The organism is Plantibacter sp. M259 (assembly GCF_006065115.1).
Taxonomy (GTDB): Bacteria; Actinomycetota; Actinomycetes; order Actinomycetales; family Microbacteriaceae; genus Plantibacter; species Plantibacter auratus.
Window position 1 is genome coordinate 3,125,648 of sequence record NZ_CP040750.1, and the last position, 918,073, is coordinate 4,043,720.

The window sequence follows — 918,073 nt, forward strand, 5'->3', positions numbered from 1 at the left end:
CGCACAAGCATGTCAATCTTCCTCAACAAGGACTCCAAGGTCATCGTCCAGGGCATCACCGGCGGCGAGGGCACCAAGCACACGGCGCTCATGCTGAAGGCCGGCACCCAGGTCGTCGGCGGCGTCAACGCCCGCAAGGCCGGCACGACCGTCACCCACGACGGCGGCGTCGAGCTGCCCGTGTTCGGCACGGTCGCCGAGGCCATCAAGGAGACCGGCGCAGACGTGTCGATCGCCTTCGTGCCCCCGGCATTCACCAAGGACGCGGTCATCGAGGCCATCGACGCCGAGATCCCGCTCCTCGTCATCATCACCGAGGGTGTGCCGGTCGGCGACTCCGCCGAGTTCTGGGCCTACGCCCAGTCGAAGGGCTCGAAGACCCGCATCATCGGCCCGAACTGCCCCGGCATCATCACGCCTGGCGAATCCCTCGTCGGCATCACGCCCGCGAACATCGCTGGCAAGGGCCCCATCGGCCTCGTGTCGAAGTCGGGAACCCTCACGTACCAGATGATGTACGAGCTGCGCGAGATCGGTTTCTCGACGGCGATCGGCATCGGCGGCGACCCGATCATCGGCACGACGCACATCGACGCGCTCGCCGCGTTCGAGGCAGACCCCGAGACCAAGGCCATCGTCATGATCGGTGAGATCGGTGGCGACGCCGAGGAGCGCGCGGCCGACTTCATCAAGGCGAACGTCACGAAGCCGGTCGTCGGCTACGTCGCGGGCTTCACCGCGCCCGAGGGCAAGACGATGGGCCACGCCGGCGCGATCGTCTCGGGCTCCGCAGGCACCGCGCAGGCGAAGAAGGAAGCCCTCGAGGCCGCCGGCGTCAAGGTCGGCAAGACGCCGAGCGAGACCGCCGACCTCATGCGCGAGATCATCGCCTCGCTGTAACACCCGCAGCTCGACTGCGACCACGACGCGGCGCCCGGATCGGGCGTCGCGTCGTGGCGTTTCGGCCCACGCACGCCGTGTGCCTGACCGTCCGCACGCGCGGCTCCAGGTAGGGTCGAAGGCGCATGAACCGTCTGACCGTCGCCCTCCTCGCCGCCCTCGATGCCACCCTCGCCGTGGCCATCGGCATCGGTGTCGCACTCGTCCCACTCCTCGCCCTGTGGGCCCTGCACTTCCAGTTGGACGTCGACCCGGCCGCGCTTTGGCGGGGGGCCGTCGACATCTGGGCGCTCGGCAACGGCTCGAGCATGCGGATCACCCTCGACACGGCCCTCGTCACCCAGCTCGGACTGCCGGCCGGGATGGAGCCGTTCCTCGTCTCCCTGGCGCCCCTCGCCTTCACGATCGGCACGGTCCTGTTCGGCCTGCGTACCGGGGCGCGCGCGGCACGCAGCACCTGGTGGCAGGGTGCCGTCGTGCTGTCGGTGCTCGTGTTCGCCCTGCTGTCGTTCCTCGTGACCCTCACCGCCCTCCACCCGGCGGTGCGTCCCTCGATCGTCCAGGGGACCCTCGCGCCGACCGTGCGCTTCGCAGGCGGGGTCGTGGTCGCCGCGCTGTGGGTCCGGTTCCGCGAGCAGGACGCGGCCGATCCGATCCTCGACGGACTCCGCGCGATGCGAGACCGGATGCCGGACGGGACCTGGTCGATGGTCGTCGCGGCGCTGCGCGGTGGAGCACTCGCCGCCACCGGACTCGTGGCGGTCTCCGCGGTCCTGACCGCCATCCTCATCGCCGTCGGCTACGGTGCCATCATCTCCCTGCACGAGAGCGCGCAGTTCGGCGTCCTGGGCGGTGCCATCGTCACCGGCGCCGAACTCCTGTACCTCCCGAACCTCGTGATCTGGGCCATGAGCTGGATCACCGGCGCGGGCTTCGCCATCGGGAGCGGCACGGCGATCTCGCCGATCGGCACGCTCGTCGGGCCGATGCCGGCCGTGCCGGTCCTCGGCGCCATCCCGACGGGGGAGAGCCCGCTCGGGTTCGCGGTCCTCGTGGTTCCGGTCGTCATCGGATTCGCCGCCGCCGTGGTGCTGCGCCGCCGTCTGCTCGTCGACCTCGACGGGCGTGGCGGGCTCGGACGACTGGCGGTCGTCGGTCTCGGCGTCGGGGTCACCGCGGGCATCATCGTCGGTGTCCTCGCCGCCCTCTCGGCGGGCGCGGCAGGCCCAGGTCGCCTCATCGAGGTCGGCCCGAACGGTTGGGCGACGGGCCTGTGGACCACCCTGACGGTCGGGATCGCAGCCGTGGTCGGCATGGCGGCCGGTCCGACGCATCTCGCCGAGGAGGACCGCCTCCCGGAGCTGCACGCCCAGCCGAGCGGCCGGGGTGCCCGCGACCGATAGGATGCTCTGGTGCTGTCACTCGTCGTGCTGATCTCCGGTGGCGGATCCAATCTCCGCGCCCTCCTCGAAGCCTCACGCGACGCGGATTTCCCCGCTCGCGTCATCGCCGTCGGTGCCGATCGGGAGGCTGACGGTCTCGCTCACGCCGAGGAGTTCGGCATCCCGTCGTTCACCGTCCCCTACTCGTCCTTCGACTCACGGGCGGAGTGGGGCGCAGCCCTCCTCGAGCAGATCCGGGTCTGGAACCCGGACGTCCTCGTCCTCAGCGGCCTCATGCGCCTCCTGCCACCCGTGGTCGTCGACGCCCTCTCGCCGCGCATCATCAACACGCACCCCGCGTACCTCCCCGAGTTCCCGGGTGCGCATGGCGTCCGGGACGCCCTGGCGGCAGGAGCCTCGCAGACCGGGGCATCGATCATCGTCGTCGACAACGGCGTCGACGCGGGCCCGATCATCTCGCAGGAGCGCGTCCCCGTGCTGCCCGACGACACGGAGCACAGCCTCCATGAGCGGATCAAGCCCGTGGAGCGTCGGCTCCTCGTCCAGGCCGTCCGCGACCTCGCCACCGGAACCATCGACCTCGAGGCGCTCTCCACGGCGTCCCGCCCGCCAGCAGAAGGAGCACCCCAGTCATGAGCGGTCTCAGCCACGACCACAGCCTCTACCGCGAACGCGACCTCGTCCCCGTCCGCCGGGCGTTGATCTCGGTCAGCGACAAGACCGGGCTGCTCGAGCTCGCCGGCGCACTCGCCGCAGCGGGCGTCGAGATCGTCTCCACCGGGTCCACCGCCGCGACCATCCGCGGTGCGGGCCACACAGTGACCGACGTGTCCGAGGTCACCGGATTCCCCGAGTCGCTCGACGGTCGGGTCAAGACCCTGCACCCCTCGGTGCACGCGGGGCTCCTCGCCGACCTGCGGCTCGAGTCCCACGAAGCCCAGCTCGCCGAGCTCGGTATCGAGCCGTTCCAGCTCGTCGTCGTGAACCTGTACCCCTTCGTCGAGACGGTCGCGAGCGGCGCCGCCGGTGACGACGTCGTCGAGCAGATCGACATCGGTGGACCGGCGATGGTGCGCGCCTCGGCGAAGAACCACGCCAACGTCGCGATCGTCGTCTCTCCGGAACGCTACGGGCTGATCACCGAGGCCGTCGCCGCCGGCGGCACCACGCTCGCTCAGCGCCGCTCGCTCGCCGCGCAGGCCTTCGACCACACCGCTTCGTACGACGCCGCGGTGTCCGCGTGGTTCGCGAGCACGGAGGCGACCGAGGCGGAGGCCTTCCCCAGCACGCTGACCGTCACGGGTCGTCGCGAGGCGGTGCTGCGCTACGGCGAGAACTCGCACCAGGCCGCGGCGCTGTACGTCCGTCCTGGCGGTGCCGGGATCGCCCAGGCGACGCAGTTGCACGGCAAGGAGATGTCGTACAACAACTACGTCGACGCCGACGCGGCAGTCCGCGCGGCCTACGACTTCGCCAACCCCGCCGTCGCGATCATCAAGCACGCGAACCCGTGCGGCATCGCCTTCGCGAATCCGAAGGCGCCCGACCCGATCGCCTCGGCCCACCGTCGCGCGCACGAGTGCGACCCGGTCTCCGCCTTCGGCGGGGTGATCGCCGCCAACCGCGTCGTGACCCTCGGCATGGCCGAGACGGTCAAGGAGATCTTCACCGAGGTGCTCGTCGCCCCGGGCTTCGAGGACGCCGCGCTCGAGGTGCTCAAGACGAAGAAGAACCTGCGGCTCCTGCAGCTGCCGGAGGACTTCGCGCGCGAGGACCGCGAGGTCCGGCAGATCTCCGGTGGCCTGCTCTACCAGGACGCGGACCGATTCGCCGACGACCCCCAGGACACCGCCAAGGGCTGGACGCTCGTCACGGGCGAACCTGCCGACGACGACACCCTGCTCGACCTCATCTTCGCGTGGAAGGCGTGCCGCTCGGTGAAGTCAAACGGCATCCTGCTCGCCAAGGGCAGCGCGAGCGTGGGTGTCGGCATGGGGCAGGTCAACCGCGTCGACTCCTGCCACCTCGCCGTGAGCCGAGCCGGTGACCGCGCCGCGGGTTCCGTCGCGGCCTCGGACGCCTTCTTCCCGTTCGCCGACGGCCTGCAGGTCCTGCTCGACGCCGGCGTGCGCGCGGTCGTGCAGCCCGGAGGTTCCGTCCGCGACGAGGAGGTCATCGCCGCGGCCGAAGCCGCCGGCGTGACCATGTACTTCACGGGGGAGCGTCACTTCTTCCACTAGGTCGCGCCGCCCGCCCCTGTGGGGGTTCTGGGCAGGCTCGTGGTGATCTCCCAGCGGCGTCGGGCCCTCGTGGCCCGACGCCGCTGTGTCGTTGGGCTACGGTTGTCGGATGACTGCCACCTGGAGCCGCAAGCTCATCGCATCCACCGCCGCCGCCGTCGCGACCATCGTCGTGGGCTTCCTGGGGTCATGTTCGTCACGTTCGTCGGCTACCAGTTCGCCGGGACGATCTTCGCCCAGGCGAGCCCGTACTTCTTCGAGAGCACGATCATCACCTTCGTGCTGCTGCTGATCGTGGGCGTCGTCGGCCTCCACCGGTACCGACTCCTCGCCCTGCTGGGCGGCGCCGCCCTCGCCGTCATCGGAGCGCTCCTCGGACTCATCGTCCAGGTGGCGACGACAGGGCAGCCCATCGACAGCACCGTGCTCGGCAGCATCGTCGCGACGCTCATCAGCCTCAACCTCGTGTTCGTGGTCGTCGTCGCGCTCTCCGCGGCCTTCATCGGATACCCCGTGTACTGGATGGTCGTCCGCACGCAGGACGCCGTGCTCGACGACGGACGCCGCATCGCACTCGTGCGGATGCCCGCCTCCAACCTCGCCGAAGGCCTCGTGACGCACCTGGAGCGCACGCCGATCGACACCGAGCTCGCCGACAAGCAGTGGGACGCGTACGTCGCAGCGTTCGACGCCGCCGGCTGGGACACCACCGAGGTCTCCTGGGCCGACCAGCTCGCCGACTCCGTCTTCATCGAGGACGCCGTCATCGTGATCGGCGACGTCGCCGTGGTGACCCGACCGGGCGCCGAGAGCAGACGCCCCGAGGTCGTCGCAGCCGAGACCACCGCCCGTGAGCTCGGCCTCCGAATCCACCGCATCGAGGGTGACGGCACGCTTGAAGGCGGCGACGTCCTCCGGGTCGGCACGACCGTCTACGTCGGTCGCAGCGGCCGCACCAACGCCGAAGGCGTCCGGCAGCTCCGAGCCATCCTCGCGCCGCTCGGGTTCGACGTCGTGGCGGTCCCCGTCACGACCGCCCTCCACCTGAAGTCGACGGTCACCGCGCTTCCCGACGGGACCGTGCTCGTCCACCCCGACCTCGTCGAGGACCCCTCCTTCTTCGGTCGCCACCTCGTCGTACCCGAGCGCGAGGGCGTCGCGGTCGTCGAACTCGCGGAGGACACCGTCCTCATCTCCGCAGCCGCTCCCAAGACGGCTGCGCTGCTCGAGGACCGCGGCTACACCGTGGTCCAGGTGGACATCAGCGAGTTCGAGAAGCTCGAGGGCTGCGTGACCTGCCTGTCCGTGCGGGTCAGCTGAGCCGATCGTGGAGCAGCAGGCTGGAGCGCGCGGCGGTCGGGATCTGAGCCGGAGGACCGTCGCCCAGCGATTGGACATCCCACTCGAGATGGCCAGACACCACGGGATCCCGCCGTTCTGGTCGGCTGACCAGTTGGCGGCGTTCCTTGCCGATCCGCCGGCCTGGTACGTGCAGTCCCGCGCGAACCGGACCGGGAAGCGGCCGGTCTGGGTCGAGCTTCGCTGCACCATCTGTGGCACGAGCGAGACGCTCCGCCCCAAGAAGTGGTGGCCGGAGTTCTCGATGGTGAGCTGCTCATGGCACGGCGCCGACGAGCTGCCGCCGGTGCCCGAGGGCGCGCGTCGGCGCGAGGTCGACGGCATCGGAGCCTTCGTCGGCATCGTCGACGAACCGACCTCCTGACGACCAGCCCAACCGGTGTGGTGCGTGCAACCGCATGGATCCCTTGCAGCGGGATGGCCGATACCCATAGTCTGGTCTGCTGCGCCGAACCTCGTTCACCGGGATCCGTCGCCGCCCGCGTTCGAGTGCGACCTGTGCACCCGGCCCGCGGCTCTCGCCCCACAGGATGAGGAGGATGCCATGACGCTCTCGAACCACACCGCGCTCGCGCCGACGGTCGATCGTGCCCGCTCCGCCTCGAGCCGCCGCCCTGTGGTCGTCCCGGCGCCAGCCGGATGCGCCGCCGCAGCGGACGCCGGCGCCTAGCACGAGCGCCAGGCAGTCCACCTCACCATCCGTCCGGCCTCGTCCGGGCCCGTCACCGGATGCTGCGACCTCGCACAGCGACCTCGCCGTCCGGCCGTTCCACGACCATCATTCCGTCGGTGATCGACTTCACCGACGCTCTCGCAAGGAATCCCCGCAATGACTCCGCTCGGCGATGAACGCCGTCCTGTCCAACCTCGTCAGAGCACCTTCCGTGCCCTGATGCGGATCTACCCGTTCGCGAAGACGGCCATGCCGCGGATCGTGCTCGGCATGGTCGCCGCGCTCGTCGCCGGCCTGGTGGCCCTCGCGATCCCGCTCGTCCTGCAGGCCCTCGTCGACGGTCCGCTCTCGACCGGCGACTCCTCGCAGATCTGGCCGGCGGTCCTCGTGGTCCTCGCCCTCGGGGTCCTCGAGGCGGTCATGATCGCGCTGCGCCGCTGGTTCGTGCTGACCCCCGGAACGCATGTCGAGGCGCGGATGCGCAATGCGCTGTTCGCCAAGCTGCAGGACCTCCCCGTGACCTTCCACGACCGCTGGCAGAGCGGACAGCTGCTGTCCCGTGCGGTCAGCGACCTCGGACTCATCCGCCGGTGGATCTCGTTCGGCTTCGTGCTCCTGATCGTGAACGGCGTCACGATCGTCATCGGTGCCGTCATCCTGTTCACCTGGAACTGGTTGCTCGGGCTCATCTTCATCGCGCTCGCCATCCCCGTGTGGGTGTTCGGGTTCACCTTCGAGGGGCGGTACTCGGTGATCGCCCGGCGCAGTCAGGACCAGGCCGGCGACCTGGCGACCGCCGTCGAGGAGTCCGTCCACGGCATCCGGGTGCTCAAGGCGTTCGGTCGCGGCAAGCACGCGCTGCGGAGCTTCGCCTCGCGCGCCGAGGACCTGCGGGGCACCGAGATCGAGAAGGCGAAGGCCATCGCGGGGATCTGGTTCTGGCTCGTCCTGTTGCCGGACGTCGCGTTCGCGCTCTGCCTGTTGGCCGGTGTCTGGCTCGCGTCGATCGGTGAACTCACCGTCGGTCAGCTGTTCGCCTTCTTCGCGACGGCGACGATCCTGCGGTTCCCGATCGAGTCGATCGGATTCCTGCTCGCGATGACCTTCGACACCCGGACGGCGACCGACCGGTATTTCGAGGTCATCGACTCGGTCAACACGATCACCGACCCCGAGCACCCCGAGCGCATCCGTGAGCCGCGCGGTGAGCTCGTGTTCGAGGACGTGCACTTCCGCTACCAGGACGCACCCGACCGCTACGCGGACGTGGTGGACGGCGTCGACCTCCGGCTCGAGCCGGGGGAGACCATGGCACTCGTCGGTCTGACGGGCTCCGGGAAGTCGACCATCACGGCCCTGACCACCCGCCTGTACGACGTCACGGGCGGGCGGATCCTGCTCGACGGGGTCGACATCCGCGCGCTCACCCGGGAGGATCTGCGCCGGCACATCGCGATGGCGTTCGAGGATGCGACCCTCTTCTCGGCGAGCGTCAAGGAGAACGTCCTCCTCGGGCGGGACGACATCGACCTCGACTCCGCGGAGGCCGATCGGATCCTGCGCGAGGCGCTCGACATCGCCCAGGCCGGGTTCGTCGACGACCTGCCGAACGGCGTCGAGACGATGGTCGGTGAAGAGGGGCTCAGCCTGTCCGGTGGGCAGCGTCAGCGGCTCGCACTCGCCCGCGCGGTGGCCGCCCGACCGGAGGTGCTCGTGCTGGACGACCCGTTGTCGGCGCTCGACGTCGACACCGAGGCGCTCGTCGAGGCGGCGCTCCGCCGAGTGCTCGCCTCCACCACGGCCCTGATCGTCGCCCATCGACCGAGTACCGTCACCCTCGCGGACCGCGTCGCCCTCCTGGAGGACGGTCGCATCACCGCCGTGGGTCGCCACAGTGAGCTGCTGCAGCACAACGCCCATTACCGCTACGTGATCTCGAGTCTGGAAGACGACGAACGAGAGTCCAACCGCCAGGAGGTGAACCTGTGACCCCGCCGACGACCGTCCACGGAGTGGAGGGTGAGGAGCGCGACGACCTCACCCGCGACGAGTCGGCGCACATCCGGCGCCGTTCGCTGCGGCTGCTCGGATCGCTGCTCGCGCCCCTGCGCCTGCGCGTGATCGCCGCCATGACCATCGTCGTGGTGTCGACCGCCGCCCAGGTCGCCGGGCCCGCGTTGATCGCCCTCGGTATCGACCGCGCCCTCCCGGCCGTCCTGGAACGCGCCGACTGGATGCCGGCCTTCCTCGTGGTGGGTGCGTACCTGCTGACGGGTGCCCTCGGCGCGACGCTCATCTCCTGGTATACCGTGCTCGCCGCACGGATCAGTCAGGCGATCCTGATCGACCTCCGGAAGCGCGTGTTCCTGCAGACGCAGCGGCTCAGCCTCGACTTCCACGAGAGCTACACCTCGGGTCGCATCATCTCCCGGCAGACGAGCGATCTCGACTCCATCCGCGAGTTGCTCGACTCGGGGATCAACCAGCTCGTGTCCGGTGTGCTCTACATGGGGTTCACCGCCGCGGCACTCGTCCTCGTGGACTGGGTCAGCGGTCTGGTGCTGCTCGGATCGCTCATCCCGCTGTTCGTGCTCACCCGCTGGTTCCAGCTCCGCTCGCAGCGGATGTTCCGCGAGTCGCGGGTCCGCTCGGCGAAGCTCATCGTGTTCTTCGTGGAGGCGATGACCGGCATCCGTGCCGTGAAGGCGTTCCGGAAGGAGCGACGGAACGAGCGCGCGTTCGGTGAGCTCGTGGAGCAGTACCGCGACACCAACGCGCGGGTCATCCAGCTGTTCGGGGTGTTCGATCCCGGACTGGTGTTCATCGGCAACGTCTCCGTCGCCGTGGTGCTCCTCGTCGGAGGGTTCCGGGTCGCGGACGGACAGCTCGCGATCGGTGCGCTGCTCGCGGCGCTCCTCTACACGCGTCGGTTCTTCGACCCGATGGAGGAGATGGCGATGTTCTACAACTCCTACCAGTCGGCCGCTGCGGCGCTCGAGAAGATCTCCGGTGTGCTCGAGGAGCGTCCCGGGGTGCCCGACCCGGTCGCGCCGGTCGACCTGTGGACGTCGCAGGGACGGATCACCTTCGACGACGTGACGTTCGCGTACGCCGCCGACCGGGTGGTGCTCCCGAAGTTCGACCTCGAGATCCCGGCAGGGCAGACCATCGCGCTCGTCGGTACGACCGGTGCGGGCAAGTCGACGCTCGCGAAGCTCATCAGTCGGTTCTACGATCCGACCGACGGTGCGGTGCGCCTCGACGGCATCGACCTGCGCGACCTGCACCCGAAGGACCTCCGTCGGGCGATCGTCATGGTGACGCAGGAGGCGTACCTGTTCTCCGGCTCGGTCGCCGACAACATCGCGTTGGGCAAGCCCGACGCGACGATCGAGGAGATCACCGCCGCCGCGAAGGCCGTCGGTGCGCACACCTTCATCGAAGCGTTGCCGGACGGCTACGACACCGACGTGAACAAGCGCGGTGGTCGGGTCTCGGCCGGCCAGCGGCAGCTCCTGTCGTTCGCACGGGCGTTCCTCGCGGATCCGGCCGTGCTGATCCTCGACGAAGCGACCGCCTCGCTCGACATCCCGAGCGAGCGACTCGTCCAGGAGGCGCTGCAGACCCTGCTCGCGGACCGCACCGCGATCATCATCGCGCACCGGTTGTCGACCGTCGCGATCGCCGACCGGGTGCTCGTGATGGAGCACGGCCGGGTGATCGAGGACGGCGCGCCCGCGGAGCTCATCGGCGGGACGGGTCGGTTCGCCGCGATGCACGCCGCCTGGCGGTCTTCGGTCGGCTGACCCGGACCGCGCGGGCGTGTCCACGGGGTCCTCCGGTGACGGAGTGACCCCGTGGGCACTACACCTCGTCTCGTCGACCTGCCACAATGAGCGGATGACCAGTCTGGAACCGCGTTCGCTGCGTGTCGCCGTCGCGGACGACGCGGTGCTCCTCCGCGAGGGTGTCGCGCAGATCCTCAAGGCGGGTGGTCACGACGTGGTCGGCTCGTTCGGCTCGGCGGTCGACCTGGTCGATCGCATCGACGCGGGCCTGCAGCTCGACGCCGTCGTGCTCGACATCCGGATGCCGCCCACCCACACCGACGAGGGCATCGTCGCCCTTGAGCAGCTACGGACGTCGGGCTTCGCCGCCGGGGTGCTCCTGCTGAGCACCTACGCCGTTCCGTCCTACGCGGTCCGCGCGCTCGGCTCCGGTGGTGGCACCGGCTACCTGCTGAAGGATCGCGTCGCCGACTCCGGAACGCTCGTCGACGCCGTGGAGCGCGTGGCGGCGGGTGAATCCGTCGTGGATCCCGAGGTCGTCTCCCTCCTCGTCGCGGAGCGGACCCGGTCCGACGGTCTGGACCACCTCACGGAGCGGGAACGAGAGGTCCTCACCCTCATGGCCGAGGGACGGTCGAACTCCGGCATCGCGAAGGCGCTGGTCGTCAGTCTGAAGACCGTCGAAGCACACATCAGCCGCATCCTGGCCAAGCTCGGACTCGAGGACTCTCCGGCGGACCACCGCCGCGTCCTCGCGGTCGTGCGATGGCTGGAACACACGGATGGCTGACGGTCGCGCACACGGACGGGCGACATCGCTGCCGATCCCGGCACCGGCCGGCCGCGGTCGACTGCCGTGGCCGCTGCGACTCGGCATCCTGCTCGCCGCCGCGCTCGTGTGCGTCCTGTCGGTCGTGTTCGGCGTCGTCCAGCCGGGCGTCGCCGACGGCAACGGTCTGCCCTGGTTGGTGGGCCACCTCGCGGCGCTGGTGGCTGCGGGCCTGATCTGGTGGCTGGCTCCGACGGCCACTCCGGGCTGGGTGATCGTCGGGTACGCGCTTGCCGAGACGGCCTACATGTGGGCGTACGGCGTCGACGCGGGCTGGCTCTGGCCGCTCCTCATGTCGATCTCCGTGCTCCCGGGGGTCGCGCTGGTGTGGCTGGCTCTGGCCTTCCCCGCCGGCCGGCTGCGGCGCGGCTTCGATCGGCGGCTCGTCATCACCGCCTCGATCTATCTCGTCACGTATGCGATCGTGACGCTCCTCGTGACGCCGAACCACGTGCTCGACGCGAGCCACGAACGGAGTCGGTACGCCGTCCTCGCGACCGGAGACGTCGCCGACGTGCTCGGGCGGGTCCACGCGGGCGTCATGGGGGCGTTCGCGGTCGTGGTCGCGGGTGTCGTGCTCCTGAGGTGGGCGCGGAGCAGCGGAGCGGCCAGACAGGTGGCCTTCATCATGCCGGTCGCGTTCGTGTTGTGGCTCGTCATCGGGGTGGCGTGGTCCCTCGTCCGCCTCGGGGGATGGCCGGAGCACCTCCGGCTCGTCGTCGAGGACCTCAACGCGTTCTCGGTGGTGCTCGTTCCCGCGGCGTACGCGACGGGTCTCATCCGGATGCGGACGATCCGCGCCAGGGCCGTCGACCTGGTGCAGACCGGACAGCTGAGCGAGACCGGCCACGACCGCTGGGACGGTGCCGTGAAGACCGTCCTCGGCGACCGCACCGCCCGGCTCGTCTGGCCGGGATCGCAGCGGACCACCGACCGGGACCCACGCGGTCGGGCGATGTCGAGCGTCGGCGATGCGGACGCGCCGCTCGTGTACATCGAGCACGACGCGGCTCTGCTCGACAATCCGCAGTTGCTCCGGTCGGTGTCGGCGTCGCTGCGCATCATGATCGACAACGAACGACTCACCGCTGAGCTCCGCCACTCGTTGCGCGAGGTGAGCCGATCGCGGTTGCGCATCGTGCAGGCGGCCGACGAAGCGCGCCGGCGGGCGGAGCGTGACCTGCACGACGGCTCCCAGCAGCAGCTGTTCTCCGTCGCACTGCGACTCCGGATGGCGAGCGACGCGGCACGCGCCGACGGCCAACTCGCGCTGGCCGACGGCCTCGAGACCACCATCGATCAGCTCGCGAGCGCCATCAAGGAGCTCCGCGAGCTCGCCCGAGGACTGCATCCGGCGCTCCTGGCCGAGGGCGGACTGGTGCCGGCGATCGCCGAACTCGGGCGCCGGTGCACCGTCGTCACCAAGGTCACCGTCGAGCTGCGCGAGCGGCCCGGGCAGCTCATCGAGGCGACGGTCTACTACGTCGTCTCGGAGTGCCTGGCCAACGTCACGAAGTACTCCGGGGCGTCCAGCTGCGAGGTGGTCGTCTCCGACGACCCCGACGGCGGGCTCCGGGTCGTCGTTGCGGACGATGGGGTCGGCGGTGCCGATCCTGCGCGGGGGAGTGGGTTGCGCGGCCTCGCGGACCGGGTCGACGCCGTCGGCGGGACGATGCGTGTCGAGAGCCCGATCGGTGCCGGGACGGTCGTCTCGATCCACCTTCCCGGCTGATCGGGCGCGAAGCGGGTCAGTACAGCAGGGCTTCGCGACCCAGGCGGTATCGCCCGCCGCTCATCGGGACGATCGGGGTGCCCTCGGCCTCGTAGTGCTCGAGCGCGCGGTCTTCGTGCCCCGTCGGAGGGAGACCGCCCGAGCGGACGACCCGCCACCAGGGCACGGCGTGCCCGTATTGCGCCATCACGCGACCGACGCCGCGCGCGGACTTCGACCCGATGATCGAGGCGACCTGGCCGTAGCTCAGGGCGCACCCCTCGGGGATGTCGGCGACGACGGCCAGTACGGCCTCGGCGAACGCCTCAGCCGAGTCCGTCGGTGACGACCCGCTCACGGCCTCAGAGGCTGATGCTGCCGATGGTCTCGCCGTACTGGGTCTCGCCGACGGGGGTGAAGCCGACACGGAGGAAGAACGCCTCGGGTCCGAGGTCGCCGGGCTCGTAGATGACGTTGACGTGGTCGAAATCGCGCCGTTTGGCCTCCTCGATCAGCGAGGCCACCGCGAACCGGCCGACGCCGCGGCCCTGGTCGTCGGCGTCGACGTTGATGCGCCACAGGGCGGAGCGGAACTCCTCCTGCGTCGACTCGTGGTCGAAGTTGGCGGAGATGAAGCCGACGACCTCGTCGCCGTCGAGGATGACGCGCTGCCAGGAGGTGGCGGGGTTCACGACCGCAGCCGCCACCGCGTACGACACCGGGGCGATGAACTGCTCCTGCCCGGGTTTCATGGTGAGCGCGTTGACCGCCACGATCGTCGATGCGGACAGTTCTTCCAGACGCAGCTCAGCCATGTCCTTAGGCTAACCGGTCGAGCCGACCGCGGATAGTCCGGGCCCTGGGCGACACGCGGTGACCGCCGACTTCCACGGCCGACCCACAGCTGGGGTCGGGGACGGAACCAGGCCATCCGCAACTGTCTCGATGTCAAGAGACCTGGCAGGTCTTGTAAGCTAGGGCGTGGCCGTGCCGTCCACCTTTCGGATGCGGTCTCCTCCATGCCATGCGGAGCACTCCACCGCGTGCGCACCTCCGTAGGCCGCTCGGCTCAGGGCGGCATCAGAAAGGACAACCAGTGTCGAAGATCAAGGTCGAAGGCACCGTCGTCGAACTCGACGGCGATGAGATGACTCGCATCATCTGGCAGTTCATCAAGGACTCGCTCATCCACCCCTACCTCGATGTGAACCTCGAGTACTACGACCTCGGCATCGAGAAGCGTGACGAGACGGACGACCAGATCACGATCGACGCCGCACACGCCATCCAGAAGCACGGCGTCGGCGTCAAGTGCGCGACCATCACCCCGGACGAGGCCCGTGTCGAGGAGTTCGGTCTCAAGAAGATGTGGCGGAGTCCGAACGGCACCATCCGCAACATCCTCGGCGGCGTCATCTTCCGCGAGCCCATCATCATCTCGAACATCCCGCGTCTCGTGCCCGGGTGGAACAAGCCGATCATCATCGGCCGCCACGCGTTCGGCGACCAGTACCGCGCGACCGACTTCCTGTTCAAGGGCGAGGGCAAGCTCACGGTCGAGTTCACGCCCGACGACGGCTCGGAGCCGCAGAAGTTCGAGGTCTTCCAGTCGCCCGGCGACGGCATCGCACAGGTGCAGTACAACCTCGACGCCTCGATCCGCGACTTCGCCCGTGCCAGCCTCAACTACGGCCTGAACCGCAACTACCCGGTGTACCTCTCCACGAAGAACACCATCCTCAAGGCCTACGACGGCCGGTTCAAGGACATCTTCCAGGAGATCTTCGACGCGGAGTTCAAGGAGCAGTTCGAGGCTGCCGGCATCACCTACGAGCACCGCCTCATCGACGACATGGTCGCCTCGGCCATGAAGTGGGAGGGCGGTTACGTCTGGGCCTGCAAGAACTACGACGGCGACGTGCAGTCCGACACCGTGGCGCAGGGATTCGGCTCGCTCGGTCTCATGACGAGCGTGCTGGCCACGCCCGACGGCAAGATCGTGGAGGCGGAGGCCGCACACGGCACCGTCACGCGCCACTACCGCCAGCACCAGCAGGGCAAGCCCACGTCGACGAACCCGATCGCCTCGATCTTCGCGTGGACCCGTGGCCTGCAGCACCGAGGCGTGCTCGACGGCAACCAGGAGCTCATCGAGTTCGCGGCGACCCTCGAGGACGTCGTCATCAAGACGGTCGAGTCCGGTGCCATGACGAAGGACCTCGCGCTCCTCGTCGGCCCCGACCAGGCCTACCAGACGACCGAGGAGTTCCTCGAGACCATCTCGGCGAACCTCAAGGCGCGCCTGGCCTGATGACGTCGGCCTGACCGACACCAGCACCACACGGACGGGGTCCGGGAGCACACGCTCCCGGGCCCCGTCCGCCGTCCGGGTCTCGACGCCGGTCCGGACGGTCGTGTTAGCGTCGATGGACCACCTCGACGACGAAGTGAGGACCATCGATGTCACCGATGACGAGAAGACAACTGCTCGCCTGGGCTGCAGCGGGTGGTGCGACCGCACTCCTGGCGGGCTGTTCCACCCCGGGGACGGTGTCGCCGAACACCGGTCCGACGATCGCCCCGGCCGCCGCCGGCGAACGGATCACGCTCACGTACTGGGCCTGGCTGAAGGACCTCCAGAAGGTCGCCGACGTCTGGAACGCCGACCACCCGAACGTGCAGGTCGAGGCGGTGTGGATCCCCGGAGGCAACGACGGCGGGTATCAGAAGCTCTACTCGGCGCTCGCCGCGGGTGGTGGTCCGGACCTCGCGCAGGTCGAGATGCGGACGCTTCCCGAGTTCCTGCTCGTGAACGGGTTGGTCGACCTCCGGCGCTACGGCGCGGACGAGGTCGCGTCGCGGTACAACGAGACCCTCTGGAACCAGGTCTCCTACGTCGACGGGGTCTACGGGATACCCCAGGACTCCGGTCCGATGGCGCTCTACTACCGCCCGGACCTGCTCGACCGGGTGGGCGCGAAGCCACCGGCCACCTGGGATGACTGGTTCCAGGTGGCGGGGGCGGTGCGCGAGGCCGGCATGTACCTGGATTGCTTCGCCCTCGACGACGCGTCGTGGTTCGCGGCCATGGCGACCCAGGCCGGCGCGTCCTGGTTCCGTGTCGAAGGCGACCGGTGGATCGTGGACATGACGGACGACGCGACGCTGGAGACGGCCAGATTCTTCGACCGGGCCATCGACGAGGGCGTCATGACCACCTCCTACAGCCAGTTCTCACCGGCCTGGTTCGCCGCTGCGGCGAAGGACTCGATCGCATCGCTCGCCGGAGCCAGCTGGGGAGACGCCCTCCTGCAGGGCGTCTCAGGGGCCGAGGGCAAGTGGCGGGTCGCGCCGTTGCCGCGGTGGGGGAGCGAGGGGTACGGCTCGACCTTCCAGGGCGGGTCCACGGCTGCCGTCCTGGCGAACAGCGCCCACCCGAGGGAGGCGCTCGAGTTCGCCGTGTGGATGACCACGAGCGACGCCGGTATCGACGCCATGATCGAGCACTCAGGCATCGGGTGGTCGCCGAACGACGCCTACATCGGCGCGCGCCGACAGCAGCCGAGCGAGTTCTTCGGTGGTCAGAACTACAACGAGGAGGTCTTCGTGCCGGCGGCCAAGGAACAGAACAACGAGTGGCAGTGGTGGCCGCTGACCCAGCAGACCTTCAACATCCTCGCTGACGGGTTCCGGGCCAAGGCCTCGGGCGGCACCCTCGTGGACGCCGTGGTCCAGGGACAGCGCGACGTCATCACCGCCTTCCGCAACAAGGGCCTCCGGATCGAGGCGGCGTCGTGAGCGCCGTCACGGAACGCCACACGCGTGGTGCGGCGGACGACCCGTCGCGGTCGGGAGCGCAGCGCCGACGCCGGACCTCGGTCGCGGCTCCATGGGTCCTCCTCGGACCGTTCCTGGCGCTCTTCGTCCTCACCTTCATCCTGCCGATCATCGTCGCGATCGGCAGTAGCTTCCTCCGCGTCTCACGGAGGGGCGTCTTCGGCGAGGAGGGCGTCACGACCGAGTTCGCCTGGTTCTCCAACTACGCCCAGGCCCTGGAGAACGGCAACTTCATCGCCTCGATCGGCCGGATGCTCCTCTTCGGCGTCGTGCAGGTCACGGTCATGATCGCCCTGTGCACCCTGCTGGCGCTCCTCCTCGAGTCCGCCTCCGCGAAATGGCCGGGATTCTTCCGGGCCGTGTACTTCCTGCCCTACGGCATCCCCGGCGTGATCGCGACGATCCTCTGGTCGTTCCTCTACGTCCCGGGACTCAGCCCGATCATCGACATCGCCGGGGCGATGGGGATCGAGCTCGACTTCCTCGGCGCAGGCACCGTGCTCTGGTCCATCGCCAACATCGTGACGTGGACCTACACCGGCTACAACATGATGATCGTGGTCGCCCAGTTGAAGGCCATCCCCGGCGAGGTGTACGAAGCCGCGAAGGTCGATGGTGCCGGACCGTTCCGAGTGGCCGTGAGCATCCAGCTCCCGCTCATCCGGCCGGCGCTCATCCTCACGACCGTGTTCTCCATCATCGGCACGCTCCAGCTCTTCGCCGAGCCCCAGGTGCTGCAGACCGTGTCGCCCGCGATCGACAACGAGTACACGCCGAACCTCAGCGCCTACACGACCGCGTTCGCCTACAACGACTACAACGTCGCCGCAGCGCAGGCGGTGCTCATCGCCGTGGTCGCGTTCGCACTGTCGTTCATCTTCCTGCGTCTGACGTCGAGGAGGGCATCATGAGCGAGACCCGGAGCATCACGACCGCGACCTCGTCGAAGCGAGCCCAGCGGCTGAGCGACCAGCAGGGACGACCGGGTGGGTCCAGGGGGATGCGGGTGCTCGTGACGGGCATCCTCGTCGTCGTCGCGGTCTACTTCCTGGTGCCCGTGTACTGGGTGGTGATCGCTGCGACCAAGAGCACCGAGGATCTGTTCGGCAGCAACGGCTTCCTCCTCGGCTCCGAGTTCTCGTTGTGGTCGAACCTCCACGAGGTGCTCACCTACGACGGCGGCATCTTCGTCCGCTGGTTCGGCAACTCGGTGCTCTACGCGGGCGTGGGAGCCCTCATCGCGACGTACCTCGCCGCCGCAGGTGGATACGCGCTCGCGAAGTACCGGTTCCGCGGGCGCAACCTCGTCTTCGGCACCATCCTCGGCGGAGTCCTCGTGCCGGGGACGGCCACCGCGCTCCCGCTGTTCCTGCTCTTCAGCCAGATGGGGCTCGCGAACACGTACTGGTCGGTGCTCCTGCCGTCGCTCGTCTCGCCGTTCGGGTTGTTCCTCTGCCGGATCTACGCCGACGCGACGATCGACGACTCGCTCATCGAGGCAGCACGGATCGATGGCGCGAGCGAGCTGCGGATCTTCCACACCGTGGGGCTGAAGATACTCACGCCCGCGCTCGTGACCGTCTTCCTCTTCCAGCTGGTCGGCATCTGGAACAACTACTTCCTGCCGCTCGTCATGCTGTCCGACAGCACGCTGTACCCGATCACCCTGGGCCTCAACAACTGGCGGAGCCAGGTCGACCGCCTGCCGGAGTTCTACGAGCTGACGACCGGCGGCGCGCTGTTGTCGATCATCCCGTTGGCGATCGCGATGATCGTGCTGCAACGCTTCTGGCGTGGCGGGCTCACCGAGGGATCCGTGAAGTAGCCGTCGGCCCGGAGACGGCGACGGGCCCCGGATCAGCCGATCCGGGGCCCGTCGTCAGTCGTGTCGAGCTAGAGGCTGCAGGTGTTACCGAGCGTGGTGAACTCGTCCTGGAGCTTCGTGAGTGAATCGGTGAGCCCCGCCTGGTCGACGTTCTGCGGGTCGTCGACAGCCGTCTTCGCGACGTCGATGAAGTCGTTGAGCGCCTTCACCGAGTCGTTCGCCGCGGTCTTGACCTCCTCGTTCGTGACCTTGTCGGCCGCCGCCTTGAACGTTCCGGAGAAGTCGTCGAGCTGCGTGACGGCCGCCTCGGGGTCGGAGGAGAGTGAGCTCAGGCCGGACTGCAGCTGGGAAGCCGACTCCGTCACCTCGGACTGGATGAGCTTGCACGCATCCTCTTTGCTCTGGGCGCCGCCGGCACAGCCGGTGAGGAGCAGGCCCGAAACGGCGATCGCGCCGAGGAATGCTGCTGCGTTCTTCTTCATGGTGGTGTGATTCCCCCGTGTCCGGTGCCCGTGACGGGCCCGCCCGCGCGCTGCGGGTCGGCCTCCAGGGTACCCGCTGTGACACGACACATGACGGACGAGGCTCGTCGACGATCGACGCCGACGGTCGGTGGCATGGACGCGAGCCGCGTTTATTTGTAAGCTTGGCGAACAAACCGGTGGTGCGAGCGGGTCGCACCACGGACCGAAGGAACCACAGCATGCAGACGCGCCACGACGCCCCCGGAGACGAACCGCGTGAGGGTGGGACTCGACATCGGCGGCACGAAGACCGATGCCGTCGTCGTGACGGACGACGGCGCGCTCCTGCACAGGCTCAGGCTGGTCACCGGACGCGGTCCGGACGCGGTCGTCGAAACCGCCGTCGAGGCCGTCAGTCGACTCTCCGACGCCGTCGCGCGTCCGATCGACGCCTTCACGTCGGTCGGCGTCGGTATCCCCGGCCTCATCGTCCCGGGCACCGGCCGGGTGACCCACGCGGTCAACCTCGACGTGGAGGAACTCGAGCTCGGCGCGATCCTCGCCCAGCGCCTCAGGCTCCCCGTCGCCGTGGAGAACGATGTCAAGGCCGCCGCCCTCGGTGCGTGGCAGCTGCTCGACGGCTCCGGGACGATGGCCTACCTCAACCTCGGCACGGGCGTCGCCGCCGGCATCGTCACGGAGGGCCGGCTCTGGCAGGGCTCGAGTGGGGTCGCCGGCGAGGTCGGGCATCTGTCGGTCGATCCGCTCGGCGACCGCTGCGGGTGCGGACAGCGCGGGTGCGTCGAGACCATGGCCGCCGGTGGCGCGGTCTCCGCCGCCTGGGGAGCCGACGTGGCACTGCCGGTCCTCGACCTCTTCGACCACGCCGATGCCGGAGACCCACGGGCCATCGCGCTCCGCGCGCGCCTCGGCCACGGCGCGGCCGCGGCCGTCCGCATCCTGACCCTCACCGTCGACGCCGACGACATCGTCCTCGGAGGAGGACTCACCGCACTCGGCGAGCGACTGCTCGTCGTCATCCGCGAGGCCCTGGCCGAATCCGCCGCCGGGTCTCGATTCGTCGCATCATTGCAGTTGGAACAGCGCGTGCGCCTCGTGCCGACGGGATCCCCCGTCGCGGCGATCGGCGCAGCACTCGTGGGAAGAGGAGAATCGTCGCATGGCTGAAGTCGTGATCGTGGGGGACACCGGTGCCGCAGGCGCCCTCGTCGCGGAGGCGATCGTCGCCCTGATCGAGGAGCGTCCAGACGCCGTCCTCGGACTGGCGACGGGTTCGACACCGCTCCCCGTCTACGAGGCGCTCGCCGCGCGCTCGCAGGGCCTCGACCTCTCGCAGGTGCGCGGGTTCGCCCTCGACGAGTACGTCGGCCTGCCGGCCGGGCACCCCGAGTCGTACCGTTCCGTCATCACACGTGAGGTCGTCGAGCCGCTCGGCCTCGTGCCCGAGCGCATCCAGGTGCCGAACGGTGCGGCCGAGACCATCCAGCACGCCGGCGCCGACTACGAAGCGGCGATCCAGGCCGCCGGTGGCGTCGACCTGCAGATCCTCGGCATCGGGACCGACGGCCACATCGGGTTCAACGAGCCGGGCTCGTCGTTCGCCTCGCTCACCCGCGTGAAGACCCTGACGGAGCAGACCCGCCGGGACAACGCACGGTTCTTCGACTCGATCGACGACGTACCCATGCACTGCATCACCCAGGGACTCGGCACCATCCTCCGCGCGAGACACCTCGTCCTCCTCGCCTTCGGTGCGGGGAAGGCCGCTGCGATCGCCGCCGCGCTCGAGGGACCGCTCTCCGCGAACCTCCCCGGTTCGGCCGTGCAGCTGCACCCGCGAGCCACGGTGGTCCTCGACGAAGCGGCGGCGTCCGAGCTGCAGCACGCCGACTACTACCGCTACGCGTACGCCAACAAGCCCGCGTGGCAGGGCATCTGACGGCTCAGGCGACGCCCGCCAGGCGGAGGAGCGCCGTGGTGAGGGCTGCCACGAGGACGATGACGACGAATGGCGCGTTCCTCCAGGCGAAGACGCCGGCCACCAGGACGCCCGAGAGTCGCGCGAATCCCGCGAACTGCTGGTCCTGGGTCAGGGCCGTGGTCGTGAGCACCGCCATGAGCAGGACGATGGCGGCGTCCGCGAGCAGCGTCTCGACCCGTTCCGAGACCTCGGCACGGGTGCGCAGGAGTGGCCCGGCCAGGCGGAACGTGTAGGTGCCGACCGCGAGGATCAGGATCCCGACCAGCACGAGCATCGACTGGTTCACGCGGTGACCTCCTGCTTCGGCTGCTTCCGGCCGAAGCCGAACAGGAGACCGACGAGCGACAACAGGACGGGGATCCCCGCCGGGAGGAACGGCGTCGCGGCGACAGCGACGACGGCGCCGACGAGCGCGGCTCGGCGTGTGCGGGGCTCGCGGAGGGCGGGGAAGATGAGGGCGAGTAGGACGGCGGGGAACATCACGTCGAGTCCGAAGGCGTCCGTGTCCTCGATCACGGTGCCGGCGAAGGCTCCGAGTGCGGCGCCCGCCGGCCAGCAGAGAAGGATGCCGAGGCCGCACGCCCAGAACGCGGCGCGCTTCCGCTCCAGGGTGTCCTGATCGAGCGCGAAGACGACGGACTCGTCGTTGAGGAGGTGTGTGCCGAGCACGCGGCGCCAGCCCGTGCCGACGACCTCATGGATCGCGAGGCCGAACGGCAGGTGGCGGGCGTTCACGAGCAGCCCTGCCAGGGCGGCGGTCAGCGGACTCCCGCCGGCCGCGACGATCCCGACGAACAGGATCTCCGATGCGCCGGCGAGGACGAGCAGGGCGAGCGCCAGCACGACCCAGGGCTGGATGCCAGAGTGCACGGCGACGGCTCCGTAGGAGATGCCGACCAGTCCGTCGGCGATGCAGACCAGCGCGATGGCCCGCGTGGTCGGCCGACCGAGGTGACTCCATATCGAACGCACGTACACTATATTGAACGACGATCGAACGTTCGTCAAATCGAACGCGTAACACTTTGGAGCGAACGCATGACGCAGGTCGAACCATCCGACGACGGAGCACCGCACGCCGCGGTCGCGGCGGCACTGACCCGCGAGCGGCAGCGCACCGGGCTGTCACTCGCCGAGGTGGCCCGTCGAGCCGGGATCGCGAAGTCGACCCTCTCGCAGCTGGAGGCGGGGCTCGGGAACCCGAGTCTCGAGACGCTCTGGGCACTCAGCGTCACCCTCGACGTGCCGTTCGCCCGCCTCGTCGAGCCGGTGCGACGGCCGGTCCAGGTGATCCGTGCCGGTGAGGGCCCGACCCTCGCCGCGTCCGGGGCGGACTACGTCGCGACGGTGCTGTCGGCCTGCCCGCCGAACGCCCGACGCGACATCTACCGCATCGTGGTCGAACCGGGGGAGCCGAGGCGCTCGGAGCCGCACATGCCGGGCGTCGTCGAGCACTGGATCCTCAGCACCGGTCGCGCGTCGATCGGACCCGTCGGCGAGGAGGTCGAACTCGGCCCGGGGGACTATCTCGCCCACGCCGGGGACGTGCCCCACGTCTTCGAGGCGCTCGAGCCGGGTACGACCGCGGTGGTGGTCACCGAGCACGTCTGAGCACCTCGGCAGGCTCGGTGACCGGGAGGACTCGGTGACTGGGACAGCTCGGTGACCGGGACGGCGCGACGAGTGGTCAGCCGTCGATGACGTGCACGAGCTCGTCGATGAAGCCGGCGAAGTCCTCGGAACGGCGGATGATCCGGGCGACGCTCGAGCGCTCCGAGAACACCTCGACGAACTGGTCGAACACCGTCTGGAACGCGGCGCGGCCCGATTCACTGAACGCCACGAGTGCGACGACGCTCACGCGCGCTCCACCCCACTCCATCGGCGTCTCGTTCACGGCGATCGCGATGGCCGTCGAGTACGCGGTCATCGCCATGGCGTGCGGCACGGCCAAGGTGTCGGTGAACGCCGTCGACGACATGCGCTCCCGCTCGATCGCCGCGGTGAGGTAGCTCTCGTCGATGATCCCCGGGCGATCATGCGCTCGCCGAGCAGGCGGATCATGCCCTCCTCGTCCTCGGCATGCGCGTTCCGGAGGAAGAGGTCCGGGTGGAAGTACTGCAGCAGTTCGTCGGTGATCTCCGACAAGCGGGACGATCGACGGACGCGGCTGACCGCGGTGCGGACGCGCTCCACGTCGGCCGCGGTGAGGAACGGTTGGATGACGACGATGCCGTCGGCAGGGGCCGGTGGCTCGATCGTCGTGAGCACGAGGTCGGTGTCGATGGCGGCCCAGTCGACATCGGTGCGGGTGATGACGGATCGGACGTCGAGGACGTCGCCGAGCTGCGATTCGACGCGTCTGCGCAGCACCTCGTGCATGTCGTAATAGCCGGCGGACACGATCGTGGAGCCGAGCAGGGCCTCCTTGCGGGCCTTCTGCTCGAGCTGGGCGCCGACGTGCATCGCGATGTAGGCGATCTCGTCGTCGTTGATGATGATCGAGCCGTGCCGCTGCAGTTGGCTGGCGATGAAGACCGCGAGCTCGTAGATCATCGGGTACGAGGTCTTGATCGAGCGGGTCAGCGGATTGCGTGAGTAGGACTGGTCCTGTGCACGACGGATGAGGTTCTGGACGTGGAGGGTGAGCCGGACGATGAAGTCCTCGTCGGAGAGGTCGACGAGGTACTCGCGGCCGGCACGGTCGACGGCCTGACGGACGGCGGCGAGGTCGTCCTGGTTGACGTAGTCGTCGACGAGGACTTCGGCGGGAGCCCCACTGCCCGGCGTCACCACCCGTGTCACGAGCAGGTAGCTGAGGTACACGAGGTCGCCCTCGCCGAGCGCGACGTGGAAGTGGGCGTCGACGAGCCGCGCCAGATCCTCCGCGACCGCCTCGACCTCAGGGGTGCGCGGAGCATGGTCCGCGGGCTCCGCCGGACGGTCCTTCGTGACCCGGTCGATGGCGATCGCGATGTGGAGCAGGACGTTCGCGATGCCGTACTCGTTCACGTAGTACCCGCGCGCGGTCAACGCCTCGAGCAGCTCGCCCTTGAACGGGCTGAACTCGTTCGGCGCGAACGCGCGTTGGAGCGCCTCGAGTTCGACGATGCCGCGATCGGTCTCGTCGCGGAACATCCGGCTGAGGAGACGTCTCCGCTCGGTCTCACCGCCCGCCATCGTCACCGTCGATCCGGAACGGTCGAGCGTGAGGGCGGTATCGGCGAGCATGGCGCGGACCCGGCCCAGATCGCCCTCGACGGTCGACTCGCTGACGTGGAGCCGCTGTGCCGTCTCGTGCACGTCGATGCCCGAGGGGGCGCTGATGAGCAGCCGGACGAGCCCGTACAGCCGGTCCCGGGGCGTCTCCGATTCGAACGCCGATGCGGCTCGGCGCCGGTAGACCGCATACCCGTCGGCGTTCAGCCGATACCCGTTCGGCCCGGACTCGACCACGTCGTGCGGTGCCGTGCGGGTGTTGACCGCCGTGACGTAGCTGCGGACGCTGCGCGGTGTGACGCCCAGGACCTCCGCGACCTCCGTGGCCGTCGTCCAGCCGTCCCGTCCCGCGAGGTAGCCGAGCATGCGGTCGTGTTTCTCGCGTGCCACGATGCCCTCTCCGTCGGTCGGCCGTCGCGCGGTCCGGGCGAACCGCTCCACCGAGTCAACCACCTTCCCGGCTGCTTCCGCGCGTTCGACGACCTTTCCGCCCGGGCGGAAGAGCTTCTGGTGGAGCCGCGAGAGGCGTGACGGAATGATGGGTTGGTAGGCAATCGGCGGTTCTGGAGAAGGTTCGATGAAGATCCTGGTGATTTGCGGCGCGGGTGCGTCGAGCACGTTCATGGCCCAACGCCTGCGTCGCGCAGCAGCCGACCGATCGATCGACGTCTCCGTCGCGGCCGGTACCGAATCGCAGGTCCTCGGCGGCACGATCGCCCTCGACGGTGTCGACGTCCTGCTCGTCGGCGCCCACCTCGCCGACCACGAGGCCGCGCTGCGTGCAGCGGCCGAGCCCACCGGCACCGCGGTCGCCGTCCTGCCCGGCGACGTCTTCGGCGTCGAGGGTGGCGCGCGAGCCCTCGAACTCGTCCTCTCGATCCAATCACCAACCAGGAGGTAACCCCATGGCAACTCGAACCGTCCGCATCGGCTCGTCGCACGGCCTGCATGCCAGGCCCGCGAAGCTGTTCACGCAGGCTGCGAAGGACGCCGGGGTCCCGGTGACGATCGCCAAGGGCAGCGGCAAGCCCGTCAACGCGGCGAGCATCCTCGGCGTGATCGCGCTCGCCGTCGAGCACGGTGACTACGTGACCCTGTCCGTCGACGGCGAGGGCGCCGCAGCCGAGGGCACCCTCGACACGCTCTCCGAGCTCCTGGTGACCGACCATGACGAGCAGTAGTCCGATGACCGCGTTCCAGGGCATCGGTATCGGCCAGGGCGTCGCCGTCGGCCCGGTGGCCCGCATGGCCGACCCGCTCCCCGCGCCCGCCGACGTCGCCAGCACCCTCGACCTCGCGACCGAGACCGAGCGCGCGAACACCTCCCTCGCCGCGGTCGCCCGCGAGCTCGAGGCCCGAGGCGCCGCCGCCGGTGGTGCCGCTCGTGACGTCCTCGAGGCCCAAGCGATGATGGCGGAGGACCCGACCCTCGCCGAGGAGATCGCCACGCGGCTCGCGGACGGCAAGACCGCCGAGTGGGCCGTCCACGCGGCGTTCGCCTCGTTCCGCGACCAGCTCGCCGCGATGGGCGGCTACCTCGGGGAGCGCGCCGCCGACCTCGACGACGTGTCGCAGCGGGTCATCGCCGACCTCATGGGCGTGCCGGCACCCGGCGTGCCTTCGCCCGGCCACCCCTTCATCCTCGTCGCCCGCGACCTCGCTCCGGCCGACACCGCACTCCTCGACCTCGACCTGGTCCTGGGCCTCGTCACGAGCGACGGCGGTCCGACCTCGCACACGGCGATCCTCGCCCGCGAGAAGTCGATCGTCGCGATCGTCGGCGTCGTCGGAGCAGCCGAGCTGACGGATGGCACGACGCTCGTCGTCGACGCAGCAGCCGGTGAGGTCACGGTCGATCCGACCCCCGAGCTCGTCGCCGCCACGGAGCAGCGTATCGCCGACCGACTCGCGCTCGTGAACGCGCCGGTCGTCCCCGGTGCGTTGGCCGACGGCACCCCCGTGCCGCTACTCGCGAACCTGGGCTCGGCCGAACACGCCGACGCCGCCGCAGAGCTCGGCGCCGAGGGCGTCGGTCTCTTCCGCACCGAGTTCCTCTTCCTCGACCAGGCGCTCGCGCCGACGGTCGAGCAGCAGCGGGCGCACTACGAGAAGCTCCTGAACGCCTTCCCCGGCCAGAAGGTCGTCGTGCGCGTCCTCGACGCCGGTGCCGACAAGCCGTTGGCGTTCCTGAACGACGCGCACGAGGACAACCCGGCGCTCGGACTCCGCGGCCTCCGTGCGCTGCGGGCGAGCGAGGACATCTTGCGCGAGCAGCTCACGGCGCTCGCCCAGGCCGACGCCGCGACGGACGCCGACCTCTGGGTCATGGCCCCGATGGTGTCGACCGTCGAGGAGACGAAGTACTTCATGGCGATCGCTGCGGAGTACGGCCTGAAGACGCCCGGCGTCATGGTGGAGGTGCCGTCGAGCGCCCTCCTCGCCGACCGCGTCCTCGCCCACGCCGGATTCGCGTCGATCGGGACCAACGACCTCACGCAGTACACGCTCGCCGCGGACCGCCTGCTCGGCTCCGTGGGCGCGTTCCAAGACCCGTGGCACCCGGCGGTCCTTCGCCTCGTGCAGCTCGTCGGCGAAGCCGGCCAGCACCACGGCAAGCCGGTCGGCATCTGCGGCGAAGCAGCAGCCGACCCGCTCCTCGCCGTCGTCCTCGTCGGACTCGGCGCCACCACCCTGTCCATGTCACCGTCGGCGCTCGCCGACGTCCGTCACTCCCTCCAGCAGTACACGCTCGACGATGCCCGGCGCATCGCGGCAGCAGCACTGGCCGCCGACGGTGCGGCCGAAGCCAGGGCAGCGGCCACCGCTGCAACGACTCCCGAAATGAAAGAGGCAACATCATCATGACAACGACGTCTACTCCCAAGAAGCCGGGAGGTGCACGAGTCGGCGTTCAGCGATTCGGCACCTTCCTCTCCGGCATGGTCATGCCGAACATCGCGGCCTTCATCGCCTGGGGCCTCATCACCGCGTTCTTCATCGCCACCGGCTGGCTCCCGAACGGCGTGCTCGGCGGCTTCGGCAACGCCGACCTCATCGGCTGGCAGGGTGCCGCGACGGCACTCGCGCAGGCCGATGACGGCACGACCTTCCCGCAGTACGTCGGGCTCGTCGGCCCGATGATCACGTACCTGCTCCCGCTGCTCATCGCGAACACCGGTGGCCGCATGATCTACGGTGAGCGTGGCGGCGTCGTCGCCTCCATCGCGACCATGGGCGTCATCGTCGGCAGCGCGATCCCGATGTTCATCGGCGCGATGATCATGGGCCCGCTCGCCGCGTGGCTCATGAAGCAGGTGGACCGGATCTGGGACGGCAAGATCAAGGCCGGCTTCGAGATGCTGGTCAACAACTTCTCCGCGGGTATCCTCGGAGCCCTCCTCGCCATCGGCGGGTTCTACGGCATCGCCCCGATCGTCACCGCGCTCAGCAGCTTCCTCGAGGGCATCGTCGACTGGCTCGTCGCCAACTCGCTCCTGCCGATCGCGAGCATCTTCATCGAGCCGGGCAAGATCCTCTTCCTCAACAACGCCATCAACCACGGTGTGCTGACCCCGCTCGGTGTCCAGCAGTCCGAGGAGACCGGCAAGTCCATCCTGTTCCTCCTCGAGGCGAACCCCGGTCCGGGCCTCGGCATCCTGCTCGCGTTCTGCTTCTTCGGCATCGGTCTCGCGAAGGCGTCGGCTCCCGGCGCGGTCATCATCCAGTTCTTCGGTGGCATCCACGAGATCTACTTCCCGTACGTGCTCATGAAGCCGATGCTGGTCCTGGCCGCGATCGGTGGCGGCATGGCCGGTGTGGCGACGAACGTCGCGTTCAACACGGGTCTCCGCGCCCCGGCTTCGCCCGGCAGCATCATCGCCGTGCTCATCCAGACGGCACCCGACAGCTACTTCGGCGTGATCCTGTCGGTCATCGTCGCAGCAGCCGTCTCGTTCGCGATCTCCGCGATCATCCTGCGGGCCAGCCGGAAGCGCGACCTCGAGAACGAGAACGCCGGTGACCTCTCGGCCGCCGTCGCCGCGACCGAGGCCGCCAAGGGCAAGAAGTCGAGCGTGCTCGGCAACCTCTCCGCCGGAAGCGCCGCAGCCGGAGCGGACGTCGTCGACGAGGGCGTCGTCACGACGCTCGAGCGCGGACCGATCCGCAACATCGTCTTCGCGTGCGATGCCGGTATGGGTTCGAGTGCGATGGGCGCCTCGGTGCTCCGCAACAAGATCAAGAAGGCCGGCATCGACGAGATCACCGTCACGAACAAGGCGATCGCGAACCTCGCCGACGACGTCGACCTCGTCATCACCCAGCGCGAGCTGACGGAGCGCGCGAAGGAGAAGACCCCGAGTGCCGTGCACATGTCGGTCGACAACTTCATGAACTCTCCGAAGTACGACGAAGTGGTGGAGTTGCTCCGCGGAGAGGGAGCACACTAGCAACGGAACGATCCCGGGGCGCACGCGAAGGGCGTGCGCCCCGGGGCTCCAGCCACCGCCCTTCACCCGGCTCCGGACCGCACCGGCGGAGCCCCGCACGACGAATGCAGAGGAAGACATGTCGCAGGTACTGACCCAGGATCGGATCACCATCGTCACCGGGACGGTGACGCAGGAGGAGGCCATCCGCCGCGCTGCCGACGCCCTCGAAGCGGCCGGCGCCGTGACCGACGAGTACTTCGAGGCCATGCTCGCCCGCGAGCAGTCCGTGTCGACCTACATGGGCAACCTCCTCGCCATCCCGCACGGGACGAACGACGCGAAGGAGGCGGTCCGTGATTCCGCCCTGTCGTTCACCCGCTACGAGACCCCCATCGACTGGGACGGCGACGAGGTCCGCTTCGTCGTCGGCATCGCCGGCAAGGACGGCGGGCACATGGAGATCCTCTCCAAGATCGCCATCATCTTCTCCGAGGACGACGAGGTCGCCAAGCTGCTCGCAGCCGAGACGCCTGAGGAGCTCTACGCGCTCCTGAGCGAGGTCAACGAGTGATGCGAGCCGTCCACTTCGGCGCCGGCAACATCGGGCGCGGCTTCGTCGGACTGCTCCTCCACGAGGGCGGCTACGAGGTCGTCTTCGCGGACGTCAACGCCGAGCTCATCGATGCGATCGCCGCGGCTGACAGCTACACGGTGCACGAGGTGGGCGACGGCGCGAAGGACACGGTCGTCACTGGGTTCCGCGCGATCAACAGTGCCACCGACGAGGAGGCCCTGGTCCAGGAGATCGCCGCCGCCGACGTGGTGACCACCGCCGTCGGGCCGACCATCCTGCGCTTCGTCGCTCCCGTCATCGCTCGGGGGATCGCCGCCCGTCCGGCCGACGCCGCTCCGCTCGCGGTCATGGCCTGCGAGAACGCGATCAACGCCACCGACCTGCTCGCCACCGAGGTGCGCCAGGCGGTCGGCGACGAGGCCTGGGCGTCGCTGTCGACCCGGGCCGTGTTCGCGAACACGGCCGTGGACCGCATCGTCCCGGGCCAGCCCGCCGGGCAGGGCATCGACGTGACCGTCGAGACCTTCTACGAATGGGCCATCGAGACCCCGGCGTTCAACGGCTCGCTGCCGTCGATCCCCGGTGCCCACTTCGTCGAGGAGCTCGCGCCGTACATCGAGCGGAAGCTCTTCACCGTGAACACCGGCCACGCCTCCGTCGCCTACTTCGGTGCGCGCGCCGGTATCCAGACGATTGCCGAAGCGCTCGCCGAGCCGTCCATCGCCGTCGCCGTCGGTGCGGTGCTGGAGGAGACCTCCGCGCTGCTCGTCGCCAAGCACGGGCTCGACGTCGACGCGCAACGCGAGTACCGCGAGACGATCCTCCGTCGCTTCGCGAACGTGCACCTGCCCGACACCGTGGAGCGCGTCGGTCGGCAGCCGCTGCGCAAGCTGAGCCGGACCGAGCGGTTCATCGGACCCGCCGCCGAGCTGGCGGAGCGCGGCATGGCCCACGACGCACTGGTCTCGGCGATCGGAGCCGCGCTCGAGTTCGACGTCGCCGACGACGAGCAGAGCGTCCAGCTCCAGGCGAAGCTCCACGAGCTCGCATCGGGCACCTTCGTCGAGGAGGTCACCGGCCTCGCTCCCGAGCACCCGCTGGCTCCCGCGGTGCTCGCGCAGGTCGTCGCCCGACAGGCATCGCTCGCGTAACGCCCTTCGACAGGCTCAGGGACCGGATCCGTCCGGACCCTGGGCCTGTCGCAGTTTTCGGAGCCTGTTCCGGTCCCTGAGCCTGTCGAAGGGTCTCAGAACATCTTGCCCGGGTTGAGGAGGTTCTCGGGGTCGAAGAGCCGCTTGATCCCGTGCTGGAGCGCGAGCTGATCCTCGCCGAGCTCGTCGCCGAGCCAGCGCTTCTTGAGCAGGCCGATGCCGTGCTCGCCGGTGAGGGTACCGCCGAGCCGCAGTGCGGTGGTGAAGAGGTCGTCGGCGGCCTGCCAGATGAGGTCTGGTACCTCGACCCCTCGAAGACGAAGTTCGGGTGGAGGTTGCCGTCGCCCGCATGCGCGACCGTGGGGATGGAGATGCCGTAGCGGCGCTCGATCTCGCCGATCGCCGTGAACATCGCCGCCAACTGGCTGCGGGGGACCGACACGTCCTCGATGAGCGGGGTGCCGAACTGCTCGAGCGAGGGATGCAGGGCGCGGCGGACCGCCAACAGATGCTCACCCGTCGCATGGTCGGTGGACATCTCGGCACGCCCGCCGCCGGCGTGGAGCACGTCGAGGATCGCGGCGGCCTCCGCCTCGGCGTTCGGGCCGTCGGTCTGGATCACGACGTGCGCCTCGCCGCTGGTCGGGGTCGGCAGCTGCAGGTAGCGGTGCACGGCGACGAGCGCGACGGGGTCGAGCAGTTCCATGATCGACGGCTGGACACCGGACGCGGTGACGGCGGCGGTGGCCTCCGCTGCCGAGACCACGCTCGGGAAGTAGCCGGCGATGGTCGCGACGGTGCCCGGCGTCACGCGCCGGATGCGGACGGTCGCCTCGACGATGACGCCGAGGACGCCCTCGGAGCCGACCATGAGACTCGTGAGGTCGAGGCCGGTGACCCCCTTCACGCTCCGGTGCCCGACGCTGATGAGTCGGCCGTCGGCCAGGACGACCTTGAGGGCGAGGACGGCGTCGCGCGTCACGCCGTACTTCGCGCACAGCAGGCCGCCGGCGCCGGTCGCGATGTTCCCACCGACGGTCGAGATCGCGCGGCTCGCCGGGTCGGGCGCGAACCAGAGTCCCCGGGCGAGCAGGAGGTCGTTGAAGGCGCCGTTGATGATGCCCGGTTCGACCACCGCGAGGAGGTCGGGTTCGTTGATCTCCAGGACGCGCTGCATCGCGAGCGTCGACAGGACGATCTCGCCCGCGCCGCCGAGCGCGCCGCCGGCCAGTCCGGTGCCGGCGCCGCGCGTCACGACCGGCGTCCCGGTCGCGGTGGCGATGCGCATGACCGTCTGGACGTCCTCGATGGAACGCGCGGAGACCACGGCGATCGGTGGGGCGTCGGACACGTGACCCGACTTGTCGGACCGTGCGTCCGCGAGGACGGCGTCCGTCGTCGAGACCGCGTCGCCGAGGGCGTCACGGAGGGCGTCGAGGACGGGAGGCGTCGTCATCGCGCCAGGGCTGATCCGTCGGCCCAGACCGCTTGGACGTTCCACTGGTGGTCGAGGAGGACGGCGTCCGCGGCGTATCCCGGGGCCAGTCGTCCGAAGCGGTCGGCGAGACCGAGGACACGGGCCGGGGTGCTCGTGAGGGCACCGACCGCCGCGTCCGCCGCCACACCGCTCGCGACGGCGAGTCGGAGCGCCCGGTCGAGCGTCAGCGTGGAGCCGGCGATCGAGTCGCCTTCCACGAGCCGCGCCAGACCGTCCGTCACCTGGACCTCGAGCGCTCCCAGGAGGTAACGGCCGTCGGAAGAGCCGGCTGCGGCCATCGCGTCCGTGATGAGCGCGACGCGGCCCGGGGCCTGCTCGAAGGCGAGCTTGGCGACGTCGGGATGCACGTGCTCGCCGTCGAGGATGAGCTCGACCGTGACCCGCTCGTCGGCGAAGGAGGCGATGATCGGTCCGGGCGCGCGGTGGTGGATCCCGTTCATCGCGTTGAACACGTGGGTGACGAGCCGGGCGCCGAGATCGAACGCCGTCTTCGTCAGTGCTTCGTCGGCGTCGGTGTGTCCCACGGCGACGATGACGCCGGCCTCGACGAGGACCTGGATCGCCTCGAGGGCGTTCGGCAGCTCAGGAGCGATCGTGATCTGTCGCAGCGTGCCTCGGCTCGCGTCGATGAGGCGTTCGACGACCGCCGGGCTCGGGTCGATGAGGGCACCGGGGTCGTGCGCGCCCTTCTTGACCGGTGAGAGGAACGGACCTTCGAGGTGGGCTCCGAGGACCAGGGGATCCTCGGCGACGAGGTCGGCGATCCCCTCGAGGCTCGCGACGAGGGCGTCGACCGGGTTCGAGACGAGGCTGATGAGCGTCCTCGTGGTCCCGTGTGCCCGGTGCACCGCGAGTGCGCGTCCGATGGCGTCGCGTCCGTCGTCGAAGGACGACCCGCCGCCGCCGTGGACGTGGAGGTCGATGAACCCCGGCGTGAGGTGGCCGCCGTGTGCGTCGTGGACGGATGCGCCGTCGCCGACGGGGATGGAGCGCCAGTCGTCGCCGGTGCCGGTGGAGCGGATGACGCCGTCGACCGCGTGCAGCCAGAAGGCGTCCTGGTGGCCGTCGACGTCGACCTTGGTGGCGGAGTGGATCAGGAGCTCGGTCATGCGAGCTGCTTCCGGCCGCGGACGACACCACTGGCGACGGCGACCACGGCGAAGACGGTCGCGATGATCGGCTGCCCGAGGTGCAACCAGGCGAGCGCCGCCGCCGCGAAGATGAGGAGCTCGACGACCGCCTGGCCGTAGAGGTCGATGCGGATCACGGCGCGCGGCGAGAGGAACAGCGCCCAGAGGATGATCGCCACGACCGGCGCGGCGATCCCGACGACCACGTTCAGGGGGAACGGCCACACCGCGACGCCCCAGAAGCCGAGCGAGAAGAAGGCGAAGAGTTCGAGGAAGAACCGCAGGATCTCGTTGGGGCCGATCTTCACATCGGCGGGAGTTCGTTCAGACACCACACGATTCTACGGCGCGTGGCCGCGAGCCCGCTCCGGGTCAGCGGAAGATGATCGTGCGCGCACCGTCGAGGAGGACGCGGTCCTCGGCGAACCACTTCACCGCCTGGGTGAGGGTGCGGCTCTCCTCATCCTGACCGATGGCGACGAGCTCCGCGGGGGAGCGGGAGTGGTCCACGCGGACGACGTTCTGCTCGATGATCGGTCCCTCGTCGAGGTCGCTCGTCACGAAGTGCGCCGTCGCGCCGATGAGCTTGACGCCGCGCGCATGCGCCTGCTTGTACGGGTTCGCGCCCTTGAAACCGGGCAGGAAGGAGTGGTGGATGTTGATGGCGCGACCGGCGAGGCGCTCGCAGAGCTCGGGGGAGAGGATCTGCATGTACCTCGCGAGGACGACGAGCTCGATGTCGTGCTCCTCGACGGCCTCGACGACCCTGGCCTCGAACGCCGCCTTCGATGCCGCGTCCGTCACGGGCAGTGCCTCGAAGGGCACGCCGTAGAACGAGGCGAGATCGCGGAGCGAACCGTGGTTGCTGAGCACGAGGGGGATCTCGACCGGGAGCTGGCCGGCCCGCTGGCGGAAGAGGAGGTCGTTGACGCAATGTGCCGCCGTCGAAGCCAGGACGAGCGTCCGGAGCGGACGACCGACGACGTCGAGCCGCCACTGGAGGGCGTATCGCTCGACGACGGGTGCGATGGCCGCCTCGAACCGATCGCGCGAGACCGCCGCCTCGACCTGGAGCCGCATGAAGAACCGCCCGGTGTCATCGCTCGAGAACTGCTGGCTCTCGGTGATGTTGCCGTCGGCCTCGACGATCGCACCGCTGATCGCGTGCACGATACCGGGCCGATCCTCGCAGATGATCGAGAGCACCCAGTGGACGGAGCGCTCGTGCGTGGTCGATGGCACAGCGGAGGGATCGGTCGAGTTCGTCACCGACTCAGGTTACCGGGACCCGGCGGTTCAAGCCGCAGGGACGGACCGCTCGTCGACGAGGTCGGCGTGGGAGGACTGACGCAGGTACGACCGCACCGTCTCGCGGCTCTGCCGCAGGCAGTCGATGCGGGCGTCGATCGAGGCGATCTGCGCGTGGAGCGACTCGGCCGTCGCGCGGGAGCAGTCGGGCACGGCACGCGAGGTGCGTGCGTCGTCGAGATCGAGGACCACGCGCACGAGACGGGTCGTGAGCCCCGCGTCGAACAGGTTGTCGACCGTGACGACGTGGTCGATCGCGGACGGTTCGTACTCGTCGGGCGCGTGCGACGCGCGCACGGGCGCCAGGAGTCCCTCCTCCTCGTAGGAGCGGAGCCGGGTGGCCGGGACACCCGTTCGTTCAGCGAGTTCTGCAATGCGCATGAGCGGCCTCTCTGTCACCTTCACGTCAGCTGCAACGTCGGATCGAGCCCTCCGCATTCCCGCCCTCGGGTAGACTCGTCCGCGGTCGCCGGATGTCGGTTGACCCTGGGCGCGCACATCAGCGCGTAGACGAACTCGTCCGCCACGTCAGCCGACGAGTGAACGCCATCGTTGGAGCAATCCGATGACCTCCTCTTCGCCATCCTCGGCGCGCGCCGCCGAACCCGCCAAGCCCTCGTCACCGCCGCCGTTCCCCTGGGTCGGCCTGATCGCACTCGCGGCGGGCACCTTCCTCTCCGTCACCGGCGAGATGATCCCGACCGGGCTCCTCCCGGAGATGAGTACCTCGCTCGGCGTGACCGAGTCGCAGATCGGGCTCCTCGTCAGCGTGTTCGCGTTCACGGTGGTGCTGTCGAGCACCGCGCTCATCCACCTCACCAGGCGTGTCCCACGACACGCGCTGCTCGTGGCCGTCATCGTCGTCCTCGGCGTGAGCACCGGTCTCGGCGCGCTCGCACCGAACTACGAGCTCCTCGTCGCCACCCGGGTGCTCGGCGGACTGGCCCACGGCGTCTTCTGGGCGGTCGTCGGCGCGTACGCCGGTCACCTGGTCCCGAAGGAACAGCTCGCCCGCGCCGTGTCCGTGACGATCGCCGGTGGCACGCTCGCCTTCGTCCTCGGTGTCCCGCTCAGCACCGCGCTCGGGCACGCGCTCGGCTGGCGACTCGCGTTCGGCGTGCTCGCCGCGGCCATGCTCCTCGGCGCCGTCGTCGTGTGGTGGAAGCTGCCGCCCGTCGGTCGGGAGGAGTCGCATGCGGCCGCCTCCGGCGCCACGGGCCGTGATCCGAGCATCGTCCCGGTCGCGATCGTCTGCATCGCGGTCGGCGTCATCATGGCGGGACATTACGCGTTCTACACCTACATCGCGCCGTTCCTCATCGGCGAGGTCGGTGTCCCGGCTGGCCAGCTCAGCATCCTCCTCCTCGTCTACGGCGTCGCGGGCGCGATCGGCCTCATCCTCACCGGCAGCGTCTTCGCGAGGCGTGCGACCACGGGCCTGTTCGTCGCCCTGACCGTGTCGGCGGCCATGGTGAGCGTCCTCTCCCTCTCGGCAGGCTGGCTTCCGGGTGCGCTCGTCGCGTTCTTCCTCTGGGGGACGGCCTTCGGCATGCTGCCGCCGCTCATGCAGACGCGCCTGCTGCACGCGGCGAGCCCGCGCATCCGCGACACCGCGAACGCGTTCTACACGACCGCGTTCAACACGGGTATCGGTGGCGGTTCGGCGCTCGGCGCGTTGCTCCTCGCCGAGATCGGTCTCGGCGTGCTGCCGTGGGTGTACGTGTGCCTCGCCGTGGTCGCGACCTCACTCCTCGCGGCGGACGTGCTGCGCACCCGCAGGCGCGAGTCCGTCTGATCGAGCGAGAGACCCTTGCGGGAGTGTCGCGCGAGCGTTTTTACGGCGCTGCCGGTGCGTCCGTCGCCGGCTCCAGTGAGGCGTCTGCGGCTTCGGACGGCGCGGTGACGTCGGGCGCGGTCTCCGCCGGAGTCTCCGTCTCCGCCGGAGTCTCCGTCTCCGCCGGAGTCTCCGTCTCCGTCGTCGGAGCCGGTTCGGTCGGACTCGGCGCGTCCGTCTCCGTCGCGGGAGCCGCTTCCGCCGGGGTCTGCTCCGCGATCGGTTCGACGACGGCCTGAACCGGGACCGGAACGGGAGCCGCGTCCGGTGCGGTGTCCAGAACCGCTTCCGGGAGCGGGGCCGTCGCCGGATCGACGGCGGCGTCGGTACTCAGGAGTCCGGTCAGGGAGAGGTACTCGACGGAGGTCGCAGGTCCCACGCGAGATGGGTCGGACGGGTCGACGCTCCAGACGCTGAGTTCGTGGAACCCGACGGCGACGGCGGCGCCGGTGAGCGTCGCTCGACCGTCGGCGTCGAGCGCGACGCGTTGCTCGTCGCCACCGTCGACCGTGTATCCGACCGCGCCGTTCGGAGCACCGACGACCACGAGCGAGCCGGTCGGATCGAGGAACTGCACCGACAGCACCGTCCGGAGCCCGGTGACGGCCGGCCCGCTGATCGACATGGTGGCCGGTTCGGCAGACACGGAGACCTCGTCGCCCAGGGTCTGGCGGACGGTCAGGACGAAGGTGCCCGTGCGGCCGAGGTCGACCGGGCCGGTCGACCAGGTCCCGGTCTCGGGAGTGGCTGTCGCGGACGCCCGCCGCGCCGAGGCCGGGACGACGGTCGACGCGACGACCACGTCGCCGTCGAGGATGTCGACGGTGGCGCCGGCCGAGGCGGTGCCACTGAAGGCGGGCCAGAGGAAGCCACCACCGGTGTCGGCGACCATCGTCGGCGCCGGGAGCTCCACGGGGTCCGTCGGATCGACGGGGTCCACCGGATCGACGGGATCGACGGGAGGGGCGACGGGCGGAGCCGTCGGTGACGGGACCAGCGGGTCGGCGACCGGAGGCGGCGTGGTGCCCGGGCCGGGCGTCGGCCGGGGAGTGGGCACCGGTCCCGAGGGTGTCGGGGTCGTCGGTGCGGTCGGCTGCGTCGTCGGACCCGTGGTCGGAGTCGCGCCCGGTGTCGGCGCGGCGACGGGGTCGCTGGTCTCGCCGGCGGAGACGGAGGTCGCCGAGTCGGCCCCGGGCGGGAACACCATCGGACCCAGGACGAGTGCGGCGGCGGTCACCGCCGCGACGACGCCGACGCCGATCGCGGCGATGATCCCGCCGGAGAGACCTGCCGTCGCAGCACCCGCGACGCCCGCACCCGACGCGACGCCGGCACCGGATGCGGCGCCGCTGGAACCGGCTGCACCGGAAGCGGCTGCTCCGCCCCGGCCGCCACCGAGGCGCTCAGGTGCGCCGTCAACGCGACCCCGCCGGTGACGCCGGCCGGCATCGCGGCGACCGCGGTCGTCGACGCACCGTTCGTCTGCAACCACGCGGTGTAGCCGGCCGCACCGGCGGCGCCTGCGACGAGGGGAGGAGGACGAGCGCCATGCGCGAGCCGACCTCCTTCGCCTCAGCGGCCACGATGGTGCACCGCTGACAGGCGTCCAGGTGCGACTCGACCTTGGCCGTGTCCCGCGCGGAGAGGTTCCCGCGCGCGTACGCTCCGAGCCTGCTGATCGTGAAGGCGTGCTCCGAATCGTCGTCGACGGCCTGCAGGTGCGCCTGGATCCACGCTTCGCGCAGCCCCTCGCGTGCTCGGTAGGCGAGCGCGGCCACCGAGTTGGCCTTCATCCCGAGGAGCGGCGCGACCTCCGCAGGCGTCATCGCCTCGATCTCCGTGTACCAGAGCACCTCCTGCCACCGGGTCGGCAGGCTTCGGAACGCTCGAGCACTGAGGCTGCGGTCGAGGGCCTCGATCGAGGACGCCTCGTTCGTGTCCGGGTCCTCGAAGGAGTCCAGGGTGTCGAGTGAGGTCTCCCGACGCGACCGGCCCCATGCGGCCGCCGTGTTCCGAATGGTGGTGAACAGGTACGGGCGGAAGGCGCCGGTGGGTCCCTTCCCGCGGCGGACCGCCTGATAGATGCGGGCGAAGGATTCTGAGACGAGGTCGTCGGGATCGAGGCTCGAGGTGACGGACCGGGCGACGGTCCGTCCGGCGTTCGAGTGCCGTCGCCACAGCTCCGCGTAAGCGTCCTGCGACCCCGTCCGGGTGTGCTCGATGAGCTCGGCATCAGATCGCTCGGTGAGCGATGAAGCCGGGGATGTGTCCAGGCTCATGATGCCTCCGTCTGCGAGCTGCGCACTACCGGGCACCGTGCCCGCTCAAGAGAGTCGGGTGAAGCGGGATCATGACGCCGATTCCTCATCTTGGCACGAGGTGCCTCGCGGACCGCCGCTGGAGCCGAGGAAGATCCGTTCCGATTGTTCTGGGAAACCGCGTCATGACCTGCCCGGGATGCACTCTCTCAGGATGAACAGCAGGATTCCCGGCGACGGGGACCCGGCTGGGTCGTCCTCGGACGGCCACGGTGCGCGCCACGGCCGGTGCGCATCGGGCAACGGACCCGAAACGTTGCAGATCTCGACGGGAGGGGGCGCCTTCGTGCGTACCCGTCGACAGGCCGGGAGTGGCGCTCGGGGGCGAGCGCCACTCCCGGCCGCTTTCCTGTCCGCCGCGCGGATCAGTCGATCCAGCTGACCTCGGGGGAGCGGTGGAAGGCGATGCCCGCGGCCGACCAGCCCTGAGCAAGCTCGGCCAGCCGGACCCGGAAGTCGCTCCACTCCGGCGTGCGTCGCTCCGACCAGCCGATCTCCGCGATGGACGCGACCCGTGGGAAGACGAGGAACTCGAGCGTCTGCACGTCGGCCACGGTCTCCGTCCAGAGCGGGGCCTCGACGCCGAGGATGTCCTGCTCACCGACGCCTTCGACGATCGCGGTCGGCTCCCAGACGGCGGAGCGTTCGACACTCGTGGGGCCGTCCGCCCAGGTGAGGCCGGCCGTCGCGACGTCGGGGTACTGCATGTCGAGGTAGGCGGCGTCGGCCGGGGACATGATGACCCGCCCGCCCTGATCGACGAACGAGCGCAGCTTGTCGGCGTGCCCGTCCTCGGGCGAGACGTAGTTCCAGTACTGGCCGATGGTGCCGGGGGCGAGGTCGCGTGACGCGCCGAACTCGTGCCAGGCGATCGCGGTCTTCCCGGTCGTGGCGACCAGCTCGGACACCCGACGGGCGAAGTGGAGGAAGTCGTCCTCGGTGGTGGCGAGCGCTTCATCGCCGCCCAGGTGGAGGTAGGGGCCCGGGGTCATCGCGGCGAGCTGGTTGAACACGTCGTCGAGGAACTCGTAGGTGGATTCGGCATGGATGTCGAGGCTCGAGAAGCCGACCTCCGTGCCGGTGTAGGGCTCGCGCGCGACGCCGTCCGGGTTGAGGTCCGGATACGCCGCGAGGACCGCGTTCGTGTGTCCTGGGACGTCGATCTCGGGGACGATCGTGACGCGGCGGTCGGCGGCGTACTCGACGATCGCCCGGTAGTCGTCGGCGCTGTACGAGCCGCCCGTGCCTCCACCGACCGCGGTCGCCGCACCGATCCCGGTGAGTTCCGGCCACCCGGCGATCTCGAGGCGCCACCCCTGGTCGTCGGTGAGGTGCAGGTGCAGGTGGTTGAGCTTGAGTGCGGCGATCTGGTCGATGAACCGCTGCACCTGCTCCACCGTGAAGAAGTGCCTCGCGACGTCGAGCATCGCGCCGCGGTAGGCGAAGCGCGGAGCGTCGTCGATGACGGTCGCGGTGATGATCCAGTCCTGTGCGCCGGCCGTCGGTGCCCAGTTGGCCGGCGGGAGGAGCTGCCTGAGCGTCTGCGTGCCGTGGTGCACTCCGTCGGCGTCCGTGCCGACGATCTCGACACCGGAGGCCGCGGCGGTCAATCGGTAGGCCCCGCTCGTCGTCGACAGGCGCGGGTCGATCGACAGCGTGATGTCCGTACCCGCGGAATCCACGATCTCCTCCGTGCCGTTGGTCTCGACCGGGAGCGTGAACCCCGTGGAAGCGCGCAGGGCGTCGGCGAGGATCCGGGCCGTGGTCGCCGCCGACGGGTCGGTACGGATCACCGAATCCGCCGACAACCGGAACGGGGGAGCGGAGACGTCCGTGGTCTGCAAGACGGGGCGGGGCAGCAGGCTCATGCGCGGTTCCTTCGGCGTCGGCGACGCGGGATCGTGGGGGCTGGAACGGGGTTTGTTCAGAGGGTGAACAAGCGTCGGGCCATCCTGACACACCGGCCCCCGCCGCTGCCCGGCCTCTCCACAGGACGGTGCGCGTCGGGCGTCCCGTTGCTATGCTGCTAGCAGTCGCAACTGGCGTATAGACGGAGTTCCGCTCCGCCTCAGATGGTTCACCATCGGGGAGCGACCCTGCACCTTGAAGACAAGGGCGGATTCGGCCGCACGCCTGGGCCGAAACGGCACATCACCGACATCCGTTCTGTCACAAAAGGGAGCCAGTCTTGTCCGACACCTTCAACGCGCCACTCTCCGAGGTCGATCCCGAGATCGCAGCGGTCCTCGAGCAGGAGCTCGGTCGCCAGCGCAACACCCTCGAGATGATCGCGAGCGAGAACTTCGTGCCCGTCTCCGTCCTGCAGTCGCAGGGCAGTGTCCTCACCAACAAGTACGCCGAGGGCTACCCGGGTCGTCGCTACTACGGCGGCTGCGAGTTCGTCGACATCGCCGAGTCCCTCGCGATCGAGCGGGCCAAGAGCCTCTTCGGTGCCGCGTACGCGAACGTCCAGCCGCACTCGGGCGCCACGGCCAACGCCGCGGTCCTCTCGGCGATCGCCACCCCCGGCGACACCATCCTCGGTCTCGAGCTCGCCCACGGTGGTCACCTCACCCACGGCATGAAGCTCAACTTCTCCGGCAAGCTCTACAACGCCGTCTCCTACGGCGTCGACCCCGAGACCTTCCTCGTCGACATGGACGTCGTCCGCGACAAGGCGCTCGAGCACAAGCCGCAGGTCATCATCGCCGGTTGGTCCGCCTACCCGCGCCAGCTCGACTTCGCCGCGTTCCGCGCGATCGCCGACGAGGTCGGCGCGAAGCTCTGGGTCGACATGGCGCACTTCGCCGGCCTCGTCGCCGCAGGTGTCCACCCGTCGCCCGTGCCGTTCGCCGACGTCGTGTCCTCCACCGTGCACAAGACCATCGGCGGCCCGCGCTCCGGCTTCATCGTGAGCCGCGACATGGAGCTCGCCAAGAAGCTCAACTCGAACGTGTTCCCCGGCCAGCAGGGCGGACCGCTCATGCACGTCATCGCCGCCAAGGCGACGGCGTTCAAGCTCGCCGCCACGGCGGAGTTCAAGGACCGTCAGGAGCGCACGCTCCGCGGTGCCAAGCTCCTCGCCGAGGCGCTCACCTCCGAGGCGTCCAAGGCCGCCGGCATCGACGTCCTCACCGGCGGTACCGACGTGCACCTCGTGCTCGCCGACCTCCGCACCTCCGAGCTCGACGGCCAGCAGGCCGAAGACCTCCTCCACGAGGTCGGCATCACGGTCAACCGCAACTCGGTGCCGTTCGACCCGCGCCCGCCGATGGTCACCTCCGGTCTGCGGATCGGTACCCCGGCACTCGCGACGCGTGGCTTCGGCGACACCGAGTTCGCCGAGGTTGCCGACATCATCGCCCTCGCGCTGCGCAACGGTGCCGAGGCCGGAGCCCTCCGGGAGCGCGTCACGGCGCTCGCCGAGCGCTTCCCGCTCTACCCCGGCCTCCAGCAGTAGGGCGCGGGCGCATGACCGCACAGATCCTCGACGGTAAGGCCACGGCCGCCGCCATCAAGTCCGAACTCGCGATCGAGGTGGCCGCGCTCAAGGAGCGCGGCATCTCGGTCGGGCTGGGCACCGTCCTCGTCGGGTCCGACCCGGGTTCGCAGTGGTACGTCGCCGGGAAGCACCGCGACTGCGCCGAGGTCGGCATGGAGTCGATCCGACGCGACCTGCCCGAGACGGTCTCGCAGGAGGAACTCGAGGCCGTCCTCGACGAGCTCAACGCCGATGAGAGCTGCACCGGCTACATCGTGCAGCTGCCGTTGCCGAAGCACATCGACACCGACGCGATCCTCGAGCGCATCGATCCTGAGAAGGACGCCGACGGGCTCCACCCGACCAACCTCGGTCGTCTCGTGCTCAACGTGAACCGCCCGATCCACACGCCGTTGCCATGCACGCCGAAGGGCGTCATCGAGCTGGTGGAACGTCACGGGATCAGCTGGGCGGGCAAGCACGTCGTCGTCGTGGGCCGCGGGGTCACCGTCGGTCGCGCGATCGGCCCGCTGCTCACCCGTCGCGAGTACAACGCGACGGTCACGCTGACGCACACCGGAACGGTCGGACTCGACGACATCCTCCGCACCGCCGACGTGATCGTCGCTGCGGCGGGCGTCCCCGGGATCGTCACGCGCGATGCCGTGAAGCCGGGCGTGATCGTCCTCGACGTCGGTGTGAGCCGTGAGACCGACCCCGAGACCGGCAAGTCCCGGGTCGTCGGCGACGTCGCCCCGGACGTGGCCGAGGTCGCCTCGTGGATCAGCCCGAACCCCGGTGGTGTCGGTCCCATGACGAGAGTCGGACTCCTCGCCAACGTCGTCCGCATGGCCACCCCCTAACCCTGCCCGCGAACTGTCACTCGACGCTAGTCCGAGCGGCCGGTACTAGCCGGAATTGACAGTTCGCGGGCAGGGGAGGGGAGGGTCAGGATTCTCGGGTGGCTCCTGCGGCGGGGCGGACGGGGAAGATGGTCGGGGCGGTGAAGGACGCCCCGGCGAACGCTGCCGTGACCGCCTCCGCCACGGCCGACGCCAGGGCGACGGGGACCAGCGCGATCGCCGCGCCCCCGAACCCACCACCGGTCATCCGCGACCCGATCGCACCGGCCGCCATCGACGTCTCGACGGCCAGGTCGAGTTCCGGAACCGAGATCTCGAAATCGTCACGCATCGACGCATGCGAGGCCACGAGCAGCTCGCCGATCGACGTCGGGCCGTGCTCGCGCAGGGTCCGGACGGTGTCGAGGACACGCTGGTTCTCCGTCACGACGTGACGGACGCGACGGAAGGTCTCGTCGTCGAGCAGCTCACGAGCGCGGTCGAGGTCGCCGACCGTGACGTCGCGGAGCGAGTCGGCGCCGAGCGCTGCAGCCCCCGCCTCGCAGGACGCCCGACGTGCCGCGTACCCGCCCGAGACGTGGGCGTGCTCGACGCGCGTGTCGATGACGAGCAGCTCGAGGTCGTGCTGCTCGAAGCCGAGGGGGATGACGTCGGTCTCGAGCGAGCGGCAGTCGAGGAAGACGCCGCAGTCACGCTGGCCGAGGAGCGACGCCGACTGGTCCATGATGCCGGTCGGAGCACCGACCGCCCGGTTCTCGGCGAGCTGGCAGATCTTCGCGAGCGTCCGGCGGTCGTGGTCGAGGTGCCAGATCTCGGTGAGTGCGACGGCGACCGAGGCCTCGATGGCCGCGGAGGAGGAGAGGCCGGCCCCGACCGGGACGTCGGAGTCGATGTAGATGTCGACCCCGGGCACCTCCTGCAATGGTGCCCCGAACTGGCCGAGCGCCCACGCGACGCCGAGCGGGTAGGCGGACCAGCCGTGCAGGGCGTCGGGATCGAGCGAGCGCACCGAGACCTCGACGATCTCGGGTGAGAAGCTGCTCGACACCCGGATGCGGTCGTCGTCCCGACGCCGGACGGCTGCGACGGTGCGGCGGTCGATCGCCATCGGGAACACGAAGCCGTCGTTGTAGTCGGTGTGCTCGCCGATGATGTTCACGCGGCCGGGCGCGGTCCAGAGGCCGTGCGGTTCGCTGCCGAAGGCGTTCTCGAATCCGTTCGTGGCGGTGCGCTGCAGGTCGGTCATACGGGGTTCTCCTCGTCGGCTGCGGCGATCGCGGCGCGCAGGGCGGTGGCGGTGGTCTCGGGCGGGACGTCGCCGATCCAGGCGCCCATGGCGGCCTCGGAGCCAGCCAGGTACTTCAAGCGGTCGGCTCCACGACGCGGGGAGGTGAGCTGCAGGTGCAGTCGGAGCTCGTCGCGGTGGACGCGGGTCGGGGCCTGGTGCCAGGCGGCGATGTACGGGGTCGGGGTGTCGTACAGGGCGTCGACGCCGCGGAGCAGTCGCAGGTAGAGGACGGCGAGTTCGTCGCGTTCCTCGAGCGAGGTCGCGGCGAAGTCGGGCACATGCCGGTGGGGGAGCAGGTGCACCTCGATGGGCCAGCGCGCCGCGAACGGGACGAACGCCGTCCAGTGCTCGCCGGCGAGGACGACGCGCTCGTCAGCCTGCTCCGCGGCGAGGATGTCGGCGAAGAGTCCGGGACCGTAGGCCTCGCTCGCGGCGATGAGTCGCTGCGTGCGCGGGGTCACGTACGGGTAGGAGTAGATCTGTCCGTGCGGGTGGTGGAGCGTGACACCGATCTGCTCTCCACGGTTCTCGAAGGGGAACACCTGCTGGATCGAGTCGATCTGCGACAGCGCGTGCGTCCGGCGGGCCCACGCTTCGATCACCGTGCGCGCCCGCGTGCGGGACAGCGAACCGAAGGAGCCGGTGCTCGACGGGCTGAAGCTCACGACCTCGCAGCGGCCGACCGAGGTGCGCGTCCGGCCGATCCCGATCGTCTCGAGGTCGGCGAGATCGACCGGTGCGTTCTCGTCTTCGAGCAGCGGTCCGAAGGACGGCGACTTGTTCTCGAAGACCGCGACGTCGTACTGGTCGGGGATCTCGGAGGGGTTGGACGGGCTCGCGGGTGCGAGCGGGTCGAGGTTCGCGGGTGGCAGCATCACGCGGTTCTGGCGAGCGGCGGCGATCGAGATCCACTCACCGGTCAGCGGGTCCTGGCGCATGGACGCGGTCGGTGGTCGTGGCGCGAGCTCGCGTGCGTCGGGCAGGCGCTCCGCGGGCAGCGTCGTGTCGACGTCGTCGAAGTAGATGAGTTCGCGACCGTCGGCGAGGCGCTGGGTCGAGCTCGCGATCGCCGGGTCGATGACGAAGGTGTCGTCGAGTGGGGGCATGGGGATCCTCAGAACGGGTTGTCGAAAGGAAACGTACAACGTTTCGCCTTGAAAAGTATAGGCAAGTCAGCGAAGATTCAAGCATGTCCGACGACGAGCCGATGCAGTTGCCCGCCCCACTGCGTCGCGACCGCATCCGCGAGCTCCTCGACGAGCGCGGCTTCGTGCGCGTGGCCGACATCTCCGACGACTTCGGTGTCTCCCGGGTGACCGCCCGGACGGACCTCGACACCCTGGTCGACCAGGGCGAGGCCGTCCGCGTGCACGGCGGCGCGATGCCGGTGCAGGGACGAGGCGCCGTGGAGTCGCCGATCGAACTCGCGACCGCGACCTCGGCCCACGCGAAGCAGCGGATCGGTGAGGCGGCGGCCGCGATGGTGCGCTCCGGCCAGAGCGTGATCGTCGACGTCGGCAGCACCGGCCTCGCACTCGCCCGCGCGCTCAAGGCTCGCCGCGACCTTGCCGACGTCGTGGTCATCACGAACGGCCTGACGATCGCGCTCGAACTCGAGTCGGAGATCCCGAGGTTCTCGGTGATCGTCACGGGTGGATCGCTCCGACCGCTGCAGCATTCGCTCGTCGATCCACTCGCCGGGTCGCTGCTCGGCCAGGTCCACGCCGATCTCGCCTTCATCGGCTGCAACGGTGTCGACGCTGCCCATGGCGTGACCAACGTCAACCTGCCCGAGGCCGAGGTGAAGGCCAGGATGGTCCGCGCCGCCGAGCGGGTGGTCGTGGTCGCCGACGCCTCGAAGCTCGGTGTGCGGCAGCTCGGCCTGATCGCCGGCCTGGAGGCCTTCGACGCCCTCCTGACCGACGACGGGGCCGCACCCGAGACCATCGCACTCCTCCGGGAAGCCGGACTCGCGGTGACGCTGGTCCCACTCGGCGACTGACCTCACGCGGCGTCGCGCCGTGCCCCACTACTCGCGCCCTGACTGCCCGATGCGGCAGCATGGTCGTATGAGTGATCGAGCGCATCCGGCCGTGTCCATCGTCGAGCAGACGCTGCGTGATCGCGGGGCCCAGGGGGAGGTCACGTGGCTCGACGGTGCTGCACGGACGGCGGCGCTCGCAGCGGAGGCGTTGGGGATCGAGGTCGGGGCGATCGCGAACTCCCTCGTCTTCACGCTCGACGGCGAGCCGACGCTGATCCTCACGAGCGGCGCCCACCGTGTCGACACCGCCTGGGTCGGCGAGCGGCTCGGTGGACGCCTGAAGCGTGCTGACGCCGAGGTCGTCAAGGCGGCGACGGGACAGGTGATCGGTGGCGTCGCGCCCGTCGGTCACCCGGAACCGATCCGCACCTATGTGGACGAGGCGCTCGCCGCCTACCCGGAGGTCTGGGCCGCAGCAGGCCATGCGCACACGGTGTTCCCGACGACCTTCGAGGAGCTCGTGCGGGTGACCGGCGGGCAGGTCATCGCGGTGGAGCCGCCGAAGGATCCTGCGGGGTCGTCGGCAGCTGCGTCGGTGTAGCCACCGGAGCGGCCATGGAGGCCGGCGGCGTCTCGTGCTGCTTCGTCACCCGGCTCGGTGGCAGCGGAGCCGTCGCGGTCACGCCGTTCCTGCGCCCCCACCAGGTGCTCACGACGGCTGCGGCGATGCAGAGCGCCATCGGGATGAGCATGAACGGTCCGCCGGCGCCCTCGCCCCGTTCGAAGACCTGGTCGGTTTGTGACATGAGGGCCGTGGGGACGAGGAGGAGGACGTTGTTCGTCGCGTGGATGAGCACCGGAGCCTCGAGACCGCCAGTCCCGCGGGCGGCGAACGACATCGAGGCGCCGAACACGAAGTAGTAGGCGATGAGCCAGGGGTCACCGGCGAAGTGCACCGAGGCGAAGACCGCGCCGGAGACCACCGTGCCGACGAGGAAGGCCGTCATCGGTCGACTGAACCAGGATCCGACGGAACGCTGGATGAGGCCGCGCGCCCCGTACTCCTCGCCGGCCGACTGCAGCGGCGTCGTGAGGATCACGACGGCCAGCATCGCGATCATGGTGCCGTCGACCACGATGGGATCGAGTGGGGAGAGCAGGACGGACGCGCCGACGTACACGATCCACACCGGCACGATGATGAGCGCGAGACGCCCGAACCAGCGCCAGCGGAAGCGCCCCTCCACCGAGGACAGCCACCGCGGACGGACGCCGAAGATCGCCCACTGGATGAGCATCGACACCGGGATGAGCGCGGCGAGCGACAGGTTGTTGGCGAGCATCGTCACCGGCGTCAGGGTCATGAGGCCGTTCGCGACGTCGTCGAGCGTGTACGCCCCGGTGGCCACGTCCACGATGAGCGCGATGCCACCGAGCGCGATCGAGAGGATCAGGAACCCGACGACGAGCAGGAGGAGTGCGAGGGCGCCGCGCCACCAGGCCGGTGCGGCGCGGAGGGCGTGGTCGTACGTCGCGAGCTGCCGCTGGGGTACGGCTGGATCGACGGGTGTCGAGGCCTGTGTCGTCGAGGGTGATGGCGAAGGCGTCTGCGGGTGCTGTCCAGGGTTCGTCATGCTGCCAGGGTAGGCAGCGGTCGCGCCAGAACGCGTCCCCCGAGCGATGGACGACGAGCGACGGATAGGCCGTGATTGGTCTGGTCCCCGCCGCGCGACGGTGGGAGACTGACCGGTATGGCCGGACACCGCATCTTCACGACGAGCTTCGCCAGCGTGTACCCGCTCTACGTCGCGAAGGCGGAGCGGAAGGGCCACACGAAGGACGAGGTGGACCAGGTCATCACCTGGCTCACGGGCTACGACGACGCCGCGATCGAACGGGTGCTCTCCGACGGTACCGACTTCGAGACCTTCTTCGCCGAAGCACCGGCGATGCACCCCAACGCATCGCTCATCACGGGGCTCATCTGCGGCATTCGCGTCGAGGAGATCGAGGATCCCCTCATGCAGCGCGTCCGTCAGTTGGACAAGCTCGTGGACGAGGTCGCGAAGGGGAAGAAGATGACCTCGATCCTCCGCGCCTCCGCCTGACCGCCGACCGCGTGGCCCTCCGATGACGCAGACGGCCGCCGCGCGAGTGCGCGACGGCCGTGTGCTCGGAACCCGGTGGGATCAGTGCGCGAGCACCGGTTCCGCAGACGCCTCCGGGGCGTGGTGCAGCGCGAGTCCCTGGTTGCGTCGGCGGAACAGCAGTGCCGCCGTCACCGCGCCGACCGCGAAGAAGCCCGCACCCCAGAAGTACGCGGTCTGGTAGCTCTGGATCGCGGCCTGCGCCAGCACCTCGGGGGTGGGCGGCGTGTTGTCCGTCACGTAGGACGTGGCGGCGCTCGCCGCGAGGGTGTTGAGCAGCGCCACACCGATCGAACCGCCGACCTGCTGGCTCGTGTTGACCGTCGCCGAAGCGACCCCGGCGAACGCCCGGTCCACACCGAGTGTCGCGGTCTGCATCGACGCGGGCATGATCGATCCCATCGCGAAGCCGAGCACCATGAGGGCCGGCATGACGTTCGCGACGTAGGAGCTGTCGAGGTCGAGTCGGGTGAGGAGGAGCATGCCGATCGCACCGAGCGTCATGCCGAACGGCACCATCACCTTCGGTCCGAAGCGCGGGACGAGGAGGTTGGTCCCCAGCTGTGCGGCGAGCACGAGCATCGCGATCATCGGGAGGAAGGCGAAGCCCGTCTGCTGCGGTGAGTACCCGAGCGAGGCCTGCAGGTAGTACGTGACGAAGAGGAAGATGCCGAACATCCCGGCTCCGGCGATCATGACCGAGATGAACGCGGCACCGCGGTTGCGGTCGAGGACGATCGACAACGGGAGGAGTGGGTGCGCAGCCCGGCGCTGCCAGAGGACGAACACGACGAGGAGCACGGCTGCGGCGGCGAGGAAGGCCCAGCTGAGCGGCGAGTCCCACCCGTCGGTCTCGGCGTTGGCGAAGCCGTACACGAGGCTGAACAACGCACCCGAGACGAGGACGGTGCCCGGAACGTCGAGCTTGGGGCGGGGGCCGGTCGCCTTCGGGGTGGTGATGAAGAGGACCGCCCCGACGATGGCGACCACGGCGATCACGACGTTGATGTACAGGTTCCAGCGCCAGTCGAACTGCTCGGTGAGGAATCCGCCGAGGAGGAGACCGACCGCGCCACCTGCGCCGGCGATCGCACCGAAGACGCCGAACGCGCGGGCGCGCTCCTTCGGGATCGTGAAGGTGGTCGTCAGCATCGCGAGCGCGGTCGGTGCGAGGAGGGCGGCGAAGACGCCCTGCAGCGCCCGCGCGGCGACGAGGGTGCCGAACGAGTCCGCGGCGCCTCCGAGGGCCGAGGCGATCGCGAACCCGACGAGCCCGATGATGAACGCCCGCTTCCGGCCCATGAGGTCGGACAGGCGTCCGCCGAGCAGCAGCAGGCTGCCGAAGGCGAGGGAGTAGGCGGTGACGATCCACTGGCGGTCGCCGTCGGAGAATCCGAGGTCGGCCTGCGCGGCGGGCATCGCGATGTTCACGACGGTGGCGTCGAGCACGACCATGAGCTGGGCGAGGCCGACGGTGACGAGCGTCCACCAGCGGCGTGAGGAGACTGCCGGGGTTCCGGCGGCGAGGTTCGAAGTCATGCTGAGGACTCTATACGGAACTGGACAGTTTCGGAACCGCGTAGTTCCAGAACGTTCAAGTTCCTGAACTATGCTGTTCCGGGAGACGAAAGGGAGGTGAGCCGCGATGACGCAGCTCGAGACCCCACCCGCAGCGCCGAAGCTCGGCCGGAAGCGCGACCACACACGGGACGCCGAGATCCTCGACGCCGCGCTCGACGTCCTCGCCGACACGGGCTACGCCGGGATGACGGTCGACATGGTCGCCGCGCGGGCGAAGGCCGGCAAGGCGACGCTCTACCGCCGATGGGCGTCGAAGTCCGAACTCGTGATCGACGCGGTCGCCTGCATGAAGCAGATCGATCCCGACTTCTCCAAGTTGCCCGACACCGGCTCGCTCCGCGGCGATCTCGTCGCGATGATCAAGGCGCCGTCCATCGCCGAGGGTGAGCGCAAGATGCGCGTGTTCGCCGGCGTGATGTCGATGATCTCGGATGCCCCGGAGCTCACCGAGTCCATCCACGCGGCGATCGTGGAGCCGCGCATGGCCGTCAACCGCTTCCTGTTGCAGCGCGCGATCGACCGCGGTGAGATCCGTGCGGACGCCGATGTGGAGACGTTGTCACTCGTGAGTCAGGCGATGGTCAGCTACCGCGTCCTCATGCTGCGCGAGCCGGTGACGCGTGACTTCCTCATCTCGGTGATCGACGGCGTCATCATCCCGGCCGTCCGGAAGTAGCTCGATGACCGACGGACCCGTCCGACCTCGAACCGGGCTGCTCGATCACGCGGCGCCGGTCCACGTCGGGACGCCCGACGCCGCATTGAGCTTCTCCGGCTTCCGCGATCCGGGCGGACGCCACCTCATCGTCGATGGCGCGGAGGCGTTCGAGTTGAGCTTCCCGTGCGGAAGCTGCGCGCTGCTGTTCCGTCGTCTGGACGAGGGTGCTCGGGCGCTCGCCGCAGACGCACTGCACGATCACCTGGACGAGGGCGTGCCCGCGATCGACGATCCTTCGTTACGCGACCTCGTGTCGACGATCCTGCCCGAGGGGACCTACCTGCCGCTCCTGCTGTCCATCGAGCCCGTCCTGGTCGCTCCGGGTGACGATCACGACTACTTCTCGCGGGAACAGGTCGCGCACCGCGGCATCGACCCCACGCTTGGTGCGCCGGAGGACCCGGCGACCGGCTACTACCGCGGCCCGACCCGGACGACCGGCGAGCACGAGACCCTCTTCGAATTCCTCGTGCCGATGGTGCCGCCCGGTTGGAACGACCGCGAGCGCGTGGCCTCGTATGAGGAGTGGCTTCGCGCCGGGGGAGCGGCGACCGTGCTCGCGGTCTCCGTGCTGGACCGGACGCAGCCGTTCGACAGCTTCGACGCCCACACGGGTCTCGTGCACTTCGTGCTCGACGGCCACCACAAGCTGGAAGCAGCCGCGCGTCTCGGGGTCGCGATCACGGTCCTGTCATTCGTCTCGATCGACGCGAGCCTCGCGGACGAGGCGACGGCGGCTGGCCTCCCGGAGCTGCTCGCGCGCTGATCACGTGGGGCGTGACGGGGTGGACCACGTCGGGTGTGAGACCGGGTGGGTCACGCAGCGCTGGATCCCCCGATCCCTGCGTGACCCACCGGTCGAGGCGGTGAGCGTCGCAACCCCCGTCGCGAACACACAGTCCACTGAAGCGTGGACTGCGGCGGCATCACCTCCACCAGTGTGACACGAATAAGTCGTTCGTACCACTTATCGAGAAGAGGTCGGTTGTGTGAGCTCCGAGCCCCTAGGCTGAGGCCCCGACCGGCCCCACGGTCGACGGATACGGCGCCGATGGATCGGGGCCGGAACACAGGCTGCCCGAGGAGGTCAGGATGCCGGGGACACGGCGAACGCCCACGCAGGAACGCGGACAGGTGACGCAGGATGCGATCGTCGAGGGCGCCGCGACCGTCTTCGACCGCATCGGCTACGGGAACGCGAGTCTGTCGATGATCGCGGAAGCGTCCGGGATCTCGCAGGGGTCCATGTACTTCCACTTCAAGTCGAAGGAGCAGATCGCCCTCGCGGTCATCCACGAGCAGCACGACCGGTCGATGCCGCTCATGGCGCGGGTGTCGGAACAATACGACGGGGTTCTTGAACGGCTCATCCGGGTCTCGCGCGCCATCGTCGACCAACTCGAGAACGACCCGGTGGTCCGTGCCGGGATCAGGCTCACGCTCGATGAGGGTTCGCTGAGCCAACCGGCCGGTGCGTTCTACGAGGACTGGATCTCGGGGACGGCCGCTCAGCTCGACGTCGCGCTGCAAGCCGGGGATCTGGTGAGTTCGATGTCGGCGCCGGATCTGGCCCGCACGTTGATCGGATTCTTCACCGGTGTCCAGTTGACCGCCCAGGCGACGGTCGGGCGCTCGGACATCGCAGCGTCGGTGGACCGCATGTGGCGGCTCGCGATCGACGCCATCGTCCCCGAGACGCGGCGGTCAGCGGCGACGCAGGCCCGCGAGGACGCCTTCGGTGCTGTGGGCGACCCGCGCACGACACGACCTGCCGCGTCGATGTAACCATCCACGCTCGGCGATGGACGGGTGACGACCATGCATTTCGACGTGACGCGATCGACTACCGCGTCGGTGGTGGGCCCGGTGGGGCTCGAACCCACGACCCGCGGATTAAAAGTCCGATGCTCTGCCAACTGAGCTACAGGCCCATACGCGCTCTACTCTACGAGATTTCGACGGCACCCGTTGACGCGCAGGTCCGGGCCAGAGGGGAGGATCGCGCGCCGGGGCGAGTACCGTTGTCGGGTGCGCGAAACGCGTCGCAGGGAGGAGCAGGCATGACCGAGGGATTCCATCGTCCGACGAAGCTCCCGCCGTCGATGCTCGAAGCGATCCAGGGCGGCCTCGACCCGGAGGCGGTCTCGAGGATCACCCATGAGACGGCCGTCGCGCTCCTCACCCGGGTGCGGGCGGATCCGGACCCTGCCGTGGTCGAACGCCTCGTGACGTACACGGACGAGCACGGGATCGACGCCATCGCCGAACTCTGGTCGCACGCCAGCCCGCGGAGTCTCCCCGGAGCCCTCTGGCGGATCTACCTACTGCGCCTGCTCATCCGGCAGGACCCGGTGGGGACGAGCTTCAGCTTCCAGCGGGGCACCGAGCTCATCACCACCGTCGACCCCGTGATCGCCGGCGCGGCCGAGCCGACCGGGCCGGAGGAGATCATCGTCCTCGCCGACCAGATCCTCCGCGGGCTGTACACCGGTGACTTCGCGATCGCCCTCGAGCGGGCGGCGTCCTTCTGCCGGATCAACGCGGTCGGTTGCACCTCCCTCGCAAACGACCGGGACGCGGTCGACCCCGCCGACGCCGCGCGACTCACCACGAAGGCCGCACGGTTCAGCACCATCGCCGAGGAGCTCGCCGGATGCGCCCGACTGTGGCGCACCGACTCCCTGGACTGACCGAGGCGCACTGGTCAAGGCCCACGAGCTGGGAATGTCCACAGGTGATCCCTTGCTACACTGTTCTAGCCGGGCCGCAGTAACCCCGGGCTCCAAAAATCGCCGCTTCGAGCGGCCTTGCGCCGAGAGGCGTTCCTGCGGCCTGGCACTTCCTTTGTGCGGAGGTCTTCAGCCGCCTGCCGCCCGTTCCGTGATGACACCGGAACTGGGGGGCCGAATCCGGTCGATTCCTCCAATCGGATCCCCGGTCGGCACCGAACTCCGTGTATGACCGCCGCACTGTACACGCAGACCCGACCTCGGGTGGGCGTCGCGCAAACGGCCGGTGTCCGTGAGAAGCTAAGACTTGTGACCACGGGACCGGAAGCCGACGCTGCACCGCAGGTGTCTTTGGCGAACGTGCTCGACGCGCTCCTCATCCGCGTGGCCGGCGGCGACCAAGTCGCATTCAGCGAGCTGTACGACCACATCGCTCCACGGGTCCTCGGACTCGTCAAGCGGGTGCTCGTCGACCACGCGCAGTCCGAAGAGGTCACCCAGGAGGTGTTCCTCGAGGTCTGGCAGAACGCCCAGAAGTTCGAGGCGGGCAAGGGCACGGCCACGACCTGGGTGCTCACCATGGCCCACCGTCGCGCGATCGACCGCGTGCGTGCCTCACAGGCCGGACGCGACCGCGATCTCAAGATCGGCATCCGCGACTTCGACGAGCGTGTCGACAACGTGCAGGAGACGGTCGAGATCCGGATCGAGCACGAACGCGTCAAGCGGGCCTTCGTCCGGTTGAGCGAGCTGCAACGCGAAGCTGTTTCGCTCGCCTACTACGGCGGCTACAGTCACAGCGAGATCTCGAACCTGCTCGGCGTGCCCATCGGTACGGTGAAGACCAGGCTGCGAGACGGAATGATCAGACTTCGAGACGAGTTGGGGGTGCGTACATGACCGAGCGAGACGATGCAACAGACCTGGCAGCCGGTAACGCGCTGCACACCCTGACCCCGCGCGAGCAGGAGCGGTTCGACCGCCTGCGCGCCGAACACGAGTCCGTCCGCGAGGAAGCGGCGGAATTCGAGGAGACCGTCGCCATGCTCGACCTCGCAGCACCTCCCGTGCAGCCGTCGGCAGCGCTCAAGAACTCGCTCATGGCCGCGATCCAGAACCTGCCGCAGCTGCCCGCTGACGCCCCCGTCGATGCTCCTGTCGCCGAGGTGCAGGCACTCCCGACCGCGGTCCCAGACGTCGACGATGCGCCGGTGTCGACACCGACCGCCACGCCGGCCCCCACAGCAGCGACCACCCCGGCAACCCCGGTGGCCGGTGCGGCGGAGCGCAAGGCCGCCTCACGGTGGCGTCGCAGTGCCGTCGGCATGGTCGTCGGCGCCGCAGCAGCGGTCGGCCTCATCTTCGGCGGTGTCGGACTCGCGAACACCTTCGGTGGCGGATCCCTCACCCAGACGGTCGCACTCGCGGAGATCAACGCGGCATCCGACGTCCAGCGCGCCAAGGTGTCCATGGACGATGCGACGGCGACCCTCGTCTGGTCGGGTGAGCTCGGCAAGTCCGCCCTGCTCGTCGACGGACTCGGCTCCCTGCCGTCCGACAAGGTTTACGAACTCTGGTACATCGGCGAAGGTGGCCCGGTCTCAGCCGGCACCTTCTCAGCAGCCAGCGGCACCACCTGGCGGGTCCTCGACGGCGCCATGAGCGCGGGCGACAAGGTCGGCGTGACGGTCGAGCCGCAGGGTGGCTCCAAGCAGCCCACCACCGACCCGATCATGGTCATCGAGACGGCGTAGTCCGCTCGCTCCGGTCCAAGAGCGTTTGTCGGCAGGCTCTTCGCCTCGACAGACTCGCGGACCCGCTGCAGACGACGACAGCCCCGCCCGGGATTCCCGGGCGGGGCTGTCGTGATGCCGGCGTCAGATCAACCGAAGCGACCCGAGACGTAGTCCTCGGTCGCCTGGACGGACGGCTTCGAGAACATCGTCGTGGTGTCGTCGTACTCGATGAGCTTGCCCGGCTTGCCGGTGCCCGCGATGTTGAAGAACGCGGTCTTGTCGCTGACGCGGCTCGCCTGCTGCATGTTGTGCGTCACGATCACGATCGTGTACTCCTGCTTGAGCTCCTCGATGAGGTCTTCGATGGCGAGCGTGGAGATCGGGTCGAGGGCCGAGCAGGGCTCGTCCATGAGCACGACGTCGGGGGAGACGGCGATGGCACGAGCGATGCACAGACGCTGCTGCTGACCACCGGAGAGACCGGAGCCCGGCTTGTCGAGGCGGTCCTTCACCTCGTTCCAGAGGTTGGCGCCCTGGAGCGAACGCTCGACGAGCGCGTCCTGGTCGGACTTCGACATCTTGCGGTTGTTGAGCTTGACGCCCGCGAGGACGTTCTCCTTGATGCTCATCGTCGGGAACGGGTTCGGGCGCTGGAAGACCATGCCGACCTGACGGCGGACGAGGACCGGGTCGACGCCCGGGCCGTAGAGGTTGTTGCCGTCGATCAGGACCTCGCCCTCGACGCGTGCGCCGGGGATGACCTCGTGCATGCGGTTCAGGGTGCGGAGGAAGGTGGACTTGCCGCAGCCGGAGGGGCCGATGAAGGCGGTGACCGTGCGGGGCTGGATCTGGAGGGAGACGCCCTCGACAGCCATGAAGCTGCCGTAGAAGACGTTGAGGTCGTTGACTTCGATGCTCTTGGACACGGGGTTCCTTTGCTCGCGGCCTAGCGGCCGAACTTGGGGGCGAAGATCTTGGCGATGAGTCGGGCGATGAGGTTCAGCGCCATGACGATGAGGATGAGGACGAGGGCGCCGGTCCAGGCGCGGTCCACGTAGGCTGCCCCGTCGGTGCCCTGGTTCGCGTACTGGGTGTACACGAAGACGGGGAGGGTCATCATCGGGCCGTCGAAGAGGTTGTAGTTCATGCTCTGGGTGAAGCCGGCGATGATCAGGAGGGGCGCGGTCTCACCGATGACGCGGGCGACGGCGAGCGTCACACCGGTGATGATGCCGGCGATCGACGTGGGGAGGACGATCTTGAGGATGGTCAGCCACTTCGGCACACCGAGGGCGTAGGAGGCCTCACGCAGCTCGTTCGGCACGAGCTTCAGCATCTCCTCGCTGGAACGGACCACGACGGGGATCATGAGCAGCGACAGCGCGATGGCGCCACCGATGCCGAGCCGGACGCCCGGGCCGAAGAAGATCGCCAGCAGGGCGAAGGCGAACAGTCCGGCGACGATGGACGGGATGCCGGTCATCACGTCGACGAGGAAGGTGATGCCCTGGGAGAGCTTGCCGCGACCGTACTCGACGAGGTAGATCGCCGTCAGGATCCCGATCGGGATGGAGATGACCGACGTGGCCAGCGTGATGAGCAGCGTGCCGGTGATGGCGTGCAGTGCTCCACCGCCCTCACCGACGACGTTCCGCATCGACAGGGAGAAGAACTCGATGTCGAAGCGGGCGGCGCCGGCCGAGATCACCGTGATGGCGACCGAGACGAGCGGCAGGAGGGCGACGACGAAGGCTGCGGTCACCAGGGTGGTGAGCAGGCGGTCCTTGGCCTTCCGGCGTCCCTCCACCATGAGCGACGAGACGTACACCGTCACCGCGTAGAGCGCGGCACCGAGCACGACGGCTCCGGGGACGTTGTAGCTCTTGTCGGCCGTGGACTGCTGCAGCAGCAGGAAGATGACGCCGCTGACGATGAGGCTGCCCGCGAGAATGGTGAGCGGCGCGAACTTCGGCAGCTTGCCCGCGGTGAGCGAGTTCGAGAACGGGGTTGCGATGGACGCCTGGCGGCGGTCGGTCGTGGCGGTCATCAGTTCGCTCCCGAGAATTCTTTACGACGGTTGACGATGAGTCTGGCGATGAAGTTCACCACGAAGGTGATGATGAACAGGATCAGGCCGGTGGCGATGAGCTTGTTCACGTCGATGCCGAAGGACTCGGGGAAGTTCAGGGCGATGTTCGCCGCGATGGTGTTCGGGTTGCTCGAGGTGAGCAGGAAGAACGAGTAGACGGCGGCGGGGGAGAGCACGAGCGCGACGGCCATCGTCTCGCCGAGGGCGCGTCCGAGGCCGAGCATGGAGGCGGACACGATGCCTGGGCGTCCGAACGGCAGGACCGCCATCTGGATCATCTCCCAGCGCGTGGCGCCGAGCGCGAGTGCGGCCTCCTCGTGGAGCTTCGGGGTCTGGAGGAAGATCTCCCGGGAGATGGCCGTGATGATCGGGATGATCATGACTGCGAGCACGAGGGCGACGGTGAGGATCGTGCGACCGGTGCCGGACACCGTGCCACCGAAGAGCGGGATCCAGCCGAGGTTCTCGGACAGCCAGGCGAAGAAGGGCTGGACGAACGGTGCGAGGACGAGCGCGCCCCAGAGGCCGTAGACGACCGACGGCACGGCGGCCAGGAGGTCGATGACGTAGCCGAGGGCGACCGCGAGTCGGCGCGGCGCGTAGTGGGTGATGAAGAGGGCGATCCCGAGCGAGAGCGGCACGGCGATCGCGAGGGCGAGGATGGCCGCCCAGATGGTGCCGAAGACGAACGGGCCGACGTAGGCCCAGAAGCTCGTCGGAGCACCGGTGAACGACGAGGAGTCGGCTGTGAGGGCCGGGAACGCTTGGACGATGAGGAAGATCGCGACCGCCGCCAGGATGACGAGGATGAGCGATCCGGAGACGACGGAGAGCGTCGAGAAGACGCGGTCGCCGACTCGTTGCTTGGCTTTGGGTCTCGCAGCTAGGGCCTCGACAGCCATGGGTTCCCGTTCTCTCGATGCGATGGTGGTGCCCCTCGACAGACTCGGGGAGCGGGGTACTGCGGGTGCTGGTGACGCAGGTCGAGCGTGCCGGGCAGGACCCGGCACGCTCGACCGTTGGATTACTTGATGGACGCGATCGCGTCCTGGACCTTCTTGGCGAGGTCTGCGGAGAGCGGCGCAGCACCGGCCGACTTCGCAGCCTCTTCCTGGCCGGCGTCGCTGGCGATGTAGCCGGCGTAGGCCTTGACGAGGTCGGCGACCTTCGGGTCGGCGTACTCCTGGCAGGCGATGAGGTAGCTCACGAGCACGATCGGGTAGTGGGTCGCGTCCGTGGTCTCGCGGTCGAGCTTGATCGCGATGTCGTTCGCCTCGCGGCCTTCGACGAGCGGCGAGCCCTCGACGACGGCGGCAGCACCCTCGGCGCTGTACTCGACGAACTCCTCGCCGACCTTGATCTTCGCGACACCGAGGTCGCCGGCCTTCGACGCGTCGGCGTAGCCGATGGTGCCGGTGCCACCCTTGACGGTGTCGACGACGCCGGAGGTGCCCTTGGCACCCTCACCCGACTGGAACGGGAAGGTGTCGGCCGGCTCAGCGGTCCAGACGTCCGGAGCGTTCTTGTTCAGGTAGTCGGCGAAGTTCTTCGTCGTTCCCGAGTCGTCCGAGCGGTGGACGGCGGTGATCGGGGTCGAGGGGAGCTTGGCCTCGGGGTTCAGTGCGACGATCGCCGGGTCGTCCCAGCTGGTGATCTGACCGGCGAAGATCTTCGCGATGGTCGCTGCGTCGAGGTTGAGCTCGTCGACGCCCTCGACGTTGAAGATGACCGCGATCGGGGAGATGTAGACCGGGAGGTCGATCGCCTTGGTGTCGGCTGCACATGCGGCGAACGTGCTCGAGAGCTCTTCGTCGGAGAGTGCGGAGTCCGAACCGGCGAACTGCACGCCGCCGGCGATGAACGCCTTGCGGCCGGCGCCGGAGCCGTCGGGGGAGTAGTTGATGGTGACGTCCGGGTTGGCCGTCTGGAAGGCGGCGACCCAGGCTTCCTGGGCGCTGCCCTGCGACGATGCGCCGCTACCGGCCAGGCTGCCCTTGAGGTCGCTGGCGGCTGCGCTCGTGGCGGTGGCGCCGCCTTCGTTGGCCGCACAGGAGGTCAGTGCGACGGCTGCGACTGCTGCTACGACCGCGACGCGGCCGAAACGTGAGAACTTCACAGGGATGTCCATTCATTGGTGTGGGTGCGAGCCGGTGCTGGCTCGTCAGTGACGCTAACCACGTGGCATGACGAGCATCCCCCGTGATGGTAAACAACGGGTGAACGGATATCGACGGCTTCATGGCGGCCGAGGTGGCGACGCCGCGAATCCACTACCAACGGCCCCTGTTCAGGGGGTTCGCACGGATGGGGTCAGACGCGCGGTTCGTGCGTTTCGATCGCGATGATGCCGGAGCTCGGGTTCGTCCGGGAGAGGTGCACGATGGAGAACGCTCCGGTCTCGAGTGCGGCGGCACTCCCGAGGTAGGAGCCTCGGGTGGACCCGGTGGCCAGCGCGATCTCGTGCAGGATTTCGGGGAGCACCGGCCCGTGGCTGCAGAGGATCGCCGTCTTGAGCGCCCGGACGCGGCGGCCGACGACCCGGCGGACGTCCGATTCGCCCCGCTCGTAGGCGTCCTGGCTGATGAGGTCGGAGCGTTTGGGCTCGATGCCCGCGGCCGCGGCGATCGGGCTGACGGTGCTGACGCAGCGCACGGCCGTGCTCGTCACGATCTTGCGAGGACCGAAGGCGAGCAGGGTCGGGACGTTCCCCGCGGCCTGCTTGACGCCGCGTGGTGCCAGCGGCCTGGTCGCGTCCTCGCCGGACCATTCGGAGGGGGACGTGGCCTTCCCATGGCGCATCGCGATGAGGGCGAAGGTCGCGGTGACCCCTTCGTCGACCAGCGCGGCGAAGGCGTCGAGGATCTCCACGTCGCGTTCGTAGCTGAGGTAGCTCCGTGCCCGCTTGATGGTGACCCACTCCAGGGCGGCGACCTCGCCGTTGGGGATGAAGGTGCTCTCGCGGACGGCCTGGTCGGTGACCTCGGCCGACCAGTAGTGGACGATCTTCTCGCGTCCGCTCGACAAGGGGTACGTGGAGACACCGAGCGGCACACCGAGGTGGACGCTCAGGCCGGTCTCCTCCTTGATCTCCCGCACGGCCGTCTGCGCGAGCGTCTCTCCGGGATCGACCTTGCCCTTGGGGATGGTGACGTCGCCGTACACCGTCCGGTGGATGACGAGGAGGTGGACCTTGCCGTCGATGAGACGCCAGCACACGGCACCGGCTGCATAGATTGCCGTCGTCGTCATAGTCACTGCCTCGTCGTGTCGTGGTGCTCGGGTGGGTCGCGGTACGAAGTCGTCAGCGACGGTTCCTCGGCCGGCGGCGGGCCGCGGTCTCGAGCATGAGGGAGTCTTGCAGATCCGTGAGCGGTCGTCCGTCAGCGTCGACCGCGTGGCGCGTCCAGACGCCGTCGGCGTCGAGCCACCACGACGACGTCTGCTCGTCGAGGGCCTGCTCGAACATCGCGGCGGTCGCCTCGAGGTGCTTCGGGTCGGTGAGCCGGACAAGCGCCTCGACGCGGCGGTCGAGGTTGCGGTGCATCATGTCGGCGCTGCCGATGAACACGTGCGGGTCGCCGTCGTTGTGGAACGAGAAGATGCGCGAGTGCTCGAGGTACCGCCCGAGGATGGAGCGCACGCGGATCGTCTCGCTCATCCCCGGCTGGCCGGGCTTCAGCGCGCAGATCCCGCGAACCCACAGGTCGACCGGGACCCCTGCCTGGCTGGCCCGGTAGAGCGCGTCGATGATCGACTCGTCCACCATCGAGTTGACCTTGATGCGGATCCCGGAGGGCTTGCCCTCCTCGGCGTTCGTGCGCTCCTGCTCGATGTGCTTGAGGAGGCCCTTGCGCAGGTGGCGCGGCGCGACCAGGAGGCGCTTGAACTTCTTCTCGATCGCGTACCCGGACAGCTCGTTGAAGAGGCGGGTGAGGTCTTTGCCGACCTGGTCGTCGGCCGTGAACAGACCGAGGTCCTCGTAGATGCGGCTCGTCTTCGGGTTGTAGTTGCCCGTACCGATGTGGCTGTAGTGGCGCAGGACCCCGCGCTCCTGTCGTACGACGAGCGCGAGCTTGCAGTGCGTCTTCAGTCCGACGAGCCCGTAGACGACGTGGACGCCGGCCTTCTCGAGCTTCCTGGCCCAGGAGATGTTGTTCTGCTCGTCGAACCGGGCCTTGATCTCGACCAGCGCCAGGACCTGCTTGCCGGCCTCAGCCGCGTCGATGAGTGCTTCGACGATGGGGCTGTCGCCCGAGGTCCGGTACAGGGTCTGCTTGATCGCGAGCACGTGCGGGTCGGCGGCGGCCTGCTCGATGAACGCCTGCACGCTCGTGGCGAAGGACTCGTACGGGTGGTGGACCAGGACGTCCTCGCGGGCGATCGATCGGAAGAGGTCGGGCTTGCCGTTCGGCTCGTCGGGCTGGAACTGCAGCGCCGTGGTCGGGACGCGTTTCGGGTACTGGAGATCCGGGCGGTCGATGCCGGCGAGGCTGAAGAGTCCGCCGAGGTCGAGCGGCGAGGGCAGGCGGTAGACCTCCTGCTCGGTGATGTCGAGTTCGCGGACGAGGAGTCCGAGGGTGACGTCGTCCATGTCGTCGGTGATCTCGAGCCGGATGGGCGGCCCGAACCGGCGGCGCAGCAGCTCCTTCTCGAGGGCCTGGATGAGGTTCTCGGTCTCGTCCTCCTCGATCACCATGTCCTCGTTGCGCGTGACGCGGAAGACGTGGTGGTCGACGATCTCCATGCCGGGGAAGAGGTGGCCGAGGTGGTTGGCGATGACCTCCTCGAGGGCGATGTAGCGCACGCTGGGAGCGGTGTCGAGCGACGCTGAACGGCGCTCCGCCGGACCGACGCGGACGAAGCGCGGCATCATCTGCGGGACCTTGAGCCGGGCGAACTCCTCGCGCCCGGTGCGGGTGTTCCGCACTCGGACCGCGAGGTTCAACGAGAGGCCTGAGATGTAGGGGAACGGGTGGGCCGGGTCGACTGCGAGCGGCATGAGCACCGGGAAGACCTGGTTGCTGAAGTATTCGCTGAGGTACTCGCGGTCGGCTGCGTCGAGTGAGTCCCAGGTGACGACCGTGACGCCGCGTTCGGCGAGGTCGGGACGGACGAGGTCGTGCCAGGCGCGGGCGTGCCGTTCCTGCAGGACGTGCGCCTGCTGCGAGATCTCGGACAGGACGTCGGCCGGCGCGTTGCCGACGTTCGTCGGGACCGCCAGGCCCGTGAGGATGCGGCGCTTCAGGCCGGCGACCCGCACCATGAAGAACTCGTCGAGGTTCGAGGCGAAGATCGCGAGGAAGTTGGCGCGCTCGAGGACGGGCAGCGCCGGGTCTTCGGCGAGCTCGAGCACACGCTGGTTGAAGGCGAGCCAGCTGAGTTCGCGGTCGAGGTAGCGGTGTTCGGGCAGCGCGGGATCGTTCCGCTCGAAGGCGGGGTCGAAGTCCTCTTCGTCTCCATCGAGGCCGACATCGAGCACGGTTGGGTCTGCTGGCATGACTTCATCATGACACCGTGGCGGGCGTGGTCGCGACGACTGCGGTGAACACTGTGTAAATGCCGCCGCGCCGCGCCGCTGTGGAGGGGATCAGGCGTCGGTTCTCGCGTACTGCACGTCGATGGTGTGGTCGGTGAATCCGAGTGAGCGGTACAGCGACACCGCAGGGAGGTTGTCGGCTTCGACGTAGAGCGTGACCGCCTCGACCCGTCGGTCCCGCAGGCGGGCCAGGCCGGCCTCCATCAGGAGTCGCCCGAGCCCTCGACCACTGGCCGCAGGGTGCACGCCCACCGCGTAGACCTCGCCGACCGTGTCCTCGACCTTCAACCAGATGAACCCGAGGAGGTCGCCGTCGGAGCCTCGTGCGAGCAGGAAGTCGTCGGCGTCGAACCAGGACTCGGCCTCCCGGGCGCGGAGATCGTCGAGGGTCATGCGTCCTTGCTCGGGGTGGTCGGCGAAGGCGAGCGCGTTGACCTCGAGCCACTCCTCCTCGTCGACTCCCGGCCGGAACGTGCCGACCGTGACATCCGCGTGCCCTGCGGTGGCCGGTCGTGCGCGGCTCGCCGGTGCCTTCGTCAGGCGGAGCTGCAGCAGCGTCCTGATCGGCGAGAAGCCGAACTCCTGTGCGAGCACCCGGGAGGCGGGGTGGTCGCCGTGTGCCCAGATGCGCACCTGCGGGGGACAGTTGGCGAGGACGCCGCGCAGTGCGGCGCGACCGTAGCCGTGACCCCGCCACTCGGGCTCGACGACGAACTCGAGTTCGCCATGGCCCAGGATGGCCGCACCCACGACGGCGAAGTCGTCGGGGTCGACCGGCGGGTCCTGCGGTTCGACGGCGAGGATCAGCGTCCGCGCGCCGGACGCGGCGTCGATGAGTGACTGGTCGCTGAACGGCGGCTGGCCGTCGACGAGCGACGCCGTGCGCACGACGCGCTCGAGCGCATCCCGGGTGCGGGCGTCGTCGACGCTACGAACCGACAGGGTCAGCCGGGGCATGATCGTCCTCGTAGACGTTGAAGCGGTAGCCGACGTTGCGCACGGTGCCGATGAGCTGCTCGAGGTCGCCGAGCTTGGCGCGCAACCGGCGGACGTGGACGTCGACGGTTCGCGTGCCACCGAAGTAGTCGTAGCCCCACACCTCGCTCAGCAGCTGCTCGCGCGTGAACACGCGGGAGGGGTGGGTCGCGAAGAAGCGGAGCAGCTCGAACTCCTTGAAGGTGAGGTCGAGCGGCTTGCCATGGACCTTCGCGGAGTAGCTGGCCTCGTCGATGACGACACCCGACGCCTGGATCTTGCTCGCCGAGTGCTCCTGCGAGGCGCGGCCGATCGCGAGCCGGATCCGCGCGTCGACCTCGGCGGGCCCGGCGGACTCGAGGATGACGTCGTTCACGCCCCAGTCGGCGCTGACGGCCGTGAGGCCGCCTTCGGTCAGGATGAGGAGGAGCGGGACCGACAGCCCGGACGCACCGAGGATCTTGCAGAGCGACTTGGCGCTCGCGAGGTCCTGGCGGGCGTCGACGAGCACGAGGTCCGAACTCGGAGCGTTCACGAGTTGTGCGGGGTCGGCTGGGATCTGCCGGGTGCGGTGGCTCAGGAGCCCGAGGGATGGGAGGACCTCGGTGCCGACCATGGAGGTCAAGACCAAAATTTGCGCCACGCGCATCCTCCCGACTGAGTTTGGAACCATATTAGGCGAACGACCGCACCCCACGTCGCACCGGGCGCCCGCTGGTGGTCCGATGGCGTCCGCTCTGTGACAATGGGTCCGTGAGCGAAACCACTCTCTCCCCCCGGCTGCGCTGGATCAGTGTCGTCTCCATCTGGGCGCTCGCGCTCGTCGGCGTCGTCGTGTCCGGCTTGCTCTGGAGCCCGGGGGAGACCTTCTTCGGGCTGTCGGCCACGCTCGGCCTCTGCACCCTGGCCGCGTTCTCGGCACAGCTGTTGACGCGACAGAAGGTGGGATTCGTCGATCGGATGTCGACGAGCGTCACCGGCGCCGTCCTCATCCTCGCCATCGGCGGTGCCGTGTATGGCCTCATCGCCCTGGCCTCGGGGTAGACTTTCCCCATGCTGCTCGCTCTCGAAATCTTCTTCATCGGCTTGCTCGTCCTCGCCAGCCTCGCCATCGCGTTCACCGCGGTGGTCGTGCTGAAGAACCTGTACCGCGGTCAGCGCTAGTCCGGGTCCCTCGATGATCGAGATCCCGAGCGGCCTGCCGAGCGAACTGGTCCCGCTGTCGTGGCTCATCGGCGTCTGGGAGGGCACCGGCGTCATCGACTACCAGGTCGGCGACGAGACCGTGACCCGCGAGTTCGGTCAGCGCGTGAGCTTCAGCCACGACGGCCTGCCCTACTTGAACTACAACTCCTACACCTGGCTCCTGCCCGAGCAGCCCCCGCGCGACGCCGAGGGGGCCTCGTCCACGGACGAGGCCGCCCTGTCGGACGACACCGCTGCGGACGTCGCGCCTGACGGAGCCTCGGCGGCCGAGTCCGGTGTGCCCGAGCCGCTCGTCACCGAGACGGGTTACTGGCGCCTCGAACGCCCGCTGATCGAGGGCGACCCGGGCCCGGGCATGCTCCCAGGGCAGGGCCCCCGCCCGTTCGGCACCGCGCAATCGGTCGAGACCCTGCGTACGTCGACCGGCGCCTTCCCCCTGCAGGTCTCGATCGTCCACCCGAACGGTGTGAGCGAGCTCTACCTCGGCCAGATCGACGGTCCGCGGATCGACCTCGCGACCGATGCCGTCGTCCGGACCGCGGGAGCCAAGGAGTACGCCGCCGCGACCCGCCTCTACGGCCTCGTCGAGAACCACCTGCTCTGGGCTTGGGACATCGCCGCCCTGGGACAGGACCTCCGGACGCACGCCTCGGCGCGCCTGGCCAAAGCCGACTGACGTGACCATTCCCAACGGAGCGGTCACACCGGAACCGATTCCGGGCTCGCCCTTCCTCACGCTGCCGGGTGCCGTCGAACAGGCGGACGCCGTCGACCACGGTGTCCCCTCCCATTACGGCAGCCCGAACATCGAACAGCGCCTCATCGCCAACGGTAAGGCGATCGTCGACCTGTCGAACCGTAGCATCGTGACGGTCACCGGCCCCGATCGGCTGAGCTGGCTCAACTCCATCACGAGCCAGGAGCTGCGCTCGCTGTCGGCCGGCATCTCGACGGAGACCCTCTTCCTCGACCAGAGCGGCCGGATCGAGCACGCGGTCAAGCTGCTCGACGACGGCACGACCACGTGGCTCGTCACCGAGGCCGCCGATGCTGCGGCACTCCACGCCTGGCTCGACCGGATGCGGTTCATGCTGCGCGTCGAGGTGGCCATCGCGACCGAGCAGTACGCCGTGATCGGAGCGGCGGCGGGTCTCGCGGTCGAGGCCGCCCAGCCGAACGGCATGCCGCTCGTCTGGCACGATCCATGGTCCGAGGTCGCGGTCGGCGGGCATCAGTACGCGACGGGTGAGCACCCGGGTGCAGCGTGGACATGGACCGAGACGATCGTCGCGCGCGAGCAGCTCGAATCGCTCGTGCAGCAGGTCCGTGCGGGGACGTTCTCCGCCGCAGGTTCGTTGGCCGCCGAGGCCCTGCGGATCGCCGCCTGGCGCCCGCGGTTGCAGTCCGAGGTCGACGAGCGGAGCATCCCGCACGAGCTCGACTGGCTGCGCTCGGCCGTCCACTTGAACAAGGGCTGCTATCGCGGTCAGGAGACGGTCGCCAAGGTGCACAACCTCGGGCACCCGCCGCGTCGCCTCGTCATGCTCCTCCTCGACGGCTCCGACGCGGTGCTGCCACCGGCCGGTTCGAACGTGATGCTCGTCGGCGACGGCGACGACGCGACCCGGAAATCCGTCGGACGCATCACCTCGAGCGCGATCCACCACGAGTTGGGCCCGGTGGCGTTGGCGATCGTCAAGCGCTCAGCGGATCCGGCGGCCGTGCTGACGGTGGAGGCCGACGGCATCGACGTCGCGGCGTCGCAGGAGATCGTCGTGCCGGCGGATGCCGGGGCCACGGCGAACGTGCCGCGGCTGCCGCGACTCGGCGCCGTCCGGCGCTGACCCCGGTGGGGAGCGACGACGCCTCGGACCCGGGCGTACGGGTCGACCGATGGACCGCCGCGGTTCGTCGCCGCATCGCACTCGGCGACGCCTGGCATCGTCTCGTCGGATCCATTCCGGCGGTGCTGCAGGTCAGCGCCACGGCTATCGGCGCGTACGCGTTCTCCCACTACGTGCTCGGGCACGCCGTGCCACTCCTCGCCTTGACCGTGACGATCTCGAGTCTCGGGTTCGTTCGCGACGCCCGCCCGATCCGGGTCCTCGAGACGGCCGTCGGGATGAGCGTCGGGATCGCGCTGGCCGAGATCCTGCTCCTCGGCTTCGGTCAGGGGACGTGGCAACTCGCGGTCGCGCTCGTGCTCACATTGCTCGTCGCCCGGTTCCTGTCGCCGGCGGCGTCGTTCGCGATCGCGGCGGCGGTGCAGTCCGTCCTCGTCATGCTCCTGCCCGTGCCTGACGGCGGCCCGTTCGTGCGCACCCTCGACGGTCTGATCGGCGGGGTGTTCGCCCTGCTCGCGACCGCGCTCATCCCGCGCGACCCGCGCCGGAGCGCTCGCCGGGACGGCCAGCGGCTCATCGATGAACACGTCCGGACGCTCGCCTCGCTCGTCGCCGCTCTCCGTCTCGGCGACCTCGAGGAGGCCGACCGCGCGCTCGCACGGGCGAGGGCCACCCAGCCGGCCCTGGACGCGTGGCGCGGAACCCTCGACTCAGGGCTCGCCATCGCGCGCATCTCGCCGTTCCTCCGCAAGGCGGTGTTCGACCTCGAACGGCAGCGGACCATGCTCGACGGCATGGACCTCGCGACCCGCAACCTCCGGGTGATCGCCCGGCGCATCGACTATGTGTCGCGCGACGCCACGAGCCGCCCCGAGCTGGCGGACCTGCTCGCGCGCACCTCCGTCGCGCTCGGCATCCTGTCGCAGTCGATCGGCGACATCGCCCAGCAGCCGGTTGCGAGGCAGTCCCTGCTCGAGATCGCGAAGCACCTCGAGCCGGTCGCCGTCCTTCCCGACGCCTCGGTCTCCGAGCAGGCGCTCGTGCTCGTGCTCCGGCCGTACCTCGTCGACCTGCTCACGGCCACCGGCCTGCCGACGCCGGAGGCGCAGGCGGCGCTGCCCTCGCTCTGACGGGACCGATCCCCGACATTCAGTCCGTCGAGGAAGTCCCCGGGGAGACAGCCGACCACGGCATCGTCAGCTCGCCGAGGCGCCAGCGGTTGCGGCCGGCCAGCACGGGCCACCCGCTGTCCCGGAGCGTCCGGACGGTCGCCAACCAGCGCTGGACCGGGCTGTAGACCGCCAGGGGTGCATGCGTGCGCCACGCGCGGTCGAGGTCCCTCATCAGGGCGTGAACGCGTTCGCCCGGCACGTTGTGGTGGATCAGCGCCTTCGGCAGTCGCTCGGCCACGATGGACGGCAGCTCGAGGTCGGCGAGCCGCAGACTGATCGAGAACGTCTCCGCACGCCCCTGGTCGTCGACCGTGATCCAGCTGGACACCCGTCCGATCTCGTCGCACGTCCCCTCGACGAGTACTCCGCCGGGCTGCAGCCGCGACGCCATGAGGCGCCAGGCCCCAGCGACCTCGGCTTCGTCGTACTGCCGGAGCACGTTGAACGCCCGGATCACCGTGGGACGGTCGTCGCCGGTCGGCACCTCGAACCCGCCGCGTGCGAAGGAGACCGCAGCCGTCGGCGTGAACCGGGTCGTGCCCGCTCGCACCTGCTGGAGCTGCGCGTCAGCGGTGCGGACGCGCCCCGGCTCGATCTCGAATCCGATGACCCGAACGTCGGGGCGGACGGCGCTCAGCCGGTCGTGCAGTTCCAACGCCGTGACGCCGCTCGCGCCGTAGCCGAGGTCCACCACGAGCGGGTTCGTCGTCCGTCTGAGTGAGGGGTGGGTCGCGATCCAGCGGTCCACCCGTCGGAGCCGGTTCGTGCCGGTCGTCCCACGGGTGATCGATCCGACGGGCATGGATCCATTCTCCCTCACGGAGCGGGGTCATCGTCCACCTCGCGGTCATGCGCCGTCGGTATGCTGGGGACATGCCTGAGACTTACACCCTCGTCCTGCTGCGCCACGGCAACAGCGACTGGAATCAGAAGAACCTGTTCACCGGTTGGGTCGACGTCCGACTCAGCGAACTCGGCGTCACCGAGGCCAAGCGTGCGGGCGAACTGCTCGCCGACTCCGGCATCACCCCGGACGTGCTGTACACCTCGGTCCTCTCCCGTGCGATCCAGACGGCGAACCTCGCCCTCGAGACCGCCGACCGCATGTGGATCCCGGTCAAGCGCAGTTGGCGCCTCAACGAGCGTCACTACGGCGCGCTGCAGGGCAAGGACAAGGCGCAGACGCTCGCCGAATACGGTCCGGAGCAGTTCCAGACCTGGCGTCGTTCCTTCGACGTGCCGCCGCCGCCGATCGACGATGACAACGAGTGGTCGCAGGCCGATGACCCCCGGTATGTCGGGATCGACGGCGAACTGCCCCGCACCGAGTGCCTGAAGGACGTCATCGACCGGATGCTGCCCTACTGGGAGTCCGACATCACGGTCGACCTGGCTGCCGGCAAGACCGTCCTCGTGACGGCGCACGGCAACTCGCTCCGCGCACTCGTGAAGCACCTCGACGACATCTCGGACGACGAGATCGCCGAGCTGAACATCCCCACCGGCATCCCGCTCGTCTACGAGCTCGACGCGGACTTCCGTCCGGTCGCACCGGCCCGGTACCTCGATCCCGAGGCCGCAGCAGCAGGCGCCGCCGCTGTCGCGGCGCAGGGGAAGAAGTAGCGGAAACCCCACCAAACCACCACCCCGGTCGGGAGTGCGGCTTGGCGACATCGTCGCCGAAAGTGCTCCTGGCCGGGGTTTTCCATGTCGCAAAAAAGGGGTTGAACCGCCTCGGGGTTGGGCGTACAGTGACTGCACTGTAACCCGATTGGGGGATACTCATGGAGCAGTCGACCGACGGCACCCGTTTCCCCCTGTGGCGCGCCCTGGCGCTCGGTGGCTTCGCCGCCGCAGCGTTCACGGCGGTGGCCCTCTTCGGGTCCCCCTCCTCCGCGCATGCCGACGACGGTGCCACCGATCCGTCGCTCCTGGGCGCGGTGACCGAGGTCGTCGGCTCGCTCGAACAGCCCGTCAATGCTGTCGCCGAGGTCGTCGATGTCGTCGACACCACCGTGCTCGAACCGGTGGTCGACGTCGTCGACGAGACCGTCGCTGCGGTACCGGTGGTGAACGACGTGGTCGAGGAGACCGTCGGCGCAGCACCCGTCGCCGCGATCGTCGATCCGGTCGTGCAGACGGTCGACCAGACGTTGACCGGCGTCGCCGACGTCGTCGCCGCGGTCCCGGTTCCCAGCACGCCGATCATCGATCCGGTCGTCCCAGCGCTTCCGCAGGGCCCGGCAGAGGACGTGTCGGCCACTGACTCGACCGCCGTCGGCGCGATCCTCCCGACGACGGTCCTCGGACCGCCGTCCGTCCAGCAGGGCGACTCGACGATCGTGTCGGGCGGCCAGGATCGCGAAGACACGTCGTCCACCACGGCCGTGCCCGCCGCCGCCGTCGGATCGTCCAGCCTCCCCGCCACCCCTGCGAACCTTCCGCTGCTGCCGGACGCCGACGGCCGCTGGGCCGTCACGCCGAGCGGCTCCGGGTCCTCCGGCTCCGGTGGCGCCGTCGGCGGTCCCGCAGCGGCCGAACAGTCGATCTCCGTCATCCTCCCTGCGCCCGGCGACGACCGTCGCGGACCCGCGCGAGACGAAGACCTTCCGGCTTCACCCACGTTCCCCTCCGATACCTCTCCTGACTGACCCCGGACCACTCTGCCGTTCGCGGCGGAGGCCCGCCCACTGGGCGGTTCAACGGTCCGAAGCCTCCCGATCACGGGAGCACATCAGTCACTCTGCAAGGAGCAGGAATCATGAATTCGTATGTCAAGAAAGGCCTCTACTGTGGCCTGTTCGTCGCGGGACTCACGTTCCTCGGCGCTACGGCGGCCAACGCCGACACGTCCGGGGATGACAGCATCCTCGGCGGAACCCTCGTCGACGTGGTCCTCGAGGCCCCCGTCGAGATCGTCGACACCGCGGTGAGCGTCGTCGGCGATTCAACGGCGACGTCCGCACCGGAGGCTGTACCGGCGCCTGAGCCGGCACCCGCGCCGGAGCCGGCACCAGCACCGGCACCTGCGCCGGAGCCCGCACCGGTACCCGAGCCCGCGCCGGCCGCCACCACCAGTGGTGACGACAGTGTCGCGGGTGGGAACCAGGTCCAGTTGCCAGTCTCCATCCCGGTGACGGTCGAGGACAACGCGATCTCGATCATCGGCGATGCCGAGCAGTCGGGTTCGACGTCCGGACCGGTGGCGGGGGAGTCCGCCTCGCCGGTCGCCGACGAGGCGACGACGACCGGTGACGACAGTGTCGCCGGTGGGAACCAGGTGTCGCCGGTGGTGACCGTTCCGGTCACGGTCGGTGGGAACGCCATCTCGCTGTTCGGTGATTCGAGCAGTGAGGAGGCGGGTGCGCCTGCAGCGTCGGGTGGTGCGGCTGTTCCGGCGGCGCCGTCGACGACGACCGGTGACGACAGTGTAGCCGGTGGGAACCAGGTGTCGCCGGTGGTGACCGTTCCGGTCACGGTCGGTGGGAACGCCATCTCGCTGTTCGGTGATTCGAGCAGTGAGGAGGCGGGTGCGCCTGCAGCGTCGGGTGGTGCGGCTGTTCCGGCGGCGCCGTCGACGACGACCGGTGACGACAGTGTCGCCGGTGGCAACCAGGTGTCGCCGGTGGTGACCGTTCCGGTCACGGTCGGTGGGAACGCCATCTCGCTGTTCGGTGACTCGAGCAGTGAGCAGGCGGGTGCGCCTGCCACGTCGGGTGGTGCGGCTGTACCGGTGGCGCCGTCGACCACGACCGGTGACGACAGTGTCGCCGGTGGCAACCAGGTCCTCGGCGACGTCGGGCTCCCGATCTCCGTGGTCGGCAACGCCGTCAGCGTGATCGGCGACTCCGAGTCGACGGGCACCTCGGCCTCCGCTCCGGCATCGTCCGGCGGCGGCACGTCGACCACCGGTGGCGACGACAGCCTCGGCGGTGGGAACCAGATCGACCTCGGCCTGGAGCTGCCGATCACGATCGGCGGCAACGCGATCTCCGTGATCGGGGACAGCGAGACCGGTGGTCCCGGGACGACCGATCCCACCACCCCGGTCGACCCGACGGACCCTACGGACCCGACCGACCCGACGGACCCCACCACCCCGGTGACCCCCGTCGTGCCCACGGTCCCCGCCACGGTGATCACCACGACGACGGCGGCGTCCTCGACCGGCTCGAACACGACGGCCTCGGCCGCGCGTTCAGCTGAGCCGACGCTCGCCGACACCGGCAGCGTCGCGGGTCAGCTCCTGCCGTTCGCCGGCTTCGCAACGGTCCTCGGCCTCCTGCTCCTGGCAGGCGGCGCGATCACCCGTCGTCGGATGAGCTAGTCCCGCACGAACGGACGAGCGGTGCCGACCTGGTCTCGGGTCGACACCGCTCGTCGGGGTGTCCGGGATCAGCTGGTCAGTGGTGCACCGGCGTGGTCGCCTCGGGGATCCAGTCGCCGGTCGCGAGGTACTGGACCTTCTTGGCGATGGAGACGGCGTGGTCGGCGAAGCGCTCGTGGTACCGGGAAGCGAGGGTGGCGTCGACGGTCGCGACGGGCTCACCCTTCCAGGTGTCGCCGAGGACCTTCTCGAAGACGCTGGCGTGCAGCTCGTCGACGTCGTCGTCGTCGTTGCGGATCTCGTCGGCGATGCGCGGGTCCTGGGTGCGCAGCAGTTCCGTCAGTTTGCGGGCGATCGAGACGTCGAGTCGACCCATCTCGGCGAAGGTGGTCCGCAGGCCCTTCGGCACGGCCTTGTCGGGGAAGCGGTACCGCGACAGCTGGGCGATGTGCTCGGCCATGTCGCCCATGCGCTCGAGCGACGCGCTGATCCGAAGCGCGCTCACGACGATGCGCAGGTCGCGCGCGACCGGCTGCTGACGGGCGAGGATGTCGATGGCGAGCTCGTCGAGTTCGATCGCGAGCTGGTCGATGCGGTTGTCGTTGGCGATGACCTCTTCAGCGACCGCGACGTCCGAGTTGCCGAAGGACTGCGTCGCCTTCTCGATGGAGATCGTGACGAGTTCGGCGATCTCGACCAGGCGATCCTGGACCTCTCGCAGTGACTGCTGGAATACCTCGCGCATGGCTCTGGGTGCCGTCCTTCCGTGACCTGGCGGTGGGCAGGCAGATGCCCGCTCCGCCGATGATGCCGAACCAAGGTTAACAGTTGGGGCCTCAAGCGTGAACAGTCGTCGAAGTGGCGGGGTATTCGCGAGTTCGGCGTTCGGCGGACTGAGTAACGTAGTACCCATGGACACCATGTGGTTGGTGCTGATCGCCCTGGCACTCGGCCTCATCGTCGGGGGCGGTTTCGTCGCCCTCATCACCCTCGCCCTCCGACGGGGCGAGCGCGCCGCGACGGTCGTCAACCCGGTCGTGCCCGACGGGGTCGACCAGGTGCTCGAGGCCCTCGACAGCGCGGGCATCGTCGTCGATCCGTCCAACAACGTGCTGAAGGCCTCTCCTGGGGCGTTCGCGCTCGGCCTGGTACGCGACCGGGTGCTCGACAACCAGGAGTTCATCGACCTCGCGCTCGAGGTCCGACGCACCGGCGAGGCCGTCACGAGCGACCTGGAACTCGCACTCGGGCGCTTCGGTGAGGCCACCCGGCACCTGCGCGTGCGTGCGGCGCCGCTCGGGTCGCGCTTCATCCTGCTCCTCGCCGAGGACCACACGGAGGCGCGTCGACTCGACGAGGTCCGCCGGGACTTCATCGCGAACATCAGTCACGAGTTGAAGACGCCGATCGGCGCCATCGGGCTCCTCTCGGAAGCGCTCGACACCGCGGCCGACGACCCGGAACGGGTGAAGCGGTTCGCCAGCCGGCTCTCGACCGAGTCACAGCGACTCACCCGGATGACGGCGGAGATCATCGACCTCTCCCGGTTGCAGGCGGCCGACGCGCTCCATCAGCCCGAACTCGTCCGCCTCGATCGGGTCATCGCCGCGGCGGTGGACCAGAACCGCGTGCCGGCCGAGGCGACCGGGGTGGGGCTCTCCCTCAAAGGCGGCAAGAACCTCGAGGTGTACGGTGACGAGGCCATGCTCGTCGTCGCCGTGCACAACCTCATCTCGAACGCCATCCACTACTCGCCCACCGGCGCGCACGTGGGTGTCGGCGTCCGGGCGGTCGACGACGTCGTGGAGATCGCCGTCACCGATCAGGGCGTCGGGATCGCCGAAGAGGACCGCGACCGGGTCTTCGAACGGTTCTTCCGCGTCGACCAGGCGCGGTCCCGCCACACGGGCGGCACCGGCCTCGGCCTCAGCATCGTCAAGCACACCGTCCAGAACCACGGCGGCGAAGTGAAGGTCTGGTCGCAGCTGGGCCGTGGCTCGACGTTCACCATCCGCCTTCCCAGAGCAACGACCCCGCCGGAGGACCTCTCCACCGGCACGGCAAGGAGTACCCCGTGACCCGCATCCTGCTCGTCGAAGACGAAGCATCCCTGAGCGAACCACTGAGCTACCTGCTCGAACGGGAGGGGTACGAGGTCGAGGTGGCGGAGGACGGCCCCTCGGCGGTGCAGTCCTTCACGACTCGCGGCGCGGACCTCGTGCTGCTCGACCTCATGCTCCCCGGCATCCCCGGGACGGAGGTCTGCCGTCAGATCCGCGCGGTCTCGAGCACGCCGATCATCATGCTGACCGCGAAGGACTCCGAGGTCGACATCGTCGTCGGGCTCGAGCTGGGCGCCGACGACTACGTCACGAAGCCCTACTCGACCCGCGAGCTCCTCGCGCGGATCAGGGCGGTGCTGCGGCGCCGTGTCGAGGCGGACCAGGCGCAGGAGGAGGTGCTGCTCGAGGCCGGCACGGTCCGGATGGACACCGAGCGCCATGTCGTCGAGGTCAACGGCGCGCCGATCCCGATGCCGCTCAAGGAGTACGAGCTGCTCGAGCTGCTCCTGCGGAACGCCGGACGGGTTCTCACCCGTGGTCAGCTGATCGACCGGGTGTGGGGGAGCGACTACTACGGCGACACCAAGACGCTCGACGTCCACATCAAGCGCATCCGTTCCCGGATCGAGGCGAACCCCTCGGAACCGGTGATGCTCGTCACCGTGCGTGGGCTCGGCTACCGCTTCGAGGCCTGACGCAGGTCCAGGACGGACGAACGCCCCGCAACTCTGAAGAGGTGCGGGGCGTTCGGTCGTGTGGGGCGACGGAGCGTTATTCGGTCGGCTCCGTGGTGGGCGTCGCGAGCGGCGTCGGCGTCTCGGTGGGTTCATCCGTCGGCAGCGGCGTCGGGACGAGCGTGGAGTACTCGAGCAGCTGGCCGGTGAGGACCGGCACGCTCGCCGTGGCGCCCGTCTCGTCGCCGTACTGGAAGAAGACGTCCAGGATGGCTCCGGGCTGGACACCGAGGGACTCGATGCGCAGCGGGTCGTTGGCTCCGGAGCCGTCGAACGTCGTCAGGCCGGGCTCCGCGAGGACCTGGAACTGCTCGTCCTTGCCCTCGATCTCGATCAGCACCGTGTGGGCGCGGTCGTCGCGGTTCGCGACGATGAAGACGAGGTTGCCGGTCTCGCCGTCGTCGGACACGACGATGGCGTTGCGGACGGCCACCGAGCCGACGGTGACACCGACGCCGTCCGAGGCGTCGTACTGCTTCAGGGTCGCCTGCGGCGCGATGAGGTTGCAACCGCTCATGCCGAGTGCGACAGCACCCGCGACGACGATGGAAGCGATGAGACGCGCCTTCACAGAACCCTCCAAGATGTGGTGGCCCCGGGCGCAGACGAGTGACAGGTGTCCCGGGATCCGGATTCGAGTCTAGCCCACGGCTGCGAAGGGGTGTGGCCGGGTCGTCGACCCGTGATCGGCCGGTGCGCCACCCGGTCCACGGGACACCCGGTACCCGGCTCTGATCAGGGGTCCCGTGGTATTCTGGAAGACGCTGAAGGGACCGAGACCCATGATCTTCGAAGTTGGCGAGACCGTCGTCTACCCGCACCATGGCGCCGCGACCATCACCGAGGTGAAGACCCGGATCATCAAGGGCGAGGAGAAGCTCTACCTCAAGCTCCGCGTCACCCAGGGCGACCTCATGATCGAGGTCCCGGCCGAGAACGTCGACCTGGTCGGGGTGCGCGACGTCATCGGACGCGAGGGCGTCGACCGCGTGTTCGACGTGCTCCGTGCGCCGTTCACCGAGGAGCCGACGAACTGGTCCCGCCGCTACAAGGCGAACCTCGAGAAGCTGGCCTCGGGCGACGTCATCAAGGTCTCCGAGGTGGTCCGCGACCTGTGGCGTCGCGACCAGGACCGAGGCCTCTCCGCGGGCGAGAAGCGGATGCTCGCGAAGGCCCGCCAGATCCTGGTCTCCGAACTGGCGTTGGCGGAGCAGACCGATGAGGAACAGGCGTCGTCCGTCCTCGACGAGGTCCTCGCCTCCTGAGCCGACCGTCCCTTCGGGCGCGGCGCCCGAGAAGTAGGCTCGTGGCATGACTGCGATCGACGAACCGGGTGCCGTTGCCGACCCCTCCCTGGACGGCCCGGCGGTCGGCGTGATCGTCGTGGCGGCGGGCAGTGGGACGCGCCTCGGTGCCGGGATCCCGAAGGCGTTCGTGTCCCTCGCCGGCAGCACCGTGCTCGAACACGCGCTCGCTCCGGTGTTCCGCCTGCGGGACGCGGTCCAGGTCGTCGTCGTGGTCCCCGCGGATCGCGTCGGTGAGGCGGAGACGATCGGTCGTCGCGCGGCGGGGAAGGCGGCCGACCACCTCCGTGTCGTCGTCGGAGGCGACACGAGACAGTCCTCCGTCCTCGCCGGACTCGCCGCCCTGTGGCCGGGAGTCCGCACGGTGCTCGTCCACGACGCCGCACGAGCGCTCACCCCGACCGAGCAGTTCGAACGGGTGATCGACGCCGCCGCGCGGACGGGGTGGGGGGTCGTGCCGGGTCTCCCGGTGACGGACACGATCAAGCGGGTCGACGCGAGCGATCTCGTCGAGCAGACCGTTGATCGGGCCGCCCTCAGAGCCGTCCAGACACCGCAGGCGTTCCCGCGTGATGCCCTCGTCGCGGCCTTCCGCGTCGCCGAGGACCGCCTGGCGGCGGCCACCGACGATGCGGCGCTCTACGCGGACGCCGGACACCCCGTCCTCACCGTCGGCGGCTCGGAGGCGGCGTTCAAGATCACGACCCCGTGGGACGCCCAGCGCGCGGAGCGACTTCTGGCGGACCGGGACCGAGGCCGAGAGCGCGAGGTGGGCGCACGGCCGACCTCGTCGATCAGGACCGGCATCGGCATCGACGTCCATGCCTTCGCCGACGTCGGCGAGCTGAGCCTCGCCGGCCTCAGCTGGCCGGGGGAACGGCCGCTGGCCGGACACAGCGACGGGGATGCGGTCGCCCATGCCATCGTCGACGCCTTGTTGTCCGCTGCCGGCCTCGGCGACATCGGCTCCATGTTCGGCACCGACGACCCCCGCTTCGCCGGGGCGAGCGGCGAGGTCTTCCTGCGGGCAGCTGTCGAACGGCTGCACGCTGCGGGCTTCGTCGTCGTCAACGTCGCGGTACAGCTCGTCGGCAACCGCCCGCGGTTCGCGCCGCGTCGGACGGAGGCGGAGGGCGTGCTGAGCGCGCTGGTCCACGGGCCGGTCAGCATCGCGGCGACGACCACGGATGCGCTCGGCTTCACCGGCCGTGGTGAGGGTGTCACAGCCATCGCGACCGCCCTCATCGAGCGCCGCTGACGGGTCGGTCCTCAGTCGGTGGACGTGCCCTCGTCGACCGACGCACCGAGCCCGAGGAACCGGCCGTATTCGCCAGCGGCTCGTCGGAACCCCGCCTGCACCCGCTGCGACAGCGGTTGGAACGGCGTCGGGGTGACGACGACGCCGGTCGCACTCGTCCGTCGGCGCCAGGTGCCGACGACGCGTCCGTCGACGGCGATCATCGGGAGGAAGATGCCGTTCGCGCCGGGCACGATGCGATCAGCGAACGCCGCCGGCAGCGTCAACTCGCGGTCGCGGTAACCGAGGAGCAGTTCGTCGAATCCGGGCAGCGCGAGCACCCGCGGTGGTCGTGGAGCGGACGGCGGCTCGACACCCTCGGCCGTCGACCAGCGGGTGATTCCGTCGCGCGACTCGGAGACCAGCCGTCCGGCGGCCACCTCGACGCCGCGTTTCGCCTGGGCGACCGTGAGCTTCGACCACCAGGTGAGGTCGGCGATCGTCGACGGGCCGTGGCCGGTGAGATACCGGACGACGAACTCGCCGAGCGCCTCGTCGGCCTCGAGCACTCGCGGAGCGCAGATCCACTCCTCACTCAGGACCAGTGCCTGTTGTCTCCCGGCGGGCGGTCCCCAGCAGACCACGCCCGACATCGCGAGCTCCATGATGAGGTGGGAGGCCCGTTGTCCGTCGATCGGGATCCCGGCGTCGGTGTGGGCTGTCAACAGCTCGTCCCTCGTCGCACGCCGATGCCCGCTGAGCAGCCCCTCGGTGAGCGCACGGGAGCGCGAGAAGGTCTCGGCGTCGAGCTCGAGTTGACGGTGCCTGGCGGCGATCGTCGACCGGACCCGTGGGACACCGAGTCCGAGCAACCACCCGAGGTCCTCCGCGGCGACGAGATGCAGGGTGCCGCGCATCGGCCAGGACCGGACGATCGAGCAGTCCTCGAGCGCGGCGAGTACCTCGACCATCGTGGCGCCGATCGACCTGACGCCGACCGCCCACAGCGACGAAGCGAGGTCTTGGGCCTGGACCGCGAGCAGCCGCGAGACGACACCGGTGGGGGAGCGGTGATCGGCTCCGTCGAGGAGCTGGGCCGCGAGTCGCGGGCGGAGAACCTGCTGGTCGTCGCGTCCCGTGGTCATGGGACCATCATGCCCGGACGACGGCGGCTAGTCTGGTCTCGTGGCCCTCCGACTCTACGATTCGAAAACGCAGTCCCTCCGGGACTTCGTGCCGCTCCGCGAAGCCGAGGCGGGGCTGTACGTCTGCGGACCGACCGTGCAGTCCTCTCCGCACATCGGACACCTGCGCAGCGCGCTCGTCTACGACCAGCTGCGACGCTGGCTGACCGCCTCCGGGGTCCGCGTCACGCTCGTCCGCAACGTCACCGACATCGACGACAAGATCCTCGCGAACGCCGCCGCCGGCGTCGAGGGCGGATTCGCCCAGCCCGGGGAGGAGTGGTGGGCGCTCGCCTACCGGTACGAACTCGAGTTCACGGCCGCCTACGGAGCCCTGGGTATCCTGCCCCCGAGCTACGAGCCCCGTGCGACGGCGAGCATCCCGGAGATGCAGGAACTCATCGAGCGGCTCATCGACGCCGGGCACGCCTACCCGGCTCCCGACGACTCCGGCGACGTCTACTTCGACACCGCTTCATGGAGCCGCTACGGCGAACTCACGCGGCAGAGCGCCGAGCACATGGAGGCCGCGACCGACGCCGACCCGCGCGGCAAACGCGATCCCCGCGACTTCGCGCTCTGGAAGGGCACCAAGCCTGGGGAGCCGCGCTCGGCGAGTTGGATGTCTCCGTGGGGCGAGGGACGGCCCGGCTGGCACATCGAGTGCTCGGCGATGTCGACCAAGTACCTCGGTGAGGAGTTCGACATCCACGGCGGCGGACTCGACCTCCGCTTCCCCCACCACGAGAACGAGCTCGCCCAGTCGAGCGCAGCCGGCGACCCCTTCGCCCGGTACTGGTTGCACAACGGACTGGTCGCCGTCACGGGCGGGCAGAAGATGTCGAAGTCCCTCGGCAACTCCGTCTACGCAGCCGACCTCCTGGCAGCAGCCCGGCCGCTCGTCGTCCGCTACTACCTCGGTGCAGCGCAGTACCGATCGACACTCGAGTTCCATCCGGGCGCACTCGCCGAGGCCGAGGCCGCACTCGGACGCATCGAGGGCTTCCTCGATCGTGCCGCCCGCGCCGACCTGCTCACCGAGACGACCACGGTCGCCAGTCGAGCGACGCTCCCGGCCGCCTTCGTCGAGGCGATGGACGACGACCTGAACATCCCCCGCGCGCTCGCCGTGTTGCATGACGCCGTGCGCGTCGGCAACGCCGCCCTCGATGGCGGCGACGACCTGGCGACAGCCCGCGAGCGTGCGGTCGCCGTCCTCGACATGACCCGGGTGCTCGGCATCGACCCGACCGACCCCTCGTGGTCGTCGGGCACCGACCCCGTCACTCACCGATCCCTGTCCGCACTCGTCGAGCGTCTGCTCGTCGATCGCGCGGACGCCAGGGTCGCCAAGGACTTCGCAGCGGCCGACCGGATCCGCGACGAACTCACAGCGGCTGGGATCACCATCGAAGACACCCCGTCCGGAGCACATTGGAGTATCAGTGGCAAGTAAGCCTTCCCGCCCGACCGGGCCGAAGAAAGCGAAGAAGGGTCCCACCAAGGGCACCGGCGGCCTCGGCCGCAAGGCGCTCGAGGGTCGTGGACCGACCCCCAAGGCCGAGGACCGCGCCTGGCACCCGGCCGGCAAGCGGAAGGCCGCGCAGGAGCGCTACGCGGCTTCCGGCGGCACCGGCAAGCCGAGGCAGGCGGCCGGCCAGAACGGACGCCCGTCCACGAACGGCCGGACCAAGCAGAAGTCGAGCGACGAGTCCGAGGTCGTCACCGGCCGCAACTCCGTCCTCGAAGCGCTCCGCGCGAAGATCCCCGCCACCACGCTGTACGTCGCGACCCGCATCGAGATGGACGACCGGGTGAAGGAGGCGCTCAGCATCGCCACCCGGCGCGGGATCCCGGTGCTCGAGGTCATGCGTCCGGAGCTCGACCGCATGGCCGGGTTCGACGGCGTGCACCAGGGCCTCGCCATCAAGGTGCCGCCCTACGAGTACGCGCACCCCATGGAGTTGCTCGACCAGGTCATCGCCCGTGGTGAGAACCCGCTGTTCATCGCCCTCGACGGCATCACCGACCCCCGGAACCTGGGTGCGATCATCCGATCGACCGCAGCCTTCGGTGGTCACGGAGTGATCCTGCCGCAGCGCCGGAGCGTGGGCCTCACCGCCTCCGCGTGGAAGACCTCGGCAGGAGCGGCGGCTCGGACGCCGGTTGCGATGGCCGCCAACCTCACCCAGACGCTCAAGGCGTTTAAGGAGCGCGGCGTCTTCGTGATCGGTCTCGACGGCGACGGCGACGTCTCTCTCCCGGGGCTCGAACTCGCCGACCAGCCGATCCTCGTGGTCGTCGGCAGCGAGGGCAAGGGCCTGTCCCGCCTCGTCACCGAGACCTGCGACGCGGTCGTGTCGATCCCGATCTCGGCCTCGACCGAATCGCTCAACGCCGGGATCGCGGCCAGCGTGACGCTGTACGAGATCGCGCGTCGCCGGAACGCCGAGTAGGCGACCAGCGCTCGCGTCGCACCAACGAGGACAGGCCCTCGGAACGGATCTCCGTTCCGAGGGCCTGTCTGTCGTCAGACGAGGTGACGGACCCGATCAGACGAGGTCTCGCCAGTCGACCGGTCCGGTCATGGCGGCGGGGATGCTGATCGCCTCGGTCGGTGGCACGATCATGGTCGCCTCGTCGCGGCGGTGGCGCAGGACGGTGTTCACGTAGGAACCGACGGCTTCCGCCAGAGGGATGTCGCGACCCTCGTTCTGCGCGAGGAACCAGCGGTGCTCCAGGAGCTGGTGGAAGATCTCGGCGGGCTCGAGCTTGCCGCGGAGTTCGCGGGGGATCGCCTTCACCACCGGTTCGAACACGCGGATGAGCCACTCGTGCGCCGCCATCTCCTCGTCGAACCCGTCCTTCCCGAACGAGGCCGAGTAGGCGTCGAGGTCGTTGAGCAGGCGCCTCGCCTGGTTCTCGCCGGCGTCGAGGCCGGTGAGCCGCAGGAGGCGGCGCTGGTGATGCCCGGCGTCGACGACCTTCGGCTGGATCCGCACGGTCGAGCCCTCGTCGGTCGTCTTGATCGCGAGTTCCTCGATGTCGAAGCCGAGTTCGTTCAGACGGTGGACGCGCTCGGTGATGCGCCAGCGCTCGGACGCGTCGAAGGACTCGGAGCCCGTGAGCTCCTTCCAGAGGGACCGGTAGGCGGCGACGATGCCGTTGCTCACGGTGACGGGGTCGAGTTCGGCGTCGGCGCGTCCGCCGGCCTCGAGATCGAGGAGCTCGCCGGCGATGTTCACCCGGGCGATCTCGAGGTCGTTCTCACGCTGCCCGTTCGACAGGCCGCCCTCGTAGAGCTTGCCCGTCTCGGCGTCGACGAGGTAGGCCGCGAAAGCGCCCGCGTCGCGCCGGAAGAGCGTGTTCGACAGCGACACGTCGCCCCAGAAGAACCCGACGATGTGCAGGCGGACGAGGAGGACGGCGAGCGCATCGACGAGGCGGGTCGCGGTGTCGGGCCGGAGGGTGCCCTGGAAGAGCGCACGGTAGGGGAGTGAGAACTTCAGGTGCCGCGTCACGAGCACGCTCGGCAGCTCACGGCCCTTGCGATCGCTCCGGTTCGTGATGACCGCGAGCGGGTCGACGCAGGGGATGTCGAGCCGCTGCAGGGTGCGCAGCATGTCGTACTCGCCCTTCGCCATCTCCGCGGTCGTCTCCTTGACGGCGATGACGTAGCCGGACAGGTTCGCGAACCGGACCAGGTGGCGCGAGATGCCCTTCGGGAGCGAGGCGATGGCCTCATTCGGCCAGTTCTCGAGGGGGAGCTCCCAGGGGAGGTCGAGCAGCGCCGGGTCGACGGTGGCAGCGGTGATGTTCAATGCGCCGGACATGGTGCGGAGCGCTCCTCGGGGATCGTCGTACTGAGACTGGACAAGCGAAAACGACGATGGCCGAGCGATCGGAGACCGACCGCTCGACCATCGTCGGCGGGAAACTAGATCGAGGAGGACACGACCGGCTTGTTGCCCAGACGCTCACCCGATGCCGAGTCGAACGCGTGCACGTGGTGCGGCGTCGGCGCGAGGAACACCGTGTCGCCGATGTGCGCGTGGTTGCGACCGTCGACGCGGGCGACGATGTCGGTGCGCTTGCCGGAGACGTCGGTGTGGCCGTAGAGGTAGCCGTCGGCGCCGAGCTCCTCGACGAGGTCGACGGTCACCTCGATGCCGGAGCCCGAGTTGCTGGACACGGTGATGTCCTCGGGGCGCACGCCGACCGTGACGTTCTTCGACGGAGCGGCGTCGGTGATCTCGCGCTCGACCGGGATGATGAAGCCGCCGAGCTTGATACCGCCGTCGGCGATCTCGCCCTCGAACAGGTTCATGGCCGGGCTGCCGATGAAGCCGGCGACGAAGACGTTGTTCGGCTTCTCGTAGAGGTCGCGCGGGGTGCCGACCTGCTGCAGGATGCCGTCCTTGAGGACCGCGATGCGGTCGCCCATGGTGAGCGCCTCGGTCTGGTCGTGGGTGACGTAGACGGTGGTGACGCCGAGACGACGCTGCAGCGACGCGATCTGGGTGCGGGTCTGGACGCGGAGCTTGGCGTCGAGGTTCGACAGCGGCTCGTCCATGAGGAAGACCTGGGGCTGACGGACGATGGCTCGACCCATCGCGACGCGCTGACGCTGACCACCGGAGAGTGCCTTCGGCTTGCGGGTCAGGTAGTCCTCGAGGTCGAGGAGCTTGGCGGCCTCGAGCACGCGGGTGGCACGCTCTTCCTTGCCGACACCGGCGATCTTGAGCGCGAAGCCCATGTTCTCGGCGACGGTCATGTGCGGGTAGAGCGCGTAGTTCTGGAACACCATCGCGATGTCGCGGTCCTTCGGCGGCACGTCGGTGACGTCGCGGTCGCCGATGAAGATGTGGCCGTCGTTGACCTCTTCGAGGCCGGCGAGCATGCGGAGGGAGGTGGACTTGCCGCAGCCGGACGGGCCGACGAGGACGAGGAATTCGCCGTCGGCGACCTCGAGGTTCAGCTTGTCGACCGCGGGGCGGGTGCCACCCGGGTAGAAACGGGTTGCGTTGTCGAACGTCACAGACGCCATGGTTGTTCTCCTTCACCGGCAGGTACGTGCCGGACGATCCGTTGTGAATGGACGCGAACCCGTCATCGATGGCAGGTTCGCCGTCCCAGTATGCCACGACCACCTGTGAATGGAAGGTCCAGCGGCCAGTGGATCTCTCGGTGGACGCACAGCCGGCTCCCGGCCTGGTTTGGGCCTCTCCCAGGCGGCAGGTCTACGATTACTCTGTTTGGCGCTGCCTCGTCTCCGCAGCGCGAGCCCCCCGAAACGAGGATCAATGTCTGGCGCTGGATCGCAGAACCGACCGACCAAGAACGAACGACGCGACGCGGCACGCGAGAAGGCGCGGGTGCTGCGCGAGCAGCAGAAACGCCGCGACCGCCGCAACCGGGTGCTGCTCCAGGGCGGCATCGTGCTCGGTGCGCTCGCGATCGTGGCGGTGGTGGCGGTCATCATCGTGACGTCGATCAAGCCCGCCGGACCGGTCCCGACCGCGGCCAAGAACGACGGCTTCACCGTCTCAGCCGGGCTGCAGCTGGTCGGAGCCCCGGCCAGTGCGTCCACGCCGACGCCGAGCGCGACCGATCCGGCCGCCCCCGCGGAGCCCGCCCCGGCCGAGACGCCGGCAGCCACCGAGACCCCGGCCGCCGACGGCGTCGAGATCTCCGTCTACCAGGACTTCCTCTGCCCCTACTGCGGTCAGTTCGAGACGACGAACGCCGAGCAGGTCAAGGGCTGGCTCGAGGCCGGCGCCGCGACCTACACGGTCCACCCCTCGCAACGCTGAGCAACCTCTCGCTCGGGACGCAGTACTCGCTGCGCGCCTCGAACGCGGCGGCCTGTGTCGCGGAGTACTCGCCGAACGACTTCTTCTCCTTCAACACCGCACTGTTCGAGAACCAGCCCAAGGAGAACACCGAGGGCCTGACCGACGCCGAGCTGAAGTCGATCGCCAAGGGCGTCATCTCCGGCGGCGAGAAGAAGATCAACGCCTGCATCGACGACGGCACCTACAAGTCGTGGGTGAAGGACTCGACCGACCGTGCGCGCAGCGGCCCGCTGCCCGGCACCGACGTCGCCAAGGTCGAGGGGACGCCGACCATCCTGGTGAACGGCAAGCAGTACACGGGTTCGCTGACCGACGCCGAGCAGTTCGCGGCATTCGTCCTCGCCGTCTCGAGCGAGAGCTACTCCACCGGTACGCCGACGCCTGGCGCCAGCGAGTCGCCCGTGACCAACGGCTGATCCGCCGTCATCGTAGGATGGACGAGACCGGGGCCAGCCTCTGTCGGCCGACGTGGCGCAATTGGTAGCGCAACGCTCTTGTAAAGCGTAGGTTACGGGTTCAAGTCCCGTCGTCGGCTCCAGCCGAGAACCGCCCGCTCAGCCTCGCTGAGTGGGCGGTTCCTCATTGGAAGGAACCCTCCCGTGACCCGTGTCCCAGCGCCGCTCGCGCTCCTCATCGCCGTCGTCAGCGGAGCGTTCATCGCGGTGCAGGCCCGGTTGAACGGCGAGCTCGGCGCGCGACTCGGCGACGGGTTCACCGCAGCCGCGATCTCGTTCGGCGGCGGGTTGATCATCCTCACCGTCGGACTGGCGCTGTCCCGTACCGGTCGTCGCGGTCTCTCCACGGTGGCCGGTGCCGTCCGACGCCGGGAGATGCCCTGGTGGACGGTGCTCGGTGGGTGTGCCGGCGCGTTCCTCGTGCTGTCGCAGGGGCTCACCGCCGCCACGCTCGGCGTCGCCCTCTTCACGGTCGCGGTCGTCGCCGGCCAGACGGCGAGCGGACTCGTGCTCGACCGGATCGGCTTCGGCCCGGGAGGCGTCGTCGGGTTCAGCGTCCAGCGCGTCCTCGGGGCGGTCGTCGCCCTCATCGCGGTCGGCGTCGCGGTCTCGGGCGAACTCGGCGGGAGCATCCCCTCGGCCTGCTCGTCCTGCCGCTGCTCGCCGGGATCGGGATCGGCTGGCAGCAGGCGGTCAACGGCCGCGTGAAGATGCGGGCACAGAGCACGCTCGCCGCCACGTTCATCAACTTCATCGTGGGGACGCTCGTGCTGGTCATCGCCGCCGTGCTGCACGCGGTCATCGTCGCGCCTCCCGGTCCGCTCCCGGGGAGTGGTGGCTCTACCTCGGCGGCCCGATCGGCTGCGTGTTCATCGCTGTGGCAGCGTTCCTCGTGCAGCACACGGGCGTGCTCATCCTCGGGCTCGGCACGGTGGCCGGTCAGACCCTGAGCGCGCTCGCGCTGGACGTACTGCTGCCCACCGACGACGGCGGCGTGCATGTCGCGACCGTCGTCGGGACGCTCCTCGCTTTCGCCGCCGTGGCGATCGCGTCGGCGCGGTTCAGGCGTCGTCCCACGGCATCGTCGTCCGCCGACTGAGTCGAGCCGTCGAGTCGTCGGATGCCGTGAGCGACTCCGTGCTCAGGGCATGGAGCTGAGGTGCGCCTTCGCGTTGATCGTCTTGCGGCGCCCTGTGCGAGCGTTGCCCGGCTTCCCTCCGACGTACAGCCAGCCGAGGAGCTCCTCGCCCTTCTTCAGACCGTGTGCCTTCCGAACCGCTTTGGCGCGAGTCGCGCCGCCGGTGCGCCAGAACACGCCCCATCCGGCGTCGTCGAGCAGGAGGCTGACCATGTGGGCCACTCCGGCCGCGACCGCCTCCTGCTCCCAGGCGGGCACCTTCGACTTCTTCACGCTCACGACGACGGCGAGCAACAGGGGAGCGCGGAGCGGCTTCGTCGAGGGCTTCGAGTCGCCCTCCGCCTTCGCGAGCGCCCGGCTGAGCTTCACCCGGTCGTCGCCCCGGAGGGTGATGACCCGCCACGGACGCAGGGCGCTGTGGTCAGCCACCCGACCGGCCGCCGCGAGGACCTCGAGGAGTTCCGCGTCACTCGGAGCGACGTCGGTGACCTTTGACCACGAACGGCGCCCGGCGACGGCGGCGAGGACCGGGCGCTCGATCGGTTCGGTCACTCCGTCGGCTCGGCGGTGTCGGCCGCGGCGAAGTTGAGCGCGATCGAGTTCATGCAGTAGCGGTCGCCGGTGGGCGTCCCGAAGCCGTCGTCGAACACGTGGCCGAGGTGCGAGCCGCAGTTGGCGCAGCGGACCTCGGTGCGCACCATGCCGAGGGTGCGGTCCTCGATGAGCTGCACCGCCTCGGGGTTCACGGACTCGTAGAAACTCGGCCATCCGCAGCCGGAATCGAACTTGGTACCGCTCTTGAAGAGTTCGGCGTTGCAGGCGGCACAGGTGTAGAGGCCCGCGCGCGACTCGTCGAGGAGCTCACCGGTCCAGGCCCGCTCGGTCGCCGCTCCGCGGAGGACCTGATACTGCTCCGGCGTGAGTTCCTCGCGCCACTGCTCATCGGTCTTCGACACGTCGTACGTCATGCTGCTCCATTCGTCTCGGTCATCCTACGTGCGGGGCTGCCTCGTGCATGCGGCTCCCGACGTATTCCATAACACTGCACCGAGCCTGATCCTTCCCGGTGAACGTCGGCCCTCGCCGGGGTGGATGCGGCTCGGCGGCCATCGGCTGAATAGACTTGGACGGCGGCGGACCGGAGCATGACTCCACGGTCGCCGCATCGGCACCGATCGGCAGGAGATGAGCATGCAGCCAGCGTCGCGCACGCCTGCCGATGACGACGCGTCGACGCCGACGGGAGGCCTCGACCAGCGCGAGCTCGAGATCCTCGAGTTCGAGTCCCACTGGATGCAGCACGTCGGGGCCAAGGAGGCCGCCATCCGCGACCGCTTCGCCCTGTCCCCGGCCCGGTACTATCAACTGCTCGGCGCGCTCATCGACTCGCCGTCCGCCCTCGCCCACGACCCCATGCTGATCAAGCGGCTGCAGCGCACCCGCGACGCCCGACTCTCGGCGCGAGGAGCCTCGGCTCCCCGCACCGACGGCTGAGCAGCTCTCGGAGACCACACCATGGCTGAATCCTTCCCGCCCGACCGCTTCGACGAGGTCCCCGACCTCAAGCGCGTCGGCGCGCACCGTGCCCCTGCTCCCAAGGGACGCGGCTGGATCGCCTTCCTCGTCGCCGTCGTCGCCACGCTCGTCCTCGTGGGGGTCGGCACCTTCGCCCTCTTCGGGCTGAACGACCGGATCGACTTCTTCGGCGGCTCGCAGAGCCCGAGCGCCACGCCAACGCCGACCCCCACCCCGACCGAGGTGGCCCCGTCGTCGACCCCGCGGCCAGCATCCTCGTCCTGAACGGCACACCCACCGCCGGCCTGGCCGCATCGGCGGCGGCGGCGATCACGGCCGCCGGCTTCACGCAGCAGATCCCGACGAGCGACGCCAGCACGGAGGATGTCACGGCGAGCGGCGTCTACTACCAGGATCCGTCGCAGGAGGGCGTCGCCCGCGCCATCGCGAACGCGCTCGGCGGCATCCCGATCCAGATCACGGACACGTACGCGATCCCCGTCGAGGAGGGCGAGGCACCGGTCCTCCGCATCGTCGTCGTGGTCGGCGCGGACTACCAGCCAGCCGCCTGAGCGCGGCTGGAGCAGGTCGATCGGGCAGGTCGCCGGCACGCCGTGTTTCCGGAGTGTTTCCTCCGTGTTGAGTTGTCGTATCGTTCCGCCCCGTTTGTCGATTTCGGGGTGAATCCGCGCGGTGCTCCGGATTAGTATCTGGAACTGGCCGCTCATCCCGTCCCGTCTCGACTCGCCCCGGGTCCGCTTCGGCGCAGGGTGGTCACCGGGGTCCCGATCCCGGATGGCAGGTCCGGGTTCGGCAACAGTCGATGCCTGCGAGCACGCAGCAATGGGAGTATGAAATGGCGAACGGAACCGTCAAGTGGTTCAACGCTGAGAAGGGCTTCGGCTTCATCACGGTCGACGACGGCGGACAGGATGTCTTCGTCCACTACTCGGCGATCGACATGAGCGGCTACAAGTCCTTGGAAGAGGGCCAGGCGGTCGTCTTCGAGGTCGGCACTGGAGCAAAGGGGCCTCAGGCCGAGGGTGTGCGCCTGGCGTAGCCGCTGATCAGGTACGCGATTCCTGCGACGCCGTCCACTTCGGTGGGCGGCGTCGTTCGTCGTTCCGGGGCTGTTCCCGGGAGTTCGCTCAGGGCTCCGGTGCTCACTTGCACTCCCACCCCCTGAGTGCCAGAATCGACTTAGCACTCGTACTCATTGAGTGCTAACAACGTTCATGACGTCCGGGAGGGACGAAAAACACACATGGCTAAGATCATTGCTTTCGACGAGGAGGCCCGTCGCGGCCTCGAGCGTGGACTGAACATTCTTGCTGACACGGTCAAGGTCACCCTTGGGCCGCGCGGTCGCAACGTTGTCCTCGAGAAGAAGTGGGGCGCCCCCACGATCACCAACGACGGCGTGTCCATCGCCAAGGAGATCGAACTCGACGACCCGTACGAGAAGATCGGCGCGGAGCTCGTCAAGGAGGTCGCCAAGAAGACCGACGACGTCGCCGGCGACGGCACCACCACGGCGACCGTGCTGGCACAGGCGCTCGTTCGCGAGGGCCTCCGCAACGTCGCCGCAGGCGCCGACCCCATCAGCCTCAAGCGCGGCATCGAGAAGGCCGTCGAGGCCGTCACGGTCGAGCTCATCGCCAACGCCAAGGAGGTGGAGACCAAGGAGGAGATCGCTGCGACCGCTTCCATCTCCGCCGGCGACACCACCATCGGCGAGATCATCGCCGAGGCGATCGACAAGGTCGGCAAGGAGGGTGTCGTCACCGTCGAGGAGTCGAACACCTTCGGCACCGAGCTCGAGCTCACCGAGGGCATGCGCTTCGACAAGGGCTACCTGTCGCAGTACTTCGTGACCGACCCCGACCGCCAGGAAGCGGTGTTCGAGGACCCTTACATCCTCATCGCCAACCAGAAGATCTCCGCGATCAAGGACCTCCTGCCGATCGTCGACCAGGTCATCCAGTCGGGCAAGCAGCTCCTCATCATCGCTGAGGACGTCGACGGCGAAGCTCTCGCGACGCTCGTCGTCAACAAGATCCGTGGCATCTTCAAGTCCGTCGCCGTCAAGGCTCCGGGCTTCGGGGACCGCCGCAAGGCTCAGCTGCAGGACATCGCCATCCTCACCGGTGGCCAGGTCATCTCCGAGGAGGTCGGCCTCAAGCTCGAGACCGTCACCCTCGACCTGCTCGGCCGTGCACGCAAGGTCGTCATCACCAAGGATGAGACCACCATCGTCGAGGGTGCCGGCGACGCCGACGCCATCGCCGGTCGTGTCTCGCAGATCCGCAAGGAGATCGACAACACCGACAGCGACTACGACCGCGAGAAGCTCCAGGAGCGTCTCGCCAAGCTCGCGGGCGGTGTGGCGGTCATCAAGGCCGGTGCAGCGACCGAGGTCGAGCTCAAGGAGCGCAAGCACCGCATCGAGGACGCTGTTCGCAACGCGAAGGCTGCCGTCGAAGAGGGCATCGTCGCCGGTGGTGGCGTCGCCCTGATCCAGGCCGGCAAGACCGCGTTCGAGAAGCTCGAGCTCGTCGGCGACGAGGCGACCGGTGCGAACATCGTCAAGGTCGCCATCGACGCTCCGCTCAAGCAGATCGCGCTCAACGCGGGCCTCGAGCCTGGCGTCGTCGCCGACAAGGTCCGCAACCTGCCCGTCGGACACGGCCTCAACGCCGCGACCGGTGAGTACGTCGACATGCTTGCTGCCGGCATCAACGACCCGGTGAAGGTCACGCGCTCCGCGCTGCTCAACGCAGCGTCGATCGCCGGTCTGTTCCTCACCACCGAGGCCGTCGTCGCCGACAAGCCGGAGAAGAACCCGGCTCCGGCCGGCGACCCGACCGGAGGCATGGACTTCTAAGTCCGACAGCAACACCTGCGCAGGGCGTCTCCTTCGGGAGGCGCCCTGCGTCGTTTCCACCAGACGCATCGGGGAGGACCCTCGACTGTATGCCTGTTTCCGCATGGGTCCGACAGTCGTTGTAGAGACGTGATCGGAACGGCATATCGACGCGCGTGCCAGTTTCTATGATCGAGCTATGAGACGTATCGGGGGAGCGGCGATCGCCGCCGTATTGATTCTGGGGCTGAGCGCGTGCGCGCCGAGCGAAGCGGTTCCGACCGCATCACCGACGGTGTCGTCGTCGCCGAAGCCCTCGGCGACGGCGAAACCCACTGCGCCGGTGAGCTCCTACGGATTCGGGTGCGAGAACCTCGTCCCCCAGGACGTGGTGGCGACGGCGCTCGCCCCCACAGCGGCCCTGGAGCCCGCCTTCGCCGACTCGTCCAGTGCGAACCCGACGCTGTGGGCGGCGACCTCGCTCGGGGGCATGCATTGCACGTGGAGCAATGGTGAGCCGAGAGACCTGGCGGAGGGTGGGACGCCGGTCGGCACGGAACGGTGGGCCGAGCTGACCATCCTGCCCGGGTCGCACGCCGACTGGGACTTCTACTACGAGCGCTGGGCGAACGGCGACTCAGGGCCGTGGCCGGACTCCACGAAGCTGTCCTGCTTCACCCAGAACGGAGCTGTGCCCGGCGTCTGCAGCATCAACTTCCTGGTCGGTGACAGCTGGGTCGACCTGATCATGTACGGCCCGGCCGACGACGCCGCAGCGTCGGACGAGGACGCCGTCGCCGCGGTCACACCCTTCATCGAGGCGATCCGCTCGGCGCTCGAACCGGTCGGGACGGCGCCACGGTACGCCTGGGGCGGGACGACACCGGGGGCGAACGCGCTGCCGACGGAGTGCGAGGCGTTCGTGCCTGCGGCGGCGATGAGTGAGGCCTTCGGCCAGGAGCTCACCTACAACTCTGCACCGAAGAAGCGACTGTGGAACCGAGGCGTCGCCGCCGACGACTTCGGAGCGCCGGACTGCATCTTCTCCCTCCCCGACAGTGACTCGTCGCGAGGCATCCTGCAAGCGCTCCCGGGCGGACGCTGGGCGTACGAGCAGCTGGTCGAGACCCGCATGAGCGCGGGAGCGGACATCGAGTTCCTGACGATCGACGGGCTCGGAGTCCGGGACGCCTTTATCGAGTGCAAGACGAGCCCGTGGTCCACGTGCAGCGTGCAGATGGCGGTCGCCGGGCACTGGTTGGAAGTCGAGGCGAACAATGTGAGTTCCCTCGACGAAACCTACGACGTCGACGAGCTGCGTCAGCAGGCTCTCGCCTACGCAGCACTCGCCGCCGCCGGTATCGCCGCTCGTCCCTGATCCTCGCACCCCGCGCGGGAGGTCCCGCCACCGGGATGCCAGGTGGCGGGACCTCCCGCGCACGGATCAGCCGCTGAACATACTCGCGTTCGCCCGCTCGATCTCGGCATACTGTGTGCCGGCGACGGCGAGTGCTCGGCTGATCTCGCCGAGGTTCTCCTCGACCTGGCGCTGGGTGCCTCTCCAGCGCTCGACGACACCGTGGAATGCCGCCGCCGCCGCGCCGGTCCATTGGCCGTCGAGTGCCGCCAGCTGCGTGTGCAGGCGGGCGACCTCGTTCTGGATCTGCTCGATCGTGACGCGTGCCGCCGTGGAGGCGCGCTCGACCGCGTCGCTGTCGACCTGGAAAGTGGCCATCGGGAACTCCGTTCGTCCGGGCGATGCCTGTCATCGCCGCTACCGAGACGGTAGGCGCTCACCGACGGCCGGAACCGATGAGGGAGACCCCGGACGCGCAGTCCGGTGGAGGCCGCAGCCTGTGGAGGAGGGTCGAGCAGTCCGCCGCCGGGTCAGGCCGGAGGGCCCGCGATGACGATGGGGCTTGTGGCCGCCGACGGGGCGAGCGGCAGGATGACGCGGAACGTCGCGCCGCCGCCGGGGGTCTCGGTCACGTCGACCGTGCCGCCGTGCGCCGCGACGATGGACGCGACGATCGCCAGTCCCAGGCCGCTGCCGCCCGTCTCGCGAGTTCGCGAACTGTCGGCGCGCCAGAAGCGCTGGAAGATCTTCTCGCGGATCTGCGGCGGGATACCCTCGCCGTGGTCGACGATGGCGATGCTGGCCGTTCCGGCCCGGGCGTCCGTGCCCACCGCGAGCTCGATCGGGCTGTCGGCGGGCGTGAAGCGCAGGGCGTTTCCGATGAGGTTCGTGACGACCTGCCGGATCTTGTTCTCCTCGCCCAGGACGATCGGCGGCACGGCCAGCGTCAGTGGTTCGGCGATGGGCTTCGTGTCAGGCGTGGCGTCGCCGGACGGCTTCGGCCGACGCCGGAAGCGGTTGAACGTCGCGCCGAAGATCGGCCCGGTGGAGCCCGTCTGGGCTGGTGCGTCGACAGCGGCCGGGGACCCGCCCGTCGTCTCGGAGGCATCGTCGTCGACGGCTCGCGCCATGCGTTCGTCGCGGACCACCTGTACCGTGCGCCCGGGGCCTGGGCGGTGGTGTCGAGCGCGGCGTCGCGCGCGATCGGGAGCAGGTCGACGGGGGCGACGTTCAGTGGTCGCGTCTCATCGAGGCGCGCGAGCTGGAGGAGGTCCTCGACGAGCGCACCCATGCGGATGGCCTCCTTCTCGATGCGCTCCATGGCCTGTGCCACGTCCTGCGGCGTCTGGAGGGCACCCATCCGGTAGAGCTCGGCGTAGCCGCGCACGGAGACGAGCGGGGTGCGGAGCTCGTGGCTCGCATCCCCGACGAAGTTCCGCATCTGCTCGATGGTCTTCCCGCGATCCGAGTACGCGCGGTCGATGCGAGCCAGCATCGTGTTGAGTGATCGGCTGAGTCGCCCCACCTCGGTGTTCGGTGTCGAGCCGGCGAGTCGCTGGCTGAAGTCACCATCGGCGAATGCGGCGGCCGTCCGTTCCACCTGGCGGAGCGGTTCGAACGTGCCGGTCACCAGCCACCGGGTGAGGAGTGCTCCGACCACGATGATGAGCACGCCGAGGACGAAGAAGATCGTGAGGTAGGTCGCGATGGTGTTGTCGGTGCCCTGCATCGAGATGGCGACCCATGCCGCTCCCGTGCGGAACCCGTCGAGGGTGACCGGGACGGAGACCGCGTGGTACACGATCGTGCCACTCGCGTTGGTGGTCGTGTAGATCTGGGTCCCGCTCGCGGCGACGTCGTTCGCGCTGAGGTGCGCCGGGTGTTCGGGAGCGACGCTGTCGTCCCACCCGGACGAGGCGCGGAGTTCGCCGTTCGTGTCGTACACGGCGACGAACAGCGTCGAGGGGGCGTCGAGCTGGAGTTGTCCGTCCTCGGAGATCTCACCGACGATCTTGCCCTTGGCGGCAGTGACCAGACTGTCGTTCGCCTGCTGGGTGAGGACCTCTTTGAGGAGCGGGGTCGTCCCCATGCCCGCGACGAGCAGGCCGAAGGCGAGGACGAGCACCGTCACCCCGGTGATCTTCGTCCGGAGTGAGACGCTGCTCCACCAGGTGGACAGGGAATCGGCCATCGGGTGGGGGCTACGCCTTTCCGGCCTTGAGCATGTAGCCGAATCCGCGCTTGGTCTGGATGAGCGGCTCGCTGGAGAACTGGTCGAGCTTCCTGCGCAGGTAGGAGATGTAGCTCTCGACGATGCCGGCGTCGCCGTTGAAGTCGTACTCCCAGACGTGGTCGAGGATCTGGGCCTTCGACAGGACACGGTTCGGGTTGAGCATGAGGTAGCGGAGGAGCTTGAACTCGGTCGGGCTGAGGTCGATCGGGGTGTCGCCGACGAGGACCTCGTGGGTGTCCTGGTCCATCGTCAGCTCGCCGGTGCGGATCACCGCATCCTCGTCGGCCTGCATGGTCCGGCGAAGGATGGCCTTGATGCGTGCCACGATCTCATCGAGGCTGAACGGCTTGGTGACGTAGTCGTCGCCGCCGACCGTGAGGCCCGTGATCTTGTCCTCGGTGTCGTCCTTCGCGGTGAGGAAGAGGATGGGCGCCGTGTAGCCGGCGCTGCGCAGACGCTTGGTGACGCCGAAGCCGTTCATGTCCGGCAGCATCACGTCGAGGATGATGAGGTCGGGCTCCTCCTCGAGGACCGCTGAGATGGCGGCTGCGCCGTTGCCCACGGCACGGACGGCGAAGCCGGCGAATCGCAGGCTCGTGGTGAGGAGGTCGCGGATGTTCGGTTCGTCGTCGACGATGAGGATGCGGGGTCCGGTCATGACACCATTATCTGCACGTTTCTTGAGACTTTTCTGAGAGCCTGTTTCACGCGTGCTGCAGGGCGTGGGCGTCGAGGATCGTGTAGCTGTAGCCCTGTTCGGCGAGGAAGCGTTGGCGGTTCTGCGCGAACTCCTGATCGACCGTGTCGCGCGACACCAGCGTGTAGAAGCTCGCGGTGAGTCCCGTGGACTTCGGGCGCAACAGGCGGCCGAGACGCTGCGCCTCCTCCTGTCGTGAACCGAACGATCCCGACACCTGGATGGCGACGGTCGCTTCGGGCAGGTCGACCGAGAAGTTCGCGACCTTCGAGACGACGAGCACCTGCTCGGTGCCGTCGCGGAAGGCCTGATAGAGCCGTTCGCGCTCGTCGACCGGCGTTGCGCCCGTCAACTGCGGGGCACCCAGCGTCTCTGCCAGCTCCTCGATCTGATCGAGGTACTGCCCGATGACGAGGATCTGCTCGCCACGGTGCCGTTCGACGAGCTGCCGGACGACGTCGAGCTTCGCCGGGGCGGTCGCCGCGAGGCGGTACCGCTCGTCGTCGGCGGATGCGGCGTAGGTGAGTCGGTCGGCCTGGGGCAGGTCGACGCGCACCTCGAAGCACGCGGCGGGGGAGATGAAGCCCTGCGCCTCGATCTCCTTCCACGGGGCGTCGAACCGCTTCGGGCCGATGAGCGAGAAGACGTCGCCCTCGCGGCCGTCCTCCCGGATGAGCGTCGCCGTCAGGCCGAGGCGACGCCGCGCCTGCAGCTCGGCGGTGAGCTTGAAGACGGGGGCCGGGAGCAGGTGTACCTCGTCGTAGACCACGAGGCCCCAGTCCATGGCGTCGAGCAGCGCCAGGTGGGCGTACTCGCCCTTCCGCTTGGCGGTGAGGATCTGGTAGGTCGCGATCGTGACCGGCTTGACCTCCTTCACCTGCCCCGAGTACTCGCCGATCTCCTCGGCGGTCAGGGAGGTGCGCTTCAACAGCTCGTCGCGCCACTGCCGTGCCGACACCGTGTTCGTGACGAGGATCAGGGTGTTCGTGGAGGCCGTCGCCATCGCCCCGGCGCCGACCAGGGTCTTGCCCGCACCACAGGGGAGCACCACGACGCCGGAACCGCCGGAGAAGAAGTTGTCGACCGCCTGCTGCTGATAGTCGCGGAGGTGCCAGCCGTCCTCGACCAGGTCGATCTGATGCGGCGTGCCGGCGGTGTACCCGGCGAGGTCCTCGGCGGGCCAGCCCAGCTTCACGAGTTCCTGCTTGAGCGCGCCGCGTGCCCACGGCTCGACGAGGAAGGTGTCCGGCGTCGGGTGCCCGATGAGGAGGGGCGCGATCCGCTTGGCGCCGGCCACCTCGGTCAGGATCGGGAGGTCAGTGGAGCGGAGGACGAGCTCGCCCTCCTCGGAGCGTTCGATCACGAGCCGGCCGTAGCGGTTGACGGTCTCGCGCATGTCGATCGTCACGGACGCGGGGATGGAGAACTTCGAGTACCGCTCCAGCGTCTCGATCATCTGGTCGGCATCGTGCCCGGCGGCCCGCGCGTTCCAGAGTCCGAGACGGGTGATCCGGTAGGTGTGGATGTGCTCCGGCGCGCGCTCGAGCTCGGCGAACACCGAGAGATCGTGGCGGGCGTCCTCGGCGAGCGGGTGGGCGACCTCGAGCAGCACGGTGCGGTCGCTTTGGACGATCAGTGGTCCATCAGACATAACGGTCGAGTCTACCGGCGGATCCGGTGCGCAACCCCCCTGAGCGAGCGCTCAGCCGGCGATCCGGACCTCGGTGATCATCGCGAGCGGCAGGGTGCGTTCGACGTCGGCCGACCGGTCCAGACCGCGCAGGCGACCGCCGGCGAGGCTCACCGGCTCGATCGTGAACGTGGATCGGCGCTCGCCGTGCTGCAGCTGCACGGTGACCGGCGTGTGGTCGCGGACGGCGATCTCCAGCTGCTTGGCCAACCATGCGCTGCTCGTGTCCCCGCGGTCGTCGGCGCGGAGCCGCGACACGAGATCCGGTTCCGTCGAGGCGGCCGGAGCGGAGAGGCCGGTGCGCATGACCGGCTGCCGACGGATCCGGAGCGGGGCGCCGTCGTCGTCCTCCGCGACCACCGGGTAGCGCGCGTCGTGGAGGGCCCAGTAGACCGTCGCCGCCTCGATCCGGCTGGTGAGCCGGTGCTCGTCGCTCGGACGGAGACCGAGCGCCACGAGGCTCTGGTCGACCGAGATCGCCGCGATCAGGCCGGCGTCGTCGGAGCGGATGTAGCTGCTGCGTCCAGGATCGGCCGAGGCGTCGGCTGACGCGCGGATCGTCCCGACGCGGACGAGGCCGAACCGGGATGCGGCCTCGGATACGAGGTACCGCAGGGGTTGGGGGACGCCGGTCAGGGAGATTGACTGGAGGTAGGCGAGCAGGTCCTCTGCCGTGTCTCCGTCGGCGAGGGCGCGGGTGACGCTCGCGGTCGTGATGCGGTACCTCGACGCCTGGGCGCGCCCCTCCGGCTCCGCGAGGGCCCGGAGTCGGACGTCGAGTTCCGCCGTCGGGGGACCGAGCGCGATGACGGTCAGGTCGTCCTGGAGGACGACCTGCGACACCTCGGCGGGGAGCATCGACGCCAGGGCCGAGGCGGCGTCGGCCGCGTGGCCGTCGACGAGGAGTCGTCCGAACCCGCTGGTCGCGCCGTCCACGGTGATCCCGAGCAGCTCGGCGACGGCGTCGACCGCCCGCGTCGGTGCCACGACGGCATCCTCCGCCAACGGGTACCACCAGCTGAGCTCCTCGACCAGGTCGGCGGAACCGCGCCGGTACGCCGTCAGGACGTGATCGCGGACCGTGGCCGGGATCGCATCGCGCCAGGCTGTCGCGAGACGGAGCCAGCGTTCCGCGGTGGCCGACGCCAGCCAGGCCTCGCCGACCTCGCTCAGGCGGATGGCGGAGCCGATCGCGTCCGTGAGCCCGGCAGCCGACGCCACGGACAGGGCGAGCTCGATCTGGTCGGGCGTGCTCGCCGCCGCGGCTGCGAGCCGTTTGAGGTCCGGCATGGACGGGGCTCCACGGCCGAGCAGGCGTGCGGGCTCGCGGTCGAGTTCATGGAGGCTCTCGCCGACGATGCCGACCGCGCCGGCCGCACGCTCGCTCGCGAGGGCGTCCGTGTCGGGCGAGGGCCGGGTCGCGCGGGACGTCGGCGCCTCAGCCGGAAGCTGGAGTTCGGCACGGCCGGGCTTCCCGCTCGCCGCCCACTCCTCGAACACCGCGACCACCGCGCTCACCGGTCTGATCGGACCGGCCCCGTCGTCGAGCACGAGGATGTCGCGCTCCAGCCGCTCCAGGGCGGCATCCACCTCCGACTCGTCCCGTCCGAGCGTGGTCGCAAGCGACTGGCGCTCCGTCCCGTCCAGCGCGGCGGCGAGCACGGCGAGGGTGTCCCGGTCGAGCAGTGCCATCCGGCGGGCGACGCTCGCATCGTCCAACAGGGCCTCGGCGAAGTCGAAGAAATCTGCGATGCGGGCTGAGGAGGCCCTGCGGTCGGGCGTCAGCCTGCGGAGCGCGTCGTCCGGGAGCTCCCGGAGGCGGCGCGCGATCGCGAAGGCCTCGCCCATGGTCGTCAGCGCGGCGACTGACCGCGGGACTCGCGGGACCGTCGTACGGCACCCACGATGATGAGCGTGATCAGCATCAGGAAGGCGATCGGGAGTCCGACGAGCGGCAGGATCGTCACGACCGGCCAGACGCCGACGGCGAAGTCGCCCTGCTCGAGGCCGGTGGCGGTGCCGACCATCACCGCGACGAACGCGGCGATCGACACGGCGACGATCGTCACGACCATGTAGGCCAGGATCCGTTCGGGCCGCGAGATGCTCGGCGTCTGCTCATCAGTCACGCTCCCAGGATAGAGGCACGCGGCTGCTGCACCGAATAGGCTGGGGCCGAGGACCGATGGTCCTCTCGATCGCGCTTCCTGCGCGATCACCGCACGGCGCTGCATTTCTGCGCACGACACACAGCGAGGTTCCCATGCCCACCGGCAAGGTCAAGTTCTACGACGAGGAGAAGGGCTTCGGCTTCATCAGCTCCGATGACGGCCAGGAGGTCTTCCTGCACGCTTCCGCACTGCCCGCGGGCACGGCCGGCGTGAAGCCGGGGACGCGGCTCGAGTTCGGCATCGCCGACGGCAAGCGCGGCGCCCAGGCGCTGTCCGTGCGCGTCCTCGAGGCTCCGCCCAGCCTCGTCAAGCTGAAGCGCAAGCCGGCCGACGACATGGCGATCATCGTCGAGGACCTCGTGAAGCTCCTCGACGGTATCGGTGGCGACCTGCGCCGCGGCAAGTATCCGAACAGCAGTCACAGCACGAAGATCGCTGCTGTGCTGCGCAAGGTCGCGGACGAGCTGGATGCCTGACGCCGATCAGGAGACGCCCGTCGAGGATCGCGACGCCACGGCCGACACGGACACACGAGCCGAGTCGGACGAGCATCGCTCGGACGAGGGCACCGATGGCGAGTCGACCCCGGCACCCGTGCCGGACGAGACCCTGATCGCGGCCGTGGAGCTCGCGCGCGAAGCGCTGCAGGAGATCACGCCCGCGAGCACGGTCGGTGAGCCGGCCGGGCACGTCGTGGTCGATGATCACGTCGTGTCGCTGCTGTTCGCGAACACGATGGCGGGCTACCCCGGATGGTTCTGGACGGTGACGCTCTCGCGGACCGCCGACGACGCCGCGCCCAACGTGCTCGAGACGGAGCTGATGCCCGGCGATGGCGCATTGCTGGCTCCGCAGTGGGTGCCGTGGTCGGAACGCCTCGCGGACTACCGTGCCGCGCAGGAGGCAGCGGCAGCGGCTGCGGCTGACGACGCGCTCGACGACGCGGATGACACCGACGAGTTCGACGACGACGACGTCGCGCTGTCCGGGGATCCGCGCGACCGCGACCGCGACGGCATCGAACTCGAGTACGACGAGGACGACGTCGAGGCGGCGTCGGACGATTCCGACGACGATGACTCGGACGACGACGATTCCGACGACGATGACTCGGATGACGAGGACTCCGACGAGGACGACGACCGGTTCGAGGACGAGTAGCACTCGCGCACCACGAGACAGGCGAACGGGCGGCCGAACCTCGAGAGGGTTCGACCGCCCGTCCGGCGTTCAGCGGGTGAGACGGATCAGAGCGCCCCGACGACGTGTTCGATGCTCGCGATGAGCTGACGGACGTCTGCGGGGTCGATCGCTGTGAAGGTCGCGACGCGCAGCTGATTGCGGCCGAGCTTGCGGTAGGGCTCGGTGTCGACGATGCCGTTCGCCCGGAGGGTCTTCGCGACCAGCGCGGCGTCGATGGCGTCGTCGAAGTCGATCGTGACGACGACCTGCGAGCGGTGGTCGGGGTTCGTCACGAACGGCGTCGTGTAGGAGGTGCGCTCGGCCCACTCGTACAGGGCACCGGAGGACTCGGCCGTCCGTGCCGATGCCCAGGCGAGGCCGCCGTTGCCGTTGATCCATGAGATCTGCTCCTCGAGGAGCACGAGCGTCGACAACGCGGGCGTGTTGAGCGTCTGCTCGAGTCGGGAGTTGTCGACCGCGTTCTTCAGGCTCAGGAACTCCGGGATGTAGCGGCCGCTCGCCGCGACCCGTTCGATGCGCTCGATCGCCGCGGGGGAGCAGAGCGCGAACCACAGGCCGCCGTCGGATGCGAAGTTCTTCTGCGGTGCGAAGTAGTAGACGTCCGCCTGGCTCGCGTCGAAGTCCACACCACCGGCGGCGCTCGTCGCGTCGATCACCGTGAGGGCGCCGGCGTCGCCGGAGACGCGTCGCACCGGGGCCATGACGCCGGTCGAGGTCTCGTTGTGCGGCCAGGCGTACACGTCGACGCCCTCGACCACCTCGGGATCGATGCGGGAACCACCCGGCACCTCACGGACGTCCGGAGCGGTGAGCCATGGGGCACCCGCCGCCTTGGCGAACTTGCCGCCGAACTCGCCGAAGACGAGGTTCTGGCTGCGCTGCTCGATGAGGCCGAAGGCGGCCGCGTCCCAGAACGCGGTCGAGCCGCCGTTGCCGACGATGATCTCGTAGCCCTCGGGGGCACGGAACAACTCGGCCAGGCCGGCGCGCACGCGGCCGACGAGCTGCTTGACGGGAGCCTGACGGTGGGAGGTGCCGAGAAGGGACAGGCCGGCCTCGGAGAGCGCTGCGATCTGCTCAGGTCGGATCTTGGAGGGGCCGCAGCCGAATCGACCATCGGCGGGCAGAAGGGACGTGGGAATCGTGATCTCCGGCATACGGCGATTCTAGAGGCGGGGGCCTTGTGGCGTCGTGCCACGGTGCCCGGATGCGTCCACGCGGGGCGGAGTGGCTTGGCGCGGGAACGTCGCCGCCGAGCACTAGGCTTACCGGGAACGTGCAATCGGGCAGGGAGGGCGTCGATGACCGATTTGATTGACACCACAGAGATGTATCTCCGCACCATTCTGGAGCTCGAGGAGGAGAACATCATCCCGCTTCGTGCGCGGATCTCCGAGCGCCTCGGGCACTCCGGACCGACGGTCTCGCAGACGGTCGGTCGGATGGAGCGCGACGGACTCGTCGTCGTGTCGGGCGACCGACACCTCGAGCTGACCGAACCGGGCCGACGGAAGGCTGTCCACGTCATGCGGAAGCACCGCTTGGCGGAGCGCCTCCTGAGTGACGTCATCGGCCTGGAATGGGAGTTCGTCCACGAGGAAGCTTGTCGCTGGGAGCACGTCATGAGCGAGCAGGTCGAGCGCAAGCTGCTCGACATGCTCAACCACCCCACCGAGTCGCCGTACGGCACCCCGATCCCCGGACTCGACGAGTTCGGCGACAGCCCTGCCGTCGCCTTCTCGCAGGGCGTCATCAACATCGTCGGCCTCGTCGAAGGACGCTCCGAGCCGGTCACGGCGACGGTCCGACGTCTCGGCGAACCGGCGCAGGTCGACCCCGAACTCCTCCTGCAGCTGAAGCAGGCCGGCGTCATGCCGGGTCGCTCGGGAACCTTCGCGGCAGCGGGCGGCTACGTGCTCGTCACCATCGACGGTGTCGAGGGCGGCCTCGAGCTGCCCAACGAGCTCGCGACGCACATCTTCGTGGAGACCCCTGCCGCGTGAGCATGAGACGCGTATGAGGATTCCCTCATGTGCCCGTTTTCCCGTGATCGAAACGTGACTTTCTGAGGGGTAACCCGTAGGCTGTCACTCGTCCTGAAGGCCATGATCTGGCCCCAGGAAGACGACCGAGGCACCCCCTAGCCCGTCCCTCGGCCACACGAACCGACATCAATCGTCGGATGGGGCTGTGCCATGCCGATCGCCACACCGCGATCGTCGTCGCTCATGCGGGGTGCCGGAGGAATCCACTTGACTGCAGCTGGCGAGAGCGGCCCCGACCAGGCCGAGACGACCCCGAACGTCCCCCTCACCCGGAAGCAGCTCCGAATCCAGGAGCAGGCCGCGAAGCAGGCGGAGGCGACCACCCCGTCCCAGTCGGCAACCGACGACGCGCTCGTCGCCGACGTCGCACCGGACGCACCCGTCGAGCACCCCGAGATCGTCCTCGACGATGCCGTGGTCGAGGAGGCCGACGCCGCCGTCACGACCGGTGAGGTCCGTCTGGACGAGCGGCCGCTGACGAAGCCCGCCGCGCCGGAGCCGACGGTCCCGCAGTCCTTCACCGTGACATCCGCCACCGACGCCTCGTTCGCGACCGTCGCCCCGCTCCGCACCGGTGCGGACCGCGTCGCCCGCAGTAAGGCCCCCATCAAGCCGACCGCGTCGACGGTCGCCGTACGCAAGCCGAAGCCGTCCGGAGCCCGACCCGGCTCCGTCCGTGGCGTCGCCACCATGGCCTTCCTCGTGCCGGCCCTGGTCGCCACCGTCGCCCTCCCCGCGTACGCGGCGAGCAGCAGCGCGCAGACCGAGTACGGGACCTCCGCCTCGGAGCAGCTGAAGACCTCAGGTGCCCAGAGCGTCGTCGCTTCCGACAAGGTCGCCGACGCCCCGATCTCGCGCGACCTCTACAGCGCGACGACGCCGGACGAGCTCGCCGAGCGCCAGCGGCAGCTCGACGCCGCTGCAGCGGCCAGCAACGCCACCTACTCGATCACCGTCGGCGCACGCCAGGCGGGCGACGACTACCCCTGGTTCGACCAGGCGACCGACGACGAGGGCGGCGGGCTCTCGCCACTGCGCTACTACTACCGTGAGTGCGTGGACTTCGTCGCCTGGCGACTCAACCGCGACGCGGGCACGCCGAGCGGGAACTGGGCCTTCACCTGGGGCAACGGCCTGCCGCCGAGCAGTGCTTATGGCTGGGCCGACTCGTGGCAGTACAACAAGGGGACGAACGCCATCGCCGGCTCCGTCGCCTGGTTCAACTACAACCACGTGGCCTACGTACAGTCGGTCAACGCCGACGGGACGGTCACCCTGGAGGAGTACAACTGGGGATCCGCGCGTCACAGCTACAACACGCGCACCATCGCCGCGAGTGCTGTGGCGCTCTACCTCTACCCGCCGGGCGTCGGCTGATCCGACCCGCTCGACCTGAATCGCGTCCCTCCATCGGAGGGACGCGATTCGTCGTCGATGCGCGGTGACCGTTCGCGACCAGGCGGTGTCCGTCGTCCGAAGCCGAGGTGGCGCGGAGGGGAATTCTCCTGCAACGTGCGGAAATCCGGTCGGTGTGGGTTAATCTGGTGCTCTGCAACTCGGAGAGGTTCAGGAGCTGATGCACGCTATACGTCGCCACGTGGTCGCGAATGGTCGCGGCCTCTACGTGCTGCGGCATTCCAGCCAAGCGTGCCGCGGCTCCGCCGTGGGTCAAGAGGGTGCTGTCGTCATGACAGTGCCCTTTTTTGTTCCCCGGAAACGACTCGATCCGGCGCGTCAGGGACGCTGCAGGTGGTGATCGTCGACCGGTCGCGGCAGCCGTCGTGGCCCTTCGGAAGGGAACGTGCATGCGCACACTGGTGTTGAACGCGGGCTACGAGCCGCTCGCGATCGTCTCGTTCAAGCGGGCCCTCGTGCTCGTGATGCATCACAAGGCGACCGTCGTCGAGATCGACTCCTCGCATCCCGTGGTGGCGACGAGTGGATCGTTCGATCGGCCGTCGGTCATCCTGCTCACCAGATACGTCCGGATCCCGAACGCCCGCCGGGTGCCCGTGACCCGCCGCGGGGTGCTGCGCCGTGACGGCCACCGCTGCGCCTACTGCGGGAAGGCGGCGACGACGATCGACCACGTGCAACCGCGCTCGCGCGGGGGTGTGGACAGCTGGGAGAACCTCGTGGCCTGCTGCCTGCGCTGCAACAACGTGAAGGGCGACCGCACGCCGATGGAGATGAACTGGAGCCTTCGGGTCTCACCGGGGACGCCGCACGGCTCGCAGTGGATGGTGCGGGGCGTCGAGCGCTCGGAGCCCGACTGGGAGCAGTACCTGGCGCCTGCCGCCTGAGCGACCGGCTAAACTCGACGGGTCAGCCTCTGTAGCTCAATGGAAGAGCAGTTCCGTCCTAAGGAAAGGGTTGGGGGTTCGAGTCCCTCCAGGGGCACTGCCGGAGGTTCGGCTGTCCGGGCGAGCATGGCTTCGCATGTCGGGTAGGGCTGCGAGCACGCCGTAGGCTCGAAGCATGACGCACGACCTCCACCGCCAACTCGAACGCGACGCCATCACCCTTCGTCAGCTGCGGTCGGCCGTGGTCGTCGCGGATGCTCGGACGCTCGGTGCCGCTGCGAACCTGCTCGGGGTCGCGCAGCCGAGTCTCGCGCAGCAGCTGCGGCGGCTTGAGGCCGCGCTCGGGGTCGAGCTGTTCAGCGTCCTGGGGGAGGAGTACCGCCCGACGCGTGAGGGGCAGCGTTTCCTGTTGAAGGTCCGCACCTTCATCGACGTCGTCGCCGACATGGATCCCGCGTCACCGGCTCGGCACATCAGGGTCGGCCGTCCGCCGACGACGTGGGACGCGGTCGTCTCCGAAGCCGGTCGCCGCATCGACGTCCCCGCGGTCGCCGTCGCGATCGAACCGGTCGAGCAGCTGCACCTCGTCACCACGGGTCGTCTCGACGCCACCATCGTGCGTCTCCCGATCGAGCTGCCGGCCGAGCTCGCCGCCGAGGAGATCGCTGCGCTGCCGCTCGGCGTCGTCATGCGCGCGGCGCACCCGCTGTCGGGGAAGGACGTCATCGAGTGGTCCGATCTCGCCGACCAGGAGCTGCTCCGTCCCGAGCCCGGCAAGGACCCGGCGTACTCGGCCTGGCTGGCCGGCGCGCTCGCCGCGCGCGGCTGGTACCCGCGCTCGCTGACCATCGATGCCGGGAACGACACCCTGTTCCTCGACGCCCTGCGCTTCGGTGAGCGACTCGTCGCCCTCCGTCCGGTGGCCGCGATGCGGGAGGGCGACGGCCTGTGCTGGCGGCCGTTCGCCGACGCACCTGAGCTCCGCGAGCGGTTCGCCCTGGTCACCCGACGCGAGTGAGTCCGCTCGGTCTCGATCGGTGATGACACCCTCGATGCGCCCTTTTGCGACCCGACCGGGATCTTCTCCCGATCAAGTCGGTCGACTTGTTCCGAATTTCTGCCGCGTTCGACACCGTCTTCTCAGCTCGGAGTGGGTACGCTTATCCCTGAATCGGGGGATGACAGAAGCAGGAAACGCACATGCCCGAACGACGACCACAGCAGCAACGAGGTCATGAACGACGCCAGACCGTCGTCGAAGGTGCCGCCCGCATGTTCGACCGGGTCGGCTACGGACAGGCGAGCCTGTCGGACATCGCCCGCGAGGCGGGGACGACGCAGGGTTCGCTCTACTTCTACTTCCCCTCGAAAGAGGAACTGGCGATCGCCGTCATCAACGAGCAGAGCACGCGCTCGATCGCCGCGCTGACCGCGCCGACCACCGCACCCTCGCCGTTCGGCGGGCTGGTCCAGGCCTCCCGCCTCATCACCGAGCAGCTGCTCACCGACCCCATCACGCGTGCCGGCCTGCGGCTGTCCCTCGAGCAGGGTGTCATCCAGGCGCCGACGACCGCGTTCCACGAGCAGTGGATCGCGAGCGTCGAGGAGCGGGTGCAGGCCTCGATCGAGCTCGGTGAATTGCAGTCTCCGCTCGAGCCGGCGGAACTGGCGAGGTCCTTCGTCGCGTTCTTCACCGGGACGCAGCTCATCTCGAACCTGCTGGCCGGCCGGACGGACCTCCTCAACGCGGTCGACACCATGTGGCGGATCCTCATCGCGGCGGTCATCGTCGCGGATCGCCAGGCCGAGGTGCTCGCCGTGCTCGACGCCGCCTTCGACGCGCAGGACGCCTGAGCGGTCGGGTGCACGTTAGGGGGTAGCCCTGACGCATGCGCCGTGAGGTCACCCTAAACTGAATCGGGTGATTAACTCACTTTGCTGATCGTCGTGCGACGACGGATGGATCACGGTGTGCGGGGGCATTCCGCGTTCCATCGGCGAAGAGTTGGTTCACGTGCCGGGCTGGGCGATGTCGTGGGGGGATCGCCCAGCCGACGGCGTGTGGACGTCTCAGCGGCCGATGGCTGGCGGCGCGTATCGATGCTCTGGACGCCCGGTGGTCCCATACCGCAGCTGCGTCGTCAGGAGACCTCGTGCTGCCAGCGCGGAGAGGTACCGTTGCGCCGTCGCGCGTGAGACGCCGACCAGCTCGGCCACCTCGGCGGCCGAGCGCTCGCCGTCCGCCTCCGTCACCGCTTCGAGGACGGCCGTCTCCGTCGCGGACCTCGACCGGGTCGTCGACCCGGCGTCGCCGGAGTGCAGGATGCGCAGGGCGCGCTCGATCGTCTCCTGGTCGGCGTTCACCGCCTCGCCGAGGACGTTCCGGAACCGGGCGTAGGCGGCGAGCCGGTCCTGGAGTACCTGTGGCGGGAACGGTTTCACCAGGTAGCCGAGGGCTCCCGCACGAAGCGCTCTGCGCACGGACGCACCGTCCGACGCTGCGGAGACGACGATGGTGTCGATCGGGAGGTCCACGAGGAGCTCGAGCCCGTTCCGATCGGGAAGGTAGCCGTCGAGGAGCACGAGGTCGGGTGGCTCGGCGGCGATGCTCCGTGCGGCCTCGGCTGCCGACCCGGCAGGATTGAGCGCGCGGAATCCGTCGACCTCGTCGACGATCCGGCAGTGCAGGCGGGCGACGTGGAAGTCGTCGTCGACGACCAGCACGGAGAGGTCGGCCGCCATCATCCGTCTCCCGCCATGGACGGCGCCGGCTCGACCGTCCCGGGGAGCCGCGCACAGAAGACCGCTCCGTGTTCGCCACGGACGCCGGGGGAGGCCAACCAGACGTCCCCGCCTCGACGACGGGCGATGTCGCGTGAGAGGGGCAGACCGAACCCGTGGCCGTGGACGTCGTCCGGGTCGCCGTGGACGATGGTCGGGGCAGCGGGTGGAGCGTCGTCCTGGCCGGTCGCCGCGACGCCGTCACCTGAGTCCATCACGGAGCAGTGCAGCTCGGTGCCGTGGTCGAGGACCTCGACCTCCACCCAGGCCGGTCGGGCCCGGCCCGCGACGGCCGCGTTCACCGCATTGTCGAGCAGGTTGCCGAGGACGGTGGTCACGTCCTCAGGATCGCACAGGGAGCCGGTGACGAGGGTCTCGGAGCCGATGGTGACCAGCACCCCGCGTTCCGCGGCTTCGACCCCCTTCGCGCCGAGGAAGGCCTGGAGGTAGGGCTCGGTGAGGCGGTCCGCGTGTTGAACGGGGTACTTCAGCGGTCCATGGTCGAGCACGTTGGCGAGATACTCGCGGGCCTCGGCGTCCTGCCCGGTCTCGAGGAGGCCGGAGATCGCGTGCAACCGGTTCGCGAACTCGTGCCGCTGCGCGCGGAGGGCGGTCGTCATCGTCGCGACCGCGTCGAGCCGACGGGTGAGCGCCTCGACGTCGGTGCGGTCGCGGACGACGACCACCCGCCCGAGGTCGACGCCGTCCCGGGACACGGGCCGGACGTCGACGAAGAGGACGCGGGACCCGACGACGAGCTGGGCCGAGGTCGGGGTCGCGGAGTCGTCCGCGACGAGGTCCACCAGTCGCTCGGGCAGGTCGAGGTCGTCGAACCGGCGCCCGACGACCGACCCGATGTCGAGGAGCCTGGCCGCCTGATCGGTGCACACCGTCACGACGCCGTCCGGCGAGACACCGAGGACGCCTTCGCCGACCCCGCCGAGGACCGCGGCCTGGTTCTGCACGAGCGCGGCGAGTTCCTCGGGTCCGAGGCCGAGGGTCAGCCGCCGCAGTCGCCGCCGGATGAGCATCGAGGCGATCAGGCCGATCGTCAGCGCGAGCAGCGCTGCGCCCGCGACCAGCATGGTCTCTCCCACGACGTCGGCGAACACGCGCTGTGGAGCGAACCCGACGCTGATCTCGCCGACGACCTCGCCGGCGCCGGACGAGACCACGGCCCCACCGGTGTCGGACGATTCGGCCGCGAAGACGGGCACCTTGGCGCGGGCGGACGGCCCGAGGGTGCCGGTCTCCCACGAGACCGACTCCGTCCCGGCCAGGGCCGCCTCCGCACTGGTGCTCACCCGGAGCCCGAGCTGGTCGGGATCGGGGTGCGCCAGACGGATACCGCGCTCGTCGGTGATGACCACGAAGAGCGCCCCGGTCCGTGTGCCGACCTCCTGGCCGAGTCCCTGCAGGGGACCGGTCCGGAGGTCGGCCGCCGTCGGCGTCCCCGGGGTACGTGCCTCGAGCGTCACGGCGGTCCGGACGTCGGGATCGCTCGCGACGCTCTGGGCGATCGCGAGGGCGGTGGACTGGGCTTCGTGCACGAGGCGCTCGCTGCTCATCCAGGCGAACACGCCCGTGCACACGGCGACGACCGCGATGACGACGACCAGCTGCAGCACGAGCACCTGCGCCGCGAAGCTGGAGCGACCGCCCCGTCGCCGACCTGGCAGCTCCGCTTCCTCGCCGATCATGGCTCCGATCGTACGTCGCCGGGGCGATGGGCGGCGTCGACCGCGTGATGAGCAGAATGCGCAGAAGGTGGTGTAACCCGCAGATCCGAGCCGAACGCCCACAAGCGAGACAGCTCCGTGCCACTCCCGTACGGTTCCGGGAACGCCCGCCGCGCTCGGTCCATCGCCCGTGTCGCCGCGTGGCGTCCCGTCGTGCACACCGCGGTGCACGCAGACGAAGGAGTCGACATGCTGGTCATTCTCGGATTCGCGATGATCCTCACCTTCATGGTGCTGATCATGACGAAGCGCCTCACCCCGATGGTGGCGCTCATCATCGTCCCCACGGTCTTCGGGCTGTTCGCCGGTGCCGGACTCGGGCTCGGCGACATGGTCATCGAGGCGATCGGCAGCCTCGCTCCGACCGCCGCCCTGTTGATGTTCGCGATCATGTACTTCGGGATCATGATCGACGTGGGGCTCTTCGACCCGCTCGTCCGGTTCATCGTCCGTGCGCTGGGCAACGACCCGGCGAAGATCGTCGTCGGTACGGCCCTCCTGGCGGGCGCGGTGTCACTCGACGGCGACGGGTCGACGACCTTCATCGTGACGACCGCCGCGATGCTGCCGATCTATCTGCGGCTCGGCATGAACCCGGTCGTCCTCACCTGCGTCGCCGGGCTCGCGAACGGCACGCTCAACATCGTCCCGTGGGGTGGGCCGACCGTCCGCGCCGCCTCGGCCCTGGGCGTCTCGCCCACCGAGATCTTCGTCCCGATGCTGCCGTCGCTCGCCGCCGGCCTCGTCCTCGTGTTCGCCTTCGCCTGGTTCCTCGGGCTGGGGGAGCGCAAGCGCCTCGCGGGCGTCGACCTCCTCGGCGACGGTGCCTCCGGCGTCGCCGCACCGGGTTCGGGTTCCGGGCCCGCGGACCACCCGCTCACCGGCGGCATGTCGACGACCTTCTCGACCAGTGCCCGTGGGCGCCTCGCGACCCTCGTCCGCCCCGACGACACGGCCATGGCCGACACGATGCTCGACCCCGAGCGCGACACCCTGCGCCCGCGACTCATCTGGGTCAACCTCGTGCTCACGGTCGCGGTCATGACGCTGCTCGTGCTCGACCTCGTGCCGTTGCCCTACGTGTTCATGGTCGGAACCGCCATCGCCCTCCTGGTGAACTTCCCGCGGCTCGCGCAGCAGTCCAAGGAGATCGTCGCCCACGCCCCGAGCATCGTCGGCGTCGTCTCGATGGTGCTCGCGGCCGGTGTGCTCATCGGCGTCCTCAACGGGACCGGCATGGTCACCGCCATGGCCGACTGGATCGTCGACATCATCCCGACGGAGCTCGGTCCGTTCCTCGCGGTCATCACCGGGGTGCTCAGCATCCCGATGACGTTCTTCATGAGCAACGACGCGTTCTACTTCGGCATCCTGCCGGTGCTGGCCGAGAGCGCCTCGACCTTCGGCATCGAACCGGTCGAGATGGCGCGTGCGTCGATCACCGGTCAGCCGGTCCACCTGCAGAGCCCGCTCGTGCCGGCCATCCTCCTGCTCGTCTCGCTCGCCAGCGTGAACCTCGGCGACCACCACAAGAAGGTCCTGTGGCGCGCCGCGATCGTCTCGCTCGTGATGCTCGTCGTCGGCGTGCTCGTCGGCACCATCCCGTTCGGCTGACACCGGCGGGCGCCGAGGCTCAACGCGTGGTCGTCCAGTCGAGGTTGACGATGTCGCCGATGTAGATGTCGAGTCCGAGGCCGGGGATCGACGGGTTCATGCGGAGCAGCTGCTGCTGCGGCAGGTCGAAGCGCTGCGCGATGTCGAAGAACACGTCGCCGGCGACCACCGTGTAGGTGAGCGGGTTGCCATCGGCATCCGTGACGACCGGGCCGAGCGCGCCGTCCCGCGGCCCGAGGTCGAACGCGGGGCCCTCCGGAAGGGGTTCCGCCGGTTCCGCCGGCGCGTTCGGCACGATCGGCGCCGGTTCAGGCGGCAAGGCGTCGCGCGCGGTCGAGGTGGGGACCGGAGCGACCGAGGGTGACGGGTCGGGCTGCTGGGTGACGACGACCGTCACCGGAGGCGGGGCCGGCTCCGAGACGCAGCCGCTCAGGGCGAGGAGACCGACGACGCCGATCGCGAGGTTCCGGGCGTGCGACAGCGCACGACGACGTCCGGTCGATTCCTTCGGCCCCACAACGCATCCCCCAGGATGGACCGGGCCCTCAGCGCGGTCGGCGGGGCTCGGTCGAACCCTCAGCCTACGGCGAGGCGCCGCGAGCCCGAGCAGGGCTAGCCCCGAAATCCCGAGCGCCAGAGGCCCTCCAGTAGGCTGCTGGAACGCGCATCGAAGGAGAGCCATGACGGAGCACGACATCGACCAGACCGGAACGGGAACCCCAGCGGCAGGCCCGTCCACCGGCTTGCGATGGGGCATCCTCGGCCCCGCCGGCGTCGCGAAGAGCTTCACCGCCGACCTCCGACGGCACGGCTTCGACGTCCGCGCCGTCGCCTCGCGGTCCGCCGAGACCGCTGCCGCGTTCGCCGCCGAGTTCGACATCCCGAACGTCCACGTGGGGTACGAGGCGCTCGCCGCCGACCCCGAGGTCGACGTGATCTACATCGCGACCCCGCACCCGTTCCACGCCGAGCAGGCGGTGCTGGCGCTCGACGCCGGGAAGCACGTCCTCATCGAGAAGCCGTTCACCCTCAACGCCGCCGAGGCGCAGGCGGTCGTGGCGCTCGCCGCGGAGCGCGGCCTGGTCGTCCTCGAGGCGATGTGGACCCGGTTCCTCCCGCACATGGTCCGGCTCCGCGAGTTGCTCGCCGACGGTGTCATCGGACAGCCGCGCAGCCTCGTCGCCGATCACACCCAGCTGCTCTCGGACGACCCGGAGCACCGCATGAACAACCTCGAGCTGGGCGGCGGCGCACTGCTCGACCTCGGCGTGTACCCGGTCTCCTTCGCGTCGTCCGTCTTCGGGACCCCGACGACGATCCAGGCCACGGCCGCGCTCCGCGACACGGGGGCGGACATGCAGGTCGCGACCCTCTTCGGCTACGCGGACGGCCAGGTGGCGAACACCCTGTCGGCGAGCAACACCGTCGGCCCGAACCGCGCGGCCATCGTGGGGACCGACGGCTGGATCGAGTTCGACCGCGTCTGGTACACGGCGACGACCTTCCAGGTGTTCGGCACCGACGGCGAGGTCGTGGAGACCTACCGCTCCGAAGTGGACGGCCGTGGGATGCACTTCCAGGCGTGGGAACTCGAACGGCTCGCCTCCGAGGGCCGGCTCTCCGGCGACATCATGCCGCTCGCCGAGACGGTCGCGATCATGGAGACCCTCGACGAGGTCAGGCGCCAGATCGGCGTCCGGTACCCGGGCGAGTGACCCGAGGCACCTGAACACGCGGGTCGAGACCGCTCCGCCGGGCCCGAGCGCCCTCGTGCAACTCGATGGCGTCGCTGTAGTGCCCGATCAGGGCGCTGCTGACGCTCTTCCAGCTGCGCGGCAGGACGCCTGCCCGAGCTGCGGCACCGAACGCCGCCCGCTTCACCTCGTCACCCACGAGGTCCTGGACGAACCCGCGCAGCTGTTCGAGCCTGCCGGGTTCGTAGAGCCACCCGGTGCGGCTGGAGTCGACGAGGTCCACCGGTCCACCTCGACCGGTCGCGACGACGGGTACGCCAGAGGCCATCGCCTCCTGGATGGTCTGGCAGAAGGTCTCCGACTCGCCGGGGTGGACGAACACGTCCAGTCCCGCCATCGCGACCGCCAGCTCATCGCCGCCGAGGAATCCGGTGAAGACCGCGTTCGGGAGTCGCTGTTCGAGCGAGGCGCGCAGCGGCCCCTCGCCGACGATGACGAGCTTGACGCCCGGGAGCCCACCGAGCACCGCGAGGTCCTCGACCTGCTTCTCGGCCGCGAGTCGACCGACGTAGCCCACGATCCGTTCGCCGCCGGGAGCGACGGACCGACGCCAGGCCTCGCTGCGCCGCTCCGGGGAGAACCGGACGGCGTCGACGCCGCGCACCCACAGGCGGACCCGCGGGATGGCGTGCGCCTCCAGCTGCGCGATCGACTGCCGTGACGGCGCGAGCGTGAGCGTCGACCGGCCGTGCAGGCGCTCGACGTGCTGCCACAGCAACGCTTCGGCGACCGGGAACCCGTACCGTCCGGCGTAGGCAGGGATGTCGGTCTGGTACACGGCGACGGTCGGGACGCCCAGGCGCTCGGCGGCCTGGACACCGCGCCAGCCGAGGACGAACGGCGAGGCCAGGTGCACCACGTCGGGACGGAAGCCGCGGAGGAGCTCCGTGATCCGGCCGACCCCGCCGGCGGCGACCCGCACGTTCCGGTAGCGGGGGAGCGGGATCGACGGCACGCCGTCCACCCGGAAGCCCTCGTGGAGCCGCGGCGTCGAGGCTCCTGCGCCGGGGGCGATGACGAGCACCTCGTCCCCTCGGTCCGCGAAGTGCTCCATGATGCGGAGCAGGGAGTGGGTGACGCCGTTCATCTGCGGCAGGAACGACTCGGTCACGATTGCGATCCTCACACCCCTGATGCTCCGCGTCGTACGGGTCGCAGCGGTGCCCGGCGGGCGACGTGTCGGTGACCATCGGGTGACATCGCGGTGCCGCACGATAAGGCGCAGCCTGCTTTACTTATCCCATGAGTGCTGGTGGATTCGGAAGCGGCGGCGGGATCGCGTCGGAGCGGATCGAATCCTTCTCATACACTCCGGCGCGGCGGCTGCGGCCGAACGCGAAGGTCCTGCCGGAACACGCCCGTGGTCATAACCGGGCACTCGTCCTCCAGACCCTCTTCGCCAGCGGTGCCATGAGTCGGGCCGACATCGCCCGCGCCACCGGCCTGACCCGGGTGAGCATCTCCGACCTCGTCGCCTCCCTCATCGCGGACAACCTCATCGTCGAGGTCGGCCTCCGCGAGACCTCTCGCCCGGGCAAGCCCGCCACGCTCATCGACATCAACCGCGACGAGTTCCAGATCGTCGGCCTCGACCTCTCCGACACCGAGGTGTTCAGAGGTGCTGTGCTGACCCTCGACGGCGAGGTCGTGACGATGCTCGAGGTGCCGCTCGACGGCGCCACGGGGACGGACGCGATCGCGAAGGCCGTCGCGCTCGCCGCAGACCTCGTCGAGGAGGCGACGGTCGAGGTGCTGGGCATCGGGGTCGGTTCGCCCGGCGTCGTGGACATGACCGGCACGGTCCGCAGCGCCCCGAACCTCGGCTGGACCGACGTCGACCTCCAGGGGGCGATCGAGCAGGTCGCCCAGGTGCCGGTCCTCGTCGCGAACGACGCCAATGCCGCGGTGCTCGCGGAGTACAGCTTCGGCGGGGCGGACGGCGACCTCATGCTCGTGAGCGTCGGGAACGGCGTGGGGGCGGGGCTGCTCGTGGGCGGCCATCCGCTCTTCGGGAGCCGGTTCGCCGCCGGTGAGATCGGCCACGTGGTCGTCGGCACCGACGGCGGGCCGCTGTGCGCCTGCGGGAAGCGGGGGTGTCTCGAGGCCTGGCTGGCCGTACCGCACCTGCGTGAGCTCCTCGCGGCGGCCGAGGCGAGCGATCTTCCCGCCGCGGAGGTCGAGCAGCGTCGTGAGGAGATCCTGCGCGCCGCGGGGGAGCGCCTCGGTGTCTCGCTCGCCGCGATCGTCGGTGCGCTGAACCTGTCGGAGATCGTCGTGAGCGGCCCGGAGGAACTGCTCGCCGGCGTGCTCCTCGATGCGGCGATCGAGACCGTGCGGGCGCGCACGATGACCGAGTTCCACGGCGGCGTGCAGATCCGGATGAGCGAGCAGGGCGCCGACATCGTCCTGCGCGGCACCGCGGTGATGGTGCTCTCCGGCCTCCTCGGCGTCTCCTGACCTTCGGACGACGCGCGCGTCGCACATTTCCTCGGCGGACTCGGCGAAAAACCGCACCGCTTCCCGGTGTTTCCACTACCGGGCACGTATGGTGCAAGTGTGTGGCGGCTAGAGAAGAGACGGGATGACGGCGACGTGACGTCCGGAGTCGAACGGGAATCAGCGGAGGCGCAACTCCGCGAAGGTCCCGTGGCGGCATCGGCAGGCGTGGTCGACACGGCGCTGCACGCCTGGCGCCAGCAGCTCAGCACGGTCGGCGGCCCCTCGCCGCTGCTCCACTTCGTGGACGCCCCGACGACCCGGGTGGAGCTCAGCTCGACGCATCCCGGTGGTCTGCCGCAGTTCATCTCGGGCAAGTCGACGCTGCTGTCGAACCTCATCCGCGACGAGATCGCGCTCCGCGGTGCGAAGCGCGCCGCCGACCGCATCACGACGAAGGGCATCGAGCTCTCCACCGTCCGCGGCATCGACGCCGTCCACCTCGCCGTCGGCCTCGCCCAGTGGACGCATCAGGGTGAGGACTTCAGTGCACCGGTCCTGCTCCGGCCGCTGGCCATCCGCCGGTACGGTCGCGACTACGAGGTCAAGCTGCGCGGCGCCACGACCGCGAACCCGGAACTCGTCCGCGCCCTCCGCGAGCAGTTCGGCATCGTCCTCGATCCCGACGAGTTCGTCGCGCTGAGCGAATCGGGCGGGGTCTTCAAGCCGCAGCCCGTCATCGACCGCCTCCGCTCGCTCGCCGCCGGGCTCGAGTGGTTCACCGTCCAGCCGCGTCTGCTCGTCTCCTCGTTCGCCGCCGTCGGTCACTCCCTGCTCGACGACGCCGCCAAGCTCGACCACCCGATCCTCGACGCCGTCGCCGGCGACGAGGGTGCGGTCGGCCTCGTCCGCAGCAGCTTCACGCCCGTCGACGCGCCGGGCCAGGACGACCGCCCGCCGTCGACCGACACCCTGCTGCTCGACGCGGACGTCGAGCAGGAGAACGTCATCGCGCAGATCGGTGCCGGCAACTCGCTCGTCGTCACGACCCTTCCGGGCACGGGCGGCACGCAGACCATCGTGAACGCGATCGGCGTGCTCGCGTCGCAGCACAAGCGCGTCCTCGTCGTCAGCCCCCGCCGCTCCACGCTCGAGGGCATCCGCCACCGCCTGACCAAGGTCGGTCTGCCCGGTCTGTGCGCGTCGCCGTCGACCCTCCGCCGCGACCTCATCCAGGCGATCACGCGCAACGAGCGCGCGATCCCGCCGCAGGTCGGCGAGGTCGACGACGCGCTCGTCCGGCTGCGTCGGGTCCTCATCGATTACCGCACCTCGCTGCAGGCGAAGGACCCCGATCTGCGGGTCTCGGTCATCGACGCTCTCGAAGCGCTCTCGAAGCTCTCCAAGCTGCCGCACCCTCCGGGAACCCTGGTCCGACTCGACCGCCAGACGCTCGTCGGGCTCGCAGCGGGCCGCTCCCGCGCGGCGGAGGCGCTCGAAGGCGCGGCCGCCCTCGGTGAATTCCGCTACGGACCGGGCGACTCGCCCTGGTACGGCGCGTCGTTCGACACGACCGCGGAAGCCCAGGAGACCCACGACCTCGCCAAGCGCCTGCACCGCAAGGACCTGCCGCAGTTGCTGGAGCGTGCGTACGGCCTCATCGGGCAGACGCAGATGCGGCCGTTCGAGTCCATCGACGAGCTGGGCATCTACCTGCGACTCCTCGCGGACATCCGTGAGACGCTCGACCGCTTCCAGCCGGACGTCTTCGACCGGTCGCTCGCCGACCTCATCGTCGCCACGAGCCCGCGGAAGGACTCCGCCGCGATGTCGTCGGCGAGCCGCCGACGACTCAAGGCCCTGGCCAAGGAGTACCTGCGGCCCGGCGCACACGTGCCCGACATGAACGCCGCCCTCCGCCGCATCCAGCAGCAGCGAACCCTGTGGCAGCGCTATGTGACGACCGGCGCGCCGCCCGAGGTGCCGCTCGGCATCGCGGACGTCGAGCAGGCGTACCAGACGGTCGCCGCGAAGCTCGAGCTGGTCGATCAGCCGCTCGGCATCGCCGACACCCCGGACCGCCTCGGACGCCTCGCGATCCCGAGCCTCGTCCGCACGATCTCCGAGCTAGCCGCTGAGTCCGAGGTCCTCCACAACCTCCAGGAGCGCACCGCGATCCTCGCCGGCCTGCGCGAGCAGGGTCTCGGCGAGCTCATCGTCGACCTGTCCCAGCGGCACGTGCCGCGGACGCGTCTTGCCGACGAGCTCGAACTCGCCTGGTGGCAGTCGATGCTCGAACTCGTGCTCACCGAGGACCGCGGCCTGCTCGGCGCGAACACGAGCGTCGTCGAGCGTCTGGAGTCCGACTTCCGGCTGGTGGACGAGGCGCACGCCTCCGCCTCCGGGCAGCTCCTCGCCTCGCTGCTGGCCGACACCTGGAAGATCGGTCTCGTCGACCACGCGACGGAAGGCATGGCGCTCCGTTCGCTCCTCAAGCGCGATCGACCGCTCCGGGCGGCCGAGCTCGAGCAGGCGGCTCCCACGCTGTCGCGTGTCCTCGCGCCGGTCTGGCTCGTCTCACCGTACGAGGTGCCGCGCATCCCCGAGAGCGCGTCCTTCGACGCCGTCTTCCTCGTCGACGCAGGGGCGACGCTCCTCGCCGAGAACGTGGACGCCATCCGTCGCGCGCGTCAGGTCGTCGCGTTCGGCGACCCCGTCACACAGAGTCCGTCCCCGTTCGAGATCCGTCTGACGGATCAGGAGGCGAACCCCGAGCAGCATGCCGACATCGCCGAGCTGCACCGGGAGTCCGCGCTCGAACAACTGAGCTCCGTGCTGCCGACCCTCATGCTGACGCGCTCCTACCGCGCCGGAGGCGAGGACCTCGCAGAACTCGTCAACGAGCGGTTCTACGGTGGCCAGATCGACTCCCTGCCGTGGGCGGGTTCGTTCCTCGGCCACGGCAGCCTGAGCCTCGACTACGTCCCCGGCGGGCTCGGCATGCCCGACCCGGTCACCGGAGCGGTGGAGAGTGTCGACGTCGAGGTCGATCGGGTCGTGGAACTCGTGCTCGAGCACGCGTCGAACCGTCCAAAGGAATCCCTGATGGTCGTGACCGCGAGTGACAAGCATGCGGTCCGGGTCCAGCAGGCGGTCCTCGCAGCGTTCTCCCGTCGTGCCGACCTCTCCGACTTCCTCCTCCGCGAGCGGGCGGAACCGTTCACCGTCCTGACGCTCGAGCAGTCCGTGGCCGAGAGCCGCGACCGCGTCATCTTCTCGATCGGGTACGGCCTGACGCCGCACGGACGGGTCCTGTCCGACTTCGGCGCGCTGGGTCAGCCCGGCGGCGACCGGCTGCTCGCGGTCGGCATGACGCGTGCACGGCGGTCCATGGTGATCGTCTCCTGCGTCCGTCCTGAAGACCTCGATCAGAACCGGATCCAGCACGGCATCCTCGCCCTGGCGCGCATCCTCACGGACACGTCGCGCCGCGCCTCCGAGGATCAAGCGACGCACGAGGCCGAGCCGATGCTCGTCGACCTCGCGACGCGCCTCGAGACGCTCGGCATGCGGGTCGACATGGGCTATCGCGGCAAGCTCGCCCTGGTCGCCTCGTGGGGTGGCCGAGCGGTCGTCGTCGAGTGCGACGAGGAACTGGGCGACGCGAGCCTCCGGGAGTCGCTGCGGCTCCGGCCCGACGTCCTGCGCCGCCTCGGCTGGCACTACGTCCGTGTCCACAGCTTCGACCTCTTCGCCGACGCCGAGGCGGTCGCGCAGCGTGTGGCCGGTGTGCTCGGGCTCAACACGACCGAGCACCTCGACACCGCGCCGATCGCCGTGCAGGTGCCACGCCACTGATGGTCGGACACTGATCATGCACGACGATCAGGAGCCACGGATCGTCCGTCCCCGAGGATCGAGGCGGGCGATCCGCCCCGGTGCTCCCGGGACGGATCCCGCACCGCAGCTGCCCGCCGGTCCGGTCAAGGCGGCGGAGGACACCGACGCCGCCTGGGGTGGCACCACCAAACCCGCTGGCGGCGGTGGCAACGACGACGAGCTGCAACGCAACGTCCCGCCCCACTGGTGAGCGGGACGGGACGTCGGTGCTGCTGGACGGGCCGGACTAGCGGCCGTCGGTCGTGTCGTCGCGTGCGGGCGGCAGCGGAGCGCTCGTGCCCGTCTTCAGCACGTCGCGGATCTCGGTGAGGAGCGAAAGCTCGCTTGGAGCTGCGGCCTCGTCGGCGATCGTCGGCTTCGTGGTGACGCGCTTGAAGTGGTTCATCGGCAGCACGATGACGAAGTAGACCACGGCGGCGACCAACAGGAACTGGATGGTCGCGCCGATGAACGCGCCGAAGTGGATGACGGCAGGGTCGCCGTCGACCGTCGGGATGGAGACGTTGAACGCGTCGTTCAGGCTCTCCGCGCGGAAGAGCGCCCCGAGCAGCGGGTTGAAGATGTTCTCGACGAGCGAGTTGACGATGGCGGTGAACGCGGCCCCGATCACGACGGCCACGGCCAGGTCGATCACGTTGCCGCGGAGGATGAACTCCTTGAAGCCTTTGAGCATGGGGTCTCCCTGAGGATCGGGGATGGGCAGGACCCTGGCTACGCTACCGGCTCAGGACGCGGTGCTCCCGGCGGAGGCCGGTGTGGCGCTGGAGCCCGAGCTGGAGCTGGAGGAGCCGCTCGAGGACGAGGATCCGCTCTTGGCGTCCGAGGAGGACGAGCTCGACGACCCCTCCGAGGACTTCGAGGAGGCCGGGATCGAGCTCGAGCCCTTGCCGGCACCGGCGCGGGAGTCCGTGCGGTAGAAGCCGGAGCCGTTGAACGTGACACCCACCGCACTGAAGAGCTTGCGCAGCTTGCCGGAGCACGCCGGGCACTCGGTGAGGGAGTCGTCGGTGAAGGACTGCTGGACGTCGAAGGCGTTGCCGCACTCGGTGCAGCGGTAGGCGTAGGTGGGCACGGGGTCTCCTGGGATGTGGTGGGTCGGCGCGCTCAGCGGCGCGGTCTGACCTGGTCGAAGTCGAGGATGCGGCTCGGGGTCACGGCACCGCCGACGGGTTCGTCGTGGATCTCGCTCGGGACCTCGTCGAGGATCTCGGTGTCGTACAGCACGGCGTAGACGGGAGGGCAGCGCTCCATCGAGCCGAGCGTCTTGTCGAAGTACCCGCGACCCCAGCCCATGCGCATGCCGCGGGCGTCGACGGCGGCCGCGGGGACGAGGATGAGGTCGACGTCGTTGATGGCGATGGGGCCAAGGGTGGTGCCCACGACCTCGGGGGTGCCAGCGAAGCCCACCGTCTCGATGCCCTCTTCGCCGATCGTCCAGTCGAGGAGCCCGTCGGTGCGGGTGATGGGGAACAGGATGCGGATGCCCGCCTCCTGCGCCCACTGGAGGAAGGGACGGGTGTCGGGCTCGCTCGGGGAGGAGAGGTAGCAGGCGATGGAGCTCGCGCCGAAGCGGGAGACGAGGGCGCGGAGGTTGTCCGTCAGGCCGGTGGTCGACCGCTCCTTCTCCAGGGAGGTGAGCAGCTCGCGACGCTCACGGAGCTCGGCGCGCAGCGCTCGTTTCTCGTGTTCGGCGGGGCTCGTCATGCGACCCATTCTAAGCGGCTCGTCGTCGCGCCAGGCTCGTTGCCCGACGTCTTACCGGACATCCGCCGCCTCGTCCAGGGGTTCAGGGGATTTCACCCTCGATCGAGGGGGTATTCGGCGACTTCACCGGCTCCACACGATAGGTTTTCCCTCATGACCACTCGTGTTACCAAAGCAGTCATCCCCGCAGCAGGTCTCGGCACCCGGTTCCTTCCGGCGACGAAGGCCCTGCCGAAGGAGATGCTCCCCGTCGTCGACAAGCCGGCCATCCAGTACGTCGTCGAGGAGGCCGTCAGCGCCGGGCTCGCCGATGTGCTCATGATCATCGGCCGCAACAAGAACGCCCTCGCCAACCACTTCGACCGCGTGACCGAGCTCGAGCTCAACCTCGCGAAGAAGGGCGACACCCAGCGCCTCGAGAAGGTCAACGAGTCGAGTGAGCTCGCCGACATCCACTTCCTGCGCCAGGGAGACCCGAAGGGCCTCGGCCACGCCGTCCTGCGGGCCAAGCGCCACGTCGGCCACGAGCCCTTCGCCGTGCTCCTCGGCGACGACCTGATCGACGCCCGCGACGTCCTCCTCGAGCGCATGCTCGACGAGCAGGACAAGCGGAACGCGACGATCATCGCCCTCATGGAGGTCGACCCCGACTCGATCCACATGTACGGTGCAGCAGCCGTCGAGGCCACCGACGACCCCGACGTCGTGCGAGTGACCGGCCTCGTCGAGAAGCCTGCGAAGGAGGACGCCCCGTCCAACCTCGCCATCATCGGCCGCTACGTGCTGAAGCCCGAGGTGTTCGAGATCCTCGAGCGCACCGAGCCGGGCAAGGGTGGCGAGATCCAGCTGACCGACGCGCTCCAGGAGATGGCCGCCGACGTCGAGGGTACGGGCGGCGTCTACGGCGTCATCTTCCGCGGCCGTCGCTACGACACGGGCGACCGCCTCGACTACATCAAGGCGATCGTGCAGCTCGCGGTCGACCGCGAGGACCTCGGTCCCGAGCTGCGTCCGTGGCTCAAGGGCTTCGCCGGGAACCTGGACTGAGTCCACCCGACGACACACGACGCGCCCCGGGACCGCAGCAGCGGATCTCGGGGCGCGGTCGTGTCGGTGCATCCGTGAGCGCTCCACTAGGCTCACCACAGAACGCGAGAGGGGTGGCACGGTGGCGCAGGTCGTACCCGTTCTGAGCAGTGGGCGAGTGAGCATCCGGCCCATCAAGGTCCGTGACGCGAGGCCGCTCGAGCGCGAGCTCGCGGAGAACCGAGCCTGGTTGCGCCGCTGGGAGGCGACGAGCCCCTACGGCCCGGTCCCGGCCGACAGCCGTGCGGCGATCCGGTCGTTGCAGAACCACGCACGCTCGGGTGCCGGTCTCCCGTTCGTCATCGAGGTCGACGGTGAGTTCGCCGGCCAGCTCAACGTCTCCGGCATCACCTACGGTTCGCTGGCCTCGGCGTCGATCGGTTACTGGGTGTCCCAGCGGTTCGCGGGGCTCGGCGCCACGCCGATTGCGACCGCCCTCGCGACCGACCACTGCTTCACGGCCCTGCAGCTCCACCGGCTGGAGATCTGCATCAGGCCCGAGAACGCTCCGAGCCTGCGGGTCGTCGAGAAACTCGGGTTTCGGTATGAGGGACTGCGACGCCGCTTCATCCACATCGACGGCGACTGGCGCGACCACTTCTGTTTCGGCCTCGTCCGCGAAGAAGTCCCGGGCGGCGTCCTGAACCGGTGGTTGGACGGACAGGTCCCGAAGGACGCGTGCGTGATCCCCGAGTCCGACCGTCTCGCGGCCGCGTCGCCGTTCCCCACCCGCTGACCCGGTAGCCGTTTTCCCCCTCCATCCGGGGACACACCCACCTGTTGATCGGTCTCAGGTCGTCGACCCGCTACGGTCAGGGACATGGACGGCGGATTCCTGAGCGGTGGGGTGATCATTCTGGTCGCAGCGATGCTGTGGCTGGTGTACCTGGTGCCGTCGTGGGTGCGCGACAGTCAGTTCTCCGCCAGCGAGCGGAACGCGATCCGGCTGCAGCAGACGCTCCGTGTGCTCGCCGAGACGGCTGAGGTCCCGGAGGCCGTCCGGCTCGAGGCGACGTCGCGTGAGGTCGCCGCGCAGCGCAAGCTCCTCAAACAGCTCGAGGCCAGGACGAAGGCGACGGCCGAGGCCGCGGCCCGCGTCGAACTCGCCGAAGCCGACCGGATCCGCCGCGAGGAGGAGGCCAGGGCAGTGCAGGCCGAAGCCGCCGCCCGTGCCGCGGAGGACGCTCGTCGTGCCGCCGCTGCCGCAGCCCGTGCCGTCCAGCGCAACGCCCGAGCGGCGAAGCTCGCGCGGAGCCGGCGTCGCTCCAGGTTGCTCGCGACCACCGTGTTGGTCGCCTCCATCATCGGCTTCTGCTCCGGCGTGACCGCGTTCCTCGCGGGCGGCGGTCTCGTCCTCGGTATCACGTCCACGGTCGTCGGGTTGCTCGCGCTCTCTGCGCTCTCTCGGATGTCGCGTATCGCCCACCGCGCCGTCGCGCCGGTACCGGCGGTCGCGGTCACGACCAGGCGCGTCGAGTCGGCGCTCTTCGAGTACAACGAGCCCGTCAAGGCGGCCTCGCAGGCGCAGACCTGGACGCCGACATCCATCCCGAAGCCGCTCCACCTCTCCGAGGGTTCCTCGGCTGCCGCCGAGCTGGCCAAGGCCGATGCCTACGACCGCCTGCGCCAGGCGGCCATGCAGGAGGCCATCGCCTCTCGCGCCGAGCGTCTCGCACCGGTCGTACCGACGATCGTCCGTCGTCCGGAGCCCGTCGCCGCTCCGAAGCCCGAGCGCGTCGAACCGCAGCAGGCCCCGAGCCGTTTCGCCTCGATGGGTGTCATCGACGAGGGCGAGATCGCCGCCGGCGGCTCCACTCTGTTGCAGCGTCGGCGCGCCGCGGGCTGAGTCCCGACCGCGCCCGTCCGGTCGTTCATGAACCGGTCACCGGCGACGGATAGACTCGTCGAGGGGGTTCGTCGCTCGGTTCTCGTCGACGCCCTGGAACGCGAAAGGTGACCATGGGCGTGTGGCGGAAGAGCCGGCGGAAGCCGATGAAGCCCTACGTCGCGCCCCCCGAGGTGGCTCCGCCGCCGGTCGAGCACGCGGTCGAGGAAGGCCTCCTGATCGCGCGGTCCTGGACCGTAGTCGAGGTCACGAACTGGATCATCGAGCGAGCACTCCGCGACGGCGCGTCCTACGACGCCGAGGCGACGCAGGCGGCTGTCCGACGCGAACTGGGACGCATGGCCGACGAGCAGGAGGAGTACGCGGACCTCGCACGGGAGGCGCGCCAGACGGCGTTCCAGCGTCGGGGGAGTGCACGACACCAGCACGACTACCGCGCGGGCGACCTCAGCGCCCTGTCCCGTCGCCGCGAGGTGTACTCGGGGCTCGCCGCCGAACTCCGTCGGGTGAGCAAGGACGAGGAGTTCGTCGCGGCGATCGCGGAATCCGCTCGTGAGCGTGCGTGGGGCGACCTGGAGCGCGCCATCCAGGCGAAGCTCGACCGGGTCCTCGACGAGCCGGTCGTCGACGAGCACTACCGGCGTGCCCGGAGCCAGCGGCTCCGCTGGTTCCGCGATCTCGACCTCGCTGCCCTCATCGCCGCCAATCCGAAGGACGGCAGCATGCCGGTCGACGACGGCCCGAACCCCTACGAGGACTAGCGCGGCCGGTTCGAAACGGCTCGCCGGTTCTGCTAGCCTGGACAAGTAGTTGGGCCCATGGCGCAGTCCGGTAGCGCACCTCGTTCGCATCGAGGGGGTCAGGGGTTCGAATCCCCTTGGGTCCACCAGCTGCAACGACAACCCCGCACCTCACGGTGCGGGGTTGTCGTGTTTCCGGGTGTCGGCAGCGTCCTGTCCCGTGTCGGCGGCGCCCCGCGTCCTGTACGGTCAGGGGCACGGCGCCGCTTCGGTTCCCGTGAACGGGACGAGCAGTCATGCCAGCAGCATCCGAACCGACCGTGCAGCACGACGCCGTCCTCGGGGTGATCGGCACCTCGCTGAAGCCCGACGAACGACGCGTGCCGATCCACCCGGCGCACTTCGAGCGCATCCCGGAGGAGTTCCGGTCTCGGATCGTCGTGGAGCACGGCTACGGTGCCCGGTTCGGCGTCTCCGACGAGGAGATCGCGCCCTACGTCCGCTCGTTCGCGACGCGCGCCGAGGTCGTCGCGCAGGCCGACGTCGTCCTCCTGCCGAAACCGCAGCTCGAGGACGTCCAGGAGCTCCGCGACGGGCAGACGCTCTGGGGCTGGCCGCACTGCGTCCAGGACACCGCGCTGACGCAGCTCGCGATCGACAAACGGCTGACGCTGATCGCCTTCGAGGCGATGAACCACTGGGCCGCTGACGGTAGCTTCGGCTTGCACGTCTTCCACAAGAACAACGAGCTCGCCGGTTACAGCTCGGTCATCCACGCGTTGGAACTCTGCGGATCCACCGGCAGCTACGGCCGTCGCCTGACCGCGGTCGTCATCGGCTTCGGCGCGACCGCCCGAGGTGCCGTGACCGCGCTCAACGCCCACGGGATCCACGACGTGCGCGTGCTCACCAACCGCCGGGTCGCGGCGGTCGCGGCGCCCATCCACTCCGCCCGCATGATCCAGTTCGACCACGACGACGGCCCGTACCTCAGCGAGGTCATCACCGACGAGGGTCGCGTGCCACTGGCACCCTTCCTGGCGGAGAGCGACATCGTCGTCAACTGCACCCTGCAGGACCCCAACGCACCACTGCTCTACCTTCGTGAGGACGACCTCGGCGCGTTCCGGCCAGGGAGCCTCATCGTGGACGTCTCCTGCGACGAGGGGATGGCCTTCGAGTGGGCGCGCACGACCGGGTTCGACGACCCGATGTTCACCGTCGGGCGCGGGGAGATCAACTACTACGCGGTCGACCACAGTCCGTCGCTCCTGTGGAACTCGTCCAGCTGGGAGAACAGCGAGGCGTTGCTGCCGTTCCTGCCCACGGTGCTGGCAGGGCCGGACGCCTGGGTCGACAGCCTGACCGTCCAGCGGGCTGTGGAGATCCAGGACGGGGTCATCTTGAACCCGGCGATCACCGAGTTCCAACACCGGTCGGCCGAGTACCCGCATGAGGTCCAGCCGGGCTGATCGGTTCTTGGCCGACTGCGCGAGCAGTGGGGCCGCGGCGGGCCTCTCGGTGAACCGCTGACGGAGGCACCGCGCCCGGGAGGCCTCTCGTGGGCACTTCGACAGGCTCAGTGACCGGGAGATGTGCACCCGGCTTCACCCCGGTCCCCGAGCAACCATCGCGGTCCCTGAGCAGCCCCCTCCGGTCCCTGAGCTTGTCGAAGGGCGCCCGCAATCACTCCGGTCTCCGAGCAACCTTCGCCGGTCCCTGAGCCTGTCGAAGGGCGCACGAGGAAACTTGCACAATCGAGACGACTCAGCATCTGGAATGTCAGTGGTCCATGATGGACTGGTTCCATGACCGAGACCACCCTCACCGCGATCCGCGCGAGCGACGAATACGCCGCGCAGCTCGCGGAGTTCTCGGATCACTACGCGGACATCCAGCGTCGTCGGGCTGCTCTGGACGCTGAGGAGGCCCGGCTCCTCGCCCGCTCTGCCGCTTACGCAGACGCCTTCGCAGACGTCACGGTTCCGTCCATCTTCCCGCCGGCCGAACGCCAGGCACTTTCCCGCCGCTCCACCTGTGCGGCCCTCGCGATGGCGACGCGCACGCCCGAGCAGGCGGTCCAGCGCGCTACCAACGACGCCGAGCGGCTCGTCAACGACGCCCCGGCCGTGCTCGCGTCTCTCGAGGCGGGCCGCATCTCGGCTCGGCACGCCAAGACGATCACCGACCAGCTCTGCGACGTGCCCACCGACGGGCGGGCCGTGTTCCTCGCCCACGTGCTCCCGGTCGCGGAGCAGGCCACCGATGCGGAGCTCGGCAGGCGAGCTCGAGTCCTTCGCGAGCGTCTGCACCCGGAATCGATCACCGCACGCGCCAAGCGCTCCGAAGCCGACCGCCGAGTCGAGTTCGAACCCGCCGCCGACGGCATGGCTTGGGTGCATCTCTTCACCAGTGCGCCGATCGCGCAGGGGCTCATCGAGCGGGTCGAAGCCGCCGCGGCGGAGTCACGCCAGGCGGGCGACACCCGCACCTGCGCCCAGCTCCAGGCCGACGCCCTTGCAGCCCTGGCTCTCACCGGTGTGACTCCGGAAGACGTCATGTCGAGCCCGGTGCTCCCGCACCCGATCGAGGTCCAGGAGCACATCAGACCCACCGTGCAGATCACGGTGCCCGCGCTCAGCATGGCCGGCGTGAGCGACACCCCGGCAACCCTCGACGGATACGGGCCGATCGACCCGGAGACCGCGGCACGTATCGCGGTGAACGCCCCCAGCTTCACCCGCATCCTCGTCCAGCCGGAAACGGGAGCGGTGCTCTCCGTCGGGCGGAATCAGTACCGCGTTCCGGCCGACCTGCAACGCGCGGTCCGGCTTCGGGACGGCACCTGTCGGGCACCGGGCTGTGGGCGACGAGCCAGAGCATGTGATCTCGACCACTCCGTCGCGTGGGAGGACGGCGGCGCAACAGATGTCGGCAATCTCGCGTGCCTGTGTCGACATCACCACCGCATGAAGCACCTCCCCGGGTGGAACCTCGACCACGGGCCCGGTGGCGTGCTCGAGTGGACGACACCTGACGGGAAGCAGTATCGGACCGAGCCGGATCCCGCGCCCTTCTGACCAGTTTTGGTCCCTGAGCCTGTCGAAGGGTTCCTCGTGGGCACTTCGACAGGCTCAGTGACCGGAAGCGGTGTGCCCGGAACGATGAAGCGTCCTCGTGGGCACTTCGACAAGCTCAGTGACCGGGCTGGACTGTGCTCGGAGGCATTTCGGTCCCTGAGCCTGTCGAAGGGCGGCCCGGGCCGTGTCACTTGGGTGAACGGGGAGGTTCGCTCGGTTCACGTGGGACCCGCCGGCCACGTGAACTCGGCCTGAGAGGTTCGTGGCAGGCCGCGCAAGCGGTCGAGCGCGGCATGCACCCGCCCCTACGCTTGACGCTTGCGCCGTACGGCATCGGTCGGCGGAGGAACACAGAGTGCACGACCGGCTCGAGGAGGCATGGATGTTCGTTTGGCAGAGCTGGTGGGGTGTCGCCGCAGCGGCCGGGATAGCGCTGATCGCAGCGCTCGTCGTCATCGTGATCGTGTCGGTGTCCTTCCGGATGGCGGCGCGGCGGAGCGACTGGCCGGGTGCGCTCGCCGGGAGTGCCAGGCACCCCTTCCGGGCCCTCGTGGTCTTGGTCGCCGTGTGGCCCGCGGTCGCAGCGACCCTTCCCGATGAGACCACCCGTGGGTTCATCGACCAGACCTTCCGGATCGCCGTCATCGCCGCAGCGACGTGGCTGGTCGCCGCGCTGCTCGCCTTCGTCATCGGGCTCGGCCAGGCCAGGTATCGCATCGACGTCCCGAACAACAAAGTCGCCCGCCGCATGCAGACACAGCTCGCGCTCGTCCGTCGCCTGGCGATCGCGGTCGTCGTCATCGTCGGTGTCGCGTCGATCCTCCTGACGTTCCCCGGCGTCCAGGGCGTCGGGGCGAGCGTGCTGGCCTCCGCCGGTGTCGTGAGCATCGTCGCCGGCCTCGCGGCGCAGTCCGTCCTCGGGAACGTGTTCGCCGGGATCCAGCTCGCCTTCAGCGATGCGATCCGGGTCGACGACGTCGTCATCGTCGAGGGGAGTGGGGCCGGATCGAGGAGATCACCCTCACCTACGTCGTCGTCGGCATCTGGGACGATCGCCGCATGGTGCTCCCGTCCACCTACTTCACCTCCACGCCCTTCCAGAACTGGACGCGGAACACGAGCGAGCTGCTCGGGTCGGTCGAGTTCGACCTCGACTGGTGGGTGAGCCCCGCGGTCATGCGGACCGAGCTGGAGCGCATCCTCGACCGCACCGACCTCTGGGACGGCCGGGCACAGGTGCTGCAGGTCACGGACGCCGTCGGGGGCTACGTGCGCATCCGCATCCTCGTCACCGCGGTGGACGCACCGACCCTCTTCGACCTCCGGTGCCTCGTGCGCGAGCAGATGGTCGAGTGGATCCTCGCGCAGAACCCGTCGGCGATCCCGCGCAACCGCGTGCAGATGGTCGAGCAGGAGGCTCGTCCGGTGCCGAAGCGCGGCGGGCCGGTCACCGAGCCCGTCGGGCTGTTCAGCGGCAGCGCCGAGGCCGAGCAGCGCGCGAGCCTCTTCACCTCATCGATCACCCTGCCCGACCTGGACGACGAGCCCGAACGCTGACCGTCGCCCGACCGGGCGTGTGTGCACCGAATCGTTGTCGTTCCGGCGATCCTGTATGCGCTTCCCGTCGCTACCATCAAGGGAACCTCGCCGGGTGACCCACCGGTGGGCCGTCGGTGCTGCTGCCGACACGAACGGACGGCGCCGGCCCGAACCCGGCGACGGCATGCGAAGGAGACCGCGCGTGAACGACGACACCCTCTTCCTCACCGATGAGGACACCGCCGTCCCCGGCGAACGCCCGGAACAGCGTCTCGAACGACGCTCCGCGTCCGTCCTGAAGCACCGACTCCTCGAGCAGGAACGCAAGCAGTTCGAGGAGTCCCTCGCCTCGGCCAAGGCGGACGGCGCCCTCGAACGCGCAGCGGCCCTCATCGTCTCCGCTCGACGACGTTTCCTCATCGGGGCGTCGAAGTCGTTCACCTACGCGTCACTCCTCGCCGCGGACCTCAGCTACGGCCTCGCGAACGTCACGCTCATCGACGGCACCATCGTGCGTCCCCTCGACGTCCTCAGCGACGTGCGTACGAGCGACGTCATGATCGCCGTGTCGCTGCAGCGGTACCGCAAGTACACGATCGACTCCGTCGTCCCATTCGCCGAGGCGGGAGGCAGCCTCGTGCTCATCACGGACGCGCCGGACGCCCCGCTGACCCCGTACGCCGACGAGACGATCGTGCTCGGCCGTGCCGAGGACGGGCACCCGAGTTCCTCGATCGGGATCGCGCTCACGCTGCACATCCTCGCGACGCTCACGACGGCCAGCGCCAAGGGCGCCGGCCGTCGGGCGGTGGAGCGGGAGCGCCTCGCCGAGACGCTCGGGGTCTACGTCTCCGACGAGGACTGAGCGCGGACCGGGATCAGCTTCCCGAGCCCTTCCCCTCGCGCACGATCGACAAGGGTTCCGTGATGTCCTCGAGGGACTTCCGCGCGGCGTCGACCCCGAAGATGAGGGCGATCAACCCGCCGAGGACCATCACGCCGGCACCGACGATGTAGCCCACGGTGAGCGGCCCGCGGTCGGTGCCGTCGCCGATCAGGATCCCGTAGAGCAGGGGCGCGACCGAACCCGCGATCTGTCCGATCGCGAAGAAGTAGCCGATCACCTGGCTGCGGAGCTCGAGCGGGAAGATCTCGCTCACGGTCAGGTAGGCGCTGGACGCGCCGGCGGAGGCGAAGAAGAACGAGACGCACCAGAAGATCGTCTGCGTCGTCGCGTCGAGCGCACCGGCGTTGAAGAGCACCGCCGACACGGCCAGCACCGCACCGGAGACCCCGTAGGTGAGGAAGATCATCTGGCGACGACCCCAGGTGTCGAACAGCCTGCCGAGGAGGAGCGGGCCGAGCAGGTTGCCGATCGCGAAGGGGAAGAAGTAGTACTGCGTCGACGAGGGGCTCGTGCCGTAGAAGTTCTGCAGCACGAGCGCGTAGGTGAAGAAGATCGCGTTGTACAGGAACGACTGGGTGATCATCATCGCGAGGCCGACGAAGGTGCGCTTCGGGTACTTCGAGAAGAGGACGCCGAAGATGGTCCGGATCGGGATGTGGCCCTGGGCCTGGACCGTGAGCGCCTTCGACTCGTCGACCGGCTCGATCGTCCCGCCCTGCTTGCGGACGGTCGCCTCGATGTCGTCGACCGTGGCCTCCGCCTCCTGTTCCCGACCGTGCGTCATGAGCCACCGCGGACTCTCGGGGATGTGGCGGCGCAGGAAGATGATGGCGAGACCGAGGACCGGCCCGATGAAGAATCCGATGCGCCAGCCGACGTCCTCGGCGAAGTAGTCGGTGTTCAGCAGGAACAGGTTCGCCGCCGATCCGAGGGCGGCGCCGCCCCAGTAGGTGCCGTTGATGGCGATGTCGACGTGCCCGCGGTACTTCGACGGGATGAGCTCGTCGATGGCCGAGTTGATCGCCGCATACTCGCCGCCGATGCCCATGCCGGCGAAGAACCGGAAGATGGCGAGGAACCAGAACGTGGGGGACAGGCCGGCGATGCCGCTCGCGACGAGGTAGATCGCGAGGGTCAGGATGAAGAGTTTCTTGCGGCCGAGGCGGTCCGCCATGCGGCCGAAGACGAGGGCACCCGTCACCTGGCCGAGCAGGTAGATCGTCCCGAGGAGGCCGACCTCAGCCGCCGAGAGGCCCAGCGACTTCTGGAACCCGGCGGAGGCGACGATCTGGATCTCGAGGCCGTCCAGCACCCACGAGAAGCCGAGACCGACGACGATCATCCAGTGGAACCGGGTCCACGGCAATCGGTCCATCCTGGCGGGGACGAGGCTCCGGACCGGGGCCGGTCGCCCGGAGGTCGACGTGTTCGACATGGAATGACTCCTTCCACGGCCGTCCCGTCGACGGTCGATCCGGGAGATGACGCTACTCCCGCGGCGGGCATCGGACGTCGCTGATCGGTGCCCCTTGACTTCGTCCTGGCGGAGGAGCACCCTACGCCCGGCACCCCGTGTGATGGCGCCCGGTGGCGCGGAATGGTCGTACGCTCGAAGCGCGACGAGATCGCGGGCGGCTGCCGAGGGCCGCCGAGGAGGAGGCGGCATGCACCTGGTCGAGGACAGCACGGAGACGGACATCACGCGGGTCTTCCAGGACCGGATCGCCTCCGGCGTCGCCCCGGGGTCGTACGTCGCCGTGTTCGACCGCGAGCGGGTCCGGTTCGAGCAGGGGTTCGGCGGAGTCACCGTGGGCGGTCCGGTGCCCGACGCCGACACGCTGTTCCGCATCGCCTCCTGCACCAAGAGCTTCACCGCGGCCGTGCTCCTCATCCTCCGCGACGCCGGCCGCCTCGACCTGGACGCGCCCGTGGACGGGTTCGTGCCGGAGTTCGCGCCGGTGCTCCCTGACGGCATCGCCGTCCGGCCGACCGTGCGGATGCTCCTGACGATGTCGGGTGGGCTCGGAACGGACGATCCGTGGGGTGACCGCCAGGAGTCGATCAGCGTGGACGAGTTCCGGCGGCTGCTCGTGCGCGGCGTCCGATGCGTCACGACACCCGGGACGGCGTTCTCCTATTCGAACCTCGGCTATGCGCTGCTCGGGCAGGTCATCGAGCGCGTGACCGGTGGCTCCTACATCGATGCGGTGACCTCGCTCCTGCTGGAGCCGCTCGGGCTCGGCGCCGTGTTCGAGCGACCCGAGGGCGACGGGGCGGTCACGGCGACCGGTCATCGTGTCCGCCGCGAACGGGCCGTCGATGAAGACGGCCGATTCGTCGAGGTCCCGTTCTCCGGCCCCGGGGTCTTCTCCTCGATCGGCGGGCTCTTCGCCTCGGCCTCCACCCTGATCGGATGGGCGCGCTGGCTCGACGGCGCCTGGACCGGGGACGAGACCGGACCGCTGTCGAGCGCCAGCCGCCGCGAGATGCAGCAGCTGCACCGGTTGGCTCCGTCGCGGCCCACCCTCGACGGCGTGCCGCCGAGACTCGCGCTCGGCTACGGCTTCGGCCTCTTCGTCGAGGAGGACGCCGACCTCGGGACGCTCGTCTCGCACTCGGGCGGCTACCCCGGCTACAGCGCCCACATGCGGTGGCACCCGACATCCGGGTTCGGCGTCGTCGCCTTCGAGAACGCCGGTTACGCGGCCGTGGCGAAGCCCGCCGAACAGGCCCTGCGGCTGGCGATCGCCGGCGCACAGGCCTCCGGCGAGCTGCCGGAACCGGCGATCCGCCCCTGGCCGGAGACCCTCGTGGCGTCGATGACCGCGACCGGGCTGCTGTCGCACTGGGACGACCGTGTCGCCGCGTCGCTGTTCGCCGAGAACGTCGCCCTCGACCGCCCGCTGGACGAGCGACGCGAGGCGGTCGACACCGCTGTCACCGCCGTCGGTGGTATCGCCGAGGTGGCTTCGGGGCGCGCGACGCCGATCTGCGATTCGCCGGACCACCTGGTCTGGTTCGTCGAGGGGACGGAGGGCCGCCTCCGCCTGGAGGTCCGGATGACACCCGTGCTTCCGCTCCGGGTCCAGACCTTCACGGTCACGGTCGACGACCAGGGGGAGTGAACGCCGAACGCCGGCAGCTGAGGCTCAGCTACCGGCGTTCAGGTGGAACGGGGTGGTTCGGGTCAGCCGATCGAGTCGTCGTCGCCGTTGCCGTTGCGGTTCGTCGGGGAGATGTCCTCCGTCGACTCGACGTACTCGTAGTCGGTCGTCGTCGGGCCGTCGTGGTCGCCGGTGTTCGTCGCTTCGCCGACGGGACGGTAGATGAGCTGGCCTTCGCCGTAGGGCAGGACGAGCTCGCCGTCCTGACCGTCTTCGAGCGGGATGATCTCGCTGTCGAGCGGGCCGCCGGTGAGTTTCGCAAGAGTCTGTGACATGCCGCCAGCCTAGCCCCGACGACTGTCAGAGTGCTGCGATGGTCCAGGACACCCGGTGTGGTGTATTGGGAGCCAGGACGACGAGATCGGTCCCGGTCGAGAAGGCGTCGGGGGGACAGGTCATCGGTTCGACGGCGAGCCCCAGTCGGTTCAGCTCCGCGACGGGCTGATCGGCCGTGTGCACCTGGACCCAGGGCAGACCATCACCCCAGTGCATGGCGACGCCGCTGCCGGATGGCGTCGTCACGCGCACCGTGACCCGGCCGTCGACGTCGCGGTCGAGCGCCGTGTACGCGTGATCGATGAAGGTGTCGCCGATGGTCCGGGGTTCGCGGAAGTCGAAGTGCTCCGTCGCCTCCGTGTCGACGGGCTCCAGCGAGACCGGGATGAGCCGGTCCGGCGTGACGGTGAGCACCTCGGCAGCGGGCAGTTCGAGCGTCCAGTCGTCGACGCGGCCCTCACCCGCGACGAGGTACGGGTGCGGTCCCGTGCCGTAGGGCGCGTCGACGTCGCCGAGGTTCAGCGCCTCGACGTCGGTGCGGAGTCCGTCGTCGTCGAGCGTGTAGGTGGCCGTGACCTGGACGCGGAACGGGTAGCCCTCCTGCGCCTCGATGATCACTCGGAACGCCGCGGACGCGGCGCTCGACGCCACGAGGTCCCACTCCGACCAGGCGGCTAGCCCGTGGAGGGCGTGGCCGCGAGCGGGTTCCGTGAGTGTGAGCTGGTGGTCGACGCCCGCGAAGGTGTACCGGCCGTCGACGACGCGGTTGGGCCACGGGGCGAGCATGGCGCCGCGGAACGCCGGACGGACCTCCTCGGCGTCGAACGGGACGACGAGGTCCCGCCCCTCGTGTCGCAGGAACCGCAGTGAGGCACCGACCGAGGCGATCGACGCGGTGTACGCACCGTGCTCGAGATCGACACGCCGTCCCGAGATCGGACGTCGGTCGACGGAGGCGGACGGGGACACGGCGCTGGTGGATTCGGTCACGGCCCCATTCTGTCGCATCGACGCCGACCGACCCGGGCGGCTGGCGGTACGGGTCTGCCGGTGTGACGCGGCTCAGTCGAGCGAGCGGCCGCGCATGTCCGACAGGAACAGCGCGGCGACCGCGGCGACGACGAAGAAGGCGGCGAACACGGAGAAGAGCAGGGCCTGTCCTGCGAGGAGGAGCACCGGAACCGACAGCGGGGCGATGATCGAGGCGATGCGGCCGATACCGGCGGCCCACCCGGCCCCCGTCGCACGGAGCGCCGTCGGATACAGCTCCGGGGTCGTCGCGTACAGGGCACCCCAGGCGCCGAGGTTGCAGAAGGACAGGCACATGCCGAACACGATGATCATCGGTTCGGTCGTCGCCGTGCCGAACAGGACCGCCGACACAGCGGAGCCCGCGAGGAAAGTCGCGAGCGTCTGCTTCCGTCCCCAGGCCTCGATCAACCAGGCCGACACGGCGTAGCCCGGGATCTGGGCCAGGGTGATGATGAGGGTGAAACCGAAGGACCGGACGAGCGAGAAGCCGGAGGCGACGAGGATCGTCGGGATCCAGATGAACGCGCCGTAGTAGGAGAAGTTGACGCAGAACCACACGATCCAGAGCGCCCCGGTGTCGCGGCGGTGCGTGGGCACCCACAGTCCACGGAGGCGCTGACCGGCGGAGAGGCCGACGCTCACGAGGGTGTCGGTGGTGGTCTCACCGGCGGCCTCCGGGTGGGCGACGCCGGCCGAGGCCTCGAATTCGCGGACGACGTCCTCGGCCTCGCGGTGGCGCCCACGCGACTCCAGGAACCGCACCGACTCCGGCAGTCGCGTCCGCACGATGGCGGCGTAGACCGCGGGCAACGCGCCGATGGCGAGCGCCCAGCGCCACCCGTCGTCGCTCGTCGGCACGACCAGGTAGCCGATGAGCGCGGCGGCGATCCATCCGATGGCCCAGAACGCCTCGAGGAACACGATGATCCGCCCGCGGATCCGCGGCGGGGCGAACTCGCTCATGAGGGTCGACGCGACGGGCAGCTCGGCGCCGAGTCCGAGGCCGACGATGAACCGCAGCACGATGAGCACGCCGAGTCCCCAGGCGAGGGCCGACGCGCCCGTCGCGATGCCGAACACGAGCAGGGTGATCGCGAAGACGTGGCGCCGACCGACCCGGTCGGCGAGCAGACCGCCGAGCGTCGCACCGATCGCCATGCCGAGGAACCCCGCTGAGGCGATCCAGGAGAGCTCCGTGTTCCCGAGCTGCCACTGCACGGCGAGCTGGGCGAGCACGAAGGACACGAGCCCCACGTCCATGGCGTCGAGGGCCCAGCCGACGCCGGAACCGACGAGCAGTCGCCCGTGGGCCTTGGTGAACGGGAGCGCGTCGAGGCGCTCGCTGCGGGTACGGGGTGTGGTGGGGGCGGTGGACACGTCACCATTCTGGTGCAGGATGTGCCCACCGGCGCCGGTCCGTCGCAGATAGGCTGACGACACGAACTGCAGGCGTGCGGCCGGGCAGTTCACCCGCTCCGCCCGCCGTTCCGTCGAAAGGCCACTCCCGTGACCGATGCACCGCCTCCCGACCCGCAGCAGCCTGACGGCCGCCCGCCGCAATGGCCGACGGGTCAGCAGCCGCAGCACCCCTCCGGTCAGCATCCGCAGCAGCCGTATGGTCAGCAGCAGAACCCGTACGGCCAGCAGCAGCCGCAGCACGGCCAGGGACCGCAGCAGCAGAACCCTTCCGGCCAGCAGCCGCAGCCGCCGTATGGACAGGGACCGCAGCAGCAGAACCCGTACCAGCAGAACCCGTATGGCGGGCAGCAGAACCCCTCCGGCGGGCAGCCGCAGCAGCCCTATCAGCCGCAGCAGGCCCCGTACCAGCAGCAGCCGCCGCAGGGCCCTCCCGGGTACGGCCAGCAGCCGCCGCCTCCTGGTGCCCCGAAGCGCAAGCGGACGGGGCTCATCATCGCCCTGGCCGTCGGTGTCCCGCTCATGTTGGCGGCGATCATCACCGTCGTCGCCCTCGTCCTCACGCAGGGTGGCGCACCGGTCGCGGACCCGAGCCCCACCCGCTCGGCCACCCCGACGAAGACCGCGTCGCCGACGCCCACGGAGACGGACTCGACGCCCGAGCCGACGAAGACCTACGTCTCCATCCCGCCCGACCTCGACTTCGCGGCCGGGCAGGACGTCCCCGCCGAATGGACGGCCTACCTGACGAACGACCTGGACTCGTCCTGGGCGGCGATCGGTCCGGACCGGAACGGCGTCGAGATCTACCGGAACGCGGCGACCTCGTGCGACGTCGGACTCGGCGACATCGCGCTGACGCCTGACGAGATCGCGGTCGGAGACGACGAGAAGTCGAGTGACGCCTACATGGCGAAGTACGTCGGGGCCGACTACGTCAAAGCGGACGGCACGACGGAACAACTGAACTACAACAGCGGCGGGGGCCTCATCGAGTTCCGGGTCCTGTCGTGGACGCAGCCGTCGGGGGAGCGCACGTACTGGGGCGTCCGGTCGCTCACGAAGATGGGGATCCTCGTCGTCTTCACCTTCACGTGCAAGGACCAGGGGTCGCTCGACCTGCTCGCGAACGACGTCGTGAACCTCATCTCCGTGGAGCTGCTCCCGAAGCGCTGACCGGCCCCGGCGTCAGAACGCGCGAAGGACCGCCTGCGCGACCGTGAAGATCGCGAGGCCGGCGAGCGCACCGACGATGGTGCCGTTCAAGCGGATGAACTGCAGGTCGCGTCCGACGAGCAGCTCGATCTTCTGGGTCGTCTCCCGGGCGTCCCAACGCTCGACGGTCTCGGTGATGATGCTGGCGATGTCGTGCCGGTAGCGGGTGACGACGTAGGACAGGGCGTCCGCGACGCGGGTGTCGACGCGGGTGGAGAACGCTCGGTCGGTCGACAGTCGCCGGCCGAAGTCCGCGATGGTGCCGGCGATCCGCACACGGAGGTCGCTGTCGGGGGCGTCGAGTGCCTCGAGGAACGCGCTCTTCGCGGCTGTCCAGGTCTTGCCGGCGACCTCCCGGACACGAGGACTGTCGATGACCTCGTGCTTGGCGTTCTCGAAGCGGGTGATTGTCGCGTCGTCGTGCTGCAGCTGCTCCGCGAGCTCGCCGAGGTACCCGTCGAGGGCATGACGGAGCTGGTGGTCGGGGTCCGCGCGGACGGCCTGGACGAAGGACACGGCCTCCCGGTAGAGCTTGTCGTCCACGAGCCGGTCGACGAAGGACGGCACCCAGGTCGGCAGACGGCTCGAGACCAGGCGCTCGAACGCCTTCGGGTTCGTGCTCAGCCACTCACCTGTGCGGTCGAGGAGGAGGTCGACCGCGTCGTGGTGCGCGCCGACACCGACGATATGCTCGACCCAACGGCCGATGTTCGGAGCCCACTGCGGGTCGATGAGGTGTTTGGACGCCAACGCCTCGATGACTTCGCGGACGTCGTCGTCGGACAGCGTCTCCAGGAGACCCCGTACGGCGATGGACCCCTCGGCGGTGACCCGCTCGGCGTTCGCGGGCTCGGACAGCCATCCGCCGAGCTTCTCCGAGACGGAGACGGACGCGAGCTTCTGCCGCACGACCTCCTCGGAGAGGAAGTTGGTCTCCACGAACTCGCCGAGGCTGACGCCGATCTCGTCCTTGCGCTTCGGGATGATCGCCGTGTGGGGGATCGGGATGCCGAGCGGGTGCCGGAAGAGGGCGGTGACGGCGAACCAGTCCGCGAGCGCCCCGACCATGCCGCCTTCCGCAGCGGCCCTGACGTACGCCAACCACGGGTAGCGTCCCTCCAGCGCGAACGCGACGGCGAAGATGACCGCCATGACGAGGAGCAGTCCGGTGGCCAGGCGCTTCATCGCGCGCAGGGCTCGCGCGCGGTCCGCGTCGGCGGCGGTGAGTTCGAGTGTGGGGGAGCTCGTCATCCGCCCATCCTAGGCTCGTCGACCGTGTCCTCCGGTCGGATGGAGCAGGAGGATACCGTACCCCCTGGTGGTACCCTGAGCCGGTGATCGAAGACATCAAGAAGCGGGCCCTGCACCGGACGAAGATCCTCGAGGGCCAGATGCGTGGTCTCGAGAAGATGATCGAGAACGAGGACTACTGCATGGACATCATCACGCAGTCGCTCGCCATCCAGAAGTCGCTGGGATCCCTCAACAAACTCCTCGTCGAGAACCACTTGCTGACCCACGTCACGCAGATGTTCGAGGAGGGCGGGGACAGCAAGGACGCCGCGGTCGGCGAGCTGTTGCGGATCTTCGAGCTCAGCAACAACCGCGGCTGAGCCGAGTCGTCAGGCCGGCCCGAGCCGTCACACGGGCCCGAGCCAGGCGTTCGCGACGGTGGCGTGGGCGGACTCGTCGTCGGACGGATGGAACATCCCGGCGAGGACGTCGCGGTACAGCCGGCCCAATTCGCTCGCGGCGAAGTAGCTGCCGCCGCCGGCGACCCGGATCGCCTGATCGACGACCTCGCGGGCGGTCTCCGTCGCGCGGACCTTGAGCCCGACGAGTTTCGGGAACCAGAGCGCGCCATGGTCGACCCCGTCGTCGAGGTCCCGGGCGATGCCGGCGAGCTGTGGCAGCATGCCGTCGTACGCGATGGCGGCCGCCGCGATCCGACGGCGGATGTCGGGGTCGGCCGCGTAGCTCGCGCCACCGGCCTTCTTCGACGTCTTCCGGTGGGCGGTCTCGACCGCGAGCCGGAGGGCGCGTTCGCCGATGCCCGTGTACACGGCGGCGATGAGGGTCTCGAAGCAGGCGAAGATCCCGAAGACGATGGGGTCCGGGTTGGGCCCCGGGTCGAGGCGTCGGACGATGTGCTCGGCCGTCGACTCGGCGCCCTGGAGCAGGGTCGTCCTGCTCTGGCTGGCGCGCATCCCGACGGTGTCCCAGTCGTCGAGGATCTCGAACCCGCCGCGCGAGCGCTCGATGAAGCCGTAGACCACCTTCGGACCGTCGGCCGAGGTCGTGTCGAGCCCGGTCGTCCCCAGCCAGGTCCACGCGGGTGAGAGCGAGGTGAAGATCTTCCGGCCGTGGAACCGATAGGAACCGTCGGGGCCCGGACGGGCTTCGGTGTCGGATCCGAAGAGCACGAGGTCGTTGCCCGCCTCGCTCACCCCGAACGCGTAGAGCTCGTCCCCGGCAGCTCCCTCGAGGACGAAGCGGAGCGAGTCGTCTCCTCGGGTGTGGAGCAGTCGCGCGACCCCCGTCCACACGAGGTGCATGTTGATCGCGAGGGCGGTCGCCGGGGCGGCGGTGGCGAGCCGGGATTGGAGCAGCGTGACCTCGCTCAGGCCGAGGCCGAGGCCGCCGAACTCCTCGGGGACGAACGCCCGGAGATAGCCGCACGCTCGCAGCTCGGCGAGGTCTTCGTCGAAGAAGGCGTTCTCGCGGTCCGCCACGGCGGCACGTTCGCGGATGCGCTCGACGAGCCCGTCACTGAGGATCGAGGCGGGGTCGAACGACCGATCGGATGGATGGTGCTGCGCTTGAGCGGTCACCGGTCCATTGTCGCATCGGGCCCGGCCGAGGTGGCAGGTGTCTGCGAGCGGCGAGCAGCGCGCCGACGGCCCGACCTGACGAGGAGGACCACGACCGCGGCGACGACCGCGAGGGGGAGCAGCCACGGCACCAGGACGCCGACCACGACGACGAGCCCCGAGGCGGCGGCGACGAGCGCGTTCCACCCGGCGACCACGCCGCCCCAGAAGTCGGTGGGCACACCCGGTGCGACCACGCCTGGGGCCACGAAGCTCACGAACACGGAGGAGAAGTCGACCTGATCGGCGAGCGCGTCGCGCTGGGCGACGAGCCCATCCAGTTCCGCCTGCCGCTGGGACAGGCTGGTCTCGGCGGCGAGGAGGTCGGCCGTCGTGGTCGAAGCCGCCATGAGTCCGAGCAGTCGGTCGACCGAGGCCTGGAGGGCGGTGACCCGCGCGTCGAGGTCGGCGGCCTGTGCCGTGACGTCCACCGCGGACACGGAGAGGTTGTTCACCGTGCCGAGCGCCTGCAGCTGCGCGAGCACGTCGTCGAAGTCGTCGGCGGGGATGCGGACCGTCAGAGTCGCCTGCGCGGCCTGGTCGGAGGTGCCCGGAGTCTCATCGCGGCTGTCGACGCGCCCGCCCGCCTCGGTGACGATCCGGGTGGCGTCCGTCGCGGTGCTGATCGGGTCGTCAGCGGTGACGGTGAGTGAACCGGTCGTGACCACCTGCTGTTGCGTGAGGTCGGGGGAGGCGGCGCCGTCGACGCCGACCTGTGCGTCGCCGGCGACCTGGCCGGTCACGGGCATCGCAGCTCGCGAGTCGCTGCCGGCCTCGGTGCTCGACCCGGCCGAGCAGCCCGAGAGGACGAGCCCGACGAGGACGGCGGAGACGAACACGGTGGTGGTGCGGGTCACTGCTGAGCGCTTCATGGCATCACCCTAGAGAGCCGCCGCACCGCGGAGGTGCAGGGACCCTGGGAAGCGGGTCACGATCAGGTCTCGCGACGCGCATCACCCGAGGGAGCCGCTGTACCGCGGAGGTGCAGGGACCGTGGGAAGCGGGTCGTGATCAGGTCTCGCGACGCGATCGCTGTTCGAGTTGCAGCTCGGCCCAATCGCCGATGGCCTTCGTGGTCTCCGCCGGGCGGTCCCGGTGCACGTTGTGACCGGCGCCCTGGACGATCGTCAGGCTGACTTGGCGGTTGGCGAGGACCTCGGCGGCGAGCGCGCCGCGGAAGAGGCTGTACACCTCAGGGTCGGAGGCGATCACGAAGGTCGGGTTGCGCAGAGCGGCCGCTGCGGGGCGGACGTCCCACGGACGGTTCTGTTCGCTCGTCTGCTCGATCGCCCACCGGCTCGCCTCGGACACCGCCTGGACCTTGATCTCCACGTCCAGTGGGTGCCACTCGGGGTTCTTCGCGCGGACGGATGCGATCGTGTTGTCGGCGAAGGCGGCCTCCTGGCTGGCCCGGATGATCTCGGCGTCGTGGTCGTCGAGCGCGATGGCGGGGTCGAGCAGCACGACCGCCGCCGCCCATCGGGGATCGGCTGCGGCGGCGACCGCGGTGGCGGCGCCTCCGAGCGAGTGTCCGACGACGAGGTCCCACGCGGCGTGCCCGACGCCGGGCACGGGGGTCGGCCTGGTGGCCAGCAGATCGGCGGCGTAGGCCTCGACCCGGTAGTCCAACGCACGAGGAGCGACGCCGTGGCCGCGGAGGTCGACCGCCTCCACGAGCCAACCGCGATCGGCCAGGGCTGCGCAGAGGCGCCAGGTGCTCGGACCGTTGCTGCCGAGTCCGTGGACCACGAGCGCCCGAGCCGGCGCGTCGTGGCGACCCCAGCGGTGACGCGGGAGCTCCACGGGCGTGATCGTGCGGGCGGCGAGGCTGGAAGCGGTGTCGACGACGGGCTCGGTCATGCGTTCAGCCTACGGTCTCGCGTCAGTCGAGCCGGTCCGGGTCGGTGCCGGTGCGCTCGCCGTTCTCGAGCGCCGAGATGGCGGCCAGGTCGTCGGCGTCGAGGGTGAAGTCGAACACGGCGAAGTTCTCCGAGATCCGCGCCGGTGTGGCCGACTTGGGGATGACGATGTTGCCGAGCTGCAGGTGCCAGCGCAGCACCACCTGCGCGACCGTACGCCCGTGCTTCTGTGCGATGGCCCCGAGGTCGGAGGTGGCGTCGGATCCGTCCGCGTCGGGCGTGAAGAAGCGGCCGCGGGCGAGTGGCGACCAGGCCTCCGTCGCGATGCCGTGTGCCGCGTTGACGGCGCGCAACTCCCGCTGGGGAGGAACGGGTGGAGTTCGATCTGGTTGACGGCCGGGGTGACCTCCGCCGACTCCAGGAGCCGTTCGAGATGGCTGCGGTGGAAGTTCGAGACGCCGATGGAGCGCGTACGTCCCTCGGCCCGCAACCGCTCGAGTGCGCGCCAGGTCTCGCGGTAGCGGTCCTGCCGAGGAGCCGGCCAGTGGATGAGGTACAGATCGACGTGGTCGAGGCCGAGGAGGTCCAGGCTCGTGTCGAACGCGCGCAGCGTCTCCTCGTACCCCTGATCGGTGTTCCAGACCTTCGTCGTGACGAACAGCTCGTCGCGGGGGATGCCCGACTCGCGGATCGCGACGCCGGTGCCGCGCTCGTTGCCGTACAGCGAGGCGGTGTCGATGTGGCGGTACCCGACCTCGAGTGCCGTCCGCACGATCTCGGTGCTGGCGAGGTCCGGGACCTTGTAGACGCCGAAGCCGAGCTGGGGGATCGTGTGCCCGTCGTTGAGGAGGACGGTCGGGGTGCTGTCTGCCATGGCACCAGTATCCTCGACAGGGCCACCGTCATCGTCGAAAGGGAGCCCATGCCGCAACTCATGATCGTCACCGGGAGCGTCCGTCCCGAGCGGGTGGGCGGTGCCGTCGCCGAGTGGGTCGAGGGCGTGGCAGAGGCGGACGAGCGGTTCACCGTCGACGCGGTCGATCTCCGCGAGTTGGCGTTGCCGTTCATGGACGAGCCCGCGCACCCGCGGAAGCGTGCCTACGTCCACCCGCACACGATCGCCTGGAGCGAGCGGGTCGACCGGACGGACGCCTTCGTGTTCGTGGCGCCCGAGTACAACTACAGCTATGCGCCCGCCCTCAAGAACGCGCTCGACTACCTCATGCACGAGTGGGCGCGGAAGCCGGTCGGGATCGTCAGCTACGGCGGGCTGTCGGGCGGAACCCGCGGCGTCGTCGCGCTTCGACCTGTCCTGCAGGCACTCGGTCTCGTCAGTACCGGTGCGAACGTGGAGATCCCGTACGTCTCACGGCAGATCGCCGACGGCGTGTTCACGCCCAACGACCGCCAGACGACCATGTTGCCGATGCTGCTGGGCGAACTGGCCGCACTCGACGGGGCCCTCGCGCCGCTGCGCGCCGCCGACTGAAGCGGGGCGGCTCAGGACGGGTGGGTGTTGATCGGCTCGGTGTCGGGGATCGGGCTCGCATCGCGGCCGCGGAGGTCGGGGTGCCACCGGTGACCGATCCACGGGATCACGAAGCCGAAGAGGGCGAACACGCCGGCGACCCAGAACGCACCGACCGCTCCGGAACCGTCGATGAGGAAGCCGGCCGCCGCCGAGCCCATGGCAGCACCGATGAGCTGGCCGGTGCCGACCCAGCCGTAGGCCTCGGCCGTGTCGCTGAACTTCACGCTCGCCGAGACGATGGCGAACAGCACGGCGAGGGCCGGCGCGATGCCGATGCCGGCGACGAAGAGGGTGACCGACAGCCACCAGGCGTTGAGGAAGAGGCTCGCGACGGCGAGTCCGGCGAAGACGATGAAGATGCGGCGCGCCAGCGCGTAGGGACCGATCGGGGTGTGTCCGAGGGCGAGGCCGCCGGCCAGCGAGCCGACCGAGAAGATCGCAAGGACGATACCGGCCTCGAGGCCGTCGTGCCCGAAGGTCGCGACGACGCCCGCCTCGACGGCCGAACAGGCGCCGATGAGGAGGAAGCCGACGACGGTGGCGAGGAGGACCGGCGGGCGCTTGAGCACCTGCCCGAGCTTGCGACGGCTCCTCGGGATGCGGACACGCCCGACCTCCGGTGAGGAGATGAACCACAGGCAGCCGGCGACCATGATCACCGCCGCCAGGGCGATGCCCCAGACCGTGCCGACCTGGGTGGACACGAAGGTGGTCACGACGGGCCCGAGCACCCAGATGATCTCCTGGGCCGATGCGTCGAGGGAGAACAGTGGGGTGAGCTGCTGGGAGGTGACGAGCTTCGGGTAGATGGTGCGGACCGCGGGCTGGACGGGCGGCGTGCTCAGCCCGGCGACGAATCCGACCGCCATGTACGCGGGGACGGTCATGGTGACGAGGGCGATGGTCGTGACGGAGACGGCACAGACCGCGAGGGTGAGGAGGAGCACCTTGCGGATGCCCCAGACGCCCATCCACCGACTCGTGAGGGGCCCGGCGATCGCCTGCCCGATGCTCGTCGCGGCGAGGACGAGCCCGGCGGCTCCGTAGGACCCGGTGACTTGCTCGATGTGGAGCAGGAAGGCCAGGGAGAGCATCCCGAACGGGAAGCGTGCGGTGAGCTGCGCCGCGATGATCCGGGCGACGCCGGGGGTACGAAGAAGGTCACGGTAGCTGCTCACAAGGACACCAGTCTAGGGACCGGCTCCGACACGCGCGACACGCCCGCGACACGCCCAAAGCGACAACGGATGTCGGAGGTCCGGAGGAGAATCTCGCCTGTGGATAGATATCCCTCAGACGGGGGAGAAAAGGCCGTCAATCCGGGATTTTCGCGTCGCCCACGAGTGTTGTACCCAGTGGAGAACCGGTGGATAACTCGCCCGAAACGGTGGAGAACCCGGTGGAAAACTACAGGGCTGTAACTACTAGCCCTTGGGGTTGGCCTGAAGGTCGCCAACTATATGTAGTATTGGAACCCCGGCGCAGGACGCCGCGGGAATCACCAGATTTTGAGGGGAAGGCACGAAGAGCTATGGCAATCACGGTCTACACGAAGCCCAGTTGCGTGCAGTGCACCGCGACGTACCGCGCACTCGACAACAAGGGCATCGAGTACAACATCCTCGACCTCTCGGTCGACGAGAACGCACTCGAGCAGGTCAAGGCCCTCGGCTACCTGCAGGCACCGGTCGTCATCACCGAGGAAGACCACTGGTCGGGCTTCCGTCCCGACAAGATCGAAGAGCTCGCCGCACGTCTGGCTTGAGCCCACGGTCGCAGGCGTCATCATGAGCCGGCTCCAGCAGCACCGCAACATCCGCCCGTCCGGACGGCGACGAGGAGGCCTCCCGTGCAACCACGGCTGATCTACTTCTCCAGCATTTCCGGCAACACGCATCGCTTCATGCAGAAGCTCGACCTGCCCTCGTTGCAGATCCCGCTGTATGCGAAAGACGAAGCCGTGCACGCCACGGCACCCTACGTCCTCGTGACCCCCACCTACGGCGGGGGCAACGGCGACGGAGCGGTGCCCAAACAGGTGATCCGGTTCCTCAACGTTGAGGCCAACCGCTCCCTGATCCGCGGGGTCATCGCCGCCGGCAACACGAACTTCGGCGAGGCCTACGGGCTCGCCGGCGACGTGATCGCCAGCAAATGCAAGGTCCCGCACCTGTACCGCTTCGAACTCTTCGGAACCCAGGACGATGTCACCACCGTCCACAATGGATTGGAATCATTTTGGCAGCAGCGCCAGTTTCAGTGATCGACGCACCGTCGACGAGCCAGATGGACTACCACTCGCTCAACGCGATGCTCAACCTCTACGGCCCGAACGGCGAGATCCAGTTCGACAAGGACCGTGAGGCCGCGCGGGAGTACTTCCTCCAGCACGTCAACCAGAACACCGTCTTCTTCCACTCGCTGAAGGAACGGCTCGACTACCTCGTCGAGAAGGAGTACTACGAGCAGGCAGTGCTCGACAAGTACTCGTTCGACTTCATCCAGGAGCTCAACGACCTGGCCTACTCGAAGAAGTTCCGCTTCCAGACCTTCCTCGGCGCGTTCAAGTACTACACCTCGTACACGCTGAAGACCTTCGACGGCAAGCGCTACCTCGAGCGCTTCGAGGATCGCGTCGTCATGACCGCCCTCGGCCTCGCCGACGGCGACCAGCAGCTCGCGGTCGCGCTCGTCGAGGAGATCATCGCGGGTCGGTTCCAGCCGGCGACGCCCACTTTCCTCAACTCGGGCAAGGCCCAGCGAGGCGAGCTCGTCTCTTGCTTCCTCCTCCGCATCGAGGACAACATGGAGTCGATCGCCCGTGGCATCAACTCCGCGCTCCAGCTCTCGAAGCGTGGCGGCGGCGTGGCGCTCTCGCTGTCGAACATCCGTGAGTCCGGTGCACCGATCAAGCAGATCGAGAACCAGTCGAGCGGCATCATCCCCGTGATGAAGCTCCTCGAGGACTCCTTCAGCTACGCGAACCAGCTCGGTGCTCGTCAGGGCGCCGGTGCCGTGTACCTCAACGCACACCACCCCGACATCCTGCGCTTCCTCGACACCAAGCGTGAGAACGCCGACGAGAAGATCCGGATCAAGACGCTGTCCCTCGGCGTCGTCGTCCCCGACATCACCTTCGACCTGGCGAAGAAGGGCGAGGACATGTACCTGTTCTCCCCGTACGACGTCGAGCGCGTCTACGGTGTGCCCTTCGGCGACATCTCGGTGAGCGAGAAGTACCACGAGATGGTCGACGACTCCCGCATCAAGAAGACGAAGATCAACGCCCGCGAGTTCTTCCAGACCATCGCGGAGATCCAGTTCGAGTCCGGCTACCCGTACATCGTGTTCGAAGACACGGTGAACAAGGCGAACCCCATCAAGGGCCGCATCAACATGTCGAACCTCTGCTCGGAGATCCTCCAGGTCAACACGCCGACCACCTACAACGAGGACCTCTCGTACAAGGAGATCGGCAAGGACATCTCCTGCAACCTCGGCTCGCTGAACATCGCGCTCACGATGGACTCGCCCGACTTCGGTCGCACGGTCGAGACCGCCATCCGCGGCCTCACCTCCGTGTCCGACCAGAGCCACATCTCCTCGGTGCGTTCGATCGAGGACGGCAACGACAAGTCGCACGCCATCGGCCTCGGCCAGATGAACCTCCACGGCTACCTCGCCCGCGAGCGCGTGCACTACGGCAGCCCCGAGGGCATCGACTTCACGAACATCTACTTCTACACGGTGGTGTTCCACGCGCTGCGCGCCTCGAACCTCATCGCCAAGGAGCGCGGGGAGACCTTCGACGGTTTCGCCGACTCGCAGTACGCGTCGGGTGAGTTCTTCGACAAGTACATCGACCAGGTCTGGGAGCCCGAGACGGCTCGTGGACGCGAGCTCTTCGAGCAGGCCGGTGTGCAGATCCCGACGCAGGCGGACTGGACGGCCCTCAAGGCGTCCATCCAGGAGTACGGCATCTACAACCAGAACCTCCAGGCCGTCCCGCCGACCGGTTCGATCTCCTACATCAACAACTCCACGTCGTCGATCCACCCGATCGCGTCGAAGATCGAGATCCGCAAGGAAGGCAAGCTCGGTCGCGTGTACTACCCGGCTCCGTTCATGACGAACGACAACCTGGAGTACTACGAGGACGCCTACGAGATCGGTGCCGAGAAGATCATCGACACGTACGCCGCGGCGACGCAGCACGTCGACCAGGGGCTGTCGCTGACGCTGTTCTTCAAGGACACCGCCACCACGCGCGACATCAACAAGGCGCAGATCTACGCGTGGAAGAAGGGCATCAAGACCATCTACTACATCCGTCTCCGCCAGCTCGCGCTCGAGGGCACGGAAGTCGACGGCTGCGTCAGCTGCATGCTCTAAGGAGCTTCGCGCTTCGTCATCCGCACTTCGACAGGCTCAGTGACCGGTATTCCGGTCCCGGTCACTGAGCCCGACGCCGGTCCCTGAGCCTGTCGAAGGGCATCAGCATCACCGGTCCGTCGAGGGCCACGAGTATCACCGGTCCGTCGAGGGCCACCAGCATCACCGGTCCGTCGAGGGCCACCAGCATCACCGGTCCCTGAGCCTGTCGAAGGGCCAACCCCACTTCCCGATAGAGGACACCAATTCATGTCAGAGAAGCTCAAGCTGGTCGACCGCGTCCAGGCGATCAACTGGAACAAGATCGAGGACGAGAAGGACGTCGAGGTCTGGAACCGCCTCGTCAACAACTTCTGGCTGCCCGAGAAGATCCCGCTGTCGAACGACGTCCAGTCGTGGAACACCCTGACGCCGCAGGAGCAGCAGCTCACCATGCGCGTGTTCACGGGCCTCACGCTCCTCGACACGATCCAGGGCACCGTCGGCGCCGTCGCCCTCATCCCCGATGCGATCACCCCGCACGAGGAGGCCGTCTACACGAACATCGCGTTCATGGAGTCGGTGCACGCGAAGAGCTACTCCTCGATCTTCTCCACGCTCAGCAGCACGAAGGAGATCGACGAGGCGTTCCGTTGGTCGGTCGAGAACCCGAACCTGCAGAAGAAGGCGTCCATCGTCCTCGACCGATACCACGGTGACGACCCGCTGAAGCGGAAGGCCGCCTCGACCCTCCTCGAGTCGTTCCTCTTCTACTCCGGCTTCTACCTGCCCATGCACTGGTCGAGCCGCGCGAAGCTCACCAACACCGCCGACATGATCCGCCTCATCATCCGTGACGAGGCCGTGCACGGGTACTACATCGGTTACAAGTTCCAGAAGGGCCTCGAGAAGCTCACGCAGGCCGAGCGCGACGACGTCAAGGACTACACGTTCTCGCTGCTCTACGAGCTCTACGACAACGAGGTGCAGTACACGCAGGACCTCTACGACGAGGTCGGCCTGACCGAGGACGTCAAGAAGTTCCTGCACTACAACGCCAACAAGGCGCTCATGAACCTCGGCTACGAGGCCATGTTCCCGAAGACGGTCACGGACGTGAACCCGGCGATCCTGTCGGCGCTCTCACCGAACGCCGATGAGAACCACGACTTCTTCTCGGGCTCAGGCTCCTCCTACGTGATCGGCAAGGCCGTGGTCACGGAAGACGAGGACTGGGACTTCTAGTCACCGCGCGAGCACTGCGCTGAACGCACGAGGGCCGGATGGAATCCACGATTCCATCCGGCCCTCGTGCGTTGAGCGACCTCAGCGGTTAGCGTGGAGGGACGCACGATCGATCTTGGGGGAGACCACCGTGAGCGCGACACTCGAACAACACCGCGAGGCCATCGGTCCGGAGCTGCCTGGTACAGACGTCATCCGCGCGATCCGCGCGCTGCTCATCTGGGCCGTCTTGGCGTCGTTGGTCTACACCGCGCTGACGCACGCGACGGAGGGCATCTGTCCCGGCGGGTTCGACGGCAGCGGTGGATTCATCGATGCCGATGGCGGACCGACGGACACAGCCCCCACGTGCTTGACCGTTTCCCTGCTGCCGAGTCCGATCGTCTACGGCATCATCGGCGGCACCATCATCGGGGTGCTGAGTGTCATCCTCCGCCGAGCCTCATCTCAGGTCCGGGCCCTGCGGTTCATCTCCCGTGCCCGCTGGATTGTCTGCGGCGTTGCGCTCGTGAGCATCCTCGTCGCGCAGCTCTGGTTCGCTCAACTGGACGTGACCAATTGGGATGGAGGCCCGATCGACGTACTGTTCCCGTTCCCGTTCGCATCAGGGAGTGTGGAGATCTCACCCCTGCACGACTGAGCCGCTCAGCCGCCCAAGGCGGTGCTGATGCCACCGAAGCCGGCCAGGAAGAAGTAGAAGAACGCGGTCGCGCCCTGGACGACCGGGAGGAAGAGCGCCGCGATCGCGGTGACCACGATCGTCAGGATGACGACGAGTGAGACGAGACTCACGACACCGTTGCGTCCGGCGCTCGGCGTCTCGACGGGTTCGGCGACGAGCAGCTCGTCCATGGTCGCTTCGGTCGTCAGCATCGTTCTCCCTGTGGTTCTGGTGTCCTCGACCCTACCTGGCGATCCGCCGTGCGCCGCTGACTCGCCCGAGGATGTTCGAATCCCACGCGGAAACGCGCAGATCCGGGCGACTCAGCGACGGCTGGTGGTCAGCGGCGGGTGGACCAGAGGGCCCAGGCGATGAGCACGGGCTGGAAGAAGAGGCGGGTGAACCGGCGGCTGTCCGTGTCGAGACCGAAGGCGTCGCGGCGGTTGAGCCACTGGGAGAGGTTGCCCGGGAAGATCGCGGTGAAGAACGCCGCAGCGAGGTTGCCGACGGCCGTCCGCTTGACACCTGAGGCGAGTGCCGCACCCAGGGCGATCTCGACGACGCCCGAGGCGAGCACGGTGGTGTCCTCGTCGATCGGGACCCATTCCGGCACCTGCGCCTGGAAGTCCTTCCGAGCGAAGGTCAGGTGGCTGATGCCGGCGAACACGAGTGCGCCTCCGAGCAGCAGGCGTGCGGCGGTGCGGGCTTTCGATCCAGCCATGATGGTCCTCTCGACGATGGTGATGTCACCACGCTATCCGGAGATCGGTGGACCGACGGCGGGTTGCGAGTGCACAGATGTCCAGCAGCAGGCCGCTCAGCCGTCGATCTGTGAGTTCGCGTCGAGACGGTGCCAGGTGCGGTTGTGGTAGACGAGCGGTGCGCCGTCGAAGCTGGGGCTGAATGTCGGGGCGGCGGGAGCGGGCGCCTCGGCGGCAGGCTCGGCCCGGACCGGCTCCTCGGCCGCTTGCGGCTGCGAGACGCTCGACTCCAGCGCGTGCACCGCGATGACCGTGGAGGTCCCGGCCTCCATGCGGTTGACGATACGTCCGCGGATCCAGACGCCGTTGCCCGTGAAGTACGGCTCGCCCGTCGGCAGGCGGTCCCAGATGGAGGTGTCGGCGAAACGATCGATCCCACTCGTCGCGCAGAGCTTCGCGATGTGCAGCTGCTCGGAACCCAGAAGGTGGACCACGACGGTGTCGGACGCGGTGATGGTCGGCGCGCTCGAGGACAGCGACGACACGGAGAAGACGAGGAGCGGCGGTTCCGCACTGACGGAGAAGACCGAGGTGGCGGTGAGTCCCACCGGCCCGCTGCCGTCGTCCGCGGTGATGACCGAGACGCCGGCCGGGTGCTGACGGAACGCCGCCTTGAAGTCGTCGGGGGACAGGGAGGCGAAACCGGGGGCGACCTCGCCACCGTCGATGGGGGACGGCAAGGTGGTCACGGAGGCGGCTGCCGGGTGGACTGAGCTCACGGGGGATCCTTCGAACGACTGTGGACGACTGCTGCAACGCCGACTCGTTGGACGCTGCACAGGCTACGTTTCGCTCATCCGGCCGGAGCTGCAACTCTGTTACCCGGTGTGACGGCGACCGAGTGGTCGGGCGCAGGTCCCGTCGACCTCGCGTGCGTACGCTGGACGCATGCCCATCCTCATCGCCCCGGACGACCTCGCCGCCTTGATCGCCTCCGAGACGCCGGTGCGCGTCCTCGACGTGCGGTGGCGACTCGACGCACCGGACGGACGGCCCGCCTACCTCGAGGGTCACCTGCCCGGCGCGGTGTACGTCGACCTCGACCACGAGCTGGCCGACCACGTGCCGCCCGGAGAACCGGCCGTCCGAGGCCGCCACCCCTTGCCCGACCGTCAGGCGCTTCAGGCCTCCGCGCGATCGTGGGGCGTCGACGACGGCGACGTCGTCGTGGTCTACGACGACCTCACGAGCCTGTCGGCAGCACGAGCCTGGTGGGTGCTGCGGAACGCCGGCATCGCGGACGTCCGCATCCTCGACGGCGCGTTCCGGGCGTGGACGGACGCCGGACTGCCCGTGGAGCGTGGCGAGGTCGTCCCGGAACCCGGGACGGTCACGTTGACGACGGGTGTCCTGCCGACCATCGACATCGACACCGCCGCGACGTGGGCGGGCGAGGGACGGGTGCTGCTCGACGCGCGCGCCGGCGAACGGTACCGGGGCGATGTCGAACCGATCGACCCTCGGGCCGGTCACATCCCGGGCGCGCTCAGCACACCGACGACCGCCAACGTCGGCACAGACGGCCGGTTCCTACCGCCTGAGACCCTCCGCGAGCAGTTCCTCGCGGCGGGCGTGCCTGAGGACGCGACGGTCGCCACCTACTGCGGCAGTGGGGTGACCGCGGCGCACAACGCGGTCGCACTCACCCTGGCCGGCTTCGAACCGGTGCTGTACCCCGGGTCGTGGAGCGAGTGGGCGAACCACCCGGAGCGTCCGGTGGCGACGGGACCGGACGCCTGAATCGCCGACTCCGGACAACGAGCTCGTCGAGATGCGCCCTTCGACAGGCTCAGGGACCGGGGAGCGCTAGTCCGCGAGGACCTTCTGCAGGCGCTGCAACGACACCGACTCGGCCGTGCCCAGCTGCTGGGCGAACAGGCTGATCCGGAGCTCCTCGAGCATCCACCGGGCCTTCACGAGGTGCTCCGGAGCCTCGGCGGGCAGTGGGATCGTGCCGCCGGCGGCCTCGAACCGCGCCAACGCCGTCTGCGCCTCCGTCATCCACACCCGGTCGCGGTTCGGGTTGTCCGTCAGTCGCTCGGCGCGGTAACGGATGCCGGCGAGGTAGCGGGGCAGATGTTCGAGCCGTGCTGAGCCCGTCCGGGAGACGAAGCCCGGGAAGACCAGTCCGTCGAGCTGGCCCCGCATGTCGGTGAGTGCCGCGAGCAGCGTCATGCTCGTCGCCGCCTTCATGGCCTTCTCCGTGTCGCGAGCGGCCTGCAGGATGCGGGCGACGATGGCGACCGTCTGGAACATGCGGTCCATGACCGAGGCGGAGACGCGGTCGCGCAGCGTCTCGTACTGGAGCCGGGAGAACACCTGGCCGTCAGGCACCACGCGGAACAGGACGTCGTCGATGCAGGCGGCGAGGCAGTCCTCGAACAACGCCGGCGTCGACCGGTAGGGGCTCGTCGCGAGCGCGAGCTTCTCGTTGGCCTTGAGGTGCTGCTGCACATACGCCGTCGGGGACGGGATCGCGAGCAGGAGGAGGCGGCGCACCCCCGCGGGCATAGCGCGGGCCTGGTCGGCCTCCGTGCTCATGATCCGGATCGACACGCTCGTGCCGTCGTCGACGATCGCGGGGTAGCCGCGGATCACGCCGTCCTCTTGGCGGATGTCGATGAAGCGGGGGAGGTCGTCGAAGTCCCACCGCGTGAACCCGGAGCGCTCGATGGCGTTGGGCACTCTGGCGGCCGCGACCTTGGCGACGCTCGCCCGAGTGCGCTGCTTGAGGCGCTGCTGCAGCTCGACGAGGTCCTTGCCGCTGGCGAGCGTCCGGCCGCGCTCGTCGATGACCCGGAAGGTCACGAGCAGGTGTTCGGGCACGCGTTCCATCTCGAAGTCCGAGGCGGTGATGTCCATGTAGGAGAGCCGCTTGATGGCGTTCGCAAGACGGGTGGCGAAGGAGTCCTCGGCGGCGGGACTGCCGGGGGCGACCGCCGGGACGTCGGCGGGGAGCTCGGCGAGCAGTTTCGCCGCCCAGTCGGCCGCAGGCACGATGTTCCGACGCAGGGCCTTCGGGAGCGCTTTGATCATCGCCGTGATGAGGTCCCGACGGAGACCGGGGACCTGCCAGTCGAAGCCCGCGGGCGAGAGCCGGTCGAGCAGGGCGAGCGGGACGATGACCGTCACGCCGTCGTCGTCGCTTCCGGGCTCGAAACGGTAGCTGAGCTTCAACCGCTGGTCGGCCTGCACCCACTCGGCGGGGAAGCGGTCCTCATCCACCGCCGGAGCGTCCTCGGGGAGGAGATCCTCCTGGCGCATCGTGAGCAGCTCGGGCTGGTCGACGCGCGTCTTGCGCCACCAGGACTCGAAGCCCCGCGTCGTCGAGATCTCGGCAGGGACGCGGGCGTCGTAGAAGTCGAAGACGGCTTCGTCGTCGAAGAGGATGTCGCGGCGTCGCGTCCGCTCCTCGAGCTCACTCAGCTCCTTGCGCAGTCGTCGGTTCGCGCGGTGGAAGTCGAACAGCTTGTCGCGACCGATGTCGTGGGTCCACTCGCCGTCGACGAGCGCGTGCCGCAGGAACAGTTCGCGGGCCTGCTCCTGGTCGATGCGACCGAACTGCACCCGGCGGCGCGGCACGATCGGCACGCCGAAGAGGGTCACCTTCTCGAAGGCGACGGCGGAGCCCTGGTTCTTCTCCCAGTGCGGCTCGCTGTACGAGCGCTTGCAGAGGTCCCCGGCGATCTGCTCAGCCCACGCCGGGTCGATCGAGGCGTTGGTGCGGGCGAACAGCCGACTCGTCTCCACGAGTTCCGCGCTCATCACGGCGTTCGGCTGTTTCTTCGCGAGCGCGGACCCCGGGAAGAGGACGAAGCGCGTCTGGCGGGCACCGATGTAGTCGCCCTTCTTCGCGGTCTTCGTCGCCGGTGGAGCGTTCCGGCCCTTTACGACCGGAGCCACGGTCTGGTCCTTCAGCCCGATGTGCGAGAGGAGCCCCGCCAGGAGCGACTTGTGGATGCCGTCGGGTTTCACCGCCGGCTCGTTGATCGTCAGGCCGAGGGGCTTCGCGAGTTGACGCAGCTGGCGGTAGACGTCGTGCCACTCGCGGACGCGGAGGTAGTTGAGGAACTCGTTCTTGCAGAGCCTGCGGAACGCGCTCGACGACAGCTCGTCCTGTTTCTCCTCGAGGTAGTTCCAGAGGTTCAGGAGGGCGAGGAAGTCGCTCGTGGGGTCGACGAAACGGCGGTGCAGTTCGTCGGCCTTCTGCCGGTGCTCGAGCGGTCGTTCGCGTGGGTCCTGGATGGTGAGCGCCGCGACGATCGCGAGCACCTCCCGCGACACCCCGTGCTGCTTCGACTCCACGACCATGCGCGCGAACCGCGGATCGATCGGCAGGCGGCTGAGGTCACGCCCCACCCGCGTGAGCCGCGGGCCGCCGCCGCGAGGTGAGCCGTCGGCGAAGGTGCGGGTTTCGATCGCGCCGAGTTCGGACAGTAGGTCGACGCCGTCCTTGATGCCACGTGCGTCCGGCGGTTGGAGGAAGGGGAAGGCGGCGATGTCGCCGAGGCCGAGGGAGATCATCTGGAGGATCACCGCGGCGAGGTTCGTGCGGAGGATCTCCGGTTCGGTGAACTCCGGGCGCTTCGCGAAGTCGTCCTCCGAGTAGAGGCGGATGGCGATGCCGTCGCTCGTGCGGCCGGACCGACCCGAACGCTGGTTCGCCGACGCCTGCGAGATCGCCTCGATGGGGAGCCGCTGCACCTTGGAGCGCACGCTGTAGCGCGAGATGCGGGCGGTTCCGGCGTCGATCACGTACTTGATGCCGGGCACCGTGAGGCTCGTCTCGGCCACGTTCGTCGCGAGGATGATGCGGCGGCGGAGGCCTGCCACGGTCGACGGCTGGAAAACACGGTGCTGGTCGGCGGAGGAGAGCCGGCCGTAGAGCGGCAGCACCTCGGTGCCGGGCAGGTTGCGCCCGCGGATGGCGTCGGCGGCGTCGCGGATCTCGGTCTCGCCGGACAGGAAGACGAGGACGTCGCCCATCGACTCCCGCGCCAGCTCGTCGAGGGCCGCGTTGATGCCTTCGAGGTAGTCGCGGTCGGCGGCTTCGGACTCCGGGGCGTCCTCATCGTCGTCCGTGGGCTCGTCGGCCACGAGCGGCCGGTAGCGGATCTCGACCGGGTACGTGCGGCCGGAGACCTCGACGATGGGTGCTCCGTCGAAGTGCTTCGAGAAGCTCTCCGGATCGATCGTCGCGGACGTGATGATGACCTTGAGGTCGGGGCGCTGGGGGAGGAGCTGCTTGAGGTAGCCGAGCAGGAAGTCGATGTTGAGGCTGCGCTCGTGCGCCTCGTCGATGATGATCGTGTCGTACTTGCGCAGCATCCGGTCGCGGTGGATCTCGTTCAGCAGGATGCCGTCGGTCATCAGCTTGATCTTCGTCGCCTTCGACGCCTGATCGGTGAAGCGGACCTGGTAGCCGACGATGCCACCGAGCTCCTGGCCGAGCTCCTCCGAGATGCGTTCGGCGATCGTGCGCGCGGCCAGTCGTCGGGGCTGCGTGTGCCCGATGGACTCGCGACCGAGCTCGAGGCAGATCTTCGGCAGCTGGGTGGTCTTGCCGGAACCCGTGGCTCCCGCGACGATGACGACCTGGTTCTCGCTGATGGCACGCGCGATGTCCGCGCGGGCGGCACTGACCGGCAGCTCGGGCGGGTAGGAGATTCGGAGGTCGGACATCAGCCCTCCATCGTATCGGGCTGGACGCGGTGTGCTGCCGCTCCGGGCCTCTTGATCCGGCGAACCCATCCTCCGGTCCCTGAGCAACCTCCTTCGGTCCCTGAGCAACCTCCTTCGGTCCCTGAGCTTGTCGAAGGGCGCACGAGGGGCCTCCCGCTCCAGGTGGTCCTCCGCCGGTCCCTGAGCCTGTCGAAGGGCCCACGAGGGGCCTCCCGCTCCGGTGATCTTCTCCCGGTCCCTGAGCCTGTTGAAGGGCACACGGAGCACCCCACGAATCCGGCGCCCTTCCACCGGTCGCTGAGCCTGTCGAAGGGCACACGAGGGACCTCCCGCTCTGGTGATCTTCTTCCGGTCCCTGAGCCTGTCGAAGGGCGCACGAGGGACTTCCACAACCGATCCCACTCACCATCTGGAATGTCAGTGGTCCATGGTGGACTTGTTTCATGACCGAGACCACTGCCACCGCGATCCGCGTCGGCGACGAGTACGCCGCGCAGCTGGCGGAGTTCTCGGACGAGTGGGCGGAGCTCCACCGGCAGCAGGCTGCCCTGGACGCACGGAAGGCGCGCCTCCTGGCCCGTTCAGCCGCGTACGCGGACGCGTTCGCCGACGCCACGGTCCCGACCGTCTTTCCGCCGGCCGAGCGGCAGGACCTCTCCCGCCGCTCCACCTACGCAGCCCTTGCGATGGCGACGCGGACGCCGGAACGGACGATCCAGCGGGCGACCAACGACGCGGAACGTCTCGTGAACGACGCACCGGCCGTGCTGGCGTCGCTCGAGGCCGGCCGCATCTCCGCCCGGCACGCGCAGGTGATCACCGACCAGCTCTGCGACGTCCCGACCGCGGGCCGGGCAGCGTTCCTCGAACAGGTTCTCGTCGTCGCCGAGCGCACCACGGCCACTGGCCTCCGCACGAGTGCCCGCGTCTTGCGCGAGCGCCTCCACCCGGAATCCATCATCGTCCGCGCGGTTCGCTCCGAGGCCGACCGCCGAGTCGAGTTCGAACCCGCCGCCGACGGCATGGCTTGGGTGCATCTCTTCACCACCGCGCCCATCGCGCAGGGGCTCATCGAGCGGGTCGAAGCCGCCGCGGCGGAGTCACGCCAGGCGGGCGACACCCGCACGTGCGCCCAGCTGCAGGCGGACGCGCTCGCGACACTGGCCCTCACCGGCGTCACGCCCGACGACATCATGTCGAGCTCGGTCCTTCCGCATCCGATCGAGGTGCAGGAGCACATCACGCCGACCGTGCAGATCACGGTCCCGGCGCTGAGCATGGCCGGCGTCAGCGATACCCCGGCCACGCTCGACGGATACGGTCCCATCGACCCCGAGACCGCCGCACGTATCGCGGTCAACGCACCCAGCTTCGCCCGGATCCTCGTGCAGCCGGAGACCGGCGCGGTGCTCTCCGTCGGACGCAATCAGTACCGCGTTCCGGCCGACCTCCAACGGGCGGTGCGGTTGCGAGACGGCACCTGTCGGGCACCGGGGTGCGGCAGACGCGCGAGGGCCTGCGACCTCGACCATTCGGTCGCTTGGGAAGACGGCGGCACCACAGATGTCGGCAACCTCGCCTGTCTCTGTCGACATCATCACCGGCTGAAGCACCTCCCCGGCTGGAACCTCGACCACGAGCCCGGCGGGGTCCTCGACTGGACAACGCCCGACGGGAAACACCACCGGACGGAACCGGACCCCGCACCGTTCTGACCAGCTTGAGTCCCTGAGCCTGTCGAGGGTTCTCGTGGGCACTTCGACAAGCTCAGTGACCGGAAGAGGTGCGCCCGGAACGATGAGGGTTCCTCGTGGGCACTTCGACAAGCTCAGTGACCGGAAGAGGTGCGCCCGGAACGATGAGGATTCCTCGCGGGCACTTCGACAAGCTCAGTGACCGGGAGAAGTCTGCCCGCACCGTTTCGGTCCCCGAGCTGTGCCGCACTTCTACAGGCTCAGTGACCGGGAGGGGTTCGCCGGAGATGGTCCGGTCCCTGAGCTTGTCGAAGGGTGGGCGGGAGAGGGGCGGCCGGATGAACCCGGTCACTGAGCCTGTCGAAGGGCAGTTGGGCTGCGGCACCTCGGCGTCAAGCGGGCAGGTCTACGCGCTGTATCGCAAACAGAGTTGCTTCGCAGAGTGGTTTGCGTTACAAAGTAGATATGACTTCACCGATGGAACCCACCGATGGCTCGGACGCGCTCGACCCGGCCGCCATGCTCGCTCTGCAGGAGCGACAGGCGAGCCGTGTCGATGACATCTTCACGAGGCCCACCATCGCGATCGTGTACATCTGGGGTGTCGCGTGGACCGTCGGGTTCCTCGCGCTCTGGTCCGCGAGCGACGAGAACCCCTGGTTCACCACGCCGCCGACAGTCGCCGGATGGCTCTTCGGGATCCTGATGGTCGGCGGCATCGTCTCGTCGTCGATCATCGGCTCCCGTGTGTCGCGCGGGATCCAGGGAGCACAGCAGGTGCAGGGGACCATGTACGGCATCGCCTGGGCGATCGGGTGCACGGCAGCGGCGGTGTTCGGAGGCGCCCTGTTCGCTGCGGGGATGGCACCCGCACTCGCCGCCATCTTCTACCCGGCCATCTACAGCCTCGTGGTCGGTCTGCTGTACCTCGCAGGTGGAGCAGTCTGGCGCGACCGCCTCATGTACGGCATGGGCATCTGGATCATCGTGGTCGGCATGGCCGCACCGTTCTTCGGCTCGCCGGGCAACGCGCTCATCATGTCCATCGCCGGCGGAGGCGGGTTCCTCGTGTACGCGACGTTCCTCGAGGCGACCCGCCGTCGGCGTGCCCACCGATCGGCGGCGTGACCGATGGACGAACTCGACCCCCTCATCCACGCTCAAGCCCGCCTGCGCATCATGTCGACGCTCGCGGCGATCGATGCGGACAGCAGCATGTCGTTCCCCCGCCTGCAGGAGATGCTCGACATGACCGCCGGGAACCTGTCCACACACCTGCGGAAACTCGAGGACGGCGCCTACGTCCTCGTCACGAAGACCCACCGGGGACGCACTCCGGTCACCTACCTGGAACTCACCACGCTCGGGCGCCGCGCGTTCGAGGACTACATGACCGGCCTTCGAGCGATGCTCGGCGGCGCGTCGGGAACGGGACATCATGACGATCACACCACTGGCCACCCTCGAGGGCGTGACACGACGCTACGGCGAGGTGACCGCGCTGCACGACGTCGACCTCCGGATCGAGCCGGGCTCGCTCGTCGGGCTCCTCGGGCCCAACGGCGCCGGCAAGTCCACCGTGCTCTCCCTGCTGCAGGGCACCCGACGTCCGACGACCGGCACGGTGACGCTCTTCGGCGGCGATCCCGCCCAAGCGGTCAACCGCACGCGGCTCGGATCGACACCGCAGGAGACGGCACTGCCGCCCACGCTCCGGGTGGGAGAGGTCGTCGACTTCGTCGGACGGCACTTCGCAGACCGCGTGCCGACGGCCGCCCTGGCGGAGCAGTTCGGTTTCGGCGACCTCCTCCGACGCCAGACGGGCTCGCTCTCGGGCGGCCAGCAGCGCCGACTCGCTGTCGCACTCGCCTTCGTCGGCAGACCGCGTCTCGTGCTCCTCGACGAGCCGACGACGGGCCTCGACGTCGACGCCCGTCGGACCCTCTGGGACGCGATCCGCCGGCAACACGAGCTCGGGGCGACGATCGTCCTCACCAGTCACTACCTCGAGGAGATCGAAGCGCTCGCCGAGCGCGTCGTGGTGCTGGGCGGCGGACGGGTCGTCACCGATGCCCCACTGCGCGACGTGCTCGGGCTCGTCGGTATCCACCGGGTGCGGCTCCGGACCACCGACCCCGGAGCGATGGAGCGGCTCGCCGGGGTCGTCCAGGCGAGTCATGACGGTGACGCCGTCGAACTGGACGTCCGTGACGCCGACGCGTTCGTGCGCGAGCTCGTCCGGTCCGAGGCCCCGTTCACCGATCTCGCCGTGCGCGGAGCGACCCTCGAGGAGGCGTTCCTGACCCTCACCGCGGATGCCCGGGAGGACGTCGAACGGAGCGCCGCCTGATGGCCACCACACTCCAGCTCACCGCCCTGCACGCGCGGTACTCCCTGCTCGAGACCGTACGCGTCCCGATCGCGCTGATCGGCTCGCTCGTCTTCCCCGCGCTCTCGCTGCTGTTCTTCGTCGTCCCGCAGGCGCAGGTCGCCGGCGATCCCGTCATCGCCACCCAGGCGGTCATCTCCCTCATCGTCTTCGCCGTGCTCGCCAACTCCCTGTTCGGGTTCGGGCTGACCATCGCCCAGGCGAGGGAGCAGGCGTGGGACCCGTACCTCCGCACGCTTCCGGTGACGGGTGTCGCCCGGGTCCTCTCGCACCTGTGCTCGGTCGGCCTCCTCGGGTTCGCGGCCGTCATCCCGGTCGTCGTGCTCGGTGCGCTCCTGACCGCCGCCACCACGACTCCGATGGGATTGCTCGGCAGCATCGTGGCGCTCCCGGTGGGTGCCCTGCCGTTCATGCTCATCGGCACCGCGATCGGGTACGCCCTCCCCAGTAAGGCCGCGATCGCCGTGGTGCAGGTGGTCATGTTCTCGCTGGCCTTCGCCGGCGGACTGTTCATCCCGCCGTTCCTCTTCGCCCCGTGGCTCGACCGGCTGTCGATGTTCCTCCCGAGCCGTCAGACCCGGGAGCTCGTCGTGTGGGCGGTCCAGGGTGGCGAGTTGCCGTGGTGGTCGTGGGTCGGCGTCCTGGCCTGGACCCTCGTCCTGACCGTCGTGGTCCTCGCCCTCTACCGCCGCGACGAGGGCCGCCGCTACCGCTGAGGTCGACGGACACCTCGCCGAGCACCGGCCGTCTCCATGTTCTGTCACACGTCGACACACACCGTGCACCTGCCGCCGGGCGCTCGTACGCTGACGTCCATCCCGGCCGGACCACGGCCCATGACGAGCGGATGGAGCGACCCGTGTCCAGCAGCGCAGACCAGACGAACGCCGCCGACCGACCGACGGGCGCGCGCTGATGGGGGCGCCTGTGGTGTTCGGCACCGGTCCGATCTCGGTCGACGACCTCGTGGCCGTGTCCCGCGACGACGCCATCGTCGTCCTCGACACCCCTGCGCTCGACCGCATCGGTGCTGGCAGGGCCATCGTCGACCGGCAGACGACGCCGGTCGGAGTCGGTGCGCCGGGTCCTCGGTCCCAGGGTCCACGGATCCCTGGTCCCGCCGGGGGACGAGCGGCTCCGCGCACCGCGACGCTGGATGCCTCGGCGGTGGAGGAGCGCGTCGTCCACGATCGCCGTGGCGGCATCGGACTGCCGCTCTCGGTGGACCGTGCTCGGGCGGTGGTCGCCGCCCGGCTCGCGGGATGGACCCGTGGCGCATCCGGGATCCGCCTCGAGACGGCCGTGTTCGTCGCGGAGCTCCTCAACCGTGGGGTGACCCCGGTGATCCCGTCCGTCGGATCCCTCGGCGACGGCGACGAGACCCACCTGGCGTCCGTCGCGACGCTCGTGATGGGGCAGGGGGAGGCGGTCCTCGCGGGTGAGCGGCTCCCCGCGCAGGTCGCCCTGTCGCGGGTCGGGCTCGCACCGCTCGACCTCGCTGTGCACGAGGGGTTGGCGTTCGTCCACCACAACGCCTACTCCCTCGGCGTCGGTGCGCTCGCACTCCACCGGCTCGGCGCGCTCAGCCGACTGACGGACACCACGAGCGCGCTCTCGTCGCGGGCCGCTGCGCGGTCCGGGCTCGGCGGGTGGGGACCGGCGTTCGACCCGAGGGTCCTCGCCGGCAGCCCGTCAGCGGGTACCCGGGCCAGCGGCGAGCGGATCTCCGAGGTGTTGGCGACGTCGGTCCGCTCAGAGGGTGCGCGCGGCGGACGGGACCTGGACGGACTGCGGCTCGGGTCGACGCCGCAGATCAACGGTGCCCTCGCCGACGAGGTCGCGGCGGCCGTCCTGCTCGTCGAAGCGACGCTCGGAACGGCTTCGGAGGATCCACTCGTCGATCAGGCGTCGGGTGTCCTGCGCACGGGCGGGTTGCTGCATGGCGCGCGGCTCGCCCGCACCTTCGACGGGCTGCGCGCGGCCATCGCGTACACCGCTGCTGCCGCCGAGCGACGGCTCGGACGCATCGACGGAGGCGGTGCCGACCGCCGGGGGACCGGGCACGGGCTCGTACCAGGTCGGCTCGGTCAGTCGGCCGCGGACCTCGTCGCCGAACTGCGCGTGCTCGCGACCCCGGTCGTCGCCGCGGGCGTGCCGAACGAGGACTCGGACGCCCCGGCCTCCTTCGCCGGGACCTCGCTGCGGTTGCTCGAACGCTCGACCGCCCTCCTCGCGGACGTGCTGGCGGTCGAGGCGGTCGTCGCGGCGGACGCGCTCGGCCCGGCGGAGCACGACGGATGGTCGGTCGGGTTCTCCGTCGCCCACGCCGGCCTCCGGTCGGCGATCGAGCAGGAGCTGCAAGGTCAGCAGCTCGTCACGGCGGCGCTCGCCGCGTTGGGCGTCGACCGATCCTGAGCGACGGCGGCCGGCCGTCGAACGTGCGAGGGCGCACCCACGTCGTCGCATGCCATGTATTTCGACACGTGTCGAGGGGTGGGCGATGTCAGTGCCCTCCGGTAGGTTCGGACCACCGACCGAGAGACGTTCAGCGAGCCACCGACCGCGGCGGCGACGACCCTTGGAAGACGACCTGTCACGAACAGCCGTGCAGAGAAGAGGCATCGGTCCAGCATGATCTCCTTCGAACACGTCTCCAAGCGTTTCGACGACGGCACCCTCGCGGTCGACGACTTCTCCCTCACGATCCCGTCGCGGTCCACCACGGTCTTCGTCGGGTCCTCAGGCTGCGGCAAGACCACGCTCCTGCGCATGATCAACCGCATGGTCGATCCGAGCGAGGGACGCATCGTCATCGACGACGAGGTCGTCTCCGCCGTCGACCCCGTCCGTCTCCGTCGCCGCATCGGCTACGTCATGCAGAACTCCGGTCTCCTCCCGCACCGCACCGTGATCGACAACGTGGCCACGGTACCCATGCTCACCGGCGTCAACAAGAAGCAGGCCCGGGCGGACGCCCTCACCCTCCTCGACACCGTCGGACTCGACCGCGCGCTCGCCGACCGGTACCCGAGCCAACTCTCCGGCGGCCAGCAGCAGCGCGTCGGCGTCGCACGAGGCCTCGCGATCGACCCGAACATCCTGCTGATGGACGAGCCGTTCGGCGCCGTCGACCCGCTCGTACGTGCCGAGCTCCAGCGGGAGCTGCTCCGGCTGCAGCGCGACATCGCGAAGACGATCGTGTTCGTCACCCACGACATCGACGAGGCCTTCCTCCTCGGCGACCAGGTCGTCATCCTGCAGAAGGGCGGCCACATCGCCCAGGTCGGCACGCCGTCCGAGATCGTCGCCAACCCGGCCGACGACTTCGTCGCCCAGTTCATCGGTGCCGATCGCGGCCAGCGGACCCTGCACGTCGAGCGCGTCGACGGACGCGACGTCGTCGTCGACGAGTCGGGCCGCCCCGCCGGTGTCCTCGGAGCCGGGCCCGGCGCAGGCGACCGCCCGGGCCTCGACGTCCGGAAGGACGGCGCCTCCACATGAGCTGGGTCATCGCGAACTGGGACATGATCTGGGACCTCACCCTCACCCATGTCCAGCTGAGCCTGCCCCCGATCATCCTGGGGTTCCTCATCTCCCTGCCCCTCGGCTGGCTCGCACACCGGTACCGGTGGTCGCGTGGCGTGCTGCTCACGCTGAGCGGCATCCTCTACGCGATCCCGTCCCTGCCGCTGTTCGTCCTCATGCCGTCCCTCATCGGAACGAAGATCCTCGATCCGGCGAACGTCGTGATCGCGCTCACCATCTACGCCGTGGCCCTGCTCGTCCGCACGGTCGCCGATGCCCTCGACGCCGTCGACGCCGGGGTCCGGCAGTCGGCCCAGGCCGTGGGGTTCTCCACCGGCCAGCGGTTCTGGCGGGTCGAGTTCCCGCTGGCGGGTCCGCTCATGCTCGCCGGCATCCGCGTGGTCTCCGCGAGCACCATCAGCCTGCTGAGTGTCGGCGCCCTCATCGGCGTGACGAACCTCGGCTACCTCTTCACCGACGGCTATAACCGGCAGTTCCCGATCGAAATCCTGACCGGCATCGTCGGGACGGTCGTGATCGCGATCGTGTTCGACGTCCTGTTGGTGCTCCTCGGCCGGCTCCTCATGCCGTGGACGCGGATCAGCTCGAAGGGTGCGATCCGTCGTCGTCGTGCGGCCACGGAAGCCCGTGAGCTGGCGACCGCCGGGGGAGGAGCAGCATGATCAACTTCCTCGCCGCCTTCGCCTGGATCTTCGACCCCGCGCACTGGGATGGCCCAGGTGGCATCCCGGTGCGGGTGCTCCAGCACCTGGCCGTGACCGGCCTGACCGTCCTCATCGCCTGCGTCATCGCGATCCCGCTCGGGCTCCTCATCGGGCACACCGGGAAGGGACGGGAGGTCGCGGTCGCGATCACCGGCGCGCTCCGGGCCTTGCCGACCCTCGGTCTGCTCTCACTCCTCGCGCTCATCACGCTCGGGTGGGGCTTCTCCAGCACGAGTCTCGTCCCGGCGATCACGGCTCTCGTCGTGCTCGCCGTCCCGCCCGTCCTGGCCGGTGCGTACGGCGGGGTCGAGTCGATCGACCGCCAGACCATCGACGCCGCGCGTGCTGTCGGGATGAACGAGTGGCAGATCCTCGGCAAGGTGGAGATCCCGCTCGCCCTCCCGCTCATGATCGGTGGCGTGCGCTCGGCGGTCCTGCAGACGATCGCGACCGCCACCGTCGTCGCCTTCCTCACCAACGGCCCCGGTCTCGGTCGCTACATCCTCGACGGCCTCCCGGTACGGGACTACGCGCAGATGCTCGCCGGCTCGATCATCATCATCGTGCTCGCCCTCCTCCTCGAGGGCGTCTTCTCCCTGCTGCAGCGCGCCGTCGTGCCGCGCGGCGTCCAGGCGACCCACACGCGGGTCGACGAGACCAGGGGTCACGCCACCGGCGGCGACCGGTCCACCGCACCAGACCCCGTCGTCGCAGAAGCGGAGGCGAACATGCAGACCGCGGCATACCGCAACGACTGACGCGTCCCACCAGCCCGGGTGACAGCACCGCCCGGCTCCCAGACCCACAACGGCACCACCGTTCTCGCCCATCACAGATAGGAAACACCATGTTCACAGTTCGACAGGGTCGACGCCTCGCCGTCGGCATCGCCGCGACCGCCGTCGCGGCCCTCGCACTCAGCGCCTGCTCCGCAGGCGATCCGACCGCCGGGGAGACCGCGGCGTCCGACACGATCACGGTCGGCTCCGCCGGTTTCCCCGAGTCGGAGATCATCGCGCAGATCTACATCCAGGCGCTCGAGGCCAACGACATCAAGACGGCCGAGTCCCTCAACATCGGCGCGCGCGACGTCTACATCGCAGCGCTCGAAGACGGCTCGATCGACCTCGTCCCCGACTACAGCGGCAACCTGCTGCAGTTCTTCGACGACTCCGCCACGGCCACGTCGAGCGACGAGGTCTACTCCGCCCTCCAGGAGGCCACGCCGAAGGGCTACGAGGTCCTCGACCAGTCCAAGGCGGAGGACAAGGACTCCTACAACGTCACGAAGGAGTTCAGCGAGGCGAACAACGTCACGAGCCTCGCCGACCTCGCGGCCCTGACCATCCCGCTGGCCATCGGCGGCGCACCCGAGTTGGCTGAGCGGCCGTACGGCCCGAAGGGCCTGACCGAGGTGTACGGCGTCCCCGCCGACAAGCTCACCTTCGTCCCGATCAGCGACGGCGGCGGCGCACAGACCACCGCGGCCCTGCTCGACGGCACGGTCCAGCTCGCCGACATCTACACCACGACCCCGTCGATCACCGAGAACGACTTCGTCACGCTCGAGGACCCGGAGAACCTGATCCTCCCGCAGAACGTCCTGCCGCTGATCAACTCGGCCAAGGCCAGCGACAAGGTCAAGGAGGTCTTGAACGCCGTGTCCGCGGAGCTGACCACCGAGGACCTCATCGAGCTCAACGCCCGCAACCAGGGCGACGAGAAGGCCGCTCCGAAGACCCTCGCGGCCGACTGGCTGAAGGACAAGAAGCTCTTCAGCTGAGCAGCAGCCACACGTCGATGGCGTCGTCCGGTTCTCCGGGCGGCGCCATCGCGCTGTTCGCGGGGAGCGCATCCGGCTGCGGCCGGATGTCCAGGGGGTCTCCGACACCTGAGGAGTTGGTAGCGTCAGGGTATGAGTTCCGAGACCCCCGCAGAGTTCATCGCGTCGTGGACCGCCTGGCACACCGCTCGCGAGCGTTCCGTCCGAGCACCCCACGGTATCGCCGCCCTCCGGTTCACCCACTGGCTGACCGAGGAGGCGACCGCCCTCGAGGGTGCGCCGGGCACCTGGCGTGCGGACGCGACCGGCATCGTCGGTGAGCGGCTCACGGGTACCGGACTGACCACGCCGAGCGGCGCGCAGATCATGACCGACCGCGTCGAGCTGGTCCACGGTGACGAACTGCACTTCGGCGACGCGCTGCTCCGAGGCATGGAGCGGGACGGCGTCTACGCCCTCCGAGTGCTCGACCCGGAGGCGCCGACGCGGACCTCGCTCGCGGGCATCAGCGCGTTCGCCCCCGACGTCGCCTGGATCCGGCCGGCGCGGTTCGTGCCGTCCCCGGACGTCACGGTCGAGACCGAGTCGATCGACGGCCACGTCACGACCGAGACCCCCGTCGGCCGGGTCGAGTTCGAGCTCGGTGACGAAGCGGTGTCGCTGACGGTCACGGGCGGCCCGAACGGACTCTGGGCGGTCTTCTCCGACGGCACGAGTGGCGACGAGAGCTACCGGTTCCGGTTCATCAGCATGCCGGCCCCGACCGCGGACGGCCACGTCCTCGTCGACTTCAACCGCGCGTACCTGCCGCCGTGCGCGTTCAGCGACCACTACGTGTGCCCGCTGCCTGCGCCGAACAACCGGCTCCGTACGCGGATCACGGCGGGCGAGCGACTGCCGCTCGGCCAGTAGGTCCCGGCCACGGATCCCGCATGACGAACCGGCTCGCTGAGGCGATGAGCCCGTACCTCCGCTCGCACGCCGAGCAGCCGGTCGACTGGTACCCGTGGGGACCCGAGGCCTTCGCAGAGGCGGCCCGTCGTGACGTCCCCCTGCTCGTCTCGATCGGCTACTCGACGTGTCACTGGTGTCACGTCATGGCACGCGAGTCGTTCTCGGATGAGCACATCGCCGGGCTCCTCCGACGCGACTTCGTGGCGGTGAAGGTCGACCGCGAGGAACATCCCGACGTCGACGCCAGTTACCTCGCCGCCGCCGGCGCGTTCACCCGTGACCTGGGTTGGCCGCTGAACGTGTTCGTGACGCCGCGCGGACACGTCTTCCACGCGGGGACCTACTCGCCTCCCGTCCCGCTCCGCGGGCATCCCTCGTTCCCGCAGGTGCTCGAGGCCGTCCGCGTCGCGTGGACCGAGCGACGGGAGCAGGTCGTCGCGAGCGCCGACGGACTCGCGCGGGCGATCGCCGAGACGATGTCGTCCACGGAGGACGCCCCACTGCCGGAGCCCGGCGACCTCGACGCGGCGATCGCGGCGGTCGAGGCGCTCGAGGACCGGGAGCTCGGCGGCTTCGGCACGGCTCCGAAGTTCCCGATGGCCCCGCTGTTCGACTTCCTGCTGACGCCGCGCGAGGGGGAGGTCGCTCACCGCGGTGTCGACCTCGCGCAACGCACCCTCAGGACGATGGGGGCCTCGGCACTCCGGGATCCGGTCGAAGGCGGGTTCTTCCGGTACGCGGTCAACCGGGACTGGACCGAGCCGCACTACGAACGCATGCTGACGGACAACGCGCTCCTCCTCACCGCGTACACGCGGGCTTGGGCCGAGCGCCCGAGCTCGTGGGCGGCCAGTGTCGCCGCCGGGATCGCCGAGTTCCTCATCGGCACGCTGCAGCAGCCGAGCGGCGGTTTCGGGTCGGCGCAGGACTCCGAGAGCGTCGTCGACGGCGTCGGATCGGAGGGTGGCTACTACCGACGCGATGTGGACGGCCGGGCGATGCTGACCCCGCCGGCCGTTGACCGCAAGGTGCTCACCGGTTGGAACGGGCTCGCGATCGGCGCGCTGGCGGAGGCCTCGACGGTCTTCGACCGCCCCGAGTGGCTCGAATCAGCGAGGTGGGCGGCGGACGCGGTGGTCGAGAACCACCTCGGCTCGGACGGCACGCTCGCCCGGGCCTCGCTCGACGAACGGCGGTCGGGTGCGGCTGCGGCCCTCGAGGACTACGGGATGCTCGCGGAGGGGCTCCTGCGCCTCGGCCTCGCGACGGGCGAGGTCCGCTACGCGGAGCTCGCCCGCGACCTCGTCGACCGGTGCTTGCCTGACGAGACCGTGACCGACGAGACCGTGACCGACACCTCCTCCGCCACGGTGGCCGGCTTCATCCTGCCGGGCGGCGGCGACCCGGTGCTGTCGGCCCAGGGCATGCGGATCGACGGCGACCCGTCGGAGGGCGCGTATCCCTCGGGGATATCCTCGCTCGGACGCGCGTCGCTGCTGCTGTTCCAGCTGACGGCCGACGGCCGGTTCCGGCACGCCGCCGAGGGCGCGGTCCGGTTCGCCGCGTCGGCTGCGCTGTCGGCACCGACCGCGTTCGGCGCGAGTCTGGCCTTGGCGGCATCGCTCACCGGGCCGGCGTCGCAACTGATCGTCGTCGGGCCGGATCGGGCGGACCGGGACGAGGACGAGGATCGCGCGACGGCGGACCGGGCGATGCGCGACGTGGTCAGGACGCGCCGGGACGACGTCGTGGCGGTGGTCTCCGAGCGGCAGGCGGTGGCCTGGGCGGCGGGCGGGTTCGACGTCTTCGCCGAACGGACGAGTCGGGACGGCCGACTGACCGCCTACCACTGCCGGGACTTCGTCTGCCGCCTCCCGGTGACGGACGCGGCGCAGCTCGACGCCCGCTGATCCAGCGCGCCCGTCGACCCTGACACCTGGGTGGGTCAGGCTCCGAACGAGCCGTCCGGTCGGCCGAAGCGCAGCTCGCGCGCTTCGGAACGCCATCGCCCGAGTCCACCGTCGAGGAGCGCGACACGTTCGTACCCGGCTCCGGTCAGCGCCGCACGGAGGCGCTCGGCGGAGCGCCCGTCCAACTGGTCGTACAGGACGACCGTGTGCTGCTCCGTGACGCCGATGGCCGCCGCGCCACGCCGGACCTCGTCGGGTGAGGATGCTCCGAGCCCCTGGCGCGCGTCCAGCAGCTCGACGAACACGGCGCCGGGTACGTGCCCGTCGAAGAGGTACAGGTCGTAGCCGCTCACCAGCCGCACCGGGCCGCCGTCCAGCGCAGGCAGCTCGACGACACTCGCGTCGAGGACGATGAGGCTCTCGCTGCCGAGATGGTCCGCGAGCCACTGGGTGGAGACGAGCGGGTCCACCAGGAACGGCGCGTGCGTGGAGGTCATGCGCCCACCGTAGGAGGCCGCGGCCCGGATGACCACGGTGGTCGGCAACACTCGGTCACACGACGCCGCGGTTCAGCACTCGATGACGTTGACCGCGAGACCGCCCTCGCTCGTCTCCTTGTACTTCGTCGACATGTCGACGCCGGTCTGGCGCATGGTCTCGATCACGGTGTCGAGGGACACCAGGTGCGTCCCGTCGCCGTGCAACGACAGGCGTGCGGCGCTGACGGCCGTCGAGGAGGCGATCGCGTTGCGTTCGATGCACGGGACCTGGACGAGCCCGCCCACCGGGTCGCACGTGAGGCCGAGGTGGTGCTCCATCGCGATCTCCGCGGCGTTCTCGACCTGACGCGGTGTGCCGTCGAGGACGGCGCACAGGGCACCGGCGGCCATGGCGCAGGCCGAGCCGACCTCGGCCTGGCAGCCGCCCTCGGCCCCCGAGATGGACGCGTTCGCCTTGAAGAGCGAGCCGATGGCGGTCGCCGTGAGCAGGTACCGACGGATGCCGTCGAGCGAGGCGCCCGGCACGAACCGCAGGTAGTAGCTCCCGACCGCCGGGATGATCCCCGCGGCCCCGTTCGTTGGCGCGGTCACGACCCGCCCGCCCGAGGCGTTCTGCTCGTTGACCGCCAGGGCGAACGCGTGCAGCCACTCCGTGGGGAGTTCGCGCCCGCTCTCGGCCTCGGCCACGTCGAGGCGCTCTCGGACGGCACGTGCACGGCGCTTCACGCCGAGACCGCCCGGGAGGGTGCCGGTGTCGGCGAGCCCGGCGGTCACGCACTCGCGCATGGCCGTCCAGATGGCGTCGAGGCCGGCGTCGACCTCGACCGCGGTCCGCAGGGCCTCTTCGTTGCGTCTCGCGATCGCGTCGATCGGGAGCCCCGTCTCGTCGCAGAGCCCGATGAGCGTCTCAGCGGTCCGGAACGGCATCGGCACGGGTGTCGACGGCAGCACCGTGCTCGGGTCGTCGCCGTCACGACGGATGAAGCCGCCGCCGACCGAGTAGTAGGTCTCGGAGCGCACGGGGAGGTCGCTCCGCTGATCCCAGGCGTGGAGCGTCATGGCGTTCGGGTGGCCCGGCAGCCTCGTCCTGGGCACGAACGAGACGTCGTCCTTCGAGAACGCGATGGCACGCGTCCCGGCGAGCGTGAGCGGAGCGCCGTCGGGGTGGTCGCTCCAGGCCCGTCGGACCTCGGCGGGATCGCACCATTCGGGGGTGAGCCCCTGGAGTCCCGCGACGACGGCGTCGGGGGTGCCGTGGCCGATGCCGGTCGCGCCGAGCGATCCGTACAACGAGCACGTGACGCGGTCGACCCGGTCGAGCAGGCCGTCGTCCGCGAGCCCGGTCGCGAACGCCAAGGCTGCCCGCATCGGTCCGACCGTGTGCGAGCTGGACGGCCCGATCCCGATGGAGAAGAGGTCGAACGCGGACACGTATGCGGTCACTGGACGACCCCCTTCGGTGCGACTGGCTCCTCTCACTCTAAGCGTTTTCGGCACCGGGTGCGGGTGTCAGCGGGTGTCAGCGGCAGGTGAGCGATCCGTGAGTGCCCCCGCCCACACTGGTGTCCGGGTCGCCCACCGGCGGCCCACACCTGATTTCGAAAGGCATCCGCATGAGTATCAGCTCCGACTGGGCGATCGAAGCCCACGGCCTCGTGAAGACCTTCGGCGACAACCGGGCGGTCGACGGCGTCGACCTCTCGGTCCGCACCGGCACCGTCTACGGCGTCCTCGGCCCGAACGGCGCCGGCAAGACCACCACCATCAGCATGCTGGCGACGCTCCTGCGTCCCGACGCCGGCAGCGCCACCGTCTTCGGACACGACATCCAGCGCGAGTCGCAGGTCGTCCGCCAGCTCATCGGCGTGACGGCGCAGTTCGCGTCCGTCGACGAGAACCTCTCGGCCACCGAGAACCTCGTCATCTTCTCGCGACTGCTCGGGCTCGGCCGCGCGGAGGCGAAGCGCAAGAGCGCCGAACTCCTCGAGGAGTTCGGCCTGAGCGACGCGGCGTCGCGACCCCTGAAGAAGTTCTCCGGCGGCATGCGTCGTCGTCTCGACCTCGCGGCGAGCCTCATCGCCCAGCCGCCCCTCATCTTCCTCGACGAGCCGACCACGGGCCTCGACCCGCGGACCCGCGCGCAGATGTGGGACACCATCCGCCGCCTGGTCGCGACGGGCTCGACCGTCCTCCTGACCACCCAGTACCTCGACGAGGCGGACCAGCTGGCCGACCGCATCGCCGTCATCGACCGCGGTCTCGTGGTCGCCGAGGGCACCTCCGACGAGCTGAAGGCCTCCGTCGGCGAGTCGTCCCTGCAGCTGCGGCTCGCGGACCCCACCGACCTGGAGGATGCGCGTCGGGTCATCTCGAGCGTCCTCGGCGTCGACACCGTCGTCTCGCCGGAGGCCACCCGCATCACGGCCCCGATGCGCGACCCCGACGCCGTGACCGACCTCTTCATCACGCTCCGGGAAGCCGGGATCCGGCTCGCGGAGATGAGCGTCCAGAAGCCGACGCTCGACGAGGTCTTCCTCACCCTCACCGGGCACGGCGTCGAGGCGGACGACGCCGACGCCACGTCCGACACCGATTCCCTCGACACCGCAGAGCAGGTCCACGCATGAGCACGATCACCATCACCCCGGCCGCAGACCGGTCCCTCCGGAACCACGTCAGCCTCTCGCAGACGGTCCGCAACTCCTTCACCATGGCGTACCGCGGACTGCTCAAGATCAAGCGCACGCCCGAGCAGCTGATCGACGTGACGGTCCAGCCGATCATCTTCACCCTGATGTTCACGTACATCTTCGGCGGCGCGATCGCCGGCGACGTCGCGAGCTATCTGCCGATCATCATCCCGGGCATCCTGGTCCAGACCGTCATCACGACCTCGGTCGTGACCGGCATCCAGCTCCGCGAGGACATGGACAAGGGCGTGTTCGACCGCTTCAAGTCGATGCCCATCGCCCGCATCGCACCGCTGGCCGGTGCCCTCCTCGCCGACACGGTGCGGTACACGATCGCCACGACGCTCACCTTCGCGATGGGCTTCGTCATGGGGTACCGACCGGAGGGCGGCATCGGCTTCGTGGCCCTCGCCGGGCTCCTCGTGATCGTCTGCGCCTGGGCCATCAGCTGGATCTTCGCGTTCTTCGGGGTCATCGCCCGCAGCGCGAGCAGCGTGCAGGGCATCTCGTTCCTCGTCCTGTTCCCGCTGACGTTCCTCTCGAACGCCTTCGTGAACCCGGAGACGATGCCGAGCTTCCTCCAGGGCTTCGTGGACGTGAACCCCGTCTCGCACCTCGTGACCGCGGTCCGCGATCTCGCGAACACGGGTGTCTTCGGCGGTGACGCCTGGCTGGCGCTCCTCGGTGCCGCCGTCATCGTCGCGGTCTTCGCACCGCTCACCGTGCGGGCGTACATGCGCCGCGCCTGACGACGAGACGACCGCAGCGACCGATCAGTGCGCCGCCAGGGCAGGACTGCCGAGCAGTTCGAACGCCCTGGCGGCGCTCTCGTGCGCCTGCAGGGAGAGGGTCCGCTCGGCGAGGCGGTCGCGCTCGGTCGCCGTGAGGCGCGCCGCCGCTGCTGCCTCATGTGGTGTGCGGACGAGCGACGGGATGTCCTGACGGGAGGCGAGCGCACTGGCGAGCGCGACGAGCTCGGCGCCGATCAACCGCACCTCGTCGTCGTCCGAGCGGACGTACCAGGCGCCGAGGGCGATGACGGTGGAACCCAGCACCGGTCGGTCGAACCGGTTCGGGAGGAGGCGCCCCAGCGCGATGGTGCGGGTGCGGACCCGCCGCACGAGACGCTGGACCTCGGTGGCGCCCGGGACACCGTCCAGCACGGCGGCGGCGATCGCGGCGGAGCCGACGAGGGTGAACCACGGCGATCGGCGCGACTCACCCGGAGTGAACGCCACGAGCGCCTTCCCGTAGAGCTCGGCTCCCCGTTCGACGTCGCCCTGTGCCCGCGCGATCTCGGCGAGACCGGCCCAGCCGATCGACCGCCGTTCGGGGAGCGGGGCGAACGCGGAGAACGAGACGTCGTCCGAGAGGAACCGGTCGAGCACGGTGGTGGCGGCGGCGTGGTCACCGCGGGCGATGTCGCCGATCGCGATCAGCCACTCGAGTTGACGGAGGTCCGCCTCGGCACCGATCGCGGTCAGCCCCTCCGCAGCGCGGGCCGCCCAGACGAGCGCCTCCTCCGGCTCGTCGTTCTGGCTGTGCAGTTGGGCGAGCATGTGCGCACTCATGGCCGCGCCCCAGACGTCGCCGAGCGTGAGCGAGAGGTCGTTCGCGCGCAGGGCGGCCGCTTCGGCGGCGCGGGGGTCGCCGTCGTTCTCCGCCGCCTGGGCCGCCATGAGGTTCCCGAGGTTCGCGACATGCGGGTCGGTCGACCGGGAGTACTCGCGGAGGAGGGCCTCCGCGCGTTCGGGGCGACCCGCGACCAGCAACAGGCTGACCATCGCGCGCATCCGTGGGGCCTGTGTCGTCCGCGCCCGTTCGAGTCGACGGAGGACGCCGATCGCCCGCGCGGACGTGCGGGGATCGGTGGCGAGGAAGGTCACGGTGATGATGGCGACGGCGATGGCAGGGGTGTCGGTCGACACCGACTCCGGGTCCTGGTGGCGGAGCACGTCGAGGACGGCCGTTCCGAAGACCAGGACCTCCTGATGGGCGCTGCGGATCGTCCAGAAGAGGGCGAGTCCCGCGAAGACCGGGGCGACGACGTCGGCGCGATCGTCGGCGACCGCACCGCGGAGTACGTCCACCAGGGTGTCCTGTTCGAGGGCGAGGCGCGCGAACGCCGCCACCTGTCGTGGTCCCTGCATGGCGGGGAGGAGCGTCTCCGCGAGTGCGACCGCCCACGTCCGAGTGCGGTCGAGCACGAGGTCGTCCTCGTGCGCCTCGGCCGACTTGATCGCGCCGAACTCGCGGACCGTCTCGAGCATGCGGAATCGGACGGTGCCGGTGGCCGGGTCGTCCTGCACGGTGAGCAACGACTGCCCGACGAGCGCGTCGAGCGCTTCCACGACCTCGACCTCGGGGGCGAGCGCTGCAGCCGCCTCCAGATCGAAGCCGTCGGGGAACCTGGACATGCGACGGAGGACGATGCGTTCGTGCTCGCCCAGCAGGTTCCAACTCCAGTCGATGACGGCGAGGAGGGTGCGGTGGCGCTCAGGCGCACTGCGATCACCGGCGGTCAGCAGGGTGAAGCGGTTCCCGAGTCGTCGCTCGACCTCTTCGACCGACATGGATCTGGTGCGCGCCGCCGCGAGTTCGATGGCCAGCGGAAGGCCGTCGAGTTTCGCGCAGAGACGCGCCGCGGCGTCGAGTGGCACATGGAGTCCCGGGCGGGCGGCGCGGGCACGCTCGACGAACAGCCGCACAGCCGGGCCCGCGTGTTCGAGGTCGGCGCCGTCCACGGCAGCGTCCAGCGGGTCGAGTTGGTAGACGTGCTCGGCGGCGATCGACAACGGGCTCCGACTCGTCGCGAGGACGCTGAGGTCGCCGGCCCAGGCCAGCGCATCGGCGATCCAACGTGCCGCCGCGTCCACGAGGTGCTCGCAGTTGTCCATCACGAGCAGCGTCGGCCGCTCCGAGAGTCGGTCGATGATGCGCTCGTGCAGTTCGACCGGTTGCGCCATGATCGCTTCGCTCAGCCGACGCGGGGTCGGGGCCTCGCGGATGCCGAGTGCGGTCGCGACCGCGAGCGGCAGATCGTCCGGGTCCCGCACGCTCGCGAGTTCCACCACGACGACGCCGGGCGTGGTCGTGGTGGCGCGCCGGGCGACCTCCTGGGCGAGTCGGGTCTTCCCGAGGCCACCGGGGCCGAGGATCGTGGTGAGGCGGACCTCGGACACGAGCGTGCCGATCGCGTCGAGATCGGTGTCGCGACCGAGGAGCTCGTTCGGCGCCGTTCGGAGCCCGAGCACCATGCTGGAGACCCGGGCGGTCGGGGGAGTGGCCGCCGGAGGTGACGGCTCGACGGCGTCCTGCAGGAGCGCCGCGTGCGCCGCAACCAGCGCCGATGTCGGGTCGGCGCCGAGCTCGTCCCGGAGCCGATGACGGTGGTCGGCGAAGAGCTGCATCGCGTCGGAGCGACGTCCGCTCTGCGCGTAGGCGTTGAAGAGCATCAGCTGTGTGGCGTCGTCGAGCGGATCGGCGGCGACGAGCGCCTCGAGATCGGTGATGACGGCCGCGCCGTCGCCGAGTTCGAGGCGGCTCTGGGCACGCACCCGGCGCAGCTCGTCGCGCAGCCGCGCCGCGCGGTGCGCCAGCTCCTCGCCGAGTGGGCCTTCCAGTTCCGCGCCGGGATCACCGGTCCAGAGGAGGAGCGCGTCCCGGGTGAGCGTGCCCGCGGTGTGCGGGTCGGCGGCGCGGATGGCCGTCGACGCCGCATCGGCCGCCTGCGCGGCGACGTGGAGGTCGACCAAGGACTGGTCGATCGACAGTCGATAGCCGGCGGCCGAGGAGTCGATGAGGTCCGGCGCCGACACGGCGCGAACCCGCGAGACCAGGGTCTGCAGCGCGGCTTTGGCACCCGCGGGCGGTGCGTCGTCCCACAGCTCGTCGATGAGGGCGGCCGTCGACACGGCGCGCCCGTCCGCGAGCACCAGGATCGTCACCAGCGCTTTGGCGAGCCGGCCGCCGGGTTCGACGAGCCGTCCGGTGCGTCCCTCGACGAGCACCGGCCCCAGGACGGTCACTCGAAGGTTCGACGCAGGCACGTCTCGAGTGTATCCAGGGCGCTGTCCCGGAGCTGGTGGAGTCGTCGTGAGCCGGACTGCCCTCAGCGCAGGGTCTTGCGGGCGGTGATCTGGCCGGTGTCGAAGCCGAGCAGGTGGAGGCCGCCGTGGAACCGGGCGTGCTCCACCTTGATGCAGCGGTCCATCACGACGTTCAGACCCTTCGACTCGCCGTACTCGGCTGCCTCCTGGTTCCAGATGCCGAGCTGCACCCAGACGGTCGGTGCTCCGATGGCGACGACCTCGTCGATGACCTGTGGGATGTCGCTCGCCTTGCGGAAGACGTCGACGATGTCGGGTACCTCCGGCAGGGAGGCGAGGTCGGGGTAGGCGGGCTGACCGAGGATCTCCGTGGCGTTCGGGTTCACGAAGTAGATCGTGAAGTCGCTCGACTGCTGCAGGTAGGTGCCCACGAAGTACGAGGAACGCGCCGGGTTCGGGGAGGCGCCGACGATCGCGACGGACTTCGCCTCGCGGAGGAGCTTCAGGCGGGCCTTCGCGTCGGGGCCCGCCCAGGTGCGCTGCGAACGCAGCAGCTTCGCGAGCGGCGAATCGGCGGGCAGCGAGCAGGTGAGGCCGTTGGTGAGCCGGACCGTCTCGGTCGCGTCCACACCGGTCTCGGTCGCGTCCGCACCGGTCACGGTCGCGTCCACACCGGTCACTGAGCTTGTCGAAGTGCTCATGCCACTACTCCTTCACCGCTGCGGCGAGCGCCTGGTCGAGGTCGTAGATGATGTCGTCAGGGTCCTCGATGCCGACGCTCAGCCGGACGATGCCCGGCAGCACACCGGCGTCGACGAGTTGCTGGTCGGACAGCTGCGCATGCGTCGTCGACGCGGGGTGGATGATGAGCGTCTTCGCGTCGCCGATGTTCGCCAGGTGGCTCGCGAGGTCGACGGACTCGATGAGCTTCTGGCCGACCTGACGGCCACCCTTCACCTCGAAGCTGAAGACCGAGCCCGGCCCCTTCGGCAGGTATTTGTTCGCACGCTCATGGTGCGGGTGAGCCGGGAGTCCGGCCCAGTTGACGGCGGCGATGCGCGGGTCGGCGTCGAGCCACTCGGCGACGATGCGCGCGTTGTCGACGTGGGCCTGGATCCGGAACGGCAGCGTCTCGACGCCCTGGGCGAGGAGGAAGGCCGAGTGCGGTGCGAGCGCCGGACCGATGTCGCGGAGCTGCTCGGCGCGCAGCCGGGTGAGGAAGGCGTATTCGCCGAAGTTGCCCGACCACTGCAGGCCGCCGTAGCTCGGGACAGGCTGACCGAACAGGGGGAACTTGTCGGTGTTCCAGTCGAAGCGCCCGCTTTCGACGACGACGCCACCGAGGGTCGTGCCGTGGCCGCCGAGGAATTTGGTGGCCGAGTGCGTGACGATGTCGGCGCCCCACTCGATCGGGCGGTTGAGGTAGGGCGTCGCGATGGTCGAGTCGATGATGAGCGGAATGCCGTGTGCGTGCGCGACGTCGGCGAGGCCCTCGATGTCGGCGATCTCGCCCGAGGGGTTCGCGACCGTCTCGGCGAAGACGAGCTTCGTGTTCTCCTGGATGGCGGCGGCGTAGTCGGCGGCGTCGGAGGACTGCACGAAGGTGGTCTCGATGCCGAACCGGCGGAGGGTGACGTCGAGCTGCGTGATCGAGCCGCCGTAGAGGTTGGCCGAGGCGACGATGTGGTCGCCCTGTCCGGCCAGCGAGGCGAAGGTGATGTACTGCGCGGCGAGACCGGAGGCGGTCGCGACGGCACCGAGGCCGCCTTCGAGGCTGGCGATGCGCTCCTCGAAGCTCGCGACCGTCGGGTTGGCGAGGCGGGAGTAGATGTTCCCGTACTTCTGCAGGGCGAAGCGGGCGGCGGCGTCGGAGGTGTCGTCGAAGACGAAGGCGCTCGACTGGTAGATGGGCAGCGCCCGTGCGCCGGTCACCTGGTCGGGGATGTTGCCCGCGTGGATCGCACGCGTGCGGAAGCCATACTCACGATCTGCCATGCGTTCACGCTACCGGAGCACCGTCGAGCGCTTCACCGTGCTGCAACATTGCGTCGCATTCGACCGCACTGCACAGGGCCTGCCCAGGGCGTCGGCGTATCGTGTGGGGCACAGCCCTGATCGGGCTGCCGGACGAGGGCGCAGTACCCGGAACGCGACAAGACTGACCACTTGGGAGTGATCGTCATGTCTTGGATCGTACTCATCGCGTCCGGCGTCCTGGAGGCCGTTTGGGCGACGGCGCTCGGCAAGTCCGAGGGCTTCACGAAGCTCTGGCCGACCGTGACGTTCGCGGGGGCGCTCGTGCTCAGCATGGCCGGCCTCGCCTGGGCCATGCGCGACATCCCGGTGGGTACCGCCTACGCGGTCTGGGTCGGGATCGGCGCAGCGCTCACCGTCGGGTACGCCATGACCTTCGGCGGCGAGCAGCTGTCGGTCGTCAAGGTGCTGCTCATCCTCGGACTCATCGGCTGCGTCATCGGCCTGAAGATCGTGGGCGGCGAGCACTAGCCGCGCTGGTCAGGTATGCACCCCTGCCTCAGGCCAGGTGCACCGCTCCGAGCGCGAGCACCGCGATGAGGAGCCAGGAGACGAGCCCGACGACGAGCGCGCGCCACCCGGTGGTGACGAGTGTGCGGACGCGGATCGCGGCGCCGAGTGCGAAGAGCGCCATCGCCAGCAGTGCGGTCTGCACGCCGTCGGCGACGTCGAGGACGAGCTCGGGCACCGGGAGCAGGGTGCGGACGAGGACCGCGGCGATGAAGCCCGCGACGAACAGCGGGACGATCGGCGGTCGGGTTGCGGTCGCGGTCCCGTCGGCATCGACCTGCGCACCGGTGCCGGCCGACACCGTCAGGAGTCGACGGCGCTCGATCGTCGCGGCGGCGGCGACCATGGGGGCGAGGAGCACGACGCGGGTCAGCTTGACGACGACGGCGATCGCGAGTGCGCTCGTGCCGGCGATCTGGGCGGTCGCGACGACCTGACCCACGTCGTGCACACTCGCCCCCACCCAGTGACCGAACTGCTCGTCGCTGAGTCCGAGTGGGCCGCGGAGCGCCGGGAGGACGAAGATCGCGAGGGTCCCGCAGAGGGTGACGAGCGCGACGGGCGTCGCCTGTTCCTCGTCCTTCGCCTTCACGACGCCGCTCATCGCGCCGATGGCGGAGGCGCCGCAGATGGAGAAGCCCGTGGCGATGAGGAGCGGTTCGGGGCCCGTGAGCCCCAGTCTCCGGCCGAACCAGAGGGTGACGAAGAAGGTGACGACGACGATCGCCACCGTGGTGGCGAGCGTGACCCACCCCAGGCCGGCGATGTCGACGAGGCTCAGCTTCAACCCCAGCAGCACGACACCGATCCGCATGAACCGTTTCGCGCTCATGCCGAGTCCCGGCTTCAGGACACCGGCTGCGAGCCGCTGGAACGGCGGAAGCTGGCCCGCCACCATGCCGAGCAGCACGCTCGCGGTCAGCAGCGGGACGACCGGCAGGAGGGTGTGGAGGCCCAGGGCGGCGAGCGCCGCGGCACCGGCGACGAGCACCCCGGGGAGCGCCTTCATCGTCGTCCTCCCGTCACACCCATGACGGCAACCAGGCGTGCAGGTGCCAGAACCAGTAGGGCACGGTGATGGCGGTCCAGAGCGGATACCAGAAGATGCTCAACAGCGTCGTGATGGTCACGAACACCCCGATGACGCCGATGCCGGCGAACCGTCGTTCCTCCGGGTCGTCGCGGGACCCGAGGATCTTCCCGATCGCGAAGACGAGCGCGAGGATGAGGTACGGCTCGAAGACGATCGTGTAGAACTGGAACACCGTCCGGTTCAGGTAGAGCAGCCAGGGCAGGTACCCCGCGGCGACTCCGAGGACGATGAGCCCGACCTGCCATTCGCGGTACCGGACGAGCCGGTAGACGCAGTAGCCGAGCGCGCCGGCGGCGCCCCACCAGATGAGCGGGTTGCCGATCGAGGTGATCGCGGAGGAGCAGGCGTCCCACGCGCAGCCGTCGGTCCCGGTGGCGGGGGACTGGTAGTACATGCTCGTCGGCCGGATCATGAGCAGCCAGCCGAGCGGGTTCGCGGCGTAGGGGTGCGGGGTGCTGAGGCCGACGTGGAAGCTGTAGGCGCTCTGGTGGTAGTGGAGCAGGCTCTGGAACCAGTGGGGGACCCACGCGAAGGTGCCGGTCCAGGCGTTGCCCACCGCGTCCGCCCACTGACGGTCGTACCCGCCGGATGTCCTGATCCACCCGGTCCAGCTGGCGAGGTACACGACGGCGGCCACGGGGACGAGGGTCACGAAGGACACGGGGCCCTGCTTGAGGACCGCCGCGCTCGCCCACAGGCTGAGGCCCAGTCGACGTCGGAGCAGCAGATCCGTGACGATCACGTACACGCCGAACGCGGCGAGGAAGTACAGTCCGTTCCACTTGACCGCGGTGGCCGCGCCGAACGCGACCCCTGCTGCGAGCAGCCACGGCCGCCACCAGAGGACGGGACCCCAGGCCGGATCGGCGCCCCTCGCCCGGGCTGACGCGACCTTCGCCGCCAGGCGTGACGCGTGCCACGACCGGTCCAACAGGATCGCGCCGAATCCCGCCAGTACGAAGAACATGACGAAGTTGTCGAGCAGCGAGACCCGGGCCATGACGATCGCGTGGCCGTCGATCGCGAACAGGAACCCGGCCAGGACGGCGAGGATCGACGAGGTGAACAACCGCTTGGCGATGAGCGTGACGAGCAGGACCGCGAGCGTTCCGGCGATCACGGTGGAGATGCGCCACCCGGTGCTGTCGTCGATGCCGAACACGGCGATGCCGAGCGCGATCAGCCACTTGCCGAGTGGTGGGTGCACGACGTAGGAGGGATTCGTGCTCGGGCTGCCCGCGTCGCCGTTCGCGAAGCCCTCGTCGGCCCCGTCCGGCCAGGTGCTCTCGTAGCCGTTCAGCCACAGCGACCACGAGTCCTTCACGTAGAAGGTCTCGTCGAAGACGAGCGAGTGCGGGTGACCGAGGTTCCAGAACCGCAGCACGAACGCGAGGAGCGTCACCGCGGCCGGGCCGCCCCAGATCCAGAGCTTCCGGCGGCGCTCGGTGCGCAGCATCCGCTCCCACCAGCGGTCGAGGCGGGATCCCGTCACAGGGGCTTCCAGAAGATCGACCGACACCGTCTCATCTAACCACCCCGACCGGATGGGAGACTGGTCCGGTGATCATCCTCGGAGCGACCCCCATCGGCAACCTCGGCGATGCGTCGCCACGACTCCGGGAGGCGCTGGCCGCGGCGGAGGTCATCGTCGCCGAGGACACCCGGACGGCCATCCACCTGCTGCGCGCCCTCGGTGTGGAATCGCGGCCGCGGCTCATCGCCATGCACGACCACAATGAGCGCGAACGCGCGGCCGAGATCGTCGAACTGGCCCGCGAGACCGACGTGCTCGTGCTCAGCGACGCCGGCATGCCGACCGTGTCCGACCCCGGCTTCCACCTCGTCGACGCGGCGGCGGCCGCAGACGTCCAGGTCACCGCGATCCCCGGGCCGTCGGCGGTCGTCACGGCGCTCGCCGTGTCCGGCCTCGCGACCGACCGCTTTACCTTCGAGGGGTTCCTCCCGCGGAAGCCGGGCGACCGACGCAGCAGCCTCCGAGCGCTCGCGACCGAGCCGCGCACGATGGTGTTCTTCGAATCGCCCAACCGACTCGCCTCCTCCCTCGAGGACATCGCCTCCGTGCTCGGAGCCGATCGTCGCGTGGCCGTGTGCCGGGAGCTCACCAAGCTGTTCGAGGAGGTCAAACGGGGAACGGCCGCTGAACTGGCCGAATGGGCGTCCGGGGGTGTGAAGGGCGAGATCTGCATCGTCATCGCCGGTGCTGAGGCCGTCGAGGCCGATCCGGCCACCGCGCTCGAGCAGGTGCTCGCGCTCGTGGCCTCGGGCACGCGCCTGAAGGACGCTTCCAACGAGGTCGCCGAGGCCACCGGCCTCTCGAAGCGCGACCTGTACCAGGCGGCCCTCGCCGCCCGGCCCCCGAAGGCGTCGCCGGACGCGCAGGTGCGTCCCGCACCGTAACAGGCACGGTGGCGACGCCCGCTCGTCCTAGGATTGACCCCATGGCCGACGGCACCTCGTTCTACATCACCACGCCCATCTTCTACGTCAACGATGCCCCGCACATCGGGCACGCCTACACGGAGGTGGCCGCGGACGTCCTCGCGCGCTGGCACCGTCAGGCCGGCGACCGCACCTGGTTCCTGACCGGGACCGACGAGCACGGCCAGAAGATCCTGCGCACAGCGACTGCGAACGGCGTGACGCCGAAGGAGTGGGCCGACAAGCTCGTGAGCGAGTCCTGGTACCCGCTGCTCGACACGATCGACATCTCGAACGACGACTTCATCCGCACGACGGACGTGCGGCACGAACAGAACGTCCAGCTCTTCCTCCAGCGCCTGTACGACGCCGGCTTCATCTACACCGGTGAGTTCGAGGGGTACTACTGCGTCGGCTGTGAGGAGTACAAGCAGGAGAGCGACCTCGTACAGGGCACCGGCGAGTACGTCGGGCAGCTCGTGTGCGCGATCCACTCGAAGCCGGTCGAACTGCTCCAGGAAAGCAACTACTTCTTCCGCATGAGTGACTTCGCCGAACGCCTGCTGGCCCTCTACGAGGAGCGACCGGAGTTCGTGCAGCCGGAGTCGGCGCGCAACGAGGTCATCCAGTTCGTGCGCCAGGGGCTTAAAGACCTGTCCATCTCCCGCTCGACCTTCGACTGGGGCATCAAGGTGCCGTGGGACGAGAGCCACGTCGTCTACGTCTGGTTCGACGCCCTGCTCAACTACATCACCGCCGCCGGGTACGGCTCCGACGAGGAGGCGTTCGCCGAGCGCTGGCCCGCCACGCAGATCGTCGGCAAGGACATCCTGCGGTTCCACGCGGTCATCTGGCCGGCCATGCTCATGGCCGCCGGGCTCGAGGTCCCGAAGCGGGTCTTCGGTCACGGCTGGCTGCTCGTCGGCGGCGAGAAGATGTCGAAGTCGAAGCTCACCGGTATCGCACCGAGTGAGATCACCGACACCTTCGGCTCCGACGCGTTCCGCTACTACTTCATGCGCGCCATCGCCTTCGGGCAGGACGGTTCGTTCAGCTGGGAGGACCTCTCCGCGCGGTACCAGGCGGAGCTCGCGAACGGCTTCGGCAACCTCGCGTCGCGCGTGCTCGCCATGGTGACGCGGTACTTCGACGGCGTCGTGCCGGCGAGCGGTCCTGCCGAACCGGCCGACGTGGCCATCCAGGAGACGGTCGCCCGCGCTGCAGCCGACGCCGACGCCGCGATCGAGCGCCTCGCCATCCAGGACGCCCTCGCCGCCATCTGGCGGATCGTCGACGAGCTGAACGGCTACATCACCGAGCAGGAGCCGTGGGCGCTCGCGAAGGACGAGGCCAAGCGGGAGCGGCTCGGCACCGTGCTCGCCACGGCGGTCGAGGGGCTGCGCGCCCTGTCGGTCCTGCTGCACCCCTTCGTCCCGAAGGCGACCACCAAGCTGTGGTCGGCCCTCGGCGCCGAAGCAGCCCTCGGCGAGCTCGGGGCACAGCGCATCGGCGATGTCGGCACCTGGGGGCAGCTGCCCGCCGGCACCTCGGTGGCAGGGCTCGAGCCGCTGTTCCCGCGGATCGAGGCCGTCGCCGAATGAGCGAGGGCGTCGCGCCGGATCCGGCCGCCACACCGCACCTGCGGCAGCGCGAAGCGGGGGAGCGGAAGCAGCTGAGCTACCCCGAGGCACCTGAGGCGCTGCCGGTCGCGGTCTACGACAACCACACGCACCTCGAGCACGCCGACGGCGACGCCCCGCTGACCCCGTCGGAGCACTTGGACCGGGCGGCCTCCGTCGGGGTCCGTGGCATCGTGCAGGTCGGCACCGACGTCGAGACCTCGCGTTGGTCGGCGGCGATCGCCGCTCGTGACCCCCGCGTGCTCGCGGCGGTCGCGATCCACCCCAACGACGCACCGGACCTCGACCGCGCGGGCACCCTGGACGAGGCGCTGGCCGAGATCGACCGGCTGGCGGCGGAGCCTCGTGTCCGCGCCGTCGGCGAGACCGGCCTCGACTTCTTCCGCACCGAGGAGGACGGCCGCGCAGCGCAGTTCGCATCGTTCGAAGCGCACATCGCCATCGCGAAGCGCCACGGTGTCGCGCTGCAGATCCACGATCGCGACGCCCACGACGAGGTCGTCGAGACGCTCCTGCGGGTGGGCGCTCCGGAACGCACCGTCTTCCACTGCTTCTCGGGCGGCCCGGAGCTCGCCGAGCTGTGCGCCGAGCACGGCTGGTACGCCTCCTTCGCCGGGACGGTCACGTTCAAGAACGCCGCACCGCTGCGTGAGGCGCTCGCGATCATGCCCCGCGAGTTGATCATGGTCGAGACCGACGCGCCCTACCTCACGCCCGCACCGTTCCGCGGTCGGCCGAACGCGCCGTACCTCCTCCCGTACACGGTGCGCGGCATGGCCGAGCACCTGGGCGAGGACGTCGCCGCGTTCGCGACGCAGCTCGCGACGAACACCGAGCGCGTCTACGGCTCCTGGGCCGACTGAGCGACTGAGCCCGTCACCGAGCCTCGCGCCCGTCGCCCGACGAGGACCGGCTCCGCGATCAGGGATACTGGAGGGATGACCGCCTCCGTCGCCCTGCTCGGCCCCGCCGAGATCCGAGATCTCGCCACCCTGCTGGACGTGACGCCGACGAAGAAGCTCGGTCAGAACTTCGTCATCGACGCGAACACCGTCCGCAAGATCGTGTCGGTCGCGCACGTCGCTCCGGGCGACGTCGTCGTCGAGATCGGCCCTGGACTCGGCTCGCTGACCCTCGGCCTGCTCGAGGCCGACGCGAGCGTCGTCGCCGTCGAGATCGACGGTCGGCTCGCCAAGCAGCTGCCGCTCACCGTGGGGGAGATGGCACCGGGCATGATCGACCGGTTGTCGGTCGTCCACGAGGACGCGATGCGCATCGAGGAACTCCCGGCGCAGCCCAACCGACTCGTCGCCAACCTGCCGTACAACATCTCCGTGCCCGTCCTCCTGCACTTCCTGGAGCACTTCACCTCGCTGACGGCCGGTGTCGTCATGGTGCAGGCCGAGGTCGGCTACCGACTCGCCGCCGGCCCGGGGAGCAAGGTCTACGGCGCACCGAGCGCGAAGGCCGCCTGGTTCGGCGCGTGGCGCATCGCCGGCCAGGTGAGCCGCCAGGTGTTCTGGCCCATTCCGAACGTCGACTCCGTGCTCGTCGGATTCGAGCGGCGCAGCGACGTCATCGGCACCGAGGAGGAGCGCATCAAGACCTTCGCGCTCATCGACGCGGCGTTCCAGCAGCGTCGCAAGATGCTCCGGCAGGCACTCGGGAGCGTCCTCGGCAGCTCCCAGGCCGCGACGGAGCAGATGGAGGCCGCCGGGGTGAAGCCGACGGCCCGCGGCGAGGAGCTCACGGTCCACGACTTCCTGTCGATCGTGCGTGCGGGACGATAACGTTGGCGCATGACCGCTGATGCTCGATTCCCGCTGAACGTCCCCGACATCCACCGCCCGTACGCTGCGGCGGACGACCGCTACGCGCGGAACGACTACCGCCAGGTCGGCACCTCGGGCCTCTTCCTCCCGCCGATCTCGCTCGGCCTCTGGTACAACTTCGGCGACAACCGGCCGTTCGACGGGCAGCGCGCGCTCCTGCGCCACGCGTTCGACCACGGCATCACGCACTTCGACCTCGCGAATAACTACGGCCCGCCCTACGGCTCCGCCGAGACGAACTTCGGTCGCATGATGCGCGAGGACTTCGGTCCGTACCGCAACGAGCTCATCATCTCCTCGAAGGCCGGCTACGACTTCTGGCCAGGCCCGTACGGCAACTTCGGTTCGAAGAAGTACCTGACCGCGAGCCTCGACGAGTCGCTCGAGCGGATGGGTCTCGACTACGTCGACATCTTCTACTCGCACCGGGTCGACGAGGTCACGCCCATCGAGGAGACCGTGGGCGCGCTCGACGCGATCGTGCGCTCCGGCAAGGCCCTGTACGTCGGCATCTCGTCGTACTCGGCCGAGCGGACGGCCGCCGCACACGCCGTCGCTCGCGAGCTCGGCACGCCGCTCGTGATCCACCAGCCGTCGTACTCGATCCTCAACCGCTGGGTCGAGGACGGCCTCACCGAGGTGCTGACCGAGACCGGCCTCGGCGCGATCGCGTTCGTGCCGCTCGCGCAGGGCCTGCTCACCGACAAGTACCTCGGCGACCGCCCGGCCGAGCGTGCGACGAACCGTCCGTCCCTGCCCGACCGGCAGGTGAGCGAGGAGATGGCGACCCGCCTCCGGTCCCTCAACGACATCGCCGTGGAGCGCGGGCAGACCCTCGCGCAGATGTCGCTCGCCTGGGTCCTGAACAACCCCGCGATCACCTCAGCCCTCATCGGCGCCTCCCGCCCCGAGCAGCTGGACGAGAACCTGGCGGCGCTCGACGGCCCCGCGTTCACGACCGAGGAGCTCGAGGAGATCGACCGACTCGCGGAGGGCGCCGACGTCAACATCTGGGCGGACTCCTCCGACAAGTGACGCGGTCTGAGGCGCCTGCTCGATCGACTAACTTGGAACAATGACCACTGAGGCCATCCTCAAGCACGTCCACGTGCGAGCACCGGGGAAGATCAACGTCTTCCTCAAAGTCGGCGAAGTGATGGACGACGGCTACCACGACGTCGCGACCGCGTACCAGGCGATCTCGCTGTACGAGGACGTGCACGCGTATCCGGCCGACGACTTCAGTGTGTCGTTCTCCGGCTCGGTGGACGTGTCGGGTGTGCCGACCGACACGAGCAACCTCGCCATCCGCGCCGCGAAGGCCCTCGCGAGACGGACCGGGTACCGCGGCGGTGTCCGGCTCGAGATCGAGAAGCACGTTCCGGTCGCCGGCGGGATGGGCGGCGGCTCAGCCGACGCCGCGGCCACGCTGCTCGCCTGTGACGCCCTCTGGGGGACCGAATGCAGCCGCGACGACCTCCTGGCGCTGGCGGCACGCCTCGGCGCCGACGTGCCCTTCGCCCTGCTCGGCGGCACCGCTGTCGGAACCGGCCGCGGCGACCAGCTGAGCAGCGCGTTGGCCAAGGGGCAGTTCGAGTGGGTGCTCGCCCTCGCCGACTTCGGGATGTCGACCCCGCAGGTCTACCAGGAGCTCGACGCCCACCGGGCGCGGCACATCCTCGACATCTCGCCGTCCGGTCGCCAGCCGACGGTCGACGCCGCGGTGCTCCAGGCGTTGCGGGCGGGCGACGCCCACCTCCTCGGGGAGGTCCTCCACAACGACCTGCAGGCCGCCGCGCTGCAGCTGCGCCCGGTGCTGGGCGAGGTGCTCGAGTTCGGCGACTCCCAGGGTGCCCTCGGCAGCCTCGTCTCCGGCTCCGGGCCGACGATCGCCTTCCTGGCGGCGGACACCGACGACGCCGTCGAACTGCAGGTGACGCTCGCCTCGTACGGGCTGAAGGTCATCCGTGCCCACGGACCGGTCCACGGCGCCCGCATCGTCTCGCAGAGCTGAGACGCGGCCCGCACGACACGAAGCAGCCCCGGTCGGAGATCCGACCGGGGCTGCTGGACGAGGTGGCGCGGTTCAGGCCGCGACGCCGCGCACGCGGAGCGAGTTCTCGATGATCGTGAGCCCCTCCATACCGGGGAGCTTGGCGATGTGCCCGTCGATGCGGCGCACCTCGGCCAGGCCGTCCTCGTCGCCGAAGAGGTGGCCCATGACGTGCGTGACCTCGGAGTCGGGCATGACGCCGGAACCGACGGGGCCCCACACCTTGCGGAGCAGGAAGCGGGTGAGTCGACGTGCGCTCTTCGACGACTCCAGGCGTGCCTTGGCCTGGCTCGCGTAGAACGCCACGTGACGCGTCTCCTGCTTCGCGATCCGCTTGAGCAGCACCGAGAGCACCGGGTGCCGCTCCAACTGCGCGAGGCGGGTGTAGGCGGCGGTCGCGGACCACTCGTTCGCCGCGCCCCAGCTCATGTGCACCGCGATGAAGTCGGTGCCCACGAGGTTGCCGAGGATCGACTGCTTGATGGGGTCGAGGCGGTCCTTCCAGCCGAGCTTCAGGCGCGTCGCCTTGAGCTCGTCGAAGTCGACCGTGATGTCGTGGGCGGCGAGGACGGCGGCGAGCGCCTCCCCGTGCCAGAACTCCTCACGGTTCCACATCGTCATGAACGCGCCGACCTCGTCGTCCTCGTGGGACGGCGTCATGAGCATGTCGCGCAGGTAGCAGACCGTGTGGTACTCGATGTCGCACATGTAGCGCAGGCTGCGCAGGGTGGAAGCGGGGAGCGGGTTCGTCTTGAACTCGTCGAAGTCGAGGTCGCTCCAGTTCACCGAGACACTCGTCTCGGTGAACTTGTCGATGTCAAACGCCATGTGCGGTGGGGCGGTCGGGGATCGTGTCCTCGGCCGTCCGCTCTCCTCTCGGCTGTGCGGGGCGCGGTGCGCGGGTCAGTTCGTCTTCGGAGCGGACGCCTCCGGTGGTTCGTGCCCATTCTCGCACCGTCCACCGGCCGGCCTGCGCCAGTTTGTACAGGGTGTGGTCGGGGTTGACGGCGACCGGGTTCCCGACCAGCTGCAGCCAGGCGGCGTCCGCATGGGAGTCGCCGTAGCCGTAGGAGTGCGTGAGGTCCATGCCGTGCTGCTCGGCGTACTGCGTGAGCCAGGCGCCGCGCGCTTCGTCGACGAGCGGCGGGCTGTCGAGGTAGCCCGTGAGGCGTCCGTTCTCGGCGTGCATCGCCCCGGCCACGACCTCGTCGAAGAACGGCTCGAGCGGAGCCGTCATGAGGTCGATGGTGCCGGTGACGAGGATCGTCCGGTGACCGGCCGCCCGGTGCGCGGCGATCTGTTCGAGCGCCTGGGGGAGGAGGCGGGACCGGACGGCCTTGCCGAAGCCGCCCCGGACGATCTTCTCGAGCTGCGCCACGTCGACGCCCTCGTAGCGACGCATGAACGTGCGGATGAACTCACCGCGGTCGCGGAGTTCAGCACCGATGTACCCCGGCATGGAGGCGCCGAGCGCGGCGATCTCGATGGGCCAGCGCGACTGCGAGGTCGCGGCGAGCCGCAGCCAGAGGTACTGCTCGATGAGGTTCCAGGCGAGCACCGTGCCCTCGAGGTCGAACACCGCGAGGACGTCGTCGCGCACGGGCAGGATCTTCTGCTGCTTCGCGGCGCCCGCCTTGCGGTTGGCGAAGGCCCGGGTCAGGGTCGTGACGGCGGGGAAGTGGATGCGCTGGAAGTAGTCGTCCCAGTCGATCGTCGTGACGTCGAACCCACGGTCCGTCTGCTGCTCGGGCGTCAGCGAGGCGTGCAGGGCACGGGTGCGCTGGTCGTCGAAGACGATCTCGCTCTGCACGTAGGAGCGGTAGAGCCCAGTGAAGTCACGGAGTGAGCCGAGGTCGCTCGACGCCTTGCGGATCCGGTCCTGCCACCCGCGGGTGGTCGCGTTCGCCGGCAGGTGGGAGACGACCCGGCCGGCCGCCGTCGTCGCCTTCTGCCGCCGGTCGATGGAGCGCTCGATGGCGCGCCCGCCGGGGAAGTTCCAGGTCGGCACACTGATGTCGCCGGCGTCGGCCGGGATCGGGTGCTCGGTGAAGTAGCTGTGCACGTTCGCGTACATCTTGTGGAACGGCAGCGGGTTGCTGGCTCCGGAGCTCACGTGGAAGTAGCGCGCCGCAGCCGGCTCCGGCGGGGTCTGCGCAGCAGCGAAGATCGCGTTGACGACGAAGTCGACGGGGATGATGTCGAGCACGCTGTCGGGGAGGCCCGGGAAGTCGGGCAGCTGTCCGCGGCCGTAGGCGATGATCAGCGGGTCGGCGACCTTGTAGCCGTCGATCCAGCCGGGGAAGGGGTGCGCGAGCGCGCTCTCGATGATCGAGGGACGCACGACGGAGAGTCGGTTGCCCTCGCCGGCCCAGCGCTCTTCGGCGACCCGCTCGGCCATCGCCTTCGTGAAGGTGTAGACGTCGGTCCAGCCGAGGCTCTCGGCGCGTGCGCGGCCGTGGGCGACGAGTCGGGCGTCGACCCAGGCGATGCGTGCGGCCTCGGCGGCGTTCGAGACGGCCTGGGGGCCGGCCTTGCCGTGCTCGCGACGGGCGGTCTGCATGAGCTTGCGCAAGACCTCCGGACGACGGGACGACTCCTCGGTGCGGACGCGCGCCGAGCGGGCTGCCTCGGCCTCGACGCGCCAGTCGACGTCGTGCGCGAGGCTGCGTTCCGGCTGGATGCCCTTCCGCGTGCCGCCGACGTACGCGGTGGAGACGTGGACGACGTGCGGGGTCGCGCCGCTCTTCGCGAGTGCCGCGTACAGGGTGGTCGCGCCGCCGACGTTCGTGGCGAAGGCCTCGTCGATCGGCGGGTCGAAGGAGACGGTCGACGCGCTGTGGATGACGACGTCGAGGTCGGCCGGCAGTGCCATCTCGTCGAGGCCACCCTCGATCACGCTGACGCGTTCGGCCACGATCGCCGCAGCGGCTTCAGCGCCGACGCGTTCGCGCCAGGCCTTGAACACCGGCTTGCGGAGCAGTGTCTGGAGGCGGTCGCTCCCGCGGACCGACCCCTTCTTCCGGATGAGCAGGCTGACGCGGGTGGTCGGGTGATCGGCGAGCAGGCGCTCGAGCACCGCCTGGCCGAGGAAGCCGGTGCCGCCGGTGACGAGCACGTGCGCGCCGTCGAGGGCATCCGTGGCGGTGGCGGGCTGCTGAGCCTCCAGCTGCTGGGCGTCGGGCTGCTCGGCGTCTGGCGTGGGGGTGTCGGTCATCGGTTCTCCTCGAGGCTGCCGCGGCGTCCGCGGCGGGCAAGTCTGGCGGCGAGATGGAGGCCCGACTGACCGGGCAGCGCGTCGATCGACGCGTCGATGCCGAGGACGGCGGGGTCGCTCCAGGTGGCGGTACTGCGGAACACGAGCGCGGCGAACCGCGCCGTCTGTCGGGGGCCGTTCGCATCGGAGCCGGTGGGCCACACGGCGTTCCGGATGCGGCGACGGGTGATGCCCTGTGCACGGGGCGACGCGGCGAGGCGGTCACTCGCCTGAGCGGTGAAGAACTCGAGGTGCCTGGCCTTCGTCTCGAGGATCTCGTCGACGAGGCGGTCGAGCACGGGGTGCGGCTCGCGCTCGCGCACCGCACGGTAGGCCGCGTGGGTGATGAGGTCGTCGATCGTCCCGATCGTCATGTGCCAGGCGATGATGTCCTCGCCGAGCACGTTCGCGATGAGGGCCTGGCCGATGGGCGCGAAGCGGTCGCGCACACCGTGGATGGTGCGGCGGAGACCCGTCGAACGCGTCTTGTCGCGCGGGGTCCCGTTCGCCTTGAGCACGGTGTCGAGGGTGTCGGTGATCCAGTACTTCTCGTACGCCCAGGTGATCAGGAACGCGGTGACCCTGGCGTCCTTGTGGGTGGGGGTGACGAGCACCCCGCGGAGGTACTGCATCGTCGCGCGCTCGATGTCCGACAGGGCGCGGAGCAGCGCGACCGTCTCAGCACTCAGCGGCGTTTCGGCGAAGGCCGCGGCGTCGATCTCCTTGCGACGACTGCCGACGGCGGACTTCGCGTAGTCGCGGACGCTGAACCCGTGGGCAGGCCGCAGCATGGCGCTCTCCTGCTCCGCGTCCTCGAGGGCCGCGGGTGCTGTTCCGCGCGGCGAATCCCGGTTCACCATGGCGTCTCCGTTCCGTGACGATCCGACCTCATCACTGTAGCTTGCAACGATACGCAACGCGTAGCGTATTCTGATCCCCATGGCTACAGCTCTCGTCACCGGTGGGACGTCCGGCATCGGTGCCGCGTTCGCCACGGCGCTCGCCGGACGGGGCTTCGACCTGGTGCTCGTCGCCCGTGACATCGAGCGGCTCGAGCAGTCGGCCGAGCGACTGCGCGCGACCGGTCGCACCGTCGAGGTGATCAGTGCCGACCTCTCGGACCGCGCCGACGTCGCGAGACTCGCCGCGCGGATCGAGGATCAGGGGTCACCGATCGACGTGGTCGTGAACAACGCCGGGTTCGGCGTGCACGCCCGGCTGACCGACCCCGACACGAGCGAGCTCGACAACGCGATCGAGGTCATGTGCCGGAGCGTCACCACGCTCTCGGGCGCTGCGGCCCGCGCCATGCGGGAACGCGGACGCGGCACCATCATCAACGTCTCGAGCACGGCGGGGTACATCACCACCGGGGGCTACTCTGCGGTGAAGGCGTTCGTCACCACCTACACCGAGGCGCTCGCGGTCGAGCTCGCCGGCTCGGGTGTCCGCGTCACGGCGCTCTGCCCCGGATGGGTCCGCACCGAGTTCCACGATCGCGCCGGCATCAGCACCCGCTCCATCCCGTCAGGTCTGTGGATCAATGTGGACCGGCTCGTCGCCGACGCCCTCCGCGACGCCGGGAGAGGGGTCGTCGTCTCCATCCCGAGCTTCCGCTTCAAGGCCCTCATGGCCCTCGTCAAGTTCGCGCCCCGTGCGTCCATCCGGTGGATCTCCGGCCGGATGTCCTCGAGCCGTCGAGCCGCCAACGCCGCCCAGTCAGGAGCCCGCCGATGACCGCAGAGCCGCGGTTCACCTCCTCCCTCCACGCCAACGCGCGGTTCGTCGCCCAGCGTCTGCTGTTGAAGCCGCTCGTCTGGTCGCTGACCCGCGTGACGGTGACTGGTCGCGAGCGCCTGTCGGGCGTCACCGGGCCCTACATCGTCGTCGCCAACCATCAGTCGCACCTCGACGCACCGCTCGTCGTCGGGGCGATGCCGCGTCGACTGTCGCGCTATCTCGCCGCCGGTGTCGCGGCCGACTACTTCTTCGACGTCCCCGCCCGCCGCATCTTCGCCGCGCTCTTCTTCAACGCGTTCCCGGTCGACCGCTCGGGTGACCGCAAGCGTGCAGGCGTGTCACGGGAGCTGCTCGAGAGCGGCGTCCCGATCCTCATCTTCCCCGAGGGCGGCCGATCGCGGACGGGTGAGCTCGGCCGGTTCAAGCCCGGTGCCGCAGCACTCGCCACGCGCCAGGGCATCCCCTGCCTCCCGGTGGCCGTCCTCGGCACCCACTCCGCCATGCCGAAGGGTCGCAACTGGCCCGTCCCCGGACGACCGCCGGTGCGAGTCGTCTTCGGGCAACCGATCCACCCGCAGCCGAACGAGACGCCGGTCCAGCTCATGGACCGCGTCGTCGCCGAGATCGTCGCGCTGCGCGCCTCGGTCGAGCCGGGAACACACGTTTCGATCGACACACCACGAAAGGAAGCCGGATGACGTCTGTGGAGCACATGAAGTGGTGGGGCTGGGGAGTCGAAGGGGTCGCCTTCGAGCACAGCAACAAGCCGGACTTCGCGCCGTTCGTGAAGCAGGCCGTCGGTCTCGACCTCCGGAAGCCGGCGCAGGCACACCTCAGCTTCGACGAGCTCACCGTCCCCGCATCGCGCGCGTCCGGGGAGTTCATCGCCGAGCTCTCGACGCTCGTCGGTCAGGGGCACGTGACCACGGACGACCAGGAACGCGTCGTCCACACCTACGGCAAGAGCATCCGCGACCTGCTCCGGATCCGCGCGAACGACCTGCCCCGCACGCCCGACCTCGTCGTCTACCCGGCTGACGAGGCCGAGGTCGCGTCGGTCGTCGCTGCAGCCGTCGCCGCAGACGCCGTCATCATCCCGTTCGGCGGCGGCACCAACATCGCCGGCTCGCTCGACCCGCAGCCGACCGAGGAGCGGGTCATCATCTCGCTCGACCTCGGCCGGCTCGACCGCGTCCTGTCGATCGACGAGGGCTCCGGTCTCGCCACCATCCAGGCCGGTGCGCAGGGCCCCTCGATCGAGGAGCAGCTGGGCGCCAAGGGCTGGACGATGGGCCACTTCCCCGACAGCTTCACGCACTCCACGCTCGGCGGATGGGTCGCGACGCGCTCCTCGGGCATGCAGTCCGACAAGTACGGCGACATCGCCGACATCACCAAGGGCCTGCGGATGGTGCGCCCGAACGGCATCGTGGCGATCCGCCCCGTCCCGAGTGCGTCGACCGGCCCGAGCGTCCGCGAGATGATCATCGGCAGCGAGGGTCGACTCGGCATCATCACCGAGGTCACCGTGCAGGTCCACCGGACGCCCGCCGTCCGCGAGGTCCTCGGCTACTTCTTCCCCACCTGGGAGGCCGGGCTCGCGGCGATGCACGAGATCGCTGAGAGCGACGCCAGCCCCTCGGTCACCCGGGTGTCGAACGCCCGGGAGAGCGGCTTCTCGCTCGCGACCCGCAAGGCCAGCACCGGCGTCTCGGCGCAGGTCACCAAGGGTCTCATGAAGGTGCTCACGGCCAGGGGCTGGGACCTCGAGCAGCTGTGCCTCTCCTTCATCGGCTACGAGGGCAGCGCGTCCCACGTGCGGTACGAGAAGGGCCTCGTCGGCTCGATCGTCCGGAAGCACGGCGGCATCGGCGTCGGCAAGGGCCCCGGTGCCCTCTACGACCAGAAGAAGTTCGACACCCCGTACCTGCGCGACTTCCTCCTCGACCGCGGAGCCGCAGCCGACGTCTCCGAGACCGCAGCGCCCTGGTCGCGCCTGCAGGAGGTCTACGACGCCGCGAACGACGCCGCCAACGCCGCGTACGACAAGCTCGGGGTGCACGGGTGGATCATGTGCCACCTCTCGCACTCGTACCACTCCGGCGCGTGCCTGTACTTCACCTTCGCGTTCATCACCGGCGACGACCCCATCGGCGAGTACGAGCAGGTCAAGTCGGCGATCCAGCAGTCCTTCGTCGACCACGGTGGCACGCTCTCGCACCACCACGCGGTCGGTGTCGAGCACTCGCCGTGGATGGAGCAGGACATCTCGACCGAGGGCGTCGCGATCATGCGCGGCCTCTTCGACAGTGCTGACCCAGGCTCGAACTTCAACCCCGGCAAGATCCTCGCGGACTGAGCCGTTCCTCCGGTCCCTAAGCCTGTCGAAGGGCGGCTCAGGGCTGGAGGCGACCCGATCGCGCCGCCGTCGCCGGTAGTCGGACGATGAGCGCGCCGGGGTCGACGGTCAGCCGGGCCGCCGAAACCGGGCCGATGCCGTCGCCGTCCGCCTGGAACTCGGCGGGCGGTGAGACCGTCACGTCGATCCGTCGCACGCGCAGGTAGCGGAGCGCACCTCCGGCGGAACGGGCCGTCTCGACCGCGCTCGGTTGCACGCGGCGGCCCCGTGTCCGTCTGCCCTTGGAGAACCGGGCGACGGGGTTGTTCGCGCGATGCAGCCAGCGCGTGACCCGCACGCCGTCCCACCCCTCGAGGGACCGCACCATGAGGACGTCGAGTACGCCGTCGTCGAGGAGTGCGTCGGGGAGGACGTCGAGGCCCGCCGAGACCGTGCCGCAGTTCCCGACGAACATCGTGTGCGTGCGTCCGCTCCGGATCGGTCCGCCGTCCTCCTTCCAGGAGACGCGGGGCCGGTCGCGGCGGAAGAGCCCGCGGATGATCGGGACGACGTAGGCGATCCAGCCGAAGCGGCGCTTGAGGACGGGGTCGGCGTAGGCCACCATGTCCGCGTCGACGCCGAAGCCCGACATGACGAGGAACGGGGTGCTGCGCCGGACGCTGTCGGGGTTCCGGTATTCAATGACGCCGACGTCGACGCTCCGGTCCTCTCCGGTGAACGCGGCCCGCACCGCGGTGGCCGTGTCGATCGGGATGCCGGCGTTCCGGGCGAAGAGGTTCGCGGTGCCGACGGGGACGACGGCGAACGGCGTCCGGGTGTGACGCATCGCCCCGGCCACCTCGCGGACCGTCCCGTCACCGCCGGCGGCGATCACGAGCGACGCGCCGCCTCCGAGCGCCTCGGCGACCTGGTCGACCGCGGTCGACCGCTCGCGGGTCGGGATCCAGCTGGTCGGTCCCCAGCCGGCCTCGGCGGCTGCTGCGTCGACGAGCCTCGTCACGCGCTCGAGCTGGATGCGCGTCGGGTTGTAGATCACCGCAGCGTGCGGTGGGGTGCTGCCTCGCGTCATGCGGCCAGTGCCGGCCAGAGGACGGACAGGACCTGGTCCGCCCAGTCGTCGTCCATGTCGGCGCCGCGGACGAGCTGTCCGAGGACCGCACCGAGGAGGAGGGTCGCGACGAGGCGGCCGTCGAGTCCGGGCTTCAGATCGCCGGTGGAGATCCGTTCGTCGACCAGATTGGACAGCGCGCGCGCCCGGTTCCTCGTGAGGTTGCGGAGCAGCGTCGAGAACTCGGGGTCGTCTTGGAGCAGGATCGACGCGATCGTACCCCGGCCCACCACGTCCTCGATCATCGCGCGGGCTTCATGGAGCAGCCAGGTGAAGGTGTCGTAGGTCGAGAGGTTCTCGGGGATCTCGACCGGCGTCTCCATGGCACGCGCGACGGCCGCCGTGAGCAGTTCGGAACGGTTGCGGTAGCGCCGATAGATCGTCGTCTTCGCGACGCCGGTGGTCTCGGCGACCGCCTCGATGTTGACCGCGACCGAGCCGCGGGAGCGCATGAGGTCGAGCGCAGCGTCGAGGATGCGGTCGCTCATCTGCTGAGCGCGGGAGACGCGTCGGGAGACGGGCACCGACCAACCTCCTCCGCGCGACGCCGGATTCCGGTCGGATCGGTCCATTGCGCTACGCCCACCGTAGCGCAACGGGATGGGTGCGTATAGGGAGGCCTCGGCGACGGTGCGGTCGTCAGTCCCAGCGGGGGTCGTCGGGGTCGGGGGAGTCCTCGCCGTCGGCATCGGTCATGACCGTCGCCCCGTCGATCCAGGCCGCCAGCGCGTCACCGTGCAGCTGCACGGGCGCGGGTGCGCCGAACAGCTGCGGGTGGGTCACGGCCGCGAGCGGTGCGTCGCTCGCGAAGACGACGACGTTGCCGAGCGGCCCCTCGTCGTCGACCGGGTCGAAGTCGAGGACGACGGCGACATGCGCGAACACCGTTCGCAGGGTCGCCGCCTGGCGTCGCGAGTAGTCGAAGGGGCTGCCGTCGAGGAGGTTCACCGCGATCACGCCGTCGTCCGCGGACCGCGCCGCCACTCGGCGATAGAACTCGAGGCTCGCGACCCGACGGTGGATCACCGCGGCGTCCCAGAGGTCGACGACGGTCACCTTCGCGTCCCGCCACGCCGTGACGTCCCCATCGGTGGTGGCTGCTTCGTCGATCGGCTCGTCCGCGACGGCCCTGGCATCACCGAAGCGGACCTCGACCCGGTGGCCGTCCGGGAGTGGCAGCGCCTCCAGCATCCCGGCGTACAGCTCCGGCTCGAACTCCACGACGAGCTGCGGCGATCCCGGACGCGTCGCCTGGACATAGCGGGGGAGCGTCAACGCCCCGGCTCCGAGGTGGACGACGAAGAGCTCCTCGCCCGCCGGCGCCTCGGCGTCGATCACGCGCGCGATGTGCCGGATGTAGGGGTACTCGAGCGAGCGGGGATCCGCGAGGGAGACCACCGACTGCGGGATGTCGTCGACGCTGAGCTCGTAGCGCAGCGTCCGCTTGTCGAGGAGGGTGATCCGGGCGTCGCGACGGCCGAACGGCAGCCGGCGGGAACGAGAGAACAGAGGCACCCGTGCAGCCTACGGTGCACGGGCGGTGGTCGACGCCTGGGCCCGGTATCGTTGACCGGATATGGCACACCTTCTCGGCGCTGAAGCGCTCCACCTCGAGTACCCGACCAAGGTCGTCTTCGACGGCATCACGATCGGGGTGAACGAGGGCGACCGCATCGGCATCGTCGGCCGCAACGGCGACGGCAAGTCCACGCTCCTCGGCCTCCTCGCCGGCCGCAAGGAGCCCGACTCCGGCCGCGTGACGGTGCGCAACGGCGTCACGGTCGGCGTGCTCGACCAGTCCGACACCCTCGACCACGACAAGACCGTCGGGCAGACCATCGTCGGCGGCTTCGACGAGCACGAGTGGGCGGGCGACCCGAAGGTCCGCGACGTCATCTCCGGCCTCGCCTCCGACATCGCCTGGGACGCCCTCGTCGCCGACCTCAGCGGTGGTCAGCGCCGCCGGGTCGCGCTCGCCGCCCTGCTCGTGGGCGACCACGACATCCTCTTCCTCGACGAGCCGACGAACCACCTCGACGTCGAGGGCATCACCTGGCTCGCGCAGCACCTCAACCGCCGCTGGTCGAGGAACTCGGGCGGCCTGCTCGTCGTGACCCACGACCGGTGGTTCCTCGACGCCATCTGCACGGCCACGTGGGAGGTGCACGACCGCATCGTCGAACCGTTCGAAGGTGGCTACGCGGCGTACGTCCTGCAGCGCGTCGAGCGCGACCGCTCCGCCGCGGTGTCCGAGGCCAAACGCCAGAACCTCATGAAGAAGGAGCTCGCCTGGCTGCGCCGTGGCGCTCCCGCCCGCACGGCCAAGCCGAAGTTCCGCATCGAGGCCGCCAACGCGCTCATCGCCGACGAGCCGCCCGTGCGCAACACGGTCGAGCTGGCCGGCATGGCGACCGCCCGCCTGGGCAAGGACGTCGTCGACATCCTCGACGTCACCGTGTCCTACGGCGACCGGACGGTCATCAAGGACGTCGAGTGGCGCATCGCCCCGGGCGAGCGCACCGGCATCCTCGGCGTGAACGGCGCCGGCAAGTCCACCCTCCTCGGGCTCGTCACAGGCGAGGTCGAAGCGACCGAGGGTCGCGTGAAGCGCGGTAAGACCGTGCAGGTCGCGACACTCACGCAGCAGCTCGACGAGCTCGCCGAGTACGAGCAGGACCGCGTGAGCGACGTCATCGGGCGTAAGCGCACGAGCTACGTCGCCGGCGGCAAGGAGATGACCCCGGGGCAGCTGCTCGAACGCCTCGGTTTCACGAGTGCGCAGCTGTCGACGCCGGTGAAGGACCTCTCGGGTGGCCAGCGCCGCCGCCTGCAGCTCCTGCTCATCCTGCTCGACGAGCCCAACGTCCTCGTCCTCGACGAACCGACCAACGACCTCGACACCGACATGCTCGCCGCCATGGAGGACCTCCTCGACTCGTGGCCGGGCACTCTGCTCGTCGTCTCGCACGACCGGTACTTCCTCGAGCGGGTGACCGACCAGCAGTACGCGATCATGGACGGTCACTTCCGGCACCTGCCCGGCGGCATCGACCAGTACCTGGAGCTCAACGCCGGGACGGCCGGCAGCCGCTCCCAGGAGCACGACCGCCCGACGGCCTCCGGCGGTGGCCCGACCAAGAAGACGCCGAAGCTGAGCGGTGCGGAGCTCCGGAACGCGCAGCAGGAGATCAAGGCGATCGACCGCAAGCTCCACAAGCTCAACGGTCAGATCGAGCAGGCGCACGAGAAGGTCGCGGTCCACGACCAGAGCGACTTCGCCGGGATCACCGCGCTCGGCGCCAAGATCCAGGCCATGTACGGCGAGATCGCCGACCTCGAGGTCCGCTGGCTGGAGCTCTCCGAACTCGTCGAGTAGTCCATTCGCGGCGACCGGATCACGTCGTTCGTCGCTCTGTTCCGAAGTGTTACGCACCGGTTCGTCATCCCTGCTAGGCCGACGTACCGTCGAATCAGCGTCCATCGGCGCGCACCACCCGAAAGAGGAATCACAGCAATGACCTTCTCGAAGAAGCTTCTGGCCGGACTGGCCATCATCCCCGCCATCGCGCTCCTCGCCGGATGCGCCGGCGGCTCAGGCGCAGGCGCCGCCGCTGAAGACAAGGGCACCGAGGCGAACCCCGTCAAGATCGGCGTCGTCGGCGCGAGCGACCCCTACTGGGAGACGTACAAGGACGCCGCCGAGAAGGAGGGCATCTTCGTCGACATCGTCGACTTCGGCGAGTACACGCAGCCGAACCCGGCGCTCACCGAGGGCGAGATCGACCTCAACCAGTTCCAGCACATCGTCTACCTCGCGCAGTACAACGAGGCCTCCGGCGAGGACCTCACGCCGATCGGCTCGACGGCGATCTACCCCCTCGGCCTGTACTCGACCAAGGTCGACAGCGTCAAGGACATCAAGAAGGGCGACACGATCGCCATCCCGAACGACGAGAGCAACCAGGCTCGTGCGCTCCTCGTCCTGCAGTCCGCAGGCCTGCTGGAGCTGAAGGACGGCGGCAACATCTTCTCGACGCCGGACGACATCATCGCCGACAAGTCGAAGGTCACCGTCACCTCGCTCGAGGCCTCGCTGACGCCGACTTCGCTGCCTGACGTCACCGGGGCGATCATCAACAACGACTTCATCAACGACTCCGGTCTGAAGGCGTCCGACGCGATCGCCGAGGACGACCCGTCCGACCCGAACGCGCTGCCGTACGTGAACATCTTCGCCGCGAAGGCCGCCGACGCCGACAACGAGACGTACGCGAAGCTCGTGAAGATCTACCAGGACACGAAGTCCGTCGTCGACGGCGTCGTGGAGAACTCCGGCGGTACCGCGGTTCCGTTGAAGACCCCGGTCAAGGACCTCGTGAAGTCGCTCGACACCGTCCAGAAGGACATCAAGGCCAAGGGCTGATCCGACGTTCAGAGCGTTCCTGTGGGAGGCTGTCATCCGCTCCCACAGGAACGCTTCGTCGTTTCATCGCCTCCTGATCACCCGACACACCGAGGACACCCCCATGCCACTCGTCAGCCTCCGAGACGTCGCGAAGCGGTACCCGTCTCCGCAGAAGGGCGCCGCGCCGATCGCCGCGATCGACGGCGTCGACCTCGACATCGAGGCCGGTGACGTCTTCGGGATCATCGGCTACTCGGGAGCCGGCAAGTCGACCCTCGTGCGCCTCATCAACGCGCTCGAGCCCGCGACGTCGGGGAGCATCGTCGTCGACGGCACCGAGGTGACGACGCTCTCGGAGCGTGGTCTCCGCGACCTCCGCCTCGGCATCGGGATGATCTTCCAGCAGTTCAACCTCTTCAACTCCAAGTCGGTGCGGAAGAACATCGCCTACCCGCTCGAGGTCGCCGGACGTCCCCGCGCGGAGATCCGCACCCGGGTCGACGAGCTGCTGAAGTTCGTCGGGCTGTCCGACAAGGCCGACAACTACCCCGACCAGCTCTCCGGCGGGCAGAAGCAGCGCGTCGGTATCGCTCGCGCGCTCGCGACCTCGCCCCGGATCCTGCTTGCGGACGAGGCGACGAGCGCCCTCGACCCCGAGACCACGCAGGAGGTCCTGGCGCTGCTCAAGCAGGTGAACCGCGACCTCGGCGTCACCATCGTCGTCATCACCCATGAGATGGAGGTGATCCAGTCGCTCGCGACGAAGGTCGCCGTCATGGAGCGCGGCAAGGTCATCGAGCAGGGCGACGTCTTCGAGGTGTTCTCCGACCCGCAGCACGCCGCGTCCAAGCGCTTCGTGTCGACGGTCATCAAGGGTGTCCCGTCGCCGGCCGAGCTGGCGGTGCTCCAGGAACGACACGTCGGGCGCATCGTCACCCTGTCCTTCCGCGACGGCGACGCCTCGCAGGCCGGCGTCTTCCTCACGCTCGCGCAGGCGGGCGTCGACTTCGAGCTCGTCTACGGTGGGATCAACGACATCCAGGGTCGCGCGTTCGGCCACCTGACGCTCGCCCTCCGCGGCGACGACCAGACGATCGACGGAGCGCTGACCGCCATCGGATCCCAGGCCACCGTGACGGAGGTGCGCTGACATGGACGCACTGATCGATCTGCTCCCGAAGCTCGGCGACGCGACCGTCGAGACCCTCTACCTCGTCTCCTTCAGCCTGCTCTTCGGTGGGATCGCCGGACTCGTCGTCGGCACCGGGCTCTACGTGACGCGGCCCGGCAACCTCTACTCGCACCCGGTGCTCTACGGTGTGCTCAACGTGATCGTGAACATCTTCCGGCCGATCCCGTTCATCATCTTCCTCGCGGCCGCCCAGCCGCTCTCACGACTCGTCATCGGCACCGGCATCGGTGCGAACGCGTTCATCTTCATCATCTCCCTGGCGGCGACCTTCGGCATCAGCCGGATCGTCGAGCAGAACCTGCTGACCGTGTCGCCCGGTGTCATCGAGGCCTCGCGTGCCGCGGGTGCGAGCCGGCTCAGGACGTTGCTGAGCATCGTCCTCCCGGAGGCGCTCGGTCCGCTGATCCTCGGCTACACCTTCGTGTTCGTGGTCATCGTCGACATGTCGGCGGTCGCGGGCTTCATCGGTGGTGGCGGGCTCGGTGCCTTCGCGATCCAGTACGGCTTCCGGCAGTTCGAGCCGGTCGTCACGTGGGCCGCGGTGATCATCATCATCCTGCTCGTGCAGCTCATCCAGTTCTTCGGCAACTGGCTGGCCCGGAAGATCCTCCGCCGCTGATCGGTCCTTGAGCCCCCCGGTCCGGTCCCTGAGCCATTCCCACCCGGTCCCTGAGCTTGTCGAAGGGCGCACTTCGACAGGCTCAGTGACCGAGCGTGCTCCGCTAGTCGAAGTCGAGGCTGAGCTTCCGCAGCAGGACGGTCAGCCGGGCCTGTTCGGTCGAGCTCAGGCCGTCGAGCAGGTCCGCCTCGGCGTCGACGAGGCGTGTGATGGCCGCGTCGACCGTGTTGAGTCCCGCGTTCGTCATCTGCACGAGGATGCCGCGGCCGTCGTTGGGGTCGCCCTGGCGTTCGACGAGTCCGCGCTCGACGAGGCGGTCGATGCGGTTCGTCATCGTGCCGCTCGAGACGAGGGTCTGGAGGAGCAGGGCCTTCGGACTCAGCCGGTAGGGGGAGCCGGCGCGACGGAGCGCCGCGAGGACGTCGAACTCCCACGGCTCGAGGTTCGACCGGGTGAAGGCCGCCCGACGCGCCCGGTCGAGGTGGCGTGACAGCCGTGCGACACGGGAGAGGATCTGGAGGGGCGAGAAGTCGAGGTCCGGGCGCTCGCGGTTCCAGGCGTCGACGATCCGGTCGACCTCATCGGTGCTAGCTGGCATCCCACCATTATCGAGGCAACGCTCGTGTCGCATCGGATCCGAGTCGGCAGCACAGGATCCGTCTGGCAGAATTGACCACGCTGCCCGGCCTCCGGGTGGTGGTCCGCCATAGTGTAACGGCAGCACGGCAGCCTTTGGAGCTGTTCGGTCCAGGTTCGAATCCTGGTGGCGGAGCGACCGATCACCGACCGGGCGAGTGCCCGGACCGAGGGGGAGCACACGTGACCGACGACCGTCTGGCCATCATCATCCTGGCTGCTGGCCAGGGAACCCGCATGAAGTCGGCGCTGCCGAAACTCCTGCACCCGCTCGGCGGCGTGCCGATCGTCGGCCACGTGCTGGCGACCGCCCGCTCGCTCGATGCCGGGCACGTCATCGCCGTGGTCCGCCACGAGCGCGACCGCCTCGTCGAGGCCATCGAGTCGGAGCTCCCGGGTGCGACCATCGTCGACCAGGACGAGGTGCCCGGCACGGGGCGTGCGGTGGAGCAGGCGCTCCTGGCACTGCCCGACGACTTCGACGGCGACGTCCTCGTGGTCAACGGCGACGTCCCGCTGCTGAACGCCGCCACGCTCACCACGCTCATCGAACGCCACCGCAACCATGACGTCGCGGCGACGATCCTCTCGGCCATGCCCGACGACGCGACCGGCTACGGACGCATCATCCGCACCGAGTCCGGGGCACTCGACTACATCGTCGAGCAGAAGGACGCGACCGACGCCGAGCGCGCCGTGAACGAGATCAACGCCGGGGTCTACCTCTTCGGGGTGAGCCAGCTCCGCGACGCGCTCGCCGAAGTCACCACCGACAACGCCCAGGGGGAGAAGTACCTCACGGACGTCATCGGTCTCCTGCGGCGCGCGGGCTCCGAGGTCTCCGCGCTCCCCGTCAGCGACTCCTGGCTGGTCGAGGGCATCAACGACCGCGCCCAGCTGAGCGCCGCCGCGGCCAAACTGAACGCCCTCCTCGTGCGCGCCTGGCAGCTCGCCGGCGTGACCGTCCAGGACCCGGCCACGACGTGGATCGACATCAAGGCGCGGCTGCACGCCGACGTCACCCTCCTTCCCGGGACGCAGATCCTCGGCGCGACGGTCGTCGAGTCCGGTGCGACGATCGGTCCGGACACCACGCTCATCGACACCGAGGTCGGCGCTGGTGCGCGCGTCCGCCGCACGGACGCGACGCTGTCGGTCATCGGTGCCGGTGCCGAGGTCGGGCCGTTCGCCTACCTGCGACCCGGCACGGTGCTCGGCGAGCACGGCAAGATCGGCACCTTCGTGGAGACGAAGAACGCACAGATCGGTGAGGGCAGCAAGGTCCCGCACCTCAGCTACATCGGCGACACCGAGATCGGCGTCGAGTCGAACGTCGGCGCCGGCACGATCACCTCGAACTACGACGGCGTGCACAAGCACCGCACGACCATCGGATCGCACGTCCGCACCGGCGCGCACAACACGCTCGTCGCCCCGGTCAGCGTCGGCGACGGCGCCTACTCCGGTGCCGGCACCGTCATCCGCAAGGACGTCCCGGCAGGGGCGCTGGCGTTGACGGTCGCGCAGCAGCGCAACGTCGAGGGCTGGGTCGAGCAGAAGCGCCCGGGTACGGCGGCTGCGACGGCTGCCGGCGTTGCCTCGGCGGCACCGACCGTGGATGCCGTGTCGGACGACACGGCTGCGGCTGGTAACGTCGACTCGTGAGTGAGGCCGGAGCATTCCGGCAGAAGGCAGGGTCTGTGTCAGGCATCACGGCGGACAACAAGAAGCAGCTGGTCCTCGTCTCCGGACGAGCCCACCCGGAACTCGCCGAGGCGATCGCGGCGGAGCTCGACTCCGAGCTCCTCCCCACCGATGCCAGGACCTTCGCCAACGGCGAGATCTACGCCCGGTACGACGAGAGCATCCGCGGCACCGACGTCTTCGTCATCCAGTCGCACACCGCTCCGATCAACGAGTGGCTCATGGAGCAGCTCATCATGGTCGACGCGGCAAAGCGGGCGAGCGCCAAGCGCATCACCGTGGTCGCCCCGTTCTACCCGTACGCGCGCCAGGACAAGAAGGGTCGCGGCCGCGAGCCGATCTCGGCCCGCCTCGTCGCCGACCTCTTCAAGGCCGCCGGTGCCGACCGCATCATGTCGGTCGACCTCCACGCCGCGCAGATCCAGGGCTTCTTCGACGGTCCCGTCGACCACCTCTTCGCGATGCCGGTCCTCCTCGAGCACTTCCGCGCCAAGCTCGACGCGTCGACGCTGACGGTCGTCTCGCCCGACATGGGCCGCGTCCGTGTGGCCGACATCTGGAGCGACAAGCTCGGTGCACCACTCGCCATCATCCACAAGCGCCGCGACCCGCTGGTCCCCAACCAGGTCAGCGTCCACGAGATCGTCGGCCAGGTCGAGGGCCGGGTCTGCCTGCTCGTCGACGACCTGATCGACACCGGACGCACGATCGTCAAGGCGGCCGAGGCGCTCAAGAACGCCGGTGCGATCGGCGTCGTCGTCGCGGCAACCCACGCGGTCTTCTCCGACCCGGCGGTCGAGCTCCTACAGAGCGACGCCATCGACTCGGTCGTCGTCACCGACACGCTCCCGGTCGACGAGGCCAAGCGCTTCGACAAGCTGACCGTCCTCTCGATCGCGCCGCTCATCGCCCGCGCGATCCACGAGGTCTTCGACGACGGCTCCGTGACGAGCATGTTCGACGGCGCCGCGTAGCGCGTCACCTTCCGCTGGTACGCAGAACGCCCGGTCCGAACTCGGACCGGGCGTTCTGCGTCTGCAGGCCGTGGGCTAGTGGCTCGAGCCCGCCTGCTCGACCTCGCTGCGGTCGCCCGACCAGAGGGTGTGGAACGTGCCGTCGAGGTCGACGCGCTTGTAGGTGTGCGCTCCGAAGAAGTCGCGCTGGCCCTGCACGAGCGCTGCGGGCAGACGCTCGGCGCGGAGGCCGTCGTAGTACGACAGCGACGACGAGAACGCCGGCGAGGGGATGCCCGCCTGGGCGGCCGCGACGACCACGCGGCGCCAGCTGTCCTGCGCCTCCGCGACGGCGTCGCTGAAGTAGGGCGCCGTCACGAGGGCGACCAGCTCGGGGTTCTCCTCGTAGGCCTCGGTGATGCGGTTGAGGAACTGCGCGCGGATGATGCAGCCGCCGCGCCAGATCTTCGCGATCTCGCCCTTCTTGATGTCCCAGCCGTACTGCTCGGCACCGGCGACGATCTCGTCGAAGCCCTGCGAGTAGGCGATGATCTTCGACGCGTAGAGCGCCTGGCGCACGTCCTCGACGAACTGGTCGGGGTCGGCGACGGTCCACTCCTCGGAGGGACCGGCGAGCTCGCGGGCCGCTGCGCGCTGCGCCGGCTTCGACGACAGCGAACGGGCGAACACGGCCTCCGCGATGCCCGACACCGGGATGCCGAGGTCGAGTGCCGTCTGGACGGTCCACGCGCCGGTGCCCTTGGCGCCGGCCTGGTCGAGGATGACGTCGACCAGCGGCTGCCCGGTCTTCGCGTCGACCTGCTTGAGGACCTCGGCGGTGATCTCGATGAGGTAGCTCTCGAGCGTGCCGCGGTTCCACTCGGCGAAGATCTCCGCGATCTCGGCCGGCGACTTGCCGGTACCGCGACGGATGAGGTCGTAGGCCTCGGCGATGAGCTGCATGTCCGCGTACTCGATGCCGTTGTGGATCATCTTGACGAAGTGGCCGGCGCCGTCGGTGCCGACGTGGGTGACGCAGGGTTCACCCTCGGCGATCGCGGCGATCGACTTGAGGATGGGGCCGAGGGTCTCCCACGCTTCGGCGGAGCCGCCCGGCATGATCGACGGTCCCTTGAGGGCACCCTCCTCGCCGCCGGAGATACCGGCGCCGACGAAGTTGATGCCGGTCTCGCGGACGGCCTTCTCGCGGCGGATGGTGTCGGTGAAGAGTGCGTTGCCGCCGTCGACGATGATGTCGCCGGGTTCGAAGACCTCGGTGAGCTGCTGGATGACGGCGTCGGTGCCCTTACCCGCCTGCACCATGATGATCGCGGTGCGTGGCTTCGAGAGCGACGCGGCGAACTCCTCGATGGTCTTCGACGCGACGAAGCCGGCCTCGGGGTGCTCGCTCACGAGCAGATCGGTGCGTTCGGGGGAGCGGTTGTACACGGCGACCGTGTTGCCCTCGCGGCTCGCCAGGTTGCGCGCGAGGTTGCTGCCCATGACGGCCAGACCGACGACGCCGATGTTGGCGCGAGCTTCGGCGGTGTTCACCATGTGGTTCTCCTTCAGAGTGGGTGATGCGGGAAGCGTTCCGAGTGCTCAGGAGTCGACGGGGCGGCTGCAGGACAGCGGCGACACCCTCGTCGATCCGGGCACGGCCCGTCCTGCAACCGTAGCAAAGGGAGGTGTCGCTCCACCTCTCAATGACCGCGCGTGCAGGTGAGGTCCCAGCGGACCGTGCGGGGGTGTCCGGTATCGTGCTGTGCGGGTCGGACGAGCCGGCCACCCGGCCGTCGGCCGGAGACCACAGGGGGTTCCGTGTGAATGCACCGCTCGTCGTCGTCATGGGCGTGTCCGGGTCCGGGAAGAGCACGACCGGAGTACTGATCGCCGACCGGCTCGGGGTCCCCTTCGTCGACGCCGACGCCCTGCACCCGCTCGAGAACGTGCGGAAGATGGCCGCCGGCACACCGCTCGAGGACCCCGACCGCTGGCCCTGGCTGGCCCTCGTGGGCAAAGCACTCGCCGACGCCTCGGACACAGGCCTCGTGATGGCCTGCTCCGCACTCCGACGGGCCTACCGGGAGGCGATCCTCGCGGAGGCGCCCGGGGTGCGGTTCGTGCTCCTGCACGGCTCGCGCGAGGTGCTCGGACGCCGGATGGAGGGCAGGAGCGGTCACTTCATGCCGCCGTCGCTCCTCGACTCGCAGTTCGCGCTCCTCGAGGACCTGGACGCCGACGAGCCGGGGTTCGTCGTCGACGTCGACGCCACCGTCGACGAGATCGTGGACGAGGCGGTCGCGGGCCTCAGCGCGGTGCGATAGACTCTCCCACTGAACTTCGGCGAGGGAAGCGGCCCGTGGCAGCTTCCGTGATCGACGCGGTGGTCTGGCTTCCGGCTTTTCCTCACGCAGATACGCGTTCGAGTTGACTCATCCATTCCGCCGCGCATCGTCGCGGCACGACCAACCGGGTGCAAGACCCGTGAGGAGAACATCATGTCCGATGACCTGAAGGTCACCGCGGAACTCCGCGAATCGTTCGGCAAGGGCGCAGCCCGCAAGCTCCGTGCCCTCGGCAAGATCCCGGCCGTGCTCTACGGCCACGGCACCGAGCCCGTGCACGTCTCGCTGCCCGGCCACCAGATGCTGCTCATCCTCCGCAAGTCCAACGCGGTGCTCGAGCTCGACATCGCCGGCAAGGGCCAGCTCGCGCTGGTCAAGGACGTCCAGAAGGACCCCGTGCGCCAGATCATCGAGCACCTCGACCTCATCGTGGTCAAGAAGGGCGAGAAGGTCCAGGTCGACATCCCCGTGACCATCGAGGGCGAGTCCGCCGCCGGCACCATCCTCAACCAGGACGCCACCACGGTGAGCCTCGAGGTCGAGGCGACCCACATCCCCGAGCGCGTCACCGTCAGCGTCGAGGGCCTCGAAGAGGGCGCCCAGATCCTGGCCGGCGACCTCGAGCTCCCGAAGGGTGCTTCGCTCATCACCGAGGCCGACGTCCTCATCGTCGCGATCACCGTCCCGGCCGCTCCGGCGGACGAGGAGACGGAGGCCGCTGAGGCCGCCGCCGAGGAGACCGCAGCCGAGGCCGCGGAGTAGTCACCACTCCAGCAGACGAACCTGTCGCCCGCCCGCCCCGATAGTCTCGGTGCATGGCAGGCGGCAGGTTCGCTCGGTTTCTGGCCGGTCTCACCGGTCGCGCCGAGGCGTTCGATCAGGAAGGCAGCATGGCTGCAGACACGTGGCTCATCGTCGGGCTCGGGAACCCGGGCGAGCAGTACGCCCGCAACCGGCACAACGTCGGGCAGATGGTCCTCGACGAGCTCGCGAAGCGCATCGGCGGAACCTTCAAGACCCACAAGGGCAACGCGCGCGTGGCCGAGGGGCGGCTCGTGCCGGGTGGTCCGAAGCTCGTCCTCGGCAAGCCCAACAGCTACATGAACCTCTCCGGCGGCCCCACCGCAGCGCTCGCCCAGTTCTTCTCCGTCGACCCCGACCACATCATCGCCGTCCACGACGAGCTCGACATCCCGTTCGACTCGATCAAGCTCAAGCAGGGCGGCGGGCACGGTGGGCACAACGGCATCCGCGACATCGCCTCAGCGCTGAAGACCCCCGAGTTCCTGCGCGTCCGCGTCGGTATCGGGAGGCCGCCGGGCCGTCAGGACGCCGCCGACTTCGTCCTCAAGGACTTCGCGGGAACCGAGCGGGAGCAGCTTCCCATGCTGGTCTCCGACGCGGCCGATGCGGTCGAGCTCCTCGTGAACGAGGGCCTGTTGGCTGCACAGACCAGGTTCCACGGCGCCTGACGCCCGCTCAGCCGAGCGGTGAGCGGACGCGTCGGCCCTGGCGCGTGCCGGCGCCGACGAGCACCGCGCCCACCAGGAGCAGTCCGCTGATGAGCAGCGCGGTGGAGAGCGGGATCTCGGCTCCCGTCCGGACCAACGGCGCCTGCGGTTCGAGTGGCGCGACCCGCCACACGATGCCGAGCGAGGTGTGGAGCGCCCCCGTCGAGACACTGGGTGCGTCCGGGAGCGGCAGGCGACCGGTGTCGGTGGACGTGACCGACCCGGTGGTGGCGTGGTCCGACGCGCGCGAGTATCCGGTCAGGGCCGCCTCGAACGAGTGGGCGAACGAGCCGCCGTCGAGCGCGGCCGGCGTCAGGACGAACGGTTCGGTACTGGTGCAGACCGTCGAGGTACCAGGTTCGATGAGCTCGCTGCTGCAGGTGAGGCGGGTGTCCGGCGTCTCCGCGAGGGTGATGTCGCCCAGCGCGTTCTCGCCGGTGTTGGTGACCGTCGCGATGACGCGCAACCGGTCACCGGGGTCGGTCGTGACGGTCTCGCCCTCGACCGGCATCCACGATCCATCGGCACCCTGGATCTCGAGGCGGACGGTGCCCTCCACGGCCAGCGCGGGGACGAGCACGCGATAGGTGGTCTCGTCCGTGCTGCTGAGCCCCGAGGCGGTCTGTTCCACGCGGACGATGGCCTCGCCGGACTCGACGACCTCCGTGCTCGCGCAACTCCAGTGGCCGGACGGGTCCACGGTGGTCTCACACAGGGTCTGGCCCTCGCCGTCGCGCACGGTGATGTCGGCGCCCGGCTCGCCCGTTCCGGCGGAGGTCGGTCGTGAGGACTCCACGAGGGCGCCGGATGCCGGGCTCTCGATCGCGACCCGGTCGATGGCGGTCAGGGCCGGCTGTGAGCCGAGGTCGAGCCCACGGACGGCGTCATCCGCCACGGCGACGCTCAGCGCGCCGCGAGCGACCGGTGTGGCGTCGACCTCGATCGTGCAGGACTCCTCGCTCGCCGCGAGGCCGCCGGTGAACGCGATGTCGGCCCCGGACGCGGGAGCGGTCACCTCCGCCGAGCAGCTCGCGATCACTCGCGGATCGGCAGCGACCGTGAGGCCATCGGGCAAGGCCGTCTGCACGGACCAGCCGGCCTTCGCGGCGAGTTCCGGGGTGTTGTGCACGATGAAGCGGAGACGGACCGTCTCACCGACGAAGGCGGTGTCCTGCGACAGCTCGACATCGAGGGTCGGGGTCACGTCGATGATGCTCAGATCGTCGAAGGCGTGGTCGTTGCCCGAACCGCCGCCGTGTGCGTTGCGCATGACGACCCCGATCGACGCCGCGTCAACCAGCATGGAGGCATCGGCGGCGAAGCGGCCGGCGCGAGCGGAGACGCCGCCGTGGCTGACCGATTCGGCACGGTCGTCCGTGCACGGGTCGATCGCCTGCTCGGACACCGGGTGTTCGACGCCGTCGGAGGTTCGCAGCGCCAGCTGCAGCGCGGTCGGGACCGCCGCGAAGCAGTTCAGGGACGCGACGTTCACGGAGGCGGTGAGGAAGCGGCCGGTGCCGGTAGCCAGTGGGATCGGCGTGGTCGTCTCCAGTTCGACCGCGCCGTCGGGACCGTTCGTCTGGGTGTAGGCCGCAACGGCGGAGTTGGTGCCCGGATCCGTGCCGTTGAGGACGCCAAGCACTCCGGCGAGGGCACGGACGTTCGCCATGGCGCTCGCGGCGTCCAGGCAGTCACCGGGCTCGGCGCCGGTCATGGAGGCGGACAGGATGAAGCCGTTACACGCCGCTCGGTCCGTCCAGAAGTCGTCGGCGTCGAACCGCACGTCCGAACGACCCAGGTAGTCGCGGACCGACATGGGCGTGCCGGTGTCGGGTGCGCGTTCGAAGTCCTCGTGGAAGACCTCACCGCGTGGAGTGCCTGGTGCGTCAGTCGGTGGCTCGGAGGCCGTCGCTCCTGCCGGTGCCGGTTGGATCATCGAGAGGGTCCAACCGACCGCCAGCACGAGTGTCGTGGTCAGGATCGGACGGAGTGGGCTGGTCGAAACGCGCATGCAGCATCCCAAGGAATCATCGGATGGGGGAGGCCGCCAGCGTAGCAGTGCTGGTCTTCTGGGATATCAGACGATCGAGGGATGGAAGTCCGATGAAACGGGAGCCGACGGCCTAAGCGCGCACGTACCGCGAGAGCAGGAGGTCGTCCGATCGCAGGAGGTGCTGCAACCGCATCGGTCGCGGAGCTTCGGACGCGGGACCGGCGGAGAGCCGGACACTGTCCCCACCGACGAGCGCCGGACTGATCGTCAGACAGAGTTCGTCGACAGCGTCGGCAGCGATGAACGAGCCGAAGAGTGCCGGACCACCCTCGCACAGGATCTGCCGCAGGCCGCGGTCGGAGAGTGCCTGGACGACACGCGCCGGTTCGACGTGTTCGTCGCCGCACGCCACCACGTCGGCGACCGCCTCGAGTGCCGCGCGCTTCGCGGGGTCGGCGCGGTCGGTCGTCACGACGAGCGGCCGGACCGGTGCCTGGGTGAAGACCTCCGAGCGGAGATCGAGGTCGAGCGATCCCGACACGATCGCGAACACCGGGTGCAGGGGGAGGTCGTGGTCGTCGCGCCACGTCGCGGCATCGACGTCGAGCCGCATGGCACCGTAGCCCTCGTCGCGCACGGTCCCGGCACCGACGAGCACGACGTCGGTGAGTCGACGCAGGATGTCGAACACGGTCTTGTCGGCCGGGCCGCCCAGCCCGCCGGAGACGCCGTCGACGGTCGCCCCACCGTCCAGGCTCGTCACGAAGTTCACGCGGACGGTCGTGGCGGAGCGGTCCTCGACGGTGTAGGCCGCCACGAGCTCGTCGACCGACAGCGGTCGGTCCTGTGCGGGGACCAGGCTCGTGATGCTGGGGGTGCTCATGTGACTCCTCGAGGGTTCCGGATCAGACGTTGTGGACGGGCGCCACCGGTGCGCGGAAGCCGAGGATCGCCTCGGTCATCCGCACGGCCGCGATCGACTCGGGCACGGCGTGCATCCGCACGATGCGGGCGCCGAGGAGGATGCACGCCGCAGCGGACACCAGGGACCCCTCGAGACGTTCCGACTTCGGGCGGTCGAGGGACTCGCCGATGAAGTCCTTGTTCGACACCGCGGCGAGCGCCGGCAGCCCGAGCGCGGCGATCTCGTCGAACCGTCGGGTGAGTTCGAGCGTCTGCACGGTGTTCTTGTTGAGGTCGTGCCCTGGGTCGACGATGAGCCGTGAATCGGGGACGCCGTGGGACAGCGCGAGGTCGACGCGGGCCGTCAGGAAGGCGGCGACCTCACCGGCGACGTCGTCGTAGTGGGGGCGGGGATGGGGCTGCCTCGGCCTGGCCAGACTGTGCGTGATGACGAGGGTGGCCTCGCTCGCGGCGACGACGTCGGCGAGAGCCGGGTCGTGGATCCCCGTGGTGTCGTTGATGACCGAGGCGCCCGCCGCGATGCAGGCCGCCGCCACCTCGGGGCGGAAGGTGTCGACGGAGATGACGACGTCGCTCCGTGCGGCGAGCGCCTCGACGACAGGGAGCACGCGGTCGAGCTCCTCGGCGGTGGGGATCTCCGGCCCGGGGGCGAACTTGGCTCCGCCGATGTCGACCCAGTCGGCGCCCTGTTCTGCGGCGGTCACGGCGGCGTCGACGGCTCGGTCGAGCGAGAACGTCGCGCCCTGGTCGAAGAAGGAGTCCGGCGTACGGTTGATGATCGCCATGACCGCGACCTGCTTCGAGAAGTCGAACGTCCGCGCTCCGATCCGGCGGATCGGTTGGCGGATCGGGGGGAGCGGGAAGCCGCCGGTCCGTTCGGGGTGTCGGTCTGACCGGGGCTCCGTGCTCGTCATGGGTCAATCATGACGCGTCCGGCGCGCGAGGATGCCGCGTGACGCGTCGTCCGCAGCCGATTGACAGCGGTGGCCGGCGGGGGTTCGGGTCATGGGTGTCGGTGGCTCGGCGTAGGCTGTCCCGGTGACGCTTCAGGGTTTGACTCACGCGCTTCGGCGCGCCGCAACGATCGACGATGCCCTCGCGTATGCGGGCAAGAGCGCGGACTTCTCCGTGATCGACGGGCTGCGTGCACCGCTCCTCGCGGCGCTCATGGACGAGCGCGGTCGGCAGGGTGCCGCCCAGGCGGCCCTCGTGGTCACCGCGACCGGCCGCGACTCCGAGCGGCTCCGCTCCGCGCTCAGCGACCTCATGCCCGAGGCCGAGATCGTCGAGTTCCCCGCCTGGGAGACCCTGCCGCACGAGCGCCTCAGCCCGAGCGCCGAGATCGTCGGCCGACGCCTGGAGGCGCTGCGGCGGCTCGGCGCCTGGACGGGGGAGCGGCCGTTCCTCCTCGTCGCCTCGGTGCGCGCCGCGCTGCAGCCCGTGGCCGACAACCTCACCGAGACCGCTCCGATCGAGCTCGTCCAGGGCGGTCGCGGACACGACCTCGCCGCGATCGCGCTGCGACTCGTCGAACTCGCGTACACCCGGGTCGACATGGTGTCGCGGCGTGGTGAGTTCGCGCTGCGCGGGGGCATCCTCGACGTCTTCCCGCCGGTCGCCGACCACCCGTACCGGGTCGAGTTCTTCGGCGACGAGGTCGACGGCATCCGGGCGTTCTCGGTCGCCGACCAGCGATCGCTGCCCGAGCCGGTCGACGCGATCCGCCTGCCGCCGTCCCGGGAGCTGCTCCTCAGCCCGGCCGTCCGGCAGCGCGCCGCGGAGATGCAGCACGAGTTCCCGAGCCTCACCGGGATCCTCGAGAAGATCGCGGAGGGCATCGCGGTGGAGGGCATGGAGTCGCTCTCCCCGGCCCTCGTCGACCGCCTCGTCCCGATCACCCACTACCTGCCGGATGGAGCGGCCGTCGCCGTCGTCTCGCCGGAGCGCGTCGTCACGAGGTCGATCAGCCTCGCCGAGACGAACCGCGAGTTCCTCGCCGCCGCATGGAGCGCCGCGACCGTCGGTGCGAACGCGCCGATCGACCTCGCCTCCGGCGACTTCATCTCGCTGGGCGCCCTGAAGGAGTCCGTCACCTTCAGCGCTCCTGGTCAGCCGGCACCCGACCACCCGTGGTGGACGTTCAGCGGCTTCCGCGCCGGCCCCGATGTCGAGACCCTCCCGGAGCACCTTGAACTCGACGAGCTCCTCACCGTCACGGTCGACGGCGACACCGTGCCGAGCTTCCACGGCAACGTCGAGGGCGCCATCGAACACGTCGCCGACCGCATCCGCGAGGGGTGGACGGTCATCGTCGCCGCCCGTGGGGTCGGTCTCGTCGAGCGCGCGGCGGACGTCCTCGCCGAGCACGAAATCGCGGCCCGCATGGTCGACGAGCTGCCGGCCGACCCGGAGCCCGGAGTCGCCTACCTGCTGCAGGCCGACGTCGAGGGCGGCTTCGAGCTCGAGACGTCGAAGCTCATGCTGCTCGGCGAGACCGAGTTCTACGGACGCACCGCCGGGTACGACTCGCGCCTGGTCAAGAAGCTCGCCACCCGGCGCAAGAACGTCGTCGACCCGATGCAGCTCCGGTCCGGCGACTTCGTCGTGCACCAGACCCACGGCATCGGCAAGTTCGTCGAGATGACCCAGCGCGAGGTCTCGAGCGGTGGACGCAACCCGGTGAAGAGCACCCGCGAGTACCTCGTGCTCGAGTACGCACCCTCCAAGCGCGGCTACCCGGGCGACAAGCTGCTCGTCCCCACGGACCAGCTCGACCTCCTCACCCGCTACGTGGGCGGCGAGGCTCCGCAGCTCAGCAAGATGGGCGGCAGCGACTGGTCGCAGGCGAAGAGCAAGGCGCGCAAGGCCGTCCGCGACATCGCCGTCGAGCTGGTCAAGCTCTACTCGGCTCGCATGGCGTCGAAGGGGCACGCCTTCGGCCCAGACACCCCGTGGCAGCGTGAGCTCGAGGAGGCGTTCCCGTTCGCGGAGACCCCCGACCAGCTGCAGACCATCGACGAGGTCAAGGCCGACATGGAGCGCGAGATCCCGATGGACCGCCTCCTCTCCGGAGACGTGGGGTTCGGGAAGACCGAGGTCGCCGTCCGTGCCGCGTTCAAGGCCGTCCAGGACGGCAAGCAGGTCGCGATGCTCGTGCCGACCACCCTGCTCGTCAAGCAGCATTTCGAGACCTTCCAGGAGCGGTTCGCCGGGTTCCCCGTGCACCTGCGGCCGCTCAGCCGGTTCCAGTCCGACAAGGAGGCGCGGGAGGCGCTCGCCGGACTCGCCGACGGCACGGTCGACGTCATCATCGGGACGCACCGGCTGCTGACCGACAAGGTGCACTTCAAGGACCTCGGCCTCGTCATCATCGACGAGGAGCAGCGGTTCGGTGTCGAGCACAAGGACGCCCTCAAGAAGCTGAAGACGAACGTCGACATCCTGGCGATGAGCGCGACCCCGATCCCGCGCACGCTCGAGATGGCGGTCACCGGCATCCGGGAGATGTCCACCCTCGCGACGCCACCGGAGGACCGCCACCCGATCCTGTCCTTCGTCGGTCCGTACAACGGCAAGCAGGTCGGCGCGGCGATCCGGCGCGAGCTCCTGCGCGAAGGTCAGATCTTCTTCGTGCACAACCGGGTCTCGTCCATCAGCCGCGTCGCGGCGGACCTGGCGGAGCTCGTCCCGGAGGCGCGCATCGCCATCGCCCACGGGCAGCTCGGCGAGGCGGCGCTCGAACAGGTCGTGGTCGACTTCTGGGAGCGCCGTTTCGACGTCCTCGTCTGCACGACGATCATCGAGACCGGCCTCGACATCTCGAACGCCAACACGATCATCATCGACCGCGCCGACAAGTACGGCCTGAGCCAGCTGCACCAGCTGCGGGGTCGTGTCGGTCGCGGTCGCGAGCGCGCCTACGCGTACTTCCTGTACGACGAGCACAAGCCGCTCTCCGAGACCGCCCACGACCGGCTCTCGACCATCGCGGCGAACAACGAGCTCGGCAGCGGCATGCAGGTCGCCCTGAAGGACCTCGAGATCCGTGGCGCCGGCAACATGCTCGGCGGCGAGCAGGCCGGCCACATCGCGGGCGTCGGCTTCGACCTCTATCTCCGCATGATCGGCGAGGCCGTGTCCACCTTCCGTGGCGACGTCGCCGAGGGGCAGACCGAGCTCCGGCTCGAACTGCCCGTCGACGCGCATATCCCCGAGGAGTACGTCGACAGCGAGCGGCTGCGGCTGGAGGCCTACCAGAAGCTCTCGGCCGCGTCCGGACCTGCGGCCAAGGACGGCCAGATCGACCTCGTGATCGACGAACTCACCGACCGTTACGGCGAACCGCCGGCGCAGGTGAGCACGCTCATCGCCGTGTCGCGGCTCCGCCAGCGTGCGCAGCGCTCGGGACTCAGCGACCTCATCGCCGTCGGACCGAACCTGCGGGTCACCCCTGCCGACCTGCCCGACTCCATCCAGACGCGGCTGCGACGCATGTATCCCGGAGCGAAGTACCTGGCCCAGACGAACACCGTCATCGTGCCGTTGCCGCGGGTCGGCGACGAACCGCTGGCCGACACCGACCTCATCGCCTGGGTGCAGCAGTTCCTGAACGCGATCTACCCGCTGCCGGAGGGCTCGACGTCGTCCTAGCGGGCAGTAGGAGATGGGCCCGCGGGACGACAGCGTCGGTACCCGCGGCCGATCCGACGCTCGTCGTCCATCCCTAGCGTGGAGGGATGAAGAAGTTCCTCCGCATCGTCCTCACCGGGGTCGTGGCGCTCGTCGCGCTCGTGCTCGCCGGGCTCCTCACGACCACCATCGTCAACACCGCCGCATCGGCTTCTGAAGCCACGCGCATCGAGGAGTACGGGCAGCGGGTCGAGGTCGACGGCAAACGCATGAACGTGTCGGTGACGGGGGAGGGCGACCAGACGATCGTCCTCCTGCCCGGCTTCGGCACCGGTTCGCCCGTGCTCGACTTCTCGCCGCTCGTCGGCGAGCTCTCATCGTCGTACCGGGTGGTCGTCGTCGAGCCCTTCGGCTACGGGCTGAGCGACCAGACCGACGTGCCGCGGACGACCGAGAACATCGTCTCGGAGATCCACGAGGCGGTCGCCGGACTCGGCGTCGACCGGTACGTGCTGATGGGGCACTCCATCGCGGGGATCTACGCGCTGGACTACGTCGAGCGGTTCCGCGACGAGGTGACGGCGTTCGTCGGCATCGACAGCAGCGTGCCCGACCAGCCGGGTATGGACGCCGCGCTGCCGGTCGACGCCCTGCGTGCGGCGAAGGCGCTCGGCATCACCCGGGTCGTCACGGCGCTGTCGGGCGACCCGTACCCGGATCCGCCGTACGACCAGCACACGCGTGAGCAGCTCGGGATGATCTCGCTGCGCAACACCTCGAGTGCGACGTCCTCGGACGAGATGTCGCGCATCGCGGCGAACTTCCGAGCGGCGAAGGGGAAGACCTTCCCGGCAGACCTCCCGGTGCTGCTCTTCGCCCAGCGGGACAACCCGACGGTGGAGGGGTGGCTGCCGCTCCACGAGGAACAGGCTGCGAGCGTCGACCGAGGCGAGGTCGTGCCGCTCGACGCCGACCACTACCTGCACCACACGAAGTCCCGTGAGATCGCCGCGGACGTCGACCGCTTCCTCGCGACTCCTGGCGTCGGGTAGCCGGTCGCCGGGCCCGGCCGTCGGCCTGCGGACGGACGTATGCTGGTGCCCCACGATCCCGTCGAGTCGGAGGAACCCATGGCGACCAGCATCCGGACGAAGCAGGAGCCGAAGGTGGTCGTGGCCGACGCCGTGGCCCGGCTCCGACAGACCTTCGACCGCGGCACCACGAAGCCCGTCGCCTGGCGGCTCCGCCAGCTCCGTGCGCTGAAGCAACTGCTCCTCGAACGCGGCGGCGAGCTCGAGCGGGCGCTGGCGACCGACCTGGGCAAGAGCGGTACCGAGGCGCAGATCACCGAGATCGGGCTCCTCGTCGGCGAGATCGACCACACGTTGAAGCACCTGAAGCGCTGGGTGCGGCCCCGACGCGTCGCGGTGCCGCTCACCCTCGCCCCGGCGTCGGCATCGGTCGTGGCGGAACCGGTCGGCGTCGTCCTCGTCATCGGCCCGTGGAATTATCCGGTCCAGCTCTGCATCGGTCCCGTCATCGGGGCGCTCGCCGCCGGTGACGCCGTCCTGCTGAAGCCGAGCGAGCTCGCCCCCGCCACGAGCGCCGCACTCGCGCGCCTCCTCCCGGAGTACCTCGACGACCGTGCCGTCGCGGTCGTCGAGGGCGATGCGGAGGTCGCCACCGCCCTCCTCGCCGAGCGGTTCGACCACATCTTCTACACGGGTGGCGCCGCCGTGGGCAAGGTCGTCGCCCGGGCCGCGGCGGAGCATCTGACCCCGATCACCCTGGAACTCGGCGGGAAGTCGCCGGTGTACGTCGACGACACCGTCGACCTCGCGGACGCGGCCCGCCGTATCGTCTGGGGCAAGCTCATGAACGCCGGCCAGACCTGCGTCGCCCCCGACTACCTGCTCGCGACGCGGTCGGTCGCCGATCGGCTCGTCCCGTACCTGCGCGACGCGATCGCAGCCCTCTACGGCCCGGACCCCGCCGACAGTGCCGACTACGGCCGCATCATCTCCGACAGGCACTTCGACCGGGTCAGCCGTCTGCTCGACGGTCTCGAACCGGCCCTCGGCGGCGAGGTCGACGCCTCGGAGCGGTACATCGCCCCGACGGTCGTGAACGGCGTCGACGCTTCGGCGTCGATCATGCAGGAGGAGATCTTCGGTCCGATCCTGCCGATCCTCCACGTGTCCGGGCTCGAACAGGCCATCGCGCACATCCGGGCAGGGGAGAAGCCGCTCGCGCTCTACGTCTTCAGTGACGATCGCGCCACGCGGAAGCGGTTCACGCGCGACACCTCCTCGGGCGCATTGGCGTTCGGCGTGCCGGCCGCGCACCTCCTCGTGCCGGGTCTGCCGTTCGGCGGTGTCGGGGCGAGCGGGATGGGCGCGTATCACGGCCGCCACTCCTTCGACACGTTCAGTCACGCGAAGGCGGTGTTCTCCAAGCCCCTGTCCCCGGACACGCTGTCGCTCGTCTACCCGCCCTTCACCGAAGCGCGCGACCGGATCGCGCGACTGATCTCGAAGACCGGCGGCACCGACGACCGCCGCCCGTGGGGAGCCCGCCGGTGAGCAGCGAGCCCGTCGGCGACACCTCCGCTGAGCGCCTCGTCGACGCCATGCGGCAGATCCGCGACCGCTGCGTCTGGACGCAGGGCATCGACCACGACATGCTCGTGCCGTACCTCATCGAGGAGAGCTACGAGCTCGTCGAAGCGGTCGAGGCCGGGACGCGCGACGAACTCGTCGAGGAACTCGGCGACGTGTTGTGGCAGGTCGTCTTCCATGCGGAGATCGCGTCCCGCGAGGCCGATGCACCGTTCGACTTCGACGACGTCGCCGAGGCCGTCACCCGCAAGATGGTCCACCGTCATCCACACGTGTTCGGTGGTGAAGCTGCGCCGACCCCGGAGGACGTGGTGCGCGTCTGGAACGCCGCGAAGGCCGAGGAGAAGGCGAAGCGCAGCAGCGCACTCGAGGGGATCCCGCAGGGGATGCCGTCTCTCGCCCTCGCCGACAAGGTGCTGGGCAGGGCCGTGCCGCTCGGGGTGGGGCCGACGGTCGACGCCGATGTCGTGGATGACGAGGACGCGCTGGGGGAGCAGCTCCTCGCCGTCGTCGCCGCAGCACGGGCGAACGGGCTCGACGCGGAACGGGCGCTCCGGGGTGCCGTCCGTCGGTTGAGCGCGCGAGTGCAGGACGCCGAGCGCTCGGTGGCGTCACCGACCGACGGCTGAGCGAGCGGTCGCCGGGCGCCTGCTCACGGTGCCCGTTCCCTGCCATGCCAGAATTGAGGCATGGCAGCTCCAGTGAACCCGCCGCGCGGCATGCGCGATTTCCTCCCCGCCGACAAGGCCCGTCGGGAGCACGCGCTGGGCACCATCCGTCGGGTCTTCACCGCGCACGGTTTCGACGAGATCGAGACGCCGGTGGTCGAGGAGTACGACCGGCTGCACTCCGGGCTCGGCGGCGACAACGAGAAGATGGCGTTCAACATCCTCCGGCGCAAGCTCACCCCGGAGGCCATCGTGGCCGCGGCGGACAACCAGACCGAACTCACCGACCTCGGCCTGCGCTTCGACCTCACCGTGCCGCTCGCCCGGTTCTACGCGACGCACCGGGCCGAGCTCCCGCCGGTGTTCCGGTCGATCCAGATCGCTCCGGTCTGGCGCGGCGAACGGCCGCAGCAGGGCCGGTACCGCCAGTTCGTGCAGTGCGACATCGACGTCATCGGAGAGTCGTCGAACCTCGCCGAGACCGAGCTCATCATCGCGACCCTCGCGGCTCTCGCCGAGCTCGGCATCACCGGCTGCAGCGTGCGGATCAACGACCGCCGACTCCTCATCGGCATGCTCGAGTCGCTGGGCTTCCCGGCCGACGAGCACGCGCAGGTGCTCATCACGATCGACAAGCTCGACAAGATCGGTCAGCAGGGCGTGGTCGCCGAACTGCGCGACCGTGGCGTCGATGCCACCGCCGTCGATGCACTCGAGGCCTTCTTCTCCCGTCCGCAGACGATGGAGTTCAACACCTTCGGCGAGCGGGCGATCCGGAAGGCGCTGCCGCTCGGAGCGGACGACGCCGTCGTCGCGGAGCTCGACGCACTCGGGAAGGCCGTCGCCGCGGCCACCTCCCTCCAAGGCCAGCCGGCCGACCCCTTCGCGAACCCGCTCGTGTTCGACCCCTTCCTGGTGCGGGGCATGGGGTATTACACGGGCGCCATCTTCGAGATCGCGCACCCCGATCTCGGGTACTCGCTCGGCGGCGGCGGTCGGTACGACGGCATGATCGGGCGCTTCCTCGGCCAGGACGTGCCGGCGGTCGGCTTCTCGATCGGCTTCGAGCGTATCGTCGACCTCATCGAGCTCCCCGCAGGTGCGGCCGCGGAAGCCGTCGTGCTCGTGCACGACCGCAACGTGCCTCCCGTGACGCTCGTGGCGTTGAAGGCCAAGCTCGTCGCCCAGGGGCGTCGGGTGCGCCTCGAAGCCCGCGTGAAGAACCTCAAGGCCCTCCTCGACCGCGTGTCGGCAGCCGGCTTCGGAGCCTTCGCGTTCGTCTCGGCCGACTCGACCCTCGAGTCGCTCGAGTTCAAAGCGCTCGACTGACGATTCCCGCACCCGCTTCCCGCTCCTCGGCGCGCTTCCGAGCCGCTGCCCAGCTCGTCGGTGCAGGATGGAGCATTCGGCCGGATCCCCTCCCTCGAGCGATCCGTCTGCTCTGCCCCCGATCGAAGAACTGGTTCCCCCGATGAGCGTCATGGCCCCTGCAGCGCGCCCGCAGCGCGCCCCGGAGTCGACCGGCTCCCCGCGCCGCCGGGTGAGCCTCGTGCGGCGCCGGGCGACCACGCTCGCGTTGGCCGTCGGTGTCCCGCTCGCCCTGCTGACGGCCGCCCACGCCCTCGTCCCCGACATCCTCGGCCTCGGACTCGTTTGGGACAACGCCCTGCCGTGGACGTGGGTCGTGCTGCCGGTGCTCTTCCTCGTCCTCCTCGTCGCCCGCACGCCCGGCGCCGTCATCGGTCTCCTCGCGCCGACGCTCGTCTGGGCCTTTCTGTTCGGCCCGGGCGTCGTCCCCATGGGTGACGCACGCTCGGCGGTCCCCGCCGAGGCCTCCCTCACGGTCGCCAGCCAGAACCTCGGGCCGGAGGGCGATCCCGCGGTCATCGCGGCCTCCCTCCAGGCCAGTGGGGCGGATCTCATCGCGCTCCAGGAGATCGAGGACCACGACCGCGAACCGCTCGCCGCGACGCTCGACGAGCAGTACCCGTACTCCGTGCTCACGGGGACGGTGGGTCTCTGGAGCCGCTATCCGATCGCCGACTCGGTCGGGCTGAAGCTCGGCCTCGACTGGTACCGGGCGATCAACGCCGTCGTCGACACCCCGTCCGGGGCCGTGAGCGTCTACGTGATCCACGCCGACTCCGCGCGTCCGGGTGCGCACGCCGAACGGGACGTGATGCTCGCGGAGTTGGCCGACACCGTCGCGGCGAACGCCCGCGATCGGATCGTCGTCATGGGTGACTTCAACGCCTCCGCCTCCGACCGGGCGCTCGCCGCACTCCAGAGCGAGGTGTCGGAGCCCAATCAGAGCGAGGGCGGCTTCGGACTCACCTGGCCGGCCGGGACACCGCTCATGCGACTCGACCACGTCTTCGTCCGCGGCATGACCGCGACCCACAACGCCGTCGGCGACGCCGAGGGCAGCGACCACCACGGCATCGTGTCGAGCTTCCGGCTCGACCGCTGATCGCGCACCTCGGGCGACGATCCGCGGCTCTGCGCCCGTTCAGCCGATGTCACTAGACTGAGCGCGGGCGGCCGTCGTACCCGTCCCACGTCCCAATCCCCACAAGGAGAACATCAGTGGCACTCATCGAGGCAGTAGGCGCTCGCGAAATTCTCGACTCCCGAGGCAACCCGACCGTCGAGGTCGAGGTGCTCCTGGAAGACGGCACGGTCAGCCGTGCAGCAGTCCCGTCCGGCGCATCGACCGGTGCGTTCGAAGCGTACGAGCTGCGTGACGGCGATGCCGCGCGTTACCTCGGCAAGGGTGTCGAGAAGGCGGTCGACGCCGTCCTCGACGAGATCGGCCCGGCACTCGAGGGCATCGAGGCGGACGACCAGCGCCTCGTCGACCACACCATGATCGAGCTCGACGGCACCGAGAACAAGAGCCGCCTGGGCGCGAACGCGATCCTCGGTGCGAGCCTCGCGGTCGCCCGTGCCGCTGCGGACTCCGCGGACCTGTCGCTCTACCGTTACGTCGGCGGCGCCAACGCCCACGTCCTCCCGGTCCCGATGATGAACATCATCAACGGTGGCTCGCACGCCGACACCGGCGTCGACATCCAGGAGTTCATGATCCTCCCGATCGGCGCTCCGAGCTTCCGTGAGGCGCTCCGCTGGGGCACCGAGACCTACCACACGCTCAAGGGCCTGCTGAAGTCGAAGGGCTTCGCGACCGGCCTCGGCGACGAGGGTGGCTTCGCCCCCGACTTCGAGCACAACCGTGCAGCCCTCGACTTCATCGTCGAGGCCATCGAGAAAGCCGGCTTCACGGTCGGCACCGACATCGCGCTCGGCCTCGACGTCGCCTCCAGCGAGTTCTACAAGGAGGGCGCCTACCAGTTCGAGGGCAAGGCGCTCAACAGTACCGAGATGACCGCGTACTACGCCGACCTCGTCGCGAACTACCCGCTCATCACCATTGAGGACCCGCTGGCCGAGGACGACTGGGCGGGCTACGCCCACCTCACCCCCGAGCTCGGCTCCAAGGTCCAGATCGTCGGCGACGACCTGTTCGTCACGAACCCGAAGCGTCTCGCCGACGGCATCGCCAAGGGTGCGGCGAACTCGCTGCTCGTCAAGGTCAACCAGATCGGGACGCTCACCGAGACGCTCGACGCGGTCTCCCTCGCGCAGCGCTCCGGCTACACGACGATCCTGTCGCACCGCTCCGGCGAGACCGAGGACACCACGATCGCCGACCTCGCAGTCGCCACGAACGCGGGCCAGATCAAGACCGGTGCGCCTGCGCGCAGCGAGCGGGTCGCGAAGTACAATCAGTTGCTGAGGATCGAAGAGGAGCTGGGCCAGGCAGCCGTCTACGCCGGCCGCAGCGCCTTCCCCCGGTTCACCGCCTAAGCATCGTCACCTGAAGGCTCTCAGGGGTGCCGATCGGCACCCCTGAGAGCCTTCGTCGTGTGCGGGAGGCGCCTGTGAAGAAGCCATCGATGCCGGCCGGCGGCGAGTCGAAGCCCACGCCGTCCGGCAGCGGAGCAGCGTCCTCCTCGTCCTCCGGCTCGTCGAAGCAGCGACCGGCGTCGAAGCCCCGGTCGAGCTCCGCGGATGCCTCCTCCAAGCGCGCCTCCTCGTCGGCCAAGCGCCCGACGGGAGCCACCGCGAAGCCCGCACGCTCCGCAGGCGCAACCCCGCGGTCGACGACGAAGGCCCCGCGATCCGCGTCGGCCGGTTCCTCCGCACCGCGCTCGCGGACCGGCTCGACCCGGACCGCCCCGGCAGGTCAGTCGGATGCCGGCGGCTGGTTGCGGAGTCTGCGACTGTCCGGGTTCAGCGTCCTGCTCCTCGGGATCCTCGTGCTCGGGGTCGTCGTCCTCGCGCCGAACCTCAAGACCTTCCTCGAGCAGCGGCAGCAGATCGCCGCGCTGGAGGCCGGTGTCGCCGACACCCAGAGGCAGGTGGACGCGCAGCAGGCCGAACGCGAGCGCTGGAACGACCAGAGCTACGTCATGACGCAGGCGCGCGACCGCCTGTTCTACGCCCTGCCCGGCGAGGTCAGCTACATCATCATCAACGACGTCGACCCGGCCTCGTTGCCCACCACCGAGACACCCGTGAGCGACACGCTCGTCGACTCGCAGTCCGACTGGCTCGACGGTCTGCTGTCCTCGCTCGTCGCCACCGGCTACTCGCCGGCCCCGGTCGCGACCGAGACCCCTGCTCCCGCGCAGACGACGCCTCCCGCCGGCGGCTGACGTCCGGACGCAGTGGTGAACCCGGCGATAATGGAACCATGAGCACCCCTCCCTTCGGCCCCGTCTCCGAGCGCGACGTCGAGATCGTGTCGGCGCAACTGGGACGCCCGGCCCGAAACGTCGTCGGCATCGCGGCGCGCTGCGTCTGCGGCGCCCCGACGGTCGTCTCCACCGCTCCTCGCCTGGCCGACGGCACGCCGTTCCCCACGTTCTACTACCTGACCCACCCGGCCGCCACGGCCGCGGTCTCCTCGCTCGAGGCGACCCAGGTGATGAACGAGTACAACGAGCTCCTGGCCGAGGACGAAGCGGTCCGCGCCGACTACGCCACCGCACACACGGCCTACCTCGCCGACCGCACCTCCATCGCCGAGGTCGCCGAGATCGACGGGATCTCCGCCGGCGGTATGCCGGTGCGGGTCAAGTGCCTCCACGCGCTTGTCGGCCACGCCCTGGCGGCTGGCCCGGGCGTCAACCCCATCGGCGACCTCGCGCTCGACCGCGCGAGCTGGAGCCCCGAGGTGTGCGCATGCGCGGACGGCCAGGCGGGGCAGGGATAGGCCCGCACGCGACGGGGGTCGCCTGTGGGGGAGTGACGGACCGCGACGCGGAGACCGTCGTCGTCCGCGCGGCCTCCGAGGTGCGCTGTCGGCGCTGTCCGCGGTGCTCCTGGCCCTCCTGCTCGTGGGGACGCAGGCGCTCCCGGCGTCGGCCGACACGGTGCGCGACATGCAGTACTGGCTTGGCGACTACGGCTTCACCACGGCGTGGGAGACGACGAAAGGCGCCGGTGTCACCGTCGCCGTGATCGACACCGGCATCGCGAGTGGTCCGGCGGAGTTGACCGGTGCGGTCGCGGGTGGTGTCGACGTCTCCGGGCTCGGGAGTCCCGACGGCCGGACACCGGTGGGCTCCGAGGGGAGCGAGCATGGAACGTTGGTCGCCTCGATGATCGCCGGTCGTGGTCGCACGGGCGGTGCCGGGGTCATCGGCGTGGCACCTGAGGCGCGCCTGCTCTCCGTCTCGGTCGGGTTCGGCTCCGACGGGTCGGCCGTCGTCCCCTGGGACGATCAGATCGCGACCGCTGTCCGCTGGGCGGTGGACAACGGTGCCGACGTCATCAACATGTCGCTGACGCGCAACAGTCTCGACTGGCCGACGAGCTGGGACGACGCCTTCCTCTACGCCTTCTCGCACGACGTCGTCGTGGTGGCTGCAGCGGGCAACCGGGGGAGCGGGACGGTCGAGGTCGGAGCTCCGGCGACGATCCCGGGGGTGCTGACCGTCGCCGGTGTGGACCGCACCGGGTCGGCGAGCTTCGACGCCTCGAGCCAGGGCATCACGATCGCCGTCGCTGCGCCGAGCGAGCAACTCGTCGGGGTGACGCCCGCCGGGTCCTACGTGCAGTGGCAGGGGACGAGCGGGGCGGCGCCGATCGTCTCCGGACTCGTGGCCCTCGTCCGCTCCGCCTGGCCGGAGCTCAGCGCCGCCGACGCCATCAAGCGCGTGACGGCCACGGCGAAGCAGGTGGGCGACTCCGCACAAAGTCCCATCTACGGTGCAGGACTCATCGACGCCGCGAAGGCGGTCAGCGGTTCCGTCGGTCCGGCGGCGACCTCGCCGGAGCAACAGCTGTCCGACTGGATCACGCTTTACCGACGGGCACCGCAGGTCCCCGATCCCGATCCGGGTGCCGAGCAGCCGTCGCCGACACCGGAGCCGGTACCCCCGGCGATCCCGGAGAACGAGGCCGTCGAGGTGCGCGCCAACCCGTTCCTCCCGACGCCGAGCACCCTGCTCTACGGGTCGCTGCCACTGGCGCTCCTCCTCGGAACTGGTAGCCTGGTCACGCTCGGTGTCATAGGCGCTACCAGGCATTTCAAGCGGGTGCTGCAGAAGTAGTACTCTGTTCCGATATTCTCAGACACTCATCTGAACCAATCGTCTTGACGTAGGAGATCGTTCGCCGTGCCCAAAATTCTGATCGTCGGTGGTGGTTACGCCGGGTTCTACACCGCATGGAAGCTCGAGAAGCAGCTTCGTCGTGGTGAGGCCGAAGTCACCATGGTCGACCCGCTGCCCTACATGACCTACCAGCCCTTCCTGCCGGAGGTCGCCGCCGGTTCCATCGAGCCGCGTCACGCGGTCGTCTCGCCGCGTCGCCACCTGAAGCACACCAACGTGATCACCGCCAAGGTCACGGGCATCAACCACGCCGAGAAGAAGGCGACCATCACGCCTGAGGTCGGTGAGCCCTGGGAGGTCGACTACGACATCATCGTCGTCACCGCCGGAGCCGTCTCCCGCACCTTCCCGATCCCCGGTGTCGCCGATACCGCGATCGGTCTCAAGACCATCGAAGAGGCCGTCGCGATCCGCGACCGCGTGCTCTCCAACTTCGACAAGGCCGCGAACCTGCCGGCCGGCCCCGAGCGCGACCGTCTCCTGACCTTCACGGTCGTCGGTGGCGGCTTCGCCGGTATCGAGGTCTTCGCCGAGCTGCGTTCGTTCGCGAGCTCGCTGCTGAAGTTCTACCCGCAGCTGTCCTTCGAGGACACGCACTTCCACCTCATCGAGGCCATGGGTCGCATCATGCCCGAGGTCAAGATCGAGACGAGCCACTGGGTCCTCAAGAACCTGGCCGAGCGCGGCGCGCTCGTGCACCTCGACACCCAGCTGCAGTCGGCTGTCGATGGCAAGATCGAGCTCTCGACCGGTGAGTCGTTCGAGTCCGACCTCATCGTCTGGACCGCCGGTGTCATGGCGAACCCGGGCGTCGTCCGCGGTGGCGACCTCCCCGTCGAGGAGCGCGGTCGCATCAAGACCCGCGCCGACCTCCGCGTCGGCACCGACGACGACATCGTCGAGGGTGCTTGGGCGGCCGGCGACGTCTCCGCCGTCCCCGACCTCAGCGGCGGTGGCGTCGGTGGCTTCTGCGTGCCGAACGCTCAGCACGCGGTCCGTCAGGGCAAGCTCCTCGCGAAGAACATCACCGCGGTCCTCCGTGGCGAGGAGCCGAAGAACTACTTCCACAAGAACATGGGTGCGGTCGCCGGTCTCGGCATCGGCGTCGGTGTCTTCCAGTCCGGCAACCTCGCGATCAAGGGCCTCCCGGCGTGGTTCGCGCACCGTGGGTACCACGGGCTGGCGATGCCGAGCTTCGAGCGCAAGTTCCGCGTGTTCGGTGGCTGGTGGAACAACTTCTGGCTGGGACGCGACATCGTCTCCCTGTCGGCCGTGCAGACGCCCCGTGAGGCCTTCGAGACCTTCGCGTCGCGCCCGAAGCCCCCGGCAGACGCTGCGGCCCCTGCAGCGGCTCCGGCGGCTCCCGCAGCGGCTGAGAAGCCCGCTCGCAAGGCTCCCGTGAAGCGCAAGCCGAAGGCCGCCCCGGCCGAGGCCGCAGCGCCCGCTGCCGAGGCTCCTGCTGCTGCAGGCGCCCCGACCGGTGCCGACGACGAGCAGGCCTACGCGACGCCCGCTGAGGAAGTCAGCGCGAACAAGTAGTCCGGTCCGGAGCCCAGCTCCGTTCCTCGAGAGGCGCATGTCATCCGGTCCGCCGGGGCATGCGCCTCTCGGCGTTCGACGCCTCGATACGATGAGGTGCACGCCCCCGTAGCCCAACTGGCAGAGGCAGGCGACTTAAAATCGCCGCAGTGTGGGTTCGAACCCCACCGGGGGTACTGCCCTGGGCTGCGAGGTCACGCGGATCCGGGAGGAGTACATCGCGCCCATCAGCGATGTCTCCTTCGGCGTCATCGAGCTTGTCGTCCACGTCACCGCCGACCAGATCACCGATGATGAGGCGAAGCGGTTGTGGATCATGGTGTCGAGCCTCGTCGGAACCACCTGCCCTGAACTGCAGTCGGTGATGGTGCAGACGGCCGGCGATGTCACGAGCAACTGATGTCCAGCGGCTGTCCGAGGCGCGGCCAGCCAAGCTCACTGGACGCCTCAACGTGTCGACGTCGGCGGGCAGCACGCCGAACTGAGCAAAGTGGAACGTGGCAGGTCAAGGGCGTTTGCGTTGCAGCGACGAAGGAGTACCGTCTGGCTGGTGAATCTGGATGTGAGACGTCGAAACATCGCGCGGGGTCGCTCGTCGGTGAGGGCTCGGGTCGGTGCCATAGCCGTTCCCCTCGCCATGGTGGTGGTGTTGAGTGGCTGCTCGGGGGTGCGGTCCCGGCGATCGGGGCGGCGGCGGTGCAGCTTGACTCCGCCGTGCAGACGGCATCCCTTGCTCTCCAGCAGGCGGACGCCGACATCACCTTCACGCCCGTCGCGGAGACGACGCTTGAGAACGCGATCACCGAGGTCGACGACGTCTCGACGCAGCTGAGCGAGACTCCGGTTCAGACCGGCCGCGAGCAGGATGCGAAGCGTGAGGCCACGGCCGTGCTGCAGGACGCCGTCGCAGTCCTCGACGACGCCCGCACGGCACTCCAGGCCGGCGACGACCTCCCCGACACCGTGGAGCAGTTGCAGCAGACGGCGAAGCAGACGGCCGAACTCCGCGAGCGGTGGGAGCAGTTCTCGTGAGCGGTGTGATGAAGCGTGTTCTCGGTGTCGCGCTCGGTGTCCTCACCGCGATCGGTGGCTTCCTCGACATCGGAGACCTCGTCACCAACGCGGTCGTCGGCTCGCGGTTCGGGCTGTCGCTCGCCTGGGTGGTGCTCGTCGGCGTCGTCGGCATCTGCCTGTTCGCGCAGATGTCCGGGCGCGTCGCTGCGGTGAGTGGCCGGGCGACGTTCGAGATCATCCGGGAGCGCCTCGGGCCGAAAGCAGGGCTCGCCAACCTGGGCGCGTCGTTCCTCATCAACCTCCTCACGCTCACGGCCGAGATCGGCGGTATCGCCCTCGCTCTGCAGCTCGCGTCGAGCGTGTCTCCAGGCCTGTGGGTCCCGGTCGCCGCGTTCGCCGTCTGGCTGGTGATCTGGCGGGTGAAGTTCTCGATCATGGAGAACGTCACCGGGCTCGTAGGTCTCTGCCTGATCGTGTTCGCCGTCGCCCTGTTCCTCCTCGGCCCGGACTGGTCGAAGCTCGCGGAGCAGGCGTTCGCGCCGTCCGTGCCGGGTTCGGAGTCGGCGGACGCGTACTGGTACTACGCCGTCGCTCTCTTCGGAGCGGCGATGACACCTTACGAGGTGTTCTTCTTCTCCTCCGGTGCGGTCGAGGAGAAATGGACGAAGAAGGACATCGGGCAATCGCGCATCAACGTGCTCGTCGGGTTCCCCCTCGGCGGTGTGCTGTCGGTCGCGATCGCCGCCTGCGCCACCATCGTGCTGCTGCCCCGTGGGATCGAAGTGTCCTCGCTGTCGCAGATCGTCCTCCCGGTGGCGGAGGCCGGCGGCAAGCTCGCGGTCGCGTTCGTGATCGTCGGCATCGTCGCAGCGACGTTCGGCGCGGCCCTCGAGACGACCCTGTCGAGTGGCTACACGCTGGCGCAGTTCTTCGGCTGGTCGTGGGGCAAGTTCCGGAAGCCGGCGGAGGCGGCGCGGTTCCATGTCGCGATGATCATCTGTCTGCTCGTCGGCCTCGCCGTTCTGGCGACCGGTGTCGACCCGATCCTCGTGACGGAGTACTCGGTGGTGTTCTCCGCGATCGCGCTGCCACTCACCTACTTACCGATCCTCATCGTGGCCAACGACAAGCAGTACATGGGCGATGCGCGCAACGGCAGGGTGACGAACGCGTTCGCGCTCGTCTATCTGGTGATCATCCTCGTCGCCTCGGTCGCAGCCATCCCCCTGATGATCCTGACAGGAGCCGGAGCATGACCCGCCGATCCAAGCGCTTCGACGCACCATTGCCGGGGCTGGAACCGGCCGAACAGTACGCCGGACAGGTGCTCGACGCCCGGCTGCACCTCCTCGACCGGCAAGTACTCGACCGCGACGGTGTCCCGGTGCAGGTCGTCGACGACCTCGAACTCCGTGACGTCCCCTTCGGCGAGTCGATCCCTTCGGAAACGCCGGCACCGGTCATCGAGTCGATCCTCAGCGGCCCCGTCCTCGGCACGCGGATATTCGGCGGACGTCCGCCCTCGAGTCGGTTCCATCGCGTGTCGTGGGACCGGATCGCGGAGATCGGCATCGCGATACACCTCGGCGTGGCAGGCTCGACGCTCGACGTGACGTGGGTCGAGCGTTGGGTGCGCGACCGCATCATCTCCCGCATTCCCGGAGGCCACCATGATCCTGAGTGACGTCCTGCGCTCGCGCGTCCTCGACGACGAGGGGCGGTCGGTCGGCATCGTCATTGACGCCCGGTTCGTGCTCGACGGCGTCCCGCATGGCCCGCTCGCCGACGCGCGCTTGGTCGGCTTCATCGTCAGTCCCCACACGGGTAGCTCGTTCCTCGGCTACGAGCGCCACGACGACGGCCGGCCGGCGCTCATCGCCCGCATCCTCCGCTGGCACCACCGAGGCTCGTTCCTCGTGCACTGGGAGGACATTGCGCGCCTCGACGATAAACGCGTCATCCTCCGTCCAGGCTACCGACGGATCTCACCGGCGCTGCTCGGCACCCAGCGACGGTGAAGCCGCTGCAAGAGCCGTAACCGGGTGGTGCCGTTCGAGCGCCAGGGGCGCTCAAGGTCGACCGAACAGTCCGAATCCGGTGTCGTGTCCGAGCAGGTGCTGCCCGGTGGATCGTGAGCGGTCAAGGCCTTGGCGGTGCGTGTGGGCTGAAGTTAGCGTGCGAGGCATGGATCCGAAGGAGAACGCAGCACAGGGTGACGCGCTGATTGCGGTGCCGACGCCTCACGAGCTCGCCAGAGACGCGATGGACGGCTCCGCTATTCCCGTGGAGACCGTGGACAGTGCCGGCACGGAGAATCCGAGTGAGACACTCGCGGAACGCATAGCGGCCACCGCGCTGCAAGGGGGTATTCGTGTCGGTGTGGCCGAGTCTCTGACCAGTGGGGCGATCGCGGCGACGCTCGGCGCCGCGTCAGATGCAGGCGAGTGGTTCTCGGGTGGAATCGTGGCCTACCGACCCGAGGTGAAGTTCGACGTACTCCATGTTCCGCCGGGCCCGGTCATCACCGCGACTGCCGCGCAGCGGATGGCGTCAGGGTGCGCGCGCGTGCTCGCAAGCACGGCGACTGTCGCGGTCACGGGCGCGGGGGGCCCGGGACCACAGGAAGGGCAGCGCGCCGGAACCGTGTTCATCGCCGTCCGTACTGAGCACGACGAAACCGTGCAGCAGTGCTGGTTCCCGGGCGATCCGAGAACGGTTGTGATGAAGACCGTCGAGGCCGCTCTGGAACTGCTGGCGACCACCCTGGAGAACGCCGCCTCCGGGGCGTCCCGCTCCGCTGAGTGAGCAGCCCGGCTCGTCCCACCGGACGACGCCGATGTCCGCATATGAGTTGGCGTACTTCTGCCCTGTGGGCGCTCTGGACCACACGATCCTCATCCGGTTCCGAACCGCCAGATCATCTGAGCTCACCCTCCTCTCGCCGGGCGCAGGCATCGCTCAACGGCGCGTGATCATGCACCCCGACGAGCCCGTCCTGTTCGAGTTCACCACGATCCTCGATCCCACTCCGGTGCGGGTAGTCGTCCCCGCAGACGACGTGGACTACTGCCGCCACTCCCATGGAAGGATGGACGCATGGCTACCCGCACGATCACGATGCTCGTCGACGACCTCGATGGTTCCGACATCCCTCGCGGGCTGGGGGAGACGGTCCGGTTCGGTATCGATGGCGAGAACTACGAGATCGACCTGAACGACGACAACGCGGCGGCACTGCGCGAGACGCTGGCGTCGTACGTCGAGGCCGCACGACCCGTCATCGCGTCGGCATCGCTCCGCCGGCTGCACTGAGCGGTCTGCACGTTCGCCTCGATCCTGCAAGGGTCCCTGCCGGGCGTGGCAGCGCGACTAGCGTGCTCAGCATGAGTACTCCGAGCGACCACGACCACGCACTGAACGACGACGAGCAGACGAGCAAGGACCGCACGTACAGCCCCTCCAGCGAGGCGGAGACGGCGGCCAAGCAGGACGACGGGCAGCCCGTCGTCCGCGATCCCGACATCGCCTCCGGCATGATCAACGTCGCCCCGGGCACCGGTGGTCCGGACGACACTGGCGACGTCGACGTCGACCCAGGTGAGCTCCACATCCCTCGGGATCCCGACAGTGCGCATTGAGACAACGATGCCTCGGGCGTTGACCCCTGAACGGGGTGCACAAAACGCACGACGCGAACGCGACACGGCGGTGTTGCGTCACGCAAGGTGCCTCCGGTCCGCTACCTTCGAGGTGGGGGCGTCACCCGTGAGCCGGTCCCGGAAGCCGCAAGCTTCTTGGTCGACCGGTTGCTAGACGCCTCAAGTGAGGGCGAGGTATTCGGGTTACCTCGCCCTCACGCTTGCCCGCCGCATCTTCCGGCCCGGCCGCACGTCCTCGACGGTAGGCTGAAACGATGCAGGAGATCACCCCCACCGAACTGAGCAAGCTCGAGCAGGCCGTCATCATCGACGTCCGCGAAGCCGACGAGGTCGCCGTCGCCAGCGTGCCCGGTGCCCGGCACCTGCCGATGTCGTCCTTCCTCGACCACCTCGACGAGGTGCCCCGTGAAGAGACCGTGTACGTCATGTGCCACTCCGGCGGCCGCAGTGCCCGCGTCACGGGCTACCTCGAGCAGCAGGGCTACGACGCCGTGAACGTCACCGGGGGCATCTCCGAGTGGGCTGCCAGCGGCCTGCCCGTCGAGCGTCCCGCCGACGCCGGCTGAGTCGTCCCCGACGGGCGGATCGCGATCGTCGCGAGCCGTGGCGCCCGCGCGATCGGATCAGCGCCGCTTGCGTCTCGCGATCTCATCCGAGAGCTGCTGCACCAGTGCAGGATCCGCGTCGCGCGCGAGGGCGACGTAGTGGTCCATGACGTCTGGGCGGTAGCGCACGGGCAACGTCTGTCCGGGGCGAGTCGGGTGAGCTCCGTGATCGTGAAGCTCTCGTCGGCGATCCCGCGGAAGGACACACCGTCAGCGGTCTCCACGTCGAGCATCAGGACCAGGCGTGGATTGTTGTTGACCTCCCGCCAGTCGACGAGGACACCGAGCGCGAGCGTCCCCGTGCGCAGTTCGGCGTTCCGCTTGCGAGCATCTCCGCTGAGGACTGGATTCGGGGCGACGCCGGGGAATGCGGGCCCGACGCCCAGTGCTTCCCGACTCAGGTCAGGCCTGAGCTGCGCCATGAGATCGTCGAGCTTCCTCTTCGAACCGAACATCCCGAACCCTCCCGCACCTCGGCACCGGGTTCTCGACCCGGTGTGTGGCCTTCACCGCGATTGTAGGGCAGGGCAGTTTCCCGACCACCGTCGCCGGAGCGGACTAGTGCGCGTCGATGAGCGGCCGGAGGTGACGGTTCCAGGCCCACGTCCCGGCTCCGACCGCCGCGAAGGCGAGCGACCCCAGCAGGAGCCCGACGAGCGTTTCACCCGCACCCGGAACCGTCGCCGTCGGGCCAAGGAGCCCGAACAGCAGCGTGAAGCCCACGAACGCGCTGCCGAGCCACACCGGCCTCGACCAGGCGAGGATGGCGCGTCCACCGAGCGGCCCGAGGGGAGGAGCGCGATCGACGCGGATCCGATCCCCGCGATCGCGGTCAGGTTCACCGCCTCGACCAGCATCGCGCCGACACCGCCGTTCGGCTCGCCGGCCAAGGTCGATACGAGCCAGGCGATCGCGCCGAGCCCGGCGGCCGCAGCGATCCGGGCCAGCGCGAGGCGGCCGGCGATGCGTGGCGTGATGGCGTCGGAATCGGTCTCCGTTGAAGCTGTCGAGCCGACTTCATGCGTTTCGGGTCTCCGTGTCGGCCGGAGTTCGGTCAGCAGCGCGAAGAGCAGAGCCGGCTGCAGGGCCAGGAGGCGTGAGAGCGCGGTGACGATGCCGACCGTCACCAGTCCGCCGACACGGACGCTCACGCGCATCGAGCCCAGCCCGGCTCGGCGGGCGACGACGAGCTGCGCGAGGAGGCCCACGACGTTGATCGCGACCACGGCGACGAGCGAGGCGAACCACAGCCGGAGATACGCCGGCTGACCGCTCACGGGGTGCGCGAACATGAGGATGCCTGCCGCGAGCACGGCGGTGACGACGGCCATCGCCGTGCGACTCGGGAGCGGGACGGACGGGACCCGCTCGAACTCGTCCCTCGGTCGGTTGCGCCCGGTCACCGCTGCACGACGACGGTCGGCGATCGTGGCGCGCCAGGGGGCGATGGAGATCGCGAGGAGTCGGGCCGGGATCGCGATGAGTGCCACCGCCGCGAGGGCGAGGAGGGCGGCGAGCCACCAGACCGGCTGGCCGCGGCCGTCGATCGTGGAGGCGAGGGTCTGCGTGAACGGTGTCGTCCCCGACCAGAGCCCGCCACCGCCGCTGGGCGGGGCGGCGCCGGGCACCGGTTCGCCGCTGGGCGACGGGGTCGGCTGCTGCGTCCCCGGAGCGGGTGCCCCTGGCGCGGGCGCGGGCTCGGTGCCGTCGGACGGCGATGGGGAGGCGGACGGTGCCGGCGTGGCGGGCGTGGCCGATGCATCGCCGAACGTCAGGGTGATCGCCCTACTCGCCCCGCTCGTGTTGCCCGCGGCATCCTGCTGGATCGCCAGGACGACGTGCGCGCCCGCCGGCACGCCACCGCCCGAGCAGCTCCAGGCGCCACCGGTGACGACCGCCGTGCAGACCGACGTCGAGTCGGCGAAGACCGTGACGGTCGCGCCCTCCTCGCCGGTGCCGGCGTAGCTCGCCGCCGAGATCGGCATCGCCTGTCCGGCCGTCGGTGAGGACATCACGGGCGGGGCCGGAGCGTCGCGGTCGATGGTGAGCACGATCGGAGCGGACGCGTCGGAGCGCTGATTGCCGCTGAACGACGCCTGCTGCGTCGCCGTCACGGAGAGGTCGCCGGTCGGCAGCGGCTCGCCCAGCACGCAGAACCAACTTCCGGAGCTGTCCGCCGCGAAACTGCAGGTGGCACCGGAGTCGGCGCGGACGGTCACCGTCGCCCCGGGGTAGGCGGTGCCGCGGACGCCGCCGTTGCTCGGCGTCCCCTCGGTGATGGTGGGCGGGCCGAGCGCGGACACGGAGATCTGTGCGGAGAGCGTCTCCGGCCCACCGACCTCCACGGCGGTGATGAGCAGTCCGCCGCCGTCGGGCAGGTCGATCGTGCAGGACCAGTCGGTGCTGTCGTCCTGCGGCAGGATGCAGACCGGCTCGAGACCGTCGCCGACCTGCAGCTGGACGCCCGTGCCGGCGTCCTTCGTCCCGGTGACCGTGGTGCTGCCGCTGCCGATGAAGGAACCGGAGCCGGGACTCGTGATGGTCGGACCGTCGAGTGGCGGTGGGGTCGGCGTCGCAGCGCTTTCACTCGGGGTGGGGAGCGGTTCGGGTGTCGCCGATGCAGGACCCGCGACGGTCGTCGTCCAGAGTCCGGCCGAGAGGAAGACGGCGAGGAGGATCGCGACGCGTCCGATCGAGCGATTCGATCGGACTCCTGTTCCTGCGCGCGCGTGTTCCCCGGTCACCGTCTCCATTCCCCCAAGATCACCGCGGGAAGTCAACCTCCCGCGCCAGATCGGGTCACATTCTCGGCCGATCCGCACGGGAAAACCGTCGCGACAGGTGCACTCGGGCCGGCGGTCCGCCATACTTGCGCGACTGGGTCATCCGTCCCAGTCGAGTCGGCCGCAATGGAGCGGCACGACCCGCAGGCGCCCCGGGAAGGGTTGCGATGCCGAGGATCTCCGTTGTCGACCGACGAGCCGAGCTGATCAGCGCCGCCCTCCGCGTCGTCGCAGCCGAGGGCGTCGCCGCCGCCACGACCAGGGCCATCGTGGCCGAGGCCGGGATGTCGCTCGCCAGCTTCCACTACGCCTTCGCCTCCCGCGACGAGCTCCTCGCCGAACTGGTCGCACACGTCGTCGAGCATGAACGCGTCGTCCTCGACGTCGGCGAGCTGGTGACGGACGAGGAGGCTACTCAGGAGCTTCCGCCGACCCTCGAGGCCGTCGTCCGTGCCGGCCTCGAACGCTACGTCGACCTCCTCCGCGCCGATCCGGCTCGGGAGGCGGCGATGCAGGAGCTCAGCGCCTACGCGATGCGGACGCCGGGCCTCGGGCACCTCGCGCTCGAGCAGTACCGACGGTACGAGGAGCTCGCGCGTGAGGCGCTCGCGCTCGCGGCCACGGTCAGCGGCAGCACCTGGACGCAGCCCGTCGACGAGATCGCGCGGACCGTCATCGCCTTCACCGACGGCCTGACACTCCGCTGGCTGGTGCGACGCGATGACGCCGAAGCCCGGCGACTCGTCGGGACGGTGGCGCGCCTCGTCGCAACCCTCGCCGAACCGGGGCCGAGATGAGCGGCCTCGGCACCGCGGCAGTCGACCACCCGGCCGACCGACGGGTCACCGGGCGCTGGGTCGCCGCCTTCGCGGTCGCCTGGCTGGGTGTCTGGATGGCCCAGCTCGCCCCGCTGCAGCTCCTCCTGCCCGCGCAGATCGACGCGACGCTCGCTCCCGAACACTGGGTGGACAGCGTCGTCGCCTTCGGTGTCGTCGCCGGGGCCGCCGGGCTCTGCTCCATCGTCGTGTATCCGCTGACCGGCGCCCTGTCCGACCGCACACGGTCGCGGTTCGGGAGACGCCGCCCGTGGATCGCAGGTGGAGCGCTCGTCTTCGCCCTGGGGCTCGTCCTCCTCGGACTGCAGACCGGCATCGGCGGCATCGGCGTCTGTTGGTGCCTCGCCATCATCGGCTTCTGCATCCTGGGAGCGGCGCTCACCGCGACCATCTCCGATCAGGTGCCCGTCGGGCAGCGCGGCTTCGTCTCGGGGTGGATCTCCGCTCCGCAGGCCGTCGGGGTCATCCTCGGCATCGCCCTCCTGCTCCTGCTCGGCACCCAGATGGTCGTGGGGTACCTGGCACTCGCCGTCCTCCTGATCGTGCTCGTCGTGCCGTTCCTGCGGCTACCCGATCCACTCCCGACGGGTGAGCGCCCCTCGCCACTCACCGTGCACGCGCTCCTGGAGAGCCTCTGGATCTCACCGCGACGGCACCCTGACTTCGCCTGGACCATGCTCAGCCGCGTCCTCGTGAACCTCGGCAACGCCTTCAGCACCTCGCTGCTGTTCTACTTCCTGCTCTTCGGGCTGGGGGATGCCAACGCCGAGACCGACCTGCTGCTGGTCACGGTCGTCTACACGGTGTTCGTCGTCGGGTCCTCGATCCTGCTCGGCCGACTGTCCGACCGCATCGGACGACGACGCGTCTTCGTCGTCGCGGCCTCAGCCTCACAGGCGCTCGCCGCACTCCTGCTCGCGATCTGGCCCTCGCTGCCGATGGGGTTCGTCTCGGCGGCACTGATCGGGCTCGGCTACGGCTGTTTCATGTCGGTCGACCAGGCGCTCGCGACACAGGTCCTGCCGGACCCGGCGTCGCACGGCAAGGACCTCGGCATCATGAACATCGCCCAGGCGGTGCCGCAGGCGGTCGCTCCGCTCATCGGCGCGTGCCTCGTCGCCTGGCTCGGCGGATTCGCCGGCCTGTACCTCGTCTCCGCGGCCTGCGCCGTCGCAGGGGCGGTCGCTGTCACCCGAGTACGAGGAGTGCGCTGATGAGCATCGAACTGACCGCCGGCGGCCGGGTGTCCGAACCGATGCCCTGGCTCGACCCGAGGCGGTACTGGGGCGGTATCGAACGGGCCGTCTCGGACGTCGACTCGCCCGTCGCCGTCCTGCATCTCGGAGCCCTCCGCCACAACACGCACGACATGCTCCGACGGGCCGCGGGGAAACCGATCCGCGTCGCCAGCAAGTCCATCCGCGTCCGAGCGGTGATCGACGCGCTCCTCAGACAACCCGGGTACGCCGGCGTGCTGGCCTACTCCCTGTCCGAGGCGCTCTGGTTGTCCGAGACGGTGGACGACATCGTGGTCGGTTACCCGACGGCGGAGCGGGGCGCCATCGCGCGGCTGGCAGCCGACGAACGGGCGGCCTCGCGGATCACCCTGATGATCGACTCCCTGGAGCACCTCGACCTCGTCGACGCGGTGACACCTCCGGAGCGACGTGCACGCATCCGCGTGTGCATCGAGCTCGACGCCTCGTTCCGCGCGCCCGCCCTCGGCCACGTCGGTGTCCGCCGCTCGCCCCTGCGCACGCCGGACGAGGTCCGGGCTCTCGCGGAGGCGGTCGTCGCCCGACCCGGTTTCAGCCTGGTCGGGATCATGGCCTACGAAGCGCAGATCGCCGGGCAGGGGGACGACCTCGCGGGCCGACCGGCGTGGTCGGCTGCGCTCCGCGCGATCCAGCGACACTCGTGGGCCGAACTCCGGGAACGTCGTGCCGCCGTGGTCGCGGAGGTCCGAGCGGTCGCGGAGCTGGAGTTCGTCAACGGCGGCGGGACGGGATCCCTGGAACTCACCGCGTCCGACGACTCGGTGACCGAGATCGCCGCGGGGAGCGGCGTCTTCGGCGGACACCTCTTCGACCACTACCGGGCGTTCACCCCGGCACCGGCAGCGGCGTTCGGTCTGTCGGTCGTCCGGAAGCCGTCGCCGGAGCTCGCGACGATTCTCGGCGGCGGATGGGTCGCCTCCGGTCCGCCAGGGCTCGACCGCCTCCCACTCATCGCGTGGCCGGAGGGCCTCGAGATGCTCCCGCGGGAGATGGCCGGCGAGGTGCAGACGCCGGTCTCCGGGGCTGCGGCGGCGTCGCTCCGGCTCGGTGACCGCGTCTGGTTGCGGCACACGAAGTCCGGGGAGCTCAGCGAACGGGTGGACGCTTTCCACGTGGTCGGGGACGACGGGGTGGAAGCCGTCCTACCGACGTACCGGGGCGAAGGACAGGGGTTCGTCTGATGGGCAGGACGACAGCGTGGACGAACTGGGCGCGGACCGAGCGGGCGTGGCCCGTGCGGGTCGAGCGGCCCGACTCGGTCGGCGCGGTGCAGCGCCTCGTGCGTGCCGCAGCGGGGGCGGGCCTCCCGATCAAGGCGGTCGGAGCCGGACACAGCTTTACCGGGATCGCCGTGGCGCCCGGTGTGCTGCTCGAACTCGACGCCCTGAGCGGTCTGGTCCGGGTCGATCGGGAACGCAGCCGCGTGACTCTCCGCGCCGGCACGCGCCTCCATGACATCCCGCGCCTCCTCGAACCGTTCGGTCTCGCCATGCCGAACCTCGGTGACATCGACCGGCAGTCCGTGGCCGGCGCGATCTCCACCGGCACGCACGGGACCGGGGCGGCGTTCGGCGGCATCGCGACGCAGGTCGTCGGGGTGACGATGGTGACGGCGGACGGCGAGCTGCTGACGTCGGACGCCGAGCAGGAACCAGGACTCCTCCCGGCACTGGCGCTCGGGCTCGGCGCGCTCGGGATCCTCGTCGAGGTCACGCTGCAGTGCGTCCCGGCGTTCGTGCTGCACGCGGTGGAACGGCCGGAGCCGCTCGACGAGCTGCTGCCCGCGCTGCTCGACCGGGCCGCCGCCGTCGACCACTTCGAGTTCTACTGGTTCCCGCACACCGCGACCGCCCTCACCAAGACGAACCACCGGCTGCCGGGTGACGCGCCCACCAGGCCACTCCGCCCGGTCGCGAAGTGGGTCGACGACACACTCCTCGCCAACGGGGTCTACCGGGTCCTCTGCAACACGGGCGTCGTCGCGCCGGCCATCGTCCCGCGCGTGAACCGGCTCGCGGACCGCCTCGTCGGCGACCGTGAGTTCACCGATCGGTCGACGCGGGTGTTCACCACCAGTCGCACGGTGCGGTTCGTGGAGATGGAGTACGCGGTGCCGCTCGAGCACCTCCCGACCGCGTTCGCCCGGATCCGCGCGCTCATCGAGGAGCGGGGGTGGCGGATCTCCTTCCCGATCGAGGTCCGGGTCGCAGCGGCCGACGAGCTGTGGCTCTCCACTGCATCAGGACGAGCGACCGGATACGTCGCCGTACACCGCTTCTTCCGCGAGGACCCGGGGGAGTACTTCCGCGCCGTCGAGGCGATCATGATCGAGTTGGGCGGTCGGCCCCACTGGGGCAAACTGCATGGCCGTGACGCATCGTCCCTGCGTTGCGCCTATCCTCGCTTCGACGAGTTCGTCCGCCTCCGCGACCGACTCGACCCCGGCCGCCTGTTTGGGAACCGGTACCTCGCCCGCGTCCTCGGCGAGTGACGGCCCGCCGGGTGTCCGGTGCGTCCGCGCTGCACGCCTGCTGCGTGCTTCCTCCGAACTCCCCAAGGGCACCGGCGGGTCGCAGGTAGAATGAGCAGACCCGCTCTCCATCGACTCACAAGGAGCCCATCCTCATGGAATGGCTGATCCCAGTCCTCATCGTCGTCGCCCTGGTCATCATCGTCGGCATCTACTTCTGGGTGACGTACAACTCGCTCGTGACGCTGAACGTGCGGGTCGAGGAAGCATGGAGCGACATCACCGTCCAGCTGAAGCGACGCGCCGATCTCATCCCGAACCTCATCGAGGCGGTCAAGGGGTACGCGGCGCACGAGAAGGCCGTGTTCGAGAACGTGACGAAGGCTCGTGCCGAGACGCTCACCGCACAGGGGCCGGCGGCCGTGAGCGAGGCCGAGACCCACATGCAGCAGGCGCTGAAGAGCATCTTCGCCGTCGCGGAGGCCTACCCGCAGCTCCAGGCGAGCCAGAACTTCCTCCAGCTCCAGTCCGAGATCGTCGACACCGAGGACAAGATCCAGGCCTCGCGCCGGTTCTACAACGGTGGTGTCCGGGAGCTGAACACCAAGGTCAAGGTGTTCCCGAACAATCTGTTCGCCAAGGGCCTCGGGTTCTCGGAGCACGACTTCTTCGAGGTCACCGACAACGCGGCGATCGCCGAACCGCCGCGCGTCCAGTTCTGACGTGCGGTAGCGCAGTCCCATGTACCGCGCCATCGCCAGGAACAAGCTCAACACGGCCCTGATCTTCGTCGTCTTCCTCGTCATCATCGGCGGGCTCGGTTGGCTCGCGGGGTATCTCTACCAGAACCTGACGATCACGATCGTGGTGCTCGTCGTGGCCGTCGTGTACGCGGTGATCCAGTACTTCTTCGCCGGGCGGCAGGCCATCGCGATGACCGGAGCGCAGCGCGTCGAGCTGGCCGACAACCCGAGGCTGTACCGCATCGTCGAGAACCTCGCGATCACGACCGGGACGCCGATGCCCGAGGTGTACCTCATCGCCGACCCGGCGCCCAACGCCTTCGCGACGGGTCGCGACCCCCAGCATGCGATGGTGGCCGCGACGACCGGGCTCCTCGAGATCCTCAACGACGCCGAGCTGGAGGGGTCATGGCCCACGAACTCGGTCACGTCCGCAACTACGACATCCGCGTGTCCATGATCGTCTTCGGGCTCGTCGTCGCGATCGGGTTCCTCTCCGACATGCTCCTCCGGATGACGATCTGGGGTGGCGGCAACCGGAACAACAACAACGGCGGCAACCCCGTCATGCTGATCATCGGCATCGTGGCGATGCTCGTGGCACCGCTCCTCGCGACGCTCGTCCAGCTGTCCATCTCACGGCAGCGTGAGTACCTCGCCGACGCGACGGGCGCCCTCACGACCCGTCACCCGGAAGCGCTCGCGAGCGCGCTGGGGAAGCTCGCCGCCTACGGTCGACCGATGGCGAAGCAGAACTCGTCCATGGCGCACCTCTGGATCTCCGACCCGTTGAAGCCCGGCGCGGTCGCACGCTTGTTCAGCACCCACCCGCCGCTCGTCGAACGGATCAAGCGCCTGAGCACCATCGGCGGCGGCTTCTAAGCGAGAGTGCCCCTGTCCTGAACACACGAATGGGGCGGCACCCGGAGGTGCCGCCCCATTCGGCGTTCAGGCGAGAACCGTTATTCGGTCTGCTCGTCGGAGTCGAACGTCACCGTGACCTTGTCGTCGGCGTCGATCGTGATCTTGCCGGGGAAGTTCAGGTACGTGTCCCACACCTGCTGACCCGCCACGGCGCTGCCGTACCAGGAGGCGTCGAACGAGCCGTCGATCCGGCCGTCCGAGGTGTAGAAGTACGAACCGCTCTCATCGACCTCGACGGTCGGGGGAGAGGTGAGCGTCCAGGTCACCGGGCCGACACTCGTGAACTGCTTCTGCTGCCAGTCAGGCATGACGCCACAGGTGGTGTCGAGCGTGGTGGCGTCGAGGCACTTCTCGATCATCGCTACGACCTGCTTCGTGACCTCGGTCGTGAGTGCCTCGGTGGCGGTCACGTCGATGTCGATGAAGGCCGAACCCTCGCCGGCGCTGTACGAGCTCAGCGTGATGGTCTGGGCATCGCCCTGCAGGAACTTGCTCTCCGGCGGAGCGACCGTGTAGATGGCCGGGTAGGCGAACAGGCTCTCGTCGGACGCGCCGTCGAAGTTGACGCCGTTGACGCTGAACGCCGTGCCACCGAGACCGGTGTAGACGTTGATGCTGCCGACGAGGGAGCTGGCGAGCTTCCACTGGTCGAAGAACAGGAACTGCTTGCCTTCGCTCTCGAGCGTGACCGAGTCCTCGTACTTCTTGCCACCGAGCTCGTACGTGACCTGCACGCGTGCCTCGCCGTTGCGGTTGTAGACGCGGCCGACCTCAGGGTTCTTGATGCGCTCGTCGGCGCCCTTCAGGACCTCGTTGGTGAGCAGTGCGGTCGGCTTGACGGCGGCCGGGGCCTCGGCTTCGGCGTCCGCATCCGGGTCGGCCGACGCGGACGGGTCCGGGGTCGCCTCGGGCTCTGCGGACTCCTCGGGCGCTGCCGACTCGTCGTCGGTGCTGCCGACGATCGAGGGGTCCGGTGCGACGAGGCTCGTCGCGAGCTTCGCGTCGCCGGCGGCGATGGCCTTGAGGTATTCCTCGACCTTCGCCTGCGGGCCGAACGCCGTGGTGTTCAGCACGCTGATGGTGATGGCGGCGGCGGCGATGAGCACGAGTGCGCCACCGGCGATCGACGACCACAGGATGATCCGCTTCTTCTGCTTCGGGTCCATCGGCTGCTTCGGAGCGCCGGTCGCGTACGGGTTCTGCGCCGTCGCGTACTGTCCGTTGGGCTGCTGGCCCTGCTGGTACGGGTTCTGCGCGCCCGGCTGCTGACCGGTCTGCTGCTGACCGTAGGGAGTCGGGGGTGCCTGGTTCGGCGTCTGCTGCTGCCCGGACTGGTACGGGTTCTGCTGACCCTGCTGACCCTGCTGGTACGAGTTCGGGGTCTGCTGCTGTCCGGACTGGTACGGGTTCGGCGTCTGCTGCTGGCCGGACTGGTACGGGTTGGGCTGCTGCTGACCCTGCTGGTACGAGGGCTGCTGGTCGCCCTGGGACGGCTGGTTCTGCTGCTCGCCCGGGTTCGGTCGGCCTGGTTGCTGTGGTGTGGTGTCGTCGTTGCTCATGGGCGGGTTCCCCTCGTTTCGGACCATGAAGGTGCTCATCAACTTAGCAGTCGGTGTGCATCCCCTGAGAGTGATTGCGCCTCTTGAGCATGGGGAGTAGTACCCATTTCCAGCGTGGGCGAGCCGGGGAGGAGCCGGGTGCCGACCGCATGCGCGAGGGGCGCCGCCAGCGTCCCGCGGTCGACGACGACCACCGCATCGAGTCCCTGCCAGTGGGCCGTCTGTCCGAGGAGCTCCGCCAGGCGTCCCGCGATCGCGTCGTCGGCGACGGGGTGAAGCCCTCTGGCGACGGCATCCTGGTGTCCACGCTCGAACCAGGCGGATTGGACTCGCAGGACCCCGGCCTGGCGGTCGCTCTTCAGATCGACGCGCGCGACGATCTCGCCGTCGATGAGGACCGGTAACACGTAGTAGCCGTAGACGCGCTTGGCCTCCGGCGTGTAGATCTCGATCCGGTAGTGGAGTCCGAACATGCGGAGGGCGCGTTCGCGGAACCAGACGACGGGGTCGAACGGGCTGAGCAGCGCGGCCCCCTCGATCCGTCGCGGCCGTCGGGCGTCGCGGTGCAGCCATGCCTCCTGCGGCCCACCGCGTCGGTCCCAGCCGGCCACGGTCACGGGTTCGAGGACACCCTCGTCCACGAGGTCATCGACCGCTCGGCGGACGGCGGTCTGCGGCTTGATCCGGAAGTAGTCGGCCAGGTCGGCGACGGTCGCGACGCCCTGCGCTGCCGCGGCCTGCTCGACGAGCGCACGGATCGCGTCGGGCCGGGCGACGTCGAGGTCGAGGAGGTGCTGCGGCAGCACGTGCTCGGCCAGCGCGTACCGGCGTTCGAACCGGTCGCGACCGGCCGTGACCACCTCGCCGTAGAGGAACAGGACCTCCAACGCCCGTTTCACATCGGACCATCCCCACCACGGTCCGCGTCGGACGTTCGCATCGTGCTCGATCTCGCTCGCCTTCAGCGGCCCCTCGACGCGCAGGAGCGCTCGGACCCAGTCCAACATCTCCGTGTTCTGGCTCGCCCAGGTGGTCTCGTCGCCGGCATGTTTCGCGCGGTGCGCGTCCATCCGCCACCGGAACAGCGGCCACGAGTCGCGGGGGATGAAGGCGGCCTCATGCGCCCAGTACTCGAGGTACGGTGCGTCGGCCCCGAGGGTCAGTCGATCGAGCAGTGTCTTGTCGTACCCGCCGAGCCTTGCGAACACCGGCAGGTAGTGACTGCGCTCGAACACGTTGACGGAGTCGATCTGCAGGAGACCCAGGCGATCGATCGTCGAGCGCAGGGTGCGGGTACCCGCCGGAGTCGTGCGCTGCGGGGCGCCGAGCCCTTGCGCACCGAGCGCGATCCGTCGGGCGAGGGCGGGAGAGAGGGAAGCGGACACGGCCCGACGCTAGCACCGGCGTCGGACACCCGCCGTGCACCGGCGGAAGCGCCGCCGCCCGACCGGCGTCCGCATGCGCTCACCGGCATGTGCCAGCCATACACTTGAGCAATGGCGGACGACACTCCGAAGACCTGGTGGGGACGCTTCCTTCCCGAAGCGGCCTCGCCCGTGCGCGAACCGGACCTGAGCGGGTCGAGCACCGTCCCGCGCGGCATGCGCGTGGCCGCAGCGTGGTCCTGGCGGATCCTGCTGGTGGCCGCGGTCGTCGCGCTGCTCGTCTTCCTCGTCGTGCAGCTCCGCCTCATCGTGATCCCGCTGCTCATCGCCGTCCTCGTCTCCGCGCTCCTGAAGCCCGTCGTCGACGTCCTGGTGCGTCACCGCTGGCCGAAGGGTCTCGCCATCGCGCTCGCGATGGTCGGCACGCTCTCCGTGGTGAGCGGACTGATCTTCCTCGCCATCTCGCAGATCACCTCGCAGTTCGCCTCCGTGCAGGCCCGCACCATGACCGCCTACGGCGACTTCAAGGCCTTCCTGCTCGCCAGCCCGTTGCACGTGACGGAGGCACAGCTCAACGACTTCATCGCCCAGGCGTTCGACTCGCTCCAGCAGGACAGCCAGGTCCTGCTTTCGGGCGCCCTGTCGATCGGTTCGACGCTCGGCCATGTGGCGACGGGCGTCTTCCTGACGCTCTTCTGTCTGCTGTTCATGCTCATCGACGGTCGGACGATCTGGCGTTGGACGGTGCGCGTCTTCCCGCAGCGGGCACGCCCGGCCGTCGACAGCGCCGGCCGTGCAGGCTGGCGGACGCTCGGCAACTACGTCCGCACGCAGATCCTCGTGGCCTCGATCGACGCGGTCGGTATCGGACTCGGTGCGTTCTTCCTCGGCGTCCCACTCGCGATCCCGGTCGCCGTGCTCGTCTTCCTCGGCTCGTTCGTGCCGATCGTCGGCGCCGTGGTGACCGGCGCCGTGGCCGTCTTCCTCGCGCTCGTCTACAACGGTCCCGTCATCGCGCTGCTCATGCTCGGCGTCGTGCTCCTCGTCCAACAGCTCGAAGGCCACGTCCTGCAGCCGCTCATCATGGGCACGGCCGTCAAGGTCCACCCGCTCGCCGTCGTCCTCGCCGTCGCAGGAGGCACGCTCGTCGCCGGCATCCCCGGCGCCCTGTTCGCGGTGCCCGTGGTGGCCGTGATCAACGTGATGGTCCACACCATCGCCAGCGGCACCTGGCGGACCGGCGGCAGTGCTCCGCCTGTGCCGGACGCCGACGGCGCCATCTGGCAGACCGTCCCGACCCCCAGGCGAATCCGTCCGGGCTCCCGCTCGTCCCACGAGCCGCAGGATCGCCCAGGCGATCAGGAGCCCCAGCACCCCAGCGAAGACCTCCGAGAGACCTCGTCCCCAGAAAGTCCAGGACCCCGCACACCATGACCGATACAACGACCACCACCCCGTGTTCCCCGGCCCGTCGCTCGCCGCGTTCGAGCAGGCCAGGGACACCCTCGTCGGCACCGTCCAGCGCACACCGATGGAGAGCTCCCGCTACCTCGCCGACGTCCTCGGTGTGCCCGTGCACCTCAAGTGCGAGAACCTGCAGCGCACCGGCTCCTACAAGATCCGCGGCGCGTACAACCGCATGTCCAGCCTGACCCCTGAGGAGCGCGCGCGCGGCGTCGTCGCCGCCTCAGCGGGCAACCACGCGCAGGGCGTCGCCTTCGCCGCCCGTGAGCTCGGCATCACCGCGACCATCTTCATGCCCGTCGGCGTCCCGCTCCCGAAGCTCGCCGCCACGCGCGACTACGGTGCGCACGTCATCCTGCGCGGCCACACGGTGGCGGAACCGCTGATCGCCGCCGCCGAGTTCGCCGCGGAGACCGGCGCCATCCTCATCCCGCCGTTCGACCACCCGGACGTCATCACCGGGCAGGGCACGCTCGGGCTCGAGATCCTCGAGGAGGTCCCCGACGTCGAGACCGTCATCGTGCCGATCGGCGGCGGCGGGCTCATCTCGGGTGTCGCGGGGGTCATGAAGCAGCGCGCAGCCCTCGAAGGACGCACCATCCGCGTGATCGGCGTCCAGGCAGCGAACGCGGCAGCGTACCCCGCGTCGCTGGAGGCCGGAACCCCGACGACCATCACCGTGCAGCCGACCATCGCCGACGGCATCGCCGTGGCCCGTCCCGGTGAGCTCAACTTCGAGATGATCAGCGCCCTCGTCGACGAGGTCGTCACCGTCAGCGAGGACGACCTCGCCCGGGCGATCGTGGTCCTCCTGGAGCGCGCCAAGCTCGTCGTCGAGCCTGCCGGTGCCGCCGGTGTCGCAGCGATCCTGGCCGGGAAGATCGAGCCGACCGGCACGACGGTCACCATCCTCTCCGGCGGCAACATCGACCCGCTCCTGCTGCAGCGGGTTGTCAGCCACGGCCTCGCGGCGTCGGACCGCTACCTGACGCTGCGCATCCCGCTGCCCGACCGACCCGGGCAGCTCGCACGCACGGCGGAGCTCGTCGCGCAGGCCAATGCGAACGTCATCGAGGTGCTGCACACCCGACACGGCCACGGTCTGCAGATCAGCGACGTCGAACTCGAGCTCAGCATCGAGACGCGCGGGCCCGACCACCGCGACCTCGTCGTGCAGACGCTCCGCGAAGCGGGGTACGACCCGCAGATCGTCGACGACTGATCCGACTGACGGAACACAGCAGGGCCCCGCCGTGTCGGCGGGGCCCTGCGTGCGTCTGGTCGGTCGCGAGGGCGCGACCTGCCGGATCAGGAACCGGTGTAGGTCTCCACCGCGCTGATCGACACGGTGATCTCCTTGCCGTTCGGCGCCTCGTAGGTGGTCTTCTCGCCGATCTTCAGACCGAGGATGGCGGCCCCGAGCGGGCTGCCCTCGCTGTAGACGTCGAGGTCGGTGTTGCCGGCGATCTCGCGGCTGCCGAGGAGGAACCGCTCCTCGCCGCCCGCGACGACGGCCGTGATGACGGTGCCGGACTCCACGACACCGCTGGACTGCGGTGCCTCGCTCACCTTGGCGTCACGCAGCATCTGCGTGAGTGTCCGGATGCGGGCCTCCTGCTTGCCCTGCTCGTCCTTCGCGGCGTGGTAGCCGCCGTTCTCCTTGAGGTCGCCCTCTTCGCGAGCCGCTTCGATGCGCTTGGCGATCTCCTCGCGGCCCGTCGTGCTGAGGTGCTCGAGTTCCGCCTGCAGCCGGTCGAAGGCCTGCTGGGTGAGGAACGTCTCCTGGATCTGCTCGGACACGATGGAACTCCTTTGCATGGTGGGTCCGCACACGACGGACGAAACGCCCGTCATATGCCAGACGCCCCGGCGGAATGCCGGGGCGTATGAAGTACTGCCTTCGAGTATCGCACGATCGGCGCGGGAGTGCGGTGCACGCGCCGACGCCGTCGCGGGTCAGGAGCGGTGCTCGACCACCCAACAGGTGTCGACGACGCCGGTGTTGCTGAGCTCCGTGGTGCGGACGCTCTCCGTGAAGGTGCGGGTGCGCTGCTCGGACGGCGGCAGCTCGACGACCTTCCATCCGACGACCGCGAACTGCTCGTTGAGCGCCTGGACCGAGCAGGCCATGGGGGTGTCCTGCGGACCGGTGACCTCGAAGGACACGCTGACCATCGTGTCGTCGACGATCTCGTGCGCCGTGTTGCGCGACTCGATGCTCGGCCGACTGCCGTCGAGACCGGCCCACACGACCCAGGCGACGAAGACGACGGCGAACGCTGCGGCGGCCAGCCAGATCAGGCGGCGGTCGCGGGCACGGTTGCCAGGGGTGCGTCCGTATCGCGCCGCGATGGCGTCCTGAGGGCCGGCATCCTGCAGGGGAGAGGTCACGTCACGGGCTCCGGTTCGAACGGTTAAGCTGGACCAGGAGTGCGAGACGCCTCGAGGTCGACACCTCAAGCGTATTGCCTCTTCCTGGATGCGGAGTCCCGACCGCGTCGTCACGTCACGAGTCGCGAAGCGGTCCCCTCGCGCAGACCAGCCGGAAGGCGGAGCACCATGACCATGAGACTGCTCGCCGTGCACGCGCACCCCGATGACGAGTCGAGCAAGGGGGCGGCGACGCTCGCACACTACCGGAGCCTCGGCGCCGAGGTCATGGTCGTCAGCTGCACGGGTGGCGAACGCGGCGACCTCCAGAACCCCGGGCTCGCCGACGTCGCGATGATCGAGCGCGACCTCCCCGGCTACCGTCGCCTCGAGATGGCCGCGGCGCAGGAGATCCTCGACATCCAGCACCGGTGGCTCGGCTATCAGGACAGCGGGATGGCCCGCGACGACGGTACGGTCCCACCCGCGAGCTTCGCCGACATCCCCCTCGAGGTCTCGACCGGTGTGCTCGTGCGCATCGTCCGCTCCTTCCGGCCGCAGGTCATCATCACCTACGACGAGAACGGGGGCTACCCGCACCCCGACCACATCCGGTGCCACGAAGTGAGCGTCGCCGCGTTCGAAGCGGCGGCAGATCCCACGCGCTATCCCGAAGCGGGCGAGCCCTGGCGGGTCGACAAGCTGTACTACGACCGCTCGTTCAGCCCCGCCCGGCTCGAGGCCGTGTACGCCTACCTGCTGGAGCACCACCCCGACGACCCGGCGGTCGAGCGACTGGCCGAGATGCGCGAGTGGATGGCCGGCCGGCCCGATCTCGCGACGACGCACGTGCGCGTCGGCGACTTCTTCGAGGCTCGCGACGCCGCGCTCCGGGCGCACGGCAGCCAGGTGCCGCCAGACTCGCCGTTCTTCTTCTGGCCCAACGACGTCCTCCGTGCCGCATGGCCGTTCGAGGACTACCAACTGGTCACGTCGCACGTCGCGTCGACCACCCCAGAGTCGGAGCTGTTCGACGGCATCGACACCAGCGAAGGAACCGCATGATGCACCACCTGTTCACCGAGGTCCTGTTGGCGGTCACGCCGTCGCCGTCGCCGTCGCCGGCGTTCGACGAGAACCAGGTGACACCGGGACCGTGGGGCTTCATGATCACCTTCGCCATCGCCGGCGTCGTCGTGTTCCTCGTCATCGACATGGTGCGTCGCGTGCGCCGGGTCAACTACCGCGCTGAGATCGACGAGCGGCTCCAGGCCGAGGTCGCCGAGCGGGCAGCCGCGGACCGCGCGGGGAGCGATACCGGCAAGGCGTCCCCTGCGGGCGTCGAGGACGACCCTCGCCCGCCGTCGGACCACTCCGCCCGCTGACAGCGCCACCGCGACGTCTCGCCGCTCGGCGGGCCGCGGGTCGTCAGCGGTTGTAGACCGGGTCGATCGCGATCAGCAGGATCCCGGTCCAGTGGCAGAGGAACGCGAGCACCGTGCACAGGTGGAAGAGCTCGTGGAACCCGAACCGCCCCGGCCAGGGGTTCGGTCGCTTCATGGCGTACATGACCGCGCCGACCGTGTAGAACAGACCACCGGCGGCGACGAGCACCATCGTGGCGAAGTTGCCGCGGGCGATGTCGCCGAGGTAGGCGACCGCACCCCACCCGAGTGCGAGGTAGAGCGGGACGTAGAGCCACCGCGGGGCGTTGATCCAGAACACGCGGAAACCGATGCCGAGGAGCGCGCCGCCCCAGACGAGCACGAGCAGGAGGTTGCCCTGCGCCGGTGGCAGCGCGAGCACGGCGAGCGGCGTGTAGGTGCCGGCGATCAACAGGAAGATGTTGGCGTGGTCGATCCGCTTGAGGAGGAGCTTGACCGAGGGGCGCCAGGAGAACCGGTGGTACAGCGCCGAGTTCCCGAAGAGCAGCATCGACGTGAGTACGAACACCGTCGAACTCCACTTCGCGGCCGCACCCTGTGCGAGCACGACGAGGACGATTCCCGCGACGATCGAGATGGGGAAGATCCCGGCGTGCAGCCATCCGCGCCAGGTCGGTTTGACCTCCTCCGGTGCGGCGGCATCGTCGGCGGCGACCTCGAGCAACGGCAGCTTCGGCAGCTCGGGATCTCCACTCGTCATGGCTCCAGGATACGGGGTGGCGCGGAACGCGTACTGGGAGCGATGCAGGAAACTGCACTAGCGTTGCAGGGTGATGACGAGGCATTCCGCACCGGTGGACGGCTTCCTGTACGGCGTCTATGCACGGCGCCTCCGGAAGGCGCTCACACCGCAGACGCTGCCGCACCATGTCGCGATGATCATCGACGGCAACCGGCGGTGGGCCAAGCAGCTCGGGTACGACACCGCGGCGCACGGCCACCGGGCCGGTGCGGCGAAGATGCGCGAGTTCCTGACCTGGTGCGACGACCTCGGCATCGGCGTCGTCACCCTGTACCTGCTGTCGAGCGACAACCTGGTGAACCGCGCACCGGACGAGCTGGACGACCTCGTCGACATCATCGCCGACCTCGCCGAGGGGCTGTCGCACTACCGTGACTGGCGCGTGAAGCACGTCGGTTCGAGCGACGGTCTCCCGGAGTCGCTGCGCACGGCGTTGACGAGTGCCGAGGAGCGCACGGCCGACCGTGCCGGCATGCACATCAACCTCGCGGTCGGCTACGGCGGTCGCACCGAGATCGTGGACGCGATGCGTGCGATCGTCGCCAAGCACCACCTCGAGGGTCGGAGCCTGGAAGACCTCGCAGCGCTGCTCACCCCCGATCTCATCGGCGAGCACCTCTACACGGGAGGCCAGCCCGATCCCGACCTCGTCATCCGCACCAGCGGCGAACAGCGGATGAGCGACTTCATGCTCTGGCAGAGCGCCCACAGCGAGTTCTACTTCGTCGAAGCGCTCGGGCCCGACCTCCGCGAGGTCGACTTCCTCCGCGCCCTCCGCGACTTCTCCAGGCGGCAGCGGCGGTTCGGCGGATGAGCCGGTCCACGCCCGCCTCGGAGCCGGACGAGCCGGAGACGGCGTCCCGGTTGGAGACGTTCCAAGCGGGATTCGGTGAGGTCGACGGCTATCTCAACTACGGCAGTGTCGGTCCGTTGGCCGCGTCCGTCGTCCTCGAGGCCGCCCGCTGGAACGACGTGCTCGCGAGTGCGACCCCCGGCACGCTCGGCGCGGTCGACGGGCAGGACGAACGGATGCGGACCGCCGTCGGGACGCTCACCGGGTTCCGAGCCGACCAGGTCGTCGCCCAGCCCAACACCTCGCAGGGCCTCATGCACGCGATGTTCGGCCTGAGCGGCACGGTCCTGCTCTCCCGCCTGGAATACCCCACGCTGCCGCTCGCCGCGGAGCGGGCCGCCGAGCACCGGCACTTGCTCACGCCGAGATGGCTCGAGACGCGACGCGGACACGTCACGGCCGAGAGCGTGCGCGAGCAGCTGGACGACACCATCACCGCCGTGGCCGTGAGCCTCGTCGACTACCGCACCGGATACGTCTGCGACCTCGAAGCCGTCCGCGAGGCGATCGGCGACCGCCTCCTGATCGTCGACGCCATCCAGGGCTTCGGTGTGGTCGACGCCCCCTACGCCGTCGCCGACGTGGTCGCCTCGGGCGGGCAGAAGTGGATGCGGGCAGGCTGGGGCACCGGATTCCTCGCCCTGAGCGACCGCGCCGTCGAGCGACTCGAGCCGGTCTTCTCCGGCGTGACCGGCACCGACGAGCCCTGGCCGTTCAGCGCGACCCCGGCACCGAGCCGATCGGCGCGCGCATACTCGATCACCAGGCCCGACCCGCTCGCGGCGGCCCGGTTCGCGGCGTCCTTGGAGGACACGGTCGCCGTCGGCACCGCGACGGTCCACGCCGCGATCGCCGAGCTCACGGCCGAGGTGATCGAGCTCGCGGACGAGTTCGGCGTCGCGGTGGTCTCCTCGCGAGACGAGCGTGAACGCGCGGGCATCGTCGTCCTGGAGCCGGAGGAGTCCGTCCTCGGCACGCTGTGGACCTCGCTCGAGAACCACGGCGTCACCGCGACGATCCGCGCCGGGGCCGTGCGGCTCAGCGTGCACGCCGGTACCAGCCGGCAGACGCTGGATCAGCTGCGCGGTGCGCTGCTCTCGTTCGCGACGGCCGCGAGCTACTGAGCCGCCGTCCGACCACCGGCGGGCCAGGAGACGGCCCCCATCTGTTCACCTCCCCGTAACAGGACACGGGGCGTGTCGTCGCATCGATGTCGGTGGCCGGACGTACGTTCATCTCATCGGGCATGGAGCCCGGTCGAGACGGCCACACAAGTTCGGCTCGAAACCCTGCAGGCGGCCGTTTCGCACAGTGATCCGAGCATCAGATGCTCGGGTGGGAGTGGTTGTGGCCTCGCGAGAAATCCAGAACACGTCAGCCGGGACCGAGACGCGGGACGCGTCGACGAGACCGAGCCGACGACCTGCCGACCACACGGCGAGCGGGGGAGATCAGGCGCAGGCCGAGATCACCTACGTGCTCGACACCTCCGTGCTGCTGTCGGACCCCAAGGCGCTCTTCCGGTTCGCGGAGCACGCCGTCGTCATCCCGGTCGTCGTCATCAGCGAGCTCGAGGGCAAGCGCAACGACCCCGAGATCGGCTACTTCGCACGTCAGGCACTCCGCATCCTCGACGAGCTCCGCATCGAGCACGAACGCCTCGACTTCCCGATCCCCGTCGGTGACGGCGGATCCCTGCGGGTCGAACTCAACCACTCGAGCATGGCCTCGCTGCCGTCCGGTCTCCAGCTCGGCGACAACGACTCGCGCATCCTCGCGGTCGCGCTGAACCTGGCGAACGACGGCCTGACGGTCACGGTCGTGTCCAAGGACCTGCCGCTGCGCGTCAAAGCGGCCTCCATCGGTCTGCAGGCGGAGGAGTACCGGGCGGAACTCGCGGTCGACTCCGGCTGGACGGGCATGTCCGAGATCACCCTCGGCTCCGAGGACATGAGCACGCTGTGGGAGCGCGAGGAGGGGACGACGCCGATCATCGAGGACCTGCCGATCAACACGGGCCTCGTGATCCACTCCGACCGGGGATCCGCACTCGGACGGGTCACGGGCAAGCGCAGCTACAAGCTCGTCCGCGGCGACCGTGACGTCTTCGGTCTGCATGGACGCTCGGCCGAGCAGCGGCTCGCGATCGACCTCCTGCTCGACCCCGAGATCGGGATCCTCTCGCTGGGAGGTCGAGCAGGGACGGGGAAGTCCGCGCTCGCCCTCTGCGCGGGTCTGGAGGCCGTCCTCGAGCGACAGGCGCACAAGAAGATCATGGTGTTCCGCCCTCTCTACGCGGTCGGTGGCCAGGAGCTCGGGTACCTGCCCGGTGACCAGGGCGAGAAGATGAACCCCTGGGGACAGGCGATCTTCGACACGCTCGGCGCGGTCGTCTCGCAGAACGTGCTCGACGAGGTGGTGGAGCGGGGCATCCTCGAGGTGCTCCCGCTGACGCACATCCGCGGCCGGTCGCTCCACGACGCCTTCGTGATCGTCGACGAGGCCCAGTCGCTCGAGCGCAACGTCCTCCTCACGGTCCTCAGCCGGATCGGGCAGAACTCGCGGGTCGTCCTCACGCACGACGTCGCGCAGCGCGACAACCTGCGCGTCGGCCGACACGACGGCGTCGCCTCGGTGATCGAGACGCTCAAGGGGCACCCGCTGTTCGCGCACGTCACCCTGACGCGCTCGGAGCGCTCGGCCATCGCGGCACTCGTGACCGAGATGCTCGAAGGGAACGAGCTGGCCTAGCGGCCGTCGGCGGAGCGGGCTCGCAAGGCTCGCTCCGCCGGCTCCGGCCACCTGTGGAGAACGCCGAAGGCCGGCACGAGGATCCTCCTATCCTGACGGGATGCCCCCGCGACCGACCTCCACCGGCAGGCGGCTCCGCCCGCGTGTCGCCACCGCGGCGACGGCCGGCTCGACGCTGCTGCTCGTGGCCGTCACCGTTGCCCGACTCGGCCTCGAGCCGCGTCCGGTCGTCATCGTGCTCGGATGGCTCGCGTGCATCACGCCGCCGCTCGTGCGCATCGACGTCGCGGAGCGGCGGCTCCCGAACCGTCTCGTGCTGCCGGCGCTCGCCATCGCGGTGCCGGTCACGACCATCGATGCCGCAGTGCGTCAGGTGGCCCCGCTCGAACCGCTCCTGATGGGGTTCGCGGTCGGCGCCGTCCTGTACGTGTGCGCCCTCTTCGGCGGGCTGGGTATGGGGGACGTGAAGCTCGGCACGCTGCTCGGCCTCGCGGTCGGCTGTTTCGGGATGTCCGCGGTGCTGCTCTTCGCGGTGGTGTCGGTCTCCTCTGCCGGCCTCGCGGGTGTGGTCGTCGTGCTCCTCGCACGCTCACGTGGGGGCTCCGCCGGTTGGCGCACGCGCATCCCGTTCGGCCCGTTCCTGCTCCTCGGCTGCTGGATCGCGGTCGCCGCTTCGGCGTGACCGCACGGACGGAGACGGCCCCGGAACCGCGAGGGTTCCGGGGCCGTCCGGTCGTTCGACGAGCGGGTCGACTCAGCCGGGGTGCGTCATCGAGAGGACGTCGAGCGCAGTGTCGAGCTGCTCCTCCGTGATCTCGCCGCGTTCGACGAACCCGAGGTCGACGACGGCCTCGCGGACGGTCAGACCCTTGGCGACGGAGTGCTTGGCGATCTTCGCCGCCGACTCGTAGCCGATGATCTTGTTCAGCGGGGTGACGATCGAGGGCGAGGAGCCGGCGAGTGCAGCAGCGCGGTCGAGGTTGGCCTCGAGGCCGTCAACGGTCTTGTCGGCGAGGACCCGGGTCGCGTTCGACAGGAGACGGATGCTCTCGAGGAGCGCCGTGCCCATGACCGGGATCGCGACGTTGAGCTCGAAGGAGCCCGAAGCGCCGGCCCAGGCGATGGTCGCGTCGTTGCCGATGACCCGGGCGCCGACCATCAGGACGGCCTCCGGGATCACGGGGTTCACCTTGCCGGGCATGATCGAGGATCCCGGCTGGAGGTCGGGGATGTGCAGCTCGCCGAGACCGGTGTTCGGGCCCGAGCCCATCCAGCGGAGGTCGTTGCAGATCTTCGTGAGGCTCACCGCGATGACCCGGAGGGCTCCCGAGGCGTCGACGAGTCCGTCGCGAGCGCCCTGGGCCTCGAAGTGGTCCTGGGCCTCGGTGATCGGCAGCTCGGTCTCCTGCGCGAGCAGCTCGATGACGAGCTGGGGGAAGCCCTTCGGCGTGTTGATGCCGGTGCCCGTCGCGGTTCCGCCGAGCGGGACCTCCGCGACGCGGGGGAGCGCCGTGCGCACACGCTCGATGCCGAGACGCATCTGGCGGGCGTAGCCACCGAACTCCTGGCCGAGGGTGACCGGCGTGGCGTCCATGAGGTGCGTCCGGCCCGGCTTCACCGCGGTCTTCCACAGCTCGGCCTTGCGCTCGAGCGACACGGCCAGGTGGTCGAGGGCCGGGATGAGGTCGTCGATGAGGGCGCTCGTGACCGCGATGTGCACCGAGGTCGGGAAGACGTCGTTGGAGGACTGCGAGGCGTTGACGTGGTCGTTGGGGTGCACCGGGCTGCCGAGGCGCGCGCTCGCGAGCGTCGCCAGGACCTCGTTCATGTTCATGTTCGACGAGGTGCCGCTGCCGGTCTGGTAGGTGTCGACCGGGAACTGCGCGTCGTGTGCGCCGGTGATGACCTCGTCGGCCGCTGCGGCGATCGCGTCGGCGACACCCTGGTCGAGGACGCCGAGCTTGGCGTTGGCGAGTGCCGCGGACTTCTTGATCCGGGCCAGCGAGGCGATCTGCGCCGACTCGAGCCCGCTGCCCGAGATCGGGAAGTTCTCGACGGCCCGCTGCGTCTGCGCACCGTAGAGCGCGTTCGCGGGGACCCGCACCTCGCCCATGGTGTCGTGTTCGATGCGGTACTCGGTTGCTGAGGTGTCTACCACGCTGTTCGTTCTCCTTCGTGCGATTGCGGTGGTGCTGCGCTCGACCGGTCGGTGAGCGGGGTGGAGGTCATTCGGGGACGGTGACGTCGCCGATCACGATGTCGGCGACGGCGGTGCCCTCGAGGAGCTTGTAGTTCGCGCCGATGATGGCGACCGTCCCGGCCGCCACGGCATCGCTGATGAGCTCGGAGCGCGAGACGACCTCCATGACGGTGCGGCGGAGGTGGCGTCGTCCGACCTCGGAGGTGTCGACGGAGGCGGCGTCGATCGGTGCGGGGCCGGCGACCGCGCTCACGGCGGGGACGATCTGCTGGATCAGCTGGTCGATGTACGGGGGCAGCGGGGTGGCGTCCTCGATCTGCGAGTCGATCGCCGCGCGGACGGCACCGCACTCGTCGTGCGCGAGCACGAGGATGAGCGGGACCTGCAGGACGCCGACGGCGTACTCCAGGGTGCCGAGCACCGAGTCGGAGACGATCTGGCCGGCGTTGCGGACGACGAAGAGGTCGCCGAGTCCCTTGTCGAAGATGATCTCGGCCGCGAGGCGGGAGTCGGAGCAGCCGAAGATGACCGCCTCCGGGGCCTGGGAGTGCGCGAGGGTGGCGCGGCGTTCGACGTCCTGGCGGGGTGGGCGGGCTGACCGGCGACGAACCGCGCGTTACCGCGCTGCATCTCGCGCCAGACGGCACCGGGGCGCTTCTGGGTCATTCTGAGTCCGTTTCTGCAGGGGCGCCCGACGGGGCGTCGAGGTTGGCGGTGACCCCGGTGCGCACGGAACGTGCGACATCGAGGACGTACTCGGGCTTCGCCGTGCCGAACACGGCGATCGTGCTCCGACCGGCGACGGTTGACAGCGCGTACGCGACGTTGCCGTCGTCGGAGCCGCTGCCGTTCGCGTATTCGACCCACTCGACGCCGTCGATGGTGACGGTTCCGGTGGGCCGGGCTTCGTCGAGCTCGGCGAGGAGCCAGGTGTCGTTGGCGTCCACGCCTTGGACGAGGCCGACGAACTCGTCGTCGGGGGAGATGAGTCCGACGTTCCAGGAGCGGATGTCGGGCGTGCCGGCGACCGGCGAGGCTGCGGTGCGGACGTCGGCGTAGTTGCTGCCCCAGTCGTCGCCGAGCTCGGGGGTGAGGAGCGGGACGGGGAGGTCGGGCTGCGCCTGACCGGCGAGCTGCGCGTAGTCGACGGTCGGGCGTTCCGGGGCCTCACCTCGGGGCACGGCGAGCACGATCACGACCACCAGGCCGACCGTGGCCAGGAGCGACAGGACGAGGTTGTTGACGGTCTTGCGCGAGCGGTAGAGGCGGGAGTTCTCCGCCTTGCGATCGGCGGTCTCCTGCGGCGTCTCGGGGCGGCCGAGTTCGGCAACGACGCGCGGCGGCTTGGTGTCCTTCACCGCGATGCGTCCGGAGTGCCGGATCCGAGCTGGGCGGCGCGAGCCGCGTCCAGCCGTGCCTTCGCGCCGATCAGCCACTCCTCGCAGCGCTGGGCGAGCTGTTCGCCGCGTTCCCAGAGTCGGAGGGAGTCCTCGAGCGACGCCGAGCCCTGCTCCAGCTCGGACACGACACGCACGAGCTCGTCGCGTGCCTGCTCATAGCTGAGCTCCTGGACATCGGAGGGGTTGGCATGCTTCTATCCTATTCGTCGTCGGTCCGGGCGGCAGCCGTGGCCGGGCCGGTACTGGAGGCGCCGATCGCGCCGGAGGCGAGGGTGACCAGGAGCTCCATCCCGGCGGGGGCGTCGCCCTCCGCACGGACGACCGCGCCGCCCGGGACACCGGCCTCCGCGTCCGCTCGCTGGACGATGGCGTAGCCGCGGTCGAGCGTGCGCTGCGGCGACAGGGCGCGGAGATGTGCGCGGAGTTCCGTCACCTCGCGCTGGGAGCGCTCGACGGCACGGTCGATGAGCTCGGCACCTCTGGCGACCGTGCGGGTCAGCTCGTCGGCCCGTGAGTCGACGATCCAGGACGGGTCGGCGAGCGCGGGACGGGTGCGGAGCGTCGCGAGTCGGTCGATCTCGTGACCGAGCAACGAGGTCACCCGGGAGGACAACCGGACGCGGGCTTGCTGCACCCGCGCGAACTCCTCAGCGACGTCGGGGACGACCCGCTTGGCGGCGTCCGTCGGCGTGGAGGCGCGGAGGTCTGCGACGTCGTCGAGGAGTGGGCGGTCCGCCTCGTGGCCGATGGCACTCACGAGGGGCGTGGTGCAGGCGGCCGCGGCTCGGACCACGCGTTCGTCGCTGAACCCGAGGAGGTTCTGGAAGTCGCCACCACCGCGCGCGACGATGATGACGTCGACCTCGGGGTCGGCGTCGAGCGTCTGCAAGGCGCTCACGACGTCGCCAGGGGTGCGGTCGCCCTGGACGGCGGCGTGGACGACGCGGAACCGGACCGACGGCCAGCGCAGCTCAGCGTTGCGCAGGACGTCCTTCTCGGCGTCGGAGTCCTTGCCGGTGACGAGCCCGATGCACTGTGGGAGGAACGGCAGTGGGCGCTTGCGGGACGCGTCGAAGAGCCCCTCCTCGGCGAGCTGCCTGCGGAGCCGTTCGAGTCGCTCGAGGAGGTCGCCGATGCCGACGTGCTTCATCGCCATGACCTGCATGGTGAGCGTGCCGCCCTTGAGCCAGTAGTTCGGCTTGACCAACGCGACCACGTGGTCGCCCTGCTTGAGGTCGGCGGGGATCTTCGCCCGGACGGACGACCAGATGGTGAACCCGACCGTCGCATCGATCTCGAGGTCTTTGAGCTTGCCGTAGACGTTGCCGCCCGAGGCTCCCCACTGCGTGATCTCGCCCTCGACCCAGACCGTGCCGAGACGGTCGATGTAGTCGCGGAGCTTCGTGCCGAGGAGCGCGACCGGCCAGGGGGCTTCCATGGTGGCCGGTGCATCGCTCATCCCTCCAGCCTAGCCGCGAGCACCGACGGCGCGGGGTCGCGGACCACCCGGCCGTTCACGGCCGACTCCCGAGCGCTGCCGCGTAGAATCCACACGTGACCGATCTCCGCGACGCCCCAGCCATCGGCCTCGGCATGCCGAGGCTCCGACGCATCGCCGGACGCCTCGCAGACCTCCCCGTCGCCGGCGAGAAGCGCGTCCTGCTCGCCGCCCCTCGTGGCTACTGCGCCGGCGTGGACCGCGCGGTCGTCGCCGTCGAGAAGGCCCTCGAGCACTATGGCGCACCGGTGTACGTCCGGAAGCAGATCGTCCACAACGTGCACGTCGTCGACCAGCTCGAGGCGCAGGGCGCGGTGTTCGTGGAAGAGGTCGACGAGGTGCCGTCCGGCGCGCACATCGTCTTCAGTGCGCATGGCGTCTCGCCCGCCGTGGTCGATGCCGCCGCCGACCGCGGGCTGCTCGCGATCGACGCCACCTGCCCGCTCGTCACCAAGGTCCACCGCGAGGCCGTGCGCTTCGCCCGCGACGACTACGAGATCCTGCTCATCGGACACGAGGGGCATGAGGAGGTCGAGGGACGGCCGGTGAGGCGCCCGACCACGTCACACTCGTGACGAGCCCGGAAGCCGTCGACGACCTCGTCGTCGCCGACCCCGACAAGGTCGTGTGGCTGTCGCAGACCACGCTGTCGGTGGACGAGACCATGGAGACGGTCCGCCGCCTGCGCGAGCGGTTCCCGAAGCTCCAGGATCCGCCGAGCGACGACATCTGTTACGCGACCCAGAACCGCCAGGTGGCCATCAAGAAGGTCGCCCAGGACGCGGACCTCGTGATCGTTGTCGGGTCGGCGAACTCCTCGAACTCGGTGCGCCTCGTGGAGGTCGCGCTCGAATACGGGGCGAAGGCCGCCTACCGCGTCGACTACGCGCACGAGATCCAGCAGGCCTGGCTCGACGGCGTCGTCACGGTCGGTGTCACGAGCGGCGCCTCCGTGCCGGAGGTCCTCGTCGACGAGGTCCTCGAAGAACTCTCCGGGGCCGGCTACGGCGCGGTGCAGGAAGTCAAGACGGCCGAGGAGGACCTCATGTTCTCCCTGCCGAAGGAGCTGCGCAAAGACCTTGCCGGCACGACCGATCCGCGCGCCCTGGGAGGGCGTCGACCATGAGCGAATCCCGCCCCGTCCGCAGTTCGGTGAGTACGCGTCCCCGAGGAGCAGCGTGCCCGGATCGCCGAGCCCATCGACGAGCAGCGGGCGGAGGAGCTCGGCATCGCACCGGTCGTCCCCGTCGAACGGCAACCGCGGCAGCAGCAGGAGCCGACCCTCCGCGAGCAGACGCGGGAGCCTGCGACGATGCCGCCCGGTACCGCGGCAGCGGCTGGCAGACGGCCCGTCGCCGGAGACCGCCTCGCCACGTCGATCCTGCTCGGTCTCGGCCTCGTCGGCCTGATCGTGACCATGCCGGGACTGCTCGACCTCCCGGGCCAGATCCGGGCATTGCTGTTCCGGGCGGGAATCTCTGGCTACTCGACCGACGGGCTGGCGAGCGCGATGGGTAGCCTCGCCCTGGGCCTGCAGATCCTGTTGTGGGTGGTGGCCGTCTTGCTGTCCAGTCGCTCGCTTCGCGCGGGTCGACTGACCTTCTGGATCCCGCTCGTCGCCGGGGTCGTCGCGAACGTGGCCGTCGTGATCCTCGTCGCCGTGGCGTTGGGAGCCGACCCGGCGGTCCTCGAGTACGTCCGGTCGCAGCAGCCGTAGTCGCACACCGACGAAGAACGGGCCCGGCAGCGATGCCGGGCCCGTTCTTCGTGCAGGTGACTAGGAGGTGCTGGTGCCGTACGAGCCGAGCTGCTTCGTCGACTCCAGGACGCGAGCGGCCATCGCCGACTCGGCGACCTTGCCCCAGGCGCGGGGGTCGTAGACCTTCTTGTTGCCGACCTCGCCGTCGAGCTTCAGCACACCCTCGTAGTTCGAGAGCATGTAACCGGCGATCGAGCGGGTGAACGCGTACTGCGTGTCGGTGTCGATGTTCATCTTGACGACACCGTTCGCGACGGCCTCGGCGATCTCGGCGTCGGTGGAACCCGACCCGCCGTGGAACACGAGGTCGAGCGGCTTGGGGCCGTGACCGTACTTGGCGGTGAGGCCGTCCTGGATGGTCTTCAGCAGCTCGGGCTGGAGCTTGACGTTGCCGGGCTTGTAGACGCCGTGCACGTTGCCGAAGGTGAGGGCAGCCATGTAGCGGCCCTGCTCGCCGAGGCCGAGCGCCTCGACGGTCGCGATGGCGTCGTCGAGGGTGGTGTACAGGTGCTCGTTGATGTCGTGGCTGACGCCGTCCTCTTCGCCGCCGACGACGCCGATCTCGACCTCGAGGATGGCGTTGATGGCCTTGGTGCGCTTGAGCATCTCGGTCGCGATCTCGAGGTTCTCCGTGAGCGGGACCGCCGAGCCGTCCCACATGTGGGACTGGAAGATCGGGTTGCGGCCGGCCTTGACCTCTTCTTCGGAGGCGGCGATGAGCGGCATGACGAAGCCGTCGAGCGCGTCCTTCGGGCAGTGGTCGGTGTGGAGCGCGACGGTGACGGGGTAGTTCTTGGCGACCTCGGTCGCGAACTTGGCGAAGGCGATCGCGCCGGCGGCACGGTTCTTCACGGTGTGGCCGGCGAAGTAGTCGGCGCCGCCCGTGGTGACCTGGATGATGCCGTCGGAACCGGCCTCGGTGAGGCCCTGGAGGACGGAGTTGATGGTCTGGCTGCTCGAGACGTTGAACGCCGGGTACGCGAACCCGTTCGACTTCGCCTTGTCGAGCATCGCTGCGTACTGTTCCGGGGTGGCGACGGGCATGTCTTCTCCTTGCGTGGGGACGATTCGCCTTGAAGTCTAGTGACTCGGGCTCCGAGGCATACGGCACGATGGGGACATGATCGAGCGCGCTCCGGACACCGACCTCCTCGACGGCTTCCTCGACGCCACGAGGGCCGCCGCTGCCGCCGTCGCGGGTCTCGTCGGTGGCGGTGACGGCATGCGCATCGACGGGCTCGCCGTCGATGCGCTCCGCCGGGCGCTCGAATCGCTCCCGGTCGACGGGCGCGTCGTCGCGGGGGAGGGCGAGAAGGACCAGGCGCCCATGCTCTTCGTCGGGGAGTGTTTCGGCACAGGTGCCGGGCCGGCGATCGACCTCGCCGTCGACCCCGTGGACGGCACGAAGCTCGCGGCCACGGGCAAGCCGGACTCCGTCGCCGTGATCGCCATCGCCCCGCGCGGTGCGATGTTCGACATCGGGCCGGCGTACTACCTCGAGAAGCTCGTCGCCGCCGGTGGGGGACGAGAGCTGTCGCTGGCCGATCCGATCGCGGTGACCCTCGATCGGCTCGCGGCCCGGCTGGGGCGGCCGGTCGAGCAGCTGCGGGTCGCGGTCCAGGACCGTCCTCGGAATGCGGCGACCGCCCAGGCCGTGACCGCCGCCGGTGCCGAGCTCGTGAGCTTCATGGACGGCGACGTCGCCCTGTCCCTGCGGGCCGCGGCCGCCGACGGCGACCTCGATCTGCTCCTCGGCGTGGGCGGGGCCCCGGAGGGCATCCTCACGGCTGCCGCGGTCCGGGCCCTCGGCGGCTGGATGACGGCGCGCTTCGCACCGCAGTCGCCGGAGGAACGTGCGCGGCTCGTCGAGGCAGGGACCGATCTCGACCGCGAGGTCCCGCTCGACGAACTCTGCCGCGATGACGCCTGGCTGCTGCTCAGCGCCGTCACGTCGACCGCGCTCGCCGCCGGAGCCGAACTCGCCGGAGTCCGGGTCGAAGCGGACGGCGGTGTCACGGTCGAGTCCGTCGTCGTCGGTCCCGGGAGCCCGCTGACGAGGTCACGGAAGCGCCTCGATCGAGACGCACCCAGCGGCCTTCCCAGCCCGGTTCGATAGGCTGAAACCCTCATCCACCGAAGCGTCGTGTCCCACGAGGCGAGCGATCCATGGAGGATCCAGTGACCCAGCCTGAAACCGGCTCCCACTATCTGCAGCCCGACCGCAACCTCGCCATGGAGCTCGTGAGAGCGACGGAGGCCGCCGCGATCCGGGCGGCGCCGTTCATCGGGCGAGGCGACAAGAACGCCGCCGACGGTGCAGCGGTCGACGCCATGCGCGCCTTCCTCGGCACCGTCAACTTCGACGGCGTGGTCGTCATCGGCGAGGGCGAGAAGGACGAAGCGCCCATGCTGTTCAACGGCGAGCACGTCGGCAACGGCCGCGGCCCGTCTTGCGACATCGCCGTCGACCCGATCGACGGTACGAGCCTCACCGCCGCCGGGCGTCAGAACGCCCTCTCCGTCATCGCCGTGTCCGACCGCGGCAGCATGTTCGACCCGTCCGCGGTGTTCTACATGGACAAGATCGTCACCGGCGCCGACGGCATCGGTGTCGTCGACATCAGCCAGTCCATCGGCGACAACATCCGCGAGCTCGCGAAGGCCAAGGGCAAGCAGCCCGAGGACATCCGCGTCGCCGTCCTCGACCGACCGCGCCACGCGCAGCTCATCGAGGAGATCCGCGCGGCCGGTGCCGGGACGCGGCTGCTGCTCGACGGCGACGTCGCGGGTGGCATCAACGCCGCGCGCTACGACTCGCGGATCGACATGTGCGTCGGCATCGGCGGCACGCCTGAGGGCATCATCACCGCGTGTGCGGTGAAGGCGCTCGGCGGGCTCATCCAGGGCAAGCTCATGCCGAAGGACGACGCCGAGCGTGAGCGTGCGCTCGCGGCCGGTCACGACCTCGACCGCGTCCTCGGCGCGAACGACCTCGTCCGAGGCGACAACACGTACTTCGTCGCGACGGGCGTCACCCACGGTGAACTCGTCGACGGTGTGCAGCGCAAGGGTCCGATCATCCGCACCGAGAGCCTCGTGCTGCGGTCGCGTTCCGGCACCATCCGTCGCGTCGAGGCAGACCACCTCGCTGCGAAGTGGCTGTAGCCGCTCCTCCAGCAGAGCGAAGCGCCCGGTTCCACCTCACGGTGAGCCGGGCGCTTCGTCGTGCGGTGTTCGTGCCGGTCAGTCCTGGAGCCGGTGCGCGAGCCGGGCCTCGAGGTCGCTCGGCTCGGCATCGGACGGCTCCGGCGAGGGCTGCGCCTCCCGTGCGGTGAGGCGCTTCGGTGAGGCGTCGCTCTGGCTCACCTGACCGATGACCGTCGCCTCGTCGAGGGCGTCGAGCTTGCGCGCCGTGACGAGCACGCGGGTCTCGAACGAGGAGGCGAACTGGTTGTAGTTGGTGACCGTGCTCTCGATGGACCGGCGCAGGCGGTCGGCGTGGTCCGACAGCGTCGAGAGCCGCTGGTAGAGCTCCTTGCCGAGGTCGAACAGTCGCTTCGCGTCCTCGGTGAGGACGTCCTGCTGCCAGGTGAACGCGACCGTCTTGAGGACCGCCCACAGGTTGACGGGGGAGGCGAGGGCGACCCGTTTGCCGAAGGCGTAGTCGAGCAGGCTCGCGTCGGCCTCGAGCGCTGCGGCGAGGAGCGACTCGCTCGGGATGAAGCAGATGACGAACTCCGGGCTCGACTCGAGGCCGCGCCAGTAGCCCTTCGCCGCGAGGGCGTCGACGTGCGACCGCACGGCCTTCACGTGCTGCGCGAGGAGGGCGGTGCGTCGTGCCGCCTCCTCGCCCGTCGCGGTGACGGGGATGGTGCTGGCTTCGAGGTACTGGGCGAACGGCACCTTCGCGTCGACCGCGATCGACTTGCCACCGGGGAGTCGCACGACCATGTCGGGTCGGCCGATGCCGTTGTCGGACGTGATGCTCGACTGCAGGTCGAAGTCGACGCGCTGCGTGAGGCCCGCGGCCTCCACGACGTTCCGGAGCTGGGTCTCGCCCCAGACACCGCGGGTGGCGTTGTTGCGGAGCGCCGAGGCGAGCGACTCCGTCGTGGACCGCAGGCGTTCCTCGGACTCCGAAGCCGTCTTCAGCTGCTGGGCGAGCTCGCCGTGCTGTCGGCTGCGCTGCTGCTCGAGTTCCGCGACCTTCGCCTGCATGTGTTCGAGGCTGTGCTGCACCGGCGCGAGGGCCTGCAGGACCTGACTCTCCTCGTGTTCCCGGCGCGATCGTCGTTCGGCGTCGGCGCGGTGGCGCTCGGCGAGCTCGCGGTACTGCTCGCGCTGGGCGTTCAGCTCACGTCCGAGACCGTCGGCCGTGGCGTCGAGGGCGGCGAGTTCGGCGCGCAGCGCGGCGCGGAGTTCCGCCTCCCGTGCAGAAGCGTCGGCGAGGAGTTGCGCCTGCTGGCCGCGGAGGTCGGCGAGCTGGGCGGTGTGCCTGGCCTCGAGTAGCGCCGGGTCGACCGAACCCGTGCCGGTGCGCCGCTGCAGCAGGAGGACCGCCACGGCTGCGCCGATGACGAGTCCGATGAGGAGGCCGATCCCGAGGGCGAGTGCGCTGTCCATGCCCTCAGTGTGTCGCGGGCCGCCGACATCGGTCGGAGGCCGCGCGGCGACCGCGGGCTCAGGCGGCGACGGCCGTCCCGATCCGGCCGATCTTCACGCTCGTGAGCTGCGCGAGTTCGGCGATCGAGGAGGCGCCATGGCGGGCGGCGGCGTGGATGATGATGTGCGCGGAGGCCTCGGCGTCGCCAGTGGCGTCGTGGTGCTGGAAGTCGTCGAACCCGGCGGCGAGAGCGGCAACGGGGAGCCGGTAGGAGTCGAGCTGATACGTCTTGCGGGCGACGTTGAGGCTGCACAGGTAGGTGAGGTCGGGGCAGTCGAGGCCGGTGGCGGCGCAGCCACCGCGGATGACGCCCATGTCGAAGCCGGCGTTGTGGGCGACGAGGGCGTCACCCTGGGCGAAGTCGAGGAGCGTGTCGAGCTGGTCCGCCCAACCCGGCGCCCCGAGGACGTCGGTCGCGACGATCCCGTGGATGCGGGTGTTCCACTCGAGGAACGCGTCGTGTCCGGCAGGGGCTGGATGAGCCAGCCCGCCCGGTCGACGACGATGCCGTCGCGGACCCTGACGAGGCCCACGCTGCAGGCGGAGGCGGATGACGAGTTCGCGGTCTCGAAGTCGATGGCGGTGAAATCCAGTGGCACGTCCTCACCCTCGCACCAGCGTCCGACACCGCTCGGGTGGCACGCCGCATGCCGCTCGATCGACGGTGCCGATCCGTGCCCGGAGCGGAGGCGCGACCCACGGGGACGCGCGGCCAAGTACGATAGACCCTCGTGGCTCTTACTCTCGGCATCGTCGGCCTGCCCAACGTCGGCAAGTCCACCCTGTTCAACGCGCTCACGCGCAACAACGTGCTCGCAGCGAACTATCCGTTCGCGACGATCGAGCCGAACGTCGGCGTGGTCGAACTGCCCGACGCCCGGCTCGGCAAGCTCGCGGAGATCTTCGGCAGCGAGCGCATCCTGCCCGCCGCGGTGTCCTTCGTCGACATCGCCGGCATCGTCAAGGGCGCGAGCGAGGGGAGGGGCTCGGCAACAAGTTCCTCGCGAACATCCGCGAGGCCGACGCCATCGCGCAGGTCGTCCGCGGCTTCGCCGACCCCGACGTCGTGCACGTCGACGGCGACGTGAACCCGGCGTCCGACATGGAGACCATCAACACCGAGCTCATCCTCGCCGACCTCGAGACGCTCGAGAAGGCGATCACCCGGTTCGAGAAGGAGGTCAAGGGCAAGAAGCTCGACCCCTCCGTCCTCACGGCGGCGAAGGAGGCGCAGGACGCGCTGAACGCCGGCACCCCGCTCTCGGCGACGAAGATCGACCTCGCGCCCATCAAGGAGCTCGGTCTCCTCACGGCCAAGCCGTTCATCTACGTGTTCAACGTCGACGAGGACGTGCTCCAGGACCAGGCGAAGCTCGACGAGCTGGCCGCCCTCGTGGCGCCGGCGAAGGCCGTCTTCCTCGACGCGAAGCTCGAGTCGGAGCTCGTCGACCTCGACGAGGACGACGCACGCGAGATGCTCGAGTCTACCGGCCAGACCGAGTCCGGCCTCGACCAGCTCGCACGCATCGGCTTCGCGACGCTCGGCCTGCAGACCTACCTCACGGCGGGCCCGAAGGAGTCGCGTGCGTGGACGATCCCGCAGGGTGCCAAGGCGCCCCAGGCGGCCGGCGTGATCCACACGGACTTCGAGAAGGGCTTCATCAAGGCCGAGGTCATCTCGTTCGACGACCTCGTCGAGACCGGCTCCGTCGCTGAGGCCCGCTCCAAGGGCAAGGCCCGCATGGAGGGCAAGGACTACGTCATGCAGGACGGCGACGTCGTGGAGTTCCGCTTCAACGTCTGATGTGACCCGTTTTGTTCGCTAGACGAAAGTGGAGAGAGCTTCTCGGTTCGCATCTGAGTCCGCGAAGCGGTCGATTCACCTGTTCGCAGGCCAGGGTGCGGCCGTCGAAGGATCGACCGTCGGCAATATCGCGTGCGCGGAGCTCGCCATTCAGGTATTTGAGTCTCAAACCCATATATCGGAATAGGCATCGGCTGCCAGGCTGTCTAGGGTGACACCGTTGTGCCAGGTCTTGGGCGGAGCGAACTGTGTTCGCCGGTGGCGGCGAGCCAGGGATGTTCAGCCCACCAAGCCTCCTCGTCGCAGCCGCGGCAATCGCCACGCTGAGCCCACCGGCACATCGTTCAAAGGTGCGGGCTCCTAGCGGTCGGCCTCTTTGTGTTCATCGTCTATCAGCTTGGCGCGTCGTCACCCGTGGCATCAGCGACCATGGGCAAGACGCCGTTCCCGCTGGTCTGTTCCAGGCTCGGGATAACGGATGACGACTCGTGCGCGCCGGGCGCGCAAAAGCCATGCAGCCGACGTGTGAACGTTCTCTGCAGCGCGTATAGAGTCTGCGACGGTTGCGAGGGCCCGTGGCAAGATCCCACCTGCTCCGATGCTGGAGCAGGGGCCGCGGTTTGGTGTGATCTTGACCCGCGTTGCGCGTCCGCCGACCTCTCACGGACCGGAGTACCGACAACAACGACGAGACGATAGAGCAATCATGGCCAGGGTGAATACGCTTCGTCCCAGGCTGACTCCGGGTTGAGGCGCCTGGACCCGACTAGCCCCGCGAGATCACGAGTGCGCCTGCCCCGGCGTACCAGGGGGATCCCGCCAAGGATGCCTCCGTCCGAGTCGTCGAGCTGCAGCAACGCCCGTGATGAAACCGGCCAACATACTGCACACCTATATTCATTCGCGGGAAGCCTCTGAATGTTGGAGTGTCAAGTCAGTGCCCTATATGTCGAACATGGCACACCGAGCTGCCCCATTTCATCGCATATCAAACGTCGACTACGACGGCCCGCTAGGAGATCTACCAGGGTTGACCCTAACGCGCTGCGAGGAGCATTTCTGCTAGGAGTGCTCGACAGAATTCGCGAGCCACTGGACCGACGGCACTACCGTGACCTGCCAATTCGGCGAAGTAAAACCGACCTCAGAACAAAACTGCCGGCAAGATCGCTTCCGCGCGAAAATTCGGGCATTATGGTGGACACTAAGACCAGATTGAGGCGCGAAGCGCCAGGTAGGTGGGGGCATTGAAAGCGGGCGAAACGACCATCCTGAAGTTGCTTCAGGGTTCGAAGGTTTTTCTCATACCAAACTTTCAGAGGAGATACTCCTGGCGGGCGAAGGAGTGGGAGCTCTTGTGGGCGGACCTCCTCCGAGAGATGGACATCGACCACAGCGATAACACGAAGGAGCTTGACGGTCACTTTTTGGGAAGCATCGTCCTACACCCGGCTACAGGTGCGGCCTCCGTATTGATGCAACATCTCGTCATTGATGGACAGCAACGATTGACGACCATCCTCATCCTGTTAGCAGCGTTGCGTGATATTCGTGCAGAGGTTGAGCCAGATTGGGATCCGCGTGAATATGATACAAAATATCTCACCAACCCATATGATCCCGAGCACCCAAACCGCTTGGTGCCTACTGAACTGGATCGAGCGGCATATGTGGAGACTACTCGGCGTAAGAACCCGACTGAAGGCATAGGCCAGGCTTATACGTTTTTCGACAAACGTATACGCGAACTCCACCGGCATCGCGGAGGGAACCTCTCGACCTTGGGGGACACGTTGTTGCTCCATATGCTGGTTGTAGAAATAAACACTAGCTCTGGTGATTCTGTCAACAATATTTTTAATACACTCAATTCGAAAGGGCGGCCCCTCACGGCGGCTGATCTGGTACGAAACGAACTTTTACTCCATGTAGGTGAGGAGCAAAGTCGCATCGCATACGAGCGGTTCTGGCTGCCCATGGAACATGCGCTGGTTATCGAGCGTAAAGCCGGCTTCGATGATCGCGAATTTGTCACTTTTCTCTGGTCTCGGGAGGTCGCGTATGACGCGAAGTCGACCAGGCAAGACCTCTTTCCCACTTTCGAACGTCGCTTGAGACGTGAGCTCGATACTTTGCCGTCGGCTCTTCGTCGTGACAAAGCTATGGATGTCTTCGAAGAGATGTACAACGACCATCTGCTCTTTCTGTACTTGCGTGACCCCCGAGATGAATATCTGCGAGATTTTGACATCAGCGACGAGTTGGCTGTCTCGCTGGATCGGCTCAGACAATGGGGATCAGAGCCGTCTACACCCCTTGCGCTTTGGCTCCTTCGTGCGGCAAAGAGAGGTGAAATCGACCAGATTGATGCTGCTGAAGCTGTTGATGTCCTGATCGGATACCTTGGCAGACGGGCTCTCGCTGGGGTTCCAACCAACTTGCTCAATCGAATACTGACACCGATTGCGAGTCGGTTGTCGACGCGTCGCGACGGCTCGGCAGTAGATTCCCTGCGTAGTATCCTGAACGCTCCAGGGTCGTATTGGCCGCCGGATGCTGAGGTCTTGTTGGCTGCAGCTAGTCAACCAATCTACGTGTCGGCAAAGCGGCAAGTGAAGTTCCTCCTCGCGGAGGCGGAGCGCATCCTCTCCGCTCGGCCGATGGATGCTCTCGAACTTGCGGCAAAACATGTGATGCCTCCGGAGATTTCGCGCCAGTGGGAGCAAGAACTTGTTGCTAGTGGCTTTGACTTAGATGATGCCCGCGCTCTGTATAACACTCTGGGTAACCTGACGCTCGCAGATGCCACAGCGGTCATGAGTCATGAGTCGCTCGAGGAGAGTCTACTCACTTTGCAGCCGTCCAGTTTGAGACTGAACGAAGATCTGGCATTGTCGTTACCATTCACTCCTATTGCAATTTCGGAACGTAGCCGCCGTCTCGCGAAGGCGCTGCTGACGGCGTTCCCTGGACCCTCAGTGAGGCAGGACATCGTTGACGAGCGAGCGCATTCCGGAGCAGCCGTATCGGATCGGATCGAGAATGCACTCCAGGCCATGCCCGAGGGAAGCTGGACCTCCGAAGATGACCTCGTCGAGTTCCTGGGTATCGACCTTCAAGAGTTGCGCTCTCTTGTCTCGGGGCTCGATTCAGTAATCGCGCGACTGGTCCGTGATGCAAGCGGAAGTATGCCGACCTGGTTTTCAGACGAATTGAGTGCTCGAGTTGCACCGCAGTTCAGTCCTGGAGTGGCGGAGGGACGGGTCTCCAGCGCGTTGCTTGCCAAACTCGTTCGAGACATTGAACAGGCGCTCGACGAGGGCGACGCGGATGAGGCCGGAGTCGCCTGATGGCTGGTGCTGATGGCGGTCCGTCGACTGCCGAGATGGTTCGGTCGGTTGCGGAGAGACTTGCGCCTTATGGTGGCGCGGCTGCGACTGGCATCCTCGCGCTTGGCGGATTCTTCACCGATGTGATCGATGTTTGGTGGAGGGTGGTCGTCGGGGTGCTAGCACTGGCGCTGGCTGGCGCTGGCTTGTACGGCGTCCAGCGCAGGCTTAGTCGCGAGAGTGTCGCAGTGGCGCGGGCGCAGTCTGCAGAAGGTGAGCTCAGCGAATTGCGCGGCAAACTCGACTCATCCACTCCTGAGGCTGTCCTTGACGCGGTTGGGGCGGCGCTTTTTTTAAAGCCCGGAGCTTGGCGACTGACGCTACTAATCGTGGAGATGTCAGAGACTGGCGACTGGTGCCTTCGGCCTCTGGTCACGCGAGCCAGCTCAGAGGTCCACGAGGCCACGCCTCACGGGGTCCTGACCCTTACGAGGGGAAAGTTGCGAGAGATCCTTGATCACGACTCGACGGACGAACCGTTCAATAATGAAAGCGGTAATGCGCCCGACCCAGCAGTTGATCCAGAGCTTTGGAAGCGTTTCTACATGGAGATCATTCCAGTTGAAACGTCCTCTGAGACCATGTTGACGCGCAAGTTTGGGTGGACGGCCTTCCGCGAGCCAGACAGTCGTCGTACCTTGGTTTTATTGAGTGAGAGCGTATTAGTGGACGGTATTCAGCTGGATGTTTTCCGGTCGCGCCTACTTGCGCCCGCAATTACTCTCGTCTGGCGAATGTCAGAAGTCGTACAGCGGGACTGATACATGCGGAACATGTCGGTGACTGCGTCGAGACCGAGTCGGTCGCGCACGCCTGTGCGGGTGGTAGCCGCTCCGCCGAGAGCATTGCTCTGTCACGCAGGGCGGTGGCGGTGCGAGGTTTCGGTCGAACGTGTGGCCAGTGAGGCGCTCACTGCAATGAGGATGTAACGACTCGCGTTATTAACGAGGCGCGTTATACCCTGCTACGATGATCAGGTCGTTCGGCAACCGAGATACCGAGCGATTGTGGCGTCGGGAACGAGTGCGGTCGATCGATCCTCGGATACATCGGGTCGCGCTCCGGAAACTTCGCCAGGTGGGTGCCGCAGAGATGCTCGACGATCTTCGGGTCCCACCGGGCAACCGACTCGAGCCGCTCAAGGGCGATCGTGTCGGGCAGCACAGCATCAGGATCAACGACCAGTGGAGAATCTGTTTCGTGTGGACGGCCACGGGGCCCGAGGAGGTGGAGATCGTTGACTATCACTGACTCGAGCGACAAGCTCGCGCCGATTCACCCCGGTGAAGTCCTCATGGAGGACTTCATCGAGGGGTTCGGCATCACGCAGAACAAGCTGGCGGTGTCCATCGGAGTCCCACCACGTCGCATCAATGAGATCGTCCACGGCAAACGGTCCATCACAGCGGACACCGCGCTCCGGCTTGCGAAGTACTTCGGCACTTCGGCGCAGTTCTGGCTCAACCTGCAGATGCGCTACGAGCTCGATCTCGCCGAGGATCGGCTTTCGCAAGAGATCGCGGCGATCACGCCACTGAAGCCCGCTGCCGCGTAGCGTCATACTTCACGCCGAGAGTGCGTGTTCTGTCGTTTGCGCGCGGGTTGTAGGACGGAACGCGCGCTCCGGGTCGAGGTGATCGGCCGTCACCACCAGCGTTTGGCGCGGGGGACCAAGCCCAATAGGGCTGCGAGCCCGGCGAAAGCGCTGACCACCCCGAGGAAGCCCACAGGGGTGTCGCGGAGCGGGCCGATGACGAGCAGGGCGCCGAGGCCGAGCGCTACCACGCCGAAGCCGGTGCGCCAGCGTCGCCCGACCTTCGCCGATGGGCGGCGGCCGGGCAGGTCGGTGGGTCGCGGGCGCACGCGGCGCCGTGCGCTCAGCGGCGGTCCGCCGTCGTCCGGCCCGTCGACGGCACGACCGAACTCGTCGACCCACGGACCGGCACCGATCCCGGGACAGCGATCGTGGACGTTGGTGTCGCGGGTCGAGGCATCCGCCGGGTGGGCAGGCATGGCTGCGGCGAGATCCACGTCGAATCTGATGGAACCGTCCGGCAGGAGGGCGTCGTAGCCGACGAACCGCAGCGGCCGTCGGCGCCATCTCGACGTGCCACGGAACGCCGTCGCGCGGACGGCGACGGGACGGTCGGGCGATTCGCGCATGGATCGATGGTGGCACATCGGGTCATCCTCGTTCAGCGCCCTGGTGGTTCCGAAGCCCCTGCCGCCAGCGGAGTGTCGCTCCGGCGGTACGCTCGATGAGGCGCCACCCGAACGGGCGCCACAGGAGGCCACGGGTGACGATCGATCTGGCGAGCATGCTGGTGGTGGCGGTGATCGTCTGCGCCGCGTGCGGGATCTTCTACGGACTCGACAGCGCGCGAACCCTCGCCGGACGCCACATGGCAGCCTGGATGTCCGGATTCGCCACCACCCTGCTCTCCGCGGTCAGCTATCTCGCCGCCACGCTCAACGGCGACTCGGTCTGGATCGTCGCCGTCGCCAATGCCGCCATGGTCGCCTCGATCGCCGCCCTGTGGGTCGGGTGCCGGCTGTTCAACGGTCGACGCAGCCTCGTGCTGCTCGGCACCCTCTTCGTCGGCGTGACGGCGATCTCCGCCGTCCTCGACCCCACCGACGACCCGGAGTGGGCCGGCACCATCGCCCGGCTCATCTCGCTCATCATGCTGTCGCTCCTGGTCGCGTACGAGGCACGACGGGGGCGGATGCGAACGGCACCGGCGTCGCTGGTGCTCGTCGTCGTCATGATCCTGCACGCGGTGTTCACCGCCGTGCGCCTCGCGGTCTACCTCGCGGCGGGTCCTCACTCGGAGATCTTCGAGCGGCTGTTCAGCACGCCCATCGTGACCTACATGAACCTCGTGTTCGTCGTCGCGATCGCCGTCGGCCTCGTCCTCCTGCGTTCCTGGGAGCGCAAGCAACGCCTCTCCTCGGAGCGGGTGGGCGTCCGCACGGTGGGGCGCCGCGCCTTCATCGCCGAGGCGACCCGACTCCGGGACAGGCAGCAGCCCGATCGTCGCCTCGCGATCCTCGTCGTGGCGATCGACGGCTACGGCGACCTCCGCCGCGCCTACGGGATGGCGACGGCGGGCGAGCTGGAGGCACTGCTCGCTGCCGCGGTCTTCCGGGAGCTGCCGGCCGGGTCTGTCTGTACGCGAGTGTGGGGCGGGACCATCCTCGTGGCCACGTCGGTCGAACCAGGGCCGACCGGCCTCTCCGGTCTCCACGACCTCGCGGCACCGATCGCCGCCGGCTACCGAGAGGCCGTGACACAGCAGCTCGACGGCTTCGCCGGTGCTGCGAACCTCGGCGTCGCGGTCGATTCAGCCGCGCCGACGCCCGTCGAGACCCTCGTGTCGATCGCACGGACGGCCCGAGCTGACGCGGAGCGGCGAGGCGAATCGGTGCGGGTCGTCGAGTCCGCGTCGGAGACGCAGGACCGCTGACGGCGCGTGCGGCTCAGCGACCCTGGCGCTTCTTGTACGGCAGCGGCTCGCCCTTGACCTTCGGCGCGCGACCCTTGCCCTTGTTCGCTTTGGCTTTGCCGCCCGGCGCGGGAGCCGACTTCGCTGCTGCTGCCGCAGAGGCGTCGAGCTGGCGACGCGCCTCGATGAGGAACGCGTAGCCGGCGTCCGTCAGCTGCGTGGATTCCACGTCGCGGGCGAACAGTTCCGCTCCGACGCTCTCCTCGAGCTTCCGGACGTCGGCGACGACGGTGCTCCGTGGCACACCGAGCGCCTTGGCCGCCTTCGCGAAGTGGAGGGTCTCCGCGGAGGCGACGAAGGAGCGCAGCTGCTTGTGATCCATGCCCTCAGCCTACGGTCACGGCGTCAGGCTGCCGACCAGTGTCGCGTCAGCCACCCAGCTGGTCGCGTCGGCGACGCCGCACGATCACCGAGGCGATACCCGCGAGCAGGCCGAGGCCGAGCAGGGAGCCGGCTGCGATCGCCAGCGTCGATCCCTGGAACCCGGTGTCGGGAAGCCTCGTGATGTCTCCGGCCGGAACCGCCGGCTGCCCGGGGACCTGCGGGGTGCCCGGTGGGACGATGACGATCGTCGATTCGATGGAGTCGTCGGGCGCGCTGCCGTTACTCGCAGTGATGGTGACCGTGTAGGTCCCGGGCGTCGTGGGCGTGCCGGTCACGCCACCGGTCACGCTGTCGAGGACGAGTCCCGGGGGCAGGACACCCGAGGTGACCGTGTACGTCGCGTCGGGGCTGCCGGTCGAGGTGACCGTGCTGTCATAGGTCGTGCCGACGGTGCCGCCGGGGAGCGGAGCGGAGGTGATCTCCGGGCTCGTCGTGACCTCGGAGCCGCTGCCGTCGTCGCAGCCGGTCGGCCGGTTGATGACGGTGTTGATGAGCGTCACGGCGCCGGTGGACGCGAGGAGACGTCCTTCGACGACCGTGCCCGCTCCCGTGGAGATGGACGTGTCGGCGAGGATCGTGCCGACGAAGGGCGCGCCTCCGTTGAGCGTGGCGTCGCTGCCGACACGCCAGAACACGTTGCAGGCGCTCGCGCCGCCGACGAGGGTGACCGAGGAACCGATGCCGGTCTTCAGCGTGCTCGCCGCCTGGAAGACCCAGACCGACTCCGCGGTGCCGGTGAGCGTCACGTTTCCGGTGAGGGAGATCTCTCCGCCGGCGTAGACTCCGGGAGTGAGGTTGAGGTCGGTGAGCTCACCGACCTGCTGCGGGGCCGGCGTGAGGCTGGAGGCGACGCCCATCGCCTTGAGGAGGTCGTTCTTGGCCAGGGCGGCGGGCTCGTTCGTCACGTTCTGGGTGCCGTTGACGAGGCCCGGCGGGAAGCCGGTCACGGAGCTCTCCGGGCTCAGCCCGAGGTCGCCGTTAATCGTGGTCGCGCCGGTGTTGGTGACGGCCGATGCGGCGAGGACGCCGTAGTCGGCTGCCGTACCGAGGAAGATCGGGCCGTCGATCGTGGTCGCGGCGTTCGCCGGTCCGGCACCGATGGCCAGGAGCCCGACGGTCACCACTGCCGCTGCGGCGAAGAGCCGTGGGCGAGTGCGAGCGGGTCTGGCGCTGTGGTCAGGTGGAGAGAGTTCGAGGCGCATGAAGGCCCCTTCCGTGTGGGAGGGGCGCGAAGCCAAAGAGGATGGCGACATCAACCGCAACTGTTCCCTGTGTACCACCTTCGGGGGTCGCTAGATCAGCTAGCGCTCCTGACGTACCCAATCGTTATCGTGATGCGATACGCTACTCCGCCGACTCGTGGCGCGAAATGAACGTTCACCGAGGCCCGGACGGAATGAGACGATTGCAGCATGACTGCAACGCTCGTGGCCCAAGGCCTGGCCGGAGGACACGGCCACCGCACCCTGTTCGACGGCCTCGATCTGACGGTTGCGCCGGGCGACGTCGTCGGCGTCGTCGGGATGAACGGCGCGGGGAAGTCGACGCTGCTGCAGCTCCTCGGCGGCTCCCTCGAACCGCAGGCCGGAACCATCACGCTGTCGCCGTCCGACGCATTCGTGGGCGCGCTGCCGCAGGAACACGAGCGTGTCGTCGGTGAGAGCGTCGCCGCCTACATCGCCCGGCGGACTGGCTGCGCTGCGGCGACCGAGGCGATGGACGCGGCCGCCGCGGCGCTCGCCGAGCCCCCGCAGGCAGGCACGGACCCCGCGGACGTCTACTCCGCCGCCCTCGACCGCTGGTTGGCGAGCGGCGCGGCCGATCTCGAGGAGCGGATCCCCGCGGTCCTCGCCGACCTCGGACTGGACCTCGACGCGGATGTCACGACCACGATGATGACCTCACTGTCCGGTGGGCAAGCCGCTCGTGTCGGACTGGCGGCGTTGCTGCTGTCGCGATTCGACATCGTCCTCCTTGACGAACCGACCAACGACCTCGACCTGGATGGCTTGGAGCGGCTCGAACGCTTCGTGCAGGGATTGCGCGGGGGTGTGGTGCTCGTCAGCCACGACCGCGAGTTCCTCGCCCGCTGCGTCACGCGCGTCCTCGAACTCGACCTCGCGCAGCAGAGCAACCGCGTCTTCGGGGGCGGATACGAGGCCTACCTCGAGGAGCGCGAGGTCGCCAGGCGGCACGCCCGCGACGCCTACGACGAGTTCGCCGACAAGAAGGCGGATCTCGTCGGTCGCGCCCGGGTGCAGCGTGAGTGGTCCAGCCAGGGCGTGCGGAACGCGATGAAGAAGGCGCCCGACAACGACAAGATCCGGCGGAAGGCCTCGGCGGAGTCCTCGGAGAAGCAGGCCCAGAAGGTCCGGCAGATGGAGAGCCGCATCGCTCGGCTGGACGAGGTCGAGGAACCACGCAAGGAGTGGCAGCTGCAGTTCACGATCGGCAGCGCACCGCGCTCGAGCACGGTCGTCGCGACGCTCTCCGAGGCCGTCGTCCGGCAGGGCGACTTCCAGCTCGGCCCCCTGTCGCTCCAGGTGAACGTGGGCGATCGCATCGGCATCACGGGGCCCAACGGCGCCGGCAAGTCCACCCTGCTCGCAACGCTGCTCGGTCGTCGCGAACCCGACGCGGGCAGCGCGAGCCTCGGCTCCAGTGTGCGGATCGGCGAGATCGACCAGGCCCGCTCATTACTCGTCGGCTCGGAGCCACTCGCCGACCGCTTCGAGGCGATCGTGCCCGACCTCAGCCCGGGAGAGGTCAGGACGCTGCTGGCGAAGTTCGGGCTGAAGGCCGACCACGTGAACCGGCCCGTCGACGAGCTGTCGCCGGGGGAGCGCACCCGCGCCGGGCTCGCCGTGCTCCAGGCGACGGGGATCAACCTGCTGGTTCTGGACGAGCCGACGAACCACCTCGACCTCGCAGCCATCGAACAGCTCGAGGAGGCACTCGAGAGCTACGACGGAACCCTCCTCCTCGTCACCCACGACCGCCGCATGCTCGACACCGTCCGGATCGAACGGCGATGGGTCGTCGAGGCCGGCCAGGTCTCGGAGCGCTAGCCCGCGGCGTCGCGGCTCAGAGGCCGCGGACGAGCGCGTCACGCAGTTCGGGTCCGATGTCCTCGGGAACGTCGACATCGACCGCGAGCGCCTGGATCGCCCGGCTGTAGTAGTTGCGGGCGGCCGCAGCGAGGGTGATGTCGAGGATCTCCCGGTCGGAGAAGCCGTGCTGGCGCAGGGTCAGGCTGTCGGCGTCGGTCATCCGGTCCGAGTCGCGACCCACCCGTTCCGCGTAGGCCATCATCGCGACCTCCGCGGGGCTCAGGCCGGCGTCGCGATAGTCCGCCGCGATGCGCACGAGCTGGTCCTCCTCGAAGAGCGCAAGCGATCTCCGGCCGTGAGCGAGACGGCAGTGCCGTGACCGCGTCCCTCGCGCCGCGGCGAGCGTCACGAGCTCGTAGCGGCGCAGGCCGAGCGGTCGGGCGATCTCACCGATCAGCGCCTCCCACGCGGCGTAGGCCCCGGGGTTCAACGCCATCACCTTCGTGTGCGCCGCGACGAATCCCTGGTCGGCGATGTCGTCGTCATACATCGCGGCCGTCGTCGCATCGGCATCGGCTTCGGGAATGGTGCGGAGGATCGACATGTCGGCCACCTCGTCGGAACGGGTCGCGGGCCGGGTGTCCGCGGCTACCGTTCATGATGGCACTCGAGGTCGGCGCTGTCAGAACCCGTTTCGGCGAACGTCGGCGGTCGCATCGGTTTCACCGGGTCCGGTCGTCGCCGGGGAGCACCGCGCATGCCCCGGACATGAGCGAGGACCCCGCGGCGTTCGCCAGGCGGGGTCCTCGTCGTTCAGAGGGCGCGTCAGTCGCGCAGCTGCTCCTTGTAGTCGTTCTTCGCCTCGGTGGTGTCGCGCTCGGCCTCGGCCTTCTTCACGTCGGCCTCCGCCTGCTTCACCTTCGCGTCGGCCTTGGCCTCGTCGACCTTGTCGCCGATCCGGTCCTTGGCGTCTTCGACGGTCTCGCCGATCTTCCGGCCGGTCGCCTCAGCAGCGTCCTTGGCGTTGTCCAGGAATCCCATGTCAGCTCCGTCTCTGATCCCGACTCTCGGTCACAGTTCAAGCCTCGCGGGCCCGCGCCCGCGCGGCAACCACTTGTGTTACGAGGCGTGGACGGCTAGATCACGAGACGATCCGGCGCGGGCGGGCGTCGTCGCTCAGGGAGCGGGAGCGCCACCGTCGGTCGGGGTCGCGTGCGGCAGCCAGTCCTTGAGGATGACCTCCTCCGGGTCGACCAGACGCTCGGTGTGGAGGTCGTACTCCGGGTCACGCTCGGCGAGGAACCGGGTGACGGCGTCAGCGTCCTCGTTGTCGTGTCGACGTCGTGCGCGGTCTGCCGCGTCCTGCTCCGTGCTCATGGATCCCACCGTAGCCCAGCCTCCGGCGGAGGGTGGCGCTGGACACCCGGCATCGGACACCCGACACCGAGCGCGCGGCCTGATCCCCTTCCGGTCGGTCGTCGTAGGGTTCAGCGGAGGCCAGCGACGGCCTCAACCGCGGCGACGACGGCGCTCGCCGTCCGGTCCAGCTCGGCCGCGGTGACGGCGGCGGTCCAACTGAAGCGCACGGCGGTCTGCGCGACCTCCGGAACGAAGCCGATCGCGAGGAGGACCGGCGACGGCTCGTCGCTGCCGGCGGCGCACGCGGAGCCGCTCGAGGAGATGACGCCCCGCCGTTCGAGTTCGAGGAGGACCGCCTCGCCGGAGGTCCCGGGGAACACGAACGACGCGATACCCGGCAGGCGACGTTCGGGGTGGCCCGTCAACCGAGCACGCGCGACCTCGTTCAGGACCCTCGTGATGAACGCGTCGCGCAACCCACTGACGCGGTCCACCGCTTCCTCCCGATCACGCTCGGCGAGCTCCAGTGCCGTCGCGAGCCCGACGGCGGCGGCCACCTGTTCGGTCCCGCTCCGGCGCCCGCGTTCCTGCCCGCCGCCGTGGAGGAGTGGTTCCAACGGCAGGGAGCCGCGCACGGCGAGCAGTCCGACGCCCTTCGGAGCACCGAGCTTGTGGCCGGCGAGGCTCAGGGCGTCCACGCCGAGGCGATCCAGTCCGAGCGGCAGCCATCCCGCCGCCTGCACGGCGTCGGTGTGGAACGGGACGCCTGCGGCCCGGGCGACGGCTCCGAGTGCCGACAGGTCCTGGACCGTGCCGATCTCGTTGTTGGCCGCCATCACCGAGACGAGCACCGTGTCCGGCCGCAGTGCAGCGGCGAGTTCGGCCGGGTCGACCAGGCCGGTCCCGTCCACCGGGAGGACGGTGGCCTCGACTCCGTGGAACCGCGTGAGGTACGCGATCGATTCCGCGACCGCCTCGTGCTCGATCGGCGAGGTGACGACATGGCGTCCGCGATCGAGGGCCGCCAGGGTGATGCCCTTGACCGCGAGGTTGTCCGCTTCGGTGCCGCCCGAGGTGAACACCACGTCTCCAGGTCGGACGCCCAGCACGGTCGCGACGCGTCGCCGGGCGTCCCGCAACGCCCCGGCCGCCGCCTCGCCGACAGTGTGATGGCTCGACGGGTTGCCGAAGGTGCTCGTCAGGTACGGCCACATCGCCTCCAGCACCTCGGGGCGCACCGGCGTCGTCGCGGCGTTGTCGAGGTAGAGCATCTCAGTCGACCGCGACGTCGAGCCCGAGGTCGAGGGACCGGACGCTGTGGGTGAGGGCACCGGCGGAGATGACGTCGACGCCGGTCTCCGCGATGGCCCGCACCGTCGTCAGCGTCACGTTCCCGCTCGCCTCCACGATGGCGCGGCCGGCGATGAGTGCGACGCCCTCGCGGAGCTGGTCGACGCTGAAGTTGTCGAGCATGATCGTGTCGACGCCCGCCGCGAGCACCGCCTCGATCTGGTCCAGGCGATCGACCTCGACCTCGATCGTCGTCGTGTGCGGGAGCTCCTCACGAGCCCGCAGCAACGCCTCGGTGACCGTCAGGCCGCGCTCGAGGAGGACCGCCAGGTGATTGTCCTTGACCATGACGGCGTCGGAGAGCGAATGGCGGTGGTTGTGCCCGCCGCCCGATCGCACCGCATGGCGCTCGAAGACGCGCAGGCCAGGGGTCGTCTTCCGGGTGTCGACGATGCGGGCGCGGGTGTCCGACACGGCTTCGACGTAGGCCGCAGTGGTGGTCGCGATGCCGCTCATCCGCTGCACGAAGTTCAGGGCGACGCGCTCAGCGGTCAGGACGGCACGAGCCGGACCCGACACCATGGCGATGGTGTCGCCAGCGGCGAAGGGCTCGCCGTCGGCGACGAGGAACGCGACCGTGATGCGTGGGTCGGTCAGTCGGAACGCCGCCTCGAACACGGCCGACCCGCTGAAGACGCCCGCCTCGCGTGCGGTCAGGGATGCCGAGGCCGTGGCGTCCTCCGGGATGAGGGTCGCTGCCGTCAGGTCGCCCCACGGGGCGTCCTCGACGAGGGCCGCGGTGACGGTGGTGTCGATGAGGTGTGGGGTCAGCATGGTGCGAGCACGGTTCCGTTCACGGATGGGTGGGTGGTGGGCTGGGGCGCGTCGGCCGAGGTGGCGAGGACGATCGCGATGGGCGACGCCTGATCCGGATCGACACCGGGATGGTCGTCCCTGGCGTGGGCACCGCGTGACTCGGTGCGCGCGAGAGCAGCGGCGACCACGGCCCTGGCGAGCAGCAGGAGGTTGCGGTCCTCGGCGGCCGCGACCGATCGCGGTGTGGTGACGATGTCGTCGAGTTCGGTCGACCACCGGTCCAGGGTCCGGCGCGCGAGCTCGAGACCACGCGCGTCACGGACCAGCCCGGCATTCCGCCACATCACGGCGTGGAGCGCCGACCGGCTGAAGGAGTCGACGGAATCCGTCGGGAGCCTGGGATCGTCATCGGCCGCAAGGGGATCCAGGACGACCCGTGCGCTGCCGAGCCTCGGGCGACCGGCGATCGGACCCGGTGCCGCATCGATCGCCGCGACGGCGCGGGCCGCGAAGACGGCACCCTCGAGGAGCGAGTTGGAGGCGAGGCGGTTGGCCCCGTGGACGCCCGTGCGTGCGACTTCGCCCACGGCGAGGAGCCCGGGCAGGGTGGTCCGGCCGTCGAGGTCCGTGGCGACACCGCCCATCCAATAGTGTGCGGCCGGGGCGACGGCGACCGGTGTGCGCGACCAGTCCACGCCGGAGGCTCGGAGGTGCTCGTCGATCCCCGGGAACCGCGCGGCGAGGCGGTCCGCGCCGAGGGCGGTCGCGTCGAGTGTCACCGGGGCACCGCCCTGCGCGGCCATGGCCCGGGCGATCCCTCGGGCGACCACGTCGCGTGGTGCCAGCTCGGCGTCGGGGTGGAGCTCCCGCATGAAGCGTTCACCGTTCGCGTCCCGGAGGACGGCCCCCTCGCCGCGGACGGCCTCGGAGACGAGGAAACTGCCGGGTGCGGCGAGCGCGGTCGGGTGGAACTGGACGAACTCCACGTCGGCCAGCACCGCGCCGGCACGGAGCGCTGCAGCGGCGCCGTCGCCCGTCGCCACCGACGGGTTGGTCGTGAACGGGTAGAGCTGCCCGACACCGCCGGTGGCGAGGATCACCTGGTCGGCGTCGACGGTGAACGCACCGCGCTCGGAGGACCGGAGGTGCGCACCGGTGACCGTCCCGGCGGTGACCACCAGGTCGACGAGGACGGTGTGCTCCAGCACGGTGACCCGCCGGGCCGCAAGCGTCTCGACGAGCGCCGTCTCGATCGCCGCGCCGGTCGCGTCACCGCCTGCGTGCAGCACCCGGGGGTAGGAGTGGGCCGCTTCGAGGCCCTTCGCGAAGCCGTCGCCGTCGCGGTCGAACGCCACACCGAAGGCGATGAGCTCGCGGATCCGTTCGGGCCCCTCGGTGCAGAGCACCCGGACGGCCTCCTCGTCGCACAGCCCCGCGCCGGCCAGCAGTGTGTCCCGGACGTGGTCCTCGACGCGGTCGTCGTCGAACATGACCCCGGCGATCCCGCCCTGCGCGTAGCGCGTGTTGCTCTGGCCGAGGACGTCCTTGGTGACGACCACCACGTCGTGCCGTTCGCTCGCGTGGATCGCGGCCACGAGACCGGCGATCCCGCTCCCGACCACGAGCACCGTCGCCATGTCAGCCGGCCTGGGTTCCGGTGGCGACCGGCGGCTTCGCGGCGAGCATGCGCTCGAGTGACAGGCGGGCCGGGACGGCCACGTCGTCGGAGACGGTGATGCGGTTGAGTATCTCGCCCGCGACGAGTCCCTCGAGCACCCAGGCCAGGTAGCCAGGGTGGATGCGGTACATCGTCGAGCAGGGGCAGATCACGTCGTCGAGGCAGAAGATCGTGTGCTGCGGGTACTGCGCGGCGAGGCGCTGCACCATGTTGATCTCGGTGCCGATCGCGAACGTGGTGCCGTCCGCCGCCGCCGCGATGGCCTTCTGGATGTAGTCCGTCGATCCCGCCTCGTCGGCGGCGTCGACGACCGCCATCGGGCACTCGGGGTGCACGATGACCCGGACGCCGGGGTGCTGCGCCCGGGCGCGGTCGATCTGGTCGACGGTGAACCGCTTGTGCACCGAGCAGAAGCCGTGCCACAGGATGACCTCGGCCTGCTCGAGGTCGATCGCCTCGTTGCCGCCGAGCGGGCGGTTCGGGTTCCACATCGGCATGTGTTCGAGCGGCACGCCCAGCTTCTTGGCGGTGTTCCGACCCAGGTGCTGGTCCGGGAAGAACAGCACCCGCTGTCCGCGCTCGAAGGCCCACCGGAGGACCGTCTCCGCGTTGCTGGACGTGCAGACGATCCCGCCGTGCCGACCGCAGAAGCCCTTGAGTGCCGCCGAGGAGTTCATGTAGGTGACGGGGATGACCGGTACCCGGCCGTCGGCGTCCGGTTCGGTCCCGTAGAGCGCCTCGAGGGCCTCCCACGCCTCCTCGACCTGGTCGATGTCCGCCATGTCGGCCATGGAGCATCCGGCGGCGAGGTTCGGAAGGATCACGGCCTGCTCGGGTCCGGACAGGAGGTCGGCGGTCTCGGCCATGAAGTGCACGCCGCAGAACACGATCGCCTCGGCCTCGGTGCGTGCCTTGGCCGCGTTCGCGAGTTGGAAGGAGTCGCCGATGTAGTCGGCGTGCTGGACCACCTCGTCCCGCTGGTAGAAGTGCCCGAGGATCACGACGCGGTCTCCGAGGGTCTGCTTCGCGGCCACGATGCGGCGGTGGAGTTCATCGTTGGAGGCGTCGCGGTACGCGGCCGGGAGTTGTCCCTGTCGCGGCGAACCGGTCGGGATGACGTCGCCCATCGACGCGCCGGGGCCGTAGCTCGGCGGCTGCAGGTCGAACACCCAGGGCCCGGCCGCGAGTTCGGGCGCGCAGGTCGCGCCGTCGGACGCACCCTCGGTGATCTGCTGGATGGTGTCGTCGACGGATGCGGTGATGGTCATGCTGGCTCCTCGGACTGCTGACGGGTGGTCGTGATGGACGTCGTGGGCCTGCGGCTCGTCGACCGGCCGGGCGACGGGGTCTCCGGTCGGGTGACGGGCTGGGTCCACCGGTAGAGCCGCGCCGGGCGGTGGCGCCCACCGGTACGGAGTTCGTCGGTCTGGAGGACGAGGCCGGAGGACTCGACCTGGCGTCGGAAGTTCGCGGGGTCGAGCTGCTTCTGCAACACCGCCTCGTGCACCTCCCGGAGTTCGGAGAGGGTGAAGGTCTCGCCGAGGAAGGCGTGCGCGATGTGGCTGTACTCCAGCTTGTTGCGGAGCCGCCACAGGGCGTACTCGACGATGTCGCGGTGGTCGAAGGCCAACGGGGGAGTGCGTCGGCCGGGAACCACCGGACGTTCTGGCCGAGTCGCGTGCGCTTCGCCTCGTCGGACCCGACGAGCGCCCAGTAGACGATCGAGACGACGCGCTCGGCGGGGGAGCGGTCGAGGTCGCCGAACGCGTACAACTGCTCGAGGTACCGCGGGCGGAGGGAGGTGGTCGTCTCCAGGGTCGACGAGGCCGCGTCCGCGAGGGACTCCGCGGCACCGAGCGGGCCGCCCGGCAGCGCCCAGAGGCCGTCGTAGGGCTCGCGGATGCGCCGGACGAGCGGGAGCCAGATGCCCGGTGCCGGATCGGTCGCGCCGAACCCGTCGTCGGCTCGGAGCGTGAAGATGACGGTCGAGACCGCGAGGCCGACCTGCGGGTCCGTCTGCTCCACGGGAGTCGTCGATCGCTGCATGGGGGATCTCCGTGTTCCGGAGCACCGGCGGCACTTCAGGTAGAAGTGACCTGTACTCAATACTGGCTTAGTGTACACCTGACTCGAACAAGGTCCTGCGCCGAGGCGACCACTCGCGATATGCTGGCGGCTCAATCGAACATCGGGCCGCAAACACGATGCGGGAGAGCCGGTACGCCGGCACCGAAGGAGCAAGCCTCCCCGCCAATCTCTCAGGTCCTGTACCGCATCGGACTGGCCACTCTGGAAAGCAGCGCACGTTCGTGGTGCGCTCGCCGACGGTGAAAGCAGTGTCCGCAGCAGCGGCGCTCGTGAAGCTCTCAGGCCAATGACAGAGGGGGAGTTCCCAACGGGCACCGTCAGGTGTCCGCAGCGCACCACGCGACCCCGGAGAACTCGTGACCGACCTCGAACGAACCAGCCCGCTCCATGCCGTCCACGAAGCCGCCGGCGCGAGCTTCACGGACTTCGCCGGATGGCAGATGCCCGTGCGGTACTCGAGCGACCTCGCCGAGCACCACGCCGTGCGCACCGCCGCCGGCATCTTCGACATCTCCCACATGGCCGAGATCCAGGTCGTGGGTGACGACGCAGCCGACTTCCTCGACCAGGCGCTCGCGGGCAAACTGTCCGCCATCGACCTCCTCCAGGCCAAGTACTCCCTGCTGCTGAACGAGGCAGGCGGCATCATCGACGACCTCGTCGTCTACCGCAACGGCGAGCACGAGTACCTCGTCGTCGCGAACGCGGGCAACCACGACGCCGTCGTCGCAGCGCTCGCCGAGCGGGCCGCGGCGTTCGAGCACGTCGTCGTCATGGACCGCAGCGACGAGATCGCGCTCATCGCCGTCCAGGGGCCGGCCTCCCGCGCCATCCTCCAGGCGACCGAGGGGCTCCACATCCTCGACGAACTGCCCTTCCTCGACGAGGTGAAGTACTACCGCGCGACGGGTGCCTCCTTCGAGAACGGCACGGTCTTCATCGGGCGCACCGGCTATACCGGCGAGGACGGGTTCGAGCTGTACGTCGACGCCGCCGACGCCGTGGAGCTGTGGAACGCCATCGTCGCCGCCGGGACACCGCTCGGACTGGTCCCCGCCGGGCTCGCCAGTCGCGACACGCTCCGCCTCGAAGCCGGCATGCCGTTGTACGGCCACGAGCTCGGTCCGGACGTGCTGCCCGTGCAGGCCGGACTCGGTCGCGTCGTCGCACTCGGCAAGCACGGCACGTTCATCGGTCGCGACGCCGTCGAGGCCGGCCCGGCGGACGGCGCACCGGTGCTCGTCGCCCTCGTCTCCGAGGGGCGTCGCGCCGGTCGTGCCGGTTACCGCGTCCTCGCCGGCGACACGACCGTCGGCGAGGTGACGAGCGGGGCACTGTCGCCCACCCTCGGACACCCGATCGCCATGGCCTACGTGCACCCCGACCACGCCGAGCCGGGCACCGTGCTCGACATCGACGTCCGCGGCACGCGGATCACCGCGACCGTCACCACGCTCCCCTTCTATTCGAGAGAGAAGTAACCCATGGCCGACAAGACCACCCTCAAGTACACCGCCGAGCACGAGTGGATCCGCGTCGAGGGCGATCTCGCCGTCATCGGGATCACCGACTACGCCGCCGAGAAGCTCGGTGACGTCGTCTTCGTGGACCTCCCCGCCGTCGGCGCGGCGCTCTCGGCCAGCACCGTGGTCGGCGAGATCGAGTCCACGAAGTCCGTCGGCGAGCTCTTCGCCCCGCTCGACGGCGAGGTCGTCGAGGCCAACGACGCCGTCGTCGACGACCCCTCGCTCGTCAACAGCGACCCGTTCGGTGGCGGCTGGCTCGTCTCGGTCCGGTACGACGCGCTGCCCGACACGCTCCTCAGCTGGGACGACTACGCCGCGCTGGTGGGCGAGTGATGGCGGACCGCTTCGCAGAACGGCACATCGGAACGGACACCGCCGCCCAGGCGACGATGCTCGCCGCCGTCGGGTACGACAGCGTCGACGCTCTGCTCGCCGCGGCCGTCCCGTCCGCGATCACGGCCGCCGAACTCGCCTCGTCGAGCATCCCCGACGCCGCGACCGAGCGCGCGGCGCTCGCCGAACTCCGTGAGCTCGCCGGCCGCAACACCGTGAACCGGAGCCTGATCGGTCTCGGCTACTTCGACACGATCACGCCGGCGGTCATCAAGCGGAACGTGCTCGAGAACCCCTCCTGGTACACGGCCTACACGCCGTACCAGCCCGAGATCTCGCAGGGCCGCCTCGAGGCGCTCATCAACTTCCAGACGATGGTCGCCGACCTCACCGGTCTCGACACGGCCAACGCCTCGATGCTCGACGAGAGCACCGCGGTCGTCGAAGGCATGCTCCTCGCGCGCCGGGCCTCGAAGCTCGCCGACGCGACGTTCATCGTCGACGCCGACGCGTACCCGCAGACGAAGGCGCTCCTCCGGAGCCGAGCCGAAGCGGTCGGCATCGACCTCGTCGAGCTGCCGTTGTCGACCACCTCGCCCGAGGAGCTCCCGGCGGCGTTCGGTGTCTTCGTGCAGTACCCCGGTGCCTCCGGGCTCGTGTGGGACCCGTCGGCGGTCCTCGCAGCGGTCAAGGCGGCCGGCGGTGTGTCGGTCGTCGCGGCCGATCTCCTCGCCCTCACGCTCATCTCCTCGCCCGGTTCCCTCGGCGCGGACATCGCGGTCGGGACGAGCCAGCGCTTCGGCGTGCCGATGGGCTTCGGCGGGCCGCACGCGGGGTACCTCGCGGTCCGCAAGGGCCTCGAGCGCCAGATGCCCGGTCGCCTCGTCGGCGTCAGCCAGGACGCGGCGGGTCACCCCGCCTACCGGCTCACGCTGCAGACGCGCGAGCAGCACATCCGCCGCGAGAAGGCCACGAGCAACATCTGCACGGCTCAGGTCCTGCTGGCGGTCATGGCCGCGATGTACGCCGTGTATCACGGGCCCGACGGGCTCAAGCGGATCGCACAGTCGGTGCACGCGACCACCGCGAGTGCCGCCCGTCTGCTGGGGTCGGCCGGTGTCGAGGTGCTCACGGAGCACTACTTCGACACCCTGCAGGTGCGCGTCGCCGACAGCGCAGCGGTGGTGGCGGGTGCGCACGAACGCGGCCTCCTGCTGTGGGCCGTCGACGAGACGACCATCTCGATGAGCTTCGACGAGGTGAGCGCGGTCGAGAGCGTCGTCCCGACCCTCGTCGAGGTGCTCACGACCGCTGGGACCGCCACCGCCGGAGAGCCGTCGGCATACGTCTTCGACGAGGGGTCGTCCGCCTCGGCGTTCGGTCCGAGTGCCGTGTCGGAGTACCCGGCCGCGCTCACGCGCGAGACTGAGTACCTGACGCACCCGGTGTTCAACACTCACCACTCGGAGACCGCCATTATGCGGTACCTCAAGCAGCTGGCCGACCGCGACTACGCGCTCGACCGGGGGATGATCCCGCTGGGTTCGTGCACGATGAAGCTCAACGCCGCCACCGAGATGGAGGCCGTCACCTGGCCCGAGTTCGCAGGGCTGCACCCGTTCGCGCCGCGCGAGGACGTCGCAGGCTCCCTCGAGCTCGTCGACCAGCTCGAGACCTGGCTGGCGGAGGTCACCGGGTACGACTCCGTGTCGCTCCAGCCGAACGCCGGCAGCCAGGGTGAACTCGCCGGTCTCCTCGCTATCCGCGGCTACCACCGCGCGAACGGCGACGAACAGCGGACAGTCTGCCTCATCCCGTCGAGCGCGCACGGTACGAACGCGGCCTCCGCCGTGCTCGCCGGGATGCGTGTGGTCGTCGTCGCGTGCGACGAGCAGGGCAACGTCGACCTCGACGACCTCCGGTCGAAGATCGAGGCCAACGCCGAGTCCCTCGCCGCGCTCATGATCACCTACCCGTCCACCCACGGCGTGTACGAGCACGAGGTGAAGACCATCACCCAGGCCGTGCACGACGCCGGCGGCCAGGTCTACGTCGACGGCGCGAACCTCAACGCACTGCTCGGCTACGCGCGGTTCGGGGAGTTCGGCGGCGACGTCTCGCACCTGAACCTGCACAAGACGTTCTGCATCCCGCACGGCGGTGGCGGCCCCGGTGTCGGGCCGGTCGCGGCGAAGGCGCACCTCGCGCCGTTCCTGCCCGGTCACCCGCTGGCGCAGCGCGCCGAGCACCCGCTGCTCGGCGGCGGGACGGTCGTGCACGACGGCGGTCCGATCTCGGCGGCTCCCTACGGCAGCCCGAGCATCCTGCCGATCTCGTGGGCGTACGTCCGCATGATGGGTTCGGAGGGGCTCCGCGAGGCGACCGGAGCCGCAGTGCTCGCGGCGAACTACATCGCTGCGCGACTGCGCGACCACTATCCCGTCCTGTACACGGGCGACAGTGATCTCGTGGCGCACGAGTGCATCCTCGACCTCCGTCCGCTCAAGGAGGCGACCGGGATCTCCGTCGACGACGTTGCCAAGCGCCTCGTCGACTACGGGTTCCACGCACCGACGATGTCGTTCCCCGTCGCGGGGACGCTGATGGTCGAGCCGACGGAGAGCGAGGACCTCACCGAGGTCGACCGCTTCGTCGACGCGATGATCGCGATCAAGGCGGAAGCCGACGCCGTCGCGGCGGGCGAATGGCCCGCCGACGACAACCCGCTCGTCGGGGCGCCGCACACGGCCCAGTCGGTCATCGAGGGGGAGTGGACGCACGCGTACTCGCGCGAGCTCGCCGTCTACCCGGTGCACACGCTCGTGCGCACGAAGTACTGGCCGCCGGTGCGTCGCATCGACCAGGCGTACGGCGACCGCAACCTCGTGTGCGCCTGCCCGCCGCCCGAGGCCTTCGCCTAGCCGGTCCATGAGCACTCCCTCGCCCAGGAATGGGCGAGGGAGTTCTCGTTCGCCCAGTGATGGGCGAACGGACGATCAGGAGGACGGCGTCGCCGCGAAGATCTCCGGCCACCAGGCGACGGCGAGCGGGAAGCCGGCGAATGAGATGATGTCGATGACCGTGTGCGCGACGACGAGGGGCATCACCCGACCCCAGCGCTTGTAGCACCAGCCGAACGCGATCCCCATGGCGACGTTGCCGAAGAACGGCCCGATGCCCTGGTACAGGTGGTAGCTCCCGCGGAGGACGGCGGTCGACAGGATGATCGTCCACCACCCCCACCCGATCTCACGGAGCCTGGTGTACAGGTAACCGATGATGATGACCTCCTCCTGGAGGCCGGCGCGGAGGGCGGAGAAGACGAGCATCGGGATCGTCCACCAGTACATGGTGTCGGGGAACGTCGAGACCGCGACCGTGACGCCGAGTGCGCGTCCCAACGCGTACACACCGATGCCGGGGACACCGATCGCGGCGACGAGGAGTAGACCGCGGCCGAGGTCGCGTCCGGGGGAGCGGAGGTCGAGTCCCATCCGCGCGAAGCCGCTGCGTCCGGGCTGCCAGAGCAGGTAGATGACGAGGGCGACCGGCGCGAGCTGGAAGAACAGCCCGAGGAACTGGTAGCTGAAGTCGAGCCACTCCCGGGTGGCCTGCGTGGTGTTGATCGCCGCAGATTGATCGGAGAGCGGCGGCCCCGCGGTGAGCTTCGCGATGAGCGAGATGATCGAGTACACCGCCGACGCCCCGAGGCTCAGCGCGAGGACGATGCCGATCTCCCACCACCGACGGCTGTTTCCGGCGCCCTCGGGGAGGTACGGTCCCCGCTCGGTGGTGTTCTGCTCGCTCACCGGTCCATTCTGCTGTCTGGTGGCTCCGAGCGCACCGCATACCATCTGCACGTCCGCTCGGCGGATATCGGGAGATGAACGCCTTACGATTCGTATCCGGAACGAGGAAGTGACCGCACGAGTTTTGCGAACATGATCGTTCTGTTGCGTCGTGGGCGGGATCCGTGCACGAAAAAGCATCCGTGAGCAACAATCCGTCGATTGGGTTACCGCTGTGTAACGTTTGGCGTCCCAGTTTGCTCGCCGTCCTGCTTCTGCTTATCGTCAGAGTATTCAAAGAGCGATCCAGCGCACACGATGCGCTGGTTTCGCTTGCCCTTTCCCCAAGGAGGAACTGTGAAGTTCAGTCGGTTCGGCTCTGCCGCCGCCATCATCGCAGCAGGGGCTCTCGTCCTCACCGGTTGTTCCGGTGGCGGTTCCAGCAGCGAGAGCACCAGCAGCACGTCATCCATCATCACGACCAACGGCTCCGAGCCGGAGTCGGGCCTCATCCCCAGCGACACCAACGAGGTCGGTGGCGGCAAGATCATCGACGAGATCTTCGCCGGTCTGCGGTACTACGCCGCCGACGGCAAGCCGGTCGACGACCTGGCCGAGTCGATCGACACCGACGACTCGACCACGTTCACGATCAAGATCAAGGCTGATCAGAAGTTCACCAACGGCGACCCCGTCACCGCTGACTCGTTCGTCATGGCTTGGCAGGACGCCGTCGTCAACCTCCGTAAGAACGCCTCGTTCTTCGCTGACGTCGAGGGCTACAACGAGACCGGCCAGCCCCTGACCGGCCTGAGCGTCGTGGACGACACCACCTTCACGGTGAAGCTGTCCGCACCTGCATCGGACTTCCCGCTGCGTCTGGGCTACTCCGCCTTCTACCCGCTGCCCGCTGCAGCGTTCGACGCGGCCGGTAAGGTCACGGACGAGTTCGGACAGAACCCGATCGGCAACGGCCCGTACAAGGTCGACGGCGCCAAGGCGTGGAAGCACAACGAGTCGATCGAGCTCGTCAAGAACGACGAGTACAAGGGTGGCCGCGAAGCCAAGAACGGTGGCCTGACCATCACGTTCTACAAGGACTTCGACAGCGCCTACGCCGACCTGCTGAGCGGCAACCTCGACGTCCTGGACCAGATCCCGGACTCCGCGCTCTCCACCTACCAGGACGACCTGGGCGACCGTGCGGTCAACCAGCCGGCCGCCGTGTTCCAGTCCTTCACGATCCCCTCCCGCCTCCCGCACTTCAGCGGTGAAGAGGGTCAGCTGCGTCGTCAGGCCATCTCGTACGCGATCAACCGTGAAGAGATCACCAAGGTCATCTTCAACGGGACCCGCACGCCGGCGACCGACTTCACCTCGCCGGTCATCGACGGCTACTCGAAGGACATCGAAGGTAACGACGTCCTGAAGTACAACGAGAAGAAGGCCAAGGAACTCTGGGCCGAGGCCGACGCCATCTCCCCGTGGGACGGCTCCTTCCAGATCGCGTACAACGCCGACGGGCCGCACCAGGCCTGGGTCGACGCAGTGACCAACGGCATCAAGAACGTCCTGGGCATCGAGTCCTCGGGCGTCCCGGTTGCCGTCTTCGGTGACTTCCGCGCCGGCATCACCAACCGCTCCATCGAGACGGCGTTCCGCTCCGGATGGCAGGCCGACTACCCGGGTCTGTACAACTTCCTCGCTCCGCTCTACGCGACCGGTGCTTCCTCGAACGACGGTGACTACTCGAGCCCCGAGTTCGACAAGCTCCTCTCCGAGGGTTCGTCCGAGACCGACCTGGACGCTGCGAACAAGAAGTTCCAGGACGCCCAGGCGGTCCTCTTCAAGGACCTGCCGGCCATCCCGCTCTGGTACCAGAACGTGAGCGGCGGCTTCGGCGAAGGCGTGCAGAACGTCGAGTTCGGTTGGAACTCGGTGCCGCTGTACTACGAGATCACCAAGTAGTCTTGTAGCGGCATAGCTGGGTGGGTCCGGTTCTTCCGGGCCCACCCAGCTTCACGAGTTCAGGAGTCCCACACCATGGGCGGTTACATTCTTCGTCGTGTCCTGCAGGCTATCCCCGTACTGCTCGGCACGACCTTCCTCATCTATTTCATGGTCTTCGCGTTGCCCGGTGATCCCGTGCTCGCATTGTTCGGCGACAAGACGCCGAGCGCCGCGCAGATCGCTCAACTCAACGCCGAGTACAACCTCGACAAGCCGTTCATCGTGCAGTACTTCCTGTACCTCGGCGGCATCTTCACCGGCGACCTCGGAACGTCCTTCTCGGGGCAGCCGGTCAGCGAGATCCTTGCGCAGGCCTTCCCGGTCACGCTGCGGCTCGCCGTCATCGCCGTCTTCTTCGAGATGGTCGCCGGCATCACGATCGGTCTCATCTCCGGCATCCGCAAGGGCGGCATCTTCGACGCCTCGTTCCTCGTGGTCAGCCTGATCCTCATCTCGCTCCCCGTCTTCGTCATCGCGTTCGTCGCGCAGTACGTGTTCGGGATCCAGCTCGGGTGGTTCAGACCGACGGTCGGCCCGGGCGCGCCGATACAAGACCTCTTACTTCCCGCACTGGTCCTCGCCACCATCAGCTTCGCGCAGATCGTGCGGTTGACCCGGTCCTCGGTCATCGAGACGCAGTCGCTCGACTTCGTCCGTACGGCGTACTCGAAGGGCCTCAGCCGTCGCCGGGTCATCCCCGTGCACATCCTGCGCAACTCGCTGATCCCGGTCGTGACCTACCTCGCGGTGGACTTCGGTGTGCTGATCGTCGGCGCCACGGTGACCGAGGGCATCTTCAACGTCCCCGGTGTCGGCCGCACGCTCTACCAGGCCATCCTCCGAGGAGAAGGCCCGACCGTGGTGTCCTTCGTGACGGTGATGGTGTTGTTCTACCTCATCATCAACCTCGTCATCGACCTCTTCTACGCCGTGCTCGACCCAAGGATCCGCTATGTCAAGTAATGATCAGGAGCCGACGATCAAGCGATCCCCGAATCACTTCGTCGCGCCGCTCGAAGAGACCCCGCTCGCGGTCATCGACGCCGTCAAGGTCGACGAGAAGGTCAGCAACCTCTGGACCGATGCGTGGGCGTTCATGCGCCGTCGTCCCATGTTCTGGATCTCGTCCGTCCTCATCCTGCTCGTCGTGGTCGTGGGCCTGTTCCCCTTCCTCTTCACGCAGACGCCCCCGAACAACCAGTGCTTCCTCGAGAACAGCAACGGCGGGCCTGAGGCCGGTCACATCCTCGGGTTCACGAAGCAGGGCTGCGACATCTTCGCGCGGGTCATCTACGGGACCTCCACGTCGCTGTCCGTCGGGCTCATCGTGACGTTGATCACCGCCACGCTCGGGATCGTGTTCGGCGCGTTCGCCGGCTTCTACGGCGGTTGGGTCGACTCGGTGCTGTCCCGCATCGGCGACATCTTCTTCTCCATCCCGTACATCCTCGCGGCCGTCGTCGTCATGTCGGTGCTCGCGAAGTACCGGAGCGTGTGGACGATCTCCTTGGCGATCGGTCTGTTCGCCTGGCCATCCGTCGCCCGAGTGCTTCGAGCGGAGGTGCTCAGGGTCAAGAACGCGGACTACGTCCAAGCGTCCATCGCGCTGGGTGTCTCCCGCTTCAAGATCCTCCTGCGCCACGTGCTGCCGAATGCGATCCCTCCGGTGATCGTCGTCATCACGATTTCGCTGGCGTCCGCGATCGTCGCCGAGGCGACGTTGTCCTTCCTCGGCGTGGGGCTCGGGAGCGAGACCATGTCCTGGGGCAACGACATCAGCCAGGCGCAGCGTGACCTCCGCACGGCCCCGCAGGTGCTGATCTACCCGTCGATCGCGCTGTCGCTCACCGTGCTCAGCTTCATCATGATGGGCGAAGTCCTGCGAGACGCGCTCGACCCGAAGGCGAGGGCCCTGCGTTGAACGCGAGCCAGATGAACACCCAGCAGCCGCTGCTCGAGGTCAAGGACCTCGAGGTCACCTTCCGCACCCAGAGCGGAACCGTCCAGGCCATCCGCAAGACCGGGTTCACCATGATGCCCGGGGAGACCGTCGCGATCGTCGGTGAGTCCGGATCCGGGAAGTCGACGACCGCGCACGCGATCATCAACCTCCTGCCCGGTACCGGCAAGATCAGTGGGGGCGAGATCCTCTTCGAGGGGCGCGACCTCTCGAAGCTCTCCCGCAACGAGATCGAGGACGTCCGCGGTCGCCTGATCGGTTTCGTGCCGCAGGACCCGATGTCCAACCTGAACCCGGTGTGGAACATCGGCTTCCAGGTCGAGGAGGCCATCCGTGCCAACGGCATCGCCCACGGCAAGAAAGCCGTCCGTGCCAAGGCGATCGAGGTGCTCCAGCAGGCCGGTCTGTCAGACGCCGACCGTCGCCTGAAGCAGTTCCCGCACCAGTTCTCCGGCGGTATGCGTCAGCGCGTGCTCATCGGTATCGGTCTGTCGTCGAGCCCGAAGCTGCTCATCGCGGACGAGCCGACGTCGGCGCTCGACGTCACGGTCCAGCGGAAGATCCTCGACCACCTCGAGAGCCTGACCCGAGACAGCGGCACGGCGCTGCTCTTCATCACGCACGACCTCGGCCTCGCCGCCGAGCGCGCTGAGAAGCTCATCGTCATGTACAAGGGGCAGATCGTCGAGGCCGGTCCGTCGGTCGAGATCCTGCAGAACCCGGTGCACCCGTACACGAAGCGGCTCGTCGCAGCGGCACCGAGCCTGGCTTCGCGTCGCATCCAGTCGGCGACCGGATCGCTCGAGACCCTCGACCACGAGGCTCCGGTCGGTTCGGAGGGCATCGACCTCATCGTCGCCGCCGAGCACCGCGCCGCAGCGCAGGCCGCCCAACCGGACGCGGAAGCCGCGATCGTGGTCAAGGACCTCGAGAAGGTCTACAACATCCGTGGGCAGAAAGCGGCTGAGCGGGAGCTCAAGGCCGTCGACGGCGTGTCGTTCGAGATCCCGAGGGGCACCACCATGGCGCTCGTCGGCGAGTCCGGATCCGGCAAGTCGACCGTGGCCAAGCTGCTCCTGCAGCTGGAGACGCCGACCTCGGGCAGTATCCGCATCGGTGGTAAGGCGATGGAAGGCCTCGATCGCAAGGGGCTCCTCGCTCTGCGCCGGAAGATGCAGCCGGTCTTCCAGGACCCCTACGGATCCCTCGACCCGCTCCGGAACATCGGCAACACGATCGCTGAACCGCTCGTCACGCACAAGGTGGGCGACAAGGCCTCCCGCCGTGCTCGCGTGCTGGAGCTCCTCGACCAGGTCTCGCTGCCGCAGGCGGTCGCGACCCGGTACCCGAACGAGCTCTCCGGTGGACAGCGGCAGCGCATCGCGATCGCCCGCGCACTCGCGTTGAAGCCCGAGATCGTCGTCCTCGACGAGGCGGTGTCCGCGCTCGACGTCCTCGTCCAGGCGCAGATCCTGCAGTTGCTCGCCGACCTCCAGTCGGAGCTGCAGCTGACGTACCTCTTCATCACCCACGACCTCGCGGTCGTGCGCGTGATCGCCGACAACGTCGCGGTCATGCAGAAGGGGAAGATCGTCGAGGCGTCGACCACGGACGGCGTGTTCGAGAACCCGAAGCAGCAGTACACGCGCGAACTCCTCGACGCCATCCCCGGCGCCGGGATCGAGCTCGCGCTGTAACCAGCGCACCACGTCGAAGGGCGGTGCCGCGGAGTTATCCGGGGCACCGCCCTTCGGCGTTGTGGGAGGCTTCCGCCGGCCGCTAGCCGAGGAGCGCCGAGGCGACGCCCCAGAGGACGAGTGCGGCCGTGACGCCGAGGGCGACGACGTCCCAGCGCGAGGTGGCGAGGCGGTCGTCCTTCGGGTCGATCCGGCCCCAGCGTTCGTGCGCGCGGTCGATGAGGTCGACGGCCGTCGGACCCTCGTTCCCAGCGCGACCGGGTCGGCGGACACCCGCCGCGCGGTCCTGGTGGTCGACCCCGCGCCGTCCGGCGCGTCCGCCGATCATCGACGGGCGGTCGAGACCGGCGCTCGGCGCGCCCCAGCTCGTGATCCTCCGACCGTCGCGCAGGAGCACGGTGAGCTGGTAGCGGCTCGTCGCCTCCTCCATGCGCGACCACGGGATGTCGTGGAGACGCCCCACGTTCACGATGGTCAGCTGCGACGGCTCGATGACGATGCAGGGGCGGACGAGGACGAGGTAGACCAGCCACACGACGAGGAGCTCCCACGGGAGCGCCTGGACCGCGAAGCCCCAGGCCCCGCGGCCGACGGCGTCGATGATGAAGAAGACCATGAGCAGGGCGGTGACCCCGAGGATCCAGAAGCCGCTCGTGCTCCGCAGGGTGGTCCGATTGCCGGCGTTCGTCGCGTCGTTCACGTCCACCATCCTTCCAGGCCGCCGACCCGCGGGGGCCGCACGGCTCGATCAGGCGGTGACGAGCCGGTCGCTCTCCGCATGGTGACACGCCACGAGCCGTCCGTCGACGGGGCGCTCTCGCGGATCGTCGCGTTCGCAGACCGCCTGCTTCTCCGCCGGCAGCAGCTGGAACAGCGGGCAGCGGCTCCGGAAACTGCAGCCGACCCGGTCGTCGCTGGGGGAGGGGAGGTCGCCGTTCAGCAGGATGCGCTGTCGGCTGCGTTCGATCTCAGGGTCCGGGACCGGCACCGCGGACAGGAGCGCCTGCGTGTACGGGTGCTTCGGGTCGTCGAAGATCGTGGCGCTCGGTCCGTACTCGACGATGCGTCCGAGATACATGACCGCCACGTCGTCGGCGATGTGCCGGACGACGGCGAGGTCGTGGGCGACGAAGAGGTACGAGAGTCCGAGCCGCTGCTTGAGGTCTTCGAGCAGGTTGATGACGCCCGCCTGGACGGAGACGTCGAGCGCGGAGACCGGCTCGTCGAGCACGAGGATCTTCGGTTCGACGACGAGCGCCCGGGCGATGCCGATGCGCTGTCGCTGGCCACCCGAGAACTCGTGCGGGTACCGGCCGGCGAAGGACGGCTCCAGGCCGACGAGTTCGAGCATGGCCCCGACGCGTGAGCGGATCTCGGTGGGGGAGACCCCGTGGACGGTCAACGGTTCGCCGATGATGTCCTCGATCGTCATGCGCGGATCGAGCGAGGCCATCGGGTCCTGGAACACCACCTGGATGTCGCTGCGCAGCTTCCGGCGGTCGGGCTTCGACAGCGTCGCGGTGTCGACCCCGTTCACGTGGATGCTGCCGCCCTGCGTCCTGGCGAGTTCGAGGATCTCCATGATCGTCGTCGTCTTCCCGCAACCGGATTCGCCGACGAGGCCGAGGGTACGCCCGCGCTGCACGCTGAACGAGACCCCGTCGACCGCGCGGACGGTGCCGATGTTGCGACGGAACACGACGCCCTTCGTGAGCGGGAAGGCGCGGGTCAGGTCGCGGACGTCGAGGACGGTCTCCGGGGCGACCTCGGCGACGAGCTCCTCCGGCACCTCGTCCGGCCGAGGGAAGATCTCCGGGCGGCGCAGCGATCCGTCGGCGATCTCGCCGGCGCGGATGCACGCCGCGGTGTGGTCGACCGAGGTCGTCGGGTCCTCGACGGGACCGTCGAGGACGGGGAGCAGCGCCGGTTCACCTTCGAGGCAGGCGGCCACGGCGATCGGGCATCGCGGGGCGAAGGGGCAGCCGGTCGGCACGGTCGTCAGCAGCGGTGGGCGTCCCTCGAGCGGGACGAGTCGCTCCTGCTGGTTCGCGGCCATGTTCGGCATGGAGCGCAGCAGACCGATCGTGTACGGCATGAGGGGTTCGCGGAACAGTGGGACGACGGGCGCCGTCTCGACGATCCGGCCCGCGTACATCACGGCGACCCGGTCGGCGTTGCCGGCGACGACTCCGAGGTCGTGCGTGATGAGCACGACGGCGGCGCCGGTGATGTCCTTCGCCTTCTGGAGCACCTCGAGGATCTGCGCCTGGATGGTGACGTCCAGCGCGGTGGTCGGCTCGTCGGCGATGATCAGCTGCGGGTCGTTCGCGATGGCGATCGCGATCATCGCCCGCTGGCGCATGCCACCGGAGAACTCGTGCGGGAACGACTTGGCACGCCGCTCCGCGTTCGGGATGCCGACGATCTTCAGGAGCTCGACGGCCCGGGTCTCGGCGGCGCGCTGCGAGAGCGCGGAGTCGTGGAGGCGGAGCCCCTCGGCGATCTGCTGACCGATCGTGTAGACGGGTGTGAGGGCCGAGAGCGGGTCCTGGAAGATCATGGCGATGTCGCGCCCGCGGATCTTGGACAGTTCCTTGTCGGACTGGCCGAGCAGCTCGACGCCGTCGTAACGGATGCTGCCGCTCACCTGCGCATTGGTCGGGAGCAGTCCCATGACGGCCATCGAGGAGACGCTCTTGCCGGAGCCCGACTCGCCGACGATGCCGAGGAACTCACCCCGCCGTACCTCGTAGGAGACACCGCGGACGGCGTGCACCGGCGTGCCGGCGTTGGGGAAGGTGACGCTGAGGTCGTCGACCTTGAGGAGCGGCGCTGTCGCCTTGGGGTCAGTCACGGTTGGCTCCTGAGGTCGGGTCGATGGCGTCGCGGAGGGCGTCGCCGAGGAGGCTCGAGGCGAGCACGGTGATGACGAGGATCGCTGCGGGGAACACGAACAGCCAGGGCCGCGTCACGGCCGCACTCGCACCGGCGGCGAGGAGAGTACCGAGCGAGACGTCGGGTGCCTGGACGCCGAAGCCGAAGAAGCTCAGCGTCGTCTCCGACAGGATCGCCGCGCCGATGCCGAGCGTCGCGTCGATGATGAGGAGGCTCGCGACGTTCGGGATGATGTGCCGACGGATGATCGTGAAGCCAGGGACGCCCATGAAGCGCGCGGCCTTGACGTACTCGCGTTCGCGGAGCGACATCGTCTGCCCGCGGATGACGCGGGCGAGCACCATCCAGCCGAACAGGACGAGGAAGACGACGAGGGCGAGCCAGGAGAGCGACTTGAACGCCGGGCTGAGGAGCACGAGGAGGAAGAAGCCGGGGATGACGAGCAGCAGGTCGATGAGCCAGACGATCGCCTTGTCCCAGACGCCGCCGACGTAGCCGGCGATGGCCCCGACGAGTCCGGCGATGATCGCCGCCCCCGGGCCGACGATCAGGCCGATGACGATGGACTTCTGCAGACCGACGAGGGTCTGCGCGTACACGTCCTGGCCGATGTTGTTCGTGCCGAACCAGTGCGACAGCGAGGGCGGCTGGCTGAAGGCGAGGCCGTCCTGGTCGGTGAAGGACCAGGGGGAGAGCAGCGGGCCGATGAAGGCCCAGAGGATGATGAAGAGGAGGACGCCACCACCGATGCGGGCCCGCTTCGTGGCGAGCACCTTCCGGAGGATCGTGCGTCCGCGGGACTGCGGCCGCTTGGGTGCGTCCCGCATCGTCTCGGGTTCCCCGACGGTGAGGGTCGATGGGTCGGTCAGTGCCATGTCGTTACACCCGCACTCTCGGGTCGAGCGCCGCATAGATCACGTCGGAGAGGGTTCCGGCGATCAGGACGAGGATTGAGGTGAAGAGGATCGTCCCGGCTGCGGCGTTGATGTCCGAGTTCGAGACGCTCGTGAGGAGGTATTCGCCCATGCCGTGCCAGCTGAAGACGTTCTCCGTCACACTCGCGCCGGTGAGGATGAGCCCGAAGGAGTAGGCGAAGAACGTCGACATCGGGATGAGCGCGACACGGACGCCGTGCCGGATGATCGCGGAGCCGCGGGTCCGGCCCTTCGAGCGGGCGGTGCGGATGTAGTCGGCGCTCATCACGTCGAGCATGGCGCTGCGCTGGTACCGCGAGTACGAGGCGACGGCGCCGACGGTGAGGGTGATGGTGGGCAACAGCAGATGCATCGCCCGGTCGCCGAACTGTGTCCAGAACCCGCCCTGTAAGCCGGCGGTGTACTCGCCGGTGAAGTTGATGACGTTCGTGCCGACCGCCTGGTTGAGCGACGTCGCGAGGATCATGAGCACGACGCCGATGACGAAGACGGGCATCGCGAGGATCGTGAACGAGGCGTAGGTGATGATCTGGTCGCTGGCCCGGTACTGGCGGACGGCGCCCCAGACGCCGAGGGCGACGCCGATGACCGCGCCCAGGATGGTGCCGATGACGAGGAGTCGGAGGCTCGTGCCCGAGCGCTCGAAGATGTCGGCCGTGACCTGGGTGCCGCGGGTACTGACGCCGAGGGACCCGGTGGTCACGAGCTGCGTGACCCAGTCCCAGAGGCGTTCGAGCAGCGGCACCTTCGGGTTGACGCCCATCTTGTCGAGCGCCGCGTCGATCGAGGACTGCGGGATGGGCGGGTTCTTGCCGAGGAACCGGGCCGATGGCTGGAGCGTCATGCTCACGAGCACGTAGCCCAGCATGGTGGCGATGGCGGAGAGGAACAGGTAGTTGACCAACCGCCGTGCAATGAACCCGATCATGTACCAGCCTTGCGAAGTCGTTGTGCGGGACCGCGTCGTCCCGTCAGCTGTGCTCCCCTCGTGGGGTGGAGACACTGTAACCCCGAATCATCGGGAATCAGAAAACGACGCGTGTACTCAGGAAACGAAACGTATGTTTCCGGCTCGTACCGTCGAGAAATCGAAACGGTAACAATTCGTGCCCACTTGTGGGGATCCCCGGAGCGGGTGCAAGATGGTCCACATTGGCCTGCGCGCCTTCCGCTCCGCATCGGTGCGGCGTTGCGCAGTTACACGTCACGAAAGGTGGATCTCGATGAGTTCCAGAACACAGGGATCGAAGCGGCGCGGCGGGATGATCCTCGCCGGCGTCTCGATCGTCGCCCTCGCATTGACGGCTTGCACCGGAGGCGGTTCAGGCGGTGGCGGCTCGACGTCGAAGCCCGCCGAGCTGTCCGGCACCGGCTGGGAGCGCGCCGACGCCGACCAGATCGCCCAGGGCGGCACACTGAACCTCGCGGTCGACACGATCCCGGCCAACTGGAACCTCAACAACCTCGACGCCGGCACGGTCGACGACCAGTTCCTCACGAACCTGTACACCCCGTCGTTCGTCAAGATCAAGGAAGACGGCTCCTGGGAGGCGAACCCCGACTACGCGACCTCGGTCGAGCTGAAGAGCGAGGACCCGCAGGTCGTCGAGATCAAGATCAACCCCGACGCCGTGTGGTCCGACGGCACCGCGATCAGCGTCGACGACGTCGCTGCGACGTGGCAGTCCCTGAACGGCGCGAACGAGGCGTACGCACCCACGTCCACGAACGTGTGGAAGGACATCGAGTCCGTCACCGCCGGCGACAGCCCGCAGGACGTCCTCATCACGTTCAAGAACAAGAACGCCGACTGGCCGTCCATCCTCGGCAACATCTGGCCGAAGTGGCTCGGCGCGACGCCGGAGTCGTTCAACACTCTCTGGGCGACCGGACCGTACGCGGCAGACGGCACGACCTACGTGTCGGGTGGCCCGTACATCGTCAGCAAGATCGACCAGACCGGTGCCGTCGTCACCTTCGCGCCCAACCCGAAGTGGTGGGGCGACAAGCCGAAGCTCGACAACATCATCTTCAAGCAGATCTCCCGCGCCGGGCTCGCCCAGGCGTTCTCCAACAGTGAGATCGACGTCTTCAGCGTGGGTTCCAACGCCGACAACTACCAGACGGCTCAGAAGCGCAGCGACGCCGAGATCCAGCGTTCGCGTGGCACCACGTACAACCACATCACGCTGAACGGCACGTCCGAGGTCCTCAGCGACCCCGAGGTCCGCCAGGCGTTCGCCAAGTCGATCAACCGTCAGACCATCGCCGAGGCCCGCCTCGCCGCGATCGACGCACCGACCGACCTGCTGAACAACCTCATCTTCCTCCCGGGCCAGGACGGCTACGAGGACGACGCCTCCAAGGTGCTCGGCTACGACATCGACGCGGCCAAGAAGCAGCTCGAGGACGCCGGTTGGAAGGAAGGCAGCGACGGCATCCGCGAGAAGGACGGCAAGAAGCTGACCGTCCGCTACGTCATCGACTCCGACAACCCGGTCTCCGCCGAGACGTCGCAGCAGGTGCAGGCCATGGTGAAGGAGTCGGGCTTCGACCTCCAGATCGACACCGTCCCCTCGGACGACTTCTTCACGAAGTACGTCACCACCGAGACCCGCGACTTCGACGCCGTGAGCTTCGCCTGGCAGGGTACCGCCTTCCCGATCTCCAGCACCGAGTCGATCTTCTACCCGGCCGACTCCGGGCAGAACTTCCCCGGTGTCACCGACGACTCGCTCGGTGAGCTGTGGTCGAGCGCCAACGCGGAGCTCGACCCCGACAAGCGCCTCGAGATCGCGAAGGAGATCGACAAGAAGATCGTCGCCCTCGCGACCACGCTGCCGCTGTTCCCGGTGCCGTACACCTACGGCGTCAAGACCGGCCTCGTGAACTACGGGCCGACCCAGTTCGAGACCATCGACTGGAAGAACGTGGGCTGGAAGAAGTAAGCGACACGACGGGTTCCTCCTGAACCCTGAGGACGACGGGCATCGGCGGGAAACCGCCGGTGCCCGTCGCCGTTCAGCCCCCGGCCAGGACTCCTGCGGTATGATGGTCCGTCGGCACCATCGTGCCCGAATCCCATCCACTTGAAGGAAGCCACCCTTTTATGGCGCTCGCCACTCGTTCCGATCTGCGCAATGTCGCGATCGTGGCCCACGTTGACCACGGCAAGACGACCCTCGTCGACGCCATGCTGCGACAGACCAACTCTTTCGCCGAACACGCCCACCTCGAAGAACGCGCCATGGACTCGAATGAGCTCGAGCGCGAAAAGGGCATCACCATCCTCGCCAAGAACACGGCGATCTCGTACAAGGGCGAACACGCCACCGACGGCCCGATCACGATCAACGTCATCGACACCCCGGGTCACGCCGACTTCGGTGGAGAGGTCGAGCGCGGCCTGTCCATGGTCGACGGCGTCGTCCTCCTCGTCGACGCGTCCGAGGGCCCCCTCCCGCAGACCCGCTTCGTGCTCCGCAAGGCGCTCGAGGCCAAGCTGCCGGTCATCCTCCTGGTCAACAAGACCGACCGCCCCGACGCACGCATCGACGAGGTCGTCGTCGAGAGCCAGGACCTCCTCATCGGTCTCGCCAGCGACATGGTCGACGACGTCCCCGACCTCGACCTCGACGCCGTCCTCGACGTCCCGGTCGTCTACGCCTCCGGTAAGGCCGGCCGCGCGTCGTCCAACAAGCCCGCCAACGGCGAACTCCCCGACAGCGAAGACCTCGAGCCGCTCTTCGAGGCCATCCTCGAGCACATCCCGGCTCCGCAGTACGACGACGAGCACCCGCTCCAGGCGCACGTCACGAACCTCGACGCCTCGCCGTTCCTCGGTCGCCTCGCGCTCCTGCGCATCTTCAACGGCACGCTGAAGAAGGGCCAGACGGTCGCCTGGGTCCGCCACGACGGCGACGTCCACAACGTCCGCGTCACCGAGCTCATGATCACGAAGGCCCTCGACCGCTACCCGGCCGAGAGCGCCGGCCCCGGCGACATCGTCGCCGTCGCCGGTTTCGCCGACATCATGATCGGCGACACCCTGGCCGACCCCGAGGACGTCCGCGCGCTGCCGGCCATCACGGTCGACGACCCGGCCATCTCGATGACGATCGGTACCAACACCTCGCCGCTCATGGGCAAGGTCAAGGGCCACAAGCTCACCGCGCGCATGGTCAAGGACCGCCTCGACCGCGAGCTCATCGGTAACGTCTCGCTCAAGGTCCTCGACATCGGTCGACCCGACGCGTGGGAGGTCCAGGGCCGTGGAGAGCTCGCGCTCGCCATCCTCGTCGAGCAGATGCGTCGCGAAGGCTACGAGCTCACCGTCGGCAAGCCGCAGGTGGTCACGAAGCGTATCGACGGCAAGGTCCACGAGCCGTACGAGCACCTCACCATCGACGCTCCCGAGGAGCACCTCGGCGCGATCACGCAGCTCCTCGCCGCTCGCAAGGGCCGCATGGAGAACATGGCGAACCACGGCACCGGCTGGGTCCGCATGGAGTTCATCGTCCCGTCGCGCGGCCTCATCGGCTTCCGGTCCGAGTTCCTCACCGCCACGCGCGGTACGGGTATCGCCAACGCGTTGGCACACGGGTACGGCGAGTGGGCCGGCGCGATCACGACGCGCAACAACGGCTCGATCGTCGCCGACCGCTCCGGTGTCGTCACCCCCTTCGCGATCATCGCGCTGCAGGAACGCATGTCGTTCTTTGTGCAGCCGACCGAAGAGGTCTACGAGGGCATGGTCATCGGCGAGAACTCGCGCAACGACGACATGGACGTAAACATCACCAAGGAGAAGAAGCTGACCAACATGCGTCAGTCTTCGGCCGACAACTTCGAGTCGATGACGCCGCCGCGCGTCCTCACGCTCGAGGAGAGCCTCGAGTTCGCCCGCGAGGACGAGTGCGTCGAGGTCACGCCCGAGCACGTGCGCATCCGCAAGGTCGAGCTCGACGCTCAGGCCCGCCAGCGCAGCTACTCGCGTCTCAAGAAGCAGTCCGAGTAGGCAGTAACCGCTCCAACCCGATGCCCGGTCCTCTCAGGAAGACCGGGCATCCGGTCGTTAAGCTGATCGCATGCGCCGACCCGCCTCCCTCGCCCTGCTGGCCGCCCTCGTCCTCGCTCCGACGCTCGCCGGGTGCAGCGTCATCGAGTCCACCGTCAAGGACACCGTCGAGCAGGGCATCCGCGACGCCACCGGTGGCGACTTCGACGTGAACCTCGACGAGGGGCTGCCGGACGGATACCCCGTCGACGCGGTCCCGGTGGTCGACGGCACGGTCAACGGCGGACGTGGAACGGTCGACGGCAAGGACACCTTCGTCGTCACGGTGCAGGCGACCGACGCCGCCACCGCAGCCAAGGATGCGCTCGTCGCGGCGGGCTTCACGGTCGACGGGGAGATCGCGAACGGCGACGGTTCGATCGTGACGCTGTCGACGACGGCCTACGACGTGAAGCTCGTCGCCTCGGCGGACAGCATCCTCTACACGGTGACGGTCAAGTAGCACTTCGACAGGCTCAGTGACCGCGGCTGCTCCCTGAGCGCCCTTCCGGTCCCTGAGCTTGTCGAAGGGCCGTTCCTACGCGAAGAGCGTCTCGCCGACCCAGCCGTCCTTGCCCGCGCCCGGCGGCACTGCGAAGATCGCCGACCCCACGTGCTTGATGTACTCGTTGAGCGCATCGGTGGCCAGCGCGCGCTGCACGTCGATGAACTGCTTCGGCGATCGCTGGTACGACATGAAGAACAACCCGGCGTTCAACCGCCCGAGGTCGTCGTTCCCGTCGACGAAGTTGTATCCGCGTCGCAGGAGCTTCGTGCCCTTGAGCTGGGTCGGGTGCGCCAGGCGCACGTGTGAGTGCTTGTCGATGAGGGGCTGATCCGTCGCGCCGACCGCGTCGAAGTCGGGCTCAGTGAACTCCTTACCGCCCGACAGCGGTGCGCCCTCGCCCTTGCTCCGACCGATGACGCGCTCCTGCTCCTGGAGCTGCGCGCGGTCCCAGGTCTCGATGATCATGCGGATCTTGCGGACCACGAGGTAGGAACCACCGCTCAGCCAGGCGGCGCTGTCTCCGTCCTGGACCCACACCTGCTCCTCGACCGTCTTGGTCTCCTCGGACTTGACGTTCGCGGTGCCGTCTTTGAAGCCGAACAGGTTGCGCGGGGTGACCTGGCTGGTGGAGGTCGAGGAGGTACGACCGAAGCCGAGCTGCGACCAGCGGATGGAGGCGCGTCCGAACGCGATGCGGCTCAGGTTGCGGATCGCGTGCACGGCGACCTGCGGGTCGTCGGCGCACGCCTGGATGCAGAGGTCGCCGCCGGTGAGGCCCGCCTGGAGGTTGTCGCCCGTGAAGCGGGGGAGCTTCTCCAACTCGGCCGGGCGCCGGTCGGCGATGCCGAACCGGTCCGTGCCGTCCTCGGCGGTGAAGAGCGTGGGTCCGAACCCGAAGGTGATCGTGAGCCCGCTGGCGGGCAGTCCGAGCGCTTCTCCGGTGTCGACCGGGGGAGCGAGCGGGGAGCCGTCGACGGCACCGCCGTCGGCGACCTCCTTCCCCTGCGTCATGCGTGCCGCGGCGACACTCCAGTCCTGGAGCAACTCGATGAGCTCCTCCCGGGTGGTCCCAGCCGACACGTCGTACGCGGCGAAGTGCAGGCGGTCCTGCGCCGGCGTCGTGATCCCGCTCTGGTGGGCCCCGTTGAACGGGTAGACCGTCGTGACGCCCGCGGCACTCGCCGAGGCGCTGACGGCGGCGGTGATGGCCGCGGTCGCCCCGGCTCCGGCCGCCAGCCCTGCGGCGCCTGCTCCGGCCAGGCCGAACAGCGCCCGGCGCGACAGCCCGCGCCGCGGCGCATCGCTCGCTGGTGCGGACGTGGCGCCGGGTTCAGGCGCGGTGGGCGTCGACCCTGCCTCGGGTGCAGGCGTGGTGGGGGGAGTGTGCTCGGTCATCGGACCTCATGCTATTCAGGGATGGCTGGAAGGCCGCAGGGCCGGAACCCCCAGAATGCTCTGAGCGGTTCCGGCCCGGCGCGCCGCGGAGGCGGCGGTGGATCCGTTCGGTGCTACTCGGCGACGCCGAGCACCGTGTGGGTGAGCTGCGACAGCGGCTCGGAGAGGGCGTTCACCTGGTCGGAGAGCTCCTTGCGCTGCTCCTCGGTGACGGTGTCGTAGCTCACGAAGCCGTTGTCGAGGCTGCCGTACTTCGCGAGCAGGTCCTGCAGCGCCGTGAACTCGGTCTCGATCTGGCCGACGAGCTTCGTGCCCGCGTCGCCCTTGCTCGCGGCGATGTCCTTGACGTTGCCGAACGCGACCTCGGCTCCCTGTACGTTGGCCGCGAAGTCGTAGAGGTCGGTGTGGGACCACCAGTCCTCCTCTCCGGAGATCTTGCCGACGGCGACCTCGTCGAGGAGACCGATGGCACCGTTCGAGATGTCGCCGAGGCTCACGGTGAAGTCCTTCTCGGAGACGAGGTCGAACAGCTGCTGCACGTCGTCGACGAGTCCGGTGGCGAGCTGCTGACGCTGTTCCGGCGTCGACGGCGTCCAGTCCGTCAGCGCGCTCGTGCCGTCCGAGTTCAGCGCGTCGGCTGCCGGCGGCCAGAGGTCCTTTTCGATCCGGTGGAAGCCGGTCCAGTCGAGTCCTTCAGCCACGGCGTCGACCTCGCGGTAGTCGATCTTCGGGTCGAGGTCGCCGAACGCCTCGGCCGTCGGCTCGATGCGTTCGTACGAGACGCGCGTCGTCGCGAACAGCTGACGGGCGGTCTCGTCGTCGCCGGCGGCGTACGCGTCGGTGAAGGCCTTCACCTGCGGCACGAGTTCGGCCACCTGCGACTTGATGTAGGCGACGTAGTTCGTCACGGCCTGGTCGGTGAGCGCCTGCTCGTCCTTCGAGACGGCCGCGTTCTCGCCGGTGACGGTGAACTCGGCGAGGCCGACGGGTGCGCCGACGAGCTGGAACTTGCAGGCCGTGTAGTACGTGCCGGGGTTCAGCTGTGCGACGTAGGACACCGTCTGGCCCGGCGTCACGTTCTCCTTCTCGCCGACGATGCGCAGCTTGTCCGAGGCGAGGATCTCGAACTCGTTGACGTCGGTGCCGTTGTTCGTGATCGAGAAGGTCACGGCACCGGCCGTCGCCTTCGCCACGGACACCGAGCACGAGTCGTCGGTGATGGCGACGGTGAGTGCGTCGCTTCCCGTCTTGTTCGGGACGCATCCCGTGAGGGCGAGGGCGAGGACGCCCGCGCCGGCGAGGCCGGCGATGATGCGGTGCTGCATGGAGACTCCTGTCGGAAGGTGCTGGTGCTTGGTTCGTGGTGGGTCGGGGACCGGTCAGGCGTTCGTCGTGACCGGTTTCGTGACCGAGGTCGGGCGCCGACGGCCGAGACCCGAGACCCGGATGAAGCAGACGAGCGTGACGACCAGGTACAGCAGCCACGCACCGAACTGCGCCCAGGTCGGGGCAGGGGTGAAGTTGAAGAGTCCACCGAGGACGGTGCCGTACCAGCTCGTCGGAGGGACGATCGCGCTCAGGTTGAACGCGGCCTGCCCCCAGCCGGGGATGACGCCCGCCTCCTGGAGGTCGCCGACGCCGTAGGCGAGGACGCCGGCAGCCACGACGACGAGGAAGAGCCCCGTCCACGTGAAGAAGGTCCCGAGGTTGATCCGGACGAATCCGCGGTAGATGAGATACGCGATGACGACGGAGGTGAGGATGCCGAGGAGCGCGCCGATCGAGCCGACGACGGCGTTCTCGCCGGAGTTGACGCTCGCCCAGATGAAGAGGGCGGTCTCGATGCCCTCGCGGCCGACGCTGATGAACCCGAGGACGACGATGCCGATCGCCGATCCGGCGACGGCGGCGTCGAGTCGGGACTCGAGGTCGTGCTTGAGCTCTCGGGCGTTGCGCCCCATCCAGAAGATCATCCAGGTGACGAGCCCGACGGCCAGGATGGACAGCCCGCCGCCGAGGATCTCCTGCGCCTGGAAGCTGAGCCCGTACGGTCCCCAGGTGAGGATGGCACCGACGCCGAGGGAGACGACGATCGCGACGGCGACGCCGAGCCACAACCGGGGGAGGACGTCCCGGCGGCCGAGCTTGTTCAGGTAGGCGACGAGGATGCCGACGATGAGGCCGGCTTCGAGGCCTTCGCGGAGGCCGATGAGGTAGTTCGCGAGCACGTGACCGGACTTTCGGGCGTCGAGCAGGCGGTCGCCCGGGGGAGGCCGTCGTCTGCGGGGTGGGGATGCATCCGAGGGCGCGCCGGGCGGGGACCGTGGTCCGGGCGGGGCGCTGCGACTTCGGAACGCGGTTGGGTAAGGCTAACCTTATCCGACGTCGACCATAGCGCCTGATGCTGAGGCTGTCCAGATACAATCGGCGGATGACCGATCCGGCCCCCGACCCCAGCCTCCCAGACGGCCGCACGGTCGGCGACGACCGCTGGTTCCCGCCGACACCGCCGCAGCAGGACGCTCCGCACGAGCCGTCCACGGCGTCGCGGGTGATCGGGATCGTCCTCGCGTTCCTCGTCGGTCTGGCGTACGGCGCCATCGGGACGGTCGCGCACGCCTGGGCGCCCTCCGTCCTCGGTGTCGCCCTCCCGGTCGGACTGGTGCTCGGGATCCTCGGCGTGGCCATGCTCCTGGTCGGACTCCGCATCGTCCTGGGAGACCGGCTCGCAGCGTCGGCAGCGGCGCTCGGGGTCATCCTCATGATCGGGATCCTGCTGCTCGAGAGCACCGGCGGCTCCGTCCTCATCCCGCAGAGCGTCTCGGGCCTCGTCTGGACCATCGCCCCCGGTCTCATCGCCGTCCTCGTCGTCGCGTGGCCGAAGCTCCCGGAGCGCGCCCGCACGCGCGACGACCGTCCCGCGGGACCGGCGCCCGAACCGTTCCCCGTCTCGCCGCAGGCGTAGACTGGACAACTCAGTGCTCGTGAAGGGAGCCACCCGCCCGTGACCTACGTGATCGCCCTGCCGTGCGTCGATGTGAAGGACCGCGCCTGCATCGACGAATGCCCCGTCGACTGCATCTACGAGGGTGAACGGTCGCTCTACATCCACCCCGACGAATGCGTCGATTGCGGTGCGTGCGAGCCGGTCTGCCCGGTGGAGGCCATCTACTACGAGGACGACCTTCCCGAGGAGTGGGCGGACTACTACAAGGCCAACGTCGAGTTCTTCGACGAGATCGGTTCCCCGGGTGGGGCCGCGAAGGTCGGCGTGATCCCCTCGGACCACCCGCTCATCGCCGCGCTGCCGCCACAAGCCCAAGAGTAGTCGCGTGGCACTGCAGCCGCTGCCCGACTACCCCTGGGACCTCATGGTCCCGTATGCGGAGCAGGCCCGTCGCCACCCCGACGGCATCGTCGACCTCTCGATCGGTTCGCCGGTCGATCCGACTCCCGGCCTCATCCGCGACGCGCTCCGGGCGGCCACGGACGCACACGCGTACCCGACCACGGTGGGGACGCCCGAACTCCGGCAGGCGATCGTCGACTGGTTCGCGCGCCGTCGTGGTGTGGAGGAGCTCACCCTCGACGCCGTCCTCCCGACGATCGGCTCGAAGGAACTCGTCGCGCTGCTCGCCTTCCTCCTCGGCCTCGGCGCCGGCGACACCGTGGTCCACCCGGTGGCCGCCTACCCGACCTACGCGGTCGGCGCGGCGATCGCCGGAGCCGAAGCGTTCGCCTCCGACGATCCGTCCGAATGGCCGGAGAACACCCGGCTGGTCTGGCTGAACTCCCCAGGCAACCCCGACGGCCGTGTCCTGTCGGTCGACGAGCTGCGCGCAGCCCGAGCCAGAGCCCGCGAACTCGGCGCCGTCCTCGTGGGCGATGAATGCTACGCGGAACTCGGCTGGGAGGGGGAGTGGTCCGACACACCGACCCCGTCCGTGCTCGATCCACGCGTGACCGACGGCGACACCGAGGGTGTCCTCGCGATCTACTCCCTGAGCAAGCAGTCCAACCTGGCCGGCTACCGTGCCGCGTTCCTCGCGGGCGACGAGCGCCTGGTGCGTCGGCTGGTCACCGTCCGGAAGCACGCGGGTCTCATGCTGCCGGCCCCGCTGCAGGCCGCCATGGTCGCGGCGCTCGGCGACGACGCCCATGTGGCGGAGCAGAAGGCCCGGTACCGCGCCCGACGTGAGGTGCTGCTCCCGGCCGTCCGCGAGGCAGGGTTCCGGGTCGACCGCAGCGAGGCGGGACTGTACCTGTGGATCACCGAGGGCCAGGACGCCTGGGTGAGTATCGACCGCCTGGCGTCGATCGGTGTCCTGGCAGGTCCAGGGGTGTTCTACGGCGAGGCCGGACCGCAACACGTGCGGCTCTCCCTGACCGCCACCGACGAGCGCATCGCTGCGGCCGCGGCCCGACTTCGGGGACTCCGCCCGATTTCGGGGTGAACTCCAAGGAAGTCGCCGGATCACTGTGGGAAACAGCAGTAGGGTCCGAAGCCGATTAGGCTGTATGTGACACGCCGTCGTATCGGAGGGCGATGTCGAGTCCCTATCGCACAAAGATATGAGGAGGCGCCGTGGGCGACGTCGAGAAACAGGCTTCCACCGAGACGCATCAGGTCACCCTGAACTACCCCGGCGGAACGGCCGAATTCCCGATCCACCAGTCAGCCCAGGGCGCGTCGAGTATCGACATCTCCTCGCTCACGCGGCAGACCGGCCTGACCACGCTCGACTACGGGTTCGTCAACACTGCGGCGACCAAGTCGGCGATCACGTACATCGACGGCGACCAGGGCATCCTGCGCTACCGCGGCTACCCGATCGAGCAGCTCGCCAAGCAGTCGACCTTCCTCGAGGTCGCCTGGCTGCTCATCCACGGTGAACTCCCGACGGCCGACGAACTCGGCGGATTCGACGAGAAGATCCGGCGCCACACGCTCCTCCACGAGGACCTCAAGCGGTTCTTCTCGGCGCTCCCGCACACGGCGCACCCGATGGCCGTCCTGTCGAGCGCCCTGCAGGCCATGTCGACCTATTACGAGTCGGACGCCAATCCGCACGATCCCGACCACGTCGAGCTCACGACGGTCCGCATGCTCGCGAAGCTCCCGGTGATCGCCGCCTACGCGCACAAGAAGTCGGTCGGGCAGGCGTTCCTCTACCCCGACAACTCGCTGAGCTTCGTCGACAACTTCCTCAAGCTGAACTTCGGCAACCTCGCCGAGCCGTACGAGATCGATCCCGTCCTGTCGAAGGCGCTCGACCTCCTGCTCATCCTGCACGAGGACCACGAGCAGAACGCCTCGACCTCCACGGTCCGCCTCGTCGGCTCCACCGGCGCGAACCTCTACGCCTCCGTGTCCGCCGGTATCAACGCCCTGTCGGGTCCGCTGCACGGTGGCGCGAACGAGGCGGTCCTGCAGATGCTCGGCCGGATCCAGGAGTCCGGCGAGGGCGTGCAGCGCTTCGTCGACCGCGTGAAGAACAAGGAAGACGGCGTGAAGCTCATGGGCTTCGGGCACCGCGTCTACAAGAACTACGACCCGCGCGCCAAGCTCGTCAAGGAGAGCGCCGGCGAGGTGCTCCGTGCGCTCGGCATCAACGACCCACTGCTCGACCTGGCTCAGGAGCTCGAGCAGATCGCCCTCGAGGACGACTACTTCAAGGAGCGCAAGCTCTACCCGAACGTCGACTTCTACACCGGGGTCATCTACAAGGCGATGGGCTTCCCGACGCGGATGTTCACGGTGCTCTTCGCCATCGGACGCCTGCCCGGGTGGATCGCCCACTGGCGTGAGATGAACCTCGACCCGCAGACCAAGATCGGGCGCCCGCAGCAGCTGTACACGGGTTCGCCCGAGCGTCCCTTCCCGACGCGCTAGTCCCCTCCGCTTTGGTCCCTGAGCCTGTCGAAGGGCGGCCCCGCATCCACCTCGGATGCGGGGCCGTTCTGTGTACCGGGAGGCCGGGTCAGGCGTGCAGTGCCGCGTTCAGCTCGACGCCCGAGCCCGAGCGGGGGAGCACCTCGACGGCACCCGTGAGCGAGTTCCGACGGAACAGGAGGTTCGGGACACCCGACAGCTCGACCGCCTTGACCGTACGCGGCGCGCCTTCGGCCGTGGACGCAGCACCCGCGAGGACGACCTTGGTGCCCGCGGTCACGTAGAGACCCGCCTCGACGACCGAGTCGTCGCCGATCGAGATGCCGATGCCGGAGTTGGCGCCGAGGAGGGCACGCTGACCGATCGCCACCCGCTGCGTCCCGCCGCCGGAGAGCGTCCCCATGATCGACGCACCACCCCCGATGTCGCTGCCGTCGCCGACGACGACGCCCTGCGAGATGCGTCCTTCGACCATCGACGCGCCGAGGGTCCCGGCGTTGAAGTTGACGAAGCCCTCGTGCATGACGGTGGTGCCCGGTGCCAGGTGGGCGCCGAGCCGGACGCGCGAAGCGTCGGCGATCCGGACCTTGTCGGGCGTCACGTAGTCGAGGAGTCTCGGGAACTTGTCGATGCCGGTCGCGTGGATGCCGGCGCGGAGGAGCGACGGTCGGAGGCGGTCGAAGTCCGCGGGGTGGACGGGGCCGGCGTTGGTCCAGACGACGATGGGGAGGTGCGCGAAGACGCCGTCGAGCGAGATCGTGTTCGGCTGGACGAGCAGGTGGCTGAGCAGGTGCAGCCGCAGGTAGGCGTCCGGGGTGCTCTGCGGAGCGGCCTGCAGCTCGATCTCGACCGTGACGATGTCGATGCGGACGGCCCTGCGCTCGTCGTCGGTCGCGAGCGCCTCGAGGTCTGCGGGGGCGATCCAGCGGTCGCGGCCCTCGGGGATCCGCCCGAGCGAGGGCTCGGGGAACCAGGTGTCGAGCACGGTGCCGTCGGCGGCGATGGTCGCGAGGCCGGAGCCCCAGGCGTGAGTCGGAACAGGGGTCTCGGCAGGCGCAGCGGTCATGGCTCCAGGGTACCGGCCAACACTCAGGACGACGGCCAATACACTGGTGCCATGCCAGCCGAAGTCCCCGTACTCGACCTGTCCGTCTCCTCCGTGGAACTCACCCAGCAGCTGTGCGACATCGCCTCCGTCTCGGGGGATGAGGCCCGCATCGCCGACGCGATCGAGGCGTCGCTCGAGGGTCTCGAGCACCTGACGATCGTGCGCGACGGCGACACGGTCGTCGCTTCCACCTCGCTCGGCCGTGCGCAGCGGGTCATCATCGCCGGCCACATCGACACCGTCCCGATCAACGGCAACGTCCCGACCCGGTTCGAGGAGCGCGACGGCGAGGCGGTGCTCTGGGGTCGGGGGACGGTCGACATGAAGGGCGGCGTCGCGGTCCAGCTGAAGCTCGCGGCTGAGCTCACCGACCCCATCGTCGACATCACCTGGATGTGGTACGACAACGAGGAGGTCGCATCCGACCTCAACGGCCTCGGGCGTCTCGCGCGGAACCGTCCCGACCTCTTCGTCGGTGACTTCGCGATCCTCGGCGAGCCGAGCAGCGCCGGCGTCGAGGGTGGCTGCAACGGAACGCTGCGCGTCCACGTGAGCGCCCACGGCAAGCGCTCGCACGCGGCCAGGAGCTGGGTCGGCGTCAACGCGATCCACGCGATCTCCCCGGTCCTCGCGACACTCGCCTCGTACACGCCACGGGAGGTCGAGGTCGACGGGCTCGTCTACCGGGAGGGCGTCAACGCGGTCGGGATCACCGGCGGCGTCGCCGGGAACGTGATCCCCGACCTCGTCACCGTCGAGGTGAACTACCGCTTCGCTCCGAGCCGGACGGGTGCCGAGGCGCTCGCCCACCTCGAGGAGCTCTTCTCCGGCTTCGAGGTCGTGCAGACGGACGTCGCGGAGGGCGCTCGTCCCGGGCTCGACGCGCCGATCGCCCAGGATTTCCTGGCCGCGGTCGGCGGCACACCGGCCCCGAAGTACGGCTGGACGGACGTCGCACGCTTCTCCGCACTCGGCGTCCCCGCCGTCAACTACGGACCGGGTGACCCGCTCCTCGCCCATGCCGACGACGAGCGCGTCCCGCTCGCGCACATCGAGGACTGTGAGCGCGGGCTCCGCGCCTGGCTGACCGGGCCCGATGGTCGCTGACGCGGCCCACTCGACCGAGGTCGAGGAGCGGCCGTCGATGCTCCGGCGCTGGGCCCGCCTGCCCTGGTGGGGGCGGATCACCATCGTGTACGTGGTGTCCCGCCTGGTGACGACCGTGATGTTCGCGGTCGCGAGTCTGCTGCAGGCGCCGGACTCCCGGTTCGGCGCGTTCCCCTCGCTCGGCACGCTCGCCGCCGGCTGGGACGGACAGTGGTATTGGTGGATCGCGACGTACGGCTACCCGACCCAGCTGCCGCTCGACGACGCCGGCCGGGTCGCGGAGAACGCGTGGGCGTTCATGCCGGTCTATCCGGGGGTCGTGAAGGCGCTCTCGGTCGTCACCTTCCTGCCGTGGCCGGTCATGGCCGTGATCGTCTCGCTGTGCTGCGGCTTGGGGGCTGCCCTGCTGTTCCACCGGCTCCTGCGCATCCGCCTCGGCGATGAGCGAGCGATGTTCGCCGTCGTACTGTTCTGCATCGCCCCGCTCAGCGCCCTGTTCCAGGTCGCCTACGCGGAATCGATGTTCCTACTGCTGCTGACGCTCGCACTGCTCCTGCTCGTGACGCGCCGGTACGGCTGGCTCCTCGCGGTCATCCCGGTCATGGCGTTCACCCGCCCCGGAGTCCTGGCCTTCTCGCTCCTGCTGGGCCTCCATCTCATCGTGCGGATCGTCACGCGACACCGCGACCCGCTCGCGCGCCGGGAGGTCGTCCTCATTCTCGCGGGCGGGGCCCTCGCTGCCCTCGCCGGATTCGCGTGGATGGTCATCGCCGGTCTCGTCACCGGGACGCCGGAGGCGTACCTCGAGACGGAGCTGGCGTGGCGGGCCGCCTTCATCGGGGAGCAGCCCCTCGTCCCGTTCTCGGCCTGGATCCAGGGCGGCCAGTTCTGGTTCGGGGATGGTCCGGGCATCGCCGTCGTCGCCGCGATCTTCGTCGGCTCCGTCGTGCTCCTGTTCCTCCCGCCGGTGCGCCGGCTCGGTGCCGACCTCCGGTTGTGGGTGGGGTCCTACCTGCTCTACCTCTTCGCGGTGTTCTTCCCGCAGACGAGTGTCTTCCGGCTGCTCGTACCGGTCTTCCCGCTCCTCGGTGCCGTCGCCGTCCCACGGAACCGTTGGTATCGCGGTGGCGTCGTCATCGTCTCGCTGGCGTTGCAATGGTGTTGGATCTTCGTCATGTACGGCCTCGCGAACGCGTATTGGACCATTCCCTGAGCGCGAATCCGGCGTCATCCTGCGCCTCGCCGCGCTCAGGATTATCACGAGCCCCCGTGATACGAGATAATGGGGGTCAGTCGAATAACGAGAGGGGACTCGCATGGCCGCAATGAAGCCACGCACCGGAGACGGGCCAATGGAGGCCGTGAAGGAGGGTCGGCTCATCATCGTGCGAGTGCCTCTTGAAGGGGGAGGGCGTCTCGTCGTGTCGGTCAACGACGCAGAGGCTCAAGAACTGCATGATGCACTCGCGGGTGTGGTGAGCGCGGGCTGATCCCCGTCACCGACACCGCATGAGCCGAGAACCGGCCGTCATCACTGCTCTCAGAGTCAGGATGGCGGCCGGTTCGTCGTCGTGCGGAGGGCTCAGAGGTTCGGTTTGGTGATCTGCAGGAGGCCGTCGCCGGCGGGGGACAGGGCACTGACGACCGCGTCGGACGCGGAGATCTCCTGGACGAGCGAGCGGAAGAGTCCTGTGGTCTCGTCCCGCTGAGCCGGATCGGCCACGCGGCCTCGCCAGAGCGCATGCGGGACGAGTACGGTGCCGCCGGGACGCACCAGACGGAGTCCGTGCTCGACGTACTCGATGACCGATCCCGGGTCGCCGTCGACGAGGACGAGGTCGTAGGAGTTCTCGTTCATCCGCGGCAGGACGTCGAGCGCGCTGCCGGTGATGAGGCGGATGCGGTTGGTCGTGATGCCGGCCTCCGTGAACGCCGCGCGTGCCTGCTGCTGGTGCACGATCTCGGTGTCGATGGACGTCAGCACCGCGCTCGTGGCACCGCGGAGCAGCCAGAGCCCGGAGACGCCGGTGCCGGTCCCCACCTCGACGATGGACTCCGCGCGGGTGGCCGCGGCCACCACCGCGATCTGCGCGCCGATCGCCGGGGAGATCGGTTCGACACCCAGTTCGTGCGCGTGAGCGCGCGCCGTGAGCATCGCCGCGCTCTCGACGACCACGTCGCCCGCGTACTTCCAATTGAGATTGTGTTCTGACACCTTGCCTCCGGATCCCAGCGTATGGCCTGCAACTGCTCCGACAGCTGAGGCTCGCGCGGTAGTCTGATGTCGTGTTCGGTCTGACCTTCGACAAACTCCTCATCATCGGGGTCATCGCCGTGTTCCTGCTGGGTCCCGAACGGCTGCCGTACTACGCCTCCCAACTGGCGCGACTCGTCCGCACCCTCCGCGACCTCGCCTCCGGCGCCAAGGATCGGATGCGCGAGGAGATGGGGCCGGAGTTCGACGAGGTCGACTGGAAGAAGCTCGACCCGCGTCAGTACGATCCGAGACGGATCATCCGCGAGGCGCTCCTCGACGACGAGCCTCCGGTGACACCGACGGTCGCGACGACCGCTCCGCTCGACGCGGCTCCCGCGGCCGCGGCCGCCGCTGCAGCCGTTCCGTCGCTCGAGAAGCCGAAGTCGATCCAGGCAGCGACCGACGAGCGCCTGCGCCGACTCGCCGCCGGAGAGACCGCCGCGCCCCCGTTCGACCTCGAAGCCACCTGAGTCCGCTTCGGTCGCACACGTCCGACCCGGACGGGTCAGTTCGTGCTGACGCCGAGACGACGACCGGCGAGGCCACGCGGTCTCGCAGCGAGCTGACCGGCCAGGCGGAGGATCTCGGCGGCCGCGGGATCCGTCGGATCCGAGAGGACGATCGGCAGCCCGGCGTCTCCGCCCTCCCGAAGCGGAACGCTGAGCGGGACCGAGGCGAGGAGCGGTACCGGGGCGTCCTGGCCGATCGACAGCCGCTCTGCGAGCGCCTCGCCACCCCCTGAGCCGAACAGCTGCAGGACGCTGCCGTCGGGTTGGGGGAGACCCGCCATGTTCTCGATGACGCCGTGGACGCGCTGCCCGGTCTGGCGTGCCACCACGCCGCTGCGCTCGGCCACCTCGGCGGCGGCCGGCTGCGGTGTCGTGACGACGAGCACCTCGGCGTGGGGGAGCAGCTGGCCGATGGAGATGGCGACATCCCCGGTGCCGGGCGGCAGGTCGAGGAGCAGGACGTCGAGGTCGCCGAAGAACACGTCGGTCAGGAACTGTTGGATGGTGCGGTGGAGCATCGGTCCGCGCCAGGCGACGGCGACGGCGGTGGTGCCGTCCGTCGGTGCGTCGATGAACATGCCGATCGAGACGACCTTCACACCGTGGGCGACGGGCGGCAGGATCATGTCGCCGACCTGCGTCGGTTTGACGGCCAGGCCGTTCTCGACCAGTCCGAGGAGCCCCGGGATGGAGAACCCGTGGACGTCCGCGTCGACCAGGCCGACCCGCAGGCCGCCGGCGGCGAGTGCGACGGCCAGGTTCGCGGTCACCGTCGACTTCCCGACACCGCCCTTGCCGCTCGTGACGGCGTACACGCGGGTCAGTGAGTCCGGGCCGAACGGGATGCCGCGGGCGCTGCGGCCGCCACGCAGGCGCTCCGTGAGTGCCTGACGCTCCGCCGTCGTCATCACCTGGACGTCGACCGCGACGCTCGTCACCCCGGGGGTCGCCGCGGTGGCCTCACGCACGTCGCGCTCGATGCTCGTCGCTGCCGGGCAGCCGACGATCGTGAGCTTGATCGTGACATCGGCGGCACCGGTGTCGTCCACCGTGATCGGGCCGACCATGTCGAGTTCGGTGATCGGTTTGCGGATCTCGGGGTCGATGACGCGGGCGAGCGCGGTCCTGATCCGCTCGGCGAGGCCGATGTCAGCCGCGCCGGCGTCAGCCACGCCGACGCTCAGGCCCGTCGTGTTCGGGCTGGTCGGTGCGATCCCGATCGAGTTCCTCGAGGAGGGAGCGCAGTTCGGCGCGGATGAAGTCCTTCGACGCCATGTCCTTGAGGGCCAGTCGCAGCGCGACGACCTCACGGGCGAGGTACTCGGTGTCGGCGAGGTTGCGTTCGGACCGCTGCCGGTCCTGCTCGATCTGCACGCGGTCGCGGTCGTCCTGGCGGTTCTGGGCGAGCAGGATGAGCGGCGCCGCGTACGAGGCCTGGAGCGACAGCACGAGGGTCAGGGCGACGAAGCCGATGTCGACGGAGTCGAACCGGAGGGCGAGTGGACCGTAGGTGTTCCACGCGATCCACAGGATGACGAAGAGGGTGAGGCCGAGGAGGAACCATGGCGTGCCCATCGCCCGGGCGATCCACTCGGTGAACCGGCCGAAGCGGTCGCGCGAGGCCGGGGCGCGGCGGATGGAACGGACGGAACTCCGAAGCCCCTTCGGAGCGTCGAGCCGGACCTCATTGCGGGGAGCTCGTGCCACGACCTGCCCTCCTTCCGTTCGATCCGAGCCGCTGTTCCGACGCCGGGAGTTCATCGTTCTCGTCGATGCTGCGCCAGTCGTCCGGAAGCAGGTAGTCGAGGACGTCGTCGATCGTCACGACGCCGAGGAGCCGGTGCTGTTCGTCGACGACGGGCACCTGGACGAGGTTGTAACTCGCGAGGATCCGCGAGACCTCGGCGGCGGAGGTCCGCACGCCCACCGGATCGAGGCTCTGATCGAGCAGGGTCCCGAGGCGCTCGTGCGGTGGGTACCGGAGCATGCGCTGGAAGTGCACCATCCCGAGGAAGCGTCCCGTCGGCGACTCGTACGGCGGCAGGGTGATGCAGACGCCGGCTGCCAGCGCCGGCGCCAGCTCGGAGCGTCGGATCGACGCGAGGGCCTCCGCGACGGTGGCGTCGGCGGAGAGGATGATCGGCTCGGTCGTCATGAGGCCACCAGCGGTCTCCGGGTCGAACCGGAGCAGCATGCGGACGTCCTCCGCCTCCTCCGGCTCCATGAGCTCGAGGAGGTGCTCACCGCGGTCCTCGGGGAGCTGGGCGATGAGGTCGGCCGCGTCGTCCGGCTGCATCTGATCGAGGACGTCGGCTGCGCGGTCGTCGTCGAGCTGGGCGAGGATCTGCACCTGGTCCGTCTCGGGCATCTCCTCGAGCACGTCCGCGAGGCGGTCGTCCGACAGCTCCTCCGCGACCTCGATCATCCGGTCGCGCGGGAGGTCGAGGAGCGTGTTCGCGAGGTCGGCCGGTTTCAGGTCGGCGTAGGTCGCGATGAGCTGCTCGGCGGACTGGGCCTCGCCGAGCTCCTGCTCCTCGCGCAGCTCGTTCCAGGTGGCGAAGGTCGTCGGGCCCTTCACGAAGGGGGAGGCGGTGGTCTTCGGGCGGCGGACGAACAGCTGCGACACCTGCCACTCGCCGGGCCCCTGCTCCTCGATGGCGACGTCCTCGATCGTCGCCTCCTCGCCGGTGGCGCGGAAGACGACGCGTCGGCCGAAGAGTTCGGCGATCACGCGCACCTCGCCACCGCGCTGCTCGAACCGGCGGACGTTGATGAGTCCCGTGGTGATGATCTGCCCGGCGCCGATGCTCGTCACGCGGCCGATCGACACGAACACACGGCGTTTCCCGGGGATCTCGACGATGAGGCCGACGACCCGCGGGGGTTTGCCGGTGCGGTAGACGACGAGCACGTCCCTGACCTTGCCGACACGATCGCCCGCGGGGTCGAAGACGGTGCACCCGGCGAGCCTGGCGACGAACACTCTGGTTGCACTCACGACTACTAACCTACCCGCCGGTGGTCGGCCTGGAGTGCCCGCTCCGGGCGGGGTGAGAGGATGGAGGCATGAGTGATCCGCGACAGTTCGGCCGGAAGGGCGCCCCGGCGCTCGGCGTCATCCCGCGAGGCGAGACGGTGGCCAGCTACGAGAGCTACGAGTCCGCGCAGGCCGCGATCTCGTCGCTCGCCCACACCGATTTCCCGGTCAAGGAGATCTCGATCGTCGGCAGTGATCTCAAGAGCGTCGAACGCGTCACCGGTCGCCTCAGCTACGGCCGTGCTGCGGGAGCCGGTGCCGTCAGCGGTGCCTGGCTCGGACTGTTCCTCGGGCTCGTCCTCGTCATCTTCAACCCCGAGACGAACCTCATGCTGCTGGGTGCCGCGGTGCTCATGGGTGCCGCGTTCGGCATGCTGTTCGGCATCGTGTCGTACTCGGTGACCCGCAAGCGGCAGGAGTACACCTCGGCCACGCTCGTCGTGGCGACGCGCTACGACCTCATCGTCGGCGGTGAGCTCGCGAACCGCGCACGCAACCTCCTGGAGCGCGGCCCGGAGACCGACGCGGGCTGATCCAGCCGCATCAGGCTCCGGGCCGTGGCCCGGCGGACGGGGTCAGCGCGCGAGCCAGGCCTCGACCTCGTCCGCGGTGCGCGGGATGCCGGCCGACAGGTTCTCCGCGCCGTCCTCGGTGACGAGGATGTCGTCCTCGATCCGTACGCCGATGCCGCGGTACTCCTCGGGGACCGTGAGGTCGTCGACCTGGAAGTAGAGGCCGGGTTCGATGGTGAAGACCATGCCGGGCTCGATCACGGCGTCGGCGTACATCTCGCGGCGGGCCTGGGCGCAGTCGTGCACGTCGGTGCCGAGGTGGTGGCTCGTCCCGTGCACCATGTACCGCCGGTGCTGCTCGTTCTCCTTCAGGAGCGCTTCCTCGGCGGTGACGGGGAGCAGGCCCCACTCGGCGGTCTTGCGTGCGATGACCGCCATCGCGGCCGCGTGCACCTCGCGGAACCGGATGCCGGGGCGGACGATGGCGAAGGCCTCGTCGGCCGCCTCACGGACGGCCTCGTAGACCCGGCGCTGGACCTCGGTGAACGTGCCGGACACCGGGATCGTGCGGGTGATGTCGGCGGTGTAGTAGCTGTCGAGCTCGACGCCGGCGTCGATGAGGATGAGGTCGCCCGGGACGACCCGTCCGTCGTTGCGCGTCCAGTGGAGGATGCAGGCGTGCGGTCCGGCGGCGGCGATGGTCTCGTACCCGACGCCGTTCCCGTCGGCGCGAGCCCGCCCGGCGAAGACGCCCTCGACGATGCGCTCGCCGCGCTCGTGAGCGAGGACCTTCGGGAGTTCGGCGACGACGTCGTCGAAGCCGCGCGCGGTCGCGTCGACGGCGAGACGCATCTGCGCGATCTCGTAGGCGTCCTTCACGAGGCGCATCTCGGACACGGCGCGCGTCAGGTCGTCGTCGACGTCGACCGTGAGATCGGCGGCGTCGGCGGTGAACGCCGAGAGGTCGGCGGTCGCGACCGCGAGGTCGGCTGCCACCTGGGCGAGCGACGGACGCGCGCCGATCCAGAACTCGCCGATCGCGGCGTTCGTGTAGAACTCGTCGGTGTCGCGGCCCGCTCGCTCGCGGAAGTACAGGGTCGCGGTGTGGCCGGACTCCTCGGGATCGAGCACGAGGACGCTGTCGGGCTCGGTGTCGGCCGCCCAGCCGGTGTAGTACGAGAAGGCGGAGTGCGCCCGGTACAGGTAGTCGGTGTCGTTCGACCGCTGCTTCATCCCGCCTGCGGGGAGGACGAGACGCTGACCGGGGAACTGGGCCGAGAGGCGTTCACGACGAGCCGCTGCGAGGCCGGCGGTCTCCCGCGGCTCCGGCAGGACCTCTGGGCGGTCTGCCCACCCGGTGCCGATGAAGGCGCGGAAGCCCTCGGACCAGGCGGCCGCCCGGTTGGAGGTCGCCTCGGTCTGGACGGTGTTCGAACTGGATGTGTCTGCGGAAGTCGCCATACCTCCATTGTCGCACTGCGGTCGCGACAGGCGCCCGTCGCTCAGCTCGCCGTGCGGGGGAGCAGCGTCGCGACCACGGGCCGGTGATCGCTGCCCGTGCCGTCGACGTCGGTCAGGACGTGAGCCGACACGGTGACCCATCCCGGTGTCGCCATGACGTGGTCGATCGGCGCGCCGAGGACCGCCGGGAGCTCGGTCGGCCAGGTACCGAGCCCGGCTGCCGCGTCGGCCGAGGCGGCGTCATGGCAGGCGCCGAGGTCGCCGACGCCGCGCAACCCGGTGAGGTGGTCGAGCGTCGCGTTGAAGTCACCGGCCATGATCACGTCCGCGTCGTCGGTGCAGCGGGCGGCGAGATCGGCGAGCTCCGCGCGCCAGTCGCCGAGCCGACTCGGCAGTGGGGCCGTGGTGTGGACCGCGACGAGGGTCGGTCCGCGACCGAGGACTGGATCGGCGATGAGGGTCTCCGAGCGCTCGATGGCGGTCGGGCCGGTCGCCGTCGGTGCACGGACCGCGTACTCGCCGAGTCCGGTGCTGATGAGGAGGCTCGTCCCTCCTGCGTCGGCGTCGGTCGAATGCGCGACCATCGGCCGTCCGGCAGCGGTCATCGCGGCGGCGACGACCGCCGCGGTGTCGGACGAGGTCTCCGGCAGGGAGACGACATCGGCGCTTTCACGCACCGCGATCGCTGCGATCGTCCCGGGGTCGACGGCGTCGCCGAGGGTGTTCCAGGCGAGGACCGTGACCTGATCCGGGAGGTCGGTCGCCTCTCCGGCGACCATCTGGTCGTCGATTCCGCGGTTAGCCGTGACGACGGCGCCGGTGACCGAGACCGCGGCGAGGACGATCGCCAGCACCGAGGGGAGCACTCGCCGGGATCCCCGGACGAGGATCGCCGTCAGGATGCAGAGGAGGGCGCCGCATGCGGCGACGATCGCCACGAGGAGGCGGAACGCGCTCAGTTGGACGACGACCTGGGCCTGCTCGAGACCGAACAGTCCGGGGAGGACGGCCACGACGAGCAGGGCCGTGGTCGCGATCGCGAGCACGGCCGCGATGACGCCACCGACGGTCTTCAGCACCCGCGTCAGCGTAGGCGAGCGGTCTGGGAGTCCTCGGGGCAGGACCTGCGACTAGGGTGGATGCGTGGTGAGCGCTCGAGACATGCACGGCCCCGCCGATCTGCACACGCACTCGAGCGTCTCGGACGGCACGGAGACGCCGACGCAGCTGATGCGCGCGGCCGGTGCCGCGGGGCTCGGCACGATCGCCCTCACCGACCACGACTCCACCGCCGGCTGGGCCGAGGCGGCCGTCGAGTCGCGCCGCCAGGGCATCACCCTGCTCCCCGGAATGGAACTGAGCACCCGCTATGAGTGGCGGAGCGTGCACCTGCTCGCATACCTCATCGATCCGCTGAACGGCGACCTGCTCCAGGAGACAGCGAAGATCCGGGCGTCCCGGCTCCGACGGGCCGAAGGCATCGTGGCACGCATCGGTGGCGACTACCCGCTGTCCTGGGCGGACGTCCTCGCGCAGACCCGCGAAGGGGCGACCGTCGGACGGCCCCACATCGCCGACGCCCTCGTCGCCCTCGGGATCGTGGCCGACCGCGGCGAAGCCTTCGACGGCATCCTGCATCCGCGCACCGGGTACTATGCGCCGCACTACGCGCCCGACCCGCTCACCGCGGTCAAGCTCGTCCGCGCCGCCGGTGGCGTCCCGGTGATCGCCCATCCGGTCCCGGCCGGCCGCGACCGGATGCTGCCCGAGCCGTACTTCCGCGAACTCGCTGACGCGGGCCTGTTCGGGCTCGAGATCGAGCATCGCGAGAACACCGAGGAGGGGAAGGTCGTCGTGCGGCGGATCGCCTCCGAGCTGGGTCTCGTCGCGACCGGTTCGAGCGACTATCACGGAACCGGTAAGCCGAACCGCCTCGGCGAGAACACCACGGACATCGACGTGGTCCGACGCATCGTGGCCGAGGCCACCGGCTCGGCGCCCGTCCTGCCTGACTGATCTGCGGCGCGTCCGGAGTCCCGGTCGAACTCCCCTCGGTCACTGAGCCTGTCGACGTGCTCGCGGATCCGAGGGTGCCCCCGGTCGGAGTGCCCTTCGACAGGCTCAGGGACCGGGTTGCTCCGGTCGGCCTTCTTCCGGTCACTGAGCTTGTCGAAGTGCCCACGGGTCTCTCGCTGATCCGAGGAGGCGCAGATCGAGATGCTCACAGCGGCGCCGCAGTTCCGAGCGCAGCGCTCGCGACATGCAGAACGCCCGCATCCGGAAGGGTGCGGGCGTTCTGCGTGGCGGATCTACGCCGTGGGGGCCGGGGGTGCGGTGCGGCGCGTCCGGCTCCGGCGGCGGGGAGCGCTGTTGCCGTCGCGGTGCTCCGGACCGTGGCCGTCGTGGGTGCCTGCTGCGGGCGCGCTGCGGTCGACGGTGTCGGTCGAGGCGGCGTCGTGCGTCCGCGAGTGGGCGCGGGTGCTCGGCTGGGACTCGAGCCGGGTGCTGGTCGGCTGCGCGCGGTCGCCTCCGCGTCCGCCGCGCTCACCACCGCGACCACCGCTGGTCCGTGAACCGTCGCGTCCGCCGCCGGTCCGCGAACCGTCGCGTCCGCCTGCGCTCCGCGAACCCTCGCGCCGTGGAGCGGGCTCGACGGCCTTGGCGGGCTTCAGCCGGCCCTTCGTGCCCTCGGCGATCCCGAGGTCGGTGAACAGGTGCGGGCTCGAGGAGTAGGTCTCCGTCGGTTCCGGCTGACCGAACTCGAGGGCGCGGTTGATGAGCGCCCACTTGTGGAGGTCGTCCCAGTCGACGAACGTGACGGCGATACCCGTCTTCCCGGCGCGACCGGTACGGCCGACGCGGTGGAGGTACGTCTTCTCGTCCTCGGGGATCGTGTGGTTGATGACGTGGGTGACGTCGTCAACGTCGATGCCGCGGGCGGCGACATCGGTGGCAATCAGGACGTCGCGCTTGCCTGCCTTGAACGACGCCATCGCCCGCTCGCGCTGCTCCTGGTTCAGGTCACCGTGCACCGCCGCGGCGTTGAACCCGCGGTCGGTCAGCTCCTCGACGAGCTTCGCGGCGGCACGCTTGGTCCGCGTGAAGATCACGGTCTTGCCGCGACCCTCGGCCTGCAGGATACGCGAGATCACCTCGTCCTTGTCGAGCGAGTGCGCGCGGTAGATGAGGTGCTTGATGTTGGCCTGCGTGAGCCCCTCGTCGGGGTCGCTCGCCCGGATGTGGATCGGCTTGCTCATGAATCGGCGGGCCAGGGCCACGATGGGACCGGGCATGGTCGCTGAGAAGAGCATCGTGTGACGCGCGGCGGGAGTCTTGGAGAAGAGCTTCTCGATGTCGGCGAGGAAGCCGAGGTCGAGCATCTTGTCGGCCTCGTCGAGCACCATCTCTGTGATGCCCGAGAGGTCGAGGAGGCGCTGGTTGTTGAGGTCGATGAGTCGGCCGGGCGTGCCGACGACGATCTGGGCGCCGGCCTTCAGCTGCTCGATCTGCCCCTCGTAGGCCTTGCCGCCGTAGATGGAGACGAGCGTCGTGGAGCGGTTCGAGATGAGGATCTCGATGTCCTCGGACACCTGGACGGCGAGCTCACGGGTCGGGACGACGACGAGGGTCTTGACGCCGGGAGCCGGGTCGAGGCCGAGGCGCTGGACGATCGGGATGCCGAACCCGAAGGTCTTGCCCGTGCCCGTCTTGGCCTGGCCGATGATGTCCTGGCCGGCGAGCCCGAGGGGGATCGTCTGCTCCTGGATGGGGAATGGTTCGATGATGCCCTTGGTCGTGAGGGCGTCGACGATGTCCTGGTCGACACCGAGATCAGAGAAAGTCACGGAGATACCTGTCAGTGCAGTCATGGTCTACACCTTCGATTGCACACAGGTGTAGGGCCCCGATCCGACGCCGGGGCACGGCCATTCTACCCGGGAGGTCCCGAGAGGCCGCTGGGCGCGCGGAACACGGCGATCGGCGCGCTGCGGATAGGGTGGTCGCATGGCTCGTTGGTTTGCACGACGTCGGCGTCCCGGCACCCAGACGCCTCGACTGCGCTCGCGGGAGGACGCCGTCCAGGCGACCCGCGTCGACCTCCACGAGCTCGCGCCCAGCACTGCGGACTACCTCGGTCAGGTGGCGCAGCTGCAGCTCGGGTTCTTCATGACGCTGTCGTTCGCGGTCGAGCACGCTCCGAACGACGCCGACCGGGAGACAGTGGCCGAGGCCGCTGCCACGGCGCTGCGCAAGCACCAGGCGCTACTCGCCTGGCTCCGCCGGACGAGCGACGACCCGGGCGCCGTGCTCGAACCCTATGCACGCACGCGGGACGAGTTCCAGGCGATCCTACGCACCGGCACCTGGGACGAACTCCTGCTGGGCGTCCTCGTGGCGCGGGGCTTCCTCGACGAGTTCTTCGCGCAGCTCGCCCGCGGTCTGGACGGAGCGGACGCCCGCGACCTCGCCGCGATCGTCGCCCCCGGTCCGGAGGAGGACCCGCTCGTCGGGATCCTGCACCGGGTGATCGCATCGCACCCTGAGCGCGCTTCGACGCTCGCGATGTGGGGCCGCCGGTTGCTCGGAGACACCATGCTCGTCGCCAGGTCGGCCCTCGTGACCGAGAGCAAGGCGCTGCCGGACGACGCCCGGGTCGAACCGGTCTACACGGAGCTCATCGCGAACCACACCAGACGGATGGACGCGCTCGGGCTCACGGCCTGACCGGTCGTCCACGCAGACACGACGACGCCGCCGCTCCGGGTGGAGCGACGGCGTCGATCGATCGAGCGCCTCGGGTCAGGCGGCGACGCCCTGCTGCAATCGGGTCAGCATCGCCTCGTCCGACGAGGTGCGGACGCGGACGAGCACGAGGTCGACCACCACACTCACCACGACGGATGCGCCGAAGGAGAGCACCCAGATCCAGCCGCCGTCCCACGCCATGCCGGCCCACGTCGCCGCGACCCAGACGACGGCGGCGACGAGCGTCGCGACCGCCGGGATGAGCGCGGCACCGTGCTGGTCGCGGCCGGGCAGGAGGTAGCGGACGACGAGACCGAGGATGGCACCGCCGAGCACGACGAAGAGGAGTTCCATGGTCAGCCGACGAATCCGATGCGGCGGGACTCCTCGGTTCCGAGCTCGACGTAGCCGATGCCCGCGGTCGGGATGAGGTAGCTGGTGCCCTTGTCGTCCTTGAGTGCGAGCAGCTTGGCGTCCGTCTCGAGCGCGGTCTTGACCGCCTGCTCGATCTCCGACGCCGGCTGCGAGGTCTCGAAGCCGATCTCGCGAGGGCTGTTGAGGATTCCGATGCGAATTTCCACCTTGAGTGCCTTTCGGTTGCGTAGGGCAAGACTACGGGAGTCGTGGTCCTCCGACCGGCGCGGGTCGGCTGCTGTCAGCGAACAGCGGAACGCCGGTCGGCCGTCGCGGCGATGTCGGGAGGCTCCGGTAACGTGCGGACCATGACGGTTCCCGGCGCCTCCGACGATTCGACGGGTGCGGTCCGTGACTCGGACCGCGCGCCCGTCGGCGACCCGGCTGTCGGCACGGGCGTCCGGCTCGACGACTCGCAGGAGGCCGTGCTGCGGCTCGCGGACGACCGGTCCGCCGTCGTGCTCGGGGCTCCCGGCACGGGCAAGACCACGACGCTCATCGAAGCGGTCGCGGAACGCGTGCACTCGCGCGGTCTGCGCACCGACGAGGTGCTCGTCATCGCCTCCTCCCGGTCGTCGGCGCAGGTCCTCCGCGACCGCCTCGAGGCACGGGTCGCGCGCGCCACACCCGGATCCCTGGCGCGCACCGCCATCTCCCTCGCGCTCGAGGTCATCGCGGGCTCCGGGGCGTTCGCCGGTTCAGGACGACCGCGGTTGCTGACGGGCGGCGAGCAGGACCAGACCATCGCCGAGCGACTCCTCGGCGACGAACAGGACGCGACCGGTCCGCTGTGGCCCGCCGAGCTCGGTCCCGATGTCAGGCGCCTGCAGGGGTTCCGAACCGAGCTCCGGAACCTCATGGAACGCAGCGTCGAACACGACGTCGCGCCTGCCGAGCTGCGCCGGCTCGGTACGGAGCACGGGCGTCCCGAGTGGGTCGCGTCCGCGGGCTTCATCGAGGGGTTCCTCGCCGACGACTGGCGCGGACACCTCACGCCCGCGGCGGCCCTCGCCCGCGCCGTCCGGCTCCTCGACGAACAGGAACCGGGAACGGGCGTGCTCGGCAGCCTGCGGGTGGTCTTCGTGGACGACGCCCAGGAGGCGACCCACGGCGTCCTGCAGCTGTTCGCCGCGCTCGCCCGACACGGGGTCACGATCGTCGCCTTCGGCGACCCCGACCTCACGACGGGTGCCTTCCACGGTGCCCGTGCCGACGCCCTCGGGCGGTTCGCCGAGGTGCTCGGCCGCCCGGTGGACACGCTCGTCCTCGGGCAGGTCCACCGCGGGACACCGGACATCCGGGCGACCGTCCGCGGTGTCGCGGAGCGCATCGGCACGGCCGGCGCCGGACTCCATCGCACGGCCGCGCCACCGGTCGATGACGCGGAGACGCCCGAACACTCCGTCGTCACCGTGGCGGCCGGTTCCCCGGCCGAGCAGATCGCGGTCGTCGCACGCTTCCTCCGCGAGCGCCACGTCCTCGACGGGGTCGCGTGGGCCGACATGGCGGTGGTCGTCCGCAGCGGCGGGCTGATCCCGGCGATCGAACGGGGCTTGTCCTCCCTCGAGGTGCCCACCCGGGCGAGCACCGGCGGAGCACCGCTGCGCGACCACCCGTTCGTCAGGTCGGTCCTCCTCGCCATGTCGGTGGCGCTCGGGCGGACGCCGCTCGACGCCGAGGTCGTGACCGAACTCCTCCACAGCTCGCTCGGCGGACTGGACTCGATCGGGGTCAGGCGACTCCGGGCCGCGCTCCGCCACGCCGATCTCGCTGAGGGCCTCGACCGCAGCGCGGACCGCCTGCTGGAGGAGGCGTTCGCCGTCCCCGGTGCACTCATCGGACTCGAGACGCCCTCCGCCGCCCGCGCCCGTTCACTCGCCGACAGCCTTGCCGAGGCGAGCGCGCAGGCCGCGGCGGGCGCGTCCGCCGAGGAGCTCGTCTACGGCCTCTGGTCGCGGAGCAGACTCGAGCGCTCCTGGGTCTCGCTGTCGAAGGGCAGCGGTCAGGCCGCCGAGGAGGCGAACCGCGACCTCGACGCGATCACCCAGCTGGCCGATGCGGCACGCACCTTCGTCGAGGCGGAGCCCGACACCCCGGCCTCCGTCTTCCTCGACCGCCTGCTCGAACAGACGGTCGGCGACGACTCCCTCGCGCCGACGGGCCTCCGGGAGGCGGTCACGATCGCGACGCCCGCCGCCCTGGTCGGGACCGCGTTCGACACGGTCGTCGTCGCCGGCATGCAGGACGGCGTGTGGCCCAACCTGCGGGTCCGCGACTCACTGCTCGGCGCCTCGGAGCTCGTGGAGCTGCTGGAGGGCACGGCCACCGCGACGGCGGACGCACGACGCGCGGTCCTCCATGACGAGCTCCGACTCTTCGCCCAGGCGACCTCTCGTGCGCACCGGTCGCTCATGGTGGTCGCGGTCGTCGACGACGACCACCAGGCGAGCCCGTTCCTCACCCTGCTCCCGGAACCCGATCCGCACCGGGCGTCCCTGTCGCCCCTGTCGCTCCGGGGTCTCGTCGGCACCCTGCGTCGCTCGCTCACGCGGCGGATCCGCCCCGCGGACCCGGCCGAGCGTGCCGCGTCCGCCTCGGCCCTGGCCATCCTCGCGGCAGCGGGAGTCCCTGGCGCTCCGACCGAGGAGTGGTACGGCGTGGCCGCACCGAGCTCGACGGCACCGCTGCACGACCCCGCTGTCGAGGAGCTGCCGGTCTCCCCGTCCCGCATGGAGGCCTTCGAGGAGTGCCCGCTGCACTGGGCGATCGCCCGACTGGGCGGCGGTGCCTCCGGGTTCGCTTCCGGTCTCGGCACGATCGTGCATGCCGCGCTCGAACACGCGGAGTCCTCCGACGAGGCCGCGCTCTGGGCGGCGGTGGAGGACCGCTGGGACGAACTCCACTTCGAAGCGGACTGGGAGGGCGCGGCGACGAAACGGCGTGCGGCGGAACTCGTCCATCGGCTGTCCGCGTACCTCCACGACGCGGAGCGCGCAGGAGTCACCTCGATCGGCAACGAGAGCAGGTTCAGCCTCCGCATCCCCATCGGTGAATTGGGCGGCGCGGCCGTGCTCGGCGGCTCGATCGACCGCGTCGAACTCGTGCCCGACGCCGACGGGACGCGACGCGTCGTGATCGCCGACCTCAAGACCGGCGGCTCGGCGCCCAGACAGGACCGGGAGGTCGCCGACATGGCGCAGCTCGGTGCCTACCAGCTCGCGCTGGCGTCCGGTGCGATCGTCGGTACGGAGGGGCTGCTGAGCGGTGGCGCGAAGCTCATCGTCGTGTCGGCCGGCACGAAGCGCAAGGAGTACTACGACCCGGCCCAGCCCGCCTTCGACGACGAAGCCCTCGAGCGCTTCCGCGAGCGTGTTCTGGCGGACGCGGTCGGCATGGCGGGCGCGGTGTTCGAGGCCCGTGTCGGGACCCACTGTCATGACCCGTTCGCGTTCGGCGAGTGCGCCATCCACGTCGTCCCGGCGGTGAGCTCGTGAGCACGGAGGAGACCTACTCGGCCGAGATGCTCGCCGGCCTGCTCGGCCTCCCACAACCGACGACGCAGCAGGTCGAGGTCATCGAGGCCCCCATGGCGCCCGTGCTCGTCGTCGCCGGTGCCGGGAGCGGGAAGACCGAGACCATGGCGTCACGCGTCGTGTGGCTGCTCGCCAACCGGCACGTGAGCGTCGACGGGATCCTGGGGCTCACCTTCACCAGGAAGGCCGCGGGTGAGCTGGCGGCACGGATCGGCAAGCGGATCGCCGCCCTGCAGGACATCGGGATCCTGGATCCCGCGGCCGACGCGCTCTTCGACCGTCCCGAGGTGTCCACCTACAACGCCTATGCGAACGCCCTGTTCCGCGACAACGCCCTCCTGGTGGGCCGTGAGCCCGAGTCGGTCCTGCTGTCCGAGGCGTCCGCCTGGCGACTCGCGAGGCGCGTCGTGGTCCGGCACGGAGACGAACGGCTCGCCACCCTCGGCAAGTCCGTCGACCAGGTGGCCGAGCTCGTCCTCTCACTGAGTCACGAGCTCGCCGAGATCGACGGCACCACCGAGGAGCTGCTCGGCTTCGTGGAACGGTTCGTCGGCATCGGCGAGCTCCCCGACGGCGGTCGCGGGGCGTACGCGCAGATCGACCAGGCCGTCGAGGTCGTGGGTGCCCTGCCGGTCCTACTCGACCTCGCGCACCGGTACGCCGACGAGAAGCGCCGGCAGGGACTCGTGGAGTTCTCCGACCAGGTCGCCCTCGCGCTCGCCGCCTGCGAACGTTCGCCGAAGGTCGCCGCCGTCGCACGCGATCGCGCGGGCGTCGTCCTGCTCGACGAGTACCAGGACACCTCGGTCGTGCAGACCAGACTGCTGTCGACCCTGTTCGCCGACCACCCCGTCATGGCGGTCGGCGATCCGCACCAGTCCATCTACGGCTGGCGCGGCGCGAGCGCGGCGAACCTCGCACGGTTCTCCCGCGACTTCGGTCGGGAGGTCGCCGCCACCCAGTTCAACCTGTCCACGAGTTGGCGGAACGACCGCACGGTCCTCGAAGCCGCGAACGTCCTCGTCCGCCCGTTGCAGCAGCAGGCGCAGACGGCGGGGAAGCTGCGTGTCCTCGACCTCGAGCCGAAGCCCGGCGCCGGGGCGGGCTCCCTCGCCGTCGAGTTCTCCGAGACCGGTGCCGAGGAGATCCGGGTGGTCGCCGAGTGGTGCGCGGACCGGTTGCTCGCCGAACGCGGGGGAGACCCGGCCGGCTCGGCCGCGATCCTGTTCCGGGCGCGTCGACCGATGCAGGAGTTCGCCGACGGCCTCGCCGCGCTCGGCGTCCCCCACCACATCCTCGGCCTCGGCGGTCTGCTCTCCTCGCCGGAGATCGTCGACGTGACGGCGGCACTGCGGGTCATCCACGATCCCGGTGCCGGGTCCTCGCTCATCAGGCTCTTGAGCGGGCCTCGCTGGCGGATCGGCGTCCACGACCTCGGACACCTCGTGGAGGTGGCCCGGTACCTGCAGGCCATCGACTGGAAGACGAAGCGGTACGACGCCGAACTGGCCGCCCGGCTCCGCGAGTCGGTCGCCGACGACGACGGGCGGTCGATCATCGACGCGCTCGACTTCATCGCCGCCGACCGCGTGCCGGCCGGCCTCGCCGCCGGGTTCACCGACGAGGCGCGTTCGCGTCTTCGGGAGGCCGGACTGGTGTTCGCCTCGCTGCGGCGTCGTGCGGGCAGCGGCCTCCCCGATCTCGTCAGAGCGGTCGAGCGCGAGTTGCGACTCGACATCGAGGTCGTCGCGAACGAGTCGACCGGCTCCGCGGCGCGCGCCCCGGCCAGACTGCAGGCCTTCCACGACGAGGTCATCTCGTTCATCCAGGCGGAGGAGCAGGTGACGCTCGGCAGCCTGCTGGCGTGGATCGATCGCTCGCTCGCCCGCGACGACCTCGGACCGGCGAGCGACGCACCCGACCAGGGTGCGGTCCAACTGCTCACCATCCACGGTTCGAAGGGCCTCGAGTGGGACCATGTCGCGATCCCGCGGCTCGTGGTCGACGAACTGCCCGCCAAACCGAAGGACGGCAAAGGCTGGGTGCGTCTCGGGACGCTGCCGTACGACTTCCGAGGCGACGCAGCTGAGCTGCCGGAGTTCGCCTGGCGGACGGCTGAGACGCGGAAGGAAGTCGTCGACGCTCAGCTCGCCTTCTCTGAGGCGCTCGGAGAACGTGCGCTCGACGAGGAACGCCGGCTCGCGTATGTGGCGGTGACCCGCGCCAAGCACGACCTCCTGCTCACCGGCTCGTTCTGGTCGGGCGATCGCAAGCGGCCCCGTGCTGCGAGCACCTACCTCCTGGAGCTGGCCTCGGCGGGCGTCATCGCACCGCTCCCCGCCGCATCCGCCTTCGAGGAGAACCCGGTCGACTCCGGTGCCGCGGTCCTCGACTGGCCACTCGATCCGCTCGGAGCGCGTCGGAGCGTCGTCGAACGGGCGGCGGCCGAGGTCGACCAGCGGCGCGGGCGGCCCGAGACCGAGCTGCTGGCGACCCTCGGCCCTCTCGAGAACGAGCTCACACTGCTCCTCGAGGAACGACGCCGTGTCGCGACGACGACCGCGCGCGGTGAGCTCCCCGTGCGTATCCCCGCGTCCAAGTTCAAGGAGTTCGTCACGGAACCGGAGGCCGCACTCGAACGTCTGCGCCGCCCCGTCCCGCAGCGGCCCTACCGGCAGACCCGTCTCGGGACCCGGTTCCATTCGTGGGTCGAGGCGCACTACGGACGCTTCGGATTGCAGGAGCTGGTCGACGCGCTCCCCGAGGAGCTCGACGTCGAACGCCCGGGCCCGGACGCGTCGGAGGGGATCGGGTTCGACGAGCTCACCGAACGGTTCCTCGCCTCGGAATGGGCGGACGTCCGACCGATCGAGGTCGAGACCGAGATCCACGTGCCGCTCGGCGACACCGGACGGGTGGTGGTCTGCAAGCTCGACGCGGTGTTCGAGCGCGGGGACCGGTTCGAGATCGTCGACTGGAAGACCGGCGCCGTACCCACGACGCCGGAGGACGTGCGGAACGCCTCGTTCCAGCTCGCGCTCTACCGTCTGGCGTACGCGCACCACCGGGAGGTCGACCCCGAGCGCATCGACGCCGTGCTCTACTACGTCAGCCACGACGTGCAGCTCCGGCCGGAACGCCTCTACTCGGAGGAGGAGCTCCTGTCGGAGTGGGAGCGGTCCTTCGGGGAGGCCGCCGAGTCCCAGAGCTCGAACGACGAGGTGTCGATCTGATCCGTGGCGTTCGCGTCCGCGTCGGTTCCGGCGTGGTCGCGATCGTCGTCGGCCTCACCGTCGTCGGTGTCGTCATCGCCCGAGCCGCCGGTATCGCGGCCGAGGGCGCGCTCGAGCTCTGACCGGTCATAGGTGTCGGTCTGCATGGCGATGCCGGGGGAGGACGAGCCGATCGGTGTGCGGTCGAGCATGTCCTCGACCTCGTCGACGTCGAGGACGGGTCCGGTCGAGGTGCCGAGGGGATCCGTCACGTCGCCGAGCACGCGGTCGACGAGTCCGTCGAGCATTGCGACGGCGTCCTCGACGATGGTCTCGTCGTGGCTGTCGCGGCCGTGCAGGAGCCAGCGGGCGATCTCGAGTTCCGCGTAGAGGCGGGCGCGGAGCGTGACGAAGCGGTCGGGTCCACGGGAGCACGAGGCCGCGTAGGCGGACAAGGCCTGCTCGCCGGTCGCACCGAGCGTCGCGATCCAATGGAGGTCGAGGGCCGGGTCGCCGACCCGCAGCGAGCCCCACTCGATGACGCCGTTGACGAGGCCGTGGCCGTCCTGACGGATGACGAGCACCCGGTCGGCGGCGAGGGATCCGTGGATGACGGTGGGCTGGAACTGCCAGAGCGAGTGGTCCTCGACGGCCGCCTGCCAGCGCTCCCGGACGGCGGTCGGGAGGAGCCTCGTCTCGGCGGCGCGGGACACGATGCGGTGCGCGTCCGCCCGGATGAGCTCGGTGGACAGCAGCGGGAGGCCCGCTTCCGCGATGAAGGCCGTCGGGAGGGAGTGGATCGCGGCGACCGCAGCACCGAGCGAGTCCGAGAGGACCTCGTCGCGGCCGAGCGCGGTCGGGTCGAGGTGACTGCCGGCCACGAAGTCGAGCACCACGGCGCGAGTGCCGTCGACAGGCAGTTGGCCCACGACGGTCGGGGCGTCGAAGGGCAACCTGCTGCGGATACCGGGCGTGAGTGCGCGAAGGGCGATGAGGTCCGCGGACTGCTCCGTCTCGGCCTGCTGTGAGGTCGGGATGCGCACGATGAGCTCGCGCCCGTCGGCCGTCACGAGACGGGCCGCGTCGTAGTTCCCCTCGCCGCCGGCGGTGTGCGCGCCGGAGCCGCGGACCTGGAGGTCGGCGACGGCCGAGGTGGCCAACGCGGCTAGAGTGAGATGGGATCTGGCCATGACATCCAGGGTACGGGGCCGTCCCGGTGAGCCGCGCTCGCCACGCCCTCAGAGAGGTTGTCCATGACGATTCAGGTTCGCGCACTCGCCGGTCTACCGCTCGCGAGAGGCGGACTCGACCGTCACGGCGAGCTCCGTTCACGACCGGACGTGCTCGACGGACTGCGGGTCGATCCGAACGCCCGAGCCGTCGTCCTCCGCGGTCGGCGCGCACTCGTGACCGGCGATGCGCTCGACCTCCTGGATCCCTCGGACCTGCCCGAGCCGGAGCTCATGGTCTACCTCGGAAGCACCGTCGAGGACAGCCCGGGGACACCACCGGGCACCGACATCCTGCTGTGGGTCCTCGCCGACGCCGACGCCGACGCGATCACCGAGGATGAGGACCGATGGTTCGACCTCCGCCGAAGCGGACACCGGCTGTCCGACCGCGACGTCGGGATCCTGGCGACGTCGCTGGCGATCGCCGGCTGGCATCGCGCCGAGCCGTTCTGTGCGCACTGCGGCTCGCCGACCACGGTCCGCAACGCCGGCTGGGCACGGCACTGCCCGGTCGACGGCAACGAACTCTTCCCGCGCATGGATCCCGCGGTCATCGTCGCGGTCGTCGATCCTCAGGGACGGATTCTGCTCGGATCGAACGCGATGTGGGAGCACAACCGGTACTCACTGCTGGCCGGCTACGTCGATGCCGGCGAGTCCCTCGAGCAGGCCGTCGCCCGCGAGATCTTCGAGGAGTCGGGGATGCGTCTCGGTACGCCCGTCTACCTCGGTTCGCAGCCGTGGCCGTTCCCGCGCTCGCTCATGCTCGGCTTCGTCGCCCCGCTCGCGGAGGATCAGGATCCGGAGGCGCTCGTCCCGGACGGCCAGGAGATCCTCGACCTCCGGTGGTTCACGCGGGAGGAACTCGAGGACCCGGCCACCGACGTCATCCTCCCCGGACCGTCGTCGATCGCACGAGCCGTGATCGACGAGTGGCTTCGCGGATCCTGGTCTCGATGAGGCGCGGTACCACCGAGGGTCGCCGATGAGTAGCCCGGCCGAACTGCTGGCCGGACTCGACCCCGACCAGGCCGTCGCAGCGGAGGCGCTCCGCGGACCCGTGTGCATGCTCGCCGGCGCAGGCACCGGCAAGACCCGCGCGATCACCCATCGCATCGCCTACGGGGTCGCGACCGGGACCTACACGGCGTCGCGCGTCATGGCGCTCACCTTCACCAGCCGCGCCGCTGCTGAACTGCGTGGTCGGCTCCGGGCGCTCGGAGCTGAGGGCGTCTCGGCCAGGACCTTCCACGCCTCCGCGCTCTCGCAGCTGAACTTCTTCTGGCCCCAGGTCGTCGGCGGACAGGTGCCCGCGCTCGTCGAGAGCAAGGGCCGGGTGCTCGGGCACGCAGCCGAACGGCTCCGGTTGCGGGTCGACACGGCGACTCTCCGCGATGTGGCGGGTGAGATCGAATGGCGCAAGGTGTCCGGCCTGACCCTCGAGCAGTACGCGGCGTCGAACCGGCCGCTGCCGGCCAAGCTGTCCCTCGAGCAGGTCGTCTCGCTCCAGGAGACCTATGAGCAGTTGAAGGACGAGCGTCGGCGCATCGACTTCGAGGACGTCCTCCTGGCCTGCGCCGGCATGATCGAGACCGAGCCCGCCGTCGCCATGCAGGTGCACGAGCAGTACCGCTTCTTCGTCGTGGACGAGTACCAGGACGTCTCGCCGCTGCAGCACCGACTCCTCGAACTCTGGCTGGGCGGACGACGGGACGTGTGCGTCGTCGGAGACGCGAGCCAGACCATCTACTCCTTCGCCGGTGCCCGCTCCGACTACCTGCTCGACTTCCCGACCAGGTACCACGACGCCACGGTCGTCCGGCTCGAGCGCAACTACCGCTCCGCCCCGCCGGTCGTGGCTGCGGCGAACACGCTCATGCGGGGGCGCCCGGGGGCATTGCACCTCTCAGCGGCCACCGCACGCGACGACGAGGGCACCCAGACCGCACGGCCCGAGACGCCGGCGGTCGGCTTGCGGCAGTACCCGAACGAGCTGTCCGAGGCGAGAGGCGTGGCCTCGGAGATCCTCGTGCAGCTGCAGGCGGGCGTCCCTGCCTCGGAGATCGCCGTGCTCTACCGGATCAACGTCCAGGCGGCGGCGTTGGAGACTGCCCTCGGCGAAGCCGGCATCCCCTACGTCATGCACGGCTCCAAGCGCTTCTTCGAGCTGCCCGAGGTGCGGCAGGCCCTGCTCCAGCTCCGCGCGGCCTCCGTCTCGATCAGCGGTGAGCCCCTGTTCAAGTCCGTGAGCGACGTGCTCCGGTCGCTCGGGTGGAGCCAGGACCCGCCCGACGGCGGCGGTGCGGTGCGCGACCGCTGGGAGTCGCTCAACGCGATCATGGGGCTCGTCGACCAGGCGCCGGAGGGGACCTCGTTCCGCGCCTTCACGGATGAGCTGCAACTACGGCAGGCCGCGCAGCACGAGCCGACGGTCGAGGCGGTCACACTGGCGACACTGCACTCGGCGAAGGGCCTCGAGTGGGAGGCCGTGCACCTCATCGGGCTCTCCGAGGGCTATCTGCCGATCTCCTACGCGAAGCAGTTCGAGCAGGCGGACGAGGAACGGAGGCTCCTCTACGTCGGCATCACGCGCGCCAAGCGGCGGCTCAACCTGTCCTGGTCCGAGATGCAGCAACGTGGTGGTCGACGCGAGCCGTCGCGATTCCTGGCAGAGCTCGGCATGCGCACCTCGAGTGCTCCCGGACGACGCGGCGCCTGACCCCGCCGGTCGCGGCGTCGACCACCAGCTGGGTGCTCGCGAGGATCGGCTGGGACGCGTCGAGGTGTCGGAGCACCAGGCGGGTCACGCGGGTCGCGATCTCCGCACCGAGGAGCTGGGTGTCGAGTGGCGAGCGGCGCCCGAGGAGCTGGGAGGCGACGGCCGGCCAGGCCGGATCGTCGTCGGTGCGGTGCAGCTCGACGCAGTGCAGGCACGGCCCTGAACCGGGTGTCACGAACGGCCCGATCCTCACGACACGATCGCTGAAGACGACCGGCAGGTGCGGAACGTCGTCTCGCAGCCAGCGCCTGTACCGACTCGGCGGGATGACGAAGTCGGCGAAGAGGACGGCGACGTCGACGTGGTCGGGCTGCGCTCCGGGCTCGGTCGACCCGGAGTCCGGCGGCAGGAGTTCGACCGGCTCCTGCTCGGAGAGGAGACGTCGGAGGAGTTCGGCTGCCGGGCTCGCGCCATCCACGACGACCCGGTGCGTCACGGTGGGTCCGGAAGTGGGGCCGTCGTGCTCGATCACCGGGTCGAGCGTCGAGAGGACGCGATCGAACTCCTGGGCTGGAATGTCGAAGGCGTCCGGCAGTCGTCGTTCGACCAGAGCCGGGAAGCCGGCACGCAGTGCCGCGACGACCTGCTCGGTCTCGGTCCGCACGCTGTCGAGTAGGACCGCTTCATCGACTCCCACCTGCAGGCTGTGCGGGGTTCGCCAGAGCAGCGGTCTCCTGGGATCGAGGCGCGTCGTCATCCATCGATGATGACGGGTCGACGACCGGTCGCGTCGGCACTCTCCACAGCTCGCCCGGAAGGACGAGCTGTGGAGCGTCGCCGTGGATCAGACCGGGGGGCCGCCGGCACCGTTCGGGCCGGAGGGCTCCGAACCGGGCTCGTCGTCGTGCTGGTCGCCGCCTTCTTCGCCACGGAGGAGGTCTTCGAGCGCGAGATCCATCTCGTCCTGCTCGGGACGCTCGCCCCTGGCCTCTGCTTCGAGGCGCGCGATGAGCGACTCCGGGGCGTCGATGTCGGCTGCGGTGGGCACGAGGTCGGGGTGCGACCACAGGGCGTCGCGCTGCGCGGTACCGACGGCGTCGGTGACCTGCTGCCACATCTGCGCAGCCTCGCGCAGGCGGCGGGGTCGCAGCTCGAGTCCCACGAGCGCGCCCAAGGCCTGTTCGGCCGGCCCACCGGCGGCGCGGCGTCGGCGGACGGTCTCCGCGATGGCCGCGGAGCGGGGGAGGCGCTCGGTGGCCGCCGCGGTGACCACGTCGACCCAGCCCTCGATGAGGGCGAGCGTCGTCTCGAGTCGAGCGAGGCTCGCGTCCTGTGCCTCCGTGCGGGCGGGGATGAGCGCGCCGCTCGTCATGGCCTCCCGGAGTTCCTCGGGGTTCGACGGGTCGAAGCTCTCGGCGAGCTCCTCGAGTCGCTCGGTGTCGATCCGGATGCCGCGCGCGAAGTCGGTGATCGAGGAGATGAGGTGCAGGCGGAGCCAGCGGGCGTGGCGGAAGAGTCGTGCGTGCGCGAGTTCACGGACCGCGAGGTAGATCTGGACCTGATCCGCCGGGATGTCGAGACCCTCGCCGAAGTCGGCGACGTTCTGGGGCACCAGGGCGGCCTCGTTGTCGTCGAGCAGCGGGATGCCGATGTCGCCGCCGGAGACGACCTCTTTGGAGAGCTGACCGACGACCTGTCCGAGCTGCATCGCGAAGAGCGTGCCGCCGATGCCGCGGACGAGCTGTCCGGCGTTCGCGATCATGCTCGACAGCTCCTCGGGTGCGCGTTCCGTGAGCACGCCGGTCAGGGCGTTCGCGATGTTCGTGGCCACCGGCTCGGCGAGCTGCGTCCAGAACGGCATCGTCTTCGTGGCCCAGCGCGTCCTCGTGTACAGGGCCGGTTCGCTCGACAGCTCGGCCACGTCGGTGACGTCGGCGAGCCACAGGGAGGCGATGTGGAACGCCTGCTCGAATGCCGCACGCTGCTCGGGCGTCGTGTCCTGGGAGCCGTCTCCGGCGATGGTCTTCGCCTGCTGGAGCGAGGTGTCCCAGTTGATGCCGTCGCCACTGGAGCGGAGTGCGCCCTGGAGCTGCGACATGAGCGCAGCGAGACTGGCCGGATCGCTGGGGAGGCCGGCGGCGCCGGCGAGCTGGCTCGGGTCGAACGAACCGTTGCCGGAGAGGAGCTCGCGGAGCATGTCGCGGAACTCGTCCTCCGGACTCTTGTCGGAATCCTCTGGCACGTCAGCCGCCTCTCAGATAGCTCGGTGCTGGGCCTTCTACGCTAGTCGCACCTCGCTGAAGAATCGCCGGGGTATGGTTGGTCGGGTTTCCGCCCACCGCGAACACTCCGGAAGGCTTGCATGTCGCTCTTCGCCGATGAGGCTCCCACCGCTTCGGCGCCGACCGGTCAGGGGCGCAATCGTCGCGCTCGGTTCGGTTGGATCGTGCTCAGCCTCTCGCTCGTCCTCCTCGGCGTGCTGTCGGCGGTTCCCGCGCCGTACGTCATCGAACAGCCGGGTCCCGTGTTCAACGTGCTGGGTACGACCGAGGGTGACGACGGCGACGTCCCGCTCATCGAGGTCCACGACGAGCAGACCTACGACACGGGCGGCACGCTCGACATGTTGACGGTCCAGCTGGTCGGGAACCCGCAACGGAGCCCGGGCTGGCTCGACATCGTCTCGGCCTGGTTCGACCCGAGCCGCGCCGTCGTGCCGATGGACCTCTACTTCCCGCCCGGCGTCACGACCGAGCAGCGCGACGAGCAGAACGCGACCCTCATGGTCGATTCGCAGCAGGACTCGGTCGCGGCGGCATTGCGTGAGCTCGGGTACGAGGTCCCCGAGCACATCGTGGTGGCACAGATCGCGGAGGGTGCCCCCGCGCAGGGTGTGCTGCAGCTCGATGACGAGATCGTCGCGGTCGACGGTACGCCGGTGACCGGCCTGGCGGCCCTGCGGGACGCGATCAACGCCAACGGCACGGACAAGCCGGTCACGATCGACATCGTGCGCGGGGGAGCGGCGAGCACCGTCGAGATCACGCCGACGACCGCGACCGCGTCGGACGGGACGACCTCGACCGTGATCGGCATCGGTACCAAGACCACCTACGACCTCCCCGTCGACATCACCATCCAGCTCGACAACGTCGGCGGCCCGAGCGCCGGGATGATGTTCGCGCTCGGCATGATCGACCTGCTCACCCCCGGTGAGCTGAACGGCGGGAAGGACGTCGCCGGCACCGGGACGATCGACGCCGATGGCAACGTCGGCGCCATCGGCGGCATCCGGCAGAAGCTGTTCGGCGCGAAGGACGCCGGGGCCGAGTGGTTCCTGGCGCCGGAGAGCAACTGCGACGAGGTCGCCGGACACGTCCCGGACGGCTTGACGGTCTTCGCCGTGAAGACCCTCGACGATTCGCTCGCAGCGCTCAAGGCCATCGCGGACGGAGCCGACACGAGCAAGCTGCCCACCTGCTCGGCCGGTTGACCGCTTCGGGCGCTCTCCCAGCCCGGCCGCTTTAGGATGGGTGGGACGACCCCTATCTGAAGAGGCCACACGTGACATCCGCAGCAGCAGAGAAGCCCCTGTCCACTCAGCGCCGACGCGCCCCGATCGCGATCACGGTGGCGATCATCGCCGCGCTCCTGATCGGGTTCTTCGTGTTCTCGGGGTTCTACGCCGACCTGCTGTGGTTCCAACAGCTTGGCTTCACCGAGGTCCTGACCACGCAGTGGATCGCGGCGATCGCCATGTTCCTCGTCGGGTTCGTGGGGATGGCCCTCCCCGTCTGGCTGGCCATCGAGATCGCCTACCGGACCCGTCCGGTCTACGCGAAGCTCAGCTCGCAGGTCGACCGCTATCAGCAGGTGGTCGAGCCGCTCCGCCGACTCGCGACCTACGGGATCCCCGCGCTCTTCGGGCTCTTCGGCGGTGTCGCCGCGGCTTCGCGCTGGCAGCTGGTGCTGCTGTGGATGAACGGCACCCCGTCCGGTACCAAGGACCCGCAGTTCAACCTCGACGTGTCGTTCTACCTCTTCGACCTGCCGTTCTTCCAGGCCGTGGTCGCCTTCTCCTCGGCGGTCGTCCTGATCGCCCTCATCGCCACCGCCGTCGTCACCTACCTCTACGGAGGCATCCGGGTGGTCAGCCGTGAGGTCTGGATCTCAATGGCGGCCCGCGTGCAGATCTCGGTGCTCGCCGCGCTGTACCTGATCCTGCAGGCCGTCAGCCTCTGGCTCGACCAGTACACGACGCTGAACGACACCGGCACGCTCATCACCGGCGCCTCGTACACCGACGTCGCCGCGACCATCCCCGGTCGGGTCATCCTCGCCGGGATCGCGCTCATGGTCGCCGTCCTGTTCGTCGTCACCGCGTTCACCGGCCGCTGGCGTCTGCCGCTCGTCGGTACCGCGCTGCTCATCGTCGCGTCCCTCATCGTCGGCAGCCTCTACCCGTGGATCGTCCAGCGTTTCCAGGTGGAGCCGAACGCGAAGAGCCTCGAGACGCCGTACATCAAGCGGAACATCGACATGACCCGCGACGCCTACGGGATCGCCGACGTCGAGGAGGAGGAGTACGCGGCCACCACCGACGCGACCCCCGGAGCACTCCGTCAGGACGCCGAGACCACGGCGAACATCCGGATCATCGACCCGTCGCTCGTGAGCGCCTCGGTCGCGCAGCTCGAGCAGTTCAAGCAGTTCTACTCCTTCGACAAGCAGCTCGACGTCGACCGCTACAACATCGACGGCAAGACGCAGGACGCCGTCGTCGCGGTCCGCGAGCTGAACGTCGCCGGCCTCGACAACTCGCAGTCGTGGATCAACAACACGGTCGTGTACACCCACGGGTACGGTCTGGTCGCCGCGTACGGCAACCAGCGCTCGGCCTCCGGTGAGCCGGTCTTCCTCGAGTCGGGCATCCCAACCACCGGCGCGCTCGGCGACTTCGAACCGCGCGTGTACTTCGGTGAGCAGTCGCCCGACTACTCCATCGTCGGCGCTCCCAAGGGCGCGGACCCGGTGGAGCTCGACTACCCGTCGGGCACCCAGGGTGAGTCGCAGACCTACACGACCTTCGACGGCGATGGCGGGCCCAAGCTCGACAACGTCTTCAAGAAGCTCGTCTACGCGCTGAAGTTCCAGTCCGAGCAGATCTTCCTCTCCGACTCCGTGAACAGCCAGTCGCAGATCCTCTACGACCGCGACCCGCTCACCCGGGTCCAGAAGGTCGCTCCCTACCTGACGCTCGACTCCGACCCCTACCCGTCCGTGGTGGACGGTCAGATCGTCTGGATCGTCGACGGCTACACGACGAGTGCGAGCTACCCCTACTCGAAGACCGTGAGCCTGTCCGACACGATCTCCGACTCGGTCACGCCGGCGCAGAACTACGCGCTCGACGACGTCAACTACATCCGGAACTCGGTGAAGGCGACCGTCAACGCGTACGACGGCAAGGTGACGCTCTACAGCTGGGACGACCAGGATCCGATCCTCAAGACCTGGCAGAAGGTGTTCCCGTCGACGGTCAAGCCGATGTCGGACATGTCCGGCGATCTGATGAGCCACGTCCGGTACCCGGCCGACCTCTTCAAGGTCCAGCGTTCGGTGCTCGGCCAGTACCACGTCACCAATGCCGGTTCGTTCTACTCGAGCGAGGACGCGTGGGTCACCCCCAACGACCCGCAGTCGACCGACACGGAGAAGAAGTACCAGCCGCCGTACTACCTGACGATGCAGCTGCCCGAGCAGGACGCGCCGTCCTTCTCCCTGTACTCCACGTTCATCCCGCGTCAGGGCGGTGAGCAGTCGCGGAACGTGCTGACGGGCTACCTCGCGGTCGATGCGAACGCCGGCGCCGAGGACGGCAAGCGGAGCTCCGATTACGGCAAGATCAGACTCTTGACACTGCCGAAGGACGACACCGTGCCGGGCCCCGGCCAGGTGCAGAACACCTTCGACTCCGATCCGAGCGTGTCGAGCCAGATCAACATCCTGAAGCAGGGCCAGACCGAGGTGCTGAACGGCAACCTGCTGACCGTGCCGGTCGGTGGGGGTCTGCTCTACGTGCAGCCGGTTTACGTGAAGTCCACCGGTGACACGAGCTTCCCGCTCCTGCAGAAGGTGCTCGTCGCCTTCGGCGACCAGATCGCCTTCGAAGACACGCTGGACGAGGCGCTCGACGTCCTGTTCGGCGGCGACTCGGGTGCGGATGCGGGTGACACCAACGTCCCCGGAGACAGCACGACGCCCCCGACGGACGGCACGGACACCGGCGGTACCGACACGGGCTCGACCCCGAGCACGGGCGACCCGACGGTGGATGCGCAGATCAAGACGCTGCTCGACCAGGCGAAGGCCGCCATGGTCGAGAAGGACGCGGCGATGGCGAGCGGTGACTGGGCTGCCTACGGAGTGGCTGACAAGAAGATCTCCGACGCACTGGCGCAGGCGCTGGCACTGCTGAACGGCTGATTCCGAGCCTGCAATCCGAACGGCGTCGCCCTGACGGGCGGCGCCGTTCGGCGTTCCAGGAGGCGTGATCCGACCGGAATCGGGGCGGTTGGCGGCACACGATTTGCACGGCCCCAGAATGCATGCTAGGTTTATCTCTTGTGCCGCAGGGTGGAGCAGTTCGGTAGCTCGCTGGGCTCATAACCCAGAGGTCGTAGGTTCAAATCCTGCCCCTGCAACAGAAAAGATGAAATCCCGGTCTCCTCGAGACCGGGATTTCGTCGTTTCCGGGGATGGCCGCCCGCGGTCGGCGAGCGGTGGGTCAGCCTATCGTCGCTACGGGGAGGCCGAACGCTGCGGCCACGCCGGCGTTGGTGACCGCACCCGCGTGGATGTTGACGCCCGCGCGGAGCGCTGCGTCTGCCGCCACCGCTGCTCCCGTGCCCTGGTCGGCGATGGCGAGTGCGTACCGGAGTGTGGCGTTGGTCAGGGCACGCGTCGAGGTCTCCGGGACGGCGCCGGGCATGTTGGCCACGCAGTAGTAGAGGCTGTCGTGGACGCGGAACGTCGGGTCGTCGTGCGTCGTCGGCCGGGAGCCTTCGAAGCAGCCGCCCTGATCGATCGCGATGTCGACGAGTACCGAGCCCGGCTTCATGTCCGCCACCATGGCGTCGGTGACGAGCTTCGGGGCCTGGGCCCGGGGATGAGCACCGAGCCGATGACGAGGTCGGCGTCGCGGAGCTGCTCCGCGATCTCGTACGCCGATGACGGCCTGGTCTGGATCTGCCCGCTGAAGCGGTTCTCCAGCTCGCGCAGGCGAGGGATGGAGATGTCGATCATCGTGACGTCCGCCTGCATGCCGAGCGCGTTGGCCGCGGCGTGCTCGCCGGCGACCCCGCCGCCGATGACGACGACCTTCGCCTTGGGGGTTCCGGGCACGCCGCCCAACAGGATTCCGCGTCCACCGGTGGCGCGCATGAGGTGGTAGGCGCCGACCTGCGCGGACAGTCGTCCTGCGACCTCGCTCATCGGCTGCAGGAGCGGCAGGGAGCGGTTGGGTAGCTGCACGGTCTCATAGGCGATCGCGGTGGTCCCAGAGGCGATCAGGGCGTCGGTGAGCGGACGGTCCGCCGCGAGGTGGAGGTAGGTGAAGAGCGTCTGGTCGGCCCGCAGGAAGTCGTACTCGGCGGCGACGGGCTCCTTCACCTTGAGCAGGAGGTCGCCCGCCGCCCAGACGGAGGCCGCGTCGGTGGCGATGGTCGCGCCGGCGGCACGATACGCCTCGTCCAGATTGCCGGACCCGAGGCCGGCGCCCGCCTGGACGACGACCTCATGGCCGTGTCGGACGAGTTCGTGGACGCCGCCTGGCGTCGCCGCGACCCGGTTCTCGTTGTTCTTGATCTCCGTGGGGATGCCGATTCGCATGGCTGGTTCCTCTCGCAGGCTGGGCCAAGGCTCGGCTCTCCCGCTCGTCGGTGGACGGTATGGGACTATTCTGAGGTTGCTGCGTTTCAGTCGGATGAACACCGCAGGTTTTGCGGAAATCATGTCTGAATTCGATGATCATTCGGCTAGAAAGGGGAGTGGGCGCAGGATGACGAACAATCTGCACGGGAGCGCGGACCTCGACGACGTCGATCACGCACTCCTGCGGCTCCTGCAGGAGAATGCACGCATGACGAACGCACGCATGGCGGAGCTCGTCGGCATCGCCCCCTCGACGTGCGTCGCCCGGGTGCGGTCGCTCGTCGATCGTGGCGTGATCACGGGGTTCTCGGCGCGTATCGATCCGGTCGCGGTCGGGCTCGGTCTCGAGGCGCTCATCAGCGTCAACATCAGGGCGGGGGCTCGCGCCCGTATCGCCGAGTTCAGCGCCGGCATCCGACAGCTCCCGGAGGTCGTGCAGGTGTTCTTCCTCGGCGGCTCCGAGGACTTCGTCATCCATCTCGCGGCGCGGGACAGCGCCCACATCCGCGACTTCGTCGTCGAGCATCTGTCGGCCGATCCGACGGTCGCCTCGACCCGCACGAGTCTGGTGTTCGATCACTCGTTCATCGGCGTCGCGGTGGGGGAGTGAGGGCGATCCGCGGCTGTACCGGCCGGGCGAAGGTCACGAACGCATAACGAAGGACTCGGGCGGAAAACCCTGACCATGTTCGGTTTTGCGATGGAGGCCGTGCGCGATGTCCGCCTTTTGGGGGATCGTCGATTAGCCAGCAGCTGTGAGTTTCGTTAGCGTTGTCGACGGCCCGCAAGGGCTGACCTACGTAACCGCGTCCCGCCCCCTGTCGCCCCGTGACGGCGTGCTGGACGTACGGTCGAACGCCACGCGGTAGCCGTTGTCGCCCCACGTGATCCGAGCCCGCGCGCTGTCCATCAGTGCGCCGATGGGGCGGATCGAGAGCCGTTCGACCCGGCCTGACGATCGACAGGAAGAGCGCACCGCGGTTCCGCGTGCGCTTCCAGGAGAACACATGACCGAAACGATTGCCGTCTCCGCGACGGGACTGTACAAGGTCTTCGGCAGGAAGCCGAAGGAAGCCGTGAAACGCCTGCAGGCCGGTGCGTCGCGAGACGAACTCGCCTCCGGCGGGACGACCGCAGCCGTCATCGACGCCTCGTTCGAGGTGAAGCAGGGCGAGATCTTCGTCGTGATGGGCCTCTCCGGCTCGGGCAAGTCGACGCTGATCCGGATGCTCAACGGCCTGCTCGAGCCGACGGCGGGCACCGTGACCATCGCCGGGAAGCCGATCTCGGGGGTGTCCTCGAAGCAGCTGCGTGCGGTCCGACAGGACAACATCTCGATGGTCTTCCAGCACTTCGCCCTGCTGCCGCACCGCACGGTGCTCGAGAACGCCGCCTACGGACTCGAGGTGAAGGGTGTGCCGGCCACTGAACGACGCGAGCGGGCCCAGGCCGTCGTCGAGCGCGTCGGGCTCGCAGGCTGGGAGGACAAGCTCCCGGGCCAGCTCTCAGGCGGGATGCAGCAGCGCGTCGGCCTCGCCCGCGCACTCGCCTCGGACACCGACATCCTCCTCATGGACGAGGCGTTCTCCGCGCTCGATCCCCTCATCCGCCGCGAGATGCAGGAGCAGCTCGTCGAGCTGCAGGCCGAGCTCGGCAAGACCATCGTGTTCATCACCCACGACCTCAACGAGGCGATGTTCCTCGGCGACCGGATCGCCGTCATGCGCGACGGCCGGATCGTCCAGGTGGGCACCCCGAACGACATCCTGACCGACCCGGCGAACGACTACGTCGCCCAGTTCGTCCAGGACGTCGACCGCGCCCGCGTCCTGACCGCCGGTGGCGTGATGGAACCCGCGCGCTCCGTCGTCTCCGCATCCGCCGGACCCAGGGCTGCCCTGCGCATCATGCGCGATCTGCAGACCTCGACCGCCTTCGTGGTCGGTCCGGGTCGGCAGCTCCTCGGCGTCGTCCGCGACAAGGACGTGCTGCGTCTCGTCCGTGCGGGCGACCACGAGCTCGGCAGCGTCATCACCGCCGACCTCGCCACGGTCTCGCCGGAGGCGGCGCTCGTCGACCTCTTCGAGTCCGCCGTCGAGAGTGCCCTGCCCGTCGCGGTCGTGGACGAGCGGACGCGCCTGCTCGGCGTCGTCCCGCGGGTGACCCTGCTCGCCGCCGTCGGCAACGTCCCGACCAACACGGACGAGATCAGCCTCGTCGGGCCGCCGGCGACGGTGCCCGTCGAGCTCATCACGGCGACCCTGCGGTCGACCGCGGAGGACCCGCAGCACCCCGACGACGTGACCTCGTCGATCGAGACCAGCGCCGCCGAACCGGCAGCGAGCCTGCCGGAAGGGAGTGTCCGATGAACGGCATCCGTCTCCAGTCGTCCGGGTTCCTGGACGCCATCACCCGCCCCGAGATCGGTGCGTGGGTCGAAGCCTTCGTCGACTTCATCACCGACGTCTTCCAGCCCGTCTTCGACGTCATCCGGAGCGTCTTCCAGGGGCTGTACGACGGCGTCGACCTCGTGCTCAGCGGTCCGCCGTTCTGGGTGATCATCATCGTCGCCGCCCTGCTGGCCTTCGTCGCACGGGGCCCGGTGTTCGCCGTCGGCTCCGCGGTCGGGCTGTTGATCATCGTCGGCGTCGAGCAGTGGGACAACGCGATGGACTCGCTCTCGCTCGTGCTCGTGGCCGGACTCATCGCCATCGTGATCGGGATCCCACTCGGCATCCTGGCGGCCCGCTCGAAGGTCGCATCGTCGATCATCCGGCCGTTGCTCGACTTCATGCAGACGACTCCTGCGTTCGTCTACCTCATCCCCGCGCTCATCCTGTTCCGCATCGGCGTCGTCCCGGGCATCGTCGCGACGATCGTCTTCGCGCTGGCCCCGGCCGTCCGTCTCACGGAACTCGGGATCCGCAACGTCGACCGCGAGGTCGTCGAGGCCGGCAACGCGTTCGGTGCTTCCTCGTGGCGGATCCTCCGCCAGATCCAGCTGCCGCTCGCGATGCCGAACATCATGGCCGGTGTCAACCAGGTCATCATGCTCTCGCTCTCCATGGTCGTCATCGCCGGCATGGTCGGCGCCGGCGGTCTGGGTGGCGACGTCGTCAAGAGCCTCTCCCGGATCGACATCCAGCTCGGCTCTGAAGCGGGCCTGTCGGTCGTCATCCTGGCGATCTTCCTGGACCGCCTCACGGCTTCCCTCGGTGGCGGTCGCAAACAGCGCGGGAAGCGCACGAAGGCTGCCCCGTCCTCGCCCGGCGGGATCCGACCGGCGCCTGCCTCGAGCACCACGACGACCGACAGCACCGCCTCAGGCGAGGAGCAGCGCACTCCCGCCGAGTCGCCGACCGCCGTGCGGTGACCCACCGGCACACAGCTTCCATCCGACGACACCGATCCCCGCGTCACGCGGGACGAAAGGAATCATCGAACATGCAGTACCGCACCAAGATCGCAACCACCATCGCAGCGGGGGCGGCGGCGACGCTCGCCATCTCCGGCTGCTCCGCGGGCGCCTCGGACGAGACGCTCGAGAACGGCGACAAGCAGGCGGTGACCATCGCCGTGTTCAGCGGCTGGGACGAGGGCATCGCGGCCTCCGAGCTGTGGAAGGCCGTGCTCGAGGAGCAGGGCTACGACGTCACCCTCGAGGAGGCGGAGCCCGCCCCGGTGTTCTCGGGCCTCAGCACCGGTGACTACGACCTGACGCTCGACGTCTGGCTGCCGACCACGCACGCGAGCTACATCGAGAAGTTCGGTGACGACGTCGTCGACCTCGGCGCCTGGAACACCGACGCCAAGCTCACGATCGCCGTCAACGAGGACGCCCCGGTCGACTCGCTCGAGGACCTCGCGGCCAACGCGGACCTCTTCGACAGCCGCCTCGTCGGCATCGACCCCGGTGCCGGACTGACCGAGGCCACCCAGGACAAGGTCATCCCCGAGTACGGCCTCGACGACTGGGAGTTCCTGACCTCGGGCACCCCGGCGATGCTCTCGGAGCTGAAGGCCGCGACCGACGCCGGCGAGAACATCGCCGTCACGCTGTGGCGTCCGCACTGGGCCTACGACGCGTTCCCGATCAAGGACCTCGAGGACCCGAAGGGCGCCCTCGGAGATGCCGAAGGCATCCACAGCTTCGGCAAGGCCGACTTCGCGGACGAGTACCCGACGCTCGCCGGGTGGCTGAAGGACTTCGACTTCGACTCGGAGCGACTGTTCTCGCTCGAGAACGCGATGTTCAACGAGGGTGACTCGAAGGACTACGCGCCGGTCGTCAAGCAGTGGATCAGCGACAACCAGGAGTACGTGGACTCGCTCACCAAGTAGCGGATCGATGAGACGACGGGCACCGGAGCGATCCGGTGCCCGTCGTCGTGTGCATCGGAGCGTCAGCTGCGGAGTCGGGCGAGGCCGTCGACGGCCCGCTCCAGCACCTCGACGCGTTTGCAGAACGCGAACCGGACCAGCGACGCGTAGTCCGGGTCGTGCCGGTCGAGACAGAACGCCGACAGCGGCACCGCCACGACGCCGGCGAGCTCGGGCAGTGCCCGGCAGAACGCCGCAGCATCGTCGAAGCCCAACGGTGCCGCATCGGCCACGATGAAGTAGGTGCCGTCCGGCCGGAAGGTGTCGAAACCGGCGGCTGAGAGGCCCGCGCTCAGGAGGTCCCGCTTGCCGCGCAGGCCGTCGGCGATGGCCGTGAACGCGGCGTCGGGCAGTCGGAGTCCGGTCGCCATCGCCGGCTGGAACGGTGCGCCGTTGACGTAACTGAGGTACTGCTTGACCGTCGAGACGGCCGAGACGAGTTCGCGGGGTCCGCTCAACCAGCCGATCTTCCACCCGGTCGTGCTGAAGGTCTTGCCACCGGACGAGATCGTGAGTGTGCGTCCGGCGGCACCCGGCAGGGTCGCGATGGGGACGTGTCGGACGTCGAAGGTCAGGTGCTCGTAGACCTCGTCCGTCACGATGATCGCATCGTGGCGCTCCGCCAACTCGGCGACCAGGTCGAGCGTCGCCCGGTCGAGGACGGTGCCGGTCGGGTTGTGCGGCGTGTTGACCAGGATGACCCTGGTCCGATCGGTGACGGCGGCGCGGAGCTCGTCCGGGTCCGGCTGGAAGTCGGGGGCGCGCAGCTTGACCGTCCGGTGCCGGCCACCGGCGAGGGCGATGAGTCCGCCGTACGCGTCGTAGAACGGCTCGAAGGTCACGACCTCGTCGCCGTGCTCGACGAGGGCGAGCAGGGTCGCGGCGAGCGCCTCGGTCGCTCCGGCGGTGACGAGCACCTCTCCCTGCGGGTCGGGCTGGAGACCGTAGAACCGTCGCTGGTGCTCGCTGATCGCGGTGCGGAGGTCGAGGGTGCCCGGGCCGGGCGGGTACTGGTTCTCGCCGCGCTCGATGGCCGCGACCGCCTCGGCCAGGACGGCCTCGGGTCCGTCCTCGTCGGGGAACCCCTGGCCGAGGTTGACGGCTCCGGTCCGCAGCGCGAGCGCGCTCATCTCCGCGAAGATCGTCGACGAGACGTGTCCGTCCTCGTCGACGAGGCCGGCGCCTTCGGCGGTGCGCCGCCAGGGTCCGTCAACCACCATGTCGATCTCCCTCCGTGGCCGCGGGCGCGGGCCGCTCCCAATCTAGGACACCGTGCGCAGGTCCTTGCGGCGAAGCCCTAGCCGGCGCACAGCGGGCGCGAATGAAACACTCAGCTCAGCACGGGAAGCTGACTGCGCTTGGAAGGAGCAGAATCGCCATGACCGACACCGCAGACGGACAGCAGCCCGCCGAACACCCCCAGTCCACCCCGAACGGTGAGACCGCGCCGCAGTCCGCACCCGCTGAGCAGGCGGGCGGCACAGTGCCTCCCGCGAGCGAGGCACGGCCGTCGACCACAGGAGCGTACTTCCCGCCCCCGACCGCGATGCCACCGGTCGCACCGCCCACCGGTCAGCCGACGCAGCCGTACGGCGCGGCCCAGCAGGGCTCGCCGTACCAGCAGGCGCCGCAGCAGCCGTCCGCAGCCTTCTCCCGTCAGCAGCAGCCGAACCCGTACGCCGCCTACCAGCAGCCCACCGGTCAGCAGCCCACGGCCCAGCCGCAGCCTGCTCAGCAGCACGGTCCCTACGGTGCGTCCCCGTACGCCCAGCAGCCGACCGGGCAGCACCCCGGCGTCCCGACGCCACCGGCAGCGCGGACGAAGAAGACCAACCGCCCGCTGGCGGGCATGGTCGCGATGCTCGCCGTCGGCGCCCTCATCGGAGGAGCGTCCGGCGCCGGGGCGACGCTCTGGGTCACGAACGCGACGAAGTCGAGTGTCTCGAGCAACGAGGCGGGCTCGAAAGCGTTCACCATCAACGACGACGCCGACGTGAGCCTGACCACGGCCATCGCCGCGACAGCCGGGCCGAGCGTCGTGACCCTCTCGGTCCAGGGCGGGCAGAGCGCCGGTACCGGTTCGGGGATCATCCTCAGCAAGGACGGTTACGTCCTGACGAACACGCACGTGGTGACCCTGGACGGCCAGGTCGCCGACCCGACCATCCGCGTCACCGATGCGAACGGCAAGCTGTACAACGCCAAGATCGTCGGCACGGACCCGGTCTACGACCTGGCGGTCATCAAGCTCGAGGACGCCTCGGGTCTCAGCCCGATGGAGTTCGCGAACTCCGACAAGCTCAACGTCGGCGAGACGGCCGTCGCGATCGGTGCGCCGCTCGGACTCGCCGGAACCGTCACCGACGGCATCGTCAGCGCCCTCAATCGGAGCATCACCGTCGCGTCCTCCGCAGTCCCGGACTCCGGATCGAGTGACGACGGCGGGTCCGGCGACTCGAACGGGGACAACCAGAGCCCGTGGAACTTCGACGTGCCGGGGCAGACCACCCCGACCGCGCCGACCTCCTCGATCTCCATCGCGGTCATCCAGACCGACGCGGCGATCAACCCCGGCAACTCGGGTGGCGCGCTCGTCGACGGCACCGGCAAGCTCATCGGTGTCAACGTCGCGATCGCGAGCGCCGGAAGCACCGACTCGTCGTCGCAGAGCGGCAGCATCGGTGTCGGATTCGCCATCCCGGCGAACATCGCCAAGCGCGTCTCGGACGAGATCATCAAGACGGGCAAGGCGACCCACGGCCTGCTCGGCGCGACCGTGAAGGACGCCTCGAGCGACGCCAAGAGCACGGTCGCCGGCGCGCTCATCGACAAGGTGACCGACAACGGCGCCGCGCAGGCCGCGGGTCTGAAGTCCGGTGACATCGTCACCGAGTTCAACGGCGTCCCGGTCACGGGTGCGAACGACCTGACCGCTCAGGTGAGGGCGCTCGCGGCGGGGGCGACGGCGAAGCTCACCTTCACCCGCGGCAACGACTCGCAGACCGCCGAGGTCACGCTCGGCGAGCTCGCGCTCTGACACCCGGGGCGTCACGCCCCGGAGGACGCCCGCACGGCCACCGTGCGGGCGTCCTCCGCGTCCGGGCCACCCCGACGACCGGCTGCTAGGCTCGATCGAACGAAACACGGAGTGAACCCCCATGTCGAACGACACAGGCCAGGCCGACGCACCGTCGTCGCCCGGAGTCTCCTACGTGATGCCGGTGTTGAACGACGTCCGCCACGTCCGGGCAGCCGTCGACAGCCTCCTGGCGCAGGACTACGCCGGCGACGTGGAGATCACGATCGCCGTCGGGCCGAGCATCGACGGCACGACCGAGCTCGTCCGAGAGCTCCAGGCGGCCGACCCGCGCATCCATGTGCTGGAGAACCGCGTCGGGTCGACCCCGGCCGGACTCAACCTGGCGATCGCCGCGTCGACGCATCCGATCGTCATCCGGGTTGACGCCCACTCGGAGCTGCCCGACGACTACGCGCGACTCGCGGTCGAGACCATGCTCCGCACGGGGGCGCAGAACGTCGGCGGCATCATGGACGCCCAGGGGCGCACGAGCTTCGAGAAGGCGGTGGCACGGGCGTACGGCTCGCGCGTCGGACTCGGTGGCACACCCCACCACGTCGGCGGGCGAGAGGGGCCCGCCGACACCGTCTACCTCGGGGTCTTCGACCGCGAGATGCTCATGCGGGTGGGCATGTTCGACGAGCGCATCAAACGCGGACAGGACTGGGAGCTCAACCGCCGGATCAAGCAGGCCGGCGGCCTCGTCTGGTTCACGCCCGCGTTGCGCGTCGTCTACCGCCCGCGTGCGAGCATGCGGGCCCTGGCGCGACAGTTCTTCTCCACCGGGCTCTGGCGCGGCGAGCTCAGCCGGAGCTTCCCCACCCGCGGCACGCTCCGGTACTTCGCTCCGCCGGTCCTGGTGCTCGGCATCGTGCTCGGCACACTGCTCGGGCTCGGAGGACTGGTCCAGCTGGGAGCGGGAGCGACACCGTGGCTGCTTCTCGGGTTCGCAGCCCCCATCGCCTACGCGGCCATCGTGTTGCTCGCGAGCATCGTCGTCACCGGGCGGGACGGGGTGCGCACGAGCCTCTGGATGCTCGCCGTCCTGCCGTGCATCCACTTCTGCTGGGGCACGGGGTTCGTGCTCGGCTACGGCTCGCTCGCGAAGGGCATCTCCGCGCTGCGCAATCCACCGAAGGCGGTCTAGATGTCGGATCCCAGCACGGCCGGAACCGGGCCGAGGCTCACGCCCCCGCGGACGATCGCCGAACTCCGCGCTGTGGCGCAACCGCCGGAGGTCCGCGCGCGGAAGAACGCCGAGCATTGGACCGCCGACCTCTACCTGCGAGACCTGTCGCCGTACGTCACGTGGTTGCTGCTGCGCACGAGCATCAGCGCGAACGGCGTGACGGGTCTGATGATCCTGACCGGCTGGGCCACGGCCGCCGCGCTCCTCATCCCCGGATTCGGAGGTGCGGCCCTCGCGCTCGTGCTCGGCCAGACGCAGATGCTCGTCGACTGCTGCGACGGTGAGGTCGCGCGCTGGCGGCGGACGTCGAGTCCGGCCGGTGCGTTCCTGGACTCGGTCGGCCACTACTCCACCGAGTCGCTCATCGCGATCGCACTCGGCATCCGTGCCGCCGCGTGGCCGGTCGATGCGCCCGAAGATCTCGTCTGGATCACCCTCGGATTCGCACTCGCGCTGTTCGTCGTGCTCAACAAGTCGCTGAACGACATGGTGCGAGTCGCCCGCGCCGGGTTCGGGGCGCCGAAACTCACCTACTCGACCGAGGAGTCGGCGCCGCGCGGGGGACTGCTCGCGACGGCGCGGACGGTGGCGCGGTTCCTCCCGTTCCACCGGCTGTTCCACTCGGTCGAGCTCACCATGGTGATCTTCGCCGCTTCCGTGGTCGGCCTGTTCGTCGGCGATGTCGAGGCGATGCGCTGGGTGCTCGCGATCCTCGTTCCGCTCGCGTTCCTGACGCTCGTCGGGCATTTCATCGCGATCGTCTCGTCGAAGCGGCTCCACGCGTGATGTCCGGCCCGAGCTCGGTCACGCGCTCCGTCGGCGTCGTGGTCTTGACGCAGGGGACCCGCCCGATCGAGCTCACCGCAGCCGTGGAGAGCGTGCTCGCCCAGCAATCGGTGGAGCTCGACGTGGTCGTGGTCGGCAACGGCTGGCAGCCGATCGGACTTCCGGCCGGCGCTCGAGGCCTGGCCCTGTCGGAGAACCTCGGGATCCCGGCCGGCCGCAACCGTGGTGCCGACGCCGTGCAGGGGGAGTTCGTCTTCTTCCTCGACGACGACGCGACCATCCCGTCCACCACGTTCCTCCGCGACGCCATCGCGATGCTCGACGCGGACCGCTCCATCGGCCTCATCCAGCCCCGGCTCGCCGACGCGGACGGTGCAGCGACGCCGTCCCGCTGGGTGCCGCGAACCCGCGACAAGGACCCCAGGCATTCCAGCGCCGTGTTCTCCTGCCTCGAAGCGGCCGTCCTGCTGCCGCGGTCGGTGTTCGACGCCGTCGGTGGATGGGCAGACCCGTTCTTCTACGCGCATGAGGGCATCGAGCTCGCCTGGCGGGTCTGGGACCAGGGGAGACGAGCCTGGTACGAGGCCTCCCTCGAAGCGAACCACCCGGTGACCGAACCGACGAGGCATACCGCCTACTACCGGCTCAACGCGCGGAACCGGGTCTGGCTCGCGCGGCGGAACCTCCCCGTGCCGCTCATCCCGTTGTACGTGGGCTCCTGGAGCGCGATCCAGGTGATCCGGTGGTGGCGGAAGCCGGAGGCCCTCCGCCCCTGGTTCGGTGGCTGGCGCGAGGGCTGGCGGACGGACCCCGGCCAACGTCGCCCACTGCGCTGGCGGACGGTCTGGCGGATGACGCGCGCAGGACGACCTCCCGTCATCTGAGCGGCGGGCACCCGTCGTGATCCCACCGTGACCTGGCGTCGTTACGCTTGACGGATGCTGGAGCTGACATGGGACTGATCAGAGACGGTCGTCGTGCCATCACGCTCGCCAAGGACCTGCTCGCCAACCGCCGGGCCAGAGCCGTCCTCGCGGCGCAGATGCAGGCGGCTCCCGTGATCGAGCCGGGGCGCTACAAGGTGGCCGTGTACTTCGCGGACGGTGCCGTCAACATGTACCAGATCCGGCAGTGGTACCGGCCCCTCGCCGAACTGTCGAAGCAGTGGCCCGTGCTCATCCTCAGCCGCGGTGCGACGGCTGCGGCGAAGCTGTTCGAGGAGTCGCCGATCCCGACGGCCTACGTCCGGACGGTCGTCGCCCTCGAGCGCACGCTGGCCGAACAGGACATCCGCGTCGTGCTGTACGTCAACCAGAACGCCAAGAACTTCCAGATGTTCCGCTACGGCTCCCGCTGGCACGTCTTCGTCAACCATGGCGAGAGCGACAAGATGTACATGACCACGAACCAGTTCAAGGCCTACGACTACAGCCTCATCGCCGGCCAGGCGGCGAGGAACCGGCTGGAGCGGGTGCTCTGGGACTACGACTTCGACAAGCGCGCGATCATGATCGGCCGCCCGCAGGCGGACCACTACTCGGGCGAACTGCCGTACACGCCCGATGAGCGGACCGTGGTCCTGTACGCGCCCACCTGGGAGGGCGACCGCGCGGCCGCGGCGTACGGCTCGATCGCGAGCCACGGCGTGGCCCTCGTCCGAGCGCTCATCGCGACCGGGCGGCACCGGGTCGTGTACCGCCCGCACCCGAGGAGCGGTGTCGTCGATCCGGCGTACGCGAGCGCGAACCGCGAGATCATGGCCGCGCTCCAGGAGGCGAACCGAGCGGACGCCTCGGCCCAGCACGTCGTCGACACGGGTGCCGACCTCGGGTGGCAGCTGGCGGCAGCGGACGCGGCGATCGTCGACATCTCCGCGATGGTCTACGACCGCCTCGCGAGCGGGAAGCCGCTCATGATCACCCGTCCCGTGAACCCGGAGGCGGAGGTCGACACCGGAGGGTACCTCTCGGCGTGCGAATGGCTCGATGCCTCGGACGCCGCGGACATCGTCGACGGAGTGGACCGGCTCCTCGGTGATCCCGAGACGGTCGCGCGACTGCAGCACTGGGTCGAGTACTACTTCGGCGACACGACGCCCGGGGTGACGACGGCGAGGTTCCACAGCGCCATCGAGCATCTGATGTCGGAATGGGAACGGTTCGCACTCGCGCACGCCGATGGCCGGCCGGAGCTCGACGAGCATGAGGACGATGAGGACGAAGACGAGGATGACGACGACGAAGGACGCGCCTGAGGCGCCCTGAGCCGTTGAGTCCGCGCCCAGGAGAACCGCGTAGGGTCGGGCAGGTGAATCCGTCCTCCGGGCGACTGGCCTCCCTCGACGGAGTCCGTGGTGTCGCCAGCGTCGTCGTGGTGCTCTACCATGTGTCGTTGCTCGCACGACCCTTCGCGACGGGCCGGATCTCGGAGCCCGCCTGGGACATCGCGACCGAGACACCACTGAAGCTGCTCTTCGCCGGCACCGAGGCGGTGCAGGTGTTCTTCGTCCTGAGTGGTCTCGTCGTCGCGCTACCCCTGTTGCGAGGCGGCGCGAGCTGGCCGGGGTTCTTCGCCGCCCGATTCGTGCGCCTGTACCTCCCCGTCTGGGGCTCACTGCTGTTCGCCGCCGCACTCATCCTGCTCATCCCCAGGGATCCCGCCTCGGTGACCACCGGTGAGTGGATCGCGAATGCGAACGCGACGAGCGTCGACCCCCTGCACCTCCTGACGGAGGCGACCCTGACGCCGGTGAGCTACGACCTGGTGAACACCCTGTGGTCGCTGCGCTGGGAGCTGATCTTCACCCTCCTCCTCCCGGTCGCCGTCCTGCTCGCACGGTTGCTGCGTCGCTGGGCGTGGCCGGTCGCCGCACTGATGGCCGTGGTCATGGTGCTCGGGCGGGTCGCCGGGATGGACGCCGCCGTGTACCTGCCGGCCTTCTTCATCGGCACGCTGATCGCCGTCAGACTCGACGACCTCCGCGCCTGGGCGGCGGATCGGTCCCGCCCCTGCAGTGGGCGTTGCTCACGGGCGGGTCCGCGCTCCTGCTCGTCGCGAGCTGGCTCTCCCGACCGTACGTCGAGTCCTCCTCCACGCTGGGTCAGGCGCTCTGGGGTCTGTCGGGCGTGGGCGCGGCCGGCCTCATCGTCGTCGCCATCGGAAGCCCGTTCGCCCGGCGCCTCCTGGAGGCGCGACCCGTTCTCTGGCTCGGGAAGGTGTCGTTCAGCCTGTACCTCGTGCACGCCCCGATCCTGGCGACGCTCGCCTTCTCGTTCGGCGACGAGCGCTGGTGGCTGGTCGGCATCGTGGGCGTACCACTCAGCCTGCTGATCGCCGCCGGATTCTTCCAGCTCGTCGAGCGTCCGTCCCATGGCCTGGCGCGCCGCGTCGGCCGAGGGGTGCAGACGGGGGTCGCGGCGGTGCGCTCCCGGATGCTCAGCCGACGCGAGGGACGAGCGCGTTCCGCTTCTTCCGACGAGCGGCCGCGTGCAACTCCTGAGCCCACCGACGGGTGACGGCTTCGTCGTCGTATTGCTCCGCGGTCGTTCTGGCGTTGCGACGCATCGCGTCGACCTCGGCTTCAGGAAGGGCGAGCAGGCGCTCGATGGCGGCGGACACGACGGCCGGTTCCGCGGACGGCACGAGGTACCCGTTCCAACCGTCGCGGACGATGTCGGCCGGCCCGTAGGGGACGTCGACCACGATGGGAAGACACCCGGCTGCCATCGCCTCGATGAGCACGAGCGGGAAGCCCTCCGAGGTCGAGGTCATCACGAGGAACGAACCCGAGCCGAGCTGCTGCCGGGCGGAGCGGTCGTAGCCGTGGAGGACGACGCGGTGCTCCGGGTCTTCGGCGATGAGGAGCGACTGCAGTTCGTCGAGCAGCTCGCCGCCGCCGTAGACGTCGAGCGTCGGGGGAGGCCCGTCCGTGGACGTGGCGGCGAGGACGGCGCGGATCGCGTGCGCCGGCCGCTTGCGAGCCGTGAGCGAGCCGAGGAACATCCCGCGGCTGCGAGGCCGAAGCGCGCGTGCGACCTCCGGGGCGACGAGTTCGCGCGAGTTCGGGATGACACTGAGCGAGGCGTGCTCGCCCAGCATGGTCGTCACGTCCGCGAGCTGTCGATCGCTGAGGAGCGCGACGAGGTCGAAGTCGTCGAGCGCCTCGAACACCGCTCGCCGCGACTCCCGCAGCCGGCCGTGTGGCCGTTCCGTGCCCTGGAGGTGCGAGGCGTGCACGACGTGCGCGGTGACGACGTTGCGCTTCCGGTAGCTCAGGACGAACGGGGCGATGGTCTTGCTGTCGACGATCATCCAGGCCGGTGCGCCCGCGGTGAGCGCGTCGAACCAGGCGCGGTACAGGGACCAGATGCGTCCCCAGGACCGGATGGGGCTACCCTCCTCGTCGCAGAGGACGACCGAGCGGCCGCCCTTCATGCCCCGTTCACGCGTGTCGCGGCGGTCGGACAGGAGCAGGGTGCCGTCGGCTCGGTAGACGTCCACCTGCAGGATCTGACCCGCGTCGTCGTGTCGCTCGCGGCTGAGGACGGCATCACCGCGGCGTCGTTCCGTGCCGACGTCGTCGAGGGGGAGCGGGGTGAACCCGTGGCGCGCCAGGTCGAGGGAACCACCTGGCAGCGGGTTGTCGCGCAGCCAGTCCCAGAGGTTGACGACCCGGAGGCCGTCGATCAGGTCTCCGCGCGTACGCAGCCGCGACTCCAACTCGGGGTAGTCCGGTCGGTGGTCGAAGGTGAGGACGTCGACCGGGGTGTCTGCCAGTCGGATGAACGCGCGGGAGCGCTGGAGCATCGCCTCGGTCATGCCGCCGAAGTCGTCTGACAGGCCCCAGGTCACCGCGAAGTGGCGACCTTCCGGGAACGGCTTCTGGGGGCGGCGCAGGAAGGGAAGTCTCACCCTCCGACGGTACGCGATGGACCTGGAGAGATGCCGCATCCTGGGCGGCTCGGTCGGGACCGACCCGGAACCCGCCTCAGGCGGTCAGGGGCGCTGCTCGGTCCCGTCGCCGACGGCCGCATCGCCGCCTGACTCGATGGTCAGGTGCTTCCGGCGTCGGAACACCTGGTCGCGGATCTTCCCGAGGCCGGACTGGCCGGAGACGGCCCGCATCCGCGGTTCGAGATCGAGCGGGACGACGAACGGCGCCGGTCCGAACGCCTGGCGAGCGGCACGGACGACCTGTCGGCCCAGCATGTGGTTGCCGATACCGCCGACGGCCGCTCCGACGCCGAAGGGGAGCGCCTTGCCGATGACGCCGGCGCTGCCGCTCGCCGCGAAGTGCTTCACGAAGCGCACCCGCAGCTGGTCGGCGACGGGACCCACGATCATCGACGGCAGACCCTGCGTGATCGTCTGGCCCCAGAACGCCTGCCGCGGGACTCCCTTGCCGGCCGCCTGGGATCCGAAGTTGCGCAGGAGGTCGGTTCCGGCCTTGCCGAGCATCATGGTCATGACGAGCGCGCGGGATCGCATCGGATCCGCCAGGGCAATGCCGTGGACCTCGGTGACCGACTGGGCGAACAGGGCGGTCGCCTCGAGGAACCCCGCCGTCTCGACACCGGAGAGCGCAAGTGTCGTCGCCGTCCCAATCGCCGGGACCACGGCGGTCGCGCCGACGGCGGCTCCCGTCGTCGTCACCGTCGTGAGGTACCGGCGCTCCAGGACGCGGATGAGCTGGTCGGCCGTCGCGTTCGGGTACATCCGCCGGATCGAGCGGATGTGCGCCACGACCACCGGTCGCTGGACCCAGAGCAGTCGATCGAGCGCCCGCACCCATCCCGGCTCGGGCAGCATGGGCTGCTGTGCTGCGGCGGTGGGGAACTGGGCGGGACCCGGAACGGGTCCCTGCTGCGGTCCGGTCATGACGACCTCCTCGTGGGCGGGGCGGCCAGTCTACGTCGACCCACTGCGGGTCGACTGACGCTTGCTGGCGGACCTCAGCTGTTGTAGTCGGCGTTGTAGCGGTCGAGCACGTCGTCGATCGGGGCGTCGAGCACGAGCGAACCCTTGTCGAGGTAGAGGCCCCTCGTGCAGAACCGCCTGAGGTCCTTCTCGTTGTGCGAGACGAAGAACAGGGTCCGCCCGCCCTCGAGGAGTTCCTCGATGCGCCGGTAGCACTTCTCGCGGAACGCCCGGTCGCCGACGGCGAGGACCTCGTCGACGAGGATGATCGGCTCTTCGAGCTGCGCGATCACCGCGAAGGCGATGCGCACCTTCATCCCGCTCGAGAGGTGCTTGTACGGGGTGTCGATGAAGTCCGCTATCTCGGCGAACGCAATGATGTCGTCGAACCGTCCGTCGATCTCGCGGCGCGACATGCCGTGGAGGCCGGCCGTCAGGTACACGTTGTCGCGGACCGTCAGGTCGTTGACGAAGCCGCCGGTGATCTCGATGAGCGGTGCGACACCCTCACGCACACCGATGGTGCCCTCGTCGGGCAGCACGACGCCCGCGACGAGCTTGAGCAGCGTCGACTTGCCTTGACCGTTCCGACCGACGACGCCGATCGCCTCGCCGGGGGCGACATCGAAGGAGACGTGGCGCAGGGGCCAGAACTCGCCCGGCTTCGAGCGACGGTCGCGACCGGCGAAGAGGTCTTTGAAACTTCGCCGACCGCCGCGGTTGCGCCGGAACCGGATGCCTGCGTCGGCGACCGAGATCGCCGGTCGACCGGCGGTTGCGTTACCTGTGGGCATCAGATCTCCTTCAGTACGGAGCGCTCGCAGCGCTTGAAGACGAGGAGACCGACCGCGAGGATCACTGCCGACATGGCGGCTGACACGCCCACGAGGTGCCAGTTGAGTTCCTGTGGGAAGAACGCGGAACGGTACAGCGCGAAGATGCCGCTGAGCGGGTTGAACGCCGCGAAGGGCTCGATCTTGTCGGGCAGCGCCGTCGTGCTGTAGATGATCGGCGTCGCATAGAACATGAACCGCAGGATGAGCTTGACGGCTCGCTCGAGATCGCGGAAGAACACGACGAGCGGAGCGACGATCAGGCAGAGCCCGATGGTCAGGACGGCTTGGATGACGATGGCGAGCGGGAACAGCACGATGTCGAGGTTCACCTGCGCGCCGCTGAAGATCGCGAAGGCCGCGAGGACCGGGAGCGCCGCGAGGAACTCGATGCCCTTCGACAGCACGATCCGATTCACCCAGATGGTCCGGGGGATCGTCGTCGAACGCACGAGCTTCGCCTCGCGCAGGAAGGCGCGCGTGCTGTCGGACACCGAGCCCGTGAACCACATCCACGGCAGCAGGGCGGCGAGGAGGAACACGATGTACGGTTCCTCGCCGACATCGCGTCGGAACACCTGCGTGAAGACGAACCAGTAGATCCCGCTCATGACGAGGGGGTCGAGGATGGACCACACGTAGCCGAGCGCGCTCGTCGAGTAGCGCACACGCAGGTCTCGGACGGTCAGGATCCAGAGCGCGTGGCGATACCTCGCCGAACGCGACATCCTTGGCCGCGTTTCAGCAGAAGAACTCACGTGACCAACCTTATCGAGGCGACGCAGGAACGCCGCCCGCGACGCTCAGCGTCGGGACGGCGTTCGGGTGCGGTGTGGACGGGATGCTCAGACGAACAGGTTCGCGCGCTCGAGGTCCTCGGCGAAGTCGACCTCGACCGCGTAGAGGTCGGAGATGTCGACCGGCTCGACGAGCATGCCTTCGCGCTCGATGGCGAGCTCGATGCCGCGCTCGAAGTAGTCCTGGTCGCCGACCTTGGTCAGGTAGCGGTGCAGCATCGTCTTGTCCTGCGACGAGATGTAGTTGATGCCCACGGCCTCGCCCAGCCCGCCGACGACGGTCTTCGAGAGCTCCTTGATGTAGCCCTCGGCGCTCGTCGTGTACTTGACCTCTTCGTCGGACACCTTGGAGGTGTTGACGGTCACGAACGAACGGTCCTTGGCGATCATCGCGGCCGCGCGGTCGAGGACGGCCGGGTCGAAGACGACGTCGCCGTTCATCCAGAGCACGCCGCCGACCTGAGACGCGGCGAGGGCGCGCATGAGGCTCTTCGAGGTGTTGGTCTGGTCGTACTGCTCGTTGTAGACGAAGGAGGCGTCGGGAAAGGCCTCGATGATGTGCTCGAGCTTGTAGCCGACGACGATCGTCACCTTGGCGCTCGCTCCGAACGCGTGGTGGATGTTGTCGAACTGCTGCTGCATGATGGTGCGGCCGTCGCTGAGCTCGGTCAGGGGCTTGGGAAGCGAGCGGCCGAGACGGCTGCCCATCCCTGCGGCAAGGATCACTACCTGGGTGGTCACGTTGTTCTCCTCAGTGTGGGTATGGAATCACGCGGTGCCACGAGGCTGTGGACGATTCACCGAGGATTAACCAAGACGTGCATTGAAAGACACTCCGTTATGCCAAAATACAGGCTAGCCGCGGTGAACTCCGTCTGTCAGGGGTTCCCAGGGTCCGTTGTCGTTTTGTGATCGACCACCCGGCGTTTACACAGCTTGGGGGAGATGTGTCAACCGTTCATCCTGAGACTCCGCTGTCCGCTGCGGCCGCCGCTGTTGGTAGGTTTGCTTGGTGACTTCCACGACTCCGCCAGATCCCGCTCAGCAGCCCGCGCCTGCCGACGGCACGTCGACGAGTCCGGGCACGCCGAACCCCGCCGACGCCGCTGGTGCACCTGCGCCGACGACCGCTTCCGACGATCAGGGTGCCGCAACGCCGACGGCACCGAAGCGCGCACCCCGCTCGACGACGCCTCGGGCTTCCGGAACGGCGAAGGCCCCGGCGAAGCGGCCGAGCACGCCCCGCACCCGCACCACGTCGGCGAGCGAGACCTCGGGCGAGTCCGGGGACGCGACCACACCGGCACCCAAGACGACCACGGCACGCTCGACGACCGCTCGGACCTCGGCGGCGAAGACCACGGCCACCAAGTCGACGACGACGCGCACCACCGCCGCGAAGCGCACGTCCGCGAAGTCGGCCGCTGCAGCCGGTAACGCGGAGAGCACTGAGTCGGCCGAGACGACCACCGCCCCGAAGACGCCCAGGTCGACGACGGCGCGCCCCGCAGCCGCGAAGCCGGCGACCAAGGCCGCAGGCGCCAAGACGACCACCGCCCGGACCTCGACGACGAAGTCCACGACGGCCCGGACGCCGGCCAAGCGCACACCGGCGCGCACCAGCGCCGCGAAGCAGACCGAACAGACGGCAGCCGCGGCGGCCGGCGTGCTCGACGAGGTGAGCGCACCCGGATCGGTCGACCGGACGGCGACGTCGCCCCCGACCGAACAGCCGTCCCCGGAGGTCGTCGACCGGATCGCCGTCGATGAGCCTCGGTCCGACGACACGCAGACCGAGACCCCGACGACCGCGTCATCCACTGCCGAGCAGGCTGCGGACGACACGGCCCGGCAGACGGCGCCGTCACCGTCGGAGTCCGTGTCGGTGGCGCCTCCGCAGGAGGAGGTCATCGCTCCGGCGGCAGCCCCCAAGCGTCCTGTCGGCCGTCCCGCGTCGACCCCGCCGTCCGCCGCCACCTCGTCGCCCGCAGCGACGACGGCGCAGCGCACCGAGGCTGCCGACGACGACGCCCATCCCGTCGTCCTGTCGATCTCGGGACTCGTCAAGCAGTTCGGCGACACGGTCGCGGTCGACGGCGTCGACCTCGAGGTCCGCCGGGGCTCCTTCTACGGCATCGTCGGGCCCAACGGCGCCGGCAAGACCACCACGCTGTCCATGGTCACGGGTCTCCTCCGTCCTGACGCCGGGTCGATCACCGTCCAGGGCGTCGACGTTTGGCAGGATCCCGCCGAGGCCAAGCGGGCGATCGGTGTGCTGCCCGACCGGCTGCGGCTCTTCGACCGCCTGACCGGCAGCCAGCTCCTGTACTACTCCGGTGTCCTGCGGGGGCTCGACCCCGCGACCGTGAAGTCGCGGACCGCCGATCTGGCTCGTGCCTTCGGTCTCGACGACGCGCTCGGTCGTCTCGTCTCCGACTACTCGGCGGGCATGACGAAGAAGATCGCGCTGGCAGCCGCACTCATCCACTCGCCGCGTCTCCTCATCCTCGACGAGCCGTTCGAGTCGGTCGACCCGGTCTCCGCGGCGAACGTCATCGAGATCCTCCAGCGGTACGTCGCCAACGGCGGAACCGTCGTGCTCTCGAGCCACGGCATGGACTTCATTCAGCGCGTGTGCGATCACGTGGCCATCATCGTCCAGGGCAAGGTGCTGGCCGCCGGGTCCGTCGACGAGGTGCGCGGAACGGGCACGCTCGAGGAGCGGTTCGTCGAGCTCGCCGGGGGCCGCAAGTCGGCAGAGGGAATGGAATGGTTGCACAGCTTCTCCGACTGAAACTGCAGCTGACGCTCAACGCGTTCCGCCGCAGCCCCTGGCGACTGGTCGGGCTCGTCCTCGCGATCGCGGTCGGCGTGTGGATCGTCGTGCTCGCGAGCACCGGTCTCGTCGCGCTGCGCGGTGGCGATCCGGAGGTCACCCGCAACCTGCTCGTGTTGGCCGGATCGGCCGTCGTCCTGGGGTTCATCATCCTTCCGCTCGTCTTCGGTGTCGACGATCAGCTGGATCCTCGGGCGTTCTCGCTCTTCGGGCTGCCCAACCGCACCCTGTCCGCAGGCCTACTCGTGACAGCGCTCGTGTCGGTGCCGTCGCTCGTCCTCGCCGTCCTCGCGGCCTCGTCGGTGGTCACCTGGTCGCGGTCGCCGCTGCCCGCCGTCCTCGCCGTGGTCTCCGCGGTTCTCGGCGTGCTGCTCTGCGCGCTCCTGGCCCGGATCGCCACCTCGATCTCCGCGAGCCTCCTGTCGACGCGTCGCGCCAAGGAGGTCATGGGTGTCCTCGGGCTGGTGCTCATCATCGCCGTGGCCCCGGCGATCATCGCCCTCACCACCGTGGACTGGCAGCGCGACGGATTCGCCGTCCTCGGCCGGGTCGCTGACATCCTCAGTTGGACCCCGCTCGGCGCCGTCTGGTCGTTCCCCGGTGATGCCGCACTCGGCGGCATCGCGCCCGCGATCGTCAAGCTACTGCTCACCGCGGCGACCATCGCCCTGCTCTGGTTCGCCTGGCAGGCGTTCGTCGCCCGACTGCTCGTGACGCCGGAACGCCTCGGGACGGGCCGCGACAGCACCGGCCTGGGTTGGTTCGACCTGCTCCCCGGTTCCCCGTCCGGAGCCATCGCCGCTCGGAGCATGACCTACTGGCTGCGCGACCCGCGGTACCTCGTCTCCCTCGTGATCATCCCGATCGCGCCCTTCATCTTCTTCGTGCCCATGCTCGTCGCCGGCATCCCGATGAACGTCCTCGCACTCGTCCCACTTCCGGTCGTGTGCTGGTTCCTCGGCTGGCTCCTGCACAATGACCTCGCCTTCGATTCGACCGCGGTCTGGTTGCACGTCGCCTCGGGGGTCCGCGGACGATCGGACCGGATCGGCCGGCTCTTCCCGGTGCTCCTCATCGGTATCCCGCTCATCGCGGTCGGGTCGACGCTGAGCATCCTGTTCTACGGCGACTGGGACGCCCTGCCGTCGATGATCGGGGTGAGCACGTGCCTGTTGTTCAGCGGTGCCGGTATCGCGAGCTTCGTGTCCGCGCGGTTCCCGTACCCGACGTCGCTTCCCGGCGACAGCCCGTTCCAGCAGCCGCAGGTGCCGGGCAGCAGCGGCATGTCCGCGCAGTTCCTCAGCCTGCTCGGTACGGTCCTGCTCACGATTCCCGCCGGCTGGTTGGCCGTGCTCGGGCTCACCGGTGAGCCGAACTGGAACTTCGGGGCTCTCGCGGTCGGTGCGGGCACCGGCATCCTGGTCCTCGCGATCGGGATCTTCGCCGGCGGTCGCGTCTTCGACCGTCGCAGCCCCGAGATCGTCGGCTTCGCCAGCTCGCACTGACCAGCCGCCCGCGACCGGATCCGCCCGCAGGAGACCCGGGTGCCGTCCGGCGGTACCATGGAGCCATGGCGCAGCATGACAGCACGAAGCAGCAGATGAGCACGATCGATCCCGGTGGCACGCCCGACGGTGGGAGCACGGCGATCATGGATCGTGAGCTCGAGGAGCTGATCGAGAGCGAGAACATCGAGCCCGGCGATCACGAGCGGTTCTCGCACTACGTCAAGAAGGAGAAGATCCTCGAGTCGGCGTTGAGTGGCAAGCCGGTGAAGGCGCTCTGCGGCAAGAAGTGGACGCCGGGTCGCGACCCCGAGAAGTTCCCGATCTGCCCGGCCTGCAAGGAGATCTACGAGAAGCTCCTCCGCGACTGACGCTGGAGCGCACCGCGGTCGACGCTCGAACGCGTCGCCGCGGTCAGCCTTCGAGGTAGACGGTCGGAAGCACCGGGTCGCCGCGGGTGAGGCTGACGGCCCGAGGTGGCAGTTCCGCCACCGCCTGTGCCCGGTGTTCCCTCGCCTGACGCGTCCCCGCGGCGCCGAGGTACTGCTCGTCCACGAGTCCGCCTTCGACGAGCTGGACCATCAGGGGGCGTTCCGACGCGGCGTCGGCCGCACCCTCGTGTTCGCCCGCAGGTCCGTCGCCGAGGTAGATGCGCTCCTCGCGGGCGACCCCGTGCCGGTCGTAGGCGCGCGCAGCGGTCTTGCGGCCGCCGACGGTCGCCTTCTCCGCGGACTTCTTCGCGACGCTGATCCAGTCGCCCTGGTCGTCGCGGTGCGCGACGAGCTTGTAGACCATGCCCATGGCGGGGGAGCCGGAGCCGGTGACCACGGAGGTGCCGACGCCGTAGGAGTCGACCGGGGACGCGGCCAGGGCCGCGACGGCGTGCTCGTCGAGGTCGTTGGTGACCGTGATGCGGGTCGACGTGGCGCCGAGCTCGTCGAGGAGGCGGCGGACCTGGTCGACGACGATCGGCAGATCACCGGAGTCGATGCGTACGGCTCCCAGCTCCGGGCCGGCGATGCGTACGCCGAGTCGCACGGCCTCCTCGATGTCGTAGGTGTCGACGAGCAGCGTGGTCCCGGCGCCCATCGTGTCGATCTGGGCTCGGAAGGCGTCCTCCTCGGAGTCGTGCAGGAGGGTGAAGGAGTGCGCGGCCGTCCCCATCGTCGGGATGCCCCAGCTGCGTCCGGCCTCGAGGTTCGAGGTGGCGCTGAAGCCGGCGATGTACGCTGCCCGGGCTGCGGCGATGGCCGACCGCTCGCCCGTCCGACGGGAGCCCATCTCGGCCAGGGGACGGCTGCCCGCCGCTGAGGTCATGCGCGCGGCGGCCGTGGCGACGGCGCTGTCGTAGTTGAACACGCTGAGCGCCAGGGTCTCGAGGATGACGGCTTCGGCGAACGTGCCCTCCACGACCAGGATCGGCGAACCGGGGAAGAAGGCCTCGCCCTCGCGGTAGCCCCAGATCGATCCCGAGAAGCGGTAGTCGGCGAGCCAGTCGAGCGCCGTCGTGCTGACGACGCCCTCGTCGCGCAGCCACTCGAGTTCCGATTCACCGAAGCGGAAGTGCTTGAGCAGTTCGAGGAATCGGCCCGTGCCGGCCACGACGCCGTAGCGGCGGCCGCCGGAGAGGCGTCTGGCGAACAGCTCGAACAGGCACTCCCGATCCGCGGTGCCGCGGTGGAGGGCGGCGTCCAGCATCGTGAGTTCGTATCGGTCGGTGAGGAGAGCTGAGGACTCGTGCACCCGTTCAGCCTAGCCGCGAGCGTGCTCGGAACGTGGTGATCGGTCGGTCAGCGACGTCCATCGGCAGGGGCGGTAGGCTGGGTCATCGTGAACGACGCACCCATCGGCATCTTCGACTCCGGCGTCGGCGGACTCACGGTGGCGAGAGCGGTCAGCGACCAGCTCCCCGCCGAGTCCGTGATCTACATCGGCGACACGGCCCACTCGCCCTACGGCCCGAAGCCCATCGCCGACGTGCGGCGATACTCGCTCGAGGTCCTCGACTCGCTCGTCGACCAGGGCGTGAAGATGCTGGTGATCGCCTGCAACACCGCATCGGCGGCGATGCTCCGCGATGCCCGCGAACGCTACTCGGTCCCCGTGGTCGAGGTGATCCAGCCCGCCGTCCGGACCGCGGTCCGGAGCACGAGGAACGGGCGCATCGGCGTCATCGGGACCGAGGGCACGATCAACTCGCGGGCGTATCAGGACCTGTTCGAGGTCAATCCCGAGCTGACGGTGTTCGGCCAGGCCTGCCCCCGGTTCGTCGAGTTCGTGGAGGCCGGCGTCACGACCGGCCCCGACCTCCTCGAGGCCGCTGAGGAGTACCTGGCGCCGCTCCGGCACGCCGGCGTCGACACCGTCGTCCTCGGATGCACCCACTACCCCTTCCTCAAGGGCGCGATCAGCTACGTGATGGGTCCGCAGGTGTCGCTCGTCTCGAGTGACACCGAGACCGCGAACGACGTCTACCGCGTGCTCGTCACCCGTGACCTGCTGCGCGACAGCAGCGAACCCGCCACCCACCGGTACGAGGCGACCGGGAGCAGTGCCGACGACTTCATCGCCCTCGCCAACCGTCTGATGGGCCGGGAGATCTCCACCGTCTCGCTCGTCCAGACCGGCGTCATCGACCTTCCATCCCACCAGTTCGAGGAGCACATCCATGAGTGACATCGCGCGCGCCGACGGCCGCACCAACGACCAGCTGCGTCCCATCACGATCGAGCGCGGCTGGAGCGAGCAGGCCGAGGGTTCGGCACTCATCAGCTTCGGCCGGACGAAGGTGCTCTGCACGGCCTCGTTCACCAACGGGGTGCCGCGCTGGCTGAACGGCAAGGGTCGCGGCTGGGTCACCGCGGAGTACGCGATGCTGCCCCGTTCCACCAACGAGCGGATGGACCGTGAAGCGGTGAAGGGCAAGATCGGCGGTCGTACCCACGAGATCTCGCGACTCATCGGTCGGAGCCTCCGCGCCGTGATCGACACCAAGGCCCTCGGCGAGAACACGATCGTCATCGACTGCGACGTCCTGCAGGCGGACGGTGGCACCCGCACGGCGGCGATCACCGGCGCCTACGTCGCCCTCGCCGACGCGATCGAGTGGGCGCGCGGCAAGAAGTTCATCTCGCAGAAGGCGTCGCCCCTCACCGACAGCGTCTCGGCCGTCTCGGTCGGGATCATCGACGGTGTACCCATGCTCGACCTCGCCTACGTCGAGGACGTGCGTGCCGAGACCGACATGAACGTCGTCGTCACCGGCGGCGGATCGTTCGTCGAAGTGCAGGGGACGGCCGAAGGCGCCCCGTTCGACCGCCGCGAACTCGACTCCCTGCTCGACCTCGCCGTCGGTGGCGCTGCGTCGCTCAAGGCCATCCAGTTCGAGGCCCTCGGACGCTGATGGGCGTCGAGATCGTCCTCGCGACGCACAACCAGCACAAGGTCGAGGAGTTCCAGCGGCTCGTCAGCCGCGACGTCCCCGGGATCACGGTCCTCGCCTACGACGGCCCGGAGCCCGTCGAGGACGGCACGACCTTCAGCGAGAACGCGTTGATCAAGGCGCGGGTCGCCGCCGCCCACACCGGCTCCATCGCGCTCGCCGACGACTCCGGCATCGGCGTCGAGATCCTGGGTGGATCGCCGGGTATCTTCTCGGCGCGCTGGGCCGGCTCGCAGCACGACTCGACCGCGAACCTCGCCCTCCTCCTCGATCAGCTGCGGGACGTGCACGAGGAGCATCGTGCCGCGTGGTTCGCCTGCCACCTCGCCCTCGTGGTGCCGCCTGGGATCGATGGGATGGAGCCGTTCGAGCACGTCGCCGTCGGCACCTGGCGCGGAGCCCTCGCGACGGAGCCGAGCGGGACGAACGGCTTCGGGTACGACCCGGCGTTCATCCCGGACGGCGAGCGTCGGACGGCGGCGGAGCTGTCACCGGCTGAGAAGAACGAGCTGAGCCACCGCGCACTCGCCTTCCGGGCGCTCGTCCCGATGCTGCAGCGGCTCGTGCCCGAGGGGCCCGCGTCGACCGCCAGCTGAGCATGATACTCAGGACCATTCCTATCTCGGCATAAACCCTTCCGCGGGCGCTGGGAAGCTCCTACGGTTGATGCATCATGGGTCACGATCACGCACACGCCGGCACCGCCAACCGCAGGAGACTCGCGGTGGCGATCGCCATCATCGCGACCGTCCTCGTGGTCGAACTCGTCGGCGCCTGGGTGAGTGGTTCGCTGTCCCTCCTCGCCGACGCCGGGCACATGCTGTCCGACCTCACCGGGCTGATCATCGCGCTCGTCGCCACGATCGTCGCCGCCCGCCCGGCCACCGACCGCCAGACCTTCGGGTATCAGCGCGCGGAGGTGTTCGGAGCGCTCATCAACGCGCTCATCCTGATCGCCGTCGCGGTGTCGGTCCTCATCGAGGGCGTGTCCCGCCTCCTCGAGCCGGCGGACGCGGAGGTCAAGAGCCTTCCGATGTTGATCGTCGCCGTCATCGGTCTCGTGGCGAACCTCGCTGCCCTCCAGGTGCTGCGCGGCGGCCGTGACACGTCGATCAACATGCGCGGTGCGTACCTCGAGGTCCTCGGCGACCTCCTCGGTTCGATCGCCGTGATCATCGCCGCGGTGGTCATCATGGCGACGGGTTTCGCTCAGGCCGATGCCATCGCGTCGCTCGCGATCGCCGCGATGATCGTGCCGCGGGCGTGGTCGTTGCTCCGCGACGTCGTCCACGTCCTCAGCGAGTCCGCACCGTCCGACACGGACGTGCAGGAGATCAGGGACCACCTGCTCGGCACCGACGGCGTCGTCGCCGTTCACGACGTCCACGTCTGGCAGATCACGTCCGGACAGCCGGTCTTCTCAGCACACGTCGTCGTCGAGCAGGAGGTGTTCGCCGATGGTGGCACGGGGGAGCTGCTCGACCGTCTCGGTTCGTGCCTCCACGACCACTTCGACGTCGAGCACTCGACGTTCCAGCTGGAACCCGAGGAGCACGCCTCTCACGAGGAGTCCCACCACCGCTGACGTGCGGGGCGGGCCCGGCTGTCGCGACCGCTCGTGCGAGCGGCGCCACCGGTGATCAGACCGTGTCGTTCCCGCGGTCGCGCTTGAAGACGTCCTGGTCGGCGAGCTTCGAAGCCGCAGCCCGACGCTCCTCCTCGGTGATGGTGCCCTGCAGCGCCTTCGCCTTCCGGCTCGACTGGATGTAGTGCCAGGTGGTCGGGATGAGGGTGAGGACGACGGCCCCGATGAGGATGACGTCGATGTAGTTCTGCACGAAGGTGGCGACCGGGGGGATGTACCCGAGCAGGTAGCCGAAGAAGGTGAGCCCTGCGCCCCAGATGAGCGCGCCGATGAGGTTGTAGAGCGAGTACTTCTTGTAGTTCATGTGGCCGATGCCGGCCGCGACCGGGGCGAAGGTCCGGACGATCGGCACGAAGCGCGCCAGGATGACCGCGAGGGCACCGAAGCGCTCGAAGAAGGCGTTCGTCCGTTCGACGTTCTTGATGCTGAAGAGGCCGGACTCCTTGCGTTCGAACACCTTCGGCCCGAGTTTGTGCCCGATGAGGTATCCGACCTCGCCGCCGAGGAACGCGGCGAACCCGATCGCGAGACAGACCCACCAGATGTCGATCTCGATGACGCGGGCGGAGCCGAACGCGAGGAGGCCGGTGATGACGAGCAGGGTGTCGCCGGGGAGCAGGAATCCGACGAGGAGGCCGGTCTCGGCGAAGACGATCGCGCAGACCACGACGAGGGCCCAGGGACCGACGGCCGTGATGATGCCCTCCGGGTCGAGCCAGGGGATGAGGGCGGTGTGGACCATGCGGAGCTCCTGCTGTAGGGGGGGAGGGATGGAACGGCGTACGACGATGTCGCGTGCGGGAGAAGGGACTTGAACCCTCACGCTCGAAAGCACAGGAACCTAAATCCTGCGTGTCTGCCAATTCCACCACTCCCGCGGCCCGCTCAGTCTACGGGAGCGAGGTCGGGAACGTCCTGAGCTTCGGAGGAGGAGCCACGGCCAGCAGAGCCCGGGTCGGCCCGTGTATGCTCGGCTCCATGCGAACGACGTGTGCAACGAGCTGGTGGCCCGCCTCCTAGGCGGACCGCGCACGTGCACACACGACGACTCGACCGCCTGACAGGGCGGTCGTTCTCGTTCGGAGGCCCTGTCGGATCGGTCCCAGCCTGAGGACACCACCATGACCACCCTGCTCCACCGCGTGCTGCACGCCGGCCCCGACTTCCCGTTCGCGGTGCTCCGCCGACACGGCAGCGACACCGTCGACCTCTACACGGGCGACGTCGTCGACGTCGAGTCGCTCGCCGACATCCCGCTCGGATCCGCCGGCGACGACCACCAGCCCGAGGTCCTCACCCTCGTGCCCTACCGCCAGGTGCGCGAGCGCGGCTTCGCGGCGATGGACGACGGCGCTCCGCTGCGCTGCCTCGTGGTGAGCGAGCGCGAGACGGTGACCCTCGACGAGGTGCTCGAACGACTCCCCGCAGACGCGGTCCCGCTGGTCGACGGCGGGTTCGACGTCTCCGACGAGGACTACGCGTCGATCGTGCGCCGCGTCATCGAGGATGAGATCGGACGCGGCGAGGGCGCCAACTTCGTCATCCGCCGCGAGTTCACCGCGACGACCGAGGTGCCGGCCGAGCGCGCCGTCCTCGCGTGGTTGCGCGCGCTCCTGTCGGGGGAGACCGGCGCCTACTGGACCTTCGCCGTGCACACGCCGGGCGTCTCGATGGCCGGTGCGACGCCCGAGCGCCACGTCGCGGTCGCCCGCGACGCGTCGACCGGTGAACGCACCGTCACCATGAACCCCATCAGCGGCACCTTCCGCCACCCGCGCTCCGGGGCGACCGGCGACGACTTCCGCGCGTTCCTCGGCGACGTCAAGGAGACGGAAGAGCTCTTCATGGTCGTCGACGAGGAGATGAAGATGATGAGCCGGGTGTGCGCCTCCGGTGGACGCATCCTCGGCCCCTACGTCAAGCAGATGTCGCGCCTCACCCACACCGAGTACCTGCTCGCCGGGACGAGCGAACTCGACGTCCGCGAGGTCCTGCGGTTGACGATGTTCGCACCGACGGTCACCGGCTCGCCCATGCAGAACGCGTGCTCGGTCATCGCCCGCCACGAGCGGAACGCGCGCGGCTACTACTCCGGCGTGCTCGCGCTGTTCACCCCGGTGGGCGACGGCGACTACGAACTCGACGCACCGATCCTCATCCGTACCGCCTATGTCGACGACACCGGCCTCGTCCGCGTTCCCGCCGGTGCGACGCTCGTCCGTCACTCGGACCCCGAGTCGGAGGTCGCCGAGACGGCCGCGAAGGCGGCCGGCGTGTTGACCGCTTTGGGCGTCATGGCACCCGCTGAACTCGGCCCGACCGTCGACCTCGCGGCGGAACCCGGAGTGCAGGACGCGCTCCGAGCGCGGAACGAGCGGTTGGCGTCCTTCTGGTTGCAGCCGCAGCACCCGGCGCCAGTCGGTTCGCTGTCGGGCCGTACCGCGGTCATCGTCGACGCCGAGGACGAGTTCACCGCGATGCTCGCCCACCAGCTGCGCCACTTCGGGATGACCGTCAGCGTGGAGCACTGGTCGGCGGTGACCGACGCACTCGTGGACGTCGACCTCCTCGTCGCCGGTCCGGGTCCCGGCGACCCGCTCGACCTCGCCGAGCCGCGGGTCCGCCGGATGCACGAGATCGTGTCAGCGCGTCTCGCCGCCGGAGCGCCGCTGCTCGCCGTCTGCCTGAGCCATCAGGTGCTCGCGATCCAGCTCGGACTGCCGATCGAACGCCTCGACGCGCCCCGACAGGGGCTGCAGCTCGACCTCGACCTCTTCGGTGAGCAGTCGCTGATCGGGTTCTACAACACCTTCACCGCACGGCTGGCGGGTGAGGCTCCGGTCGGTGGGGTCGAGATCGCCGCCGATGCGGCGTCCGGCGACGTGTTCGCGATGCGTGGTCGTGGGTTCGCGTCGGTCCAGGGGCACCTCGAGTCGGTGCTGTCGCGCGACGGGCTCCGGACCCTCGGCTCGCTCGCGGGCCACGCGCTCGCGGGGGTCGCATCAGGGCGATCGGCTGCCGCCGTCGGCTCCTGAGCGTCAGGCACTGCCTTGGTGGTCGGTGTTGCCGATCGCCCAGGCGACGGGCCGGGCTGAGCAGTCGGTCAGGCGTCCGCCTGGTCGAGCGTCGTGAACGGCGTGACGTCGGCCAGCTGCGGCCCGAGACCGATGTCGATGAGGCGGACGTCGCCGGCGTAGGCCGAGCCGGGCGGGATGAGGAGCCCGGCCTTCACCGCGCCGAAGGTGACCGTGACCTCCGCCGGGAGGACGGCACCCTCGGGGACGCTTCCCTCGTCGGGGTCGATGCCGCTCGGGACGTCCACGGCGACGACCGTCGGTCCGCCGGAGTTCTGCACGACCGGGAGGACCGCCTCGACGATCGCCTTCGGCGCACCGCGCAGGGTGGGGTTCCGGCTTGCCCCGATGCCGAACACGGCATCGACGACGATCGCGGCGCCCTTGGCCTCGTCGGCGGTGTCGTCCGGTTCGGCGGGGGAGTTCATGAGGAAGCGGACACCGGCCTCGACCGCCGCGGCGTAGCCCGCCTCGTGGGCGTGGTCACCCGTCCTAGCCACGACGAGGTCGAGCGGGACGTCGTCCGGACCGGTCGTGCCGGCGAGCTCCGCCGCCGCGAAGAGGGCATCACCGCCGTTGTCGCCTGAGCCGACGAGCAGCAGGATCTTCCAGACGTCGGGTGCCTCGCCCTCGAGGCCCTCAGCGCGATCGGCGAGGACCGTCCGCAGTTCTTCGGCGAGTCCGTGGGCGGCTCGCGCCATGAGTGGTTCCCCTGCGTCCAAGAGTGGTGCCTCTGCGGCTCGGACCTGGTCTGCGGTGTAGCCGTTGATCATGGCGCCCACTCTTCCGGCTCGGGTCGACCGCCGCAAGCGGTTGCGGCGCGGGACCAGCACCGGAATCACCTCTGGATCCTGGCGTGCGCCGGGGCTACCATGCCTGCATGTGCCGGAACATTCACACCCTCCACAATTTCGAACCGGCGGCGACCGACGACGAGGTCGAGGCCGCGGCGCTCCAGTACGTGCGGAAGATCAGCGGGTCGACGAAGCCGTCTCAAGCGAACGCGGAGGCCTTCGATCGAGCGGTCGCGGAGATCGCCCACATCACGCGCCACTTGCTCGAGGACCTCGTGACGACCGCCCCGCCGAAGGACCGCGAGGTCGAGGCGCAGAAGGCGAAGGAGCGTTCGGCGAGGCGGTTGGCGACGGCTTGAGCGCGACCGTCGGTTCGGGACCTGGTCAGGCGAGTTCGAGTCGGATGTCCGGGTGGCCGGCGAAGACCTCGAGGAGCAGGTCGAAGTAGGTCTTGCCCCGGCCGGCGTCGAGGTCGTCGAGCTGCGCGGCGATCCGGGCCGTGTCGAACGGTGCGCCCCGCTCGAGCTTCTCCTGCAACCAGGCGCGGGTCGCCGTGACGCCGAGTGCGGCGCGGCTCGCGTCGTGCTCCGCCCAGACGAAGTGCACGTCGTCGAGATCGCGGAGCGAGCCGATCCCGCCGTAGAGGACGTCGTCGAGGGCGTCGAGGCTCGGGCCGAGATCCCAGTCCTCGTCCTGCATCACGAGCTCGTTCATCACCTCGTAGAACGAGGAGATGTCGTGGATGCGGGAGCCGTCGATGCGGAAGGTGGTCGGCACGGTCCCCGAGCCTAGTGACCGGTCGGTGACGCGTCGAGAGGGTGGTGCTGTGGATAACTTCTGCGGGGTGTGGCCGGTGTTCGTCAGGATGGCGGCATGGGGACAGAGGCCAAGACAAATCAAATAGGCACGCCGCCTCAAAGCCGGTCGCCGGGTCGGCGGGCGCTCCTAGACTGGACCAGAGCTTAGGAGATGGTCCGTGATCGAGTTGCAGACATACGTTCAGTCCGTTGCCCCTTCGGAGGAGATGTACGAACGGCTTCATCGTCGGATGATGGATGCGACTGCGGACTGTATGCGCGAGAGCGCCCGAAAGCAGGAGGAGAAAAAAGACGAGTGGCACGAGGATTATCGAGACTTTCTCAGCAACTATGAGAAAACCGGAGTAATGATATACCAAGACATTCGTATTTCTCAGTTAAACCGGGGCGGCCGCATACGCGGAGATGTCCCGGTGAGCGCGGATGACCCCCGGCCCTTCAAAGAGCTTTCATCTCCCTACGAATCCGTAACCGTGACAATGTCGAACAGCTACGGCCCGTCTCTGACGCTTTCGGGCCTTTTCGTTCTGGATGTGCAGGTGTCCGCGTCTTACACGCAGATGAGTTACGAACAAACGGTGGCACTACTGGATGACATCGAGGCGATTTTGAAAGAGTACGTGGTTTTGAGTCCACCTATTCAGCCTCGGCGGCTCTTCATTGGCCACGGAGGGGATGAGCAATGGCGGATTCTCAAGGATCGCCTACAGGACAACTATAAACTCGATGTGGAAGCGTTCGAATCCGTTCCACGAGTGGGTGATGCGATCAACCAAGTTTTGCAACAAGTGTTGGAACGTTGCGACATCGGTGTATTTGTAATGAGCGCAGGCGATACAACGAGCGAAGGTCGCAAGCTCGCGCGTCAGAATGTCGTACATGAAATCGGACTCTTTCAGGGTCGTCACGGCTGGGGCAGGGCCATCGTCGTCCTTGAGAACGGCGTGGAAGAGTTCAGTAACCTCGCCGGAACACAGCAGATACGCTTCGACTCAGGGCGGCTTGCCGACAAGGCCGGAGACGTAGCGCTAGCTATCGAACGAATTCGCGCCGCGTATGGGGTCTGCGTGGCCTAGAACACTCCCATATCGCGCGAGTGCAACGATCCATGTGAGTGATCGACAGGCGTCAACGTTTACAGCTCGTAGTCATCCAATTCGCGCGGGCGGTCGTGTCTACTGGAGCGCTTCTCCACGCAGCAGCATGGACGGGGTTCATTGCGGGCTCCTGCGCATGCCCTAAGCGACCGGTTAGGTAATACAAGGCGAAGCCTGGGGACATTTGGTGCCTCGAAGGTGTCTCTCGCGCGTGCGATCAGTTCAGAAGTGCTGGCAACTGGTCCACGATCCTGCAGTGCTCCGCGATCACCGGATCGCATCTGTCCTCTTTGTCGTGCAAACCCGCGGTGTTGGTCTCGATACCGAGTGCCACGTGATTTTCGGCGTGCTCCGCCCAGACGAAGTGCGCGCTGTCGTGATCGGGGGCGATGTGCGTTGTCGAGCGGGTGGTGCTGTGGATAACTTCTGCGGGGTGTGGCCGGTGTTCGTCAGGATGGCGGCATGGGGACAGCGGCGGAGATCATCACGGCGCGCGTGCGCGACCGGGTGCGTGAGGAGTTCGGGGAGCCGGGTCGGCGTGGGGGAGCGGGGCGGATCGCCCGTGAGGAGGTGCGTCGCTACAACGAGCGCGCGCTGAACGACACGACGCCGCTCATCGACGATGAGCACGGGATGACGAGCGAGGTGCTCGCCGCGGTGACGGGGTTCGGGGCGATCCAGCCGTTGCTCGACGATCCGGGTGTCGAGGAGATCTGGATCAACGAGCCGACCAAGGTGTTCGTCGCCCGTGGTGGGGTGTCGGAGCTCACGGACGTCGTCCTCGGCGAGGGGGATGTCCGCGATCTCGTGGAGCGGATGCTGCGCGCCACCGGTCGACGGGTCGACCTCGCGAACCCGTTCGTCGACGCCTCGCTTCCGGACGGCTCGCGGCTGCACGTCGTCATCCCCGACGTCACTCGTCGGCACATGTCCATCAACATCCGCAAGTTCTCCGCGCGGATCCGCGACCTCGGTCAGCTCGTGGCTGCGGGGTCGATCAGCTACCAGGCCGCCGAGTTCTTGCGTGCGAGCATGACGGCCGGCGCCAACCTGCTCGTGTCGGGGGCGACGCAGGCCGGCAAGACCACGATGCTCGGCGCCCTCATCGCCTCGTTGGACCCGGCCCTCCGCATCGTCACCGTCGAGGAGACCTTCGAGCTCGCGCCGGGCAACCGCGACGTCGTCGCGATGCAGTGCCGGCAGGCCAGCCTGGAGGGCACAGGAGAGATCACGCTGCGTCGGCTCATCAAGGAGGCGCTCCGGATGCGGCCGGACCGCATCGTCGTCGGCGAGGTCCGGGAGGCGGAGAGCCTCGACCTGCTGATCGCCCTCAACAGCGGATTGCCCGGGCTCTGCAGTATCCACGCGAACTCCGCGCGCGACGCGATCGGCAAGCTCTGCACGCTGCCACTGCTGGCGGGGCGGAACATCGACTCGGGGTTCGTGCGCCCGGCCGTCGCCTCATGTGTCGACCTCGTCGTGCACTGCGAGCTCGACCGGACCGGACGCCGACGGGTGGCGGAGATCATCGCGGTCGGCGGGAGCGGGGAGTCCCACACGATCGAGGCCTCCACCCTCTTCGAGCAGCGCGACGGAGAGCTCCGTGCCACCGGTCGCTTCCCGCTGAACGACGCGAAGTACCGTGCGGCCGGGATCTCGCTCCCTTCGATCCTCGCCGTCGGCGAGCGATGAGTCTCGTCGTCGGAGCTGCCCTCGCCGCAGGCCTCCTCCTCACCGTCGCGCCCTGGTGGTGGCCGGACCCGGAGCCGCTGCGCGACACCCTGGAACGGTGGAGGCCGGTCGCTGCGCTCCGCGAACTCCTGATCCTGGCCGGTCTGCCCGGTCGGTACTGGGCAGCCGCCATCGTGGTCTCCGTCCTCGCCGGTCTCGTCTCCGGCGCGGTGGTCCAGGCGCTCTGCCGTGTCCTGCCGTTGAGCGCCGTCGTCGCCGTCGCGGGTCTCGTCGCCCCGGTGATCGTGCTCCGAGCGCGCGCCGCCTCGCGTCGTCGCCTGCAGCGGGGACTGTGGCCGGATGTCGTGGACCACCTGTTGTCCGCGATCCGGTCAGGGCTCTCGCTCCCGGATGCGGTGGCCGCGCTCGACACCGTCGGACCCGCACCGCTCCGCCCGGCGTTTGCCGCGTTCAGCGCCGACTACCGGGCTGCCGGCCGCTTCGCCGACGGCATCGACGACCTGAAGACCGCGCTCGCCGACCCGGTCGCCGACCGCATCCTCGAGACGGTGCGCATGGCCCGCGATGTGGGAGGCACGGAACTGCCGGCGGTGCTCCGAGCGCTGTCCGCGGGGCTGCGCGAGGAGTCGGCCATCCGAGCCGAGGCCGAGGCCCGGCAGTCCTGGGTGGTGAACGCCGCCAGGCTGGGCGTCGCAGCACCATGGGCGATCCTCCTGCTCCTGTCGTCCCGGCCGGAGGCCTCGGCCGCCTACAACTCCCGGGAAGGAGCGGTCCTGATCATCGCCGGCGTCGTGGTCTCCGCTCTCGCCTACCAGGCGATGCTCCGTGTCGGACGGCTCCAGCCCGAACGACGGTGGTTCCGGTGAGTGCCGACGGAGCGTGGGCCCTCAGTCTCGGAGCGATCCTCGGGGTCGGCCTCTGGGCACTCGCGATGCTCCTGCCGGCACTCGGACGACCGCGGCTCGCGGACCGCATCGCCCCCTATGTCGCCGACCTCTCCAGCGACGCCCGCTCACAAGCCGCGCGCCGCTCGACCGACCCGCTACCGGTCCTCGGGACCCTGCTGGTCCCGGTCCTCCGCGCCGTTCGATGGTCGCTCGGGCTGGTCGGCGCCGATCAGGAACTCGTCATCCGTCGGTTGGGTCAAGCCGGGGGACCGACGCTCGAGCGGTACCGACTGCTGCAACTCCTGTGGGGGCTCGGCGGCTTCGCGGTCGCCGCGGCGCTCGCCGTGTTCTCCTTCAGCAACGGACGGCTGCCGCTCCCGTTCGCAGCACCGCTCCCCGCGGTCGGGGCGGTGGCCGGAATCGTCCTCCGCGACCAGCTGCTGGCGCTCGCCGCCAGTCGGCGCCTCGCGCGGATCGAGGAGGAGCTGCCGACGGTGCTCGAGTTCCTCAGTCTGAGTCTCGCGGCCGGCGAAGCGATCACGGACGCGATGGACCGCGTGGCGCGCATCGGGTCCAGCGGGGAGCTCGGCAGGGAGTTCCGCCGGGTGATGGCGGACGTCTCCACCGGTATCCCGTTCGCCACCGCACTCCGGCAGTTCGAGGCACGACTCGCGATGCCGATGCTGTCGCGATGCGTCGACCAGATCCTCGGTGCGCTCGAACGCGGCACACCGGTCGCAGCCGTGCTCCTCGACCACGCACACGACGGACGCGACACCGCCAAACGCCGTCTCCTCGAATCCGCCGGGAAGAAGGAGGTCGCGATGCTCGTGCCCCTCGTCTTCCTGATCCTGCCCCTGTCCATCATCATCGCCGTCTTCCCCGGAGTGTTCGTGCTCCGGACCGGCTTCTGACGAAAGGTTCCACATGTCCTCCCCCTCCTTCCTCGACCGCACGCTTCACCGGAGTCGTTCCCTCCTCGCCGAGGAGCGCGGTGACGTCCCCCGAAGTTCTCTGGAGAAATCGTGTGTTTTCTTGAATGGTGTTCGCTGGGAGCCCTAGTCTCGGCCTCATGACCGCCGCCCGCGACGACTGGCTTGTTTCCGCAGCCGGTGCCGATGTCCCGCCCACGATCGCCACCGAGGCGGCTGAGTGGCTCGACATCTCCGCTCGTGAGCGAGCACTAGGAATCCCAACAGGGCAGCCGATTTTGTTGTCGCCGCTGGAGATTGACTATCGTCTCGCGGACTACTTCCGCGAGGCGTTTGCCATGGACAGGATGAGCACGGCGATGACCTATGCGAAAGAGTTGAGGATCTGGTTCAATTTCTTGCGCACTCGCGGCCTCCAATGGGCCGAAGTGCAGCAAGGAGACGTGAGGGCGTTTCAGGTCTGGCGAGTCTACGATGAAGCCAATCCGGCGACGGTAACACCCGCAACGTGGAACAAGGGGTGGGCCGCGCTGAGTCACTTCTACAGTTGGGCGCAAACACGTGGATGGGTCGACCGGAGTCCACTAGGCAAATACGATCGCCTTCTTGACAACACGAGTGGGAATGCCCACCGCGAGAAGAACGCACGGACATCGAGAGATCGATGGATCACGCCGGGTGACTATGCGATGTGGTCCCGCGTGGGTCTTATGGGCTACCGCGCGAGACCCGCGCCAGGAGGCCGCATCGAGCCCGCTCTTCCCGATCCGTCTTCGAGAGCGCGATGTATTGATCGCAATCGAGCATACTCTGACTTCCTGTTAGTGACAGGGCTTCGCCGCAGCGAGGCCAGCTCCATCCTCGTTCTCGAGCTACCGACGTCAGTCGGTGAAGAGATGCCGATTGTGGGCAAAGGTAACCGATTCCGCCACTATCGGGTGATGCACTCGATCGGCATTGAATCCGTGCGCGACTATCGTCGTATGGGTCGCGAACGATCCATCAAGCGGGCACGCAGAGAGGGGCGATACTCCGAAGTTCAGGACCGACAAGTGATCGAGCGTGTAGAGCTGGGGCGCCGTGGTCACCGGCTTGTGATGCGTGACGGCAGCACTCAGGAAGCGACCTTCCTTTCCTCCGAGCATAGATCGCGACTGTATCAAATGACCGCAGATGGACTCGAGCCAGCCGCACTGTGGCTGAGTGAACGGGGCGAACCGCTAGCGTCCGATTCATGGGCAAAAGTCTTTGAGACCGCGAACCGGCGTGTGTCTGCCGAAAGGCATCGCCTGCTCGGTGGCGGGCGCACGATACGGGTTACTCCGCATTCGTTGCGATTCTCCTTCGCCCTATTTAGTCTTCTCGCAGGAGTGCGAGCAATGGACCATAGACTTGGTTCTGGCGCTGGCGAGGCCTTTCATGCCTCCACATACTCGCAGGTCTTCGATGACGTTCGCGATTTGCTCGGTCACGCCAACACAGACACGACAAGAGACATCTACCTGGAGCCAGTGAAGGGCCTGCGGCGTACAGACCTTCTTCGCCATTCCACGGCAGAAGAATTCTGGGACCAGGTTGTGGCGCACAGTCCATTGATTGGCCTAGGTCGCAGCTGATGGGGCATCGAGCGAGTCTGCCTCCGTCAGGGTGGCGCCCCGGAGGCCGCACGGACGAAGAGGGTGGCCTCTATGTGTACCTTGAGCTTGAGGATGATTCAAAATACTTGTTTGATCTCCGCGCGTACGAAGGGCCTGTGGAGCTACGCCAGCAGTTGTGTCGGGCTGTCAAAATGTGGTCTACCTCGGCGTCAGGAATTCGCCGCGTGAGTACCGTGGAGAACGCGCGTCGAAGCTGTGCCCTCTTCCTCAGATGGGTGGGCGTATTGGGGATCGACGGCAGGGCGTCGCGAATTGACTCTGCAGCGGATCTCACTCCATTCGATCTCATACAGTTTCGCGAATATGCTGAAAGATCCCTATCGGAGACGAGCTTCGTAGGGTACTACGGACGTATATGCACGCTGATGGACTACCTTCCCGTCACTGCAGATGTGCGATGGCAATCGCGTAAGCGGCGTGCTAGTTTCACGCAGAAGCCTGCTCAACCGATTGAGAGGTACAGCAAGGTGGACTTCGCGGCGCTCCAGCGTGCAGCACGAACCGCTACCAAGCTCGCACACCGCAGAATCACGACTGCATACGCGGAGGCTCTGCACGGGTCCACGCCATCCGCAACCGTCAAGCAGAAGGCGCTCTGGCAGGTTCTGAACCTGGGGGAGCCGCAATCTACCGAGGGATGGAGAGCGCTGGAAGCGCTGGAGGGCAAAGCCAAGTACAAGCAACAGGCGCGCTGGTACTTGTTTCCCACAAGCGACGAGAGTGTGGCGGCGTCAGTCCTAATTGCGTGCCGAAGCGGCATGAACTGGTCGGCTGTGGCTTCGATGAAGGTGCCGACGCTCATGGCCCACACAATCGCTCAGAGCGATACTGAAAAGCCTCGCCGCGGTGCTAGGAATCGGTTCTGGCCTGACATAGTCGACGATTGGGGTGAGAGTAAGGGGGCTGCATCAGCACTGCGAATGATCGCCGAACTGACTGAGCCTCTGCGGGAGCATCTGCGGCTGAGAGGGGACCCGACCGACCGTCTTCTTCTGCGTTGGGAACATTCGGGTAGCCCCTTACTGGGACCGGCACAAATCGCCAACCCGGGCTGGCTACCTCAGATGGACGGTGGCGTCCGTTTTCGGCGGATCCGCCGGAGCGTCGGACTCGGAGGCGTGGCCAAGGAGCCGACGCATCACTCCCCGTCGACGCATCTTCACTACGTCCGAACTGACGCCGAGGCCCTGATTGAACATCAACTTTCGGCAGCGGCCGGCATTCAAGATGCGCTTAACCGAGCTCGTGCTGAACTCACTATGAGGCGCGCAGATATACCCGCATCGGCGCGACCGAACGATGCTCTAATCGCCCATTGCGTGGAACCTGAACGCAGCCCGGTGACGGGTTTGCCATGTACTACAGGCTACTTCTCGTTCCTGGACTGTTTGGATTGCGAGAACGCCGTCACCGTAGAGCGCCTGCTGCCGCGCCAGATGGCGGCTCTCGAAGTAATGCAGCAGCTTCACGACGCGATAGGCGAGAGCTGGGATGAGCTGTATCGCAAGCGTGTATTGATGTTGCGTGCGTTGGTCGAGAGGAGCACGCAGGCGGAGCGGGATCATGCCTCCTCCCAAGTCGCTCGGTTTCGTCCTTTGATTGTTGCCGCCTTGCGCCACGAGATCCCGGAGGATTATGACCAGATACTTGGCTGAAACGGCCAGCGGGGAAGCGATGCTTCTACTTCGCGAAGACTCTGACCCAGCGATTGAATCGCACCGTGTAGTCGCCGGCGCGCACACGATTCCCATTTATGGTGACATGCGATGGCCGCTTAGATCGCTTGAGACCGATCCAGGACGTCTAGCGTATGTGCTCAACTTCGACGTCATACCGCCAGGATTCCGAGCTTTCGCGAAAGCATATGCGTACGAACTGATCAACTCTGGCAACCCACGGTCGCTCATTGAAGAGGCTTACGGTCCTTACACTCCGTGGCCAAGCCCCGGCACGATTAAGATGGCTCTCGTCGACCTTGGCCGCGTTGTGAAGTGGTTCACAGGAGACTGGTCGCGTCTTCACCCGGAGACTCCTGTCGTCGAGCCAGCTGACCTCGATGCTGGGCATCTCGAGGATCTGCGGAGCTGGGTATTTGGTAGCAAGCTAGGCCTGAAGACCAAGGTCAATACGCTTCTCGTGGTCAAGCGAGCGTGGCACTTTTCCTCACGACTGCAGCCGGATCAGCGGTGGCCCGAGCCGAGCTGGCTGTTGGAGCGGACTCTGTCCAGGGGGCCCGAAGAGAATCGCTCGATACGGATTCGTCAAGAGATCATGGCGCCCTTGATCACCTGGGCGTGTGCGTTCGTCGATGACTTTGCGGACGACATTTTCGCGGCGCATGACGATTACGCGGCAGCAACGGCTGATCTCCCGTCGGAGAAGTTCTTCGTCACGGCTCGCTGTCTCGATGTGCTCGACACGTACACAGATGCTCGCCTACCCGGTCAGACCCTCGGGAACGAGCCAGGTACCGACCAAGCCGCCTGGCACGTTGTCTCCTATCAGCACCGGATTTCGCGCTCGAGGATGGCATCAGCGTTCTCTAGACATGCCGATCGAAGCAAGTTCACTTTCAGTGACGACCCGTCGCTTCATGGCCTCAAACTCGTACCGAGTGCCCAGTTTCGAGGACGGACGTGGATTGACGGGATTCAAGTCCTCGATGTGGTCCCTCGCGGACAGGCGCGAGGGCGGGACAATTTCAGTCCTCTCATGAGCCACTTACTGACCGCCTGCATCATCGTCGTGGCCTACTTGACCGGCGCTCGACCGGAAGAAGTACTCGGGCTTGAGTTTGGTGCGGGTCCTGAGCCTCTCCAACGCGAGGACGGAGGGCGGCTATACCTGGTGAGAGGGCGAGTATGGAAGGGACTCCGCCGCGACGCAACGGGAAGGCCGGTGCCACCAAAGACTGTTGAGTGGGCCAGTACGAGAAGCGCTTGGAATGCGGTCCGAGTGGCTGAGCGCATCCGTAGGTTCTTCGGTCACACGTCCGGTGCTGTGTTGTCTTCTACTGGCCTTGTACAACAGAGCTCGCTTGTCACTGACTGGATAGAACACTTCCGCGAATTCGTCAATGCCAGGCTCGTCCCACTACACGCCGACTCCGGCTCGCTCTACGTCGGGTCGGATCCGGATGGCCGAATCACGCTTCGGCGATTTCGTAGAACGCTTGCATGGTTTCTGAGCAATCGGCCGGGCGGGGAAATTACGTTGGCGTTGCAGTATCAGCATCTGAGCACGGCGATGGCGAACGGGTACGCCGGCACGAAGGAATCCGGGATGAACGCTCTCCTCAGCGATGAAGACTGGGCTCATCGAAGAGCGACGATTCAGCAGCTCGGCCACCTCTTGGCGGTGGGAGAGGCGGTGTATGGCCCCGGTGCCGCTCATGCTGTGACGGCAGTTCGGAGACTTCCAGCCGAAGTGACCCCTGCCGAAGAACGCCGACTCCGGCGTGATCCAGAGCTCGTGCTGTATGACAATCCGGCGGCGATCGCTCTGTGTGCGTATCGAGCAACGACAGCCCTGTGCCACCGTGAGTCCGACACGAGCCCGTCGGCAACCCCGCAGCTAGGTCGTTGCCACCCGCGCTGCGCCAACATCGTACATACGGAGGGCCACCTTCTCCAGATAGCTGGGCTCGCAGATAGCCTCCGCGCGAACGCTGCGATATCCCCGCTTCCTCTCGCCCAGTCGATGGTCGCAAACGCGGAAGATCTGGACGACGTTGTTGCGAAGGCCAGGCAAGCAAAAGCGACCGGATGGGAAGCCTCGCCATGAGAAACTCTGTGCCAAACAATGCGGAGATTCAGAGCGAGGGTGATCCGGTGAGGCGCGCAATATTGGGCGCGATACAGCGTATGGTGAGCGGCCATCCGTTGCGAGTGCCTCCTGGTGCGTCGACCGTGCGCCACCTGGCAACCGAGGCAGGAGTCGGCCGCCACCACCTATATCAGTCACATGGCGATCTGAGGGAACGCTTCCGGTTCCTGATTGCAGACGACACAGGCGTCGATGTCGACACCGCCCGTGAGCAGGCCGGTAGAGCGCGTGCCGAGTTGTCGCGAGTGAAAGATCTGCAGAGGCGAACTTACGAAGACATGCGCATGTGGAAGGCAACCTGCGAAGTGCTTCAGCGTGCGATCAATGTCCTCCAGGAGGAGTTGCGTCAGGAGCAGCTGAAGAGTGCGCGCTTGAGGCGAAGGCTCTCCGCTGCTCCCAGTGCGGGGGCAGTGGTGGTGCCGATCCGTCCACGCTGATCTTCGCAAAGAACGACTCGAATCCGCTCCATCGGTAAGAAACGCGTGTCCGACGATCGATCCGAGGGCGGCGGCACCTCCGTATCGGAACCCTGACCGGAAGCGCCAGTCGGACTTTTCGTGCGGAAACGACGCCGCGGAGGGAGAGGCAAAACCGGCCGGGGTTTCGGAGACGGATCGGCTAGCGGACCGCAGCGGGCCGGAATCAATCGTCGTCGTCGTTGTCCGAGACCCACTCGGCGGAACCGTCCCAGTTACCTGTGACGTATCCGAAAAGGAGTCCGTTCCAGGTCGTAGTTCCAGCGAGATGCCCCTGTGCCGCTCTCAGTCGCCAGCCAACCGCAACTAACTGCAGAGTCAACTCAACGGCCTGGTCAAGAGACACGATCTGAGCATCCGGCGCGCTCCGCTTCTTGTCTCGAGCTAGTCGAACCCTGAGCCGATCCTCTCGTCTGGGCGAGGCCGTCGCCTCAGGGTGAAGTTCATCGTCGGCAGCGATCGACTCCACGAGGAGGTCATGAACGTATCGATTGCGCTCGTTCCAGGCGGCATCAGCGTCGCTGATCGCTTTCAGTATCGCCTCTCTGGACTTCGCGCTGTAGGGCATCACATTCAGGCGGGCTTTGAGGTTGGTCAGCGTGGTCGTCCAAGGGGGAGAAGCTTCCAGGAGGGCATCCCGGTCCGTTCGCCCATTGAGGGCCGCCAGAACTGCGCGTAGCCGGGCATCCACGTTTACCGACTCGACGGCAATCCGGCCGACGATGTACACCCACCGATGGTGGATCGACAAGTTGGGTAGGCCTTCAAGATTCATAAACCGAAGACTGCCACGTCGTGGGAGGTCGGGGTAGTGGGTTCGGCATGCCGCGGCGCGCGTCAACGCCGCCAGGCCGACGGGGACACGGAGGCAGCCAGGCTCAAGTAACGGCGCTGTTGACCGCGAAATCCGGCGAGGATGCGACTCGCGCAAATCGCACCACATGCATAGTCATGGCGAGCGCATCAAATAGGTCATACACGCGACTCAAGAAAGTCAGGTAGGTAATTCCTTCTGCATATCCAGGGCTGATTATGAGGCCCGTCCGCAGATCATGACGAACGGATGCATGACCGATCGTGTTGCGCTCTCGGCTGTCGAGAGAGTTGGTCAGTCCCTCCCATCCGAGAGTCTGTTTCACATAAGCGATACGAAACGCGTTGGGGAGACGATCGAAATCGCGCATGTTTCGCGGACGCTTTTTGGATGGGACGGACTCTGGATGATCACTCCCAAAGTCGTTTGGGTCTTGCCGCTCTGCAGAGTTGCGAGCCGCTATCAGGTAGCGGAGGGTCTTGCAGATGGTTTCGAACGCCTGCTGGTACAGATCGCGGACGGCTCCAAACTCATCTCGAGCAAGCTCAAGCTCGTCCCAGACGCTGTTGCGATCGGGATCGAGAAGGCGTCCAATTCCGCCCATCGCCCACATCTCATGGCGCTGTATGAAGAGATCGACGAGGTCGAACGTGGAGCGTTCGAGCTGTGGCAGAGTGCCTGACTCACGGTCCGCTCTGAGCATATCCACGAAACTTGCAACCTCCAGGGCGCGCAAGTGGGTCTCGGAGTAGTTCTGCCAGAAATGGTGCATTGGCACGCTAGGTATCACCAGCTCACCCGTCAATAGCTGGACGGAGGTGTAGGCACGCGTGGCGCGTTCATGGGTGGTGTCTCCGGTCGGCCAACTGACGTCCTCGATGGCCTCAACCTCCTTGAAGACCAAGTCGATCGCGCGGTCGAACTGGACCCAATTCTCGTCGAGGTAGTACTCAAATATTCGCCGCGTCGGCTGCCACTGCTGAGCGATGGCTGAGCGTGCGGACCCAATGGATCCGAGGTACTGGAGGGCGTTAGGTCCGAGGAGATCGAGGAGCGCCACCATGCCGAAGGCAGATGTTTCAGATGAACCATGATCACGTCGGGCTGGGAGAAACGGATTGACTGTGATGAATGCATCACTCGTGACAGCCCCGAGGTCTAGTACCTCGCACTCAAAATCCAGGGAGAAAGTTCCTGGTCCATCACCTCGCGCGGACGCTCGAATTGGGAGGGAACAAGTTGGACAGGACAAGTAGAAGTTCGTTCCCGATGTGGAGTCCACGCCAACACGGGCTGCGAAGACGTCGTCGCACCCCGGGCACCGAAGGGCGTATCGAACCATCATGCGAGTTACGCTACGACACCTCAGGTGAGCAAGCCAATGAAATTCTTTCGTGTCCCTATCGTGCTGGTTGCCAATCGGCTCCTCGCCGGCAGTTGAAGCCTGGTACCCCACTAGACGCGTTCATCGAGCATGCGTCGAAGTGGAGTCGGAGTAATTTCCGCGGCCTGCGTCTGTCCCGCCGGCTCGTAGATCGCGCCATCCTGGTCCAGATGCATGGCATGCTCGTGTCGCGCACTAGCGATGTGATTACAACCTATGTAGAGTTAGACCTATGAAGGTTACCCATTCTCTCGCGCTAGTGGCACTCGCGATCCTGCAGATGGGTCACGAGGGTGACGGTTACATCTGGGGATATCAGCTCTCCAAACGTTCAGGGGTTCGTTCGGGTGTCCTCTATCCCCAGCTTGACCGCATGCTGGACGAAGGATGGCTCAAAGACCACTGGGAGGAGCGGCAGGACGGTCAAAAGCGGCCTCCTCGGCGCTACTACACTCTGACTGACTCCGGACGCCGGGAGCTCGGCGCTGTAGCGCATCGCATCCAAACAGAGCAGCGATTCTCGACACTACGGGGGGCTCTCGCATGATCGCCGACCTTCTCTCCGCGCCGGGCGCTTTGGGTGCGTTTGGAGTTGCAGTACTCCTGTTCGGTTTCGCGCCGGGCTTGGTGCTAGCTGCGATTGTGCGTCTCATCCCCGACGTTGACCGGCGACAAGAGCTGCAGGCCGAGCTCTACGAGGTGCCGCGTTGGGAGCGTCCATTTTGGGTGGCGCAACAGTTTGAGGTGGCTCTACGAATCGGCCTCTCACCGCGCATTTCTTGGGCGTGGGGCCGTTACGTATGGCACCGTTCCAAAGTCGAGTCAGGCCTGGCGCGTCATCTGGAATCGCCGGACACTTTTGAGGTTCCGGGGCCCGAACTCAAGGAGTTGATTGAGCCTGGAGATCTGGTGAAGCTCGCGTGGGCTGTTGCTCGTCTTCCCGGGGAACGCATGTGGGTGCGAGTGACCCATCGCGAGGGAGATCGTCTAAGGGGCGAACTCGAGAACTGGCCGATTTATGTTCACCTGCACCCAGGCGACCCGGTGAGATTCGTTGTTGATGACGTCATCGACTGCGACCTAGTGGAAGCGGTCTGCGACCAGGCATCCCCTAGCCCTGCTGCTTGACTCTCGATTAGGGCGTCTCTGCTCTCGACGGCGAGAACCGCTCACGTGGCAAGCGTGGCCCAGATAAGGCCAGCGGTGCACACAACGAGCCCGACTGTCGCTGCAACCAGAACCCAGGACGCCTGGCGGAGCCGCTCGGACATCTGCTGGTCTAGCTTTGCTCGTTGCTCGACGGTCCACACGTCAAGTGACTGCTGCGCCCCCCAAGTTACGTTGTTACCACCGACTCGGCGCAGGAGGCTGCGGATCCGGTCCAGTTCCTCATCCGAGGGTTCGGAGATTTGGTGAGACAGCTGAGATCTGTGCATATCTCAGGATTGCATTGATCGCCGTGATCTCGTTTCCTTGTCACCGTTCGGCGCGTGTTCTCCGCAGCGGCTTGGCACAACGGATGATCACGACGCACGTTGACGACCTCGGTGGTGTTGAGCTGTGCCGGAGAGCGGTGAGGCAAGCTAATTCGGGCTTGATGATCGGGCGTCGGTAAATCATCTGAGTGGCGATCGGTCTCGTGAGTCTCGCGAGTTCCTCTTCCGAGTGGGCCCTCCCGCGACTATCGCCAGACGACGCCGATTCGTCGCTTCAGCTTCCGCTGAGCAGCTTCGGCCGGGCGACGCACGAAGCTCTCCACGGTCCTTTGATCTGTGGCGCTTGAGTCCGCCGGCGCTATCGTCGCGAACATCGCCGCGAGTCGGATCAAGGCTGCTGCTTCTCCTTCGGAGAAGAAGCGACGGAATCCGTGGGCGGCTAGGTTGCGAAGGTTGCTGCCTTCCGACAGGAGCATCGAGCGGATGGCGCGACCCCAGTCCGGATCGAGACCGTGTTTGTCTAACGCGTCTAGGTAGAAGTCGAGAGCCGGGAATCGACCTGGGGTTTTCGCCGTTTCGACACGGTACATTGGCTCGTCTAACGACAGCAGCACGGCGCGAGCTCCTGCTTCGATGGCTGGGTAGGCGATGTGGGAGGCGGCCGTGACGTGACCATCCCAAAAGTGATCTAGCGCGGTGGCAACAACTTTGGCAAGGCCAGAATCACTGTGGTAAGTCGTAACGAGAAAGGCAGTTACCTCCGAAAGGTCGGGCTTACCGAACCTGTCACGGATCTTGTCGAGAGCTGCCCGATGGAGTTCGCCGTAGAATCTCGCGGAGTTCTCCTCGACCTCACCTAGATGTCGCTTCTCCGCGTCACTGAGCGACGCGAACGTTCTCTGCGGCAATCCGTGAGCGCCGAACACCGTTGTGGCAAAAAGCCTCGACGCGAGCGAAGAACCGGCAGCTTTCTTCGCGGCCGCCACATTTGATGCATAGCTACCGGTGGGTGACTCGGTCGTCAACCACAGCTGAAGCGCTTGCCTCCAATCGTGAGCCCTATCAAGCGGGCGAAGCCATGCACGAATCCCGCGCATCGGAATCGAGACTGACGCCTCAGCGACCTGCCACTCGATCTCTTCAGGCTTGATCGCCTGCATCTTGCGGACAGCTTCATCCCGAGGCGAGTTCAACCCGTATCGACTCGCGAGCTGCGCAGCGCGATTCAGGTGGAGCATCTTGACCAGGCCCGCTGCTTCGTCGGCGAACGCTATGTACCCTGAAACCTGTTCGGTTCTCGCGGCGTTCCGCTCAGTATCATCAGTGGCGAGGTTGATGGCGATGGACGCGATCGCATCGATCGAGGTGAGGTCAGAGAAGATCGAGCGAGCCTGATTCAGCAACTCCTCGACCTCCGCTGGTGTTGGCTTAGTGGGTGGCGCAGATCCGGGAAGGATGCTCAGCGACTCGAGCAGCCGCAGCACAATGCCGGCCGTGGGTTCGGGATCCCCTATACGCTCCGCCGCGAGGACGTACATTCTCTCGCGCACCCGCGCCTCGTGCGCGGCGAGTTTGTACCGGCGAGCGATTGTCGCCGCTCGCATCAGCCCTTCGACGATGTGGAACGTGTCGGCCGTAACTGAGGTGCTCAGGGCCATGTAGGCGTCGATGGTGGCCTCCGCGGCCGGGAGTCCGGTCCGTACTCTCGAACTCAACACGAGGTCACTGAAGTGGGCGACGAGCATCGGAGCTGAGACGCCGGCGGCAAGGTCCTCCCAGAGCTTCCGGACGTCATGACTGGCTTGGTTCATCGGGCGAAGAAAATAGCCGTTCGTATCCGAGACTGGCTGGAGCGTGACGGCGGCCCGATCACCCTCGACGAGGGTGTAGTCCAAGGCCTGCCAGAGCTCGCTCTGAAGCTCAGGCGAGATCGCGATGCCTGCCGCTTTCATTGCCTCCTCGACTTCTGATGAGACCTCGAAAACAAACTCCGCGGAGTTCGCGGCCGCATTCAAGATTGGCGTCAGAAGCGACGCGTGGGTCGCGTCGTATTTGTAATCCGGGGGCAAAGTGGGATCTCCCATCAACGTTCCTACTCCTTCTCGTGCGATCTGAGTGTGTTTTCGTCACATTCGGTCGGTTGATTCTCCGATGCGACCTGGCGCAAGCGGTAGGGGCTGTGCACTTCACGATCCGGTCGTGACTGTGAATTCTTCGGTCAGACACGGATGGTCGGCTGCATCGTGCGCCTGCGTCGATTGGGCCTTCTGGGTGCGGCTTGGGGTTCTCGCGTAGGTGGTGGGGTGTGGATTGACGAGGCGAACTCTTCTTGGTCGCGAACTTCAGCGCGCGGCGGTTGCTGTGAACCCTGGCGGTTCTTTCTGGGCGAGCCAAACTGTGAGCTCATCGAACCCTGTTCCAAACCTTGCGCCGAATGCGCCGGTGTTCCTGCATGTGGTGTCTTGCGCCTGAGGGTACTCAAGTCATCTGACGGGCTACGCCATCGAGATGTCGCCCCTATCGGTAGACTCCCGCAACCTCGTCTCGCCCCGCAACTCGATCACCGCCGGAAGCCCACATCGGCGGAAGTGTCCCGTTTCAGTACGTCGACGTCCACGAGTCGTCGCGGCATGCTTCGCAACTGGTGGAGCGGATCGCTCGATTGGAGTTGCACCGACCGGGGGAGGCTACCGGCTTCGCAGGTCTGGAAGTGGTGATGGGAGCAGTTCATCGATCGAGACCTCGAAAACCTGCGCGATCGCGATGATGGATCGCAGGGCGGGGTTCGCGGGAAACCCGGGCCGAGACTCACCATTCTCGTACTCCCGGTATATGAACCGGCTGAGGTTTGCCCGATGGGCAACTTCTTCCTGGCTGAGTCCAGTTCGGAGACGCAGGCGACGGAGTTGCAAGGCGAGACTCTGCGCGAAGTCGCGCCACTCATCCTCGCTAGTCGTCGATCGTGTGGTCACACCCAAGCGTTCCGACAAACGCATACGCGTATGGGCTTACCTGTATGCCATAATTCTGGAGGCCATACGAAACAATCGACCTTCACCGGATCACCTCCGCTCTGCACGTGTGCTGCCGCTCTGAGGGCTCCGGTCGCACCACAGGGTCGGCCCGCTGCGTGCGACCGCGATTGTGATGGTGACCGTGTCGGACTGGCACAACCCAGTTTGGTGGGGCGGGGTGACGGCTCCTCCGCCGGCTGCCTGGCGCTACGTGTTCGAGCAGTTCACGGACGAAGACTTCGCGGAGGAATGGGCGCTAGCTGCGGCCATCTTCGTGGCTCAGTTCCGTCGTCGACACTCTCGTGGACCGACCTTCCGAGAGCTGTTCCTTCATCTACTCCCCGAATCAGAGGGCGTACCTGCGCCCCTGCCGCCGGATTGGGACATCCTGGATCGACGCCGTAGCCAGAGCGCCTTCCGTCTTCATTGCGCGCTGGAATGGCGCCGACGCGGATATGTCGGGTTCGATCGTGGGGTGAAGCACAGCCTCCGAGTCGGCAGGCGATTCCGAGAGCGGTCGCGATCGCGGCAAAGTGCTCGGGCGCTGGTCGCTCCAGGTCTCCGACGATGTCCGGCACCATGAGCCAAGGCGCTGATCGCGCAAATGCTGACAAGGGGTTGCTAGACGGTCTCACGGCGCCGGAGGTCATCGACTGGCTGCAGATCACACCGAGGTACTTGAAGAGACTCAGCGACGGCGGTTTTCTGCACACAGTGCACCACAACGGAGAGTGGTACTTCCCTCGTTGGCAATTTCGTGATCAACAGATCCGCTCGGTTGTCCCGGGAATTCGGTTGGTCTCGCCCTCGATACCCATCGCGTGGACGCTCGACCGGATCCGCAAGTGCATGGATGATGTCCATTCCTCGCTCGAGATGGACGGCGAGCGGCTGAGCCCGACTATGTGGTTGCTTCGCGGAGGCGACCCTGTCTTGGTTATTGCCGTCCTCCGCGAGCGATCCACATGAATCGCGCCCAGTCGGTGGGTGTAGACGCGAGTAATAGTCGTCCTGCATCGACAGAAGTGGAGGGCTACGTCTCCGAAACAATCCTGGAAGCGTTCCGTCGTCTCGTCGAAGCAGCAGCCGCCCAAGGGCGCGACGCCAAGCTGATCCTTGCGGTACTGCACGCATGCATCGAACTTTGGGATGAGGCTGGCGACGGAGTTTTCGAGTCTGCTGAGGTCGGGGAAGGCCAAGCCAATCGAACCCGGTCTCATGAGAGTCGGGCCGAGCCGGCAAGGCCTTCACTCGGGCTCGCGGCCACCGAGCGGATCGGTGCCATCGTCGATTCTTGGAGCGACGACGAGACAGCGGGATTCTTGGGCGTCGGACTGCGACAGGTGCGCCGGCGCGCTCAGGAGGGAACCCTCTTCTACTTCACAATCGCGAAAAAGAGGCGCTACCCGATCTGGCAATTCAGCCCTCAACGAGGCACCCTCGCGGGTATTTGGGAGTCTTTCTCCTCCGTACCTGACTCCTGGATGCCCGAACAGATCCAGCGCTTCATGACGTCCGCCGATGCGGGACTGCGCCTGCACGGTGTTCCGATCGCACCAATCGAGTGGCTGGCTCTCGGTTTGGGGCCCGAAGACGTTGTGGACTTGCTCCGCAAGACGTCGAGGAGCTAGCTGCGAGGGAGCAATGACCGATACCCGACACGAGTTTCCGGTGACAACTGGGGCCCGCTTCAAGCAAGTGGTTCACGGAAGTGTTGAGGAGTGCTCGTTGATGACGTAACCCTCAGGCCGATACGGCCCGATCCACGCGTCAGATGGGCTCCGGGGCTCGACGGTGATGAGGGTGGAACGCGGAAGTCGCGCAGAACGACGCGGCCAACGACTTGTTCCGCTGAAGGCCCTGACTGCTTTGTGCGGTCCATCTTTGTAGCAGCGGCACAACAGCGAGTCTGCTGCGCGCCGGGTTGAGCTGTTGTCGGGCCGTCTGGCACCGTTCATCTCGACGTTCGTGCATCGAGGGTGCTGACTGCTCAGGTGCACAAGTGCAATGGCGGTGGGTGTGCCCAGTGCCGCGAAGGGCAGGACTCAGGGCGTGCTCCTATATAGGCAGCGTTGAATCTGCGCTACGTTCGAGATGTGCCCTTCTCGGGGTCTTTGTGATCAGTTTGGAGACATGTGGTGCCTACAACTACCGGTGCTGCCGCGCCTCGGCGAGCTCGCCAAGCTAGACGAACTCGAGCAGCATCGGACCAGCCTGGAAACAGTTTCGACTACCTCTATTGGAGATTGTCAGAAGGTCAGTTCCAGAAGCTGGTCAGCACCATACTGCGCGACAAATTTGACTCCGTTAGATGCTATCCAATCGGAATGGGCGATGAAGGAATCGATGGCATCGTCGACGGAAGTGTGATCTACCAGGTCAAGTGGACAAGTAAATATGAGCAGAACCCCGCTTCGTGGTTGAAAGACACGATCGATGGCGAACGTGCGAAAATACGCAAGCTTGTCACTGAGAAGCGAATCACGAAGTACATTCTTGTCACATCTGTCGCTGGAACGACGACAGGCAAGGGAACTGGAAGTATACAAAAACTGGAACCAGACCTAGCTGCCTATTCGAGAGAGTTTGGTATTCCAGTGGAGTGCTGGTGGCAGGGTGATGTGGATGCTGAGATCAACAGAATGGGCGACGGCATCAAATGGTCATTTCAGGAGATGCTATCCGGCAGTGACGCTATTCGGTACCTCATTTTCGGCACGAATGTCGACGGCGAGGCCGCACGCATGCGGGAGACGATGCAACACGTCATTCAAGCGCAGTGGGCCGAGGATTCACGGGTTCGGTTCTCGCAGACGGAATTGGATGGAGTCAGTCTTCTAGACCTCTTCGTGGATGTGCATGCCGCGTTGATTTCTCCACCGCGTGCCCATGGCTACGACCTTCGCGTTAGTCTTCCGTTCGAGCAGCCCGCCGCCGCGATGTTACTCGCGACCGATGTGCCGTTCACTTTTCTTATTGGAGTTCCAGGCCAAGGAAAATCCACGCTCACACAATTCCTATGCCAGCAGCACCGAGGTGCCATTCTTGCATCGCAACAGGTCGGGGTGCCATCGTCCACCACGATCCCAATTAGTCAACCGAGGCTCCCATTGCGCGTGGAGTTGAAGACCTACGCAGAGTGGATTGATGGATTCGACCCATTCAATGAGCGCCTGCAGGGCAGGCGTCGACGGACCCGAGGCGAGAGAAGCGTTGAGAGCTACCTAGCTAACTTGTGCTCAGGCCTAAGCGGTGGTCGCACAGTCACGGTCGAGGAGGTGCAGAGTCTTCTTCAGAGGTTTCCAACTCTCTTGGTGTTTGATGGGCTTGATGAAATTGCCGACCCTGAGCTTCGGACAATTGCCGTTGGAGAAGTTGACCTACTCATCACACGAATGGGAAGTGGTGACGTACGCCCGGACTTCCAGGTCGTTGTAACTTCTCGGCCAAATTCGACGAACTTGGCAGAGCCTGACCCAAGCCGTTTTCAGCGGTTGCAGTTGCTGCCGCTCAATGAGGAATTGCAAAACGAGTACGTTGTTCGATGGTGCGACGCGCGCGGCATCGATGGCGCGCAGCGGAGCGAGATTCGGAGGATCTTCCGGGACCGCAAAGCACTCGATCACGTCGCAAAGCTCGCGGACAATCCAATGCAATTGGCGATTTTGCTGTACTTGATCAGTCGAAAGGGTGACGCGGTCCCGGTTTCGAGGACACCCTTGTATACGAGCTACATGCAGACTCTGCTTGACCGCGAGGTTGCCGGCGGACACATCGGGCGGAATGCGGCGCCACAGGTGCAGGAGGTGACGGCCTTCCTTGGATGGCACATGCAGGCAGGAGTCGAGAAGAACTCGGCGGCAGGCACGATGATGCGAGATGACCTAGAGAATACGCTTCTCCTCTACTTGAAGGATGTTGAAGCGACAGGACAGGACGCCGCAGAACTCTTCCGAGTGGCTACTGATAGGTTTTGGGCGCTCACGAGCAAGGTGGACGGCTATTTTGAGTTTGCCGTGCAACCGGTACGTGAGTATTTTGCTGCTTGCTTCCTTGCTGAGTGGGCCGGGCGAGACCTCTCGTCGCCGCTTTCCAAGCAGGATGTTCTCGTGCAGATGGTAGGCCGTAGCTATTGGAGAAATACCCTGCGCTTCTATGCTGGGTTCGCGTCTCCGAACGAACTTGGCGCCCTACGATACGGGCTTGAGGAAGCCATCAGCTCAGATATCAACGCGCTAGAGACACGCGTCGCGGCATGGACCCTTCTTGCGGATGCCGTCTTCATCTCCAACCCGCGGGTCCAGCGGGATGTCGTTCGTCTCCTGGCTGATGACGCGCTGTTGATCCTCTTGGTTCACAACGGCAGCTTGTCGGAACTGACACGCCTTGCCCCAGACGCTGGCGGTAGCCAACTTGCCGCTGAAATCACGACGCGTGTTCAGCAAGACCCGCAGGATGATCTTGCATTCGCTCGAATCGAGTTGCTCAGAGATTTCTCATCGATAAGTCGAGATGATTTTGTCGCGTGGTGGACGCCAAACATGCAACGTGCAATCGGCGGTCCGGATGAACATCGGTGGCTCGATTTCGCGGGAATTTTCCGGCAAGGAGTCTTTCCCACCGCGTTGAGCAACAGTTTGACCCTGACGGATCGCACCGTGCGAGCGGCGGCGATTAGGGCGGGCGCTGTCCCGGATCCAGATTCAGATGTCGCCATCATGCTTCGTCAGTCGGTTCTGGATGGATCAGTCCTCGGACTGCCTCCACGGAACACGAACAACGAGGCTGGTCTGCTTCTAGCCACGATGCGACCAGAGTGGTTTCACGCCTTAATTCAGGAGAGCCTCTCCAGCGCTGCGGATGGCTTCTCTGAGCGGGCGTACTCCGCTAGAAGTGGGGCGCTGCGCAATACCTGGTGGTCGAAGCTTGTGAAGCTCAAGCCTGAGTACGCGAAGCTCCGCGACGCATCCCGCCTGCATCAACGCAGTCAAGCAGGAACGACGGAGCCATGGGGAGCGCCGGCCAGACGCCTCGCTGAGCTGTTCGGACCTTCCTGGCTCGCGGCTGAGATTGCGGTCGCTGCGGCTGCTGCAGATCATCTGCGAGCGTCCGGCTCTCACACAAGCAACGGGGCTCCATTTGGAACAAACATCGACTACGGCAACCTGATCATCGCCGTTCACCGGCGGCCCGGTGCGGACTGGTGGCTGAAACAACACAGCTCCCTTAGCGACAATTTGTCGCTTCGTACCTGGGCATTGGCGCTGCTGGCGGCTGCTTCTGACGAAGCATTCATTGGCGGGTTTGCCCTAGTGGATGACGTCCTGACGAAGCTCAGTTTGGCCGAATTTGAGGAAACGGCAGCTGCGGCCAGTCGCATCGCGCTTAATGGTGCCACGAAGAGGGAGAGATCCATACCGTCAGCGGCTGAGGCTGCGAGCCTGCGAACCCGACTTGTTCTTTCGTACTTCCTCCCTCCGCATCGGAGCTGCGCAGATCAGCCGCTCTTCACTGACCAGGAGTTGGTCGAGCTTGCGAGCCCGGCAGAGTCGAGATGGCCAATCGCCGAAGCGTTGGCGAGGCGGCTTCTGACTGGCGTAGATCCACTGTTATTGGAAGGCCTTTCAAAGCTGGGGCCAGACGCCCCGGGCCGTCTGCACTTGGCGAAACCTCGCGAGTCGAATCGTCCACTAGCTGAAGCAATTGCCCGTGAGCCCCATCGCTACTCCGGCGACTGGCTGGTCTACGCGCACAAATTGTTGGCAGACGGCGTTCCAAAGGCAGGCTTCGAAGGGACCGCCGTGGCCAACGGTTGGGTCCCACGGGTGCCTCGATATTCCTGACCTACCGAATCGGTTCAGCTGGGATGGCCCCGTGGCGCTGCCGCTGACCACAGTTGCTGTCGAGGCCGTGCGCGTGATGCGCGTGACCGGCGGGGCCCTGCAACGCTCGCATATTGAGCCCTGTCGGACCATGAGGGTTTGGAAGCTGGCGAAGCTCGAGCGGCATGGATGACGCGAGATGTGCTGCCTCAGCGTCGAAGTTGAATCTGCAACTGCTAGATGATCTGCCCGATGGCGAGTTGTTCGACGCAGGATCCGCGAGTGAGTCGCTTACACCTCGACCCTGCTGAACCGGGCGCGGGAGACGAATCGCAACCCTGACAACACGCTTGAACACTCCAAAGAACGGCTGGGTCCTCATCACGCTCATGACGGCCGGGCTCGTCCTCCTCATCTGGGGTGTCGCCGGCCCGGCGCTCACGCAGGTGTTCGAACAGGCCATCGACCGTGTCTCCGGCATCTGAGCCTGAGGTCGGCGGATGGCGGACGCGAATCCCGCGCGGCGAGGACGGATCAGCCGTAGCCGAGTTCGTGTTCGTCGGAGCGATCCTCACCGTCCTGATGATGTCCGTGGTCCAGCTCGCGCTCGCCCTCCACGTCCGGAACACGCTCATCGACGCGGCGGCGGAGGGTGCCCGGTTCGGCGCACTGGCCGACACCGAACTGCTCGACGGCGCCGACCGAGCACGCCAGCTCATCGCCGTCGCCGTGGGGGAGAGCTACACGGGTGACGTCAGCACCACGCTGGCCGAACATCGCGGAGCCGGCATCGTCACCGTGACCGTCCGCGCACCGCTTCCGGTCGTGGGATTGATCGGACTGCCCGGCGTCTTGGAGGTGGAGGGTCATGCGGTCCTCGAGACACTCGAGTGATGAGCTGCGTCACCGACCGACCGCACTGGGCGACGACGGATCGGCCTCCCTCGAGTTCATCACCGTCGGTCTGGTCCTCCTCGTGCCGATCGTCTATCTCATCGTCGCGCTCGCCGAGGTGCAGGCCGCAGTGCTCGCGGCCGGCGGGGCCGCGGCGCAGGCGGCGAAACTCTACGCTCGGGCCGACGACGACGCCACGGGTCGCGACCGCGTCGAGGACGCGCTCGCACTCGCGCTCGACGATTTCGGGCTCGACCGGTCCCAGTCGTCCGTCACGCTCGACTGCGCACCAGCCGGTCTCCCGTGCGGGCAGCGCGGCGGTGCCGTCACGGTCACCGTCGACATCCTCGTCGTCCTGCCGTTGATGCCCGAGATCCTCGGCGTCCAAGCCGCGGTCCCCGTGACCGGCGCCGCCACGGCACCGATCTCCCGGTTCGACGACCGGTTCAGCGAGGCGGAATGAGGGTGCCGGGCGGACGACGACATCTGGACGTCGGCGAGGAGGACGGGTCCACCATGCTGCTGACGATCGGATTCGCCGTCGTTGCGCTCGCCGTGGTCCTCGTCGGGAGCGCCGCCACCTCCCTGTACGTGGAGCACAAGCGGCTCCTCGACCTCGCCGACCGCCTGGCCGCGACCGCCGCGGAGTCCTTCTCCATCGACGACGTCACGATCCAGCCCGACGGGACCTTCCGACCCGTCCTCGATGACGACTCGATCCGTTCGAGTGCACGCGACGACCTCGTCACCGGCGGTGCGGGTGCGCTCACCGGCGTCGAGATCGTCGCGGCGCGGACCCCGGACGGCCGGAGTGCGGAGGTATCGCTGGCGTCGGACTGGCGGCCGCCGATGCTGACGCTGTTCGTCCCGCAGGGCCTCCGGATCGAGGCCTCCGCGAGTGCGCGCAGTGTCTTCTGGTGACGGCGGACGGGCCTCCCGACGATCAGGGGAAGGGGCGCGTGCCGCGGTCGATGAAGCGGGGGATGAACCGGAAGAGGAGGAACGCGCCGATGAGCCCGACACCGCCGATGGTGCCGGCGGCAAGGGAGATCGACGCAGCCGCGGTGATCCCGGACATCGCCAGGGGAGCGGCGGCGGTGCCCGCGTCGCCCAGGAAGCGATAGGCGCCGAGGAACGGCGCGGGACGGTCCGGTGGCGCGAGGTCGGAGCCGAGGGTCATGAGGATGCCGCTACCGAGCCCGTTGGACAGTGCCAGCACGAGCGCGACGGCGATGAACCAGACCCGCGCCTCATCGAGGTCGTGCGTGAAGGCCAGGACGATGAACCCGGAGCCCAGCCCGATCATCGAGGGGACGGCGGTCCAGATCCGCCCCCAGCGGTCCATCACCTGACCGCTGGCGTAGAAGAGGGCGAACTCCACCGCGCCGACGACGCCGATGATGAGCGCCGTGTCCGTCTCCGAGACGCCGATACTCACGGCCCACAGGGGGAGCAGGACCGCCCGACACGACCGCAGGGCGCCGACGAGCGCGGCGGTGGTGCCCATCCGGGTGAGGACGGCGCCGTGCGCGCGGATCGAAGCGATGAGGCCGCTCGACTCCTCGGACGCGAGCTCCGCACCCTCGGTGCGCTCCTCGCCGTCGGCGGTGCGCGTCGACGGCGGTCGCCCGAACATCTCCGCCGGGTCGGGGAGGACGAGCAGGGTCACGGCGGAGCCGGCGCAGCAGATGACCATCACCCAGAACGCCGCCTGCGACGTCCCGGTGAGGTGGATGACGCCTGCGGCCAGGAACGGTCCGATGAACGTGCCGGCGCGGAAGACACCGCCGAGGGAGGAGAGCGCCCTCGCCCGGTACCGCATCGGCACGTACGTCGTCATGAACGCGTGCCGTGCCAGACCGAACACGGCGGTCGCGAGCCCGATACAGAAGATGCCCACGGCGAGGACGAACGGATTGGGGGAGATGGCGGCCGTCGCGACCCCGACGACCGCGAGCAGCGCCGCCCACATCATCGCAAAGCGTTCGCCGATCCGGCTGACGATCCACCCGGACGGGACGTCGCCGACGAGTTCGCCGAGCATGATGAGCGAGGAGATGACGCCGGCGACGGCGAGCGTCGCCCCCAGGTTCCCGGCGACGGCCGGGATGATCGGGATGATGGCGCCTTCACCGATCGAGAACAACAGCGTGGGGAGGAAGACCGAGACGGCCACGGAGCGCAGCTGGAACGGGCGTTCGTCGGAAGTCATCCCCTCGATCGTACGCCCGCGGCCCTGCGCGGTAGGCTGAAGCCAAATGTTTGACTTGGACCTCTCCACACAGATCAGTACCCTCCGCTCGACCTTCGACGACATCCGCACCGTCGTCGACGTCGACCGTCTCGAAGCCGAGATCGCGACGCTGAGCGAGCAGGCGGGTGCCCAGGATCTCTGGGACGACACGACGAACGCGCAGAAGGTGACGAGCGCCCTCAGCCACCGTCAGTCCGAACTCGCCCGCATCACCAGCATCGCGAACCGGCTCGACGACCTCGAGGTGCTCATCGAACTCGCGACCGACGCCCAGGACGAGGAGTCGGCCGAAGAGGCCCGCCAGGAGCTCGTCAGCCTGCAGAAGGTGCTCGGCGACCTCGAGGTGCAGACGCTGCTGAGCGGCGAGTACGACCCGCGCCCCGCCGTCGTCACCATCCGCGCCGGTGCCGGCGGTGTGGACGCCGCCGACTTCGCCGACATGCTGTTCCGCATGTACCTGCGGTGGGCCGAGCAGCACAAGTACCCGGTCACCGTCATGGACACGAGCTACGCGGAGGAGGCCGGCATCAAGTCGGCCACCTTCGAGGTCGACGCACCGTACGCCTTCGGCACGTTGAGCGTCGAGGCGGGCACCCACCGCCTGGTGCGCATGAGCCCCTTCGGTGCCGCCGGCAAGCGACAGACGAGCTTCGCCGCCGTCGAGGTCATCCCGCTCATGGAGGAGACGGAGATCGTCGAGATCCCCGAGTCGGACATCCGTGTCGACGTCTTCCGGTCCAGCGGTCCCGGTGGGCAGTCGGTCAACACCACCGACTCCGCCGTGCGCATCACCCACTTGCCGACCGGCACGGTCGTCTCGATGCAGAACGAGAAGAGCCAGATCCAGAACCGCGCCGCTGCGATGCGCGTGCTCCAGTCGCGACTCCTCCTCATCCAGAAGGAGCAGGAGGCCGCGACGAAGAAGGAGCTGGCCGGCACCATCACGGCGAGCTGGGGCGACCAGATGCGCTCCTACGTGCTCGCGCCGTACCAGATGGTCAAGGACCTGCGGACGGAGCACGAGCAGGGGAACCCCGCAGCGGTGTTCGACGGCGATCTCGACGGGTTCATCGCCGCGGGCATCCGCTGGCGGTCGATGTCGAAGCCGGAGTAGCGCGGCGCGGCATAGTGTTCGCCCAGCCCTCGTACAGGGTACGGATCGCGGGCGTGTCCTGCCCGTAATCGGCAGGTCGCTCCTTAAGCTCAAGGAGCCATGATTCGGTTTGATCACATCTCCAAGAAGTATCCGGGAACCTCGCGTCCCGCGCTCAACGACGTCGATTTCGAGATCCTCCGGGGAGAGTTCATCTTCCTCGTCGGTGCCTCGGGGTCGGGGAAGTCGAGCTGCCTCCGCCTGATGCTCAAGGAGGACAAGCCGAGCAAGGGCAAGATCCATGTGCTCGGCCACGACCTCGGTTCCATCTCGAACCGCAAGGTGCCGTACTTCCGGCGCAGCCTCGGGGTCGTGTTCCAGGACTTCCGACTGCTGCCGAGCAAGACGGTGTACCAGAACGTCGCCTTCACCCTCCAGGTGATCGGCAAGTCGCGCGGATTCGTCCAGGAGGCCGTGCCCGACGTCCTCAAGATGGTCGGACTCGACGGCAAGGCGCAGCGCCTGCCGCACGAGCTGTCCGGTGGTGAGCAGCAGCGCGTCGCCATCGCCCGCGCGATCGTCAACAAGCCGCAGATCCTGCTCGCCGACGAACCGACCGGTAACCTCGACCCCGCCACCAGCGCCGGCATCATGCAGTTGCTGGAGCGCATCAACGCCGGTGGGACGACGGTCGTCATGGCCACGCACGAGGCCGGCTTCGTCGATCAGATGCAGCGCCGGGTGATCGAGCTGCAGGACGGTCAGATCGTCCGTGATGAACGCCACGGTGGATACGGCACGACGGCGGCCATCCCGGGTCTCGTCAGAGGATCCTCCAAGGCTGCCGCCCCCTCGGCCCAGACAGCTCCCGCAACGGCCTCGACCCCGGTCGCTCCCGCCGTCGAGACCTCTTCGGTTCCGGTGACGACCACGACCTCGTCCGTCGCTGCCAGCTCCGAGCCCACGACGAGTGCCGTTGCCGCAGCCGCGGTCGCCGCCACCGCGGTCACGCCGACCGCTGCAGCCGCACCGACCGCGCCCGCCGCGGTCTCGCGCGAGTCCAGGCCGCAGGCCGACACCGACGAGGTCGTCACCCGGGTGTCCGGCTCGACGCCGATCCAGGAACCGGCCGCAGCACCCGTCGCCGAGCCTGAGACGCCGGCGACCCGAGCCGAGGAGTCGACACCGGAAGCGCCCGAGGCCGAGCCGACGACGCCGGAAGCGGAGCCCGCCGTGCCACCGGCGGCTGCGGTGCCGGAGGTCGCGCCTCCGCAACGCCTGAGCAACGCCACGGGCCCCATCGGGCTCCCGGCACGCAACGAGATCGACCCGATCGAGGTCGAACACCTGTCGCTCGCCGAGCGACTCGGCCTGCGTGCCGCGGCGCGCGGCACTGAAGACGGAGAGCAGAACGTGGGGCCGACCAAGTGAGACTCGCACTGATCTGGTCCGAGGTCTGGAACGGCCTGCGTCGCAACGTCTCGATGGTCGTCTCCGTCGTGCTCGTGACGTTCATCTCGCTCACCTTCGTCGGTACGGCCGTCCTGCTGCAGATGCAGATCGGCCAGATGAAGAACTACTGGTACGACCGCGCACAGGTCGCGATCTACCTCTGCACCGCCGACAGCGCGGGCGACACCTGCGCCGCCGGTGCCGCGACCGAGGAGCAGCGCGCCGCCGTCCAGAGCGCCCTGGAGTCGTCGACCCTCGCCCCCTTCGTCGACAAGTTCTACTTCGAGGACCAGGCGCAGGCGTTCACGAACTTCCAAGAGCAGTTCAAGGGCAACGACATCGCACAGTTCGTCACGGCGGACCAGCTGCCCGAGACCTTCTGGGTGAACATGAAGGACGCCTCGCAGTCCGACGTGCTCGTCGAGGCGTTCTCCGGCGTCGCGGGCGTGGAGCAGGTGACGGATCAACGCCAATACCTCGACCAGATCTTCTCGGTCCTGAACATCGCCAGTTACACGGCGATCGGGATCGCAGCACTCATGCTGGTCGCCGCAGCCCTGCTGATCGCGACGACCATCCGATTGTCGGCCTATTCGAGACGCCGAGAACTCGGCATCATGCGATTGGTCGGTGCATCGAACCGGTTCATCCAGACACCGTTCATCCTCGAGGGTGTGTTCGCCGCGCTCATCGGCTCCATCCTCGCGGCCGGGGCGGTGATCACCATCGTCCAGGTGTTCGTCCAGGGATACCTGGCGGACCGCATGCGGTACGTCAACTTCGTCGATCTCGGTGACGCCTTCGTGGTCCTCCCGATCCTGCTGCTCGTCGGCGTGCTGTTGGCGGCGATCTCGGCCAACTTCGCGATCTCGCGGTACCTCAAGGTCTAGCGGGGAGAGCGGTGCGGCGACCGCACCGCTCGCTCTGCGTTAGACTGACAGGCTGCCGCGATCGCGGCCGGTCCGTTCCGATGGATCCGAACCAGAACGTCAGGAGTACACCGTGCCGAGGGAACGGGGCGAGAACGTCGTGGCCACGAACCGCAAGGCCCGCCACGACTACACGATCGAGGACACCTACGAGGCCGGCATGGTCTTGACGGGTACCGAGGTGAAGTCGCTGCGAGCCGGGCGGGCGTCGCTCGTCGACGGGTACGCCTTCATCGACCGCCGTGAGGCGTGGCTCGACGCGGTGCACATCCCCGAGTACGGTCAGGGGACGTGGACGAACCACCCGCCGCGGCGTAAGCGCAAGCTGCTGCTGCACCGCGAGCAGATCGACAAGATCGCGCACAAGATCGCCCCCGGTGGATTCACCCTCGTGCCGTTGAAGATCTACTTCAAGGACGGCAAGGCCAAGGTGGAGATCGCCGTGGCGAAGGGTAAGAAGGAATACGACAAGCGGCACGCCCTGCGCGAGAAGCAGGACACCCGTGAGGCCGCGCGTGCGATGGCCACCAGGAACCGTCTCGGCGAGTAGGTGACAGGTGGCCCTCGGGCGCGGTACACTTGAAAGCTGCACCGCAAGGTGCTCGTTCACCGTTCGCGGTGGATTGACAACTCGACAGCGTGTGACAACGACCCTCTTCGCCTCGTTCTCCGAGGCGCTGAGTCCATGGGGATGATCGGTTTCGACATTGCCTGCGAAACTGCGAGAAGCGGGTCGAGGATGCAGGGTTATCTCGTTAACGATCTCTGCAAAACAACAAGTGCCAACTCTAAGCGCACTGACTTCGCCCTCGCTGCTTAAGCGAGCCCGATAGTCCGTCAGACCGAGCGTGTCCCCGTCTCGGATCCTGGCGTCATCTAGGGGACTTGCTGGATGACGGAGCCGCGACGTCATCCGGGACTTTTCTTCGGCTGGGCCCGTCGACCAAGATGCCCTTGTCAATGGTCGGGGCCGAGTAGAACGTATCAAGGGATACGCCCGTAGAAGGCGCAGAATCACAGCAGTGGACGGGGGTTCAATTCCCCCCATCTCCACTCCGGACGTTGTCACACGCTGCCGAGTCGACGACAGGCCCTCGCTTCGGCGGGGGCCTGTCGTCGTTCCTGGGGTCGGAGGGGTACCGACGGGCTGCTAACCTGGGAGTCCAGAGGCCGCCACCACCCGGGAGACCTGCATGGCGACAATCCTGCTTGTTTTTGCTGCGATCGCCGTCGCCACGCCCACGCTCACTCGAGTGCTGTCGACGAAGGTCTTCTACGTCATCGCGTGTATGCCCGCGGCGGCATTCGTCTGGACGCTCTTCCAGACCGGCACGGTCACGGCCGGTGGCACGGTCGTCGAGACGATCGAGTGGATCCCGCAACTGAGCATCGCGCTCTCGTTCCGGATGGACACGCTCGCCTGGCTGCTGTCTCTCGTCGTCACCGGCGTCGGTGCCCTCGTGCTGCTCTACTGCGGCCGCTACTTCTCCTCGTCCGAGCCTGGCCTCGGTCGTTTCGCCGCGCTCCTCTTCGCCTTCGCCGGCACGATGTTCGGCCTCGTGACCGCCGACGACATCATCGTCATGTTCATGTTCTGGGAGATCACGAGTGTGCTCTCCTACCTGCTCATCGGGCACTACACCGATCGCAAGGAGAGCCGCGGTGCCGCGCTCCAGGCGCTCCTGGTGACCACCTTCGGCGGGCTCGTCATGCTCGTCGGCGTCATCATGATCTCCGTGCAGGCGCAGAGCACCTCGCTCGCCTCGATCGTCGAGCAGGGCCTGACCGGCCCTGCGACCACCGTCGCCATCCTCCTCATCCTCGTCGGTGCGATCTCGAAGTCCGCGCTCGTGCCGTTCCACTTCTGGCTGCCCGCTGCGATGGCCGCACCGACGCCCGTGAGCGCATACCTGCATGCTGCGGCCATGGTGAAGGCCGGGATCTACCTCGTCGCGAGGCTCGCTCCCGGTTACGCCGACACCCCGGGTTGGGACGCGATGCTCGTCGGTTTGGGCGTCCTCACCATGGTCGCCGGAGCCTGGCGGTCGCTGCGTCAGTACGACCTCAAGCTGGTCCTGGCCTACGGGACGGTGAGCCAGCTCGGATTCCTGATGGTCATCTCGGGGTACGGCACCCGCGATTCGGCCCTGGCCGCCGTCGCGCTCCTGCTCGCCCACGCCATCTACAAGGCGGCACTCTTCCTCGTCGTCGGCATCATCGACCACCGTGCTGGGACGCGTGACTGGCGGCACCTCTCCGGTCTGGGACGCCAGACGCCGGTACTCGCCGTCATCGCGGCGATCGCCGTCGCGTCGATGGCCGGTATCCCACCGCTCTTCGGGTTCGTCGCGAAGGAGGCCGTCTTCACCTCACTGCTGGAGGGCGCGCTCGAGGGTGACGTGTGGGGTTGGGTCGCGATCATCGGGACCGCCGTCGGGTCTGTGCTGACCGTCGCGTACAGCGCCCGATTCCTCTGGGGCGCCTTCGGAGACCGACGCGGCGCCGCGCCGACCGAACTGCATGCCGAATCCGGAACGATCATGATCGCGCCGGGCATACTCGCCGTCGCGACCATCGCCCTGGGCTTCGCGACGAAGCCCATCGACACGGTGCTCGCGCCGTACGCGGACTCCGTGGGGGAGGGCGACTACCACCTCGCGCTCTGGCACGGCCTCGAGCCGGCGCTCGGCATCTCGGCCGTCGTCGTGCTGCTCGGTCTGCTGCTCTTCCGCTGGAGGCTCCCGGTCGCGCGTCTGCAGGACCGCCTGCCGCCCCTCATCGACTCCTCGAAGGGCTACTGGGCGGCGACCCAGGGCATCGACCGGCTCTCCGCGAAGGTCACCCTGTTCGCCCAGCGCGGCGGGCTCGTCCAGTACCTGTCCACGATCCTCGTGGTCTTCGTCCTCACCCTCGGCACGATCGCCCTCCTCGGGCGCGCTTGGCCGAGCGAGATCCGGCTGTGGGACTATCCCGCCCAGGTGGCCATCGCCTTCATCATGGCGACCGCGGCGATCGCGGCCGCCCGGGCGAAGCAGCGCATGGCCGCCGTGCTGCTCGTCGGCGTCACCGGCTTCGGGCTCGTCGCACTGTTCGCCCTGCACGGCGCTCCCGACCTCGCGCTGACCCAGGCCCTCGTCGAGACGATCACGATCGTGGTGTTCGTCCTCGTGCTCCGCCGACTCCCGGCCAAGATCGCCCAGCGCAACGCCCCGGTCCACCGCGTCCGTCGGGTCGTCATCGGCACGCTGACCGGCCTGGTCATGGGGCTCATCGGGGTCATCGCCCTGGGCGCGCGACAGGCCGAGAGCATCGCGACCGAGCTGCCCCGGCTCGCCGTCGAGGAGGGCCACGGCAAGAACATCGTCAATGTGATGCTCGTCGACATCCGGGCCTGGGACACCATGGGTGAGATCTCCGTGCTCGTCGTGGTGGCCACCGGTATCGCGAGCCTGCTCTTCGTCTCACAGCGGGGCGCCGAGGTCCCGCGCCTCAGCGGTGCGCGGCGCCGACGGATCCCGGGCCTCCGATCCCAGGTCGTGTCGGACCCCCACCTCGCGGACAGCGAGATGGAGGCACCTCGCGACGCGGTGGGGCGGCACTCATGGCTCATCGGTGGCCGGGCGATCGCCGAGGCGAACCGTTCGATCCTCCTCGAGGTCCTCGTGCGGCTCCTCTTCCACCCGGCGATCGTCGTCTCCGTCTTCCTGCTCTTCGTCGGGCACAACGAGCCGGGCGGCGGCTTCGCCGGTGGTCTGCTCGCCGGCCTCGCGCTCGTGATGCGGTATCTCGCCGGCGGACGCTACGAGCTCGGCGAAGCCGTGCCGATCGACGCGGGCAAGGTGCTCGGCGTCGGGCTGCTGCTCGCGGTGGGGACGGCCGTCGGTTCCCTGTTCTTCGGCGGCGAGGCGCTCCAGTCCGCGTACTTCTCGGCCGACGTCCCGATCCTCGGACACCTCTCGTTCGGCACGTCCAGCATCTTCGACATCGGCGTCTACCTCGTCGTCGTCGGACTGGCGCTCGACATCCTGCGCAGTCTCGGGGCCGAAGTCGACCGTCAACAGGAGGAAGCCGACATCGACGAGCAGAGTACGGACGAGTTCTCGGCGAGTGAGGCCGAACGATGAGCGCCTCACTGACCCTCGTCGTCCTGATGGCCGTCATGTACGGCACCGGGGTGTACGTCATGCTCGAGCGGAGCCTCACCAGGTTCCTCATCGGGTTCGTGCTCGTCGGCAACGCGACGAACCTGCTCATCCTGATCATGAGCGGCCCGAGCGGCACCGCACCGCTCGTCACGGGCACCGCCTCCGACGACCGCATGGTCGACCCGGTGCCGCAGGTGCTCATGCTCACGGCCATCGTCATCAACTTCGGTGTGACCGCCTTCATCCTGGCGCTCATCTACCGGACCTGGTGGTTGGCACAGCTCGGCGACGAGGGTGACACCCTCAGCGACGAGCACGCCGACGACACCGAGGCGGCGACGGAGGCGGTCTTCAACCAGGTCGACCTGGACGACGAGGCCATCCAACGGGTCCTCGACGAGAGCAACGAGCACGGCGACGACAGCCACACGACCAGGAAGGGGGCAGGCGAATGAACGCACTCGTCCCGCTCGTGGTCATGATCCCGCTGATCGGTTCAGCGATCGCGCTCATGTTCCGCAACCGCCGCAAGACGCAGGTGGCGATCAGCGTCGTCGCGCTCACCGCGGTGACCGTGATCAGTGCGATCCTGCTCGCGGCCGTCGACCAGAGCGGCACGATCGTCGTCGAGCTGGGCGGCTGGTCCCCGCCGTGGGGGATCGTGCTCGTCGTCGACCGGTTGTCCGCGATCATGCTGCTCGTCGCGGCCCTGATGCTGCTGGGCGTGCTCATCTTCGCCATCGGTCAGGGCATCGTCGACGGCGACCGCGAGACGCCGGTGTCGATCTTCCACCCGACGTACCTGGTCCTGGCAGCCGGGCTGTTCGACGCCTTCGTCGCGGGCGACCTCTTCAACATGTACGTCGGCTTCGAGATGCTGCTCGCCTCCAGCTACGTCCTCCTCACCCTGGGCGGCACGGGAGCGCGGATCCGCGCCGGCGTCACGTACATCGTCATCAGCCTCATGTCGTCGCTGCTCTTCGTCGCCGCGATCGCCGTCATCTACGGCGCGACGGGCACGGTGACGATCGCCCTCGTGGCGGACCGCGTGCGCGACCTGCCGATGGAGGTGCAGGCGATCCTCTGCGCCGCACTGCTGCTGGGCTTCGCGGTCAAGGCTGCGGTGTTCCCGCTGTCGTTCTGGCTGCCCGACTCCTACCCGACCGCGCCGGCGCCGGTCACGGCGGTGTTCGCCGGCCTGCTGACAAAGGTCGGTGTGTACGCGATCATCCGGACCGACACGCTCATCTTCAAGGACGTGCCGCTGGCGACACCGTTGATGGTCATCGCCTTCCTGACCCTGCTCATCGGTATCTTCGGTGCGGTCGCCCAGGCCGACATCAAACGATTGTTGTCGTTCACGCTCGTGAGCCATATCGGCTACATGATCTTCGGCATCGCCGTCGGCGGGATCGCCGGGATCGCCGCGACGATCTACTACATCGTCCACCACATCGTCGTCCAGACCACGCTGTTCCTCACCACCGGTCTCGTCGAGCGGATCGGTGGGACGACCTCCATCTCCCGGCTCGGCGGCATCCTGAAGGCCTCGCCGATCGTCGGTGTGCTGTTCTTCATCGGAGCGATGAACCTCGGCGGTATCCCGCCGTTCTCGGGCTTCCTCGGCAAGATCGGGCTGTTCCAGGCGGGTGTCGCCCTGGGCGACCCGCTGTCGTACATCCTCATCGCCGCCGGAGCCGCGACCTCGCTCCTGACCCTGTACGCGTTGGCGCGCGTGTGGAACATGGGCTTCTGGCGTGGGAAGGACGAGGTCGCCGGATACTCCTCGCCGTTGCTCGAGCAGCTCGCGGAGAGCCCCGAGGACTCGGGCTCGGTCGACACCAAGACCATCTCGCGCCCGATGATCGGTGCCACGACCGGCATGGTCGCGTTGACCCTCGCCCTGACGGTCTTCGCGGGGCCGCTCTTCGGACTGGCCACGCGGGCGGCTGAGAACATCGAGGACCCGGACAACTACATCACCGCGGTCTTCCCCGACGGAACGGAGCACCTGAAGTAATGCAACCGTCACGTCGTCGCGCGCTGTTCAGCCAGGCCCTCCTCCTGGCCGGACTCATCCTGCTCTGGTGTCTCCTCTGGGGGATGTTCGACCTGCTCACGCTCGTGACCGGCCTCGGGGTCGCGTTGCTGGTGTCGTTCCTGTTCTACCTGCCGGCCGTCGAGCTGAGCGGCCGCATCAACCTCTGGCGGTCCGCGATCTTCCTGGGCAAGCTCCTCGTCGACATCGTGCGGGCGAGTGCGGAGATCGCGTGGCTCGTCCTCAAGCCGAGGTTCCGGTCCAGTAACGCGGTGATCGCGGTCCGTCTGCGGACGACCTCCGACCTCATCATGAGCTGGACGGCCGAGGCGGTATCGATCGTCCCAGGCTCGATCGTGGTCGACCTCGACCGCACGGCCTCGACGCTCTACCTGCACGCGCTCAATGTGCATGACGACGCCGACATCGACGCGGTCGTCGCCGAGGTCCTCGGAACGGAGCGACGGCTCATCCTCGCGATCGGTTCCCGCGCTGAGGCGGACGCCCTCCGCCACGACCATGACCACGTCTCGATCGGAAGGGGGCAGTGATGCTCGTCGTGATCATCATCGTCTCCGTGCTGTTCGGTGCCGCGGCTCTCGCAGCGGTCTACCGGATCATCCGCGGGCCGAGCCTCCTCGACCGCGTGATCGCATCCGACGTGCTCGTGGCCACCGTCATGTGCGCGATCGGGGCCGAGATGGCGATCAACCGTCACACGGACGGCCTGCCGGTCCTCCTGGCGCTCGCGATGTTCGCGATCGTCGGCTCGGTCAGCGTCGCCCGCTTCATGTCGAAGCAGGACGACGCATGACCGGCGAGCTGATCCGCGACATCGTCACCGGAGCCCTCGTGCTCGTCGGGGCGATCATGTGCTTCGCCGCCGGCGTTGGCCTCCTGCGCTTCCCCGACGTGTTGTCCCGCCTGCACGCGGCGACCAAGCCGCAGATCCTCGGGCTCATCGCGATCATGGCGGACGTCGCCGTCTCGAGCCCGACGGTCGGGACCATCACGATCGCGATCGCGATCATCGTGTTCCAGAGCCTCACCGCGCCGATCTCCGCACACATGGTCGCCCGGGCGGCCTACCGCAGCGGCAACTTCGACGAGGCCGTCCTCGTCCGCGACGAGCTCGCGGGACGCGAAGAACTCGGCGAGGAACGACATCCCGGCCACACGCCCGAATAGCGGCAGAATGTCCCCATGGGAATGCTCATCTACGGGTCCGGCGACGAGTACGAGATCGAAGACCGCGCGCTCGCGCACCTGAAGGCCGTCATCGGGGCGAAGCTGCGCCGACAGGAGAGCTTCTTCCTCAGCTGGGCGAACGATCCCGAACACGGTTCGGGACGACGCTCGCTCTGGTTGTCCCCGAGCATCCCGCTGCAGTTCCGCTTCTTCGGGAGCCGCCCTCCGGAACTCAACCGTGCGTGGCTCGAGGTCCTCTCGGACTCATCGCACACCCCGCGAGGGCTGCAGCTCATCCCGGAGTCCGAGGTCGAGGGTCACCTCGCGGGGAACGGGGCGTCGCGCGACGCGGGCACCGAGCCTCACGACCAGGACCACGGCTAGGACGGGTCGTCCGTCCCGACGAGCAGGACGCGCAGCGCCGTCTCCGGTGAGCCGCGACCGTCCGGTGGGATCGTCTCGCCGTGCGTGTAACGGTCGACGACCCGCGGGTCGACGTAGCTCGACTTCGCGATCGCCGGGGTGTTGCCCAGGACCGCTGCGGCGTCGCGCATGGCCTGCGCGAGGACCTTCGAGCGTGCCGTCTTGCTCTGCACGGGTCCGGCCTTCGCCAGACTCTCCGCGGCCGCGACGGTGCCGTGCAGCGTCCGGAAGTCCTTCGCGGTGAACTCGCCGTTCGTCTGCGCCCGGACGTAGTCGTTGATCTGGCTCGCCTGGAGGTGGCGCCACCGGTTCCCGTCCTTCCAGGCCAGGAGGCGGGCGTGCGGTCCACGGCGCTTCAAGGAGCGGATGAGCGAGGCCAGGTCGGCGTCGACGATGTCGGACTCCCAGGGCTGCCCACTCTTCGCCGGGAACTTCAGCGCGACGGTGTCGCCGCTCACGCGAGCGTGCGCACCCTCGAGGGTCGACAGGCCGTGACTGCCGTTGGCCTCCGCGTACTGCTCACCGCCCACGCGCAGGGAGCCGGTGTCGAGCATGCGGAACGCGCCGGCCGACACCCGTGCGAGCGGGTACCCCTCGAGCCGGAGGTCCCGGGTGACCCGACCTCGCGCGGCGGGGAGCGCCTCGGCGAGGGCCAGGGCTCGGTCGAACTTGCTGCGGTCCTGACGCTCGCGCCACGACGGGTGATAGAGGTACTGCCGTCGGCCGGCCGCATCGATCCCGGTCGCCTGGATGTGCCCGTTCGCATAGGGGGTGATCCAGACCTCGTTCCACGCGGGAGGGACCACCAGACCGTCGATCCGGGCTCGGATCTCCTGATCCTCGAGGAGTGAACCGTCCGGCAACCGATAGCTGAAACCGCGTCCGGATCGAACCCGTCGGATGCCCTGTCCGTTCACGTCGCTGCGCCTCAGTCGTACCATCCGCCCAGCGTACGGCGCGGTCCGACCCCACTCTGCGGGCTTGCGCGGTGCCGTGCGCTCGTGTCAGCCGACGGGAGGCAGCTCGGCGAGGAAGGCGTCGTGCAGGCGCCCGTTCGTCGCGAGGGAGCTCCGCGTGGAGATGGTCTCGATGCCGTCGATGTCGGTGAAGCGACCGCCGGCCTCGAGGACGATCGGCACGTGTGCGCCCAGGTCGTACTCCTGCACGCCGAATTCGGCCACGGCGTCGATCGAGCCCTCGGCGAGGAGCATGTAGGGCCACATGTCACCGATGGCCCGATCGCGCCACAGGGAGCCGCACAGGGCCAGCAGCTGGGGGATCCGCCCGACCGAGGCCCATTGCGCGATGCTCTGGAAGCTGAAGGACGCGTCGGCGAGGTCGGAGACCCCCGAGACGGACAGCCGGCGTGGGGTGGTCTCGCCGAACCGGACGCCCCACGCGCCATGTCCGATGGCACCCCACCAGCGGGCGTGCATGGCGGGTGCGCTCACGACGCCCACGACAGGCACGCCGTCGACGGCGAGGGAGATGAGCGTCGCCCAGTTCGAGACACCGCGGAGGAAGTTCGCCGTCCCGTCGATCGGGTCGATGATCCACTGGCGATCCGTCGGGCCCTGCGCGCCGTACTCCTCGCCGAACACGCCGTCGTCCGGGCGCTCGGTCTCGAGGATGCCGCGGATGGCGCGTTCGACGGCGAGGTCGGCGTCCGTGACGTGCGATCGGTCCGGTTTGGTGGAGACTTCGAGGTCGCGAGCCTCGAAGCGCTCCATCGCGATGCGGTCGGCCGCGTCGGCGAGCCGGAGCGCGAGATCGAGGTCGGCGGGGGAGACGGTCACGGGTTCGGTCACCCCTCCAGGATAGGGTCGCGCGGGCCTGATCGAACGACGCTCGAGGGGCCGGCGACGTGCCTCCGCGACACGCCGACCGGCTCGATTTCGCACCCGGGCCAGTTGGGTGCTAGTGTCATATCTCGGTTCGGAACACTCCGAAACCACGCACCTCTAGCTCAATTGGCAGAGCAACTGACTCTTAATCAGTGGGTTCCCGGTTCAAGTCCGGGGGGTGCACCACACCAGCAACGGCCTCGTCTTCGGACGGGGCCGTTCTGCGTTTCGGCTCGTCTCGCGTTCGAGCTTGCAGCCCGACGAAACGCTCCGGGGACGTTTCGCGACAGCTCCCGTCCGATTCGCGTCATCGGGACGGAGGAGGGCGCAGGCATGAGACCCTGGAAGGGTCGGCAGCATGGCGGGATCGGGTCCTGCCCGTGCCGACGAAAGCCTCCGCGTGGTCACCCCACCGTGCGGAGCAGAGCGACGGTCGGGCATTCATGCCCACCAGCGCCGTGACGCCTCATCGATTCGGGTTCGATGAGGCGTCATGCCCGCTCGGCGGCCTGACACGACGAAACGGCCGCCCACCGGAGTGGACGGCCGTTGTCGAGGTGCGTCGCCGGTCAGGCGATCGAGCTGCGGCGGGCCGGCATCGGGTTGACCAGACTCGCGTCGATGAACTCGGGTTCGGCCCAGACGGTGATGGGGTAGTGCTGCGGCTCGAGGAGGGTCCGCTCGACGAGCGTCGGCTCAGCGTCGTCAGCCGCGGCATCGGGGTGGTCGTCATCGGTCTGCGCCTCGGACGGCGCGTCGATCGTCTCGGTGATGGCGGCAGGTTCCTCGGCGACGGTCGGCTCGATGACCTCGACGGCCTCGACCTCGTCGGCGGCGTCGACCGCGGCTTCTTCCTGTCCACGAGACCACAACCGCCATCCGCGCGCCGGAGTGGCCTCGGCACGGACCGTCACCGCAGCCTGCTCGAGGTCGATGTCCGTCGCGATGTCGTGGGCGAGCTGCTGGGCGTAGACCTCGTGGAAGATCTCGTCGCCGGAGCTCGGGGTGCGGCGCGACAGCACCCAGGCGCCGTTGGCACCGAGCTCGCTCGCCAGTCGAGCGTGGACGAGGTCGAACAGCTGCTTCTCGGTCAGCTTCGATGCGGAGACTGGTGCTGCGTGGCGTCGGCGACCGAACATGGCGGGCCCTTCATCGAAAGCGGATCATCCGTGAGGCTGGACTGCCTTCATTGTCGATCACGAGGCGCGGAACGACGCGGAGACACGCGGGTGAGCGCCCCAATTCCCGGGGTTTCCGGGCGGTCGTGGTAGCGCGGTCGGCGCGACCTCAGCGGCCGATCTCGGCCTGCTTGCTGTCGTCGAGCACCGAGCTGATCGCGAGGGCGAGCGAGATGCCCCAGCTCACCCAGAGGAGGGCGAGCTTCCAGTCCCGCGGTCCCTGTCGGGTCGCCTGGAGGGCGGAGATCCCGCCGAAGACCGTGGAGATCATGCTGCCGTTGAAGAGGAATTTGCGCATGACTTCACGCTAGCCGGTAGGGGAGGCCCCCCGCATCCGGGCTTTCCTTCGGGTTCTCGCCTGTGCTAGCGAACGCACGCTTCGCGAAGGCCAGTGAGGCGCGCAGCTGGCTGAGGCGGAGGGCGTCGCCACCCGTCGCGGGCAAATGCACCTCCGCGACGATGCTTCCCGACCAGTCCGCCGCGCGCAGCAGCTCGAGGACCTCGGCCACCGGCTGCTCACCGTCGCCCGGGAGGAGGTGCTCGTCGAGGAAGGCACCACGCGGCGATGGAGCGGTCCCGTCGCACAGGTGCACGTGTCGGAGGCGGCCGCCGTAGCGGGTCGCGATCTCGAGCGAGTCCTCGCCCGCGAGGGCCGCGTGGGAGAAGTCGAGCGTCAGGGCGGCGCAGGCCAGTGGAGCCGGGTCGTACCCGAAAGCGAACGGCTGCACCCGGAGCCCGCGACTCTGGAAGCACGCCATGTTCTCGACGGCCAGCTCGAGTCCGTGCGTCTCGCTCAGTTCCGCCACGAGGTCGACGAAGGCGCGCGCGTAGCGCCGCTGCCAGCGGAACGGTGGGTGGACGACGACGGTCGACGCGCCGACGGCGACGGCGAGCTCAGCCGAGCGGCGGAGCTTCTCCCGATGGTCGCGGCCCCAGACGAACGCGGTCCGGGTCAGGACCGGCGCGTGGATCGAGAGGATGTCGAGCCCGGTCTCGGCGGCGAGGGCGCGGAGGGCGTCGGCGTCCTGCGTCACGCGGTCCTGGGTGACCATGACCTCGACGCCGTCGTAGCCGGCTTCGGCGGCCAACTCGAACGCGCGCCGGGTTCCCAGCTGGTAGACGCAGGACGTGCTCATGCCATGGCGGATCATCAGCGCAAGCATATGCTCGCCGTCTGAACACGCGGTTTCGCCATGCGGAACGCTGCTAGCCTGAACAGCGAACCCGAGTACCCCGGGAGGGCCATCATCACCAGATATTCCGCGCCTGACGGCGGATCAGCGTCGACCTTCGACTTCATCGTGGTATCCAACCGGCTGCCGGTCGACCGCGTCGTCGATGCAGACGGTGCCGAGAGCTGGCGGACCTCACCCGGTGGACTCGTGACCGCCCTCGAACCCGTCATGCGCGGTGCCGACGGCGCATGGATCGGATGGGCCGGCTCCGCCGACCTCGAGATCGAGCCGTTCGACAACGACGACATGTGGATCATCCCGGTCCCGCTGTCCGAGGACGAGATCGCCCGCTACTACGAGGGCTTCTCGAACGACACCATCTGGCCGCTCTACCACGACGTCATCGCGCCGCCGAGCTACCACCGCGAGTGGTGGGACTCCTACGTCGCCGTGAACCGACGGTTCGCGGAGGCGGCCGCAGCGGCCGCGTCCGACGGTGCGACGGTCTGGGTGCAGGACTACCAGCTGCAGCTCGTCCCGAAGATCCTGCGTGAGCTACGACCCGATCTCACGATCGGCTTCTTCAACCACATCCCGTTCCCGGCCTACGGCATCTACTCGCAGCTCCCGTGGCGACGCCAGATCATCGAGGGACTGCTCGGCGCCGACGTCATCGGCTTCCAGCGCGTCGCTGACGCCGGCAACTTCTCCCGGGCGGTCCGCCGCCTGTTCGGGTACGAGACGAAGGGGGCCGCGATCCAGGTCCCGCTCGACGCGGCACTCGTGTCGGTCACGACGGATGCGGCGCCGGTCGCCTCGAAGCGCGGCGCCCCGTACCGCACGGTGATCGCCCGGCACTTCCCGATCTCGATCGACAGCAAGGGGTACCAGGCCCTCGCGCAGCGCCCCGAGATCATCGCCCGTGCCAAGCAGATCCGCGAGGAGCTCGGCAACCCGGAGACGATCATGCTCGGCGTCGACCGCCTCGACTACACGAAGGGGATCGGCCACCGACTCAAGGCCTTCGGCGAGCTCCTCGCACAGGGCAAGCTCGCTGTCGAGGACGTCACGCTCGTCCAGGTCGCCAGCCCGAGCCGCGAGCGTGTCGAGACGTACCGTCAGCTCCGCGACGACATCGAACAGACGGTCGGCCGGATCAACGGTGACTTCGGCACCATCGGCCACACCGCGATCCAGTACCTGCACCACGGGTACCCCCGCGACGAGATGGCCGCGCTCTACCTCGCCGCCGACGTCATGCTCGTCACGGCCCTGCGCGACGGCATGAACCTCGTCGCGAAGGAGTACGTCGCCGCTCGCTACGACAACGACGGCGTCCTCGTGCTGAGCGAGTTCGCCGGCGCGTCCGACGAGCTGAAGCAGGCACTCAAGATCAACCCGCACGACATCGAGGGGATGAAGTCGGCGATCCTCCAGGCCGTGCACATGACGAAGGCCGAGCGTGGTCGTCGCATGCGGGCGCTGCGCAAGCGCGTCATGGAGTACGACGTCGCGCGGTGGTCGGCCTCCTTCCTCGACGAGTTGCAGCGTGTGCGCGACCAGTCACCGACCATCGAGCAGGGGAGCACCACCCAGTCATGAGCACCACCGACGAGCCCACCGACACCCTCGGGGGGCTTCCCCTCGGACTGCGTGCGGAACTCCGCCGCCTGGCCGACGTCCCGAAGCTCCTGGTGGCCCTGGACTTCGACGGCACGCTGGCCCCCGAGGTCGACGACCCGGATCAGGCGCGCGCGCTGCCAGCAGCTCGCAAGGCCGTGTTGGCGCTGATGGACCTGCCAGGAACGCGCGTCGCACTCGTGTCCGGGCGCGCGATAGACAGTCTCGTGGCGGTGGCCGAGCTGCCCGACCACGCCCTGTTCGCCGGCTCGCACGGCGTCGAGATCCGTCTCGACAACCCCGACGACGCCCTCGCCCTCGACGACGAGGAACGCGAACAGCGGGAGACCCTCCAACGGATCCTCCAGGACGTCGCGGAGGGTTACGATAATGTCTGGATCGAGCGGAAGCCGGCAGGGTTCGCCTTGCACACGAGGCTCGCCAGTGAAGAAGACTCCAGGATCGCCCACCTCGAAGCACTCGCCCACACCAAGGACGAGTTCGGCGCCCTGACGGTTCGAGAGGGCAAGAACGTCCTCGAGTTCTCGCTCAGGAGCGCGACCAAGGGCGAAGCCGTCGAACACCTCCGGCGGTACACCAAAGCAGATGCCGTGTTCTACGCGGGTGACGACGTCACGGACGAGGACGCGTTCGGCGCACTCGGCCCCGGCGACCTCGGGGTGAAGAGTGGCACCGGCGTGACCGCCGCCGACTTCAGGGTCGAAGGACCCTCCGAGATCGCGCGCGTCCTCGGCATGCTCGCGGAATATCGAAGCAACAAGGAAGCCGTAGACTCTTAAAATGCCAGAGATCGACATCAAACCACGCAGTCGTGCCGTCACCGACGGGATCGAGGCGACCACCTCGCGCGGCATGCTCCGCGCCGTCGGCATGGGCGACGAGGACTGGGACAAGCCCCAGATCGGCATCGCGAGCTCGTGGAACGAGATCACGCCCTGCAACCTCTCGCTCGACCGCCTCGCACAGGGGGCCAAGGAGGGCGTGCACTCGGGTGGGGGATACCCGCTGCAGTTCGGTACCATCTCCGTCTCCGACGGCATCTCGATGGGCCACGAGGGCATGCACTTCTCGCTCGTCTCACGCGAGGTCATCGCCGACAGCGTCGAGACCGTGGTCATGGCCGAGCGCCTCGACGGCACGGTCCTGCTCGCCGGCTGCGACAAGTCGCTACCGGGCATGCTCATGGCCGCTGCGCGCCTCGACCTCTCCTCGGTCTTCCTCTACGCCGGATCGATCGCACCGGGTTGGGTCAAGCTCTCCGACGGCACCGAGAAGGAGGTCACGATCATCGACTCCTTCGAGGCGGTCGGGGCCTGCAAGGCCGGCAACATGAGCGAAGAGGACCTGAAGCGCATCGAGTGCGCCATCGCCCCGGGCGAGGGTGCCTGCGGCGGGATGTACACCGCCAACACGATGGCGTCGGTCGCCGAGGCGCTCGGCATGAGCCTCCCGGGTTCGGCATCGCCGCCCTCGGCAGATCGCCGTCGCGACTACTTCGCGCACCGCTCGGGCGAAGCCGTGGTCAACATGCTCCGACTCGGCATCACCGCGCGCGACATCCTGACGAAGGAGGCGTTCGAGAACGCCATCGCCGTCGCGATGGCCTTCGGCGGATCGACGAACGTGGTCCTGCACCTGCTCGCGATCGCCCGCGAGGCCGAGGTCGACCTCACGCTCGACGACTTCAACCGCATCGGCGACAAGGTGCCGCACATCGGCGACCTGAAGCCGTTCGGCCAGTACGTCATGAACGACGTCGACCGTCACGGCGGCGTCCCCGTCGTCATGAAGGCGCTGCTCGACGCCGGTCTGCTGCACGGCGACTGCCTCACGGTCACCGGCAAGACGGTCGCCGAGAACCTCGCCGACATCAACCCCGACCCGATCGACGGCACGGTCATCCGCACGCTCGACAACCCGATCCACGCGACCGGCGGCATCACGATCCTCAAGGGCTCGTTCGCGCCCGAGGGCGCCGTCGTGAAGACGGCCGGATTCGACGCCGAGGTCTTCGAAGGACCCGCGCGGGTCTTCGAACGTGAACGCGGAGCCATGGACGCGCTCACCGAGGGCAAGATCAACAAGGGCGACGTCGTCATCATCCGCTACGAGGGCCCGAAGGGTGGGCCGGGGATGCGCGAGATGCTCGCGATCACGGCCGCCATCAAGGGCGCCGGACTCGGCAAGGATGTACTACTGTTGACGGACGGTCGATTCTCAGGCGGCACAACCGGACTGTGCATCGGCCACATAGCACCCGAAGCGGTGGACGCAGGTCCAATCGCCTTCGTGCGCGATGGTGATCTGATACGGGTCGATATCGCTGGCCGCTCGCTCGACCTACTCGTCGACGAAGCAGAGCTGGAAGCCCGCCGCGACGGCTGGGCGCCTCTTCCCCCGCGCTATACCCGTGGCGTTCTCGCAAAGTACTCTCGTCTCGTGCACTCCGCAGCGGAGGGCGCGATCACGGGATAACCGAGCATCTCGTTCGTGCATCTCATCGCTGAAGGAATCATCATGCCCACGGAATCCCAACCCGTGCCTCATCCCAGAACACCTGCGGCCCCGGCCGCACCGGAGATCCTGACGGGAGCCCAGGCGATCGTCCGATCGCTCGAGCTCCTCGGGGTCACCGACATCTTCGGTCTGCCCGGCGGAGCGATCCTGCCGACCTACGACCCGCTGATGGACTCGACGAAGCTCCGTCACATCCTGGTCCGACACGAGCAGGGTGCCGGCCACGCGGCCGAAGGATACGCCGCCGCCGGTGGCGGGATCGGCGTGTGCATCGCGACGTCCGGCCCCGGCGCGACGAACCTCGTCACCGCCATCGCCGACGCCTACATGGACTCGGTGCCGATGGTCGCGATCACCGGTCAGGTGTTCTCGACCCTCATGGGCACGGACGCGTTCCAGGAAGCGGACATCGTCGGCATCACCATGCCGATCACGAAGCACTCCTTCCTCGTCAAGACCCCGGAGGAGGTCCCGGCGGCCATCGCCGCGGCCTACGAGATCGCGGGTACCGGCCGTCCCGGACCGGTGCTGGTCGACATCACGAAGGACGCCCAGCAGGCCGAGGCGCCGTTCATCTGGCCGCCGAAGGTCGACCTGCCCGGCTACCGTCCGGTGACGAAGGCGCACGGCAAGCAGATCCAGGCCGCGGCGCAGCTGCTCGTCAACGCGAAGAAGCCGGTGCTGTACGTCGGCGGCGGCGTGATCCGCTCCAAGGCCTCCGAGGAACTGCTCGCGCTGGCCGAGGCGACCGGGGCTCCGGTCGTGACGACGCTCATGGCTCGCGGGGCGTTCCCCGACTCGCACACGCAGCACCTCGGCATGCCCGGCATGCACGGCACCGTCCCGGCAGTGCTCGCGCTGCAGGAGGCCGACCTGCTCGTGTCGCTCGGTGCCCGGTTCGACGACCGCGTGACCGGCAAGGCCTCGCTCTTCGCGCCGAACGCCAAGGTCGTCCACGTGGACGTCGACCCGGCCGAGATCTCGAAGATCCGCATCGCGGACGTCCCCATCGTGGGCGACGCGAAGGACGTCATCGTCGACCTCCAGTCGGCGTTCGAGGCAGCCGCCCGCGAGGTCACCCCCGACATCGCCGAGTGGTGGTCCTACCTCGACGGTCTGCGCGAGGAGTTCCCGCTGGGCTACGCCGAGCCGACCGACGGTCTGCTCTCGCCACAGCACGTGATCTCCCGCATCGGCGAGATCACCGGTCCGGAGGGCGTCTTCGCGTCGGGCGTCGGTCAGCACCAGATGTGGGCGGCGCAGTTCATCAAGTACGAGCGTCCGAACTCCTGGCTGAACTCCGGCGGCGCCGGGACCATGGGCTACTCGGTCCCCGCGGCCATGGGCGCCAAGGTGGCCCAGCCCGATCGCCACGTGTGGGCGATCGACGGCGACGGCTGCTTCCAGATGACCAACCAGGAACTCGCGACCTGCACGATCAACAACATCCCGATCAAGGTCGCGATCATCAACAACTCCTCACTGGGCATGGTCCGCCAGTGGCAGACGCTCTTCTACGACGGTCGGTACTCGAACACCGACCTGAACACCGGGCACGACACCATTCGGATCCCGGACTTCGTCAAGCTGGCCGAGGCCTACGGTTGCCTCGCGATCCGCGTGACGAAGGAGGAGGAGGTCGACGCCGCCATCAAGCTCGCCCTGGAGACGAACGACCGTCCGGTCGTCATCGACTTCGTCGTGAGTGCCGACGCGATGGTGTGGCCGATGGTGCCGCAGGGTGTCAGCAACAGCTACGTCCAGTACGCCAAGGACCACAGTCCGTCGTTCGATGAGGAGGCCTGAGCATGAGCAGCCACGTCCTGAGCCTCCTCGTCGAGGACAAGCCCGGTCTGCTGACCCGCGTCGCCGGGTTGTTCGCCCGCCGGGGCTTCAACATCGAGAGCCTCGCGGTCGGCCACAGCGAGATCGAGGGCCTGTCCCGGATCACGGTCGTCGTCGACGTCGAGGAACTTCCGCTCGAACAGGTGACGAAGCAGCTGAACAAGCTCATCAACGTCATCAAGATCGTCGAGCTGGATCCGGCGCAGTCCGTCCAGCGTGAGCACCTGCTCATCAAGGTCCGCGTCGACAACTCCACCCGTTCCCAGGTGCTGGAAGCCGTCAACCTGTTCCGGGCCCGCGTCGTCGACGTGGCGACCGACGCCCTCGTGATCGAGGTCACGGGCGACTCCGGGAAGACGACCGCGCTCCTCAAGGTGCTCGAGCCCTACGGCATCAAGGAGATCGCCCAATCGGGTCTCCTCGCCATCGGGCGCGGCTCGAAGTCCATCACCGAACGCGTCTTCAAGAACTAGTCGCATCTGCGACATATTGCGAAACCACAACCAAGGAGAGAACCACCAGTGACTGAGATTTTCTACGACCAGGACGCAGACCTGTCGCTCATCCAGGGCAAGAAGGTTGCCGTTATCGGCTACGGCTCGCAGGGCCACGCACACGCGCTCAACCTCCGCGACTCCGGTGTCGAGGTCGTCGTCGGCCTGAAGGACGGCTCGAAGTCGATCGCCAAGGCCGAGGAGCAGGGCTTCACCGTCAAGAACGTCGCCGACGCCTCCGCATGGGCCGACGTCATCGTCATCCTCGCTCCGGACCAGCACCAGCGCACGATCTTCGCCGAGTCCATCAAGGACCAGCTCGCTCCGGGCAAGGCGCTCGTCTTCGGCCACGGCTTCAACATCCGCTTCGGCTACATCGAGGCTCCCGAGGGCGTCGACATCTTCATGGTCGCCCCGAAGGGCCCGGGCCACACCGTCCGTCGCGAGTACGAGGCCGGCCGCGGCGTCCCCGTCATCGTCGCCGTCGAGAAGGACGAGACCGGTGGCGCCTGGGAGCTCGCCTGGTCCTACGCCAAGGCGATCGGTGGCCTCCGTGCCGGTGGCATCAAGACCACCTTCACCGAGGAGACCGAGACCGACCTCTTCGGCGAGCAGGCCGTCCTGTGCGGCGGCGTCTCGCAGCTGATCCAGTACGGCTTCGAGACCCTCACCGAGGCCGGGTACCAGCCGCAGATCGCCTACTTCGAGGTGCTCCACGAGCTGAAGCTCATCGTCGACCTCATCTGGGAGGGTGGCATCGCCAAGCAGCGTTGGAGCGTCTCCGACACGGCTGAGTACGGCGACTACGTCTCCGGCCCGCGCGTCATCGACCCGAGCGTCAAGACCAACATGCAGGCGGTCCTCAAGGACATCCAGGACGGCACCTTCGCCAAGCGCTTCATCGACGACCAGGACGCCGGCGCGCCCGAGTTCCTCGAGCTGCGCAAGAAGGGCGAGGACCACCCGATCGAGGCCACCGGTCGCGAGCTGCGCAAGCTCTTCGCGTGGAACGCCTCGAACGACGACGACTACGTCGACGGCAGCGTCGCCCGCTAGTCTCCGCTCGTCCAGCCGCTCAGCGGCACCGAGCCAGAACGCCCGCCCCGATCCGTCGGGGCGGGCGTTCCGTCGTCTGCGGGAGACCTCAGGCTGTCGTTGCTCCGGTCGTGCCGGGCTCGAGGAAGATCTCGATGACCGGGATCGGGGTGTCGGGTTCACCGATCGGCAGGTGCAGGGTCACCGTGTCGGGACCGAGTCCCTTCGGCTGGGTGTGCTGGTTCGGCAGATCGTGCTCGGGGCGATGCACCTGGAACGGCACCTCGGAGCCGTCCGACAACAGCTGCGCGTAGCGCACCCGGCCGCCGAGACCGGGCAGGTGCAGGTGCACGAACGGCCAGGCGAAGACATGCACGTACAGCCGGTCGCCGCGTTGCGTGTATCGGACGTCGGTCGGACTGCTGAACTCCGACGGGCCGCATCCTCGGATCGCCCGCTCGTGGAGCGCGAACCAGTCGGCGAGGACGTCGAGTCGTTCGATCGCGCGAGGATCGATCGTCCCGCGCGCGGTCGGTCCGATGTTCAGCAGCATGTTGCCGTTCTTCGAGACCGAATCGATGAGCATCCGCAGGAGCAGCTCCGGCGACTTGTAGTCGAGGTTGTCGCGGTCGTACCCCCAGCTGCCGTTCAGGGTCTGGCAGGCCTCCCACCGGAGGGGGTCGCCGTCGGGACCGACCGGCGTCACCACGGGCTGGTACTGCTCCGGGGTGGTGACGTCGCCCGGGAGCTCGAGGCGGTCGTTGATGAGGATCTCCGGCTGCAGCCCGCGGATCATCTCGACGAGTTCCTCGGAGCCCCAGTCGACGGCGCCCTTCCCCGGCAGACCTTCGATGCCCTGCGAGTAGCTGAAGTCGAAGAAGAGGTAGTCGATCGGGCCGTAGCCGGTGAGCAGCTCGCGCACCTGGCCGTGCAGGTAGTCCCGGTAGCGGGACCAGTCACGGTCGGCGTTCGCTGTGAGCGCCTCGGGGTCGTCGCGTCGCGGGTGGATGCCGTCGACCGTGAAGTCGGGGTGATGCCAGTCGATGAGCGAGTGGTAGAAGCCGATCCGGAGCCCCTCGGCGCGGAAGGCCTCCACGAACTCCGCCACGAGGTCGCGGCCGGCGGGCGTGTGCACGGACGTGAAGTCGGTGAGTGCCGAATCCCACAGGCAGAAGCCGTCGTGGTGCTTCGTCGTGAGGACCGCGTACCGGAAGCCGGCCGCCTTGGCCTGCTTGGCCCAGGCGCGGGGGTCGAACCGGTCGGGGTCGAAGTGCTCGCGGTAGCGCTCGTAGTGTTCGGCCGAGAGGCGTTCCCGCGTCTGCACCCATTCATGTCGTGCTGGGAGGGCGTAGAGGCCCCAGTGCAGGAACAATCCGAATCTCGCCTCGTCGAACCAGGCGGTGTCGGGTCGGGGGATGGTGGTCTCGGTCACGGCGGCCCTTCGATCGTCGAGTGGGTTCACGGCGGTGCGGGGGCAGGCTAACACGAAAGGTCGGATGTCTGCTGTCCGGTGGACCGGCGTGGTCAGGACGTCGGACCTGCCGCGCGTCGACGGTTCAGGCGTCGTGGGGTTCGGAGACCTGCACGGGTGTGCCGGTGTCCAGGGACATCTTCGCCGCCAACGCGACCGTCAGGGCTGCGATGGCACTCGGGCCGGTCACTCGGAACGGTTGGACGTCTCGCTCCACACAGTCGAGAAAGGAGGCCATCTGTCGTCGGTACGGGTCGGTCTCGTCGAGGTCGTAGGGGCCGTGCGCGGCGGCCGATCCCAGCGCGTCGACCGAGAGCGGCGGTGCGTGGGTCGGGGACGCGCCGACGAATCGGTGGGCGATGAGCCCGGTGCTGCCGAGCACCTCGATGGCCGAGCTGAATCCGAAGGCCGGCGGGAGCTCCATGGAGGTGAGGACGCGCCCGATCCCGCCGTCGGCGTAGTCGACCGTCGTCTCGATCGGGCGACCGGTGCCGGTGCGTCGTGCTGACACGGATCGCGGCTGACCGAGGAGCTGGTTCAGCTGGTCGAAGTCGTGGATCGCGAAGTCGACGAGGGGGCCGCCGGAGCGTCGCTCGTCCTGCCACCACGGTGACGGGGCGGCGGGGGAGCTCAGCCGTTCGGCCGTGACGGCGAGGGGTGTGCCGACGGCCCCGGCCCGCACCGCGTCGTCGATCGCCTCGTACCCGCCGAAGAACCTGACGACGTGCGCGACCATGAACGTCCGGCCGGACTCTTCGGCGGCCCGCAGGATCGCGTGGGCGTCGGCGAGCGTCAGGGCGATCGGTTTCTCCAGCAGGACGTGCTTGCCGGCACGGAGCGCGCTGACGGCGAGGTCCCGATGGGTGTCGGTCGGCGTGCAGATGACGACGATCCCCACGGAGGCATCCAGGAGCACCTCGTCGACCGAGGTGGTGAGTCGTGCGGCCGGTGCCTCCGGCATGGCTCTCGGCGACCGGGCCGAGCACAGGTAGGCGATCCGTTCCGCAGCACCGAGTCCGGCGAGCGCGCGGACGTGCGCCAGTCCCATGGCACCGGTGCCGATGACGGCGATCCGGTCCGCCGTCACCGCGTCGCCCCAGCAGCCAGGTCCTCGCGCAGGCGGCTGAGGGTCGCGTCGTCGACGTCCCCGCCCAGCATCCTGATGCCCAGGGCGGCGGCTCCGACGAGGCCGTCGGCGACCGGGATGAGTCGGGCCCCGGCGGCAGCCGATGACAGGCGCTCCGCGGCTGAAGGGAAGGACGGGAGGAGTCCGTCGACGAGCACGCTGCCGCCGACGACGAGCGTGCTCTCTCTGTGGTCCGAATCCGGAGCCAGCACCCGTTCCACGAGGACCGCCAAGCGGTCGACGGCAGCGTCGAGGATGGACCGCGCGACGTCGTCGTCCGCGGCTTGGAAGGCGAGCGGCGCCAGGCGGGCGATGGCGATGGGGGGACCGTCGTTCACCGACCGGATGAGTGTGTCGAGTACCGGGGACCGGCGGTGGTCCGCGTCACCGGATGAAGACGGCTCCGGAGCGAATCCGACCGCCTGGGAGAGCAGCGGGGTGAGGCCCGTGCGGGGGCCGATGCCGTCGAGGTCGGCGGCGACCGCGCGGATCACGCGTCGGGCGATCCAGAACCCGGAGCCGCCATCGCCGAGGAGCCAGCCGGCACCGCCGACCTCCCGGACGACGAGACGGTCCCTGATCCGTCCCGCGACGCTCCCGGTCCCCGCGACGAGCACGACGCCGTCCGGCGACGCCGAGCCGGAGCCGTACATGCCGAGCAGATCCGGCTCGAGCACGACCGGTCCGAGCCCGAGCGGTACGAGGTGCGCATCCAGGGCGCGGCGGTAGGCGTCGGACACCTGCCCCGCCTGCGTGATCACCACGAGCGACCCGGACGGGAGGGGCGGTATGGACGAGGTCGTCTTGGCCTGGTCGAGGGCGGCACGAGCCGCGAGCGCGATCTGCGTGGCAGCGCTGTCCACGCCGGACGACGTCGGATTCCCGCCGCCCGCGCGCCCGGAACCGAGGCGACGTCCGGAGGCGTCAACGAGCACCGCCCGGGACGAGGTGCCGCCGGCGTCGACCGCCAGAGTTGTTTTCATCATCGTCATCATCTCGAAACATGTTGCCGTGGGCCACAACGTACTGTAAGAATCAGTTTCGCGTCACTCCAACGAAGGAGAAAAGGAATTTCCATGACTGTTTCCATCCGCACCGACCCACCGGTCGAGCACGCCACCGGCGTGACCAACCGGATTCGGTCGCGGATGCCGGAGATGTCCGGGGTCATGCTGCGTATCGCGGACTACCTGTTGGAGAACCCCGACGCGCCCCTCACCCTCACGATCGGTGAGCTCGCAGCCGATTCGGGCGTCTCGGCAGCGACCATCACCCGCTTCTGCCGGATCATCGGGTACACCGGCTACGCGCCGTTCCGGGTCGACCTCGCCAAGGACTTCGGTCGCAGCACCGCACGCGACTCCTGGCAGACCGACATCGGCCGGGCGTTCGGCCCCGACGACTCGGCTCCGGACGTCCTGAGCACGCTGCTCAACGCGCACACCCGGACGCTGCGGGAGACCGCCGACGTGATCGACCTCGAGGTCATGCTCGAGATCGCCGCAGCCATCGCGCGCAGCCGCAACGTCGACATCTACGGTGTGGGCGGTAGCGCGATGCTCGCCGACGAGATGCAGGCCAGGCTGTACCGGATCGGCATCAGCACGCACGCATGGTCGGAGGTCCACGCGGGCCTCACGAGCGCGGCGATCCAGGGCCCCGACTCGGTCGCCCTGGGGATCAGCAACACCGGGCGCACCGAGGAGACCATCCAGATGCTCCGCCAGGCGGGTCGCGCGGGCGCGCTCACCGTGGCGATCAGCAACAACCCGGACTCCCCACTCGTCGCCGCGTCGACGCTGGCCATCATCACCTCGGCCCACGAGCGGTTCCTGCAGCCCGACGACCTCTCCGCCAAGCACGGTCAGCTGTTCGTCCTGGATCTGTTGTACCTGTTCGTCGCGCAGCAGAACTTCGAGCGCACGACCAAGCGCCTCGCGGCCTCCGCCCTCGCGGTCGCCCCGCACCGCCGACCGACCAAGGCCGGAGCCCTGTCCGAGACCGCCTCGCCCGTGGGCGTCTGAGAGGAACCGAATGAGCATTACATCCACCACGACCTGGACCGATCACGTCGATCGCTACACCGACGAGGTCACGTCGCGCCTCGCGGACATCACCCAGGCGGCCCGGTCCGGCGAACTCGACCCCGCGATCGACCTGCTGGTCGCGGCCCTCGAGCGCGGAGCGGTCATCCAGGCGTTCGGCACCGGCCACTCGGAGGCGTTCGCGATGGAGATCGCCGGCCGCGCCGGTGGACTGATCCCGACGAACAAGATCGCCCTGCGGGACGTCGTCCTCCGCGGTGCACGGTCCGTCGACGACCTCGGTGGTGCCGCGCTGGAGCGCAGCGGCGACGTCGCCGCGGAACTCTTCGCGATCTCTCCGGTGGGGGAGGGTGACGTGTTCATCATCGCGTCGAACTCCGGCGTCAACGGGTCGATCGTGGGACTCGCCCTGATCGCCAAGGAACACGGTCACCCGGTCATCGCCGTGACCTCGCTCGAGCACACCTCGCGCGTCGAGCCGAAGCACCCGAGCGGGCTGCGGCTCTCCGAGGTGGCCGACGTGGTGCTCGACAACCGTGCTCCGTTCGGCGACGCGACCATCGAGGTCCAGGACGGCGTCCCGGTCGGCGCGGTGTCCTCGATCACGGCGGCCTACCTCGCGCAGCTCCTCACCATCGGCGTCGCGGCGAGGATCGCGGCGACCGGCGAGACCCCACCGCTCTACATCTCGGCCAACATCCCGGGCGGCGACGAGCACAACAGCGTGCTCGAGGACCGCTACCGAGGCCGGATCAGACGTGACGCCTGAACCCGAGGCGTCGCACCACCCGCACCACACACCCGACAACATCACCCCGACAGCACCACACCCGGGCAACACTCGAATCACTGGAAGGTAGACCGATGGACAAGCAGCCAGCAACGCTCCAACGCCGCGATTTCCTGCGAGGAGCACTCGCGACCGCGATCCTCCTCCCGCTGGGCGGGACGCTCGCGTCCTGTGTCGGCGGCGGAGGCGGGGCCACCACCACCGGCGGACCGGTCTCGGCCGACAACCCGTTCGGCATGGCCGCCAACTCGACGGTCGACGCCGTCATCTTCAAGGGCGGGTACGGCATCGAGTACACCGAGTTCGCCGGGAAGCTCGTCGAGAAGCAGCAGGCGGGCTCGACCGTCAAGGTCACGGCCGCGACGAACATCGCGCAGACCCTCCAGCCGCGGTTCGTCGCCGGCAACCCGCCGGACGTCATCGACAACAGCGGCGCCGGCCTCATCGGCATCAACACGATCCGCGAGCAGCTCGCCGACCTGACGGACGTCATCGAGGCGAAGAACTACGAGGGCAAGGTCATCAAGGACACCCTCTACCCGGGTGTCGTCGAGCCGGGCACCTTCGACGGCAAGTTCGTGCAGCTGAACTACGTGCTGACGGTCTACGCGGTCTGGTACTCGGCAGCGCTCTTCGAGGCGAACGGCTGGACGCCCCCGAAGACCTGGGCCGAGGCACTCGATCTCGGTGCGAAGGCCAAGGCGCAGGGCAAGTACCTGTTCGGTTGGGGCACCGAGGCGGCCACCTACTACCTGACGATGGCGATCGCGTCCGCGATCAAGGAGGGCGGCGACGAGGTCCGTCTGGCGCTCGAGAACCTCGAGGCGGACTGCTGGTCGAAGCCGGCCGTCCAGGACGTGCTCAAGGGTCTCAAGGCGATCATCGACGCCGGGTACGTCAAGCCCGGTGGTGCCGGAACGCAGTTCACCGCCGCGCAGGCGCAGTGGAGCAACTCGGAGGACTTCATCCTCTACCCCTCGGGTGGCTGGATCGAGAACGAGATGAAGACCCAGACGAAGGACGGTTTCAAGATGACCGGCGCGCCCGAGCCGACGGTCTCCGCCGACTCCGCCCTGCCGTACTCGGCGCTGCACAGCACCGCCGGTGAAGGGTTCATCGTCCCGTCGCAGGGCAAGAACGTCGGCGGTGGCAAGGAGTTCCTGCGGGCGATGCTGTCGAACGACGCCGCGGTGAACTTCGCCAAGACGACCTTCTCGTCGACGATCGTTAAGGACACGATCCCCGAGGACGGCTTCGGCTCGACGGCGCTCGTGTCCCAGGTGAAGATGTTGAACGACGCGGGCACCGACGTGTTCTCGTGGAGCTTCATCGACCTGTACGGGCTCAACACGGACCTCCTCGTCCTGTGGAACACGTTCCTGCAGGGTGGTTCCGACGTCCCCACGCTCACCAAGGGCATGCAGGACATCTCCGACAAGGTCCGCAACGACGACTCCGTGGACAAGGTCACCGTCAAATGACGGCGGTCGGCACGCCGATCGGGAAGGTGGGAGGGGCTACCCCTCCCGCCGCCCGGCGGTTGCGCCGCCGGGACTTCACGTTCGACCGGGTCTCGTTCTTCCTGGTCTTCCTGATCGTGCCGGTGGTGGGGTACGTCGTCTTCGTGGTCTCGCCGTTCGCGCAGGCGGCGTACTACTCGTTGACGAACTGGTCCGGGTTCTCCCCGGGCATGGACTTCGTCGGGTTCTCGAACTACACGAAGCTCTTCCAGGACCAGACCTTCCTCCAGTCCATGGGCAACAGCGTCGCGCTCGCGATCGTCCTGCCGCTCGTGACCCTCGGGATCGCGTTCCTCTTCGCCTCCCTCATCACGATCGGCGGGCCGAGCAACGGTCCGATCCGCGGCCTCCGCAACTCGAGCGTGTACCGCGTGATCACCTTCTTCCCGTACGTCGTGCCGGCCATCGTCATCGGCCTCATCTGGAAGCAGATCTACGACCCGTCGTCCGGGCTGCTGAACGGCTTCCTGACCGGCATCGGGCTCGACCAGTTCACCTCCTTCGCCTGGCTCGGTTCGCCGGACACGGCGATGATCGCGACCATGTTCGTCATCGTCTGGGGACTCATCGGGTTCTATACGGTGCTCTTCATCGCGGCGATCAAGGGCGTGCCGGCCGAGGTGTACGAGGCGGCACGGATCGACGGCGCGGGCCGCCTGCGGACCGCGCTCACGATCACGATCCCGCTGATCCGCGACAACATTCAGACGGCGTACATCTACATGGGCATCCTCGCCCTCGACGCGTTCGTGTACATGGCCGCGTTGAATCCCGGCGGCGGCCCTCCAACACGACGCTCGTGATGTCGCAGCAACTGTTCACGACGGCGTTCACCAAGGGCCAGTTCGGCTACGCCTGCGCGATGGGGGTCGTGCTCGCGCTCGTCACCCTGATGTTCGCGGGCGTCGTCTTCCTGGTCAGCCGACTCACCGGCGGCAACGATGAAGGGGTGGCGGAATGACCGTCCAGACCACGGCGACGACCGCGAACCCGGCGGTCGTCGGAACCGGCACGCGCACACCGGCCAGCCGCAAGCCGACCACGGGGGACCGCGTCGTCGGGACGGCATCGCACACGGTGCTCATCATCTGGTCGATCGTGGTCGTCGTCCCGCTGCTCTGGACGGTCATGTCGTCGTTCAAGACGAGCTCCGAGATCTTCGCCTCGCCGTTCTCGCTGCCGTCGAAATGGAACTTCGACAACTACGTGAACGCGTGGACGACGGCCGGTATCGGGAGCTTCTTCCTGAACTCGATCGTGGTGGTGTTCGGCGCCCTCATCGTGACCATGCTGTTCGGCTCGATGTGCGCGTACGTGCTGGCGCGGTTCCGCTTCTTCGGGAGCCGGGCCATCTACTACCTGATGCTCGCCGGCCTCACGTTCCCCGTGTTCCTCGCGATCGTGCCGTTGTTCTTCGTGCTGCAGAGCCTCGGGTTGCTCAACTCGCTCCCGGGACTCATCCTCACGTACGCGGCGTTCGCCTTCCCGTTCACGGTGTTCTTCCTGTTCTCGTTCTTCAAGTCGCTGCCGGTCTCCATCGCGGAGGCGGCCGCGATCGACGGAGCGGGGAGTGGCGGACCTTCTTCCAGGTGATGCTGCCCATGGCGAGGCCGGGGCTCGCGACCGTCGCGATCCTCAACTTCGTGGGGCTCTGGAACCAGTTCCTCCTGCCGGTGGCGCTCAACTCGAACCCGCAGAACTACGTCCTGACGCAGGGGATGGCGTCGTTCGCGGCCCAGGCCGGGTACTCGGTGGACTTCGGCGCGCTCTTCGCGGCGTCCGTGATCACCGTGGTCCCCGTGCTCATCGTGTACCTGATCTTCCAGCGCCAGCTGCAGGGTTCGGTGTCGCAGGGCACGGACAAGTAGCGCAGCGGCGTGCGCGTCCTCGGCTCGAGCGGATCACTGGAACAATGGGTCCAATGAGCCTCCAGTCGCCAATCGCCGTCGAGATCGCCGTCCAGGACGTGGAGGGGGTCCGCATCGCCATCCGCGAGGGAGCCCAGCGGGTCGAGCTGTGCCAGGCCCTCGGCACCGGTGGGCTCACCCCTTCCATCGGACTGGTCATGGCGGCGGTCCGGGCTGCGGACGAAGCCGGGCTCAGCGACTTCGTGCACGTCCTCGTGCGTCCGCGAGAGGGCGGTTTCGTCTACTCGCCCGCGGAGATCGACGTCATGTCCGGCGACATCCTCGCGCTCGAGGCCGCGGGTGCTGCGGGCATCGTCGTCGGTGCCCTCCGGTCCGATCGCACGATCGACCTGGAGGCGCTGGCGCAGCTGCGTCAGGCTGCCGGCTCGCTCGCGGTGACGTTCCATCGGGCCGTCGACGCGACGACCGACCCCGTCCGGTCCGCCGACCAGCTGCGCGACGCGGGTGTCGACCGTCTGCTGACGTCCGGCGGCGCGCGGGCGAGCATCGACGGTGCCGAGAAGCTCGCGCAGATGGCCTCGAGGGGCGACAGCTCGATGCAGATCATGGCTGGCGGCGGCGTCACGATCGATGCGATCCCCGCCCTCGCGCGGGCGGGTGTCGACGCGGTGCACCTCTCCGCCCGTCGTCGTGCCGGCCGGGTCACCGAGACCGGCCCCGGCGGAGGGTCGCCGAGCTACGACATCACGGACGCGACGACCGTCGCTCGCGCGGTGGCCGCTGCCCGGCGCGCTGCCGTCGCCGTCTGAGATCCGCCGGCACCGAGCGGACCGTCGACAGGTCCCGTCGAGCGATCAGAGCGCCACGACGACGAGGGCGAGGATCAGTACGAGCTGACCGATGAGCCGTGGGACGAACGGCACGGCGAGGCGGCCGAACCGCTCGGGCTGCCGCGCGGCCGCGGCGTTCGCCGGGAACACCGCGACGAGGAACACGGTCAGGCAGACCACTGCGGCGAGCCTGGTGGGTGGGACGAGCAGGCCGACGCCGCCCGCGATCTCGCACACACCGGTGATGGCGACGAGCATCCGCGGTGTGATAGTGCTGCCCCGCAGGGGTCCCGGGATCATCGCGGCCATGGTCCTCGCCGGTCCCGGGAGGAAGTGGAGGACTCCCATGCCGATGAACATGATCGCGAGGACGACGGTCAGGACGGACTGTAGGAGCGGGAACGGGTTCACCAGGCAATTCTGCTCCGTCGCGTCCGGATCGCCGCACACGGTGGTCGGCCCGGCGGCGATAGGCTGGCGGTATGACTGAGCCGCGGGACGAAGACGCGCTGAGCTGGGCGGGCGACGACGATCCGACGCTCGACGCCTCGGCTTCCGGCGACCGGACCACGCTCGAGCCCGCATCGCAGGAGCCGATCACGCGTGGTCGGGCGACCGAGGCGGTCCAGCCGGCCGCGGAGTCGGCCGGTCCGATCGCGGAACCGATGACTCCTCCTGTCGAGGTCGACGTCGCGAAGCCGACCGACCGGGTCACGGACGAGGCTGCCGCCGGTGAGCGCGAGCAGATGAGTTCGGTCATGCTCGTCACGCTCGGCATCTTCGGCGGGGTCTTCCTGCTGTACAGCGTCGGTTGGCTGATCTCGGCGTTCCGTCCTGACGCGGCCGTCCCGAGCGACGCGGTCGGCCGGTTCATGTTCGATCTCGGACAGGGACTCGCGGTCGCCGCAGGCCCCGTGTGGATGGCCGCGACGCTCTGGTTGACGCGTGGCGGCAGGCCCGTCGTCAGGATCGCGATGCTCCTGCTCGGTGTCGTGCTCATCCTGCCCTGGCCGTTCCTCCGAGGAGTGTGACCCTGATGCCCTCCACCACCGCGGACCCCGTGTCGAAACCCGCCGCCGAGCGCCCAGGCTGGCTCAGCTGGTCCATCGCCGTCCTCTTCGGCCTGTTCTTCGCCTACGACGTCTTCGAAGCCGTCGGCAACCTCGTCGGCATCGTCGGGACGGCGAACGGCCTCGCCGTGCCGGTCCTGCCCCTCGGCTGGGTCGTCCTCATCGGCGGCTTGCTCCTGCCGATCGTGGCCTTCGCGATCGCCTTCTGGACCGGTCGCGACCGGTCGCTCGGCGAGCAGGCCGTGCGCTACCTCGTCGCCCTGTGCGTCGTCGCGGCGATCTCCCTGTCGGTCCTCGCGATGTTCGGCGCGCAGCAGCTGATCGACCTCTCCGTCTGACTCGGCCGCCGCCTCGTCACACGACGAAGCGCCCGGTGCGCCTCCGATAGGCTTGCGATGGCCGCCGGACACCGACGCGCTGCCCACCCCACTGCTACCGAGAAGGAACCGTTCCGTGTCGAAACCGGTCGTACTGATCGCCGAAGAACTCTCACCAGCCACCGTCGACGCCCTCGGGCCAGACTTCGACGTGCGCTCCGTCGACGGGACGGACCGCCCGGCTCTGCTCGCGGCGATCGCCGACGCCGACGCCATCCTGGTCCGATCCGCGACCAAGGTCGACGAGGAGGCCATCCAGGCGGCCACCCGGTTGAAGGTCGTCGCGCGCGCTGGTGTCGGTCTCGACAACGTCGACATCAAGGCGGCGACGACGGCCGGGGTCATGGTCGTTAATGCACCCACGTCGAACATCATCTCCGCGGCCGAGCTCACCGTCGGGCACATCCTGAGCCTCGCCCGCCACATCCCGGCCGCGCACGCCGCGCTCGCCCAGGGGCAGTGGAAGCGGTCCAAGTACACGGGTACCGAGCTGTACGAGAAGACCATCGGCATCATCGGCCTCGGCCGTATCGGTGCCCTCATCACGGCCCGTCTGCAGGCGTTCGGCACGAACCTCATCGCCTACGACCCCTACATCACGTCCGCTCGTGCGCAGCAGCTCGGGGTGCAGCTGGTCACGCTCGACGAGCTCCTGGCGCAGTCCGACTTCATCACGATCCACATGCCGAAGACGCCGGAGACGACGGGCATGATCGCCGGCCCGCAGTTCGCGCTCATGAAGCCCACGGCCTACGTCGTCAACGTCGCCCGCGGCGGCCTGATCGACGAGGACGCGCTGTACGAGGCGCTGTCCAACAACGTCATCGCCGGTGCCGGCCTCGACGTCTTCGTCAGCGAGCCGCCCACCGACACGAAGCTGCTCGGGCTCGAGAACGTCATCGTGACGCCGCACCTCGGTGCGTCCACGGAGGAGGCACAGGAGAAGGCCGGCGTCTCGGTCGCCAAGTCCGTGCGCCTCGCGCTCGGCGGCGAACTCGTCCCGGACGCGGTCAACGTCGCCGGCGGCGTGATCGACCCCTACGTCCGTCCCGGCATCCCGCTCGTCGAGAAGCTCGGCCAGGTGTTCGCCGCGCTGTCGACCTCGTCGCTCACGAGCGTCGACGTCGAGGTCCACGGTGAGCTGAGCGGATACGACGTCAGCGTGCTGAAGCTGGCCGCGCTCAAGGGGATCTTCACCAACATCGTCAGCGAGACGGTCTCGTACGTGAACGCCCCGCTGCTCGCCGAGCAGCGCGGTGTCGTCACGCGCCTGCTCACCGACGAGGTGAGCGAGGAGTACCGCAACGTCATCACGCTGCGTGGAGCCCTCAGCGACGGATCGCAGATCTCGGTGTCGGGCACGCTGACGGGCACGAAGCAGACCGAGAAGATCGTCGAGATCAACGGCTACGACGTCGAGGTGCCGTTCGCGAAGCACCACATCGTGATGGTCTACACCGACCGGCCCGGCATCGTGGCCGTCTACGGCCAGCGGTTCGGCGAGGCCGGCATCAACATCGCGGGCATGCAGATCGCCCGTCACGAGGCCGGTGGCCCGGCGCTCAGCGTCCTGACGGTCGACTCACCGGTCGCCGACGACGTCCTCGAGGTCATCCGCGAGACGATCGACGCGACGCTACTCCGCGAGATCGACATCACCGAGCAGTAGCCCGACCCCTGCTACGACCCGATGCCCCGCGCCGACCGGTGCGGGGCATCGTCGTCCGCAGGCCGAGGCGCTGGCGCCGAGGCGCCGATGCTGTTCCGGTGCGCCCGGTGGGGGTCGCGGCTCAGCGCCCGCCGGCGGGGAGCAGTCGCGCGATGACGGCGAGGAGCCGCTCGATCGACTCGTCGCTGCCCTCGTCGGGGTCGCTGACGCCCATGCCGAGCTGTGCCGTGTTGGCGTAGAGGCCGTCGGACATCAACACGATCGCGCGGGCGGTGTCGGGGTCGCCGACGGCGTCCTCCACCGTGCGCAACCAGCTCCGGCGGATGTCCGCCATCGCGTCGCTCGCCTGGGCGTGCTGTCCCTGCGCCAGCCGCGCGACGGCGATGATCGTCCGGTCGAAGGGGGTGCCGCAGTCGACGGAGGTCCGCACGAAGTACTCGACCACGCCCTCCGGGGCCGCGAGCATCCGCGCCGTGTCGGCCTCGCTCATGTCCGAGAGCCGTTCGATGAGGCCGTCGACGAGGGCCTCCTTGCTGCCGAAGTGGTAGAGCAGTCCGCCCTTGGAGACGCCGGCCGCCGCGGCGACGGCGTCGAGGGTGGCGGCGCGTTCGCCCTGCTCGATGAGGAGTTCGGCGAAGGCGTCGAGGACGCGTTCTCGGGCTGCGGTCTGCTTCGCCATGGCTCCATCGTATTCGGCTCGTCGGATTCGGATTGATACTATACCGGCTGGACGGTATAGTCGAGCGGGCGGCGCCCGACCGGCGCCGTTCTCCACGCTTTGAAAGAGGTCACCGTGTCCACCGCCACCGAACCCACCGCCGTCGCCGCTCCCCGTGCCGGTCGGCGAGCCTGGTTCGCGCTCGCCGTCCTCATGCTCCCCGTCCTGCTGGTGTCGGTCGACAACACGGTCCTCAACTTCGCGCTGCCCGCGATCTCGAGCGCGCTCACCCCGACCGGGACGCAGCTGCTCTGGATCGTCGACATCTACCCACTGGTCCTCGCCGGCCTGCTCGTGTCGATGGGCAGCCTCGGCGACCGCATCGGTCGTCGTCGCCTCCTGCTCATCGGCTCCATCGGATTCGGTGTCGTCTCCGTCGCCGCGGCCTTCGCGCCCAGCGCCGAGCTCCTGATCGCGGCTCGGGCGGCACTCGGGTTCTTCGGAGCGATGCTCATGCCGTCGACGCTCTCGCTGCTGCGGAACATCTTCCTCGACCGCGACCAGCGACGGTTCGCCATCGCCGTCTGGGCGAGCGGGTTCGCCGCCGGCAGCGCGCTCGGGCCGATCGTCGGTGGGATCATCCTCGAGCATTTCGCCTGGGGCGCGGTGTTCCTGCTCGCCGTCCCGGTGCTCCTGCCGCTCGTCGTCCTCGCGCCCTTCCTCATCCCGGAGTCGAAGGACCCGAACCCCGGACGCATCGACGTGCCGAGCATCCTGCTCATCCTCCTGACGATGACGCCACTCGTGTTCAGCATCAAGCACCTGGCGGAGGCCGGCTTCGACCTGCTCACGGTGGTCTCGATGGTCGTCGGTGTGGTCAGTGGTGTCCTGTTCATCCGCCGTCAGCTCCGCCTCGAGCATCCGCTGCTCGATCTGAGCCTGTTCCGGCGGGCCTCGTTCAGCGGCGCCGTGGTCATCAACCTGTTGAGTGTGACGGCGCTCGTCGGTGGGCTGTTCTTCGTGTCGCAGCACCTGCAGCTGGTGCTGGGCCTGCAGCCGCTCGACGCCGGGCTCGTCCTGCTCCCCGGCCTCATCGTGATGATCATCGCCGGCCTCGTGATCGTGCCCATCTCCAAGCGGGTCCGTCCGGGCATCGTGGTCCCGATCGCACTCGTCGTGTCGGCCGTCGGCTACGCCTCCATCGCGATCACCGGAGGAGACGTGTCGGCCCTCGGGATCGGCCTCGCGTTCGTCGCCCTCGGGCTCGGCATCGGCTCGGCCGAGACGGTGTCGAACGAGCTCGTGATCGCGAGTGCGCCGCCGGAGAAGGCCGGTGCGGCGTCCGGTGTGTCCGAGACCGCCTACGAGCTGGGCGCGGTGCTCGGCACGGCGACGCTCGGTACCGTGCTCACCGCGTCCTACCGTTCCTCGGTCGTCCTGCCGGACGGACTGACCGCCGCCCAGCAGCAGGCGGCGGGGGAGACCCTGGGTGGTGCGGCGAACGTCGCCGAGCAGCTGCCCGGCGACCTCGCGGGTGCACTCATGGACTCCGCGCGGCACGCCTTCGACAGCGGTGTCGGTGTCGCAGCGTGGATCGGCGTCGGCCTCATCGTGGCCGCCATGCTCGTCGCGGCGATCGGTCTGCGCCGGGTCCGGTAGGGCTCCGTGGATCGTGCCACCCGGAGACGGGTGGCACGATCCGCCCGAGGTCGGAGGCGTTAAGCTGGGCGCACACCGTCGTCGCATCCTCAGGAGTCGCATGTCCCGCACCGTCAAGCTCGCAGTCATCCCCGGCGACGGGATCGGTCCCGAGGTCGTCGGCGAGGCGCTCAAGGTCCTCGATGCGGCGGTGCAGGGTGGTGACGTCCGGTTCGAGCAGACGCCCTTCTCGCTCGGCGCCGCGCGGTTCCTCGAGACCGGTGACGTGCTGACCGACGCGGACCTCGCCGCGATCGCCTCGCACGACGCCATCCTCCTCGGAGCGGTCGGCGGCGTGCCCGGCGACCCCCGGCTCGCGAACGCGAACATCGAGCGTGGGCTGCTCCTCAAGCTCCGGTTCAGCCTCGACCACTATGTCAACCTCCGCCCGACCGTGGTGTACCCGGGCGTCCCGAGCCCGCTGAGCGAGCCCGGCGACGTGGACTTCGTCGTCGTCCGTGAGGGCACGGAGGGGCCGTACGTCGGCAACGGCGGAGCGATCCGCCAGGGCACGCCGCACGAGATCGCGAACGAGGTCTCGGTCAACACCGCCTACGGGGTGGAGCGGGTGGTGCGCTACGCGTTCGCCGCTGCGGCCGCGCGTCGGGGGAAGCTCACCCTCGTCCACAAGACCAACGTCCTCGTCTTCGCCGGGTCGCTCTGGAAGCGCGTCGTCGACGCGGTGTCCGCGGAGTTCCCCGACGTCGCGGTCGACTACCTGCACGTCGACGCGGCCACCATCTTCCTCGTCACGGATCCTGCTAGATTTGACGTCATCGTCACGGACAACCTCTTCGGCGACATCCTCACCGATCTGGCCGGCGCGATCAGCGGCGGCATCGGACTCGCGGCCTCGGGAAACATCAACCCGGACGGCACGTACCCGAGCATGTTCGAGCCCGTCCACGGATCGGCGCCCGACATCGCCGGGAAGCAGCTGGCCGACCCGACCGCCGCCATCCTCTCCGTCTCCCTGATGCTGTCGCATCTCGGCCTCGAGACGGAGGCGGCGCGAGTCGCCACTGCCGTCACCGCCGACATCGCCGCCCGCACCGGCGCAGCACGCACGACGACCGAGGTCGGCGATGCGATCGCGGCCCTCGCGGCGAACCGGTAGACGCCCACCAGACACGCAGATCACGACGGAAGACACCATCATGACGATCAACCTCCCCATGGCGCAGCGCGAACTCGCCTTCACCGTGACCCCCAACGAGCAGCCCGTCCCCGACGCAGACCGCGACGCGATCCTCGCCGATCCGGGCTTCGGGCAGCACTTCACCGACCACATGGTCGACATCTGCTGGTCCGAGCGCGGTGGATGGCACCGCCCACGGGTCCAGGCCTACGGTCCGATCTCGCTCGACCCGGCCGCCGCCGTCCTCCACTACGCCCAGGAGATCTTCGAAGGACTGAAGGCGTACCGTCACGCCGACGGCTCCATCTGGTCGTTCCGCCCCGACGCCAACGGCCGCCGCCTGCAGCGCTCGGCGAAGCGGCTCGCGCTGCCGGAGCTCCCGGTCGAGTACTTCGTCGAGTCGATCAAGCAGCTCATCGCCGTCGACGGCTCCTGGGTGCCGTCCGCGCCGGAGACCAGCCTGTACCTGCGGCCCTTCATGTTCGCCAAGGAGGCCTTCCTCGGCGTCCGCCCGGCGAAGAAGGTCAACTACTACGTCATCGCCAGCCCGGCCGGCGCGTACTTCACCGGCGGCGTCACCCCCGTGTCCATCTGGCTGTCCACCGACTACAGCCGTGCAGGCAAGGGCGGCACCGGGGCAGCGAAGACCGGCGGCAACTACGCGTCCTCCCTGCTCCCGCAGGCCGAGGCGTACGAGCACGGGTGCGCCCAGGTGCTCTTCCTGGACGCACAGGAGGCGACCTACATCGAAGAACTCGGCGGGATGAACGTCGTCCTCGTCAAGCGCGACGGCACGCTCGTCACGCCGGAGTCGGACTCGATCCTCGAGGGCATCACGCGCGACAGCATCCTGCAGCTCGCGGAGGACCGCGGACACCGGGTGGAGCGCCGCCGGGTCACGATCGACGAGTGGCGCGAGGGCGTCGAGAGTGGCGACATCGTCGAGGTGTTCGCCTGCGGGACGGCTGCGGTCGTCACCCCGATCGCGCAGCTGAAGGCCAAGGACTTCACCGTGGGTGACGCCGACGCTCCGGCGGGCGAACTGACGATGTCGCTGCGTCAGGAACTGACGGACATCCAGTACGGCCGCCTGCCCGACCGTCACGGGTGGATGACGCGTCTCGACGCCGAGTAGCCTCCGAGCAGCCTGGGAAGCCCCGCACCTCGTGCGGGGCTTCCGTGTCGCCGGGGCACCTCGGGATAGGCTGGCCTGGTGAAAATCGCTCGCTTCAGTCACGATCAGGCCATCCGCTACGGCATCATCGACGATGCGGATCTCGTCGTCCTCGACGGCGATCCGCTCTACTCGGGCTTCGAGCCGACGGGGGAGCGCGTCCCGCTCGCGGATGCGGTCCTGCTCGCGCCGGTCATCCCTCGTTCCAAGGTCGTCGCCGTCGGCAAGAACTACCACGACCACGCAGCCGAGATGGGTGGGGAGGCTCCCACCGAGCCGCTGCTCTTCCTGAAGCCCAACACCTCCGTGGTCGGGCCGGGAGACGCCGTCGTCTTCCCCAAGCAGTCCGAGCGCATCGACTTCGAGGGCGAACTCGCCATCGTGATCGGTGGCGTCGCCAAGAACGTCAGTGCGGAGCGTGCCGACGAGGTCATCTTCGGCTACACGATCGCGAACGACGTCACGGCCCGCGACCTCCAGGAGTCCGACGGCCAGTGGGCCCGGGCGAAGGGCTTCGACACGTTCTGCCCGCTCGGCCCCTACATCGAGACGGAGTTCTCCTTCGACGGCGCGACGATCGAGACCCGCGTCGACGGTGAGGTCCGGCAGCACGCCCCGCTCTCCGACATGGTGCACTCCATCGGCGCGATCGTCGAGTACGCGTCCGCCGTCTGGACGCTCCTCCCGGGAGACGTCATCCTGACCGGCACGCCGGCCGGCGTCGGACCCTTCACCGACGGCCAGGTCGTCGAGGTCGAGGTCTCGGGCATCGGCATCCTCCGGAACACCGGCCGCCGACCCTGACCCGCGTCAGTTGCGCTGGCCGAGAGCGGTCAGCGCAGCTGCGACGTCGTCGTCGGTGTTCCAGAGGTGGAAGGCGACCCTCGCCCGGCCCGCGCGACCCGATGCCGTGATCCCGGCCGACTGTAGCGCCCGGAGGTCGTGTCCATCGGGATCCGTCCACGTCACGATGGCCGAAGCCGTCCCCGTCAGGAGCGACCGGCTCTCGCCGATGCCCGCCCGAAGCGCCGCGGCGAGCCGGGTATCGTGCTCGTACACGGCGACGGCGTCGACCGCCGCGAAGAGGGCGATGGCGGGCTCGGCGCCGACCCAGGCCTGCCACGCGGGGGAGACGTCGAACCGTCGAGCGCTCTCGGCGAGATGCAACGACGGTCCGTAACAGGACGACCAGACGTCGTCACCCGAGTACCAACCGGCCTGGCTCGGCCGGAGGCGGTCCATCACCTCGTCGCGCACCGTCATGAACGCCACACCTCGTGGCGCGCAGAGCCACTTGTAGGCGTGGCAGACGGTGATGTCGTCGGCCGAGGCGTCGACGGGGAGCCACCCGGCCGCCTGCGTGAGGTCGTTGAGCGTCAGCGTGCCGTGGACGGCCGCCGCCTCACGGATCGCGACCACGTCGGCGACCGCGCCGGTCGCGGACTGCACCGCGGAGTAGGCGACGAGCCAGGTCGAGGCGTCGATGTGGGCGGCGAGTTCGGTGAGCGGTGCGTGGCGGACACGCACGCCGCGGTGCGCCTGCATGAGGAACGGGGCGACGAGCGAGCTGAAGTCACCCTCGACGCACAGGACCTCGGCGCCGTCCGGCACCGACGCCGCGACCATGGCGACCATGACGGAGGTCTGGGACCCGATCGCGACCGAGCGGACCGGCACGTGGACCAGCTCGGCGAAGGAGGTGCGCACCCGCTCGACGACGGCGCCGTAGGCGGCTGCGTCGGTTCGAGTCGCCTGCCACGCGGCGAGGTCGGCCATGATGGCGTCCGTCGTGCGGATCGTCGGTAGTCCCAGCGTGCAGGCGGCCAGGTAGCCGGGCGCGGATGGGAAGGATCCGCTGGCTTCCTGGAGGCTGAGGGTGCTCATGCATCCAGTCTCTTCGCCGGGTATCCATGCGACAAGGACCGGCTCTCGATGAGAACCATAACGAAGGATTATGCTTCGAGGATGTCCACCCTCTCACCGCCGCCCTCGTCATCGGCCCTCGACGCCGGTTCCCTCCTCGTCGTCGGCGCCATCGCCTCGACCGGGTCGATCACGGCCGCCGCCTACGCGCTCGGCTCGAGTCAACCGGCGGTGAGCCAGCATCTCCGCCGGCTCGAGCGTCGGCTCGGCATGCCGGTCGTCGAGCGCGTCGGTCGGGGCGTCCGCCTCACCGAGGCCGGTGCGATCCTCGCCGGACACGCGGTGGCGGTGGACCGAGCGGTACGCGCGGCCTCCGAGGAGGTCGCGGCACTCGCGGGGTTGCGGAGTGGCCGGGTGCGCCTCGTCGCCTTCCCGTCGGCGTCGTCGATGCTCGTGCCGCAGCTCCTCGCTCGTCTGGCCGACGAGCATCCGGGGATCGGGGTCTCCTTCGTCGAGGCCGAACCGCCGGAGGCCGTCGCCGCGGTCCGTGCCGGCGAAGCCGACGCCGCGATCACCTTCAGCTATCCGGATGATCCGGACGACCCGCATCGGGAGAGCGCGGCCGGACTCCGGGTGCACCGGCTCGGAACCGACCCGATGCGTCTCGTGCTCCCGGTCGGACATGCTCGAGCCGGTGACCGACAGGTCGACCTCGCGGCGCTCGCCGGTGAGCGTTGGATCGCGGGTTGTCCGCGGTGCCGAGGTCACCTCCTCGGTCTCTGCCGGTCGAGCGGCTTCGAGCCGGTCATCGCCCACGAGACCGACAACGCGATCGCGGTCACCGCCCTGGTGGCGGCCGGACTCGGCGTCGCCCTGCTGCCCACCCTCGCGCTCGCGGCCGCGCAGCTGCCGACCGAGGTGGTCGTGCTGCCGACGCGCAACGACGACGACCGGGCGCTCCACCTCGTCAGCGCCGAGCACGCGGACCGCATCCCCGCCGTCGCTGCACTCCTGCGGATCGCCGCGTCCCTGGGCGGCGCGACTAAGATGACAGGCGATGTCTGACACGATTACGCACCCCTTCTCCACGGCTTCCGGCACCGACGTCCGCGTCCGGTTCTGCCCGTCGCCGACCGGCACACCGCACGTCGGTCTCGTCCGCACGGCGCTGTTCAACTGGGCGTACGCCCGGCACACGGGGGGCAAGCTCGTCTTCCGGATCGAGGACACCGATGCCGCTCGCGACAGCGAGGAGAGCTACGAGCAGCTCGTCGACGCGCTCACGTGGCTGCGGCTCGACTGGGACGAGGGCGTCGGCGTCGGCGGGCCCCACGCGCCGTACCGGCAGTCCGAGCGGAGCGACATCTATGCCGACGTGATCGCGCGGCTGACGGCTGCCGGGCACCTCTATGAGAGCTTCTCGAACGCCGACGAAATCGACGCGCGCAACGAGGCGGCCGGCCGGCCGAAGCAGTTCGGGTATGACAACTTCGACCGCGACCTCACCGACGAGCAGCGCGCCGCGTTCCGAGCAGAGGGCCGTGAGCCGGCGCTCCGTCTGCGGGTCCCGGACGACGACCTCAGCTTCGATGACCTCGTGCGCGGTGAGATCACCTTCCCGGCCGGGTCGTTCACGGACTTCGTCCTCGTGCGCCCGAACGGCAAGCCGCTCTACACGCTCGTGAACCCCGTCGACGACGCGATCATGCAGATCACCCACGTCCTCCGCGGCGAGGACCTGCTGCCGTCGACGCCGCGGCAGATCGCGCTGTACCACGCACTCATCGACATCGGCCTCACGACCTTCGTCCCGCGGTTCGGTCACCTGCCGTACGTCATGGGCGAGGGCAACAAGAAGCTCTCCAAGCGCGACCCGGAGGCGAACCTCTTCCACCACCGCGACCGTGGCTTCGTGCCGGAGGGGCTCATCAATTACCTCGCGCTGCTCGGATGGTCGCTGAGCGGCGACCGCGACGTCTTCTCGATCGACGAGATGATCGCTGCGTTCGACGTCGTCGACGTCAACCCGAACCCGGCGCGCTTCGACCTCAAGAAGGCGGAGTCGATCAACGGCGACCACATCCGACTGCTGGAGCCGGCCGACTTCCTCGGCCGCATCACGCCCTACCTCGTTGAGGCCGGTGTGGTGAGCGAGCCCGTCACCGAGGCGCAGCAGGCCGTGCTCGAGCAGGCCGCCCCGCTCGTCCAGGAGCGCATCGCGCTGCTCGGCGAGGTCCCCGCGCTCCTCGGCTTCCTGTTCCGCGGTGCAGCGGAGCTCGAGTACCAGGAGGACGCGCTCAAGGGTCTTCCGGCGAACGCCGGCGAGGTGCTCGCCGCGTCCATCGGCGCGCTCGAGCTCGTCCCCGAGTCGGAGTGGACGGCCGGATCGATCCAGGACGCGCTCGCCGGTGCGCTCATCGAGGGCCTCGGACTGAAGCCCCGTATCGCCTACGGCCCGCTCCGCGTCGCCGCGTCCGGGCGTCGGATCTCCCCGCCGCTCTTCGAGTCGCTCGAGATCCTCGGGAAGACGGAATCGATCACGCGACTCGATCGGCTCTCCGCGCACCTCGCTTCATGAGCGACTCGTACGACGTCGTCGTGGTCGGCGCGGGACCCGCGGGGCTCTCCGCCGCGCTGAACCTGGCTCGCGCGCGTCGGCGCATCCTCGTGCTCGACGGCAATCGCCCACGGCACGCTGCGACGCTGCGCTCGCACGGCTTCCTCACCCGCGACGGCATCGCTCCGCTGGATCTCCGACGAATGGGGCGCGAGGAGGTCGCGGCGTACGCGAACGCGGAGGTCCAGTTCGCGTCCGTGCAGTCGATCGAGGCGACCACTGACGGCTTCCACGTCGTCGCCCAGGGGGTCCGTGGCGAGCCGGATCGCGACGTCGTGACCCGGACGGTCGTCGTCGCCAGTGGTCTCACGGAGACGCTGCCGAAGGTCACGAACCTGCGGGCCTTCTACGGTACGGATCTGCACAGCTGCGTCGAGTGCGACGGGTACGAGAAGGCCGACGCGCCGCTCGCGCTCATCGGCGAGACGACGGACCTGGCGGAATGGGCGATCCTCATCGCACAGTGGTCGTCGGACCTCATCGTCTTCACGAACGGCACCGACACCGTCACAGGCCCGAGGAGGCCGCGCTGGCCTCCTCGGGCATCCGGGTCGAGCGTGGTGCGATCGCGGAGCTCGAGGGCGGTCGCGACGGCTTCACCGGTGTCCGCCTCGCCGACGGTGCGCTCATCCCGCGCTCCGGGGGCTTCGTGCGGCCGCAGTGGGCCGCGCCCCTCGGATATCTGGAACAGCTCTCACTCGATCGCGACACCGACGGGTACGTCGTGGTCGACGCCTGGGGTCGCACGTCCGTGCCGGGCGTGTACGCCGCCGGGACATCACGCCTCCCGGTCCGCAGCAGCTCATCGTCGCGGCCGGGAACGGCGCTCGGGTGTCCAGAGCACTCAACCGGGACCTCGCGGGTGTCCCCAGCTGAGTGACCCGCGACGCGCCCGGGACGCTTCGATTTGAGACGGCCGCCTCCGTAGGCTAGTGTTGTTCTTCGGTCGGGGCTTCGGTTCTGACAGTGGGGTATGGTGTAATTGGCAACACGACTGATTCTGGTTCAGTTGTTCTTGGTTCGAGTCCAGGTACCCCAGCAGTACAGCATCACCACGACGAAGGCCCGCGATCATCGCGGGCCTTCGTCGTTTCCGGCGTGCTGTGCAGCTCCGAGGGCCGGCGAGGCCGCCGAACCACCGACGTCTCTCACCGCGGCTCCGAATCCTCCTCCACGGATGTGCGCTCGAAAGCGATGATGCGCTCGACGGCCGGGATGATCTGCGAGGCCATCCGACGGAAGACCTCCGGGCCCTGACCGAACGGGTCGACGACGTCGTCCTGGGTCGGATCGGGCAGTCGTGCGCTCGTCCGGTTGGCCGCCAGCGCGGGGGCGAGACGCATCCAGCGTGCTGCGCGCGCGCGGGGGAGTCGTCCCGAGTCGACGGTGTCGAGGAGCCGGGCGAACTCACGCAGGGAGAAGGTCCGTCGCAGCGCCTCCGGGCACAACCTGAGGACGGCGCTGCGATGCTCGCGCGTCATGGTGAGGATGACGTCCTGCCGACTCACGAGGTCGGCGGTGAGCTGCGTCGCGGTGAACCCGGCGGACGTCGCGGCGAGCGGACCGAGCATCGCCGCGCTCGAGGCGTCGATCGGGTGTCCGCGCAGCGCGCCCGTCCCGGCGCTCCGCACCTCGAAGCCGCACGCGTCGACCTCCGCCAGCCCGCTCGTGAGGAGGAACTCGGCGTACGGGGATCGACAGACGTTGCCGGTGCAGACGATCAGGATCCGGGTCAGAGGTGGATCGAGTGGGGTGTTCATGCCGTGGTCCGCCGTGGTCGACGCGTCGGGGCGGTCCGGTGGTAGTACGCGTAGGACGACGACTGCTCTCCTCGAGTCACCTCGACGCGGTTGAGGACGACCCCGAGGAGCTTCGCCTGGACGAAGCTGAGGTTCTCGAGGGACTGTCGGAGCTGGTCGCGGTGCAGTCGACCGTCGGCCGACGCCACGAGCAGGACGCCGCTCGCGAGGGTCGACAGTGCTGTCGGGTCCGAGACGTTGATGAGCGGCGGCGTGTCGATGACCACCACGTCGTATGCGCGTTCCATCTCGGAGAGCGCGCGCTCCATCGCCGCTGAACCGAGGAGTTCACTCGGATTCGGCGGCAGCTCGCCGGAAGTGAGGACCGCGAGGCGCCCCGCCCCGTTGACCGCTTGCGCGGCATCGCCGAGACTGATCCTGCCGGTGAGCACGGTCGTGAGCCCGACCGCATCCTCGAGACCGAACATCTCGTGCTGGCGGGGTCGGCGTAGATCCGCATCGACGAGGAGGACGGAGTTCCCCGCTTCTGCGAGGACGAGCGCGAGGTTCGCCGCGGTGGTGCTCTTCCCCTCGCTCGGGACCGAGGACGTGACCATGACACTGCGGAGTCCGCCGTCGATGGAGGCGAACTGGAGGTGCGTCCGAAGCTGCCGAAAGCTCTCGGCGCGCCGGCTGTAGCTCTCCGTCGATCCGAGGATGAGTTGCGCCGCGTCGGTGGGTTCCGTGTGGAAGGCGCCGAGGATGCTCGTGTCCGTGAGCTTCTCGATCGCCGAGCGACCGCGGAGTCGGGTGTCGAGGACCTCGATGAGCAGCGTGATCCCGATACCCAGGGCGAGGCCGATGAGGATGCCCACAGCGAGGTTCTGCAGCACGTTCGGCGCGATGGGGGACAGGGATGGAGACGCCTGTTCGACGATCGTCAGCCCGACCGGGGTCGGATCGCCCGGAGTGCCGGCGGAGTCCACCTCGTTGGCGCTCTCGACGTCGTCGACGAGGTCGACGAGCACCTGGGCTGCGGTGTTCGCGATGCGGGCTGCCGCAACCGGATCGCTGTCGACGGCGGAGATGTTGATCAGGACCGACTGCGCGGGATTGGATGCTGAGATCGTCCCGACGAGCGACGCGGGGTCGAGGTCGAGGCGCTCCGCCACCGTGGACCTCACGGTCGAACCGGTGGCGAGGATCACGTACGAGGCGACGCGGCTCTGGGCGAAGGCGTTTCCCTGATTGAGGTCGCCCACGGAGTCGCCGCCGGTGACGGCGACGAACAGCTGGCCGGTCGACTGGTACACCGGCTGGGTGATGAGGGTGTACCCGTGGGCGAGCGCCGTGCTTCCGATGGTGATCGCGACGATGAGCACCCAGCGATGGCGGAGGATGCGGAGATAGTCCTTCAGGTCCATCCTGATATGTTAGTCGTCTGACATGTGCGTCTCGCGCGGCGGAGACGACGCAGGGCCCGGACTCACGAGTCCGGGCCCTGCGTGCGATGGTGGGTGGTCTGCCGTTCAGGCGGCCTTCCCGAACCGGTCCGTGCCGTTCGCACGAGGTCGGCGCGGGGCGCGGTTCGTCTGACGGACCGTCGGTTCGGTCATGACCGGTCGTTCACTGCCGACCACGGTGCGGTCTGCGACCCTGGCATCCCGATCGACGCTCGCGCCGTGGGCGACCTGGACGTCGGCACCCAGACGGGCGTCGCTTCCGACCCGCGCTCCGCGTCCGATGACACAGCGCTCCCCGATGTGGACGTTCGCGCCGATGAAGGCGCCTTCGCCGATCACCGCGGACCGGTCGATCCAGGTTCCGGCACCGATCCAGGCGTTGGCACGGATGTCCGCGTCGGCCTCCACGAAGGTGGTGCGTTCGATGAACGCCGACGGATCGATCAGTGCACGAGCTGCGACCATGCCCTTGCCGTTCGGGTGGTGACGGTACCGTTCCACCTCGCCGGTCCGGCCTTCGATCTCTTCGTACACTCTCGCCATGGGTGACCCCCTTCTGGTCTACTCAACACTGGGGACAACGCCGGGTGGCTCCCGGTCATTCCTTCCCGGGGCCTGCCTGGGAATCCCATGAGTCTCGTGCTGTGCTGTAGAGGGTGTTCGGAGGAGGAGGCCGCCGCGGTTTGGTCGTGAGCGGTCATTGGAAGTCGCGCGAACGGGTGTTCGCCCCGATCCGGAGCGCTTCCAACCGATCCGCCACCAGGTTGACGATGCCTTCCGGTGATCGCTCCAGCATGCCGCGGACCACCATCGCCGGGGCTTCCCTGGCCACGCGGCGATACCGGTTCCAGACACCGACGCTGCAGATCACGTTGACGAGTCCCGCTTCGTCCTCGAGGTTCATGAAGGTGATGCCGCTCGCCGTCGCCGGCCGTTGCCGATGCGTCACGACACCCCCGACCTCCACGCGACGGTCCGTCTGCGCCGTCAGGAGTTCGTCGGACCGCAGCGCCCCTCGTCGCGTGAGTTCGGCTCGGACGTGGCGGATGGGGTGGTCGTCGGTCGACATCCCGGTCGACCAGATGTCGGAGATGAGTTGTTCGGCGGCCGTCGGAACCGGGAGCAACGGCGGCTGCACGGTCGTGAACGTCCCCTCGAGCTGGTCGGGACGATGCCGACTGGCCTGCGCTGCGCCCCACATCGCCTCACGACGGGTGAGGCCGAATCCGTCGAAGGCGCCCGCCGCCGACAGCGACTCCAACTGCGAGGAGCTCAGGCCGATCCGCCTGGCCAGGTCGGCCTGGCTGGTGAACAGCCCTCCGGACTCCCGTTCGGCGACGATCCGCTTCGCGAGCTCCTCACCGATCCCCTGGACGGAGGAGAGACCCAGCCGGACGGCGAGTGCGCCGTCGCGCCGGTGTCCTGCCGAATCGTCGGGAAGGAGCGGATCGAAGAGCCCGGTCGGTCCCTGCTCGTGTTCGAGGCAGCGCGTGCGCCCGCCGGGAGCGACCGGGGCACCGGGGGCGGCCTCGGGGTCGAGCGCTTCGAGGCCGGCCTGTGCGCCGGAGCGATGCAGATCGGGACGAAGGACGGAGACGCTGTGTCGGCGGGCGTCGGCGACGAGCGTCATCGGCGAGTAGAACCCCATCGGCTGCGCCCGGAGCAGGGCCGCGAGGAACGCCCCCGGGTAGTGCAGGCGCAGCCAGGCGCTCACGTAGACGAGGAGGGCGAAGCTCAGGGAGTGGCTCTCGGCGAAGCCGAAGTTGGCGAAGGCCTGGATCTTGGCGTACACGGCATCGGCGTCCGCACCGACGATGCCGTTGCCGGCCATGCCGAGGTACAGCGTGTCCTTGAGGCTCTCGATCTTCTCCTCGCCGCGCTTCGATCCCATCGCCCGGCGCAGGAGGTCCGCATCCTCGGCCGAGCACCCACCGACGGCCATCGCCATCTGCATGAGCTGCTCCTGGAACAACGGCACGCCGAGCGTGCGTTCGAGGACCGGTTCGAGGCTCGGGTGGAGGTAGGTGATGGGCTCTTGGCCGGTCTTCCGGCGCAGGTAGGGGTGCACCGCGCCGCCCTGGATGGGCCCAGGGCGGATCATGGCGACCTCGATGACGAGATCGTAGAACCGGCGGGGGAGCAAACGCGGCAGCATGCCCATCTGCGCGCGGCTCTCCACCTGGAAGACCCCGATGGTGTCGGCCCGACAGAGCTGGTCGTAGACCCCTGCTTCGTCCTTCGGGATGGTCTCGAGGGTCCAGCGCTCTCCGGTGTGCTCGGCCACGAGGTCGAAGCAGTACTGGATGGCCGAGAGCATGCCGAGACCCAGGAGGTCGAACTTGACGAGACCCATCCAGGCACAGTCGTCCTTGTCCCACTGGAGGACCGTGCGACCGTCCATGCGCCCGTGCTCGATCGGGCAGACCTCGCCGACCGGTCGATCGGTCAGCACCATGCCACCCGAGTGGATGCCCAGGTGCCGGGGCAGGGTGAGCATCTGCTGTGCGAGGCCGACGACGCGCTCGGGGATGTCGTGGTCGGTGCTCGACATGACCCCGCCCCAACGCTCGACCTGTTTCGACCAGGCGTCCTGCTGACCGGGGCTGTACCCGAGCGCCTTGGCGGTGTCGCGGACGGCGAACTTCGGCCGATAGCTGATGATGTTCGCGACCTGAGCGGCGTTGCGGCGTCCGTAGGTCTCGTAGACGTATTGGATGGCCTCCTCGCGCCGGTCGGAGTCGAAGTCGACGTCGATGTCGGGCTCCTCCTCCCGCATGCTGGAGAGGAACCGTTCGAACGGCAGCTCGTAGAAGATCGAGTCGACGGCGGTGATCCCGAGCAGGTAGCAGACGGCCGAGTTCGCGGCGGAACCGCGTCCCTGGCAGAGGATGCCCCGACCGCGGGCGAAACTGACGATGTCGTGCACGATCAGGAAGTACCCGGGGAAGTCCTTCTGCTCGATGACCTCGAGTTCCCGTTCGATGCGTCGGAGGTGTTCAGGAGTGGCGTCGGGGTACTTGACGGGGACGGCTTCGAGCACGAGGTGCCGAAGCCAGCTCATGGGTGTATGGCCCTCCGGGACGCGCTGTCGCGGGAGCTTCGGGCGGACCGCCCGCAGGCTGAAGGCGAGTTCGTCGGCCAGCTCGACGCTCCGTGCCACCGCCCCGGGGTATCTGGCGAACCGGTCCGCCATCTCGGCTCCGCTCCGCAGGTGGGCGGTTCCGGCCGCGGGAAGCCAGCCGTCGAGCTCGTCGAGGCTGCGTCGCGCTCGGACGGCCGCCAACGCGGTCTGGAGTCGATGCTGCTCGGGGGTGGCGTAATGGACGTTGCCGGTCGCGACGACGGTGAGGTCGAGCAACGCCGCGATCTCGGCGAGTGCATCGTTCTCCGCCGAGTCCTCCGGGTGGCCGTGGTCGCTCAATTCGACGACGACGTGCTCCGGACCGAACAGGGCGACGAGTCGGTCGACCGCGGCGGCGGCGGCCTCCAGACCGTGCTCACGGAGCGCGGTGCGGACGAACCCCTTGCGGCACCCGGTGAGCACGGTCACGTGGCCGGCGACGGAGGCGGCGAGCCGCTCGAGGTCGTAGATCGGGTGGCCCTTCTCTGCTCCGTCGGCGAGTTGTGAGTCCGTGATCGCGCCGGCCAGGCGGTGATACCCCTCTGCTCGACGGGCGAGCAGGAGCAGATGGTGCCCGACGGGGTCGGGGACGCCGTTCTGCGGCCGGTCAAGGCCGATGGACAGTTCGGCACCGTAGACCGTCCGGAGGTCGGGGAACCGTTCCGCCGCCTCGGCCATCCGGACGACGCCGTAGAAACCGTCGTGATCGGTGAGCGCGAGTGCGTGCAGGCCGAGTGCCGCAGCCTCCTCGACGAGGCGCTCCGGCGGGCTCGCGCCGTCGAGGAAGCTGAAGCTCGAGTGCGCGTGGAGTTCCGCATAGGGGACCCGCGTCGTCGGCGGGCGCTGCTCGGGTGGTTCGGGGACGTACGGCTGACGCTTCCGCGACCAGGCCGGGCTGTCCCCGCCGTCGGCTCCCAGCGGCAGGGTGGCCGGTCGGCTCGCGTCGGACAGACGGCGCTCGAACTCCGACCATGAGACCGGGGGGTTGTTCCATCCCATGCTGGGCTCCTTCGTCATGCGGTGCGGTGCGGTGTGGTGTGGACGTGATGCGGTTCAGTCGTAGCGGGCCTCGGCTCTCCAGTGCTGCTCCTCCAAGATGAGCAGCCAGGCCTCACCCGAGTCGTCGAGGACCTGGAGACGGTGGACGCGATGGTGGCCGTCGTCGTCCCACCAGCGTTCGTCGATGCTCCAGGGGCCGGCCCAGCCGTCGATCACGTGCCAGTCCGAGAGGGCGAAGAACCGTGCGGGTGCTGCACTCACGGTGCTGCGCTCGTCGACCGCCACCGCCAGCCCCGTCGCGTCGACGACCTCGACCGGCACGGCGGTGTCGAAGACGGTCGACGGAGCCGCTCCCGGGATGGTCCCGGGCCACGGCCGGTTCCGGCGTTCGGCCACGGCCGCCTCACCACCCGGTGGAACACTGCCCCAGGGGACGAGGATGCGGCGGTCGAGGAGGAGGCGTCCGCCGGACGGCACCGCGGTCACGACGCCGTCGTGACCGAGCATGCTCTGGACGCGGGCGAGTCCGCTGTGGATGCGTTCGTCCGGTCCGCTGCCCCAGAGTCCTTCCTCGTGTTCCGCGGCGTCGTCGAGGGTCTCCGGGACGACCTCGACGAGTTCGACGGGGGAGGCGAGTCCGTGATCGATGTTCGACGAGCCCTGCAACTGCCAACGCACACGATCGAGGACGTCGCCGGCGGTGAACCAGCGTGGGTGGAGCCAGGTGCGGGTGGAGCGCTCCCCGCGCTCGCTCCGCATGCTGATGGTGATCGCTGTGGTCACGAGGCCGGCCTCGGTCAGGCCGGTGATGAATCGTTCCGCGGACTGCCGGAACCCGAAGGTCAGCTGGTCGATGCGGTCGAGCGGGGGCTCGAAGGCGATCGACACGGCCAGCTCGGTCGGCGGCACGCGGGGGACGACGCTTCGGGCGTCCGCGCCGGCTGCGAGGCGGTGCGCTCGGGCGCCGTCGGGGCCGAAGCGGTCGCGGACCTCGGTCGCGGGCAGCGCGCCGAACGCCCCCAGGGTGCTGATCCCGAGCCGGTGCAGCAGTGAGCTGAGTTCGGGGCGCCCCAGGGTGGACAGGGGAGCGGGCCAGGAAGGCGGGAGAGGCTCCGGAGGGGATGACGATGATCCGGGAACCGTCCTGCTGGAACGCGGTGGACCTCGCGGCCTGCTCCGCGGCGAAGGGGCCGTCGGCGATGCCGATCCGTGCATCGGGGACACCGAGCTCGTCGAGACGGGCCAGGAGGACCTCTGCCGCAGCCGACTCGCCGCCGTAGTATCTGCTCGGTCCTCGGGATCGGATGGCGCAGAGCCCGGCCCGGAAGGGTTGGACGCCCGGCATGAGCTCCTCGATGCCGAGGAGGATCGGCTCGAAGGCGCGGGTGTCGACGACCGGGTCGTAATCGGCGGTCGCCAGTTCCGGACAGCGGGCCTCTGCCTCGCGGACACGGAGTCCTCGCCGCACTCCCGCTGCACGTGCGGTGGCGTCGCAGGCCAGGACCTCACCATGCTCGACCAGGGCCAGCGGAGCGTCGGTCGTGTCCTCGGGCAGCGTTCCAGAGAGTCGTGCCGCCACGATCGGCCAGTCGGGGCACCAGAGGACCATGGTGCGCTCGACCGGTCCCGCAGGCGGTTCGGTCGTCATCGGTTCACGACCATCGGGAGCCGGACGACCGTGTCGTCGTGGAGGAGGCCGGAGCCGGCGAGCGGCGCGGTGCGACCCTCGGTCGATCCCAGGGGCAGCGTCAGGTGCGCGGTCCTGGGCCGGCCCGCAGCCCCCTGGCCGAGCATCGAGCTGACGGTGAGCCGCCGATGCCGGAGATGTCCGTGCCCCGCCCCGAGGCCGCTCCAGGAGCTCTCGGTCACGCGCAACGTCGCATCGCTCTGCGGCCAGGAACCGAGGACGATCAGTGCGGCCTCGCGCTGCCGGAGGCGAGCCGCGAGTCTGGCGGCGTCGCTCGGGGCGATCCGTCCGGGAGGCGCTGTGATGAGCACGCCGGCGACGTCGGCCATGGCCGCGGTGACCGTGAGCCAGTCCGGACCGGGCTGGGGGACGAGGACGAGTCGTTCGAGGTCGATGCCCATGGAGGCCGCCGCCTCCACGCCGAACGACGGGAGACCGATGACGGCGCACCAGGTCCCGGCTGCGGACGGCCCGGCCATGAGCGACATGGCGAGTGCCGTGGAGCCGAGCACGGAGTAGCTGCCTCCGGCCTGGAGGGCGCCACCGGGCAGGAGCCGGGAGAGCTCAGGAGCGGTCGGCAGGGACCGGGTGTCGAGGCGCGTCCCCTGCATCCGCTTGATGCGCCCCTGGAGTTCGTGCAGCTCGGTCGCGGTGTCCGCCTTGACGGGGGAGTCGACGAGTGCGCGGAGGGCCATGGCTCAATATTCGAACATATCTTCGAACAAGTCAACCGGCTCGATCCGGTCTCGACGACGACTGACGGATGACTCGACCATGGTCCCGCATCCCACCGACACGCGGTCCGCGGTGTCAGCGGCGCCCGGTACGCTGGGCCCATGTGCGGACGTTTCGTCGTGACCGAATCCACCGAGGAACTCATCGAGCTCTTCGACATCGACCACGCGGCTGCCGAGCTGCCCGGGCCCTCGTACAACGTGCGCCCGACCGAGCAGATCCCGATCATCCTCGACTCGGTGAAGACGGGGCCGGTGGTCCGCCGGCTCGAATCGGCGCGGTGGTCACTCGTGCCGTCGTTCGCCACCGAGCTGAAGAGTCAGTACCCGACCTTCAATGCTCGCGCGGAGGAGATCACCACCAAGCCCACGTTCGCGCCATCGGTCAAACAGAAGCGCGCGTTGGTCCCCGCCGCCGGGTACTACGAGTGGCACACCGAGGGCGCGACGAAGACTCCGTACTACGTGCAGACCGCTGGTGGTGAACCGATCGTCTTCGCGGCCCTCTACTCGTGGTGGCGCGACCGCTCGCTACCGGACGACGACCCGCGGCGTTGGGTGCTGAGCGCGACGATCCTCACGCGGCCGGCGGTCGGTCCCTTGCAGGAGCTGCACCCACGGACGCCCGTGACGCTGCCGCCGGAATGCTGGGACGCCTGGCTCGATCCGCACCACGAGGCCGATCAGGACGAGGTCGACGAGATGGTGTCCGCAGCGACCGACGTCGCGGAGCAGCTCGTCTTCCACCGGGTGGCGCCGTTGCAGGGCGATGGACCTGAGCTCATCCTCCCCGTCCAGGAGTAGCCGCAGGAGGAGCGTCGCCCGGAGGCGGAACCGCGCCGGAGGCACAGAACTGGCCCGGACACACAGAACCGCCCCTGACGCGAACGTCAGGGGCGGTTCTCGGTGTCTCAGACGCGAGGGCTGGAATGACCGGCCACTCGGATCGTCAGCTCCGACTGATCAGAGAATCAGAGGGGGCGGATGTTCTCGGCCTGCAGGCCCTTGGGGCCCTGGTTGGTCTCGAACTCGACCTTCTGGTTCTCCTCGAGCGAGCGGTAGCCGCTCGTCGCGATGGCGGAGAAGTGTGCGAAGACGTCGGCGCTGCCGTCGTCAGGAGTGATGAATCCGAAGCCCTTTTCGGCGTTGAACCACTTCACAGTTCCAGTTGACATGTATTTCCTCTTTCATGAGTGACCGTTCCCGACTTTCGGGCCCGTTCGTCGCGGTGTTCTTTGCTCGCTCCTCAGAAAAGCAGCGTATCCATCGGTGGAAACGCGGCTTGAAATACCTGCGCAACACAACAACTTCGATCCACGTTAGCCCATCTCGGCTCGAAACGGCAGCCGAACACGTAACGGATTGGCCAATTCTGCGTCTTTTCTCGACAACTGGCGGGTGATCGGCCTGATCTGGGGTCGGATGTCGTGATGTGGGGTGATTCTTCAGACACCGACCGTAGGCTGTGGCCATCTGCAGAGCTCGCGCTCGTCCGAGCATCCGCTCATCGCCCCGGCTGGGAAGTCGACACGATTCCTCCGGAGTGCCCATGTCAACTGAAGCCATCCTCGGCCCGGTTCGTGCCACGAGCCCCCGCAAGCCCGGTGCTGCGAACGTCACCAGCTCCTACTCGTCGCTGTTGAAGACGGTCCGCGAAGCGGGACTCCTCCGCCGCCACCGCACGTTCTACATCCTCACGTTCTCGTTCCTCGTGATCGCGCTCCTCGGCTGCGTCACCGGCTTCGTCCTGCTCCGCGAGTCCTGGTTCCAGTTGCTCATCGCGGGCGCGCTCGGCATCATCCTCACCCAGTTCGCCTTCCTCGCCCACGAGGCCTCGCACCGTCAGGTCTTCGAGTCGGGCCGAGCGAACGACCGCGCCGGGCGCTTCCTCGCGGCGGGCATCGTCGGCATCAGCTACTCGTGGTGGATGACGAAGCACACGCGCCACCACGCGAACCCGAACCAGGTCACCAAGGACCCCGACATCGAGATCGACACGATCTCCTTCATCGAGGAGGATGCGGCGAAGGCCAAGGGCCTGCAGGCGCTCATCACCCGCAAGCAGGGCTACCTCTTCTTCCCCCTCCTCATGTTGGAGGGCATCAACCTCCACGCGCTGTCCTTCAAGACCCTCTTCGGTCCGGGCAAGGTCGACGGCCGCGCCGCCGAGATCAGCATGATCGTCGCCCGCGTCGGTCTGTACCTGGCCGCGATCTTCCTCTTCCTGCCCGTCGGCATGGCGTTCGCGTTCCTCGGCGTCCAGCTCGCGGTCTTCGGCGTCTACATGGGTGCGTCTTTCGCACCGAACCACAAGGGCATGCCGATCATCCCGGCCGACATGAAGCTCGACTTCCTCCGCAAGCAGGTGCTGACCTCGCGCAACGTCCGCGGCTTCGGCATGGCCACCTTCATGGGCGGCCTCAACTACCAGATCGAACACCACCTGTTCCCGAGCATGCCTCGCCCGGCTCTGGCCCGTGCTCGCGTCATCGTGCGGGAGCACTGCGAGACCCAGCAGGTGCCGTACACGGAGACGACCCTGTTGCAGTCCTACGCCATCGTCATCGAGTACCTCAACCGGGTCGGGCTCTCGGCCCGCGACCCGTTCGACTGCCCGGCGGCGGCGAACTTCCGCCGCCGGTAGTCGATCGGGCTCAGACCTCGAGGGTGTCGAGCGGGGCGAGCGGGTAGTAGGTCCCGCCGCCCTGTTCGGTCGCCCACTGCAGGCGGTCGTGCGACATGCTCTGTCCCGGCCCTGAGAGCACCATCTCGTGCGTCCCGAACGCGCGCTTCGGTGCGACTGCGGTGACGAAGTCCATGCCCTCGGAGATCTTCATCCACGGTGCACCCGCCGGCGCGGCCAGGAGGTCGACGTCGACGCCCTCGGGGACGGCGAAGGAATCGCCGGGGTAGTACACGAGGTCGTTGATGAGGACGCCGACGTTGTCGATCACCGGGATCGACGAATGGATGACCGCGTGGGTCCCGCCGAAGAAGCGGAGCGTGAACGGCCCGGCCTCGACCACGTCTCCCGGGGCGACGACGGTGATGTCGTAGCCGTCCGCGGCGGCGGCGACACCGGCTGGTCCGTAGAGGACGGCCTCCGGGCTGGCGGCGAGGATGCGGTCGAGGTGCTCCGCGGTCCAGTGGTCGGGGTGCAGGTGCGTGATCAGGACCGCCGCGGTGTGCTCCACATCGGCGATCGGGGACGTGAACGCGCCCGGGTCGACGATCAGCTTGGCGCCGTCCGTCTCGAGGAGGAATGCTGCATGTTCGAACTTCGTGAGTCTCATAGGACGAGTGAATACCGTGGGAGCGCCGGGGGCAACCCGGTCGTCCGGGCATCCACCCGCTGCGGGCCTGTCAGAATCGGCAGGTGACCACGCAGCCCCGACGCATCGGCGTCGCCATCAACCCGACCGCGTCGTTCGGCTCGACCCGAGCCGTTGGCCCGATGGTGCTCGACGCCCTCGAGCACGCCGGGCACCGCGCCGTCCGCCTGCAGGAGCAGACCGTCGGGCAGCTCCGGAGTTCGGTGCAGACCGCGATCGAGGCAGGGTTGGACGCGCTCGTCGTCGTCGGTGGCGACGGCATGGTGAGTCTGGCCGTCGAGGCTGTACGTGATTCAGGCCTGCCGTTCGGCGTGGTCCCGTCCGGTACGGGCAATGACATCGCCAGGGGACTCGGGATCCCGCTGGGTGATCCCGCAGCCGCGATCGCGTCCCTGCTCCGTGCGCTCGAGGGTGAGCCGCGCGTGATCGACGCCGGCACGGTGACGGACGGCGAGCGGACGACCTGGTTCGTCGGTGCGGTGTCCGCAGGCTTCGACGCCCTCGTCAACGAGCGGGCGAATCGCATGCGACGGCCGCGCGGGCGCAGTCGGTACACGATCGCGATCCTCCGTGAGCTCCTCGCCTTGAGACCCCGGCGGTACGAGCTGACCGTGGACGGGGCGCCGGAGACGGTCGACGCCGTCCTCCTCGCTGTCGCGAACAACACCTCGATCGGTGGCGGCATGCTCATCGCGCCGCAGGCGGACCTCGCCGACGGCCGATTCGACCTCTTCGTCGTCGCACCCGTGTCACGGTTCCGGTTCCTCCGGCTGTTCCCCAAGGTCTTCTCGGGTGCCCACACGGATCTCGACATCGTGCGACTGTCGCGGGTCCGTTCGGTCTCGATCGCCGCCGACGGCATCACGGCCTATGCCGACGGGGAGCGCATCGGTCCGCTGCCGGTCACGATCGATGTGGTCCCCGGTGCCCTCCGCGTGCTCGCCTGAGCCTGTCCGCCGACCGCGACCACCGCGCGACACGCCCGTCGGATGCCGCTGGTGGCCTCGATTTGTACGGCTCGAAATCGTATGGCATACTCATATCCGTTGCTTACGGCCCCATCGTTTAGCGGCCTAGGACACCGCCCTCTCACGGCGGCAGCACGGGTTCAAATCCCGTTGGGGTCACAACACCGAACGAAGCCTCGCTTTCCTGAGTCATCAGGGAGCGGGGCTTCGTTCATTTGGCGGCTCGAGCATGCCCCTGGATGTCCACGCAGGCCCTCCGGGATGCGCGGAAGGCAGGGCCCGCACCGATCTCGCCGAGTGCTGCTGCGTGCTAGCTTGGCCGGGTGACCGTGAAGCAGAAGCGCCGCGCTCCGGCGACAGCCGCAGTCCTGATCCTCGCCGCCCTGCTGACGGGGTGCTCCATCCCGGTGACGGGGGAGCCCGTAGCAGGCGGTGCAGGCCCCGTCGTCGGCGTCGCCGGCGGCACCGACGACACGCTGCGCAAGGACTTCGACGCGAGTCCCCAGGAGGTCAACGACTACTGGACCGACGACAAGTTCGGGGGAGCGACCGCACCGGACTTGAAGCCGGGCGAGGACACGCTCACGGGCGACCAGGCCACCGGCGTGGTCGTGCACCCGAGTACCGGTGTCGGTCCCGACGTCGACGTCAAGGCCATCGCCCCGACAGCAGCAGGCGATCCGTACCCGGCGACCGGACTGGCGGCGGCCACGCAGGGACGTCTCTACTTCTCCATCGGTGGCGCCACCTACGTGTGTTCCGCGAGCGTCGTCAACGCGCCGACCATGGACCTCGTCCTGACGGCGGGCCACTGCGTCTGGGACACGTACGGTAAACAGCTCGCCGAGAACATCATCTTCATCCCGGCCGACGCGGCCAACGGCCAGACCCAGCCCTACGGGCAGTGGGCCGGGGTCAGCACCTACGTCCCCGACGAGTTCACGAGTGAGGCGACCTCGGACGCCAGTGGTGCGACGAGCGGCAACGGCTGGGCCTACGACTTCGCCTTCATCCGACTCGCCCCGAACGCGTCGGGTCAGAAGATCCAGGAGGTGACCGGCGGTCAGGGCATCTCCTTCGGTACCCCGCCAGAGGGCATCACCGTGATCGGTTACCCGTCGGCCGCCCCGTTCGACGGTCAGTCGCAGCGCTATTGCGCGAGCCAGGCCGCCACCAAGGGCTATGCCGGCTACCGGGTCGACTGCCTCATGACCCCGGGTTGCTCGGGCGGCGGCTGGCTCACCCGGCTGGATCCCGCCACCGGCGCCGGGTACGTCACCTCGGTCACCTCGCGCGGCGACGGTTCCTGGCTCGAGGGCCCCGTCCTCGGACAGCGGGCACTCACCCTGTACAACGACGCTCTGGCGGAGGGGTCGTGACCGCCCGCACGAGCATGACGCGACACCGACGCCGGATCGGTGTCCTGGCTCTGGCCGGGAGCGCCGCACTCGCCTTGAGCGCCTGCACGACGCCCGGATCGGCGTTCCCCGACGCCGCCGCTCAGCAGAGCTACATGCAGGATCTTGCCGAGGCGAGGTTCGAGCTGCTGTCGGCCCAGATCGGCCAGGCTCCGGACGTGATCGGGTCGGCCTACGTCCACGCCGTCTCGGGAGACCTCGAGTCGCACGAGAACGACTCGGTGGTCCTCTTCGGCGACCCGACCGCCTCGTTCAGCCAGGACAAGGGCTCCGCCGACGGCGACACCGTCGACATCTATCACCAGGCGGGAGTCGACTACGACCTCCTGCTGCTCGGCGGTGAACTCAAGGAGCTCGCGCCGACGGAGTGGGTGGCCGTCCAGACGCAGTACGTGGCCGAGGAGGACGCGGAGGGGTCACTCGGACCCGCCTGTGTCTACCCGGGCATCTCCATCGCCTGCGACATCTACACCGCGGTCGAAACGACCCGCAGCTCGGGGGACGGCGCGCTCAGCAGCGTCGTGGTCTCGATGCGGAACGACGGCTCCTCACAGATCTCGACGAGCGCGAGCCTCGAGAGCGTGCTGGCCGTCGGGACGCTCTTCGACCTCCCGGACGACCTCGTGTCGTCGTTCAGCGAGGACGACCTGGCGACCCTCCTGCCGGTGACGATCTTCCAGAACGCCGAGGGTGGCCTCGTGAAGATGGAGTTGAGCGGGACGGTCGAGAGCGAGACCAAGCTGCAGCTGCAGGCCGGCTTCGAGGTGTCGGGCACGTCGACGCTCGAAGACCTGCCGACCGCACCATCAGGATTCGACGTGACGGTGATCCCGGCGGCCGATCAGGCCGCGTTCTGGGATCGGATCGAGGAGTTGAGGAAATGACCGACGACCAGAAGCCCGAGGACCTCGGAAAGCCCCCGGTCGGCGGCCCCCTGCGCCCCGACCAGCAGCCGCCGGGATTCCCCGACCCGAACGCACCCCGCCTGGAGTTCGGACCGGGCAGCCCGCAGCGTCAGACGCCGCCGCAGAACGGTGCACCCCAGAACGGCGCGCCGCAGGGTCAGAACGGACCACCGCAGGGCGTCCCGTCGCAGAACGGCCCGTCCCAGCCGTCCGCGCCTGGTCAGACCGGTGGAGGGCCCCGCCCGCAGGGAGGCGTCCCAGGGCAGCAGTCCAACGGTCCAGCGCCGCAGCCGCCCACCCAGCCTGGAGCGCCGTTCGCCGGCGCGCCTGGTGGGCAGCCGTGGGTGCAGCAGCAGCGGCCATCGAACGCAGCTCCGAACCAGCAGCCGCAGCAGCAGGGGCGGCCAGGCGGTCCGGACGGGTTCCGGCCCCCGACATCGAATCGTCAGCCCGGTCACGCGCCCGGGGGTCCTCAGCAGGGTCAGGCCCCCGGCCAGGCTCCACAGGGACGTCCGCTCGGCGCGCCGCAGGGTCAGCCTCAGAGCCAGCCTCAGGGGCCGCAGGGTCAGCCGCCCTACGGTCAGGCACGCCCGACCGCGCCACAGCCCTTCGGTCCGGGACAGGCGCAGCACCCGAACGGCCCGTTCCAGCCAGGTCCACAGCAGCATGGATCGCAGTCCGGTCCACAGCAGACCGGTCCGTTCCGTCCCGGCCCCGAGTACGGCGTCGCGGGCCAGCAGCCTGCTGCGAGCCGGAAACCCGCCCGGAAGCCGCTCGGGCGCAAGCTCTGGATCGGCGTGCTCGTCGGTGCGGTCGCCGCATCGCTCATCGCCGTCCCGCTCACCCTCCTCTCGGTCGGTCGCCTGTTCACGCCGATGCTCGACCGCGGCTCGGTGCAGACCGGCGTGGCCGAGGTGCTCAAGCAGGACTTCGGACTCGCAGACGTCGAGAAGGTCGAGTGCCCGAGTGACCAGCCAGCCACGACCGGGACACAGTTCGAGTGCACCTTCTCGTACAACGCGAAGAGCTACCCGGTGGCCGTCGAGGTCATCAACGACCAGGGGCAGTACCGCGTCGGGATCGACGCGCCGAAGTAGCACGGTGTCGGTGCTGGCGTCCCCTCGAGCGACGACGGTGCCGACGGCTTCGTCACGGACCGGGTGGTACGCTGGGCGAATGTTGTCCGGGCTGCTCCTCCTTCCCAGCCGCGACGAGGCCTAGTTCCAGGCTCCCTCGTCGCGGAGGTCGCTGACGCCTGACCACTCATCGTTTGAAGGAATTCCACGACATGTCGCAGCTGAACGCCGATCCGTCCGTCCCGAGCATTCCCGAGCACCCGCGCACGCTCGCCGAGAAGGTCTGGGACGACCACCTCGTCGTCAAGGGTGAGGACGGCACACCCGACCTCATCTACATCGACCTGCACCTCGTCCACGAGGTGACGAGCCCGCAGGCCTTCGACGGTCTGCGCCTGGCCGACCGGCCCCTGCGTCGCGTCGACCTCACGATCGCGACCGAGGACCACAACACCCCGACGCTCGCGATCGACAAGCCGATCGCCGACCTCACGAGCCGCACACAGATCGAGACCCTCCGTCGCAACGCTGCGGAGTTCGGGGTGCGGATCCACTCCCTCGGCGACCTCGACCAGGGGATCGTCCACGTCGTCGGGCCGCAGCTCGGCCTCACGATGCCCGGGATCACGGTCGTCTGCGGCGACTCGCACACCTCGACCCACGGCGCCTTCGGGGCCATGGCCTTCGGCATCGGCACCAGCGAAGTCGAGCACGTCATGGCCACGCAGACGCTGCCGTTGAAGCCGTTCAAGACCATGGCGATCACCGTCGAGGGCACGTTGCGGCCGGGCGTGACCGCGAAGGACATCATCCTCGCCGTCATCGCGAAGATCGGCACCGGCGGTGGGCAGGGCTACGTCCTCGAATACCGCGGCTCGGCGATCCGTGCGCTCTCCATGGAGGGCCGCATGACGATCTGCAACATGTCGATCGAGGCCGGGGCCCGGGCCGGCATGGTCGCCCCCGACCAGATCACCTACGACTACCTGCAGGGCCGCCCGCACGCTCCGACCGGAGCCGACTGGGACGAGGCCGTCGCCTACTGGGACACCCTCGCGACCGATGAAGGCGCCGCCTTCGACGCCGAGGTCTTCCTCGACGCCGACACGCTGGAACCATTCGTCACCTGGGGCACCAACCCCGGCCAGGGCGTCTCGCTCAGCGAGAACGTGCCCGACCCCGCGGCCATCACCGACCCGAACGAGCGGTCCGCCGCCGAGCGCGCCCTGGAGTACATGGCGCTCGAAGCCGGCACCCCGATGAAGGAGATCCCGGTGGACGCGGTCTTCATGGGCTCCTGCACGAACAGCCGCATCGAAGACCTGCGGGCGTTCGCGTCCGTCATCGAGGGCCGCACGAAGGCCGAGGGTGTGCGGGTGATGGTGGTTCCGGGTTCCGCCCGGGTTCGGATCGAGGCTGAGGCCGAGGGGCTCGACAAGATCATCACCGACTTCGGTGCGGAGTGGCGGTTCGCCGGATGCTCAATGTGCCTCGGGATGAACCCCGATCAGCTCGCTCCAGGGGAGCGCTGCGCCTCGACGTCGAACCGCAACTTCGAGGGTCGCCAGGGCAAGGGCGGCCGCACGCACCTCGTCTCGCCGCTCGTCGCCGCGGCGACCGCCATCCGCGGCACGCTGTCCAGCCCGGCCGATCTCGAGGTCGAGCCCGGCAGACACGCGGCCACCGAGCAGGAAGGCGTGCACGCCTGATGGACAAGTTCACGACCGTCACCGGCGTCGCCGCTCCGATGCGACGCTCCAACGTCGACACCGATCAGATCATCCCCGCCGTCTACCTGAAGCGGGTCACGAAGACCGGCTTCGAGGACGCGCTCTTCGCGGGGTGGCGTCAGGACCCCGACTTCGTCCTGAACCAGCCGGCCTACCAGGGCGCGAGCATCCTCGTCGCCGGGCACGACTTCGGTACCGGGTCGTCGCGTGAGCACGCCGTGTGGGCCTTGCGCGACTTCGGGTTCAAGGTCGTCGTGTCGTCCCGCTTCGGCGACATCTTCCGCGGGAACTCCGGCAAGCAGGGCCTCCTGGCCGCCCAGGTCACGGAGGAGGAGCTCGAGCAGCTCTGGGCCGCGATCGAGGCCGCTCCGGGCGCGGATTCCGTCGTCGACCTCATCTCCCGGACCATCACGGTCGGCGATCTCACGGTTTCGTTCCAGGTCGACGATTACACTCGGTGGCGGCTCATCGAAGGACTCGATGACATCGGGCTGACGCTCCGTAGCGAGGAGCAGATCACCGCGTTCGAAGCCCGGCGGCCGAACTGGCTGCCCCGCACCATTCCCGTCAAGTAGCAAGGCAGTAGGTACCGGTTTGAATTCACTCGTCCAGGCGTCACAGGCGGCAGGCTCGTCGGTCGGACTCGATGTCGACCGCATCACGATCAACGGCGGTATCCCGCTCCGGGGCCGCATCGAGGTCAAGGGTGCCAAGAACCTCGTGACCAAGGCGATGGTGGCGTCGCTGCTCGGCGAGAACGTCAGCGTCCTGCGCAACGTGCCGAACATCAGCGACGTCCGGGTGGTCCGCTCCCTGCTCGAGATCCACGGCGTGGACGTGACGGAGGGCGAGAACCCGAACGAGCTCCGCCTCGACCCGACCAACGTCGAGTCCGCCCACATGGAGGAGATCGACGCGCACGCCGGCTTCTCCCGGATCCCGATCCTGTTCTGCGGGCCGCTGCTCCACCGCCTCGGGGCGGCGTTCATCCCCGACCTCGGAGGCTGCCGCATCGGCGACCGCCCCATCGACTTCCACCTCGACGCGCTCCGCAAGTTCGGCGCGGTCGTGGAGAAGCTCCCGCAGGGCATCCGTCTCTCGGCCCCGAACGGTCTCCACGGGACGACGGTGCATCTGCCGTACCCGAGCGTCGGCGCCACGGAGCAGGTCCTGCTCACGGCGGTCCGTGCCAAGGGCACCACGGAGCTCAAGGGTGCGGCGATCGAGCCGGAGATCATGGATCTCATCGCCGTCCTCCAGAAGATGGGCGCGATCATCTCCTACGAGCCGAACCGCGTGATCCTCATCGAGGGCGTGGACAAGCTCGAGGGGTACGACCACACGGCCATCGGCGACCGCAACGAGGCAGCGAGCTGGGCGTCGGCCGCGCTCGCGACCGACGGCGACGTCTTCGTCGGCGGCGCGAAGCAGCAGGACATGATGACGTTCCTCAACATCTTCCGCAAGGCCGGTGGCGGGTTCGACATCACCGACGATGGCATCCGGTTCTACCGCAAGGAGGAGCTGAAGCCCGTGGTCATCGAGACCGACGTGCACCCCGGCTTCATGACGGACTGGCAGCAGCCTCTCATCGTCGCGCTGACGCAGGCGACGGGCGAGTCGATCGTCCACGAGACCGTCTACGAGAACCGCTTCGGCTTCACAGACGCGCTCAACACCATGGGCGCGAACATCGTCGTGCACCCCAACGGGCTGTCGGGTACGCCTCGTCGGGTGCCGCGGCGCAACCTCGAGCAGGCCGCCGTGATCAACGGCCCGACGCCGTTGCACGGTGCCGACATCGAGGTACCCGACCTCCGCGGTGGCTTCAGCCACCTCATCGCGGCGCTCACCGCCGAGGGCAAGTCGACGGTCAGCAACGTCGGCATCATCAGCCGTGGGTACGAGAACTTCATCGTGAAGCTCCAGCAGCTCGGTGCTGACTTCGTCCTCGAAACGAAGTAGTCCGCCGTGGGGGTGGAACGGTCGAGGCCGTCGATCTACTGGTTGCTGTCGTCGATCGCGATCCCGCCGTTCAGTGCTCTCGTCAAGCTCCGCGTCCGGCACGGCGAACGCCTGCCGCAGGAGGGGCCGTTCATCCTGTCGCCCAACCACGACAGCGAGTTCGACCCGCTGATCATGGGCGTGGCCGTCTGGCGGCTCGGGCGACAGCCCCGCTTCATGGCGAAGGGCAGTCTGTTCACGGTCCCGGTGGTCGGGTGGTTGTTGCGGAAGTCCGGACAGATCCCCGTCGAGCGCGAGGGCTCCGCCCGTGGGATGGACCCAGTCAGCGCCGTAGCCCACCTGACCGAACGCGGGCAGGGTGTCGTCGTGTACCCCGAGGGCTCGCTCACCCGCGACCCGGGCCTGTGGCCGATGCGCGGGCGCACCGGCGCGGTCCGGATCGCCCTCACGCACGGCCTGCCGATCATCCCCGCCGCGCACTGGGGCACGCAGGAGGTCATGCCCCGGTACGGCAAGCTGCGGGTGTTCCCCTTGCGGAAGCGCGTCGAGGTCGCCATCGGCGAGCCGGTGGACCTCTCGGCCTTCGCCGGGCGGCAGCTAGACTCGAAGACGCTGAACGAGGCGACCGAGGTCGTCATGCAGGCCATCACCGCCCTCTGCGAGGAACTGCGCGGTGCCCAAGCTCCCACGGAGCGTTGGGATCCCTCGAAACACCAGCAGAAGGAGACAGGCCGCTTTGAGTCCTAGGAACGTTCCGCAACCACCGGCCGCCACGAGGGTCGCCGTGCTCGGAGCGGGCAGCTGGGGCACGACGTTCGGCAAGATCCTCGCGGACGGTGGCTCCGACGTGGTCATGTGGGCCAGACGGCCCGAGCTCGCTCGCGAGATCACCGAGGCCAAGCGCAACAGCGACTACCTGCCCGGGATCAATCTGCCGATGCGGATGACGGCGACCGCGAGCATGGTCGACGCCGTGCGCGGTGCCTCGGTCGTGTTCCTGTCGGTCCCGAGCCAGTCCCTGCGCGACAACCTCATCGCGCTCCGTCCGCACCTCGAGGACGGCACCCTCGTCGTCTCGCTCATGAAGGGCGTCGAGCGTCGCAGCGGATCCCGGATGAGCGAGGTCATCCGCGAGACCCTCGACATCGACCCGTCACGCATCGCCGTCGCCTCCGGCCCGAACCTCGCGCTCGAGATCGCCCGCGAGCAGCCGACGGCCGCCGTGATCTCCTCGGAGAGCCTCGAGACGGCGCAGACGGTCGCGCTCCTCGCGCGCAACCGGTACTTCCGCAGTTTCGTGAACACCGACGTCATCGGCACCGAGTTCGGCGGTGTGCTCAAGAACCTCATCGCCGTCGCGATCGGCATCGTCGACGGCGTCGGCTACGGCGAGAACACGAAGGCCTCCATCATCACGCGCGGGTTGGTCGAGATGACCGACTTCGCGGTGGCCCACGGCGCGCAGCCGGAGACCCTCTCGGGCCTCGCCGGGCTCGGTGACCTCATCGCGACGTGCCAGTCGCCGCTGTCCCGCAACAACACGGCGGGGCGTCTGCTCGGCCAGGGATATCAGTTCGACGACGTCGTCAAACAGATGCAGCAGACCGCGGAGGGGCTCGCGTCCGTGGCACCGGTGCTCGAGCTGGCCAAGGCGAAGGGGGTCGCGATGCCCATCGTCGAACAGGTCAAGCAGGTGCTCGACGGCACGCTCGACCCGAAGGACATCGCACCGCACCTCACGACCGACGACGACGAACCCCAGGGGGAGAGAAGCAACGATGACGCACAAGACCGGAGTGGTGGTGCTCTTTGGAGGCCGTTCAAGCGAGCACTCGATCAGCTGCGCAACGGCGGGCGGCGTCCTCGCCGCGATTGACCGCGAACGGTACGACGTCTACCCGGTCGGGATCGCCCACGACGGCTCGTACGTCCTCGAGGTCGACGACCCGAGCCGGTACGCGCTCGACCCCGCCCACCTGCCGGAGGTCGACCCCTCGCGGCCGGCCGTGCGCTGGCCTGAGCGCGTCGGGAGCCGTGAGCTGACCGTCGTCGGGGAGGACGGCGTCCCGGTCACCCTCGGCCCCATCGACATCGTCTTCCCGATCCTCCACGGCCGGTTCGGCGAGGACGGCACCGTGCAGGGCATGCTCGAGCTCGTCGGCCTCCCGTACGTCGGCTCCGGCGTCCTCGCGTCCTCCCTCGGCATGGACAAGCACTTCACGAAGACGGTGCTCCAGGCCGCCGGGATCGCCGTCGCCCCGTGGGTGCGGTTCACCGCCCACGACTGGGCCACGGCACCCGAGGAGGTGCTCGCATCGCTCGGATCGCTCGGGTCACCGGCGTTCGTGAAGCCGGCTCGAGCCGGTTCGAGCGTCGGCGTGTCCAAGGTGTCGACGCCGGACGGGTTCCGTGCGGCGATCGAACTGGCCCTCGCCGAAGACTCGACCGTCCTCGTCGAGACCGGTCTGGTGGGCCGAGAGGTCGAGTGCGCGGTCCTCGAGTCCCTCCCCGGCGAGGCACCTCGGGTCTCGGTGGCCGGCGAGGTCGTCGTGACCGGACGCGACTTCTACGATTTCGAGGCGAAGTACCTCGACGCCCCCGGTATCGAGCTCGTCTGCCCCGCCGACCTTCGTCCCGAGCAGTTGTCGGAGATGCAGGACCTCTCGCGTCGGGCGTTCGAGGCGTTGGGCTGCGCTGGCCTCGCCCGGGTCGACTTCTTCCTGACCGCGGACGGCTTCGTCGTCAACGAGGTCAACACCATGCCGGGGTTCACCCCGATCTCGATGTTCCCGAGCTGCTGGTTGGCCTCGGGGCTCAGCTACCCCGAGCTCATCACCGAGCTGATCGAGGTCGCGCGCGCCCGCTCCTGAACGGCGTGGTGCCCGGAACGGTCAGCCGTCGGTGGGGATCGGGAGGTCGGCGTCGCCGAGGGCGGTGCACTTCCCGGTGACGGGGAGCACGGACACGGCAGGCGCCAGATCGGCCAGGACGGTGCTGCTGGCGACGGCGTCGCCGTCGAGCACGATCTCGACCGCGGGCGTGCGTCCGAAGGTGGTGAACCGGTAGTTCGGCGCGTCCGCGTCGTCGATGATCCAGTCGACGCCGTTCACCGACTGGCACTGCTGCGTGGTCGGGCCGGGGATCGCGACGCCGCAGTGCAGGAGGACCGTCGCCGGATCGCCCCAGGCGCCGGTGGCCTGGGCGTCGGTCCCTCGCTCCGGCAGCTCGGCAACGACGTCGGGCAGCCGCACCGTGACCTCCGCGCACTGCGGGTTGTTCGCATCGGCGGCGGGTTCGAGCGCGACGGCGGGCGCGCAGCCCGCCAGGGCCAGGGTTGCGGCTGCGGCGAGGGCGGTGGCGAGGAGCACACGAATCGGGGACATCGCCCACCAGGCTACCGTTGATCACATGAACGAGTCTGGGAGCGCGTCCGACGATCACGGAACGGTCGGGCCCTGTGTCGGGGACCTCGCCGAGGGGGAGCTGCTCGAGCGCATCTTCCCCCGTCTCCCGCACGCCGACGCCGAACTCCTCGGGCCGGGTGACGACGCCGCGGTCGTGCGCGCGCCGGACGGTCGGTTCGTCGTCACGACGGACACGATGATCCACGGGCCGGACTTCCGGCTGGCGTGGTCGAGCGCCCACGATCTGGGGTGGAAGGCTGCGGCCAGCAACCTGGCGGACGTGGCGGCGATGGGGGCTCGTCCGACGGCACTCGTCGTCGCACTCGCCATGCCGAAACAGCTGCCGGTCGCCGTGCTCGACGGGTTCGCCGACGGACTGCGCGACGCGTGTGCCGAGCTCGCGCCCGGCTGCGGCGTCGTCGGCGGCGATCTGGCCGTGTCCGACGTCTTCATGATCGCAGTGACGGCGTTCGGCGACCTCGAGGGTCGTGCCCCCGTCCGACGCGACGGAGCGCGGCCCGGCGACGTGGTCGCGGTCGCGGGGGAGTTGGGTTCGGCCGCCGCAGGTCTGCGACTCCTCTTCGGGCGGGGTGTCGACACCGACGGTGTGCCCTCCGCCGAGGCAGCGGCCGGCCTGCGACGTGATCACCGGGTCGAGGTGGAGGCACAACTCGCCCCACGACCTCCGATCGCCGCCGGGGTCGTCGCCGCCGTCGCGGGTGCCACGGCGATGCTCGACCTGTCGGACGGGCTCGCGCTCGACGCCGGCCGCCTCGCGCGGGCGAGTGGGGTCGCGATCGATCTGCGGGCCGAGGACCTGGGTGCCGACGTGGCGCTCGCCCTCGCCGGTGGCGAGGACCACTCCCTCCTGGCGACGTTCCCGGCCACCACAACGATCCCTGTCGGCTTCCGTGCCATCGGCACGGCCCGGACCGGTGCCGGGGTCCTCGTCGACGGTGTGGCCTACGACGGTCGCGCCGGCTGGGATCCTTACCGCGACTGGGACGATGCGTCCGGTTGAGCGGTGTGCCGGCCGCCGTGGCGCGAGGCGACTGCGGTGACGCGGTGACGGTGACGCGGTGACTCAGACCGGCGTGATCCACCAGACGACGGTCTCGCCGTAGGTGCTCTTCCGCAGGACCTCGAGCGCTGCGGGAAGGGTCGGTTCGGGCGAGCGTGAGCTCCGCTCGACGAGCACGAGCCCGTCGTCGGTGACCAGACCGACGAGCGCGGCGAGGTTGGCCGTGAGTTCCGCCTCGGGGAGGTCGTACGGGGGATCGATGAAGACGAGGTCGGACGGGACCGTCGCCCCGGACAGATAGGCGCCGACCGACTTCGCGTGCACCGTGATGCGTGGTGCCGCACCGCGAGGTGCCGCCGAGGTCACGATCCTCGCGTTGTCCCGGCACAGCTTCGCGGCCTCAGACCCCCGGTCGACGAGGGTGACCACGGCGGCACCCCGGCTGGCGCACTCGAGCCCCAGCGACCCCGAGCCTGCGTACAGGTCGAGCACCTCGGCGCCGGCGATCACGTCGCGGGCCTCCAGCGCGGAGAAGAGCGCCTCGCGGACGCGATCGCTCGTCGGTCGTGTCCCGCTGCCCGGGACCCGGATCGTGCGTGATCCGGCGAAACCCGAGATGATCCTGATGCCGGCCATGGTCCCATCCTCGCAGGCTGTGCGAAGCCGAGCGAACCGCGGTGTCCGAGGTCCCGAATAGAATCGACGGCATGACGGGGATCGAGCTGGGCACGAAGCTCGGCGGTGTCCTCGGCGGACGAACGGCGACGGCACTCCAGAAGGCGTTCGGCGTGGAGACCGTCGGCGACCTCCTCGAGCACTACCCGCGTCGCTACGCGAAGCGCGGCGAGTTGACGGTCATCGGCCAGCTGCCACTCGGCGAGGACGTGACGATCGTCGCCGACGTCCTCGAGGTCCGCGACCGCCAGATGAAGCAACGCAAGGGCTCCATCCTCGAGGTCGTCATCTCCGACGGTCAGGGTCGACTCAACCTCACCTTCTTCAACCAGCCCTGGCGAGCGAACGAACTCCGGCCGGGCCTGCGTGGCATCTTCGCGGGCAAGGTCGGCGACTACCGCGGCAGCTATCAGCTCGCGCACCCGCAATATCAGCTCTTCCCCGACGACGCCGACGCACCCGCGCTCGCGGACGCCCAGGCGAAGGCGTGGTCGGAGGCGCCCATCCCGATCTACCCGGCGACGAGCACGATCACGAGCTGGAACCTCAAGCAGTCCGTGGAGCTGGTGCTCGACGCCCTGCCGCCGCAGGAGGACCCGGTCCCGCGGTCGGTCCGGGCGGCGAGGGGTGAGCTCTCCTTCGACGCCGCCATCCGTGCCGTCCACCGCCCGACGGTCGACCGCGACTGGCAGCGCGGTCGCCGCAGCCTGCGGTACCAGGAGGCGTACCTCCTCCAGACGGCCCTGCTCCAGCAGCGCGCCGCCACCCGAGCCCTGGCGGCCGAACCCCGCGTGCCGAAAGCCGGCGGGTACCTCGAGCGCCTCGATGCCGCGCTCCCGTTCGAGCTCACCGGCGACCAGCAGACGGTCGGCACGGAGATCGCGGCCGACCTCGCGCAGCCCAATCCGATGAACCGGCTCGTCCAGGGCGAGGTCGGCTCGGGCAAGACGCTCGTCGCCCTCCGGGCCATGGCGGCCGTCGCCGACAGCGGGGGACAGTCGGTGCTGCTGGCGCCCACCGAGGTCCTCGCGGCGCAGCACCTGCGGTCGATCGTCCGTGCGCTCGGCCCCGACCTCTCGGCCGAGCTCATGCCGACGCTGCTCACCGGCCAGCTGCCGACGTCCGATCGCAAACGGGCGCTGCTGCGGATCGTCGCAGGCCAGGCACGGATCGTGATCGGGACGCACGCTCTGCTGGGTGACGCCGTGACCTTCGCCGATCTGGGGATGGTCGTCGTCGACGAACAGCACCGCTTCGGCGTGGAGCAGCGCGACCAGCTCCGTCAGAAGGGACGCACACCGCCGCACGTCCTCGTGCTGACCGCGACGCCGATCCCACGGACCGTGGCCATGACCGTCTTCGGCGACCTCGACGTCAGCATCATCAAGGAGCTGCCACGCGGGCGGCAGGGGATCGAGAGCTTCGTGGTCGCCCTGGCCGATCACCCGCGGTGGATCTCCCGTGTCTGGGAGCGCCTCGCCGAGGAACTCGCGCAGGGGCGGCAGGGGTTCGTGGTGTGCCCGGCGATCGACGCCAAGGAGGTCGAGCCCGGTGAGGAACTCGAGGAGGACGCCGACCCGGCGCGCCCGATCGCGTCCGTGCTCACCACGGTGGAGCAGCTGCGTACCCACCCGCTGCTCGCGTCCCGACGCATCGACGTCCTCCACGGCCGGATGAGCGCGGAGGAGAAGGACCGGACGATGCGGGCCTTCGCCGCCGGTGAGATCGACGTGCTCGTGGCGACGACGGTCATCGAGGTGGGCGTCGACGTCCCGAACGCGTCGACGATGGTCGTGCTCGACGCGGAGCGTTTCGGGGTGTCGCAGCTCCACCAGCTCCGCGGACGCGTCGGTCGAGGCGGCGTCCCCGGGCTGTGTCTGCTCGTCACCGCAGCGGAGGCGGAGAGCACCGCACGCGAGCGCGTCGACGCGGTGGCCGCGACGCTCGACGGCTTCGACCTCGCGCAGGTCGACCTCGAGCTGCGGCGCGAGGGCGACGTCCTCGGCAGCATGCAGTCGGGCGGACGGTCCTCGCTCAAGCTGCTCCGGGTCGTGCACGACAGCGAGGTCATCATCGAGGCGCGGGCGGATGCCGCCGAGCTCCTCGACACCGATCCCGACCTCGCCGACCACCCGGTGCTGGCCGAAGCGCTCCGCCGGCGCCTCGACGAATCCGACCGCGCCGCGCTCGCCAAGAACTGAGCACCGATAGGCTGGCGGCATGAAGCGGATCGCCGTCGTCCCCGGATCGTTCGACCCAGTCACCCTCGGTCACCTGGATGTCATCGAGCGGGCGGCGCGCATCTTCGACGAACTGCACGTGCTGGTGGTGCACAACCCCGACAAGTCGGCGCTGCTGCCGATGCCGCAGCGGGTGTCCCTGCTCGAGCGCTCCATCGCCGACGGCGGGTTGCCCGACAACATCGTCGTCGCGCAGTGGAACGTCGGCCTGCTCGTCGACTACTGCACGGACGTCGGCGCGAGCGTGCTCGTGAAGGGCATCCGCTCGCAGGTCGACGTCGCGTACGAGACGCCCATGGCCATCATGAACCGCAGCCTCGCCGGCGTGGAGACGGTCTTCCTCCTGCCTGATCCGGCGCACGCGCACGTCTCCAGTTCACTCGTCCGGCAGGTGGCCGCGCTCGGTGGCGATGTCAGCCCGTACGTCCCGCACGTGGTGGCGACCTTCCTCCAGGAGGGCTAGGGCGTCCTCCCGGTCGGGTTCGGCGTAGAATCGTCGATCGTGACTAGGAAGAGAACGAACAATTCGCCGTTCAGCGTCAACGTGCGCGATCTGGTGAACCGTCCCGGGGAGATGCGCGAGCACAACCTCGAGGTGGTGCTCGCCGAGCGCTGGGGCGAGGGTCTGGTCGCCGTCCAGGAGGGCACGACGCTCTCCGAACAGGTGCGTCTCGAGTCCGTGCACGAGGGGATCCTCGTGACCGTCGACGTCGACGCACTGGCGACCGGCGAGTGCGGACGCTGCCTCCGCGACATCGAACTGCCTGTCGAAGTCGAGATTCAGGAACTTTTCGCGTATCCTAATTCGGAAGCGTCTGACTTCGAGGTTCACGACGACCACGTGGATCTTGAACCTCTGGTCAGAGATGCGGTAGTTCTCGCATTACCGTTTCAGCCGGTGTGCCAGCCGGATTGCCCCGGACTCGACCCCGAGACCGGTGAGCGGCTGGCCGAACGTCCGGAACGACACCCTCACGACATCGCAGATCCTCGCTGGTCTGCGCTCGCGGGCTTGTCCTCAGACTCCGTACTTGACACAGACGCCAGTAGCGCCCAGCGCGCTGCTGCAGACACAGAAGAGAGATAGATCATGGCTGGAAACCCCCGAAGCGGAAGGTCTCGCGCTCGAACACCCGCTCGCGTCGCTCGCAGTGGAAGGCCGCCGTGCCGACGCTCGTGAAGACGGTGGAGAACGGCCGCGTCACGTACAGCCTGCCGCACCGCGCCAAGGTCGTCGAGGACTCGCAGGGCACCGCCCTGTACCTCGAGTACAAGGGCCGCAAGGTCGCAGACGTCTGATCCGCGCGTTGAACGTCCGCGTTCGAACAGCGTGAACACGAATCATTCCGACCACACCGGAATCGGCTCCGCATCGGAGACCGATCCCGGTGTGGTCGTTTTCGCACGGCAACTGGGTGTCGACGTCTCGTACGAGCTGCTCGACCTGGCGCTGACGCACCGCTCGTACGCGTACGAGCACGGTGGACTCCCGCACAATGAGCGCCTCGAGTTCCTCGGCGACTCGATCCTCGGGCAGGCCGTCACCGTCATGCTCTACCGCGACTTCCCGCACCTCGACGAAGGGCAGTTGGCGAAGCGACGTGCGAGCCTCGTGTCGACGATCGCGCTCGCCGAGGTCGCGCGCTCGATCGGGCTGGGCGAGCGGATCAAGCTCGGCAAGGGCGAAGACCAGACCGGTGGCCGCGACAAGGCGTCCATCCTGGCCGACACGATGGAGGCCGTCATCGGCGCGACGTACCTGTCGGCCGGACCCGACGCCGCGACGGCACTCGTCCTGCGCCTGGTGAACCCCCTCCTCGAGAACCCTGAGCGCTTCGGCGCGGCGATGGACCCGAAGACGAGCCTCCAGGAGGCCGCCGCGGCCATCGGTGCGCCGGCGCCCGTCTACGAGATCGCCAGCTCCGGCCCCGACCACAACCGACGGTTCGTCGCGACGGTCACCGTGGGCACCGCCGTCACGGCGACGGGCTCCGGCACGAGCAAGAAGCACGCCGAGATGGCGGCGGCCTTGGAAGCCTGGTCGAGGATCAGTGCCGGAACTCCCTGAGGTCGAGGTCGTCCGCGCCGGCCTGGAGCCCGCCGTCAGCGGGGCGACGATCGCCGGCGTCGAGGTCTTCGACGAACGCTCCCTGCGCCGCCACGCGAGTGGTGTCGCCGACTTCACCGCTCGGCTGACGGGGCGGACCATCCGATCGGCCGTCCGACGCGGGAAGTTCCTCTGGTTCCCCCTCGATGACGATGAGGCGATCGTCGGTCACCTGGGCATGAGCGGGCAGATGCTGCTCCGGTCACCTGGCGACGACGCCGACCGACTCCTGCGCATCCGCTTGCAGTTGGAGCATCCCGAGCACGGCGAGCTCTGGCTGCACTTCGTGGACCAGCGGATCTTCGGGTCGATGGCGGTGACCGCGCTCGTCCCGACGACGGACGGAGCCGCAGGCGGGTTCGGCGACGAGGTCGCGATGGTGCCCGACCAGGTCGCGCACATCGCCCGCGACCCGATGGACCCGGCCTTCGACGACGCCGGCTTCCTCCGACGACTGCGCGAGAAACGCACCGGCGTGAAGCGGGCACTCCTCGATCAGACCCTGGTTAGCGGGATCGGCAACATCTACGCGGACGAGTCGCTCTGGGCGGCGCGTATCCACCCCGAGCAGGAGACCGCCCGTCTCGGGCTCGGACGCGCCGGCCGGCTGCTCGAGGAGGTCCGTGCCGTGCTCGCCAAGGCCCTGGCCGAGGGCGGGACGAGCTTCGACGCCCAGTACGTGAACGTCAACGGTCAGGCGGGGTACTTCGCCCACAGCCTGAACGCCTACGGCAGGCAGGGCAAACCGTGCGCGCGCTGCGGCACGCTCATCGTCCGCGAGCAGTTCATGAACCGCGGCTCGCACCGCTGTCCCGTGTGCCAGCGCCGCACCTGACGATCAGTCGCTGCGGGGGAGTCGGCGCTGCCACTCTCCGGAGTAGCCGACGATGCGGAACCCGAGTCGGTCGTTGATCGCGAGCATGTGCTCGTTCTCGTCGGCGTTCCAGGTGTAGATCCGGGACCGCTCGGGTGCTTGATCGGCGAGTGCGAGGAGGTTCGCCGCCTTCATCCAGAGTCCGAGGCCGTGTCCCCGGTGGTCGGCGAGCACGAGCGTGTCCCACTGCTCAGCGTGTTCCTTGCCCTCGCCGAGGACGAGCTCGCTGTACCCGGCGACCGCACCGCTGTCGCGGTGGACGGCGGCGACGACGATCGCGTGGTCGCCCGACGCCGCCAGCTGGTCCTCGCGGGCGCGGACCCGCTCGGGCGTCCAGACCTCGGGGTCGAGCTCCAGATCGGCGGCCGGGATGTCCGTCGCCATGTGTTCGCGGGCCGTGGCGAGTGATCCGAGCAGTTCGTCGGGGGTGCGATCCAACCAGTGCACGAGGCGGTACTCGTGCCCGGCTCGGGCGGTCGACGCCGCGACGATGTCCGGTAGCTCCCCGCGCATCGAGGCGAGGTCGCAGCGGTTGGTCCGCTCGACCTGCGCGAGGGCGTATCCGCGATCGAACATGAAGCGGCTCGCCGCGGCGTTCGCGGGGATCGCCCGTTCGCCGACGCTCGCACCGAGGAGCGGTTCGCCGGCCGGGATGTCGTCGACGGCGTGCTGGGTGAAGGCGGTCACCGTCGGGCGGCCGGCCGCGAGGGCCCGTCGCTCCAACTCCGACAGGAGCGCTGTGCCGATCCCACGACGACGCGCCTCGGGGAGGACACCGACGTCCAGGGAGGCCGTCACCGCGTCGGCCTCTGTGCCATACCCGAGCCAGCCGCGACCGACCACACGGCCGTCGAGGACGGCGGCGAGCAGAACGCGTCGCTGGAACCGCTGGTCGCGGTACTCGGGAAGGGTCATGGCGGAGGTCAGGGCGAAGTCGTCGGTGGACCAGATCTCCGCTTCGAGCGTGTTCGCGACCTCCTGGACCGCTTCGAACACGGCTGAGCTCCCGGACGCCGGGATCTCGACCTCGTCGATCGTGACGCGCATCGTCGCCTCCCTCCCACACCAGACCGTCCTGGGTGATGCGGTCCATGGTACGACCGCCCCGGCGGGCCGGCACAGCGTGGTGTCCCTCGTCCGTCCGCGGATTCGCTACCGTAGTGCACAGCATCCGCGACGCGGGAGAGGAGGTGCGCGTGTACCTGAAGAGCCTGACGCTCAAAGGGTTCAAGTCCTTCGCGCACCCCACCACCTTCGCGTTCGAGCAGGGCGTCACCTGTGTCGTGGGTCCCAACGGCTCCGGCAAGTCGAACGTCGTCGACGCGCTCGCCTGGGTGATGGGCGAGCAGGGGCGAAGACCCTCCGCGGCGGCAAGATGGAGGACGTCATCTTCGCCGGCACGTCGACCAGGGGACCGCTCGGTCGAGCCGAGGTCACGCTCACCATCGACAACAGCGACGGCGCGCTGCCCATCGAGTACACCGAGGTGACGATCAGCCGCACCCTGTTCCGCAACGGCGGGAGCGAGTACGCCATCAACGGCGACACGTGCCGGTTGCTCGACGTCCAGGAGCTCCTCAGCGACTCCGGGCTGGGCCGTGAGATGCACGTCATCGTCGGGCAGGGGCAGCTCGACGCGGTGCTGCGGGCGACGCCCGAGGAGCGACGTGGCTTCATCGAGGAGGCGGCCGGCATCCTCAAGCACCGTCGACGCAAGGAGAAGACGCTCCGGAAGCTCGAGGCGATGCAGACCAACCTCACGCGGTTGAGCGACCTCGCCGGCGAGATCCGCCGGCAGCTGAAGCCGCTCGGTCGTCAGGCGGAGATCGCCCGGGAGGCGCAGACGATCGCCGCGGTCGTCCGCGACGCCCGTGCTCGGATCCTCGCGGACGACGTCGTGGGCCTCCGGCGTTCCCTCGACGAGCACAACCGCTCGGAGAGCGAGCGCCACAGCGAGCGCCTCGTCCTCCAGGAGCAGCTGGAACAGGCGGAACTGCGGATCAACCGGATCGAGCAGGCTCAACTCGGCGACGCGGTCGACGACGCCCGCCGGATCACCTTCGAGCTCGAGAGTGTGCAGGAGCGCCTCCGGAACCTGTACACGCTTGCCAACCAGCGGCTCGCGCTGCTCGGATCATCGACGGACACGACGGCCGCCGAACCCCGGATCACGAAGCAGATGGTCGCCGACGCGACCGCGGAGATCGACGGACTGCGGGTGGTGGTCGCCGACGCGGAGCGCGCGTTGCAGGAGGCGCAGGCGGACACCCGGGCGAAGCGCGCCGCACTCGACGCGGTGGACGTCGAGATCGCAGCGCAGAGCGCGCTCGTGTCACGACACGACCTGGAGCTCTCCAAGCTCGCGGGCGCCGTCGACGCCGCCGGGTCCAAACTCGCCGCGGTCCGTGGCGAGGCGTTGCGCCAGCAGAACGCGATCGACGCCGCTGCCCTCCGTCTGGACGCCGCGCGGCTGGAGTATGAAGCGCTCGAGGACGACCCGACCCTGGCGGACGCCGCCGACTCTGGACTCGACGACGCCTACGAGGCGGCCCAACGCGGCGCAGCGGAGGCCGAAGGGGAGATCGAGGGCCTGCGCGAGCAGCTCCACACCCTCGAACGTGAACGTGATTCGCTCGGTGCCAAGACCAGCGCACTCTCGCGCGCCCTCGACCTCAAGACCGGCTCGGCCGAACTCGCTGCGAGCGGGATCGACGGGATCGACGGGATCGTCGCGGACCGGGTGCAGGTCCGACCCGGCCACGAGTCTGCTGTGGCCGCAGCGCTCGGCACGCTCGCGGAGGCCGCCGTCGCCGTCGACCGGCACGCTGCCCGTCGGGCGCTCGATCACGCGGCCGAGCAGGATCTCGGCCGGGTCGAGATCGTCATCGCCGACGGTGCGCGAGACGTCCCGGACGTGCCCGCCGGGTTCACCTCGGCTGCCGAGCTGGTGGAGGCTCCTCCTGGCGTGCTGGGGATCCTCGCCTCGGTCCTCGTCGTCGACTCGCTCGACGACGCGATCGCGGCGTACGACCGACTCGGCTCGTCGCTCAGCGCGTTCACCCTCGTGACCAGTGACGGGGCGGTCGTCACGGACAGCATCGTCCGCGGGGGGAGCGGCGGAGCCCAGAGCCGCATCGAACTGCTGGCCGAACGGGATGCGGCAGCCGATCGACACGGCGAGGTCGAGTCGCTCATCGAACGGGCGCGCTTCGCACTGGCTGAGCAGCGCACAATCCTGCAGGAGGCGAAGCAGACCGCGCAGGCGGCGCTCAGCGCCCTCCGCGAGTTCGACGCCAACCGTGCCTCACAGGCCGAGCGCGTGAACCGGGTCACGGTCCGATACGAATCCGCGCAGGCCGAACACGACCGCCTGCTCGTCGCTGCCGGCACGGCGGAGGCGGCCGTCGCCGACGCCGCTGCCGCCGTGGAGCGGGCCAAGCTGGACCACGACACCGCTCGCGCGCGTCCACGACCGCTCCTCGACGTGTCGGCACGCGATGGGCTCTCCGCCGAACTGGACGCGGCGCGCGAGGCCGAAGTGCAGCACCGCCTCCTCCTCGAGACCGCGCGCGAACGCGTGCGGGCAGAGGAGCTCGCGGTCGCGAACCTCGAGCGGCAGCGGCAGGCCGACCAGGCGGCAGCGGAGGAGGCGGCTCGGCGTGCCGTCATCCGTGCGCGCCAGGCCGCGGCCGCCACCGCCGTGACGGAGGCACTCCCGCCCGCCCTCGACTCGGTCGACCGGTCGGTCACCGAGGCCCGCGTCGCGCTCGCGGCAGCCGAGGCGACGCGGTCCAGCCGGAACGCCGAACTCGTGCGACTGCGCGGCGAGGAGCACACGCTCCGGCAGCGGCTGCAGGTCGTCACCGAGAGCGTCCACGGCCTCGAACTCCAGATCTACGAGAAGAAGCTCCACTTGTCCGGTCTGCTCGAGCGCGCCGGGTCGGAGCTGGGACTCGTCGAGGACGTGCTCGTCGCCGAGTACGGGCCTGAGGTTCCGGTGCCCGTCGACCCTCCGACACCCCGCGCGACCGCCCGCTCGGCTGTGCGAACGGCCGACGACACCGGTCCGGAGGTCTCGCCCGAGACGACGACGCCCGACTCGGACGAGGCGCCCGAGGCACTTGCCGACGGACCCGCGACGCCGGACGCCGAGCCGGAGGAGGAACCTACCGAGGAGTCGGACGACGTACCGACGACGCCCTACGTCCGCGCCGAGCAGCAGAAGCGTCTCGCCGCAGCGGAGCGCACCTACGCCCAACTCGGGCGGGTCAACCCGCTCGCGCTCGAGGAGTTCGCGGCACTCGAACAGCGCCACCGCTTCCTCACCGAACAGCTCGCCGACCTCACCAGCACCCGCGCCGACCTGCTGTCGATCATCGAGGACATCGACGGGAAGATGGAGGTCATCTTCGCCTCGGCGTTCGCCGACACCGAAGCCGCCTTCACTGAGGTGTTCCCGATCCTGTTCCCGGGCGGCACGGGCAGCATCTCGCTCACCGACCCCGAGCACATGCTCACCACGGGCATCGAGGTGTCGGTCAAGCCCGCCGGCAAGAAGATCGAGCGCCTGTCGCTCCTGTCGGGTGGGGAGCGCTCGCTCGCCGCGGTCGCCCTCCTCATCGCCATCTTCAAAGCCCGGCCGAGCCCGTTCTACATCATGGACGAGGTGGAGGCGGCCCTGGACGACGCCAACCTCGGGCGGCTCCTGACCATCTTCGAGGACCTCCGTCAGACGAGCCAGCTCATCGTCATCACGCACCAGAAGCGCACCATGGAGATCGCCGACGCCCTCTACGGCGTCTCGATGCGCCAGGACGGGGTGTCGGCCGTCGTCGGTCAGCGCGTGGCAGCAGAACGCGCGAGCTGATCCGGTCTCGTCCCCACGCGACGGGACCGCGTCGCCGACGGCTACGCTGAGACCATGGCTGCACGCACACCCTGGTCACTCTCCGGTGCCCTCAAAGGCATGTTCCAACGTCCGACGATCGACGAGACCACCTGGGAGGACCTCGAGGACGCGCTCATCGGCGCCGACTTCGGTCCCGATGTCACCGAGTCGATCGTCACGGGCCTGCACGCCTCCGTCGACCGCTACCGGACCACCGACCCGCGCGACCTCCAGCGCATGCTGCGCGAGGAGGTCGAGGAGCGGCTGTCGAAGTTCGACACGACGCTGAAGCTCAGCGAGCGTCCGGCGGTCGTCCTCGTCGTCGGCGTCAACGGGGTCGGCAAGACGACCACCATCGGCAAGTTCGCGAAGTTCCTGCGCAACTACGACCGCACCGTCGTCGTGGGGGCCGCGGACACCTTCCGTGCCGCTGCCGTGGAGCAGCTGGCGACCTGGGCCGAGCGCGCGGGCGCACAGATCGTCCGCCCCCAGCAGCAGGGACAGGACCCGGCGTCCGTCGCCTTCCAGACGATCGAGTACGCCAAGCAGACCGGCACCGAGATCGTCATCATCGACACCGCTGGTCGATTGCAGACGAAGGGCGGGCTCATGGACGAGCTGTCCAAGATCCGTCGCGTCGTCGAGAAGCAGGCGCCCATCGCCGAGGTCCTCCTCGTCCTTGACGCGACGACCGGTCAGAACGGTCTGTCGCAGGCGCAGGCGTTCATCGAGCACGCCGGGGTGACCGGGCTCGTCCTGACGAAGCTCGACGGTTCCGCGAAGGGCGGGTTCGTCCTCGCCGTGCAGGAGAAGACCGGCATCCCGATCAAGCTCGTCGGTCAGGGTGAGGGCATCGGCGACCTCACCGGCTTCACGCCGCACGTCTTCGCACAGAACCTGGTGGGCAGCTGATGGCGATCGAACACGACTACTTCGGCATCATCGCGACCGAGCCTGGCGGTGGCGTCTACTGGTCCGACAACATCGACGTCGGGGAGCAGTCCGTCTCCATCTCGTTGAGCGCCCCCGACGAGGACGACATCCCGGCCGATGCTCTCGACCTGGCGGCCGCGATGATCCTCGCCCTCGAGGGCTTCGACCTGCGCTCGCGCGAGGCGATGCTGAGCGAGGTCGACGACCGCACCTCCGAGGTGACCGAGTACATCATCCAGGCCGTCGAGGAGCTGGGGAGTCCCTGCCGGACGTCCTGGTCGACGAGTCCGGAGACCGCGACGTCGACGTCATCCGGTCGATGACGCTGCTGAGCGTCGGGTTCGCGCCGCATCAGCACAACGGCGACGAGGCGTTCGCGATCTTCGAGTACTCGCTCGACGCGGACCAGCTCGACGGCGTACTCATGGTCGCGTACACCTCCGATGGCGAGGTCACCGGGGTCACAAGCGAGGACTGAGCCTGACGGTCAGGCGTCGGCCTCAGACCGCCTGGGCGAAGCCGAGTGAGGCGTCTGCGAGATGCTGCAGTCCCTCGGGGACCTCGCGGCCCTTCGCGGTCATCGACTGCGCCCAGAGGCGTCCGGCACGGTAGGACGATCTGACGAGCGGACCCGCGAGCACACCCAGGAACCCGATTTCCTCGGCCTCCTCCTTGATCTCCAGGAACTCCTGTGGCTTGACCCAGCGGTCCACGGGGAGGTGTCGAGGCGTCGGCCGGAGGTACTGGGTGACGGTGATGATGTCGGTGCCGGCCTCGTGCAGATCCTCGAGCGCCTGACTGATCTCGCTCCGGTCCTCGCCCATCCCGAGGATGAGGTTGGACTTCGTGATGAGGCCGGCGGCACGCGCCTGGGTCAGGACGTCGAGGGAGCGCTCGTAGCGGAAGGCGGGCCTGATCCGCTTGAAGATGCGTGGGACCGTCTCGACGTTGTGTGCGAACACCTCCGGTCGTGAGGCGAACACCTCGCCGAGGAGGTCGGGCTTGCCGGAGAAGTCCGTCGCGAGGATCTCGACCCCCGTCCCCGGGTTCGTCTCGTGGATGCGCCGGACGGTCTCGGCGTGCAGCCACGCCCCCTCGTCGGGGAGGTCGTCGCGCGCCACACCGGTGACGGTCGCGTAGCGCAGCCGCATCCGCTGCACCGAGTCGGCCACCCGCCGCGGCTCGTCACGGTCGTAGTCGGCCGGCTTGCCGGTGTCGATCTGGCAGAAGTCGCAGCGCCTCGTGCACTGCGACCCGCCGATGAGGAAGGTCGCCTCGCGGTCCTCCCAGCACTCGAAGATGTTCGGGCAGCCGGCTTCCTGGCAGACCGTGTGGAGGCCCTCATCCTGCACGAGCGCCTGGAGCTGTCGGTACTCGGGTCCCATCGTCGCGCGGGTCTTGATCCAGTCGGGCTTCCGCTCGATGGGGGTCTGGGCGTTCCGGACCTCGAGTCGCAGGAGCTTCCGTCCGCCGGTGTCCGCCGCGGGAGCGGGTGCCGGTGCGCCGCAGCCGCTCACGCGGCCGCTCCGATCGTGGTCACGGACGCGGCCGTCCAACCGGGCCGGAGCGCTTCGAAGATGTCGGACACGCGCTCGGCGACGTCGCTCGGCGTGATCCGTCGACCGAGCTCGGCGCTGATCGTGGTGACCCCGGCATCGGCGATACCGCACGCGACGATGTGGCCGAAGGGCTCGAGGGAGTTGTCGCAGTTGAGCGCGAAGCCGTGCAGCGTGACCCCCGCCTGCACCCGGACACCGACGGCGCCGATCTTCGCGGCCGGTCCGCCAGCGACGGGGTCGACCCAGACACCCGACCGGCCGTCGATGCGGCGACCGATGACGCCGAGCTCGGTGATCGTCTGCAGCATGACCTCCTCGAGCAGGCGGACGTGGGCGACGACGTCGACCGGCTCCGGGAGGCGGACGATCGGGTAACCGGTGAGCTGTCCGGGTCCGTGCCAGGTGATGCGGCCACCGCGGTCGACCTCGACGACCGGTGTGCCGTCGTCGGGACGTTCGTGCGGCCGGGTCAGTTTGCCCGCCGTGTACACGGGCTCGTGTTCGCACAGGATGAGGTGCTCGGGCCCCTCACCGCCGACGACCGCCTCGTGGACCCGACGCTGCAGCGCCCAACCCTCGCGGTACGGGACGAATGCGGGCGCGAGCCCGGCGATGAGGAGCTGTGTCATGGCCGCCACGATAGCATTGTTGGACGCCGTCCAAATACTGATCTTCCGTACGCGGCGGCGATCGACCGGGTCGCGCCGCGGTCTGCCCTAAACTGGAGGGATCATGGCAACGTTCGGCACACTCTCTGACCGCCTCGCGGATACGTTCAAGAACCTCCGCACCAAGGGCAAGCTCTCCGCGGCCGATGTCGACGGCACCGTCCGCGAGATCCGTCGCGCCCTCCTCGACGCGGACGTCGCACTCGACGTCGTCAAGGACTTCACGGGTCGCGTGCGCGAGCGCGCCCTCGGCGACGAGGTGAGCAAGGCCCTCAACCCGGCGCAGCAGGTCGTCCAGATCGTCAATGACGAGCTCGTCACGATCCTCGGCGGACAGCAGCGGCGTCTCGAGTTCGCGAAGAAGCCGCCGACCGTGATCATGCTCGCCGGGCTCCAGGGTGCCGGAAAGACGACACTCGCGGGCAAGCTCGCCAAGTGGCTCAAGAAGGACGGCCACACGCCGCTCCTCGTCGCGTCCGACCTCCAGCGCCCCAACGCCGTCAACCAGCTCCAGGTCGTCGGAGAGCAGGCGGGCGTCCCCGTCTACGCTCCCGAGCCCGGCAACGGGGTCGGTGACCCGGTCAAGGTCGCCCGCGACGGTGTGCGGTTCGCTGAGCAGAAGCTCTACGACACCGTCATCGTCGACACCGCCGGACGACTCGGCGTCGACGCCGAGCTCATGAAGCAGGCGTCGAACATCCGCAAGGCGGTCGATCCCGACGAGGTCCTCTTCGTCATCGACGCGATGATCGGTCAGGACGCGGTCGCGACGGCCAAGGCCTTCCTCGACGGCGTCGACTTCACCGGCGTGGTGCTCTCCAAGCTCGACGGCGATGCTCGCGGTGGTGCGGCACTCTCGATCGCCTCCGTCACCGGACGCCCGATCATGTTCGCGTCGACCGGTGAGGGTCTTGACGACTTCGAGCCGTTCCACCCCGACCGCATGGCGAGCCGGATCCTCGACCTCGGTGACATCCTCACCCTCATCGAGCAGGCGCAGCAGAACTTCGACGAGGAGGAGGCGCGCAAGGTAGCGGAGAAGTTCGCGACCGACTCCTTCACGCTCGACGACTTCCTCAAGCAGATGCAGCAGCTGCGCGGCATGGGTTCCATCAAGAAGATGATGGGCATGCTCCCCGGCATGGGGCAGATGAAGGAGCAGCTCCAGAATTTCGACGAGCGCGAGATCGTCCGCACCGAGGCCATCATCCAGTCGATGACCACGGCCGAGCGCACGAACCCGAAGATCCTCAACGGATCCCGTCGCCTGCGCATCGCCAAGGGTTCCGGCATGACCGTCACCGAGGTCAACGCCCTCGTCAACCGCTTCGAGCAGGCGGCCAAGATGATGAAGACCGTCGCCAAGGGGGCGTGCCGAACATCCCCGGGATGGGTCCGGTTCCCGGTGCGCGGACGAACCGACCGAAGCCGCAGGCGAAGAAGAAGGGTTCCCGTTCAGGCAACCCGGCCAAGCGCGCGGCGGAGAACGCCGGCGCCGTCGAGACGCAGGCTGCCGCCACGGGTGCCGGTTTCGGCCTCGGTGGCGGTTCGTCGTCGGGATCGGCAGCCCCCACCGAGGCTGAGCTCGCCGAGCTGCAGAAGTTCCTGGGTCGCTGAGTCGAGCGGAGACGGTATGCGCGCGCTGAGGGCAGCGGCCTCGGTCGTCGCAGTCGTCCTGGCCGCGGGCATGTTCGCCGGGTGCGCCGCTCCGTCTCCGGGCGAACGCGTCCTGGGCGCCTGGGGTGAGGGCACCGGTGCCGCCGACCCACACCTGGTGTTCGCCGACGACGGCCGCGTGAGCGGTTCGGACGGCTGCAACAGCCTGTCTGGCTCCTGGCGCGCCGAGGACGACGCGGTCGTCGTCTCCGATGTCGCGAGCACCCTGATGGCGTGCCCGGGCGTCGACACCTGGCTGCGGAGGATCGCACAGGTGACGCTCTCGGACGACGGCGGGCGCTTGACCGTGACCGACGACGCCGGCACGCGGATCGGGACGCTCGACCGCGCGGAGTGACGCCGCTTCGTCAAGCGGAGGGCTGGACCCCGTGTCGCAGCTCCTTCGCGAGCGAGCTCACGACCGCCTGCAGGCTGCCGCCGTTCGCATGGGCGACGGCCAGCTGTCGCTGGTAGCTCGCGCCGTGGTCGATGATCGTGGCGATGCTCGCCAGTTCGTCCGCACAGCCGAGCCGACGGGCGACCGGCGCGAGGGTGTCGAGCAGGTCGTGCAGGTCGTCGGTCACGAGGCGCTCGTGGCCCGAGGAGTCGAGGATGATCTCGGCGTCCAGACCGTACCGGGCAGCGCGCCATTTGTTCTCGCGGACGTACCACGGCTGCAGGGTCTGCAGGCGCTCACCGGCGTCGAGGCGGTCGGACAGGTGCTCGGTGAGGCAGTGGATGAGCGAGGCGAGGGCGCCGAACTCCGCGACGGTCGACGCTCCGTCGCACGCGCGCATCTCCACCGTGCCCCATTGTGGCGACGGTCGCACGTCCCAGCGGACCTCGGTGTGGTCCTCGATGATGCCGGTCACCGTCATGTCGTCGACGTAGGCCTCGAACTGCTCCCAGTCCGAGAGCTGGTAGGGGAGGCCCGCCGTCGGGAGCTGCTGGAACATGAGCGCGCGGTTCGACGCGTACCCGGTGTCGACCCCACCCCAGTACGGGCTGGACGCCGACAACGCCTGGAGGTGGGGCAGATAGGTCAGCAGCCCGTTCATGATCGGGAGGACCTTGTCGACCGTCTCGACGCCGACGTGCGCGTGCACGCCCCAGATCATCATGTTGCGACCCCACCACTGGGTGCGGTCGATGAGCTTGTGGTAGCGGGGCTTGTCGGTGACCTGCTGGTCGTACCACTGGCCGAACGGGTGTGAACCGCTGCAGATGAGTTCAACGCCCATCGGATCCGTGATCGCCCGCACCTCGGCCAGCTGGCCCTCGAGGTCCGCGATCGCCTCGGGGACCGTGTGGTGCACACCCGAGACGAGTTCGACGGTGTTGAGCAGCAGCTCGTTGGTGATCTGCGGATGATCGGAACCGTCGCTCGGGCGGAGTTCCGACAGGACGGTGTCCGCTGCGCCGACGAGATCGCCGGTGTCGCGGTCGACGAGGGCGACCTCCCATTCAAGGCCGACGGTCGAACGCTCGGATCTGGCGAACTCGATGGGCATTGGCGTCGACCTCCCGCAAGGCGCGGCCGGATGCCGCGCGCCAGCCCATCTTCACACGGGGTGGAGGGGTCCTTCGGTATCGGTGTCGCCGGATTACCCAGATCGCCCGATGTCTGGCAGAATAGAGAGTTGAGTCTGCGCGGAGTTCGACCCTCTATCCGACGCCCGCAGCAACCACAGTTTTCGCGTCGAGCGTGTGGCCCCACCTTTCGGCAGCGAGCACATCAAACATCACATCATTCAGGAGAATCGTGGCTGTCAAAATCCGTCTCAAGCGTCTCGGCAAGATCCGTGCGCCGTACTACCGCATCGTCGTCGCAGACTCGCGCACGAAGCGCGACGGTCGTGTCATCGAGGAGATCGGCAAGTACCACCCCACCGAGGAGCCCTCGTTCATCGAGGTCGACTCCGAGCGTGCGCAGTACTGGCTCAGCGTCGGCGCCCAGCCGACCGAGCAGGTCGCAGCACTCCTCAAGCTCACCGGTGACTGGGGCAAGTTCAAGGGCGACAAGGACGCCGTGAGCACCGTCCGCGTCAAGGAGCCGAAGGCCGCCTTCGTCGCCGACGAGAAGAAGAAGCCCGTCCTCAAGCCGAAGGCGGAGGCCCCCGCGGCCAAGGCTGCTCCGGCCGAGGCCGAGGCGCCCGCTGCCGACGCCGCTGAAGCAGAGCAGGCGTAGTCTTGCTCGCTCCCGCGCTCGAACATCTCGTCAAGGGGATCGTCGATCACCCGGATGACGTTCGCGTCACGGCACAGAACTCCGCCCGTGGCGAGGTCCTCGAGGTTCGTGTGAACCCCGAGGACCTCGGCCGGGTCATCGGTCGTGCCGGCCGGACGGCCAAAGCCCTGCGCACCCTCGTGGCAGCGCTGGCAGACGGTCGGCGGGTCCGAGTCGACGTGGTCGACACGGACGCCTCCGGCGCCAGCGCGTAGGTGGCGGACGAGACGGAGCCGAAGACCCAGTTGCGGGTCGGTCGGCTCACGAAAGCCCATGGCCTGAAGGGCGCCCTGAAGGTCGAGCTCTACACGGATGAGCCGGAGCACCGGTTCACCCCGGGCGCGACGTTCACGCTCCAGGTCCCCGCAGGATCGAAGTGGCGCGGCAAGACGCTCGAGCTCATCGAGCTGCGCTGGTACAACAGCCAGCCGGTCGCCTTCTTCGTCGGCATCTCCGATCGCAGTGAGGCGGAGACCCTCGTGAAGGCGATCCTCTGGGTCGAGCAGGACCCTACCGAGCTGCCGGTCGACGACGACGCGTGGTACGACCACCAGCTCGTCGGGTTGGCCGTGCACCGCGATGGCGTCGCCGTCGGTACCGTCGCTCGCGTCGACCACTTCCCGGCTCAGGACCTCCTGATCGTGAAGACCGGTGACGGCGAGGTCATGGTCCCGTTCGTGAAGGCGATCGTCCCTACGGTCGACATCGCTGCCGGGATCGTCACGGTCACGCCGCCCACCGGATTGTTCGAGGAACTCCCGGAGGCCGACGACGCCCCCGAGACGACGACGGCCGGTCCAGTCGAGTCCGAGGCCTCCGACGAGGCTCAGGACGACACCGGATCGTCGCAGCCGGAGCAGTAGATCCCGTTCCGAGTCGGTTCTCCCGGCTCGGAACACCCATGACGGAGGCGTCGGTTGCGTGCAACCGGCGCCTCCGTCGTCGTCTCCGGCCGATCACGCCGGTACTGGCTCGCTCTGACGATCACTGTCCGCGACCCGCTCGAGGACCGCGGCGATCCGGCCGGTGCACCCACCGCAGCCGGTACCGGCGCGGGTCGCCTTGCCGATGCAGGCGACCGTGATGTTGCCCGACTGTGCGGCATCCATGATCCTGCCGACCGTCACGCCGTTGCACGTACAGACGGTCGTCGAGGGGGCGAACGCATCGGCGGAGGCACCACCGGTCGCGTCCGGCCCGTCGAGCCGGAGGAGGACCGAGCGATCCGCCGGCAGTTCGCCGCCGCCGTCGTACAGGAGCGTCAGCTCGGCTGCAGTGCGCGGCATGCCGACGCAGACGAAGGCGGTGAGGACCCCGGCGCGGGTGATCATCTTGACGTAGCGGCCGTGGTCGGGGTCCGCCCACACCGAGACGCTGCGCGGAGCGGCCGGATGCACGCTGCACGCGTCAGCGGTCGTCGGCTCGACGTCCCAGGGCTCGGCCTGGACATCGCCGACCGCGACGACGTCGACCCGCTCGGCTTTGAGTGCGACGGTGCTCGCCCGCTCGACCGGTGGTGGACCCAGCTCGAGCGGTGATCCGCCGGCCGCGGCCTCGATCAGGAATCCAGCGGCGAGCCACTCGGCCTGCCGCCATCCTGGGCCGATGAGCCCCGACGGGCCGCCGGGGACGATGCGTTCGCGGCGCAGGTCCGGTGTCGGCGCCAGCACGTGCGCGCAGTCGCCGATGGCGAAGATCCGCTCGTCCGACCAGCTGCTGAGGTCTTCGCCGACGAGTACCCCGGAGCCGACACGGACCCCGGCGAGGATCGCCAGATCGGAGCGTGCGCTCACCCCGCACGACAGGACGAGCAGATCGCCGGTGATCCGTTTCCCGTCAGCGGTGATCAGTGCGTCGAAGTGCCTCCCGCCCGCGGGGTCGTCCCGATGACCGACCGCCTCGGCGCGGCTGTGCGCGATGACCTCCACACCTGCTGCCCGGAGCGCCGCGGCGAGCACGGAGCCGCCGCCACGGTCGAGGTTCCGCGGCATCGGGGTGGGGCCGTGGTGGACGATGACCACGTCGGCCCCGGCGCGCGCGGCGGAGAGCGCGAACTCCAGCCCGAGCACGCCGGCACCCAGGACGACGATCCGGCCGCCGGACCGGACGACCTCGGCGGCGACGTCGGCGTCCGCGAGGTCACGCATGGTGCAGACGCCTCGGGGGAGGTCGTGGTCGGACAGCAGCAACGACCGTCCGTACTTCTCGAGCGCCGGGAGGTCCCGCTTCCGTCGATCGACACCGTCGAGTGTCGGAACGTTCGCGCGCGCACCGGTCGCCAGGACGAGGCGGTCGTAGGGGAGCGTCTCCCCGGTGTCGAGTTCGACGGTCCGCGTCTCGCGATCGATCTGCATCGCGGTCGTGCCGCGCAGGACACGGATGCCGTCCCGGGCGAGGTCCTCGGCACTGACGAGTGTCATGTCGGCGAGTCCGGTCGAGCCGACCGCGTGATCGGCGACCAGCACCCGGTTGTACGCGTCGACCGGCTCCTGCCCGACCACGGTCACCTGGAGCGAGCCGTCCCGCACGCCGGGGGCGACCTCCTCGGCGAATCGCGCTCCGACCGGCCCGAACCCGACCACGACGATGCGGAGTGGTCGACCTGATCGCGGACTCATCGGAGGGCTCCGGCCGCTGTGGCTTCCGGCAGTGGTGCGCCAGCGGCCGGGCGCAGCCGCACCACCGCGCGCTTGAAGTCCGGCATCCCGGAGATCGGATCGACCGCGTCCTGCGTCAGGAGGTTCACCGACGCGTCGCCCGGGTAGTGGAACGGCAGGAAGACGGTGTCGTGACGGATGTCGCCGTCGACATGGGCTCGGACCGTCAGCGCGCCCCGACGGTTCGACACCTCGACCAATCCGCCCTCGACGATGCCGAGTCGTGCCGCCGTCGCGGGGTGGACCTGGACGAAGACCTCGGGACGGGCGTCGTCGAGCTCGGGGACGCGGCGGGTCTGGGTGCCCGACTGGTAGTGCTCGAGGAGGCGTCCGGTCGTCAGGGTGAGTTCCTCCCCGGTCTCCGGTGATTCCGAGACCTTCGCGGGGCGGACTGGGACGATGCGGGCGAGACCGTCGTCGTGTGCGAACCGTTCCGTGAACAGCCGGGGCGTGCCGCCGCTGCCGACAGGGAACGGCCAGTGCGCGGCGAGCCCGGTGTCGAGGAGGGCGTGGCTCAATCCCGAGTAGTCGGCGAGGCCTCCGGCGGATGCGGCCGCCAACTCGTCGAACACGATCGACGGGTCCAGCTCGAATCGGCCCGGAGCATCGAGACGACGAGCGAGTTCGTGCATGATCCAGAGCTCGCTGCGGACGCCGACCGGAGCATCGAGCGCCCGCCGGCGGCGGATCACGCGCCCCTCCAGCGAGGTCATGGTGCCCTCCTCCTCCGCCCACTGCGTCGTCGGGAGGACGACGTCCGCGAGCGCGGCGGTCTCCGACAGGAAGAAGTCGCAGACGACGAGCAGCTCGAGGCGGCCGAGTCCGTCCCGGACCGTCTGCACGTTCGGAGCGGATACGACGACGTTCGAGCCGTGGACCAGGAGGGCATGCACGCCCTCCGGTTCACCGAGACGGCTGAGGAGGGCGACGGCCGGCAGCCCGGGACCGGGGATCGATTCGACCGGCACACCCCATACCTCGGCGACGTGACGGCGGGCTTCCGGATCGGTGATCTTGCGGTACCCGGGCAGTTGGTCGCACTTCTGACCGTGTTCGCGACCGCCCTGGCCGTTGCCCTGGCCGGTGAGCGTGCCGTAGCCCGATCCCGGCCGGCCCGGTAGTCCGAGCACGAGTGCGAGGTTGATGGCGGCGGTGGCCGTGTCGGTGCCGTCGACATGCTGCTCGACGCCGCGACCGGTGAGGATGTAGGTGCCGTCCGAGGCTGCGAGCCGACGAGCCACGTCTCGGAGGACCGGCGCCGGCACGCCGGTCACGGATTGGACGCGTTCCGGCCACCATGCGCTCACGCTGCGGCGCAGGCTATCCAACCCGGTCGTGCGCTCGGCCAGGTAGGCCTCGTCGGCGAGTCCTTCGGCGAGGACGATGTGCGTGAGCCCCAGGAGTAGGACCAGGTCCGTCCCCGGCGCGGGCTGTACGTGGAGTCCACGACCGGCCTCGGTCAGTCGCGCGGTGGCCGAGCGGCGCGGATCGACCACGATGAGGCCGCCGGCGGCCTGAGCACCGACGAGATGACCGATGAACGGGGGCATCGTCTCCGCGACGTTGGATCCGAGGAGCAGGATGGTCGACGCGTCGTCGAGGTCCTCCAGTGGGAACGGCAACCCCCGGTCGATCCCGAACGCGCGGTTGCCCGCTGCCGCGGCGGACGACATGCAGAACCGACCGTTGTAGTCGATCCGGCTCGTACCGATCGCGATCCTGGCGAACTTGCCCAGCTGGTAGGCCTTCTCGTTCGTGAGGCCACCGCCTCCGAAGACCCCGATCGCGTCCGCCCCGCGTTCACCGCGGATGCGGAGGATGGTCGATGCGACGAGGTCGAGGGCCGCATCCCAGCTCGTCTCGACCAGCTCACCGGTGGCGTCGCGCACCAAGGGGGCCGTGAGGCGATCGTCCCGCGCGAGGAGCTCGGCCGACGTCCACCCCTTCTTGCAGAGGCCGCCCCGGTTCGTCGGGAAGTCCCGCCCGGCGACGTCGACCGGGAGCCTCGGAGCGACGCCGTCCACCGCCGCCGTTCGGGTGAGGGACATCGCGCACTGCAACGCGCAGTACGGGCAGTGGGTGTCGGTCACCGGGGCGGTGGGACGAGGCATGCGTTGTCCTTCGATCAGGAGCGGGTGGAGCGACGACTCAGAGTCGTTGGCCGGCGAGTGACGCGTTCTTGCGGAAGTAGACAAGGAAGGTGACCGCGAACAGGACGACATACGCGCCGATGAAACCGATGAACGCGGCCGAGTAGCTGCCGGTCGCGCCGTGCGAGAGCCCGAGGATCTGTGGGATCACGAAGCCGCCGTAGGCACCGATCGCGGAGATGAGCCCGAGCGCGGCGGCGGCCTTGCGCTGCGTCCCGACGTCGCCGCTGCGGTGGTGGGCGTCGCGCAGGCCGGATCGCGCCGCGAAGACGCTCGGGATCATCCGGTACGTCGAGCCGTTCCCGACACCGGCGGCGACGAACAGGAGCAGGAAGCACCCGAGGAACAGCCAGAAGTTCGCCAGCGGCAGGGTCCACAGCACCGCGAGCGCCCCCAGGGCCATGACGGCGAACGCGCTCATCGTGACGACGGCCCCACCGAAGCGGTCGGCGAGACGCCCACCGAAGGGTCGTGCCAGCGAGCCGATCAGGGCACCGAGGAACGCGAGCGAGATCGACGCGGAACCGACGGCGAAGGAGGAGAAGTCGGGGAACTGGTCCGCGATGAGTTTGGGGAACACACTCGCGAAGCCAATGAACGAGCCGAAGGTGCCGATGTACAGGAGTGCGAGGAGCCAGAGGTGCGGTTCCCGGAGTGCGGCGGCGGATCCGCGGAGGTCCGCCTTCGCTGACGACAGGTTGTCCATGTACCGGTAGGCGCCGAACATCGCGAGCAGGATGAAGGGGACCCAGATCCATCCGGCGAGGCTCAGGTTGAGGGTGGCGGCGGCTCCGACGGTGACCGCAATGGGGACGACGAACTGCGCGACCGCTGCTCCGAGGTTGCCGCCCGCCGCGTTCAGCCCGAGCGCCCAGCCCTTCTCCCGCTGCGGGTAGAAGTAGGTGATGTTCGACATGGAGCTGGCGAAGTTGCCACCGCCGAAGCCGGCGAGTCCGGCGACGACGAGCATGACACCGAACGGGGTGTCCGGATTGCCCACACACAGCGCGAGCGCGATGGACGGGATGAGGAGCAGTCCTGCCGAGATGATCGTCCAGTTCCGCCCGCCGAAGCGCGGGACCATGAACGAGTACGGGAACCTGAGGGTCGCTCCGACGAGGCTCGGCATCGAGATGAGCCAGAAGGTCTCGGCCGTGGAGAAGGAGAACCCGGCGGTCGGGAGCATGACGACGACGATGCTCCAGAGCTGCCAGACCACGAAGCCGAGGAACTCCGCGAAGATCGACCACCGGAGGTTCCGCCCGGCGATGCCGCGGCCCTCCCGGTCCCAGAACGCGCTGTCCTCGGGATTCCACCCGTCGATCCAACGACCGGGGCGGTGGGTCAGGGCGACCTGGGTGACGGTCGGTGTCGCCGTGGTCGGTGGTGCGTCGGCTGCTTCGAGGTTCGTGGTCATGGCTGCTCCGAGCGTTCGGTGAAGCGGGACGGGACGTGTGCTGTCTCCGAAGCTACCGACGCCGTGTTTCGGGGCCCCACCCGCGAGGTAACACCTGGATCACCGCCTGCTCACAGGCACTGATCACCCCGGTGAGGCGGATGACGGCGCGCGGTCCAGGGGCCGGATCGGCCGCCGTCAGACGTCGAGGCGGTAGCCGCGCTTGACGATCGTGTTGATGAGTCCGGGGACGCCGAGCGTCTGGCGGAGGCGGCTCATCTGCACTTCGAGCGCGTGGTGGTCCGCGGCTGCGGGCAGCGCGTCGGCCAGTGCGGAGCGCGAGAGGACGGCTCCGTTCGCGCGGACGAGGGCGCGGAGGAGCGCGAGGGAGTTCGGGGGAGCCGGACCCTGGACCCGGGCAGTTCCACGATGGCGCCACGGATGGCGATCGGGCCGTGCACGGTCTCGGCTCGGAGGATCGCGTGCTGCTCGAGGTGTTCGCACAGCAGCCGGATGAGCGCCCCCATGCGGAACCGCTCGGGGACGATGGGCTCGATGTCCTGAGCGAGCAATGGCGCCGCCGTGACCGGTCCGACGGCCGCGCACAGCACGTCGCGACGGAAGGCGTCGACGACGGCGTCCTCCTGACCGAGTGCTTCCGCGGCCGTGAACAGGGCGACGACCGATGGGGCGCTCGTGAAGGTGACCGCGTCGAGCGAGCCGCTCACGATCGCCTCGACGAGTCGCCGCACGCGCTCGTCGGTCGCGTCGGGGTCCGTCCAGCGGTACGGGGCGACCGTGTGCACCTCCTGGTGGACGTCACGGAGGCGTTCGAGCTGGCGCTCGTCGGTGTACCCGTGGAGCTGGACGGCGACGCGGAGCCCGGCCGGGTAGTCGGCGACGACCTTGTCGACGAGGGAGGCGGTGGTCTCGCGGTCGCTCATGCCCACGTCGTTCAGACCGGCTGCTCGGATGGCGCCGCGTGCCTTGGGCCCGCGGACGAGGATGGCCGTCTCGGCGAGCGCTTCGAGGAGTTCGTCGCCGAGTCCCGCGGCGTCCGCGACCTCGAACCACCGCCGGATGCCGTACGAGGTCGTGGCGAGCAGGACGTCGGGGCGTGCGGCGATGATGTCGCGGGTGTCGTCGATGAGTGGTTCGTCGTGCTGTGCGTGTGCGATCCGCAGCGTCGGTGCGTGCACGACGGTGGCGCCGCGCCGCTCGAAGGCGTCGATGAGGTCCTGCGATCGACGGTCGCTCGTCACGCCGATCCGGAAGCCCTCGAGCTGGTCCGCGCGGAATCCCGGAACCGGGGTCGTGACGTCCGGGCCCGCGTCAGCGGCCGGTGGCGTGATGTCGGTCATGCCGGCGCCGCCAGTCGTTCGGCCCGCGCCAACAGTTCCGAGGCCTCGGCATCGCCCTCGAAGGCGAAGGCGACGACATGGCCGATCACGATGACGGCCGGTGACCGCACACCGGCGGCCGCGGCGACGTGGAGGATCGTCCCGAGGTCTGCCACGGTGGTGCGCTGGGTCTCGCTGTAGCCGCGCTCGATGATCGCGACGGGGGTGTCGGCGGCGAGCCCCGAGGTGAGGAGCCCGTGGGAGATGGAGGGCAGCGTGCCGACGCCCATGAGGACGACGATCGTCCCGCCCAGTCCGGCGAGGTGCCGGTGTTCCTCGTCGGAGAGCGGAGCGTGACCGCTGACGACGGTGAAGAGGTGACTCAGGTTCCGGTGGGTGAGGGGGATGCCTGCCGCCGCGGGCACGGCGACGGAACTCGAGACGCCCGGGATCACGCGGACGGGGACGCCCGCGCGGTGGCAGGCCAGGACTTCCTCGCTGCCGCGCCCGAAGACGTACGGGTCGCCTCCCTTGAGGCGGACGACCGCCGCGCCGTCGAGCGCGTGTTGCACCATGACGGTCTCGATGCCGTCCTGTCCGATCGGGTGATGGCCGGGGCGCTTGCCGACGTCGACGAGGAGCGCGTTCGGGGCGAGCTCGGGGAGGGTGTCGTGGGGTGCGAGCCGGTCGTAGAGGACCACGTCCGCGTCGCGGAGGGCCTCGACGGCGGCGACGGTCAGCAGCGCGGGATCGCCCGGTCCGCCGCCGACGAGCGTGACCCTGCCTGGACCCGACATCTACGCCCCTTCCCTCACTGGAATGGTAGGCCCTGCGAGATAGACGGCCTCGCCGCGCTCGATCTCCTCCGTCGTCGCGGGCCGGTACTGGCCTCGCTCCGCGACCCGCGCGAGTCGCGGTTCGGCGTCGCCCGGCTCGTTGACGAAGGAACGGAACCGGCGGAGGCGCTCCGGGTCGGCGAGGGTCGCCGCCCACTCGTCCTCGTACCCGTCCACATGGGCGGCCATGGCCTGTTCGAGTTCGGCGGCGAGTCCGAGCGAGTCCTCGACGACGACCTCCCGCACGTGGTCGAGTCCGCCGTCGAGGTCCTCCATCCACCTGGCGGTGCGCTGCAGTCGATCCGCCGTCCGGATGTAGTACATGAGGTACCGGTCGATGTACCGGATGAGCGTCTCGTCGTCGAGGTCTCCGGCGAGGAGCTGCGCGTGGGTCGGCTGGAACCCGCCGTTGCCGCCGACGTACAGGTTCCAGCCCTGCTCGGTGGCGATGATCCCCACATCCTTGCCACGTGCTTCGGCGCACTCGCGCGCGCACCCGGAGACCCCGAACTTGAACTTGTGCGGTGCCCTGAGGCCGCGGTACCGGAGTTCGAGGTGGACCGCCATACCCACGGAGTCCTGCACGCCGAAGCGGCACCAGCTGGACCCGACACAGCTCTTCACGTTGCGGAGCGACTTCCCGTACGCCTGTCCGGACTCGAAGCCGGCGTCGACGAGGATGCGCCAGATGTCGGGCAGCTGTTCGAGGCGGGCGCCGAACAGGTCGATGCGTTGACCGCCCGTGATCTTCGTGTACAGCCCGTAGTCGGTGGCGACCTGCGCGATCACCGCGAGCTTCTGCGGCGTGATCTCGCCACCGGGGATCCGAGGGACCACTGAGTAGGTGCCGTCCTTCTGCATGTTCGCGAGCGCCCGGTCGTTCGTGTCCTGCAGCGTCCCCCGACCACCGTCGAGGATGTACCCACCCTGCTGGCTGGCCAGGATGGAACCGACCACCGGCTTGCACACGTCGCAGCCGCGTCCGGTGCCGTAGCGCGCGAGGATCTCGTCGAAGGAGGTGAGGCCGAGCACCCGGATGGTCTCGAAGAGCTCCTGCCGGGACAGCTCGAAGTGTTCGCAGAGCGCCCGCGAGACGGCGATGCCGGACTTGGTCAGCTCCGTCTCGAGGATCTTCTTCACGAGCGGGACACAGGAGCCGCACTGGGTCCCGGCGCGGGAGCAGGTCTTGAGCGCTCCCAGTTCGGTGCACGCCTCGCCGTGCACGCCTGCGATAGCGTCTCGGACGGTCCCCGCGGTGACGGCATTGCATGCGCAGACGAGCGCTGCGTCGGGGAGCTCGTCCCCGGCCGGTGCCTCGATCCCTGAGGCCGACAGGTAGGCGGCCGGCTCACTCGACAGCTCAGCGCCGAGGAGCGGACGCAGCGAGGCGTAGGGCGAGGCGTCGCCGACGAAGACCCCGCCCAGAAGGGTCTTGGCGTCGTCCGTCATGACGAGCTTCTGGTACAGCCCACGCGCCGGGTCCGCGTACACGATCTCGAGACTGTGCTCGGTGCGCGCGAGTGCGTCGCCGAAACTCGCGACGTCGACACCGGAGAGCTTGAGTTTCGTCGCGTCGTCGACGATCGTGAACTCCGCCTGGCCACCGAGCAGCCGATCCGCGACGACCTCGGCCATCGCGTTCGCCGGCGCGACGAGACCGGTGCATCGACCGTCGAAGCACGCGACCTCGCCGATGGCCCAGACACGAGGCGCAGACGTCCTGCAGTCGGTCCCGATCACGACACCGCCGCGGTCACCGAGCTCGATCCCGGCATCGCGGGCCAGCTCGTCCCTGGCGCGGATCCCGATCGCGAACACCACGATGTCGACGTCGACCTGCTGGCCGCTCGAGAACTTCACGCCCGAGACACCGCCCTGCTCGTCCACGAGGATCGACCGGGGCCTCGTCCCCAGGTGCAGACCGATGCCCTGGCCGCCGATGATGCGCCCGAGGGCTCGACCGGCTCCCTCGTCCAGCTGGGCGGACATGAGCCACGACCCGGAGTGCACGACGCTCGCCTCGGCACCGAGCCGTGCCGCACCACCGGCAGCCTCGAGCCCGAGCAACCCGCCGCCGGCGACGATCACCCGGGCGGGACGACCTCGCAGGGAGCCGATGCGCTCGATCTCCGACACCAGCAGGTCCACGTCGTCGATCGTCCGGTAGACGAGGGCGTGTTCCGAACCGTCGATCTCGGGCACCGGGGCCGAGGAGCCGGTCGCCAGGACCAGCTCGTCGTACGCGACGACCCGCCCCAGGGAGGTGTGCACCGTCCGGGCCTCGCGGTCGATCCGCTCGGCGCGTTCGCCCAGCAGGAGCGACACGTGCTGCTCGTCCCAGACGCCCGTCGGCGCGAGCGTGAGGTCGATCGCCGCATCGTCGAGACGCTTGCTCAGCGCCACACGATCGTAGGGGTGGTGGAGCTCCTCGCAGACGACCGTGATGTGCATCGTGCGCCCGGCATCGCGACTGTGCAGGGCATCGACCAGACGGTGCGCGGCCGGGCCGCCACCGACCACGACGACGCGACGCGGCAGATCTCCTGCGGTGGGATCGATCATCATGGGCCCCCTCGGTTCGTGTTCCAGCGAGCGTACTGACGCGGCGTTTCCGGACCGTTGCCCGCATGTGTCCCGAACGCGTCCAGGACCGCACACGACGCCCGGGCGGATGTGAGGTCGGTTTCACCTCACGGAAACGTCACGGGTGATCCGACGAAACACCCCACCCGTAGCGTCGGTGCTCCGACGCACGACCAGGAGGCCGACGATGAGCATCACGATGCAGGAGCACACCGGGCGGACGGCGCTCGCCGAGTGGCGACGCGTCTGCGCCATCGACGACCTCGAGCTCTCCTGGGGCGAGGTGGCGTTGCTCCGAGCCCGGCAGATCGCGGTGTTCCGTATCGGGGCCGATGAGGTCTACGCCGTCGACCATCGGGACCCGCACACGGACGCGCCGGTGATGGCTCGCGGCATCGTCGGTTCCCGAGGGGAGCGACCGACGATCGCGTCACCGCTGCACAAGCAGGTGTACGACCTCGGCACGGGTGAGTGCTTCACCGACCCGAACCTCTTCCTCCAGACCTTCCGCACCCGCATCGTGGGCGGTTTCGTGGAGATCGAGCTGGGGGAGGACGCATGACCCTGCTCGAGACCGCGGCGCGCCGCCCGCAGACGCGCACGCGGACGAGTCCGGCGCTCCTGGCCGTGTCCCACGGGACGAGTTGCCCGATCGGACAGGCCTCCGTCGCCGCGCTCGTCGACGCCGTCGGACGGGCGCGTGCCGACCTCCACGTCGCCGGCGGCTTCGTCGACGTCCAGCAGCCCGACGTCCCGGCCACTCTCGGTTCGATCGAGCCCGAGCGGCCCGCGGTGGTCGTGCCCTTGCTCCTGTCCGCGGGGTTCCACGTCCACGTCGACCTCGTCGAGGACCTCGACGCGACGGATCGGCCGACGGCACTCGGGCGGGCGATGGGACCGGACGACCGCCTCGTGACGGTCCTCGCCAGGCGACTGGAGGCGCTGCACGTGACGCCGGATGATCGGATCGTGCTCGGAGCGGCCGGGTCCACCGACGCCAGGGCCGTCGCCGACTGCGTCGACATGGGACGTCGGCTGGAATCGCGACTGCGTGTGCCGGTCGAGACGGCGTTCGTCTCCGCGGCTCAGCCGTCGGTGCCCGACGCGGTGGCGGCGGCGCGAACGAGCCGACCGCGAGGGCGGGTCATCATCGCCACCTACCTGCTGGCGCCCGGCTACTTCGCGAGGCTGCTCGAGGAGGCGGGAGCGGACCTCGTGACGCAGCCGCTCCTGCACCTCGGAGAGGTTCCCGATCCCGGCATCGTCGACCTCGTGGTCGACCGCTACGAGGAGGCTTCGGCCGGACTGTCGGGCTGACCGGCGCGACCGGGACGACGACCGTCGCGCGAATAGACTGCTCCTCATGCGCATCGACATCGTCACGATCTTCCCGACCTTCTTCGATGCCCTGGACCTCTCGCTGCTCGGCAAGGCGAAGCAGAGCGGGCTCATCGAATGGGACGTCCACGACCTGCGGGATTCGACGCACGACCGTCACCGCACCGTCGACGACACCCCGTACGGCGGGGGAGCCGGCATGGTCATGAAGCCGGAGCCCTGGGGTGAGGCGCTCGACGGCATCCTGGGTGACGACACCGAGGAGGAGCCGCTCGTCATCTTCCCGTCTCCGGCGGGTGAGGTGTTCACGCAGGCCATGGCCCGCGAGCTCGCGGCCGAGCCGCACCTCGTCTTCGGCTGCGGCCGGTACGAGGGCATCGACCACCGCGTCTTCGACCACACCGCCAGCCGAGCGCGGGTCCGCCTGGTGAGCCTCGGCGACTACGTCCTCAACGGGGGAGAGGTCGCCGTGATGGCGATGATCGAGGCGATCGGTCGGCTCGTCCCGGGGGTCGTCGGCAACCCCGAGAGTCTGGTCGAGGAGTCGCACGAAGACGGGCTCCTCGAGTACCCGAGCTACACGAAGCCCGCCGAGTGGCGAGGACTCCCGGTACCGCCGGTGCTGCTGAGCGGCAACCACGGTGCGATCGCCACCTGGCGTCGTCAGCAGCAGATCGAGCGGACCCGCGAGGTCCGCCCGGATCTGCTGCCCGCTGACGGGCCGGACGCCTGAGAGCGCCGGGGTCCTGTGCGTGACGGTTGTCAGGGCCGACGTCGCACGGCGGCGGCGATGCCGGCGACGACGAGGACGGCCCCGGTCGCGATGATCGCCCCGGTGATCCACCCCAGGGGGTCGATGCGCACCTCGGTGAGGTTGGTGACGAGCATGGCCCCGGCGAAGACGAGCAGGAGCACGCCCCAGAGGATCGTGCCGAAGCGCGGCGCCCGACCACCCCGATCCGTCGGGCCGACATCGGTTCTCGGCTCACCGGCCTTCGGCGCTGTGGCCGACTGCGCAGTGGTCGGCCGCGTGGCGTCCGACTCCACGGCGGCCGTCTGATCGGTCTCCGACGGAGCCGATTCCGTCGCCGCGTCGACTGGGAACGACATGCTCGTCGCTCCGGTCCGGTCGTCCTGTTCGCTCATCGTCCCGCCTCCGCTTCCTCGGTCACGACGGCGCTGCCGGCGACCGTCCACACCCGTACCCGCGTCGTGTCTCCTGACGCCGTACGTCCGTACCGTGCCTCATCCTGGAAGAGGGCTCCGCCGCGGCGGTCCGTCCGGTCCCGACCATCGCGTCCCGTCTCGAGGGTGCCCGCGATCGCTGAGAACTCGACGATCACCGGCACGTCCTCGGGGATGAGCACGTCGACCTCTCCTGCGAGGATCCACACGTCGATCGTGCCACCGCGCAAGGCGTCGTCGTCGGCGAGCTCGCCGAGGTCGAGCGTGGGTTGGCCGGCGATCATCACGTAGCCGCGTCGGTCGTCCGCATCCGTCGACGTCACGGTCCAGGTCGTGCGTCCGACCGGGAGGAAGGAGGAGCCGAGTGGGAACACCCCGGTGGCGAGCAAGGAGATCACGGCGGCCCAGGTGAAGAGCCCGAGCCAGCCGCTGTCACGTCCGCTGATGCCCGCGACGATCGTCGCGACGGCGAGCGCACCGAGCGCTGCGGCGAGCCCGATGACCGCGACGACCGGGACCGAGGACCCGGCGCTCGCCGCGATGACGGCCGCGCCGGCGCCGGCGAGCAGCGCCAGTCCGAGGGCGATCGCCACGAAGGCCGCTCCAGGGTGCTGGGCACGACGTTCACGAGCCTTCGTCTCACGCTCGGCCTGCTGCTCGGCTCGCTGGCGGCTCATCTCGTCCCGGAACTCCTGACTCGTCCAGCCGCGCTGCTGGCTCGGAGCCCCGTCCCACGCGGTGGCGGTGGCGGTGGTGGTTCCAGGGAGCGGGACGGTCGCGCCCGCATCACCTGGCGAACCGTCGACCTTCGCGAGCGACACCGGGTTCGCGGCACCTGGGAAGGCCGGGGCCGGGCCGGCAGGGCCCGAGGGGGAGGTCGTGGGCGATGGTGCCGTCGGCTTCGGGATCGAGGCGTCGCTGGTCCACGGGTCGCGCTGCGGCGGTGTCTCAGGCGGAGCCGCCCGTCCAGGGTCGCGGCGGGAGAACATCACGATCAGCCAGACCGCTGCGGCGACCAGGGCGATCACCCAGCCGGCGGTCATGGTCGATTCCAGCCACCCGGGCAGGTTCCAGGCGTGCGGCACGCCGTCCCACCAGAGCCCGCGCATGAACGGCACGACGGTGAGGACCGCGAGGATGCCGATCGCGACGATCGCCGGGTCGAAGACGCCCCGGATCGCACGCTCGAGGTGGATCCGACCCTGCTGGTCGGGGATGAGCGCCCAGCCCGCGGCGTAGACGAAGAGGACCGGCCCGCCCAGGATCGCGATGACGATGATTGCTCCGCGCACGATCATCGGATCGAGGCCGAGCCGGGCCGCGACACCCCCGGCGACACCGCCGAGCCACGAGTCACTCGAGCGACGGAGACCGGTGGACCGCCACCAGTCGAAGAAGCGGGTCGTCGGATCCTGCGGGGCTGGTGCCCCCGGTTCTGCTCCGGTGGGCGGCGTGCTGTGGTTCGTCATGGTCCGATTCTGGCGAAGCATCCGGGTCGGGCCTATCAGGCATGACCCTGAGTGCACCCTGATCCTGCCGTCCCAGGGTGCCGACCGCACCCCGAACTGCTTGGATGGCTCCATGGGAACCGAGGTGATGATCCGTCCGAGGCGCCGCCTGCTCGGCGGTGTCTGCGCCGGCTTCGCCGAGCACACCGGTCTCCCCGTCGCCGCGGTCCGGACGGCGACGGTCATCCTCGCGTGCTGCGGCGGAGCGGGCCTGCTCCTCTACGTGTGGCTGTGGGTCATGACGCCGACGCAGGGTGCGGACGCACCGCTCGATCCTCGGGAGCACCTGCTCCGGCCGGCCTCGACCGATGACGGCGGCGACCTCGACGGCCCCCGTCGCGCGCCGATCACGGAGGTGCTGCTCGGGATCGCCCTGCTCGCGGCCGGGACCGCACTGATCGCGACCCGGACCGGGCTGGACATCCCGCTCGAGGCCGTCATCCCCGTCATCGTCGTCCTCGCGGGAGCCGCACTCGCGTGGCGGCAGTTCGGCGAGCGTGGTCGCGGTGAGGGCTCACGTGCCCTCCTGATCCGCGTGCTCGGTGCGCTCGTCCTCGTCGTCCTCGGCATCCTCCTGTTCTTCGTCACCGGTGACCGCCCGAACATGTGGACGGTCATCGTCGCAGCGATCGCCGTGCTGCTCGGGGTCGCCGTGGTCATCGCCCCCTGGGCGCTCCAGCTCAATCGCGACCTCGCCGACGAGCGTGCCGCGCGGATGCGAGAGGCCGACCGCGCTGAGATCGCCGCGCACCTGCACGACTCCGTGCTCCAGACACTCGCGCTCATCCAGCAGCAGGCCGGTCCGGGGAGTGAGGCGTCCCGTCTCGCGCGGGCGCAGGAGCGCGAGCTGCGGAACTGGCTCTTCTCCGGCGGGACCGCTCCGACGGGCGACCTCGCGACCGAGCTGCGGACCATCGCGGCCGCGGTGGAGGCCGACCACGCGGTGCGCGTCGACGTCGTCGCGGTCGGGCGCGCGATCGACGACGCTCCGGAGCCGCTCCTCGCCGCCGTACGGGAGGCCGTGCTCAACGCGGCACGTCACGCCGGCGGCGACGTCTCCGTCTATCTGGAGACGGCACCGCAGCGGATCGAGGTGTCGATCTCCGACCGCGGCCCCGGCTTCGACCTGGAACAGGTCCCGCGGGACCGCCTCGGGGTGCGGGAGTCGATCATCGGCCGCATGCAGCGCATCGGTGGCGAGGCGACCATCCGTTCGAGGCCAGGCGGACGAGGTACCGAGGTCCGTCTCGTCCTGCCCGTCCACGACGCCGCGGCGACAGCGCCGCAGCCCGACACCGTCCCGACCGTTCCGAGGAGCCGACCATGAGCGACCGACCACTGACCGTCGTGATCGTCGACGACCATTCGATCTTCCGTTCCGGGCTGCGCAGCGAACTCGATCCCGGCATCGAGGTGCTGGGGGAGGCCGGCGACGTGGAGGAGGCGATCCGGGTGATCGGGGAGACGCGCCCGCAGGTCGTGCTGCTCGACGTCCACCTGCCTGGTGGGGCCGGCGGCGGTGGCGCGGACGTGATCGCCGGCTCGGTGACGACCGCGCCCGCCACCCGGTTCCTCGCGCTCAGCGTCTCGGACGCCGCCGAGGACGTCGTCCGGGTGATCAGGGCCGGTGCACGCGGCTACATCACGAAGAGCTCCTCGGGTGCCGAGGTCGCGGAGGCCGCACGGCGGGTGGACGACGGCGACGCGGTCTTCTCGCCTCGCCTCGCGGGCTTCGTCCTGGACGCCTTCGGCGCCGTGACGGGAGAGACCGCGGAGTCCGTCGACGAGCTCGACCGGCTGTCCGCCCGTGAGCAGGAGGTCATGCGCCTCATCGCCCGCGGCTACGCCTACAAGGAGGTCGCGACGGAGCTGTTCATCTCCGTGAAGACCGTGGAGACCCACGTGTCGAGCGTGTTGCGCAAGCTGCAGCTGTCCTCGCGCCACGAACTCGCCGCCTGGGCCCTGCAGCGCAAGCTCCTCTGACCACTCGGGCCGGGACCGACATCGGCCGACAGCGAACGACCAGTGCGCGCTCAGGAGCCCGGCGGTAGCCTGAGAGGCATGATCATCCGTCGGGCGTTCTACTACTGGCGATTCGCCGCGATCTTCGTGCTGCCCGCCTGGCCGTTCGTCGGATGGGGCCTCTTCGGCGAGAGCGGCTGGAGCCTGTTCGGGCTCTTCATCGCCATGCCGATCCTCGCCATCGCGCTCGCCGCGATCGCGTTCCTCATCTCCGCCCGGGCCAGCGTCCGCACGACGAAGCTCGTGTCGTGGACGGACGTCGGCCTGCTCACGCTCTGGCACATCACGATCATCTGCTTCGGCTCCTTCAGCTCGGGCGTCGCCCTCTGGGCGGTCCTCGGCGTCGTCGCGGGCCTCGCCGCCTTCTGGGGCGTCATCGCGCAACTCATCTCCGAGACGGCACGCCGCGCCCGGGAGACGATGGCCGAATTCGAGCGCATGGCCGCTGCAGCCGGGCCAGGCACGGTCCCCGGATCGGCGATCCCGCCGCAGCCGCGGTTCGATCCCGGTCCGATCGACGGCGGCGAGTTCATCGTGATCGAGGAGTCGAAGCCCGACGAGCACCGCTGAGCGATCGCATCCGCCGCTGACGCCAGCACTGTCCGGGGCCCGGTTTCCCATCCGGGGCCCTTTCATGACACAATTGCTGTTTGTGCCTCCGCAGTTCTGCCACAGGGGAACGCCGGCATCGGGCACACTCTTCCTTCCGAACGTATTCAGCGGTCGACCTGTGGCGGTCGCAGAGATGGAATCATCATGCACATTCTCGACTCAGTCGATGCAGCATCCCTCAAGTCGGACATCCCCGACTTCCGCGCCGGCGACAACGTCAAGGTGCACGTGAACATCATCGAGGGCAACAAGTCCCGTATCCAGGTCTTCCAGGGTGTCGTCATCGGCCGCTCCAACGAGGGTGTCCGCGAGACCTTCACGGTCCGCAAGGTGAGCTACCAGGTCGGCGTCGAGCGTACCTTCCCGGTGCACTCCCCGAACATCGACCACATCGAGGTCGTCACCCGCGGTGACGTCCGTCGCGCGAAGCTGTACTACCTCCGCGAACTCCGTGGCAAGAAGGCGAAGATCAAGGAGAAGCGCGACAACTAGTCGTCCTCCCGGTCGCCCTCCGCGATCATTCCTGAGCTCCCCACCGGATAAGCTGGTGGGGAGCTCAGGCGGTTAAATGACAGACAATTCCCTGGCGGCAGACGCGTCGCCCGACCACCAGCAGCGCCCCCGCGGCAAACGCGGAGCGCTGCTCTTCCTTCGCGACCTCCTCATCATCTTCGTGGTCGCGCTGCTGGTCTCCTTCCTCATCAAGACCTTCCTCGTGCGATCGTTCTACATCCCGTCCGGGTCGATGGAGAACACGCTGCAGATCCAGGACCGCATCCTGGTGAACGAGCTCGTCCCCGACGTGGTCTCGCTGAACCGAGGCGACGTGGTCGTCTTCCAGGATCCGGGCGGATGGCTCCCGCAGACGGTCGAGGCTCCGCAGCCTCCCGTCACCGCAGCCGTCGAATGGGTGCTGTCGATCTTCGGCCTCGTCGCTCCCGACAGCGACGACCACCTCATCAAACGCGTCATCGGCCTGCCGGGCGACCACGTGTCGTGCTGCAACCCCCTCGGGCAGATGACGGTCAACGGGGTGCCGCTGAACGAACCGTACGTGAAGCTCCCGGTCGGCACCGAGAAGGTGTCCGGAGATCCGTTCGACATCGTCGTCCCCGAGGGCTCGCTGTGGGTCATGGGCGACAACCGGTACAACTCGAAGGACTCCCGGTACAACGGCGACACACCCGGTGGTGGCTTCGTCCCGATCGACAACGTCGTCGGGCGCGCGTTCGTCATCACCTGGCCGTCCAGCAACTGGGCCTGGCTCGACAACTACCCGACCGTCTTCCAGGGCATCCCCGCCCCAGAAGAGGAGTGATGGCCGTCAGCGAACCGACCCTCGAAGTCGAGCACGAATTGTTCGCCGCGGGTGTCCCGTCGGTCATCGGCATGGACGAGGTGGGTCGCGGAGCGATCGCCGGCCCGGTGGCCGTCGGTGCCGCGGTCGTCGCCCCGGCGTGCGGGCCGTTCCCGGAGGGACTCCGCGACTCGAAGCTGTTGAGCGAGCGAGCGAGGACCCGCCTGGAACCGCTGGCCCGCGAGTGGGTGATGTACGGTGCTGTCGGGCTCGCCAGCCCTGCTGAGGTCGACGAGCTCGGTATCACCGCGTGCCTCGGACTCGCCGGCCGTCGGGCGCTGCTCGAACTGCACGCCGTCGGCGCGGACGTCACGGGATCGACCGTCCTGCTCGACGGCAACAGCGACTGGCTGAGCCGGGCGCTCCAGCGACCGCTCACCATCACCACGAGGGTCAAAGCGGATCGGGACTGCGCGTCGGTCGCCGCGGCGTCCGTCCTCGCCAAGGTGCACCGCGATCGACTCATGATCGAGTTGCACGAGGCACTGCCGGAGTACGGGTGGGAGGGCAACAAGGGATACGGTTCGGCGCAGCATCTGTCGGCCCTCTCCCAGCACGGCCTGACCCTCCACCACCGGAGCAGCTGGCTGCCCGCCTACACGTAGACTGGAGAGACCATGGACGAAGACGAGTTCGAAGACTACGACCGCGAGGTCGAACTGGCCCTCTACCGCGAGTATCGCGATGTCGTGGGTCAGTTCAAGTACGTGATCGAGACCGAGCGCCGGTTCTACCTCGCCAACGAGGTCGACCTCGTGCGACGCGACACGGCGAACGACTTCTACTTCGAGCTCTCCATGACCGACGTCTGGGTGTGGGACGTCTACCGGTCCGACCGGTTCGTCAAGAGCGTCCGGGTGCTCACGTTCAAGGACGTCAATGTCGAGCAGTTGTCCTCGCGTGACTTCGAGCTCCCGAAGGAACTCACGCTCGACGAGTAGGGCGAGGCCCCGGCGACCGACAGCGCTCCACAGGCCCGCCTCGCCACGCGCTCGTCGACGACAGACCCATCTCCGGGTAACGAGCCTCGTCTGCACGCTTGGCTGGATGCCAGGAGGTGCACATGGCACGGAAGGACGAGCTCGGCCGACGCGGCGAGCAGGTGGCGGCGGATCATCTCGAGGCGTGCGGATACCGCATCCTCGACCGCAATTGGCGATGCCCGCAGGGCGAACTCGACCTCGTCGCGGACGACGACGGCACGCTGGTCTTCATCGAGGTGAAGACCCGTTCCGGCGTCGGCTTCGGTGATCCCGCTGAGGCGGTCACGCCGAGCAAGCTGGCCCGGATCGGTCGCCTCGCCGGAGCCTGGTGCGCTGAGCACCGACCGCGATCGAGGCGGATGCGCGTCGACGTCGTCGGCATCGTGCTGCCGTCCGAAGGGGACATGCGACTCCAGCACCTGCGGGGAGTCTCCTGATGGCCGTCGCACGCACTTGGTCGGTCGCACTCGCCGGCCTCACCGGCGCGATCGTGGAGGTCGAGGCGTCGGCCGCCGCGACCGTACCGGGCATGGCGATCGTCGGCCTTCCCGACAAATCGCTCGGTGAGGCCGCGCACCGCATCAAGAGTGCGACGGCGAACTCCGGCTGCGAGCTGCCCGGTGGCAAGCTCACGATCAACCTGTCTCCCGCGTCGCTGCCCAAGCAGGGGAGCGCCTTCGACCTCTCCATGGCGATCGCTTGTCTCGCCGTGGGCGGCCTTGTCCGCCGGGAGTCCGCCGAGCGGGTCGTGCACCTCGGTGAGCTCGGGCTCGACGGTCGGCTCCGTCCGCTCGTCGGCGTGCTGCCGGCCGTCCTCGCCGTCGCCCGCGCCGGATACGACGCGGTGATGGTGCCGACGGCAAACGTCGAGGAGGCGCAGCTCGTGCCCGGCGTCACGGTGATCGGGGCGACCTCGCTGCGCGATGCGGCAATCTGGCACGGTGCAGAACTGTCCGCGATCGACCTCGAACCCGTCCGACAGCGGGTCGATCGGCTGCCCATGCCCGACCCACTCGATCTCGCGGACGTGGTCGGACAGCCGGAGGCGGTCGACGCGATGGTCGCTGCGGCGGCCGGCGGGCACCACGTCATGATGGTCGGACCTCCCGGTGCCGGCAAGACCATGCTGGCCGCACGGCTCCCCGAGATCCTTCCCGACCTCGAGCCCGAGGCCGCGGTCGAGGTCAGCTGCCTCCGCTCGCTCATCGGTCTGCCGCCGGACGGCGCGCTCGCCCGACGACCACCGTGGGAGAGCCCGCACCACTCGTCATCGGCGGCGGCGATCATCGGTGGCGGTTCGCGCCAGATCCGGCCTGGGGCGGCCGCGCGCGCGGCGCACGGCGTGCTCTTCCTCGATGAAGCACCGGAGTTCCGCGCCGACGTCCTCGACTCGCTGCGTCAGCCACTCGAAGCCGGCGTGGTCACCGTGCATCGTGCGCACGGCAGCGCGACGTTCCCAGCCACCTTCCAACTCGTCCTCGCCGCGAACCCCTGCCCCTGCGGTCAATACGGCACGGCGGACGGCGTCTGTACCTGTCCACCGCAGGCCCGTCGACGCTATCTCGGGCGGATCTCGGGGCCGCTCCTCGACCGGATCGACATCCGCGTGCGGGTGCACCGGATCACCTCGGCACTGACGAGTCTCTCGCAGGAGGGCGGGGTCTCCACCGCTGAGGCCCGTTCCCGCGTCGAAGCGGTGCGGGCCGCGAGTGCCGAGCGGTTGGCCGGCACCGGCTGGACCACGAACGCACAGGCGAGCGGCACCTGGCTCAGGAGCCCGCGGATGCGGTTGCCCAGATCCGTCACCAGCGCGTTGGACCGCTCCCTCGAGCGGGGAGGCATAACCATGCGTGGCTACGACCGGATCCTCCGATTGAGCTGGACGCTCGCCGACCTCGACGGCGCCGGTAGCCCCACAGCCGAGCACTTGGGGCGCGCCCTCTTCCTGCGGAAGGGCATCTCATGACTGCGTGGTTCGGCTTGGACCGCGACTTGGTGGAGCGCCTCGTCCATGGACTCGGCGGCCCGGAGTCGGCCGAGTCCGTGGACGGTCCTCGCGCAGATAGAGGTGCCGAGCGCGTCTCGAAGGCCGACGAGAACGTCGGCACCGCCGGGATACGGGCGGCCTTCGCTCGGGCAGCCTGGACGATGATCGCCGAACCGGGCGATGGCGTGGCCGGGCTCGTGGTCGGTGCGCTCGGCCCTGCGGGCGCACTGTCAGCGGTTCTGGACCGGGTGGGGCCGACCGAACTGCAGCGCCGCATCCTCGGCAGCGAGTGGTCGAGGGGCTCGACGTCGGCCGATGCCGAGTCCGAGGATCCCGCCGCGATGCCCGCCTCCCGCGTGCTCGGAAGTGCGCTGGAACGCTGGCGCCCCCGTCTCGTCTCGGCTGACCTCGTCGCCGCGTGCGAGACGGCGATCGAGGTCGGCGTCCGACTACTCCTGCCAGGCGCTCCGGGCTGGCATGCGGGGTTCGACCACCTTGGTGTGCACGCGCCGCACGCCCTCTGGCTGCGCGGTTCTCCCGACGCGCCTGCGGGAGAACGCGCCATCGCGTTGGTCGGGGCCCGGGCCGCGTCCGGTTACGGCGAGCACGTCACCCTCGAGGCTGCGGCCGGGCTCGTCGATCGGGGCTTCGCGATCGTGTCGGGTGCCGCGTACGGCATCGACGGCGCGGCGCACCGAGCCGCCCTCGGGAGCGGGGGCGTGACCGTGGCCTACCTCGCAGGCGGGGTCGATCGGCCGTACCCGGCCGGTCACGATGCGCTCATCCGTCGGATCCGCGAGGCCGGTGGAGCCGTCATCAGCGAATCACCCTGCGGGTCCACACCGTCCAAATGGCGATTCCTCCAGCGGAACCGACTCATCGCCGCAGCCTCGGCTGCGACGGTGGTCATGGAGGCAGGAGACCGCTCCGGGTCGATCAACACGGCGGGTCAACCGAAGGGGCTATCGTTTGGGTGTCTGTCCCGTAGGCAAAAGCTGGACAGCTGCGACCGCCGCGTCTGACGACTGGCTGGCGTCTGCCCAATCGCCCGGTCTATCTCACCGGGGCCAGGCTCTCTGGATGATCTCAGTGCGAAAGAAGGTTGTCGTGCCATTCGGGCTTGCGTGCCGCGTCCAGGTGTCCGTCCACTAGGAGGCTGGGGCGTTCGCCGACAGGCGTGTCGGGACCGTCCCGTTCGGGAACACGACAGTGCGCGTGAGGGTGCCACCGGCGATCAGGTCGAGCTGCAGATCGAACCACTCCCAGTGAGCAGATGAGTAGGATCGGTGGGTGTGGTCCAAGACCGCGTCTCGCGTGCGCCGAGATGGCTGAACGTTCCGGCGCAGCGCATCGATCGCACCGACCGGGCGTGTCCCCGGCAGATTGCTTGGGGCCGACCGCTGCCCTGTAACCTACGAGGGTGCACATGAGCGTAGAAGAAGGTCAACCAACTGGAAGGCACGAAACGGAGCTCGCGAATGCGGTTCTGGCCTGTCGTGAGGAGTTCGCGGCCAAGTTCGCGACTTACGGGTACTCCTGGGCAATTCTTCGAGTGCCGTCGCTAGTTGATCGAGTGTGGACCAAAGCTGCGCGTATCCGGCGCCTCGAGGAGCTCGAGTCCCGTGCCGTAGAGCCGCGCATCCCGGAGGATGTGGAAGCAGAGTACCGCGGGGTAGTCAACTACTCGGTGATGCTATTGGATAGGCTCGACCACGAAGGTTTGACCGCCCCCGCCTTGGATCCCCTCCCGCAGACCGGTGGGCAACGCCTCAGCGAGCAATGGCAACCTACGGGTCCATCACATCGGCGACTCGCGAACTGCTTGAACGTAAAGACCACGACTACGACGGCGCATGGAAGTCAATGCGTGTCACGACGATCACAGACGAAGTCTTAGTGCGAGTATCGCGAGTGAACTCGATTCTTGACGGTAGTGAACCTGATTCAGCAGTTCTCCGTGACCAGTTTCAGGACATCTTGAACTACGCGTTGTTCGCGATCGCGTTGCTATCGGTGAAGGAGTAACCCATGGCCCGTGGTCCAGTAGAGGACGGCTGTCGATTCTGTGAGCTGCCGGACCAGGATCGGGTATTGCAGTTGGATGATTCGTTCGCGATCATGTTTTCGCTCGGGCCACTCATCCCTGGGCATTTTATGCTTGTCGCGCGTGACCACTATCCAAGTTCAGCGGAACTACCGCCATCTCAGATCCCGAAAACTAGCCGAGTCATTCGTCGGATATTGGACGAATTATCGGACCGATTCGGCGAGTTTACTGCATTCGAGCATGGTCGAGCTGGTGCCTGCGTGCCGCCAGGGCACGGCGAGGACCACTGTTATCACGCACACGTTCACTTTCTTCCCAAAAATGTTGACCTAGCGGCGAGCGTTCGGGACGACTACGAGCTGATCAGTTTCGATAGCTGGGCATCGTTTCAAGCACAACATTCTGAGCACCCCGTACCTTACATAGCGGTCTGGGAAGGCGCCGCCGTGCATGCAGTTTTTGATCCTTCAAACCTACCGCACCACTATCTTCGAACAAAGGTTGCGACAACTCTAGGAGAGCCCTTGCTCGGAGACTGGGTCGCCTTTCCCCGATCGTGGGATATCGATACCGCGAAGGCAAGCCACGTTTTTGAATTCCTGCGGAAGGTAGACCTGACATGAAGAATTGGCTGCTACACGCCTTGGTCGGACAGAAGATCACCCGGGAGTCCTTCGATTCGTCTATGCAGGCGCTGGTTTCGCTCCGAGCGAGCACGTTCCACCTTGACCGAGTATCTGGACAGGGCGGATGGTACCGCAGACTGGGCGATCCGGGTCGATTGGGGCACGTCGCGACCGCTCAGATGACGATCTTCGCGTTGGCTGCTCCTGACAGCGAGATTCAGTTCCAGGCATGCCTAAAGTTTCTCCTGGGTAGTCAGGCGTCCGACGGAGGCTGGCCCTTTGTGACCAATTCGGCCGGCCAGTCAGTAGTGGACGCCACTGGTTGGGTATTGCTGGCTGTGTCCGAGATGTACGACCGGCCGTCCCTTAATGCGCACCGGGCGAGTATGCGTGCGGCGATGGAACGAGGACGTAAGTTCATCGAGGCTTCGGAGCTGCCTGCCGGTGGCTGGGGCATTACGCCGGGTGCCGATTGGCGAGCGCTGAGCACAGCCATTGCCCTTCGGGCCCTGATCTCGCTGGGTGACGATCTGTCAAACCCGACCATCGATTCGGCTGCGCGAAGCCTGGTGAGCAAAATGGATCCAAACACGGGCGCTTGGTGTGATTCGCGCGGCAACCTTTCTATCGCGGCATCTGCAACGTCGGCGATCGCTTTGCAGCAAGTAAATACAAACGGCGCATTCGAGGCACCCATCAAGCGCGCTGAAAGATGGCTTGCTGACGTGCGAGAGCGTGATGTCTGGGGCGAGAAATCGAAGTACGTGTCCCACGAAGAGGTAGACTTTCTCGATGCCGCAGGTAATCGGTCAAGGGTCGAATACCACTTCTCCAGACGCCCTCACGCGATTGCTGCGTTGTGCAGAGAAGGTGTTGGGCCAGAGGTTTGCGATGGTCTGACGCACCTCCTATCAGCGCCTGCGGACAAGCCGCAGCAGTGGGGTGGTTGTAGCCAGCATGCCTGGACGAGTTGGTTAGTTTTTGACTGTTGGAATGCTCTCAGCTCCGCGCAGGCTAAACTCGGGCCAGATTGGCGAGAAGTCTGGTGGTCGCCCGGTAGGGTAGTTGTCTCATTGCGAACCGAGCGCTTCCCGAAAACGCTCGGGCGACGCTACTGGCCACATCTTATCGTTCTGGCCCTCGCCGCTTTTGTGGTCTGGGGCGCTGCGTCCAGTGGACTCGTTGACGGCATTGGCCCCCAGACGGTGACATTCGTTGTTACGACGATTCTCCTCGCTGTGCTAGCTAACCTGATCTCGACGGCAATACTTGACTGGCAGAGGAAGAAAACATGACGAAACCGATCTACGGACATGCATGGGGACTCATCGAGGCCGGGTTCTCCGGGGAACTTGCGGCCCAGTCGCCGGAAGACCTGCATCAGGTGATCGTTCAATCGCCTGACCGACTGGCAAAAGCGTTCGATTCGCTGCCGACCTGCGACCAGAGTGCCCTGCTCTCGGAAGTGTCAAATCTGTCGACCAGCTTCATCGAATCAAGCCGGTCCACCTCACCGGCGGCTTCCGTTCTCCACGAGGAGTTGGCCGAGCCGGCACCTCTAGGGGAAAGCAGGCCTAGAGCTTCGATGTCGAAGGACGATGCTGTGCGGGCAACAATGCATCTCGTCATCGGGTCGATTCTGCTTAGACGTGCCCTCACCATCATGCAGGATCCTGCTACCGGCGACGCTATTAGCTCCGCCGTTCAACTGAAGGGTGTGGATGAGAGAGTCGCGGCTCGCTTCTACCACTTCGCGGCATCAAAAGGGCTTGTCCCATCCGAATAGCGCCAACGTGTGATGCATAGTTCGTCTATCGGATCGACGTTCGCTCCTCGAGTGCCTGCTCGATGCATCCCCCTGAGCCGCTCAGTGGCGTGTGGCAGTTCATCGCCTGCATAGTCGCTGTGTCGTGCCAGGCATACGGCGTGCCGAAGGTTGAGCCGTTGGGTCCGACCTCCACTGGAGCGATGCACTCGCGTGACGAGGTCGATCTGGAAGCTGCCCATGCCGATTCTCGCCAGATAGCTCTGATAACTGAATTTATCGCGAGTAGCCTGTCGTCTGATTGATAGGACAAGGTCCCCGCTCCCTTGCTCGGCTCACCACGAACTCGGAGCGCGACGACTAGGCGCCGAGCGCAGTCTTCAGTCCGCTTGGAGACATCCGGACCGGGCATCTCGCGCGGGCAGGTAGTTCGGCAAGGAAGCGCCCCGGAGTCCGTAGGCGCGACTCTAGTCCAACCGGACAATCCGAGGTCTCCCGGTGATTGCTGAGCATCTAGACGATGTGGCGGTGGCGGCCACCGTCCGTGCGGGACCGGGAATCATCCCTAGGTACCTTGGGTCTCTGGCACGCGGAAGAGCTATGCTCACCAGATGATGGATCATCTCTCGCTAGTGAGGCAGTTTACTGGCGCCGAAGAAGCGTGGGAGGCGCGGCGTCATCTGGCCTACCGTAACGTTTGCGCTCTTCGTAAGATCCCGTCCGACCAGGGCGCCAGCGCCGGGCAACATCGATACTCTGTGTCGGTTGCGGGCGTCAACGCTGGATACACTGAGCGCACAGACACTAACGCTGTTCCGCCGGTCGAAGATGCGCTACGCGCAGTGTATTGGGGTGCGTTCGAATGACCGTTTCTGAAGAGGTGCCAGCGTCGGACGAGTCGAGGGCACGCCAGTACTCACCTGTCGTGTCGATCTACCAGAACCCGGAGCATGTTGCCGGCCTAGTTCAGCAGATCTTCAATGCGCCCCTTGTCACAAACGTGGTCATCGACACGGACCGCACGGACGAAGATAAGAAGAACCTTGATCTGGCAGCGTCCGCTGAGGCCGCAGGCGGCTTCAAGGTCCCGCTCGCCGGGGGTGTAGACGCGAAATTGGGGGCGAACGCGTCTCGGTCGAGCGGTACAGCGATTACAACGAGTTCACGCTCCTCGCAGTCCTTCGTGTATTCCCAGGCCTACTACCTTGACCTTGTTAGGCAGTCGCTCCGCGACCGGGCACTCCTGGTAGACCTTTCGGACGCAGACAGCGTTGACACCATGGCTATCGGAGACTTCGTTGAGTTCCAAGCCACTTTCACGGCGCCGGCGTTCCCGTCCATCATGGACGTTCTGACGCCAGATCTAGTTGGCGCGATCGTCGAATTCACGACTCGACGCTCCGGTCGCGACGGTATCGACTTCACGAACGTTGCAGGTCTCGCAGCAGCGGCGCAGGAGCTTGAGATGAAGGCATCTGCTCGAAGAGATCTTGCAGCTAGCGTGACGAGGGCGTTGCAGGCAGACTTCCGGCAAGAGCACACCCGAGAGTACTACGGTGCGATCACTGGCGTTCCTGGCATCACGGCAGTCACGATTTGTGACGCAGACAGGTTCCTCGTCGAGGACGAAGACCGTGTTCTGGATGGTTCCTACAGGGTGCTCGGTAAGGTGACGTCATTGCCTCGAGAAGACATGCCTGTCTTTGAGAGGAACAAGATGCTCAGTCAGATAGCGCCAGAGGCGGTAGACACAATGCTCGGTCAGGTGAAGGGCCAACTCGAGTCCCAGACGCGAGGTCTGCCGATCGGGCAGGAGCAGATCGACGAGCTTATGCAGGTCAGTCTTGACTCCAGGGTTCCCGGAAGAGCCTTCCAGGTCATCCCCATCGCCATCTTCGTCTGAGGGGCCCTCACCGCAGGTACAAGACTTGCGGGACGGCCGGTACCCACCGGCCCTCCCGAGCAACTCAGCGAAGCCCGCAAGGATGATTTCCGTCCGGCGTGGACCATGAGGGAGAGTCGCCGGTCTGCAGGCGTTGGTGCTGCGGCGCCTTCACCCTCGCTAGTCTTGCGGTTCGACGGGGCGCCTACTCGATTCAGCTGTGCCGGGCAGCGGAGTAGATGCCGTTGGGTGTAGCCGTGCTTGTTGAAGTTGCTACTCGGTGTTGTCTTCTCTAGCATCATCGCCCATGACCGTCGCGTCGCCCGTTCGGGAGGCGTGGATCGCCGAGTCGAGTCGGGTTATGCTGCCACCTCCGCCGCCGAGCACACGCTTGCCCACTGCGGCCACGGCATCCATGGCGTTCGGGGAATCGGGATCGAGAAGTCGCGCGTGACCCGTGACGACGTCGCCACCGCGCGCCGCTCGGTTATTGGCGGGTCGGTTGCTCAGGCGCGCGACAACACGCGCGTCGAAGTAGATCCCATGCGCGCTGTTGCGTTCCTTCACTCCGAGGATGTCAAGCCATCCAACGACAACGCCTCCGCAGGCGACCATTAGCGCGCCGGCCTGAAGCGGGTAGTCAGTGCCTGACTTCCACCACCGTGCAGCGGCGTCGAGGAACTCCTTATCGCTCAGGTGAGCTGCGTAGCCTGTGTACGCCCGCATCGGCAGAGTGCTCCGGTCGGCCGTTTCAGCGCTGGGTAGGCGGAGGACCGGTACGGTCACACCGGCGTCGTTGGTGACCTCGATGAGGACTTCGACCAGGCTGATCGCCCCGACGCTCGCCAGCGTGAGATCGGGGATAACGCCGGCGGCGAGTCCCTTCTTAAGCGGTGTCGGGCTCATTCCGAGAAACCGTGCGGCGGCACGGATCGGGAGAGCCTCACCGGTGTAGGTGGTGTCCAGTTCGAGCATGATTGTTGTCCGTTTCGAGTGCGGGTTCCGGCCCCCAACCCGAGTCCTTGCGTGGCGGGTGCCGCGTTCGTCCGGGTCGTTTCTCGCCGACGTCTAGTCGCGTCCGAGGTGAGAGAACCGGGGTTAGCTTGGCAGACCCAGATGCAATATGCAACTGTTACTTGGCTAGTGACTGCGCTGGCAACCTTCCTCCAGAGGCGATGTTCTCATCCACGAGCCAGCGGCAGGAGCGGCCGCTACAGCACTTCGTCCGACTCTGACGAAGGCGTCTTCCGTCCGCAGTCCGCACCTACAGCGAATCAGCGATGAATCCGCCATCCCTTGCGGCGTCGATGAGCGGTCGAGCAGCCTCTTCACCAGCTGCCGCCCGAATTGCGTCCACGAGTCTCGCGATCCTATAGCTTGTCGTGTGGCCTCGCGCGCTCGTGTTGCTGACCCGTTCGGCGAGGAACGCCAGGAGCGCAGTGCCGTGTGTATCGAGCGCATTCTGCGGCAGGTCGGGATGGAAGGACCGCTCGCTTAGTCCGATGTTGTGACCACTGAACAGTGTCGCCGCCGCGGACGTGAACCTACCAACAGCGGGGACAGCGTCGGCCCAACGGGCAAGTTCTTCCGGGGTCGCGACCCGCGGTTGACCGGTGAGGCGGCGTTCTGCATGCTTGCCAAGCCAGCTACGCCACACCTCGGCTCCATCGACGCCATCTGACCGGATGAACCGCACTACGGTTTCCGCAAATGCGACGGCGTGTGCCCCGTCCGATGCGAGGACGATTTGATCAAGTAGTCGCCGTCTGTTTGCGGATGAGATGCCCGCGTAGGACACAATCGATGCAACTAGTCCAAGAAAGTTCTGTTGCAGCCTTGCGTCGTGTATCGCTTCGAGCCGCTCCATCTCGGCGAGGATGCAGTCCAGCAAGCCGGCCTGTAGAAGGTGGTCATTCCACCTGACGTGAAAGAGAAACGGGTACCAGCCAAACGCATGTCTCTCGTCATCGCGAAAGATTGGCAGCAGATGCGTGATCGCGAAGTCTTCATCAGCGGAGAAAAAGAAGAAGAGCTCTCCTGCGACAGCCGGTTGGGTGGCATCGAGAGAATGCCGGTTGCCGCTGAGTAGCGCAACAAGGGCCTCAGATTCCTCGTCGCTGAGCCCTGCCCAGTCATCGCGATGGTGCCGCCAGCGTCGGTCAACTTCTGCACCCCAGAACTGCGCAAGAAATCCAGGCCATGAGTTCATGTAGAGCGGCGCGAATGATAGCGGCGTCAAATCATCACTATGCGTGTAGGTCGCTCCCTGAGCCTCCCACAGGGCGCGCGCCAATATTCTCAGGGCCACAATTGAGGATGACTCCTCGAAGTCGATCCCTTGTCGGATCTGCTTCAGCAGGAACTGGCCGATCGCGTGTGCAGAGTCACGATCATCGACCATTGAACGGACTCGATCGGCGGGACCGGTACCTAGAGCGGCGAGCTCGGCCTCGGCCCAGCCGTTCACGATTGATCGGTGGAGATCGCCTTGTTGTGCGGCGAGGTCGCCACGACTGGCCACTACGTCCCATAGGTCCATTCCAAGATCGGGGCGGCGCTGAGTGGCGAGCGCGACGAGCTCGAGCGCATCAGACCAGTCGGGCTGTTCGAAGATTCGCTCAGAGTAGTCTTGAGAGAGCAACGCGTCGAGGGCGCCGGAGAGGTCCTCGTCGAGCCCGCGTATGAAGTCGTCGATGGGCATTGGTGGCGTACCGCCCCTAGTGCCGCTGGACATCCAGGTGTCGAAGTCAGGGTGTTCACCTGCACTGAGGTCAGGATTCTGCGCCTGGACAGAGTCCAATGCGGTTTGCGCCTCACTCCAATCTGGAGCGACCTGCGTTAACCATGCGAGTAGGTTCAACCTGGCAGACGTGTGATGCCGGCCATGGTCCGGGAGATCCTCCGGGTAGCCGGGGCCGGCCTCGACAACGGTCAAGACACGCGCCTTGCAGCTTGGTGTTGCATTGGGAACTGCAGCTTTGAGCACTTGATAAATCTCGTGCTTCAGGTTGTCCGCGTACAGGCCAGTTCGAGCGAGAACCCATTCAAGCTTCTCGTCATCGCTACGCACGGGATCTGAAGCGACAAGATGCAGCGCGAGGCGCCGCATCAGTGCGCGGCCGACTTCCCACCACTCATCGGGTAGTGCGGGCCGAACTAGCAGCGCCTTCAGCCCGTAGTCGCGAAGGCCGTCCACAATCGCGTCGAGTGGTTCACGCATCCCATCTTGCGCGTGCGGTTCGATCGCCGAACGACTGAATGTCAAGGGATCCCAACGACGCTCACCTCGGTAAGCCTCTAGGAGGTCGTATGCGCTCGTAAGTGCTTCTTGAAGAGCGCCTCCGAGCGACCGATCGCCCGCCGGAGCTGCCTCAACGCTGAGGCGAATCTGCTGCGAAAGTCCATGTTCGTCCGAGTTCCACGCGATACTGGCATCAGGCGGAACGGCGCGATTGTCGGACTCGCCGAGGTACCATCGTCGCTCCAAGCGGAGCTGGGGCCGCAGCGCCGTTCGCAGCACGGCCGTGCTGGGTGCCGCACCCTCGGACAAAAGGGGCGTCAGGAGGTCCGAAGTCAAAGGGGAGGAATGGCCCTGAATAGATGAGGATAGTACCACTCGCCAACGCCCTCCGGCAGTCGCATCTTCTCGCTCGAGCTCATCCATAACCCACGTTGCGCTTTGATATAGCGAGCCCGCCATTGACTGTCCGAGGCGTTGCAACGTTTGCAGGGCTGCTCCGTTGAGGTCGGGCGACTGGATGAACGTTCGCGCGAACCAGTGCCCAAGGACGGAGGGCGCCTCTGTAACATCCTGGAGATTGAAGAGCGCCTTGAACTCGGGAAGATCTTCCAGCCAGAGCAACCAGTCGAGCTTGGCGTCGTCTGGCAGCGTGCTAATGGCATTAGCGAAGTCTAAGGCGCCTTCCTCGGTGCTTAGGCGTACCTGTAGGTAGTCGCGGTCGGGCAGCGGGAGCTTAGTACCGCCAGTGACGATAGCCTGCATCAGGGCCCTGTGCTCGGTTTGCTTCATCCGTGCGCGCTCGCCCCAAGCATCGAGTGCCGCTACCAGCGCGCCATGGTTGCGCCCGACAGCCGGATAAGCGATGGGTTGAATTCCGAGGTACTTCCACTTCGCGTCCGACGGGTCATTCGTAAAAGCGAAGCGCTGAGTGGCTTCGTGCTCGCCTTCTGATGGCAGTCCTAGAGCGAGGTAGCGCATGATCACGTCATCGTGGCTGTATCCGACGAATACCACGGTGAATCGTGCGAACATAGACAGCAAGAATCGAGCTGCCCAGGCGTCGGTAATGTACGCGTGGCCGAAGTCGCGGTCCGTGAGGATCATCTCCTCCTTCGGGCGCAGCACCGAGCCGTGCAGATGGACAAGACCGGCGAAGTCTCGCCCAAGTGGCAATGCCGGCGAATGCCAGGTGTCAGGGATTGCCACGAGCGCTTCAGCAGCGGCCGATGCCAGGTGGTCGTCGTAGTTGGTAGTCACGACCCGGAAGGTGCTGCCCAGGCCGGCGAGAGAGATGATGGCGCGATGCAGTGAGTTGAACTTCGACTTAGGGTTGGCGATCAGCTCACGTGCGTGATGATGCACGTCGAAGTGCTGGGGCAGGGACTCCAGCTGCCCTACGAAGAAGTCCAACCCGCCGCGCTTGGAGAAGGGGTGAGCCGCACGGCGAGCGAGTTTTCTAGCGAGGCCTTCAAAAAGGGGGAGATTAGAAGGGCTCGCTAGTGATGCCCCTGCGCCGACAAAGAACACGAGTTTCCCCCGCTCATGAGCGTCAAGAATTTCGTCGGGCAGCTCTACATCACCGGTTATCCACATTGATCCTGGTCCCCTCCCGGGCCCGTGCCGGGGCCGCGGACTGCATCGCCCCGCTTGGTCGGAGATCGCTGTCGACCCAACTGTTTCCGGCGAGTAAAGTGTACTCGCCGGGAATCGGCAAGAGTCACCTGTGACTCCAGTGGCTTCGTGTCCGCGTGCCACAACAGCAATTCGGCATGGCTCCGTTCGTGTCGTGCGCGGTGCGCAAACACGATGTGTAAAGCGCACCTGCCGGCCTCTCTCGACGTCGCGGATCGGAATCTGCTTGAGTATCATCATGCCGTTCTCTGAAGTTCCCGAATCATCGCCCGTCAAGGGAGTAGTAACCGGAGCTGCTCTTGGTCTACTTGGCAATGTCCCTGTTGTCGGAGGCCTCGCCAGCGGAGCCCTCGCTGCAGCTGTCGCTGCAAAACAGCGCACTCGCGATGAGGAGTATTGGGCTTGGACTGCCGCCAGAGTTACCCTCCTGGAAGCACGACATGGCCAGTTCTTCGATCCGGCGGACGATGAATTCCTCGCCGCTGTTCATCGAACACTCCGAGCCGCGAGGGAGACGGCCGACCGGCAGAAGCGCCAGATGCTTGCTGAGGCTGTCGCCAACGCCGGAAGCTGGTCGACCACCGACCTCAACAGGAGAGAACGGTATTTGGACCTCATTTCGACCCTCACGCCGGGCCACATTCGAATTCTCCGATACCTGAGTTCGCCACAGGGGTGGTTTGCGAAGCATCGGCCGGAAGCGATCAGCGAGATCAGCAACTCGTACATGCAGTCCGTCGGGCAGGTGCTGAGCAGGTACTTTTTTGAGGGCGACGAGGAGTTGGCTCGGCGTGGTTTTGATGCCGTCAGCGACCTAGTGGCGGAAAGGCTCGTCCAGGTTGACCTCTCGACGATCGGGACAGGGCCTGGGGCGCTCGAGTCGCGGACAACGGCGGATGGAGAAAGCCTCCTCAGCTTTCTAGGCGACATTGGAGAGGACCCCACCGCGTAGGCGATGGCTGCGAGCCTCTGTTAAGAGGAGGCCGTCTTCCATCCTCGGAGGCGGCCCTATTGGGGACTGCGAAGAGCAAGGATCTTGGTCGCGACGCCGTTTCCGGTGCCGGCCAGCGTGTTGGTGAGTCAGCGTGCACCGCTAGTCTGAGAGCCCTCGAGCGATTGGGAGAAGATGGACGAGCGCCTTCCCAGTGCATGGGTCCAGCGGCGCGACATCGTCGCACGACTCGCGAGCGGCGGCCACACGGCTGCCATCGCAAAACTACTGGAGCTCTCGAGCGACGCCGATCAGGCCTTGATCGACGGCGAACTCGGAGACCTGCAGTGGTCTTCCCTGAAGTTCAGCTGTTCATCGCTACTCACGAATCTCGGTACTGATCGTCGCGACAGAGCCGTCATCACAGCCGGAATCGAATGTGCGCAGCAGATTCTCGACGACGAATCTGTCCCTGAGTTCCGAGGAAACGTTGAGTACAACATCGCCAACGGGCTCGCCGCTTTGAACATGGTCGATCGGGAAGAGTGGCATACCGCTGAGCCAGATGTCCCGCGCTCGGTCCTGGAGCTTCGCGACCGAGACCGGCTAAGGCGCGTGCGCTCGCTCTTCGCCAGGGTCGGGTACTCCGCCGAGCATGGCGACCTACCCGCTAGGGCTCTTTGCAATCTTGGAAACGCTCTAGATCATTCGGGTCGATGGCTTGAGGCCTACCAGGCCTACGTTGACGCCCTAGCGGCCGATCCGACGAACGGGAACGCGGCCGAACTTCTGCGCATCAGAGCCGCCCGTGGGCGCGGTCTTAGCGGTCACTACGCCGCCGTATACGACAAGTATCGCAAGCAAGCTCAGCAGCACCGTGCCCGGACTGTTGAGGTTGCGGGCGAAGAAGTAGCATGCCGATGGGACGCTCTCCCTCCATCCGGAAGTCAGGGACACCTTTCTCATGACGGCAACGCGCTCGATGAGTATCAGCAGTGGATAAAGCGCCACCGTCTGGCCCTCACTGTTGCCGTCGAGGGACTCGGCTCCGACGATCTGCGGTGGGACAGCGCGATGATCGAAGCCGTAAGTGTCGGCCAGGACACACCTGATCCGCCCTTGATCTTCACCTCCATGAACGTGCTCAAAGCTGAGTATCTCGTGGCCCGACGCCTTGCTTACGATGGTGAAACCCGGCTGACGGATTCGATGTTCGAGCAGGATCCTGCCGACCCGGGCACCTACGCGGATACCCTGGACCTTTCGATCTATGGTGAGCCGACGGCACAGCTCGTTCTCGCCCAGCGCGCAACTTTGGACCTCCTAGACAAGATTGCCGTCGCTGCGAACGACCACTTTCAGTCCGGTGTTGAGCCTACCAAAGTGAACTTCTTCAACTATTGGCGCTTACGCGACGATGATCGACCTCGCGCGGAACTCCCAGTGCCCGACCAGATGGTGAGCGCCGCCGCAGCCCTCGCTGAATTGGCTTACGACATCGACGATGACGGAATGTACCCCGAGGCCAAGGTGCTGCGTAACGCCGGCACCCATCGCCTCGTGCACGTGACACACCTTGCACCGACGGGCGTCACGAAAAAAGCTCACAGTAGTGTCGACGCGGAGGCGCTCATCCGAGCGACCCACCAGTCGCTTCGTGTTGCTAGGTCCGCCTATATCTATCTCATCGACCTTATCCAGGATCAGCAGGAGAGCATCGATGATGAGCTCCGCGTCTCGCTTCCGCTTCCACTTCAGTACTGAGCATCATTGGGAGCGTTCAGCGGACTTCCGTGCGGGACAGCGACTGAATCGTGCCTGTCTGGCGAGCAGCGTCGACGCAGCCTAAGCGACTCGACGGTGCGTTCGGCGGTGCGACGTTCATTGAGCAACGTCCATGCAGGGGCAGCCCGTCCGTGCATCCGTTTGGGCGCGCGACGCGATCACCTGGGCAGGAATCGACGTCCGATGGGCAAAGCGTCCCGCGGCGGATGTCGTTCTTCGCCTGCAGGTCGGGATCGTCGGTCACTTGACTTCTTCTCGTGTCTGGATCGGCTCACGATACGACACCTTGACCTCTAGCCGCCGCCGACTCCACCCCGGTCAGCTAAGCGCGTCTCGCGCCCGGCGATGATGTCGTCGAGGACGTCGAGTGAACCCTCAAGGAGACCGTCGGGATCCTCGATCCCACCCGTGATCTGTCGTGCAACGAACTCGGCGTATCTGTCCCTGATGGACTGCGGCGTCATCATGGGTCGAGTCTCACGGATCAGGGCTGCCCGGGCTCTGAGTTATCCACAAGGGCTCGGCGTGCCCGGTACTGGGTTCAGCCTTCGAGGCAGGCCTTCGCCTCGTCGACGCCGTCCTCGGCCACCGAGAACTCCTCGCCGTTCATCTGGTGCGGCCACACGGTGAACTCGGCCGCGAAGCTGTCGATGGCGACCAAGGGACCGGAACCGGGAGTGAGCGAGCTGCCGATGCCCCAGACGCCGACCTCGGGCTCGTCTTCGAAGCCCGGTGTCGTGAAGCTCATCGCGACGATGTAGACGTCGCCGCGCTCGATGGACTTCACGGCGCCGGCGGCGATCGGGGTGATCGCGGGACCATCGTTGGCGCCGTCCGCGATCGCGCTCAGCAGCTCAGGTGGAACGGCCTCGCACGGGCGGCCGTCGCCGACGTTACCGCCGGAGCAGCCAGAGAGCAGGAGGACCGCTGCAGCGAGCACAGCGACGGGCGTGACGAACTTGGGCATGAGCCCCATTATGCCGAGCGGCGTCGATACGCTGAGGTCGTGAAACTCCGCTCCCTCTCGGCCGCTGCCGTCCTCCTCTTGTCCGCCCCGCTCCTCGCCGGGTGCATCACGATCAACGTGCCTGCAGCCGAGACCACTTCATCTTCCTCGGGCGAGACGGCCTCTCCTGACGGAGCTAGTGGTGACGCTGGGATCGACGATTCGGCAGCGCAGGCAGCCTTGGGCATCGCTGCTGGAGCGCTGTTCTCCTACGTCGAGACATACGCTCCGGCTGATTGCGACTTCGTCGGGATCACGGGGCTGCAGCTGGAACAGGCGACACCGTTGCCGAGCTACCGGGGTACCTACGAGATGATCACGACCAACATGGGACTCGTCTCCCAATTGTGTGCCAACGACCCGGCGGACAGTACCGCGCTCGATCTCGCATTCACTACCCGCGCTCTGGCGAGCGAGCTGCTGCTCGATCTGAAGAACCCGCTCGGCGGCGGCAAGGATCCGATCCCGGGAAGCCAGGCCGGCTGACCGTGGCCGCCGAAGACCCCTGGTACCAGCAGCTTCGCGTGCAGTGGAAGCCGCACCACGTGAAGCTCCTTCTGGTCGCCGAGTCGGCGCCCGACTCGGGTGCTGCCGCGGCGACGGAGCGCCGCTTCTTCTACGCACCGACCGTCTCCCGTGCCGACAACCTGTTCCGCGGCGTCGTCCTCGCGCTCTACGGTGCGAAGGTCACTACCGGTGACGACCGCACGCCGTGGCTCACGCGACTGCGCGATGACGGGGTCTGGCTGATCGACCTCGCGCCCTACCCGGTGAACAAGCTCTCCTCCGGCGATCGCCGACGGGCTCTCCTCGAGCACGCGCCGGCGCGCACCCGCGAGATCCTCGACCTCGCCCCTGACGGAATCGTGATCTGTCACGCACCCACGTTCCGGGCGCTAGCGCTGGCCCTCGTCGCCGCGGGAGCCCCACTGCTGCACGACGAGGCGATCCCGTTCCCGCTGGGGAACTTCCGGGCGCGCTTCGCCGCGGAGGTGCGTGAGGCGGTTGCGTCGCTGGGGCTCGGCGTACCGAGCATCGTCGCACCCTGAAGCGAGCCCTCATCGGCGGCCAAGGAGCCGATGAGGTGTTCTCACTCCGGACCTGGTGCCGTCGGCTCAGCTGCGACGTCCGGGTTCGGCACGTCATGCTCGATCGAGTCCTCGTCTCGAGCCGCCACCGATGCCTGTGCCGCTCGCGCATCACGAGCCCTGCGCAGGTCAAACGAGACCAGCCCGAACGTCCAGTCCGTGAGGTGGCCTTCCATCCGATCGAGGGCAGCGTATGCGTCGTACGCGTTGAAGCGGGCGAACAAGTTCTGGTCCTCGAACCGCTGGGCCTCAGCGCCGAGCGCATCCGCGAACGCATCGACGTCGGGCCTCACAGCGAACTGCCCCATGGCTGCTTCAAGCGGGTATCGCAGCATTCCTCGTGTGAGCGCGCGTCCAGAGTCGGGTTGGTGCCGGGGCTCGTCGGCCCGCTCCGGGAGTCGTCCGTAGATGGCTCGCCAGATCACAGCGAACGGCGTGAATGCGGGCGACCCCGGAATGGCTGTGTACATCCCCTCCCGGATGCGCCATCGCAGGCGACGACTTGACCGCTGCGGCCTGCGCATCCGACCGGCAACCTGCACGCATCCGCGGACGTCGACCCAACCCTTTGGGGCATCCTCGAGAATGGACGGCATGATGCTCCAGTAGTCCATGAGGAAGGTCACGCGACCGTAGGGTTCGAGACGCACCACGTCCTCGACCACGGCCCGTTTCGCTCCGAAAGATTCGGTGGCGAACATCCGAGGAGTGACAGTGTGCCGTTTCTTCCCGTGACCGCTGAAGCTGAGGCTCGGGGTGTGTACCGTCACCGCGACTTTGCCGCGATTCTCCACGACGACCTGAGCAAGTTCGAGTGCCCGCCCCTTCAGAACGGCTTCTACCGCCTCGTCGTTCCGGATCTCGAACTTGCCATTGTCCACAGTGGCGAGCATGTAGTCGGGCTCGAGGACCGCGGCGTTGAGGTAGACGCTGACCCGTCCTCCATCGAGAAAGTGCTTCACGATCTGCCAGCCGAGCGATGCGATCGCCATCAAGAACCCGAGCACAGAGATCACGAGAGCCCAGATGGCAACCGGCGCGCCAAGCAGCTCAGGTGTCACAGGTGGGATGCTCATGGTCCGATCGTGCCATCGAACCGACGTTCGGGGGCGAGCTCCGGCCCCGACACGCTGGGCTCCGTACTGACCCGCAGGCGCCGTCCTCTCCGAACTCAGGCGATCACTATGCTGAGCGACATGCACAGCACCATCATCAAGCGCGTCGCCGCGCTCACACTCCTCACCGCCGTCGCCTTCGGCTCGACCGCCTGCTCCTCCGGAGCCAGCACCAACGAACCCGGGAGCTCTGCGGCGCAGGCAACCTCCGAGGCTCCGAAGCCGGTCGACCTGACCGGCGAGTGGAAGCAGACGAACTCCAAGAGCGCCGACAGCTTCCAGACCGCGACCATCACCGGTGACACCATCGAGGTCTACTGGGTCGCGACCGACACGAAGTCGCTCTACTGGGCCGGAACCGTTGGTGCGCCGGCGGATGCGTCGCAGTCGTTCACGTGGGACTCGGCCAACGACACCTCGAAGACCGAGAGCGCCATCATGGCCTCCGGTGACGCAGCGAAGACGTTCACCTACGAGAACGGCGAGCTGTCCTACGAGGTCACTGCGCTCGGCACGACCATGACCGTCCGCCTCGAGCGGGAGTAGCCGGCTACTCGATCGCTACGCCACTGCGCCCCATCAGACGTCACCGTCTGATGGGGTGCTTCTTCTTTCGGACGCGCGATCAGCCGCGCGGGACCTGCAGCTCGACGAGGCGCGGATCATCGAGCTCGTAGGTCAGGTGCCCCTGCGCCGCGGCGTCGATGCAGACGACGGCGTCCGTGTGTCGGATGCAAGCGAGGTCGAGGAAGTCAATCGCCTCCGCCCTCGAGTAGGACGTGAACGAGCCGGCCGTCGGGTGTTCCTGGATACCGAGGATCCACTGCTCCGACGTGCCGCATTGGTCGAGGGTCGCCAGGAGCGCGACTTCGCTCTCGGACGGTTCGTTCTCTGCGGCGACCATGGCGTTGCTGCACTCGTCCGAGAGAAGAGGCTCGGCTGCGTTTCCCGCGGAGGATGGCGCACGATTGTGGGCGGCGATCGACTGCACGGTGATGATGAGGGCAATGAGGCCTAGAGCCGCAAGGCCTGCACCGATCTTCACACGCCGCCTCTGGAGAGCGGCGATTGCCTGGGGCGAGGCGGCAGCTGCTGCATCTTCAGCTTCCAGCTCCCGCTCAATCGCGACTTGCATGCGCCGCTCGGACGCCGAAGGTAAGTCGGCGTTACGGCGACCGGTCTCGAGTCGAGGCGTGTACTTACGAGGCCCCCAAGCGGCACCGTCCCACCAACGCTCGGAGCCAACCTCGTCTGGATCGGGGTACCAGCCAGCAGGCGGCGGCGGAGGAGGAGCGTCAGACATAGCCGGAAGCCTAGCGAACGGGCGCGAAGCAGGATCTCCTACGCAGCGCTTCGACCAGTCCGGCGAGGCAGCTTCGCCTTGACCCAGTACCCGGCAAGGAGCAGGAGAGCCGTGGCGATACCCGGCGCAGCCGCTGCAAGGACCAGGAACGTCACGACGATGCCGCCACTGAAGGACGGCTCCGTCAGCTCGGCAGACGCACGGTCGGTCTGCGTCAGCAACGGGACCCCGAACAGCACCCCGCAGAGACCCAATGCGCCCAACGCGTAGGCGACGACAAGAGTGAGGAGGACGCCGATGCTGACTCGCTTGCTCCCTACGAGGAACTGCATCGCTGCCCAGATCGCGAGAACGATGCCGATCGGGATCAGGATGAGGAGCCAGGAGTCAGTCATTGGTCCTCAGGGTACCGGGCGAGCTAGATTTGGCGACGGTGGGTGAGGGGATTTGAACGCTCCCCAAGATCCGGGCCGTATGCCGCTCAGTACAAGCGGTAGATAAGGTGGTCGTTAGTCAGGAACTCATTGGAGACGACTCATGGCAATACGACGCACCGTCACAATGGTTGACGACCTCAACGGTGAACCCCTTGATGACGGTGGAGAGTCGCTGTCGTTCCTCGTTGATGGTCGGGCTTACGAGATCGATCTCACGTCAGCGAACGCTGCGGCGTTCCGCGAGGCCCTCGCTCCGTATGTGGAGGCTGCGCGGCAGCTTCAGGGACCGCCGCGCACACGGAAGGCTCGCGCGAAGAGGTCGTGACGGAGCGGGTAATCCTTGTCTGTCTAGTCGACCAGTCGTCTGTACGCGGAGATCCTGTGGCCATCTGTAACGCGGTAGCTGAACGAAGGCGCCGACCTGAGTGGCGCAAGCGGGCGGACGATCGCGCCGACCCGCATGTATCCGTGTTCCCAGCCGCCATGTTCGTACACTTGCGATGCCAGCTGGCGGCCGAATAGCCCATTTTGAATGGGGCTGCTCTGTAGCGGATGACGTCTCGTCTCATGAGATGTGGACGCTCGTTGACGCCAGGCCAGATAGTCCGCGTATAGGCCGAGGACTGTGAAGCTCTCCGAAGCAAACTTCGGCTGCGCGTCAGCCCAGAACTCTTCGAATTCGTGGCTGCGATTGTAGGGAAGAGAATGGACGGGAACCGGGCGTGGAGCTCGCGTCTTGGAGGCCGCGTGGTGTGCTGGCCCCCGGCCTGAGCTCGTCCAAGGAAAGAAGGTCACTTGCATGTCGTCGACGACGTGCACGACGAGCTTGACAGATCGTGTTTCCGACTCGAGGGCGAGAAGTGAGTCAGTGAGCTTCGGGCCGAAGGAGGGTGCGATGACCATGAGCATTTGTCGCGCATTCATGTCGGCTGGAAGATCGCGACCGAAGCGCCTTCGGAAGGAGGCCTCGAGGTCTATGCGCGCGCGGTCTGCGGCCATCCTGATCAGGTCAGCTCTGCTCAGCGTCACGCACTGCCCCCAGTACCGCAGGATCTGCCCGACCACTTCGTTTGATGGGCTCGTCTTGCCCCACTTCAGTTCGATGAGGTAGATAGTTCCTTCGCGGTTGATCGCGAGCATGTCGATGCGCGAGAGATCTCGGAAGGGTATTTCGCACCCTATGAGGAGTAGCTCTTCGCCGAGTGGGGCGCCGACACGGGTGAGCAACTCGGCAACCGTGAGCTGCAGCTGAGCTTCTGTGGTGATCCTTTTGTTGGCGAACATGGGGCGGGTCACGTTCCTGTGGTTTGAGTGCTAGCTGCCAATAGCTTGACGACCCGTTCTGGGTCGCCGTGATTCAGTAGCCAGATCGCCGGGGAGACACGTCTGGTTTCGACGCGTGGACCCTGCTTGATGGTCATGAATCGCTCTAGTCGCTCGGGTGACCAGGATTGCGGAATGGCTTCGATGGTCTCACGAAGTCCCGGTAGGACGTGGAATCGGTCTCCGAACTGCCACATCGGGTACCTTCTCTTGCCTCCGACGGTGAAGGTGTACAAGTTACCTGTCGAGACGCGGCGCCGGATCTGGCGTAGGCCAACGCCCAGGTACCAGGCCGCTTCATCGTCGCTCAGGGAGTTGATGACGGCCAGCAGGTGGTCCTTTCGTTGCTTCGACAAGAACGTCCGTCGACGTCTTCGACGTGGGCCCCCTACGCTTTCCGGATCTGGCGCGCTGTCGATCGACTTCGGCGGCGCATCGTCGGCGAACTCATCCTCGGGGGCGTTCTCGAGAAATGTCGTCAGCGTATTGAGAATGGCGACCACGAGTTTCGCGTCGCGGCCACTGGACCCAACCTGCTCGAGGAGACGGTCGATTGCGGACGCGACTGAGGGGGATGACGCCCTCACGTTCGGAGTCTCGCGCCGGCGCGTGGCAGCCGCAGCGGAGTTTTCCCGTATCTGGGTCGGGCGGTCACTAGCTTCCATCATGAGGTGAAGAATCGCACTCGATCACGGCCCAGTCAAGCGCTCGTTCGGGAACGCCGTATCCACACAAAATACCTGATGAACCGCAATTTACTCCGGAACATTCATTCGTGCTGGTTCACGAGCAAGAATGACATCCGGGCTTGGGTGACGGTGGGCAGATTGTGGGCTGATATGGTCCAAAAGTAGACCGTGGGGTGGTCAGGAATGTCTGTGACCGCGGTTGGGCCAGTTGGTGGTCAGGTCGCGGGCCGGACGCACCCAGGATTCGCCCCCTGCGTTCGCCGAATCCGATGCCCGAACTTTGCGTGGCCAGATATCGGTCAGGTCTTGGGCCGAATGGGCCAGAGTGTGACCAGATGTGGGCACCAGCTGTGAGCTGTTATCGGGCCAGGCCGTCTTCGGACCAGTTGCCCGAGATGTCGGAGATGCTGCCGCAGCCCGATGGGCCGACGGATGTTCGCAAAGATGCGAGCGTTAGTCGCCGAATGAGCGGCCGCGATGCTTGTTCTCACCCTGCGGGTCTTCGAAGAGCTCAGGGAACCGCATTTTGCGCTTGCGCATGATCGACTCTGACGATTCCTTCGCACTTGCTGGCGCCGTCGGTTCCGTGGTCGTCAGCAAGTCCTGGGGGTCTTCGTTGACTGTCTCTGTGTGGGTGGTGGCTGGCCCTAGGAGCGGAGTGATGACGGGCGGCAACGACTCGGTCGCGAGCTCGCGTGTCGGCTCAGTGGATATGTGGGTGAACGTCTGCTGGAGTGCGAGGGATTCAGGGGCAGGCTCCTCGATCTTCGGCGGCTTATGCGTCCCGTGTAGTCGTGCTTCCTCGGCCTTCGCTGCGATGAACTCGGCGACTCGGCGATCGGTATCGGGGTCGAGCCGCGCACGGACCTCATCCATGGTCGCTCGGACACGATCGTCCATTGCGGCTCTGCGTGCCTTCGCGTCAGTAAGTGTCGCCGGCCGGGCTGGTTGGGCGTGAGGGTTGCTGACAGATGTGGCGTGCAGTCGTGCAAGGTGTGCGTCGTGGTTCTGCTGCAGACCTTGTTCGATGGCACCCATCTCGAACGGTGTGCCGAGCGTTGTGCACCGTCGGCGGTCGCTGGGGGAGGGGTCGGCGAGCGTGCCATCAGGGTTCTCCCGCATCATGCCGTAAGAGATTCCTCGGCCGTTCTTGCCGCGTTGTGTGATCTGCACCGCGCGGGCGCGGCCGGCCTCGACGAAACCGGCCCAGTCGGTCGCTGCCGGGTCTTTGAGCGCTCTTTCGATGCTGGATCTCAGCACGGCGACGCTGAATGGCTCCTTCGTACGCGGTTCTCCGAATTCGTCTGAGATGTCGCAGTCCACTTCCCAGAGCAGGTGACGTTCGGCTTCGTGGAGCTCGGCTTCTTCGGTGGATGCGGATCGGCGGAGCCCGCTCCGTTCGCCGCGTTCTCGGCGTTCGGTGGCGTCTGAGAATGCCTGTTTGAGGTCGGCTCGTTGCTCGAAGCCGTTGGCGTCGAGGACGCGCTCGTGGACTTCGACGAGGCGTGAGTGCATGACGACGCTGCTGTTGAGGCTCTTCCCTGTCGATTTCTCGATGCTGTTCACGACGATGTGGTTGTGGACGCAGCCGGTCTTGCCGTCGCGTTGGGTTACAACGAGTGCTTGGCGTCCAGGGAAGGTTTCCTCGGCGAGGGCTCGGCCGAGTTTCTGGGCGGTCATCCACGCGTCTGGTTCGTTGGGGTCGAGCTCGTTCTTCGCGAAGCTCTCGATGACGTGATATGCGTGGACGAACGCGCCTGGCCGGTCTTTGCCCCATTTCTTGCGGACGTCGCGCATCTGTTGCTTGGCGAGCGAGACGAGAAGCCCGCCGACGCCTGATGCCATGACGTAGCGCTCGCCTTGCTGCCCTGGCTTGTCGTTTAGCGCGTAATTGATGAGTGCGTCCGCTGAGCGTGTGGCGCTTGCCACGACGACGGGCATTAGCTTGCATCCGAGCGTGGCGGGAAGCCTCGGCTTACGAGGATCGCGATGCGTCGTTCGATGTCGTCAGGGACAGCGCGCATGTCCGCGACGCCCTCGAGGGCTTCCGCGATCTGCGTGGCATTGACCGGATCGCCCATGTTGAGTCGCTTCGCGATTTGGTTCAGATTGCCGCCGATGTGAGCGACGTGATTGCGGATCGGTGAGAGCTCGTAGCCGAGCCGATCCGAGACCCAATCCAGGGTCCAGCGCGACGTGTCTGGGCCGGCGCGCTCGATCGCTAGGGCTCGTGCTTCGACTTCGGCGGTTGCTTCCTTGTCGGTGATCAGTAACCGAAGCGCTTCGCTGAAGGAGACCTCTTCGAGGTCGCGCCCGGAGGATGTAGCCAAAGCTCGCCGCACGTCGTCGACTGCTCGTTCCTCGCTGTCCGTGAACCGGAGTGTGCGGCGCTTCGTGAAGTTGACGGCCTTCTTCCTTGAACGCTTCGGCGTCGCTTCGCTCGCCTCATCGTTCGTCGTCATCAGTCCGTCCACTTCACTCGGTATCTCTTGTAGTCCGGCCCTGTGTTCCCTCGCTCCGCGGGGTGGATCCAGCCTACAAGAGATACGGCAAGCAGTTTATCCGTCAGACATATCGCTTCGCTCATGTCTGCGTCTAACGGCTTGGTCATGCCACCGGCCCGACACCCGGGGGAGCGCGACCGCATCCCCCCACCTGCGGTGGGTCCCCCCTCGGTAACGCAGAAACCCCGTCGACACCTGTTCGGTGTGGACGGGGTTTCTCCGTGCATCGCACCACGGATTTACCGTGTTGCTCTATCGGTCATCCGGTGAGGGGCAGCCCCATCGGATGCCCGTGAGGAATGGCCAGGCTGTCCGCCGGAGATGAGGTGCGAGTCCGCTGCTGTTCAGGCACAACGAGGCCGTCAGGCTCGGCCGCGAGACGAGCGACCGCCTCGACGAGTCGCCCTGCCCGCTTGGTCTCATCCTTATCCGACGAGACCAGCACCAAACCGCTGCGACCTTCACGGGTCTTCGGACGTTCCGGTGCGACGCCAAGCATCTCGTAGAGCTCCTCGACGGCTGCGCAGCGGGCGAACGCGGCGGACTTTACCGATTCACGAATGTTGCGTTCGTAAGCCTCCTGTTCTTTCTGAAGTCTCGCTATCTGCTCGGCTCGCACTTGTGACTTTGTTCTGCGCATGTTCATTCCTGTCTTGCTGGTCGATCGGTCAGCCTTCTTCAAGAAGGCTCGGCGTCTGGGGTAGCGTGTTGCGGCCACGGTCTAAGCGGCGTCTGCCGCAGCTGTGCCGCCTTGATCCGTTGCCCGGTACCAGGCCGGACGCAGGTCCACTACGTTTTCCTCTGCGTCCTCCGCGCGCGCTGCTTGCAGGGCGAGCTGCAGATCCTGGGTTGCGCGTATCAATGCATCGTCGTATCGCGCTTGCGGCCCAAAGCTGCAGGCGCACCCCGACCCCATGCTGCGAATCTCCGCGTGAGTGCGTCGATGGGCGATGTCCGTCACGCCATCGTCATCGAACGCACGACGCTCCCACAGAGCAAGGTCATCCGCTACGAGACGTTCGAGTATCCGGTGGCGATCCGATGGACTCGACGCGGCCTGCTCCGGCCGGCTCGCGGGCACTCCGACATGAATATCTCTACCTCCGGTCGGAGCGCCGATTGGGCGTGCAGCATCGGCAGCTGCTAAAGCGTCGGCGGCTCTATCTCGATGGAGTACGTTACGAAACTGCTTCGACCGAGCCACCTTGTACCACTTAGCAGGTAGACCGTACTCCTCGAGAAGCGGCTCCTTTGCGAGCATGTGCACCGAGGCCTTCTTAGGAGCGCCGCGGTCCAGAGCAACCCACGCGCCACCGGCGTCCTTCACAGCAGATCTGATGCTCTGATCGAAGGTCGATCGATCGGATATCCGCCCACCTGGCTTGTTCCGATCGAACCAGACCTTGAACATCTCGTAGAGCATCTCAAGCGGCAGCAGGTCCCACTGGAGTTCGTGTTCGTGCTCGGACCAGAACTGACGCGCCGCGTCATTGTGGATCTTTGCATCGCGCAGCAGATCGAGCGAAGATTCGGTCTCGCTGAACATCGAGAAGTCGGCATGCAGCGCGCGACGCAAGATGTACTGCAGCACCTCAGGACGACGCAGGTAGTCATCCTTGATGTACTTCCGTTCTCGACCCTCGAACTCTGCCGTCAACGAGATGAAGTGCCAGCGACGCCACATGCTGTCCGACCTGTCGGCAAACCGCGGAAGTTCGTTCAGGCAGTGAACTTGCGTACCCTCGAAGACAAGGTTGTAGGGGTGTAGGTACTTCGGGTTCACTACGATCGGCTCCCGGGTCGAGAGCTGCTTGATAGTCTCGGCGTTCTTCACGAAATCGTTCGTGGCGTTTTCGTCGGACACCACCAGAGACTTACCTGCGAGGAGCGGGAGAGTAGTGTCTTTCGACAGCATCCCGATGCTGGCACTGAGCGTGTTCTCCTCGCCAGCCAACCCGCGGCAGATCTGAATGATCGTCCCCTTGCCGTTGTTCCCAGTGCGGTTGAACAGGGCGACGGCCTTGTTCGTCCGGATGCTCGGCTGAGCTACAGCGGCGAAGAGGTCCCAGAGCTGCCGCTCTGTTCCGGGGTCGTTGTTCGCGATCGCCAGGATCCCTTGGTCCACATCCCAGACAGTGTCATCCTCCTCGTTCTGAATCACGGGGTTCGCGGCCTCGGCTACATAATCAATCGGAACCCGGCTGAGGAAGACGCGCTCGGACGAGTAGGGGTGAAGCTCGCGGGTCGCACGGTTGTAGTCGCCGTTTGCGACTGCAGCCCACTGTTGCGCAGAGTCCGTCGTCACGTTCGGAGCTTGCACGCGGAGGTGAGCGATCACATCTTTGTAGAAGTGCCCCGTGCTGCTGTTATACCTTGCGGCAGCCGCCTTGATGGTGTCCTCGCTTCGCACATAGATTCCGGCGCCTGGCACGTACATTGCGATCGAGTCGTGATCGCTAGGAGCTCCCTTCGTCGCTTGGGGTGAGACCAGGCGCACTACTCGATGCAGGGAGACGAGGATCTGTGCGACCTGACTGGCCGTGAGTGTTTTCAGAAGGCTCAGGTGGTTTCTCGTATTGAAGTCAGCGCCTGCGCCTGCGCTCTGGCTGCGGGCCACGTTCTCCAGCCTCAACCCCAAGTTCGTCGCGCTGAGAAGGTCAGCCTCAACAGTCCAGGGGTGAGGGGGACAGTTGGGATCGAGCTGCGCAAGGTATTCGGTCGTGGTCGAGGCGATGATCGCGTTGTACGAGCGCGCACTGGGTGGCGCGACCTGCTCGAGGTTGTTAATCTTGTTGTCAGCGCCGCCAAACGCTTTCGGGTCCGCTTCGCCATGGGCGGGGCGGACTCTGTTTTTCGCAAGGATCTGGTTCGCACTCATCACGCAGCGCCTCTCAGCCGGGCGGCGAGACGGTCACACTGCTCGTCAGAAAGCGGGCCGCTGAGGGCGTAGGCGCGATTCGCGGCGATCTCGAGGTCGGCGAGAGCTGCAGCTGCGCGGTCGCTCGATCCCTTGGCGCTTTCCAGGGACTCCAACGCAGAGAGACGGATGAAGTACTTCGCGCCCTTTCGTGTATACGGCAGCGAGCCATCCTTCACGCGACGACGAATCGTGTACATCGACCCAAAGCGCCGCTCGCCTCGTTCGTTGCGAAGCTCGGACGCCTCAGCGAGATCGAGTAGGGGATCGTCGGTCGAGCCTGCCGCGACAGGGGCGATCGATCTGTTTTCAGACATGGTTCTCCTTGAAAGTTGACTACTTTCAAGGGACCGAACCGCAGAACCTATTACCGGTTGCCTTTGCGGTCGTGCACCGATGGTGCATGTCCTCTTGTCGAACTACGTCGTGATGTTTCCAGTGCACTTCGAGATGTTCTTGCCCTTCCATTTTCGGGCCGCGGTAAACATACCTAGGCTCGCCTAGCTAAGTCAAGCTGAGATCACCGAAGAGTTGAGGATCGTTCATGTGGTGGATGACGCGTCGTTTCGGTCGTCACTCGCCTGAGACCCTCCTTTCACCGGAGTTTGGCCAGGTAAAGAGGGGATTCGGGGTCGGAGGTGACGGGTTGACATCGCACTGGCAAAACGCACTGTAAATCCTGTCGAGATTGCCTCCGGCCACAACTGTTTGACTGTCTGTCAACTCATCACCCACTCGTGAATACCCGTCGGGAATCCAGGCAGGATCGGGTGACGCGACGGATGACAGTCCGGTGATGGCTCCTGTGCTTCGTCACCCACTTCTTCTTCTCTGCGCGTGCTTCACGGACAGAGTGCGGTGCTTGCGCTGGCGGAGGCAGGGCTGCGTGCTGTGCTGGTTCTGGGATTGAAGTCTGGGTCGCGTTTGCTTGCCGTCTTGACTGGCGCTCCGCGGCAGCCGCTGTCGTTCAGTACTGGGCCCAGGACGATTCGTCGATGAAGGAAGACTTCGGTTCGGAAGTTGCTTACGCGGGTCAACAGCCTCGGCGATGGCGACCGATAGTGCCCGGAGGTCTGGAGCACAGTGCAGAAGCCCGCACGAGAGTGAAGGAGTCGTCTTCGGCCAGGCCTGCCTCCTCTTTGACCTGCGGGACGCGCGTTGTCCCGGCGCGGTGAGGCGCGTCATCCTCCGCTCGACGAGCTCACGGTGCGAGAATCGACGCAACGGGAGGGTGGTCGCGCCAATGGGGACGGTTGAGTGGATCTCTGATGGCGTGAATCTGCCAGCTGAGGTTGAGGAAGCTTTCTGGTCGGACTCGCTTGTGTTTTTCTGTGGAGCAGGTGTTTCATCGGCAACCCCATCGAATCTACCGGGGTTCCGGGGGTTGGCTGAAGATGTGTCTCGCACATTGGGTCATCCTGAGCTAGTGCCGGCGGACGCGAGCTCGCCGGTTCAATTCGACGTGGTCATGGGCAAACTGGACGAGATCAGCGGGGATGTCCACAGCCGCGTGAGCGCCAGGCTGCAAGGGACGGTCAAACCGAATCCTTACCACTTCAATCTCTTACGTGTAGCAAGTGCGCATGGCATGACACCGCGAATTGTGACCACGAACTTCGATCTTCTCTTCGAAGCCGCCGCGACGGAGGTCGGACTCGATCCGGACGTGCACGTGGCCCCTGCTCTACCGCTTGGGGATGACTTCTCAGGAGTCGTCCACTTGCATGGCATACTCAATCCTCCCCCTTCTTCCCGTATGGTCCTCACTGACCGAGATTTTGGTAAGGCATATATAACCGAGGGATGGGCCACTCAGTTTCTTACGCGGATGTTTGCGCGGTACACCGTAGTCCTCATCGGCTACAGCGCTGAGGATACGATCATCCAGTACCTTAACCGCGCTCTGCCATACAATGGCGAACGGTTCGCCTTCACCAAGAATGCTGATGAGTATGAAAATTGGGAGCGGTTGGGGATTCGGGCAATGCCATTTCCGTCCACTCCCACAAGCACATATGGTGCGCTGGAGTCGTTCGTCGGCAGCTGGAGTGCACGCCTGTCGGCAGAGCCAACTCAACGATTCGACGAGATCATCGATTTCGTCTCAGCCGGCCCGGAATCAGCAGAAGTTTCGCCTCAAGAAACGGGCTGGAGACTGTCAGATCCGGCACTAGCGCGGCACTTCCGTAGCCACGCCCGAGCAGCAGATTGGCTCAGCGCACTCGACGCTCTAGGCGTGCTTAACGCACTGTTCGATTCGGACGCCCGGCCCGTGGAGAGCCCGCACGATTGGGCCCGATGGGTAAGAGAGTCGATCGACGATGACGATGGAGAGCTCCTACTTACTGTGTTGGCAGGCCACCAGGGTCTCCTGCAACCGGAACTGTGGTTTCAAATTTGGCACAAGATTTACAGCGATTTCAATGGCTCTGCCGGTCATCGCCGTCTGATCTTCGTCCTCATGTCCTCTCAGCAGCCCCGGGAGTCCGATCGCCTGTCGATGTTGCTGTCAAGGACGGTTGAGGCAGACCCACAGACAAGCGAGTTGCTGCTCTTGCACATGCTCAATCCTCGGCTAGAGCTCAAGGTGCAGAGTGGTTGGGGGTTCAGTGCTGATCATCTCGAGACTCGCCTGCGCCTGCACTGGCGCAGCTCGTCGATCCGCGACGCCTGGCCTAGGCTCATGCCTCAGCTATCTGATCGTAGCTACCTCCTGTCTGCTGTTCTGGATCTCATCCGCCTGGTTGAGAAGACCCATGCGTTCTTTACGGAGGGAGATCGCGAGGACGCGATCTCCCTCCGCAGGGAGCAGGTGGAACACGCGGAGCGGTCCTACAGAGACGACCCATACATGCTCGTGGTTGATATTGCGCGCGACCTATTACGTGAGCAGGTGCGCGACCAAGGGACACGCGATGCTATGCGCCTCGTTGAAGACCGATCGGAAATGGTTCAGCGTCTAGCGCTTGACGCGCTCGCCGAGGCCAGGAGCGCTGAAGCGGATGTGCTCGTCAAACTCCTGATGCAGCGCGCGCTTCCATTCGAGTATCGAAGTAAGCCTGAGGTGTTCAGGCTCATGGCGGCGACGTACAAACATTCCTCGAAGGTCACGCGGCTGGCCTTCATTGACTACGTCAGGAGCACCGATCGCGGGCCAAACGACGTGGAGGTGTCTGAATACACTAGATACAACGTGTTTGTGTGGCTTAGCAGATCGGCGGGTGGCGAGGATCCGGTTCAAGCCACGCGAGACGGAATGGAACGCGAGCATGGTTTCGCTCCTGAGGAGTTCCCCGACCTCAGGTCGACGCGCACCTTTTCGCGCATAGCCGATGATCCCAGGGACGCCGAAGGGCGCTTCCGGCTCATGAGTCTCGAAGGTCTGGTCCGAGCGCTCAGCGAGGATCAGACACTGCAGGATGAGTACTCGGCAGGGCCGACGCTGCGAGAGCTTCACGATTATCTTGACCACACTGTGTATGGGGGCGTACCTCTCTTAGATGAATTGATCCAACAGGAAGTCTGGAATATCCCAGCTTGGATTGCAGCCCTGCAGGTCATTGTCCGTGGAACGACCTGGTCGGCTGGCGACCTGCTCGGCCGGATCGAGAGCAACGCCGAAGGCGCGGCCGATATCGCGGCGCGACTCAATTATTCGGTTGCCTATCCGGAGAACATGCTCAACCGAGCGCTCGTCAACGCGCAAGAACGTGCCCGGCTGCTGCTGGGCCTTTGGCGACTTGCGAACCGGGAGACGGGCGCTGCCAAGACAGCAGATCTGACGGAGTGGCGGCAGACGGCGAGGGGATCACTCGCCCGCAGCTTTACAGGGACATTGCTTCGCGCGGTGCAGCAGGAGGGCGACGAAGCGCGGATTGATGAGGAGGGGGTGGTCGGGCTGCAGCAGCTATTGGACGCTCAGGCTGAAGATCCGGCAGATCCGAGCCCGATGATGCTCACCGAGTACGCGTCGAGCCTCCACTTCCGTGCTCCGGAATGGTTTGCTGAGCAACTTCTGCCACGCCTCCAGGTGCTAGACGGCAGCGCGCATTCAAACACTTTGTGGGCAGGGTTGCTCGCCCGAGGTCTCACCGGGAAACGGTTGCGAGAGCTGCTACAGGAGCAGGTTCGTACGGGATGGCCCCAGATCTCTCGCCGACTGCCGGCGTCGATCGAGCAGTTCGTACAGCTCCATTCAATCTGTTTCGTGTTCGACTTCGGACGGCCCAACCTCGAATGGGCAGACGCATTCCTGACGCATGCTCCCCACTCGGCACGAGCGCGATGGATTCAATCTGTCGCTCACTTCGTGGACCAGGAAGGAGATGCTGGCGAGTATCAGGAGCTGCTCTTCGCACACTGGGGTCACCGTCTCGACGGTCAACCCCCGTTATCAGAGGAAGAGCAGCGGGCTTTCTTGCGTTGGCTAGTCCTTCCCGGCATCGATGTCCCGCTGGCAGCAGAACTCTTTGTCCGTGGTCCAGTCGTTTCGGTTCGCGAGGAGGATCTCTATGGCTACTACGACCTCGACGAATTCCCCTACGAAGAGCACCCCGAGTCATACCTTCGCGTGGCTAATCACCTGATGCGAGGGAGTCTGACCCTGCCGCCGTTCGTCGACCAGATTCTGACTACAACCGACCTGGTTGTGACAACGAACGCGCCGCTCGTCCGGAACGTGCTCAACACCTTGCTGGGGCTCGGCTACTCGCCTGCCCGCGCACGGCTGGAAGCGATGGGGTGACGTGCGTTTAGCGCGTCATACACGCCATCACTAGACGCATGTCTGCGCCATGTCGGCGGCACAGCTAAGGGGTGATCCGATCGCGCACGACGTTCGCCCGAGGACCCGATTTCTGCGCTTGAGCTGCCCAGGACGCGTTATTCCTCCTGAAACGTCCAGCGAAGCCGGCGGTCAGTCCAAGCGCTCAAGGTGAACTTCTCGCCAGTACGCGGGTCAACGGTCCGCGGGCCACGGTCGGCCGGGTCGATCGTCAACCGGACTCCAAGGTCCGCTATCGCCCGACGACGTTCGAGCACTGACAGGTTGTCCCATTTCTCAGGGAGCGACTCCGCAAGCCGCATGTCGCTCAGAGGCGACTCTGCTCTGAGCGCTGAGAGCTTTGCCTGCTTGCGCTCGAGGCGCTCGCTCAGGTCCGAGAGCTTCTCGCGCGCCTTGACTTTGTCGATCAGCCCATCGCCGAGGAGTTCGGCGACGTCATCGCGCCGTCGCTGTAGATCCTCAATTTCCTCGATGACAGGCACCGACTCGTCGTCTGGGCGCAGGCGGGGAACCATGCGCTCATCCTGCAGCGTCCTGAGAACCCAGGCACGAACAGCCGCGTCCACGTACTCCCCGCTGATAGACGTGCAGTATCGCTCGAAGCACACGTAGGAGATCGTCTTCAGGCGGCTACCGTCCGAGCGTAAGCGCGGAGTACGGACGGGATTCCCGTTCGCGTTCACTGTATTCGTTCGCTGCCGTACATCTTGACCGTGGCTGAACAATTGCCCGCCGCAGACGCCGCAGGTGAGCATGCCGCTCATGAGGTGCTTCGGCGTCGCCGCCCAGGACTGCTTCCGCTTGCGGTTCAACTTCAGCTCTCGAAAGTCCGCCCACTCCCGTGGCGTGAGAATCGGCTCCCACTGAATGGTCTTGCCTTCATCGAGATCAACCGGCTCGCCCCTATAAGAAGGTACGCCGCCGTAGTGGGAGTTCTCCAGCAGACGCTGGACCCGTTCGCCTGTCCATCTGTCCGCAAAAAGCGGGAGGACAGCACGCCGATTCCAGTCGATTGCGAGCTGCCTGTAGCTCGTCCCGGCGGTGACCCGTCGATAGCCTTCCCGGAGAATTTCCCCCTCAGCGGGCACGATCGCGATTCGTCCTTCGACGCGTTCGTAGCCGTACGGCCTGTTGCTGAACTGCCAGTGACCGTGCTTGGCAAGCTGCACGTTCTTGGACACCTGGCGGAGCCGCTTCTGCTCTCCCTCGTACTGCGACCACGCTGAGACTGTGCGAGCGACGGCGCGGCCGGCTGGCGAGGCTAGATCGAGCCCGTTCTCCGCCGAAGTGACGAAATACACCGGGATGCCTAGGTCAATCACTCGCTCGAGGTCTTTCGTCAGGCGCAGAAGGCGATCCTGATGCCATGCGATGATCGAACGCGGACGCGATTCCAACATGGCCTCGAAGGCCGGACGGCGTTTCCCGCTGGTCGCGCTCTGGTCATTGTCGCTGTAGACCTGATCTACCTCGAGCCCGAGTCGTCCCGCGAGCGCTCGACACTCCTGCTCGTGGCGTGCGACGCCGAGCTCCTCACCACTGCGGTCCTGGGACATTCGGACGTAGATCACGCAGCTCGATTGAGCAAGACTTGCCATGGCCCGAGGCTAGCCCAAAGCACCCCCGCCGGGCACGCTGCGTCCCTCGGGCGTCCGCTCGGAGCCGTGCCCGGCCCGGTCACGAGTCCGTCGTCGGCGGGCTGTCACCGCCTGATCCGTGAGTACGCCGCCACCTGCGTCACGAACGCCGCACAGATGGCCGAACTCGCCGGATGGACCGCGGTCGACGCGGACGCGCAGGCGTTCGCCTCGCCAGAGGAACGCCGGGTCCGTGATGTGATGAGTGCCCGCTCGCCGCGCACCGTCGAGGCGCTTGCGAAAGCGAGTGGGCTAAGTCCTCGCGAGATCAGCGGCGTGCTCGGTGCGCTCGATCTCGCCGGGGCCGTCGAGGAACGCGAACGAGGGTGGGTCCTCGTCGGCGGACGGGCGTGAGGTGATCGGTCGGCGGGGGAAGGCCACGGCGTCGGACGCGTGGGGCATGCTGTCCACGTGGACATCTGGAGCAGCATCGACGGGTTCTCGGAGCACCTCGCTTCCGAGCGTCGGCTGTCGCCGCAGACCGTTCGCGCCTACGCCTCCGATCTCCGGCAGCTCGCCGACTTCGCCACCGGACGCGACATCGAGCTCGTCGACGGCGTGACGCTGGACCTCCTCCGCGACTGGCTCTGGGCAGCCTCGGAAGCCGGTTCGTCCAAGGCGACACTCGCCAGACGCACCGCCACGGCCAAGGCCTGGAGCGCCTGGCTCCTGCGCACCGGCAGGGTCGATTCGGACGTCGCGGCACGTCTTCGGAGTCCGAAGACGGGTCGGACCCTGCCACGCGTCGTCGGCCGGGGCCCGTTCGACGACCTCCTCGCGGGGCTCGAGGACCGCGCCGCATCGGGGGAGCCGAACGCCCTCCGCGACCTCGCCGTCGTCGAGCTGCTCTACGCGTCAGCCCTTCGCGTGTCCGAGCTGTGCGGACTCGACCGGGACGATCTCGACCTCGACCGACTCACCGTCCGTGTCACCGGCAAGGGCGACAAGGAGCGGGTCGTGCCGTTCGGCGTCCCCGCGCAGTCGGCGATCGTCGACTACCTCACGAGCGCCCGCCCCCAGCTGGTCGCCCGTGCAGCCGCGAACGACCGCGGACCGACGCCCGGCGCAGCCCTCTTCCTCGGCGCGCGCGGAGGGCGGCTCGGCCCGCGCTCCGTCTACACGCTCGTCGCCCGGCTCCTCGACGCCGTGCCCGGTGGTGGTCCGGCAGGGCCTCACGCTCTGCGGCACACCGCCGCGACGCACCTGCTCGACGGGGGAGCGGACCTCCGCGCGGTCCAGGAACTTCTCGGCCACGCGAGTCTCGCGACGACGCAGATCTACACGCACGTCTCCGTCGAACGCATCAAGGAGAGCTACCGCAACGCCCACCCGCGGGCCTGAGCCCCCGCCGTCGCGGTCAATGGGAGCAGGACGGCCGGTGGCACCTCGCCGAGCAGCAGCATCGGATTGACGTAGACGCCGTCGAGCCGCACCCCGAAGTGCACGCAGGCGTCGGCGCAATGTCCGCCGACGCCGACCGTCCCGATCGGTGCCCCGCGGGTCACGCGGCTACCGACGTCGACCGAACCCACCACCGGCTCGATGCTCGAGACGTGTCCGTCCTCGTGCCGGATCACGACGAGTGGGCGGTCGACCACCGTCCCGCTGAATGTCACGACGCCGGCGGCTGCTGCGGCCACCGGCTGACCGGGCGATGCCGCGATGTCGACACCCCGGTGGCCGGCGCTGTAGGGGTCGGGCGGCGCGACGAACGGCTCGGTGACGACGTGCGGGGGAGCGATCGGCCAGCTCCAGGCCGGCGCCGCCCCAGACGTGCTCACGGGTGCGAGGAGCACCAGGCAGGAGATGAGGAACCAACTGGCGATCGAGGTCATCATGATCCGAGCCTGACGGGCTCGGGAGAGCGAGGGCGCTTGGGCACCTCGGAGCGGGGAGACGGACGTGGTCGGACGGCCTGTGGAGCGCCGTCACCACGGTGGCCTGATGCTATGCTGAACGGAGCACCTCGCTCGTCGGGGTGACTACGCGTGCCATTTCGGCCACCACTTCCAATCGGTCCTCGCTCTCCGGAGCGTGGCGGACGTGCGCCGGGCACCAGGGACGAGGCCATCCGGTCCGTCAGACAACCGAGGCACTCCCACCCGTCCGCGTCAGCGGTGCGGTGGCGAGCGCAGAACAGGAGAACGGCTCATGGCCGTCGTAACCATCCGCCAGCTGCTCGACAGCGGCGTGCACTTCGGGCACCAGACCCGCCGTTGGAACCCGAAGATGAAGCGCTTCATCTTCACCGAGCGTTCCGGCATCTACATCATCGACCTGCAGCAGTCGCTCGGCTACATCGACCAGGCCTTCGACTTCGTCAAGGAGACGGTCGCCCACGGCGGCACCATCCTCTTCGTCGGCACGAAGAAGCAGGCGCAGGAAGTCATCGCCGAGCAGGCGACGCGCGTCGGCCAGCCCTACGTCAACCAGCGTTGGCTCGGTGGCCTCCTCACCAACTTCCAGACGGTGTCGAAGCGACTCGCCCGCATGAAGGAGCTCGAGGAGCTCGACTTCGAAGACGCCTCCAAGAGCGGCTTCACCAAGAAGGAACTCCTCATCAAGAAGCGCGAGCTGGACAAGCTCCACAAGTCGCTCGGTGGTATCCGCAACCTCTCGAAGACGCCGTCGGCGCTCTGGGTCGTCGACACCAAGAAGGAGCACCTCGCGATCGACGAGGCGCGCAAGCTCGGCATCCCGGTCATCGGCATCCTCGACACCAACTGCGACCCCGACGAGGTCACCTACCCGATCCCGGGTAACGACGACGCGATCCGTTCCGTCGGCCTGCTGACGCGCATCATCGCCGACGCCGCCGCCGAGGGTCTCATCCAGCGCCACCAGAAGCCGACCGAGGGCGACGCCCCGGCCGAGCCGCTCGCCGAGTGGGAGCAGGAGCTGCTCCAGGGCGGCGAGCAGGGTTCCGCCGAGACCGAGAAGGTCGCCGATGAGGCGATCGCGGCAACCGACGCCGTCGAGGCAGCTCCGGCTGTCGAAGACGTCGAGGTCGCTGCAACCGAGTCCGCCGCCGACGCCGAGGGCGCAGCTGCCGCCGTCGTCGCCGACGAGAAGTAATCAAGGAGGACACCAGCAATGGCCAACTTTTCTCTCGCTGACCTGAAGGTGCTGCGCGAGCAGCTCGGCACCGGCATGGTCGACACCAAGAACGCACTCGTCGAAGCCGATGGCGACGTCGAGAAGGCGACCGAGATCCTGCGTCTCAAGGGTGCGAAGGGCAACGCGAAGCGTGCCGACCGCTCCACGAGCGAGGGCCTCGTCGCCGCGAAGGAGAACGGCGACACCGCCACGCTCATCGAGCTCGCCTGCGAGACCGACTTCGTCGCGAAGGGTGAGAAGTTCCTCGCCCTGGCCGACCTCGTCCTCGACGCAGTCGTCGCCGCCGGCGCGACCACCGTCGAAGAGGGGAACGCGGCTCCGGCCGACGGCAAGACCGTCGCCGAGGTCATCGCGGACTCCGCTGCGATCATCGGTGAGAAGTTCGAGCTCCGCCGCCTCGCGGTGGTGCACGGTGAGCACTTCGCCGTCTACCTCCACAAGACCAACAAGGACCTGCCCGCGCAGGTCGGCGTGGTCGTCGGCTACACGGGTGACGACGCGGAGACGGCTCGCAGCATCGCGCAGCACATCTCGTTCGCCAACCCGTCCTACCTCAGCCGCGACGACGTCCCGGCCGACGAGGTCGAGAAGGAGCGCGAGATCGTCACCGAGATCTCGAAGAACGAGGGCAAGCCCGAGGCTGCACTGCCGAAGATCGTCGAGGGCCGCGTGACCTCGTACTTCAAGCAGGTCGCGCTCCTCGAGCAGGACTACGCCAAGGACAACAAGCTGTCCGTGCAGAAGGTGCTCGCTGACGCGGGCCTCACCGTGACCGGGTTCGCCCGCTTCAAGGTCGGCGCGTAGCAGTTGTGACGGGGTCCGGATCGCCAGTGGCGATCCGGACCCCTTTGCGTGCGCGGGCATACCCGTGCACGTGGGATCGGTGACGATCCAGCCAGCGAGTCGACGGCTGTCGCGGACAGCGGGCGGCTCCTGACGCTAAGTTGTGTGAGGGACGAGGAAGGACAGGCGGATGCCGGAGAAGAAGCGCAGGGTACTGCTCAAGCTGTCAGGTGAGGCGTTCGGAGGCGGCCAGTTGGGCGTCAACCCCGACGTGGTCGGGTCGATCGCCCGCGAGATCGCTGAAGCGACCGCCGAGGTCGAGGTCGCAGTGGTCGTCGGAGGCGGCAACTTCTTCCGCGGAGCCGAGCTCAGCCAGCGCGGCATGGACCGCGGCCGAGCCGACTACATGGGCATGCTCGGAACGGTCATGAACGCCCTGGCGCTCCAGGACTTCCTGGAACAGGCCGGCGCCGCCACGCGCGTGCAGTCGGCCATCGCCATGACGCAGGTCGCCGAGCCCTACATCCCGCTCCGTGCCGAGCGACACCTCGAGAAGGGTCGCGTCGTCATCTTCGGAGCGGGCGCCGGACTCCCGTACTTCTCGACCGACACCGTCTCGGCACAGCGCGCGCTCGAGATCGGAGCGGTCGAGGTCCTTGTCGCCAAGAACGGCGTCGACGGTGTCTACACCGCCGACCCCCGCGTCGACCCGACGGCGACGAAGATCGACACCATCTCCTATCAGGAGGCGCTCCAGCGCGGCCTCAAGGTCGTCGACTCGACGGCCTTCAGCCTCTGCATGGACAACGGCATGCCGATGCGCGTCTTCGGCATGGAGCCGGCCGGCAACGTCACGGCGGCCATCCGCGGTGCCGCTATCGGCACCCTCGTCACCTCCGCCTAGGCGGCAGGGCGGCCTGGCCGAGGCCCGCCGCCCGACTAGACTGAACCCAGTAATGCAATCAAAGGAGTGCTCGTGATCGCGGATGTCCTCTCGGATGTTGGTACCCGGATGTCGAAGGCCGTCGAGGCCGCGAAGGATGACTTCGCCACGGTGCGTACGGGTCGCGCCAACCCCCAGCTGTTCCAGAAGGTCCTGGTGAGTTACTACGGCACGCCGACGCCGCTGGCGCAGCTCGCCTCCCTGCAGAACCAGGAAGCTCGCACGATCGTCGTGACGCCCTACGACAAGTCCGCACTGCGCGACATCGAGCAGGCGATCCGCGACATCCCGAACCTCGGCGCCAACCCGACGAACGACGGCACCGTCATCCGGGTCACCATGCCCGAACTGACCGCTGAGCGCCGCAAGGAATACGTCAAGATCGTCCGCGGCAAGGGTGAAGACGCGAAGGTGTCGATCCGCAACATCCGTCGCAAGGGCAAGGACGACCTCGAGGCGCTCAAGAGCGAGGTCGGCGATGACGACGTCGCACGCGGCGAAAAGGAGCTCGAGGCCGTCACGAAGTCGCACATCGACGCCGTCGACGCCGCGCTGAAGGCCAAGGAGACCGAGCTGCTCTCCATCTGAGCCGCTGTCCCACCGCTGATTCCGTTCGCCGACCGGTCCCTCGACCGACGGCACGCCCGCTGGAGGTACCTGTGGAAGACGATGTCGCTCCCGGGCGATCGAGCGATCCGTCGAAGCCCGAGCCCGGCCGGTCCGGCAAGTCTGGTCCGCAGGAGTTGCGGTCCCAGCTGAAGGACCGCCGCGCGAAGTTCGAGCGGCAGGTCGACGCCAAACGTGCCGACATCGAACGGCAGGTCCAGGCGACGAAGGCGCAGTTCGACGCGACGAACGAACGCATCGAGGCGCGGGTCGGCCGCAACCTGGTGAACGCCATCCTCATCGGGGTGGCCGCGGGCGGCATCATGCTCGTGAGTCTGATCATCTTCAAGGTGATCTTCGTCGTCCTGGCCTCGGCCGTGGTGGCCTTCGCCACGCTGGAGCTGCGGAAGGCCCTCGAGCAGACCGGGCGCCGGGTGCCGGCGATTCCGACCGTCATCTCGGCCGTCGCGATGCAGCCGGCGGCGTTCTTCCTCCACGACGTCTGGCGTTGGTCCGTCGTCCTGCTCGGCATCCTGCTCGTCATCGTCTGGCGCGTGGCCGAGCAGGCCATCGCTTCGAAGCGGACCGACCTTCCCACGCTCGTCCGCGACCTCGCGTCCGGGACGTTCATCCAGGTCTACGTTCCCTTCCTCGCCTCCTTCGCAGTGTTCCTGGTCGCCCAGCCCGAGGGCGAATGGTGGACGCTGGCGTTCCTGATCCTCGTCATCTGCGTCGACGTCGGCGCTTATGTGAGCGGCCTGTCGTTCGGCAGGCACAAGATGGCGCCGGTGATCAGCCCGAACAAGACCTGGGAGGGCTTCGCCGGGGCGGGGGTCGTCTCGGTCGTGGCCGGCGTGCTGCTCGCGATCCTCATGCTCGGTGTTCCGTGGTGGGTCGGTGTCCTGCTCGGTCTGCTGCTCCTCGGCAGCGCCACGGTCGGCGACCTCGCGGAGTCGCTCATCAAGCGCGACATCGGTGTGAAGGACATGAGCTCGTGGCTTCCCGGGCACGGGGGATTCCTCGACCGCCTCGACTCGATCCTGCCGTCGGCGGTCGTCGCCTACGTGGTCTACCTCATGTTCGGCGGACTCGCGGTCTGAGTCCCGGCTCGGTCCGATTTCGCCCGATCAGCCCCTCATGGGGGAGAATGGTCCGGTGAGCACGATCTTCCCCACCGCAAAACGTTCGAAGCGTGGCTACGATCCGGCCGAGGTCGACGAGTTCCTCGACCGCGCTCGCGCCGCCTACGGGCAGGACACCGACGCTGACGCCGATGCGATCCTGAGCGCGGAAGACATCCGGCACGTGGCGTTCCGGCTCGTCCGGGGTGGCTACAGCACCGAGCACGTCGACGCGGCGCTCGAGCGACTCGAGGACGCCTTCTCGCTCCGCGAGCGGGAGCGGTCGGTCGAGGAGCGCGGCGCCAAGGAATGGCTGCGCGACGCCCGCGGCACCGCGCAGGTCATCCTCAACCGGCTGACGAGGCCGGAGGGCCAGCGGTTCCAGCGCGTGAGCCTGCTCGCCCGCGGCTACAGCCGGAAGGACGTGGACGCCCTCGCGGATCGCCTCGTCGCCTACTTCCACGACGGGACGCCGCTCAACGTCGACCGCGTCCGCACGGCCGTGTTCCGCAACGAATGGGCCGGTTACCGCGAGTCCCAGGTCGACGCACTGCTCGACAGCGTCGTGGACGTCATGCTGGCGGTTCGCTGAGCGTCGGGCGACCAGGTGGCCTGATCAGGCATTCTCGGCTACCATCGATGCATCGTGCCTCAAGACTCAACTGACGTGACCCCGTGGAAACCATCAGCCCAGCCGAACACCGGTAAGGCGGTTCAGCCCTACCGTCGGCCGCGTTCTCGCGGCAAGAAGGTCCTCGGGATCTTCGCCGCGACGGCTGCATTCGGCTTCGTCGCCGTGACGATGGTCGACCCGACCTCGAGCGTCGTGGCGTCCTCCTATGCGGAGAAGCAGGCGCAGTTCGGTGGCAACGCCGCGCAGTCGGTCGTCGCGAGCTCGAACTACCAGTACACCTTCGCCCGCGACAGCTACGAGGTCGTCGCTCCGCCTCCGCCGCCCCCGGTGGCGACGCCGGCCGCGACCGGCGGCGGTTCCTCGTCCACGGGCAGCGCTCCCGCGGCAGGCACGCCTGACCCGGGTACGGCTCAGGCCATCGCCTACGACATGGTCATGGCCAACGGCTGGGGCGAGGGCGAGTACAGCTGCCTCGTCTCCCTGTGGAACCGCGAGTCGGGTTGGAACGTGTACGCCTACAACGCCAGCTCCGGCGCCACGGGCATCCCGCAGGCGCTTCCCGGCTCCAAGATGGCCTCGGCCGGAGCCGACTGGGCGACCAACCCCGCGACGCAGATCACCTGGGGTCTCGGATACATCACGAGTCGGTACAGCACGCCGTGTGGCGCGTGGGCCCACTCGGAGTCCAACGGCTGGTACTGACCGGAACCGCTTCCCGACACGGTCGTGGAGGCTGAGCCTAGACTTGACCCATGCCCCGACACCACCGCCACCGGCCACGGCCCGGCGACGACGAGGGTAACGGTCTCGAACGGCTGATGGCGGGGTGGAAACGCACCGAGGACCATCGAGACGGATCCTGGTTCGTCCAGCCCGTCAGCGGTTCCAGTGCGCAGAAGACCTATGTGTGTCCTGGATGCGGACAGTCCATCCCGCCCGGTACCGCCCATGTGGTGACGTGGCGCGCTGACGGGGTCCTGGGCGACCAGGCCGACATCGCTGCCCGACGGCACTGGCACTCCCACTGCTGGCGGATCCGGTGAACGCCCGGACGCCGCGAATCGACCCGACCACACTGCCCCGGAGGACTGACTCATGACCGACACCATCGAGATCCGTGGTGGCGCCGAGCTCCCCGCCGTCCGAGAGGAGATCGTGCTGCACACGGCCGACGGCTTGACCCTCGTCGGCGAGCTCGCGGTGCCGGCCGACGGCGAGATCGTCGCGACCCTGGTGACGCTCCACCCGCTGCCGACCGCCGGCGGGTTCATGGACTCCCATGTGCTCCGGAAGGCCGCGGCGCGCCTGCCGGCACTCGCGGGGATCGCGGTGCTCCGCTTCAACACCCGCGGCACCTCGTCTCCGCGAGGGACGAGCGACGGCGCGTTCGACGGCGGCGTCGGCGAACGGGCCGATGTCGAGGCCGCACTGGCGTTCGTGGCCGAGCGCGGGCTTCCGCATCCCTGGATCGTCGGATGGTCGTTCGGGACCGAGCTGGCCCTGAAGTACGGGCGCGACCCGGCCGTCGACGGCGTGATCCTCCTCTCTCCGCCGCTGCACCGCACGACGGAGGACGAACTCCGGGCCTGGACCGACGACGACCGGCCGATGGTCGTCCTCGTGCCCGAGTTCGACGACTACCTCCGACCCGCGGAAGCGACGGAACGGTTCGGCGTCCTGCCCGGGGCCACCCTCGTCCCGGTGGACGGTGCCAAGCACCTGTGGGTGGGGGAGAGCCAGACCCGACGCGTGCTCACCGAGATCGTCGCTGCAGTGCGTCCCGAGGCGCTGCCGCTCCCGACCCACTGGCCGGCCCCCGGCCTCCCAGCGGCCGTCTAGCCGCCTCCCAGTCATTTCCGATAGCCTGAACCACCTGCGTCTCCTGCCGGCCCGACCCGCCGGATCCCGTCGGACGCAGGATCACCCGCGTCGCTCCGACGCCAGAGGAGAGTAATCCGTGCGTTTCGTTCTCGCCATCGCCGCGTTCGTCGTGGCAGCCGTCATGATCGTGACGGGAATCGCGCAACGGACCGTGTTCCTCTCACCCGGCACCTTCAGCCTGTCCACGACGGTCGACAGCGGTGATCGGTTCATCGTCATCCCCGGGAGCGTGCTGCAGTCGCAGCCGGGAGCGCAGTCCATCGTGGCGGGCGCGGGCGGCGACACCCAGGTGTTCATGAGCTACGGGCGCTCCGACGACATCACGGCCTGGCTCGGCGACGAGCCCTACAGCCGCGTCGGCGTCAACAGTGCCGGCACCGCCCTGACGACCACCACCGTCACCGCCGAGGCGGACGCGACCGACGACGGGGCGACCCCGAGTCCGGAGCCGTCGGCGACGCCGGCCCCCGAGGCCACCGACGACACCACCACCTCCGAGAAGGGCCCGGACCCGCGCGGATCCGACCTCTGGCTCGGCGAGTACGACGAGGCGGGCGCGGTCATCGCGACGATGAACCTGCCGAAGGACATCGACGTGCTCATCGCGACCGACGGTACGGCCGCCGCTCCGGATTCCCTCCGCCTCTCCTGGCCACTCGACAACGCCACCCCGTGGGCCGGCCCGCTGATCGCCGGTGGCATCCTCGTGCTCCTCGCCGGCATCGTGCTCTACCTCTCGGGGATCCAGCGCATGCGTCGCTCGCGAGGCCCGCGTCGCAAGGGTCCGGGACAAGGACAGAAGGGCATCACGAAGATGTCGAGACAACCAAAGCCGCGCCGTCCCCGTGAACTCGGGGCCGGCAAGACGAAGCGCTCCCCGCTCCGCCGCTCCCTCGTCGTGGGCGTGCCGCTCGTCCTCATCGGCACGCTCGGTCTGAGCGGCTGCTCCCAGGACTACTGGCCGACCATCGGAGCGCCGTCACCGACGCCCACCGTCACCGCGACGGACCTGCCGGCCGACAGCCAGGACCAGGACTTCGCGGCGCCCGTCGTCACCGTGCCACAGGTCGAACGGATCGTGTCGCGGATCTCGACGGCGGCGTCCGAGGCCGATGCTGCGCTCGACGGCACCGCTGCGGCCGTCCGGTTCTCCGGGCCGGCGCTCGAGGAGCGCACCGCGAACTACGCCCTCCGCTCGAAGGTGGCCGACGCCGCCGGAGCGACCCCCATCCCCGCCTCGCCCGTCACGCTCACCCTGCCTCAGGCGACAGACGCCTGGCCACGGACGGTCATGACCGCGATCCAGGACAAGGCCGACGAGACGGTGTCGCCGACGGTCCTCGTGATGACCCAGCAGGACCCGCGGTCGAACTACCAGGTCGTCTACGCGGAGAAGCTCCTCGAGGGCGCCCGACTCGAGAACGTCGCGCCCGCGACCATCGGTGCCGCGAGCGTCCCGCCGGACTCGAAGCTGCTCGTCATGCCGCCGGAGGAGATCGCCGCGGCCTACGCCGACATCATCACGAACGGCGACGCGAGCACCTTCGCGGGCTTGTTCAACGCCGATGGCGACGTCTTCCGCACGCAGGTCGCCGCGGACCGCGCGACGAAGGCCGCCAACCTGCCGACGACGGCGAGCATCGCCTTCTCGGCGGCCGCCGGTACCGGCCCGAACGTCGCGCTGGCGACCAACGACTCCGGCGCGATCGTCGCCGTCAACGTGCAGGAGGGCGAGGTGGTCTCCGTCGTCACCGCCGGTGCTACCGTGAAACCTTCGGGTGCGGTCGCCGCGCTCTCCGGGATCACCGAGAGCGCGAAGGGGACGCAGGCAACCTACGGCGACCAGCTCCTGTTCTACGTGCCAGCCGTCAACTCCGGAGAGAAGATCACCTTGCTCGGATTCACCCAGACCCTCATCGCCGCATCGGAGCTCCCGTGAGTGCCGCGGAGCCGAGCGCAGCGCACCTGCGCGGAGCCGTCGACCTCTCAGGCCTCGCTCGTCGCCACCAGGCGCCGCCCCCCGGTGCGCCGACCCAGACCGGCGCGCCTGCAGAAGCGCCCGGCGCGACGACCGACCAGACCGTCCAGGTCCCGTCCCTCGTCTTCGACGCGACCGACGACGGGTTCGGTCAGGTCGTCGAGCTGTCCTCCGTGGTCCCCGTCGTCATCGACCTCTGGGCCGAATGGTGTGGGCCGTGCAAGCAGCTCTCGCCGGTGCTCGAGCGCCTCGCCGCCGAATACGCCGGTCGCTTCGTGCTCGCCAAGGTGGACGTCGACGCGAACCCGCAGCTCTCCCAGGCCTTCCAGGCGCAGTCGATCCCGATGGTCGTCGCCGTCGTGGGCGGACGCCCGGTGCCGATGTTCAACGGCGCGATCCCGGAGTCGCAGGTGCGCGATGTCATCGAGCAGCTGCTGCAGCTGGCCGAGCAGAACGGGGTCTCCGGTCGGGCCGTCGTCGCCGATGGTGACGCCGCAGCCCCCGCCGAGCCCGTGGAGGAGCCGCTGCCGCCCCTCCACGCCGAGGCGTACGAGGCCATCGAGCGCGCCGACTACCCGACGGCCATCGCCGCGTATGAGAAGGCCATCGCGCAGAACCCGAAGGACGACATGGCCGTGGCCGGCCTCGCCCAGGTCCGTCTGCTGCACCGCCTCACGGGGAAGACCCTCGATGAGATCCGCGGACGAGCGGCCGCCGCTCCCGACGACCTCGACGCCCAGCTGACCGTCGCCGACCTCGACCTCTCCGGAGGGCACCTCGAGGACGCCTTCGACCGGCTGCTGACGCTGTTCCCCGACCTCGACCAGTCGGGCAAGGACACCGTCCGGACGCGCCTGCTCGAGTTGTTCCAGGTCGCCGGCGTCACCGATCCGCGCGTCATGAAGGCCAGGGCCCGGTTGACCGGCCTCCTGTACTGACCGACCGACGCACGATGAAGGCCCGCCTCCCTCAGGAGGCGGGCCTTCATCGTGCATCCGGGTGCCGCGGAAGCCTGGTCAGCCGACGTGCTTGAGCCAGATCATGCCGAGCGGGGGGAGCGTGAGCTCGGCGGATGCCGGGCGTCCTGCCCACGGTGACGCCGACGCCTCGATCGATCCGTAGTTGCCCACGCCGGATCCGCCGTACTCCACGGCGTCGGTGTTGAGGAGTTCCTCCCACCGACCCGCGCGAGGCAGACCGACCCGGTATGGGCCGACAGGGGCGCCGGAGAAATTGACGAGCGCGGCGATCACGTTGCCGTCGTCGTCCCAGCGCAGGAAGGAGAGCACGCTGTTCTGCGCGTCCCCGGCGTCGAGCCATTCGAAGCCGGCGGCGTCGTGGTCCAGGGCCCAGAGAGCCGGGTGCTCCGTGTACACGGCGTTGAGTCGGGATACGAGGCCGAGCAGTGCCCGGTGGCTCGGCTGGTCCAGGATCCACCAGTCCAGACCGCGTTCCTCCGACCATTCGGACGGCTGACCGAACTCCTGACCCATGAACAGCAGCTGCTTGCCGGGGTGGGCCCACATGAAGGCGAGGTAAGCCCGCATGTTCGCGAGTTGCTGCCAGTGGTCACCGGGCATCTTCGCGAGGAGGGACCCCTTGCCGTGGACGACCTCGTCGTGGCTGATCGGCAGGAGGAAGCTCTCGCTGAAGGCGTAGACCATCGAGAAGGTGATCTCGCCGTGGTGGTGCGACCGGTAGAGCGGGTCGTGCTCGATGTACTGGAGCGAATCGTGCATCCAGCCCATGTTCCACTTCAGGCCGAACCCCAGCCCGCCCTCGCTCGTCGGTGCGGTGACGCCGGGCCAACTCGTCGACTCCTCGGCGATCATGACGATGCCGGGGTTCCGCCGGTAGGCCGTCGCATTCGCCTCCTGGAGGAGACTGATCGCTTCGAGGTTCTCGCGCCCGCCGTGGACGTTCGGCAGCCACTCGCCGTCCTTCCGCGAGTAGTCGAGGTACAGCATCGAGGCGACGGCGTCGACGCGCAGGCCGTCGACGTGGAACTCCTCGAGCCAGTAGAGCGCGTTGGCCACGAGGAAATTCTTGACCTGGGGCTGGCCGAAGTCGAAGACGAGGGTGCCCCAGTCCGGCTGTTCGCCACGTCGCGGGTCGGGGTGCTCGTAGAGGGGCTGACCGTCGAAGTTCGCGAGGGCCCACTCGTCCTTCGGGAAGTGGCCGGGCACCCAGTCCATGAGGACGCCGATCCCCGCGCCGTGGAGACGGTCGATCAGGTACTTGAGGTCGTCGCTCGAACCGAAGCGGCTGGTCGGCGCGTAGTAGCCGGTGACCTGGTAGCCCCAGGAGCCGCCGAAGGGGTGCTCGGCGAGTGGCATGAACTCGACGTGCGTGTAGCCGAGTTCTGCGATGTACTCGATGAGCTGGTCCGCGAGGTCCCGGTAGCCGAGCCCGGGACGCCAGGAGCCGACGTGGAGCTCGTAGACGCTCATGGGCCCGTTGTGGGGATCGCTCGCGGCCCGCCGATCGAGCCACGCCTCGTCGGTCCAGTGGTAGTCGCTGACACCGGTCACGGATGCGGTCGCGGGGGACCGCTCGGTGAACCGGGCCATCGGGTCGGACCGACGGACCCAGTCGCCGTGCTGGGTCAGGATCTCGAAGCGGTACAGCTCACCGGCGCCGATGGTGGGGATGAACAGCTCCCAGACACCCGTCGCACCCATGTTGCGCATGGCGTGCGCCGTGCCGTCCCAGGAGTTGAGGTCGCCGATGACCCGGACCGCGCGCGCGTGGGGTGCCCAGACGGCGAACGCGGTGCCGGCGACCGACTCGGTGACCCCACGCAGCTCGGTGACGTGTGCGCCCAGGGCGTCCCAGAGCCGTTCGTGACGACCCTCGCCGATGAGGTGCAGGTCGAGTTCGCCGATCGACGGCGCGAACCGGTACGGGTCGTCGGCGTTCCAGATCGATCCGTCGCCGTAGCGGGCGTCGAGCGTGTAGTCGATGATGCCGTCGACGTGGAAGCCCTGCCAGATGCCGGCGCGGACGTGCGCGAGCTCGACGCGCGCACCGTTGGCGAGCACCGCCGTCACCTGCTCGGCCAGCGGGCGTCTGGCGCGGACGACCACGAGGGGGTCGCTCACCCCGCCGAGGTCGACCAGGTGCTGGCCGAGGATCTCGTGCGGATCGTGGTAGCGGCCCTCCGCGACGGCGTCGAGGATCCAGTCCTCGACGGAGGGGAGCGGGAGCTCCCGGGGCGCGGGTGTGGCGTCGACCGGCATCGGTGCGGCTCGACGGCCGGAGCGCTTCGGTGCAGCGGCTCCGTCTGGGGTCACAGGGCTGGTCGTCATGGTCGGATCCTCACGCTCAGGATGTGCACGGGCTCGGTGAAGGCGTCGAGGCGCACGAAGTTGCTGTCGGACCAGATCCACTCGGCTCCCGTGACGAGGTCCGTGACGTCGAAGCTGCCGCCCGGGACGCCACCGAACACGGTCTGGTCGAGGTGCACCATGGTCTGTCGGACCGAGTGCGGATCGAGGTTGGCGACGACGAGCAGGGTGTCGTGCTCACCGGTGCCGGTGAACCGCTGGTCGAGATGCTTGCTGAAGACGAGGATCTGGTCGTCGTCGCTCCAGTGGAAGCTGATGTTGCGCAACTGCCGGAGGGCGGGATGCGCACGCCGGATCTGGTTGAGCAGGGTGAGGTACGGCGACAGCGAGGTGCCGGCGGCCTCCGCAGCGGCCCAGTCCCGCGGACGGTACTCGAACTTCTCGCTGTCGATGTTCTCCTCGGCTCCGGGACGGGCGACGTTCTCGATGAGCTCGTACCCGGCGTAGACCCCCCACGTCGGAGCGGCGGTCGCGGCGATCGCCGCACGCACCTTGTACGCTGCCCGGCCACCGAACTGGAGGTACTCGGTGAGGATGTCGGGCGTGTTGACGAACAGGTTGGGCCGGAGGAAGTCGGCGGTCTCGGTCGCTGCCGCGCCGAGGAACTCCTCGAGCTCCTCCTTCGTGTTGCGCCACGTGAAGTAGGTGTAGCTCTGCTGGAACCCGACCTTCGCCAGACCCTGCAGCAGGGCCGGACGGGTGAAGGCCTCCGCGAGGAACACGACGTCGGGGTCCGTCCGGTTGACGGTCGCGAGCAACCACTCCCAGAAGTCGAGCGGCTTGGTATGCGGGTTGTCGACCCGGAAGATGCGGACGCCGAGCGAGATCCAGTGGCGGACGATGCGCAGCACCTCGGCCCGGATGCCCTCGGGGTCGTTGTCGAAGTTGACCGGGTAGATGTCCTGGTACTTCTTCGGCGGGTTCTCGGCGTACGCGATCGTGCCGTCGGGGAGGGTCGTGAACCACTCGGGGTGCTCGGTCACCCAGGGGTGGTCTGGCGACGCTTGCAGAGCGAGATCGAGGGCGACCTCCAGGCCGACCTTCTTCGCCTGTCGGACGAACGCGACGAAGTCCTTCTCGGTACCGAGGTCGGGATGGATCGCGTCATGACCGCCCCCGGCACCGCCGATCGCCCAGGGGGAGCCCGGGTCGTGCTCGCCGGGCGTGAGGGTGTTGTTCGGTCCCTTGCGGAACGTCACGCCGATGGGGTGGATGGGCGGCAGGTAGAGGACGTCGAACCCCATCGCGGCGACGGCCGGCAACCGCCCGGCTGCGCTGCGGAAGGTGCCTGATGTCCAGGAGCCGTCCGGGTTCCGCTCGGCACCCTCCGACCGCGGGAAGAACTCGTACCAGGAACCGACGCCGGCCCGGGTGCGCTCGACGCGGACCACGCGCTCGTCGCTCGTGCTCGCGAGACCGGCGAACGGCCGGCGGTCGGCGATGGCCAGGAGTTCGGGGTCGTCGAGCACCGCGAACCGGGCTTCCGGCTCGGCGTCGGTGTCGCGGAGGAGCTTGGCGGCGGCGGTGAGGAAGCGGCGGTCCTTCGCCGGGCGGAGCTTGTCCGTCGCGGCACGCTCGAGGAGTTCCGCGCCGATGAGGTACATGAGTTCGACGTCGACACCGGCCTCGATCTTGACCCTGGCGTTGTGCTCCCAGGTCGCGAACTCGTCGGCGAAGGCGCGGACCTGGTACCGCCAGGTACCCTCCGTCGCGAGTTGGACCTCGACCTCGAAGCGGTCGGTGCCAGGGGCGCCCGGAGCCATCCGATGCGCGACCGTCTTCCCTCGCGGATCGGTGAGCAGGAGCTCGACGCCGATGAGGTCGTGTCCTTCGCGGAACGCGGTCGCACCGAACGGCACCACTTCGCCCGAGAACGCCTTGGCCGGCCAACGGCCACCTTCGACCGAGGGCGTCGGATCCAGGATCGGGATGCGCCCGATGCTCGGGGACAGCGTGAGCGACACCGGTCCGGCGTCGTCGACGGTGGAGGACTGCGGTACTGACTTCGGCATAGTGCGTTCCATCTCCTTCGGTGCCACTGGTCCGACCGTACCGCGAAACGACCACCGATGAAGGGGCGCGCGGGGTGTCGCGCGTCATGCTAAGGCCTCGGGCGCGGCCGTGTCCCGGGTGGCCGCCCGATGAGCGTTCGGGTGCGTTCCGCGGTTGCCATAGAGTGAGCGCGTGAAGGCTATCCGCAGGTTTACCGTCCGCGCGCTCATCCCCGAGTCCCTGACCTCGCTCACCGCCCTCGCTGCGAACCTGCGGTGGTCGTGGCACGAGCCGACGCAGCGCCTGTTCGACGAGATCGCACCGGACGTCTGGCGCGAGTCCGACCACGATCCGATCAGCGGCCTCGGACTCGTGACCCCGGAGCGATTGGCGGAACTCGCCGCCGACGCGGACTTCGTCGGCCGGGCCGACGCCTTGCACGCCGACCTCCGTCGGTACCTGGAGGAGCCGCGGTGGTACCAGGGCCTCCCTGACCCGAAACCGCAGACGATCGCCTACTTCTCGCCCGAATTCGGTATTGCCGCGGCCCTGCCGCAGTACTCGGGCGGACTCGGCATCCTCGCCGGCGACCACCTGAAGAGCGCCTCCGACCTGGGGGTGCCGCTCGTCGGCGTGGGTCTCCTCTACCGCTCCGGATACTTCGCGCAGTCGATCACGAACGACGGCTGGCAGCAGGAGTCCTATCCCGTGCAGGACCCCGACGGACTCCCGGTCACGGTGCTCCGGGAACCGGACGGGACGCCGGTCACCGTCACCCTGGCGCTCCCCGACGACCGGAGCCTGTCGGCACGGGTCTGGATCGCCGACGTCGGTCGAGTGCCACTGCTGCTGCTCGACACGGACATCCCGGAGAACGTCGCCGACCTGCGCGGCGTGACGGACCGGTTGTACGGCGGCGGCGGCGAGCATCGCCTCCTGCAGGAACTCCTCCTCGGCATCGGCGGTGTCCGGGCGATCAAGCAGTGGAGCGAGCTCACGGACCACCCGCTGCCGCAGGTCTACCACTCCAACGAAGGTCACGCCGGTTTCCTGGGGCTCGAGCGGATCAGCGACCTCGTCGGGAACGGACTCTCCTTCGACGAGGCGTTGCAGCTCGTGCGCGGCGGGACCGTCTTCACGACGCACACCCCCGTTCCGGCCGGCATCGACCGGTTCGACCGCGAGGTAATCACGCGCTACTTCAGCGGTGACCTGCTCCCCGGCGTCGCCGCACCGGACGTCCTCGCGCTCGGCGACGAGACGGCGAACGGCGGCTCGGCCGACGTGTTCAACCTGGCGATCATGGGCCTGCGTCTGGCGCAGCGCGCGAACGGGGTCAGCCGGCTGCACGGCGAGGTGAGCCGGGCGATGTTCCGAGGCCTCTGGCCCGGCTTCGACGTCTCGGATGTGCCGATCACGTCGATCACGAACGGTGTCCACGCCCCGAGCTGGACCGATCCGTCGCTCGTCGACCTCGCCGTGGACCGGTGGGGGACGACCGACACGAGTCGGGCGGACTGGTCCGATCCCTCGCTCTCGGACGCCGAGCTCTGGTCGCGGAAGCACGGGATGCGGGAGCGCCTCGTCGCCGACGTGCGGCGTCGGATCGCCGACGGGTATCGGAGCCAGAACCCGCAGGCGGTGCTCCCGTCCTGGATCGACGAACTGCTCGACCCCGAGGTGTTGACGATCGGGTTCGCCCGGCGCGTGCCGAGCTACAAGCGGCTCACCCTCATGCTGCGCGATCCCGATCGACTGCGGGCGATCCTGCTCCACCCCGAACGGCCCGTCCAGATCGTCGTCGCGGGCAAGGCACACCCGGCGGACGACGACGGCAAGCGGCTCATCCAGCGCCTCGTGCAGTTCGCCCAGGACCCCGAGCTCCGATCGCGCATCGTCTTCCTGCCGGACTACGGCATCGGGATGGCCAAGACGCTCTACCCCGGCTGTGATGTGTGGTTGAACAACCCGCTGCGTCCGCTCGAGGCCTGCGGGACGTCCGGCATGAAGGCCGCACTCAACGGGGCCCTGAACCTGTCGATCCTCGACGGATGGTGGAACGAGTACGCGGACGGCGAGAACGGTTGGGTCATCCCGTCGGCGGACGGGGCGGCGGACGACGAGGAACGCGACGCCCTCGAGGCCACGGCGCTGTACGAGATCCTCGAGCACCAGCTGGTGCCGCGGTTCTACGAGCGCGGGGACGACGGTCTGCCGCAGCGCTGGATGCAGATGGTGCGACACACGATCTCGACGCTGTCCGAACCCCTCAGCGCCGACCGCATGGTCCGCGAGTACACCGAGCGCATGTACCTCCCGGCGGCGGCGATGGAGCGCGAGCTGAACGCGTCCGATCAGCAGCGGGCGCGCGAGCTTGCGGCCTACAAGCAGCGGGTGCGCGAGGCCTGGCCACAGCTGGCGGTCGCCCATGTCGAGAGCGGCGGTGTCGACGCGGTCCCGCAGGTCGGTGACGTGCTGCGACTGCGCGCCTACGTCCAGCTTGGATCGCTGGCACCGGAGGACGTGACCGTCGAGGTGGTCTGCGGAGTACCCGGTGCCGGGGGAGAACTGCTCGACATCCGGACGCAGCCGCTCGAGCAACAGCAGTCCCCGTCGACGAGTCGGCCGGAGCACACGCTCGAGTACGCCGGGACGCTTCCCCTCGATCGGGCCGGCGGGTTCGGGTACACGGTGCGCATCGTGCCGAGACACGAGCTGCTCCTCACCCCGCGGAACTCGGGCTCGTCGCCGTGGCGGACCAGTAGGGCGATCTCCTCCGACGCGCCGCTGCGTCCCTCGGTCCGGTGCGTCGAGGGATCCGACTATCGGGCGATCCGCGCGACGACGGCGGAGACGGCCGATCCGAGGTCGGACGGGGCGAGTTCGAGGTCGAACCCGCGCCGACCACCCGAGACCAACACCGTCTCGTGCTCGAACGCGCTCTCGTCGAGCACCGTCGGGAGCGCAGTGCGCTGCCCGATCGGGCTGATGCCGCCGACCACGTAGCCCGTCTTCCGCTCGGCGACGGCGGGGTCCGCCATCGTCGCCCGCTTCCCGCCGAGGGCCGTCGCGAGCGCCTTGAGGTCGAGTTGGTCGGCGACCGGGACGATCGCGACCACGAGCGACCCGTCCACCTCCGCCAGCAGGGTCTTGAACACCCTGGGAGGGTCGACCCCGAGCGCAGCGGCGGCTTCGAGACCGAAAGCCGTCACCGACGGGTCGTGTCGGTAGGAGCGCGGGGTGAACGGGATGCCCAGCGAGGTCAACGTCACCGTCGCCGGGGTGCCGCCACCCTCGGCCCTGCGTTTCGCCATCGTCAGACGGCTCGGAAGAGCTGCATCGACGTGGCCGAGACCGGGACCGTCTGGCCGGGGATGAACTGCTCCTCCTCGGACGTCGGTGCGTCGTCCGCGGAGTTCCAGATGCGCACGAACGCGGTCACGCCCTCGTGCTCGGGCAGGGTGACCTCGACCGGCTGCTCGACGCCGTGCACGATGAGCAGCACGCGGTCGAGCTCCTCGGACTCCGGCGTGCTCGTCGAGAAGAACTGCAGTGTCCGGTTCCGCGGGCTCGTCCAGTCCTCGGTGCTCATGGTCGCGCCCGAGGCGTCGAACCAGTCCATGACGCTCGCGCCGGGCACCGTCGTCCCGGCGGCGGCGAAGTGCTCCGGTCGGAGGGCGGGGTGTTCGCGGCGGAGTTCGAGGAGCCGGCGGCTGTGCGCGAGCAACTGGTCCTGCCACGGTTCCCTCGTCCACCCGACCCAGGTCAGCTCGGAGTCGTGACAGTAGGCGTTGTTGTTGCCGCGCTGACTCCGCCCGAACTCGTCGCCCGCCGTGAGCATCGGGACACCTGCCGAGAGGAGGAGCGTACCGAGCAGGTTCCGCATCGCCTTGCGACGAGCGGCGAGGATCGCGGGGTCGTCCGTCGGGCCCTCGGCACCGTGGTTGAAGGAACGGTTGTTGTCCGTCCCGTCGCGGTTGGACTCGCCGTTCCCGACGTTGTGCTTGACGTCGTACGAGACGAGGTCGGCCAGGGTGAACCCGTCGTGGGCCGTGATGAAGTTGACGGAGGCCAACGGACCGCGCTCAGCGGAGAAGGTGTTGCTCGATCCGGCCAGACGGGTCGCGAACCCACCGATCCCGACCGGGGCGTCCGCCCGCCTCGCGTAGTCGATGTCGGAGAGCCAGAAGTTCCGGACGCGATCCCGGTACCGGTCGTTCCACTCGTGCCAACCGGCGGGGAAGTTCCCCGTCTGCCAGCCGCCCATCCCGACGTCCCAGGGCTCGGCGATCATCTTCGCGTCGACGAGTGACGGGTCGTGGACGATCGCCCCGAGCAGGGGGTGGTCGGGCGTGAACTCGACCGCCTCGTTCCGACCGAGCGTCGCGGCGAGGTCGAAGCGGAAGCCGTCGATCTGCACCTCGTCCGCCCAGTACCGCAACGAGTCGAGTACGAGCTGCTGCGGGACCGGGTGGCCGAAGTCCACGGTGTTGCCGCAGCCCGTCACGTCGATGTAGGCGCCGGTGGCGTCCTGACGGTAGTAGGTCGCGTTGTCGATGCCGCGGAAGCTCGTGCGGGGGCCGCCGGGCCCCTCCTCGGCGGTGTGGTTGTAGACGACGTCGAGGATGACCTCGAGGCCGGCCTGGTGCAGCAGCTTCACCATGCCCTTGAACTCGCGGAGGACCTCGTCCGCTCCACCCGCCTGAGCCGTCTTCGTCGCGTAGGAGGCGTGTGGACTGAAGAAGTTCAGGGTGTTGTAGCCCCAGTAGTTGACGAGGCCCTGCTTGATGAGACGCTGTTCAGAGGTGAACGCGTGCACTGGAAGCAGTTCGACGCTCGTCACGCCGAGATCGTGCAGATGCGCGATCATCGCGGGGTGGGCGAGGCCCGCATACGTGCCCCGCAGCTCCTCCGGGACATCCGGGTGCAGCTTGCTCAGCCCCTTGACGTGCGCCTCGTACACGACGGTCCGGTCGAGCGGGACACGGGGTTTCTGCACACCGCCCCAGTCGAACGCGTCGTCGACGACGACGGAACGCCACTGCTCTGCCGACACCCGGGCGAGGCCGCGGGCGTAGGGGTCGAGCATCAGCAGGCTCGGGTCGAAGGCATTGTTCGGCGAGGACGGCCCGGAAGCGCGGACCGCATAGCGTCGGCCGAGCACCAGCTCCTCGGAACTCCCACTCCAGATTCCATCGTCGTCTCGGGTCATCTCGACGGAGTGGGTGATCCAGTTCAGATCCTTGTCGTCGAAGATCACGAGTTCGAGGGCATCCGCGTGCTCGGACCACACACGGAGCTCACCACCGGACGGGCCGAGGCGGACGCCGAGATCGTGGAAGGGGTCACCAGCGTTCATGGGTTCTACAGTAGTGAGTGCGGGAGTGCGCGAAGATCCGCGGACACCGCGGCGAGGGGAGGAGCGGCATGGTGGTGTACCTGGACCACGCCGCGACGACCCCGGTGCGATCCGAGGTGATCGAGGCCTACGCGTCCGCGATGGCGACCGTCGGCAACCCCGCCTCCATCCACGGCCCCGGGCAGCAGGCCCGCCGCCTCCTCGAAGAGGCGCGTGAGCGGGTCGCAGCGACTCTCGGGTGCGACCCCATCGAACTCGTCTTCACCTCAGGCGGAACCGAATCCATCAACCTCGCCCTCAAGGGGCTCTACTGGCACCGCCAGCAGGATCGACGCCGCGCCGCCGTACTCGCACCGGCAGGCGAGCACCACGCCACGCTCGACACCGTCGAATGGCTCGAGCGCCACGAGGGGGCGTCCCCGCTCTGGATCCCGCTCGACGACCTCGGCCGGGTCTCACTCGACACGGCGGCCGAGCGCTTCGCCGACCACGGCCCCGACATCGCCGTGGCGACGGCACTCTGGGCGAACAACGAGGTCGGCACCATCCAGCCCGTCGTCCGGCTGGCGGCGCTCGCCGCAGCGGCCGAGGTGCCGTTCCACCTGGATGCGGTCTCGGCATACGGACACCTCCCCATCGACCTCGCCGACCTTCGCGCCGCATCCGGATCCGTCGGTGCCAGTGGTCTCGTCGCGCTCAGCGTCTCCGCGCACAAGATCGGTGGTCCCGTGGGGATCGGAGCGCTGGTCGTGAGCCGCGCCGCCGTGGTGGAGCCATTGCAGCACGGTGGCGGACAGCAGCGCGGACTCCGCTCCGGCACGCAGGACGTCGCGGCAGCCGTCGGGTTCGCCGTCGCCGCAGAGCTCATGGCGCTCGAACGAGCAGCGGAGCAGGAGCGCCTCGGCGCCTTGCGCGACCGACTCGTGGCCGGCGTGCGGGCGACCGTTCCGGAGGCCGAGCTGACGGGTGATCCCAGCGAGCGACTCGCGTCGAACGCGAACTTCGTGTTCCCCGGCGCCCAGGGGGACTCGATGCTCTTCCTCCTCGACCTCGCAGGGGTGGCGGTCTCGACGGGTTCCGCCTGCCAGGCCGGCGTACCGGAACCGTCGCATGTCCTGCTCGCGATGGGACGCCCGGAGACGGAGGCCCGATCGGTCCTCCGGATCACGCTGGGCCGGACGACGACCGAGGCGGACGTGGACGACTTCCTCCATGCGCTGCCGCGCGCGTACGCGCAGGCGAGTCGGGCCGGTTCCGCCGACCGCGACACGGCGCTGGGCGCTCGTCCCTGAGCAGCCGTCCCGTCAGCGCTTGCGGGTGGCCGTCCAGCGGCTGGCGCGTAGACTTGCCCGGTGAAAGTTCTGGCAGCGATGAGTGGCGGAGTCGACTCCGCCGTGGCAGCGGCGCGCGCCGTCGACGCAGGCCATGAGGTGGTCGGCGTCCACCTGGCGCTCAGCCGGATGCCGGGCACGCTCCGGACCGGCAGTCGCGGGTGCTGCACCATCGAGGACTCGATGGACGCCCAGCGTGCGGCGAACCTGATCGGCATCCCGTACTACGTGTGGGACTTCTCGGAGCGTTTCAAGCTCGACGTGGTGGACGACTTCATCGCCGAGTACCGCGCCGGCCGGACCCCGAACCCGTGCATGCGTTGCAACGAGAAGATCAAGTTCGCGGCGTTGCTCGAGAAGGCGCTCGACCTCGGGTTCGACGCGGTCGTGACCGGTCACTACGCCACGATCGTCACGAGCCCCGAGGGCGATCGTGAGCTGCACCGCGCGAGTGCCTGGGCCAAGGACCAGTCGTACGTCCTGGGCGTGCTCACCGCCGAACAGCTCGCGCACTCGATGTTCCCGCTCGGCGCGACACCGTCGAAGGCCGAGGTCCGAGCCGAGGCCGCGGAGCGCGGCTTCACGGTGGCGAACAAGCCCGACAGCCACGACATCTGCTTCATCCCCGACGGCGACACGAAGGGCTGGCTGGGGGAGCGGGTCGGCACCGAGACCGGCCAGGTCCTCGACCGCGACGGAGCCGTCGTCGGTTCGCACGAGGGCGCCCACGCCTTCACCGTCGGCCAGCGCAAGGGCCTGCACCTCGGCGTGCCGGCGCCGGATGGACGTCCGCGCTTCGTCCTCGAGGTGCGCCCGAAGGACAACACGGTCGTCGTCGGGCCGAAGGAGGCGCTCGCCATCGGCGAGATCGCCGGTTCGCGCTTCACCTGGGCGGGGAGGGCGCCGGAGGTCGGTGTCTCACCGATCCCGTGCGACGTCCAGATCCGCGCGCACGCCGACCCGGTCCCCGCCGCGCTGACGCTCGTCGACGGCGAGCTCGTCGTCCACCCGGAGACGCCACTCGACGGCGTCGCTCCTGGACAGACCGCCGTGCTGTACAGCGGGACGCGCGTCCTCGGCCAGTTCACGATCGACCGCACCGTCAGTGCGGTGCCCGTCGGAGCCGCCGCCTCCGCCTGAGGCCCCGGAACGACGGAACGCCCGACGAGCCAGGCTCGTCGGGCGTTCCGCGTCGGTCGTCAGGATCGGGTCTGTGCGCCCGCCTTGGACTTCTTGGGCTTCTTGACGAAGAGGGTCTCAGCCTCCTCGAGCGTCAGGCCGTTCGTCTCGGGGATCTTCGCGAGGACGAAGACGAACGAGAGGAGCGCGAACAGCGCGTACATGCCGTAGGTCACCGGCAGGGAGAACGCGGCGAGGGCCGGGAAGCTGACCGTGATGAGGAAGTTCGCGATCCACTGCGCCATCGCCGCGACACCGAGTGCCTTCGCGCGCAGGCGGTTCGGGAAGATCTCGCCGAGAAGCACCCAGACGAGCGGTCCCCACGACGCGCCGAACGCGACGACGAACACGTTCGCGGCCACGAGGGCGATCGTGCCCCACGGCTGCGGGAGCGACACTTCGCCGGCGCTGTCGGTGACCGACTGCGTGAACGCGATCGCCATCGCGCCGAGCGAAACCGTCATGCCGATGGAACCCGCGAGGAGGATCGGCCGTCGACCGATGCGGTCCACGAGCAGGATGGCGACGACGGTGACCGCGACGTTCGTCACGGAGGTGATGACCGAGATGAGGAGCGAGTCGGACTCCTGGAACCCGACGGCCTTCCACAGCGTCGTCGAGTAGTAGAAGATCACGTTGATGCCGACGAACTGCTGGAAGATCGACAGGATGATGCCGATCCAGACGATCGGTAGGAGCCCGAAGCGTCCGCCCCAGAGGGTCGCCTTCTTCTGCTGCTCATCGTCCTTCACCGCCTGCTCGGCGAGCTTGACGGCGCGATCCACCTCTTCCTGCGGCCAGACGGTCGCGAAGATGCGACGGGCCTCGTCCGACTTGCCCTTGCGGACGAGGAACCGGGGCGACTCGGGGAGCCGCATCGCGAGCACGCCGTAGACCACGGCCGGGAGTGCGCAGGCGATGAACATCCAGCGCCAGGCCTCGACGCCGAACCACAGCGGGTTCGAGGCGCCGCCGGCGGCGCCCGCCAGGACGGAGTCGGACAGGAGCGCGGCGAAGATGCCGAGCGTGATGGCGAGCTGCTGCAGCGAGGCGAGACGGCCGCGGATGGCGCTCGGCGCGATCTCGGCGATGTACGCCGGAGCCACGACCGAGGCGATGCCGATACCGAGCCCGCCGACGATGCGCCAGATGACGAGGTCCCAGGGGGAGAAGGCGAAGCCGGCTCCGAAGGAGGAGATGAAGAACAGGCCTGCACCGAGCAGCATCGTGAAGATGCGGCCGCGGCTGTCTGCGATCCGGCCCGCGAGGTAGGCGCCGAGCGCGCAACCGAGCAGCGCTGACGCGACCGCGAAGCCGATGAGCGCCTCACTGAGCGCGAAGTGGTCCTGCATCGCGTCGACCGCGCCGTTCACCACGGAGGAGTCGAATCCGAAGAGGAAGCCACCGACCGCGGCCGAGACGGAGATGCCGATGACGCGCGCGGTCAGCTGCTTGCTGGTAGGAGCCGCCCCCGTTCCCGGACTGCTGGACTGGGACATGGTTCCTCCGATTCCGCGCGCATGGTTCCTGCGGCACTGCGACACCATACTCCTCGATGAGACCCGTCCCGACCCCGTTGCGCACATCTGGGAGGACGTGCCGGGTGTCAAGCGCCCGCCGGTGTCGGACGCCGATCGTAGACTGGACGCCGTGGCGAACAGCACCGGACAGACCCTCCAGCAGGCATCGACCGAGGCCGAGGAACTCACCTCGCGCATCCTCGAGCTCCGCGACGCGTACTACGAGCGCGACGAGTCGCTCGCCTCCGACGAGGAGTACGACGCGATGCTCCGGCGGCTCGAGGAGCTCGAGCGTCTGTTCCCCGAGCTGCAGAGCCAGGACAGCCCCACCCAGACCGTCGGCGGGCGTGCCGAGACCACGCTGTTCGCCCCGGTCACGCACCTCGAGCGCATGCTCAGCCTCGACAACGTCTTCTCGATCGAGGAGTTCCTCGCCTGGGCCGCCAAGGTCGAGCGCGACGCCGGAGGGTCCGTCCAGTACCTCTGCGAACTGAAGATCGACGGCCTCGCCATCAACCTCCGGTACGAGCGCGGCCGCCTCGTGAGCGCGGCCACGCGCGGCGACGGCGTCGTCGGCGAGGACGTCACGGAGAACGTGCGGTACATCCGTTCCATCCCCGAGCGCCTGACGTCGTCCGACCCCGAGGTCGAGTTCCCGGAGGTCGTCGAGGTCCGGGGCGAGATCTTCTTCCCGGTCGAGGCCTTCCGCGAACTGAACGCCAACCAGGCGGCGGCCGGTGAACGGGTCTTCGCCAACCCGCGCAACGCGGCGAGCGGTTCCCTGCGCCAGAAGGCGGAGAGCAAGAACCCGGCCCAGCTCGCACTCATGCACGACCGGCTCGGCCGACTGCAGATGCTCGTCCACGGCATCGGCGCGTGGGAACAGCCGCCCGTCGCCCGGCAGTCACAGGTCTACGAGTTGCTGCACAGCTGGGGGCTCCCGACCTCCTCGCACTACCGGGTTCACGACGAGGCGACCGGTGCGGCGGAGTTCATCGAGTACTTCGGCGCCCACCGCGACAGCGTCGAGCACGAGATCGACGGCGTCGTCGTGAAGGTCGACGATCTCGCGCTCCACGGCGAGCTCGGCGCGACGAGTCGTGCTCCGCGTTGGGCCATCGCCTACAAATACCCGCCCGAGCAGGTGAACACGAAGCTCCTCGACATCGTCGTGAGCGTCGGGCGCACCGGTCGCGCCACCCCGTTCGCCGTCATGGAGAAGGTGCTCGTGGCCGGCAGTGAGGTCCGTCAGGCGACGCTGCACAACCAGGACGTCGTGAAGGCGAAGGGGGTGCTCATCGGCGACACCGTCGTCCTCCGGAAGGCCGGCGACGTCATCCCGGAGGTCCTCGGCCCGGTCGTCGAGCTGCGTGACGGATCGGAGCGCGAGTTCGTCATGCCCGAGCACTGCCCCGAGTGCGGTACCACCCTTGCCCCCGCGAAGGAGGGCGACATCGACCTGCGCTGCCCGAACGCGCGGAGCTGCCCGGCGCAGGTGCGCGGACGCGTCGAGCACATCGGCTCCCGTGGCGCGCTCGACGTCGAGGCGCTCGGCGAGGTGGCGGCAGCGGCGCTCACCCAGCCGGTGGAGCCCGCGGAACCACCGCTGACGACCGAGGCCGGACTCTTCTCGCTCACGATGGCCGACATCTTCCCGGTGACGGTGATCGTCCGCGACAACGAGACCGGGCTGCCCAAGCTCAACGAGGACGGATCCGAGAAGCGCGTCACGCCCTTCCGCCGCCGACGCGCCAAGAAGGACGGCGTGCACGATCCGGCCGCGGCCGAGTTCGACGGCGACGAGTCCTCGGTACCGTCCAAGAACGCGATCGAACTCCTCGCCAACCTCGACGGCGCGAAGACCCGCCCGCTCGCACGGTTGCTCGTGGCATTGAACATCCGCCACGTCGGCCCGGTCGCCGCCCGGTCACTCGCGGAGTACTTCGGTTCGCTCGACGCCATCCGCGCGGCCACCCGCGACGAGCTCGCAGAGGTCGACGGCGTCGGCGGGATCATCGCCGACGCGCTCATCGCCTGGTTCGAGGTCGACTGGCATCGCGAGATCGTCGAGGAGTGGACTGCGGCGGGCGTGCAGTGGGCGACACCCGGACACCCGGGGCCCGGCGCGGCGGTCGCGGCCGGCGGCGTGCTGTCCGGTGTCACCGTCGTCGCCACCGGTTCGCTTGAGGGCTTCACCCGGGAGGGTGCGCTGGAGGCGATCGTGCAGGCGGGCGGGAAGGCGGCGTCGAGCGTCTCGAAGAAGACCGACTTCGTCGCCGCCGGCCCGGGTGCCGGGTCGAAGCTCGCGAAGGCCGAAGCACTGGGTCTGCGGATCATCGACGCCGAGCAGTTCGCCCTGCTCGTCTCGGAGGGTCCGGCAGCGCTCGGCGAGCCGGACGCACCGGCCGAGGATGAGGCCGAGGACGCAGCGTCCGCCGACGAGGCGCCGACCGACTGAGCTCAGCCCGCGTCGGCCTGCAGCAGCTCGTCGCGGACCTGGCGGCGCAGCACCTTGCCGATGAGGGACTTCGGGAGTTCGTCGACGACGACGACCCGCTTCGGCACCTTGTACGGGGTGAGGATCTCCCGTGCCCAGGCGCGGAGGGCATCCGGATCCACGGTGGCACCGGGAGCCGCGACGACGGCCGCGACGACCTGCTCGCCGGAGTGGGGATCGGGGAGCCCGACGACGGCGGCGTCGGCGACGGACGCGTGCCCGCGGAGGACCTGCTCGACCTCGCTCGGCGACACGTTGAACCCGCCGGTGATGATGAGCTCCTTGATCCGGTCGACGACGGTCATGAACCCCTCCTCGTCGATCGACACGATGTCACCGGTGCGGAACCAGCCTCCTGGGAGCAGGACGGCGGCGGTCTCCTCGGGCTTGTTGTAGTAGCCGTGGAACACCTGCGGGCCGCGGACGAGCAGCTCGCCCGCCTCGCCGGCCGGACGGTCGGTCTCCGGATCGTCGGGATCCACGACGCGCACCTCGGTGCTCGGCAGCGGGAGGCCGATGGTCCCGGGCTTCCGTGCGGTCGAGACCGGGTTCGCGGAGATGACTGGTGAGCACTCGGAGAGCCCGTATCCCTCGACGAGGAAGCCGCCGGACGCGGCTTCGAACGGGACGACGAGGTCGTGCGGCAGCGGCATCGCGCCCGAGATGGCGATCTCGGTGCCCTGCAGTGACACACCCTGCTCGGTCGCCGCGGTCAGGAGTCGGTCGGCGATGGGCGGGACGGCGGGCAGGAAGGTCGGCGGTCGCTTCTTCATGACCTTGAGGACGAGCGCCGGGTCGAATTTCGGGAAGAGGACGAGGCGCGAGCCCATGCTCATGGCGAAGGTCAGGCAGAGCGTCAGGCCGTAGGCGTGGAACATCGGGAGCACCGCGTAGACGACGGCTTCCCCGCGCTTGACCGTGGGCACCCAGGCGCGGGACTGCGCCGCGTTCGCGAGCAGGTTGCCGTGGGTGAGTGCGGCCCCCTTGGGCGAGCCCGTCGTCCCGCTCGTGTACTGGATGAGTGCGAGGGCGTCGGTCGCGGGCTTCGGATGGCTCGCCGGCAGCGGCCCCGAGGTCAGGAGCTGCTCCCACCGCACGGTGCCCGAGACCGGCGCGGTGAGCTGAGCCCGCGAGGCTCTCGCCTTCGGGATGGGCAGACGGAGAGCAGCGCGCATGTGGAGCGGCATCGCCCGGGTCACGTCGATCGTCACGAGCGAGTGCACCGCCAGGTCGGCCGGGAAGTCCTGCAGGTGCTCGGCGACCTTGTCCCAGACGATCGCGAACGTCGCGCGGTGGTCCTCGAACTGGTGGCGGAGCTCTTGGGGGGTGTAGAGCGGGTTGTGCTCGATGACGACGGCGCCCAGCCTGAGGACCGCGTAGAACGCGACGATGTGCTGCGGGCAGTTCGGGAGCATGAGGGCGACGGGGTCTCCCGCCCGGACACCGAGTGCGCGCAGGCCGGCGGCGGCACGGGCGATGAGCGCCTCGAGCTCCGTGTAGGTGGTCGTCGACCCGAAGAACTCCAGCGCGACGGCGTCCGGGTAGCTCGCGGCGGAGGCTTCGACGAGGTCGCCGAGGCTGCCGGTCTGCTCAGGGATGTCGTCCGGCACGTCGGCGGCGTAGCTCGCGAGCCAGGGACGCTCGTGCGGGGGACGGGGACGGCTGCTCGAGTCGTTCTGGGTCACCGTCCCACTGTAGGGGCGGAGCCCGACGGACGACCACGTCCCTGGCGAATAGACTGGAGCGACCGCCACCGCTACACGTACGGGAGACGCATGTCGGAAATCACTACCGAGCAGGTCGCGCATCTCGCGAACCTCGCTCGAATCGCCCTGAGCCAGGACGAGATCGCCCACCTCACGACGGAGCTCGACTCCATCGTGGACAACATCCAGAAGGTGCAGCAGGTGGCCACGCCTGACGTCCCGGCGACGAGCCACCCGATCCCGCTCGAGAACGTGTACCGCGACGACGTCGTCGGCAACACGCTCACGCGGGAGCAGGCGCTGCAGAACGCGCCGGAGTCGGCCGACGGTCGCTTCAAGGTGTCGGCGATCCTGGGGGAGGAGCAGTGAGCGGGTTGATCGGTCTCACGGCAGCCGAGCTGTCGAGCAAGCTCCGCGCTCGCGAGGTCTCCAGCGTCGAAGCCACCCAGGCGCACCTCGACCGCATCGCGCAGGTCGACGGCGACGTCCACGCCTTCCTCCACGTGTCGGACCACGCACTCGACGTCGCCGCCGACATCGACGCACGCCGTGCCGCGGGTGAGGACCTCGGCGAGCTGGCGGGCGTCCCGCTCGCCATCAAGGACGTGCTGGTCACGACGGACATGCCGTCCACCTCGGGGAGCAAGATCCTCGAGGGATACCTGTCACCGTTCGACGCGACCGTCGTCGCCCGGTCGCGTGCCGCCGGTCTCGTGCCGCTCGGCAAGACGAACATGGACGAGTTCGCCATGGGCTCGAGCACGGAGCACTCCGCGTACGGCCCGACCCACAACCCGTGGGACCTCGACCGCATCCCCGGCGGTTCCGGTGGTGGCTCCGCTGCCGCGGTCGCCGCGTTCGAGGCGCCCATCGCCCTCGGCAGCGACACCGGCGGGTCCATCCGCCAGCCGGCGCACGTGACCGGCACGGTCGGCGTGAAGCCGACCTACGGCGCGGTCAGCCGCTACGGGGCGATCGCACTCGCCTCCTCGCTCGACCAGGTCGGGCCGGTCAGCCGCACGGTCCTCGACTCGGGCCTCCTCCACGACGTCATCGCCGGGCACGACGCCCTCGACTCCACCTCGCTCCGCGACGCCTGGCCGTCGATGGCCGCTGCGGCCCGCGAGGGCGCGCGCGGCGACGTGCTGCGCGGCCTCCGGGTCGGCGTCGTCACCGAGCTCAACGGTGAGGGCTTCCAGGCCGGCGTGAAGAGCCGCTTCCAGGAGGCGCTCGCGGTACTCGAGGCGAACGGTGCCGAGATCGTCGAGGTCTCCGCTCCGAACTTCGAGTACGCCGTCGCCGCCTACTACCTCATCCTCCCCGCCGAAGCGTCGAGCAACCTCGCGAAGTTCGACTCGGTGCGCTTCGGCATGCGGGTCACGCCCGAGGGTGGCGGCACGGTCGAGCAGGTCATGTCCGCAACGCGCGAGGCCGGTTTCGGTCCCGAGGTGAAGCGACGGATCATCCTCGGCACGTACGCGCTCAGCGCGGGCTACTACGACGCATACTACGGCAGCGCCCAGAAGGTCCGGACGCTCATCCAGCGCGACTTCGCGGCGGCGTTCGACCAGGTCGACGTCCTCGTGAGCCCGAGCGCCCCGACGACGGCGTTCAAGCTGGGCGAGCGCATCGACGACCCGCTGGCGATGTACCTGAACGACGTCACCACCATCCCGGCGAACCTCGCCGGCGTGCCCGGCATCAGCGTGCCGATCGGTCTCGCCCCGGAAGACGGTCTGCCCGTCGGCATCCAGTTCATGGCGCCAGCACGGGAGGACGCCAGGCTCTACCGGGTCGGCGCCGCCCTCGAGGCGCTCCTCGAATCGACGTGGGGGCACACCCTCATCTCGCAGGCACCCGCTCTCGGAGGTCGGTAACCCATGGCCAAGGACAAGCTCCTCTCCTACGAAGAAGCCCTCGAACTGTACGAGCCGGTGCTCGGCTTCGAGGTGCACGTCGAGCTGAACACCAAGACGAAGATGTTCTCCTCGGCGCCGAACGGCTTCGGCGACGCTCCGAACACGAACATCTCGCCGGTCTGCCTCGGTCTGCCCGGGTCGCTCCCGGTCGTGAACGAGCAGGCGGTGCGGTACTCGATCAGCCTCGGGCTCGCCCTCGGCTGCTCGATCGCACCCTCGAGCCGGTTCGCGCGGAAGAACTACTTCTACCCCGACCTCGCGAAGAACTACCAGATCTCACAGTTCGACGAGCCGATCGCCTTCGAGGGCTCGGTCGACGTCGAGCTGGCCGACGGGACCATCGTCACGGTGCCGATCGAGCGCGCGCACATGGAGGAGGACGCCGGCAAGCTCACGCACATCGGCGGTTCCACCGGCCGTATCCAGGGTGCCGAGTACTCGCTCGTCGACTACAACCGCGCGGGTGTGCCGCTCGTCGAGATCGTCACGAAGCCGATCTACGGCACCGAGCACCGGGCGCCCGAGATCGCGAAGGCCTACGTCTCCGCGATCCGCGACATCGTCGTGGCGCTCGGCATCTCCGACGCGAAGATGGAGCGCGGGAACCTCCGCTGCGACGCCAACATCTCGCTGCGCCCGCGCGGCCAGGAGAAGCTCGGTACGCGCACGGAGACGAAGAACGTCAACTCCCTGCGTTCCGTCGAGCGCGCCGTCCGCTACGAGATCCAGCGGCAGGCGGCGATCCTCAAGGACGGCGGATCCATCGTCCAGGAGACGCGGCACTGGCACGAGGACACCGGTGCGACGTCCGCCGGCCGGCCGAAGAGCGATGCCGACGACTACCGGTACTTCCCGGAGCCCGACCTGCTCCCGGTCGTGCCGTCGCCCGAACTCATCGAGGAACTCAGAGCGGCCCTGCCCGAGCAGCCGGCCGTCCGTCGTCGCCGGCTGAAGAGCGAGTGGGGCTTCACCGACCTGGAGTTCCAGGACGTCGTGAACGGTGGTCTGCTGAACGAGATCACGGCCACCGTCGAGGCCGGTGCCGCTCCGGCCGCCGCACGGAAGTGGTGGACGGGTGAGATCTCGCGGATCGCGAACCAGCGCGACGTCGAGGCGACGAGCCTCGTGTCGCCCGAGCACGTCGCGGCACTCGCTGCGCTCGTCGAGGAGGGAACGCTCAACGACAAGCTCGCGCGCCAGGTGCTCGAGGGCGTCATCGACGGGGAGGGCACTCCTCAGGAGGTCATCGACGCTCGCGGTCTCGCGCTCGTGTCCGACGACGGTCCGCTGATCGCCGCCATCGACGAGGCACTGGCCGCTCAGCCGGACGTCCTCGCCAAGATCCGCGACGGTAAGGTCCAGGCGGCCGGCGCGGTCATCGGCGCCGTGATGAAGGCCATGCGCGGACAGGCCGATGCGGCACGTGTGCGCGAACTCGTCCTGGAGCGCGCCTCGCAGTAGCGGTCACTGCTGCACCCTCGGGCCCGAGCCACCGTCGACGACGGCGGCTCGGGCCCGATGTCGTCGGCCAGGGGAAGCCCTGGTGCCGACTGCTGGCCCGGCATACACTTCCGCCATGCTGGTCGAAGGCACCATGCGGTGGCAGGTCACGGAAGACGCTCCGATGGCCCTCATGCTGGCGCTCGCGTTCCGCGACATGGCAGGGCTCGGGGACCGATGCGTCGCGCAGCTTCCCGCAGTCACACCGGGGCTGGAGCGGATCGATGTCGCCGGCCTCGACCTCGACGCGCTCGCGGTCCAGTTCGACGGCTGGTGGACCGGGATCGCTCGTCGCGACACGCGCCTCTTCATGGCCGAGGTCCGTCCACCACACTTCGAGGTGTTCGATCGAGCCCTCGACCTGCAGGAGCTCGCCTACCGGGCGTACGACGAGGCGCACCAATGGGCGTCGGCTCGTATCCGTGAGTACGAACGCGCGCTCGCAGGTCGATCGCCGAGCCGTCTCACCGACGTCTACGAACTCATCCGCGAGCGTCAGTTCGAGTTGCGCCGGCAATCCAGCTCGTTCCGGTTGGACCTCGAGGTGCTCCCGATCTGCCGACCGGGGGCCTGGGTGGTCGCGCCCGACACGATCGTGGTCAGCGAGTCGCTCCGAGACGACCGGGAGGCCTTCCGCGAGTGGCTACGACCGCTGGTCCACGGCCTGGTCTGATCCGCTCGCGACGCGCTCGACCGGCCGACGGGTCGGGTTCAGGAGCACGACCGCGATGATCGAGCCGACAGCGCCGGCAGCCGCCATCGCGGCGGTGAGCGGGTGGGAGATCTCCGCGAAGGGCATGATGAAGGCGCTCGTGAGCGCGATCCACACGGCGACGTATGCCGGCTTGCGCTCCGGGTCGAGGCGCAGCTTGCGAGGGTGCTCGACGCGGCCGAGGAGTGTGCCGACGCCCGCGAGCAGGACCGCGACGACGAGCAGTACGACCGGTCGGGTCCACCACCATGCCGCGCTCAGCGGTTCCGCGAAGGGGATGCCGAGGGCGAGCTGAAGACCGGCGACCGCGATGATCAGGGGGAGATGCCAGAGGTACACCGTCATCAGCCGGGACCCGATGAGGAAGACGACCGCTCGCGCGGCGCGGGTCCGCATGATGGCGGTGAGCAGCGGGTGCACCAGGGCGAGCAGGGCGAGCTGCCCGACGCCGAGGACGACGAGGGGGAGGGTCGGAGGGTTGAGGTTGCCGAGCATGCTGGTCGAGTACGGCAGCCAGGTCGTGATCGGCACGAGCGCACCGTAGGAGACGAGCACCACGGCCACGAGGACGAGGCGCGGAACGGAGCGGAGACGTCCGTCGGCCAGGAAGAACCCGAACTGCTGCAGCAGCGGCCAGACGAACACCAGGTTGACGAGACCGATGCCCAGGAGACCGGTCGAGTACCGGACGACGTCGACGAGGATCACGCCGGCCAGCAGTGCCGCACAGGTCAGGAAGGGGTGGCGGTCGTGGCAGGTGGCGAGGAACGGCGCGACCGCCTGGCACAGCAGGTAGGCGGCCAGGAACCAGAGCGGGGACCCGACGCCTGCGGCGACGGCCTCGATGATGGCGGGGTCGACACCGAGCGCCCCGGCGAGCCACAGTCCGACGGCGAGGAAGAGCAGGACCGGGATCGTCGGCAGAGCGAGTCGGAACACCCGGGACCGGAGGAAGTCGCTGGTCCCGCCACCACGTCGGACGGTGCTGCGCCAGCCGGTGATCGTCGCGAAGCCGCCCACGATGAAGAACAGCGGCATGATCTGGCCGAACCAGGTACCCGTGTCGAACCACGGCTGCTGCTCCAACGCTCGGGAGATGCCGATCGTGCCGTCCGGCTCGACCGCCACCGCGACCATCAGGAGGTGGACGATGACGACCGTCACGACGCACGCGACGCGCACGAGGTCGAGGGCGAGGTCCCGCCCGGAGAGGTCTGGGACCGCCGGGGCCGACCCGGTGCGCGTTCGCGTACTCATCGCCGGACAGCCTAGCGTCGCCGGGCCCTCCCGCCTCGGCCCCTGTGGAGAGCGTGTCGGAGGCGACTGCGACAATGGATGCATGAGTCGGCAGGATGGAGCGTCTCGTCGCGTCTCGGCGCACGATGCCGACGACAGCGGTACCCCCATCCTCCACGTCGACATGGACGCGTTCTTCGTCTCGGTCGAGCTCTTGGAACGGCCCGAGCTGCGCGGTCTGCCGATCATCGTGGGAAACAAGGAGGGGCGGTCGGTCGTCACCTCCGCCAGTTACGAGGCTCGCCGGTACGGCGTGCGCGCGGCGATGCCGGTGTCCCAGGCGATGCGCCTCTGTCCGAGCGCCGTCGTGCTGCCGCCCCACCACGGCAGGTACCGCGAGTACTCCGACCGGGTGATGGAGGTCTTCGAGTCGGTGACGCCGCTCGTCGAGCCGCTGAGCATCGACGAGGCGTTCCTCGACGTGTCCGGCGCGGTCCGGTTGCTCGGGAGCCCGCGGACGATCGCCGCGCTCGTGAAGCAGCGGGTCCTCGACGCGACCGGCCTGCCGTGCTCGGTCGGCCTGGCGTCGACGAAGTACGTCGCGAAGCTCGCCTCCGGCCTGTCGAAGCCCGACGGTCTGCTGGTCGTACCAGCCGACGAGACCCTGGCGTTCCTCCATCCGTTGCCGGTCGGTGCGCTGTGGGGCGTCGGTGGTCGGACGGAGGAGCAGCTGACGAACCGGGGCATCCGGACCATCGGTCAGCTCGCCTCCACCCCGCTGTCGATGCTCCAGCGCGCGGTCGGTGAGGCCTCTGGTCGCCGACTCCTCGAGCTCGCGAACGGGATCGATCCGCGCGGCATCGAGCTGGCACGACGCGAGAAGAGCGTCAGCCACGAGGTGACCTTCCCGACGGACGTCTCGGACCCGACCATCCTCAAGCGCGAGCTGCTGAATCTCGCCGGCCTCGTCGCGATCCGGCTCCGGAAGGGCGGCTACGCCGGACGGACGATCAGCATCCGCGTCCGCTATGCGGACTTCAGCGTCGTCACCCGGTCGCGCACCATCGGCGAGGCCACGAACGTCGGGCGTCGGGTCTACGACGAGGCGGCGTCGCTGTTCGACGACCTCGATCGCGGCGGACGCCTCGTGCGCCTCGTCGGGGTGAAGGTCGACCAGCTCGTCCCCGCCGATGAGGCCGGTGCCGGGCTCTGGGACCCGGACGAGGAGTGGCGTGAAGCCGAGCAGACGATCGACCGGGTCGCGAGCCGGTTCGGCGATCTCGCGATCGCTCCCGCCTCCCTCCTCGGCAAGCCGAGGCGTCGCGGACTCGGCAGTCGCGGAGACTCGCAGGGTGCTGGGAGCACGGATCAACCCCTTGGACCGGCGGATACCGAGCGGTAGCCTCGCGGTATGACGAATCTCGTGGAGAAGCTGGCAGAACAGGCGAAGGGGCTCGGCGTGTCCGCAGCCTACGGGGAGCAGCAGGACGTCGACGGCACGAAGCTCGTGCCCGTCGCGCTGACGTACTACGGCTTCGGCGGCGGCTCCGAGGGCGACGGCGACGACGCCCCGAGCGGCGGTGGCGGCGGTGGCGTCTCGATCCCGGTCGGTGCCTACATCAAGACCGACGAGGGTCTCCGTTTCGACCCGAACCTCATCTCGCTCATCGCCGTCGCGATCCCGTTCATCTGGGTGAGCGGCAAGGCTCTGGCCGGCCTCATCAAGGCCCTCAAGAAGTAGCCCTCTCCGTCGAACCCCTGTCGTGCGACTGCGCACGGCAGGGGTTAGACTCGTGCCACCACGGGAGTCCGGTGAACCGGGCTGAGAGGAAGGTATTCGCCTTCGACCGTCGAACCTGATCTGGATCATGCCAGCGCAGGGAGACCATTTCTCGCTATCCCGTGCTCTTTTCCGTCTACAGGAAGGGCACGTATCGTGTCAGCATCGACCAAGATCTCACCCTCTGAACGCGCTGCGTCGCGGACCTTGCGCTGGAGGGTCGTCGACATCGTCGTGGTCGCCGTGCTCGGCGTCGCGACCGGCCTCATCTTCTGGGCGTGGAACACGCTCGGATCACTCTGGTACGCGGGTGCCAGCGCCGTCACGCCCGGTTTCGGCGGGATCGCCGTCGGGATCTGGCTTCTCGGCGGGGTGCTCGGCGGACTCATCATCCGGAAGCCCGGCGCAGCACTGCTCGTCGAGACCATCGGTGCGATCGTCTCCGCCCTCATCGGCAACGCATGGGGCGTCACGACGGTGTACTCCGGCCTCGCTCAGGGCCTGGGGGCCGAGCTGATGTTCGCGGCGCTCGCGTACAAGCGCTTCGGCCTCGTTCCGGCGATCCTCGCCGGGGCCGGCGCCGGGGCCGGCGCGTGGCTCCTCGAGCTCGTGATGTCGGGCAACCTCGAGAAGGGTGTCGAGTTCAACGCGATCTACCTCGGTTCGCTGCTCGTCTCGGGCGCGATCCTCGCCGGTGTCGTCGGCTGGGCACTCGTCAGGGCACTCGCGTCGACCGGAGCGCTCAGTCGGTTCGCGTCGGGGCGGGACGCTCGGCGCGAGGTCTGATCGTGCCGGGAGCGGCTGCGACCGGTCCGGCGCGCATCGTCGCGCGGGACTGGGGGTGGCGTCATGCCGGTCGGAAGGCCTGGGCGGTGCGCGACCTCGACCTCGTGATCGAACCGGGCGAACGGGTCCTCCTCCTGGGGGCGTCCGGCGCCGGCAAGTCGACGCTGATCCACGCACTGGCCGGCGTCCTCGGCGGTGCGGACGAGGGGGAGTCCCACGGCTCGCTCCTCGTGGACGGCGTTCCGCCTGAACGAGCGAGGGGTCGCATCGGGCTCGTCCTGCAGGATCCCGACTCGCAGGTGATCCTGTCCAAGGTCGGCGACGACGTCGCCTTCGGCTGCGAGAACCTCGGCGTCGAGCGCGAGGAGATCTGGCGCCGCGTGGACGCCTCGCTGGAGGCCGTCGGACTGGACCTGCCACTGGACCACTCGACCTCGGCGCTGTCCGGTGGTCAGAAACAGCGGCTGGCCCTCGCCGGCGTACTCGCCATGCACCCCTCGCTCCTCCTGCTCGACGAACCGACCGCGAACCTCGACCCGGCCGGGGTGGCCGAGGTGCGGGACGCCGTCGCTCGGTTGGTCGATGACGGTTCGTCCACCCTGGTCGTCATCGAACACCGCGTCGACATCTGGCGCGAGCTGATGACCAGGGTCGTCGTGCTCGACGCCGACGGCGGTGTCCTCGCCGACGGGCCACCCGACCTCGTCCTCGACGACGTCGGGCAGCGCCTGGCCGATGCGGGCGTCTGGGTGCCGGGCATCCCGCTGGGGTTGGCCCCTCGCCCGGTGTCCGGCCCATCAGCGGCGGTCCTCACGACCGACGACCTGGCGGTCGGTCGGACGCGCGCCCAGCCGGTGCAGGAGCACCTGCGCCTCGCGGTGCCCGAGGGCGCGGCGACCGTCATCGTCGGCCCCAACGGCGCGGGGAAGTCCACGCTCGCGCTCACGCTGGCGGGACTGCTGTCGGAGATCACGGGGACGGTGACCGCCGCTCCGCAGCTCGCCGGCAGGCTGGGGCCTCGGCCGATCCGCTGGAAGTCCACCGAGTTGCTCACGCGCATCGGGACGGTCTTCCAAGATCCCGAGCACCAGTTCGTCTCGTCGACCGTGCGGAACGAGCTCGGCGTCGGCCTGCAGGCGCTCCGCTGGTCCCGGACCGCCATCGACGAGCGGGTCTCCGAGATCCTCGAGGCGCTCGGTCTCGGTCGTCTCGCCGAGGCGAACCCGTTCAGTCTGTCTGGCGGTCAGAAGCGCCGGTTGTCGGTCGCCACCGTCCTCGCCGCCCGACCGGCGGTCATGGTCCTCGACGAACCGACGTTCGGGCAGGATCGACGCACGTGGTTGTCGCTCGTCCGCCTGCTGCAGCACGAGCTCGAGCGCGGCGCGACGATCGTCTCCGTCACGCATGACGCGGGGGTCGTCGAACATCTGGGCGACCATCGCATCCTCCTCGAACCGCTGGAACTCGGGAGGCGGGCCGCATGACGAGCCTCACGGCAGCGGAGCGCTCGACGGTGCTGCACCGTCGACCGCCGCTCGACCGCGTGAACCCGGTGACGAAGGTGCTGGCCGTCCTCATCCTGTCCGTCCCGTTGCTGCTGACGATCGACTGGGTGAGCGCGAGCACGGCGGTGTTGCTCGAGGTGATGCTGTTCCCGCTCTCCGGCCTGCGGTTCACGGCGTTGCTGAAGCGGGCCCTGCCGGTGCTCGTCTTCGCGCCCATCGGCGGGATTAGCATGCTGTTGTACGCGAAGCCGGGAGGGACGGAGTACCTGTCGCTCGGGTTCGTCCGGGTGACGGACAACTCGATCGAGCTGGCGGTTGCCGTGACGATCCGCGTGTTGGCGCTCGGTCTCCCGACGATCCTGCTCTTCGCGCGGGTCGATCCGACCGATCTGGCCGACGGCTTGTCCCAGATCGCGAAGCTGCCGTCGCGGTTCGTGCTCGGGATCCTCGCTGGAGCGCGGATGCTCGGACTCTTCATCGACGACTGGCGCAGTCTCGCGCTCGCCCGTCGTGCCCGTGGGCTGGGGGACCGGGGAGTGGTCCGGCGGTTCGCATCCATGGCGTTCGTACTGCTGGTGTTCGCCATCCGCCGCGGGAGCAAACTCGCGACGGCGATGGAGGCGCGGGGGTTCGGGGCACCGATCGAACGCACCTGGGCCAGACCGTCCCGCCTGGGCCGGGCCGACCTCATTGCCGTCCTGGTGACGATCGTGATCATGGCCCTCGCGCTGTCCACGGCGGTCCTCGCCGGTACGTTCCGGGTCGTGGGCCAGTGAGCGCGGTTCCGCCGGTCCTGCTCATCGACGGACGGTCGGGCACGGGGAAGACGACGCTCGCCTCCTCGGTGGCGTCCGCGTTGACGGCCAGCACGGTCGTCCACATGGACGACTTGTATCCGGGGTGGGAGGGGCTCGACGAGGGTGCTCGACTCCTCGTCGAGTGGATACTGAAGCCGTTCGCCGAGCGGCGCGCGGGGGAGTGGCGGCGCTGGGACTGGGAACGGTCCGCCCGTGCGGAGGCACACCTCGTGCCGAGCGACCGTCCACTCATCGTCGAGGGTTGCGGGTCATCGTCGCGGTCGTCGCGGGTGTGCGCCGACACGGTGCTGTGGCTCGACGCGCCGGTGGTGCAGCGCACCGACCGCCTCATCGGGCGCGGTGACGGTGTCGACTGGCTCGCGGGATGGACCCTCCAGGAGGACACGTTCATCGAGCGGGAGCGGCCCGACCTCGACGCCGGTCTCCGAATCGAGGCGACCGGCGCGCCGGACCAGGTCGCCACGCTCGTCCTCGAAGTCCTGCGGCGCGACCACACCGAACGCTGGAGCCCCTGGCTCCGTTCCTGAGACCGACCGTGATCTCGGTCCCCGAGCTTGTCGAAGGGTCAGGGTCCTGTTATCGGTCCCTGAGCTTGTCGAAGGGTCAGGGTCCTGTTATCGGTCCCTGAGCTTGTCGAAGGGTCAGGGCTGAGGTTCGGTCCCTGAGCTTGTCGAAGGGTGGGTGTGCCCCCGGCAGGATTCGAACCTGCGACCAAGAGATTAGAAGGCTCCTGCTCTATCCCCTGAGCTACGGAGGCGGGCGTCGTCCAGGATACCGCAGCGGTGTCTCAGGCGCCGACGCCGAGGAGGCCGAGGACTCCGAAGACGAGCGACAGGGCTGCGAGGACGAGGGCGATGCTGATGAGGATGACGTGGACGCGCAGGAACGTCGTCGCACGTCCCTGATCGTCGCGGGCACGCGGGTCGGCGACGATCCGCTTGAGGAAGCGGGGCCAGACGACGACGTTGTAGACACCGTTGACGAGCAGCAGGACGGAGATGGCGATGATCACCGCTCGAGTCTACGGAACCGGCGGCGTCGGTCGTGCTGAGTAGACTCGACCCATGAGCACAGCTGGGGACCGTCTGGTCTGGATCGACTGCGAGATGACCGGACTCGAGCTGGAGGTCGACGAACTCGTCGAGATCGCCGTCGTGATCACCGACTTCGAACTGAACATCCTCGACCCGGGTTACTCCGTCGTGATCAAGCCCGACCAGTCGGCACTCGACAACATGGGTGAGTTCGTGACGAACATGCACCGCACCTCGGGGCTGCTTGAGGAGATCCCGAACGGCGTGAGCGTCGCGGACGCCGAGTTCCAGGTGATCGAGTACATCCAGCGCTTCGTGCCCGACGAGTCGAAGGCGCCGCTGGCCGGGAACACCATCGGGACCGACCGAGGATTCCTCGCGCGGTACATGCCGCGGCTCGACGCCCACCTGCACTACCGCAACGTCGACGTCTCCTCCATTAAGGAACTGGCCCGTCGGTGGTACCCACGGGTCTACTTCAATGCCCCGTCGAAGCACGGCGGACACCGCGCACTGGCGGACATCCTCGAGTCGATCCGTGAGCTCGCTTACTACCGCGGAGCGTTGTTCGTCGACCTCCCCGGCCCGTCGTCCGACGACGCGAAGCAGGTTTCGGAAGCGGTCGTGTCACGGTACGCCCCAAACATGTAATAGACTCGTCCAGTCGCTTGTGACGCGGTCTCCGCGGAGCAGGTCGCATGGTGGGTATAGCTCAGTTGGCAGAGCGCCTGGTTGTGGTCCAGGAGGTCGCGGGTTCAAGCCCCGTTACTCACCCCATGTCGTACAGAAGCCGGAGGATCCCTCCGGCTTCTGTCGTATCCGGGGAGCGGGCATGTTGGAGCTGGACACCGAGGCGTTCGAAGCCCTCGTGGTGGACGAACTCGACCGCTTGCCCGACGAGATGGTCGACGGTCTCGACAACCTCGTCTTCGTCGTCGAGGACCGCCCTGAGAACGGCACGCTCGACACGCTCGGGCTGTACGACGGCGTCGCCCTGACGGAGCGCGACCGCTACGGCTTCGGCGAGATGCCCGACCGGATCATCGTCTACCGCGAGCCGCATCTGGCGGCGTGCGAGACCCTCGACGAGCTCGCCGACGAGATCCACACCACCCTGGTCCACGAGATCGCGCACTTCTACGGCATCGACGACGAGCGGCTGCACGAGCTCGGCTGGGCCTGAGACCCGCCTGGCCTACCGAGCCGTGTTTCCGGTGTGTTGCAAGTGCCTCGGAGTTCCGGGTGCGCCTCCGGTGAGCGAGTAGCCTGGGGACATGCGCGAGATCCAGGCCCGCATTATTGCGGAACTCCATGTCAGCCCCACGATCGACCCGGCGGCCGAGGTCCGTTCCCGGATCGACTTCCTGAAGTCGTACCTGCGGGCGACGCACACGAAGGGGTTCGTGCTCGGGATCAGCGGGGGACAGGACTCGTCGCTCGCCGGACGCCTGTGCCAGCTCGCAGCGGAAGAGGTCCGAGCCGAGGGTGGCGAGGCCCGGTTCGTCGCCGTCCGTCTGCCGTACGCCGTGCAGCACGACGAGGACGACGCCCAGCTGGCGCTGTCGTTCATCCGCCCGGACGACTCCGTCGTGTTCAACATCCAGCGTGCGGTCGACGGGTTCGAAGCCGAGTACGCGGATGCGACCGGTGAACCCCTCAGCGACTTCGTCAAGGGCAACGCGAAGGCGCGGGCACGGATGGTCGCGCAATACGCGATCGCCGGACAGCAGGGGCTCCTGGTGGTCGGGACGGACCACGCGGCCGAGGCGGTCACCGGGTTCTTCACGAAGTTCGGCGACGGCGGGGCCGACGTGCTCCCGCTCAGCGGCCTGACGAAGCGTCAAGGGCGGGCGCTTCTGGAGTCGCTCGACGCTCCGGAACGCCTGTACCTGAAGGCCCCGACCGCCGATCTCCTCGACGGGACCCCCGGCCAGACCGATGAGGAGAACCTCGGGCTCAGCTACCAGCAGATCGACGACTTCCTCGAGGGGAGCGAGATCGATCCGGTGGCGGCCGAAGCGATCGAGGCCCGGTACGCGGCGACGGAGCACAAGCGACAGGTCCCGGTGAGCAAGTTCGACACCTGGTGGCGCTGACCACGAACCCCTGATACGCAGACGGCGGCCCGATCGGATGATCGGGCCGCCGTCTGTCGGTCTCGGTGGTCAGCTGACGCTGGACTGCTTGCGTTCGGCTTCCAGGACCGCAACGTCGTCGATGATGCGCTGCGTCGTGCTGGTGTTGATCGTGCCACCCGTCGAACGGGTGATGTCACCGGGCCGTGAAGCGGGCGCGGTGGACGCGGGCTTCACCTCGGCGTATTGCTCGTGGTGCTGCTTGGCGACCCAGGACTCCTGCTCCGCGACGAGCGCCTGTTCCGATCCGCTGGACTCGGCGCGCCAGCGACGGAGGTCGCCGTCGAAGTCCTTCCGGGCCCGTACCGGCTTCTTCGACCACTCGACGAGGCGGTCGCGGAAGTCCTCGACCACCGGGTCCAACTCGTACCCGAACGTCGCGGAGTTGCGCTTCATCTCGTGGAGCTGGTGATTCGCCCAGTCCGCGGCGACGGCCGCACCCTTGATCGGGCTGAGTCGCACGAGGGTGTCGGCCTGGGCGACGGCCCGATCGCTGAGCACCTGCTCCTGCGGGGTGAGCGAGTTCCAGACGCTGGCCTCGGTGGCGGCGTCGACGAGCGCCAGGATCGCGACGTTCTTCTGCTCTCGGTCGCGTTGGTCCACGATGGCTCGCAGCGCGCGACGGCTTGCGCCGGCGGCGACGAGGGAGGACACCACGACGGCCACGATGAAGAGGGCCGCAGCGAACAGCATGGGGCGGACCTCAGCTGAGGTCACCCACTCTACGAAGTCATTCCACCACTGCATGGGCCGCAGACTACCCCTCGTTCGGGCGTGAACACGGGCGACGCACCGGGTTCGATGGAACGGCGGGAGGGTCGTCGCTCAGTTGCGGAAGGCGTCGATGGCGACCGCGAGATCGCTGAAGCTGCCCAGTGGGGCGTACCCGAGGACCGCCGGTCGGAACCGGTTGGCCCGGTACTCCGGGACGCCGTCCGCTCCGACGGCCTCGATGTTGCCGAGCACGCGGCCGTCGGGGGTCGTCACGCGCCAGTAGCCGGGACGGATGCTCAGGGCGTTGGGCATGGGACTCCTCGTGCGCTGGTGGGGCGATGCCGGACCGGGACTGCCGGCTGGTACTCGTCAGCGTATGCGGGGCCACCGACATCAGCCCTGGTCAGAGTGGAGCGAGGGTCCTCCACAGCGAGGTGCGCGGTTGTGGACATCGACGAGGGCCGCCCGGCTCGACACAGGGCCTCCGGGATCGGTGAGGCTGGCAGCGCGTCCGGGGTGGCGATCGGCACGGACCCGCCCCGGACGCTTCCGCGATCCACCGCCAGGATCGTCGGACCGACAGGAGAGGAACCCATGAACGACCAGATCACCGTCTGCGGACACGTCGCGACAGACCCCAAGCACCATCGCACGACGTCCGGGCTGGACATCACCAGTTTCCGCCTGGCGTCGCAGCAACGTCGGTACGACCAGAAACAGGGTTCCTGGGTCGCGCAGGAGACCAACTGGTACACGGTGAGCGCCTTCCGTGGACTGGCGACCGCCTCCGCCACATCACTCGTCAAAGGACAGCGCGTCATCGTGCTCGGTCGGTTGCGGATCCGCGACTGGGAGCAGGGTGAGCGACGAGGGACGTCGGTCGACATCGAGGCCGATCACATCGGGCCCGACATCGGCTGGCAGCCGAAGGGGTCCGGTGAGTCGCCGGTCGGAGCGGCGGCGTCCCCGACATCCGCCGCATCCGAGTCGACCGGAACCGGAACCGGGGAGTGGGCGCCGGGGCCGCCGCAGGACACGCCGTTCTGACGCGCCGCGTAGACTGCTCGACGTGCAGAAGAGCCTCCGCGATCGCCCCGTCTCAGCCGTGACCTCGATCCGTCGTCGCTCGTCGATCGCCGGCGTCCGGGTCGGCGTGGTGCTCGGCCTGCTCGGCATCGCCGTGACCGGCTGCACCCAGCCCGCTCCCGAGCCGACGGCCACACCAAGTCAGACGCCGACCGCCACTGAGACGGCTCCAGCGGCGCCGGTGCTGCTCCCCGAGGGCACCGCCACCGACAACCTGCCGTTCTTCGACGCCGTGAACGCCGCCACGCTTGCCGCGAATCCCGCCGCTGGCGGCCAGGCGATCATCGATGGTCTCGTCGCCGCCGGCTTCCCGAAGGCGGAGATGGAAGTCTCCTCGGACACGACGAGCATCGGCGAGCCGGCCGACTCGATCCAGTTCGCCATCCGGTGGCAAGGGCAGTGCATCCTCGGGCAGAACGGGCCGGCGACGGGGTACCACTCGTCGGTGGTGTCGCAGCTCGACACCGGGCGATGCCTCATCGGAGTCACCCGCGCGATCGACTGGTAGAGCCGCCGATCACTCCCGGGGTGGTGCAAGCCGTGGGCATGCCATAACCTGACATTTCAGATATCGCCACCTCCTGGGTGGCTCGATCCGGAATCGAGGGCCTGCATGACCGCCAACCCATCACCTGGCGGGGAACCTGCCACCGAGGCCGTCTTCCTGGCCGACAAACGTCTGGCCGTGGCGCCGACGGCGTTGGCGCACACACTCGAGCCTCGTCACCTGGCGCTGATCGCCCTCGGTGGCATGATCGGCGCCGGGCTCCTCGTGGCGTCGAGCACGGCGATCCTCGCAGCGGGGCCCGGCGTGATCCTCGCGTACGCCCTGGCCGGCGTGGTCGTGGTGCTCGTCATGCGCATGCTGGGGGAGATGGCCTCCGCGTCGCCCGAGACCGGTTCGTTCTCCGCCTACGCCTCGCGATTCATCGGCCCCTGGGCCGGTCTCGCGATCGGGTGGCTCTACTGGTGGTTCTGGGTCGTGGTCGTCGGCATCGAGGCGACGGCAGCAGCGCAGATCGTCAGCCAGTGGGTGCCCGGTCTCCCGCAGTGGATCCCTGCGCTCGTGATCACCGTCGCCTTCCTCGCCGCCAACCTCGTCTCGGTGAAGTCGTTCGGTGAATTCGAGTTCTGGTTCTCATCGATCAAGATCATGGCGGTCGTCCTGTTCATCGCGCTCGGATCGCTCATCATCGTCGGCGTCATCCCGACCGAGACGGCGACCGTCGCCAACCTCGCCCCGACCGACGGGGGCTTCCTGCCGTTCGGCATCGGCGGCGTCCTGGCGGCGCTGCTGCCGATCATCTTCTCGATGTTCGGCGCCGAGGTCGCCACGATCGCGGCAGGAGAATCGGTGGACCCGAAGGGTGCCGTCCGGCGAGCGGTGAACTCGGTCGTCTGGCGGATCCTGCTGTTCTACATCGGCTCGATCCTGGTCGTCCTCATCGTGGTGCCGTGGACGGAGATCACACCGGGGATCAGTCCCTTCGTCACCATGCTGCACGCCGCCGGGATCCCCGGTGCCGGGGTGGCGATGGACATCATCGTCTTCACAGCCCTGCTGTCGACGCTCAACGCCTCCCTGTACACGGCGTCGCGCATGCTGTTCTCCCTCGGCGGCCGCGGGGAGGCGCCGCGAGCGGTGCGCGCGACGACGCGACGCGGCACGCCGGCGGTCGCGATCCTGTGCTCGGCCGTCATCGGGCTCGTGTGCGTCCTGTTGAACTACCTCGCACCGGACGAGGTCTTCACGTTCCTCGTCAACTCCACCGGCGCGATCGCGATCTTCGTGTGGATCGTGATCGCCGTGGCCCAGCTGCGCAGCCGACGGTTCGACCAGGTCTCCGCGTCTGAGCGTGGCGACCGCATCGGCGGGATCCGCATGTGGGGACACCCGTGGCTCACGGTCGTGGTCGTCGTCGCGCTCGTCGCGCTGCTGGTGTCGATGTTCTTCGGCGGACCCGCCCGGCTCCTCGAGGTCACGACGAGTTGCGCGATCGCGGCGGCGGCCGTCATCGCGGGCGTCCTCGTGCAGCGCAAACGGAGGGTCCGCCCGTAGACTGGACGGCGACATGGCTGAATACATTTACTCGATGGTCCGCGCCCGCAAGGCGGTCGGCGACAAGCTCATCCTCGACGACGTGACGATGGCGTTCCTGCCCGGAGCGAAGATCGGCGTCGTCGGCCCGAACGGTGCCGGTAAGTCCACGATCCTGAAGATCATGGCGGGGATCGACACCCCCTCGAACGGCGAGGCGAAGCTCACGCCGGGCTTCAGCGTCGGCATCCTCATGCAGGAGCCGGAACTCGACGAGGACAAGACGGTGCTCGAGAACGTCCAGGAGGGCGTCGGCGAGATCAAGGGCAAGATCGACCGCTTCAACGAGATCTCGCTCGCGATGGCCGAGCCCGACGCCGACTTCGACGCCCTGCTCGCCGAGATGGGCGTGCTGCAGGAGGCGATCGACGCCGCTGACGCCTGGGACCTCGACTCGCAGCTCGAGCAGGCGATGGACGCCCTGCGCTGCCCGCCCTCCGACGCCACGGTCGCCCACCTCTCCGGTGGTGAGAAGCGTCGCGTCGCGCTCTGCAAGCTCCTCCTGCAGAAGCCCGACCTCCTGCTCCTCGACGAGCCCACCAACCACCTCGACGCCGAGAGCGTGCTCTGGCTCGAGCAGCACCTCGCCCAGTACGCGGGCGCCGTGCTCGCCGTCACCCACGACCGGTACTTCCTCGACCACGTCGCAGAGTGGATCTGTGAGGTCGACCGCGGTCGCCTGTACCCCTACGAGGGCAACTACTCCACCTACCTCGAGAAGAAGGGCGAGCGTCTCAACGTCCAGGGCAAGAAGGACGCGAAGCTCGCCAAGCGCCTCGCGAGCGAACTCGAGTGGGTCCGCAGCAACGCGAAGGGCCGCCAGGCGAAGTCGAAGGCTCGTCTCGCTCGCTACGAGGAGATGGCGACGGAGGCCGAGCGCACCAGGAAGCTCGACTTCGAGGAGATCCAGATCCCCGCCGGTCCGCGACTCGGCTCGACGGTCCTCGAGGCCAAGAAGCTCGAGAAGGGCTTCGACGGACGTGTCCTCATCAACGACCTCTCCTTCAGCCTCCCGCGCAACGGCATCGTCGGCATCATCGGCCCGAACGGTGTCGGTAAGACCACGCTGTTCAAGACCATCGTCGGCATCGAGCCGCTCGACGCAGGCGAACTCAAGGTCGGCGAGACCGTGAAGCTCTCCTACGTCGACCAGTCCCGCGGGGGCATCGACCCCAACAAGACGCTCTGGGAGGTCGTGTCCGAGGGGCTCGACTACATCCAGGTCGGCAACCAGGAGATCCCGTCCCGCGCCTACGTGTCGACCTTCGGGTTCAAGGGGCCGGACCAGCAGAAGAAGGCCGGCGTCCTCTCCGGTGGTGAGCGGAACCGCCTGAACCTCGCACTGACGCTCAAGCAGGGCGGTAACCTCCTGCTGCTCGACGAACCGACCAACGACCTCGACGTCGAGACGCTCTCGAGCCTCGAGAACGCGCTCCTCGAGTTCCCGGGTTGTGCCGTGGTCATCACCCACGACCGGTGGTTCCTCGACCGCATCGCGACGCACATCCTGTCGTACGAGGGCACCGAGGAGAACCCGTCGAACTGGCACTGGTTCGAGGGAAACTTCGAGTCCTACGAAGAGGACAAGATCAAGCGCCTCGGACCGGACGCGGCCAAGCCGCGCCGCTCCGCGTACCGCAAGCTCACGCGTGACTAGGACTCGTGCGAACGGCCCATCGGCTTCCGCCGGTGGGCCGTCGTCCGTTCACGACCCGTACGTCCCCGACCCACGGAGGGCCCAGCAATGACCAGACTCCACGTGCCGATCCCGCTGCGGTGGGGCGACCTCGACGCCTTCAACCACGTCAACAACGCCTCGATGCTCAAGCTGCTGGAGGAGGCGCGCGTCCGCGTCTTCTGGATCCCGACGCTGGCGTCGGAGGACGTCCCGCCGACCGCGGTCATCGACGCGAGCCTCGAGGCCGAGACGCTGACGCTCGTGGCGCACCAGGAGATCGAGTACCTTGCCCCGATCCCGTACCAACGCGATCCTCTCGACGTCCAGCTCTGGATGGGCAAGATCGGCGGAGCCAGCCTGCAGGTCGCGTACGAGGTCTACTCGCCGCTCGGCGGGGCATCGCAGACGCTGTACGCCCGAGCCTCCACGACGGTCGTCATGGTGGACGCCAAGACGCTCAAGCCGCGCCGGATCTCAGACGTCGAACGTGCCGCTTGGGAGCCGTTCCTCGAGGAACCGATCGAGTTCTCGCGGCGCTGAGCGACGCCGGTCACCGAGGCGTCGGGAACCGCACCATGCCCTCCTGGGCGACGCTCGCGACGAGGCGACCCGCCCGATCGTAGATGCGCCCGAGGGACAGACCTCGTCCGCCGGTGGCGCTCGGGGAATCCTGCAGGTAGAGCAGCCACTCGTCGACGCGGGCGGGTCGGTGCCACCACATGGCGTGGTCGAGACTGGCGATCTTGATGCCCGGGGTGGCCCACGGGACGCCGTGACGACGGAGCACCGGCTCCAGGATCGTGTAGTCACTCGCGTAGGCGAGCGCGGCACGGTGCAGCGCCGGGTCGTCGGGCAGGTCCTCGATCGTCTTGAACCACACCGCTTGCCGGGTGGTCCGCTCGCCCTCCACCCGGAGGTAGACGGGGGAGCCGACGTGTCGGAGGTCGAAGGGGCGTCCCGTCGCCCACGCCTCGGCCGCCGGGTGGTCGATACCGCTGAGGAGCTCGGCGGCTGACGGGAGCGTCTCCGGGGCGGGGATCCCGTCGGGCAACTCGATCTGATGCTCCGGGCCCTCGTCCTGGGTCTGGAAGGACGCGATCATCGAGAGGATCGGCACTCCGTTCTGGTAGGCCTGGGTGCGCCGGGTGGCGAAGGAGCGTCCGTCGTGGATGCGGTCGACCGCGAAGGTGATCGGCAGGTCGACGTCGCCCGGTCGGAGGAAGTACCCGTGCATCGAGTGGATGATGCGCTCGGCGTCGACGGTGCGGGTCGCGGCGACGACGGACTGGGCGAGCACCTGACCACCGAAGACCCGCCCCTGCGGCATCCATTGCGACGGACCGGTGAAGATGTCCTCGTCGGTCCGGACACCGGGAGCACTGAGGTCGAGTGCGGTGAGCAGGGAGTGGATCGGTTCCTTCACGCGAACACGCCTTTCATCCGGGGGTCGAGGCTCGGTCGTCGATGCCCGACCCGACCCGCCGAGTCTATCCAGGCCCTGGCGACGCGGTACGGGAGCGCACACGGCGGTGGCGTAGATTGAGGGGAGATGTCCACCACCTTGCAGCTCCTCGACGCCACCTCGCTCGCCGACCTCCGAACCTTCCTCGCACGCGCCGCCCGGATCGACGATTCCGGTGTGCGACTCCTCGCTGCCGGGGACGTGCTGGCGGTCTCCGCCCCGGTGCTGCACCCGCAGGGTCTACTCGATCGGAGTCCGACGATCATCGGGATGCGCACCTTCGCTCTCGCCGAACCCGCCACGGCCGACGTGCTCGCGACCCCGCGTGAACTCATCGACCGCATCGTCCGCACGCTCGGCGGCGTCGCTGCCGAGGACCTGGTCGCGGATGCCCGCGAGACCGTGCCGCTCGAGCTGCCGCCGTCCACGAGGACGGCCCCGTGGGTCGGACAGGCACCGCCCCGTGGCGGCTGGGAACGTGCAGGCGACGTGGACACCATCGAGCTCGAACTCGTCGCGAGGACAGGGGCCACTGAGATCGCCGAGACGCTCCCCACGGCGGTGGGCGATCAGATCGTCCAGAAGGTGCGGTCGCAGGTGTGGTCCCGGCCGCTCGGCGACGGCCACGGACTCCCGACCGGAGCGGCGTTCGCCGCGGTGGGCCTCGGGTTCATCGCCGAGCCGGAGCGCGCGGCCGTCTTCCGCTCAGGTGGATGGGTCCGCTTGAGCACCCGACGCGGGCATGTGCTCGCGGGCGCCGTGTCCTGATCCTCAGGCGCCTGCCATCGCGCGGCCGGCGGTCCGTCCGCTGAACAGACACCCGCCGAGGAAGGTCCCTTCGAGCGCGCGGTAGCCGTGGATCCCTCCACCGCCGAAGCCAGCCGCCTCACCGGCGGCGTAGAGGCCGGGCACCGGGTTCCCGTCCGGGCCGAGGACCCGACTCGCGAGGTCGGTCTCGAGCCCGCCGAGGCTCTTGCGGGTCAGCACATGCAGCTTCACCGCGATGAGCGGTCCGGCCTTCGGATCGAGGAGCCGGTGCGGTGCGGCGACGCGGATGAGTTTGTCGCCCCGGTAGGAGCGGGCACCGCGGAGCGCCGTGATCTGCAGGTCCTTCGTGAACGGGTTGTCGATCTCGCGATCGCGGGCCTCCACTTCGGCGATGACGTTCGCCGCGTCGATGGGCGTCTCCGGGCTGAGCTCCTGCATCCCTGCGACCAGCTCGGTGAGCGTGTCGGCGACGACGAAGTCCGCGCCGTGTTCCTTGAACGCCTCGATCGGCCCGGGCGCACCCGGGCCGATGCGCTTCGCGAGCAGCCCGAGGTCCTTCCCGGTGAGGTCGGGGTTCTGCTCGCTCCCCGACAGTGCGAACTCCTTCTCGATGATCCGCTGGGTCAGCACGAACCAGCTGTGGTCGTGGCCGGTGGCACGCAGGTGCGCGAGGGTGCCGAGCGTGTCGAAGCCCGGGAAGAGCGGCACCGGGAGCCGCTTCCCGGTCGCGTCGAACCAGAGCGACGACGGCCCCGGCAGGATCCTGATGCCGTGCTGCGGCCAGATCGGATCCCAGTTGGTGATGCCTTCGACGTAGTGCCACATCCGGTCGCCGTTGATGAGATGCCCGCCCGCGCGCTCGCTGATCGCCAGCATGCGTCCGTCGACGTGCGCGGGGACACCGGAGAGCATGGTCGTCGGCGGCGTCCCGAGCCGGGCCGGCCACTGTTCGCGGACGAGGTCGTGGTTCCCTCCGATGCCACCGCTCGCGACGAGCACCGCGGGCGCCCTGCACGAGAACTCGCCGACGATCTCGCGTGAGCTCGGAGCCCCGCGCTCTGCATGCGACGGGGCGAGCACGGAGCCGCGGACGCCCACGACCGCGCCGTCCTCGGTGAGCAGTTCGTCCACGCGGTGCCGGAAGTGAGCCGACACCGTGCCGTCCTCGACGCCGGCGTTCACCCGTCGGACGAAGGGCGCGACGACCCCGGGTCCGGTGCCCCAGGTGATGTGGAAGCGGGGCACGGAGTTGCCGTGGCCGATGGCGCCGTAACCGCCCCGTTCCGCCCAGCCGACGACCGGGAAGAACCGCACGCCCTGCTCGTGGAGCCAGGCGCGCTTCTCGCCAGCGGCGAAATCGAGGTACGCCTCTGCCCATCGCTTGGGCCAGTGGTCCTCGGGACGGTCGAACGCTGCTGCGCCGAACCAGTCCTGGGTCGCGAGCTCGAGCGAATCACGGACGCCGAGGTGGCGCTGCTCGGGGGAGTCGACCAGGAACAGGCCGCCGAACGACCAGTGCGCCTGGCCACCGAGGTTCGACTCCGGCTCCTGTTCGAGCAGGATGACCCGCTTGCCGGCGTCGATGAGCTCTGCGGCCGCGACGAGCCCCGCCAGCCCGCTGCCGATCACGATCGCGTCGGCCTCGGTTCGATCGGCGGACGGGTTGGGAGGGACGGCTGCTGGCATCTGCTGACTCCTTCGGCACGGACGTGCGTCCGATCCTAGGACCGTGCGGCCGGAATCAGAGGAGACTGCGGCGCGGTGCCCCGGGATCCTCGTCGAAGGTGTTGACCATGGCGTGGGCTGCCCGCTCGAGGTAGTCCCAGAGCGTCGCCTCGTGCACAGGCGCGAGGTCGAGGCTGTCGACGGCGGCGCGCATGTGCAGCAGCCAGCGGTCGCGAGCGTCGGGGTTCACGTGGAAGGGCTGGTGCCGGAGCCGGAGACGCGGGTGGCCCCGTTCGGCGCTGTAGGTGCCGGGCCCGCCCCAGTACTGCTCGAGGAAGAGCATCAGCCGGTCGGCCGCCGGACCGAGGTCCTCCTCGGGGTACATCGGTTTCAGGACGGGGTCGCCGGCCACGCCGCGGTAGAACTCGTCGACGAGGGCCTTGAAGGTGGCGTGTCCGCCGACCTGCTCGTAGAAGGACATGCCTGGTGCCTGGGAGTCGGTCACTGCTGCCCTCTCGGGGGTCGCTTGGTCTTCGGCGCCCGTGGCGGGACCACCGTGGTCGGGTGGGTGCGCGGGGGACGCGAGCCGGTCACGCTTGCGGCACCCTCGAAGCCTGAGAGGACGATGCTGTTGAGCGACGGCAGTTTGACGTCCATCTCGTCGACGGCCCGCTTCAACCGCATCCGCAGTTCGCGAGCCACGTCGTCCTTGGCACTCGTGCGCGTCTTGATCACCAGGCGGATGACGAGTGCGTCGCCCGAGATCGACTCGAGACCCCACAGCTCGGGCTTCTCGAGGATGCGGGAGCGCCACTTGGGGTCGTGGGCGAGTTCGTTCGCCGTGTCGAGCATGCGCTCCTGGACGGCCTCGACGTCGGTGTCGTAGGGGATCGCCAGGTCGATGATGACCCGCGACCAGCCCTGCGACATGTTGCCGACCCGCAGGATCTCGCCATTGCGGACGAACCAGAGCGTGCCGTTGACGTCGCGTACCTGGGTGATCCGGATGCCGACGGTCTCGACGACGCCGGTGGCGGGTCCGAGGTCGACCACGTCGCCCACGCCCAGTTGGTCCTCGACCACCATGAAGAGGCCGTTCAGGATGTCCTTGACGATGTTCTGCGCGCCGAAACCGAGACCGGCACCGACCGCGGCCGTCAGCAGGGCGAAGGAGCCGATGATGCTCGAGTCGATGACGTTGACCACCAGGATGGCCGCGACGATGACGATGGTGACGTTGACGATGTTGCTGAGCACGGTACCGAGGGTCCGCGTGCGTTGGACGAGTCGGACGGCGGCGAGCGGCGAGGCGAGCAGCGATTGCGTGTCGGTGACGTCGGCGCTCTTCTTGACGCCGCTCACGATGCGGCCGACGACGCGTCGGATGACGAATCGGAGCACCCATGCGGCGGCGAACGCCAGGCCGATCACGACCACCACGCCGATGATCTTCCACCCCGCCGTCCAGAGGAAGGCGGTCACGTCAGGCCAGATCTCATCCCAGTTCATATGGACCTCAGTGTATCGAGCGACCCGGAGTGAACCGTGTGAGCCGCCCGAGTGCGAGCCGGACGGTGCCTGCGTGAACGGTCATGGACGCACGAGTCCGTGCTTGTAGGCGAAGATGACCGCCTGCACGCGGTCGCGCAGCTGCAGCTTCATGAGCACGCGACCGACGTGCGTCTTCACCGTCGACTCGGAGAGGACGAAGTGGGCAGCGATCTCCGCGTTGCTCAGGCCCTCCGCCATGGCGACGAGGATGTCGTGCTCTCGCGGTGTCAGCTCGGCGAGTTCGGCTGCCGAGCCGTCCTCGGCGGCCTTGGGTGTGCCGGGGAGGGCCGTCGCGAAGAGCTCGAGCATCCGCTTCGTGACGCGGGTCGAGACGGCGGCGTCGCCGGCATGGACCGCGCGGATCGCGGACGTCAGCTCGTTCGGCAGGGCGTCCTTCAGGAGGAATCCGCTCGCGCCCGCCCGCAGCGCTCCGAAGGCGTACTCGTCGAGGTCGAAGGTCGTCAGGATGATGATGCGGCTGTCGGGGTTCGCGGCGACGATCCTCCTGGTCGCCTCGATCCCGTCGAGTCCCGGCATTCGGACGTCCATGAGGATCACGTCCGGCCGCAGGGTGGCGGCGAGGTCGATCGCCTCGGCGCCGTTCGAAGCCTCACCGACCACGTCCAGATCGTCCTCAGCGCCGAGCACGAGACCGAATCCGAGCCGGATGAGCTGTTGGTCGTCGACGAGCAGGATGCGGACGGGGTCGGTCATGGTGTGGTTCCTCGTGGTTCGGTGGTCGGCGGGGACGTTCTCGTCGGGCGGGGCTCCAGCGGGAGGACGGCGTGGACGCGCCACAACCGATCACCGACGGCTCCGGCGGTGACCCGTCCCCCTTGGAATGCGACGCGTTCACGGAGGCCCAGCAACCCCTGGCCGGCGCCGAGCGACGGCGCGTCCGGAATGGACCCGTCGTTCTCGACGATGAGCTCGAGGTGCTCGTCGTCGGTGGTGATGACGACGTCGACGCGCTTCGGCCGCTCCGAGTACCGCAGCGCGTTCGTGAGTGCCTCCTGCGTGATGCGGTGCACGGCGAGCAGGATCGACGGGTCGTCCGTCGACGGCCCCGAGACGGTGAGTGCGACCGGCAGACCGAGCCCGCGGAAGGTCTCGACGAGCGCGGGGATCGACGCGGCGTCGGGTTGCGGAGCGAGGGGCGCGCTGCCGGTCTCGCGGAGGACGCCCAGCATGCGTCGCATGTCGACGAGGGAGCTGCGGGCGGCGTCGGTGACGGCGGTCATGGCGGACCGGGACGCCGTCGGGTCCTTCGTCGCCAGGGCACCCTCGCTCAGGGCGACGATGACGGTGAGACTGTGGGAGACGATGTCGTGCATCTCGCGGGCGATGCGGGTCCGTTCGGCGACGGCGGCGAGCTGAGCCTGCTGGTCGCGCTCGCGGGCCAGCTGCGCCGCCCGATCGACGAGGGCTTCGACGTACCGCTTGCGATTGCCGACGTTGATCCCGATCAGCAGACCGAAGAGCGCAAAGAGGACGACGGAGATGATCGTCTGTTCCGGCTCGCCTGGTGTGTGTGGCGCCGCCCACGGCAGGAAGGGGGCGAGGACGGCGACCACGGCGGCGGTGGCGAAGGCCTGCCAGCCGAGTGCGACGCTCCGGTACACGGCCACGGAGTAGAGCAGGATCGGCACCGCGAATGCGTCGACGCCCACCGTCTGTGCGACCGAGACGAGCCCGACCGCGATGACGAGCACGGTCATCGCGAGCGGCCGCCGTCGCCTGAACAGGACGGCGAGTGTCGTGATGCCCACGATCGCGACGGCGAGCGCGATGCGACCGGGCTGGGCCGCCAGGTCGACGTCGAACCACTCGACGGTGCTGACGGAGAGCGCGACGAGGAGGTACCCGGCGGCGATGAGCGAGTCGGCGGTCCACGGATGCCTCGACCACCAGCGTCGGACGACCCCGGGTGGGCGCGGAAGCATCAATGCGGCTTCCGTCGCGGCTCGGTCCCGGTCGGAGGAGGGCTTCCGAGCGGTCACGACGAGGACGACCCTGAGGGTCGGTCGTCGTTCACTGGGCCGCGCATCCCTCCAGGATACGGAGAACCCCTCCACAGCGGGTCGTGCCGTGGAGGGGTTCTCGCCAGATGTTCCTGGTACCGGAGTGCTATCCGGCCGAGTGGGTCACGCGGCGTCCCGCGCCTGTGCCGCGAGCGCCCGCTCGACCCCGGCGAGCGCTTCGACGAGCATGCGTCGGAGTGCCGGGACGTCGGCGTTGGCTTCCAACCACGCGCGGGTGCGGTCGCGGAGCTCGGTCGAGGCGAGTGCCGCCGGGTAGAGTCCCTCGACGATGTACTCGGCGATCTTGTAGCTGCGCGACTCCCAGACCGTTGTGAGCGCGGCGAAGTACGGCTCGACGAGCGGCTGCAGGACGGCCGGATCGATGACGTGCCCGAACCCGAGACCGACGTTCCGGACGATCGCGTTCGGCTGGTCGTCGCGCTCGACGACCGAGTCGAACGCCGCACGCTTGCCCTCGACGGTGGGGATCGTCGCCCGTGCACGAGCGGCCGCCTGCGCGCCGTTCGCCGTGTTGTCCTCGGCGAGCGCCGCATCGATGTCCGAACCGTCCGCGAGACCGAGGAGGACCAGGCCCTCGAGGAGCTCCCAGCGGAGGTCGGTGTCGATCTCCAGGCCCGGGAGTGCCGCGGAGCCGTCGCGCAGTGCACGCAGGTGCTCGCCGTGCTCGGGGGTCGAGGCGAGGGCGGCGAAGAACTTCACGAACTGGAACTGCGCGTCGGAGCCGGCCTCCGCCTCCTGGGCGAGCGTCCAGAGCGCGTCGCCGACCCGCGAGATGGTCGCCAGGCGGCGTTCCGGAGCGACGTAGTTGCGCGCGGCCAGACCGAGCTGGCCGAGCGTCGTGCGCAGGGTCGTCGACTCGGTTTCCGTCGCGATGTTCCCGAGGACGAGCTCCACGTAGTCGGAGGCGCTCGACTCGGCGTCGCGGGTCGCGTCCCAGGCAGCGCCCCAGACCAGCGAGCGCGCGAGCGGGTCCTCGATCGAGGAGAGGTGGCCGATCGCCGTCGCGAGCGACCGCTCGTCGAGGCGGATCTTCGCGTAGGCGAGGTCGTCGTCGTTCAGCAGCACCAGGTCGGGCTGCGTCTCACCGACGAGCTCCGGCACCTCGGTGAGCGCCCCGTCGACGTCGAGTTCGACGCGTTCCGTGCGGACGAGCTTGCCGTCCTGCAGCCGGTACAGGCCGATGGCGAGGCGGTGCGGACGCAGCGTGTCGTAGTCCGCGGGGACCGTCTGACGGACGGCGAACGCGGTGAACGCGCCGTCGGCGTCGACCGTGAACTCCGGGCTCAACGTCCCGACCCCGGCGGTCTCGAGCCACAGCTTCGACCACTCGCGGAGGTCGCGGCCGCTCGTCGCCTCGAGCTCGACGAGCAGGTCGTCGAGCACGGTGTTGCCGAACTCGTGCTTGCGGAAGTAGTTGCCGACGCCGGCGAAGAACGCCTCGATGCCCACCCAGGCGGCGAGCTGCTTCAGGACGGAGCCGCCCTTGGCGTAGGTGATGCCGTCGAAGTTGACCTGGACGTCCTCGAGGTCGTTGATGGTCGCGACGATGGGGTGCGTCGACGGCAGCTGGTCCTGGCGGTAGGCCCAGGTCTTCTCCATCGCGTTGAACGTCGTCCACGCCTCGGTCCACTCGGTGGCCTCAGCGGTGGCGATCGTCGAAGCCCATTCAGCGAACGACTCGTTCAACCACAGGTCGTTCCACCACTTCATGGTGACGAGGTCGCCGAACCACATGTGGGCGAGCTCGTGCAGGATCGTGACGACCCGGCGCTCCTTGATCGCGTCGGTCACCTTCGAGCGGAACACGTAGGTCTCGGTGAAGGTCACCGCGCCGGCGTTCTCCATCGCGCCCGCGTTGAACTCGGGGACGAAGAGCTGGTCGTACTTCTCGAACGGGTACGGGTACGCGAACTTCTCCTCGTAGTACGCGAAGCCCTGACGCGTCTTCTCGAAGATGTAGTCGGCGTCGAGGTACTCCGCCAGGCTCTTGCGAGCGAAGACGCCCAGCGGGATGGTCCGGCCGTCGCTCGAGGTGAGCTCGCTGCGCACCACGTCGTACGGGCCGGCCACGATCGCGGTGATGTAGGAGGAGATGCGCTGCGTGGGTGCGAAGCTCCAAGTCGCCGCGCCGTCGTGCGCCGGTACCGGCTCAGGCGTGGGGGAGTTGCTGACGACCTGCCAGGCCGCGGGCGCCGTGATCGTGAAGGTGAACGTCGCCTTCAGATCGGGCTGTTCGAAGACCGCGAACACCCGACGGGAGTCCGGCACCTCGAACTGGCTGTACAGGTACACCTCGCCGTCGACGGGGTCGACGAAGCGGTGGAGGCCCTCACCGGTGTTGGTGTACTCGGCGTCCGCGTCGACGACGAGTACGTTCTCCGCAGCGAGGCCGTCGAGCTGGATGCGCACGCCGTCGGAGACGGTCGTCGGGTCGAGCTCGACGCCGTTCAGCGTGACGGAGTGGACGGTGCGCGTGATGGCGTCGATGAAGGTCGAAGCACCCGGTTCACCGGTGAAGCGGACCGTCGTGGTGCTGCGGAACACCTCGGGACCGGTCGTGAGGTCGAGCACGACCTCGTAGCTCGACGTGTCGACGAGCGCCCTGCGCTCCTGGGCTTCGACTCGGGTGAGGTTCTCTCCTGGCACAACTGCTCCCTGGTGTTGATGGACACGTGACGTGTGAACTGCACGTGGTCGCTCGTGACGACCGCGGCACGGTCAACCAGCCTAGACCCGCCGTCCGTCCGTTTCGGGGGAGTCGACGGGGATCGGCGCGTAGGGTGACGGCATGACGACTACAGCTGCAGACACCACCCGCGTCGACTTCTGGTTCGACCCCTCCTGCCCGTGGGCCTGGATGACCTCGCGTTGGGTCGACGAGGTCACCGACGCCCGGAACCTCGACGTCCACTGGCACATCATGAGCCTCGCCGTCCTCAACGAGGACCAGGACGTCAGCGACGACTACCGGGCCTTCTTCCCCCGGGCGCTCCGATACACGCGGCTCGTCGCCGCTGCGGCAGCCGAACACGGACACGCGGTCGTCAAGCCCCTCTACGACGCGCTCGGGACGCGGATCCACCCCGGCGGACGCGCGGAGGACGTCGACGCCGTGATCGCCGAAGCCCTCGCCGAGACCGGGCTCCCTGCGGCGCTCGCCGAAGTGTCGACGACGGACGCCTACGACGGGCCCATGCGCGAGAGCCACTTCGACGGCATCGGACGGGTCGGTCAGGACGTCGGCACCCCCGTCATCGCGATCGACGACGTGGCGTTCTTCGGACCCGTCATCTCACCGGCGCCGAAGGGCGACCAGGCGCTCGCGCTGTGGGACGGTGTCGTCGCCGCTGCCGCCTACCCGGGCTTCTTCGAGCTGAAGCGCAGCCGCACGGCGGACCCGATCTTCGACTGACGCGACGCCGGCGCCCGGAACCCTAGACTTTCCACATGCGCATCCACATCGCCACCGATCACGCCGGTCTCGAGCTCAGTCAGTTCCTGCAGGACCACCTGCGCGCAGCCGGTCATGACGTCGTCGACCACGGCCCGGCCGAGTACGACGCGTTGGACGACTACCCGGCGTTCTGCATCAACGCGGCGAAGGCGGTCGTGCGCGACCAGCAGGCCGGTGTGGACGCGCTCGGCGTGGTGTTCGGCGGCTCGGGCAACGGCGAGCAGATCGCCGCGAACAAGGTCGTCGGTGTCCGCGCGGCGCTCGTCTGGAACCTCAGCACGGCGCAGCTGGCGCGGCAGCACAACGACGCCAACGTGATCTCGATCGGTGCGCGCCAGCACAGCACCGACGAGGCGGTGTCCTTCATCGACGCGTTCATCGCCGAGCCGTTCAGCCTTGAGGAACGTCACGCCCGTCGGATCGCCCAGCTCGCCGAATTCGAGGCGACCGGCACCATCGCCGGTAGGCACGTCGACGCCTGACGCGTCCTCCACCGCCACCGCGCGGCGCGCCGGATCGCGCCCCCACCGAGTGAGGAGTCACCATGCCCGAGGGGCACTCCGTCCATCGCATCGCCCGACAGTTCGCTCAGAACTTCGTCGGACACCGGGTCGCCGTATCGTCTCCCCAGGGGCGCTTCGCCGAGGGTGCCGCCGTGCTCGACGGCCGGACGGTCACCGATGCCAAGGCCGTGGGCAAGCAGATGTTCCTCGAGTTCGACGACGGACTGTGGTTGCGGGTGCACCTCGGTCTGTACGGCGCGTGGGACTTCGCCGGTGAGATCCGGTCGGACCCGACCATCGCCGCCTCGAACGGCCGCATGGGGCAGACGAACCAGCGCGGCACGGTGCTTGAGGACGACGATGCGCCGATCCACGATGCGGACGGGGAGAACTCCCTGCACAGCATCGGTGCACCGCGCCGGGCCAGGGTCCGGATGTCCGAGCAGTCGAGTCCACTCGCCGAGATCGACGAGCGGTTCCCGCCCGAACCGGTGGGTCAGGTGCGCGTGCGGCTGTTGACCGAGACGACCGTGGCTGACCTCCGCGGGCCGACCGCCTGCGAGGTGATCGACGCCGCCGGGGTGCAGGCCGTCATCGATCGGCTCGGACCGGATCCGCTGCTCGACCCGAGTGCGGAGGCGGGGGAGCGGTTCGTGTCGCGTGCACACCGTAAGGGTTCCCCGATCGGTCTCCTCCTCATGGATCAGCAGATCATCAGCGGGATCGGCAACGTCTACCGAGCAGAACTGTTGTTCCGCGCCCGTCTCGATCCGCACCGCACCGGGAAGACGGTCCCCGTCGAGACGCTTCGCGAGATCTGGCTCGACTGGACGCGGTTGCTCGCGATCGGGGTCGAGACCGGACAGATGATGACGATGGACGACCTGTCGGCGGCCGACTACCGCCTCGCGATGGCCAACCGCGCCGATCGCCACTGGGTCTACAAGCGGGAGGGACTGCCGTGCCGGGTCTGCGGGACGAACATCCTCCTCGAGGAGATGGGCGCCCGCAAGCTGTACTGGTGCCCGAACTGTCAGCGCTGAACCGAACCCGCCTGCCGAACCGACGAGGACCGATGTGATGACCGAGCACCGCACTGGACCCGACGGCGACCTCGTCACGACGATCGCCGACGTCCACCTGTCCGGACCGCGCCGCGGAGGTTCGTCCGACGCCGAACGGGTCGACGTCCTGCTGGAGGACGGCTCGATCGTGGCGATCCGACCCGCCGACCCCGAGGTTCTGCGTAGCAGCGACCCCGGTGTGTTGGACGGCGGTGGTGGGTTCCTCCTGCCCGGGCTCTGGGACCACCATGTGCACTTCACCCAGTGGGCGCGCACGGCCAGGCGCGTCGACCTGTCCTCGGCCGCCTCCGCCGCCGAGGCGGTCGAGTTGGTCGCTGAGCGGATCGCCCAGGAGGCCGACGGTGACGGCTGGGTCGAGGGCGCGAGGTTCCGGGACGCCCTCTGGCCGGACACGCCGACGTTCGCGCTGCTCGACGCGATCGCACCGGACCGCGAGGTCGTGCTGGTCAGTGCCGACCTCCACTGCTGCTGGCTGAACAGCGCGGCGCTCCGGGCCACGGGCTTCGCCGACCATCCCACCGGCCTGTTGCGGGAGGAGGAGTCGTTCGCCGTCCTCAAACAGCTCGACCAGGTCGCCGACGAGCTCTCCGACCGCTGGGTCGACGCCGCAGCAGATCAGGCGGCATCCCGCGGCGTCGTCGGTGTCGTCGACCTGGAGATGCGCTGGAACGCCGCGGACTGGATCCGTCGGGTCGGGAACGGGACTCGCGCGCTCCGCATCTCCTTCGGTGTGTACGCCGAGCACCTCGAGCGCGCGATCGACGCCGGGCTCGTGACCGGGGGAGTGCTCGCCGGAACGGAGGGCCTGGTGCAGGTCGGGCCGTTCAAGGTCATCACCGACGGATCCCTCAACACCCGGACGGCCTGCTGCGAAGCGCCCTATCCGGGTTCGGCTCCCGGAACCGACGCGCACGGGATGCTCAACGTCCCGCCGGAGCGACTCACCGCGCTGCTCACCCTGGCGACCGCCAACGGCCTCCACTGCGCGGTGCACGCCATCGGTGACCGCGCCAACACCCTCGCGCTCGACGCGATCGAGACGACCGGCGCGAGGGGCACGATCGAGCATGCTCAGCTGCTCCGTGCGTCGGACCTGGAGCGGTTCGCCCGGACCGGAACGGCTGCGAGTGTCCAGCCGGAACACGCGATGGACGATCGGGACATCGCCGAGGTCCACTGGGCCGGGCGCACCGACCGTGCCTTCGTGCTCCGCAGCCTCATCGACGCCGGCGCCACGCTCCGACTCGGCTCGGACGCCCCGGTCGCTCCGCTCGACCCGTGGGTCTCCATCGCCGCCGCCGTGACGCGCAGCCGCGATGGACGCGAGGCCTGGCACGGGGAGCAGGCCATCACGGTCGAGGAGGCACTGGCGGCGTCGACCAGAGGGGACGACGACGTGGTGGCCGTCGGCCGCCCCGCCGACCTCGTCGTCGTGCCGTTCGACCCGTTCTCCTGCGCACCGGAGGCCCTGCGCACCATGCCGCTCCGTGCGACGATGCTGGGTGGGCGCCTGACGGCGGCTCCATCCGTCCACGCGGCCGGGGGATAACCCCCGACCCGAACGGGGCGTCCTCTGGATGCCGTTCGTCGACGGAGCCGAACAGACTGAGGCGAGCCCGGTGCGAGAGCCGGGACCGCTCCGTCGGAAGGACCTCCATGACCACCGCCATCGGCCAGCAGCTCGACGCGTCGGCGACGCCTGAACCCTCCACGCGAGGCACACGGCGATACGGTCGGCTCTGGCGGGACGTCCCCGGATCGCTCCTGTTCCTGCTGCCGAACCTGCCGATCGTCATCGCCGGCTGCGTCGTCGCCGTGGTGATCCTCTCCCTCGGCTTCGGGCTCGCGATCCTGGGCGTCGGTCTCCTGATCATCGTCGGCGGTCTCTGGGTCTCGCGGGCGTTCGTGGAACTCGAGGTCGCGCGTCTCCGCACGACGGGGCTCCCGCCGATCCGACGAGGAGCCTGGCGGTCGTCCATCGGGACCGCGACGACGCTGGGTGCCGTGCTCGCTCCACTCGCCGGACCGCGTTGGTGGCTGGCGGCCCTGCACACGGTCCTCGTGAACCCGATCGTCGGGGGCGTCACCTGGGGGCTGACCATCACCTGGACCGTGGGTGCCGTCGCCGGCACGACGTACTGGATCTGGGCGGACCGGCTCTCGGCTGGTTCGTCCTCGGGCTTCGCGGAGCTGTTGGCTCCCACGCTGGACCCGTCGGACGCGTTGCTCGCCGACAAGCTCTGGAACCTCGCGCTCGGTGTCGTGTTCCTCGTGACGCTCCCGCTGGTCCTCCGGGTGCTGGTGCTGCTGCACCACGCCATCGCCTCCGGGCTGTTCGGTGCGCGGCCCCAGGAGGAGCTGCGAGCCGAGCTCCTGGCGGAGCGGCGTGCACGCGGTGCCGCCGTTTCGGCCGAGGCGGGCGCGGTGAGGCGGCTGGAACGGGACATCCACGATGGTCCGCAGCAGCGACTCGTCCGGCTGCAGATGGATCTCGCAGCCGCCGAACGACGCCTCGACACTGACCCCGCCTCCGCACGCTCGCTCCTGGGCGAGGCGCGCGCGCAGGCCGCCGAGACACTCGACGAACTCCGTGCGCTCTCGAAGGGCCTGATGCCGCCACTGCTGCAGGACCGCGGCCTCGTCGCCGCACTCGACGACCTCGCCGCGCGGTGTCCGGTGCCGACGAGGACGGAGCTGGCGGTCGTCTCGTCGGTGACGCTGCCTCGTGAGACGGAACGTGGGATCTACTTCATCGTCGCCGAACTCCTGACCAACGTGTCGAAGCATGCGAATGCGCGGCGAGCCGGCGTCGAGGCCCACGTGACGGTTGACCAGCAGCTGGGTTCGCGGCTCACCCTCCGCGTGACGGATGACGGTCGGGGCGGCGCGCACCTGGAACCTGGTCACGGTCTCGAAGGCCTGACCGAACGGGCGCAAGGCCTCGGCGGGAGGCTGGTGATCGAGCCGGCCCCGGTGTGGGACGGCGTCGAACGTGGCAGCGCCGTGTCGATCTCGCTCCCCGTAGGCTGAACGGGTGATCAGCCCTGACCGTGCCGGTGAAGGAGCGCTCCGCATCGTGATCGCCGAGGATTCGACACTCCTCCGCGAGGGCTTGATGCGGCTGTTCGACGAGGCCGGCTTCATCACGGTCGCCGCGTACGCCGATGCGGAGGCGCTCCAGCGCGGGCTCGCGGCGGACCGACCGGACCTCATCGTCATGGACGTCCGCATGCCGCCCACGTTCCGGGACGAAGGGGTCCGAGCAGCGATAGCGCTGCGTGCCGAGCATCCAGACCTCCCCGTCCTGCTGCTCAGCCAGTACGTCGAGACCGTCTACGCCCGGGAGCTGCTCGCGGACGGCGGGCGTGGGATCGGTTATCTCCTCAAGGACCGGGTCGCCTCACTGGAGGAGGTGCAGGACGCCATCCACCGGTTGGTCGAGGGAGGGACCGTGCTCGACCCCGACGTGGTCCGCACCCTGTTCGCAACACAGCGCGACCCGTTGGCCGGCCTGACCCCACGTGAGACGGAGGTGCTCTCCGCCATGGCGGAGGGGCGCACGAACACGGCGATCGCCGAACGCCTGCGGGTCGGTGTCGGTGCGGTCGAGAAGCACATCTCGGCCATCTTCCAGAAGCTCGGTCTCGAGGACTCCGGGAGCGACCACCGACGCGTCCTCGCGGTCCTCGCCCTGCTCCAGCGCAACGGTTGAAGGGTGACACGCGCGACGAAGGGGCAGTCACGGATGACTGCCCCTTCGTGGGTGATGCTGGCGGGTCGCCCCGCCGGGGTGCTACCGGCTGAGGTGGGCGAAGAGGAACCAGCGGTCCTTGTCGAGGCCGCGGGCGATCTCGATTGCGATGTCCTGGCTGGTCTGGTCGAGCTCGTCGAGCTCGTCGACCGCGGTGTTGACCGAGGCGGAGGCCGCGTCGATGAGGGCGATGACCTCGGCGATGGTGCGGTCGGACTGCTGGAAGCCCTCGCTCAGCTCGGGCGTGCTGGTCTTCGCGGCGACGGTGCTGAGGCGTGCGTCGACCGGAAGGCCGAGGGCGACGATGCGCTCTGCGGCGAGGTCGGCCCACTCCTGCGCGTGCTCGACGATGTCGTCGAGCAGCTCGTGGACGCCGATGAAGTTCGCGCCACGCACGTGCCAGTGGGCCTGCTTGCCGTTGACGACGATGGCGGTGAGGTCGACGACGACGGGGCTGAGGAACTGCGCGGTGCCTGCTGCGACGTCCGGGTTGGCGACGGCCTGCGGAATGGAGGTGGTGATGTCGGTCATGGTGTTTCCCCTTCGTTGACGAGTGAGGCCCTGGTCGGGCGGATTCGTCGGTCTGCTTGAATGCAACGGTACTCAGCCGCAGACATTCCGCAAGGAAGTCGAGGCTCGGCTTACGAAGGGTGCACTCAGCAAGGAAAGCCTGACCGTACCGGCGATTCACCCCGGAACGACGCGGGTTCCCGTCGGCTGGGGCCGCCTGCGATAGCGTGGCCGGTATGACGCTGCACGGTACGGTCAGGAAACTCTCAGACGGACGCTCGCCCCAGATCGACCCGAGTGCCTATACGGCACCGGGCTCCGTGCTGGTGGGCGCCGTCACGCTCGCCGCGGATTCGAGCGTCTGGTACAACGCCGTCCTCCGCGCGGACTCCGAATCGATCACGCTCGGCGCAGGGTCCAACATCCAGGACGGGGTCGCCGTGCACACGGACAGCGGCCGCCCGACGGTCATCGGACGCAACGTCTCCGTCGGACACAATGCAGTCGTCCACGGCTGCACCGTCGAGGACGACTGCCTCATCGGCATGGGTTCCGTGGTCCTGAGCGGAGCCGTGATCGGTGCCGGGTCGCTCGTCGCCGGGGGAGCGGTGGTCCTCGAGGGCATGATCGTGCCGCCCGGTTCGCTCGTCGCGGGGGTCCCGGCCAAGGTGCGGCGGGAGCTGACGGCCGACGAGCAGGAGGCGATCCGGCAGAACGCCGCACACTACGTCGCGCTCAGAGCGGTCCACGCCGCAGCCGTCGACGAGGACTAGCGGCGGCGTGCGTCGCGCTTCCTGAGGCGACGCTGCGCGGCGAGCGAGCCTGAGAGGCAGACGACGCAGCCGATCATGCAGATGAGCCCGACGCCGAGTCGTCCGGTCGCGAGTGCGTACACCCCGACGAAGAAGACGAGTGCGCCGGCCACTGTCCAGATGTGGGGCCAGATCGCGTCGAGTCGCATGCGCTCAGCCTAGGGCGTCGGGCATCGTGCGCTCCGTCCTCCTGTCGACGTGCTCAGGGTGTGACCTCCCGCTCCGGTGATCCTCTTCTCCCGGTCCCTGAGCAACCTCCTCCGGTCCCGAAGCAACCTCCTCCGGTCCCTGAGCCACCTCCTCCGGTCCCTGAGCCACCTTCCTCCGGTCCCTGAGCCTGTCGAAGGGCACACGAGCAACTTCCACAACCGGGCTGACTCGCCATCTGGAATGTCAGTGGTCCATGGTGGACTGGAGTCATGACCGAGACCACCGCCACCGCGATCCGCGTCGGCGACGAGTACGCCGCGCGCCTGGTGGAGTTCTCGGATGAATGGGCAGAGATCCACCGGCAGCAAGCCGTCCTCGACGCCCGCAAGGCGCGCCTGCTCGCCCGTTCCGCCGCCTACGCCGACGCGCTCGCCGACTCGGTCGTTCCGGCCGTGTTCCCGCCGGCCGAGCGTCTGGCGCTCTCCCGCCGCTCCACCTGCGCAGCGCTCGCGATGGCGACCCGCGCGCCCGAACAGACCGTGCAACGCGCGACGAACGACGCGGAACGCCTCGTCAACGACGCACCCACCGTGCTTGCCTCGCTCGAGGCCGGGAGCATCTCCACCCATGCGAAGACGATCACCGACCAACTCCGCGACGTCCCCACCGAAGGTCGCGCGGTGTTCCTCGCGAAGGTGCTCCCGGTTGCCGAGCAGACCACCGACGCAGAACTCCGACGGCGCGCCCGCGTCCTGCGCGAACGGCTCCACCCGGAATCGATCACCGCACGCGCCAAGCGTTCCGAGGCCGACCGCCGCGTCGAGTTCGAACCTGCCGCCGACGGCATGGCGTGGGTGCACCTCTTCACCACGGCACCCATCGCGCAGGGCATCATCGGGCGCGTCGAAGCCGCAGCGGCCGAGTCACGCAATGCCGGTGACACCCGCACGTGCGGACAACTGCAGGCGGACGCCCTTGCGGCGCTCGCCCTGACCGGCGTAACCCCGGAAGATGTGATGTCGAGCCCGGTCCTTCCGCACCCGATCGAGGTGCAGGAGCACATCACGCCGACCGTGCAGATCACCGTCCCGGCACTCACCGTGGCCGGCGTGAGCGACGCCCCGGCCACCCTCGACGGATACGGCCCCATTGACCCGGAGACCGCGGCACGTATCGCGGTGAACGCTCCCAGCTTCACTCGGATCCTCGTCCAACCTGAGACCGGCGCGATCCTCTCCGTGGGGCGGAACCAGTACCGGGTCCCGGCCGACCTGCAGCGGGCGGTGCGTTTGCGAGACGGCACCTGCCGGGCACCGGGCTGCGGCAGGCGCGCCAGGGCCTGCGACCTCGATCATTCGGTGGCGTGGGACGACGGCGGGACGACGGATGTCGGCAATCTCGCTTGCCTGTGTCGACATCACCATCGGATGAAGCACCTGCCCGGGTGGAACCTCGACCACGGACCGGGCGGGGTCCTCGACTGGACGACACCCGACGGGAAGCACTATCGGACCGAGCCGGATCCGGCACCGTTCTGACCATTTCCGGTCCCTGAGCCTGTCGAGGGGTTCCTTGTGGGCACTTCGACAAGCTCAGTGACCGGGAGAAGTGCACCGGGACCGCTCCGGTCCCTGAGCCTGTCGAAGGGCAGCTCGACACGTACGACTTCAGTGACCGGGAGAGGTGTGCCCGGACCGCTTCGGTGTCTCAGCGTGTCGAAGGGTGGCTCGTGGGCACTTCGACAAGCTCAGTGACCGGGAGAGGTGCACCGGGACCGATGGGCGCGGGGTCAGGGAGTCGCTGAACGTTAGCCGACCCGTTGCGCCTGCCTGAGCGGCGCTGCATGGTTCTGATGCGTGGAGAGGGGATGACGGGAATCGAACCCGCGTAATCAGTTTGGAAGACTGAGGCTCTACCATTGAGCTACATCCCCGAGGCGTCGCAGTGCGACGAACTCACCCGCTAATGCTACTGCATCCCGAGCGCCCATCCGTGCAGCTCCGGGTCCCGAGGCCGGTTCCGCCCCGGAAACCGCACAGGGGCCGCACAGATTCTGGGCTAGACTGACCGAGGCCATTTCGCCCGCCGCTCGTCGGTCGGGCCGGCTGGCCGGATTGTCGCCGATCCGGGGCGTAGCTCAGCTTGGTAGAGCGCCCGGTTTGGGACCGGGAGGTCGCAGGTTCGAATCCTGTCGCCCCGACTCCGTTTTGCGTCCTCAACTGAGGCAGAATCCCCGACACAGGAGAAGTAATCACGTGAAGACCACGGTCGAGAAGCTGAGCCCCACTCGCGTCAAGCTCGCCATCGCGGTGACGCCCGAGGAGCTCAAGCCGAGCATCACCCACGCCTACGGACACATCGCCGAAGACATCAACGTCCCCGGCTTCCGTAAGGGCAAGGTGCCACCGGCGATCATCGACCAGCGCGTCGGCAAGGGCGCCGTGATCGAGCACGCCGTCAACGAGGGCCTCGACGGCTTCTTCCGCAAGGCACTCGAGGAGAACGAACTCCGTCCGCTCGGCCGCCCGCAGGCCGACATCGTCGAGTGGCCGAACGAGAAGGACTTCTCCGGCGACCTGCTCGTCAACATCGAGGTCGACGTCCGCCCCGAGATCACGCTTCCTGCCTACGAGGGCCTCAAGCTCACCGTCGACGCCCAGGAAGCCGGCGAAGCCGACGTCCAGGACGAGCTCGACCGCATCCGTGCACGCTTCGGCACCCTCGTGACCGTCGACCGCCCGGCCAAGACGGGTGACTTCGCCCAGCTCGACCTGGTCGCCAAGATCAACGACGCCGAGGTCGACCGCGCGAGCGGCGTCTCCTACGAGATCGGTTCGGGCGAGCTGCTCACCGGCATCGACGAGGCACTCGACTCCCTCACCGCCGGTGAGACCACCACCTTCACCTCGCCGCTGCTCGGTGGCGAGCACGAGGGCGAGGACGCCGAGGTCACCGTCACCCTGACCGCCGTCAAGGAGCGCGAGCTTCCCGAGGCCGACGACGACTTCGCTCAGATCGCGAGCGAGTTCGACACCATCGACGAGTTCAAGGCGCAGCTGCGCGAGGTCGTCGAGCGTCAGCAGGTCATCACGCAGGGCCGCGACGCACGCACCGCGCTCGTCGACGCCATGCTCGAGGCCGCGCAGATCCCCGTGCCGGAGAGCGTCATCGAGGACGAGGTGCACCGTCACCTCGAGGGCGAGAACCGCCTCGAGGACGACGAGCACCGCGCCGAGGTCACCGAGTCCAGCGAGAAGGCCCTGCGCACGCAGCTCCTCCTCGACGCCCTCGCTGAGTCGCTCAACGTCCAGGTGAACCAGAACGAGCTCACTGAGTACCTCATCCAGAGCGCGTCGCAGTACGGCATGGAGCCCGGTGAGTTCATCGAGGCACTCGGCCAGCAGGGTCAGATCCCCGCCATGGTCGGCGAGGTCGCCCGCAACAAGGCCATCGCCATCGCGCTCGGCAAGGCCGAGGTCGTCGACTCCAACGGCAAGCCCGTCGACCTGAGCGACTTCGTCGCCGTGGTCGAGGACGAGGACGCCGCCACCGAGACTGCAGCCGACGAGACGACCGAGGCCCCGGCCGAGGACGCCGCCGACGAGGCTCCGGCGGACGCCGAGCCGAAGAAGGCCGCCGCCAAGAAGGCACCTGCGAAGAAGGCGCCCGCCAAGAAGGCACCGGCCAAGAAGGCCGCTGCCGACGAGGCCGCTGCCGAGTAGGACAGCACCAGCAGTGACGACAGGGGCGGAAGCGATTCCGCCCCTGTCGTCGTCTCCGCACACGTCAGCCGAATGGGAGCCAGCATGACGACGACCCACGCAACCGGCTGGGACGACCGCGTCGCAGCCGTCTGGGCCGACGAGACCATCGACGACGAGCAGCGCATCGCGGCCATCGACGCCCTGGCCGCCGAGCGTCCGGCGGGTGACGCCCGCGCCGCGTTCGAGGCTGCCGGTGCACGCGACTCCGCCGGCCACGAGGTCGAGGCCGAGGTCTTCTATCGCGCCGCGCTCGAGGCCGGGCTCGACGAGGAGCACCATCCGCAGGCGATCATCCAACTGGCGAGCACCCTCCGCAACCTCGGCCGGACCGCTGAGAGCGTCGTCCTGCTCGAACAGCAGCTCGCGGACGACCCGACCGGTCCGTACGGGGACGCGACTGCGGCCTTCCTGGCCCTGGCGCTCGCCAGCTCGGGGGACCCGCGCCGAGCGACCGCGGTCGCCCTCCGTGCCCTCGTGCCGCACCTGCCGCGCTACCACCGGTCCGTCCGCGCCTACGCCGACGAACTCGAGACGGATCCGCTCCGCTGAGCCCCGACGGTCGCGCGGTCCGTCCGCTCGCCGTCCGCCTCCGGCGAACCGTGCCGCCCGGGAGTCTGCCGAGGGCGAACAGGGCGTTGGTCGTGCGTCGCCTCCGATAGATTCGAACCACTGCACAACCGAAACGGAGCGATAATGGCCGAACCACAGTTCTCGCCCAGTGTCTTTGACCGCCTGCTGAAGGACCGGATCATCTGGCTGGGCGCCGAGGTCCGCGACGAGAACGCGAACGAGATCGCGGCCAAGCTGCTGCTCCTCGCCGCGGACGACCCGAAGCGCGACATCTACCTCTACATCAACTCGCCCGGTGGCTCCATCACGGCCGGCATGGCCATCTACGACACCATGCAGTTCGTGCCGAACGACATCGTCACGGTCGGTATCGGCATGGCCGCGTCGATGGGTCAGCTCCTCCTCACGGCCGGCACCAAGGGCAAGCGCTACATCACCCCGAACGCCCGCGTGCTCCTCCACCAGCCGCACGGCGGATTCGGCGGAACGTCGAGCGACATCCAGACCCAGGCGCAGCTCATCCTCGACATGAAGCGTCGTCTCGCCGAGATCACCGCGGCACAGACCGGCAAGAGCGTCGAGCAGATCAACGCCGATGGCGACCGTGATCGCTGGTTCAACGCCGAAGAGGCGCTCGAATACGGCTTCGTCGACCACCTCCGTGAGTCCGCGCTCGACGTGGCCGGCGGCGGCGGAACCGTCGACAGCGACAAGTAACCCGGCTTCGACCAGACAGGAATGCAACACATGGAGACTCCAACGTTCAGTGCGGCGGGCCGCTCGCTGCAGATGCCGGGTGCTCGCTACATCCTCCCGAGCTTCGAAGAGCGCACGGCCTACGGCTACAAGCGCCAGGACCCGTACGCGAAGCTTTTCGAGGACCGCATCATCTTCCTCGGCGTGCAGGTCGACGATGCATCGGCCGACGACATCATGGCCCAGCTGCTCGTGCTCGAGAGCATGGACCCCGACCGCGACATCGTCATGTACATCAACTCACCCGGTGGCTCGTTCACCGCGATGACGGCGATCTACGACACGATGCAGTACATCCGTCCGCACGTCATGACGGTGGTCCTCGGACAGGCGGCCTCCGCCGCTGCCGTGCTCACCGCCGCCGGTACGCCGGGCAAGCGCCTGGCGCTCCCGAACGCCCGCATCCTGATCCACCAGCCCGCCGTCGGCGAGGCCGGCCACGGACAGGCTTCGGACATCGAGATCCAGGCGGCCGAGATCCTCCGCATGCGCGGCTGGCTCGAGTCGACCCTCGCACACCACTCCAACCGTTCGGTGGAGCAGGTTAACAAGGACATCGACCGCGACAAGATCCTCTCGGCCGCCGAGGCGCTCGAGTACGGTCTCATCGACCAGGTGCTCACCTCACGGAAGAACCCGGTCGCGGCCATCACGGCCTGACCCGGCTCCCGTGCTCACGACTCGGCGCGTCATCCCAGCGGGGTGGCGCGCCGAGTTGTCGCAGGGACAGGTTAGGCTCGGAGCACCGAATCTCCAGGGAGAGGGAAAGACATGGCACGGATAGGCGAAAGCGCCGATCTGCTCAAGTGCTCGTTCTGCGGCAAGAGCCAGAAGCAGGTCCAGCAGCTGATCGCTGGTCCCGGCGTGTACATCTGCGACGAGTGCGTCGAGTTGTGCAACGAGATCATCGCCGAGCGACTCGCCGAAGCGAGCGAGGAGACGGTGAGCGAGTTCGACCTCCCGAAGCCGAAGGAGATCTTCGCGTTTCTCGAGGAGTACGTCATCGGCCAGGAGGCCGCGAAGAAGGCGCTCTCGGTCGCGGTGTACAACCACTACAAGCGCGTCCGCTCCCGCGCCACGCTCGCTCCCGCCGAGACGGTACACGACGACATCGAGATCGCGAAGAGCAACATCCTCCTCATCGGCCCGACGGGCTGCGGCAAGACGTATCTCGCGCAGACCCTCGCGAAGCGGCTCAACGTGCCCTTCGCCGTCGCCGATGCGACCGCACTCACCGAGGCCGGCTACGTCGGCGAGGACGTCGAGAACATCCTCCTCAAGCTCATTCAGGCCGCCGACTACGACGTCAAGCGCGCGGAGACCGGCATCATCTACATCGACGAGGTCGACAAGATCGCCCGCAAGGCGGAGAACCCCTCCATCACGCGCGACGTCTCCGGCGAGGGCGTCCAGCAGGCGCTCCTCAAGATCCTCGAGGGCACCGTCGCCTCGGTACCCCCGCAGGGCGGCCGGAAGCACCCGCACCAGGAGTTCATCCAGATCGACACGACGAACGTCCTGTTCATCGTCGCGGGCGCCTTCGCCGGGCTGGAAGAGATCATCTCCTCTCGCGCGGGTAAGAAGGGCATCGGCTTCGGCGCACCCCTGCACAGCAAGGGCGACGATGTGAACCTCTTCGGCGAGGTCCTGCCGGAAGACCTCCACAAGTTCGGCCTCATCCCCGAGTTCATCGGTCGTCTGCCGGTCGTCACGACGGTCACGCCGCTCGACCAGCACGCGCTCATGGAGATCCTCACGGTCCCGAAGAACGCGCTCGTCCGTCAGTATCAGCGCATGTTCGAGATCGACGGCGTCGAGCTGGAGTTCGACCAGGCGGCACTCGAAGCGATCGCCGACCTCGCCGTCCTCCGCAAGACCGGTGCCCGAGGGCTCCGAGCCATCATGGAAGAGGTGCTCGGGCCGATCATGTTCGAGGTGCCCTCCACCGACGAGGTCGCTCGCGTCGTCATCACCCGGGAGTCCGTCGTCGAGAACGCGGCCCCGACGATCGTCCCGCGTGCGGCACGCCGCCAGGAGAAGTCGGCCTAGACGACACCCGGCGGTGTACAGCCCGCCGCAGCGCCCCGGATCCTCCGGAGTAGCTGCGGCGGGCTTCGTCGTTCAGTCCTCGAGCCCGCGGCGTCGGAGGAGCGGCTCGATGACCGCGTCGCGCCCACGGAAGTCCCGGTAGGCCTCCAGCGGGTCCTTCGAACCGCCGACCCCGAGAAGCTTGTTGCGGAAGCGGTCGCCGTTCTCCCTCGTCAGTCCGCCGTTCTCCGTGAACCAGTCGACGGTGTCCGCGTCGAGCACCTCGCTCCAGATGTAGGAGTAGTAGCCCGCGTCGTATCCACCCGAGAAGGTGTGGGCGAAGTACGTGCTCGCGTACCTGGGCGGGACGGCCGGATTGTCGAGCCCGGCGGACCGGAGTGCCGCCGCCTCGAACGCCTCCACATCGTCGACCCGGTCGTCTGCACCGATGCTGTGCCACGCCTGGTCGAGCATCGCCGCTGCGAGGTACTCGCTCGTCGAGAAGCCCTCGTTGAACCCCTCGGACGCCTGCAGCTTCGCCACCAGTTCCTGCGGCATCGGCTCACCGGTCTCGACGTGCCTGGCGTAGCCGGCGAGCACCTCGGGCCACAGCATCCACATCTCGTTCACCTGGCTCGGGAACTCGACGAAGTCCCGGAAGACGTTCGTCCCGGCGAAGCGCGGGTACTCGACCTCCGCGAAGAGACCGTGCAGCGCGTGGCCGAACTCGTGGAAGAAGGTCGTGACCTCGTCGAGGCTCAGCAGGGTCGGCTCGCCGTCGGCCGGCTTCGGGACGTTCAGGTTGTTGACCACGACGGTGGGCTGGTCGAGCAGGCGGTTCTGCGAGATGAGCGCGTTCATCCAGGCGCCGCCGCGTTTGCTGTCGCGGGTGTACAGGTCGAGGAGGTACAGGCCGAGGCCGGAGCCGTCCTCGTTCCAGACCTCGAAGACACGGACGTCGGGGTGGTAGCCCCGGAGATCGGTCCGTTCGGCGAAGGTGATGCCGTAGAGCTTGGTCGCTGCGGCGAACACCCCGTCGAACAGGACCCGCTCCGCTTCGAAGTACGGGCGCATCACGCTGGTGTCGACGTCGAACCGGTTGATCCTGACCTGTTCGGTCGCGAACGGCCAGTCCCAGGCCTCGACGGTCTCGAGGCCGGTGACCCTCTCGAGCTCGCGCTGTTCCCGATCCGCGTTGCGGGCGGCGGGGATCGCCAGACGGGAGAGGAGCGCTGCGACGGCCTCCGGGGTCCCCGCGGTCTGGTCCGCGGTGACTACTGCCGCGTGCGACGGGAACCCCAGGAGCGCGGCGCGCTCGGCTCGGAGGCGGGTGATCTCGAGGACGAGGTCGCGGTTGTCGTTCGGTCCGCCGTGTGTGCCGCGAGCACGGGAGGCCGTCATGATCCGCTCGCGGACGCCACGGTGCGTCAACGACGACAGCGCCGGGTGGCCGGTCGGGAGGACGAGGGTGACGAGCCAACCGTCGAGGCCTCGCTCGGCGGCCGCCTGGGCCGCGGCGGAGATCTCGCCCGCACTCAGGCCGTCGAGCTCTGCGGCATCGGTGAGGTGGACGGCGAGCTCGTTGGTGTCGGCCAGGAGCTGCTTCTCGAATCGGGTGGTCAGTGTCGAGAGGCGGAGGTTGAGGTCGGAGAGCCGTTGCTTCTCCTCGGCGTCGAGACCGGCGCCCGCGAGCGTGTGTTCGCTGTACACGCGTCGGACCAGGTAGACCGCCTCGGCGGTCAGCTGGAGGTCGTCGAGACTCGCGTGGACCGCCGCGATCCGCGCGTACAGCACGGGGTCGAGCCTGATCGCGTCCTCGTGGGCGGCCAGCTGCGGAGCGAGCTCCTCCTCGAGTTCATTGGTGAACGCGGAGCTGTCCGCCGAACTCTGATTGAAGAAGACCGCTGCGACCCGCCGGAGGATCGCGCCGCTCCGTTCGAGCGGGATCAGCGTGTTCTCGAAGGTCGGCGCGTCGTCCTGCGCGGTGATCGCCGCGATCTCGTCGAGTTGCTGCGCGAACCCGGCGGTGAAGGCGGGGCGGAAATGCTCCTCGCGGATCTCGCCGAACGGCGGCAGCTGATAGGGGAGCGTGCTCGGCTGGAGGAACGGATTCGTGTGTGATTCCATACCTCACCCTATCCAGCGTGCCGGGGAGGAGGCTCAGTCCTCGTCGTCGTGGTCGTCGTCCGGCCGGGTGAGGCTGACGGATCCGTCCGCGTGCTGACGGATGGTCGTACCGTCGTCGAGCTCGACCACGGGCCGGCGTTCGAGCCAGGTGAGGGTCCAGCGCCACGAGGACGTGTCGACACCCTGCGCGAGCAATTCCTGCTCCTCAGCGGCGATGGCCGTCTGCACCGGCGTCGGCACGTTCTCCGGTGGCTTGGCGCCGACGGCCCAGCGAGTCCCGAGTTGCATCACGGCTCCAGGTCGTAGGTGACCCAGCTCGTGCGGGTCGCCAGCTTGTCGTACACGGCCTGTGCGCGCTCGTTGTCGGCGGCGGTGATCCACCGGACGACGCTGTGGCCGTCCGCCTTCGCGAGGTCGCGGACGTGCTCGATCAGCGCGGTCCCGACTCCTCCGGTGCGGGCGTCCTCGGCGACGAAGAGGTCGTCGAGGTAGAGCCCGGTCCCACCGGCGAGGGCACGGGGGAACACCCGATAGTGAGCGAGGCCGACGAGGGCGCCCTGTGCGTCCTCCGCGACGAGCGCGGTCAACGGGTGGGTCGGGTCGCTGAGCCAGCCCCAGACGAGGACGGCCTTCTCGTCGGTCAGGGGGTTGCCGTAGAACTCCCCGTAGCCGGAGTACAGCGCGTGCCAGGCGAACAGGTCGCTCTCGACGGCGGGACGGATGGTGACGCTCATGCGCGTGCCTCCTCGGCGTCGGCCACCGGCGTGAAGACGATGTCGCCGACCGACAGGACGTCGGCGGTGCGGAACTCGAGGGACTCGATGCGTCCGACGGCGCGGAGGTCGTCTGCGACGAGCGCGAGCAGCTCGATCGATGCGGCGGGTCCGGCGATGACCGCGGAGTCCACCGGGGTCTTCTGGGACGCCTTGGCGTCGGTCTTCGCGCGTCGGATGCCCGTGAGCGCCTCGCTCGCGAGCTGCAGCACCTGCGGTTCGCCCGCTGCGAGTCCTGCGAACTCCTCGTCGGTCGGCCAGCTGGCACGGTGCACGGAGCCGTCGTGCGTCCAGGACCAGGCTTCCTCGGCCGCGAACGGGATGAACGGGGCGAACAGGCGGAGCAGGGTCGAGAGCGCGATCCGCAGCGCGGCCACCGCCGAAGCCTGCTCAGGGCTCTCCTCGCCGTACGCCCGCTCCTTGACGAGCTCGAGGTAGTCGTCGCAGAACGTCCAGAAGAACGCCTCGGTGAGCTCGAGCGCGCGCGCGTGGTCGTAACCGGCCAGCGCACTGCTGGCGTCGGCGACGGTCTTGCGGAGCACGCTCAGCATGGCGAGGTCGACGGCCTCCGTCACCGGGGCGTCTTCACGACCGGTGAACCCGAGGATGAACTTCGAGGCGTTGAGCACCTTGATCGCCAGGCGTCGGCCGATCTTGATCTGCGTCGGGTTCTGCGGGTCGAAGGCGGCGTCGGTGCCGAGACGGCTCGAGGCCGCCCAGTACCGGACGGCGTCCGAACCGTGCTGTTCGAGCATGGCCGCCGGCGTGACGACGTTGCCCTTCGACTTCGACATCTTCTTGCGGTCGGGGTCGACGATGAAGCCGGACACGGAGGCGTGCTCCCACGGCTTCCGGTCGTACTCGAGGACGCTGCGGAGCATGGTGGAGAACAGCCAGGTGCGGATGATGTCCTGACCCTGCGGGCGCAGCGAGTACGGGAATACGAGGTCCCAGAGCTCGGGGTCGCGCTCCCAGCCGCCGGCGAGCTGCGGGGTGAGGCTCGACGTGGCCCAGGTGTCCATGACGTCGACCTCGCCCATGAACCCGCCGGGGACACCGCGCTGCGACTCGTCGTAACCGGGTGCGGCATCGCTGGACGGGTCGACGGGCAGATCGGCGTGGTCCGGCGCGATCGGCTGATCGTAGACCGGGTTGCCGTCGGCGTCGAGCGGGTACCAGAGGGGGATCGGCACACCGAAGAAGCGCTGGCGGGAGATCAACCAGTCGCCGGACAGGCCACCGACCCAGTTCTCGTAGCGCACGCGCATGAAGTCGGGGTGCCACTCGAGCTCCGACCCGAGTTCGAGGAGGCGGCCGCGGAGCTGTTCGTCGCGGGCGCCGTTGCGGATGTACCACTGGCGGGTCGAGACGATCTCGAGCGGCTTGTCGCCCTTCTCGAAGAACTTCACCGGGTGGGTGATCTGCTTCGGCTCGCCGATCAGGTCACCCGAGGCTGCGAGGAGGTCGACGACGGTCTGCTTGGCGCTGAAGACGGTCTTCCCGGCGAGCTGCGCGTATGCCTCGAGACCGGCTTCGGAGGTGATCGCCTCAGGGGCCTCCGAGATGACGCGGCCGTCGAAGCCGAGGATCGCGCGGTTGGGGAGGTCGAGTTCGCGCCACCACACGATGTCGGTGATGTCGCCGAAGGTGCACACCATCGCGATGCCGGCGCCCTTGTCGGGCTGGGCGAGGTGGTGGGCGAGCACGGGCACCTCGACGCCGAACACGGGCGTGGTCACTGTCGTGCCGAACAGCGGCTTGAAGCGCTCGTCGTCGGGGTGGGCGACGAGGGCGACGCAGGCGGGGAGGAGCTCCGGCCGTGTGGTCTCGATCTCGATGGTGCCGCCGTCTGGGCGATGGAAGGAGAGTCGACGGTAGGTGCCCGGTTGCTCCTTGTCCTCGAGCTCCGCCTGGGCGACCGCCGTGCGGAAGGTGATGTCCCAGAGGGTCGGCGCCATGGCCTGGTAGGCCTCGCCGCGGTCCAGGTTGCGCAGGAACGCGAGCTGGCTCGCCGTGATCGACTCGTCGCCGATGGTGCGGTAGCTCTGCGTCCAGTCCACGGAAAGGCCCAGCGCGCGCCAGACGGCCTCGAACTGCTGCTCGTCCTCGACGGTGAGGCGCTCGCACAGCTCGATGAAGTTGCGACGCGAGATCGGGATCTGGTCGGCGGCCTTGGTGCTCTTGTTGTCGCCACCCTCGAACGGCGGGGTGAAGTCGGCGTCGTAGGGGAGCGTCGGGTCGCACCGGACGCCGTAGTAGTTCTGGACGCGGCGTTCGGTCGGCAGGCCGTTGTCGTCCCAGCCCATGGGGTAGAAGACGCGCTTGCCGGTCATCCGCTGGTAGCGGGCGATGACGTCGGTGTGCGTGTAGCTGAAGACGTGACCGATGTGCAGGGAGCCGGATGCGGTCGGCGGCGGGGTGTCGATCGAGTAGATGCACTCACGCGTGGCGCCGTCGCGCTCGAACCGGTAGGTCCCCGCGGACTCCCAGGAGGAGCCCCACTTCTGCTCGAGACCTTCGAGGGCCGGCTTGTCCGGGATGCTGGCAGCGGTCATGAGGCGATCTCCTGCTGATATGTGCGGCACCGTGTCTGCGTGCCTGAGTGTGTGGGAACATCCCATACTATCGCAGGGGACCGGGAGGACGCCGGACCGCAGACCGTCATCGTCCGCCGATAGCATCGGACCGTGTCGACCAGAGCCGCCTCCGGCCCCGTGAGAGCCGACCTCCAAGGCCTTCGCGCCGTGGCGGTCTCGCTCGTCGTGGTGTTCCACCTCTGGCCGGGGCTCGTGCCGGGCGGGTTCGTCGGCGTCGACGTGTTCTTCGCGATCTCCGGGTTCCTCATCACGGCGCACCTCCTCGCCGAGGTCGAGCGATCCGGTTCGGTCCGACTCGGGCGGTTCTGGGCCCGGCGCGCACGACGGCTGCTCCCCGCCGCGCTCACCGTCCTCACCGCGACCCTCGTCGCGAGCTGGTACCTCGCGCCACTCGGGGACCTGCCCCGGTTCCTGCGTGAGATCGCGTGGTCGGGCCTGTACATCGAGAACTGGGCGCTCGCCGGATCCGCGATCGATTACCTCGCGGCGGAGGACGCTCCGTCGCCCGTGCAGCACTTCTGGTCGCTGTCGGTCGAGGAGCAGTTCTACCTCGTCTGGCCGATCCTGGTCCTCGTCGCCGGCTGGCTCGCCGTGCGGTTCGCCCGACGCTCGGCCGCGCCGTCGGTACGGCGTCGGGGCGTCGCGATCGCGATCGGACTCGTCTGCATCGCGTCGGCCGCCTGGTCGGTCGTCTTCACCGCGCAAGACCCGTCTCCGGCCTACTTCGCGACGACGACGAGGGCCTGGGAGTTCGCCGCCGGCGGACTGACGGCGATCCTGGTGGCCGAGGGGCCCGGCGAGGGTGGGCGCTGCGGGCGGGTGCGTGCACGGTCGTCGCCTGGCTCGGGTTCGCCGCGATCGGGGCGGCCGCCGTCCGGTATTCGGGGGAGACACCCTTCCCGGCGTTGACCGCGGCGCTGCCGGTGGGCGGGACGATCGCCGTGATGGCGGCCTGGGCCCCGGACGTCCGGTGGTCGCCGACCGCGCTGCTCGCCCGGGCGCCGATCCAGTGGCTCGGCGACCGCTCCTACGCGGTCTACCTCTGGCACTGGCCCCTCATCGTGTTCGGCGGGATCGTGCTCGCTCGGTCGGCCACCGTCCCCGAGCAGCTCGTCCTCCTCGTCATCACCGGCGTCCTTGCGGAGGTGACGACGCGGTTCGTGGAGCGCCCGATCCGGTTCGGGCGCATCGCCGGTTGGCGGCCACGACGGGTCATCGGTGCGACCGCCCTCGCGATGAGCGTCCTGTTGATCGCCTCGATCGGGGTGCTCCCCGGTGCCGAGGCGCGCATCGCGGCCGAACAGCAGCGCATCGAGACCCTGGTCGCGACCCCGTCGAACTGCCTCGGTGCCGCGGAGCTCGTCGATGCTGCAGCGTGTCCGCGGGACGAGGGAGCGTCGTCGGACGACACGGAGGGCTCCGGTGGCGAGACCTCGCGCGACGGTTCCTCGGCGTCTCCCGGGGATGAGACCCGCGGGGTCGTCATTCCTGATGCGTCGCTCGCCGACCTGCCGCCGGACCGCTGCATCACCGACATCCGGGCCGCCGCGTTCGAGGTCTGCGCCTACGGCGCCAGCGCGGAGCAGGCGACGAGGACGGTGGCGCTCATGGGCGACTCGCACGCCGAGCAGTGGTTGCCGGCGTTCGCGACGGCCGCCGAGGCGAACGGGTGGCGGCTCCTCGTCGCGGCGAAGAGTTCCTGCCCGTTCAGCGACGCCGAGCGCACCGAGCCCGGGACCAGCGCGGCGGTGCTCGCCGAGATGCGCGCCGGGTGCCTGAGCTGGAACCGCGACGCCCTCGAGCTGCTGCAGGACGAACCGGAGATCGACACGCTCGTCGTCTCGGCGCGCGCTCGGAACCCGGTCGTCGCCGAGGGGGGCAGCGACTGGCGGGACGTGGCCGCGGAAGCCTATGCGGAGCGCTGGGCGCTCGTGCCCGCGACGATCGAGCAGATCGTCGTCCTGCGCGACACCCCGACGATGTCGGACGACGTGCTGGAGTGCGTCCGCGACGACGCTGATCCGGAGGACGGGTGCGCCCGGGACCGGAGCGACGCGCTCACGGAGGATCCGCAGTACGACGCCGCCCTCGCGAGCACCGACCCACGGGTCCGACCCGTCGACCTCTCGGACGCCCTGTGCACGTCCGATCGGTGCTCGCCGGTCATCGGTGGTGTCCTCGCGTACCGCGACCACCACCACCTGAGCTGGGTGTACGCCGAGACCCTCGCACCCGTCGTCCAGGCGGTGCTGGACCGGATCCCGACGCCGGAGTCAGACGGCGTCGCGCCCTGACGCCGCACCGGGCGCGATGAGGCGCGGAGCGTCGGCTGCGAGTCGGGCGGTGTAGGGGTGTGCCGGGGCGGTGAACACCTGCTCGGAGTCGCCATGCTCGACCACCCGTCCGTGCTGCATCACGGCGACCCGGTCGCTCATGTGCCGGATGACGCCGAGGTCGTGGGAGATCAACAGGTAGCTCAGGCCGTGGCGTCGCTGCAGCTCGTCGAGGAGGTCCAGGATCCTGGCCTGGACGGTGACGTCGAGCGCGGAGACGGGCTCGTCGAGGATGAGCGTCGACGGTCGACTCGCGAGTGCCCGCGCGATCGCCACCCGTTGCCGCTGCCCGCCGGAGAGCGTCCGCGGGCGCGCGCGAGCCAGCGAGGGATCGAGGCCGACGTCCGCGAGGAGACGGGTGATGTCGCGAGGTGCGGCTTCGCGTCCACGAACGGCGTCGGCGAGGATGGCGTCGACGCGCCAGCGTGGATCGAACGAGCTCAACGGATCCTGCGAGACCCAGCCCAGACGGTTCCGTCGTGGACGACGCGCTCGCTCGGGGAGCTCCGACCACGGTTCGCCCTCGAGGAGCACCGTTCCCGACTGTGGCGCGGTGAGGCCGAGTGCGATGCGGGCGAGGGTGGTCTTGCCCGAACCGGACTCGCCGACCACGCCCAGGGTCGTCCCCGGTTCCAGGCGGAGCGAGACGTCGTCGACCGCCAGGATCGCCGAGGCGCCGCGGCCACGCTCGAAGCTGCGGGAGACGGATCGGAACTCGAGCGCGGGTGCGTCCGATCGGTCCTGCGTCGTCGGGCGGGTGCGCGTCGCCGGCTGTTCGGCCACCGGGGCCGCGTCGACCGGCTGGTCTGCGCTGAGGCGTGTCCCTCGAGCGCGGTCGGTGGGGACCGCGGCGATGAGGGCCCGGGTGTACGGGTGTGTCGGCCTGGTCAGCAGCTGTTCGGCCGGCCCCTGCTCGACGACGACACCGTGCTGCATCACGACGAGGTGGTCGGCGATCGACGAGACGACGGCGAGGTCGTGGCTGATCAGGAGGAGGGCCGCCCCGCGCCGCTTGACGTCGTCGAGGAGGCCGATGATGCGCGCTTGGACGGTGACGTCGAGGGCGGTCGTCGGTTCGTCGGCGATGAGGAGGTCGGGGTCCAGTGCGATCGCAGAAGCGATGAGTGCGCGCTGGCGGAGTCCGCCGGAGAGTTCGCCGGAACGTTGGCCGATGCGGGAAGCCGGGTCGGGCATGCCGACGGAGTCGAGGAGTTCGAGCACCCGCCGGGTGCGGGCGGTCCGGTCCAGGTCGGTGCCGAGTCGGAGTGCGTCGTCGATCTCGCGCCCGATCGGTCGCAGGGGGTCGAGCGACACGAGGGCGTCCTGGAGGACGAGTCCGATGCGACGCCCGCGCAGGCGTCGCCAGGCCGATGCTCCGAGTCCGCGGAGGTCGGTGCCGTCGAAGTCGAGTCGAGTGGCCGTCACCCGTGCCGATGCGCCGGGGAGGCCCAGGAGCGATCTGGCGGTCACGCTCTTGCCGGAGCCCGACTCGCCGACGATCGCGACGCAGGTGCCGCGCTCGACCTGGAAGGAGACGTCGGAGACGACAGCGTCCCCGCTGCCGAATCCGACCGTCAGTGCTTCCACCTGGAGCAGGGGAGTGGAGTCGCTCATCGGCCGTCCTCCCGTGATCGGCGCTGGAGACCCCGTCCGAGGACCGTGGTGGACAGGGCGGTCGCGACGATCATCAGACCGGGGAACGCCGTGAGCCACCACGCCGTCGCGAGGTAGGTTCGTGCTGCGGCGAGCATGGCACCCCATTCCGGCGCGGGTGGTTGCGCCCCGAGCCCGAGGTAGCTCAGGGCGGACGCCCAGACGACCGCCTGTCCGATGCCGAGGGTCGCGAGGACGAACAGCGGGGCGACGGCGTTCGGGAGGATGTGTCGGAACAGGATCCGGGCCGGCCCGTGCCCGAGCACTCGCGCGGCCTCGACGAAGTCGGAGGAGCGGACCTGGAGCAGCTGACCGCGGATGAGGCGCGCGTAGCCCGGCGCCGTCGACAGGCCGACCGCGATCGTCGCCGTGACGGGACCGGGCCCCGCGATGACGATCACGAGGAGCGCGAGCAACAGGCCGGGGAACGCGAAGAGCACCTCGAGGACGCGTCCCACGGCGAAGTCCGCGATCCGGCCGCCGACTGCGGCGATCGTCGCGAGGACCGCTCCGAGGATCAGTCCGATGGCCGTCGCGGCGACGCCGATGAGGAGCGAGGTCCCCGCACCGTGCACGACCCGGCTCCAGACGTCGCGGCCGGACTCGTCCGTCCCGAACCAGTGCGAGAGGGAGGGCGGCGAGAACGCGGCCCGCGGGTCGACCGCCGTCGGCGACGCTGTCGCGAACAGCTGGGGGGCGAGCGCACAGCCGAGCAGGAACAGCACCACTACAGACGCGACGATCTCGGGTGCGCCGAATCCCGACGACCGGCGCCATCCGCGGCGGACTCGGGCGTCGGGGCTTCCGGATGTCGGGGTGATCGCGAGCCCGCTCATGAACCGGACCGCCGGATCCGGTCGCGTGGGTCGAGCAGTTCCGCCGCGAGGTCCGCGAGGAACATGACGACGACGTAGGCCACTGCCGAGCTCAACACCACGCCGGTGACCACCGGGACATCGCGCACGGTCACCGCCTGGAGCATCGTCCGCCCGAGACCGGGCCGGGCGAAGATGGTCTCCACCACCACCGCGCCGCTGATGAGGTACCCGAAGGCCCATCCCGACAGGTTGACCGCGGGCACGGCGGCGTGACGCAGGCCGTGCCTGAGCAGCAGGCCGGTCGTCGACTCACCTCGGGCGGCCGCGGAGACGGCGAACGGTGCGCTTGCCGCATCGAGCAACGGTTCCCGCATCACCTGGGCCAGGAACCCGGCGACCGGGATGGCCAGGGTCAGCACCGGGAGGATGAGACCGACCGCATCACCCGTGCTCACCGGAGGGAGCCATCCGAGCCAGGTGCTGAAGAGCGTGATGAGGACGGTCGCGAGCCAGAACTGGGGGAGCGACGCCGCCACGAGCTCGACGGCCGATCCGAGGGCCGCGGAGACCCGCCCACCACGGGTCGACCAGATCGCGAGGCCGAGTGCGAGGAGCCAGGCGACGGCGAGCGACGCCGTCGCCAGCACCAGGGTCCCGCCGAGCTGTTCGGCGAGCACCTGGGCAACCGGCGTGCGGAGGGACGCCGACTCGCCGAGATCCCCCTGGACCAGTCGGACCAGTTGCGCCAGGTACTGGACGAGGAGCGGCTGGTCCAGGCCGTACTGCTCGCGCACCCGCTCCAGCGCTTCAGCCGACGCCTGGGAGCCGGGGCCACCGAGATAGGCCTGCGCCGGATCGCCGGGGATCAGCCGGACGGCGAAGAAGGTGACTGTCGCGACCGCCCAGAGCACGAACACCGCACCGGCCAGACGCGCCCCGATCCGCCCGACCAGGCGGCGGAGGTCGCGTCCCGAGTGGCCGATGGAGGTCACTCCACGAGCCAGGCGTCCCCGAAGACCGGCGTCGACACCGTCGGCAGCGCGCGGACGCCCTGCAGGGAGGTGCTCAGCAGGAAGTGGTTCTGCTGGTCGTAGAGCGGCAGGATGTAGTAGCCGTCGAGGATGATCTGCTGCGCCTGCTCGTAGAGGAACGCCCGCTCCTCGGGATCGAGGGTGTCGCTCGCCTGCTTCAGGATCTCGTCGAGCGCGGGGTCGTCCAGCTGGGCATGGTTCGCGAAGTAGCCGCTCGGCGCCGGGACGATGCCCGAGGAGTCGTAGAGCACGCGGAGCACGTCCGGTCCCACCTTCGTGTACGGGGCGCTGACGGCCTCGTAGGCGTTGGAGCCGAGTGCCTCGTACCAGCTCGAGAGGTCGAGCAGCTCGAGCTGCACGTCGAAGCCGGCGTCACCGGCTCCGGCCTGGATCTGCTCGAAGAGCGACTGCTCGGCCGGGATCGACTGGTTCGTGCTGACGGGGAACCGCACGGTCAGCCGGACGCCGTCCTTCGTCCGCACGCCGTCCTCGTCCTTCTCGGTCCAGCCCGCCTCGTCGAGGAGCTTGTTGGCCGCATCGAGGTCGTAGCCGAACAGGCTCTCGTCGGAGTAGGCGGTGGCCTCCGCACTCGACAGCGGCGAGTAGGAACGCTTCGCCGTGCCGAAGAACAGTGACTCGATGCCGGCGTTCACGTCCGTCGACCGCACGAAGGCCTCCCGCACGCGCTGGTCGTCGAACGGCGCCTGTCCCGCGTTCAGCTCGATCCGGTTCGAGGCGCCGGGGCGAGGTGCGTCCAGGTCGACGATCGTCTTCGAGTCCTTCGCCTGCGCGATCGTGTCGGGCTGCGCGTTGTCGATGATGTCGACGTCGCCGCTCTGGAGCGCCGCGAAGCGCGACGCGGAGTCGGGGATGAAGCGCCACGTGATGCCGTCGAGGTACGCCGGCCCGTCGTTCGCGGCGTCGCCCGGTGCCGAGTCGTAGGCGTCGTTCCGGACGAGCGAGACGTGGTCCTGCTTCACCCACTCGTCGACGACGAACGGTCCGGTACCGACCGGCGCATCGCAGTTCGCCGCTTCACCGCGGGCGATCCCCGTCGGGGACTCCATCGCCGTCCACGGCTGCGACAACGACTCCAGGAGCGCGCTGTCCGGAGCGGAGAGCGTGAACCGGGCCGTCGTGGCGTCGACCGCCTCGACCGACGCGACCTTGCCCACCGCGAGGTAGCCCGTGGACGACTTCGTCGCCGGGTCCTGCAGGTGCTCGATGTTCGCCTTGACCGCCGCCGCGTCGAACGGGGTGCCGTCGGTGAACGTCACGTCCGACCGCAGCGTGAACTCCCAGGTCAGACCGTCCTCCGACGTCGTCCAGGACTCGGCGAGCCACGGGATGATCTCGCCCTTCGCGTCTCGGGAGACGAGCGGCTCGAGGAACTGCGCACTCAACAGGGCCTGCGGGTAGTTGCCGCCGACATGCGGATCGAGACACGTGGGCTCGGCGTCCCCACTGGCGTAGACGAGCGTCCCACCGGCCTTCGGCGTGCTCGACGCGGCCGGCGTCCCCGGTGCACACGCCGCGAGCAGGACCGCGAGCGGAACGAGCGCCGCGGCGATGCGCAACGGACGACGCGAGGACGCAGGGCGTCGACGGGCATGGGAGGGGGATGCGGGCACAGGGACTCCAGAAGGCGATCGACCGGGTGCTGAGGGCCCGGTGGCGGCGTCGGACGAATTATTGGACGCCGTCTCGGAACCAGCATAGAGCCTCGGCACCACGCCCCGACCCCTCGCACGACGGCTAGGCTCACAGGCGGCGGAAGGAGCCCCCATGGCGAGACCACCGGCACGGAACGCCGTCGGCAGACCCCGACGATCCTCCCGACGCGTCCTCGAGGAGGCGGCCGCTGAACTCTTCCTCGAACAGGGGTACCCGGGCACCACCGTCGACCAGATCGCGAGCCGCGCCGGCGTCAGCCGCAACACCTTCTTCAACTACTTCGGCTCCAAGAGCGACGTCCTCTGGGTCGACGTCGACGCCGCGCTCGCCGGACTCGAACGGGCGCTCGCCGGAGGCGGGGACACCCCTGCAACGGACGTCGCCGACGCGATGCCATCACTGCAAGCCGCCCTCCTGGGCATCGCCGAGGAGCGCTCGAACGGTGCCGTGCCCTGGGCGCTCACGCAGATCGAACTGATGGACACCGCGTGGGAGCTGCAAGCGTCCGGTCTCGAACGTCTGCTGCGTCTCCAAGCCGTGCTCCGGGTCTCGCTCGCGCGCCTCGCCGTCCGCGCCGACGAGCTGACGATCCGGTCCGCCGCAGCGGCGCTCGCCGGCGCGATCGTCGCCGGCGCCGGGGCCTGGGCGGCCGCAGGTGTCGGCCGGGGCGAGCTCGGCGACTACCTCCACCGCGCGATCGCTCCGGTGGTGGACGGGTACGGCCGCGCCCTCGCCCGGATCGACGGGCCGAGTTCCTCGTAGCCGACCCTCCTCGGAGCCGCTCCGCAGGCTGTACGATGGGACCATCGACATCGATCCGGCCATCACCGGGGAGTCCTCGGCAGAACAGTGACCGCTCAGCGGGAGCCCAGTAGAACCGAGCGGGTCAGGCCCGTCACAGCCGATGCAGAGCGGCCGTTCCAGTGGAGCGGCAAGCGGGGTGGTACCGCGTCGGCAACGCCGGCGTCCTCGCAGGACCCACGAGACCTGCCAGGAGAACGATGAGCTACCCGAAGTCCCAGGAACCGACCCCAACCGAGTCGGCGTCGAACGGCGCTGCGTTCGGCGTGACGCCGTCGCCCAGCTTCCCCTCGATCGAGGAGGGGGTGCTCGCGCGATGGGCCGCCGACGGCACCTTCCAGGCCTCCATCGACCAGCGCGAGGGCGCTCCGGAGTGGGTGTTCTACGACGGCCCGCCCTTCGCGAACGGCCTCCCGCACTACGGTCACCTCCTCACGGGCTACGCCAAGGACCTCTTCCCTCGGTTCCAGACGATGCGCGGCAAGCAGGTGCACCGCCGGTTCGGCTGGGACACCCACGGTCTCCCCGCCGAGCTCGAAGCGGAGCGCCAGCTCGGCATCACCGACAAGCGCCAGATCGACGAGATGGGGCTCGCCGCGTTCAACCAGGTCGCACGTGACTCCGTCCTCCGCTACACGGAGGAATGGCAGGACTACGTGACGCGCCAGGCGCGCTGGGTCGACTTCGAGCACGACTACAAGACGCTCGACGTGACCTACATGGAGTCCGTCATCTGGGCCTTCAAGCAGCTCCACGACAAGGGCCTCGCCTACGAGGGCTACCGGGTGCTGCCCTATTGCTGGCGCGACCAGACGCCGCTCTCCAACCACGAGCTGCGGATGGACGACGACGTCTACCGCTCCCGCCAGGACCAGACCGTCACGGTCACCTTCCCGCTGGTCGGTCCGAAGGCCGAGAGCCTCGGACTGACCGCCGTCCGCGCGCTCGCCTGGACGACCACGCCCTGGACCCTGCCGACGAACGCCGCGCTCGCCGTCGGGCCCGACATCGAGTACGCGGTCGTCCCGGCCGGCCCGAACGGCACCCCCGACGCCACGGTGCTCCGCGAAGAGGGCTCCGCCCACGCCGACACCGAGGTGCTCGGCGGCGAGTACCTCATCGCCTCGGCGCTGCTCGGCAACTACGCGAAGGACCTCGGCTACGACTCCGCGGCCGAGGCACAGGCCGCCGTCTCCCGGACGATCGTCGGGCGCGAGCTCGAAGGCGTCTCCTACGACCGCCTCTGGGACTACTACGCCGACGCCGAGTGGGGCATGGAGCAGGCCTGGCGCATCCTCGTCGCCGACTACGTGTCGACCGAGGACGGCACCGGCATCGTGCACCAGGCCCCCGCCTACGGTGAAGAGGACCAGAAGGTGTGCGAGGCTGCCGGCATCCCGGTGATCGTCTCCGTCGACGACGGCGGGAAGTTCCTCCCGGAGGTGTCCGACGTCGCCGGTCTCCAGGTCTTCGACGCCAACAAGCCGCTCACCCAGCTGCTGAAGGCACAGGGCCGCCTCCTGCGTCAGGCGAGCTACGAGCACTCCTACCCGCACTGTTGGCGCTGCAAGCAGCCGCTCATCTACAAGGCGGTGTCGAGCTGGTTCGTCCGCGTGCCCGAGTTCCGCGACCGCATGGAGGAGCTCAACCAGGAGATCACCTGGGTGCCGGAGAACGTCAAGGACGGACAGTTCGGCAAGTGGCTCGCGGGTGCGCGCGACTGGTCGATCAGCCGCAACCGGTACTGGGGTTCACCGATCCCGGTGTGGAAGAGCGACGACCCGGCCTACCCGCGCATCGACGTGTACGGCTCGCTGGACGAGCTCGAGGCCGACTTCGGCGTGCGCCCGACCGATCTGCACCGCCCGTACATCGACGAGCTCACGCGGCCGAACCCCGACGACCCGACCGGCCGGTCGACGATGCGCCGCATCACCGACGTCCTCGACGTCTGGTTCGACTCCGGATCGATGCCGTTCGCCCAGGTGCACTACCCGTTCGAGAACCGCGAGTGGTTCGACTCGCACAGCCCCGCGGACTTCATCGTCGAGTACATCGGCCAGACGCGTGGGTGGTTCTACCTCCTGCACGTGCTGTCGACCGCGCTGTTCGACCGGCCGGCGTTCACGAGCGTCGTGAGCCACGGCATCGTCCTCGGCAGCGACGGCCAGAAGATGTCGAAGTCGCTGCGCAACTACCCCGACGTCAACGAGGTCTTCGACCGCGACGGCTCCGACGCCATGCGCTGGTTCCTCATGTCGAGCTCGGTGCTGCGCGGCGGCAACCTCGTCGTGACGGAGGAGGGCATCCGTGAGGGCGTCCGCCAGGTGATGCTGCCGTTGTGGAACACCTGGTACTTCTTCTCGCTGTACGCGAACACGGCGGTGCCTGGTGGCTACGACGCCGAGTGGCGCACGGACTCCACCGACGTCCTCGACCGCTACATCCTCGCCAAGACGCGTGAGCTCGTCGTCACGGTGACCGACCACCTCGAGGCGTTCGACGCGACCCTCGCGGCGGCCTCGCTGCGGGACTTCGCGGACGTCCTGACCAACTGGTACGTGCGTCGCTCCCGCGACCGCTTCTGGTCGACCGACGGTGGCGCCTTCGACCGCGACGCCTTCGACACGCTCTACACCGTCCTCGAGACGTACTGCCGGGTCGCCGCTCCGCTCCTGCCGCTCATCACGGAGCAGATCTGGACCGGCCTGACGGGCGAACGCAGCGTGCACCTCACCGACTGGCCGGAGCCCGGGGCGTTCCCGGAGGACGCGACACTCGTCGAGGCGATGGACCGGGTCCGCGAGGTCTCCGGTGTCACCCTCGCCCTCCGCAAGCAGGCCGGTCTCCGTGTCCGGTTGCCGCTCGCATCGCTCACCGTGGTCACGTCCGACCCCGCGTCGCTCGCACCGTTCGAGGCGATCCTCCGCGAGGAGCTCAACCTCAAGGCCGTCTCCTTCGCCGAGTTGACCGACACCAGCGGCACCGAGTTCGGCGTCACCTCGCGCCTCTCGATCAACGCCCGCGTGGCAGGCCCGCGCCTCGGCAAGACGGTGCAGCAGGCGATCAAGGGCGCTCGGAGCGGCGACTGGTCCGAGGTCGACGGCACGGTCACGGCCGGCGGCATCGAGCTCGTCGACGGCGAGTACGAGCTCGTCATGGAGGCGTCCTCGGGCGCCGCCGGTGGCGTTGCGCTCGCGCTCCTGCCGTCGGGTGGCTTCGCCCTGCTCGAGACCACGCTGACGCCCGAGCTCGAAGCGGAGGGACTCGCCCGCGACGTCATCCGTGCTGTGCAGGACACCCGGAAGGCGGCGGACCTGCAGGTGAGCGACCGGATCCGGCTGCAGCTCCGATTCGAGGACGACGCCGACGAACGCGCGGTGCGCAGCGCCCTCGACGTGGTCGACCTCGCCGGCGACACCCTGGCGACGTCCCTGACCTGGTCCGACGACGAGGCGCAGGCTGGAGCGTCGGGCTTCGCCCAGTCGTTCGCGGCCGGGAAGTTCGGCAACGGCGGAGCCTTCACCGTGACCGTCGCGCGTGCAGAGGAGACCGCCGATGTCTGATGACCTGATCCCCGGAGACGAGCTGTCCGCGGCCGATGCCGCCGACGCCGTGTACCGCGAGCTCCTGGAACGGCTGGGGGAGGCCCAGCCGCAGCCGCGTCTCGGTGCCACCAAGCGCGCGCTCGAGCTCCTCGGCAACCCGGAGTCGTCCTTCGCGATCATCCAGATCGCCGGAACGAACGGCAAGACGAGCACGGCCCGCATGATCGAGAGCATCCTCCGCGCCCACGGGCTCCGCACCGGTCTCTTCACGAGTCCGCACCTCGTCCGGTTCACCGAGCGCATCGGGATCGACGGCGAGCGGATCTCGGACGAGGCCGTCGCCAGGAACTGGGACGACATCAAGCCGTATCTGGCGATGGTCGACGCCGAGCTCACGGCGGCCGGTGAGCCCGCGCTGACCTTCTTCGAGGCGCTCACCGTCCTGGGATTCGCCTGCTTCGGCGACGCCCCCGTCGACGTCGCCGTCGTCGAGGTGGGGATGGGCGGTGCCTGGGACTCGACGAACGCCGCCGATGCCGAGGTCGCCGTCTTCACGCCCATCGACCTCGACCACGTGCAGCGTCTCGGCAAGACGATCGCCGAGATCGCGCGCACCAAGGCCGGCATCATCAAGCCCGGGGCGCAGGTGGTCTCGGCCGCGCAGCACCCCGACGCGCGTCAGGCGATCGTCGACGCCGCCGCGGCGGTCGACGACCCGGCCGTGTTCGAAGGTGAGGAGTTCGCCCTCGTGCAGGACGCCGTGGCGGTGGGCGGACAGCTCATCACCGTCCGAGGGCGCGCTGGCACCTACCCGGAGCTGTACCTCCCGCTCTACGGAGACCACCAGGGACGGAACGCGACGCTCGCGATCGCCGCGGTCGAGGCGTTCCTTGGCGGAGCGACCCAGCCGATCGCGGAGGACGTCCTCGCGGAGGGCCTCACCGAGGTCGCCTCCCCGGGGCGTCTGCAGCTCATCGGCACCGAGCCGACCGTGCTCGTCGACGCTGCGCACAACCCGCACGGTGCCGCATCCCTGGTCGCCGCACTCGGCAGCTACTTCGACGTCGACGAGATCGCCTTCGTGGTCGGCATCCTCCAGGACAAGGACGCCGCCGGCATCCTGACGACCCTGGCGCCCGCCGCATCCGGCTTCTTCTTCACCCAGTCGGAATCGGAGCGGGCGATTCCCGCCGAGGAGCTCTCGCGCCTCGCCGCATCGCTCGACCTGCCGGCGTCGACCTTCGCCGACACGCTCGACGAGGCCGCGGAGGACGCACGGCGCTGGGCCGAGGAGGCGCCACGGCGACTGGTCGTGATCACCGGCTCGATCACGCTGGTGGGCGAGGCGATCGAGGTCGCCGACGACCGCGAATGGAAGGCGACCGCATGAGTGGCATGGCACGGAGCCGGGCTCCGCGGAGCATCAAGCAGACCCTGGGATCGATCATCCTCGGCTTCGAGATGATCGTCATGTTCCTCGGCGCGCTCGTCATCTTCGGGCTGAAGGCGCTCCCGGCCCCGGTCGCGTTGATCGGCGGAGCGGTGCTGTGCCTGATCATCGTCGCGACGATCCCGCTCCTGCGATTCCGCTGGGGGTATTGGCTGGGCTGGGCGGTGCAAGCCGCTATCGTGGCTACCGGCCTGCTCGTGCCGATGATGTTCCTCGTCGGCGGGATGGCCGCAGCCGTCTGGACCTATGCGATGGTCCAAGGCGACAAGATCGAGCGTCAGCAGGCGCTCTACCGAGAAGCGAAGGATTGACCGTGGCTGTTGAAGAAACCCTGGTACTCGTGAAGCCTGACGGCGTCGCACGCAACCTGACCGGCGAGATCCTCCGTCGGATCGAGGCGAAGGGCTATTCGCTCGTGGACCTGCGCATGGTCGAGCCGGACCGCGAGCTGCTGGCCGCCCACTACGCCGAGCACGAGGGCAAGCCGTTCTACGAGCCCCTCGTCGAGTTCATGCTGAGCGGTCCCGTCGTCGCGATCCGCGTCGCCGGCAACCGTGTCATCGAGGGCTTCCGTTCGCTCGCCGGCACGACCGACCCGACGACCGCCGCGCCCGGGACCATCCGCGGCGACTTCGGCCGCGACTGGGGCCTCAAGGTCCAGCAGAACCTCGTCCACGGTTCGGACAGCCCCGAGTCCGCCTCCCGCGAGCTCGCGCTCTGGTTCGCCTGACGCACCGACTCCGCACGACGAAGCCCGCCTCCGATTCCGGGGGCGGGCTTCGTCGTTCGCGTCCGGCGGCCGTTCGGGCCGCCACCGGCTACAGGTAGGACAGGACGTCGAGGCGGAGCTGGGCGATGACCGCCACCACGAGGTAGCACCCGAGCGTCACCACCACGATCCAGGAGGACACGATCCCAGCGACGCGGCGGACGGCGGGAGACGCCGGGACGATGCCGTTCCGCAGGGTGAACGCGGTCACCGCGATGAACGAGGGGATCGTCACCGACCAGGTGACCATGCACCACGGGCACAGCGTGCCGAGGACGAAGATGCTCTGCGAGATCAGCCAGATGACGAATCCGAGCGCACCGAGGAACCCGATGTTGAACGCGATCCAGAACCACCGCGCGAACTGCGCACCGGCGAGGACCGCGACGCCGACGGCGATCGGGGCGATCCAGGCGGCGAGACCGATGATCGGGTTCGGGAACCCGAGGATGGCGCCCTGCCAGGAGTTCAGGTTGACCCCGCACTGCACGAGGATGCTCAGATTGCAGCCGAGCTGGGCGTTCGGGTCCTGCAGGAGCTGGAACTTGTCGAGGGTGAGCGCGAACGCCGCGATCCACCCGATGACACCTGCGACGATGAGGAAGATGGCGAGGCCCCTGGGGCGCGCGTCGATGACCGGAGTTGACACGCCCTGATTCTCGCACGCCCGCCTGAACGGCGGCGGGACATGCCCGGGTGGTCCGTACTCAGGACCGTCGGCCCTGTTCGTGCGATAATCGTGGGGTGGTGCCCGAGCCGCGCTCGACCGCACGACACAACAGGCTTGTTGGGCAATGAGAGCCCAGGACCCGCCGGCACGTGCCGGCACGATCGTGAGAGCTCCGAGAGCCAGCGATCACACAGGATTTGCGAACGGCTGCACCCGCGGCCGCACGCACGAGACGAAGAACCGGAGGGTGGCGCGGCCACCGACCCGGCATAGGGGAGTACACCAGGAATGGTGAAAGAGCACACCGAGGATCCGGCCACGCCGGGGACCGAGCACGAACCGACCGACCAGCACCTCACGACGCCCGAGACGGCGGACGAGTCGACCAGCACCGAGACGGACGCCCAGGCGGCCGGGCCCGACGAGCAGTCGGCACCTGCCTCACCGGTGCGTCCACCGACCACCATGCTGCTGTTCCAGGCGCCCGACCTGCCGCCGATCGTCCACCGCGACGACGAACCGCTCGAGGCGGAGCTCAGCTCGTCGAGGCGTCGCACGCGTCGTCGTGCGGGCGAGGACGGACCGGAGCAGGGCGAGCGGGGTGGCGAATCACGCCCCGACACCCGCAACGTGGTCAAGGTCCGCACGCCGCGCGAGCCGGAACTCATCACCGAACCGCAGAAGGTGCGCGGCTCGACGAGGCTCGAGGCCAAGAAGCAGCGTCGCCGCGACGGACGCGACGCCGGTCGTCGTCGTCCGGTGGTCACCGAGGCCGAGTTCCTCGCCCGCCGCGAATCGGTCGACCGTGTCATGGTCGTCCGCTCCAAGAACGGCAAGACGCAGATCGGCGTGCTGGAGGACGGCGTGCTCGTGGAGCACTACGTCGCCAGGAGCCAGGAGGCGTCGCTCATCGGCAACGTCTACCTCGGCCGCGTGCAGAACGTCCTGCCCAGCATGGAGGCGGCGTTCGTCGACATCGGTCGCGGACGCAACGCGGTGCTCTACTCCGGCGAGGTCGACTGGGACTCCGTGGAGACGGGCAACCAGCCCCGCCGGATCGAGCTCGCGCTCAAGGGCGGCGACAAGGTCCTCGTCCAGGTCACGAAGGACCCGGTCGGACACAAGGGCGCGCGCCTGACGAGTCAGGTCTCGCTCCCCGGTCGGTACCTCGTGTACGTGCCGAACGGTTCGATGAACGGCATCTCGCGCAAGCTGCCCGACACGGAGCGCGCCCGCCTGAAGAAGATCCTCAAGGAGGTCCTTCCGGAGAACGTCGGCGTCATCGTCCGCACGGCCGCCGAGGGCGCGACCGAGGAGCAGCTCACGCTCGACGTCACGCGGCTGAAGTCGCAGTGGTCGGAGATCTCCCGTCAGATCGAGACCGTCCAGTCGCCGGCACTGCTGCACAGCGAGCCCGACCTGCTCATCAAGATCATCCGCGACGTCTTCAACGAGGACTTCCACAAGCTCGTCATCCAGGGCTCGGACGCGTTGCAGGACATCCAGAGCTACCTGCGCGGCGTCGCCCCCGACCTGCTCGAGCGGGTCGAGCCGTACGACGGCACGGGAGACTCCTTCGTCGACTACCGCATCGCCGAGCAGATCGAGAAGGCGCTCGACCGCAAGGTCTGGCTGCCGTCCGGCGGATCCCTCGTGATCGACCGCACCGAGGCCATGACGGTCGTCGACGTCAACACGGGGAAGTTCGTCGGTTCCGGCGGCAACCTCGAGGAGACGGTCACCAAGAACAACCTCGAAGCCGCTGAGGAGGTCGTGCGTCAGCTGCGACTGCGCGACATCGGCGGGATCATCGTCGTCGACTTCATCGACATGGTGCTCGAGTCGAACCGCGACCTCGTGCTGCGCCGCCTCGTGGAGTGCCTCAGCCGCGACCGCACGAAGCACCAGGTCGCCGAGGTCACCTCGCTCGGTCTCGTGCAGATGACGCGCAAGAAGCTCGGTCTCGGCCTGCTCGAGACGTTCAGCGAGCCCTGCGAAGTCTGCGCCGGACGCGGCGTGGTCGTGCACCACGACCCCGTCGTGAAGCACCGCCAGACGCCGCAGCCGGAGCAGCAGCGCCGGCGCGGCAAGGGTGGGTCACAGGGCGGCCAGCCGTCCTCGAACGGCCAGAGCGCCCAGCAGAAGCCGGCCGGACAGACGCACGGGATCACCGACGACGCCAAGAACGCCCTCGCCCTGATCGCGGCGCGCACGCTGCACCACGAGGAGCTCGCCGCCGCCGAGGCCGTGGCCGACGCCGTCGTGGCCGAGGCGCAGCACACGCAGGCGCAGCACACCGAGGCGCAGGGCTCCGAGGAGTCGGTCGCGGACGAGTCCACGACGTCGCCTGAGGATCAGTCCGGATCGTCCACCGGGTCGCACGACGGTCGTCGGAGCCGGCGCGAGAAGCGCGAACCGCGTCGTCGTGGCGGTGACGGGTCCCGCCGGGGTGCTTCGGAGGAACGCTCCACCGAGGCGCCGACCGAATCCGCGGCCCCGACGCTGGCCTTGCTCGACCTGCCGATCGCACCGGTCGCCGACAAGCCACGTCGCGCAGCCGTCGCGGACCCCGAGCACCTGCTCGAATCCGTCCTCGACGCGCTCCCCGAGCCGAAGCAGCCGGGCCAGGGTCGCGGCCGCAGCCGCCGGGTGTCGACCGCTTCACTCGCGGGCGGACAGGCCGTCGGCTCGGACGGCGCGCAGCGTCAGGCCGAATAGTCCGGTCGCGTCAGGACGGCGCGTCTCCTCGGGAGGCGCGCCGTTCGCGTGCGGTGATGCGCAAGCCGCTGGCGATGAGCCGGCGGACGAGGTCGCCGCCGGTCACCGGGACGGCGCCGGCCGCCACGAGCGAGGCATGGCGCTCGGCGGGGACGTCGTAGTGGTCGAGGTCGAACGATCGCGGCGGGAGCCCGGTGCGTCCGGCGAAGGCGTGCAACTCCTCCAGGGAGCTGTCGCTCACCACGTGGGACCAGAGCGTGCCGTGCGCCGGCCACAGCGGGGGATCGATGAGCACCGTCATGCCTCCATCCAACCATCGAGCCTCCATCGCGATTCCCGTCCGTGGTCGGACGCGCCGGGCACCCGGCCGGCGTTCAGGAGCCCCCGGGGTACACTGGTCGAGTGCGTCCGGTGTGGGAGCCGTGAGGAACAGCCTCGGTCACGAGGTTCTGTGCTCACTGGTTTGACCTGGACTGCACGATGAAGTAAACTCGACCGTTGGTGTGCATTGAGTTTTCAATGCCACGCCCAACGGTTTTCTGCCATCAAGGTGTCCCACGTGTTCGAGCCTTTCCGAGCAGTAACTTCCAGCAACAGTCAGTCGGAGCGTTTCGCTCCCCAAAGAACGGGTACGTAGTGGTTTACGCAGTTGTGCGCGCCGGAGGACGGCAGGAGAAGGTCGAGATCGGAACCATCGTCACGATGGACCGGGTCAAGGCCGACAAGGATGGCAACATCGAGCTTCCCGCGGTGCTCCACGTCGACGGTGAGAAGATCATCTCCGACGCGAAGTCGCTCGCGAAGATCACGGTGACGGCCGAGGTGCTCGAGAACCTCCGCGGTCCGAAGATCATCATCCAGAAGTTCAAGAACAAGACCGGTTACAAGAAGCGTCAGGGGCACCGTCAGGAGCTCACGCGCGTCAAGATCACCGGCATCAAGTAAGGCATCGAGGAGAAGAAGAGATGGCACACAAGAAGGGTGCGAGTTCCACTCGCAACGGTCGTGACTCCAACGCACAGCGTCTCGGTGTGAAGCGCTTCGGCGGCCAGGTCGTCCTCGCGGGCGAGATCCTCGTCCGTCAGCGCGGCACGCACTTCCACCCCGGCGCCAACGTCGGTCGTGGCGGCGACGACACGCTGTTCGCCCTCGAGGCCGGCTCCGTGCAGTTCGGCAACAAGGGCGGCCGCAAGGTCGTCAACATCGTCGCTGCTGCAGAGTAGCAACAACGTCTTTCCAGCAGGGGGCGGGCTTCGGCCCGCCCCTGCTGTCGTACAACCGAGTTCCATGATCCAGAGAGGGGCTGAGCGTCCATGGTCACATTCGTCGACCGGGTCACACTGCACCTGCGAGCGGGCGGCGGCGGCAACGGCTGCGTCTCCGTGAAGCGCGAGAAGTTCAAGCCGCTGGCCGGCCCCGATGGCGGCAACGGCGGACACGGTGGTGACATCGTGCTCGTGTCCGATCCTCAGATCACGACGCTGCTCGGGTACCACCGGTCACCGCACCGGAGCTCCGACACCGGCGGCTTCGGCATGGGCGACCACCGCAACGGGTTCCAGGGCGAGACGCTCATCCTGCCCGTCCCCGTCGGGACGGTCGTCAAGGACGTCGACGGCGTCGAACTCGTCGACTTCGTCGAGCCCGGCATGGAGTTCGTCGTCGCTCCCGGCGGCCAGGGTGGCCTCGGGAACGCGGCACTCTCCTCGACCAAGCGCAAGGCCCCCGGGTTCGCGCTGCTCGGCACGCCCGGCTGGGAAGGCGATGTCCTCCTCGAGCTGAAGACCGTCGCCGACGTCGCGCTCGTCGGGTACCCCTCCGCCGGCAAGTCCAGCCTCATCGCGGCGATGTCCGCGGCGAAGCCCAAGATCGCGGACTACCCGTTCACCACCCTCCACCCGAACCTCGGCGTCGTCGAGGCCGGCGAGGTCCGCTACACCATGGCGGACGTCCCCGGGCTCATCGAGGGTGCCAGTGAGGGCAAGGGCCTCGGTCTCGAGTTCCTGCGTCACGTCGAGCGCTGCTCCGCGCTCCTCCACGTGCTGGACTGCGCGACGCTCGAACCGGGACGCGACCCGATCAGCGACCTCGACATCATCCTGGCCGAGCTCGCCGCCTATCCGGTGCCGGAGGGGCAGACGCCGCTGGTCGAGCGTCCGCAGCTCATCGCCCTCAACAAGATCGACGTCCCGGAGGCGAGGGAGCTCGCCGAGTTCCTGCGTCCCGACCTCGAGGCGCGAGGCTACAAGGTCTTCGAGATCTCGACGGTCTCGCGCGAAGGCCTCCGACAGCTCTCGTTCGCGCTGAGCGAGCTTGTCGAGGAGAGCCGCGCCCGCGCAGCCCTCGAGGCCGCCAAGCCCCGGATCGTGCTGCGCCCGAAGCCCGTCGACGACTCCAAGTTCACCGTCACGGTCGAGGGTGGCACGTACGGCAACCTCTACCGCATCCTCGGCGCGAAGCCGGAACGCTGGGTGCAGCAGACGGACTTCAACAATGAGGAGGCCGTCGGGTTCCTCGCGGACCGCCTGGCGAAGCTCGGTGTCGAAGAGGCGCTCTTCAAGGCCGGTGCCGTCGCCGGCGCGACCGTGATGATCGGTGCGGGTGGCGGTGTGGTCTTCGACTGGGAGCCCACACTCACGAGCACCGCGGAACTGCTGACGCAGCCGCGTGGAACGGACCCGCGTCTCGACGCGAGCCACCGCCCGACGCGCAACCAGCGTCGCGACGAGTACTTCGAGCGCATGGACGCCAAGGCCGAGGCCCGTGCCGAGCTGCTCCGCGAACGTGCGGCCGGCCTCTGGAACGACGACGAGGGCTTCGAGGTCGGCTCCGTGCCGGCCGACGCGCAGCAGAGCGACGGTGTCACGACGGAGGACGACGACCGGTGACCATCCACCAGCGCAGTGGCATCCCATCGGCGCGACGCATCGTCGTGAAGGTCGGGTCCTCCTCGATCAGTGGCGACAACGCCGGGCAGATCACTGCGCTGGTCGAGGCTCTGGCCGAGGCGCACGCCCGAGGCACCGAGGTCATCCTCGTGTCCTCGGGCGCCATCGCGACCGGGATGCCCTACCTCCGCCTGGACGCCCGTCCGAGCGACCTGGCGACGCAGCAGGCGGCGGCCGCCGTCGGGCAGAACGTGCTGATCTACCGGTACCAGGACAGCCTCGACCGGTTCGGTATCGTCGCGGGCCAGGTGCTGCTCACCGCCGGCGACCTCGAGAACCCCAGCCACCGGAGCAACGCCCAGCGGGCGATGGAACGCCTCCTCGGGTTGCGTATCCTCCCGATCGTCAACGAGAACGACACCGTCGCGACGCATGAGATCCGGTTCGGCGACAACGACCGCCTGGCCGCCCTCGTGTCGGTCCTCGTCGCGGCCGACGTCCTCGTCCTCCTGAGCGACGTCGACGCGCTGTACACCCGCCCTCCGCACGAAGCGGGTGCCGAGCGCATCGAGGAGGTCCCGTTCGGAGACACCCTCTCGGGCGTCACCTTCGGCGACATCGGCTCCGCGGGCGTCGGCACCGGGGGAGCGGGCACGAAGGTGTCGGCCGCCCGGTTGGCCGCCGAGGCGGGGACGTCCGTCCTCGTGACGTCGACCACGAACGTCGCGTCCGCCCTCCGCGGTGAGCACCTCGGCACCTGGTTCCAACCGGCGTGACACGGAGAGCGTCCACCAGACGCCGCTGAGTAGAATCGACGCATGTCGTCGACAACCACCACCGTGCTGCCACTCGCGGATCGTCTCACCGCCGCGAAGCGTGCCTCCCGGGTCCTCGCCCAGGCGACCACCGCGCAGAAGAACCGCGCCCTCGAGGCCATCGCCGTCGCGATCGTCGAGGGTGCGGATGCGGTCATCGCCGCCAACGAGCGCGACCTCGTCGCGGGACGCGAGCAGGGCATCAGTGTCGGCTTGCAAGACCGGCTCCGCCTCGATCGGGGCCGCATCGACGGGCTCGCGGTGGCCGTCCGCGACGTCATCGCGATCGTCGACCCGGTCGGCCAGGTGGTCCGCGGAAGCAATACTCCCGACGGGGTGAAGCTCGAGCAGGTACGCGTCCCGTTCGGTGTGGTCGGCGCGATCTACGAGGCGCGCCCGAACGTGACGGTCGACATCGCCGCCCTCGCGATCAAGAGCGGCAACGCCGTGGTGCTCCGCGGCGGGTCAGCGGCGGAACACTCGAACGCGGTCCTCGTGGGGCTGCTGCGGTCGGCACTCGAGTCCGTCGGTCTTCCCGGGGACGCGGTACAGACCATCGACGAGTTCGGTCGCGACGGTGCGAAGCAGCTCATGAACGCCAGAGGTCTGATCGACGTCCTCATCCCGAGGGGGAGCGCGTCACTCATCGAGACGGTCGTCCGGGAGTCGACGGTCCCCGTGATCGAGACCGGCGCCGGCGTCGTCCACGTGTTCCTCGACGAGAGTGCCGAACTCGACTGGGCCGTCGACATCGTGCGCAACGCCAAGGTGCAGCGCCCATCGGTCTGCAATGCGCTCGAGACGATCCTCGTCCACCGCGCTGCGGCCGCGCGCCTGCTGCCCGCCGTGCTCGGCGACCTGCGCGAGCACGGGGTGCTCATCCACGCGGACGAACGTGCCAGCGAGGTCTTCGCCGACGTCGTGCCCGCCGTGGAGGAGGACTGGTCCACCGAGCACATGTCGCTCGAGCTCTCGGTGCGCGTGGTCGACGACCTCGACGCCGCGCTCGAGCACATCGACCGATACTCCACCGGACACACCGACGCGATCATCACGAACGACGTGGTGAACGCCGACCGGTTCCTCGCCGAGGTCGATTCGGCAGTCGTCATGGTCAACGCCTCGACCCGCTTCACCGACGGCGCCGAGTTCGGATTCGGCGCCGAGGTCGGGATCTCGACGCAGAAGCTCCATGCCCGCGGACCGATGGGGCTGCCGGAACTCACGAGTACGAAGTGGCTCGTGCGTGGTTCGGGCCACACCCGTCGGTAGTCGCTAGACTGGTACGGGCGTCACCAGGCGTCGCACAGAAGGAGAGATCATGTCGATTGCCGCGTCCGTATTGGCTGCCACCGTCCTGGCCGAGTCGGAGCACGCCGTCGAACTCGCCGCACCGACCTGGGTGTTCGGCGCGGTCGCCCTCGTGCTGTTCGCCATCCTCGGCGCCGTGACCTTCAGCTACCGCGACGTCGCCAACCGCCATGCCGACAAGGGCGAGTCGGCCTCCGCTCACGGCGAGCACGGCCACTAAGCTGTCCGGCGTGAGCGCGCCCGTCACCGAGACGACGACCCGTCGTCCTCGGATCGGGGTCATGGGCGGGACGTTCGACCCGATCCACCACGGGCACCTCGTCGCCGCCTCGGAGGTCGCACAGCACTTCGACCTCGATGAGGTCGTCTTCGTCCCGACCGGCATGCCGTACCGGAAGTCGGGCGTGAGCGACAGCGAGCACCGCTACCTCATGACCGTGATCGCCACCGCAGCGAACCCCCGCTTCACCGTCAGCCGGGTCGACATCGACCGAGCCGGACCGACGTACACGATCGACACGCTGCGCGATCTGCGCCGCAAGCGTCCCGACGCCGAGCTGTTCTTCATCACGGGTGCCGACGCGATCGCCCAGATCCTCAGTTGGAAAGACGTCAGAGAGGTCTGGGACCTCGCTCACTTCGTCGCTGTGAGTAGACCGGGACACGATTTGAACGTTTCCGGATTACCACAGCACGACGTAAGCTTGTTGGAAGTTCCGGCCCTAGCGATATCGTCGACGGATTGCCGGAGCCGGGTGAGCAAAGGCTTTCCGGTCTGGTATCTGGTTCCCGACGGTGTCGTGCAGTACATCACCAAGCACCACCTGTATCGGAGTGAAGCCACATGACCGCGTTGCCAGAGGATGCGCCCCTGACCAGGCGACAGGCTCGAGCGAGCCAGCAGCCGTCGACGTCCGCTGACGAAGCGACGCCTGACGCTGCTGCACCACGGACACGACGCGCGTCGACATCCGAACCCGTCGCCGGGGGAGCGATCCCCGAGCAGGCCACGTCGCGCGACGAGAGCGCTCCAGCGCCTTCGTCCACGTCACCCGCGCCGTCGTCGAGCGCTCCGGCATCCGGTGCACCTGCTCCGGCCCCGACCGGCGGACTCACGCGCCGTCAGTTGCGAGAACTCGAGCGCACCGGCTCGATCGAGCAGGTGGGCTCACCGGCAGCGCCGGTCGCTCCTCCGGTCGAGCAGCCGGTCCCCTCGGTAGCCCTGCCGCCGCGGACGCCCGACCAGGTGGTCGCTCCGCCCCAGAAGCAGAACAAGGCGGCCCGTCAGCAGGCCGCGAAGCTCGCGCAGCAGGAAGCGGACGCCAAGGCTGCCGCCGCAGCTGAGCAGGAGCGTCGCGAAGCCGAGGCCAGCAAGCAGGCCGAGCAGCGCAAGGCCGCCGAGCGCAAGGCCGAAGAACAACAGGCCGCTGAACGCAAGGTCGCCGAACGCAAGGCGGCTGAACGCAAGGCCGCTGAGCGGGCCGCAGCCGACGAGCGCGCAGCCAAGGCCCGGTCCGCGGAGGCGCCGACGCCTCCCGTGACCCCCGCCGCCGCGACACCGGTGGCCACCGGTTCGCTCTTCGACGTCTCGGACCGCGACGACATCTCCGAGGACCCCGCGTCGACCCTGTCGAAGGGGTTCGGGCGTGACTCGATGCTCGTGGCGGCGCTCGAAGCCGAGAAGGCTTCGCAGGCCGACAACGAGGTCGCGTTCGAGGACCTCCTCGGAAGCGGCATGACGAGCACGGGCCAGATCACCACGAGCTCGCTCATCATCCCCGTCGCTCCTGCTCAGGCCGAGGCGGGTGCCACATCCAATTCCACGGGCGAGATCCTCATCACCGGAACCATCGATCTGCCCCGCGGACTGGGTTCCGCCGGTCAAGACCCGAACCACTTCGACGGTGCAGGGATCGACCGACTCATCGAGGGCGACGAGCTGCCCGCCTCGGTCACCGCAGCGTCCCCGGTCGCAGCCAGCCGAGCGGTCAGTAGCCACGGTTCCACCCGCGACGTCGTCCCGGCCACCACCAACCAGAGCAACAAGCTGCTGATGACGCTCGCGATCGCCGCCGCGGTACTCGCCGCCGGCGTGATCGCGGTGCTCATCATCGGTTTCTTCGGCGGAGCGTTCTAGCCCTGCCGGCATTCATCCGATCGCGCATCATGCGATCGCCAGAGGAGTACACCACATGACCCTGTCCGACACCACGCTGGACGCCGTCCAGCTCGCAGCGACCGCAGCCGAGTCCAAGGGCGGCGAGGATCTCGTCGCGCTCGACGTCTCCGGTCCGTTGCCGTTCGTCGACGCCTTCCTCCTCGTCACCGGTCGGAGTGAGCGCAACGTCGTCGCCATCGCCGGCGAGGTCGAGGACCGCCTGAACGCGAGCGGCGTGAAGACGCTGCGACGCGAAGGCAAGTCCGAGGGGCGGTGGATCCTGCTCGACTTCGGCGAGGTCGTCGTCCACGTCTTCCACGAGGAGGAGCGGATGTACTACTCGCTGGAGCGTCTGTGGAAGGACTGCCCGGTGATTCCGCTGGTCTCGTCCGCACCGCAGCCCGCGAACTGACCATCCCGTCGGTGCTGAGCACCGAAAGTGGTCACAACGGCTCTCAAGATGTAGTAACCTATTCAAGTTGCTTCCGCTGAAACAGCAGGGGCAAGCAAGTTGAATACGGGTCTGTGGCGCAGCTGGTAGCGCACCTGCATGGCATGCAGGGGGTCAGGGGTTCGAGTCCCCTCAGATCCACCCGAACACCGAGAAGTCCCCGTCAGCCGAACAGCTGACGGGGACTTCTGCGTTGGGGCGAGGCCCTGAGGTCAGTTCACCTCGTCGGGGTGGCTGCCGACGCGCTTGCCCGAGTCGAGGGCGTCGATGGACGCGATCTCGTCGGCGGACAGCTCGAAGCCGAAGACGTCGAAGTTCTGCGCGATGCGCTCGCGCGAGTTCGACTTCGGGAAGACGATGAGCCCGTTCTGCAGGTGCCACCGGATGACGACCTGCGCCGGCGTGACGCCGTGTGCCTCGGCTGCAGCGGAGACGGCCTGCTCGCCGAACAGGTCGTACTTGCCCTGACCGAGCGGGCCCCAGGACTCGATGTGGATGCCGTGCTCGGCACCGAAGGCGCGCAGCTCACGCTGGGCGAACGCCGGGTGGAGTTCGATCTGGTTGACCGCAGGGACCGTCTCGGAACCCGCGATCAGCTTCTCGAGGTGCTCGACCTGGTGGTTCGACACGCCGATCGAACGCGCCTTGCCGGCCGCCTTGATCTCTTCGAGGGCGAGCCACGCTTCGAGGTAATCGTCCTTGGCCGGGGTCGGCCAGTGGGTCAGGTACAGGTCGACGTGGTCGAGCCCGAGCTTGTCGAGGCTCTCGTCGATGGCGGTGTGCGCGGACGCCTTCTGGTGACGGTCGTTCCAGAGCTTCGTGGTGATGAAGAGTTCGTCGCGGGGGATGCCCGACTTCGCGATGGCGGCGCCGACGCCCTCCTCGTTCTTGTAGATGGCCGCGGTGTCGATGTGGCGGTAGCCGACCTCGAGCGCGTCGGAGACGATGCGCTCAGCCTCCTGCGGGTCGACGAGGAAGACGCCGAAGCCGAGCTGAGGGATGGTGTGGCCGTCGTTCAGGGTGATGGTGGGAACTGTCATGTCCTCATGCTGGCACCGGAACCGTCCGTCCGGAACGGGTCTTCGCCCTGCGCGTAACCGGTCGACACGCATGGGAATACCCGCGGCGACACGGCGCTTGTCTTTCGAGAGGGCAGGCGTCTGCCCGTACGACGGCCGAGGCCTGTGAAGGATGACACCGCTATGACGACTGAAACCGCGCCGAATCCGACCGGTTCCGTCCCGACCACCGGGAAGCCCTCGGACGACCGCCTTCCACCCGGATCCAAGCTCCTGATCGGGCTGCTCCTCGTGTCGGCGTTCGTCGTCATCCTCAACGAGACGATCATGAGCGTCGCCCTGCCGCGGCTCATGGAGGACCTCGACATCACGGCGAGTTCCGCGCAGTGGCTGACCACCGGCTTCATGCTCACCATGGCCGTCGTGATCCCCGCGACCGGGTTCCTCCTTGAGCGGTTCTCCCTCCGGACGATGTTCATCACCGCGATGGTGCTGTTCAGCCTCGGTACGCTCATCGCCGCGCTGTCCCCTGGATTCGGCACCCTCCTGCTCGGTCGTGTCGTCCAGGCCAGCGGTACCGCCATCATGATGCCGCTGCTCATGACGACCGTGCTCAATGTCGTGCCGGTCTCGGCACGTGGCCGGACGATGGGTGCGATCTCGATCGTCATCTCGGTCGCGCCGGCCGTCGGGCCGACCGTCTCCGGGCTCATCCTGAGCGTGCTCGACTGGCGCTGGATGTTCTGGATCGTCCTCCCCATCGCCGTCGCCTCGCTGGTCCTCGGCGCCATCCTCGTGCGGAACGTGACGGAGCCGCGTCGGGTCCGCTTCGACGTGCTGTCGCTCGTCCTCTCCGCCTTCGCGTTCGGTGGCCTCATCTTCGGTCTCAGCAGCATCGGCGAGTCCGCCGAGGGACACGCGCTCATGCCCGTCTGGATCCCGCTCACGGTCGGTGTCCTCGCCCTGCTCGGCTTCGTCCTCCGCCAGCGCGCTCTCGCACGCGACGACCGGGCGTTCATGGACCTCCGCACCTTCGCGAACCGTTCGTTCTCCGTCTCGATCATCCTGGTCGTGATCGTCATGATGGCGTTGTTCGGCTCGCTGATCATCCTGCCGATCTACCTGCAGACCGTCCTCCAGGTCGACACCCTGACCACGGGCCTCATGCTGCTGCCGGGCGGCCTGACGATGGCCGCTCTCGCGCCGCTGGTCGGGTCGCTGTTCGACCGGTTCGGTCCACGTCCACTGGTGATCCCCGGGGCCTTTGCCGTGAGTGCTGCGCTCTGGCTGCTGACGATGCTCGGCGTCGACAGCGCCATCGTCATGATCATCGCCGTGCACGTGCTGCTGAGCGCCGGCCTCGCGTTCATGTTCACACCGCTCCTCACCTCGGCGCTCGGTTCACTGCGGCCCGAGCTCTACCCGCACGGCAGCGCCATCGTCGGCACGGTCCAGCAACTGGCTGGTGCAGCGGGGACCGCGTTGTTCATCACCATGATGTCGACCACCGCGGCGGCTCGTGCGGCGGTCGGGAGTTCCGCGGTCGACGCGACGGCAGCCGGCGTGCAGGCTGCGTTCATGTGTGGCGCCGTGCTCTCGCTGCTCGCGATCGGTGCGTCGTTCCTCATCCGGCGAACGGACCAGGCTTCGGCAGGCGTGCACGTCGGTCACTGAAACGCAAGACCGCGGACGGCGTCAGCGCATCCAGCGCATCGTGTAGGCGTCGGCGAGGATCGGCATCGCGGGACCGTTGAGCGCGGTTCGCAGCGCGAGGTCCCGGATCCCGACGAGCGGGCCCGTCAACGGACGCCCCAATCGCATGTTGAGCTCCGCCTGCCATGAGGCCCGACGGATCGCGCGCTGTTGGCGGGAGACGGCCGCGGCCAGGTCGTGCTGTGTCGAGAGATGTCCGGTGGTCATGCGGGCGATCAGTGGCGCGAAGACCCGTGCGTCGGACCAGCCCAGGTTCATGCCCTGCCCGCCGATCGGGCTGATCTCGTGGGCGGCGTCGCCCAGATAGACGACCCGACCGTCGACGACGCGCTTCCGTCGTCGACGAAGCACGCCGAACGCGCTGAGCATGGTGTTCGTCGCCGGATCCACGTCGTCGCCGGTGCGGTCGGCGACGAGGGACGCGAGGTCGGACGCGGTGGGTTCCGGGCGGGCGGCGTCCTGATCGACCGAGTACCCGGTGTGCACGACGTATCGTCGCATGCCATGGGGGAGCGGGAAGGACTCGACGACCCCTCGGTGGTGCAGGTGCACCCTGGCGATGGAACCTGCCCCACTCCGATCCGCGACGTCGCCCATGAGGTACCGGTCCCGATACCGGTGCACGGGGCCCGGAGCCTGCATCCCGTCGACGGTGGTGCGTCCGCCTGCTGCGACGACCACGACGGCTGCGCGGGTGCTCACCGTTCCATCGGCGTCGTTCCCAGACACGAGGACACCGTCCTCGGCCGGAGTCAACCGCGTACAGCTCGTCCCCGTCCGGAGCGATCCCGGCGCGACGGCCTCGAGTCGAGCGCGGAGGATCCGTTCGGTCCGCCATTGCTCGAGCGCGGCGACGTAGGGGTGCGGTACGGGCCGATCACGGAACACGACCGCCCCGAGGCGTCGTCCGGCGTTCCAGGCTTCGCCCTGGTCGATCCGGACCGCGTCGCGGCGGATCTCGTCGAGGACGCCGAGCTCCTCGAACAGGTCGAGCGACGGCGGGTGGATCCCGATCGCCCGGGTGCCGGAGGGGGAGTCCGACCGTCGTTCCCAGACGGTCACGTCGACGCCGGCCTGAGCGAGGACGATCGCGGACACGAGGCCGACCGGTCCGCCACCGATGACGAGCACCTCGGTCATCGTGGGCCGTCCCCTGCCGACGAGACGGTCTGCGAGAGCAGGAGTCGCATGGGGAAGCTTCGCTCGACGATCCAGTCGTTGGGCACCACGCGCTGCAGCTCCTCCTGGCGATAGCTGCGACGGATCGATCGGAGCCCGTCGACGTGGAGGAAGGAGCGCCTTCGCCCTGGACGGGTGGCGACTCCGTAGACCGCGTACGCGAGTCGGTTGCGCTCGAGGTCGCTGTGCAGGACGAGTCGTCTGGCGATCCGTGAACTGTCGGCGAGCAGGCTCGACAGGCCCGCGGGATCGAGGTGGTGGAGCACGTGATTGGACAGGACGATGTCGGCCTCCTCGCCAGCGGCGACGAGGTCGCTGCTGTGCGCCGGACGGAAGGCGACGGGGCGATCGGGGTACCGGCGACGGGCGAAGGCCACGGACCGCTCGTCTGGATCGATCCCCACCACCTGCACGGGGAGGTGGTCGGCCTGCGCCCAGTCGGCGATGGCCACGGCGACATCGCCACCACCGAAGCCGATGTCGAGGATCGTCGTGGTCCGGGAGGGGTGGAGGAGTGGACGGATGCGCGACCGGTACAGACCACGCCAGCCCGAGACGAGCCGGTTCACCGTCGCGAACCTGGCGTAGGTGGCGTCCAGCAGCGCGGGATCGCAGTCGGGATCGTCCATCAGTTCGAGGAGATCCGTCGCACGGCGGCCGAGGTCGGGCAGCATCAGGCTCGGCCGGCCCGGAGCCGGAGTAGTGCGCTCTCGATCGTCAGTCCCGGACCGAAGGCGAGGGCGCACACCCGTTCATCGGCGTCAGCCGGCGCGCCGTCGAGCAGGCGCTGGAGGATGAAGAGCACGGTCGCGCTCGACATGTTGCCGTACTCGCGGAGCACCGTGCGTGACGGAGCCAGCAGTTCGTCGTCGAGCCCGAATCCGCGCTGGACCCGGTCGAGGATGCTCCTGCCACCGGGATGGATCGCCCAGCGGTCGATCGATGAGACCGGGGCGTCGTCGGCTGCGGCGAGGAGTGGGTGGAGGGCGATCTCGAGGTGCTCGCCGATCAGCTTGGGCACCGCGCCGCTCAGGACCATCTCGAACCCGTGATCGCCGATCGTCCAGGCCATCTCCGTCTCGCCGTCCGGCACGAGCGCGGTGGACCAGCCGTCGAACTCGAGCACGGGCGCAGACGAACCGGTGTCCCGACCGGTCACGACGGCAGCCGCGGCACCGTCGGCGAACACCGAGGAACCGAGGATCACGTCGGGGTCGTCGGAGGAACGGAGGTGGATGGAGCAGAGCTCGATGCAGACCACGAGGACGACGGCGTCGGGGTCGGCCGCACAGAACGCCTCTGCGGCGCGAAGGGCGGGGAACGCGGCGAAACACCCCTGGAACCCCAGGTGGTAGCGCTCCGTGCCCGGGTCCAGCCCGAGGTCGCGCACGAGGAGGTATTCCGGGCCGGGCGCGAAGAACCCGGTGCAGGACGCGGTCACGACGTGGGTGACGTCCGCCGCCGACAGGCCGGGGGCGGCGTCCAATGCCCGCCGCGCGGCCTCGAGGAGCAGCGGGGGAGCATGCTCGATGTAGGCGTCGTTCCGCACGCCGGTGGGTGGGGAGAGCACCTGCCGCTGCGCCGCGTCGTAGAAGGCCGCCGTGGTCGTCTCGACCTCGTGGTCGAAGGCGTCGATGACGGTGTGCCTGGTGTCGATCGCGGACGCGTCGAAGGCGGCGCCGATGAGACGCTGGGCGAGCCGGGTCCGCCCGGGTTGGTCGCGGAACACATCCCTGATCTCGTCTTGATGAAGGATGGTCTGAGGAACGGCCACGCCGATCGCCCTCACGGAGACGGTCATGCTGCAGTGTACCGCCGTGGCCCGGGTGTCACCCTAAGCTGAGGCGGTGTTCTCCATGGTCCGTCGTCTATTCGCGTCCTCGCATCCCGGGCCGACCGTCGCGGTGACCGTGCTCGCCGTCGTGCTCGGATCGGCCGTCGGCCTGCCACCCCTCCGGACGGCCCTGCTCGGCGTGGTGGTGTTCGTCGGGCAACTCTCGATCGGCTGGTCCAACGACTGGCTCGACGCCAGGCGGGATCGTCGCTCGGGACGACAGGACAAGCCGGTCGCGCGCGGCGACCTCAGCGTCTCGGCAGTCCGGGCGGCGGCGCTGCTGGCCGGTGCGGCGAGCATTCCGCTCTCGGCATCACTCGGCTGGGCGTCGGCGGCCTCGCACCTGCTCTTCCTCGTCTGCGGATGGGCCTACAACCTGGGTCTCAAGGCGACGGCCTGGTCGGTCGTCCCGTTCATCGTGGGGTTCGGCGCACTGCCCGCCGTGGTCACCTTCGCTGCCGTCCCGCCGATCGTGCCGGCCGCGTGGACGCTCGCTGTCGGTGGGCTGTTCGGTGTGGCGATCCACTTCACGAACGCCCTGCCCGACCTCGAGGACGACCTGCGGACCGGCATCCGCGGCCTGCCGCACCGGCTCGGCGCGCGGACCGCCGGTCGGACGGCCTTCGCCGCCCTCGGCGTCTCAGGTGTGGTCGCCGTCCTCGGACAGAGCGGGATCTTCGTCGGCAGGCCCATCGCACCGCCGATCGTCGGGGTGCTGGGCGCGGTCGGCGTCCTCGCGCTCGTCGTGTGGGGGCTCGTGCTCGTCGGAACCCGAGCGCCGGACCGTCTGCTGTTCCGACTGATCATCGGGGCCGCCCTGCTGGTCACCGTGGTGCTGGCGGTTGCCGGGACGAATCTCGGCGCGGCCCAGGTCGGTTGAGACGGGGCGTCAGTACCAGTTGGTCGCTTCCGAGTGCGCCCACGCGCCGCAGGGGGAGCCGTACCGGCTGTCGATGTAGTTCAGGCCCCAGTTGATCTGCGTCGCAGCATTGGTGCGCCAGTCGTCGCCGGAGCTGGCCATCTTGCTCCCGGGCAAGGACTGCGGGATGCCGTAGGCGCCGCTGGACTCGTTGTAGGCGTTGACGCGCCAACTCGACTCCCGGGTCCAGAGCTGCAGCAGGCACTGGAATTCTCCGCTGCCCCAGCCGTAGGCACCGATCGCGGACTGCGCGTACGCCTTGGCGCCGGCCGGGTCGGCTGCAAGGTCCGGCGGAGGAGCGCTCGTGGATCCCTCGCCACCGGTCGCCTCGTTGCGTCGCTGCTCCTCCGCGGCGATCGCCTCCTGGCTCTGCGCGTAGGCCTGTTCGACCGCCGCGGTGGTGTTCTTGAGGACGGCGAGCTGCTGATACAACCGGTCGCGGTTGGCCTGCTGCTCGGCGACCGCCGCATCGGCGGCGTCACTCGCGGACTGCGCCGTCTCGTAGCTGGCATCCGCCGCCTCCGAGAGCCGCTGACGTTCGGTTTCGGCCGCCGTCGCCTGCTCGGCGAGCGCGGTCGCCGTGTTGCTCGCGGCGGTCGCGGACGCGAGGTCTTGAGCCGAGGTCTCGCTCAGCTTGCTGATCGCGCTGAGCTTGGACAGGAGGTCGTCGTCGGCTGCACCGGAGAGGACGAGGGAGAGCGTCGGATCGACGCCGCCGGTGCGCGTCATCTGTGCGATGACCGCTCCGGCCTGGCGCTTGCTCGATGCCGCTGCCGACGCTGCGGCGGTCGCCTGCGCACTGATCGTGTCCGCGACGGCGGCCTGCGCGTCGAACGCCGCCTTGGCTTCACCGGCCGCCGCGCCCTGGCGGACGGCTTCGTCACCGAGCCGGGCGGACTCGTCGCGCAGTCCGTCGAGGAGGGACACGATCCGGTCGGCTTCGGCCTGAGCGGTCGATTCGTTCGCCTTGGCGGCCTGGACGTCGTCCCAGCTCGGGTAGTCGGCGGTCCGGAACGAGGTGGGACTCACGGCGGCCGCCGGGCTTGCGACCGACACCGCGATGACGAGCGCGGCTCCGAGGGCGGCGGCTCGCGAGACGCCCCTCGAGCGGGGCGAGAGGGCTGTCAGCGGCTTGCGCATGCGTCCATCCTGGCGGTCACCCACGCAAGTGTAGCCGCCGATGTCACATTCGTCACTCCTGCCACACCGGGAGCGACGCCCAGCCTGCGTGGAAGATCTGAGCCTAGAGTGGGCCGGTGCAGCTGGGACGACGAGGGTTTCTCGCAGTCGGCGCCTCGACGGCGGCGGGTGCCGTCCTCGGCCTGTCCGGGTGCACGGAGCCCGGATCCTCGAAGCCGTCGAGCCGCCCCACGAGCACGACTCCGGCTGTCGCCGACCAGCGTGCGGCCGCCGAACTCGCCGCGATGACCCTCGAACAGCGGATCGCATCCATGCTGATGCTCCACGCTCCAGGCACCGACCCGGGCACGCTCCGGGCATTCGTCGAGCGGTATCAGCCGGGCGGGTTCATCGTCATGGGCGACAACGTGCCGGGCCTCGCGGGGCTGCCCGCGGTGACGAGCGCCCTCAGCCCCGACCCGACCATGCCGCTGCTCATCGGCATCGACCAGGAGGGCGGCGATGTGCGGCGCATCGACGAGGACGTCTTCGCCGCTGCCGACACCCTGAAGTCGCAGCCGCCCGCTGCGAGCGAGGAGGCGTTCCGCCAACGAGCGGCCATGCTGGCCGATGCGGGCTGCACCGTGAACTTCGGCATCGTCGCGGACGAGACCGCCGATCCGACCTCCTTCATCTACGACCGTGCCCTCGGAACGACGCCGGACGCGTCGGCGGAGCGGGTGGCCGCGGCCGTCCACGGTGAGCGGGGTGCGGTGCTCAGCACCCTGAAGCACTTCCCTGGCCATGGACAGGCGCCGGGGGACTCCCACTCGACGGTCCCGACGACGGCCATCGGTGCCGCGGACTGGGCTGCGACCGATGCCCTGCCGTTCGTCGCCGGTATCGACGCCGGGGCCGAGGTCGTGATGTTCGGCCATCTGGTCTACTCAGCGGTCGACGCCGCACCGGCGACGCTGTCGGCTGCGTGGCACGAGCGCCTCCGGAACGACCTCGGCTTCACGGGCATCACCATCACCGACGACATGCTCATGCTGCAGCACACGGGTCTGCCGGAGTACCAGAACCCCTCGGAGAACGCCATCCGCGCCGTGGCCGCCGGCAGCACGATGCTGCTCTACGTCCTCGGGGCCGACCCGTCGTCGACCGGTGTCGACCCGGCCGTGCTCGTGGCCGACATCGCCGCCGCGGTCCGGTCCGGGAGGGTTCCGGAGTCGACGGTCGCCGATGCGGCGCACCGACTGCTGCGCGTCCGGCTCGGCCTGCCGTCGCTCCGGCCGATGTCGCGCTGATGTCGGTGAGGAGAATTTCTCGGGGATGCGGGAATAGCTCCCAGGTCCGTGCGTTTGAATAGAACGTGGCGCGAGCGCGCCGCACATCGACGCAAGGAGTACCGCATGACCGACACCCTGACGATTCCCGGCTACAAGGTTGGCACCTGGGAGGTCGACGCCACGCACAGCGAGGTCGGCTTCAGCATCCGCCACATCATGGTCTCGAAGGTCAAGGGCAAGTTCGAGCGCTTCAACGCGACGTTCGTCACGCCGGAGAACCCCCTCGAGACGAAGATCACCGCGTCCGCCGAGGTCGCATCGATCAACACGAACCAGGCCGACCGCGACGGTCACCTCCGCACCGGCGACTTCTTCGACGCCGAGACCTACCCGACGATCGACTTCGTCTCGACCGGCGCCCGCGCCAAGGGCGACGACTTCCTCGTGGACGGCGACCTCACGATCAAGGGCGTGACCAAGCCCGTCACCTTCACCGTCGAGTTCGGCGGCTTCGCGACCGACCCCTACGGCAACTACAAGTTCGGCGCCACGGCGACCACCAAGATCAACCGCGAGGACTTCGGCCTCACCTACAACGCGGCGCTCGAGACCGGCGGCGTGCTGCTCGGCAACGACGTCACGATCACCATCGAACTGCAGGCCGCGCACCAGGCGTAGTCCCAGGACGTCGAAGGGCCGGTGGAGCATCGCTCCACCGGCCCTTCGTGTATCCGGCCGACTCAGGTCGGCTCGCCGACGATCTCGTCGCGCACGCGACGGAGGTCCTCCATGAGCGATCCGATGAGGATCCAGTGCTGGGGGTGCGGGCGGGCGATCACGAGGGGAGCGGTCAGCGCCGGGATCTCCGCGGTCTCGGTCGGCGGCTCGTCGGACGCGGCACGATCGTTCACCAGCAGCCTGAGGTCGTGGGCCGCCCGTGCGAGCTCGACGGCGATGTCCGCCACCGTCGGCTCCTCGTGCAGGGTCGGGTCGTCGTGGTCGTGCACTGAACGCGCCATACCGAGGGTCCTCGTGACCACCGGCTCCAGTCGGCGCAGCAGCATGCGCTGACGGTCGAGCTCGTCTCGGTGCCTCGATCGACGCGGGTTGAGCAGCAGGCTGTCATCGCCTTCCTTCACCGCGGCGATCGCCCGGTCTCGCAGGGGCTTCAGCGCCCGAGCCTCTTGGAGCAGTGCCACCAGCTCCGCGTCCGAGTTCGCACGCGTGAGGGACGTGGCGAGATGGTCCAGGGTGTCGGCGCACGCGAGCGCGAGGGTGGTCACCGCCGCCTTCGCGGGGGCGAGGAGGACCGGTGCGACGAGGACGACGTTGACGAGGAGTCCGATGCCCGCACCGAGCACGGTCTCGACGATCCGCGCGACCGCGTAGTCCGGGGTCGCGGCGCCGATCGACAGCACCAGCATCGCGCTGATCGGGATCTGGTTCGCGGATCCGGGCCCGAGGCGGAGGACCCATCCGAGCAGGATGGAGATGACGATCGCCAGGAGCACGATCCAGGCGGAGTGTCCGAAGACGATCCCGATGGCCGTCGCGAGGATGACGCCGGTGATGACCCCGAGGCTGCGCTCGAGCGCCTTCCCGAACGACTGGTTGACGCTCGGCTGCACCACGAGGATCGCCGCGATGGCCGCGAAGACCGGGAGCTGGCCCGGGATGATCGTGATCGCGACGATCCAGGACGCGACGGCGGCCAGCGCCGTCTTCAGCACCTGGAGCAGGGGCAGTCGTGATCTGATGCGCAGGACGGGGACGACGGACATCGGTGCCGTCAGAGCTTGTCGTGGAGCTGGTCGAGCAGTTCCGCGCCGTTCCCCGCGTAGACCCAGGGGGCACCCTCGTGCTGGGCGCCGACCTTCGAGCGCCCCCCGGCGAGGACCGCCTCACCGGGGGAGAGCTGACGGATCGCCACGGCGGCGACGCGGTCGGGGTGGCGTTCCTCGAAGCTCCGGTAGAGGGCTTCGTCGTGCTGTCCGTCGTCGCCGACGAGCAGCCACCGCAGACGCGGGAAGTCCTCGGCGAACCGGTCGAGGTTGTTGCGCTTGTGCTCGCGACCGCTGCGGAAGAACCGGTCGTGCGTCGGGCCCCAGTCGGTGAGAAGGAGGGCGCCGGCGGGGTAGAGGTTGCGGGAGAGGAACCGGGTGAGCGTCGGCGCGACGTTCCAGGCGCCGGTGGAAAGGTAGATGATCGGCGAACCGGGGTGCTCACGCGCCGTGCGCTCGAGGAAGACCGCCATGCCGGGCACCGGTGTCCTGGCGTGCTCGTCGAGGACGAAGGTGTTCCAGGCCGCGACGAGTGGGCGGGGGAGCGCCGTCACCATCACCGTGTCGTCGATGTCGGAGACGATGCCGAACTCGATGTCGTCGGCGACGATGAAGACCGGCGCTTCCACCGGGTCGCTGCCCTCCGAACTCAGTCTGAGGGTGTGCCAGCCGGGGGTGAGGGACACCTGGACCACCGCGTCGACCACGCCGCCTCGGTCGCCCGTGACCGTGTGACGCTGCCCGTCGACCTCCACCTCGACCGTCGGGTCGGCGATGCTCAGCGCGAAGAAACTCTTCCAACCACGTACCTTCTGCTGCGGTTGGACGGTGGTCTTGCCGGGTTCCGCCAGGACGACCCTGGCCAGGACACGGATCCACGACGTCGATCCGTAGCCGGTGAAGGGGATGATCGCCGCTTCACGTCCGTGCCGCCTCGCACGACGCTGGCGGCGCAGCTGGACGGCGTCCTCCATCCGTGCGGCGAAGTGCCGGATCTGCTCGGCGGCGTCGGAGGAGGCCGTTGGACGATCGTCGGATGCCTTCACCCGTTCAGTCTGTCATGCCGGTGCGTCCGGCCCGCCGTCTCGCGGCGATGACGGTGGTCTGCTACTCGGGCGTCGAGGCGTCGTCGGGAGGTGTCGCGTCCTCCTGGGCGAGCATGTGTCGCTCCTCGCTCCGCTGGAGGAGTCGCTTCACGACGAGGACCACGACGGCGAAGACGACGATGATGCCGACGAAGACGTAGCCCGCCCAATGGAGGCGGTCCGACAGCTCGCGATAGCTGCCCGCGGCCAGTGCGCCGACGGAGACGTAGGCCGAGGACCAGATGATGCAGGCGGGCAGTGTCCAGGAGATGAACCGCCGATAGCTCATCGTGCTCATTCCGACGGTGAGCGGGATCAACGAGTGCAAGACCGGGAGGAACCGCGAGATGAAGACGGCTATGCCGCCCCGCCGGTCGAGATAGCGCTCAGCACGGGCCCAGTGGCGCTCGCCGATGCGGCGGCCGAGTCGGCTGGCACGGATGCGCGGGCCGAACCAGCGGCCGAGCGCGAACCCGACGGACTCGCCGATGAGCGCTCCGGTGATGACGACGAGGATCATCGAGATCCACTGGACGGGTCCGACGACGGCGGTGCTGGCGACGATGACGACCGTGTCGCCCGGGACGACGAGGCCGACGAGGACCGAGGTCTCGAGCATGATGCCGACGCCGGCGAGGATCGTGCGCGTCACGGGGTCGACGCTCTGCACCAGGTCGAGGAGCCAGCCGAGCACGTCGTTCACGGATCGAAGCCTAGTGCGGCAGGTGTGGGACGGGCTCCGAAACCCCTGTTAGGACACCCTTGGATGTGTGGTCTGACCACAGGCGCAAATTCGGGTACGATTGGTGTCGACGACATGGATCGAAGCCACGGGGATGACCACCCCGATCGGGCCGCACCTGCGCCGCCTTCCCTGGATGCCGCGAAAAATGGAGTGTTCATCGTGAACGACCTTCTCGACCCGCTACTGCTGTCCCGCTGGCAGTTCGGCCTCACCACCGTCTACCACTTCATCTTCGTGCCGCTCACCATCGGCATGGCCGTGACGGTCGCCGGGTTCCAGACCGCTTGGGTCCGGACCGGCAAGCTGCACTACCTGCAGCTCACGCGGTTCTTCGGGAAGATCTTCCTCATCAACTTCGCCATGGGCGTCGTGACGGGCATCGTCCAGGAGTTCCAGTTCGGCATGAACTGGTCCACCTACTCCAGGTTCGTCGGCGACGTCTTCGGCGCACCGCTGGCACTCGAGGGCCTGCTCGCGTTCTTCCTCGAGGCGACGTTCATCGGACTCTGGATCTTCGGCTGGGACAAGCTGTCACCGAAGCTCCACCTCGCCACCATCTGGATCGTGGCGCTCGGCACCGTGCTGTCGGCCTACTTCATCATCGCGGCGAACGCCTTCATGCAGAACCCGGTCGCCTTCCGGATCAACGAGGAGCGCGGCCGCGCCGAGCTCACGAACATCTGGGAGCTGCTGACCAACAAGGTCGCCCTGGCCGCCTTCCCGCACACGATCTTCGCGTGCTTCATGGTCTCCGCAGCCGTCATCATCACCGCCGCCGCCTGGCACCTCGCCCGGGGCCAGCACGTCGAGGCGATGCGCCCGGCGCTCAAGGTCGGTGCGTGGAGCATGCTTCTCGCGGGTGGTGCCACCATGCTCGCCGGCGATCAGCTCAGCCTGGCCATGGTCGAGACCCAGCCGATGAAGATGGCGGCTGCGGAGGCGATGTACAACACGGCGAGCGGTGCCGACGCCTCCTTCTCGATCTTCACCCTCGGCACGCCCGACGGCGTCCACGAGCTCTTCTCGATCCGCATCCCGTACCTCCTGTCGTTCCTCTCGACCCACACCTTCGACGGCACGGTGGAGGGCATCAACGACCTGCAGGCGCAGTACACCCAGCTCTACGGTCCGGGCGACTACTCGCCCGTCATCTGGGTCACCTACTGGGCGTTCCGCTGGATGATCGGTCTCGGCCTCGCCTCGATGCTCGTCGCGGCCGCCGGTCTCTGGTTCACCCGCAAGGGCCGCGAGCCGAAGCGCTGGATGTGGCGCGTCGCGGTCTGGGCCGTCCCGATGCCGTTCCTCGCCATGACCATGGGCTGGGTCTTCACCGAGATGGGCCGCCAGCCGTGGATCGTCTTCAGCCTGTTGAAGACGGAGGACGCGGTCTCGCCGAACACCACCGGCCTCGACGTCCTGATCTCGCTGATCGCCTTCACCGTCGTCTACGGGTCGCTGCTCGTCGTCGAGTTCGGACTCCTGAAGAAGACGATCAAGGCCGGGCCCGACCCGATCGAGCTGTCCGAACCCGACGAGGACGGCGTGCAGAAGCCCGCCGCCCCCGCGACCACGGTCTACTAGGAGCGCATCATGGACCTCACGATTCTCTGGTTCTGGATCATCGCCGCACTGTTCGTCGGCTACTTCGTCCTCGACGGCTTCGACTTCGGCGTCGGCATGACGATCCCCTTCCTCGGGAAGGACGAGACCGACCGCCGGATGCTCATCAACACCATCGGGCCGGTCTGGGACCTCAACGAGACCTGGCTGATCGTCGCCGGGGCGAGCCTCTTCGCCGCGTTCCCCGAGTGGTACGCGACCCTGTTCAGCGGCTTCTACCTCCCGCTGCTGTTCATCCTGCTCGCGCTCATCATCAGAGGGGTGTCGTTCGAGTACCGGCACCAGCGGCCGGAAGCCTCCTGGAAACGGCGCTTCGACCTCATGATCATCGTGGGCTCGGCCTTGCCGGCCTTCCTCTGGGGCGTCGCCTTCGCGAACATCGTCCAGGGCGTCCCGCTCGATGCCGACCACAACTTCACCGGCACGCTCTTCACCCTGCTCAACCCGTACGGCATCCTCGGGGGTCTCACGACGCTCGTGCTCTTCTTCGCCCACGGAGCCGTGTTCGCCTCGCTGAAGACCGAGGGCGACATCCGCGAGCGCGCCCGCCGCCTCGCGAGCCGAGCCGGGCTCGTCGCCATCCTCCTCGCCGCGTCGTTCCTCGGGTGGACCGTCCTCGCGCACTTCTCGCTCCCGGTGCTGATCCTCGCGGCCATCGCCGCGGTCTCGCTCATCAGCGCCTGGTTCGCGAACAGCCGAGGGCTGGAAGGCCGTGCGTTCGCGCTCATGGCCGTGACCGTCGCCGCGGCCGTGCTCACCCTGTTCACCGCGCTCTTCCCAGCGGTGATGCCGGCGAGCAACGACCCGGCGAACAGCCTGACGATCGCGAACGCCTCCTCGACGGAGTACACCCTCACGGTGATGTCGTGGACCGCCCTGATCTTCCTGCCGCTGATCCTCGCCTACCAGGGATGGACGTACTGGGTGTTCCGCAAGCGCATCACGCGGAAGCACATCGAAGCCGCCGCGCACTAACCTGTCATCGTGCGCCCCCTCGATCCGCGACTGCTCCGCTATGCCCGCGGAGCCCGGTCGATCCTCGGACTCGGCGCGGTCATCGCGCTCGTCCAGACCGCCTGCACGCTCGGGTTCGCGTGGTTCGTCGCCCAGCTCGTGTCCCGGTCGATCGCGGGGGATCCGGTCGAGGAGCTCCTGCCGTCGCTCTGGCTGCTGATCGGCATCGTGGTGCTGCGTGCCGGGACCGTCCTGGCATCCGACTCGGTGAACGCCCGTGGCTCCGCGATCGTCCGCAGTCAGTTGCGGCGGGCCCTCGCCGGCGCGTTCGAGACGCTCGGGCCGGGGTGGGTCTCGCGTCGGAGCTCAGCTTCACTGACGACCGTGGCGGGCCGCGGGCTCGACGCCCTGGACGCGTACTTCGGTCGCTATGTCCCGCAGCTCATCCTCACGGCGATCGCCATGCCGATCATCGCGGCGGTGATCTTCATCCAGGACCCGCTCAGCGGCATCACGGTGATCGTGACGCTCCCGCTCATCCCCGTCTTCATGATCCTCATCGGATTCGCGACCCAGGCGGTGCAGCGGCGCCAGTGGGAGACCCTGGCCCACCTGTCGCGCGGGTTCCTGGAGCTCGTCGCGGGCATGGCGACCCTCAAGCTGTTCGGACGGCAGCACCGGCAGGTGCAGCGGATCCGAACCGTCACCGAGGAGTACCGCGTCGAGACCATGAAGGTCCTGCGGTTCTCGTTCGTGAGCGGCTTCGCCCTCGAACTGCTGTCGAGTCTCGCCGTCGCCGTGGTCGCGGTCGGCATCGGCCTACGCCTCCTCGACGGCTCGCTCCTCCTCGGAACGGGGCTCTTCGTCCTGATCCTGGCCCCGGAGGCCTTCCTGCCACTGCGGAACGTCGGTGCGAACTACCACGCGGCCGCGGAGGGCGTCACCGCCGCCGACGAGGTCTTCGAGATCCTCGACGAAGCCAAGGCCGCGCGCGAATCGCCGTCGGCTCCTGATCAGGTCGGCGATTCGGCAACGGTCGGCGACTCCGCTCGCCGGACGTCTGGCCTGGTACTCGACGGTCTCGGCGTGCAGCACGACGAGCTGCGGGTGCTGGACGGCCTCGACGTGACGTTCCCGGCCGGCGTGGTGACGGCTGTCGTCGGCGCCAGCGGAGCTGGGAAGACGAGCATGGCGTCGGCGATCCTCGGATTCGTGGACGCCACCGGATCGATCCTGCACGACGGCGGACGCGTGCCGCCCACGCCCGGCGGACGACGCTGGCTGTCGTGGGCGCCGCAGCGACCGGTCCTCATCGCGGGGACGGTCGGCAGCAACGTCGCGTTGGGCGATGACGCACCCGACGAGGCGCTCATCGTCGAGGCGTTGTCGGCACTCGGGCTGTCCGCGCTGCCGCTCGGACACCCCATCGGCGCGGTCGGCGACGGCGTGAGCGGTGGGCAGGCGCAACGGATCGCGATCGCGAGGGCCCTCTACCGGCTGCGGCGCACCCCGGCGGATGCCGGCACGCCGGTGCTGCTGCTCGACGAACCGAGTTCGGCGCTCGACGCCGCGTCCGAGGCGCTCGTCATCGACGCCGCGCGCGACGCCGCTCGGGCCGGGGCGGCCGTCATCGTCATCACCCACCGACCGTCGATCGTCGAACACGCGGATGCCGTGCTCGAGATCCGCGTGCGGTCGGAACGCGTCCAGGACGACGAGGTGATGCTCCATGGATGAGCGCGTCCGACAGATCATCCGACTGGCGCAGCCGCCGGCGCGCCGCTTCGTCCCTGGACTCCTGGCCGGCATCCTCTCCGCGGGGGCCGCCGTCGCCCTCCTCGCTTCGAGCGCGTTCCTCATCACGAAGGCCGCCGAGCAGCCCTCGATCGTCGAGCTGGGTGTCGCCGTCGTCGGGGTGCGCGCGTTCGCGCTGGCCCGGGCGTCCTTCCGGTACCTCGAACGCCTGCTCAGCCACGACGCTGCATTCCGTCAATTGGCGCAGCTGCGCGCCGGCATGATCGAACGCGTCATCCCGGTGGCTCCCGACGGACTGCAGATCACCGGCCGGGGCGACCTCCTCACCCGCCTGGTGACCGATGTGGACGAGCTGCAGAACGTGCCGTTGCGGATCGTCCAACCACTGGTGGTCTCGGGTGTCGTCGCCGGAGCCTCCGTCATCCTCACGACCGCGCTGCTCCCGGCCGCCGGGATCGCGCTCGCGGTCTGCCTCGTCGCGGCGTTCCTCGTCTCGTGGTTGCTCGTGAGTCGGGTGGCGGCGCGCGCCGAACGCGAACTCGCGCCGCTGCGCGGTGCGCTGTCGGAAGCCCTGCTCGAGCTCGTGACCGGTCTCGACGTGCTGACCGCTTACGGCGCGGTCGACGCCGCGCGGGCACGGATCGAACATGCCGACGCGGCACTCACACATGCGATGGTGCGGCGGGCCGCGGGCGCCGGGGTTGCCGGCGCCGTCCTCTCCCTGGCTTCCGGGGCGTCCGTCGTCGCGGCGCTCTGGGCAGGCATGCCGGCGCTGGGAACGATCGGCGGCCCCGCGCTCACCGTGATCGTCCTCGTCCCGCTCGCCGTGTTCGAGGTCTGCGCGATGGTGCCCCTCGCGTTCGGGGCCTGGCGGGAAGCGGTCGCGAGTGCCGAGCGCGTGGCGGACGCGGTCCCGAGTGAGCGCCCCGACGAGATCCCGGACGAGTACACCGGCGGCATCCTCACGCCGACCTTCGACGGCGTCATGCTCGAGGCGGAGCACCTCAGCGCACGGTGGCCCGGGAGTACGGTGGCGGCTCTCGCGCCGATCAGCTTCCGGCTGTCGGCCGGCGACCGGTTGCTCGTCGAAGGTGACAGCGGAGCCGGGAAGACCACCCTGGCGCACGCTCTCGTCCGCTTCCTCGAGTACGAGGGTGTGTACCGCGTCGGCGGTGTCGAGGCACGCGACCTCCGCCCGGACACGCTGCGCGAGTCGGTCGGGCTCGTCGAGCAGCGTCCGTTCCTCTTCGACGCCGACATCCGCCAGAACCTCCTCTTCGCCAGGGACACGGCCGACGACGCCGAGCTCGAGGCCGTGCTGGAACGGGTCGGGCTCTCGTCCTGGCTCGCCGAGCGCGGCGGGCTCGACCGCCCGGTGGGGGAGCACGGCGCGCTCATCTCCGGGGGGCAGGCGCAACGCATCGCCCTCGCCCGTGCGCTCCTCCGCGAGTTCCCCGTGCTCGTGCTCGACGAGCCGACCGCCAACGTCGATCCCGAGCGCGCGACCGCCCTGCTCGAGGACCTGCTCGGTGTCGCGGGATCCGAGGGTCGTGCGGTCATCGTGATCTCGCACACGCCGGTTCCCGACAGCCTGGTGACCGGTCGCCTCCGGATCGTCGCGCCGCCGATCGCGGCCGTCGGCTGATGCGATCCGCCGGAGCACGCCGGCAGGTCGTCCTCCCGGCCTGGTCCGAGCCGGAGGACGTCTACCGACGCGTGTTCGCTGACGAGCCCTGGGCGGCCTGGTTGGATTCGGGTCAGGACGCCCGGACCGGCGTCAGCCTCATCGGACGCGGGACGGAACGCCTCGTGGCGGACGTCCGGCTCGGCACGGTGGAGCGCGTCACCCCGGTGGCAGCCTCGGTCGACCGGACGACGATCCTCGACGCCCTCCGCACGGTGCGCGCGGACGATGACCCGGGCGATTGGGTCGGGTGGTTCGGCTACGAGTCGGGGGCAGGGCTCGTCGGGGTTCCTGCACACGCGGCGGCCTCCCCGGACGCGCTCTTCCTGCGCCTCGACGATCAGGTGCGGTTCGACCATGCGGCGCGGACGGTCACGGTCTCGTCGGACGATCCCGACTGGATCGCGACGACCGTCGAGCGGCTCAGCACGGCGGCCGAGCCTCCTCCCGTGACCGAGGCGGCCGGCGGGGTCTGCGCGCCCCGGCACAGCGATGCCGCGTACCTGCGGCTCGTCGAGCGGTGCCAGGAGCACATCACCCGCGGGGACGCCTACCAGCTGTGCTTGACGAACCACCTGCGCGTCGACGGCGTCCACGACCCGCTTGCGACCTATCTGCGGCTGCGCAGGACGAGTCCCACGCACCACGGCGGCTTCCTCCGGTTCGGTTCGATCAGTCTCGCGAGCGCGTCTCCGGAGCAGTTCCTCGAGGTCTCGGCAGACGGCCGCGTCCGGACGAAGCCGATCAAGGGGACCCGGCCGAGAGGTGCCGATCCCGATGAGGACGCCCGCCAGCGCGCCGACCTGCTGGCGAGTCCCAAGGAGCGCGCGGAGAACCTCATGATCGTCGATCTGATGCGGAACGACCTCTCCCGGGTCTGCGAGCTGGGTTCCGTGGCGGTCACGGCGCTCCATCACGTCGAGAGCTACCCGCAGGTGCACCAACTCGTCAGCACCGTCGAAGGACGGTTGCGCACAGGACTGGACGCACTCGACGTCGTCGAGGTCGCATTCCCGGCCGGATCGATGACCGGGGCCCCGAAACGCCGGGCGATGGAACTGCTGCACGACCTCGAGGCGGGACCGCGCGGGGTGTACGCCGGTGCCTTCGGCCTGCTGGCCGCGGACGGATCGATGGACCTCGCCATGGTCATCCGCTCGATCGTGATCGATCCGCAGGGTGCGTCGATCGGCACGGGTGGTGGCATCACGGCGCTGTCCGACGCCCGGGAGGAGCTCGAGGAGACGTGGACCAAGGCGGCGGCCCCGCTGGCGGCACTCGGCGTCGGACGTCCGCCTGCCGAATCCCGGTAGGCTTGACCGTTGGACGGAGCGCCTTCGTGCGCTCCAGCCCGTCCATCCTGCGGCCGAGCGCCGTGCGAGCAACCCACGGGATTCCACCCCCAGCACCTGCAGTGATTGAGAGTGACGTGTCAGACGAGCGCAACACCGACGACCGCCGAGACGGCGAGCGGTACGACTTCCAGGCGATCCAGGAGAAGTGGCTTCCCGTCTGGGACGAGCTGAAGCCCTTCGCAGCAGGCGAGCCTGCCGACAAACGTCCGCGCAAGTACGTGCTCGACATGTTCCCGTACCCCTCGGGCGACCTGCACATGGGTCACGCCGAGGCGTTCGGCTTCGGCGACATCGTCGCGCGGTACTGGCGTCACCAGGGCTTCAACGTCCTGCACCCGATCGGCTGGGACTCGTTCGGGCTCCCCGCCGAGAACGCCGCCATCCAGCGCGGTGTCGACCCGCGCGAGTGGACCTACGCGAACATCGCGCAGCAGAAGGCCAGCTTCCGTCAGTACGGCCCCTCGTTCGACTGGGACCGCGAGCTCCACACGAGCGACCCCGAGTACTACCGGTGGAACCAGTGGCTGTTCCTCCAGTTGTTCGAGAAGGGCCTCGCGTACCGCAAGGCGAGCCCCGTCAACTGGTGCCCGAACGACCAGACCGTGCTCGCGAACGAGCAGGTCGTCGACGGACACTGCGAGCGCTGCGGCGCCGAGGTGACGAAGAAGAAACTCACCCAGTGGTACTTCCGCATCACCGACTACGCCGACCGCCTGATCGACGACCTCAACCAGCTCGAGGGCACCTGGCCGGCCAAGGTCCTCAGCATGCAGCGGAACTGGATCGGTCGATCCAACGGTGCGGACGTCTCGTTCTCCATCGAAGGTCGTGCCGAGCCGGTCTCCGTGTACACGACCCGACCCGACACGCTGTACGGCGTGACGTTCATGGTCGTGGCGCCCGACTCGGAGCTCGCAGCCGAGCTCGTCGCCGACACCTCCGACGAGGTCAAGGGGCGCTTCCAGGCCTACCTCGACAGCGTCAAGGGTGAGAGCGAGATCGCTCGGCTCGCGACCGACCGCCAGAAGACCGGCGTGTTCCTCGAGCGCTACGCGATCAACCCGCTGAGTGGCGAGCGCCTGCCGATCTGGGCGGCCGACTACGTCCTGGCCGACTACGGTCACGGGGCGATCATGGCGGTTCCCGCGCACGACCAGCGCGACCTCGACTTCGCGCGGGCGTTCGACCTGCCCGTGCGCGTCGTGGTGGACACCACCCAGCCCGTCACCGGTGCCATCCCGATCATCGTCGACGGTGAGCTGCCGGAGGACCTCCCGTCGATCGATCCCGCCAAGACGGGCGTCGCGCTGACCGGCGACGGTCGCCTGACGAACTCCGGCCCCTTCGACGGCCTGAGCAAGGCGAACGCGATCCCGAAGGTCACGGCTGCGCTCGCATCGAGCGGCCTCGGCGCGAAGACGAAGAACTACCGCCTCCGCGACTGGCTCATCTCGCGACAGCGCTACTGGGGCACGCCGATCCCGATCATCCACTGCGACGCCTGTGGCGAGGTGCCGGTCCCCGAGGACCAGCTCCCCGTGCGACTGCCGGATGCCGCAGGTCTCGACCTGCGTCCGAAGGGCATGAGCCCCCTCGCGGCGGCTGAGGACTGGATCAACGTGGACTGCCCGTCGTGCGGGAAGCCTGCGAAGCGTGACTCCGACACGATGGACACCTTCGTCGACAGCTCGTGGTACTTCCTCCGGTTCCTGAACCCGACCTCCGACGAGATCGCGTTCGACCCGAAGGAGGCCGACAAGTGGGCCCCGGTCGACCAGTACGTCGGCGGTGTCGAGCACGCGATCCTGCACCTGCTCTACTCGCGGTTCATCACGAAGGTCCTGTTCGACCTCGGCAAGGTCGGCTTCACCGAGCCCTTCAGCGCGCTCCTCAACCAGGGCATGGTCATCCTCGACGGTTCGAAGATGAGCAAGAGCAAGGGCAACCTGGTGGAGTTCGCCCAGGAGCTGCGGTCGTACGGCGCCGACGCCCTGCGCGTCACGATGGCGTTCGCGGGTCCTCCAGAGGACGACATCGACTGGGCGGACGTCTCGCCGGCCGGGTCGGCCAAGTTCCTGGCACGCGCCTGGCGGGTCGCGCACGACGTCACCAGCTCGCCCGACGTCGCCTGGAAGGACGGCGACGAGAAGTTGCGGAAGGTCACGCATCACTTCCTCGCGGAAGCTCCCGGGCTCATCGAGGCAGGCAAGTTCAACGTTGTCGTGGCACGGCTCATGGAGCTCGTCAACGCGACGCGGAAGGCGATCGACGCCGGGCCCGGCGCGGGCGACCCCGCCGTGCGTGAGTCCGCCGAGGTGACGGCCATGGCGCTCGACCTCTTCGCGCCGTTCACCGCCGAGGACATGTGGGCCAAGCTCGGCTACCAGCCGTCGATTTCGCTGGTGCCGTGGCGGAAGGCCGACCGGTCGCTGTTGGTCGAGGACCAGGTGACCGCGGTGGTCCAGGTCGACGGCAAGGTCCGCGACCGGCTCGAGGTGTCGCCGAAGATCTCCGGCGAGGAGCTCGAGCAGCTTGCACGCGCGAGTGCGGCCGTGCAGCGTTCCGTGGGCGACCGCGAGATCGTCAATGTCGTGGTGCGCGCCCCGCGCGTGGTGAGCATCGCCACGAAGGGCTGACGCGGTTCGGGGGCGGGCCCGGTGGCCTGCCCCGAACGCGCTCGGGGCAGGCCATCGAGTCGGACCCGTGTCCCATCCGATGGCAGTCTGTTCTCAGAACGGGTCCTGAGCGGTTGCCTGTGCTTCCTCGGTAGCATGACCGGGTGACCGCTCTCGCCCCATCAGTACGAACGCTCCGCGTGTTCCAGATCCTGTGGGTGATCGGCTTCCTGATCGGAACGACCACGCACACCGCGGATCTGATCCTCGGCGGGTTGGACGTCTACGGCGGCTTCCCGCCCGGCGTCCGGCTGTTCTGGGTGACGCTCACGGTCTTGGACCCCATCACCGCTGTGCTGATCATCCTTCGACGGCGCGCCGGCATCGTGCTCGGCATCGCGGTGATCGTCGCCGACATCGCCGTGAACTGGACCGTCTTCGTTCTGCTCGGCGGACTCTCGTGGTTCGGCGTCATCAATCAGAGCCTGTTCGCGGTCCTCATCCTCGCCACGGCTCGCCTCCTGTGGATCTGGTTCGGGCGATCTTCGACACGAGCGCGGGCCGACGCGGCCAGAGCGGCCTGACCGCCCCCGATCGGAAGATGACCGGTCAGCACCGAGGCGCTCGGTCAGCTGACCGATCCTGCATCCCCCGTGAACGCGCTCCACAGGGGCGGGCGCGGCGTGCTCGGTGCCCATGGCGACGGCGAGCGTGTGGTGCGGGGTGTCCGGGCTCGTAGCGTTCGAGGATGACCATCGAACCGGAACCCACGTCCCACCCGGTGCCGTCCAGGCGTTCGTCGACGCGCCGTTTGCTCGGTGAGCTACCGCGCCCGGAGTTCCGTGCCGGGGCGGTCGTCGTGCTGGTGATCGCGGCCCTCGTCGTCGCCATCCTCGTCTCGCTGTTCACCTCAGGCGGGGCGGTCAGGACGATCGGTGGGGCGGAGCTGTCTGCTGACGCGAGCCCCGTGCCCGCCGCGACACCGGGATCGACCGCGCCCGCCGGCTCGGCGACGGGGGAGCTCTTCGTCCATGTGCTCGGAGCGGTCGCGGCCCCTGGTGTCTACCGGCTGCCGGACGGATCACGTGCGTTCGATGCGGTGGCCTCCGCCGGCGGCCTCCTGCCGGAAGCGGACACCAGCGCCGTGAACCTCGCACGGTTCGTGAACGACGGCGAGCAACTGTACGTCCCGGTGGTCGGCGAGGTGCCACCTGGCGGAGGCGCGAGCGGGTCGGCTGCCGGGAGTCCGTCCGGCTCCCAGCTCGTCAACGTGAACACGGCATCCGCCGCCGAACTCACCGCACTCCCGCGGATCGGGGAGGCCTTGGCCGCGCGCATCATCGCCTGGCGGGAGGCGAACGGCCCGTTCGCCACCCTCGACGACCTGAGTGCGGTCGAAGGCATCGGCGCGAAGACCCTCGAGGGGCTTCGCGCGGCGGCGACGGTGTGACCGCACACGCGGCCTCCGGACCGACATCCGGGCGAGATGAGCGCGCGATGCGGTTCCCACGCCTGCTCATCCCGGCGGCAGCCACCTGGGTGGGTGCGGCCGTCTACTGCGGGGCTCCAACGCTGGCCTCGGGCGCGGTACTGGTCGCGTTCCTCGTCGCCTCCGCCTGTCTCGTGTGCGGCACGGTCGTCCGGCGTCGCCTTCTGGAGCATCACCCTGTGGAGGGTCGCACAGGGTCCGTCCTCATCACGACGCTCTGGCTCTGCGCATGCTCCGCGGCGCTGTTCGGCATGGTCGCCGCGTCGATCGGCGCACGCGCGCCTGACCGGCAGCCGGAGGCTCTGCTCGAGCTCGGGAGCACGCCCGTGACCGCCGAGGTCGTGGTGACCGGCGACGCCGTGCCCACCGGTTCGGTCACGGCGGGGTCCGGCATCCGCTTCGCGGCCGACCTCGTGACGGCCAGTCGAGGCCACAGCATCCTGGAGCGCCTCTGGGTGCCGGTCCTCGTCTTCGCACCGGACCCGGCGGATCGGGCGCCGAGGATCGGCGAGCGCTGGCGCGTCGACGGCTCGCTCCGCTGGAATGCACCGGGTGATGCGCGGGCAGCGCTGCTCTTCGCACGGGAGGGACCCGAGCTGCTGGGGGAGCCGCCGGCGATCCTCGACTGGTCGGCGTCGCTCCGTTCCGGCCTCGTCGGGCTCGTGTCCGACCTGCCCGGGCCGGGTGGGGAGCTGTTGCCAGGCCTCGCGATCGGCGATGTCAGCCAGGTGAGTGACGCGGTCACGGAGTCGATGCAGCGCAGTTCACTCTCGCACCTGACGGCCGTGTCCGGAGCGAACTGTGCGGTCATCGTGTGGCTCGTCAGCACGGCGGTCGCGGCAGTCGGTGGTGGACGGAAGCTCAGGATCTCGTGTGCCCTGCTGTGCCTCGTCGCCTTCGTGGTCCTCGTGACGCCCCAACCGAGCGTGCAACGGGCGGCACTCATGGCTGCCTTCGTCCTGGTGATGGGCGGCTTCGGGCGGCCGATCCGGGGCCTCGCCGCGCTGTCGTTGGCGGTGGTCGTGCTCCTCGTCGCCGACCCCTGGCTGGCCGGGCAGTACGGTTTCGGGCTCTCGGTGCTCGCCACCAGCGGTCTGCTGCTCCTGAGCGGACCCCTCACGGACCTGCTGGGCAGGTGGCTGCCGCGAGGGATCGCGGCCCTCATCGCCATCCCGGCAGCCGCCCAGCTCGCCTGCCAGCCGATGCTCGTCCTCCTCGATCCGGCGATCCAGCTGGGTGGCGTCCCCGCGAACCTGCTCGCTGGCCCTGCCGCCGCGCCCGCGACCATGCTCGGGCTGCTCGCCTGCCTGCTGGTCCCGTTCGCACCACCGCTCGCGCTGCTCGTCGCGTGGCTCGGGTGGGTGCCCGCGACGTGGATCGCCGCGGTGGCCCGGTGGTTCGAGGGCGTCCCCGCTGCGCGGGTGCCCTGGCCGGAGGGGCCACTCGGCGTTGTGCTCGTCACCGTGCCGACGGTCCTGATCGCCACGCTCCTGCTGTTCCGTGGGGATCTGCCCCCGCGGTGGTCGAGGACGATCGGGGTGGCGGTGGTCGTGGCGCTCGTGGCACTGTGCGGTCGTGCGGTCGGGGACGGACTCGGCCCGGCCCTGCATCGACCGGGCGACTGGATCGTCGCCGCCTGCGACGTCGGTCAGGGCGACGCGGTCCTCCTGCGACAGGGCGCCGCCACCGCCTTGGTCGACGCCGGGCCCGATCCCGAACCGCTCCGCGCGTGCTTGGACGAACTCGGGGTGTCCCGCATCGAGCTGCTCGTCCTCACCCATTACGACCTCGACCACGTCGGAGGCCTCGACGCGGTCGTCGGCAGGGTCGACGAGGTGCTGCTCGGGCCGGTCGACGACCCGGAGGACGAGCGCATCGCCCGAGTGCTCCGAGCGGCCGGTGCCGAGGTGCGACAGGCCGGCGCCGGGGACCAGGGGGTGCTGGGGGATCCGGAGAGCGCGGCGCCGTGGCGCGTCCTGTGGCCGGACCCCGCGGCAGGCGGCGTCGAACCGGGCAATGATGCGAGCGTGGTGATCAGGTTCGACCTCCTCGCCGCATCGGTGCTGCTGCTCGGCGACCTCGGTGAGGAGGCACAGGACCGGCTGCTCGGACGGCACACACTCGGGGACGCGGTCGACATCGTCAAGGTGTCGCATCACGGTTCCGCCGATCAGAGCGACCGCCTGGCGCGGCGGGTCGGTGCGACCGTTGCGCTCGTCTCCGTCGGGGCCGACAACGGCTACGGGCACCCGACGCGCTCAGCGCTCGAGCTGTACGAGGCCACCGGGGCCGAGGTCCTCCGCACGGACGAGTCGGGGACCATCGTCCTCGGCCCAGGCGACGGCGGCGGGTTCCGCGTGTGGTCGGAGCGCGGCGGGTGAGCTGCCGTCCCCGACCCGCCTGGCGTCGGCGGTCGCCGGTAGACTCGGACGGTCGAGAGGAGCCGCTGTGGCTGCACCACGTTCCGCCGGTCGCGGCAAGGCCAAGACGGCGGCCAAAGCCTCGGCGGCGATCCCGCAGCTCGGATGGTCGGAGATCCGCCCGGCGCCGATCGTGTTGGTGTCCGGCACGGAGTCCTTCCTCGCCGACCGGGCGATCCGCCGGTTGCGCGACTTCCTCGTCTCCGAAGACCCCTCGCTCGAGGTCAACGATGTCGCCGCCGACAGCTACGCCCCGGGGGAGTTGCTCACGGTCGCGAGCCCGTCGCTCTTCGGCGAGCCCCGGCTCGTCCGCGTCAGCCAGGTCGAGAAGTGTTCCGATCAGTTCCTCACCGAAGCCATCCGGTATCTCGAAGCACCGCCGGAGGGCGCCTACCTCGTGCTGCGGCACAACGGAGGCGTGCGCGGCAAGAAGCTGCTCGACGCCATCCGCTCAGGCACCGGTGGCGGTGTCGAGATCGTCTGCACCGAACTCAAGCGGGACAGCGACAAGGCCGACTTCGCCGCAGCGGAGTTCAAGACGGCGGGTCGTCGCATCACGCCCCAGGCGCTCCGGGCACTCGTCGGAGCCTTCTCCGACGACCTCGCCGAGCTCGCAGCCGCGTGCAGTCAGCTCATGGCCGACGCGTCCGAGGAGATCACCGAGCAGACGGTCAACAAGTACTACGGCGGTCGACTCGAGACGAGCGCGTTCGACGTCGCCGACGCCGCGATCGCCGGACGACACGGGGAGGCGCTGCTCGCCCTGCGGCAGGCGCTCGACTCGGGTGCCGACCCCGTGCCGATCGTCGCCGCGTTCGCGATGAAGATCCGCACGATGGCCAAGGTGTCGTCGGCACGCGGCGGGTCCGGGCAGATCGCCCAGCAGTTCGGCCTCGCGCCGTGGCAGGTCGACCGCGCTCGTCGGGACCTGTCCGGCTGGACGGACGCGGGCATCGGCCGCGTGGTGCAGATGCTCGCCGAGACCGACGCCGGCGTGAAGGGCGCGAGCCGCGACCCGGTGTTCGCGCTCGAGCGGCTCGTCGGCGTCATCGCGGCACGCGGGGTCGATCTGTCGGAGCGGTAGCCCGCCGAGCTGGCCGTGGTGGTGGGCGGGATGCCCTTCGACAAGCTCAGGGACCGAGCGGGGAACGCGAAAGGCCCCGCACGTTCCGAGGAACGCCGGGGCCTTGCAGCTGGTGTTGCTTAGAGCGCGTTGACCTGCTTGGCGATGGCCGACTTGCGGTTCGCTGCCTGGTTCTCGTGGATGACGCCCTTGCTCACGGCCTTGTCGAGCTTCTTCGAGGCGAGCTTGAGTGCGGACTCAGCCTGAGCCTTGTCGCCGGCGACGACGGCCTCACGGGTTGCGCGGATGGCGGTCTTCAGCTGGCTCTTGACGGCCTTGTTGCGCTCGTTGGCCTTCTTGTTGGTGCCGATGCGCTTGATCTGCGACTTGATGTTTGCCACGTTGGGTCAACTTTCGGTTCGAGGAAATGATGTTCGGTGCCGTCGGACGGAAGAGGGCGTCTTCAAGCGAGTTCTCGTGTGGTCTCAACTCACACGCAAGCCAACAGGCAACATTACCAGTCGGGCTGAGTTCTGGCAATCCAGGGTACCGCAGCACGGGTGCTCCCCGCCGTGGGACAATGAGGGTTGCCCGATTCCACCCCTGACCCCGAGGAACGCGTGAGCCCCCAAGCAGTGAAGGCCCTCGAGCCGGCATCGACCGACCCGGCGTTCATCCGGAACTTCTGCATCATCGCCCACATCGACCACGGCAAGTCGACCCTGGCGGACCGCATGCTGCAGATCACCGGCGTCGTCTCGGACCGCGACATGCGGGCGCAGTACCTCGACCGCATGGACATCGAGCGCGAGCGCGGCATCACCATCAAGAGCCAGGCCGTGCGCATGCCGTGGTCGCTCAACGGTGAGACCTTCGCGCTCAACATGATCGACACCCCCGGGCACGTCGACTTCACCTACGAGGTCTCGCGGTCGCTCGCCGCCTGCGAGGGCGCGATCCTCCTCGTCGACGCCGCACAGGGCATCGAGGCGCAGACACTCGCGAACCTCTACCTCGCCCTCGAGAACGACCTCGAGATCATCCCGGTGCTCAACAAGATCGACCTCCCGGCGGCAGACCCCGACAAGTACGCGAAGGAGCTCGCGAGCCTCATCGGCGGCAAGCCCGAAGACGTCCTGCGGGTGTCCGGCAAGACCGGTATGGGTGTCGAGGAACTCCTCGACCGCGTCGTCGGCCGCATCCCGAACCCAGTGGGCGACCCGGACGCACCCACGCGTGCCATGATCTTCGACTCCGTCTACGACACCTACCGTGGCGTCGTCACCTACGTCCGCATGATCGACGGCCAGCTGAGTCCGCGTGAGCGCATCCAGATGATGTCGACGCGCGCGGTGCACGACCTCCTCGAGATCGGCGTCAGCTCGCCGGAACCGACGCCCACGAAGGGCCTCGGCGTCGGTGAGGTGGGCTACCTCATCACGGGCGTGAAGGACGTCCGGCAGTCGAAGGTCGGCGACACCGTCACGACGGCGGTGAAGCCGGCGACCGACGCCCTCCCGGGCTACACCGACCCGAAGCCGATGGTCTTCTCCGGTCTGTACCCGATCGACGGCAGCGACTACCCGATCCTCCGCGACGCTCTGGACAAGCTGAAGCTCTCCGACGCCTCGCTGAACTACGAGCCGGAGACGTCCGTCGCCCTCGGCTTCGGGTTCCGTGTCGGCTTCCTCGGCCTCCTGCACCTCGAGATCGTGACCGAGCGGCTGCAGCGCGAGTTCGACCTCGACCTCATCGCCACCGCGCCGTCGGTCACCTACGAGGTGAAGACGGAGGACAAGCAGGTCGTCACCGTCACGAACCCGAGCGAGTTCCCCTCCGGCAAGATCCTCGAGGTGTCGGAGCCGATGGTCAAGGTGGGCATCCTCGCCCCCAAGGACTACGTCGGCACCATCATGGAACTCTGCCAGAGCCGTCGAGGCGCGCTGCTCGGCATGGAGTACCTCGGCGAGGACCGCGTCGAGCTGCGGTACACGATGCCGCTCGGTGAGATCGTCTTCGACTTCTTCGACCACCTGAAGAGTCGCACGCAGGGGTACGCGTCGCTCGACTACGAGCCCTCCGGCCAGCAGGCCGCCGACCTCGTGAAGGTCGACATCCTGCTGCAGGGCGACCAGGTCGACGCGTTCAGCGCCATCGTCCACCGCGAGAAGGCGTACGCCTACGGCGTGCTCATGACCGAGCGCCTGAAGAAGCTCATCCCGCGCCAGCAGTTCGAGGTGCCGATCCAGGCTGCCATCGGTGCGCGGATCATCGCCCGCGAGTCGGTCCGTGCCATGCGCAAGGACGTCCTGGCCAAGTGCTACGGCGGTGACATCACCCGCAAGCGCAAGCTCCTCGAGAAGCAGAAGGAGGGCAAGAAGCGGATGAAGATGGTCGGCAAGGTCGAGGTGCCTCAGGAGGCGTTCATCGCAGCGCTCTCCGGGGACGTGGAGACGAAGGACAAGAAGTGAACGCACGACGCAGTTCGTTCGAGGACGAAGCGGTCGACTACGCGGCCGTCGGTGCCACCCAGCGGACCGACCTCATGCAGTACCCGCCGGAAGGCTACGTGCCGTCGGAGGACGAGTTCCGCCTCGGGAGCGGCGAGGAGCGGTTCGCCCTCGCGAGCAGCGCCCTCCTCACCTGGGGACTGCACCGCTCGAGCGGCGTGGAGATCTCCGAGGTGCACCCCGGCACGGGCGTGCAGTACGGCGGCATCGCCTTCGCCGAGGACGGTACGCCGCTGGAACCCATCGAGACGCACCAAGAGCAGCGCTTCGCCGAGGACGGCACGCCGTTCATCACGCCGGGCACGACGGTCGTCTTCGCCGGCACCGTCGGCGGGGAACCGCTCGTCGGGCCGCATCGCGTCATCTCCGTCACCGAGGAGCCGGGTCACGTGAGCCTGGCCATCGGCACGATGGAAGGCGATCCGGAGAGCGGTGAGCAGTCCTTCACGATCGAGCAGCGCGAGGACGACTCCGTCTGGATCGTCGTGCGCTCGTTCTTCCGCCCGACGAAGGGTGCCGCGAAGCTCGTCGGCTCCAAGCGCCGCCGCAAGACCATGAACGACGCCTACCTCCGCGCACTCCTGCCGTCGCGCGGCGTCTGAGCGACGGACCGTGCCGAGCGCCCTCCCACTCGCCGATCCGGCCCCGTCCGACGGACTCCTCCCGGAGACGGCGGCCGTCGGTGCCCATGAGCGCAACTTCGGGGTCTACCTGCATGTGCCGTTCTGCCGGGTCAGATGCGGCTACTGCGACTTCAACACCTACACGGCGACCGAGCTCCGCGGCGCGAAGCAGTCGGACTACGCCGACGAGGCGGTCGCGGAACTCCGCTTCGGCAAGTCCGTCCTGGCGTCATCGACCGTCCCGACCGACCGGTCTCGACCGTGTTCTTCGGTGGCGGGACACCGACCCTCCTTCCCGCTGACGACCTGGTTCGGATGCTCCGTGGCGTGACGGACAACTTCGACCTCGCGCCCGGCGCTGAAGTGACGACCGAGGCGAACCCCGACTCCGTCGACGCCGCCTACCTCCGCACGCTCGCCGAAGCCGGATTCACCCGGGTGTCCTTCGGGATGCAGTCCGCGGTGCCGAGCGTGCTCGCCACCCTCGAGCGCACGCACGATCCGGCTCGGGTGCCGCTCGTCGTGCAGTGGGCTCGCGAGGCCGGCCTCGGCGTCAGCCTGGACCTCATCTACGGGACGCCGGGGGAGACCCTGGCCGACTGGCGCGTCTCACTCGAGACGGCGATCGCTTGCGCTCCGGACCACGTGTCGGCTTATTCGCTCATCGTCGAACCCGGAACGAAACTCGCGCGCCAGATCCGCTCGGGCGTGGTGGGGACCCCCGACGAGGACCTGCAGGCCGACATGTACGAGCTCGCCGACGATCTCCTCACCGAGGCCGGCTACGGCTGGTACGAGGTCAGCAACTGGGCGACGGACGACACGCACCGCTCCCGGCACAACCTCTCCTACTGGACCGGCGAGGACTGGTGGGGTGTCGGCCCGGGTTCGCACAGTCACGTCGGAGGGGTGCGCTGGTGGAACGTCAAGCACCCGGCTGCGTACGCCCAGCGGATCGCGGCGGGGGAGTCCCCGGCCGCCGGCCGGGAGACCCTGGACGACGAGACCCGGGAGCTCGAACGCATCCTGCTGCTCACCCGCACCCGGGACGGCATCCCGATCCGCACGCTCGCACCTGAGGCTCGCACGGCGGTCGCCGGGCTCATCGCCGAGGAACTGGTCGACGCACGGCAGGCCCTACTCGGACGGCTGGAGCTCACGCGCCGCGGACGGCTCCTCGCCGACGCGGTCGTCCGCCGTCTGGTCGGCGACTGACCCTGCCGGAGACACGCAACAGCCCCGCCCGGCGGACCGGACGGGGCTGTGGTCGTACTCGACGGATCAGGCCTTGATGAACTGGATCGTGAGCGGGTAGCTGTACAGCTCGCCCTTGTTCGCCTTGATCGCGGCGATGATGCTGAACACGATCACGACGACGTAGACAGCGATGATGATGAACAGACCCACGACGACGATCGTCAGGATCGAGCCGACCACGAGCGCGATCAGCATCGTCAGCTGGAAGTTCAGCGCGGTGAGCGTGTGCGCCTTGATGAACGGGCCGCGGTCCTTGAGGACCAGGTAGCCGATCAGCGGCGGGATGAATCCGAAGAAGATCCCACCGATGTGGATGAGCGTCGACCAGAGCTTCTCGTCCGACGGGCTCATGGGCTGAGCCGCGGCGTACGGCTGCTGGTACTGCGGGGCGCCTGCGGGCGGCGGCGGGTAGGAGCCGGCAGCGGGCGGCGGCGGCGCGTAGCCACCGGCGGGCGGGGGCGGGTAGGCGCCTGCGGGCGGCTGCTGCGGAGCTGCGGGAGGGGGCGTCGCGCCGTCTCCGGCAGGCGGAACCGACCCGCCCTTCGCTGGGTCGACGGGCGGCTGAGCGTTCGGATCGGACATCTTCGCACCTTTCACGGAGAGTGATATTCAATTGGTCCAGCTGAGCGTATCGCACCAGGTGTCGCTCATCAGGGACCCACGCCTGCGGCCAACGGTATTCCTGGGGCACGGGGCCGCGCAAGGGACGGCTGCGCGGAGGCCACGATATGATTGGCAGTCAGGGTCTTCGAGTGCTGATGGTCGGCGCTCCGAGATGGATGACGGGAGGAGATCGAGATGGTGTCGGATCGCGGTCTCGAAGTGCTCCGCGTCATCGTGCAGGACTACGTCGCCTCTCGGGAGCCCGTCGGGTCCAAGACGATCGTCGACCGCCACTCGTTCGGCGTCTCCGCAGCCACCATCCGCAACGACATGGCCCAGCTCGAGGACGAAGAGCTCATCGCCGCTCCCCACACCTCTTCCGGCCGGGTGCCGACCGACAAGGGCTACCGGATGTTCGTCGACCACCTGGCCGACCGCCGTCCGCTGAACAACGCCCAACGGACGGCGATCGAGACCTTCCTGGGTGCGTCAGGCGACCTCGACGAGGTTCTGCACCGCACGGTGCGGCTGCTCTCACAGTTGACGAACCAGGTCGCGCTCGTCCAGTACCCGATGTTCTCTCGGGCACGCGTCCGGCATCTCGAGTTGGTGAGCGTCACCCCGAACCGTGTGCTCGCGGTCATCATCCTCGACAACGGTCGCGTCGAGCAGCGGCTCATCGAGACGGAGAGCCCGGTCGAGGATGACCTCATCTCGCGGCTCCGCTCGCTGTGCAACGAGGCGGTCGCGGGCCGTCCACTCCTCGACGCCCACGATGCGATCGGCGACGTCCCCGCCGACATCGCCGACCTCGACCGCGCGGCGGCCGTCCGCATCGTCGACGCGGTGCGCGAGCAGCTCTCGGCGCAGCGGCAGGACCGCCTCGTCATGGCCGGCGCCGCCAACCTCGCCCGCACCGAGGACGACTTCCCCGGCAGCATCTATCCGGTCCTGGACGCCATCGAACAGCAGGTCGTGCTGCTCCGGCTCTTCGGCGAGATGGAGTCCGAGCGCGACAGCGTGGTCGCCAGCATCGGGCGGGAGAACGCGTCGTTCGGCCTCGAGACCACGAGTGTCCTCGCCGGGAACTACCGTTCCTCTGGTGGCGAAATCGCCCGGCTCGGCGTCCTCGGCCCCACGAGAATGGACTACGCGAGCAATATGGCTGCGGTCCGCGCCGTCGCCAGGTACCTCTCGCGCATCCTCGACGCCGAGTGACGCATCCTCGTCGCGTCCCCCAACACCTTCCGCACCTCGAACGAAAGGCCTCAGTGGCTGACTACCCCGACCACTACGCAGCACTCGGTGTCGCCAAGGAGGCGACGCCCGAAGAGATCAAGAAGGCGTACCGCCGCCTCGCACGCGAACTGCACCCCGACGTGAACCCGGGTTCCGACGCCTCGGAACGCTTCAAGGAGGTCACGCACGCCTACGACGTGCTGAGCGACCCCAAGCAGCGCCAGCAGTACGACCTCGGTCCGCAGGCGGGTGGGTTCGGTGGCGGCGACGCCGGGTTCGGCGGCTTCGGCGACATCTTCGACACCTTCTTCGGCGGGGGCGGCCAGCAGCGCGGACCCAAGTCCCGCCGCGCACGCGGCGAGGACGCCCTGTTGCGCGTCGAGCTCGACCTCGACGAGGTCATCTTCGGCACCCACCGCGACCTCGAGGTCGACACCGCCGTGCTCTGCAGCACCTGCAACGGCTCCTGCTGCCAGCCCGGCACCTCACCGGTGACCTGCGACATCTGTCACGGCACCGGCTCCATCCAGCGGGCCGTCCGCTCGCTGCTCGGCAACGTCATGACCTCGGCGCCCTGCGGCACCTGCCGCGGCTACGGCACGATCATCGCGACCCCGTGCGTCACCTGCCAGGGTCAGGGTCGGCTCCGTGCTCGCCGCACCGTCTCGGTCGACATCCCGGCCGGTGTCGACACCGGTCTGCGTCTGCAGATGCCGGGGAGCGGCGAGGTCGGCCCGGCCGGCGGCCCGAACGGCGACCTCTACCTCGAGATGAAGGTCAAGCACCACGACGTCTTCAGCCGCGACGGCGACGACCTGCTGTGCACGCTCGAAGTCCCGATGACCGACGCCATCCTCGGCCGCCAGGTCACCGTCCATGCGCTCGACGGCGACGTCGAGGTCGAGCTGCGGCCGGGCGTGCAGAGCTCGGAGGTCATCACGGTCAAGGACCGCGGCGTCACCCGCCTCCGCGGGAACAGCCGGGGCGACCTCAAGATCGGCGTCCAGGTCGTCACCCCGACGAAGCTCGACCACCGCGAACGCGAACTGATCAAGAGCTTCGCTTCGGGACGACGTCAGGGTGCTCCGGCGCTCGCGCAGTTCCAGCAGGGCCTGTTCGCGAAGATCCGCGACCGCTTCCACGGCGTCGGTTGAGATGAGTTCGCTGTACCTCCGTGAGGATCTCGAATCGACCGGTGTCGGCGACTCGGTGACCCTCCGCGGGCCCGAGGCGAAGCACGCCGTCGCCGTGAGTCGGCTGCGGGTCGGCGAGACGACGTCGATCGGCAACGGTCGTGGCCTGATCGCGACCGGACCGGTCGTGCGGAGCGAGCCGGGCGAGTTGGAGATCCGCGTCGAATCCGTCGTGGTGCATCCCGAGAACCGTCCCAGGCTCGTCCTCGTGCAGGCGCTGGCCAAGGGTGATCGCGACGAACTCGCCATCCAGGCGGCGACCGAGCTGGGTGTCGACCGGATCGTCCCGTGGGGTGCCGAGCGCAGCATCTCGAGATGGCAGGGCGACAAAGCGGTCAAGGGCCGTGCGCGCTGGCAGCTCATCGTGCGCGAGGCGTCGAAGCAGTCGATCCGTGCCCGGGTGCCCGAGGTGGCCGAGGTCGTCGACACCCGCGGACTCGCGTCGATCGTCGCAGGCCGGACCGTCCTCGTGCTCGAACCCAGTGCGGCACTCGCGCTCTCGGAGCTCGACCCGTCGGCCCTGCTCGCCGAGGAACTCGTGCTCGTCGTCGGTCCGGAGGGCGGCATCTCGCCGGCAGAGCGCGAGCGGCTCGAAGCGGCCGGCGCGATCGAGGTCCGGATCGGCTCCGGAGTCCTGCGCACCTCGACGGCAGGGCCGGCGGCGATCGCCGCGCTCAACGTGCTGCTCGGTCGGTGGTGACGATCCACCAGCCCGCGCATGAGGCCGCCACGAACCTTAGACTGGTGGACATGAGTGAAGCACCGTCGGTATTCAGCCGTATCGTGTCGGGGGAGATCCCGACGACCCTCCTCGCCGAGACCGATCGGGTGATCGCGTTCGCCGACATCGCACCGCAGGCGCCTGTGCACCTCCTCGTCGTCCCGAAGACCGCCGAGTACCGCGATGTCGTGGAGTTGGCCGCCGGCGACCCCTCCTTGCTCGCTGAGATGGTCGAGGTGGCGTCGTCGCTCGCGAAGGAGCACACCGGTGGCGAGTTCCGACTCGTCTTCAACACCGGCGAGTCCGCCGGACAGACGGTCTTCCACGTGCACGCGCATGTCCTCGGCGGCTCCCTGCAGGAGGGCACCCTTGGCGGAGCCTGAGTCCACGAACCCAGACCGCCCCGCCGCCGCGCGGACGGAGGAGGTCGAGCACGTCCTCCTGGTGGACGGGCTCGCCATGGTCCGTCTCCTCGGCCCACAGGACCGACTCCTGACGACCGTCGAGCGTGAACACCCCGGTGTCTCGGTGCACGTGCGCGGCAATGAGATCACCATCACCGGCCCGACGCCGCAGGCCGACGCCGCCAGACGACTCGTAGAGGAACTCATCACCATGGTCCGAGAAGGACACGACCCGGGGCCGGCGGAGGTCAGCACCTCCGCCCGCATGCTCGGGCAGGACGGCTCAGCCTCCCCGTCGGAGGTGCTCGGGCAGGTCATCCTCACCTCGCGTGGGAAGACGATCAAGGCGAAGACCGTCGGGCAGCGGGCGTACGTCGACGCGATCGACGAGAACACGATCGTGTTCGGCATCGGCCCGGCCGGTACCGGCAAGACCTACCTCGCGATGGCGAAGGCGGTGCAGGCGCTGCAGCGCAAGGAGGTCAACCGGATCATCCTGACGCGCCCGGCCGTCGAGGCCGGCGAGCGACTCGGGTACCTCCCGGGCACGTTGACGGACAAGATCGACCCGTACCTGCGTCCGCTCTACGACGCGCTCAACGAGATGATGGACCCGGAGATCGTCCCGAAGCTCCTCGCGGCCGGGACGATCGAAGTCGCACCGCTCGCCTACATGCGCGGCCGGACCCTCAACGACTCGTTCATCGTCCTCGACGAGGCGCAGAACACCACGCCCGAGCAGATGAAGATGTTCCTCACCCGGCTCGGGTTCGGGTCCAAGATCGTCGTGACCGGCGACGTCACGCAGATCGACCTGCCGACCGGTGCGTCCGGTCTGCGACTCGTGACCCGCGTGCTCAAGGACGTCGACGACATCCACTTCGCCCAGCTCACGAGCGAGGACGTCGTCCGCCACACCCTCGTCGGTCGGATCGTCGACGCCTACGGCGAGTACGACGCCGTCCGGCAGGCGCAGCGGTTCGAGCGCGAGCAGGCCGCCGAGTTCGCCAACCGTGCCGAGCGTCGCGGCGCAGCCAGAGACCACCAGCCGAAGCGAGGACGCTCATGACCATCGAGATCAACAACGAGTCCGGCGTCGCCGTCGACGAATCGCGCATCCTCGCCCTGGCGTCGTTCGCGCTCGATGCGATGCACGTGAGCCCCGATGCCGAGCTCGCCATCGTCCTGGTCGACGAGGGCGCCATGGAGCAGCTGCACGTCCAGTGGATGGACGAGCCGGGACCGACCGACGTCCTGAGCTTCCCGATGGACGAGCTCCGTCCCGGTACCGAGGAGAACCCGACGCCGCCCGGGCTGCTCGGCGACATCGTGCTCTGCCCGCAGGTCGCCGAGACGCAGGCGGCCGCCGCGAAGCACTCGACGATGGATGAACTCCAGCTCCTCACCTGCCACGGTGTGCTCCACCTGCTCGGGTACGACCACGCGGAGCCCGACGAGGAGAAGGAGATGTTCGGCATCCAGCGGGACATCCTCCTCGCCTTCGCGCTCCAGGAGAGACGACGCACCAGCTGATGTCCCTCGTCGCCGTCTTCGTCATCGTCGCGTTCCTGCTCGTCGCGTTCGCGGGTCTCATGGCCGCAGCCGACGCCGCGATCGGCGTCCAGTCGGGCGCGGACATCCTCGACCTGGCAGAGAGCGCCCGCTCGGGATCGGCGCTCCGCGCCATCGCAGCCGATCCGGGTGCGCATGTCAATGCGATCAACTTCATCCGGATCCTGGCCGAGACCACCGCCGCCGTCCTCGTCACCCTTGCACTGGCCTCGTCGATCGACGAGTTGTGGCTCGTCCTCGTGCTCGCGGTCGTCATCATGACCGGCACCTCCTTCGTGCTCGTCGGTGCGAGCCCGCGAGGCGTCGGCCGAACCCACGCGAGCGGAGTACTGCGCTTCAGCGCTCCCGCCATCCGTGCTGCACGTGTTGTCCTCGGCCCGGTCGCGAACGTCCTCGTCTCCCTGGGCAACCGGGTGACCCCGGGGCTGCCGCGTTCGGTCTCCTTCACCTCGGAGGAGCAACTGCTGAGCATGGTCGACGAGGCCGCCGCGCACTCGGTCCTCGAAGAGGACGACCGCGAGCTCATCCACTCGATCTTCGAGTTCAACGAGACGCTCGTCCGCGAGGTGATGATCCCGCGCACCGACCTCGTGAGTCTGCAGCGCGATCTCAGCGTCCGCGAGGCGCTCGAGGTGTTCCTGGAGACGGGGATCTCGCGGGCGCCCGTCAGCGACGGCGACATCGACGACCTGGTCGGCATCCTGTACCTGAAGGACCTGGTGCGAGCGATGTTCGGTGGCGACGGCGTCACCGAGGTGGGCTCGATCGAGCCGCTCCTGCGGCCGGCGAGCTTCGTACCCGAGTCCAAGAAGGCCGATTCGCTCCTGCAGCAGATGCAGAAGGAGTCCAACCACATCGCGATGGTCGTCGACGAGTACGGCGGCATCTCCGGTCTCGTCACCCTCGAGGACCTCATCGAGGAACTCGTCGGCGACATCTCCGACGAGTACGACACCGACACCCCCGAGATCACCGACCTGCAGGACGGACGGTTCCGGGTCGACGCCCGCCTGCCGGTCGACGAGCTGGGGGAGTTGTTCGGCCTCGAACTCGACGACGACGACGTCGACTCCGTCGGCGGCCTCCTGGCGAAGGCCCTCGGTCGGCTGCCCGTCGTCGGATCGACGGTGTCGACCAACGGCCTCGAACTCACCGCCGAGCGCGTCGAGGGGCGGCGGGGACGCATCCTCACCGTCATCGCCCAGCGCGACGACCAGCTGCAGGACGCCCAGCAGGCGTCCAACGACCACCGGGAGCACCCATGAACGACACCACCCCTCCGTCCGACTTCCGAGCGGGGTTCGTGTCCTTCGTCGGGCGCCCGAACGTCGGCAAGTCCACGCTGACCAACGCCCTCGTCGGTGAGAAGGTCGCGATCACGAGCTCGAAGCCGCAGACCACGCGTCGCGCGATCCGCGGCGTCGTGCATCGCGACCACGGCCAGCTCATCGTGGTCGACACCCCCGGCATCCACCGCCCGCGCACCCTGCTCGGCCAGCGGCTCAACGACCTCGTGCAGTCCACCCTCTCCGACGTCGACGTCATCGGGTTCTGCATCCCCGCCAACGAGAAGCTCGGCCCCGGCGACCGCTTCATCAACGAGTCGCTCGACGGCTTCCCGCGCGCCAAGAAGGTGGCGATCGTCACGAAGACCGACACCGCCAGCCGGACGACGATCGCCGAGCAGCTGCTCGCGATCTCGGAGCTCCGGGACTGGGACGCCGTCATCCCGCTGTCCGCGGTGACCGACGACCAGCTCGACATCCTCGTCACCGAGGTGACGAAGCTCATGCCGCTCTCGGAACGCCTCTACCCGGCCGAGGCCACCACCGACGAGACGGTCGTCGACCGCGTGTCGGAGCTCATCCGTGAAGCCGCGCTCGAGGGCGTCCAGGACGAGCTGCCCCACTCGCTCGCCGTGACCATCGACGACATGATCCCGCGCGAGGGGACCGACCTGCTCGACATCTACGCGAACGTGTTCGTGGAGCGCGACAGCCAGAAGGCGATCATCATCGGGAAGGGCGGCTCCAGGCTCCGCGACGTCGGGGCCCGGGCCCGCGCCGGGATCGAGCCACTCGTCGGATCGAGGGTCTTCCTCTCCATCCGCGTCAAGGTCGCGAAGGACTGGCAGCGCGACCCGAAACTGCTCGGTCGCCTGGGATTCTGACCCGGATCCGGTCGACCGTCGGCACTGTGGGCCCGCGCGGATCCGGGCGGGTGGTCTCCGTTACCTGAACGTGACTTGCGTGTCTGCTTTGGGCCCGCTGTGGAACCCGTCGTCTGGCCGACAGGCTCGCGAGCGCGCGGACATACTGGTCCTCGGGGTCGCGAGAAGGAGTCCGAGTGTTCGACTGGTTGCTGGCCATCAGGCTGGATCGTCCGGAGCTCCTCGTCTGGGTCGGCGGTGCCGCCGTCCTCCTGGCGATCATCCTGATGACCGGGCGCCGAACGGTTCGCGGCTGGCTGACGATGCTGCTCGTGGCGAGCGGTGGGGCGCTCCTCGCCTATGCCACGGCCTGGTTGCTCGGTGACGTGCTCGACGTCTTCGGGATCGAACTGACGCCGGTCACCCGTGCGTGGGCGGCGGTCGGGTTCGCCGGCGCCGCCCTCGCGATCGCAGCGATCGTCCGGACCAGGGCGTGGCGGGTCGTCGTGGCAAGCTTCGCGGTCCCGGTCTTCCTGCTCATCGGGGCGGTCGGCGTGAACCAGGACTTCGGTGAGTTCGCGACGGTGCGGGCGGCGCTGGGGATCAGCCCGTACCAGTCGTTCTCGGCCCTGCCTGCCGCCCGGGGGACGACGACGACGTGGCAGCGACCCGCCGATCTGCCGAGCGGCGGGCGGGTCGAACACGTGGACATCCCGGCGACGACCTCCGGGTTCGCCCACCGGGACGCGCTCGTCTACCTGCCACCGGCCGCCCTGGCCGCACACCCGCCGGCACTGCCGGTCATCGAGGCGTTCAGCGGTCAGCCGGGAGAGCCTGCCGACCTGTTCGCGTCGGCTGGGATCGCCGGGATCCTCGACCGCTTCGCCGCCTCGCATGCGGGTCTCGCACCGATCGTGGTCGTGCCCGACCAGCTCGGTGCTCCGGACCGCAACCCGATGTGCGTCGACGGGCCGCTCGGCAACTCGGCGAGCTACCTCGCGGTCGACGTCCCCGCGTGGATCTCGGCGCACCTCCCGGTGTCCGCATCGCGGACGGACTGGTTCATCGCCGGCTTCTCGCAGGGAGGGACCTGTTCCATCCAGCTCGGCGCCGCGCACCCCGAACGCTACGGCGGCATCCTCGACATCTCGGGGGAGGTCGTCCCGTCCATCGGACCGACGACGATCGCACAGGGCTTCGGCGGGTCGGCGACGGCGTACGAGGCTGCAGCCCCCTCCGCGATCCTCGCCGCACACGCCCCGTACGCGGACACCGTCGGTGTCTTCGGCTACGGCAGCGACGACAGCCGCTACGGTCCCGGCGTCCGGCGGGTCGCCGCGATGGCCTCGGCCGCCGGCATGCGGACGACGACCTTCGTCTCCGACGGGACGGCGCACGACTGGCACACCGTGCACACGGTGTTCGAGCGAGCGCTCCCCGTGATCGCCGCACGATTCGGGCTCGCCTGATGCGCGCGGGGAGGGCGACGCCGTTCGGTCGACTCGTGACCGGCGTGATCCGATCGGTGCCGATGAGCATCGGGATCACGGCGCTGGTGCTCGTGGTCAGTGCGTTCGTGTGGCGGACGCCGCCGGTGGCGACGCCGGCCTGGCGGTCGGCGATCCGTGAGGCGGCGGGCGTGGGGTACGAGCAGGTCGTGGTCGACGGGCACTGGTGGGCACTCCTGACCGGCGCCCTGGGAACCGACGGGGTGCTCGGGCTCCTCGCCTTCCTGCTGATCGGCGTCCCCGCACTGGTGCTCGCCGAGCGACGGTTCGGCGCAGCCAAGACGCTCCTGGCGGTGCTCGTGACCGCGGTCGCCGGGAACGCGCTCGCCATCGGGCTCCAACTCCTGGGCACGCTCGGCGGCGAGTTCTGGAGCGGCGAGGTCGCCCGCATCGTGGCCTTCGACCCCGTGGCCGGCGCGCTCGGCGCCCTCGCCGCGTCGAGTGCGTTCCACGGGCCGCTCTGGCGTCGGCGGATCCGCGCGTTCGTCGTCGTCGGTGCGCTGATCGTGCTGCTGTACTCGGGACTCCCGCAGGATCTCGCGCGACTGTTCGCAGCGCTGGTCGGCGTCCTGCTCGGGATCGTGCTCGCCGGGGCCACCCCGTCGGTGCGACGCGTGCGGAGCTCGCACCACGAGACCCGGGTGCTCCTGGCGTCAGTGGTCGCGATGATGGGCGTCGGACCGCTCATCACCTTCCTGTCCGGCCGGCACCTCGGTCCGCTCGCGCCGCTCGTGCTCCTGCTCGAACAGAACATTCCGGACGCCGGACGGGTCATCGGGCAATGCCGCACGGTCGGCGTGTCAGCACAGTGCCTGCGCGACCTCACGCTGGTGCGCGTCGACGGCTTCGGAGCGGTGCTCTTGTCGGTGGTCCCCATGATCGCCCTGCTCTTCGCGGCGTGGGGCCTGCTCCGCGGCAGACGGTTCGCGGTCTGGTTCGCCACGGCGATCATGGTGTCCTTCGCCGTCCTGAGTGCGCTGTCGCTCGGGGCGGGGGTGCGACTCCACCCGACGGGACACCCCTCGTCGTTGCTCGGGACGGGGCACGGTGCGCAGCAGCGGTCCGTCGAGATCGCGATAGCACTGTGGGCGGCGATCCTGCTGCCGCTCGTCGTGGCGGCGCTCCTGGTCGTGCTCCGTCGTGGGTTCCCCGTGCGGGCCACCCGACGTAGCGCCTGGGGGTATCTCGCCCTGGTCGGCGCGTCGTGGGTCGTGCTCGCCGCGCTCTTCGTCGTCGTCGCCCTGCTGCAACCCGGAGGATTCTCGCCGAGGCCCGACGTGTGGGAAGTCCTCCGTGCGGCGCCAGAGCGTTTCGTCCCCGCCGCGTACCTGCGGAACGTCCTCCCGGGCTTCGTGCCGGTCGCGCCGCTCACCGGCGTGGTGTTCCACGCCGTCGGACCCGTCTGGTGGAGCATCATCCTGCTCGGCGCGGTCTGGCCGCTGAGCCGGGTCGCGAACGCCATCGCGCCGGCCGACGAGCGCCGCCTGCGCGAGCTCCTGGCCGAGGGCAGCGACTCCATCGGGCACATGGCCACCTGGCCGGGCAACCTCACCTGGTTCGACCCGGAGCGCAACGCTGGCATCGCCTATCGGATCGTCGCCGGGGTCGCTGTCACCACGGGCGGATTCTTCGGGATGCACCGCCACGAGCAGGGGTGCTCGAGCGGTTCATCGAGCACTGTGAGGACTCGGGCCTGACGGTGGCGTTGTACAGCGTGGACGAGCAGACCGCAGGAGCGCTCCACCGGATCGGTTGGCGCACCGTGCAGGTCGCCGAGGAGACGGTCCTGCACCCGCAGGGCTGGAGCATGGTCGGCAAGCGCTGGCAGGACATCAGATCCTCCGTGAACCGAGCCGATCGTGCGGGGATCACCGCTGTCTGGTCGACCTACGGGGCGCTCGGCGTCGGGCTCGCGGCGCAGATCGCCGAGATCTCCGAGGAGTGGGTCGCCGAGCGGAAGCTGCCCGAGATGGGGTTCACCCTCGGTGGGATCGACGAGCTCGTCGACGAGGAGGTCCGGCTCCTACTCGCGGTCGACGAGCAAGGACGGCTGCACGGTGTCACGAGCTGGCTCCCGGTCCGACGCGATGGTGAGCTGGTCGGTTGGACCCTCGACTTCATGCGGCGTCGGACGGATGGCATGAACGGCGTCATGGAGTTCCTCATCGCCGAGGCCGCCGCTCGGTTCAAGGAGGACGGCATCGAGGAGATGAGCCTCTCCGGAGCTCCGCTCGCGCGCTCGAGGAGCGCCGAGCAGCCGGAGACGGACGGGATCGACCGGGTCCTGACCTACCTCGGGAACGTGCTCGAACCCGTGTACGGGTTCCGCTCGCTCCTCGCCTTCAAGGGGAAGTTCCAGCCGGAGGAGCGTCCGCTCGTCCTCGGCTACGCGGACCCGCTGACCCTCCCGGCGATCGGCATCGCGGTCGGGCGCGCGTACCTCCCGGACGTGTCCGTGCGAGACCTCGCCTCGTTGGTCACCTGATCGGCCGCGCGGGGGAGTGCTATGCTGACGACGTGTTCTCCGGTCTGCTCCTCCTTAGCTGCCGCGACGAGTCCTAGTTCCAGGCCTCCCTCGTCGCGGAGTTCGTCATTGGCTCACCCCCAATCCCACGAGGAGATCCCAGGATCATGAAGAACACCCAGACCCCATCAGGCATGCCGGTCCATCGCTACCGCGCCTACCAGGACCAGTTCGACGTCTCGCTGCCCGATCGCACGTGGCCTGACCGTCGGATCACCGAGGCCCCGCGCTGGTGCGCCGTCGACCTCCGCGACGGCAACCAGGCCCTCATCGACCCGATGAGCCCCGAGCGCAAGCGCATCATGTTCGACCTGCTCGTGAAGATGGGCTACAAAGAGATCGAGGTCGGGTTCCCAAGCGCGAGCCAGACCGACTTCGACTTCGTCCGCAGCCTCATCGACGAGGGTGCGATCCCCGAGGACGTCACCATCCAGGTGCTGACCCAGGCACGCGACCACCTCATCGAACGCACCTACGAGTCGCTGCGCGGCGCGAAGCAGGCGATCGTGCACCTGTACAACTCGACGAGCATCCTGCAGCGCGACGTCGTGTTCCGCAGCGACAAGCAGGGCATCATCGACCTCGCCCTCCACGGCGCCCGGAAGTGTCGCGAGATGGAGTCGACCGTCCCCGGGACGCAGATCTACTACGAGTACTCGCCGGAGAGCTACACCGGTACCGAGCTCGAGTTCGCCGTCGACATCTGCAACCAGGTGGTCGAGGTCCTCGAGGCGACCCCCGACCGCAAGGTCATCATCAACCTGCCGTCGACGGTCGAGATGGCCTCGCCGAACGTCTACGCGGACTCGATCGAATGGATGAGCCGCAACCTGGCCAACCGCGAGAACATCATCATCTCGCTGCACCCGCACAACGACCGCGGGACCGCGATCGCGGCAGCCGAGCTCGGCTACCTGGCCGGCGCCGACCGCATCGAGGGGTGCCTCTTCGGGAACGGCGAGCGCACCGGCAACGTCGACCTCGTCGCGCTCGGCATCAACATGTTCACGCAGGGTGTCGACCCGCAGATCGACTTCAGCGACATCGACGAGGTCAAGCGGACGGCCGAGCACTGCAACCAGCTGCCGGTGCACGAGCGGAGCCCGTGGGCGGGCGACCTCGTCTTCACGGCCTTCAGCGGTTCGCACCAGGACGCGATCAAGAAGGGCTTCGAGGCGATGTCCGTCGACGCCGTCTCCCAGGGAAAGGACGTCGCCGACCTCGAATGGGCCGTGCCGTACCTGCCCGTCGATCCGCAGGACCTCGGGCGCAGCTACGAAGCGGTCATCCGCGTGAACTCGCAGTCGGGCAAGGGCGGCGTCGCCTACCTGCTCAAGACCGATCACGCGATCGACCTGCCGCGTCGCCTGCAGATCGAGTTCTCCGGCGTCGTCCAGGCGAAGACCGACGCCGAGGGTGGCGAGGTGACGAGCGGTCAGATCTGGTCGATCTTCCAGGACGAGTACCTTCCGGCAGCGGTCGCGGATGCCAAGTGGGGTCGGTTCGAACTGCAGTCCACGAAGACGTCGAGCGACCTCACCGGCACCGTGGTCCTCGAGGTCGCCCTTCGCGACGGTGAGCAGGTCGAGGAGCGCACCTCGACCGGCAACGGCCCGATCGCGGCCTTCCTCAACCTGCTCTCCGGGCGCGGCATCGAGGTCACGCTGTACGACTACGTCGAGCACACGCTGAGCGCCGGAGGCGACGCCGAGGCGGCCGCCTACGTCGAGCTCCAGGTGAACGACCAGCGCCTCTGGGGCGTCGGCATCGACGGCGACATCGCCACGGCCTCGCTCAAGGCCGTCGTCTCGGCGGTCAACCGGGCCGTGCGCACGCAGGTCGAGGCGCGGGAACTGGCCTCCATCTGACGATCCCGCTGCGCCGGGTCGGCCTTCGGGTCGGCCCGGCGCAGCGCTGTCCTCCGGCGTACACCCGGAGGATGATCTTCCCGCGCGAGGACGGGGTGACCGGCCGCCAGGTCGTACGGTTGGGGGATGCTCCGCTCGCTCCGACCCGGCCAACTGGCCCTCGACATCGCGCTGCCCTCGGTGCTGTTCCTCGTCACGTTCGCGGCATACGCCGCTCGGCCGACCCAGTACGTCATCGTCCTGCTCGGCATGTGCGTGGCGCTCGCCCTCCGCCGCCTGGCTCCCGGGATCTCCCTCGCCGTCGCCTGGGTCACGGCGCTGGCTCAGATGCTGCTCCTCCTGGCACCCGATCCCGCGAACTTCGCGATCCCGGTCGTGCTCTACGCGGCGGCGAGTTACGGCGGACGGGCCCTGCGCTGGATCTCCTTCGCCTCCGCGTTCGTCGGAGCCGGGCTCATCGCGTTCTATGTGATCGTCGTCCCGAGCTGGACCTCCAACATCTCCGCTGAGATCAGCACCTTCGGTCTGGCGAACGACATGACACCGGTCGCGCAGGTGACGGTCGGGCTGTTCATGTTCCTCGCGTTCGCCGCCTTCTTCGGCCTCGCTTGGACCGCAGGTGTCCTCATGCGCACCTGGCGGCTCGCCCGCGAGAGCCGACAGGCGCAGCTCCTGGCCGAGCGCGACGTCGCGGTCGAGCAGGAGCGCAACCGGATCGCGCGCGACATGCACGACGTGGTCGCGCACTCCCTCGCCGTCGTCATCGCGCAGGCCGACGGTGCCCGATATGCGCTGGCCGCAGACCCGGACTCGGCCGACCAGGCGTTGCGGACGATCTCGAGCATCTCCCGCGAGGCCCTCGCCGACGTCCGGGTGTTGCTCGCTCAGTTGCGGTTCCAACAGACCGAGGGCCCGCAGCCGGTCATGGCCGACCTCGACCGGCTCTACGAGCAGTTGCGAGGAGCCGGACTGGACGTGGTGGTCCAGAGCCACGGTCAGGAACGCCCGGTGGCGACCGGTTCGCAGCTCGCCGTCTACCGGATCATCCAGGAAGCGCTCACGAACGCGCTCCGACACGGCGACCATCGGGGGCCGATCGACGTCCATCTCGACTGGACCGGACCCGAGCTGCAGCTCTGGGTCGTCAACCGGGCCAAGGTCGAACCGCCGAAGGCCGGCACGGGGCACGGACTCGCCGGGATGAACGAGCGCGCTACGCTGGCAGGCGGCAGGTTCGGGACGACCCTGGTGGACGGTCTCTTCACCGTCTACGCATCGATTCCGTACGCGACGGTGGGAGTGACGAGATGACCGATCCGAGTGACGCGACGGCAGCGGGGGCGATCACGATCGCGCTAGTCGACGACCAGGCGCTGTTCCGAGGCGGGATCCGCATGCTCATCGGGTCGCAGCCGGACCTCCGTGTCGTCGGCGAGGCCTCCGACGGGCGTCAAGCGGTCGAGCTGGCCGCACGCACGCGCCCGCAGGTCATCCTCATGGACGTCCGGATGCCGGTCATGGACGGGATCGAGGCGACGAAGACGATCCTGGCGGAGGCGGACGCGCGCGGGGGTGAGCGGCCACGGATCGTCGTGCTGACCACCTTCGACCTCGATGAAGCGGCCGCGACGGCCATCCGAGCCGGGGCGAGCGGGTTCCTGCTCAAGGACGCGGAGCCGGAGTTCCTGCTCGCAGCGATCCGCACGGTCCATGCCGGGAACGCGGTCATCGCCGCGTCGGCCACCCGCGAACTGTTCGAGCACTTCCAGCAGGCGCCGGCCGCTCCAGCCGCACCGCAGCGCTATGCCGAGCTCACGGCGCGCGAGCGGGAGATCTTCCTCCTCGCGGCGCGCGGGCTGAGCAACTCCGAGATCGCCGCCGCCGAGTTCCTCAGCGAAGCGACCGTGAAGACCCACATCAGCCGGATCTTCGCGAAGCTCGAGGTGCGCGACCGGGTCCAACTCGTCGTGTTCGCCTTCGAACACGGCTTGGTCTGACGGCGGTCCAGCGGGCACCCGTGGAGTGATCGAGGATCATCCCCGGGATGTACCAGGGTCGCTCGTGCGCCCGACGCGCACCCGGCACCTCACTCCGTAGCTTCGGAGTATGACCACTTCAGCACAACCGTCCGTCGTCGCCAGCGTCCACGGACTCCGGAAGAGCTACGGACCCGCCGACAACCAGGTCGTCGCCCTCGACGGCGTCGACCTCGAGATCGAGCGGGGTCGGTTCACCGCCATCATGGGCCCGAGCGGCTCGGGCAAGTCGACGCTCATGCACATCATGGCCGGCCTCGACCAGGCCACCGCGGGGCGGGTGCGCCTCGGCGACCAGGACATCACGGACCTCGACGACGGGCAGCTCACGATCCTCCGTCGGCGTCGTGTCGGGTTCGTGTTCCAGGCCTTCAACCTGGTCCCGACCCTCGACGTCGCGGCCAACATCCGACTGCCCTTCGAACTCGACGCCCGACGTCCGACCGGTGAGGAGCAGAGCTGGATCGACGTCCTCGTGAGCACGCTCGGACTCGCCTCACGACTCGGGCACCGCCCGCACGAACTCTCAGGCGGACAGCAACAGCGCGTCGCGATCGCGCGTGCCCTGGCGACGCGACCCGAGCTGCTCTTCGCGGACGAACCGACCGGCAACCTCGACTCCCGCACCGGGCGGAGCGTCCTGGCCCTGCTGGCGGCGGCCAGCACCGAATACGGACAGAGCATCGCGATGGTGACGCACGACCCGATCGCCGCGAGCTACGCGGACCGGATCGTGTTCCTCGCGGACGGCCGGGTGGTCGAGGACCGTCCCCGATCGACCGCCGAGCAGATCTCAGCGCTCATGCTCGGCATGGAGCGTGCGGCATGAGCCGGGCTGATCTCAAGCCTCGGGCCCGTGAGCATCGCGCGAGCCTCCTCGTCGCGACGCTCAGCGCCTCGTTCGGCGTCCTGTTGCTCATGGTCACGAGTGTGCTCTCCACCTTCATCCTGGCCGACGACGTCACGGGGTCCAGCGGCACCGTGGTCATCATGCTCATCCTCGCGGCCGCCGTGTTCGTCTCGTTGGCGGTGTACGTCGGTGCGATCGTCACGGCGAACACGTTCGCGACGATCGTCGCCGGGCGGACGAGGACGATCGCGCTGCTCCGCCTGATCGGTTCGACGGCGCGATCGCAGCGTCGCGCAGTCGCGAAGGAGGGCGTCGTCGTCGGCCTGCTCGGCGGGGGAGCAGGGTTGCTCGTCGGACTCCTCGCGACCTTCGCGCTCGTGCGGATCGGCGTCGCGACCGGTGTGCTGCCCGAGCTGCCGTACGCGATCGTCGAACCGGCGGTCCTCCTGCCGGTCGTCGCGGTCGTCCTGACCACGTGGCTCGCGTCCTGGATCGGCGCGCGTCGCGTCCTGACGGTCACCCCGATGCAGGCGATCGGGGGATCGCAGGAGTTGAGCCGGGAGGAGGCCACCGCTCGGCCCGCGCGGAACGCCGTCGCGATCGGTCTCTTCGTGGTCGGTGTCCTGCTCCTGCTCGCCGGTGTCGGCGTCGGGCTCGTGTCGCCGCTCGGCGTGCTCATCGGCATCGTCGGCGGGATCGTCTCCTTCTCCGGCCTCGTGCTCGGTGCGCACCTCGTGATGCCGCCGGCGCTGCGGTTGGTCGGTCGGCTGTTCGGCACCTCCGCGACGGCTCGACTCGCCGCCGAGAACGCCGTCCGCTACCCGGAGCGCAGTTCACGAACCACGATCGGTCTGGTGATCGGCGTCACCCTCGTGACGATGTTCGCGGTCGCAGCGGCCAACTTCCAGGAGTTCGTGCTGAACGCGCAGGCTGCGAATCCGGAGGTCTACGAGGGCACGCAGGCCGTGGTCGCGACGACCGTCGGCGTCTTCTCCGCCCTCATCGGGCTGAGCGCGCTCATCGCCGCGGTCGGGATGGTCAACAACCTCTCGCTCAGCGTCCTGCAACGCACCCGCGAACTCGGGCTGCTCCGTGCACTCGGATTCTCGGCGGCGCAGATCCGTCGCATGATCGTGATCGAGGCGGCGCAGTTGACCATCGCGGCCGTCGTCGTCGGCCTCGTCCTCGGGACGTTCTACGGCTGGGCCGGTGCCCAGTCGATGCTCGGCGCGATCAACGGCTCGCCCGGGCTGATCTTCCCGGTCATCCCGTGGGCCATCGTCGCGGTCATCGTCGTGCTCGCCGCACTCCTCACGGCTGCGGCCTCGGTGGCCCCGTCACGTCGTGCGACCCGGATCGCACCCGTCGCGGCACTCGCGGTCGACTGAGACGACTCAGCCGCGCGTCGAGCGGCGCCAGATCCGCCACCCGCCGATCTGGCGCTGCTCCGGCAACGTCCACCCGAACCGGACGGCCAGGAGGCGGATCACCGCGGTCGAGGAGACGCCGACGATCGCCGCGATCCCGAGCGGCGCACCGAAGGTCACGGCGAGGACGAGGAGGGCGGTCCCGACCGCGGCCGCCACGGCGTAGAGCGACCCGACGTGCATGAGGGCGACGGGGACACCGAGCATGACGTCGCGGAGCACCGATCCTCCGACAGCGGAGACGGTGCCGACGAAGATCGCCGGGATGACCGGCAGGCCGGCTGCCAGGGCTTTGGTGGAGCCGATCGCTCCGAACATGCCGATCGTCAGGGCGTCGAGACCGATGATGACCGGCCCGAGCCTCGTGATGGTGCGCAGGAGGAACATCCCGAGCAGGGCGGCTCCCGAGGCGACGGGGAGGTACCAGTTGTTCTGGAGGGACGCCGGCACCTGTCCGAGGAGGATGTCGCGGATGAGACCGCCACCGAGTCCGACGACGACGCCGATGATGGCGACCCCGAGCCAGTCGAGCTGACGATCCTGGAATCTGGCGGCGAACATCGCACCCTGGACGGCGCCGATGGCGACCGCCGAGAGGTCGACCCACAGCGGAACGACGAAGAGGACCTCGTTCACGGCTTCATCTCTCCAGGCGCTCCTTCGATCCCCGACGGCGGTTCCCGGGTCACGTTGTCGGTGCGAGGCGGGATAATCGATGCGTGCCGGTATATCGAGACGAAGTGGTGGTGTTGCGGACCCACAAGCTCGGCGAGGCCGATCGCATCGTCACCATGCTCTCACGCAGCAGGGGCAAGATCCGGGCGGTCGCCAAGGGTGTCCGTCGCACCGGCTCGAAGTTCGGGTCCCGGCTCGAGCCGTTCATGGTCGCCGACGTCCAGTTCTACGAGGGCCGCAGCCTCGACACCATCACCCAGGCCGAGTCGCTCGGCTCGTACGGCGCCGAGATCAGCGCCGACTACGGGAGCTACACGGCCGCGAGCGCGATGGTCGAGGCGGCGGATCGCCTGACGGAGTCCGAGGGCTCCCTGCAGCAGTACCTGCTGCTCGTCGGCGCCCTGCGGTCGCTCTCGAAGCACGAGCACGGTCCGCGGCTCACCCTCGACTCCTACCTCCTCCGGGCGTTCTCGCTCGCCGGTTGGGCACCGAGCTTCGGTGCCTGCTCGAGGTGCGGCACGGAGGGCGAGTACTCGCACGTCGTCGTGCAGCTCGGCGGGGTCGTGTGCGACGACTGCGCGCCCTCGGGGAGCCCTCGGCTCGACGCCGACACCCTCTCGCTCCTCGGAGCGCTGCTCTCCGGCGACTGGGAGTACGCGGAGGCCGCCGCCGAGCAGACGGCCTCACGGGCGAGCGGGTTCACCGCCGCCTACGCGCAATGGCATCTGGAGCGCGGCCTGCGGTCGCTCGCGCACCTCGAACAGGATCGGAGCCGCGGGTGACCCCGAAGCCTTACACCCACCGCGACGCGGTGCCGTTCAAACCGATCGACTGGACGGGGGAGGTCCCGCCCGAGTTCGCGAAGGGCGAGGTGCCGTCGCACGTCGCGATCGTCATGGACGGCAACGGCCGGTGGGCGAACCGACGCGGACTCACGCGTGTCGAAGGGCACAAGGCGGGTGAGGCCGCGCTCCTCGACGTCGTGGCCGGTGCCCTGCAACTCGGGATCAAGCACCTGTCGGTGTACGCGTTCTCGACGGAGAACTGGAAGCGCTCGCCCGACGAGGTCCGCTTCCTCATGGGGTTCAATCGCGAGGTGCTCCATCGACGGCGCGACCAACTGAACGAGTGGGGCGTGCGCGTGCGCTGGTCTGGGCGTCGGCCGCGGTTGTGGACCTCGGTCATCAAGGAACTCCAGACGGCGGAGGAGCTGACGCGCGGCAACGACCGCCTGACGCTCACCATGTGCGTCAACTACGGCGGTCGCAACGAGATCGTCGACGCGGTCCGCAGCATCGCCGACGACGTCGCCGCCGGCCGCATCAAGCCGTCGGCCGTCTCGGAGCGTCTCGTCCAGAGCCGGCTCTACCTGCCCGACCTCCCGGACGTCGACCTCTTCGTCCGGAGCTCCGGAGAGCAGCGCACCAGCAACTTCCAGCTGTGGCAGTCGGCCTACGCGGAGATGGTCTTCCTCGACACCCTCTGGCCCGATTTCGGGCGGCGTCAGCTCTGGGAGGCTGTCGAGCGGTACGCCGGACGCGACCGTCGGTTCGGTGGCGCGCGCGACGTGCCAGACGCCCCGGCTCCCTCGGGGGAATGACCGACGGGTGTCGGTGGTTGGCCCTGACATGAGTGAACCCATCAAGATCGACATCTGGTCCGACATCGCCTGCCCGTGGTGCTACATCGGAAAGCGCAAGTTCGAGCGGGGTGCGGCGGAGTTCGCTCAGCTCGGCGACGGACGCGAGGTCGAGGTCGAGTACCACTCCTTCGAGCTGGCACCCGACACCCCGGTCGACTTCGACGGCACCGAGATCGACTTCCTCGTGAAGCACAAGGGCATGCCGGCCGACCAGGTGCAGCAGATGCTCGATCGGGTCACGGGGATCGCCTCGGACGCCGGTCTCGAGTACGACTTCGGCATCCTCCAGCACACGAACACGGTGAAGGCGCACGAACTGCTGCACCTCGCCAAGGCGGAGGGGAAGCAGCTCGAGATGACCGAGCGCCTCCTGCGGGCCTACTTCACCGAGGGCCGCCATGTCGGTCGCATCGAGGACCTCGCCGACCTCGCCGTCGAGGTGGGGCTCGACCGGTCCGCCGTGGTCTCGGCGCTGGAATCCGGCCAGTACACGCAGGCGGTCCGCGAGGACCAGGCGACGGCACAGGGGTATGGCATCCAGGGCGTCCCGTTCTTCGTCATCGACGGCGCCTACGGGGTGTCCGGGGCGCAGGAGGCGGCCGCGTTCACGCAGGTCCTCGAGCAGGTCTGGACGGAACGCGCGAGCACCGAGCCGGTGCAGGCGTGAGCACGGAGACGACGTCCTCTGAGCGCAGCGTCGATGATCAGCAGCCCGCGACGGTCCGGCCGGCGCTCCGACTCCTCGGGGGCGACGCCGTCGTCTGCGAGGGCGACAGCTGCCTCGTGCTCCCGCCGGAGCCGGCTCAGGACTGAGGGTCCTCCGGCTCGGTGAGGTCCGCGGTGACGGCGCCGATGGCGGTGAGGTACTCGGCCGCGTCGACGAAGGCGCTCCACCCGTGCTCGCCGGCGCCGATCGAGATGCGCCCACCGCGCTCGAGGATGCGCTCGTCCGCGTAGACCGGGAGTGGAGCGCTCGCACCCAGAACGGTGATGGTGCCGCGCTCGTAGCCGGTCGCCTGGAACGCGGTCGCCGCGTCCGGCATCGCGAGCTTGTTCACACCGAGCAGCGTGCGGAACGGCGGCCAGGAGATCTTCCGGCCGCCCGGCACGAGGGCGAAGAGGTAGTCGCCGCTGCGACGCTTCACGACGATCGTCTTGACGATGTCCGCGGGCTCGATGCCGAGCAGCTCCGCCGCCTCGTGGAGACTGCGCGCGGGCGGTCGCTCGACCAGCTCCACGTCGAGACCGAGTGCGGCGGCCGCTGCTCGGACGCGCTCGCGGCCGGACGGCTGGAGGTCGGCGGGCGGGACGGCGTCTGACATGTGGTCCTCACTGGGCGCGGGAGCGCCGATCATCTGGGAGAATCGAGGGTGATGTCTCTTCCTACCACGCTCTCGCAGCGCCCGAGCCTCGCGATCGGGCCCATCGTGCTCGACTCGCCGGTCGTGCTCGCTCCCATGGCCGGGATCACCAACACGGCGTTCCGTCGACTGTGCCGTGAATACGGTGCCGGACTGTACGTCAGCGAGATGATCACCTCCCGTGCGCTCGTCGAACGCACGCCGGAGACCATGCGGCTCATCCAGCACCACGAGAGCGAGACGCTCCGCTCCGTCCAGCTCTACGGCGTCGACCCGAAGACGGTCGCCGAGGCCGTCACCATGCTCGTCGCCGAGGATCGCGCCGACCACATCGACCTCAACTTCGGCTGCCCGGTGCCCAAGGTCACCCGCAAGGGCGGGGGAGCGGCGCTGCCGTGGAAGACGGGGCTCTTCCGCGACATCGTCGAGGGCGCGGTCCGTGCCGCCGGCGACGTCCCGCTCACGATCAAGATGCGCAAGGGCATCGACTCCGACCACCTCACCTACCTCGAGGCAGGCCGGATCGCCGAGGGCGCCGGTGTGGCGTCGATCGCGCTGCACGCCAGGACCGCCGCCGAGTTCTACTCCGGCCACGCGGACTGGTCGGCGATCACCAAGCTCAAGGAGACGGTCACCTCGGTGCCGGTCCTCGGGAACGGCGACATCTGGTCGGGCGAGGACGCCCTGAGGATGGTCGACGAGACGGGTTGCGACGGCGTCGTCGTTGGCCGCGGTTGCCTCGGTCGCCCCTGGCTCTTCGGCGACCTCAGCTCGGCGTTCGCCGGTGAGGGCGGCAAGGCGGAGCCGTCCCTGGGCGACGTCGCGGCCGCGTTCCGGCGTCACGCCGAGCTCCTGGCCGAGTTCTTCGAGAGTGAGGAGCGCGGCTGCCGCGACATCCGAAAGCACGTCGCGTGGTACTTCAAGGGGTACCCCGTCGGTGGGGACCTCCGCGCGAGCCTCGCGACCGTGGAGTCGCTCGACCAGCTCGACGACCTGCTCGCGACCCTCGACTGGACGGCCCCCTACCCGGGCGCCGCAGCCGAAGGGCAGCGCGGGCGCGCCGGTACGCCGAAACGACCGGCACTGCCGTACGGCTGGCTCGACTCGCAGTCACTGGGAGCCGACGAGCAGACCGAGATCGCGGGAGCGGAACTGGACCACAGTGGCGGATAGCATCATCGAGCAGGGGAGCGTCTCCATGGACCGGGACGGCTACACCCTGCACGACGAAGAACGCTGGATGCCCGAGCACCACTCGACGCGACGCTCCGACTTCGCGCGCGATCGTGCACGGCTGTTGCACTCCAGCGCCCTCCGGCGACTCGCCGCCAAGACCCAGGTGCTCAGCCCGACGAGTGGCGTCGACTTCGCCCGGAACCGGCTGACCCACTCCCTCGAGGTGGCGCAGGTCGGTCGCGAACTGGCGGCCAGCCTCGACCTCGCTCCGGACGTCGTCGACACGGCGTGCCTCGCGCACGACCTCGGTCATCCGCCGTTCGGGCACAACGGCGAACGAGCACTCAACGACTGGTCCGCCGCGATCGGCGGGTTCGAGGGCAACGCCCAGACCCTGCGGATCCTCACGCGCCTCGAATCCAAGGTCTTCGGTCCCGACGGCGAGCCGTACGGTCTGAACCTCACCCGCGCGAGCCTCGACGCCAGCTGCAAGTACCCGTGGCCGGCCGCCCAGTCGGTGCCGGATCCCGGTGGTCGCGCCAAGTTCGGGTTCTTCGACGAGGACTCTGCGGCCTTCCGCTGGTTGCGAGCCGGTGCTCCCGAGCGCGTCCGCTGCGTCGAGGCGCAGGTCATGGACCTCGCGGACGACATCGCCTACTCCGTGCACGACTTCGAGGACGCCGTCGTCGGGGAGTACATCGACCCGGCGTTCCTGAACGCGCGCGCAGGACACGACCGCCTGATCGACACAGCGCTGTCCTGGGCCGGCGACGACTTCACCCACGACGACCTCGCCGCCGCCTTCGACCGGCTGCAGTCCTCGCACACCTGGATCACCGCCTGGGACGGCTCCCGGCGCGACCTCGGCCGGCTCAAGAACTTCACGAGCCAGATGATCGGCCGGTTCGCCGGTGCGGCGACCGCGGCGACCCGGGAGGCCTTCCCGCAGGCCAGCCTCGTGCGTTTCGGGGCGGACGTCGTGGTGCCCCACGGCATCCAGGCCGAGATCGCGCTTCTCAAGGGGATCGTGGCCGCGTTCGTGATGTACAGCGACTCCCGCCAGCCGCTGTACGTCCGGCAGCGGGAGATCCTCATCGAACTGTCGGACGCGGTGTTCGCGCTCGGGGAGTCGGCCCTCGACGTCGGCTTCGCGGCGGACTGGCGGGCAGCCGGGTCCGATGCGGAACGCCGTCGTGTCGTCGTCGACCAGATCGCGAGCCTGACGGATCAGAGCGCCCTCTCCTGGCACGAACGGCACGTCGGCGCCTGACGCTCCTCCACACGGGAGCGGCCCTCCGACTCCGCTGTGCGGAGGCCCTCAGGGATGGACGATGGACGCACGAGACTAGGATCGAAGCATGGCCGGACGGATTCGACAGAGCGATGTTGAAGAGGTCAAGGCACGCACCAACATCGGCGACGTCGTCGGTGACTACGTCTCGCTGAAGTCCGCCGGCGTCGGCTCGCTGAAGGGCTTGTGCCCCTTCCACGACGAACGCAGCCCGAGCTTCCATGTGCGCCCCACGGTCGGGCTGTACCACTGCTTCGGCTGCGGCGAGAGCGGCGACGTCTACAGCTTCCTGCAGAAGATGGACCACGTGACGTTCGCCGAGTCGGTGGAACGTCTCGCGCAGCGCATCGGCTACCCGCTCAGCTACGAGGAGGGCGGCGGCAAGGTCGACCACGGCAACCGGGCTCGCCTCTTCGCCGCCAACCAGGCTGCCGCCGAGTACTTCCAGCAGCAGCTCCACGACGGCGATGCCGACCTCGGGCGACGGTTCCTCGGCGAACGAGGCTTCGACGCCGCCGCTGCCGACCACTTCGGGATCGGGTTCGCGCCTGCCGGTTGGGACCACCTCATGAAGGCGCTGCGGTCTCGCGGATTCTCCGACGAGGAGATGCTCGCGGCCGGGCTCGTGTCGAGCGGCGACCGCGGGGCTTACGACCGGTTCCGCGGGCGCCTCATCTGGCCCATCCGCGACACCACCGGCCAGGTGCTCGGCTTCGGCGCCCGGCGCCTCCGCGAAGACGACAAGGGGCCGAAGTACCTCAACACCCCCGAGACGGCGATCTACCACAAGGCGCAGGTCCTCTACGGACTCGACCTCGCCAAACGCGACATCTCGCGCGGCAAGCGCGTCGTCGTCGTCGAGGGGTACACCGACGTCATGGCCTGCCACCTGGCGGGGGAGACCACCGCGGTGGCGACCTGCGGGACCTCCTTCGGGGTCGACCACATCAAGATGATCCGCCGCGTCATGGGCGACGACTCCGCCACCGGCGAGGTCATCTTCACGTTCGACCCCGATGAGGCCGGGCAGAAGGCCGCGACGCGTGCGTTCGGCGAGGAGAAGCGGTTCTCCGCCCAGACGTATGTCGCCGTGTCCTCCGACGGCCTCGACCCCTGCGACCTCCGCCTCAACCGCGGCGACGGCGCCATCCGGAAGCTCGTCGACGGCCGGGAGCCGATGTTCGAGTTCATCATCCGGCGGACGCTGGCGGGCTTCGACCTCGAGACGGTCGAGGGCCGCGTCGGCGCACTCCGCGCGGCCGCGCCGGTCGTCGCCGAGATCCGCGACCCCTCGCTCCGTCCCGGGTACACGAGGGTGCTCGCGAAGCAGCTCGGCATGGAACTCGACGAGGTGGCTCGCGCCGTGCGGGCCGCTGGCGGTGCCGCCGCAGGAGGCTCGCAGAACTCGGCCCGAGACGCCCGCCAGCAGGGTCCCGGCTCACCCGCTGCCGAGCCGCCGCGCGAGCGGCAGGCCTCGCTCAACGACCTGCCCAAGGATCCGTCGACGCGCCTCGAGCAAGACGCCCTCCGGGCGATCCTGCAGCTGCCCCAGCACCTCGAACGCCCCATGCTGGAGCGCGCGGTCCAGAGCGCGGTCGCCAACAGTTCCCTCGCCGTGGTGCGCGACGCCATGAGTGTGAGCCTCGACCACCTCGGGACGAACGCCTGGCTCGAGACCGTCATCGCGCAGGTCCCACCCGGCTTCGACGGACTGGTCCGCGAGCTCGGGGTGTCACCACTGCCCGAGACGAACGAGGAGAAGCTGCCGAGCTACGTCCGGGACATCGCACGGGCACTGATCGACCGCGACCTCCTCGGTCGCAAGGCGGCATTGCTCGGGTCGTTGCGTCGCACCGACCCCCGCGACGAGTCCCACCGGGAGATCACCCGGCAGCTCGCGGACGTCGAGGCGGAACGGCGTGCGCTCCGCGCCGAGGCCTGACGCGGTCGGCCTCCTCCGAGCGTGGCACGTGGCCCGCCGGGATCGCCGGATACACTCGATGGCGATCCGGTGGCTCCCCGTGCACCGGAAGGAGAGGTCTCATGAAGCACCCAGAGCAGGACGGACCGGCGGTCCGGGCGAGTGATCTGAGCGTCGACTACGCCGCGCACGGCGTGAGTCCGAGCAACCGAGCGCTGGACGGCATCAGCTTCGAGCTGCCCGTCGGCGGCTCGCTCGGGGTCATCGGCAGCTCCGGCTCGGGGAAGAGCACGCTCCTGCGGGTGCTGTCCGGACGCCACCTGACCGGCGCGGACTCCCGTCCGTTCGTGTCCGGCGGCGACGCGAGCACGCTCGGTCGCTCCATGCGCAAGGTGGGCCGCAGGGAACTCACGAAGCTCACGTTCGAGGTGTCGCTGCTCGAGCAGGAGGCCGGCGCGCATCTGAAGCCCGAGCTCACCGTCACGGAACTCATCTCGGAACCCGTCCTCGCACGCGACAAGAAGTTCAGCGAGCAGGCACTCGGCGTCCGAGTCGCAACACTGCTGGACGCCGTGCAGATGCCGCTCTCCAGCCTCGACAAGTACCCCTACGAGCTGAGTGGTGGTCAGCGACAGCGCATCGCCATCGCGCGTGCCCTCGTCCTCGGCCCGAGGGCGTTCATCGCCGACGAACCGACGGCCGGCATCGACATCACGGTCCGGCACACGGTGACCGAGTTGCTCGACGGGTTCCGACGCGACGGCGGCACGGTGATCGTCGTGACACACGACCTCGCGATGCTCCGCGAGGTGACCGACGACGTCCTGGCGCTCCACCAGTCGCGGGTCGTGGGCTACGGCCCGATCGACGCGATGCTCGCCGATCCGCCGCACGAGTTCCTCGCGGCGCTCGCCCAGTCGGGCGGCACCGAGACCCAGTACGAGACGCCCGAGGCCGTCGGCATCGATTGATCGCGTGTCGATTTGGAGTCTGCGAATCCTTTGCTACAGTAGATACGCGCTGCAACGCAGAGGCCGGATTCGTCCGGCCGGTCGAAGCACGTATTCCTCGATAGCTCAATTGGCAGAGCAATCGACTGTTAATCGATAGGTTGTTGGTTCGAGTCCAACTCGAGGAGCTGTACAGAATCCCTCGGTCCATACGGACCGGGGGATTCGTCGTTGGAGGCCGGTTTCACGAAACCGCCAGGGACGCCGTAGACTGGTCCACGAGGCCCGAAGACTCCACTCTTCGGGCCTCGTTGCATGTCCGGACACCCTGCGCCGGTCGAGGTGATGCCGTGTCGATCGTGCCGGCGTCGTGTCCGTCGAGGTGGTTCAGCCCTCGAGGTCGTCGCGACCTGGCAGCCAGGAGATTCCGGGGACGCCCCAGCCCGCCTTGCGGATCGCCTTCGCCGCTCGGCGCGAGTGCGGTAGTTCGAGGCGGTCCACGTAGAGCACGCCGTTGAGGTGGTCGAACTCGTGCTGCAGGATGCGTGCCCTCCAGCCGACGACACGGAGCTCGACCGGGGCTCCCTCGAGGTCGGTCCCGATGAGCATGGCTGCTTCCGCGCGACGGAGCGGGTGCCGCTCGCCGGGGACGGAGAGGCAGCCCTCCGACTCGGCTTCCTCGTCGAGCTCACCGACCGGCGGGGGACTGATCCACAGCACCGGGTTGATCGCGACGCCACGCCAGGGCTGGCCGTCGTCGTCCTCGTAGCTGTAGACGAAGAGACGGAGCGGGACGCCGACCTGCGGGGCCGCGAGTCCGACGCCGGGAGCGAGGTCCATGGTCTCGTACATGTCGGCGACGAGCTGCCGGAGGTCGTCGTCCACGGTGGTGACCGGCCGGGCGACGGAGTGGAGCACCGGGTCGCCGGTCACACAGATCTCGAGAATTGCCATTGCTCGAGCCTATCCGCTGGGCTCGGCCTGCCGCGCCGGGATCGGCGGAACCACGGGGTAGCCTCGACGGGTGATCCCCTCCGCCATCGACATCGCCGACCTCGCGGACGACTTCACCCGCAACCCCTCGCAGCTCCTCGGTATCCCGTTCGCGCTCCTCGGCGCCGTCTTCCTCTCGCTCGGCGCGCAGCTGCAGCACCGGGGTGTGGCGAAGGTCGAGTCGTCGAGCAGTACCGACGCGACCTCGGGGCTCAACGTCGCTCAGCTCGTGGCGCTGCTCAGTCGGCCGTCCTGGGTGACCGGAACGGTCATGCTCGGGCTCGCGATCGTGCTCCAGCTCGGCAGCCTGTCCCTCGCACCGATCACCCTCGTCCAGCCGTTGGGCGCGGTCGCCCTCGTCATCACAGCGGTGGTGAACAGCCGGATCAGCGGTGTCCGGTTGAACCGTCGATCGGTCGTCGCGATCGTCGCCTGCGTCGGCGGTGTCGGCCTCTTCGTGACGATCGCCGCGGTCTTCACGGGCGAGCACCGGATCACCGAGGCCGAACTCGTCACGATCCTGGTGATGCTCGGTGTCGTGCTCGTCGTGTTCGGACTCGGCTTCATGCTGTTCCGCTCCCGCTTCACGGCCATCTTCTACATCGTCGGGACCGGCGTGCTCTACGGCTTCGTCGCGACGCTCGCCAAGGTCATCATCGGACGGCTGCAGCAGGGCGAGTTCGACTGGCTCACGGTCCTCTGCGGGCTCGGCCTCGTCGCCGCGAGTGCGCTCGGCGGCTACTTCGTGCAGACCGCCTACTCCTCGGGGCCTCCCGACCTGGTCATCGCGGGCCTCACCGTCATCGATCCGATGATCGCGGTCGCCATCGGCATCATCGTGCTGGGGGAGGCGAGCAACGCGCCGTTCTGGGCAGGTTTCGGCTTCGTCGTGGCCGGCGCGATCGCCGTGTGGGGAGTCTTCCAGCTCGCTCGCCATCACCCACAGGTGAGCCAGACGCCGGCGGCCGCAGCAGCCGCGAAGGCCCTCGCGACCGGCGACGCGCCCGCCTGAGCCCTGGAGCCCGAACGGGCTGCAGGTATGCTTGAGCATGGCGTTCCGCGCCGCATCAGGGTCGTGAGCGACCGCCCGCACCCCCTCACATCACTGGCCAAGCACAGAGGAATCACCGATACCTTGACTTCTCCCGACGACCAGCACCTCGCGAAGGCGTCCAGCACGACGCCGAGCGCCGACACCCACAAGCCGCTGCGGGTGGTCATCGGTGCCGACACCTTCTCGCCCGACGTGAACGGCGCCGCACGCTTCGCCGAACGCCTCGCGGCCGGACTCGTCCGCCGAGGCCACGACGTCCACATCGTCGCGCCCGCGGGCTCGCGCAAGTTCGGCACGTGGAAGGAGACCCACGAGGGTCAGACGATGACGGCGCACCGTCTCTTCAGCCTCCGGTGGTACCCGCACGACTGGCTGCGCTTCGCGATGCCGTGGTCGATGCGACGGAACGCCCGGAAGATCCTCGACCGCGTGAAGCCCGACGTCGTGCACCTGCAGTCGCACATCGTGGTGGGCCGCGGCCTCTCGATCGAGGCCGAGCAACGCGGCATCCGCATGGTGGCGACGAACCACATCATGCCCGACAACATCCTCGACTTCACCGTCATCCCCAAGCGCACCCAGGAGTGGCTCGTCCGGACGCAGTGGGCTGCCGCCCGTCGCGTCTTCGATCGTGCCTTCGCCGTGACGACCCCGACGCGCAAGGCCGCTGACTTCCTGGAGCAGTTCACTGGCCTGACCGGTGTGCACGCGATCTCCTGCGGGATCGAGGCCGGACAGTACACGCCGTCGTTCGAACCGCGGAAGCGCAACACCATCCTCTTCGTGGGTCGCATCACGAGCGAGAAGCAGATCGATGTGCTCCTGCGCGCGCTCACGAAACTCCCGAAGGAACTCGACGCCCACGTCGACGTCATCGGTGGCGGCGACCAGGCGAAGAACCTCGAGCAGCTGACCCAGCAGCTCGGCATCGGCGACCGCGTCCGATTCCTCGGCAAGGTGTCCGACGATGAGGTGAAGCAGGCCTACACGAACGCCACCGTCTTCGCGATGCCGTCCATCGCGGAGCTGCAGAGCATCGCGACGATGGAGGCCATGGCCTCCGGTCTCCCGGTGGTCGCGGCCGACGCCATGGCGCTGCCCCACCTCGTACACGATCAGGTCAACGGCTACCTGTTCGAGCCGGGCAACGTCGACGCCCTGGCCGAGCGGCTCGCGACGGTACTCAGCGCCTCGCCCGAGGAGTACCGCCGGATGCAGGACGCCTCGTTGGAGCTCGTCTCCGCACACGACATCGAGCGCACGCTCGACACCTTCGAAGCGCTCTACCGTGGCGAGCAGGTCGTCGACCCGACGACCGAGCGTCACACGGCGACCGCAGACCGCCAGGAATCCCGCGACTGACTCCCGCCCGGCGGGCCACTCGGTACACTGGGTTCCGCACGGGGCGGTAGCCAAGCTGGTGAAGGCATTCGGCTCATAACCGAACGATGCGTGGGTTCAAGTCCCACCCGCCCTACCGTGACCCGGCCCCTGAGCCTTGGTTCCGGTCCCTGAGCTTGTCGAAGGGTGCCCTTCGACAAGCTCAGGGACCGGGATGGGGCGGCTCAGGGACCGGGATGGGGCGGTTCAGGGACCGGGACGGGGTGGCTCAGGGACCGGTCAGTCCGCGAGGACGAGGGCGGCAGCACCGATGAGCGGCCCGTCGGCGTCGAGCCCGGCCGGGACCACGCGCAGCTCACGGGCGTAGGCGTGCAGTGCGGCGGAGGTCGCAGCCACTTGGACGAGGTCGAGGTAGTCGGGGGAGACCCGCGAGAAGCCGCCTCCGATCGCGACGCGTTCCAGGTCGAGCAGGGTCGTGATGCTGCAGAGGGCTTCGCCGACCGCCTCGGCGGAACGTCGGACGGCGCGGACGGCGATCTCCGTTCCGGCCGCGTAGTCGGCCCCGAGCTGCTCGCCCGTCGTGCCGGTCCATCCCTGGGCGCGCGCCCAGGCGACCGTCGCGGTGCCTGACGCGATGCCCTCCAACGTCCAGGGTGTGCCGACGGCACCCGGTTCGCGTCGGCGGAGTTGCATCTGTCCGAGGTGGCCGGCGTTGCCCGAGGTGCCGGGGACGAGTCGGGATCCGAGGATGATCCCGCCACCGATCCCGGTCGAGACGACGATGCCCATGCTGTTCTCGGTTCCGCGGAGTGCGCCCTGCCAGTGCTCGGCCAAGGCGATGCAGGTGCCGTCGAGACGGAGTTCCACCGGACCGGACGTGAAGCGCCGGAGCTCTGCCACGGCGGGGAAGTCGGCGAGTCGGGGGAGGTTGATCGGCGAGACGGTGCCGTCGGCCCTGCCGATGGGGCCCGCCGAACCGATTCCGATACCGGACACCGGCCCGCCATGGGCCGCGATGCTTCGTTCGACGGTCTGGAGGATCGACGCCACGAGCTCCTCGCGGGTGGCGGCGGCGCCCGTCGGACCGCGGAACCGGGTGCCGGGCAGGATCCGTCCCTCGGCATCGACGACGGCCGCTTCGACCTTCGTGCCGCCGATGTCGATCGCGAGGGCCTCGTGCATCACCGCTCCATCCTGGAGGGCCGTCAGTCCGGGCCGGCTCCCGATCCAGCGTACTGGGAACGACACGGTTGTCATTCCTCCAGGTCATGGGGCATAATGCTCGTATCGGCGCGAGTCGAACAACTGCATACACGGAGGTCCGGTCAGCCGGACACCGACATGGATCACACTGCATGGGTCGTTGGGGAAGACGCACCCGGACGCAGTGGAGGAATCATGTCGACACCGATGACGAAGGGTGTGCTGTTCGTGCACTCGTCGCCTCGCGCGCTCTGCCCGCACCTCGAATGGGCGGCAGGTCGCGCTCTTGGTCGTGCCATCAGTTTCGACTGGGAAGACCAACCGATCCTCCGCGGTGCGCAGCGTGCCGAGGTCTTCTGGGAAGGCCCGCACGGCACCGGAGCCGCACTCGCCTCTGCCCTGCGCGGCTGGGAGCACCTCCGCTACGAGGTGAGCGAAGACCCGGCCCAGGGCGTCGACGGTGCCCGGTGGATGCACACGCCCGACCTCGGGATCTTCTACGCACAGACCGACAGCATCGGCAACGTGGTCGTGCCGGAGGATCGCATCCGGTACGCCATGGAGGTCGGCGCCGGGAACGCCGCCGAACTCCAGCGCGAACTCCGCGTCGCGCTCGGACAGCCGTGGGACGACGAACTCGAGCCGTTCCGTCACGCCGGCGACGGGTCCTCCGTCATCTGGCTGCACAACGTGGGCTGATCCGGCCCCGCCGGCGCGGCGGCACCGCGCACGCGAGACAACTTCACAGACGACAGGGTGCCCACGTGGCGTGGACCGTGCGAGGTCGGTGACACTCCCGGCAGACACGAGGTGACGAAACGGCGGCACCCTGGTCAGTAGACGACGACGGGTCGTGGTGCGTGCACCACGACCCGTCGTCGTCTCCGTCGCGGACGGCTCAGTAGCTCCGGAACGCGACGACCGCGTTGTGACCGCCGAACCCGAACGAGTTGCTGATGGCGAGCAGGTCGCCGGATCCGAGCTCGCGCGGCGTCGTGACGACGTCGAGCGGGATCTCCGGATCCTGGTTGTCGAGGTTGATGGTCGGCGGGATGACCCGGTGGTGCAGGGCGAGCGCCGTGTAGGCCGCTTCGATGGCACCCGCGCCGCCGAGGAGGTGGCCGGTCGAGGCCTTGGTGGCCGTCACGGCGATGTCGTCGAGGTGGGCACCGAAGACCCGACGCAGCGCGTTGTACTCCGCGATGTCGCCGACGGGCGTGCTCGTGGCGTGTGCGTTGACGTGGACGACGTCGTCGAGCGACGCTCCGCCGTTCTCGACGGCTGCACGCATGGCTCGGGCCGCAGCCGAACCCTCGGGGTCGGGAGCCGTGATGTGGTACGCGTCGCTCGTCACCGCACCACCGAGGAGCTCGGCGTAGATGCGGGCGCCGCGGGCCTTGGCGTGCTCCTCGGTCTCGACGATGAGCGCTGCCGCACCCTCACCCAGGACGAATCCGTCGCGGTCGACGTCGTAGGGACGCGAGGCGATGGCGGGGTCGTCGTTGCGCTTGGACAACGCCTGCATCGCCGCGAAGGACGCGAGCGGGAGCGGGTGGATGGCGGCTTCGGAGCCACCGGCCACGACGATGTCGGCGAGGCCGGCCTGGAGGTGGTCGTACGCGTTGGCGAGCGACTCGGTGCTGGAAGCGCAGGCGGAGACGACGGTCCGCTCTCCGCCTCGGGCACCGAGGTCCATGCCGATCGCCGCTGCCGGTCCGTTCGGCATGAGCATCGGGACGGTCATGGGGAGGACGCGGCGGGGGCCCTTCTCGCGCAGGGTGTCCCAGGCGTCGAGGAGCGTCCACACGCCGCCGATGCCGGTGGCCCAGTCGACGAGGAGTCGCTCCGGGTCGACCTCGGGGGCGCCGGCGTCCTGCCAGGCCTCGCGCGCGGCGATCAGGGCGAACTGGCTCGACGGGTCGAGGCGCTTGACCTCACGACGGTCGAGGATGTCCGCGGTGGGGACGGCGGCCTGCGCGGCGAAGCGTACGGGCAGCTCGAGTTCTTCAGCCCATGGCTGCTCGAGACGGCTCGCACCGCTCTTGCCGGCGAGGAGGTTGTCCCAGGAGTCGGTGGCGTTGCCGCCGAGGGGAGTGGTGGCACCGATGCCGGTGATGACGATGCGTTTGGTGGTCATTCAGTCAAACCTTCTGTGGAGACGACGAGGGGGTCCGAGCCCTGCGGCGGTCGAGCCCGTGTCCGGACGGACGAGCCGCCTCGAACGCTGAAGGGCCGGTCGGCCAACTGCCGGCCGACCCTTCAGCACTGCGCTGGGACTAGCCCTGAGCCTTGACGATGAAGTCGACGGCGTCGCCGACGGTCTTCAGGTTCTTGACTTCTTCGTCCGGGATCTTCACGTCGAACTTCTCCTCCGCGTTGACGACGATGGTCATCATGGAGATCGAGTCGATGTCGAGGTCGTCGGTGAACGACTTGTCCAGCTCGACGGTGTCGGTCGCGATGCCGGTCTCGTCGTTGATCAGCTCGGCCAGGCCGGCGAGGACTTCTTCGGTGGACAGTGCCATTGTTCTACTCCTTGGGTGAGGTTTGACCGTAGTCGAGTGTAGTCGCGTCGGGCGTCCTGCTACGGCAGGACGACGACCTGAGCGCCGAAGACCAGTCCGGCGCCGAACCCGATCTGCAGGGCGAGGCCGCCGCTGAGCTCGGGGTGCCCCTGGAGGAGCCGGTGGGTGGCGAGCGGGATGGATGCCGCCGAGGTGTTGCCGGTGGTCTCGATGTCGCGCGCGATGACGACGGTCTCCGGCAGCTTGAGCTGCTTGGCGAACTCGTCGACGATGCGCATGTTCGCCTGGTGGGGGATGAAGGCAGCGAGGTCGGAGGCTTCGACGCCCGCTTCCTCCAGGGCCTGCTTGGCGACCTTGGCCATCTCCCAGACCGCCCACCGGAAGACCGTCTGGCCCTCCTGGCGCAGGGTCGGCCAGGCAGCCGTGCCGTCGCGGAACTCGGTGAGCGTGCCGCTCATGCCGACGGCGTCGGCCTTCGAGCCGTCGGATCCCCACACGGTGGGGGAGATGCCGGGGAAGTCGCTCGGACCGACGACGGCCGCGCCTGCACCGTCGCCGAGGAGGAACGAGATCGACCGGTCAGTCGGGTCGACGATGTCGGACAGCTTCTCTGCGCCGATGACGAGCGCGTAGTGGGCCGCGCCCGATCGGATGAGTGCGTCGGCCTGGGCGATCGCGTAGGCGTATCCGGCACATGCGGCGTTGAGGTCGTAGGCGGCAGCGGGGTTCGCTCCGACGCGGTCGGCCACGACGGCCGCCATCGACGGGGACTGCTGGACATTGCTGATCGTCGCGATGAGGACGAGGTCGACTTGCTCGGGCGAGATGCCCGCGGCCGCGATGGCCTCGGCGCCGGCTTCGGCTGCGAGGTCGACGGCGCTGACGTCGGCCGACGCCCGCGTGCGGGTGACGATTCCGGTGCGCTGCTGGATCCACTCGTCGGACGAGTTGATCGGACCGACGAGATCGTCGTTCGGGACGCTGAGGTCTCCGCGAGCTGCGCCGAGGCCGAGGATGCGGGTGAACTCGGGACCGCGCGACTGCTTGAGGGTGGGGGTGGTCATTGACTGGTTCTCCGTCTGCGCTACTGCTGGGCGATGAGGTCGAGGGCTGCCGGCAGGTCGTCGGGGGTCTTGATGGCGACCGTCGGCACGCCCTTCAGGCCGCGACGTGCGAGTCCGGTGAGCGCCCCGGCGGGGGCGAGCTCGATGAGTCCGGTGATCCCTGCGGCGCTGAACGCGTCCATGCACAGGTCCCAGCGTACCGGGGAGGCGACCTGACCGATGAGGAGGTCGAAGAACGCCGTACCCGAGGTGACCTCGGTGCCGTCGTGGTTCGTCCAGATGCGGAGCGTCGGGTCCTGGGGCTCGACCGTGCGGCTCGCCCCGGCCAGCCAGTCGCGGGCCGACTCCATGTAGCTCGTGTGGAAGGCGCCTGCGACCTGCAGCGGGATCACCCGTGTGCCCTTGAGCGGCTCGTCGGCGAGGCGGGCGAGGGCGTCATGCGCACCGGCGACGACGATCTGGCCGCCGCCGTTGTAGTTTGCGGGCTCCAGCCCGAAGGAACGGACGTGCGCGACGACGGCGTCCTGGTCGCCACCGAGGACGGCACTCATGCCCGTCGGGGTGGTGGCTGCGGCTTCGGCCATGGCCACGGCGCGTTCGCTCACGAAGCTCATGGCGTCGCTGTCCGAGAGGATGCCTGCGCCGTAGGCCGCGGTGATCTCGCCGACGGAGTGTCCGGCGATGCCGCCGAACGGCGCGGCGTCGGCGGGGAGGGCCTTCCGCAGGGCGTCCAAGGCGACGATGCCGGCCGCGACGATGAGCGGCTGGGCCACCGCGGTGTCGCGGATGGTGTCGGCGTCGGAGACGGTGCCGTGCTTGACGAGGTCGAGCCCGGCTTCGTCGGAGAAGCGCGCGAGCGCGTCCTTCGCGGAGGCGTCCTGCAACCAGGGGTCGAGGAAGCCGGGGGTTTGGGAGCCCTGTCCAGGGCAGGCGATGACGATCACCGCTCTAGTCTGCCAACCGGAGGACGCCCAGCAGTGGAGCAACACCACGAACCTTTGGAAAATGTGTTGTGTGGACTCAACAAAACCGACCGGTCGGACGGCCCTGCCAGCGTCAGGAGGTCAGCCGACGTCGGGACGGCTCGGGCTCAGCGATGGCACCGAGGATGAGGGCCGCTTGCAGGATGAGCGACTCGCGGGCACCGGTCGCGTCCCATCCGATGACCTCGGAGACCCGCTTGAGGCGGTACCGGACCGTGTTGGGGTGCACGAACAGCTCGCGCGCCGTCGCTTCGAGCGAGCGGCCGTTGTCGAGGTAGCACCAGAGCGTCGTCACGAGCTCGCCGGAGTAGTCCTTGAGCGGGCGGTAGACCCGTTCGATGAGCGTGGTCTTCGCGAGGTTGTCGCCGGCGAGGGCGCGCTCGGGAAGGAGATCGTCTGCTGCGACCGGACGTGGCGCGTGTCGCCAGGACTTCGCCACGGCGAAGCCGGCAAGGGCTGCCTTCGCGCTGCGCGACGCCTCGATGAGGGAGGGCACGGCGTGACCGAGCACCAGGTGCCCCGGCCCGAAGCCGTGCTCGAGCTTGGCGGCGATGTCGAGGAAGGTGAGTTGTGAGCTGGTGCGGGCGTCCGCGGCGGCCTGTTCGGCATCGTCGACGGGCTCGCCGTCTCCCGGCTCGGTGCTGGGCAGCTCAGCGCGACCCAGGACGAGCACGAGCCGGTTGCCCTGGACGCCGATGAGGACGTCGGCGTCGAGGTGTCGGGCGGTCCGGCGGAGCATGTCGACATCGAGCACCCGTGGGGTCGTCCCGACCAGGACGCAGGCCTCGCCGTGACCGTGCCACCCGAGGGCGGCGATCCGGCTCGGTAGCTCGTCGTCGGCCTCGCCACTGAGGATCGAGTCGACGACGAGGGCCTCGAGGCGGGCGTCCCACAGGCCGCGTGCTTCGGCCGCACGGGCGTACACGTCGGCCGAGGCGAATGCGATGTCCCGTGAGTAGAGGAGGATCGCCTCTCGGAGGTCGACGCTTCCGGACGCGACGCGTTCCTCGACGACCTCGACGGTGACCTTGATGAGTTGCAGCGTCTGCTGCAGGCTGACGGAACGGAGCAGCTCGCGAGGAGCCGCCCCGAACACGTCGGCGGCGATCCACGGCGTCGACCGGGGATCGTCGAACCACGAGATGAACGAACTGATGCCCGCCTGAGCCACCAGGCCGACCGCTGAGCGGCGGCCTGGTGGCATCTCGGCGTACCAGGGAAGGGTGTCCTCGAGGCGTTTGAGCGTCGCGGTCGCGAGCTCACCCGAGATCCGGCGGAGCCAGTCGAGTGTCTCGGCCTTCGTCTTCGTCTTCGTCACCGTGGTAGCGATGGAATCAGCTCTCGCCACCCGCGTTACCGGTGTTGCCGGCGTTCACGTCGTGGAGGCGGTAGCGGTCGATCGCCTGCTGCGGGAGGCTCGCGTCGACCTCACCCCGAGCAGCGAGCTGCTGGAGGGTGCGGACGACGAGCGACGGGCCGTCGATCTTGAAGAAGCGACGGGCAGCGGCGCGCGTGTCGGAGAAGCCGAAGTCGTCGGCTCCCAGCGTCGCGAAGTCGCCAGGCACGAACTGACGGATCTGGTCCGGCACGGCGTGCATGTGGTCGGTCACGGCGACGAACGGGCCTGCGGCACCGCTCAGCTTCTCCGTGACGTAAGGCACACGACGCTCCTCCTGCGGGTGCAGGAAGTTGTGCTGGTCGGCGGCGAGACCGTCGCGACGGAGCTCGGTCCAGCTCGTGACGCTCCAGACGTCTGCGGAGACGCCCCAGTCGTCGGCGAGGAGCTGCTGCGCCTCGATCGCCCACGGGACCGCGACACCGGAAGCCATGAGCTGGGCCTTCGGGCCCTGCTTGTCGCTCGTGCTGATGCGGTGGATACCGCGCACGATGCCGTCGACGTCCACGCCCTCGGGCTCGACGGGCATGACCATCGGCTCGTTGTACACCGTGAGGTAGTACATGACGTTCGGGTCCTCGTGCTCGCCGCCGTACATGCGCTGGATACCGCTGCGCACGATGTGCGCGATCTCGTAGCCGTACGCCGGGTCGTAGCTGACGACCGCGGGGTTCGACGACGAGAGCAGCAGCGAGTGGCCGTCGGCGTGCTGGAGGCCCTCACCCGTGAGGGTGGTGCGACCGGCGGTCGCGCCGATCATGAAGCCACGGGTCATCTGGTCGCCGGCCGCCCAGATGGCGTCGGCGGTGCGCTGGAAGCCGAACATCGAGTAGAAGACGTAGACCGGGATGAGCGGCTCGCCCTGCACCGAGTACGAGGTTCCGATCGCGGAGAAGGCCGCGACGGCGCCCGCCTCGTTGATGCCCACGTGCACGATCTGACCCTGCGGGCTCTCCTTGTAGGCGAGCAGCAGTTCGCGGTCCACCGAGGTGTAGTGCTGACCGTTCGGGTTGTAGATCTTCGCGCTCGGGAAGAACGCGTCCATACCGAAGGTGCGTGCCTCGTCGGGGATGATCGGGACGATCCGGTTGCCGAAGTCCTTGGCGCGGAGGAGGTCCTTCAGCAGTCGGACGAACGCCATCGTGGTGGCGATCTCCTGCGTTCCGGAGCCCTTCTTCGCTGCCGCGTACGCGGAGTCGTCGGGCAGGTTCAGCTGCGTGTACTTGCTGCGACGCTCGGGGACGTACCCGCCGAGTGCGCGGCGACGCTCGTGCAGGTACTGGATCGCCTCGTCGTCCTCGCCCGGGTGGTAGTACGGCGGGAGGTAGGGGTTCTCTTCGAGCTGCGAGTCGGTGATCGGGATGCGCATCGTGTCCCTGAAGGTCTTCAGGTTGTCGAGCGTCATCTTCTTCATCTGGTGGGTCGCGTTGCGGCCCTCGAAGCTCGGGCCGAGGCCGTAGCCCTTGATCGTGTGCGCGAGGATGACCGTCGGCTGACCCTTGTGCTCACTGGCCGCCTTGAACGCCGCGTAGACCTTGCGGTAGTCGTGGCCGCCACGCTTGAGGTTCCAGACCTCGTCGTCGGTGTAGCCCTCGACAAGCTTCAGGGCGCGCTCGTCGCGGCCGAAGAAGTTCTCGCGGACGTAGGCGCCGTCCTCCGTCTTGTACGTCTGGAAGTCGCCGTCGGGCGTGACGTTCATGAGGTTGAGGAGCGCGCCGTCGGTGTCGCGGTTGAGGAGGTCGTCCCACTCGCGGCCCCAGATGACCTTGATGACGTTCCAGCCGGCGCCGCGGAAGAAGCTCTCGAGCTCCTGGATGATCTTGCCGTTCCCGCGGACGGGGCCGTCGAGGCGCTGCAGGTTGCAGTTGATCACGAAGTTGAGGTTGTCGAGGCCCTCGTTCGCGGCGACCTGGAGCTGGCCGCGGCTCTCGACCTCGTCCATCTCGCCGTCGCCGAGGAACGCCCAGACCTGCTGGTCGCTGGCGTCCTTGATGCCACGGTTGGTGACGTACTTGGCGAGGTGCGCCTGGTAGATCGCGTTGATCGGGCCGAGACCCATCGAGACCGTCGGGAACTGCCAGAAGTCCGGCATGAGGCGCGGGTGCGGGTACGAGGAGAGCCCGTGCGGAGCGTGCGACTTCTCCTGGCGGAAGCCGTCGAGCTGGTCGGTGCTGAGGCGGCCCTCGAGGAAGGCGCGGGCGTAGGTGCCGGGGGAGGCGTGGCCCTGGATGTAGATCTGGTCGCCACCGCCCGGGGCGTCCTGGCCGCGGAAGAAGTGGTTGAAGCCGACCTCGTAGAGCGCGGCCGACGACGCGTAGGTGGAGATGTGTCCGCCGACACCGATGCCGGGGCGCTGCGCGCGGTGCACGGTCATGGCCGCGTTCCAGCGGATCCAGGCGCGGTAGCGGCGTTCGATGTCCTCGTCGCCCGGGAAGTCGGGCTCGTTCTCCGAGGCGATGGTGTTGATGTAGTCGGTGGTCGGCACCATCGGCACGCCGAGGTGCAGCTCCTTCGAGCGCTTGAGGAGGCTCAGCATGATGTCGCGGCCGCGACCGCGGCCACGTTCGTCGACGAGGGCGTCGAGGGACTCATTCCACTCGGACGTCTCCTCAGGATCGGCGTCTACGTGGTTGGACGAGTATGGATCCTGGTCGTGAACAGTCACCGTCGACCTTTCTCTCGTGGCAGATCGTGCCTGGGTTGTGATGGTGAACTCCATGCGTCCTGATGGGTATGGACGCGGGCGCCACCTTTCACCCTATCCGGTCACCCCAGGGAACGGTGACCGAGCGGCGCACCCCTCCGGGTTTGTGCAGCTGCGGTGCGGGGTTAGGATGTGTGACCGGATCGGACCCGTCCACCGCTCGGGCGATCCGGAGCAGGCGAACCCGCCTGAAAGGACCCTCATGGCACTCGAGAACGACACCCTGGCACCCGACTTCGAACTGGCGAACCAGTTCGGTGAACTCGTCAGGTTGAGTCAGTTCCGCGGCAGTTCGGCTGTCGCACTCGTCTTCTTCCCGCTGGCGTTCTCCGGGACGTGCACGGGGGAGTTGTGCGAGCTCCGCGACAACCTCAGCCTGTTCACCGACGACCAGGTCACGCTCGTGGGCATCTCCGTCGACTCGAAGCACACCCTGCGGGCTTGGGCCGAGCAGGAGCAGTACGGCTTCCAGCTGCTGGCCGATTTCTGGCCGCATGGTCAGGTCGCCAAGGAGTACGGCGTCTTCCTGCAGGAGAAGGGCTTCGCGAACCGGGCGACGTTCCTCATCGACCAGCAGGGCATCATCCGCGAGAGCTTCATCACCGCGCCTGGCGAGGCCCGTTCGCTTGCGGCCTACCGCGCCGCGCTCGAAGAACTGCGGCAGCCGGCCTGAGCCGCGGCCCGCTGAGGTCGATCCGGTTCGCCGGACGTGTCAGCCGGTGATGATGATCTCGGGTGCGCGCTCGTAGCGGATGAACCGATACGGGACGCCTGTTCGTGATTCCGACCAGCCGTGCGCCGGATCGATCGTGACGGGCACCCATTCCTCGCCGATGATCGGCGCGAAGGTGTCGCCCGCGACGTCGAGGTCGAGTTCGGTGACCTCCAGGCGGTCGGCGAGGGGGAGCGCCTCGGCGAAGAGACCCGCGCCACCAGTGACCCAGGCCTGGCCGTTGCCGGCGAGCTGTGCCGCCTCGAACGCGTCCTCCAGGGAGTGCGCGACGATCGCGCCGTCGGCTGACCACGCGTGATCGCGGGTGACGACGATGTTCGGGCGTCCCGGGAGCGGACGGAACCGTGGGGGGAGCGAATCCCAGGTGCGGCGTCCCATGATCACCGCGTCCGACCCGGTGAGCGCCTTGAAGTGCGCGAGGTCTTCGGGGACGTGCCAGGGCATGTCGCCATCGGCGCCGATGACGCCCTGGTGGGCCTGGGCCCAGATGAGCGCCAGGCTCATACGGCGACGGCCGCTCGGATGGCGGGGTGGTGCTGGTAGTCGACGATCTCGAGGTCGTCGTACTCCACGTCGAAGATGCTGTCGCGCTTCGTGTTGATACGCAGCTTCGGGTAGGGGAACGGTGCGCGGGTGAGCTGCTCCGTCACCTGTTCGACATGGTTGTCGTAGATGTGGCAGTCGCCCCCGGTCCACACGAAGTCGCCGACCTCGAGGCCGACCTGCTCGGCGACGAGGTGGGTGAGGAGCGCGTAGCTGGCGATGTTGAAGGGGACGCCGAGGAAGAGGTCTGCGCTGCGCTGGTAGAGCTGGCAGGAGAGCTTGCCGTCGGCGACGTAGAACTGGAAGAAGGCGTGGCACGGGGCGAGCGCCATGTTGGGGATGTCGGCGACGTTCCACGCGGAGACGATGATGCGGCGCGAGTTCGGGTCGGTGCGCAGCTGTTCGATGACCTGCGAGATCTGGTCGATGTGCGAGCCGTCGGGGGTCGGCCAGGAGCGCCATTGCACACCGTAGACGGGGCCGAGTTCGCCCTGGTCGTCGGCCCATTCGTCCCAGATGGAGACGCCGTGTTCCTGCAGCCAGCGGACGTTGCCGTCGCCGCGGAGGAACCAGAGGAGTTCGTAGGCGATGGACTTCCAGTGCACCCGCTTGGTGGTGATGAGCGGGAAGCCCTGGGAGAGGTCGAAGCGGAGCTGGCGGCCGAACACGCTGCGGGTGCCGGTTCCGGTGCGGTCGCCTTTGGTGGCGCCGTGCTCGAGCGTGTCGCGCAGGAGGTCTTCGTACGGGGTGGGGATCGTCGTATCCATCCCCTCGATCGTACGGCCAGCGACCGTCACCGCGCCCGACCGATCGTCCGGTGTCGCGATGGATGCGCGCGGACCCGGGTTGTGGAGCGTTCCGGCTCCGACGGCGACTCCGGCTAGACTCGACGAGTCGCATCGGACGCTTCCATCCGATCGCGGGCCTTTAGCTCAGCTGGTAGAGCGCCACGTTTACACCGTGGATGTCGTCGGTTCGATCCCGGCAGGGCCCACCTGAATACGACGTCCGAGATCATCCCGATGGTTCTGCTCCACCTCGACGCGCAGCGTTCGCGTCAACGGCCGACGCGCTCGGACGGAGGTACATGTGCGCGCAATGCACCCGTGGCCGGTGCGTTCGCGATCATGACCGGTTCCGCGCCGGGCCGGACACCTTCCCCGGCACGGGTCTCGGGCTCCCGTGCCGGGTCGGGTGGCTATGAGGCGTCTGCGGCAGTCGCGGTCGCGCGCAATCCGTCGAGGAGCGGGGTGGTCGGGCGGCCGAGGATCTTCGACAGCTTGGGATCCGCCGAGTCCAGCGCGCCAGCGGCGATCCCGGCATCCAGGCCGGCGACGAAACCGGCCGTGCCTTCGTCGAGACCCGCCTCGCGCAGCGGCGCGACGAGCTGCTGACCGGCACTCGTTTGGAGACTGCGCTGAGGATCTGAACGTCTTCAACCCGCGCAAGAACCGTGCGCGTCGCCACGATGGTGAGTAGCGGCACTCGTGGGGTAGGTGCTGTGTCTCGGGACCGGTGTAACGACAAGTCTCGTTCTGTGGGGCGATGGATTGCATTGGTAGTGCAGTATGCTGCCCTCGTGCGCGAAACCACAGACGTCCTGCCTGAAACGGTCGCCGTCGCCGATGCGATCGGAAGCCGAGTCCGGCGCTGGCGCGCCGAGCGTGCATGGACGCTCGACGGCCTCGCCGATCGGTCGGGCGTCAGTCGACGCACGCTCGTCGGGATCGAAGCCGGACAGTCCAATCCGAGCATCAGCATCCTGCTTCGGCTTGCCGACGCTTTCGGCGTGGGCCTCGCCGATCTCGTCGAGGATGCCGCCAGGGCGCAGACTCGGATCAGTCGAGCCGGCACCGCCCCGGTGCTCTGGCAGGGTGACTCCGGGGGTCAGGGTGTCCTTGTCGGAACGACGGAGCCGCCGACCGTCGTCGAGCACTGGGACTGGCGCATGAACCCGGGAGAGGGGCACGAGAGCGAGGCGCACACCGCCGAGACCCGCGAGATCATCCTGGTTCACGAAGGCCGACTCGACGTCGCCATCGGACAGCAGGAGACGACCCTTGAACCAGGGGACTCGATCGCCATGCCCGGAGACCAGGCACACGCCTACCGGTGCCACGGCACTGAGCGCGTTCATTTCACCATGACTGTCCTGCAGCCAGGTGTCGGAGGAGGAAATTGATGAATGCAATCGAGAACGACCGGACCTGGTTCGACGGGGCCATGGTCGACGAAGCGGTGTTCGCACTGCGTCCCGACTATCGTGCGTTCCTCGTCCTCGCTGACGGCCTCGTTCCGGGGCCGAGCGACGAGGCGAGCGAGGCGCTACTCCTGTCGGCTGAGCGACGTATCACCCAGCGTCTCGAAGGCGGCAAGCCTGAGGAACTCCCGGAGATCGCAGCCTGGCGGGAGGCCTATCGTTCCTTCGGCGCCAAGCCGCAGCGAACGCGACCGAGCGTCGAGGCGCTCGTTCGACGCATCGACGACGGCCTTCCCCGCATCGACCGGATCACCGACACCTACAACGCCATCTCGGTCGGCCACCTCCTGCCGCTCGGCGGGGAGAACGCGGACGCGTACATCGGGCCGGCCCGGCTCGTGCGCGCCGACGGAACCGAGGACTTCGAGGTCTCTGCCGCAGGCGAGCTCACGGTCGAGCATCCCGAGGTGGGTGAAGTGGTGTGGCGAGACGATCAGGGCGTGACCTGCCGCCGCTGGAACTGGCGGCAGCCCCCGCGAACCCGCATCACGCTTGACACGACTCGGGCGTTCTTCATCATCGATGCGCTGCTCGATGCAACGCCCGGCGTCGTCGTCGATGAAGCGGCTCAGGAACTCCAGACCGCTCTCGCCGCGTTCAGTCCCGACGCCACCTTCACGACCCGCCTCCTGGGCCCGACCGCCTGAGTTCTGCGGCGCACACCGACCGTCCTCATGATCGAAAGAGACCCGATGACCCAGAACATCAAGCACCCGCGGCCGGACAAGAAGGCGCTCGACACCCTGGAATTCGACACCCAGGCCGTGCACGCCGGAAACACCACGGACTCGGCCGGCGGGGCGATCCGCACGCCGATCGTCATGGCGAACTCGTACGGCCTCCCGGACGATCCATCGGAGATGGACTGGTCCGACACCGACACCCTGGCATACACCCGGAACTCCGGTTTCAACCAGATCTGTCTGCAGACGAAACTCACCGCTCTCGAGCGCGGTGAAGACAGCGCCGTGTTCGCGACGGGAGTGGCCGCGCTGCACGCGGTGTTCTTCACGCTGCTGAAGACCGGCGATCACGTCGTCGTCGGCGACGTCACCTACGAGGCCGTCTGGCGCCTCATGGCCGAACTGCTCCCTGAGAAGTACGGCATCGAGACGACATTCGTCGACATGGGTGACCTCGACGCCGTTCGAGCCGCGATGCGTCCGAACACGAAGCTCGTGCACACCGAGGTGATCGCGAACCCGACGACGAAGGTCGCGGATGTGGCGGCGATCGCACGGATCGCGCATGACGGCGGCGCCCTGTTGTCGATCGACTCCACGTTCACGCCGCCGCCGTTCTTCCGCCCGCTCGAGTTGGGGGCCGACCTCGTCGAACACTCACTGACCAAGTACATCAACGGTCATGGGGACGCCATGGGTGGAGCCGTCATCGGCAGTCGCGAGCTGATCGGGCGTATCAAGTCCGAAGCACTCGTCGATGTCGGTGGAACCATCTCTCCCTTCAATGCGTGGCTCATCATGCGCGGGTCGGTCACGCTTCCCCTGCGTCTCCGGCAGCATCTCAGTACCGCGGAACAGGTCGCGTCCTTCCTCGAGAGCGACCCGCGCGTGAAGTTCATCCACTATCCCGGCCTCAGCTCCCATCCGCAGCACGAGGTGGCGGTGCGGCAGTTCGCCGGTCGCGGCTTCGGAGCGATGATGGCGTTCGCCGTCGATGGCGAGCCAGCGACGCAGAACCGATTCGTCGCAAACCTCCGCGTCATCACCTCCGCGGTCTCACTCGGGCACGACGAGACGTTGATCGTGCACGTCGCAGGCGAAGCACGCGGCGGATCAGAGCGCTACCCGGAGATCTTCCAGCAGTACGGCCATCTGCGGCTTTCCATCGGCCTCGAAGATCCGCGGGACCTCATCGCCGACTTGCAGGCTGCACTTGACGCCACGTTTCCGGAGTAGGTGAGAGTAGGTGATCGAGCGACGAGTGTACGACCTCGCTGCTCGGTTCACTCCGCTACCGCTCCGCGGCAAGCGCGGCATTCGCAGGCCTCTGGGCAATCGCTGAGGCCCGGAAACACGGGGAACTGAGCGATTCGCGAGTCTTTCCACCGTGGATGTCGTCGGTTCGATCCCGGCAGGGCCCACCGAACAGCAAGCCCCGAGATCATGCGGATCTCGGGGCTTCTTCGTATGGACGGCCGCCCAGCAGGGCTTGGCTCCCACTGATGGCTACGTCCCCGTGGCGCCCCCGCGGACGGGTTTGCACGTGCGCAAGATTCTCGATCCATGTTCGTTTGTTAAGACATTCTGTGTATGCTGGTCATGGCCTCACCGAACAGCTCACAGAAAGTTGTACAGAGACGTATGACCGCTCCATCAGCCACCACGTACGACGTCGTCACCATGGGACGCGTCGGCGTCGACATCTACCCATTGCAGGACGGCATCGGCCTCGAGGACGTCGACACCTTCGGCAAGTATCTCGGGGGGAGCGCCGCCAACGTCGCTGTCGCCGCCGCGCAGCACGGGCACCCGACGGCGCTCATCAGCAGGACGGGCAACGACCCCTTCGGTCGATACGTCCACCGCGAACTCGGACGCCTCGGCGTCGCTGACGAGTTCGTCGGTTGGGAGGCGGACTTGCAGACGCCGGTCACCTTCTGCGAGATCTTCCCGCCGGACGACTTCCCGTTGTACTTCTACCGGAAGCCGAAGGCACCCGACCTGACGATCACATCGAAGTCCCTCGACCTCGACGCGATCTACCGTGCCAAGGTGTTCTGGGCGACGGTGACGGGGCTCAGCGAGGAACCGAGCCGCTCGGCCCACTTCACCGCGTGGGAAGCCCGCGCCCGCCGGCCGCTGACGATCCTCGACCTCGACTACCGTCCGATGTTCTGGAACTCGGCCGAGCAGGCCTCCGCCCAGGTCGGGCGAGCGCTCGAACACGTCACGGTCGCGGTCGGCAACCGTGAGGAATGCGAGGTGGCTGTCGGCGAGACGGATCCACACCGCGCTGCAGACGCTTTGCTGGAACGCGGCGTCGAACTCGCCATCGTCAAACAGGGTCCGAAGGGGTCCTCGCCAAGACGCGCGACGAGACCGTCGAGGTCCCGCCGTACTTCGTTGACGTCGTGAACGGACTCGGCGCGGGGGACAGCTTCGGTGGCGCCCTCTGCCACGGACTCATAGAAGGGTGGGGTCTCGAGAAGATCCTGCGGTTCGCCAACATCGCCGGGGCGATCGTCGCGTCGCGGCGGGAGTGCTCGACGGCCATGCCGAACTCCGCTGAGGTGCTCGAGATCCTCGACACCATCGGCACCGTCGGTGCAGCAGAACTCGGAGGTGCCCGATGACCATCGTGAACAACGCCAGGACAGCGCGGTTCCTCCGCGAAAGCGCTTTCGAGCGCCTGCGCGAGGTCCGCGTATCCGACCCGGCCGCCATCGCCCGTGCCCATGCCGGTCGGCGTCGGCGCGAGCTCATCCGCGGTGACGGTCGACTCTTCATCGTCGCTGCCGACCACCCGGCTCGCGGAGCCCTCGGGGTGCGCGACGAGTCGATGGCCATGGCCGACCGATACGAGCTCCTGGACCGCCTCGCGCTCGCGCTCTCGCGCCCTGGTGTCGACGGCGTGCTGGGCACCCCGGACATCGTCGACGACCTCGCCCTCCTCGGCCTGCTCGACGACAAGGTCGTGGTCGGGTCGATGAACCGGGGTGGGCTGCGCGGCGCCGCGTTCGAGATGGACGACCGTTTCACCGGCTACGACATTCCCGGGATCGTGCGAGACGGTCTCGACTTCGCCAAGACACTCCTCCGGGTGAACCTCAGCGATGCCGGATCGGTCGCGACCATCGAGGCGAACGCCCGTGCCGTCGACCAGGCGGTCGAGGCTCGTGTGCCGATCATGCTCGAACCGTTCATGAGCGAGTGGCGCGAGGGACGGATCGTCAACGACCTCTCAGCCGAGGCGGTCATCACCTCGATCGCCATCGCGTCCGGTCTCGGATCGAGTTCGGCGTACACCTGGATGAAGCTGCCGGTCGTCGAGGAGATGGAACGCGTCATGGCTGCCACCTCGATGCCGACACTCCTGCTCGGTGGCGAGCCGAACGGCCATCAGGACGACGTCTACTCGTCTTGGGAACGAGCCCTCGAACTGCCCGGTGTCCGCGGCCTGGTCGTCGGACGCACCTTGATCTACCCGGCCGACGGCGATGTCTCCGCTGCAGTCGACACCGCGGCGGGGCTCGTCCACGCCGACCTCCCCTCCTGAGCCTCCCGATCCGCCGCGATCGCTGATCCTTTACAGATTGGAACCACCCGCATCATGAGCACTGACTCCCTCCCCGTCGTCCCGCACTGGATCGACGGAGCCGAAGCCCCCTCCAGTTCCGGTCGCACCGCCCCGGTCTACGACCCCGCGCTCGGTGTCGCGACGAAGCACGTCGCGCTCGCCGATCAGGACGAGATCGCCGCAGCTGTCGCATCGGCTGCCAAGGCCTTCCCGGCCTGGCGCGACTTGTCCCTCGCGAAGCGTCAGCAGATCGTGTTCAAGTTCCGTGAGCTGCTCGAGGCGAAGAAGGGCGAGCTGGCGGAGATCATCACCGCGGAGCACGGCAAGGTCGTCTCCGACGCACTCGGTGAGATCACGCGCGGTCAGGAGGTCGTGGAGTTCGCGACCGGTCTCGCGCACCACCTGAAGGGTGAGTTCTCGGAGCAGGTCTCGACCGGTGTGGACGTGTACTCCACGAAGCAGCCGCTCGGGGTCGTGGGGATCATTTCGCCGTTCAACTTCCCCGCGATGGTGCCGATGTGGTTCTTCCCGATCGCGATCGCGGCCGGGAACACGGTCGTGCTGAAGCCGAGTGAGAAGGACCCGTCCGCGGCGATCTGGCTCGCGAAGCTGTGGAAGGAGGCCGGGCTCCCTGACGGGGTGTTCACGGTGTTGAACGGTGACAAGGAGGCCGTCGACGGGCTCCTCACCCACCCCGACGTCCGCGCGATCTCCTTCGTCGGTTCCACGCCGATCGCGAAGTACGTGTACGAGACCGGCACCGCGCACGGCAAGCGCGTCCAGGCGCTCGGCGGGGCGAAGAACCACATGCTCGTGCTGCCCGACGCCGACCTCGACCTCGTCGCCGACTCCGCCATCAACGCCGGCTTCGGCTCCGCAGGGGAACGGTGCATGGCGATCTCCGTGGTCGTCGCCGTCGAGCCCGTCGCGGACGAGCTCATCGCCAAGATCGCCGAACGCGCGGCGACCTTGCGGATCGGTGACGGCCGCCGGAACTGCGACATGGGGCCATTGGTGACGAAGGTGCACCGCGACAAGGTCGCGTCCTACCTCGACATCGCCGAAGCCGACGGGGCGACGATCGTCGTCGACGGCCGCAACACCCCGATCGACGGCGACCCGAACGGGTTCTGGCTCGGCCCCACCCTCATCGACAACGTGCCGACGACGTCGAAGGTGTACACGGAGGAGATCTTCGGACCCGTCCTCGCAGTCGTGCGCGTGCAGTCCTACGAGGAGGGCGTCGCGCTCATCAACGGCGGCGCGTTCGGCAACGGGACCGCGATCTTCACCAACGACGGCGGCGCCGCCCGACGGTTCCAGAACGAGATCCAGGTCGGGATGATCGGCATCAACGTGCCCATCCCCGTCCCGGTCGCGACGTTCTCCTTCGGCGGGTGGAAGGACTCACTGTTCGGCGACACCAAGGCCCACGGTGCCGAGGGCGTTCGGTTCTTCACCCAGCAGAAGGCCATCACCTCCCGCTGGCTCGACCCCTCCCACGGCGGCATCAACCTCGGCTTCCCCCAGAACTGAGGCTCCCGGACGGCCCTTCGACAGGCCCAGGGAACGGCGCGGTGCCCGAGCCGACATCGTTCCGCAGTCCTGTCGAAGGGCATGATCGAATCACACACGATGGAGTGAACAACATGCAGTGGATGTACGAGCGGGGTGACCTCGCCCGAGACGGCTGGGAGAGCGTCGTCGACGGCTCGATCGACGGCTGGACGCACACGGGTCTCCGCGTCGCGGTCCTCGCCGACGGTGATGCCATCGACCTCCCGGCGGGCGATGTGGAACGGATCGTCGTCCCGCTCGCCGGTGCCTTCAGCATCAGCTGGACGGACGCTGAGCAGCGGGATGGCACCACGGCGCTCTCCGGCCGTCGATCCGTCTTCGACGGACCGACCGATGTCCTCTACGTGGGTGCAAGGACAGCGTGCGTCCTCAGCGGAGTCGGTCGAGTCGCTGTGGCCGAGGCCCGACGACGGCGATCCACCCGACGCGTCGTGTCGCTGCGGAGGAGATCCCCGTCGAGCTGCGCGGCGCGGGCCGGTCAAGTCGTCAGGTCCACAACTTCGGGACGCCGGACGCGCTCGACGCCGCGAAGCTCATCGTGTGCGAGGTCGTGACGCCCGCAGAGAACTGGTCGTCCTACCCCGCCCACAAGCACGACGAGCACCTGCCTGGGGCGGAATCGCGCCTCGAGGAGATCTACTACTTCGAGTCCGCCGTGTCGAAGGGTCTGGAAGCACCGACGGCCGCGGATCCCTTCGGGATGTTCGCGACCTACTCCTCGCCCGCCGGGGAGATCGACATCAATGCGATCGTCCGCACCGGCGACATCGCGCTCGTCCCGTTCGGATACCACGGTCCTGCCGTCGCCGCGCCGGGGTACGACCTCTACTACCTGAACGTCATGGCCGGACCCGACCAGGAACGGGTCTGGAACATCAGCGACGACCCGGCACACGCGTGGATCCGCCAAACCTGGGAGGGCCAGGACATCGACCCCCGGCTGCCCTACGCCGGTCCCACAGCTACTCAGACGAACACCCGCTCCGACGCAGAAGGACAGCAGTGATGGCGACGAAATCCAGGACGAAGCGGATGACGGTGAGCCAGGCGCTCGTCGAATTCCTCGGTCACCAGTGGACCGTGGACGGCGACCACCGTGAGCGGACCATCCCCGGCATGTTCGGCATCTTCGGGCACGGCAACGTCGCCGGACTCGGCCAGGCACTCAAGCAGGCGAACTCCCTGCAACCTGATCTCATGCCGTACTTCCAGGCACGCAACGAGCAGGCGATGGTGCACCAGTCCGTCGGGTACGCCCGCATGCACCGCCGCCTCGGCACCTTCGCGAGCGCGGCCTCGGTCGGCCCGGGTGCCGCGAACATGCTGACCGGTGCCGCCCTCGCCACCACCAACCGGCTTCCGGCGCTCCTGTTGCCCAGCGACACCTTCGCGACGCGCGTCGCCGACCCGGTCCTCCAGCAACTCGAACTGCCCCACGACATCGGCATCACCGTCAACGACGCGTTCCGTCCGCTGTCCCGGTTCTTCGACCGGGTGCAGCGGCCCGAGCAGCTGTTCTCGATCGCCCTCGCCGCCATGCGTGTGCTCACCGACCCCGCCGAGACGGGTGCGGTCACGATCGCCCTGCCGGAGGATGTGCAGGCGGAGACCGTCGACGTCCCACTCGAATTCCTGCAGAACCGTGAATGGCACCTGCGCCGTCCGCTGCCGGAACGAGCTGCGCTTGCCCGCGCCGTCGCGGCGATCCGCGGGGCGAAGCGTCCGATCATCATCGCCGGCGGGGGAGTGATCTATTCGAACGCGGAGGAGGCGCTGCGTCTGCTCGTCGAGGCGACCGGCATCCCCGTCGGCACCTCGCAGGCCGGTGGTGGGTCGCTCGTCTGGGACCACCCGCAGAACGTCGGCGCGATCGGCGCCACCGGGACGACGGCGGCCAACCGTCTCGCGGCGGAGGCAGACGTCGTGATCGGCATCGGCACTCGCTACAGCGACTTCACCACGGCGAGCCGCACGGCGTTCCAAGCCGAGGGCGTGACCTTCGTCAACGTCAACGTCGCGAGCTTCGACGCCTACAAGCATGGGACGCAGATCGCCGTCGTCGCCGACGCGCGGGAGACGGTCGAAGCGCTCCACGATGAGCTCGCTCGGTTCCGAGTCGCTGCCGACTACGCCGAGACCATCCGCCGTGAAAAGGCGGCATGGGACGCGACCGTCGACGCCGCTTTCGAGCCGTCGGGACTCGCCCTCCCCGGACAGGCGGAGATCATCGGTGCCGTCCAATCGTCGACCGAGCCTGAGGACGTCATCGTCCAGGCGGCGGGATCACTCCCCGGCGACCTCCACAAGTTGTGGCGCGTGCGGGACGCCCTCGGCTACCACGTCGAATACGCCTTCTCCTGCATGGGCTACGAGATCGCCGGCGGTCTCGGCGTGAAGCGTGGTGCCGAGGCGAGCGGATCCGACCGCGACGTGGTCGTCATGGTGGGCGACGGGTCGTACCTCATGCTGCACACGGAGCTCGTGACCGCGGTCGCCGAGGGCATCAAGCTCATCGTCGTCCTCATCCAGAACCACGGGTACGCCTCGATCGGACACCTATCGGAGACGGTCGGTTCCGAACGCTTCGGCACCTGGTACCGCAGCCTCGATCCCGAGGCCCGCAACTTCCAGGGCGAGGAGATCCTGCCCGTCGACCTCGCCGCCAACGCGCGCAGCTACGGCGTCGACGTGATCGAGGTCGAGCCCGGCGCCTCGTCGATCGACGACCTTAGGGCGGCCATGGCGACCGCGAAGGCCTCCGACCGGACGACGCTCATCCACATCAACAGCGACCCGCTGCTGTACGCGCCCGACGGCGAGGGCTGGTGGGACGTCCCCGTGCCCGCGGTCTCCGAGCTGCCGAGCACGCAGCGTGCGTACCAGGAGTACGCCGAGATCAAGGCCACCCAGAAGCCACTGCTCGGCTGAGTGAACGACCAGAATCCCACGAACGAGTACCGAAGGAACCCGATGTCAGCATCCACCACCACCCCGTCGATCCGTATCGGCACCGCTCCCGACTCCTGGGGTGTCTGGTTCCCCGACGACCCGAAGCAGGTCCCGTGGGAGCGCTTCCTCGACGAGGTCGTCGCTTCCGGCTACGAGTGGATCGAGCTCGGCCCGTACGGGTACCTCCCCACCGATCCGAACCAGCTCGCCGACGAACTCGGCGCCCGTGGGCTCAAGCTCTCGGCGGGAACCGTCTTCACCGGCTTCCACAAGGGCGACGACCAGTGGAAGCGCGCCTGGGACCAGGCGCTCGACATCGCCGGGCTCGTCTCGAAGCTCGGGGCCGAGCACCTCGTCGTGATCCCGGACCTGTGGCGCAGTGACGCGACGAGTGAGGTCCTCGAGGCTCGCACCCTCGACGACGGGCAGTGGGCGAAGCTCGCCGCCGGTCACGATCGTCTCGGCAAGGCCCTCCTGGAGGAGTTCGGGATCAACCAGCAGTTCCACTCGCACGCCGACAGCCACGTCGGGACGACCAGGGAGGTCGAGCGCTTCCTCGCCGAGACGGACGAGCGGTACACGAACCTCTGCCTCGATACCGGCCACTTCTCCTACTACGGCGGCGACAACCTCAAGTTGATCGACGACCACCCCACACGGATCGGCTACCTCCACCTGAAGCAGGTCGACACCAGCCTGCTGTTCGACGTGCTGAAGAACGACGTGCCGTTCGCGGAGGCTGTCACCCAGGACATCATGGTGGAGCCGCCGTTCGGGGTCCCGGAGCTCGGTCCGATCATCGAACGCGTCGCTGCACTCGACCCGCAGATCTTCGGGATCGTCGAGCAGGACATGTACGGCTGCTCCGTCGACCGGCCGTTCCCGATCGCCAAGCGCACACGTGAGCACATCTTCGGCGAGACCGCCGCTGCCCGCGTCAGCTGAACCCACTTCGACCAGTCAGAATCCACGGAAGGCACCGACGCCATGAGCACCACCACCCAGACCACCGACCGTCCCACCGGGACCGACGCACGGACGGGTGACCTCCGGGTCGGCATCGTCGGTGCAGGCCTGATGGGAGCCGACCACGTCAAACGGATCACCGAGCGGGTGAGTGGTGCGGTCGTCGCTGCGATCATCGAACCCGACGCGGGCCGTGCCGCGGCCGCGGCTGCCAACGCCCCCGGCGCCCAGGCGTTCACCCGGATCGAGGACGCGATCGCGGCCGGCGCCGTGGACGCGGTCCTCATCGCGACCCCCGGTCAGTTCCACGAGCCGGTCCTCCTGCCGGCCCTCGCCGCCGGACTCCCGATCCTCTGCGAGAAGCCGCTGACGCCCGACTCCACGTCGTCGTGGCGGGTGCTCGAGGCAGAACAGCAGCTCGACCGTCCGCACATCCAGGTCGGGTTCATGCGCCGCTTCGACGCGGAGTACCAGCAGCTGCGCGCCCTCGTCGAGTCGGGCGACGCCGGCGAGCTCCTCATGCTCCGCGGCGTCCACCGCAACGCGGTCGTCCCCGACACCTACACGCAGACGATGCTCATCACCGACTCGGTCGTGCACGAGTTCGACGTGCTGCCGTGGGTGGCCGGCTCGACCGTCGCGAGCGTCGAGGTGAAGTACCCGCGTCGCAACCGGCTGAGCCCTGACCACCTGCGCGAGCCGATCCTCGTCATCATCGAGCTCGCGAACGGTGTCCTCGTCGACGTCGAGATGAACGTGAGCGTCCAGTTCGGCTATCAGGTCGCGACCGAGGCGGTCTTCGCCGAGAGCATCGCGCGGATCGGTCAGCCGTCCGGCCTCCAGCAGTGGAAGGACGGCCGCTTCAGCGTCCCCGACCACACGAGCTTCGTGACGCGGTTCGCCGCGGCGTACGACGAGCAGGTCCAGCGCTGGGTGAACGCGGTCCGCGGGGGCACCCTCGTCGACGGGCCGAACGCCTGGGACGGCTACAAGGTGGCGCTCGCCTGTGAAGCGGGAGTCGCGGCCCTCACCACCGACGGCCCGGTGCCGGTCGCCATTCCCGAGCGCCCCGCGTTCTACGCTTGATCCGCGTCCGGCCGGCAAGCCTCGCGATGCCGGCCGGACGCACTGACGAAGGAGTTCCCCGATGGTCCGCATCGCCCTCGATCCGACCCCGTATCACCACGACCATGCACTGCTCGACTTCCCGGACATCGCCGCGCGGCTCGGATACGACCATCTGCAGCTGACGCCGCACGCCGACTTCGGGCCGTTCTTCCGGTACCCCAAGGCCGACGACGCCCTCGTCGCCGCCCTGCGCAAGCGCGTCGCCGACGCCGGGATCACGATTCCGGCGCTCCTGCCCGTGCAACGCATCTCCTCACCGGAGGAGAAGCAGCGGGAGGCGGCCGTGCGGAACTTCTCGCGCATCATCCACCTCGCCGTGGAACTCGGCGTCGACACCCTCAACACCGAGTTCAGCGGGCGCCCGGAGCGCAGCGAGGACTCTGAAGCGGCGTTCTACCGTTCGATGGAGACGTTGTTGCCGCTGGCCGAGCGGGAGGGCGTCCGGATCAACTTCGACCCGCACCCCGACGACTTCGTCGAGGACGGTCTTGAGGCATGGCGCATCATCCGCGGTCTCAACTCGGCATCGGTCGGCTTCGTGTACGTCGCGTCCCACACCTTCCACTACGGCGACCGCGCGACGACCCTGCTGCCCGAGATCGGCGACCGGCTCGGCGCGGTGTACGCCGCCGATTCGTTCGACCACCACCGCTCCCACGGGCTCCGGTACATCAGCAACCCGCCGGGGAACGCTGCTCGGGTGCACCAGCACCTCGCGATCGGCGACGGCGACGTCGATTGGACGCGATTGTTCGACGTGCTGGCGCGGACGGGTTTCCTGGACCGCGACGATGCGATCATCGTGTCCAACGTCTTCGCCGAGGATGAGCGGGCCGACGAGGTCTCCCGGTCACAGCTCACCCGACTCCATGAACTCGTGGAGTCGGCGCGCGCGAAAACTACCGCCGGGGGAGCGGGCGCCGGAGCGTGAGGCTCGGCCTCGTCGGGTACGGATTCGGCGGACGCACCTTGCTACGCGGCTGATCGAGGCGTCCTGCTCAGCGTCTTCCAGAACCGGCGCTGGGATTCCGAGGCCCGAACGCTGCAGGCGATCGTGCGTTCGGGCGCCATCGGTGACTTCCGCCTCGTCGAGAACGTCCTCGACCGGTGGGAACGTCGCGCGACCGCCCGTCACCGTACGCGGGCTCGACCTCCAGACGGACCAAGTGCTCGCCGGGCTTCGGCCCGCCGACCATGGCTGGGGCGTCGAGCCGCACGAGCGGTGGGGCACGCTCACGACGACGGGCGGTGAGCAGCGGCCGTATCCGCGCGCCGATGGTCGCTGGCAGGACTTCTACGCAGGAGTGCGTGAGGCGATCGACACCGGGTCAGGCGTCCTCCCCGTCGCCGTCGAGGGCTCCCTCGCGACATTCGCGATCCTCGAGGCCGCTCGCCGGAGCGCTCAGCTCGGAACCTGGGTGGACGTCCCGTCCGTCTGACAATCCTCTCGGTCCGCGTGCTCCCGGCACAGAAGAACGGCCCGTCCTCTCGATGAGGGCGGGCCGTTCGACGGTGGGGTGCGGACCAGGATCAGAAGGTCTTGTACTGCTCCTTGAAGTGGTCCTCGAGGGACTCCAGGCTCTTGCCCTTCGTCTCCGGGACGCTCGTCGCGACGAAAAGGATGGCGAGGAGACCGACCGCTGCGAAGAGCAGGAACGTTCCGAATCCGAGGGACTCGACGAGCGAGGGGAACGCCAGCGAGATGATCGCGTTCGTGGACCAGAGCACCAGGACGGTGATGCCGATCATGACGCCGCGCATCTTCAGTGGGAAGATCTCGGCGATCATGAGCCACGCGAGGGGGCCGATGGTGCCCTGCATGATCCCGATGAAGAGCAGGATCGCGATGAGGAGCAGCCACGGGCGGACCGGATTGTCCTCTGGGAGCCCGAGGCCGATGGCGCCCACGAGCAGGTGCATGGTCGTAGTCCCGATGAAGCCGAACAGCATCAGCGAGCGACGGTTGAAGCGGTTGATGATGGAGAGCGCCACGAGCATCGCCGTGACGGACATCACACCGTTCAGCACGTTGAAGCTCAGCGCAGCGTTCCGCGTGAAGCCGGCCGCCTCGAGCACCTGGGTGCCGTAGTACATCATCGAGTTGATACCGGTGAGCTGTTGGTAGGCGGCGATGCCGATGCCGATGAAGAGGAGGCGTCGGATCCACGGGGTCCGCACGATGTCCATGAAGGTACCGGACTGCTCGTCCTTCTCGATCACGGACAGCTGCCTGACCTCTTCCATCTCGGCGACGGCGCGCTCCTCCGAGCGGACCTGCCGGAGCACCTCGAGGGCCTCGTCGTCGCGACCGCGAGCGAGGAGCCAGCGCGGACTCTCGGGCATCCGGAGCATGCCGAAGAACAGGACGAAGGCGGGGATGACCGCGACAGCGAGCATGTAGCGCCAGACGTGGTCGTTGGAGCCCCAGACATTGCCGATGATGGCGTTGATGGCGAAGGCGAGGAATTGCCCGCCGACGATCATCAGTTCATTCCGGGAGACGAGGCTTCCGCGCTTCTCGAATGGGGCGACCTCCGCAAGGTAGACCGGGACCGTGACCGAGGCACCGCCCACGGCGAGACCGAGGATGAAGCGGAAGACGAGGAGTATCTCGTAGCTCGGAGCGATGACGCAGCCGCCGGCGCCGATGAAGAACAGGACGGCGATGACGAGGATGTTGCGCTTTCGACCGAGTCGGTCCGACAGCCGCCCGCCGAAGAAGGCGCCGACAGCAGCACCGATCAGCAGGGTGAAGGTGATGAGGCCCTCCTGGAAGGAGTTGAGCCCGAAGTACTCCATCATGAACGACAGGGCGCCGTTGAGCACCCCGGTGTCGTAGCCGAAGAGGAGCCCACCGAATGTCGCGATGACGGCGACGAGGCCGAGACGCTTGTTGTAGGGGCCATTGCCGAGGGGCGGCAAGGCCACCTTCACGGCATTGGTGATCGTTCCACCATGAGACACGTTGTTCGCTCCTTTGCGTGTTCCCGCCTCCAGCCCCGATGGGCCGGTTGTCGACGCTGAACCGGGTGAGAATGTGTCCTAATGTTAGGACATTCTGCCACGAAGCGCCAGCGAATCGCATGACTGGATCAAAACAGCAGGCCCTACCGTCGACATGTGGTCGACGGCAGGGCCTGAGACGGGGCGGGTGGTCAGAAGCGCCCCGCCCGGAAGCGTTCAACCCCGACGGCGCCCTCGACGACCGCGGCGGTGAGCTCCTCCACGCTCGTGTCCTCGCGACGGACGTCGAGGATCTTCCGTCCGTGGTTCATCACGATGTGCCGGTCGCACACCTGGTAGGCGTGGTGCAGGTTGTGGGTGACCAGCACCGAGCTCACGCCCTCCGACTTCAACTGTCGGAGATAGTTCAGCAGCGCCTCGGTCGCCCGCACGGCGAGCGCGGACGTCGGTTCGTCCAGGATGAGGAGGCTTCGCTTGAAGTGCACCGCTCGGGCGATGGCGACCGCCTGGGCTTGGCCGCCTGACAGCGAGGCGACGAGCTGCTTCGAGGACTTGATGCCCTCGATCGTCACGACGGTGTCCAGGATCTCCGAGGTGATCGCGTCCATCTGCTTCATCTTCATGAGACCGAGACGGTTGGTGATCTCCCGACCCATGAACAGGTTCCGAGTGATGGACATCTGTGGCACGAGCGCCGAGTCCTGGAAGATCGTCTCGACGCCGAGCTGTTCCGTCAGCGCCCGGTTGACGGTGTCGTGCTGCTGACCTTCCCAGGTGTACGAACCGGACGACATCTGGACGACGCCCGACATGATCTTCACGAGCGTCGACTTGCCCGCACCATTGTCGCCGAGGAGGCCGACGACCTCACTGTGGCCGATGTCGAAGGAGACGTCGTTCAGGACGGTGTTGGCTCCGTATCGCTTGGTGACTCCCTCGATACTGAGCAGAGGCATCGCGGTGTCGATGGTGGCGTCGATGGTCACGAGGCCTTTCCTTCCATGAGCTTGTTGAAGATGGCGGCGATGACGATGATGAGGCCGACGAAGAGTTGGATGTAGAAGCCGGGCGCCTTCGCGAGGATGAGTCCGTTCTCGATGATGCGGATGAGGGCGGCGCCGATGATCATGCCGACGATGCTGCCTCGACCACCGAGGAGCGAGGTCCCGCCGACGACGGCGGCGGCGATGGCCATGAGTGTGTAGTCGTCGGTGCTCCCCGGCTGCATCGACGAGGTGCGGACCGCGATGAGGATCGAGGCGAACCCGACGAGTCCGCCGAAGATGCCGAACGCCATGAGCCGGACGACGGCCGGGTTGATGGAGATCGCCTTCGCCGCGGCCGCGTTGCCGCCGACGGCGTAGACGTGGTTGCCGCGCTTGTGCCGGTGGAGGAAGAGCCAGCCGATCACGCCGATGACGAGCAACCAGACCAGCTGTGACCGGAACAGCCCGAAGTCACCGGCGAAGAGCGTGACGAGCGTGTCGTCCTTCGCGCTCGACAGGATCGCGGGCGACGTGCCGTTCACGAAGAGGCTTGCACCGGTCCAGAAGAACCCCATGCCGAGCGTGGCGATGAAGGACGGGATCTTGGTGACGACGACGATGAGGCCGTTGATGAGCGCGATGCCGGTGCCGCAGGCGATCGCCGCGAGTGCACCCCAGCCCCAGCCGACGGCCTCGGAGACGCGGATGAAGATGATCGCGGAGAAGCCGATGTTCGCACCGAGCGACAGGTCGAACTCTCCCGCGATCATGAGGATCCCGGCGCCGATGCCGAGGATGGCGAGCACGGGGATGGACTGGGAGATGACGCCGGAGAGGTTGCTCGGCGACAGGAACGGGAACGCGTCCGGTGCGACCACACCGGCGATGATGAAGCCGAGCAGGACGATCGCGAAGATGATGCCGATCTCGAGTGCGCCGCGTCCGCGGGTGTAGGTGATCGTGTCCCGCAGTCGGTCGACGAAACCGTGCGGCTGGTTGTCGGACAGCTTGCGCGGCTGGGAGATGCTCTCCGTGGAGAGTGGTGCGGTCAGGATGGGCGCGGGTTCGCGCGTGGGTGGTTGAGACATTGGGGGTCCTTCGGTGCGCGACGGATCGCGGTCGGTTCGGAGAGGGGTGCCGTGCGGTGCGCCGAGGGTCGTGGATCGGCCCCCGGCGCCGTGGGCGGGCGTCAGTAGCGGATGCCCTGCAGGTCCTTCTCCTCGAGGAAGGAGACGTTGGACTTGTCGATCAGGCCGAGTCCGCCGGAGTTGATGTTGGCGGGGGAGAGGCCGAAGTCAATCGACAGCATGCCCTGCATCACCGACTGGTACCCCTGCACGTATCCCTGCTGGTCTGCCGTGGCGAGGATCTTGCCGTCCTTGATCCCCTGGATCACCTGCGGAGAGGTGTCGAAGCCGACAACCGGTACCGAGACGCCGGCGGCTTCCATGGCCGCGACGACGTTGCGGTGCGGGGTTCCGCCCAGCGGGACGATCGCCTTGACGTCGGGGTTCGCCGTCAGCCATGAGGTCATGGAGTTGAGCGCCTCCTCGTCGGCGCCGGAGGTACGGAGGTACTCGCCCTTGGCCCCGACCGCGTCGAGGGCCTCCTGGACGCCGCCACCGCGCTTGATCGCGTAGTCCTGCTCGGGCTCCTCGGCCGGGAACATGACCTTGTCGCCCTCCTTGAGGTCGACTTCCTTCAGCAGGCGCTCTCCGACGAGCGTGCCGACCTCGGTGAAGTCCTGGCCGACGAAGCCGGACACGCAGTCCTTCGCACTGTCAGGAGCGGGCACGTTGTACGCGATGACGGTGACACCGGCGTCGTGGGCGTCGCAGGCCACTTTCGACCACTTCTCACCCTCGTTGAACGGCATGAAGATGAGCGAGGGCTTCGTCGCGATGGCAGTGCCGACCAGGTCGACCATCTTGTCCGGGTCGCCTTCCGCGGTCTGGTGGGTCAGATTCAAGTGACCGAGTTCGGCGGCGTCTTCGCCGCCCTTCAGGATCTGCGCCCAGAACGGGTCGCTGGCGGGGTTGTAGTAGGTGAAGAAATAGGCGTCGCGGTTGTCGGCGCGCGATCCGAAGCCGGAGGCGAGCCCGGCGTCTGAGCTGCTGCCGGCGCTCGGGGTCGCCGTGCAACCAGCCAGGGCGAGCGCGGCGACGCCGACGAGGGCGATCGTGCCGAGGAGCGAGCGTCGTGCTGAGGTGTTCACTTCGTTGTGTCCTTTCGAGGGGTGGGCCTCGGGCGGCCCGTGCATCATTGCAGGGCTCAAGCTAGTGAAGAACAGACAAGAGGGCAATAGAAAGTCAGGACATATTTACTTACCGGTGACAACCGCCGAGTGGAAGTCATAGGATATGAATGTCCTTACAAAGATTTGCCGAACAGGAGACCCATATGCCGCTCGTCAGGATCGACCTCACCGCCGGCCGTGATGCCGCGAACGTCCGAGAGATCGCAGACGCCATCCATGAGGCGATCGTGTCCGTCTACGGGATTCCGCCCCGTGATCGCTTCCAGATCGTGACCGAACACGCGGCTGGCCAGATCATCGCAGAGGATGCGGGGCTCGGCTTCGAGCGCTCGGCAGGCGTCGTCATGATCCAGATCTTCACGCAGCGCGGTCGAAGCGACGAGACGAAGCAGGCGCTCTACGCGGCTGTGGCCGAGCGCCTCTCCGAGGTCGGCGTCGACGGCGCGGACGTCTTCATCGGCTACGTCGAGAACGGGCCGCAGGATTGGTCCTTCGGCTTCGGTCGCGCACAGTACCTCACTGGGGAGCTTGCCGTTCCGGCGCGCTGAGGTCTCGAGATCGGCTCGCTACCGGTCGACGAGGGTGACCTCGAAGGAGTACAGGTCGGGTCGGTAGACGTGCTGGCCGAACTCCACCGCCCGACCGGAGTTGTCGAAGGCAGTTCGCGACATGGTCAGGAGTGCGCTGCCCTTCCGGACGTCGAGCATCTCGCTCTCAGGGCCTGACGCCTCCCGTGCGCCGATGCGTTGCTTGGCGACACGCATCGTGACGCCGCGTGCCCGGAGGAGTTGGTAGAGGCCGTGGTGCTCGAGGGCTCCGAGGTCGAGGTCCGTGAGGTCTTCGGGGAGGAAGTTCTCGAGGATCGCGAGTGGGACACCGTCCGCCCGGCGTAGCCGCCTGATGTGGACGATCGGGCTCCCGGTCGCCACGCCGAGGGCGTCCGCGACCTTCTCGTCCGCCGTTGTGACCTCGGCGGAGAGGATGTCCGTCTCCGGCTTCTGCCCCGTACGCTCCAGATCCTCGAACAGGCTGGTGAGCTCGACGTTGCGCGTCACCTTGCCGTGGACGACCTGTGTGCCGATACCTCGGCGACGGACGAGAAGACCCTTGTCCACGAGTTCCTGGATGGCCCGACGGATCGTGGGACGGGAGAGCCCGAGGCGGGTGCCCAGCGCTACCTCGTTCTCCAGACGGGATCCCGCTGGCAGCGTCTCATCATGGATGGCCTGCTCGAGCCTGGTTGCGATCTGGTAGTACAGCGGCACCGGTCCGGATCGATCGAGGTCGAGGAAGAGTTCGACGGGGAGCGTCTGCTCGGGCTGTGCCATGAGGCTCCTTCAAGGTGGAGTGAAAACTTGTCCTGACAATATCAGGGCTTTCCAAACGGCGGGTATGTCAGGTCGTGGTGGGTCGGTTTGCATATTGTCAGGACATACCGTCAAAGTTCGGGTAAGCTGCGCGTATTGCGTCGCCGCAGCACCGGCGATCGCCCACTCGACTCCCGGAGGCACTTCGATGACCGACACCCTCACAACAGCCGACACCCTGCCGCTCGCCGTCGCGGCGGCCTCGACGCGGACAAGCCTGTGGAATGATTCCGCGGACCCCCTCGAACTCGCCAGGTCGATCACGTTCGGCGCGGTCGGCGCGACCTGCAATCCGGTCATCGCCCTCGCCGTGATCTCCCAGAACCTCGATGTCTGGGCGCCGCGGATCGCCGAACTCGCTGTCGAATTCCCAACGGCAGGGGAGGCCGAGCTCGGCTGGAAGGTGGTCGAGGAGCTGTCGATCCAGGCAGCCGTCCTCCTCGAGCCGGCGTTCCGGGAGAGCAACGGCCGCAACGGTCGACTGTCGATCCAGACCGACCCGCGGCTTCACCGAGACGCTGATGCGCTCGTCGAGCAAGCCGTTCGATTCTCGGCGCTGGCGGAGAACATCATCGTGAAGATCCCCGCGACCGCTGTCGGTATCCGCGCGATCGAAGAAGCGACCTATCGCGGTGTCAGCATCAACGCGACGGTCTCGTTCACGGTGGCGCAGGCCGTCGCTGTCGGCGAGGCGATCGAGCGCGGTCTTGATCGGCGGGCTGCTGAAGGACTGCCGGACTGGGAGTTCGGCTCCGTCGTCACCATCATGGGCGGGCGCCTCGACGACTGGCTCAAGGCGTCCGTCGCGAAGGACCGCATCCTCATCGATCCCGGCTACCTCGAGTGGGCGGGCGTGGCCGCGTTGAAGGAGGCGCACCGCATCTTCACCGAACGCGGGTACCGGTCGAGGATCCTCTCCGCCGCCTTCCGGAACCACCTGCAGTGGTCCGAACTGGTCGGCGGCGATCTGGTGGTCTCGCCCCCGTTCGATTGGCAGCTACGCATCAACGAGAACCGGATCCCCGTCGACCCGCACCGCATCGATGTCCCGGTCGCGCAGCACATCGTCGACACACTCCTGGAACGCGTCCCAGAATTCCGGAGGGCGTACCTGGTGGACGGCATGTCGATCGCCGAGTTCGACGACTTCGGAGCCACACGCCGGACGCTGCGTCAGTTCCTCGAGGCCGATGCCAAGCTCGACGCCTTGGTGCGGGACATCATCCTCCCGGCGATCTAGAGGCACCCTTGTACAGCGGGGGAGCGTCAGAAACCATCGATCCGAGCGATGACAACCAGCAGATCACCTTCCGGTCGAGACGCTGGGTGCGGCCGGAGGACCTCAACGCCCATGGCAGCCTCTTCGGCGGCAGTCTGCTGCGCTGGATCGACGAGGAGGCAGCCATCTATGCGATCCTGCAGCTCGGAAATCCGCGAGCCGTGACCAAGTACATCTCCGAAATAGACTTTGTTTCTTCGGCACTCCAAGGCGACTTGATCGAGATGGGCCTTCGCGCGACGTCGTTCGGGCGGACCTCCTTGACGATGCGCGCGGAGGTCCGCAACATCGTGTCCCGCAACAACATCCTGACCATCGAGCGCATAGTTTTCGTGAGTCTCGGTGACGACGGGCTGCCGAAGCCCCACGGATACACGGAGACGACATGCGATCGTGATCGCCTTCCCATCCCTTCGACATCGCGTTGAGCGCTGTGCCTGATAGTGCAAGGAGGGAGAAGGGCCCGGTTGCCGCGTCGAGATCCGGGATGGTGCTTCGGCACTCCGCCCTACTCGATCCACGACAACGGCAGCCTGACGTTCTTGCACTCCGACGCCGATGCGGCGTCGGCTCAGCGGCCACGCTCTCATTACAGTGATGGGTTGCTGGCCGAGGGCTGGTCTTCGATAGTCGACACGACCAGGAGGTCTTCCGCGAGGCGCCTGTGGCTGGGGTGTCTGTCGCGTGGCTTGCCTAGCCTTGGCCGTGCCTCTCGTGCTCTGTCCGGGCTGGGGCACTCTTGCCAAGTGATCGGCTGCGAGTTCAGGCCGAGGCAGTCGGTTCGGAGATCGGAGCCACGAGCAGATGTTGCCGACAGGGAGGGCGACTGTAGTCCCGTCTTCTTGACAGCTGGGATCCAAGTTGTACTGTAGTGAGTATGTCTACAGCTGCCAGGCCATCATCGGGCTGGCTCAGGGTGGCCCCCGCGATCGCCGTCTTAGGGTGGGGCGGGAACGAATTCCTGCCGCTCATGCAGCTGTATCGGCAGCTGGGGGGCTTCACGCAGGTCGAGATCGACCTCCTGCTAGCTGCCTATGTCGCGGGAATCGTGCCTGGGTTCGCGCTCTCGGGTCCGTGGTCGGATCGGCATGGGCGCAAACCGGTCCTGTTCATTGGTGTCGCCCTGGGCGTCGTGGGTAGCGGGATCCTCGCGCTGGGTGAGAGCAGCTTGGCGGTTCTGTGCGTGGGACGAGCGATCAGCGGGGTGAGTGTTGCGATCGGCATGGTCGTGGGTACCGCCTGGATCAAGGAGCTGTCGCATCTCGAGGGCAGAGCGGATGCAGGGGCGCGTCGTGCTGCTGCTGTCCTCACCATTGGGTTCGGTGGCGGTGCAGGAATCGGTGGAGCTCTCGCGCAGTGGGCACCATGGCCCGGCGTTCTTCCTTACGTAGTTCATATTTGCGCGAGCATGATGGCGCTCCTCGCTCTGTGGCCGGCCACCGAGACTCGGCAGTTCGATGCCAATGTGACGAGCCTGCTAGGGGACCTACGCATCCCACACGCCGCTCGCCGAGAGTTCGTGCGGACGGTCTTACCGTTGGCGCCGTGGGTATTTGCCGCGCCCGCCCTAGCGTTTGCTGTGGGACCATCGTTGGTAATCAGTCAGGTCGGAGACTTCGCGGTTGGCTTCGCAACGCTTGTCACGGTGGTCACCTTGGCGGTCGGTTGGGCAACGCAACAGTGGTCGGGACGTCTGATCAAGAGATTCGGCGGCACTACAGGTGTGTTTGGAGCTGGCTTCACTGTCGTGGGCGCTCTAACGCTCGTTCCGGCCGCGGTATCGTCCGAGATCTCGGCAGTGCTCGTCGCTGCGCCACTCTTCGGCATCGGATACGGACTATCGATGGTCGCTGGCCTCACCCGCGTCCAAGCGATGGCGTCGCCGGACGATCTAGCAGGGATCACCGCCGTCTACTACTGCATCACCTACGTGGGATTCCTCCTACCGGCGTTGCTGGCGGGGATGACGCTGGTGGCACCACTCTGGGTGTTGCTCATCGCAACGGCGACATTGTGTGCGGTGTGCGCGCTGGCGGCAGCGGCGGGACTACGAACCGACCGAGGACGACGACGAGAGGAGCGGCTTTGATAGTCAAGACGGCAACGGTGCAAGCCTACGAGCAGCTGCTCGACTGGTTACGCGACGGGACCTTCCCGCCGGGGATGATGCTCAGCGAGCACGACCTTGCACACCGCCTCAGTGTCAGCCGGACCCCGGTCCGAGCCGCACTCCGACGACTCGAATCGGATGGGTGGTTGACCATCTATCCGCAGCGCGGCGCACTGGTGCGTACGCTGACGGCTGCTGAGGCAATCGACGTGTCCGACGCCAGGCAGGTGCTGGAATCCGCTTGTATTGATGCGCTCTCGGACGAGGCGCGCGTTCGCCTCTGCCGAGAGTTGGAGCAGTCCATCCAACAGCAGATCTTTGCGTCTGAGCAGGGAAACTATGAACAGGTCGTGAAGTTGACGATCGACTTCCATCGGGCGTTCGTCGTTGCCGGTGACAATCCGATCCTCTTGGATTTCTACGACCGGCTACGCGACCGCCAGGAGGTCATGACCCTCCGCGCGCGCCCTGATGTTGCCGGCCGGTGGAGCGACTTCATTGCCGAGCACCGCAGCCTTGTCGAATGCGCCCGAGCAGGAGACCGAGCCGCGTTCCTCGTCGAGTTGCGTGCTCACATCGTGAACACCCACGGATCCCTCATGGGATCGCTTTGAAGAACGGCGGAGCCATGCACCTGGACGACTCGCATTTTGGGACGGCGCGGCCCCTGCCCGCGCCGCTCGACCGGAGCAAGCCAGTGTGGGTAGCGCCCATGGCCGGCGGGCCTTCAAGCCCAGCGTTCGTCATCGCCGCAGCCAGCTTGGGTCACTTTTCGCAGCTCGCCGCCGGCTACAAGAGCGCTGGCGCGATGATCCAGGAGGTGGACCAGGTTCGGAAGTCCGGCCTCGAGCTCTTCGGAGTCAACCTCTTCGTTCCAAACCCGCATCCCATCACCGCAGATGCCTATGACGCCTACGCGAATGCACTACGGCGCACCGCGCACCGGTTGCACTATGAGGGAGCCCCGGAAAAGCTCCGCGAGGACGATGACGACTGGGAAGCCAAAGTAGCTGCCCTGGTCGCCGAGCCTGTACCAGTGGTGAGCTTCACATTCGGCTTGCCATCTGCAACCGTGATCGACGCGCTGCACAGTGTCGGCTCGGTCCTCATTCAGACCGTCACCTCGACTAGTGAGGCACGCCAAGCTGAAGAGGCAGGCGTTGATGTCCTCGCGGTTCAAGGCTACGCCGCAGGCGGCCACTCCGGCATCTGGAACGCTGACGCGCTGCCTGCCGACATACCGCTAGCGGTGCTCGTCGAGCAGGTTGCAGCGGCTGTTTCGCTCCCATTCGTCGCCGCGGGCGGTGTCGCAACCTCGGCCGACGTAGCCGCACTCCTTTGCGTCGGAGCATCAGCGGTCGGCGTGGGCACTGCAGTGTTGCGCGCAACCGAGAGCGGTGCCTCGCCACTCCACAAGGCGGCGCTTGCAGACCGTCGCTACACCGTAACCGCGATTACGCGCGCTTTCACTGGGCGCCCGGCCCGTGCTTTGGTAAACCAGTTCGTGGTGGACCATGACGCGGCGTCTCCGAGCGGATACCCAGCTCTGCATCACCTGACCAAGCCGTTGCGCGCTGCAGCGCTAGCCGCAGGCGATGCCTCCGCTCTCAACCTCTGGGCCGGTCAGCGATGGGAGACAGCGCGCGATGCACCGTTGGCATCGATCCTCGCAGCGCTCGTTCCGGACACCACTGCATAGAACGCAGTCCGGTGGAAGGTGTTGCCATGAAAACGCCGCCTCAGATGCGACACCATCTGCGCCACCTTCCACCAGAAGATCACTGACGCGACGCTCATCATTGTCGCTGCATTCGGCGAGTGCCACGAGGTGAAGATGAAATGTTCGACTGCAGCGTCTTGCGTGACGTCGAATTGCCGCTTACAGTGTGTTGAACCGGTTCGACAGTGACCGGAAACGACGACCTGCCGAGACCGGCGGGACTGTTCATCGGAGAACGCATGGCGACCATCGGAGACGTGGCCCGAGCTGCTGGCGTGTCGCGCAGTACGGTCTCCTACGCCCTCTCCGGCAAGCGCACGATCTCATCGGAGACGCGTGAGCGAATCGAGGAGGCGATCTCCGACCTCGGCTTCACCGTGAACGCTGGCGCACGCGCGTTGGCGACCGCGCAGACGATGTCGATCGGACTGCTCTTCCGGTTCCACGAGGACGAGTTCGCTCCGGCGATGCTGCAGTACATCATGTCGATCACGGACGCGGCCCGGGAGCTCGGCTACGACATCCTGATGGTGACGGATGCCGACGGCGTGAACGCTGTCCGACGCATCACCACCTCGAACCGCGTCGACGGCGTCGTCCTACTGGACGTCACCCACAACGACCCTCGGCTCGTCCCCTTGCGCGAGGCTCACCAGCCGGGCGCGCTCGTCGGGCTCCCCGGATCCACTGAGGGACTCGACATATTCGACCTCGACTTCGGCGAATCGGCGCGGGTTCTCGTGGATCACCTCGTCGGTCTCGGGCACCGTGAGCTCATCCTGATCAGCCCACCGCAGCATGTATTCGACCGCGGTGGCGCCTACGCCTGGCGCTTCCGTGACGCCGCGCTCGAGCGCGCGGCGCGCTACGGCATTCCCATCCACGCCTACTACGGCGAGTCGCAGCAGCCGGCCATCAACCGGAGTCTCAATGCCATCCTCGACGCGCGCGCGACGGCCACCGGCCTCCTCGTCCACAACGATGCGACGATCGCCGCACTACCGGAGGTCCTGAGCGCGCGCGGCGTCTCCGTGCCTGACGACCTCTCCGTCGTCGGACTGTTCGCCCGCGACTTCGGCCGCAACTTCTCCCTGCCTTACACGGCTGTGGAGAGCTCACCGGACAAGCTCGGCCGTCTCGCGGTCCAGCAGCTCGTCCGGAGGATCGTCGACCCGGCGCAGGCCGGACCGACGGTCGTGAAGTTCGTCGAACCTGAACTGATCGATCGGGGCAGCGTCAGCTGACCCAACTCCCGCCCATGGCATTTTTTTCTGCCGCCAATCGAACCGGTTCGACGCTTGCGCAGCTCAGAACTAGACACCCCCGAACCGATCAACCGCCCCCACTCCACCGCACGACATCGCAACTGTTCAGAGAGGAACACCGTGAACATCACCACCCGAATCGCCAGCACCACCGGCTCCACCCGGAGGACCCGAACCGTCCGGATCGTCGGCACAGCCATTGCGACCGGCGCCCTCATCGGTGGCCTCACCGCGTGCTCCGGAAGTACCTCCAGCGGTGACGCCGCCTCGGCCGACTACACCTTCTGGGACCCTTATCCCCAGTACGACGACACCAGCGACTGGGCTAAGACGATCGATGCCTGCGCCACCGAGGCGGGAGTGACCGTCAAACGCACCGCCTATGACACGAGCGATCTGACCAACAAGGCGCTTCTCGCCGGTCAGCAGGACAACTCGCCCGACATCCTGCTCGTCGACAATCCCGTCGTCTCCACGCTCGCCGACGCTGGCATCCTGACGACGACCGCGGACAACGGCCTCGACATCGCCGACATCGAGGCGAACATCCTCGCCGCCGGCCAGATCGGCGACGACACCTTCGGCGTGCCGATCGGCGCCAACACCCTCGCGCTCTACTACAACCCCGACGTGCTAGCGGCAGCCGGCGTCGACATCTCGACGGTGACCGACTGGGCGTCACTCACGACGGCACTCGAGCAGGTCGCCGCCGCAGGGAAGAAGGGCATCACCTTCTCCGGCATCGGTACCGAGGAGGGGAGCTTCCAGTTCCTGCCGTGGTTCTGGGGATCCGGAGCCGAACTGACCGAACTCGACTCGCCCGAGGCGGTCTCGGCCGTCACGCTCTGGTCCGACTGGGTGAGCAAGGGCTACGCCCCCAACTCGGTGATCAACAACACGCAGACCACCAGCTGGGAGGAGTTCCTCACCGGCGACTTCGCCTTCGCCGAGAACGGCACCTGGCAGAAGGCGAGTGCGGCCGAGGCCGGCTATGAGGTCATCCCGCTCCCGGCGAGCGACGGCGGCTCGGCTCCCGCCCCGACCGGTGGTGAGTTCTTCACCGTGCCGGTCCAGTCGGACACGAAGCGCTATGAGGCTTCGGCGAAGATCATCTCCTGCCTCACGAGCACGGACAACATCGTCGACACCGTGAACGCACTGAACTATATCGCGCCGACTAAGGCCGCGCAGGAGGCGCAGCTCGCAGCCGACCCGTCGCTCCAGCCCTGGATCGACGCGGTCTCCGCCGCCAAGGGTCGCACCAGCGACGACCTCGGTACGAAGTACCCGCGCATCTCGGAGCAGCTGTGGACCGCCGTGCAGAACGCACTTACCGGATCGCAGTCGCCCGAGGACGCTCTGAAGGCTGCTCAGGAGGCCGCCGCGAAGGCGACCGAGTAGCCGGACCCCGACCTGCGGGACGGGCTGCCCCCTCCAGCCCGTCCCGCAGCCCACCCCCGAACCCCGAAAGAAGCATCATGACCGCCACACCGACGCGCACCGGGTCATCCGCCCGCGCAGCAGCGACAGCCGAGCCGCAGGACGCCGCGCTCCCGCCCGCCCGCCGTCGTCGCCGGACCAGCGGACGCTGGACCGCCTGGGCGTTCATCGCCCCGGTCGTCATCTACCTGGCGGTGTTCTACGCCTATCCGCTGTACCGCAACTTCGAGTTGAGCATCCACGACTACACGGTCCGGTCCTTCGTACAGGGCGATGCGCCCTTCGTCGGGTTCGAGAACTACATCGCGATCTTCCAGGACTCGACCTTCGCCCCGGCGCTCCTCAACACGGGAGTCTTCACCGTCGTGTCGATCATCTTCCAGTTCTCGATCGGGCTTGCGCTCGCGGTGTTCTTCTTCCAGAACTTCCGCCTCTCCTCGACCCTCCGAGCCCTGTTCCTCGTACCGTGGCTCCTGCCGTTGCTGGTCTCGGCGTCCACCTGGTCGTGGATGCTCAACAGCGAGTCCGGCGTCGTCAACGCGCTGCTCGAGACCGTCGGCCTGTCGCAGGTGAACTGGCTGACCTCGCCGCAGTGGTCGCTCGTGTCCGTGCTCATCGCGAACATCTGGATCGGTATCCCGTTCAACCTCGTGATCCTCTACAGCGGCCTGCAGAACATCCCGACCGACATCTACGAGGCCGCTTCGCTCGACGGCGCGAACGGGTGGCAGACGTTCTGGCGCATCACCTTCCCGCTCCTGCGCCCGGTCTCCGCCATCACGATCCTCCTCGGGCTCGTCTACACCCTGAAGGTGTTCGACATCATCTGGATCATGACCCGGGGAGGCCCGGCCGACGCCTCGACGACGTTGGCCATCTGGTCCTACCGACTCGGCTTCGGGTCGACACTGCCCGACTTCAGCCCTGCAGCCGCCGTGGGCAACGTGCTCATCGTCATTGCACTGATCTTCGGGCTCATCTACATCCGGACGCAACGAAAGCTGGACGCATCATGACCGGGCACCGCCCCTGGTGGAAGACCGTCGTCGGGATCGTGCTGACCGCGATCATGCTCTTCCCGATCTACTGGATGATCAACGTGTCGCTCACGAAGTCCGGCGACATGCGGAAGGATCCGCCGAACCTCATCCCGCTCGATCCGACATTCGAGGGCTATGCGAAGGTCATCGAGCAGCAGCTGCCGTATCTCGGCACGAGCCTCGTCGTCGGGCTCGGGACCGTGGTGCTCACGGTCGTCCTCTCGGCGCCCGCCGCCTATTCGCTCGCGAAGCTCCGGCCGATCGGTGGAGGGGCGCTCAGCTTCGTCCTGCTGATCGCCCAGATGATCCCGGGCATCATCATGGCGATGGGGTTCTACGCGATCTACCTGAACCTCGGGATCCTGAACTCGGTGTGGGGGCTCATCATTGCCGACTCGACCCTGGCGGTCCCGTTCGGCGTCCTGATCTTCACGGCCTTCATGTCCGGCATCCCGAACGACCTGCTCCACGCGGCGAAGATCGACGGTGCCGGGACCTGGCGGACGTTCCGGTCCATCGTGCTACCCGTCAGCCGGAACTCCATCGTGACGGTGTCGCTCTTCGCGTTCCTCTGGGCGTGGTCGGACTTCATCTTCGCTTCCACACTGAACGGCGGAGGTCAGTTCCAGCCGATCACGATGGGCATCTACAAGTACATCGGCAACAACAACCAGGAGTGGAACGCGATCATGGCGACAGCTGTCGTGGCGTCGATCCCCGCCACCGTCCTCCTCATCGTCGCGCAACGGTTCGTCGCCGCCGGCGTCACCGCCGGTGCCGTCAAGGACTGACCGCGCGATCGTCGCCCACACCTCCACCTCCAGTACCGACCTCGAAAGGTCCGACATGTCGATCACCACCGCAGCCACGGCCTCGGCTGCGACCCTCAGCCCCTCCTCGACCCCGTTCGATGTGCGTGAGATTCCGTTCAGCGCCCGTGGCTCCTGGATGAACCTGTCACCCGTCGTCGCACTACACACCACCGCGCCCGACATCCACCTCGTCTCGCATCAGACGGGCATGCACGCGGTGCTGAGCATCGTGCCGGAGCGCGCGGGCGTGCCGGTGGAGACCGAGGTCTCGGCGACACCGGCGCGTCTGCGCTGGACCACTGGACCCGTCGGCGACGACAGCATCGAGGCGGCCTTCGCCGGCCTCGACACGGTCCGCCTCCGTGGTACCGGCCTGGGCGTCCGCCTGGGTGATGCGGCGGCCGGCCTCACACCGTTCACCGGCACCTATCTGTTCGTTGATCCGATGGACCGCAGCGCGATCTTCACTTCCTACGAGACCGGCCGCCGGTATCGCGTGACCTCCCTCAGTGGCGACGTGGCCGTCATCGGTGCTGAACTGCTCGGAGCGGGGGAGCGGGCGGTCGTACTCGGAGCCGACGGGGAGCCATGGGAAGTCGCGATCGAGGAGTTCGAGACGGCACGACCGCCCTACGCATCGGTTGTGGCGTTCGACGGGATCGCGGCCGACACCGCGGCACGGTTTGACGAGTACGTCGACGCCGTCGCCCCGTGGCGTAGCGCTCGGACGCCGGCGGCAGCGCTCGCCGCCTACGTGCTGTGGTCGGCCACCGTCTCGCCTCGCGGGTTCCTGGGTCGGGAGTCGGTGCTCATGTCCAAGCATTGGATGGACAAGGTTTGGAGTTGGGACCATTCCTTCAACGCGCTCGCGCTCGCCCCGGGGCTGCCCGGGGCGGCGATGGACCAGTTCGTCGGCGTCTTTGATCACCGGGATGAATCCGGTGCGGCTCCCGATTCGACCACCCACTCCGAGATCCTCTACAACTTCGTGAAGCCGCCGATCCACGGCTGGGCGTTCGCGAAGCTGCGGAACCGGATCGAGACGCCCCTCGACGGCGCGACGCTCCACCAGGTCGCAGACATCCTCGCCAGGTGGAGTCGCTTCTGGCTCCACGCCCGGACGGCTCCCGGCCGCCGCCTCCCGCATTACCAGCACGGCAACGACAGCGGCTGGGACAACTCCACGACGTTCGACGCGGATCGTGTGATCGAGTCGCCCGAGCTCGCGGCGTTCCTCGTCGTGCAGCTCGATGTCCTCGCGGGCCTCTCCGACGAGCTGGAGACGGGCGAGGGCGATCGTTGGCGGACGGCGGCCGAGGAGATCCGCACCGCACTGTTGGAGGATCTCTGGGACGGCCGGAACTTCATCGCAGTCGCTCCGCTGACCGGTCGGTCGAGTTCGACGACCAGCCTCCTCAACCTGCTCGTGATCGCCGCGGGCGACCGGCTGCCGCGGGACATCGCCACACGGGTCGCCGCCTCGATCGAGGAGCACCTGACGGAGTTCGGGCCGGCGACCGAGCTGACGACCTCGCCTGAGTACGAGAGCGACGGCTACTGGCGTGGCCCGATCTGGGCGCCGTCGACCGTGCTCGTCGAGGACGGTCTGCGTCGCGCCGGATTCGCCAACCTCGCCGACACCATCAGCGAACGCTTCCGTGGGCTCTGCGAACGATCCGGCTTCGCCGAGAACTTCGACGCCCTCACTGGCGAGGGCCTTCGGGACCGCGCCTACACGTGGACGGCGAGCAGTTACCTCCTCCTCGCAGGCGAGGCGGAGACACGACGCAGGGAGGCATCCATCGATTGAGCCCCGACCCGGCGATGATCCGGCAATCCCTCAACCATCCTTCTGACCCCACGCATCAGGAATGAGCTCGACAATGACGTCCACCATCTCCCGCCGGTTCTCCAGACCGGCCCTGGCTGTCGCCGCGGCGACAGCCGCGACAGCACTCGCCTTCGGGCAGCCCTTCGTATCGAACGCTCCAGCCGCGGCCGACGAGGCAGACCCCGCGAGCGACCACCTCATCCTCGACTACGGTTTCGAGGATCTCGGAGACGGCACGACCGTCACCGACTCCTCCGGAAACGCGCGGAACGGCACTCTAGCCAACCCCGGATCCGCCGCGCTCGTCGATCGCCCCGACGGCGGAAAAGCGCTCCAGCTCTCCGGAGGTGAGGCCGGCTCGACCACGTCCCCATACGTGACCCTGCCCGCCGGCGTCTTCGCCGGTCTGACCGCGACATCGATCTCGACCTGGATCAAGTGGGACGGCGGGGCGCCGTTCCAGTGGGCGTACTGCGTCGGGAAGGACGCCAACAGTGCCGCCTTCTACACCCCGCGCTTCGAAGGCGCGGATGTCGCCCGATCCTCCGTGAAGCCATCGACCGGCGGTGCTGAGATCGGGGCGTCCGGTCAGTCCGCGCTCAACACCGACGAGTGGCACCAGATCACGACGACGATCAACAGCGATCGCGTCGTCTACTACCTCGACGGGCTCGAGGTGTCCCGGACCGATGTCGGTGTCGATGTGGCTACGGCGTTGTACGGCGAATCGTCTGCGAACTCCGGATACCTTGGTCAGCCGTTCTGGACCGGTGCGCACCCCTTCTTCGCCGGCACCCTGGACGACTTCCAGGTGTACGACACCGCGTTGACGCCGGCCCAGGTGGCCGAGCTGGCCGGTGACGCCATCCCAGACCTCGTCGATATCCTGGACACGGCGACGACCGCCCGCACCGACGTCGGGACCGCGCCGGTCCTACCGACCGGTGTGAACGCCAGCTACAGCGACGGACAGAACCGGCTCGCGCCGGTCACCTGGGGGCCGTCGACCCATCGCAATACGCCCAGCGAGGCGTCTTCACCGTGAACGGCACGGTCGACGGAGACGGGCGGGCGGTCACCGCCACCGTCCGCGTCACCACCCCGAACGAGCTCTCCATCGATGTCGGTCAGGAGACCGGTGATTTCATGGGCGGTGCCTCCGGCACGCTCTACGGGCTCTACGGGCCCGGACTTCCGTCGAACAACCTGATCGACGGCATCAAGCTCCGTACCGTTGCGACGAAGGCGCAGGACGGGCCGCAGCACCCCGGTGCGGATGCGCTGGAGATCGTGAAGGGGCTCGCCGATTCGTCCGATGGCGACGTCTACATCTACATGACCGACACGTACCGCGGGTTCCCGTACGAGGTCCCCGGAACAACCGGGCAGGAAAAAGAGGCCGACTTCGCGGCCAGGATCTCGACCCAGGTCGACCAGGTCCTGGAGCTTCCCGCCGAGTACCAGGACAACGTCGTGTTCGTCCCGTTCAACGAGCCGGAGGGCAATATGTACGGCGACGGCGCGCAATCGTTCTACGGGACGAGCTGGTTGAACGACCCGACCGCCTACTTCGCCAACTGGGACGCGATGTACCGACTCATCAAGGACAAGATGCCGGAGGCGCGCATCGCTGGCCCCAACACGAGCCAGCTGTTCGGCCAGGTGCGCGGCTTCCTCGAGCACACGGTCGCCTCGGATACCGTGCCGGACGTGATCACCTGGCACGAGCTGAGCGACCCGGCATCGATCCGCCGTTCGGTCGCGACGTACCGCATCTGGGAGCAGGAGATCTTCGCGGGCACGGAGCGAGCGGGAGTGGAGCTCCCGATCAACCTCAACGAGTACGCCTTCAACTACCACACCTCGGTCCCGGCCCAGATGATCCAGTGGATCGCGGCGCTCGAAGACACCAAGGTCGACGGCGACATCGCGTACTGGAACATCGACGGCAACCTCAGCGATTCCGCGGTGCAGGCCAACCGGGCCAACGGCCAGTGGTGGTTGTTAAACTCCTACGGCAACATGACCGGTAAGACCGTCCTGGTGACTCCGCCGTCGCCGAACCAGAGCTACACATTGCAGGGCGTCGCCACACACGACGCAGCCAAGCAGCAGGTGAAGGCGCTCTTCGGTGGGAGCGCGGGTGGGGCGCAGAACGTGTACTTCGACCGCCTGCCGTCGGACCTCGGCGACTCTGCTCACGTGCTCATCCGGGAGATCCGCTGGACCGGCCAAATCGCCGATTCCAGCGAGCCGCAGACGGTCGCCGAGTTCGACAGCCCCGTCGTCGACGGTTCCCTCGGGCTGGCGTTCGGCTCCGGCGACCTGCCTGGCCTCAGCGCCGAGTCGGCCTACGAGGTCATCGTGACCCCGGGAGTCGACACGACATCCTCATCCACGCCGGCCGTTTCGTGGCGAGGCACCTACGAGGCAGAGGCGGCCTCCCACACCGGCGCGCCGTACTACCTGAACGGCCCAGAAGGCACGCCGCAGAACGTCGGCGGCTTCTACACCTCAGGAACCCGGAACGTCGGTGGCATCGAGACCGGCTCCACGCTGGCGCTCGACTTCACAGTTGACGTGCCGGTCGCGGGGACCTACGACCTCACGATGCTCGCGAACGCGTACAACAAGGAGGCGAGGAACCTCGATCAGGGACCGGTGAACATGTTCATCCGTGTCAATGGAGCTGCTGAGCAGGAAGTGCGCGCCAACCTCGGATACAAGTGGGTCGTCTGGGACCGCACCGACACGACCGTCGACCTCCAGGCGGGGGCGAACACCATCACGATTGCCGCACAGAACACGGACCAGACGAAGGGCACCAGCGGAGCGGCCATCGTCGACAAGATCGACCTGACCCTCGCGAACCCCGGACATGTCCCCGTCTACGAGGCGGAGAACGCCGTCCTCGAGGGCGCATCGACCGACTACTCGCAGGCAAGCGTGTCGGGTTCCGGTACTGCCCAGCTCTCCGAGGGCCAGTCGGCCGTCTTCTGGGTCTACAACAAGGACGATTCCGAGAAAGTCCTCGATGTGAAGACCCTCGGCGGCGGAACCGCCGCGGTGAAGGTCAACGGGCAGCAGATCGCCGATGTCTCCGACAGCGCAGCCGTCCCGGCCTTCCTCGTCGGCGGAATCAACCGGGTCGAGATCGTGGGCTCGTCAGGAACCCTCGCGCTGGACCGGATCGCGGTCGGTGCGGGAACCGCAGCCTTCGCCACGCAGGTGATCGAGGCGGAATCCGGCGTGCTGTCGGGTGCTGCGACGATCTCCGACCTGTCGCTCGCGAGCGACGGCAAGGCCGTCACCGCAGTCGGTGGTGCACCGGGCAACGGCAACACGCTCCAGACGAACGTGACGGTCGAGGAGGCCGGCTCGTACGCCATGACGATCCGCTACTCGAACGAGGAGCAGTCGCCGGCCTCGCACTACAACCCTGACCCGGTGGCGCGCCGTGCGGACATCTCCGTGAACGGGGGAGCGCTGCAGAAGGTGCTGTTCCCACAGTCCTTCCACCAGAACCAGTTCTGGGACCTGACGATGCAGGTCGAACTGCAGGCCGGAGAGAACACGGTCACGTTCGCTTCGGAGGAGCAGCCAGACTTCAACGGGACGAGCTACATTTCCGAACGGTATCCCGAGCTCGGGCTGCGGTCTGTGTTCGCACCGAACCTCGACCGCTTCACTTTCACGTCGCTGTTCCCGTCCGCCGTGGTCCCTGAACCCGGTGACGCGACGATCAGCGTCGACCGGGCGACGGTCCAGGCTGGTTCCACTGTGACCGTCTCAGGAACCGGTTTCGAGCCGGACGAGAGCATCGAGCTCGTCCTGAATTCCGACCCGGTGACGCTCGGAACGGTCACCGCCGACGCCTCCGGGGGGTTCCGGACCACGGTGACGGTGCCAGTCTCGGTGCCGGCCGGCGCGCACACGCTCGTCGCGACCGGTGCGCAGTCGGCGCGTGAGGCGTCTACCGCACTTGCCGTGACGACAGCGGGCTCAGGCGGCGCCGGCACAGACGGATCAGGTACCGGTTCCACAACGGTGACCAGCTCCGAACGAGCCGGAGGTCTCGCTTCAACCGGGTTCGGTGGTTTGAGTGTCTTGCTAGCGGGCGCTATGGCGCTCGCGGCCGGTGCCGCTCTCGTCGCACGGGCTCGGGAACGTCGGGCCCGGTAGCACTCCCTGTCGCAGCAGTGCGCCCGACGTGTGTCGGGCGCACTGCTGTTGCGGGGCTAGTTGTCCGGCGCGGAGACACCAATCGAGTCCTGGTGTCGCCTCTCTTACAGACAGTCGCCTTGGGGGCGGCGACGCCGGGTGGTCCTTGCTCTGGCGTAAGACATCGCTTGCCCCTGTAGTAGGTCGAAACGACGTCGACTTCGGTGCTCAACGCTTTTCGCTGTGCCTGATCCATGACGCCCGTATATCGTCGTCCAGGCTCATCTTGAAGCGGAGATATGGTTGTTGGGAGGACCGTCGTTCACGTGAAGTTGAGATGCAGCGCGGCGACCAGTTTTGTGAGTTGAGCACGAGCCGAGGCGTCGATACCTCGGACCGGGAGGGGAAGGCTGTCCGGTGCGATGAGATCCAGTTCCTCTGCGAGTGCGGCAACGACGCGGTAGCTGCCGTGTTTCTTGAACAGGTCCCACAACGGTTGCAACCGGTTCGAAAGCCGGACCGCTTCCTCCTGCCGGCCGGCTTGCGCGGCCCGGGTGAGTTCCATCGCCGTCCCCGGGAGGGTCCCACCGACGACTGAATACCAGGCGTCGCACCCCGCGTTCAAACCGGCCGCAGCGGACGCGTCACCCGACACCCCCACAGTCACGCCCTGGTCAATCCGATCGTGAATCTCACGCACCCTGGCGGCAGCAGTTGCAGGGTCCGTCGAGACGCCAGGGATCTTGATCGACGCGACGTGCGGTAGACGGCTGATGCTGGCGTACAGATCATCGGAGAAGGTGACTCGGGTGGTCCCCGGGTTGTCGTACACGATGACCGGAACCGATACGCTGGCGGCGATGTCCTCGAACAGGCCGAACACCTCATCGTCCGTGAGAGGCTGGTAGGTCACCGGCGCCAGGAGTAGTGCGCTCGCGCCAGCCTCCTGTGCGTCCTCTGCGTGGGCGAGCACGTGTGAGGTGCGAAGGGCTCCGATACCGACGAAGACGGGCGTCGTCCCCGCGTTCTGGACTGCGACCGTCGCGACTCGGCATCGCTCGGCGCGGTCGAGGTACATGTAGGAACCGGTCGACCCCAACGCGGTGATCGAGTCTACTTGCGCAGCAACCAGGCGTTGGATCAGCCTGGCAAAGGCGATTTCATCGACAGCATCGTCGCGGAACGGAGTGAGGGGAAAGGCACTGAGTCCGGTGAGCATCGGCATCCGATCGTTGTATGGGCAGACGGAAAGTTGGCGATGGGTCTGTGAAGTCGGATCTCGCTGGCTTCGCGAGAAGGATCAGTGTGCGACACCGGTGGTCGTGTCGCGAGGCCATGAGGGCGAAGCGGGCTCTAGATCCTCCCCGGGAGTCCGGAACGCCAGGAGCATGTACTGACCGAAACGCCGCCACGCAGTGGGCGCGTAAAGTCGACCGCCACGAACGATACCGGCGTTGCCGTGGCCCAGGAGGAAGAGATCACTCACGTCGAAATCCGATCGGATCACGCCTGCTTGCTGAGCACGCTCGACGAGCAGCCGCGTCGCGCGGACACCGCGGCGGTTCTCCAGCGCGAACAGCGAAGACCCGAGGTTCGGGGAGAGGAGCACATCGCTGAAGGCGATGTCGTTCGCCTGTCCCTCGAGGAGAAACATAACGTAGCCGCTGAACGCTTGCCACGGTTCCGTCTGCGCAAGATCGGCGGCCCGTTCGGCTTCATCGGCCCAATGTTGCATTTTCTTCTCGTACACCACTGCGATGAGGTCGTCGATGCCCGGGAAGTGGCGGTAGATCGTTCCGACTCCTACGCCGGCTGATGCAGCGACCTGCTTGAGCGACACATCGGCGCCATCGGCCGAGAACAGTGGGCCTGCTGCGCTGATGATCGTGCGTCGGTTCCGCTCAGCATCCGTCCGGAGCGCTCGCTTCGTCGTCATCATCAGTCGATCCTACCTTTCTGGAATAGATGGTCCACTTCTGAAGTTGCCTTAAATGGAACGTGTGGTCCGTTTATGCGTCCGGCGCCTAGCGGGCTGCAGAAGTCAATCGAAGGAGAATCATGCGCGCCATCCAGTTTGCCGAGTACGGCGGTCCCGAAGTTCTCAAGTTAGTCGAGGTGCAGCCGCCTCACGCGGGCCCTGGTCAGATCCGCATTGCCGTTCGCGCGGTGGGTGTGAATCCCGCCGACTTCAAGAAGCACACGGGTGCGTGGCGATTCCAGCAGGCCGAGTTGCCGGCTGGACTCGGCGCTCAGGGTGCGGGCGTTGTCGATGAGGTCGGTGACGGCGTGACCGGTGTGATAGTGGGTGATGAGGTCTTCGGCCTGGGAGATGACATGTATGCAGAGCACGCGGTGCTCAGTAGCTGGGCTCTGAAGTCGGCTGCGATGTCCTTCGAGGATGCTGCGGCGATTCCGGCCGCTGCGGACGTCGCCAACCGGTTATTTGACCTGGTCGATCTCCGGGCCGGTCAGACGTTGCTTGTCAACGGCGCCGCGGGTGGCGCAGGTAGCGGCATCGTACAGCTCGCCCGTCGCCGCGGGGCCACGGTCATCGGCACCGCCTCCGAGTCAAAGCACGACTATCTCCGGTCGCTCGGCATTACCCCAGTCGCTTACGGTGACGGCCTCGTCGATCGTGTCCGGGCGATTGCTTCAGACGGTGTCGACGCAGCATTCGATGTGGCCGGTTCAGACGTTATCGACGACCTCGTGGCGCTGACGGGTGACCCGAACCGCGTCGTGACGCTGACCCTTGCTCAGGCGCAGGAGCACCCTGAGGTGTTGTCGACCTTCTCCGTCGGCGAACATGTCATGGAGTCGCTCGCAGATGCAGCTCGAGCGTTCGACGAAGGTGACTTCCGCATGCACATCGCCCGGATCTTCCCTCTCGAAGAAGCGGGCGCGGCTACCCAGGCAGTCTCGGAGCATCGGACTATGGGCAAGCTCATCGTCGTAGTGTCGTAACACCACACCACACCACATCCCAGCCCACCGGCTGCCGTCGGCGGGCTGGGAGACTGCGTTTTGGAACGAACGCTGCGGTACGCCGTCGATTGAATGCTCTCAGCCTTCAGAAGCTAGGGCTGCATCTTGGCCCGTGGTTGGCTTCCGTTGCGCCAGACACCGCTCCGGGCCAGTTAAGAAGTCGATGTTACTGAGGTCTACGCCAGACGTATTCTTTCGACTGAGGAAGCTCCCTGGTGCCGGTCCGAGGATCGTTCGGGCATGTCCTTGATTTACGATGACAGCATTCTGCCCAACCCATGGTCACGGAGGCCGGCAATCGCGGCTCTGCGGGCATCGATGAGTTCGGTGGATATGTCGCGGGCAGCCGGTCCGGGATCGAAAGTGTCGGTGGACTCGAGCAGCACGGCGCAGGCCTGCGCCAGCACTGCCTGCGGGTCGCTGTCTGGTAGTAGATCTGCGACGGGTTCGCGGCGGCCGATGTCGTGGAGCCCATGCAGCAACCCAGCAGTGGCATGTACCTGCGTATCGAGCGGCATATCGGATCGGATGATGCGGTAGCGGCGGAGGATTGGAAAGATTCGCTGAAGCATAGCGACAGGACCAATCAGGCGTGCGATCCGTTCGAGAGCCGGATGAGCCGCGATCGTGCCGAGGAGGCCCTGCTCTGCCGAGCGTACAGCGGCCGCGAGAGGGTGTTGCTCGAAAGTATCGCCAACCAGTGGCAGTAGACGGTGCGGAGCGACCAGTGTTGGGTCCTCGCGTATCGCAGCATCGACCTCGGACAACGCCTCGAGGAAATCGTGTGCGAAGAGATCGACGAAGAGATCCTCCTTCGTGGTCCAGTACAGGTAGAGAGTGCCCTTGCCGACGCCGGCGATTCGAGCAATCTCCGCGATTGTGATGCCGCGTATGCCGTCGCGGAGGGCCATATCGCGGGCGGCGCTCAGGATCCGCTCGATTCGTGGCGACAGTGTGTCCGTTGTCATTGTTGCCTCTTCATCTTCGGCACCTTACCGGGTGCGCCTATCGTGGTCGCTTTCGTCAAGAGCGTCGCGCGTTCAAGCAGCGAGGTCACTAGCCCTCACGCGGAATGCCGGCAGGTTGGCGAGGATTGCCCGTGTAGGCGGGAAGGTGAACATGAACCGTTGGAAGCCCAGGCTGCGGCTGGTGCGTTTGATCTGCTTCGCGGAGTCGACAGTGAAAATGGTGCGCATGCTGAACGCTGCCTTCTGGAAGTCCGCAATGGGCTCGCGAAGCTTTGCTTCCCATGCACTCAGTGCCTTCTCGAGGGAGTCTGGATGCTCGTGCAACATGACTCGCAGCACGTCGGCGCCACTGATGCTCGAGGTCGCACCCATCCCCGAATAGAGGCTGGGGCACCAAGCTGCGTCCCCGAGAAGCATCACGCTGCCGTGGTGCCAATGATCGACGTGAGTTTGCTCGACTGAGTCAAAGAGATATTCGTCTGTGTTCTCGAGGTGGTGGAGTGCCGCCTCCATCATGTCGCCGAGTGGCTCGGTCCCGTAGACTTCGCGCAGCCGCGCCGCGACTCCGATCTCTTTGGCGCGGGCGCGATCGGCGTCCGCATCGTGGCTCTTGTAGGCAAACAACACGGTCGGTGGATGGTCCTCGAAATTGAAAACGATGAACGAGCGTCCCGGTTCGAGCAAGGTCGCCCCGTCTTGAATGTCCAGCCCGGGGAGGGCCTCGGGCATCTCGAATGCACAGATCATGTCGCCCACCCGACTCAAATATTCGGTGTGTGGTCCCCAGATGAGGCTACGGACGGTGGAGCGTAGACCGTCGGCACCGACCACCAGGTCGTAGTCAACGGTTCGCTCGGCGTTGTTAGATGTGTTCTTGAGCGTGACCGTCGCCCGATTCGCACGCTGGACGATCGCCGTAGGCGTGGTCGAGTAAGTGACATTCACGGTCGACGGTAGTGCCTCGAACGCCGCCTGTTCAACGTCGCCGCGCAGCATCATCCACGGACGTGTGGGGAGATTGCCGAATCCGATCGACTCCTTCCGCACTCTGTGTCGATCGATATTGAAGTTCTTCCCGCTGAGTGCGTTGCGATCGCGAATCCCCGCGATCCCTAGGTGTTCGGCCGCGATCCGACCAGAACCGAACATCATGATGAAGTACCCGCCGCGCCGACGCCCAGGCGATCGTTCCACGATCTCAGCCTCCCAACCAGCCTTCGTCAGTGCGTTGGCGGTCGACAGTCCTGCGATACCCGCTCCTACAACTAGCGCTTTTCTGGACTTCGGTGATGTGTTCGTCATGAGACCAGCGTATGACCCAAGTGACCAAATTGGTCATCTAGTCAATAGTTCGTAGTTTCTACGCAGCTTCAACCGTTCGAGGCAGATTCTCCAGTCGAATATTGGTGACGTCGAGCTCTGGTTTGGGTCACGGGTCCCGCCCCCGCCGAGGGACTTTGCCTCGTCGCGCACGGCATCGAGGCGACCCTCGCCTCGGGACAGGCGATCGCATTGCTTGCAAGCTGGACAGCGATTCACGAACACAACCGGCAGGCTGCCCTCACCCGTAGCGAGCCCCTGCCATGGCGTTGGAGGCCGACACCCAGAAATCGAACTCGGCAACGATGACGCTGCGGCGCTGGGCGAGGCGCATCGTCCATACGCCGCAACTAGCCGGCGCCTCGTCGCACTCGGATTCCACCATCGGTAGCTCGCATGCCCGCACGAGCTGAACGTGAACCATGGAATGCGCACAAGGTTGAAGCAGCGGCAGTCAATCAAGGTGCATGTGATGGCGATGAGCGCCATCGATAAAGCTGTCTAATACGCCGAGCCGCTGACGGCATCGGAGGTCGCTGTTCTTCACAACAGACCGGAGACCCGCCGCGGATGCTGGAGCGGCCGGAGAGCTGAGCCCTTGTTGCCGGCGGCCTGAACGGTGGCGTGGCCGCGCGCCCGACCTCTCTCTCGGGTGCACGGTCGCATGCGGCTAGTTGCCGGGCGCGGTGCCGCCTGGGGGTGTGCCACCGCCTCCGCCCATGTCGGTGGCCGCTTGCTGGGTGACGCTGTTGGCGTAGTCGTCGGTGGGGTCACGGTAGATGGTGTGGACATGGCCCCACCCCGAGGTGCTGACGCCGGAGACGTCTGCACCGGCTGATCCCAGCTGGGCTTGGAAGGCGACGTAGACGTTGGGCCCGGAGATGGAGAAGTTGATGCCGTCGCCTGCGCTCGTGTCGTAGGTGGTTTCGCCTGACCACGCGACGACGGTGTCGTCGAGGGTGGCGGCGATCTTGGCGTTCGCACTCGCGGCGGTCTCCTCGTCGGCCATTCCCGACCAGTTCGCGATGAGGTCGAGCAGCAGCTCCTGCTGCAGGTCCGTGAGGTCCGCGCCGGTGAGGCCTGTGCCGGTGGCGAAGTCGCAGGTGTCGCCGGGGGCGCACATGCTCACCTCACCGGACGTCAGGGTGGACTGCTGCTCGGCGGTGAGGCTGTCGTAGAACGCGAACGCGTCGGTGTAGATGCCGTCGAAGGGCTGCACCTCGTTGCCGTCGGTGTCGGTGTATACGGCGGGTTGGACGCCGAGGTGCGTGGGGGCGAAGGTGATCGCGTCGGTTGAGCCGTCGAGGGTGGCATTGATGCCGAGATGGTGGCCGCCGAACTGGACTTCGAATGCGCTGGAGTCGGAGGGATCACCGAAGAAGGCGATGTAGTACTGGCCGAGCGATGCCTCGGTGCTGTCGCTATTCTCGTGCAGGTATTCGTCGCCGCCCATGATGCCGACGACGGTTGCGTAGGCATCGTCGCTCAGCAGTGCCTCGAGGACCGCGAGCGCGGCGGTCTTCTGCTCGTCGGTCAGCCCGGCGAGGTTCACGCCGGCGCGCTCGACGAAGGTGACTGGGAAGTTCGACCAGGACGTGGTCTTCGTCTCGTCGTCGTAATCGTGGAGGACCGCCTCGCGCTGGTCGTCGCTCAGCGTGACGAGGAAGGCTTCGGCGGCAGCGGCCGTGTCCGTGATGGTCTGCGCGGTCGTGGTCGCGTTGGTCGTCAGCGTCGTCGTCATCGGCGTGGATGCCGTGGACGACGAGGCGGTTTTCAACGTGCCGGCCGTGCCTGATGCGCATCCGGCGAGGGTAAGGCTGCTAACGAGGAACACGGAGGCGAGCCAGGTCACGCGCTTGCGCACTGTCCTCCCTTGAGTGGGGTTCTCGGGTGTGGGTGCTTTCGTCATGCTGATGAAACTACGAATGCTTCCTTTGCACCTGCTTGACCATTCCTATGCGTCGATCATGAGGTTCCGACGAGACCAGATTGCCGGAGTCGTCACATGCCGCGTTCTAAATCCGATGGGTGCAAGTTCGTTGCGATCCAGGACTGGATCGCAGTGCGGATAACTTCGGCGTTGGCTTGACCGCCGTATGACGTCGGCCGCAGCGGCTCCGCTGTCCGCTGCGGCCCTGTGTGAGTAGGTCGCCCGTCCTCCGACCGACCCTGTCGCCGTTCGAAGGACTCAGGTGTACCAGGACGCTTCGGGCACCTGGTTCAGCAGCACGTACTCTCCGACCTCACGCTTCTTGTAGGCGATGGGGTCGTGGAGGCTGTGCGTGCGGAGGTTCCGCCAGTAGATGTCGAGCCCCACCGCCGTTGCTGTCGCGCGAGCACCCGTGAGCTCGAACACCTTGGTGGCGACTTCTAGACCATCGTCGATGGTGCGCAGCTTCCCGGCGGCGATGCGGACCGCGATCTCACCACGCCGGCGCTCGGTCAGTTCTTCGCGGGGTGCGTGGAGCACCGCACTGATCTCGGCGCCGACGGCATTGAGCAGAGCTTCGTCGGCCCAGAGCTTGGACTGAAGGACGCCGTAGCCCTCGAGGAGGTACCACTCGTCGCCCGCGGCGTTCTTGTTGTCGCCGCCGTACGGCCATGGTCGCGTCGTCGTGCGGGTGTATTCTGAGGCCGCCTCGATGGCGCCCTGCGCGATTCCGAGGTAGAAGTTTGCGAAGACGAGTTGGATCGTCGGAACGTTCAGCGTGTTGTACACGAGCGGCTGGAACGTCCTCTCGACGAACCCTGCGGCGGCCGACCAGGGGACGCGGACGTCGCGGATGTCGACGGATCCGGATTCGGTCAACCGCTGGCCGAGACTGTCCCAGTCGTCGGCGAACACGATGCCCTCCTGGTCTGTGGGAACGATGGCGAAGATGTGCGTTCCGGTGCCGTCGAGGACACCTTCGAGCACCGTCAGATCGGAGATCCGGCCACCGGTGGAGAAGGACTTGTGTCCGGAGAAGACGAGGTCGTCGCCGTCTTCACGGATCGTCAGGTCGGCATCGCGGGGGTTGACAGCGCCACCGAACAGGAAGTTGTTCGTCGTGTACAGCTCCTCGACCGCCGCGATCTGCTCCTCGGTCGCGACCAGGCGTGCCGCCCACGCCCAGAGGTAGTGGTAGCCGAGGACCTGCCCGATCGAACCGTCCCCGCGAGCGACCGTGCGGATGACTGTGTACGCGGTCTCCCAGGTCTCTCCTGCTCCGCCGTGTTCGCGTGGGCCGAGCAGGGTGACGAGTCCGGAGTCCTTCAGCAGCTGCACTTCGGTGTGTGGACTCTGATTGGCGCGGTCGCGCTGGACGGCGTCGGCCGCGAGGATGTCGGCGACCTCCTGCGCGCGGGCGATCCAGCCCGCGGCGTCTTCGGGTCGTGCTGTGTCCTGCCAGCGGGCGGCGAGAGCTGCCGGTAATGCATCCGTGATTGTCACGTTGATACCTTCCTGGGTTGACCGATGTGGCACGTCGTCTGCTCGGACCCCTGCACCTGGCTGAGCGGACCGGCATCACCGCGCCTGTTCATCGCGATGTGGGCGCAACGATATGAGGTCCGAGAGGGAACCCCTCCGCGTGTGACCGAACGTGACGCACGAATGGCCGGCTTGCGGCCTCACGCATTGCATTCCCGAGATGCCTCGCAAGGCGGTTCCTGCGCGGTACGACGGTGGCCAGACGAGTCGTCAGGTGTAGTAGTCGTTGATCGGCTCTGCGCTTTCGGTGCCTAGGTAAGGTCCTTCGCTTTCGAAATCCTGCGCGGCTGACGGAACGTGTGGGGGCTTCGCGGATGCGAGCTGGGCGTTGGACAATGCGAATACCACGCGAGGTATGGTCGAGCGGCCGATGGCGTTGGCGCACATCGGGCAGGGTTCGCAGCTGGTGTACATCGTGACCTGAGTGAGTTGAACGGGGGTCAGACTTCGTGCTGCCCACCTGGCGAGTTTGAGTTCAGGGTGAGCGGTGATGTCGTTGTCGGTGAGGGTGGTGTTGGTGCCTTCGGCGAGCACTGTGCCGTTTGCGTCAGCGAGGAGCGAACCGAACGGTGGGTTCCCGGCGGCGCGAGCGACGATGGCGAGATCGATGGCCCGGCGCAGTAGGGCTGTTTCAGTCGTGTTGAGTGTCACAGGTGGAGGGTGCCTTCTGCGACGACCAGGCCGGTCCCGGAGAGTTCGACCCGGTTGCTGTCGATGAGGACGTTGAGAATGCTGGGGCGGCCGAGTGCACTGCCTTGCAGAATACGCACCTGCCGGCCGTCGATGGCGCGGCCTTCTCGGACGAGGAGTGCAGCTAAGGGGCCGGCCGCGGTCCCCGTGGCAGGATCTTCCGCGATACCCACTGTGGGGTTGAAGAACCGGGAATACGCGTCAGCGCCATCCGGTCCGGATTCTGTGGAGTAAACGTAGCAACCCTCGGCGCCGCTGTCTGCTAGGAACTCCTTCAAACGAGCAGATTTCGGAGCCACCCGGTCGACTGCTTCTCGCGACGACAGAGCCACCAGCAGGTGCTCCGCCCCCGTGGAGACGACCTCAGCGGCGAGGCGGGAATCCAAGTCGAGGTGTGGAAGCCCCAGTGCGCCGGCAAGTGATGCCCTATCGAGGACACGGCGCAGGAATCGCGGTGATGATTGCTGCATCGTCACCGTTCCCCTCTCGATCCGAACAGCAAGAAGGTCCGTACCGATCTGTTGCGCATAGGCGATGCGGTGGACGGGCAAACTACCGCTACTGGCCAGCCAGATCCACGCACCCATCGCATTGTGTCCGGCCCCGAGCACCTCCGACCCATCCGGAGTGAACGATCGCAGCCGGTAGTCCGCCCCGCCCAACGTCGGCGTCACAAGGAACGTCGTCTCGGACTGATTGAACTCCCGGGCGATCGCAATCATCTGCTCGACAGTCAAAACGTCAGCGTCTGGCACCAGCGCAAGGGGGTTACCCGTCAACGGGGCTTGAGCGAAAACATCTACCCAGAAAAATCGTACGGTCGTCATCAGTCCTCAATCCAGTCCTTCCACCCACGGTACGCGCGCACTCCAAGAACCTGAAGAACCTTTCTGCGGTGCAACCAGCAATCCATCAAGTGTTTTGCGGCAGAATCAGCCCATGACCGATCAGGCGACATTCGATGCCGTAGATGCTGCTCTCATCGCCGTGTTGCAGGTCGATGGCCGAACTCCGCTCACTGAGCTCGCCCGGATCGTTCGCTTAGGAACCTCCGCGACCCGCAGCCGGCTGATCCGTTTAGAGGAACGCGCCATCATCACCGGCTACACGGCCACAGTTCCCCCTGCCGCCGCAGGGTTTGCCTTGCACGCAGTCGTACGGATGAAGGTCCATGGCTCGCTCTTCGACCAAGTGAACGACGTTATCCAGCAGGAACCGCAGGTGGTCCGATGCCTTCGCATCACGGGCGAGTCCTGCTACAGCATTGAAATCCTCGCCCACGACATGACCGATCTCGAACGCATCACCTCGCGGTTCTCCCGAATTGGGTCCATCACGACCGATCTCGTCTACGAAGTTGTCACCGACCGGGGAACCCCTGTCATCTCGAGAGAAAGCACTCCAAACACGACGTCTAGGCCGTGTTGCTAAACCGCGACCGGTCGCGGTTTACCGCCATGCGCGGACGTGGTGGATTGTGGCGGACTTTGGGTAACTGCCTTCGCGTGGTCCGATCTCGAAGAGGTCGACCATCAGGAACAGCGGATAGTCGGGAGCCTGCGCGATCCGTCGGAGCGTGCGGCCCTCGCATCCGATCACGGTCTCGCCCTCGCCCCAAACCACCGTCCAGGTGTGGGGCGAAGAGGCGTCCAAGGGGACGACGACCTCGGCCATGTCGGTGGTCAGGCCCGGGTCGTGGTGCGCTTTGATACCGGTGCGGACCACGGTGGTTTCCCCGATGGCATCGGCGTCGATCTCGAAGATGCAGATCTCGCCGGACTCTGTCGGGGATCGGTGTTCGGTCCCGACGAGCCATACCGCGAGCATGCAGTTGGCGGCTCGGGTCGCGGAGACGGTGATTTCCACCCGCCCGCGTGACGGTGCAAACAGGAGGCTCTGTGGTGTCTCGGTACGCACGTCGAGATCGACGCGGTGGCGATGCGTCCCGAGCGAGGAGCCGACCGGCCCGGAATAGACACCGGTCTGCAGGTTCGAGACACGCAGAGGCGCATCTTCGAGACGCCAATCGGGCTGGTCAGCGTCGATCCGCAGCTCGATCCCGGCAGCAACGATCTCATAGTGCGCCCGCGCCCGCTCTGGGGTCGTCCACTGCGGCAGATAGCTCGCAACCCATCGTTCTGAGCTCAGACCGGTGCTGAAGTCGTCATCGATGTCCGGTTCACGGTTCGGCGCGGCGGGAAGGTTCCCCGGGAAGGACGGCATGAGAAATGATCGCACGCGAGCTCAGCCAGTGCAGGGTAGAGGCGAGGCATAGTCCGGCGTGGTAGTTGCGGGCGAGCTTGTCTGACCTCATCGCGATGCCCCGCCATTGCTTGAGCTTGTTGAAGCATCGCTCGACAACGTTGCGGCCGCGGTAGCGGCTGCGCTGCTCGTCGCCGAAGTCGATCGGCCGCCCGCGACGTTTACGACGATGAGTGATCTGATCGTCGCGTTCCGGGATCGTCGCCGCGATCCCGCGTGTCCGCAGCCAAGCACGGTTCGCTCTGGACGGGTAACCCTTGTCCGCCATCACCCGGTCCGGACGGGTCCGCGGACGACCTCGACCGGCCGGCACGCGGATCTGCTCAAGCGTCGCGGCCAGCATGATCGTGTCGGCAGTTTGTCCCGGAGTCAGAATGAACGCGAGAGCGCGGCCCTTCCCATCACAGACCAAGTGGTTCTTCGTCGTCAAACCGCCCCGGGAACGTCCAATCGCATGATCGGGCGGCTCATCGCCGAACTTCTTGTAGTTCTGGGGAGCCCCCTGTGTTGCGCGGAAGCGTCGCCCCATGCTGGTGCACGCGAACGATCGTCGAGTCGATCGAGGCGACCCAGTCCACGTCACCAGCCTGCTGCGCGAGAGACTGCATCTTCTCGAGCACGCGTGCCCAGACGCCCTGTTCAGCCCAGCGGTTGAAGTTCTTGTAAATCGTGTTCCAATTCCCGAATCGCTCCGGTACGTCCCGCCATGGCGCGCCGGTGCGGAACCGCCACGCCGTGCCTCCACCACCATACGACGGTCCACCGGCGGCCGACCCGTCGCCCTCGCAACGGGGAAGAGCGAACCAATCCCAGCCCAGACTTCGTCAGAAATCACATCACGCGACACCCATCAAGAATCGCTCCAGCCACTCAGTCGAGGGTTTAGCAACACGCCCTAACCCAAGTGTCTGAGCGGTCAACCTACATCGGGCCGGCCACATGGTTCCTTTTGTAGAATCCCGCAATCGCTCAAAACTGATCGTCTCTGACCACCCGCCAGTCGGTCCGGTGATGTGGCGAGATTCCGCTTGTTTCGGGTGCTCAGAATTTGTTGTCGAAATCCGTTCTGCTCGAAACCTCTGAGGGGGCGCCCGGGAGTCGGATTGATGACGGCAGGGGGCACTGTTCCACCCGACGAGCGCAGGGGAGCAGGGTGGCGACGGTGTTCTCATTCTCGAGGCACCGATGACCGCAACGCGGGACCGGCATGGCCAACTTCAACGAATCGTGCCGTGGAAATTCCCTGATCAGAGGACCACCGCGGATCGCCCTGGACGGCATCGCCCTCACACACAATGAGAAGGTTAGCCAGCGGCCTCATCGAGCCCTGGATCTGGATTTGTAGCTCGTCCCCGAGGCGTCCCTATATGGTGCAACGTAGGAGGTCAGGCCTGCGTCTCAGCACCGTGAGGCGCCCCGAAAGACGCTGAAGTGCTCGGTCGACGAGTGTTTACACCGTGGATGTCGTCGGTTCGATCCCGGCAGGGCCCACCGAAGGAAGCTCATTGCCGGACACTCTCTGTCGGAGAGTTCGACGCCCGGAGGCCTTGAGGCGCGAACGGCAGCACCGCCGATGTCGATGAGCGCGTCGATGCGAGCTACGGCCGCAGCGTTGGAGCGGACACCGATCGTGTGGGCGGAGTCGATTCAGCCGCGCCCGCGTGGGATCGCGCCGCATAGTCTCCGCCCTGCACCGTGCCGATTGCACCTTGTGGGCCCGGCGCGACAGATCTACCATGCACGGGACCGGCGCAGTTGTGGGCCAGCACGGGGTTCGGGTTCCGCGCATGACACGCTGCTCTGGTCTCGGGGCGGCGGGTTCGGGCACGTCGCTCCGACGTCGGTAGAGGCGTGTGCAGGAGCGGAGACGTGTGCCCCGCTGTCTCTCCGGACCCTAATCATCCGAGGCAGGCTCTCGTCGGGGTGATGACCTGCCCGGAGCATAGCGCCGCAGAGCACGCCGTGTCCGATCAGATGTGCGAGCCCCTGGCTCCGGGCTGGTGGCGACGCGCCCGCCAGGCCGTGGGGCGACCAGCAGCCCACCGTCGTCGTCGACGATGACCTTCGCGCTGAGACCGAAGACCTGCAGGAGCAGTTCTGCGGTGATGTGTAGAACAGCAGGCCACCCAGCATGACAAACCTGGAGAGCCGACCCACGGTAATCGCCGCGCATAGGACCCCCGCCACCAGGCAGAACGCGACCGCCACAACGATTTCTCCCGCGAACCACCGAATGCCGTAGCGGTGTTGTTTCGGTACTTGCCGAAGCATTCGCGTCCTAGCGTGGTTGCATGACGACACACGAATACACCTCCACCGTGACGTGGAGCGGGCGGACCGACGCCTACGAGACATACAGCCGGCGCCATGAGGTGCGGTTGGGGGATTCGTCGATCGACCTGAGCGCAGCGGCCGAGTTCCGAGGCGACAGTGCGCTGCCGAACCCTGAGCAATTGTTGGTGGCGGCGGCGAGTTCGTGTCAGCTGCTGTCGTTCCTCGCGGTCGCCGCCCACGCGGGCGTCGAGATCATCGACTACCGGGACGCGGCGACCGGGATCATGCCGGACGACGCACGTCCGATACGACTCACCGAGATTGTGCTTCGACCGGCGATCGTCGCCCAGGGCACGACGACGGCCGTGGTGGAGCGACTCCTGGAGAAAGCCCACCGGCAGTGCTACATCGCGAACAGTCTCACCGCCGTCGTCACCCTCGAACCCGAGATCACGGTGCGGTGATGTTCGACATCGAGATCCCGGCCCCGGACGGTGCTTTCTCCCTCGCGGTGATCGGACGCGCACTGGGTGCGGCCGGCATCGGCTTGGAGGGCGGGGCCTGTGGTCGGGAGTGGCACACTACCTTGTAGCTGACGGGGTTCGCGCTGGGGAGGTTCTCGGCGGAGTCGGGTTCGGGCCGGTGCTCGTGCGCGAGGTGCTCGTGGTCGATCTCGACGTTGATGCGCCGGGCGCGCTCGGCCGGATGATGGAGCGGCTCGCCGGGGCCGGTGTCGTGTTGCACGGCCAGTACAGCGACCATGACAACCGCAAGGTGCTGCTCGTGGACGATGTCGTCGTTGCCAGTCGAGCGCTCGAAACGGCCGGGTCGTGACCGGCGACGCGGACATCTCGGTGCCGGCGCGAGCACTCGGTGATCCCGCTCGCGGACGGATCGTGACAGCTCTGCTCGGTGGCCGTGCCATCCCCGCCGGGGAGCTCGCCCGCGCTGCCGGTGTCTCAGCCTCCACCGCCAGCGAGCATCTCCGGGTACTCCTCGACGCAGGCATCGTCGCGGTCGACCGGGTGGGCAGGAACCGCTTCTTCCGTCTGACGAACGACGAGGTCGCCCGGGCGGTGGAGGCGCTCCAGGCCATCGCCCCTCGCACGGTCGTGCGGTCCTTCCGACAGCACCGAGTCTCGGCCGATCTGCGGGAGGCGCGGACCTGCTACGACCATCTCGCCGGAGACCTCGGCCTACGCGTCACGGACCTGCTCGTCCACGCAAGCATCCTCTCGAGCATCCGCACCGCGGCGACGGGAAACGCCCCGTCACCGTTCCCGACCGGCCCCGTTGTGGAGTCGCTCCGTCTACATCCTGGTTCGGGTCCACGGCCGTGGTCACGAGGATGCCTGGACTGGACCGGGCGCCGCGCTCACGTCGCCGGTCAGGTTGGAGCTCAAATCCTGGAGGCGATGGAGACGCAGCAGTGGATCACCCGTCGCCCCGACTCGCGGGCAGTGCGCCTCACTCATCGCGGTGCTCTGGAACTCAGCACATTGGAGGCAACGATCTCCGCGCGAGACGTAGCCGAGCTGCGCTACTGAGCCCCACGTGCGAGCAGTCGTCGACGACGGGACCGTCGTCGAATGCGCGTCAACCTGACGTGAACTCGTTCGCCACTGGCGAGGACCTGCGGGTCGACCCGCAGCCGTCGTGCCGATGCTCAGCGCCCGGCGGGTGCCGTACGCGTTAGTCCGGTTGTTCGGTCGCGCGCTGTGGTCCAGGCGCTTGGTGGAGAGATCGAACGGCGTGCACGACGGCGCCGGCGAGCAGCCAGAACACGGCGATGGTCAGTCCTGCCACGATCAATGAGAGACCGCCGGCCGCGCCGCTGTAGCTCGAGAACGTTGCAGCGGTGACCAGCAGACCGATCGCCACCAGGATGGCGGCCGCCAATCCCATCGTTCGCAAGTATGGATTGGAGTAGCGCTCTCGCGGCGTGTTGGTGTTGTACTTGGCCTCGATCTCTTCACGGCTGATGGGAACGTTCGGCTGGTCGGTCATGCCGGCGAGCCTAGCGGCCGCATTCGGCGCTTTGTCCGGAAATGGGGGCCTTCTGGCTCGATGGACATGGCACCTCCAGCGGGCCCGCTGCACAGTGGAAGCATGAAGAATCCAGTCACCGCCCGGGAGAAGACTGCGCTCCTCGTGATCGACGTCCAGCAGGCATTCGACGATCCACAGTGGGGGCAACGCAACAACCACGATGCCGAATCGAACGTCGGGATGTTGCTGAGCAGCTGGCGTCTGGCTGGTCGACCGGTGTTCCATGTCAGACATCGGAGCGCCGACGACGGACAATTGTTCTCGCTGGGTGGGCCCGGTTACGAGGTCAAGCCGGAGGCTCGCGAATTCGCGGGGGAGCCGGTCGTGGTCAAGACCGTCAACAGCGCGTTCATCGGCACTGATCTGGAGGTGCAGCTGCGCCGCGCCGGCATCTCCTCGTTGGTCATCTGCGGCCTGACGACCGACCACTGTGTGTCCACCACAACCCGCATGGCAGCCAACCTCGGTTTCCACGTCACCATCGTCAGCGATGCGACGGCGACGTTCGAGCGACTCGGTCCCGATGGGCGGCGGTGGTCGGCGACCGAGCTGCACGACGCCGCCCTGGCCAGCCTGCACCAGGAATTCGCGGTGGTCCAGACGACGAACGAGGTCGTCCGCGCGGCTGGCTCGTGAGCTGACAGGACGTCGCCGGGCTCAGGTCACGCTGATGAAGATCGGATTCGTGTACAGCCAGGTGTCGGCCCAGGGGTCGGCTGGGGAGACCGGGTACGGCTGGGGTGCCCGCGGGTCGACCTCGGCGCCGAGTGGACCGACCCCGTGCACCTGGCCATCGCTGCCGCGAAGGCGGACGTAGCCGTCCTCCGTGGCCGGCTCGAGCGGCACCACGACACGGAACGGGGAGTCGCTGCGGTCGGCGACGTCGAGCATCTCGACGACTCGGGTGCCGGGTGCACGCTGTTCGTCACGGTCGGCGACGGGCCCGGTGACGCGCCCGCGGATCAGGTCGAGGTGCGCGAGTCTCGGCGTCGTGCCCCGCGAGGTGGGCGTCGTCGTGGGCGTGACGTCGACCACGAGCTCGAGGGCGGTGCCGCTTGCGACGGTGAGGGTACCGCCCAAGGTGACGCCGGTCTCCGGCTGGTCGGTAGCACGGAGCACGACGGAGAGTCCGGCGACGAGGTGCCCGTGGTCGACCCAGACTCGGCCGGCGCGGATCGCGGCAAGCAGGGAGGGGGACGACCGGTCGACGGCCCCGACGTGCGTCCGACTGAACTCGCCCGGCCAGAAGTCGGCGCCGTTCTGGGGCGTGTCCGTGGCGATCGGGTCGGGCCGACGGCCGGCGCGGTTGAAGTTCGCGAGCGTCGCCCCAGTCTCCCAGCCCGGCCCGGTCGGGAAGTCGCCGACGCGTGTCGCGTCGGACTCCTTGAGGTGCAGATCGCTGTTGGTGGTGATCCACCAGCGCCGACCCTCGCTCAGCAGCGAGTCCCACATGCCGCCGACGACGGCCGTCGTCCAGTCGAAGCCGCCGTGCGTCAGATAGGCCTCCGCGGGGTAGCCGGGGAACGAGAACTCGCTGGGGGTGTTCTCGTACTCGCCACGCCGTGAGCGTTCGGTCGCGTTCGCGGCGATCGCTCCGGCCTGGGCGCCGGGAGCGCCCTCCATGCCGACGAACACCTCGGGGTCGGCGTCCTGCCAGGCACGGAGCTCTCCGGGCGAGTCGATGCCGAGGCGGCTCGGGTGGTTCGCCAGGACGATCACGTCGTCGATGACGCCTGCACGCTTCTGGGCGCCGAGCCAGGCGATCCCGTCGGTCGCGTGCACGAGCCACTCGGCGGCGTCTTCGGTGCCCGGGCGCGGTTTCTCCCAACCGTTGAGCTTGCCGTCGTGGTCGAGCTCGAAGCGGCGCAGCACGAGGGTCGTCTGGGGCCCGGGCGCGATCAGCACGGTCGCGTGCTCGGCTCCCGGGATGTACCACTCGAGCCCCTGCAGCACGAGCATGTCGGGGCGCGCCGCCCGCGCGGTGTCGATCTCGCGTGCCGCGTTGAACACTCCGCCGACGTTGGCATGTCCCTTGTTGCTGTGTTCCGTGAAGGCGATCGCGTCGACCGCGAAGCGCTGCGCCTGGTCGAGGATCGTCGTCATCGGGTACTTGGCGTCGTGCGAGTAGACCGAGTGCACGTGGTGGTCGAACACCAGCCAGGAGAGCGCGCCCGGGTCGACGACTGCCGACGCTGACGGCAGCAACGCGGCCTGGGCGGGCGCCGCGCTTCCGAGCCCCTGAGCGGTCGCTCCCACGGCGACCGTCGCGGCGACGGAAGCCCCCAGGAAGGACCGGCGGGAGAGGCCGGGTCGGCCCGAAGCGCCCCGCTCCTCCTCGGCCACGGAGGATGCGCCATCGGTTGGCGCGGGCTGCTCGGGGCGGGGATCGAAGGGCATGGCATCACTTTCATCGGACGGACGCGCCGATCGTAGGCAGCAAAGGTGAACCTCGGCCCAACGGCCGGTGCCGTAAGTGACGCCCGGCGTTCACGACCCATTCATCTGCGTGGGCGAGAGTCCTGGCGTCGCCGGGTATCCCCGTCCCGGAGACCCACCGCACCCACCAAAGGTCCCGATGTCTTCCACCGTTCGCGTCATCCACCGTTCTCCGTTCCGTGCCGCAGGGCGCGCCCTGCTCGTTACTGCAGCGCTCAGCGCCAGCGCGGTGCTCTGCCTCGTCGGCGCCGGTGCTGCTGTCGCCGCCTCGGCGCCGGCACCGCTCACGCTGCGCGACACCGCCGGCGCCGCGGTCACGTCAGGTGACGCGCGCGCCGTCCCGTCGTTCGGCTCCGCGGTGCTCGCCGCGGGTTGCCCAGCCGATGCGGATGACGCAGCCCGGCTCTCCGTGACGGCGGGAGGGGTCACCGTCGTCACGTCTCCGACCGTCACGGTGGCCGCCCGGCAGCCGGTCGAGGTGCCGATGGCCATCTCGTTCGATGAGGTCGTGGACGGCGGCGTCGAACAGGGAGATGCGACCCTCGCGCTCGAGTGCCTCGTCCTCGAGTCAGGCATCCCGTCGTCGGTGGTCACGGCGGCGACCCTGCCCGTCACGTTCGCCGCGGGAACCTGGTCCGTGCCCGGCGCTCAGGTCGAGCCCGTCCCTCCGACGGCCACGCCGACGGCTGCCCCACCCTCGGGAGGTTCTGGAGCAGGGGCGATCGCGACGCCGAGCCCGACGACCACAGCACGACCCTCCGCTGACGGGGACCTCGCACTGACGGGCTGGCAGCTCGGCGGGGCCGGCGTCGTCGCCGCCGGCCTGCTCGCGGGTGGCGCCGCCCTACTCCTGCGCAGGCGTCTCCGGTAACCCATCGGCCCGGAGGCTGCGACGGGGCGACCGCGGTCAGGTCTCGCTCGGTGTCTCCTCATCCGCTGCCAGGTTCTTCTGGACGGCGAACTGTGTCCGGTGCAACTCCTCGTACCGCCCGCCGGAAGCCAGCAGCTCGTCGTGCGTGCCCCGCTCCACGATCGAGCCGTCTTCGACCACGAGGATCAGGTCCGCGCTGCGGATGGTCGAGAGTCGGTGTGCGATGACCATCGCCGTCCGACCCTCGAGCGCCTCGCTGAGCGCGGCCTGCACCGCCGCCTCCGAGGTCGAGTCCAGTGCCGCTGTCGCCTCATCGAGGATGACGACGCGCGGCTGGGCGAGGAGCAGTCGTGCGATGGTCATCCGTTGGCGCTCACCACCGGAGAGTCGGTAGCCACGCTCGCCCACCATGGTGTCCAGCTGGTCCGGCAGGGACCGGATGAGCGGCTCGAGCCGCGCGCGGCGGACGGCGTCCCACACCTCGTCCTCGGACGCCTCCGGCCGTGCAAGACGCAGATTGGAGCGGATGGTCTCATGGAACAGGTGACCGTCCTGCGTCACCATGCCCAGGGTGTGCCGCATGGAGGCGAAGGCGACGTCGCGGACGTCCGTCCCCGCGAGACGCACGGCGCCGTCGTCGACGTCATACAGCCGCGACAGGAGTTGCGCGATCGTGGACTTGCCTGCTCCGGACGTCCCGACGAGGGCGACGGTCTGGCCTGGTTCGATCCGGAAGGAGACGCCGTGCAGCACCTCCTCGCCGCCGCGGGTGTCCAGCGTCGACACCTCTTCCAGAGAGGCGAGGGACACCTTGTCCGCCGACGGGTAGGCGAAGTGGACGTCGTCGAACTCGACGGACACCGGACCATCGGCGACGGTGACGGCGTCGGGCTTCTCTTGGATGAGCGGTTCGAGGTCGAGCACCTCGAAGACGCGCTCGAAGCTGACCACCGCGCTCATGATCTCCACCCGGGCGTTCGCGAAGCCGGTCAGCGGCGCGTAGAGGCGGGTGAGGAGGAGCGCCAGGGTGACCACCTCACCGGTGTCCAGCTGCCCGGCGAGTGCGAGGAAACCGCCGAGGCCGTATACGAGGGCGAGCGCGAGGGCGGAGACGAGCATCAGCGCGGTGAAGAAGACGAACTGCAGCATCGCCGTCCGGACGCCGATGTCGCGGACGCGCGCGGCACGGACGCGGAACTCCTCCGCCTCCTGATCCGGTCGGCCGAACAGCTTGACGAGCGTCGCGCCGGGCGCTGAGAAGCGCTCGGTCATCTGCGTGCTCATGGCCGAGTTGTGGTCGGCGGCTTCGCGACGCAGCGCGGCGAGGCGGCTACCCATGCGGCGCGCGGGTACCAGGAAGATGGGGAGCATCACCACGGCGAGGACCGTCACGAGCCAGGACGTGCTGAGCATGACGATCAGCGTGAGGATCAGGGCCACGAGGTTCGTGATCACGCCGGACAGCGTGCCGCTGAAGGCCTGCTGCGCGCCGATCACGTCGTTGTTGAGGCGGCTCACGAGCGCGCCCGTCCGGGTGCGGGTGAAGAACGCGATCGGCATCTGCTGCACGTGGTTGAAGACGGCGGTGCGGAGGTCCAGGATCACGCCTTCGCCGATCCGCGCCGAATACCAGCGCGTCACGAGGGACACGGCGGCGTCGGCCACGGCCACGAGGGCGATGACGACGGCGAGGCGGACGATCGTGGCCACCTCGCCCCGGGCTACGATGACGTCGACCACCTGGCCGGCGAGCACCGGCGTCGCGACCGCGAGGAACGCTCCCGCGACGGAGAGGGCGATGAAGACCAGCAGCTTGGACCGGTAGGGCACCGCGAACGTCATGATGCGCCGCACGGACTCACGGGAGATGCCGTGTTTGCCGTCTTTGGCGGTCGAGATCTTGTACAGCGAGCTCCAGGCCGCGCTTTCCATGCTCATTGCGATTCCTCACGCCCCGCTGCGCATGAGCACGTCCCTGGCCCCGGTCACGACCCGGGTGGCGACGCGAACGCAGACCTGCGAGAGCGTATCAGCCTCGCCGTTCCCGACCTGAACGCTCTGGAAGCGTCAGCGTTCGGCGCGCAGGGCCGTCCACATCACGACGAAGGCGGCGGCGATGCCGAGCACGGTTCCGGCGAGCCCGACGATCATGGCGGGATGGCCGGTGTCGGCGAAGCCGATCGAGCAGGCGACCACACCGACGCCGGACGCCATCAGCGCGACGAAGCTGAAGGCGGCGAGGATGAAGCGCTTCGTGGTTCGAGTGGGATCGGGGGCGGGAGGGAGCGACATCGTGCCTCGTTTCCGCCGTCGCGTGGGCTGCGTCGGCTCTTCGGCATCAGGCTAGAGGGCCGCGGATCGATGCGGTGAGGGGGTATCCCCGGTCCTCACGATAGAACGGTCACGAGCGCCTGCGGATCTCATGGACGAGGAGCCACACGAGGTAGCCGCCACCCACGATCACGGTGACGACCCCCACCGGCAGCGACGTCGGCAACAGGTGCTGCGCGACGATGTCGGATGCCAGCAGCATGAGCGCACCGAGGAGGGCGGACGGCACCAGTGCGATGCCGGCGGTGCGGGTGATCCGCTGCGCGATCTGCGGTGCGGCGAGGGCGACGAACGCGATGGGTCCGGCCGCACCCGTGACGACAGCGGTGAGCGCGACGGCGCACGCCACGAGACCGAGCCGCGAGCGTTCGACCCGCGATCCGAGGGCCTTCGCCGCTTCATCGCCGAGCTCGAGCTGTCGGAGTGATCCGCCGAGCGGACCGAGGGCGATGGCGATGGCGACGATCACGACGGCGGCGGGGAGGAGTTGCGCCCAACCCACGCTGTTCAGCGAGCCGGCACCCCACACGGTGGCGAGCATCGCGACTTCGAGCTTCGCCCGCAGCACGAGGTAGGAGCTGAGCGCTTCGAGCATGGCCGAGACACCGATGCCCACGACGATGAGACGGAAGCCCTGGACGCCTCGACGGTAGCTGAGGAGGTAGACCAGGGCCGTGGCGATCAGCCCGCCGCCGATGGCACCGCCCGCGACGGCCGCCGACCCGGCACCGGCTCCGATCACGATGATCACGATGAGGCCACCCGCGTACGACCCTGCGGTGAGCCCGATGATGTCGGGGCTGGCGAGCGGGTTGCGGGTCAGGGACTGGAAGATCGCGCCGGAGAGTCCGACGGCCGCGCCGAAGAGCAGCGCGGCGAGGACCCGTGGGAGGCGCCACTCGAGCACCACCGTCTGCACCAGGGTGCTCGGCCCGCCGAGGAACGCCGACGCCACCTCGTCGACCGACAGCGGCAGATCGCCGAGACACAGCGCGAGCAACGCCAGGGCGAAGAGGACCGCGCAGAACACCCCACACACGACGATCGTGCGCAGTCGGACACGGAGGGAGAGCGAGCGCCGACGCCAGACGACCGCGCGGGGTCCCGTCTCGACCCCGGTCACAGTGCGCTCGCCTTCGCGCGCCGCACGAGGTGGATCAACACGGGCGCACCGATGAACGCGGTGACGATTCCGACCGGGACGTCACTCGGCCAGAGGATCACGCGACCGATCACGTCGGAGGTGAGCAGCACGGCCGGCGCGATCAGGATCGAGTGCGCCACGATCCACCGCTGGTCGGGGCCGACGATCCAGCGCGCGATGTGGGGCACCATGAGACCTACGAAGCCGACCGGCCCGGCGATCGCGGTCGCCGCACCCGCCAGCAGGGTGATCGCGATGACGGCCAGCACACGGGTGGTCGCGAGGCGCGTGCCGAGCGAGGAGGCGAGATCGTCGCCCAATGCCAGGGCGTTCAGCGATCGCGCACTGAACAGTGCGATGACGACGCCCGCGACGACGAAGGGGAGCGCCGGCAGGATGACGTCGAATCCGCGTTCCACGAAGGACCCGGCGTTCCAGCCGCGGAGCTGCCTGAATGTGACCGGATCGAGGAGCATCATGGCGGTCGTGATGCCGCTGAGCACCGCTGCCAGGGCGACGCCGGCGAGGGTCAGCCGGACCGGATCCGCGCCACCACGTCCTGCCGAGCCGATCACGTAGACGAGGGCCGTCACGACCAGCGCTCCCAGGAACGCGAACGGCAGATACTGCACGGGCGTGCGCGCGCCGAGCAGGACACCGATCGCGACGAAGAGCGCCGCGCCCGCGTCGACACCGAGGATGCCCGGATCACCGAGGGGATTTCGGCTGAGGCCCTGGATGAGTGCTCCAGAGACGCCGAGCCCGACACCGACGACGAGTCCGGCCACGGTGCGGGGGATCCGCAGATCGAGGACGACCAGATCGGTGACGGAGCCGTCGGGCCTCGTGAGTGCCCGCCAGACGTCCGTCGGGCCCACGGGGTGAGACCCCACGAGGACGCTGAGCAGGATCGCGGTCGCGAGTGCCGCGACCGCGATCCCGAGCCCCAGCGAACGGCGCCCGCGAGGGGTGCGCGAGGTCACCGACGGGTCAGCCGTCGACGCTCTGTGGAGCTGTGCCGGCGACGGCGTCCACCAGGCGCGGCACCAGCTGCTCGAGGACGTACTTCTGGCTGAGTGGGGTGAGGAAGTAGATCGCGCCAGCGAGCTCGCCGTCGGTGAAGACCGCTCGCCCGCCGGTCACGGCGTCGAGGCTGGAGGTGGTGCCGAAGCCCAGCACCTCCTGGACGGAATCCGCGGACTCCGTCGCGAAGACGATCACGTCAGCGTCGATGACACCGACGTTCTCCGCGGCGATCTGCGCCTGTCCGCCCTCGCTCGGGACGTACTGCTGCAACCCGGGCGTGATCGTGAACCCGAGATCCGTCAGGAAATCGGTGTTGAGGCCGTCGGGGTAGACCCACAGGTTGCCGTCCCACGGCCCACCCTGCGAGAACGTCGCCGTGAGGCCCGCGAACTCCGGGTGCGCTGCTGCCGCCGCCGCATAGGCATCGTCGACGCCCGTGATGAGCGCCTCGCCTTCCGCCGAGCGACCCACAGCCTGGGCGACCATCCTGGTCTGGTCCCGCCAATCCGCGAAATAGAGCCCCGCGCCCTCCTCATTGGTCACGGTCGGCGCGATCTCCGCGAGCTTCCCGTAGTTCTCCTCGGTCATGCCGGCGTTCGTCCCGATGATCAGGTCCGGCCGCAGTGACGCGATCTTCTCGTACTCGAACCCGTCGGTCGTGGTGAGGACGGTCGGCTCGGCATCGCCCAGGAGGTCCGTCGCCCACGGCCACACCGCATACGGCTGCTCGCCGTACCATTCCGTCGTCGCGATCGGTGTGACACCCAGTTCGAGGAGAATGTCCTGCTCGGTCAGGCCGACCACGACGATCCGCTGCGGTTCCGACGGGATGACCGTCTCGCCGTACTCGTGCTCGATCTTCACCGGGAACGAGTCGCTCGGCTCGGTCGTGTAGTTCGGGTTCTCGGCGGTGGTCGACGCGGCGCTCGAGCAGGCGGAGAGCGCGACACCGACGAGGGCGAGAGCGCTCACCGCGGCAAGCAGGCGAGCGGTCCTCGCGCTCGGGGCGCGGTGGTGCTTCGGAACGATCATGGGGTCCTTCATCGGTTCGGCTGGCGGGATGACGACAGTCAGGTTAGCCTTGCCTAATCGCTTCGCGCTATCGCGCTGAGTGGACAGAACTTGTCGAATGGAGACAGCTGGATGTCTGGTCCCGATCACTCGGACGGCGGGATCAAGCTCCTCGGCCCACTGGATGACGCCGAAGGGACATCGGGGGAGTTCCGGGTTTCCCGCTCGCGGGTCGACGCGACGACACGGTTCGACGAGCACTCGCACCGCGAAGACCAACTCGCGTGGATGAGCTCCGGCGCAATGGAGGTGTCGGTCCTCGGCGATCGCCGGCGACTGCGGCGAGAGCATCTCGCCTGGATCCCCGCGGGGATGGTGCACGAGATGAGTTTCGGCGAGCCCGGCGAGCTCATCAGCGTCTATGCCGACCCGACGCTGCGCCCCCAGGGCGGCCGTTGGAACGGTGCACGGACCGTCCGGGTCGACGACCTCTCGGGAGCGCTGCTGGCGCATCTGCTCGACGCCGATCCGACCGGGCGCCGTCGATGGCGGTGCTGGACGCTCCTGGTCGACCTGCTCTCGGCTGCAGCTCGCGACGATGAGGCGTTGGCCATGCCCCGTGAGCCGCGTGCGCGTGCCATCGCGTCGGCCCTGATGGCCGACCCCGCCGACCCGCGCGGGCTCGACGATTGGGCCTCGGCGGCGGGCGTCAGCTCGAAGACGATCGGCCGGGCGTTCGTGGACGGCACTGGGTGCACCTTCCGCGAGTGGCGGGTGCGCGTGCGCCTGCACGCTGCCGCGGGCATGCTCGGACGGGGTGCCGCCGTACAGGACGTCGCACCCGCGGTCGGCTACGAGTCGGTGAGCAGCTTCATCGGGGCGTTCCGGACCCGGTTCTCCGTGACCCCCGCCGTCTACGCCGCGAGGAGCCGGGCGGCGGAGGTCGTCTGATCCGAGGACGGGTGCGGCTTCAGGCGCTCTGAGCAGACCGACCGCCCCCGTCGGTCTGGCCGACGCCTCGGCTTCCGCTCTAGGGTGGCCGTATGGCCCACCCGCACGCACGGCGGGCGACCACCCGGACACGTCTCGTCCTCCGGGTGATCGCCGGTGTCGTCACCGCCGCGGCCGCCACCGTGTTCCTGCTGGCGATCTGGATGGTGGTGTCGAGCCGGTTCGGCTGGAACGACCGCGACGTCCACGGCTACAGCCTGCTCTTCGGAACCCCGATTGCACTCTTCGCCGGGCTGGTCATGGCAGTCTCCTTACCGCTGGCGGTGCCGCCGGCGCACCGGAGCCGTACGCGGGCCGTGTCCCTGGGAGTGCTTGGGGCGACCGTCGTGCTGCTCGTCATCGCGGTCGTCACCGCCTGAATCCACCCAGCGCGACCTCTCCTCGTCGCTCCTCAGCGATCAACCGGTCTCGGCCGATCGTAAGCGGGCTCGGAGTCCGAGCAGGACGTCGACCACGACGAAGGCGGCGAGGCTGAGGCCGAGGAGCGGCAGGAGCGTGCCGATACCGGCCGCGACGATGAGGACTGCGGCTACGCCCCACCAGGGTGCACGGCGGAGCGCTCCGCGTGCCGGGGCGCGGCCGACGATCCGGGCGGGTTCGCGTGTGGGCCGTCGCTGCCACCACATGACGTAGCCCCAGACGACCATGGCGACGATCCCGGACGCGAGGGCGAAGAGGAGCAGCTGGTTGGGGAGGCCGAACATGGAGCCCATGTGGGTGTCGACGCCCCAACGGGTGAGCTTCGCGGCGAGAGGGAAGTCCGCGAAGTCGACCCGATCGGTGACCTGCATGGTCCGTCCGTCGATCGCGACCGCGTCGACCTCGGTCGGGAAACTGCGTTGGATCTCCTGCACCACCCACGCCGTCCCCGCGGTGGCCGGTGGCGTGATCTCGACGAGGCCCGTGTTGACGTTGACCTCCCGGGCGACGGAGAGCACCGCGTCGAATGTCGCCGGGTTCGCCGTCACCGTCTCTGGATCGGATGTGGGAGCCACGGTGCCTCCATGGCCGGCGTGCTCATCGGCCGTCGTGGACTCACCGCTGAGGTCGGTGGTGACGGATGGGGTGGACCAGTCGAAGGCGGCGCGGATGGTGCCGACGTTGCCGCCGCCGTGATGCGACCAGGTGATGCCGGTGGCGGAGAGGAACAGTGCGCCGACGAGGAGCCAGATGCCGGTGGAGGTGTGCCAGGAGAGGATTCGCCGGTACCCCTTGGCTCGGTTGTTCGGGCGGACGAAGTCCTTCTTGGTGCGGGCTGTGCGGATGCGGGCGATCCAGAGGCCGAGGCCGGCGAGGGCGACGACACCGAGCCAGGAGGCGGCGAGTTCGCTGTAGAGGCGTCCGACCTCACCGAGGTGCAGGTTGCGGTGGAGCTGGTCGATCCAGGTGCGCAGCGGCAGTGCTCCGCTGGTGCCGTACGCGGTGAGGTCGCCGCGGATCTGGGCGGTGGCCGGGTCGACGAACACGGCGCGGGTCTCGCTCTCACCGAGTCCGGTTCCCGCGTACATGACGCGCGTGGTGTCGCCGGGGTTCGGTGCGGGGCGCACGGCGACGATGGTGTCCTGGTCCTTCGTGTACGCGTTCGCAGCTTCGATCTGGTCTGCGAGCGGCAGATACTCGTCGGCCCCCGGCGCATGGAGCTGCTCGGCGTACACGAGCTGCTCGAGTTGCGGGGTCAGGGCGTAGAGCGCGCCGCTGGTCGCCGCGACGAGGATGAACGGTCCGACGAAGATCGCGGCGATGAAGTGGAGGCGGAGCAGCAACTGCGAGAACCAGCCTCGGCTGCGGTCAGGTTTCGGGGGAGGTCCATCGGCGTGGAGATGGGCCGGTGCGTGTGTGGTCACGGGTGGTCCTTTCGAGGGGCCTGGTCGTGGTCGTTGATGCGTGCGAGGCGGGCGTTGTAGTCGGTGAGTTCCGCGTCCCCGTCGCGGTCTGCTCGGCGGTCGTAGCGTTTCGCGGCACGTTCGTCACTCCGCACCCATTGGGAGACGACGATGAGGGCGACCAGGACGGCGGGGATCTCGCCGACGCTCCACGCGATGCCGCCGCCGACCGCCTGATCGGCGAGGAGCGCTGCGGTGTTCGTGTAGCCGAGGGCGGTCCACCACCCTTCCGCGAGCACGGTGGCGCTGGACATGATCGCGAGTCCGAAGAAAGCGTGGAAGGCGAGGGTCGCGAGCAGCAGGATGATCCGGAACGGGTAGGCCGGACGGTTCGGGCCCGGGTCGATGCCGATGAGGACCCAGAAGAACAGGTACCCGGTGGCGAGGAAGTGCACCGTCATCAGGATGTGACCCTGGTGGGCGAGCATCGCCCATTCGAACCAACCGGTGTAGTAGAACACCACCAGACTCCCGGCGAAGAGCACTCCTGCGACGGCCGGTTTCGACAGCAGCCGCAGGTACCGCGAGTGCACGACGGCGAGGATCCACTCCCGGAGGCCTCGGCCTCCGTCGGTGCGACTCGGCAGGGTTCGCAGTGCGAGGAGGATCGGGCCGCCCAGGACGAGCAGCGGCGGCACGATCATCATGAGCGCCATGTGCTGCAGCATGTGCGTGCTGAAGTGGATCTGCCCGTAGACGGCGAGGCCACCGCTGGTCGCGTACAACAGCGCCGCGCAGCCGGCCAGCCAAGCGATCAGGCGGACCACGGGCCAGGCGTCGCCGCGGCGCCGGAGCGTGCGGAACGCCCACAGGTACCAGGCCGCACCGACCACGGCGAGGCCGGCCCACATCCAGTCGACGTGCCACTCGGTGAACATCCGCAGTGGCGTCACCTCCGGCGGGTAGGCGAACCCGAGGAGCCGGCGGCGGACGTCGTCGGCGACCGGTTCCTGCGACACCGGCGGTTGGCTGCGCGACAACGCGACCGAGACGCCCATCGTGACCGCCATGACGACGACCTCGACGACCGCGAGCCGGATGAACGTCGACCGCTTCCCGGGTTCGGCCTGCAGCCGGGGATGAGCCGGAGCCGATGCCACGCGCCGGCGAGTCCGAGCAGCACGAGCGCGACGGTCTTCGCGACCAGGAGCAACCCATACGGGGTGAGGAGGTCCGTCGGGCCCGCGAGTCGCAGCGAGGCGTTCACGACGCCCGAGAAGGCCACCGCACCCAACGCCCAACCGGCGAGCACCGAGTAGCGTGCGACGACCGCGCCGATCTGATCGCCGACCTTCCGACGGAGCAGGATCACGGCCACGAGACCGCCGACCCAGGCGGTGACGCCGATGAGGTGGATCGCGAGTGAGTTGACCGCGTTGCCGTGCTCGTCGGAGCCTGCCGCGTGACCTGAAAGGGACAACGGAAGCAGTGCGAAGACGGCGATCGCGTTCGCGGCCGCGATCCACGCTAGACGTCTGGCGAGAAGCACGATGCAGAACACCACCAGCACGCACGCGAGCGAGAACACCAGGGTCTGCCCGAGCTCCAACTCCGTCGCGTAGAACAGGAAGGTCTTCGCGAACGTCGGTGAGGACACCGGCACGCCGATGGAGTTCGCCGCGGTGAACACCAGCACCGCGATTCCCGCCGCGAGCCAGACGGAGCCTGCCCAGGCCGCCCAGCGGATCGCCTTCGACTGCGAGAACGAGACGACACCCGGGAGGATCCGCTGCCCCGGCAGCAGGAAGGTCGCAGCGATGAGCAGGCCGATCGTGACCGACGCGGCGGCATCGTGGACGACCCTCGCGACCGGCAGACCGCGAGTGACGATCACCCCCGGATCCGACAGCAGCGTGCCGGTCGTGAACGCACCGGTGAACTGCAGCGCGGAGAGCGCCACGACGACCGCCACCGGCAACGCAGTCAGCATGACGGCTTCAGGTGCACGGATCGGCACGAGGACGGGCGACGGGCCTCGCTGACCGCTCGGATCGGCTTCGGGTGCGTTCGACGGAATGGTTGTTTCTGCCACAGGAGGTGGCTCCTTCCCCGCGGGCTCGAGTGGACGAACCCAGCGGCACAGCTCACCCGGTGAGCCCGCGACCGCACCCGAACGGGCGCCGGGGCAGGACCGAGCGGCGGAAATGGTGGCACTCCGCCGGTGCACGGCGCATCGGGACGACCATGGTTGGAGCGTCGTCGTCGAGGAAGCGTCCTACGCGCACGCAGCGGTGACCGCCGACCGAGCGTGCAGCTCGGCGAGGTCGTGCCGTGATCTCAGAGGAAGGACAGCGCCGGAGGCCCGCGCAAGGCGGTCGTCTCCGGATACACGCCGAGTGGGCGCATGATCGGCACGTCACGCTGCGGCAGCACCCGGGCGGGCAGCACCGGCGAGGCCAGGGCTGCGAGGACCGCGGGCACCAGTCGTGCGAGGACGAACTCCGTGATGGCTCCGGCCGTCGACAGCAGCGTCTCGGCTCGGTGGAGCGCGGCGATGGTCACGAGGCCGGCGACGAGGTGGGCGAACCACATGCCGGCACCGCCGTGCCCGTCGTGCATCATCGGCATCGAGGACGTGTCGAGGATCACCGGTGATCCGTGGGAGAGGTGTCCGCTCGGCGTCGCCATCGAGGTGGTGCCCTGGGCGGTGCCGAGGACGAAGAGCGTGTGGAACAGGACCTGACTCACCGCGACGGAGACGGACAGACGGACGATCGACAGCCGTCTGCCTGCGAGCAGGACGCAGACGACGGTCGAGAACACGAGTGGCACGACGAGGCCGAGTACTCCGGGCATGGTGCCGCCGCCGGCGACGTGCGAGAGGAGTGCGACGAAGGTCGAGAACGCCGCGGCGACCACACCACGAAGGGTGCGGGTCGAGCGGGCGGACGACATGTGCCCATTCTTGCAGACCGTCATCACCGTCATGAGGCCGCGCCGTGCCGCCAGCGTGCCGCGCCAGCCCGATCGAGTGCGATGCTGACGCGCGTGTCCGGCGCTGATCGCAGACCTCGGCGTCCCGGCGCAACCCCGATGTGGCAGGACCGCGCTACGCTCGGCGACGGTATACCGTCGAGGCATGAGCCACACCCTGGAACCGGGTACGACCGCTGCGCCCGCCGGGTCGCCGATCGAGGCACGCCGCAGGCACTACGCGGAGTTCTCCGGCCTCGCTCCGTTGCCGACGGACTTCGGGGTGGTGCTCGGCAACTGCCAGGCCGAATCCCTGCGTACCGTCATGGATGCGCCGGAACGCCGGTTCGTGCGCGTGCCGGCCGTGCACGAGATGACCGCCGAGGACGCGCGACGGTTGCACGACGTCGTCGGCGCCGCGCACACGGTCGTGTCGCAGCCAGTGCGTGACGATTACCACGGTCTGCCGCTCGGCACGCGGCAGGTGGCCGCTTCGACGAGCGGCCGCGTGCTCACGGTGACGCCGGTGCGGTTCGGGGGCTTGCATCCGTTCCAGGCCGCCGTCCGGGTCCCCGGCGTCGAGGAGAACCCGCCGATCGTGGCGTACCACGACGTCCGGACGCTCGCGGCCGCCGCAGGCATCCCCGTCGTGTCTGCGCTCCAGCCGGACGCCGTGCGCGCGATCGGCCGAGCCTCCGTCGAGGAACTGCGGAGACGCGAGGCCGCGACCGACGTGCCGGTGTCCGACCTCTTCAACTCGGTCACCGCCGACCACGCGCGCACCGTCAACCACCCGGGGAATGCGATCTGGTTGCCGCTCGGCGCCCGCATCCTCGAGACCCTGGGCACCACTGGCGGCGTCACCGACCCCGGACGCCCCCTGCTGAACGCGGTGCGCGCGCCCATCGCACCCGAGGTCGTCGACGCCTGGTCGTTGACGGACGAGCCCCGCGACCACTGGATCCTCGAGGGCGTCGAGGTCGATGATGCGGAGGTGCGCGCCGCCCACACCGATTGGTATGCGTCCCACCCCGAGTTCGTCGTCGCTGCCCTCGACCGGCTCTCGGCTCTCCTGACCGTCTGGCGCAACGCGTGACCGGGGGTGCGCACCCGTGGGTCGTCGGCAACCGGTGGGACACGCTCGACGACGTCCATCCTGATCCGTTGCCGCGCGTCTCGGTGATCGTCGCGCACTACGACCAGCCCGGCGAGCTGCTGCGGACCCTGCACGCCCTCGCCGCGCAGGACTACCCGCGTCACCTCCTGGAGGTCGTCGTCGCCGACGACGGTTCCCCGGGTGACGTGACGGTTCCGGACGACGTCATCCTCGTCCGGCAGGAGGACCAGGGGTTCCGACTTGCAGCCGTACGCAACCTGGGCGTGCGGGCGAGCAGTGGCGAGGTGTTGTGCTTCCTCGATGCGGACACGGTCCCCGAGCCGGGGTACGTGCGCGCGCTCACGCGGCTGCCCGCCCTACTGCCAGAGGCGGTCACGGTGGGGCGGCGTCGCCACGCCGACTTCGCCGGGGTCGCCCCGGAGACACCGGTCGTCGAGGCGGCCGCCGGCCGTGAGCTCGCCGAACCGGCGTGGCTCGCCGAGGAGTACGCGCGCAGTCGGGACCTGCGCGACGCGGACGACCGCTCCTATCGATTCATGATCGGCGCGGTCATCGCCTGCTCGCGGAGCCTGTTCGACGAGGTCGGCGGATTCGACGAGTCCTTCACTTCGTACGGCGGTGAGGACTGGGAGTGGGCGCACCGCATGTGGCAGGCGGGAGCGGTCTTCGCCCATGCCCCGAGCGCGGTGGCCTGGCACGACGGCCCCGAGTGGGCCGAGCGCGACGGCTCAGGCATGGACCGCGCGAACGCCCAGACCATGCGGCTCCTCTCGTCGATCCCCGTGTCTGGGTCCGCGCCGCGGGCGCTGTGGTCGGACACGGCGGATCTTCTCGTGCGGTTGCGGGGTACCCACACGGCGCCCGCTCGGTTTGTCTCGGCGGACTCGCTGTTCACCGCCTTCCCGCAGGCTCGGTTCGTCCCCGAGGACGGCGGAGCGGAGGAGCTCGGGGGAGACCCGCGCGTCCTCCGTGCATCAGCCGGAGTCGACGCCCGAGTGACGTGGGAGCTCGACCGTCCGATCGTGATCCTCGACTCGACGTGGATCGTCGATCTCGTCGACCGCCTCGGCACCGGGGACGTGGGCGCCGTCGAGCTGGTCGACACAGACGGCGCGTCGCTCGGCCACCTGCGATCCCGGAGGGCCAGGCGGCGTGAGGAACGTTGGGGCACGCCCGCCGCCTTCGAGACGCAGCGGCTCGTCGCCGATGGCGTCCATCTGCTGCGGCCCGACCCCCGGGTGGCGGCCTGGGTCGGCGGCTGGGGCGGACCCTCATCGTTCTGCTGACCCGATCGGCGACGACTCGCTCCACGCGTCTGCACCACCGGGCGCGCTGAGTGCAACCCCACCGGTTCCGGCCTGCGTCTCGTTTAGCGTGGTCGTCATGTCTCCGCGCGACCAGTACGACCTGACCAACCCCGTGACCCAGTACGACCGGGTCGAGCCACCACTGCAGCATCAGCCGGAGCCCGGCGTGCAGGCCAGGATGACCCCCGTTCCCGACCTCGGAGAAGCGAGCTATCGGGGCAGCGGACGGCTGACCGAGCGCAAGGCGCTCATCACGGGCGGCGACTCCGGGATCGGTGCTGCCACGGCGATCGCGTTCGCCCGCGAAGGTGCGGACGTGGTCATCGCCCACCTCCCGGGTGAGGAGGAGGATGCCGAGCACGTGCTGTCGCACATCGCCGACGCAGGGCGCCGCGGGAAGGCGATCGTTGCCGACATCTCGCACGCCGACCAGTGCCGTCGGCTCGTCGCGGAGGCCGCCGCCTTCCTCGGGGGCCTGGACGTCCTCGTCAACAACGCGGGCAAGCAGATCGCGGTCGACCGAGTGGAAGACCTCAGCGACGAGCAGTTCGAGGAGACGTTCCGGACGAACGTGTTCGCGAACTTCTGGATCACCAAGGCGGCGCTCGAGCACCTGGGCGAGGGCGCGAGCATCGTGAACACGGCGTCGCTCGAGGCGTACAAGCCGTCACCAGACCGGCTCGACTACGCGGCGACCAAGGCCGCGATCAACAACCTCTCGAAGGGGCTCGCGCTGCAGCTCGCTTCGCGCGGGATCCGCGTGAACGTGGTCGCTCCCGGCCCCGTGTGGACCGCCTTGCAGGTCTCCGACGGCGTCTCCGACGAGCAGATGGAGCACTTCGACGACGAGAACACGTATCAGCGTGCCGGTCAGCCGGCTGAGCTCGCGCCGGCGTACGTCTACCTCGCCTCGGCGGAGTCCGGCTACGTCTCCGGGGCGACGCTGAACGTCAACGGCGGCATGGTCACCCCGTGACCGCGGTTGCGTGCACGGTCTTCTTCCTCCCCGGGCTCGGCCTCGACGCCGCCGCGGTCGCACCCGTGGCTCGCGAACTCGACGCTCGGTTCCGGGTGATCGCCGTCGAACTGCCTGGCCAAGGCGACACGGCCGACGCGCCGGACGGCTCGGTCGAGTCGCAGGTCGACGCTGCCCTCTCCGTGATCGCGGCGCAGGCCGACGGCGGACCCTGGATGCTGTGCGCCCACAGCATGGGCGGCAAGGTCGCCGCGGGGATCGCCGCCCGGGTCCGCGGGGGCGACGTGCCCGTCTTCGGCCTCCTCGGTGTCGTGCTCCTCGCGCCGTCACCGCCCACGCCTGAGCCGATGCCGGACGCCAAGCGCCACCAGATGCTCAGCTGGATCGAGGACGGGCCCATCGCCGAGGCGGACGCTCGGACCTTCGTCGACGACAACGTGGGTGCGCCCCTGCCGGCCGAACTGCAGGCGGCCGCGGTGGCGTCCGTGCGGGCGATGTCGCCCGTCGCGTGGCGACGCTGGCTGGAGCAGGGCAGTGTGGAGGACCTCTCCTCTTCGATCGGGACTCTCGATCTGCCGTGCGTCGTGCTGGCAGGGGAGGAGGACGAGGCGCTCGGAGCCGCTGCGCAGCCGGAGTTGCTCTCGGGCGTCTACCCCCGCGCACGGTTCGTGCCGCTGGCCGGCGCGGGGCATCTGCTCTCCTTCGAGCGCCCCGTCGATGTCGCTCGGGCGATCACCGAGCTGTGGGACGAGATCGTCGCACACAGTGCGGTCGTCCCCGCGGAGTGGGGGCTCGTCATCGCGTCCCCGCGGACCACGCCGCGGGTGCGGCGTGCGCTGGCACGACGCGCCTTGCCGGACGACCCCCGGTATCGGTCCCGCACCCTGAGCATGGAACAGCTGGACCTGCTCCGCGCCGTCGCCGATCGCTTGGTTCCGCAGCCGGCGGGTGGGCGGATCGACCTCGCCGCGCGGGTCGACGCCGACCTCGCAGCCGGTGGTGGCGACGGATGGCGGCCGGTCGGAGGACTCACGGACGACGAGGCCTACCGCGCCGGACTGGATGCCCTCCGAACCGCTTGGCCGGACTCGGCCGATGACCAGGATGCGTTGGTCGGCGCCGTGATCGACGGCCAGGGCGTTCCCGGGGGTGCCATCGATGCGGATGATCTGCGTCGCTGGTTCGAGGACCTGCGCGTGGACGTCACGCGGGAGTGGCTCATCCACCCAGCGTCGTTGGCCCGGGTCGGGTACGACGGGTTCGCGACCGGCGCTGAAGACGTCGACTTCGCCGGCTATCGCGAGCTCGGTGCCGACACCCGAGACGACTGGGAGCCCTCCGACCTCGGCGCCGCGCCCGCACCCACGCACGAACAGCAGCAGGAGGACGCAGCGTGAACCTGGACGCGATGAAGACCTACGACCTCGACGACAGCGTCGATGTCGTGGTGGTCGGTACCGGTGCGGGTGGCGCACCGCTGCTCGCGCGGCTCGCTGAGGCGGGGTTGCGCGTCGTCGCGCTCGAGGCCGGGCCGAATCACGATCCCGCGGAGTCCACGCCGGACGAGGTCGACGCGACGACGATCAACTGGATGTCCAGCCGGTTCAGCGGTGGGGACGCTCCGACGGCGTTCGGTCCGAACAACAGCGGGTTCGGGGTCGGCGGTGGCACCGTCCACTGGGGCGCGTTCACGCCCCGTCCGGACGCCCGCGACCTGCGTCTGCGCAGCGAGACCGGCCTCGGCCGTGACTGGCCCGTCGACCATGCGGAGTTCACCCGCTACGTCGAGGAGGTCGAGGCGACCATCGGTGTCTCCGGTCCGACGCCGTATCCGTGGGACCCATCGCGCACCTACCTGTATGCGCCGCCGAAGCGCAACGCCCCGGCGGACCTCATGGCGAAGGGCGCCGAGTCGCTCGGTATCCGTGCGACCGACGCACCCGCCGCGATCATCACCCGCGACCGCGATCAGCCGCACCACGGCCTGCGACGCGCCACGACGAACGTCGGCTCGATCCACCAGGGCGAGCGCCACGGTGCGAAGGCGACGACCGCCATCACGTACCTGCCGGCGGCGGTCGCGGCGGGAGCGGAGATCCGTCCGGACGCCGTCGTGCACACCATCGAGCGGGATGCCCGCGGTCGGGTGACCGGCGTCGTCTATCGCCAGGACGGCGTCGACAAGCGGCAACGCTGCGAGGTGCTCGTGTTGGCCGGCGGCGGGGTGGAGACCCCTCGGCTCCTGCTGCACAACGACCTCGCGAACGCCAGCGGTCAGGTCGGCCGGAACTTCCTCGCCCATGGTGCGGTGCAGGTGTGGGGGCGGTTCGACGAGCAGATCCGCGGCTACCGCGGCTACCCGTCTGCGCTCATCACCGAGGACTTCGTCCGCCCTGAAGGTACTGACTTCGCTGGAGGATATCTGCTCCAGAGCCTCGGCGTCATGCCCTTCAACTATGCGACGACCCTCGTCCGCGGCGGCGGCCTCTGGGGCTCCGAGCTCGTCGACGAACTCGACGCGTCTCGGTACAACGCCGGCATCGGGATGAACGCCGAATGTCTGCCCGCCGACGGCAACCGGCTCGAGCTGTCCTCGGAGGAGGACGAGTGGGGTCTGCCGCGTGCGACCATTTCCTTCTCGCCCGGCGACAACGAGCAGGCCATCGACCGCCACGCCATCCGCACGATGACGGACATCCTCACGGCGGCCGGTGCGCGGAGCACCAGGGTCCTCGCGCGCACGGCGCACACGCTCGGCACGTGCCGGATGAGCGACGATCCGAGTGACGGCGTGGTCGACGGGGATGGTCGATCGCATGACATCGACAACCTGTGGATCTGCGACAACTCCACCTTCCCGAGCGCGCTCTCCGCGAACCCGGGCCTGGCGCAGATGGCGCTGTCGCTGCGCACGGCCGATCGGATGCTCGCGGCGCGGTAGCCGCCACAGCACGGCTCGGCGAGGAGTCGGACCGTGCTGTGGCGCCTTGACTCGCACCCCAGTGGGGCGAGGCGCTCCGTACCTTCATCGATGCCCAATGAGATGACACGCACCGCATCAGGCCGGGCCCCTCCCACCGGACGTGCCGGCTCGACGAGGCGGGCACCGGGCTTGCCTCGCGTCAGGCTCCGACGTCGATGGGCACGCCAGCGAGGTCCTCCACCTGCCGCCAGAGGGACGACGCCGCGTCGCCCGCCGGCGTGGCAGTCCTGGCCGGTGGAACGATGGCGACGGGAGCGCCCCGAAGTCGGCCGACCGGCGAGAAGTACTCGCCGCCCCGGACTTCGGGATCCGTGAGCGCCCTGACCGCGGACCAGGCGGCGGTGTCCTTGCCCTGTGCCCAAGGCGTGTAGGGATTCCGCTGATATGGAGTCGTGTCGTCGCGGACGCCAGGTCGCTCCGGGGTCTTCGCGTCGACGCCGACACCGGGCCGGGTCACGACCGATGCGGCGGGCAGTCCGGCCGCTCGGAGCCTGCGGTCGAGCTCGAAGGCGAACACCTCCGTCGCGGTCTTGGCCTTGGTGTAGGCCACGACCCCGATCGCGGGCACCTGGCGGAGGTCGTCAATGCCGACACGCAGCAGTTGGACGAACCCGGTCGAGGTGTGGACGATCCGAGCCACCGTGCCATGATCCACGGCCGTGGCGACCAATGTCGGAAGCAACCTGGCCAGCAGTCGGGCGTTGGCGGCCACGTGGGTGCCGAGCAGGAGGGGCAATCCGTCCGCAGTCAGCTCGCGTCGGTTCATGCTCATCGCACCGCCGTTGAGCAGGACGGCGTCGAGGCGGGGGAGCAAGGCGAGTTCGGCAGCGGCCTCGTCGACGGCGGCGAGCGAGCCGAGCTCGAGTGCCACGTGGCGGACCCGGGCCTGCGGGACTCGGCTCCGAATGGAGGTGGCGGCCCGTCGCAGCTTGTCATGCGATCGGGAGGCGAGCACGACGTCCGCGCCAGCGGCAGCCAGCTGCTCCGCGGCGAAGTACCCGATTCCGGCGGTGGAACCGGTCACGACGATGGTTCGTCCGGTCTGGTCTGGCAGGCGGGTGGGGTCCCAGGTCATACTGTCCTCGTTCCTTAAACGGATGATCTATCCGTTTGGACGATAGCACAAGCGGATAGGCAATCCGTTTGGCGTAGAGTGGTCCTATGGCCGCTCTCCGTTCCGACGCAGCACGTAGCCGGGCGAACATCCTCGATGTCGCCCGGACCCACGACCGCGCGACGCTTCGACTCAACGACGTCGCCCGCGAGGCCGGGGTCGGGGTCGGAACCGTCTACCGGCACTTCCCGACGGTCCACGCACTCATCGAAGCGCTGTCAGCCGACGCGCTCGACGCGATGCTCGAGACCTCTCGGCGTGCCGCAGCCGAGCCGGATCCGGGCGATGGGCTAGCGCTCTACCTCGGTTCGGCACTCAGGCTGCAGCTCGAGGACGGCGGTCTGCAGGCTGTCCTCCTCTCGCCGGAGGACGAGGCCGACTCCGTGCGGAACGTCAAACGCGAGATCTTCGAATCCTTCACGACCGTCCTCGAGGCGGCCCGCGCCGCGGGTGCCGTCCGCGCCGATCTCACGGTCGATCGTCTGTCGCACCTCGTGTGCGGAATCGAGCACGCGGTGCGGCTCGGTACTCCCGAAGACCTGCCCCTCCTCCTGCAGGTGATGCTCGACGGGCTGAAGCCTCCACCGTGATCACCGGCTCAGCTTCGATGGACCCGGCTTCGGCGTGTGGCCTTCCCCCGGCACGCGGTCAGCGTAAGGTCGGCACATGCACCCCGAGCGAACCCGCCAGCCAGCCGGGCGGCGAGCACCATCGAGGCCGCCGGCCGCGTCATCCACGGCGGCAGCCTGGAACGCCTTCCTGCTTCGAGCCGAGGCGAGGGCGTGGATCAGTGCCTCGGAACAAGGACGACGACAGCCCGAAGTCTCCGACGTCGCACTGGAGGTCCTGCTCCGGGAGTACGAGCGACCTGCGCGCTTGCTCCTCGGCCTCGCCGCCGCCGTGACGTTCGTCGTTTCCGCCACCCTGTCCGTGGCGACCGTGACGGTCTTGAATTCGTACTCGGCGGAGGCAGGGGCTGGCAGCCTGGGCATCGTGCTTTTCATCGGACTGGTCTTCGTGTTGCCGAGCGCCATCGTTTTGCTCCTGCTGCAGGTCTCCGGGTACCGAATGACCCGTTCCATCGCGGCGTGGTCCGGTGCGACACCGCAGACCGCCGGCAAGCCGGAGGCCCCCACGAAAGTGGCGGACGCCGTCGATCGTCGGGAGTCGGTGGCGTTGCGCGCCCTCTTCCTGACGGTCTCGGGGGTCGGGATCGCCGGCACGGTCGGTGAAGCCTTCTGGCTGTCCTCCGCCGAAGGCGGATCGTTCGTGCTGCCACTCGTCGTCGCTGCGGTCTTGCAGCTGATCATCTGGCTCGCGGTCTGCTCCGGGGTCGTCCGCGTGCTGCGGTCGTCGCGGGTCTGACAAGCGCGGCGGTCGACCGTGTCGCAGTGCTCGGCTGACACGGTCGGAACCGGGCCCGGGGCGAACCTACTGCTCGTGCACGATCCGAACGCGCGTGACCGAGAAACCGGCTCGTTCGAACGCGCCACGCATCGGCGTGTTCGCGGCATCCGTGGTGCCGACGATCCGGTCCTGTCCCGACCCGTGGTGCACGTGGACCATCTCCGCCAAGAGGTCGTGCACGTAACCGTGTCCGCGATGCTCGGGGAGCACGCCCAGGTAACTGATGCTCGCGTCGTAGGCCGTCCTCGTCGGGATGATGAATCCCACGATCGTCCCGTCGAGGAGCTCAGCGACCCGCCAGGCGTCGCGTTCGCCGGGGAGTGATCGGTAGAACGCCAGGGCGTCGTCCGCGAGCGCCTCGAGCCCTTCGCGCGCGACCATGTCCTGCGTGTGCGCATCGAGCGTGCCGGTCGCGACCAGGGCGAACAGCTCGTGGAACGCGTCGTCCGGGGCGGCGACGAAACGAAGGCGCTGCGATCGTGCCGGCACCGGATCGGAGCTGGACCTCGCGAAGCTGACCCGCTCGGTCGTGCGCGAGAATCCACCCGCGCGTGCAGCCTCATGGCGCCATCGCACCGCTTCCACGCTGGCGGCGTCATCCGCCCAGGCAGGGGAGACGTCGACGTTGAACTCCAGCGCGGGACTTGCGCCGAAGGCGTCCAGGCCGGCACGGATGAGCGCAGCGCCGAGACGTTCGGGCTCCGCGACTTCGATCGTGCTCGTGAGGCAGTCGAGTGTGGCGGGCCGGTTCGTGTCCGCCTGACCCCACCAGAGTGCTCGTGCCACCGGGCGACCGTCCTGCTCGGCGATCCACGACCATTCCGGCCGATAGTTTCGACTCGCGAGTTCGGCGGTCAGCCGCTCCGGGTCGATCCAGGCGACGGGTTCGTCGCAGCTCCACGCCTGCAGGAGGGGGACGTCGTCCAGGGTGGCTCGGCGGATGGTGAAGTCGTCGCGGGTGTCGGTCATCGGTTCCAGCTTGGACAGGCGCGACTCGTTTGTCCAGGTTCCGCCTGAACACCGGAGCGGCATCGCGGGCGGCGGAACGCGCGAGGTGCGCCGCCTAATCGATGGTGTGGCCGCCGTTGACGGTGATCCGCTGGCCGGTGATGAAGCCGGCCCGGTCCGAGGCGAGGAAGGCGACGGTCTCCGCGATGTCGTCGATGGTGCCCATCCGCCCCATCGGAACCTCGGCCAGGTAGGCGGCGATCTCCTGAGGCGATGCATCGGCGTGGCGCTCGACGGGGATCCATCCGGGTGCAACCAGGTTCACGGTGATCCCGGACGGTCCGAGTTCCCGAGCCCACGAACGGGTCAGGCCGAGCTGCGCGCCCTTCGCCGCGACGTAGGCGGACATCTCCGGCAGGGCCCGCTCGAACATGTCGGATCCGATCTGGATGATCCGGCCGAATCGTTGCTCGCGCATGTGCGGGACGGCCGCCCGCACCAGCAGTGTCGGGCTCTTCACGAAGAAGTCCAACTGGGCGAGGTGGTCGGCCCAGTCGAGGTCGTCGATCGCGACCGTCGGTTGCGGCCCGGTGGCGTTGGCGACCAGGACCGCGATCGGACCCGCGGTTCCCGTGATGCGCTCGACGAGCGAGGACACGGCTTCCTCGTCCGTCACGTCCGCGCTGAACGCGTCGGCGGCACCGCCGGCCTGACGGATGGACTCAGCGACTTCCGCAGCATGGTCCGCCCCGGAGCGGTAGTTCACGGCGACGAAGTACCCCTCGGCCCCGAGTCGCCGGGCGATCCCCGCGCCGAGGCCTCTGGATGCGCCGGTCACCAATGCGACCCGTCGTCCTGCGAACGCGAGAGACGTCATGCTGTTCCTCTCCTGGTGGTGAGCTGCCGACCGGGTTCCCGGCCTCGCCGAGCCTGGCCTTCCCGAGGATACCCGTCGCGTCCAGACGGTCTCCGGCTGACCTTCACCCGAGCTGTGCGGCCGCGTCACGGAGACAGGCGATGAACGCGTCGTGGACCGGGCTGTCGTCCGTCCGTTCCTGACGAGCGGCCAGCAGGCGTGTCGTCGGCGACCCGGCGAGCGGCACGACGACGATCGACGGCGGCACCAGCTGCCGCACCGACTCGGGCAGGATCGTCGTGCCCACGCCGGCCGCGACGAACCCGAGGGCGGTCTCCTGATGGACGACCTCCTCGACCACCTGCGTCCGACTCGACGTGCCGAGGACCTCCGCGACGCGGTCCACGAATCCCGGCATGAGCGCCCGCGGGTAGGAGATCATCGGGACGTCCATGAGTTCCTCCGCGGTGACCTCGGGTCGGCCCGCCAGCGGATGACCGACCGGGAGGCACGCCACGAGACGCTCCTCGAAGACGACCTCGGTAGTGAGCGCGGGGGAGCTGTCGGATGGCGTCGGCGGGACCTCGTCACGGACGATCCCGACGTCGAGCGTGCCGTCGCGGAGCCGGTCGAACTGCTCTCCTGAGGTCAACGGCACCAGGCGCAGCGTCACCCCGGGGCGGCTCGCCCGGAACAGCTGCACGACGCCGGGGAGGACCGTGTAGTTGGCCGAACTCACGAACCCCGCGGTGAGCTCCCCGGCGAGACCGTCGACGAAGTCGCGCATCTCACCCCGGACCGTGTCGAGCTCCTCGACGATGTGTCGTGCCCGCGCCTGGAGATGTCGTCCAGCGGGGGTCAGCGCCACCCGCCTCGTCGAACGGTCGAACAGTGCGGTGCCGACCTCCTGCTCGAGTCGTGCGACCTGGACGCTCAGCGGTGGCTGCGACATGTGCAGCCGTCGGGCGGCGCGACCGAAGTGGAGCTCCTCGGCGACGGCGAGGAAGTAGCGCAGCTGGCGGAGCTCCATCCCATCGACGATACGACCCTCGTATTACCGCGCTGTTTCGTCCAGATTGCGAGCGAAACGCTCTCAATCGAGGTTCGAATCGGTATTTGACCAGGAGGATCGCGACCGAGTTCGCTGAGGACCACACACCCCGACCTGGAGGACCACCCGTGACCGCAGACGCTTCCCCGAACACCCGGATCGACATGCTCTACCTGAGCGAACCGGAGGTCATCGCCGCCGGCATGAAGGACATGGCCCACTGCATGGAGGTCATGGAGGAGGTGCTGGTGCTCGTCGCGAAGGGTGACTACCGGATGGCCGGCCCGACCGCCAACTCGCACGGAGCACCGATCGGGTTCCCCACCACCTCACCGTTCCCCGGCATGCCGCTCGACGCCGCCGACCGTCGGTTCATGGCGATGCCCGCCTACCTCGGCGGACGCTTCGACACCGCCGGTGTCAAGTGGTACGGCTCGAACGTCGACAACCGCGAGCGAGGCCTCCCGCGCTCCATCCACCTCATCGTGCTCAACGACAAGGACACCGGCGCGCCCTACGCGATCATGTCCGGCAACCTCGAGAGCGCCTACCGCACCGCTGCCGTGCCGGGCGCCGCCGCGAAGCTCCTGGCACCGGTGGACGCGAAGTCGCTCGGCATCATCGGGCCCGGCGCCATGAACAAGAGCGCACTGCACGCCATGACCACCGCCCGTCCCTCGCTCGACACCATCAGCATCCACGGGCGCCGACGGTCGACGTCCGAGGCGTTCGCCGACTACGTCCGCGAGCACTACCCGCAGTTCACGACGATCGAGATCGCCGAGACGGTCGAGGCCGCCGTGCGTGACTCGGACATCGTCTCCGAAGCCGTCACCGGCCTGGTCGGCTCGGAGAACTACCCGTTCATCGACGGCGACTGGATCAAGCCGGGCGCCTTCCTGAGCCTGCCCGCGAACCTGCGCATGGACAAGGAGTACACCCTCTCCGGCAAGGCCCGCCTCATCGCCGACGCGAAGAAGATCTACGAGGCGTGGGCCGAGGAGTACCCTGCGCCGTCACACGAGACCGCGTTCGGGATGATCGGCCTCTACTGGCAGGACCTCATCGGGACCGGCGAGCTCGACGAGTCCCGCGTCGTCAACATCGGAGACGTCTTCGACGGCCACGCCGTCGGGCGTGAGTTCCCCGAGCAGCCGGTGCTCTTCAGCGTCGGTGGGATGGGCGTCGAGGACGTCGCGTGGGCGAAGACGATCTACGAGAACGCCGTCGAGCAGGGGATCGGCACGAAGCTCAACCTTTGGGAAGCCCCCGACCTGGCCTGACCGCCGACCGGCACCGAGCACCGACACCTGTTCCACCCGAACCCGACGCCGTGGCCGACCGGCCGCTGTGCACCTCGAACGATGGAGTGATTTGTGGACGCTGGAAACGTCGCCTGGATCCTGACGAGCTCGGCGCTCGTCGCCCTCATGATCCCGGCCCTGGCTCTGTTCTACGGCGGGATGGTCTCGTCCCGCCGCATCCTCAACATGATGATCATGTGCTTCGGCGGGGCCAGCCTCGTCGCGCTGCTCTGGGTGGCCTTCGGGTACTCGCTCGTCTTCGGTGACTCCGTCGGCGGGCTCGGACTCATCGGGAACCCGTTCGAGTTCGCAGGGCTCGACCAGGCTCTCGTCGACGACCCCGATGCCGGCATTCCCCTCGCACTCTTCGCGGCGTTCCAACTGCTGTTCGCCGGAGTGACGACGGCGCTCGTCGCCGGTGCCGCCGCCGGTCGCATGAAGTACGGCGCGTGGTTGTTGTTCGCCGGGCTCTGGGCGACGCTCGTGTACTTCCCGGTCGCGCACTGGGTGTTCGCCTTCTCGAACGACACGGCGACCGGTGGATGGATCGCGAACACCCTCGGTGCCGTCGACTTCGCCGGCGGGACGGCCGTGCACATGAACGCCGGAGTCGCGGCGCTCGCACTGGCCCTGGTGCTCGGCAAGAGCAAGGACTGGGGCGGCAAGCTCCGTCCGCACAACCGCCCGCTCGTCCTGGTCGGCGCCGGGTTGCTCTGGATCGGTTGGTACGGCTTCAACGCCGGTTCAGCGCTCGCAGCCGGTAATGCGGCGAGCGTCGTGTTCCTCAACACCACCGTCGCCGCCTGTGCCGGGCTCATCGGCTGGTCCATCGTCGACCGGCTCCGCCACGGAGCGGTCACGAGCCTCGGCAGCGCATCGGGGATCATCGCCGCCCTCGTGGCGATCACCCCCGCCTGCGGTGCCGTCTCGCCCATCGGTGCCATCATCATCGGGGCCATCGCGGGCGTCGTCTGCTGCCTCGCCATCGAGTGGAAGTTCCGGCTCGGCTTCGACGACTCCCTCGACGTCGTCGGGGTCCACCTCGTCGGGGGCATCATCGGGACGCTCCTCATCGGGGTGTTCGCGACGGATGCGGCTCCGAACGGACGCTCCGGTCTGCTGTACGGCGGCGGATTCGAACTGCTCGGCGTGCAGACGATCGCGACCGTCGCGGTCCTCGCGTACTCGTTCATCGTCACCTGGGTGATCGCGAAGGTGATCCAGATCGCCATCGGTCTGCGGATCCCCGAGGAGCACGAGGTCGCCGGGATCGACGAGCACGCCCACGCCGAGCGCGCCTACGAGGACGAAGACCTGGAAGCGCGCGCATGACGAGCGTCATCGTCGTCGGAGCCGGGCTCGCAGGTGCTGCGGCGGCCTGGCGCCTCGCCCAGGCCGGGCACAACGTCACCGTCCTCGAGCGGAGTCGCCCGGCCAACGAGTGGGGATCGTCCCACGGATCGGCCCGGATCTTCCGCTACGCCTACCCGGAGGCGTCCTACACCCGTCTCGTCCTCGCGGCGGCATCAGGGTGGGACGAGCTCGGCCTGGAACACGGGCGTCCACTGATCACGCAGACGGGTGCGCTCGACTTCGGGACGACCCGTCGGCCGGAGCACCTCGCGTCAGTGCTGGCCGAGCACGGCATCGATCACGAGCTGCTGTCGCGAGACGAAGCCAGAGCCCGTTGGGACATCGGCTTCGACACGCCCACCCTGTGGCATCCGGGAGCCGGCGTGATCGACGCGGAACAGGCGGTGATGGCGATGCTCGAATCCGCCGTCCGCGCCGGGGCCAGGGTCCTGAACCATCAGCCGGTCGAGCGGGTCGAGCGGACTGCCACCGGGTACCGGGTGCTCGGGTCTCGGGGGAGGGTGTTCGATGCGGAGCAGGTGGTCGTCGCAGCCGGCGGCTGGCTCCCGGACCTGCTCGGCGACCTCGCGCTGCCGGGCGGGTTCCTCGACGCGTTCCCGGCCCTCGAGGTCAGTCAGGAGCAGGCGTATCACTTCCCGTATCGGGACCGGATCGGCGTCGATGCGGAAGACCCGGCGCGATCCGGTTCAGTGTGGCCCACCTTCATCCACAAGTCCGAGCGGATGCAGGTCTACGGGCTCCCCGGAGGGCGCGACGCCGACTGGCGCGGTCAGAAGGTCGCCGAGTACAACGGCGGCAGGCGCATCCCCTCGGCCACCGATCAAGACGGTGTCGTCGACGACGCGAACCGCCGACGGGTCGTCGCCTACGTCCGCGAGTTCCTCCCGAGCCTCGTCCCGGAACCGTACGCCGAGACGACCTGCCTGTTCACGAACACCCCGACGGAGGACTTCGTCATCGACCGGGTCGACGGGATCACGGTCCTGGCGCCCTGCTCCGGCCACGGTGCCAAGTTCGCCCCGCTCATCGGCGAATACGCCCTCGCGCTGATCGAGGGCCGAGACGCTGTGCCGGCGATGTTCCGTCCGAGCCTGGCAGCCGTCCGGTGACCCGCGACACCGTGGTCTCGCTCCTGGACGAGATCGCGGGGATCGGTCGGGATCAGCGTCGGGGAGGCTACTCGAGGCCCGTCTACTCCACCGCCGAACTCGAGCTGCGGGAATGGTTCGTCGGTCAGGCCGAGCGCCGTGGCCTCGACGTGGACATCGACGGCAACGGGGTGATCCGCGCCTGGTGGCATGTGCCGTCACGTTCGACGACGGGTGCGGTGGTCACCGGGAGCCATCTCGACTCGGTACCGGGCGGTGGCGCCTACGACGGACCACTCGGGGTCGCATCGGCGCTGATCGCGGTCGATCACCTGCGCTCGTGTGGCTTCGAGCCGGCCAAGCCGATCGTCGTCGCGGTCTTCCCAGAGGAGGAGGGCTCGCGCTTCGGCGTCGCATGCCTCGGCTCGCGGCTCCTCACCGGTGCGATCAGTCCGGAGCGGGCGCTGGCCCTGCGCGACGTGGAGGGGGACACGTTCGCCGAGGTCCTCGCACGCAATGGTGTCGACCCGCGGGGTGTTGGCCCAGACCCGGGCGGGCTCGGAGCGATCGACGCGTTCGTGGAGCTCCACGTCGAGCAGGGGCGGGCATTGGTCGACCTCGATCGCCCGGTCGCGATCGGCTCGAACATCCTCGGGCATGGACGGTGGCGGGTGTCGTTCCGCGGCGAAGGGAACCATGCGGGGACGACGCTCATGCAGGATCGACGGGACCCGCTCGTCGCGGCTGCGCGGATGATCACCGAGATCCGCACGATCGGGCGGGCCACGCCGGACGCTCGGGCGACCGTCGGTCGGGTGCTCCCGTTGCCGGGAGGCACGAACGTGATCGCGTCGAGCGTGGACTTCTGGATCGACGTCCGTCATCCCGACGACGTCGTGACCGCCGCGATCGTGGCGGGGATCACCGAACGCCTGTCGCTCGTTGCAGCGGAGGAGGGATGCGTGGCCGCGATCACCGAGGAGTCGTTCAGCGCCACGACCGACTTCGACCCGTTCCTCCGCGGGCGCCTCGAACGAATGCTGCCGGAGGCGCCTGTTCTCGGTACCGGAGCGGGGCACGATGCCGGAGTGCTTGCGTCGCACGTGCCGACCGCGATGCTCTTCGTCCGGAACCCGACCGGCGTCTCCCATTCGCCGGAGGAGTGCGCCGAGGACGCCGACGCCGAGGCCGGTGCCGTGGCACTCGCGGGCGTCTTGGAGGGACTGGCGGTCGGCGTCGGGACCACTTGAGCGGGAGCCACCGGCCTCGTCGGATCCGGCCGACGTCACCCGACCGTGTGAGACTCGATCTCGTGCACGAGAACCTATCCATGACCATCGACGCGGTGTGCTGGGACTGGAACGGCACGCTCCTCGACGATGTCGAGGTGGCGCTTGCCGCGATGAACACCGTCCTCCGGCAGCGGGGTCTTGCCGAGATATCCGACCAGGAGGCGTATCGGGCCGTGTTCGGCTTCCCCATCCGGGCTTTCTACGCCCGGCTCGGTGTCGATGCAGCCGACTTCCTGGAGGCGGCCGACGAATACCTCGCGCTGTTCGCGGCCGGCGTGGGAGCGGCGTCGCTCCAACCCGAAGCGCGCAAGACCCTTGCGGCGATCGACGTGCTCGGCATCGAGCAGGCGGGCCGCCGCTGCGGACAGCGTTGCTGACGATCACCGGCTGATCGGGCACGCGCTTACTCGTTCTCGACGGAGGCGGTGTGATGTGGTGTCCCGACGGGTTTCGACTCGGACGATCCTCGCTGACGAAGGTAGACCGAGAAGGCGACCATGCAGCCCACTGCGAGGAACTCCGACTGCCAGTTCTGCAGCGTCCGGTTCCAGAAATCGGCCGACAACACGTATCCGATGACGGTCACTGCCGGCTGACCGTGCTCAGCCTGTTCGGCGTTGTAGACGACGGTGCCGGCGACGGCCTGCGCTGACCAGGACAACACGAAGATGACGCCCATCACGAGGAGGAGTGAGTTCGAGTACAGCCACAGACGCACGCCGCGCGCGCTCGCCCAGCGAGGTGAGTCGGGGCGCGCATGTTCTCCGACGAGTTGGTCCTCGTCGCTCCCGAGACCCTCGTCGCCGAGCTTCTTGGACTCCGGAGACCCCTGTTGCACGAACCAGACCGTCGCGAGGATGAAGAGGAAGAACTGGAGGAACTCCGACTGCCAGTTCTCGGCCACATCGACGACGAACGCCGACGAGGTGATGAAGTGCAGATAATCGACGGTCGCCTGACCGTGCGCGAGCTGGTCTTCGTTGTACGCGACGAGACCGGCGATCGACTGCCCGAAGAGGGCGAGGATGAAGATCAGCCCGAAGAACAGGCTCAGACTGTGACGGCGGAGGGCTGACATCACGTCACCTCCCCATGAGCGGGATCAGGAACATGTACAGCAGGCCAGCCACGATCACGACCAGCCACGAGATGAAGACGACTCGCATGGCAACGATCGTACTGCGCCCTCCGATCACGACGACTCGGCCCGGCTGTCCCGCTTCCCGTACTGGTTCAGTGGTGGAGCTCGTGGACGACGGCGTGCCCCTTGCCTCGGCTGATCAGCCAACGGTTGACCGGTGTGGTGACGATGAAGGCCAGGGCGAGAGCGGCGACGAGGGAGCCCCAGAAGAGGCCGCTGGTGAGGCCGGCGTCCATCGCTCCGGGGATGGCGAGCATCGCGGTGTTGTCGATGATCTCCATGACCGCGATCGACACGGTGTCCGCAGCCAGCGCGACACCGATGGCGGCGCGCCAGGACAGGCCCGCGCGGAGCACGCCGCGCATCGTGAGTGCGTAGCCGAAGACGAAGGCCAGTGCGATCGAGAGCACCACGGTGCCGAGATTGTGCAGTCCGAGGCCGGTGCCGATCACCATGCCCAGCACCTCGCCGATGGCACAACCGGTGAGGCAGTGGAGGGTGGCGGTGGCCGCCATCCGCCAGGAGGTCGCATTGTCGGCTGCTGGGCCGTGACTGTGGTGGGTGTGGTCGCTCATGAGCACTCCTTCGGTTCGTTCAACAAGCCGAACGATACCCCTCCGGGGTATATTCCGAAGCGCTGGTCCGCTTGCACGGACATCGACGCCGGCTCAGGACGTGAGCGCCTCGTCGACCACGGAGAAGACCTCGGGGTCCCAGGTGAGCGCGCGCTCCCACGGGAGGTCGAAGGCGTCGGCGAAGAAGATGCTGTGGACGTCCTCCTCGAAGGAGTGGCGGACCACGCGGGGGAGCACGTCGACCGGGACGTCTTCGGCTCGGGCGCTTCTCAGGGCCACCAGACCGTCGTGTGGCCACAGCTGTCGCGGCTCGGGCGCCGAGTGGAAGTGCCCCGCACCGACTGCGGTGACGGCGACGCCATCGAGGAAGCCGGCCTGTGCCGTGTTCCACTCGCGCAGGAACCGGCGTGAGACCTCGTCGGCGGCGCCCTGTGAGTTCTCGGCGGCATAGCCGCTCGACCGCTCGAGGATCGTCGTGGTCCCAGCGTCGCCGTGGGCGTCGTGGACCGAGACCTCACCGGTGAGCACATCGCCGAGGAGCGATCCCTCCCACGGCGTGCCGAGGGTGACGAGACGGCCGATCGACGGGCCGGAGCCGCGCAGTTCTCGGATTGCGGCACGAGAGAAGAGACCGCCCATGGAGTGGGCGACGAGGTCGACGCTCGCGAAACCGTGTTCGTCGGACAGCCACCGCAGGAACGCGGCCAGGCTGGCTCCGCCGGCGTCGATCCCACCGACGGCGTTGACGGTCACCTCGGCGGGCAGCACGATCGAGACGTCGGCGAACCCCTGCCAACCCGTGTCCTCGTGCACCTCCCCAGCACCGATCCGTGCCGGCGCGGTGAAGACCGGGATCTCCCGCCCGAGCAGGTGCGCACGCAGCGCGGTGAGGGTGTTCCCGGCGGCGAGGCCGGAGCCGGCGGCATGGTCCGGACCCGTGAATGGGGTCACGGCCGCACCCCCTGACACGAGGACGATCGCATCGGCCATGGTGCTCCTTCCGGCTGGCTACGACGTCAGCGTACTGGTCGGGCGAGGTCGATCCGCAGTGCGTTCCGACGCACGTCGTCGATCGCGGTCGCGACCGCACCCTGCGCCACGATGTCGGCGCCGAGTTCCGACGCGACGAGCAACGGAGGTTCCGCGCTCATGTAGCCGGGGATGCGCTCCGACGCGACCTCGAGCAGCTGCGACATCGACGGGGAGATCCCACCGGCGAACACGATGCGCTCCACGTCGAGCAGTCCGCCCAGGATGGCGCTCATCCGCGCGATGCGATCACCCATCCGGCGCACCAGGTCGAGCGCGACCGTGTCGCCCTGGTCCGCCGCAGCGAGGACCGACTGCGCATCCACCTGCGCGACCGGTATGCGGCTGAGCGGGCTGCTCTCCGGAAGTCCGCCGCTCTCGCGGTATTCGCGACCCCAGTCGCGCAGGAGCGCGGCGATGCCTCGCGACGAACCGACGCCGTCGACGAGGTCGAGGAGGTGCAGCTCGCCCGCCCGGCCGCGACCGCGGACGAGACGACCGTCGACGACGTATCCGGCTCCGAGCCGCTCGCCGCTGACCACCGTGATGTAGGAGTCCACACCGACACCAGCGCCGATCGCGCCCTCGGCGACGGCGGCGAGGTTCGCGTCGTTGTCGGTGACGACCGCGCAGCCGTGGTCGCGGATGCGCTCACCGAGCCGAGGGTTCATGCGGTCCCAGAAGACGTTGCCCTCGGGTGACCGTCCGAGTGCGTCGATGGGGGCCGGGACGCCGAGCACGATGCAGAGCGGCGGCTTCGGCCCGCACTGCCGCACGGCCTCATCGATCGCCGCGTCGACGGCGTCGACCCGTGCCTCAGCGGTGGCCGCCGGATCGACGGTGTGGTGCGACCTTGCGAGTTCCCGACCGCGCAGGTCTGCAGCGATGGCGGTGATGGAGTGGGCTCCGGCGTCGACACCGACGACGATCCCGGCGTCGATGCGCAGCTCGTAGCGTCGGGCGGGGCGACCTTTCCGATAGGCGGCACCAGCCTGACGTGCGTCATCGAGCTCCGTCAGCCAACCCAGTCCGATGAGTTCGTCGGAGAGCGTGATCGCCGTCGATCGTGACAACCCGGTGGCGGTGATGACGTCGGCCGCGGTGAACGCGGACGTCGCCCAGGCGTGATCGAGGACGGCGGTGATGCTGGAGGAACGCGGCTCCGCTGCCCGGTCCGTCGTCGTCGCTTCCATGACCGACAACGATATCCACGATCCGCAGGCCGCGCGCGGATGCCGAGCCGGGGGAGAGCTGCACCGCGCGCAGAACCGTGAACGATCACGGCGTCCGACCCGTGGATGTCGTGATGGAACCGGTGCTTGACCAGACGTCGAACGAATGGCAGAGTTTCCGTCATCAGTTGATTTACTCTCTGTATTTAGTCAGCGGATCCATCGAGGGCTCCGCGGAAGGACAATGATGTCGAACCCACTGAAACGCGCGATACGCGCCACGGCCGGAGCGGCGGGGCTGGCGCTCTTGGCCAGCGTCCTCGTCGGTTGCTCGAGTGATGGCCGGGAGACCATCCACTTCACGTTCAGTAAGCGTGAGGCGTTCACCTTCATGAACCAGGCCGTCGCGGACTACAACGCCTCGCAGCAGCAGTACGAGGTCGTCATGGACACGTCTGGGCCCGATCCGCTCGCGGCGAGCTTCGTCCGCGGCAACCCGCCGGACCTCATGCTCTCGAACTACAACCACGAGGTGTCGCGCTTCGTCGAACGGTGCGCGCTCTCCGACCTGTCCGACACGACAGCGGCGGCGTCCATCCGAGACGACCTCCAGCCGTTGCTCGACCAGTACGGCGTGTGCGAGGGACGCACGAGTGCGCTGCCCTACTCGGTGATGGCCGCTTCGGTCATCTACAACAAGACGATCTTCGCCGAGTACGGCCTCGAGGTGCCGACGACGTGGAGTGAACTCATCGCCGTCTCCGACACCCTGAAGGCGGCCGGCGTAGCACCGTTCTACGCGACGTTCGCCGATGCCTGGACCGCCAACCAGGGCTGGTTCGACTACTCGGTCGGTGGTGCCGTCGACATCCCGGACTTCTACGACCGGCTCGCGGAGGAAGGCACCGAGGTGGGACCGGACGCTCCGGTCTCCTTCGAGAAGGACTTCCTGGAGCCCATCGAGAAGATGCAGCTGCTCGCCAAGGAGTACACGCAGGCCGATGCGCCGAGTCGCACCTACGACGCCGGCAACGTCGCCTTCGCCGAGGGCAAGGGCGCCATGTACCTGCAGGGCCCGTGGGCGTTCAGCCAGATCGCACTCACCGCACCGGATCTCGACCTCGGGACCTTCCCGCTGCCGATGACGAAAGACCCGAAGGACCTCAAGGTCCGGGTGAACCTCGACCTCGTCACCATCATCCCCGAGGAGGCGAAGAACCCGGAGGGTGCCCGCGACTTCCTCGAGTACCTCTTCCAGCCGGAGGTCATCCAGGCCTACAACGAGTCGCAGCTCGGGTTCGTCCCGACGGACGACGGCAAGGCTCCCGACGACCCACGCGTCGCGGGCATGATCCCGTACTACGACGCTGGCGCGTTCTACCAGGGGCCGGGCGTGCTCAACCCCCGCGCCATCCCGACCGAGAACTACGCGCAGTCGCTCGTCCTCGGCACCAACGCGGCGTCGATGCTCCGCACCATGGACGCGGACTGGGCACGACTCGCGTTCCGACAGCCGCCCGTCACGAGCAAGGAGGGTTCCGAATGAGCGCCACCACATCGATCGTGACCGGGGGAAACCCGAAGGTCCGACGCAGCACCAAACGGGTCGAGCCGATCTACTACTTCTTCCTCTTCCCAGCCGTCATCCTGTTCACGCTCGCGATCACGCTCCCCGGCGTCGTCGGCATCTTCTTCAGCTTCACCGACTCCATCGGGATCGGCGACTGGGAGTTCATCGGCTTCACGAACTACATCGCCGCGTTCAGCGACCCGGCCATCCTCACGAGCTTCCTCTTCACGTTCGGGTTCTCGCTCGTGACGGTCATCGCGGTGAACGTCATCGCGTTCCTGCTCGCCGTCGGCCTGACCGCGAAGATCCGCTTCAAGATGGGACTCCGCGGAATCTTCGTCATCCCGATGGTCATCTCGGGCATCATCATCGCCTACGTGTTCCAGTTCCTCTTCATGAACTCGGTTCCGGCCGCCGGCTCGGCGCTCGGGATCCCGTTCCTCGAGACGAGCATCCTCTCCAACCCGGACCTCGCCTGGCTCGGCATCGTGATCGTGACGGCCTGGCAGTCGATCCCGGGCACGCTGCTCATCTACATCGCGGGCCTCCTCGCGGTCCCCGGTGACGTCTACGAGGCGGCGTCGCTCGACGGCGCGAACAAGCGCCAGCAGCTGCTGCGGATCACCCTGCCACTGGTCATGGGATACGTCGTGATCAACGTGATCCTCGGCTTCAAGAACTACCTGAACGCCTACGACATCATCGTCGGTCTGACCAACGGTGGCCCGGGCACCTCCACGCGGAGCATCTCGATGACGATCATCCGCGGGTTCCAGACGGGTGACTACGCCTACCAGATGGCCACGGCCACCCTGTTCTTCATCATCACGATCATCATCGCCCTCGTGCAACTCTCGGCGACGCGCGGAAGGAACGCACTCTGATGGCTACACCAACCGTGCTCAGCACCCAGTCCATCACCACGGCGAACGCCACCCCGAAGCAGCGGACCAGGGGAGAGCGGGTGAGCTGGTCGACGACGATCATCCTGCTGCTCTGCGCCGTGACCGTCCTCCTGCCGCTCTACGTGACGATCTCGATGGCGTTCAAGACCGACACACAGTCGGTCGACGGCAACGCCTTCTCGCTCCCGGCACCGTTCAGCATCGACGGTTTCGTCCAGGCGTGGACCCTCACGAAGTTCCCGGTGGGCTTCGCGATGTCGCTCCTCGTCACAGCAGGGACCGTGGTCGCGACCATCATCCTGGCCTCCTTCGCCGCGTACGCCATCGTGCGCAACTGGGATCGCCGCCTGTTCCGCTTCTCGTTCTTCTACCTGCTCGCCGCGATGTTCATCCCGTTCCCGGTCGTCGCCCTGCCGCAGATCCAGCTGACCGGTCGCGTCGGACTCGACAACCCGTTCGGCGTGATCATCCTCGCCACCATGTTCCAGCTGAGCTTCAGCGTGCTGCTGTTCACCGCGTTCCTGCGATCGATCCCGATCGAACTCGAGGAGAGCGCACGCATCGACGGTGCGAGCACCTGGCAGACGTTCTGGAGACTGATCTTCCCGCTCCTGGCTCCCATGAGTGCCACGGTCGGCATCTTCGCGTTCCTCTACGCCTGGAACGACTTCATGATGCCGTCGCTCATCATCTCGGACGCAGGACTCCAGACCCTCCCAGTGCGGCAGAACCTCTTCCAGACCCAGTTCAGCAGCAACTACAACGTCGCCTTCGCCTCGTACCTGATGGCGATGGCCCCCGCGATCATCGCCTACCTCTTCGCGCAACGTTGGGTGATGTCGGGCGTCACCCAGGGTGCCGTCAAGGGGTGACCGGCCAGGCCGGGCGACCGACACCATCCCCTCCATCACCACCTGAGCATTCGAGGAACACACGTTCATGACCGAGGCACTACTCGTCGACACCGACACCGACTCCGATTCGACCGACGCCCAGCGGACGGCCGACGCCACCTGGTGGCGTCAGGCCGCCGTGTACCAGATCTACCCGCGGAGCTTCGCCGACGCGGACGGGGACGGTCTCGGCGACCTGCCCGGCATCCGCTCCCGGGTCGACTACCTCGCCGGCCTCGGGATCGACGCGATCTGGCTCAGTCCGTTCTATCCCTCGGCGCTGGCCGACGGCGGGTACGACGTTGCGGACTACCGCGACGTCGACCCGCGGCTCGGCACGCTGGAGGACTTCGACGAGCTGATCGCCGCACTGCACGAGCGCGGTATCCGGGTCATCGTCGACATCGTGCCGAACCACACCTCGGATCTGCACGAGTGGTTCCAGGAGGCGCTCGCCGCCGGCCGAGGGTCGGCGGCTCGCGACCGGTACGTCTTCCGCGAGGGGAAGGGCGCATCGGGGGAGGAACCGCCCACCGACTGGGAGTCGGTCTTCGGTGGCCCCGCCTGGGAGCGGGTCGAGGACGGCCAGTGGTACTTCCACAACTTCGCCACCGAGCAGCCGGACCTCAACTGGGACCACCCCGAGGTCCGCGCCGACTTCCTGAAGACGTTGCGGTTCTGGTCGGATCGGGGCGTGGACGGCTTCCGGATCGACGTCGCGCACATGCTCACGAAGGACCTCACCGAGCCGCTGCCGAGTCGTGCTGAACTGGAGCAGATGCCGCAGGACGGCACCCACCCGCTGCTCGACCGCGACGACGTGCACGAGGTGTACGCCGAGTGGAGGCGGGTGTTCGAGGAGTACGACCCGCCGCGCACCGCGGTCGCCGAAGCGTGGGTGAGTTCACCGGAGCGTCGGGCCAAGTACGCATCGGCGGAGGGGCTCGGCCAGGCCTTCAACTTCGATCTGCTCGAGGCGGACTTCGATGCCGCCGAGTTCCGCACGGTCATCACCGACAACCTGGCGCAGGCGGCGGAGACGGGGTCGTCGACGACCTGGGTGCTGTCCAACCACGATGTGACCCGTCACGCCACACGGTACGGACTCCCGCCCCTGGCCGGACGACCGGTGAAGCAAGGCACCGAGTGGGTCGCAGCGGGCGGACCAGAGGCCGACATCGATCGCGACCAGGGGCTCAGACGCGCGCGAGCGGCGACGCTCCTGCTCCTCGGACTTCCCGGCAGCACCTACCTCTACCAGGGGGAGGAGCTCGGCCTGCAGGAGGTCGCCGCGATCACGGCGGAGCAGCGTCAGGACCCCGCGTTCTTCCGCGGCGGCGAGTACGACGGGCTGGGCCGCGACGGCTGCCGCGTGCCGCTGCCGTGGTCGGCGGACGGACCGGCCTTCGGCTTCGGGGGTGCGGTCGCGCACCTGCCGCAACCGGCCTGGTTCGCCGAGTACGCGGTCGATGTGGAGGCTGCAGATCCGGCCTCGACGCTCTCGCTCTACCGCGAGGCGCTCCGACTCCGGCGGCTGCTCCAGACCGCGGAACACCTCGAGTGGGTCGAGACGGGGCGGGCGGACGTCGTCCGGTTCGTGCGGCCGAACGGTTGGCAGGTCGTGACCAACTTCGGTACCGAGCTGTTCCCGCTCGAGGCGGAGCACGATGCCGTCGTCCTGGGTGCCCTCCAGGCCGGCGCGGTTCCGGGGGAGTCCACGGTCTGGATCGCGCCGGGAGGCCTGCTGGGCTGACGGCGGCGCGGGGCAACAGCGGTCGTGCGAACGGATCGGAACGCTGTGACGCGTGCGTGACGATCCTGAGGGTGCGGCGGCCCTGTGGAGAGACGATCGGGTGTCGTGGACCGACCGGTAGAGTTCGAGGACGGGTCGGGGGTCGACCCGGGATCGAGGAGCGCATGAGGCGTCATCTGCGTTAGATCATCCCTGTCCTGTGCGTGCCCGTCGTGTATCTCGGCGGCGGGTTCGCCCTGTACGAGGTCACACGCCAGCCTGAGTTCCAGGCGAGCGTCGGGTTGGGCTGGCTCGCTGTCGGCATCATCCTGTTCACCGGCGCCGGGATCGTCGCGGCGGTCGTATTGGCCGTGCGAGGTGGCGTGAAGACCTTCCGCGACTGGCGGCGATCACGAGGGCACTATTCGCGGGCGGAACGCGCTCAGCGCGCGTTGCAGGCGCACGCTGAGCTTGCCTGGAACGAGGCCGCGCGGCTCCGTTCCAGCCTGATCAGACGCGAGATCCCGCCGGTGGTGAGCGTCTGGGACCTCGTGTTGGAACCGGGCGAGGCGATCTTCTACGACCTTCCGATCACCTACGAGCGTTACTACGGCCAGGCTGTCAGCTATTCGCAGAGCAGCGGGTTCTTCTTCGGCCACCCCGCGTTCGTCCTGGCTGGGCTGGCTGCGACGTCGATCGGGAATGCGGCACGCCGTTCGAGCGCGGAAGCCCAGTCGAGGACGCAATGGCGTGACTGGCAACAGACCCGTCTGCTGGTCACGAACCGTCGCCTGGTCTGCCTGGTGAACGGACAGTGGATGAAGTTCGACTTCGGCGCGATGGTCGCCGTATACCCCGAGATCCACAACTGGGCGCTCGTCTGCGAATTCAACGGCGCTCCCGGCCCGCTGCGGCTCAGCGGGCCGAACGCGCCGATCGCAGCCGTGATGACGATCCACGCCACCCACGGTATCGACGCGCTGGTCCGGCACCCGAGTCTGCAGCCACTGAGCGTACCCACCGATCATCAGGCGCAGGCCGTCCGCGCGGAGTGAGGCACTGGAAGGAGTTCTCTCTCGTCCTCGCATCCGCTTTCCTTGAAGACGCGAACGCGGCGGTAGCGGCGGCCAGACAGCAGGCGTTCCCGGTCGGGTGGTGACAGGGCAGAGACGTCGTCGCTTCAGAGGCCGAGGCGGTCGAGCTGCGCCTCGAACCGGATCTGCGCGTCCTCCGGCTCGGCGTCCTCCACGGTGCTCCAGATCGCGTCGAGCTCCTGCTGGACGGACGCCGGGAGGGCGGCGAACTTCTCGTCCCACGCGGCGATCGGCGTCCAGTAACCGACGACCTTGAACCGGGTGGCCGGTAGCCCGAGCTCCTTGCGCAGATACTTGCGTACGTCGCGGAGCGCCACCGTCTCACCCGCCACCCAGATGTAGCCCTGATCGAGCGGGAGTCGGTCGTCCACGACACTCCGGACGAGACGACCCAATGCGCTCGGGCCGTGTCCGTTGCCGCCCACCACCCAGGTGACCGTCACGTCGTCGTTCGTCTCGACCGCGATCCGATCCCGCTCGCTCGGCACCTCGAGCACCACTCGGGTCCGCAGTCCGCGCGGTGTCTGTGCGACGATGCGCCTGACTGCGGGAAGGCCGGTGAGGTCCGCGACGAGCACCTGCCAACCGATGTCGGCGGGCGGCGCGTACAGACCGGTGGGCGAGTTGAGGCCGAGCACGTGCCCGGGCTGGGCGCGAGCCGCCCACGGCCCCGCGACTCCGGCCTCGTGCACGACGAAGTCGATCTCGATCTCGACGGGGTCCTGCCGCACGGCACTGATCGTGTACGTCCGCATCGGTGCCTGCGGTGAGCCCTCGGGCGTCTCCCACCAGTCGCCTGCCGGTACCGGGAGCGAGACCTCCGTCGGGTCGGCACCGTGGGGGAAGAAGACGCGGACGTACTCATCACCCGTGCCGGTGCTGACGAAGTCCTCGACGCCCGGACCGCCGAGGGTGATGCGGATCAGGCTCGGACTCAAGGGTGTCGCTGCGGTCACGATGCCGCGGTGGATCTTCATGGCGTCTCGGCCTCTCGGGTCGGGTCGGTGTGCTGGGTCGGGTGCGGGCTGTGCGCGAGCCAGGACTCGCGGTAGGGGCCGGGGGAGGCGAGGAGGTCCTCGTGTGTGCCGTGCTGGACGATCCGACCGTCCGCGAAGACCGCGATCCGGTCGGCGGTGGCGGCCTGCTCCAAGCGGTGCGCGATGAGCAGCGCGGTGCGGTCCGTCCGGAGGACGGCGATCGCCGCTTCGACGGCGTCGCGATGGTGCAGCCCGACGTCGGCCGTCGCCTCGTCGAGGATCACCACGGCTGGATCTGCCAGGAACGCCCGAGCAACCGCGAGTTGCTGGATGCGGCCCTCATCCAGCGGCACCGGCGACGGCCTCGAGTCGGTCGGGTCCGCCCCCGGCTCGTCCTGCAACGCGGTGACCGCCCACTCGGCTCCGACGGCACGGAGCGCCGAGACCATCTCGTCCCGGCTGGCGTCCGGCGCCCCGAGCCGGAGGTTGTCGGCGATCGAGCCACGGAAGTGGTGCAGTTCCTGCGACAGGTAGAACGGGGTGTGGCCGACGAGCAACCGCCCCGACGTCGGCGGATGGTGCCCGGCGACGACCCGCGCCAAGGTGCTCTTGCCCGAGCCGGACGTGCCGACGAGCGCTGTGGTCGTGCCTGGCGGTACGTCCATGGTGACCTCCGCGATCCCGCGGTCCGTGGTCGGATACCGGAACGTCAGGTCGCGCACTCGGATCCCGGCCGGCGCGGCGACACTGTCTGCGGCGACGGTCGACGGCGACTCCGGCATCGCGGACGCCGCCGCCGCGAGGTCGATGACCCCGACGAGCCGAGCCAGCCCGACCGTGGCCCGCTGGATGTCGTCGAGCCCGAAGATGAGCCGGCCGACCGGATCGAACAGCCGGTGGAACAGGAGCGCGGCGGTGGTCACGAGCCCGACGGTGATCGTTCCCTGCAGGTTGAGGACGAAGCCGGTCGCCAGGATCGCGGACAGTCCGATGAGCTCGCCCGAGTTGATCCATCGGAACAAGCGGTTCGCGACCCGCACGCCCTCGATCTGCGCGTCGATGGAGGCGGCCGCGCGTTCCCGGACACGTTCGAGCGCGTGGTCCGTGCCCACGAACGCGGCGAGGGTCTCCGCGCCGTCGACCGCGTCCAGCACGGCCTGGCTGCGCGATGCCTCGCGGATCCGGACCGCGCGGAACACCACTCGGGATCGCCGGAGGAACGCACGGGTCCCGAGGACGTAGCACGGTGCCGAGGCAAGGCCGGCGAGCGCGAGCCACGGGTCGACGGCTGCCAGGGCGACGGCCGACACCCCGATCGCGAACCCGGCGGAGAGCAGTGTCGGGGCGACGTCCCCGCCGGCCTCCGCGACCGCGTCGACGTCGCCGGTGACCCGGGACAGGAGATCGGCGCGCTCGCCGTCGTCGACGGTGCTCACCGGGAGGCGCATGGCCGAGGCGAACACGTCCTCGCGCAGTTCGGCGAGGAGGTCCTGCACCAGCCCCGTGAGCACCCGAGTCGCCCACAGCGTCACCGTGACGGCCCCGACAGCGCCGACCGCGGCTGCGGCCACCCAGCCTGAGACGACGCTCAGCCCGGCATCGGAAGCGACAGCGTCGACGATCCGCCCGAGACATGCGGGCATCACGACGCCCAGAGCGGCGGCTGCGAGGAAGAGGACCACCACGGCGGCGGTCCGTCCGCGGTGTCGTCGGAGGAGGGCACCGACGACGGTTCGGACGCGGGACCCGTCGGCGACGGGGAGCATTCCGGCGGTGGTGGGCTCCGTGGCGGGATCAGTCATGGCGGGTCTCCGAACCGGGAGTCAGCTCGACGACGCGGTCGCAGGCGTTCAACAGGACCGGCGAGGTGGTGATGACGACGACGGTGCCGTCGTGCGCCGCGAGCGCTCGGGCGATGCGGGTCTCCGTGAGGACGTCGACGGCCGACGTCGGTTCGTCGAGGACGAGCACGTCCGCACCGGCATGGAGCGCCCGGGCGATGCCGACGCGCTGGCGCTGCCCGCCGGAGAGCCGTCTGCCCGCCTCACCGACCGGTGACGACCAGCCGCCGAGCTGCACGACCGCGTCGTCGAGCGCCGCCATGCCCACGAACACCGCGTCCGGGTCGCCGGTCACGTCATGACCGCGGACCGCCTCCGCCAGGGTGCCGCTCATGATGCGCTGGCCATGCGGTGGCGCGACCACACGACGGCGGTACGCCACCGGGTCGAGGTCCAGCTGGTCGACGAGTCTGCCGTCGACGGCGAGCGAGACGGTGCCGCGCTCCGCGGAGGTCCGCATGCCGAGCAGGCGGGAGAGGGCGCGCGCGGTGTCGCTGTCGGGCGGGCGGATGCCGAGGAGTTCACCAGCACGGACGTCCACCGGTCGGTCCTGGTGTTCGGGGTGGAAGGACAGCACGACGTCGGTCGCAGGGCCGGAGTCAGACCGCTCGTCCAGCCGACCGCCCGCTTCGAGCAGGTCGTCGGCGTCGACGACCGCTGCCAAGCGCTTGGCGGAGGCGAGCTTGTGGATCCAGTTGGACGGGAATGATCCCGCCTGTGCGAGGTATCCGCTGATGAACTGCGCGAGGCCGAGCACCGTCACGAGCTCGCCGATGCTGATCCGCCCCTCCGCGGCGAACCACGCGGACAGGCCGACGAGTGCGGCCATGACGAACGCCGCCAGCGTGCCGCTCACGGCGTCGAAGAGGGCGAGGGACCGCCCGGCGGCCGTCGCTGCGCGTCGTGAGACGTCACTGGCGGCGTCATACCGGCGCACGGCCTCAGCACGCCCGCCGATGCCCACGAGCACTCGGAACCCGCTCATGAAGTCGGCGGCCACCGCTCCGGCCTCGGTCGCCGCCCGTTGCTCGGCGAACCCGCGGCGCTCCAGCGGGCGTGACACGACGCGCATGACGAGCATCATCCCGATGGTCGACACGAACACCACGATCGTCGCCACCGGCGAGATCACCGACATCGCCAGGGCGGCTCCGATGATGGCCGCGATGGTCGCCGACTGCTGCGCGACCGACCAGGCGACCCCGGCCACCCGGTAGGTGTCGGACGTGACGACGGTCAGAGCCTCACCCGCCGAAAGGTTCTGTCGCGAGAGCTGCGGCCGAAGCATCCGGGACAGTGTGAGGTGCCGGAGCGCCTGTTCGCCGTGCCCGTAGATCGACACCATGAGGCGCGACGCCGACTGGTAGCTCACCGTCAGGACGAGGAAGGTCCCGACCAGGACCCCGATCCAGACCCCGAGGGCGACCGGGTCTGACGGCACCACCGCGCGGTCGATGGTCGCCCCGATGATCACGGGGATCGCCGCCTCCGACAGGGCGTGCACGATGAGGAGGCCGGTCGCGGCGGCGAGCATGACGCCTCGACCGTCCGCTCCCAGCGCGATGCGGAAGAGGCGCCGCGGTGTGCTCGTCGTCTTGCTCATCGGCTCCGCCGTCCGAGTGGGAGCACCAGCGGGGTACCCGAGACGGGGTCGGTGATGACCTGGCACGGCAGGTCGTACACGGCCTCCACGAGGTCGGCGGTGATGATCTCCTGCGGATCGCCCTGGGCGACGATCGCGCCGTCGCGCATCGCGACCAGATGGGTCGCGTAGCGGGCGGCGTGGTTGAGGTCGTGGAGGACCGCGACGAGGGTGGTGCCGCTGCGGTGCAGATCCGTGAACAGCTCCATCAGCTCGATCTGGTGCGCGATGTCGAGGAAGGTCGTCGGCTCGTCGAGCAGCAGGTGCTTCGTCTGCTGGGCGAGTGCCATCGCGACCCAGACGCGTTGCCGTTGGCCGCCCGAGAGCTCGTCGACCAGCCGGCGGGACAACTCCGTGACCCCGGTCGCGGCCATCGCCTCCGAGACAGCCGTTTCGTCGGCGCTGCTCCAGGTCCGCATCGCGCTCTGGTGCGGGAACCTCCCACGCCCGACGAGGTCGGCGACGGTGATCCCGTCGGGGGCGATGGCGGATTGGGGGAGGAGCCCGAGTCGGCGAGCGGTGTCCTTCGGTTTCGACGCGCGGATGTCCGCCCCGTCGAGGAGGACGGCACCGGCGGTCGGGCGCAGGAGCCGTGCGAGTCCGCGGAGCAGGGTCGACTTGCCGCAGGCGTTCGGTCCGATGATGATCGTGAACGAGTCGTCCGGCACCTCGAGCGACAGCTCGGAGACGATCGGAGCATCGCCGTAGCCCAGGGTGAGGTCGCGGGCGAGGAGCGACGTGGTCATGGGAGTTCCTTTCACGTGCGGCGCACGAACTGGGCGGCCAGCAGGCAGGTCAGATAGATGCCACCGACCGAGAGCGTCACCACGCCGACCGGGACGGCGAGCAGCTGGGCGACGGCGTCGGAGACGACGACCAGGGCGGCTCCGGTGAGCATCACCGGCGCGAGGCCCATCGGGGTGTTCGAGCGGGTGAGCCGTTGAGCGATCTGCGGGGCGGCCAAGGCGATGAACGAGATCGGGCCGGCGGCGGCGGTGACGAGCGCCACGAGGGCCACACCGACCACCATGGCGATCAGCCGGGTGCGTCCAGGGCGCACTCCGAGGGCCATGGCGGTGTCGTCGCCCATCTCGAGCACGGGGAGCGAGCGTCGGAGTGGCCGCGCCAGCAGGGCGAACACGACGAAGGCCGTTGCGGCAGGGAGCAGCTGGTCGAAGCCGAGCGAGGCGAGGGATCCGGCACCCCAGGTGGCCGCCATCATCGCCTGCTCGACGCTGACGGAGATGAGGATCCAGGAGGTGAGGGAACCGAGCCCGGCCGAGACGCCGATGCCGACGATGATCAGCCGGAAGGACGACATGGTGTGGCGGTTCGCGAGGAGGGCGACCAGGAGGGCGGTCAGCAGACCGCCGACGAGTGCCCCGGCGGCTTTGAATAGGTAGGTGTTGAGCCCGAGGACGAGCATCGTCAGCGTGACGCCGAACTGCGCTCCGACACCGAACCCGATGATGTCCGGTGAACCGAGCGGGTTGCGGGTGAGCGACTGGAAGATGCCTCCGGAGAGCGCGAGTGCCGCTCCGCAGAGCACTGCGAACAGCACCCGCGGCAGGCGCCACTCGGTCACGACCTGACGGACGTCCGGGTCGGATGCGGGGTCGATGATCGCCCGGATCACCGCGTCGAACCCGATCTCGTACGCACCGATCGTCGTCGCGAACAGCCCTGCTCCGATGATCACCACGACGAGAGCGAGGCACACGAGGACGGACCGCACGGGTACGAGCGTCGCGATGTGCGCGGTCTCCAGGCGGATCAGGCGTCGTCCATGGTCGATGACGCTCACAGTCCGCTCACCCGCTTCCGGCGCACCAGCATGATCAGGATGGGAGCGCCGAGGAGCGCCGTGACGATCCCCACCCGGAGCTCTCCGGAGGGCAGCACGATCCGGCCGAGGACGTCTGCGAGCAGCAGGAACGCGGGGCCGATCACCATCGAGTACGTCAACACCCAGCGTTGGTCGGGGCCCGTGAACCACCGCACGACATGGGGGATCATGAGTCCCACGAAGGCGATGGGACCGGCGGCTGCGACGCCCGTACCCGCCAGGAGGGTGACGGCGACGATGACCCACACCCGGGTGCTGCGCACTCGCGCACCGAGCGCCTGGGCGAGCTCGTCTCCCAGGGTCAGCGCGTTCAGCGACCGGGCGCAGAGCAGACCGATCACGAGACCCGCGACGATCAGCGGAGCAGCCCACGTGAGCTGGTCGAGGGTGCGGCCACCGATGGATCCCACGCTCCAGAAGCGCATGACCTGGAGGGTGCCTTCGTCCCGCAGCACGATCGCGGTGGTGAAACCGGTGCAGGCGGCACCGAGGGCGACCCCCGCGAGGGTCAGTTTCATCGGGGTCGCACCCGAGGCCCCGACGGATCCGAGGGTGTAGACGATCACCGTGAGGATGAACGCACCCGCCAGGGCGAACGGGACGTAGGTGCCGGGAGTCGTCAGTCCCAGGACACCGACCGCGAAGGTCACGGCGAACGACGCACCGGCGTTCACCCCGAGGATGCCCGGGTCGGCGAGGGGGTTGCGGGTGAAGGCCTGGATGAGCCCGCCGCAGACGGCGAGCGCCGCACCGACCAGGATGCCGAGCAGCGTCCGTGGGACGCGCAGCTCCATGACCATGAGGTGCAGGGGGTTCGCGTCGTCGTAGGCGACGAGCGCGCGGACGACGGTCAGTGGATCGATGGCCCGATTGCCGATGGCGAGCGAGGCGACGGCTGCGGCGATCAGCACCACGATGGCGACGAGGAGCCCGGCGGCGAGGGTCCCGGTGCGGTGGGGTGAGACGTCCGCGCGTCCGGCCCCACCGGGCGCCGGGACGTCCGCCGCCCCGCCCGCAGCCGGCGCTGCTGGCGGGGCGGCGGACCGGGAGATCTCCGACGTCACTTGCCGTCGATGGTCGGCTCGCCCTGCAGCGCCGCTGCGAGGTCGTCGACGTAGCCGGGCAGGACGTACTGCAGGGACAGGACGGTCGGCGCGCTGATCGCCGAGGCCTTGGCGGCGTCGGCGTAGATCACGTAGGACCCGGCGGCGATCGGCGCCCAGCGCGACACCACGGCGTTCTCGACCGTGTACGTCCCTTCCTCGGCACTTCCACCCCACGCGGCGAACAGGTCGGCGTCCACGTCGTAGAGCTGCTCGAGGCTGACGCCGGTGTACCAGTTGTCGCCCTCGGCGCTCGCGAGGAAGCTGTCCATCGCCGACGTCGAGGTGAAGCCGAGCGCTTCGGTGATGCGGACTCGCGGGTCGTACTCGAGGTAGACGCCGAGGTCCGTCCCGCCCTCGTTCAGGGTGAGGCCCCAGACGAAGCTCTTGTCGTCGAACTCGGGGTGTGCGTCGGCGAGGGAGGTGATGAGGTCCTCGGTCTCGCCGATGAGCTCCTCGGCCTTGGCCTCCTCCGACATCGCCTTCCCGACGGTGCGGGTCATGCCCTCCCAGGTGCCCGGGTTCCAGGGTCCCTCGATGTAGGGGACGGTCGGGGCGATCTCGGTGAGCCGCTCGTATTCGATGTCGGTGACACCGGAGTAGAGGCTGAGGATCAGGTCGGGCTTCAGGGACTTGATCGCCTCGTAGTTCGGGCCGTCGTCCGTGAAGGGGATGATCTCGGGCATCTCGCCGTACGCCTCGGAGACGTAGTCTTCGAACCAGGGCTGGTAGCCGCTCTCACCGGCACCCCAGACCTCTTCGATGCCGACGGGGTTGGTGCCGAGGGCGGCGACGATGTCGGGCGTCATCCACCCGAGGGCCACGATCCGTTCCGGCTTCTGCGGGATGACGGTCTCACCGTGGGCGTGTTCGATGACGACGCCGTCGGTCGATGCCGTCGTCGATCCGGTGTCGCCGGTGGCGGCCGAACATCCGGCGAGGGCGAGAGCGGTGGCGATGACGGCGGCGAGGAGGGTGGATCCTCGGCGGACGTTCGGGCGCGCGAAAGCGTGCGGCATGGGGCTCCTTTGAAGAGGGGGGAGTGGGATCACCGCTGGCGATCCAGAAGTTAGGTAAGCATGTCCTAACAGAACGATCGTAGGGTGCTTCCGCGGACGACAGTGTCGAGTAGCCGACGAGTTCTATCGCGGATCCGACACGACGACGCGTGCCCGCGTGGATCAGCGCCAGTAGAGCTGGTGGGCGGGGTCCGCCTGCACCCGTGTCACGTAGTCCCGAGGGGTCATGCCGAACCGGGCTCGGAAGCTCGCGGAGAAGGCGCTCGAGGATGCGTACCCGCAGCGGTGCGCTGCGGCCCCGATCGGCATGCCGTCGATGATCAGGCGCGCCGCCAGGGTCATCCGGACGCCCGTCCGCCACCGGGCGAAGCTCATCCCGGTGTCATGCTGGAAGATCCGCAGCACGGTCCGCTCGTGGAGGCCGTGCACCTCGAACAGCTCGCGCGCGCTCCGGAGGTCACCCGGGTCGGCGAGGATCGCGCGGACGAGCGGACGGACACGGTCGTCGGACGGCATCGGGATCTCGCCCCAGCCGTCCGCCGTGTCTGACGCCGGCTGCTGCAACATCTCGATGAGGACCGCCTGCGCTCGGACACGCAGGTCGGTCGGCATGTCGTTGATCCCCAGGTGGAGCAACATCTCCTGCACCGCACGCGGGACCAGGACCTGCGTGACGGTCTCGACGGGCGAGATCAGCGAGGTGGCGGGGAGGTAGGTGTAGCACCCGGTGGAGTCGCGCTCGTGGTGCGCCGTGTGCGGTGTGTGTGCTGGGATCCACACGCCCTGACCCGGTGCGAGGCGCCACATGGCGTTCGGGAGGTGCACCCACACGGTGCCGCGGTAGCACCAGGCGAGCATGGCGTCCGGATGACGGTGCGGTGGCGAGAGCGGGCGACTCCCGGTGTCCTCGTCGGTGACGACGCCGGTGCCCATCAGATACGGTTCGGCGACGGACGACGGATGCTCGGGGCTCGCGTCCCAATCGACCTGGCTGTACGGGCTCAACGGACGCTCCGCGCGAGGCGACCGCCCACGTCGTCGGGACACCGTGTCGCTGAGCCTGCCATGTCCGTCATGCTAGCCGCCCTCGGTTCTCACGACATCCGGCCGGCCTCCGCGGCGCCGCACCTAGGATCGGTGCATGGGAGACCACCGCGAGTTGATCGTCGACCTCGACATCAGCGCCGCCCGCCTCGAGTCGGCGTCGGTCGAGCTGGAGGAGTTGCTCGAGGCGACCGGCTGGATCGACCGGAGCATCACCGTGACCGACTGGCTCTACCCGGATCACGTCGCGCTCGCGTTCGGGCAGACCGTGAGATCCCGGTTCTCGAGGCCCGAGCGAGACTCACTCGTCATCCTGGCGGCGCGCGGAGTCTACGGAGTCGGCGACGGCACGACGGACCCTGCCTGTCCATCCTGCGGGTCGGCGCTCAGCACGGACATCGCCGACACGATCCTTGCGGCCTGGTGGGACGGCGACGAACGGGTTGCGCCGTGCGCGGACTGCGGTCTCCAGGCGCATATCGGCGAATGGAACCTGCTCGACTCCGTGGCGATTGGTGAACTGGCTGTCGCGGTGGCGACCGACACACCTGAAATCGCCGATGCGCTCGCCGAACACCTCGCCGCCACCACCGGACGACGCTGGGTACGCACGCACCTGCACCTGTGAGGCAGCAGGCAGATCTCGCGGCTCAGTGTGGGGCCACCGGACCAGTGGTCGGGAGGTCGTCGTCGTCGAAGCGGACGCCCTTCGCGGCGAGCCGGCGTTCCGCCTCGTGGTGGACGACGCCACGCTTGCGCGGATCGGCTTCGAGGAGGCGGAGCAGCAGCTCCTCGGTCGCGTTCGGGTGCAGCGCGATCTCGATGCGCGCACCCCAGAAGCGATCCTTCAGGAAGAGCTCCAACGCCGCTGGGTCGGCTGCCGGGTTGTGCGCCGCAGCGGCGCGGATCGCCTGATTGGGGTCGTTCGCGAGGACGGAGAACTCCTCGAACGTGCTTGCCGATCTCGCGAGCTCGTAGCGACGTTCCTCGTCGGCGATCTGCTCCGGCGTCTTGCGTCTGGCCACGGTGGTCCCTTCATCGCGTCGCCGTCAACCTACCGGGCGTGCACGATGTTCGACAACGACGGCTTGCCGCGATGACCCGCAGACGGGACACTGGGGTCGCTGCATGGACGTCATGAGCGTGATCTTCGGGGGAAGGAGCGGCGATGACCGCTGCACCGGGATGGTACGAGGCGGGGACGCCGGGCAAGCTGCGCTGGTGGGATGGAGCACAGTGGACCGCTCAGGAGGCCGACGCCGCGCCACCGGTGCAGCAGCAGATGCCGGTCGCACATCGGGCGACGACTCCCATGGTGTCGCCCTCGCAGCTGCCGTCAGGACCGCAGCTGGGCTGGTATCCGACGAGCCCGGATCAGCTCCGATGGTGGGACGGCTCGCACTGGACGGGGCTCAGGGTCAAGAACGGGAAGCCCGGGACCGATTGGGCGACCACCGAGCAGCCGAGCCTGGCCTGGGTGTTCGGCTCGGTCTTCCTCGTGCTCGCGATCGCGCAGTTCAGCCTCGGCGCGCTGTCCAGCCACCTGTCGTTCAACGGATTCCCGATGCTCCTCCTGACGCTGCTCTGGTTCGGTATCGCCGCCCAGACGACGGCCGTGCGGCGGATCCCGCAGCCGGTCGCCACCCCGGTGGTCACGGACGTGGTCCGTCCGTTGCCCGGTGAGCAGGACGGTCCCGGTGCCGGTTGGTACTCCGTGTCGCCGCGAGCGACGAGGTGGTGGACCGGCTCACGCTGGGCCCAGTACGTCGGAACCCAGTACGGCATCCGGCCGACGTTCCATGGAGCGCGCGCGTTCCGCACCTATCTCGTCATGTCCTGGGTCGTCCTCGGGATCGGTGTGCTCGCCTTGGCCGTCGGTGTGGTCGTCCTCGTCAACAGCAGCAGCAGCGGCGACGGCTACGGCTTCCTCGGAGGGTTCATCGGCGGCATCGTCGTCGGTGGCGGCGTCCTGTTCGCGGTCCTCGGCGGGGTGCTCCTGATCATGTCGCGGATACAGCGCCGGCTCCTGCTCCTCCCGGACCAGCCGCCCGGGCACTGACGGGCGCGTCACGCCAGGGCGGCGAGCGCTTCGTCGAGGCGTTCAGCTGCTTCGCCGTCGGCGCTGTTGTCGAACAGGATGTGGTGGGCTCCGCGCCATCGGCACTCAGCCGCCTGCGCGGTCGCCCAGAACTCATCCCAGTTCGCCAGCTTCCAGGTGTCCCGCTCATAGCCTCTGGCGTGCACGCGCTCCTTGACGCGGGTGCCGTCGACGGTCACGTGCACGACGACGATGTCGACCTCCTGCGGCCACGAGTGCTCGCTCGCCGCCTCCTCGAGGAACCCACTCTGCGGGAAGTACCGTACGAACGGTGCGTCGAGGACGACCGACATGCCGAGTCTGAGGTTGTCTCCGGCGAGCCGGAGGAGGGTCCGGTACTCGAGGTCCATCACGACCCGCTGGTAGTACTCGTTGTTGTCCCGTTCGTGCTTGTCGGTGCCGGCGGCCTCGAGGAGGGTCTCGGTGAAGAACGTCGCCACCGAGTCCTTGTCGAGGTAGGCCGCCGACACCCGTTCGGCGATGAGCGTGCTCACCGTCGATTTCCCTGACCCGCGGGGCCGATGACGAAGTAGAGTTTCGGGCTCATCGGGTCACGCTACGCCGTCACGGCCGCGGCCGGACGTTCCTTGACGAACAGTCCGTACGACAGCGCGCCGACCAGGAGGAGCACGCCGCCGATGAGGAAGACGAGGGTGTAGTTGCCGTCCGTCGCTGTGAGGATCGCACCGGTGACGACGGGTGCGACGGCCGCCCCATGAACCCACCGAAGTTCTGGATCGCGCCGAGCGAGGCGACCTGGTTGGACGGGGCGATGTCCGAGGCCAGGGTCCACAGGCAGCCGATGGGGACCTGCGACGCGAAGTACCCGACCGACAGCAGAGCGACGGCGAGGGCGGTGTTGTCCACGTAGGCGACGGGGAGCACGCTCGCGGCTGCGAGCAGCGCGCCGCCGACGATCGGGATCTTCCGGGCGCGGACGGTACCGACGCCCCGCTGCACCAGCCGGCTCGAGAGCCATCCGCCGAAGACCACGCCGATGATGCCGCAGAGGAACGGGAGCGAAGCCAACCATCCACTGTCGGCGAGGCTGAAGCCGCGGGCGGTCTGGAGGTAGCTGGGGAGCCAGGTGAGGTAGACCCAGACGGTGTAGAAGATACCGAAGGCTCCGAGCACCATGAACCAGGTGTTGCGGTGCTTGAACAGCTGGCCCCAGGCGACCTGCTCCACCGTGGCGACCACGCGGGTCTCGGCCTCGGCGCCCTTGATCATCGACTGTTCCTTGAGCGTCGGATCGCGGTAGATGCGGAGCCAGACGAGCGCGATGACGATGCCGAACGCTCCGACGATGATGAACATGCCCCGCCAGCTCATCGTGAGCAGGAGGAAGGTGAGGAGGGGCGGGGCGATCGCGTTGGCGATCTGCGAGCCCGTGTTCACGAGGGACACCGGGAGCGCCCGCTCCGACTTGTTGAACCAGCGCTCATTGACCTTCAGTGCGGAGGTGAAGAACGGTGACTCGGCGATGCCGAGGGCGACGCGCGCCGCGTACAGGAAGCCGAACGAGTTCGCTGCGGCGGTCACCATGGACACGAGCGACCACGCACCAGCGGCGAACGCGAACATCTTCTTCGGACCGAACTTGTCGACGAGGAAGCCCGCCGGCAGGTTCGCGATCGCATAGGGCCAGGAGAACGCCGACAGCAGCAGCCCCATCTGGAAGGCGTCGAGCCCGAACTCCTGAGCGATCGTCGTGTTCGCCACGCTCAGCGTGGATCGATCGAGGTAGTTCACCACCCCTCCGAGGACGAGGAACCCGACCAGGAACCAGCGGATCCGGACGCTCTTCTTCTCGGCCTTGGTGAGGACCGGTGCCTCGCTGTCGATCTGGCTCATGCCATGCACTCCTTCGTGTGGTGGTGGGTACTGCGTCGCGCAGGGCGCGAGGAACGGGTCTCAGGCCCGAGCGGCGGCGATCGCCGCGAGGAACTCCTCTGCGGCGCGGGTGACCTTGCCGTAGTCGCCGTCGGCGCGTGCCGCCTTCGTGACCGCGCTGCCGACGCCCACGGCGACGGCACCGGCGGCGAACCAGGTCCCGACGTTCTCGGGTGTGGCTCCGCCCGCGGGGAGGATCGGTGCCTGCGCCAATGGCGCCCGGACCGTCTTGAGGTACTCGGGCCCGGCGATCTCGGTGGGGAAGAGCTTGACGATGTCGGCGCCGGCGGACATCGTGTCGACGATCTCGGTCGGCGTGAACGCCCCGCTGATCGAGACGGCCTGGTAGCGCGCTGCGGTGCGGATCATGCCCTCGTCGAGGTTGGGACTCACGAGGATCCGGGCGCCGGCCTGGATACAGGCGAACGCGGCCTCGGCGTCGAGGACGGTTCCGGCACCGATGGCGACTCCCTGATCGGCGTACTCCTCGGAGAGGGTGCGGATGGCGCCCAGGGCGTCGGGGACGGACAGCGTGATCTCGAGGGCGCGGAAGCCGCCCGCGATCGCCGCCCGCGCGACCTGGATCGCCTCGTCGGTGCTGTCGAGGCGCAGGATGAGGATCGCGCCGGTCTCGTGGATCGTGCGGAGGACGTCGTATTTGGTAAGCATCGCGGATCACATTACCCCATGGATTCACACAGATTCACATATCGTCTCAGATTCGCGACGATCGATTTCTGCGGACCGATAGGCTCGCGGCATGAGTTCCTCCTCGCCCCTGATCCCGGAGCAACGCCACCAGGAGATCCTCCGCCTGTTGCGGAGCGCGGGCGTGTTGAGTATCCGGCACATCGTCGAGCTCCTCGGTGTCTCCCACATGACGGTACGTCGCGACATCGCCGCATTGGAGGAGGGCGGTCAGGTCGTCTCGGTGCAGGGTGGCGTCCGACTGAGCGAACGGAGCGGATCGGAACCACCCCGTGAGCGGGCGTCGAGAGCGGGGCTCGAACTGCCGCGGAAGCGTGCGATCGCCGAACTCGCCGCCGGCCTGGTCGAGGACGACATGGTCCTGTTCCTCGACGCCGGCACCACGTGCGAGGCCGTCGTCCCGTTCCTCGCCGACCGACGGAACCTCACCGTCGTCACGAACGACTTCCTGGTGGTCACGACACTCCTCGACCACCCGGGGATCGAGACCATCCATACCGGGGGCGTCGTCGACGTCTCCAGCGGATCGTCCAGCGGGGCCCTCGCCGCGGCGACCCTGGGCGCGGTCAACCTCGACGTTGTCTTCCTCAGCACGGGGACCTGGGATCTCGCGCACGGCGTCACGACGCCGGTGTCCGACAAGGTGGTGCTGAAGCAGGCGGCGATGGCCGCCGGATCGAGCTGCGTGCTGCTCGCCGACAGTACGAAGTTCGGGACGTTCGAGCGCTTCAACGTGACACCACTCGACGGGCTCGACGCGGTCGTCTCCGACACCGATCTGCCCGAGGACGTCGCCGAGTCGCTCACCGACATCGGGCTCGACCTGCGCCTCGCCGCCGTCTGACGTCACGATCGTCGTGCCACCGACTCCGCTGCGGTAGGGGAGGACGGCCCGTCGTCCGCGGGTAGGCTCGTCAGTCGGATGCGACGCGTCCGACCACCGATCCGAAGGGCACACGATGACCACGCAGGAACTGACCATCTCGAACTTCGAGGACACCGTGTCGGCCGAAGGCATCGTCCTGGTCGACTTCTGGGCCGAGTGGTGCGGCCCCTGCAAGGCCTTCGGCCCCGTCTTCGAGCAGTCGAGCGAGCAGCACCAGGACGTCGTGTTCACCAAGGTCGACACTGAGGCGAACCAGGAGCTCGCGAGCGGGATGCAGATCAGGTCGATCCCGACGCTCATGGCGTTCCGCGACGGCGTGCTCGTCTTCTCGCAGGCCGGTGCCCTCCCCTCGCCGGCACTCGAGGACCTCATCTCGCAGGTGCGCGGTCTCGACATGTCCGAGGTGCACGCCGCCATCGCAGCGGCGAAAGCCGAGGCACAGGCCGAGTAGCCGACGTCCGGAGGAGGCGGTCAGTCCTCCGGATCGCCGGGCGGACACGCGAACTCAAGCCGGTGGACACCGGGCTCATCGAGCCTGATCCGCCTCCGCCCGGCCGGCGCGCCGTCCTCCAAGCGGGTCGGCAGTGCGCCGCCAGGGCCCGCGATGGTGATCATCGAGCCGTCGTCCGGCAGCTCGACGAGCACGCCGCCGGCCGTGAGACGCAGGGTCGCCGCAACCGGGCGGTGACAGCTCCACTCGGCATCCACGACGTGTCCACCCCGGACCAGGAACCCTCGGAACCTTCCCGCCGACCACTCGGCCGGGAGCGTCGGCAACAGCGACAGGACACCGCCGTGCCCCTGGACGAGCAGCTCGACGACACCCGCCGTCCCACCCAGGTTGCCGTCGATCTGGAACACGTCGTCGAGGTCGCCCATCGGGTGCAGGTCGAGCAGCGAGGCCGATGACAGCGGACCGAGCAGCGTGTCGAGCGCCTCGGACGCGAGCCCTGGATCACGGAGTCGTGCGGCCAGGCAGAGGACCCAGGCCATGCTCCACCCGGTTCCGCCCCCGCCGTTCGCGAGTCTCCATTGCAGTGCGCGTCGGGCTGCCTCGAAGTGCTCGGGCGTGTCCGACTCGGTGATCCGCGTCCCCGGATACAGGCCGTACAGGTGGGAGAGGTGCCGGTGGCCGGGCTCGGTCGGCTCCCGCTCCTCGGCCCATTCCAGGAGTGTTCCGTCGCGGCCGACCTGCGGCAGTCGGAGGGTGGCCACGGTGTCGCGTGCTCGAGCCAGGAGCCCGACGTCCGCGATGCCGTCGCCGACCAGCTCCGCGAGGGCGAGGTACTCGCGGAGGCACTCGTGCACCAGCTCCTGGTCCATGGCCACGCCGGCAGTCACCGCCGCCGTGTGATCCGCGTCGACCACGAACCGGTTCTCCGGTGAGGTCGACGGACTCACGACCAGCGATCCGGCGGCATCCGTGACGAGCCTTCCCAGGACGAACGAGACCACCGGCTCGACGGTCTGTAGGACGGCGACGCGCGCGGCGTGATCAGCGCCACCGTCGTCCAGACGGCGGTGGAGGTGCGCGACGAGCCAGGGGAGCGCGCTCGGCCAGTTCGCCCAGTGCGCGTCGAGTGGCACGGCCTCCGTGTGCCTCCAGAGGTCGCTGTTGTGGTGGGCTGCCGCCCCGTCGAGGCCGTAGGACTCGCCGGCGGTGCGCTGCCCGGCGTCCACCAGTTCGCCGATGAACCGGGTGAGTGGCTCGACCAGGTCGCCCAGGCCGGTGCTCTCCGCCGGCCAGTAGTTCATCTGGAGGTTGATGTTGGTGGTGAAGTTCGCGCTCCAGGGTGGCCTGACCCGATCGTTCCAGACCCCCTGGAGGTTCGCCGGTTCGGTCCCCGGTCGGGAGCTGCCGATGAGGAGCGCCCGACCGAGATCGAAGTACCGCTCCGCGAGGTCGGCCGACGCGGACGCCGATGCCGAGAGGTCCAGGTCGACGCGGTCGAAGAGCGACCGGTGGTCGGCGACGTGCCGATCGAGCAGTGCTCGCCCGGTTCGCCGCAATGCACTCGAGACCGTCGCCTGGGCGTGCTCCAGCAGCGTGGCCGGGTCGCCCACCGGCCGATCTCGCCACCCACGGTGTCCGGATCGCGCACCGGCGACGAGGCGGAACCCACCCGGGATCGCCTGCACCGCGATCGTCAGCGCCCAGGCCATGCCGGCGTCGACGAGACCCTCGACGTCCGGGACGTCGGTGGGGTACCGGATGGCCTCGTCATCGTCACCGCCGAGGTACGAGGGTCGCACGCTCGTCGGCGCACGGCCGGTCGCCGACCACCACCGGGTGTCGCCGACCGTGCGCTCCTCCGTCGTCGACGGGTGCGGCGTCGCGAAGCCGACCCTCGGTTCACGGACACCGTCGCCCAGCAGCTCGACGACCAGCACGTCGTCCACCGCCGACACGAACGCGCGGAGCGTGATCGCCTGACCGCCGCTCGTGGAGGTCGTCTCCACGACGCCGCGCGCGAGATCGGAGATCCGTGTCGAGTGCGAACCGCCGTCGGGCGACGCGTAATCGACCGTGAGGCGGCCGAGTGGCTGGAAGGACTCGGTGAACGTGGTCCCACGCAGTGCAGCCGCGCGGGAATCGGCCGCGACGGGGTCGCCGTCGGCGATCGCCCGGCGCACGGCCTCCAGCGGACTGGGAAGCGAGCGGCCCGTCGGCCCGCCGCCCGGGCGTCGCGGACCTCCCGACCACAACGTGTCCAGAGCGAGGTCGATGCCCTCACGTCCGGGCACGCCGTCGAGCGCCCCGCCCAACGTCCCGTTGCCGATGAGGAACCGATCGACGAACCGGGTGGCCGGTCCGTCGAGTTCGATTCGATGACGCTCGACGCGCTGCTGTCGGTGATCCATCAGTGGTCGAATCGGAGCAGCACGGCACCGTGCGCGGGCAGGGCCGTGTCGACGGCGCCGTCGACGACCGGCAACGGCCGACCACTCCACAGCTCGGTGACGGAAGATCGATCGGCGCAACCGAGATCGGCCAGGTGCACCCGCAGCTCCGTGTCCGCGTCCCCGAGCCAGAACACCGCGCGCCACCGGGTCTCGCCGAGCTCAGCCGCCCAGACGACGAGGTCGCCGTCGCGGATGATCTCCCGGCTCCCGTCGCTGCCGAGCAGTGCGAGCACGTCCGGGTTGGTCAGGAGCGCGAGCGTGTGCGCCGGGGTGTCCGGGAGGTGGCCGCCGAAGAAGAGCGGCGACCGGCCGATGCACCAGAGGGTCATGAGCGTCTGCTGCTCGGCCGGGGTGAGGCGGCTCAGCCGGTCCGAACCGACGTGGGCCCGGATGCCGATCCGCCCCAGCGGGAGCATGTCCGCATCGGCCCACGCACCCGGACGCTGGAAGGGCGCCCAGCGGGCCAGGCGTTGGAACTGTTCGAGCACCGCCGACCAGTCGTCCCACAGGTCGTCGGAGATCCGCCACAGCTGGGCCGTCGATCGAAGGGTGTCGAGGTGCTCGGTCGAGAGTCGCTTCCCCGGGGACAGGCTGAGCACCATCGGTCGACCGGTCGCGTCGATAGCCCGTGAGATTGCCTCGATCTCGGCGGTCTGGATCGGCGGGTAGAGCACGTCGTCGAGCTTGATGAGGTCGACGCCCCACTCGGCGAGCTGCGCCATGACCGAGTCGTAGTAGGCCTGCGCACCCGGGGCGGTCATGTCGACGCCGACGTTGTCGGGGTTCCACGGGCACACATTGGTCGGATCCGCGATCTCCCCGCAATGGGCCGTCGAGCCGAGGATCGGCAGCTCGAGCTCGACAGCCCGCCGTGGCACGCCTCGCATGAGGTGCACCCCGAAGCGGAGCCCGAGCGCGTGCACGCGGTCGGCGAGCGCGCGGAAGCCGCCCGACACCGCAGACGGGAACCGGTTCGGAGCGGGTTGCGGCCGGCCCCAGGCGTCGAGCGTCGGCTGGGAGACGCGCTCGTAGTCGCCGACCCCGGGCGCCGGTTCGTACCACTGGATGTCGACGACCACCGTGTCCCAACCGACGGGCAGCAAGTGTTCGGCCAGGAACGCCGCGTTGGCGAGCACCTCGGCCTCCGTGACGGACCCTCCGAAGCAGTCCCAGCTGTTCCAGCCCATCGGCGGGCGGTCCGCCCTCGCCCGACGTGCTGCACCGATCTCCGTGACCGTGACCTCCACCTCGCTCATGATGCGACGACCTGAGCCGTGATCGTGGCGAAGGAGTGCGGTGGCAGCGTGACGCGAAGACCCGTCGGTGTGACGTCGAGACCCGTGAGCGGTCGCGGTGACACGGCGTCGGTCTCACCGGGACGGTTGTGGGCGTCGGGCCGCGCAGCGGTGAGCAGTCGGCCGTGCGGCTCGACCACGGATCCGCCACGGATGTCGACCTCGATGACGAGCGGTGCGTCGAGGTCGACGTTCGTCAGCGAGCAGTGGAGGACGCCGTCCTTGATACTCGCCGAGGCGGAGACGGTCGGGATGCCAGCCGCACCGGCATCGGTTTCGGCGGCACGGGCCGGCCCGACCACATGCGTCGGGAGGGAGGTGGCGTCCTGGTGCGGGCTGTTCATCTCGAAGACGTGGAAGGTGGGCGTCCGGACCATCTCGCCGCCGTCGGGATCGGTCAGGAGCATCGCCTGCAGGACGTTGACCGTCTGCGCGATGTTGGCCATGCGCAGGCGGCCCGCGAATCGGTGGAACACGTCGAAGTGCCAGGCGGCGACCATGGCGTCGCGGATGGTGTTCTGCTGGAACAGATGCCCGGGGTGCGTGCCCGGCTCGACGTCCCACCAGGTGCCCCACTCGTCGAGCACCATGCCGAACCGTTCCTCCGGGTCGTACACGTCCATGACGGCGGCGTGCGACGACAGCAGCTGCTCGACGCCCTGTGCTGCGGTGATCGTGCTCCAGTACTCCGCGGCGTCGAACCCGGTCGCGCTGCCCTTCGCCTTCCAGCTGCCGCCGATCGTGTAGTAATGCACCGAGACGGCTTCCCAGGGGGTCGCCGAGAACGGGTGGGTGGCCACGTCGGCGACGACCTCCATCAGCGTCTTGGTCCAGGCCACGTCGAACCCGTCGGCGCCGGCGGCGACCCGGTAGAGCGGCACCTTCCCGCCGCTCTCGCAGAAGGTACCGAACTGGCGTGCGAGGTCCGCGTACGCGCCGGCGCGCAGGTTGCCGCCGCACCCCCAAGGTTCGTTGCCCAAGCCCCAGAACGGGACGTCCCACGGCTCCTCCCGGCCGTTCGCGCGACGCAACTCGGCCATCGGGGTCTCCCCGGCACCGGTCAGGTACTCGATCCAGTCGGCCATCTCCTGCACCGTGCCCGAGCCGAGGTTGCCCGAGACGTAGGCGTCGGCACCGAGGAGCTCGCACAGCTCCATGAACTCGTGGGTGCCGAACGCGTTGGTCTCGCTCGTCCCGCCCCACTGGGTGTTGACGAGCTTCGGGCGGTCCTCGCGAGGTCCGATGCCGCTCGTCCAGTGATAGCGGTCCGCGAAGCAGCCGCCCGGCCAGCGGAGGTTCGGGATGCGCAGTTCGCGGAGCGCCTCCACGACGTCGAGCCGGATGCCGCCGATGTTCGGCACGGGCGAGTCCTCGCCGACCCAGAAGCCGTCGTAGATCCCGCGCCCGAGGTGTTCCGCGAAGTGGCCGTAGACGTGTCGACTGATGGTGGGGCCCGGCCGGTCGAGGTCGACGGTGACGGTCGCAGTGGAGTCCATGGGTGATGTGGTCCTGTTCTGTGCAGCGGGTCGAGGGTCAGACGGCGGTCACGAGGATCGTGATCACACGGTCGGCTTGGAAGGTGGGGAGGTCGAGGCCGATCACGGCGAGCTGGCCACCGCTCAGCACGGGCGCCGCCGCGAGCGTGGCCAGGTCGGCGTCGAGTGGCGGCGCATCCCGGAGCCACCGGGGGATCACCCAGCGCGGGCCGAGGGAGTCGTCCTGAGCGACGGCGAGGCGATAGCGACCGTCCGGGCGGAGTCCGGGAAGGCGGACCCGACGACGGGAGTCGGCCGACCGCGGGGGAGTCACGAGGGTGTACAGCGCGGTGGTGCCGTCCTCGGCGAGGACCCCGCGGAGGGTCGGAGCGTCGTCGTCCCACTCGCCGTCGCCGACGACGCGGCCGGTTGCGATGAGTCCGCGATGACGCGTGAACACGGTGATCCACCTGGAGAGGGTCGTCCGATCCGCATCGTCGAGCTCGCGCAGGTCCCACTCCACGCCGAAATGCCCGAGGAGGGCGACCGCGCACCGGGTGTGGAGCGTGTGCGTGCGTCCGGTCGTGGCCGATTTGGCCGAGGCCACGTGCGATCCCAGCATCTCGGGCGGGACGAGGAGCCCCGTCCACCGGAGCATGCGGGCCCGCTCGATCGGGTCGTGGTTGTCGGAGGTGTGGACGCGATCGGACCGCTCGAGGATGCCGAGGTCGATGCGGCCTCCACCCGAGGCGCAGCTCTCGATCTCGAGGTGCGGGTGCCGCGATCGGAGCTCGTCGAGCAGCCGGTAGAGGGCGTCGGTCTGGTCGTGCACGGCTGCCCGCCCGGTCGACGGATGCCCGGCATCGACGAGGTCGCGGTTGTGGTCCCATTTCAGGTACGCGATCCCGAGCTCGCCGACCAGTGCGTCGATGGCCTGCAGGATGTGGTCGAAGGCCGCCGGATTGCCGAGATCGAGCACCTGCTGGTGCCGGACGGGCGACGGGAGCTCGTCCCTCGCCCGCAGGATCCAGTCCGGGTGCTCGCGTGCGAGGTCGGAGTCCTCGTTGATCATCTCGGGTTCGAACCACAGCCCGAACTCCATGCCGAGCGATCGCACCCGGTCGGCGAGCGGCGCGAGACCGTCCGGCCAACGCTCGGGGTCCGGTGTCCAGTCGCCGAGGCCGCGGGTGTCGTCGTGACGTCCGCGGAACCATCCGTCGTCGAGCACGTAGCGCTCGACGCCGATGGCCGCGGCCCGGGTCGCCAACTCGGAGAGGACGTCGAGGTCGTGATCGAACAGGACCGCCTCCCAGACGTTCAGGGTGACGGGGCGCGGACGCCGAGCCGCCCGCGAGGTCGAGCGCAGCCAACGGTGGTACCGCGACGAGGCGGCATCGAGGCCGACGCCGTAGGCCCCGTACACCCATGGAGTCCGGTGCTCCTCGCCGGGGCCGAGTCGGACCTCGCCGGGCAGGAGCAGCTCGCCGCCACGGAATGCGAGGTGTCCGTCGGTGCGCTCGACGCCGATCGTGTGGTTGCCGCTCCAACCGACATGGCACAGCCAGACGTCACCGGTCCGGCTGTCGAACCCCGATGTTCCGATCGCGGTGACCCCGGTGGCGTCGAGACCGGGACGACCGTGCCGCGACTCGCGGAGGTGGGTCCCGGTCGTGACCGGAAGCCGCTGCGGCAGCTTCTCGTTGCCCCACCGACCGGCGAAGTCGAGGATCTCCCGAGCCGACGTCGGGATCGGGAGGGCCGGCACGACACCCTCGATCTCCAGGAGGTCGTCGCCCCGGTTCGTGACCGTCACGCGCGTGCGCAGCAGGCCACTCGGTGTCAGTTCGATCGCCACGAGGAGAGCGATGCCGGTCTGGTCGTCGACCGCGGTCACCTCGACCAGCGCGGCGCCGCACTGCCGCACCTCGCCGGCAGGGAGGGCCGCCCCGTCGACCTCGACCGAGGCCACGTCGAAGCGCGACGACCAGGCCGTCCCGGCGCGATGCGCCCGGAGGCCGGGGAGACCCGACCAGCCCGACGCGTGCTCGGGCAACAGGCTCGGCTCGTACGGCGCGTCCGAGCCGTCGACGAGGTCGCCGCGCACGGTCGCCGTGGCCGCGGCCAGCCACTCGAGGTCGTCGGCACCGACGGCGGCTCCCCAGTGCGCGATCGTCGGGAGACGGGTCCCGTGCTGGACGAGGACGACGGAGACGCCGTCGCACTGCAGATGGACGACGCGGTGTTCGAGCGTCGCTGCGAGGTCGGACATGGTTCCTCCGAAGCGGTCGGTGAGGCGGGTATGACGGCCGGTGGGCCGAAGGTCAGGCTGAGTCCCGGACGACGAGCGTGGTGTCGAGCCAGCGCGGAGCGGTCGTCCGGCCGGCGATGAGCTCCATGACGAGTTCCGCGGCGACCCTGCCCATCTGCTCCAACGGCTGACGGACCGAGGTCAGCGGTGGCTCCGCCGTGGCCGCGACGACCGTGTCGTCGAATCCGACGAGCGCGATGTCGTCCGGGACCGTACGGCCACTGGCCTCGAGGACGCGCATCGCGCCGACCGCCATGAGGTCGGAGCCCGCGAAGACGGCGTCGAGGTCCGGGTACCGGGAGAGCAGTCGCGCCATGGCCGACGACCCGCTCGGCATGGTGAAGTCGCCTCGGGCGACCGCGCGGGTGTCGAGGCCGCGTTCGGTGAGGACGTCCCGCCAGCCTCGGACGCGGTCGCTCGAGGCGGCCATGTCGGCGGGGCCCGAGATGACGCCGATCCGCGTGCGGCCGAGCGCGATCAGATGTTCGGCCGCGAGTCGACCGCCGGCGTAATTGTCGGAGTCGACGAAGGTGACGTCCTCCGTGTGCTCACCCATCGGGCGGCCGACGAAGACGATGGGGAGGTCCACCGAGGCGAGCGCCTGGGTGATCGTGCTGATCTCGTGCTGCAGGATCACCACCGCCCGTCCACGTAGTGCGCCGCCAGGTAGGCGACGAGCGCGTCGAGCTGGCGCGGGTCGGCGAGGAAGAGTGCGGGTTGCTGGGCTGCCGACAGGAGCGACGCGGTGGCGCCTTTGAGCGGAGCCGCGACGAACGATCCGGAGAACGGTTCGAGCTCACCCGCGGCGAGGACGATCGCGACGGCGCCCGTCCTGCCGCCGGCGAGCGATCGGGCTGCGACGTTCGTGCGGTAGGCCAATTTCGCGGCCGCTTCGCGCACCGCGACGACCATCGAGGCGTCGACCGTCGAGGCACCGGCGAGGACCCGCGACGCGGTCGCTCGGGAGACACCGGCCTCTCGGGCGACGTCGACCAGGGTCGGTTTGCGCATCCTCGCTCCCTTGCGATCGTCCACCTGTCGGTGGTCTGGCAACGAGCATCGCAGAATCCGAGAGAGCGGTCTCCGACTTGCGCAATATTGCCCTGGTGCCCTGGAACCCCGCTGCCTATGGTGATCACCACGCCCGAACGGTCCGGATGCTCCCCGATCCAGTCGACATCGGCGCGAGCCGGAGAGCGATCTCCGGCCGGTGACCGCAACGTAGCGCGACACCGCGGAACACGATCCCGCATAGGAGGGGGATTTCCAGTGAAATTCCGTCTTGCAGCAACAGCAACCGTCGCCGTCATGGTCGGCGCCCTGGTCACCGGTTGTTCCGGGTCCGGCGGCGGCGATGACAAGACCTTCCAGTTCTGGTCCTTCACGGGCATCAACCAGAAGGCCGATGTCGAGAAGTACAAGGAAGCGCACCCCGACATCACCGTCAAGCTCACCGAGGTCGGCAGCACGCAGGAGACCGCCCAGGCGCTCACCGCGGCGTTGGCCGGCGGCAAGGTCCCCGACCTGGTACTCATCCAGGGGGACGACATGCCCAACTTCGTCGCCAACCCCGACAACTTCGTCGACCTGAGCACGATGGGCGCCGACGACATCTCCGGGGACTACCTGCCGTGGGTCTGGGACCAGGCGGTGGCCCAGAACGACGCCGTCATCGGGGTGCCGACCGATGTGGGCGGGATGTCGATGGCGTACCGCGCCGACCTCTTCGAGGCCGCCGGCCTGCCGTCGGAACCGGACGCGGTCGCGGCGCTCTGGCCCACCTGGGACGACTTCATCTCCGTCGGCCAGCAGTACGTCGCCGCCACCGGGAAGCCGTTCCTGGACAACGCCGGCACCTCGGTCTTCTTCCAGACCGTGAACCAGGTCGACGAGAAGTACTACACGCCGGTGGGTGAGCTCGTGTACGACACGAATCCGCAGGTGAAGGAGGCGTTCGACATCTCGATCAAGGCGATCGAGGCCGGCATCACCGCGAACGTCCCCGCCTTCTCCACCGGCTGGAGCACCGGCAAGACCAACGGCGCCTTCGCCGCGATGGCAGCTCCCTCCTGGATGCTGAAAAGCATCAAGACGGACGCGCCCGACACCTCGGGCCAGTGGCGCGTGACGACGGTGCCCAAGGTCGCCGGCAACTGGGGCGGCAGCTACCTCGCCATCCCGAAGCGCGCGGCGAACCCGGAGGCGGCATGGGCCTACATCAAGGAGATGCAGTCACCCGAGTCGCAGCTGCAGAACTTCACCGACACCGGCGCCCTGCCCAGCACGGTCTCCGCGTACGAGTCCACGGCGATCGCCGACTACACCGACCCGTTCTTCGGCGACTCGAAGATCGGTGCCGTGCTCGGCAAGTCCTTGCAGGAGTTCAAGCCGTTCTTCAACGGTCCGGAGACGGCGACGATCGGCTCCGCGATGATCAACACCGTCACGGACGTCGAAGCCGGCAATACCCCACCGGACAAGGCGTGGGACGTCGCGATGAAGGCCGTGAAGGACGCCCTCGGCGGCTGAACCGACGACCCCGTCCACCCGTCCGCTCCGACCCGGGGCGTTCCGGCCGAGCAACATGCCGGAACGCCCCTGAAGGATCATCGTGACCACGCACATCGCCCCACCTCGGCTGCTGCCGAAACAGTCGCCACCCGGTATCGGGACGCGGATCCGCAACACCCTGCCGGAACGCTTCGCCCCCTACGTCTACATCGCCCCGTTCTTCCTGATCTTCGCCGTCTTCGGCCTGATCCCGCTCCTGTTCACCTTCGTGGTGTCCCTCTTCGACTGGAACCCGATCGGTCAGCAGACCTTCATCGGCTTCGACAACTTCACCAGGCTCGCGGCCGACCCACGGTTCTGGAACGCGATGCTCAACACCTTCGCGATCTTCATCATCTCCACGGTGCCGCAGCTGGTCATCGCTCTGGGCCTCGCCCACCTGCTGAACCACGTCCGCCTGCGCTTCGCCACCGGGTTCCGGATGGCGATGCTCGTGCCGTACATCACCTCGGTCGCCGCGACCACGATCGTGTTCGCCCAGCTGTTCGACCGTGACTACGGGCTCTTCAACTACCTCATCAGCTTCTTCGGCGGTGATCACGTCGACTTCCTCAACGACAAGGTCGGCTCGTGGTTCCTCGTCGCGCTCATGGTCGTCTGGCGGTGGACGGGCTACACGACGCTGCTCTACCTGGCGGCGCTGCAGGCGATCCCTCGCGACGTGTACGAGGCGGCCGCCGTCGACGGTGCCGGCGGCTGGAAGCAGTTCGTCTACATCACCATCCCGTCGTTGCGTCCCATCATCGTGTTCACGATCGTCACCTCGACGATCGGCGGGCTCCAGGTGTTCACCGAACCACTGCTGGTGAACCCGGCCACCGGCCTCACCTGCGGTGCGGCACGACAGTGCCAGACGCTCACGCTGTTCCTCTACGAGCAGGGCTTCGGCCAGTTCGAGTTCGGATACGGCTCGGCGATCGGCGTCGCGCTGTTCGTGATCGTCGTCCTCGTCGCCCTGCTGAACTTCTTCCTGTCCACCCGCACCCGAGGAGGACGCTGATGTCCGAGACGCTCAACTCCACCCAGCTGATGGCGAGCGCGACCTCCGCCGGCCGGAAACGGAACGGCGGCCGGATCGGCCGCATCCCCTGGTACACCTACGTCCTCCTCGTGTGCGCCGTCGTCGTGAGCATGTTCCCGCTGTACTTCATGTTCGTCGTCGCGACCACCGACTCGGCGACGGCGACCACCCTGCCACCGCGGCTGTACCCGGGCGACAACCTGTTCCACCTCGTGGGGCTCGTGCTCGAGACCGTGCCGTTCATCCAATCGATGATCAACAGCCTCATCGTCGCGCTGTCGATCGGCGTCGGATCGGCCCTGCTCTGCGCCCTGGCCGGGTTCGCCTTCGCGAAACTGGAGTTCCGCGGCCGCAACGCGCTGTTCATCCTCGTGGTCCTCACCATGACCGTGCCGACGCAGTTGAGCGTGATCCCGCAGTACCTGATCATCTCCGCGCTCGACTGGGTCGACACCCTGCAGGCACTCATCGTCCCCGGCCTCGCGAGCGCGTTCGGCATCTTCTGGATGCGTCAGCACATCTCGAGTTCCGTGAGCGACGAGCTGCTCCAGGCGGCGAGGCTCGATGGTGCCAACAGCTGGCAGATCTTCTGGCGGATCGTCTTCCCGGTCATACGACCGGCGGCGTTCGTCCTGGGACTGCTCGGCTTCGTCGGATCCTGGAACGACTTCCTCTGGCCGTTCATCGTCCTGAAGTCGCCCGAGATGTACACGGTCCAGATCGCGATCAAGGCCCTGCAGTCGCAGCGGTCGATCGACCTCGGCCTGGCGATGGCCGGGTCGTTCCTGGCCACCATCCCGCTGCTCATCGCGTTCATCTTCGTCGGCAAGCGCATGGTGACGGGGATCATGGACGGAGCGTTCAAGGGATGACCCTGCAACACGACGGCGTCACGCCGACCACGTCGGGCATCGTCCGCGGCGTCTGGAACGACCGACGGGCGTCACCCGACGAGCGGGCGCGAGCACTCCTCGATGAGATGACCCTCGAGGAGAAGGTCGGTCAGCTCGGTTCGGTCTGGTTCACCGACACGGCGGGCGACTTCGCGCCGAGCGTGGACGGCTCCGACGACCCGGCTGCGCCGGCATCGGCGCCCACCGGCGACTTCACGGGTGGCCTCGGGCAGTTGACGCGCATCTTCGGGACCGAACCGGTGACGGTGGCCGAGGGCGTCGATCGCCTGCGGGAACGGCAACAGCAGGTCGTGGCCGGGAACCGGTTCGGCATCCCCGCGATCGCGCACGAGGAGTGTCTGACGGGGTTCGCCGCCTACGGTGCGACCGCCTTCCCGACGCCGCTCGCCTGGGCCGCCTCGTTCGACGAGGAGCTCGTGGAGCGGATGGCGGAGGCGATCGGAGACGACCTCCGCTCGGTCGGGGTCCATCAGGGACTCGCGCCGGTCCTCGACGTCGTCCGGGACTACCGCTGGGGCCGGGTCGAGGAGACGCTGGGGGAGGACCCCTACCTCGTCGGCCAGCTCGGCGCCGCGTACGTGCGTGGTCTCGAGCGGTCCGGGGTCGTGGCGACGCTCAAGCACTTCGCCGGCTACGCCGCCTCCCGAGGCGCGAAGAACCACGCCCCGGTGAGCATGGGGCGCCGCGAGCTCACCGATGTCGTGCTTCCGCCGTTCGAGACGGCGATCCGGCTCGGGGGAGCGCGAAGCGTGATGAACGCCTACACCGATCTCGACGGCGTCCCCGCCGGTGCCAGTGTCGAATTGCTCACCGACATCCTGCGCGACGACTGGGGTTTCGACGGCACCGTCGTCGCCGACTACTGGGCGATCCCGTTCCTCGCGACCATGCACCACGTCGCGAGCGGTGCGGCGGAAGCCGGCGCGCTCGCCCTCACCGCCGGGATCGACGTCGAGCTCCCGGAGACCGCCGGCTACGGTGCCGGCCTCGTCAGGCTCGTCCAGGACGGGGCGCTCGACGAGCGGCTGGTCGACCGGGCCGTGCTCCGGCACCTGCGGCAGAAGATCGAGCTCGGCCTGCTCGACGGGGGCCCGCTCGTGCCGGAGCACGCCGCATCGACCGATCTCGACGGCCCCCGCAACCGCGCCATCGCGACGAGACTGGCCGAGGAGTCGGTCGTCCTCCTCCGGAACCGCGCAGTGCTCCCGCTCCAGACCGACGCGCGCATCGCCGTGATCGGGCCGGCGGCCGACCAGTTCCGTAGCCTCGTGGGCTGCTACGCGTTCCCCAACCACGTGCTGTCGAAGCACCCCGGGCACGATCTGGGCATCTCCATCCCGACGATCCTCGACGCGATTCGTGCCGAGTTCCCAGTGGCTGACATCGTCGTCGAACCGGGATGCAGCATCACCGAGACCGGTCGGGAGGACGTTCCGGCTGCGATCGAGGCCGCCCTTTCGGCCGACGTCGTCGTGCTGGCAGTGGGTGACATCGCGGGCCTGTTCGGCGATGGCACGTCGGGAGAAGGCTGCGACGCCGAGGACCTGCGCCTCCCCGGGGGTCAGCACGATCTCGTGCTTGCCGTCCTCGCGACCGGGACGCCCGTCGTCCTGACCGTGCTGTCCGGACGACCCTACGCGCTGGGGGACTACGACCGGGCCGATGCCCTGGTCCAGGCGTTCTTCCCCGGCCAGGAGGGCGCTGCGGCCGTCGCAGGGCTGCTGTCCGGCCGCGTGCAGCCGAGCGGACGGCTCCCGGTGCAGATCCCTCGCTCACCGGCCATGCCAGGCACCTACCTGCAGCCGCCGCTCGGTCTGGCGTCCCGCGGGATCAGCGTGCTCGACCCCACGCCGCTCTTCCCGTTCGGTCACGGCCTCACCGCCGGCGACGTCCGCTACCGATCGCTCACGAGTGCAGCGGAGCTCGCCGTCGACGGTGAGGTCCTCGTCGACGTCACGGTCGAGAACGTGGGTGTCGAGGACGCCGTCGAGGTGATCCAGCTCTACGGCACGGATCCGGTGGCCTCGGTCGTGCGCCCGTCGGTCGAGCTGCTCGCGTTCGCACGCCTCACGGTCGCTGCCGGGACGTCGACGACCGTGCGTTTCTCGATGTCTGCCGACCGCTTGTCCTTCACCGGGGTCGACGGCCGTCGGGTGGTCGAACCGGGGACGTACGTGCTGTCCTCGGGGCCGTCGGCACTCGAGCGTCCGCTCACCCACACGATCGAGGTGACCGGCAGCCGGCGAGAGCTGGTCGGGCCGCGCGAGCTCCGCGTGGACTGGCGGCGTGTCGACGCGAGGAAGGTTTGACCATGCCGTTCGTCCCGATCTCCCAGGTCATCCTCACGGGTGGGCCCCTGCTCCAGGCGCAGGAGGCCGACCGCGCCTACCTGCGCGCCCTCGAACCCGACCGCCTGCTCGCCCCGTTCCTCCGGGAGGCGGGTCTCGAGCCTCGGGCTCCCTCCTACGACGACTGGGAGGTGCGCGGACTCGACGGCCACACCGCCGGACACTACCTCTCGGCTTGCTCCCTGATGGTCGCCTCCACCGGGGACGACGTCCTGCGCTCCCGACTGGAGTATACGGTCGCCGAACTGGCCCGCGCACAGGACCACCTGGGTACCGGGTACGTCGGTGGAGTCCCTCGGAGTGCCGAGCTCTGGGCCGAGGTCGCAGCGGGGATCACCGAATCGACGTTCCGCGCCGGCCGCTGGGTGCCCTGGTACAACCTGCACAAGCTGTACGCCGGTCTCATCGATGCGGCCCGCTTGACCGGGAACCACGTGGCACGCGACGTCGTCCTGCGCCTCGCCGCGTGGTGGGAGGAGCTCGCTGCCGGGATCGACGACGAGCACTTCCAGCTCATGATCGAGACCGAGATCGGCGGGATGAACGAGGCGTACGTCGACCTCCTCGACCTCACGGGCGATCCCCGCCATCTCGCGATGGCAGCCCGCTTCACCGCCACCGCCCTCAGCGGACCGCTGTCGCGCCGGTCCGATGAACTGACCGGCCTGCATGCCAACACCCGCATCCCGCAGTTCGTCGGGTTCGCCGCCCTCGCCGCTCGGAGCGGTGATCCGGCCCTCGCCCGCGCGGCCCGGTTCGCCTGGGAGACGATCCTGACGCGGCGCACGGTCGCGATCGGCGGCAACAGTGTCCGCGAGCACTTCCACGCCATCGACGACTTCACCCCGATGACCGAGGACAGGGAGGGCCCGGAGACCTGCAACAGCTACAACCTGATCAAACTCGGCAGACGGCTCAGCGCCGACGAGTCCGACCCGGCGATCTCCGACGCGCTCGAACGGATCCTCTTCAACCACCTCCTGTCATCGCAGCACCCCGAGCACGGCGGGCTCGTCTACTTCACCTCGATGCGACCCGACCACTACCGCGTCTACTCCTCGCCGGAGCACAGCTTCTGGTGCTGCGTCGGGACCGGTCTGGAGAGCCACGCGAAACACGGTGAGTCGCTGTACCGGTTCGACGACGACACGGTGTCGGTCGAGCTCTTCGCGTCCTCCGTCGTGCGGATCCCGGAACTCGGTCTCAAGCTGGAGCAGCGGACGGCCTTCCCGTCCGACGGCGTGGTCGGACTCACCCTCGGGCTCACCGGCCCGCGTCGGTTCCGGCTCCGCGTCCGAGTCCCCGGGTGGACGGTGTCGACACCGGTGTTGCTCGTCAACGGCGCTCCGATGACCGCTGCACTCGAACGCGGCCACCTCGTGGTGGATCGTGAGTGGAGCGACGGCGACACCGTGTCGTTCGAGCTCGCCATGGGTGGCCGCGCCGAACCATACCCGGATGGCTCGGAATGGACGTCGCTCCTCTGGGGTCCGTCCGTCCTGGCGGCCCGTGGCGAGTCGCTGCCGACCGAGGTGGTGCTGGCCGGCCGCGCCCACGCCCCGCACACGGCGGTCGGCCCGCTCACTCCGCTCGCCGCGGCGCCGATCGTCCCGCGGTCGGCCGTGCCGTACCGGGACGCCGACGGGCGACTCCTCGTCGACTCCGACCGAGGACCGATCCGGTTGGAACCGTTCGCGGGCCTGCACGACGCGCGGTACACCGTCACGTTCCCCGTGGCGTCGACGGCGGACGAGGACGCCGTCGCTCGGCGGCGCACCGCCTTGGTCGAGCGGGACCGACGCGCCGCGAGCATCGACGGACGGACGGTCGACCGGGTCGCTCTGGGCGAGCAGCAGCCGGAGGCGGATCACGGATTCGAGGGGGTGGCCAGCGCCAGCGGCACGGTGGGTGGTGTCCGCTGGCGGAGCACGGCCGTGCGTCTGTCCGTGACGCTCGTCGACCCGCATCTCCTCGGCCGGGTCGTCAAAGTGACCTGGCTGCACGACCCAGTGGGCCACGGTTTCACCCTGGAGATCGACGGCACCGCGATCGCCCCGCAGGAGGGCGGGCGAGACGACGACCTGGAGTGGGCGGAGTACCCGTTGACGCCCACCAGCGCCGGGTGGGGTGTCCGGCGGTTCGCGATCGTCGCGCAGCCGGATCGCGAGACCCCGCGGTGCACCGAGCTCCGAGTGCTGACCGCCGAGGGCGCCTGACCTCCGGTACCGGCGCGCACAGCGCCCCGGGATGCGGGAGCATGGAGCCATGACGACGACGCCGGAGCGGGACGACCTCAGCGTGACGCTCGCGGACGTCGCCGCGAGATCCGGGTGCTCGGTGTCGCTCGTCTCCCGGGTGCTCGCCGGGAAGCGCCATGCATCCCCGGACACCCGTGACCGCATCCTCGCTGCAGCGCACGACCTCGGCTACGACCGCGCAGCACAACGTCGCGGCCGACCTCGCTCGGTCCCACGCCTGCTCGACCTGGCGATGAGTCAGTGGGACGACCCGTGGGCGAACACGGTCGTGACGAGTGTGCGGAGGGCGGCCGCTGCAGCGAACTACGACCTGGTACTCACGCCGGAGAGCGAGTCGATGGTCGACGACTGGCCCAGTCGGGCACGTGCGCGGGGATCGGCCGGTGTCGTCGTGTGCCTCATCCGTCCCAACGTCTCGCAGCTCGACATCCTCGCCTCGGCCAACATCCCCGTCGCGCTCCTCGATCCGCGTGCGGAGCCGGCGCGGAGTCTGCCGAGCGTCGGGTCCACCGACTGGCAGGGCGGCTTCGACGCGGGTCGGCATCTCGCCAGGCGGGGGACACGTCGGTTCCTCATCATCACCGGCCGGCCGAAGTACCGGTTCGGTCGTGCGCGAGAGGCCGGTTTCCGAGCGGCGGTCGAACGGCACGCCGACGGAGCGACGGTCGAGGAGATCTCGTCGCCGTGGTCCTCGGAGAGTGCGTTCGTCTCCGTGCGCAAGCTGCTCAGGCAGGGCGGGCTCCCGATCGGCGTCTTCAGCTGCAACGACGAGATGGCCTACGGCGTCTACCGCGCCGCTGAAGAACTGCAGCTCCGCATCCCCGACGACATCAGGGTCGTCGGCTTCGACGACCTCCCGCAGTCCAGGTTGATGCCGCCGCCGATGACGACCGTGCGACAGCCGATGCGTGCGATGGCCGCGCGTGCGGTCCAGCTCGTCCTCGAGGCGGAGCCCGGAACGGACCCCGGAGATCGGGCTGAGTTCCCGACCGAACTCATCGTCCGCGCCTCGAGCTGACGCGGACGCGGGAGAATGGTCGCCATGACGGGATCATCGGACACCGACGAGGTGTCGACGGAGCACTCGAGCGTGTCGACGTGGATGCAGGCGCTCGGCACGGCGACCGGGAACCCCGGCGGCGGGGCCGCATCCGGACTCATGCTGGCGATCGCGGCAGGTCTCACCGCGATGGTCGCCGGCTACACCCGAGCCACGCATGCCACCGAGGTCGCGAACGGGCAGGACGAAAACGGGTCCGAGGCCGAGGCCGAGGCGACGATCGCCGCACTCCGCGCTCGCGCTGAGGCACGCTCCGAGCTGGCGCTCCGTCTGGCCGACGAGGACGCCCATGCCTCGCGAGCGTTCGGCAGTGCATTCCACCTGGCACCCGGCGTCGAACGCGACGAGGCGATCCGCGCCGCATCGATCGAGGCTGCCGCGGCCTCGGCACGGCTGGGCGAGCATGCCGTCGACGCGATCGACGATGTCGCGTGGCTGACCGAGCACGGCAACCCGGCGCTGATCGCCGATGTGGCGGTGGCGATCGGCGCACTCCGCGCCGCGATCACGGGAGCGCGGACCAACGTCAGCTTCGATCTCGGTTCGGTCCGCAGCGCACACGCCTCCCTCGAGGAGGTCCGCGCCGAGGAGCCGGGGCTCTGGCAGCTCGTCCCCGTGTTCGACCGCGCCCTCGAGCGGATCGACCGACTTGCTGCGTCGATCGACTCCGAGGCCGCTCCCACCGACGCGGCGTCGTAGCCGGTGGTCAGCGCACGCCGGGGCGCGCAGCCGGACCGCTCGGAACCCGGACGATCAGGGCGTGGTGCAGGTTCGTCAGCGAGACCGAGACCACCGATCCGTGCGAGTCGCCGTCCAATTGGATCTCCTGCGGCTCCTCGAGTCGGAGGTGCATCGTCCGTGCTTGTGCGTAGCTGATCGCACGTGCCTTCGGCGAGAATCGTCCGACCAGCCGGCCGAACCGCGTGCGGTGCAGCATCCGGTTGAACGTCAGGCGGTAGCCGATGTTCCCCCAACCCGGACCCTTGCCAGGGCGCAGCATGACGGCATCGAGCAGGCCGTCGTCCACGACGGCTTCGGGGAGCAGCAGGACCCCACCGGTGAGCGTGCCGGAGTTGCCGACGATGATCGTGTGCGCTCGGGCGGCCGCCTCCGGACGGTCGTCGAGTCGATAGTGCAGGTCGAACTGCCGGTTGCCGATGATGCTCCGCGCGATCGGATCGGAGTAGGCGAGCCAGCCGATCCGTCGTTTCAGCCGCTCATTGGTGTGGCCGGCCATGTGCGCGTCGAGGCCGATACCGGCCATAACGAGGAAGACCTCGTCCCGGTTCGTGCCGTCGCTGCGCCCGAGACTGACCTGACCGACGTCGACCACCTGGTCACGACCCGAGCAGGCGATGTCGACCGACCGCTTGAGGTCGCCCAACGGCAGGCCGAGCGCTCGGGCGAAGAGGTTCCCCGTTCCGGCCGGGACCAGCCCGAGGGGGATGCCGGTGGAGGCGATGGCCTCGGCGGCGACCCGCAGTGTTCCATCGCCTCCCGCGACCAGGATGACCGAGGGTGCCGAGGCGATCGCGGCCGCGGACGCACCCCGGCCGTCGTCCTTGGCGCTCGTCTCGTGCCAGGTGGAGGGTGCCAGTCCGTGCGTTGATTCAGCGGCTGCGACGACCGAGCGGAGGACCGTGATGTCGACCTTGGAGGGATTGACGACGACGGCTGCGCGTCGACGTCCGCGTTCGGCTGGTGCATCGTTCACAGCGTCAAGGATAGGAGGCACCGGCTCGGAACCAGCGGTGGACGCGAGCCGTGCCGCGGGTTCGTGAGACGCTTGCCCCATGGACCTCGAGGTGTCGCCCGGACTGACGATCCCAGCAGCCGAGCTGCAGTGGCGTTTCTCGCGGTCGTCCGGCCCGGGCGGACAGCACGTGAACACCTCCGACAGCCGTGTCCAATTGACGTGGAGTGTGGCCGAGTCGGCCGTCCTCACCGACGAGCAGCGCGACCGACTGCTCGAGCGGCTCGGCGCTCGACTGGTCGGCGGTGCCATCACCGTGACCGTCTCCCGCGAGCGATCGCAGCTCCGGAACCGCGAACTCGCACTCGAAGCGCTCGCGACACGCATCAGGTCGGCACTCGCGCCGCCGGGGCCCACGCGCCGACCCACGCGTCCGACCCGCGGATCGGCGCGACGCCACCTCGCCGCGAAACAGCAGCGGAGCGCCACCAAACAGCAACGACGACGTCCCTCCGACGACTAGCGGGTCACAACGCAGCCTCCCGCAAGGGCGTGCGTCGGACGGTCCGGTCCATTAGCGTTCCCGGAGAGCGCACCCGTCGACGCCGTCGTCGTGCGCGAACGGAGGAACACCATGCGCATCGTCGTCATCGGCGGCACCGGCCACATCGGCACCTTCCTCGTCCCGCGACTCGTCCGGGCCGGCCACGAGGTCGTGAGCGTCAGCCGCGGCGATCGGTCGCCGTACACGGACGCGCCCGAGTGGGACCAGGTCGAGCGGGTCCGGGCCGATCGGGAGGCCGAGGACCGGGACGGTGTCTTCGCGCGACGCGTCGCGGACCTCGGCCCGGACGTCGTCATCGATCTGGTCTGCTTCACGCTCGCCTCGGCGACGGCACTCGTCGAGGGACTGCGCGGCAACACGGGCCAGCTGCTCCACTGCGGATCGATCTGGCGCTACGGTCCCAGCGCGTCCGTCCCGATCGTGGAGGGCTCCGGGACGGCGCCGTTCGGCGACTACGGCGTCCAGAAGGATCAGATCGCCCGGCTGCTCCAGCAGGAGACCGCTGACGGAGGGCTGGTGACGACCTCCCTGCATCCCGGGCACATCGTCGGACCGGGGTGGGCGCCCATCAACCCGTTGGGCAACCTCGACCCCGGGGTCTGGCGGACCCTCGCTCTCGGTTCACCGCTGCGTATCCCCGGACTCGGTGCCGAGCTGCTGCACCACGTGCACGCCGACGACGTCGCGCAGGCGTTCGAGCTCGCCGTCGCGAACCGGGACCGTGTCGCCGGCGAGGACCTCAACGTGACCTCGGCCACCGCGGTCACCGTCCGCGGCTACGCCGACGTCGTCGCCGGCTGGTTCGGACGCTCGGCCGAGCTCGAGTCGGTGACCTGGGAGCACTTCCGAGCCGAGACACCGACGGAGCACGCCGACACCACCTGGGAGCACCTGGTACGGAGCCACTGCGCGTCGATCGACAAGGCACGGTCGCTGCTCGGATACGAACCCGCCTACACCTCGACGGAGGCGGTCCTCGAGTCCGTCCGTTCGCTCGTCGCCCGCGGGGAGTTGGACCTGCCAGAACCACGAGCAGCCCTGAACACGAGCCGCTGACGACGCGATCCTTCAGGGGGCCTGCAACGAGCTCCGGAGTCCGTGCGGTGCGTCGACCTTCGGACGCTGAAGGATCCCGCGGCGTCGGAGGATCGGCACGAGTTCGTCGAGCATGCGGTGCACCGTCACCGGATGGAGGTCGCCCGAGAAGATGAACCCGTCGTTGTCCGCCTCACTGCCGGCGCGTTCGATGTGGTCGGCCACCTCCGCCGCCGTGCCGACGACACCGCTGCCGTCGGTGATCCGCCCGAGGCGTGCCTTGGGCACGAGCAGCTCCCGGAGCGTCACCGCCGCGAAGGACTCGTGCGGTCCGCGCAACGCGTCGAGGCTGCCGCGCGACACGTGGTCGCCGAAGACGGCCGGGTCCACCGGTCGGTCGAGGTCGAGCGCGGTGAGGTCCGTCTCGAGGTCGCTCGACCACGCGAGTGCGACGGATCGCAGCGTCTCATCGTCCGGCTGTTCCGAGGCGGCGACGAGCCGGTCCGCCTCGGCACTGCTCGACACGATGACGGGCTTGAACACGAACAGGATCGCGGGAGGGGTGTCCCGACCGACGGCAGCCGAGGCGTCGAGGACCCGCCTCCGGTATGCGCGGAGGCTCGCGATGTCGAGCGGTGCGAGAGCGAGCTGGACGTCCGACTGTCGTCCGGTGAAGGCGAGCCCTCGCGGCGAGGAGCCCGGCGACACGATGACGGGCTCCCCACCGGAGTCCTCGGCGAAGGGGAGGGCGTTGAGCGGCCCGTCGAAGTCGTAGTGTGCGCCGCGATGCTCGACGCGGTCGAGGTGGCGGCCGTCGGCGAAGCGTCCGGAGGCGGTGTCGCCCACGTACGCGCCGGGTCGCCAGCTCCGCCAGAGCGCGCGCACGCTGTCGAGCCATTCCTCCGCCCGCTCGTAGGCGACGTCGTGCGGCACGACCGGCTCACCGAAGTGACGGCTGCTGCCGACGTCGGTCACCACGTTCACCCCGAACCGTCCGCGACTGAGGTGCTGCAGGGTCGCGAACTGCCGTGCCGCCTGGTACGGCGGCAGTTGCAACGGGTTCACCGTCGGGATGATGCCGATGTGCTCCGTCACCGCGAAGAGGAACGGGGCGAGGCTCAGCGGGTCGTGCTTCGGCCCGCCGTAGGCGCCGCGGATGCGGAGGTCGAGCGTCTCGGGGTTCCCCAGCGAGAGGGCGTCCTCGATGATCAGGAGGTCCAGGCCCGCCTGCTCGAGCTCGCGGACGGCCTGCTGGTAGAGGGCGGGCTCCTGCCAGCGGTAGTCCCAGTCGAGGTACGGATGCCCCCAACCGTGCGGACCGAACCCACGTGACAGGAACCAGCCGAAGCGTTGCCGGGCGCTCATGCGGCGACCGCCTCGTCCGCCGTGACGCTCGCGCCGGTGCTCGTCGACGGTTCCCGGACCGGGAGCGCGTCGAACGCCGAGGTGAGGTCCGCGATGAGGTCGGCGACGTCTTCGATGCCGACGGAGATCCGCACGAGTCCTTGGCCGATGCCGCTCGCCGCGAGCTGCTCGGCCGAACGCTGGGCGTGGGTGGTCGAGGCCGGGTGGAGGATCAGCGATCGGACGTCGCCGAGGTTCGTCATCCGCGTGAACAGGCCGACGTGGTCGATGACCGTCCGTGCTGCGTCCCGTCCGCCGTGCAGGGTGAACGAGAACACCGATCCCTGTCCATCAGGCAGGTACCGATCCGCCAGGCCGCGGAACGGACTGTCGCTGAGTCCCGAGTAGTCGACCGAGGCTACTTCGGTCCGGCCCGCCAGCCAGGTCGCGAGGGCGAGGGCGTTCTCGCTCTGCCGTTGGACGCGGAGTGACAGCGTCTCGATGCCCTGTGCGATGAGGAACGCGTTGAACGGCGACGGCGTCGGGCCGAGACGCAGCGCGACCGATGCCCGTGCGTAGGCAGCGAGAGCGGCACGCCCGTCCGCCTCGACGTGGCTGAGCCCGCCGAGCGCGGCGAGCGGCGAGGTGAGGTGTCGATAGCGGTTTGCGCGAGCGGTCCAGTCGAACGTGCCGCCGTCGACGACGACCCCGCCCAGCACGGTGCCGTGGCCCGCCAGGAACTTGCTGGCCGAGTGGACGACGATGTCGGCGCCGTGCTCGATGGGACGCAGGAGGTAGGGCGTGGCGAAGGTGTTGTCGACGATGAGCGGGACCCCGTGCGCATGGGCAACGTCGGCGACGAGACGGAGATCCGTGAGGTCGTTGCGGGGGTTCGGGATGGACTCGACGAAGATCGCGCGCGTCTCGGGTCGGATGGCACGCGCCCAGGCGTCGGCGTCGAGCGGATCGGCGACCTCGCTCGAGGTGATCCCCAGCCGGCCGAAGTTCTCCGTGAAGAGGCTGCGCGAGCCCTCGTACAGACTCGGCGCGGTGAGCAGGTGGTCGCCGGCCTCGAGCAGGGAGAGCAGGGCGACGCCGACGGCCGCCTGTCCGGAGCCGAGGAGCAGCGCGTCCACACCACCCTCCAGTGCGGCGAGACGGCGCTCGACGGCGTCGATCGTCGGATTGCCGACCCGGCTGTAGCTGTATCCACCAGGGTCCGGACCGAACCGCCGCTCCGCCTCGTCGAAGTCCGTGAACACGAACCCGGCACTCGCGTAGATCGGCAGTGCCCGCGGCTGGAGCGGCGCGTCGGGTGCACCACCGGCGTGCAGCTGTCGGGTGCTGAAGCCCCCTCGGTCCCGCTCGTACATCGCCTCGTCCTCTCCGTCAGCTCGGCCGTCGTCGACGCCCCGGCGTCGGTGACAGGCACTCTACGGTCGGGACCGGGATGGGCGCAGGTGACGACGACATGCGCGGACACAATCGGCCGGCGACGCCGCCGTCGAGGGATGCCCCGTACCCTGGAGAGGCGTCGGCCGCGGACACGGTGACCGGCGCCGACGGATCGGACGAGGGGGAACCGTGAAAGCACTCATCGCATCGGGGAGCGGTCGGTATGCGGATCCGTGGCACCCGTACGCGCACACGAGCCCGCTCATCGCCGAGGTCCTGGAGACGGTCGGCTTCGCGGTCGAGATCGACGAGGACGTCGATGGTGCGATGACGCGACTCGAGGGCGTGGAGCTCCTGGTGGTCAACGCCGGCGACCCGTGGCGGTCCGAGGACCAGAGCCGAGCGCCTGCCGCCGCGATCGACGGTTTCGCGGAGGCGCTGGGTCGGGGGATCGGTGTCCTCGCGATGCACGCGGCGCTCGCCTCGCTCCGCGACTACCCGGACTGGGCGCCGACGATCGGGGCGCTGTGGCTGCCCGGCGTGTCCTGGCATCCGCCGATGGGCCCGACCGTCGTCCGCGGCCTGGCATCGCCCGACGGCGGAGCGCTCGGCGACATCCCGGTGGACGACGAACAGTACCTGCGGCTGCAACCCGTCGGTCGGAGCACCACCGTCGCCGAGCACGACGTCGACGGCGAGCGGTTCCCTGCGGTGTGGGTCCGCGAGGTGGGGCCCTCGCGCGTCGCCGTCGACGCCCTCGGACACGACGAGCGGTCCTACGCCTCAGCGGAGCACCGTGCCCTGCTCGCAGCGCTGGCACGGTGGGCGGCCCGGGCACCGTCTGCGTGATCCGTCACGGATCCTCGACCGGCCTCGTCTGTGTCGCGACCCCAGTCGGCGCAAGCCCCCGTCGAACGGGAGTCGGGCGTCCTGAGCGGGTCTATGCTCCTGTTCGGGGCTGCGAGCGACCATGATCGCCGGCCGCGGCCCGCATCAGGAATCGGAACCTCGAGAAAGCCGCACCACGTGTCACAGGACCTCATGTCACCTGAGAACAACGTCCAGCGCATCATGCGCACCGGAACCGTCTGGTTCGGCGTCGCGGTCGGGAGCACCGCGATCGTCCTCGGGCTCCTCCTCAGCTCAGGTTGGCGACCGGCGGTCCTCGCCGAGGGGCTCCGCGTGGTCTGGTGGTGCTGCTCGGTCATCGTGGGTCTGAGCATCGGCCTGCTCGGCTGGTCCGGGTGTCCGATCCTCGAGGTGGATGTCCCGACGGCGTCACGGAACAAGTCGCTGACCATGCAGCTCGGAACGATGCTGTTCATCCTCGGGAGCATCGGCGCCATGTTCACCGTGCTGGCCGGCTCGCCGAGCTGACACCCGCGGCGCGGGCACATCCAGCTCCTGCGGCGTCGTCGCGGCGGAACGGCGTCGTAGAGTCGATGCATGGCCAGATCCTCAGCACAGCTCCGCAGACTCGGGTTCCTCACGATGGGCCTGTTCGACCCCGAGGAGCCGGCGGCCGGGCACGAGGCGACCCTGCAGCTCATCGAGCTCGGTGAACGACTGGGGTTTGACAGCGCCTGGCTACGGCACCGGCATCTGCAGTTCGGCATCTCCTCGCCGGTCGCCGTCCTCGCGGCGGCGACGCAGCGCACGAAGCGCATCGCGCTCGGCACCGCGGTCACACCGCTCGGCGCGGAGAACCCCTTCCGGCTCGCAGAGGACCTGGGCACGGTCGACGTCCTCTCGAGCGGCAGGCTGCTTCCCGGCTTCAGCACCGGGGAGCCGATGCGGTTCGACGCGTTCAAGCACGCGATCTATCCGTCGACGCTCGACCAGGAGGACCTCGGCTACGACCGCGTCCTGCGCCTCCGCTCCTTCATCCGCGGTGACGTCGTCAGTGACAGCGCCGGTCGTGAGGGCCAGGAGGACTACTCCTCACGGGTCGAGCCGCATGCCGCCGGTCTGGCGGAGCGGCTCTGGTACGGAGCCGGCAGCCTGAGGTCGGCGGGTTGGGCCGGTGAGCAGTCCTTCAACCTGCTCACGAGCAGCGTCATCGCCGCCGAGGACGGCACGACGGACTTCGCGGCGAACCAGGCCGCCCAGTTGCGTCGGTTCCGAGAACTCCACCCGGCGGGTGAGCGGGCGCGCGTGTCACAGGGGCTCGTGGTCATCCCGACGGACTCCGCGACCGCGTCCCAACGCGCCCGGTACCACGAGTACGTCGACTCGAGACGGCACCGCGTCGGCGTCGCCCATGGGCCGCGGCGGATGCTCTTCGCGGAGGACCTCGTCGGCAGCAGCGCGGAGATCGCGGAGCGGCTGCACGAGCACGCCGGATTCCAGGAGGTCGACGAGGTCGCCTTCGCCCTCCCGTTCACGCTCGAACCGGACGACTACACGCAACTGCTCACCGACATCGCCGGCGCGCTCGGGCCAGCCCTCGGCTGGCGACCGGCCGCGGACGGGGAGTCCCGTCCGGCCTGAGCGGACCGGTCGGAGACGGCTTCCGGTCGCGCGTACAGTGCAGGTATGACGCAGCACGGGTTCAGACGGTACGTGGCCATCGGCGACAGCTTCAGTGAGGGCTACGGGGATCTTCGGGAGGACGGCACCCTTCGCGGGTGGGCCGACTTCGTGGCCCTCGGCCTCGCCCGGGCGTCCACGGAGACCGTCAGCTACGCGAACCTCGCCATCCGCGGGCGGAAGCTCCTACCGATCCTCGACGAACAACTCGACCGTGCGATCGCGATGGGTCCGGACCTCGTCAGCTTCAACGGCGGCGGCAACGACATCATGCGCCCGCGGGTGTCGATCGACGGCGTCGCCGACCGCTTGGACGGTGCGGTCGAACGTCTGCGTGCCGGTGGAGCCCATGTGCTGCTACTGAGCGGGGCGAACCCCTCGGCCCACATCCCGATGGGTTCGCTGCTCGCCCGCCGCGGCGAGCAGCTGGCCCAGGCCGTGCGGGTGCGGTATCCGCGCGAGGGGGTCACCTTCGTCGACAACTGGGCCGATCGGACGCTCGCCGACCTCCGGTACTGGTCCGTGGACCGCCTGCACCTCAACGCCCTCGGCCATGCCCGGGTGGCGAGCAACGTGCTGACGGCGCTCGACGTGCCGGTCCCGGAGGAGTGGGGGATCGACGACGTCGCTGCGGCGCCGCCCGGTCCGCGTCAACGTCGCACCGCGGCCTACTACCGCGAGCACGTGCTGCCCTGGATCGGGCGACGCCTGACCGGACGTTCCTCCGGCGACGGCCGCGAACCGAAGATCGCCCAGCTGCAGCCGGTCGACACCCGCGGCTGACCGGCACCGGTCAGCCGCGGATCATCAGCCGACGCGGACGAGCGTGCGTTGCCAACCGGAGGATCCGTTGGGAGCGATCGGCGCCTGCTCCTCGATCTGGAGGTTCCCGGCCTTGTCGGTCGCGCGGACGGCGACGTAGTGCGTACCGGCGGTCGCCTCCCAGTCCATCCACCATTGCACCCAGGTGTCGTCGTTGATGGCGGTCGTGAGGTTGACGCTCTGCCAGTCGCCGTTGTCGATGCTGACCTCGACCTTGGCGATCCCGACCGTCTGCGCCCAGGCGACACCCGCGATCTTCGCCGGTCCGGCCGGCAGCTGCTTGTCGATCCGGGGCGTGTCGATCCGCGAGGAGAGTTTGATCGGCGCCTTCGCGTCGTAGCCGCGCGGGGTCCAGTAGGCCTCGTCCTTGTCGAAGGTCGTGACCGTCAGCTTCGTCAGCCACTTGGTCGCCGACACGTACCCGTAGAGGCCCGGGACGACCATGCGAACGGGGAAGCCGTGCTCGAGCGGCAGCGGCTCGCCGTTCATCGCCACGGCGAGGATCGCGTCGAGGTTCGGGTCGGTGAGCGACTCGATCGGCGTGCTCGCCGTGAACCCGTCCACGCTCGTGGACAGCACCATGTCGGCCTTCGAGTCGGGCATCGCCCGCTTGAGGACGTCACGCACGGGGACACCGAGCCACTTCGCGTTGCCCAGGAGGTTGCCGCCCACCTCGTTCGAGACGCAGGTCATGGTGATGACGTATTCGTCGAGACCCATGGCGAGGAGTTCCTCGAAGGTGATCTGCACCTGCTCGCCGACCATGCCGTCGATCGTGAGCGTCCAGGTGGCCGGGTCGACCGTCGGCACGGTCAGTGCGGTGTCGACGCGGTAGAACTTGTCGTTCGGTGTGAAGAGCGGGCTGAGGCCGTCGACGTCCGCCTCGGCTCCGTCGGGGATCGTGACGGTCGACTTCGGCGCCGGGAGCTTGAGGGCGTCGCGGACGGCCGTGATCGACGAGGTGGTGACGTTCACGAGGCGTGCGCCCACGCCGACGACGACGGCACCTGCCGCCGCGATGCCGGCCACGCGGAAGAACCCCCGGCGGTCGAACGCAGCGCGCTCGTCGTCCGAGCCGTTCGCGGCCCGCTTCGGCAGGCGACGACTCAGGAGGATGAGGATCACGACACCGGCCGCCAGACCGAGGATCACGGGGACGACGGCGAGCGGGGTGGCACCGGCACGGGTGACGGTCGTCGCACCGGCGAAGACGCCGGCCGCGATGAGGACCACGACACCGAGCGGTGGACGGATCTGCTGCAGGACCCCGGCGATCGCCGCGGCGATCACGACGGCGACCCCGAGGCTCACGAGGAGGAAGATCTTGTCGTTGCCACCGAAGGTCTCGATTGCGAACTCCTTCGCCCACCGCGGGACGATGTCGATCACGAACGATCCGACGGTGAGGAGGGGACTGCTGCCTCGGGCGAACAACAGCGCCGCCAGCTCCGCGATCGCGAGGAACACCGCTGCTGCGACGATGCCGGACAGTGCTGCCGCGAACCAGACGAGACGTCGTCCGCTCCGCGTGGTGCCGGTCTGGTGCTTCGATGGCATGTGCTTCTCCCTGATCGTGGCTCGACAGGAGTTCGGAGCACTGCCCGGATCAGACGGGTCGGATCCGCCGGCCGCCCGTCGCCTCGGCGGTCAGGCCGTCGAGACGGCCAGCCGCAGTCCCGTCTCGGACGCCAGCCGGAGGGCCTCGGCGAACTCCTGCTCGCTCCGTTCGAGCTGCGCTGCGAGCGCCGGGTCACGGTCGGCGAGGGTCAGACTCGTCGTGATGACGTGGACGTCCATGCCGAGCGCTCCGCCGAACAGCGTCCGCAGCGCCGGCACCTCGTGATCCCAGCCCTCGGTGGGGCTGCCCGCGTCGTAGGCGATCCCGCGGCTGGTGGCGATGACGACCGGCCGGCCGGTGAGCGCTCCCGTGTCCGCGGACGTGACACCAGGCACGTGGATGTGGTCGATCCACGCTTTGAGCGACGACGGGATCGAGAAGTTGTAGAGCGGCGCGCCGATCACGACGATGTCGGCACCGAGCAGCTCGTCGAGCAGGACGCGCTGGAGCGTCTCGGCTTCGGCGGGCGGGTTCGCGCCGGGGCGGCGGTCGGCCGGCGCCCAGTGGAGACTCGCGTCGGCGAGGTGGGGGACCGGATCCAGGTGCAGGTCGCGACGGACGACGACGCCGGTGGGGTCGGCGGTCGACCAGGCGTCCACGACGGCCTGCGAGAGCCGGCGGGACCGGGAGGTGTCGAGATCAGCGGAGGAGTCGAGGTGCAGGAGGGTGGGCATGCGGCAACGCTAGCAAGCCGGGTCCGGTCCGCTTCCTTGCGGCACGCACCGGTGGCGGTTACCGTCGCAGGATGGTCGACGCCGCAGCCCCCTCCACGTCCGCCCGCCAGGACGCACAGGTCCTCGACGCGACCGACCCGCTCGCGGAACACCGCGCGGCGTTCGTCCCGGCCGAGGGCGTCGTCGCCTACCTCGACGGGAACTCCCTGGGGCGGCCGTTGCGGGCCACGGCGGAGCGGCTGCAGTCGTTCATCGCGGAAGAGTGGGGGACGCGGCTCATCCGCTCGTGGGACGACCGCTGGTTCGAGCTGCCGCTGACGCTCGGCGACCGCCTGGGATCGGTCGTGCTCGGTGCCGCACCCGGCCAGACGGTCGTCGCCGACTCGACGACCGTGCTGCTGTACAAGCTGATCCGCGCGGCGGTCGACGCGACGTCGTCCGCCGGAGGGGCCGCTCCGCGCGACGAGCTCGTGATCGATGCGGGGAACTTCCCGACGGACCGCTTCGTGATCGAGGGGATCGCCGCTGAACGCGGTCTGCGCGTCCGATGGATCGACGCCGACCCGGTCCACGGTGTCGCCGCGCACCAGCTGCGCGAGGTGGTCCACGAGCAGACCGCACTCGTCGTGCTCAGCCAGGTCGACTACCGGTCCGGAGCGCTGCTCGACGTGGAGGAGCTGACCGCGATCGCGCATCAGGCGGGAGCACTCGTCCTCTGGGACCTGTGCCACTCCGCCGGTGCGGTCCCGATCGAGCTCGACGAGTGGGGCGTGGACCTCGCGGTGGGCTGCTCCTACAAGTACCTCGGTGGCGGGCCCGGTGCTCCGGCGTTCGCCTACGTCGCGGCGCGCCATCAGGACCGGCTCCTCCAGCCCATCCAGGGGTGGATGGGCGCCGCCGACGTCTTCGCCATGGCCGACGCCTATCAGCCGGCCGTCGGGATGCGCCGGTTCCTCAGCGGGACACCACCGATCGTCGGCATGCTGCCGCTCGAGGACTCGCTGACGCTCATCGAGTCCGCCGGGGTCGCCGCCATCCGGGCGAAGTCCGTGGCGCTCACCACGTTCACGATCTCCTGGGCCGACGAGCACCTCGTAGGCTCCGGTGTCAGGGTGATGACCCCTCGTGACGCGGCGCGTCGCGGTGGTCATGTGACGCTCGGTCACCCGTCGTTCCGCGAGATCACCCCGCTGCTCTGGGATGCGGGTGTGATCCCCGACTTCCGGCACCCGGACGGTCTCCGCATCGGGGTCGCTCCCTTGAGCTCCGGCTTCGCCGAGCTCGAACTCGGGCTGATCCGGATCGCCGAGGCCGTCCACCGGTGGACGACGTCACACGGCTCCACCCCGCCTGGCGGACGTCCGTCGTAGGCTTGGCGGCATGCCCGCTGCCTCTGGAACCCAGTACCGTCTCCACCACGCCGGTCCGCAGGGCGAGGTCCGAGCGACGGTCACCGAACTCGCCGCCGGACTGCGCGAACTGACGGTCGGCGGACGCACCCTCGTGCAGACCTTCGGTGAGGACGTCGTCGCCCCGATGGGGTGCGGGATGGTGCTCGTGCCGTGGCCCAACCGCGTCCGGGATGCCCGGTGGACGCTCGACGGTGAACCGCAGCAGCTCGACGTCACCGAGGCGGCGACCGGGAACGCCTCCCACGGTCTCCTGCGCAACACGGGATACCGGGCGGAGGATCACGCCGATCACGCGGTGACCCTGCTCGCCTCGGTGTTCCCGCAGCACGGCTACCCGTTCCGCCTCGACACCTCGGTCGCCTACGCGTTGGACGACGACGGCCTGCGTGTGACCCACACCATCGTGAACCGGTCGAGTCGCCCCGCGCCGGTCGCCGTCGGCGCTCACCCCTACTTGGCGCTCGGCGACGTGCCGACCGCCGACCTCACCGTGACGGTGGCCGCCGACACCTGGTTCGAGACGGACGAGCAGCGCATCCCGGTCGCCTCCCGTCCCGTCGACGGGACCCCGTACGATCTGCGCTCGGGCGCTCGAGTGGGCGATCTCTCGATCGACGTCGGCCTGGGGTCGGTCCGGCAGGTCGACGGTGCCGTCCGACACCGGGTCACTGCACCTGACGGCGACACCGTCGAACTCTGGGCGGATGACGACTTCCGGTTCGTCCAGGTCTACACGCCGAAGAACTTCCCGGCGGCAGACGGGCCGACGCAGGCCATCGCCATCGAGCCCATGACGGCTCCCGCCGATGCGCTGAACAGCGGGACCGGACTCCGGTGGTTGGACCCCGACGAGCGGTGGTCGCTGTCCTGGGGGATCCGACTCACGCAGGTGTGACCAGCACGCCGTTCGGCGGACGGTCGACGGTCCTCCGGGCGGAGGAGGGTCAGCTCAGAGGATGACGCCGCGGGGGTGATGATCGCCCCGGCGTCCGATGTGCCGCCCCAGGGCGTCGACGGACACTGGTGGCATGACCACGCACCTGGACACCAGCCCGAACCTCTTCACCCTGTCCACGCCCCGGGTCGCGCAGACCGAGCGGCTGCAGGTGGCGCGGCCGACGGCTCGACCGCGCGGACGATTCGGCGCCTTCGTGGGCGTCCTCTTGGGGAACATCGTCCTCTGGAGCACGCTCTTCATCACGATCGGCATCGTGCTCGCACTGCAACTCGGCATCGTCGGCGTCATCGCCGCGTCACTGATGCGCTGAGCTCGATCCCGTCGTCAGGCACCTGAACCGGCCGGACCCGTTCCGGACTCGTCCGCTGCGTCCTCAGTGGGCGCGTCATCGTCCAGCGCCTCGTCCTCGACCACGGCGTCCGGGAGCCCGGGCAGCATGGCTGCGGCGCCCTCGTCACGGATGCCTTCGACCGCCCCGAAATCAGACATGATGCTTCCTCTCGATCGTCGTGCCCGCCAGCGTAACCGGCGGACACGACGATCGACAGCCCTTGCGGGCGGGAGCTTCGTCAGTCGACGATCGACACCGTCACGTCGATGTTGCCGCGCGTGGCGTTCGAGTAGGGGCACACCTGGTGCGCCTGGTCGGCCAGCTGCTGCGCTTCATCGTGCGTCACGTTCGGCACGTAGACGTCGAGCTCGACGGCCAGGCCGAAGCCGCCCTCACCGTTCGATCCGATGCCGACGCTGGCCGACACCTCGGCGTCCTTCGTGTCGAGCTTCGCGGTGCGCCCGACGGCGTGGAGGGCGCTGAGGAAGCACGCGGCGAAGCCGGCGGCGAACAACTGCTCGGGGTTGGTGCCCTCGCCGCTGCCGCCGAGTTCCTTCGGGGGACGGGTGTCGAAGTCGAGGAGGTCGTCCTCACTGCGGACGTGTCCGTCTCGTCCGCCTCCGGTGGCATGGGCAACTGCTGTGTACGCGATATCCATTGCTCCATCCTTGCACCGTCGTGCGTGCCCGGTGCACCTTCTCCGGGACCTCTCGGCAGTCGTTCAGTGCAGCGTGGATCGAGCGGCGTCGACCACCGCCGTCGTGACGAGCTCGAGCAGCCGGGAGTGGAGTCGCCACTGCTGCCAGAACAGCGGGACGTCGACGCCGCCCGTGTCGTCGAGCACGACGAGCTCGCCCCGGCGCAGCGGCGCGTCGGACTGCGCGTCCGGGAGCATGCCCCAGCCGAGACCGAGGCCGACGGCGGTCGCGAAGTCCGCCGAGGCCGGAACATGGTGTCGCGGCGGGTCGGCGGGGTCGACGCCACGTCGTCGGAGGTAGGCGTCCTGGAGATCGTCCTTGCGGTCGAACACGACGACGGGCGCTGCGGTGAGCGCCTGAGCGGTCGCCCCGTCCTCGAACCAGCGCGTCGCGAACGAGGGTGCCGCCATCGGTCGGTAACGCATCCGACCGAGGAGCCGCACCGTGCACCCCTGGACCGGCTCGGCGTTCGAGGTGACCGCGGCCATGACGCTGCCCGCACGGAGGAGGTCCGTCGAATGGTCCTGGTCCTCGCGAGCGAGGTCGAAGACGACCGACTCCCGGGCGGCGACGTCCGCCAGCACCGGCAGCAGCCAGGTGGCGAGGGAGTCCGCGTTCACGACGATCGGGATCACCGCCGGGGTGGCGGGGGCGATCGCGTCGTCGGCGTGCAGCTCGAGCGACGCATCGTGACCGAGCAGGTGCACCGCGCGACCGAGGCGGAGCACGATCTCGCCGGATGGGGTGGTGGTGATCGGTTTCGTTCGGAGCAGGAGGACCCGTCCGACACTCTGCTCGAGCGCTTTGATCCGTTGACTGATCGCCGACGGCGTGATCATCAGCTCCCGGGCGGCCGACTCGAAGGTGCCGTGGTCGACGGCGGCGACGAAGGCCCGAAGTTGCTCAAAGTGGAAATCCATCATAAGAAGATCTTACGATTCATCAGAATATTGAACTGGATTCATCATGCTGCGCCTCCTACGGTCGGAGCATGACCTCCGCACTGCAGGCCGCGATCGCGGGCCTCGGCCTCGGCCTCTCACTCATCGTGGCCATCGGCGCCCAGAACGCCTTCGTCCTCCGGCAGGGCATCCGGCGCGAGCACGTCCTGCCGGTCGTCCTCGTGTGCGCACTCTCCGACGCGGTGCTCATCATCGCCGGTGTCAGCGGCATCGGCTTTGTCGTGGAGCGGTTCCCCGTGGTCCTCGTCGTCCTCCGTTGGGCCGGTGCCGCCTTCCTGCTCGGCTACGGTCTCCTGGCCGCACGCCGTGCGCTCGCCCCGAGCGGCCTGGCGACGGAGCGTGGCGGGAACGGGCTCTCGCTCCGGGCGGCGGTGCTCACCGTGGTCGGCCTCACCTGGCTGAACCCGCACGTGTACCTCGACACCGTCCTCCTCCTCGGCTCGATCGCGAACACGCACGGGGAGGTGGGGCGCTGGTGGTTCGCCGCCGGCGCGGTCCTCGGGAGCATCCTGTGGTTCACCGCTCTGGGGTACGGCGCTCGGTTGCTCCGCGGCGTCTTCGCGAAGCCCGTGGCCTGGCGCATCCTCGACGTCGCGATCGCGGTCGTCATGATCGCCCTCGCGATCATGCTCGTGCTGCGCCCCTGAGCGTGCTCGCGGGTGCCTGGTTAGGATTGCCGGGTGATGAGAACCCTGCGTGAGGTCAACACGGTCGTCGAGCGCCTCTGGCCACTGTCCGGAGCCGAGGACTGGGACGCCCCGGGGCTCCTCGTCGGCGACCCGGACCAGCCGGTCGGGCATGTGCTCCTGGCGGTCGACGCGGTCGGCATGACCGTCGACGAGGTGCTCGAGCGCCCCGACGGTCTGCTGCTGGTCCACCACCCGCTGCTGATGCGTGGTGTCACGACCGTGGCGGGCGACCGGTACAAGGGGTCGCTCATCACGCGCCTGATCCGTGGCGGCGCCGGGCTCATCGCCGCACACACCAACGCCGACGTCGTCGTGGACGGGACCTCGGACGTCCTCGCCCAACGTCTCGGCCTCCACGACCCGGCTCCGATCGTCCCTGCCGCCGACGGCCTGACCGGGCTGGGTCGGGTCGGCGACCTCCCGGAGGAGACGTCGCTCGGCGCGATCGCACGCGCTCTCGCCGAGATCCTCCCGGCGACCGCCACCGGGGTCCGCGCCTCCGGCGACTACGACCAGGCCGTCCGGAGGATCGCGCTCTGCGGGGGAGCGGGGGACTCGCTCCTGTCCCACCCCGCGGTCCGTGCGGCCGACGTGTACATCACGGCCGACCTCCGCCACCATCCGGCGTCCGAGGCCCGGGAACAGGCACTCCTCGGCGGCGGACCGGCCCTCGTCGACGTCTCCCACTGGGCGAGCGAGTGGCTGTGGCTGGAGGGGGCCGCCGACGCGCTCCGACGAGAGCTCCCGGGACTCGACGTCCGGGTCAGCGAGCTGCGTACCGACCCGTGGGACTTCGTCGTCACCCAGTAGTCGGCGCGGCCGGTAGGGTGATGAGTCGAGAGTTTGGAACAGACGTGAAAGCCAGCCCAGCAGACCAGAAGACGTTGCTCACCCTGCAGAGCATCGACACCGGCGTGCAGCGCACCGCACACCGCGCGGCGAACCTCCCCGAGGCCGCGCGCATCGCGCAGCTCCAGGCCGAGATCGAGACCGTCCGCCTCCGTCGCCTGGATCGGGTCGGCGTCCGCGACGACGCACAGACCGAGCTCGGGCGCATCGAGTCCGACGTCGCCGTCGTCGCGGCCCGCATGAAGCGCGACGCCGACCGTCTCCAGTCGTCGACCTCCGTCAAGGACGTCGAAGCGCTGCAGAGCGAGATCGCCTCGTTGCAGAACCGGCAGAACAACCTCGAGGAGATCCAGCTGAACGTCATGGAGCGGGTGGAGGCCGCGGAGGACGCCGTCGCCCAGGTCGACGCCGAGCGCGCCGGACTCCAGGAACTCCTCGACGAGGTCGTCGCGAAGCGCGACGCCGAACTCGTCGAACTCGAGGCAGAACGGGCACGACTCACCGCCGACCGCGAGTCACTCGCACCCGGCATCCCCGCCGACCTCCTGGCCCTCTACGACCAGCGCCGCGCCCGCGGCGGTATCGGTGCAGCACTGTTCCGCGCCGGCACCTGCGGCGCATGCAAGATGTCGCTCACCGGCAACGACCTCCAGGCCGTCCGCGCCGCACCGTCCGAAGACGTCGTGCAGTGCCCCGAGTGCGCCGCGATCGTCGTCCGGACGGACGAGTCCGGCCTCATCTGAGCCGGCCGCTGGCTGCACGACACCGGCGGTCCACGGCCGTTGTCGCGGGCCGGTAGACTCGTCTCCGTGAACGGGCCGGCTAGACGGTCGCGTCACCGAGACCTCCGGGTGTCGGTGCCGAGGAACGTCCGGGCTCCACAGAGCAGGGCGGTGGGTAACACCCACCCGGGGTGACCCGCGAGACAGTGCCACAGAGAACAGACCGCCGTGGGCGACCACGGTCAGGGTGAAACGGTGGGGTAAGAGCCCACCAGCGACCGGGGTGACCCGGTCGGCTCGGTAAACCTCGTCCGGAGCAAGGTCAACAGGGAACGCTGAGGCTGCTCGCCAAGTTCCCGGGTAGACCGCTAGAGGGCGGCGGCAACGTCGTCCCGAGAGAGATGGCCGTCCAAACGCGAGAGCGTGGGACAGAACCCGGCGTACCGGTCGACCCGTTCACACCTCAGCACGGCCGCGACTGCGTCGAGCCGTAATGCGACATCCGCGAGAGCGTGGGACAGAACCCGGCGTACCGGTCGACCCGTTCACACCCAACGCCCCGCTTCTCGCGCTGCGACGGAACCGGCGACGACACCGCCGCAGCGCGTGGCGCGGTCCTCAGGCGATGCGTTCGGCGGGGCCGGCGGCGAGCGCGGCTGCGCCGAGGATGCCCGCGTTGTTCCTGTGCACGGCGGGGATGATCGGGGCGTCGAGCTTCAGGAGCGGCAGGAAGTGGTCCGCGTGCTTGGACACGCCGCCGCCCACCACGAACTGATCGGGCGAGAAGAGGAACTCGAGGCGCTCGTAGTACTTCTGGAGGCGCTTGGCCCACTTCTCCCAGCTCAGGTCCTCGCGCTCCTTGACCGCGTAGGACGCCCGCGTCTCGGCGTCCTTGCCGTCGATCTCCAGGTGCCCGAGTTCGGCGTTCGGGATCAACGTGCGGTTGTAGATGAGCGCCGTGCCGATGCCGGTGCCGAGGGTCGTCAGGATCGTGAGGCCGCTGGCGCCCTTGGCCGCGCCGAACTCGGTCTCGGCGTAACCGGCCGCGTCGGCGTCGTTCACGAAGGTGATCTCGCGCCCGAGGCCCTGCTCGAACAGCTGCTCGGCTTCGAGGCCGATCCAGGCGTCGGAGACGTTCGCCGCGGACATCGTCCGGCCGTTGCGGACGATCGCGGGGAAGCAGACGCCGAGCGGAAGTCCGTCCGAGGCCGGGGACAGCTGCTCGAGCACCTCCCGCACCGTCACGACGATGTCCTTCGGCTCGCCACCCTTCGGCGTGGGGATCTTCACCCGATCAGTGAGGAGGGCACCCGTCGTGAGATCGACGACCGCACCTTTGATGCCGGTCCCTCCGATATCGATGCCGACGGCGGACCGGGGAGCTGCGTTCGTCATGCGTCCAGCCTAGAGCGCCGCGGGCGCTGTGGCGGTGTCGATCGTGCTCGGAAGGGTCAAGACCTCGGCCCCGCGTTCGGTGACGACGAGCGTGTGCTCGAACTGCGCGGTCAACGACCGGTCGCGGGTCGTGACCGTCCAGTCGTCGTCCCACTGCTCCCAGTCCTGCGAGCCGATCGTGAGCATCGGTTCGATCGTGAACACCATGCCAGGCTCCATCACCGTGTCGTACAGCGGCGCGGCGTCGTAGTGGGGGACGATCAACCCCGAGTGGAAGGACCGGCCGACGCCGTGGCCCGTGAAGTCGCGGACGACGCCGTACCCGAACCGCTTCGCGTAGGACTCGATCGCACGGCCGATGACGTTGATCTGCCGGCCTGGGGCGACGGCCTTGATGCCTCGGTTGAGGGCTTCCCGGGTGCGCTCGACGAGGAGACGCGTGTCGTCGGCGACGTCGCCGACGAGGAAGGTCACGTTGCTGTCGCCGTGCACCCCGTCGAGGTAGGCGGTGATGTCGATGTTCACGAGATCGCCCTCGCGCAATGCGGTGTCGTCGGGGATGCCGTGGCAGACGACCTCGTTGACCGAACTGCAGATCGACTTGGGGTAGCCGCGGTACCCGAGCGTCGACGGATAGGCGCCCTCACCGATGACGAACGCGTGTCCGATGGCGTCGAGTTCTTCGGTGGTCACCCCGGGACGGACCGCTGCGCCGACGGCCTGGATCGCATCGGCGGCGATGGTCCCGGCGACCCGGATGCGTTCGATCTCCTCGGCCGAATACAGATCGCCCCGGGTGTCGGTGGCCGGTGCGGCGCGGCCGACGTACTCGGGGCGGACGATCGTCTCCGGCACCGATCGGGGGCGGCCGACGCGACCGGGGATCAGGTGACCTGCGGTGTCGAAAGGCATAGGATCAAGCCTAACCGAGCAGGGGAGACGCGCCGTGGCGAAGGAACCATCCGAGCAGTACTGGTACAACACGAAGACCGGTCAGGTCGAGTTCGGCTTCGAGTCGAGTGTCGTCGACCGCGTCGGTCCCTTCGAGACGGCTGCGGAGGCCTCGCATGCACTCGAGCGACTGCGCGCCAACAGCGCGAAGTGGGACGCCGACGAGGCTGCCGAGGACTGAGCCACCCGGGTCGCGACGCGAGCGGATTGCGGGTCAGCCCTCTTCCGCAGTCGTGGTGTGATCCGCCAGGATGGGCCGAGCGATGAAGCTCGAGCGGGGGGAACATGCACAGGATCGACCGTCCGTGGAGGCGACCGATCGCCGTCGGACGAGGTGCCGTCGCGGCCCTCACCCTCCTACTCCTCCTCATGCCGACGTCGCCCGCCGGTGCAGCGCCGATGGTCACCGCCGAGGTCAGCACCGCCGAGTGCGTCACCGCGGTCCCCGGTGGATCCCGCTGCGGCGTGTTGACGGTGCCCCTGTCTCGCGCGGTGCCGGACTCGGCGGAGGCGACCTTGCCGTACGTGCTCGTACCGGCCGCCCTGGAGACCGGGCGACCACCGCTCGTCTACCTCGCCGGCGGGTCGGCGCTCTCGACGCTCGACATCCAGCAGCTCGCGGTCGAGGGCGGGCTTGCCTCCGATCGCGACGTGGTGTTCGTCGAACGCCGGGGCGGTCGCGACGCCACGCCGGCGCTCGACTGTGCGCCGGCGACCGCGGCCATCCGCGCCTCGCTCGGCGCTGATGGGGACCGTGCAACCCGCGTCGCCGCGGTCGGCGCGGCCTTCGCCTCCTGCACCGAGGCCTGGCAGGAGGACGGTGTCGTGCCGAGCGACTTCGGCGTCGCGCCTGCGGCGGCCGACCTCCGCGACCTCCGGCAGCAGCTCGGCTACGCGCGATGGACCATCCTGGCCGTGGGCTCGTCGGCCGGCGTGGCCCTTGCGGCCCCCGCCGTCGATCCGGGTGGCGTCGATGGCGTCGTCCTCGACGGCCCCGACCTGGGTACACCCGGGATCGTCTCCGCGGGCGGTGTGGCGGCCGCCCTGGCCGTCGTCCGTGCGCGCGGCGTGGAGCCGCAGGGTCCCGTTCCGTCCCCGCCGGCGGCACCACAGGCCGCCGCCGCTGAGAAACCGGAGTCCGCGACCCCGGACACCGCGCCGACCGAGGTCGCACGTTCGGCCGGGATCCTCACCGCCGCCACCGACGAGCTCATCGCCGAACCGCACCGCACCTCCGGACCGCGGCCGATCACCCTCGGTGGCGACGCGCTCTTGGCGATCGCCTCACACGCGTTGTCCGAACCCACCGCCCAGGCGGCACTCCCGGTGCTCCTGAGCTCGGTCGCGGACGGCGACAGCACGGTGCTGGATCCCGTGGCGAACGATGCGACCGCCCAGCTGGCCGACTCCGGTGGCATCCTCGACCGCGTGCTCGGGTGTTCGACGACCGGCTGGCCCGGGTCGATCGAACGCTCGGATGCGGAGGTCACCACGACGACGCTGCTGGAGGACGTCGCGGCCGCTGCCTGCACCTCGTTCGCCGTGGGTGCGTCGCCGCCTCCGGGCGCGATCGGGACGTCGGTCCTCGTGCTCGGCGCACCGGAACAGGCGGCCGCTCTCGCCGTCCCCGTCGCCGACGGCACGGCGGCCGCCCTCGTGGCGGCCTTCCCCGGGTCGGGAGCCGTCCCGACCGTCAGCAGTGCGTGCGCACGGGTCGCGATGCGTGCGTGGCTCAGCGATCCGGCGAGCTATCGGGCGGCGCTCTGCGACACCGACGACGCGGCCGTCGCCATCGTCGATCGAGCCGACGTCGCGGCGAGCCCGAGATGGGCGGATCTGCAGTCGTCGGACGCAGGAGGCAGGTGGCTGTTGCTGCTGCCCATCCTGTTCGGGCTCGTGGCCATCGGATGGTCCGTGTCGTGGGGCTACCGGCTAATCACCCAGGCGCTTCGGCGCCAGCCGGTCCAGGACGGTCTCCTGCTGGGGATCGCTCCGGTGTTCGGAGCGACGTGGGCGATCGGAGGAGCCGTCGTGCTCGTCCGTGCGGCTGCGTCGAGTCCGGCGATCGCTCTCGTCGGGGTGCCCGCCGCCTTGCCGTGGCTCTCCATCGCCCTTCTCGTGAGTTGCCTCGGGTTGGTGCCCGTCTGGCAAGGGGCCCACCGTGGATCGCGGCTGCGGATCGCCGTACTCTCGCTGCTGTGGGCGGCGACGGCCGGCTGGACCGCACTCTTCGTCCTCGCCTGGTGGTGAGCCGTGGATCGCCCACGCCCGGCGCGCGCTGATGCAGCGGGAACGGGGACGGAGCCAGTAGCCTAGACACGGGCCGCCGGCCGAAGGAAGAGGGGCAGATGGATAAGCAGCGCGACTTCGTTCTCCGCACGATCGAGGAGCGGGGCGTCAAGTTCGTCCGGCTGTGGTTCACCGATGTCGTCGGGACCCTCAAGTCCGTCGCGATCGCCCCGGCCGAAGTGGAAGGCGCGTTCTCCGAGGGCCTCGGCTTCGACGGTTCGGCGATCGAGGGGCTCAGCCGCTCCTACGAGTCGGACCTCCTGGCACACCCCGATCCGACGACCTTCCAGATCCTGCCGTGGCGCGGCGAGATCGACCCGACGGCGCGCATGTTCTGCGACATCACGACGCCCGACGGCCAGCCCGCCGTCGCCGACCCGCGGAACGTCTTGAAGCGCACCCTGGCGAAGGCCGCCGACATGGGGTTCACGTTCTACACGCACCCCGAGATCGAGTTCTATCTGCTGAAGTCCTCGCAGTACGGCGTCGACGGACCGGAGCCGGTCGACTCGGCGGGCTACTTCGACAACGTCCCCGGAGGCACCGCTCACGACTTCCGTCGACGTTCCGTCCGGATGCTGGAAGACCTCGGGATCTCCGTCGAGTTCAGCCACCACGAGGCGGGCCCCGGCCAGAACGAGATCGACCTGCGGTACGCCGACGCCCTGACGACGGCCGACAACATCATGACCTTCCGCACCGTCGTGAAGGAGGTGGCGATCGAGCAGGGCGTCTACGCGACGTTCATGCCGAAGCCGCTCGTCCACCAGCCCGGCAGCGGCATGCACACGCACATGTCGTTGTTCGAGGGTGACTCGAACGCCTTCTACGAGGCGGGTGCGCAGTACCAGCTGTCGAAGACGGGCCGGCAGTTCATCGCCGGACTCTTGACGCACGCTCCGGAGATCACCGCGGTGACGAACCAGTTCGTGAACTCCTACAAGCGACTCTGGGGTGGCGTCGGGCCGAACAAGCTGTCCGAGGCTCCGAGCTTCGTCTGCTGGGGCCACAACAACCGCTCGGCACTCGTGCGCGTGCCGCTCTACAAGCCCAACAAGGGGCAGAGCGCTCGGGTCGAGTACCGCGCCATCGACTCCGCCGCCAACCCGTACCTCGCCTTCTCGCTCATGCTCGCCGCGGGGCTGAAGGGCATCGAGGAGGGCTACGAACTCCCGCCGGAGGCCGAGGACAACGTCTGGACGCTCTCCGACACCGAACGTCGGGCGCTGGGCTACAACGCGCTGCCTGCCAGCCTCGATCGCGCCGTCAGCCTCATGGAGGGTTCCGAGCTCGTCGCGGAGACGCTCGGGGAGCAGGTGTTCAACTACGTCCTGCTGAACAAGCGACAGGAATGGCACGAGTACCGGGCCCAGGTGACCCCCTTCGAGTTGTCCAGCAACCTGGAGATGCTCTAGACGAGGGGTTCGGTCGGTCGCATGGTCCGCGAGAACATCTCCCTGAGCACGCTCGCCCGACTCGGGTTCACCGGTCTGGGTGAGGCCCGGGACCGGCTGGACGAGCTCGCCGAGCTCGTCCGCCTCGACCCGGCGTCGCTGTCGCCGTCCTTCGCCGTCGCGGCCGACCCCGACGCCGCGCTGGTCGGCGTGCTGATGGTCGGTCGGAAGTCTCCCGCCGAACTGTCAGCCCTCCTGGCGGACCAGGCCTCGGCCGAGCGGCTGTTCCGACTGTTCGGCGCCTCCCAGGGGTTCATCGACTTCTTCCTCCGCCACCCCGACCAGCTCTCGGTGTTCGAGTTGCCGGTCACCCGCGTCCCGACGCTGCAGGAGGCACGCGACGAATTGCTCGCGAGCGTCGGTGCCGAGGACGGCTTCGCCGCGATCGTCGAGGAGCCCGCCTGGGACGCGATCCGCGTCGTCTACCGACGACTGCTGGCCGAAGTCGCCCTGTTCGACCTCTGCGCCCCGGATCCGATCGTCGTGCTCGACCGGGTCGCCAGTGCCCTCTCCGACCTCGCAGCAGGTGCGTTGGAGGCCTCCATCGCCGTCGCACGAACGCAGACGAGCGGCCCGAGGGGTCCCGGCGTCTACCCGCGCGAGGAGGTCGCCGCCACCCGGTTCGCGATCATCGGCATGGGGAAGGCGGGCGCACGGGAGCTGAACTACGTCTCCGACGTCGACGTCATCTTCGTCGGTGAGGGTTCGGGCGACGGCGAGGACGGGCTCGACAACGGGCGTGCCGTCGAGATCGCCACCCGGCTCGCGGTCCTCACCATGCGCGGTCTCGGACAGGCTGGTCTCGAGCCGAGCCTGTGGGAGGTCGATCCGAACCTCCGTCCGGAGGGGAAGGCCGGCGCCCTCGTCCGCACGCTCGAGTCGCATCTCGTGTACTACGACCGGTGGGCGAAGAGCTGGGAGTTCCAGGCCCTCCTCAAGGCACGGGCCCTCGCCGGCGATCCCGACCTCGGTGCCCGCTACATCGAGGCGGTACAGCCGAAGGTGTGGGGGAGTGCGTCCCGCGAGGGCTTCGTCGAATCCGTGCAGCGCATGCGCGAACGGGTCACCGAACACATTCCGGCGGAGGATGTCCACTACCAACTGAAGCTCGGCCCGGGCGGGCTCCGCGACATCGAGTTCACGGTCCAACTGCTGCAGCTCGTCCACGGACAGCTCGACGACTCCGTGCATCAACGCGGCACCCTCGCCGCCCTCGACGGCCTCGCGACCGCCGGGTACATCGGTCGCGCCGAGGCGCAGGAGTTCGCTCACGACTACCGCCTGCTGCGGGTGCTCGAACACCGCCTGCAGCTGACACGACTGCAGCGCACGCACATGATGCCTCGCGACGAGCCGTCGCTTCGATCCCTGGCCCGGTCGAGCACGCTCGCGACGACCGCACAGGCCCTCGTCACGCGCTGGGAGGCCACGAAACACGGTGTCCGGCAGCTGCACGAGCGGTTGTTCTACCGGCCGCTGCTCTCGGCGGTCGCGGCGTTGCCCGAGAGCGGTCTGAGTCTGACGAGCGGTCAGGCCGAGGCGCGACTCGCGGCGATCGGCTTCGTGGACCCCCGCGGCGCGCTCGCCCACATCGGGGCGCTCACCGCCGGCGTGTCTCGGCGCGCCAACATCCAGCGGCATCTGCTCCCCGTCATGCTCGGCTGGTTCGCGGACGGCGCCGATCCCGACTACGGATTGCTCGCGTTCCGGCGGCTCAGCGAGTCCCTCGGCGAGTCGCACTGGTTCCTGCGGATGCTCCGCGACTCCTCAGGGGCGGCCGAGCGGCTCACGCGGGTCCTCTCGGGGTCCCGCTTCATCGGCGAGCTCATGGACCGCATCCCCGAGTCGGCCGCTTGGCTCGCCGGAGACGAGGACCTCCTCCCGCGATCGTCCGCCGCGCTCGGCGAGGAGATCGCCGCCATCCTCAGACGACACGACTCACCGGACACCGCAGCCGCCGCCATCCGCGCGGTACGGCGACGCGAAGTCCTCCGGCTGGCGATGTCGTCGACCGTCGGCATGCTGGACGTCCAGGGCCTCGCCGCCGGACTGACGGACGTGTCGACGGCGACGCTCGCAGGACTCCTCGGCGCCGTCAGACGCATCGGCGGCCTCGGTGCGGACATCGAGTTCGCCATCATCGCCATGGGCCGCTACGGCGGCGCAGAGCTCGGACTCGGTTCGGACCTCGACGTCCTCTACGTGTTCCGGCCGAAGGACGGGGTCGACACCCAGGACGCACAGCGGCAGGCCGGAGCGATCGCCGCAGAACTCAAGCGGCTGAGCGAGGACGCCCGGCTCCCGCTCGACCTCGACCTCGACCTCCGTCCCGAGGGGAAGAACGGTCCGCTCGTGCGCTCCCTCGACTCCTACCGCAACTACTACGCGCGGTGGTCGCTCACCTGGGAGGCGCAAGCGCTGCTCCGCGCCGCCGGGGTCGTGGGCGACACCGAGCTCATCGAGGCGTTCACCGAGGTGGCGGACACGGTCCGCTACCCAGCGGCGATCAGCGAGCAGTCCGTCCGCGAGGTCAAGCGGATCAAGGCACGTGTCGAGAACGAGCGGCTGCCGCAGGGCGCCGACCCGACGAGACACCTGAAGCTCGGGCGCGGCTCGCTCAGCGACGTCGAGTGGTTCGTCCAGCTCCTCCAGCTCGAGCACGGCGCGGCGGTGCCGTCGTTGCGAACCACCTCGACGCTTCGAGCGCTCGACGCGGCGGTGGACGCGGATCTCGTCGATCGGGAGTCCGCCGAACGACTCCGTGAGGCCTGGATCCTCGCGTCGCGGATCCGTTCGGCCATGACGCTGTGGTTGAACAAGACGCAGGACGTGCTGCCGAGCGACCGCCAACAGCTCGAAGGCGTGGCGCGACTCCTGGAGTACCCGACCGGATCGGCGAGTCTCCTGGAACAGGACTACCTCGCGGCCACCCGGCGCGCCCGGACGGTCTTCGAGCACGGCTTCTACGGCATCTGAGCCGATCGCCTCGACCATACGGAACCGCCCGCCATCCGAGCGGATGACGGGCGGTTCGCGGTGTAGCAGGTGTCGTCAGACGCCGTAGTACAGCTCGAACTCGAACGGGTGCGGGCGCTGGGCCAGCGGCTTGATCTCGTTCTCGCGCTTGTACTGGATCCAGGTCTCGATGAGCTCCGGCGTGAAGACGTTGCCGGCGAGGAGGAACTCGTGGTCCGCCTCGAGCGCCTCGAGCGCAGCGCCGAGCGATGCGGGCACCTGCGGGATGTTCTTGGCCTCCTCGGGGGAAGCTCGTAGAGGTCCTTGTCGACGGGCTCGTGCGGCTCGATGCGGTTCTTGATGCCGTCGAGGCCGGCCATCAGCTGAGCGGCGAACGCGAGGTACGGGTTGCCGGACGCGTCGGGCGCGCGGAACTCGATGCGCTTGGCCTTCGGGTTCGTGCCCGTGATCGGGATACGGATCGACGCCGAGCGGTTACCGGCCGAGTAGACCAGGTTGACGGGAGCCTCGAAGCCGGGGACCAGGCGGTGGTACGAGTTCACCGTCGGGTTCGTGAACGCCAGGACGGCGGGGGCGTGCTTCAGCAGGCCACCGATGTACCAGCGGGCGAGGTCGGAGAGACCGCCGTAGCCGTTCTCGTCGTAGAAGAGCGGCTTGCCGTCGCTCCACAGCGACTGGTGCGTGTGCATGCCCGAGCCGTTGTCGCCGAAGAGCGGCTTCGGCATGAAGGTCGCGGTCTTGCCCCACAGGTCGGCCGTGTTCTTCACGATGTACTTGAACTTGAGGATGTCGTCCGCCGCGGCGACCATGGTGTCGAAGCGGTAGTTGATCTCGGCCTGGCCGCCGGTGCCCACCTCGTGGTGCGCGCGCTCGAGGATGAGGCCGGCGTCGATCAGCTTGAGGCTGATGTCGTCGCGGAGGTCGGCCTGCTTGTCGACGGGGCTGACGGGGAAGTAGCCACCCTTGTAGGGCGTCTTGTTGCCGAGGTTACCGCCCTCTTCGGCGCGGCCGGTGTTCCAGGCTCCCTCTTCGGAGTCCACCGAGTAGAAGCTCGAGTGCTGGTTCACCTCGTACCGGACGTCGTCGAAGATGTAGAACTCTGCCTCGGGGGCGAAGAACGCGGTGTCGGCGATGCCGGTGGAGGCGAGGTACTTCTCAGCCTTCTTGGCGACCTGACGCGGGTCCTTGGAGTAGATCTCGCCGTTGCGGGGGTTGTAGATGTCGAACACCATGATGAGCGTGCGCTCGGCACGGAAGGCGTCGATGTAAGCGGTGGAGACATCCGGGATGAGCTGCATGTCCGACTCGTGGATGTTGGCGAAGCCACGGATGGACGAACCATCGAAGAGCTGGCCGACGGTGAAGAACTCCTCGTCGACGGTGCTGGCCGGGATGTTGAAGTGCTGCTGCACGCCGGGAAGGTCCGTGAAGCGGATGTCGAGGAACTTGACATCGGTGTCCTTGATGAACTTGAGCACTTCGGAAGAATCACTGAACATGTGAATGGCTCCAAATGGGGTTGGTACAGGGAGGCTGCACAGCGCAGCCATCTGTGAGACTACGGGGAGGGGGTTACCCCGCCATGACACCCATGTTTCGTGGATGTTACGAGAATCCCCGCCCGAATAGAATGGCACAGTGCCCCACACCCCGCAGAATCCACGGACCTTCGGAGAGCTTCCTCCCAGCGCCTTCCCCGGTGAACGCCTCGGACTCCCGGAGAGCGGCGTCCGATCGGTCGCGCGGGTCGGTCGGCGGATCACCGCGCTCGTCATCGACTGGGCCCTGGCGGTCGTCCTCTCCGTCGCGTTCTTCGCCTACGACGCCACCGCGACGCTCGTGATCTTCGCCATTATGCAGTTCATCTTCATCCCGACCATCGGCGGCAGTCTCGGTCATCGCCTGTGCGGCATGCGCCTCATGCCGCTGACCGGCGGGTGGGTCGGGCTCTGGCGGCCGGCCGTGCGAACCGTGCTCCTCTGCGTGGTCGTTCCAGCGCTCGTCTGGGATTCGGACCAGCGCGGCTTCCACGACAAGGTCGCGGGCACAGTGCTCCTGCGGGTGCGCTGAACGCAGCCGGAAACGCGAACGGCCGCCCTCCGTCAAGAGGGCGGCCGTTCGCGTTTCCGTACCGCGAGGTGTTCCGAGCGGTGTCGGTGGGTCAGCGCGCGCGCTGCGGGCGGACTCGCATCGGGTCGACGCCCTTCGGGATGGGGAGCTGCGTACCGAACGAGGACAGACGGTTGCTGACCGCAAGCACCTCGGGGTTGGTCAGGGACTTCTTGACCTTCCGGAGGGCGCCGGAGAGCTGACGGAGCTGCACCGAGTCGGCGTCGGGGCCGACGTGGAAGACCGTGATCGGCACGTTCGGGAGGATGCGGCTGACCTTGCGCTTCTCGTCCTCGAGCAGGCGTGAGGTCCGCGATCGGGGTCCTTCGGCGATCAGGGCGACGCCACCACGGCCCACGGCCCGGTAGATCGCGTCCTGGGTCTTCGGGTTCACGGCAACGGGCATCTCGCTGGTCTGCCACGAGCGCGGCGCAGCGCGGAGTACCTGGCCCACCGCGCCCGGTCGACCCTCGATCTGCGTGTAGACGACCTTGTCCGCGCGCCGGGTGAGGATGAACAGGGCCGCGAGGATACCGGCGAGCACACCCGCGATGATCCACATGACGAGCGCGAAGATGTTGCCCGCCGAGAACAGCAGCGCGACCGCGACACCGATGAGCACCGGCAGGATGAAGCCGCCGAGCATCAACCACTGCGCCGCCTTGTCGTGGCGACGGGTGAGCTGGAACACCTGCCAGAGCTGCTTGATCCGCCCTGGTTCCTTCTGCGCCGCCGGGGGCGCGTCCTTCTGAGCCATGCTCCCAGGATAGCCGGTGACGGAGGGTCCTGATGCTGCGTTCTGCTCCACAGGCCGGCGCCGCGGGGACCTTGTCCACAGCCGCGTGCGCCGACGCCGCCGGATGGGGCTCCGCGTCGGAGGATCGAGCTATGGAAACACTGCGAGACCCGTCCGCCACCACAACCCGAGTTGCCGGCCGTCGTCTCGTCCGGCGCTTGGGTGAGGGCCGGGAGTGGACGGCCTACTCGACGGTGCTCGCCCACGCCGGATCCGCGCACGGAGGGCGTACCGACCAGGCCGCCCCGGCGGGCGACGCCGTGCTGCTCCGAGCGAGGGCGGACGCCGCCGAACGCGACCTCTGGCGTCGCGCGGCCATCCTGTCCCGACTCGACCACCCGCACATCGTGAGACTCGTCGACGTCGCCGAGGATCCCGCCGGCCTCCCGTGCCTGCTGGTCGAGCGGCTCGCCGGTGGCACGTTGGGAGAACTGTTGCGCCGCCGGGAGTCGATCGCTCCCGGTGAGGCCGTCACGATCCTGGCACCATTGGTCGACGCCATCCGCGCAGCGCACCTCTCCGGGATCAGTCACGGGTCGATCAGCGCTTCGGCCGTGCGCTTCGCCGACGACGGCCGACCGGTCCTCTCCGGCTGGTCGGGCGCAGCTCCCGTGGACCACCAGACCATCGATGGTGGGCTCGGCCGCACCGCTCCGGCGTTCGCTGCCGATTGGACGGCGTTCGCGGGGCTCATGGACGGTGTCCTGCAGGCGACCGACCCCGACGAGACCCCTCGACCGTGGCCTGGGCCGACGTCGTGCCTGAACTCGCCGACCACGAGATCGCCAATCGACTGCAACAGCGGATCCACGCCCTGGCACGACCGCTCCCGGTCCTGCTCGACCGCGTCGACCCGCCGTCCGCATCACCTGCCGATGCCATCCGTGCTTCCGCCGATCGCGCGCAGCGGACCGCTCCGCTCCCGCCGACCCGACGAGCCGCGGTCGAATCGAGGCGTCGGTCACGACATCCCGCGTCGTCGCTGCGTCGCCGTCTGGCCTGGCGACCCGGTCGAGGCACACGGGTGGCGGCCGCCGGCCGCTCGACGCCGTCCGTCGACTCCAGCCCGAGACGTCGTCGGCTCGTGATCGGAGCAGCGGGCGCGGCAGCGGCACTGGTGTCGGCGGCGATGGTGTTCCTGCCGTCCGAAGACCCGAGCACCGCGATCGCGCCGACGCCGGCCGGTTCGGTCGGCCCGGCGTCCGCGCCGGTCACGAGTGTCGTGCCACCGGTGGAGACACCGACGCCAGCGGCGGACGAAGCCGGCGCCGTCGACGTGGTCACCGGTGACGATCCGGCGGCTGCGGCTCGCGAGCTCGTCCGCCGACGGGATCAGTGCCGCACGACGGGGAGGAGGGGTGCGTCTGGGACTCCGTCGAGCGCGGGTCCCCGTTCGACGACGACGAGCACCTCGGTGTCGGGATCGGATCGATCGATGCGGCGAGCCTCGACCTCGTCGACCGTCAGGGCGACGCGGCGGTCCTCCGCGGCACGGCCGAGCCGTCCGAGACGGACGAAGCCGCCGCAGGACGACGACAGCCCGTCACGCTCCTCGTGGTGAGGGGCGAGACGGGCTGGCGTCTGCGGGAGGTGTTCACCGCCGGATGAGGCGGTGGACACAGCGCGGTCGGTTCGGGATCAGATCCCGAGCGAGCCGCGGAAGTCGCCTGCTTCGAGGCGGTTCTTCACCTGGACGAGGAAGCGTGCAGCGTCCGCGCCGTCGATGATGCGGTGGTCATAGCTCAGCGCGAGGTAGACCGTCGAACGGATCGCGATGGCGTCTGCACCGTCGACCGTCACGACGACCGGCTTCTTCGTGACGATACCCGTACCGAGGATCGCCGACTGCGGCAGGAACACGATCGGGGTGTCGAACAGGGCGCCGCGCGAACCGGTGTTGGTCAGCGTGAACGTGCCGCCCGACAGCTCATCGGGCTGCAGCTTGTTGTCGCGGGTACGCTGCGCGAGGTCGGCGATCTCGGCGCCGAGCTCGGCGATCGACTTGGAGCCCGAGTTGCGGATGACCGGCGTCAGCAGGCCACGCTCGGTGTCCACGGCGATCGCGAGGTTCTCCGTCTCCGGGTACACGATCTGGTCGCCGTCGACGGTGGCGTTGATGATCGGGTACGTCTGGAGCGCCTCGCTGGCAGCAAGGGCGAAGAACGGCAGGAACGACAGCTTGTTGCCGGTCTTGGCGAGGAACTCGTCCTTGACGGCCGTGCGGAGTGCCGCGACCTTCGTGACGTCGACCTCGACGACACTCGTCAGCTGGGCGGTGCCCTGCATCGAAGCGACGGCGCGCTCGGCGACGACCTTGCGCAGACGCGACATGGCCTTGCTCGTGCCACGCAGCTCGGAGACCTGGACGGTCGGAGCAGCGGGCGACTCCGTGGCGCCACCGGCGCTCTGAGCCTGCAGGACGTCTTCCTTACGGATACGTCCGCCGACACCGGTGCCGGTGACCGTGCTGAGGTCGACCCCGTGCTGGTTGGCGAGACGACGCACCAGCGGCGTGACGTAACCGGAGTTGACGACCCCGCCGGCGGCAGGCGTCGAAGCGGCGGCCGGAGCCGCAGCAGCGGGAGCCGGAGCGGGTGCCGGAGCTGCAGCGGGAGCCGGCGCAGCGGCGGGAGCCGGAGCAGGCGCGGCGGCGGGAGCCGGAGCAGCAGCAGGTGCAGCGGCGGGAGCCGGAGCAGCAGCGGGAGCCGGCGCGGCAGCAGGTGCCGGCTCGGGCTCGGCCGCGGGAGCGGGCTCAGCCGGAGCGGGCTCGGCAGCAGCCGGTTCCGCGGCGGGCGCGGGCTCCTCGGCCGCAGCCGCACCCGAACCATCACCGATGGTCACGAGAGCGGTGCCGACCTCGACGGTCTCGTCCTCCTGGACGAGGATCGCTTCGATGACACCCGCGACGGGCGAAGGGATCTCGGTGTCGACCTTGTCGGTCGACACTTCGAGCAGTGGCTCGTCGACCTCCACGGTGTCGCCGACATTCTTCAGCCAGCGGGTGACCGTACCCTCGGTGACACTCTCGCCGAGTGCCGGGAGGCTGACGGATTCGCTCATGACCTTGTCTCCTTTGAAACCTGTTGTGTGTTCACTAGCTTATTGGGGTGTTCGGAATGCGTCACAGCGCGTGCAGGGGCTTGCCTGCGAGCGCGAGGAATGCTTCGCCGAGCGCCTCGTTCTGCGTGGGGTGCGCGTGGATCAGCGGCGCGATGTCCTCTGGGTAGGCCTCCCAGTTGACGGCGAGCTGGCCTTCGGCGATGAGCTCACCGACGCGGGCGCCGATCATGTGCACACCGATGACGGGGCCGTCGTTGACCCGGATGACCTTGACGTTGCCACTCGTGCCGATGATCTCGCTCTTGCCGTTGCCGGCGAGGTTGAAGTCGTAGCTCGTGATGTTGTCGGCGCCGTACTGCTCGGCCGCCTTGGCCTCGCTGAGACCGACGGACGCGATCTCGGGGTCGCTGTAGGTGACCTTCGGGATGTTGACGTCCTCGATGATGACCGGCTTGAGGCCGGCGATCTCCTCGGCCACGAAGATGCCCTGCTGGAAGCCGCGGTGCGCGAGCTGCAGGCCGGGTACGATGTCGCCCACGGCGTAGAGGCCGGGGATGTTCGTCTCGAGACGGTCGTTGGTGATGACGAAGCCGCGGTCGATGGTGACACCGACCTCCTCGAAGCCGAGTCCGGCGGTCGACGGGCCACGGCCGACGGCGACGAGCAGCAGCTCGGCGTCGATCGTCTTGCCGTCCTCGAGCGTGATGTGCACGCCCGAGTCGTCCTGGGTGACGCCCTGGAACCGCACGCCGAGCGAGTACTCGATGCCGCGCTTGCGGAACGCGCGCTCGAGCGCCTTGCTGATCGACTCGTCCTCGTTGGGGACGAGGTGGGGGAGTGCCTCGATGATCGTGACCTCGGTCCCGAACGACTTCCAGACGCTCGCGAACTCGACGCCGATCACGCCGCCGCCGAGGACGGCGACCTTCTTCGGCACGAAGTCGAGCTGCAGCGCCTGCTCGCTCGTGATGACGCGGCCACCGATCTCGAGACCGGGGAGCGAGCGGCTGTACGAGCCCGTCGCGAGGATCACGTTCTTGCCGGTGATGAGGTCGTCGCCGACCTGCACGCTCGTCGGGGAGACCAGACGGCCCTCACCCTCGATGGTGGTGATGCCGCGGGCCTTGACGAGGCCCTGGAGTCCCTTGTACTTCTTCGCGACGATGCCCTCGCGGTACTTCGTGACGCCCTCGATGTCGATGCCTTCGAAGGTGGACTTGACGCCGTACTTCTCCGACTCGCGCGATGCGTCCGCGACCTCGGCGGAGTGCAGCAGCGCCTTCGTCGGGATGCAACCGCGGTGGAGGCAGGTGCCGCCGACCTTGTCCTTCTCGATCATGCCGACGGTGAGGCCGAGCTGCGAAGCGCGCAACGCCGCAGCGTATCCGCCGCTTCCGCCTCCCAGGACTACCAGGTCAAAATTCTGCTCGGACACTCCGTTGCTCCTTGTGTGTGCTTCGTGGTCGATCGGAAACCGTCGTGGTGTGTTCGGCGGCGTCGAGGCGGGTCGAACCGCCCCCACCGACCTTACTACGGGTGGCTAATCTCCTCGGCCATTGCGAGGAGGGTGCGGACCGCGACGCCGGTCGGGCCCTTGGCGGTGAAGCCGTAGCGGGCGTCGCCGTTCATTGCACTCCCGGCGATGTCCAGGTGGGCCCACGGGATGCGGGTGGTGCCGCCCTCCTCGTCGGTGCGGTCCGCGATGAACTCCTGCAGGAACGTGCCTGCGACGAGCATGCCGCCCGCGGTGGTCCCGGGCTTCGCGTTGGCGAGGTCGGCGACGTCGGAGTCGAGGACCTTGCGCAGCTCCGCGGGGAACGGCATCGGCCAGAACAGTTCGTCCGCACCGGAACCGGTCGCGATGAGGTCGGTGACGAACGACGCGTCGCCCATGACGCCTGTGTAGCGGTTGCCGAGCGCGACCACGGCGGCTCCCGTGAGGGTCGCCACGTCGATGATGGCGTCCGGACCCTCCTCGCCTGCGGCGACGAGTCCGTCGGCGAGGACCAGCCGGCCCTCGGCGTCGGTGTTGGTGACCTCGACCGTGCGTCCGCCCCGGATGGTGAGGACGTCGTTCGGCCGGATCGCCGTGCCCGACGGGAGGTTCTCGGCGAGGCAGAGCCACGCGGTCAGCCGGGTGGGCACCCCGAGACGCGCGGCAGCGGCCAGGACGGCGAGCACGGTCGCCGCGCCGGTCATGTCGTACTTCATGCCGACCATCGAGACCGGTGGCTTCAGGGAGAGGCCGCCGCTATCGAAGGTGATGCCCTTCCCGACGAGGGCCAGGTGGCTCCGGGCCGCCTCAGGGTGGTAGCTCAGCTTGACGAGTCGCGGAGGCCGAGAGGAACCCTGCCCGACACCGAGGATGCCGCCGAAGCCGTCCTCGGCCAAGCGGGTCTCGTCCCATTCCTCGACCTCGACGTCGAGGCTGTCGACCGCTGCTCGGGCCGCGTCGGCGAAGGTCGCCGGGTAGAGCTCGTTCGGCGGCGCGTTGACCAGGTCCTTCACGAGCGCGATGGCCTCGGCGACCGCGGTGGCGTGCTCCGCGAGCCCGGCATCCGGCGCGTCCACGGTCGACGGGACGACGACGGTGATCTGCCCGAGCGGTGTCGGTGCCGGCGCGGATCCGACACCGCGCGACGCGGTGTAGCGGTAGGCGCCGATGGCCGCCCCTCGAGGACGGCTTCGGCGGCGGCGGCCGTCTCCTCCGTCAACGCGAACGCGATCGAGGCCTGGCCGTCGATCGTCCTGGTCACTGCACCCGCGGCTCGTCGGAAGGCCGCGTCGTCCGCATCCGGACCGAGGCCGACCAGCACGAGACCGGAGGCCACGCCGAACCGGTCCGGGAGGCGTCGCACCTGGTCTTCGGACCCCGTGACACCGGAGGCGCGCAGCTCGTCCGCGAGCGGGGCGTAGACGTCGGGCGCCAGGAGCTCCGGTCCGTCGTCGCCCTTCCTCACCGCGAGGACGAGCAGTTCGGCCTCGACTCCCTCGACGGCGGCGGACAACACGGAGAGCACAGGGATCGTCATGCCTCCATCGTAGGCACGTGCCGTTCCGGTCCGAGGCGGGGCCGCCGGTGTTCGCTCTCGGCGGTACCGCCGACGCTCGGAGGGGAAGGGCGCTGCGACACCCCCGTTTAGAGTTGAAGCATGCCTACGCCTGATGACCTCTACGAGGTGCACCCGGAGATCGACATCCCCGCCGGCCTCCACCTCGTCGCGGGGCTCACCGGGTTCTCCGACGCCGGCGGCGCGGTCGGGCAGTTGAACGCCTACCTCGACGACGTCCTCGACACGACGGTCATCGCCGAGTTCGACGCCGACGTCCTGCTCGACTACCGGGCCCGCCGGCCGATCATCTCGTTCGACCAGGACCACCTGACGGAGTACCGGCCACCCCGGCTGACCCTGTCGTTCGCCCACGACGAGCTCGGGTCGCCGTTCCTGCTGCTCACCGGTTTCGAGCCCGACTTCCTCTGGGACCGTTTCGTCGCGGCCGTGCTCGAGCTCGTCGATCGATTCCGGGTCAGCGACACCACGTGGGTGCACGCCATCCCGATGCCGGTCCCGCACACCAGGCCGATCGGCGTCACCGTCAGCGGCAACCGGTTCGACCTCATCGAGTCGCTATCGGTCTGGCGCCCCCGCACCCAGGTGCCGTCCAACGTGCTCCACCTCCTCGAGTACCGCCTCTACGAGCGCGGCGACAGCATCGCGGCCTTCGTGCTCCTCGTTCCGCATTACCTCGCCGACACGGAGTTCCCGGCCGCGGCGATCACGGCGATCGAGAGCCTCAGCGCGGCGACCGGGCTCATCTTCCCCACGGACCGCCTCCGCGAGGACAGCCGCGACTTCCTTGTCAAGATCGACGAGCAGGTCGGGACCAACCACGAGCTCGGCCAGCTGGTCACGACGCTCGAGGAGCGGTACGACGCCTACATGGCCGACAACTCGCCGAAATCGCCGCTCACCGACATCGACGGGGCGCTTCCGACGGCCGACGAGATCGCCGCTGAGCTCGAGAAGTTCCTCGCGAGCCGGCGCCACGGCGACGAGGACCGCTCGACCACCTAAGCTGGATCGGTGGGATCTCGACGCGTCTGGTGGGTGTTCGGCGTCGGGGTGTTCGCCTACCTCATCACCGTCATGCAGCGGTCGACGCTCGGCGTGGCAGCAGTGGACGCCACTGAGCGGTTCCAGATCGACGCGGCCGCGCTGTCGACCCTCGCGGTCGCGCAGCTGATCGTGTACGCCGCCATGCAGGTCCCGGTCGGGGTGCTCATCGACCGCCTCGGACCTCGCGTGCTGATCATCGCGGGGCTGACGGTCGTCATGGCGGGCCAGGTCTGGCTGGGTCTCACGACCGAACTCGGCGGCGCGATCGTCGGCCGGATGCTGGTCGGCCTCGGCGACGCCGCGGTGTTCACCTCCGTGTTGCGGCTCGTGAACTCCTGGTTCCCCACCCGTCGGGTGCCGATCGTCTCGCAGTGGGTCGGCAACATCGGGCAGATCGGACAGATCCTCTCGGCGGTGCCGTTCTCCTTCATCCTGCACGCCTTCGGCTGGTCGCCGGCGTTCCTCAGTGCAGCCGGACTCGTCCTCCTGGCGCTCGTCGGGGTGTTGATCGTCGTCCGCGACCGGCCGCCCGGTTCCGACGAGGCGCCGCGCCCCGAGACCTGGGGCCACGTCGTCCGCGAGGTCGTCATCAGTCTGCGTCGGCCAGGGACGCGTCTCGGGTTCTGGTCGCACTTCGTCACCCAGTCCTCCGGTACGGTCCTCACGCTCCTCTGGGGCTTCCCGTTCATGGTCTACGCCCTCGGCTACCCGCAGCCCCTCGCCGCATCGTTGCTCATCGTGATCGTGGTCTCCGGCATGATCGCCGGACCCGTCCTCGGGGTGCTCACCGCCCGGTTCCCCTACCGGCGGAGCAACCTCGTGCTCGGGATCGTGACGGTCATGGGCGTCGCCTGGGCCGCACTCCTCCTCTGGCCGGGCGTCCCACCGATGTGGCTCGTGATCGTCCTGTTCGTCGTGGTCGGGGTCGGTGGCCCCGGTTCACTCATCGGGTTCGACTTCGCCCGCACCTTCAACCCGATCCGCGCGCTCGGCGGGGCGAACGGCATCGTGAACGTCGGTGGGTTCCTCGCGAGCTTCGTCATGATGTTCCTCATCGGTCTCATCATCGACGCGGTCAGCGGGGATCCCGTGCCGACTACTCCATGGACAGCTTCCGGATCGCCTTCTCCGTGCAGTACCTCGTGGTCGGGTTCGGGGTCGCGATGCTGCTCGTCGCCCGGTCCCGCACGCGGAGACGCTTCGCCGAGGACGAGGGTATCGCCGTCGGTCCGCTGTGGATCGCGGTCCGAGCCAGGCTCGGGCGCCGTCGCTGAGCGTTCGCTTCGTCCACCGATCCCACCCTTGACAAACGGCCTGTGGCTCTGGGGTCTTCCGGCGCGCGCTATAATGGAACACGGACCCGTTCACCTCTCGGAATGTCGGCGGCCCTTTTCGGGTTGCACTGCACCAAGACTTGACATGGGTCCTCGTAATGTCCGAAATCACGGACGATCCGGCGATGACTGTCCATGCCGGGTCCGAACAGGAAGGTGCAGCTATGGCCACCAAGACGGCTCGCGCAGACGAAGCAGCGCCAGCAGACGAGGCCACGGAGGCTCCCGCAGCGAAGGCTCGGACCACCAAGGCCACCACGACCCGAGCGAAGGCTGCTCCCAAGAAGGCCACCCGCGCCAAGGCGGGTACGAAGTCGAGCACGGAGCCCGATGAGGGCACGGACGACGAGGACGTCGTCGTCGAGGTCGTCGCCGACGACGCCGTGGTCGACGCGCCCGCAGGCGACACCGCCGAGGCGGTCGAGGAGGAGGACGACAAGTCCGTGCCGGAGATCACCCTCCCCACGGACGCACTCGTGCTCTCCAACAGTGATGACGACGAGATCCCGGTCTACTCCGCTGCGATCACCGGCGCCACCGCCGACCCGGTCAAGGACTACCTCAAGCAGATCGGTAAGGTCGCGCTCCTCAACGCGGCCGAAGAGGTCGAACTCGCGATGCGCATCGAGGCGGGCCTCTTCGCTGAGGACAAGCTCGCCCAGCTCTCCGACCTCGAGAAGCGCTCGCGGGTCGGCCGTGAGCTCCAGTGGGTCGCGAAGGACGGCGCCCGCGCCAAGAGCCACCTCCTCGGGGCGAACCTCCGACTCGTCGTGAGCCTCGCCAAGCGGTACACGGGCCGCGGCATGCAGTTCCTCGACCTCATCCAGGAGGGCAACCTGGGCCTCATCCGTGCGGTCGAGAAGTTCGACTACACCAAGGGCTTCAAGTTCTCCACCTACGCGACCTGGTGGATCCGTCAGGCCATTACGCGTGCCATGGCCGACCAGGCGCGCACCATCCGCATCCCGGTGCACATGGTCGAGGTCATCAACAAGCTCGCCCGCGTCCAGCGGCAGATGCTGCAGGACCTGGGCCGCGAGCCCACGCCCGAGGAGCTCAGCCGCGAACTCGATATGACGCCCGAGAAGGTCATCGAGGTCCAGAAGTACGGCCGCGAGCCCATCTCGCTGCACACGCCGCTCGGCGAGGACGGCGACAGCGAGTTCGGCGACCTCATCGAAGACACCGAGGCGGTCGTGCCGGCCGACGCCGTCAGCTTCACGATGCTGCAGAAGCAGCTGGAGTCGCTCCTCGACTCGCTCTCCGAGCGGGAAGCGGGCGTCATCCGGATGCGCTTCGGCCTCGGCGACGGCATGCCGAAGACGCTCGACCAGATCGGCGACACCTTCGGGGTCACCCGTGAGCGCATCCGGCAGATCGAGTCGAAGACCATGGCGAAGCTGCGTCACCCGAGCCGATCCCAGTCGCTCCGCGACTACCTCGAGTAGGAGCATGCGCTACGCCCCGGCCATCCTCGCCGGTCGTGCCGTCCGATTCCTCGCCAGGCTGCGCAAGCCGGGCGGGGGATCGGCCGTTCCCGGCCTCGTGGTCAACCGCATCGCGCCCGGGTTCCTCCCCGACACCTTGAACGCCTTCCCGCGTGGTCTCGTGATCGTGAGCGGCTCGAGCGGGAAGTCGACGACGACCAAGATGCTCGTCGGCATCCTGCGTGCCCACGGCGTGTCGGTCTTCACGAACCCGTCCACGGCGAACATCTCCCAGGGCCTCACCTCGGCTCTCCTCGAACGAGCCGACCTCCGCGGCCGGATCGACGCCGAGCTCGGGGTGCTCGAGATGGACGAAGGACACGGCGCGCTCATCGCGCCGCGACTCGCGCCCGCCCACGTCATCCTGACCAACGTGTCCGTCGACCAGATCGACCGCTTCCACGACGCTGCCATGGTGGCGCGCATGCTCGACGCGATCGCTGCCCGATCGAGCACATCGCTCGTCCTGAACGGCGATGACGCGCTCGTCGACGCCGTCGCGCCAGGCAGCGACGCGACGCGATGGCGGTACGGCGTCTCGATGGCCGTGCTCGGCGCCAGCGCACGCGGCCTCGGGTACAGCACGACCTCGTCCGATCGGGTCGATCCCGGTTCCGGAACCGTCGTCGAAGCCCTCGACGGCGACTTGGTGTCCATCACCCACCGCGGCGAGACCGTCCGGTTCCGTCTGCCGGCCCGCGGCGTGCACTACGCCGTGGATGCCGCTGCCGCCCTCTCCGGCGCCGCCGCGATCCTCGGCCCCGAGTTCCAGCTCACCACCGCGGCGGAGTCGTTCCGCGCGCTCACGCCGGTGTTCGGCCGCGGTGAGGTGACGACCGTCCGCGGTGTCGAGGTCGAGTTCGTCCTCGTCCAGAACCCCGCGAGCTATCAGCTCAACGTCGACAGCCTGGCGGCCGACACCGAGCAGATCCTGGTGGCCGTCGGGAGCGACGTCCGCGATCCCTCGTATCTCTGGCCGGTCGACACGTCCAGGCTCGGTCGTGTGGCGCTCGTGTCGGGGTCCAAGGCCTGGGAGGCCGCGCTGCAGTTGGGCTACGACGGTGTCGAGATCGACCGGATCGAACCGGACCTCGGCACGGCGTTGGACGCGTTCCTCGCCCTCCCGGCGCCCGCGCACGGTCGGAAGACCGTGATCTTCACCGCCGACTCGATGCGCCGCACCCGCGCGCACCTCGGCCTCGCCTCGAACGATCAGGACGACGCATGACGACCGAGCCGACGATCACCATCGCCGTCCTCCTGCCCTCGAGCTGCAATGTGAACGGCGACGCCGAGAACGGCGCGGTCCTCGCTCGCCGGGCCCGCGCGCGAGGCCTCGTCGTCGAGCTCGTCCCGGTCGAATCGGTCGCCGAGCTCCCGAGCACGGTCCACGCGGTCGTCCTCGGGTCGTGCGACGACCCGTCGGCGCCACAGGTGCTCGAGGCACTCCGGCCGTTCCGCGAGGCGTTCATCGCCTGGGCGGAGGCCGGCGTGCCCGTCCTCGCGGTCGCCAACGGATGGAAGCTCCTCACTCGCCGGCTCGAGCTGGTACCGGGGAGCTGGGTCGAGGGCCTCGCCATCATCGAGGGCGACGCCCCGTTGCGGCGCACGCGGGCGAGCGATGACCTCGTCGTCGTGCCGAGCGGCCGCCTCGAGCTCGACGCCCCGGTACTCGTCGGGTACGAGAACCACGGGCGGGACTTCCGAGCCGGCACGGGCGTCGAGTCGATCGGCACCGTGCAGCACGGACGAGGCAACGGCGACGGCACGGAGGGTGCGCTGGTCGGACCGTTCGTCGGAACCCACCTGCACGGCCCCGTCCTCGCCAAGAACCCGGAACTGGCCGATCGGCTGCTCCGTCTGGCGATCACGGTCGCCGGGGGGACTTCGATGCTCGACGAATCGCCAGAGCTTCACGCCCTCGACGAGATCGCCGCCAACGCCAGAGCGCAGATCGTCTCGGCCCTCGCCTGAGTCCGCGCGCGATCGAGCCCGCGCTGGTCTGAGATCGCGCTTCCTCGATGACATGACGAAGGGCCCCGGATCTCGGATCCGGGGCCCTTCGTCATGATGCCGGTGGACTAGGCGCGCTGCTCGTTGAAGAGTCGCGCGGACTCGTCGTGCCAGTCGGTGGCGACCTGCGTCAGCTTCTCCTGGTACTTCTTGCCGTGGTGCGCGCAGAACAGCAGTTCACCACTGTTCATCTGCACGCGGATGTAGGCCTGTGCTCCGCACAGATCGCAACGATCGGCGGCAGTCAGTTGCTGGGCGTCGAGGTCACTCGGCGTGCTCTCGGTAGCAGTCTGTGACATGTGCTCCTCCTGACTCGGGCGGCTACGAAACTCGTAGTACTCATGAAAGCACGCGATTGTCACAACGGGGTCCCATTCCGTGTTCTTTTCGCTGTGCGCGTAGATGATTCGGATCAACCGTGTAGCCGGATGGGTCGACGGCCCGCGAGAACGCGCCGTCGAGCGGGTCCGGGCGATCGCGCGCCGAGTGTCTCCCTCGGCGTGTCGGTGCCGACGACTACGCTGGGAAGCGTGAGCAGCGACTACTCCGCCAGGCATCTCTCCGTCCTCGAAGGCCTCGAGGCGGTGCGCAAGCGACCGGGCATGTACATCGGTTCCACCGACTCACGGGGCCTCATGCACTGCCTCTGGGAGATCATCGACAACTCCGTCGACGAGGCCCTCGGCGGGTACGGCGATCAGATCGAGATCGTCCTCCACGCCGATCAGAGCGTCGAGGTGCGCGACCACGCACGTGGTATCCCGGTGGACATCGAGCCGAAGACCGGCCTCTCCGGTGTCGAGGTCGTCTTCACCAAGCTCCACGCCGGCGGGAAGTTCGGCGGCGGCTCGTACGCCGCGTCCGGCGGGCTGCACGGCGTCGGCGCATCCGTCGTCAACGCCCTGTCCGAGCGACTCGACGTCGAGGTGGATCGCGGCGGCAAGACCTACGCCATGTCGTTCCACCGCGGTGAGCCGGGGATCTTCGCCGACACGGGGGAGCCGACCCCGGACGCACCGTTCACGCCGTTCGAGAAGCAGAGCGAGCTCCGCGTCATCGGCAAGACGAAGCGCGGCGTGACCGGCACCCGGATCCGCTACTGGGCCGACCGCCAGATCTTCACGAAGGGCGCCCAGTTCCAGGCCGAGGAGCTCCTCGGCCGCGCGCGCCAGACCGCCTTCCTCATCAAGGGTCTCGGGATCCACATCCGCGACGAGACCGTCGAGGAGCCGACCGAGGCGATGTTCCGCTACGAGGGCGGCATCTCCGAGTTCGTCGACTACCTCGCGGGCGACACGGCCCTCACCGACACCTGGCGCCTCACCGGCAGCGGCACGTTCACCGAGACCGTCCCGGTGCTGTCGCCGTCGGGCACCATGGTCGCCACCGAGGTGGAGCGCGAGGCAGAGGTCGACATCGCGCTGCGGTGGGGGACCGGGTACGAGACGGTCATGCGCAGCTTCGTCAACATCATCGCCACGCCGAAGGGCGGCACGCACCAACTCGGATTCGACCAGGGCCTCCTGAAGTTCCTCCGCGCCCAGGTCGAGCAGAACGCCCGTCGACTCAAGGTCGGCTCGGACAAGCTCGAGAAGGACGACGTCCTCGCGGGCCTCACGGCGGTGCTCACGGTGCGCCTCGCCGAGCCGCAGTTCGAGGGCCAGACGAAGGAGATCCTCGGCACGCCGGCCGTCCGCGCCATCGTCGCCAACGTGGTCACGAAGGAGCTCAAGGAGCGGTTCGCCTCGACCAAGCGCGATGACAAGGCGCAGACCGCGCTCGTGCTCGAGAAGATCGTGTCGGAGATGAAGTCCCGGATCTCCGCGCGGACCCACAAGGAGACGCAACGCCGCAAGAACGCGCTCGAGAACTCGTCGCTCCCGGCCAAGCTGGTCGACTGCCGCTCGGGCAACCTCGAGTCCAGCGAACTCTTCATCGTCGAGGGCGACTCGGCGCTGGGCACGGCGAAGCTCGCCCGAGACAGCTCCTACCAGGCGCTGCTCCCGATCCGAGGCAAGATCCTCAACGTGCAGAAGGCCTCCGTCTCGGACATGCTGTCGAACGCCGAGTGCGCGTCCATCATCCAGGTCATCGGCGCGGGCTCCGGACGATCGTTCGATCTCGACGCCGCCCGCTACGGCAAGATCATCCTCATGAGCGACGCCGACGTCGACGGCGCCCACATCCGGACGCTCCTGCTCACCCTCTTCTTCCGGTACATGCGGCCGCTGATCGAAGCGGGTCGCGTGTTCGCCGCGGTACCGCCGCTCCACCGCGTCATCGTCATCAACCCCGGCTCCAAGCCGAACGAGACGATCTACACGTACTCCGAAGCCGAACTGCACGCGGTGCTGAGCGACCTCAAGCGCACCGGCAAGAAGCACCAGGAGCCGATCCAGCGCTACAAGGGCCTGGGCGAGATGGACGCCGACCAGCTGGCCACGACCACCATGGACCGCCGTCACCGGACGCTGCGCCGTGTCCGGGTCGAAGATGCGGAGTCGGCCGGACGGATCTTCGAACTCCTCATGGGCAACGACGTCGCCCCGCGCAAGGAGTTTATCGTCGACAGCTCCGACCGGCTCTCCCGGGAGAGCATCGACGTCTGATCCTCGGTCGTCCACCGAGGAGCAGGACCGACGACGAAGGCCCGGATCGAGCAGTGCGCTCAGTCCGGGCCTTCGTCAGTGCGCAGCTCCGATCAGGACGATTCGTCGCTCACCGCCGCCTCGTCCGTCGCCGGTGCTGCCGGTGCGGTGATCGCGCCGCCGATGAACCCGACGGGGGCGTCGAGCGGCACCCCTGAGGCATCCCGCTTCGCGCCGACCTCCGGGAGCGTCCGCGGTGTCCCGTCCGTCCCGACGGCGTGCGCCGGAGCGGCGCCGACCCACGCGACGGCCAGCTGGTCCTCGCCCTTCAGGAAGCGCTGCGACCGGACACCGCCGGTCGCACGACCCTTCGCGGGGAACTCGGAGAACTCCGACACCTTCGCGCTCCCGGTGTCCGTTCCGGCGAGCGTCAGCGAATTGGTCGCGACGGTCACGACGACGACGTCGTCGGTGGGCAGGACCGCCGTGAACGAGATGACTTTCGCACCGGCCGCCAGGTTGATGCCGGCCATGCCACCCGCGGCTCGCCCCTGCGGACGGACGGACGTCGCGGCGAAACGGAGCAATTGTGCATCGGAGGCGACGAAGACGAGTTCCGCGTCGTCGCCGACCTGCGTCGCCCCGACGACGTGGTCGCGCGGCTTGAGCGTGATGACCTCGAAGTCCGGCTTGTTCGGCAGATCCCCGGGGATGACCCGCTTGACGACGCCGGTCTCGGTTCCCAGCACGATCGGCTGCTCCGAGGTCAGCGAGACGATCGCCAGCACGCGCTCGTCACGGTTCGGGAGCGACAGGTACTCGCCCATCCGAACGCCGGCCGCGAGCTGGATGGAGGCCGCCGGCACCGCGGGAAGGTCGAGCGGGGTGAACCGGATGACGCGACCGAGGCTCGTGACCGCACCGAGTTCGGTGCGGCTCGTGGTCTCGACGACGCTCAGGATCGCATCGTGCTTGCTCCGCCGACCGGGTCGTGATGCGGGCGCGTCCTGCTCGAGGTCGACGCGGAGCGCCCGTCCGGTCGCGCTGAGGTAGACGCGGCACGGGGTGTCGGCGAGCTCGAGCACCGGGGCGCTCTTCCCTCGACCGGTCGTAGCGACGCTCGGCTTCGCGTTCGTCAGCATGGTCCGGCGCGGTGTGCCGAACTGCTCGGCCGCAGCGGCGAGCTCTGCGGAGACCGCGGCCCGGATGAGTCGTTGGCTCCCGAGCAACCGCTCGAGTTCGGCGATCTCGGCCAGCAGCTTGTCGCGCTCGGCCTCGAGCTCGATCCGCGAGAACTTGGTGAGTCGTCGGAGACGGAGTTCGAGGATGTACTCGGCCTGCAGCTGCGAGAGGTCGAAGACCTCGATGAGCCTCGCGCGCGCCTGTTCGGAGTCGTCGCTCGCGCGGATGACCTGGATGACCTCGTCGATGTCGAGGATGGCGATGAGGAGACCCTCCACCAGGTGGAGGCGTTCCTTGCGTCTCGCCAACCGGAACCGGCTCCGGCGGGTGACCACGCTGATGCGGTGGTCGACGTACACCTGCAGCAGTTCCCGGAGGCCGAGCGTCTGCGGGCCGCCGTCCACGAGCGCGACGTTGTTGATGCTGAAGGAGTCCTCGAGGGGCGTGTAGCGGTAGAGCTGCTCCAGGACGGCTTCGGGGGAGAAGCCGGTCTTGATGCCGATCACGAGGCGGAGCCCGTGGATGCGGTCCGTCAGGTCGGTGACGTCGGAGATGCCGTTGAGCTTCTTGGAGCTGACACCGTCCTTGATCTTCTCGATGATCTTCTCCGGACCGACCAGGTAGGGCAGTTCGGTGATGACCAGACCGGTCTTCCGCGCGGTGACCGGCTCGACGGAGACCTTCGCGCGGGTCTTGAAGGAGCCGCGACCGGTGGCGTAGGCGTCCTTGATGCCGTCCAGACCGACGATCGTGCCGCCCGAGGGGAGGTCGGGACCCGGGACGAACTCCATCAGGTCTTCGAGGGTGGCCTGAGGATGCGCGATGAGGTGCCGTGCCGCACCGATCACCTCGACGAGGTTGTGCGGCGCCATGTTGGTGGCCATGCCGACCGCGATGCCGCTGGCGCCGTTCACGAGGAGGTTCGGGAACGCGGCCGGGAGGACCTCGGGCTGCATGAACTGGTTGTCGTAGTTCGGGACGAAGTCGACGACGTCCTCGTCGAGGTCGGCCGTCAGGGCGAGCGCGGCGGCGTCCAGCCGGGCCTCCGTGTACCGCGGCGCGGCGGGCCCGTCGTCGAGCGAGCCGAAGTTCCCATGCCCGTCGATGAGCGGGACGCGGAGCGTGAAGGGCTGTGCGAGGCGGACGAGTGCGTCGTAGATCGCCGTGTCGCCGTGCGGGTGCAGCTTCCCCATCACTTCGCCGACGACGCGGGCCGACTTCACGTGGCCACGATCCGGGCGCAGGCCCATCTCGGTCATCTGGTACAGGATGCGGCGCTGCACCGGCTTCAAGCCGTCGCGCGCGTCGGGGAGGGCACGGGCGTAGATGACCGAATAGGCGTACTCCAGGAAGGAGGTCTGCATCTCCGACGAGACATCGATGTCCTCGATGCGCTCGCCACTGGTCTCCGTCGGCGGGGTCTGCTGTTGGCGGGTCATTCCGTGTCTCTGCTGAGGGGAGTCGAGCCGGTGCTCGGCGAGGATGGCGGGGCGTGGTCGTCAGCGCGGTGTGCGAGACTGAGCCCGATGACCACCATGCTACCGACGGTCGATCCGGAGTCACGCAGCCTTGCCGGTGTCCTCCCGGATTGCCTCGCATCCCTGACGGTGGGCGGTGGATCGCTGCCCGGGGCCGACCATGCCGTCGTCGTCCTCGTCGACGGTCTCGGCGCCGCGAACCTCCGTGGAGCAGCCGCCCACGCTCGGTTCCTCGCGCCGCGCCTCGGCCCGCGCTCCACCACGACGTCGGCGTTCCCGTCGACGACCGCGGCCGGGATCGCGACGCTGACCACCGGGGCGTTGCCGGGTCGGCACGGCCTCGTCAGCTACCGAGCACGGGACGTGGCGGGGGACCGGGTCGTGAACCAGCTCAGCGGCTGGGACGCCGGCATGGTGCCCGAGACCTGGCAGCGCCTCCCGACCGTGTTCGAGCGGGCGAGAGCCGAGGGCGTCACCACGACGGTGATCGGTCAGGAGCGATACCGCAACTCGGGCTTCACCCGAGCGGTGCTCCGAGGGGCGGACTACCGGGCAGGACGCTCGATGGCGGACCGCCTCGACGCGGCCCGCGAGATCGTGTCCACGACCGCCGGACCCACACTCAGCTACGTGTACGTCCCCGAGCTCGACCAGGCGGCGCACGAGTACGGGTGGGAGTCGGGACGCTGGACGGCGCTCCTGGAGGAGCTCGACGGCGATCTCAAGCGGTGGTCGTCACGCCTGCCCGCGTCGACCGGCGCGCTCATCACCGCCGACCACGGGGTGATCGACGTCGCACCGCACCAGCACGTGCTCTTCGACCAGGTGCCCGAGCTGGTCGCCGGTGTCCGCCATATCGGCGGGGAGCCGCGATGCCTCCACCTCTATCTCGACGCCGATGCGGGTCCAGCGGATCGGGAGCGCCTGGCTGAGGCCTGGCGAGCCGAGGAAGGCGGGCGCGCCTGGATCGCGACAAGCGAGCAGGCGATCGACCACGGCTGGTACGGCGAGGTCGACCCCGAGGTGCTGCCACGGATCGGCGACGTCATCGTGGCAGCGCGGAAGCGCATCGCCTACTACGACTCACGTCCCGCCGATCAGAGCGCGAGGGGCATGATCGGACAGCACGGATCGCTCACCGACGACGAACGCCGGATACCACTCCTCGGCCTCGGTCGTTACGAGCCCTGAGGCCCTGACCGATCAGACCGGGTCGTCGTCGGACTTCGCACCGAACACGATCTCGTCCCAGGACGGCATCGACGCCCGGCCGCGGCGCGCCTTGGCTCCGGACGGCGTGCCGCCATCGGAGGACTCGGCATCGCCCGCGCGTCGCTGCTGCGCGGCCTCGAACTCACCGGTGTCGAACACCGCCAGCGGCGTCTGCTGGTCCGGGACGGCGTGCGGCGCACTGGGGCGCTCGGCAGGTTCGGGTTCGCTGGGGGCGGACTCCCGCTCGCCACGGCGCTTGCGGAGCGCCTCGAGCAGGTCGGCGGTCTGGTTGTGCTGCTCGGGGCTCGAGGCCTCACGGTTGATCGCGGCCTGCGTCGCAGCCTTCGAGGACGGTGCACGGCCGAAGCCCGTGTCGGCCGCGAACGGCAACGGCTCGATCGGACGCGTCTCGGCGGGACGGTCGGTCTCGCTCTGCTGCGGCGTCGACACGCGGTCCAGGGAGAACGCGCCGCTGTCGAAGCGTGAGGTGTCGGGGGAGTCGTCGGTGTCGACCGCTCGCAAGCGGGGGATCAGCGCGGCCGGCAGGTCGCCCTGACGCGAGAGGGTCGTGGCCTCGCTCCCGATGGGCGTGAGGGCGAGCTTCTTCGGCTCGAACGCCCAGCGGGCGTCGTGGTCGACCTGGTCGGCCGTGAAGGACAGCTTGACGATCCAGCCGCCCTCGGGTTCCTTCCAGCTCGTCCACCGTTCGTCGGTCGCGCCGAGCTTCTCGAGTCGAGCCCGGATGACGTTCCCGAAGGTGGCCTCGATGTCGTCGGCCGAGGTGTCGGTCGTCGGCAGGACGGCGACGCCGAGGGCGGTGCCGACGATGTGCTCGCGCTCCGCCATCACCGGACCCTCGAACCGCTGCACGTACTCCAGGGAGGCACCGGTGACCGCTGCGACGTCCTCGGCGGAGAGCCCGCTCCGGATGTGCGCCTGCACTTCCCTCGGGGAGATCTTGGTGTTCCCACCGATCGGCGCACCGGCCGGCTTCGCCCGCCGCAGGTGGACGTGGAACGAATCGTCGACGATGAGGCGGTATTCCTCCTCGTTCCGATCTGCAACGATCAGAGCGCCGAGCTCCGCTCCGACTACCTTCAATTCCTGCATGATGAATGCCTCTCAGCGTGCCACGTGATTGACCCACGTTCTCACGGATCACGGGCGTATTCGGGGAATACGCCGGGCGTGCCGTCAGTTGCACGGGAAGGTTCCGCACACCCTCCCGAACACGGTTTGCAATTCATGCGGAACTGATGCAAACTGTGCCCGCCGATTTTGTTCCGACGGCATCGAGAAGTGGATAGGCATGGCAACTGATTACGACGCTCCCCGCAAGACCGACGACGATTCCGAGTCGATCGAGGCCCTGAAGGAGCGCGTTCCAGACAAGCTGTCCGGAGTCGTCGACTCCGAAGACGCTGACAACCCGGGTGACTACAACCTGGGTGGATCCGACCTCTCCGACCTCGACCTCGACGTCGTCGTGCTCCCGCCCCAGGCGGACGAGTTCACCTGCATGGAGTGCTTCCTCGTGAAGCACCGTTCGCAGCTCGACCACGAGGGCAAGTTCGGCCCGATCTGCGCGGAGTGCGCAGCCTGACAGCACCGCCGCGCGAGCGGCACACGGAACCCCTCCGGATCACGATCCGGAGGGGTTCCGTCGTTGCGGCTTCAATCGGAGACCGATCCAGACGGTGACCGCCTCAGGCGTGCGTGCGCGCGGCGGCGATCGCATCCGCCAGGGCCTGCGGCCGACGGGACGACAGCAGCCAGTACGGCGTCGGGTCGGCGGGGTCGACGATCTCCACCTTCACGAGGCTGTGCACCCACCCGCGGATCATGAGCCAGGCGCGTGCATCGAGCTTGGTGCGGAGCTGAGCGGTCGCGTCGGTCCCGGTGTACACCACGACCTCACCGATGAACCCGAGCGGGATCGACGCCTTCCCGACCGACAGGCTCGACTCGGAGACCTGGATCCTCGGCGCCGTCCCGAACGCCAGCGCAAGGCACCCGCCGTACAGCACCACCGCCCCGACGATCCCCGCCGCGAGCGAAACGGGCGCGAGGACGAGCATGGTCGCCGGCACCACGAGGGCGAGGGCGATGATGACCCAGGGGCTGGGCCAGAGGGTTTCACGGTACGGCTGCATGTCTGCCTTGTCTCAGAGAACTGCACTACCCTCGATTCGTGACCGAAAGCGTTGACGTACTCATTATCGCGCCGGATCTGCCCGGCTATGCACACCCCGGCGATGCGGGTGCGGATCTCGTATCCGCCGAGCACGTCGTGCTCGAACCGGGTGAGCGCGCCCTCGTCGGCACCGGCGTCTCGATCGCACTGCCCGACGGCCATGCCGCGTTCGTCGTCCCACGAAGCGGTCTCGCGGCGAAACACGGCATCACCGTCGTCAACTCGCCGGGCACGGTCGACGCCGGGTATCGCGGCGAGATCAAGGTCACGCTCCTCAACACCGACCGTCGCACCTCGTTCACCGTCGAACCGGGCGACCGCATCGCCCAGCTCATCGTGACGCCGGTGTCCCGCGCCAACTTCATCCCGGTGGAGCGATTGCCAGGCAGTGCACGAGGAGCCGGAGGCTTCGGTTCGACCGGCGTCGGCTCGCTCGCCACGACACCGGCCGCCACCGACCCAACCATCAGCACCGACGGTGCCGCGCAGACAGGAACCCTCGCATGAGCGAACTCGAAGACCTCCCAGACCTCGACCTCGACGCGGAGCTGCCCGACGACGCGAAGTCCGCACCCGAGGACCGAGAGACCGCCGGCCCGTTCGACGAGAGCGAGGCGAACCCCGTCCGCCCCTACATCGACCTCGGAGGCGTCAAGGTGCTGCCTCGAGAAGGACTGAACCTCCGCCTCGAGGTGGAGGAGGCGACGAAGCGCGTCGTCGCGGTCGGCCTCGACTACGCCGGTTCCACCCTGCAGGTCCAGCCGTTCGCCGCCCCACGGTCGACCGGTCTGTGGAACGAGACCCGGTCGCAGATCGCCGAGCAGATCGCCCAGCAGGGCGGCACCGTGACCGAGCGCGAGGGCGAGTTCGGCCCGGAGCTCGTCGCCGAGGTGCCGACCGGTGGTGCCGCAGGGACCGATGCGACCCACCTGGCACGCTTCATCGGCGTCGACGGTCCGCGCTGGTTCCTCCGCGGCGTCGTCGCGGGGGAGGGCGCGTCGAAGCCGGACGCCGCAGCGCTCGTGGATGACCTCTTCCGCAGCCTCGTCGTCGTCCGGGGCAACTCGCCGATGCCGCCGCGCGACCTCATCCCGCTGCGTATGCCGACGGCCACGAGCGCGTAGTTGATGACGGACGCACGAGAACCGGAGCCCCGCGGAGTCGACCCGGTCGATCGCCGTGACGCGTCGGGTTCCCCTGATGCCACGGGTGATGCGGATCGGCAGCGGCTCGGCGAATCGATGTCTGCTGCGTTCGGTGCCGCCGCACGCAAGTCCGGTCTGGGCGCGATGGCCGAGGGCGACGCCCCCACCGGCAAGGCGTTGCTGCTCGCCATGGGTGGCGTGCGCGGCATCATCGAGGCGATCCTGCCCGGACTCCTGTTCCTCGTCGTCTACACGCTGACCCTCGACCTGCTCCCGTCGATCATCGCTCCGGTCGCACTCGGGGTCCTCTTCTCCGTGGCGCGCCTCGTGCAGCGGCAACCGGTCACGCAGGCCGTCGGCGGCCTCCTCGGCATCGCACTGTCAGCAGCCCTGGCCCTGCTGTCCGGGCGCGCTGAGGACTTCTACGTCATCGGGTTCTGGACCAACGGCGCCTACGCCGTGGCCCTCCTCGTCTCGGTGCTCGTCGGGTGGCCCGTCGTCGGACTCGTGGCCGGCTACCTCATGGGCAGCGGCACGAGCTGGCGCTCCCACCCCGGACAACGACGCGCCATGCGGTGGCTCACACTGGTGTGGGTGGCCATGTTCGCCGCACGACTCCTCGTGCAGCTGCCCCTCTACTTCAGTGGGAACGTCGAACTCCTCGGGACGCTCCGGCTCCTCATGGGCATCCCGCTCTACGCGCCACTGCTCGTCCTCAGCTGGCTCGTCGTCCGCGCCGTGTTCCCGAAGGCGCCGCAGGCATCCACCGAGTGATCCGCCGAGAGCCCGGCCCGACGCGTCAGCGTGTCTCGGGCCGGGCTCTCGTCGTGTCGGGAGGACCCGATCCTCGATGCTAGAATTGTCTCGACATCAAGATAGATGAGCGATGCCGAGATGACACGACGCGCCCCAGCCTGTAGTTAGGCAAGCCTTGCTAGCCGCGGAGCACCCGCCAGCAGCAAGATTGGTCGGAACGCACGTGAGTGAGCACTCGCCGCCGCCAACGAAGGAGAAGACGATATGTCCACCGTGAACAGCTTCGGGGCGAAAGACACCCTGACTGTCGGGACGACCGACTACGAGATCTATCGCATCGACACGGTGGAGGGTCACGAGAAGCTGCCGTTCAGCCTCAAGGTGCTCCTCGAGAACCTGCTGCGCACCGAGGACGGTGCCAACATCACCGAGGCGCACATCCGCGCGATCGGCGACTGGGTTCCGACCGCGGACCCCGACACCGAGATCCAGTTCACCCCGGCTCGCGTCGTCATGCAGGACTTCACCGGCGTGCCGTGCATCGTCGACCTCGCCACCATGCGCGAAGCGGTCGAGGCGCTCGGCGGCTCCGCCGACAAGATCAACCCGCTCGCCCCGGCCGAGATGGTCATCGACCACTCGGTCATCGCCGACCTCTTCGGCAGTGAGAACGCGCTCGAGCGCAACGTCGAGCTCGAGTACGAGCGCAACGGCGAGCGCTACCAGTTCCTCCGCTGGGGCCAGACGGCGTTCGACGACTTCAAGGTCGTCCCGCCGGGAACCGGCATCGTGCACCAGGTCAACATCGAGTACCTCGCCCGCGTCACCATGACGCGCGAGGTCGGCGGCGTCCTGCGCGCCTACCCAGACACCTGCGTCGGCACCGACTCGCACACGACCATGGTCAACGGCCTGGGCGTGCTCGGCTGGGGTGTCGGCGGTATCGAGGCAGAGGCCGCCATGCTCGGCCAGCCCGTCTCGATGCTCATCCCGAAGGTCGTCGGCTTCAAGCTGAACGGCTCCATCCCGACGGGCGTCACCGCGACGGACGTCGTCCTCACCATCACCCAGATGCTCCGCAAGCACGGTGTCGTCGGCAAGTTCGTCGAGTTCTACGGAGCAGGCGTCGCCGAGGTGCCGCTCGCGAACCGCGCCACCATCGGCAACATGAGCCCCGAGTTCGGCTCGACGGCCGCCATGTTCCCGATCGACGACGTCACGCTCGACTACCTGCGCCTCACCGGTCGCAGCGACGAGCAGATCGCGCTGGTCGAGGCCTACGCCAAGACCCAGAAGCTGTGGCACGACGCCGACCAGGAGCCGGTCTTCAGCGAGTACCTCGAACTCGACCTCGCCACCGTCGTCCCGTCGATCGCCGGCCCGAAGCGTCCGCAGGACCGCATCGAGCTGACGGACGCGAAGGCTCAGTTCGAGCGCGACCTCGTGGACTACGCCACGGTCGAGCACGACATCGTCGACCTCGTCGGCGCCGGTTCCTTCCCCGCCTCCGACCCGGCCGGCACCACGCCGCAGGACGAAGACGAGAACAACCACCACCACCACACGCACCGCAGCCACGCTCCGGCGTCCCTCTCGAAGCCGACCCAGGTCACCCTCGAGGAGAACGGGGTCGACTTCACCCTCGACCACGGCGCCGTCGCGATCGCCGCGATCACCTCGTGCACCAACACCTCGAACCCGTCGGTCATGCTGGCCGCAGGCCTCCTGGCCCGGAACGCCAGCAAGAAGGGCCTGAAGGCGAAGCCGTGGGTCAAGACCACGCTCGCTCCGGGGTCCAAGGTCGTCACCGACTACTACGCGAAGGCCGGTCTCACCGAGTACCTCGAAGACCTCGGCTTCTACACGGTCGGCTACGGCTGCACGACCTGCATCGGCAACTCCGGACCGCTGCTCGACGAGATCTCGACCGCCGTCCAGGACAACGACCTCGCCGTCACCGCCGTCCTCTCGGGCAACCGCAACTTCGAGGGCCGGATCAACCCGGACGTCAAGATGAACTACCTGGCGAGCCCGCCGCTGGTCATCGCGTACGCCCTCGCGGGGTCGATGAACTTCGACTTCGAGGTCGACGCCCTGGGTGTCGACGCCGACGGCAACGACATCTTCCTGAAGGACATCTGGCCCGACGCGGCAGAGGTCCAGGACACGATCGACACCTCCATCAACAAGGAGATGTTCGACCACGAGTACAGCGGCGTCTTCGACGGCGACGAGCGCTGGCGTTCGCTCCAGACCCCCGAGGGCTCGACCTTCGAGTGGGACGAGGAGTCGACGTACGTGCGGAAGCCCCCGTACTTCGACGGCATGACCATGGAGACGACCCCCGTCTCCGACATCGTCGGTGCCCGCGTCCTCGCGAAGCTCGGCGACTCGGTCACGACCGACCACATCAGCCCGGCCGGCAACATCAAGGCCGACTCGCCCGCAGGCCGGTACCTCGACGAGCACGGCGTCGGTCGCAAGGACTACAACTCCTACGGCTCGCGCCGCGGCAACCACGAGGTCATGATCCGCGGCACGTTCGCGAACATCCGACTGAAGAACCAGCTGCTCGACGGCGTGGAGGGCGGCTACACCCGCGACTTCACGCAGGCCGATGCACCGCAGTCGTTCATCTACGACGCGTCGCAGAACTACCAGGCCGAGGGCACGCCCCTCGTCATCTTCGGTGGCAAGGAGTACGGCTCCGGTTCCTCCCGCGACTGGGCGGCCAAGGGCACGAGCCTCCTCGGCGTCAAGGCGGTCATCACCGAGAGCTTCGAGCGTATCCACCGCTCGAACCTCATCGGTATGGGCGTCGTCCCGCTGCAGTTCCCGGAAGGTGAGAGCTGGGCCTCGCTCGGACTCGACGGCACGGAGATCGTGTCGATCGCCGGTCTCGAGGAACTCAACAACGGCACCACGCCGAAGACGGTCCGCGTGAGCGCCGTCCCGAGCGAGCACTCGGCTCCCGGCAAGGAGCCGGTCGAGTTCGACGCGGTCGTCCGCATCGACACGCCCGGTGAAGCCGACTACTACCGCAACGGAGGCATCCTGCAGTACGTGCTCCGCAGCCTCGTCTGACGACGAGGTTCTACCACCAGGCCGGTCCCGACAGCAACCGTCGGGGCCGGCCTGCGGCGTTCGCCGCCCACCACGCCCACGACGCGTACACTCGAAAGACGGGCTCCGAGCGATCGGTCGGCCCACGGTGGAGGGACGACAGCATGACCGTGCTCGATCAGGTGAACGGACCCCGGGACCTCGACGGCCTCTCCGAGGCGGAACTCGTCGAACTCGCAGGCGACATCCGCGCCTTCCTCATCGCCAACGTCTCGAAGACCGGCGGACACCTCGGTCCGAACCTCGGCGTCGTCGAGCTCACGATCGCGATGCACCGGGTGTTCGACTCCCCGACGGACCCGATGGTGTTCGACACCGGTCACCAGTCCTACGTGCACAAGCTCCTGACCGGCCGTCAGGAGTTCAGTGGGCTTCGGACCCGGGGCGGCCTCGCCGGCTACCCGCAGCGTTCCGAATCCGAGCACGACATCGTCGAGAGCTCACACGCGTCGAGTTCGCTCAGCTGGGCGGACGGCATCTCCCGCGCCTTCCAGATGACCGGGCAGGACGAGCGCCATGTGGTGGCGGTCGTCGGCGACGGTGCGCTGACGGGCGGCATGACGTGGGAGGCGCTCAACAACATCAGCGACGACAACACCCGGCGGCTCGTCATCATCGTCAACGACAACGGTCGGTCCTACGCGCCGACCATCGGCGGTATGGCCCGGTTCCTGAGCGGTGTGCGGACCCGCCGGAGCTATCGCGATCTGCGCGAGCGCAGCCAGCGGGCCTTCAACCTCCTCGGCGGTCCGGGACGCGCACTCTATCGGGGCGTCCGCGGAGGCGCCCACGGGTTCCTGTCCCGCCTCACGAACAACGAGGCGCTCTACTCCAACCTCGACATCAAATACATCGGGCCGGTCGACGGACACGACATCCACGCGATGGAGGAGGCCCTGACCCAGGCGAAGCACTACGGTGCGCCGGTGATCGTCCACGCGATCACCGAGAAGGGTCGTGGGTTCCAGCCGGCACGGGACGATGACGCCGATCAGTTCCATGCCGTCGGCGTGATCGATCCCGAGACCGGGGAGCCCGTCGGGGCGGCCGCCCGACCGTCCTGGACGGCCGTGTTCAGCGAGGAGATGCTCGCGGTGGCCGAGGCCGACGACCGCGTCGTGGCCATCACGGCCGCCATGCTGCGACCGGTCGGGCTCCACGCCTTCGCCGAACGCTTCCCCGAGCGGGTGCACGATGTCGGCATCGCCGAGCAGCACGCCTTCACTTCGGCGGCCGGGCTCGCCTTCGGTGGACTGCACCCGGTGGTGGCCGTGTACGCGACGTTCGTGAACCGCGCCTTCGACCAACTGCTCATGGACGTCGCGCTGCACCGCGCGGGGGTCACGATCGTCCTCGACCGCGCCGGCGTGACCGGCCCCGACGGACCGAGCCACCACGGCATCTGGGACCTCGCGATCCTCCAGGTCGTCCCGGGTATCCGGATCGCGGCGCCGCGTGATGGTGAGCGGCTGCGCGAGGAACTGCGCGAGGCCGTGTCGATCGACGACGCCCCGACCGTCATCCGGTTCCCGAAGGGCAGCGCCCCCGCCGAGCTCCCGGCCGTCGAACGTCTCCACGACGGTGTCGACGTCCTCCGGACGACCGAACAGCCGGACGTCCTCATCGTCGCCGTCGGCCCGATGGCGCCCATCGCGATCGACGTGGCGGACCGGCTCGCCCAGCAGGGCATCGGCGCGACCGTCGTCGACCCCCGCTGGGTGGTCCCCGTCGCCGAATCGCTCGTCGAGCTCGCCGCGGCGCACCGGCTCGTGATCACCATCGAAGACGGCATCCGCGTCGGAGGTATCGGCACCCGCATCCGGCAGACCCTCCGCGAGGCCGGCGTCGACACGGCCGTCGACGAGCTCGGCGTGCCGGACGAGTTCATCGACCACGCGTCCCGTGAGCAGATCCTCGAGGATGCGGGCCTCACTGCGCAGCAGATCGCCCGCGACGTCGTGGCACAGGTCCTCGGCAGCCGGATCCCCGTCGCCCGCCCACTGCCCGACGACCGCGTCGAGCAGGACACGACTCCGGAGCGGAGCACGACGAGGCCGCACGGCGCCTGACCGCGGGCTCTGGCGCGCTTGACTTCGAGTGCACTCGAAGTCGTATCGTGTGGACATGACCACTCTCCACGAGGGCTACGCCATCTCCGACGTCGCCGAACAGACCGGACTGAGCGTCCACACGCTCCGGTACTACGAGCGCGCAGGGCTCATGCCACGTCCGATCGGCCGCAGCTCATCGACGCACCGCCGCTACAGCGAGGGCGACGTGTCCTGGGTCGTGTTCCTGACGAGGCTCCGATCGACGGGCATGCCGATCGCGACGCTCCGCGAGTACACGGAGCTGGCTCAGCGGGGTGACGACACCGCCGAGGCGAGGCTCGAGCTGCTACTACGGCATCGGATCTCGTTCCTGGCCCGCCTCGAGGAGATGCAGCAGTCGCTGGAGGTCATCGATCGCAAGATCGAACTCTACACAGAACAGGTGGCAACACGATGAAGCACATCACACTCGGCACAGCCGGACCAGACATCGCCCGGATCGGCCTCGGCTGCATGGGGATGTCGGCGTTCTACACCGGTGCCGCCCTCGACGATGCGGCGTCGACCGCGACGATCCACCGCGCCCTGGACCTCGGCGTCACCTTCTTCGACACCGCTGAGATGTACGGTCCCTACCTCAACGAGGAACTGCTCGGCGCTGCACTCGGGTCACGCCGGGACGAGGTGACCCTCGCGACCAAGTTCGGGACGATCCGCAATTCCAGTGACGGACAGTTCGGCGCAGATGGCAGCGCCGCGAACGTGCGCCTGTCGATCGAGGGATCGCTGCGCCGGCTCGGGACCGACGTCGTGGACCTCTACTACCTCCACCGCGTGGATTCGGGTGTTCCCATCGAGGAGACGGTGGGTGCCCTCTCGGAGCTCGTCACCGAGGGCAAGATCCGGTACATCGGTCTGTCGGAGGCGGCTCCGGACACGATCCGGCGTGCACACGCCGTGCACCCGATCACGGCTCTGCAGACGGAGTACTCGCTCTGGAGCCGCGACCCCGAGGCGGAGATCCTGCCGACCGTCCGTGAGTTGGGCATCGGCTTCGTCCCGTACTCGCCGCTCGGTCGCGGGTTCCTCACCGGTACGATCCGATCGCTCGACGTGCTCGACGAAACCGACTTCCGTCGCGCCAACCCGCGCTTCACGGGGGACAACCTCGCTGCGAACATCGCGATCGTCGAAGAGGTCGACCGGATCGCCGCGTCGCTCGATGCGACACCGGCCCAGGTGGCGCTCGCCTGGTTGCTGGCCCAGGGTGACGACATCGCGCCGATCCCCGGCACGAAGCGGATCCCGTACCTCGAGGAGAACCTCGGCGCCGACGAGCTCTCCCTGTCGGCCGACGCGCTCGCTCGACTCGACGCACTCCGTCTCCCTGCCGGCGACCGGTATCCGGACATGAGCACCGTCAACCGCTGAGCTCCGGCAGGCGCTGAGGGCCGGCGTCGCTCGAGGCCCAACGACGAGAGCGGGGTGCCGTCCACCGATGGTGGAGGATACCCCGCTCTCGCGCTACCGCGCGGACTACGCCTGGACGCCCCGGATGGGCGGGTGGTGGAAGGTGTCGCCGAAGGCACGCTCGCTCGCACCGACGCGGTCCAGGTACGGCGTCGCTCCGCCGTCCTGGAACGGCCAACCCGCACCGAGGATGAGCCCGAGGTCGATGTCCTGGGCGGCTGAGACGACGCCCTCGTCCAACATGAGCTTGATCTCCGACGCGAGGCCGTCCTCGACCCGTCGCAGGATCTCGTCCTCGCTGAGCGGGCTGTCGCCCGTGACGAGCACCTTCTGGGCCTGCTTCGTGAAGCCGGTCACCTTGCCGCCCTTGTCCTTCTCGACGACCGAGTCCAGGCCGGCGAGCCGGTGGAGGTTCTCCGACGCGAAGAACCGGTCGGGGAACTTCCCGACCATCGTGTCCTGCACGTGCGCGGCGACCTTCCAACCGACGAGGTCGATGAGCTGGAAGGGCGTCATCGGCAGGCCGATGGGCGCGAAGGCCCGTTCGACCGTCAGCAGCGGGGTGCCGGCGTCCAGGGCGTGCGCCGCCTCACCCATGACCTTCGCCAGGAGGCGGTTGACGATGAAGCCGGGAGCGTCTGCGGTGAGGATGGCGCTCTTCTTCAGCTTCGCAGCGGTGGCGAAGGCCGTCGCGAGCGTCTCGTCGTCCGTCTGGGGTGTACGGACGACCTCGAGCAACGGCATGACGGCGACCGGGTTGAAGAAATGGAAGCCGACGAGCCGCTCGGGGTGCGCGAGCTTCGCCCCGATCTCCTCGACGGAGAGCGAGGAGGTGTTCGTCGCGAGGACCGTCTGCTCCGAGATGTACTGCTCCACCTCGGCGAACACGCTCTGCTTGACGCCGACCTCTTCGAAGACGGCCTCGATGACCCAGTCGCAGTCCGCGAAGTCGGCCTTGTCCGTGGTGCCGGACAGGAGCGCCTTCAGGCGGTTCGACTCATCTGGGGAGATGCGCCCCTTCCCGCGGAGGGTGTCAATCTCGCCGTGGATCCGGGCGACGCCGGCGTCGACGTGGCCCTGGTCGAGGTCGGTGATGACCACCGGCACCTGGAGTCGCCGGAGGAAGAGCAGCGCGAACTGGCTCGCCATGAGCCCGGCACCGATGATGCCGACCTTGGTGACCCGTCGGGCGAGCTGCTTGTCGGGCGCTCCTGCCGGGCGCTTTGCGCGCTTCTGCACGAGGTCGAACGCGTACATGCTCGCCTGGAACTGGTCGCCGACGATGAGCTCGGACAGCGCCCGGTCCTCGCGCTCGAACCCCTGTGCCTTCGTGCCGCTGCGGGCGGCCTCGAGCAGGTCGAGGGCCGCGTAGGGCGACTTCGCGACCGTGCCGATCTTGCTCTCGAGCATCTTGCGGGCGGTGCTGATGGCGAGCGGCCACTTGATCGTCCGCTCCACCTTGCCCGGCACGTTCTTGCGCTGCACGGTCACCGTGCCGCCGAGCACCCCGTCGGCCCAGCGCAACGAGTCCTCGAGGAAGTTGGCGGACGGGAACATGACGTCCGCGATGCCGTAGGCGAGCGCGTCCTGCGCCTTGAGCATCCGGTTGTTCTTGAGCGGGTTGGAGATGACGACGTTGAGCGCGTTCTCGATGCCGATCAGGTTCGGGAGCAGGTAGGCGCCGCCCCAGCCCGGGATGAGTCCGAGGAACACCTCGGGGAGCGCGATCGCGGGCGCCGAGGCGTCGACGGTCCGGTAGTTCGCGTTGAGGCCGATCTCGAGTCCGCCACCGAGCGCGAGTCCGTTGATGAAGACGAAGGTCGGTACGCCGAGATCCTCGAGCTTGCCGAAGACATGGTGGCCGAGCTGCGCGAGCTTGGTCGCGACCTCACGGGACGGGATGTCGCCGACCTTGCTCAGGTCGGCGCCGGCCGCCAGGATGAACGGCTTGCCCGTGATGGCGACACCGTCGATCTCGCCGGATGCGGCACGGGTCCGTTGCGCCTCGAGGACGCCGTCGAGCTCGAGCAGCGTGACCGGGCCGAGGGTGTTCGGCCTCGTGTGGTCGCGTCCGTTGTCGAGGGTGATGAGCGCGATCGTGCGCCCGCTCGCCGTGGTGACGTCCTTGACGAAGGAGCGCGTCACGACCTCGTCGTCGCCGCTGATCGCGACGAGCTCCGAGAAGTCGATGGTCGTGTAGTCGGTCATCTACTTGCGTCCCTTCTTACCGGTGAAGTACGGGTTCTCCCAGATCACGGTGCCGCCCTGGCCGAGGCCGACGCACATCGCCGTGAGGCCGTAGCGAACCTCGGGGTGCTCGGCGAACTGCGCCGCGAGCTGGATCATGAGTCGGACGCCGGATGCCGCGAGCGGGTGCCCGACGGCGATCGCGCCACCCCACGGATTCACCCGCGGGTCCTCGTCGTCGATGCCGAAGTGGTCGAGGAAGGAGAGCACCTGCACGGCGAACGCCTCGTTCAGTTCGAACAGACCGATGTCCTCGATCGACAGGCCCGCCTTCCGCAGGGCCTTCTCCGTGGACGGCACGGGACCGATGCCCATGATCTCGGGCTCGACGCCCGCGAACGCGAAGCTGACGAGGCGCATCTTCGGCGTGAGACCGAGTTCCTTCGCCGTCGAGGCGCTGGCGAGCAGACTCACCGTGGCGCCGTCGGTCAGCGGCGAGGCGTTGCCTGCGGTGACACGGCCGTGGGGCCGGAACGGCGTCTTCAGTCCGGCGAGCCCCTCCATCGTGGTCTCGGGCCGGAGCCCTTCGTCGCCGGTGGCGAGTCCCCATCCGCTGTCGCTCCGGAGCGCGACCGGGACGAGGTCGGGCTGGATCCGTCCGGCTTCATAGGCGGCCGCGACCTTCTGCTGGCTGCGCATGCCGAAGCGGTCGGAGCGTTCCTTCGTGAGCTGCGGGAACCGGTCGTGGATGCGCTCGGCCGTCTTGCCCATGTTCAGCGCGTCCTCACTGACGAGGCGCTCGGCGAGGAACCGCGGGTTCGGGTCGGCGTCCAGCCCCATGGGGTGACGCCCCATGTGTTCGACGCCACCGGCGAGGACGAGGTCGTAGGCACCGAATGCGATGCCGCTGCCGAGCGTCGTGACCGAGGTCATCGCTCCGGCGCACATGCGGTCGATCGCGAATCCGGGGACGGACTTCGGGAGGCCGGCGAGCAGCGCGGCAGTGCGGCCGAGCGTGAGCCCCTGGTCACCCTGCTGGGTCGTCGCCGCGATGGCGACCTCGTCGATGCGGTCGAGCGGCAGCCCGGGATGACGTTCGAGCAGTCCGATGATCGCCTTGACGATCAGGTCGTCAGCCCGGGTGTTCCAGTACATGCCCTTTTCGCCGGCGCGTCCGAACGGTGTCCGGACTCCATCAACGAATACGACGTCGGCTTGTTCGGCCACGTTGCCTCCTCATTCTCGGGGTACGCCCCGATCCTAGGCGGCAGACACGGGTGGACACCCGGGTGCAGCGCTTCCTACGAAGCGTCCGGGTCAGGCTCCACCGGGGATTGGGCCGACTCGACAAAGGCGTCGGTGATCGCCCGGGCGGTCGCGTCGATCTGCCAGGGGCGTGCCTCGTGCTCGGCGAGTGCCGCGGCGACCGTCTCGACGGTGAGTGGTTCGGGCGGCGTCCAGGCCAGTCGGCGCAGCGTCTCCGGCGTGAGCAGGTTCTCGACCGGCATCGTCAGGAACTCCGCCGTCGCGAGGATCTTCGTCCGTGCCGCGGTGTACCTGGCGTGCGCGTCCGGGTTCTTGTCGGACCAGCTGCGCGGGGGTGGCAGCGTGTCGCTCGCCGGTCGGGCACCGGGGAGGTCCTCGGTGGTCTGGCCGGTGTGGATCGCGTTCCACCAGAGGTCGAGTTCGGTGCGGCTCGCGCGCCCACGGAAATCCGAGAGCGCTGCGAGGTCGCGCTTCGAGCTGGGGTTGGCCTTCGCGGCCGCGGTGATCGAGGCGTCGGGGATGAGCCGCCCGGGGCGGTGTCGCGGCGCTGCGCGAGTTCGTCACGCGCGACCCAGAGCTCGCGAGCGACGGCGAGGTTGCGTTGTCCGCGCACGGCGTGGAGTCCGGAGAGGCGGCGCCAGGGCTCGGCGCGGGGAGCCTTCGCCTCGCGGGCGAGCGTCGCCTGGAACTCCTGGCTCGCGATGTCGCTCTTCCCCGCATCCTCGATGCGGGCTGCCAGCTCCTCGGCGGCGTCGACGAGCAGCTCGACGTCGAGCGCCGCGTATTCGAGCCAGGAGGCGGGGAGGGGGCGGGTCGACCAGTCGGCGGCGGAGTGCTCCTTCGCCAGATGGATGCCCAACAGTTCCTCGACCACTGCGCCGAGCCCGACGCGCGGCAGCCCGAGCAGACGGGCGCCCAGTTCGGTGTCGAAGAGCTCGCTCGGGTCGATGCCCACTTCGCGGAGACAGGCGAGGTCCTGGCTGGCCGCGTGCAGGATCGACCGCTCACCCTGGATCAGGGCACCGAGTTCGGCCATGGAGCCGATGGCGGGCGGGTCGTAGAGGAAGACCCCGGCACCGCGACGGTAGACCTGGATCAGGTAGGCCCGCTGGGAGTACCGGTAGCCCGACGCGCGTTCGGCGTCGAGCGCGAACGGTCCGTGACCCGCGGCGAGCACCTCGAGTGAGGCGAGGTAGGCCTCGCGGGTGTCGGTGACGACCCGTGGTGCGGTGGGCGCGGGCGGGGGAGGAGCGGTGCTGATTCGGGCGCCGCGTCACTCACGGTGAGCTCGTTTGACGGACAACAGGGAGACCCCTTCGGTGGTCGGAGGCAAGCCGGCGAGCATGCACAGCAGCTCTCCCCATCCTTCCACGTGCGCCGCGACGTCGCTCTCCAGCGGTGTCCACGACGCTCGGAGCTCGATCTGTGCGCCGTCGCCCTGCCGGGCGAGCTCCCCGAAACCACTCGAGATGATCTTCGTCGCGGTGCCGGACGCCGCCTGGTAGGAGGCGCCGCGGGTGTCGAGGGCGTCCACGAGCCAGGACCAGGCGACCTCGGCCAGGAACGGGTCGAGTCCGATCTCGGTCTCCAGGGGCGCCTGGGCGAAGCAGACGACGCGGAAGCGTCCACCCCAGGCGTCAGAGCCGTCCGGGTCGTACAGGAGGACGAACCGCCCCGTACCGAGGTCGGAGTCGGCATCGTGGCGACTCGGTGAGACGTCGGCCGCGAGGGCGATGGCGAACGGCGCGAGATTGCTCGGCGCGGGGATCTCCGTGACTCTCAGATCGGGCCGGACGGCTGCAGCGCGAACAGCGTCCACCGCTCGGGCGAACTCTTCGGGAACCTTTGCCGTCGTCGGACTCTCTACCACGACTGAAGACTAGAGTTACATCCCGATGAATGGGCAGAGGCACGCCGGGCGGAGACGCGGACCCGGGTCGCAGG

At 68.6% G+C, this 918,073-nt stretch carries 822 protein-coding genes, 19 tRNA genes, 2 other RNA genes, 29 pseudogenes and 4 riboswitches (1 of these 876 only partly in view); of the genes and pseudogenes, 546 read left to right on the forward strand and 326 right to left on the reverse strand.

Annotated elements, in window-relative coordinates; translation table 11 throughout:
- Window positions 1-9 precede the first annotated feature (9 nt).
- The 11 genes from sucD (at window position 10) to FGL15_RS14660 (ending at window position 12,924) form a co-directional block, all read left to right on the forward strand.
- A complete protein-coding gene (gene sucD / locus FGL15_RS14615) occupies window positions 10-900 on the forward strand; it encodes a succinate--CoA ligase subunit alpha (RefSeq protein WP_064296653.1) in 891 nt (296 codons plus the stop codon).
- A 125-nt stretch (window positions 901-1,025) separates the two neighbouring features.
- Complete coding sequence (locus tag FGL15_RS14620) at window positions 1,026-2,303, forward strand: DUF6350 family protein (protein ID WP_137242138.1); 1,278 nt, start codon at window positions 1,026-1,028, stop codon at window positions 2,301-2,303.
- Window positions 2,304-2,312: 9 nt separating this feature from the next.
- Window positions 2,313-2,939: a phosphoribosylglycinamide formyltransferase gene (purN, locus tag FGL15_RS14625; RefSeq protein ID WP_064296651.1), complete on the forward strand. Its 627-nt coding sequence runs from the start codon at window positions 2,313-2,315 to the stop codon at window positions 2,937-2,939.
- Window positions 2,936-4,543 carry a bifunctional phosphoribosylaminoimidazolecarboxamide formyltransferase/IMP cyclohydrolase gene (gene purH / locus FGL15_RS14630; RefSeq protein WP_138946545.1) on the forward strand — a complete coding sequence of 536 codons (1,608 nt, stop codon included), beginning with the start codon at window positions 2,936-2,938 and terminating at the stop codon, window positions 4,541-4,543. The genes purN and purH overlap by 4 nt, the downstream gene beginning before the upstream one ends.
- A gap of 189 nt (window positions 4,544-4,732) precedes the next feature.
- On the forward strand, window positions 4,733-5,863 hold the full coding sequence (ddaH, locus tag FGL15_RS14635) for a dimethylargininase (RefSeq protein ID WP_305037115.1): 1,131 nt from the start codon (window positions 4,733-4,735) through the stop codon (window positions 5,861-5,863).
- A gap of 88 nt (window positions 5,864-5,951) precedes the next feature.
- Window positions 5,952-6,266 carry a hypothetical protein gene (locus FGL15_RS14640; protein ID WP_124770137.1) on the forward strand — a complete coding sequence of 105 codons (315 nt, stop codon included), beginning with the start codon at window positions 5,952-5,954 and terminating at the stop codon, window positions 6,264-6,266.
- A 180-nt stretch (window positions 6,267-6,446) separates the two neighbouring features.
- Entirely contained in the window at window positions 6,447-6,572 is a 126-nt protein-coding gene (locus FGL15_RS21280; protein ID WP_255467568.1) for a hypothetical protein, read from the forward strand.
- A gap of 159 nt (window positions 6,573-6,731) precedes the next feature.
- The gene (locus tag FGL15_RS14645) at window positions 6,732-8,564 is read left to right on the forward strand and encodes an ABC transporter ATP-binding protein (protein WP_138946546.1); all 1,833 of its coding nucleotides are present in this window, start codon (window positions 6,732-6,734) and stop codon (window positions 8,562-8,564) included.
- The gene (locus FGL15_RS14650; protein ID WP_138946547.1) at window positions 8,561-10,381 is read left to right on the forward strand and encodes an ABC transporter ATP-binding protein; all 1,821 of its coding nucleotides are present in this window, start codon (window positions 8,561-8,563) and stop codon (window positions 10,379-10,381) included. Before FGL15_RS14645 ends, FGL15_RS14650 begins: the two co-directional genes overlap by 4 nt.
- Window positions 10,382-10,475: 94 nt before the next feature.
- Window positions 10,476-11,153, forward strand: coding sequence for a response regulator transcription factor (locus FGL15_RS14655; RefSeq protein ID WP_138946548.1), 678 nt, complete (start codon window positions 10,476-10,478; stop codon window positions 11,151-11,153).
- Entirely contained in the window at window positions 11,146-12,924 is a 1,779-nt protein-coding gene (locus FGL15_RS14660) for a histidine kinase (RefSeq protein ID WP_138946549.1), read from the forward strand. Before FGL15_RS14655 ends, FGL15_RS14660 begins: the two co-directional genes overlap by 8 nt.
- 16 nt (window positions 12,925-12,940) lie before the next feature.
- Here the strand turns inward: FGL15_RS14660 and FGL15_RS14665 are convergent, their stop codons facing one another.
- Window positions 12,941-13,261: an MGMT family protein gene (locus tag FGL15_RS14665; RefSeq protein ID WP_064296644.1), complete on the reverse strand. Its 321-nt coding sequence runs from the start codon at window positions 13,259-13,261 to the stop codon at window positions 12,941-12,943.
- Window positions 13,262-13,265: 4 nt separating this feature from the next.
- Entirely contained in the window at window positions 13,266-13,718 is a 453-nt protein-coding gene (locus FGL15_RS14670; protein WP_085510282.1) for a GNAT family N-acetyltransferase, read from the reverse strand.
- Window positions 13,719-13,999: 281 nt separating this feature from the next.
- On the opposite strand from FGL15_RS14670, the gene FGL15_RS14675 reads away from it, so the two are divergent.
- From FGL15_RS14675 to FGL15_RS14690, 4 genes are all read left to right on the forward strand, one after another.
- The gene (locus FGL15_RS14675) at window positions 14,000-15,214 is read left to right on the forward strand and encodes an NADP-dependent isocitrate dehydrogenase (RefSeq protein WP_079705296.1); all 1,215 of its coding nucleotides are present in this window, start codon (window positions 14,000-14,002) and stop codon (window positions 15,212-15,214) included.
- A 149-nt stretch (window positions 15,215-15,363) separates the two neighbouring features.
- Window positions 15,364-16,701 (forward strand): ABC transporter substrate-binding protein, encoded by a 1,338-nt coding sequence (locus FGL15_RS14680; RefSeq protein WP_138946550.1) that lies wholly within the window; start codon window positions 15,364-15,366, stop codon window positions 16,699-16,701.
- Window positions 16,698-17,651, forward strand: coding sequence for a carbohydrate ABC transporter permease (locus tag FGL15_RS14685; RefSeq protein ID WP_138946551.1), 954 nt, complete (start codon window positions 16,698-16,700; stop codon window positions 17,649-17,651). Before FGL15_RS14680 ends, FGL15_RS14685 begins: the two co-directional genes overlap by 4 nt.
- On the forward strand, window positions 17,648-18,565 hold the full coding sequence (locus FGL15_RS14690; RefSeq protein WP_138946552.1) for a carbohydrate ABC transporter permease: 918 nt from the start codon (window positions 17,648-17,650) through the stop codon (window positions 18,563-18,565). Before FGL15_RS14685 ends, FGL15_RS14690 begins: the two co-directional genes overlap by 4 nt.
- A gap of 68 nt (window positions 18,566-18,633) precedes the next feature.
- On the opposite strand, the gene FGL15_RS14695 is transcribed toward FGL15_RS14690, so the two are convergent.
- The gene (locus FGL15_RS14695; protein ID WP_138946553.1) at window positions 18,634-19,047 is read right to left on the reverse strand and encodes a hypothetical protein; all 414 of its coding nucleotides are present in this window, start codon (window positions 19,045-19,047) and stop codon (window positions 18,634-18,636) included.
- 258 nt (window positions 19,048-19,305) lie between these two features.
- Between FGL15_RS14695 and FGL15_RS14700 the strand changes: the two genes are divergently transcribed.
- Together FGL15_RS14700 and FGL15_RS14705 are read left to right on the forward strand one after the other, a co-directional pair.
- On the forward strand, window positions 19,306-20,217 hold the full coding sequence (locus tag FGL15_RS14700; RefSeq protein ID WP_138946554.1) for an ROK family protein: 912 nt from the start codon (window positions 19,306-19,308) through the stop codon (window positions 20,215-20,217).
- Window positions 20,210-20,989: a glucosamine-6-phosphate deaminase gene (locus FGL15_RS14705; protein WP_138946555.1), complete on the forward strand. Its 780-nt coding sequence runs from the start codon at window positions 20,210-20,212 to the stop codon at window positions 20,987-20,989. Before FGL15_RS14700 ends, FGL15_RS14705 begins: the two co-directional genes overlap by 8 nt.
- A gap of 4 nt (window positions 20,990-20,993) precedes the next feature.
- Here the strand turns inward: FGL15_RS14705 and FGL15_RS14710 are convergent, their stop codons facing one another.
- On the reverse strand, window positions 20,994-21,317 hold the full coding sequence (locus FGL15_RS14710) for an AzlD domain-containing protein (RefSeq protein WP_240773558.1): 324 nt from the start codon (window positions 21,315-21,317) through the stop codon (window positions 20,994-20,996).
- Window positions 21,314-22,003 (reverse strand): AzlC family ABC transporter permease, encoded by a 690-nt coding sequence (locus tag FGL15_RS14715; RefSeq protein WP_205858630.1) that lies wholly within the window; start codon window positions 22,001-22,003, stop codon window positions 21,314-21,316. Before FGL15_RS14715 ends, FGL15_RS14710 begins: the two co-directional genes overlap by 4 nt.
- 66 nt (window positions 22,004-22,069) lie before the next feature.
- Here FGL15_RS14715 and FGL15_RS14720 point away from each other — a divergent pair, with 66 nt between their 5' ends.
- On the forward strand, window positions 22,070-22,642 hold the full coding sequence (locus FGL15_RS14720) for a helix-turn-helix domain-containing protein (protein WP_071259444.1): 573 nt from the start codon (window positions 22,070-22,072) through the stop codon (window positions 22,640-22,642).
- Between the two features lie 76 nt (window positions 22,643-22,718).
- Here the strand turns inward: FGL15_RS14720 and FGL15_RS21555 are convergent, their stop codons facing one another.
- Window positions 22,719-23,012 (reverse strand): PTS sugar transporter subunit IIA, encoded by a 294-nt coding sequence (locus FGL15_RS21555; RefSeq protein ID WP_370281771.1) that lies wholly within the window; start codon window positions 23,010-23,012, stop codon window positions 22,719-22,721.
- On the reverse strand, window positions 22,958-24,703 hold the full coding sequence (locus FGL15_RS14725; RefSeq protein WP_370281772.1) for a transcription antiterminator: 1,746 nt from the start codon (window positions 24,701-24,703) through the stop codon (window positions 22,958-22,960). The genes FGL15_RS21555 and FGL15_RS14725 overlap by 55 nt, the downstream gene beginning before the upstream one ends.
- 124 nt (window positions 24,704-24,827) lie before the next feature.
- Between FGL15_RS14725 and FGL15_RS14730 the strand changes: the two genes are divergently transcribed.
- The 6 genes from FGL15_RS14730 to FGL15_RS14755 all read left to right on the forward strand — a co-directional run bounded on the left by FGL15_RS14730 (window position 24,828) and on the right by FGL15_RS14755 (window position 30,405).
- Window positions 24,828-25,151: a PTS sugar transporter subunit IIB gene (locus tag FGL15_RS14730; protein ID WP_138946557.1), complete on the forward strand. Its 324-nt coding sequence runs from the start codon at window positions 24,828-24,830 to the stop codon at window positions 25,149-25,151.
- Between the two features lie 4 nt (window positions 25,152-25,155).
- Window positions 25,156-25,431: an HPr family phosphocarrier protein gene (locus FGL15_RS14735; RefSeq protein ID WP_064296634.1), complete on the forward strand. Its 276-nt coding sequence runs from the start codon at window positions 25,156-25,158 to the stop codon at window positions 25,429-25,431.
- A 4-nt stretch (window positions 25,432-25,435) separates the two neighbouring features.
- On the forward strand, window positions 25,436-27,115 hold the full coding sequence (gene ptsP, locus FGL15_RS14740; protein ID WP_082916226.1) for a phosphoenolpyruvate--protein phosphotransferase: 1,680 nt from the start codon (window positions 25,436-25,438) through the stop codon (window positions 27,113-27,115).
- Window positions 27,112-28,698: a PTS mannitol transporter subunit IICB gene (locus tag FGL15_RS14745; protein ID WP_086474423.1), complete on the forward strand. Its 1,587-nt coding sequence runs from the start codon at window positions 27,112-27,114 to the stop codon at window positions 28,696-28,698. Before ptsP ends, FGL15_RS14745 begins: the two co-directional genes overlap by 4 nt.
- A gap of 118 nt (window positions 28,699-28,816) precedes the next feature.
- Complete coding sequence (locus FGL15_RS14750) at window positions 28,817-29,251, forward strand: PTS sugar transporter subunit IIA (protein WP_064296632.1); 435 nt, start codon at window positions 28,817-28,819, stop codon at window positions 29,249-29,251.
- Window positions 29,251-30,405 carry a mannitol-1-phosphate 5-dehydrogenase gene (locus FGL15_RS14755; RefSeq protein ID WP_138946558.1) on the forward strand — a complete coding sequence of 385 codons (1,155 nt, stop codon included), beginning with the start codon at window positions 29,251-29,253 and terminating at the stop codon, window positions 30,403-30,405. Before FGL15_RS14750 ends, FGL15_RS14755 begins: the two co-directional genes overlap by 1 nt.
- Before the next feature lie 95 nt (window positions 30,406-30,500).
- Here FGL15_RS14755 and FGL15_RS14760 read toward each other — a convergent pair.
- From FGL15_RS14760 to FGL15_RS14780, 5 genes and pseudogenes are all read right to left on the reverse strand, one after another.
- Window positions 30,501-31,861 (reverse strand): annotated as a pseudogene (locus FGL15_RS14760) (FAD-binding oxidoreductase).
- On the reverse strand, window positions 31,858-33,012 hold the full coding sequence (gene nagA / locus FGL15_RS14765) for an N-acetylglucosamine-6-phosphate deacetylase (RefSeq protein ID WP_138946559.1): 1,155 nt from the start codon (window positions 33,010-33,012) through the stop codon (window positions 31,858-31,860). Before nagA ends, FGL15_RS14760 begins: the two are co-directional and overlap by 4 nt.
- A complete protein-coding gene (locus FGL15_RS14770; RefSeq protein ID WP_234993927.1) occupies window positions 33,009-33,365 on the reverse strand; it encodes a YrdB family protein in 357 nt (118 codons plus the stop codon). The genes nagA and FGL15_RS14770 overlap by 4 nt, the downstream gene beginning before the upstream one ends.
- A gap of 40 nt (window positions 33,366-33,405) precedes the next feature.
- A complete protein-coding gene (purU, locus tag FGL15_RS14775; protein WP_370281774.1) occupies window positions 33,406-34,302 on the reverse strand; it encodes a formyltetrahydrofolate deformylase in 897 nt (298 codons plus the stop codon).
- 27 nt (window positions 34,303-34,329) lie between these two features.
- The gene (locus FGL15_RS14780) at window positions 34,330-34,722 is read right to left on the reverse strand and encodes a MerR family transcriptional regulator (RefSeq protein ID WP_064296627.1); all 393 of its coding nucleotides are present in this window, start codon (window positions 34,720-34,722) and stop codon (window positions 34,330-34,332) included.
- A gap of 184 nt (window positions 34,723-34,906) precedes the next feature.
- On the opposite strand from FGL15_RS14780, the gene FGL15_RS14785 reads away from it, so the two are divergent.
- Complete coding sequence (locus FGL15_RS14785) at window positions 34,907-36,136, forward strand: MFS transporter (RefSeq protein ID WP_138946560.1); 1,230 nt, start codon at window positions 34,907-34,909, stop codon at window positions 36,134-36,136.
- Between the two features lie 40 nt (window positions 36,137-36,176).
- Here FGL15_RS14785 and FGL15_RS14790 read toward each other — a convergent pair whose 3' ends face one another.
- The 3 genes from FGL15_RS14790 to FGL15_RS14800 form a co-directional block, all read right to left on the reverse strand.
- Window positions 36,177-37,667 (reverse strand): hypothetical protein, encoded by a 1,491-nt coding sequence (locus FGL15_RS14790; protein ID WP_138946561.1) that lies wholly within the window; start codon window positions 37,665-37,667, stop codon window positions 36,177-36,179.
- Entirely contained in the window at window positions 37,591-38,454 is an 864-nt protein-coding gene (locus FGL15_RS14795) for a sigma-70 family RNA polymerase sigma factor (RefSeq protein WP_138946562.1), read from the reverse strand. The genes FGL15_RS14790 and FGL15_RS14795 overlap by 77 nt, the downstream gene beginning before the upstream one ends.
- 404 nt (window positions 38,455-38,858) lie before the next feature.
- Window positions 38,859-40,361 (reverse strand): family 20 glycosylhydrolase, encoded by a 1,503-nt coding sequence (locus FGL15_RS14800; RefSeq protein ID WP_138946563.1) that lies wholly within the window; start codon window positions 40,359-40,361, stop codon window positions 38,859-38,861.
- Between the two features lie 159 nt (window positions 40,362-40,520).
- A riboswitch (ZMP/ZTP riboswitch) is annotated at window positions 40,521-40,639 on the forward strand.
- A gap of 42 nt (window positions 40,640-40,681) precedes the next feature.
- On the opposite strand from FGL15_RS14800, the gene glyA reads away from it, so the two are divergent.
- Window positions 40,682-41,953: a serine hydroxymethyltransferase gene (glyA, locus tag FGL15_RS14805; protein WP_064296623.1), complete on the forward strand. Its 1,272-nt coding sequence runs from the start codon at window positions 40,682-40,684 to the stop codon at window positions 41,951-41,953.
- A gap of 11 nt (window positions 41,954-41,964) precedes the next feature.
- Window positions 41,965-42,837 carry a bifunctional methylenetetrahydrofolate dehydrogenase/methenyltetrahydrofolate cyclohydrolase gene (locus tag FGL15_RS14810; protein ID WP_071259424.1) on the forward strand — a complete coding sequence of 291 codons (873 nt, stop codon included), beginning with the start codon at window positions 41,965-41,967 and terminating at the stop codon, window positions 42,835-42,837.
- A gap of 85 nt (window positions 42,838-42,922) precedes the next feature.
- Here FGL15_RS14810 and galK read toward each other — a convergent pair whose 3' ends face one another.
- Together galK and galT are read right to left on the reverse strand one after the other, a co-directional pair.
- Window positions 42,923-44,083, reverse strand: a complete 1,161-nt coding sequence (galK, locus tag FGL15_RS14815) for a galactokinase (protein WP_138946564.1) — start codon at window positions 44,081-44,083, stop codon at window positions 42,923-42,925.
- Window positions 44,080-45,231 carry a galactose-1-phosphate uridylyltransferase gene (galT, locus tag FGL15_RS14820; RefSeq protein WP_086474413.1) on the reverse strand — a complete coding sequence of 384 codons (1,152 nt, stop codon included), beginning with the start codon at window positions 45,229-45,231 and terminating at the stop codon, window positions 44,080-44,082. Before galT ends, galK begins: the two co-directional genes overlap by 4 nt.
- Window positions 45,232-45,314: 83 nt before the next feature.
- Between galT and FGL15_RS14825 the strand changes: the two genes are divergently transcribed.
- Both FGL15_RS14825 and FGL15_RS14830 read left to right on the forward strand, forming a co-directional pair.
- A complete protein-coding gene (locus FGL15_RS14825) occupies window positions 45,315-46,127 on the forward strand; it encodes a DeoR/GlpR family DNA-binding transcription regulator (RefSeq protein WP_138946565.1) in 813 nt (270 codons plus the stop codon).
- A gap of 67 nt (window positions 46,128-46,194) precedes the next feature.
- The gene (locus tag FGL15_RS14830) at window positions 46,195-46,710 is read left to right on the forward strand and encodes a YbaK/EbsC family protein (RefSeq protein ID WP_138946566.1); all 516 of its coding nucleotides are present in this window, start codon (window positions 46,195-46,197) and stop codon (window positions 46,708-46,710) included.
- Here the strand turns inward: FGL15_RS14830 and FGL15_RS14835 are convergent.
- A complete protein-coding gene (locus FGL15_RS14835) occupies window positions 46,652-47,743 on the reverse strand; it encodes a CPBP family intramembrane glutamic endopeptidase (RefSeq protein ID WP_138946567.1) in 1,092 nt (363 codons plus the stop codon). The two genes, FGL15_RS14830 and FGL15_RS14835, sit on opposite strands and share 59 nt — an antisense overlap.
- A gap of 117 nt (window positions 47,744-47,860) precedes the next feature.
- Here FGL15_RS14835 and FGL15_RS14840 point away from each other — a divergent pair, with 117 nt between their 5' ends.
- Complete coding sequence (locus FGL15_RS14840; RefSeq protein ID WP_138946568.1) at window positions 47,861-48,217, forward strand: DUF2200 domain-containing protein; 357 nt, start codon at window positions 47,861-47,863, stop codon at window positions 48,215-48,217.
- 81 nt (window positions 48,218-48,298) lie between these two features.
- On the opposite strand, the gene FGL15_RS14845 is transcribed toward FGL15_RS14840, so the two are convergent.
- Window positions 48,299-49,795, reverse strand: coding sequence for an MFS transporter (locus tag FGL15_RS14845; RefSeq protein ID WP_138946569.1), 1,497 nt, complete (start codon window positions 49,793-49,795; stop codon window positions 48,299-48,301).
- A gap of 106 nt (window positions 49,796-49,901) precedes the next feature.
- On the opposite strand from FGL15_RS14845, the gene FGL15_RS14850 reads away from it, so the two are divergent.
- The 3 genes from FGL15_RS14850 to FGL15_RS14860 all read left to right on the forward strand — a co-directional run bounded on the left by FGL15_RS14850 (window position 49,902) and on the right by FGL15_RS14860 (window position 52,340).
- On the forward strand, window positions 49,902-50,513 hold the full coding sequence (locus FGL15_RS14850) for a TetR/AcrR family transcriptional regulator (protein WP_138946570.1): 612 nt from the start codon (window positions 49,902-49,904) through the stop codon (window positions 50,511-50,513).
- Between the two features lie 4 nt (window positions 50,514-50,517).
- Complete coding sequence (locus FGL15_RS14855) at window positions 50,518-51,321, forward strand: hypothetical protein (protein WP_138946571.1); 804 nt, start codon at window positions 50,518-50,520, stop codon at window positions 51,319-51,321.
- A 326-nt stretch (window positions 51,322-51,647) separates the two neighbouring features.
- Window positions 51,648-52,340, forward strand: a complete 693-nt coding sequence (locus FGL15_RS14860) for a ScbR family autoregulator-binding transcription factor (protein WP_138946572.1) — start codon at window positions 51,648-51,650, stop codon at window positions 52,338-52,340.
- A gap of 70 nt (window positions 52,341-52,410) precedes the next feature.
- Here the strand turns inward: FGL15_RS14860 and FGL15_RS14865 are convergent.
- Window positions 52,411-52,486, reverse strand: a tRNA-Lys gene (locus FGL15_RS14865).
- Window positions 52,487-52,615: 129 nt separating this feature from the next.
- On the opposite strand from FGL15_RS14865, the gene FGL15_RS14870 reads away from it, so the two are divergent.
- The 3 genes from FGL15_RS14870 to FGL15_RS14880 all read left to right on the forward strand — a co-directional run bounded on the left by FGL15_RS14870 (window position 52,616) and on the right by FGL15_RS14880 (window position 55,038).
- Window positions 52,616-53,245, forward strand: coding sequence for a DNA-directed RNA polymerase subunit beta (locus FGL15_RS14870; RefSeq protein ID WP_138946573.1), 630 nt, complete (start codon window positions 52,616-52,618; stop codon window positions 53,243-53,245).
- Window positions 53,246-53,512: 267 nt separating this feature from the next.
- A complete protein-coding gene (sigK, locus tag FGL15_RS14875) occupies window positions 53,513-54,184 on the forward strand; it encodes an ECF RNA polymerase sigma factor SigK (protein ID WP_079705341.1) in 672 nt (223 codons plus the stop codon).
- Window positions 54,181-55,038 (forward strand): anti-sigma factor domain-containing protein, encoded by an 858-nt coding sequence (locus tag FGL15_RS14880; protein WP_138946574.1) that lies wholly within the window; start codon window positions 54,181-54,183, stop codon window positions 55,036-55,038. Before sigK ends, FGL15_RS14880 begins: the two co-directional genes overlap by 4 nt.
- A gap of 128 nt (window positions 55,039-55,166) precedes the next feature.
- On the opposite strand, the gene pstB is transcribed toward FGL15_RS14880, so the two are convergent.
- From pstB to FGL15_RS14920, 8 genes are all read right to left on the reverse strand, one after another.
- A complete protein-coding gene (pstB, locus tag FGL15_RS14885) occupies window positions 55,167-55,946 on the reverse strand; it encodes a phosphate ABC transporter ATP-binding protein PstB (RefSeq protein WP_056007815.1) in 780 nt (259 codons plus the stop codon).
- A gap of 20 nt (window positions 55,947-55,966) precedes the next feature.
- Entirely contained in the window at window positions 55,967-57,067 is a 1,101-nt protein-coding gene (gene pstA, locus FGL15_RS14890; RefSeq protein ID WP_086474391.1) for a phosphate ABC transporter permease PstA, read from the reverse strand.
- Window positions 57,067-58,011, reverse strand: a complete 945-nt coding sequence (pstC, locus tag FGL15_RS14895) for a phosphate ABC transporter permease subunit PstC (RefSeq protein WP_079705344.1) — start codon at window positions 58,009-58,011, stop codon at window positions 57,067-57,069. Before pstC ends, pstA begins: the two co-directional genes overlap by 1 nt.
- A gap of 122 nt (window positions 58,012-58,133) precedes the next feature.
- Window positions 58,134-59,225 carry a phosphate ABC transporter substrate-binding protein PstS gene (gene pstS, locus FGL15_RS14900; protein ID WP_085511019.1) on the reverse strand — a complete coding sequence of 364 codons (1,092 nt, stop codon included), beginning with the start codon at window positions 59,223-59,225 and terminating at the stop codon, window positions 58,134-58,136.
- Window positions 59,226-59,419: 194 nt separating this feature from the next.
- The gene (locus tag FGL15_RS14905; RefSeq protein ID WP_085510315.1) at window positions 59,420-60,358 is read right to left on the reverse strand and encodes an NUDIX domain-containing protein; all 939 of its coding nucleotides are present in this window, start codon (window positions 60,356-60,358) and stop codon (window positions 59,420-59,422) included.
- Window positions 60,359-60,410: 52 nt separating this feature from the next.
- Window positions 60,411-62,606 carry an RNA degradosome polyphosphate kinase gene (locus FGL15_RS14910; protein WP_079705346.1) on the reverse strand — a complete coding sequence of 732 codons (2,196 nt, stop codon included), beginning with the start codon at window positions 62,604-62,606 and terminating at the stop codon, window positions 60,411-60,413.
- A 90-nt stretch (window positions 62,607-62,696) separates the two neighbouring features.
- The gene (gene mshD, locus FGL15_RS14915) at window positions 62,697-63,602 is read right to left on the reverse strand and encodes a mycothiol synthase (protein WP_138946575.1); all 906 of its coding nucleotides are present in this window, start codon (window positions 63,600-63,602) and stop codon (window positions 62,697-62,699) included.
- Entirely contained in the window at window positions 63,574-64,263 is a 690-nt protein-coding gene (locus FGL15_RS14920) for a response regulator transcription factor (protein ID WP_205858631.1), read from the reverse strand. Before FGL15_RS14920 ends, mshD begins: the two co-directional genes overlap by 29 nt.
- A 110-nt stretch (window positions 64,264-64,373) precedes the next feature.
- Between FGL15_RS14920 and FGL15_RS14925 the strand changes: the two genes are divergently transcribed.
- From FGL15_RS14925 to FGL15_RS14940, 4 genes are all read left to right on the forward strand, one after another.
- The gene (locus tag FGL15_RS14925) at window positions 64,374-64,664 is read left to right on the forward strand and encodes a hypothetical protein (protein ID WP_064296602.1); all 291 of its coding nucleotides are present in this window, start codon (window positions 64,374-64,376) and stop codon (window positions 64,662-64,664) included.
- 133 nt (window positions 64,665-64,797) lie between these two features.
- Entirely contained in the window at window positions 64,798-65,502 is a 705-nt protein-coding gene (locus FGL15_RS14930; protein WP_138946577.1) for an FABP family protein, read from the forward strand.
- A 1-nt stretch (window position 65,503) separates the two neighbouring features.
- Window positions 65,504-66,670, forward strand: a complete 1,167-nt coding sequence (locus tag FGL15_RS14935; RefSeq protein WP_370281779.1) for a folate-binding protein YgfZ — start codon at window positions 65,504-65,506, stop codon at window positions 66,668-66,670.
- Window positions 66,671-66,675: 5 nt separating this feature from the next.
- Entirely contained in the window at window positions 66,676-67,800 is a 1,125-nt protein-coding gene (locus FGL15_RS14940) for an FUSC family protein (protein ID WP_138946578.1), read from the forward strand.
- A gap of 19 nt (window positions 67,801-67,819) precedes the next feature.
- On the opposite strand, the gene FGL15_RS14945 is transcribed toward FGL15_RS14940, so the two are convergent.
- A complete protein-coding gene (locus FGL15_RS14945; protein WP_138946579.1) occupies window positions 67,820-68,644 on the reverse strand; it encodes a class I SAM-dependent methyltransferase in 825 nt (274 codons plus the stop codon).
- A gap of 71 nt (window positions 68,645-68,715) precedes the next feature.
- Between FGL15_RS14945 and FGL15_RS14950 the strand changes: the two genes are divergently transcribed.
- The 3 genes from FGL15_RS14950 to FGL15_RS20600 all read left to right on the forward strand — a co-directional run bounded on the left by FGL15_RS14950 (window position 68,716) and on the right by FGL15_RS20600 (window position 72,169).
- Window positions 68,716-69,465, forward strand: a complete 750-nt coding sequence (locus tag FGL15_RS14950) for a phosphoglyceromutase (RefSeq protein WP_079705352.1) — start codon at window positions 68,716-68,718, stop codon at window positions 69,463-69,465.
- Window positions 69,466-69,626: 161 nt separating this feature from the next.
- Window positions 69,627-70,493: a hypothetical protein gene (locus tag FGL15_RS14955; protein ID WP_138946580.1), complete on the forward strand. Its 867-nt coding sequence runs from the start codon at window positions 69,627-69,629 to the stop codon at window positions 70,491-70,493.
- Window positions 70,494-70,603: 110 nt separating this feature from the next.
- Window positions 70,604-72,169, forward strand: a complete 1,566-nt coding sequence (locus FGL15_RS20600; protein WP_138946581.1) for a chaplin family protein — start codon at window positions 70,604-70,606, stop codon at window positions 72,167-72,169.
- 76 nt (window positions 72,170-72,245) lie between these two features.
- On the opposite strand, the gene phoU is transcribed toward FGL15_RS20600, so the two are convergent.
- Window positions 72,246-72,914, reverse strand: a complete 669-nt coding sequence (gene phoU, locus FGL15_RS14965; RefSeq protein WP_064296372.1) for a phosphate signaling complex protein PhoU — start codon at window positions 72,912-72,914, stop codon at window positions 72,246-72,248.
- Window positions 72,915-73,080: 166 nt separating this feature from the next.
- Between phoU and FGL15_RS14970 the strand changes: the two genes are divergently transcribed.
- Complete coding sequence (locus tag FGL15_RS14970; protein ID WP_079705355.1) at window positions 73,081-74,247, forward strand: cell wall metabolism sensor histidine kinase WalK; 1,167 nt, start codon at window positions 73,081-73,083, stop codon at window positions 74,245-74,247.
- On the forward strand, window positions 74,244-74,927 hold the full coding sequence (locus FGL15_RS14975) for a response regulator transcription factor (RefSeq protein ID WP_138946582.1): 684 nt from the start codon (window positions 74,244-74,246) through the stop codon (window positions 74,925-74,927). Before FGL15_RS14970 ends, FGL15_RS14975 begins: the two co-directional genes overlap by 4 nt.
- Window positions 74,928-75,003: 76 nt before the next feature.
- Here the strand turns inward: FGL15_RS14975 and FGL15_RS14980 are convergent, their stop codons facing one another.
- The gene (locus FGL15_RS14980; RefSeq protein WP_205858632.1) at window positions 75,004-75,537 is read right to left on the reverse strand and encodes a hypothetical protein; all 534 of its coding nucleotides are present in this window, start codon (window positions 75,535-75,537) and stop codon (window positions 75,004-75,006) included.
- 211 nt (window positions 75,538-75,748) lie between these two features.
- Here FGL15_RS14980 and FGL15_RS14985 point away from each other — a divergent pair, with 211 nt between their 5' ends.
- Together FGL15_RS14985 and ispD are read left to right on the forward strand one after the other, a co-directional pair.
- On the forward strand, window positions 75,749-76,231 hold the full coding sequence (locus FGL15_RS14985; protein WP_064296368.1) for a CarD family transcriptional regulator: 483 nt from the start codon (window positions 75,749-75,751) through the stop codon (window positions 76,229-76,231).
- Between the two features lie 46 nt (window positions 76,232-76,277).
- On the forward strand, window positions 76,278-77,528 hold the full coding sequence (gene ispD / locus FGL15_RS14990; protein ID WP_138946583.1) for a 2-C-methyl-D-erythritol 4-phosphate cytidylyltransferase: 1,251 nt from the start codon (window positions 76,278-76,280) through the stop codon (window positions 77,526-77,528).
- 11 nt (window positions 77,529-77,539) lie between these two features.
- Here ispD and FGL15_RS14995 read toward each other — a convergent pair whose 3' ends face one another.
- Window positions 77,540-78,652: a winged helix DNA-binding domain-containing protein gene (locus FGL15_RS14995; RefSeq protein ID WP_138946584.1), complete on the reverse strand. Its 1,113-nt coding sequence runs from the start codon at window positions 78,650-78,652 to the stop codon at window positions 77,540-77,542.
- Window positions 78,653-78,692: 40 nt separating this feature from the next.
- Here FGL15_RS14995 and cysS point away from each other — a divergent pair, with 40 nt between their 5' ends.
- Both cysS and rlmB read left to right on the forward strand, forming a co-directional pair.
- Window positions 78,693-80,147: a cysteine--tRNA ligase gene (cysS, locus tag FGL15_RS15000; RefSeq protein WP_138946585.1), complete on the forward strand. Its 1,455-nt coding sequence runs from the start codon at window positions 78,693-78,695 to the stop codon at window positions 80,145-80,147.
- Window positions 80,137-81,147, forward strand: coding sequence for a 23S rRNA (guanosine(2251)-2'-O)-methyltransferase RlmB (gene rlmB, locus FGL15_RS15005; protein WP_064296364.1), 1,011 nt, complete (start codon window positions 80,137-80,139; stop codon window positions 81,145-81,147). The genes cysS and rlmB overlap by 11 nt, the downstream gene beginning before the upstream one ends.
- Before the next feature lie 96 nt (window positions 81,148-81,243).
- Here rlmB and FGL15_RS15010 read toward each other — a convergent pair whose 3' ends face one another.
- Entirely contained in the window at window positions 81,244-82,524 is a 1,281-nt protein-coding gene (locus FGL15_RS15010) for a DUF4032 domain-containing protein (protein WP_064296363.1), read from the reverse strand.
- Window positions 82,525-82,628: 104 nt separating this feature from the next.
- On the reverse strand, window positions 82,629-83,738 hold the full coding sequence (locus tag FGL15_RS15015; RefSeq protein WP_079705359.1) for an ABC transporter ATP-binding protein: 1,110 nt from the start codon (window positions 83,736-83,738) through the stop codon (window positions 82,629-82,631).
- 256 nt (window positions 83,739-83,994) lie between these two features.
- On the opposite strand from FGL15_RS15015, the gene FGL15_RS21060 reads away from it, so the two are divergent.
- From FGL15_RS21060 to FGL15_RS21290, 6 genes are all read left to right on the forward strand, one after another.
- On the forward strand, window positions 83,995-84,504 hold the full coding sequence (locus FGL15_RS21060) for a hypothetical protein (RefSeq protein ID WP_240774009.1): 510 nt from the start codon (window positions 83,995-83,997) through the stop codon (window positions 84,502-84,504).
- Between the two features lie 29 nt (window positions 84,505-84,533).
- Window positions 84,534-84,962 (forward strand): thioredoxin domain-containing protein, encoded by a 429-nt coding sequence (locus FGL15_RS21065; protein WP_240773973.1) that lies wholly within the window; start codon window positions 84,534-84,536, stop codon window positions 84,960-84,962.
- Between the two features lie 46 nt (window positions 84,963-85,008).
- Window positions 85,009-85,084, forward strand: a tRNA-Thr gene (locus tag FGL15_RS15025).
- A gap of 61 nt (window positions 85,085-85,145) precedes the next feature.
- Complete coding sequence (locus FGL15_RS21070) at window positions 85,146-85,709, forward strand: DMT family transporter (RefSeq protein WP_240773560.1); 564 nt, start codon at window positions 85,146-85,148, stop codon at window positions 85,707-85,709.
- Window positions 85,706-85,951 (forward strand): hypothetical protein, encoded by a 246-nt coding sequence (locus FGL15_RS21285; RefSeq protein ID WP_255467569.1) that lies wholly within the window; start codon window positions 85,706-85,708, stop codon window positions 85,949-85,951. The genes FGL15_RS21070 and FGL15_RS21285 overlap by 4 nt, the downstream gene beginning before the upstream one ends.
- Window positions 85,867-86,100 (forward strand): hypothetical protein, encoded by a 234-nt coding sequence (locus FGL15_RS21290; protein WP_255467570.1) that lies wholly within the window; start codon window positions 85,867-85,869, stop codon window positions 86,098-86,100. The genes FGL15_RS21285 and FGL15_RS21290 overlap by 85 nt, the downstream gene beginning before the upstream one ends.
- A gap of 42 nt (window positions 86,101-86,142) precedes the next feature.
- Here FGL15_RS21290 and FGL15_RS15035 read toward each other — a convergent pair whose 3' ends face one another.
- Window positions 86,143-86,691, reverse strand: a complete 549-nt coding sequence (locus FGL15_RS15035) for a nitroreductase family protein (RefSeq protein ID WP_138946586.1) — start codon at window positions 86,689-86,691, stop codon at window positions 86,143-86,145.
- Complete coding sequence (gene msrB / locus FGL15_RS15040) at window positions 86,688-87,107, reverse strand: peptide-methionine (R)-S-oxide reductase MsrB (RefSeq protein ID WP_085510334.1); 420 nt, start codon at window positions 87,105-87,107, stop codon at window positions 86,688-86,690. The genes FGL15_RS15035 and msrB overlap by 4 nt, the downstream gene beginning before the upstream one ends.
- Window positions 87,108-87,330: 223 nt before the next feature.
- On the opposite strand from msrB, the gene FGL15_RS15045 reads away from it, so the two are divergent.
- The 6 genes from FGL15_RS15045 (at window position 87,331) to FGL15_RS15065 (ending at window position 91,895) form a co-directional block, all read left to right on the forward strand.
- On the forward strand, window positions 87,331-87,633 hold the full coding sequence (locus FGL15_RS15045) for a DUF3263 domain-containing protein (protein WP_086474690.1): 303 nt from the start codon (window positions 87,331-87,333) through the stop codon (window positions 87,631-87,633).
- Window positions 87,634-87,654: 21 nt separating this feature from the next.
- Window positions 87,655-87,939, forward strand: coding sequence for a hypothetical protein (locus FGL15_RS21080; protein ID WP_240773561.1), 285 nt, complete (start codon window positions 87,655-87,657; stop codon window positions 87,937-87,939).
- Window positions 87,940-87,983: 44 nt separating this feature from the next.
- Complete coding sequence (locus FGL15_RS21560; RefSeq protein ID WP_370282228.1) at window positions 87,984-88,226, forward strand: LytR C-terminal domain-containing protein; 243 nt, start codon at window positions 87,984-87,986, stop codon at window positions 88,224-88,226.
- Window positions 88,227-88,510: 284 nt separating this feature from the next.
- A complete protein-coding gene (locus FGL15_RS15055) occupies window positions 88,511-88,714 on the forward strand; it encodes a cold-shock protein (RefSeq protein ID WP_079705369.1) in 204 nt (67 codons plus the stop codon).
- Between the two features lie 204 nt (window positions 88,715-88,918).
- On the forward strand, window positions 88,919-90,538 hold the full coding sequence (gene groL, locus FGL15_RS15060) for a chaperonin GroEL (protein WP_064296567.1): 1,620 nt from the start codon (window positions 88,919-88,921) through the stop codon (window positions 90,536-90,538).
- A gap of 178 nt (window positions 90,539-90,716) precedes the next feature.
- Window positions 90,717-91,895, forward strand: a complete 1,179-nt coding sequence (locus FGL15_RS15065; protein ID WP_138946587.1) for a hypothetical protein — start codon at window positions 90,717-90,719, stop codon at window positions 91,893-91,895.
- A gap of 66 nt (window positions 91,896-91,961) precedes the next feature.
- On the opposite strand, the gene FGL15_RS15070 is transcribed toward FGL15_RS15065, so the two are convergent.
- From FGL15_RS15070 to FGL15_RS15110, 7 genes are all read right to left on the reverse strand, one after another.
- Complete coding sequence (locus tag FGL15_RS15070) at window positions 91,962-92,252, reverse strand: WXG100 family type VII secretion target (RefSeq protein WP_064296564.1); 291 nt, start codon at window positions 92,250-92,252, stop codon at window positions 91,962-91,964.
- 152 nt (window positions 92,253-92,404) lie between these two features.
- Window positions 92,405-92,812 (reverse strand): ATP-binding protein, encoded by a 408-nt coding sequence (locus tag FGL15_RS21565; RefSeq protein WP_205858767.1) that lies wholly within the window; start codon window positions 92,810-92,812, stop codon window positions 92,405-92,407.
- Window positions 92,813-92,820: 8 nt separating this feature from the next.
- Window positions 92,821-94,065 (reverse strand): HAMP domain-containing sensor histidine kinase, encoded by a 1,245-nt coding sequence (locus FGL15_RS15080; protein ID WP_205858633.1) that lies wholly within the window; start codon window positions 94,063-94,065, stop codon window positions 92,821-92,823.
- Window positions 94,066-94,075: 10 nt separating this feature from the next.
- On the reverse strand, window positions 94,076-94,765 hold the full coding sequence (locus FGL15_RS15085; protein ID WP_056007716.1) for a response regulator transcription factor: 690 nt from the start codon (window positions 94,763-94,765) through the stop codon (window positions 94,076-94,078).
- A 46-nt stretch (window positions 94,766-94,811) separates the two neighbouring features.
- Window positions 94,812-96,455, reverse strand: a complete 1,644-nt coding sequence (locus FGL15_RS15090) for a DNA repair helicase XPB (protein WP_138946589.1) — start codon at window positions 96,453-96,455, stop codon at window positions 94,812-94,814.
- Window positions 96,456-96,506: 51 nt separating this feature from the next.
- Complete coding sequence (locus tag FGL15_RS20400; protein ID WP_168223413.1) at window positions 96,507-98,342, reverse strand: helicase-associated domain-containing protein; 1,836 nt, start codon at window positions 98,340-98,342, stop codon at window positions 96,507-96,509.
- 5 nt (window positions 98,343-98,347) lie between these two features.
- On the reverse strand, window positions 98,348-98,623 hold the full coding sequence (locus FGL15_RS15110) for a multidrug ABC transporter ATPase (RefSeq protein ID WP_124768896.1): 276 nt from the start codon (window positions 98,621-98,623) through the stop codon (window positions 98,348-98,350).
- Window positions 98,624-98,757: 134 nt separating this feature from the next.
- Between FGL15_RS15110 and FGL15_RS15115 the strand changes: the two genes are divergently transcribed.
- Entirely contained in the window at window positions 98,758-99,141 is a 384-nt protein-coding gene (locus tag FGL15_RS15115; RefSeq protein ID WP_079705376.1) for a cold-shock protein, read from the forward strand.
- Complete coding sequence (locus FGL15_RS15120) at window positions 99,134-99,826, forward strand: DUF3027 domain-containing protein (RefSeq protein ID WP_138946590.1); 693 nt, start codon at window positions 99,134-99,136, stop codon at window positions 99,824-99,826. The genes FGL15_RS15115 and FGL15_RS15120 overlap by 8 nt, the downstream gene beginning before the upstream one ends.
- Before the next feature lie 86 nt (window positions 99,827-99,912).
- Here FGL15_RS15120 and serC read toward each other — a convergent pair whose 3' ends face one another.
- Window positions 99,913-101,025, reverse strand: coding sequence for a phosphoserine transaminase (gene serC, locus FGL15_RS15125; protein ID WP_138946591.1), 1,113 nt, complete (start codon window positions 101,023-101,025; stop codon window positions 99,913-99,915).
- A 144-nt stretch (window positions 101,026-101,169) separates the two neighbouring features.
- Between serC and FGL15_RS15130 the strand changes: the two genes are divergently transcribed.
- The 6 genes from FGL15_RS15130 (at window position 101,170) to FGL15_RS15155 (ending at window position 106,070) form a co-directional block, all read left to right on the forward strand.
- Complete coding sequence (locus FGL15_RS15130; protein ID WP_079705381.1) at window positions 101,170-101,871, forward strand: metal-dependent transcriptional regulator; 702 nt, start codon at window positions 101,170-101,172, stop codon at window positions 101,869-101,871.
- Between the two features lie 249 nt (window positions 101,872-102,120).
- A complete protein-coding gene (locus FGL15_RS15135; protein WP_138946592.1) occupies window positions 102,121-103,290 on the forward strand; it encodes a CHAP domain-containing protein in 1,170 nt (389 codons plus the stop codon).
- A gap of 428 nt (window positions 103,291-103,718) precedes the next feature.
- Window positions 103,719-104,216, forward strand: coding sequence for an HNH endonuclease (locus tag FGL15_RS15140; RefSeq protein ID WP_079001921.1), 498 nt, complete (start codon window positions 103,719-103,721; stop codon window positions 104,214-104,216).
- Window positions 104,217-104,241: 25 nt separating this feature from the next.
- Window positions 104,242-104,313: transfer RNA gene (locus FGL15_RS15145), tRNA-Arg, on the forward strand.
- 78 nt (window positions 104,314-104,391) lie between these two features.
- Window positions 104,392-105,234, forward strand: coding sequence for a LysR family transcriptional regulator (locus tag FGL15_RS15150; protein ID WP_138946593.1), 843 nt, complete (start codon window positions 104,392-104,394; stop codon window positions 105,232-105,234).
- A 182-nt stretch (window positions 105,235-105,416) separates the two neighbouring features.
- Window positions 105,417-106,070, forward strand: a complete 654-nt coding sequence (locus tag FGL15_RS15155) for a ScbR family autoregulator-binding transcription factor (RefSeq protein WP_079705384.1) — start codon at window positions 105,417-105,419, stop codon at window positions 106,068-106,070.
- A gap of 216 nt (window positions 106,071-106,286) precedes the next feature.
- On the opposite strand, the gene FGL15_RS15160 is transcribed toward FGL15_RS15155, so the two are convergent.
- Complete coding sequence (locus FGL15_RS15160; RefSeq protein WP_138946594.1) at window positions 106,287-106,958, reverse strand: response regulator; 672 nt, start codon at window positions 106,956-106,958, stop codon at window positions 106,287-106,289.
- Window positions 106,958-108,697, reverse strand: a complete 1,740-nt coding sequence (locus tag FGL15_RS15165) for an ATP-binding protein (RefSeq protein WP_138946595.1) — start codon at window positions 108,695-108,697, stop codon at window positions 106,958-106,960. The genes FGL15_RS15160 and FGL15_RS15165 overlap by 1 nt, the downstream gene beginning before the upstream one ends.
- Before the next feature lie 228 nt (window positions 108,698-108,925).
- Here FGL15_RS15165 and FGL15_RS15170 point away from each other — a divergent pair, with 228 nt between their 5' ends.
- Complete coding sequence (locus tag FGL15_RS15170; protein WP_124768902.1) at window positions 108,926-110,350, forward strand: CitMHS family transporter; 1,425 nt, start codon at window positions 108,926-108,928, stop codon at window positions 110,348-110,350.
- Between the two features lie 19 nt (window positions 110,351-110,369).
- Here the strand turns inward: FGL15_RS15170 and FGL15_RS15175 are convergent, their stop codons facing one another.
- Window positions 110,370-110,867, reverse strand: coding sequence for a LysM peptidoglycan-binding domain-containing protein (locus tag FGL15_RS15175; protein ID WP_168223414.1), 498 nt, complete (start codon window positions 110,865-110,867; stop codon window positions 110,370-110,372).
- Window positions 110,868-111,030: 163 nt separating this feature from the next.
- Here FGL15_RS15175 and FGL15_RS15180 point away from each other — a divergent pair, with 163 nt between their 5' ends.
- Entirely contained in the window at window positions 111,031-112,065 is a 1,035-nt protein-coding gene (locus FGL15_RS15180) for a Gfo/Idh/MocA family protein (protein WP_138946597.1), read from the forward strand.
- Here the strand turns inward: FGL15_RS15180 and FGL15_RS15185 are convergent.
- On the reverse strand, window positions 112,028-113,230 hold the full coding sequence (locus tag FGL15_RS15185; RefSeq protein WP_138946598.1) for a glycosyltransferase family 1 protein: 1,203 nt from the start codon (window positions 113,228-113,230) through the stop codon (window positions 112,028-112,030). The two genes, FGL15_RS15180 and FGL15_RS15185, sit on opposite strands and share 38 nt — an antisense overlap.
- A gap of 116 nt (window positions 113,231-113,346) precedes the next feature.
- Here FGL15_RS15185 and FGL15_RS15190 point away from each other — a divergent pair, with 116 nt between their 5' ends.
- The 3 genes from FGL15_RS15190 (at window position 113,347) to FGL15_RS15200 (ending at window position 118,630) form a co-directional block, all read left to right on the forward strand.
- Window positions 113,347-114,561 (forward strand): ROK family transcriptional regulator, encoded by a 1,215-nt coding sequence (locus FGL15_RS15190; protein ID WP_124768906.1) that lies wholly within the window; start codon window positions 113,347-113,349, stop codon window positions 114,559-114,561.
- 135 nt (window positions 114,562-114,696) lie between these two features.
- Window positions 114,697-118,398: an AAA family ATPase gene (locus tag FGL15_RS15195; protein WP_240773562.1), complete on the forward strand. Its 3,702-nt coding sequence runs from the start codon at window positions 114,697-114,699 to the stop codon at window positions 118,396-118,398.
- Between the two features lie 16 nt (window positions 118,399-118,414).
- Window positions 118,415-118,630 carry a hypothetical protein gene (locus tag FGL15_RS15200; RefSeq protein ID WP_138946602.1) on the forward strand — a complete coding sequence of 72 codons (216 nt, stop codon included), beginning with the start codon at window positions 118,415-118,417 and terminating at the stop codon, window positions 118,628-118,630.
- 36 nt (window positions 118,631-118,666) lie between these two features.
- On the opposite strand, the gene mscL is transcribed toward FGL15_RS15200, so the two are convergent.
- The 3 genes from mscL to FGL15_RS15215 are packed head-to-tail and all read right to left on the reverse strand — an operon-like array spanning window position 118,667 to window position 120,144.
- Complete coding sequence (mscL, locus tag FGL15_RS15205) at window positions 118,667-119,113, reverse strand: large conductance mechanosensitive channel protein MscL (RefSeq protein ID WP_124768909.1); 447 nt, start codon at window positions 119,111-119,113, stop codon at window positions 118,667-118,669.
- A 51-nt stretch (window positions 119,114-119,164) separates the two neighbouring features.
- Entirely contained in the window at window positions 119,165-119,512 is a 348-nt protein-coding gene (locus FGL15_RS15210) for an FmdB family zinc ribbon protein (protein WP_138946603.1), read from the reverse strand.
- Window positions 119,513-119,544: 32 nt separating this feature from the next.
- Window positions 119,545-120,144, reverse strand: a complete 600-nt coding sequence (locus FGL15_RS15215) for a 5-formyltetrahydrofolate cyclo-ligase (RefSeq protein WP_138946604.1) — start codon at window positions 120,142-120,144, stop codon at window positions 119,545-119,547.
- Window positions 120,145-120,297: 153 nt separating this feature from the next.
- On the opposite strand from FGL15_RS15215, the gene galU reads away from it, so the two are divergent.
- The 10 genes from galU to FGL15_RS15260 all read left to right on the forward strand — a co-directional run bounded on the left by galU (window position 120,298) and on the right by FGL15_RS15260 (window position 129,300).
- Window positions 120,298-121,191: a UTP--glucose-1-phosphate uridylyltransferase GalU gene (gene galU, locus FGL15_RS15220; protein WP_124768911.1), complete on the forward strand. Its 894-nt coding sequence runs from the start codon at window positions 120,298-120,300 to the stop codon at window positions 121,189-121,191.
- Window positions 121,192-121,312: 121 nt separating this feature from the next.
- On the forward strand, window positions 121,313-121,966 hold the full coding sequence (locus tag FGL15_RS15225; RefSeq protein ID WP_138946605.1) for a GNAT family N-acetyltransferase: 654 nt from the start codon (window positions 121,313-121,315) through the stop codon (window positions 121,964-121,966).
- A gap of 84 nt (window positions 121,967-122,050) precedes the next feature.
- Entirely contained in the window at window positions 122,051-123,076 is a 1,026-nt protein-coding gene (locus FGL15_RS15230) for a hypothetical protein (RefSeq protein ID WP_138946606.1), read from the forward strand.
- A 107-nt stretch (window positions 123,077-123,183) separates the two neighbouring features.
- Window positions 123,184-123,837, forward strand: a complete 654-nt coding sequence (locus FGL15_RS15235) for a hypothetical protein (protein WP_137242059.1) — start codon at window positions 123,184-123,186, stop codon at window positions 123,835-123,837.
- Between the two features lie 51 nt (window positions 123,838-123,888).
- A tRNA-Ala gene (locus tag FGL15_RS15240) sits at window positions 123,889-123,965 on the forward strand.
- A gap of 147 nt (window positions 123,966-124,112) precedes the next feature.
- Complete coding sequence (locus FGL15_RS15245; RefSeq protein WP_138946607.1) at window positions 124,113-125,288, forward strand: N(5)-(carboxyethyl)ornithine synthase; 1,176 nt, start codon at window positions 124,113-124,115, stop codon at window positions 125,286-125,288.
- A 336-nt stretch (window positions 125,289-125,624) separates the two neighbouring features.
- A complete protein-coding gene (locus FGL15_RS15250; RefSeq protein WP_138946608.1) occupies window positions 125,625-126,896 on the forward strand; it encodes an HNH endonuclease signature motif containing protein in 1,272 nt (423 codons plus the stop codon).
- A gap of 382 nt (window positions 126,897-127,278) precedes the next feature.
- Window positions 127,279-128,061 carry a mechanosensitive ion channel family protein gene (locus FGL15_RS21295; RefSeq protein ID WP_255467572.1) on the forward strand — a complete coding sequence of 261 codons (783 nt, stop codon included), beginning with the start codon at window positions 127,279-127,281 and terminating at the stop codon, window positions 128,059-128,061.
- Entirely contained in the window at window positions 127,956-128,453 is a 498-nt protein-coding gene (locus tag FGL15_RS21300; protein WP_255467573.1) for a hypothetical protein, read from the forward strand. Before FGL15_RS21295 ends, FGL15_RS21300 begins: the two co-directional genes overlap by 106 nt.
- 184 nt (window positions 128,454-128,637) lie before the next feature.
- Window positions 128,638-129,300: a MurR/RpiR family transcriptional regulator gene (locus tag FGL15_RS15260; RefSeq protein WP_197977484.1), complete on the forward strand. Its 663-nt coding sequence runs from the start codon at window positions 128,638-128,640 to the stop codon at window positions 129,298-129,300.
- Window positions 129,301-129,313: 13 nt separating this feature from the next.
- Here FGL15_RS15260 and FGL15_RS15265 read toward each other — a convergent pair whose 3' ends face one another.
- Window positions 129,314-130,777, reverse strand: a complete 1,464-nt coding sequence (locus FGL15_RS15265; RefSeq protein WP_138946609.1) for an MFS transporter — start codon at window positions 130,775-130,777, stop codon at window positions 129,314-129,316.
- A gap of 229 nt (window positions 130,778-131,006) precedes the next feature.
- Between FGL15_RS15265 and FGL15_RS15270 the strand changes: the two genes are divergently transcribed.
- Window positions 131,007-132,467, forward strand: a complete 1,461-nt coding sequence (locus FGL15_RS15270) for a serine hydrolase (RefSeq protein ID WP_138946610.1) — start codon at window positions 131,007-131,009, stop codon at window positions 132,465-132,467.
- Between the two features lie 62 nt (window positions 132,468-132,529).
- On the opposite strand, the gene FGL15_RS15275 is transcribed toward FGL15_RS15270, so the two are convergent.
- The 3 genes from FGL15_RS15275 to FGL15_RS15285 all read right to left on the reverse strand — a co-directional run bounded on the left by FGL15_RS15275 (window position 132,530) and on the right by FGL15_RS15285 (window position 135,191).
- Window positions 132,530-132,781 (reverse strand): response regulator, encoded by a 252-nt coding sequence (locus FGL15_RS15275; RefSeq protein ID WP_079001938.1) that lies wholly within the window; start codon window positions 132,779-132,781, stop codon window positions 132,530-132,532.
- A gap of 25 nt (window positions 132,782-132,806) precedes the next feature.
- On the reverse strand, window positions 132,807-133,772 hold the full coding sequence (locus FGL15_RS15280) for an aldose 1-epimerase family protein (protein WP_370281785.1): 966 nt from the start codon (window positions 133,770-133,772) through the stop codon (window positions 132,807-132,809).
- Window positions 133,773-133,844: 72 nt separating this feature from the next.
- Window positions 133,845-135,191: an MFS transporter gene (locus FGL15_RS15285; RefSeq protein ID WP_240773563.1), complete on the reverse strand. Its 1,347-nt coding sequence runs from the start codon at window positions 135,189-135,191 to the stop codon at window positions 133,845-133,847.
- A gap of 129 nt (window positions 135,192-135,320) precedes the next feature.
- Here FGL15_RS15285 and FGL15_RS15290 point away from each other — a divergent pair, with 129 nt between their 5' ends.
- Window positions 135,321-136,406 carry a hypothetical protein gene (locus FGL15_RS15290; protein WP_138946613.1) on the forward strand — a complete coding sequence of 362 codons (1,086 nt, stop codon included), beginning with the start codon at window positions 135,321-135,323 and terminating at the stop codon, window positions 136,404-136,406.
- Window positions 136,407-136,418: 12 nt separating this feature from the next.
- On the opposite strand, the gene FGL15_RS15295 is transcribed toward FGL15_RS15290, so the two are convergent.
- Window positions 136,419-137,696, reverse strand: coding sequence for a DUF445 domain-containing protein (locus tag FGL15_RS15295; RefSeq protein WP_138946614.1), 1,278 nt, complete (start codon window positions 137,694-137,696; stop codon window positions 136,419-136,421).
- Between the two features lie 83 nt (window positions 137,697-137,779).
- On the opposite strand from FGL15_RS15295, the gene FGL15_RS15300 reads away from it, so the two are divergent.
- Window positions 137,780-138,058, forward strand: a complete 279-nt coding sequence (locus tag FGL15_RS15300; protein ID WP_064296530.1) for a metal-sensitive transcriptional regulator — start codon at window positions 137,780-137,782, stop codon at window positions 138,056-138,058.
- A 27-nt stretch (window positions 138,059-138,085) separates the two neighbouring features.
- Here FGL15_RS15300 and FGL15_RS15305 read toward each other — a convergent pair whose 3' ends face one another.
- From FGL15_RS15305 to FGL15_RS15320, 4 genes and pseudogenes are all read right to left on the reverse strand, one after another.
- Window positions 138,086-139,276: an acyl-CoA dehydrogenase family protein gene (locus FGL15_RS15305; RefSeq protein ID WP_138946615.1), complete on the reverse strand. Its 1,191-nt coding sequence runs from the start codon at window positions 139,274-139,276 to the stop codon at window positions 138,086-138,088.
- The gene (locus tag FGL15_RS15310; protein WP_138946616.1) at window positions 139,273-140,187 is read right to left on the reverse strand and encodes a DUF4349 domain-containing protein; all 915 of its coding nucleotides are present in this window, start codon (window positions 140,185-140,187) and stop codon (window positions 139,273-139,275) included. The genes FGL15_RS15305 and FGL15_RS15310 overlap by 4 nt, the downstream gene beginning before the upstream one ends.
- Before the next feature lie 139 nt (window positions 140,188-140,326).
- Complete coding sequence (locus FGL15_RS15315; RefSeq protein WP_138946617.1) at window positions 140,327-141,175, reverse strand: alpha/beta fold hydrolase; 849 nt, start codon at window positions 141,173-141,175, stop codon at window positions 140,327-140,329.
- A gap of 22 nt (window positions 141,176-141,197) precedes the next feature.
- A pseudogene (locus tag FGL15_RS15320) lies at window positions 141,198-142,048 on the reverse strand (aldo/keto reductase).
- Window positions 142,049-142,108: 60 nt separating this feature from the next.
- On the opposite strand from FGL15_RS15320, the gene FGL15_RS15325 reads away from it, so the two are divergent.
- The gene (locus tag FGL15_RS15325; protein ID WP_240773976.1) at window positions 142,109-142,663 is read left to right on the forward strand and encodes an NADPH-dependent FMN reductase; all 555 of its coding nucleotides are present in this window, start codon (window positions 142,109-142,111) and stop codon (window positions 142,661-142,663) included.
- An 11-nt stretch (window positions 142,664-142,674) separates the two neighbouring features.
- Here FGL15_RS15325 and FGL15_RS15330 read toward each other — a convergent pair whose 3' ends face one another.
- Entirely contained in the window at window positions 142,675-143,883 is a 1,209-nt protein-coding gene (locus FGL15_RS15330) for an MFS transporter (protein ID WP_138946619.1), read from the reverse strand.
- A gap of 353 nt (window positions 143,884-144,236) precedes the next feature.
- Between FGL15_RS15330 and nrdH the strand changes: the two genes are divergently transcribed.
- From nrdH to FGL15_RS15355, 5 genes are all read left to right on the forward strand, one after another.
- Window positions 144,237-144,470 (forward strand): glutaredoxin-like protein NrdH, encoded by a 234-nt coding sequence (nrdH, locus tag FGL15_RS15335; RefSeq protein ID WP_056007615.1) that lies wholly within the window; start codon window positions 144,237-144,239, stop codon window positions 144,468-144,470.
- Window positions 144,471-144,554: 84 nt separating this feature from the next.
- Entirely contained in the window at window positions 144,555-144,968 is a 414-nt protein-coding gene (gene nrdI, locus FGL15_RS15340) for a class Ib ribonucleoside-diphosphate reductase assembly flavoprotein NrdI (RefSeq protein ID WP_064296523.1), read from the forward strand.
- Between the two features lie 23 nt (window positions 144,969-144,991).
- On the forward strand, window positions 144,992-147,097 hold the full coding sequence (gene nrdE / locus FGL15_RS15345) for a class 1b ribonucleoside-diphosphate reductase subunit alpha (RefSeq protein WP_079706251.1): 2,106 nt from the start codon (window positions 144,992-144,994) through the stop codon (window positions 147,095-147,097).
- A 249-nt stretch (window positions 147,098-147,346) separates the two neighbouring features.
- Window positions 147,347-148,321, forward strand: a complete 975-nt coding sequence (gene nrdF, locus FGL15_RS15350) for a class 1b ribonucleoside-diphosphate reductase subunit beta (RefSeq protein ID WP_056007612.1) — start codon at window positions 147,347-147,349, stop codon at window positions 148,319-148,321.
- Between the two features lie 130 nt (window positions 148,322-148,451).
- A complete protein-coding gene (locus tag FGL15_RS15355; protein ID WP_138946620.1) occupies window positions 148,452-148,961 on the forward strand; it encodes a hypothetical protein in 510 nt (169 codons plus the stop codon).
- A 5-nt stretch (window positions 148,962-148,966) separates the two neighbouring features.
- On the opposite strand, the gene FGL15_RS15360 is transcribed toward FGL15_RS15355, so the two are convergent.
- From FGL15_RS15360 to FGL15_RS15370, 3 genes are all read right to left on the reverse strand, one after another.
- Window positions 148,967-149,194 (reverse strand): hypothetical protein, encoded by a 228-nt coding sequence (locus tag FGL15_RS15360; protein WP_138946621.1) that lies wholly within the window; start codon window positions 149,192-149,194, stop codon window positions 148,967-148,969.
- Between the two features lie 128 nt (window positions 149,195-149,322).
- Entirely contained in the window at window positions 149,323-149,703 is a 381-nt protein-coding gene (locus FGL15_RS15365; protein ID WP_079705419.1) for a DoxX family membrane protein, read from the reverse strand.
- A 96-nt stretch (window positions 149,704-149,799) separates the two neighbouring features.
- On the reverse strand, window positions 149,800-150,432 hold the full coding sequence (locus FGL15_RS15370; protein WP_205858759.1) for a flavin reductase family protein: 633 nt from the start codon (window positions 150,430-150,432) through the stop codon (window positions 149,800-149,802).
- Between the two features lie 199 nt (window positions 150,433-150,631).
- Here FGL15_RS15370 and FGL15_RS15375 point away from each other — a divergent pair, with 199 nt between their 5' ends.
- A complete protein-coding gene (locus FGL15_RS15375) occupies window positions 150,632-151,483 on the forward strand; it encodes a sulfurtransferase (protein ID WP_138946622.1) in 852 nt (283 codons plus the stop codon).
- A 66-nt stretch (window positions 151,484-151,549) separates the two neighbouring features.
- On the opposite strand, the gene hrpA is transcribed toward FGL15_RS15375, so the two are convergent.
- The gene (gene hrpA, locus FGL15_RS15380) at window positions 151,550-155,425 is read right to left on the reverse strand and encodes an ATP-dependent RNA helicase HrpA (RefSeq protein ID WP_205858634.1); all 3,876 of its coding nucleotides are present in this window, start codon (window positions 155,423-155,425) and stop codon (window positions 151,550-151,552) included.
- Window positions 155,426-155,868: 443 nt separating this feature from the next.
- On the opposite strand from hrpA, the gene FGL15_RS15385 reads away from it, so the two are divergent.
- The 12 genes and pseudogenes from FGL15_RS15385 (at window position 155,869) to FGL15_RS15440 (ending at window position 168,405) form a co-directional block, all read left to right on the forward strand.
- Window positions 155,869-157,140, forward strand: a complete 1,272-nt coding sequence (locus tag FGL15_RS15385; protein ID WP_138946624.1) for an HNH endonuclease signature motif containing protein — start codon at window positions 155,869-155,871, stop codon at window positions 157,138-157,140.
- A gap of 456 nt (window positions 157,141-157,596) precedes the next feature.
- On the forward strand, window positions 157,597-158,247 hold the full coding sequence (locus FGL15_RS15390; RefSeq protein ID WP_138946625.1) for a hypothetical protein: 651 nt from the start codon (window positions 157,597-157,599) through the stop codon (window positions 158,245-158,247).
- 51 nt (window positions 158,248-158,298) lie between these two features.
- Window positions 158,299-158,517 (forward strand): annotated as a pseudogene (locus FGL15_RS15395) (transcriptional regulator); the annotation flags it as partial.
- Window positions 158,518-158,557: 40 nt separating this feature from the next.
- Entirely contained in the window at window positions 158,558-159,469 is a 912-nt protein-coding gene (locus tag FGL15_RS15400; protein ID WP_138946626.1) for an ABC transporter ATP-binding protein, read from the forward strand.
- A complete protein-coding gene (locus FGL15_RS15405; RefSeq protein WP_138946627.1) occupies window positions 159,469-160,224 on the forward strand; it encodes an ABC transporter permease in 756 nt (251 codons plus the stop codon). The genes FGL15_RS15400 and FGL15_RS15405 overlap by 1 nt, the downstream gene beginning before the upstream one ends.
- Before the next feature lie 211 nt (window positions 160,225-160,435).
- Window positions 160,436-161,923: an aromatic amino acid lyase gene (locus FGL15_RS15410; RefSeq protein WP_168223415.1), complete on the forward strand. Its 1,488-nt coding sequence runs from the start codon at window positions 160,436-160,438 to the stop codon at window positions 161,921-161,923.
- A 216-nt stretch (window positions 161,924-162,139) separates the two neighbouring features.
- On the forward strand, window positions 162,140-163,009 hold the full coding sequence (locus tag FGL15_RS15415) for an ABC transporter ATP-binding protein (RefSeq protein ID WP_138946629.1): 870 nt from the start codon (window positions 162,140-162,142) through the stop codon (window positions 163,007-163,009).
- Window positions 163,006-163,716, forward strand: coding sequence for an ABC transporter permease (locus FGL15_RS15420; RefSeq protein ID WP_079705429.1), 711 nt, complete (start codon window positions 163,006-163,008; stop codon window positions 163,714-163,716). The genes FGL15_RS15415 and FGL15_RS15420 overlap by 4 nt, the downstream gene beginning before the upstream one ends.
- The gene (locus FGL15_RS15425; protein ID WP_138946630.1) at window positions 163,713-164,516 is read left to right on the forward strand and encodes an ABC transporter permease; all 804 of its coding nucleotides are present in this window, start codon (window positions 163,713-163,715) and stop codon (window positions 164,514-164,516) included. Before FGL15_RS15420 ends, FGL15_RS15425 begins: the two co-directional genes overlap by 4 nt.
- A gap of 89 nt (window positions 164,517-164,605) precedes the next feature.
- On the forward strand, window positions 164,606-165,541 hold the full coding sequence (locus tag FGL15_RS15430) for an ABC transporter substrate-binding protein (RefSeq protein ID WP_079705431.1): 936 nt from the start codon (window positions 164,606-164,608) through the stop codon (window positions 165,539-165,541).
- A gap of 132 nt (window positions 165,542-165,673) precedes the next feature.
- Complete coding sequence (locus FGL15_RS15435) at window positions 165,674-166,453, forward strand: DUF1684 domain-containing protein (protein WP_079705432.1); 780 nt, start codon at window positions 165,674-165,676, stop codon at window positions 166,451-166,453.
- Between the two features lie 20 nt (window positions 166,454-166,473).
- Window positions 166,474-168,405 carry a thioredoxin domain-containing protein gene (locus tag FGL15_RS15440; protein WP_138946631.1) on the forward strand — a complete coding sequence of 644 codons (1,932 nt, stop codon included), beginning with the start codon at window positions 166,474-166,476 and terminating at the stop codon, window positions 168,403-168,405.
- A gap of 35 nt (window positions 168,406-168,440) precedes the next feature.
- Here the strand turns inward: FGL15_RS15440 and FGL15_RS15445 are convergent, their stop codons facing one another.
- A complete protein-coding gene (locus FGL15_RS15445) occupies window positions 168,441-168,902 on the reverse strand; it encodes a rhodanese-like domain-containing protein (RefSeq protein ID WP_138946632.1) in 462 nt (153 codons plus the stop codon).
- Between the two features lie 72 nt (window positions 168,903-168,974).
- On the reverse strand, window positions 168,975-170,348 hold the full coding sequence (locus FGL15_RS15450) for an L-serine ammonia-lyase (RefSeq protein WP_138946634.1): 1,374 nt from the start codon (window positions 170,346-170,348) through the stop codon (window positions 168,975-168,977).
- 170 nt (window positions 170,349-170,518) lie between these two features.
- On the opposite strand from FGL15_RS15450, the gene FGL15_RS15455 reads away from it, so the two are divergent.
- Together FGL15_RS15455 and FGL15_RS15460 are read left to right on the forward strand one after the other, a co-directional pair.
- Window positions 170,519-171,532, forward strand: a complete 1,014-nt coding sequence (locus FGL15_RS15455; protein ID WP_138946635.1) for an ATP-binding cassette domain-containing protein — start codon at window positions 170,519-170,521, stop codon at window positions 171,530-171,532.
- Complete coding sequence (locus tag FGL15_RS15460; RefSeq protein ID WP_064296503.1) at window positions 171,529-172,344, forward strand: ABC transporter permease; 816 nt, start codon at window positions 171,529-171,531, stop codon at window positions 172,342-172,344. Before FGL15_RS15455 ends, FGL15_RS15460 begins: the two co-directional genes overlap by 4 nt.
- 24 nt (window positions 172,345-172,368) lie before the next feature.
- On the opposite strand, the gene FGL15_RS15465 is transcribed toward FGL15_RS15460, so the two are convergent.
- The 3 genes from FGL15_RS15465 to FGL15_RS15475 all read right to left on the reverse strand — a co-directional run bounded on the left by FGL15_RS15465 (window position 172,369) and on the right by FGL15_RS15475 (window position 177,639).
- Window positions 172,369-175,644, reverse strand: coding sequence for a BTAD domain-containing putative transcriptional regulator (locus FGL15_RS15465; protein WP_138946636.1), 3,276 nt, complete (start codon window positions 175,642-175,644; stop codon window positions 172,369-172,371).
- Between the two features lie 62 nt (window positions 175,645-175,706).
- On the reverse strand, window positions 175,707-176,198 hold the full coding sequence (locus tag FGL15_RS15470) for a CoA-binding protein (RefSeq protein WP_370282230.1): 492 nt from the start codon (window positions 176,196-176,198) through the stop codon (window positions 175,707-175,709).
- A gap of 151 nt (window positions 176,199-176,349) precedes the next feature.
- A complete protein-coding gene (locus FGL15_RS15475; protein ID WP_138946638.1) occupies window positions 176,350-177,639 on the reverse strand; it encodes an O-acetylhomoserine aminocarboxypropyltransferase/cysteine synthase family protein in 1,290 nt (429 codons plus the stop codon).
- Between the two features lie 108 nt (window positions 177,640-177,747).
- A riboswitch (guanidine-III (ykkC-III) riboswitch) is annotated at window positions 177,748-177,811 on the forward strand.
- A 14-nt stretch (window positions 177,812-177,825) separates the two neighbouring features.
- Here FGL15_RS15475 and FGL15_RS15480 point away from each other — a divergent pair.
- Window positions 177,826-178,149 carry a multidrug efflux SMR transporter gene (locus tag FGL15_RS15480; protein WP_079003866.1) on the forward strand — a complete coding sequence of 108 codons (324 nt, stop codon included), beginning with the start codon at window positions 177,826-177,828 and terminating at the stop codon, window positions 178,147-178,149.
- A 28-nt stretch (window positions 178,150-178,177) separates the two neighbouring features.
- Here FGL15_RS15480 and FGL15_RS15485 read toward each other — a convergent pair whose 3' ends face one another.
- Window positions 178,178-179,197, reverse strand: coding sequence for a YeiH family protein (locus tag FGL15_RS15485; protein ID WP_138946639.1), 1,020 nt, complete (start codon window positions 179,195-179,197; stop codon window positions 178,178-178,180).
- 13 nt (window positions 179,198-179,210) lie between these two features.
- Window positions 179,211-180,773, reverse strand: a complete 1,563-nt coding sequence (locus FGL15_RS15490) for a dolichyl-phosphate-mannose--protein mannosyltransferase (protein ID WP_240773564.1) — start codon at window positions 180,771-180,773, stop codon at window positions 179,211-179,213.
- 68 nt (window positions 180,774-180,841) lie between these two features.
- Between FGL15_RS15490 and rsmI the strand changes: the two genes are divergently transcribed.
- The 6 genes from rsmI (at window position 180,842) to FGL15_RS15520 (ending at window position 187,206) form a co-directional block, all read left to right on the forward strand.
- The gene (gene rsmI / locus FGL15_RS15495) at window positions 180,842-181,699 is read left to right on the forward strand and encodes a 16S rRNA (cytidine(1402)-2'-O)-methyltransferase (protein WP_124768941.1); all 858 of its coding nucleotides are present in this window, start codon (window positions 180,842-180,844) and stop codon (window positions 181,697-181,699) included.
- Window positions 181,700-181,740: 41 nt separating this feature from the next.
- Entirely contained in the window at window positions 181,741-183,321 is a 1,581-nt protein-coding gene (metG, locus tag FGL15_RS15500) for a methionine--tRNA ligase (protein ID WP_079001972.1), read from the forward strand.
- On the forward strand, window positions 183,318-184,223 hold the full coding sequence (locus FGL15_RS15505; protein WP_138946640.1) for a TatD family hydrolase: 906 nt from the start codon (window positions 183,318-183,320) through the stop codon (window positions 184,221-184,223). Before metG ends, FGL15_RS15505 begins: the two co-directional genes overlap by 4 nt.
- Window positions 184,224-184,298: 75 nt before the next feature.
- Window positions 184,299-185,150 carry a 16S rRNA (adenine(1518)-N(6)/adenine(1519)-N(6))-dimethyltransferase RsmA gene (gene rsmA / locus FGL15_RS15510; RefSeq protein ID WP_138946642.1) on the forward strand — a complete coding sequence of 284 codons (852 nt, stop codon included), beginning with the start codon at window positions 184,299-184,301 and terminating at the stop codon, window positions 185,148-185,150.
- A gap of 9 nt (window positions 185,151-185,159) precedes the next feature.
- Window positions 185,160-186,227, forward strand: coding sequence for an L-glyceraldehyde 3-phosphate reductase (mgrA, locus tag FGL15_RS15515; RefSeq protein WP_138946643.1), 1,068 nt, complete (start codon window positions 185,160-185,162; stop codon window positions 186,225-186,227).
- A 40-nt stretch (window positions 186,228-186,267) separates the two neighbouring features.
- Window positions 186,268-187,206, forward strand: a complete 939-nt coding sequence (locus FGL15_RS15520) for a 4-(cytidine 5'-diphospho)-2-C-methyl-D-erythritol kinase (RefSeq protein WP_138946644.1) — start codon at window positions 186,268-186,270, stop codon at window positions 187,204-187,206.
- Window positions 187,207-187,278: 72 nt separating this feature from the next.
- Here the strand turns inward: FGL15_RS15520 and FGL15_RS15525 are convergent, their stop codons facing one another.
- The 3 genes from FGL15_RS15525 to FGL15_RS15535 are packed head-to-tail and all read right to left on the reverse strand — an operon-like array spanning window position 187,279 to window position 191,358.
- The gene (locus FGL15_RS15525; protein WP_079705450.1) at window positions 187,279-188,073 is read right to left on the reverse strand and encodes a hypothetical protein; all 795 of its coding nucleotides are present in this window, start codon (window positions 188,071-188,073) and stop codon (window positions 187,279-187,281) included.
- Window positions 188,063-190,459, reverse strand: a complete 2,397-nt coding sequence (locus FGL15_RS15530) for an SDR family oxidoreductase (RefSeq protein ID WP_138946645.1) — start codon at window positions 190,457-190,459, stop codon at window positions 188,063-188,065. The genes FGL15_RS15525 and FGL15_RS15530 overlap by 11 nt, the downstream gene beginning before the upstream one ends.
- Window positions 190,456-191,358, reverse strand: a complete 903-nt coding sequence (locus FGL15_RS15535) for a hypothetical protein (RefSeq protein ID WP_240773565.1) — start codon at window positions 191,356-191,358, stop codon at window positions 190,456-190,458. The genes FGL15_RS15530 and FGL15_RS15535 overlap by 4 nt, the downstream gene beginning before the upstream one ends.
- Before the next feature lie 79 nt (window positions 191,359-191,437).
- Between FGL15_RS15535 and FGL15_RS15540 the strand changes: the two genes are divergently transcribed.
- Genes FGL15_RS15540 through FGL15_RS15550 form a run of 3 tightly spaced genes read left to right on the forward strand, consistent with a single transcriptional unit; the run spans window position 191,438 to window position 194,597 of the window.
- Window positions 191,438-192,235, forward strand: a complete 798-nt coding sequence (locus tag FGL15_RS15540; RefSeq protein WP_138946646.1) for an SDR family oxidoreductase — start codon at window positions 191,438-191,440, stop codon at window positions 192,233-192,235.
- Complete coding sequence (locus FGL15_RS15545; protein ID WP_138946648.1) at window positions 192,232-192,936, forward strand: 1-acyl-sn-glycerol-3-phosphate acyltransferase; 705 nt, start codon at window positions 192,232-192,234, stop codon at window positions 192,934-192,936. Before FGL15_RS15540 ends, FGL15_RS15545 begins: the two co-directional genes overlap by 4 nt.
- Window positions 192,933-194,597 carry an FAD-binding oxidoreductase gene (locus tag FGL15_RS15550; protein ID WP_138946649.1) on the forward strand — a complete coding sequence of 555 codons (1,665 nt, stop codon included), beginning with the start codon at window positions 192,933-192,935 and terminating at the stop codon, window positions 194,595-194,597. The genes FGL15_RS15545 and FGL15_RS15550 overlap by 4 nt, the downstream gene beginning before the upstream one ends.
- Before the next feature lie 37 nt (window positions 194,598-194,634).
- Here FGL15_RS15550 and FGL15_RS15555 read toward each other — a convergent pair whose 3' ends face one another.
- From FGL15_RS15555 to FGL15_RS15565, 3 genes are all read right to left on the reverse strand, one after another.
- On the reverse strand, window positions 194,635-195,666 hold the full coding sequence (locus FGL15_RS15555; RefSeq protein WP_138946650.1) for a diacylglycerol kinase family protein: 1,032 nt from the start codon (window positions 195,664-195,666) through the stop codon (window positions 194,635-194,637).
- Window positions 195,663-196,229, reverse strand: coding sequence for a TetR/AcrR family transcriptional regulator (locus FGL15_RS15560; protein WP_168223416.1), 567 nt, complete (start codon window positions 196,227-196,229; stop codon window positions 195,663-195,665). The genes FGL15_RS15555 and FGL15_RS15560 overlap by 4 nt, the downstream gene beginning before the upstream one ends.
- Window positions 196,230-196,344: 115 nt before the next feature.
- Window positions 196,345-197,220: a spermidine synthase gene (locus FGL15_RS15565; protein WP_138946652.1), complete on the reverse strand. Its 876-nt coding sequence runs from the start codon at window positions 197,218-197,220 to the stop codon at window positions 196,345-196,347.
- Window positions 197,221-197,281: 61 nt separating this feature from the next.
- On the opposite strand from FGL15_RS15565, the gene FGL15_RS15570 reads away from it, so the two are divergent.
- The 4 genes from FGL15_RS15570 to FGL15_RS15585 all read left to right on the forward strand — a co-directional run bounded on the left by FGL15_RS15570 (window position 197,282) and on the right by FGL15_RS15585 (window position 201,921).
- Entirely contained in the window at window positions 197,282-199,081 is a 1,800-nt protein-coding gene (locus FGL15_RS15570) for an ABC-F family ATP-binding cassette domain-containing protein (protein WP_138946653.1), read from the forward strand.
- Between the two features lie 138 nt (window positions 199,082-199,219).
- Window positions 199,220-200,128, forward strand: coding sequence for a MetQ/NlpA family ABC transporter substrate-binding protein (locus FGL15_RS15575; RefSeq protein WP_138946654.1), 909 nt, complete (start codon window positions 199,220-199,222; stop codon window positions 200,126-200,128).
- A 103-nt stretch (window positions 200,129-200,231) separates the two neighbouring features.
- The gene (locus FGL15_RS15580; protein ID WP_138946655.1) at window positions 200,232-201,260 is read left to right on the forward strand and encodes a methionine ABC transporter ATP-binding protein; all 1,029 of its coding nucleotides are present in this window, start codon (window positions 200,232-200,234) and stop codon (window positions 201,258-201,260) included.
- A 1-nt stretch (window position 201,261) separates the two neighbouring features.
- Entirely contained in the window at window positions 201,262-201,921 is a 660-nt protein-coding gene (locus FGL15_RS15585; RefSeq protein ID WP_064296483.1) for a methionine ABC transporter permease, read from the forward strand.
- A 103-nt stretch (window positions 201,922-202,024) separates the two neighbouring features.
- Here the strand turns inward: FGL15_RS15585 and FGL15_RS15590 are convergent, their stop codons facing one another.
- Entirely contained in the window at window positions 202,025-202,519 is a 495-nt protein-coding gene (locus FGL15_RS15590; protein WP_064296482.1) for a MarR family winged helix-turn-helix transcriptional regulator, read from the reverse strand.
- 102 nt (window positions 202,520-202,621) lie between these two features.
- Between FGL15_RS15590 and FGL15_RS15595 the strand changes: the two genes are divergently transcribed.
- The 3 genes from FGL15_RS15595 (at window position 202,622) to FGL15_RS15605 (ending at window position 205,235) form a co-directional block, all read left to right on the forward strand.
- Window positions 202,622-202,693: transfer RNA gene (locus FGL15_RS15595), tRNA-Gln, on the forward strand.
- A 47-nt stretch (window positions 202,694-202,740) separates the two neighbouring features.
- A complete protein-coding gene (glmU, locus tag FGL15_RS15600) occupies window positions 202,741-204,222 on the forward strand; it encodes a bifunctional UDP-N-acetylglucosamine diphosphorylase/glucosamine-1-phosphate N-acetyltransferase GlmU (protein WP_138946656.1) in 1,482 nt (493 codons plus the stop codon).
- Window positions 204,223-204,257: 35 nt separating this feature from the next.
- Window positions 204,258-205,235 (forward strand): ribose-phosphate diphosphokinase, encoded by a 978-nt coding sequence (locus FGL15_RS15605; protein WP_079705464.1) that lies wholly within the window; start codon window positions 204,258-204,260, stop codon window positions 205,233-205,235.
- Window positions 205,236-205,310: 75 nt separating this feature from the next.
- Here FGL15_RS15605 and gndA read toward each other — a convergent pair whose 3' ends face one another.
- A complete protein-coding gene (gene gndA, locus FGL15_RS15610) occupies window positions 205,311-206,771 on the reverse strand; it encodes an NADP-dependent phosphogluconate dehydrogenase (protein ID WP_079001993.1) in 1,461 nt (486 codons plus the stop codon).
- A 266-nt stretch (window positions 206,772-207,037) separates the two neighbouring features.
- Here gndA and FGL15_RS15615 point away from each other — a divergent pair, with 266 nt between their 5' ends.
- From FGL15_RS15615 to pth, 3 genes are all read left to right on the forward strand, one after another.
- Window positions 207,038-207,541 carry a gluconokinase gene (locus FGL15_RS15615; RefSeq protein ID WP_229938709.1) on the forward strand — a complete coding sequence of 168 codons (504 nt, stop codon included), beginning with the start codon at window positions 207,038-207,040 and terminating at the stop codon, window positions 207,539-207,541.
- Between the two features lie 174 nt (window positions 207,542-207,715).
- Window positions 207,716-208,324 (forward strand): 50S ribosomal protein L25/general stress protein Ctc, encoded by a 609-nt coding sequence (locus FGL15_RS15620; RefSeq protein ID WP_079705465.1) that lies wholly within the window; start codon window positions 207,716-207,718, stop codon window positions 208,322-208,324.
- 128 nt (window positions 208,325-208,452) lie between these two features.
- Entirely contained in the window at window positions 208,453-209,034 is a 582-nt protein-coding gene (pth, locus tag FGL15_RS15625) for an aminoacyl-tRNA hydrolase (protein WP_138946657.1), read from the forward strand.
- Between the two features lie 7 nt (window positions 209,035-209,041).
- Here pth and FGL15_RS15630 read toward each other — a convergent pair whose 3' ends face one another.
- The 3 genes from FGL15_RS15630 to folP all read right to left on the reverse strand — a co-directional run bounded on the left by FGL15_RS15630 (window position 209,042) and on the right by folP (window position 212,904).
- Window positions 209,042-211,084 (reverse strand): Ig-like domain-containing protein, encoded by a 2,043-nt coding sequence (locus tag FGL15_RS15630; RefSeq protein WP_138946658.1) that lies wholly within the window; start codon window positions 211,082-211,084, stop codon window positions 209,042-209,044.
- Window positions 211,085-211,196: 112 nt separating this feature from the next.
- Entirely contained in the window at window positions 211,197-211,949 is a 753-nt protein-coding gene (locus FGL15_RS15635) for a pyrimidine reductase family protein (RefSeq protein WP_138946659.1), read from the reverse strand.
- A gap of 22 nt (window positions 211,950-211,971) precedes the next feature.
- Complete coding sequence (gene folP, locus FGL15_RS15640; protein ID WP_138946660.1) at window positions 211,972-212,904, reverse strand: dihydropteroate synthase; 933 nt, start codon at window positions 212,902-212,904, stop codon at window positions 211,972-211,974.
- Window positions 212,905-213,028: 124 nt separating this feature from the next.
- Between folP and mfd the strand changes: the two genes are divergently transcribed.
- The 21 genes from mfd to FGL15_RS15745 all read left to right on the forward strand — a co-directional run bounded on the left by mfd (window position 213,029) and on the right by FGL15_RS15745 (window position 233,366).
- Window positions 213,029-216,640, forward strand: coding sequence for a transcription-repair coupling factor (gene mfd / locus FGL15_RS15645; protein WP_138946661.1), 3,612 nt, complete (start codon window positions 213,029-213,031; stop codon window positions 216,638-216,640).
- Between the two features lie 86 nt (window positions 216,641-216,726).
- Window positions 216,727-217,671 (forward strand): alpha/beta fold hydrolase, encoded by a 945-nt coding sequence (locus FGL15_RS15650; protein ID WP_138946662.1) that lies wholly within the window; start codon window positions 216,727-216,729, stop codon window positions 217,669-217,671.
- A 78-nt stretch (window positions 217,672-217,749) separates the two neighbouring features.
- Window positions 217,750-219,201 carry an aldehyde dehydrogenase family protein gene (locus FGL15_RS15655; protein WP_138946663.1) on the forward strand — a complete coding sequence of 484 codons (1,452 nt, stop codon included), beginning with the start codon at window positions 217,750-217,752 and terminating at the stop codon, window positions 219,199-219,201.
- Window positions 219,198-219,866 (forward strand): MazG family protein, encoded by a 669-nt coding sequence (locus FGL15_RS15660; protein WP_240773566.1) that lies wholly within the window; start codon window positions 219,198-219,200, stop codon window positions 219,864-219,866. Before FGL15_RS15655 ends, FGL15_RS15660 begins: the two co-directional genes overlap by 4 nt.
- A gap of 60 nt (window positions 219,867-219,926) precedes the next feature.
- Window positions 219,927-221,234, forward strand: a complete 1,308-nt coding sequence (gene hisS / locus FGL15_RS15665; protein WP_138946664.1) for a histidine--tRNA ligase — start codon at window positions 219,927-219,929, stop codon at window positions 221,232-221,234.
- 151 nt (window positions 221,235-221,385) lie between these two features.
- Window positions 221,386-222,375: an endonuclease/exonuclease/phosphatase family protein gene (locus tag FGL15_RS15670; RefSeq protein WP_168223418.1), complete on the forward strand. Its 990-nt coding sequence runs from the start codon at window positions 221,386-221,388 to the stop codon at window positions 222,373-222,375.
- A 116-nt stretch (window positions 222,376-222,491) separates the two neighbouring features.
- The gene (gene eno, locus FGL15_RS15675) at window positions 222,492-223,772 is read left to right on the forward strand and encodes a phosphopyruvate hydratase (protein WP_085510462.1); all 1,281 of its coding nucleotides are present in this window, start codon (window positions 222,492-222,494) and stop codon (window positions 223,770-223,772) included.
- A 74-nt stretch (window positions 223,773-223,846) separates the two neighbouring features.
- Complete coding sequence (locus FGL15_RS15680) at window positions 223,847-224,623, forward strand: septum formation initiator family protein (RefSeq protein WP_138946666.1); 777 nt, start codon at window positions 223,847-223,849, stop codon at window positions 224,621-224,623.
- 38 nt (window positions 224,624-224,661) lie between these two features.
- Window positions 224,662-225,183 carry a DUF501 domain-containing protein gene (locus tag FGL15_RS15685; protein WP_124768964.1) on the forward strand — a complete coding sequence of 174 codons (522 nt, stop codon included), beginning with the start codon at window positions 224,662-224,664 and terminating at the stop codon, window positions 225,181-225,183.
- Window positions 225,184-225,286: 103 nt separating this feature from the next.
- Entirely contained in the window at window positions 225,287-226,525 is a 1,239-nt protein-coding gene (locus FGL15_RS15690; RefSeq protein ID WP_240773567.1) for a S8 family serine peptidase, read from the forward strand.
- Between the two features lie 66 nt (window positions 226,526-226,591).
- Window positions 226,592-228,127 (forward strand): NAD(P)/FAD-dependent oxidoreductase, encoded by a 1,536-nt coding sequence (locus FGL15_RS15695; RefSeq protein WP_138946667.1) that lies wholly within the window; start codon window positions 226,592-226,594, stop codon window positions 228,125-228,127.
- A gap of 102 nt (window positions 228,128-228,229) precedes the next feature.
- Window positions 228,230-228,303 (forward strand) — tRNA-Leu (locus tag FGL15_RS15700).
- Complete coding sequence (locus FGL15_RS15705) at window positions 228,279-228,527, forward strand: hypothetical protein (RefSeq protein ID WP_138946668.1); 249 nt, start codon at window positions 228,279-228,281, stop codon at window positions 228,525-228,527. The genes FGL15_RS15700 and FGL15_RS15705 overlap by 25 nt, the downstream gene beginning before the upstream one ends.
- A gap of 296 nt (window positions 228,528-228,823) precedes the next feature.
- The gene (locus tag FGL15_RS15710) at window positions 228,824-229,159 is read left to right on the forward strand and encodes a hypothetical protein (RefSeq protein WP_138946669.1); all 336 of its coding nucleotides are present in this window, start codon (window positions 228,824-228,826) and stop codon (window positions 229,157-229,159) included.
- 8 nt (window positions 229,160-229,167) lie between these two features.
- The gene (locus FGL15_RS15715; RefSeq protein ID WP_138946670.1) at window positions 229,168-230,397 is read left to right on the forward strand and encodes an NRAMP family divalent metal transporter; all 1,230 of its coding nucleotides are present in this window, start codon (window positions 229,168-229,170) and stop codon (window positions 230,395-230,397) included.
- Entirely contained in the window at window positions 230,394-230,825 is a 432-nt protein-coding gene (locus FGL15_RS15720) for a hypothetical protein (protein WP_240773568.1), read from the forward strand. The genes FGL15_RS15715 and FGL15_RS15720 overlap by 4 nt, the downstream gene beginning before the upstream one ends.
- The gene (locus FGL15_RS15725) at window positions 230,812-231,159 is read left to right on the forward strand and encodes a PRC-barrel domain containing protein (RefSeq protein ID WP_138946671.1); all 348 of its coding nucleotides are present in this window, start codon (window positions 230,812-230,814) and stop codon (window positions 231,157-231,159) included. The genes FGL15_RS15720 and FGL15_RS15725 overlap by 14 nt, the downstream gene beginning before the upstream one ends.
- Before the next feature lie 166 nt (window positions 231,160-231,325).
- The gene (locus FGL15_RS15730; protein WP_240773569.1) at window positions 231,326-231,946 is read left to right on the forward strand and encodes a CinA family protein; all 621 of its coding nucleotides are present in this window, start codon (window positions 231,326-231,328) and stop codon (window positions 231,944-231,946) included.
- 291 nt (window positions 231,947-232,237) lie between these two features.
- Window positions 232,238-232,453, forward strand: a complete 216-nt coding sequence (locus FGL15_RS15735; RefSeq protein ID WP_138946672.1) for an Lsr2 family protein — start codon at window positions 232,238-232,240, stop codon at window positions 232,451-232,453.
- A 71-nt stretch (window positions 232,454-232,524) separates the two neighbouring features.
- Window positions 232,525-232,779: a hypothetical protein gene (locus tag FGL15_RS15740; protein ID WP_138946673.1), complete on the forward strand. Its 255-nt coding sequence runs from the start codon at window positions 232,525-232,527 to the stop codon at window positions 232,777-232,779.
- A 275-nt stretch (window positions 232,780-233,054) separates the two neighbouring features.
- A complete protein-coding gene (locus FGL15_RS15745; RefSeq protein WP_064296463.1) occupies window positions 233,055-233,366 on the forward strand; it encodes a rhodanese-like domain-containing protein in 312 nt (103 codons plus the stop codon).
- 545 nt (window positions 233,367-233,911) lie between these two features.
- Here FGL15_RS15745 and FGL15_RS15755 read toward each other — a convergent pair.
- The gene (locus FGL15_RS15755) at window positions 233,912-236,149 is read right to left on the reverse strand and encodes a hypothetical protein (protein WP_138946674.1); all 2,238 of its coding nucleotides are present in this window, start codon (window positions 236,147-236,149) and stop codon (window positions 233,912-233,914) included.
- A gap of 206 nt (window positions 236,150-236,355) precedes the next feature.
- On the opposite strand from FGL15_RS15755, the gene FGL15_RS15760 reads away from it, so the two are divergent.
- From FGL15_RS15760 to FGL15_RS15785, 6 genes and pseudogenes are all read left to right on the forward strand, one after another.
- Window positions 236,356-236,985 (forward strand): TetR/AcrR family transcriptional regulator, encoded by a 630-nt coding sequence (locus FGL15_RS15760; protein WP_138946675.1) that lies wholly within the window; start codon window positions 236,356-236,358, stop codon window positions 236,983-236,985.
- Window positions 236,982-238,238, forward strand: a complete 1,257-nt coding sequence (locus tag FGL15_RS15765) for an MFS transporter (protein WP_138946676.1) — start codon at window positions 236,982-236,984, stop codon at window positions 238,236-238,238. Before FGL15_RS15760 ends, FGL15_RS15765 begins: the two co-directional genes overlap by 4 nt.
- Entirely contained in the window at window positions 238,238-239,482 is a 1,245-nt protein-coding gene (locus tag FGL15_RS15770; protein WP_138946677.1) for an alanine racemase, read from the forward strand. Before FGL15_RS15765 ends, FGL15_RS15770 begins: the two co-directional genes overlap by 1 nt.
- On the forward strand, window positions 239,482-240,792 hold the full coding sequence (locus FGL15_RS15775; protein WP_138946678.1) for a D-arabinono-1,4-lactone oxidase: 1,311 nt from the start codon (window positions 239,482-239,484) through the stop codon (window positions 240,790-240,792). Before FGL15_RS15770 ends, FGL15_RS15775 begins: the two co-directional genes overlap by 1 nt.
- 134 nt (window positions 240,793-240,926) lie before the next feature.
- Complete coding sequence (locus FGL15_RS15780; RefSeq protein ID WP_138946679.1) at window positions 240,927-241,493, forward strand: LemA family protein; 567 nt, start codon at window positions 240,927-240,929, stop codon at window positions 241,491-241,493.
- Between the two features lie 19 nt (window positions 241,494-241,512).
- A pseudogene (locus FGL15_RS15785) lies at window positions 241,513-242,396 on the forward strand (M48 family metalloprotease).
- Window positions 242,397-242,476: 80 nt separating this feature from the next.
- Here FGL15_RS15785 and FGL15_RS15790 read toward each other — a convergent pair.
- Together FGL15_RS15790 and FGL15_RS15795 are read right to left on the reverse strand one after the other, a co-directional pair.
- Window positions 242,477-243,997 carry a hypothetical protein gene (locus FGL15_RS15790; protein WP_138946680.1) on the reverse strand — a complete coding sequence of 507 codons (1,521 nt, stop codon included), beginning with the start codon at window positions 243,995-243,997 and terminating at the stop codon, window positions 242,477-242,479.
- Window positions 243,998-244,035: 38 nt separating this feature from the next.
- On the reverse strand, window positions 244,036-245,382 hold the full coding sequence (locus FGL15_RS15795; protein WP_138946681.1) for a winged helix-turn-helix domain-containing protein: 1,347 nt from the start codon (window positions 245,380-245,382) through the stop codon (window positions 244,036-244,038).
- Window positions 245,383-245,493: 111 nt separating this feature from the next.
- Here FGL15_RS15795 and FGL15_RS15800 point away from each other — a divergent pair, with 111 nt between their 5' ends.
- Both FGL15_RS15800 and ilvA read left to right on the forward strand, forming a co-directional pair.
- The gene (locus FGL15_RS15800) at window positions 245,494-246,816 is read left to right on the forward strand and encodes an AI-2E family transporter (protein WP_138946682.1); all 1,323 of its coding nucleotides are present in this window, start codon (window positions 245,494-245,496) and stop codon (window positions 246,814-246,816) included.
- A 22-nt stretch (window positions 246,817-246,838) separates the two neighbouring features.
- A complete protein-coding gene (ilvA, locus tag FGL15_RS15805) occupies window positions 246,839-248,068 on the forward strand; it encodes a threonine ammonia-lyase (RefSeq protein WP_240773570.1) in 1,230 nt (409 codons plus the stop codon).
- An 86-nt stretch (window positions 248,069-248,154) separates the two neighbouring features.
- Here the strand turns inward: ilvA and greA are convergent, their stop codons facing one another.
- Window positions 248,155-248,646 carry a transcription elongation factor GreA gene (gene greA / locus FGL15_RS15810; protein ID WP_229938696.1) on the reverse strand — a complete coding sequence of 164 codons (492 nt, stop codon included), beginning with the start codon at window positions 248,644-248,646 and terminating at the stop codon, window positions 248,155-248,157.
- A 156-nt stretch (window positions 248,647-248,802) separates the two neighbouring features.
- On the reverse strand, window positions 248,803-249,237 hold the full coding sequence (locus FGL15_RS20405) for a DUF4307 domain-containing protein (RefSeq protein WP_167620448.1): 435 nt from the start codon (window positions 249,235-249,237) through the stop codon (window positions 248,803-248,805).
- Window positions 249,238-249,405: 168 nt separating this feature from the next.
- On the opposite strand from FGL15_RS20405, the gene mca reads away from it, so the two are divergent.
- Complete coding sequence (mca, locus tag FGL15_RS15820) at window positions 249,406-250,281, forward strand: mycothiol conjugate amidase Mca (protein WP_138946684.1); 876 nt, start codon at window positions 249,406-249,408, stop codon at window positions 250,279-250,281.
- Window positions 250,278-250,601 carry a hypothetical protein gene (locus FGL15_RS15825; RefSeq protein ID WP_205858635.1) on the forward strand — a complete coding sequence of 108 codons (324 nt, stop codon included), beginning with the start codon at window positions 250,278-250,280 and terminating at the stop codon, window positions 250,599-250,601. The genes mca and FGL15_RS15825 overlap by 4 nt, the downstream gene beginning before the upstream one ends.
- A gap of 43 nt (window positions 250,602-250,644) precedes the next feature.
- Here FGL15_RS15825 and FGL15_RS15830 read toward each other — a convergent pair whose 3' ends face one another.
- Window positions 250,645-251,361 carry a hemolysin III family protein gene (locus FGL15_RS15830; RefSeq protein ID WP_079705497.1) on the reverse strand — a complete coding sequence of 239 codons (717 nt, stop codon included), beginning with the start codon at window positions 251,359-251,361 and terminating at the stop codon, window positions 250,645-250,647.
- Window positions 251,362-251,434: 73 nt separating this feature from the next.
- Here FGL15_RS15830 and FGL15_RS15835 point away from each other — a divergent pair, with 73 nt between their 5' ends.
- The 4 genes from FGL15_RS15835 to FGL15_RS15850 all read left to right on the forward strand — a co-directional run bounded on the left by FGL15_RS15835 (window position 251,435) and on the right by FGL15_RS15850 (window position 255,689).
- Window positions 251,435-252,217, forward strand: a complete 783-nt coding sequence (locus FGL15_RS15835) for an isoprenyl transferase (protein WP_064296447.1) — start codon at window positions 251,435-251,437, stop codon at window positions 252,215-252,217.
- Complete coding sequence (locus tag FGL15_RS15840) at window positions 252,214-253,380, forward strand: aminotransferase class V-fold PLP-dependent enzyme (RefSeq protein ID WP_138946685.1); 1,167 nt, start codon at window positions 252,214-252,216, stop codon at window positions 253,378-253,380. The genes FGL15_RS15835 and FGL15_RS15840 overlap by 4 nt, the downstream gene beginning before the upstream one ends.
- Window positions 253,381-253,723: 343 nt before the next feature.
- On the forward strand, window positions 253,724-255,007 hold the full coding sequence (locus FGL15_RS15845) for a PhoH family protein (RefSeq protein WP_370282231.1): 1,284 nt from the start codon (window positions 253,724-253,726) through the stop codon (window positions 255,005-255,007).
- 100 nt (window positions 255,008-255,107) lie between these two features.
- On the forward strand, window positions 255,108-255,689 hold the full coding sequence (locus FGL15_RS15850; RefSeq protein ID WP_138946686.1) for an A24 family peptidase: 582 nt from the start codon (window positions 255,108-255,110) through the stop codon (window positions 255,687-255,689).
- A gap of 72 nt (window positions 255,690-255,761) precedes the next feature.
- On the opposite strand, the gene FGL15_RS15855 is transcribed toward FGL15_RS15850, so the two are convergent.
- The 5 genes and pseudogenes from FGL15_RS15855 to xseA all read right to left on the reverse strand — a co-directional run bounded on the left by FGL15_RS15855 (window position 255,762) and on the right by xseA (window position 260,066).
- The gene (locus FGL15_RS15855; protein WP_082455866.1) at window positions 255,762-257,165 is read right to left on the reverse strand and encodes an aspartate ammonia-lyase; all 1,404 of its coding nucleotides are present in this window, start codon (window positions 257,163-257,165) and stop codon (window positions 255,762-255,764) included.
- 67 nt (window positions 257,166-257,232) lie between these two features.
- Window positions 257,233-257,873: pseudogene (locus FGL15_RS15860) on the reverse strand (carbonic anhydrase).
- Window positions 257,870-258,565 carry a DUF4245 domain-containing protein gene (locus tag FGL15_RS15865; RefSeq protein WP_167620449.1) on the reverse strand — a complete coding sequence of 232 codons (696 nt, stop codon included), beginning with the start codon at window positions 258,563-258,565 and terminating at the stop codon, window positions 257,870-257,872. Before FGL15_RS15865 ends, FGL15_RS15860 begins: the two are co-directional and overlap by 4 nt.
- A pseudogene (locus FGL15_RS15870) lies at window positions 258,562-258,786 on the reverse strand (exodeoxyribonuclease VII small subunit); the annotation flags it as partial. The pseudogene FGL15_RS15870 and the gene FGL15_RS15865, both read right to left, overlap by 4 nt.
- A gap of 20 nt (window positions 258,787-258,806) precedes the next feature.
- A complete protein-coding gene (xseA, locus tag FGL15_RS15875; protein ID WP_138946688.1) occupies window positions 258,807-260,066 on the reverse strand; it encodes an exodeoxyribonuclease VII large subunit in 1,260 nt (419 codons plus the stop codon).
- A gap of 134 nt (window positions 260,067-260,200) precedes the next feature.
- Here xseA and FGL15_RS15880 point away from each other — a divergent pair.
- Window positions 260,201-261,231, forward strand: a pseudogene (locus FGL15_RS15880) (4-hydroxy-3-methylbut-2-enyl diphosphate reductase).
- A 51-nt stretch (window positions 261,232-261,282) separates the two neighbouring features.
- Window positions 261,283-261,822: pseudogene (locus FGL15_RS15885) on the forward strand (DUF6264 family protein); the annotation flags it as partial.
- A 60-nt stretch (window positions 261,823-261,882) separates the two neighbouring features.
- Here FGL15_RS15885 and fbaA read toward each other — a convergent pair.
- The gene (gene fbaA / locus FGL15_RS15890; protein WP_085510491.1) at window positions 261,883-262,908 is read right to left on the reverse strand and encodes a class II fructose-bisphosphate aldolase; all 1,026 of its coding nucleotides are present in this window, start codon (window positions 262,906-262,908) and stop codon (window positions 261,883-261,885) included.
- A gap of 76 nt (window positions 262,909-262,984) precedes the next feature.
- On the opposite strand from fbaA, the gene FGL15_RS15895 reads away from it, so the two are divergent.
- Together FGL15_RS15895 and glpX are read left to right on the forward strand one after the other, a co-directional pair.
- Window positions 262,985-263,980, forward strand: coding sequence for a fructose-bisphosphatase class II (locus FGL15_RS15895; protein ID WP_138946690.1), 996 nt, complete (start codon window positions 262,985-262,987; stop codon window positions 263,978-263,980).
- A gap of 50 nt (window positions 263,981-264,030) precedes the next feature.
- Window positions 264,031-265,029, forward strand: coding sequence for a class II fructose-bisphosphatase (gene glpX, locus FGL15_RS15900; protein WP_064296437.1), 999 nt, complete (start codon window positions 264,031-264,033; stop codon window positions 265,027-265,029).
- A gap of 78 nt (window positions 265,030-265,107) precedes the next feature.
- Here the strand turns inward: glpX and FGL15_RS15905 are convergent, their stop codons facing one another.
- Window positions 265,108-266,487, reverse strand: coding sequence for a DNA recombination protein RmuC (locus FGL15_RS15905; RefSeq protein ID WP_138946691.1), 1,380 nt, complete (start codon window positions 266,485-266,487; stop codon window positions 265,108-265,110).
- Window positions 266,488-266,545: 58 nt separating this feature from the next.
- Window positions 266,546-267,126 (reverse strand): annotated as a pseudogene (locus FGL15_RS15910) (exonuclease domain-containing protein).
- Between the two features lie 132 nt (window positions 267,127-267,258).
- On the opposite strand from FGL15_RS15910, the pseudogene ychF reads away from it, so the two are divergent.
- From ychF to FGL15_RS15935, 5 genes and pseudogenes are all read left to right on the forward strand, one after another.
- Window positions 267,259-268,331, forward strand: a pseudogene (gene ychF, locus FGL15_RS15915) (redox-regulated ATPase YchF).
- Between the two features lie 1,238 nt (window positions 268,332-269,569).
- Window positions 269,570-271,681 carry a DUF262 domain-containing protein gene (locus tag FGL15_RS15920; RefSeq protein WP_138946692.1) on the forward strand — a complete coding sequence of 704 codons (2,112 nt, stop codon included), beginning with the start codon at window positions 269,570-269,572 and terminating at the stop codon, window positions 271,679-271,681.
- Window positions 271,681-272,481 (forward strand): hypothetical protein, encoded by an 801-nt coding sequence (locus FGL15_RS15925; protein WP_138946693.1) that lies wholly within the window; start codon window positions 271,681-271,683, stop codon window positions 272,479-272,481. The genes FGL15_RS15920 and FGL15_RS15925 overlap by 1 nt, the downstream gene beginning before the upstream one ends.
- 208 nt (window positions 272,482-272,689) lie before the next feature.
- The gene (locus tag FGL15_RS15930) at window positions 272,690-272,971 is read left to right on the forward strand and encodes a type II toxin-antitoxin system RelE/ParE family toxin (RefSeq protein ID WP_138946694.1); all 282 of its coding nucleotides are present in this window, start codon (window positions 272,690-272,692) and stop codon (window positions 272,969-272,971) included.
- Window positions 272,958-273,275 carry a HigA family addiction module antitoxin gene (locus FGL15_RS15935; protein ID WP_138946695.1) on the forward strand — a complete coding sequence of 106 codons (318 nt, stop codon included), beginning with the start codon at window positions 272,958-272,960 and terminating at the stop codon, window positions 273,273-273,275. Before FGL15_RS15930 ends, FGL15_RS15935 begins: the two co-directional genes overlap by 14 nt.
- Window positions 273,276-273,364: 89 nt before the next feature.
- Here FGL15_RS15935 and FGL15_RS15940 read toward each other — a convergent pair whose 3' ends face one another.
- Window positions 273,365-273,883: a hypothetical protein gene (locus FGL15_RS15940; protein ID WP_138946696.1), complete on the reverse strand. Its 519-nt coding sequence runs from the start codon at window positions 273,881-273,883 to the stop codon at window positions 273,365-273,367.
- 134 nt (window positions 273,884-274,017) lie between these two features.
- Here FGL15_RS15940 and FGL15_RS15945 point away from each other — a divergent pair, with 134 nt between their 5' ends.
- Window positions 274,018-275,187, forward strand: coding sequence for a hypothetical protein (locus FGL15_RS15945; protein ID WP_138946697.1), 1,170 nt, complete (start codon window positions 274,018-274,020; stop codon window positions 275,185-275,187).
- Between the two features lie 13 nt (window positions 275,188-275,200).
- Here FGL15_RS15945 and FGL15_RS15950 read toward each other — a convergent pair whose 3' ends face one another.
- Together FGL15_RS15950 and FGL15_RS15955 are read right to left on the reverse strand one after the other, a co-directional pair.
- Entirely contained in the window at window positions 275,201-275,548 is a 348-nt protein-coding gene (locus FGL15_RS15950) for a LysR family transcriptional regulator (RefSeq protein ID WP_064296432.1), read from the reverse strand.
- 46 nt (window positions 275,549-275,594) lie between these two features.
- On the reverse strand, window positions 275,595-276,812 hold the full coding sequence (locus tag FGL15_RS15955) for an ice-binding family protein (RefSeq protein ID WP_168223420.1): 1,218 nt from the start codon (window positions 276,810-276,812) through the stop codon (window positions 275,595-275,597).
- A gap of 210 nt (window positions 276,813-277,022) precedes the next feature.
- Here FGL15_RS15955 and FGL15_RS15960 point away from each other — a divergent pair, with 210 nt between their 5' ends.
- A complete protein-coding gene (locus FGL15_RS15960; RefSeq protein ID WP_138946699.1) occupies window positions 277,023-278,678 on the forward strand; it encodes an ABC-F family ATP-binding cassette domain-containing protein in 1,656 nt (551 codons plus the stop codon).
- 16 nt (window positions 278,679-278,694) lie between these two features.
- Here the strand turns inward: FGL15_RS15960 and FGL15_RS15965 are convergent, their stop codons facing one another.
- The 8 genes and pseudogenes from FGL15_RS15965 to FGL15_RS16000 form a co-directional block, all read right to left on the reverse strand.
- Window positions 278,695-279,264, reverse strand: coding sequence for a carboxymuconolactone decarboxylase family protein (locus FGL15_RS15965; RefSeq protein WP_138946700.1), 570 nt, complete (start codon window positions 279,262-279,264; stop codon window positions 278,695-278,697).
- Between the two features lie 221 nt (window positions 279,265-279,485).
- Entirely contained in the window at window positions 279,486-279,701 is a 216-nt protein-coding gene (locus FGL15_RS15970) for a hypothetical protein (RefSeq protein WP_079705518.1), read from the reverse strand.
- A gap of 135 nt (window positions 279,702-279,836) precedes the next feature.
- Window positions 279,837-280,037, reverse strand: coding sequence for a hypothetical protein (locus FGL15_RS15975; RefSeq protein ID WP_064296429.1), 201 nt, complete (start codon window positions 280,035-280,037; stop codon window positions 279,837-279,839).
- A 110-nt stretch (window positions 280,038-280,147) separates the two neighbouring features.
- Window positions 280,148-281,290 carry a cysteine desulfurase family protein gene (locus tag FGL15_RS15980; protein ID WP_138946701.1) on the reverse strand — a complete coding sequence of 381 codons (1,143 nt, stop codon included), beginning with the start codon at window positions 281,288-281,290 and terminating at the stop codon, window positions 280,148-280,150.
- Window position 281,291: 1 nt separating this feature from the next.
- Complete coding sequence (nadC, locus tag FGL15_RS15985) at window positions 281,292-282,143, reverse strand: carboxylating nicotinate-nucleotide diphosphorylase (RefSeq protein WP_138946702.1); 852 nt, start codon at window positions 282,141-282,143, stop codon at window positions 281,292-281,294.
- Window positions 282,137-283,762 carry an L-aspartate oxidase gene (gene nadB, locus FGL15_RS15990; RefSeq protein ID WP_138946703.1) on the reverse strand — a complete coding sequence of 542 codons (1,626 nt, stop codon included), beginning with the start codon at window positions 283,760-283,762 and terminating at the stop codon, window positions 282,137-282,139. The genes nadC and nadB overlap by 7 nt, the downstream gene beginning before the upstream one ends.
- Before the next feature lies 1 nt (window position 283,763).
- The gene (nadA, locus tag FGL15_RS15995) at window positions 283,764-285,071 is read right to left on the reverse strand and encodes a quinolinate synthase NadA (RefSeq protein WP_138946704.1); all 1,308 of its coding nucleotides are present in this window, start codon (window positions 285,069-285,071) and stop codon (window positions 283,764-283,766) included.
- A pseudogene (locus FGL15_RS16000) lies at window positions 285,068-285,849 on the reverse strand (NUDIX domain-containing protein). Before FGL15_RS16000 ends, nadA begins: the two are co-directional and overlap by 4 nt.
- A 151-nt stretch (window positions 285,850-286,000) precedes the next feature.
- Window positions 286,001-286,086, forward strand: a riboswitch (glycine riboswitch).
- Between the two features lie 161 nt (window positions 286,087-286,247).
- Between FGL15_RS16000 and gcvT the strand changes: the two are divergent.
- The 3 genes from gcvT to gcvP are packed head-to-tail and all read left to right on the forward strand — an operon-like array spanning window position 286,248 to window position 290,671.
- Window positions 286,248-287,372, forward strand: a complete 1,125-nt coding sequence (gcvT, locus tag FGL15_RS16005; RefSeq protein WP_138946705.1) for a glycine cleavage system aminomethyltransferase GcvT — start codon at window positions 286,248-286,250, stop codon at window positions 287,370-287,372.
- Between the two features lie 3 nt (window positions 287,373-287,375).
- Window positions 287,376-287,750, forward strand: coding sequence for a glycine cleavage system protein GcvH (gene gcvH / locus FGL15_RS16010; RefSeq protein ID WP_138946706.1), 375 nt, complete (start codon window positions 287,376-287,378; stop codon window positions 287,748-287,750).
- Complete coding sequence (gene gcvP / locus FGL15_RS16015; RefSeq protein ID WP_138946707.1) at window positions 287,750-290,671, forward strand: aminomethyl-transferring glycine dehydrogenase; 2,922 nt, start codon at window positions 287,750-287,752, stop codon at window positions 290,669-290,671. The genes gcvH and gcvP overlap by 1 nt, the downstream gene beginning before the upstream one ends.
- Window positions 290,672-290,746: 75 nt before the next feature.
- Here the strand turns inward: gcvP and FGL15_RS16020 are convergent, their stop codons facing one another.
- Window positions 290,747-291,559 carry a CPBP family intramembrane glutamic endopeptidase gene (locus FGL15_RS16020; RefSeq protein WP_240043924.1) on the reverse strand — a complete coding sequence of 271 codons (813 nt, stop codon included), beginning with the start codon at window positions 291,557-291,559 and terminating at the stop codon, window positions 290,747-290,749.
- 336 nt (window positions 291,560-291,895) lie between these two features.
- On the opposite strand from FGL15_RS16020, the gene FGL15_RS16025 reads away from it, so the two are divergent.
- From FGL15_RS16025 to FGL15_RS16040, 4 genes are all read left to right on the forward strand, one after another.
- Complete coding sequence (locus FGL15_RS16025; protein ID WP_240773572.1) at window positions 291,896-293,506, forward strand: ABC transporter substrate-binding protein; 1,611 nt, start codon at window positions 291,896-291,898, stop codon at window positions 293,504-293,506.
- A 75-nt stretch (window positions 293,507-293,581) separates the two neighbouring features.
- The gene (locus FGL15_RS16030) at window positions 293,582-294,511 is read left to right on the forward strand and encodes an ABC transporter permease (protein ID WP_064296418.1); all 930 of its coding nucleotides are present in this window, start codon (window positions 293,582-293,584) and stop codon (window positions 294,509-294,511) included.
- Entirely contained in the window at window positions 294,501-295,469 is a 969-nt protein-coding gene (locus tag FGL15_RS16035; protein ID WP_064296417.1) for an ABC transporter permease, read from the forward strand. The genes FGL15_RS16030 and FGL15_RS16035 overlap by 11 nt, the downstream gene beginning before the upstream one ends.
- 11 nt (window positions 295,470-295,480) lie before the next feature.
- The gene (locus FGL15_RS16040) at window positions 295,481-297,205 is read left to right on the forward strand and encodes an ABC transporter ATP-binding protein (protein ID WP_138946709.1); all 1,725 of its coding nucleotides are present in this window, start codon (window positions 295,481-295,483) and stop codon (window positions 297,203-297,205) included.
- A gap of 82 nt (window positions 297,206-297,287) precedes the next feature.
- Here FGL15_RS16040 and FGL15_RS16045 read toward each other — a convergent pair whose 3' ends face one another.
- Genes FGL15_RS16045 through FGL15_RS16060 form a run of 4 tightly spaced genes read right to left on the reverse strand, consistent with a single transcriptional unit; the run spans window position 297,288 to window position 301,963 of the window.
- Complete coding sequence (locus FGL15_RS16045; RefSeq protein ID WP_138946710.1) at window positions 297,288-297,905, reverse strand: hypothetical protein; 618 nt, start codon at window positions 297,903-297,905, stop codon at window positions 297,288-297,290.
- Window positions 297,906-297,953: 48 nt separating this feature from the next.
- Window positions 297,954-300,059 carry an ABC transporter ATP-binding protein gene (locus FGL15_RS16050; RefSeq protein WP_138946711.1) on the reverse strand — a complete coding sequence of 702 codons (2,106 nt, stop codon included), beginning with the start codon at window positions 300,057-300,059 and terminating at the stop codon, window positions 297,954-297,956.
- Window positions 300,052-300,975, reverse strand: a complete 924-nt coding sequence (locus tag FGL15_RS16055) for an ABC transporter permease (protein ID WP_079705531.1) — start codon at window positions 300,973-300,975, stop codon at window positions 300,052-300,054. Before FGL15_RS16055 ends, FGL15_RS16050 begins: the two co-directional genes overlap by 8 nt.
- 4 nt (window positions 300,976-300,979) lie before the next feature.
- Window positions 300,980-301,963: an ABC transporter permease gene (locus FGL15_RS16060; RefSeq protein WP_079705532.1), complete on the reverse strand. Its 984-nt coding sequence runs from the start codon at window positions 301,961-301,963 to the stop codon at window positions 300,980-300,982.
- Window positions 301,964-302,258: 295 nt separating this feature from the next.
- Here FGL15_RS16060 and FGL15_RS16065 point away from each other — a divergent pair, with 295 nt between their 5' ends.
- From FGL15_RS16065 to FGL15_RS16075, 3 genes are all read left to right on the forward strand, one after another.
- Window positions 302,259-303,983 carry an ABC transporter family substrate-binding protein gene (locus FGL15_RS16065; RefSeq protein ID WP_168223421.1) on the forward strand — a complete coding sequence of 575 codons (1,725 nt, stop codon included), beginning with the start codon at window positions 302,259-302,261 and terminating at the stop codon, window positions 303,981-303,983.
- Between the two features lie 161 nt (window positions 303,984-304,144).
- Entirely contained in the window at window positions 304,145-306,052 is a 1,908-nt protein-coding gene (gene typA / locus FGL15_RS16070; protein ID WP_138946713.1) for a translational GTPase TypA, read from the forward strand.
- Between the two features lie 70 nt (window positions 306,053-306,122).
- Window positions 306,123-306,554 carry a hypothetical protein gene (locus FGL15_RS16075; RefSeq protein ID WP_138946714.1) on the forward strand — a complete coding sequence of 144 codons (432 nt, stop codon included), beginning with the start codon at window positions 306,123-306,125 and terminating at the stop codon, window positions 306,552-306,554.
- 75 nt (window positions 306,555-306,629) lie between these two features.
- Here FGL15_RS16075 and efeB read toward each other — a convergent pair whose 3' ends face one another.
- The 3 genes from efeB to efeU form a co-directional block, all read right to left on the reverse strand.
- Window positions 306,630-307,994: an iron uptake transporter deferrochelatase/peroxidase subunit gene (gene efeB, locus FGL15_RS16080; RefSeq protein WP_138946715.1), complete on the reverse strand. Its 1,365-nt coding sequence runs from the start codon at window positions 307,992-307,994 to the stop codon at window positions 306,630-306,632.
- Window positions 307,995-308,107: 113 nt separating this feature from the next.
- The gene (efeO, locus tag FGL15_RS16085) at window positions 308,108-309,319 is read right to left on the reverse strand and encodes an iron uptake system protein EfeO (protein ID WP_138946716.1); all 1,212 of its coding nucleotides are present in this window, start codon (window positions 309,317-309,319) and stop codon (window positions 308,108-308,110) included.
- Window positions 309,320-309,373: 54 nt separating this feature from the next.
- Window positions 309,374-310,222 carry an iron uptake transporter permease EfeU gene (efeU, locus tag FGL15_RS16090; protein ID WP_138946717.1) on the reverse strand — a complete coding sequence of 283 codons (849 nt, stop codon included), beginning with the start codon at window positions 310,220-310,222 and terminating at the stop codon, window positions 309,374-309,376.
- Between the two features lie 203 nt (window positions 310,223-310,425).
- Between efeU and FGL15_RS16095 the strand changes: the two genes are divergently transcribed.
- The 4 genes from FGL15_RS16095 to FGL15_RS16110 all read left to right on the forward strand — a co-directional run bounded on the left by FGL15_RS16095 (window position 310,426) and on the right by FGL15_RS16110 (window position 313,887).
- Window positions 310,426-310,959, forward strand: a complete 534-nt coding sequence (locus tag FGL15_RS16095; RefSeq protein WP_138946718.1) for a hypothetical protein — start codon at window positions 310,426-310,428, stop codon at window positions 310,957-310,959.
- 39 nt (window positions 310,960-310,998) lie between these two features.
- Window positions 310,999-311,322 carry a ferredoxin gene (fdxA, locus tag FGL15_RS16100; protein WP_138946719.1) on the forward strand — a complete coding sequence of 108 codons (324 nt, stop codon included), beginning with the start codon at window positions 310,999-311,001 and terminating at the stop codon, window positions 311,320-311,322.
- 4 nt (window positions 311,323-311,326) lie between these two features.
- Window positions 311,327-312,448, forward strand: a complete 1,122-nt coding sequence (gene dapC / locus FGL15_RS16105) for a succinyldiaminopimelate transaminase (protein WP_138946720.1) — start codon at window positions 311,327-311,329, stop codon at window positions 312,446-312,448.
- 179 nt (window positions 312,449-312,627) lie between these two features.
- Window positions 312,628-313,887, forward strand: coding sequence for a citrate synthase (locus tag FGL15_RS16110; RefSeq protein ID WP_064296340.1), 1,260 nt, complete (start codon window positions 312,628-312,630; stop codon window positions 313,885-313,887).
- An 88-nt stretch (window positions 313,888-313,975) separates the two neighbouring features.
- On the opposite strand, the gene dapD is transcribed toward FGL15_RS16110, so the two are convergent.
- Window positions 313,976-314,953, reverse strand: a complete 978-nt coding sequence (gene dapD / locus FGL15_RS16115) for a 2,3,4,5-tetrahydropyridine-2,6-dicarboxylate N-succinyltransferase (RefSeq protein WP_138946721.1) — start codon at window positions 314,951-314,953, stop codon at window positions 313,976-313,978.
- 51 nt (window positions 314,954-315,004) lie between these two features.
- Here dapD and dapE point away from each other — a divergent pair, with 51 nt between their 5' ends.
- From dapE to FGL15_RS16130, 3 genes are all read left to right on the forward strand, one after another.
- Window positions 315,005-316,102 carry a succinyl-diaminopimelate desuccinylase gene (dapE, locus tag FGL15_RS16120; protein WP_138946722.1) on the forward strand — a complete coding sequence of 366 codons (1,098 nt, stop codon included), beginning with the start codon at window positions 315,005-315,007 and terminating at the stop codon, window positions 316,100-316,102.
- Window positions 316,092-317,315, forward strand: coding sequence for a hypothetical protein (locus FGL15_RS16125; protein WP_240773573.1), 1,224 nt, complete (start codon window positions 316,092-316,094; stop codon window positions 317,313-317,315). The genes dapE and FGL15_RS16125 overlap by 11 nt, the downstream gene beginning before the upstream one ends.
- Window positions 317,316-317,418: 103 nt before the next feature.
- Entirely contained in the window at window positions 317,419-317,592 is a 174-nt protein-coding gene (locus tag FGL15_RS16130) for a DUF3117 domain-containing protein (protein WP_079002123.1), read from the forward strand.
- A 92-nt stretch (window positions 317,593-317,684) separates the two neighbouring features.
- On the opposite strand, the gene FGL15_RS16135 is transcribed toward FGL15_RS16130, so the two are convergent.
- Window positions 317,685-318,317 (reverse strand): O-methyltransferase, encoded by a 633-nt coding sequence (locus FGL15_RS16135; RefSeq protein WP_064296167.1) that lies wholly within the window; start codon window positions 318,315-318,317, stop codon window positions 317,685-317,687.
- Window positions 318,318-318,388: 71 nt separating this feature from the next.
- On the opposite strand from FGL15_RS16135, the gene FGL15_RS16140 reads away from it, so the two are divergent.
- The gene (locus tag FGL15_RS16140; protein WP_079705542.1) at window positions 318,389-318,829 is read left to right on the forward strand and encodes a Sec-independent protein translocase TatB; all 441 of its coding nucleotides are present in this window, start codon (window positions 318,389-318,391) and stop codon (window positions 318,827-318,829) included.
- 35 nt (window positions 318,830-318,864) lie between these two features.
- On the opposite strand, the gene FGL15_RS16145 is transcribed toward FGL15_RS16140, so the two are convergent.
- The 3 genes from FGL15_RS16145 to FGL15_RS16155 are packed head-to-tail and all read right to left on the reverse strand — an operon-like array spanning window position 318,865 to window position 321,866.
- Complete coding sequence (locus tag FGL15_RS16145) at window positions 318,865-320,040, reverse strand: Mrp/NBP35 family ATP-binding protein (RefSeq protein WP_138946723.1); 1,176 nt, start codon at window positions 320,038-320,040, stop codon at window positions 318,865-318,867.
- Window positions 320,033-320,575, reverse strand: a complete 543-nt coding sequence (locus FGL15_RS16150) for a DUF1003 domain-containing protein (protein ID WP_071261025.1) — start codon at window positions 320,573-320,575, stop codon at window positions 320,033-320,035. Before FGL15_RS16150 ends, FGL15_RS16145 begins: the two co-directional genes overlap by 8 nt.
- On the reverse strand, window positions 320,553-321,866 hold the full coding sequence (locus FGL15_RS16155) for a magnesium transporter MgtE N-terminal domain-containing protein (RefSeq protein WP_079705545.1): 1,314 nt from the start codon (window positions 321,864-321,866) through the stop codon (window positions 320,553-320,555). Before FGL15_RS16155 ends, FGL15_RS16150 begins: the two co-directional genes overlap by 23 nt.
- Before the next feature lie 68 nt (window positions 321,867-321,934).
- Here FGL15_RS16155 and FGL15_RS16160 point away from each other — a divergent pair, with 68 nt between their 5' ends.
- Window positions 321,935-322,438 carry a general stress protein gene (locus FGL15_RS16160; protein WP_079705546.1) on the forward strand — a complete coding sequence of 168 codons (504 nt, stop codon included), beginning with the start codon at window positions 321,935-321,937 and terminating at the stop codon, window positions 322,436-322,438.
- A 42-nt stretch (window positions 322,439-322,480) separates the two neighbouring features.
- On the opposite strand, the gene FGL15_RS16165 is transcribed toward FGL15_RS16160, so the two are convergent.
- Entirely contained in the window at window positions 322,481-323,878 is a 1,398-nt protein-coding gene (locus FGL15_RS16165) for an aminopeptidase P family protein (RefSeq protein WP_138946724.1), read from the reverse strand.
- Window positions 323,879-323,919: 41 nt separating this feature from the next.
- On the reverse strand, window positions 323,920-324,957 hold the full coding sequence (locus tag FGL15_RS16170) for an endonuclease/exonuclease/phosphatase family protein (RefSeq protein WP_138946725.1): 1,038 nt from the start codon (window positions 324,955-324,957) through the stop codon (window positions 323,920-323,922).
- An 82-nt stretch (window positions 324,958-325,039) separates the two neighbouring features.
- Between FGL15_RS16170 and FGL15_RS16175 the strand changes: the two genes are divergently transcribed.
- Window positions 325,040-325,894, forward strand: coding sequence for a PHP domain-containing protein (locus tag FGL15_RS16175; protein WP_138947344.1), 855 nt, complete (start codon window positions 325,040-325,042; stop codon window positions 325,892-325,894).
- Between the two features lie 293 nt (window positions 325,895-326,187).
- Here the strand turns inward: FGL15_RS16175 and FGL15_RS16180 are convergent, their stop codons facing one another.
- Window positions 326,188-327,747: a DEAD/DEAH box helicase gene (locus tag FGL15_RS16180; protein ID WP_191940796.1), complete on the reverse strand. Its 1,560-nt coding sequence runs from the start codon at window positions 327,745-327,747 to the stop codon at window positions 326,188-326,190.
- Between the two features lie 136 nt (window positions 327,748-327,883).
- On the opposite strand from FGL15_RS16180, the gene FGL15_RS16185 reads away from it, so the two are divergent.
- On the forward strand, window positions 327,884-328,603 hold the full coding sequence (locus FGL15_RS16185; protein ID WP_086473650.1) for a ferritin-like fold-containing protein: 720 nt from the start codon (window positions 327,884-327,886) through the stop codon (window positions 328,601-328,603).
- Between the two features lie 75 nt (window positions 328,604-328,678).
- Here the strand turns inward: FGL15_RS16185 and FGL15_RS16190 are convergent, their stop codons facing one another.
- Both FGL15_RS16190 and FGL15_RS16195 read right to left on the reverse strand, forming a co-directional pair.
- Window positions 328,679-328,978: a hypothetical protein gene (locus FGL15_RS16190; RefSeq protein WP_138946727.1), complete on the reverse strand. Its 300-nt coding sequence runs from the start codon at window positions 328,976-328,978 to the stop codon at window positions 328,679-328,681.
- A gap of 2 nt (window positions 328,979-328,980) precedes the next feature.
- Window positions 328,981-329,205, reverse strand: a complete 225-nt coding sequence (locus FGL15_RS16195) for a DUF3107 domain-containing protein (protein WP_064296179.1) — start codon at window positions 329,203-329,205, stop codon at window positions 328,981-328,983.
- A gap of 141 nt (window positions 329,206-329,346) precedes the next feature.
- Here FGL15_RS16195 and FGL15_RS16200 point away from each other — a divergent pair, with 141 nt between their 5' ends.
- The gene (locus FGL15_RS16200) at window positions 329,347-332,532 is read left to right on the forward strand and encodes a UrvD/REP family ATP-dependent DNA helicase (RefSeq protein ID WP_138946728.1); all 3,186 of its coding nucleotides are present in this window, start codon (window positions 329,347-329,349) and stop codon (window positions 332,530-332,532) included.
- On the forward strand, window positions 332,496-335,804 hold the full coding sequence (locus FGL15_RS16205) for an ATP-dependent DNA helicase (protein ID WP_240773574.1): 3,309 nt from the start codon (window positions 332,496-332,498) through the stop codon (window positions 335,802-335,804). The genes FGL15_RS16200 and FGL15_RS16205 overlap by 37 nt, the downstream gene beginning before the upstream one ends.
- Here the strand turns inward: FGL15_RS16205 and FGL15_RS16210 are convergent.
- The gene (locus FGL15_RS16210) at window positions 335,714-336,973 is read right to left on the reverse strand and encodes a phosphotransferase (RefSeq protein ID WP_138946729.1); all 1,260 of its coding nucleotides are present in this window, start codon (window positions 336,971-336,973) and stop codon (window positions 335,714-335,716) included. The genes FGL15_RS16205 and FGL15_RS16210 overlap by 91 nt on opposite strands.
- Window positions 336,974-337,036: 63 nt before the next feature.
- Here FGL15_RS16210 and nudC point away from each other — a divergent pair, with 63 nt between their 5' ends.
- Together nudC and FGL15_RS16220 are read left to right on the forward strand one after the other, a co-directional pair.
- Window positions 337,037-337,975, forward strand: coding sequence for an NAD(+) diphosphatase (gene nudC, locus FGL15_RS16215; protein WP_138946730.1), 939 nt, complete (start codon window positions 337,037-337,039; stop codon window positions 337,973-337,975).
- Between the two features lie 25 nt (window positions 337,976-338,000).
- Window positions 338,001-339,734, forward strand: a complete 1,734-nt coding sequence (locus FGL15_RS16220; RefSeq protein WP_138946731.1) for an ATP-dependent helicase — start codon at window positions 338,001-338,003, stop codon at window positions 339,732-339,734.
- On the opposite strand, the gene FGL15_RS16225 is transcribed toward FGL15_RS16220, so the two are convergent.
- Both FGL15_RS16225 and FGL15_RS16230 read right to left on the reverse strand, forming a co-directional pair.
- Complete coding sequence (locus tag FGL15_RS16225) at window positions 339,622-340,491, reverse strand: TOMM precursor leader peptide-binding protein (RefSeq protein WP_138946732.1); 870 nt, start codon at window positions 340,489-340,491, stop codon at window positions 339,622-339,624. The genes FGL15_RS16220 and FGL15_RS16225 overlap by 113 nt on opposite strands.
- Window positions 340,492-340,578: 87 nt before the next feature.
- Window positions 340,579-341,976, reverse strand: a complete 1,398-nt coding sequence (locus FGL15_RS16230) for a zinc-dependent metalloprotease (protein ID WP_370281815.1) — start codon at window positions 341,974-341,976, stop codon at window positions 340,579-340,581.
- A 120-nt stretch (window positions 341,977-342,096) separates the two neighbouring features.
- On the opposite strand from FGL15_RS16230, the gene FGL15_RS16235 reads away from it, so the two are divergent.
- From FGL15_RS16235 to FGL15_RS16245, 3 genes are all read left to right on the forward strand, one after another.
- On the forward strand, window positions 342,097-343,227 hold the full coding sequence (locus FGL15_RS16235; protein ID WP_079002144.1) for a PDZ domain-containing protein: 1,131 nt from the start codon (window positions 342,097-342,099) through the stop codon (window positions 343,225-343,227).
- Window positions 343,228-343,298: 71 nt separating this feature from the next.
- A complete protein-coding gene (locus FGL15_RS16240; protein ID WP_138946733.1) occupies window positions 343,299-346,220 on the forward strand; it encodes a UPF0182 family protein in 2,922 nt (973 codons plus the stop codon).
- Between the two features lie 144 nt (window positions 346,221-346,364).
- Window positions 346,365-346,438 (forward strand) — tRNA-Met (locus FGL15_RS16245).
- A gap of 83 nt (window positions 346,439-346,521) precedes the next feature.
- On the opposite strand, the pseudogene ald reads toward FGL15_RS16245, so the two are convergent.
- Window positions 346,522-347,624: pseudogene (ald, locus tag FGL15_RS16250) on the reverse strand (alanine dehydrogenase).
- A 169-nt stretch (window positions 347,625-347,793) separates the two neighbouring features.
- Here ald and FGL15_RS16255 point away from each other — a divergent pair.
- The 4 genes from FGL15_RS16255 (at window position 347,794) to FGL15_RS16270 (ending at window position 352,007) form a co-directional block, all read left to right on the forward strand.
- Window positions 347,794-348,276, forward strand: coding sequence for an Lrp/AsnC family transcriptional regulator (locus FGL15_RS16255; protein WP_138946734.1), 483 nt, complete (start codon window positions 347,794-347,796; stop codon window positions 348,274-348,276).
- A gap of 397 nt (window positions 348,277-348,673) precedes the next feature.
- Entirely contained in the window at window positions 348,674-350,035 is a 1,362-nt protein-coding gene (locus FGL15_RS16260) for a glycine betaine/L-proline ABC transporter ATP-binding protein (protein WP_138946735.1), read from the forward strand.
- A complete protein-coding gene (locus FGL15_RS16265; RefSeq protein ID WP_124769028.1) occupies window positions 350,032-351,039 on the forward strand; it encodes a proline/glycine betaine ABC transporter permease in 1,008 nt (335 codons plus the stop codon). The genes FGL15_RS16260 and FGL15_RS16265 overlap by 4 nt, the downstream gene beginning before the upstream one ends.
- 71 nt (window positions 351,040-351,110) lie before the next feature.
- Window positions 351,111-352,007, forward strand: coding sequence for a glycine betaine ABC transporter substrate-binding protein (locus FGL15_RS16270; RefSeq protein WP_079705563.1), 897 nt, complete (start codon window positions 351,111-351,113; stop codon window positions 352,005-352,007).
- Window positions 352,008-352,069: 62 nt separating this feature from the next.
- Here the strand turns inward: FGL15_RS16270 and FGL15_RS16275 are convergent, their stop codons facing one another.
- Window positions 352,070-353,266 carry an aminotransferase class I/II-fold pyridoxal phosphate-dependent enzyme gene (locus tag FGL15_RS16275; protein ID WP_138946736.1) on the reverse strand — a complete coding sequence of 399 codons (1,197 nt, stop codon included), beginning with the start codon at window positions 353,264-353,266 and terminating at the stop codon, window positions 352,070-352,072.
- Window positions 353,267-353,424: 158 nt separating this feature from the next.
- Between FGL15_RS16275 and FGL15_RS16280 the strand changes: the two genes are divergently transcribed.
- From FGL15_RS16280 to FGL15_RS21310, 7 genes and pseudogenes are all read left to right on the forward strand, one after another.
- Window positions 353,425-355,083: a S1C family serine protease gene (locus FGL15_RS16280; RefSeq protein WP_138946737.1), complete on the forward strand. Its 1,659-nt coding sequence runs from the start codon at window positions 353,425-353,427 to the stop codon at window positions 355,081-355,083.
- Between the two features lie 121 nt (window positions 355,084-355,204).
- Window positions 355,205-356,272, forward strand: a complete 1,068-nt coding sequence (locus tag FGL15_RS16285; RefSeq protein WP_138946738.1) for a glycosyltransferase family 2 protein — start codon at window positions 355,205-355,207, stop codon at window positions 356,270-356,272.
- The gene (locus FGL15_RS16290) at window positions 356,273-357,100 is read left to right on the forward strand and encodes a CDP-alcohol phosphatidyltransferase family protein (RefSeq protein WP_138946739.1); all 828 of its coding nucleotides are present in this window, start codon (window positions 356,273-356,275) and stop codon (window positions 357,098-357,100) included. It begins immediately after the preceding gene.
- Window positions 357,100-357,984 (forward strand): glycosyltransferase family 2 protein, encoded by an 885-nt coding sequence (locus FGL15_RS16295; RefSeq protein WP_138946740.1) that lies wholly within the window; start codon window positions 357,100-357,102, stop codon window positions 357,982-357,984. The genes FGL15_RS16290 and FGL15_RS16295 overlap by 1 nt, the downstream gene beginning before the upstream one ends.
- 68 nt (window positions 357,985-358,052) lie before the next feature.
- On the forward strand, window positions 358,053-359,354 hold the full coding sequence (locus tag FGL15_RS16300) for a CDP-glycerol glycerophosphotransferase family protein (RefSeq protein ID WP_138946741.1): 1,302 nt from the start codon (window positions 358,053-358,055) through the stop codon (window positions 359,352-359,354).
- 131 nt (window positions 359,355-359,485) lie between these two features.
- Window positions 359,486-360,028: pseudogene (locus FGL15_RS21305) on the forward strand (acyltransferase family protein); the annotation flags it as partial.
- Window positions 359,956-360,615, forward strand: coding sequence for an acyltransferase (locus tag FGL15_RS21310; RefSeq protein ID WP_255467911.1), 660 nt, complete (start codon window positions 359,956-359,958; stop codon window positions 360,613-360,615). The pseudogene FGL15_RS21305 and the gene FGL15_RS21310, both read left to right, overlap by 73 nt.
- Here FGL15_RS21310 and FGL15_RS16310 read toward each other — a convergent pair.
- The 5 genes from FGL15_RS16310 to FGL15_RS16330 form a co-directional block, all read right to left on the reverse strand.
- On the reverse strand, window positions 360,536-362,011 hold the full coding sequence (locus FGL15_RS16310; RefSeq protein ID WP_168223422.1) for a glycosyltransferase: 1,476 nt from the start codon (window positions 362,009-362,011) through the stop codon (window positions 360,536-360,538). The genes FGL15_RS21310 and FGL15_RS16310 overlap by 80 nt on opposite strands.
- An 84-nt stretch (window positions 362,012-362,095) precedes the next feature.
- Window positions 362,096-362,977 carry a hypothetical protein gene (locus FGL15_RS16315; RefSeq protein ID WP_138946743.1) on the reverse strand — a complete coding sequence of 294 codons (882 nt, stop codon included), beginning with the start codon at window positions 362,975-362,977 and terminating at the stop codon, window positions 362,096-362,098.
- A 74-nt stretch (window positions 362,978-363,051) separates the two neighbouring features.
- Window positions 363,052-363,810 (reverse strand): ABC transporter ATP-binding protein, encoded by a 759-nt coding sequence (locus tag FGL15_RS16320; protein WP_138946744.1) that lies wholly within the window; start codon window positions 363,808-363,810, stop codon window positions 363,052-363,054.
- Window positions 363,810-364,577, reverse strand: coding sequence for an ABC transporter permease (locus FGL15_RS16325; protein ID WP_079705574.1), 768 nt, complete (start codon window positions 364,575-364,577; stop codon window positions 363,810-363,812). The genes FGL15_RS16320 and FGL15_RS16325 overlap by 1 nt, the downstream gene beginning before the upstream one ends.
- Before the next feature lie 117 nt (window positions 364,578-364,694).
- Window positions 364,695-365,387, reverse strand: coding sequence for an NTP transferase domain-containing protein (locus FGL15_RS16330; RefSeq protein ID WP_138946745.1), 693 nt, complete (start codon window positions 365,385-365,387; stop codon window positions 364,695-364,697).
- A gap of 1,138 nt (window positions 365,388-366,525) precedes the next feature.
- Here FGL15_RS16330 and FGL15_RS16335 point away from each other — a divergent pair.
- From FGL15_RS16335 to FGL15_RS16345, 3 genes are all read left to right on the forward strand, one after another.
- On the forward strand, window positions 366,526-367,440 hold the full coding sequence (locus FGL15_RS16335) for an ABC transporter ATP-binding protein (RefSeq protein WP_370282232.1): 915 nt from the start codon (window positions 366,526-366,528) through the stop codon (window positions 367,438-367,440).
- Window positions 367,416-368,987, forward strand: a complete 1,572-nt coding sequence (locus FGL15_RS16340) for a hypothetical protein (RefSeq protein ID WP_138946746.1) — start codon at window positions 367,416-367,418, stop codon at window positions 368,985-368,987. The genes FGL15_RS16335 and FGL15_RS16340 overlap by 25 nt, the downstream gene beginning before the upstream one ends.
- Before the next feature lie 95 nt (window positions 368,988-369,082).
- Window positions 369,083-369,358 carry a DUF3039 domain-containing protein gene (locus FGL15_RS16345; protein ID WP_064296346.1) on the forward strand — a complete coding sequence of 92 codons (276 nt, stop codon included), beginning with the start codon at window positions 369,083-369,085 and terminating at the stop codon, window positions 369,356-369,358.
- 43 nt (window positions 369,359-369,401) lie between these two features.
- Here the strand turns inward: FGL15_RS16345 and FGL15_RS16350 are convergent, their stop codons facing one another.
- Window positions 369,402-370,730 carry a nicotinate phosphoribosyltransferase gene (locus FGL15_RS16350; RefSeq protein ID WP_138946747.1) on the reverse strand — a complete coding sequence of 443 codons (1,329 nt, stop codon included), beginning with the start codon at window positions 370,728-370,730 and terminating at the stop codon, window positions 369,402-369,404.
- 87 nt (window positions 370,731-370,817) lie between these two features.
- Here FGL15_RS16350 and murI point away from each other — a divergent pair, with 87 nt between their 5' ends.
- The 4 genes from murI to FGL15_RS16370 all read left to right on the forward strand — a co-directional run bounded on the left by murI (window position 370,818) and on the right by FGL15_RS16370 (window position 374,014).
- Window positions 370,818-371,663, forward strand: a complete 846-nt coding sequence (murI, locus tag FGL15_RS16355) for a glutamate racemase (protein ID WP_071260977.1) — start codon at window positions 370,818-370,820, stop codon at window positions 371,661-371,663.
- Window positions 371,656-372,390 carry a ribonuclease PH gene (rph, locus tag FGL15_RS16360; protein WP_064296204.1) on the forward strand — a complete coding sequence of 245 codons (735 nt, stop codon included), beginning with the start codon at window positions 371,656-371,658 and terminating at the stop codon, window positions 372,388-372,390. Before murI ends, rph begins: the two co-directional genes overlap by 8 nt.
- Window positions 372,390-373,025 carry an RdgB/HAM1 family non-canonical purine NTP pyrophosphatase gene (gene rdgB, locus FGL15_RS16365; RefSeq protein ID WP_138946748.1) on the forward strand — a complete coding sequence of 212 codons (636 nt, stop codon included), beginning with the start codon at window positions 372,390-372,392 and terminating at the stop codon, window positions 373,023-373,025. The genes rph and rdgB overlap by 1 nt, the downstream gene beginning before the upstream one ends.
- 77 nt (window positions 373,026-373,102) lie before the next feature.
- The gene (locus FGL15_RS16370) at window positions 373,103-374,014 is read left to right on the forward strand and encodes a cation diffusion facilitator family transporter (RefSeq protein ID WP_137241930.1); all 912 of its coding nucleotides are present in this window, start codon (window positions 373,103-373,105) and stop codon (window positions 374,012-374,014) included.
- A 55-nt stretch (window positions 374,015-374,069) separates the two neighbouring features.
- Here the strand turns inward: FGL15_RS16370 and FGL15_RS16375 are convergent, their stop codons facing one another.
- Together FGL15_RS16375 and FGL15_RS16380 are read right to left on the reverse strand one after the other, a co-directional pair.
- Window positions 374,070-374,816, reverse strand: a complete 747-nt coding sequence (locus FGL15_RS16375; protein WP_085510558.1) for a DedA family protein — start codon at window positions 374,814-374,816, stop codon at window positions 374,070-374,072.
- Between the two features lie 54 nt (window positions 374,817-374,870).
- A tRNA-Leu gene (locus FGL15_RS16380) sits at window positions 374,871-374,952 on the reverse strand.
- A gap of 243 nt (window positions 374,953-375,195) precedes the next feature.
- Between FGL15_RS16380 and FGL15_RS16385 the strand changes: the two genes are divergently transcribed.
- Window positions 375,196-377,109, forward strand: a complete 1,914-nt coding sequence (locus tag FGL15_RS16385) for an anthranilate synthase family protein (protein ID WP_138946749.1) — start codon at window positions 375,196-375,198, stop codon at window positions 377,107-377,109.
- A gap of 68 nt (window positions 377,110-377,177) precedes the next feature.
- On the opposite strand, the gene FGL15_RS16390 is transcribed toward FGL15_RS16385, so the two are convergent.
- Window positions 377,178-377,921, reverse strand: coding sequence for an NAD(P)H-hydrate epimerase (locus FGL15_RS16390; RefSeq protein WP_124769040.1), 744 nt, complete (start codon window positions 377,919-377,921; stop codon window positions 377,178-377,180).
- A 107-nt stretch (window positions 377,922-378,028) separates the two neighbouring features.
- Between FGL15_RS16390 and FGL15_RS16395 the strand changes: the two genes are divergently transcribed.
- Window positions 378,029-378,301 carry a DUF2277 domain-containing protein gene (locus FGL15_RS16395; protein ID WP_138946750.1) on the forward strand — a complete coding sequence of 91 codons (273 nt, stop codon included), beginning with the start codon at window positions 378,029-378,031 and terminating at the stop codon, window positions 378,299-378,301.
- A gap of 25 nt (window positions 378,302-378,326) precedes the next feature.
- Here FGL15_RS16395 and FGL15_RS16400 read toward each other — a convergent pair whose 3' ends face one another.
- Window positions 378,327-378,719: a ribonuclease inhibitor gene (locus FGL15_RS16400; protein ID WP_240773575.1), complete on the reverse strand. Its 393-nt coding sequence runs from the start codon at window positions 378,717-378,719 to the stop codon at window positions 378,327-378,329.
- Between the two features lie 199 nt (window positions 378,720-378,918).
- Here FGL15_RS16400 and FGL15_RS16405 point away from each other — a divergent pair, with 199 nt between their 5' ends.
- The 7 genes from FGL15_RS16405 (at window position 378,919) to FGL15_RS16435 (ending at window position 388,809) form a co-directional block, all read left to right on the forward strand.
- Window positions 378,919-379,836, forward strand: coding sequence for a TIR domain-containing protein (locus FGL15_RS16405; RefSeq protein ID WP_138946751.1), 918 nt, complete (start codon window positions 378,919-378,921; stop codon window positions 379,834-379,836).
- A gap of 483 nt (window positions 379,837-380,319) precedes the next feature.
- Entirely contained in the window at window positions 380,320-381,549 is a 1,230-nt protein-coding gene (locus tag FGL15_RS16410) for a CpaF family protein (protein ID WP_138946752.1), read from the forward strand.
- Window positions 381,546-382,415 (forward strand): type II secretion system F family protein, encoded by an 870-nt coding sequence (locus FGL15_RS16415; RefSeq protein WP_138946753.1) that lies wholly within the window; start codon window positions 381,546-381,548, stop codon window positions 382,413-382,415. Before FGL15_RS16410 ends, FGL15_RS16415 begins: the two co-directional genes overlap by 4 nt.
- On the forward strand, window positions 382,412-383,350 hold the full coding sequence (locus FGL15_RS16420) for a type II secretion system F family protein (protein ID WP_079705587.1): 939 nt from the start codon (window positions 382,412-382,414) through the stop codon (window positions 383,348-383,350). Before FGL15_RS16415 ends, FGL15_RS16420 begins: the two co-directional genes overlap by 4 nt.
- Window positions 383,351-383,508: 158 nt before the next feature.
- Complete coding sequence (locus FGL15_RS16425) at window positions 383,509-384,984, forward strand: site-specific integrase (protein ID WP_168223423.1); 1,476 nt, start codon at window positions 383,509-383,511, stop codon at window positions 384,982-384,984.
- 407 nt (window positions 384,985-385,391) lie between these two features.
- Window positions 385,392-386,681 (forward strand): hypothetical protein, encoded by a 1,290-nt coding sequence (locus FGL15_RS16430; RefSeq protein WP_138946755.1) that lies wholly within the window; start codon window positions 385,392-385,394, stop codon window positions 386,679-386,681.
- 304 nt (window positions 386,682-386,985) lie between these two features.
- Window positions 386,986-388,809 (forward strand): hypothetical protein, encoded by a 1,824-nt coding sequence (locus FGL15_RS16435; RefSeq protein WP_138946756.1) that lies wholly within the window; start codon window positions 386,986-386,988, stop codon window positions 388,807-388,809.
- Window positions 388,810-389,493: 684 nt separating this feature from the next.
- Here FGL15_RS16435 and FGL15_RS16440 read toward each other — a convergent pair.
- Complete coding sequence (locus FGL15_RS16440; protein WP_138946757.1) at window positions 389,494-390,057, reverse strand: hypothetical protein; 564 nt, start codon at window positions 390,055-390,057, stop codon at window positions 389,494-389,496.
- A 148-nt stretch (window positions 390,058-390,205) separates the two neighbouring features.
- Window positions 390,206-391,204, reverse strand: a complete 999-nt coding sequence (locus FGL15_RS16445; RefSeq protein ID WP_138946758.1) for a hypothetical protein — start codon at window positions 391,202-391,204, stop codon at window positions 390,206-390,208.
- Between the two features lie 601 nt (window positions 391,205-391,805).
- Here FGL15_RS16445 and FGL15_RS21085 point away from each other — a divergent pair.
- Together FGL15_RS21085 and FGL15_RS16455 are read left to right on the forward strand one after the other, a co-directional pair.
- Window positions 391,806-392,072 carry a PadR family transcriptional regulator gene (locus FGL15_RS21085; RefSeq protein WP_255467917.1) on the forward strand — a complete coding sequence of 89 codons (267 nt, stop codon included), beginning with the start codon at window positions 391,806-391,808 and terminating at the stop codon, window positions 392,070-392,072.
- The gene (locus FGL15_RS16455; RefSeq protein ID WP_138946760.1) at window positions 392,069-392,653 is read left to right on the forward strand and encodes a hypothetical protein; all 585 of its coding nucleotides are present in this window, start codon (window positions 392,069-392,071) and stop codon (window positions 392,651-392,653) included. The genes FGL15_RS21085 and FGL15_RS16455 overlap by 4 nt, the downstream gene beginning before the upstream one ends.
- 553 nt (window positions 392,654-393,206) lie before the next feature.
- On the opposite strand, the gene FGL15_RS16460 is transcribed toward FGL15_RS16455, so the two are convergent.
- On the reverse strand, window positions 393,207-395,045 hold the full coding sequence (locus FGL15_RS16460; protein ID WP_138946761.1) for a hypothetical protein: 1,839 nt from the start codon (window positions 395,043-395,045) through the stop codon (window positions 393,207-393,209).
- A gap of 603 nt (window positions 395,046-395,648) precedes the next feature.
- Entirely contained in the window at window positions 395,649-395,957 is a 309-nt protein-coding gene (locus tag FGL15_RS16465) for a helix-turn-helix transcriptional regulator (protein WP_138946762.1), read from the reverse strand.
- A gap of 585 nt (window positions 395,958-396,542) precedes the next feature.
- Between FGL15_RS16465 and FGL15_RS16470 the strand changes: the two genes are divergently transcribed.
- The 7 genes from FGL15_RS16470 (at window position 396,543) to FGL15_RS16495 (ending at window position 403,612) form a co-directional block, all read left to right on the forward strand.
- Window positions 396,543-396,944: a helix-turn-helix domain-containing protein gene (locus tag FGL15_RS16470; RefSeq protein WP_138946763.1), complete on the forward strand. Its 402-nt coding sequence runs from the start codon at window positions 396,543-396,545 to the stop codon at window positions 396,942-396,944.
- On the forward strand, window positions 396,941-397,606 hold the full coding sequence (locus FGL15_RS16475; protein ID WP_138946764.1) for a hypothetical protein: 666 nt from the start codon (window positions 396,941-396,943) through the stop codon (window positions 397,604-397,606). Before FGL15_RS16470 ends, FGL15_RS16475 begins: the two co-directional genes overlap by 4 nt.
- A gap of 507 nt (window positions 397,607-398,113) precedes the next feature.
- Entirely contained in the window at window positions 398,114-401,818 is a 3,705-nt protein-coding gene (locus tag FGL15_RS16480) for an NACHT domain-containing NTPase (RefSeq protein WP_168223424.1), read from the forward strand.
- A 329-nt stretch (window positions 401,819-402,147) separates the two neighbouring features.
- Window positions 402,148-402,282 (forward strand): hypothetical protein, encoded by a 135-nt coding sequence (locus FGL15_RS21315; protein ID WP_255467575.1) that lies wholly within the window; start codon window positions 402,148-402,150, stop codon window positions 402,280-402,282.
- Window positions 402,266-402,691, forward strand: a complete 426-nt coding sequence (locus tag FGL15_RS16485) for a TadE family protein (RefSeq protein ID WP_370281822.1) — start codon at window positions 402,266-402,268, stop codon at window positions 402,689-402,691. The genes FGL15_RS21315 and FGL15_RS16485 overlap by 17 nt, the downstream gene beginning before the upstream one ends.
- Window positions 402,666-403,154 (forward strand): TadE family protein, encoded by a 489-nt coding sequence (locus tag FGL15_RS16490; protein WP_138946766.1) that lies wholly within the window; start codon window positions 402,666-402,668, stop codon window positions 403,152-403,154. Before FGL15_RS16485 ends, FGL15_RS16490 begins: the two co-directional genes overlap by 26 nt.
- Window positions 403,155-403,207: 53 nt before the next feature.
- Window positions 403,208-403,612 (forward strand): hypothetical protein, encoded by a 405-nt coding sequence (locus FGL15_RS16495; RefSeq protein ID WP_138946767.1) that lies wholly within the window; start codon window positions 403,208-403,210, stop codon window positions 403,610-403,612.
- A gap of 22 nt (window positions 403,613-403,634) precedes the next feature.
- On the opposite strand, the gene FGL15_RS16500 is transcribed toward FGL15_RS16495, so the two are convergent.
- Window positions 403,635-404,903 (reverse strand): MFS transporter, encoded by a 1,269-nt coding sequence (locus FGL15_RS16500; protein WP_138946768.1) that lies wholly within the window; start codon window positions 404,901-404,903, stop codon window positions 403,635-403,637.
- A 46-nt stretch (window positions 404,904-404,949) separates the two neighbouring features.
- On the opposite strand from FGL15_RS16500, the gene prfB reads away from it, so the two are divergent.
- From prfB to FGL15_RS16560, 12 genes are all read left to right on the forward strand, one after another.
- Window positions 404,950-406,059, forward strand: coding sequence for a peptide chain release factor 2 (prfB, locus tag FGL15_RS16505; RefSeq protein ID WP_138946769.1), 1,110 nt, complete (start codon window positions 404,950-404,952; stop codon window positions 406,057-406,059).
- A gap of 99 nt (window positions 406,060-406,158) precedes the next feature.
- Window positions 406,159-407,469, forward strand: coding sequence for a cell division ATP-binding protein FtsE (gene ftsE / locus FGL15_RS16510; RefSeq protein WP_138946770.1), 1,311 nt, complete (start codon window positions 406,159-406,161; stop codon window positions 407,467-407,469).
- Window positions 407,466-408,380 (forward strand): permease-like cell division protein FtsX, encoded by a 915-nt coding sequence (gene ftsX, locus FGL15_RS16515; RefSeq protein WP_064296231.1) that lies wholly within the window; start codon window positions 407,466-407,468, stop codon window positions 408,378-408,380. The genes ftsE and ftsX overlap by 4 nt, the downstream gene beginning before the upstream one ends.
- A gap of 112 nt (window positions 408,381-408,492) precedes the next feature.
- Window positions 408,493-408,969 (forward strand): SsrA-binding protein SmpB, encoded by a 477-nt coding sequence (smpB, locus tag FGL15_RS16520; RefSeq protein ID WP_056007115.1) that lies wholly within the window; start codon window positions 408,493-408,495, stop codon window positions 408,967-408,969.
- Window positions 408,970-409,106: 137 nt separating this feature from the next.
- Window positions 409,107-409,475: a transfer-messenger RNA gene (ssrA, locus tag FGL15_RS16525) on the forward strand.
- Window positions 409,476-409,612: 137 nt separating this feature from the next.
- Window positions 409,613-412,543 carry a Na+/H+ antiporter subunit A gene (locus FGL15_RS16530; RefSeq protein WP_138946771.1) on the forward strand — a complete coding sequence of 977 codons (2,931 nt, stop codon included), beginning with the start codon at window positions 409,613-409,615 and terminating at the stop codon, window positions 412,541-412,543.
- Window positions 412,540-413,019: an NADH-quinone oxidoreductase subunit K gene (locus tag FGL15_RS16535; protein ID WP_079705596.1), complete on the forward strand. Its 480-nt coding sequence runs from the start codon at window positions 412,540-412,542 to the stop codon at window positions 413,017-413,019. The genes FGL15_RS16530 and FGL15_RS16535 overlap by 4 nt, the downstream gene beginning before the upstream one ends.
- Window positions 413,016-414,584 carry a Na+/H+ antiporter subunit D gene (locus FGL15_RS16540; RefSeq protein ID WP_138946772.1) on the forward strand — a complete coding sequence of 523 codons (1,569 nt, stop codon included), beginning with the start codon at window positions 413,016-413,018 and terminating at the stop codon, window positions 414,582-414,584. Before FGL15_RS16535 ends, FGL15_RS16540 begins: the two co-directional genes overlap by 4 nt.
- Window positions 414,584-415,153, forward strand: a complete 570-nt coding sequence (locus FGL15_RS16545; RefSeq protein WP_138946773.1) for a Na+/H+ antiporter subunit E — start codon at window positions 414,584-414,586, stop codon at window positions 415,151-415,153. Before FGL15_RS16540 ends, FGL15_RS16545 begins: the two co-directional genes overlap by 1 nt.
- Window positions 415,153-415,416: a monovalent cation/H+ antiporter complex subunit F gene (locus FGL15_RS16550; RefSeq protein ID WP_064296237.1), complete on the forward strand. Its 264-nt coding sequence runs from the start codon at window positions 415,153-415,155 to the stop codon at window positions 415,414-415,416. The genes FGL15_RS16545 and FGL15_RS16550 overlap by 1 nt, the downstream gene beginning before the upstream one ends.
- On the forward strand, window positions 415,413-415,790 hold the full coding sequence (gene mnhG / locus FGL15_RS16555) for a monovalent cation/H(+) antiporter subunit G (protein WP_064296238.1): 378 nt from the start codon (window positions 415,413-415,415) through the stop codon (window positions 415,788-415,790). Before FGL15_RS16550 ends, mnhG begins: the two co-directional genes overlap by 4 nt.
- A 15-nt stretch (window positions 415,791-415,805) precedes the next feature.
- The gene (locus FGL15_RS16560; protein WP_138946774.1) at window positions 415,806-416,174 is read left to right on the forward strand and encodes a hypothetical protein; all 369 of its coding nucleotides are present in this window, start codon (window positions 415,806-415,808) and stop codon (window positions 416,172-416,174) included.
- On the opposite strand, the gene FGL15_RS16565 is transcribed toward FGL15_RS16560, so the two are convergent.
- Together FGL15_RS16565 and FGL15_RS16570 are read right to left on the reverse strand one after the other, a co-directional pair.
- Entirely contained in the window at window positions 416,171-417,154 is a 984-nt protein-coding gene (locus tag FGL15_RS16565) for a DNA topoisomerase IB (protein ID WP_138946775.1), read from the reverse strand. The two genes, FGL15_RS16560 and FGL15_RS16565, sit on opposite strands and share 4 nt — an antisense overlap.
- Window positions 417,155-417,217: 63 nt before the next feature.
- Window positions 417,218-418,021 carry an inositol monophosphatase family protein gene (locus FGL15_RS16570; protein ID WP_240773577.1) on the reverse strand — a complete coding sequence of 268 codons (804 nt, stop codon included), beginning with the start codon at window positions 418,019-418,021 and terminating at the stop codon, window positions 417,218-417,220.
- 147 nt (window positions 418,022-418,168) lie between these two features.
- Between FGL15_RS16570 and FGL15_RS16575 the strand changes: the two genes are divergently transcribed.
- Window positions 418,169-418,243 (forward strand) — tRNA-Lys (locus tag FGL15_RS16575).
- A 383-nt stretch (window positions 418,244-418,626) separates the two neighbouring features.
- Here the strand turns inward: FGL15_RS16575 and FGL15_RS16580 are convergent.
- From FGL15_RS16580 to FGL15_RS16590, 3 genes are all read right to left on the reverse strand, one after another.
- Window positions 418,627-419,196, reverse strand: a complete 570-nt coding sequence (locus tag FGL15_RS16580) for a hypothetical protein (protein WP_138946776.1) — start codon at window positions 419,194-419,196, stop codon at window positions 418,627-418,629.
- A 148-nt stretch (window positions 419,197-419,344) separates the two neighbouring features.
- Complete coding sequence (locus tag FGL15_RS16585) at window positions 419,345-419,533, reverse strand: hypothetical protein (RefSeq protein ID WP_079705603.1); 189 nt, start codon at window positions 419,531-419,533, stop codon at window positions 419,345-419,347.
- Window positions 419,534-419,537: 4 nt separating this feature from the next.
- Complete coding sequence (locus tag FGL15_RS16590; RefSeq protein ID WP_240773578.1) at window positions 419,538-420,371, reverse strand: sugar phosphate isomerase/epimerase; 834 nt, start codon at window positions 420,369-420,371, stop codon at window positions 419,538-419,540.
- Window positions 420,372-420,428: 57 nt separating this feature from the next.
- Here FGL15_RS16590 and otsA point away from each other — a divergent pair, with 57 nt between their 5' ends.
- Genes otsA through ilvC form a run of 6 tightly spaced genes read left to right on the forward strand, consistent with a single transcriptional unit; the run spans window position 420,429 to window position 427,963 of the window.
- A complete protein-coding gene (gene otsA / locus FGL15_RS16595) occupies window positions 420,429-422,012 on the forward strand; it encodes an alpha,alpha-trehalose-phosphate synthase (UDP-forming) (RefSeq protein WP_138946778.1) in 1,584 nt (527 codons plus the stop codon).
- A complete protein-coding gene (otsB, locus tag FGL15_RS16600) occupies window positions 422,009-422,830 on the forward strand; it encodes a trehalose-phosphatase (protein ID WP_079705605.1) in 822 nt (273 codons plus the stop codon). Before otsA ends, otsB begins: the two co-directional genes overlap by 4 nt.
- A gap of 1 nt (window position 422,831) precedes the next feature.
- Entirely contained in the window at window positions 422,832-424,526 is a 1,695-nt protein-coding gene (ilvD, locus tag FGL15_RS16605; protein WP_064296246.1) for a dihydroxy-acid dehydratase, read from the forward strand.
- A 42-nt stretch (window positions 424,527-424,568) separates the two neighbouring features.
- The gene (locus tag FGL15_RS16610; protein WP_085510581.1) at window positions 424,569-426,374 is read left to right on the forward strand and encodes an acetolactate synthase large subunit; all 1,806 of its coding nucleotides are present in this window, start codon (window positions 424,569-424,571) and stop codon (window positions 426,372-426,374) included.
- Window positions 426,375-426,376: 2 nt separating this feature from the next.
- Complete coding sequence (ilvN, locus tag FGL15_RS16615; protein WP_064296248.1) at window positions 426,377-426,886, forward strand: acetolactate synthase small subunit; 510 nt, start codon at window positions 426,377-426,379, stop codon at window positions 426,884-426,886.
- A 48-nt stretch (window positions 426,887-426,934) separates the two neighbouring features.
- A complete protein-coding gene (gene ilvC / locus FGL15_RS16620) occupies window positions 426,935-427,963 on the forward strand; it encodes a ketol-acid reductoisomerase (protein WP_138946779.1) in 1,029 nt (342 codons plus the stop codon).
- Window positions 427,964-428,051: 88 nt separating this feature from the next.
- Here the strand turns inward: ilvC and FGL15_RS16625 are convergent, their stop codons facing one another.
- The 3 genes from FGL15_RS16625 to FGL15_RS16635 all read right to left on the reverse strand — a co-directional run bounded on the left by FGL15_RS16625 (window position 428,052) and on the right by FGL15_RS16635 (window position 431,525).
- Window positions 428,052-429,374, reverse strand: coding sequence for an alpha-L-fucosidase (locus tag FGL15_RS16625; protein ID WP_240773580.1), 1,323 nt, complete (start codon window positions 429,372-429,374; stop codon window positions 428,052-428,054).
- Between the two features lie 124 nt (window positions 429,375-429,498).
- On the reverse strand, window positions 429,499-430,500 hold the full coding sequence (locus FGL15_RS16630; RefSeq protein ID WP_138946780.1) for a Gfo/Idh/MocA family protein: 1,002 nt from the start codon (window positions 430,498-430,500) through the stop codon (window positions 429,499-429,501).
- A complete protein-coding gene (locus tag FGL15_RS16635) occupies window positions 430,497-431,525 on the reverse strand; it encodes an N-acetylglucosamine kinase (protein ID WP_168223425.1) in 1,029 nt (342 codons plus the stop codon). The genes FGL15_RS16630 and FGL15_RS16635 overlap by 4 nt, the downstream gene beginning before the upstream one ends.
- Window positions 431,526-431,615: 90 nt before the next feature.
- Here FGL15_RS16635 and FGL15_RS16640 point away from each other — a divergent pair, with 90 nt between their 5' ends.
- From FGL15_RS16640 to FGL15_RS16665, 7 genes and pseudogenes are all read left to right on the forward strand, one after another.
- On the forward strand, window positions 431,616-432,563 hold the full coding sequence (locus FGL15_RS16640) for a MurR/RpiR family transcriptional regulator (RefSeq protein ID WP_079002196.1): 948 nt from the start codon (window positions 431,616-431,618) through the stop codon (window positions 432,561-432,563).
- A gap of 10 nt (window positions 432,564-432,573) precedes the next feature.
- Window positions 432,574-433,353: a sugar isomerase domain-containing protein gene (locus FGL15_RS16645; protein ID WP_138946782.1), complete on the forward strand. Its 780-nt coding sequence runs from the start codon at window positions 432,574-432,576 to the stop codon at window positions 433,351-433,353.
- Window positions 433,354-433,448: 95 nt separating this feature from the next.
- On the forward strand, window positions 433,449-434,855 hold the full coding sequence (gene ngcE / locus FGL15_RS16650) for an N-acetylglucosamine/diacetylchitobiose ABC transporter substrate-binding protein (protein WP_138946783.1): 1,407 nt from the start codon (window positions 433,449-433,451) through the stop codon (window positions 434,853-434,855).
- On the forward strand, window positions 434,852-435,697 hold the full coding sequence (locus FGL15_RS16655) for a carbohydrate ABC transporter permease (RefSeq protein WP_370281833.1): 846 nt from the start codon (window positions 434,852-434,854) through the stop codon (window positions 435,695-435,697). The genes ngcE and FGL15_RS16655 overlap by 4 nt, the downstream gene beginning before the upstream one ends.
- The gene (locus FGL15_RS21570; RefSeq protein ID WP_370281835.1) at window positions 435,697-435,855 is read left to right on the forward strand and encodes a hypothetical protein; all 159 of its coding nucleotides are present in this window, start codon (window positions 435,697-435,699) and stop codon (window positions 435,853-435,855) included. The genes FGL15_RS16655 and FGL15_RS21570 overlap by 1 nt, the downstream gene beginning before the upstream one ends.
- A pseudogene (locus FGL15_RS16660) lies at window positions 435,852-436,762 on the forward strand (carbohydrate ABC transporter permease). The gene FGL15_RS21570 and the pseudogene FGL15_RS16660 overlap by 4 nt, the downstream one beginning before the upstream one ends.
- A gap of 53 nt (window positions 436,763-436,815) precedes the next feature.
- Window positions 436,816-437,571, forward strand: a complete 756-nt coding sequence (locus FGL15_RS16665) for a copper homeostasis protein CutC (RefSeq protein ID WP_064296255.1) — start codon at window positions 436,816-436,818, stop codon at window positions 437,569-437,571.
- A gap of 45 nt (window positions 437,572-437,616) precedes the next feature.
- Here FGL15_RS16665 and FGL15_RS16670 read toward each other — a convergent pair whose 3' ends face one another.
- Window positions 437,617-438,003 carry a DoxX family protein gene (locus FGL15_RS16670; protein ID WP_240773581.1) on the reverse strand — a complete coding sequence of 129 codons (387 nt, stop codon included), beginning with the start codon at window positions 438,001-438,003 and terminating at the stop codon, window positions 437,617-437,619.
- A 71-nt stretch (window positions 438,004-438,074) separates the two neighbouring features.
- On the opposite strand from FGL15_RS16670, the gene FGL15_RS16675 reads away from it, so the two are divergent.
- The 3 genes from FGL15_RS16675 (at window position 438,075) to serA (ending at window position 440,708) form a co-directional block, all read left to right on the forward strand.
- Complete coding sequence (locus tag FGL15_RS16675; protein WP_168223257.1) at window positions 438,075-438,623, forward strand: hypothetical protein; 549 nt, start codon at window positions 438,075-438,077, stop codon at window positions 438,621-438,623.
- Window positions 438,624-438,628: 5 nt separating this feature from the next.
- Window positions 438,629-439,000 (forward strand): hypothetical protein, encoded by a 372-nt coding sequence (locus FGL15_RS16680; RefSeq protein WP_085510588.1) that lies wholly within the window; start codon window positions 438,629-438,631, stop codon window positions 438,998-439,000.
- Window positions 439,001-439,115: 115 nt separating this feature from the next.
- Complete coding sequence (serA, locus tag FGL15_RS16685) at window positions 439,116-440,708, forward strand: phosphoglycerate dehydrogenase (protein ID WP_138946786.1); 1,593 nt, start codon at window positions 439,116-439,118, stop codon at window positions 440,706-440,708.
- A 121-nt stretch (window positions 440,709-440,829) separates the two neighbouring features.
- Here the strand turns inward: serA and FGL15_RS21320 are convergent, their stop codons facing one another.
- Window positions 440,830-441,387, reverse strand: a complete 558-nt coding sequence (locus tag FGL15_RS21320) for a TetR/AcrR family transcriptional regulator (protein WP_079705616.1) — start codon at window positions 441,385-441,387, stop codon at window positions 440,830-440,832.
- A gap of 114 nt (window positions 441,388-441,501) precedes the next feature.
- Here FGL15_RS21320 and FGL15_RS16695 point away from each other — a divergent pair, with 114 nt between their 5' ends.
- The 4 genes from FGL15_RS16695 (at window position 441,502) to FGL15_RS16710 (ending at window position 446,180) form a co-directional block, all read left to right on the forward strand.
- On the forward strand, window positions 441,502-443,025 hold the full coding sequence (locus FGL15_RS16695) for an MFS transporter (protein ID WP_240773582.1): 1,524 nt from the start codon (window positions 441,502-441,504) through the stop codon (window positions 443,023-443,025).
- Between the two features lie 100 nt (window positions 443,026-443,125).
- Window positions 443,126-444,181 carry a 3-isopropylmalate dehydrogenase gene (locus FGL15_RS16700; protein WP_138946787.1) on the forward strand — a complete coding sequence of 352 codons (1,056 nt, stop codon included), beginning with the start codon at window positions 443,126-443,128 and terminating at the stop codon, window positions 444,179-444,181.
- Between the two features lie 40 nt (window positions 444,182-444,221).
- Window positions 444,222-445,337, forward strand: coding sequence for a branched-chain amino acid aminotransferase (locus FGL15_RS16705; protein ID WP_205858636.1), 1,116 nt, complete (start codon window positions 444,222-444,224; stop codon window positions 445,335-445,337).
- Window positions 445,338-445,415: 78 nt separating this feature from the next.
- On the forward strand, window positions 445,416-446,180 hold the full coding sequence (locus FGL15_RS16710; protein ID WP_064296260.1) for a fumarylacetoacetate hydrolase family protein: 765 nt from the start codon (window positions 445,416-445,418) through the stop codon (window positions 446,178-446,180).
- Between the two features lie 6 nt (window positions 446,181-446,186).
- On the opposite strand, the gene FGL15_RS16715 is transcribed toward FGL15_RS16710, so the two are convergent.
- Complete coding sequence (locus FGL15_RS16715; RefSeq protein WP_138946788.1) at window positions 446,187-447,260, reverse strand: aminotransferase class V-fold PLP-dependent enzyme; 1,074 nt, start codon at window positions 447,258-447,260, stop codon at window positions 446,187-446,189.
- Window positions 447,261-447,341: 81 nt separating this feature from the next.
- Here FGL15_RS16715 and FGL15_RS16720 point away from each other — a divergent pair, with 81 nt between their 5' ends.
- The 5 genes and pseudogenes from FGL15_RS16720 to FGL15_RS16735 all read left to right on the forward strand — a co-directional run bounded on the left by FGL15_RS16720 (window position 447,342) and on the right by FGL15_RS16735 (window position 450,895).
- The gene (locus FGL15_RS16720; RefSeq protein ID WP_138946789.1) at window positions 447,342-448,304 is read left to right on the forward strand and encodes a LysR family transcriptional regulator; all 963 of its coding nucleotides are present in this window, start codon (window positions 447,342-447,344) and stop codon (window positions 448,302-448,304) included.
- Window positions 448,297-449,817 carry a glutamate--tRNA ligase gene (gltX, locus tag FGL15_RS16725; RefSeq protein WP_138946790.1) on the forward strand — a complete coding sequence of 507 codons (1,521 nt, stop codon included), beginning with the start codon at window positions 448,297-448,299 and terminating at the stop codon, window positions 449,815-449,817. The genes FGL15_RS16720 and gltX overlap by 8 nt, the downstream gene beginning before the upstream one ends.
- Window positions 449,814-450,218, forward strand: a pseudogene (locus FGL15_RS21575) (FAD-dependent oxidoreductase); the annotation flags it as partial. The gene gltX and the pseudogene FGL15_RS21575, both read left to right, overlap by 4 nt.
- Window positions 450,219-450,298: 80 nt before the next feature.
- Complete coding sequence (locus tag FGL15_RS21580) at window positions 450,299-450,736, forward strand: FAD-dependent oxidoreductase (RefSeq protein ID WP_370282233.1); 438 nt, start codon at window positions 450,299-450,301, stop codon at window positions 450,734-450,736.
- A gap of 87 nt (window positions 450,737-450,823) precedes the next feature.
- Window positions 450,824-450,895: transfer RNA gene (locus FGL15_RS16735), tRNA-Gln, on the forward strand.
- Between the two features lie 109 nt (window positions 450,896-451,004).
- Here FGL15_RS16735 and FGL15_RS16740 read toward each other — a convergent pair.
- The 7 genes and pseudogenes from FGL15_RS16740 to FGL15_RS16765 all read right to left on the reverse strand — a co-directional run bounded on the left by FGL15_RS16740 (window position 451,005) and on the right by FGL15_RS16765 (window position 459,560).
- Window positions 451,005-451,616, reverse strand: a complete 612-nt coding sequence (locus tag FGL15_RS16740) for a low molecular weight phosphatase family protein (RefSeq protein ID WP_138946791.1) — start codon at window positions 451,614-451,616, stop codon at window positions 451,005-451,007.
- The gene (locus FGL15_RS16745; protein WP_138946792.1) at window positions 451,613-453,019 is read right to left on the reverse strand and encodes a polysaccharide biosynthesis tyrosine autokinase; all 1,407 of its coding nucleotides are present in this window, start codon (window positions 453,017-453,019) and stop codon (window positions 451,613-451,615) included. The genes FGL15_RS16740 and FGL15_RS16745 overlap by 4 nt, the downstream gene beginning before the upstream one ends.
- A gap of 105 nt (window positions 453,020-453,124) precedes the next feature.
- A complete protein-coding gene (locus tag FGL15_RS16750; RefSeq protein WP_079002213.1) occupies window positions 453,125-453,601 on the reverse strand; it encodes a DapH/DapD/GlmU-related protein in 477 nt (158 codons plus the stop codon).
- A gap of 154 nt (window positions 453,602-453,755) precedes the next feature.
- Window positions 453,756-457,178, reverse strand: a complete 3,423-nt coding sequence (locus FGL15_RS16755; RefSeq protein WP_138946793.1) for an error-prone DNA polymerase — start codon at window positions 457,176-457,178, stop codon at window positions 453,756-453,758.
- A gap of 54 nt (window positions 457,179-457,232) precedes the next feature.
- The gene (locus tag FGL15_RS21585) at window positions 457,233-458,087 is read right to left on the reverse strand and encodes a hypothetical protein (RefSeq protein ID WP_370281839.1); all 855 of its coding nucleotides are present in this window, start codon (window positions 458,085-458,087) and stop codon (window positions 457,233-457,235) included.
- A gap of 319 nt (window positions 458,088-458,406) precedes the next feature.
- Window positions 458,407-458,826, reverse strand: a pseudogene (locus FGL15_RS21590) (DNA polymerase Y family protein); the annotation flags it as partial.
- Entirely contained in the window at window positions 458,823-459,560 is a 738-nt protein-coding gene (locus FGL15_RS16765; protein WP_205858637.1) for a hypothetical protein, read from the reverse strand. The gene FGL15_RS16765 and the pseudogene FGL15_RS21590, both read right to left, overlap by 4 nt.
- Window positions 459,561-459,701: 141 nt before the next feature.
- On the opposite strand from FGL15_RS16765, the gene FGL15_RS16770 reads away from it, so the two are divergent.
- Window positions 459,702-460,403, forward strand: coding sequence for an SOS response-associated peptidase (locus tag FGL15_RS16770; RefSeq protein WP_138946794.1), 702 nt, complete (start codon window positions 459,702-459,704; stop codon window positions 460,401-460,403).
- Window positions 460,404-460,570: 167 nt separating this feature from the next.
- Here FGL15_RS16770 and FGL15_RS16775 read toward each other — a convergent pair whose 3' ends face one another.
- Complete coding sequence (locus FGL15_RS16775) at window positions 460,571-460,774, reverse strand: cold-shock protein (protein ID WP_056006986.1); 204 nt, start codon at window positions 460,772-460,774, stop codon at window positions 460,571-460,573.
- A gap of 374 nt (window positions 460,775-461,148) precedes the next feature.
- On the opposite strand from FGL15_RS16775, the gene FGL15_RS16780 reads away from it, so the two are divergent.
- Complete coding sequence (locus FGL15_RS16780) at window positions 461,149-462,243, forward strand: acyl-CoA desaturase (RefSeq protein ID WP_085510601.1); 1,095 nt, start codon at window positions 461,149-461,151, stop codon at window positions 462,241-462,243.
- Between the two features lie 10 nt (window positions 462,244-462,253).
- Here FGL15_RS16780 and FGL15_RS16785 read toward each other — a convergent pair whose 3' ends face one another.
- A complete protein-coding gene (locus FGL15_RS16785) occupies window positions 462,254-462,892 on the reverse strand; it encodes an MBL fold metallo-hydrolase (RefSeq protein WP_064296288.1) in 639 nt (212 codons plus the stop codon).
- An 83-nt stretch (window positions 462,893-462,975) separates the two neighbouring features.
- On the opposite strand from FGL15_RS16785, the gene FGL15_RS16790 reads away from it, so the two are divergent.
- The 11 genes from FGL15_RS16790 to FGL15_RS16840 all read left to right on the forward strand — a co-directional run bounded on the left by FGL15_RS16790 (window position 462,976) and on the right by FGL15_RS16840 (window position 473,863).
- The gene (locus tag FGL15_RS16790; RefSeq protein ID WP_138946795.1) at window positions 462,976-463,878 is read left to right on the forward strand and encodes a diacylglycerol kinase family protein; all 903 of its coding nucleotides are present in this window, start codon (window positions 462,976-462,978) and stop codon (window positions 463,876-463,878) included.
- Window positions 463,879-463,985: 107 nt separating this feature from the next.
- Window positions 463,986-464,058 (forward strand) — tRNA-Glu (locus FGL15_RS16795).
- A 164-nt stretch (window positions 464,059-464,222) separates the two neighbouring features.
- Window positions 464,223-465,278, forward strand: coding sequence for a serine protease (locus FGL15_RS16800; RefSeq protein WP_138946796.1), 1,056 nt, complete (start codon window positions 464,223-464,225; stop codon window positions 465,276-465,278).
- Entirely contained in the window at window positions 465,275-466,201 is a 927-nt protein-coding gene (locus FGL15_RS16805; protein WP_138946797.1) for a hypothetical protein, read from the forward strand. The genes FGL15_RS16800 and FGL15_RS16805 overlap by 4 nt, the downstream gene beginning before the upstream one ends.
- Window positions 466,198-467,319 carry a DUF4333 domain-containing protein gene (locus FGL15_RS16810; protein ID WP_138946798.1) on the forward strand — a complete coding sequence of 374 codons (1,122 nt, stop codon included), beginning with the start codon at window positions 466,198-466,200 and terminating at the stop codon, window positions 467,317-467,319. The genes FGL15_RS16805 and FGL15_RS16810 overlap by 4 nt, the downstream gene beginning before the upstream one ends.
- Window positions 467,320-467,510: 191 nt before the next feature.
- Entirely contained in the window at window positions 467,511-469,007 is a 1,497-nt protein-coding gene (gene leuC / locus FGL15_RS16815; protein WP_138946799.1) for a 3-isopropylmalate dehydratase large subunit, read from the forward strand.
- Complete coding sequence (gene leuD, locus FGL15_RS16820) at window positions 469,007-469,603, forward strand: 3-isopropylmalate dehydratase small subunit (protein ID WP_138946800.1); 597 nt, start codon at window positions 469,007-469,009, stop codon at window positions 469,601-469,603. Before leuC ends, leuD begins: the two co-directional genes overlap by 1 nt.
- 19 nt (window positions 469,604-469,622) lie before the next feature.
- Entirely contained in the window at window positions 469,623-470,993 is a 1,371-nt protein-coding gene (gene murA / locus FGL15_RS16825) for a UDP-N-acetylglucosamine 1-carboxyvinyltransferase (RefSeq protein WP_064296294.1), read from the forward strand.
- A gap of 6 nt (window positions 470,994-470,999) precedes the next feature.
- Complete coding sequence (locus FGL15_RS16830; protein ID WP_138946801.1) at window positions 471,000-471,740, forward strand: 1-acyl-sn-glycerol-3-phosphate acyltransferase; 741 nt, start codon at window positions 471,000-471,002, stop codon at window positions 471,738-471,740.
- 37 nt (window positions 471,741-471,777) lie between these two features.
- Window positions 471,778-472,869 carry an NAD(P)H-dependent glycerol-3-phosphate dehydrogenase gene (locus tag FGL15_RS16835; protein ID WP_240773584.1) on the forward strand — a complete coding sequence of 364 codons (1,092 nt, stop codon included), beginning with the start codon at window positions 471,778-471,780 and terminating at the stop codon, window positions 472,867-472,869.
- Window positions 472,772-473,863, forward strand: coding sequence for a D-alanine--D-alanine ligase family protein (locus FGL15_RS16840; protein ID WP_138946802.1), 1,092 nt, complete (start codon window positions 472,772-472,774; stop codon window positions 473,861-473,863). The genes FGL15_RS16835 and FGL15_RS16840 overlap by 98 nt, the downstream gene beginning before the upstream one ends.
- 21 nt (window positions 473,864-473,884) lie before the next feature.
- Here FGL15_RS16840 and FGL15_RS16845 read toward each other — a convergent pair whose 3' ends face one another.
- On the reverse strand, window positions 473,885-474,376 hold the full coding sequence (locus FGL15_RS16845) for a DUF3515 family protein (protein WP_138946803.1): 492 nt from the start codon (window positions 474,374-474,376) through the stop codon (window positions 473,885-473,887).
- A 25-nt stretch (window positions 474,377-474,401) separates the two neighbouring features.
- Between FGL15_RS16845 and thiL the strand changes: the two genes are divergently transcribed.
- The gene (thiL, locus tag FGL15_RS16850; protein WP_138946804.1) at window positions 474,402-475,418 is read left to right on the forward strand and encodes a thiamine-phosphate kinase; all 1,017 of its coding nucleotides are present in this window, start codon (window positions 474,402-474,404) and stop codon (window positions 475,416-475,418) included.
- Window positions 475,419-475,481: 63 nt separating this feature from the next.
- Here the strand turns inward: thiL and FGL15_RS16855 are convergent, their stop codons facing one another.
- Window positions 475,482-476,054 carry an RsmD family RNA methyltransferase gene (locus FGL15_RS16855; protein WP_138946805.1) on the reverse strand — a complete coding sequence of 191 codons (573 nt, stop codon included), beginning with the start codon at window positions 476,052-476,054 and terminating at the stop codon, window positions 475,482-475,484.
- Between the two features lie 71 nt (window positions 476,055-476,125).
- Here FGL15_RS16855 and FGL15_RS16860 point away from each other — a divergent pair, with 71 nt between their 5' ends.
- The 6 genes from FGL15_RS16860 to mutM all read left to right on the forward strand — a co-directional run bounded on the left by FGL15_RS16860 (window position 476,126) and on the right by mutM (window position 481,275).
- Complete coding sequence (locus tag FGL15_RS16860) at window positions 476,126-478,294, forward strand: ATP-dependent DNA helicase RecG (protein WP_138946806.1); 2,169 nt, start codon at window positions 476,126-476,128, stop codon at window positions 478,292-478,294.
- 19 nt (window positions 478,295-478,313) lie between these two features.
- On the forward strand, window positions 478,314-478,796 hold the full coding sequence (gene coaD / locus FGL15_RS16865; protein WP_138946807.1) for a pantetheine-phosphate adenylyltransferase: 483 nt from the start codon (window positions 478,314-478,316) through the stop codon (window positions 478,794-478,796).
- A gap of 111 nt (window positions 478,797-478,907) precedes the next feature.
- Window positions 478,908-479,420, forward strand: a complete 513-nt coding sequence (locus FGL15_RS16870; RefSeq protein ID WP_138947353.1) for a DUF177 domain-containing protein — start codon at window positions 478,908-478,910, stop codon at window positions 479,418-479,420.
- The gene (gene rpmF, locus FGL15_RS16875) at window positions 479,417-479,632 is read left to right on the forward strand and encodes a 50S ribosomal protein L32 (RefSeq protein ID WP_138946808.1); all 216 of its coding nucleotides are present in this window, start codon (window positions 479,417-479,419) and stop codon (window positions 479,630-479,632) included. The genes FGL15_RS16870 and rpmF overlap by 4 nt, the downstream gene beginning before the upstream one ends.
- Before the next feature lie 91 nt (window positions 479,633-479,723).
- On the forward strand, window positions 479,724-480,401 hold the full coding sequence (gene rnc, locus FGL15_RS16880) for a ribonuclease III (protein WP_086473824.1): 678 nt from the start codon (window positions 479,724-479,726) through the stop codon (window positions 480,399-480,401).
- The gene (mutM, locus tag FGL15_RS16885) at window positions 480,385-481,275 is read left to right on the forward strand and encodes a bifunctional DNA-formamidopyrimidine glycosylase/DNA-(apurinic or apyrimidinic site) lyase (protein WP_079705643.1); all 891 of its coding nucleotides are present in this window, start codon (window positions 480,385-480,387) and stop codon (window positions 481,273-481,275) included. The genes rnc and mutM overlap by 17 nt, the downstream gene beginning before the upstream one ends.
- Before the next feature lie 3 nt (window positions 481,276-481,278).
- Here mutM and FGL15_RS16890 read toward each other — a convergent pair whose 3' ends face one another.
- Entirely contained in the window at window positions 481,279-482,361 is a 1,083-nt protein-coding gene (locus tag FGL15_RS16890; protein ID WP_138946809.1) for a GNAT family N-acetyltransferase, read from the reverse strand.
- Between the two features lie 149 nt (window positions 482,362-482,510).
- Between FGL15_RS16890 and FGL15_RS16895 the strand changes: the two are divergent.
- The 4 genes and pseudogenes from FGL15_RS16895 to FGL15_RS21095 all read left to right on the forward strand — a co-directional run bounded on the left by FGL15_RS16895 (window position 482,511) and on the right by FGL15_RS21095 (window position 487,613).
- Window positions 482,511-486,181: pseudogene (locus FGL15_RS16895) on the forward strand (AAA family ATPase).
- A gap of 54 nt (window positions 486,182-486,235) precedes the next feature.
- The gene (ftsY, locus tag FGL15_RS16900; RefSeq protein WP_064296361.1) at window positions 486,236-487,114 is read left to right on the forward strand and encodes a signal recognition particle-docking protein FtsY; all 879 of its coding nucleotides are present in this window, start codon (window positions 486,236-486,238) and stop codon (window positions 487,112-487,114) included.
- Entirely contained in the window at window positions 487,114-487,458 is a 345-nt protein-coding gene (locus FGL15_RS16905; RefSeq protein WP_240773585.1) for a hypothetical protein, read from the forward strand. The genes ftsY and FGL15_RS16905 overlap by 1 nt, the downstream gene beginning before the upstream one ends.
- A complete protein-coding gene (locus tag FGL15_RS21095; RefSeq protein ID WP_240773586.1) occupies window positions 487,455-487,613 on the forward strand; it encodes a DUF2004 domain-containing protein in 159 nt (52 codons plus the stop codon). Before FGL15_RS16905 ends, FGL15_RS21095 begins: the two co-directional genes overlap by 4 nt.
- Before the next feature lie 22 nt (window positions 487,614-487,635).
- On the opposite strand, the gene lipA is transcribed toward FGL15_RS21095, so the two are convergent.
- A complete protein-coding gene (gene lipA / locus FGL15_RS16910; RefSeq protein WP_138946810.1) occupies window positions 487,636-488,652 on the reverse strand; it encodes a lipoyl synthase in 1,017 nt (338 codons plus the stop codon).
- Window positions 488,649-489,323 (reverse strand): lipoyl(octanoyl) transferase LipB, encoded by a 675-nt coding sequence (gene lipB, locus FGL15_RS16915; protein ID WP_138946811.1) that lies wholly within the window; start codon window positions 489,321-489,323, stop codon window positions 488,649-488,651. Before lipB ends, lipA begins: the two co-directional genes overlap by 4 nt.
- Before the next feature lie 103 nt (window positions 489,324-489,426).
- Here lipB and ffh point away from each other — a divergent pair.
- Both ffh and FGL15_RS16925 read left to right on the forward strand, forming a co-directional pair.
- A pseudogene (ffh, locus tag FGL15_RS16920) lies at window positions 489,427-490,979 on the forward strand (signal recognition particle protein).
- Window positions 490,980-491,049: 70 nt separating this feature from the next.
- Window positions 491,050-491,376 (forward strand): META domain-containing protein, encoded by a 327-nt coding sequence (locus FGL15_RS16925; protein WP_240773983.1) that lies wholly within the window; start codon window positions 491,050-491,052, stop codon window positions 491,374-491,376.
- Window positions 491,377-491,386: 10 nt separating this feature from the next.
- Here FGL15_RS16925 and FGL15_RS16930 read toward each other — a convergent pair whose 3' ends face one another.
- Complete coding sequence (locus FGL15_RS16930; RefSeq protein ID WP_138946813.1) at window positions 491,387-492,529, reverse strand: glutamate--cysteine ligase; 1,143 nt, start codon at window positions 492,527-492,529, stop codon at window positions 491,387-491,389.
- A gap of 251 nt (window positions 492,530-492,780) precedes the next feature.
- Between FGL15_RS16930 and rpsP the strand changes: the two genes are divergently transcribed.
- The 3 genes from rpsP to rimM are packed head-to-tail and all read left to right on the forward strand — an operon-like array spanning window position 492,781 to window position 494,108.
- On the forward strand, window positions 492,781-493,206 hold the full coding sequence (gene rpsP, locus FGL15_RS16935) for a 30S ribosomal protein S16 (RefSeq protein ID WP_064296311.1): 426 nt from the start codon (window positions 492,781-492,783) through the stop codon (window positions 493,204-493,206).
- A gap of 2 nt (window positions 493,207-493,208) precedes the next feature.
- Window positions 493,209-493,460: an RNA-binding protein gene (locus FGL15_RS16940; RefSeq protein ID WP_064296312.1), complete on the forward strand. Its 252-nt coding sequence runs from the start codon at window positions 493,209-493,211 to the stop codon at window positions 493,458-493,460.
- Complete coding sequence (rimM, locus tag FGL15_RS16945) at window positions 493,461-494,108, forward strand: ribosome maturation factor RimM (RefSeq protein WP_240773587.1); 648 nt, start codon at window positions 493,461-493,463, stop codon at window positions 494,106-494,108.
- A 93-nt stretch (window positions 494,109-494,201) separates the two neighbouring features.
- On the opposite strand, the gene FGL15_RS16950 is transcribed toward rimM, so the two are convergent.
- The 7 genes and pseudogenes from FGL15_RS16950 to nirB all read right to left on the reverse strand — a co-directional run bounded on the left by FGL15_RS16950 (window position 494,202) and on the right by nirB (window position 504,189).
- Window positions 494,202-495,863, reverse strand: coding sequence for an FAD-dependent oxidoreductase (locus tag FGL15_RS16950; protein WP_138946814.1), 1,662 nt, complete (start codon window positions 495,861-495,863; stop codon window positions 494,202-494,204).
- Entirely contained in the window at window positions 495,860-498,013 is a 2,154-nt protein-coding gene (locus tag FGL15_RS16955; RefSeq protein WP_138946815.1) for a molybdopterin oxidoreductase family protein, read from the reverse strand. The genes FGL15_RS16950 and FGL15_RS16955 overlap by 4 nt, the downstream gene beginning before the upstream one ends.
- A 37-nt stretch (window positions 498,014-498,050) precedes the next feature.
- Window positions 498,051-499,469 carry an MFS transporter gene (locus tag FGL15_RS16960; RefSeq protein ID WP_138946816.1) on the reverse strand — a complete coding sequence of 473 codons (1,419 nt, stop codon included), beginning with the start codon at window positions 499,467-499,469 and terminating at the stop codon, window positions 498,051-498,053.
- A gap of 177 nt (window positions 499,470-499,646) precedes the next feature.
- The gene (locus FGL15_RS21100) at window positions 499,647-499,952 is read right to left on the reverse strand and encodes a winged helix-turn-helix domain-containing protein (RefSeq protein ID WP_240773588.1); all 306 of its coding nucleotides are present in this window, start codon (window positions 499,950-499,952) and stop codon (window positions 499,647-499,649) included.
- Window positions 499,898-500,809 (reverse strand): annotated as a pseudogene (locus FGL15_RS16965) (uroporphyrinogen-III synthase); the annotation flags it as partial. The pseudogene FGL15_RS16965 and the gene FGL15_RS21100, both read right to left, overlap by 55 nt.
- Window positions 500,806-501,585, reverse strand: a complete 780-nt coding sequence (gene cobA, locus FGL15_RS16970; RefSeq protein ID WP_138946817.1) for a uroporphyrinogen-III C-methyltransferase — start codon at window positions 501,583-501,585, stop codon at window positions 500,806-500,808. The pseudogene FGL15_RS16965 and the gene cobA, both read right to left, overlap by 4 nt.
- A complete protein-coding gene (gene nirB, locus FGL15_RS16975) occupies window positions 501,586-504,189 on the reverse strand; it encodes a nitrite reductase large subunit NirB (protein ID WP_370281845.1) in 2,604 nt (867 codons plus the stop codon). It abuts the gene before it with no gap.
- 205 nt (window positions 504,190-504,394) lie between these two features.
- Here nirB and nirD point away from each other — a divergent pair, with 205 nt between their 5' ends.
- From nirD to trmD, 3 genes are read left to right on the forward strand one after another with little or no spacing between them, the layout of a single operon-like run.
- The gene (gene nirD, locus FGL15_RS16980) at window positions 504,395-504,769 is read left to right on the forward strand and encodes a nitrite reductase small subunit NirD (protein WP_086473563.1); all 375 of its coding nucleotides are present in this window, start codon (window positions 504,395-504,397) and stop codon (window positions 504,767-504,769) included.
- A complete protein-coding gene (locus FGL15_RS16985; protein ID WP_138946819.1) occupies window positions 504,766-505,524 on the forward strand; it encodes a sirohydrochlorin chelatase in 759 nt (252 codons plus the stop codon). The genes nirD and FGL15_RS16985 overlap by 4 nt, the downstream gene beginning before the upstream one ends.
- A gap of 46 nt (window positions 505,525-505,570) precedes the next feature.
- Entirely contained in the window at window positions 505,571-506,278 is a 708-nt protein-coding gene (gene trmD, locus FGL15_RS16990; protein ID WP_138946820.1) for a tRNA (guanosine(37)-N1)-methyltransferase TrmD, read from the forward strand.
- Window positions 506,279-506,307: 29 nt separating this feature from the next.
- Here the strand turns inward: trmD and FGL15_RS16995 are convergent, their stop codons facing one another.
- A complete protein-coding gene (locus FGL15_RS16995) occupies window positions 506,308-506,691 on the reverse strand; it encodes a hypothetical protein (RefSeq protein ID WP_138946821.1) in 384 nt (127 codons plus the stop codon).
- Window positions 506,688-508,199 carry a PspC domain-containing protein gene (locus tag FGL15_RS17000; RefSeq protein ID WP_168223426.1) on the reverse strand — a complete coding sequence of 504 codons (1,512 nt, stop codon included), beginning with the start codon at window positions 508,197-508,199 and terminating at the stop codon, window positions 506,688-506,690. The genes FGL15_RS16995 and FGL15_RS17000 overlap by 4 nt, the downstream gene beginning before the upstream one ends.
- Before the next feature lie 112 nt (window positions 508,200-508,311).
- Here FGL15_RS17000 and FGL15_RS17005 point away from each other — a divergent pair, with 112 nt between their 5' ends.
- The 16 genes from FGL15_RS17005 to FGL15_RS17080 all read left to right on the forward strand — a co-directional run bounded on the left by FGL15_RS17005 (window position 508,312) and on the right by FGL15_RS17080 (window position 521,540).
- Window positions 508,312-509,565 (forward strand): ATP-binding protein, encoded by a 1,254-nt coding sequence (locus FGL15_RS17005; protein WP_138946823.1) that lies wholly within the window; start codon window positions 508,312-508,314, stop codon window positions 509,563-509,565.
- On the forward strand, window positions 509,562-510,221 hold the full coding sequence (locus FGL15_RS17010; protein ID WP_071260891.1) for a response regulator transcription factor: 660 nt from the start codon (window positions 509,562-509,564) through the stop codon (window positions 510,219-510,221). Before FGL15_RS17005 ends, FGL15_RS17010 begins: the two co-directional genes overlap by 4 nt.
- A gap of 78 nt (window positions 510,222-510,299) precedes the next feature.
- On the forward strand, window positions 510,300-510,830 hold the full coding sequence (locus tag FGL15_RS17015; RefSeq protein WP_138946824.1) for a hypothetical protein: 531 nt from the start codon (window positions 510,300-510,302) through the stop codon (window positions 510,828-510,830).
- A gap of 186 nt (window positions 510,831-511,016) precedes the next feature.
- Window positions 511,017-511,364, forward strand: coding sequence for a 50S ribosomal protein L19 (gene rplS, locus FGL15_RS17020; protein ID WP_056006851.1), 348 nt, complete (start codon window positions 511,017-511,019; stop codon window positions 511,362-511,364).
- Window positions 511,365-511,440: 76 nt separating this feature from the next.
- Complete coding sequence (gene lepB / locus FGL15_RS17025; protein WP_138946825.1) at window positions 511,441-512,190, forward strand: signal peptidase I; 750 nt, start codon at window positions 511,441-511,443, stop codon at window positions 512,188-512,190.
- Complete coding sequence (locus FGL15_RS17030; protein ID WP_138946826.1) at window positions 512,190-512,834, forward strand: ribonuclease HII; 645 nt, start codon at window positions 512,190-512,192, stop codon at window positions 512,832-512,834. The genes lepB and FGL15_RS17030 overlap by 1 nt, the downstream gene beginning before the upstream one ends.
- A gap of 12 nt (window positions 512,835-512,846) precedes the next feature.
- Window positions 512,847-513,170 carry a DUF2469 domain-containing protein gene (locus FGL15_RS17035; protein ID WP_071260887.1) on the forward strand — a complete coding sequence of 108 codons (324 nt, stop codon included), beginning with the start codon at window positions 512,847-512,849 and terminating at the stop codon, window positions 513,168-513,170.
- A gap of 122 nt (window positions 513,171-513,292) precedes the next feature.
- Window positions 513,293-513,649 carry a YraN family protein gene (locus tag FGL15_RS17040; RefSeq protein WP_138946827.1) on the forward strand — a complete coding sequence of 119 codons (357 nt, stop codon included), beginning with the start codon at window positions 513,293-513,295 and terminating at the stop codon, window positions 513,647-513,649.
- Entirely contained in the window at window positions 513,649-515,178 is a 1,530-nt protein-coding gene (locus FGL15_RS17045) for a YifB family Mg chelatase-like AAA ATPase (protein ID WP_138946828.1), read from the forward strand. Before FGL15_RS17040 ends, FGL15_RS17045 begins: the two co-directional genes overlap by 1 nt.
- The gene (locus FGL15_RS17050; protein ID WP_240773589.1) at window positions 515,175-516,221 is read left to right on the forward strand and encodes a DNA-processing protein DprA; all 1,047 of its coding nucleotides are present in this window, start codon (window positions 515,175-515,177) and stop codon (window positions 516,219-516,221) included. Before FGL15_RS17045 ends, FGL15_RS17050 begins: the two co-directional genes overlap by 4 nt.
- A 404-nt stretch (window positions 516,222-516,625) precedes the next feature.
- Window positions 516,626-517,096 (forward strand): DUF1599 domain-containing protein, encoded by a 471-nt coding sequence (locus tag FGL15_RS21595; protein WP_138946829.1) that lies wholly within the window; start codon window positions 516,626-516,628, stop codon window positions 517,094-517,096.
- A complete protein-coding gene (locus FGL15_RS21600; protein ID WP_138946830.1) occupies window positions 516,979-517,224 on the forward strand; it encodes a DUF1599 domain-containing protein in 246 nt (81 codons plus the stop codon). The genes FGL15_RS21595 and FGL15_RS21600 overlap by 118 nt, the downstream gene beginning before the upstream one ends.
- Before the next feature lie 3 nt (window positions 517,225-517,227).
- A complete protein-coding gene (locus tag FGL15_RS17065) occupies window positions 517,228-517,869 on the forward strand; it encodes an HIT family protein (RefSeq protein ID WP_124769112.1) in 642 nt (213 codons plus the stop codon).
- The gene (locus FGL15_RS17070; RefSeq protein ID WP_124769113.1) at window positions 517,866-519,167 is read left to right on the forward strand and encodes a prenyltransferase/squalene oxidase repeat-containing protein; all 1,302 of its coding nucleotides are present in this window, start codon (window positions 517,866-517,868) and stop codon (window positions 519,165-519,167) included. The genes FGL15_RS17065 and FGL15_RS17070 overlap by 4 nt, the downstream gene beginning before the upstream one ends.
- Window positions 519,164-519,658 (forward strand): hypothetical protein, encoded by a 495-nt coding sequence (locus FGL15_RS17075; RefSeq protein ID WP_124769114.1) that lies wholly within the window; start codon window positions 519,164-519,166, stop codon window positions 519,656-519,658. The genes FGL15_RS17070 and FGL15_RS17075 overlap by 4 nt, the downstream gene beginning before the upstream one ends.
- 904 nt (window positions 519,659-520,562) lie before the next feature.
- Window positions 520,563-521,540: a hypothetical protein gene (locus FGL15_RS17080; protein WP_138946831.1), complete on the forward strand. Its 978-nt coding sequence runs from the start codon at window positions 520,563-520,565 to the stop codon at window positions 521,538-521,540.
- A gap of 252 nt (window positions 521,541-521,792) precedes the next feature.
- Here FGL15_RS17080 and FGL15_RS17085 read toward each other — a convergent pair whose 3' ends face one another.
- Together FGL15_RS17085 and FGL15_RS17090 are read right to left on the reverse strand one after the other, a co-directional pair.
- Window positions 521,793-522,494 (reverse strand): hypothetical protein, encoded by a 702-nt coding sequence (locus FGL15_RS17085; protein WP_124769116.1) that lies wholly within the window; start codon window positions 522,492-522,494, stop codon window positions 521,793-521,795.
- A 289-nt stretch (window positions 522,495-522,783) separates the two neighbouring features.
- Window positions 522,784-526,170, reverse strand: a complete 3,387-nt coding sequence (locus FGL15_RS17090; RefSeq protein WP_164486934.1) for an SIR2 family protein — start codon at window positions 526,168-526,170, stop codon at window positions 522,784-522,786.
- A 460-nt stretch (window positions 526,171-526,630) separates the two neighbouring features.
- Between FGL15_RS17090 and FGL15_RS17095 the strand changes: the two genes are divergently transcribed.
- On the forward strand, window positions 526,631-527,344 hold the full coding sequence (locus tag FGL15_RS17095; protein WP_124769118.1) for a hypothetical protein: 714 nt from the start codon (window positions 526,631-526,633) through the stop codon (window positions 527,342-527,344).
- 174 nt (window positions 527,345-527,518) lie between these two features.
- The gene (locus FGL15_RS17100) at window positions 527,519-529,087 is read left to right on the forward strand and encodes an LA2681 family HEPN domain-containing protein (protein WP_138946833.1); all 1,569 of its coding nucleotides are present in this window, start codon (window positions 527,519-527,521) and stop codon (window positions 529,085-529,087) included.
- A 314-nt stretch (window positions 529,088-529,401) separates the two neighbouring features.
- Here FGL15_RS17100 and FGL15_RS20410 read toward each other — a convergent pair whose 3' ends face one another.
- Both FGL15_RS20410 and FGL15_RS17105 read right to left on the reverse strand, forming a co-directional pair.
- Window positions 529,402-529,575 (reverse strand): hypothetical protein, encoded by a 174-nt coding sequence (locus tag FGL15_RS20410; protein WP_164486935.1) that lies wholly within the window; start codon window positions 529,573-529,575, stop codon window positions 529,402-529,404.
- 74 nt (window positions 529,576-529,649) lie between these two features.
- Window positions 529,650-530,075 carry a hypothetical protein gene (locus FGL15_RS17105; RefSeq protein ID WP_124769120.1) on the reverse strand — a complete coding sequence of 142 codons (426 nt, stop codon included), beginning with the start codon at window positions 530,073-530,075 and terminating at the stop codon, window positions 529,650-529,652.
- 39 nt (window positions 530,076-530,114) lie between these two features.
- On the opposite strand from FGL15_RS17105, the gene FGL15_RS17110 reads away from it, so the two are divergent.
- Window positions 530,115-530,600, forward strand: a complete 486-nt coding sequence (locus tag FGL15_RS17110) for a hypothetical protein (protein ID WP_124769121.1) — start codon at window positions 530,115-530,117, stop codon at window positions 530,598-530,600.
- A gap of 2 nt (window positions 530,601-530,602) precedes the next feature.
- Complete coding sequence (locus FGL15_RS17115) at window positions 530,603-531,163, forward strand: hypothetical protein (protein WP_138946834.1); 561 nt, start codon at window positions 530,603-530,605, stop codon at window positions 531,161-531,163.
- 41 nt (window positions 531,164-531,204) lie between these two features.
- On the opposite strand, the gene FGL15_RS17120 is transcribed toward FGL15_RS17115, so the two are convergent.
- Window positions 531,205-532,278 carry a hypothetical protein gene (locus FGL15_RS17120; protein ID WP_124769123.1) on the reverse strand — a complete coding sequence of 358 codons (1,074 nt, stop codon included), beginning with the start codon at window positions 532,276-532,278 and terminating at the stop codon, window positions 531,205-531,207.
- Between the two features lie 120 nt (window positions 532,279-532,398).
- On the opposite strand from FGL15_RS17120, the gene FGL15_RS17125 reads away from it, so the two are divergent.
- Window positions 532,399-532,863 carry a hypothetical protein gene (locus tag FGL15_RS17125; protein ID WP_205858638.1) on the forward strand — a complete coding sequence of 155 codons (465 nt, stop codon included), beginning with the start codon at window positions 532,399-532,401 and terminating at the stop codon, window positions 532,861-532,863.
- Between the two features lie 79 nt (window positions 532,864-532,942).
- Here FGL15_RS17125 and FGL15_RS21105 read toward each other — a convergent pair whose 3' ends face one another.
- The 3 genes and pseudogenes from FGL15_RS21105 to FGL15_RS17135 form a co-directional block, all read right to left on the reverse strand.
- The gene (locus tag FGL15_RS21105) at window positions 532,943-533,221 is read right to left on the reverse strand and encodes a hypothetical protein (RefSeq protein WP_240773590.1); all 279 of its coding nucleotides are present in this window, start codon (window positions 533,219-533,221) and stop codon (window positions 532,943-532,945) included.
- A gap of 309 nt (window positions 533,222-533,530) precedes the next feature.
- Window positions 533,531-533,620, reverse strand: a pseudogene (locus FGL15_RS21605) (DUF2510 domain-containing protein); the annotation flags it as partial.
- 38 nt (window positions 533,621-533,658) lie between these two features.
- Window positions 533,659-534,015: a hypothetical protein gene (locus tag FGL15_RS17135; RefSeq protein WP_124769125.1), complete on the reverse strand. Its 357-nt coding sequence runs from the start codon at window positions 534,013-534,015 to the stop codon at window positions 533,659-533,661.
- 142 nt (window positions 534,016-534,157) lie between these two features.
- Between FGL15_RS17135 and FGL15_RS17140 the strand changes: the two genes are divergently transcribed.
- Window positions 534,158-534,382, forward strand: a complete 225-nt coding sequence (locus FGL15_RS17140) for an Lsr2 family protein (RefSeq protein ID WP_124769126.1) — start codon at window positions 534,158-534,160, stop codon at window positions 534,380-534,382.
- A gap of 23 nt (window positions 534,383-534,405) precedes the next feature.
- Here the strand turns inward: FGL15_RS17140 and FGL15_RS17145 are convergent, their stop codons facing one another.
- From FGL15_RS17145 to FGL15_RS17175, 7 genes are all read right to left on the reverse strand, one after another.
- Window positions 534,406-535,353, reverse strand: coding sequence for a hypothetical protein (locus tag FGL15_RS17145; RefSeq protein WP_124769127.1), 948 nt, complete (start codon window positions 535,351-535,353; stop codon window positions 534,406-534,408).
- Window positions 535,350-535,883, reverse strand: coding sequence for a hypothetical protein (locus FGL15_RS17150; protein ID WP_124769128.1), 534 nt, complete (start codon window positions 535,881-535,883; stop codon window positions 535,350-535,352). The genes FGL15_RS17145 and FGL15_RS17150 overlap by 4 nt, the downstream gene beginning before the upstream one ends.
- Before the next feature lie 639 nt (window positions 535,884-536,522).
- A complete protein-coding gene (locus FGL15_RS17155) occupies window positions 536,523-538,010 on the reverse strand; it encodes a relaxase/mobilization nuclease domain-containing protein (RefSeq protein WP_138946836.1) in 1,488 nt (495 codons plus the stop codon).
- Window positions 538,010-538,531: a plasmid mobilization relaxosome protein MobC gene (mobC, locus tag FGL15_RS17160; RefSeq protein WP_124769130.1), complete on the reverse strand. Its 522-nt coding sequence runs from the start codon at window positions 538,529-538,531 to the stop codon at window positions 538,010-538,012. Before mobC ends, FGL15_RS17155 begins: the two co-directional genes overlap by 1 nt.
- 301 nt (window positions 538,532-538,832) lie before the next feature.
- The gene (locus FGL15_RS17165) at window positions 538,833-539,219 is read right to left on the reverse strand and encodes a hypothetical protein (RefSeq protein WP_138946837.1); all 387 of its coding nucleotides are present in this window, start codon (window positions 539,217-539,219) and stop codon (window positions 538,833-538,835) included.
- 75 nt (window positions 539,220-539,294) lie between these two features.
- Window positions 539,295-541,451 carry a phage/plasmid primase, P4 family gene (locus FGL15_RS17170; RefSeq protein ID WP_124769132.1) on the reverse strand — a complete coding sequence of 719 codons (2,157 nt, stop codon included), beginning with the start codon at window positions 541,449-541,451 and terminating at the stop codon, window positions 539,295-539,297.
- On the reverse strand, window positions 541,451-541,807 hold the full coding sequence (locus FGL15_RS17175) for a hypothetical protein (RefSeq protein WP_124769133.1): 357 nt from the start codon (window positions 541,805-541,807) through the stop codon (window positions 541,451-541,453). Before FGL15_RS17175 ends, FGL15_RS17170 begins: the two co-directional genes overlap by 1 nt.
- 1,109 nt (window positions 541,808-542,916) lie before the next feature.
- Between FGL15_RS17175 and FGL15_RS17180 the strand changes: the two genes are divergently transcribed.
- Entirely contained in the window at window positions 542,917-546,234 is a 3,318-nt protein-coding gene (locus tag FGL15_RS17180) for an SIR2 family protein (RefSeq protein WP_164486936.1), read from the forward strand.
- A gap of 137 nt (window positions 546,235-546,371) precedes the next feature.
- Here the strand turns inward: FGL15_RS17180 and FGL15_RS17185 are convergent, their stop codons facing one another.
- On the reverse strand, window positions 546,372-547,871 hold the full coding sequence (locus tag FGL15_RS17185) for a recombinase family protein (RefSeq protein ID WP_124769135.1): 1,500 nt from the start codon (window positions 547,869-547,871) through the stop codon (window positions 546,372-546,374).
- Between the two features lie 66 nt (window positions 547,872-547,937).
- Here FGL15_RS17185 and FGL15_RS20415 point away from each other — a divergent pair, with 66 nt between their 5' ends.
- Window positions 547,938-548,264 carry a hypothetical protein gene (locus FGL15_RS20415; protein WP_240773592.1) on the forward strand — a complete coding sequence of 109 codons (327 nt, stop codon included), beginning with the start codon at window positions 547,938-547,940 and terminating at the stop codon, window positions 548,262-548,264.
- A 57-nt stretch (window positions 548,265-548,321) separates the two neighbouring features.
- Window positions 548,322-549,251: a tyrosine recombinase XerC gene (locus FGL15_RS17195; protein WP_138946839.1), complete on the forward strand. Its 930-nt coding sequence runs from the start codon at window positions 548,322-548,324 to the stop codon at window positions 549,249-549,251.
- Here the strand turns inward: FGL15_RS17195 and FGL15_RS17200 are convergent.
- Complete coding sequence (locus FGL15_RS17200) at window positions 549,224-549,748, reverse strand: M23 family metallopeptidase (protein WP_138946840.1); 525 nt, start codon at window positions 549,746-549,748, stop codon at window positions 549,224-549,226. The genes FGL15_RS17195 and FGL15_RS17200 overlap by 28 nt on opposite strands.
- Before the next feature lie 313 nt (window positions 549,749-550,061).
- Here FGL15_RS17200 and rpsB point away from each other — a divergent pair, with 313 nt between their 5' ends.
- The 11 genes from rpsB (at window position 550,062) to FGL15_RS17255 (ending at window position 559,911) form a co-directional block, all read left to right on the forward strand.
- Window positions 550,062-550,985, forward strand: coding sequence for a 30S ribosomal protein S2 (gene rpsB, locus FGL15_RS17205; RefSeq protein ID WP_064295105.1), 924 nt, complete (start codon window positions 550,062-550,064; stop codon window positions 550,983-550,985).
- 18 nt (window positions 550,986-551,003) lie between these two features.
- A complete protein-coding gene (tsf, locus tag FGL15_RS17210; protein WP_064295106.1) occupies window positions 551,004-551,831 on the forward strand; it encodes a translation elongation factor Ts in 828 nt (275 codons plus the stop codon).
- 169 nt (window positions 551,832-552,000) lie between these two features.
- A complete protein-coding gene (gene pyrH / locus FGL15_RS17215; RefSeq protein ID WP_056006822.1) occupies window positions 552,001-552,714 on the forward strand; it encodes a UMP kinase in 714 nt (237 codons plus the stop codon).
- Window positions 552,715-552,786: 72 nt separating this feature from the next.
- Window positions 552,787-553,341, forward strand: coding sequence for a ribosome recycling factor (gene frr, locus FGL15_RS17220; protein ID WP_064295107.1), 555 nt, complete (start codon window positions 552,787-552,789; stop codon window positions 553,339-553,341).
- Window positions 553,342-553,412: 71 nt separating this feature from the next.
- The gene (locus FGL15_RS17225; protein ID WP_240773593.1) at window positions 553,413-554,459 is read left to right on the forward strand and encodes a phosphatidate cytidylyltransferase; all 1,047 of its coding nucleotides are present in this window, start codon (window positions 553,413-553,415) and stop codon (window positions 554,457-554,459) included.
- Window positions 554,460-554,514: 55 nt separating this feature from the next.
- Complete coding sequence (locus tag FGL15_RS17230; RefSeq protein ID WP_236555416.1) at window positions 554,515-555,072, forward strand: DivIVA domain-containing protein; 558 nt, start codon at window positions 554,515-554,517, stop codon at window positions 555,070-555,072.
- 75 nt (window positions 555,073-555,147) lie between these two features.
- A complete protein-coding gene (locus FGL15_RS17235; protein WP_079705666.1) occupies window positions 555,148-555,816 on the forward strand; it encodes a hypothetical protein in 669 nt (222 codons plus the stop codon).
- 50 nt (window positions 555,817-555,866) lie between these two features.
- Complete coding sequence (locus FGL15_RS17240; RefSeq protein ID WP_071260877.1) at window positions 555,867-556,157, forward strand: hypothetical protein; 291 nt, start codon at window positions 555,867-555,869, stop codon at window positions 556,155-556,157.
- A 52-nt stretch (window positions 556,158-556,209) separates the two neighbouring features.
- Complete coding sequence (locus FGL15_RS17245; protein ID WP_138946841.1) at window positions 556,210-556,953, forward strand: alpha/beta hydrolase; 744 nt, start codon at window positions 556,210-556,212, stop codon at window positions 556,951-556,953.
- Between the two features lie 118 nt (window positions 556,954-557,071).
- Entirely contained in the window at window positions 557,072-558,934 is a 1,863-nt protein-coding gene (locus FGL15_RS17250) for a hypothetical protein (protein WP_138946842.1), read from the forward strand.
- Window positions 558,931-559,911 (forward strand): tetratricopeptide repeat protein, encoded by a 981-nt coding sequence (locus FGL15_RS17255; protein ID WP_138946843.1) that lies wholly within the window; start codon window positions 558,931-558,933, stop codon window positions 559,909-559,911. The genes FGL15_RS17250 and FGL15_RS17255 overlap by 4 nt, the downstream gene beginning before the upstream one ends.
- Before the next feature lie 78 nt (window positions 559,912-559,989).
- On the opposite strand, the gene glgB is transcribed toward FGL15_RS17255, so the two are convergent.
- Together glgB and FGL15_RS17265 are read right to left on the reverse strand one after the other, a co-directional pair.
- On the reverse strand, window positions 559,990-562,212 hold the full coding sequence (glgB, locus tag FGL15_RS17260) for a 1,4-alpha-glucan branching protein GlgB (RefSeq protein ID WP_138947357.1): 2,223 nt from the start codon (window positions 562,210-562,212) through the stop codon (window positions 559,990-559,992).
- Between the two features lie 65 nt (window positions 562,213-562,277).
- Window positions 562,278-564,332 (reverse strand): alpha-1,4-glucan--maltose-1-phosphate maltosyltransferase, encoded by a 2,055-nt coding sequence (locus FGL15_RS17265; RefSeq protein WP_138946844.1) that lies wholly within the window; start codon window positions 564,330-564,332, stop codon window positions 562,278-562,280.
- 172 nt (window positions 564,333-564,504) lie between these two features.
- Between FGL15_RS17265 and glgP the strand changes: the two are divergent.
- Window positions 564,505-566,571, forward strand: a pseudogene (gene glgP / locus FGL15_RS17270) (alpha-glucan family phosphorylase); the annotation flags it as partial.
- 563 nt (window positions 566,572-567,134) lie between these two features.
- Here the strand turns inward: glgP and ybaK are convergent.
- Together ybaK and glgX are read right to left on the reverse strand one after the other, a co-directional pair.
- On the reverse strand, window positions 567,135-567,626 hold the full coding sequence (ybaK, locus tag FGL15_RS17275) for a Cys-tRNA(Pro) deacylase (protein WP_138946845.1): 492 nt from the start codon (window positions 567,624-567,626) through the stop codon (window positions 567,135-567,137).
- A 2-nt stretch (window positions 567,627-567,628) separates the two neighbouring features.
- Window positions 567,629-569,671 carry a glycogen debranching protein GlgX gene (gene glgX, locus FGL15_RS17280; RefSeq protein WP_138946846.1) on the reverse strand — a complete coding sequence of 681 codons (2,043 nt, stop codon included), beginning with the start codon at window positions 569,669-569,671 and terminating at the stop codon, window positions 567,629-567,631.
- A gap of 68 nt (window positions 569,672-569,739) precedes the next feature.
- On the opposite strand from glgX, the gene FGL15_RS17285 reads away from it, so the two are divergent.
- Together FGL15_RS17285 and mnmA are read left to right on the forward strand one after the other, a co-directional pair.
- A complete protein-coding gene (locus FGL15_RS17285; protein ID WP_138946847.1) occupies window positions 569,740-570,963 on the forward strand; it encodes a cysteine desulfurase family protein in 1,224 nt (407 codons plus the stop codon).
- Window positions 570,964-571,023: 60 nt separating this feature from the next.
- A complete protein-coding gene (gene mnmA, locus FGL15_RS17290; protein ID WP_240773594.1) occupies window positions 571,024-572,142 on the forward strand; it encodes a tRNA 2-thiouridine(34) synthase MnmA in 1,119 nt (372 codons plus the stop codon).
- Window positions 572,143-572,201: 59 nt separating this feature from the next.
- Here mnmA and FGL15_RS17295 read toward each other — a convergent pair whose 3' ends face one another.
- Window positions 572,202-573,680 (reverse strand): sugar porter family MFS transporter, encoded by a 1,479-nt coding sequence (locus tag FGL15_RS17295; protein ID WP_079705678.1) that lies wholly within the window; start codon window positions 573,678-573,680, stop codon window positions 572,202-572,204.
- 151 nt (window positions 573,681-573,831) lie between these two features.
- Here FGL15_RS17295 and ligA point away from each other — a divergent pair, with 151 nt between their 5' ends.
- A complete protein-coding gene (gene ligA, locus FGL15_RS17300) occupies window positions 573,832-576,159 on the forward strand; it encodes an NAD-dependent DNA ligase LigA (protein WP_138946848.1) in 2,328 nt (775 codons plus the stop codon).
- 2 nt (window positions 576,160-576,161) lie between these two features.
- Here ligA and FGL15_RS17305 read toward each other — a convergent pair whose 3' ends face one another.
- Window positions 576,162-577,883 (reverse strand): long-chain-fatty-acid--CoA ligase, encoded by a 1,722-nt coding sequence (locus tag FGL15_RS17305; RefSeq protein WP_240773595.1) that lies wholly within the window; start codon window positions 577,881-577,883, stop codon window positions 576,162-576,164.
- 90 nt (window positions 577,884-577,973) lie between these two features.
- Between FGL15_RS17305 and gatC the strand changes: the two genes are divergently transcribed.
- The 4 genes from gatC (at window position 577,974) to FGL15_RS17325 (ending at window position 581,996) form a co-directional block, all read left to right on the forward strand.
- A complete protein-coding gene (gene gatC / locus FGL15_RS17310) occupies window positions 577,974-578,273 on the forward strand; it encodes an Asp-tRNA(Asn)/Glu-tRNA(Gln) amidotransferase subunit GatC (protein WP_064295120.1) in 300 nt (99 codons plus the stop codon).
- Window positions 578,270-579,781, forward strand: a complete 1,512-nt coding sequence (gatA, locus tag FGL15_RS17315; protein ID WP_137241850.1) for an Asp-tRNA(Asn)/Glu-tRNA(Gln) amidotransferase subunit GatA — start codon at window positions 578,270-578,272, stop codon at window positions 579,779-579,781. Before gatC ends, gatA begins: the two co-directional genes overlap by 4 nt.
- A gap of 3 nt (window positions 579,782-579,784) precedes the next feature.
- Window positions 579,785-581,284 carry an Asp-tRNA(Asn)/Glu-tRNA(Gln) amidotransferase subunit GatB gene (gene gatB / locus FGL15_RS17320; RefSeq protein ID WP_138946850.1) on the forward strand — a complete coding sequence of 500 codons (1,500 nt, stop codon included), beginning with the start codon at window positions 579,785-579,787 and terminating at the stop codon, window positions 581,282-581,284.
- Window positions 581,285-581,399: 115 nt separating this feature from the next.
- On the forward strand, window positions 581,400-581,996 hold the full coding sequence (locus FGL15_RS17325; protein WP_138946851.1) for a hypothetical protein: 597 nt from the start codon (window positions 581,400-581,402) through the stop codon (window positions 581,994-581,996).
- Here FGL15_RS17325 and FGL15_RS17330 read toward each other — a convergent pair.
- The gene (locus FGL15_RS17330; RefSeq protein WP_138946852.1) at window positions 581,967-583,292 is read right to left on the reverse strand and encodes an acyltransferase; all 1,326 of its coding nucleotides are present in this window, start codon (window positions 583,290-583,292) and stop codon (window positions 581,967-581,969) included. The genes FGL15_RS17325 and FGL15_RS17330 overlap by 30 nt on opposite strands.
- A gap of 82 nt (window positions 583,293-583,374) precedes the next feature.
- Here FGL15_RS17330 and dinB point away from each other — a divergent pair, with 82 nt between their 5' ends.
- The 6 genes from dinB (at window position 583,375) to FGL15_RS17360 (ending at window position 588,687) form a co-directional block, all read left to right on the forward strand.
- The gene (gene dinB / locus FGL15_RS17335) at window positions 583,375-584,673 is read left to right on the forward strand and encodes a DNA polymerase IV (protein ID WP_138946853.1); all 1,299 of its coding nucleotides are present in this window, start codon (window positions 583,375-583,377) and stop codon (window positions 584,671-584,673) included.
- Window positions 584,674-584,682: 9 nt separating this feature from the next.
- Window positions 584,683-585,012, forward strand: coding sequence for a hypothetical protein (locus tag FGL15_RS17340; RefSeq protein ID WP_079705686.1), 330 nt, complete (start codon window positions 584,683-584,685; stop codon window positions 585,010-585,012).
- A gap of 50 nt (window positions 585,013-585,062) precedes the next feature.
- Window positions 585,063-585,171: riboswitch (TPP riboswitch) on the forward strand.
- Between the two features lie 36 nt (window positions 585,172-585,207).
- Entirely contained in the window at window positions 585,208-585,837 is a 630-nt protein-coding gene (locus FGL15_RS21110; RefSeq protein WP_138946854.1) for an ECF transporter S component, read from the forward strand.
- Between the two features lie 2 nt (window positions 585,838-585,839).
- Window positions 585,840-587,321 (forward strand): ABC transporter ATP-binding protein, encoded by a 1,482-nt coding sequence (locus FGL15_RS17350; RefSeq protein WP_305037119.1) that lies wholly within the window; start codon window positions 585,840-585,842, stop codon window positions 587,319-587,321.
- On the forward strand, window positions 587,318-588,118 hold the full coding sequence (locus tag FGL15_RS17355) for an energy-coupling factor transporter transmembrane protein EcfT (RefSeq protein ID WP_138946856.1): 801 nt from the start codon (window positions 587,318-587,320) through the stop codon (window positions 588,116-588,118). The genes FGL15_RS17350 and FGL15_RS17355 overlap by 4 nt, the downstream gene beginning before the upstream one ends.
- Window positions 588,115-588,687, forward strand: coding sequence for a hypothetical protein (locus FGL15_RS17360; protein WP_138946857.1), 573 nt, complete (start codon window positions 588,115-588,117; stop codon window positions 588,685-588,687). Before FGL15_RS17355 ends, FGL15_RS17360 begins: the two co-directional genes overlap by 4 nt.
- Before the next feature lie 157 nt (window positions 588,688-588,844).
- On the opposite strand, the gene FGL15_RS17365 is transcribed toward FGL15_RS17360, so the two are convergent.
- Window positions 588,845-588,917 (reverse strand) — tRNA-Arg (locus tag FGL15_RS17365).
- Between the two features lie 30 nt (window positions 588,918-588,947).
- Window positions 588,948-589,172: an SCO4848 family membrane protein gene (locus tag FGL15_RS17370; RefSeq protein ID WP_064295131.1), complete on the reverse strand. Its 225-nt coding sequence runs from the start codon at window positions 589,170-589,172 to the stop codon at window positions 588,948-588,950.
- 52 nt (window positions 589,173-589,224) lie between these two features.
- On the opposite strand from FGL15_RS17370, the gene orn reads away from it, so the two are divergent.
- From orn to nadE, 4 genes are all read left to right on the forward strand, one after another.
- Window positions 589,225-589,845 (forward strand): oligoribonuclease, encoded by a 621-nt coding sequence (orn, locus tag FGL15_RS17375; protein ID WP_064295132.1) that lies wholly within the window; start codon window positions 589,225-589,227, stop codon window positions 589,843-589,845.
- A gap of 50 nt (window positions 589,846-589,895) precedes the next feature.
- A tRNA-His gene (locus FGL15_RS17380) sits at window positions 589,896-589,971 on the forward strand.
- 55 nt (window positions 589,972-590,026) lie between these two features.
- On the forward strand, window positions 590,027-590,377 hold the full coding sequence (locus FGL15_RS17385; protein ID WP_079705689.1) for a metallopeptidase family protein: 351 nt from the start codon (window positions 590,027-590,029) through the stop codon (window positions 590,375-590,377).
- A gap of 91 nt (window positions 590,378-590,468) precedes the next feature.
- Window positions 590,469-591,290: an ammonia-dependent NAD(+) synthetase gene (gene nadE / locus FGL15_RS17390; RefSeq protein ID WP_085510661.1), complete on the forward strand. Its 822-nt coding sequence runs from the start codon at window positions 590,469-590,471 to the stop codon at window positions 591,288-591,290.
- A 69-nt stretch (window positions 591,291-591,359) separates the two neighbouring features.
- Here nadE and FGL15_RS17395 read toward each other — a convergent pair whose 3' ends face one another.
- Both FGL15_RS17395 and FGL15_RS17400 read right to left on the reverse strand, forming a co-directional pair.
- Window positions 591,360-592,022, reverse strand: a complete 663-nt coding sequence (locus FGL15_RS17395) for a hypothetical protein (protein WP_138946858.1) — start codon at window positions 592,020-592,022, stop codon at window positions 591,360-591,362.
- A gap of 132 nt (window positions 592,023-592,154) precedes the next feature.
- Window positions 592,155-592,355 (reverse strand): hypothetical protein, encoded by a 201-nt coding sequence (locus FGL15_RS17400; RefSeq protein ID WP_064295136.1) that lies wholly within the window; start codon window positions 592,353-592,355, stop codon window positions 592,155-592,157.
- 282 nt (window positions 592,356-592,637) lie between these two features.
- Here FGL15_RS17400 and FGL15_RS17405 point away from each other — a divergent pair, with 282 nt between their 5' ends.
- The 5 genes from FGL15_RS17405 (at window position 592,638) to FGL15_RS17425 (ending at window position 597,445) form a co-directional block, all read left to right on the forward strand.
- On the forward strand, window positions 592,638-593,090 hold the full coding sequence (locus FGL15_RS17405) for a single-stranded DNA-binding protein (protein ID WP_138946859.1): 453 nt from the start codon (window positions 592,638-592,640) through the stop codon (window positions 593,088-593,090).
- A 22-nt stretch (window positions 593,091-593,112) separates the two neighbouring features.
- Window positions 593,113-593,637: a hypothetical protein gene (locus FGL15_RS17410; RefSeq protein WP_240773596.1), complete on the forward strand. Its 525-nt coding sequence runs from the start codon at window positions 593,113-593,115 to the stop codon at window positions 593,635-593,637.
- Window positions 593,638-593,742: 105 nt separating this feature from the next.
- Window positions 593,743-595,188: an amino acid permease gene (locus tag FGL15_RS17415; RefSeq protein ID WP_138946860.1), complete on the forward strand. Its 1,446-nt coding sequence runs from the start codon at window positions 593,743-593,745 to the stop codon at window positions 595,186-595,188.
- 13 nt (window positions 595,189-595,201) lie between these two features.
- Window positions 595,202-596,884, forward strand: a complete 1,683-nt coding sequence (gene ettA / locus FGL15_RS17420; protein WP_138946861.1) for an energy-dependent translational throttle protein EttA — start codon at window positions 595,202-595,204, stop codon at window positions 596,882-596,884.
- A gap of 87 nt (window positions 596,885-596,971) precedes the next feature.
- On the forward strand, window positions 596,972-597,445 hold the full coding sequence (locus FGL15_RS17425) for a thioesterase family protein (RefSeq protein ID WP_138946862.1): 474 nt from the start codon (window positions 596,972-596,974) through the stop codon (window positions 597,443-597,445).
- Window positions 597,446-597,455: 10 nt separating this feature from the next.
- Here FGL15_RS17425 and FGL15_RS17430 read toward each other — a convergent pair whose 3' ends face one another.
- Window positions 597,456-598,328: an acyl-CoA thioesterase II gene (locus FGL15_RS17430; protein ID WP_240773597.1), complete on the reverse strand. Its 873-nt coding sequence runs from the start codon at window positions 598,326-598,328 to the stop codon at window positions 597,456-597,458.
- A 126-nt stretch (window positions 598,329-598,454) separates the two neighbouring features.
- On the opposite strand from FGL15_RS17430, the gene FGL15_RS17435 reads away from it, so the two are divergent.
- Complete coding sequence (locus FGL15_RS17435) at window positions 598,455-599,135, forward strand: hypothetical protein (protein WP_138946863.1); 681 nt, start codon at window positions 598,455-598,457, stop codon at window positions 599,133-599,135.
- Between the two features lie 3 nt (window positions 599,136-599,138).
- Here FGL15_RS17435 and FGL15_RS17440 read toward each other — a convergent pair whose 3' ends face one another.
- The 6 genes from FGL15_RS17440 to pepN form a co-directional block, all read right to left on the reverse strand.
- Complete coding sequence (locus FGL15_RS17440) at window positions 599,139-600,821, reverse strand: FAD-binding dehydrogenase (RefSeq protein WP_138946864.1); 1,683 nt, start codon at window positions 600,819-600,821, stop codon at window positions 599,139-599,141.
- A 55-nt stretch (window positions 600,822-600,876) separates the two neighbouring features.
- Window positions 600,877-601,281, reverse strand: a complete 405-nt coding sequence (locus tag FGL15_RS17445) for a globin (RefSeq protein ID WP_079705698.1) — start codon at window positions 601,279-601,281, stop codon at window positions 600,877-600,879.
- Window positions 601,282-601,301: 20 nt separating this feature from the next.
- Complete coding sequence (locus FGL15_RS17450; protein WP_079705699.1) at window positions 601,302-602,309, reverse strand: mechanosensitive ion channel family protein; 1,008 nt, start codon at window positions 602,307-602,309, stop codon at window positions 601,302-601,304.
- Window positions 602,310-602,390: 81 nt separating this feature from the next.
- Window positions 602,391-603,065, reverse strand: a complete 675-nt coding sequence (locus tag FGL15_RS17455) for a response regulator transcription factor (protein ID WP_138946865.1) — start codon at window positions 603,063-603,065, stop codon at window positions 602,391-602,393.
- Complete coding sequence (locus FGL15_RS17460) at window positions 603,062-604,294, reverse strand: sensor histidine kinase (RefSeq protein ID WP_138946866.1); 1,233 nt, start codon at window positions 604,292-604,294, stop codon at window positions 603,062-603,064. The genes FGL15_RS17455 and FGL15_RS17460 overlap by 4 nt, the downstream gene beginning before the upstream one ends.
- Window positions 604,295-604,495: 201 nt before the next feature.
- Window positions 604,496-607,039, reverse strand: coding sequence for an aminopeptidase N (gene pepN / locus FGL15_RS17465; protein WP_138946867.1), 2,544 nt, complete (start codon window positions 607,037-607,039; stop codon window positions 604,496-604,498).
- Between the two features lie 142 nt (window positions 607,040-607,181).
- Here pepN and FGL15_RS17470 point away from each other — a divergent pair, with 142 nt between their 5' ends.
- The 6 genes from FGL15_RS17470 (at window position 607,182) to FGL15_RS17495 (ending at window position 613,147) form a co-directional block, all read left to right on the forward strand.
- On the forward strand, window positions 607,182-607,805 hold the full coding sequence (locus FGL15_RS17470; protein ID WP_138946868.1) for a DsbA family protein: 624 nt from the start codon (window positions 607,182-607,184) through the stop codon (window positions 607,803-607,805).
- Window positions 607,806-607,840: 35 nt separating this feature from the next.
- The gene (locus tag FGL15_RS17475; protein WP_138946869.1) at window positions 607,841-608,329 is read left to right on the forward strand and encodes a ribose-5-phosphate isomerase; all 489 of its coding nucleotides are present in this window, start codon (window positions 607,841-607,843) and stop codon (window positions 608,327-608,329) included.
- Between the two features lie 62 nt (window positions 608,330-608,391).
- A complete protein-coding gene (locus FGL15_RS17480; RefSeq protein WP_138946870.1) occupies window positions 608,392-609,393 on the forward strand; it encodes an Fpg/Nei family DNA glycosylase in 1,002 nt (333 codons plus the stop codon).
- A 37-nt stretch (window positions 609,394-609,430) separates the two neighbouring features.
- Entirely contained in the window at window positions 609,431-610,984 is a 1,554-nt protein-coding gene (locus FGL15_RS17485; protein ID WP_138946871.1) for an amidohydrolase, read from the forward strand.
- 107 nt (window positions 610,985-611,091) lie between these two features.
- Window positions 611,092-612,465 (forward strand): sensor histidine kinase, encoded by a 1,374-nt coding sequence (locus tag FGL15_RS17490; protein ID WP_138946872.1) that lies wholly within the window; start codon window positions 611,092-611,094, stop codon window positions 612,463-612,465.
- A gap of 4 nt (window positions 612,466-612,469) precedes the next feature.
- On the forward strand, window positions 612,470-613,147 hold the full coding sequence (locus FGL15_RS17495; protein ID WP_255467578.1) for a response regulator transcription factor: 678 nt from the start codon (window positions 612,470-612,472) through the stop codon (window positions 613,145-613,147).
- 81 nt (window positions 613,148-613,228) lie between these two features.
- Here the strand turns inward: FGL15_RS17495 and FGL15_RS17500 are convergent, their stop codons facing one another.
- A complete protein-coding gene (locus FGL15_RS17500) occupies window positions 613,229-613,717 on the reverse strand; it encodes a Dps family protein (protein ID WP_085510676.1) in 489 nt (162 codons plus the stop codon).
- Window positions 613,718-613,932: 215 nt separating this feature from the next.
- Between FGL15_RS17500 and FGL15_RS17505 the strand changes: the two genes are divergently transcribed.
- Window positions 613,933-614,469 carry a gamma carbonic anhydrase family protein gene (locus FGL15_RS17505; RefSeq protein WP_138946873.1) on the forward strand — a complete coding sequence of 179 codons (537 nt, stop codon included), beginning with the start codon at window positions 613,933-613,935 and terminating at the stop codon, window positions 614,467-614,469.
- Here the strand turns inward: FGL15_RS17505 and FGL15_RS17510 are convergent.
- Entirely contained in the window at window positions 614,466-614,657 is a 192-nt protein-coding gene (locus FGL15_RS17510) for a hypothetical protein (protein ID WP_079705708.1), read from the reverse strand. The two genes, FGL15_RS17505 and FGL15_RS17510, sit on opposite strands and share 4 nt — an antisense overlap.
- A gap of 270 nt (window positions 614,658-614,927) precedes the next feature.
- On the opposite strand from FGL15_RS17510, the gene FGL15_RS17520 reads away from it, so the two are divergent.
- Complete coding sequence (locus FGL15_RS17520) at window positions 614,928-616,196, forward strand: HNH endonuclease signature motif containing protein (protein ID WP_138946875.1); 1,269 nt, start codon at window positions 614,928-614,930, stop codon at window positions 616,194-616,196.
- Window positions 616,197-616,520: 324 nt separating this feature from the next.
- Here FGL15_RS17520 and FGL15_RS17525 read toward each other — a convergent pair.
- Window positions 616,521-616,591: transfer RNA gene (locus tag FGL15_RS17525), tRNA-Gly, on the reverse strand.
- Between the two features lie 193 nt (window positions 616,592-616,784).
- Between FGL15_RS17525 and FGL15_RS17530 the strand changes: the two genes are divergently transcribed.
- The 6 genes from FGL15_RS17530 to clpX all read left to right on the forward strand — a co-directional run bounded on the left by FGL15_RS17530 (window position 616,785) and on the right by clpX (window position 621,797).
- A tRNA-Pro gene (locus FGL15_RS17530) sits at window positions 616,785-616,858 on the forward strand.
- Between the two features lie 55 nt (window positions 616,859-616,913).
- The gene (gene tig, locus FGL15_RS17535; protein WP_168223430.1) at window positions 616,914-618,380 is read left to right on the forward strand and encodes a trigger factor; all 1,467 of its coding nucleotides are present in this window, start codon (window positions 616,914-616,916) and stop codon (window positions 618,378-618,380) included.
- A gap of 84 nt (window positions 618,381-618,464) precedes the next feature.
- Entirely contained in the window at window positions 618,465-618,971 is a 507-nt protein-coding gene (locus FGL15_RS17540; RefSeq protein WP_138946876.1) for a tetratricopeptide repeat protein, read from the forward strand.
- 144 nt (window positions 618,972-619,115) lie between these two features.
- Window positions 619,116-619,709 carry an ATP-dependent Clp protease proteolytic subunit gene (locus FGL15_RS17545; RefSeq protein ID WP_056006680.1) on the forward strand — a complete coding sequence of 198 codons (594 nt, stop codon included), beginning with the start codon at window positions 619,116-619,118 and terminating at the stop codon, window positions 619,707-619,709.
- Window positions 619,710-619,739: 30 nt separating this feature from the next.
- Complete coding sequence (locus FGL15_RS17550) at window positions 619,740-620,408, forward strand: ATP-dependent Clp protease proteolytic subunit (protein ID WP_056006676.1); 669 nt, start codon at window positions 619,740-619,742, stop codon at window positions 620,406-620,408.
- A 111-nt stretch (window positions 620,409-620,519) separates the two neighbouring features.
- A complete protein-coding gene (gene clpX, locus FGL15_RS17555) occupies window positions 620,520-621,797 on the forward strand; it encodes an ATP-dependent Clp protease ATP-binding subunit ClpX (RefSeq protein WP_064295154.1) in 1,278 nt (425 codons plus the stop codon).
- Window positions 621,798-621,869: 72 nt separating this feature from the next.
- Here the strand turns inward: clpX and FGL15_RS17560 are convergent, their stop codons facing one another.
- Genes FGL15_RS17560 through valS form a run of 4 tightly spaced genes read right to left on the reverse strand, consistent with a single transcriptional unit; the run spans window position 621,870 to window position 627,231 of the window.
- Window positions 621,870-623,903: a M3 family metallopeptidase gene (locus FGL15_RS17560; RefSeq protein WP_138946877.1), complete on the reverse strand. Its 2,034-nt coding sequence runs from the start codon at window positions 623,901-623,903 to the stop codon at window positions 621,870-621,872.
- Window positions 623,904-623,936: 33 nt separating this feature from the next.
- A complete protein-coding gene (locus FGL15_RS17565) occupies window positions 623,937-624,191 on the reverse strand; it encodes a hypothetical protein (protein WP_138946878.1) in 255 nt (84 codons plus the stop codon).
- Window positions 624,191-624,637, reverse strand: a complete 447-nt coding sequence (locus tag FGL15_RS17570) for a GNAT family N-acetyltransferase (RefSeq protein WP_064295157.1) — start codon at window positions 624,635-624,637, stop codon at window positions 624,191-624,193. Before FGL15_RS17570 ends, FGL15_RS17565 begins: the two co-directional genes overlap by 1 nt.
- Complete coding sequence (gene valS / locus FGL15_RS17575; RefSeq protein ID WP_138946879.1) at window positions 624,634-627,231, reverse strand: valine--tRNA ligase; 2,598 nt, start codon at window positions 627,229-627,231, stop codon at window positions 624,634-624,636. Before valS ends, FGL15_RS17570 begins: the two co-directional genes overlap by 4 nt.
- 132 nt (window positions 627,232-627,363) lie before the next feature.
- Between valS and FGL15_RS17580 the strand changes: the two genes are divergently transcribed.
- Complete coding sequence (locus FGL15_RS17580) at window positions 627,364-628,182, forward strand: acyltransferase (RefSeq protein WP_138946880.1); 819 nt, start codon at window positions 627,364-627,366, stop codon at window positions 628,180-628,182.
- Window positions 628,083-629,567, forward strand: coding sequence for an acyltransferase family protein (locus FGL15_RS17585; protein WP_370282235.1), 1,485 nt, complete (start codon window positions 628,083-628,085; stop codon window positions 629,565-629,567). Before FGL15_RS17580 ends, FGL15_RS17585 begins: the two co-directional genes overlap by 100 nt.
- On the opposite strand, the gene FGL15_RS17590 is transcribed toward FGL15_RS17585, so the two are convergent.
- Genes FGL15_RS17590 through FGL15_RS17605 form a run of 4 tightly spaced genes read right to left on the reverse strand, consistent with a single transcriptional unit; the run spans window position 629,547 to window position 634,685 of the window.
- On the reverse strand, window positions 629,547-631,220 hold the full coding sequence (locus FGL15_RS17590) for an ABC transporter ATP-binding protein (RefSeq protein ID WP_138946882.1): 1,674 nt from the start codon (window positions 631,218-631,220) through the stop codon (window positions 629,547-629,549). The two genes, FGL15_RS17585 and FGL15_RS17590, sit on opposite strands and share 21 nt — an antisense overlap.
- A complete protein-coding gene (locus FGL15_RS17595; RefSeq protein ID WP_138946883.1) occupies window positions 631,217-632,095 on the reverse strand; it encodes an ABC transporter permease in 879 nt (292 codons plus the stop codon). The genes FGL15_RS17590 and FGL15_RS17595 overlap by 4 nt, the downstream gene beginning before the upstream one ends.
- Window positions 632,092-633,069 carry an ABC transporter permease gene (locus tag FGL15_RS17600; protein WP_138946884.1) on the reverse strand — a complete coding sequence of 326 codons (978 nt, stop codon included), beginning with the start codon at window positions 633,067-633,069 and terminating at the stop codon, window positions 632,092-632,094. The genes FGL15_RS17595 and FGL15_RS17600 overlap by 4 nt, the downstream gene beginning before the upstream one ends.
- Window positions 633,066-634,685 (reverse strand): ABC transporter substrate-binding protein, encoded by a 1,620-nt coding sequence (locus FGL15_RS17605; protein WP_064295604.1) that lies wholly within the window; start codon window positions 634,683-634,685, stop codon window positions 633,066-633,068. Before FGL15_RS17605 ends, FGL15_RS17600 begins: the two co-directional genes overlap by 4 nt.
- Window positions 634,686-634,893: 208 nt before the next feature.
- Between FGL15_RS17605 and FGL15_RS17610 the strand changes: the two genes are divergently transcribed.
- The 5 genes from FGL15_RS17610 (at window position 634,894) to ndk (ending at window position 641,311) form a co-directional block, all read left to right on the forward strand.
- Entirely contained in the window at window positions 634,894-635,544 is a 651-nt protein-coding gene (locus tag FGL15_RS17610; RefSeq protein WP_138946886.1) for a TetR/AcrR family transcriptional regulator, read from the forward strand.
- A gap of 239 nt (window positions 635,545-635,783) precedes the next feature.
- A complete protein-coding gene (ileS, locus tag FGL15_RS17615) occupies window positions 635,784-639,149 on the forward strand; it encodes an isoleucine--tRNA ligase (protein ID WP_138946887.1) in 3,366 nt (1,121 codons plus the stop codon).
- Window positions 639,142-640,521 carry a folylpolyglutamate synthase/dihydrofolate synthase family protein gene (locus FGL15_RS17620; RefSeq protein WP_121291004.1) on the forward strand — a complete coding sequence of 460 codons (1,380 nt, stop codon included), beginning with the start codon at window positions 639,142-639,144 and terminating at the stop codon, window positions 640,519-640,521. The genes ileS and FGL15_RS17620 overlap by 8 nt, the downstream gene beginning before the upstream one ends.
- Window positions 640,518-640,892, forward strand: coding sequence for a DUF4233 domain-containing protein (locus FGL15_RS17625; protein ID WP_064295611.1), 375 nt, complete (start codon window positions 640,518-640,520; stop codon window positions 640,890-640,892). The genes FGL15_RS17620 and FGL15_RS17625 overlap by 4 nt, the downstream gene beginning before the upstream one ends.
- Window positions 640,893-640,894: 2 nt before the next feature.
- A complete protein-coding gene (gene ndk / locus FGL15_RS17630; RefSeq protein WP_064295600.1) occupies window positions 640,895-641,311 on the forward strand; it encodes a nucleoside-diphosphate kinase in 417 nt (138 codons plus the stop codon).
- An 88-nt stretch (window positions 641,312-641,399) separates the two neighbouring features.
- Here ndk and FGL15_RS17635 read toward each other — a convergent pair whose 3' ends face one another.
- Window positions 641,400-641,999: a vitamin K epoxide reductase family protein gene (locus tag FGL15_RS17635; RefSeq protein WP_138946888.1), complete on the reverse strand. Its 600-nt coding sequence runs from the start codon at window positions 641,997-641,999 to the stop codon at window positions 641,400-641,402.
- A gap of 309 nt (window positions 642,000-642,308) precedes the next feature.
- Between FGL15_RS17635 and FGL15_RS17640 the strand changes: the two genes are divergently transcribed.
- On the forward strand, window positions 642,309-644,738 hold the full coding sequence (locus FGL15_RS17640) for an Rne/Rng family ribonuclease (RefSeq protein ID WP_138946889.1): 2,430 nt from the start codon (window positions 642,309-642,311) through the stop codon (window positions 644,736-644,738).
- A 10-nt stretch (window positions 644,739-644,748) separates the two neighbouring features.
- On the opposite strand, the gene FGL15_RS17645 is transcribed toward FGL15_RS17640, so the two are convergent.
- Window positions 644,749-645,039, reverse strand: a complete 291-nt coding sequence (locus tag FGL15_RS17645; RefSeq protein WP_085510694.1) for a DUF4031 domain-containing protein — start codon at window positions 645,037-645,039, stop codon at window positions 644,749-644,751.
- A gap of 335 nt (window positions 645,040-645,374) precedes the next feature.
- Between FGL15_RS17645 and rplU the strand changes: the two genes are divergently transcribed.
- The 10 genes from rplU (at window position 645,375) to FGL15_RS17695 (ending at window position 652,502) form a co-directional block, all read left to right on the forward strand.
- Entirely contained in the window at window positions 645,375-645,683 is a 309-nt protein-coding gene (gene rplU, locus FGL15_RS17650) for a 50S ribosomal protein L21 (protein WP_079002324.1), read from the forward strand.
- A gap of 20 nt (window positions 645,684-645,703) precedes the next feature.
- A complete protein-coding gene (gene rpmA, locus FGL15_RS17655; protein WP_056006626.1) occupies window positions 645,704-645,961 on the forward strand; it encodes a 50S ribosomal protein L27 in 258 nt (85 codons plus the stop codon).
- A 90-nt stretch (window positions 645,962-646,051) separates the two neighbouring features.
- Window positions 646,052-647,626, forward strand: coding sequence for a GTPase ObgE (gene obgE, locus FGL15_RS17660; RefSeq protein WP_138946890.1), 1,575 nt, complete (start codon window positions 646,052-646,054; stop codon window positions 647,624-647,626).
- On the forward strand, window positions 647,623-648,402 hold the full coding sequence (gene proB / locus FGL15_RS17665; protein WP_079002325.1) for a glutamate 5-kinase: 780 nt from the start codon (window positions 647,623-647,625) through the stop codon (window positions 648,400-648,402). Before obgE ends, proB begins: the two co-directional genes overlap by 4 nt.
- A gap of 42 nt (window positions 648,403-648,444) precedes the next feature.
- Window positions 648,445-649,713: a glutamate-5-semialdehyde dehydrogenase gene (locus FGL15_RS17670; protein ID WP_138946891.1), complete on the forward strand. Its 1,269-nt coding sequence runs from the start codon at window positions 648,445-648,447 to the stop codon at window positions 649,711-649,713.
- A gap of 49 nt (window positions 649,714-649,762) precedes the next feature.
- Window positions 649,763-649,972, forward strand: coding sequence for a hypothetical protein (locus FGL15_RS17675; protein WP_085510696.1), 210 nt, complete (start codon window positions 649,763-649,765; stop codon window positions 649,970-649,972).
- Window positions 649,923-650,600 carry a nicotinate-nucleotide adenylyltransferase gene (nadD, locus tag FGL15_RS17680; RefSeq protein ID WP_079705729.1) on the forward strand — a complete coding sequence of 226 codons (678 nt, stop codon included), beginning with the start codon at window positions 649,923-649,925 and terminating at the stop codon, window positions 650,598-650,600. Before FGL15_RS17675 ends, nadD begins: the two co-directional genes overlap by 50 nt.
- Window positions 650,597-651,889 carry a hypothetical protein gene (locus tag FGL15_RS17685; protein ID WP_138946892.1) on the forward strand — a complete coding sequence of 431 codons (1,293 nt, stop codon included), beginning with the start codon at window positions 650,597-650,599 and terminating at the stop codon, window positions 651,887-651,889. Before nadD ends, FGL15_RS17685 begins: the two co-directional genes overlap by 4 nt.
- Window positions 651,890-651,944: 55 nt before the next feature.
- Window positions 651,945-652,322: a ribosome silencing factor gene (rsfS, locus tag FGL15_RS17690; RefSeq protein ID WP_079002329.1), complete on the forward strand. Its 378-nt coding sequence runs from the start codon at window positions 651,945-651,947 to the stop codon at window positions 652,320-652,322.
- A gap of 107 nt (window positions 652,323-652,429) precedes the next feature.
- Window positions 652,430-652,502: transfer RNA gene (locus FGL15_RS17695), tRNA-Ala, on the forward strand.
- A 71-nt stretch (window positions 652,503-652,573) separates the two neighbouring features.
- On the opposite strand, the gene FGL15_RS17700 is transcribed toward FGL15_RS17695, so the two are convergent.
- Entirely contained in the window at window positions 652,574-653,401 is an 828-nt protein-coding gene (locus FGL15_RS17700) for an aldo/keto reductase (protein WP_137241817.1), read from the reverse strand.
- A 162-nt stretch (window positions 653,402-653,563) separates the two neighbouring features.
- Between FGL15_RS17700 and FGL15_RS17705 the strand changes: the two genes are divergently transcribed.
- Window positions 653,564-655,054 (forward strand): DHA2 family efflux MFS transporter permease subunit, encoded by a 1,491-nt coding sequence (locus FGL15_RS17705; protein WP_138946893.1) that lies wholly within the window; start codon window positions 653,564-653,566, stop codon window positions 655,052-655,054.
- A 21-nt stretch (window positions 655,055-655,075) separates the two neighbouring features.
- On the opposite strand, the gene FGL15_RS17710 is transcribed toward FGL15_RS17705, so the two are convergent.
- The 3 genes from FGL15_RS17710 to FGL15_RS17720 are packed head-to-tail and all read right to left on the reverse strand — an operon-like array spanning window position 655,076 to window position 658,073.
- A complete protein-coding gene (locus tag FGL15_RS17710) occupies window positions 655,076-656,233 on the reverse strand; it encodes an NAD(P)/FAD-dependent oxidoreductase (protein WP_138946894.1) in 1,158 nt (385 codons plus the stop codon).
- Window positions 656,230-656,946 carry a class I SAM-dependent methyltransferase gene (locus tag FGL15_RS17715; protein WP_138946895.1) on the reverse strand — a complete coding sequence of 239 codons (717 nt, stop codon included), beginning with the start codon at window positions 656,944-656,946 and terminating at the stop codon, window positions 656,230-656,232. Before FGL15_RS17715 ends, FGL15_RS17710 begins: the two co-directional genes overlap by 4 nt.
- Window positions 656,946-658,073 carry a type III polyketide synthase gene (locus tag FGL15_RS17720; protein WP_138946896.1) on the reverse strand — a complete coding sequence of 376 codons (1,128 nt, stop codon included), beginning with the start codon at window positions 658,071-658,073 and terminating at the stop codon, window positions 656,946-656,948. Before FGL15_RS17720 ends, FGL15_RS17715 begins: the two co-directional genes overlap by 1 nt.
- Before the next feature lie 55 nt (window positions 658,074-658,128).
- Here FGL15_RS17720 and FGL15_RS17725 point away from each other — a divergent pair, with 55 nt between their 5' ends.
- Window positions 658,129-658,986, forward strand: coding sequence for a UbiA family prenyltransferase (locus tag FGL15_RS17725; protein WP_138947363.1), 858 nt, complete (start codon window positions 658,129-658,131; stop codon window positions 658,984-658,986).
- Window positions 658,987-658,995: 9 nt separating this feature from the next.
- Here the strand turns inward: FGL15_RS17725 and FGL15_RS17730 are convergent, their stop codons facing one another.
- Complete coding sequence (locus FGL15_RS17730) at window positions 658,996-660,165, reverse strand: hypothetical protein (RefSeq protein WP_138946897.1); 1,170 nt, start codon at window positions 660,163-660,165, stop codon at window positions 658,996-658,998.
- Between the two features lie 116 nt (window positions 660,166-660,281).
- Between FGL15_RS17730 and FGL15_RS17735 the strand changes: the two genes are divergently transcribed.
- Together FGL15_RS17735 and FGL15_RS17740 are read left to right on the forward strand one after the other, a co-directional pair.
- Window positions 660,282-661,454 carry a glycoside hydrolase family 3 N-terminal domain-containing protein gene (locus FGL15_RS17735; protein WP_138946898.1) on the forward strand — a complete coding sequence of 391 codons (1,173 nt, stop codon included), beginning with the start codon at window positions 660,282-660,284 and terminating at the stop codon, window positions 661,452-661,454.
- A gap of 105 nt (window positions 661,455-661,559) precedes the next feature.
- The gene (locus tag FGL15_RS17740; protein WP_079705738.1) at window positions 661,560-662,114 is read left to right on the forward strand and encodes a YceI family protein; all 555 of its coding nucleotides are present in this window, start codon (window positions 661,560-661,562) and stop codon (window positions 662,112-662,114) included.
- 62 nt (window positions 662,115-662,176) lie between these two features.
- On the opposite strand, the gene FGL15_RS17745 is transcribed toward FGL15_RS17740, so the two are convergent.
- The 3 genes from FGL15_RS17745 to FGL15_RS17755 form a co-directional block, all read right to left on the reverse strand.
- Window positions 662,177-663,217, reverse strand: coding sequence for an aromatic acid exporter family protein (locus tag FGL15_RS17745; RefSeq protein ID WP_138946899.1), 1,041 nt, complete (start codon window positions 663,215-663,217; stop codon window positions 662,177-662,179).
- Between the two features lie 8 nt (window positions 663,218-663,225).
- A complete protein-coding gene (locus tag FGL15_RS17750; protein WP_085511052.1) occupies window positions 663,226-664,191 on the reverse strand; it encodes an App1 family protein in 966 nt (321 codons plus the stop codon).
- Window positions 664,192-664,324: 133 nt separating this feature from the next.
- Complete coding sequence (locus FGL15_RS17755; RefSeq protein WP_138946900.1) at window positions 664,325-665,005, reverse strand: DedA family protein; 681 nt, start codon at window positions 665,003-665,005, stop codon at window positions 664,325-664,327.
- A 201-nt stretch (window positions 665,006-665,206) separates the two neighbouring features.
- Between FGL15_RS17755 and FGL15_RS17760 the strand changes: the two genes are divergently transcribed.
- From FGL15_RS17760 to holA, 10 genes are all read left to right on the forward strand, one after another.
- Window positions 665,207-666,628, forward strand: coding sequence for a cytochrome ubiquinol oxidase subunit I (locus FGL15_RS17760; RefSeq protein WP_079003899.1), 1,422 nt, complete (start codon window positions 665,207-665,209; stop codon window positions 666,626-666,628).
- Window positions 666,629-666,637: 9 nt separating this feature from the next.
- Entirely contained in the window at window positions 666,638-667,642 is a 1,005-nt protein-coding gene (cydB, locus tag FGL15_RS17765; RefSeq protein ID WP_064295578.1) for a cytochrome d ubiquinol oxidase subunit II, read from the forward strand.
- A gap of 9 nt (window positions 667,643-667,651) precedes the next feature.
- The gene (gene cydD / locus FGL15_RS17770) at window positions 667,652-669,358 is read left to right on the forward strand and encodes a thiol reductant ABC exporter subunit CydD (protein WP_138946901.1); all 1,707 of its coding nucleotides are present in this window, start codon (window positions 667,652-667,654) and stop codon (window positions 669,356-669,358) included.
- Window positions 669,351-671,021: a thiol reductant ABC exporter subunit CydC gene (cydC, locus tag FGL15_RS17775; RefSeq protein ID WP_138946902.1), complete on the forward strand. Its 1,671-nt coding sequence runs from the start codon at window positions 669,351-669,353 to the stop codon at window positions 671,019-671,021. The genes cydD and cydC overlap by 8 nt, the downstream gene beginning before the upstream one ends.
- Complete coding sequence (gene pabB, locus FGL15_RS17780) at window positions 671,021-672,373, forward strand: aminodeoxychorismate synthase component I (RefSeq protein WP_138946903.1); 1,353 nt, start codon at window positions 671,021-671,023, stop codon at window positions 672,371-672,373. The genes cydC and pabB overlap by 1 nt, the downstream gene beginning before the upstream one ends.
- Window positions 672,374-672,489: 116 nt before the next feature.
- On the forward strand, window positions 672,490-675,051 hold the full coding sequence (leuS, locus tag FGL15_RS17785) for a leucine--tRNA ligase (protein WP_205858640.1): 2,562 nt from the start codon (window positions 672,490-672,492) through the stop codon (window positions 675,049-675,051).
- A gap of 143 nt (window positions 675,052-675,194) precedes the next feature.
- The gene (locus FGL15_RS17790; RefSeq protein ID WP_138946904.1) at window positions 675,195-675,614 is read left to right on the forward strand and encodes a hypothetical protein; all 420 of its coding nucleotides are present in this window, start codon (window positions 675,195-675,197) and stop codon (window positions 675,612-675,614) included.
- Window positions 675,615-675,778: 164 nt separating this feature from the next.
- Window positions 675,779-676,480 (forward strand): helix-hairpin-helix domain-containing protein, encoded by a 702-nt coding sequence (locus FGL15_RS17795; RefSeq protein ID WP_138946905.1) that lies wholly within the window; start codon window positions 675,779-675,781, stop codon window positions 676,478-676,480.
- A 47-nt stretch (window positions 676,481-676,527) separates the two neighbouring features.
- A complete protein-coding gene (locus FGL15_RS17800) occupies window positions 676,528-678,900 on the forward strand; it encodes a ComEC/Rec2 family competence protein (protein ID WP_138946906.1) in 2,373 nt (790 codons plus the stop codon).
- Between the two features lie 67 nt (window positions 678,901-678,967).
- Complete coding sequence (holA, locus tag FGL15_RS17805; RefSeq protein ID WP_071260815.1) at window positions 678,968-680,023, forward strand: DNA polymerase III subunit delta; 1,056 nt, start codon at window positions 678,968-678,970, stop codon at window positions 680,021-680,023.
- 119 nt (window positions 680,024-680,142) lie between these two features.
- On the opposite strand, the gene rpsT is transcribed toward holA, so the two are convergent.
- A complete protein-coding gene (gene rpsT / locus FGL15_RS17810; protein ID WP_064295571.1) occupies window positions 680,143-680,403 on the reverse strand; it encodes a 30S ribosomal protein S20 in 261 nt (86 codons plus the stop codon).
- Window positions 680,404-680,622: 219 nt separating this feature from the next.
- Here rpsT and lepA point away from each other — a divergent pair, with 219 nt between their 5' ends.
- From lepA to hemW, 3 genes and pseudogenes are all read left to right on the forward strand, one after another.
- Complete coding sequence (gene lepA, locus FGL15_RS17815) at window positions 680,623-682,473, forward strand: translation elongation factor 4 (RefSeq protein WP_079705746.1); 1,851 nt, start codon at window positions 680,623-680,625, stop codon at window positions 682,471-682,473.
- Complete coding sequence (locus tag FGL15_RS17820) at window positions 682,470-683,114, forward strand: DUF1990 family protein (protein WP_229938518.1); 645 nt, start codon at window positions 682,470-682,472, stop codon at window positions 683,112-683,114. The genes lepA and FGL15_RS17820 overlap by 4 nt, the downstream gene beginning before the upstream one ends.
- Window positions 683,115-683,124: 10 nt before the next feature.
- A pseudogene (gene hemW / locus FGL15_RS17825) lies at window positions 683,125-684,350 on the forward strand (radical SAM family heme chaperone HemW).
- A gap of 66 nt (window positions 684,351-684,416) precedes the next feature.
- Here hemW and FGL15_RS21115 read toward each other — a convergent pair.
- Window positions 684,417-684,974, reverse strand: coding sequence for a DUF4870 domain-containing protein (locus tag FGL15_RS21115; RefSeq protein WP_234993956.1), 558 nt, complete (start codon window positions 684,972-684,974; stop codon window positions 684,417-684,419).
- Window positions 684,975-685,190: 216 nt separating this feature from the next.
- Between FGL15_RS21115 and hrcA the strand changes: the two genes are divergently transcribed.
- The 16 genes from hrcA to FGL15_RS17905 all read left to right on the forward strand — a co-directional run bounded on the left by hrcA (window position 685,191) and on the right by FGL15_RS17905 (window position 702,447).
- On the forward strand, window positions 685,191-686,213 hold the full coding sequence (hrcA, locus tag FGL15_RS17835; RefSeq protein WP_138946907.1) for a heat-inducible transcriptional repressor HrcA: 1,023 nt from the start codon (window positions 685,191-685,193) through the stop codon (window positions 686,211-686,213).
- A gap of 53 nt (window positions 686,214-686,266) precedes the next feature.
- On the forward strand, window positions 686,267-687,388 hold the full coding sequence (gene dnaJ, locus FGL15_RS17840) for a molecular chaperone DnaJ (RefSeq protein WP_064293629.1): 1,122 nt from the start codon (window positions 686,267-686,269) through the stop codon (window positions 687,386-687,388).
- A 1-nt stretch (window position 687,389) separates the two neighbouring features.
- Window positions 687,390-688,127, forward strand: coding sequence for a 16S rRNA (uracil(1498)-N(3))-methyltransferase (locus FGL15_RS17845; protein WP_138946908.1), 738 nt, complete (start codon window positions 687,390-687,392; stop codon window positions 688,125-688,127).
- A gap of 50 nt (window positions 688,128-688,177) precedes the next feature.
- On the forward strand, window positions 688,178-688,531 hold the full coding sequence (locus tag FGL15_RS17850) for an HIT domain-containing protein (protein ID WP_064293856.1): 354 nt from the start codon (window positions 688,178-688,180) through the stop codon (window positions 688,529-688,531).
- Window positions 688,532-688,607: 76 nt separating this feature from the next.
- A complete protein-coding gene (locus FGL15_RS17855) occupies window positions 688,608-689,621 on the forward strand; it encodes a PhoH family protein (protein WP_240773989.1) in 1,014 nt (337 codons plus the stop codon).
- The gene (ybeY, locus tag FGL15_RS17860) at window positions 689,618-690,085 is read left to right on the forward strand and encodes an rRNA maturation RNase YbeY (RefSeq protein WP_079705750.1); all 468 of its coding nucleotides are present in this window, start codon (window positions 689,618-689,620) and stop codon (window positions 690,083-690,085) included. Before FGL15_RS17855 ends, ybeY begins: the two co-directional genes overlap by 4 nt.
- Window positions 690,085-691,389: a hemolysin family protein gene (locus FGL15_RS17865; protein WP_138946910.1), complete on the forward strand. Its 1,305-nt coding sequence runs from the start codon at window positions 690,085-690,087 to the stop codon at window positions 691,387-691,389. The genes ybeY and FGL15_RS17865 overlap by 1 nt, the downstream gene beginning before the upstream one ends.
- Entirely contained in the window at window positions 691,386-692,294 is a 909-nt protein-coding gene (gene era / locus FGL15_RS17870) for a GTPase Era (protein ID WP_079705752.1), read from the forward strand. The genes FGL15_RS17865 and era overlap by 4 nt, the downstream gene beginning before the upstream one ends.
- 176 nt (window positions 692,295-692,470) lie before the next feature.
- Window positions 692,471-693,742: an esterase family protein gene (locus tag FGL15_RS17875; protein WP_138946911.1), complete on the forward strand. Its 1,272-nt coding sequence runs from the start codon at window positions 692,471-692,473 to the stop codon at window positions 693,740-693,742.
- Window positions 693,743-693,777: 35 nt separating this feature from the next.
- Window positions 693,778-695,478 carry a hypothetical protein gene (locus FGL15_RS20420; protein WP_168223432.1) on the forward strand — a complete coding sequence of 567 codons (1,701 nt, stop codon included), beginning with the start codon at window positions 693,778-693,780 and terminating at the stop codon, window positions 695,476-695,478.
- Between the two features lie 2 nt (window positions 695,479-695,480).
- On the forward strand, window positions 695,481-696,266 hold the full coding sequence (locus tag FGL15_RS20425) for a bifunctional lysylphosphatidylglycerol flippase/synthetase MprF (protein WP_240773991.1): 786 nt from the start codon (window positions 695,481-695,483) through the stop codon (window positions 696,264-696,266).
- 146 nt (window positions 696,267-696,412) lie between these two features.
- Window positions 696,413-698,173: a 2-isopropylmalate synthase gene (gene leuA / locus FGL15_RS17885; RefSeq protein ID WP_138946913.1), complete on the forward strand. Its 1,761-nt coding sequence runs from the start codon at window positions 696,413-696,415 to the stop codon at window positions 698,171-698,173.
- Between the two features lie 126 nt (window positions 698,174-698,299).
- Entirely contained in the window at window positions 698,300-699,484 is a 1,185-nt protein-coding gene (locus FGL15_RS17890; RefSeq protein WP_138946914.1) for a sensor histidine kinase, read from the forward strand.
- Entirely contained in the window at window positions 699,481-700,170 is a 690-nt protein-coding gene (locus FGL15_RS17895; protein ID WP_079705757.1) for a response regulator transcription factor, read from the forward strand. Before FGL15_RS17890 ends, FGL15_RS17895 begins: the two co-directional genes overlap by 4 nt.
- 109 nt (window positions 700,171-700,279) lie before the next feature.
- Window positions 700,280-701,038, forward strand: a complete 759-nt coding sequence (locus FGL15_RS17900) for an ABC transporter ATP-binding protein (protein WP_079705758.1) — start codon at window positions 700,280-700,282, stop codon at window positions 701,036-701,038.
- Window positions 701,035-702,447: an ABC transporter permease gene (locus FGL15_RS17905; RefSeq protein WP_138946915.1), complete on the forward strand. Its 1,413-nt coding sequence runs from the start codon at window positions 701,035-701,037 to the stop codon at window positions 702,445-702,447. The genes FGL15_RS17900 and FGL15_RS17905 overlap by 4 nt, the downstream gene beginning before the upstream one ends.
- A gap of 6 nt (window positions 702,448-702,453) precedes the next feature.
- Here FGL15_RS17905 and FGL15_RS17910 read toward each other — a convergent pair whose 3' ends face one another.
- On the reverse strand, window positions 702,454-703,122 hold the full coding sequence (locus FGL15_RS17910; RefSeq protein WP_079705760.1) for a trimeric intracellular cation channel family protein: 669 nt from the start codon (window positions 703,120-703,122) through the stop codon (window positions 702,454-702,456).
- Between the two features lie 83 nt (window positions 703,123-703,205).
- Here FGL15_RS17910 and recO point away from each other — a divergent pair, with 83 nt between their 5' ends.
- Genes recO through FGL15_RS20430 form a run of 4 tightly spaced genes read left to right on the forward strand, consistent with a single transcriptional unit; the run spans window position 703,206 to window position 705,616 of the window.
- Complete coding sequence (recO, locus tag FGL15_RS17915) at window positions 703,206-703,943, forward strand: DNA repair protein RecO (protein WP_079705761.1); 738 nt, start codon at window positions 703,206-703,208, stop codon at window positions 703,941-703,943.
- Window positions 703,940-704,761: an isoprenyl transferase gene (locus FGL15_RS17920; RefSeq protein ID WP_138946916.1), complete on the forward strand. Its 822-nt coding sequence runs from the start codon at window positions 703,940-703,942 to the stop codon at window positions 704,759-704,761. The genes recO and FGL15_RS17920 overlap by 4 nt, the downstream gene beginning before the upstream one ends.
- Before the next feature lie 28 nt (window positions 704,762-704,789).
- Window positions 704,790-705,470: a DsbA family protein gene (locus FGL15_RS17925; RefSeq protein ID WP_085510728.1), complete on the forward strand. Its 681-nt coding sequence runs from the start codon at window positions 704,790-704,792 to the stop codon at window positions 705,468-705,470.
- Window positions 705,467-705,616: a hypothetical protein gene (locus tag FGL15_RS20430; RefSeq protein ID WP_168223434.1), complete on the forward strand. Its 150-nt coding sequence runs from the start codon at window positions 705,467-705,469 to the stop codon at window positions 705,614-705,616. Before FGL15_RS17925 ends, FGL15_RS20430 begins: the two co-directional genes overlap by 4 nt.
- Here FGL15_RS20430 and FGL15_RS17930 read toward each other — a convergent pair.
- Window positions 705,607-706,125, reverse strand: a complete 519-nt coding sequence (locus tag FGL15_RS17930; protein WP_121291132.1) for an aminoacyl-tRNA deacylase — start codon at window positions 706,123-706,125, stop codon at window positions 705,607-705,609. The genes FGL15_RS20430 and FGL15_RS17930 overlap by 10 nt on opposite strands.
- A 51-nt stretch (window positions 706,126-706,176) precedes the next feature.
- Here FGL15_RS17930 and dusB point away from each other — a divergent pair, with 51 nt between their 5' ends.
- From dusB to FGL15_RS17955, 5 genes are all read left to right on the forward strand, one after another.
- On the forward strand, window positions 706,177-707,337 hold the full coding sequence (dusB, locus tag FGL15_RS17935; RefSeq protein ID WP_138946917.1) for a tRNA dihydrouridine synthase DusB: 1,161 nt from the start codon (window positions 706,177-706,179) through the stop codon (window positions 707,335-707,337).
- 25 nt (window positions 707,338-707,362) lie between these two features.
- A complete protein-coding gene (locus FGL15_RS17940) occupies window positions 707,363-708,610 on the forward strand; it encodes a deoxyguanosinetriphosphate triphosphohydrolase (protein ID WP_085511054.1) in 1,248 nt (415 codons plus the stop codon).
- A gap of 88 nt (window positions 708,611-708,698) precedes the next feature.
- A complete protein-coding gene (gene dnaG, locus FGL15_RS17945) occupies window positions 708,699-710,573 on the forward strand; it encodes a DNA primase (protein WP_138946918.1) in 1,875 nt (624 codons plus the stop codon).
- Between the two features lie 101 nt (window positions 710,574-710,674).
- Complete coding sequence (locus FGL15_RS17950) at window positions 710,675-711,523, forward strand: ATP-binding cassette domain-containing protein (protein ID WP_138946919.1); 849 nt, start codon at window positions 710,675-710,677, stop codon at window positions 711,521-711,523.
- Between the two features lie 94 nt (window positions 711,524-711,617).
- A tRNA-Asn gene (locus FGL15_RS17955) sits at window positions 711,618-711,690 on the forward strand.
- Window positions 711,691-711,889: 199 nt separating this feature from the next.
- On the opposite strand, the gene def is transcribed toward FGL15_RS17955, so the two are convergent.
- Window positions 711,890-712,456, reverse strand: a complete 567-nt coding sequence (gene def, locus FGL15_RS17960) for a peptide deformylase (RefSeq protein WP_138946920.1) — start codon at window positions 712,454-712,456, stop codon at window positions 711,890-711,892.
- Between the two features lie 70 nt (window positions 712,457-712,526).
- On the opposite strand from def, the gene FGL15_RS17965 reads away from it, so the two are divergent.
- The 3 genes from FGL15_RS17965 to FGL15_RS17975 all read left to right on the forward strand — a co-directional run bounded on the left by FGL15_RS17965 (window position 712,527) and on the right by FGL15_RS17975 (window position 715,026).
- A complete protein-coding gene (locus FGL15_RS17965) occupies window positions 712,527-713,507 on the forward strand; it encodes a DMT family transporter (RefSeq protein WP_240773601.1) in 981 nt (326 codons plus the stop codon).
- Window positions 713,508-713,630: 123 nt separating this feature from the next.
- A complete protein-coding gene (locus FGL15_RS17970; RefSeq protein WP_369821876.1) occupies window positions 713,631-714,911 on the forward strand; it encodes a glycosyltransferase in 1,281 nt (426 codons plus the stop codon).
- A gap of 40 nt (window positions 714,912-714,951) precedes the next feature.
- Window positions 714,952-715,026: transfer RNA gene (locus FGL15_RS17975), tRNA-Ile, on the forward strand.
- Window positions 715,027-715,169: 143 nt separating this feature from the next.
- Here FGL15_RS17975 and FGL15_RS17980 read toward each other — a convergent pair.
- Window positions 715,170-716,072: an ROK family protein gene (locus FGL15_RS17980; RefSeq protein ID WP_138947366.1), complete on the reverse strand. Its 903-nt coding sequence runs from the start codon at window positions 716,070-716,072 to the stop codon at window positions 715,170-715,172.
- Between the two features lie 216 nt (window positions 716,073-716,288).
- On the opposite strand from FGL15_RS17980, the gene FGL15_RS17985 reads away from it, so the two are divergent.
- On the forward strand, window positions 716,289-716,792 hold the full coding sequence (locus FGL15_RS17985) for a DUF3145 domain-containing protein (protein ID WP_064293650.1): 504 nt from the start codon (window positions 716,289-716,291) through the stop codon (window positions 716,790-716,792).
- A 199-nt stretch (window positions 716,793-716,991) separates the two neighbouring features.
- Here FGL15_RS17985 and FGL15_RS17990 read toward each other — a convergent pair whose 3' ends face one another.
- From FGL15_RS17990 to aceE, 6 genes are all read right to left on the reverse strand, one after another.
- The gene (locus tag FGL15_RS17990; protein ID WP_071260783.1) at window positions 716,992-718,230 is read right to left on the reverse strand and encodes a beta-ketoacyl synthase; all 1,239 of its coding nucleotides are present in this window, start codon (window positions 718,228-718,230) and stop codon (window positions 716,992-716,994) included.
- Between the two features lie 139 nt (window positions 718,231-718,369).
- Window positions 718,370-718,618, reverse strand: a complete 249-nt coding sequence (locus FGL15_RS17995; RefSeq protein WP_056006457.1) for an acyl carrier protein — start codon at window positions 718,616-718,618, stop codon at window positions 718,370-718,372.
- A 59-nt stretch (window positions 718,619-718,677) separates the two neighbouring features.
- Entirely contained in the window at window positions 718,678-719,682 is a 1,005-nt protein-coding gene (locus FGL15_RS18000; protein WP_079705772.1) for a beta-ketoacyl-ACP synthase III, read from the reverse strand.
- A 20-nt stretch (window positions 719,683-719,702) separates the two neighbouring features.
- On the reverse strand, window positions 719,703-720,626 hold the full coding sequence (locus FGL15_RS18005; RefSeq protein ID WP_138946921.1) for an ACP S-malonyltransferase: 924 nt from the start codon (window positions 720,624-720,626) through the stop codon (window positions 719,703-719,705).
- Between the two features lie 112 nt (window positions 720,627-720,738).
- Window positions 720,739-721,983 carry a CdaR family transcriptional regulator gene (locus tag FGL15_RS18010; RefSeq protein WP_205858641.1) on the reverse strand — a complete coding sequence of 415 codons (1,245 nt, stop codon included), beginning with the start codon at window positions 721,981-721,983 and terminating at the stop codon, window positions 720,739-720,741.
- A gap of 16 nt (window positions 721,984-721,999) precedes the next feature.
- On the reverse strand, window positions 722,000-724,726 hold the full coding sequence (gene aceE / locus FGL15_RS18015; protein ID WP_085510736.1) for a pyruvate dehydrogenase (acetyl-transferring), homodimeric type: 2,727 nt from the start codon (window positions 724,724-724,726) through the stop codon (window positions 722,000-722,002).
- A 241-nt stretch (window positions 724,727-724,967) separates the two neighbouring features.
- On the opposite strand from aceE, the gene FGL15_RS18020 reads away from it, so the two are divergent.
- Window positions 724,968-725,438, forward strand: a complete 471-nt coding sequence (locus FGL15_RS18020) for a peroxiredoxin (protein WP_064293656.1) — start codon at window positions 724,968-724,970, stop codon at window positions 725,436-725,438.
- A gap of 39 nt (window positions 725,439-725,477) precedes the next feature.
- Here the strand turns inward: FGL15_RS18020 and FGL15_RS18025 are convergent, their stop codons facing one another.
- Together FGL15_RS18025 and FGL15_RS18030 are read right to left on the reverse strand one after the other, a co-directional pair.
- Complete coding sequence (locus FGL15_RS18025) at window positions 725,478-726,002, reverse strand: dihydrofolate reductase (protein ID WP_138946923.1); 525 nt, start codon at window positions 726,000-726,002, stop codon at window positions 725,478-725,480.
- Window positions 725,999-726,808: a thymidylate synthase gene (locus tag FGL15_RS18030; RefSeq protein WP_138946924.1), complete on the reverse strand. Its 810-nt coding sequence runs from the start codon at window positions 726,806-726,808 to the stop codon at window positions 725,999-726,001. Before FGL15_RS18030 ends, FGL15_RS18025 begins: the two co-directional genes overlap by 4 nt.
- A 154-nt stretch (window positions 726,809-726,962) precedes the next feature.
- On the opposite strand from FGL15_RS18030, the gene FGL15_RS18035 reads away from it, so the two are divergent.
- From FGL15_RS18035 to FGL15_RS18095, 13 genes and pseudogenes are all read left to right on the forward strand, one after another.
- A tRNA-Val gene (locus tag FGL15_RS18035) sits at window positions 726,963-727,035 on the forward strand.
- A gap of 585 nt (window positions 727,036-727,620) precedes the next feature.
- Window positions 727,621-728,223, forward strand: a complete 603-nt coding sequence (locus FGL15_RS18040) for a helix-turn-helix domain-containing protein (RefSeq protein WP_240773603.1) — start codon at window positions 727,621-727,623, stop codon at window positions 728,221-728,223.
- Window positions 728,223-728,948: a B3/4 domain-containing protein gene (locus tag FGL15_RS18045; RefSeq protein WP_138946925.1), complete on the forward strand. Its 726-nt coding sequence runs from the start codon at window positions 728,223-728,225 to the stop codon at window positions 728,946-728,948. The genes FGL15_RS18040 and FGL15_RS18045 overlap by 1 nt, the downstream gene beginning before the upstream one ends.
- 45 nt (window positions 728,949-728,993) lie before the next feature.
- Window positions 728,994-730,220 carry a PLP-dependent aspartate aminotransferase family protein gene (locus tag FGL15_RS18050; protein ID WP_138946926.1) on the forward strand — a complete coding sequence of 409 codons (1,227 nt, stop codon included), beginning with the start codon at window positions 728,994-728,996 and terminating at the stop codon, window positions 730,218-730,220.
- 405 nt (window positions 730,221-730,625) lie between these two features.
- Window positions 730,626-731,617, forward strand: a pseudogene (gene iolC / locus FGL15_RS18055) (5-dehydro-2-deoxygluconokinase).
- The gene (locus FGL15_RS18060; protein ID WP_138946927.1) at window positions 731,614-732,540 is read left to right on the forward strand and encodes a class I fructose-bisphosphate aldolase; all 927 of its coding nucleotides are present in this window, start codon (window positions 731,614-731,616) and stop codon (window positions 732,538-732,540) included. The pseudogene iolC and the gene FGL15_RS18060 overlap by 4 nt, the downstream one beginning before the upstream one ends.
- A gap of 54 nt (window positions 732,541-732,594) precedes the next feature.
- Entirely contained in the window at window positions 732,595-734,097 is a 1,503-nt protein-coding gene (locus tag FGL15_RS18065; protein ID WP_138946928.1) for a CoA-acylating methylmalonate-semialdehyde dehydrogenase, read from the forward strand.
- A 113-nt stretch (window positions 734,098-734,210) separates the two neighbouring features.
- A pseudogene (iolB, locus tag FGL15_RS18070) lies at window positions 734,211-735,145 on the forward strand (5-deoxy-glucuronate isomerase).
- Window positions 735,145-737,067 (forward strand): 3D-(3,5/4)-trihydroxycyclohexane-1,2-dione acylhydrolase (decyclizing), encoded by a 1,923-nt coding sequence (gene iolD / locus FGL15_RS18075; protein WP_138946929.1) that lies wholly within the window; start codon window positions 735,145-735,147, stop codon window positions 737,065-737,067. The pseudogene iolB and the gene iolD overlap by 1 nt, the downstream one beginning before the upstream one ends.
- Window positions 737,068-737,109: 42 nt before the next feature.
- On the forward strand, window positions 737,110-738,033 hold the full coding sequence (locus FGL15_RS18080) for a sugar phosphate isomerase/epimerase (RefSeq protein WP_138946930.1): 924 nt from the start codon (window positions 737,110-737,112) through the stop codon (window positions 738,031-738,033).
- A 42-nt stretch (window positions 738,034-738,075) separates the two neighbouring features.
- Window positions 738,076-739,140 carry a Gfo/Idh/MocA family protein gene (locus FGL15_RS18085; protein ID WP_138946931.1) on the forward strand — a complete coding sequence of 355 codons (1,065 nt, stop codon included), beginning with the start codon at window positions 738,076-738,078 and terminating at the stop codon, window positions 739,138-739,140.
- Between the two features lie 61 nt (window positions 739,141-739,201).
- Window positions 739,202-740,113, forward strand: a complete 912-nt coding sequence (locus FGL15_RS18090) for a sugar phosphate isomerase/epimerase (RefSeq protein WP_138946932.1) — start codon at window positions 739,202-739,204, stop codon at window positions 740,111-740,113.
- A gap of 142 nt (window positions 740,114-740,255) precedes the next feature.
- Window positions 740,256-740,621 (forward strand): hypothetical protein, encoded by a 366-nt coding sequence (locus tag FGL15_RS18095; RefSeq protein WP_138946933.1) that lies wholly within the window; start codon window positions 740,256-740,258, stop codon window positions 740,619-740,621.
- Between the two features lie 91 nt (window positions 740,622-740,712).
- On the opposite strand, the gene FGL15_RS18100 is transcribed toward FGL15_RS18095, so the two are convergent.
- From FGL15_RS18100 to FGL15_RS18115, 4 genes are all read right to left on the reverse strand, one after another.
- A complete protein-coding gene (locus FGL15_RS18100) occupies window positions 740,713-742,146 on the reverse strand; it encodes a sugar porter family MFS transporter (protein ID WP_138946934.1) in 1,434 nt (477 codons plus the stop codon).
- 191 nt (window positions 742,147-742,337) lie between these two features.
- Complete coding sequence (locus FGL15_RS18105; RefSeq protein ID WP_205858643.1) at window positions 742,338-743,132, reverse strand: ATP-binding cassette domain-containing protein; 795 nt, start codon at window positions 743,130-743,132, stop codon at window positions 742,338-742,340.
- The gene (locus FGL15_RS18110; RefSeq protein ID WP_056006360.1) at window positions 743,129-744,220 is read right to left on the reverse strand and encodes an ABC transporter permease; all 1,092 of its coding nucleotides are present in this window, start codon (window positions 744,218-744,220) and stop codon (window positions 743,129-743,131) included. The genes FGL15_RS18105 and FGL15_RS18110 overlap by 4 nt, the downstream gene beginning before the upstream one ends.
- A gap of 101 nt (window positions 744,221-744,321) precedes the next feature.
- Window positions 744,322-745,347, reverse strand: a complete 1,026-nt coding sequence (locus FGL15_RS18115) for a substrate-binding domain-containing protein (RefSeq protein ID WP_168223435.1) — start codon at window positions 745,345-745,347, stop codon at window positions 744,322-744,324.
- A 185-nt stretch (window positions 745,348-745,532) separates the two neighbouring features.
- Between FGL15_RS18115 and FGL15_RS18120 the strand changes: the two genes are divergently transcribed.
- Window positions 745,533-745,937: a tautomerase family protein gene (locus tag FGL15_RS18120; RefSeq protein ID WP_138946936.1), complete on the forward strand. Its 405-nt coding sequence runs from the start codon at window positions 745,533-745,535 to the stop codon at window positions 745,935-745,937.
- 18 nt (window positions 745,938-745,955) lie between these two features.
- Here FGL15_RS18120 and FGL15_RS18125 read toward each other — a convergent pair whose 3' ends face one another.
- Window positions 745,956-746,717 (reverse strand): GntR family transcriptional regulator, encoded by a 762-nt coding sequence (locus FGL15_RS18125; protein ID WP_138946937.1) that lies wholly within the window; start codon window positions 746,715-746,717, stop codon window positions 745,956-745,958.
- A gap of 64 nt (window positions 746,718-746,781) precedes the next feature.
- Between FGL15_RS18125 and FGL15_RS18130 the strand changes: the two genes are divergently transcribed.
- The 12 genes from FGL15_RS18130 (at window position 746,782) to FGL15_RS18185 (ending at window position 762,435) form a co-directional block, all read left to right on the forward strand.
- Window positions 746,782-747,996, forward strand: a complete 1,215-nt coding sequence (locus FGL15_RS18130; RefSeq protein ID WP_370281884.1) for a transaldolase family protein — start codon at window positions 746,782-746,784, stop codon at window positions 747,994-747,996.
- Between the two features lie 8 nt (window positions 747,997-748,004).
- On the forward strand, window positions 748,005-748,463 hold the full coding sequence (locus FGL15_RS18135) for an acyl-CoA thioesterase (protein ID WP_240773605.1): 459 nt from the start codon (window positions 748,005-748,007) through the stop codon (window positions 748,461-748,463).
- 449 nt (window positions 748,464-748,912) lie between these two features.
- Window positions 748,913-750,124, forward strand: coding sequence for an MFS transporter (locus FGL15_RS18140; RefSeq protein ID WP_138946938.1), 1,212 nt, complete (start codon window positions 748,913-748,915; stop codon window positions 750,122-750,124).
- A 17-nt stretch (window positions 750,125-750,141) separates the two neighbouring features.
- Complete coding sequence (locus FGL15_RS18145) at window positions 750,142-750,759, forward strand: GntR family transcriptional regulator (RefSeq protein WP_168223436.1); 618 nt, start codon at window positions 750,142-750,144, stop codon at window positions 750,757-750,759.
- Between the two features lie 14 nt (window positions 750,760-750,773).
- The gene (locus FGL15_RS18150) at window positions 750,774-751,844 is read left to right on the forward strand and encodes a nitronate monooxygenase (protein ID WP_138946939.1); all 1,071 of its coding nucleotides are present in this window, start codon (window positions 750,774-750,776) and stop codon (window positions 751,842-751,844) included.
- 260 nt (window positions 751,845-752,104) lie between these two features.
- Window positions 752,105-753,109 carry a LacI family DNA-binding transcriptional regulator gene (locus FGL15_RS18155; RefSeq protein WP_138946940.1) on the forward strand — a complete coding sequence of 335 codons (1,005 nt, stop codon included), beginning with the start codon at window positions 752,105-752,107 and terminating at the stop codon, window positions 753,107-753,109.
- A 141-nt stretch (window positions 753,110-753,250) separates the two neighbouring features.
- The gene (locus FGL15_RS18160; RefSeq protein WP_305037120.1) at window positions 753,251-754,531 is read left to right on the forward strand and encodes an extracellular solute-binding protein; all 1,281 of its coding nucleotides are present in this window, start codon (window positions 753,251-753,253) and stop codon (window positions 754,529-754,531) included.
- Between the two features lie 77 nt (window positions 754,532-754,608).
- On the forward strand, window positions 754,609-755,586 hold the full coding sequence (locus FGL15_RS18165; RefSeq protein WP_138946941.1) for a carbohydrate ABC transporter permease: 978 nt from the start codon (window positions 754,609-754,611) through the stop codon (window positions 755,584-755,586).
- Window positions 755,583-756,401 (forward strand): carbohydrate ABC transporter permease, encoded by an 819-nt coding sequence (locus FGL15_RS18170; RefSeq protein WP_138946942.1) that lies wholly within the window; start codon window positions 755,583-755,585, stop codon window positions 756,399-756,401. Before FGL15_RS18165 ends, FGL15_RS18170 begins: the two co-directional genes overlap by 4 nt.
- A gap of 55 nt (window positions 756,402-756,456) precedes the next feature.
- A complete protein-coding gene (locus tag FGL15_RS18175; RefSeq protein ID WP_138946943.1) occupies window positions 756,457-758,232 on the forward strand; it encodes an amylo-alpha-1,6-glucosidase in 1,776 nt (591 codons plus the stop codon).
- 73 nt (window positions 758,233-758,305) lie between these two features.
- Entirely contained in the window at window positions 758,306-759,298 is a 993-nt protein-coding gene (locus FGL15_RS18180; RefSeq protein ID WP_168223437.1) for a LamG-like jellyroll fold domain-containing protein, read from the forward strand.
- Window positions 759,295-762,435, forward strand: coding sequence for a CBM35 domain-containing protein (locus FGL15_RS18185; protein ID WP_205858644.1), 3,141 nt, complete (start codon window positions 759,295-759,297; stop codon window positions 762,433-762,435). Before FGL15_RS18180 ends, FGL15_RS18185 begins: the two co-directional genes overlap by 4 nt.
- 301 nt (window positions 762,436-762,736) lie before the next feature.
- On the opposite strand, the gene FGL15_RS18190 is transcribed toward FGL15_RS18185, so the two are convergent.
- Window positions 762,737-763,633: a dihydrodipicolinate synthase family protein gene (locus FGL15_RS18190; RefSeq protein WP_138947374.1), complete on the reverse strand. Its 897-nt coding sequence runs from the start codon at window positions 763,631-763,633 to the stop codon at window positions 762,737-762,739.
- Between the two features lie 81 nt (window positions 763,634-763,714).
- Window positions 763,715-764,353 carry a TetR/AcrR family transcriptional regulator gene (locus FGL15_RS18195; protein ID WP_138946945.1) on the reverse strand — a complete coding sequence of 213 codons (639 nt, stop codon included), beginning with the start codon at window positions 764,351-764,353 and terminating at the stop codon, window positions 763,715-763,717.
- A 119-nt stretch (window positions 764,354-764,472) separates the two neighbouring features.
- Between FGL15_RS18195 and FGL15_RS18200 the strand changes: the two genes are divergently transcribed.
- Window positions 764,473-765,378, forward strand: a complete 906-nt coding sequence (locus tag FGL15_RS18200) for an NADP-dependent oxidoreductase (protein WP_138946946.1) — start codon at window positions 764,473-764,475, stop codon at window positions 765,376-765,378.
- 272 nt (window positions 765,379-765,650) lie between these two features.
- Here the strand turns inward: FGL15_RS18200 and FGL15_RS18205 are convergent, their stop codons facing one another.
- The 6 genes from FGL15_RS18205 to FGL15_RS18230 form a co-directional block, all read right to left on the reverse strand.
- Entirely contained in the window at window positions 765,651-766,367 is a 717-nt protein-coding gene (locus FGL15_RS18205) for a TetR/AcrR family transcriptional regulator (protein ID WP_138946947.1), read from the reverse strand.
- 72 nt (window positions 766,368-766,439) lie between these two features.
- Window positions 766,440-767,669: an FAD-dependent monooxygenase gene (locus FGL15_RS18210; protein WP_138946948.1), complete on the reverse strand. Its 1,230-nt coding sequence runs from the start codon at window positions 767,667-767,669 to the stop codon at window positions 766,440-766,442.
- 688 nt (window positions 767,670-768,357) lie between these two features.
- Window positions 768,358-769,539, reverse strand: a complete 1,182-nt coding sequence (locus FGL15_RS18215; protein WP_240773607.1) for a DUF3500 domain-containing protein — start codon at window positions 769,537-769,539, stop codon at window positions 768,358-768,360.
- A 336-nt stretch (window positions 769,540-769,875) separates the two neighbouring features.
- Entirely contained in the window at window positions 769,876-771,120 is a 1,245-nt protein-coding gene (locus FGL15_RS18220) for an acyl-CoA dehydrogenase family protein (RefSeq protein ID WP_205858645.1), read from the reverse strand.
- Between the two features lie 249 nt (window positions 771,121-771,369).
- Window positions 771,370-771,810: a nucleoside deaminase gene (locus FGL15_RS18225; protein WP_138946950.1), complete on the reverse strand. Its 441-nt coding sequence runs from the start codon at window positions 771,808-771,810 to the stop codon at window positions 771,370-771,372.
- A complete protein-coding gene (locus tag FGL15_RS18230) occupies window positions 771,807-772,676 on the reverse strand; it encodes a PhzF family phenazine biosynthesis protein (protein ID WP_138946951.1) in 870 nt (289 codons plus the stop codon). The genes FGL15_RS18225 and FGL15_RS18230 overlap by 4 nt, the downstream gene beginning before the upstream one ends.
- A 112-nt stretch (window positions 772,677-772,788) precedes the next feature.
- Here FGL15_RS18230 and FGL15_RS18235 point away from each other — a divergent pair, with 112 nt between their 5' ends.
- The gene (locus tag FGL15_RS18235) at window positions 772,789-773,280 is read left to right on the forward strand and encodes an Lrp/AsnC family transcriptional regulator (protein WP_138946952.1); all 492 of its coding nucleotides are present in this window, start codon (window positions 772,789-772,791) and stop codon (window positions 773,278-773,280) included.
- 18 nt (window positions 773,281-773,298) lie between these two features.
- On the opposite strand, the gene FGL15_RS18240 is transcribed toward FGL15_RS18235, so the two are convergent.
- Window positions 773,299-774,072 (reverse strand): hypothetical protein, encoded by a 774-nt coding sequence (locus FGL15_RS18240; protein WP_138946953.1) that lies wholly within the window; start codon window positions 774,070-774,072, stop codon window positions 773,299-773,301.
- Window positions 774,073-774,094: 22 nt separating this feature from the next.
- Window positions 774,095-774,958, reverse strand: a pseudogene (locus FGL15_RS18245) (IS5 family transposase); the annotation flags it as partial.
- 1,444 nt (window positions 774,959-776,402) lie between these two features.
- Here FGL15_RS18245 and FGL15_RS18250 point away from each other — a divergent pair.
- The 3 genes from FGL15_RS18250 to FGL15_RS18260 all read left to right on the forward strand — a co-directional run bounded on the left by FGL15_RS18250 (window position 776,403) and on the right by FGL15_RS18260 (window position 777,932).
- A complete protein-coding gene (locus FGL15_RS18250) occupies window positions 776,403-776,849 on the forward strand; it encodes an OsmC family protein (protein WP_138946955.1) in 447 nt (148 codons plus the stop codon).
- Between the two features lie 178 nt (window positions 776,850-777,027).
- Window positions 777,028-777,219, forward strand: coding sequence for a hypothetical protein (locus tag FGL15_RS18255; RefSeq protein ID WP_138946956.1), 192 nt, complete (start codon window positions 777,028-777,030; stop codon window positions 777,217-777,219).
- Window positions 777,216-777,932, forward strand: coding sequence for a helix-turn-helix transcriptional regulator (locus FGL15_RS18260; protein ID WP_138946957.1), 717 nt, complete (start codon window positions 777,216-777,218; stop codon window positions 777,930-777,932). The genes FGL15_RS18255 and FGL15_RS18260 overlap by 4 nt, the downstream gene beginning before the upstream one ends.
- A 145-nt stretch (window positions 777,933-778,077) precedes the next feature.
- Here the strand turns inward: FGL15_RS18260 and FGL15_RS18265 are convergent, their stop codons facing one another.
- Window positions 778,078-778,392, reverse strand: coding sequence for a DUF1345 domain-containing protein (locus tag FGL15_RS18265; RefSeq protein WP_138946958.1), 315 nt, complete (start codon window positions 778,390-778,392; stop codon window positions 778,078-778,080).
- 144 nt (window positions 778,393-778,536) lie between these two features.
- On the opposite strand from FGL15_RS18265, the gene FGL15_RS18270 reads away from it, so the two are divergent.
- Window positions 778,537-779,070 (forward strand): cysteine hydrolase family protein, encoded by a 534-nt coding sequence (locus tag FGL15_RS18270; protein WP_205858646.1) that lies wholly within the window; start codon window positions 778,537-778,539, stop codon window positions 779,068-779,070.
- 21 nt (window positions 779,071-779,091) lie between these two features.
- Here the strand turns inward: FGL15_RS18270 and FGL15_RS18275 are convergent, their stop codons facing one another.
- Window positions 779,092-780,831 carry a PHP domain-containing protein gene (locus tag FGL15_RS18275; protein ID WP_138946959.1) on the reverse strand — a complete coding sequence of 580 codons (1,740 nt, stop codon included), beginning with the start codon at window positions 780,829-780,831 and terminating at the stop codon, window positions 779,092-779,094.
- Between the two features lie 178 nt (window positions 780,832-781,009).
- Between FGL15_RS18275 and FGL15_RS18280 the strand changes: the two genes are divergently transcribed.
- Window positions 781,010-781,741 (forward strand): hypothetical protein, encoded by a 732-nt coding sequence (locus tag FGL15_RS18280; RefSeq protein WP_138946960.1) that lies wholly within the window; start codon window positions 781,010-781,012, stop codon window positions 781,739-781,741.
- Window positions 781,742-781,777: 36 nt separating this feature from the next.
- On the opposite strand, the gene FGL15_RS18285 is transcribed toward FGL15_RS18280, so the two are convergent.
- From FGL15_RS18285 to FGL15_RS18305, 5 genes are all read right to left on the reverse strand, one after another.
- Window positions 781,778-783,679, reverse strand: a complete 1,902-nt coding sequence (locus tag FGL15_RS18285) for an ABC transporter ATP-binding protein (RefSeq protein WP_138946961.1) — start codon at window positions 783,677-783,679, stop codon at window positions 781,778-781,780.
- A gap of 129 nt (window positions 783,680-783,808) precedes the next feature.
- Entirely contained in the window at window positions 783,809-784,033 is a 225-nt protein-coding gene (locus tag FGL15_RS18290; RefSeq protein WP_138946962.1) for a hypothetical protein, read from the reverse strand.
- A 109-nt stretch (window positions 784,034-784,142) separates the two neighbouring features.
- Window positions 784,143-785,195, reverse strand: coding sequence for an iron chelate uptake ABC transporter family permease subunit (locus FGL15_RS18295; RefSeq protein WP_138946963.1), 1,053 nt, complete (start codon window positions 785,193-785,195; stop codon window positions 784,143-784,145).
- Window positions 785,192-786,199, reverse strand: a complete 1,008-nt coding sequence (locus tag FGL15_RS18300; protein WP_205858647.1) for an iron chelate uptake ABC transporter family permease subunit — start codon at window positions 786,197-786,199, stop codon at window positions 785,192-785,194. The genes FGL15_RS18295 and FGL15_RS18300 overlap by 4 nt, the downstream gene beginning before the upstream one ends.
- A gap of 7 nt (window positions 786,200-786,206) precedes the next feature.
- Complete coding sequence (locus FGL15_RS18305; RefSeq protein WP_138946964.1) at window positions 786,207-787,274, reverse strand: ABC transporter substrate-binding protein; 1,068 nt, start codon at window positions 787,272-787,274, stop codon at window positions 786,207-786,209.
- Window positions 787,275-787,385: 111 nt separating this feature from the next.
- Between FGL15_RS18305 and FGL15_RS18310 the strand changes: the two genes are divergently transcribed.
- Both FGL15_RS18310 and FGL15_RS18315 read left to right on the forward strand, forming a co-directional pair.
- A complete protein-coding gene (locus FGL15_RS18310) occupies window positions 787,386-788,204 on the forward strand; it encodes an AraC family transcriptional regulator (RefSeq protein WP_138946965.1) in 819 nt (272 codons plus the stop codon).
- Window positions 788,205-788,296: 92 nt separating this feature from the next.
- Entirely contained in the window at window positions 788,297-788,623 is a 327-nt protein-coding gene (locus FGL15_RS18315) for a hypothetical protein (protein WP_138946966.1), read from the forward strand.
- 39 nt (window positions 788,624-788,662) lie between these two features.
- On the opposite strand, the gene FGL15_RS18320 is transcribed toward FGL15_RS18315, so the two are convergent.
- The 4 genes from FGL15_RS18320 to FGL15_RS18330 all read right to left on the reverse strand — a co-directional run bounded on the left by FGL15_RS18320 (window position 788,663) and on the right by FGL15_RS18330 (window position 793,042).
- Window positions 788,663-790,108: a PepSY domain-containing protein gene (locus FGL15_RS18320; RefSeq protein WP_138946967.1), complete on the reverse strand. Its 1,446-nt coding sequence runs from the start codon at window positions 790,106-790,108 to the stop codon at window positions 788,663-788,665.
- A complete protein-coding gene (locus FGL15_RS21125) occupies window positions 790,105-791,106 on the reverse strand; it encodes a cytochrome c oxidase assembly protein (protein ID WP_240773609.1) in 1,002 nt (333 codons plus the stop codon). The genes FGL15_RS18320 and FGL15_RS21125 overlap by 4 nt, the downstream gene beginning before the upstream one ends.
- A complete protein-coding gene (locus FGL15_RS21130; protein WP_240773611.1) occupies window positions 791,037-792,077 on the reverse strand; it encodes a copper resistance D family protein in 1,041 nt (346 codons plus the stop codon). Before FGL15_RS21130 ends, FGL15_RS21125 begins: the two co-directional genes overlap by 70 nt.
- A gap of 347 nt (window positions 792,078-792,424) precedes the next feature.
- On the reverse strand, window positions 792,425-793,042 hold the full coding sequence (locus tag FGL15_RS18330) for a hypothetical protein (protein ID WP_138946968.1): 618 nt from the start codon (window positions 793,040-793,042) through the stop codon (window positions 792,425-792,427).
- 184 nt (window positions 793,043-793,226) lie between these two features.
- Here FGL15_RS18330 and FGL15_RS18335 point away from each other — a divergent pair, with 184 nt between their 5' ends.
- From FGL15_RS18335 to FGL15_RS18355, 5 genes are all read left to right on the forward strand, one after another.
- Window positions 793,227-794,156, forward strand: coding sequence for a WcbI family polysaccharide biosynthesis putative acetyltransferase (locus tag FGL15_RS18335; protein ID WP_138946969.1), 930 nt, complete (start codon window positions 793,227-793,229; stop codon window positions 794,154-794,156).
- A complete protein-coding gene (locus tag FGL15_RS18340; RefSeq protein ID WP_240773613.1) occupies window positions 794,153-795,463 on the forward strand; it encodes a glycosyltransferase family 2 protein in 1,311 nt (436 codons plus the stop codon). Before FGL15_RS18335 ends, FGL15_RS18340 begins: the two co-directional genes overlap by 4 nt.
- 97 nt (window positions 795,464-795,560) lie before the next feature.
- Window positions 795,561-796,460 (forward strand): SDR family oxidoreductase, encoded by a 900-nt coding sequence (locus tag FGL15_RS18345; RefSeq protein ID WP_138946970.1) that lies wholly within the window; start codon window positions 795,561-795,563, stop codon window positions 796,458-796,460.
- Window positions 796,457-797,857 (forward strand): alpha/beta fold hydrolase, encoded by a 1,401-nt coding sequence (locus tag FGL15_RS18350; RefSeq protein ID WP_138946971.1) that lies wholly within the window; start codon window positions 796,457-796,459, stop codon window positions 797,855-797,857. Before FGL15_RS18345 ends, FGL15_RS18350 begins: the two co-directional genes overlap by 4 nt.
- Window positions 797,854-799,401 carry a GMC family oxidoreductase gene (locus FGL15_RS18355; RefSeq protein WP_240773615.1) on the forward strand — a complete coding sequence of 516 codons (1,548 nt, stop codon included), beginning with the start codon at window positions 797,854-797,856 and terminating at the stop codon, window positions 799,399-799,401. The genes FGL15_RS18350 and FGL15_RS18355 overlap by 4 nt, the downstream gene beginning before the upstream one ends.
- A gap of 181 nt (window positions 799,402-799,582) precedes the next feature.
- Here FGL15_RS18355 and FGL15_RS18360 read toward each other — a convergent pair whose 3' ends face one another.
- Window positions 799,583-800,518, reverse strand: coding sequence for an SDR family NAD(P)-dependent oxidoreductase (locus FGL15_RS18360; RefSeq protein ID WP_138946972.1), 936 nt, complete (start codon window positions 800,516-800,518; stop codon window positions 799,583-799,585).
- An 86-nt stretch (window positions 800,519-800,604) separates the two neighbouring features.
- On the opposite strand from FGL15_RS18360, the gene FGL15_RS18365 reads away from it, so the two are divergent.
- Window positions 800,605-801,147: a TetR/AcrR family transcriptional regulator gene (locus FGL15_RS18365; RefSeq protein ID WP_138946973.1), complete on the forward strand. Its 543-nt coding sequence runs from the start codon at window positions 800,605-800,607 to the stop codon at window positions 801,145-801,147.
- Window positions 801,148-801,223: 76 nt separating this feature from the next.
- The gene (locus FGL15_RS18370) at window positions 801,224-801,922 is read left to right on the forward strand and encodes a hypothetical protein (protein WP_138946974.1); all 699 of its coding nucleotides are present in this window, start codon (window positions 801,224-801,226) and stop codon (window positions 801,920-801,922) included.
- A gap of 66 nt (window positions 801,923-801,988) precedes the next feature.
- Here the strand turns inward: FGL15_RS18370 and FGL15_RS18375 are convergent, their stop codons facing one another.
- The 3 genes from FGL15_RS18375 to FGL15_RS18385 form a co-directional block, all read right to left on the reverse strand.
- Window positions 801,989-802,933: a GNAT family N-acetyltransferase gene (locus FGL15_RS18375; RefSeq protein ID WP_168223438.1), complete on the reverse strand. Its 945-nt coding sequence runs from the start codon at window positions 802,931-802,933 to the stop codon at window positions 801,989-801,991.
- 94 nt (window positions 802,934-803,027) lie between these two features.
- Entirely contained in the window at window positions 803,028-803,789 is a 762-nt protein-coding gene (locus tag FGL15_RS18380) for an SDR family NAD(P)-dependent oxidoreductase (protein WP_138946976.1), read from the reverse strand.
- A gap of 103 nt (window positions 803,790-803,892) precedes the next feature.
- Window positions 803,893-804,798, reverse strand: coding sequence for a LysR family transcriptional regulator (locus FGL15_RS18385; RefSeq protein WP_138946977.1), 906 nt, complete (start codon window positions 804,796-804,798; stop codon window positions 803,893-803,895).
- A 149-nt stretch (window positions 804,799-804,947) separates the two neighbouring features.
- On the opposite strand from FGL15_RS18385, the gene FGL15_RS18390 reads away from it, so the two are divergent.
- From FGL15_RS18390 to FGL15_RS18410, 5 genes are all read left to right on the forward strand, one after another.
- On the forward strand, window positions 804,948-806,102 hold the full coding sequence (locus FGL15_RS18390; protein WP_240773617.1) for a tyramine oxidase subunit B: 1,155 nt from the start codon (window positions 804,948-804,950) through the stop codon (window positions 806,100-806,102).
- Between the two features lie 93 nt (window positions 806,103-806,195).
- Window positions 806,196-807,455 (forward strand): ammonium transporter, encoded by a 1,260-nt coding sequence (locus FGL15_RS18395; protein ID WP_138946978.1) that lies wholly within the window; start codon window positions 806,196-806,198, stop codon window positions 807,453-807,455.
- On the forward strand, window positions 807,452-808,606 hold the full coding sequence (locus FGL15_RS18400) for an FAD-dependent oxidoreductase (protein ID WP_138946979.1): 1,155 nt from the start codon (window positions 807,452-807,454) through the stop codon (window positions 808,604-808,606). Before FGL15_RS18395 ends, FGL15_RS18400 begins: the two co-directional genes overlap by 4 nt.
- Window positions 808,603-809,835: an allantoate amidohydrolase gene (locus tag FGL15_RS18405; protein WP_138946980.1), complete on the forward strand. Its 1,233-nt coding sequence runs from the start codon at window positions 808,603-808,605 to the stop codon at window positions 809,833-809,835. The genes FGL15_RS18400 and FGL15_RS18405 overlap by 4 nt, the downstream gene beginning before the upstream one ends.
- An 80-nt stretch (window positions 809,836-809,915) precedes the next feature.
- Complete coding sequence (locus FGL15_RS18410) at window positions 809,916-810,254, forward strand: HAD family hydrolase (protein WP_138946981.1); 339 nt, start codon at window positions 809,916-809,918, stop codon at window positions 810,252-810,254.
- 26 nt (window positions 810,255-810,280) lie between these two features.
- On the opposite strand, the gene FGL15_RS18415 is transcribed toward FGL15_RS18410, so the two are convergent.
- The 4 genes from FGL15_RS18415 to FGL15_RS18430 form a co-directional block, all read right to left on the reverse strand.
- Entirely contained in the window at window positions 810,281-810,955 is a 675-nt protein-coding gene (locus FGL15_RS18415; protein WP_138946982.1) for a DUF6766 family protein, read from the reverse strand.
- Window positions 810,956-811,110: 155 nt separating this feature from the next.
- Window positions 811,111-811,593 carry a DUF4396 domain-containing protein gene (locus FGL15_RS18420; protein WP_138946983.1) on the reverse strand — a complete coding sequence of 161 codons (483 nt, stop codon included), beginning with the start codon at window positions 811,591-811,593 and terminating at the stop codon, window positions 811,111-811,113.
- 93 nt (window positions 811,594-811,686) lie between these two features.
- Window positions 811,687-812,583 (reverse strand): triacylglycerol lipase, encoded by an 897-nt coding sequence (locus tag FGL15_RS18425; RefSeq protein WP_138946984.1) that lies wholly within the window; start codon window positions 812,581-812,583, stop codon window positions 811,687-811,689.
- Window positions 812,584-812,609: 26 nt separating this feature from the next.
- Window positions 812,610-813,815 (reverse strand): ROK family protein, encoded by a 1,206-nt coding sequence (locus FGL15_RS18430; protein WP_138946985.1) that lies wholly within the window; start codon window positions 813,813-813,815, stop codon window positions 812,610-812,612.
- Window positions 813,816-814,041: 226 nt separating this feature from the next.
- On the opposite strand from FGL15_RS18430, the gene FGL15_RS18435 reads away from it, so the two are divergent.
- From FGL15_RS18435 to FGL15_RS18455, 5 genes are all read left to right on the forward strand, one after another.
- Entirely contained in the window at window positions 814,042-815,340 is a 1,299-nt protein-coding gene (locus FGL15_RS18435) for an ABC transporter substrate-binding protein (RefSeq protein ID WP_138946986.1), read from the forward strand.
- On the forward strand, window positions 815,337-816,248 hold the full coding sequence (locus tag FGL15_RS18440; RefSeq protein ID WP_079002413.1) for a carbohydrate ABC transporter permease: 912 nt from the start codon (window positions 815,337-815,339) through the stop codon (window positions 816,246-816,248). Before FGL15_RS18435 ends, FGL15_RS18440 begins: the two co-directional genes overlap by 4 nt.
- Window positions 816,248-817,141: a carbohydrate ABC transporter permease gene (locus tag FGL15_RS18445; protein WP_085510777.1), complete on the forward strand. Its 894-nt coding sequence runs from the start codon at window positions 816,248-816,250 to the stop codon at window positions 817,139-817,141. Before FGL15_RS18440 ends, FGL15_RS18445 begins: the two co-directional genes overlap by 1 nt.
- Before the next feature lie 67 nt (window positions 817,142-817,208).
- Complete coding sequence (locus FGL15_RS18450) at window positions 817,209-818,915, forward strand: glycoside hydrolase family 13 protein (RefSeq protein WP_138946987.1); 1,707 nt, start codon at window positions 817,209-817,211, stop codon at window positions 818,913-818,915.
- A gap of 203 nt (window positions 818,916-819,118) precedes the next feature.
- Window positions 819,119-819,949, forward strand: coding sequence for a hypothetical protein (locus FGL15_RS18455; RefSeq protein WP_138946988.1), 831 nt, complete (start codon window positions 819,119-819,121; stop codon window positions 819,947-819,949).
- 125 nt (window positions 819,950-820,074) lie between these two features.
- On the opposite strand, the gene FGL15_RS18460 is transcribed toward FGL15_RS18455, so the two are convergent.
- The 8 genes from FGL15_RS18460 to FGL15_RS18495 form a co-directional block, all read right to left on the reverse strand.
- Complete coding sequence (locus FGL15_RS18460; RefSeq protein WP_138946989.1) at window positions 820,075-820,965, reverse strand: siderophore-interacting protein; 891 nt, start codon at window positions 820,963-820,965, stop codon at window positions 820,075-820,077.
- Window positions 820,962-822,767: an ABC transporter ATP-binding protein gene (locus FGL15_RS18465; protein ID WP_138946990.1), complete on the reverse strand. Its 1,806-nt coding sequence runs from the start codon at window positions 822,765-822,767 to the stop codon at window positions 820,962-820,964. Before FGL15_RS18465 ends, FGL15_RS18460 begins: the two co-directional genes overlap by 4 nt.
- Window positions 822,760-824,409 carry an ABC transporter ATP-binding protein gene (locus FGL15_RS18470; protein WP_138946991.1) on the reverse strand — a complete coding sequence of 550 codons (1,650 nt, stop codon included), beginning with the start codon at window positions 824,407-824,409 and terminating at the stop codon, window positions 822,760-822,762. The genes FGL15_RS18465 and FGL15_RS18470 overlap by 8 nt, the downstream gene beginning before the upstream one ends.
- Window positions 824,406-825,194, reverse strand: coding sequence for an ABC transporter ATP-binding protein (locus FGL15_RS18475; RefSeq protein WP_138946992.1), 789 nt, complete (start codon window positions 825,192-825,194; stop codon window positions 824,406-824,408). Before FGL15_RS18475 ends, FGL15_RS18470 begins: the two co-directional genes overlap by 4 nt.
- Window positions 825,195-825,205: 11 nt before the next feature.
- Window positions 825,206-826,252: an iron chelate uptake ABC transporter family permease subunit gene (locus FGL15_RS18480; RefSeq protein ID WP_138946993.1), complete on the reverse strand. Its 1,047-nt coding sequence runs from the start codon at window positions 826,250-826,252 to the stop codon at window positions 825,206-825,208.
- Window positions 826,249-827,358: an iron ABC transporter permease gene (locus tag FGL15_RS18485; protein ID WP_205858648.1), complete on the reverse strand. Its 1,110-nt coding sequence runs from the start codon at window positions 827,356-827,358 to the stop codon at window positions 826,249-826,251. Before FGL15_RS18485 ends, FGL15_RS18480 begins: the two co-directional genes overlap by 4 nt.
- Window positions 827,355-828,416, reverse strand: coding sequence for an ABC transporter substrate-binding protein (locus FGL15_RS18490; RefSeq protein WP_138946994.1), 1,062 nt, complete (start codon window positions 828,414-828,416; stop codon window positions 827,355-827,357). Before FGL15_RS18490 ends, FGL15_RS18485 begins: the two co-directional genes overlap by 4 nt.
- A gap of 162 nt (window positions 828,417-828,578) precedes the next feature.
- A complete protein-coding gene (locus FGL15_RS18495; RefSeq protein WP_138946995.1) occupies window positions 828,579-829,421 on the reverse strand; it encodes an AraC family transcriptional regulator in 843 nt (280 codons plus the stop codon).
- Between the two features lie 136 nt (window positions 829,422-829,557).
- Here FGL15_RS18495 and FGL15_RS18500 point away from each other — a divergent pair, with 136 nt between their 5' ends.
- Window positions 829,558-830,088, forward strand: a complete 531-nt coding sequence (locus FGL15_RS18500) for a hypothetical protein (RefSeq protein WP_138946996.1) — start codon at window positions 829,558-829,560, stop codon at window positions 830,086-830,088.
- A gap of 22 nt (window positions 830,089-830,110) precedes the next feature.
- Here the strand turns inward: FGL15_RS18500 and FGL15_RS18505 are convergent, their stop codons facing one another.
- A complete protein-coding gene (locus FGL15_RS18505; protein WP_138946997.1) occupies window positions 830,111-830,485 on the reverse strand; it encodes a hypothetical protein in 375 nt (124 codons plus the stop codon).
- 143 nt (window positions 830,486-830,628) lie between these two features.
- Here FGL15_RS18505 and FGL15_RS18510 point away from each other — a divergent pair, with 143 nt between their 5' ends.
- Window positions 830,629-831,519 (forward strand): DUF2510 domain-containing protein, encoded by an 891-nt coding sequence (locus FGL15_RS18510; RefSeq protein WP_138947382.1) that lies wholly within the window; start codon window positions 830,629-830,631, stop codon window positions 831,517-831,519.
- An 8-nt stretch (window positions 831,520-831,527) separates the two neighbouring features.
- Here the strand turns inward: FGL15_RS18510 and FGL15_RS18515 are convergent, their stop codons facing one another.
- From FGL15_RS18515 to FGL15_RS18525, 3 genes are all read right to left on the reverse strand, one after another.
- Window positions 831,528-832,052, reverse strand: a complete 525-nt coding sequence (locus FGL15_RS18515) for an AAA family ATPase (protein ID WP_205858649.1) — start codon at window positions 832,050-832,052, stop codon at window positions 831,528-831,530.
- A gap of 70 nt (window positions 832,053-832,122) precedes the next feature.
- On the reverse strand, window positions 832,123-833,412 hold the full coding sequence (locus tag FGL15_RS18520; RefSeq protein ID WP_205858650.1) for an MFS transporter: 1,290 nt from the start codon (window positions 833,410-833,412) through the stop codon (window positions 832,123-832,125).
- Between the two features lie 60 nt (window positions 833,413-833,472).
- A complete protein-coding gene (locus tag FGL15_RS18525) occupies window positions 833,473-834,120 on the reverse strand; it encodes a bifunctional 4-hydroxy-2-oxoglutarate aldolase/2-dehydro-3-deoxy-phosphogluconate aldolase (protein WP_079705839.1) in 648 nt (215 codons plus the stop codon).
- 91 nt (window positions 834,121-834,211) lie between these two features.
- On the opposite strand from FGL15_RS18525, the gene FGL15_RS18530 reads away from it, so the two are divergent.
- Together FGL15_RS18530 and trxA are read left to right on the forward strand one after the other, a co-directional pair.
- Window positions 834,212-835,003 carry a DeoR/GlpR family DNA-binding transcription regulator gene (locus FGL15_RS18530; protein WP_124769268.1) on the forward strand — a complete coding sequence of 264 codons (792 nt, stop codon included), beginning with the start codon at window positions 834,212-834,214 and terminating at the stop codon, window positions 835,001-835,003.
- Window positions 835,004-835,118: 115 nt separating this feature from the next.
- On the forward strand, window positions 835,119-835,496 hold the full coding sequence (gene trxA / locus FGL15_RS18535) for a thioredoxin (RefSeq protein WP_138946998.1): 378 nt from the start codon (window positions 835,119-835,121) through the stop codon (window positions 835,494-835,496).
- Between the two features lie 20 nt (window positions 835,497-835,516).
- Here trxA and FGL15_RS18540 read toward each other — a convergent pair whose 3' ends face one another.
- From FGL15_RS18540 to FGL15_RS21140, 6 genes are read right to left on the reverse strand one after another with little or no spacing between them, the layout of a single operon-like run.
- Window positions 835,517-837,907 (reverse strand): glycoside hydrolase N-terminal domain-containing protein, encoded by a 2,391-nt coding sequence (locus FGL15_RS18540; protein ID WP_138946999.1) that lies wholly within the window; start codon window positions 837,905-837,907, stop codon window positions 835,517-835,519.
- A complete protein-coding gene (locus tag FGL15_RS18545) occupies window positions 837,907-839,205 on the reverse strand; it encodes a glycoside hydrolase family 27 protein (RefSeq protein ID WP_240773619.1) in 1,299 nt (432 codons plus the stop codon). The genes FGL15_RS18540 and FGL15_RS18545 overlap by 1 nt, the downstream gene beginning before the upstream one ends.
- Window positions 839,202-840,740, reverse strand: coding sequence for an alpha-N-arabinofuranosidase (locus tag FGL15_RS18550; RefSeq protein WP_138947000.1), 1,539 nt, complete (start codon window positions 840,738-840,740; stop codon window positions 839,202-839,204). The genes FGL15_RS18545 and FGL15_RS18550 overlap by 4 nt, the downstream gene beginning before the upstream one ends.
- Window positions 840,741-840,777: 37 nt before the next feature.
- A complete protein-coding gene (locus FGL15_RS18555; RefSeq protein WP_138947001.1) occupies window positions 840,778-842,988 on the reverse strand; it encodes an alpha-galactosidase in 2,211 nt (736 codons plus the stop codon).
- Window positions 842,989-843,040: 52 nt separating this feature from the next.
- Complete coding sequence (locus FGL15_RS21135) at window positions 843,041-843,664, reverse strand: LacI family DNA-binding transcriptional regulator (RefSeq protein WP_240773621.1); 624 nt, start codon at window positions 843,662-843,664, stop codon at window positions 843,041-843,043.
- Window positions 843,661-844,038: a LacI family DNA-binding transcriptional regulator gene (locus FGL15_RS21140; protein WP_240773623.1), complete on the reverse strand. Its 378-nt coding sequence runs from the start codon at window positions 844,036-844,038 to the stop codon at window positions 843,661-843,663. Before FGL15_RS21140 ends, FGL15_RS21135 begins: the two co-directional genes overlap by 4 nt.
- A 258-nt stretch (window positions 844,039-844,296) precedes the next feature.
- Here FGL15_RS21140 and FGL15_RS18565 point away from each other — a divergent pair, with 258 nt between their 5' ends.
- The 7 genes from FGL15_RS18565 to FGL15_RS18595 all read left to right on the forward strand — a co-directional run bounded on the left by FGL15_RS18565 (window position 844,297) and on the right by FGL15_RS18595 (window position 853,898).
- Entirely contained in the window at window positions 844,297-845,556 is a 1,260-nt protein-coding gene (locus FGL15_RS18565) for an ABC transporter substrate-binding protein (RefSeq protein WP_168223439.1), read from the forward strand.
- A gap of 82 nt (window positions 845,557-845,638) precedes the next feature.
- Window positions 845,639-846,598, forward strand: coding sequence for a carbohydrate ABC transporter permease (locus tag FGL15_RS18570; protein ID WP_079705845.1), 960 nt, complete (start codon window positions 845,639-845,641; stop codon window positions 846,596-846,598).
- Window positions 846,598-847,491, forward strand: coding sequence for a carbohydrate ABC transporter permease (locus FGL15_RS18575; RefSeq protein ID WP_168223440.1), 894 nt, complete (start codon window positions 846,598-846,600; stop codon window positions 847,489-847,491). The genes FGL15_RS18570 and FGL15_RS18575 overlap by 1 nt, the downstream gene beginning before the upstream one ends.
- Window positions 847,488-849,842: a beta-glucosidase gene (locus FGL15_RS18580; protein ID WP_138947003.1), complete on the forward strand. Its 2,355-nt coding sequence runs from the start codon at window positions 847,488-847,490 to the stop codon at window positions 849,840-849,842. Before FGL15_RS18575 ends, FGL15_RS18580 begins: the two co-directional genes overlap by 4 nt.
- A 2-nt stretch (window positions 849,843-849,844) precedes the next feature.
- Complete coding sequence (locus tag FGL15_RS18585; protein ID WP_138947004.1) at window positions 849,845-852,097, forward strand: beta-L-arabinofuranosidase domain-containing protein; 2,253 nt, start codon at window positions 849,845-849,847, stop codon at window positions 852,095-852,097.
- 49 nt (window positions 852,098-852,146) lie between these two features.
- A complete protein-coding gene (locus FGL15_RS18590; protein ID WP_158596572.1) occupies window positions 852,147-853,157 on the forward strand; it encodes a LacI family DNA-binding transcriptional regulator in 1,011 nt (336 codons plus the stop codon).
- Between the two features lie 24 nt (window positions 853,158-853,181).
- Window positions 853,182-853,898, forward strand: coding sequence for a cyclodeaminase/cyclohydrolase family protein (locus tag FGL15_RS18595; protein ID WP_138947005.1), 717 nt, complete (start codon window positions 853,182-853,184; stop codon window positions 853,896-853,898).
- 7 nt (window positions 853,899-853,905) lie between these two features.
- On the opposite strand, the gene FGL15_RS18600 is transcribed toward FGL15_RS18595, so the two are convergent.
- A complete protein-coding gene (locus FGL15_RS18600; protein WP_240773625.1) occupies window positions 853,906-854,913 on the reverse strand; it encodes a diacylglycerol kinase family protein in 1,008 nt (335 codons plus the stop codon).
- Between the two features lie 79 nt (window positions 854,914-854,992).
- Here FGL15_RS18600 and arfB point away from each other — a divergent pair, with 79 nt between their 5' ends.
- Together arfB and FGL15_RS18610 are read left to right on the forward strand one after the other, a co-directional pair.
- Entirely contained in the window at window positions 854,993-855,415 is a 423-nt protein-coding gene (gene arfB / locus FGL15_RS18605) for an alternative ribosome rescue aminoacyl-tRNA hydrolase ArfB (RefSeq protein WP_138947007.1), read from the forward strand.
- A 111-nt stretch (window positions 855,416-855,526) separates the two neighbouring features.
- Window positions 855,527-856,513, forward strand: a complete 987-nt coding sequence (locus FGL15_RS18610) for an NAD(P)-dependent oxidoreductase (protein ID WP_138947008.1) — start codon at window positions 855,527-855,529, stop codon at window positions 856,511-856,513.
- Window positions 856,514-856,525: 12 nt separating this feature from the next.
- Here the strand turns inward: FGL15_RS18610 and FGL15_RS18615 are convergent, their stop codons facing one another.
- Window positions 856,526-857,857, reverse strand: coding sequence for an LLM class flavin-dependent oxidoreductase (locus tag FGL15_RS18615; protein WP_138947009.1), 1,332 nt, complete (start codon window positions 857,855-857,857; stop codon window positions 856,526-856,528).
- Window positions 857,854-859,209 (reverse strand): O-acetylhomoserine aminocarboxypropyltransferase/cysteine synthase family protein, encoded by a 1,356-nt coding sequence (locus FGL15_RS18620; protein ID WP_138947010.1) that lies wholly within the window; start codon window positions 859,207-859,209, stop codon window positions 857,854-857,856. Before FGL15_RS18620 ends, FGL15_RS18615 begins: the two co-directional genes overlap by 4 nt.
- A 211-nt stretch (window positions 859,210-859,420) precedes the next feature.
- Between FGL15_RS18620 and FGL15_RS18625 the strand changes: the two genes are divergently transcribed.
- From FGL15_RS18625 to FGL15_RS18640, 4 genes are all read left to right on the forward strand, one after another.
- Complete coding sequence (locus FGL15_RS18625; RefSeq protein ID WP_240773627.1) at window positions 859,421-860,080, forward strand: ThuA domain-containing protein; 660 nt, start codon at window positions 859,421-859,423, stop codon at window positions 860,078-860,080.
- A 177-nt stretch (window positions 860,081-860,257) separates the two neighbouring features.
- A complete protein-coding gene (locus FGL15_RS18630; protein WP_064293749.1) occupies window positions 860,258-860,608 on the forward strand; it encodes a hypothetical protein in 351 nt (116 codons plus the stop codon).
- A gap of 69 nt (window positions 860,609-860,677) precedes the next feature.
- Window positions 860,678-861,721: an LLM class flavin-dependent oxidoreductase gene (locus tag FGL15_RS18635; RefSeq protein ID WP_138947011.1), complete on the forward strand. Its 1,044-nt coding sequence runs from the start codon at window positions 860,678-860,680 to the stop codon at window positions 861,719-861,721.
- 45 nt (window positions 861,722-861,766) lie between these two features.
- Window positions 861,767-862,543 (forward strand): SGNH/GDSL hydrolase family protein, encoded by a 777-nt coding sequence (locus tag FGL15_RS18640; RefSeq protein WP_085510819.1) that lies wholly within the window; start codon window positions 861,767-861,769, stop codon window positions 862,541-862,543.
- Between the two features lie 24 nt (window positions 862,544-862,567).
- On the opposite strand, the gene FGL15_RS18645 is transcribed toward FGL15_RS18640, so the two are convergent.
- Window positions 862,568-864,139, reverse strand: coding sequence for a molybdopterin-dependent oxidoreductase (locus FGL15_RS18645; protein ID WP_138947012.1), 1,572 nt, complete (start codon window positions 864,137-864,139; stop codon window positions 862,568-862,570).
- 90 nt (window positions 864,140-864,229) lie between these two features.
- Window positions 864,230-864,874 (reverse strand): FMN-dependent NADH-azoreductase, encoded by a 645-nt coding sequence (locus FGL15_RS18650; RefSeq protein WP_138947013.1) that lies wholly within the window; start codon window positions 864,872-864,874, stop codon window positions 864,230-864,232.
- Between the two features lie 71 nt (window positions 864,875-864,945).
- Here FGL15_RS18650 and FGL15_RS18655 point away from each other — a divergent pair, with 71 nt between their 5' ends.
- The 3 genes from FGL15_RS18655 (at window position 864,946) to FGL15_RS18665 (ending at window position 867,554) form a co-directional block, all read left to right on the forward strand.
- Window positions 864,946-866,244 carry a kynureninase gene (locus FGL15_RS18655; RefSeq protein WP_138947014.1) on the forward strand — a complete coding sequence of 433 codons (1,299 nt, stop codon included), beginning with the start codon at window positions 864,946-864,948 and terminating at the stop codon, window positions 866,242-866,244.
- 10 nt (window positions 866,245-866,254) lie between these two features.
- Window positions 866,255-867,181 carry an aldose 1-epimerase family protein gene (locus FGL15_RS18660; protein ID WP_138947015.1) on the forward strand — a complete coding sequence of 309 codons (927 nt, stop codon included), beginning with the start codon at window positions 866,255-866,257 and terminating at the stop codon, window positions 867,179-867,181.
- A gap of 133 nt (window positions 867,182-867,314) precedes the next feature.
- Window positions 867,315-867,554 carry a hypothetical protein gene (locus FGL15_RS18665; RefSeq protein ID WP_138947016.1) on the forward strand — a complete coding sequence of 80 codons (240 nt, stop codon included), beginning with the start codon at window positions 867,315-867,317 and terminating at the stop codon, window positions 867,552-867,554.
- A 14-nt stretch (window positions 867,555-867,568) separates the two neighbouring features.
- Here FGL15_RS18665 and FGL15_RS20435 read toward each other — a convergent pair whose 3' ends face one another.
- The 3 genes from FGL15_RS20435 to FGL15_RS18675 form a co-directional block, all read right to left on the reverse strand.
- Window positions 867,569-867,733 (reverse strand): hypothetical protein, encoded by a 165-nt coding sequence (locus tag FGL15_RS20435; RefSeq protein ID WP_168223441.1) that lies wholly within the window; start codon window positions 867,731-867,733, stop codon window positions 867,569-867,571.
- Between the two features lie 80 nt (window positions 867,734-867,813).
- Complete coding sequence (locus tag FGL15_RS18670; RefSeq protein ID WP_064293757.1) at window positions 867,814-868,233, reverse strand: organic hydroperoxide resistance protein; 420 nt, start codon at window positions 868,231-868,233, stop codon at window positions 867,814-867,816.
- 63 nt (window positions 868,234-868,296) lie between these two features.
- Window positions 868,297-869,196: a LysR family transcriptional regulator ArgP gene (locus FGL15_RS18675; protein WP_138947017.1), complete on the reverse strand. Its 900-nt coding sequence runs from the start codon at window positions 869,194-869,196 to the stop codon at window positions 868,297-868,299.
- A gap of 68 nt (window positions 869,197-869,264) precedes the next feature.
- Here FGL15_RS18675 and FGL15_RS18680 point away from each other — a divergent pair, with 68 nt between their 5' ends.
- From FGL15_RS18680 to rnpB, 4 genes are all read left to right on the forward strand, one after another.
- Window positions 869,265-869,882 (forward strand): LysE/ArgO family amino acid transporter, encoded by a 618-nt coding sequence (locus tag FGL15_RS18680; RefSeq protein WP_138947018.1) that lies wholly within the window; start codon window positions 869,265-869,267, stop codon window positions 869,880-869,882.
- A gap of 36 nt (window positions 869,883-869,918) precedes the next feature.
- Window positions 869,919-870,734: a Nif3-like dinuclear metal center hexameric protein gene (locus FGL15_RS18685; RefSeq protein WP_138947386.1), complete on the forward strand. Its 816-nt coding sequence runs from the start codon at window positions 869,919-869,921 to the stop codon at window positions 870,732-870,734.
- 44 nt (window positions 870,735-870,778) lie between these two features.
- Entirely contained in the window at window positions 870,779-871,516 is a 738-nt protein-coding gene (locus FGL15_RS18690; RefSeq protein WP_138947019.1) for a zinc ribbon domain-containing protein, read from the forward strand.
- Between the two features lie 71 nt (window positions 871,517-871,587).
- Window positions 871,588-871,954, forward strand: an RNA gene (rnpB, locus tag FGL15_RS18695) — RNase P RNA component class A.
- A 159-nt stretch (window positions 871,955-872,113) separates the two neighbouring features.
- Here the strand turns inward: rnpB and ppgK are convergent.
- Entirely contained in the window at window positions 872,114-872,890 is a 777-nt protein-coding gene (gene ppgK / locus FGL15_RS18700; RefSeq protein WP_138947020.1) for a polyphosphate--glucose phosphotransferase, read from the reverse strand.
- A 9-nt stretch (window positions 872,891-872,899) separates the two neighbouring features.
- A complete protein-coding gene (gene map, locus FGL15_RS18705; RefSeq protein WP_138947021.1) occupies window positions 872,900-873,802 on the reverse strand; it encodes a type I methionyl aminopeptidase in 903 nt (300 codons plus the stop codon).
- 34 nt (window positions 873,803-873,836) lie between these two features.
- Here map and FGL15_RS18710 point away from each other — a divergent pair, with 34 nt between their 5' ends.
- From FGL15_RS18710 to FGL15_RS18725, 4 genes are all read left to right on the forward strand, one after another.
- Entirely contained in the window at window positions 873,837-874,022 is a 186-nt protein-coding gene (locus tag FGL15_RS18710) for a hypothetical protein (RefSeq protein WP_064293764.1), read from the forward strand.
- A gap of 104 nt (window positions 874,023-874,126) precedes the next feature.
- Entirely contained in the window at window positions 874,127-876,091 is a 1,965-nt protein-coding gene (locus tag FGL15_RS18715) for an alpha/beta hydrolase (RefSeq protein WP_138947022.1), read from the forward strand.
- Between the two features lie 98 nt (window positions 876,092-876,189).
- On the forward strand, window positions 876,190-877,545 hold the full coding sequence (locus tag FGL15_RS18720) for a glutamine synthetase family protein (protein WP_064293766.1): 1,356 nt from the start codon (window positions 876,190-876,192) through the stop codon (window positions 877,543-877,545).
- 21 nt (window positions 877,546-877,566) lie between these two features.
- Window positions 877,567-880,560 (forward strand): bifunctional [glutamine synthetase] adenylyltransferase/[glutamine synthetase]-adenylyl-L-tyrosine phosphorylase, encoded by a 2,994-nt coding sequence (locus FGL15_RS18725; RefSeq protein WP_138947023.1) that lies wholly within the window; start codon window positions 877,567-877,569, stop codon window positions 880,558-880,560.
- A gap of 75 nt (window positions 880,561-880,635) precedes the next feature.
- On the opposite strand, the pseudogene glnA reads toward FGL15_RS18725, so the two are convergent.
- A pseudogene (gene glnA / locus FGL15_RS18730) lies at window positions 880,636-882,110 on the reverse strand (type I glutamate--ammonia ligase).
- An 88-nt stretch (window positions 882,111-882,198) separates the two neighbouring features.
- Between glnA and FGL15_RS18735 the strand changes: the two are divergent.
- Window positions 882,199-882,630, forward strand: coding sequence for an RDD family protein (locus tag FGL15_RS18735; RefSeq protein WP_138947024.1), 432 nt, complete (start codon window positions 882,199-882,201; stop codon window positions 882,628-882,630).
- Window positions 882,631-882,721: 91 nt separating this feature from the next.
- Here the strand turns inward: FGL15_RS18735 and FGL15_RS18740 are convergent, their stop codons facing one another.
- The gene (locus FGL15_RS18740) at window positions 882,722-883,426 is read right to left on the reverse strand and encodes a DUF4191 domain-containing protein (protein ID WP_064293769.1); all 705 of its coding nucleotides are present in this window, start codon (window positions 883,424-883,426) and stop codon (window positions 882,722-882,724) included.
- 131 nt (window positions 883,427-883,557) lie between these two features.
- Here FGL15_RS18740 and FGL15_RS18745 point away from each other — a divergent pair, with 131 nt between their 5' ends.
- Together FGL15_RS18745 and FGL15_RS18750 are read left to right on the forward strand one after the other, a co-directional pair.
- Window positions 883,558-884,553, forward strand: a complete 996-nt coding sequence (locus tag FGL15_RS18745) for a hypothetical protein (protein WP_168223442.1) — start codon at window positions 883,558-883,560, stop codon at window positions 884,551-884,553.
- A 247-nt stretch (window positions 884,554-884,800) separates the two neighbouring features.
- Window positions 884,801-885,073, forward strand: a complete 273-nt coding sequence (locus FGL15_RS18750; RefSeq protein ID WP_138947026.1) for a hypothetical protein — start codon at window positions 884,801-884,803, stop codon at window positions 885,071-885,073.
- A 30-nt stretch (window positions 885,074-885,103) separates the two neighbouring features.
- Here FGL15_RS18750 and FGL15_RS18755 read toward each other — a convergent pair whose 3' ends face one another.
- The 3 genes and pseudogenes from FGL15_RS18755 to FGL15_RS18765 all read right to left on the reverse strand — a co-directional run bounded on the left by FGL15_RS18755 (window position 885,104) and on the right by FGL15_RS18765 (window position 889,557).
- On the reverse strand, window positions 885,104-886,525 hold the full coding sequence (locus FGL15_RS18755) for a 2-oxo acid dehydrogenase subunit E2 (protein WP_138947027.1): 1,422 nt from the start codon (window positions 886,523-886,525) through the stop codon (window positions 885,104-885,106).
- A gap of 61 nt (window positions 886,526-886,586) precedes the next feature.
- A complete protein-coding gene (gene lpdA, locus FGL15_RS18760; RefSeq protein WP_064293772.1) occupies window positions 886,587-887,960 on the reverse strand; it encodes a dihydrolipoyl dehydrogenase in 1,374 nt (457 codons plus the stop codon).
- A gap of 95 nt (window positions 887,961-888,055) precedes the next feature.
- Window positions 888,056-889,557, reverse strand: a pseudogene (locus FGL15_RS18765) (leucyl aminopeptidase).
- 120 nt (window positions 889,558-889,677) lie between these two features.
- Between FGL15_RS18765 and FGL15_RS18770 the strand changes: the two are divergent.
- The 5 genes and pseudogenes from FGL15_RS18770 (at window position 889,678) to FGL15_RS18790 (ending at window position 895,438) form a co-directional block, all read left to right on the forward strand.
- Window positions 889,678-890,601: a proteasome assembly chaperone family protein gene (locus FGL15_RS18770; RefSeq protein WP_138947028.1), complete on the forward strand. Its 924-nt coding sequence runs from the start codon at window positions 889,678-889,680 to the stop codon at window positions 890,599-890,601.
- Between the two features lie 72 nt (window positions 890,602-890,673).
- A pseudogene (locus FGL15_RS18775) lies at window positions 890,674-891,624 on the forward strand (nitrate/nitrite transporter); the annotation flags it as partial.
- Between the two features lie 517 nt (window positions 891,625-892,141).
- A complete protein-coding gene (locus FGL15_RS18780; RefSeq protein WP_240773629.1) occupies window positions 892,142-893,425 on the forward strand; it encodes an RNA polymerase sigma factor in 1,284 nt (427 codons plus the stop codon).
- Between the two features lie 4 nt (window positions 893,426-893,429).
- A complete protein-coding gene (locus tag FGL15_RS18785; protein ID WP_138947029.1) occupies window positions 893,430-894,692 on the forward strand; it encodes a MurT ligase domain-containing protein in 1,263 nt (420 codons plus the stop codon).
- Window positions 894,689-895,438 carry a glutamine amidotransferase gene (locus FGL15_RS18790; RefSeq protein WP_138947030.1) on the forward strand — a complete coding sequence of 250 codons (750 nt, stop codon included), beginning with the start codon at window positions 894,689-894,691 and terminating at the stop codon, window positions 895,436-895,438. Before FGL15_RS18785 ends, FGL15_RS18790 begins: the two co-directional genes overlap by 4 nt.
- A 107-nt stretch (window positions 895,439-895,545) precedes the next feature.
- Here FGL15_RS18790 and FGL15_RS18795 read toward each other — a convergent pair whose 3' ends face one another.
- The gene (locus FGL15_RS18795; RefSeq protein ID WP_079705880.1) at window positions 895,546-895,776 is read right to left on the reverse strand and encodes a hypothetical protein; all 231 of its coding nucleotides are present in this window, start codon (window positions 895,774-895,776) and stop codon (window positions 895,546-895,548) included.
- A gap of 231 nt (window positions 895,777-896,007) precedes the next feature.
- Between FGL15_RS18795 and FGL15_RS18800 the strand changes: the two genes are divergently transcribed.
- Complete coding sequence (locus FGL15_RS18800; protein ID WP_240773631.1) at window positions 896,008-898,086, forward strand: type IIA DNA topoisomerase subunit B; 2,079 nt, start codon at window positions 896,008-896,010, stop codon at window positions 898,084-898,086.
- 92 nt (window positions 898,087-898,178) lie between these two features.
- Here FGL15_RS18800 and FGL15_RS18805 read toward each other — a convergent pair whose 3' ends face one another.
- On the reverse strand, window positions 898,179-900,686 hold the full coding sequence (locus FGL15_RS18805; RefSeq protein WP_138947032.1) for a DNA topoisomerase (ATP-hydrolyzing) subunit A: 2,508 nt from the start codon (window positions 900,684-900,686) through the stop codon (window positions 898,179-898,181).
- An 87-nt stretch (window positions 900,687-900,773) separates the two neighbouring features.
- Here FGL15_RS18805 and FGL15_RS18810 point away from each other — a divergent pair, with 87 nt between their 5' ends.
- A complete protein-coding gene (locus FGL15_RS18810; protein WP_240773633.1) occupies window positions 900,774-901,916 on the forward strand; it encodes an alkaline phosphatase family protein in 1,143 nt (380 codons plus the stop codon).
- A 12-nt stretch (window positions 901,917-901,928) separates the two neighbouring features.
- Here FGL15_RS18810 and sepH read toward each other — a convergent pair whose 3' ends face one another.
- Entirely contained in the window at window positions 901,929-903,047 is a 1,119-nt protein-coding gene (sepH, locus tag FGL15_RS18815) for a septation protein SepH (RefSeq protein WP_138947033.1), read from the reverse strand.
- 199 nt (window positions 903,048-903,246) lie between these two features.
- Between sepH and FGL15_RS18820 the strand changes: the two genes are divergently transcribed.
- A complete protein-coding gene (locus tag FGL15_RS18820; RefSeq protein WP_056005937.1) occupies window positions 903,247-903,540 on the forward strand; it encodes a DUF4193 domain-containing protein in 294 nt (97 codons plus the stop codon).
- Between the two features lie 103 nt (window positions 903,541-903,643).
- On the opposite strand, the gene FGL15_RS18825 is transcribed toward FGL15_RS18820, so the two are convergent.
- A complete protein-coding gene (locus FGL15_RS18825) occupies window positions 903,644-904,090 on the reverse strand; it encodes a DUF3093 domain-containing protein (protein ID WP_079705884.1) in 447 nt (148 codons plus the stop codon).
- A gap of 38 nt (window positions 904,091-904,128) precedes the next feature.
- On the opposite strand from FGL15_RS18825, the gene dut reads away from it, so the two are divergent.
- The 7 genes from dut to FGL15_RS18860 all read left to right on the forward strand — a co-directional run bounded on the left by dut (window position 904,129) and on the right by FGL15_RS18860 (window position 912,637).
- Window positions 904,129-904,638 (forward strand): dUTP diphosphatase, encoded by a 510-nt coding sequence (gene dut, locus FGL15_RS18830; RefSeq protein ID WP_138947034.1) that lies wholly within the window; start codon window positions 904,129-904,131, stop codon window positions 904,636-904,638.
- Window positions 904,635-905,255: a DUF3710 domain-containing protein gene (locus tag FGL15_RS18835; RefSeq protein ID WP_086473327.1), complete on the forward strand. Its 621-nt coding sequence runs from the start codon at window positions 904,635-904,637 to the stop codon at window positions 905,253-905,255. Before dut ends, FGL15_RS18835 begins: the two co-directional genes overlap by 4 nt.
- Window positions 905,256-905,372: 117 nt before the next feature.
- Entirely contained in the window at window positions 905,373-906,050 is a 678-nt protein-coding gene (locus FGL15_RS18840) for a DUF3159 domain-containing protein (RefSeq protein ID WP_240773635.1), read from the forward strand.
- 246 nt (window positions 906,051-906,296) lie between these two features.
- Window positions 906,297-909,116, forward strand: coding sequence for an aconitate hydratase (locus tag FGL15_RS18845; protein ID WP_124769307.1), 2,820 nt, complete (start codon window positions 906,297-906,299; stop codon window positions 909,114-909,116).
- 143 nt (window positions 909,117-909,259) lie between these two features.
- Complete coding sequence (dxs, locus tag FGL15_RS18850; RefSeq protein ID WP_138947036.1) at window positions 909,260-911,224, forward strand: 1-deoxy-D-xylulose-5-phosphate synthase; 1,965 nt, start codon at window positions 909,260-909,262, stop codon at window positions 911,222-911,224.
- Window positions 911,225-911,279: 55 nt separating this feature from the next.
- Window positions 911,280-911,663: a MerR family transcriptional regulator gene (locus FGL15_RS18855; protein ID WP_079706306.1), complete on the forward strand. Its 384-nt coding sequence runs from the start codon at window positions 911,280-911,282 to the stop codon at window positions 911,661-911,663.
- Window positions 911,660-912,637 carry an aldo/keto reductase gene (locus FGL15_RS18860; RefSeq protein ID WP_138947037.1) on the forward strand — a complete coding sequence of 326 codons (978 nt, stop codon included), beginning with the start codon at window positions 911,660-911,662 and terminating at the stop codon, window positions 912,635-912,637. Before FGL15_RS18855 ends, FGL15_RS18860 begins: the two co-directional genes overlap by 4 nt.
- Before the next feature lie 105 nt (window positions 912,638-912,742).
- Here FGL15_RS18860 and FGL15_RS18865 read toward each other — a convergent pair whose 3' ends face one another.
- From FGL15_RS18865 to FGL15_RS18880, 4 genes and pseudogenes are all read right to left on the reverse strand, one after another.
- Complete coding sequence (locus FGL15_RS18865; RefSeq protein WP_138947038.1) at window positions 912,743-914,884, reverse strand: 3-hydroxyacyl-CoA dehydrogenase NAD-binding domain-containing protein; 2,142 nt, start codon at window positions 914,882-914,884, stop codon at window positions 912,743-912,745.
- A complete protein-coding gene (locus tag FGL15_RS18870) occupies window positions 914,885-916,090 on the reverse strand; it encodes a thiolase family protein (protein ID WP_064293790.1) in 1,206 nt (401 codons plus the stop codon). It lies immediately after the preceding gene.
- 74 nt (window positions 916,091-916,164) lie between these two features.
- A pseudogene (locus tag FGL15_RS18875) lies at window positions 916,165-917,390 on the reverse strand (HRDC domain-containing protein).
- A gap of 12 nt (window positions 917,391-917,402) precedes the next feature.
- The gene (locus FGL15_RS18880; protein WP_079002473.1) at window positions 917,403-917,999 is read right to left on the reverse strand and encodes a DUF3000 domain-containing protein; all 597 of its coding nucleotides are present in this window, start codon (window positions 917,997-917,999) and stop codon (window positions 917,403-917,405) included.
- A gap of 25 nt (window positions 918,000-918,024) precedes the next feature.
- Here FGL15_RS18880 and FGL15_RS18885 point away from each other — a divergent pair, with 25 nt between their 5' ends.
- Window positions 918,025-918,073 carry the 5' portion of a S9 family peptidase gene (locus FGL15_RS18885; protein ID WP_138947039.1) on the forward strand. 1,208 nt of this gene lie beyond the right edge of the window, so 49 of the gene's 1,257 nt are visible here — the first part of the coding sequence; it begins with the start codon at window positions 918,025-918,027; the stop codon falls past the right edge of the window.

Coding starts and splice junctions, on each gene's coding strand:
- sucD (WP_064296653.1), top strand. CDS start 10: ATGTCAATCTTCCTCAACAAGGACTCCAAGGTCATCGTCCAGGGCATC.
- FGL15_RS14620 (WP_137242138.1), top strand. CDS start 1,026: ATGAACCGTCTGACCGTCGCCCTCCTCGCCGCCCTCGATGCCACCCTC.
- purH (WP_138946545.1), top strand. CDS start 2,936: ATGAGCGGTCTCAGCCACGACCACAGCCTCTACCGCGAACGCGACCTC.
- ddaH (WP_305037115.1), top strand. CDS start 4,733: ATGTTCGTCACGTTCGTCGGCTACCAGTTCGCCGGGACGATCTTCGCC.
- FGL15_RS14640 (WP_124770137.1), top strand. CDS start 5,952: ATGGCCAGACACCACGGGATCCCGCCGTTCTGGTCGGCTGACCAGTTG.
- FGL15_RS21280 (WP_255467568.1), top strand. CDS start 6,447: ATGACGCTCTCGAACCACACCGCGCTCGCGCCGACGGTCGATCGTGCC.
- FGL15_RS14645 (WP_138946546.1), top strand. CDS start 6,732: ATGACTCCGCTCGGCGATGAACGCCGTCCTGTCCAACCTCGTCAGAGC.
- FGL15_RS14655 (WP_138946548.1), top strand. CDS start 10,476: ATGACCAGTCTGGAACCGCGTTCGCTGCGTGTCGCCGTCGCGGACGAC.
- FGL15_RS14660 (WP_138946549.1), top strand. CDS start 11,146: ATGGCTGACGGTCGCGCACACGGACGGGCGACATCGCTGCCGATCCCG.
- FGL15_RS14670 (WP_085510282.1), bottom strand. CDS start 13,718: ATGGCTGAGCTGCGTCTGGAAGAACTGTCCGCATCGACGATCGTGGCG.
- FGL15_RS14680 (WP_138946550.1), top strand. CDS start 15,364: ATGTCACCGATGACGAGAAGACAACTGCTCGCCTGGGCTGCAGCGGGT.
- FGL15_RS14690 (WP_138946552.1), top strand. CDS start 17,648: ATGAGCGAGACCCGGAGCATCACGACCGCGACCTCGTCGAAGCGAGCC.
- FGL15_RS14695 (WP_138946553.1), bottom strand. CDS start 19,047: ATGAAGAAGAACGCAGCAGCATTCCTCGGCGCGATCGCCGTTTCGGGC.
- FGL15_RS14705 (WP_138946555.1), top strand. CDS start 20,210: ATGGCTGAAGTCGTGATCGTGGGGGACACCGGTGCCGCAGGCGCCCTC.
- FGL15_RS14720 (WP_071259444.1), top strand. CDS start 22,070: ATGACGCAGGTCGAACCATCCGACGACGGAGCACCGCACGCCGCGGTC.
- FGL15_RS21555 (WP_370281771.1), bottom strand. CDS start 23,012: ATGTCGTCGACGGCGTTCACCGACACCTTGGCCGTGCCGCACGCCATG.
- FGL15_RS14730 (WP_138946557.1), top strand. CDS start 24,828: ATGAAGATCCTGGTGATTTGCGGCGCGGGTGCGTCGAGCACGTTCATG.
- FGL15_RS14735 (WP_064296634.1), top strand. CDS start 25,156: ATGGCAACTCGAACCGTCCGCATCGGCTCGTCGCACGGCCTGCATGCC.
- ptsP (WP_082916226.1), top strand. CDS start 25,436: ATGACCGCGTTCCAGGGCATCGGTATCGGCCAGGGCGTCGCCGTCGGC.
- FGL15_RS14745 (WP_086474423.1), top strand. CDS start 27,112: ATGACAACGACGTCTACTCCCAAGAAGCCGGGAGGTGCACGAGTCGGC.
- FGL15_RS14750 (WP_064296632.1), top strand. CDS start 28,817: ATGTCGCAGGTACTGACCCAGGATCGGATCACCATCGTCACCGGGACG.
- FGL15_RS14755 (WP_138946558.1), top strand. CDS start 29,251: ATGCGAGCCGTCCACTTCGGCGCCGGCAACATCGGGCGCGGCTTCGTC.
- nagA (WP_138946559.1), bottom strand. CDS start 33,012: ATGACCGAGCTCCTGATCCACTCCGCCACCAAGGTCGACGTCGACGGC.
- FGL15_RS14780 (WP_064296627.1), bottom strand. CDS start 34,722: ATGCGCATTGCAGAACTCGCTGAACGAACGGGTGTCCCGGCCACCCGG.
- FGL15_RS14785 (WP_138946560.1), top strand. CDS start 34,907: ATGACCTCCTCTTCGCCATCCTCGGCGCGCGCCGCCGAACCCGCCAAG.
- FGL15_RS14795 (WP_138946562.1), bottom strand. CDS start 38,454: ATGAGCCTGGACACATCCCCGGCTTCATCGCTCACCGAGCGATCTGAT.
- FGL15_RS14800 (WP_138946563.1), bottom strand. CDS start 40,361: ATGAGCCTGCTGCCCCGCCCCGTCTTGCAGACCACGGACGTCTCCGCT.
- FGL15_RS14810 (WP_071259424.1), top strand. CDS start 41,965: ATGACCGCACAGATCCTCGACGGTAAGGCCACGGCCGCCGCCATCAAG.
- galK (WP_138946564.1), bottom strand. CDS start 44,083: ATGACCGACCTGCAGCGCACCGCCACGAACGGATTCGAGAACGCCTTC.
- galT (WP_086474413.1), bottom strand. CDS start 45,231: ATGCCCCCACTCGACGACACCTTCGTCATCGACCCGGCGATCGCGAGC.
- FGL15_RS14825 (WP_138946565.1), top strand. CDS start 45,315: ATGTCCGACGACGAGCCGATGCAGTTGCCCGCCCCACTGCGTCGCGAC.
- FGL15_RS14830 (WP_138946566.1), top strand. CDS start 46,195: ATGAGTGATCGAGCGCATCCGGCCGTGTCCATCGTCGAGCAGACGCTG.
- FGL15_RS14835 (WP_138946567.1), bottom strand. CDS start 47,743: ATGACGAACCCTGGACAGCACCCGCAGACGCCTTCGCCATCACCCTCG.
- FGL15_RS14840 (WP_138946568.1), top strand. CDS start 47,861: ATGGCCGGACACCGCATCTTCACGACGAGCTTCGCCAGCGTGTACCCG.
- FGL15_RS14845 (WP_138946569.1), bottom strand. CDS start 49,795: ATGACTTCGAACCTCGCCGCCGGAACCCCGGCAGTCTCCTCACGCCGC.
- FGL15_RS14850 (WP_138946570.1), top strand. CDS start 49,902: ATGACGCAGCTCGAGACCCCACCCGCAGCGCCGAAGCTCGGCCGGAAG.
- FGL15_RS14855 (WP_138946571.1), top strand. CDS start 50,518: ATGACCGACGGACCCGTCCGACCTCGAACCGGGCTGCTCGATCACGCG.
- FGL15_RS14860 (WP_138946572.1), top strand. CDS start 51,648: ATGCCGGGGACACGGCGAACGCCCACGCAGGAACGCGGACAGGTGACG.
- FGL15_RS14870 (WP_138946573.1), top strand. CDS start 52,616: ATGACCGAGGGATTCCATCGTCCGACGAAGCTCCCGCCGTCGATGCTC.
- sigK (WP_079705341.1), top strand. CDS start 53,513: ATGACCGCCGCACTGTACACGCAGACCCGACCTCGGGTGGGCGTCGCG.
- FGL15_RS14880 (WP_138946574.1), top strand. CDS start 54,181: ATGACCGAGCGAGACGATGCAACAGACCTGGCAGCCGGTAACGCGCTG.
- pstA (WP_086474391.1), bottom strand. CDS start 57,067: ATGACCGCCACGACCGACCGCCGCCAGGCGTCCATCGCAACCCCGTTC.
- pstC (WP_079705344.1), bottom strand. CDS start 58,011: ATGGCTGTCGAGGCCCTAGCTGCGAGACCCAAAGCCAAGCAACGAGTC.
- FGL15_RS14905 (WP_085510315.1), bottom strand. CDS start 60,358: ATGACGACGACGGCAATCTATGCAGCCGGTGCCGTGTGCTGGCGTCTC.
- FGL15_RS14910 (WP_079705346.1), bottom strand. CDS start 62,606: ATGCCAGCAGACCCAACCGTGCTCGATGTCGGCCTCGATGGAGACGAA.
- mshD (WP_138946575.1), bottom strand. CDS start 63,602: ATGCCCCGGCTGACCCTGTCGGTTCGTAGCGTCGACGACGCCCGCACC.
- FGL15_RS14930 (WP_138946577.1), top strand. CDS start 64,798: ATGATCGAGATCCCGAGCGGCCTGCCGAGCGAACTGGTCCCGCTGTCG.
- FGL15_RS14945 (WP_138946579.1), bottom strand. CDS start 68,644: ATGCCCGTCGGATCGATCACCCGTGGGACGACCGGCACGAACCGGCTC.
- FGL15_RS14950 (WP_079705352.1), top strand. CDS start 68,716: ATGCCTGAGACTTACACCCTCGTCCTGCTGCGCCACGGCAACAGCGAC.
- FGL15_RS14955 (WP_138946580.1), top strand. CDS start 69,627: ATGGAGCAGTCGACCGACGGCACCCGTTTCCCCCTGTGGCGCGCCCTG.
- FGL15_RS20600 (WP_138946581.1), top strand. CDS start 70,604: ATGAATTCGTATGTCAAGAAAGGCCTCTACTGTGGCCTGTTCGTCGCG.
- phoU (WP_064296372.1), bottom strand. CDS start 72,914: ATGCGCGAGGTATTCCAGCAGTCACTGCGAGAGGTCCAGGATCGCCTG.
- FGL15_RS14970 (WP_079705355.1), top strand. CDS start 73,081: ATGGACACCATGTGGTTGGTGCTGATCGCCCTGGCACTCGGCCTCATC.
- FGL15_RS14985 (WP_064296368.1), top strand. CDS start 75,749: ATGATCTTCGAAGTTGGCGAGACCGTCGTCTACCCGCACCATGGCGCC.
- ispD (WP_138946583.1), top strand. CDS start 76,278: ATGACTGCGATCGACGAACCGGGTGCCGTTGCCGACCCCTCCCTGGAC.
- FGL15_RS14995 (WP_138946584.1), bottom strand. CDS start 78,652: ATGACCACGGGACGCGACGACCAGCAGGTTCTCCGCCCGCGACTCGCG.
- FGL15_RS15010 (WP_064296363.1), bottom strand. CDS start 82,524: ATGTCCGGCGCATTGAACATCACCGCTGCCACCGTCGACCCGGCGCTG.
- FGL15_RS15015 (WP_079705359.1), bottom strand. CDS start 83,738: ATGGCGTCTGTGACGTTCGACAACGCAACCCGTTTCTACCCGGGTGGC.
- FGL15_RS21060 (WP_240774009.1), top strand. CDS start 83,995: ATGTCTGGCGCTGGATCGCAGAACCGACCGACCAAGAACGAACGACGC.
- msrB (WP_085510334.1), bottom strand. CDS start 87,107: ATGACGTACGACGTGTCGAAGACCGATGAGCAGTGGCGCGAGGAACTC.
- FGL15_RS15045 (WP_086474690.1), top strand. CDS start 87,331: ATGCAGCCAGCGTCGCGCACGCCTGCCGATGACGACGCGTCGACGCCG.
- FGL15_RS21080 (WP_240773561.1), top strand. CDS start 87,655: ATGGCTGAATCCTTCCCGCCCGACCGCTTCGACGAGGTCCCCGACCTC.
- FGL15_RS15055 (WP_079705369.1), top strand. CDS start 88,511: ATGGCGAACGGAACCGTCAAGTGGTTCAACGCTGAGAAGGGCTTCGGC.
- groL (WP_064296567.1), top strand. CDS start 88,919: ATGGCTAAGATCATTGCTTTCGACGAGGAGGCCCGTCGCGGCCTCGAG.
- FGL15_RS15065 (WP_138946587.1), top strand. CDS start 90,717: ATGAGACGTATCGGGGGAGCGGCGATCGCCGCCGTATTGATTCTGGGG.
- FGL15_RS15070 (WP_064296564.1), bottom strand. CDS start 92,252: ATGGCCACTTTCCAGGTCGACAGCGACGCGGTCGAGCGCGCCTCCACG.
- FGL15_RS15080 (WP_205858633.1), bottom strand. CDS start 94,065: ATGGCCGATTCCCTGTCCACCTGGTGGAGCAGCGTCTCACTCCGGACG.
- FGL15_RS15085 (WP_056007716.1), bottom strand. CDS start 94,765: ATGACCGGACCCCGCATCCTCATCGTCGACGACGAACCGAACATCCGC.
- FGL15_RS15090 (WP_138946589.1), bottom strand. CDS start 96,455: ATGTCTGATGGACCACTGATCGTCCAAAGCGACCGCACCGTGCTGCTC.
- FGL15_RS20400 (WP_168223413.1), bottom strand. CDS start 98,342: ATGGGCGAGGCCTTCGCGATCGCGCGCCGCCTCCGGGAGCTCCCGGAC.
- FGL15_RS15115 (WP_079705376.1), top strand. CDS start 98,758: ATGCCCACCGGCAAGGTCAAGTTCTACGACGAGGAGAAGGGCTTCGGC.
- FGL15_RS15120 (WP_138946590.1), top strand. CDS start 99,134: ATGCCTGACGCCGATCAGGAGACGCCCGTCGAGGATCGCGACGCCACG.
- serC (WP_138946591.1), bottom strand. CDS start 101,025: ATGCCGGAGATCACGATTCCCACGTCCCTTCTGCCCGCCGATGGTCGA.
- FGL15_RS15130 (WP_079705381.1), top strand. CDS start 101,170: ATGACCGATTTGATTGACACCACAGAGATGTATCTCCGCACCATTCTG.
- FGL15_RS15140 (WP_079001921.1), top strand. CDS start 103,719: ATGCGCACACTGGTGTTGAACGCGGGCTACGAGCCGCTCGCGATCGTC.
- FGL15_RS15150 (WP_138946593.1), top strand. CDS start 104,392: ATGACGCACGACCTCCACCGCCAACTCGAACGCGACGCCATCACCCTT.
- FGL15_RS15155 (WP_079705384.1), top strand. CDS start 105,417: ATGCCCGAACGACGACCACAGCAGCAACGAGGTCATGAACGACGCCAG.
- FGL15_RS15160 (WP_138946594.1), bottom strand. CDS start 106,958: ATGGCGGCCGACCTCTCCGTGCTGGTCGTCGACGACGACTTCCACGTC.
- FGL15_RS15165 (WP_138946595.1), bottom strand. CDS start 108,697: ATGATCGGCGAGGAAGCGGAGCTGCCAGGTCGGCGACGGGGCGGTCGC.
- FGL15_RS15170 (WP_124768902.1), top strand. CDS start 108,926: ATGCTGGTCATTCTCGGATTCGCGATGATCCTCACCTTCATGGTGCTG.
- FGL15_RS15180 (WP_138946597.1), top strand. CDS start 111,031: ATGACGGAGCACGACATCGACCAGACCGGAACGGGAACCCCAGCGGCA.
- FGL15_RS15190 (WP_124768906.1), top strand. CDS start 113,347: ATGAGTGCTGGTGGATTCGGAAGCGGCGGCGGGATCGCGTCGGAGCGG.
- FGL15_RS15200 (WP_138946602.1), top strand. CDS start 118,415: ATGCACGACGATCAGGAGCCACGGATCGTCCGTCCCCGAGGATCGAGG.
- mscL (WP_124768909.1), bottom strand. CDS start 119,113: ATGCTCAAAGGCTTCAAGGAGTTCATCCTCCGCGGCAACGTGATCGAC.
- FGL15_RS15215 (WP_138946604.1), bottom strand. CDS start 120,144: ATGACGAGCCCCGCCGAACACGAGAAACGAGCGCTGCGCGCCGAGCTC.
- galU (WP_124768911.1), top strand. CDS start 120,298: ATGACCACTCGTGTTACCAAAGCAGTCATCCCCGCAGCAGGTCTCGGC.
- FGL15_RS15230 (WP_138946606.1), top strand. CDS start 122,051: ATGGACGGCGGATTCCTGAGCGGTGGGGTGATCATTCTGGTCGCAGCG.
- FGL15_RS15245 (WP_138946607.1), top strand. CDS start 124,113: ATGCCAGCAGCATCCGAACCGACCGTGCAGCACGACGCCGTCCTCGGG.
- FGL15_RS15250 (WP_138946608.1), top strand. CDS start 125,625: ATGACCGAGACCACCCTCACCGCGATCCGCGCGAGCGACGAATACGCC.
- FGL15_RS21295 (WP_255467572.1), top strand. CDS start 127,279: ATGTTCGTTTGGCAGAGCTGGTGGGGTGTCGCCGCAGCGGCCGGGATA.
- FGL15_RS21300 (WP_255467573.1), top strand. CDS start 127,956: ATGGTGCTCCCGTCCACCTACTTCACCTCCACGCCCTTCCAGAACTGG.
- FGL15_RS15265 (WP_138946609.1), bottom strand. CDS start 130,777: ATGTCGAACACGTCGACCTCCGGGCGACCGGCCCCGGTCCGGAGCCTC.
- FGL15_RS15270 (WP_138946610.1), top strand. CDS start 131,007: ATGCACCTGGTCGAGGACAGCACGGAGACGGACATCACGCGGGTCTTC.
- FGL15_RS15275 (WP_079001938.1), bottom strand. CDS start 132,781: ATGTCACAGACTCTTGCGAAACTCACCGGCGGCCCGCTCGACAGCGAG.
- FGL15_RS15295 (WP_138946614.1), bottom strand. CDS start 137,696: ATGACGAGCTCCCCCACACTCGAACTCACCGCCGCCGACGCGGACCGC.
- FGL15_RS15310 (WP_138946616.1), bottom strand. CDS start 140,187: ATGAAGCGCTCAGCAGTGACCCGCACCACCACCGTGTTCGTCTCCGCC.
- FGL15_RS15315 (WP_138946617.1), bottom strand. CDS start 141,175: ATGACCGAGCCCGTCGTCGACACCGCTTCCAGCCTCGCCGCCCGCACG.
- FGL15_RS15325 (WP_240773976.1), top strand. CDS start 142,109: ATGATCGTCACCGGGAGCGTCCGTCCCGAGCGGGTGGGCGGTGCCGTC.
- nrdH (WP_056007615.1), top strand. CDS start 144,237: ATGGCAATCACGGTCTACACGAAGCCCAGTTGCGTGCAGTGCACCGCG.
- nrdE (WP_079706251.1), top strand. CDS start 144,992: ATGGACTACCACTCGCTCAACGCGATGCTCAACCTCTACGGCCCGAAC.
- nrdF (WP_056007612.1), top strand. CDS start 147,347: ATGTCAGAGAAGCTCAAGCTGGTCGACCGCGTCCAGGCGATCAACTGG.
- FGL15_RS15360 (WP_138946621.1), bottom strand. CDS start 149,194: ATGCTGACGACCGAAGCGACCATGGACGAGCTGCTCGTCGCCGAACCC.
- FGL15_RS15365 (WP_079705419.1), bottom strand. CDS start 149,703: ATGGCTGGATCGAAAGCCCGCACCGCCGCACGCCTGCTGCTCGGAGGC.
- FGL15_RS15375 (WP_138946622.1), top strand. CDS start 150,632: ATGCCCATCCTCATCGCCCCGGACGACCTCGCCGCCTTGATCGCCTCC.
- hrpA (WP_205858634.1), bottom strand. CDS start 155,425: ATGTCCGACCTCCGAATCTCCTACCCGCCCGAGCTGCCGGTCAGTGCC.
- FGL15_RS15385 (WP_138946624.1), top strand. CDS start 155,869: ATGACCGAGACCACTGCCACCGCGATCCGCGTCGGCGACGAGTACGCC.
- FGL15_RS15390 (WP_138946625.1), top strand. CDS start 157,597: ATGGAACCCACCGATGGCTCGGACGCGCTCGACCCGGCCGCCATGCTC.
- FGL15_RS15400 (WP_138946626.1), top strand. CDS start 158,558: ATGACGATCACACCACTGGCCACCCTCGAGGGCGTGACACGACGCTAC.
- FGL15_RS15405 (WP_138946627.1), top strand. CDS start 159,469: ATGGCCACCACACTCCAGCTCACCGCCCTGCACGCGCGGTACTCCCTG.
- FGL15_RS15415 (WP_138946629.1), top strand. CDS start 162,140: ATGATCTCCTTCGAACACGTCTCCAAGCGTTTCGACGACGGCACCCTC.
- FGL15_RS15420 (WP_079705429.1), top strand. CDS start 163,006: ATGAGCTGGGTCATCGCGAACTGGGACATGATCTGGGACCTCACCCTC.
- FGL15_RS15425 (WP_138946630.1), top strand. CDS start 163,713: ATGATCAACTTCCTCGCCGCCTTCGCCTGGATCTTCGACCCCGCGCAC.
- FGL15_RS15430 (WP_079705431.1), top strand. CDS start 164,606: ATGTTCACAGTTCGACAGGGTCGACGCCTCGCCGTCGGCATCGCCGCG.
- FGL15_RS15435 (WP_079705432.1), top strand. CDS start 165,674: ATGAGTTCCGAGACCCCCGCAGAGTTCATCGCGTCGTGGACCGCCTGG.
- FGL15_RS15440 (WP_138946631.1), top strand. CDS start 166,474: ATGACGAACCGGCTCGCTGAGGCGATGAGCCCGTACCTCCGCTCGCAC.
- FGL15_RS15445 (WP_138946632.1), bottom strand. CDS start 168,902: ATGACCTCCACGCACGCGCCGTTCCTGGTGGACCCGCTCGTCTCCACC.
- FGL15_RS15455 (WP_138946635.1), top strand. CDS start 170,519: ATGAGTATCAGCTCCGACTGGGCGATCGAAGCCCACGGCCTCGTGAAG.
- FGL15_RS15460 (WP_064296503.1), top strand. CDS start 171,529: ATGAGCACGATCACCATCACCCCGGCCGCAGACCGGTCCCTCCGGAAC.
- FGL15_RS15475 (WP_138946638.1), bottom strand. CDS start 177,639: ATGGCAGATCGTGAGTATGGCTTCCGCACGCGTGCGATCCACGCGGGC.
- FGL15_RS15480 (WP_079003866.1), top strand. CDS start 177,826: ATGTCTTGGATCGTACTCATCGCGTCCGGCGTCCTGGAGGCCGTTTGG.
- FGL15_RS15485 (WP_138946639.1), bottom strand. CDS start 179,197: ATGAAGGCGCTCCCCGGGGTGCTCGTCGCCGGTGCCGCGGCGCTCGCC.
- metG (WP_079001972.1), top strand. CDS start 181,741: ATGGCCGACGGCACCTCGTTCTACATCACCACGCCCATCTTCTACGTC.
- FGL15_RS15505 (WP_138946640.1), top strand. CDS start 183,318: ATGAGCGAGGGCGTCGCGCCGGATCCGGCCGCCACACCGCACCTGCGG.
- rsmA (WP_138946642.1), top strand. CDS start 184,299: ATGACCGCCTCCGTCGCCCTGCTCGGCCCCGCCGAGATCCGAGATCTC.
- mgrA (WP_138946643.1), top strand. CDS start 185,160: ATGACCGCTGATGCTCGATTCCCGCTGAACGTCCCCGACATCCACCGC.
- FGL15_RS15520 (WP_138946644.1), top strand. CDS start 186,268: ATGACCACTGAGGCCATCCTCAAGCACGTCCACGTGCGAGCACCGGGG.
- FGL15_RS15525 (WP_079705450.1), bottom strand. CDS start 188,073: ATGGCGTTTGACATCGACAAGTTCACCGAGACGAGTGTCTCGGTGAAC.
- FGL15_RS15530 (WP_138946645.1), bottom strand. CDS start 190,459: ATGACCGACACCCCCACGCCAGACGCCGAGCAGCCCGACGCCCAGCAG.
- FGL15_RS15535 (WP_240773565.1), bottom strand. CDS start 191,358: ATGGTGAACCGGGATTCGCCGCGCGGAACAGCACCCGCGGCCCTCGAG.
- FGL15_RS15540 (WP_138946646.1), top strand. CDS start 191,438: ATGGCTACAGCTCTCGTCACCGGTGGGACGTCCGGCATCGGTGCCGCG.
- FGL15_RS15545 (WP_138946648.1), top strand. CDS start 192,232: ATGACCGCAGAGCCGCGGTTCACCTCCTCCCTCCACGCCAACGCGCGG.
- FGL15_RS15550 (WP_138946649.1), top strand. CDS start 192,933: ATGACGTCTGTGGAGCACATGAAGTGGTGGGGCTGGGGAGTCGAAGGG.
- FGL15_RS15555 (WP_138946650.1), bottom strand. CDS start 195,666: ATGACGCGAGGCAGCACCCCACCGCACGCTGCGGTGATCTACAACCCG.
- FGL15_RS15570 (WP_138946653.1), top strand. CDS start 197,282: ATGGCACACCTTCTCGGCGCTGAAGCGCTCCACCTCGAGTACCCGACC.
- FGL15_RS15575 (WP_138946654.1), top strand. CDS start 199,220: ATGACCTTCTCGAAGAAGCTTCTGGCCGGACTGGCCATCATCCCCGCC.
- FGL15_RS15580 (WP_138946655.1), top strand. CDS start 200,232: ATGCCACTCGTCAGCCTCCGAGACGTCGCGAAGCGGTACCCGTCTCCG.
- FGL15_RS15585 (WP_064296483.1), top strand. CDS start 201,262: ATGGACGCACTGATCGATCTGCTCCCGAAGCTCGGCGACGCGACCGTC.
- FGL15_RS15590 (WP_064296482.1), bottom strand. CDS start 202,519: ATGCCAGCTAGCACCGATGAGGTCGACCGGATCGTCGACGCCTGGAAC.
- gndA (WP_079001993.1), bottom strand. CDS start 206,771: ATGGTGAACACCGCCGAAGCTCGCGCCAACATCGGCGTCGTCGGTCTG.
- FGL15_RS15620 (WP_079705465.1), top strand. CDS start 207,716: ATGTCCGATGACCTGAAGGTCACCGCGGAACTCCGCGAATCGTTCGGC.
- pth (WP_138946657.1), top strand. CDS start 208,453: ATGGCTGCAGACACGTGGCTCATCGTCGGGCTCGGGAACCCGGGCGAG.
- FGL15_RS15630 (WP_138946658.1), bottom strand. CDS start 211,084: ATGCGCGTTTCGACCAGCCCACTCCGTCCGATCCTGACCACGACACTC.
- FGL15_RS15635 (WP_138946659.1), bottom strand. CDS start 211,949: ATGAGCACCCCCAGCATCACGAGCCTGGTCCCCGCACAGGACCGACCG.
- folP (WP_138946660.1), bottom strand. CDS start 212,904: ATGACGAGCACGGAGCCCCGGTCAGACCGACACCCCGAACGGACCGGC.
- FGL15_RS15650 (WP_138946662.1), top strand. CDS start 216,727: ATGAAGAAGTTCCTCCGCATCGTCCTCACCGGGGTCGTGGCGCTCGTC.
- FGL15_RS15655 (WP_138946663.1), top strand. CDS start 217,750: ATGGCGACCAGCATCCGGACGAAGCAGGAGCCGAAGGTGGTCGTGGCC.
- hisS (WP_138946664.1), top strand. CDS start 219,927: ATGGCAGCTCCAGTGAACCCGCCGCGCGGCATGCGCGATTTCCTCCCC.
- FGL15_RS15670 (WP_168223418.1), top strand. CDS start 221,386: ATGGCCCCTGCAGCGCGCCCGCAGCGCGCCCCGGAGTCGACCGGCTCC.
- FGL15_RS15685 (WP_124768964.1), top strand. CDS start 224,662: ATGAGCACCCCTCCCTTCGGCCCCGTCTCCGAGCGCGACGTCGAGATC.
- FGL15_RS15715 (WP_138946670.1), top strand. CDS start 229,168: ATGAAGCGTGTTCTCGGTGTCGCGCTCGGTGTCCTCACCGCGATCGGT.
- FGL15_RS15720 (WP_240773568.1), top strand. CDS start 230,394: ATGACCCGCCGATCCAAGCGCTTCGACGCACCATTGCCGGGGCTGGAA.
- FGL15_RS15725 (WP_138946671.1), top strand. CDS start 230,812: ATGATCCTGAGTGACGTCCTGCGCTCGCGCGTCCTCGACGACGAGGGG.
- FGL15_RS15730 (WP_240773569.1), top strand. CDS start 231,326: ATGGATCCGAAGGAGAACGCAGCACAGGGTGACGCGCTGATTGCGGTG.
- FGL15_RS15735 (WP_138946672.1), top strand. CDS start 232,238: ATGGCTACCCGCACGATCACGATGCTCGTCGACGACCTCGATGGTTCC.
- FGL15_RS15740 (WP_138946673.1), top strand. CDS start 232,525: ATGAGTACTCCGAGCGACCACGACCACGCACTGAACGACGACGAGCAG.
- FGL15_RS15745 (WP_064296463.1), top strand. CDS start 233,055: ATGCAGGAGATCACCCCCACCGAACTGAGCAAGCTCGAGCAGGCCGTC.
- FGL15_RS15760 (WP_138946675.1), top strand. CDS start 236,356: ATGCCGAGGATCTCCGTTGTCGACCGACGAGCCGAGCTGATCAGCGCC.
- FGL15_RS15765 (WP_138946676.1), top strand. CDS start 236,982: ATGAGCGGCCTCGGCACCGCGGCAGTCGACCACCCGGCCGACCGACGG.
- FGL15_RS15770 (WP_138946677.1), top strand. CDS start 238,238: ATGAGCATCGAACTGACCGCCGGCGGCCGGGTGTCCGAACCGATGCCC.
- FGL15_RS15775 (WP_138946678.1), top strand. CDS start 239,482: ATGGGCAGGACGACAGCGTGGACGAACTGGGCGCGGACCGAGCGGGCG.
- FGL15_RS15780 (WP_138946679.1), top strand. CDS start 240,927: ATGGAATGGCTGATCCCAGTCCTCATCGTCGTCGCCCTGGTCATCATC.
- FGL15_RS15790 (WP_138946680.1), bottom strand. CDS start 243,997: ATGAGCAACGACGACACCACACCACAGCAACCAGGCCGACCGAACCCG.
- FGL15_RS15800 (WP_138946682.1), top strand. CDS start 245,494: ATGGCGGACGACACTCCGAAGACCTGGTGGGGACGCTTCCTTCCCGAA.
- mca (WP_138946684.1), top strand. CDS start 249,406: ATGACCATGAGACTGCTCGCCGTGCACGCGCACCCCGATGACGAGTCG.
- FGL15_RS15825 (WP_205858635.1), top strand. CDS start 250,278: ATGATGCACCACCTGTTCACCGAGGTCCTGTTGGCGGTCACGCCGTCG.
- FGL15_RS15830 (WP_079705497.1), bottom strand. CDS start 251,361: ATGACGAGTGGAGATCCCGAGCTGCCGAAGCTGCCGTTGCTCGAGGTC.
- FGL15_RS15835 (WP_064296447.1), top strand. CDS start 251,435: ATGACGAGGCATTCCGCACCGGTGGACGGCTTCCTGTACGGCGTCTAT.
- FGL15_RS15840 (WP_138946685.1), top strand. CDS start 252,214: ATGAGCCGGTCCACGCCCGCCTCGGAGCCGGACGAGCCGGAGACGGCG.
- FGL15_RS15850 (WP_138946686.1), top strand. CDS start 255,108: ATGCCCCCGCGACCGACCTCCACCGGCAGGCGGCTCCGCCCGCGTGTC.
- xseA (WP_138946688.1), bottom strand. CDS start 260,066: ATGAGCGATGCACCGGCCACCATGGAAGCCCCCTGGCCGGTCGCGCTC.
- fbaA (WP_085510491.1), bottom strand. CDS start 262,908: ATGCCCGTCGCCACCCCGGAACAGTACGCAGCGATGCTCGACAAGGCG.
- FGL15_RS15895 (WP_138946690.1), top strand. CDS start 262,985: ATGATCGAGCGCGCTCCGGACACCGACCTCCTCGACGGCTTCCTCGAC.
- glpX (WP_064296437.1), top strand. CDS start 264,031: ATGGAGGATCCAGTGACCCAGCCTGAAACCGGCTCCCACTATCTGCAG.
- FGL15_RS15905 (WP_138946691.1), bottom strand. CDS start 266,487: ATGGACAGCGCACTCGCCCTCGGGATCGGCCTCCTCATCGGACTCGTC.
- FGL15_RS15925 (WP_138946693.1), top strand. CDS start 271,681: ATGGCTGGTGCTGATGGCGGTCCGTCGACTGCCGAGATGGTTCGGTCG.
- FGL15_RS15930 (WP_138946694.1), top strand. CDS start 272,690: ATGATCAGGTCGTTCGGCAACCGAGATACCGAGCGATTGTGGCGTCGG.
- FGL15_RS15940 (WP_138946696.1), bottom strand. CDS start 273,883: ATGCGCGAATCGCCCGACCGTCCCGTCGCCGTCCGCGCGACGGCGTTC.
- FGL15_RS15950 (WP_064296432.1), bottom strand. CDS start 275,548: ATGGATCACAAGCAGCTGCGCTCCTTCGTCGCCTCCGCGGAGACCCTC.
- FGL15_RS15955 (WP_168223420.1), bottom strand. CDS start 276,812: ATGCGCCTCGAACTCTCTCCACCTGACCACAGCGCCAGACCCGCTCGC.
- FGL15_RS15960 (WP_138946699.1), top strand. CDS start 277,023: ATGACTGCAACGCTCGTGGCCCAAGGCCTGGCCGGAGGACACGGCCAC.
- FGL15_RS15965 (WP_138946700.1), bottom strand. CDS start 279,264: ATGTCGATCCTCCGCACCATTCCCGAAGCCGATGCCGATGCGACGACG.
- FGL15_RS15970 (WP_079705518.1), bottom strand. CDS start 279,701: ATGGGATTCCTGGACAACGCCAAGGACGCTGCTGAGGCGACCGGCCGG.
- FGL15_RS15975 (WP_064296429.1), bottom strand. CDS start 280,037: ATGAGCACGGAGCAGGACGCGGCAGACCGCGCACGACGTCGACACGAC.
- FGL15_RS15980 (WP_138946701.1), bottom strand. CDS start 281,290: ATGCTCTACCTCGACAACGCCGCGACGACGCCGGTGCGCCCCGAGGTG.
- nadC (WP_138946702.1), bottom strand. CDS start 282,143: ATGCTGACCCCACACCTCATCGACACCACCGTCACCGCGGCCCTCGTC.
- nadB (WP_138946703.1), bottom strand. CDS start 283,762: ATGGCGACGGTGCTCGTGGTCGGGAGCGGGATCGCCGGTCTCGTGGCC.
- nadA (WP_138946704.1), bottom strand. CDS start 285,071: ATGACCATCACCGCATCCGTCGACGACACCATCCAGCAGATCACCGAG.
- gcvH (WP_138946706.1), top strand. CDS start 287,376: ATGGCCGACAAGACCACCCTCAAGTACACCGCCGAGCACGAGTGGATC.
- gcvP (WP_138946707.1), top strand. CDS start 287,750: ATGGCGGACCGCTTCGCAGAACGGCACATCGGAACGGACACCGCCGCC.
- FGL15_RS16030 (WP_064296418.1), top strand. CDS start 293,582: ATGGGCGGTTACATTCTTCGTCGTGTCCTGCAGGCTATCCCCGTACTG.
- FGL15_RS16035 (WP_064296417.1), top strand. CDS start 294,501: ATGTCAAGTAATGATCAGGAGCCGACGATCAAGCGATCCCCGAATCAC.
- FGL15_RS16040 (WP_138946709.1), top strand. CDS start 295,481: ATGAACACCCAGCAGCCGCTGCTCGAGGTCAAGGACCTCGAGGTCACC.
- FGL15_RS16055 (WP_079705531.1), bottom strand. CDS start 300,975: ATGGCACTGACCGACCCATCGACCCTCACCGTCGGGGAACCCGAGACG.
- FGL15_RS16060 (WP_079705532.1), bottom strand. CDS start 301,963: ATGATCGGGTTCATTGCACGGCGGTTGGTCAACTACCTGTTCCTCTCC.
- FGL15_RS16065 (WP_168223421.1), top strand. CDS start 302,259: ATGAGTTCCAGAACACAGGGATCGAAGCGGCGCGGCGGGATGATCCTC.
- typA (WP_138946713.1), top strand. CDS start 304,145: ATGGCGCTCGCCACTCGTTCCGATCTGCGCAATGTCGCGATCGTGGCC.
- FGL15_RS16075 (WP_138946714.1), top strand. CDS start 306,123: ATGCGCCGACCCGCCTCCCTCGCCCTGCTGGCCGCCCTCGTCCTCGCT.
- efeB (WP_138946715.1), bottom strand. CDS start 307,994: ATGACCGAGCACACTCCCCCCACCACGCCTGCACCCGAGGCAGGGTCG.
- efeO (WP_138946716.1), bottom strand. CDS start 309,319: ATGCAGCACCGCATCATCGCCGGCCTCGCCGGCGCGGGCGTCCTCGCC.
- FGL15_RS16095 (WP_138946718.1), top strand. CDS start 310,426: ATGACCGATCCGGCCCCCGACCCCAGCCTCCCAGACGGCCGCACGGTC.
- dapD (WP_138946721.1), bottom strand. CDS start 314,953: ATGACCGCTGCGCCTGCCGAGACCCCTGTTCCGACTCACGCCTGGGGC.
- dapE (WP_138946722.1), top strand. CDS start 315,005: ATGCCAGCCGAAGTCCCCGTACTCGACCTGTCCGTCTCCTCCGTGGAA.
- FGL15_RS16125 (WP_240773573.1), top strand. CDS start 316,092: ATGGTCGCTGACGCGGCCCACTCGACCGAGGTCGAGGAGCGGCCGTCG.
- FGL15_RS16130 (WP_079002123.1), top strand. CDS start 317,419: ATGGCCGCAATGAAGCCACGCACCGGAGACGGGCCAATGGAGGCCGTG.
- FGL15_RS16160 (WP_079705546.1), top strand. CDS start 321,935: ATGAGTGATCCGCGACAGTTCGGCCGGAAGGGCGCCCCGGCGCTCGGC.
- FGL15_RS16165 (WP_138946724.1), bottom strand. CDS start 323,878: ATGGCGACTTCCGCAGACACATCCAGTTCGAACACCGTCCAGACCGAG.
- FGL15_RS16175 (WP_138947344.1), top strand. CDS start 325,040: ATGCACGGCCCCGCCGATCTGCACACGCACTCGAGCGTCTCGGACGGC.
- FGL15_RS16180 (WP_191940796.1), bottom strand. CDS start 327,747: ATGACTGCACTGACAGGTATCTCCGTGACTTTCTCTGATCTCGGTGTC.
- FGL15_RS16185 (WP_086473650.1), top strand. CDS start 327,884: ATGGCTCGTTGGTTTGCACGACGTCGGCGTCCCGGCACCCAGACGCCT.
- FGL15_RS16190 (WP_138946727.1), bottom strand. CDS start 328,978: ATGGAACTCCTCTTCGTCGTGCTCGGCGGTGCCATCCTCGGTCTCGTC.
- FGL15_RS16200 (WP_138946728.1), top strand. CDS start 329,347: ATGACGGTTCCCGGCGCCTCCGACGATTCGACGGGTGCGGTCCGTGAC.
- FGL15_RS16210 (WP_138946729.1), bottom strand. CDS start 336,973: ATGGCCAGATCCCATCTCACTCTAGCCGCGTTGGCCACCTCGGCCGTC.
- nudC (WP_138946730.1), top strand. CDS start 337,037: ATGACGATTCAGGTTCGCGCACTCGCCGGTCTACCGCTCGCGAGAGGC.
- FGL15_RS16220 (WP_138946731.1), top strand. CDS start 338,001: ATGAGTAGCCCGGCCGAACTGCTGGCCGGACTCGACCCCGACCAGGCC.
- FGL15_RS16225 (WP_138946732.1), bottom strand. CDS start 340,491: ATGACGACGCGCCTCGATCCCAGGAGACCGCTGCTCTGGCGAACCCCG.
- FGL15_RS16235 (WP_079002144.1), top strand. CDS start 342,097: ATGTCGCTCTTCGCCGATGAGGCTCCCACCGCTTCGGCGCCGACCGGT.
- FGL15_RS16255 (WP_138946734.1), top strand. CDS start 347,794: ATGACGAACAATCTGCACGGGAGCGCGGACCTCGACGACGTCGATCAC.
- FGL15_RS16260 (WP_138946735.1), top strand. CDS start 348,674: ATGACCGAAACGATTGCCGTCTCCGCGACGGGACTGTACAAGGTCTTC.
- FGL15_RS16265 (WP_124769028.1), top strand. CDS start 350,032: ATGAACGGCATCCGTCTCCAGTCGTCCGGGTTCCTGGACGCCATCACC.
- FGL15_RS16270 (WP_079705563.1), top strand. CDS start 351,111: ATGCAGTACCGCACCAAGATCGCAACCACCATCGCAGCGGGGGCGGCG.
- FGL15_RS16275 (WP_138946736.1), bottom strand. CDS start 353,266: ATGGTGGTTGACGGACCCTGGCGGCGCACCGCCGAAGGCGCCGGCCTC.
- FGL15_RS16280 (WP_138946737.1), top strand. CDS start 353,425: ATGACCGACACCGCAGACGGACAGCAGCCCGCCGAACACCCCCAGTCC.
- FGL15_RS16285 (WP_138946738.1), top strand. CDS start 355,205: ATGTCGAACGACACAGGCCAGGCCGACGCACCGTCGTCGCCCGGAGTC.
- FGL15_RS16290 (WP_138946739.1), top strand. CDS start 356,273: ATGTCGGATCCCAGCACGGCCGGAACCGGGCCGAGGCTCACGCCCCCG.
- FGL15_RS16295 (WP_138946740.1), top strand. CDS start 357,100: ATGTCCGGCCCGAGCTCGGTCACGCGCTCCGTCGGCGTCGTGGTCTTG.
- FGL15_RS16300 (WP_138946741.1), top strand. CDS start 358,053: ATGGGACTGATCAGAGACGGTCGTCGTGCCATCACGCTCGCCAAGGAC.
- FGL15_RS16315 (WP_138946743.1), bottom strand. CDS start 362,977: ATGACCGGACCGCAGCAGGGACCCGTTCCGGGTCCCGCCCAGTTCCCC.
- FGL15_RS16320 (WP_138946744.1), bottom strand. CDS start 363,810: ATGCCCACAGGTAACGCAACCGCCGGTCGACCGGCGATCTCGGTCGCC.
- FGL15_RS16325 (WP_079705574.1), bottom strand. CDS start 364,577: ATGTCGCGTTCGGCGAGGTATCGCCACGCGCTCTGGATCCTGACCGTC.
- FGL15_RS16340 (WP_138946746.1), top strand. CDS start 367,416: ATGGTTGCACAGCTTCTCCGACTGAAACTGCAGCTGACGCTCAACGCG.
- FGL15_RS16345 (WP_064296346.1), top strand. CDS start 369,083: ATGAGCACGATCGATCCCGGTGGCACGCCCGACGGTGGGAGCACGGCG.
- rph (WP_064296204.1), top strand. CDS start 371,656: ATGAGTGACATCGCGCGCGCCGACGGCCGCACCAACGACCAGCTGCGT.
- rdgB (WP_138946748.1), top strand. CDS start 372,390: ATGGGCGTCGAGATCGTCCTCGCGACGCACAACCAGCACAAGGTCGAG.
- FGL15_RS16370 (WP_137241930.1), top strand. CDS start 373,103: ATGGGTCACGATCACGCACACGCCGGCACCGCCAACCGCAGGAGACTC.
- FGL15_RS16375 (WP_085510558.1), bottom strand. CDS start 374,816: ATGGTCCACACCGCCCTCATCCCCTGGCTCGACCCGGAGGGCATCATC.
- FGL15_RS16385 (WP_138946749.1), top strand. CDS start 375,196: ATGACCACCCTGCTCCACCGCGTGCTGCACGCCGGCCCCGACTTCCCG.
- FGL15_RS16390 (WP_124769040.1), bottom strand. CDS start 377,921: ATGATCAACGGCTACACCGCAGACCAGGTCCGAGCCGCAGAGGCACCA.
- FGL15_RS16395 (WP_138946750.1), top strand. CDS start 378,029: ATGTGCCGGAACATTCACACCCTCCACAATTTCGAACCGGCGGCGACC.
- FGL15_RS16410 (WP_138946752.1), top strand. CDS start 380,320: ATGGGGACAGCGGCGGAGATCATCACGGCGCGCGTGCGCGACCGGGTG.
- FGL15_RS16415 (WP_138946753.1), top strand. CDS start 381,546: ATGAGTCTCGTCGTCGGAGCTGCCCTCGCCGCAGGCCTCCTCCTCACC.
- FGL15_RS16425 (WP_168223423.1), top strand. CDS start 383,509: ATGACCGCCGCCCGCGACGACTGGCTTGTTTCCGCAGCCGGTGCCGAT.
- FGL15_RS16430 (WP_138946755.1), top strand. CDS start 385,392: ATGGACTACCTTCCCGTCACTGCAGATGTGCGATGGCAATCGCGTAAG.
- FGL15_RS16435 (WP_138946756.1), top strand. CDS start 386,986: ATGGCTCTCGTCGACCTTGGCCGCGTTGTGAAGTGGTTCACAGGAGAC.
- FGL15_RS16445 (WP_138946758.1), bottom strand. CDS start 391,204: ATGGTGGCGCTCCTCGATCTCCTCGGACCTAACGCCCTCCAGTACCTC.
- FGL15_RS21085 (WP_255467917.1), top strand. CDS start 391,806: ATGGGTCACGAGGGTGACGGTTACATCTGGGGATATCAGCTCTCCAAA.
- FGL15_RS16455 (WP_138946760.1), top strand. CDS start 392,069: ATGATCGCCGACCTTCTCTCCGCGCCGGGCGCTTTGGGTGCGTTTGGA.
- FGL15_RS16460 (WP_138946761.1), bottom strand. CDS start 395,045: ATGGGAGATCCCACTTTGCCCCCGGATTACAAATACGACGCGACCCAC.
- FGL15_RS16465 (WP_138946762.1), bottom strand. CDS start 395,957: ATGCGTTTGTCGGAACGCTTGGGTGTGACCACACGATCGACGACTAGC.
- FGL15_RS16470 (WP_138946763.1), top strand. CDS start 396,543: ATGTCCGGCACCATGAGCCAAGGCGCTGATCGCGCAAATGCTGACAAG.
- FGL15_RS16475 (WP_138946764.1), top strand. CDS start 396,941: ATGAATCGCGCCCAGTCGGTGGGTGTAGACGCGAGTAATAGTCGTCCT.
- FGL15_RS16490 (WP_138946766.1), top strand. CDS start 402,666: ATGCGGTCCTCGAGACACTCGAGTGATGAGCTGCGTCACCGACCGACC.
- FGL15_RS16495 (WP_138946767.1), top strand. CDS start 403,208: ATGCTGCTGACGATCGGATTCGCCGTCGTTGCGCTCGCCGTGGTCCTC.
- FGL15_RS16500 (WP_138946768.1), bottom strand. CDS start 404,903: ATGACTTCCGACGAACGCCCGTTCCAGCTGCGCTCCGTGGCCGTCTCG.
- prfB (WP_138946769.1), top strand. CDS start 404,950: ATGTTTGACTTGGACCTCTCCACACAGATCAGTACCCTCCGCTCGACC.
- ftsE (WP_138946770.1), top strand. CDS start 406,159: ATGATTCGGTTTGATCACATCTCCAAGAAGTATCCGGGAACCTCGCGT.
- FGL15_RS16530 (WP_138946771.1), top strand. CDS start 409,613: ATGGCGACAATCCTGCTTGTTTTTGCTGCGATCGCCGTCGCCACGCCC.
- FGL15_RS16535 (WP_079705596.1), top strand. CDS start 412,540: ATGAGCGCCTCACTGACCCTCGTCGTCCTGATGGCCGTCATGTACGGC.
- FGL15_RS16540 (WP_138946772.1), top strand. CDS start 413,016: ATGAACGCACTCGTCCCGCTCGTGGTCATGATCCCGCTGATCGGTTCA.
- FGL15_RS16545 (WP_138946773.1), top strand. CDS start 414,584: ATGCAACCGTCACGTCGTCGCGCGCTGTTCAGCCAGGCCCTCCTCCTG.
- FGL15_RS16550 (WP_064296237.1), top strand. CDS start 415,153: ATGCTCGTCGTGATCATCATCGTCTCCGTGCTGTTCGGTGCCGCGGCT.
- mnhG (WP_064296238.1), top strand. CDS start 415,413: ATGACCGGCGAGCTGATCCGCGACATCGTCACCGGAGCCCTCGTGCTC.
- FGL15_RS16560 (WP_138946774.1), top strand. CDS start 415,806: ATGGGAATGCTCATCTACGGGTCCGGCGACGAGTACGAGATCGAAGAC.
- FGL15_RS16565 (WP_138946775.1), bottom strand. CDS start 417,154: ATGGTACGACTGAGGCGCAGCGACGTGAACGGACAGGGCATCCGACGG.
- FGL15_RS16580 (WP_138946776.1), bottom strand. CDS start 419,196: ATGTTCGGTCGCCGACGCCACGCAGCACCAGTCTCCGCATCGAAGCTG.
- FGL15_RS16585 (WP_079705603.1), bottom strand. CDS start 419,533: ATGCGCAAATTCCTCTTCAACGGCAGCATGATCTCCACGGTCTTCGGC.
- FGL15_RS16590 (WP_240773578.1), bottom strand. CDS start 420,371: ATGAGCACGTCCTGCGTCTACCAGCTGGGAACCCGGCGCGCGTTCGAG.
- otsA (WP_138946778.1), top strand. CDS start 420,429: ATGCGGAACGCTGCTAGCCTGAACAGCGAACCCGAGTACCCCGGGAGG.
- otsB (WP_079705605.1), top strand. CDS start 422,009: ATGAGCACCACCGACGAGCCCACCGACACCCTCGGGGGGCTTCCCCTC.
- ilvD (WP_064296246.1), top strand. CDS start 422,832: ATGCCAGAGATCGACATCAAACCACGCAGTCGTGCCGTCACCGACGGG.
- FGL15_RS16610 (WP_085510581.1), top strand. CDS start 424,569: ATGCCCACGGAATCCCAACCCGTGCCTCATCCCAGAACACCTGCGGCC.
- ilvN (WP_064296248.1), top strand. CDS start 426,377: ATGAGCAGCCACGTCCTGAGCCTCCTCGTCGAGGACAAGCCCGGTCTG.
- FGL15_RS16635 (WP_168223425.1), bottom strand. CDS start 431,525: ATGATGAAAACAACTCTGGCGGTCGACGCCGGCGGCACCTCGTCCCGG.
- FGL15_RS16640 (WP_079002196.1), top strand. CDS start 431,616: ATGACTGTTTCCATCCGCACCGACCCACCGGTCGAGCACGCCACCGGC.
- FGL15_RS16645 (WP_138946782.1), top strand. CDS start 432,574: ATGAGCATTACATCCACCACGACCTGGACCGATCACGTCGATCGCTAC.
- ngcE (WP_138946783.1), top strand. CDS start 433,449: ATGGACAAGCAGCCAGCAACGCTCCAACGCCGCGATTTCCTGCGAGGA.
- FGL15_RS16655 (WP_370281833.1), top strand. CDS start 434,852: ATGACGGCGGTCGGCACGCCGATCGGGAAGGTGGGAGGGGCTACCCCT.
- FGL15_RS21570 (WP_370281835.1), top strand. CDS start 435,697: ATGTCGCAGCAACTGTTCACGACGGCGTTCACCAAGGGCCAGTTCGGC.
- FGL15_RS16665 (WP_064296255.1), top strand. CDS start 436,816: ATGAGCCTCCAGTCGCCAATCGCCGTCGAGATCGCCGTCCAGGACGTG.
- FGL15_RS16675 (WP_168223257.1), top strand. CDS start 438,075: ATGACTGAGCCGCGGGACGAAGACGCGCTGAGCTGGGCGGGCGACGAC.
- FGL15_RS16680 (WP_085510588.1), top strand. CDS start 438,629: ATGCCCTCCACCACCGCGGACCCCGTGTCGAAACCCGCCGCCGAGCGC.
- FGL15_RS21320 (WP_079705616.1), bottom strand. CDS start 441,387: ATGGCGAAGCAGACCGCAGCCCGAGAACGCGTCCTCGACGCCTTCGCC.
- FGL15_RS16700 (WP_138946787.1), top strand. CDS start 443,126: ATGTCCCGCACCGTCAAGCTCGCAGTCATCCCCGGCGACGGGATCGGT.
- FGL15_RS16705 (WP_205858636.1), top strand. CDS start 444,222: ATGACGATCAACCTCCCCATGGCGCAGCGCGAACTCGCCTTCACCGTG.
- FGL15_RS16715 (WP_138946788.1), bottom strand. CDS start 447,260: ATGAGCACCCTCAGCCTCCAGGAAGCCAGCGGATCCTTCCCATCCGCG.
- FGL15_RS16720 (WP_138946789.1), top strand. CDS start 447,342: ATGTCCACCCTCTCACCGCCGCCCTCGTCATCGGCCCTCGACGCCGGT.
- gltX (WP_138946790.1), top strand. CDS start 448,297: ATGTCTGACACGATTACGCACCCCTTCTCCACGGCTTCCGGCACCGAC.
- FGL15_RS21580 (WP_370282233.1), top strand. CDS start 450,299: ATGGGCGATCCTCATCGCACAGTGGTCGTCGGACCTCATCGTCTTCAC.
- FGL15_RS16740 (WP_138946791.1), bottom strand. CDS start 451,616: ATGAACACCCCACTCGATCCACCTCTGACCCGGATCCTGATCGTCTGC.
- FGL15_RS16745 (WP_138946792.1), bottom strand. CDS start 453,019: ATGGACCTGAAGGACTATCTCCGCATCCTCCGCCATCGCTGGGTGCTC.
- FGL15_RS16750 (WP_079002213.1), bottom strand. CDS start 453,601: ATGGCGAGAGTGTACGAAGAGATCGAAGGCCGGACCGGCGAGGTGGAA.
- FGL15_RS16755 (WP_138946793.1), bottom strand. CDS start 457,178: ATGGGATGGAACAACCCCCCGGTCTCATGGTCGGAGTTCGAGCGCCGT.
- FGL15_RS16765 (WP_205858637.1), bottom strand. CDS start 459,560: ATGGCCCTCCGCGCACTCGTCGACTCCCCCGTCAAGGCGGACACCGCG.
- FGL15_RS16770 (WP_138946794.1), top strand. CDS start 459,702: ATGTGCGGACGTTTCGTCGTGACCGAATCCACCGAGGAACTCATCGAG.
- FGL15_RS16775 (WP_056006986.1), bottom strand. CDS start 460,774: ATGTCAACTGGAACTGTGAAGTGGTTCAACGCCGAAAAGGGCTTCGGA.
- FGL15_RS16780 (WP_085510601.1), top strand. CDS start 461,149: ATGTCAACTGAAGCCATCCTCGGCCCGGTTCGTGCCACGAGCCCCCGC.
- FGL15_RS16785 (WP_064296288.1), bottom strand. CDS start 462,892: ATGAGACTCACGAAGTTCGAACATGCAGCATTCCTCCTCGAGACGGAC.
- FGL15_RS16810 (WP_138946798.1), top strand. CDS start 466,198: ATGACCGACGACCAGAAGCCCGAGGACCTCGGAAAGCCCCCGGTCGGC.
- leuC (WP_138946799.1), top strand. CDS start 467,511: ATGTCGCAGCTGAACGCCGATCCGTCCGTCCCGAGCATTCCCGAGCAC.
- leuD (WP_138946800.1), top strand. CDS start 469,007: ATGGACAAGTTCACGACCGTCACCGGCGTCGCCGCTCCGATGCGACGC.
- FGL15_RS16840 (WP_138946802.1), top strand. CDS start 472,772: ATGACGCACAAGACCGGAGTGGTGGTGCTCTTTGGAGGCCGTTCAAGC.
- FGL15_RS16845 (WP_138946803.1), bottom strand. CDS start 474,376: ATGTCCCCGATTCGTGTGCTCCTCGCCACCGCCCTCGCCGCAGCCGCA.
- thiL (WP_138946804.1), top strand. CDS start 474,402: ATGAACGAGTCTGGGAGCGCGTCCGACGATCACGGAACGGTCGGGCCC.
- FGL15_RS16855 (WP_138946805.1), bottom strand. CDS start 476,054: ATGGCCGGCATCAGGATCATCTCGGGTTTCGCCGGATCACGCACGATC.
- FGL15_RS16860 (WP_138946806.1), top strand. CDS start 476,126: ATGACGGGGATCGAGCTGGGCACGAAGCTCGGCGGTGTCCTCGGCGGA.
- coaD (WP_138946807.1), top strand. CDS start 478,314: ATGAAGCGGATCGCCGTCGTCCCCGGATCGTTCGACCCAGTCACCCTC.
- FGL15_RS16870 (WP_138947353.1), top strand. CDS start 478,908: ATGCGCGAGCACAACCTCGAGGTGGTGCTCGCCGAGCGCTGGGGCGAG.
- FGL15_RS16890 (WP_138946809.1), bottom strand. CDS start 482,361: ATGCGCGTCACGATCGACGAGGTCGAGATCCCGGCGTCCGGGAGCTCA.
- ftsY (WP_064296361.1), top strand. CDS start 486,236: ATGGCTGCACGCACACCCTGGTCACTCTCCGGTGCCCTCAAAGGCATG.
- FGL15_RS16905 (WP_240773585.1), top strand. CDS start 487,114: ATGGCGATCGAACACGACTACTTCGGCATCATCGCGACCGAGCCTGGC.
- FGL15_RS21095 (WP_240773586.1), top strand. CDS start 487,455: ATGACGCTGCTGAGCGTCGGGTTCGCGCCGCATCAGCACAACGGCGAC.
- lipB (WP_138946811.1), bottom strand. CDS start 489,323: ATGACACAGCTCCTCATCGCCGGGCTCGCGCCCGCATTCGTCCCGTAC.
- FGL15_RS16925 (WP_240773983.1), top strand. CDS start 491,050: ATGTTCGCCGGGTGCGCCGCTCCGTCTCCGGGCGAACGCGTCCTGGGC.
- FGL15_RS16930 (WP_138946813.1), bottom strand. CDS start 492,529: ATGCCCATCGAGTTCGCCAGATCCGAGCGTTCGACCGTCGGCCTTGAA.
- FGL15_RS16950 (WP_138946814.1), bottom strand. CDS start 495,863: ATGAGTCCGCGATCAGGTCGACCACTCCGCATCGTCGTGGTCGGGTTC.
- FGL15_RS16955 (WP_138946815.1), bottom strand. CDS start 498,013: ATGCCTCGTCCCACCGCCCCGGTGACCGACACCCACTGCCCGTACTGC.
- FGL15_RS16960 (WP_138946816.1), bottom strand. CDS start 499,469: ATGACCACGAACCTCGAAGCAGCCGACGCACCACCGACCACGGCGACA.
- cobA (WP_138946817.1), bottom strand. CDS start 501,585: ATGTCGGGTCCAGGCAGGGTCACGCTCGTCGGCGGCGGACCGGGCGAT.
- nirB (WP_370281845.1), bottom strand. CDS start 504,189: ATGATGATCGATCCCACCGCAGGAGATCTGCCGCGTCGCGTCGTCGTG.
- nirD (WP_086473563.1), top strand. CDS start 504,395: ATGAGCATCACGATGCAGGAGCACACCGGGCGGACGGCGCTCGCCGAG.
- FGL15_RS16985 (WP_138946819.1), top strand. CDS start 504,766: ATGACCCTGCTCGAGACCGCGGCGCGCCGCCCGCAGACGCGCACGCGG.
- trmD (WP_138946820.1), top strand. CDS start 505,571: ATGCGCATCGACATCGTCACGATCTTCCCGACCTTCTTCGATGCCCTG.
- FGL15_RS16995 (WP_138946821.1), bottom strand. CDS start 506,691: ATGAGCGAACAGGACGACCGGACCGGAGCGACGAGCATGTCGTTCCCA.
- FGL15_RS17000 (WP_168223426.1), bottom strand. CDS start 508,199: ATGACGAACCACAGCACGCCGCCCACCGGAGCAGAACCGGGGGCACCA.
- FGL15_RS17005 (WP_138946823.1), top strand. CDS start 508,312: ATGGGAACCGAGGTGATGATCCGTCCGAGGCGCCGCCTGCTCGGCGGT.
- FGL15_RS17010 (WP_071260891.1), top strand. CDS start 509,562: ATGAGCGACCGACCACTGACCGTCGTGATCGTCGACGACCATTCGATC.
- FGL15_RS17015 (WP_138946824.1), top strand. CDS start 510,300: ATGATCATCCGTCGGGCGTTCTACTACTGGCGATTCGCCGCGATCTTC.
- rplS (WP_056006851.1), top strand. CDS start 511,017: ATGCACATTCTCGACTCAGTCGATGCAGCATCCCTCAAGTCGGACATC.
- lepB (WP_138946825.1), top strand. CDS start 511,441: ATGACAGACAATTCCCTGGCGGCAGACGCGTCGCCCGACCACCAGCAG.
- FGL15_RS17030 (WP_138946826.1), top strand. CDS start 512,190: ATGGCCGTCAGCGAACCGACCCTCGAAGTCGAGCACGAATTGTTCGCC.
- FGL15_RS17035 (WP_071260887.1), top strand. CDS start 512,847: ATGGACGAAGACGAGTTCGAAGACTACGACCGCGAGGTCGAACTGGCC.
- FGL15_RS17040 (WP_138946827.1), top strand. CDS start 513,293: ATGGCACGGAAGGACGAGCTCGGCCGACGCGGCGAGCAGGTGGCGGCG.
- FGL15_RS17045 (WP_138946828.1), top strand. CDS start 513,649: ATGGCCGTCGCACGCACTTGGTCGGTCGCACTCGCCGGCCTCACCGGC.
- FGL15_RS17050 (WP_240773589.1), top strand. CDS start 515,175: ATGACTGCGTGGTTCGGCTTGGACCGCGACTTGGTGGAGCGCCTCGTC.
- FGL15_RS21595 (WP_138946829.1), top strand. CDS start 516,626: ATGAGCGTAGAAGAAGGTCAACCAACTGGAAGGCACGAAACGGAGCTC.
- FGL15_RS21600 (WP_138946830.1), top strand. CDS start 516,979: ATGGCAACCTACGGGTCCATCACATCGGCGACTCGCGAACTGCTTGAA.
- FGL15_RS17065 (WP_124769112.1), top strand. CDS start 517,228: ATGGCCCGTGGTCCAGTAGAGGACGGCTGTCGATTCTGTGAGCTGCCG.
- FGL15_RS17070 (WP_124769113.1), top strand. CDS start 517,866: ATGAAGAATTGGCTGCTACACGCCTTGGTCGGACAGAAGATCACCCGG.
- FGL15_RS17075 (WP_124769114.1), top strand. CDS start 519,164: ATGACGAAACCGATCTACGGACATGCATGGGGACTCATCGAGGCCGGG.
- FGL15_RS17085 (WP_124769116.1), bottom strand. CDS start 522,494: ATGCTCGAACTGGACACCACCTACACCGGTGAGGCTCTCCCGATCCGT.
- FGL15_RS17095 (WP_124769118.1), top strand. CDS start 526,631: ATGCCGTTCTCTGAAGTTCCCGAATCATCGCCCGTCAAGGGAGTAGTA.
- FGL15_RS17100 (WP_138946833.1), top strand. CDS start 527,519: ATGGACGAGCGCCTTCCCAGTGCATGGGTCCAGCGGCGCGACATCGTC.
- FGL15_RS20410 (WP_164486935.1), bottom strand. CDS start 529,575: ATGATGACGCCGCAGTCCATCAGGGACAGATACGCCGAGTTCGTTGCA.
- FGL15_RS17105 (WP_124769120.1), bottom strand. CDS start 530,075: ATGCCCAAGTTCGTCACGCCCGTCGCTGTGCTCGCTGCAGCGGTCCTC.
- FGL15_RS17120 (WP_124769123.1), bottom strand. CDS start 532,278: ATGAGCATCCCACCTGTGACACCTGAGCTGCTTGGCGCGCCGGTTGCC.
- FGL15_RS17125 (WP_205858638.1), top strand. CDS start 532,399: ATGCACAGCACCATCATCAAGCGCGTCGCCGCGCTCACACTCCTCACC.
- FGL15_RS21105 (WP_240773590.1), bottom strand. CDS start 533,221: ATGGTCGCCGCAGAGAACGAACCGTCCGAGAGCGAAGTCGCGCTCCTG.
- FGL15_RS17135 (WP_124769125.1), bottom strand. CDS start 534,015: ATGACTGACTCCTGGCTCCTCATCCTGATCCCGATCGGCATCGTTCTC.
- FGL15_RS17140 (WP_124769126.1), top strand. CDS start 534,158: ATGGCAATACGACGCACCGTCACAATGGTTGACGACCTCAACGGTGAA.
- FGL15_RS17155 (WP_138946836.1), bottom strand. CDS start 538,010: ATGCCCGTCGTCGTGGCAAGCGCCACACGCTCAGCGGACGCACTCATC.
- mobC (WP_124769130.1), bottom strand. CDS start 538,531: ATGACGACGAACGATGAGGCGAGCGAAGCGACGCCGAAGCGTTCAAGG.
- FGL15_RS17165 (WP_138946837.1), bottom strand. CDS start 539,219: ATGAACATGCGCAGAACAAAGTCACAAGTGCGAGCCGAGCAGATAGCG.
- FGL15_RS17170 (WP_124769132.1), bottom strand. CDS start 541,451: ATGAGTGCGAACCAGATCCTTGCGAAAAACAGAGTCCGCCCCGCCCAT.
- FGL15_RS17175 (WP_124769133.1), bottom strand. CDS start 541,807: ATGTCTGAAAACAGATCGATCGCCCCTGTCGCGGCAGGCTCGACCGAC.
- FGL15_RS17185 (WP_124769135.1), bottom strand. CDS start 547,871: ATGGCAAGTCTTGCTCAATCGAGCTGCGTGATCTACGTCCGAATGTCC.
- FGL15_RS17200 (WP_138946840.1), bottom strand. CDS start 549,748: ATGATGACCTCGATCGCCAGTTGGTTCCTCATCTCCTGCCTGGTGCTC.
- rpsB (WP_064295105.1), top strand. CDS start 550,062: ATGGCCGTCGTAACCATCCGCCAGCTGCTCGACAGCGGCGTGCACTTC.
- tsf (WP_064295106.1), top strand. CDS start 551,004: ATGGCCAACTTTTCTCTCGCTGACCTGAAGGTGCTGCGCGAGCAGCTC.
- pyrH (WP_056006822.1), top strand. CDS start 552,001: ATGCCGGAGAAGAAGCGCAGGGTACTGCTCAAGCTGTCAGGTGAGGCG.
- FGL15_RS17240 (WP_071260877.1), top strand. CDS start 555,867: ATGCCCCGACACCACCGCCACCGGCCACGGCCCGGCGACGACGAGGGT.
- FGL15_RS17245 (WP_138946841.1), top strand. CDS start 556,210: ATGACCGACACCATCGAGATCCGTGGTGGCGCCGAGCTCCCCGCCGTC.
- glgB (WP_138947357.1), bottom strand. CDS start 562,212: ATGCCGGTCGACGCCACACCCGCGCCCCGGGAGCTCCCGCTCCCCTCC.
- FGL15_RS17265 (WP_138946844.1), bottom strand. CDS start 564,332: ATGCCGAAGTCAGTACCGCAGTCCTCCACCGTCGACGACGCCGGACCG.
- ybaK (WP_138946845.1), bottom strand. CDS start 567,626: ATGGCGAAACGCAGGGCCGAGGGTGGCGGCACCCCGGCGACGGTGACG.
- glgX (WP_138946846.1), bottom strand. CDS start 569,671: ATGAACGCTGGTGACCCCTTCCACGATCTCGGCGTCCGCCTCGGCCCG.
- FGL15_RS17285 (WP_138946847.1), top strand. CDS start 569,740: ATGGTGGTGTACCTGGACCACGCCGCGACGACCCCGGTGCGATCCGAG.
- FGL15_RS17295 (WP_079705678.1), bottom strand. CDS start 573,680: ATGTCCCAGTCCAGCAGTCCGGGAACGGGGGCGGCTCCTACCAGCAAG.
- gatC (WP_064295120.1), top strand. CDS start 577,974: ATGTCGGAAATCACTACCGAGCAGGTCGCGCATCTCGCGAACCTCGCT.
- gatB (WP_138946850.1), top strand. CDS start 579,785: ATGGCCAAGGACAAGCTCCTCTCCTACGAAGAAGCCCTCGAACTGTAC.
- FGL15_RS17325 (WP_138946851.1), top strand. CDS start 581,400: ATGCTGGTCGAAGGCACCATGCGGTGGCAGGTCACGGAAGACGCTCCG.
- FGL15_RS17330 (WP_138946852.1), bottom strand. CDS start 583,292: ATGAGTACGCGAACGCGCACCGGGTCGGCCCCGGCGGTCCCAGACCTC.
- dinB (WP_138946853.1), top strand. CDS start 583,375: ATGAGTCGGCAGGATGGAGCGTCTCGTCGCGTCTCGGCGCACGATGCC.
- FGL15_RS17340 (WP_079705686.1), top strand. CDS start 584,683: ATGACGAATCTCGTGGAGAAGCTGGCAGAACAGGCGAAGGGGCTCGGC.
- FGL15_RS17355 (WP_138946856.1), top strand. CDS start 587,318: ATGACGAGCCTCACGGCAGCGGAGCGCTCGACGGTGCTGCACCGTCGA.
- orn (WP_064295132.1), top strand. CDS start 589,225: ATGAGCACAGCTGGGGACCGTCTGGTCTGGATCGACTGCGAGATGACC.
- FGL15_RS17385 (WP_079705689.1), top strand. CDS start 590,027: ATGTTGGAGCTGGACACCGAGGCGTTCGAAGCCCTCGTGGTGGACGAA.
- nadE (WP_085510661.1), top strand. CDS start 590,469: ATGCGCGAGATCCAGGCCCGCATTATTGCGGAACTCCATGTCAGCCCC.
- FGL15_RS17395 (WP_138946858.1), bottom strand. CDS start 592,022: ATGCTGTTCGCTGCGGCCCTCTTCATCGTGGCCGTCGTGGTGTCCTCC.
- FGL15_RS17400 (WP_064295136.1), bottom strand. CDS start 592,355: ATGCCCAACGCCCTGAGCATCCGTCCCGGCTACTGGCGCGTGACGACC.
- FGL15_RS17405 (WP_138946859.1), top strand. CDS start 592,638: ATGAACGACCAGATCACCGTCTGCGGACACGTCGCGACAGACCCCAAG.
- FGL15_RS17415 (WP_138946860.1), top strand. CDS start 593,743: ATGACCGCCAACCCATCACCTGGCGGGGAACCTGCCACCGAGGCCGTC.
- ettA (WP_138946861.1), top strand. CDS start 595,202: ATGGCTGAATACATTTACTCGATGGTCCGCGCCCGCAAGGCGGTCGGC.
- FGL15_RS17425 (WP_138946862.1), top strand. CDS start 596,972: ATGACCAGACTCCACGTGCCGATCCCGCTGCGGTGGGGCGACCTCGAC.
- FGL15_RS17435 (WP_138946863.1), top strand. CDS start 598,455: ATGTCCACCACCTTGCAGCTCCTCGACGCCACCTCGCTCGCCGACCTC.
- FGL15_RS17440 (WP_138946864.1), bottom strand. CDS start 600,821: ATGCCAGCAGCCGTCCCTCCCAACCCGTCCGCCGATCGAACCGAGGCC.
- FGL15_RS17445 (WP_079705698.1), bottom strand. CDS start 601,281: ATGTCCTTCTACGAGCAGGTCGGCGGACACGCCACCTTCAAGGCCCTC.
- FGL15_RS17450 (WP_079705699.1), bottom strand. CDS start 602,309: ATGAACTGGGATGAGATCTGGCCTGACGTGACCGCCTTCCTCTGGACG.
- FGL15_RS17455 (WP_138946865.1), bottom strand. CDS start 603,065: ATGACCGACCCCGTCCGCATCCTGCTCGTCGACGACCAACAGCTCATC.
- FGL15_RS17460 (WP_138946866.1), bottom strand. CDS start 604,294: ATGCTTCCGCGCCCACCCGGGGTCGTCCGACGCTGGTGGTCGAGGCAT.
- FGL15_RS17470 (WP_138946868.1), top strand. CDS start 607,182: ATGACGACTACAGCTGCAGACACCACCCGCGTCGACTTCTGGTTCGAC.
- FGL15_RS17475 (WP_138946869.1), top strand. CDS start 607,841: ATGCGCATCCACATCGCCACCGATCACGCCGGTCTCGAGCTCAGTCAG.
- FGL15_RS17480 (WP_138946870.1), top strand. CDS start 608,392: ATGCCCGAGGGGCACTCCGTCCATCGCATCGCCCGACAGTTCGCTCAG.
- FGL15_RS17485 (WP_138946871.1), top strand. CDS start 609,431: ATGACCGAGCACCGCACTGGACCCGACGGCGACCTCGTCACGACGATC.
- FGL15_RS17490 (WP_138946872.1), top strand. CDS start 611,092: ATGACCACCGCCATCGGCCAGCAGCTCGACGCGTCGGCGACGCCTGAA.
- FGL15_RS17500 (WP_085510676.1), bottom strand. CDS start 613,717: ATGACCGACATCACCACCTCCATTCCGCAGGCCGTCGCCAACCCGGAC.
- FGL15_RS17505 (WP_138946873.1), top strand. CDS start 613,933: ATGACGCTGCACGGTACGGTCAGGAAACTCTCAGACGGACGCTCGCCC.
- FGL15_RS17510 (WP_079705708.1), bottom strand. CDS start 614,657: ATGCGACTCGACGCGATCTGGCCCCACATCTGGACAGTGGCCGGCGCA.
- FGL15_RS17520 (WP_138946875.1), top strand. CDS start 614,928: ATGACCGAGACCACCGCCACCGCGATCCGCGTCGGCGACGAGTACGCC.
- FGL15_RS17540 (WP_138946876.1), top strand. CDS start 618,465: ATGACGACGACCCACGCAACCGGCTGGGACGACCGCGTCGCAGCCGTC.
- FGL15_RS17545 (WP_056006680.1), top strand. CDS start 619,116: ATGGCCGAACCACAGTTCTCGCCCAGTGTCTTTGACCGCCTGCTGAAG.
- FGL15_RS17550 (WP_056006676.1), top strand. CDS start 619,740: ATGGAGACTCCAACGTTCAGTGCGGCGGGCCGCTCGCTGCAGATGCCG.
- clpX (WP_064295154.1), top strand. CDS start 620,520: ATGGCACGGATAGGCGAAAGCGCCGATCTGCTCAAGTGCTCGTTCTGC.
- FGL15_RS17560 (WP_138946877.1), bottom strand. CDS start 623,903: ATGGAATCACACACGAATCCGTTCCTCCAGCCGAGCACGCTCCCCTAT.
- FGL15_RS17565 (WP_138946878.1), bottom strand. CDS start 624,191: ATGCAACTCGGGACTCGCTGGGCCGTCGGCGCCAAGCCACCGGAGAAC.
- FGL15_RS17570 (WP_064295157.1), bottom strand. CDS start 624,637: ATGAGCGTCACCATCCGTCCCGCCGTCGAGAGCGACCTGTTCGCCTGG.
- valS (WP_138946879.1), bottom strand. CDS start 627,231: ATGACCGCTGCCAGCATCCCGGACAAGCCGGCCCTCGAAGGTCTCGAG.
- FGL15_RS17590 (WP_138946882.1), bottom strand. CDS start 631,220: ATGAGCGACTCCACTCCCCTGCTCCAGGTGGAAGCACTGACGGTCGGA.
- FGL15_RS17595 (WP_138946883.1), bottom strand. CDS start 632,095: ATGAGCGGGCTCGCGATCACCCCGACATCCGGAAGCCCCGACGCCCGA.
- FGL15_RS17610 (WP_138946886.1), top strand. CDS start 634,894: ATGGCGAGACCACCGGCACGGAACGCCGTCGGCAGACCCCGACGATCC.
- ileS (WP_138946887.1), top strand. CDS start 635,784: ATGAGCTACCCGAAGTCCCAGGAACCGACCCCAACCGAGTCGGCGTCG.
- FGL15_RS17620 (WP_121291004.1), top strand. CDS start 639,142: ATGTCTGATGACCTGATCCCCGGAGACGAGCTGTCCGCGGCCGATGCC.
- FGL15_RS17625 (WP_064295611.1), top strand. CDS start 640,518: ATGAGTGGCATGGCACGGAGCCGGGCTCCGCGGAGCATCAAGCAGACC.
- FGL15_RS17640 (WP_138946889.1), top strand. CDS start 642,309: ATGGTGAAAGAGCACACCGAGGATCCGGCCACGCCGGGGACCGAGCAC.
- FGL15_RS17645 (WP_085510694.1), bottom strand. CDS start 645,039: ATGACGGTGCTCATCGATCCCCCGCTGTGGCCGGCGCACGGCACGCTC.
- rpmA (WP_056006626.1), top strand. CDS start 645,704: ATGGCACACAAGAAGGGTGCGAGTTCCACTCGCAACGGTCGTGACTCC.
- obgE (WP_138946890.1), top strand. CDS start 646,052: ATGGTCACATTCGTCGACCGGGTCACACTGCACCTGCGAGCGGGCGGC.
- FGL15_RS17670 (WP_138946891.1), top strand. CDS start 648,445: ATGTCGTCGACAACCACCACCGTGCTGCCACTCGCGGATCGTCTCACC.
- FGL15_RS17675 (WP_085510696.1), top strand. CDS start 649,763: ATGTCGATTGCCGCGTCCGTATTGGCTGCCACCGTCCTGGCCGAGTCG.
- nadD (WP_079705729.1), top strand. CDS start 649,923: ATGCCGACAAGGGCGAGTCGGCCTCCGCTCACGGCGAGCACGGCCACT.
- FGL15_RS17685 (WP_138946892.1), top strand. CDS start 650,597: ATGACCGCGTTGCCAGAGGATGCGCCCCTGACCAGGCGACAGGCTCGA.
- rsfS (WP_079002329.1), top strand. CDS start 651,945: ATGACCCTGTCCGACACCACGCTGGACGCCGTCCAGCTCGCAGCGACC.
- FGL15_RS17700 (WP_137241817.1), bottom strand. CDS start 653,401: ATGACAGTTCCCACCATCACCCTGAACGACGGCCACACCATCCCTCAG.
- FGL15_RS17705 (WP_138946893.1), top strand. CDS start 653,564: ATGACGACTGAAACCGCGCCGAATCCGACCGGTTCCGTCCCGACCACC.
- FGL15_RS17710 (WP_138946894.1), bottom strand. CDS start 656,233: ATGACCGAGGTGCTCGTCATCGGTGGCGGACCGGTCGGCCTCGTGTCC.
- FGL15_RS17715 (WP_138946895.1), bottom strand. CDS start 656,946: ATGCTGCCCGACCTCGGCCGCCGTGCGACGGATCTCCTCGAACTGATG.
- FGL15_RS17720 (WP_138946896.1), bottom strand. CDS start 658,073: ATGACCGTCTCCGTGAGGGCGATCGGCGTGGCCGTTCCTCAGACCATC.
- FGL15_RS17725 (WP_138947363.1), top strand. CDS start 658,129: ATGGTCCGTCGTCTATTCGCGTCCTCGCATCCCGGGCCGACCGTCGCG.
- FGL15_RS17730 (WP_138946897.1), bottom strand. CDS start 660,165: ATGCGCAAGCCGCTGACAGCCCTCTCGCCCCGCTCGAGGGGCGTCTCG.
- FGL15_RS17740 (WP_079705738.1), top strand. CDS start 661,560: ATGACCGACACCCTGACGATTCCCGGCTACAAGGTTGGCACCTGGGAG.
- FGL15_RS17745 (WP_138946899.1), bottom strand. CDS start 663,217: ATGTCCGTCGTCCCCGTCCTGCGCATCAGATCACGACTGCCCCTGCTC.
- FGL15_RS17750 (WP_085511052.1), bottom strand. CDS start 664,191: ATGGAGGACGCCGTCCAGCTGCGCCGCCAGCGTCGTGCGAGGCGGCAC.
- cydB (WP_064295578.1), top strand. CDS start 666,638: ATGGACCTCACGATTCTCTGGTTCTGGATCATCGCCGCACTGTTCGTC.
- cydC (WP_138946902.1), top strand. CDS start 669,351: ATGGATGAGCGCGTCCGACAGATCATCCGACTGGCGCAGCCGCCGGCG.
- pabB (WP_138946903.1), top strand. CDS start 671,021: ATGCGATCCGCCGGAGCACGCCGGCAGGTCGTCCTCCCGGCCTGGTCC.
- FGL15_RS17795 (WP_138946905.1), top strand. CDS start 675,779: ATGACCATCGAACCGGAACCCACGTCCCACCCGGTGCCGTCCAGGCGT.
- FGL15_RS17800 (WP_138946906.1), top strand. CDS start 676,528: ATGCGGTTCCCACGCCTGCTCATCCCGGCGGCAGCCACCTGGGTGGGT.
- FGL15_RS21115 (WP_234993956.1), bottom strand. CDS start 684,974: ATGTCCGATCCGAACGCTCAGCCGCCCGTCGACCCAGCGAAGGGCGGG.
- hrcA (WP_138946907.1), top strand. CDS start 685,191: ATGGTGTCGGATCGCGGTCTCGAAGTGCTCCGCGTCATCGTGCAGGAC.
- FGL15_RS17845 (WP_138946908.1), top strand. CDS start 687,390: ATGAGTTCGCTGTACCTCCGTGAGGATCTCGAATCGACCGGTGTCGGC.
- FGL15_RS17850 (WP_064293856.1), top strand. CDS start 688,178: ATGAGTGAAGCACCGTCGGTATTCAGCCGTATCGTGTCGGGGGAGATC.
- FGL15_RS17855 (WP_240773989.1), top strand. CDS start 688,608: ATGGTCCGTCTCCTCGGCCCACAGGACCGACTCCTGACGACCGTCGAG.
- ybeY (WP_079705750.1), top strand. CDS start 689,618: ATGACCATCGAGATCAACAACGAGTCCGGCGTCGCCGTCGACGAATCG.
- FGL15_RS17865 (WP_138946910.1), top strand. CDS start 690,085: ATGTCCCTCGTCGCCGTCTTCGTCATCGTCGCGTTCCTGCTCGTCGCG.
- era (WP_079705752.1), top strand. CDS start 691,386: ATGAACGACACCACCCCTCCGTCCGACTTCCGAGCGGGGTTCGTGTCC.
- leuA (WP_138946913.1), top strand. CDS start 696,413: ATGAAGAACACCCAGACCCCATCAGGCATGCCGGTCCATCGCTACCGC.
- FGL15_RS17890 (WP_138946914.1), top strand. CDS start 698,300: ATGCTCCGCTCGCTCCGACCCGGCCAACTGGCCCTCGACATCGCGCTG.
- FGL15_RS17895 (WP_079705757.1), top strand. CDS start 699,481: ATGACCGATCCGAGTGACGCGACGGCAGCGGGGGCGATCACGATCGCG.
- FGL15_RS17900 (WP_079705758.1), top strand. CDS start 700,280: ATGACCACTTCAGCACAACCGTCCGTCGTCGCCAGCGTCCACGGACTC.
- FGL15_RS17905 (WP_138946915.1), top strand. CDS start 701,035: ATGAGCCGGGCTGATCTCAAGCCTCGGGCCCGTGAGCATCGCGCGAGC.
- FGL15_RS17925 (WP_085510728.1), top strand. CDS start 704,790: ATGAGTGAACCCATCAAGATCGACATCTGGTCCGACATCGCCTGCCCG.
- FGL15_RS17930 (WP_121291132.1), bottom strand. CDS start 706,125: ATGTCAGACGCCGTCCCGCCCGCCGACCTCCAGCCGTCCGGCCGCGAG.
- dusB (WP_138946917.1), top strand. CDS start 706,177: ATGTCTCTTCCTACCACGCTCTCGCAGCGCCCGAGCCTCGCGATCGGG.
- FGL15_RS17940 (WP_085511054.1), top strand. CDS start 707,363: ATGGACCGGGACGGCTACACCCTGCACGACGAAGAACGCTGGATGCCC.
- dnaG (WP_138946918.1), top strand. CDS start 708,699: ATGGCCGGACGGATTCGACAGAGCGATGTTGAAGAGGTCAAGGCACGC.
- FGL15_RS17950 (WP_138946919.1), top strand. CDS start 710,675: ATGAAGCACCCAGAGCAGGACGGACCGGCGGTCCGGGCGAGTGATCTG.
- def (WP_138946920.1), bottom strand. CDS start 712,456: ATGGCAATTCTCGAGATCTGTGTGACCGGCGACCCGGTGCTCCACTCC.
- FGL15_RS17980 (WP_138947366.1), bottom strand. CDS start 716,072: ATGCACGAGGCCCTCGCGATCGACATCGGCGGCACGAAGGTCGAAGCG.
- FGL15_RS17985 (WP_064293650.1), top strand. CDS start 716,289: ATGTCGACACCGATGACGAAGGGTGTGCTGTTCGTGCACTCGTCGCCT.
- FGL15_RS17990 (WP_071260783.1), bottom strand. CDS start 718,230: ATGACCACCAAACGCATCGTCATCACCGGCATCGGTGCCACCACTCCC.
- FGL15_RS17995 (WP_056006457.1), bottom strand. CDS start 718,618: ATGGCACTGTCCACCGAAGAAGTCCTCGCCGGCCTGGCCGAGCTGATC.
- FGL15_RS18000 (WP_079705772.1), bottom strand. CDS start 719,682: ATGACCACCCCCACCCTCAAGCAGTCGCGCGGTCCCGAGTTCACCCGC.
- FGL15_RS18020 (WP_064293656.1), top strand. CDS start 724,968: ATGGCACTCGAGAACGACACCCTGGCACCCGACTTCGAACTGGCGAAC.
- FGL15_RS18025 (WP_138946923.1), bottom strand. CDS start 726,002: ATGAGCCTGGCGCTCATCTGGGCCCAGGCCCACCAGGGCGTCATCGGC.
- FGL15_RS18030 (WP_138946924.1), bottom strand. CDS start 726,808: ATGGATACGACGATCCCCACCCCGTACGAAGACCTCCTGCGCGACACG.
- FGL15_RS18045 (WP_138946925.1), top strand. CDS start 728,223: ATGAATGCAATCGAGAACGACCGGACCTGGTTCGACGGGGCCATGGTC.
- FGL15_RS18050 (WP_138946926.1), top strand. CDS start 728,994: ATGACCCAGAACATCAAGCACCCGCGGCCGGACAAGAAGGCGCTCGAC.
- FGL15_RS18060 (WP_138946927.1), top strand. CDS start 731,614: ATGACCATCGTGAACAACGCCAGGACAGCGCGGTTCCTCCGCGAAAGC.
- FGL15_RS18065 (WP_138946928.1), top strand. CDS start 732,595: ATGAGCACTGACTCCCTCCCCGTCGTCCCGCACTGGATCGACGGAGCC.
- iolD (WP_138946929.1), top strand. CDS start 735,145: ATGGCGACGAAATCCAGGACGAAGCGGATGACGGTGAGCCAGGCGCTC.
- FGL15_RS18080 (WP_138946930.1), top strand. CDS start 737,110: ATGTCAGCATCCACCACCACCCCGTCGATCCGTATCGGCACCGCTCCC.
- FGL15_RS18085 (WP_138946931.1), top strand. CDS start 738,076: ATGAGCACCACCACCCAGACCACCGACCGTCCCACCGGGACCGACGCA.
- FGL15_RS18090 (WP_138946932.1), top strand. CDS start 739,202: ATGGTCCGCATCGCCCTCGATCCGACCCCGTATCACCACGACCATGCA.
- FGL15_RS18110 (WP_056006360.1), bottom strand. CDS start 744,220: ATGTCTCAACCACCCACGCGCGAACCCGCGCCCATCCTGACCGCACCA.
- FGL15_RS18120 (WP_138946936.1), top strand. CDS start 745,533: ATGCCGCTCGTCAGGATCGACCTCACCGCCGGCCGTGATGCCGCGAAC.
- FGL15_RS18125 (WP_138946937.1), bottom strand. CDS start 746,717: ATGGCACAGCCCGAGCAGACGCTCCCCGTCGAACTCTTCCTCGACCTC.
- FGL15_RS18130 (WP_370281884.1), top strand. CDS start 746,782: ATGTCAGGTCGTGGTGGGTCGGTTTGCATATTGTCAGGACATACCGTC.
- FGL15_RS18140 (WP_138946938.1), top strand. CDS start 748,913: ATGTCTACAGCTGCCAGGCCATCATCGGGCTGGCTCAGGGTGGCCCCC.
- FGL15_RS18150 (WP_138946939.1), top strand. CDS start 750,774: ATGCACCTGGACGACTCGCATTTTGGGACGGCGCGGCCCCTGCCCGCG.
- FGL15_RS18155 (WP_138946940.1), top strand. CDS start 752,105: ATGGCGACCATCGGAGACGTGGCCCGAGCTGCTGGCGTGTCGCGCAGT.
- FGL15_RS18165 (WP_138946941.1), top strand. CDS start 754,609: ATGACCGCCACACCGACGCGCACCGGGTCATCCGCCCGCGCAGCAGCG.
- FGL15_RS18170 (WP_138946942.1), top strand. CDS start 755,583: ATGACCGGGCACCGCCCCTGGTGGAAGACCGTCGTCGGGATCGTGCTG.
- FGL15_RS18175 (WP_138946943.1), top strand. CDS start 756,457: ATGTCGATCACCACCGCAGCCACGGCCTCGGCTGCGACCCTCAGCCCC.
- FGL15_RS18180 (WP_168223437.1), top strand. CDS start 758,306: ATGACGTCCACCATCTCCCGCCGGTTCTCCAGACCGGCCCTGGCTGTC.
- FGL15_RS18190 (WP_138947374.1), bottom strand. CDS start 763,633: ATGCTCACCGGACTCAGTGCCTTTCCCCTCACTCCGTTCCGCGACGAT.
- FGL15_RS18195 (WP_138946945.1), bottom strand. CDS start 764,353: ATGATGACGACGAAGCGAGCGCTCCGGACGGATGCTGAGCGGAACCGA.
- FGL15_RS18200 (WP_138946946.1), top strand. CDS start 764,473: ATGCGCGCCATCCAGTTTGCCGAGTACGGCGGTCCCGAAGTTCTCAAG.
- FGL15_RS18205 (WP_138946947.1), bottom strand. CDS start 766,367: ATGACAACGGACACACTGTCGCCACGAATCGAGCGGATCCTGAGCGCC.
- FGL15_RS18210 (WP_138946948.1), bottom strand. CDS start 767,669: ATGACGAACACATCACCGAAGTCCAGAAAAGCGCTAGTTGTAGGAGCG.
- FGL15_RS18230 (WP_138946951.1), bottom strand. CDS start 772,676: ATGACGACCGTACGATTTTTCTGGGTAGATGTTTTCGCTCAAGCCCCG.
- FGL15_RS18235 (WP_138946952.1), top strand. CDS start 772,789: ATGACCGATCAGGCGACATTCGATGCCGTAGATGCTGCTCTCATCGCC.
- FGL15_RS18240 (WP_138946953.1), bottom strand. CDS start 774,072: ATGCCGTCCTTCCCGGGGAACCTTCCCGCCGCGCCGAACCGTGAACCG.
- FGL15_RS18250 (WP_138946955.1), top strand. CDS start 776,403: ATGACGACACACGAATACACCTCCACCGTGACGTGGAGCGGGCGGACC.
- FGL15_RS18265 (WP_138946958.1), bottom strand. CDS start 778,392: ATGACCGACCAGCCGAACGTTCCCATCAGCCGTGAAGAGATCGAGGCC.
- FGL15_RS18275 (WP_138946959.1), bottom strand. CDS start 780,831: ATGCCCTTCGATCCCCGCCCCGAGCAGCCCGCGCCAACCGATGGCGCA.
- FGL15_RS18280 (WP_138946960.1), top strand. CDS start 781,010: ATGTCTTCCACCGTTCGCGTCATCCACCGTTCTCCGTTCCGTGCCGCA.
- FGL15_RS18285 (WP_138946961.1), bottom strand. CDS start 783,679: ATGAGCATGGAAAGCGCGGCCTGGAGCTCGCTGTACAAGATCTCGACC.
- FGL15_RS18290 (WP_138946962.1), bottom strand. CDS start 784,033: ATGTCGCTCCCTCCCGCCCCCGATCCCACTCGAACCACGAAGCGCTTC.
- FGL15_RS18305 (WP_138946964.1), bottom strand. CDS start 787,274: ATGATCGTTCCGAAGCACCACCGCGCCCCGAGCGCGAGGACCGCTCGC.
- FGL15_RS18310 (WP_138946965.1), top strand. CDS start 787,386: ATGTCTGGTCCCGATCACTCGGACGGCGGGATCAAGCTCCTCGGCCCA.
- FGL15_RS18315 (WP_138946966.1), top strand. CDS start 788,297: ATGGCCCACCCGCACGCACGGCGGGCGACCACCCGGACACGTCTCGTC.
- FGL15_RS21130 (WP_240773611.1), bottom strand. CDS start 792,077: ATGCTGACTGCGTTGCCGGTGGCGGTCGTCGTGGCGCTCTCCGCGCTG.
- FGL15_RS18330 (WP_138946968.1), bottom strand. CDS start 793,042: ATGTCGTCCGCCCGCTCGACCCGCACCCTTCGTGGTGTGGTCGCCGCG.
- FGL15_RS18335 (WP_138946969.1), top strand. CDS start 793,227: ATGAGCCACACCCTGGAACCGGGTACGACCGCTGCGCCCGCCGGGTCG.
- FGL15_RS18345 (WP_138946970.1), top strand. CDS start 795,561: ATGTCTCCGCGCGACCAGTACGACCTGACCAACCCCGTGACCCAGTAC.
- FGL15_RS18360 (WP_138946972.1), bottom strand. CDS start 800,518: ATGACCTGGGACCCCACCCGCCTGCCAGACCAGACCGGACGAACCATC.
- FGL15_RS18365 (WP_138946973.1), top strand. CDS start 800,605: ATGGCCGCTCTCCGTTCCGACGCAGCACGTAGCCGGGCGAACATCCTC.
- FGL15_RS18370 (WP_138946974.1), top strand. CDS start 801,224: ATGCACCCCGAGCGAACCCGCCAGCCAGCCGGGCGGCGAGCACCATCG.
- FGL15_RS18375 (WP_168223438.1), bottom strand. CDS start 802,933: ATGACCGACACCCGCGACGACTTCACCATCCGCCGAGCCACCCTGGAC.
- FGL15_RS18380 (WP_138946976.1), bottom strand. CDS start 803,789: ATGACGTCTCTCGCGTTCGCAGGACGACGGGTCGCATTGGTGACCGGC.
- FGL15_RS18385 (WP_138946977.1), bottom strand. CDS start 804,798: ATGGAGCTCCGCCAGCTGCGCTACTTCCTCGCCGTCGCCGAGGAGCTC.
- FGL15_RS18400 (WP_138946979.1), top strand. CDS start 807,452: ATGACGAGCGTCATCGTCGTCGGAGCCGGGCTCGCAGGTGCTGCGGCG.
- FGL15_RS18410 (WP_138946981.1), top strand. CDS start 809,916: ATGACCATCGACGCGGTGTGCTGGGACTGGAACGGCACGCTCCTCGAC.
- FGL15_RS18415 (WP_138946982.1), bottom strand. CDS start 810,955: ATGTCAGCCCTCCGCCGTCACAGTCTGAGCCTGTTCTTCGGGCTGATC.
- FGL15_RS18420 (WP_138946983.1), bottom strand. CDS start 811,593: ATGAGCGACCACACCCACCACAGTCACGGCCCAGCAGCCGACAATGCG.
- FGL15_RS18425 (WP_138946984.1), bottom strand. CDS start 812,583: ATGGCCGATGCGATCGTCCTCGTGTCAGGGGGTGCGGCCGTGACCCCA.
- FGL15_RS18430 (WP_138946985.1), bottom strand. CDS start 813,815: ATGGAAGCGACGACGACGGACCGGGCAGCGGAGCCGCGTTCCTCCAGC.
- FGL15_RS18435 (WP_138946986.1), top strand. CDS start 814,042: ATGTCGAACCCACTGAAACGCGCGATACGCGCCACGGCCGGAGCGGCG.
- FGL15_RS18440 (WP_079002413.1), top strand. CDS start 815,337: ATGAGCGCCACCACATCGATCGTGACCGGGGGAAACCCGAAGGTCCGA.
- FGL15_RS18445 (WP_085510777.1), top strand. CDS start 816,248: ATGGCTACACCAACCGTGCTCAGCACCCAGTCCATCACCACGGCGAAC.
- FGL15_RS18450 (WP_138946987.1), top strand. CDS start 817,209: ATGACCGAGGCACTACTCGTCGACACCGACACCGACTCCGATTCGACC.
- FGL15_RS18460 (WP_138946989.1), bottom strand. CDS start 820,965: ATGAAGATCCACCGCGGCATCGTGACCGCAGCGACACCCTTGAGTCCG.
- FGL15_RS18465 (WP_138946990.1), bottom strand. CDS start 822,767: ATGACTGATCCCGCCACGGAGCCCACCACCGCCGGAATGCTCCCCGTC.
- FGL15_RS18470 (WP_138946991.1), bottom strand. CDS start 824,409: ATGAGCAAGACGACGAGCACACCGCGGCGCCTCTTCCGCATCGCGCTG.
- FGL15_RS18475 (WP_138946992.1), bottom strand. CDS start 825,194: ATGACCACGTCGCTCCTCGCCCGCGACCTCACCCTGGGCTACGGCGAT.
- FGL15_RS18490 (WP_138946994.1), bottom strand. CDS start 828,416: ATGCCGCACGCTTTCGCGCGCCCGAACGTCCGCCGAGGATCCACCCTC.
- FGL15_RS18500 (WP_138946996.1), top strand. CDS start 829,558: ATGGGAGACCACCGCGAGTTGATCGTCGACCTCGACATCAGCGCCGCC.
- FGL15_RS18510 (WP_138947382.1), top strand. CDS start 830,629: ATGACCGCTGCACCGGGATGGTACGAGGCGGGGACGCCGGGCAAGCTG.
- FGL15_RS18520 (WP_205858650.1), bottom strand. CDS start 833,412: ATGAGCCAGATCGACAGCGAGGCACCGGTCCTCACCAAGGCCGAGAAG.
- FGL15_RS18525 (WP_079705839.1), bottom strand. CDS start 834,120: ATGCTTACCAAATACGACGTCCTCCGCACGATCCACGAGACCGGCGCG.
- FGL15_RS18530 (WP_124769268.1), top strand. CDS start 834,212: ATGAGTTCCTCCTCGCCCCTGATCCCGGAGCAACGCCACCAGGAGATC.
- trxA (WP_138946998.1), top strand. CDS start 835,119: ATGACCACGCAGGAACTGACCATCTCGAACTTCGAGGACACCGTGTCG.
- FGL15_RS18540 (WP_138946999.1), bottom strand. CDS start 837,907: ATGGATCACCGACAGCAGCGCGTCGAGCGTCATCGAATCGAACTCGAC.
- FGL15_RS18545 (WP_240773619.1), bottom strand. CDS start 839,205: ATGAGCGAGGTGGAGGTCACGGTCACGGAGATCGGTGCAGCACGTCGG.
- FGL15_RS18550 (WP_138947000.1), bottom strand. CDS start 840,740: ATGGACTCCACTGCGACCGTCACCGTCGACCTCGACCGGCCGGGCCCC.
- FGL15_RS18555 (WP_138947001.1), bottom strand. CDS start 842,988: ATGTCCGACCTCGCAGCGACGCTCGAACACCGCGTCGTCCATCTGCAG.
- FGL15_RS21140 (WP_240773623.1), bottom strand. CDS start 844,038: ATGCGCAAACCGACCCTGGTCGACGTCGCCCGAGAGGCCGGTGTCTCC.
- FGL15_RS18575 (WP_168223440.1), top strand. CDS start 846,598: ATGTCCGAGACGCTCAACTCCACCCAGCTGATGGCGAGCGCGACCTCC.
- FGL15_RS18580 (WP_138947003.1), top strand. CDS start 847,488: ATGACCCTGCAACACGACGGCGTCACGCCGACCACGTCGGGCATCGTC.
- FGL15_RS18585 (WP_138947004.1), top strand. CDS start 849,845: ATGCCGTTCGTCCCGATCTCCCAGGTCATCCTCACGGGTGGGCCCCTG.
- FGL15_RS18590 (WP_158596572.1), top strand. CDS start 852,147: ATGACGACGACGCCGGAGCGGGACGACCTCAGCGTGACGCTCGCGGAC.
- FGL15_RS18595 (WP_138947005.1), top strand. CDS start 853,182: ATGACGGGATCATCGGACACCGACGAGGTGTCGACGGAGCACTCGAGC.
- arfB (WP_138947007.1), top strand. CDS start 854,993: ATGGACCTCGAGGTGTCGCCCGGACTGACGATCCCAGCAGCCGAGCTG.
- FGL15_RS18610 (WP_138947008.1), top strand. CDS start 855,527: ATGCGCATCGTCGTCATCGGCGGCACCGGCCACATCGGCACCTTCCTC.
- FGL15_RS18615 (WP_138947009.1), bottom strand. CDS start 857,857: ATGAGCGCCCGGCAACGCTTCGGCTGGTTCCTGTCACGTGGGTTCGGT.
- FGL15_RS18620 (WP_138947010.1), bottom strand. CDS start 859,209: ATGTACGAGCGGGACCGAGGGGGCTTCAGCACCCGACAGCTGCACGCC.
- FGL15_RS18635 (WP_138947011.1), top strand. CDS start 860,678: ATGGCCAGATCCTCAGCACAGCTCCGCAGACTCGGGTTCCTCACGATG.
- FGL15_RS18640 (WP_085510819.1), top strand. CDS start 861,767: ATGACGCAGCACGGGTTCAGACGGTACGTGGCCATCGGCGACAGCTTC.
- FGL15_RS18645 (WP_138947012.1), bottom strand. CDS start 864,139: ATGCCATCGAAGCACCAGACCGGCACCACGCGGAGCGGACGACGTCTC.
- FGL15_RS18650 (WP_138947013.1), bottom strand. CDS start 864,874: ATGCCCACCCTCCTGCACCTCGACTCCTCCGCTGATCTCGACACCTCC.
- FGL15_RS18655 (WP_138947014.1), top strand. CDS start 864,946: ATGGTCGACGCCGCAGCCCCCTCCACGTCCGCCCGCCAGGACGCACAG.
- FGL15_RS18660 (WP_138947015.1), top strand. CDS start 866,255: ATGCCCGCTGCCTCTGGAACCCAGTACCGTCTCCACCACGCCGGTCCG.
- FGL15_RS18665 (WP_138947016.1), top strand. CDS start 867,315: ATGACCACGCACCTGGACACCAGCCCGAACCTCTTCACCCTGTCCACG.
- FGL15_RS20435 (WP_168223441.1), bottom strand. CDS start 867,733: ATGTCTGATTTCGGGGCGGTCGAAGGCATCCGTGACGAGGGCGCCGCA.
- FGL15_RS18670 (WP_064293757.1), bottom strand. CDS start 868,233: ATGGATATCGCGTACACAGCAGTTGCCCATGCCACCGGAGGCGGACGA.
- FGL15_RS18675 (WP_138947017.1), bottom strand. CDS start 869,196: ATGATGGATTTCCACTTTGAGCAACTTCGGGCCTTCGTCGCCGCCGTC.
- FGL15_RS18680 (WP_138947018.1), top strand. CDS start 869,265: ATGACCTCCGCACTGCAGGCCGCGATCGCGGGCCTCGGCCTCGGCCTC.
- FGL15_RS18685 (WP_138947386.1), top strand. CDS start 869,919: ATGAGAACCCTGCGTGAGGTCAACACGGTCGTCGAGCGCCTCTGGCCA.
- ppgK (WP_138947020.1), bottom strand. CDS start 872,890: ATGACGAACGCAGCTCCCCGGTCCGCCGTCGGCATCGATATCGGAGGG.
- map (WP_138947021.1), bottom strand. CDS start 873,802: ATGCCTTTCGACACCGCAGGTCACCTGATCCCCGGTCGCGTCGGCCGC.
- FGL15_RS18715 (WP_138947022.1), top strand. CDS start 874,127: ATGCACAGGATCGACCGTCCGTGGAGGCGACCGATCGCCGTCGGACGA.
- FGL15_RS18720 (WP_064293766.1), top strand. CDS start 876,190: ATGGATAAGCAGCGCGACTTCGTTCTCCGCACGATCGAGGAGCGGGGC.
- FGL15_RS18725 (WP_138947023.1), top strand. CDS start 877,567: ATGGTCCGCGAGAACATCTCCCTGAGCACGCTCGCCCGACTCGGGTTC.
- FGL15_RS18740 (WP_064293769.1), bottom strand. CDS start 883,426: ATGGCTCAGAAGGACGCGCCCCCGGCGGCGCAGAAGGAACCAGGGCGG.
- FGL15_RS18745 (WP_168223442.1), top strand. CDS start 883,558: ATGGAAACACTGCGAGACCCGTCCGCCACCACAACCCGAGTTGCCGGC.
- FGL15_RS18755 (WP_138947027.1), bottom strand. CDS start 886,525: ATGAGCGAATCCGTCAGCCTCCCGGCACTCGGCGAGAGTGTCACCGAG.
- FGL15_RS18770 (WP_138947028.1), top strand. CDS start 889,678: ATGCCTACGCCTGATGACCTCTACGAGGTGCACCCGGAGATCGACATC.
- FGL15_RS18780 (WP_240773629.1), top strand. CDS start 892,142: ATGGCCACCAAGACGGCTCGCGCAGACGAAGCAGCGCCAGCAGACGAG.
- FGL15_RS18785 (WP_138947029.1), top strand. CDS start 893,430: ATGCGCTACGCCCCGGCCATCCTCGCCGGTCGTGCCGTCCGATTCCTC.
- FGL15_RS18790 (WP_138947030.1), top strand. CDS start 894,689: ATGACGACCGAGCCGACGATCACCATCGCCGTCCTCCTGCCCTCGAGC.
- FGL15_RS18795 (WP_079705880.1), bottom strand. CDS start 895,776: ATGTCACAGACTGCTACCGAGAGCACGCCGAGTGACCTCGACGCCCAG.
- FGL15_RS18805 (WP_138947032.1), bottom strand. CDS start 900,686: ATGACCCGCCAACAGCAGACCCCGCCGACGGAGACCAGTGGCGAGCGC.
- FGL15_RS18810 (WP_240773633.1), top strand. CDS start 900,774: ATGACCACCATGCTACCGACGGTCGATCCGGAGTCACGCAGCCTTGCC.
- sepH (WP_138947033.1), bottom strand. CDS start 903,047: ATGCAGGAATTGAAGGTAGTCGGAGCGGAGCTCGGCGCTCTGATCGTT.
- FGL15_RS18820 (WP_056005937.1), top strand. CDS start 903,247: ATGGCAACTGATTACGACGCTCCCCGCAAGACCGACGACGATTCCGAG.
- FGL15_RS18825 (WP_079705884.1), bottom strand. CDS start 904,090: ATGCAGCCGTACCGTGAAACCCTCTGGCCCAGCCCCTGGGTCATCATC.
- FGL15_RS18835 (WP_086473327.1), top strand. CDS start 904,635: ATGAGCGAACTCGAAGACCTCCCAGACCTCGACCTCGACGCGGAGCTG.
- FGL15_RS18840 (WP_240773635.1), top strand. CDS start 905,373: ATGTCTGCTGCGTTCGGTGCCGCCGCACGCAAGTCCGGTCTGGGCGCG.
- FGL15_RS18845 (WP_124769307.1), top strand. CDS start 906,297: ATGTCCACCGTGAACAGCTTCGGGGCGAAAGACACCCTGACTGTCGGG.
- dxs (WP_138947036.1), top strand. CDS start 909,260: ATGACCGTGCTCGATCAGGTGAACGGACCCCGGGACCTCGACGGCCTC.
- FGL15_RS18855 (WP_079706306.1), top strand. CDS start 911,280: ATGACCACTCTCCACGAGGGCTACGCCATCTCCGACGTCGCCGAACAG.
- FGL15_RS18860 (WP_138947037.1), top strand. CDS start 911,660: ATGAAGCACATCACACTCGGCACAGCCGGACCAGACATCGCCCGGATC.
- FGL15_RS18865 (WP_138947038.1), bottom strand. CDS start 914,884: ATGACCGACTACACGACCATCGACTTCTCGGAGCTCGTCGCGATCAGC.